Below are 922,746 nucleotides of genomic sequence, written 5' to 3' on the forward strand. Positions count from 1 at the left end.
AGCGTAACACCTATGGGCCTTTTGTTGCACTGGTAGCCAGCGCGTATCTCTGGGTGCTCGTTAGCGGCATCTTTCTACTGATCAATGGCGTTTCTGACCTGCTTAGCTTCGCTGCACCGCTAGCTGAAGACGCGCTTCGCCATAGTCTGACCATTGGATTTGTAAGCTTGTTGCTATGCGGTCTGGCCCCGAGAATGCTCCCGGGTTTTTCTGGCGGGACTATTCGTTCGGCCAGGCTGGTCAGTGTGACGCTGTGGCTGGGCAATCTTGCCGCGCTATTACGCGTTGGCTCACTGCTCTTTTCCCCGTGGCTGACGATAGGCCAGCTGAACCTGAGCCCGTTGGCCTTTGGTTTCTCAGGCATCCTTGGCCTGGCGCTAGCGCTTTGCCTGGCCATCAATCTCTGGCCTGCCCTCCGTCCTGCCAGCGCCTCAGGCTAAGTTCGTCCAGCAAGCAAGGTTTTCATGCAAGGATGTAAAAATGTGTGCCCGGTGCGCATTTTTACATCCTTGCATGAAATTGATAAAATACAGATGTCTCTCTACGAGAGATATTATTTTCGTTGCCGACAGATGATATTGAGGGAACAATGTATACAAACGTGCAGAGCTATCAGGTGTTACAGCGCGATGCTGACGATAAGGCGCGTGTGCAGACGAGCAATGGAGAAGTGATCGAGCTGGCCGTGGGTGGTCCCTATACGGTAGGTGAAGCCGATCATGTGCTGGTTGGCGATCTCTGGGTGCTCGCCGGGCAGAGCAATATGGAGGGGATCGGCGACCTGATCGATGAGGAGAAGCCTTCGCCATTTGTGCATTCGTTTCAGTCGCGTGAGCAGTGGGCGCAGGCCGAAGAGCCTCTTCACTGGCTGAACGAGTCACCACGCCTGGTCCATCATGTTTTGTGGGGGTTCGATCGCGTGCCGGAGTCAATACCAGAGCGTGATCCACAGCGCGTCAAGGGGACCGGCCTGGGCCTGGCCTTCGCCAAAGAGCGCTACGCCCGTACCGGCGTTCCCGTTGGTCTGATCCCCTCCGCGCATGGCGGTACCTCGATGCAGCAGTGGGATCCCCATCTGCGCGACCAGGGTGGCGCTTCACTGTATGGTGCCCTGTACGAACGTGTGAAGGCCGTTGGCGGCAAGGTGTCCGGCGTCCTCTGGTACCAGGGCGAGAGCGACTGCAATCCAGAAGGAGTCGAGCACTATCACCAGCGCATGCACACCCTTGTTCAATCGTTGAGAAGCGACCTGGACAATCCCGACCTGCCGTTCTACTATGTGCAGATCGGTGGCTTAATCTCCGAAGAGGGTCCCGAGGGCTGGAACGGCATCCGCGAGTTGCAGCGTACCTTTCAGCATGCCGAGCCAGGGATCGCCATGGTCTCGGCCATCGACCTGGAACTGGACGACCTGATCCATGTCGGCACCCAGGGTCTCAAGCGCCTTGGCCGCCGCCTGGCCGACCAGGTAGATGGTCAGCGCACCCCCGACGTTGTAGCGGTGACACCTGAACTGGAGCAGATGCGCATCCACATCACCTACCGTCCCGTACGCGGCGGCCTGCGCTCAACCGGACGTCCAGCAGGCTTCTCGCTGCGCGATCGTGATGGCCGCGAACTTCCCCTCATCCACAAAATTACTCTGGATGGTGGTACCGCGACCCTGCGCCTGATCGCCGATGTCTTACCGGTTGATACCTATCTCTGGTATGGCTGGGGCCTCAACCCCTACTGCAACATCACCGATGGCGCCGATGCCGCCATCCCCGCCTTCGGCCCCTGGAAGGTATCGTAAGTATCCCTCACGGCTGCCGTTATCTTGATGGCATGCGTTAAACATAGCTTTTACGCATGCCATCGTGCAGAACTCTATATCCGCACGCCTCATAAAACGAGCGAGAGCCGTCGGCTGCCAGCAGATCCAGGCGCGTGGTGGGGTAAAGCTGATGGCACGTTTCTAACAGCGTACGTCCGATGCCAGCGCCACGCATGTGCTGGTCTACCAGCAGTTCGGCGATATACATAGTAATGGCGCAATCGGTAATAGCTCGCACAAAGCCTACCACCGCATCATCTTTTTGCGCCACCAGGGTCGGCCACGAGCTCTGCCACGCTCGCAGCGAATCGGCGGGACGCCTAACAGGCGAGGTCCACCCCTCCGCGCTGCTGAGCCGCTGAATCGCCAGAAAATCCTCCTCACTCCAGGCCCTGACTATGATCCCGGCAGGTATTTGTACCCGTGCCAGTGCAATCTTTACCTGTTGCTGTTGTTGCTCGAAATTATCCATATAGCTTGTATCCTTTCGTTGTCAGAAAAGCACATCATCCAAAATGTTGCAAACAGAGAACATCGGGAGCATCGTCACCCTCCCCAAAAACGAACGCCCCGTAGGGTCGACCTTCAACGGTCGACCGGGCTGCCAGCGCCAGCGACGGCAGCCCCCGTTCCCCCACGACGACGCTTCCCCTGTCTTCCACGCTCGCCCACGTGGTACCCACCCGCAACGTTGCGCAGGAGTACCCAAAAGTGAACGTTGCTTGCCGGGTACCATGTGGGGCGACGTGTTTTCCACGAGAAGCCGAACCGGCCGGGTACGTGGGCCGCAAGCGGCCCGGTCGACCGTTGAAGGTCGACCCTACAGGGGTGTTTCGTGTTTGAGCGAGCGTTTCGTGCTTATTGGGGTTATTCGTGTTTCTTTTACAAAGGTGTATTAAGCTTCTTAAGGTCTTAAATTCTTAAAGAGAAAGACTTATGCAGCCAAAGAGATGGTAGAGGTGTGGCAGACGAACGTTTATGCCCACCTGCCACACCTCTACACATCTTCTTTGTATCAGGCTCCTTTTTGCGCCAGGTATTTCTTGAAATAGGTCCAGGAGGTTTCATTGGGGCGCGTAAACTGGTCGGGTGCGTGCACATACCTGGGCTGGTGCTGCTCCACATAGCCACGTACGTCCGCCGGTAGCGCCTCATACCCCCGCTTACCTTATAGCCGCTGCACTGGTGTCTAACAGTTTTCAACATAAGCACATAAATATGTAATAAGAAGTAAATTTTGTTGTAAATATTGCTTATTATTGAAATAGAATACATTACGCCCCAATGTTATAGTATATTTCGATGCTCTAAAAGCTTGAAATTTGGCGCTCTTATATTTATACTATGAAATAGATGTGTAAGATTTCCCTTCTCCTCGAAGCTGTTGCCACTTTAACAGCCCTTTTTTAAGTGCCAGATTAGTATATTTTTTCAAGGAGGAAAATATGCTCAAAGGCATGGCGAGATATCTTCTTCGCATCGTAGCACCGGTTGTTCTTGTAGGTAGTCTCTTGTTCTTCTCTGTCCCAGCGGCATTCGCTGCCACCCACGCGTCACTTGTCGGCCCTAAATCTCATTATCTGGCGCTTGGCGATTCGCTGGCCTATGGTTTTCAGCCCGACCTCAATTTTGGCCATGGGTACGCGGAAGATTTTTATGCCAATCTCAAGAGCCATGGAGCCACAAGCTACGCCAACATGGGTTGTCCGGGTGAGACCACCACTTCGATGATCAATGGTGGTTGTACGTTCTCGGTTTTACGCAAGTTCCCATATATTGGTTCTCAACTTAATGCGGCCGTGTTGTATCTCGAACTCAATCCTGGTAGGGTCAGTCCAGTAACGTTAGACATCGGGGCTAACGATATGCTTAAGGACATCAATACATCAACATGTGCGGTCAGCTCGACCTGGGAGAGCGACCTGGCCACGGTGGATGCGAATCTGAGGCAGGTGATCTTACCGAGGCTGGCCGCGGCTATGACGGTGAATGGTCAGCGTAGCGGCGATCTCTTGCTGATGAACTATTATGATCCCTATCAGAACAAGTGCCCGGGCGAACTGCCATATGCCCTGGAGCTCAACCAGCATCTTGCGGCGGATGCCAGCGGCTACGCGACCCTTGTTGATGTGTTTACGCCCTTTGGTGGCGCGACGACCCCCAATCCCAATACCTGTGGTTATACGTGGATGTGCAGTCTGTTTCATGACATTCACGCCACCTCAACCGGTTATAGTGTTATCGCCAATGCGTTTGAGCAGACCGCTGGCTACTAGCCGTAGTTGCGTGGTCCTCTCTTCTGGTAATGTAGCCATGTAGCCATGCAACAACGTAGTCAGACTCCAATGTAGCTACGCGCGACCCGGTCAGGCCAACGAGGAGTGGCATACACATCCGGCCGGGTCGCGTCCCTCTCTTCTCACCAACCCCTAATGGTTTGAGCTTAGTCGGTTCCGTATGCTTCGGGTTGTGGCGCTTTGCGGACGGTTAAGAATGGGATGGCGCCGGTCGTAGAGACCCATGATCCCAGGATGATTAAGAGGAAGCCGGCGATGGTGGCGATGGTCAGGGGTTCTCCCAGGATCAGCACGCCGAGGAGTACTGAGACAGCTGGATTGACGTAGGTGATGACTGTGCTGCGACTGACCCCGACTTCGGTTACGAGGGCGAAGAAGGTTGGTAGGGCCAGGGCGGTGCAGATGACACCGAGAATGAGCAGACTAAGCAGTACGCCCGGGCTCGGTACGCTGCCAGGGAGCCGCGTCAGGATCAATGGCAGTAACACGATGGTGGTGACACTGCACTCTCCCGCCGCCACAGTTACTCTGGGCAGCTCAGCCAGGGAGCGGCTCTTGAGCATCAGGGCCCCAGTCGCGTATCCGGTGGCTGCCAGCAGGATCAATATAGCGCCAAACCACAGTTGCTGGTCGCCCCCCACGTCGAAGCCCAGCAAAACTATCAGCCCCACCATGCCGATCAGCAGTCCGACCAGGCGCAGCCCATTGACACGCTCATTCTTATCGAAGCCCAGCGCCAGTACGGCAACGATCAGTGGGTTGGCCGCGATCAGCAGGCTGGCAAGGGAGGATGAGACATGCTGCTCGCCATAGCTGATCAGTAGAAATGCGCCGACCATATGGACAATGGCGAACAGCAGGACCACTGGCCAGCGCTTTAGCATGGGTCGTAGCGTCTTCTGCCGAGCCGTCATCGGCAGTAAGATCATGGCCGCGATCGCGGCCCGCGCAAATACCACCACAGCCGGGTCCAGTTCGCGTACAGCGATCTTAATAAAGAAGTAAGGAATGCCCCAGAATACCGAGATGGCGATGAAGAGTAGCCAGCCTTTGCGTGTCATGATTTCTCCTGTATATGGTCAAATCATATAGTGTAAATATTTTTTATCTATGTTTCTGTCAATATAGGCTATGGCTGAACTTAAGGCAAGAGCCAATTCGGGTGAGCTGCATCATGCCATTATTGATAAGGGGTAATGTTTATGGAGAAGTGGGTTATTATATGTAGCAGAATTGTTATGTCAGGGGAAAAGGAAACCAGGAAGTTGTTGCCAAAAAAAAAAGAGCCGAAGGTCAGGATTGAACTGACGACCGACGGTTTACAAAACCGTTGCTCTACCACTGAGCTACTTCGGCTGGTGTTGTGGTCTCTCAACCACAGAAAGCAGTATACACCGTCATTTATGAGTTGTCAATACTTTTTTTTGAGGAATTTTCGTTTTTCTTCCCGGGCTGATCAGCATTTGAACTTTATACCGTTGTGTTTTGTTGGCCGGCGGCTAGTTGCATGATTTCCTCAGTAAATACTAATGTAAATTGAGCCATTTAACGAAACTACTGGGTTTTAACAGCCGTATCAACCTTGTTAGAATAAAATTTGTGATGTTCATAGCGCTGGGGGGATTTCTAACTATGCAGAACCTAAAAGAATTCACAATCATGAAAGAATATGATATACAGGATACTATATTGGTGGTAGAGGATGATGATAGTATTGGTTCGTTACTAATTGATGCACTTGAGATGGAAACTCCATATAATGCAGAGCTGGTAACCGATGGCTTTCAGGCTTTAAAGTCTGTACGAGAACAGAAACCCTGCCTGATAATCACCGATTATCGCTTACCGCATATGGATGGTCTGGAATTGTGTGATCGCATGCATGCTATGCCTGAAATAAATACTATACCGGTCATATTAATGAGTGCGTACCCGCCTATCAATGAGGCGCAGAAGCGTAACGTACTGTGTCTTCAGAAGCCATTTGAACTGGATGATCTTCTAGATACCATTGAGAAACTACTAGGATAGTGATCAAGATGACACTTTATATCATGTAAAAAGGATGTCTGACAATGACATCCTTTTTAACTTTGTCCATTTCCCCTGGTTGTCTCTATTCTTCCGTTGATCTTTTGGTTTCCTGATACACCTCATCCTGCTTATAGAGCGTTGCTGAGATACGCTCGGTGATCACGGGAGCCATATTATCCCAGTGTAGTAAGAAGTACAGGCTACGCAAGACATTTTTGGCGTTGGTAATGCGTGTCCAGGATACGACATCCAGGTCGCGTGAAATGGCGCACATATCGATCCATTCAGCGATAGCTTTATCATTGACCTGGTGCCCCAGAATAATATGATAAGGGATCTTGGCCAGGCGCAGATCTTCCTCATGATAGAGCGGCTCATCCAGGGTCGCCAGTTTGCTGACAATCCCCAGAACCTCCCGTCGATCCGTGCCAGTAGCGCGCGGATGCTGGGTGCATTCATCCAGGGCGTCCGCCAGGTGGGCCATGGCGTGTGCCCAGCCTTTGCCCTCGATATAGCCGCGCCAATCCTTTTCCTCCAGCGCATAGTGGAACAGCTTTTCTTTCACCATGGTAATCGTGGCGCTCGATAAATGCGGATCAAGCGAATCATTAAAGAGGATTGAGGCTATGATCAGACTGGAGAAGCTGCGCATGAAGACCGAGTCTGTACCTATTTCTCCGATCTGGTAAAAGAGGTGATCCTGGTCAAGCGCCATATTGAGGAGCTCTTCTAGCTGTCGCTGTGTTACTTTCTGTTGACTGATAATACCAGCTGCCAGAATAATTGAGCTAAGGTCGTCTCTCAACTCGGGATCGGGAGAGGCAAGATTAGCTAGCAGGGCCCGGGCAAAGCTAAAGTGATCAATGTCGTCTGGAATTTCGTAGTTGTTGGCGGCAATTGCCTGCAGGTAAGCTTTATTGGTAGCTTGTACTGTTACATCTTGCATGAAGGCTCCTTATGAATACCGTGTTCCATATTGTACATACGGGCTACACGTCCTCTATGGTGACAGCGTTGAGGATATTGATGCAAATGGGAGGAGGGTATAAATCATCCCGGATTTTTCAAAAATCCGGGATGATTTATATGTTATGAGTTCTGTGAATGTGGTTTTCGGTAATCAGGCGTTCCGATCGGTCTGGGTGGGAAGGGGACGCTGGTGCCAGTCTGTCATCTGCTGGTAGGCGTGTACGATGCGCAGTACGGTGGCCTCTTCGAATGGCCTGCCCGCTACCTGGAGGCCGATGGGGAGTCCCATGGCGTTAAAGCCCGCCGGAAAGGCGACGGTGGGGAGGCCTGTCAGGTTGAACGGCATGGTGATGCGCAGGTAAGCGGCGGCGGCATCCTCTGTTTGACCTTCGATCTCGACGGTTTTGCCAGCCTGGTCAAGCGGGATGGCGGGTATGGGAACGGCGGGGAGCACCAGGGCATCTACGCGCTGCATAAGGCTGCGCAGGCTACTGGCAAAGATGCGGCGCTCCTGCTGGGCGTTCAGATAATCTACCGCTGTAATGCGGCCACCCTCCTGTAAGCGGGTGCGTACCAGGTCGGTGTAAAGCTCGCTATGGGTGGGATACCAGCCCTTCTGGATGTGGGCCAGCGTGGCCTCCGGCTTCTGGATGGTGCGATAGAGATCCATGGTTGGGCGTGGTAGTTCGACGTTGATAAGCTCTATCCCTTCTTCCTCCAGCACGCGGCAGGCGGCCTTCCAGGCGAGCCGGACCTCGGGATCGAGCGGATCGACAAAGGCGTCCTGTGGCACGCCCAGGCGCAGGCCCTGCAGTGAGAGCGGCCCCCGGCCCTCGACCCCTTCGATCAGGGTAGTCGCCGGTCGGCTGGGTGGACCCGAGACGCTATTGGGATCGCGGGGATCGTATTTGGCGATGGCGTCAAAGATAATGGCGCAGTCTTCCGCGCTGCGTGCCAGGGGCCCTACATGGTCGAGCGACCAGCTCAGCGGGATAACGCCATGGCAACTGACGCGACCATACGTCGGCTTGAGTCCGGTAATGCCGCAGCAGGCGGCGGGAATGCGAATCGAGCCACCGGTATCGGTGCCGATGGCGCCCAGCGTCATGCCCGCAGCCACCGCGGCGGCCGAGCCACCGCTGGAGCCGCCCGTAGTACGCGTGTGATCCCAGGGATTGCGCGTCGGCGGCGCGTAGGGGCCATAGGCAAACTCAAAGGTGTTGGTGGTGCCGATGATGATGGCGCCCGCCTTGCGTAGCTGCTCGATTACCATCGCATCTTCACTGGCGATATTCTCGGCCAGCACCTTCGAGCTGGCCGTAGTGGGAATACCCTTGATGGCGATCAAATCCTTAATAGCGATAGGGATACCATGCAGGGGACTGCGGTAGAGCCCGGTGCGTAGCTCGCGCTCAGCTTGCTCCGCTTCCTGGAGTGCTTGCTCACGTATCACCGTTACGAACGCCTGGATCTCTCCATCGGTCGCGTCAATCTGTTCTAACGTCTCTAAGACCAGTTCCGTGGGGGTGATGATCCCCGAATGAATCTCGTCGGCGGCTTCGCGTATGGATGTATAAGGCATCGTTATCTACTCACTCACTTTTGCATTGTCATCATATATGATGATGGTCAGGGTAAAAAGCCTGTAATCTCTATTGTATCAGGGTGTAAACCTCTTTATATCATATAAAGTGAGCAGGTTGAAACATTAGGCATTTTGAAGCGGGGGCAAGCCCCGCACGTACTGTGATCCTTTCTCTTTTTGCATGACCTTAAATTGAAGGTATTGCCCCTGGACGCCGCTGATATAGATCATTTATCTTCTGGCTTTTTCACGACCTCCGATCAGCACGCCCTCTTTTGGAGCGGCTTCGATGGCGCGCGGCAGGCTGACCGTAAAGGTGCTCCCCTGTCCGGGCTGGCTCTCTACCGCGATCGTCCCATGGTGGGCCTGCACCGTCCAATCCACGATGGCCAGCCCCAGACCACTGCTGCCGCCGGCGTTGCGTACGCGCGCCTGGTCGACGCGGTAGAAGCGCTCAAAGATATGCGCCAGGTGCTCCTGGTCGATCCCGATGCCGGTATCCTTGATGGTCACGACGGCGTGGGTAGGAGTCGCGCGGACGCTCAGAGTGACCGAGCCGCCGCAATTGGTATAGATGACGGCGTTATCCAACAGGTTCATGATCATTTGGATCAGCCGGGTCTCATCTCCCAGGACCGTCACGGGCTCAAGCTGTGAGCGGTGGATGGTTACACCGTTTTCTTCCGCGATGGTGTCGGCGTTGGCGGCCACGACATCCGCCACCTGGTCCAGGCGTACCGGCTCGTGCTCTAGCTTGATTTTTCCCTCGTCTCCACGGGCCAGGGCCAGCAGATCGTTGATCAGGCGGCCGAGGCGTTCAGCCTCGATATTGACGTTGCGCAGGACCGAGATATATTCTTCACGCGTGGTGGCGTGGAGCAGCGCCACATCGGTTGTGCTGCGGATAACGGCGACCGGTGTGCGTAGCTCATGCGAAGCATCGGCGACAAAACGGCGCTGCCGCGAAAGGACCGTATCCAGGCTCTCGATCATTTCATTCAAGGTGACGGCCAGGAAGTGCACCTCATCGCGGGCTGCCGGGACCGGCACGCGCTGCTGCAGGTCGCCCTCTTTGATAGAGCGGGCCGTACGGATCAGATTATGAATAGGGGCGAACGCGCGCGAGGCCAGCCAGTAGCTGCCCAGGGCGCTGAAGAGAAGCACCACCACGCCCAGGACCAGCAGCTCTTCGGCCACATGATGCAGCATATCCTGTAGCTCGCCCGTGAACTGTCCCACCTGGACGATGGCGATCAACTGACCATCTTTAGTGACGGCACGGCTATAGATGCGCGCATTTTGATGCCCATCCAGCGTTGGCACGGTGGCCTGCCAGGGATCCCCATCCAGCGTCTGGGTGATGCTACTGGACGGTACGTGCAGCAGGCTAAAGGCTGGTGTGCTGCGCAATGGCTTTCCATGGGCATCCAGAATGCGAACCAGGATATCATCATTGACATCGGCCGCTGTAAGGTGACGGCTACTGGCATCCTGGTCAAAGCCTGGTAGCTCGCCGACCGATTCATGCATCTGGATGGTGCCATTTTCTGTGTAGATCTCTCCGGCGATCTGTTCGGCGCGGCTCTGCAGGGCGCCGTCCAGGCTGCCGGCCAGCGATGTCTGCAGATGTTTATAGAGGAAGGCGCTGGCGATAAACAAAAGGATCGTGAAGACGCAGGTGAACCAGAGGGTCAGCTGTAAGCGAATGCCTAGCGGCCAGAGAGGTTTTTTGATCAGTCTCATAGTGTTGGCTCCTTGAGTTGATAGCCAGAGCCACGTACGGTATGAATGACATCTGGTTCACCATCCGCGCACAGCTTGGTGCGCAGATAACGGATATACACATCGATTACATTGGAGAGGTGTTCAGCGTCATAGTCCCAGACATGCTCGGCGATCATGTCGCGGCTCAGCACGTGGTGCGGATGGCGCATCAGAAAATCTAACAGCGCGTATTCTTTGCTGGAGAGTGTCAGGGGACGATCTCCACGCTGGACCTCGTGGGTCCGAGTATCGAGGGCGATATCCATAAAGCGTAGCACCGGCGCCTGTGGCTTCTGGTCGCGGCGCAGCAGGGCGCGCACGCGCGCCTCAAGCTCCTGGAAGGCGAAGGGTTTGGTCAGATAGTCGTCCGCGCCCATATCCAGCCCTTTGATGCGCTGGTCTACTTTGTTCAGGGCTGTAAGAAAGAGGATTGGAGCTGTTTGTTGGTGCTCGCGCAGTTGCTGGCAGACCTCCCAGCCGTTAAGACCGGGCAACAATACATCCAGAATAATCAGATTGTATGGAAACTTGTATGCCCGCGCCAGAGCTTCTGGTCCCGTAGCCACTAGATCAACAAAGTAATTATTATTTTCTAAGCCTCGTTTGATATCTGGTCCCAGGGTGGGATGATCTTCGACCACTAAGATATGCACGCCAACGCTCCTTCGTAGAGTAACGATGTGAATCCCTTATCGTAGATATTGCCACAGTATCTCTACATTACCAGAGAAAAATGAGTTAAAGATGAAGTTTTATAGATCTTTCGACGTCAGGAATGATCGCGCTACAGAACAAGAAAATCATTAGCGGTGCACCGTCCCATCTGGCATGGTGGCGCCGCGCAACGAGCGTACCTGAGAGATCTGGTCGGGGGTCAGGCCGGTAGCATCGCGCAGATTGGCGCCGGCCAGGTTGGTGTTGTGCAGATCGCAGGCATGCAGATCGGCTTTGGATAGATTGGCACCCGCCAGATTGGTAAACGTCAGGATGGCATCGCTGAGGATGGCCCCGTGCAGGTCCGATCCACTCATATTGGCGCCGACCAGGTAGGTATCGCGGATATCGATCTGCCCCAGACGGGCATTGCTGATATCGACATCCTGCAGATTAAGCACGACGCTATCATTGCTGACCAGTTTGGTTTGATAGATGAAGCGCATCAACTCCGCTTTGCGGTCTCCGTCCAGGCGGCTAAAGGTCTGTCGCGTCAAGGCGTCGGCGGCTATTTTGGCCGGGTCGGAGGCCTTGCGCTTTGTCAGCAGTTGATCGTGCACCAGCATGTCACTAATTTTGTTCATATAGTTTTGTAGAATCGTTTCGCGCTGCTGTTCGTGGGCCAGTTGTATCTGACCGTTCTGTGCTTGCTGGCTAAGCATACGAGCATTCTGAGCCTGGAACAGATTGGTAGACACAAAGCCGAGACAGAGGACAAGGATGAGCAGCAATAAAAGCCAGCGATTCCAATCTTGAGCGCCTCGCTGGCGCCTTTCCTCGGGCATGCCTGAGGGTTGTAGTGGCGGCTGTGTATCTTCTGATGTTGGTTGTTCCATCCTGACTATCTATCTTTCTGAAGTAACGTGTCGGAAACGTCCTATTGCTGATGTTTCTTTTATCATACGTCACGTATGCTATTCTGTGAAGCAAGAACAGAAATAAGTATTAAGGTCACTTTATCTGGTGCAGGAGGGCTAGCCCTCCTGCACCAGATAAAGTGACCTTAATACTTATTATGGAATCAAAAGGTTGCTAGCGCTTGAAACTCATGCTACTATTGGAAGTGAAATACGCCATGTGTGTGTTGTATGCGTCGGGCCTGCCTCAACTGAAGGTTGGGGGCGCGAATAGCATGGGGTGTGAAGATGGGTGATTTTCGATCATAGAATGGGGTGGATTGCATGGGGCCTGGTGAGATGGTCGGTCAGCGTTTAGGGCATTATCAGATTACGCGCTTAATCGGGTTGGGAGGGATGGCCACGGTATACCTGGCTCGCGATACCTATCTGAATCGCGAGGTCGCCCTCAAAGTATTTAAGTCACGCGAAGATGGGCAGGATTCGTTTTTGCGCCGTTTCGAGCGTGAAGCTCAGATTGTGGCGCAGTTGGAACATCCCAATATTTTAACGGTCTATGAGTATGGTCGCTATAATGGTATGGCCTATTTTGTGATGCCATACCTCTCTTCTGGTTCACTACGGAACTATTTGCAGCGGCAGCAGCGACTCTCACCGCGCGCGGCCCTGGATCTGCTGACCCCTATCCTGCGCGCCCTGCAGTATGCCCACGACCGTGGCTTAATCCATCGCGATATCAAGCCGGATAATATGCTGTTCAAGGCGGATCACTCGCTGGTGTTGTCGGATTTTGGCCTGGTAAAGGTGTTGTCGGACGAGGAAGACGCCGGGATGCTGGCGAGCTTCGCGACCCATACCAACAGCATCATGGGGACCCCTCAATATATGTCCCCCGAACAGATCCAGGGAAAGGCGGTCCCCGCCAGCGATATCTATAGTCTGGGCGTGGTGTTATATGAGTTGCTGACAGGTCATGTCCCCTTCATCGCTGATACAGCCATTCGGGTATTGACCATGCACCTCTATGAGCCGCCACCCTCTCTCTCTGCTTTTACCCCCGGGCTCTCAGAGGCCCTGGACGAGGTGGTATTGCGAGCCCTGGCCAAAGATGCCGCGCGGCGCTATCAGAGTCCGCTCGACTTCCTGCATGCGTTGACGCGGGTTGTGATGAGCGAAGATGGCGGCCCGGCATTTTCACCACCCTCCAGCCAGAATGCGCTCGTGTCCTCGCCCAGCCTTGAGGGGGTCTGGTTCTCCGATGCCGCCCTGGTGCCAGACCCCGAGGCCGTCGCGGAGTATCGATCGCCCGCGCGTGAGGCGCCGCAGCCGGGTCCCTGCCTATCGTCGAAGCAATCACAACTCAGCACCGCCGTGCTGCCCGCGACGATCGCGCGCTACGCGGCCAGGCAGCAACAAAGAACCACTCATGCCTCTGCTAGCATCGTGCCCGTCATTATCTTTTTAATCCTGCTGGCCTTGATTCCGCTGGGCATCCTCTGGATCTGGCCCACATTGACGAGCGGCCATGGAGGAGCCCACACGCAGCAGGGGATGAGCATAACCGCGACCGTCTCGACCGTTTCAATGCTCACAACGAACTGCCCCGCCGAGGGACGTGCCCGCCCGGCGGTGCTTACCCCTCTGATGCACGCGCCCTCCCATCAAAGCCTGATCTATCTGCAACAGCCCTCCGCTGGCGGAGATGCGGGCAGCGCTTTTATGCGTTACGACAACGCGACCGAGCGCAATATGGTGATTGACAAGTTTCCAGGAAAACATCTTGGGGCAGCCCAGCTCTCGCCCGATGGACAATGGATTTTGTTCGTAACCACCACCGCTCAGCGGAACCTGCTCCAGCTAGTACGTATTGATGGCAAATTTCTGCAGACGCTCTACTGTGTTCCACTGACAGGTACGACCGGGTCGTCAATCCAAGATATATATTGGTCTCCATATACTTACGTGGATGGCGCGCATATACTGTTTTCAATCGAAAATGGATCGCGCTTTTATCAATTATGGCTTGCCAGCGGGACCATCGCGCTAAAAATGGTGACGCCGGAGGGCTATCGGCTGATCGGCTGGCATGATGCCCAGCATCTCTACCTCCGTGATCCCCATAGCAACCTTTACCAGGCGCCGATCCTGAGCGGCCAGGCGGCGGAGGACAGAAACGACCTGCAACAGATCGCCCTGACTACCGGCACCGCCTGCGATGATTATACGATTGGGAGCGATGCCAGTGTGTACGTTAGCCATTGCGCGGGCAAGCCGGTGGATTGTCCGCAGTGTGGAACCGTTTTAAGCGGGGCCAGCAGCATCGGTCGCCTGGGAGAAGGCGCCCCTTTTTTTGTCGATCAGTTTCTGGCTGTGTCACAGATCCATAGTGTGCGGCAGCGCATTCTGGCCGTATCCCAGGCCGAACATCCTCTGCCCGCCAGGCCGAACGGCCTCTGGCTGATCGACTCCTCCGGCGAGCAGGCCCCCAGGCTGTTGTGCGCGGTCGATACGAACGAGAAGAGTATCACGCTCAACGAAGCCTCGCAGGATAGCTGGTCCAATGTTTCACGCGACGGCCTGCTGTATGCCCTTAAAAGCTCTAGTATTCATGCCCCCCTCGTTGACACCCTCTCTATTGGCAGCCTGAATAACGATCACCCCACGGTGGTCACCACGTCATCCTCCAACACCACCCTGACCGTAATCGGTTGGACCGATCGTTTATGATGGATGGGCAGAGGACAGCTTCGCATCTATCCACGCAAAAATGGCTAATGAGAGAAGGTATAATCGAATTTTAAATGCTTATATGGTAATATGCCAATGTGCGATACCATTTCTGTAGTAGTGCAACAGGGGTGCATTCGTGTATGCATGTTGGCATCTATTGCTTTGTCAAACTTCGTTTGATGGATTGTTCGCCCGCTGCGCGGGCGAGAGGGGGAGGAGTTGCCGGGGGCACAGCCCCCGATTCCCCGTAAGTGCTGGGCTTGCCCCAGCTTTGGGCTGGCCGCTTGATCATGCCCTTGGCATGCTCGCTTGCACCCCCGCTCTCCCATCAATTGAATGTTGGCGGCGTACTATGGTGCTCAGATGCCATTTTTAAGTTGGTGCGTGGAGTGCGCTTTCGCGCCTCCACGCACCAACTTAAAAAACCAGTGCGGCCGCGTATGCGGACGCCCGTGCGGGGGCGCTCATGTGCCCCAATAAGAGATAAGAAAAACCCATCCTTGATGGATAGTTACCCCTGCTGGAGGAACTTCATGGAAGAAAAAAGCGTCGGGGAGATCCTGTTGGAGATCCATCAAAGCCTTAAGCCGCTAGCGGAATTGTCTGCCGCGATTATTACGCAGGCGGAGCTACAGGCGTATACCGAAAATTTGTACAACCAACTGGTGCAGGTGGCCTATGATGGGATCAGTTATCTAAAGACATTAGAGGTAGGCCAGACCGTGACACAGGAGATGCTGGACGAAAGGGATGAGCTGCTGGCACGAGCCCACCGCTTGATACTGGACGCTCCAAACGCCCATTAAAACAGATGGGGTGGTGGTACACGAGGGACGCTCTGCAGAGCCCCCCCTCGTGTACCACCACCCCATCTGTTAAAGGGATATGGGGGTGCTGGCATTTCCATGTTGTTGTTGCCACATCCTCCGATAGAGCCCCTCTTCTTTCAGCAGGGAGGTGTGGCTGCCGCGTTCAATGACCTGACCGCGCTGCAACACCAGGATCTCATCAGCCATCTCCATTTCGACCAGGCGGTGGGTGACCATGATGGTCGTGCGCTGCTGACGTAGGGCCTTGATGGCATCCAGTACCGCGCGCTCGGTGATGGCATCCAGGTTGACGGTTGGCTCATCCAGTAGCAGGATGGGAGCGTCCTTGAGGAAGGCACGGGCGATGGCGACCCGCTGGCGCTCACCGCCGCTCAGACGCAATCCCTGCTCTCCGACCCGCGTGTCATAGCCGTCGGGCAGGCTCATCACGAAGTCATGCAGCTGGGCCTGGCGGGCGGCCGCGATCAGCTCTTCTTCGCTGGCGTCCTTGCGCGCGATCAGAATATTCTCGCGAATGCTGGTATTGAACAGGTGTGTATCCTGCTCTACCACGCTCACCTGCTTATAGAGATCATCCTGCTGGTAGTCCTGTAGTGGAAAGCCACCCACGCTGATCCTGCCTTGCTGGTAGTCCCAGAAGCGCAGCAGCAGGTGGGCCAGCGTAGACTTGCCGGAGCCGCTGGGGCCGACCACCATCAGGCATCTGCCCTGCGGTACCGTGAAGCTAACGTCTCGCAGGACCTCGGGCTCACCGGATGCGTAGCGGAAGCCCAGGTGTTCAACCCTGACCTCTTGATCGATCGGCGTAGGCGATGGAGCCACCGGATTGCTGACGGCCGGTTTGGCGTCCACGACCTCAAACAGGCGCCGCGCCGCTTCCAGGCTACCGCCAAGTTGCTGGAAGGCCGCCGGCAGCGTCATAACGCCCTCGAAGCTGGCCAGCGCGCCCAGTACCAGCACGGCCAGGAAGATGCCGTTTAATCTCCCCTGGTGGACAGAGGGAATGGCCACCAGCAGCATGGTCCAGGCCGTCAGGTTCATCAGCAGATTGCTCAGACCGCCCTGCATCCCACTGACGTAGGCCGAGGTCATCTGCAGCCTGCGTAGCTTCCCGTTCAGGGTCTGGATATATTGTGCCTGACGCTCCTCCTGACCAAAGGCCACCAGGTCGGCGATGCCCTGGACGCTATCGACAAGATGCGATTCCAGTTCCGCCTGCGTGCTGACCATCTCGCGACTGACGCGCCGTCCCAGCAGATGTGCCAGCCAGGGCACGCCGATGGCGGCGATCACATAGAAGACGATAAAGATCAGGCCAAAGACGACGCCGAAGCAGCCGAAGAAGATCCACATCAACACGCCGATGACCAGGGCGACCAGCGGGGGCGCCAGCACACGGGTATAGAAGTTTTGCAGGGTATCGATGTCTGAGACCGCGCGCCGCAGCAGGTCCCCGCTGCGCAGCTCGCTCTGCTGACCGCCTTGCTGCTCCAGCAGGTGCGCCGGTATCAACGGCTCTAAAGCGCTGTAGAACCAGACACGCAGCCGTGCCAGCAGGCGAAAGGTGGCGCGGTGCGACACCAGGCGTTCCAGGTAGCGGAATCCGCCACGGGCGATGCCAAAGAAGCGCACCCCGACGATGGCGACGTTGAGGGCCGCCACCGATGGATGCAGGGCGGCCATCGAAATGAGATAGGCTGAAGTCGTCAGCAAGCCGATCCCGCTGATGATGGTGCAAGCGCCGAGCAGGGCCGCCAGCAGCATCCAGTTTCTAATCGGCCAGGCCAGTTGGATCAGGCGGCGCAGGGTGGCGTTCATACGATTGCCTCCTCATTTTCATACGCCCTGATCAACGCCTGGTAGGCGGGCGATTGCGCCAGTAGCTCCTGGTGGGTTCCACTCGCGATCACCTGTCCATTCTCCAGCACGACGATGAGGTCCGCACTGCTGATGGTGTGCAGGCGATGGGCGATGATCAAGACAAAGTGCTCGGGGGCGACATGGTCAATGGTGCGCAGGACCCGGGCCTCGCTCTCGGCGTCCAGCGTCGATGTGGCCTCGTCCAACAGCAGAATAGGACTCCCCTTGAGCAGGGCGCGCGCCAGGCTCAGGCGCTGCAGCTGTCCCCCGCTCAGACGCGTGCCGCGCTCGCCGATCGGCGTCTCGTATCCCTGCGGCAACGACTGGATAAAGTCGTGCAGGTTGGCCATGCGCGCCACCTCGATTACCTCCTCTATGCTGGCCTCCGGCCGCCCCAGGCGAATATTGTCCGCCACCGTCGTATTGAATAGATAGGGGCGCTGCGGCTGCCAGGCCACCAACTTACGCCACGCGGTGGCGCTAAACTCGCGGATGTCGCGCTGATCGGCCTGAATGCTTCCCTCATCGGGCTCAATGAAGCGCAGCAGCAGATTGGCCAGCGTGCTCTTCCCGGCTCCACTGCGACCGACGATGGCGACCTTCTGGCCGCGCTGGATGGCGAAGGAGACGCCGCGCAGGGCCTCGTGGCGCTGCCCATCGGCATCCCGATAGGCGTAGTGCACATCGTCGATTAGCAGTGTCTGCTTGATCTTTGCCTCCTCCTGCGCGCCGGTCGTTTTCTCCGGTGTCGTCGGGGCCTCCAGGATGTCGAAGATGCGTTCGGCCCCGGCCGCGCTGTTCATGCTGGCATGGAACTGCGTGCCCAGATTACGCAGGGGCTGATAGAACTCGGGTGTCAGCAGCAGCACAAAGAAGGCCTGCTCAAAAGGAATGTTGCCGTAGAGCAGGCGCAGCCCGATCTCGACGGCGATGATGGCGTTGCTGATGGTCGCGCCCAGCTCCATCACAAACGAGGAGAGGAAAGCCACGCGCAGCACCTCCATAGTGGTATCCCCGTAGCGATCGCTGATGCGGCGGATCGTTTCCTGCTGAATCTTGTTGCGTCCGAACAGCTTGAGTGTGGTCATCCCCTGCAGCACATCCAGAAAGTGCGCGCTCAACAGACTCATCTGGCGCCAGCGGCTCTCGGTCATGGCGCTCGCCTGCAGGCCGATCAGGATCATAAATACGGGGAGGATCGGCCACGTTACCAGCAGGATAATACCCGAAAGAAGATCCGTTGAGAAGACCACAATCAGGATCGCCAGCGGAATAATCATGGTCGCGCAGACCTGTGGAAAGAACTGGTTAAAGTAGGCGTCCAGCGCTTCCACCGCTTCGGTGGTGGTATTGGCGATCTCGCCGCTGCGCTCGCCGCGCACATACATGGGTCCCAGCCTGAAGATATGCCTGAAGAGGCGCAGGCGCAGATCGCTCTTCACCGTACCAGAGACGCTATTGGTGGCGATATCATTGCCCCAGATAACCGCTGCCCGGGCCAGCAGGATCACCAGCAAGATCATCAGGGCGCCCATCACCTGGATCAGGCTCTGCCTCCGCAGGAAGACCGCGTTAATAATCGCAGCGATCGAGCGCGACTGCAGGATAATGAAAATGGCGGTAAGCAGGCTGAGCGCACCCACAATCAGCACATAGATGCGCATAGTCTTCACATATTGCAGCAAGCGTTTATTGATCTTCATAACAACCGCTCCCGATCACGGGTGCCCCCCTCGCCGTAGGTGCGCCCCTTGCGGGCGCTTGTCGCCGTAGGTGCGCCCCTTGCGGGCGCTTGTCGCGAAGCGACCCCGTACCCCGGCACCAACGTATCCTTGATATGATGAACGCCGTTCGTGATATCAAGGATACAGGGACAACGAATAAATTAGTAATGGCCGATCTTATGCGGCTGGATACGCTGCTTGAAGACCCAGTAGTTCCATCCCTGGTAGAGCAGGACGATGGGCACAATGGTTAGGGCCAGCCAGCTCATCACCGTCAGCGTGTAGGGGCTGGATGAGGCGTTGCGCACCGTCAGCGTCCAGGCCGGATTGAGGCTGGATATCATAATGTTTGGGAAGGCACTGACGCCGAGGCTGAAGGCGGCCAGCACGATCGTGACCGTGGTCATGATAAAGGCCCAGCCGCTACGATGCCGCTTCAAGAGCAGCGGGATCGCGATCAAGGCGGCCAGCATGGTGTAGCCCAGTGGCATCACCTTCGCGTCCAGCAACATGTGATGGATGACCGCCGTGTTGAAAAATCCCATCGTCACGAAGAGCAGGAACACGACCAGGGCGGGCAGCCAGATGCGTCGCGCGGCCCGTTCGGCGCGTGCCATCAGCGGTCCCTCGATGCGCAGGCTGAGGAAGATTGCTCCATGCAGAGCGAACAGCATCACCACGGCCAGTCCACACAGTAGGGCGAAGGGATTGAAGGGTGTCAGTAGCGTGCCGGCATAGTTCATATGGGCATCAATGGGCACACCATGGATCATGTTAGCCACGATCACGCCCCATAAGAAGCCGGGGAGCGCGCTCCCGACAAAGAACAGTCCATCCCACAGCGCGCGCCAGCGTGTCTGCTCGCGCATACTGCGAAACTCGATCGCCGCACCGCGCAGGATCAGGGCCAGCAGGATCAGGAACATCTCCAGGTAGAAGCCGCTAAACATCGTCGCGTACCAGTCGGGGAAGGCGGCGAAAATAGCGCCGCCCGCGGCGATCAACCACACCTCGTTACCGTCCCAGAAAGGTCCAATCGAGTTGATGATCATGCGCCGCTCGCTATCGCTCTTGCCCAGGAAGGGCAGGAGGATACCGACCCCGTAGTCAAATCCCTCCAGTACAAAGAAGCCTGTGAAGAGGATGACGATCAGCGTAATCCAGAGTACTTGTAGGTCCATAATTTTTCCTCTTCCTCTTCTTTAGTAGGCCGCAACCAGCTCTTCCGCTGGCGCTTCCTCGTGCGTCTCGACGGCGGCAATACCCTGGCGGGCGACGCGCAACATCAGCAGACCATCGATGACGGCCAGCACACCGTAGACGAGGATAAACGAGATCAACGAGAAGAGGATCACGCCCGGATTGACCGAAGGTGAGACACCATCAGCGGTCTTCAGCAGCCCGTTGACCAGCCATGGCTGGCGTCCAATCTCCGCCAGTACCCAGCCGGCAGTATTCCCTATATAGGGAAGCGCGATGGCGGCCACCAAGACGGCCAGGAACCACTTCATCTGCTCCAGCCGCTTCTTCCACATCAGGAAGAGACCAGCCGAGGACAGCAGGGCCATCAGGGTTCCTACGCCGATCATCAGGCGGAAGCTCCAGTAGGTAACGACCACCGGTGGCACATAGTTGCCAGGACCGTACTCTTTGACGTACTGTGCCTGCAGCTCTTTAATACCTTTGACCTCGCCGGTAAAGTTGTTGTACGACAGGAAGCTCAGAACATAGGGCACCTTGATCGCGACTACGTCCTTCATATCCTTCGGATCGCCGATGGTGAACAGCGAGAACGAAGCCGGACTCTCGGTATCCCACAGCGCCTCAGCGGCGGCCATTTTCATCGGCTGCTGCTGAACCACGTGCTGACCACTCAGGTGACCGGTGACCGAGACGGCAATCCCGCCGATCAGGGCCATGATCAGGCCGATGCGCATCGAGCGCTGGAAGAAATCGTGGTCCGCCGACTTCTTGATAAAGTGATATGCGCTGATACCGACTACAAAGAATGCTCCAGTGGCGATGGCCCCAAAGAACACGTGTGGGAACTGCTCCCACAGAGTTGGATTGGTCAATAGCGCGAAGAAGTTGGTCATCTCGGCGCGACCGTTGTGAACGGCATAGCCGACCGGCTGCTGCATAAAGGAGTTGGCGATAAGAATCCAGAAGGCCGACAGGTTAGAGGCCAGCACCACCAGCCAGATGGCCAGCAGATGTACCTTTTTCGACAGCCGCTCCCAGCCAAAGATCCAGACGCCCAGGAAGGTCGATTCCAGGAAGAAGGCCAGCAGCGCCTCAATCGCCAGCGGAGCCCCAAAGACATCGCCGATAAAGCGGGAATAGGTCGACCAGTTCATGCCGAACTGGAACTCCTGCACAATACCGGTGACAACCCCCAGTGCGAAGTTGATCAGGAAAAGCTTGCCCCAGAACTGGGCCATGCGTTTGTATGTTTCATTCCCGCTGCGCACATAGGCCGTTTCCATAATGGCGATGATCAAGGCCAGGCCCATCGTCAAAGGCACAAACAGGAAGTGGTAGATAATCGTGCTACCGAATTGTAAGCGTGAGAGTGTTAATGCATCCACAGATGCGCTCCTTATGGTTTAGCGGAACTATAATCGTTTCGCGGATCTCACTACGGGAGTCCAGATATGCTTCGTTGCTTTTTTTCTCTTCGTTTGGTTCAACCATAGTATGGCACTGACTGGCCTCTGTGGGCATCAGAAGTTCACCCGATTGCGAACCTGATTAATGCTGCGGGTTTTTGGGAGTATTTTGCGCAGAAAGGGCCGGAGCCATCCCCAACACCTTAGTGTATCCATTACAATAACCTTACAACCCATAGATACTGTTGACTGAACCGTAAATCTTCGTTTTTCAGAACCATATCTTTTCATCAGATTCAAGTAAATGGACCTGGGAAGTGAGGATAGAGGATATGAGGAAGAAGAGACTCCGCACCATAAATTTTCCAGTCCCTCAAAAGAAAGAAATACTTTTCTGCCTTGCCACGCCAGAAGAAAAAGCGCGGCATAACCTTTCGTGGGCTCTTGTGGTGAGGTGCTCTGTAAATCCCAAATTTGGTGAAGCAATTTCAGCACAAGTATCTGAGGGAATAGCCTTCAAATTGCCTCAGATACTTGTGCCCATTTCCTTTCATTGCATGCTGCGATTTACAAGTAGAAGGCAGACACACCTCTCGCTTGCCCCCAATCCGCGTTGCCAGAATACCCATGAGCTGTGGCGTTGTCAGCACGCGCACCGGGCCAGCCGAGTCTTCCCATCCCCTCGCGCATGGATGGGAAGAGCGGATGAGTGGGGTGAGCAGTATTCATTGACACCGATGCGGCCTCCATGCTATCATCTGGCTGATGAGTAAAAGATATCTGTTCCCCTCAGGCGGTGTGAAACCGCTTTTGACCGCGTAAGCCCGGCACTTTTGGCTTACGTGGCTGTTTGTGAATATCGCCCTCCTTACGCGCAGCGCTGATCGCGTTGGTGCAAGGATATGCGTTGTCTTCATCCTGCGATGTATCTCAGCCCCATGTTGATTGAACCGTGCCTCGGTTGCCGGGCTCCTTTTGCTTCCCTTCTTGCTGAAACAAGTCGAACGAAAGGATGTTTCATGACCAACACAGAAGTCATTCCACCACAGCCCGTTTCCCTTTGGCGCAATCGTGACTATCTTTTGCTCTGGCTCGGCAACGCCGTCTCCTCGCTCGGCACTTCATGCACACAGTTTGCGTTTCCACTGCTCATTGTGGGACTGACGCGTTCGATCGCTGCTGCCGGGCTGGCGTATAGCCTGGGACAGCTTCCCTACGTCCTGTTGAGCCTCCCCGCCGGGTCGCTGGTGGATCGCTGGCCGCGCAAACGTGTGATGCTGCTCTCTACCTTCTGCTTGATGGTGTGTGTGGTGAGCATTCCCCTGACGCTGGGCCTTTCCAGCGGACCACTGCGGCTGCTTCTCCTCTACGCCATCGCCTTTGCCCTGGGAGCCATTTCGCTTTTCTACGAGCTGGCCGGATTTGCAGCACTGGCATGGATCGTGCCAAAGAGCCAGCTCACCACAGCAGTCGCACAGAACGAGGTGATTGTTGGCTCCAGCGCGCTTGTCGGACCCGCCCTGGGGAGCTGGCTCTTTAGCATCAGCAGGCTGCTCCCGTTCGTCACCGATGCGCTTTCCTCTCTGATCTTGCTCGGCTCATTGCTCTTTATACGCTCGCCCATGCAAGATGAACGGGGGACGCAGCGTCACCACCTGCTCCAAGAAGTGCGCGAGGGGCTCAACTGGCTGCGGGAGCATGAAGTCATACGCTCGATCTTCCTGATTTCCAGCTATGTCAACCTCACCATCACAGCCAGTATGCTTCTCGTCCTGGACATTGTGCAACAGCAGCATATCCCGTCGGTGCTCTACGGCCTGATCGGAGCATGTGGCGGCGTTGGGAACCTGCTTGGTGCGGCGCTCTGCCCGCCTTTGCAGCGGCGCATACGCTTTGGCCTCGCATTGGGCTGTGCCCTGATCGTGTTCGTGGTGCTCTTCCCTCTCTATGGCTTCATCACGACGCCACTGCTGTTGGGAGCCGTCTTCGCTGCCATTGCTCTCTCCGACTCGATCCGTGCTATCTTCATGGACAGTTATCGCTTCGCTGCCGTCCCAGATGCCCTGCAAGGCCGCGTCAATGGCGTCTCTCGCCTGATCTTGTTCAGCGTCCAAACCCTCGGCTCCTTCGCAATCGGGCTGAGCCTGGAGCATCTGGGCGTGTTGCCGACCGTGGGCATTGTGTGGAGTGGCCTGCTTCTGATCACCGGATGGCTGTTTCTCTCTCGGCACATGCGGCAAGCAACATTCCCACACGAGTAAATCCCACCCAAGATTCAGCAAAGAAACAAGCTTCTGCTCCATAACTTTTCGTTTTTGCCGAATATCTTTTCGCAAGAGAGCGTTGCTGAAAGATTTGTTTGCGAGAGGCAAAGGGGACAAGGGGAAAGAAAAGAGACCCCAGTACGTGCGGGGCTTGCCCCCGCTTTGCTTCCTCGCCTCTCGAAAAAGCAGCGAGTATGATGCGATGCATCGCATGAAACCGTCCCTGGTCGCTTTGAGGGTGCTTTTCCTTTGGGGATGCAAAGAAGCGGGGGCAAGCCCCGCACGTACTGGGGTCTTTTCTCGTTTTACACAATCTTAAATTGAAGATATTGTCCCTTGCGGTCGATTTTGAGCGGGTTTATGCGGTGGTGGAGATGGGGGTGGCGGAGGTGAGGTTGATGATGTCGTTGACCTTGAGTTGGAGGTTGACGCCGCGCTGGCCGGCGCTAATGGCGATCTCGTCGAATCGGGTGGCGCTCTCGTCGATGTAGACGTCGAAAGGACGATTGAGCAGGGCCAGGGCTGAGATGCCGCCGACTTTGAGGCCGGTCAATTTCTCGGCCTGGTCGTGGCCCGCCATGCGGACCGCTTTGACGCCGATCTCATGGGCGAAATGGCGCAGATCGAGCTCGTGGTTGGCCGGTACCATCACCAGCAATGGATGGGCGTTAGGCTCACTCTCGCGCAGCACCACCAGCGTCTTAAACACCTGAGAGGGTGGTAATCCGATCCTGGAGGCCACCTCCTCGGCATTGTGAATGGTATCGGGAAACTGATGGACGATATAGGCGATTTTATGAGCATCTAGAACCCGCATTGACTGTGTGCGTACTTTTTTAGCCATCCTTACGACCCTTCTGTATTGATGGAGATATGTCGTGACCCTCCTCGCTGAACAGTATACCACGCCGCCGTAGGTGCGCCCCTTGCGGGCGCTTGCCGCGCGGCAAGCCTGGCACCTACGCTTTGTTACATTGAACGTATTGCTTGTTGCCCTGCTTAAACCGATTGTATTTATTGCTTCTCTTTCACTTATTTCAGCTTTGCTTGCCACAACACTAGGCAGAGGTATGGCTTCTCTGGTAAACTTCTTTACAATGAATACTCTGGTTTTTCGACAGACAGCCTGAAGAGGAGAACGCGTGATGATTGCACCACAGGAAGATAGGATATCGGAGGCTCTCACCCAGCCTGTTTATTCTATTGTGGCTCCAGTCTTCAATGAGGAGGAGACGCTTCCTCACTTTTATGCACGCATCGTCCAGGTGATGAAGACGCTGGATGAGCCGTTTGAACTGATCTTGATCAATGATGGTAGCAGGGATAGATCCTACAAGGTCATGCAGCAATTGCATGACCAGGACTCGCGTGTGCGCATCATTGATTTCTCGCGCAACTTTGGTCACCAGATCGCTATTTCGGCGGGCCTGGACTACGCGCAAGGAAAAGCTGTGGTCGTCATCGATTCAGACTTGCAGGATCCGCCAGAGGTGATTCTGGACCTGATCGCGCGCTGGAAAGATGGCGCCGAGGTGGTCTATGCCCAGCGAGCGTCCCGCGTGGGTGAGACCAGGTTTAAGCTGGTTACGGCCTCGCTTTTCTATCAATTGATCGATCGCATCACTTCGGTGCATATTCCTCGCAACGTGGGTGATTTTCGCCTGATGGATCGCGCCGTGGTGCTGTCCCTGATCCAGATGCGTGAGCATCATCGCTTTATGCGCGGCCTCTCCGCCTGGGTCGGCTTTCGCCAGGAGGCGGTCCTCTATCATCGCCATGAGCGTTACGCCGGCAGCACTAAGTATCCGCTGAAGAAAATGATCAGTTTTTCCCTGGATGCGATCACCAGTTTCAGCCATCTTCCTCTTCAACTGGCGACCACCTTTGGATTTGTCCTGGCGGGCATCAGCTTGCTGGGTATCCTGGTGGCCATCTTCTTACGTCTGATCACTGGAGCTATCGTCGGTCAGGCCTCAACGCTGATCCTGGTGCTGTTCCTGGGTGGCGTACAGCTGATCTTCCTGGGCATCATTGGCGAATATCTGGGTCGCATCTATGATGAGGTGCGCGCTCGCCCCCTGTACATCGTGCATCACACGCTTGGCTTCACGAAAAAAGAGCTGATCGAAGAGCGCAAGCCGTGATATTTCAAGCCTTGAAATATCAAATGGTGCCATTGATATAGCGTTGGGTGCGCTGCCAGACCAGTTTACCGACAGTATGTCCCAGGGCGCGACCGGCGATATCTCCCTGCTCAAAATGTGTACCAGCATAGAGGCGTGACCTGCCCGCTTCGCAGGCCGCCTCGCTGAAGGTTTTCCATCTAAGTGTGATCTCCGTTTGCGGGGTGGTTCCCGGCTCGATTGAGGAACCGCCCGCCCGCCGGGTGTATATGCCTCCAAAGTAGTCGCTGTGGGTAAAGAGATTGAGGATGCAGGCGGCGGCCGCGCTGAAGGCGCTATGCTCCGAGCAATATTCGGGCGAGGCAGGCGTGGGGCAGGTCGCCGGTTGGTAGGGACGCCAATCGGTCCCTTTGATCAGTCCGCTCCCCTGGTGGGGGCCGCCCCACGCCTGCACCGGGCGGTCCGCGTACAGATAGTGGATCGCCGTGAGCGGACGCTCGGCATTATAGGCTCGCTTGGTATCCCAACAAACGATGCTGGCGTCCAGCAAGGCGTTGCCCAGCACAAAGAAGAGCTTGATGGTATTATCCAGATCATAGAGATCGCGCCGTACCACATAGCGCGCGATCAAAAACCAGTGACCGGCTATCTGCTCGTGGGCGGGACCATCCTGCCAGTATTCAACGATCGTTTTTTGTCTATCATTGAGGTTGGCGCTGATATCTAGAATCTGGTTGGCCTGAGCAGCGTAGCGTGGAGTATAGATGGTGGCCGGTGGCACAGAGGGGCGCAGCAGCGAACCATGGGGAAAGGCGAACGGCCTGACACGTCCCCAATGCGGCGTGACATATCTTTGTATGGTCGTTCCCTGCCCCGTTCCCGGTATACGTAGTGGCTGCCAGGAGTTGGGATCCCTGATCTGATCCGGCGTATTTGCGGACTGGTAGCTGATATGGTCAGCATAAGCCCCCGCCTGGATGTCGTCCGGCTGATGCGCGCCGTCGTGATGCCGCATGTCCAGGATCATACGCGCCACCAGGTTGCCGAGGCCGGCGGGGGTGTTGGCATTGTGGGACTGGTCCAGCGTCGAATATCCCAACTGACCCATGAGCGCACGAAATTGTCGTTCCTGTTCTGGGAAGAGATCCTGCAGAGCCCGGTAGGCCGCGTAGCTGATGGCCGCTTCTTTATTGGTCTGGGTGTGCTCACGTTCGGGGCGACGCAACCGGCTAGCGCAGCAGGTGCTGCTCGCTTGAGCATGGTAGGCGGACCAGGCGTCATACATACAGGTATGCACGATGGCCAGGGTCCGAGCCGTGATCGTAACGGCCGGCCTGCTAACGCGAATGGCCTGCAGGAGCGCCTCATTCCAGAGAAGTGCCACCTGCGCGCCAGCCATGCCATGCGTGCTGGGTAATGTACTCACGCTATTGAGCAAAGCCATACCGCTGCGCAGGATGCTGTGGCGATCCACCATTCTTTTTCCCATCATCTACAGCTTTCTTTTACCGGCAACGGTCCCTATCCCTGTAATCAAGCCTCTCCTATCGGCCTCACCTGTATAGGGCTAGCTTCTCTTCTTACTATATATAGCGGAATAAAATCGCCGCTGTATGCTAGACTGTAAACACCAGTTTGTATGAGGTGGTGCAACGCCACGGCTGGGGCATTCGCCCCAGCCGTGGCGTTGCACCACCTCATACAAACCAATTGAGCGCCGAAGGCGCGTAGAGTCATGGCCGAAGGCGCGAAACCACGGCATTCAAGCACATTCTGAGGTAAAAATACATGAAGAATAGAGAAGGAACCTGGCGGTTCGAGTTATTAAAGCCCCTAAGGGGCCTACTGCTGGCCAATATAGCGGTCCTCTTTTTTGGGCTGGCTGGCGTGCTCGGCAAGCTCAGCAACCTTCCGGCTCCGCTGATCGTCTTTGGGCGTGCATCTCTGGCGGGCATTGTGCTCCTGCTGGCCTGCTGGTTCCAGCATAGCTCGTTGCGCCCGAAACGAGCTCGCGATGGCCTGCTCTTACTGGGACAGGGTGCGCTGCTGGCGCTGCACTGGACCGCTTTTTTTCAATCCATCAATGTCTCCAATGTCGCCATTGGCCTGCTTTCGTATTCCAGCTTTCCCCTCTTTACCGCCGCCCTGGAGCCCCTGTTGCTGCATCGACGCCCCAGCTGCGTCCAGATCATCGCGGCCATCTGCATCCTGGGCGGCATCTATCTGCTGGTGCCTTCGTTTACCCTGCAGGATACGACGACGGTCGGGGTAGCCTGGGGCGTGTTATCCGGTGCCACCTTCGCCCTGCTTTCCGTCACCAATCTCTGGCTCGGGCGTACCTATTCCAGCCTGATGATCAGTTTCTACCAGAATGGCACAGCCGCCGTCGTGCTCCTGCCCATCTTCTTTTTGATCGGACCGGGTGTCTTATGGACACCCCAGAAGCTCTTGTTGCTGCTCATGATCGGCGTGGTCTGTACCGCCCTGGCGCATACCCTCTTCATCTCCAGCATGCGTACCCTTACCGCCCAGACCGCCAGCCTGATAGCCAGTCTCGAACCGGTGTGGGGTATCATCTTTGGGATATTTCTGCTGGGATCTATTCCAACGGGGCGAACCATCCTTGGAGGCGTAATTATTTTAGCCGCGACGCTCTTACCTGGCATCGTTGCCATCATTTCATCGCCTGCCCGTAACAGAAGAAATCACCATTCAGCATAATAACTGGTTCCCATTTCTCGCTAGCCCCTGGCGTGTTATAGTAATTACACAGGTATAAATAATAAGAAGGTCATATGGGTACACAGAGTCAACCTCCCTCTATGCTGGCGAAGCGAGCAGGGTTTATCTTTTGTATCATCGGTTGTCTATTCTTTTTTTGCATGCCGTCTCAGGCACATGCTATGGTTGCGGGTGCCCAATATAGTCATAGCGATCCGACTGCTAATGCGCACCTGGCCAGTGGTGAGCCTCCGGTGGCGGTGCAGGTCTGGTTTACCGAGCGTATCGAGCCCAGATTTAGCCAGGTAGAGGTATATAATCAACAGGATAAGCGCGTCGATCGCCATGACAGTGGAGTGGGATCGGATGGGGCGTCGGTGCGTGTCTCGCTGCTAGCAGGTTTGCCCGATGGTGGTTATCGGGTGGTGTACCACAATGTTTCCCAGGCCGATGGCCACGCGGTCATGGGTAGCTTTAGCTTTGAGGTTGGCGGCAGCAAGGCTCCGACCTCCGCTAGCGGCCCGTCCAGTCAGAATCCGGGTGATGATAATGATTTTGATATCTGGGAAGTTGGCGTTCGCTGGCTAAACTATCTCGGCCTGGCGGGATTGGTGGGAGGTCTGCTGTTCTGGCTCCTGATCTGGCGTCCTGTAGTAGATGCCTCGATTGAATATGTGGGACCCGAGTCAAGGCAGGTGCGGCAGGTGATGATGCTGCGTTCATCCAGCTTCTTATTCTGGTCCTGGCTCATTGTGAGTTTCGGTTCGATCGCCTACCTTTTTTACCAGGCCAGCGTCGACAGCGGGACCATGCCCTGGGCAATTTTTGCCAACCAGACGCTGGCAAATGTGGCCTTCAAAAGCCGTTTCGGGGTGGTCTGGTTTTTCCGCCTGATCTTATTGCTGGTCGCCTTTATCATCTGGCTGGCCGGGCGGCGCGCCATTCATGAGCGCCGCTATAGGCTGAACGAGCTATGGGGACTCCTCTTGCTTGTCAGCATCGCTATCATGTGTACGACCTCTCTCATTTCCCATGCCGCCGGTCGGCAGGACCTCTGGTTTATGATCCCCTCGGACATCGTGCATATGCTGGCGGCCAGCTTCTGGGTAGGTGAATTGTTGATGGCTGGCTTTATACTACCCCTGGCCCTGCGCCAGTTTAAACCCGGTACGGCCGATCGCAGCCGTGTCTTGCTGGCCCTTATTCCGCGCTTCTCACTTTTTACCATTATCTGTATCGTGGTGCTCATAATTACCGGCACAGTAGAGGCCACTGCCCTGCTCAAGCCGTTTTCGCAGCTATGGACCAGCAGCTATGGTCAGACCCTGCTGGTCAAGCTGGGCCTCTTCATCCTATTGCTCGCCCTGGGTATCTATCACCAGTTGCGCATAGGATCGCGCTTGAGCATAGCCGGTCCCGGCCAGGGTGGACGCGTAGACGCGGCATCACTGTCCGGGGAGAAGCTCCAGCGACGTTTGCAGACCCTGCTCAGGTCGGAAGCTATCCTGGGGATCTGTCTGCTGGTGAGTGTGGGTTTTTTGACCAGCTTAAGTCCCGCGCCCGTGGTCAGCCCACCTATCTCCAGGGCGGCTGTATACAAGGGCACGGTTAGCGGCCTGCAATACACGTTGACACTCTCGCCAGCCAGGCCGGGCCGCAATTTTATTGAAGTCGGCTTGAAGGATCATTATAGCCAGCCTGTGCGCACGACCTATACGGTGAGCGTACATGCTACCATGCTGGACATCGATACAGGGGTTCAGGATATCGCCCTTCAGCCTGTGAAGGGCTCGCCGGGTCTCTATCGCACTACCAGCGCGAACTTTGTCACAGCTGGCAACTGGCAACTGACCATCACGATACATCGGTCTGGGTCAACCGACCTGAAAAATACCTTTATTATCGCGCTCGGCTATTGAGGGTATGTGTTAAAGGGTAATCAGCCCTGCTCGTTCCAGATCGCTAAGCAGTACATAGATCTCATCCAGTCTACGGGATGTCAGGCGGCCAAGCTCCTGTGGCGTGCGCCGGTTATCAACTAATAGAAATACCTGTCGATGTACGCGCGATAGCCGATGCTGTTCAAGCTTTCTCAGATTCTGCTCATTATTGCTTGAGCGCCGCTGGGGAACGCGCTGCATCGAGGTAGACGAGACGGGAGTTTGATAGGGGTCCGTCTGCTGCTGCGATACGTCCTCCCATAAAGGGAAGCCGGGATTGGTAATGGGATGGTTGATACGCCTCATTGGATCGGTGTTCCTGATAGGGATTCCTGGAGGTGGAGTCACCGTGGATGGGATGGGTGCGGCCGATTTCTCAATGTGTGGCGCATGCCTGGATGCGGGTTTAGAAGTGGGCGAGGGGCTGCTCTCCTGCTCTTTTGGCTGTTCCAGGCTATGGTCAAAGCGAAAGCGACACGAGCCCCAACCCTCCAGCCACGCCTGTATATCCTTGCCTTGATAGGGAGGGGTAGCTTGCGTCTCAATCATCTTGCCTCTTAAAAAGCGGACCACAGCTTTTTCGGGACCCTGAGGCCCATTGTGTTCGGCGAATAATGTCCCCGTCTGACGTGAAAAGGTAATCACCCGGATCACGTCGGCCAGACGATCCGTAATTGTGCCAAATTGGTCTGACATACGCAGACCCCCCTCTCATGAAGTTCATCTTCGAGACATCAGTGTGGGTATAGAGTTAATCCAGGGTGAGAAGTTGTACATAGCTTTATGGCACTGTACAACAGAGAAGAAACTATTTTTGCGCTAATGGCTTTCTCGTACAATAAAGAATAGGATACGTCAATGTTTTTGTCAAGCTGAAAATTGAACCATTACTATTAAGTACCGGTACAATGTTGTGAAAAAGTTCATCTTTGAATAGTGGCCTACCTCATTTGAGCTCAACCATTTTCGTTTTATGCTATCTACATCAAAGAAAAATATACATATGTACATGATTACTATGACTGCCTGTAAAAAAGTTTATAAAATAAATAGCCTGAATGGATTTGGGGGCGCTTATGAAAAAGATATTCTTGCTGCTGGGTATTCTGGTTGCCTGCCTGGCAACCTGGGGATCGGTGATTGTTGCCTATGCCAGCGATACGCATTCCGTCGTGTTGACGCCAACGCCGACCGTACAGCCAACGGCGACTGTAAAAGTTATTAATGATAAGCCAGCTACACCCGCGCCAGAAGTAGTACAGAGCGTCATCTTCCAGGGAAGCTCTACGAAGCCTGAGATCGCCTTGACCTTTGATGATGGCCCCAATCCTGTCTTCACCGGTCCGATCCTGAACATTTTGAGCAGCAACCATGTCCACGCGACCTTTTTCTGCGTCGGTGAAAACGCGCGCGACTATCCAGAGATGGTGGCCCGGGAAAATAGCGAGGGCCATGTCGTCGGCAACCATACATGGACTCATCCGGATCTCACCAAAGCCTCTGACGACACAATTGAGAAAGAGTTGACGGATACCAGCAGTGTTATTCAGAGCGATAGTGGCGTCTCGCCCGTTCTCTTCCGGCCACCCTATGGAGCAATCAATACGGCAGTCAAGACCCAGGCTCAGCAGTTGCACCTGACGCCTGTGCTATGGAACATCGATACGCAGGACTGGAGCCTTCCGGGTACAGACGCAATCGTACGCTCGGTGCTCGACCATGCCGGCAACGGCGACATTGTATTGATGCACGATGGTGGCGGCGATCGCTCGCAGACCGTGGCGGCCCTGCCGCAGATTATCGCTGGCCTGCATCAGCGAGGCTTCACCCTGGTGACTGTATCACAGCTTATCAATGATATGAGGTAGCTGTGATATCCATTCCGCTTCCCCCTCCCTGACTGGCCGGATCACGTGATCCGGCCAGTTTTATTGCGCGGCACCGCTCCAATGTTGAGGATATCGTAGCGACGATGGTAACTTCGTTTTGCTATCCCCCTTTGCCGCATCCAGCTGAGATTGAATGAGGAAGATGCACCCACTGAGGTCGGCACCCCGCAGGTCTGCATCCCTGAGATCGGCACCTGTGAGATCGGCCAGCTGCAGATTGGCATTTCGCAGATCGGCCCCGATGAGCAATGTTCCCCTGAGATTAGCGCCCCTGAGGTCAGCACCTTTGAGTCGCGCTCCGACGAGATCAGCACCCCTATGCTCTTTCTTCTTGCCGCGTACACCCGCGCGCGCAAGTTCGCTGGCGCGTACGAGCAAAATATTGATAGTCTGCCGATGAGCGGCTATGTCCAGAGCCAGGAGCTCTTCTGGACTATAGTGGGTGAGGCTTTTGATCTCTGCCTGGGCGTGGCGAAGGTCTGCATAAAGTGGTTCGGCTGCAGGCAATGTCAATGCCGTGGTCACATACCAGAGCAGCTCATGCAGGTCTCGCATGACCGGGAAGACCGCGAACATCTGCTGCGCGGTCTGTGGGGAATCGCGCCAGTCGTGTCCGCTGAATGTAAGTTGAGAGACCCTTTGTCCCGCGCCAAAGCAGTCGTAAACGGTGCAGCCCCGGAAGCCCCGCTGCCTGAGGGTTGTATGCATGTCGCAGCGAAAGTCTGATTGTAGATGGGGGCAAGCATGTCCTGCACCTTTATTGATGGCGAAATCGGCCGATGCGGCAAAGGCCGGAACAACGCAGCACAGCGCAAAGCACTGCTGACAGTTGGCTCGCAGCGTCAAAAGCTCTCTTTCAGCATTATGGGTAGTCTCTACGCGTTCTCCTGGTTCAGACAATATAGGTAGTTCCCTTCCAATAGACGGCATTTCCCAGCGGGTGCAGTCCGTAGTAGATAATTGTATTCCAATATCGGATGCAGTAGAAGTATAGCAGATGTGCTAATGTCCGCCCAGAGCTGGATCTACCCCGTGTTGTCCTTCTGAGTACGTGTTTATCCGTGATAAAGATAGAAGGACTTCGAATGGTATGTACAATATCCCGTGAATGATGGGAGGAATTCATTATGAACCGTCAATCAACTCCGGGTGCACAGATGCGCGCCATTACCATCTCGCGCGAATATGGGAGTGGAGGCGGCGAAATTGCTCGCCGCGTAGCCCAAAAACTACAATGGCAATTGATTGATCATGAATTTGTGGTTCGCATTGCTCATATGTTAGGTGTTAGTGAATATGAAGTTGAGCAGCAGGATGAGTATTCGCAGGGTACCATAGCGCGTATCCTATCCAGCATGCGTTCAATCGATCCCGCTTTGCTGGTAGATACGAGTAACATGAATACGTCGGAAGAAGGATACCACCAGGCGCTGGTCAGCGTGGTGCAGGCGGTAGCGCGCGAAGGCCACGTGGTTATTGTTGGCAGGGGATCGCAGAAGATCCTGGAACGTATCCGCGATGTGCTGCATGTGCGTATTATCGCGCCACTTGAGCAACGTATCGCCTATGTGGTGCAGCGAGAAGGTCTGAACCGTGATCTGGCACGTGATCGTGTCTTACAGAAGGATCGCCATCGCGAACGCTATCTGCAGGCCCATTACCGCGCCAATAGCAGCGATGCCCATCTCTACGATCTGGTCCTGAACACCGGCGTTATCGACCTGGATAGCACGGTTGACCTGATCTGTCTGGCCCTGGAGCGGAAAGCCAATCGCCTTTCTATCCCCGAAGAGGAACTGGGACCAGGAGCCGGCTTCGGCAAATATCCTGGTCAACCACTGGACTTTCGCACCCCTCCCAAATAATCCCGCCTGAAGAGCGTGTGACAAGTTCTGAAAAAAGCAGAGGGCCCTGGCAACAGCCAGGGCCCTCTGTTGCCGGACTGGGAGACAGCAGCGGCCTCCCGCCGTGTGATATAGTGATCAGGTACAAGATTGTCCGGTGATGAAATATTACCGATGATACCCCTCTTCAGGAAAAATAATGCGAGATTCCATCCAGATCAGACCAGCACAGCCAGACGACGCCGAGGTAGCAGCGCTCCTGCTCTCCTCGGCGTATACACATACACAGCTCGACTATCCTCTGCCAGAAGAACATGCGGACGGGTGGATTGAGCGCTTACAGAACTACTTCCGCCAGGAAGGCAATCGTTTTAGCTATCAAAACATCCAGGTTGCCGAACTGGACGGGAAGATAGTTGGACTGGTTTTGAGCTTTGGTGGCCGCGATGAGGCGCGGCTCAACGCCGCCGTCGGTCCCTGGCTTGAACAGGAGTCTGAAGAGGATGAATGGTATGTCGATGGACTCGCGGTATTCAAAGACTGGAGCCGCCGAGGGATCGGCACGCGCCTGCTGCACGTCGCGGAACAACTGGCACGTCAGCATCACTATTCTAAGGTCTCGCTGAATGCTGAGCAAGAGAATGAGCCGGCGTTAAACCTGTACACGCAACAGCACTATGTTGGTACCCGGAAAACCGTCCTCTATCAACGTCACTATATACGCATGATAAAAATACTGGGGGAGTAGACATCCCCGACTCAATCAAAGGGGCGCATGATGCGTCTGATCGTTGAACCTTACCTCAATCAAAGCACGCAATGGCCAGCCAGTGGTCGTCACATCCTGGCCCAATATGATGAGGAATCTGTTATTATCTACCAGGCATACAGGCCTGGGATAGGGCATTTCGCTGCTCGTCATGGCTACTTTGGCGGTGACTTCTTGCTCTCACGCATGAGTTGGATCAAGCCCGGCTTTTTATGGATGATGTATCGTAGCCAGTGGTCCAGTTCCCCCGATCAAGAGGTGGTGCTCGCCATCCGTATCCGGCGCTCGGCCTTTGACGAGATCCTCTCGCAAGCGGTTCATTCTAGCTATATTGAAGAAGTCTATAAAAGTAGCGCTGCATGGAAACAGACCCTGGCGGCTTCAGCTGTGCGCTTACAGTGGGACCCCGATCATGACCCCAAAGGCAACAAGCTTGAGCGACGAGCTCTCCAATTGGGGCTACGTGGAGAGGTACTCGCTAAATATAGTAGAGAATGGATTATAGATATCGAAGATATCTCAGAATTTGCTCATCAACAGTACCAGCATGTCCGGGCCAATGACTACCCCTCTTTAATCATCCCACTTGAAAAAGTTTATCCCGTTCACGACTCACAGGTAGCCGCACACCTCGGCATCAGCACAGTTTAATCTGATCGATACCTCTGAAAGGGGCACCAGCACAACGTTCTCATGTGTTGATTCTGGATATGGTGTCTCCGTTTCCACCATCTGTGCCTGCTATTCTAGATCAAATGCAGTTAATAACTTCAATTTAAGTGATAAATCTTTATGCTAATAGCGTTATATAGATGCACGCTTACAACACTCTGTATATTTACTGTGACTATTTCAGGGTGTGCGTGTTGAAATCAACGAGTTTGATTTTATCAATATTACGTTTGCGAAAGTTGGTATGAGCATGTATCACAACACTGATGACCTTCAGGATAGTTTTTATGGACAAGATATTATGTCCAGTCAATCCATTCGGTCGTCGTATTCTGGCCCGTTTAATACTTCTACATCTCCAATCCTAACGAAAGGTACACCGAATCGGTATAGAAAGCCCAAAATAACAACAATTTGGGGAATCGCTTGTGGAATTCTTGTAATCTTTATGTTATGTTCCTGCGCGAATACAGATGGTACCTCAACTGCAAGTGTGACTCAAACCAGTAAAGTTACAACTACCGCAACTCATACAGTGTTGAAGCCTACAGCAACAACTCAGCCAAAGCCGACGCCCACACCACGACCGACGCCCACACCACGACCGACACCCACGCCACGGCCTACTCCAACGCCGATCCCGCCTACTCCAACACCGAAGCCTGTGCCTACCCAGGCACCAGCACCGCAGCCGACGCAACCACCGGCACCGCAGCCGACGCAGCCGCCGGTTGTGACAGGTGTCAATGGCAATCCATGGGGATACGACTTCAATCCTGGCAACGTCATATACAGTCCCCCTGCTAACTTCTGCCTCTACTTTTCCTGTATAGAAAGCTTTTGGGTCAAGACGGCAGGCTATGTTGAGCAGTGCAGAGATTACACCTTTTCGCATTCCGGTGGTGTAAGAGGTTCTTGCTCGTACCATGGTGGCAATCTTAGACCACTGTATTCACATTAATCAATCTACCAAAAGCAACAAGAAGCGCAGAGGCCTGACCTCTGCGCTTCTTGTTGCTTTTGGTAGATTGGAGGCGTTTTTTTGTTTTGGTGGGGGGTTGATGAGGATGGATCAGATATACAAATGACCTACGAATCAGGCAGTAAAATTGCCTCGTCCTACCCCCTATGCTATACTTCCCATGGAATCCTACGGGGAAAATTAAGACGAACTTGGAAGAAGGGAAGCGTAGAATATGACCCAGGATACTTCGAATTTGCAGAATCCCTTTATTGTTGGGGAGCGCCTGTATTTACGGCCTCTAGAGCCGGCTCAGGATAATCATCTTTATTCAACATGGATGAATGATGAAGAGATCCGCCGCTATTTTTCGATCTATCCTACCAGCGACACACGCGGTAGAGAGAGATTAGACAATCTATATAAAGATACACGGCATATTTTGTTTGGCGTGGCATTGAAAGAGGATAACCGCCTGGTGGGTCTGGTAGGACTCAAGGATATCAATGTCTTGAATCAGACCGCCGAGTTTTATGTCATTATCGGGGACCGCAACCTGCACGGTAAGGGTTTCGGGACCGAGGCGACCAGGCTGATGCTGCGCTATGGATTTTTAGAGTTGAACCTCAATCGTATTCAGACTCAGGATATGGAAGAGAATATCGGTGGTTGGCGCGCTGATGAAAAGGCTGGCTTCAAACACGAGGGAACCCTGCGTGAGATGATCCTGCGCTTCGGCAAATATCACAGTGTTCGCGTCTATAGCCTCTTGAGAAGTGAGTACTTAGAAACGTTGTAGTCTCACATGAGTATCACAATCCAGGAAATCCACGATCGTCAGCAATGGAATACCTTTGTGCTGAGTCAGCCCCACGGACATTTTTTGCAGTCCTATGAGTGGGGAGAGCTTAGCCGTGAACTGGGTGAAAAGATCTACCGCCTGGGCGTCCTGGAAGATGGACGTCTGATTGGCACCATGCTCCTGACGGTATCCGCGGTTCCGTTGCCATTACCCAAACTACGTCCGACCTGGCTATATTGCGCACGCGGGCCGGTGTTGGAGCGTATGGATGTCTCTACCCTGGCATTACTTGTGAAGCACGTAGCTCTGATTGCGCAGCATGCGCATGCGGTTGCCTTACGCGTTGAACCTGATATCGCTGATGACGATCCCAATCTCGATACCTGGCTGGCGGTGTACCATAAAGCAGGGTTTTTGAGCAATCCTAATTCGGTGCATGGAAGGCGATCGTGGGTACTGGATATCCGACCTCCTGCCGAGCAACTCTACGCCAGATTTCTACCGGACTGGCAGAGTCGTATTCGCGAGGCAGAGCAGCAAGGGGTGGTGGTGCGTACCGCCTGCCTGTCACGAGACTTCGATGCTTACTATGAACTGCTTAAGGCTTCCAGTGAGCGCAGCGATGTCTTTGTGCATGCTAAAGAGTATCACTGGCAAACGCTGCAGGCCTTCGCCGCCTCACCTTCCCACGATGCCGCTATTTTGCTGGCCGAGAGGGATGGGCAGCTGCTGGCCGCGAAAATGATTTTGCGCTTCGGTCAGTGGTGTTGGGATATGTTTACAGGGGAACAAGAGACGGAGAGCGCTCAACTGGCGACCTATCTGCTCCAATACCACGCCCTGCAATGGGCGCAGCAGCGCGGATGCCACTTCTTTGATTTCCGCTCTATTCCCGATGTACTGGTGCCGGGTGAGGATTTATGGGAGGGATACGAGTATAAGCGCGGCTTTGGCGGCTACTCCCGCCTGACCATGCCGACCCAGGATTACGTCTACCAACCACTGATCTATAAGCCATGGCGCAAACTGGTTGAGCTTGGCCGCCAGCAGCGCCACAAAGAGCGGCAGTATACCCGACTCCAGTCGGGTATACCAGAAGTCTTATTGGATGTCGATTAAGCAGCGTAGGGGTAACAAAAAACGATCTAAAAACAACCTTATTGGTTATTTGGAAGAGGACGTATGGAAGCTCGTATTATTCATGATCGCCAACAATGGAATGACTTTGTCATGTCATCCGTTTGTTGCAATGTGACGCAGACCTATGAATGGGCGGAGTTTGGCTCATACCTGGGAGCGGAAGAGATGTTGCGGATCGGGGTGCTGGATGATGCCGGCCAATTATGCGCGGCGACCTTACTGGTCGTATCGCGGGTCCCGGTCCTCAAGCAAACCTATTTTTACGCGCCCCGTGGACCGGTGATCGACGATCCTGCCTCCCCCGCCATGACGGTCCTTCTCAACTATATCAAGGTAGAGGCGCGCAAGCGTCATGCCTTTATGCTCAAGATCGAGCCATCCGTCGAGGCGGACAACTTCAACTGGTTGACGGCCCTCAAGCGTCGTGGTTTCCGCGTCAATCCCTCCCACATGCATATCCGCAACGAATGGGTGCTGGATATCCAATCCGATGAAAAGACCCTGCTGTCCGGCATGAAAGAGAAGTGGCGTTATAATATTCGCCTGGCCGGTCGCAAAGGGATTACGATTCGTCGTGGCGAGAGCCAGGCGGACATCGATGCGTTTTATCGTTTGTATGAAACCACCAGCGAGCGCGATAAATTCTTCATTAACGACAAGGCGCTCTACAGCGACATCCTGCGCGTGCTGGGGGAGCAGGACCGGGCGGCACTGTTCCTGGCCGAATACGAGGGGCAGCCTATCTCGGGCATCATCCTTCTGCTGGCGGGTCCCTGGGCTTATTATATGTATGGCGCCTCATCCAATGAGCACCGCGAAAAGATGCCCAACCACCTGCTGCAATGGACCGGCATCCAGTGGGCGAAGCAGCACGGCTGCCAGTATTACAACTTCCGCGGCATCCCTGAAATTCTGGAGGAGGGGCAGGAGATGTGGGGCGTCTATCTCTTCAAGCGCGGCTTTGGCGGTCGGCCCATGCTCTTCCTGGCCACGCACGACCTGGTGTATCAACCCTTTGTGTACCAGGCGTACCGCGCTATGCTCAATGTTAAGCATCGGCTGGATGCGCGACGCGAGATGCGCCAGGCCAGCCACGCCACCCATGCTGCCATACAGAAGCAGGAGCCAGCTCCTGCACCTCAAAAGTCCCCCACTCCCATTCAAAAAGAAGGGGTTTGAGGAAGTATTTAATAATATGAAATGGCGAAACGCGCGCCCCGAGCAAAAGCTCGGGGCGCGCGTTTCGCCATTTCATATTATTAGAAAAAAGATTAGCGGGTGCGCAGTTCCTGCAGGGTGGCCAGGCGCTCGCGAGCGACCGAGCTGCCAGGATTCACTTTGGCCAGGTTGCGATAGACGCGACTGGCCTGCTCGTATTCTCCGACCGACTGGTAGGTCTGGCCGAGCATATCGTAGGCCTCGTAGTTTGAGCGATCAATGGTGATCAGCTGCTGCAGTGCCGCGACTGCTTCTTTGACCTGCTGGGTCTCGAAGTAGTGGCGGGCGATCATGCCCTGATACTTGGCGGCATCCTGATTGCGACCCAACTGGAGGCAGAAGCCAACCACCTCGCGCAGCAGGTCCATCGACTCTGGATTGAGCTCGGCTGCTCGGAACAGGCTGGTCAGAGCCTCTTCAGTATCGCCCATCTTCTCATAGATGTTGCCGATGTTCTGCACAGCTTCGCCGGCCTTGTCCAGCTTACCCTGGCGCAGATAGATGTCCGCCAGCAGACGCAGTTCCGCCATGCCTTCCTCAAGCAGGCCGCGATTGACATAGATATCGGCGAGCTCGGTATGGGCCCGTGTGTCTTGAGGAGCCAGGCGCACCATCTCCTTCAAGACATTGATCGCGTTATCGGTCTGACGATTGTTGCGATAGTGCTGAACAAGGTCCGCGTACTCCTGCAGCGCACTATCGAGGTCTCCCTGGTGTGAGGCGATCTCGGACATGCTTGAGGCCACCTCGTCCTGAGCCGGTTTGACGCGCTGCAACTGACGCAAGATGGCTTGCATCTGTTCCTGCTGGCCTGTGCGGCCATAGGCTTTGGCCAGTTGGGTAGAGATCTCTACCTCGGGCGCGCGATGCTCCTCGCCATCCTCGCGGGGACGAGCCGCCCAGGTGGCCGGATCAAGCGACTGCGGCGACATGCGTACGGTTTGCAGCGCCTGTTCCAGCTGATTGATGGCGGCCTCGGGCTTGCCTTGTGACAGCAGGGCCTGCGCCGAGCTGGCGCGGGCAAAGATCTCGACATGGCTATCGCGGGTCGCCTGGTTGTATTCCTCTACCGCGCGATCGAAGTAGCCGCACTGCTGATAGATCTGGCCCAGCGCGAAGTGCACATCGGAGTTGTTGGGATGGACCTCGGCGCTCTGTGTATACTCACGCACCACAGCCTGGGCGTGCTTCTGGCCCTCGCCGCGTAGCTGCCAGCGGATGCGCGACAGCAACTCCATGGTGTTTGCCCGTGGGGTGCCCAGGGCCGTGATCATCGCGATATGCCAGCGTACTAGAGCGGTAATATTGCGTGGATCGATCTGCAATACGCGCTGATATTCGGCCACTGCCTGCTGGGTGCGTCCCAGTTTCTGCAGGGCCAGCGCGTAGTTCAGCCGTGTCGGCACGTTGGTCGGACTCTCCTGCAGGGCCTGCTCCAGCTCGGTCATCGCCCGGTCCATGTAGCCCAGGCGCAGATATGACTCGGCCGCCAGTGTACGCTCGCGCAACAGATCCTCTTTGTTGCCCTGATTGGACAGCATGCTGATCAGGCGCATGCGATAGGTAATATTATTTGGCTCCAGCTGCAGGATGCGGCGATAGGTGGCGATCGCATCGTCGATGCGTCCATTGACTACGTATGTATCAACCAGGATAGCGTACTTGGTGATCGCCTGCTCAATTTTGCCCTGGCGCACATAGATCTCGCACAGTACCTGATGCACATCCAGGTATTGCGGCGCGATATCGATGACGCGCAGACACTCTTCCATCGCCGGTGTCAGCAGGCCATGGTTGATATATTTCTGAATGTCCTGCATCGAGCGCATGACCTGCATGCGGATGTTCTCGGGCAGCGCGGCGGTACTGGTGACCACCGCGTCCGCGACCTGGCCCATGCCTCGCGCGCCGGCCATCTGGTTGAGTAGATCCTCAAAGCCGGGTTTGGGCTCCTGTGCCGGACGAGCCGGGGCGCTGGGCACCATCAGCTGTGGATCTTCGAAGACCGACGCCGCCAGCGGTGACTGCACAGCCGGTACGGCCGGATATGTCTGAGGCGCCGGTGTGGGTGGAACCTGTGGCGGCATAACCGGTGACGGGGTCGCCAGTGGCTGTGAGGCTACTGGTGGCAGCACAGGATCGGATGGCGTAGCCAGCGGTTGCGATGGTGGCGCCATCTGCGCCGCTGGCTGCTGAGGCGCTGGCATCGGCGTGGATAGAGGCTGCGACTGCTGTACCTGTGGCGCGGGCTGCGCTGGCGCCTGGGGCGCCAGTGAATCAAGCTCCTGCGACAGCACACGGGTTGAGTTTGGCTTCGCCTCATCCGTCAGCCAGGACGGGGCCGACTCTGCTTTAGGCGCTGATGGCTGGGGCGCGCTCGGCTCCGCCGGGGCCTGTGTCGGCGATGAGGCCTGCTGCTGCGCCGCCGGCTTGGGCGCATTCTGGGTCTTTTCCGAGTCGTTAAGAATGCCTGTCAGCCAATCAGGTAGATCGCCGCCCGAGCCGGCCTGATTGCCAGCCGACGTCGTATTGTTTGGATTCGCGATACTATTGGTGCTCATCTCCATCGTTGGTGCTTCCGGCACATCCGATGGGGAGAAGCCTGCCTGGTCAAGAGGAGGGGCCTGCGTGACTCCAGCAGGTGGAGGTGTCGATGTACGCGTAGGAGTTGGTGCATTCTGCGCCTGCTGGAGCATATACTCCACCTGGGCCACCTTATCATTCCAGCCGCGACTGCGCAAGAAACCGAGCAACGCATTATACACGGTGAGCGTCTGCTCCTGCTCACCCAGAAGCCGATGTGCCTCTGCCGCTTCCTGGCAGAGCTGGACCAGCTGATCCGACTCCTCGGCCGTCAATGCATCTAAGTTTACCCGGTCGACCGCCTCATCAAAATGGATCGTAGCGGTACGCAGATCGCCACGGGCCCTGTAACACTGACCCAGCGCATAATAGCAGGACAGTGCGTAATCGGGATCATTCAGCAGGAGCTGGAACTGCTGGATCGCTTCATCCCAGCGTTGCTGCTCCTGATAAAGCCAACCTAAAAAATAGCGAGCATCTGGCCGATCAAAGCCACTCTCCAGGATCTGTTCACAGAGGTCTATAGCATCATTGAAACGGCCCTGGTTTTGAAATGTTTGCGCCTGCTGCAATGCCCCTGTGACCTGGTTGGCAGTAATTCGATTGCGAGGTGCTGAGTTCATCCCGTTTCCGGACATTGCCGCTGATCCAGGATTGTTTACCCCACCAAAGTTACCCGCGCTACCCATGTTACCCATGATGCCAGTATTCCCTCCGCTTGTATTTTCCGATGTTACTGAACCGGTGAATGAAAGATTGTTAACAGATGATGGATGCTGTGCAGTTGGACCTTTACCGTTATTCACAGGCTGACCAGCACCGGTCTCTGATTGATTTGACGAAAATGTTCCACCCGCCTCTCCAGGTGGAAGCTGCGTGCCTGCCCCCCTTGCCTGTATCTGGGAAAGCAATAATTGTGCCTGGGGATTGGCCCCATCCGCACGTAGGACCTCTTCACAATGGACACGAGCCGGACCCGGTTCATTTCGGAGAAGATAGCCCTGAGCCGCCGCCAGGCGCTCCTGGAGCATCTGGGAGATATCTTTCTTCTCAAAATAATAGCTTGCCAGTCGCTCGTGAGGCTCGGGATTGCCGGGGGACAACTGAACTGCCTTTTGCCAGGCGGCCTCTGCACGCGCCCCCTGGCCGGCCTGCGAATAAAGATCAGCCAGATGCAGATATGCCTGATAGGCATCATCGCGCCTATTCAAAATGACGTACAGTTCGGCGGTCTTGCTTAAAGCAATCACGTTGCTGGGGTCGCGCTGTAAAATATATTCATATTCGTGGAGCGCTAATTGCCATTGCTTCATTTGCATATGGCAAAACCCTAGACCACTACGAGCTGTAGCATCTTCTGGGAACTCGGTGAGTGCTTTCTGGTACTCATGCATGGCTTCCGCCCAGTGACTATCCCAACGTTGGCGGTCGGCCGTGTTAATCGCTGCACTAAAGGCTTGTCTGTTCCCAGGCATGAAAGGTTCACTTTCTCGAATGAGCACACAAGGTAGCGACGCTCCTGCGTTTCTGCTCATATCGCGCCACTACGAATCGTGCTAACTGGTCTAGTCAAAACTAGGGTACAACAATTCAAAGGCATGGACACTTGTTTTGGTACTAAAGTACCTGTACATTTCTGTGTCGTATTGTACAGGAATGTTTGTTGGTCATTCCCTATGTGCCCATGCCTGAAGTGCTACCCTCGGTAGTTGATAAAGTCCAGTGGAATCGGGTAATCCTTCTGTTTGAGCAGAGCAATGACCGCCTGTAAATCATCGCGGTTCTTGGCCAGGACCCGGACGGCGTCTCCCTGAATCTGCGTACGCACCTTGGGGTAGGCCTCGCGAATGATTTTACCCAACTCTTTTGCCTGTTCCTGCGTAATTCCTTGCTGTAGCTCGATAACCTGGCGTACCCGGCCGCCAGCCGCGTTCTCTTCTTTGCCAGGTTTGAAGATTTTTAAAGACAACTTGCGGCGTACAGCCTTGGATTCCAGGATATCACGTACACTCTTCAGCGAAAGCTCGCTATCGGTTGTGATGGTAATCGAATCTTTCGCCTGCGCTATATCCGTTTTTGTATCTTTCAGATCGTATCGCGTCTGTACTTCGCGTCGAGCCTGGTCGATGGTATTCACCAACTCTTGTTCGTCAAATTGCGATACTATATCGAATGAACAGTCACCTGCCATGAGAATCCTCTCTTTGTCGTATAGATTGGTACAATATGGCTAGTAGAGGAATACGCTACATCTTTAGCTATCTTCGCGAGTCTAGACCTTCTCTGGCATTGTAGCGCATTTTGCCTCCTGTTTCCACTTTATCCCCCAAGTGGCACACAGCCTATGGACAATCAAAAGGGATATACGTAAGTATAGTACATCAATTGGCCTAATAGTAGCCGCGGTAGTTGCGGCTCGGTTTGGACAGAGCGAGAAAGTTCGAGGAGATATTCTCTTTATCCAGCAGCAGCTGGATGCTCTGGTAGTTGATACTGCTACTCTCATCGAACGGGATGGCCAGCAGGGTTGGCGTTAGCTGGCGCACATCCATTTTGGTCAGGGTGGGATGCTGAGAGAGGCGTGTCGCCGTCTCTTCGTCTGATAGCTCCAGCAGCATCGCCTGCGAGATCGTCGCCTGTTTATGCTGCCGCACCCAGTCTTGCAGGCTGTAAACCACGTTTTGCGGTAGTTCTTTCTGGCTCAGCTCCTGCAATGTTGTCAGTATCTTTTCGGCGTTGAATCCGTGCTGGAGGGCACGCAGGACGGAGCTCTGGGTCAGCAGCAGGGTGCTGACCATTTGGATCTGCTTCACCTGTGTAAAGGGCAGCAGGCTATAGAGGGTGGGAAGATCCGGCTGCAGCAGTAGAAGCTCATAATTAGGCTGGACAATCAGCGATTTCTGGGGTGGTGGTGTGTCTGCGGAGCCCTTCTTATCTTCTGATTTATCCGATTTTGGTTTTATTATCTGCGCGATGGCTTGCTCGCCCAATTCAGTAATGCGGAAGGCGCAAGAGGAGAGCAGCAGCTTATTGTCATCGACCAGAGGATCATTTCCTACATCGACGACCCCTATTTCGACCAAAGAAGAGTACAGCATATTAATAAATGAAGGCGCGGCCTGGATGGCCCATTCGATGAAAAGATTTCTTTTATCGTTTTTTTTGGGAGGTCCTTTCTGGTAGCCGGTGTAGTAAGCTCCCCTCCACTGTTGCTGTTTGGCCAGTTCGGGATGATCCTCCCAGATCTCACGGATCAGGGTTTCGACTGAATACCAGGCGCCTGCGGGATATGCATAGAGCTGTTTGAGTAGCAGGGGGCGTAGAGAATGACTGGACGTATATGAATTATAGAAGTGGTTTCCCTGCTCCGGCGCAGCCCTGGGTACGTCGATCCAGTTGTAGCCCTCTTGCCAGCTCTCCAGTAGCTGGCAGGTTTGTTCCAGAACGTTCTTTCTCGTCCACGGAGCGAGCGCGGGTCCGGGTGCTAAACGAAATTTGGCATTGTCGAGGGGTGGCTGTATCTGCATGATGATTTTTGCCTTGAGAAGGAAGCTCATCACCATGTCGACATAGACATCATTGCTGCTCCAGCTGGGGCGTTCCTGTCCCTTGAGCAGGGGGCGTATCTTCTTGGTGATACGCTTGGGGACATTGCTTTCCCTGGTCAGCTCAATGGTGGTCTGGTAGACCGCGTTGACGAGTGTTGCCACATCGTAGAGGAACGCGGTCTCTCCTGTTGTAATCTGTTGAGGCCCGGCTGCGAGTTTCTCTTGCATAAGTTCTATGCTTCTACTGGATATTGCTCCAGATAACGAATCACCTCGCGTGTGAGCTGGCTGGGGGTCGAGGCACCAGCGGTCACTGCGACTCGCTTTTTCCCCTTAAGCCAGGCTGGATCTAGTTGCGACAGATCCTCGATGCGTACAGCTGGCACGCCAGCCAACTCCTCGGATACCTGAACCAGGCGATTGGTATTATTGCTGCGTGGATCTCCGACCACGACGGTCAGGTCCGCGCCACGCGCCTGGGCGGCCACCGCCTCCTGCCGGGTCTGCGTGGCGGCGCAGATATCGACGTGTACCTCGGCCTGGGGATAGCGCTCCTTAATATACTCGATCACGCGGCGCGTATCCCATTGTGACAGGGTGGTCTGGGTGGAAACGGCGATCTTCTGCTGCTGCTCGGGTGTCAGTTGTAGAGCATCAACGTCGGCCTCAACCTCAATCAGGCTAACATGGCCGGGAATCTCACCCATCACACCTTCGGGTTCGGGATGGCCTTTCTTGCCCACGTAGAGGATGTAATAGCCCCGAGCCACCAGGTCTTTGACCAGGTCATGCGTTTTTGTGACATCGGGACAGGTCGCGTCGATGCAGTGCAGGCCGCGTGCCTGTGCGCGCCGTTTGACTTCGGGCGAGACCCCGTGGGCGGTGAAGATGGCCGTGCCAGACTCCACCTGCTCCAGGATGGCCGCGCGATTGGGTCCATCCAGCGTGATGACTCCCATTCCGGTCAGCTCATCGATGGCGTGACGGTTATGAATAATTTGACCAATAATGTAGATGGGACGTGGCAATGTTTCATCTTTGGCCGCCTTGCGCGCGATGGTCAGCGCGTCAACGACACCATAGCAGTAGCCACGAGGTGAGATTTTTATAACTTCCATTCGTTTTCTTCCAAATAGCTGGTTGATTGTGCGGCCCTCACACGATACGAGGGTGATTCCAGGTTTCTCAAGTTCCTATTATACACTGATATAATGCCCCAATGAAATTGGGTAGCAAAAAATTTGATGTTACCTCTCGCGCCGCCAACGGCGGCGCGAGAGGTAACATCAAATTTTTTGCGTTTAAGAGGCTTTCATGGCGGTTTTGCAGAGGATGCGACGCAGGTCTTCGGGTGTGTACAGGCAGACGGCGGGTAGGAGACCGGCCAGCTCTTCGACAGATGTGGTGGGCGCGAGATCAAAGATCAGCAGCGGGGTACGCCTGCCCTCGCAACCCTTTGCGATTGTGCCCGCCGTCAGATAGGGGATCACCAGGCGCTGCCCCTCAAACCGGGTGATCGCGGGCGTATAGATTAGTAGCTGGACATAAGGAAGAATATAGGGGGCGCGCTCCGGCGTCTCCTCCTGGTAGATGTACTTCATTCTCTCTTGTCGCAGTAATTGTAGATACGGGTAGCGTTGCTCTTCAGGGCCTATTAACAATGCGGAACGACCCTGCAATCCACCAAGGCAAGCGTCTGCGATGGACAGCACCTCCGGTGCTATGTCTGGCATTGATATTCTCCTCTGTCATCGGTAGCTATTCATTCTAGTCTGCAATTAAGTACGATCGTAAACGCCGCCGGGTCGCAAACCACCGTGGGCCGCGCCAAAACTGTGGTCATATGGCTGATTTCAGAAGCTCACACCTCATCCAGAGATCAGCGCTCATCCACATGTTTTTTACAATTTACCAACCTGCTGTAGTATCCTTATACATACTATAGCAAGATCCGCCAGGTTGCCATCAGGTACTTGCTGTATTTTCTTCTACGGTGTGATACATATTGTGGCGGGGTGCTTGTCAGTTGCTCACAGGTCGATGTGTAGCCTGTGAGGCGTACTGACATACCTTGCGCTATTGTGGTTGCATATGCTAAGCTCTACGCTGGTGCCCTCAGGTGTCCCCAATCTTTTATATGTAACGCGTATCAAACCGTGGCCTCTCATGGATAATACTATGGATATTGATGTTATCGGGGAGGTTATTTGTTGCGCAAGTCATTATGACAAGGACTGAACAATCATGCCCTACGCAATGGGTGAATACTACGAGCAGGTCAACGATTATGACCTGGAATATCAGAGCCAGTCAGAGCAGGATCTGCCTTTCTGGCGTGAATTAGTGATGCGCTATACGCCGAGCCGAGTGCTTGAGCTGGCGTGTGGCAGTGGACGTATCGGCCTGGAGCTCCTGCATGCTCCCGGTGATTTTGTACTCGAAGGCCTGGACATTGAGCAGGGCATGCTGGATGCCTATCGGCGCAAGCTAGAGCGCGAGCCCGAAGAGATTCAGCAGCGGGCCATCCTTCATCATGGCGATATGTGCGACTATGACCTGGAGCACAAAGGTCAGTTCGATCTCATTTTTCTGCCCTTTAACTCGATCTGCCACCTGTATGAAATCGAGCAGCAGCTGTGTGCGTTTCGGACCACGTATGAGCACCTCGCTCCCGGCGGCCACTTTGTCGTGGATACCTTTCTACCCGATATCGATTACCTCAGCGATGCCCTCAATCGTCCCTCAACCGTCTATCTGGAAGATGAGATTGAGTCGCCCGATGGCGATTTCACTATGCTCTTATATACCACGCGCAAATATGATCCCCATGAGCAGCTTCAGCACATCACCTGGACGCACGAGAAGTTTTTCGAGAGCGGCGAGAATGAGCGCTACCTCTCCAAACTGGACATGCATCTCTTCTTCCCACGCGAACTGCAGATGCTCTTTATCTCGACCGGCTTTAGCGTCGACGCTATCTACGGCGACTACCTCTGGAAACCCTTCGGCAAAGGGTCCAGACAAATTGTCGTTGGTCGCAAACCAAAGAACAATTAACGTTTTCTGTGGCGCAGAATGCGCTGTGTAATGCCGGGTGTGCCTCCGGCCCCTGACACTACGCGCCTGCGGCGCTCAAAAGATGTATTAAAGAGAGGCTCCAGCCTCTCTTTAATACAAAGAAATGTGCGCGTCAGCGCGCATCTCTGGGCGGCAACGCCGCCGGCTTTTGCGGCATGCGTGCGGGCAGTTGACGCTCACCGGTGCAGGTGCTAGAATATATCCTAGTGAACAGGTCGGATTAATTGATTATGTGAACAGGCGACACGCCAGGAAGGGAGAGACCATGATGTTGCGTGTATCTACTAAAGGCGAATATGGTGTACGGCTCATGGTTGATCTTGCCCGTCACTATGGTGGTCGCCCTCGCTCACTTACCGATATTTCCCAGGCCGAAACGTTGCCACTGGCTTATCTGGAGCAACTGGTAAAGCTGCTGCGGGAGGCCGATCCCCCACTGGTAATGAGCACTCGCGGTGCTCATGGCGGCTATAAATTGAGCCGTCATCCCGCTGAGATTACGATGGGTGAGGTGGTGCGTGTTTTAGAAGGCCCGATCGCTCCCATGATCTGTGCGACAGAGGGAGAAATGACCCAGGTCTGTAATTTTCTAGAAGCCTGTAAGACGAAATATCTGTGGACAAAAGTACGTGATGCGGTAGCTCAGACGCTAGATTCAATGACCTTAGCAGAGCTGGCGGCTGTCTCTTCTAGCGAGAGCGGCGCGGCTGCACAATTCATTGCACTCTCAGACATTCACGTGGGCCTGGGTTCACAGCAACTCTGTCTACCTGCTAAGGACGGCGAAACTGAAGTTCGTCCCTTACCATAAAAGGAAGGTGTTTTTGGGTATATGGCATCTGAACTGATAATTAAGAATTTACATGCCAATATTGAAGGTAAACCGATTCTGCGTGGCGTTAACCTTACTGTGCGACAGGGCGAGATCCACGCATTGATGGGACCAAATGGCTCCGGTAAAAGTACATTGTCGAACGTCATTATGGGTAACCCCAAATATGAAGTGACCGACGGTGAGATCTGGTTTAAAGGCGAGAATATTCTGGAATATTCGCCCGATCGACGCGCGCGCATGCGCCTCTTCCTGGCTTTCCAGTATCCAATGTCGATTCCGGGTGTGAGCGTAGCCAATTTCTTGCGTCGCTCCCTGGAAGCTGTACGCGAGGGGAACAAGCCACTTGAGGAGGGTGATAATCCTAGTGGTAAGATGGGCAAGCGCCGCACGGTACCCCCTGGTGAGTTCCGCAAACTGCTGCAGGCGAAGATGAAACTGCTGCGCGTTGATAATAGCTTTATTAATCGCTCTATTAACGATGGCTTCTCCGGTGGTGAGAAGAAACGCGCTGAGATCCTGCAAATGGCTCTGTTGGAGCCAGAGATCGCGTTGATGGACGAGACCGACTCTGGTCTGGATATTGATGCGCTGCGCATCGTTTCCGAGAGCGTCAACGCTCTGACCGGACCCAACCTGGGTATCCTGCTGATCACACACTATCAGCGCATGTTGAACTACATCAAGCCAGACTATGTGCACGTGATGTTCAATGGCCGCATCGTGAAATCCGGTGGCCGCGAACTGGCTCTGGAGCTTGAAGAAAAAGGTTACGAGTGGCTGCGTCCAACTGAAGAAGTGAGTGAGGAGACTGTAGATGCTTAACACGTTGGCTCCAGGGTTTTCCCGTGCTGCGGTAGAAGAGCTATCGCGTTACAAGGGGGAGCCAGAGTGGATGCTACAGTTGCGTCTGCAGGCATGGGAAACCTATGAGAATACTGAGGCTCCTCTTGGTCGCCGTGGCGATCTGGGTACCATCAGGACGGTGGCCGGTTTTAACTTTCAGCAGCTAAAACCTTTTACCGCTGTTGAGAAAGATGCCGCGCTGCCCGAGAAGGTGCAGAATTCGCTGCAGGCCTCGCTGGTCAATGAGCGTTCGGGTTTGATCGTGCAGCTCGACTCAACGGTGGTGCATACCGAGTTGAGTGATGAGCTCAAGCAGCAGGGCGTCATCCTGACCGATCTGGATACCGCTGTACGCGAGCACGCCGAGCTGGTGCGCGAGTATTTCATGACTCGCTGCGTCCCTGCCGCTAGCAGCAAGTACACGGCCCTGCACGCCGCCTTCTGGTCTGGTGGCTTCTTCCTGTATGTACCAAAGGGTGTCGAGATCGAGGCTCCTATGCTGGCACAGGTATGGGTCAACCAGCCCCTCTCCGCTGCCTTCTCCCATTCGCTGATTATCGCGGACGAGCAGAGTAGCGTACGCTTTGTGCAGGAGTATAACTCTACCATCGAGGGTGAGGATCCATCCTTGCTGAGCGACGTGGTGGAGGTCTTTGCCAAACGTGAGGGCCGGGTTGAGTTCAGCAATCTGCAGGACCTGGGACAGAATATCTGGAATATCACCAATAAGAACGCGGTGTTTGAGAACGATGGTAGCGTGACATTTGTCCTGGCCGACCTGGGTGCCCGGGTGAACATGGCCACGATCGGCGCCGGTCTGCAGGGCAATGGTAGCGCGGGCGAGCTGGTGGGGGTCTTCTTTGCTGACCACGATCAGCGCTATGTGATCAAGACTCTCTCCGACCATGTGGGCCTCTCGACCAACGCTGAGACCCTGGTTAAAGGTGTCCTGACCGATAACTCGCGCGTTGAGTTCGACGGCATGATCCGCGTGCGTCCGGGGGCGCAGCAGACCGCTTCGTTCCTGTCGGCGCATGGACTGCTGTTGAGCAAGAAGGCGCGTGGCGAGTTTATCCCTGGTCTGGAAATCGCCGCTAACGAGGTGAGCGCCAGCCATGGTGCCACCAGCGGCCAGATCGACGAAGAGCAACTCTTCTACCTGATGGTTCGTGGTATCTCACGGCCTGAAGCGGAGCGCATTATCGTACAGGGCTTCTTTGAGCCGGTGCTACAGCGCATCCCTGTAGAAAACCTGCGTGTTCGCCTGCGTCGCAGTATTATCAGCCGCATGAGTGGCGCTTATGAGACAGAGGCCGATACCTGGGTTGATGCTCAGGAGCGCTGGGAGATCGAAGGTGTTGACGAGAATGCCATCAGCCTGGAGGGCAATCCCGAAGACGACGAAATCAAACTGGCTGAATACTAAGACTAAGGGTCGTATGAACACGTTGTTCGTTTGAGGGCGACCACAAGCTAGCTAAAAAACGAATCATGTGGGGTGGTGATGATCGCTTGCGATCAGCCCGCCCCGGTGATTGTTTATCTCTCCTACCCTTTCTTGTCTCTCGCCCTCTTCTTGAGAGAAACAGTAAGGGTTGTTGTCCTATGGTTACATCCAATAACGTCATACCTGTCACCGCCGATGTGACATCTTTCTCTGGCCGCAGCATAAACGAGGTGCGCCAGGATTTTCCTATCCTTGCGCGTCAGGTGCACGGCAAGCCCTTTGTCTATCTGGATAGCACCGCCAGTTCGCAGAAGCCACAGTCCGTCATCGATGCCATGAGCGACTATTACCAGAACTATAACGCCAATGTGCATCGCGGCGTCTACGAGGTCAGCGAAGAGGCGACGGCAGCCATGGAGAAGGCGCGTGTTAAGATCGCCCGCTTCATTAATGCGCGCCAGAGCAAGCAGATTATCTTTACCCGCAACACCACCGAGAGCATCAACCTGGTGGCCCACACCTGGGGGAGCGCCAACATTGGGCGTGGCGACCTGATTATCCTGACCGAGATGGAGCACCATAGCAACCTGGTCCCCTGGCAGCTGCTGGCGCAGCGCACCGGCGCCCGGCTCGAATTCGTGCCCGTGAGCGATGATGGTCTGCTGCGGCTGGATATTTACGCGGAACTGCTGAAGCAACAGCCCAGACTGGTAGCCTGCACGCAGATGTCGAATGTGCTGGGCACAATCAACCCGGTGCAGGAGATGATCGCCCAGGCCCATGCCGCCGGCGCACTGGTCCTGGTTGATGCCGCCCAGAGCGTTCCTCATCTACCGGTTGACGTGCAGGCACTTGACGCGGACTTCCTCTGCTTCAGCGCGCACAAGATGCTGGGACCCACCAGCATCGGCGTGCTCTACGGCAAGAAGGCCCTGCTAGAGGCGATGCCCCCGTTCATGGGTGGTGGCGACATGATCCGCACCGTGCACCTGCGCGAGTTCACGGCCAATGACCTGCCCTGGAAGTTCGAGGCTGGCACCCCCGCCATCGCCGAAGCGGTTGGCTTTGGCGCAGCCATCGATTACCTGAAGGCGCTGGACATGGAGGCGGTCCGCCAGCACGAGCGTGAGATTACCGCCTACGCGCTGGAGAAGCTGCAAGAGGTGCCCGACATCAAGATCTACGGCCCCTCAGCCGATCAGCGAGGCGGCGTCATCTCCTTTACGCTGGCCGACATCCATCCCCATGACCTGGCATCGATCCTGGATCAGGAAGTGGGCGTGGCGATTCGCGCCGGACACCATTGCGCGCAGCCGCTTATGGAGCGCTACGACCTGGCCGCCACCGCGCGTGCCAGCTTCTATATCTATACCGTCAGGGAAGAGATCGATATACTGGTGCAGGGTCTACAAAAAGCTCAAGAAATCTTCCGTTTCTAATCGAAAATTCTAATCGAAAATCTTAAAATCAGAAAGGGGCAGGTGCTTATGTCGATGGATTATCGCGAATACATTCTGGATCACTATCGAGATCCACGCAACTATGGAAAACTGGAGCATCCCGACGTTCACTGTGAAGATTCAAATCCTCTCTGTGGCGATCAACTGGGCATAGATCTACAGTTTGAGGGTGATCGCGTCACCGCCGTTCGCTTTCAAGGACGCGGCTGCGCCATCAGCCAGGCCTCGGCCTCGATGCTCTCAGAGATGATCGAGGATAAGAGCGTGGAAGAGGTGATCGCGCTGGGCAAAGATGACGTGCTGGAGGCGCTGGGTATTCCCATCAGCCCGGCTCGTACCAAGTGCGCCTTCTTATCACTGCGCGTTCTGCATCGCGCCCTGGCGATGGCCGGCCTGGAACATCCCAAAGAAGACGAAGACGAAGAAGAGTAAGGCTAGAAGAAAACATCCATGTCCGAAGAGTTCTACAAGGCCGCCGAGCTCAGCGACCTGCGTGAAGGCAAGCTATATTCGGTTGAGGTAGATGGTGAGCCCGTCTGCCTGGTCAGGTTGGAAGGGACCGTTTACGCCTTTACCGACAACTGCACGCATATCAGTGGTCCCCTCAATCAAGGGGACTTCGATGGCTGTGCCGTCACCTGCCCCTGGCACGGCGCCCGCTTCGATGTGCGCAGCGGCAAGGTTCTGCGTGGCCCTGCGCGACAGGACCTCTACACCTATCCAGTAAAAGTAGAGGGCGAAAACATCTACATCGGCCTCCCTCCTCAAGAAGAATAAAAGCTGCGTGCACACGAAAAAGGAGCGGACAGCGTCGTGTGACGCTGTCCGCTCCTTTTTCGTGTGCACGCAGTAGCGCTCAGCGGGGTCAAGGGGCGGCTAGCCCCTTGCGGGGTGTAGGGTGTCCCCACTCTTCTCTTTTTCCTCTCGCGCCGCCGAAGGCGGCAAAAAAGACTTTTACATGGCCCTGGACTATTCTCAGCCGCTATTGACAGTTGTAGAAGAGCACCATACAATTTCTGTGACATAATCTATTTTTCTCGCCATTGAAAGGATGCTAAATGCAAGGTCGCTCACATCTCTTAGTTGGCCTCGCCGCGGGTGTTGTCATAGACAGCATATTTCATCTGAGTGGCCCGCCGCTCACAGGGGCACATGACGTTTCCCTGAACCTGCTGGTCGATAAAGGGGTCTATTACTTTGCCGTCGGGCTGGGCGCGCTCCTGCCTGATATCGATAATGCGCGCAGCACCCTGGGCCAGAAGCTGGGCGTGATCAGCAAAGGTATTCAGAGACTGGCGGGACATCGCACATTTTTTCATAGCTTAATGGGGCTGGCCTTTGGCTCATTGCTTGCCATCGGCCTGGAACGAGTGGTAAGCTATCTGCTGGAACTTCGAGGGTACCAGTTTCCAGCGCACTTTGTTTCCAGCTCGCATGTCTTCTTCTTTGGCGTCCTATTTGGCTGCATCTTCCATATCGCGGCGGACGCTCTGACGCTGGGAGGTGTGCCGTTACTCTGGCCTCTCAAACAGCGTTTTGGTTTTCCCCCCGACTCTCACTGGCGCTTCCGTACCGGGAGCTGGCCCGAATTTGTGATTGTCTGGGTGATTATGATTTTAGTCGCTTTAGGTGTTTATAATTCAGTGATAGCGATTTAATGCTATTACATGCGCGCATATCGCACGTGTATTCGGGAATAACATGATAAAACGTGTAAGCTCTGGTTCATACTTTTCACTATCGGCACAAAAACGTACTGCCTGGTTGCTCCTGGCGCTGATGGTAGTTGCCTATGTTATCATACTGGGCTATCAATCCGTCCTGCGCTACGCTGTGTTTAAGGCTACGGCTTTCGACCTGGGAAATATGGACCAGGCAACCTGGAATACGCTGCATGGCCATTTTGTGGAATTTACCAATCATTCAGATAACTGGTACGGGGAGCCGATTCGCCTGGCCCAGCACGTCGAGCCGATCTTCCTGCTGCTGGCCGGCCTGTACGCCTTCGGTGCCGATCCACGTATTTTGTTGATCTTCCAGACCGTCATGCTGGCGGCCGGGGCCGTACCGGTCTTTCTGCTGGCGCGCAAGTCGCTGCCGACGCTGCCGTTGCTGGCGCCTATCATGGTGCTTGGCTACCTGCTGGCGCCCGCCGTCCTGGGTGAGAATCTCTTCGACTTTCATCCCGTGACCCTGGTGACGCCGCTCTTTCTCTTTGCTGTATTGGCGTTGACCTATCGCAAACTGGTCTGGTTTGTGATTATCTGTATTTTGGCGGCGGCCTGTAAAGAAGAGATGGGGGCTGTGGTAGCCCTGCTGGCGCTGGTAGCGATCTGGAAATACGGTATACCGCGCCTGGGGGCGGCGGTCTTTGTCGGTGGCATCGTCTGGACCTTGCTGGCATTCCTGGTCATCAAGCCGCACTTCAATGTGGGAGCGCAGCAGGATAACTACTGGTATCGCTACGAGGCGCTGGGGCCCTCCCCGGTGGCGGCTATCTTCAATATTCTGGGTCATCCCTGGATCGTCTTTGGTGTCCTGATTACGCTGGATCGTGTTTACTACCTGGCTAGCTTGTTGCGCAGTACCGGCTTTATCGCCCTGCTGGCCCCCGAATGGCTGATCCCCACCCTGCCCTCGCTGGCTATCAACCTGCTGACCTCTGAATCGTTTCAGCACAACGGCGTCTACCACTATCATGCGGCCATCATTCCCTTTGTGATTATCGCCGCCATCCATGGCACCCGGCGCATCTACTATTATTGGTATGGATTGCGTGAAGAGACGGCCGAGCAGCAGCTCTACCGCGAAGAGGTGGCGCTGGGCCGCAAGGCCTATGGTCCTGTCAAACCGTTTCCGGGCACCACCGCTCTACTGGGCTGGATGCGGAAAAGCGCTGTCCGCGTCTGGTCCTGGTTAACCACAGGCTGGCGCTGGCTGGTAGCCCATTTGCGCTTATCAACGCTACTCAATGGCTGGCAGAGGCGCAGGAAGCTCATGCGCCTGCGCATGAAGGACCTCGCGGCCTATATGCCCGCATCCTGGCTACAGGGTACGCTGTCAATCTGGATTGTCTGCATGATCGTATTAAATATTGTGGTGATCTGGCCGTTGTTAAATAGTTTTCTGGCCGATCATACACCAGGGCCGCGTGAACAGCACATCCAGCAATTACTGGACATGATCCCCCCCCGACGCGGTTGTATCGGCGGGCGGCAATATCAATCCGCACCTGACGGAGAGACGCTATGTAACGGTGTTTCCCGAGCTAACCGTGGCCACTTTTACGCGCGGCCAGGATAAGCTGGTGGATTACGTGATTGTTGACCTGGATAATGCATCGCCTGAGAACAAAGCTTTTTCAGATAACTTTTTGGATGTATTAAATCAGATACAGCGCACTGGGGAATTCAGACCGATTGCACAGGCGGACGGAGTTATACTGCTGGTAAGAGAAAAAAATATAGCGCAGCGGTAAAAAAGAGTGTTATAATTTGCGTGGTATATGCTGTTATTCCGTGTTTACGCGAGCTTGACTTTACAGATGAGAGGATTGCAGGATGCCTAATAATCCGTATCCCGATGAACCTACTCGTGCCCAGCCACCGACTGATGTATTACCTCAGCGCGAGCGTATGGCGGACCTGCCACCCAGGGCCGTTCCGCAACCTATGTCTGCATCGCCTCAGCGTGAGATGGATGCAGAGGTCGAGAACGCAGAGACACGCCAGGAAGAGGCCCGAACGGTTCGTTATGCCATTGGTAAACTGAACGATTTTCTGCAGTGGTTCCTGGTCGTACTTGAGGTAACGCTGGCCATCCGTTTTTTTCTGAAGCTGATCGGTGCATTGCAGATCAATTTATTCGTGGGTTTCTTGTACTCGTTGACAGATATTGTCCTATTCCCTTTTTCTAACATCGTTAACCCATTACGGGTGCAGAACGGCCAGGAATTTGAGTGGTCAACGCTGATCGCCATGCTCATCTACTGGCTGATCTTCTGGGCTGTGCGGCGCTTCCTGAGCATCCTCATCTCCAGCCCCGAAGAACCCACCAGCTAACAGCACTCATACGTTTTTTCATCAACGGCCAATACCGCCCGGTCCCGTCGCATATCAACGCGACGGGACCGGGCTTTTTTATTGGGAGATGGTGCCGTTGGTGGAACATGAGCGCCCGGGTACGGGGCTGTTGGGCGGCAAAGCCGGGGCAAGCCCGGCACCTACGACCCTCGTTACCATTATGATGGCGACCAAAAACGGACCTGCGGGGAAGCTTGCTTCCCCGCAGGTCCGTTTTTGGTCGCCATCATAATGGTAATGGTAGTGTTAATACTATTTCCTTTTTTAGAGAAAGAGCCTCTTTTATGTGCATACGAAAGCTGCTCTGGTCATCTCGCTCTGGTATTGTGATTGTGCTCGTGGCATTGTTGATCGTTGCTGGTGCGTTGAGGGGAATGTGGAACGGCCAGCCGACGCGGGCGGCCAGCAATGTCAACCAGGTCTTCGCGCAGGCCGCCACCGAATTCGCTGTGCCGGCTCCTCTGCTGAAAGCGCTCTGCTACATGGAGGGCCATCTCGGTAACCATGGAGGGACGGCCAGCATCGATGGAGGATATGGGTGTATGCACCTGATGGCGACGCGAGACAGTGATAGCCTGGCGTTAGCCGCCAGGGATCTCAAAGTCGATCCAGCGCTCCTCAAAACAGACCTGGCCACCAATATCAGGGGAGGCGCGTCCGTTCTGCGCGACTACTGGCAGCAACTTTTTCCCGGCCGTGCCCCCGCCGCATCCCTGGATGCCTGGTATGGGGTGTTGAGCGCGTATAGTGGCTCCTCCTCGCCCTCAGTCGCTCATATGTATGCCGATGCCGTTTATAAGGTCATTAACCGAGGGTTTGTGGCCAGCGCCGAGACGGGTGAGACCGTGACCCTGCCGGCTCAACATGTGGTGCCACGCATCACCGCCGTCCTCTCTCATGACGCAAAGCATACATCGATTGGAGCCATGGCTCGTATGCAACCGGATAGTGCGTTCCTGCCCCACGGCTGCTCGCGCACGGGCGATACCGATTATCCGGGCGCCATCAATTGCATCCTGGACCCCGATAAATTTGATTGCAATAGCGTCGATGACAACGATCCCTGCAATTATGAAAGCGCGGCTCGTCCGGCGGACTATCCCGTCGATTTTGTGGGCATCCATGATGCCGAAGGAAGTCTCGTTGACACCATTAACTATTTTCACAACGTCCAGGGCTCTGTCAGCAGCCACTATATCGTAGATACCGATGGCACGGTCTATCAGATCGTGCATGATAACGATATCGCCTACCACATAGGCAACTACTGGTATAATCAGCGCACTATCGGGGTTGAGCACGTTGGTTATGCCGCCACGGGCTATCAATGGTACAATTCCGCCATGTATATGGCCTCGGCCAGGCTAGTTGCTTATCTGCTCAACAAATACCACCTGCCACTTGATCGCTCCCATGTCATTGGCCATGGGGATGTGCCCGCGCCCTCCGTCGCTCTGATGCCTAACCACGTCGATCCCGGCCCCTACTGGCTCTGGGGGTATTACTTTAACCTGATCAATGCCATGGGTGTCCCCTTTGCGCACAATATCTCCTTCAGCGCGAACGTTATCTCTATCTCTCCGCCATTTGATCGTCTGCCCGTTGGACAGGGGGGCGCGAGACGGCGGCCAACTACAATTTCTTCTCTCTCTATAATGGTCCCGGTACAGACACAGGGTTGATACCGCATGCGGGCAACAGCACAACCGATGAAACCAGCAACATCGGGCCGGGCGTCAGCTACGCCTATACGGCGGTCGTCAAGGATCAGGCGGGTAGCGGCATGACTATGTACCGTATCTGGTATGGCGTTGAATCCCACCTTAAGGATAAGAAGAAGCCGAGCCGGTTATGCAGCGCCCGCCAGGTCTGGCTGGCGGTTCCGGCGGATGCCGTCAATCGCGGCCTCGGCATGCAGGTCGTGCTCGGGACCGCGACCAAAGTATACGGAAAGCCCGAACAGAAGAGCGACTATCAGATCGGTGACGCGCCCCAGGGAGCCATCTTCGTCTCCGGACTCGGGGTACTGGACGATAAAAATATTTACTGGTATGAGATCAACTTTAATCATCGCCAGGCCTGGATACCTGAGAGCGCCGTCGCCCTCTAGAGCATGCACATCGCCATCAAAATTTGAGGCAATCTACCACACTGGCAAGCAATGTGATATACTTTTTGCTACCAGGAGGTGCATTTTGGACGACTTGAGTATCTTCAGCGGGAACGCAAACCGTCCGCTGGCAGCAGCCATATGTCGGCATCTGCGAATTCCTCTGGGCGATGCAGATGTGTTTCAGTTCAGTAACGAAAATATCTTTGTCAAGATCAATGAAAACGTTCGTGGCCGTGATGTTTTTGTAATTCAGCCGTTCAGTACACCCGTCAATCGTTCAATTATGGAATTGCTGATCATGCTCGATGCGTTGAAGCGAGCATCGGCGGCCCGCATTACCGCGGTAATTCCTTATTATGCATATGGACGTACCGATAAAAAAGACCAGCCTCGAGTACCGATCACGGCGCGGCTGATCGCTGATTGTATTACCGTCGCGGGCGCGGATAGAGTCTTGACCATGGATATGCATGCCGGGCAGATCCAGGGCTTTTTTAATATTCCCGTTGATGAGCTGACGGCCCAGATCACGCAGGCACGCTATTTCGCCGAGAAGGATCTGCAGAATTTTATCGTCGTATCGGCCGACGAAGGCTTTGCCAAGAAGGCGCGCAGACTGGCGGATCGCCTGGATGCTCCCCTGGCTATCGTAGAGAAGAGGCGCCTGGGAAACAACAGCGTCGCCGAGGCAATGGGGATCATTGGCAACGTCGAAGGTCGCAACGCCTTGATTGTGGATGATGAGATCGATACGGCCGGCTCGCTCACCCAGGCTGTGCGCGTCGTACATGAGGGAGGCGCGCTGGACATTTATTGTTGTGCCACCCATGGTATTTTTTCTGGCTCGGCCCTTGAACGTCTCCGGAAAGCACCCATTAAAGAGATTGTGATTACCGATTCTATCCCATCTCCTGATTCGGCCCTTTTGCCCAATCTGACAGTGCTCTCTGTATCAGAACTGATCGCTGGCACCATCAGCCGTATCCACGATGGTCGTTCAGTATCTGAATTATTTCGGTAATCTGGGAACGGTCCCATGTTGAAAGAACTGCTCGGGCAAGGAGCCGTTGCGCGGCAAGCGCCCGCAAGGGGCGTTGAGGATGCTCCCAGCATTCTCGCCAACGCGGGCACGTTCTTGTTTCTTCCTCCCTTTCCTTATATGGTTTTGTGTTGGTGTATGAGGTGCGCATCCGCGCACCTCATACACCAACACAAAACAAACCATGCGGCCGCGTAGCGGACGCGCGTGTGGGGGCGCTCACGTACCCCGGTAAGACGAGAGTAAGATACGTTGTATGAAAATGCCGCCCGCAGAGGGCGATGGTAGATTGTGTTATAATACCCACGCGCTGCGCCCGGAAAGGGCGCGGGTACGCGATAGAGGATTGTTTTGCACCAGGAAAGGGTGGAGGGGCATTTATGAAGCCGCTTGTTGCTATTGTTGGCCGACCAAACGTCGGCAAATCCACATTTTTTAATCGTATGATTGGCGAGCGCCTCGCCATTGTTGAAGATATGCCGGGCACCACCCGTGATCGCCTCTATGGAGATACCGATTGGAACGGACGCGACTTCACCTTAATTGACACCGGTGGCCTGGAGCTTGGCACTGGTATACCCGTGGGGCAGGTCGGCCTGCATGGTCAGCCTGGTGATTTGATGAATCATGTGATGTCGCAGGCCCAGCTGGCCATTGAAGAGGCGGACGTCATTGTGTTTATGGTTGATGCACGCTCCGGCATTACCGCCGCCGACGAGGACGTGGCCCATCAGCTGCGACAGACCAAGAAGCCAGTTATCGTGGCCGCCAACAAGGCCGACAACAAAGACCGCCGTATGGACGCGGTCGAATTCTACGCGCTGGGTCTGGGTGAACCCATCGTGATCTCTTCTATCCAGGGTATAGGCACCGGCGATCTGCTGGACCGTATTGTGGAGGAACTGCCACCCGCCGAGGAGATGGAAGAAGAGGATGAAGAGGGTCTTATTCGCATCTCCATCGTCGGGCGCCCAAATGTCGGCAAGTCCTCGCTCTTGAACGCCATCACCGGCTCAAAGCGCTCCATTGTCAGCGACGTGCCGGGAACTACCCGCGACGCGATCGACACCTCCATCGAGTTCGAAGGACACAAGATCCGCCTGGTCGATACCGCCGGTATTCGCCGCCGTGGCCGCATCGGAGTCGGCGTCGAAAAGTATAGTGTGCTCCGATCGGAGCGAGCCATTGAGCGCAGTGACGTCTCTATTCTGATGGTGGACGCCACCGAGGGTCTGGCGGCCCAGGACACACATATCGCCGGAGCTATCCATGCCCAGGCCAAAGGCGTCATCGTCGTCGTCAACAAATGGGACCTGGCCCAGCAGCAGCGCAAGGACGAGCGCGAAGGAGTCTATGCCCATCCCAACGATGAGATTCAGAGCGCGGAAGAGTATCGCGACATTCTGGCTGAGGGACTCAAGTTCATTCCCTATGCGCCCATCGTGTTCGCCTCGGCCAAAACCGGCTATCATGTCAAGTCGATTCTTGAAGCGGCCATAAAGATCGCTGAGATGCGTTACCTGCGCGTGCCCACCTCGCGCCTCAACGAGCTTGTCCAGGAGGCCACGCGTCGCCATAGTCCGACCGTCATTCGCCACAAGCCATTGAAGATCTACTACGCGACGCAGGCGCGGGTCAACCCGCCCACCTTCGTCTTTTTCGTCAATGACACCGAGGCGGTCCACTTCTCGTATGAGCGCTACCTGGAGAATCGTCTGCGCGAAGCCTTTAGCTTTAGAGGCACCGCCATTCGTCTGCAGTTCAGGCCACGCTCCGCCAAAGAGCAACGCGAAGACAGGCGCTGATAACTGCGACACTCACATCTGAAATACGACCTCACCTGGTCAGAGACTGCCGCTACAACCGAAGGGCTTTTTACTGCGTATATATGATGTAACTTATAAAAAAGTAGATCATATTCATGCAATAATTATAGAAATGTGTTATTCGGCCTGCCGCAATTGTCACGAATACTACTATATGCTATAGTGGACATGTAACGGACAGAGGAGTCTCCTGCTTGGGTGAGGTAATTTATTATGCTTTTAAAACTTACTGCTGCTGATAAAACTGATGTTGGGAAACAAAGGGATCAGAACGAAGATTATGCTTATAAACGCGTGGAATCTTCAGAAGATGGCGATCGCGGTTTATTCATTGTGGCCGACGGCATGGGAGGCTATAAGGCAGGAGAGGTGGCAAGCAAGTTAGCCGTTGAGACAATCAGTAAGGCGTTAGATTTTTTCTTCAAGCCTGTCCATGATCAGCCAACCATCAAACTGGACAAAGCAGCGTTGGATCCAAATAAGACTGTTAAAGTAAATGCTACCCCGGCAAATGCACCTACCGGTCAAAAAACGCAAAAACTGCCTGAGACGCAGGCGGTCTCTTTAATTGGAGAACAGCTATCAGCAGCCATACAACAAGCCAACAAAGCAATCGTGAGCTATGGTGAGAAAAAATCATCAGCTCGTGGCCTGGGCAGCACGGTTACTGCCGTGCTTATTCAAAATAATCAGGCGTATATTGCCAACGTTGGCGACAGTCGTACGTATCTGTTACGAGGGAACAAATTAGCTCCTGTCACCAGGGACCACTCGCTGGTTGCTCGGCTGGTCGAGTCGAAGCAGATCGAGCCAGACGATGTTTACACCCATCCCCAGAGGAACCTGATCTATCGTTCGCTGGGTGCGGGTCACAAGCACGTCGAGGTCGACATTTTTAATCAACAGCTTGAGCCTGGCGACAAGTTATTATTGTGTTCTGACGGATTATGGGAAATGATACGGCACCAGGATCTGCTCAAAGCGCTCGAAGAGCAGAATAGTCCGCAAACGATTTGCGACACCTTAATCGACCTGGCAAATGCCAACGGTGGGGAAGACAACATCTCAGCGATTGTTGTGCATATCAGTGCCCACTGAGCATGTGAGCGCGCTTGGAGAATAAGTTTGTATGGCTCTCCCAATAGGTACTGTCCTTGACGGAAAATTTAAGATTGTGCAGATTCTTGGCGAAGGTGGTATGGGCACCGTCTACAAAGTAGAACAGATTGGAACCCCGCCAGGTACTCCTCCCTATTATTATGCTGTCAAAGAACTGCTCATCAGCCCCAACACCAGCGAAGAAGATCGTAAAGCGGCCATTGACCGCTTCAATAAAGAGATTGCCCTGTTACGGGGCTTGAAACATCCGCGTATTGCTGCCCTGATGCTCCCTTTTCAAGAGCGAGGCAATTATTACTTTGTCATGGAATTCGTGCCCGGGCGTAGCCTTGAGAAGATCCTGGAGAACGCCAGAGGACCGCTGCCCGAGGAACAGGTAGTAAAGTGGATGGTTCAGGTATGTGAAGCCCTGACCTATATCCATACACGCAACCCTCCTATCATCCTGCGAGACTTGAAACCAGGAAACATCATGGTCTCGCAGGATGACGAGGTGCAGTTGATCGACTTCGGCATTGCACGCCGCTTCGATCCCAATAAGCGAACCAATACAGAAAATCTCGGGACCATATCGTATGCCTCACCCGAGCATCTAGGTTCGATTACGATGCCCGGTCAGCGACGTTCCGCCCATAATCCAGGAAAGCTCGTACAGACCGATGCACGCTCCGACATTTATTCATTAGGAGCGACCATGTATCACCTGCTTACGAACTACGAACCCGATCCGATTCAAACGCCCCCCCCGGGAGGTGTGCTGGCAAAAAATCCCCGTCTGAGGACCGTCCAATTAGGGAATAAGACTGTCTGCCCTGTCGAGCAGGTCATCATTAAAGCCATGCAACAAGATCCCGCTCAGCGCTTTCAGAGCGCCGAAGCGATGCGTGTTGCCCTACTGCAATGCTTACCCAACGCCGCCCCGACCACGATTCAGATGCCTGTTATGTCGCCCAATGCTACGATTGTCGTGCCAACCAATACCGGCGCGTCCTCAGGAGTCGCGGGTGGCATTATCTGTCCCAAGTGTGGTTTCCAGAATCGACCGGGGGCGAAATTTTGTAAACGCGATGGACAGCCACTGGTGCAAGGAGTAACGATCGCGCCTCCGCAGATACGCGCGCAGGCTGTGCGTGCGCCGATTCAAGCGCGACCGATACGCCAACCAATCCAGCCGCGACCCACTCAATCGCAACCTATTAAGCCGCGGCCCGTACAATCAAATGGAAGGATTCAGCCGCGACCGGCGCAGCCGATTCAGGCACGTCCGGTGGGTACACCGACTGCGATAGACCCGATGGTGGCGTACCGCGCGGGCCTGCAAGCCCTGGCCGCTAAAAACTATAGCGAGGCGATTCGCCAGTTCAAGCAGGCACAGAGCCAGGGGGTATCGGCCTACGATGCGCTCTATAATCTGGGGCGCGTCCACCGCCAATACGGACAATCGGTGCGCGAGACGGACCCCAGGTTCTTCAAAGAAAATATGAAGCATGCCGCTGAATACTTTGAAGATGCCTTACGCGTGAAGTCGGACGCCCTGGATGCACGTTTTCAACTGGGCATGTGTTACCGGGACCTGGCCCTGTATCCATTGGCGATGACGGCCTTCAAGCAGGCGCAGCAAACCGCGCCCAATGATCCCGCCGTCTACTACCAGCTGGGCCTGGTAGCTTTAGAGCAGGGGCTGACCGGTGAGGCGGTATCATACCTGAAGCGAGGATTGGAGATTAACCCGGATCACGCGTTGATCTTAATAGCACTGGGTCGTATCTACATCGACATGAAGAATCAACTCCCTGCTGCTATTTCTACTCTATTCCACGCCGCACAGATTGACCCTGCTTTATGGGAGGCCTGGTATGAGCTGGGACGCGCTCATATGAAGGAAAAAGAATGGAACCATGCTTTAAGTGCCCTGCGTCGGGCGCAGCAAGTCAATTCCCATTCCGCCTCGATCTATAGCGCGATGGCAACCTGTTTTTTCAACTTAAAGAAGAAGTCGGATGCCCGGCAGATGGTAAGCGAGGCGTTGAGCCTCGATCCTAAAAATGCTGAAGCGATCCGTTTACAAAAACAACTCTAAAGGAGGGCAGCAATGCTCTGTCCGTTGTGTCATACACAAAATCGTGACAATGCCAAATTCTGCAAAGGCTGTGGACAGCTATTAGCGGTCGAAGTGGTGGCCGGCGCACAGTCTGATGCGGGGGGGCAGCAGGAAGCTACAGACCAGGCCCAGACACAGGGAACGCCACCGCCCTCCTCACATGCTGAGGATGCCGTCCAGTCCCAGGCCCCTACCCCGAACCAGGAGACGCCAGCCCCTGAGCAGAAGCAAGAATACGCGGAGAAGCCCGCCTCTCAGGGCGAAAACATCGAAGATAGCGAGGATGTCAGCAAGGAACCGACGCAGATCCTGACGCCCCAGCAGATGCTGGCCTTTCATGCGCGCCGCTGGCAGCAAGAGCACGAGCACCAGTCGGGGACAACCTATGACGATATCGCGGATGCCCCCACGCTCCTGATCAGGCCCGAGACGGTCAATGGACAGCCGGCCAGTGAGCAGGCAGCCCCACCTGATATCGCGGACATGCCTACGACCATCTATCAGTCCCAGGCAGCGCAGAATGAAGGGCCCAATGCCGCCACCGAGCAGGCCGTACAGGAGCAGGACTATGCCGCCGTACCGGTCGGCGCGGCCCCGAATGGATCCCAGGAACCGGCTGAGGCCGAGGCTACGAATCAAAAAAGTGAACAGGCAGAACATGTAGAGGTTTCCACTCCGCAGGACGAGGCTTCTGCATTGCCTGCGAAGGAGGAGAACTTGGAGCCTACCAATAACGAAGGCGAATTGGAACCGACCACTCAACAGCAGCCCCAGGAAACAGAGCAGCCAGCCGCGGGCAGCGCGGAGAGTCTGCCGCTCTTAGAAGTAGGCAAGACCGTCGGTGGACGTTACGAGGTCATGCAGGTGCTGAGCGATGCGGAGAATGAGCACACCTATGAGGTCACCGATCGCCAGGGGTATCAACACTGCTGGAACTGCGGCTCCGAGCAAAACGCTGAAGGCGACGAGTTCTGCATCGATTGTGGAGCAGAACTGCTCAATGCCTCGTATCTGCTGCACGAGTATCCTGTGTCCGCCCAGCAGGGCGGAGAGGCCCAGGTGCTACAGGGAGCGATCGTCAACACCTTTGTTGATCAGGGTGTCACATACGTTGTTGAGCAGCCACAGGCCTCTCAATCGGCCTTCCCCAATGGCGTACACCTGATCGCCGCCTCGGATTCCGATGCCGGGACCGTCAGGCGCAGTGAGCCTAACGAAGACAGCACCATGACCCTGGTTTTTGAGCGCGTCCACGAGTCGATCTCTTCGCCCGCTGGCCTGTTTGTTGTGGCCGATGGCATGGGCGGACACGCCAATGGGCAGGGTGCCAGCCGGGCGACGATCGCTTTGATCGCTGAGCGCGTGACCCGCGAGCTGTTGCTGGCCCCCCTACAGGCCGAGAAAGCAGGGGAAGAGGCTCCTAAGACCGACGACGAAAGCTACAAAGAGCTTCTGCGCGGAGCCATTGAAGATGCCAATACCACCCTATGTCAGATCAACCAGAAAGACAAATCCGACATGGGCTCGACCCTGACTGGTTTTATGATTATAGGGGATCATGCGTATATCTTCAACGTAGGCGATAGTCGTACGTATATGTTACGAGACGAGAAAATATATCAATTGACCAACGACCATTCACTGGTCGGGCAGCTGGTGGCAGGTGGCTTAATCGAGCCCGATGAGGTATATACCCATCCGCAGCGTAACCAGATTTTCCGGAGCATCGGCGATAAACAGAATGTTCAGGTAGATCTCTTCACGCAGCAGATTCATCCTGGCGACATACTCTTGAGTTGCTCGGACGGATTATGGGAAATGATACGCGATCCCCAGATCGCTGATATCCTCAATCACGCGCCAGATCCACATTCCGCCAGCGCGCAATTGATAGAGGTCGCCAATACCAATGGCGGAGAGGACAATGTCAGCGCCGTCGTTGTTTTTGTACGCTAAGAGCTGTGTTATCGATCTCTTTGACCAGGCGGGGACGCGAAAGCGGAGGGAAAAAAGCGGGAGCAAGCCCCGCACCTGCGGGCGCTCCCGTCGTTGGTGAAGAGATTTATGATATACTAGGGAGCCAGCCGAATGCGAAAGGAGCAGATGTAACATGCCCGGAGAGGTAACTCTGGCCCACCAATTAGGAAAAGATTATATGCCCGTTACTGGTGGTAGCCAGCTCGCATATCTGTTATTAGAAGCCAAACCGACGGCTTTAATGGCACAGGTACGTATGCCATTGAATTTCGCCCTGGTTATTGACCATTCAGGCTCGATGAAGGGTGCGAAATTAAGAAATGTGCGCGAAGCGGTAAAGATGGTTATTGACCGCCTTGAGCCCAGCGACTACATTTCGGTAGTCATCTTTGATGATACTGCGCAGGTCATCATTCCATCTATGCCTGCTAATGACAAGCCAGGCATGAAGGCCGCCATCGATCGGATTCAGGATGCTGGCGGTACCACGATGTCTCTGGGTATGATCCAGGGTCTGGGAGAACTGCGTCGCTGGAATATTCCGAACGCGGTGAACCGCATGATTCTGTTGACAGATGGTGTCACCTATGGCGATACCGATCGCTGTCGCCAGTTGGCACGGGATGCCGCCGCCTCTGGCATCTCGATCTATCCTCTCGGCATCGGCTCTGACTGGGATGAAAGCTTGCTGGATGATGTCGGGCAATTGAGCGGTGGTCTGCCGGCCGAGTTCATCAAATCACCCGCTGACGCCATGGCCATCTTCGAGCAGCAGGTTCAAAGCGCGGTGGCCGTCGCGGTTCGTAACGCTACTGTTACGCTGCGCCTGCCAACCGGCGTCACCCCGCGCAAAGCGGTCAAGGTTCTGCCGCTGATCCGCGACGTGGATGCTTCCGCGCTATCGGATCGCCAGGTGGTGATAAATCTGGGTGACCTTGAGAAGGATACCCCGCAATCGGTCCTGATCGAGCTGATGATCGATCCACGTCCAGCCGGACTCTTCCGTATTGCCCAGGCCGAATTGAGCTATGATGTACCCGTCGTTGGATTGACTGGTGAGAAGATTCGCGAGGACATCAAGGTCACATTTAGCAGCGATCCCAACCAGAACTCGCAGGTTAATGCCCTGGTGATGAACTTCGCCGAAAAATCCAATGCCCAGCGCCTGGTAACTCGCATTCTCGACGAATACAAACGCACCGGTAAAGCGACCACCAAGATCGCGCCCAACGTCACCCGTGTGCTGGACGCGGAAACACTCTCGGCGATTGAGCAGATCAACCAAGGACAACAGATTTCCCAGGAACAGGTAAAATCTATCGGAAATAAGACTCGTAAGCTTACACAGCGATTAGACGATCTGCTTCCGTAATATAATAGAAAAACCTACTCCTTTTTCGCGTGCCGCCTCAGGAGGCACAATAAGGAAACCCGAGTAGTTACAAAATAAAAGGCAGAGGAAGGAAAATTCTTATGTCGGTACGATGTTCTTTAGGCCACGAAAATCCAGATGGGTCGGCATTCTGCGATGAATGCGGCGAGCCGCTAAATACCGCTGCGGATGCGAGTGCCGCCCCGGCCCCTCAGGCCCAGGCGCCGGCCGCGCCAGCCGCTCCCGCCCCCGCGGGCGCCGCTGGAACGCAGACCTGCCCCTCCTGTGGAGCGGAGAATCCTGTCGGTGAGGCATTTTGCTCCAACTGTGGTGTGAGCCTGCTGGGCGCGCCAGCGCCGGTCGCGGCGGCACAGCCAGCCGCTCAGGCCTCGCCAGAGCCGGCTGCCGCCCCTCCGCAACCCGATCAGCAGCAGCAGGCCCCCGCGGCTCCCACTGGTGCCCCGGCAGCCCTGCAGGCCAGATTGATCGTTGAGGCGGACAACCAGGAATTCGATCTTGGTGGCAAAGATGTCATCACCATTGGACGTGAAGATCCCGTCAGCAACATCTATCCGGATGTTGATCTAACCGCTAATGGCGGTGAAGAAGGCGGCGTCTCCCGTCTGCATGCGCGCATCTTTGTTGAGAATGGCCAATATATGCTAGAGGATGAGAACAGCACAAACTTCACATTCCTCAATCGGCAGCGCCTGGCCGGCAAGACGCCCACGCCGCTGAACGACAACGACGAAATCCGTCTCGGTCGTGTCCTCTTACGGTTCAAAACCCCGTAAGAAAAAATGATATCATTGAGGACTTTTCTGTTAGCATAGTACTGAGAGGCCGGCACAGACTTTTCTGCTCGCCTGGCCTCTCTGCTGGTATCACGCCTACGTTTCATTGGTTGGAAGGGACGCGACGGACTTCACTGCCAGGTAACATTCTGCGAAAAGTCCAACAGTAAATACTGCCATCAGAATTGACAGTCTGCCCGATACTCGCTATAATCTACGGGATATCTTGAGTGGAGGCTAAGAAAGGGTCTTATGAAACGCACCTGGCAACCAAAACGCATTCCGCGTAAACGCGAACACGGTTTTATGAAACGTATGTCCACACGCAATGGACGTCGTGTGCTCAAAGCTCGCCGCGCCAAAGGGCGCTGGAGCTTGACTGTTTAACTTCGAACAGACATTATTGTGGCACTCAACCGTGCGTTCCGCTTACGTAAGAATAGTGATTTCCAGCGAGTAAGGCAGCAGGGAGGCAGTACAGCGTCCCGGCTGCTTATCCTCGCGTGGAAACCCAATGATCAAGCTACATTGCGCGTTGGTTTTGTGGTAAGTAAACGCATTTCAAAACGCGCAGTTCAGCGAAATTATATTAAACGGCTACTAGCAGAGGCGGTTCGCCCCCTTTTAGCGGATATTCCTCCCGGTTGGGATATCGTTTTTAGCGCAAGGAATCAGATCGTTGGTGTACGCTTACCTGTGTTGATACAGGATGTATCTACATTGTTACGTAGAGCGCGACTTCTGGAAGGCTCCGCCCACCCGGTGGAGACGAAAGAGTTGAATACACGCAAGGGTTTTTAATGTGAAATATATCGCACTTTTCTTGATTCGTGTCTATCAGCGCACGCTGTCGGTAGTCCTGCCCTCATCGTGTCGGTTTACCCCATCATGTTCCCAGTACGGATATGAGGCTATTCAACGTTTTGGCTTTTTCCGTGGCGGCTGGATGACTGTTAAACGTATTGGCCGATGCCAACCATTTTATCACGGTGACCTCTATGATCCGGTTCCAGAACGTCTGGGTAACTAGGTCAAGGAAGGCAGGAGAGTTCTTGTGGGCGAGATAGGTAATCTCTTTAATATCATTTTTACGTTCCCCATTTTTAATGGTCTAATACTTCTCTATAACCTGTTCGGTGATTTTGGCCTCTCAATTGTGGTGTTGACGCTGGTCATTAAGTTGATCCTCTTCCCATTGACGTTGCAGCAGCTTAAATCTACCAAAGCCACCCAGGCATTGCAACCGCAGGTGCAAGAGATCAAGAAAAAGCACGCCAACGATCAGCAGGCGCAGATGGCGGCCATACAGACAATGTATAAAGAGTATGGTGTCAACCCGGTGGCTGGCTGTTTACCCCTGGTAGTGCAAATGCCAATACTGTATGGGCTGTATTTCGCTCTTAGCACTGGCGTGCGTACAGATAAATTGGCTGACATCAACGCGCACCTGTATCCATTTGTTCCCCATTTCACCAGTTTGCCGAGGCTGACCTTAGACTGGTTTGCCTGGCTTTCATTTTTGAATCCCATCTTGCATGTCAACTGGAGCTGGACGTTCCCCCTATCGCATGCTGACCCCTCGCACGTCCTGCCGATCCTGGCCGGCCTGGCAACGTTTGTCTCGCTGCGTATGGCGCAGCCAAAGACTGCGCCTGTCACGACAAGTAATGGCAAGCCGGTGGCCGGGGACCCAACCCAGCAGTCGATGAAGATGATGCAGTATATCATGCCTTTCTTCACGGTTTTCATTGGTTGGACTTTTCCAGCTGGCCTGGCCCTGTACTGGACCGTTTCGTCGATCTTCCAGGCGGTACAGCAATACTTTGTTACCGGTTGGGGTGCGCTGCTGACTACACCGAACATGAAAAAAGAAGTCGCTCCAGTAAGCGCTGGTAGTAGCTCGGCTCCCAAAGATGATAAGATAAGCAACACATCAACATCTCGTATTCAGAAGCCAACGGTGGTTGAGAGCAAAAAAGAGGTTGTTGACAAGAGCGACAGCAACGCAATTTCGCAGTTGCGCACGACCACTCCCAAAACAAACGGTAGCGGTCCTTCCCAGTATACACGTCGGCCACGTGGGGGAAGTGCGTCGGCTCGCAGACGTAGCGGTTCGCAAAAGGCCCGCTAGTCCGCGCTCGCAATATGCTAAATTCGATCACCCTGTCCTGCCACAGGGTGATCGTGGTCATAGATAATTTTTACAGGGAGGCACGGAAACAGTGGAAAGCATAGAGGCTAGTGACAAAAGTGTTGACGAGGCGATCACGCAGGCGCTAACACGCCTGGGAAAGCGCCGCGATGAGGTGGACATCGCTGTTCTACAGGAACCCAGCCGGGGAGCATTTGGTCTGGGGAGCAAAGATGCCCGCGTACGCGTGACTGTTCGTTCCGGGGCAACCAGTTCTGGCAAAGCAGGTGCTATCATTACCCCTGAAATGGCTGATGCTATACTGGGCTCGGGCGATGTCGAAATTCCTCTCCCCGAGGAAGAAGAGGAGCTCTATGAGGACGAGGAAGAAGACGAGGAGGAGTTCCTGGAAGATGAGGAGGAAGAAGAGGATGAGGAGTACGAATATGAGGACGAGGGAGAACTAGAAGACGAAGACGATGAGCCTGTGCCTTTCATTGCTTCCTCTGAGCCGTCTCTGCAGCCGCTGGTTGAGCAGGCCGTTGCCGCTGGCGCTGGCGATACTGTGCAGGATGTGGAGCATCCTTCCCGTGAGGATGTAGAGATTACGGTTGATGTCTTGCAACATATTTTGCGTTACATGAACATTCATGCAACGGTGCAGGTACGCTCAACCAGTCCTCTGACCCTGAATATACGTGGTATCAATGAGAACCTGGGCCTGCTGATCGGGCGCCGCGGCGAGACCCTGGCCGCCCTGCAGCTACTGGTTAACCTGATCGTCAGTCACCGCACCAAGCATCGCATGCGCATCATCGTCGATGCCGAAAACTATCGCGAGCGCCGCGAAGAGAATCTGCGCTCCCTGGCCCTGCGCGTAGCACAGCAGGTGCGCAATTATCGCCGCTCAATCGCCCTGGAAGCCATGCCCCCGCATGAGCGCCGTATCGTACATATCGCTTTGTCTGATAGTAAGGACATCAGCACAGAGAGTATTGGAGAGGGTGAAGAGCGCAGGGTGGTAATTTCACTGAAGCGACCGGCACGCTAGCCCGCCGCCATATTTGTATTCAGTGGTAGAAATAGCGCCCGTGGCGCCCATGCATTTTACAGGTTATTCCAAAAAGAGGGATGTTGCCCTTTTTTTGGAATAACCTGTAATAGAGGATAATTATTTGTGTCTCGACAACCCGATTTTTTAACGCTCGGCCATGTTACCCGTGATGTGCAGGAAGATGGCTCTTTTGTGCTCGGTGGAACCGTTACTTTTGCCGCCCAGACCGCCTATCACCTGGGATTGGACACGGCGATCGTGACATGCGCGGACCTCGAGGTGGCTCAACTCTTATCGACAACATTGCCAGGGGTCGCGTTGCACGTCTCCTCTTCTCCCCAGACGACCACATTCGCCAATCGCTATCATGAAGGTTTTCGGACCCAGTACCTCTATGCGCGGGGGGCCGATATTACCGAGACCGATATTCCCCTCGACTGGCGCAATAGCGCCGGCATCGTTCTCTTTGGACCCCTTGCCCAGGAACTGCATCCTGAGATGGTGACCCACTTTCCCCGCCGTCCAGGTATGTTGCTGGCGGCCACCCCTCAAGGCTGGCTGAGGCGTTGGGACGCCGATGGGCGTGTCTGGCCGACACCCTGGCGAGACGCGGAAAAGGTACTGCCCTCCCTGGATGTGTTGATACTCAGCCATGATGATCTGCTGCCCTTTGCCTCCGGTGATCGCGGTGAGGCCGATCGGCTATTGGCCCATTGGAGTACGTTCGTTCCTCTACTGGTCGCCACCGATGGCCGACACGGGGCTACCCTGTTTCAGCAGGGGCGCTCCAGCCGCTTTGCCGCCTATAGCGCGCACGAAATTGATCCCACGGGAGCCGGAGATGTGTTTGCCGCCGCCTTCCTGACACATCTCTACCGCCATCGCGATCCCGCTCAGGCCGTCGATTTTGCCAACTGCGTGGCCGCCTTCTCCATCGAACAAACCGGCATCAGCGGCATCCCCACCCTCGCCCAGGTCGAACAACGCCGCCGCATCTCATAGGTTCGGACCTCGCGTCCGATTATATGCGGACCTCGTGTCCGAATAAAATAATCGGACGCGAGGTCCGAACCTATGGTTTGTTGAGGTTATTATACTTATAATAGCATTGGCGATACACGCCTGGCATCTTCAAATGGCATATTTCGTTGCTGATGGGTGGGGGTCGTGTGCAAGCAAACATGCCAGGAGGATGTGCTTTCTATGCAGAACCATACTATCTCTCACCGCTTTACCGGGAAGATCTGGCTTTGTGCTCTCGTCTTGAATCTTGTGGTGGCCCTGCTTTCCTCGTCTGGGACCTCTATGCATGTTGTTGCCAGGGGGATCACACGCCATGCCGCTGTTGTCTCCCCCCACTATCGCTACCTGGGTCGACCATATGATTCGCTGTTCTCTAAATGCCAGATAAATCAGTCTGATAAGCATTGCTATGGTGTGGACCAGATGCGCAATGCCTATAGCATCGCCCCACTCCTGGCGCGGGGCTATACGGGTAAGGGGCGCAGCATCGTAATTATAGATGCTTACCAGGCGCCGCACCTGCGCGATGATGTCGCCGATTTCGATGCCCGCTTTGGCCTGCCGCCGATAAACTTGAATATCGTTGTCCCCGATAAACTGCCAGCCTGGAATAAACACGATGACACGCAGCAGACCTGGTCCGCTGAAATCTCGCTGGATGTCGAGTGGGCCCATGCGATCGCCCCGGATGCCTCGATTACCCTGGTTGAGTCGAAGAGCGAGAACGATCCAGACCTGATTCGAGCCCTGAACTATACCATTGATCATGATTTAGGCGATATTATTTCGATGAGCTTTGGCGAGAGCGAGGCCTGCGCTACAGCGGATGTCTTAAAGAGCTGGCATAAAGCCTTTGAAACTGCGACCCGGCTCGGCATGACGTTGCTGGCAGCCTCAGGGGATAGTGGACCCGGTGAGCAGACCTGCGATAACGAGTCGTGGAATAAGGCTGCGTCGATCCCGGTCTCTGATCCGCTGGTGACCGGTGTAGGTGGTACCGCCCTGGAGGCTGATCTTGTAACGGGCGAATACCAGAGTGAAACGGTCTGGCGCGATCCCGCTAGCCAGTCAGCCAGCGGGGGTGGCTTCAGCGATATCTACAAGAAGCCTTCCTATCAGGATCAGATCGCGAACATCGCGGATAAGCGGGGGACGCCTGATGTGGCTTATAATAGCTCGACCAGCCGTGGCGTGGTCGTTGTCTGGTCCGATGGCGAGCATGGTCCTGGTAGCCTGTATAGCTTTGGGGGCACCAGTTCTGGAACGCCTCAATGGGCGGGCATCGTGGCGCTGGCGGACCAGTATGCCAACCAGCGACTGGGCTTCATCAATCCGCTCCTGTATCAGATCGGAAAGAGGTCAGACTGGTATCAGAGCGCGTTCCATGATATCGTCAAGGGGAATAATGGTGTTAGCCTGTCGGCTACCGACGCTACCATCGTCACGCTGGATGGATATAAGGCCGGCCCCGGATGGGATGCCACCACCGGTTGGGGGACCCCCATCGCCTCTCAACTGGTTCCTCTGATGGCCATGCTGGCCGCAACCCATCAAACCACGCCCTAGCTTCACGGCCTTGCTCTGCTTTATTGTGATCCCCAAAAAAATCTGATATAGTGGACAGGTACAAGTTATTTTCTGCAGTTAAAGCAGCTATGTCCATTGAAACGTACTGGATGGAGTATTTGGGAATGACAATGAATGACAATGCCGTCTCACAACTAAAGCGAACCCCTCTTTATGAACGACATCGTGCCCTGGAGGCGCGCCTGGTTGAGTTCGGTGGCTGGGAAATGCCGGTACAGTATAGCGGTATCCTGGATGAGCACCAGGCGGTCCGTACGCGGGCGGGACTCTTTGATGTCAGCCATATGGGTGAGTTTAAGGTAGAGGGGCAGGATTCGCTCCCCTTCTTGCAGCATCTTGTGCCAAACGACGTCTCGCGCCTGGCGATTCAGCAGGCTCTCTATACACAGCTATGTTTGCCCGACGGCAATGTCATAGACGATCTGCTCATCTACCACCTGGCGGATGATCATTACATGCTGGTCGTTAACGCGGCCAACATCGACAAAGATTTCGCCTGGGTGCAGGAGCAGGCAAGGCAGTTCCAGCACGTTTCACTATCCAATCAATCGGATACCACCGCGCTGATCGCGTTGCAGGGGCCGCTAGCGCTCGATATTCTGCAACCATTGACCGCGGTAGATATAAAAGACATTCGCTATTATCGTTTTGTTCCGGGCGAGGTCGCGGGTATCCACTGCTTGATCTCACGTACCGGCTACACGGGCGAAGATGGCTTTGAGCTCTACTGCGCCTCGGCTGACGTGGTCGGATTGTGGGATAGCATTCTAGCGGCCGGCCAGCCCAAAGGACTGCTCCCGGCGGGCCTGGGCGCGCGCGACACCCTGCGCCTGGAGGCCGGCCTGTGTCTGTATGGACATGAACTGGATGAGCAGACCAATCCGCTGGAAGCTCGCCTGGGCTGGACCGTCAAACTGGCCAAGGGGACATTTATCGGGAGCGAAGCCCTGCAGAAGGTTAAAGAGCAGGGTCCAAAGCGCTTGCTGGTCGGTGTCCAATTGCTGGAGCGCGGCGTCCCACGCGGTGGGTATCCCCTCTATGCGGGCGAACAGCAGATTGGCAGCCTCACCAGCGGCGCCCCCGGTCCAACTGTCCAGAAAAACATCGGTATGGGATATGTAGATGCGGCGCATGCCGAGCCTGGAACCTCTATCTCAGTAGAGATCCGAGGCAAGCGTATTTCTGCTCAGATTGTGGCATTGCCTTTCTATAAGCGAAAATAAAGGTTATATATCCGGGTGGTTGTTACCATCCAGGCATTCAAGCACTAATCGTCCTGAGAAAGGGAGAAACGAACGATGGCTAGCCTGAATCATCCTGCTAATCTAAAGTATAGTAAAACTGATGAATGGATACGTGTAGAGGGCGACGAGGCCGTAATCGGCATCACAGATTACGCCCAGGACCAGCTTGGCGATATCGTCTATATCGAACTACCCTGGGATAGCGGCCAAAGTATGGCCGTTGAAGAGAAATTCGGCGATATCGAATCGGTTAAAGCCACCTCCGAACTGGTCTTACCCGTGAGCGGTGAAGTCGTCAGCGCCAACGAAGAGCTCAAAGACCATCCCGAGAACATCAATGACTACCCCTACGAGCAGGGCTGGATGTTAAGAATCAAGCTCTCCGACCCCTCCCAGGTCGATGCTTTGATGGATGTAGATCAATATCTGCAATATTTACAGGGCCGTTAACAAGCGTGGGTATGCGCGCCCCCTCACGGGCGGGCGCGTGCAGCCGCCCGTGAGGGGGCACACAAAAAGTTAATAATTGCGAAGTGCGAAAAGAATGCGCAAAAGCGCATTCTTTTCGCACTTCGCAATTATTAATACGGGTGGAGGCGTCAGCGTCCCCAGGCTGGCTTACAAAAGGGGCATGGACGTGCGTCCATGCCCCTTTTGTAGACAAAGTTTCCATGGCATTCCTATATCTCTATAGGATTTTGGATATATGCCATAACTATGCGATATAATAATAGCAACCATTGAAAGAACACAATGTGCATACAAATGTGCTGCGTTCTCTGGTCTAGCGATGTATATATATCGATGCCATACGTGGATATGCCAATCCACTCGCTTGTGCTGTCTTCCTCTGATATCAGTCAACAGGTTTGCCGCAAGAGGTACTCAAAAAATCCATCGTAGTAACAGAATGCGAGGCACTGTATTTAGCATGCAATTCTGGTTATATCGTAGCGGCTCCCCTTGCGCATCATGAAAGAAGCAGCCGAGTCCGGGGAGCTTCCAGACCCAAGGGAGAGTTCACTGAATGAGCTATGTGCCAAATACGCAAGAAGAGCAGCAGGCTATGCTGGAGCACCTGGGCCTTTCTTCGCTAGAAGATTTGTTGACGCCCGTGCCCGCTGAGGTTCGCCTGGGCGACGCCCTCGATCTGCCGCCCGCGTTACCTGAGCCGGATCTGAAGCGTCTGATGAGCCGGATGGCGGCCAAAAATAAAAGCCTGGATACAACCATCTCTTTTCTCGGTGCCGGTACCTATGATCGTGCTATCCCCAGTGTTGTGCCCCATCTGCAGAACCGTTCGGAATTCGTGACCTCTTACACCCCCTATCAGCCGGAAGTGAGCCAGGGTATGTTGCAGGCCATCTATGAATTTCAGACCATGGTGTGTCAGATCACAGGATTGGATATCGCCAATGCCTCGCTGTATGATGGCTCGACGGCGGTGGTCGAGGCGTCTTTGATGGCGCTGGGCCCGGGCGGCCGTGGCGAGATCGTCATCTCGGCCGGCGTGGATCCCCAGTATCGGCAGGTGCTGCATACCTACGCCTTTGCCCGTGGCTTTAGCGTGAAAGAGATCGGCCTGGAAAACGGCGTGACCTCCTTGACAGACCTGAAGGCGGCGGTCGATAAAAATACGGCCGCGGTAATCGTGCAGCAGCCCAATTTCTTTGGCCGCGTCGAGGATATGCGCGCCATTGAGCCGATCGCGCACCAGGGAAAAACGCTGTTTGTGTCGGTGATTACCGAGCCGGCCTCACTGGGCGTGCTGGCCCCTCCTGGAGACTATAACGCGGATATCGCCGTGGGTGAGATGATGAGCCTGGGCAACAACATGAGCTATGGCGCCCCCGCTCTCGGCTTTATGGCCGCCCGGCAGAAGTTTATGCGTCTCCTTCCTGGCCGCCTGGTCGGACAGACCATCGAGGAGGGTGAGCACAAGCAGACCGGCTATGTGCTGACACTGCAGACGCGCGAGCAGCACATCCGGCGTGAGCGCGCCACCTCCAACATCTGCACCAACCAATCCCTGCTGGCCGTAGGTGCCACCATCTTCCTGGCCGCCATCGGCAAGCAAGGCTTCCAGGAACTAGGTCAGCTCTGTCTGCAGAAAGCGCACTATGCCTTCCGCCAGATTACCGCCATCCCGGGCTTTGAAGCCGCCTTCGATGGTCCTTTCTTTGATGAATTCGTGATCAAGTGCCCGGTCTCTACCAAGCGGATGGAGCAATTGTTTGAGCGGGCGGACATTATCGGCGGTTATCCGCTGGCCGAGAGCTATTCCGGCATGGACAACTATATGCTCTTCTGTGTGACAGAGACGCGTACAAAAGAAGATATCGATACCCTGGTCAGCGTGTTGAAAGAGGTGCAGGCATGAGTGTAGAGACATTAATTTTTGAAAAAGGCGCCCCCGGCAGGCGTGCCGCGACTATGCCGAGCATGGATGTGCCGGTAGAAGCGCTGGATAGCATGATCCCTACCTCATTGTTGCGCCAGGAGCCAGCCCCTCTGCCAGAGGTCAGTGAGATCGAGGTGGTGCGCCACTACACCCACCTCTCGCAGCGTAACTTCGGGGTCGACACCGGTTTCTATCCGCTTGGCTCCTGCACCATGAAATACAATCCCAAGCTGAACGAAGATATGGCCGCGCTGCCCGGCTTCGCGCATATCCATCCCTTGCAGCCCGAAAAGACGGCGCAGGGCGCGATCCAGCTCATGTATGAGCTTGAGCGCTACCTCGCGGAGATCTCCAGCATGACGCGCGTCACCCTGCAGCCGTCGGCGGGCGCGCATGGTGAGCTAACCGGATTGATGTTGATCAAGGCCTATCATCAGAGCAAGGGACAGGGACACCGCAACCTGGTGCTGATCCCCGATAATGCCCACGGTACTAATCCGGCCAGCGCCACGCTGGCGAATTACAAGGCGGTCGAAGTCAAAAGTGATGATCGCACCGGTGGCATCGATATGGAGCACCTGAAGACCCTGCTGGATACGCATGGCAATGAGGTCGCGGCCATCATGCTGACCAATCCGAACACGCTGGGCCTGTTTGACGCCAATATCGCGCAGATCGGTCGCATGATCCACGAGGTTGGTGGGCAACTCTACTATGATGGTGCCAATGCCAACGCCGTACTCGGCATCACGCGTCCTGGTGATATGGGTTTTGACGTGGTCCATTTTAACCTGCACAAGACTTGTAGCACGCCACACGGCGGTGGTGGACCCGGAGCCGGTCCGATCGGAGTCAAAGCACACCTGGTGCCATTCCTGCCCGGACCTCTGCCCGCCAAGAACGCGGACGGCTACTACTGGGAGGAGGTCAGCCCGCAATCTATCGGCAAAGTGCGCGCCAACCTGGGCAACTTTGGTGTACTGGTACGAGCCTACACCTACATCCGCTTCAATGGTCCCGACGGCCTGCGCCATGTCTCTGAGAGCGCCATCCTTAACGCCAACTATCTGCGCCAGGAGCTCGCCTCGGACTACGAGACCGCCTATCCGCTGATCTGCCAGCACGAGTTTGTGGCCACTGCGCGCAAGCTGAAGGAAGAGCATGGGGTAACCGCGACCGACATCGCCAAGCGCCTGTTGGACTATGGCATGTACGCTCCAACCATCTACTTCCCCTTGATCGTGCCCGAGGCTATGATGATCGAGCCTACCGAGACCGAAACGAAGGAATCGCTGGACTACTTCATCAGCGTCATGCACCAGATCGCTGATGAGGCCCGTACCAATCCCGAACTGGTCAAGACGGCACCCCACACAACCGTTATTGGTCGTCTCGATCAGGCCCTGGCCGCCCGCAAACCCAATCTTCGCTGGCAACCGGGCCAGGAGGTAACCCATTAAAAAAGTGGGGAGGCATGGCCTCCCCACTTTTTTAATAATGTTGCGGAAACATAACAGTGAGGTGAGGAGTGCAAGCACTCCTCACCTCACTGTTATGTTTCCGCAACATTAAAGACTTTTTTTATGCGCGCTCGCAGCGCGACTAATTGTGAACGCGTTGAGAAGGGGAAAGATGCTTGGCAACTATGTCGATAAGCACATCCACGTCAAAGGGCTTCTCCAAAAATCATCGGCTCCGCCGGCGTCGGCTACCTTGCTGGCATCGGAATGTGCTGAAAGCATAATAACGGGAATATGCTTGGTTGCCTCATCGCCCTTCAGTTTTCTGCAAATCTCGCGACCATCGTCACCTGATAAAAGCACATCCAGTAAAATAAGGTCGGGCAGATCGTCGGCGATGTTTTGTAAGTCATCCTTATTGGTTGCGGTACGCACAACGTATCCTTCGCCCTCCAGTACAATTTGTACGACCTCGACTATTCCCTCGTCATCATCAACAACCAGGATGTGATGTCCCATGTGTCTGTCTGCCTTTCAAAACGTGGTAAAACGTCTTGATGCTACCAGGCCTGCTCTTAATCGGCTGCGACAGCCTCTTTCGACACATTTTACCACTTTGTTGTTCATCGATTGCTGAACTGTTTATCAGTCCTGTTAAAAATTCTCAAGCTCTGGATTGTACACGAATGGTTGTGATGGAGGAGTAAAGAAAAGTGTTACCCTGGTACTTTATGATCCTCTCCATATCATTCTATCATCATTTCAATCGTGTGAAATCCCAGCTTTAAGGCCTGGGCTATCCGGATGGAATGTTTTGCGAACGTTCACCATGCCCCGCTGAACCCAGACAAGTTGTCAAATAGGAATTATTGGCTTGTCCTCCTGGTTCGGGATGCACGGGCCGCTCTCAAAGAGCATCGGATAGGTAAAAACACAATGGCCCCCTGATAAAGAACCGATCTCTGAAGCGTTTTGTGGCACCCTCTGTTCTCCTGGTTTTTTTGAGTGAGAGTAAGAGTCAGATACTCAAGTATATCATATAGTAAGTAGCTGCATTTCAGATAGTGATTTTGGCTACCCCCATTGGTTTACGCCGTTATGAGGCGTTGGTGGCTTTATCCCAGGGCAACTGTTGCCAGCGATTGAGCTGGGCAAAACCAAAGCCAGCATCGGTGAGGGTGCCCTTAAAGCCAGCCGGCACCATCTCAAAATGCATGGCCAGATTACGAGGAAAGATGCCCAGATCAAAGACCCAGGGATCACCCGCCGCCTCGACAATGGCTCGCCAGACCTGGTTTTCCTGCCACTCATTGGTAAAATATGCTCCTACCTCGGTAAACTCGTGGGCCAGTATTTGCAGAATACTCCAGATGCTCGCGCCAGCCTCTAGTGTATAAGGGGCGGGAATATCTTCCTGCAGCTGTTCGCTATCGACCAGAAAGTTCAAACCGAGCCAGGCAGGTAGCTCTTCCAGACTGGGGACGGCGGGTTGCGTATAGAGCGAAACCTCTATGCCCGCGCACTCAAGCGCAGGCGCATCGGGTGGGGCCAGGTGCAGGGGCGCGGCATAAATATCACCATAGGCATCATTGTCGCTGCCGGGCCAGGTGATTTCCGCTACCCATGACAACACCTGCTGATCGTTGCAGCCCAGGAGTTGCAGCGTGTGCTGAAATCGCCGCAGCACCTCGGGAAAGGTGGCCTGGGTACAGGAGGCAAAGGTCTGTATTTGTGCTTGTGACATACTCTTTCTCTTCTTTTATAGTGGTTATATTCTCGCTTGCGCAAGGGAGGAGAGAGGATTGAGGGACGCCCCCAACCCCGTCGGAGGGCCTCGCCGGCCCTCCTGTACCTCCCGCTTTTATAACCCTAAAGGGAACCTTCCAGTTCCCCTTTAGGATCACGCATCATCAGTTCCAGTACGGCTTTTCGTGGGTCCAGGTCATCAAAGAGTATCTGGCTTAAGAGGTTGGCGATCGGCATCTCTACATTGTAGCGATCCGCCATCCGTAACGCGGCCTGGGTGGTTGAGACCCCTTCCGCCACGCTGTGGGTAGATTTGAGGATATCGGCCAGCTTCTCTCCACCGGCCAGCCGCCGCCCGAGCTGCTGATTGCGGCTCAAAGGACTGGCGCAGGTCCCCACCAGGTCGCCCATACCCGCCAGACCCGCGAAGGTCAAAGGATTCGCGCCGGCCGCGACCCCCAGGCGAGAGATTTCCGCCAGGCCGCGTGTAATGATGGCCGCCTTCGCGTTTTCTCCATAACCCAGGCCATCGTTGAAACCGGCGCCGATGGCGATAATATTTTTAAGCGCGCCACCCAGCTCTACCCCAATTACATCGTTGGATGTATACACGCGGAAGGTATTGAAGTTGATAATGTTCTGGGCCATCCTGGCAACGTCCGCATTATAGGCCGCGACCACGGCGGCCGTCGGCTTGCCCTCAGCCACCTCGCGCGACAGATTGGGACCGCTGAGGGCAGCGATCCGGTGCTGTGCATCTGGTATCTCTTCCGCGATTACCTCGGTCATGCGCTGCAGACTGTTGATCTCAATGCCCTTACTGGCATTCACCAGCAGCGTCTGGCGTGAGAGATGAGGAGCCAGCAGCCGCAGATTTTCGCGCAACTTTTGTGAAGGGGTTACCAGTAGCAGCATATCCTTCTGGTGTACCGCTTCCGCGCTATCTGAGGTAACACGTACGGTATCGGGAAAATGTATACCCGGCAGGAACACACTGTTCTCTCTCGCACGCTGCATTTCAAGGGCCCGCTCCGGACGGTGGTCCCAGATGGTGGCGGCGATGCCTTTGCGTGCCAGCAAGATCGCCAGTGTCGTGCCCCAGGCACCACTGCCAATGACACCAACAGATACCATCACAAATTCTCCTCTATCGATATGTACTGATACCCTTAACAGGGTATTATCCGTACGAGTGTAGCGTACTACATAGGTGCAACCGGCTACTTTATATTACCAAGCAGGTTGAATAAAGCCATTGTAACATAGTTGAGGATAAGGTGTGGCTCATCTTTTTGCAAAAGGAGAAACGTATGTCCTCGTTGTCTTTCTTTGTGCAAAAACATGATACGCATCCGTGAGGATATCCCGGCTTGACAAACGGGCAAAAATAGTTAGACTTAGGATATAGTTTGCTTGTCAACTATATTTTTTTTTACGATATTGTGTAGAAGCCAGCATAGATGCTGATTGCTAATGAAGAGGTACGTGTCGGAATGACTCAAGTTGTGGACTTCTTTTTTTCTCCCTACGCTTCCGCACACACGCGACGTTTCAAGGCCGCGATCGAAGATGGGCTGGCGCATTTAAGCCAGATTTGGCCGCTTGATCCTCAGCCCGGACAGGACGTTACGCTCTCCCTGTTTGTTAATGTGGACCGGCCTATTGAGCGGGTGGCCATATATTACACGACAGATGGTAGTGAGCCTGTCGGTGAAAGAGGGATCGCTGAGCGTGGCACGGTTATTTTTGCCGCACCGACAGATCGACAGCAGTATAACGCCGATTGTGGTCAGATGGCACGTGTCTGGCAGGTGGTGATCCCTGCTCAGGCAGACGGTATCCTGGTGCGCTATCGCGCCGATGGCTGGAGTCTGAGCGATCCCTGCTCGCACTGGTATGCCGATCGGGTGGATCCTGTAACCATGCCGCAGAAAAAGGGACGCTGCTTCGCCTATCACGTTGATCGCTGGGAAGCGCCCGCGTGGTGGCATGAGGCCGTCGTCTACCAGATATTTGTTGACCGCTTTAACGCGGCCCATGATGAGCCTCCGCTACACAGCGAAGAGACGCGTGGCATCACAGACTTCTTTGGCGGCACGCTGCGCGGCATTCTCGAAAAGCTAGACTATATTCAATCCCTGGGCGTCAACTGCCTGTGGCTCTCTCCTTTATTTGAGAGTCCCACCCATCACGGATATAATCCATCAGATTATCACCATGTCGCCAGGCGCTATGGGACCGATGAGACGCTGCGGCAGTTGATCCAGGAGGCTCACCAGCGCGGCATGCACGTCTTATTGGATTTTGTAGCCAACCATACATCCGACGAGCACTTCGCTTTTGTCGATGCTCTCAGCAATCCAGATAGTCCCTATGCCAGCTGGTATGACTTTACAGATATTGAGCCACCACATATGTATCGCAGCTATGCTATGGTGCAGAGCATGCCCGAGCTAAGCACGGATGAGCCCGGTGTGCGTGAATACCTCAATGGAGCCGCCCTCTACTGGCTGGAGCATTATGGCGCGGATGGACTGCGGCTGGACTATGTACCGGGTCCCTCACATGCCTTCTGGACCTCGTTTCAGCAGGCCGTCAAGACGGCGCATCCCGATGCACTGACCATTGGCGAGATCACCTCACCGATGTCCGAGATCGTCGATTACGCCGGTCGTATGGATGGCTTTATGGATTTTCCACTTTCCGCTATGCTACGGCGCACCTTTGCGCTGCGTGAGCATACCCTGCAAGAGCTCTTGAGCTTTCTAGATACCCATAGCCAGCAGATTCCTCCCAGCATGAGCAAGGCAGTGGTCGTCGATAACCATGATATGCATCGCTTCCTCTGGCTGGCGGATGGACAGCGCGATCGCCTGAAGCTGGCCACGGCGTTTCAGATGACGCTCGAAGGAACACCCATCATCTATTATGGTACCGAAGTTGGCCTGTCACAGAGCGATGACGCGCATAAAGAGAACGCCTATTGTCGCGCTCCCATGGCCTGGGGCGAGCAACAGGACCAGGATATGCTGGCCTACTATCGCCGCCTGATCGCGCTACGCCATCGGTATCGGGTTCTGCAAAACGGAAAGCGACGACAAATTGCTGTTGATTCCGATGTCGATTCAGCACAAGTTGGTGCGTATATACGGTATAATGATGAAGATTATGTGCTGATCGTTTTGAATAATAGCGAGCAAACGGCACATGTAAGCGTTCAATTGGATAATGTACTCAACGATGGTGGACCGCTGCCCGCGCGGCTGTGCGCGGTGCTGGCAAGGCCAGAAATGGAGGCCGCCCTCCCAATCCAGGAAGGCCGGCTTGTAATGAGCCTGCCACCATTGAGTGCCGAGATATGCGTATCTCGAAAATAGTATTTGTTTAGAAAATTTACCGCTAAACAACTGATAACAAAACTGTTTGCCGGTATACTTTTCAATAGAAATTACCAGATTTTCCCTGGGGAAATGGGAAAGGTGATATTTATGGGTCCAGTTAGCAAGGGTGCTGGCATCGAACTCGAAATCTATCAGCTGCTGTCCAAAACGTTCATTTTGCTAGACGATAGCGATAATCGTTTCTTCGCCGACTATGGATTGAGTACCAGGCAGTATTGGGCATTACAGCATTTAGATGAAGTACATGGTCGTTCGATGGTTGATCTAAGTCGGTTGCTGATAACCGATAAGAGCAATGTCACTGGAATTGTAGATCGCTTGCAGCACCTTAACCTGGTCAAGCGGGTTCCAAGTGTACAGGACCGTCGGGTGACCCTGATCACGTTAACAGCGGAGGGAAGCCGTTTACGTGAGAAGATCGACACGCAACATACCTTACGCATTCGTGAGTTGATGAGCGTGCTGGACATTTCCAAACAAAAGATGCTCTTAGAGTATCTAACGTCGGTAAGTCAGAGCATTGAAAATGAGTTGCACCAGGTCGATACTGGTCAATCGAGCTAACTTTCCATCAAAAAAGAGGATAAGCAGCGCGCTGTTTATCCTCTTTTTTGATGGCTTATTTTACTTCTTCGGCCATGCTTTTGTGTTGTTTGGCGGGTTCGTTGGTTTCTGAGTAGACGGATGGTTTCAGGATGCCGATGTAGGGGAGGTTGCGGTAGAGCTGGGCGTAATCGAGACCATAGCCGACGACGAATTTATCGGGGATGGTAAAGCCGTGGTAGTCGATGGGCACATCTCTGAGGCGGGGACGTTCTTTGTTGAGCAGGGAACAGATCTTCAGGCTGAGTGGATTGCGGCGGCGCAGTAGATCTACCAGGTAGTGCAGGGTGAGGCCGCTATCGATGATATCCTCGATGATTAGCACGTGTTTCTGGTCGATCGGACCCTCAAGATCTTTGATGATGCGCACGATGCCGCTGGACTGCGTAGCGTTTCCATAGCTGGCGACCGCCATATAATCGATCTCCAGTGGCAGATCAATGGCGCGAGCCAGGTCGGCGATGAAGGGGACGGCACCTTTTAAGGTTCCCAGCAGGAGCAGGTTCTTGCCCGTGTAATCGTGGGCGATCTGCTGTCCCAGCGTTGTGGTTTTCTCCTGTATCTGTGCTTCTGATAAAAGAATCTCTTCGATATCTTGATGCATGTGTTCCTCTTTTGTTACTTCATGATGAGTGGTTGATCGACAGGCGAATGATCCTGCGCGTGGCCTCGGTCAGGCGCACCCGGTGGTCGAGGTGGATGCCACCCAGCCAGATGCAGTGCGTGCCTGAAAAGAACAGGGGCAGCTGCGCGCGCTCCTCGCGTGGAATATGTCTATCGATCAAAATCTCTTTAACTTTTTTCTCCTGCTTCATGCCCAGTGGCTGAATACGATCGCCATCCCTGCGTGTGCGCACGCGCAGATCAGGAGCAGCAATATCTCCCGTCAATGTGTCAGCATCCACATAAACAGTATGTGGCGTTGTCGGCAGAAGGTACCAGACCGTTGACCAGTCCTGACAACGTAGGGCGTCTTGTACCTGTTGGGTGATGCTATCGGCGACCCACTCGGCCAGCGCGGTCCAGGGCGTACCAGGAACGGTGATACTGGCGGACAACGAAAGGGCCACCTCTTCATGAGGTGACTTTCTAGTATCTCTGCCCGCTTGCTCAGAAATATATTTGAAGATTAGTATATCACCTCTGCGTATGGCGTGAAGGTGTTGTGGGAGATGGAGGGTAATCGTTTCGTTTGTAGCTGATCGCTGCAACAACTGGTCCAACAATTGATAGTGGCGAGCTTCTAGCGGGGATTGGCCCGCCGCCAGGTGGGCGCTGGCCCGGCGCAGCAGATGGTGCTGTAAGCTGGGATGGAGAAGTTGCAATGGAGGAATGGATAGCTGCAGCTGGTCTGGTTGTTCCCGCAGGACGACCTGTGACCACCACAGATCCACCTGGTCATTGATCCAGGCGAAATCTGTCTGTAGCACCTCGGCATTGCGCAGCAGCGTGTCGCGGAAACCAGGATTCATCGCTTCGAGCAAGGGGAGGATCTCATGGCGAATGCGGTTGCGCGTAAAGCGCACATCGCTGTTGCTGAGATCTTCCACTGGCACCAATTGATGTTGTGCGCAGTACGCCAGCGTGTCCGCGTGGCGCACGGCCAGCAGGGGACGAATAATATCCTGCTGTCGTGGTTGGAGTCCTACCATACTGGCGATACCGCCGCCGCGCAGCCAGTGGAGGAGCAGCGTCTCCACCTGGTCATCCAGGTGATGGGCGACCGCGATCGGCTGTCCCTGCGCCACTTCACGTAAGAAACGGTAGCGGGCCACGCGGGCCGCCTCCTCGATAGAGCGATGTTCGCGATTCGCCAGTCCGGTGACATCCACGCGGCCCAGCGTTACCGGCAGTTGCCATGCGCGAGCAATGTCGGCCACCGCCTCCTCATCCCGCTCGCTCTCCCGACTGCGCAGCTGGTGATTCAGATGGGCCACGTGCAGCGATACCAATGGATAGCGTTTAGCGGGTCCACAGAGCTGATGCAGCACATGCAGCAGGCACAGCGAATCGGCTCCTCCTGATACGGCCACAACCACGCGACCCTGTGTGGGCAGCAAATGATGCTCCTCAATTGTAGAGATTATGACCTCCAACATGTTTGCGTATTACCCCTCTGGTATGGTACGATTAAGGTCAATTATAACACTAATGTTTTGATAGTTTGCTAGCGTGTTGTGTAGGGGTATTGAGAAGAATTATGGCCATTCGGAAAATTATTACCACTGAAAATCCAATTCTACGTCAGAAAGCCAAGAAGGTGCATCGTTTCGATCCATCGCTGCAGAGGCTGGTGGACGACATGTTTGAGACCATGCGTGAAGCGAATGGCGTAGGGCTGGCAGGGCCACAAATTGCGCAATCGATCCGTATCTTTGTCGCTGAATACGAAGATCGGAAGGTAGCAGTTTTTAATCCTGAGATCGTTAAGGCAGAGGGTGAAGAAAAGGGACCCGAGGGCTGTCTGAGTATCCCGGGATACATTGGTGAGAACATTCGTCGCGCGACCAAGGTTGTTGTGAAGGGACAGGATGTACGTGGCAAGGCCATTCGAGTCAATGCCGAAGGCTGGTTTGCTCGTATTCTCCAGCACGAGATCGATCACCTGGATGGTATCCTCTTTATCGATCGCCTGGATAGTCCCGAGGATCTGCGTGAGGTAAAGGAAGGTGACCTTGAAGAAGGTGAGCCAGCCTTAGCCGAGTAGAGGCATCATACAAAGAAAAGCGGCGCCCTTTCTCCCACGGGGAAGAGGGGCGCCGCTTTCTTTAGTATGTATTCTCTACAGTATGTATTCTCTACAATTTTTGTTGTTTACGTAATATAGTCAGACGATTGGATCCCAGGTGTTGCTCACAGCCTGAGCATACATAGAATCCTTCTTCGCGATAGTGGAGTTCGTTGACGTGGAAGTAGATATAGCAGATTCCGCAACGAGTTGCATCGGACTGACTGGCGATCTGGCGATCCTTTTCAAATAGATCTTTCAGCGATTGCACCATTTGCTCAAAGTCAAATCCACCCGGGGCCGGGCGCTCAATACCTAGCGTCCCCAGTGGTGGTAGGGCGCCGGTACTGCTATTGGCCCGTGCTTCGCGACGACTCAGTGGTGAACTGCCATTGTTCAATGTTCCACCCTCGGATCCACCTGTATAGTTATTGCTCAAAGCAAAAATCTCCAAAACAAATGCAAGGGGCGACACTTCAGTTATTATACCTTCCGGTAGAAGTGAAAGCAAGCCTTGCTTGCCTGTGCACTTGAGCGCCCTGATTCTTATATTGGTGCATGGGGCGCGCATTCGCGCGCCCCATGCACCAATATAAGAATCAGGGCGCTCAAGTGCCCATGATCGATGGGGCATGCCTGAGTTTTTGCCTCTGTGGCGTGCCACAATCACATGTGAGTTGGTGGGACAGGTGCGCGAATGCGCACCTGTCCCACCAACTTAAAAAAACAGGGCGGCCGCGCATGCGGCCGCCCGTGTGGGGGCGCTTATGTACCCCTATAAAAGGGGGGAGTAGGCACATTCTTATGTGATGAGAGTGGGTTACAGGTAGGAGGAGAGAGTGGCGTCAGGATCTTTGGATCGCAATGGGATGCGGCATGGCATCGCTATGATCTATGATAAATGGGTCGCTGTATCTCAAATGTCATTGGTGGCGGAGAAATACACATCGTCCGACGGTAAGCTTGTGGAAGCTAAATCAGACGATGGACAGGCATATAGTGGGAAGACATAATCGTGTACTACTCAGGCGCCATAGCAGCTGGCGCGCCGTTGCGTTAGCCAGGAATTTCCTTGCTATATTGGTAGAGATACATTATTGGATACTGTTGTCACCAAGAACACGGTCTAGTGTTTCGCGTTTTATACGGTATACCTGCCTGGAATGCACATGTGGTAGCACTACTGCCTCTAATACTCCCTGCTTTACCCATCTGCGTACTGTTGCATCGTCAACGCGTAGAATGCGGGCGACCTCTGATACCGTCAACAAATTGCTCATGTGGCTCCTCCTACCTTAAATTTCGACTTTGCCCTTTGATGTACCAAAAAGATGTATGAGAATCTTCATACAAGTACATTGTATAAATATTGTATAATATTGATGAAGACTTGTAAAGGTTTATAAAAAGAGATTTTGGACGGGTTATGAAATAGATATGACTTTTTTTACTTGGAAGTAACGTTAGGTGCATAGCTAAAAAAAGCGGTGCATGCAATGCTACACTTAATTGTGATATTCATGGCTTTCTGTGACTATCAGTTGTTTGTTCAACTATAAGTTGTAAGTCCAATTATAGATTGATTTGCGGGGTATAGCAGGAATATGCTGAAGATGGGGATATGATATTTTCAAGCTGCGCTTTAGATGTGGTGCCGCCGTCAGGCGGCACCACAGAAAAATAATAAGGGAGTGGCCTGGGGCGTCAAGCCCCAGGCCACTCCCTTATTAAGAAAAAGGAGAGCGTATCGAGGGCCACTCCTTGTTAAGAAAAGGGGGAGCGTGTCGAAGGCTACCTTTTCTTTAGTAAGAGGAGTGGATGTGGGGAGCCCGGTTTTTGTGCCTGTCTTCGACAGGCACAAAAACCGGGCTCCCCACATCCACTCCTCCTTCTTGCCGCCCGAAGGGCGGCAGTACTATGGAGCCATAGGGGCGTTGCCTCTAAAGGCTGCTCTTGTAGAAAGAAGGGCTGATGGATGAGTTCAGTAGTTGATGAATCGTCCTTTTGGAGGATGAAATTTCCTCAACAATCCGCTACAATTCTGAGCAAGCACACGAATATATGGTAACGTGGGAGAAGGGAAAAAAGAGACAGCACCGTAATGTACTACAGTCGTACGCCCATACTGTCCCCAGGTAATACTAACCAAACGGCTTCGCAAAGGGACGCGTTTGTTAGAAAGGATCCTCTCATGCAAAAGCAAGAATACGTTCCTTCTAAATGGCAAGAGTTCTCTGATGGTGTCCTGGTGCGTGAAGTGCTGGCGGGCAACCAGGTGGTTTTTGAGGCGCTGGTTGAGCGGTATCATACCATGCTTTATCGCTTTATTTATCATCACCTGGGTGAGTATGACCAGGCCTGCGACGTGTTGCAGCAGGTATTTCTCAAGCTGTATATTGCTCTGCCGAATCTGCCAACAGGCGAGCAGCTGAAGCCGTGGTTATTTCGTGTTGCGCAGAACTGCTGTCGAGACGAACTGCGTAAGCGGCGTCGTAGACGGGTGACGCTGTTCTCAGCGTTAGAGTGGCAGTCTGAAGAAGAGGAGATGCCTCCGCTGGCGGCCATTCCTGATACCCATCCTTTGCCGGAGGAGATCGCGGAATATCATGACATGCAGCGTGCGCTTCAGCAAGCCATCCAGGCCCTGCCGACCAAGTTCCGCTCGGTTGTTTTGTTGCGCTATCTCTATCAATGTAGCTTTTCTGAGATCGGGCAGGTGTTGGAGATGCCAATGACCACGGCCAAAACGTATTACTATCGCGCCTGCACCAAGCTGCGCGCCTCCCTACAGTCCCGGTAGGAAAAATTAGAGCGTCTATACACAGCTGAGGAAAGGACAGGGTGTGTATGGGTGATCTGCCAAAGATAGCCAGTCATGATCAACGACCATCGCCACATGCCGAGATGGTGGTGCGTACAGAGGAGTTGACCAAGCGTTTCGATACCTTTACCGCCGTTGATCATCTGGGTATCGAGATATATCGCGGAGATGTCTATGGGCTGCTTGGTCCCAATGGATCCGGTAAAACCACGACGATCCGTATGTTGCTGGGACTGATTCATCCAACTTCGGGACAGGTGACGACGCTGGGCTATGCCATGAGCGATGAGAAGCAGCGCTATCGTGCTTTACAGCACGTAGGGGCGATCGTCGAGCAGCCCGTCTTTTATCCTTTTTTGACCGGTCGAGAAAACCTGCGCGGAGTGGCTACCTTTGGCTGCATGGCGCGTAATCAGGCCACTGATGAGCGTATAGAGGAGGTACTGGAGCTGGTCGATATGGCCACGCGCGCCAACGATAGCTACAGCAAATATTCACTGGGCATGAAGCAGCGCCTGGCGCTGGCCGCGACCCTCGTGCATTATCCACAGCTGATTATTTTAGACGAACCAACCAATGGGCTCGATCCGGCCGGGGTGGTTGAGATACGTGAGCTGATCGGCCGCCTGTCGCAGCAAGGTATTACGATCCTGTTATCGAGCCATCAACTCCATGAGATCCAGCAGGTCTGCTCACGGGTAGCTATTATCAAGCGCGGCAAGTTGCTGGTACAGGGGAATGTGCAGGATCTCCTTTCGGAGCAACAATGTATCTTATTTGGCTTTGCTGAACCGGCCCTGTTACAGCGGGCCGAGTTGTTTTTGCATACGCAGCCAGAAGAGGAGCAGAACTGGATGCGTCACGCCCAAATCGTGACAGCCCCGACCGATAGCGGATGGACGCCACCAGGGGGACAGCTATTGGAGGTTGAGGCCACCATGGAGCAGGCGGCCGCCGTGAATGCTTTTCTCGCCGAGCGCGGTATCTACGCAACCGAAATTCGCCGCCGCGAAACCAGTCTGGAACAATACTTCCTTGAATTGACCGCGACTCCACTTCACGCCATTCCCCAGGAATGAATATTTTTCCGTTACTTTAACTTGCGAACAGTGATGAAGGTCTCTGCGAAAGGACCGCCTTCATCACTGCTCGTAGACACTCTCTATACGGGTAAGGCCGGTTGATTGAGCAGCGTATCAATGGTGCTGCGGCGTACGCGATACGCCTGACGCTTGCCAACGTGGGGAAGCGAGACGGCCTCCAGGGTGCCGTGCTTAATCCAGCGGCGTACCGTTGTATCATCCACACGTAAACGGCGTGCAACCTCTCGTACTGTCAGCAGTTCATCAGTTTGTTCCATGGTCATATACCCTCCAATTTCGTTTGTTATCATATCTTACATGGCTAGATCTTGCGCAGGTTAGCCCTGTGTTTGCCCCCGCATGTATAGCCTACTCAATCTAGCCAGGCCTAAGCCAGGCATCATGACAGGAAGACATGCTCTCCATGATGAAAGATCCGCTCGCCTGAGAAGTTCTTGACACTTCTGTCTGCCCCTTTCACTTACGATCACATGTGCAAATAAGCCTTCTCGCTATGCTCAGCTACAGTACAATGTTGTTACAGCATTAGTATAGTGAGGACGTGATAGTGTGTGTTCCCCCGTAGGGTGGATAAAAAGGTAGGATCAACACATATACGTCTGTATGGTAGCAGTGAGTAGTTGCCTCATTATCCGACCCGGTAGGTTGGCATACTCAATGTGTTACTTGTATGATCAAGGGCGTATCAAGATATCATTTTTTTGAGCAAGGACATTTTTTGCATATGTTTTCGAAAAATATGGATTTGATGCCTCCTCAAAAATCATATATTAAAGCATTTCCCTCCTGTATTGTTATTATAATGACGTAAAAAATAGTAACGTATTGATATGAGATCAATCTAAATACTGTATATATCCACACTTATGCCATGACCATTTAAAACTCTTTTTTGCCGCCTTCGGCGGCGGTGAGAGAAGAAGGAATGAGCGGGGACTTGAGCATGCTCCCAGCATACTCGCCCGCACCCCGGCAGGGAATACCCTGCACCCCTTAAGTTGACGCCAATGCGAGGACGCCCCGCACCCCGCAAGGGGCTACCGCCCCTTGACCCCGCTGATCACTATTTTTTCATACCTCTGGAGCTTATATAGATATACGTGGATAAAGACCTTGAGTTTATTGTATAATAGTGATTAGTTGCTCTTTGGGATCAGGTATCGCTAGCAGGGATGCGTGTTGGAAGAAAGAGGATGAGATGGAGACTAGCCCGACCAGACAATTGCTGCTTGCGACAAAATTGACTATGCCCCAGAGCTACGCCCCTCTGCTTGTTCCGCGTATGTATCTCTACCATCAGTTAGAGCGTGGCGCGAACCATCCTTTGACGTTGATCGCGGCACCAGCTGGTTTTGGCAAGACTACCTTGCTGACGGCCTGGTTGCGACAGCAATCCTCCTACCAGGTTGCCTGGCTATCTTTGGACAGGAATGATAACGATCTGGCCCGCTTCTGGTGCTATTGCCTGGCCGCCTTTGGTCGCGTCAATCCCGATCTGGAAGCGCGGGTGCAGCGATGCCTGGATATATATCGAAATGCCCCGATCGAGGATATGCTGGCCGCCTTCATTAATATTTTGACGACCTATCCCGAACCGTTACTGTGCGTGTTGGATGATTACCAGCATATTCAACTGCCCGCTATTCACCAGTCTGTGGCCTTTTTTCTAGAGCATCTGCCGCTGCATATCCATCTATTGATCAGCACGCGGATCGATCCTGCCCTGCCACTGGTGCGTCTGCGCGTAAGGGGGCAGTTGCTGGAGATTCGTTCCGAGGAGCTACGCTTTGATCTGGACGAGGCGTCACAACTGCTCAATCATGGCATGAAGCTGCAGCTTGAGCCAGAGTATCTATGTGATCTACTGCGTGCCACCGAGGGCTGGATCGCTGGCTTGCATCTGGCTGGTATGGCACTGCAAAGGATGCCGGGGCAGCAAGAACCACCGGCGACAATGTCATCGCTCGTCGCCATCAACCGCCATCTCGCCCATTACCTCAACGAAGAGATACTGATGACCTTACCTGATGATGTGTGTGATTTCCTCTATACGACCTCTATTCTGGACCGGGTAAGGGCTGACCTGTGCGATGCGGTGACCGGTTGGGGAAATGCTGAAGCGATGCTAGAGTGGTTGGAGCGAGCCAATCTGTTTAGCGCTGTGCCGGATGAAGAAGGTGGCTGGCGCCGCTATCATCATTTCCTGCTGGAGTTCCTGCGCCAGCAGTTGTCCCAGAAATATGCGGAACGTCTGCCAGAGCTCCATAGTCGCGCTAGCCGTTGGTATGAGCAGCAGCATATGCTGCACGAAGCGGTTGAGCACGCGCTGGCCGCCGGAGCCTATGAGCGGGCCGCCGACCTGCTGGAAGCGCATGCGTGGCCGCTCTGGATGCAGGGACAGATCCCATGTATTTTTGATTGGTTGACGCAGTTGCATCCCTATATTGAGCTGCAGCAGCGCCCTGTGTTAGCTTATCTATCCGCCTGTATCTATCTCTACACGGGACAATGGGAGCGCTATGGGCGCGCGCTGGATATCGCGCTTAATAGTCAGCGGGCCAGTCAGGATAGCGAGATGCTCAGCTGTATCTACGATCTGCAGGCCTGTTATGCTATCTATACCGGTGATGGCAAGCAGGCGCTGGCATATACGCAACAGGCGCTGGATGCCAACCGTCATAAGCCCTTGCTGTCGAGCTTCTCACATGTGCTACGCGGGGCCGCGCATCTATGTGGTGGTGATATCCAGCAGGCGCAGGTTGAGCTGACGCTGGGACAGCGCATCGGCAACCAGATGAACAGTCCGATCGCCATTGCCAGCGGCCAGCTCCATCAGGGACGCCTGTATACCATGCAGGGTCAGCTGCGCGAGGCTATGGAGCTGTACCAGCGGTGCAGCAGCAATCGTAAAGAATGCATGGCCTGGTTCGCGCGCCAGGCCCATTTGCAGGCGGGGCAGCTCTACCTGGAATGGAATGAGCTGGTGCGTGCGCAGGAGCAGCTCAGGATGGCGCAGGAGGATAGCGAGCAGATGGAGTGTGGCTCCGGCTATAGCATGCTCGCCGCCCAGCTGGCCTGGGCTGGTGGTAAGGTAGAGCAGGCCCTGCAACTTCTGGACCAGGCCGAGGGTCTGCTTATGCATAAGGATGGCCAGACATATGCGCTGGCACAGCTTATCCTGCTGCGTACACGATATCGGCTGGCGCTTGGTCATGTGGGACCTGTGCAGGGCATGTTGCAGAACAGCTATCCCTCCAACCTTGAGGAGCGCTCCGTGCTGGAGCAAGAGCTCTGGCTGCAGGCGAAGGCGCGTCTGCTGTTGGCCCGGCGGCGGCCCGCAGAAGCCATACAGCTGGTGCAGACGCTGCTACCAACGATCAAGGCACAGGGACGTATCGCCGACGAACTGCAGCTTCAGCTACTACTGATACAGGCCCATTACGCGTCAGGGGATATTCGACGCACCAGGCAAGTGCTGGAACACTGCCTGGTACTGGCCGAGCCTGGAGGATACCGCCGCCTGTTTCTTGATGAGGGACATGTTTTGATGACCCTGCTCTCCGAGCTATACCATCGCCAGCAGAAACGCTATACCGGCGATTTGCGCTCCCATGTGTTGAGCTATGTGCATACCCTGCTGCTCGAATTTGGATGTGATGTGGAGCCGCGCGACTGGAAGTCCTGGCAGAAGCGTGCGCAGCGCGCGCAGGCCTCACTGGAGCAGCTCAGCGATCGCGAGCTAGAGGTTTTAAAGTTGATCGCCGAAGGAAATTCCAATCAGCAGATTGCCTCGACCCTGGTGGTGGCTGAAAGCACTATCAAGACCCATCTGAATAACATCTACAGCAAGCTCAACGTCAACTCGCGGCTGCAGGCCCTGACCAAAGCGCACACGGTTGGATTGCTTGAGATTTGACCAGGAGCGGTCATGAGAGGGGACGAGGTGGGGAGAGGGGTTCAGTATCCACCTCGCTGCGGCGCAAGACGCCCAGGTCATAGGCGCGCGTGACGGCCTGTAGCCGCGTGTGTACATGGAGCTTGGCGTAGATGTTATTCAGATGCGTTTTAATGGTGCTGACGGTGACCACCAGCTTCTGGGCGATCTCCTGATTAGAGAGTCCTTCGGCGATCAGGGCCAGCACCATATATTCACGCTCGCTCAGCTTGTCGATCATCTCGTCTTCGTTTTCCTGTGAGATCAGCCAGCGCGGAGGCTGGGTCTCGGTACCTACCGATGAGAGCAGAGTATAGATATAGCCGGGCGAGCTATGGATGGTTTCCGTTGAGGAATGGCGCTGATAGCGGCTATACAGCTCCGTCAGCAGGGCGATCATCACAGCCCCCTCGTCCACAAAACTGCGCATATAGGCGCCCGCTTCGCCCAGCAGCAGAGCCTGCTCAAGCTTCTGTAGCGTGTGCTGTGTATCGCCCTCGATATGGTAAGCCAGCGTCAGCAGCAACAGTAGCTCTAATTCACGCTGGTCGCGGCCCTGCTGATGTGCCTGCTGATAGGCTGGATCTAGCAGTTGGACCGCCTGCCGCCCCTCTTCCTGTGCGATTAGCAGGCGTGCCTGCGCCATTAACCAGCACTCACGTTCATAGAGGAACATATCATTCGTCAGGGGTGGCGCATACTGTGTCTGCCACTGCCGGGCGGTATTCAGGTCCCGTTGCACCAACAAGAAGTGCATGCGCAGTTCCGCCACGCGCGCCAGAAAGGTCGGATTGGGTCCGAAGCGTTGTGAGCTATGTTCCGCCTGGACCAGCAGGGTCATCGCCTGCTCGTGTTCCTCCTGCAGCCATGCCAGGCGTGCCTCGACCATGTAGAGCTCAGCGGCCATATGGCCTTCGTCTGTGGCTTGCAGACTCAATAATCGGGCCTGCTGAATATGCTCCTGGGCATTGGCAAGCTCATTCCATTCGCGATAGATATCAGCCAGGTAGACATGGGCGGCGATCACCGGCCAGCTGACTATGGTCTGTGCCTCACCACAGATCTGCTGAAAGGTCTGGACCGCGGTACGCAGGTTGCCCTGCGCCCTTTGCAGCAGACCATGATAGACCGCCGCCGCTAGGGCTACCGTGGTGTAGCCGTATTTTTGTCCCAGCCGATAGCTCTCGGAGAGGTAGTGGGCTGCCTGCGCCAGTTCGCCCTGCAAGAGGTGGCCAGCGCCCAGGTGCAGCATGGTGCTGCAATAGAAAGGCGAGGAGCCATCTTCATCAACGAAATCCAGCGTCTGTTGCGCATACTGTATCACCTGCGGCCCATCACCACAGTAGAGGGCCACGCGGGCGCGCAGATCGTAGACGCGTCCGAGCATATAGCGGTGCTGTTTATCTTTTTGCCACAGCCGGGTAGCTCGCGTTAACGCCTGCTCATACACATCCATGCGGGCCTGCAGGAAGGCCGTATAGGCCTGTAAAAGGGAAAGCATAGGGTTTGAGGCTATGAGCGTCTCCGGCAGGTTGGAGAGCCACATGCGCACCAGGGACTCCTCGCCGCGCTGAATAAAGTGGCAGGCGTGCCGCTCAATCAAGCGTACCGCCAGCTCTAGATCTTCCGCCAGAATCGCATGTTTGATCACATCAATATCCATGCCCTGCTGCGCATACCAGGTAGCGGCCCGATGATGGAGCTCGGGCAGTAATGCGGGATATTTCTGCTTCAGGCGATGCCGCAAGAGCTCCAGAAAGAGCTGATCGTAGCGATACCAGTATTGCTGATGATCCAGCGCATTCAAAAAGAGGTTATTTTGCTCCAGCCATTCCAGCATCATCTCTCCATCGGTGTTCCCGGTGACCGCATTGCACAGGGAGGCATTCAGGCGCTCAAGAATCGAGGTCTGGAGGAGAAATGTCTGTATGTGTTCGGGCAACTGCTGCAAGACCTCGTCGGTCAGATAGTGCAGAATATTGCGATTGATGCCTGTGAATGATTTGAGAAACTGCTCCATGGAGTCTTTGGTACCGTTGCCAGAGCGTCCCTGGAGCGAAATGGCCGCTAGCTGCAGGCCCGCGATCCATCCTTCAGTATGCTTGCGGAGCGCGATGGCGTCGTCGGGGCTCAAATTGAGATTCATGGCCTGGGTCAGAAATATGCTCGTCTCCTCGTCGGTAAAGCGCAGATCCTGGGTGCGTAGCTCGACCAGTTTGCCCTGCACACGCAGGCGTGCTAGTGGCAGAGGTGGATCGCGCCGGGTGAGCAGGACGATATGCAGCCGTGTCGGCAGATGTTCCAGCAGAAAGGTAACGCTCTGGTGGATAGCCGGCGTACAGATGGTGTGGTAATCATCGAGCACCAGCACGATATCCTCGGATAGCGTAATCGCGCTATTAATAAAGCGGGTCAGGATGGTCTCGATGCCGTGCCCCTCTTGCTCGCCCTGCCAGGAGGCCACCAGATCATTGAGCTCGGGCAGAAAACGGCTTAAAGCGGTGAGGATATAGCGCCAGAAGCGTACAATATCATTGTCGGAAGGATCGAGCGAGACCCAGGCCGCCGGCAACTGTCGCTGCCGAATCCACTCACTGACCACCGTTGTCTTGCCAAAACCAGCAGGAGCCGTCACCAATAGCAAAGGGCGTTGCAGGCCCGCATCCAGCGTCGTATACACATGGTCGCGAGGAATGATCTTCTTCAAGTAGTAAGGTGGGATTGTTAGCTTTGTTGTAATGATTTGCGGGTCTTGACTTCCTCGTTCCATCGGAGACTCCTTTTTTACGTGCTCGGTCAGGAATGTGTAGCGCGATTTTCTTGTCGACAATGTGCTCCCCCACCTTCTTTACTATCGGCGAGCCAGGCGGCATAGAACACTCACCAGTCAACAGACAAACTATTCTAAACACATGAGGATGGCATTATTACAATACTGCTTATTTGCTTACCATAGTATAGCATGTAGGGGTATGTCAGGTTAGCGATTGCGGGCGATGAAGTCAGTTTCCTCCATTTGGGCGATAGCCAGACCCATACTATCTGCATGGATGAATCCTCCTTCTGGTTGATGACATCCCGGCGGCGAAAAAGTACACTGAGAAGAACCAGAGATCGCATCTCTGGTTTTGGCTGGTTAAGGGGTAGTGGTGATATGAGTCATCCCGAACTTTTGAAAAAGTTCCCAAAACCGGGGAGTTGGGCCCCTTTCAAGTATAGGTTTTCAGGGGCCTTGCCCATTGAACTCGCTTGTGCCGCCTGACGGCGGCACAAGGAGAGGGAAAATCAGGGGACACCCCTGAAACCCCGCCAGGGGCGGCAGCCCCTGGACCCCACACCCCGGCAGAGAGGACCCTGCACCCCCCACATTGGGAGCGCAGAACCCGCTTTTCGAATTTTGAAAAATCCGGGATGACTCATATCACCAGGCCCTTTTTTTGAGTATGCACAGGGACATCACTGATGACATGTGATAGCCGAACAGGAACAGATACTGTATGTCTATGCCAGACGATTCTTTAGCAAAAGCAAAGCAGAGCAGCGATGGATTTGTGTTCGGCAACTATCGCCTGTTTCGTGTCCTGAGACGAGGGACCAACTCAACTATTTACCTGGGGGAGCATATCCACCTGGACAATAAGGTGGTGGTGAAGGTTCTGAATAACTGGGTGGCCAGCGATGATCAGATTACAAAATTTTGCGCCGAGGCACGGCTGCACGCCAGTCTGCGCCATCCCAACATCGTGCGTATCCTGGATTTTGGCATCAAGGGGAGATCCCCGTTCATGGTAATGGACTATGCCGCTAATGGTACGCTGCAGGATTATTTTGAGCCGGATGTCGCTCAGCCGATCGCTGCCGTCATTCCCTTTGTGTGCAGCATCGCCAGCGCCTTGCAATATGTCCACAATCACAACATTATTCATCGCGACATCAAGCCGCAGAACATCCTGCTTAGTCGCGGCCACGAGGTCTGGCTGAGTGATTTCGGGATCGCCATAGCTGTACAGCCCGGGAACCTGCATAGTCTGCAGGAGTCGATTGGGACCGCGCTGTATGCCGCGCCTGAGCAGATCGAGGGCTATCCTTTAATGATGAGCGATCAATACGCCCTGGCCGTCCTGGTCTATACCTGGCTCTGCGGGCGCCCACCCTTCGCGGGCTCCTCCCTCCAGTTATGCAAGCAGCATCTCTATCGCGAGCCATTGCCGCCTCATGAGATTGTGCCGACCATTTCAAGCCAGGTAGAGAAAGTCATCATGAAAGCGCTGGCGAAAGATCCATACCAGCGCTTCAAGCACATACAGGATTTCGCCTATGCGCTGCGCATGGCCGATGACTCCTATTTTGATGCACCCCTGCGAATGTTTGGCTCCTTGCAATCGCCGCGCGAAATGCATCATCCTTCATAATTGGAGGAAGGGATACTCTGCTGTATCTGTGGGATGCGCTGCTGAGCCTGTCGGGCCAGGGGCAGTGTAAAGATTACGGTTGTTCCCTGACCGGGCGTGCTTTCCGCCCACACCTTGCCGCCGTGGGTCGTCACAATGGCTTTCACGATGGCCAGTCCCAGGCCGCTACCACCCGTTTTAGCGGCGCGTGAGCGATCGGCGCGATAGAAGCGTTCAAAGATATGCGGTAGATCTTCCTTATCAATACCAACACCGGTATCTCTAACTGAAATGCGCACCTGTCCGTCTTTCTTCGCCGCATCCACGCTGATATGACCGCCCCCATTGGTATGGCGACGGGCGTTATCCAGCAGGTTTAAGAGCACCTGCGTCACGCGATCACTATCGGCCTCGACGTAAGGGAGGTCAGCGGGAATATTATTTTGCAGCTTGATGCCCAGCGCCTCGCATTCTGGAGCGATGACCGCCACCGTCTCATCCACCAGCGAATGCAGATCCAGCGGAGCCAGGTCCAGGTGAATCTGGCCCGCCTCCAGCATCGTCATCTGGCGCACATCGGCCACCAGGCGGCGCAGACGCTGCACCTCGCGTCCAATGCGCTGGGCCGTCTCATGGCGCGACTCGGGATCGGAGATTACATCGTCGGCCAGCGCCTCGCTTAGGCCCTGGATCGCCGTCAACGGCGTCGCCAGGTCATGGGCGATATTAGCGATCAGATCGCGGCGCATCTGATCCTGGCGTCGTAGCTCGGTAACATCGGCCTCAATGGTATCCGCCATCTCATTAAACGTCTGCGCCAGCAGCCCCACCTCATCCTGTGGAAAATGCTGTGTGACGCGCTGCGTGTAGCTGCCATGCTTCATGTTTTCCGCCGCGGTAGTCAACAATTCAAGCGGGCGCACAAAGCGGCGCACGAAGAGATAGCTACATAGAGCCGCGATCACCGCCACACCCAGGCTGGCCAGAATGATGTATTGATTGATCTGACTCAGTATGCCGCCATACGCAACATTGATCTGGGCGACATAGATCGCGCCAATGATCTGACCTCCATTGTTTAAGGGAGCGATGGCGTAGACAGCGGTACTACTGCCATCATCTGTATCTAATTGCATACTCCCTGTTGATGAGTTTCCTGACTGCAGCGCGTTTTTCAGCGCCTGGTTTATATTAGTATTTGTGCAGTTGCTGTAAGATAACGGCCGGGCATTGGCACATACCACCTGATTCCCATTGTTGTCGACAATCAAGGCGAATGACTGGTCGCCGGGAACCAGGTTGCCTGATGGAAGGTTTTTCCAGTCAGAGCCATAGTGGCTATAATAATTGAGGGTTTGACTGGCTAGATAGGTGGCGGCACGACTGGTACCGCTCACTTGAAGGCTATAGAAGTAGTTTTGAACGGCAATCGCGACTGCAAAGCTGAGCACCAGCACGGTGCCCAGAATCACAAGGAGGTAGCTTAGCACCAGCTTTGACTTCAGACTAAATGTTGAGTTTTGGAGGGTGGTTGTATGCATGCTAAACGCTCCCTGCTACCTTATTCAGGCGTGTGGTGACGAGGCGGCGGGGGACGGCACGAACTTGTAGCCCACGCCCCAGACGGTCTGGATGTGGTGTGGCATGCCCGGCGCCGCCTCCAGCTTTTTGCGCAGGGTGCCGATATGTACGTCGACCGTGCGCCCATCACCGAGATAACTATAGCCCCAGACCTGGTTGAGCAACGACTCGCGCGTAAAGACGCGATCGGGCGCCGACGCCAGCGCGACCAGCAGATCGAATTCTTTGACCGTTAGCGTGACCGGCGTGCCATTGGCGGTGACGCGGCGCGAGGGCAGATTGATCACCAGTCCACCGAAATGTAGCTCTTCTCCTGGATCGCTGGTGGTGACTGGTTCTTCCCTGGCGGGCTTATTGTCGGCCAGGTTGCCTGCTGGATGAGAGCTGCTGCGGCGCAGAATCGCCTTGACGCGGCTCACCAGCTCGCGTGGACTAAATGGTTTTACCAGGTAGTCGTCCGCGCCCGCCTCCAGGCCCGCGATACGGTCATCTTCTCCCTGGCGGGCCGTGAGCATCAGAATAGGTGTATCTGCCCAGGTACGGATACGTCGGCACACCTCCATCCCGTCCAGGATGGGGAGCATCAGGTCCAGCACCACCAGGTCGGGATGCTCGCGGGCATGAAGTTCTATGCCTGCGATGCCATCGCTGGCGGCCAGGACTGTGTAGCCGGCCTGTTCCAGGTAGAGCCGGATAACCTGTGTGATGTTAGCTTCATCCTCTATGACCAGAATTTTCATAGCCTTATTCTACCTATCACTGATCAAAAAAGTACCAGAAATTTGTAAGATTTTTGTATAGATATCTGGTGCATGCGAGCGTGCCCGCATGCACCAGATATCTTTTGTTATTTTGGTATTCCCGCCTGCGGCGGGGAGGGAGAGGGGAGTTTGTGGGGACACCCCACACCCCGGCAGGAGGGCGCCAGCCCTCCTGCACCTCCCTACTTTCCATTGATTCAGGCTTGATTGGTGTCTTTAAAGCGCAGCTGGAAGAGGAATTCGCGATTGCCGTCTCGGCCCAGGATGGGTGAGTCGATCTCGCCAGCGACTTGTAAGGGCGTGTGTTCGGAGATCCAACTACGTAGCTCCTGTAGGACGCGTTGATGCACTTCGGGATCTTTGATGACGCCTCCTCCACGGTCGACTTCGGCTTTGCCCGCTTCGAACTGGGGCTTGACCAGCGCGACGATCCAGGTGTCGGCGTTGTGGGCCAGCAGTGGTACCAGAGCTGGCAGGACCAGGCGCAGCGAGATGAAGGAGACGTCGATGACCGCGCATTGCATCGGTTCTGGCAAGCTGGTGAGGTGGCGAATGTTGGTGCGTTCCATGACCACTACACGAGGATCATTGCGCAGCTTCCAGGCCAGCTGCCCGTGGCCGACGTCGATGGCGTAGACGCGGGTGGCTCCACGCTCCAGCAGGCACTCGGTGAAGCCGCCAGTCGAGGAGCCGACATCGATAGCGATCCGATCTGTCGGCTGCAGCTGGAATGTATCCAGCGCCTTTTCCAGTTTGAGGCCGCCACGGCTGACAAATTTTAACTCTGGAGAAGCTTCTGCTACACGGCACGCTGCGTCCGGCGGCACCAGGGTGCCGGGTTTATCTACCATCCGATCCCCCACATAGACCTGCCCGGTCATAATAATGGCACGGGCCCGCTCTCGACTTGGTGCTAACCCCAACCGTACCAGTGCCACATCCAGACGTTCTTTCTTGACTGCCATGTTTGTTCTTGCTGCTCCTCTATATATGTGTATCTTACTGATTATAATATGACAATGCGCCGGCACCTACCAGTCCGACGTCCGAGCCCAGCTCGGCCAGCACAATTTCAACCGACCGGGCCGGTACCTTCATAGCTCGCTCCTGCAGGATGCGCCTGGCGGGTGCCAGTAGCATATCACCCATCTGCACGACACCCCCACCCAGTACAATACGTTCGGGATTAAAGATATGTACCACATTGACGAGTCCGACCCCAATGCCTTCGCCCGCGCCCGCGATGATGTCACGCGCCTCGGGGATACCTGCCTGCGCGGCCTGCGAAACCATACGCGCATTGATATGCACCGCGTTCTTCTCGGCCCGTTTCACATCCGCTGGCGTATCGGCGTCGGCCACGGGCTCCTGGTGAGCCAGCACGAAATTGAATAGTTTCTCGCCACGGCCAAGGGCGATCAGCTCGTGGGCGCGGCGAGCGATAGCGGTACCAGAAGAGATGCTCTCCCAGCAGCCAATATTGCCACAATTGCAGCGTGGGCCACGCCAGTCGATGGTCATGTGGCCCAGCTCGGCCGCCGTACCGGAGATCCCTTCGATAATATGGCCATCGGCGATCACACCGCCACCGATGCCGGTACTGATCGTAATGTAGACCACCTCCTGGCTGCCACGACCGGCTCCAAACATATACTCGCCGAGCGCCGCCGCGTTCGCATCGTTCTCAACATGAATAGGAATATTAAACTTTTCAAAGAAAATGGACTGTAAAGGGACATCAATCCAACCAGGGAGATTGGGTGGAGAGAAGACAACGCCAGTACGACTGTTCAGAGGGCCTGGGGCTCCGATGCCGATGCCAGCAATCTCATCTAACGTCACGTTTGCCTCACTTAACGCCTGCTGAATTGAATCAAACATGCGTGGAATCACTCGATCGGGAGATGGAGAATCGCCAGTCAATAATCCCACACGCGACAATAACTTTTCCCCTCGCAGGACTGCGGTACGAATCTGTGTGCCGCCGAGATCTACTCCAATCACCAATGGGCGATTTTCGGTACTGGTACCGATTCTGGATGATTGGATTAACTCTGTCTGTTGGTCGTTCATGGCTAATAAGCTCCGGTTGCAGTTTCTTACCCTAGATGATACTGCATTTCACCCAACTGAACAAGGGAGGGGCTAATAGAAGGACCGGTAGATAATAAGCGACTGCCCATAATGCTGGTGGTTGTGCCTGCGGCTCCTGAGGCAATGCGCAGGCACGTTGTAAGTGGATTTTTTATAGTACGAATGCCGTGATATTGCATGTGACTTTGCACGTTAATACATATATAGAGCAACTGCCTGGATATATTTTTTATCCGGTGAAGCGGAATTTCCTGCCCCAATAAATAGAGATGACGACGTTTAATAGGTAGGTTTGAAACCTTTCATCTATTCGTTGTGGTCTTTTAGTTGCATCTATCAATGCCTGTTTTGGATCGGGCAGGCATGTGAATGTTATTGTTACCAGTAAAAGGAGCAGACCATGCCATCAAGTGAAAGCTCACAGATATCTACCGCGCTGACCGCCTATTTCGCCATCGTTGGAATTATTGCGCTCATTTCTATTATCTTTTCTATCATCATTTGGTGGAAGATATTTTCTAAAGCGGGCTATAGCGGCGCCATGAGTCTCTTAATGTTCATTCCAATCGCCAACCTGGTCGTTCTATGCATCCTGGCTTTTGGAGAATGGCCTGTTCTGCAGGAGCTGAATATGTTGCGCCAGCAGGTGCGCTCCATGCCACAGCAATACAATGCTAATCCGCAGGGACCACAGTTCGCACCCGGACAGAATCTTCAGTCGGGTCCGCAATATCCACGCTATTAACGTAGTATCTATTACATAAAACAAAATAAAGAAAAGGAAGCGATGGAAGCTTCCTTTTCTTTATTTTGTTTTATCAATATCGGTACTGATTGAGGCGCTAGAGATCGACACTATGGCTGCGTAGGATGAAGATAAGACTGCTGGCGCCGAGCAGAAAAAGGATCAACGCGGTCCAGCCCGAGATCTGGGCGGCTGTTAGCTCGTTGCCGATCACGCTACCGGTAAAGACCTTCGAGAGCTGGTAGATACTCAATGCCAGAAAAAAAATGGTAATGATGGCACTGGGGATGAGCAAGCGTACTTTTTTACCCATTTTGTGCCCTTCCAGGGTGACTGCTGGTGGTGTCATATACCTACCTTCAGAATACGCGTCTTATGTTATACAGGGATAGTGTTCTTGATATGTATGAAATAGTTCACAGTTTCCTATAGATATATTACGTTTGATCAACAGAGAATGGATACGAATACACTTTTTTGAGCTTCTGTGCAGGGCATTTTCAGCTCTTAATGTTAAGACGAATACATTTTATCTTTATAAAAAATATGAAGCGGGTTACGCAATAATAGATATACGGGACCAAGCAGTATAGAGGAACGATCATTCTCTACGCTGCTTGATCTGTTTTGTCGCCCGGTTTACAGTGTTTTAGTGAAGGGAGGGGAGGCTATTTGAGAGATAGTGGGCGAGCGCGAACAGGGCACCACACATAGCCAGGAGCCCAATGATGTATGGAATAGCCACAACAATAATGGATTTATCGCGATTCAGATTGTGCACGCCTTTGACGACGAATACGTTGATGACCACGCCGTAACAGAAGGCGAGCAGACTAATTAAGGGGGCGAAGAAGAGGGTAGAGAAATGGAAGGCGACAAAGAGCGTGATGATGATGCCACCGATCAGGCTTAAGGGCAGCAGGTAGAGCAGCATGCTAAAGGCGTGCCCCACAAAATGTCCATTGCCCCGCAGCAGGCGTGCCGCGGCAAACTGCAGACCAACCTCGATAAAGAACAATACTGGTACAAGAACGATTTTGATGATGAAGGCCCCGATGGTCGCGCCTACAGTGATCACGCTTAGCAGACCAAAGATGATATTCGAATGGGTATTAACCCCGGTGGAGGTATCGCGGAAGAAGCTTCTGAGCAGCCCCATTATTATTGGTATTAATAAAAGGATCGCCAGTTGAATCCAGACCAGTCGCCAGCTGGCGTACTCGGCCGCCCGTGCGAAGGTGCGGGCCGTCGGGTGAACAATGGCTTTAACGTAGAATTCGGGTAACCTGCGTGCCGGATGTGGTGGCGTGCCCAGCGTTTGAGCCTGCGCCGGCTGAAAATGTTCAGAATCCCATCTCATGGCTTTCTACCTCGTCTCATGTCTATCCACAATCGAGATCGTCCAAGCAAGCTAACGGTATTATCATATCTGACTCAAACGGAATGTGCAAATAAACATAAGATGAGGTTACGGTGAATAAAAGCGGCAGAGCCTGTGACACGCATGTCACAGGCTCTGCCGCTTTTATTCACCGTAAAAAATCTTTAGCGGGACAGGTGATCGCTATCCATGATGATGGTGACGGGTCCGCTGTTGATGAGGGATACGTCCATATCGGCGCCGAAGACGCCGCCCTGTACCCGCAGACCGTGTGAGGTGAGCGCTGCTTTGAAGCGTTCAACCAGAGGTTCAGCCAACGCGGGGGGCGCAGCCGCCGTAAAGCTGGGGCGGCGACCTTTGCGAATATCGGCGTAGAGGGTAAACTGGGAGACGACCAGGACCGAGCCCTGAACATCTAGCAGCGAGCGATTCATCTTGCCCTCGGCATCTTCAAAGACGCGTAGATGTACCAGCTTCTCCGCCATCTGGGCGACCTGGGCCTCGCCATCTTCGTGGCCGATGCCAAGCAGGACCAGAAATCCCTGCTCGATGGCGCCGACGATCTGACCCTCGACACTGACACTGGCCTGCTTCACGCGCTGTACGACTGCTCTCACTCGTCCTGTTTCCCTGTTTCTAACTCTATGGATGGATCGGATTCAGCTGAGGCATCGGTCGCAATACGGGTAGCCTGAATAGCCACGGCAATGGCGATCGAAAACTGGGCCAGATCGGCCATACTGACATCAAAGGCATTCAAGCCCAGATATTCAGCGCGCTGCCGGGCTTTGCCGTGCAGGCGCACCGAGGGGCGTCCACTGCGCAGATGGACAACCTCCATCTCGCGCCAGCCCACGCCACGGATCCCCGTGCCCAGCGCCTTACTGATCGCCTCTTTAACCGCGAAGCGACCCGCCAGCCGCGACATTTTGCCACGGCTCTGAGCCACCTCTAGATCGGTAAAGACGCGCTTGAGAAAGCGCTCCCCATGTCGTTCAAAGACCTTGCGAATGCGATCCACCTCGATAATATCCACACCGACCGCTACATTGACACCCTGGGTTGGATGCAATGAAGAGGGCAGGCCAGCCATACCGCCTGAGCCGAACAACCATTCCGGCATAGGTGCATCTGCCTGGCGTACCAGTGGAGTGAATAATAATGGCTGACCTTCTTCATTCATCGTGAATTGAAGCTCCTCTAAAGCTAATTTAGCTCTCGCTGGCGATCAAAGTCTCCTGAGCCACCTGTCCGGACATATCGCTGGTTGTATCTCCAGCGGGCAGGATGGATGGGGCGGGACTGGTAGCGCGGCCCATACCGCGATAGGTGAAGCCATAGCGCGACATCTCAGAAGGCTCGTAGATGTTGCGGCCATCGATCAAGATCGGTTGACGCATCGCGGCCCGAATCTTCTGCATGTTCAAGGATTTGAACTCGTTCCATTCAGTCACCACGACCAGGGCATCGGCCTGATCGGCGACCTCGTAGGACGTTTTACAGAAGGTCACATCCTGCAGATTGACGTTCTCACGCATCAGTGCCTCGCGGCCTGTCTCGGCGGCGACCGGATCATAGACGCGCACGTGCGCGCCCTGACTGGTGACCCAATGGATGATATCGACGGCTGGAGCCTCGCGCATATCATCGGTATTAGGTTTGAAGGCCAGACCCAGGATGCCGATGGTCGTGCCGCGCAGTGAGCCGAGCAGATTATTCAACTTGGTAACCACCAGGCGACGCTGATCATGGTTGATATCCATTACCGCGCGCAACATCTGGGGATGCAGACCGGCCTCATCGGCCATATGCGCCAGGGCACGCACGTCTTTAGGGAAGCAGCTACCGCCATAGCCCAGACCCGCGTCCAGGAAGGAATGACCGATACGCTTATCATAGCCCATACCAACCGCGACCTGTTTGACATCGGCCCCCAGGCGTTCACAGACCTGAGCGATCTCATTGATGAACGAAATCTTGGTGGCCAGGAACGCATTGGAGGCGTACTTGATCATCTCAGCGGTATAGAGATCCGTGATCACAAATGGGGCACGCAACTGCAGGTACAGGCGCGCAACCTTGTGAGCCGCCTCCGGCTCAGAAGAGCCAAGTACGATGCGATCGGGATTCTGGAAGTCCAGCAGGGCCGCGCCCTCGCGCAAGAACTCGGGATTAGAAACGACCGAGAAGCTCGCGTCAGGTGACTTCAAATTATTGCTGATCACGCGCGAAACGACATCGCCGCTCCCAACTGGAACGGTACTCTTATTAATAACGATCGCGTAGTGATCGAGATTTTCAGCGATACTACGGGCGGCACTTTCCACGTAGCGCATATCGGCCCCACCCTGATTATTGCCAGTGGGAGTATTGACAGCAATAAAGATAAATTCGCTATTCTCAAGGCCTTCAGGATAGCTTGTTGTAAAACGCAGGCGACCAGCCTGCACATTGCGCTCTACCATCTCCTCCAGGCCGGGTTCATAGATTGGGAGGATGCCCTTATTTAAGCGATCAATTTTTTCCTGAACGATATCAATGCAGGTGACTGTATTACCTAGATCGGCCAGACACGTGCCCGTTACCAGGCCCACATAACCTGTTCCAATTACACAGATAACTGACACAATATTACTCCTCTGCGGTTACGAATGGATTTTCATACTTCTCTTCTATAATAGTTGTCGGCTGCCCGTGACCGGGAAAGACGACCAGCTCATCTTCAAGGGTATATAATTTATTTCGGATCGATTGCTCAATCTGTTCATAGCTCCCTCCTGGAAAATCGGTGCGCCCAATACTCCGATAGAAGAGGGTATCGCCACTGAAGACACAATATGGTTGACTGATCAAGCAGATGCCACCTGGAGTATGTCCAGGGGTATGTATCACCTCGAGCGTAATCGTACCAAACGAAATAGTATCGCCCTCTTTAAGTAAAATATCTGGTTTGCGCCTGACCAATGGGGGTGTTACTCCATATTCCCGCGCGGTTCGCTCATCTGTATAAAGAGGAACATCCGCGGGATGGATAGCGAGCGGCACTGGATAAACCGCGCTCACAGCATCAATAGCGCAGATATGATCTATGTGCCCATGCGTGTTGATGATATACCTGGGAACAAGCTTCAGCTCCTCAATTGCATCAAGGATCTTCCCTGGCTCGTCACCTGGATCTATGATAGCCGCTTCACGTGTTTCTGGGCAGGCATATAGGTAGCAGTTTTCTTCGAACATGCCAACTGTCACACACTTCACAATGGGCGTTTGTTCTGTGCTGCTGGTATTTGCAGGCATGCTGTATTGTTCCTCCTGGTCCTCAGGTATACAATGCTGAGAGACATTATAGCATAGCTCCTCCCCGATCAGGCGCGTGCGAAACGTCGCCCTGTATCCTGTTCGATAGCGTGGATCGCGCTGCCATAGCGCGACACCTGCTAGTCTTCTAAACAATGAGAGAAGCCGGTCGGGGACATTTTTGTTCAGGCGACAGGACTTATGTACCCTTTCTGTTTGTTTCGGACGAACGAGACAGATAGAAAGTTTCACCGGGTACTGATGGTTCACATTCTATTTTTTTATGTTCGGTAGATGCAAATCCTGTTTTCATTTGCTTCTGCATTATGTAACGAGCGGTTCCCCCAAATTGCCACTCATGTAGCAGTTAATTACTAACAAGATTGTTAGAATGGGTCTGACTTCCCCCATCCTGGGGGACATGAGCGCCCCCACACGCGCGTCCGCTGCGCAGCCGCACTGGTTTTATATAGTGGTTGAGCGCCGTAGGCGCGTAGTGTCAGGGGCCGCAGACGTGGCTGGAACCATCTCAGAGGGAGAAAGTGGACGAAACGAAATATGTAGGGTAAAATGTGTACTATAAGGAACTTACTTCATTATCCTGTGTCTTGGTGCCGCATGAGTGCCCAAATGGCAACTGTCAACTCAGGAGGAGTAGAGGAAAGTATGTCGAAGGATCACCTGGAACATAGAATGTATCGTAAGAGTCCCGGACGCCAGTATGGCTATGATTATGACCCGTTGCGTAGCCGAAATGGCTCGAAATCGCCCAGGGGCGAGACCGCGAGTAGATCTGGGATGCTGCTCGCCCAGCGCCCGGATCCCCGACGAACTCGGCAGCTCATGCGTCAAAGTATCATTGCCAGTAAGCGCCCCGTTGAAGATGAAACCGAGCAATTAGAATTTAATGATCATCTCTATGATAGCAATGATGATCTATACGAGGCTCGCCCCAGCCGCCGACCAATTGAGCGTCATGAGGAGTCTGATGCTGATCTGACGCCTGTGCGCAGGCGTTATCGTGGTATCCAGCCTGAAGAGCGGCCGTCGCGGCGAAATCTGCCGCCGACCGGTGCGCTTTACCTGCCAGAAGATGACGAATACGAGAATGACTGGCAGGACCTGGTGGACGTCGATCCCGATCTGGGTGTCGATGAAGCAATAGATGAATATGCGGGTTATGGTAGTGATGATGATGGCTATGAGGTTGATGAGGCGCCGATGCGAGCCATCGCGCTGCGCCAGCCGAAATTGACGCGGCGCCTGGAATCCGAAGATGTTGAGCACGTCTATCCCGAAGAAGATGATAACTACGACTATGAATATGAATTCACGGGCGACCAGTCTGCGGTTCGCCCGGTTAAAGGCAAGGCAAAAAAGAAGAAAAAGTTATCCCGCCGTGGTCTATTGATGGGGGCCGGCGCGGCCTTAGTGGCTGGCGCGGGTATCGCGGCCTATGAATACGCTCCTAAAATACCCCAGTCGGTGGGAGATGTGAGCACCAATGTCGAGCACCAGGTGCAGGATGCCTTTAACAAGGGTGTGACGCAGGGAATGGACCAGGCGCGCAAAGAGTTTGTAACCTCGTTGGAAAACCTCGAAGGCGTGACCCTGGAAGGCGCTATTACCGCGGCCCGCCTGACCCGCGTCGCGTACGATGTGTTTGTCTCGCCGATCGTCAAATTCGGGGCCGCCATCTCGGGCGATATTCTGAAGGGAATGTTGAGTGCCTTCAAAACCGCCCGTGGTCTGCTGGCGGGCATCTACCAGGATAACGCCACGCTGATCGCGATCCAGAAGGTATTGGAGTCATGGGTTTCCCAGTCCAATACATTGCCCAAGCAACTTGACGCCATCACGCAAGCCGATCTTAGTGGCGCCCAGGCCTATCTGCGTGCCCTGCAGCGCAAGATTGATGATGAGAAGGCGAAGATGAATCAGCCGGCGGCTACGCCAACTCCTAAGCCGCCAGCTAAATAACGCCCGTAGGTTTCGCGCCTGCGGCGAGAAATTTGTTTAGTCAGGAACAGATGCCATATCACGGATGGGGTGCATTCGCACCCCATCCGTGATATGGCATCTGTTCCTGACTAATAATATATGTTATATCAGGGGGCGAGGATCGGGAAGCGTTCGCCGGTCAGGGTTGCGCCGGGTGTCAATTGGAGGTCATCGGTGACGATGTGTGGATTGCCACTAAAGTGGACCTCATCGGGCATGTAGATTGTAATGATGGCGCGGCGCGGCCTGTCGCTTTGGTTAGGGCCGGCGTAGTGAAATGTGCGTCCATCGTGAAAGGTACAGCTGCCGGCGGGCATCGGTTGGAAACGTGGTGTAAAGTCCAGGTTCAGCTCACGCGCCTTTTCCTCCGGCACCAGCTTAAAAAGATCCTGGGGAGCCTTCAAGTTAATCGGCTCCAGCCGTCCCAACTTATGGGATCCCGGTATAAAGGCCATGCAGCCATTTTCTACGTACACATCGTCTAAAGCCATCCAACAGGAGAGCGAACCATCCTCGCGCATGGGCCAGTAGGGAATATCCTGGTGCCAGCTGGAGGCTTTAGAGTCGCCGGGCATCTTGATCAAGGCGTGATCGTGCCAGAGGCGTATGGTCTGGGCCCGCGCCAGCTGGCGCGCGATATCGGCCAGTTTGGCATTAAAAACGTAGCTCCGTATGCCTTCGTGAACCTGCCAGAGGTTCACCTTCTGCACAAAGATTTTACGATACTCGGCATCCTCGCTGCGATCGTGGCTGGCATCCAACTGTTGCTCCAACACCTCATCCAGAGCCTGGCGCGCCTGCCCCAGCTCTTTGTCCGTCAGCACATTGAGCAGCTGGATGTAACCATTATCCTGATAAAACTGGACCTGCTCTTCACTGATGGGATACATCGTCGTTGTCATCAAGCCCTCCTTTTATGTATTTTATTAGCCAACTAGTTGCCGCTGTTATCAAAATGGGGACGCAGGGCAGACGGATCGATAGCGTCTTTATCCAGTTGGTAGCGATTATCCGTCGAGATGCGCAGATGATCAGGTGTCAGATTGGGGAGCGCCTTGTGGATGGTATAGGAGCGGAAGAAGAGCGCGTCACCGATCTCAAAGTTATCGGTATGCCAGGTCGCCTGCGACTCATCGACTGGTACACCTTTGCCGCCCACCGCGCCAGGATGGGTTGCCGTGTGTTCGATAAAGCCCTGGCGATGCGAACCGGCCCACACGGCCAGCCCACCCAATGTCATCGGACAGGCACCCAGGGGGGTCCAGCACGAATACGTCTCAACCGAACCACGGATATAGAAAAAATCCTGGTGGGCTGGCGTTGTATATTTTATTGAGCCGGGAAAGGTAATGCGCCCGATGCGGCGTGGATGAACCAGCACCTCGCCATCCAGCAGCTTCGCGGCGACGGCCATCAATGACGTGTGGCAGGGAAAATTATGGAAGTCCGGCAGGCGTAAAACCTGGCGATAGACATCCAGATATTCCCGCTGTCCCTCGGTTTTGGGCTCAATGCCTGGCCGGGCGATACCCTCCATCAGATCGCGATCAGGGTCCAGCCAGCCGGCCTGCTGGATGACCGTCAGCACTGAGCGCCGCACTCCCAGCACCGTCTCCTCAGGCACCAGGTGACGGAAAAACAGGTATCCATACTCATCCATACGCGCCCGCAGCGTCGCGGCGTCGCTGTTCGCATCCGACTGCACAAACGGTATATAGTTGGTAGTGGCTGCTTCTGTCTGGCTCATATTTTTCTTCTCTCTCCTTCGCCGGGATAAGGTATACTACGTTCATAGTGATAATAGTAAGGAAAATGAGCCCGACTTGCTTGTCAATTTAGAGAGAGATTTTGGCATTTTCACCGGACAGGAGCAAGAGCGATGGCGGTATACGAACAATTACACTATTGGTATGAATATCGGTCGTTCACTACGGCCCGGCAGGCGTTGCAGCCCTGCTTCTTCACCGATATCCTGACGCATCCATGCCTGCCGCTGGGCATCCGGCGGGAGTTCTATGAGCAGGGCAATGACACCGGCCTGCATAAGCATGAAGATTTCTATGCCCTGTATGTCGTGCGCTCCGGTAGTGGCGTGCACCTGATCAACGATCATCCTTATGCCATTACGCGTGGCAACGTCTATGTCCTTTCCCCCGGAACCGTCCATGCCTATCGCCACTACTGTCAGCTGGTCATCGATGCCTTTTATTTTCAGCCCGAGCTCTTCCATCCCGATGAATTGCTGGCGCTGCGCTCGCTATCGGGCTTTTGGCGGCTCTTTATCGCGTCCGAAAAGCTCAAGCAGCCGGTAGGACATGAAGAGGTAATCGACCACCACCTGCACTTATCGCCGGAAAAGCAGGCGGAGATTGAGCAGGAGATCGCGGAGATCCACAGCGAATTTACGACGGTGCGCGCGGCGGATGCCGTGGTGCTCGCACGCGGCCAGTTTTTCCGCATGTTGATCCACCTGGCGCGCTGGCAGAATGAGCAGGGTGAGGGAGCGAGAGCGCAGGCCAGCCTGCAGTCCAACGCGCAGCAAAAGATGGGTCTGGCGAATATCCTGCATTTCTGCGAAGAGAACTACCACGAGCCACTCAGCGTGCCACAACTGGCGGCCCGGATGTTTTTGTCGCCCAGCCGCTTCAGCGAAATCTTTTCGCGCGAAGTTGGCATGTCGCCGGCCGCCTACATCAAGCAGCTCCGTTTGGAGAAGGTACAGACCCTGCTGCGCACCACCGTACTCTCAACCACCAGCATCGCCCACCAGGTAGGATTCCGCGATAGCGCTCAACTGGCGCGCGTCTTTCGTTCAACCTTTCACCTGACTCCCACCGCCTATCGGCGCAGTTTTCACATCCAGCAGGAGCCTGAATGATCTAATTGGCCGCATTGAACAAAATAGATGTTCTTCACCCCTTGACGCTAGCCGGACAGTATGCTATTATCATGGTGCCACGCGAAAAGGCGCGGGTGACTAGCTCAATGGTAGAGCAAGCGACTCTTAATCGCTAGGTTCAGGGTTCGAGTCCCTGGTCACCCATCATTATCAAGCTCCTACTACCAGGGAGCTTTTTTTTTACCCATTTTTCTTATCATCTTGACATAGTATGGAACGAAACATAAGATATAAATACAGTTTTATATATTGTGTCGGCCCCTCTTAAACAGGCTGTAGAGCCTATCTGGGGTGGCTATCCAGGCACACTCAAGAGATTGGGGAAATAGAACGCCTATGGAAAACTGGCGTGACCTCAAACGGATCTTGAAAGCGTTGGGGGGGGTCGCCCGGCTAACCATTGTCTATCACCTGGCACATAACCATGAAGTCACTGTGACAGATTTAACGGAGCGACTGAATATCAGTCAGCCGCTTGTCTCCTGGCACCTGCGTAAATTGCGCCGCGCCAACCTGATCCAGACCCGGCGTGTTGGTCGATTGGTTTATTGTTCTTTAAACCAGCCGCGCTTTCAGTCCTGTCTTCAGCGTTTAGAGGGGCTTATCGACCCCAATATTCTGACCGAGTCGCTCCCAACGGGTGCCGAACTCATTGAGGCCGATACAGGATCGGAAGAGTAGGCAGATCACGGATGTAATCTTCAAGATCCCAAACATAACTACGTCGCCTCTTTACCCTGCAACTGCCTGTAGCCGTTATGCTATGCAGTCAGGAATCGCAAATTTTAACAAAAAATTACATAGCGTTAATTCGAAAGTTTAATGTACCTGTGGTAGTGTGGAAGTGGAGCCTGAACGAGCGGGAGGTAGGCGCGTCTATAGAACGCAGGGTCGTGGGAGTGGATACATCGGAACAGACGAGAGCATGTCTGGTGCTGATGACAGGATGAGAACACCGCCTCGATTATCAGGTGAGGGTATCATGTACATAAGAGTACTCAGCCAAACACAGGCCAATGCAGAAAAGGAAAGACATGTTGACAAGCAAACGCGATCAAGGGAAGCAAGATCTTGAGAATGTAAGCCATGGTACCGCGATGCTCAAAAAGCGCCGTAAAATGACGCCCGAGCAGGCGCAGTACGCTGGCAAGCATGGCAAGGCAGATTTGCATATGCATAGTACATATAGCGATGGCTGTGGGACGATCGAAGAGATCCTAGAGCATGTGCAAAATAACACTGACCTGGATGTGATTGCTCTTACTGATCATGACGTTATCGAGGGATCGCTGCGGGCTCGTGACCTGTGGGCCAGAGGTTCCTATCGTTTTGACTTCGTCGTAGGCGAAGAAGTTACAACCACCCAGGGTCACCTGCTGGCCCTCTTCATTGAGAAACGCATTCCCAGCGGCTTCAGCATGGAGCGCAGCATCGACATGATTCATGAGCAGGGAGGCCTGGCCGTAGTCGCGCATCCGCTGCATCGTTTCTTCCGTCATAGCTGCCAGCGCAGTATCATGGACCAGATCCATGCCTCTAAAGACGTCTGGCTCGACGGGGTCGAGACCTGGAATGCCAGCTTCTGTGGCATCTATGCCAACTACATCGCCATGGGCACCAACCGGGAAGTGTACGGCCTGCCAGAGCTGGGCAACAGCGACGCGCACACCCTGAGCGCCATCGGCAGCGGAGTCACCTGGTTTAACGGTCAGACCGCTGCTGAGATCCGTAGCGCCATCGAGCAGAACAGCAGTGCCCCCGGCGGCAAAATGTGGGACATGCAGGCGTACTACCACTGGGTACGCTACCTGATGAACAAAGAGCAGCGCGAAGCGCGCCGCCCGGCCATCGCATAACCTCATAGGAGCGCTACCAGAACGTTAAATAAAGGTGGGAGGTGCAGGAGGGCGGCGAGCCCTCCTGCCGGGGGCGTGGGGGTGTCCCCCACTAACTCTTCCTCCCCTCTTCCCGCTGAAGACGAAGATCAAGCGTGCGTTTCAAAGTAAGAAACGTGGATACTACTTTTATGGCAAAAAGGTTTCTGCCCTAGAATACATGATTTTTGCCGGGCTTTGCAAATCTATAGCGACAAACTACTAGTACCACCCCGTCTAAGTGTGGTACAATAGGAGTATGTTTAGCAGACATGTATAGCAACGAGCCAGACAAATGGCTGCATGGATCATACAGCCCTGGTTCGCCTTGGTGTAGTTCCCGACATGTCGATTGGCATAGGACTGCTGCTATGTAGTATTACAGCGCCAGTCATGGCCCAGAAGTACATGCCGGTAGGAGGAACTGCTGATACTGTTTGCGAACGTCTCTGACATATTCGATGGAATGTTGGCTGGTTGCCTTAACACAACCACAACCTTTGGGGCACTGTCAATTAGATGCCTGGCCGTTACCTCAAGGAGTACCATCGCGTTCAGGTTGCTCACGATATGCGTTGCAGCATCCAGGCCTTCGAAATACACTTTGGCCTGCTCCGCATGGGCAAACTTGAATGATGGATGGTTTCCATTCACTTAGCCGTTAATGGCTCACTCACGGTCAGCCATACCAGAACTCGCTCCAAGGGGCTGGAATAGAGTGTAAAAACGGGATGTACCGGCTCATTCAGAATATGTCATCTTACTGGCTATTGGACTTTTATCGAACACATGTGTCTGGGCACGTGCCCTGCTGGTGGTCCTTTCCAATGTGACCGCAGTGGAATACAGTATCGCCGTCTGGCGTAATACACGTCAACCACTAGAAGCGTGTGACCAAAGATATAATCGACGACAAACTGCCAGTATGGATAATCATCACGTGCTAACGATAGTTACGACGAGCGGGGTACATCTTTCCAGCGTTCGTCCTGTACCCATCAGGTTTTCCGCCGTTCACTGATGGGGTGCAGCAAGACTCACACGCAACGGCATTGACAAAGGCAAGACCGAACCGGGATTGTGTAGAAGAGCGCAGAGTGAAAAGACAGCCGAGGATAACGACGGGGCGGAATTGTTAAAATTCGCCAGGACAAATTTCTTGTTGTACCGCCCATGAGAAAAGTGCATCGGCATCAAGTTGGTTAAAGGTTTGAAGAAGCATGTTCGCCCCAACTGTCTTCAGTCGATAGTATTCTACGGAAGTAGCCTGCGCGCCGGTTCGTAACGACTGAGACTGGAGATCTTAGTGACAACGCAAAATACGCATCATGAGCATAGCGACGCTGATGCATCCGTCGTGAAACATCCGTCTGCCCACGAAAACGAAACGACGGTTAACTCCGCTGCATCTGAAACCGCATCTTCCGAAGATGTGTCCAATTCTGCTGAAACGCAGCAGGAGCAAGAGACGCCAACAGAGGCCAACGCCAGTTTTGCTGACGTAACAGAATCAAACGAGGTTCCCTCTGCCACTTCCGAAGCCAGTGAGGAGACCGACGATCATTCGGAAACGTCTTCATCGGCACAGGAGCAGCCAGAGTCCGTCGGCGAGGTACAGGGTGAGCAGTCAGCTGCCATCGACGTGCCCGCCATTGAAGAGCCGGTCAGTACCACTGACGGGCAGCAGGAAGCGGAAACTATAGCATCTTCATCAACTCCTGACGAGCATCGCGCCGACCAGGAGGTAACGGGGTCCGCCACCGTTGAGCCGGTGTCGGAAGCGACGACTGAGAGCGCCCACGCGGCGTTATCTGAGGAAGTCACGAGCGAAATCAGTACCCCTGACCTACTAAACGAAGTGCAAGAAGAGATAACCCGGCTAGAGCAAGAAGTTCTTCCTGGGGTTGGAGGAGTGGTAATAGAAGAGACCAGTGTTGCCTCTGAGGAAGACTCAAGCAGCAAAGATGGCCTTCCTGTTCCCGATACCACCTTTCCCTATGTAGAAGGATCTGACCTCATTGATGCCAGGGCTGAAGAAGTACGTCCATTTACAGATTTTATCGCTGAGTTTCGCCAGGCAGAGGCTGCACTACAGGCTACCTTGCGCGACACTCAGGTGGAGGCCCTGACACGACTGACGACAGCCGCCGCTGAATTCGCCAATCCTGAGCAGCAGGCCCAGCCTGAATTGAGCGCGTCGACTGAGGAGCCCTCAACTACTGAAGAAAAAACTGCTGACGCTTCAAAAGCAGAGGCCCCCGTTGCTCAAGGCGAGCAGACGGCCGCCGTCTCAGAAGAGAAGCCAGCAGTTGTAGCAAGTGAAGAAGAGCCAAAGCCTGTGACACGACCTGTTTCCCCTTTGCTGCGTCCCGCCTCGCGCCTGCGTTTACCGCGCCATGGAGTGTTTGGACGCCATACACGAGAAGAAGTACAGCAGCCAGCTGCTGAAGAAAAGCCAGCCAACGCGGCCAAAGCCGAAAGCTCAACCGAAGCTGCCGCTGAAGCGACTCCGCCACGTCCGGCTCGCCGCTATCGTTTCGATCGGCCGGCCAGCGCCGTAACGAGTAGCCCCATCCATACACCTGCTCGCTCGACAGGCACCGTTCATACAACGCAGACGGCTGCCCAGCGCAAAGCCGAAGAGAAGCTGCAGCGTACCGAAGAGGCGAAGGCCATTCAGCAGGAACAGCAGACCAGCACCGCGCCTGCTCCTGAGGCCCCGGCTGCCAATAATAAAAAGCATGCCGGCAATAATGGTGGAGCTCAAGAAACCGAGAATGCCACAACGACCCAGCCTGCCGAGCAGCATGGACGTCGCCGCCATAGCCAGAAAGAGCAGACAGTCTCTCATGAGCCTGTTGTGGAGACATCCACGCCAGCCGCCGAGCAGCAGAGCAACAATCAGCATAAAGAGGATATCGCGCCCGAGGATCTGCCGCCGCTGGAGTACTCCGAGTTGCAGAAGGCTAGTTCCCGCCGTCGTCGTCGCCATCGCTCTGGATCGAGCAACACGACGACCTCGCATGCCAATCAGCGCAGCGAAAATGGGACTGAAGAAGCGCATGTACCGCCATCTCCAACCCCGACACCCGCACCGATGCCCGCGCCACTGACGCGCACACCGGCGGCGGCTGCCGAAAGTAACAACATATACTCAATCGTTTCTGGCCATACCGTAAGCCAGATGAACCAGGGAAATGATATGACTGGACCATTTATGGGACCGGATCCCTCGCCCGCGCGTGGCAGTGTCATGACGCGCGATGGCCGCAACACACGCGCAGAGAGCCGTCCCGCTCCCACCCCATCGCTGTATCCATCCCCGCGTTCATCCGAGGGGGGGCATGTCGGCGGCCGCTATGAACCAGTTTGCTAACGTGGTGTCGCAAGCCCTGCAGACGCAGACAGACCGCATGGTATCGGAGTTCCGCCGCATCAGCCAGGCACCGACCAACGTTTCAGTCACGCTGCCACCGTTCCCATCTACGGAGCGCGTCGGCGTGTTTGTAGACGTAGCCAACCTGCTCTATTCCGCCCGTACTCTGCGTATCGGCGTGGACTTCGGCAAGCTACTCGACTTCCTGCGCGGCAACCGCCGCCTGGTGCGTGCCCATGCCTACTGCCCAACCAGTCCACAGCCTGGAGACGAGCAGATGTTCCTGCAGGCCGTCAAAGGACTTGGCTATCGTATCACCACCAAGAACTACAAGACCTTCTCCAGTGGCGCTAAAAAGGCTGACCTGGACCTGGATCTGTGTATGGATGTGGTGCGCCTGGTCGATGGAGGTGCGGTCGACTGCATTGTGCTGGTCAGTGGTGATAGCGACTTCATGCCTATGCTCGACTACTGTTCTGATCATGGTGTGCGTGTAGAGGTTGCCGCCTTTGATGAGGCGATGTCTGCCACGCTGCGCCAGAGCTGTGATCTGTTCATCAACCTCTCAATGCTCGAAGAGATTCGCGCCTGAGCGGCTAACTAAAAGAGAAAAAGTGCGGGTGGCCCATCGGGCCACCCGCACTTTTTATTTAGTGGTTGGGGCGACACAATTGAGTGGGTGCGAATGCACTCACTCAATTGTGTCGCCCCAACCACTAAATAGGGTGTTCGCCTGAGTAGGAATAAGCTGCCCGCTTGAGCGGGAGTTTTAGCTTCCCCTTAACGGTGGTACAAAAAAAGCGCGCCCGGCGCGCTTTTTTTGTACCACCGTTTCCTTACTGTCTGTCGATACTATCTGGCAGAGGAAAGAAAGAAGAGCGAATAAGTGCGATATAGTATGCGGGCAGTACAGTCAAATGGACGCTACTCGGTGCGGGGACCGATTGCAGTGATCAGGCCGGCCAGCAGAGCTGTACGTGGCGCGATGCTATCCAGCTCCATATACTCATTGGGACTATGGTCCAGCCCTCCTATGGGTCCCAGACCATCGAGGGCTGGATAACCGAAGCCGGAAGCATAGTTCGCATCTGAGATCCCTCCAGTCGGCGCGTGACGCACCTCAAAGCCCAGATCGCGCGCGATTTCCTGTGCCAGCCTGGCCATGCGCAGATTCTCAGGCGTGCAGGTCATCGGCTCGCGGTCATCGGGATCGATCTCTATCGACAGTTCCACCCCCGCAACCAGTGGTTGCTGCAGCAGTTCATACCAATGCTGTTCAAACGCTACACGATCCTCGGTGCGCGCGAAGCGAACATCGACGCAGGCTTCCGCGAAGTCGGGTACCACATTGGCGGCGATCCCGCCTGTGATGCGGCCCGTATTGATGGTCAGGCCATCGCGCCAGCCATTGAGTACCTGCAATTGTACAATCTGGTGGGCCAGTTCCACGATAGCATTGGAGCCCTTTTCTGGTTCCACGCCCGCGTGCGCCGAATGGCCGCTGGCGCGTAGCTTATACCAGGCGCCTCCTTTACGCGCGCTCACCAGGTCGCCATTTTCGCGGGCCGCCTCCAGCACCAGGGCCGCGTGGCAGCCATTGCACACCTGACGGATAATATCTTTACTATGGCGGTCGCTAATCTCCTCGTCGGAGACGCACAGGAAACGGACCTCCGCGAAATCGAGCAACTTGATCGACTCCAGCGCTTCCAGAGCATAGACCGCCGAGAGGATACACCCTTTCATATCGATAACGCCAGGACCATAAACTTTATTGTCTTCGATGCGTACAGGCCGGGCCGCCGCTGTACCGACGGGATAGACCGTATCCATATGACCCAGGAGCACAATAATACCCTGACCCGTCCCTTTTAACACCCCGTAGACATCATTGCCCCATTTTTCATTTTCAAAGATAGTGACATCCATATCTAATCCGCGCATACGCCCGGCCAGGTAAAGTGCCACTTCATCAACGCCCGCCTTGTGAGCCGTTCCCGAGTCGATGGCACAAAGATCGCTCAATTCATGCAGGTAGCGTGTCAAATGTTCCTGCATGTAATCCTCCACCTTATGCGCGGGTGATTTCTCAGCCAGAGATGTTTGTTCCGACACCATAGATTGCGTACTCATAACGACATAACTCCTACTCAATAAAGAATGTGCTCGCCCGCCTTCCATGGAAGGCGCTGAACTCATTGGTGGCGTTTTGTGATCCCGGTCAGATTTTTTCTGGCAGCTATGCTCAGTGCTGCTAAAGCTGATAAAGTGCTACCAACCGTATCCCATCCCCACATAACCCCTGCTCTGGCCTGGTTTGACATGCGCATGGCCGACCTCTGTGTGAATAAGCCAACCATGGCTCCTAATGGCGGATCACCATTGATACCACAAGAGAGGAGAAAGACGATTGTCAACGATCAGGAAGTAGTATTCCATATCCAGGCGCTTAGAAAGCCATAGCCAAAGCTAACTAATATTGCACGTAAAAAAAAAGAAAAGCGGAACGCTGTATGCGCTCCGCCTGAGATAATACAAAATTTACGCTGCGAAACGCACCTTTCCAAGTAAAAGCTCAAGAAGCTCCAGCCAATACTGGAGCTGCATAATAGGATAGCTTAATATTACATCAGTTTTGCGCTTCACGTTCATTTGTTGTTCCAAAAGTGATAATTTGTATAACGTAAATATACTCACGTTATACTTTCATCATACATAGGCTGTCAAGAAAATGAGAGGATTGTATGACTTTCTTCTATTCTCTAAGGTGTTGAACCAAAAAAAACTTTCCACCAATCCTGCCAGTGTCCCTGCTGATGCGGTGGCGCCGGGGTTGGTTTAACCCTCTGCTGCCCCTTATTATTGGCGTCGATGATGACGACCGCGTGTTCGCCGGGACGGATATAACCGAACTGCTGGCGCGCCTCATTTTCTACGACCGCCGGATCTTGATAATGCTGAGCATCCTGAGACAGCCTGCTATGTTTGGCGCGCACCTGTTGCAGGGCCTGTTGTTCCTGCTGCACCTGGGCGATCAAATGATGATTTGACCAGGCCTGGGCAAAGGTCGCCAGCAAAAGGGCGGCGCAGATAAGTCCCGTTACCCACATAATTGTCCGCGTGAAGAGAGAGGTACGGCGCGCGCGCGAGCGGCCGAACGTTTCTTCCATTCCAATGGCCGAAGTAACATTGGGGCCGCCCCCATCGGGGCGGGATGAAAACTGGGGCTTTCTAGGACGACTTTGCACGTAACCCCCTTTCAATTGGTATACGTTTTAAACACCTGCGAAGTATCAGTAATTCTATTTTACCATCAGCTGCCTGAGAAGAAATCCCGGCCGGGGCGAGGCGGGACTTTTATATGGCTGTGCCTGCAGGTCAGACGCGCCCTGAGAGATTAATTCCTGCTTGCAAAAAGATTAGATTTACATTAAACCCAGCCTTATGAGCTCGAATTATGCTACCTGATCCATGGATTTTTTGTCCTAATTCCGTTATCATTCAACGTGTAGAGAATATATTGTTAGGGAGGTAGAGAAACATGAATGCAATCCTGTGTCCGACAACTGATATCGACTTGGATGTTTGTAACGTGTCCGTTGCCACAAATGATGAGTATAATACGACTCCGATGGCTGTTGCTTTACCACCGCAACAAGCTGACGACGAGGAAGTATTGTATGCTGGCTTTGAAGAGGCCATCAGTGGACGCTGCCAGGCCTGGAAGCGTTTGAGCGATGGTAGCTTGAATAGTGTGCAGCATACCGGTAAAAAATATGCCACCGCCGCCCTGCCCACGACCGAGGCGCTGGTGACTGATCAGATGGTAGCGTTTGTGCAACGTAACTGGCAAAGTGGCGTTTTGATAGCATGCCTGGCATTAATGTTTATCTTAATTGGCTTTGACGTGATGGGAATGCTTGTATTAGCCATGCGTTAATAGGGGCCGTGGTGTTGATTATTTAATTGCGCCGATACGGCCTCTTTCTTTCTCCTCTTGTTGCTCCACAGAGAAAATCGGACGCGAGGTCCGAACCTATGAGATCTCCCATCATTATCCCGCCGAGAAAATCGGACGCGAGGTCCGAACCTATGGAATCCCCTCAACATTACCCCTTTGAAAAATATGGACGTGTGATTTTGAATGTATGTGATATGCGTTTACGTGCGTGGTGTGGGAAATCGGGCGCGAGGCTCGAACCTACGGGGGTGGTTGGTATACTGAAATCACAAGTCGAAAATTCTTACCTGGTACCATTCATCTGCCCTGTCGGGCTACCTCTGAAGGAATGGCGGCAGGTAATTTTATATTTGCTATTTCTGTGGAGGAGTCCCCGGATGATACCTTCAGTACTTATAGAGGAACCTGCCTCGTATACCAGGCCAGGTGATCGCTACCAGGTGAGAGGCTATTTGCAGTGGCTATGGCATAATTATTTCGTGGATATTCCACGCGTCAACGAGGTCACGATCGCTTATTGCTATCCCTGGAAAGGACGATTAGGTTTGATTCGTCTTTCGGCGGATGCAAGTATGACTTTTATCGGCGTCAATACCCTGCTTCAAATGTCGCAGATACCCGAATATGTTTTAATCACAACTATCGCTCATGAACTTGTACACTACATTCATGGCTTCGGCTCACCTCTCCCTCGGCGCTACAAGCACCCTCATGCCAATAAGGTGGTCGATCGGGAGTTGGAGCAGCGCCGGTTGGGCGATTACTTGCATGCTTGCAACGAGTGGATTGACAACTACTGGTATTCATTCTATGATATGCAACGGGCAACTGGTTGGGCGGGTATTCAAGGGATAGATAGCTTCCCACCCAGGGGGAGCAAGTCGTATGAAACATGATGATAGGCGTTCTCCCTGTTTTATGTAACAGAAGAAGATGCAGGTGCCACACTTGACATCCATTCGTGCCTGTGGTATATTCTAGCTAGCTTCAGAGATATATACAGCACCGAGCAGATTGTCCACGGGTTCCCGTCCGTGACAAGGTGCAGCGTATACATCTTTGATATATGGCTGGCACCTCTTAACAACCATCAAGGCCACCTGTGACCCAAGTCTTTCAATCAGGGTAAATATTTTCAACATGGCCCGAATTGTAGAATTCCTGAAATTCCTAAATTTCCCACCAATGACTATCCTGGTTCAACCGCAGAAAGGAGAAAGGGCGTTTTCCTCAAGAATCTGCTGCGCCCTTACACAACGTGAACATAGCTGAGTTAGAAACGAAAACCATTACAGAGTTACGCGACATCGCGCGCGACCTCGAACTCTCTGGTTACAGCACCCTCAAGAAACAAGACCTCGTCTTTAGACTTCTTCAAGCCAATACCGAACAGCAAGGAAATATCTTCAGCGCTGGTGTATTGGAGATTGTAGAAGATGGGTTTGGCTTCCTACGTCAGGAGCGCTTCCTGCCTGGAAATATGGATGTCTATGTTTCGCAGTCCCAGATTCGCCGTTTTGGATTGCGCACAGGCGACATGGTATCTGGTCAGGTGCGACCCCCCAAAGACAACGAGAAATACTACGGACTCCTGCGTGTTGAGGCCATCAATGGGGTTGATCCGGAGATTGCCAAGCGGCGACCTCACTTCGATAACCTGACGCCGATCTTCCCGCGTGAGATGTTCAATCTGGAGACCGGTCCATCGAATATCTCAGGGCGACTGGTCAACCTGGTAGCCCCCATTGGACGCGGACAACGCGGATTGATTGTTTCTCCTCCGAAAGCCGGTAAGACCCTCCTCCTCAAGTCAATTGCCAACTCCATCACCGAAAATTATAGTGATACCCATTTGATGATTGCGCTGATCGGTGAGCGGCCAGAAGAAGTAACCGACATGAAACGTTCGGTGAAGGCCGAGGTGATTAGCTCAACCTTTGACGAGCCGACCGAGGCCCATACACGCGTGGCTGAAATGGTGCTGGAACGCGCCAAGCGCCTGGTAGAAGGTGGTCGCGATGTTGTCATTCTACTTGACAGTATTACCCGCCTGAGCCGTGCTTATAACCTGGCCGTACAGCCCAGTGGTCGTACCCTCTCTGGTGGTCTTGATCCCAGTGCCCTGATTCCGCCCAAGCGCTTCTTCGGCGCGGCCCGTAAGATCGAAGAAGGTGGTAGCTTAACCATTATCGCCACCGCCCTGGTCGATACTGGTAGCCGTATGGATGATGTGATCTACGAGGAATTCAAAGGTACCGGTAACATGGAACTGCTGCTGGATCGTAAGCTGGCTGAGCGCCGTGTCTTCCCCGCCATTGATATTGCTCGCTCCAGTACCCGCCGCGAAGAATTGCTCCTCGATGATAAGACGCTCCGTTCGATTGTGGTGATGCGTCGTATGTTCTCCACGCTGGCTGATCAGCAGAGCGGGAAGAGCAGTTTAGAAGCGACCGAGGCGTTACTGCAGCACATGGCGAAGACCAGCAATAACACCGAGTTCCTGGCCACACTGAACAAGAACATCTGGTAAATCTCCCACTTCATTCACCAATTATAGCCATACCAACATCGGGCGCTTCCGTATTGGATTATACCGATGTTGGTTGGTTTTTTCTTTTTCTCTATCTCCATTGCGTGATCCGTTGTCTGTTGCTACAATATGCAATGGAAATCGCTTACATTTTTTCGGAGAGCATTACATGTCATCATATCCAGTAGCAGAAGAGCATGTATTTATCGGGCCGGGCCTGAGCCTGTTCAAGCGTGTTGTGACCATCCTCGGCCTCGTCGGGGTGACCGCCCTTGTCTTATGGATCGCTGTCTATCAACACGCCAATCGCAATGATGCATCGGTCATCGGCAGCACCATCGCGGCCGTGCTCTTTGTGGCCGGTTTTATCTATTATCTACGCCTGGTTGCGCCGGTCCCCTTTACTATCACGGTTGGACCGCGATCGGTGACCAAGCGTAGTCGCCGTGGCGAGGTGATCGACCTGGCCTGGGAAGACATCACGCGCATCAAAGAGGAATTTTTCCCCAACGGCAAGCGTATCAGCGTCATCGTCTATCGTAAAGTGACGGAGCCGGGACAGAAAGCCAAGGCCTGGGCTGTCTATCGCGACGACGTTACTGATCTGGACGGGCTTGCCCAGACCCTGAAGGGCATGTTGCCAGCTACCTGCGACTGGCAGAGCGAGACTGTTCACGAATAAGCCAGGTAAATCGGGGGCCGAACCGTCCGCCGACGGGGTCGCCGCTCCTTCGGAGGGCTCCAAGCCGGGGCAAGCCCGGCACCTACGGGAGGTTTTCGTGTGGTTAGAGGTAGGCGCTGGCCTCGCTGGCCTTAAAGGTGGCGAAAACCGCTTGCCCTTCTTGCAGTCCCATGCGCGCGGCTGAATTCTCGGTGATCTCAGCCGTCAGCGGCGCGTCGCTCTGGTTGAGCGCGATGCTGACGCGTACCTTTCCTTCATTGCTACCTGTACTGGTACTCAGGGGAATAACGTGCATGATGATGCCCTGGAAGACGTTGCGGGCCGAGCCTTCAGGCTGGGACTGGTGGAGCGTAATGCTGCGCGGATCGATAATCACAAAGATCTCGGTTCCGCTGGCTGGCTGCGTAGCCTGTTCTTTTAGCATCGCCACCACCTCGATGGGTTGATCGGTTGAGGACTCTGAATGTAGGTGAATCAGGCAGGTCGTCTCATTCTCGGTGCGTATCACCTGCCCCCGAAAGAAATTGATCCCCACCAGTTCCGCGATATATGACGAGCGGGGAGCATCGCGTAGCTCCCACTGATCTCCCTGCTGCACCAGGCGTCCCTGATCGATCACCAGCAGCTGATCACCAAAGAGCAGCCCATCCAGATAATGGTGGGTCACGAACAGAGTCGTAATCTGCACCTCGCGCAGGATCTTACGCAACTCCTGGCGTACCTCGCGCCTCGTCTGCACATCCAGCGCGGCCAGCGGTTCATCCAGCAGCAGCAATCGTGGACGAAGGGCCAGGGCGCGAGCAATCGCCACCCGCTGTTGCTGTCCTCCCGAAAGCTGTGCTGGCAGACGCTGCGCCATGTGGGGGAGCTGAACCATCTTCAGCGCCTCAGCGACCGAGGAACGAATCAGGGAGCGAGAAAGATGCTGGGCGCGCAGCCCGAAGGCCACATTCTCAAACACAGTCAGATGTGGGAACAGAACATAGTCCTGAAACACATACCCGAATGGGCGTCTCTGAGGAGGAATAAAGATGCCCTTTTCGCTATCGTAGTATGTTCTACCATCGAGCACCATACGACCTCTCTGTGGTTGCTGTAGGCCCGCCAGCAGGCGCAGAATCGTACTCTTACCCGCGCCACTCTCCCCCAACAAAACCGCCGTCCGACCGCTCTCCACCCCGAAAGCCACATCCAGGTGAAAAGCATCAACCCGCGCCTCAAACGCTACATCCAGCATACGTGCTCTCCCCTCAAAAATCGGACGCAAGGCCCGAACCTATGTGATGTGAAAATTCTATCACATGGTGGATTGGCGTGGAGCGCCTCGCACCCATAGGCTTTTTAAGCAGAGGGCCAGCCCTCTGCGCCCCTTAAGCAGGAGGTGTAGGAGGCGGCTAGCCTTCCTGCCGGGATTTGGGCGAGCATGCTCAAGTCCCCAAATTTCATCTCTCCCCCTCAGTCGCCAGCGGGAGGTGCAGGAGGGCGGCTAGCCCTCCTGCCGGGGTTTGGGGTGCCCCCAAATTTCATCTCTCCCCCTCCGCCGCCGTAAGCGGCACGTGTAAAAGTAAGCTTGAGGGAACGCAAAATCCAGATTTTGCGTTCCCTCAAGCTTACTTTTTACACGTAACATTTCTTGCCTTAGAGGCAAAAACGTGGTATACTAGGTCATGTATAAAATTATGAGATAGTACACTGGCATTCAGCATATCTATTTTATCCTCTTCCTGAGGATCAGAATAGGAAATGGTAGGCAGAGCATTTATGGCGACGAAGGCAATAGAACAATCAGTAACAGCGGCGACCGTTGCAAATGTATGTCCTCGCTATGAGCATGCTGTTCAAGTAATCTGTAAGCGTTGGACCGGGTTGCTATTAAACGCTTTGATGGAAGGCCCTCGGCGCTTTTGTGAATTGACTGCACTCGTCGAAGGATTATCAGACCGTGTCTTGAGCGACCGGCTGCGTGAGTTAGAAACAGAAGGTATCGTCAAGCGCGTAGTCTATCCGCAGATCCCGGTACGTGTTGAGTATCAACTGACCGAGAAGGGATATGCGCTCAAACCCGTAACGGACGCGATTCATACCTGGGCTGAGCAATGGGTCGACCCATCTCAGTTGGTAGACGCGCAGGGAAAAAAATAAGATAGGCTGCTGTCTGATAAAGCAAAATGACCTTTTTTTCTCCTCCGATCCATCATACCTGATGAGTCGGAGGAGAAAAAACGTTATGGACATGATTTGAGGTCGAATACGATGGAACAATTATGGGCGCCGTGGCGCATGGCATTTATAGAACCAAAGGATCCACCCCCACCGGGCTGTATTTTTTGCACGCAGCCAGCCGCGAACGAAGACGAAAAGTACCACATTCTGCACCGAGGCGAGCACTGTTTTATGATGCTCAACCTGTATCCCTATAACAACGGGCACCTGATGGTGGCGCCTTATGAGCACGTCGGGGCGCTGGACCTGCTGAGCCCTGAAACGCTCGCGGACATGATGGCGCAGGCGCAATGGGCCCTGCGGGCGCTCAGAAAGTCTATGAATCCAGATGGCTTCAACATGGGGATCAACATGGGGAAGGTCGCGGGTGCCGGTTTTGCCGAGCACATTCACTATCACATCGTGCCGCGCTGGAACGGGGACACCAATTTCATGCCGGTTATCGGGGATGTCAAGGTGATGCCTGAGCACCTGGATAGCGTTTATCAGAAGTTGCTGCAGGCGCTGGACGAGACCAAAGCGTAGCCAACCAATGAGGTAGGCAAGAGAAGGTACCATACAGACTATGACCAGGATGTATGCGTGCCTTCTTGTATTTATGTGTCGCTTATAATTGGTCCCAACCCCTGTTAGCCACGAAACACATAGCCCACACCGCGCACCGTTTGAATCAGCCTGGGATTGGCGGGCTCATCCTCTAGCTTCTCGCGCAGCCAGCGAATGTGCACATCTACTGTGCGTGTATCACCGGCATAGTCATAGCCCCAGACATGGTGCAATAGCTGGTCGCGTGTCAAAACCGTACCCCGATTGCGTACCAGGTAGGTAAGCAGATCAAACTGTTTGGGCTGAAGCTCAACATTCTGTCCATGGTTGCTCACTTTGTGACCGGCTTCATCGATAGCGAGCGGCCCGACGACCAATTCCTTGCGCCTGGGTTGTCCGTCGCTGAAGGGAGTGGAGGTCGTATTCTGGTTGCTTTCCTCTTTGGTTGGATAATCGACGCGACGCAGTAAGGCACGCACCCGTGCTAGCAGCTCACGCCGCCCAAACGGCTTGGTCATATAGTCATCCGCGCCCACCTCCAGGCCCACCACTTTATCGATCTCATCCGCTTTAGCGGTCAGCATGATAATCGGGATCCGCGCGGTGGCACGGTCGCGGCGCAACTGGCGACATACCTCCAGACCGTCCATGCCGGGCAGCATGATATCGAGCACAACAAGATCTGGGGGATTGTGGTGAGCGGCCTCTAACGCGCTCAAACCATCGCCCGCTCTGATGACCTGGTAGCCCGACTGCTCCAGGTTATAAGAGATGGTATCAAGCAGAATCGCCTCATCATCGACCACCAATATTTTTTGTGCCACTAAAATCCCCTGCCTCTCGCCATTGCCTAGCCAAAACGACCAGTGATATAGTCCTCGGTCTCTTTGCGTGTAGGCCGTTCAAAGAGCTGAACTGTAGGTGCATACTCGATCAACTTGCCGCTGAGAAAGAAGCCGGTATAGTGTGAAACGCGCGCAGCTTGCTGCATATTGTGCGTCACTATAACAATAGTATACTCCTTCACCAGCTCGGTAATCAGCTCTTCAATTTTTAGGGTGGCGATCGGATCAAGGGCGGAACACGGCTCGTCCATCAGCAGGACCTCCGGCTGCACCGCCAGCGCCCGTGCGATACACAACCGCTGCTGCTGGCCGCCCGAGAGTCCCATGGCCGAGCTATGCAGGCGATCCTTCACTTCATCCCACAGGGCCGCCGCGCGCAGGCTATACTCCACACGCTCCTCAATAAATTTGCGCGACTTACCCTGAACGCGCAGGCCATAGGCGACATTATCAAAGATAGACTTGGGGAAAGGATTGGCGCGCTGAAACACCATCCCGATGCGCTGTCGCAGCAGGACGACATCAGTCTTCTTATCATAAATATTGGCGTTATCGAATATAGCCTTCCCCGAGGTACGCGTGCCGGGGATCAGGTCATTCATGCGATTCAATGAGCGCAGAAAGGTTGATTTGCCGCAGCCCGATGGCCCGATCAAAGCGGTGACCTGGCGATCCAGAATGGGGAGCGAAACGTCGAATAGCGCCTGTTTGGAGCCATAGAAAAAGTTGGAGTTTTTTACTTCGATTCTGATATCGGCGCGGGCATTTAATGTTCGAGTGGGATCAAAATGACCCATGTGCGCGGTTTCTTTTTCAATCTCATCGACGCTGGCCGTGGAGGTCATGCTATTGCCCGCGGAAGAATTTTGCTGGTAATTCATGAATATTCCTGATTGTGATAAAGATGGAGAATGATGTATAGGTCGGAAATCCACTGGGCCTCCTTCACATACATTTCACTCTCTATTTTACTGATCGTATGTGCACATGTTTTATGATGTGCTGGATTAGTATTCTTCTTTTATTTACCCACCATACGTTATCACTAATCAATTAACTATGCTTTATGGCAATGTTAACAAAATGTTAAATAATCCCTCGGGATAGGTTTTAGTGGCTGGAAACGAGAGTTGTTTGATGTTACGTGCGGCCGCTACGCAGCCGCGCGGGCGTTGTGTATTGGTGCATGCACCAATACACAACGGACTTGTGAGTCACGCAGGTGCGAAATTTCATGCAGGTCGCAAGGGATGATCATGAGCGCAAGACACGCTCCACCTCCTTCAAAAGAAGATTGGATTTACTCTGTTTTTTCCTGGGTAGCGTCAGCTGGCTCGTCCTGTGCGGTGTCCGGGGCAGCAGAGTCAGTATCTTGCGTCTGGATGTTGTCGTCAGCGGTCTCGCTCTCCTGGGAGGTGGGCACCGAAGCGTTGGTAACAGGTTCCCGCTGCTCGTAATTGTAAGCTCCGCTCCTGGTCAAAATATCCTGTACCTCGCTATCACGGCCATCGGGGCGGATTGAGACAACTATCTTGCCAGACTTATACTCCTCATCGTAATAGTGTGCCTGTTCTTCAGGGACGCCAAGATTGACGAGGTCAGTCTGCAAATTGGATGTAGCGTTCTCTGAAGAGTTCATGGCAACCCCGACCTGATCATATCGGAATTCGGCACTCTTCAGCGCATCAACCGCACTCTTAGCCTGTACCTCATCTTGAAAAATACCTATCACAAGTGGTGTCTGATATGTTGTCATACAATTTCCTTTCCGTGTGTCCTTCAGGATGTTTAGATGGCTTTATCGCAGGGGTGCATCTTGGCTGTGTTAGATCCTGGAGGCAACCTCCTCATTACAACCCATCATCGTGCTTTAGCCTGTAGCACGTTTTTAGTACGCCTGGAGCACAAAAATAGATGCATCTGAGCTAGATCTCAATAGCGCGATTGCTGCCACGGCCAGAGGTGGATGCTGCGCTGACTGGCCGAAGCGATTACAGTACTATCGGGTGACCAGGACAGGCTGCGGATCCAATGCTGGTGCAGCCGTGGTTCTGAGACCAGGAGCTGCCCCGTTTCGGCGTTCCAGACCTGCAGCACGGTATCGTTGCCGGCCGAGGTCAAAAAATCTCCATTGGGCGACCAGGCGATGGCCTTGATAATGTGCGTATGTTCGTTGTAGGTGCATAGCGTCTGCCCGTTGGAGGCATCCCAGATGTGCGCCTGGCGATCATGGCCCGCCGATGCGATGCGTGTCCCATCGGGCGACCACGCCGTGGCATAAACAGGCCCACTATGACCATTATACTGAAGCTGATGCATCCCGGTGGTGGCGTCCCAGACCTGGACGTTGTCCTCAAAACAGCTGGAGGCGATGCGCGCGGCACGCGGGGACCAGAGGGCGGAAAAGACACGATACTGCCCACCGTGGGTATACAGGTGCTTGCCATCAAATGCCTGCCAGACCTGTACCGAGTTATCGCCATAATCACCACCCGATGCGATACAGGTCCCATCGGACGACCAGGATACGGTACGTACGAAGCGCCTATGGCCGCGATAGGTATGGATGATCATACCAGTGGTGGCCTGCCAGACCTGGACGAGGCCACTGGTGCAGCTGCTGGCTATGTACTGGCCATCGGGCGACCAGGCGAGGTCCAGTACGCAGGTTGGATGACCATGGAATGTGAGGATCTGCTGGCAGGTCGATGGATCCCAGATGTGGACCGTATTGTCGCGTCCACCGGAGGCGATGCGCATGCCGTCCGGAGACCAGGCGACCGTGAAGACATTATCTGTATGACCGGTGTACTCCGCAGGCCCCTTTCCCACCCTGTGGTGTATGCCCATGATAGTTAATGTTCCTTCGGCCCCTCAATGAGCAGGTTGATGGCGTGTGGGAGAACTGGTAAAACATATTCCAGGCACTCCTGGACGGCCTTGGGGCTGCCGGGGAGATTGATAATGAGGGTGCGGCCACGAACGCCGGCTACACCGCGTGACAGCATGGCCATCGGCGTATACTTCAGGCTGATGGCGCGTAGAGCCTCGGCGATGCCGGGTGCTTCCCGCTCGATGACGGCCCTGGTCGCCTCCGGAGTGACATCCCTGGGAGCCATGCCGGTGCCCCCCGTAGTCAGTAGCAGGTTGATTTTATGTTCATCGCACCAACTGCGCAAGATCGCCGCGATCTGTTCCTGCTCATCGGGCACCACACTCTGTAGCTGAACCGTAGCATCTGGCAGTTGCGCCACCAGCTCGCGCGCACGGGCCCCGCTGAGGTCCTGTCGCTCTCCCCGAGCCGCACCATCGCTTACCGTCAATATCCCAATTGTAATCATCATTTATCCTCGTGTCGCCAGCTCGCGCATCAAAGCACCGACCTGACGGCGCGATCCATAGAGCCAGACGGTATATTCATCGGGCATATCTTCTACCTCGATGCAGCAGCCCATCTCGGTCGCCAGCTTACGTGTAATATCGTGGAACTGACCACGCTCTGCCTCGCTGCGACTCTGCGTACTCAACGCCAGCCGTCCCAGACGATCCTCCGGGCTCAGCTCATTATTGATCAGCTCGCCCAACTGCTCTAGACCAAAGACCACCTTTAGCGGAGGCATATCCTTCGCCTCGGAGGCCGAAAGGGAGACCACGCGTCCCCCATTGTTGCTGCTGGACTCGCCAGCCTTATCCTGTTGCTCATGGAGCTTGGAAGCATCCATATAGACGTCGCGCAGTTTCTCCAGGATTAGCAGGCGCGCATCTTCGGGCGCGTCGGCCCGTGGATGCACATAGGCCAGCAGATTATAGGCCGGATCAGAATAAACAAACGGCATCGAGATGGCCGCCCGCCTGCCACAATTGGGACAGGTTGAGACGTTGATTAAACCGGCCAGCACCACGTAGCGCAGATGGGCATCATCCGCGACATTGACGTATTCGTAGGCCTGGCCATTAAAGACTTGTCCACAAGGACAGGTAAATGTATGTGTTGTCGAACGTGACATAAGACAATTTCTTCGCTTTGATTTCTAGAGAACCGACGCACAATATGTTATAGCAAGTATAACATATTGTTTGCGTGCAATTGTATACTCACTTATAATAGTTCAGCTTTCGCTGTTAAAACGCTTTAAAAGCGTAAACGCCTACGGCGTCGCTTCCCCCGCCTGCGGCGGGGGAGGGGGAGGGGGAGAAGAGATTTTGGGGACGCTCCGGACTCGGCAGGGGGGCTAGCCGCCCTTCCTGTACCTCCCGCTTTGCACCATATGGTGCCGATATAATTGGAGATATGTGTGATAGCATAACCAGTCGCAGCGCGACTGGTTATGCTATCACACATATCTCCAATTATTCTTACCGCCTCCTATTTTTGCTGAGTGATTTGGTTGAGTAGGTGAATTTGACGCCCTGGCGTTCCAGGAAGGTTTGGAACTGGCCGTAAAATTCGTTGCGGTCCTGCATTGTGATCACTGAGACGGCGTCGGCGGTTTCGATGGCGTAGGGATAGCCGTTGCCGGCGATGATCTCGGCCCGGACAATATCCAGTACGGGGTCGAGGATGCCATCGTCGAGCATCCAGCGCGGGAATTCCAGGCGTGTGGGAGGGCGTACCGCCGTGGTCTGTAGATAGCAGAAGGCCACGCTGTTATGGTCGGGTCCGTAGCTTTCCAGCACGTCGTTGCGCGCGCATAGCATGGCCGGCGTACGATCTCCCCAGCGTAGATGGCCGCGCCAGAGCAGGGCGTCGTGAATCTTTTTTGTATCGCGTAACACCGGTCTGGGTAGGGTCGCATCCAGTCGGCGTAACATAGTAATCATATCACGGGCATAGCTGGTGTCAATGTAACCGATCAGGGGCACGCGTAGCTCTTCCGATGTGCGCAGCAGGGAGAGGGCGGCATCGATATAGCGCTGGCGGTAGGGATTGGGCATGGTCAGGGCGAAGGAGACGACCAGCGAGCCATCGAAGAAGACCACCGGACTGTAGATGGGATCTTCCTCGCGGCGCGCGGCCGCCTGCTGGCGCATCAGATCACAGATGGTCTCGACCTCCAGCAGGTAGCGGCGCTGTGTCACCTGCATTTCCGAGTATGGATAGCTATCGGGATCCTCCATGTCGTTTTTGACGTCATCCATCAATTCTTCGGGGGCCAGCACCTCCATGCGCACATCTTTGGTATAGGTGCGGCCACGGGCATGGGGATTGACAAAGAAACCTACCTGCACCAGTCCCACCGGGATCGACGCGTCGCGCCATGGCATCAACTGGCTACCATCGACGGCGATGGTGGTGACGCCCTCGATGCACTCGGCCCATTGCCGGGCCTGTTCATGGGTGCCGAAATCGCGCCCAAAGGGAAAGACGGGACCGTGGTAAGTCTGGTTGACGGCATTTACCAGCCAGCGATCGAACTCCAGCGTTGGGCGGGCGCCGGCCGATGGCATGCCGATCTCATCGGGTGGCAGCATATGTTCCATCTGCGAACTGGAGGGATAGCGTTCATACAGGTGCTCCAGCGCGTACTGATACATGCCCAGCTGTTCGTTGAACGATCCATCGAAGAGCGAAAACTGCCCCTTCTTGGCGTTCAGCGCCGCCTGCAATTTGCCTTTGTGCAGCATCTTTTCCTCCCTGACTAATTGGTTGCTTGCAACTGGGATTGCGTGCCGCTCGTATGCTGCCAGGCCTGCTCGAAGTCCGCCTGTGGTAGCGCGCCATCTTCGTCATCCAGGATGTGGGTCTCGCCATCCTTCTTGTTCAGGCGCACCAGGCTATCCAATCCCTGCTCAAAGGTATCGTCGTGGCTGATGACGATGAGCTGATCGAAGCCACGCACGCGGCGGATCTGTTCGGCCAGGTTCATGCGGCGCAGCTCGTCCATATTCTGCGTTGGCTCGTCGAAGAAGGCGACGTTGAGGGTGGACAGCTTCTTGAGCAGGGCCAGGCGTACCGCCAGGGCCGCGCTCATCTGCTCACCTCCGCTGAGCTGGGCGAAGCTGCGATCGACGCCCTGCTGGCGCAGGATGATCTCGTAGTCATTGCGCCAGGCGAGCGTGGCTCTCCGGTCTCCCATCACCTCGCCGAAGATACGATTAGCCTCCGCTGAAATATCGGCCAGCATCGCGCGGAGTACATGCGGGGCGGCGTCTTTAATCAGGTCGCGGAACTGCCCCATCATCTTATGTAGATCATCCAGGGTCTGATATTCTGCCTGCGCGGCCTCCAACTCGACCAGCAAGGCCTCTGCCTGCGTGATCCTCTGCTCTAGCTGCAAAATCTCTCCTTGCAGATTCTTGATCTGTTCTACCAGTTGGATCTGCTCGCCACGGATCTGCTCTATCTCTATGCGCAGTTGATCGAGCTCATGCTGCTGAAAGGCGGCCTTCGCCTCATCAAAGGCGCGCTGTACCTGCCGGAGATGCTGTTCGGCCTCGGCTGCCAGCGTCTGTTGCTGTTGATAGGCTCGCTCGCGTTCGGGCAGGGTGTTGGCCTCATTCTGATGCTGGAGATAGAGATGGTAGCCGGCCTGGTTCTGCTGAATAGTGACTTCCTGGAAGGCGATATCCTGGTCTAGCGTGGTGTAGCGGGCCAGGCGTTCCTCTAGAGCCTGGAGCTGCCGCTGAACCTCTCGCAGGCGCTGCTGCTCTTCGCCCAACTGTTGCTGATAGGTGGCTTCCCGGGCGATGGTCTCTTGCCGGGCGCGGCTCTCGGAGCGAGGATCATTGAGGGCGGCCAGCTCGGTCTCAAGCTGCGTGAGCCTGGAGGCGCTACCCTGGAGCTGCGTGGCTTCCTGCCGCAAAGCCGCAATCTCTTCCTCAATCTGCTCTCCCTGCCTCTGCAACTGCGCCAGTTGCTGCTTCAGACCGTCCAGCCCACGGACCTGCGTGTCTGCCAGCCGGCTCTCTTTGAGCTCTTTTTCGGCCTGCGACAATTGCTGATCGACCTGGTCGATGCTTAACAGCTCTTGTTTGAGGACCGTGATCTCTTCCGTCAGCCGGTCAATCTCGCGCTCCAGACGTTGCATATTGGCGGCGCGCTCATCGCGGCGCTCCACATATTCGGCGAAGCGCGGCAGGGCATCCGCGTACCTCTGGATCTGGCTCTTGCGCCGATTCAGTGTACGCTGCTGAACCGCGATCCGCTCAATCTTTTCGCGTTCCTCGACCAGCAGGTTTTCGAAATAGGATTCCAGGCTGACAATGCCGAGGCGGCGAATATTCAGGCAGCTCTCGTTAAGCAAGGGACACTGGCCTCCGGCGGATTCAGCCTTTGAGCGGGCGTAGCCCTCGATATTGCCCTCAATGCGGATGCGCTGATCGTCCAGGACCTTGAGCTGCTGCTCAATCTCCGGCATCTCTTCCGCTTCCTGACGGTGCTCCTCGATCAGCCGGACACTGGTCTCGGCTTTGCGCAGAGGCTCGATCAGGGGTTCCCTTTCGAGCTTGCGTTCACGCAGCAGGGCTGTCTTCTCTTTAAGCTGCTGCTGTTTCTGTGTGCGCGTGGTGACCTGCAGGCGGAGCTGAGTGTGCTTCTCGGTACGTATCTCGATCAAATCGGCGACCGGGAGCAGAGGTTCGATCGTCGCGATCTTGCGCTGGCATTGTTCCTGTTCCTGTCGTAGAGCCTGCAGGCGTTCTTTGCGTCGCACACCTTCGGCGCAGACGTCCTTGTAGCGCTGGCTCTGCTGGCGAGCCTCATCGCGCTGGCGCTCTAGCTCAACCTGCTGTTCCACCAGGGGCGCCAGGTCGGCGATGCGCTGGCGGGCGCGCTCCACCTCCTGTAAATATTCCTGCTGGTGGCTGATGCGCTCGCTGACCTGGATCTGCAGATTCTGCGCCCTGGCCTGCTGCTGGCGCAGCGCGTCACGGTCGTTGGCATCCTTTCGCAGCTGGCGCAGCTTCTCATTGGATGCCTGGTGGAGATTGAATGCCGCCTGGTTCTCCTGCACGACACGCTGAGCCTCGCGTGCGATCTGCAGATGTTGCTGGCGATCCTGTAAAATAGAATGGGCAAAGTTATGCTTCGCCTCGGCCTGATTGAACCGGGCTTCCAGGCTGCGCACCTGTTCCGCTTGCCGCTCCAGAATGGTTTTGCGCTTCTCGTTGTGGCTCAACAGCTCGCTGAGCCGCAGGTTCTTCTCGGCATGTCCCTGTTCCGTCAGACGTTTGGAGCGCAGATCTTCGCGCCAGGCGTCCAGTTCGCGCGTCTCATACTGCAAGCGATCGATCGTGGCCTGCTGCTCCTGTCGCTGATCTTTATAATAATTCTGAGTGCCCAGCAAATATTTGGCGGCCGTCTGATAATCTTCGATTTGCAGCAGCGCATCAAAGGTCTGTTTACGCTTGGCGGCTGTCTCCAGGAAAATAGAGGTAAAGGTTCCCTGTGGCACGCCGAGGGCATCACGGAACAGCGCCTCCAGCGAGCGCTCGCGATCGATGCCGAACAGCTCGTGCAGCTTATCCAGCACATCGGCGCGCTGCTCCAGGCGCATATCGGCCTCTTCATCGAAGACAAGCCAGCGCGCGCCCGTGCCGCAGCGTCGCTCGACCGTATATGGGCGCTCATCGCTGCCGATCAGGTGGACCACAACGCGGCCACTCTTCTCCCCCTCACGCACAAACTGATCGTGGTTATACGAGAGGTAGCCAAAGAGCGCAAAACCAATCGCCTCAACCAGCGTAGTCTTCCCAGAGCCGTTGGAGCCACTGATCGCCGTCGTACCACGACGAAAATCTACCGAGACCTGACGATAACTTTTTATATTCTCTAACTCAATCCGTGTAATGAGCATAATATAGGGGCCAGCCTTCCATGCATAAACATGCGATACAACGAGATGCCTACTCCAACCATTCTATTTCGGGACAGCAAAAGTGGAAACGTTCAGGCGCATTATAACACGACTGAGAAGTAGCGTGCAGTTGGCTATGTGCTGGCACTGCCGGTTTTAGCATCCTTGGCAGGAAAAAAAGACTCGCCGCAACATCACGTTACGGCGAGTTTCTGTCTCTCTGATTAAATGTCTTACGATTTCTGCCCGCTTCCTTTGGGAGTTGATTGGACCGCGGAGCCATCAGGCTGTTCTGTAATCGGGGCGGTTGCTTCTGCGTGCCCGGTTGTATGGGCATCTGCTTCCATTGTTGTGGCGGCAGTCGCTTCTTTTCCTTCGGGTCCGGTTCTCGTCCGCTCGCTTTCTGTAGCTGGGGTCTCTGTATCCACGCTGGTTGTTTCTGTGTCTGCCGCTACGAGCGCTGGTGCCTCGCTCAGCTCTTCGGTGATGACCTTCTTTTCCAGTGCGGGTTTAGGTTTCTGTGGAATGCCGTAGGTGGCGGCAACCTCTCCATCTGGAACCGGCCTGGAGGTACGCATTACCCAGTAGGTCAGGGGGAGCAGTAGAATGAAGACGACCAGAGAGGTCCATTGAGCCTGTTTAAGTCCCAGATTGAGACCCAGGAAGCTCACGATGTCGTTCTGGCGCGCAAAGAAGATAAAGAACTGTGAGATGGTATAGCTGAACAGGTAAACCAGCATGAGGATGCCGGGACGCCGCACGCGGCGCGCGAGATAGAGCATCAAACCAAGCACAAACAGGTTGATGATTAGCTCGTAGCCGGCCGCCGGCTGCACCGGAACATTACAGGTACTTGGATTGAAACAGGCCCAGCTATTGGGATTCTGATAGACGGTTGACCAGGGTAGCGTGCTGGGAAAGCCAATGATATCTCCATTGATCAGATTCCCGATACGGCCGAAAATCTGGCCCGCCGCTCCGAACAGCACGCCCGCATCGATGAGGACCAGTGGATTGATACGCTCAACTTTGGCGCGCCAGAAAAGCGTTGGGATGACCAGGAAGATCGCGCCATAGAAGGCCATGCCACCTTCCCAGGTCGCTATGATGCGCCATGGTTGCATGAGATAGTCTTCTACCAGATGCGGCTGCTGCACCACAAAATACAGACGGCCACCGATAAGTCCGGCCGCGATACACCACCAGAGGATGCGATAGACCGTATCCTGGTCAATGCCCTTGCGGGTAGTGTAGCCCTTGATGACCCATAAACCAACCATGATGCCCACCACATACATCAGGCCATACCAGCGCACCGCCAATGGCCCCAGATGCACGAGGACCGGATCGATATTAATGTAGATATACGGTGGGCCGATATGTAGCCAGCCCCCGCTTAAAAGATAGGCAAGTGGGAGAATATTCATCGTTGACTCCAATTAAAAAACACTTCTTTCGCGCACATTGCCTATGATAGTATGCTTCGAGGTTACATGCAAGAGGGCAAGCTGCTTTGCAGAGTTGTCCTATGCTCTTTTTTGCCGCCCGCAGGCGGCAAAAAAGAGCATAGGACAACTCTACTATTGTGCTTTGGCAATTACTTGATCGATGGTGCCTACAAAGGTAAATGCTGCCTCTGGTAGCGTGTCGTAGCGACCACTGAGCAGATCGTGGACGCTATTGAGCGTCTCTGCTGTACTCAAATACTCTCCTGGAATGCCGCTAAAGGTTTCGGCTACATGGAATGGTTGGGTTAGAAAGAGATTCAGACGCCGCGCCCGATTCAGCAGTTGCTGCTCCTGAGCCGAATGCGTACTTTGCTGTTGCAGGGTTTCAGCCTGCTGCAACAGGGCACATACCTGTCGGGTCGTTTCCTGATGTTCCTGGTCCGTGGCATTACCCTGCAGCAACGTAGAGGTAGAGGCGAGACGATCCATTGCGGGGTAGAGCCGCTGTTCAGCCAGCGCTCGGCTCATCACCAGTTTGCCAGCGGACGCCTGATCTTTTTCCTCAGTACGCGTGAGCAGCAATGTGGTAATGCTCTCGGCCTGTACGGCAGCAGCAAGTCCCGGCAGATGAAGCGCCCGGGCATAACTAACCACTGGCTCATCAATCAGCAGGAGCACCTCATGACCCTGGCCGCGCAACTGCCGGGCAACATTCAGCCCAACCTGGATTAATTGCCGGCTGACGTCTGATTTTCCTGATTGTGGCTCAAAAATTACCGCCGTCTGCGCCTGTAGGTTACCTTCAACAATGCTGGTACCCAATCCAGTGGTTTCGTAGGAAGTTTCACCCATCGTAACAGCAACGGCGTAGCCATGCCTGCGCGTCGCCAGATTATGTATCAACTCTTCTATGATCACTAGCTTGCCCAGTCCGAGATCGCCAATCAGCGTATAGATGCCACCCGAGGGAATGGGCGCCAGGAGGTCAATGGCCTTGATCCCTGTTTCATATAGTTTAGAGCTGCCGACGGAATTAGATGTTGCCGTATCCAGCTTAAACTCTTCAAACGTGGTCAGATCCTGTTCCGCGATAACTCCCTTACCGTCTGTGGGCCGCCCGAGCCTGTTAAGAACCCGATGGAGCGCGGCTGTACCCTTAGGAATGGATACTTGTGCAGACATATACTTGTCCTTTCTCAATGTCCTTAGTCAATAAAATTGTTGTGTTATGGCTACAGACAGGTTGCTCAGATCAACGCGGCGTCTGATAGAGAGTTGCTTGTCTGATTAGCTGATGCTGATTCGTTGTCCATGTATTGTTGGAGTAGTTGAACCACGGGTTGATGACCACGAGCCAGCGCCCAATCAAGGGGGCGCCGCTGTAGATCATCGCGTTGGTGGGGATCGGCTCCATGCTCCACCAGTAATTGTGCCATGGCGGTATGGCCCTTGAGTGCGGCCCAGTGCAGTGGGCTTTTTGGCGTATTCTGAGGTCCATTGCTGCTGGCACCTTGGACCAGCAATGATCTGGCCAATGGAAGATTATCCGTCATGGCCGCATAGTGCAGAGCGGTCAGTCCTGCGCCGGTGGCGGCATCGACGTGGGCACCGCGGGCCAGCAGAAGCTCTACTATTTCGATCTGTTCGCTGCGCACCGCCTCCCACAATGGGGTTGAGCCATCGTAACCCTTGCTATTGATGTTCGCGCCTGCATCCAGCAAGAAGGCCACCAGGTGTGGTTGACGGCTGGCAATGGCTTCGTGGAGGGCGCTCCAATCCGCCGGCAGTTTTGGTGAATGACGTTGAATGTATTCCGCTTTGATCGCTTTAGAGCCAAGATTGCCATTGATTAGAAATGGATCGCGTCCAATAATGGATTTCACCTGTGTGATGTCACCAGTGCGAAGCGCGATCAAGAGTTGCAGCTTCGCGGGAAAGAGTTCTGTCGTTGGTTGCTGGTTCTCGCGCACCGTATCCCAGGCTTTTTCCAGTAGATATTTCTTCAGATGCTTGCGGCCATCAAACAGACGCTTCTTGACTGTAGAGAGCGGAACCTCCAGGAAGGTAGCGATGTCTGGCTGGCTATAGTTGTGGCCATAGAAGAGTAATATCGCTATACGCTCATGTTCTGGCAGAGCTTGCAGCGCCTGCTGGACAACGCCTCGCTGCTCTCCCATTTCGATTAATCGGGCGGGATTGAGCTCATCCAGGGCGACGTCAAACGGTGTGCCTGGTTCGAGTGGCACCAGTGTCGCGGTCTGCTTGCGCGTCAGGCGATCAGCCTGCTTGATGATAATGCGGCGCAGCCAGCCTGGAAACGCCTCGGGCATATGTAGTTTGGGGAGGTTCAGATAGGCCTCAATGAACGCCTCCTGTGTCGCATCTTCCGCCAGTTGGGCGTCGTGCAGCAGTGTATACGCGGTCGCGTAGGCCATGCCCCGCAAACGCTCTACAACCTGACCAAAAGCCTCTAAATTTCCCTGCCGCGCTGCCATTACTTGATCTTTAAGTGCTGCCATTACTGTTGCCTTTATCTCTTATGCATACCGTTCACCTGCTTTCGTGTCCATGCGGAGGATCACAGGTGAGAGTAGCAGGATGATGAAGCCGAATTGGATGCCGACTATCCCTATAAAGAGAGTTGGCCGTAGACCAATAACTGTTCCGGCGATACCGGCCAGAAGCGCACCCATGGGGTATATGCATTGTACGATAAAGCGCATCGTGCCATTCACCCTTCCCAGCAGTTTATCTGGGGTCGCCATTTGCCTTAAACTTAACTGATTGATCGCTGTGATAGGACCTGTGAAGGTGGTAATGATTTTTGCTACGACCAGAAATGAGAAGGATAACATGGATGTGCTGGATGCGAAAAGGATTAACAGGAACGCCAGATCACTGATGGCCGCAGACCAGATAATAGCTTTACCGATCCCGAAGTACTTGCTTGCCGTTCCCGCGAGCAGCGCTCCAAAGGGAAACCCCAGGCTGCCGATGGCCAGGATAAAGCCGATGGATGAGGGCATGAAATGCAGTTCTCGCATTATATAGAGGAGGTAGACCGCATCGATTATGCTTGAAAAGAAATTGAACGTTGCCGTAGAGAGGGCCAGCGTCCTCAGTATACGATCCTGTACGACAATGAGTAGCCCTTCTTTTAGATCAGCCCGGATACTTGCGGGCCTCCTTTCTTGCTGCTGTCGTGGCTTTTCTGCTATGTCTACGCGGGAGATAAACAGTGCAGAGGCGAGGAATGAGATCGCATCAACGCATATGGCTACTGGTGCGCTAACGAGTTGAATAAGCCAGCCCGCCAGGCCAGGGCCGAGTATCCATGCGGCTGAGCGGCTTGTTTCAAGTTTGCTATTTCCATCCACAATCTGTTCTGGCGAAACTATTGATGGCAATAGCGACATGTGCGCTACATCAAAGAACAGCGTCAGGCCGCCGGTGCAGAATGCAATCACATAGAGATATGGCAGGCTAAGAACGTGTAAGAAAAAGGCAAGTGGAATGCTGCCTAATAAGATGGCCCGGACGAGGTCCGCGATAATGAGGAGAGGGCGACGGCGTAATCGATCAATCCATACACCTACCAGCAGCCCTATGAGAAGCGTGGGGAGGGTAGAGAAGGCATTTAATAATCCCATTTGAAATGCCGTTGCCTGTAGTGTAACGACGGCTGTCAATGGAAGGGCTAGCTGAGTGACCTGAGAGCCCAGGAGCGAGATTGACTGCCCCGCCCATAAATGCAAGAAGTTTTTGTGTGTCCATAAACCAGTGTTACGAGCCGTGCGCTCTGTTTTTTCTTCCGTAAGCGTTTTCATATCGCCACCTATATTCAATTCTGTACATGTTTTTATTCCTTCATTGATAAGTCCCAATATCCGGCTAAATGGTTACCATAATTGAGGCCATTTTGATAGTGAAATCAGTATACGGGTACAACTGACACTGCATAGAGGGCAAGACCATACGTTTGATGGTGGTTCAATGGAGAAGAAGGAAGGGAGAGCCATAACGACTCTCACAAACGGGACCACCTCGTGCGGTGGGTGGGCACAAGCGATCGTGAGAGTCGCGGTTTACAGATATTCCTCATTGCTTGATGAGGTGTTAGGCATGCGCGTGGCGTTAGACGTTGACTGGTTTCCCTGTGGTGGGTGCCGTGGAGGTATGTTCATCCGCATCCAGAAGATTGTGCATGGTTTTGAGGGGAGCGCCGCTGGCATTCTTGCGCAGCATCAGGATCTCGGCGGCGATGCTCAAGGCGATCTCATCAGGCGTTTCGGCGCCAAGGTCCAGGCCGATGGGAGCGTGAACCTGCTCAATGCGCTGGCGCTCAATCCCTTCCTCCAGCAGTTCGCGGAAGATACGCTTGACCTTGGAGGGGCTGCCGATCATCCCAACATAGGTTGCCCGCGTATTCAGGGCGGCGCGCAGGGCCTCTTTATCCAGATTATGGCCACGGGTCACAATAACGATCCAGGATGCCTCATCTGGCTCCAGATCGCGAATGGTTTGAGGGATATCGCCGAAGGTCATCTGCACCTTGCTATCGAAGGCCTGCGACTCGGCCAGGTCGCGGCGATCATCGACCACGATCATACGGAAGTCCAGCCTGGCGATCAGCCGGGAGAGGGCCTGGGCGACGTAGCCCGCGCCAGCGACAATCAGGCGCGGCTCGGGACGCAAGATCTCAAAAAAAACTTCTAGCGTGGCGCCGCAGCTGCCAACCGCCTCGCCCTGATCGGCATCCAGGTGGATGTGGACCGAGGTGGGATTCCCCTCGCGCAACACCTTGAGCGCCTCCTGCGCCACCTTCCCATCGGTCTGTGGACCCGCAAAACTGCCCTGCATCGAGCCATCCTGGTGGATCAACGCCTTACTACCGATCGGGCAGGGAGCCGCCCCCATGGTCTTCACCACCGTGGCGATGGCGACTTTTTCACCGTGAGACAAAGCGGTCTGAATTTCATTGTAAATTGTAATTGTGCTCATTATCGTCCCTCTGGCTCTTCGCTAGTCCCATATTCAATTATTGAGTATAGCACAAATAGTGCGCGCTCTGCTCTGTGCTGGCCGGCAAGAGGTGTCTATCATATTTTTTGCCAGAAGGATGGCACGAAGAAAAGGGGATATTCCCTCGTAGGTGCCTGGCTTGCCCAGGCTTGCCGCGAAGCGGCCCGCTCCCGAGCGCGAACGTTCCACCAAAGATGGCATCATTCCCTGCGAGCGCCGATCAATACAAAAGCATGCCATCCATTGATTCATCCTTCTCTGGGGATGATCACATGTTCAAGCAACGTATGAGCCCGGGTACGGAGCCGCTTCGCGGCAAGCGCCCGCAAGGGGTGCACCTACGAGGGCATTTGCGTTTTTCTGCTTGTCTTTATCTTTCTCTATGCAACAAATAGGAGAGGAGGCGGGTGGAAAGTGATGGAGAAAGGCCTGGTTTTAGGTGCCATCATGATGGCACCTAAAATCAGGCCTTGGGCTTGTGTGATCGAGGGGCTCAGGCATTTGTGCTGGCGGAGATGTGTTGCATGACAAATCTTATCAAAGCCTCGATATGGGAATCGGGGACGGGATCGCTGGTCTGAATCGCGTGGCATCTGCCGTTGTCTTCAACGGCGAGATAGTAGGTGCGGTAATCGGCGGATCCCGGGGCAGGAGTATTCAGCACAGAGGGCAGCTCAAAGAAGTTGGCCTCCTGCACCAGTTGTCGCAGCTCGTTGGCGTCTTGCATGGAGAGGGCCGTGCTATCCAGTAGCCTGGGCGTATGCCATCCGGGGAGGGGGAAGAATCCCCCCTCGATGCGCAGCTGAATTCGCACCTTAGTACTCCTTTGCCAGGGCTGGTACCTGGACCCCGACCTGCTCCCAGGCATCATGGACGGCCGACCACTCGGGACTGCTGGCGCCATATAGACGCTCGGCGTTGGCGAGGGTCAGGCGCGCGAACATGCGGAAGGTCGCGGTGGGGCGCAGGCGCGGATCGCGCAGGGTCTCATACCAGATGCGGCCAGCTTTCTCCCAGGCATAGCCGCCGATGCGTGTAGCAACCAGGTAGAAGGTGTGGTTGGGGATGCCCGAGTTGATGTGCACACCGCCGTTGTCCTCAACGGTATCCACGTATTTGCTCATATGGTCGGGCTGTGGATCGCGTCCCAGCAGTGGATCATCATAAGCGGTGCCGGGGGCGCACAGCGAACGCAAGGCGACACCTTTGATCTGCTGCGTAAAGAGTCCGTGTCCAATCAGCCAGTCGGCCTGATCGGCGGTCTGACGCAGGGCATATTGTTTGACCAGCGAGCCAAAGACATCGGAGATCGACTCGTTGAGCGCGCCCGACTGGCCCACATAGGCCAGGTGGCACTCATCCTCGGTGACGCCATGGGTGAGCTCGTGGCCGATGACATCGACGGCGCAGGTGAAGCGATTGAACAACTGGCCATCGCCATCACCGAAAATCATACGCTCACCATCCCAGAAGGCGTTATCGTAATGATGGCTGTAGTGTACGGACGCATCCAGCTGCATACCAGAATCGTCAATCGAGTTGCGACCATAGATCTGGAGATAGAGCGCATGCGTCCAGCCGATGCCATCGTAAGCCTCATTGGCGCAGGCATCCTGAATGGGAGCTTGCCCCTCTGTACGAACCACCTCGCCCGGCAGATCTTTTGTGCCATGGACGTCGTACACGATGCGATGAAGCGCTTTATCAGTATTAAGCGCAGGACGGCCCCCGGCATATTTGCTCGTGAGCAATCCCTGAGCCATACGAATGGTGCGAATGGAGTGATCATGCCCCAGCATCTGCAAGGCCATGGTGCGTTGCTCGGGGGTACCATGTTGGGCCAGTGAGGTCAACATATGTGGGGGAAGGATATAGCGACGAGAAAGCGATGGTTTCATTATAGTGTCTCCTTGTCTCACAACTTCTTCTTGCCATGCATCCGCGAGTTAACACTATGATGTGCTGTAATAAAAAATATGCAGCTACTACAAGTATAACTGTGACGCAATAAAATTTTGTTTTACATCGCCATTATAAATAAGAGGCAAAAAGTTAACCCATCAATATTGAGCAATTATGTATAAATGGAACAGGCCGCCCTCTAAAAAAACTTGCTTGCTTACTACCATTTTTCCTCTACCAAAAAAGAATAGCTACATGTCTGATACTTTATGGTATAGAAAGACACTTGACAATATAGGTCTGGTGTTCTAAAATATTAGAACAAATTTTCGAAAAGGAGCATAGAATGGACGATCAAACCAACGGGCAGGTCCAAGAGGAGCAGACGCCGTCCCGTGTTTTCAATCCCAACGAACATCTTATGCAAATCAGGTCTGGTCAAACCTCAAAGGACTACTTACCCGTCCAGTGGCGGCTTGTCTGGTTTCGTTCTGCCTTCCCACATGGTGTGATCGAAACAGAGATGCTCCACCTGGACCTGGATCGAGATACTGAGGAGGAGGGCTACGCCTGGAATGCCGAGCGCAGGCGCAGCGAAAAGGTGGTCAAGCAGGCCAAGGGCTTCTGTGTTTTCCGCGCGGTCGTCAGAGATGGTGTGGGTGGTGTGGCCACCGGGACCAAATCTGAGAAAGCGGCCAGCTTTGGCGACTTCATTGAGAAGGCCGAGACGGGAGCGATCGGACGCGCCCTGGCGGCGCTCGGGTATGGCACGCAGTTCACGGGTGACGAGTGGGAAGAGGCTCATCGCATCGTCGATAGCCCGGTAGAGCGCCAGGCGGCGGCCATCTCCAATGGCGTCAGCTCGAATGGCCATAATTCTTCCCTGGTTTCGGTGCGCCCGGCCAACAATGGCTCGAACGGTAATCGCCCGGCGGCCGAACAGAACGGCAAAGCCGAGAATGAGGCGCCCACCAATGCCACCGAGCAGCAGCTTTCGAGCATTCGTAAGTTGTGTGATCACCTTGGTAAGACCGCGCCAGCGGATACCTCCACGCTGAGCTACACCGGCGCGCGCAAAATGATTCAACAGTTGACCGCAGAATACAGGGAGTCCAAACAGAACAACAAGGCCTCCTAAAGGAAGATATATCCTATGAGCCCGGCTGAGTTAGAACATGCCCATCAATGTATGCAACAGAGGTGGTATGAGTTAGTACAGGCTGAGCAGCAAGGAGCACCGGTCCGTGATTTAGAGCGCCTGTATGAAAAATACATTGACGCCGTCGAGGTCTATAACCGGGGCTCTCAGAGTGGCCCGGTCGTTTACCAGAAGCGTAAGTTTCCTGGAGTCGCATAAAAAGAAAGGTGTTCGGTTCGTGTACGAACCGAACACTTTTGTATCCCCGCCTACGGCGGGAAAGGGAGAGGAAGGGATTTTGGGGACGCCCCAAACCCCGGCAGGAGGGGCTGCAGCCCCTCCTGCACCTCCCTGCTTTATACTGGATCAATCTTCGCCCCAGCGCGAGGGCTGATAGGGTTTTTTCTGTACCGGTCGGGGGGCTGCGTTAAGATAGGTTGAGAATCTTTGAAAAAGATGGGGTAGCCACTGGCGCAGAAAGTTTTGCTGCTCCCCATTGGGTTTTTGCTGGCCATAGCGTTCCTGCGCGTAGGCGCGGGTAAATTCGTCCAGAATGGCGGGATCGGCCGGGGTTTCTGTGCTACCAGCCGGAAGCTTATGGGCGGATAGCAAGAGCAGGCGCTGCTGATATTCCGCCGGTGTCTCGGTCGGGTAGCGGCCGAACTCGCCGCCTTTTTCCGCCATCGATTGCAAAAAGCCCCGATAGCGGGCACGCATTGAATCGGTCTCCAGCTGCTCCAGTTGGCTGCTTGCCGCCTGCTGCTGACGCTCCTGGCGCCGTTCCCTGCGGATCTGCTGCATATCCAGCCCCTCGCGCACCTCCTCCTCTTCGGGCAGCGTATTTTCTTCCCCATGTTGCTGCCTGTTTTTCACAAACAGCACAATAGCGATCAGGACCGCAACGGCGACGGCGATCACAAGCATACGCAGTAGCAGCATCGTCGTGGGATCGGCTATGTTTTGATGAAGATGAACTTGCGAAAGGCTTTTCGGCGCTGGCTTCTTCTGGGCAGAGAAGGCTGGCGGCGCGGGCGCGGGTCCCAGCAGATGACCGAGCCAGCCCAACAGCCAGTTCAGGACAATGGAGACACCATAGAAAATCCAGCTGATCACCAGCAGGAGGAACTGGGCTATCAAGTCGACCACTGACCAGAATGGACTCAAGAGCATAACCAGTACTGCATTGGGAAGAATCTCCAGCAGTACGCAGAGCGCGATCAACACCAACCATGCAATGGTCAGGGCCACTATCCACCTGCTGCTTCCCTCTTTCACCCCTGTATGTGATTGCCGGGCTTGTTCCTTGCGCGCCGCTCCGATGCGTGTAAAAGAGAGCGCCACGAAGCCAGACAGGAAGAAGATTGGCAGATCGCGCAACAGCTCATCATTGATGCTATACGCCGAACCGACATCCCCCAGCAGCGAGAAGGTGAGCACAAGCAGTATTATACCCAGCCCGATCTTAAAAAAGAGGATCAACTGATCATCGCTGAAGCCTCCGCGTGCCCGATCAACGCCACGCTTCCAGGCCCAGCCGGTCAGTACAATCATGAAGACCACGGTGAACGTATCGCCGAGCGCGTAATAATGGGTCAGACCCAGCAGCAGGAGTCCCAGGATAATCCCCAGCACGTCAAACGAGGTCACGTGCATACCGACTTCGTAGTCTAGCTGTTGATTACGCTGCTGGCGTCGATGGTACCCCCACATGCCCCACCAGTGAAACAGCAGCAGGGTCAGCACGATACTGCCGACATCCAAGTAGTTGAAACTCTGTGCCAGACGCAGAAATATCAGCTGCAAGAGCAGGAAGATGGGTTGGGCCTCCATCAGTGCCGACGCGATAGGAATGGCCAGCAGCTCAATCCAATTGGAGGCTACGCGCGCTGGTACCGATGGCTGCGGTCTGTCCGTCGCCGACGGCCTGAATAAGCTCATGCCACTGCTCCTTTCCTCCAATGTTATACGTAGCCAGGTTGGCGATATCTGGTAGCTCCTTGCCTTCCTCAAGATCGCCGGCCAGAATGATATTGACGGCGGTCCCATGGCGGCGCCGCTCAAGCAGGTAGTCGATCGTCGTCGGGCTCAGCGTATTGACCGGGCTGACCAGCAAGATGGTCGTTCCCTGCTGAAACATCTCATCCTCCATCTCGATGATGCGCTCGATGGGTGTATTAAATGTTGGCACCAGGCGCGCCATCGTGCTTAGGATCTGCTCGTAGTGAGTATAGTCGCGGGCGAAAGGCAGACTGATACCAGGGGGTGAGATGGTGGTGGCGTTCGACTTGCGGGCCGCCTCCTCGTCAAATACCTGGTCGGTATTGACCTCGGTGCTAAATGTATGGGTTGCCGTCACCATCGAGCTATTGGTCAACATCCCGACCATGTAGCCTTCATCCAATCCCCAGATCGCCAGGGAGGCGGCCGCCGAGATGCAGTATTCCTGCAGTTCCTCATCCATCCCCTTCGACTCGTTCGAATAGGTCCAGGTATCGAGTAGGATCAGCAGATGTCGCTCGGTGGTTGACTCGTAGATTTTGCTGCGCAGCTCACCCACGCGGGCCGTCGCCTTCCAATCGATGCGACGTGGATCGTCGCCCATTTGATACTCGCGATTGCCCGCGAACCAGAGCGGATCCTCCAGCAGTTGACGCGCCCCCACATATTCGCCCATCGGAAAGACCGAGGGGAGCCCCAGGCTCTCGATAGGGGCGATTAATGGATAGACCAGCAATGTTTCATTGGCGGGCAGCACCAGTCCACGGTCGAGCCAGCCAAAGGGATCACTGCAGTTCAGGCGTAGAGGACCAAAGAGATGAAAACCACGGGCATGGCAGCGCATGCGGTAGCGACGCGTCACGCGCTGATATGACCAGAGTAGCCAGGTGCTGATCAATGTATCGCGCTTGACGGTCTGCAGCCGACTGCTGCGGTCACCTGTAATTGTCAGCGGGGGAGAGATCGAATTCTCCATCTGCAGCCAGGGGAGTGGCAAAAGTTTACGATTTTCCACCGTAACCGACAGGGTAACCTGCTCTCCAAAAAAGAGATGCGACTGATCGACTTTCTGGCGCACCAGCAGATGCTTTAGCGCGTAGCGATACCAGATCTCGGGTACAATGCCGACCAGGAACGTAAAAAGAGCGGCCAGCACCATCAAAGGCTGGCGTGTAATCACGCTCAGGATCAGCAGAGCCAGGGCCAGGTAATACCAGAGCCGCCGCTTTTTGAGCAGCTGGTCAGCCGGCTCAGTTTGCTGAAGATGCGTATCTTCCTCAATACTCATGAAAAATTACCTTGTAGCTGGCGGGGCCGCGATAGTCTCAACCGGCACCTCGATCGTCTGCACGATCTCGGTAATGATCTCCTGACTGCGTCGACCGCGCATGCGATTGCGATTGGTCGCCAGAATACGGTGTCCCAGAACAAAAGGCGACAGGTACTTGATATCGTCCGGCTGCACAAAGTTGCGCCCCTGGATGGCGGCGTAGGCTTCGCAGGCGCGATACAGGGCCAGTGTACCACGGGGACTCACTCCCAGCTGGATTGCGTCGTGCCGGCGCGTGGCACGCACAATGGCTAGCAGATAACGTTCCACTTCCGGCTGCCACTGCACCTCGCGGACCGCCCGCTGCAGGCCTACAAATTCGGTCGCGCTGACCACAGGCTGTAAGGTCTCCAGCGGCTCGTTCAACTTAAAGCGATGCAGGATCTCTTGCTCCTCCTGCTCTTCCGGATAGCCCATCTGCACCCGGAGCAGGAAGCGATCGAGCTGAGCCTCTGGCAGAGGAAACGTCCCTTCCAGTTCAACGGGATTCTGCGTGGCCAGCACCAGAAATGGGCGTGGCAGCTGTTTGCTTTCGCGCTCAACCGTCACCTGTCTCTCGGCCATCGCCTCCAGCAGAGCCGACTGCGTGCGCGGGGTCGTGCGATTAATCTCATCGACCAGCAGGATCTGGGCGAACAGGGGTCCGTTGCGGAAGACAAACTCATTCTGCTTCTGATCGTAATAGCTAACGCCGATGATATCAGTTGGAAGAAGATCGGGCGTACCCTGTACGCGTTGAAAGGTCGCGCCCAATGAACGGGCCAGCGCCTTGGCCAGCACTGTTTTACCCATACCCGGCACGTCTTCCAGCAGCACATGGCCGTCGCTCAACAATGCCACCAGCAAGAGATCGATAACTTCAACTTTGCCAATGATTACACGTGCCACATTGTCACGAATTTGTCCCGCGTACCGCTGAACCGCGGCCAATGACGGAACAAAAGCATCATTTCCCATCCCTATATAGCTCCAATCGTCATTATATCAGCCAAAGCGCCCCCGCTCGGGCGTCTGCATGCGCGGCCGCACTAGTTTTATATGTTGGTGCAGCAGGGCCGCAACCGCGACCCTGCTGCACCAACATATAAATGACTCGTGAGCACTGTAGGTGCGAAAAATCAGGCATGCGGCAGGCGATGATCTCGTGGATCTGACACTCTCAGAGAAGAGTGAGATATCCAATCGTTATACAAGTGTAACATGAAAAAGCCGCATTGGTCCAGAAAAGCATAAGCGGTCTGCGTTGACAGATTTTAATGCTGTGTTTTTTTGTGCAGATCGCGTAGCGCCTGCAGATAGGCATTCGTGTCATTCTGGAGCTGGCGCATATGTTCGGCGCGATAGGTTGTGGCACCTGGAGGCGTGGCGGCCGGAGGCGTGACTGGGTGTGAGAGCTGACGCAACGCCTGCATCCCTCGGGCAAAGAGCTGACGTACCGGCTTGAAGGTCAGGTAAGACCACAGCAGAAGCAGCAGATACCAGGATAAAAAGAGATAAGCCCGCTGATGCCGGAAAATCAGATAGCTGAGCAGGCCCAGCAACAGCGTATTGCCCGCGATGACAACAGGTTTGTCCGAGAGAAGCCCCTTCTTAATTATTGTGGATACTGGCGGGACGGTTGCTGGCAAATGACATTGTGGTGGCACCTGCTCTGAAGTGCCGCCCGGCTGTTCAGATTGTGATTTGAAGATGTCTGTATCCGTTGTGGGTAGTACACTGGTTAATGGGCGTATATGTTGTGCTTCTACCTTATCAGTTATGGGAGAGAGCGTTAATGATGGCAATAGATCTGTCGTGATTGGTGTAAGTGGAAGCAGTTCTCCACCGGTCGCAGCTTTAACGAGTAACACTTTCTTCAGACGTGGCATATGTGGCATATGTATACCCCCTGCAATCCCTTCAAAAACCCTTTAATACACGTTGCTCATTATACCGATCTATAGCGTATAAGGCAAGCATAATGACATAAAGATGTACTTATGGGGATATTCAGGCGGTTTTTTTATAATATAAGTAGTATGAAATTGGGGTCCGGCATGCCGGGCCCCAATTTCATACTACTTATATGTGCCTGCTATATGTTAGATGTTGGCGACAAAGTCGTTCAGTGCTCTGGCGACACCATCGGGGGCATCGAACAGCACCAGGTGACCGGCATTGGGGAGGACGACCAGCTGTGATTGTGGAATTTCACGATGCAGGCGTTCGGCGTAGGACAGCGGAATTTGCTCGTCCTTCTCGCCCCAGAGAATCAGCGTTGGTTTACCCAGGCCGCGCAGATCGCTGGAGACCGAGTTCAGGTAGTAGGGGATGAGGTTACGCACCTGTTGGAAGAGGATCTCTTTGCCGATCTCGTTGTTCCAGGGATCGACGTAGTTGCCGATCACCTTCGCGAACGCCTGTGGATTCGCGCTACCACGCGGCAGGGTCTCACTCAGATCCTTGATCAGATCTTCCAGCTGCGTATTATGGGGCGCGTCAAAATCGCGGCGTTTCTCCATATCGGTCAACGGCCAGTTTTCCGCGAATGTATGCAGGTAGCAGTTGGTATTGACCAGCACCAGAGCTCGTGTCTGTGGGCGCAGCAGGCGTGTCGCCAGCACCTGCGCTACACCACCGCCCAGGCCATGGCCGACCAGCACAATATTGGTAAGCTGCAGATCTTTAATCAAGTACGAAAGTACATCCGCCTGCCCCCAGACAGATGTATCGGCCGGCCACGGATGATCCGACTGACCGAAGCCAAGCATATCGAAGGCATAGACCGCGCGCCGTAGACCGCTGAGCTGGCCCATAATGCCTTCCCATGAGAAAGCCCCAGAAGGGAAATCATGCAGAAGCACAATGGCACCATCGGTGCCATATTCCGCACCCTGTACCAGGTAGCTGATGTTATAGTGAACAGAACGTCCCGAGCGTCGTTCGAGAACGTCAGATGTATTGCTAGCCATAAATCCTCTCTTTGGTAGATTCGGCCCTTGCGGCCGATTTTCCCGGCCCTTGCGGCCGATTTCTCCGATTACGCTTTGGCATAGAGATCGGGGACGTTGTAGAAGGCGCTGTAGCCTGCGTAGCGGGCGGTTTCGGCGCCCAGCTCATCCTCGATTACGAGCAATCGGTTGTATTTGGCGACCCGTTCGCTGCGCGCGGGGGCGCCAGTCTTAATCTGTCCCGCGTTGGTGGCGACCACCAGGTCCGCGATCGTCGTATCTTCTGTTTCACCTGAGCGATGGGAGACCACGGCCGTAAACTGGGCTCGTTTGGCCATCTCAATCGCATCCAGTGTCTCGGTCAGTGAACCAATCTGATTGAGCTTGATCAAAATAGAATTGGCGGACTGCTCTCTTATACCACGTTTTAGGCGCTCGGTGTTGGTAACAAACAGATCGTCACCAACGATCTGGACCCGGTTGCCGACGCGCTGACGGAACAGGGACCAACCCTCCCAGTCATCTTCGGCCAGGCCATCTTCAATCGTCACCAGGGGATACTCTCTGATCCACTGCTCATAGAGGCTGACCATCTCTGAGGAGGATAGAGTACGACCCTCGCGAGCCAGAGCATACTTGCCGTTTTCGTAGAGCTCGGTCGCAGCCGCGTCCATCCCCAGGTAAATATCTTTGCCGGGTTTATAGCCAGCGGTCTCGATCGCGGCTACCAGGACCTCCAACGCGGCACGATTGTCGCCCAGGGAAGGGGCAAAGCCACCCTCATCGCCAACATTTGTATTCAGCTTTTTATCGTGCAGCACCTTCTTCAAAGCCTGGTAGACCTCTGCGCCCATGCGCAGGGCCTCATGAAATGAAGACGCGCCAATGGGGAGCACCATATATTCCTGGAAATCGGTAGAATTATCGGCGTGTTTCCCACCATTGAGGATATTCATCATCGGCACAGGTAACGTGCGAGCGGAGACGCCACCCAGATAGCGATACAGTGGCTGCTGCTGTGCCTGTGCAGCCGCTTTAGCCACAGCCAGCGAAGCGCCCAGAATCGCGTTGGCCCCCAGATTCGCCTTATTGGGAGTTCCGTCTAACGAAATCATTACCTCATCGATCGTAGCCTGGTCCGTGGCGTCCAGTCCAACCAGGGCCTCCTCGATTGTATCCTGGACATTTGCTACAGCCTTCAGGACCCCCTTGCCGCCATAGCGACTCTTATCGCCATCGCGTAACTCAACTGCCTCGTGGGCACCTGTTGACGCGCCCGATGGTACCGCCGCGACACCCTGTGCGCCACCCATCAAAAGCACCTCAACCTGGACGGTTGGGTTCCCGCGCGAATCGAGTATTTCACGGGCCGTAACGGCCTCAATAGTCGTCAGTTCGTCTGTATTGTATGGCATGAATATATTTCCTCCACAAAACCATATATGTGCACGATTCTGCACATCCTTGCGCGGCTATTGTACATCGGAAAGAGGAAGTTGAGCAAGGGCATAAAGTATGATTAAGGAGTCAGTTGTGTGATGGCGCATGGGGCGCGAATGCGCGCCCCATGCGCCATCACACAACTGACTCCTCAAAGCCTAGATAATAATTTATATATATTCATCGATGCTATCGAGTGCGCTAGCAATGATATCTGTATGTTCGGGGCGCCCGACGCTCAGGCGGACAAAATTGCTCAGGTAGGGATGATTAAAGTAGCGGAGCATAACGCCGCGTGACTCGACCGCGAGCTTGATACGTTCCATCCGGACCTCTTCCACATCCACCTCGGTCAAAATGAAATTACCCTGTGAAGGCATAGGACGCAGATACGGACGCCGGGCCAGCATCTGAAACAGGCGATCTCGTTCCTCAATAAGCAAATGTACCTTGCCCAGTGTATAATCCAGGTGCTTCAATGTTTCGATGGCCGCGATATGGCCGGCCATATTAACCTCAAAGGGACACTGGGCGCGGCGCATGTACGACACGATCCACTCGGGGAAAATGCCATAGCCGACGCGCAAACCGGCCAGGCCAGCCCACTTGCTGAAGGTACGCATCACGATCAGGTTACGATGCTCGGGGACCAGGTGTGCCAGCCCCTTTGGCTTATCCGAGAACTCGGTGTAAGCCTCATCGACCATCACGATGCGGCCCGTATCCAGCAGGGCCAGGATATCCTGTTCGCTGACCGGGTTCCCGGTTGGATTATTAGGTGAGCAAAGAACGATCATCTTGGTTTCAGGGGTTAGGGCCTTGATGATGGCCTCTACATCCACTTCATAATCATCTGTGCGTGGCACCTCAAGTACATATGCCCCACAGAATGTCGTAATGAAGGTATACAGAGAGAATGTTGGAGGGCAACAGATAATGTTGTCACCAACCGAAAGAAAAATGTGCCAGAGCAGATTAATCAGCTCATTGCTACCGTGGCTTACCACGATATGACCGCTATCAACACCCGTATACTCGGCGAGCGCCTGTTTCAGTGCCCGCGAGTCTGTATCGGGATAATTATTATAAGCGAAGTAGTTACCTAAAGCGGCAACCACTTCTGGGGCTGGTCCATACGGACTTTCATTCGCGTTCAGCTTAATAAGCTGATCAACTGGTATTCCTGTACGTGCACTGAATGCTTCCTGAGACTCACCAGGTATATATTCAGCCATTCGGTCCAATTCTGGGCGCACGTGAACAGGACGAGGGGAATACGTATACATGGTTTGTCCTATTTTTTAGAGTCGGCGTCCACAAAAATTTGTGCAGGTCGACGAATCAGTGAGCTCCGGGCTGCGGTATTGCCGGTTGAACCATTCAAGAGCGAGCCACTATTGGCACCACCGAACTGCCGGGAAGGCTGAACGGTAGGCTGCCCCTGCTGGGTATCCGGGCGCTGCTCTATTGTTTGTTGCATCATATCCAGGCCCCGACGTAGCGTCATCATGTCGCGCATAAAACAGGCCACGGCAGAAGCTGCCGAACCTTTATCCTTTGAAGTTTCAAAGCGACGGGCTGTAGCTTCACCGGCCAGTTGAGCAGCTTCCGCCATGGGGTCGGAGGTTTTTGCTGCGTAGGCATCCTGGAAGATGTCGTCCCAGTCGCCCCAGCGACCACGTAGTGGCTTCCAGCCTAGCTGGCTGTCACTAATAGTTCGCCATTTCTCTTCGGTGAATTGAATCCAGTCCTCTAATAAACGATTTAAGGCAGCTACTTGTTGACGCAACTGTTCTTCTTCCTGCGAAGGTCGTTGTGAAAAACTTTGCGGCAACCCATCGGTGCTCTGCGGGCTCACGAACTCGTTATTGAAAGTGTTATTTCCCGCCGGTTGATAAGCGGGCTGACCTGCGAAGCCATTAGGAGAGAAATCTTGTGCCCCTGGAAAGAAGCCCGAACCATTGAATGGCTGCATCGCTTCGGATGATTGCCCGGGCATACCTAGCATTGGTAGCTCCGTGCCAGCAGGTAACTCGCCAATCACATGGATACCATTGGCGCCCAACAGTGGGCTCATAATGGTGCTGCCATCCTGTAGCATAATGCTATCAGTCAGGCCCGAGTTCCCTCCAATGACAATCTCCTCATGGCCAACCGCATCCAGGATACGCCAGGCCAGGCGTGGGTGTTGTACAGACCACCAGACTCTACGGCCAATAAATACGGCGGCAAAGGTAAAGTTCACCACCAGCCAGACAATACCACGCACCGCTAACCAGTTGACGAGCGCAATCACAATAATGATATACCATGGGTTTTGCTGTCCCGCCTCCTCAATAAAAGTTAGTACGGCTGCAACGGTAAGGCTGGGATCGCGCAACGGATTAATGAAATCCAGTATACGCAAAAACCAATTCCTACCCTTTGTCTCTTCCAAATTTGCGCTCCTCTCAATAGTGCCACGGGTCAGATAAACACATAACTCTCTCTGCTTCTTGCAGGGCAATTCTAGCATGATGCCCTATGTGACCGCAAAAATTTACCTGGCACATAGTAGTTATGGGTTATCGTCTATCTTGTATCTGGTAAAGAGATACCAGTTAATCAGTATATACAATGGGAATAGCGATAGATATGAATAACAGGAAGCAGAAGGTAAAGCAAACCAGCATCCTGATCGCTCTTCTATAACCAAAACGAGTACTTCGGCAGGTCTTCGCGCATATGGGACTATTGTCTCACCGTGTATAAGGAAGGTTAATCGTGACGAACAATTTTTTGATGTAATTAGGTGTAATACGTCTTATTTATAAACGAGGAGGTAAACATATAGATGAAGAAATAGGTGCCAAAAAATGAGTCGATACATGACCTATTATCGTGTCAAGTGTGGGAAGTTATTACTGCTGAAAGGTAAGAACGTTACAAGCAGGCAAACCACAACAGAGATTTCAGGTGTTGTCTCTCCAATAATCTGTGTAAACAGCCCTCGGAAGCAGAGTCTATGCATTCTGCTTTATTGTATGGTAACATTACTCTTGGGGACTTGCATAGCTCCGTCATGCATGAATATGTTTGTTAGTAGGTCAGGTCGTGTCAATGTTTCAGGCTTCAAAAAGAACCAAGACACTTTTGAGAAGGGCGCAATACAGATTGAGGCACGGCCGTACTGAAAGCAAAAACAGTAAACACCTGTTAGAAAGGATATACCCATGCCCACGCGGAAGACGACAAAGGTCCCTCCTCCGCAGCTATCGCACGCTCAACGTCTGATCATTGCTTCGAACCGGGGTCCAGTAGAATTTCAGCTCAAGCAGGATAAGACGCTCAAAGCGAGGCGCGGTGCTGGCGGTATGGTAACGGCACTCATTGATGCCGGAAACCGTATGGAGGTCTCGTGGGTTGCAATGACCATGACTGATGGGGACCGCCTGGCTGTGAAGAAAGCCCAGGAAGAGAATAATGGCATTCTACATTCGCCTATCCCTGGTCAAAAAATGCAACTGCGCTATGTTTCCGTATCCAAGGATGCATACCGTAAACATTATGAAAAAATCAGTAATGAGCTGCTCTGGTTCCTACAACACTACATGTATGATCCTACACAGGATTCCGTTTCGGCGGCCCAGCTTCAGGATGCCTGGGAGACCGGCTATACCGTGGCTAATCAGGCCATAGCTGACGCGGTCTGCACCGAGATCGAGAGTGAAACTACCGTACCCGTGGTGATGTTGCAGGACTATCATCTCTACCTGGCGCCATTAATGATTCGTCAGCGACACCCAACTATTATCATGCAGCAATTCATCCACATCCCCTGGCCTGATGTACGTTGCTGGCATTTCTTGCCCAGCAATATCGCGCAGGCGATTTACAGCGGATTGGTTGGTAATGATATTATCGGTTTTCAGACCGAGCGTGATGCGCGCAACTTTCTAGAAGGGGCTCGTACGCTCTTAGATGGAGCAGTCGTCGATTTTGAGGAAGGAGCCATCTGGTGGCAGGGGCATCGCACTCAAACGAGGGCTTATCCTATCTCAATTTCTGTCTCGGAAGAGCGCCGTGTCGTCAATAGTGCCGCTGGACGTCGAGCCGCTGAGCAAATGAAGAAATTGCTTTGTGACTATACCATTATGCGCGTCGATCGCGTCGAGCCAACCAAAAACATCATTCGTGGTTTTCAGGCCTATGAGGATGTACTTAAAAAACATCCAGAACTGCATGGGAAAGTGACTTTCCTTGCGTTTCTGGTGCCCTCACGTCAGAGTCTTCCCACTTATCGCCGCTTCGATGGAGATGTCCGCGCGTTGATTGAGGAGATCAACAACCAGTATGGCACTGACGATTGGACACCCATCCAGGCATTCTTTGGTAATGACCGCGTACGAGCGCTGGCCGCCATGCAGTATTATGATGTGCTGCTGGTTAATCCAATCATCGATGGTATGAACCTGGTTGCCAAAGAAGGGCCAGCCGTCAACCAGACCGATGGGGTGCTGGTCTTGTCGCGTACAGCAGGAGCATTTCAACAACTGGCAAAAGGTTCTATCCCGACCTCGCCAACCGATGTCTTTGAAACTTCTCAAGCGTTATATCATGCACTGACGTTGTCCCCTGAGGAGAGGCATTTGAAGGCGACCCTGGCCCGCCAGGCGGTTGAACGCAGCGACCTGACCATCTGGATGGCCCGCCAGATCTCGGATATGAACGAGTTGCTGGAGCGCGTCTTTGCCGGTACTACATCAACACCTGTTGTATCATCTAATATCAATCCCCTTTCAGGTACACCCATTGTTGCTCATATGGCATAGTGTGTCCCGTGGTATAGCAGTGCTTGCTAGATAACCAATCAGGCCGATGTAATAGCGATGCAACTGTAGAGGTACCATGTCGGTACCCCTACGATTGCTTGCTTTATTGCGGCCTTTTTTATTCTTTCTCCTCGCCGATGGCGATCATCATCTGTTGCAGCATGTCTACCATGGCCTCAACCCCCTGCACCACGCTATCCGCGTGTTCGAGTAACGCCGGAGGGGTATCCGCGTGTTGGACCACTATCCCGTGGGCTGCGTAGCCGTCCTGGCGCAGGTGCTCAATCTCCAGCAGGCCGTAGAGGTCCGTGCGGTCGTCACCGGCGAAGATGACTCCCTTCAACCCAAAGTGTTCGACGAAGCGACGAAGCGCTTTCCCTTTATTGATCGTGAGTGGCGCGAGTATCTCGACCGCGCGTTTACCCTCGTCGAGATGCATATGCAGTCTGGCGGCGGGCTCTTTCAGCGTGGCTAGAATCGTCGCGCGCGCCTGCTCTGGATCGGATGCGAGGCGATAGTGTAACGTGCCGCCGACACTTTTACGCTGCACGATCAGCCCTGGTATCTGTGGCACCAGTTCGTTTTCCGCCAGGTCTAATAGCTCCTGGCCGGGCTGTGCATAGGGTACCGCCTCGGGAATCAATTCTATCTCATGGGTAGAGGGTAGGCCCTGACACCATTCCAATCCGTGCGTGCCTACATAGGTCAGATCCTCTACATTGACGATACGCGCCCCGTCGGCAACGGCGCGACCGGTGATGATGCCAACATGCGCGAACTGGCTGGCCTGGCGCAGATATTCGGCGGCCCCTGGATAGAGCCTCGCCTCGTCAGGGGTGGGGGCGATCGGACTTAAGGTACCATCTATATCAAATACTAATCCAAGGGGACGTTGAGCGAGTACTGAGGTGATATTTTGTGACACTATCACATCTTCTCCATCTTCTAGTATGCTTACTTGTTATCTAAACTGAACATTCGTGTTCACTATGTCTGATACGACTATCGTTTGTCAATGGAGAGTGAGCGTATGCGCCTCCGCACGGACGGCCGCATGCGCGGCCGCCTGGATTTTATTTATGCGTACACCAGGGGGGAGCATATGCTCCCCCCTGGTGTACGCATAAATAAAACGACTTTTGCCTGCTTGTCTTATAGCAGTGGTAGTGCACCAGGAGTGCACATGCCCCCTGGTGCATTGACGACGCGTTTCCTTAGTAAAGCACTCGTACATCGACGGAGTTGTCGCGGCCGATGGAGACATCGGTCTGGCTTCCTCGACGGTTGAAGCGCAGGTGTAGACGCTGTGAGCCGACGGTGAGGCCGTTGATCTCCAGGCTACCAAGCCAGTCTGGCAGGGCTGGCTGGTGCAGGGTCAGGCGGCCCTCAGCGGCATTGGGGTGCAGTCCCAGGAGGGAAAAGAGCAGTGTTACGGGGGCGCCCGCCGCCCAGGCCTGCGGTGAACACGAAACCGGATAGCGCGTAGGACCATAGCCCTCACGGCGCTCAAAGCCACAATAGAGCTCGGGCAGGCGTGCATCGGGAAAATGCTGGCTGGCCTCAAACAGACTCTTGAGCAGCTGGCCGGCTTCCTGTTTGCCACCATAGAGGGCGAAACCGCTGCCAACCAGGGCCGTGTCGTGTGGCCAGACGGAGCCATTGTGATAGCTCAAGGGATTGTAGCGGGCCGCCTTTGTAGACAGGGTGCGCATGCCCCAGCCGCTGAACATATCCTTACGCATCAAGCGCTCAATGATCTGGCGCGCTTTATCGTCTGGCAGGATGCCGGTCCAGAGGCACTGTCCGGCATTAGAGGCCACGACATCGCATGGTTCTTTATTCTCGGCCAGGGCCATGTAGATGCTCTGCTCGGCCTCCCACCAGAACTGCTCCAGAAAGTTTTCCTGCAGGGTCTCGGCCTTATGGTCCCAGGTGCGGGCCTCCTCGGTTCTTCTGAGGCGGCGCGCCAGGTAGCTACCCGCGCGATAGGCCGCGTAGGCATAGCCCTGCACCTCGCATAGCGCCAGCGGCGAACGAGCGATTCTACTATCGCTGTGGGTCATGCTATCCCAGGCATCTTTCCAGCCTTGATTCGCCAGACCCGTACTGGCCTTGCGGCTGTATTCAAGGAATGAATCCCCATCCTGGTCTCCGTAATTGATCATCCAGTCGATGGCGGCCTGAATATGGGACCAATGCCGTTCCAGGAAAGGGATATCATCGGTCCAGCGCATATACGCCTCGAACAGGATCACAAACAGCGGGGTGGCATCAATTGTTCCATAATAAGGAATGTAGGGAATTTCACGGCAGGCGGCCATCTCACCTTTTCTGAACTCGTGCAAGATTTTGCCGGGCTCCTCATCGGTGAACGCATCCGTTTTTGTGCCCTGGTAGGCCGCCAGGAACGCCAGGGTGCCACGGGCCACCTGTGGATATAAGGGCAGGAATTCCAGCGCCGTAATCAATCCGTCGCGTCCAAAGGGGCAGTTGAACCAGGGGATGCCGGCATAGGGATAATAGCCGTGGGGCGTCATCGTGCTCAGCATCATCAGATCCTGAATGCCACGCTCCAGCAAGCGATTGAAGAAAGGATGGTCGGTTTCGAGCGTCGGCTGTTGCGTTTCCCGCCAGAGCGTGATGGCCTGGGCGGTCTCCAATGGTTCCTGGCTTGACTCGCTCATATGGAGCAGCAGGCTGATCTCTACAGGCTCACCACGCTTAAGCTGCAGCTTCCAGTCCATCTGCTCACCTTGATTTGAGGATGGCTCGGGAGATGTCTGAATCGCTGTTGAACGCGTTACCTGGTCGAGCCCCTGATAACTGAGCTGCACGCCGTTCTGACCAATCTTGATTGGTTGCTGCACACCACGCTTCTCACGCACCGTACCTCGCACTTCAAACATATCACAATAATCGGCGCCCACCATAAGGCTTAAAGTCAGAGATAGATCGGTAGTATGAAAATTGGTAATTGTAAACGTTTGTTTGAGATAGTCTTGTTCTAGTTCGATAAAACGATCAACATGGACCACACCCTGTTCCAGGAGCGTCTCCTCTGTTAATTGTAATGGCATATTTGTCAGGTCGATATGGCATGCATCGCTCATAGTTGAAGTCTGATGTGAGAGGGCCACCAGTTTCTTCCCCTCCAGAAAAAGGTTGCACGAGCGCAGGAAGCGCGTCCCATGCCGGAATAGTCCCATTTCCTGGCGCGTGGCGAGAAGATCACCACACACGTCTAAGAGAAGAAAACTATCGCCGCATTTTAGCGTGATCGATGTCGCGTTAACCTGCTGTTGTTCTTCTTCCTCAATGAGCTTGATTGCCTCTGATTGTACCTGCTGACCCTCAACTATTGGTAGCAGGGCCACATGCATTTCGTCATCTATCATGACAGCTTTCCTACCTGGTATAAAGAAATGCCTACGTTTTACCGTAGGTGGAATGCACAAATGGGTAACAGTGGCGCGCTGGCTTGCTACACTGAGAGGTCTACCACAAAGGGGTGCACCAAAAAGAATGCAGTGTGTCCAGAAAAAGTATAGGATTGCACATTACATCTAGGGCATCTCTGCCTCCCTGGCACGGCTCCTTTTGAAGCCGCTGTGGGTGTACTTCTACCTCTATGTTTAAGTACCCTTTGATACTTATCGTACCTCATGCTACCTACAACTATACATCAGAAGAGGAATATTTAGTCCAGAGTAATAGGACATTTAGTGTTTCGCTATAGTACCATAGTGTAGTCGGGTTATGAATTATAAGGATACTTATTGGCACAGATTCGGGTAGACTGTAGAAAAATGATTGTATATATAAAGCGAGGAGGCGATTTGCAAATCGCCTCCTCGCTGTGGTGCCGCCTACGGCGGCGAAAATATGAATATGTATGGGGTAACGCGCGGCGGCCTGGCAGGCCGCCGCGCGTTACCCCATACATATGTAGTTTTACCAGCGAGGGTGGACCTGGGCGCGGATGCGTCGGTCGTAGAGGTCCTGGATGCGGCGCATGGTGTCGTCGCTTAGTGGTGCCAGGTTTGCGGCCTGGGTGTTGCTGCTGGCCTGTTCTGGATTTTGGCACCCGGGATCACGGTTGAGACCTCGGGGAACATTAAGATCCAGCGCAGGGCGAACTGGGCCATCGTGGCGCCCTCGGGGACGAGGCCGCGCAGCTCTTCGACCGCCTGCAGGCCGGTCTCATAATCAACGCCGGAGAATGTTTCACCCTGGTCGAACGATTCACCATGGCGGTTAAAGTTGCGGTGGTCTTTGATGTCAAACTGCGTATCGGACTTGAGTTTGCCGGTGAGCAGACCGCTGGCCAGCGGGACGCGCACGATGATACCAACGTTGCGCTCACGGGCGGCGGCAAAGAATTCCTCGGCCGGTTTGAGACGGAACATATTGAAGATGATCTGGACCGTCTTGACGTTGGGATACTGGATGGCTTTGAGCGCCTCTTCAACCTTTTCGACGCTCACACCATAATTTTTAAGTTTTCCTTCTTGAACCAGGGTATCCAGGTGTCCAAAGACTTCCGGCATATCGTAGACATCAGAGGGTGGGCAATGGAGCTGCAGCAGATCCAGGGCCTCAACGTCCAGATTGCGCAAGCTGCGCTCGACAAAGCCTCTGAGGTTCTGCAGGTTGTTATAACCTGAGGCCACATGTGGATTCAGTTTGCGGCCAGCTTTAGTAGCGATAAACAGGGGTTCGCTGCGCTCTTTGCGTACCCGGGCCACTAACTGCTCCGAATGGCCATTGCCATAAACATCGGCGGTATCGATAAAGTTGACCCCTTCGTCGATCGCTTTATGCAAAGCCGCCAGAGCGACCGAATCATCCGTCTGCCCCCAGGCATCACCACCTATACCCCAGGAACCGAAGCCAATCTCAGAGGCATCCCATCCGGTGCGTCCAAGCGTGCGATAGTGCATGGTGTCATCCTTTCTGGAACTGAACTTATCTAGCTCTCACTGTGTCCCTATAGCTTATCGCAGAGTAGAGGACAATGCCAAATCGACACGCGAAATTTTAATGTGCTCTTTACATCTCTGTAGATATTCTGTGGTCATAAAAGATGTGCTAATAATTTTATGGCTATTATACATGCAAAAATTGAGTAGTTATATAGTCCTGTATTTTGGTGGATTGTTTGACGCAATATCATGTTATTGATTAAAGTTTGTTGATGTAAGTACTAAATATTTTATGCGTCGTATGTGGTGCTTGCTTACATTCAGATTACTATGAAGCATAGCTTGAGAAACATCTGAATGTGAAAAAGTGTAGTGTTAGCTGTGTAAGATTGAAGGTAATTCGTATGTCGTTTAGAGATCGTGATGATAAAATTGTTACTGGAGTTCACAAAAGCGTTGCTTCGGCAGAGCTAGCAAGAGGGGATACAGGTGAGCTCGTTACGCAACTGTCGTTCCCCGAGCAGCAGTCATTTCCTGATACCGGTGCTTTGACGGCTGTTTCAACTCCGAAGAAGCCCACGTCTGTTGCCACTGCCTCGGACCCTTCGATGATGCCAGGCTCGACACAGAGCAAGCTTACGACGACATCGGTACGTATGCCCATCGTTATTCCCGGAAGTGGCAAGCCGAAGGCAGTTGCTACGCGCCCTGCTCTGAAGCGAAGAATGGTTGTCCATGGGGGGTGGCGCTGGTGTTACTGTTTATCGTTGGGGGCGCATTGATGGCCGCGATTCCCTCGGGGAAGAGCCAGGCATTCAACTTAGGTATGCCGTTCCAACCATCGACGAGCGCGGTTAACGGGCAGCAGAATAATACAGCGCTGATCGCCGCGCAGGCGGCGACCGCGACCGCGGTGACGCAAGATGGTTTTGATCCGGGCAATGTGACCTATGCCGGTGTAAAGCAGAATCCGGTCCCGGTTGCTCCAGCGCCAGTTCCGACGCTGGCTCCGCCACCAATTGCGACCCAGGCTCCGGCCCCCGCCCCGGTGACGGCTCCCGCTCCCGCCCCGGTAACCACCGTTGGCGGCAATGCTGATAGCTCAGGCCGCTTCTTTGTCGGCCAGTGTACCTACTGGGCGAATATCCATTATCATGGATTGACCGGCTGGTGGGTTGAGTGGCTGGGCAATGCGAATGAATGGGCTGGCAACGCGGCCGCTTATGGCTGGATTACGTCGTCTGAACCCAATCCAAATGGTCCTTCGATTATTGTGCTGCAGGCGTATACGCAGGGCGCAGGCGCGTATGGACACGTTGGTGTGGTGGAATCGGGTGTCAGCGCGGCAAGCGCGAACGCGAATGGTGTGAATGTCAGCAACATGAACTGGAACGGTGGTTGGGATCAGGTAGCCTACACGAAATTCTATCCTGGAGCTGGCGTTACTTTTATCTGGCATCCATAGATGCTCATCGATTTTGAATCGTAGATATTTGTTTCTGCAAAAGAGATGCGGTGGGAATGAACCAGAGTGGTTCCCGCCGCATCTCTTTTGTGTTTTGGGGAAGGCATGTGCCATCTTTATTTTTAGATCAGAGCACTAGTTGCTTGAGCAGGTGGCTGAGCGCGTTTTCCGGCTGCTGGCAGAGTCCCGAGTGGACGGGAGAGGTTTGAATAATGGCGCTACGCGGTGAGACCAACCAGTGAAAGCGCTCCGACTGTGAGAGCTGGCCGATGGGGCCGCTTTCCTTTTTACCCGAGCAGACCAGCAGCAGGTGATCCAACTGGGTTTGCACGGCTGTAAGGTCTAAGGTAGGGGCAAACGCGCTGACGCGTGTTTCATCCAGGTGTATGCGTGCTTCCATGAAGCGGCGCGTGCGGCAAAACAAAATTACGCCGACGTTTATACATTCACCGCGCTCGACATCTGGCACAAGGCGGATAATTGCATAGTCATAAGAGCTGATCGCGGGCACGCAGGGCCTCCTCTACAAAAATTGATGAATGCTCCAGGCGATCCAGCAGATAGTCTAGATATGCTTGTCGATGGAGGGCGGGTGTGGCGAAGGTGGCATCCTGTTCCAACCAGGATTCCGGGATCAGATCGATGATGGCTTTGAGCCTGGCCGCGTCCAGGCGGCTCTGGAGATCCTGGTCAGCTTCCGGCAGCATGCTGGCCACCGGCAATAAGACGTGGTTCTTGATGGTGGTAAATGGAATGCGACTGCGGGACATGTAGTCAGCATTGACGTGATGGAAATAGAGCGAGGCCCCATGATCGATCAGCATCAGGCGACGATGCCACCAGAGCATATTGGTATTGCGGGGTGTGCGATCCACGTTTGTCACGAAGGCATCAAACCAGAGGATCGACGATGCCAGCATGGGATCAAGGTCGACTGCATCCAGGGCATCAAAGGTCAGCGCCCCAGGTAGAAAGTCCAGGCCCAGATTCAGGCCCGCGCTGGCCTTCAGCAGTTCTTGAATCTCAAAATCGGGTTCAGAGCGCCCCAGCACAGGGTCCAGTTCCATAAAGACAATTTCGGGCACAGGAAGCCCCAGCGTGCGCGCTATCTCGCCCGCCACCAACTCGGCGATCAATGCCTTCAGTCCCTGGCCCGCGCCACGGAACTTCAGAACATAGAGGCCATCGTCATCGGCCTCGACCAGCGCCGGTAGTGATCCTCCCTCGCGCAATGGGGTCACATAGCGTGTAGTGGTAATTGTTCTCAACATACCAGTATTTTAGCATAGCTTTACGCTGGTCGTGTGCTGAGAATAAGTGCCGACATTACTGATGAGCTAAATATCCCAATTTATTATTTCGATTGTACGTTTAGCATTGTTTATTCGTGTTATAGCTGTATACTAAAATACATCTATTTTCAAAAGTCCGAGTATATTTCTATTTCAAAAGAGGTTTACAAGAACATATGGCAAATTTATTACAGGATAAAGTCGCCCTGATCACGGGAGCATCATCGGGAATTGGCGAAGCGTCGGCGCTCTCGCTGGCGGCCGAGGGAGCATATGTGGCGGTCGTGGCGCGACGTGGAGACCGCTTGCAGGATTTGCTTCGTCGCATCCATGAGCGAGGTGGCCGGGCGCTGCCGATTGTCGCGGACGTCGCCGACGAGCAGCAGGTGGCAGCGATGGTCAAACACGTCAAAAATAAATTGGGGCGTATCGACATTCTGGTCAATAATGCTGGTGTGATGCTATTAGGCCAGATTGATGGCGCCAACACCGAGGACTGGCGGCGCATGGTCGCCATCAACGTAATGGGATTGATGTATACGACGCATGCCGTTTTGCCGATTATGAAAGAGCAGAATCATGGGCATATCATCAATATCTCCTCGGTGGCTGGCCGTGTCGCGCGTGCTGGTAGCGGCGTCTATAATGTGACCAAGTGGGGCGTGGTGGCTTTCTCTGAGGCGTTAAGGCAGGAGAGCTATAAAAATAATATTCGCGTGACTGTGATCGAGCCGGGAGCGGTCGCCACCGAGTTGACCAATCATATTACCGATGAGAGTGCCAAAAAGCAGCAAGGGGGAGTGGTTGCAGGGATTGACCCCGCTTGAAAGTGAGGATATCGCCGCGGCGATCGTTTATGCTGTGACGCAGCCAGAGCGTGTGAATGTTAATGAGATTTTGATTCGCCCCACGGGACAGGATCGCTAGTTAAAGAGCATGGAAATGGGTCAGACGCGCCATTTCCATGCTCTCGCATTTTAGCGGAAGCGCTTGTTTGTCTCGGTCCGAATGAGGTTTTTGACGTCGGTTGGATGGAAGATGGCGATATCGCCCGGCGTGCAGCGTTTAAGGGCGGCCAGGGCATTGCCAAATTCGAGTGGTGTCAGGCCGGCCTCACCACGCTGAGTGACCAGTTCGTGGTAGAGTGTTCCCTCCATACAGGCATAAAGGTAACCAGCGGCGAAGGCATCGCCCGAGCCGAAGCGGGCGTTGCCCTCGGTTGGGAAGCAGGGGGCGTGGGCGTATGTTCCGTGGTCCAGGTGGGCAGAACCCGCCCCACCGAGCGTCAGGACCAGCCTCTTGTCGGAGCCGAAGCGCCCGGCCATCTGTTGCAGAATCTCGGCAGGCTCACCTTCAAAGCCCCATAGTTCGGCGGCGTCGGCACGTGCGCAGAAGAGGATGCAGGCCTGCTGACAGGCCTGCTCGATCTGCCTGGCAGCCTCCTGCGGGGACCAGAGCTTGGCGCGATAATTGACATCGAAAGAGAGTGGTACCCGGTTGCTGTGGGCGCACTCCAGCAGGCGCTGAAAGACCTGCCGCGCCTGGGGACTGAGCGCGGGCGTAATGCCCGTGAGGTGGAGCATGCGCGCCTCATCGACCAGTGTATATGGCACCGTCTCGGGATCGATCAGAGCGCAGGCGGAGGCGGCGCGATCATAGTAAACCTGCAGTCCCAGCGGTGAGGGCGCCTCCTCGGCGTAGAAGGTCCCCAGGCGTGCCTGTGGGGAGGCCCAGCTAACGAAGCCAGTATCAACGCCATGGCTGCGTAGCTCGGTCTCTACGTGCTTTCCTAGCGGATTATCGGGCAGGCCTGACAGCCAGCAGACCCGAAAGTTCAGACGCGCCAGGCTGGCCAGGGTATTGGACTCGCTGCCCCCAACATAAATATTTAGAGCCTGCGCGGTCTCCAACCGGTTCCCACCGGATGTGGTCAGGCGTAACATCGTCTCACCGAAGCTAACAACGTCTACTGGCATAGTCTTCTCTCTACCTTCCTTTTAGATAAAGCATCAATTGCACTGGTTTGATGTGTTGATGCATCGGGGGCACGAAGGCGCCCCCGATGCATCAACACCCATACCCTTTGAGCACCGCGGGTACGAAAACCCAGGTATGTGCCAGGCAATGAGCTTGCTCGTCAGATATATTCTGGCGCAAAGTATGCTGCTCGGGATGCACATTGGTACATGATATAATGAGTTAACTGCAAAAGACAACTACATAAAGGATCGTGCTATGTCACAACGAAGCGTTACAACGCTCAAACCTCGCATGCCAATCGCTATTGTGCGTCTGGATAATCTGGATAACGCACTTGAGATCAGTGGCGCGTTGCTTGAGGGGGGCGTTGACACCATTGAATTTACATTGACCAATGCGAAAGCGAATGAAATCATCACGAAGGTGCGACATGAATTTGGGGATCGCCTGATTGTGGGCGCGGGTACGGTTCTGGATGGGGACATGGCTCAGGGCTCCATCGATGCCGGCGCCCAGTTCCTGGTGACCCCGATTCTGGCCCTGGACGTGATCGAGAAAGGGAAGGAGCACGGCATCCCGGTCGTGTGTGGCGCGTATACGCCGACCGAGATCTGGACCGCCTGGAAGGCAGGTGCCGCCCTGGTAAAAGTCTTCCCCGCCAGTCAGCTAGGTCCGACCTACTTCAAAGATATTCTGGCCCCTCTGCCTGATCTGCAGTTGGTCCCGACGGGTGGTGTCAATCTGCAGACCTGCGGCGCCTTCTTAAAGGCCGGAGCCTATAGCGTCGCAGTGGGTAGCCAGCTGGTCAGCAAAGATATCGTCAGTAATAAAGATTGGGCGGGTCTGACCGCGCTGGCGCGCCAGTATAGAGAGGCATGCCAGTAAAGGAGACGAGCAGGACATCGTCGTGGAGCTTCTTGTACAGATAGGCCGTGCCAGTGCTGGCGTTGAAAGGAAATCACAAGATGAACAGTGTCGAGCATATTTTACCGTGTCGGGATAAGCTGGGGGAGGGACCGGTTTGGAGCGTGGACGAGCAACTTCTCTACTGGGTAGACATCGAGGGTGAGTGCTATCATCGCCTGGACCCGTTATCGGACAAGCATGAGGTGATTCCCGTGGGCGTACCCATTGGGGTGCTGGCGCTGCGCGAGTCGGGTGGACTGGTCATGGCTACTAAAAAGGGTTTCGCTTTCTGGGATGAAGAGGAAAAGAAGCTTACCTACATTGCTCGCCCCTTCGGAGAGAATCCCGAACTGCGCTTCAATGATGGGGCCGTCGACTGCCGGGGACGCTTCTGGGCCGGCACCATGGCGGATGGTCCTCTCTCGCAGGCTCGCGGCACGCTTTATCGCCTGGACCCCGATGGCTCTGTCCATGAAATGATTCACGATATCGGTGTCTCCAATGGTATTGGCTGGAGCCCGGATAATCGGATCATGTATTTTACGGATTCCCCGACCTACACTATTGTCGCCTATGATTTTGACGCCGAGACGGGCAGCATCTCTAATCGCCGTATCTTTGTCGAGACGCCTCCCGAAGAAGGCGATCCGGATGGGCTGTGCGTGGATAATGAGGGATATATCTGGAGCGCCTACTGGAACGGCTCTAAAGTGGTGCGCTATGATCCACAGGGGCAGGTGGACCAGGTGATTCAAATGCCTGTGCCACGTCCAACCGCGCCGGTCTTCGGTGGCCAGTATATGGATGAATTATATATCACCTCGGCCCTGCCGGCGAAGGAGCAGAGGTCCGACTATCCTCTTTCGGGTGACCTCTTCCGCGTCAAGGTTGGTATCAAGGGTCTGGCTAAATATAAATTCGCCGGTTAAGTATGCCCATGTGCTTTGCATAGCTGAAAAGAGGAATGCTCATGCATGTCCAGATTCCATATGGAAGTGTTGCCCGTACGATTACCGTGCCCGAGCAGGCGACTATCTTACATTCACACTCTATTCCGCCTTTGAAGGATGAGAGGGAGACGTTCTTCAAGTCCCTGCAGAATCCCATTGCCAGTGTGCCCCTGGTGAACCGCTTGAGCGCCAACGATCGTGTCGCCATTGTCATCTCGGATATCACGCGTCCGACGCCCAACGAGCGCATCGTCCCCTGGCTGCTAGAGGCACTCTCTTTTATTCCACGCTCACAGATAGTCATTCTCAATGGTACTGGTTCGCACCGGGCCAATACCCGTGACGAGCTGATTCAGATGCTGGGGCGGGAGATCGTCGATAGCGTCGAGATCGTCAACCACAATGCCTTCGCGCCCGAAGAACTGGTCTTGCTGGGCGATAGCGCCTCTGGGGTGCCGGTGTGGGTCAATCGGCGCTACCTGGATGCCGACTTCCGCATCGTCACCGGCTTTATCGAGCCCCACTTTTTCGCCGGCTTCTCTGGTGGTCCCAAGGGCATTATTCCTGGCCTGGCCGGTATCCAGACTATCCAGGCTCTGCATAGCGCGCCCCTGATTGGAGATCAACATTCGACCTGGGCCTTGCTCGAAGGAAATCCGATTCACCAGGGCATTCAGGACGCGGTCAGGTTATGTCCACCGGAATTTATGGTCAATGTGACGCTTGATCAGGAGAGGCATATCACAGGGGTCTTTTCCGGAGATTATATCCGCGCCCACTATATAGGCTGTGCCGAGGTGGCGCGAACCGCCACGCAGGCTGTGCCCAGGCCATTTGACATCGTAATCACCAGTAACAACGGCTATCCGCTCGATCAGAACCTCTATCAGAGCGTCAAAGGTATGACGGCGGCTGCGCAGATCGTGCGCCAGGGTGGGGCCATCATCGCGGTCGCCGAGTGTCGTGATGGCCTGCCCGAGCATGGCAACTTCAAGGCACTGCTGCAGATGCGCGAGGATCCAGCGTCCCTGCTGGACATGATCAACCAGCCGGGTTTCCAGATGCACGACCAGTGGCAGGCCCAGAAGCAAGCCCTGGTCCAGATCCAGGCCGATGTATATCTGCACTCGAGCCTGTCCGATGACGTGGTCCGGGCCGCCCAACTGCTGCCAGCACCTGATCTCCAGGCGACCCTTGATCAGCTGATTCAGCGCTATGGACCTGATCCCTCGATCGCCATTCTGCCCGAGGGGCCGGTAATGGTGCCCTATGTAGCCGCCCCGGCGGCCACAGTCTGAGAGAGCGCCTTACGCACTGCGGTGCTCACGAGTCCATGGTATGTTGGTGCAACAGGGGCGCGGATGCGCCCCTGTTGCACCAACATACAAAACCAGTGCGGCCGCGTACGCGGACGCCTGTGCGGGGGCGCGCACGTGCCCCCCAAGTTGGCGAATGTAAGACGCATCACTCTTGAACATGGGTATTTCTATTTTTTCTAAAAGAGGTTAAAGACCCCGCCGAGACTTTCCCAGCCACTACTGGAGGGGGACCATGCGGAGCCAGTCCAGACTTTATGGTACATGCCGTTATCGGTGCCCAGGCCGAAGATGTCGAGGCGATTGGGACCCCAGGCGACTGCTCTGGGTGGACTATTAAAGACGCCGCCGAGGCCTTCCCAACCAGTGAGCGAAGGATACCATGCGGAGCCAGTCCAGGCTTTATGATACATGCCGTTATCGGTACCCAGCCCAAAGATGTCGAGGCGATTAGGACCCCAGGCGACCGCGCAGGGATCGCTATTAAAGACACCGCCTAGCCGTTCCCAATCACTGACCGAGGGATACCAGGCGGAACCGGTCCAGGCTTTATGGTACATGGCATTGTCAGTGCCTAGCCCGAAGATGTCGAGGCGATTGGGGCTCCAGGCGACTACGCTGGGGTTACTGTTAAAAACACCCCCGAGATTTTCCCATCCGCTACCCGAGGGATACCATGCGGAACCGGTCCAGGCTTTATGATACATAGCGTTATCGGTGCCCAGGCCGAAGATGTCGAGGCGATTGGGACCCCAGGCGACCGCGCTGGGTGGACTATTAAAGACGCCGCCGAGGCCTTCCCAACCAGTGAGCGAAGGATACCATGCGGAGCCAGTCCAGGCTTTATGATACATGCCGTTATCGGTACCCAGCCCAAAGATGTCGAGGCGATTAGGACCCCAGGCGACCGCGCAGGGATCGCTATTAAAGACACCGCCTAGCCGTTCCCAATCACTGACCGAGGGATACCAGGCGGAACCGGTCCAGGCTTTATGGTACATGGCATTGTCAGTGCCTAGCCCGAAGATGTCGAGGCGATTGGGGCTCCAGGCGACTACGCTGGGGTTACTGTTAAAAACACCCCCGAGATTTTCCCATCCGCTACCCGAGGGATACCATGCGGAACCGGTCCAGGCTTTATGATACATAGCGTTATCGGTGCCCAGGCCGAAGATGTCGAGGCGATTGGGACCCCAGGCGACCGCGCTGGGGTTACTATTAAAGACCCCGCCAAGACCTTCCCAGCCTGTAGGTGAAGGCGCCCAGTGTGAGCCGGTCCAGGCTTTATGGTACATGGCGTTGTCAGTGCCCAGCCCAAAGATGTCGAGGCGATTGGGGCCCCACGAAACCGCGCACGGAGGGCTATTAAAGAGGCCACCGAGGCTCTCCCAGTCTGTGGGTGAGGGCGCCCAATGAGAGCCGGTCCAGGCTTTATGGTACATAGCATCATCGGTGCCGATGCCAAAGATGTCAAGCCGATTTGCCCCCCATGAGACCGCGCTGGGAGGACTGATAAAGGTGCCTCCCAGTCCCTCCCAGCCGGAGATTGAGGGGGACCAGTGAGAGCCGGTCCACGCTTTGTGGTATATGGCATCGTCGGTGCCGATACCAAAGATGTCGAGACGATTGGCGGACCATGTGGTGACGCCCGCGCTGGCACCGCGTGGATTGGCCGCGGCCAGCGCTTCGGTCGAGAACAATGGGAGAGCATTCCCTGCAAGAAAGGCACCGCCGATCCCGGCCAGCATCATGCGTCGGGATATCAAATGGCCAGATAGGCCAGGCAGATGTTCAGAGACCATTTTATGCTTTTCCATCGTATCACCCTCCCACATATGAATAACATATTGCTGTATTTATTCTGCTTATATTGTACTTATTCATCAAAAGTAAATAGATGCCTATGAGGCTAGAGCCCTGGCCTCATAGGCTCTTGAGCGCCCCTTTTCGGGCGACTGCATACGCAGTCGCCCTTTTTTAGGAGTTGGTGCAATACAACAGGTGAGTGCATGCGCTCACCTGTTGTATTGCACCAACTCCTAAAAAAACACGTCGCGCCGTAGATGCGTGTGTTAGGAAGGAAAGGCATACATATTTGTCTGAAAGAAGGAGATTAGTAAAAATTGGAACACAAATTTTAAAAGCATTTAAAGCTAATTTACCGTTAGTTAATAATTAAATGTTATACTATGAACGATAGGGCCCCTAATAGAATAGATGCAGCCTTAATGTTATTTAAAAGAGGGGATATTAATAGTGTTTAAATTTTGGCGTACGGCAGTTTCTGCCGTGGCTCTGGGATCCGTGCTGGTAAGCGGCGCTGCTGTAGCGAACGTCGCCGCCAGAGCAGCGGATGTGAATCCCCAGGCCCAGACAAACACCACTACACCAATTCAGCACGTGGTGGTGATTTTTCAAGAGAATGTATCATTTGATCATTACTTTGGTACTTACCCTAATGCCACTAACCCTGCAGGAGAGCCTGCTTTTTATGCCGCTAAAAACACGCCATCGGTGAATGGTTTAACGGCTGGTTTACTTACCAATAATCCTAATGCGGCCAATCCACAGCGTCTGGATCGTTCGCAGGCCGTGACCTGCGACCAGGATCATGCCTATACAGACGAGCAGAAGGCGTTTGATCATGGTTTGATGGACAAGTTTGTGGAGTCGGCCAGCGGTGGCAGCTGTAAAGACAAATCTATTGTCATGGATTATTATGATGGCAATACCGTCACCGGCATGTGGAATTATGCCCAGAACTTCGCGATGAACGATAATTCCTTTGGCACCACCTTTGGACCTTCGACTCCAGGTGCTCTGAACCTGGTTTCCGGTCAGACCCACGGTGCGACGCCTGCAAACTTTGGTTATCCTGGTTATCCGGTGACCTCGAATGGTACCATGCTCAACGACATTGATCCGGCCTATGACGACTGTTCCGCCAAAGGCACGACTGTTGCCATGTCTGGTAAAAACGTGGGTGATCTGCTCAATGCCAAAAACGTGACCTGGGGCTGGTTCGAGGGTGGCTTCGCGCCATCGTCCACTACCAATGGACAGGCGGCCTGCGCCACCTCTCATGCCAATATCGCTGGCACAACCTCAAAGGACTATATCCCGCACCATGAGCCGTTCCAGTATTACCAGTCGACCGCCAATCCTCACCACCTGGCTCCGACCTCGACGGCGATGATTGGTAAGACTGACCAGGCCAACCACCAGTACGATCTGACCAACTTCTGGTCAGCCGCCAACGCCGGTAACATGCCAGCGGTGAGTTTTCTGAAGGCCGGCGCTTACCAGGACGGCCATGCCGGCTACTCTGATCCCCTGGATGAGCAGCACTTCGTGGTTGATACCATCAACCGCCTGCAGAAGCTTCCTACCTGGAAAAATACCGCGGTCGTCATTTCTTACGATGACTCGGACGGCTGGTATGACCATGTCATGTCTCCGATCCTCAGTCAGTCCAATGATCCCAATGATGCTCTGACTGGCCCTGGACAGTGTGGCACCACCAAGCCTGGCGCTTACTCTGGCCGCTGCGGTTACGGTCCACGCCTGCCCCTGATGGTTATCTCACCATATGCCAAGCAGAACTATGTTGACAACACCCTGACGGATCAGAGCTCGGTCCTGAAGTTCATCGAGGACAACTGGCAGCTGGGCCGCATCGGAGATCAGTCCTTCGATGCCATTGCCGGTAGCATGACGAACATGTTCGATTTCTCCCATCACGAGGGGAATGGGAACCACACGCTGTTCCTTGATCCACAGACTGGCGAGCCCACACATCGCTAATATAAGGTTACATTAGCGTTATATACCCGCTCTATCAAAGTCATGCTCCTCAATTTCTGAGGGGCATGGCTTTTTACGCACCGTTTTATGAATGAGTGCTGCGGGGTCGCATTCGCGACCCCGCAGCACTCATTCATAAAACAATTCCCTGTTCGTGTTGGAGGAGCCAGTGTTTGCGCTGCAGTCCGCCGGCGTAGCCTGTGAGCGAAGCGTTGGCTCCGATGATGCGGTGGCAGGGCAAGACGATGGCGATCGGGTTGAGAGCATTGGCGGCTCCGACGGCGCGCGAGGCTGTCGGCCTGCCCAGGCGCGCCGCCAGCTGACCATAGGTAGTAGTGGTGCCGGCGGGGATGGCACGCAGGGCGGACCAGACCTGCTGCTGAAAGGCTGTTCCACCGGTATTAACCGGAATAGCATCCAGACAGCGGTAATCGCCCGCGAAATACGCGCGCAGCTGGCTGCTAAAGCCACAGGGATCTGACGCGCGCGTCAACTGGAACTCTCCATAGCGTTTGCGCAACAGGGTCATCATGCGCGACTCATAATCGGTGTAATCCAGAGAGCATAGCTGCTCTCCATCCACGACCAGCACGATGGTTCCGATCGGTGAATCGATTGTATCATAGAGCAGTTCTTCCATCTTCACCTGCCTTTCAGTTAAAGAGTTTGCTGCTAATAATCATACTCCTCTCACGCGTTGGAGACTAGCGTATTTCGGACGCCATTGCGGCTGGTCTGCGCATTTTTCCTCACTGATAATGGCGCAGCTTTTTTGTCGATGTGAAGGCGCAGGTGCTATGCTTAAGGGGTGTAGAGTCGCAAGGGAAATAACGAGAAATTGTTGGCGTGTGAGAGCTGTATTCATGAGAGGAGTGCGTTATGTTGCCATGGTCCGCACCGTTGAGCGGGCGCTTTGATGAAACAATATTTGAGAGCAAGGTCCTCAAGGACAATCCCCTGCATGATCCTTATCAGCGTCCATTATGGATTTACCTGCCACCTGGCTATGACGAGGAGCCAGAGCGGCGCTACCCATCGGTGTACATGATCCAGGGACTGACAGGGCAACTGGATATGTGGCGCAACCGTTCCGCGTTTCGCAAAAACTTTCCCGAACTGGCTGATGAGCTTTTCGCGAGTAAAGAGGCGCCCCCCTGTATCATTGTGTGGGTAGACTGCTGGACTTCGTATGGCGGAAGCCAGTTTGTGGACTCGCCGGCGACCGGGAGATACCATACATATCTGTGCGACGAGATTGTGCCCTGGATAGACGCGCACTATCGTACACTGCCGGCGCGGGAGCATCGCGGCATCGCTGGTAAATCGAGCGGCGGCTATGGCGCGATGATTACACCCATGTTGCGTCCTGACCTGTGGGGCGGCCTGGCCACCCATGCCGGCGACGCTCTGTTCGAGATGTGCTATCTTCCGGATTTCCGCCAATCTATTCGTACCCTGCAGAGCCGCTATGATGGTTCCTACGAAAAGTTCTGGCAGAGCTTCCGTGGCCGCGTGCCATTTACGCAGTCTGGCGACGAAGCACCTATGAACGACTGGTGTATGGCCGCCTGCTACTCGGCTGATCCCGATGGCACCGTGCGGTTGCCGTATGATCTGCAGACCGGCGAACTGATCCCCGAGGTATGGGAGCGCTGGCTGGCCTGGGACCCTGTGCGTATGGCGCCCAAACACGCGGAATCCCTGCGCAATATGAAGGCGATCTATATCGATGCCGGCAATCGTGACCAGTACTACCTGGACCTGGGAGCCAGGGCCTTCTACAATGTCCTGAAGCAGCTTGGGGTGAACGAGGTTTTCTTCGAATTGTTTGATGGCACCCATTCCGCCATCGAGTACCGCTATCCAATCAGCCTGAAATACCTGGCCGAGCGCCTGGCCCCCTGATACCTCCTTGACGAATGACCAGCAGTCATCTATGATTAAGTGACTGCTGGTCATTTATTATGTATGGAATAACAAGGTTGAGGGAGAAGAGCGAGATGGGATCGTTAGAGGGGCGGCGGCGGGCCGTCCATGATGCACAGAAAGAGGAGCGGCGACAAGCGATACTGGAGCAAGCCTGGCAGTTGTTTTTGGAGCGCGGATATGAGGCGTTGACGATGAGCGAGATCGCGACCGCCACCGGGTTGGCCAAAGGGACCCTTTTCCTCTACTTTAAGACGAAGGAGACGCTGTTTCTGACTCTGGTGGAGCAGCAGCTGGATATCTTTTTTGCCCAGCTCAATACACGCCTGCAGGAGGCGCGGTCCACGGCCACTATCGCCGGTGTGGCGCGGCTGATCTGTGACGTACTAGTGACTCATCCGGGTCTGACCCGCCTGTTGTCGATTGTCCACACTATTCTGGAGCAGCACATACCTCTCGATGCGGCACTGCACTTCAAGCGGATGCTGCTGCAGCATTTTCAGCAGACGGGAAGCTTGTTGGAGGGTATATTGCCCTTTTTGCCTGCCGGCGAAGGCGCGCATGTCTTGCTGCAGGCTTATGCCCTGGCGCTGGGAGTCTGGCAGATCTCCGATCCTGCTCCAATCGTGCGGCAGGTTTTGGATAACCAGCCGGAGTTGCGGGCGTTTGATGTGCAGTTCGCCCCTGAGTTTACCGTTGCCCTGCAGGCGCTCTTATCCGGCCTGGAGCAGGCCGCTCGCCGTGCTGATTGATGAAAAGGTAGAGAAGAGACATAGCCTACAATGCTTGCTAAATATTGTAGGCTATGTCTCTTCTCTATTTAATGAGCGTTAGCGCCCGGCAAGGCAGGGTAAGCCTGGGCAAGCCTGGCACCTACTGGGCAAACCGGGCACCTACGAGAGGTTGCGTACGCTGGGGTGATAGGAGCGCCACTTGCCGTAGCCGAGTTTGGCGTAGAAGTCGGTGAGCTCAACCCAGTCGATAAAGCAGTTGGTGACACCGCGCTCTTTCAGCATTTCGGATGCCCCCGCTACCAGGGCGATGCCGATGCCGCGTCCGCGCTCGCTTTCCGCGACACCCACGGCGCTCATCGCGCCCCCGTTCTCTCCCAGCAGATCCTGCCAGATCAGATCGGTACGCTCGGGATGTGACTGGACCGTCGAGTACATAATCAGCGTACCCAGAATGCGGCCGTCTTCATCCCGCGCCACCAGCAAGTCACGATAATCGCCCAGGTCGGCGCACAGCTCATATTGAGGGAGCCAGTTGGCGAAATTTTTGGCCTCGAAGGCCAGTACATCCGTCACGTTCTGGCTTTGCGCGCTGGCGATAGTGACCTTCTCTTGCTGTAGCCGCTGGATGACGCGCTCGGGAGTCTGGTAGTTGGTAAGGTCCTGGGACAGATCATAGACTGTGCTGGAGAGGTCCCAACCGCGACCCTGAAAGAAGGCCACGGCGCCAGGAAGATTATCGGGCGCTCCGCACCAGAAGCGCGGGCTGACGCTACCCAGCCGGGCCGATTGCAGATCCTGCGAGCGGAAATGTTCCATAGCGGCCTCATGCAGCGCGGTACCAATGCCCTGTCGCTGCATATCGGGATGAATCAGCAGTGCCAGCAGCTGGCCTACTTTTTCTGTCCCATAGGAGCGTTTCAATGTGGCTACAAAGCCAACGACCTTGCCGTTGATGCGGGCCACAAAATGCTGCGGTTCGTTGCCATTGAGCACTTTTTGCAGGCGCTCCTGTGTCAGGGGCCATTTCGAAGAGAGGGAGGCTTGCCAGAGCGCGTAGACATCCGCAGCATCGCGGTTCGCGTCGTAAGGCTGAATATGTTCAGTTGTGACTTGCATTTTGCGTATCCTATCTAACAGTGATCCAAGCAGCAGATTACGAAGACAGAGAGTACATGCCTGGGATGCTAACAGGGAGCTTTCCCCTGGCGGCGACCTCGCCGAAGAGCACGCCAGCTGCTGCGCTTAAGGCGGGCGGTGTGCATTCATACGTCGCCAGATACGTTCCCAACTGTGGCATCGCCAACAAATCGTATGGATTGTACACAGCCAGACCGATGGTCGGTTTTCCGTATTGCAGCATCTGTCGGACAAACTCACCCTGATAGTGATCCAGATTGGCATTTACTGTTACTACTATAATCATAGCAAAATCACTCGCCCGTCGGTCAATCCCTCGCATGCTTTCCGCGGCATTTTCCGCCGTCACCACCACGCTCTCGATATTGGCGTGTCGCTGGCGCAGTTCGCCAACAAACGACTCGGTGGCCTGCGTTTTGTCTGCCGCGAAGGTATAGCTGGAAGGCTGCAGGATCGTCACCAGCAGGCGTTGCTCGGGAGCCAGGGACAGGGGCAGGAGCTGTGGTGTATCGCGTACCACCGTGGTAGAGAGCGCGTAGGCGCGGTCGCGCAGCGCCAGGTGATCTGGCTGACCGATGATGGCTAACTGATCATTTGTGGGCAGTGTATCCCAGGATAGCATACGAGCTTTCAACTGCAGAACACGCTCACAGGACTCTCGAATGGCCTGCGGCGTCATCTCGCCCGCTTGCAGGGCCTGTTTAGTAGCTTCGATGCCGCCCTTCTGGCGCGTGTATTGATGGGAGATCAGGATCAGATCGTTGCCGGCCTGCAGGGCCATGACGGCGCCGCGCTCAACGCCGATCGTTTCAGCGACCGCGTTCATCTCCATGCAGTCGGTAATGATCAGGCCCTGATAGCCAAGTTTGTGGCGCAACAGCTCTCGCACGATCGCTGGTGACACTGTGGCGGGTAGCGTCTCATTGGCGGCCATCAGGGCGGGCAGATAGAGATGGCCGATCATGATGCTATCGGCTCCCGCCTTGATCCCTGCCTGGAACGGGATGAGCTCCAGGCTCTCCAAACGTTCTAGGGTGTAGGGAAGACTGGGCAGCGCCAGGTGAGAATCAACGGCGGTATCACCATGGCCGGGGAAGTGTTTCAGGCTGGTGATTACCCCCGTGTCCCGGTAGCCCTGGACCATTGCCGCCACGTGGCGGGCCACGCGCTGTGGATCTTCTCCGAAAGAGCGCGTGCCGATGACCGGATTGGCCGGATTGTTATTGACGTCGGCCACGGGGGCCAGGTTCATGTTGATGCCCAGCGCCTTCATCTCGCGGCCTGTGGCCTGGGCGATCTCACGCGTCAAATCTGGATCATCGATGGCTCCCAGGGTCATGTTGCCGGGGAAAACGGTGGTGCTATCCCCAAAGCGACGCACCATGCCGTTCTCCTGATCGATGCTGATCAAGAGGGGATAGCGATGACCTGCGTCGCGAGCGATCTGTTGCAGAGATTGGGTCAACTCCTGGATCTGCTGGATATTCTGCAGGTTGCGTTTGAATAAGACGATGCCGCCTATGTGGTAGCGCTGGATCAGTTCTTTGATCTCGGGTGTTACCGTCAGACCAGGCAGTCCCGCGACAAATAGCTGGCCGATCTGTTCTTCCAGGGTTAAACCTTCGGTAAGATATTGTTGCATTGCGTGCTTCTTTCTTATGTATGCCCGCCTGCGGCGGGGGGAGGAGGAGAGGTTGTGTGGGGGACACCCCCACGCCCCCGGCAGGAGGGGCTGGCCGCCCTCCTGCACCTCCTGCTTTCTTTCTTATGTATGCCCGCCTGCAGTGAGATGAGAAGGGAGGAGATGGGTGCACAGCCCCCACGCCCCCGGCAGGAGGGGCTGGCCGCCCTCCTGCACCTCCCGCTTTCTTTCTTATGTATGCCCGCCTGCAGTGAGATGAGAAGGGAGGAGATGGGTGCACAGCCCCCACGCCCCCAGTCAAGGGGCTGGCCGCTTGATCATGCCCCCGGCCTACTCGCTTGCATCCCCGCTTGCGGTGGCCAGCCCTCCTGAACCTCCCGCTTTGTTAAAGACCTGTCTATACACGAGTCCAGTGTTGGAAGCCGGTCAGGTGGATAATTGTGCGGGCCGCGTTAAGGGCTGGCTGCTCGATATGCACTACCGGGTCCAGGGGTTGTACGCTGGCTAGTTGTTTCAGGAAGCGGGCCTGAAAACTGGTTTCGTTCAGCAATAAGCCGCCGCCCAGCGCCAGAGGTAGGGCTCGTTGGGCGGTAAAATTGAGTTTGGCGGCGACCGTCTTCACTACCAGTACCAGTTCGGCGATGGCGGTCTGTACCAGCGCGGCCGCGGTCGCGTCCCCGTCTCGTTCGGCCTGCAGGACACAGGTGGAGAGGCGAGCGATCTTCGACTTATCGTCGCTGAAATAGACGGCGCTGATCAGTTCCTCCGCGTTGGTGAGCTCCCATGTTTGTAAGATACGTTCCAGGAGAATGGTTTGGGGAGCGCGACCGTCGGCGGCGCGTACGGCGGCCTGCAGGGCCTGGATGCCCAGGGCATAGCCGCTGCCCTCATCGCCCAGCAGGTGTCCCCAACCACCGGCGCGGCTGGTCAGGCTACTGGAGTTGCGGCCCAGCGCGATCGAGCCGGTCCCGGCGATCACTACTACGCCAACCGCCTCCGGCAGCACGCTTAATCCCAGTTCCGCGTCATTGGTGAGATAGACCGTCTGGGCCAGGTCTTGTAGCTGGGGCATCAGCGCGGCATGATCGGCTGGTCGATCGACCCCGGCGACCCCCAGCCATGCTTTTGAGATGGTAGTCTGGGGATCGAGGGAACTGAGCGCCTGTTGCGTCGCCGTATAAATATTGGAGACGGCGGTTGCCAGCCCCACGCCGGTATAGTTCGCGCTCCCGGCCAGGCCACGCCCGACCTCCTCGCCCCGCTGGTTCACCAGCACGGCCAGCGTTTTGCTGCCACCACCATCTATCCCCAGATAATAAGACGCAGGCGATGTCGCCTGCGGAGAAGTATCATCGTTTGTCATCATGACTGCATTGCCTCGAGCGTGTTCCGTAAATTATGGTTGTGTGCCGCCAGCTGAGCCCTGGCAACGTCGGGTGAGACATGCAGGCGACCGACCACAATCGCCGTCTTTGTCTCTCCCTGCGTCGAGCGCAACAGTTCAATGGCCTGCGCGCGATCCAGTCCCGTCGCCTGTTGCACGATGTTGCTGGCCCGCTGTTCTAGCTTATAATTGGTGGCCACCACGTCCACCATCAGGTTGCCATAGGTTTTGCCCAGCAGCACCATCGTCCCCGTGCTGAGCATGTTTAGCACCATCTTCTGGGCGGTGCCGGACTTCAGGCGCGTCGAGCCCGTGATGGCCTCGGGACCTACCACCGGTACGATGGCGATCTCCACCTGCTGTTCAAGGGGCGAATGCTGGTTGCAGGCCAGACCAATGGTCAGGGTGCCCTGGCTCTTTGCGTATTCGATGGCGCCCAGTACGTAGGGGGTGCGACCACTGGCGGCGATGCCGACTACGGTATCTTGCTCCGCCAGACGCAGGCGTTCCAATTCCGCCCGACCGGCGGCGGGATTATCCTCGGCATCTTCAACCGCGTTGGCGGTGGCGATGGGGCCGCCCGCGATCAGGCCGACCACCTGCTCCGGCGAGGTGCCAAAGGTGGGGGGACATTCCGAGGCATCCAGGATGCCCAGACGACCAGAGGTGCCCGCGCCGATGTAGATCAGGCGTCCTCCCTGGCGCATGCGGGCCGCGATGGCCTCGATGGCCCGCGCGACTTCTGGCAGTACCAGTTCAACCGCACGCGCCACCTTCGCGTCCTCCGCGTTCAGGGCTCGGACAACCTCCAATGGACTCATGCGATCGATGTCAGCGGTGGCCGCATTGCTCGTTTCTGTGGCCAGGGTGCTGATGGCTGGTGTTCCCTCTGCGTGAGGTACATCTGACATATGCTCACCTCTCTAGTTTCAGTACCCTCAACCGGGTCGAGAAAGAATGCTCATGTCTGACGCCTCTGACGGACAGAGTATACTTCTCAAACTCGACAAGGTCAAGTGGAAATGCACTAGGGCATCAACTGCTCGCGCTTAAGATTGGTATAGTAGGTGTATTTATTGCCGCAGTACATGGCGCGGGCATACTCGATGGGGATATCTCGTTCGGTGTAGGTTGTGCGGCGTGTAAAGAGGGCGGCGCTATTGACCGGCACCTTCAGCAACTGGGCCGAAGCCTCATCGAACAGGCCGGCCTCGATCTCCTGCTCCGCCTCCACTAATGGAAGTCCATAGCGCGTCTCCAGCAGCCGATAGAGTGAGTTCTGTTCCAGGTCCTCTTCCAGCAACTTCTCGCAGCCCATGAAGCTTAAGTGAGAGACCTCGACTGCCAGCGGCTCCTCGTCTGCCAGGCGCAGGCGCTGCAGATAAAAGATGGGTTGCCCGGTTTTTATGCGCAGCCGCTCGGCCGTCGTCTCATCCGCCGGACTCATCTTCGCGGTCAGCACTTTGGTCCCCGGTCGCTGACCACGGGCACGGATATCCTCTGTAAAGCCGGTCAGGTGCAGCAGTTGCTGTGTGATCTTATGGCGGCTCACGAATGTCCCCTTGCCCTGCTCACGATAGAACAGACCCTCGTTAACCAGTTCGGTAATCGCCTGGCGCGCGGTCATGCGGCTGATGCCATATTGCTCACCCAGCTCACGTTCAGAAGGGATCAAATCACCGGGCTTCCACTCGCCGAGGCGAATCTTTTCGCGCATAATCTCTTTCAACTGATAGTAGCGAGGAAGCGGACCTTTACGAAAAACTGTGCTCATGTACTATTTCCAATCCTTTGTTGCTTCTGCTCCAATATATTGTCCTACCGTAACAGATACGCACAAAATAGCCCTTTCGTGGCAGCAAATAGCTAATTTATCCGCGGAACCGTGGAATAGGCGACCTTCGATGCTCCCATGAGCCTGGACATGCTGGTATAATTGGTATATCGTCTATACCACATCTCTACCTTAGATAATCACAGATATTCTCGCAAACGTCAAGCTTTAAGACGAAATTGATAAAAATCAGACCGAAAAGTGAAGCCTGATTTTTTATTTCCGACCGGTGTAGAGAAGAGGAGAGAGGTGGTATAATTGGCATATTGTATAGACCACCCTTAGTTACTATATTTGCATGCTAAAGATGGTATGCGCGTGAAGAGAAAGTCTGTGAAAGAGGGAAACTCAATGCGGTTTACATTACAGGGTGCTCATCTTGTAGACGCAACAATGGATGTTGAGCGAGGAAGTGTTGTTGTTGACGGTACACAGATTCAGGCTGTCGGCCAGGATGATGATGCGGAGGGACAGCGTATCGACGCTTCCGATAGCATCATTTTGCCGGGCTTCATCGAGGTACATACCCATGGCGGTGGTGGATTTAATCTGCACACGACCGATGTTGAAGAGGTGCGCTCTTATCGGCGCTGGATTCCGGCTACCGGGGTGACCTCTTTCCTGGTAACGGTGGTGGGGACGCCAAACGCCCTGCCAGAAGCGCAGTTGCAGACGGCCGTGGCCGCGATTGAGCAGGCCCATCAGCACTCGTCCGAGCCCAGCGCGGAGCCGGTAGGTATTTTTCTTGAGGGCCCTTACATCAGTGTCAAGAAGCGCGGTGCCCATCCTCCTATCTGGCTGCGCATACCTGATGAAAAGGAGACCGCGCGCATCCTCGAATTGACGCGTGGATATTTGCGGCTGCTAACGATCGCTCCCGAACTGCCCGGTGCCCATGATATGATCCGGCGACTGGTAGAGGAGGGCGTAACTGTCAGCATCGGTCATACGGATAGTGATTATGAGCAGGCGCGCGAAGCGATTCAGCTGGGTATTACCCATGCCACACATTGTTTCAACGCCATGCGCCAGCTGAAGCACCGTGATCCGGGTCCCCTGGCCGCGATCGTACAGGCAGAACAGGTGCAGGGTGAGCTGATTGGCGACGGGATACACGTGCACCCGGCCATGATGGATATGTTAGTCCGCATGCTGGGCCCCCGGCGCACCGTAGTTGTAACCGATGCCCTGGCCGGTGCTGGCATCCCCGATGCCACCTTTGAGTTCGCGGGTCAGCAGGCACGCGTCATCTGTGGTGCTGCGCGCTTAGGAGACGGAACGCTGACCGGCAGTGTGCTCACCATGGACCAGGCTCTGCGTAACATGCTGGATATGACACATGTCTCCCTCTCCGACGTATCTGGCATGCTCTCGCTGAATCCAGCCCGGTCCGCCCAGGTTGCGGACCGCAAGGCCCTGCTCAAGGCGGGCTACGATGCCGACCTGGTCATCTACGATCGCTCCCTACAACTGCAGGCCACCATCTGCCGAGGGCAGGTCTGCTACGCCACCGACGCCTGGCGCCAGCGTCTCTCCCTCGATACCGCCAAAGAAGCATAAAATTCATCCCATAGTATGAAGTGAAGAGGTGCAGGCGGGCTAGCTAGCCCGCCTGCACCTCTTCACTTCATACTATGGGATAATTCCTCAGATCCCTTTTAATTATGAATTTTGGTCTAGTGGTCTAGATGTCTTGACAATGCTGCTAATCCATTGTAATCTATTTTCATGGATACGCCACTGGCATTTCACCTGGTATAAATCGTATTTTTCGCCATGCTTTTCACGGGAATTGCTCTGTGCCAATGAAGTAAAGGAGATAGATAGCCTTTTTGCTACAGTGGTGATATTGCATATATGTAGATAGAGCCCGAGGAACAAAGAATCTATCTAACATATCTACTCAATGCCCCGACCGATGCTACCCTTTTTGTTTGTTGGAGTGGCTGGATATGCCACACCTATGGTCTAGTAGTCTAGATAGCTACAGGCACATGGTTTTATCATCTTTGACGCGCTGTTTTTTATAACCTTCAGGAGGTTTTAGCGTGGCTCCAACTCTCATCTCATCGATCAATGGGAAGAAAAGCAAGGCAGGGATGGCCTTCTTTTCGCTCCTGGTTATCCTGGCCCTGGCGCTGGCTGCGTGTGGAAATAGCAGCGGCAGCACCAGCTCAACCGGTAAGAAACATATTTTAACGATTGGCGCCCATGTGGGTGGTGACTTCACCAAAGCTCTGAGCCCTTACAATCCTACCCTCGTCAACGAAGGCATCCAGGGCATGGTCTATGAGACCCTCCTCTTCTTCAACCGCAACGATGGCAAAGTCACCAATCTACTGGCTACCGACTACAAGTGGAGCGCCGATCAGAAGCAATTGACCTTTACCACGCGCGATAACGTCAAGTGGTCGGATGGCAAGCCGTTCAGTGCCTCAGATGTCACCTTCACCTTCAACATGCTTAAGAAGTATCCGGCGGCCGACTCTAAAGGTCTTTGGACCAATTTAAGCGATGTCTCGGCCCCTGACTCGAAAACCGTAGTGATGAATTTCAAGACCCCCAATCCTCCCCTGCTGTGGTATATTGGTGGACAGACATTCATCGTACCGGAGCATATTTTCCAGAATGTCGATCCGACCAAGTTCGACAACAGCAATCCCGTAGGTACCGGCCCCTTCAAATTCACGAAATTTTCGCCCCAACTGCTCACCTACACCAAGAATCCAGGCTACTGGCAGGCCGACAAGGTCCAGGTGGACGAACTGCTTTACCCCGCCGTTAAAGATAATCAGACCCTGCAGCTTAAATTGATGAAGGGCGAGATCGACTGGGGAAGCTTCTTCGCGCCCGACCTGGATACGACCTATGTACAGAAAGATCCGACGCACAATCACTACTGGATGGCGCCAACCGATATGTTTACCCTGTACGTCAATCTGACCAAGGCTCCATTTAACGATGTCAATGTACGCCAGGCTATCAGCGCGGCCATCGATCGCTCTCAGCTCTCCAAGCAGGCTGAAAGCGGCTATGTGGCTCCCGCCAGCACGACTGGATTGATATTGCCAAATGCACAGTCTTACCTGGACCCCAGCTATCAGAACGTACAGTCCGCGGCTGACGTGGCTAAAGCTGCCCAGTATCTGCAGAGCGCCGGCTACACCAAGGGCTCTGATGGCATCTACGCCAAGAACGGCAAGAAGCTGAGCTTCAGCATCAAGGTCGTCAACGGCTGGACCGACTGGGAGACGATGGCCTCGGTGATCAAGCAGAATCTGAAGGATGTCGGCATCGATGCCACCGTTGATGATATTCAGGATACCGCCTACTTCGATGCCCGCAACAACGGCAACTTCGACGCTCTGATCGGCGGCCTCTTTGGCGGTCCTACGCCCTTCTATCTGTATGACACCCATCTGAACAGCACCAACCTCTCACCCAAAGGCTTCAACTGGGGGAAATGGAAGGATAGCTCGACCGACAAACTGCTACAGGACTATGCCAGCACCGTAGATCCGACCAAACAAAAGCAGGCCATCATGGGACTGGAAAAGATCTACGCCAGCGAACTGCCGAATATTCCACTGGTGAACGCGGCCTCGTGGTACGAATACAGTACCAAAAACTTCGCCGGCTGGCCCAGCAAGGATGATCCCTACGCTGTTGGCGCAGCCTACTCGGCTCCTGACAACCTGATGGTTGTCCTCAACCTGAAGCCAGCCGCTTAATACGTTCAATCGGCGTCCTTCCTGCTGATGGATCGCTGGGAGGACGCACACAGAGCAGGGGAGGAGATGCTACCGGTCTTTTCAGATGTGAGCCGGTAGCGCCGCCCCTGCGCTTCCTCTTCACAAAGGATACAGAGATACGTATCGAAGGAGTGCTTACATGCGCCATTTATTTCGCCGCATCTTCTTCTACCTGGTGGCGATCTGGATATCGGTCACCCTCAACTTCTTCATCCCACGGCTGGCCCCAGGCAATCCTGCCCAGGCCATGCTCACGCGCCTGGAGCGCCGTGGTCCTATCAGTCCCGCCGCCGAGAAAGCCCTGGAGGCCGCCTTCGGCATCAATACCAGCGACACCATCTGGGTGCAATACTTTAAATATCTGGGCAACATGCTGCATGGCGACTTTGGCATCTCATATGTCCAGTACCCGGTCCCCGTTACCTCGATCATCGCCCAGAACATCATCTGGACCATCATTCTGGGCGCGGTCGCGGTGATGATCAGCTTTATTCTTGGTTGTCTGTTTGGGATCGTCATGGCCTGGAGGCGCGGCTCCCTGGTCGATACGGTGCTCTCGCCGGCGATGACCTTTCTCTCGGCCATTCCCTATTTCTGGTTAGCCTTGATCATCCTGTATTTCTTTGGCTTTACCCTTAACTGGTTCCCCTTCGCCGACGGATACGATACCACGCTGGATGTGGGGTGGAGCTCAGACTTTATTATCAGCGCTATCTACCATGCGATCCTGCCGGCCCTGACCATTGTGCTCTCATCGATCGCCGGTTGGATGCTGGTCATGCGCAACTCGATGATCACCACACTATCGGAGGACTACGTCCTGATGGCGCACGCCAAAGGGCTGACCCGCCGCCGGGTGATGTTCCTGTACGCCGCTCGCAACGCCATCCTGCCCAATGTGACCGGATTCGCCCTGGCCATTGGCTCCATCGTTGGTGGTCAGCTGTTGACCGAGATTGTGTTTTCTTATCCCGGCATCGGCTTCTCGCTGCTGCAGGCGGTGCAGGGACAGGATTATCCGCTGCTGCAGGGCATCTTTCTGATTATCGCGCTGGCGGTGCTGGGGGCGAACTTCATCGCTGACCTGGTTTATGTCGCGCTTGACCCACGTGTACGCCAGGAGAGGAGCGCTTAAATGGGAACATCTTCATCACAGTTCAGTGGTTCGGTAACTAACGGCTTTCAGCGCCAGCCGCAACGCTCGCCGGATGCCTCCACCATCGAAGCCCTGCGCCATCCCTGGTACGAGCGCCTGGGACGTGCCCTCCAGATCGTCTGGCGCCAGTTGACCAGAAACAAGAAGGTCACTATTGGATTGGTGATCGTCTTCTTCTTTATCCTGGTCGCTGCCTTTGGTCCGCTGTTCATTCATAGCGATCCCAATCGCCTGTCGGAGGATGCGCAGGTCGCTCCATCGGCGGCCCACTGGCTGGGCACGACCGCTGTGGGGCAGGATATCTTTAACCAGCTGGTCGTCGGGACACGGTCATCTATCTTCTGGGGTTTTGCCACCGGCATCGCCGTGACCCTGTTGTCGATTACCGTTGGACTGGTGGGCGGCTACTTTGGCGGCGTTATCGACGAGGTCCTGTCGCTACTCACCAATGTATTCCTGGTGCTGCCGGCGCTGCCGCTGGCTATCGTGCTGGCCTCGTATTTCCCGCGTGGACCCCTGACCGTCGCGCTGGTGATCACCTTTACCAGCTGGTCCTGGGGCGCGCGCGTCCTGCGTTCGCAGACCCTCTCGATGCGCAGCCGCGAATTCGTGACGGCGGCGCGCGCCAACGGCGAGACCACCTGGCGCATCATCTTCTTTGAGATCTTCCCCAATGAGATCTCGATCGTGGCCGCCAACTTTGTTAGCACTACCCTGTATGTTATTCTGGCCTCCGCCTCGCTCGAATTTCTGGGGCTGGGAGATCCCAACGGCATCAGCTGGGGGGACATGTTCTACTGGGCGCAGAAGGCCAACGCCCTCATCTCGGGACTCTGGTGGTGGTTTATCCCGCCGGGTATCTGCATCGCCATTCTGGGCGCGGGCCTATCCCTGATCAACTTTGGCATCGACGAGATCGCCGATCCGCGCCTGCGCAAAGAGAGGGCGCCAAAACTGATCACAGAGAGGGGAAAATAAACGAAGAATGCTCCGTGCCGACGTTGCCAGCGGAGCAATACAGCGCAGGGTCTGGCCGAGAGCCTTATCATTCGAAGGGATCGGTGTCTGATGCCGGCAGGGGCACCGGTTTAAAAACTACAGGTCTGATCGACGATGTAATCTACCAGAGCATGAAAATCGCCAGTGCGCTGATAGAAAGCGTGCTGGCGACGAGCCCCATTACCCTCTTGTAATATGCGATGGGTAGTGGCCGAGACGCGTTGCCAATCGCCCTCTGCTTCCAGCGCCGGTCGTAAGAAGGCCAGAAACTGCTCAATGCACTGCTGGGCCGGTACGGTACGCTGGGCCTGCACATCGAACAGGCGATCATCCAGACCATAGCGTGCCGCGCGCCAATGCATTGCTCGCAATTGGTCGGTAGTCACATCTGGAAAGGGCATTTTTCGCATCACCATGTCATATGTCGTGCGGACCAGAGCGCGGATCATGCCGGTAACCATCACGGCTTCGTCGATGGTCATACAGACATCCATGATGCGAAACTCAAGCGTTGGAAAGCGTTCTGAGAGGCGTACGTCCCAGTAGATCTTGGTCGCATCGTCGATGCTCTCCGTCGCGATCAAATGCTCAATCGTACTGCGGTAGTCCTTATAGGAAGCAAACGATGGAGGGGGACCGGCCAGCGGAACGGTCCACCACAGACCAGTGCGATAATCCTGATAACCGGTATACTCTCCCAGCCAGAAAGGGGAATTGGCGGTCAGAGCAATAATCGGTGTGAGCCAGGCGCGGGTATGATTGAGAACCTGGGTCGCCACCTCCTGATCCGGTATGCCGATGTGGACATGGCAGCCAAAGATAACCTGCTCACGAATCAATTGTTGATACGTCTCGATCAAAGCACGGTAGCGCTCTTTCGGGGTTACCTGCTGCTTATTCCACTGGGAGAAAGGATGGGTGCCCGCGGCCGCGATGAGTTGGCCAGCCTGATTGGCGGCCGCGATCACACCGCTGCGCATGCGCGTCAGCTCATGTTGAACATCCGCCAGCGAATGACAGATCGGGGTCGCGATTTCAATCTGAGACAAAATCATCTCAAACTGTACCGCATCCTCACTCAACGTAGCCTGGGCCGTTGGCAAGATCTCATGGGCCTTCTGGCTTAACTCACGTGTATGAGGATCGATAATCTGATACTCTTCCTCAACGCCAATAGTAAAAGAATGAGATTGCAGGGACATGGGAACGCCTCCTTGCAACGATTATGGTCGGAATATATTACATACAATACGAAACCCTGCCTAATAAGTATACAGCATAAAGATGCTATTTAAAGCTCTTCTGTAGTGGCGGCTCTAAAAATTCTTTATATATTGCATACTTTCCAGGGACTCTTATTGTGCAAAAATACCAGTGTTAGCTACAGGACGGTCTGTTTCTATTATGAAGCGTTCCAAAAGTCCTTACCTTTTTTGTAGAGAGGAGGCATGCAATGGTTGAACTAGAAAATATGATAGGATAGGAGCATATTGTGGGACAGTAGTTGAATATAGTTCTGCTTACACGTGGTATGTTTGTTTATGTGGGAGGAGATGAATTACATCATGCAGAGCAAGACTTCTGTAAGTATGGTGGCGGAGAAGTGGCCGCCGTTACCATTTGAGGCCTGGAAAGAAACCTGCGAGACACTACACCTGTGGACGCAGATGGTGGGCAAGGTACGACTGGCGTTAAGTCCATACTGCAATCACTGGTGGCAGGTAGCCCTCTACGTCTCGGCGCGTGGCCTGACGACCTCACCCATCCCCTATGAGCATGGTTTCTTTGAGATCAGCTTTGATTTTATTGATCACAAACTCCTGATCGCCACCGATGATGGTCGCAGCAGAACATTGTTCCTTTATTCGCGTTCGGTCGCCAATTTCTATCACGAATTCATGGATTCGCTGCGTGCGTTGAATATCCAGGTCAGCATTGATCCACGCCCCTGTGAGATCGACCACGCTATCCCCTTCGATCAAGATCTTAATCACGATACCTATGATCCTCTGTATGCCCACCGCTTCTGGCATATCCTGCAGCAGGTGGATCGGGTTATGAAAGAGTTTCGCGGTCGCTTCATCGGCAAATGCAGCCCGGTTCATTTCTTCTGGGGGAGCTTCGACCTGGCCGTGACCCGCTTCTCGGGCAGAAGGGCCCCCGAGAGGGAGGGGGCTGATCGCATTACGCGTGAGGCGTACTCACACGAGGTCATCAGCTGTGGCTTCTGGCCCGGCAATGCCGCCTCGCCCCGGGCGTCCTTCTACGTTTACGCGGCCCCCGAACCGTCTAATCTGGGCAGCGCACTCATCAAGCCGGATAAAGCATTCCATAATGATGACCAGGCCGAATTCTTCTACCTCTACGACGACATGCGCCAGGCGCCGGATCCCGAGCAGGCACTGCTGGACTTCTTCCAGAGCACATACGAAGCCGCCGCCAACCTCGCCAACTGGAACCGCGCCGCGCTGGAGCGAAGCAGTTAGAAGCGCCCGCGAGGGGCGCACCTACGGTTGGGCATGCCGTACGCGGAGGGGAAAGCGCCCGCGAGGGGCGCACCTACGGTTGGGCATGCCGTACGCGGAGGGGAAAGCGCCCGCAAGGGGCGCACCTACGGGGGATATTCGACAATAAGAGAATGAATATGCTATGCTGTACAAAAATTTTCATACATGAAGACATGCTATGAGCGCGATTGACGCGTCCTGATCGTATCGTGGCTCATGTCGGGAGTATCGCATGCATATCATCCACGGGTTCTGGCTTCCTGACGATGCGCAGGAATTCCAGCAGGATGGAAATTTCTATCTCTGGGTTGAGACGGACACGGCGCAAGCTGTGGCGAAGTCTGTGCCAGACGCTGTTCATCCACGGCACCTGGCACAGAATGCTCTGGAGACGTTTCTGGTGGAGAAGTTGGGCCTGCAAGAGCTCTCCTCGCTGGCGAATACCCTATGCAGCCGTTATATATTGCTGCCGACGGTGGATGACAGGCCCGCTCCCTCTTTTGAGCTGTTGCGCTACGTTGAGGAGGAGCCGCCGCTCGAATTTGAGCTCAAGCCCTGGCAGGTTTGTTGCTATCAGATAACGGAGATCATTACCGTCCTGAACGCCATCCATTTCAAGGCGCTCAATGGTGCTGAAGATTTTCAATTGGGGGCGGATCTCTTGTTCTGGCAACAATATACCCAGGCCCTCAAAGCGATCATCACCAAAGACCAGTATATTCCGGCTTTAAAATACCAGGCTCTCGATGTGGTGGAGGAGAAGGGGAAGCGCGGCAAAAAGACGGCCCGTTTCGTGCTCCATCCGGCCTGGGAGCTGATTTCAGATAGCTACGAGACGAGCATCCGGCGCTATCTTGACGCCATGCCGGGGGCATGTGTGGCTGGAGTCCATAGTCCAGAGCGCGCGGTCCTCTTCTACAAAGAAGCGTTGTTGCGCCATTTCTCTGAATGCCTGCTCCACAACATTGTGACGGGTACTCCTTTCACTGGCGCCTTTGACCACCAGATCGCCGACACGCTGCTCTACAGGTGCATTTATCCCTATCGTCCCACGTCCACTCAAGAACCCACCGAGGCACTGCAGGAGTATAAAGACTGGCTCAACTGGCGTAACAACCTGACGCAGGCGCATACGGGGGCTGGCTTTACGCTTTGTCTGCGTTTAGAGGAAGCCAGCGCCGGGGATGTGGATAGCTGGCACATGCATTTCCTGGTGGCCTCCAGGCGCGATCCCTCCCATCAACTGAGTCTGTTCGATTACTGGGAAATGGAGCCCCGAGCGCGCGCCGAGGCGGTGCGCTCCTTTGGCGACGACTTTGAAAAGAATCTTTTATTGGCCCTAGGCTATGCCGCGCGCATCTACCCACTGATCTGGAAGGGCATGACCACAGATAAGCCGATCGGCTTCCATCTCAAGCTTGACGAAGCATTTACCTTCTTGAAAGAGGCGGCCTGGGTACTGGAGGATGCTGACTATATTGTGATCGTCCCCTCCTGGTGGACGCCCGAGGGCAGGCGGCGCAGCAAGGTCCGTCTCAAGACATCACTGCGTTCATCCAAAGGATCGGCTGCTGCGGCTGGAGGCGATCATTTCAATCTTAAGAAAATCGTTGACTATAACTATCAACTCTCGATTGGCGGACAGGCTGTCTCAGAAGAAGAATGGCGCCAGCTGGTTAACTCCAAATCACCGCTGGTCATGTTTCGTGGTCAGTGGATGGAGCTCGATCGCGAAAAGATGCAGCAGATGCTCGAATTCTGGCAGAAGCACAAGAACGAATCCGCCGAGATCTCACTGATGGATCTGCTCAAGTTAGGCGCCGAGGGGGCTGATGATCTGGAATGGGAGTATGATCAAGACCTGCAGGACATGCTGTCACAGCTTGACGATAAAAACGCTATCACCCCTATTGATGATCCCGTGGCGCTGCAGGGGAACCTGCGTGAGTACCAGAAGCGCGGCGTCGCCTGGCTTCACTATCTGGAGAGCCTGGGGCTGAATCCCTGCCTGGCCGACGATATGGGATTGGGCAAAACTCTGCAGGTTATCGCTCGTCTGCTCAAGGAGCGCGAGGCGAGCGAGTCCGTCGGACCAACCCTGATTATTGCCCCCACCTCGGTGCTGGGCAACTGGCGCAAAGAGATCGAGCGCTTTGCACCTCAGTTGAAGGTGCTGGTGCACCAGGGCGGCACGCGTCCCAAAGAGAAGAAGGCGTTCCTGGAGTTGTATCAGGGACAGGATGTGATCCTGACCTCGTTCGCCCTGGCGCGGCTGGATGAAAAGCTATTGCAGAGCATCGACTGGCACCGCGTCGTGGTCGACGAGGCCCAGAACATCAAGAATCCACAGGCGGCGCAGACGCGCGCCATCCTCAAACTGGGGGCCATCCATCGACTGGCCCTGACCGGCACCCCGGTCGAGAACCGCCTACGCGACCTGTGGTCCATCTTCAACTTCCTCAATCCCGGCTACCTGGGTAAGGAAGCGCAGTTTCGCAAAAACTTTGAGCTGCCAATCTATAAAGACAACAATGCGCTGCAATCGACGACCCTCAAAAAGCTGGTCGAACCGTTTATCCTGCGGCGCGTCAAGACCGACAAGCGCATCATCAACGACCTGCCGGACAAAGTTGAGCAGAAGATGTACTGCACCCTTTCGGCCGAGCAGGCCTCGCTGTACGAGGCGGTGGTCAAAGACGTGATGGAACAGCTGGACGAGGCCGAGGGCATGCAGCGCAAGGGCATGATCCTGGCGACGCTGCTCAAGCTCAAACAGATCTGCAACCATCCCATGCAGTTTTTGCAGGATGGTAGCGCCTTCACCACCGAGCGCTCCCACAAGTTGCAGCGACTGACCGAGATGGTAGAAGAGGTCATCGAGAGTGGAGAGAGCGCGCTGATCTTCACCCAGTTTACAGAGATCGGTGACGCCCTGCAGCGCTATCTTGAGCACAAGAAATACTACAATACCTATTATCTGCATGGTGGAACCAATGTTGCCAGGCGCGAAAGGATGGTGACCGAATTCCAGGATCCGGCCACCGAGCCATCCCTCTTCATCCTCTCGCTACGCGCGGGTGGCGTTGGCCTCAATCTCACCAAAGCCAACCACGTCTTTCACTTTGACCGCTGGTGGAATCCATCCGTTGAAGACCAGGCCACCGACCGCGCCTTCCGCATCGGTCAGCGCAAAAACGTCTTTGTGCACAAATTTATCGCCATGGGGACCATGGAGGAGCGCATCGACGCCATGATCGAAGACAAGAAGCGGCTCTCCTCGCTCGTCGTGGGGAGCGACGAATCCTGGTTGACGGAACTGGATAATAATACGTTTAAAGAGCTGATCGAGCTGCGCCGCAGCGCGGTCGTGGAGTAGGAACGATGACACAGTTCAGTCGCACATGGTGGGGCCAGCGCTTCATCCAGGCCCTCGAACAATTTACCGACACCGGTCGCCTCAGCCGTGGACGCTCATACGCCACCAACGGTCGCATCATCAGCTATAAGATCGACCGCAGCGCCGTCCAGGCCAGGGTACGCGGCTCCATCAATCCCTACTTTGGCGTCTTTGAGGAGCCCATCTACAAGACCTCGATCATCCTGAGATCCATCAGCGCCAGAGAATGGAGCAAGGTGATCCAGAACATCGCCAGCCGGGCTGACCTGCTCACCAAACTGCTGATGAACGAGATGCCCGACACCATCGAGGACGCTTTCATCGAGCAGGATTTGCACCTGCTGCCACACAGCGCGCTCGACTTCGAGACCGACTGTTCGTGTCCAGACTACGCCAATCCCTGCAAGCATATCGCCGGTGTCTACTATCTGCTGGCATCCGCCCTGGACAAAGATCCTTTTCTCATGTTTACCCTGCGTGGACTCCCGCGCGAAGAGCTGCAGGCCGAGCTGGCTAAAACCCCACTGGGAGCGACCCTGGCCTCCGCTTTAACTACCAGCGAGCCCAAAGTCCAGCCCGTAGAGTCCTACTACACCCGTCCAACGACGAAACCCCAGCAGATCGCCAGCCACAAAGAGTTCTGGACCGGGGCGACGCGCCTGCCCGCGCCTCAGCAGACGGTGGCAGCGCAGCCAGCCGTTCCCGCCCTCCTGATCAAAAAGCAGGGCGACTACCCCGCCTTCTGGCACAAAAACGCCTCCTTCATCGGCGCCATGGAAGAGTTCTACGAACGCGTCCGCACCAAAAACAAACAGATGAAGTAGAAATTCATATTTATTGACTCTATTGATGCGAACGGCCGCCAATGCGGCCGTTCGCATCAATAGAGTCAATAAATATGATATAAATATATTAAAGCATCGTTATTTGCTTATTGCTGGTATTATCAATGCAAAGGAGGGAGCCGTGGGTTCTTCAGGCCTGAATGAGGGATCAAAGAGAGATGGCACAGGAACCAAGCAAGGTGGGGTCGCAGAGCAGGCGAACGGCGGATTTGTACGCAGCGTTAATCTGCGCACCGCGATCGCGATCAACATGACCCAGATGTGCGGTATTGGACCCTTCATCACCATTCCCCTCATGGTCGCGGCCTTTGGTGGTCCGCAGGCCATTCTTGGCTGGGTCGCGGGAGCGCTGCTAGCCCTGTCGGATGGGCTGATCTGGGCGGAACTGGGAGCAGCCATGCCGGGCGCGGGAGGCACCTATATCTATCTGCGCGAGGCCTTTCAGTACCGCACCGGCCGCCTGATGCCATTCATCTTTACCTGGACCGCCGTTCTTTTTATCCCCCTGATCATGTCCACCGGAATCAATGGCCTGGTCTCCTATCTCGGCTATCTCTGGCCCAACATGACCTGGTGGCAGATCGACCTGGTCTCGTTCGCACTGACCGGTCTTGTTCTCTTCGCGCTCTACCGCCGCATCGAGTCGATCGGTATCCTGAGCAACGTCCTGTTTATCGTTATGCTCATCGCCATTGGGACGGTGATTGTAGCATCCTACACCCACTTTAACCCGGCGCTGGCCTTTAGCTATCCATCCGGTGCTTTTACATTGGACAGTCACTTTTGGGGTGGACTGGGTGCGGGGCTGGTCATCGGCATTTATGATTACCTGGGCTATAACACCACGGCTTACATGGGGGCCGAGGTACGCAATCCTGGACGCGCCATCCCCTGGTCCATCATCATCTCCATCTGCGGCATGATGCTGCTGTACCTGGCTCTCAACATCGGTGTCATGGGTGTCGTTCCCTGGCAGACCGTGGCGAAGTCAAGCTCCGTCGCCTCGCTCGTCCTGGAGACCGCCTGGGGCAGAGGTGTCTCAAGCGTGGTCACGGTGCTGATCTTGATCACGGCCTTCGCCTCCGTCTTTGCTGGACTGCTGGGAGGGTCGCGTGTGCCATATAATGCCGCCCGCGACGGCGTCTTCCTGCGACAGTTTGGCAAGCTTCATCCGCGCTACCACTTTCCCCATGTCGCCTTGATCGTCATGTGCGTCATTACTGCCCTGGCCTCCATTCTGCCGCTGGGAACCATTATCTCTATCCTGACCGCCGTCATCGTCATCGTGCAGGCGCTGGGACAGGTAGCGGCCCTGACCGTCTTACGCCGCCGGCAATCCGAGCTGAAGCGTCCCTACCGCATGTGGCTCTATCCGCTATTCAGCATCCTGGCGCTGGTAGGTTGGGTCTATGTCTTTATCGCATCGGGTCTGAGCGGCACCCAGTTTATCCTACCCATCTGGACCAATCCAATGGCCATGGCCATCGCCTGGACGCTGCTGGGCATCATCGCCTACCTGCTTTGGGCCCGCTTCGTCGAGCACACGTGGCCCTTTGGCCCCAAAGAGATCAAAGAGGAATACCTGGAACAGCCCGAGGAAGCCGAAGCCTCGGCCTGAACGCGGAAAATATCGACCGCAAGGGTCGAGCTTATGGTATGAGAGGGGGGAAAATCGACCGCAAGGGTCGAACCTACGGGAGGGGGCCTGTATGTGTGCAGGCCCCCTTCGTTTTATTCGACGGTGACGGATTTGGCGAGGTTGCGGGGCTGGTCGACGTTGCAGCCACGGGCGACGGCTACGTGGTAGGCGAAGAGCTGCAGGGGGACGGAGGCCAGCAGGGGACTGAAGATTTCGAGCGTGTCCGGGACGTACATGATGTCGTCGGCGTGCTGTCGAATGTTTTCGTCTCCTTCAGTGGCGACGACGATGATATGGGCGTCGCGCGCGCGTACCTCCTGGATGTTGCTGACCACTTTCTCATAGACATGGGAGGCGGTGGCGATACCAACCAGGGGCGTCTCGGGATCGAGCAGGGCGATGGAGCCGTGCTTGAGCTCTCCGGCCGGGAAGCCTTCGGCGTGGATGTAGGAGATCTCCTTGAGCTTCAACGCGCCTTCGAGGGCGGTGGGATAGCCCACGCCACGGCCGATGAACATCATGCTGTTGACCGAGGCCATGCGCTTTGCCAGCGGTTCAATGATATCGCCTTCGCTGTTGGCCTGGTCGAGGATGCGCTGGATCTGGTCAGGAAGCTGATCCATGGCGGCCAGGAATTCGCGCATCTGTTCCGGCTGGATGCGGCCACGCGACTGGCCCAGGTAGAGTCCCAGCATGTAGAGGACGGCGACCGAGCTGACGAAGGTCTTGGTGGCGACCACGCCGATCTCGGGTCCGGCCTGCAGGTAGAGGACCGCGTCGGCCAGGCGGGTAATGGCGCTGGAGACGATGTTGGTAACGGCGATTACCGGGGCCCCATGTTCACGGGCCTGGCGGATGCCGACCAGCGTATCGGCGGTCTCACCGGATTGGGTGACGGCGATACAGAGGGTCTCGGGTCCGACGATAGGATCGCAGTAGCGGAACTCGGCGGCCGTAATCGTCTCGACAGGGATGCGCGCCCACTTCTCGATGGCGTACTTGGCGATCATACCCGCGTGATAGGAGGTGCCGCAGGCCACGACCAGGATGCGCTGGATGTTATTGAGCAGTCCCGCGTGCTCCATGCGCTCAAGCTCGGGCAGATGCAATTGACCATCGCGGCTGCGACCGGTCAGGGCGCGGCGCAGGGCCTCTGGCTGCTCGTTGATCTCTTTGATCACGAAGTGGGGATAGCCGCCCTTTTCGGCCGCCTCGATATCCCAGTCGATGATCATAGGGGCACGCTCGATCGGCGTTCCATACAGGGTCGTCAATCTAACACCCTCGGGACGCAGTTCGGCGACCTCGCCCTCTTCGAGGATAAGGATGTTGCGCGTATGCTTGAGGATGGCGGGGATGTCGGAGGCCAGAAACTGCTCGTTTTCACCCAGACCAACGATCAGGGGACCCGCGCAGCGGGCTCCGACCAGCAGATCTGGATGCTCGCGGCTCACCACGCCAATGGAGTAGGCGCCGGTTACGTGCTGCAGGGCGGTGCGTACCGCCAGCACCAGGTCGTGATTGGCGGCCCCGAAGTACTCGCGCTCGATCAGGTGGGCCAGCACCTCGCTATCGGTCTCAGACTGGAAGACGTGTCCACCTTGCTGGAGCTCGCGACGCAGTTCGGCATAGTTTTCGATGATGCCGTTGTGTACAACGGTCAGGCTGCCGCTGCAATCGGGATGGGGATGGGCATTGGTATCGTTTGGTCGCCCATGGGTGGCCCAGCGTGTATGGCCGATACCCAGCGTGCTATCGCCGGGGCGGGAACCATTTTCAACGGTCGCAACGAGGTTGGCGATCTTGCCAGCCTGGCGATGGAGATCAATTGTACCGGTGGAGTTTAAAACGGCGATACCGGCGGAATCGTATCCGCGATATTCGAGTTTGGAGAGGCCATCAAGCAATATGGAAGTGACATCGATCTCTTTTGAGCCGACGTAGCCTATGATACCGCACATGGTGTCGGGTACCTTTCTATGTTGTATGTAATAAAACTCAATTGTTTTACTACATCACTGAGAACGGTTTGTCCTGACCGTTACCGGCAGGCGTTGTGTGTTCTCTTCTCAGGGACGTGATCATCCCTGGAGGCTCCCCGCTGACAGGTTCCGAACAGCCTCCTCCTCGTCAACCGGACTCCCTCCTGCAGTCCGGCCCATGCGCTACTAACAACAACGACATATCAAAATGCATTTAGTCATGCAGTTGAGAGTATACCACAGCCATGGTGAAGATACGGTGTTTGCCTGGTTAAGATCCTATTCGCATAGTACAAATGGTTCGGTATTGCCTTAACAGACCACATCCAATCATCTATGGGGCCGGGTACATCTATATCTATAACGACGGAGATGGTGTTATTTTCTCCACCAACAATATTTGGGTATGCCGGGGGAGAAATCGGCACAAACCAGCGGAAGCACCAAAAGCTGGGGCAAACCCAGCACCTACTGGTAAAATCGACAGGGTGAAAAACCGTCTTGTTGGACAGTGCGTTAAGCTTGAAAATCTACTATACTTTCTGATAGAAGAATTTAAAATGAGTAGACTTCGGACTTTGTGCGCAAAGTGACAAAGCAATTAAGAAGAAAGTTTCTTGCTGGGAGAGTAATCAGGTATGGGTTTTCATCGCATGGGAGGGGGGATGTCCTCCTATTTAGAGGAGCAGAAGCTGCGAGGGCGTAAGACCGATGCACGCACGGTCAGGCGCGTCGCGGCTTCGTTTAAACCGTATAAATGGCAGGTCCTCTTCGTTTTAATCGCCATTATTCTGACCACCGTATTAGGGTTAATCAATCCTTTGTTGATTGCGCGTATCTTTGATGACGCGATCGCCAAAGGGAATCTAAGGCTGCTGGTCATCTATGTCATTATTATGATTGTCACCCCGGTCGTCACCGGACTGATCGGTGTCTGGCAATCCTACCTCAACAACATCATCGGGCAGCGCGTGATGCGCGACTTCCGCAACCGTCTCTATGAGCATCTACAGAGCATGTCGTTGCGCTTCTTCACCGCCACGCGTACAGGAGAGATCCAGTCGCGGCTCTCCAATGATGTCAACGGCGTGCAATCGGTGGTCACCAATACCGCCACCAGCATCGTCTCGAATATATCGACCGTTATCAGCACAATCATTGCCATGCTGGTGCTCAGTCCCATCTTGACCCTTATCTCACTGGGACTGTTGCCGATCTTCCTCTGGATCACCGTCAAAGTTGGCGCGGTCCGGCGTAGCACCAGTAAAGAGACCCAGCAGACCATGGCCTCTCTGACCGCCATGATGCAGGAAACGCTCTCGGTGAGTGGTATCCTGCTGATGAAGACCTTTGGGCGGCAGAAGTACGCACAAAAGCTGTTTGAGGACGAGAACCAGAAGCTCACTGACCTGGAAGTGCGCCAGCAGATGATTGGACGCTGGTTCTTTATGTCGATCAACATCTTCTTTTCGATCATCCCCGCCGTCGTCTACCTGGTGGCGGGCCAGCAGATCATCTCGCACAGCGACCCCTTTATGACCTTTGGTAAGATCGTGGCCTTCACCACCCTGCAGAGCCGCATCTTCTTCCCGATCGGGCAGCTCCTGACGGTCCAGGTTGAGGTGCAGGGATCTCTGGCCCTGTTCGACCGTATATTCGAGTACCTGGATATCCCGATTGAGATCAAAGACAAGCCCAATGCCCTGCGCCTGACGGCCGAGGAGTCCCGTGGACGCGTCACCTTCAAGGATGTCTCCTTTACGTACAAGAAGGATATACCGGATGTATTGATTCCCCTGCCCGAGGCGGCCAAAAATAAAAATAACGGCAATGGCAAACGCGGTTTATTCTCTCTGCGTCGCATGCCGGTAGAGGCCGTACCGACACCGACCAATGGCCGGAATGGGAGCAACGGCAAGAACGGTATCCATGAAAGTGTGGAGGAGGAAGCGCCGCGCCAGACGTTGCACGATGTCTCTTTTGAGATTCAGCCGGGCCAGCTGGCCGCGCTGGTCGGACCCAGCGGTGCTGGCAAGACAACCATGACCTATATGGTGCCCCGGCTCTATGATGTCGATGAGGGCGCGGTAGAGATCGACGGCCACAACGTCAAGGATATCGCCCTGGCCTCGCTTGGCGAGCTTATCGGCGTGGTGACGCAGGAGACCTATCTGCTCCACTCTTCGGTACGCGATAATCTGCTGTATGCGCGCGCCGACGCGACCGACGAGGAGATGATCGCGGCCACCAAAGCAGCCGCCATCCACGATCGTATCATGGAGCTAGCCGATGGTTACGACACTATCGTGGGCGAGCGTGGCTACCGCCTCTCAGGTGGTGAGAAGCAGCGCATCGCCATTGCCCGAGTGATTCTTAAAAATCCACGCATCCTGATCCTTGACGAGGCGACCAGTGCTCTTGACACCCACTCCGAGCGCCTGATCCAGGCCGCGCTGGAGCCATTGATGAAGGGGCGTACCACCCTGGCCATCGCCCACCGTCTTTCTACCATCCTCTCAGCCGATATTATCCTGGTGGTTGATAAAGGAGTGGTCGTTGAGCGTGGAACACACGAGGAACTGCTGGAAAGGGGGGCGTATACGCGCGCCTCTACAACGAGCAGTTTGGCAAAGCCATCCTCAATGAAGAAGAGACGATTGTCTGAGGATAAGTTTGTTTTCAAGGAGCAGGTGTAATACAACAGGTGGGCGCATCCGCGCCCACCTGTTGTATTACACCTGCTCCTTGAAAATCCAGGCGTTGTAATTATATGCGATGGCACATACAATACGAAGAAGCTATCTGCTATTTTCTATGATATATACTTTTAGAGGATTTGACATATGTATACTTCGCGCTATCGTAAACGAGGACCCGCCAGGAGCCGGCGTTTGAGGCTGCTATTCTCGGCGGCCCTGCTGGCTATCTGTCTGCTGACGCTGGCTGGCTGTGGAGCCTCGGATGGTCAGAACACCGACGACAATTCGGTGGTGGTATTGCCCACTCCAACGCCGGGACCCAGTCAGGCTGTCTCACTGCAAACTATCCATATGATCGATGATAAAACCGGCTGGGCGGTCTCCCAGGACGGACACGTGTTGCATACCACACAGGGGGTGGCCCAGTGGAAGGATGTCACACCAAGCGCTGGCGCGCCACAACCGACCTTTAGTAACGCGACCTTTCTGGATGCTCAGAACGCCTGGGTTGCCGGACAGGTCAATGACAAAATCTCCATCTGGCGCACGTATACTGGTGGCGATCTCTGGTTAGAAACCCCTCTACCCGTATCGGGCCAGGGAATCGTGAATATCGATTTCATTGACCCCATGAATGGCTGGCTGCTCCTTAAAAGCGGATCTAACAAACTCACGGATGAGCCGGTGAATGTGTTTTCAACGACCGATGGCGGCAACAATTGGTACCAGTTAGATAGCCCCAACCAGTCGAACAGTTCCAGGCTCAGCACCTTGCCCGCCACCATCGAAAAAACAGGCATCAGTTTTGGAACCACCACACAGGGCTGGGTGACTGGATATAGCGCCGAACAGAATACGCCGATCCTCTACACCAGCGCGGACGCGGGCTATACCTGGACTCCCCAGACCTTGAAGCTACCCGGTAAGAGCGCCATCCGCACGTTTCCACCGGTCTTTTTCGGCCAGAACGATGGCATCCTGCCCGCGCAGATAATGGACAACAGCCACGCGATCGTCATCTACACTACCCAGGATGGCGGAAAAACCTGGAGCGGTAATCCCGCCTCCCCCAGTATCACCTCAACGGTCAGTTTTACGGATGCCAGCCACGGCTGGTCTGCGGGCAGTGATGGGAGCACTATCTATAGCACCAGCGATGGTGGTAAGAACTGGAATCGGGATGCGCCCTTAGGTAAGGGGGTGAATAAAATCGTGACGCTACAATTTATATCGACCAGCAACGGCTGGGTGATTGGCAGCGCAAAAGATGGGAGCGTCCAGCTCTATCAGAGCACCGATGGCGGCAAGAGCTGGACCACTATCAAGACCAGTGCCTCCTCATGATCAGTGCTTAATTATAATGAGATAGAAAAAGGTCCGGACCACGTTGCGGCTCGGGCCTTTTTCTATCTCATTATTAAAAAGTAAAAGCTCATACGCGTATCCAACTTTCTGGCAGGAAAAGCGTAGATACATACGGAACAACTTCTAAATACCATCTAACGCATACTTTATACAAAAGATAATAAAAATATTGGAGGATCAAGTCATGGATGCACGTTTCTACAATCTACGCGATCAGCAAATCAATATTGAAACACTGGCAAATAATCTGGTGAACGCTTACCAGACTCAGGGATATACAGCGCAATATATCGGCAATGGAGATCATGTGCTGGTGCAGTTTAAGAAGGGTAGCGACTTCGAAGCCTTCATTGGTCTGCAAGCGGCGCTCTCACTTTCTCTGCAGCGCACCAATGGTGGCATCATGGCGACCATTGGACAGCAGAAGTGGATAGATAAAATGGCGGTGGGCGCCGCTGGTATCTTTGTGCCAGCGCTGTTCCCCTTACTGCTTACCGCTGGCTTCGGTGCTTTCCGCCAGTTCAACCTGTCCGGACAGATCTTCTCCATGCTTGATGGACTGGTGCGCCAGCAGTATCCAGACGTACAGATCAATCCAACCGCCCAGGCAAGCGCCTTCTAAGCAAGCTGCAGATATACGCCACTTCAGCAGTTGATAGGATGGTGGTGCGCCAGCTGGCGCACCACCATCCTATCAACTGCTGAAGTGGCGTGAAGGTACACCTTTTTGTCGGGTAAAAAACGCCAGTAGGAGTATGGTATACTCTGTCAAGAAGAGGGCAAAGTTACTTTTTTTATTGTTTAACTATCAGCCACCAAATACGTAGATAAGAGTAGATGGCTGGCACAGGTAGAGTGTTTCCTGTGCACTGACTGAAGGTCAGAGAGCACGTCGTATGCGAACAATGCACCAGCCACCAGGTGGTTGTATCTATACGATACATACATGAAGCAAACAGACAAAAATCAAGCTACGTTGGAGGATAACGGATGGATGCCCGCTTTTACAATTCAGATGATATAGACGTGGAGCGATTAGCTAGTGACATCTCCAATGTCTATATTGCCCAGGGCTATCAAGCGCAGCATTTTGGCAATCGAGATCAGATGCTGATTCAGTTAAAAAAAGGCGGCGATTTCGAGGCGATTATTGGTATGCAGGCGGCAATTTCGCTGACCATCCAGCGTACAGCGGGTGGTATTCTGGCGATGATCGGGCGACAGCGCTGGGTTGATAAAGCAGCCGTTGGCGCGGTTGGACTGGTCGCTTTTCCGGTTCTATGGCCGCTGGCATTGACCGCGGGCGCCGGAGCATGGCGCCAGGCCAGTCTGGGAAACCAGGCTTTAAATATCGTGGATGGTCTCGTACGCCAGCAGCGTCCGGGTATCCAGGCGGGCCCCATCCCGACCTACCTTATACCGCAGATGCAGCAGCAATGGGGACAGCCTAACCAGCAGCAGCAGCAGCAGATCCCTTACTATATTCCTTCCAACACGGTTGTCGAGGAGGCGCCACAGCCTTTGTTGCAGGCGCCACAGGCGGCTCCAGCGGCCGCGCCAGCAGGTTTGCGCTGCCCGCAGTGTAATACACCTTATGAGCCGGGGGACACCTTCTGTTCGGGCTGTGGACGTGCCCTGGCCGCTCCCAAACTCTACTGTTCTAACTGCAACTCGGAGTTGAAAGCGGGCACCTCGTTCTGCCCAAAATGTGGGGCCTCGACCTTCAATACGTCCCCGGCCTCGCAGCCCTCGATCCCACAGCCGCGTCCGGCACCGCAGGCGCCGACCTATACACCACCGGCTCCGGTCTATCAACCGCCGGCCGCGCCCCAGGCTCCGGTCTATCAACCGCCGACGCCACCTGTAGCGCCGCCGACGCCGGCCTATCAACCGCCGGCCGCCGCGCAGCCACCGAAGCCGACGTATACACCGCCGCCGGCACCAGCGTATACGCCGCCGCAGACCCAGACGCCCGCATCGCCGCCGCAGCCACAGGTCTACTATGCGCCATCCAGTCAGCAGTCGACCGAGGCTCAGCCAAAGCCGCAGCGGCCACCTGAGCAATACTATGTGCCGCCGACGACCCAGGATCCGGCCGTCAAGCCGCAGCCGAAGGTAACGATGGTGCCCAGTACTCCCCATCAGACCCCGCCGCCACCGCAGCCACGGCCTCAGAAGCAGTATTATATTCCATCCAATCCGGATGTTTTAAAGGCGCAGCAGGATGCCGCGGCACAATCTACTATGCCCAGCACTGCTTCGCAGGCTATCGGGTCCCAACCGACGCTGCCCGCGCAGCCAGCACAGGCGGCTCGCCAATCCACCGGGCCGTGGGGGACGCTGACATTTGGTAATAGTGGACAGCAGATCCAACTGAGCGGTGAACGAGCGGCGGTTGGACGCTATGATCATGATCTGGGTGGTGTGCAACCGGAAGTTGACCTGAGCAAATTTGATGGCGCCGATACCGTCTCGCGCCTTCACGCGGTCATCGAGCGTAATGGGAACAGCTACACACTGACTGATCTGAATAGCACCAACTCCACGCGCATCAATGGTAAGCGCCTGGAGCCAGACACTTCCACGCCCATCAACGACGGGGACACACTCCAGTTCGGCAAGATAATCTGCACCTTCCAAAAGATGTGAGGGTGTCAGACACACTTTTTCCGGGGGGCGTGAGCGCCCCCGCACGGGCGGCCGCATGCGCGGCCGCCTTTATTTTTTTAGAGGTGGGGCAACACTGCGGGTGGGTGCATCCGCACCCACCCGCAGTGTTGCCCCCCACCTCTAAAAAGGAGATGAGCACTGCAGTGTTGCCCCACATCTAAAAAAGGAGATGAGCACCGCAGTGTTGCCCCACATCTAAAAAAGGAGATGAGCACCGCAGTGTTGCCCCACATCTAAAAAAGGAGATGAGCACCGCAGTGTTGCGCTAACATATAAGGATATCCTTGTACATTGAAGAAGTATGATATGCTTATGTGGTCGGGAAATGGAGACAATTTCCGAACTTCCATTGTAAAGGATGACAGGCGACATGGATGTTTTTGCTGATCCCTGGACTCACCAGCTGTTTTATTTTACTGGCGGGGCTGCTGTTATTATTTCGATTGTGCTGGCGATTGTTTTTGGTTTGTTGCGTATACGCAAGCTGCGTTTGCTGGCTGAGAAGAGGCCCGCTGAAGCGCGTGATTATAATGCGTGGCTGATCTTGCTCAATTATATTATTTACGCTTTGCCGGCCTTTATCTGCTCATTTTTGTTGGGGAGCGTGCCGTTGACGACGGCGTTCTACGTTGGTTCTCTGATAGGTCAAAGGCCATTTCCGCTGTTACCATTAATCACTGGTGGCACCGTTGTTGGTCTGGGTGTGGCATGTTATGTGACGACGAAATTTATGTATGGCAAGATGACGTTTGAAGATAGCCTGCTCTCCTCGATCGTCAGCGTGACGCATTGAGTATGTGGGATTTTTTTGGGAAACGTGGTCGTGCGTGGAGAGGGAAATCGGACGCGAGGTCCGAACATATGGGAGCGTGGTCGTGCTTGGAGGCTTGACATTTGGGTTGGGAATCGATAGACTGATGTGAACAAGATGAGATGTATACTGGCTATGATCAGGAGGAGTAGGAGCAGCTCCCGTTAGAGAGGGAAGATCTAGAGGCTGAAAGTCTTCCTCGGAATGAGCGCTACGAAGGTCGCCTGTGAGCCTGGAAACCAGTGTATGCTATTACACAATTTCCACGGGGGTGCCCGATACAGCACTGCTGAGGATCAACCTGGAACGCGCCGTGTATGTGGCGAACCCGTTGATCGAAACAAGGTGGTACCACGAGTTACGTCCTTTCTCGTCCTTGACGGGAAGGGCTTTTTTTATGTGTTAGTAAGAGGTGGATATGATCGAGCAGGAAAAGACAAGAGAGACAACGCCGATCACTGATGTTGCGGCATTGCCCAAGGCGTACGAGCCCCAGGCAGTTGAGGCCCGGTGGTACCGCTTTTGGGAAGAGGGTGGCTACTTCAAGCCCCGTCCGAATCCAGCCCGCAAACCGTTTGTGATCAGCATGCCGCCGCCCAATGTAACGGGCGCGCTCCACCTGGGGCACGCCATTACCGCGACGCTTGAAGATATTATGATCCGTTATCATCGTATGCAGGGCGACGAGACCCTCTGGGTGCCGGGTGAAGACCATGCAGGTATCGCCACCCAGACCGTGGTTGAGCGCTTGCTGGCGACGGAAGGAACGGACCGGCATAAAGTTGGGCGCGAGGCTTTTATAGAGCGTGTCTGGCAATGGGTGCATCAATATAAGAGTCGCATTCAGGACCAGCATCGCCGCCTGGGCGCCTCCTGCGACTGGTCTCGCGAACGTTTTACGCTGGACGAAGGGCTCTCCAAAGCCGTACGCGAAGTGTTTGTACGCCTGTACGAAGAGGGCCTGATCTATCGCGGTGAGCGCATCATCAACTGGTGTCCCGTCTGTATGAGCGCGATTTCGGACCTGGAAGTCAATCATGTGAATACGCCAGGCAAGCTGACCTATGTACGCTATCCTTTGAAGGCATTGGAAGGGCAGGCGGCTGGTGAGACCGAATATATCAGCGTCGCCACCACGCGTCCCGAGACGATCCTGGGTGATACTGGCATCGCCGTCAATCCTAAAGATCCGCGTTACAAAGACCTGGTCGGTCGCATCGCCATCGTCCCGGTCGTCAATCGTGAGATTCCGATCGTGGGAGACGAGGCTGTCGAGGCTGGATTTGGTACCGGGGCCGTCAAGGTTACGCCCGCGCACGATCCGGTCGACTTTGAGATTGGCGCCCGCCACGACCTGCCGCGCGTTCAGGTAATTGGCTTTGACGCCAGAATGACCAGCGAGGCTGGTCCCTACGTGGGCCAGGATCGCTATGAGGCGCGCAAAAATCTGGTGGCTGACCTGGAGAAGATGGGCCTGGTCGTTAAAACCGAGGATTACACGGTGCCGCTGGGACGTTGTCAGCGCAGTGATACCGTGGTCGAGCCCTTGATCTCAAAGCAGTGGTTCATCAAGATGATGCCGCTGGCCACGCCGGCGCTCAACGCCGTCAAGTATGGCCAGATCAAGATCGTGCCCGAGCGCTTCAACAAGACCTACTTTGACTGGCTCGAAAATATCCACGACTGGTGTATCTCGCGTCAGCTCTGGTGGGGGCACCGCATCCCGGTCTGGTATTGTGACGCCTGTGGAGAGATGATCGTCAGTCGTGAAGACGTGACCGCCTGCCCGCAGTGTGATAGTACCCAGATCCGACAGGACGAGGACGTACTGGACACCTGGTTTAGCTCCTGGCTATGGCCATTCAGCACGCTGGGCTGGCCCGATAATACCGCCGACCTGCAGCGCTACTATCCCAACGCTGTGATGGAGACTGGCTATGATATCATCTTCTTCTGGGTCGCGCGCATGGTCATGTCGGGCATCCATTTCATGGGGAATGCGCCGTTCTCGACCATCTACCTGCATGGACTGGTACGCGACGCCAAGGGCGAAAAGATGAGTAAGTCCAAGACCAACGTGGTTGATCCACTGGAGGTGATGGATAAGTTTGGAACCGACGCCCTGCGTTTCACCCTGGCGACCAGTAGCACGCCTGGTAACGACATGAAGCTGATCGACGAGCGCATCGTAGGAAACCGCAACTTCGCCAATAAGATCTGGAACGCCTCGCGCTTCGTGTTGATGAAGACGGCCGACATCGGCGGTGGTATTCCCACCATTGACGCCCTGCAGCCACAGACCCTGGCTGACCGCTGGATTCTGCATCGCTTCGAGCGGCTCACCAGGTCCGTTACGCGTTTGATCGATGACTTCCAGTTTGGCGAAGCGGGCCGCCAGATCAACGAATTCTTCTGGTCGGATTACTGTGACTGGTATGTAGAGAGCGCCAAAGTGCAGATGCAGGGAGACGAGCAGGCGAAGCAGAATACCGCCGCTATCTTACGCGCGGTCCTGGATCAGAGCCTGCGCCTGCTGCACCCCTTCATGCCCTTTGTGACAGAAGAGGTCTGGCAGTACCTGTATCACTTCAGCGAGCCCGACAAAGCGTCCTGGCCGGCTTCCGCCCTGATCGTCGCCTCCTGGCCCCAGTATAACGAGGCTCTGGTGGATGAAGAGGCGGAGCGGCAGTTCAGCCTGGTTCAGCACGTCGTCACCTTGATTCGCGACGCTCGTAACCAGATGAACGTCGAAAAATCGCGTCGTGTACCCGTCATTATGGCGGCCGGCAACGACATTGAAATGTTTGCAGCCCAGTCGCCGGTGATTGAGTTCCTGGCCACCACCGAACGGCCACAACTGCATGCGCAGCTTGCTCAGAAGCCAGAACAGGCCATGAGTCTGCTCGCGGGCGCGGTCGAGATCTATCTACCGCTGGCGGGCCTGCTCGATATCGGCAAAGAACTGGAGCGGCTGGATAAAGAGATCGCCCAGGCCACGCAAGAGGTGGCACGTCTGCAGGGTAAGCTTTCCAACCAGAACTTTGTCGCCCGGGCCAAACCCGAGGTGGTAGAGAAAGAGCGCGAAAAGCTGACGGCACAAGAAGAGCGCGTCACCAAACTGCAGTCCCGGCATAGCGAGCTGGCCAGCCTGAAATAGGCCGCCAGTTCATCTATTCCGCTCTCATCCAGTAACAAAAGAAACGGTCAGAATGGCACCTCCAATTGTACCATTCTGGCCGTTTCCATTAGACACAAGCACGAACAGAGGAGACACAAGCATGAACCGGGAATTATCTACCGCCTCAACGGTTCCGCATTCGTCTCAACCCTTTCGCCTTCCCACAGCTATCTCCCCCTGACAGCAGGCATACTATTGTTTGCTCATGCAGACGACTGGCTTTGTATGCGCATTATTTACCTGCCAACATAACAATAGCAGGGATTATGAGAATTCACCTCTCTTAGAAGCTGTGATCATATTTCTATGCTATTGAAAGCATAATCTATTGCCTGCCGATCTGTCAAGGTTTTTTCATGATAAAATTGACCAACTAAGTCAAGTATTTATAATTTGCCTGCTTTAAGCGGTTGTCACTGCTCTGAGTTGTTTGACTTCCACCACGTTGGGGGTACTTGGGCGCCCCCGCTACGCGGCCGTATTGGTTTTGTGTGTTGGTGCGGCAGGGGCGCGAAAGCGCCCCTGCCGCACCAACACACCATGGGCTTGTGAGCACCGCAGGTGCGAAAGCTCAGGAGTGCCGCAGGCGATGAGCATCCAAGTAAGACATATTCTTAATAAGATATCGCTACCCGGTTGCGAGCCGTAAGTCGTCTCTATAAGGTCATAGAATATAATAAAGAGCGCAAAGTAAGATAGTGATGGATAGAAGCTGTTAAGACAGTTTTGATATAAGTACATTTATTCTGCAATACACAACGTGTTGTTTCAGGTGATAGGATGTGCTTTAGCATAGGCTTTTCCGCATCTTTTTTTGGACAAAACTACCGTCCATTGGGCGTTCATACTAGATAGATGCTTCAATTAGAGAGAGAAAGCCAAGGCAATCAAAGCTGCCTGAAAGTGTGAGAAGAATGGCAGGCATACTATTTGAGTAGGTAATTGATGGAATCACAGGAAAAGAACATTGACGAATACTAGCATAGACGATATGCTGATAGTGAGTGTGATAGTATATTTAAACCTACCAGGTATATGATCCTGTATTTGTTGGTGGTAAAATATGGAAACAACGTGGCGTGAACTGCTTAGAAATGTGGCCAGTGATCCGCTAGAGCAGCAAAAAATCCTTGATAGTTTGAATATCAACGCTATGACCTTAAAACGCTGGGTGAACGGCGAGACCAATCCCCGTCCACAGAACCTGCGCTTACTTTTGAATGCCTTGCCACAATATCGGAAACAACTATTGCTGTTACTCACAACAGAATTTCCCTATATCAAGCAAGAGAACCTTCTTCAGGACGAGCAAATCGCCCTGATCCCGAACGATTTTTATGAGCGTGTCATGAGTACATATGTTGGGGTCTCGCAACACATGCGCTCCGCGACTATCAGTAGCCTGATTCTGCAGCAAATTCTAAAACATCTTGATCCTGATCTCAATGGAATGCTGGTATATGTAGCGCAGTGCGTACCCCCGACGCAGGGGCAGAAGGTACGCAGCCTGCGCATGATGGCCGGTAATGGTACTCCTCCCTGGAGCACCTACGTTGAATATCATCCGCAATTCTTTGGTGCTGAATCGCTGGCAGGCTATGCCGTTTCGTCGGGACACCCGAGCACGCTACAGAACCGTGATGAGATTCAGCGTATCTTCCCATATGATCAGATTGAGGATGTGAGGAGCGCGGTAGCCGCGCCGGTCCTGCTGGCCAACCAGACCGCTGGTGCCATATACATAGCCAGCACGCAGGCTGATTTCTTTTCCCATGCCCATTTATCCTTAATCCAGAAGTACGTTGAACTGATGTGCCTGGCTTTTGAGAGGCAGGAGTTTTATCTGCTATCTGACATCTCCCTGGGGGTTATGCCATCGAGTGAGCAGCAGTTGCCGGCGCTGGTGACATTTCAATCGCTTGTCACGCAACAGATCATCCTGGCAGCCCAGGAGAACCGGACCCTGACCCGTTTACAGGCTGAAAAGATCGCCTGGCAGCAATTGGAGGAGAAATTGTTTATACAGATGAATGAAATGATGCATCGATCTGAAAAAACGGGATGAGCGAAGAGCAATGGAGACGATGGTTTGAACAAGTAGTGACAAGTGGCAATTGCTTCTTCCCCAACCCCACAGAGAGTATAGCATGTGATACTATAAAAAGCCATAAATTTCTTGTCTCGATGGGGCCAGCTTTTCAAACCTTTAAAATTTCGTAATGTTTACTAGACTCATGAATCGGCTATCGGTGGCTCCTGTTCCCTATTCATCGCATCCCATGCGGCGTTTTGATCGCTCTCCTGTTGCACGCTCCACATGGTAAGTCCGATATAGAAGAGGCAGGTAAGCACCAGGATAATAGAGGCGGAGAGATCCACCGGGATCAAAAAGGCCAGCAGCAGCACGCAGAGAGAGAAGATTAGCTGACCAACGCCCCAGACGGTATTCATGCGAAAGATCATGCGACGATAGCTGGCGCTTTCCCGCCAGTAATCAGTATAGTCCGCGATATGATCGGGGGTATGGGCATGGCAGTAGCGATCCACGTAGAAGAGCAGTGGTTTGCCCGCGGCACGTGTAAGCAGCGTTCCTATGCCCAGGATACCAATCGGTAGCACATAATGAATGAGTATTGAGAGCAGTGGCGAGATGTCTGACAGCAGTGCACCAAGCATGATCCAGCCCAGGACATACAACGCCAGCAGTCCGATCAGGTCCAGACCACGCCGCTGGCTATAGTGCCAGACTATATCGCCCAGTGGGAACAGAGCCACCAGCAGCAGTGCCATAGGGGCAGTCATGCGCGCCAGAAAGAGCTGGTATAGCATATAAGGAAAAACCACATCGATAGCGATGCTCTGCAAAATAGCGCTGGGAATGACACTGGAAAAATCGAGGCGTCGGGGGGTGCTGCGTCCACCAGCCATGGCTCTACTCTCCTTCATATCTCGCGGTCAATTATATCTGTTATTATGACATGGACGGTCCAGGGTCGGCAACACCCACGCCTGCGGCAAATTTTCCAGGCGTCCACACATTCGTACGGACGCCTGATTGTGTCTGGATACATGCCTGTCTTTATGAAAGGCTGGTCTTTTTCTTCTTAACCGTAGATGGTATCTGCCGGTTCCGTTTCTGATACTCGCGTTCCACCAGCTGGCCCAGGATATCGACATGCTTCATCGCCGCGTTAAAGACAAATTTCTTCCCATCCTGACGCCAGACTTTAACGACAGAGGCAGGATCATGATTTTTAAAGGTTGTGGCTCGTTTATAGCTCACTCTTCTCATTTGTTCCCAACGCACTACCTCGACCTGGTCACCCACCACACAGATAAAACCCGCGCTATACACATGGACATGCAGGTCTTTATGCATAGGGAGCAGCAACGGCTTGTAATCGCGCAACCAGCAAACCGCGAGGATCGACAGGTACAGGAAAGAAACTACACCGACCAGCGCATAATAAGCGGTACTGCTCATGGTCACATTGATAGAGCAGAAGAAGCCAAAGACGAGCAGGATAATGATCGTTGGAACCGCCGCGCTTAAATAAAGGGCGTAGAAAAGATCCGAGGGTTTGTAGTTTACCTTGAGTGTCACCACAAATTGCTCCAGCTTGTGGTCTTCCCCAAGTTTATACGCCTCTGCCAGCATCTGATCGGACATATGCGGTGCAACCTCCTTGATATAGGGCATGAAATGGGCAAAAACAGGCAATTCAGACGTGGAAAGTATTACTATAGTCATCACGAACAATATTTAGCCCTGGTTTCATTGTACAAGCGGACAATATTACTGATTGTATACATTTAAGGGAGCGCACATACTAGCTATTATGCTGACGCAATAATGGATAAGTACGGATAAGATCGTATAGCTTTACATCAAAAACGTGAACGCCTGTGCACAGGCGTTCACGTTTTTGATGTAAAGCTATACGATCTTATCTTTTCTGGCATCAATAATGAGAGGAGAGAGGTGATACTTAGGTAGCGGGGGAATGAGTGGGTGAGGGTGGTACATATACAGTTGACATTGTGATCGCGGATCAATGGTAAGGAGCATGTTCTATGTCAAGAGATACAACGAGACAGATTATCAACGTCATTGCGACGATCGGCACGGTGCTACTCAATGTGTTTAGCACAAACATCTTTGGGCGCAGTGTGGGGGAGGTTTCGAGCCGACATCCGGTGCCGATTACACCCGCCGGTTATGCCTTTGCTATCTGGGGCATCATCTATATTGGCCTGATCGCGTTTGCCGTCTACCAGGCGTTGCCCGCGCAGCGGGAGAATCCACGGCTACGGCGTATCGGTTACTGGTATGTTTTGAGCTGTGTGGCTAACGTTGCCTGGGAATATGTCTGGCTCAATGAATGGATCAATCTCAGCCTGCTGATGATGGTCATCCTGCTGCTGGCGTTACTGACCATCTATATTCGCGCTGGCATCAATAAAGGGAGCGCCTCGCCGCTGGAAAGCTGGTGCGTGAATGCTCCCTTTGGTATCTATCTGGGATGGATTACTGTCGCCAATATCGTCAATGTCGCTGTGGTGCTGGCTAATCTGGGGTGGCATGGCGCGGGTATCAGCCCTGCTATCTGGACAGCGTTACTACTGATAGTGGGAACCGCCATCGCCATCTACGTCGGGTTGACCTGCGTGGATATGGCCTATCTGACCGTCATTGTGTGGGCATATATAGCCATCATCATCAAAAATAGCGGCACACCTGTTATTGCCATTACCGCGGGCGTAATGGTAGCGGTTGTCCTGGTAACGATGTGCATTATTGGCCTGCGGAGAGATGCCCTGCTACGCCGTGTAGGGGCGCCGGCGTACTCCTGATAGTCCTTTCTTCTCTCCTCTCCTCTCCTTTTTCCTTGCCTTATGGTTAAGGTACTATGCATCTTTTTTTTCTGTGCGGAAGTTGTTAGCGGGCGTTAGAATCATGTTATTATAAATGAGCAGAGAAAAAGGACTCAGAGGAGAAATGCATGAAGCGTTGTAAGAACTGTCAGCACGAAAATCTCCAGGAAAGTATGTATTGTGAGAAATGTGGCGCCCCATTGGATCACGTATATACGGCGGCTGATTACACGGTGCCTTCCCAATCGATATATACCACCATTAGTAGCGAGAACCAGGTTTCGCCGCCTCCGCCTCCTTCTTATAGCTACCCTCCGCCAGCACAGAACGTCAGCTACACTACCGCGCCGGCGGCGGAAAATTATCAGGTGGATAGACCCTACAGGTATTCCTCGCCCAACAATAATTTTTACGCCAATAACTTCCCGGGAGCACTGCCTGCGACTCCACCACCTGTTAGAGAGCGCAGCACGACCGGTTCCGTCATCAGCAGTCTTTTCTATTTATGGGGTATTTTCTGGGCAGCATTTGGTTTATTTGGCACTTTTATAGGAGATCTTTCTGAGAGCTCCGACGCGGTTCTCCTGATAGGCGTCGTTCTGATTGGTATTATTGCCCTGATCTTATTGCTTATCTATCACAAACAGGCGCGCCTGCGTAGCGGCAAGCGCACAATATGGATCGGGGTGGCCTCGGTCCTCGCTTTCCTCGTATTGATCGCTTCAGAGGGTATATTGATGGCCCAGCACTTTCCAGACGAGAGGGAGGCTTATTTACAGAACATTTACCTTGGCATTCCGCTGTTTATGTATGGCGTAGTCATTGCCGTACTGGCCTTTATTTAAAGGGGCCCTCCACATAGCCAGGAAATTTGCAAGTGCGCATCACAGCGGGGAGGTGCGGAAGGGCTTCTCCGTCCCCCCCGCACCTCTCTTTTTCTTTCCACTGCAGGTGGTACTGCACCAGATATGTCATGCCTGGTGAAAAAGTAACAAACCCTCTAGTGAGCGAAATTCCACAGCACTCGAAATATCTTCAGTTTTTACTAACAGCCTTTTCGATTTTTTGATTGATTCCTCATCGCTTTAACCTTTATTTTTCTATGCTCATCAAGCGTATAAGCAACATTAGAGATGTCTTTTTTAGCGAAAAAAAGACATCGCCTCTATATGATTTATATAATTCCTTCCCCGCACCACTTTTGGCATGAATCTTGCAAGTATTAATAACGAGAGAGCAATCTACAAAAAACATTGAATGACAGACATTCAATGCGCAAGGCTGAAAGCAGCCGGCATAGGATTTTCTTGGAATTGTGCGCATGCACTACGCTGCATGAGAAGAGTAGAAGGAGTTAGGTGGTATGGTGGTAAAAACAATCAATGCAACAAGAAATAGTGAGACGCTCGTTTCTGAAAAAGTAGAAAAGAAACGCCGCACCAAGGAAGTCGTTTTTGATGAAGTCCCGCTTGAGGACGACAAAGATTTTTTTGAGGATTGTGAAGAAGAATTGCCCGACGTTGAAGAAGATCAACGCATGGCTGTGGATGATGCCGTCAAGCAGTATTTAAAAGAGATCGGCATGTATCCCTTACTGACTTCCGAGCAAGAATTGCAGATCGCCGAGCGCGTGGCCCGTGGTGATCTGCAGGCGCGCCAGCATCTGATTGAAGCCAATCTACGCCTGGTTGTCAGCATCGCCAAACGGTATTCCAATCAAGGCTTGCCGCTGCTTGACCTGATTCAGGAGGGCAATATTGGCTTGATGCGGGCGACGCAGAAGTTTGACTACCGACGCGGATTTCGCTTCAGTACTTATGCAACCTGGTGGATTCGCCAGGCTATCAGTCGGGCCATCGCGGAGCACTCGCGCAGCATTCACATCCCGGTACACGTGGTCGAGCTTATTTATAAGATCAAGCGCATCGCTCGCCGTATGTATCAGGAGCAGGGTATTGAGCCGCTGCCGGAGCAGATAGCCGCCGAGATGGGTCTGCCGCGCGAGCGCGTCGTAGAGCTCCTCAACGCCTCGGAGCAGCCGATCTCTCTGGACGCGCCCATGGCGGACGACGAAGAGTATCACCTGGCCGACGCCATTGAGAACACCAATATTTCCGCCCCCCTTGATCAGAGTGCTAACCAGGTACTGCAAGCCCAGATCGAGCAGGCGCTGACCGTGCTCAGCCCGCGCGAACGTACCATTATCGAGATGCGTTATGGACTCAAAGAAGGGCACTCGCTCTCGCTGGACGAGGTTGGCACTATCTTTCGCCTGACCCGTGAGCGCATCCGCCAGATCGAGGTGAAGGCTCTGCGCAAGCTTCGTTATCCCGAGCGCTACGAAGGGATAAGGGAGCTTGCCAGGGCTTAATCTTTTTTTCTTCCATGCTGGAAGCGGCTGTATTTTTCGCCGCCTTGGAGGCGCTGGCGCCTCCACTTATTTTCTTGTTGTGTGATTTTGCGGTACGGGCGCATTGCGCCCGTACCGCAAAATCACACAACAATATAAACACCAGCGCGGCCGCGCATGCGGACGCCTGAGCGGGGGCGCTCACGCTCGCCTGGAAGACGAGAGTAAAAAATTTTAAGGTTAGCGAGCGCATCTAAATATCTAACATTACCGTATCTGTAAAAGATCGTATGTTCAGAGCCCTGTCATGTGAAGGAGATAAAGATCGCCCGCCAGGGCTGTAAATATTAGAAGGAATCTACCATGGAATATCGTCATTTAGGACGTGCTGGCGTAAAGGTTAGCGCCGTTTCTCTTGGAAGCTGGCTGACGTACGGCAATTCGACTGAAGAACAGACCGCCATTGATTGTATCCATCGGGCTTACGAGGGTGGTATCAACTTCTTTGATACGGCCAATGCGTATAATCGCGGCGAAGCCGAACAGGTTGTTGGACGCGCGCTGAGCTCATACAGCCGTGATTCATATGTTCTGGCCACCAAAGTATTTTTCCCCATGGGTGAGGGCCCCAATGATCGCGGACTCTCGCGCAAACATATCATGGAGCAATGCAACGCCAGCCTGAAGCGGCTGGGAACCGATTACATTGATCTGTATCAATGCCATCGTTACGATCCAGAGACGCCGATCGACGAAGTCCTGCGCGCGCTCGACGATCTGGTCACCCAGGGTAAAATTCTCTACATGGGTGTCTCCGAATGGTCAACCACCAATATCGCTGACGCCATCTACACCGCTCGTGAGCAGAACCTGGACAAGATCGTCTCGAACCAGCCGATCTACAACATGCTCAACCGCTATATCGAGCGCGAGATTATTCCGCTGTGCGAGCGTGAAGGGATCGGACAGGTTGTGTTCTCACCACTGGCCCAGGGTGTGCTTACCGGTAAGTACAAACCCGGCCAGCAGCCTGGATCCGATACGCGCGCCGGCAACAGCGAGATCAACGGCTTCATGGGAGAAATGCTCAACGACAAGACGCTGACGGCCGTGCAGGAGCTGCAGAAGATGGCCGGAGAGGGCGGCTACAAGCTAAGCCAGCTGGCACTGGCCTGGATTCTACGTCAGAAGAACGTTAGCTCAACCATTATCGGCGCGTCGCGTCCTGATCAGGTTGAGGAGAACATCAAAGCGGTGGACATCAAGCTAAGCGATAACGATCTGCAGCGCATCGATGCCATCCTCGAAGGCGTCGTGCACCACTAATATTGTGACCGGGTAATATATACCCGCATTTTTTCTTAGCGATTGGCAGGGAACGTGCGATAAACGTTCCCTGCCAATTTATTATTCTGATTCCAATATCATTTAATTGTAAGACTATAATTGTATTTATCATTTAATGGCGCTATTACAATCAAATGGGGAAAAGAAAAAGGAGGGATGATTTCTAGAAAGGATTTTTTTGTATGATCTTTTGTAAGGCAATGATTGACCAGCAATGGCGACGAGGTGTAGAGCTACTATTTTCGAGCAAAGCCCTCCCTTTACGCTTTATTTGCACTGGTGGTACGTGTGCCTGCATCCAACTGGGTCTTCTGCAGATGTTTGTACATTCTGGTTGCCGTCCCATTATTGCAAATACCATAGCCTTCCTGGTCTCCGCGCAGGTGAATTTCTTGTTCAGCAACCTTTTTACGTGGCATGATCGGTGCTCGGCCACAAACGCGAAACGCGCTATACTCGGGCGCTGGTTGGCTTTTCACTGCTCTATTTCCGGGTCGGCTCTACTCAATCTCGCCATCTTTACCCTGGCTCACCTGATAATGCCAGATTTGTTGTCCTGCGCGCTCGGCATCATTATCGCCGCCATCCTCAACTTTACCGTGATGAATCGCTTCATATTTCGCGTCCATGCCAGAGATGGCAAGGAAGTATTACTGCTGGAACCTGTTGAGGCCGTGTGGGAAGAATAAGGATTTCTCGATGTGAAAAACCAGGAAGACCGCCACATTGCGGTCTTCTCGTGATTGGATGACATTGGTCTGCTGGTGGATCAATAGGATGGCCCCAGCCAGAGAGTCTTTTATTGAGACCTGCTCACAATAGAGTTCGGTGAAACGTGTGGCATTGAACGCTGTATCAGATACCTGGTCACCGCCTGAATACTCTGCGTTTCATTATAAACGGCGATCTGGCGATCCGCCCCCGTCCCATGGGGATCATCCAGCAGGGCGCGTAGATACTTGACCTCCCTGCGGATGCCCAATTGATCCACCACATCTTCCACAAAATCCAGCGTCTCATGGAGTGACTCGCGCATAGTCAGAAGGCGATTCTGTGGAAAATCAACGATTACTGCATCCAGGCCATAGCGTGCGGCCTTCCATTTATTTTCTTCAATATAGTTATTGGGTAGCACTATAGTATGCATGTTATGTTCATAGAGCCAGGTCAATTTGCAGACCAGGGCCTGGCAGAGGGCCGCGATAGCCATTGTATCCTCAAGTGTTCCAGGCATATCGCAGACGCGGAACTCGATGGTATCGAAGAACGGGTGGGGGCGAATATCCCACCAGATCTTTTTGGCATTGTCGATACAGCCATTGCGCATCAGGTCAGATACATAGCAATCGAACTCCATGGTAGATGAAAAGATGTTAGGGATGCCAGAGCGAGGAAAGCGTCTCCACACGATGGCGCGATACGATTTTATGCCAGTATAGCGATCCACCCAGAACGGAGAATTCGACGACAGGGCGAGCAGATGGGGAATCCAGGCCCGCAATTGATTCATCAATGGCACCGCCAATTCATGGGTATCGATCCCCACGTGCACGTGCAGGCCACAGATCAGAATCGAACGGCCGACGTCCTGAAACTCCTCTTCCAATTCCTCATAGCGTGGATTGATCGTCCGCTGCTGATCGCGCCAATGTCCACTGGGATGGGTTCCTGCGTTAATCAGCGCCAGGCCCTCCCCCTCAAGAATCTGGGCTAATTTTTGCTGGCGCATAGCCAGGTCCTGCCGCAACGCATGAATATCAGCGCAGACGCCCGTAATGGTCTCCACCATTGATTGCAGCATTTCCGCCTTAATAAGCTCACCAAAGACCGGTATCCCCTTATCGAGAATGGTATGGACATGAGACACCAGTTGCCCTGTATTTTTTTCGACCAGTTGAAACTCTTCTTCGACGCCAAGGGTAAAACGTGGTGACATCGCTTTCTCCTTTCGGATCATATCAGCGTGCAGGTGTCGAGTGAATATACATGGGGCCGCCTACAGGAGAGGAAGGACGCAGGGAAAAATGGAAGTGAGAAGGTACGGCAGGAGAAAGAAAGATAGCTACCGCCAGCGGGAATGTACGGTTGTAAAGGCCGTTGTGCGCGCTCGCGCCAGACCAGCATAAAAGCACCTCTATATAGAACGCTTTCAAGCATGGGTTGCACTAGATCAGGCACTACACTAAAAAAGTATTGGGACTTATAGCGTACACAAGGGCCATGTATATGTCAAGAGGGTAGTGCAATACAAAACGATCACAATTTAAAAGCAAATGGCAGCAGATCGGAGACCTGAAAATCCCGCTCGCACCCATCGATATACACGGTCGCTTCGGGAGCGAGATCGGCGATCCACTGGCGGCAAGCGCCACAGGGCATGCGCTCATAGTCGGGGGCATCCGCTGGCGCGTCGATGCAGGCAATAGCGATCTGGGTAATGTGCCTGGCCTGAGCGGTCAAGGCCGCCGAAAGGGCGGAACGTTCGGCACACAGGGTCAGGCCGAAGCTAGAGATTTCAATGTTCACTCCCACAAACACCTGTCCATCGGCCACCAGGGTGGCCCCCACGTGAAAATGGGAATAGGGGCAATAGGCGCCCAGAGCTGTTTCACGGGCCAGGGCCAACAACGTTTCTCTTTCCATCACCAACGTATCCTTCTTTAATTTTATCATGGAGCGCGCCGGCTTTCCTGAATCTGCTGCTTTGTTTATTTTTTACTGTAAAAGCATGAGTGCCGGCTGCATAAGTGCGCGTTGCTATAATCTAGCCTGTTTGCCAGCCTTCGTCAAGCCGATCTTTAGCATCGCTGCAGGCCATCAGGACTGAGCAGCCAGACGTTTGGATAAATATAGCCGCATATTGTCATTCTATAGCCCAATTTGTATCAAGATGTTACTGCCCCTTATTTTGTCCCGTTACTACAAACGGAAGCATAACCAAAATTCATATTTTAAAGCAACATTGGTACATCCTAGTATTGTAATGTAGGACAGGTAGGAGGCAGAATTGAAGATCATGGTGGCGGATGACGACCGCGACATGGTAGATATGCTCAGCTACTGGCTCAAGGGTCATGGTTATGACGTCGTGCGAGCCTTTGACGGGGAGCAAGCCATCAAACGTTGGAGGGAAACGTTACCGGACCTGGTAATTTTAGATATTCAGATGCCCAAGCTTGATGGTTTTGAAGTCTGTCGCCAGATGCGCACAGAAACCAATTCCATGGTAATGATCCTGACAGCACATGACCGCGAGGATGATGAGGTGCGCGGGTTAGAGATGGGGGCGGACGACTACTTGCGTAAGCCTTTCAGCCCACGCCAGTTGCTGGCACGCATCAAAGCGGTCATGCGGCGGGCGTCTAACACGCGTGGTCCCGCTGGCTCATCGGCGATCACCGTAGGACCTGTGACGTTAGATGCGATGCGGCACGAAGTTACTCGTGACGGCACCAAAGTGCGCCTGACGCCTACAGAGAGCCGCCTATTGCACTTATTGATCTCGCACACAGGCCAGGTACTCACTACTGATATGATCATTGAGCGCGTATGGGGATACGACGAGGCCGGTGATTCTGGCCTGGTCAAGACGCACATCCGGCACCTACGCCAGAAGGTTGAGCCTGATCCCAACTCTCCTCAATACATCATGACTGTACCTGGTGTTGGTTATACTTTTACCGCTCCTATCTCGATTGAGTCATAGAGAGCTTTTTGCGCACAACTCAGAGAGCACTCCGCTGGCAGCAGAGAAGTTTACATCGCATGTCAACGCTTGCAAACCGCTGTTTTAGCAAGCGACCGGTGATGTAGCGGAACTTAACCATTACTAGCACATTTTAACCATACCATAACGGAATAGCTACATCTTTCACCGAAAAAAGTGCCTATACTTACATTAAGCAGTGCCTTTGTGTATCTATATGTGCATATGCAGTGGTTAAAATACAGGCTTTCTAGTTGTGCCAGAAAGAGAATGAGTGTGGACGGCAGAATGACGCAGAAGAAAAAAGCTATTCCGCATCAGGCACCGAATATCGCGCAGATTTCGCCCCGCTTAAAGCGGCGTACCGATCCGGTTATGGAAACCTGTGAGATATGTACATGCCTCGTCTTTGACAATGTCTGCCCGGTGGGCAGCATGCCAATGGAAGGTGAGCGGGATGAAAATCAATGCATACCTGTTTCGGTTGAATTAAGCAATAAGGTTCGGGTTGCATTGAATGACTTTTTACCTGCGCAATTTCCAATCAGTGTACTCTTACTACATGTAGTACAACGGGAATCGCCCCCGCTAGCGCCTCAATCGGAGGCGTTATATCGGCGCAAACGATATCATGCCGCGCCTCATCTATTGAACCAGGTGTTGGCCCATGTGCGCCGCGCCCTGCGCATTGATGACAAATTGTTCATCTACGATGCCTCGGGGGGAGCGATTATTTTCCCGGATGTAGACGCAGCTGGGAGACGAAAGATACTAGAACGCATTTATCAGAATGTCTGCTTAATGCAGGCCGAAACGACTGATCCACCGCTGACCAGAGAGACAACCATCGCTCTGGGGGGCGCCACCTATCCGCCCCGATCAGTTGTGTCATTTGAGCAGTTCTATTATCAGCTCGGTGAAGCACCGCATACGCTGACCTTGCGGCCGATTATCAGTGCTCACACGCGCGGCGTCAAGCCCATGCCTGTAGTTGAGTTGTCGCCCATCTATACCGCGTACACGCAGCAAGAAGAGACTGGCAAAGCGGCGGGGATACCATACATGGAACTGCCACATGTCCTGCCAGAGCGTGTAGCGCAACTGATACCACATTCTGTAGCCTATGAGTTGCAATGTGTGCCGGTTGGTCGCGAGCAACAGCAATTGACTGTGGCGATGTGCAGGCCGACCGACGAGATCGCGATTGCGCGCCTGAGAAAGCTGACCGGTTGCTCGATTTTTCCTGTGGCCTGTAATGAGCAGGAACTCAATAATCTATTGAATGCCGGCTGGTAAAAAAATCTTAACGGGGTTCCCAAAAGAAAGGAGAAAACCCTAAAACAGGGCGGCGCAGGATGAAACGCAACGAGACTTTATGTTATGATTATAGGGTACAAAGAAGACAGCTAAGTCCAGTGCCTTTTAGATAGGTAGGTAGTGAAGATCGAACCGAGCTGGGAATAAAATTAACCAGATCGCAACTATTCCTTAACAGGAAAACGCATCAACATTGGTTACTATAACATGCAATGAGACAATAACAGTATCATTCATAATGTTCTCAGCGATACATCGTTAGTGTCAAGTGCACTTATTTATTAGTTTATTTTTCCAAGGAGAGGATACATGGTCGTACAGATGCTTCAAGAAGATGTTCTGCTGACGTTCAAAGAAGCAATGAGCTACCTGCGTGTTAGCCGCTCAACACTTTATCGCCTCATGTGGTCGGGGCAACTTACCGGACACAAGGTCGGAAGCACATGGCGTTTCTACCGTGAAGATCTTCGCGCCTGTGTTGGCCGCGAGGTTCCGATGGGGACGGTATCAAATTCTGTAAATTAATTATTTATCTCTCCATTTTTTTAAAACGCTATATATCAGAAATTACCTATCACAATCATTGAGAGATTTGAAAAAATGGAATTATAAAAGGAGGGAGACGGCCTGTAAAGGCCGTCTCCCTCCTTTTATAACTGTTAGAGCTGATCGTAATCGACGATCTTCCATTGGTTATTAATTAATTTTAATTGTAAGTGGGTGGTATACGATTTTTTCTGGCGGGCGACCGTAACATCCATACTCATGCTATCCAGGCTGGTACCATCTATCTTAGTTTGAGAGGGTGTATAGCGCAAGACCGGGCCATAGAGCCCATCGCGTTGGGTTGCCTGCGACACAAACTGGTCGCTCGTCAATCCTTTGATGGATCCTTCAGGGCTGAGATAGCTATAGGCCTGGGTATATTGTTTATTCTGCAGGGCGCTGTAGTAATCTGTGACGAGTTGAGTACTGCCAAGGGCCGCGCTGAAGGGCTGGCTAATGAGTGAAGAACTGGCCCATGCGCACAGGCCACAACTGCCAATTACAATCACGGCCAGCACCGACAGGAGGATCCAGAGCCACTTACGCGATCGCCTGGCCGGCGGAGGGCCCGCCACGAACGGTGGCGGCAGCGTACCCGGATAATGAAATCCCTGTGGATAAGCAGGATAGCCTGGAGGAGGCATATACCCACCAGGTATTGGCGCTGTAGTTGGTGGATATGGGGCTGCATAACCGGATTGAGGTCCTCTATCCAGCGGCTCAGATGGGCGTGCCGCAGGTTCAGGATCCGGATGCGCTACCGGAGGTGTAGGTGCCGCCGATTTCGCGAGCTCTCTTTCGTAAAAGGAAGGGAGAGGAGGATAGCTCTGCCCCTGGCGCCTCGCGTCATTATTGTTGACGGACCGGGGAGCGTCTCTATGCGCATCTCTATTCAGAGAGCCCTGTTCATCCCGAGCCTCCGGAGATGGAGCATTGGAATGAGACTCTAACGTATTATGATCGCTGTTGGCAGACGGCTGACTGAACGGCGACTGCTTCTCTTCTGGTGATTGATCGGAACTTTGCATAATTATCTTACTCTATCCAAAGAATCGTGAATAGTCGGATGGAGTAGAGATTTCTGGGACTACTTTTTGCTGTTCTACGAATGTATGGGCTTCGTCCTCGAACTCTAATTCCATCTCTCGTTGAATCCAAAACTCGGCCTCACTACGCGATGTCGAGTGCTGATGGGCGTACGCAATGATGCGATTGAGATATGTACGAGTGATAGCATCCCGTTGCCAGCGCAATGGCGGCATCGGCCTGAGATGTAAAAGTGCTGACGGAAAAAATTCGCGATCGCACAGCGCCACCCCCATCAGTAAGGCATATTCCGCGACCGCTTGGCAAGCAGTAGTATCTTTGAAAAAGTCCGGGTGAGTGCTGGAAACGATTAGCACACCCGCGAGCAAACCTCCACGCAGGACCGGAACGGCGCAGGCGCTTCTTTCATAGTCATCAATCTCGACCAGGGCGCGGTTATTATCAGTATCATTCCATATTTGGATGCGCTGCAGAACGGCCGCCGCGCCCGCCAGGGTAGTACTACCCAGATAGGCTTTGCTATCGACTGTATCGGGCCAGGGAACATGGCCACGCATCTTCACTTCCCGCAAAGAATGAATGCCATCTTGATGCGCCGGCATCAACTTTGCGTAAGTAACAGCCAATCCAAGGTGATTTGCATCCAGGTGCTCTAATATATCATCAAACACAATTTCAGAGATCTGCCAGAAGCGCGTCTCATCGTCCTGGCTGCTTGCCATAAGCCCCAGCACATGCTGATAGATATCTTTACTGATCCCCCTGACCGTGGGGGTAGGATTGCCCATCACGTCTCCGAAGGTCTGTTCAATGGCAGCGATCAACTGGGTGCGATGTTCCGGCAGTACCTCGGGCAAACGTTTTAAATGGATAATGCGAGGTTCAGAGGTGCCATTCATCCAGCGATAGACGGTATTTTCCGCCACCGCCAGCTCTCTGGCTACACGCGACAGCTCCATGCGATCGCGATACATAATAGTATGTAATAATGAGCTAAAGGGAGTAATTGTATCATCAGTATTTTGTATTTCTTGATCTGGAAGCGCCTGTGGACTGGCCGCGGACTCCTTGATTATCGTCCGGGCCGACTGCGTAGATGTCGTACTCTTCTGGCGGTGTTTCCCAGTCCGGGCAGTGGTTTCCTCAACCACTTTACGCGCGCCTGGCGGACGGCCACGCTTCTTTTTATGTGTTTCATCAGGGACCGACCCATTACCCATGATATATTCCTTATGTATTTTGCAATAGTACAATTTTCACGTGCAGCATGGTCACTATTATAACATAGATGGTATACAAAATGTTAAATAAACTCAAAAATCTTAATGGGTTATTTATGTAATACCTATGAACAGTACAATGTTTTGCCACTGTAATGCATACATGTTCAGATACGTACACGTGCACACACAAGGCATGTCACCCCTAATGTTTTTCGCACAGTATTAATTATTTTTAATGTTTTAAATCCCAAACGTTAATACATTACAATGTTTAATCGGAAGTCCTACAATGTCTAACAATATATTGCTTTTTCATAATATAGCATGTATATTAATGATCATCACGAATAGTGAGTAAGCAAATCTAGTACACTTGATGGCTGGAAGGATAAGGCAGAAGATGGCGGTTAACAATGTTGTGCATGTTAATGAATGTGGGCTTCCACTAAACGCGATCGCGTGGTTAGTGAAGCACCATCAGAGTAAGATCCACGAGCGCACCCAGATGATTCGAGAATTGCAACTTGAAAAAGGAAGTTTTGTCATCGACGCTGGATGTGGGCCGGGCTTATGGACCCCTCTCCTTGCCGAGGTGATTGGAGCGAGGGGGAAAATTCTGGGTATTGATATCTCGACTGAGGCACTGGTAACCGCCCAGAGGAGAAGTCATCATACCTGGTATCGCCAACAAGTTCAGTATAAGCGCGCGACTTTAGAGCAATTGCCAGTTGAAGCGGGGACGGCGGATGTTATTTTTAGCGCCAATGTCAGCCAATACTTACCTGATCCGGTTGCAACGTTTGCTGCTATGGGCCCATATCTCAAGCAAAACGGGCGCATTGTGATTAAGGATATCGATTTTGGCACCATGAAATTTCATTCTATTGATCCCTTTCTGCAGCAACGGGTCTTTCAGGCGCGACAATTGTGGGAGAGTGAACGCGTCGATCATGGTTATGCGTACGAAGATAGCTGGGTTGGCTCAAAGCTCGCGCAGTATCTGGAAGCGGCTGGTTATAAAGATGTCCAGGAGAGCGCGTATCGTATTGTGAGGCAGCATGTGTTGCCCACGAATTTCCGTTTCTACCTGCAGGGGATCGCAGAGTGGTTTGTGTGTGAGGGAGCTCCATATCTGTCGCCTGACGACGTAACAGATTGGCTACAGTGTTTTACAGATGATGAGCACAACGTACTGGACCGGCCTGAATTTGCCAGTGAGGAGACAGAATACGTCGTCGCTGGCCGTTGGGATGGAGCGGCACCACGCTTTTATGCCGACATGCACATTGATATTGTGCATAGAGAACCACTGCTGGTGATCAATGACTAGTATAGATGGCGTATTACCCGGATGAATGATGTTGAACAAGTGCCGGGCAATGCTTTCGATATATCTGGTGTCGCAAGATAATCGAAGCATTGCCTGTTTTTCTGTTTTTAGAGCGCGCTAAATAAAGATATCCGCTTCATAAACGGGCCAACATTGAGGGCGTCTAATGTTTAGACGCCCTCAATGTTGTGAGAGGAAATTGGCCAGAAGAGATATGGCATGCACACATCTCTGGCATACTGTCTGACGAATATGCCAGAGCCATATCATAAGGATATATAATAAAAATCTGCGATTGAATGTAAGTTGTTCTTATGAATGAACGGTATTTAAGCGGTCCGCAATCATTGCAATTGCAACATCTCCTACAATAGATTGTAATTGAGTATGTAATTGCCCCATATTTTCCATACGTGCGGTAATAAATTCATGCTGCGACATACCATAAGACAGACCTGAGAGGCCACGATGTGCTGCTTCATATTCAGCACTGATCTGTGATAGCAAGCGGGCGACTTCGCTGCGTTGTTCGTGTGCTCCTAGCATGATATCCCGTTCCTTCCTAACCCTGAACCCATGGGTAGCGTATCTTTATGTTGAGCCCCGTACAACAGACTTACGCGCGATGTAAATACATTGTACATCGTTTGTAAGAACAACATTAACAATGCACATCACTAGTATGCATGAAGATGTGCTTTCTTGTCTAGTGGTGCAATGCTAATAATTACGTAAAATATGACCATCTTTATATAATTTTCACGCCGTACAGCTTTACAATTACAATGTTACGACGTACCATAATGCTCCCCAGGCTCAATGATGTGATTTTTTTGTGTAACATGTAAATTCCCTGTTACACCCGAAAATGCAAAAAAATGTTAAAGGGTACTTAGTACTTTTGTAACGACTAGAAAATGGCCCCGCCTGTGTAGCCGCTAAAGATTTCCATCTACTGCTTTATGGTATTGTTTTTAATACTTTCTTTATGTCCCTCCTTACTAACATAGACTGAAATATGCAGCTTGCTTAAAAAAGGAAAAAAGAAGGGGATAGGTGCTGGTGTGGAGGCCAGGCCCGGCGCGGCCTCCACACCAGCACCTATCCCCTTCTTTTTATAATTTGTATATCGATGCTCTTCACTTTCAACAAAAGTTATGGTATACTCTTGCTTAACGTCTACTAAGCAAGAGTTTCTACAATTCTGCATGCGGATGTATAGACGTTAAGAAGCCACATTGACTCCCCTCTGATATGATATCAGATGCAATGTTGGCACTAAGCAAATGCTTCTCTATATAATGTGAGGGGTAACAGGAATGGACCTGTTACGGAAGCGAAAAGGAGTAGTCCTTCATGGCACAAGTGCGTTTTAACCACGTTTATAAGACTTTCAACAAAGTGGAAGTCGTGCACGACATTAGCCTCGACGTCGAAGACAAAGAGTTCCTCGTACTCGTTGGTCCTTCTGGTTGTGGAAAAAGTACCTGCCTGCGTATGATCGCTGGCCTGGAAGAGCCAACTGATGGCGAAATTTATATCGGCGATCGCATCGTAAACGGTGTAGACCCTAAAGATCGCGATATCGCTATGGTGTTCCAGAACTACGCGTTGTATCCCCATATGACTGTATTTGATAACATGGCTTTCGGTTTGAAGCTGCGTCACTTCCCCAAAAATGAGATTAAGAAGCGTGTGGAAGATGCGGCCGAGATTCTTGGATTGCAGCAGCTGCTCAAGCGTAAGCCAAAAGAGCTGTCTGGTGGACAGCGTCAACGTGTGGCTCTGGGTCGTGCAATCGTCCGTGAAGCGCAAGTCTTCCTGATGGACGAGCCCCTTTCCAACCTGGATGCTAAACTGCGCGTTGCTACACGTGCTGAGATCATTAAGCTGCACCAGCGTATCCAGACGACAATGATTTATGTGACCCACGACCAGGTTGAAGCCATGACGATGGGTGACCGCATTGCCGTTCTCAATGGTGGCGTGATCCAGCAGCTGGGTTCCCCACAAGAGCTGTATGATCATCCCGCGAACATGTTCGTGGCAGGCTTCATCGGTTCGCCCGCGATGAACTTCATCCCCGAGGCGAAGGTCTCCACCGAGGGTAACGCTACAGCGGTTGTGCTGGAAGGCATTGGCCGTGTTGCTGTTCCTCAGATCTACGCCGAGCGCGCTCGTGCCGCCGCTGGTCGCAACCTCACATTTGGTATTCGCCCGGTTCACCTGGAGGATGCTTCCCTGGTGAGCGAGGGAAACAAAGCGATACAGTCGTCCCTCGACGCTTCTGTAGACGTGGTTGAGAACCTTGGTAACGAGCTGCAGGTATATCTCACCACCGGTGGTAAAAACATTGTCGCTACCCTTGACCCACGTGCCCGCGTAGCCGCTGGCAACAAAGTGCGTCTGTACGTTGATAGCGATCAGATTCATCTGTTTGACTCCGATACCGGCGAGTCGATTTTCTAAGCCATATCTTACCTCCATGCTGTGTGAGGAGTAACATTGTCATGGAGGGTCAAAGCAGAAAAAGAGGTGGGGCAAAATGCGTGCTCGGCACACATTTTGCCCCACCTCTTTTTCTGCTTTGATGAAATTGTTAGTTGCGCAGGGGTTTGCCGGATTGCAGGATGGATTGCATGCGATCCTGGGTTTTCTCCATGCCGCAGAGGCTGAGGAAGGCCTCGCGTTCGAGGTCCAGGACGTATTGTTCGCTGACGGGCGTTACCGGCGAGCAATCGCCTCCTGTAAGGACCCTGGCTAGGTGGCTGCCGATGACGGCATCGTGCTCGCTAATCTTGCCGGTCAGCAGCATGCCCTCGATCTGCTGTTCGAGGACCAGGCGCGCTCCCGTACCGGGTAGCAGTAGCATCGGTGGCTGCGGTGTTTGCCAGGCGCCCGCCTCTTTGGCGTCCGCCAGCTTGATGGCATCGGCTTTGGCATCGCGCAGGAGTATATCGCGATTGACTGTGATGGCATCCGTCTTGCGCAGGAAGCGTAGCTCCTGAGCCTCGGTAGCGCTGGTCGAGACGGTCGCCACGGCGATGATCTCAAAGGCGCGGCGTGCGGGCGTAAAGGGTCCGCTGGATTTGCCGGGTTTCTGGCTCTCAGCGTTGGCGCCGTGACGCAGCAGGAACTCCTTACAGCCGCCTCCCGCCGGGATGAGTCCCACACCTACTTCGACGAGGCCGATGTATGTCTCGGCCAGGGCGCGTGTATGGTGGGCATGCATGATCATCTCGCAGCCCCCACCCAGCGCGCGTCCTGTTGGAGCCGCGACCACCGGTATTGGGCTGTACTTCAAGAGCTGGTGTGCCTGCTGGAGTCCGATGATGGCGGTATCCAGCATATCCCAGGCCCCCTGTCGCGCTCCCATCAAGACCAGGAACAGGTTAGCGCCGGCTGAGAAGTCGGGTGCTTCGTTGCCGATAACCAGGCCGCGGAACTGCTTTGAACCCTCATTGACGGCGTAATGAATCATCTCGACGATCCCCTCGTCGATCGAGTTCATCTTGGTATGGAACTCCAGGCAGGCAATGCCATCACCGAGGTCGATCAGCGAGGCCGAGCCGTTGTCGCGTACCACGGCCGAGCCGGCTTTGAGCGTGCTGAGAGAGATCACGCCCTGAGCGCCTGGGACCGGCTGATAGGTTCCGGTCTGGTAGTCGAAGTAGTGTTTCTGACCATCCTCCACGCGATAGAATGTGCCCTGTCCCTGGTTGCGTACCTGCTGCACCAGAGGTGGTAGCTCACGCTGCTCAAAGACCTTATCCAGCAGCGCCTGGTCCGCGAGCAGTACATCCCAGGTCTCAAAGCTGCCCAGGTCAAAATTAAAGCCCCAGCGCATCGCATTATCGATATCCACGATGTTCTCCGCGATCTCGTGGGCGCGATTGGCGGCATAGATCAAGGCATCGGCGGTCGTCTCGCGGGCCAACTGGCTGGCGCGATCGTCACCATTTAAGACGGTGCTGATCTTCTGCTCAGGAGTCTCCATGTTGCGCGCCCGACCAATCGAGTCGAAGCGATGTTTGGGTTGTGGCTCGTAGTCCAGGGTTTTCAGATTTAGCTCCAGGATGGTTGAGGAGCCATCTGGATTTTTGATGCGTTTATAGAAGCCCTGGCCGCTCTTCTCACCCAGCCAGCCGTGATTGATGATCTCCTGTACCACCCCGGGAATCTGGAATGTTTCACGTTGCTCATCCTCGGGCGCGTTTTGATACAGGTTATTGGCCACGTGCATCACGGTGTCCAGGCCGGACAGATCGGCGGTGCGGAAGACAGCCGACTTCGGGCGTCCCATATTGGTGCCAAGGATGGTATCGACCTCGCTGACCGTATAGTCCTCGGCGATGGCGTGATGAATGGTCGAGAGAAAGCCGTAGATGCCGATACGATTGGCTATGAAGTTAGGAGTGTCTTTGCAGATCACAACGCCTTTGCCGAGGATCTCAGTGCCAAACTGGCGCATAAACGGCAGTAGCTCGGGATCGGTATCTGGAGTGGGTACCAGTTCCAGCAGGCGCATGTAGCGTACTGGATTAAAGAAGTGCGTGATCATGAAGTGGCGGCGGAAATTCTCCGAGCGTCCCTCAACCAGTAAGTGGGCGGGTAGGCCCGACGTGTTCGAGGTAATAATCGTCTCGGGCCGCGCCACCTGTTCTATTTTGCTGTAGAGCGATTGCTTGATATCGGGCCGCTCGATGACGGCCTCGATGATCCAATCGACCTCGGCCAGCTTCGGCAGATCATCCTCAATATTGCCGATGCTTACCAGGCCGGCGCCGCGTTTACTATAAAAGGATGCCGGCTTGCTCTTGAGCGTCTTTTCCAGTCCTGTGCGGGCGATAACGTTGCGATCCTTCGCGTCGGCTGGCACGATGTCCAGCAGCAGGCTTGGGATGCCCACGTTGGCCAGGTGGGCCGCGATGGCGGCACCCATCACGCCAGCCCCGATCACAGCGGCTTTACGAATAGCATATGGCATGGCTACGATATCCTCTCAATCAATGTGGCCAGGCCCTGACCCCCACCGACACAGAGCGTGGCGATACCCAGCGTTTTATCCTTTGTCTGCAGATCATTGAGCAGCGTCGCGATCAGGCGGGCGCCACTACATCCCAGGGGATGACCCAGGGCGATGGCACCACCATGCGGATTCAACTTCTCCTCGTCGATACCCAGCGTGCGCACCACCGCCAGGCTCTGGGCCGCGAAAGCCTCGTTCAGCTCAATGATGTCGATATCGCTTAGTTGAAGATTGGCGCGTGAGAGCAGCTTGCGCACAGCGGGTATGGGACCGATGCCCATGACGTCTGGTCGCACACCGGCTACCGCCATCGTGCGGATACGAGCCAGGGGCGTAATGCCCAGGTCGCGGGCGCGTTCGGCCGACATCAGCACCACGGCGGCGGCGCCATCATTCAAGGGACTAGAGTTGCCGGCAGTGACGCTACCGCCCTTGATGAAGGCGGGCTCCAGGCTGGCCAGCTTCTCCAGCGATGTATCGCGGCGTGGACCCTCGTCGATCTCAAGCGTTTTGCCATTGGACAGTGGCACCGGCACGATCTCGTTGCGGAAGATCCCCTTATCGGTCGCGGCGAGAGCACGCTGATGGCTGCGGAAGGCGAACGCATCCTGATCCTGCCGGCTGATATTGTATTCGCGGGCCACGTTTTCGGCGGTAATACCCATTGGCAAATAGCTGGAATAGCCGTACTCCAGTTCACAGGGAGGGAAGGCGGACTGCTTCTGCTGATCTTTCTCGTCGCGCGGCTTCACCAGGCGTGGATTGTAGCTGGGATTGAAGCCACCCATAGGCACGCGCGACATGCTTTCGACGCCGCCTGCGATCACGACATCACCCAGTCCCAGCATAATATTCTGGGCGGCCATATTGACGGCCTGCAGACTGGAGGCGCAGAAGCGATTCACGGTCACCCCACCGGCGGTCTCGGGCAGTCCAGCTAGCGCGCCCACCAGGCGTGCCAGGTTCATCCCCTGCTCACCCTCTGGAAAGGCACAGCCCAGGATCACATCCTCGATTAAAGAGCGGTCGAGCTGTTGAACCCGCTCAACGGCCGCCTTGACCGCCAGCGCGGCCAGGTCATCGGCCCGGACCTCTTTCAGGGCACCCTTGTTGGCACGCCCGATCGGGGTGCGCACAGCACTAACAATAACGGCTTCTGCCATGATGTTTTGCTCCTTCGCATAATGCACATACAAAAGCTGGCGCTTAATGTATGAAATAAGTTTTCGAATGTAGAACTTCTATTTTCTACCAGGTTTAATGGAGGCCAACAGATAGGAGTTGGGGTTCGCGGATAAAACCGGCGGTATGGCCCGTTAAAACCACCTTGCCCTGTTGATTGCGGCAAAAGACGGCCGCGCTCATCTTCAGGCGGTTCTCGCTCTTTTCAAGCTGCGTGATCGTGACCTCGCAGCGCACGGTATCGCCCACGAAGACAGGTCGTACAAACTCAAAAGACATATCGTGCGCGATAAAATTGAGGTCTCCACCGATCTTGGTAGGCAGCGTGGCTGTCAGCAATCCATGGACCATGACGCGGCCCTGCTCGTCCGGTAGGATATGGTGGTTGCCCATATCGCCGGATATTCTTCCAAAGAGGCGCACATCCTCATCGGTGAACGTCCTCTCCCAGTTTTGTGTATCACCAACTTGCATCATCTGTTTCCTCATCAGGGTATGTTTCTCCTCCATATCGCCCGCTACGCGGGCGATATGGAGGATCGGGGGCTGTGCCCCCGAGCCCCAGTCAAGGGGCTCGCCGCCCCCTGCATCCCCGCTCTTTCATCAATTGAAGGCTTCATGGGTATGAGAGAAGTATCTACAAAGACTGAAGCGTTGTTTTTTTTCGCTGACTGTCTGCTCTATGGTATCCCTTAGAGCGGATAGCCCTGTTTCTCAACTACCAGAGCGGCGATCTCACGCTGCACCTGTACCGCGTTGAGCATGTAGTCGCCCACATACGTCCGCACGCGACTGAGCACCTTGGCGGCCCGCTTCTCATCCACATACGTCTGGATCAGCTGATCCAGGTTCGCGCGGAGGCGGCTCAGTGCCGTCCACGAAGCCAGCTGCGCAAGTTTAATGTGGGTACCGCTATTTTCAGCGCCCTGCTTCGTCACTTTCGCGGCGCGCGCCAGGGCGCTATCGGCGGCATACAGATCGATCATCAGGTTGGCCAGGTATTCAATAAACTCCTGCTCCTCGGCCAGAGCCTGGGGATTCTGCATATACTTGAGCGCGATCTGCATAGTGGCGTAGATAGTGGCATCTTTGGCGCGCTCAAGCGCGTCGGCTGCCTCGCGCAGATCCACCGGCATCTCTTCACCAACGCTGGCCGGAAGCTGGTCGCTCTTCATGCGCGCCTCGATCTCGGCATATTTGGTCATCAGATCGATCTTGCCGGCCAGGGCGCGGCGGAACAGCGTCGTCACAGCCACCATGCGGTTGATCTCATTGGTGCCCTCGAAGATGCGCTGGATGCGGGCATCGCGATAGGCCTTCTCAATGGGATACTCATGCATAAAGCCATAGCCACCGAAGATCTGCACACCCTCATCAACCACCATCGCCAGCACCTCGCTGCCATGGACCTTGGCGATCGAAGCCTCGATGGCGTATTCCTCGATGGACTTAAAGACGGTCTCGGTATCTGCGCCCGCGCTCTTCTGAGCCTGGGCGATATTGCTGGCCGTACGGAAGACCTCGCTCTCCGCCGCGTACGTCTCGGCCGCCATGCGCGCCAGCTTCTTCTTGATCATGCCAAACTCATGCAGGAACTTACCAAAGGCTTTGCGCTCGGTCGTATAGGTTGCGGCCAGATTCAGGGCGGAGCGTGACCCACCAACGCTACCGGCACCCAGCTTCAGACGGCCGATATTGAGAATGTTGAATGCAATTTTATAGCCCTTGTGAATTTCGCCCAGCAGATTCTCGACCGGCACCTTCACATCTTCCAGGATCACCTGGCGCGTCGAAGAGCCCTTGATGCCCATCTTATTCTCTTCAGGTCCGGTGGAGATGCCCGGCCAATCAGCCTCCACGATAAAGGCCGAAGGACGCTCATTGCCGATGCGCGCGAAGACCACAAATAGATTGGCGAAGCCGGCATTGGAGATCCACTGCTTGGTGCCGTTAAGGATATAATATTTCCCGTCCTCTGACAGGGCCGCCCGTGTGCTCAGCCCCATGGCATCCGATCCAACGCCAGGTTCGGTCAGGGCATAGGCGGAGATCCACTCACCGGAGGCCAGTTTGGGAAGATACTTTTCTTTTTGCGCCTCGGTGCCGTAGTACACTATTGGTAGCGTACCGATAGTGGTATGGGCGCCAAAGGCTACGCTGAACGAAGCTTCGCGCAGCTGTGACGCGACCAGGGCGCTGGTCAGCAGACCCAGTTCAGCGCCGCCGTATTGCTCGGGCACATCGATCATCAAGAGACCCTGCTCTCCGGCCTGCTTCACCAGGCCGGGCATCACGCCAGGCTCCTGCTTATCGATCGCTTCCACCTTTGGCAGAACCTCGCGGGTCACAAAGGTTTCCGCGGACTCCTCGATCCAGCGCTGCTCATCATCGCGCTCTTCCAGTGTAAATATTTTGGCAGCAGTCTCATTGACGGATGTCGTAAGAAATGCTGTACCCGGCTCGGTCGGTTTCATGGTCGTCGACATATTGGAATCTCCTTCGAGTTTGTTGGCTATTACGAAGTGGCAAGGCGTACAGCGTCAGCGAATTTGCCGGTGTATCTACCACACCGAGCAAACCAGCGAACGCGTGTACACCAATGAAGCCAAAGGCGCTACAATAACTTGCGCAGTTCCCTGCGTAACACTTTGCCCACCAATGATTTCGGCAAATTATCACGGAACTCTATCCGTTTGGGTACTTTATAGGCGGTCAATTTTTGTTTGCAGAAGGCAACGATATCCTGTTCCAGTTCAGCTGACGGTTTAAATTCCGGCTTGAGCACGATAAATGCCGCCACCGTCTCGCCACGATACGAATCTGGAATGCCGGCAACGGCTACCTCCGCGATGGCCGGATGGTGGTAGAGCACCTCTTCAACCTCGCGTGGATAGACATTAAAGCCGCTGGCGATGATCATATCTTTGGCGCGCTCAACAACGTAAAAATAGCCATCTTCATCCATCTTGCCGATATCGCCGGTGCGCATCCAGCCATTGACAAAGATAGCTTTGGTCTCCTCATCGCGCTGCCAGTAGCCCTGCATAATATTGGGTCCTTTGACCACTATCTCGCCGATCTCGCCCACAGGTAGAGGCTCACCGGTTGCGCGATCAAGGATCGCCGCCTCGACCCCCGGCAGTGGCAGGCCAATACTCCCATTGCGCGACTTATCCGAGAGCGGATTGCAGTGGGTGACGGGCGCGGCCTCGCTCAGGCCATAGCCCTCGACCAGCTTGCCGCCAGTGATCGCCTCGAAGTCCGACTGAATCTTGGCCGGCAAGGCGGACGCGCCACTGATACAGTACTTGATCGACTGCAGATATTCGGGATGTTTGCCAGCCTCCTTCATAATGGCGACATACATGGTGGGGATACCGGGAAACATCGTAGGGTGATACTGATGGATGGCATCAAGGACATCTTTGGCCTTAAACTGTGGCAGCAAAACCATCGTAGCGGCGGCCAGAATAGACAGGTTCATGCCCACGCTCAGTCCATACGCATGGAAGAACGGCGCGACACAGAGCGAGGTCTCCTTCGCATCCTGTGCCCTGGGCACCCAATAGCGAGTTTGCATCGCGTTGGCGAGCAGATTACGATGGGTCAGCATGGCGCCCTTGGAAAGTCCGGTGGTACCACCGGTGTACTGCAATACTGCCAGATCATCGGGTTGCACATGGATCGGCAGATTGAACAGTTCGATCCCCCCTTTAGCATGAGACTGCAGCATCGGCTGCATCCTATGCAAGGTGGGGTCGCCTTCCAATTCTTTTTTTGTCAGAGGGGGTTGTGGCAATTTCGCATTTCTCTGACTCAGTGGATAAAGCTTTTGTAGCAGCGGTGGCAGGAAATCGGCCGGACTGGTCACAATCACATGTTCTAGCGCCGTCTGGTTGCGAACATTACGTATAATAGGATAATACATATCCAGCACGACCAGAACTTTAGCACCCGAGTCCGCGAGTTGATGCTGCATCTCGCGTTCAGTGTACAGAGGATTGGTAGGTACGGCCACGGCCCCGGCGCGCAGGGCGCCGTAGAAAGCAATGGGGAACTGAGGAATATTAGGGAGCGCAATGGCGACGCGATCCCCTTTTTGCACTCCTAAGCGCTGCAGCTCAATCGCGAAACGATTGGCCTGATTGGAGAACTGAGCGTAGGTAATCCTGTTTCCATAATAAATGAAAGCGGCCTGATTGGGATAGCGTTTTGCCGCATTATCCAACAACGAAGTGAGAGGTCGCTCAGGTATATCAAGGTGTGTGGGGACACCATGGTCGTAGTGGCGGAACCAGGGATAAGAAGGTGTGTCCTGCGCTCGTTCGGCGGAGTGCTGTCCTGCTTGTGTGTTGTGTATTAACGACGGATCAGACATACGGTAATAGCTCCTCTCCATAGGGGCATCCGGTATGGGATACCTGGGCGACAACTCTGTCGCTACCTACAAGCAACAACCCACTGATCCAATTATAGGGTACCCGGATAAAGTTGACCATGTTGCCAGCTAACAATTTTTACGTCATAATGTGCAGATAGCTAACGAAATGTACCTGTTGAGGATATAGGGATGCTTGAAGACTCACGAGAACTTTCAACGTTTGCTCAGTTGGTAACGCAATATCGCTTGCGGCGCGGCATTTCGCAGGGACAGCTTGCCCAGGCCACGCGATTATCACGAACATATGTGTATCACCTGGAAACGGGGCAGCGCGCCAACCCTTCCCCGCAAGTAGTACAAAATATCGCCCGCGTACTGGAGTTATCGACCGAGGACAGATTATATTTTTTTGAGGCTTATCGGCAGCAAACGGGTCAGTTTGTGGATGTTGATCAGCTAGAGAGCACACTGCTGGATTTAGGGGACCTGGCGCACCTGCTGGTGCACAACACATCGTATCCGGCGCACTCGCTCGATCACCTATGGTTTCTCCATTCCTGGAACAAGGCGGCCATCTATTTATTTGAGACGCAGGAGATGCTGGAGACGCATGAGCATATTCATCTGCTGGGGCTGGTGTTTGATCCTGAGATGCGCAAGCGCTTTCATGGCTGGGAGAATCTGGCCCGGCGCCTGGTGGGGGACTTCCTCTACAATACGCGCACCCTGACGCACCTGGCCGAATACAAAGCTCTGATTAAAACCCTGCGCGAATATCCAGAATACCGGCGCATCGCCTCCTCGGTCTATGCGCGCAGCAAGCCCGCGCCATCATTTGTATTTCAGATCCAGCACAGCGAACTGGGACGGCTCACCCTGCGTACCGCAACCACGGTCTTTACCAATCTCTCTACCTATTCCATGGTCAGTTATGTACCAGGTGATCAGCAGACGCTGGACATCTATCGCAACCACGGCTGGCAGCCTGGATAGCGCTGACAGGTGCTATCCAGGGTCACCTACAGGATTTAGGAGGGGGGAGTATTGAGACGCTGCTCCAGCCGCGCGATAGCATTTTCGGTTACCTCTAAGCCAGCTTTGAGGACCGCCTCTTTATACTCGCGTACCAGTAGTTGATATTCAAGCAGGTGTGGACGACGAACGGGCCGTGAACCATACTCGCGACGCGCCCAATCCATATGCGCCAGTTGCTTAAGCAGGCTTTCACGGTGGCTACGCAGGTGGACCAGGGCCACCTCATCGCTGGTTTCGCCGCAAAAGAAGAGCTTGGCCAGGAACTCGTCCTTGGTGAAGCGTTCCGGTACATCCTCCTGCAGCCAGTGCGACAACTCCTCCTCACCGGCCCGCGTCAGGCGATACACTTTACGGTTAGGTCGACTGGTTTGAACGATGATCTCGGCATCGATCAAGCCGGCCTTGTGCAGATTTTTCAGCGTCGTGTAGATCTGGCTATTGCCAGCATTCCAATAGCTGGCGATGGCGCGCTCAAATGTCTGCTTGATGTCGTAGCCGCTCATGGGACGCGCCCATAACAGGCCCAGCATGATGTAGCGCAATGTGTTGCGCGTGAGCCCTTCGCTTGTCTCGTTCCCCTCGGTCAATGTCTCTAGTTGTTCACGCATGGAATACTTCTCTCATCAGATAAGGCCAAATATATTGCTGTGCATTATAGCATCTTCTCATCACATAGTCATGCTGAAGGGTGGGGGTAGTTGATATGCGCGGTGCGCCGCGCATATCAACTACCTTGACAGGTGGGGGTTTTTGGGGGAGGTGCGCGCCCCCGCACGCGCGTCCGCTGCGCGGCCGCATTAATAATTTATTGAGGCAATGAAACAAAAAAATGGCGCGCCAAGCGCCATTTTTTTGTTTCATTGCCTCAATAAATTATATGGGGATGTGGCAGGGGAGAAACTGTGAGGATGTGGCAGGGGGAAATGCAGGGTTTTTCGAGGGTTGTGATTGATGGGCGTGGTATTGTAAGTGGGTGGGGAACTGAGTCGTGACCGGTGTTAAAGCTGTTGTATATGTAGAGGGTTATTGAGACGTGTCAGACATTGATTGAGATTGCGCCTGACTCTCATGATCATCGCCTGCGGCATGCCTGGGCTTTCGCGCCAGCGGTGCTCACGAGTCCGTTTGGTGTTAGTGCCTGGGCTGCGCATCTGCGCAGCCCAGGCACTAACACCAAAAACCAGCGCGGCCGCGTAGCGGACGCGCGTGTGGGCTATCACGCGCGACAGCACGATGACGGGAGTCAGACACCTCTGAGAGGGCCTTCGAGAGAATATAAAGGGGAAAGTAGTCACTATGGCTGAAGCAGAACAGACTGTTGTCGTTGGAGTTTTCAAGGATCGTAAAGCTGTTATTCAGGCGATGGATGCTTTGATTAAGGCTGGCTTTAAAGAGGATCAGCTGGGTTTCGTGGCACGTACATCCGAGGAGCATGTGGACCAGGCAAAACATCATGTTGAGCATGGACATGGTCCGAAGGCTATCGCTCGTGGCGTTATCGGTGGTATCCTGGGGGCCGCCGATATCTTGCTGGTTCCGTTTATTGGTCCGGCGGATGCGTCAAATGCGCTGGCGACGGTGCTGCCCATTACGGAAGAGGCCATTGATAAGCTGCCCTATCCGGGTTCAAAAGATGATAAGGTGGTGGTAGAGCGGCCCGATGAAGCTTTCCGCACTGATACGCCAGTTAGCGAGTCCCAGAGCGACATTGTAGAGCCGGCTCAGCAGGAAGCTACGGCGGAGGAACAGGAGAGAGAACAGGAACATGAGCAGGCGGAGCAGCGTAAGAGCGTTGTGGCCGGTGGCGTGGTAGGAGGAGCTCTGGGAGCGGCGGCGGCGGCTCTGTTTTTGCCGGGTATTGGTCCGATCGTGGCCGGAGGTATCGTGGCGGCCGCGCTGGGCGGTGGCGCCGTTGGTAGCGTTGCTGGTAGCTTTCTGGGTACTCTGACGGATATGGGAATTCCTCATGAGCATGCCAGGCAGTACGCTCAGGATGTCAAAGAGGGGCGTACCATTTTGACAGTGAAAGATGGAGCACGGGCTGGTGAGGCCAGCGAGATCCTGCGCCAACAGGGTGCGCAGAACGTCCAGATTCACTAGCAGTTAAAGGCCGATGTTTATACACCTGTCTCAAAATTGATATGTACCCAATACCAGCAAGCGCCTATGCAGGCGCTTGCTGGTATTGGGTACATATCAAATTAAAGTTCATGTTGATCAAGGAAGATTATATGGTTGTCCCTGGCGAATTCGTGGTTGGCGGCGCATAAAGAAGTAAATGATGGCACCTACCAGATGTGTAAAGAGGATAACCAGCACCCAGATGATCTTGTCATTGCTGTCAGGTCGCTCATATTTTATGCAGTCGATAATCATCCAGATCCAGAAAACGGAGCCTAGCAGGACTACTATGCCGATCGAGCAATAGATAGCCAGGATAATGAGCATTGCAATCGAACCCATAAAACTTCAAATCCTTTTGTAATTCATATATGTGTGCTTGCTTGTGGATCAAAACCTTGTGCTTATAAAGACGCCTTACAGGAGAAAATATCCAATACAATCTCCCCCCACAAGTCCCATTGATTTGCCCGTCCTGATACAAAATGATATCATTGTTCGAAAGTAACCTCCAATTAGCGCAGGGAGGAATGAACGACGAACGCATTAACTTTTTCGCCTTTATTTAACGTGATAAGCTATGGGGGCCTGTTGTGTTGTGTGCTGGCTATTATGTTCAGTGCAGGCTATAGGTTTATGTGCCATCGAGGTACCAATTATCAGTTCACCATCGCCGTTGCCGCGTGTTTGTGTTCCGCTTCATTATTGCTGCCCGTTTTTATCTGGTATCATTTCCGTTTTAGTGGCCCTCATATCCATTTATTAAACGTAGTGGAGAGCTGGGGGGTGATGGTCTATGCGCTGATCTGTGGCTGGATCAATCCTATTGTCGCGGCAGTGTTGCATTGGTTTGTTTCACGTGCACAGCAGTCAGACGCGATCGCTTCAGATTCCGTGGTTCAGTCAGAGCCGGTGAGGGCCGTGACCAGCGTACCGGCGGGGTTACCCCATTATCAGAAAGGGGTAGAGGCGCCCTTTGTCTTCCGTGAAGATGTTACGTGGGGATGGCTCGAATATAGAAACGGTAACTTCCAGGGGCAGAAGTTGGCCTTGAAGCGTATGGTGGCCTCGCTGGGGCGTGAAGAGGACTGTGATATCTGGCTCGACGACGAGATGGCTTCCCGCCACCATGCCGAGCTGGCCTGGCACGAAGGTCAGGCCTATTTGACTGACTGCGGTAGTCTAAATGGTATTTTCCTCAATGGTCAGCAAGTACAGGGCAGTGTTCCACTTTCCTCACAGGACTGCATAGAGATTGGTCACCAGCAATTTGGCTTCATCCTCGCCGAACAGAAAGAGCTACAGGCCGACCAGTACGATCCTCTAGTTAATCATACCTGGCGTTCTACTTTTGATTTACAGGCCGATGGAGATACCAGCAGCCCGCTCCCTGCCGCTGTCGTCGCCAGCCAGAAGGCGGTTCTTCAGGATGAGACAGATATCTTTTCCGCGTCCCATCCAGTTGCTGATGGCGGCTACTTGCTGATTAAAAATGGTGAACGCATGGGACAACGTCTCTCGCTAGATGGGAAAGAGATAACCATCGGGCGCAGCCTGGAATGTATGATCATGCTGAACGATGTATCGGTAGAGCAGGTACACGTGCAGATCTACGAACAGGCGGGCGAGTTCTACCTGCGCGACATGGCCGGGCGCAACGACACCTTTGTCAATGAAGAGGTTGTTAGTGAGGTTCGTAAGCTGAATGTGGGAGACACCATCAGGGCAGGCACCATCAGCATGGAATTTGGGAGGGCGGCGCGTCTGCGCAATACGACTATGCCGCCGATTCCGATAGCCAGGGCAACCAACGGAAGACTCGTGCCCTTGCACCTGCCCAGCCGTACGAAACCTCAATAGAGATTGTGGACGCTACCATTCCACATCTATATTTGTCAGCGGATGCAAAGCCAGTATTGGCCGACCATGACCGGGATAGAGATAGTGCACCTGTAAGCTGCGCAAGACGCGCAGTGTCTCATTCAACTGGCGACGATTGGCGCTGCCACGCAATAGCGGAGCTCCCCCTTGAATAGTAATCACGGTATCCCCACACAAGAGCTCCTGGCTAAAAGGATTATACAGGCAAAGACTATCTGGAGTATGGCCTGGGCTAGAAATAACGCGCCACTCGGGATGTCCGAGTAGTCCCTCCACATCTTCCAACCAGATATCCACCAGTTTATATTGCCGTTCATACACAGGAGGGAAAAGATCCACATGTTGTAGAGGTCCGGTTAAGATATGTTCGGCCAGGTGAGCAATCGACGAGCTATGCAATTCACCACGCTGCTGCAATATCAGATTACGTGCCACAGCGGAAGCCGCGACGGGCGCGTCACAGATTCTACGCAGCATCTCCACTCCCGACGTATGATCTGGATGAAGATGGGTCAGTACAATGAGATCGATCTGTTGGAGTTGGCGATGCAAAAAATGCTGCAGGTAGGACTGCAACTGCCGCACGTTAAGCTCGGTACCGGGGTCCACCACTACCATCCTTTCTTCATTGATCAGGTAGGTATTGGCCATCGAAAAACGATCAGTAATAGTATGGACCCGGCGTGCGTGCAGCATACGCTCTCTGTCTGATGAATAGTCAGCGTAGTCAGAGTTCAAGGTATTCCTCCGGCACCCACAATTAGAAATATAATTATATCCTAGCATTGCGGTCAAGGATATACTGCATTTTTGTAATGAATATGTTACAATGAAAAAAGTGGTTAGGGAAAAATCCCGTTTGGTCTGTAAATCCGGCCCCCGGCTCCCGTTCCGTCTTCCGGTCGCATAGGAATCACAACCTGACAACCACCAGGAGATGTATGTTGTATTTCTATGTATGGAAGAAAAGATACACACTCCTGTAATATATACCGCTGCGCTACAGTATACGTTGTATAAGATGGAACGTGTGTAACCGAAGAAGGGGATGTATTACCCATGATGTTTAACGAGGGCTATCGGGATCGTGTGCTTGTTTGCCGTGATTGTGGGAATGAATTTACGTTTACTGCGGGTGAACAAGAATTTTACGCTAGCAAAGGTTTGGTCAATTCTCCATCCCGTTGCCCATCTTGCCGCGCAGCACGCCGAGGTGGTCAGCAATCCGGTGCTCCACGCGCCCCACGTGAGCAGCACGAAGCCGTATGCGCCGCCTGTGGGCGCACCACGACCGTACCCTTTATTCCGCGCGAAGATCGACCAGTATATTGTAGTGATTGTTTCCAGTCTCAGCGCGCCTCACAGCCCCGCCGAGATAACTATCGCAGCTATAGCAGCAGCAGCTACAGCGGTGACCGCGACCGGCGTGACCGTCGCGATCGTTGGTAATTGAATATCTCCCCACTTACTGTATTTGTAATCGAAACCGGGTGCCGGTTGGTACCTGGTTTCTTTGTGTGGAAGCCGAGGCGAGCTCGGCACCTATGAAAGGGAGAGGTGGGGGTGTGGCTTACTTTTGGGCGTGGTTTTGTTTTCATTTACGCACGATATGGTATACTAAGTGGGAATTTACCGGCTCATATCATCCTCACTACTGGAGGTTCTATATTTGATGACACGCACCGATGCTGGCCAGTGGCCACATTACTCATTTGTTATACCGCATATTTTTACGCAAGCTAAAGTGCGACTGGTGGGTCTCGGTACTTATGTCCCCAAAGGCGTGATTACCAATGACTTTTTTGCCTATATTTCGACACGCCTTGGGAGTCCCCGCCGTGCGGAAGACCTGGAGCGCGTGACGGGTCTGGAGACCCGCCATGTACGTGCCAGCACACTGGCATTGTGCCGTGAAATGGCCGGCGCGGACGCACCCGGCCTGATTGAGGACGAAACCGCCCCACAGGAAGAGTCGATGGTGGATATGGCGGTAAAGGCGGCCGAACGGGCCCTGGCCAGCGCTGGTCTAAAGGCCACCGATATTGACACGGTTGTTGGTATCTCATCCTCTGACAACGATGCTTTTCCGACGATCGCGGGCATGGTCACGCATCGCCTGGGTCTGGGCCCTTTACGCTCAACCATGCTCAAAGGTGCCTGTGCCTGTCAGACAGAAGGCTTCCAGGTCGCGTCTGAAATCCTGGCCGCCAGCACAGCCAAACGCGTTTTGATGGTAGCGTCCGAGGCCCTCTTGCCCAACATCATGCATGTATTAGACTGGAAGACGAGTTCTCTCTTTGGTGAAGGGGCGGCCGCCTTTATTATCGAGCGCAGCGATGAAGATACCTATGTCATCAATGGCTCCGATGCCCGGCAAGGGCCAGCTCTTCTCTACCAGGCGCCGCTGCGTAAAGATGCTGTGGCGATGGCCGAGGTGGATATGAAGATTCGCCAGCTCTATAACGAGGGCCGGGGTGATGAGCTCAACCAGATCCTCTCGCAGTATATGGTCGGCTATACCAAGATGAACGGCAAAGAGGTATATCGCGAGGCGCCCCGGGCCATGGCTGAGTGTGTCGATGCCCTGTGCCGTCACGCCAATCTTAAGCCGGAAGATCTGGCGTATATCATCCCGCACCAGGCGAACTCGCGCATCACGAACCGCATGGGCGAACTGCTTATTCGTGAGTTTGGATGGCCCGAAGTGACGATGGGCAAGCTGGTCGACAACTTCCGCTATTACGGCAACCTCTCAAATGCCAGTATCGCTCTGGCCATGGCTGAACTGCTGCGGCAGGGGAAGCTGAACGACGGTCAATGGCTGGCTTTACCCGCGGTTGGTGGTGGACTGAACTATGGCTGCTGGCTGCTGCGTTTCCACGGCCTGAAAAATCCCAAGGCAGTGCTTGAATAGAGCATAAACATCATCAAAAAGGGTCAGGATTGGCACCACATGGTGCCAATCCTGACCCTTTTTGATGATGCGTCTATACCAGGCCACGTTCATAGGTATAGAATATAGCGTGGTCGGCCTCATACTCGACGCCATCAAAGGCGTCGTGGATTAGCAGGGTTTCGGGTGCATATACGCGCACCTGTTCTAGCTGCAGTTCCGAGAGGCGGCGGCGTAGATCATAGGCGATAAAGCTGATGGCCTCAATAGTCGTGCCGTCCAGATAACCAACCGAGAGGCGTTGCTGCTGATATTCTTGCCGGGGCTCCGCGATCGCCAGCCCGTCCAACCGCTCCCAGCGCTGCAGCAGATAGATCTGCTGCTTATTGATCTTCTCCTCAAGGAGCTCGGCCGTAATCGGAAGCGCCTGAAATTTTACATAATAAAGGCCACCCACCAGAGGGAAGATATTGGAAGCATTCAAATAATCAATGATCATATCCAGGTCTTCTGGCGTAGCCAGCCGGATCGGTTGTTGAGGGGCGCGAGGGAGTGAGGTAAAGGGGTGGGCTGTATAGAGAGAAAAATCGCCCACCCGGCGCATGTGCATGCTTTCCGCCAACTCAATTGAGGCCACGTTACGCGAATCGGTCGCCAGGCGGATGGTGGTGGCGTTCCGGCGCATCGCCTCAACCATCGCGGCCTCGTTCAAGGCTCGCGCCAGACCCTGGCGGCGATAATCTGGATGAACCCGTAAGCCCTCTAACCACGATTCCGTCTCTGTGAGCATCTGTATATGCACCACCCCGGCTAGCTCTCGATCTACCGTCGCCACCAGTAGTTGTCCCGCAGGATCCTCCATCCATTCATCCCAGACGCGCTCGATATAATCTCCCCAATCCCATGTATTGGCACAAAATGCCAGCACAGGTTCGCGATCACCAGCCTGCGCCGGCCGAATTTCTATCTGTGACATTAAAGCTCCCCAATGATTTATCGATGTCGTGCAACACATCATTATAATATTTTATATACCCTTTGTATGATAGCACTCCTGACGGCGAGTTTTGAAGATAGCGATGGGTGATAAACAGCCGGCTGATTCAGAAACCATTCGGTTGAGTCTTGCGTAATCAAAGTATCCAGAATGATTATATTCCTTAAGGAATAGATACGTATGTATTATATAAATGGACTAATGAGCGCGAGGTGGAAGATATGAAGCAGGAGAAGCCCGTTAACGAGCAGCTACAAGAGAATATGCAAGAGACGGTGGAAAAGGTTCAGCAAGAAGTAACCGAGAGCCGTTCGCCGTGGTACATGGTGTCGCGTCGGGCCCAATTTCTGATCGCAGCCTATTTGATTATTTTTGCCGCTTTTTCATTGCTGGCCTGGTTTGTGCATGTTCATCCTATTCTGTCTGTCGATGTGACGATTACAAAGGAGTTTCAGGAAAACAAAAACCCTATTCTGAATGTATTGATGGTCGCGGTAAGTTACCTCGGCAACCAGCCAATAATTTTCTTTGCCCTCATTGCGTTGACCGCCGTGGCGTTCTGGCTAGTGAGGTTGCGCCTGGAAGCCCTCTTTATCATTGGCCTCTCGATAGTTTCTACAATTCTGAATATTCTGCTGAAATATATCATTAACCGGCCGCGTCCAACCGCTAACCTGGTAGACGTTTTTCAGCAAGCGAAAGGGCAGAGCTTTCCTAGCGGTCACGTCATGTCGTATGTAGCCTTCTGGGGATTAATTTTCTCGCTGGGGTTAATTTTGTTTAGAAGGGATCGCTGGTGGAATTTTGTGCTGCTGATTGTGCCCGCCTTCTTCGTAGTGATGGTTGGTCCCTCGCGCATCTACCTGGGAGATCACTGGGCCAGTGATGTACTGGGCGGCTACATGTTTGGTGGATTGTTGCTGGGGTTGGCGCTCTGGCTCTACATGTTTTTGAAGGGCCGTGGCGTACTAACCCCACTGTTGCGCAATCCAAAGCAGCATCTGTTTGGGCGCCGTTCCTCCTCTCACGACTCTCATCGTCCCGCGAGCTCATAAGGGTAACTCATAAGTGTAGATAGCATACAAGCATTGTCAAAGATGAAAAGAAGCCGCGACCCCGTCAGTTTTAAGGCGGGGTTGCGGCTTTGTCTGGCATACGGTATGGAAATTAAAGATTGGTAGATGACGTATCTTCAGATTTGTCCTGTGCCTCATCTTTCTCCCCCGCCTGCTGGCTGTCTGACGCATGGAGATTGTGCGCAGCAGGATGGCGAGGGGAGGTATCTGAGTGATCGTCAGAACCCTCCTGGTTGAGCTCTTCCATTGAGGGCTGGGTATGTTTTTCCACTACCGTGGGCTCATTTTTAGCCTCTTCCTCGACCGCTTCCGCTATCTCTTCGCGTATCAGCGGGGGTGGCCAGGAATGCTCATCCTTTGTCTCGACGGGCATGCTCCCTTCACCGGATTGAATGGTGACATTTTCAGCTGAAGGGCTGGTGGAAGATTCGGCTGTATCGGCCTGATCCTGGTGCTGGGTTTCAGCAGTGGCAGGGATATGATGTGCCTCGGATAGATAATCATTTGACTGGCCAGGCTGCTGATCCGTGCTTGTGGTCGCGTCGGAGATCTCATTTCCTCCTTCAGCCGGTTCTAAGGAAGAGAGATGAAACGCCTCGACCTCTGTATCGTCTTGATATGAGTCGCCTGAATCGATGGCCTGGATGTTATCTGCAGGAGGAGCGAACTGCTCTACCTTTCCGGCCTCAGCACCCTTAGATAGCTTGTTCGCTTTGTTCTTTTTGTTGGCCTTATTATTTTTGCTGGCCTTGTCGCTTTTGCCTGCCGTATCGGGTGTGTAGGGCATTGAGGTCTGGAGGTGAGATAGCTCACCTTCAAGGTTGTGGAGACGCTCATTGCGCGTTTTTAAATTATCCTGTGCCTTATGGATTTTCTTCTCGACTTTTTGCACATCTTTTTTCGCCTGCTCAACTTTGAGCATCAGTTTCGCTTCTTTTTTTGCTAGCTTCTTGCGTTTCTTTAGGGAATCATCCTGAGGAGCTGCTGGTGCATCTGGAATTTGTGTCTTTGCCATGGTGTTATCCTTCTCTAGCTACAATGCTTGAACTGCAATAGAAGATATGCTCTATGCGTTGTATTGGGCACGAACACAAGCTCGCTCTCGCTTCACTCTTATCCTTAAACGTAGGACTTTTGATGCGCTTATGGGTAGAGTTTGAGAGACCCTGGATTTATCGGTTCATGAGGTGAAGTTACATTTTATAAGTATACAACATTGCCTGCTAAAAATGAGGTATGCTTTTGTGATAGACTCAGAAGAGCTTTAGAAGGAGGAATGCAAGTTTCAGATATGGATGTTAATGATACGACGGATTATCAACGTTGTTTTGCCTGTGGACAGAATAATCCTTCCGGTCTGCATATGACATTTCACATTGAAGGCGATACGGTGGTCTCTGATTTCCGACCTCGTGAGGAGCACCAGGGTTTTCCGGGAGTGATCCATGGTGGTATTATCGCCACCGTCATGGACGAAGCATTAAATCGCGCTTCTGTGCTGGCCGATAAGCCAACCTGGACCATGACGGGACGTTTAGATGTACGCTATCGGCGCTACGTCCCTTATGGTCCCTTGCTGCGGGTGCGAGCCTCTTTAAGTTCGCAGCGTGGCCGCATGGTGCAGGCCAGCGGAAAGCTCACCCTGGCAGACAATGAGAGCATGGTGCTGGCGGAAGCGCAGGGGACGTTCATGGCCCTGACGCCAGAGATGCTAGATACCGTCATGCAGGATTATCCGGGCATGCGGGCTTTTTTTGAGGGCGAACAGGAGTAGATCAGGCAATCAAGGCACATAGCTATCTTTTTTTTCATGCCTATGTGCCTTTTATATAGATTTTATGCATATCCAACCGCGATCAGTGCAATTACTGCTGTTATGACACTTTTGCGACATCTGCAAAATATATTTCAGATATTTCCTCTGTATGATCATATCAATACATATATTTTGTAATATTGATGTGCAGTGAGTAATTTATCGTTGCAGCATGGATCTGATGTTTTTGATGCGAGTCCCCGATGTGGCCGTGAGGATCATCCGGGCATCGTTAGGCATTACCAGCCTCATCTATGCTGGAAGCTTCGTGGTGTACTATCCCATTGCTTTGATTAACTATTTCAGGCGTATGCGTATGGCTACGGTATAGTAGTGGTAGCACATAAGGGAAAAAGAGGAGTGACCTCGCTCGTCCTGTAACTGACGAGCGGGGCCACTCCTCTTTTTTTATCAATGCGGCATTACTGGATCTCTGGTGGAACCACCGGCTCGCTGGGAGGAGGTGGGGGAGCCAGAGCCGTCACAGCCTGCTGTCCTACCTGGTATTGAGACTGCGCGATCGGGGCGCCGGTCTCCTCCATAATAGCGTGCAGCTGTTTCACATCGATGGTCTCGTATCGGCGTAGATCCTGGGCGATACGATCCAGGGTCGCGCGATACGTCGTCAGCAGATTGACCGCCTCCTCGTAGGAGGTACGTACGATGCGATCTACTTCCTCATCGATGACCTGTGCCGTCTCTTCACTATAATCGGTTGGCGCGCCAGTATCGCCGCCGCCCGAGAACGGATTTTCGCGTTCGCTAAACGAAACTGTGCCCAGGCGATCACTCATGCCCCAGCGGGTCACCATCTGTCGCGCGATTTGTGTTACGCGCTGCAGATCGTTTTCCGCGCCGGTGGTAACCCGATTAAAGATCACCTTCTCGGCGGCACGGCCACCCAGGGCGGTCACGATACGCGCCAGCAGATACTCCTTCGAGTAGTTGTAGCGATCATCCAGAGGCGTATACATGGTCACGCCCAGCGCCTGTCCACGCGGCACGATTGTCACCTTGGTCACCGGATCGGTTCCCTCCAGCAGGAGGCCGGTCAGGGCATGACCGCCTTCATGGTAGGCGGTAACGTTCAGATCATCATCGCTGAGCACCAGGGGACGCTCGGCGCCCAACAGGATCTTGTCCAGCGCTTCGTCGAAGCAGCGCTGATCCACATTGTCGCGGTTGCGACGGGCCGCCAGCAGGGCCGCCTCATTCACGAGGTTGGCCAGGTCGGCACCTACCATACCGGTGGTAGAGCGAGCCACTGTTACCAGATTGACGTCGCTGGACAGCGGAACCTTGCGGCTATGGATTTTCAGGATCGCCAGGCGACCATTCCAGTCAGGACGATCGACGGTCACGCGACGGTCGAAGCGACCGGGACGCAGCAGCGCCTGGTCAAGACCATCGGGCCGGTTCGTAGCGGCGATGACCACCACAGCCTGACGGGCATCGAAGCCATCCATCTCCACCAGCAGCTGGTTCAGGGTCTGCTCACGCTCATCATTGGTATTGATGCTGGAACCACGCTGACGACCGACGGCATCGATCTCATCGATAAAGATGATGCTTGGAGAAGCTTTCTTAGCCTGCTCGAACAGGTCACGCACGCGACTGGCACCAACACCGACTAGCACCTCAACGAACTCGGAGCCCGACATCGAGAAGAACGGCACACCGGCTTCACCGGCCACGGCGCGCGCCAACAGGGTTTTACCGGTTCCGGGAGGGCCCACCAGCAACACGCCACGCGGGATTTTACCACCCAGGCGCTGGAACTTCTGAGGCGTCTTCAGGAACTCAACCACTTCCTGCAGCTCGTATTTAGACTCATCGACACCGGCGACATCCGCGAATGTCGTGCTCGGGCGATCTTCCAGGATTACTTTCGCGCGGCTCTTGCCGAAGCTAAAGATACCTTGCTGGCCCTGGGATGACCGGCGTGTAAAGAAGAAGAAGAGCGCGATCAAGCCGATCCACGGCAGGATATTGATCGCCAGGCTGAGCCAGATCGAATTATCTTGTGGCGGTTGATACTTAAAGGTCACATTATGGTTATAGAGCAACTGCGACAACTGCGGGTCGCTGTTGGGCAGCTGGTAGGTATGAAACTGTTTATTATCTTTTACCGGCTGCTGAAATGTACCAACGATATCCGAGGACCCAATAATAGTCACGTCCTTGACGTTGTTGGCTTGAATTTGATTAATGAAATCGGTGTACGACAACTCTTGACGTTGTGTGTTGCTACCGGTTCCAAAGTTATTGCTGAAGATACTATATATGTACAAGGCAAGCATAATACCAACAAGGGCGAGCAGCCACTTATTGAGACTATTCGATGGTCGTTGCTGAGGCGTTTGCCCGTTCGGTCGACCTGTAGGGCCAGGACGCGTTTGCTGTTGCCTATCGTTGCCGTTTTGTAGCCAGTACACATTCTCCGGCGGTTTTTCCATTGCAAATTACCTGCTTTCTTGGCCCTTGACATGCAATACCACTGTAGTTTGTATGCATAAGGAGAATACTATAGGCCTTTTTTGGTAACACCCCATATTATATCTCACTGCTAGCGGAAATGCATCACTTAGCATTGTTTTGCATTCAGCCGCCGCCACGAACGACGGTGGGTGAATGAGAGAGGGAGGCGAGGGCAGATGATTTTCCCGCATCTTCGACGCACACCCCGACAGAGGACTTATGTCCCCCTGTCTGCTATATGATTCGGGCTACAAGTGATGGTTTTGTGTATAAGACGCACCAGAATTATATTTCCGATACATATTGACTGGTGATTATGATTCCTCGACTGTAATACGCTGGACTTTGTCATGTGTTGCAGGTTGGTATGCAGGAGTGACACCATGAGGGAATGTGGGCGCCCGAGAGGGGTGTTGGGGATTTTTCAATGCGGTTGGTCGGGTGATAATATTGGTAATGGTTTATATGTCGCGATAGATTATTAATGCGATGGCTTGAAAGGATAGGAAGAAGGTTCATGCAGGGAATTTCGGATGTGGCATTAATCGATGCATTGACTGAACGTTTACGGGCCAGTTGCCGTGGATATACAAAGCTGTGGCTTGAGTTATTGCGTTTGTTGGGCCAGGGGAGCGCGGTTGAGCCGGGTACGCTGGCTGAGGTAATGGATATGACTGAGGAGGAGTTGCTTGAGCAGCTTAAAGAGTTGCCAAAAATTGAGTACAATGCCGAGGGTCAGGTGGTGGCGGCGGGAATATCGTTATTGCCGACCAAGCACCATTTTCAGGTACAGGGACACGAGCTCTTTACGTGGTGCGCCTTTGATAGCCTGGCCTACCCGTTTATTTTGCAGCAGCCGGTACAGGTTGCGTCAAGTTGCCCTATCACCAATGAGATAATCAGGTTGCAGGTGACGCCCGATGACCTGAAAGATGTTGAGCCCGGAGGTGCCTATATCGCGATCGCATTGCCATCGGCCAATGAGATGTGTAGTGATATTCGGACCAGTTTTTGTAATCAGACGCACTTTTTCTCGTCCGAGCAGGCGGCGCAGCAGTGGAATCAGACGCATGCCAACGCGGTGCCGCTGCCGGTAAGAGAAGCCCATCAGATTGTGCGTCAGGTGACACGGCAGGTCTATTTTTCGCCGGCTATTTAACGGGAAAGCCGGGGCGAGCCCGGCATACGGTGTGATCGTTTAACCCATAGGCCAGAGCTTGCCGAACCACGATCCGACGATGTGCTCGACGTGGCCTGGCTGGCGGGCTGGGGGGATATCTCCGCGGCTGCGCGCTATCTGGGCCATCGTTTCGCGCCAGATGGTGCCGCGCAGAGCCAGGGATGGCCGGGCGCGCATCAGGGCTACCTGCAGCAGCTTATCCAGTGGCGAATAGAGCCAGGGGCGCAGCAGGCGATAGAATTGATAGGATAGTTCCTGCCGCCCCAACTGCAGCCAGGCTGTGATCCAGCCCACGATCTCAGTTGGGGACAGCGTTTTGAGGGCCAGGGCATAGATGCCGGGATAATAGCCGGGCGTATTCAGCACGAGGCGTGTATAGTCCAGCCAGCTCACCCGGTCTTTAAAGAAGTCATTGGTCACGCGGGGTCCCAACTGCTGCAGCACGTGGCAAAAAACGTTCTGCGTCTCATTGACCTGCCACGCGGGCTCGACCTGCTCGGGCTTGGCGATCATAAATTTACTGAAGGCGCGGGCGACGGCCGGAACCGCCTCGGAGGCGCGGATCTGATTTAATTCGGTGGCGCTCAGGCAATTGGTGCGTAGCGCCTGTGCCAGCAGGGTGGTGATGCGCTGCAGATTGCGCACATAGGAGCCGAAGCCACAGAACGTCAATGGAGACTGGAAGGCCGCCGCGTCTCCCAGCGAGAGGACGCGATCATAGGCCAGCACTTTGGTCTCTGGCTGCCAGGGCAGCGTAATATTATAGCCAGCCGGGATAAAGCCATAGACCGGCTTTAGAATTTCGACAGAGCTGGTATCCTTATAATCCGGCAGCAGGGCGAAAAAGTTATCAAAGAGCTCAAGCAGGTCGACGTGGCTGCCAGACTCGGCATAATAGAACAGGTAGATGGCCACCTGGTCTCCCTTGCCCGGAAACGCTTCCCAGATCAGCTGGCGACCACAGCGGCTATCCTCCGTCGAGACCAGTACCTCGCCGCTGGCAGGGTCGATCTCGTTCGCGGCGTTTCCCTGCTTATAGCCGCGCGCCACTGTGCCAACAGTAGGGCAGACCAGGGAGTAGGGACGGCCACAATTAAGCTGGCAGGCGATGGGAGAGGTCGAGCCCATACCATCGATCAGCAGGCGTGCCTGGTAGCTGTGCGAGTCTCCCTGCTTATCACTGACATCGACCGTCACATTGCGGTCCGGTTGCACGGAGCAGTGCTCAAAGGTCGTATTGTGCAGGATCAGGTTGGAGGCCCCGTTGCGAGGCCGATGTTCCTGGATCTTGCGTACGCAGAGGGCGGTCAGCTTTTCCGCGTCGATGGCCACATTCAGCACATCCTTTAAATGCAGCTCGGCCGGGGCGACCTGAATGTTGCCGGCATGGAAGCGGACCACGCCATCCTCGTACTCCCGCTGGATCACCGAATCCAGCTCGTCTGTAGTCAGCAAGCCACTAGCGAGCAACTCCTGCAGCTCTTCCCGCGAAATATTCCATTCGCGGTGTACCGCGCCGACCGTAAAGCGATCGAAGACCAGGACGCGAAAGCCGTAGCGGCGCGTCATCACGGCGGCATGCAATAGGTTCAGGCCGCCGCCGGCATAGATGATGTCAAAGGTATGGCTGGGCGCTACGAGGGGCCTTTCCTCGCTCACCACGACCTCTGTATAGCTGCGGCTAGCTCCCGAGAGGAGCATATGCTGCCAGCTCGCGTTCAGATCCTGTAGACGCTTCAGGTGCAGTTCGCTCTGCGGAATGCTGGCGAAGGCATGAGCGAGATGTGGATAGCGATCAGCTAGCTGCTCGATAGATGTTTGCATACGTTACTTTTCTTCGTTATTTTTCTCTAAAAACTGACGAACGGCGGTTACAAAGTCCTGGTGCCGATCGCGGCGGATACTATGGCCGGCGCCTGCGATGTTGACCAGCCTGCCAGCGGACCATGTCTCAAGGGCCTGCCGGGCAACTTCGGGCGTCACAATAGCTCCCCGTACCGGATCACCGGTAATCAGCAATCCTGGTCGTGGCAATGCGGGGACGATGGCCTTCCATTCGCGACTGACCTGGTGCAGGCCCTGGCTAAATACCTCGACCTGAAACTGGCCCTGCGCCTCGGCCCACGTGTGTACATCATCTGGTAGCCAGTATGGATTAAAATCGGCCGCATCCTCGATGCGCTCGGCCAGTGGCTGCTTCTGCAACTCACGCATATTGGTTGCCCACTGCTCCAGGCCGCTTTCTTCCTCATCGGAAAGTGGCTCGGCATCGAAGCCGCGCCAGGGCGGGTCCTCAAGCAGTACCGAGCGTACCAGTGCTGGATATCTTCTAGTGATGTGGGCCGCCGTATGGGCGCCCATCGAATGGCCAAGCAGGGATACCGGTTGCAATTGCAGGGCCTGGATAACGGTCGCCACATCAGATACCAGCAGCTCGGTCGTAAAACCGTTGGCAGCTGCTCCTGAGAGACCGTGTCCCCGAGCATCCAGTATCACCACATCATAATCGGCCTCCAGCTCTTTCGCCACAGCTGTCCAGCACAGGCCCGCATCGGTGAAGCCATGCAGCAGCAGCAACGGAGGCTTTGTAGCGTCCCCCGTGCGATAATAGTGCAACCGCACACCATTCGCCAGAACATGATCCTCAAACCAATGTGACATAGCTACATCTTCTCCTCGTCAAATAGTAGTTATGTCAGTATACGCTATTTTACCAGAGGATAGTGTCAGTGATTGTTATCAGTTGCGTCCGGTTTTTCACCCAGAGTAATGAACACCTGCCAGCGACGGCTATACACACGCTGTGAACGGCGCCGCAAACCAGACTGCTCTAATGGAATGAGTCCTCCAAATGGCATACCGGGTAACTCTTCGGTGGTGAACGCCTCATCGTCCACAATGGTTGTGGTTGTGCCCGACTGTTTCGGTCTGCTCCTTGCGCCCGAAAGTGAGCGCGGACCATATACCAGCAGGTGGATAAGAAGCAGCAAGGGTTGCAGGTAGCCAACGGGCTGCAGGCGCGCACCCTCGATGATAATCAGGCGGCCGCCCGGACGCAAGACACGTTCAATCTCCGCAATGGTATCGGGATCATAGATATATTCGGAGGGAAACGTGCTCACCACTGTATCAAAGCTATTGGCCGAGAAGGGCAGGCTTTGTGCTGAGCCCTGGATCACCCAGGAAGCAGGACCGGCATGGCGGCGCTGCAGAGTCGCGCGTGCCGCCGCCACCATCTCCGGTGAATGTTCAACCGCCCGGCACATATAGCCAGCCTCCAGCAGATCGGCCAGTAGATCGCCCAGTCCACAGCCCAGCTCCAGAATATCGTGTCCATGGATGCGCGAAAGGACCAGCTTTTGCCAGGTGCGCCAGTTGCCCGCGAACGGCACCGTACTGGCGAAGCGATAGAGATAGCGATTTTTATACAATGTCTCAAAGAGCAATTTACGCAGATTGGGTGTCATAAGCACTGGCCTCGGATGCTATGCTAAACATAGACAATAACTCACTCAAATGTTCGATAGTATAGTCTGGCGGGGCAATATTTATCTGATGGTGGCGGCGCTGCTGTTCGTAGGCGAGGCCTGCGGAGAAGAGCGTCGCCGGTGTCAGCGTCGTGGAGTCTGAAAGGTGATCGGACGAGCGAACGGAGCTATAAAGACGAGAGGTCGGCTTCCAGATCGTGGTGATACCCAGCGCCTGCGCACCCCCGACATCGGCGTACAGCGAATCCCCGACCATAGCAGCCTCTGTGGGTGAAACCATCAGTGCCTGCAGCGCGTAGCGAAAGATCTCGGCGTGTGGCTTACGAATACCTAGATCGGCAGAGATAGCGATAGCGTTGATAGGGAAAAGATCGAGCAAACCCATCTGTTGGAGATCGGCCAGAAACGGTGGACCGCCCCATGAGCGGTTAGTGACGATCCCGAGCAGATAACCGCGGGCGCGCAGCTCGCGCAACGTCGCGAGCGCGTCGGGAAAGAGACGCCGGGTCGCCGCCGCCGAGACCTGCAGGGTCGAAAAGAGACGCTGACCGGCCCTTGCCTCAATGGCGGGCAAGCCAAAGCGCGTTAATACCTTCGTGGTCACCTGACCAAAATCAGGTTCGTAGTTGGGATCTTTGCTTTCTTCACGATCCAGTTCAGACATCAACGCGGGCAATAGCTCATGCTTCACCTGCTCATGATCAAGTTTTTGGAACAGGGCGGGATCGATATACTCTTGCAGATAGAGCAAGGCCTGGTTAATATTTTTTGCGACTAGCGCGCTATCGGGAAGGATGCGCTCCCAGAGCGTATAGCCGACATCAAATAAGATGCAACGAATCTGTCCAGCCATAATTGCACATGACTCCTTAGGTGTGTCTTATGCTCGTCATACCAGGGTACCTGAGCGGCCCCGCACTCGCGTCCGCTGCGCGGACGCACTGGTTTGGTGTGTTGGTGCAACAGGGGCGCGTCTGCGCCCCTGTTGCACCAACACACCATGGGACTCGTAAGCGCCAGAGGCGCGAAAGCTCCTAAGCCTGTTTGTGTGTTGATGCATGAGGCCGCATCCGTGCGCCCCATACATCAACACACAAACAGGACCGGGTAGGTTCACCTGTACAATCCCCGGCGGGGAAACAAGTGCAACTACCTGGTCCTGTTCATAACATGTACCTTATATAGCTACTATAGAGAGCAATCAATGATGCGTCTGCCTGGGAGAGGCAGGCTTACTCCTCCTTGGTAGAAGAGAGGATATCATCGACCAGCCCATACTCAACCGCCGACTGGGCGGTCAGATAGTAGTTACGGTCGGAGTCTTGCATGATGCGCTCAGGTGTCTGGCCGGTATGATGAGAAAGGATATCATACAAGCTACGGCGCAGGCGAAGGATCTCACGTGCGGTGATCTCGATATCAGCCGCCTGACCTTCGGCACCACCGAGAGGCTGGTGAATCAGCATCGTCGAGTTGGGCAGACAATAGCGCTTCTCTGCTGCGCCACCGGCCAGCAGGACAGCACCCATACTCATCGCCATACCCATACAAACCGTTGAGACATCCGGGCGTAACCACTGCATGGTGTCATAGATGGCCAGGCCAGCATAGATGCTACCACCTGGTGAGTTGATATACATATTGATGTCTTTAGTTGCATCTTCACTCTGCAGGTAGAGCAACTGTCCGACAACACTATTGGCGACCATATCATCGATAGGTGTACCAATGAATACGATACGTTCTTTTAACAAGCGCGAAAAAAGATCCGAGCCATAGGTACCGCGGGGGGTCGTCTCAATGACGTTTGGGATGATGCCCCGTGGCTCCATAAACTCACGAGTTTCTTTGATCCACTTTGGATCGCGCGGATCGTACTTGGTCATGTGCGCTCCTTACTTATCTATAACGGTCATTTCTCTTTTACAGCTAGAAATAAGCCGTTGGTAAAAAATGAATGTGCAGAGGAAACCCACAAATGGGGGACGTTTAACGTTATGATAGCACTTACAAGATGCGAGTGCAAGAAATGGTTGGTAAGAGTCAACGCAATCCAATTTTTGAGCCGGAGACGCCTGTCCCCGGCTCAAAAATTGGATTGTTGCTATGGTATAGTTAGCGTCTACGCTCATCCCCATTGAAGGGGCGATGGTCACGCGCGCGATCCATGACGATCTCTCTGACGAGGTAGGTATCATGCAGGCGGGAGCGGATGCGCTCATCAATGCCCTGTAAGCCCTTTGGATTAGCGGTGATGACCGTTGGCATCGACAGGTTATAGCGGTAGTTGAGGAGCTGGAACAGCTTCTCATTGGCCCAGGGCGAGCTCTGCTGCGCACCCAGGTCGTCGAGCACCAGCAGTTCGGCCTCGCGCATCTTTGAGAACAGCTGATCGTAAACCTCGGTTGCTGTAGGAGCGAAGGCGGCCCGCAAATGGTCAAGCAGGTCGGGAACCGCCTCAAACAGGACGACCGCGCCGCTATCCAGGCTCAGGTTCGCGATGGCGGCTGCCAGGTGTGTTTTACCACAACCATTGGGCCCAACGAGCAGCAACCAGCCCTGTGGATTGCTCGCGAATCTCGTTGCCGCATCATACGCCTCCTGCACCCCTGGTGTATGGAGGCTGAAAGAGCGGAAGCTCTGATTGCGGAAGGCATCCATATTCGACATATCGCGCAACTGCTGACGGCGCTTCTCCTTACGCTCAGATTCCTTACACACGCAGGGAATGGGCTTGCCGAAATTCGGATGTCCAAACGGCACATCGGCCCGTAAGAAGCCCGCGCCTCTACATTTTGGGCAGACGCTTTTAGCGGGCACTTTATTGTTTACGGCGGCCAGTTCGGTATCTTGTGGTGCCTGTTCCACTTCTGACCGCACCGGTTTGAGATGGCGCGAAGAGGCAGAAGGACTCGGACGCGATAGCGGGTTACGCTCGCCGCGGGGTACTCCCCGGATCGTATGTGGATTGAGCGGTTGCGTAACGCGTTGCGAGGCGGGCAGTTCCTGTGAACGAGCCTGCTGGTTGGCAATGGCCGACGCCAGGCGGCTATCGTGCAGGTTGGTGCGCATGCCCCGCGCGGGCGTCTCTGCATTCATGCCATGCATAGTATCGGACTGTGAACGCTGGCGATACGCTGGCGGCTGATAGGTGCTGGGCGCTGGCTCATCGTAAGCCTCGATCTCCTCATCCTCATAATCGTAGTCGCCGCCCTCCTGTTCCCAATCACCATAAGTCAGACCGTTTTCTTCCCACTCCTCGACCACGTCCGCGCGTGAATCGGGCACATAGGTATCGGATGTATGCAACGAATGATAATTGCTGGTTGGTCGTGGCTGCAACGGCTGGATGCGCTGCTGATCCTGGTGCGGCTGTGGATGATAGGGAGAGCCCGCATCGTTCACATTGCGCCGAGGATACGACGGCGGATAGATGGGATGATCTGCCCGTGAGATAGGTTCTGTAGAGGGGCGTCCATCTGAGACGCCGTTCTCTTGCTGATAATTCGAATAATGCCGGGCCCGTGAAGGATAATTATGAGAAGAAGAAGCGGGCTGAGATGGCGTATTGGTATTGTATCTCTGGCCAGAGCGTGACTGAAGCTCCGTATGAGTTGTCCGCTCTGTACGCTCTGTATTAAAGCGGCGCGTCAAATGCCCCTGACCTTGTTGTGGCGTGCGACCCTGTGCTCGTTGCTCGGAAAGAGGTTGACGCCGCCCGGTGCGTTCGAATATTTCGTTGAGGCGCTCCATTACTGCCTGCCTTCCGTTTCCCAGCGCCTGAGAATGGCGCGAATATAACTCCATTTACGTTTATTTTGCTCGACAGCCTCACGAAAAGCTGCTTCAATCCAATCCTGAGGATAATGATCGGCTGCGTCTTTTAACTCATCCGCTATCATTGGTGACAATAAGCCAATATTTTGCTCATATAATACAAAAATATTTGGGCGTTCCACCTCAACATGCATCGGGCGAATAGTGTTGTTGTAGCCTACAGAACTAGCATACACCTCCGCACCAACGGCCATTTGATTAATCTTCTGTTCAACCTGTTCATCGCGGGTGAGCACCTGGGCAGAAATCATTTCCCCTCCCTGTAGTTCAGCGACGACCTTGCGGCTGCGAGCGGTATTAAAAAAGTACCAGCCGATCAGAACATCCTCGTTTTCACCGGCCAGGTGTAGATGCACTTTAAGCAATGTATTGCGGGCGACGGCCTGTTCCAGTCCCAATCGTAAGCGTTCCTCGGCGGGACGTGGATCACCACGGCGTTTCAAGCTACGCAGCAAGAGACGATCGTGAAGGAGATCGCTATCGCTGACGCAACGAGGATTACCGCGCTGCTTCGCCAGCAGATAGAAGATATGCAGGGTAACTTTCAGTTCCGCGCTATCCTCTATATCGGGCAATAACTGTGTAAAAAAGACCTCTGGAATGGGCACAAAAGGATTTTTGCCCGTAGGGAAACCCGTGAATCCGGTAGATTCGGTAAAGGTTGACATTAAAACTCACCCCCAAATTATTCGTCTGCTGGTGGTGAAACTTCCAGATCGCTAAAACGGGTCTGGCTGGGCTGGAAATAAAGGCTGACCTCGCCGACGGGTCCGTTACGGTGTTTGGCTACAATAATATCGGCAATATTTTTTCTTTCGCTCTCGGGATTATATACATCGTCTCTATAAATAAACATAACAATGTCCGCATCTTGTTCGATTGAACCACTTTCGCGCAGGTCCGAGAGTTGTGGAACCTTCGATTGGCGGCTCTCAACGGCGCGCGAGAGCTGCGCCAGGGCCATCACCGGCACATCCAGTTCGCGGGCCAGACCTTTGAGATTGCGGCTGATCTCGGAAATTTCCTGTACACGATTGTCGTTGCGCTTGCCAGCTGAAGACTGCATCAGCTGCAGGTAGTCGACGATGATCATGTCGATGCCGTGTTCAGCCTGCAGGCGCCGGGCCTTACTGCGCATCTCCATCGTCGAGATACCGGCGGTATCGTCGAGCCAGATGTTGGCCTCGGCCAGGGTACCCATGGCGAAAACGATCCGCTCCCACTCGTCATCCTCAATCCAGCCGGTACGCAGACGCTGCTGATCGATGGCCGCGTCCATTGACAGCAGACGCTGTACCAGCTGCTCTTTACTCATCTCAAGGCTAAAGATGGCGATAGATTTCTTATGCTTAACGGCCGCATTGTGCGCTAAACTCAAACAAAGACTGGTCTTGCCGACCGCAGGGCGCGCGGCCAGAATAATCAGGTCCGACTTCTGCAGGCCGCCGGTCAGGCGATCCAGGTCGGTAAAGCCCGTGGGAACGCCCACGACGGTTCCACGACGCTCGTGAAGCTGATCCAGTTTGGCCATATAGTCGCCGAGCAGCTCGCTCAGCGAAGAGAAATCCGCCCGTGCATGTCGCTGACTGATCCCAAAGATAAGTTGTTCCGCTTTATCCAGGGCGATATTCGCGTCCCCCTCCTCGTAAGCGGTAGCCGCGATCTCGCCAGCCGCATGGATAAGGCGGCGCAAAATAGCGGTGCGCTCAACGATGCGACCATAGTACTCAATATTACCGCTGGTTGGTACCTGGTTGATAAGCGACGTAATATAGCTGGCGCCCCCCACCTCTTCCAACTTGTTTTTGCGTTCAAGCTCATCACAGATCGTAATGAAGTCGGCCGCCTCGCGCTGTTCATAGAGCTGAAGGATCGTTTCAAAGATAGTACGGTGGGCATCGCGATAGAAATCGTCGGGTGCCAGAAAATCAGCGACCTGTACGATTGCTTCCGGATCGATAATAATACTCCCGAGGACACCACCCTCGGCCTCTATATTTTGCGGTAACAACTTTTCCACGTCTTCAACTCCAGCATCTACGTATCTTCACGGATTGAATAAGTAATCAGAGACACCGCGCACCGGCGGTTTATGGGCACAAGATTGAAAGTTTAAGCAGACTGCAAGCGATAAAAGGCGGTCAGCAAAACCAGAGAATCTGACCCCTCCATTTACATGGTATGAATAATTTTAGACTGCAGCAACAAGCATTATAGCATATGCAAGAACATTTGATCTGATGAAAAATTTGCTTATTTTTCGGTCAAATCGGGACCTTCCAGGCGCCTGTCGCCCGCCTTAAAGCACAGCAAGGCAGAGGAGACAAACCAGGCTCCTGGCGACAAAGTTTTCTGGTATCGGTGATCTTGCGTCTTCAAAGTGTAACGAATAATGCGGGTGAAATCAAATGATCCCAAAGGGCTTGGAATGTGGATATGTGGATAAAGTTTGCTTTATTTTGCACGGAAAAGCCACAAAAACACGTGTTTTATGGACTTATCCACACAGAAGGTGGAGTTTTCCCCACTTATCCACAGAGTTATCCACCAAAAAAGTCTTTAGATGTGGATAACTTCGTCTGCCTTAAAGAGAAGGAGGGGGGAATCATGGGCTAGAGACAATGGCCAACACGTTGAATGGGTTTACCGAAGCGACTATAATATGATTTGAGGGACGACTATAAAGAAGGACCTTTGGTCATTTTTTTGTATACCCAGGTCCCTTCGTGCGGGCCTTCTGCATAGCGGGACTTGACCATAAAATACAGTAAGGTTTATTATAGACCAATAAATACGCGAGTCCGCGTCGGTCACGTAATGAAGAAGGAGCATTTAAAAACACCTCATGCCAAAGACCACTAAACGTGCAGAGAGCAGGCGTGCCGCCAAAATAGCTCGGGCACATTCTACCCACTTACCAGATTTAGGAACAAACGGCCCCGAGCGTCGACGCCCTGATGCAGGCCACAAGGCCCCGGCTCGTGGAATTGCTCGTTACCCCTGGGCATCCATTATTATTTTATGCCTGGTAGTAGCTGGTATTTTTCTTGTTCTTTATGTCAATCACTATCCACCCTTTGCGCAGGCGAAAAACAGCTCGCCCGCCAAGCCAGCAGCGACCGCCACGCCGAAGGCCGCGACCACGCCAGCTTCCACCCCCGCCGCGGTGGTGAAGAGTGTCGTAAATGACGCCGCTTCGGTCTGCGCCAAGCCCGCCATGATCAGCGCGGTCACCAAAACCGGCGCACCCAGCGCTGACGATGTCAAAAAGATCAATCACAACTACAGTGGCGCGCAGAACGTGATTGACAACAACAAAGTTTACTGCGCTGGCATCAACACCAATCGTGGACTCATCGTCTTAGAGCTGGATCCCAAGATTGCTCCTAAGACGGTCAACAACTTCGTCTTCCTGGCCCAGAATCACTTCTATGACGGGCTTACCTTCCATCGAGTGCTTAAGAGTCCGCTTGCCATCGCGCAAGGTGGAGATCCCGAGGGCACTGGCAGTGGTGGTCCTGGCTATAAATTTGCCGACGAGCCGGTTAAGGGCTCTTATACCGCAGGCACGATTGCGATGGCTAACTCAGGTGCCAACACTAACGGCAGCCAGTTCTTCATTAACACCGGGGACAACTCTTCTCAGCTGGGCAAGCAATACAATCTCTTTGGGCATGTCGTAGACGGTTTGAACGTTGCTCAGGCGCTCACTCCGGTTGAGAACGGCAGTGCCAAACCCGACGTCATGAACTATGTGGTCATCAAAGCCGCCTCCTGATAAAGTGATCAAGATAGTGCATACGGCACAAACTTGACAGCATACAATAAAATGTTAAGGGCTTCCTATGAGTGTAGGGAGCCCTTAAACTGTAAGAGCGGCTTATCTATAGAGCTGTTCTGAAGTAATGGAAGGAGAAATATTCTTGGCTAAGCAATATAGCACTCCCCCAGCAATGCAGATCGATCCCAGCAAGAAATACACGGCGATTTTCCATACAGACAAAGGTGACATCACCGTAGACCTGTTTGCCGCCGAGGCGCCAAACACCGTCAACAATTTTGTCTTCCTGGCCCGTGACGGCTTTTATAACAACACCACCTTCCACCGCGTCATCGGTGGCTTCATGGCTCAGGGTGGAGATCCCGAAGGCAGTGGCCGTGGTGGTCCCGGCTACCGCTTTGATGACGAGAAGAGCGCCCTGCGCCTGCGCCACGAGGGTCCTGGCATCTTATCCATGGCGAACGCGGGCCCCAACACCAATGGTTCCCAGTTCTTCATTACCTATGATAGCCAGCCACACCTGAATGGCAAGCACGCAGTATTCGGCAAGGTCTCCAAAGGGTTAGATGTGCTGCGTTCACTGCGCGAGCGCGATCCTATGCGCGACCGCAACCCCGGCGAAACCCTCCACTTCATCGAGATCGTCGAAAGCTAAACCAGAGATTCCAAACAGGTAAAAGCCCGCACCCCCGATCGGGGGTGCGGGCTTTTACCTGTTTGGAATCTCTTTGTCTGAATACACGTCGGTCGGGTTGTTTCGCACGTATAGAAAGAAAGAGCAGTATGCAGTGAAATTGGAAGAGACAGCTTTTGAGGCTGTGAATGTTGACGGGAGATGTCATGTATGGGCACGAATAGAGTTGAGATTGTGAAAACGGTGATCGCAGCTTTGCAGGGGGGAGAATTTGAAGTTGCGGCTGAGAAGATTGATGATGGCTTTACAATGACCGGATTTGCCCCCAGGAGCCTGAATAGAGCTCAGTTCTTGAGTCTTAGCTATGCATTACTGGTGGCGATGCCAGATCTCTCCTATAACCTCGACAACGTCGCCCGTACGGAGGCACAGAATACGGTGCGTGCTTCAATCACTTTGATGGGGACGCATACAAATGATTTGTCATTGCCGTTATTCGGGCTAGAAAATATTCCCGCGACCAGTGTTAGTGTGGTATTGCCCCAGACGAATCTGACCTGCCACGTCGAACATGACCGGCTTACCCGGCTTGAGTTCGAGAATATTACTGGAGGGGGACTGGCGGGTCTGCTGCAGCAACTGGGCTCAGAGATACCGCTACTGAGCGAAGAGCTGAATAATCCTAACATGTGATCCTGTTTTTAAGGGATAGTACGATATAACAGGTGGGTGCATTTGCGCCCACCTGTTATATCGTACTATCCCTTAAAAACATTCTTTACTCTTCGGCCGCGGCCCTTTTGGCCAGGTAGTAGGGATGTTTTCTGGTCGCGGTAAAGGCGCCCCAGAGACCGATGAGAGCATCTACGACCGCCCAGATCAGCGTAAACAGCAGCAGGGCAAATATGCCTCCCAATGGCGAGCCCACAGCACCCGCTGTACTGCTAACATTTCCCGGATAGTTGGGAATGTAGTGAACCAGCGAACTGCCAAGGTACGAGATAGCGCCGACCAGGGCCCCGGCATAAAAGCCGTAGAGGCGGCGCACCGCCCGCTTACCGACCACAAAACCAGCCACAAAACCAATGATTAACGTCACTACATAGGTAAGACAGGCCAACCCGGCTACATACTGGGCCGTTCCATAAGAAATCTTATCGCCGGCGCGTGCCACCTCCTGGAAGACCGAGGCATTCAAGAGGGTTGTAGCAATCGAGATGAGAGCAGCTATCACGCCGCCGGCAACGCCGATCCCCAGAGCCAGTGCCAGACCATTGGGTGGCAAGGATGGAGATGCAACATACTCTCTCTCATTTATATAATCATCACGAGACGTAACAGAATCTGAATCGTAGTGCTCCGAATTTGACATTGTGCGAAGTTTCCTCTTACTTATGTGCGGGTATGCCCTTAAAGACATCCGGGTAGGTATTGATAAAATGGAGATTTGAAAGTGGCCAGAAGACGACAGACGCTTTACCAACGATATAGTCTTTCGGCACAAATCCCCAGGAACGCGAATCATCGCTTACGGGTCGATTATCTCCCATAACAAAATACTCGCCAGCGGGAACTTTCCAGGTGCGGCCCTCTGGATTGCTGGAAGCGCTGATATATGGCTCGTTTAAAGTCTTGCCATTCACCATCACATGATCGCGATCAGTGGTTATGGTGTCTCCGGGCACCCCGACAATGCGCTTAATAAAATCTTTTGTTGTATCCAGTGGCCAGTGAAAGACGATCACATCTCCACGGGCTGGTTCATGAAAGAGATAAGAGACCTTATTAACCATAACAAATTCGTTGTTGACAAGTCCAGGTTCCATACTAGGTCCATCGACGCGATAGCTCTGAATTACAAAGCGAACAACCAGAAATATCAAAAGCGTCAGTGCCAATATTTCGACTATTTCACGTATCAATTGTGAACGTTTCAACTCAAAACCTCTCTTATTTTTGATCGACCCGGATAATATATGCGGCAGTCAGGTTGGAGTCACTGTATCTTGTTTTTTGCATTGCCCCCATTATAGCTGATTACCACGCTGCTTTCACCTATACAAACCCGTTTGGCTGTGTTTTTATGCTGGGTATGGTTCACCTGTGAGAAAGAGCAGCAGTTTAGAAGTAGGATCGGCGTAATGAAAAGTAATTATCTTGTTTATAGCACGCGATGGAACGTGGTAAAGCTCATGGTTATATAGTACTAAGGAAGCGCCTGACCTCTTCTTTTCGTCAATCCGGAGAGGAGGGTTTTGTAGGTATCCAGGAGGAGCAGGGAATAGTTTTCCCAGGCATACTGATGATGCAGACGCTCCGCCTCCTCCTCTGTATGCCTGAAGGCCCGTCTGGGTGCCAGCAGCATGGCCTGCACCAGGGAAGCCTGGTTGCCGGATGTATAGAGGATACCGCCGTGGTGAGGAAGCAGACCGTGGAAGCGAGGAAGGTTGGGAGAGATAATGACGCATTCATAAGAATAGAAGAGCATAGCCAGTTCGGGCACCCCGGCCATCTGCACAGTGATATAGGGTAATACCAGCGCGTTAGTCGCGGCTATATAGGTAGCCAGCTCATCTGGTTGATACTCCAGAAACACGTGGATGGACGAATTGAGAGCCGCGCGCTTCAGGAGCTTCAACGGCTGTTTTTTGTCGACGGGTGTACCCACCAGTAACAATTGTGGATTAAAGGAAGCGTGTTCCTCCGACTTCAGGAGCTGGATGCGCAGCTTGCTAAAGGCCTCCATACACTGGATGACCTCGCGCTCGGTATGCAGGAACGCTGGACAGAGATATACATAATTCGCCTCCGCTTGAATTCCCAGTTGCTGTCGAGCTGTGATAGTATCGCTGATCTCAGGCAAGAGGCCGTGCATACCCGGATGGGGCAGGTAGGTCGCACGCGTCCACCAGGACTGTTTGTGATAGAAACGCTCGGCATGACGGGTGAACGTGAGCACGAGATGGCTGATGTCAAATATTTTATTCTCGAAGGCGCGCCTGGCAGCGAATTGCAGGCCGCGTGCATTATGCCACGATCCGCCAGCGTCGGTGCTGACGATGCCAATGCCCAGCTTACGGGCCAGCCATAAGGTAAAGAACAGTTGTCGGCGTCGCCACCAGTGCAAAGAAAGAGAGCCAGGTTGATAGAGGTGGATAATGCCGATGGCCATCTCCTGATAGGCCCGATGACGCCAGATCCAGGAAAGAGGAATGTAGGAGACGCTGGTTGTGCAGCGCATATCCTGTTTATCCAGGGCCTGGAAGGGCCAGCGCGTATCCTGCGCTGGCGACTGAACAAACAGGATGCACGGCATATGCAGTATAGCTGGTGCATGATTGCTCAGTACAAATTGCTGCTGGATGCGTCCCCAGCTATGCGCCTGCGCCATCGCGGCAATGAGTCGCTCACTCGTCGGCTTGCGTGCCAGTGCCAGCAGTAGACGGTGGGCAAAGATGATCTGCAGCCAGATTTTCACCTCCGGCCACAGCGAGAACAACGTCTGCAGAAAAGAGCCCTCGGCCGTATTATGAGCATATTTCGTCGCGGCATAATGGGCCAGAATGTCTGAACGTCCCTGCCAGTAAGCGCGCCCCACCAGAAAAGGACGGCTCAGACGCGCCCGCGACACACGATGTAGAACCAGCGCCGCTGGTTCATACCAGAGCGCGTAATGCTGCTCGCGTAGCCGCCGACAAAGATCCACCGTCTCTACATTAACGGGATTATGCAAGCGCTTCGTCAGGAAGGGAGAGAAGCCTCCCACCCGCTGCAGAGTTGTGCGCTTAACGGAGAAGCAGCTATTGCTAAAGTTCAGCGCCTCCGGCAGGCGGGTACGCGAACGGAACGGCATATAGTAGCCAAAGACCTCCAGCAGATCGTCGTCCAACCAGTATGGCCGGGGCGACTCCCAATGCAGATCGACGCGACCACCAATGGCATCGGCCCCGGTCTCCTTATAGGCGCTCCAGAGATGCTCCAGGAAATAGCGATCGACCAGCACATCATCATCGAGAAAGACGACCACCTCACCGCAGGCGGCCATGAGAGCCGTATTGCGTGCATACGCCAGGCCATTGCGTTTCTCAAGCAGGCACTGCACCCGCCACTGCTCTTCCGAAGAATGACGATGCAGCACATCCGTGCTGAGATAGGTTTGAAGGGCATTGAACGTGCCATCGACTGATCCATTATCGACTACGATGACCTCGAAATACTTGCATGGCAGCGATTGCCGACGTAGACCGGCCAGCAGTGCCAGCATCATATTGCGTCGATTATATGTACAGATCACCACACTAAAGCGTGGTGGCTTAAGTTTCGGTGGTTCGCTTTGTGCCAGTTCCCGCGAGTTGGCCCGAAAAGCGCCGGTTGACCTGGTGCGGATAGAGATGTGGGTAGAATGCGCTAAAGAATGGTGGATAGTCATACATTCTCCTGTTGGATCAGAGCAAGGTGTTGTGCCGTAGCAAAAGTTTTTTGCAGAGTAGAATGGAGATCAAAGCAGAAACAATCTGTGCCAGTGCGCTGGCGAATGCTGCCCCGGTCATGCCGAAAAATATGATCAATGGAATTGCTAATAGAATTTTAAGGGTGGCTACCCCCATATTGAGCTTGCGCTGCATCTGCTGCAGGTGGCGCGAATCATAGTGTTCATGATTGGTCATATGGGTAAGCCCGACGGTGGCGATGCTGCCAAAGACAGCCGCGATCAACAAGATACGCAATGGTTTCACCATCGGGAGGTAGGAGTTGCCCAGGCAGGCGACCACAATGGTCGGGCTGAGCAGAATCAACATAGTACAGATCGGGACCGCCAGGAAAATGATATAGCACGAGGTGCGCACAAAGGCATCATACTGATTGAGATAGCGATGGCGGGGCAGATAGCGCACAAACAAGGGGAATATCCACTGAGAAAAGAGCGACGGAGCCAATCCAATAATCCTGGTACTGACGATCGAGCCCAGCGCATAGAATCCCAATTGCTCAGGACGATACCAGCAGGCCAGCAGCAGCAACTCGCTTCTCTGCCAGACGATCGCATCCAGCGCGAAATGAAAGCGAGACTGATACATATTGCGCGCCAGCCGCTCGCGCAAAAAGATACCCGGAGCCAGCGCCTGGTCCATTGGTAGCAGATGCATCACACAGATCACCGCCAGCACCAGCGTAATAGTATTCGCCAGCGCGAACGCCAGGATAAAAGCCTCAACCGGCCTGCCATTTACCTGGGTTGAAATAATGATCAGGAGCAGCGTCAGCAGATTGCCGAAGAGGTGCAGCAGTGTCAGCAGATCGGAGCGGCGCAAGCTTCTCAACGTGATACCCGCCACGCTGCTCAAGAGCAAAGGAAGGGTAGCCAGGCTGGAGAGCAGCAGCAATCCCGGCGTAAAGTCATGGAAGACATGTGTCAGAGCGAGGGAGAGTCCCACATAGACCAGACAATAGAGCAGGATACTACGATGCTGGCGATACCAGAGAAAGTAAAAGATGCCTGCCATTAAACGTGGGGATTCGCGACTCTGAGTGGCCGCGATCTGCCGACTGGAGAGGGTCGACATTCCGGCACCAATCGCCGGGACTGTCACCGTAGCCAGCCACTGGGCGAAAAGATAGCTACCGAACAGGTAGGGTCCCAGTGCGCGGGCGATGACCAGGTAGACAATAATATTAATGGCAGTAGAGCCAGTGAGGATAACATTTTGCCAGATGCGAGCATAAGGCAGACTCATCGTAGATGTCTGCGATGCAACATTTGTACGCAATTGTGCCAACGACGTATCCCTTCCACCCACCAATATATGTGTATCCTTAAACTGCAACCCCATTGCAGATCAGAAAGACATATTGCCCTAAGAGGGCCTCCACACTTTAGCGGCACAGAGCCTACTTATTACTTATATAAAGGCCCCCGTCTCCAGGTCCAGGAAGGCCGTAAAATCTTGAAGGCCCTGAAGGTCCTGAGCCTCCTGCTCCAGCGTGGTTTCCCCGGCATCCTCTGACGATGCATCCACTGTCGCGGTTTCAATCTCCACAACGGTTCTCTCCTTCGACCCTGCAAAGGAGGGCGCCGCCTGAGCCTCCTGCGCTTGCCGTGCTACCGTGGTCAGTATATCTGGCGTCGAAAATAACAGACCTGGCGTATGATTGTTTTGTCCAGCAACCAGTGAATAATGCTGGTGGCTCGACTTACGAAATACATCGCCCTCTGGAATCATAGCTGCTTCAGGCATCAAAGGTGCCAGCCAGGTAATGGTCCAATCTGTTTCCATTGTCGTTCTCATTGTGCGCAGACCGCCTCCAAAAGCGGGGAGAGGGTGCACATCTCCTTTCGTCTACTGAGCATATGTGATCCATCGTGGGCGACCATTTCTAGATAACGGACGGCTGCACTTGTATTATCCAGAAAGATCAGAAACAGTTATAATTGTACCATAATGCACCAGGCTATGCCGCCTGTCTATGAACGTATGGTACCGATGTGGTTATAAACGTGTTGATATCGGGTGGGTATTGTTAAGGATTGAAGAAAGGGGATACAGATAGAAGATACTAGAGTCGGTCATTGGAAGGTTGAAGGGGATCTGGCAGGATCAGAGAGAAAAGAAGAGGCGGTTATAAACATCGCGCTAGCAGAAGAAATAACATGCGCAATGCAAACCGCCCCTTATGTGTTTATCCATTGTCGCCTCACCATGTTTACGCCGCGGAAGTCGCGAAGCTCACAATATGTTGTGTTGAATGACCTTCTTCGTCCATATTAGAAGCGCGTAGTATGCGACGCAGGTTTGTTAAGGCTGCCTGAATACGTTTCTTAAGTGTATTTTCCGATGTCTGCAGTGTCTGTGACATCTCGGGCAGCGTCATGCTATTGTAGTAGTGAAGAACGATCACCACACGTTGTTTCAGAGGCAGACTTTCGATAGCCTGAGCCAGGTCCCAATCTCTCTCCATACGACCTTTATGGTCATCGGCAGCCTGGGCAATCAGATCGGTTTCCTGCTCTGATAGAGCCTGGCGCATAAAAGCGCTGGTACGTGCCAGACGGCGCTTAAAGCTAATGCACTGATTGACAACGATACGCATGAGCCATGGACGGAGGGCACCGGCCTTGCGCAGATCTCCCAGGTGATGCCAGGCCTGAATCAACGCATCCTGAACCACATCCTCCGCGATATCGCGATCGCCAACGATCATCGCAGCCGTACGAAGCATAAGTGTACTGTATTGATCAACGATTTCGCCAAATGCCTGATGATCGCCCAGAATGGCACGCGCCACCATCGCTTCCTGCTTCAGGAGTTCGGGTTTGTCTAAGGTGTCATCGACATCTTCAACGTCCTCAACAACATCGTTACCAGCTTCTGCATGCTGATTATCGGTCTCATTCTCATCATTTTCCACCGCAGGCGGTTCAGGAACCACATCTAGCAGCGACATAGTCTCCTGAATTTCAAGCTGGGCTGTGGCTGTGGTCATATGAAATTCTCCTCCTGTAGAGATTACTGTGCAAACTATATACAGAAATATAACATAAGGTATACATGCGAACAAGGTGTGCCTGCTCATGAATTTTTGCATGTGTGGTTTTATTCAAAGCGACAGAAAAGAACCGAAAACGAGTAGCGCGGCAAGCAATTTTGAGGGAGGTAACACCGCTGATAGGCGCGATGGGAATCGACGTTAACGCGGCATGAGAAGGCGTTTGACTACAACTTTAGTCTCTTTCTTTCAGGCTTTTAGGGCCCTCATTATAAGGGGCCTGTTGAGACATTGTTAGTGGATATCGTGTGCCACAGCATCATCCGGGCAGGAGAAAATTGGGGAGGATGGATAGGGACCGCATGGAGAGCGATATCTACCCCATAGCAGATATCGCTCTATCATTGCTTTATTATAGAACGGCTTTTAAAGCCAGCCCAGCTATAATTGTTGTATTTTATCTCAGCCTTCTTGACGGCATAAGGTGTCGATGGGCAGAGGATTAATTCTCAGCTGAAGAGTATACAAAGATTGTACAACTTATCGGGTAGGTTGCTCGATATCTACGGTTGGATGGGCGGCGGTCTCAATCGCAACGTCTGCGACATCATCTTCAAGCTGTTCATCGGCGGATAGGAACTGTTCCGGGTGAGATTGACGCCACTCGGTCCAGAACGTGATGATCAAGGCCTGAATGATGCCGGCGAGGGGAGACGCGAACAGCGCCCCCCAGATCCCAAAGAGCTCACCGCCGGCGATCAAGGCAAAGAGCGACACCACGGGATGCAGACCGATGGCCTTGCCGACGATGCGCGGGCCCACCAATTCACCCTCGATCACATGGATGATAACAAAGTAAGCCAGCACGCCAGCCGCGATCCAGACGCTCTGGGTCAGGGCGATTAAGACGCATACCGCGCCGGAAACCAGGGTACCCAGCACCGGCACAAAGGCCATCGCAAAGGCGAGCACGCCCAGCAGGACCGAATAGGGCACACGGAAGATGAGCATCCCGATCCACACCAGTATCCCGATCAAGGCCGCCAGCGTCACCTGTCCACGAATGTAGCCACCAACGACACGCTGGAGGGTATCCAGAAAGAAGCTGGCACGTGTCGCCGTCGGAGTATTATTACGCGCCCAGCGAGCAACCCGGGAGCCATCGATGAGCAGATAGATGCTCAGGACCGCGACCACGATAATATCGATGGCGAAATCCAGGATACTCTGTAACAATGGTAGCGCCTGCTTAGAAAAATCGCCAATAGAGGTGGTCAACTGATGGCGTGCCTGCGCGATCTGATCGGGAGAGATGCCATAGCGAATCAGCGCCTGCTCCAGAGGGGTAGTATGTCCCTGCTGAGGTGAGAGCAGATCCATCAACTCGCGGGAAAGCGCGCCGGCCTGGTGAATGGTTGTCGCGATCGCAAAGTAGATAAAGGTGCTGATGGCGCCGAGAACGACCAGGTACACAATGGTGATGGCCGCGAAGCGCGGCATAAAGCGCTCAAACACCTTGACCGCGGGTGCGATAGCATAGGCTAGAATGGCAGCGATAATAAGCAACAGCAAAGCGCGCGCGATATGGCTGGCGCCCCACAGAATCACCGCGGCCAGCGCGATCCAGGCCAATATAGCCAGAGGAATGTAGAGACGTCGCGCCCATCTGGCCGCCTGCACGTCCGGTTTTTTGGTTTCGGGGAGAAGCCGGGTTTCTTTTGCCACAGTATGATACCTCTGTTTCATCAGAATCTCTATATCAGGTAACGCATCATATAAATAAGATCTTCAAGTATTATGCCATATAAACGTGACTCTGCAATGTATTTGGGAAGTGAAAAACCTCTCATCACAAACTTAATAGATGGAAGAACCAGAAAAGAAGGAAGGCAGTTGATTTCAGCGCTTGCAAGCGCTGAAATCAACTGCCTTCCTTCTTTTTTAGAAAATCAAAAACCGCCTCTGCAGGCGGTTTTATGTGGCTGGGGTACAGGGATTCGAACCCCAATTAACTGATCCAGAGTCAGCCGTCCTACCGTTGAACGATACCCCAATATTGTTTGTTTTGTGTGTTCTCTCGAACGCGTTGTTATAATACTCCATCCATTGATGGATGTCAAGGGTTTTTTAAGAGCTTTCAAAAAATTCGCAGCAATCGATAGAAATCTCAAAAGGTTGGAAAGAAATGGATCGAATAATTGCCATGATGGCCTTTTTAGGCATACAATAGCGGTAGAAGGTTAATGGATCAAGCATCCATTCTATTTCAACAATACATCTTGTATGCGAACAGATGAAAGGATACGTCAATGCGGAGTAAAATCACCGTAGTTGGAGCTGGTTTTGTTGGGAGCACGCTCGTACAGCGTATCGCGGAACGCGACTATGCTGACGTGGTCATGTTTGATATCGTGCCCAACATGCCACAAGGTAAGGCTCTCGATATGCTCCAGGCCGGTCCTGTGCTTGGTTATGATACATTGATTACCGGCACCAATGATTATGCCGATACCGCTGATTCGGATATCGTGGTGATCACCTCTGGTTTCCCGCGCAAGCCAGGGATGAGCCGTGATGATCTTTTAAAAAAGAATCAGGAAATTGTCTCCCAGGTGACGGAGCAGGTTGTTAAATACTCACCAAACGCTATTTTAATCATGGTCACCAATCCACTAGATGCTATGGCGCAGGTGGCGCTCAAGGTCAGCGGCTTCCCGCGCGAGCGCGTCATTGGTATGGCCGGTGTGCTGGACACCTCCCGCTTCCGAACCTTTATCGCCCAGGAGCTGGGTGCCTCGGTACGAGACGTGCAGGCCTATGTGCTGGGTGGGCATGGTGATACCATGGTACCGCTGTCGCGCCTGTGCACAGTGGCCGGGGTGCCGATCTCTGAACTTTTATCAGCCGAGCGCATCGAGCAGATCGTACAGCGCACAAGGGATGGTGGCGCTGAGATCGTCAAGCTGCTCGGAAACGGCAGTGCCTATTTCGCCCCCTCGGCATCCGTTCTGCAGATGCTTGATTCAATCATCCTGGACAAGAAGATGATCATGCCCTGCGCCATCTACCTGCAGGGTGAATATGGTTTGAACAACCTGTTTGTTGGTGTTCCCGCCAAGCTGGGAGCAAAGGGCCTGGAGCAGGTCATCGAGGTTGAGCTACAAGAGCAGGAAAAAGCCCAGCTGCAAAAATCGGCCGACGCCGTCAAAGAGCTGGTTAACGTCCTGGGATTGTAAACATCGTCGGGGAAGGTGCGCGCAGACAAGCGGGGGCAAGCCCCGCACCTACGGCGGCAAGCGCCCGCAAGGGGCGCACCTACGGCTCCTCTTCGGGCATGACGCGCGCATCTTTTCCGCGCGTCATGCCTTCGATGACCACGATATACTCTCCTTTGAGCTTCGTCTGTGAGGGGAGGGATGCCAGCAAGGTTGATAACGTACCTCGCTCGACCTTTTCAAACATCTTCGTCAGATCGTTGGCCAGTGCTGCCGGACGATCCCCCAACACCGCCAGGGCATCTTCAAGGAAGCCATCTAGCCGATAGGGACTCTCATAATAGATCAGCGTATGGGGCGCATCGCGATCCACCTCAAAGAACTTGCGGCGACCCACGACCTTGCGGGGTGGGAAGCCGCGAAAGGTAAAGCTATGGACGGGGAGCCCCGACAGGACCAGGGCCATCACAAAGGCCGTCGGACCAGGGATCATCGTGAAGTCCAATTGAGCCTGAATGGCGCGGCGCACCAGGGTAAAGCCCGGATCCGAGATACCCGGTGTGCCGGCATCCGTTACTACCGCGACCGATTGACCCTGTTTCAGCATCTCCTCAATGCGTTCACCTGCGCGCTGCTCATTGTGCTCATGGAACGCCATCTGCGGCTTCTGAATATCGAAATGCTTTAGCAGCATGCCAGTTTTACGCGTATCCTCACTGGCCACAATATCGACTGAGCGCAGAATATCCAGGGCGCGCAACGTAATATCATTAAGGTTCCCGATCGGGGTAGCAACTAAGTAGAGCATAGATGATTTTTCGACTCCCTATCCATGAATTCTTACCTGTATTGTACTATCACTGGCGAGACTGAGATAGGGTCTCAAGGACTTCCTGCCGCTTAACCTTCAGGGTATGGGTACGGGGAAAATCCTGTTCGGACCAGATCGTAAAGCCTTTCACCTGTTGATGGGGGGCCAGTTGCTTGTTCGTGCTCTGGATGGTGGTCTTCGCCAGGCTCTTATCCTCCATTAGCAGAACGGCATGAACCGTGGGACCCTGATCTTTCTCATGCAAGCCAAGCACCACGGCATCCTTCACACCGTTCTGTGTCTGCAAGACATTCTCAATATCCTCCGGATAGACGTTCATGCCGTTGGCGAGCACGATCAGATTTTTCTTGCGCCCCTTCAGGTACAGATTATGATGCTTATCCATGTAGCCCAGATCGCCCGTTGCATACCAGCCATCATGGAAGGCGGTCGCGGTCGCCTCCTCATTCTGCCAGTATCCCATAGCTACATTTGGACCCTGCACCTGGATCTCACCATCCGCCTCGATACGGAGCGTAACGCCCGGCAGTGGCTGGCCCACCGACTCCAGCGTATGGTCGTGTAGTGGATTTACCGAGATCACGGGTGAACACTCGGTCGCCCCATAGCCTTGCAGGATGCGAAAGCCCATCTCTTCCCAGGCGCGCCCCAGCATCGGCGCAAGATAGGCTCCTCCGCTCACAAACAGGCGGAAATGGCCGCCAAAGCGACGATGGACTGAGCGGAACAAATGGCGCCGCCATGGAAAGGGGGTCCATCTGGCGATTTTATGTAAATTTTTCCACTGTTTCTCTAATTTTTGGCGTCGAACCTCGCGTTCGATACCATTCATAAAAAGCTGCAACGCCTGAGGCACCAACACCATACAGGTTACATGCTGGGTTGCCAGCAAGCGGAACAGTGTATCTGGCACCAGGGAACGAGCATACACTATACTGGCACCCGCGTAAATAAGCGCCATCTCGATGGTCATCTCAAACATGTGAGAGAGAGGGAGGATAGAGAGCGCGCGATCGGCGGACGTAATTTTTACGACCTCAAGGGAAGCAATGGCATTAGAGACAATATTCTTATGGGAGAGCATAACCCCCTTGGGCTGACCTGTTGTGCCAGAGGTAAAAACCAGTTCAGCCAGATCGCTTTCTTCAACTTCTGGTAGCTGAGCTGTAGTTAGCTCAGCAGTTGGTAGAGCATCAATATCGATGAATGGAAGAGAAAAAGACTTCAGGCTTGTATAATTTTTTTGAGTTGTAATCAGAAATGTAGCATCTGTAATTTCTAGCAATCGCTGAAGAAAATCTTCTTTTGTATTTACATCAAGTGGAACGACAACCAACCCCAGCAACAATGAAGCGAAGTAGGCGACCAACCAGTTAGAGCAACTGGCAGACCAGATCATCACGCGCTGACCTTTTGACACATTTTGTTGCTGCAGGTAGCCAGCGAACTGCAGGACACGCTCACGCAACCCATTATACGTCAATGTTGTTACAGCGTTATCTGAACGCGGTTCAAGCAAGGCAGGGCGCGCGCCGAAGCGATCGACGGAGCGCATAAAGAGACGTGGAATAGTATGCATATGCAGACTCAAGCATCCTTTCTCAGGGACAGCAGTGAAACGTTTTACATCATTGTTAGAAAGCGTCCGTTATTTCTCTCACCAGCGCTGGTGGCCCAGCGAAGCCGCAGAAAAGATGGTCCAATGATTGTGCATTATAGTGTAGTTCAGGTGTTTTTGCCAGTCTTTTCGGCCGATTCAATATACAAGATGGAGAGATGCTTGACCTGGCTACAGCATTACTACTTTTCATAGTTATGAAGTTGACATATTGTTTGCTCATTTATAGATTGCTTGCTATCATTTCACAATATGAACTCATGCGTTGATATGTTTTAATAGCTCACCTGATTCAGTATAGTAGGCATGGAAGAAGACTAAAAAGACTGCAAAATAAATGAGTTTTTTATTCAAACAATATTTGATCTGCCCATGCTTCATTGATGTCAAGGATTATATAATAAAGCGATGAAAAAAGTACAATATGGGTTGACTAGAATCGTAGTCTATGTTAGACTACGAAATATGAAGTAACATCTAGCTATTTTCCTTATTGTAGCATTCAGAATGCTTAGAACACTCTCTATTTTTTGAGAGTTATACATGAGAATGAAAAGAATGCGGTAGCAGCAAAGACATCTATGACTTTTGGTAACAATTGCGGCACCTCCTGCTGTATTGTTACGATTTTTTAAGGAAAAGGATAGCTAGTTCAATTAACAATGCTGAAGCTTATAAACGAGAGCGTTTAATATATTACTCATTGAAAGGAACTGTTCCATGCCATCCCTTGAAACTGCAAATGTAGGGAAGGCTGTTGCCGCAAGAGTCGGTACGAATATTCGTGAGGTTCGTACGAAATTGGGCATGACTCAAGCTCAACTAGCCGCCCCCGAATTTTCGATCTCCTATATCTCGGCCATTGAACGCGGCAAGATACGACCCTCCTTAAAAGCCCTCTCCATCCTGGCCCGTCGTCTGGATGTACCACTGACATTTCTCCTCGAAGGGTCTCCCTCGGGCGCAGCTGAAGCGCGTGCGGTTGGTTATTCTCCTGCCGATGCGGGACCTGATCAGCGTGTTGATGTTGAATTACTGCAGGCCAATGTGCTGGTGCAGCAAGGTGATTACGGACAGGCCGAAAAATTACTGGAGCCGATCCAGCCAGACCGTGTCACCACAGACCAGGTGTATCGCCTTTACCTGTTAAAGGGACAGATCCACATGGGTTCGGGTGCATACCAGGAAGCGGTCGTAGATCTGCGTAACGCGGTTGCGCAGGGGGAAGCCCTCAATGACAGTGAATTTATCGAGCGGGCTCGTAACCTGTTAGGCAAAGCCTACTTTTTACTCTATAACTATACCCTGGCTGTAGAAAACCACCAGCGCTGTTACACCGCCATCGAGAACGGCCAGATTACCGACCCGGTCTTCTCACTGGAAGTGTTTAGTAACCTGGCGAACGACTATTTCCGCCTGGGCGATCTCGAAAAAGCGATTGCGTATTATCATCGCGCGCTCGAGACCCTGGATGCCATGAATCGGGATAGCAAGAGCTTCGCCAGAAAGTACATGGACATCAGCCAGCATTACAAGACCGTTGGCAAGCTCGCCATGGCGCGTGAGTATGCCATGCAGAGTCTAGCCATCTACGAGATGCGTGACGAGCAGCGCCTGGTAGGTATGACCCACCAGCGCCTGGGCAAAGCCCTGGAGAAGCAGCAGGATCTGGATGGAGCAGAAAAAGAGTATCGCCAGGCGATCGCCATCGAGCGCGAGCTGAACGACGAGGTTTCCGCCTCCATCTGCCACACGGGTCTGGCTGAATTGCTGCTCAAGCGTGGTGACTCTAAAGATGCAGAGCAGGAAGCGCAGGAAGCCTTAAAGTACGCTCAGGCCGGTGGAGATTCCCAATCGCAGGGCCAGGCCCTCATCGTATTGGCCCAGATTCGCCACCAGTTAGAGGACTATGATGCAGCTGACCAGTACTTCACGCAGGCGTTAGAATTGCTCGACACCTCCAACGCCCATGAGATCGCGGCTGATGCATACTTCCGCTACGCCAACCTATTGGAGGAGCGCGGAGATGTCAAGCGCAGCCTGACCGTCATCAAAAAGGCCTACGAGCACCAGCGCCTGGGCAAACGCGGCGACATCGAATAGTTCGCGAAACCAGCCCGAGAACCGTGGCGCTCCTGATAAGAGGAATGATACTTCATAACATCCTTTATCAGGAGCGCCTTTTGTTGCGTCTCGCACGTGTTCAATATACAATGTACAGGAAAACATCAGCTCGAAACTATGTTTAAATAGTTTCGAGATATATTTGATCCATCTCCATCGTCTAACAGAGATAGAGATACATGCATTTCATAGGATCGGCACCTCGGAGGAAAATCCTGCCATGCCATTTACAGCCAACGATTTGAGGTATCGGGCAGAGCAAAGCTATCCATTACTGTATGCGTACCTGCACAGGAACGCGCAACGATATTTAGGCGCTTTAAAATACGATGCATTTGAAGTTGATACAGTAATCGGGCACGTGGTGGAGCAGCTTGTGCGCCTGGGTATCTTAGGAGGGGAAGATCGAACCCCCCTGACCGCACTGGACCAGTTGACCGATGCCCAGTTTTACGCCTTTCTCAGTCGCAGTGTAAGAAACAAAGCCATCGACCGCCTCAGGAAAAGGCGCCTGCAGGTGAATACGGCGGCCGAACTGGAGGGTGTGGATGAAGAGGAGCCCGATAATCCTCTTTCAGACGCGGTAGAGTCGATATGGGGTGAGACCCCTTTTTCAACGCCTGAAGCGATCAGCATTCATGTCGCCTCGCAGCGCGAATTACGCAATATTCTCAAGCACTGCATCGCTGTCTTGCGCGCCGCGCCCAATCAGCTGCAGGCTGTCATGCAAGAGCTCCAAGAGATAGGAGCCGATGATCTGGTTGATACCTTATCCAAAGAGCTGGACTTCTCCTTTAGCGCCGAACTTAATCCCCATATCAGCCAGCACAAGGATCATGCGCACAAAAAATTACGCAGTTGTTTGCAGCAGCAAAGTTCAAATTTGACAGTTACCATTGCCTTACGTTTAACCATGTATACAACGAAACATTCCACTGATAAGAATGTATACGAGGTAGACGTTCAAACACTCGCGCAGAACGACCTGACCAGGCAGGATGTATGTAAAGGCCTGCATGAGCTCGCTTCCGACGGCCTCCTTGATTGGCATGGCGAGGAGACTGTACAGCTTACCTCGGCACAACTGAAGCGTCTATCGCGTTTCTATAAAGAAGAGTAGAGCCAGATAACTGACACCGAAGGAGAGAATCATAATGAACGACGAAACAAAGTTTGGAGGGACCTCTGACCTCAGGGGAAATTACCACAAACTGGGGCAGTGGCTCCAGCAGGTTTTACAGGCGCCCGCAACAACAGATGGAGAAGCCGGGGTACTGGTAGAAGAGAACGGCAACCAGCTAAAGCTTCAATTAAGCGGGAATTATCATATCTCCTTTTATCAGCAGCTTCCTGATTTCATCATGGCTCTCCTTAACAATGATTCCCAGGCCACGGTCCACTATGCGCCCCTTCTCTTCCACCTGGCCAGCTGTCAGGAATGTCATCATGCTTATCTGGATCTCTATGATGCCATGCGCGCGGCCGTACAGCCGCTGGGGACTCGAGCCTTGTTGGGGCAGGGAACACGTACCCTATCAGCCACGCCCCATCGCATGCTTAGCCACCTCAGCCAGTCTCTGATCAGCCAGGCCGAGGCGGTGCTGCTCCAGGCTCGCCACGAGCATAGCGACAACGACGAAGCGGCTCGCTCGCTCTTACAACTGGCCCTGCGCGTGAGCGCCCATATCACCCAGAGCTCTCTGCGCCAGCAGGCGTTAAAGGAACTGGTACGGGTTGCCACCTTGTTTGGTGGAGCTACAGCGCCGGAGGATCGCGCAGCCAATACCCACGCATATACACCGGTAATGGCCAGCGCGGGCGGCGTACGCCGTGGCAAAACCTTAACGCGTCCAGATAGTGCCCTGCGCGTCAATCCAGCTGATCAAGCCATCATCCACCTGCAGGCCCGGAATGTAGAAGGTAGCGTCATCCAGCGCGGCGAAACGCTGGAACTGCACCTGCAAGATCTCGACCCATCCCTGCGCGGACAATATGTCACCATCTCGGTTTTCCTGGGATCGTTGCTGGAGCCTGTACGCTGGCTGGGAGGAAATCCGCATGCCATTCGTAGCGTGGTTCCCGTGGACGAAAATGGCATGCTGATCACCCCGATTGGACAAACAGAGTTAAGCCTGGCCCAGCCCGAAGAGCGCAATCTGATTGAGGCCATGTTGATGCTGCTAGAAGTGCGAAAAAATTAAAGCCCGGTCTGGCCGGGTTGAAACGTCACTGTGCCGCTCTTGCCACCACTTTTCTGTGCGATATAAGCCTGCTCAAGGGTGATAGTAGTATCCACTCCTTTGCACATATCGTATATGGTGAGCGCGGCCACGGTCACCGCCGTTAGCGCCTCCACATCGACGCCGGTCTTATAGTTGGTGCGGGTACGTCCCTCGATCAAGATCAGACCAGTCTCGCTCTCCAGGGTAAACTGCAGATCAATGTGGGTCATTGGTAGAGGATGGCAGAGAGGAATGATCTGCGGTGTCTGTTTGGCCGCCATAATACCGGCGATTTTAGCTACTTCTAGCACACTCCCCTTTGAAATCTGATTTCCTTCAATCAAGCGCACCGTTTCCGGCCGCAAGCGTACGCGTCCATGGGCGATCGCCTCGCGCACGGTCTCAGGCCTATCGGTAACATCGACCATATGGATATTGCCTTGCTCATCTAAGTGAGTTAATTGCTTTTTATCTGTCGTATCCACCTCGAAAAATCTCCCCTATGTTTTTGATATGTTTGCCTCATTTTATTCTATCTATGCTCCATGTATAGAGCTTCCCCTTAAAGGTATAGACTCAGTGCCTTTAGTATAAGATATTTTACCCGCCTGGAACTGCTACTTAAAGAAGACCTTGATCAGCTATGGGTGATATTGTACCGCAGGAAACGTATTATATTGATCCCTTATTTGTGCTCGTGTTTGCAGTCAACAATTATGATAGCATTGTTCCCATATTACCTTATGTAGCGCACCCTCCTGATAAGAGATAGCTTCTGAAGCGAGACGCGCTCAGTATATGTGTTCCTGACATGCTGTAAAAAGCAGTTGGAGACAGCCTTTACCCACGGCCGCAGGCCCATCAATGGGAATGATTCCATTTCCAGCGGCATTCCAGGCGGCTACGCTCATCCAAACGAATGGCATGGTGTTTATAGCTCTACGAGGAACTATATGAGTGAGGAACATCAGGATAAGAAGGATAGCAAATTAACGGCAGCCGATAATGAACTCTGGATACCTCCACGATTAGCCAAAGATCGCAAGAAGCTTGAGCGCCTGCCGAAAAAAACATTTATTCAGAGAATAGGGCTTGCTGGAAAGACCCCACTAGAAATATTTCAATTGTTACTTCTGATAAGAAGCATGATCGAAAATTGACAATCGGGATCAGCGCCGTTCCGATGCCGCTGACCATCCGATTGTCAATTTTATATGGTAAAAGTACTTTATCGCCCCAGTTTTTGGCGGCTCTGGAAGGCACGTCTGATGTGGGTAAAAGCCTCGCGCTCCCGGCCCAGTTCCTCAAGGAGTTGTGCGTAGCGAACAGACTCATCCGCCAGTTCTTCGTGACTTCCCAGGCGTTCTAGCATATCCAGACCCTCAACGAAATGTCCACCCCCCTGATCATAATTTTTCAGTGCATACTCTATTCTGCCGAGAACAATCAATGTATCTGCCGTAATGATTGTATCGCCGAAGCTTTGCGCCATCTCATAAGCCTGCCGGGCATGTTGTTCAGCTCCCTTGAGATCTTGTTGCGCAAAGTACCATTCGGCATTGCGGGCCAGCAGGCTGGCCTGAGTCAATTGATCTCGGGTAACGGCAGGAGATTGTAAGGCGCTATCCAGATAGTCACGCGCCCGCTGGCTATCGGTCTGCATCACAGCGTGGCCCAGATAATGATAAAGCTCACTGCGTAAGCGTTTGATGATATCAAAATTGTGTAATTGAATGCTTTTATAGGCATACAACATAGCCAGTTCATTATCTTTAGCGGCAGCATAATATTGACTGAGATTTGTGTAGGTAGCCTGAATACTTTGTGTAGTTGTCAGTTCTTCAGTAATAGAGAGAGCTTTATGAAAGGCATCCAGGGCCTGCTCAAAGTTTTCCAGACGTGTATAGTGCTGGCCCATCTGAATATAGATTTGAGCGCTAAAGAACGGATCCTGTGTTCCGCTCTCTTCAAGCTGGTTAAGGCAACGCTGATGAGCCAGCAAAGCCTGTGCATAATTGCGCATGGCGGCATATGTCAATGCTAACTGATGAAGGATGCGCAGATGCAGATATTGCGCGTTCAACTCTTTGGCGATCTGCGTCGCCTCAGCGAGAACGTATTCGCTTTCCTGGTACTGATTGTCCTTATAGTATGCCCAGCCCATGAGATAGCGAAGCTGTAATTGATGGTGACGTTTCAAGCGCTTGTTTGAGGTATGTTCGAGCAATGTGATTGCAGATTGAGCTTCTCCTTGTATAATTAGAATTTGTGCATCAAGTAGATCTAATTCTACCTCATCCTCTTCTCGTTCGCTCAAAGCTGCGGCAGCGCTGGCACGTTCTTCCTGCTGAGATTTGCTAGGAAGGAGTTGAGTTGAGCTCATTCCAAGACGGCTGGCAAGAATTTCCAGAGCGCGGAGGGACGGATGGATCTGCCCGCGTTCAATGGCTGAGATGTAACTGACTGAGAAATCAGGGGCGGCAAGTTGACTCTGTGTATAGTGCTGAGTGATGCGCGCAGCCCGTAATTTTTCCCCTACCGTTTTGCCAATCTTAGCTGATGGTTGCTCAGGGGACATGTTGACCTCCTAGATGTAAATTTTTTTTAACGAGAGAGTCAATAAATACACAAAATCCTGGTCAAATGTATTGTAAAATACACTTATGTATGGTGTCAATATGTTAGTGCAATCTGCACTAGAAAGATACTGATATATGATAGCTTGTGTTACAAGTACAGTTCTTAATTTACGCCCCTAATGATAATGCAAACAGTGGATGCTTCAATAATCAAATTAGTCAAATCACCAGAAAGAATGTTAGATATTCTCAAGCTATCATGCGAGCAGGTTCGCTTTTTGCTGTATTTTTACTGCTTGCTTTGTCGCAAAGTTATGTTGAGAACCGCTATCAGGAACGTTTATACATGATACATGCTGGTCGCTTGAATGAGAAATAGTTGTATCTTCTTTCAACTAAAACAGCCTGCTTATTACACAAGTTATAAGAATGACCTCTGTTCTCGCTCTACTTTTTTTCAGCTAATATAAAAGCGAGGGCGCTTTAGAGGGACTGATATTACAGACGTTATATATAGAGAAACCGTTTCTGATCCATTGATTGGCGGCCGCAGTGTTGGTACAGAATGATAATGGATGATTTGTCTGTTGACGAAAATGTTGGGTTTTTTTACAATGTCGTTAAATCATTGGGGCTCAAATGTCACCTGTTGTACAATTGGGCTATAAGCCGATGGCATATGCAGGTTATTGATTGCGGCTCCACACTGACGGCGTTGTGGAGCCGATGGCGGCGCTGGCAATGAAGTAGTATGTAACTAAAGATATCCGGATGTGAAAACTGGTCCTGTGCATAGCGAATAAGGCAGTATTCAGGTTTGAGGAGTGCGCAAGTATGTTTCGTTTCTTAACGGCAGGAGAATCGCATGGTCCCTGCTTAACCATGATAGTTGAAGGTCTGCCCGCGGGTTTAGAGGTCAAGAAAGAGATCGTCGATGCTGATTTACGCAGGCGCCAGGGAGGATACGGACGCGGGGGACGAATGAAGATCGAGAAGGATGCCATCCGTTTCCTGTCTGGTGTGCGCCATGGTAAGACGTTGGGCTCACCGATTACATTGCAGGTGGAGAATCTGGACTGGGTGAACTGGGAAGAGCGCATGAGCGCGGCCCCAGTTGAGGCGGAGACTGAGCCAATCACGCGTGTTCGGCCGGGGCATGCTGATTTTACCGGCTCAATCAAATATGGTCATGACGACGTACGTAACGTCATCGAGCGCTCCAGTTCGCGTGAGACCGCCTCGCGTGTCGCTGTGGGCGGTTTATGCCGCCAGTTTTTAGCGCAGTTTGGTATCAGCGTACACAGTCATGTGCTCTCAGTCGCGGGCGTTGGTTATGAGACTTCCCGTGCTATGACTGCTGATGCATATCCAGAGGACATGTGGCGTCAGGTTGAAGAGTCGCCGATGCGCTGCGCAGACGCCACACTTACCGAGAAAATGATCGCGCGTATTCTGGAGGCCAAGCGCGAGGGCGACACCTGCGGTGGCGTCTTTGAGGTGGTGGCGTTTGGGGTACCGATCGGCCTGGGATCTTTTAGTCAGTGGGACCGCCGTCTGGGTACGCGCGTGAGCATGGCGATGATGAGTATTCCATCGGTAAAGGCAATGGAGATCGGGGCGGGTTTTGAAACGACCCGTACCACCGGTTCACATGTACACGATGTCCTGCGTCATGAAGAGCAAGGTGGCTGGTCACACCTGACAAATAATGCCGGTGGTATTGAAGGCGGCATCTCGAATGGAGAGCCCATTGTGGTTCGCGTCGGCGTCAAGCCTATTCCTACTCTGGCGCATCCACTCCCCTCAGTAGACCTGGCGACCAATGAGAATATCGACCAGAGCCGTTATGAGCGTAGCGATGTATGTGTAGTGCCCGCCGCAGGAGTTGTGGGGGAGGCTATGATGGCTATCGTCCTGGCTGAAGCGCTGCTAGAAAAATTTGGCGGCGACAGCATTGAGGAGACGTTGCGCAACTACCGTTCCTACCTCCAGCAATAAAAGAGATGTGGCTGGTGCCAGTCTGGGGAGCGCTGACGCCCCCACCTGTATTTGATCATGAGTGATTGATGCAAAACGCACGGCGTATGCGCCGTGCGTTTTGCATCAATCACTCATGATAGGCTGAAGTCTGCAAAGAGTATGAGGGGCTGCGTCCGTGGTGATAGGGTGATATTGAGAGGGTTATGCTTGCGTTGGTTCCTGCTGGATTTTTTGCCAGCACTCATGGCAGTAGCCGGCGGCCATCAGTTCCAGAGAGAGGCCGTGAAAGTGGTACTGTTTCTGGAGCTGCTCATTCAGGTTGCCCAGTAGCTCTTCGTCGAGATGGAAGGTCGCTTTACAGCGGCGGCAGATCAGATGGTGATGGGCCTGTTGCCCCTCGGCTGTCTCATAGAGGGGTTGTTCGCCAGGGAGGTGGCTTTCACGCACCAACCCAACATTTTTGAGCAATTCAATCGTGCGGTAGATCGTAGATAGGCTCACGTACGGATTCAACTGTTGGACGCGCTCCATGATCTGATCGATGCTTAAATGTTCGTCAGCTTCTTGAATGACTCGAAGAATCATGTGGCGCTGTGGCGTAAGGCGGTAGCCGCGCTGGCGCAATAGATCATTACTCGATTGAAGGAAAGAATGCATCTCTGGTTCCTGTCGTGATTGCGAGTGCGATAATATGTTGCGCATATCCTAGCACGTGTAGTGTTGACAGTCAACGGCCCGTTATTCCTGCGAGAAAGGTGAGGAAGAGCGTTTATTTTCAGAGTGGGCCTACTCTCGTCATATTGGGGCGCGTGAGCGCCTCGCACTCGCGTCCGCTGCGCGGCCGCACTGGTTTTTATAGAGGTGCACGGGGTGCGCATCCGCGCACCCCGTGCACCTCTATAAATTAGAGAGTTGTAATTATGGTACACTGAGGACGTATCTACTTGTTGGGTACGATGGTTTTTTCAATTGCTGGCAATGTGGTGCGCGATTTTGATGAGGAGCGGTTTAATGACTCTTTTTCATAGCTGGCGTTCAGAGCTAGATCCCGAACGCGTCATGGAAGTGCAGGTTCAGCACTGGAAGGATGAGGCAGCTACATCCAGGGAAGAACATGTGACGGTCGAAGAGCCGTTTGAAGTGCGTCTGGGAGATCAAAGCCTGGCTGTAATTATGCGTACTCCCGGCCATGATGTCGAGCTGGCGCTTGGCTTTTTGCTATCCGAAGGCATTATTCAAGGGCCACAGGATGTAATAGACGTGAAGAATGCGCAGGATGAGGATGGTCTACCGCTCGAAAACGTCGTCAGTGTAGCCCTGCGCCGAACAACTTTTCAGGATGCTTTGCAGCCACAGTCGCCGAAATTCGAGCGTCACTTCGCCGTTTCCGCCAGCTGTGGGTTATGCGGAAAGAACAGTATAGCGGACCTGATGCTATCCGTCCCGGCCCTGGAAGCAGACGAGCTACGTATCTCCTTTGAAACATGTTATGGGTTGGCCGCGCGTTTGAATGCCGAGCAGGCTGTTTTTCGACATACAGGAGGTCTGCATGCCGCCGGCCTCTTTACACATGAGGGTGAATTGCTGGCGCTGCGTGAAGATATCGGACGGCACAACGCTGTCGACAAGCTGATTGGTTATGGACTGGAAAAAGAGCTCTTCCCCTTCAAGGAGCATATTCTTATGGTCAGCGGGCGCACCTCATTTGAGATTATTCAAAAGGCTCTGCTGGCACGCATCCCTTGCATAGCGGCCATCTCCGCACCCTCCAGCATGGCGGTCGAGCTGGCCGAGCGGGGTGGCATCACCCTGATTGGGTTTTTGCGCAACCGGTCCATGAACATATATACCCATCCCGAGCGCATCATTCACTGAGCGAGCTATTCCACCAACAAAATGAGAGAAGCGGGCAGCCATCAAGGCTGCCCGCTTCTCGTTAATTAACGAAAATGCATGACGTCAGGGGATAACCACATCCTGTAGTACAACGGGATGTTTGGTGTAGTCCAGTTCATCAGACTGGCTGACCCCTGCCGGGGTGATGGTGTCCATAACTTTAGGCACCGTATTGGGATCAACCGTACAATGAGGATCGCTACTGGTGGTGGCACAGACGCCGAAGGAATACGCGCCCGGCGTAGCCGTAAAGGCGCGCGCCTGGTCCGGGCTGTATCCATCCTGCCCCGTCAGGGTTACGGTAAAGCCCCAGCCGGAGCCAGGGGTGCCAAGGGTAGCTTTCGACACACTGAAGGTGATATAGCGCGAAATCGCGTTGGCGCTGACCTGTACGGTCCCCAGGGCCGTACCGTTGGCATCGATGTAACGCTGACCAAAGCCCTGTACCTCGATGAGCTGGTTCCAGGCGGCTCCGGGCGCGATGGTATAGTTCCGTTGCGGATAGGATGCTGCCGTAGAGGTCTGGCTGGCCGTGGGATTATGCACATAGACATCCACTAGCTGCGCGCCCAGCGGACTCCCGAAAGTCGGGGTGAGATCGCGGGTCTGCAGCTTGAAGATGATATTGGTGCCGTCATCATAGATGCGGAAGTCCTGGATATCATAGGCCCCGGCATGGAAGTCAGACGCGGTTGGGTAGGCGTAGTTGCCGGGACCGTTGTCATCGTTGCCGGGATCGCTGGCATCATAGACAAGTTTGCCAGGTGTAAAGTCATAGACGACGGTGCGCTGATCGTGCGCCGTTGCCCCGCTCGGGCTGACCGCCACCGTATTCAGCACGGTTGTACCGCCGGTAATCGGTAGCGAGGCGCTGAATGACCCATCCACCGCCACCTGCGCCTGCACTGTGCTGGTCTGATTCTGCTGATCAGTATTGGTTGCGGAAACGTAGACCGCGTTGCCCGGCGCGGTTTTGCCCGTAACGACAACAGGTGATGAGCTAACTGACGAGAGATTGGTTGGAGCCGTCACGCTCAGCTGCGTTTGACCTACCGGGTGGGTTACGTAGCGATTATAGGTGTTCTGCGGCTGTTCGAGCAGCTTATTGGATAGTGTATCGTTGAACAGGCGCACATATGAAGCGACAGCCCAGGTCAGTGGAGATGCGGAGCCATCAGGCTTGCCGGTCACAAAGCCAATCGAGGCGACTGTAGGATCGGTACCATACGGAGACGCGGCCAGATTCGGCTGCTCCCAGATCTGTTCTGGGAGCAGACCCACTCCGGACGTTGATTTCTGCAGGGTATCCAGCAGCGAGACCGCTGTGCCGATATCCCCGGTTGCCAGTTGATACTCGCCACGTTCGGCTCCCAGAACCGGCCATGGATGGCCGCTACCTTTGCCGCTGGGTGCCCACGGATGTCCATCCTGAGCTCCATCCCCATAGCCATCGCCATTGTAGCGATACCAGGCGGGACCATTGGGGGTTTGTACCTTGATGGTCTTATCAACCACGGGAAGCGAGTTTACCACATCTTTGTCGCTGGCCGACAGCTCGCCCAGGCGTACCAGGTCCAGGAAGCCCGCATCGATAACCGAGCGCTGATCCAGAGTTGGGCCACCATTGCCCAGATTATAGGAGATGGCCGCGTTTGGATCACCCGTCTTCGAGAGCCGGATGAAGTAGGGCTGCGAGGAGAGCGGGCCATTGGTGGTTACGGTCCATTTTTTGATGGAGCGCTGCCAGTCATCCGCCACACCAAGCCAGAGATTGGCGCTCTGCAGATCATTATTCTTGCGCGCGATATCGGCGGCGGCCACCAGCCCCGCAATCTCGGCGGAGATTGTCGAGGGAGAGTAGCCTCCCTGTTCCTCCCAGCGTTCCACGCCAAAGGAGGGACCATGGCTGACCACAAAATTGGCCGCGCGTTTGATGTGGTTTTGATAGAGATCGCTGCCAGTCATGCCCATCTGGTCGGCCATCAGAATAGGGTAGCTATTCTCATCCAGTTGGGTGTTGAACGAGTCGGGCGCGACCTTACCATTGAGCAGGCTATTGCGAGGGAACGAACCGTCCGCCTGCTGCTGATGATAGAACAGGAAGTTGACCGCGTCACGGGCGGTCTCGCGATCGCCATCGGTGAACAGGGCGGTCCAGGTCTCATAGAGGTCGCGCGCGAAGACCTCGCGATACGAACCGAAGTAGGTATTGTTCGGATCGCCCGCCGATGTCGCCTGTCCCCATGGGGAGGCCAGGCCGGCTACGAGAGCGCCGGGGAACGTTTTATCCTCCGATGCCTTCACAACGTTGACGCTGAGATAATATTCATTGAGAAGGCGCGCGAAATCGATGCTGGATTGCGACTTCGCAGCGGGGAAGATACGCCGCAGAGTCAACTTCGCGTCGTATTGCAGCCAGCCGGCGGTATACTGCGCCAGCACAGCATTGAAGTTCTGCCTCAGAGCGTCCTGCACAGTCTTCACGGCCTCCGCCTGCGACTGACCAAAGCCGAGTCCCAGGGTCAGATCGCCGCCATGCGAGATATTGGCCTGCACGGTCTGCACCACATTGCCATTGGAGGCTGTATTATACAGCGCGCTGAGCGTATGCGAGGTATCGAGCTGCTTCAAACCATCGCTATCAGTCCCCACGAAGCCACTTGATACCTGGGTGAAGGGAGACGAGGCATCCAGGGCGCTATAGACCGGGACCCCATAGTCCCGATTGACCGCGTTGGTTTTAGTCTGGGTATCGAAGGCCACGGGCAGCATGTGTCCGTTTGATGTCGCCAGCGTCGCATTGTCTGCGCCACCATTGCCGGTGCCGCCGCCACCATTGCCATTGATAGTGGGATCGTAGCGCAAATAAAGCTTATACGCCGAAAGCTGTCCCTTGAGCGGCTCAAAATGCAGCCGCATCAACACGGCATTGCGCGCGGGATCGGTCACATAGTCCGTCACCACCCGATACTTACCGCTTTTCGCCGTTGAAGTGATGCGACATGCCAGGGTGGGACCATTCAGCTCCTGCACCGTATAGGTCGTATCACGGGTTTGAAGATCGGTGAATGTGCTGCCGTCGGTCACAACGAATTGCAACGTCTTCACATTGGTATTATCGATGGTCGGATAATAGACATCGCTCAATACGCCGTCAGCCAGGGTGAACCAGACCTTAGAGGTGGTATTTCTGGCCGTCCCGACGCAATCTTTACGCGCCAGGTCGAAATACGAGAGATCGCCAGGACCGCCAGGAGCGGCCGCGGAACTGGCGGCACTCACTGATGAAGAGGAACGTAAGGCTTGAGCTAGAAGGAGCAGTAACATGCAGAACAATAGAAATATACGCCAGGAAGTTGAGTGTGGATGCGACATCGCATCAAGGGTATCCCTACCATACTTACGCATACATATTTTGTCCTTTTTTAGTAGGTGGACAACAAAAAAGCTGCAATCTACGACGCCGGATTGCATCAGCAGGGTCTTATAGGGCAAAAACCAAATAGAAAACACGATTCTTCAGAAGGTTAGACGACGAGAATGGCACCCATAGGTCAGAAATACCACTATATACTATACAACATTTATTGGTATACACCATCTCATCATGGCATGTATTCTGGGTAAATGAAGCACCCGGTTGATAGAAGCTCGCATAGGACCTGCTAGACTTGGAAATTGAGCCTATGATATAATTTCCCGTATGCATAACGATACGATAGCTGCTATCGCTACCCCACCCGGCGTAGGCGGGGTTGGCGTTATTCGTGTGAGTGGAAGTGAAGCGTTTGAACTGGTCCTACCCCTCTTTAAACGTCCCGCCGGTCAGAGTGAGCTTCCGCCATCACATAAACTGACATTTGGTCATATTATTGATCCCCATACCCGGGAAATACTTGATGAGGTGCTGGTGGTCTTTATGCGTGCTCCGCATACCTATACGCGTGAGCACGTCGTAGAAATTCAAGGCCATGGCGGACCCTTAATCTTGCGCCGCATCTTGCATGCCGTACTGGCGCAGGGCGCGCGCATGGCAAATCCGGGTGAGTTCACGATGCGCGCCTTCCTCAATGGACGCCTGGACCTTGCCCAGGCGGAAGCCGTCATGGACCTGATCGGCTCCGAGACTGAAGCGGGTCAGCGCCTGGCTTTACAGCAGCTACGTGGACGACTATCAGACCAGATTCAGCAGGCACGCCAGGCGGTCCTGGGAGCGATTGCGCGCATTGAGGCCAGCATTGATTTTCCCGAGGACGATATTCCAACGCCACAGCCTGAAGAGTTGCAGCCGTTGATCGCCGAAGCTCAGAAACTGGTATCCATCTTGTTGGCAGGTTCCGAGCAGGGACGGCTCTATCGCCAGGGGGTGCGTACAGCCATTATCGGTCGACCCAATGTTGGAAAATCCAGTATCCTGAACGCTTTTCTACGTACCGAGCGAGCGATTGTGACTCCTATCGCGGGCACTACGCGAGATACGGTTGAAGAAGCCGCCAACCTGCGTGGCGTGCCCCTGCACCTGATTGATACCGCCGGCATTACCCCTACTGATGATCCTGTTGAGCAAATCGGGGTACAGCGCAGTCGCGCCGCCGCTGAAACCGCGGATGTCGTCCTGCTGGTCTTTGACGGTTCTGAGCCCCTGATGGAGCAGGATCGCCTGGTCTCGGCCGAGTTGCAGGCAATGGGTTTTGGCGTACAGGCAGCTAACAGCGAAGGGGCAACCAGCAAGCGTCCGGTACTACTCGTTATCAATAAGGCCGATCGTGATCAGAAGATCGAAACCTCAGAATTGAAGAAACTATGGCCACAAGGGATCTTTGTCTCGACCTCCACATTCTCAGACGCGGGTCTGCGGTCATTGGAAGATACCCTGGCCGATATCGTTCTGGCGGGTCGCATGCTTTATAGTGAAAGCGTACTGGTCACCAGCACACGCCATCAAGAGGCGCTACGCCGGGCCAATGAGCATCTACAGGCATCGTTCCATTCATTGGATCAGCAATTGCCGCTGGACTTCGTCTCAATCGATCTGCGTGCCGCGTACGATGCACTGGGAGAAGTAACCGGCGAAACCGCCAGTGAAGATCTCCTGGACAAAATTTTTAGTGAATTTTGCATTGGGAAATAAAGTTATGAAATATCTTTAAAAATAGTGCTGGATCGCTTGATTGACGCTTCCTTTTACTACACCTGTATCATACTTTTCTAATCCGCTGCTTATGAAAATACTAAAAGCGATCGATCATTTCTGGCACATAGCAACTCTTTATCAAGAGAGATAGGGGTAAATGACGACGTGAATGTATTGAATAAGGTTTTAAATATATTCAAAAAACCTGGTAACGTGGTTTTAACTCTTGTAGTTATCGCTGCTATCATACTGGTGGCGCTGTCCTATCGCCTGGTGAGTGCCTCCCCTGAACAGGCACAGGTTGCTGCCACACCTACTGCTACCCAACATCCGACCGCCACGCCAACTCTCGCCCCCACACCGACCGTTAAAGCTTCTCCAACCCCCGCGCCAGTGATTTTGCCTGTACAGGATCGCTCGAAGGTTTTAGGGATTGCCGGTGAGCCGGGCACCAATTATGACGGTATCCCCTGGATACGCTTGAGCCATCCTAGTTGTGGCTGGGGTAATTTGCGTGGTGATGTGCTGAAGAACACCATTCAGGCGTATCATCGTAAAGGGATTCGCGTCCTGTTTTCTATTTGTCAGGCTAATAACGCCTCTTTGCTTGATACAGCGAAATTTGACGATGCCGCCCGGGCATATCCCGATGCCGTTCAGTGTGGTAATGAACAGATGAAGCAAGACGCGTCGGTCTCGTTTTTATATACGCCACCTGATAAGTTCGCCCAATTTTATGATCTCTGCGAGAAAGCGATTCACAAGGTACGTGCATCGACACCTGTTATTCTTGGATCGCTGGATCCTCATGTGGCCGGTGCGGATTACCAGCTGCTGGTCAATCAGGTAAGTTACCTGGACCAGATGCAGACCGCCATGAATACCAGTGTGCATCCAGGGGGCAACTGGAGCTGGCGCAATCAGACCATCGGACTCATCGATAGCTGGCATAACGGATGGGGTGGATCTAACAATCTGGCCAGCCTTTTCGACTTCTGGTCGCAGCAGTTTCAGATCGACAAAAGTCAACTGGGCAATCATATGTGGGTCATTGAGGGGACCGGCTGCTTCAAGGGGTGTGGGATCAACATTGATAGTTCGTATGAGTTGGCGGTCTCGCATATTCTGACTTTAATTACAGACGTGCAGACAATCAAGCAACTGAAGGTACCCTTCTTCTACTTCAGTGGCAAAGACTTTGTTGACCAGGGGGTAACATGGCCCATTGGTATTCTCGACATCAATGGCCATCCCAAGCCTATTCGCCAGGACATGGGGATGGGCGGTCGAACATTGACGCTTGCCTGTGGTAGTAAGAGCGTTACCGTGGCCGACCAGCTACAGCTTCTCTCTCGGCTCTATGCTAATTGTGCCCTTCCTTCAGATTACCTCAACACCTTAACGAGCTAGCGTTACCTCAATAAAGACTGCATAAAGTGGACGGTGCGGGAGGGCGGCCAGCCCTCCCGCACCGTCCACTTTATGCTATCCCCTATACAGGGGATAGCAATTTTCGCTACGAAATAAAAATCTGGTCGAGAATCGGGCAAAAAGCCTTGACAAGCTCTGACTTGATATGTTAATATCATTGAGCTGTCGAAAAAACAGTATCCATTACTCGAGTCACGATAAAGTGACATCCTCAGGGATCTTAAATTCCCCGCAGTGAAGATATTCGATATGTAGTATTTGCTTCGAATGTTCGAACGAAAGTCGGAAAAAGAAATTTGGGCCTGGCGAATTCTCGTTGAGAAAAGCCTTGACAAATCCCGAGGAGTATGCGATACTACGATGGCTACGGTGATCCTTCGAGAAAGGTCATCGGGTACCTTGACAACTGAAGAGTGGAAAGCAGAACAGCAACTGGAACAACAACACACAATGAACCAGTTCCTGTCAATTCGGAGGCTTGATGGCAACATCAAGTATCCATAATAATCTGCGAAACAAGCCAATGTTAATGTAACTTGGCCATGATCGCAACTTACCATGCTTTTTCACATGTCTTGCAGAGATATGTGTCTATAAAAACATTGGATGGCGAGTTTGATCCTGGCTCAGGATAAACGCTGGCGGCGTGCCTAACACATGCAAGTCGAACGCCCTACGCAAGTAGGGAGTGGCGGACGGGTGAGTAACACGTGGGTGATCTACCCTGGGGTGAGGAATACCGGCGAGAAATCGCCGACAATACCGCATATGCTCGCGAGAGCAAAGCCGGAAACGGCGCCCGAGGATGAGCCTGCGCTCGATTAGTTGGTTGGTGGGGTAATGGCCTACCAAGACCGCGATCGATAGCTGGTCTGAGAGGACGATCAGCCACACTGGGATTGAGAACGGCCCAGACTCCTACGGGGGGCAGCAGTGAGGAATTTTCGTCAATGGGGGCAACCCTGAACGAGCAACGCCGCGTGCAGGATGACGGTTTTCGGATCGTAAACTGCTTTTCTCTGGGACGAGAACGGACGGTACCAGAGGAATCAGCCCCGGCTAACTACGTGCCAGCAGCCGCGGTAATACGTAGGGGGCGAGCGTTGTCCGGAGTTACTGGGCGTAAAGCGCACGCAGGCGGTCAGATTAGTCTGTAGTGACAGTCGTCGGCTCAACTGACGAAGTACTATGGAAACTGTCTGACTTGAGGGCTTCAGAGGGACACGGAATTCCGGGTGGAGTGGTGAAATGCGTAGATATCCGGAGGAACACCAAAGGCGAAGGCAGTGTCCTGGGAAGTACCTGACGCTCAGGTGCGAAAGCTAGGGGAGCGAACAGGATTAGATACCCTGGTAGTCCTAGCCGTAAACGATGACCACTAGACGTTGGGGGTATCGACCCCCTCAGTGTCGCAGTTAACACAATAAGTGGTCCGCCTGGGGAGTACGGTCGCAAGATTAAAACTCAAAGGAATTGACGGGGACCCGCACAAGCAGCGGAGCGTGTGGTTTAATTCGATGCAACGCGAAGAACCTTACCAAGGCTTGACATGGACCTGCACCAGCCGTAACGGGCTGTCCCTTCGGGGCGGGTTCACAGGTGCTGCATGGCTGTCGTCAGCTCGTGTCGTGAGATGTTGGGTTAAGTCCCGCAACGAGCGCAACCCCTGTCGTTAGTTGGATCTCTCTAGCGAAACTGCCGTTATAAGACGGAGGAAGGCGGGGATGACGTCAAGTCAGCACGGCCCTTACGCTTTGGGCGACACACACGCTACAATGGTCAGGACAAAGAGTTGCCAACCCGCGAGGGGGAGCTAATCTCGTCAAACCTGGCCTCAGTTCAGATTGGAGGCTGCAACCCGCCTCCATGAAGTTGGAGTTGCTAGTAACCGTAGGTCAGCACACTACGGTGAATACGTTCCCGGGTCTTGTACACACCGCCCGTCACACCACGAAAGTTGGCAACACTTGAAGCCGCTGGGCTAACCCGTCTGGGAGGCAAGCGTCGAGGGTGGGGTCAGTGATTGGGGTGAAGTCGTAACAAGGTAGCCGTACCGGAAGGTGCGGCTGGATCACCTCCTTTCTAGGGAGCTTGGATGAAGGTTCTTCACAGAAGAACGTACAGTTTCATCCCACTTCCAGGTCGACCAGGACATTGGTACGATGTGCGTTGCCAGAAGCGACGCTGGTTTCCACTCTTGAGCTGTTGGGGTACAGCATCCCTTTCTACGGAAGGTGGATGGCCAACAGTGCACCTGAACAACTGAAGATAGTATTCCTTCAATTTTGCTGAGCAATATGGTCAGCCAGAGTTGAAGCAGAGGATCGATTTCTCTCTTCGAGAAGAAGAGCAGAAGTCAAAGCATTCATAGTACATGATGAAGAGACGTAGAGAACAAGCTACACAGAGTACGAGGTGGATGCCTTGGCGCTAAAGACCGAAGAAGGACGCGGAGACCGGCGAAACGTTCGGGGGGAGCTGCATACAAGCGATGAACCCCGAGATTCCGAATGAGGCAACTCCTCCAGAGTGATGTCTGGAGACCGCCTGCTGAACACATAGGCAGTGACGGGGGGCAGTGGGTGAACTGAAACATCTCAGTAACCCGACGAAAAGAAATCAACCGAGATTCCCGTAGTAGTGGCGAGCGAACCGGGAGGAGCCCAAACCGATGAACCCTCGGGTCCATCGGGGTTGTAGGACCGACAACAAGCAACGACGAACTACTCGAACACGTTGGAAAGCGTGGCCAGAGCGGGTGAGAGCCCCGTAGAGGACGGTTTGTTGACGTGGGTCGGTATCCTGAGTACCACGAGACACGTGCAATCTTGTGGGAAGCTGGGGGGACCACCCTCCAAGGCTACACATCTTTAGCGACCGATAGCGAACAAGTACCGTGAGGGAAAGGTGAAAAGCACCCCGAGAGGGGGATGAAAGAGACCCTGAAACCACGTACTCACCAGCAGTCAGAGGCCACTGTTTCATGAGAAACCAAGGGCTAATGGCGTGCCTTTTGTAGAATGATCCGGCGAGTGCATCGTCGTAGCCTGGTTAACCAGCGTTAAAGCTGGGGAGCCATAGGGCAACCGAGTCTGAACAGGGCGAGCGGTTGCGGCGATGCGACCCGAAACCGTGTGAGCTATCCATGAGCAGAGTGAAGCGGATGTGACAGTCCGTCGAGGCTCGCACCCACCAGTGTTGCAAAACTGGGGGATGACTTGTGGATAGGGGAGAAATTCCAATCGAACACGGAGATAGCTGGTTCTCCCCGAAATGTATTGAGGTACAGCTGTATGATGAACTATCCTGGAGGTAGAGCTCTGAATGGGCTAGGGGCCTCGTGCAGGTTACCAAACCCAAGCAAACTGCGAATGCCAGGACAGCATGCATGCAAGTGAGACGGCGGGGGCTAAGCTTCGTCGTCAAAAGGGAAACAGCCCAGACCATCGGCTAAGGTCTCCAAGTATCCGCTGAGTGTAAAAGGGGGTCACAACGCCCAAACAGCCAGGATGTTGGCTTAGAAGCAGCCACCATTTAAAGAGTGCGTAATAGCTCACTGGTCGAGTGTCGTGGCACCGACAACGTATCGAGGCTTAAGCGGATTACCGAAGCCATGGAATCCATCCTAGATGGATTGGTAGGGGAGCGTTCTCAAGCCGAGAAGCCAGACCGTAAGGACTGGTGGAGCGAAGAGAAGTGAGAATGCCGGAATGAGTAGCGTCATGTCTGTGATAACCAGACACACCGAATGCCTGAGGGTTCCTGGGCACCGTCAAACGTCCCAGGGTGAGTCGGGTCCTAAGCCGAGGACGTCATAGTCGTAGGCGATGGAAAGCAGGTCAGAGATTCCTGCACCGGAGATGCTCGTTATGAGCAATGGGGGGACGCGGTAAGGAAGGTGAGCCCATCGATTGGACAGGATGGGTCTGTGCGCTGAAGTGCGAAGCCGAGGCAAATCCCGGTTTCCTGTGCATGACACGTGCAGCGAGCGGACGTTGCGTCCGCGGAAGTCATCGGCCCCTAGGCCGCCAAGAAAAGCCTCTCGCCAGAGCCATCTCCGCCCGTACCGCAAACCGACACTGGTAGGCAGGGGGAACACTCCCCAGGTGATCGAGCGACCCTCTGTTAAGGAACTCGGCAAATTGACCCCGTACCTTCGGAAGAAGGGGTGCCCTAGTAGCGATGCTCTTCGGAGTGGCGTGAGGGGGTTGCAAGAAATTGGCTCAACCGACTGTTTACCAAAAACACAGGTCTCTGCGAACGCGAAAGCGGAAGTATAGGGGCTGACTCCTGCCCAGTGCCGGAAGGTTACGAGGAGCGGTGATCGTAGCTGCGAATCTAAGCCCCGGTGAACGGCGGCCGTAACTATAACGGTCCTAAGGTAGCGAAATTCCTTGTCGGGTAAGTTCCGACCCGCACGAAAGGAGTAACGAGTTGAGCACTGTCTCGACAGAGGACTCGGCGAAATTGAAGTACCCGTGAAGATACGGGTTACCCACGACAGGACAAAAAGACCCCGTGGAGCTTTACTACACCTTGACCTCGAAACGAGGCAGAGCGTGCGTAGCATAGGTGGGAGTCGGAGAACCTACCCTTGTGGGGGTGGGGGAGACACCAATGAAATACCACTCTCGTTGTGTTTTGTTTCTCACACGTCACCGTGAGCCGGGACGTGGACAGGATCAGGCGGGTAGTTTGACTGGGGCGGTCGCCTCCCAAAGAGTAACGGAGGCGCCCAAAGGTTCCCTCAGGGTGGATGGACATCACCCATCAGAGTGTAAAGGCACAAGGGAGCTTGACTGCAAGACGGACAGGTCGAGCAGGGACGAAAGTCGGGCTTAGTGATCCCACATTCCCGAGTGGAAGGAGTGTGGCTCAACGGATAAAAGCTACCCCGGGGATAACAGGCTTATCTTGCCCAAGAGTTCACATCGACGGCAAGGTTTGGCACCTCGATGTCGGCTCGTCGCATCCTGGGGCTGGAGTAGGTCCCAAGGGTTGGGCTGTTCGCCCATGAAAGCGGCACGCGAGCTGGGTTCAGAACGTCGCGAGACAGTTCGGTCTCTATCCGTCGTGGGCGTAGGAGAATTGAGGGGCGTCATCTCCAGTACGAGAGGACCGAGATGGCTCGACCGCTGGTGTGCCAGTTGGCCTGCCCGGGCCAGAGCTGGATAGCTATGTCGAGAAGGGATAAGCGCTGAAAGCATCTAAGCGCGAAGCCGCACCCAAGACGTGTTCTCCCACTCTCTAGAAGAGTCAAGATCCCAGGAAGACGACCTGGTAGATAGACGACACGTGGACACCTGGTAACAGGCGCAGCGAAGTCGCCCTAATGATCGTACGGCTTGTTTCACCAACAGGTATCTTCATCGTGGCGCTGGAATGCGTGTCCTCTGCTTCAGTCTCTGACTGACGGATGGCTCGGCAAAATTGAGGGAATACTATTCTCCAGTTGATCAGGAAAACATTGTAAGGATTTGCTAGCAGGCAAATCCTTTTTTGTGTTTTGCTATAAGGGGCAGGGAAATGCTCATCGACTTTCATACCCATATATTTCCTCCTGAAGTCTGTGCGCAGCGCGAGCGCTATTGTGAGCGCGATCCCTGGTTTCGTACCCTCTATACCAATCCCCGTGCCCGTATGGCCTGCGCGGAAGATCTGATCGCGGAAATGGATGCTTCGGGTGTCGATGCCTCTGTCACCTTTTCTTTCGGTTGGACCGATCCTACATTGATTGAAGAGACTAACAGCTACGTTATTGATGCTATGCGGCGTTATCCCGGTCGCCTATATGGGATGGCTGTGTTGCAGCCGCTGGCTGGCGAACGCGCCGTATATGAGCTAGAACGCTGCGCAAAGGCTGGCATGGTTGGACTGGGTGAACTAATGCCTCACGGACAGGGATATAGTCTGGGTGATGTCCAGTTACTCTCTCCTTTGATGGACGTGGTGCGGCACTATCAATTGCTTGTGCTCTCCCATTGTAGTGAGCCGGTCGGTCATCAATATCCTGGGAAAGGCGATGTCTCACTGCAGGATGTGGTGACGTTTCTGACGGCTTTCCCTGAAGTACGTTTTGTGGCCGCCCATTGGGGTGGAGGTCTGCCTTTTTATACGCTAATGCCAGAAATTCAGCGTATCTCCTCGCACGTGTGGTATGATACGGCTGCAACCCCTTTTTTGTATCGACCAGAAATATTCTCTGCCGTTGCCCGATTAGTAGGGGCCGACCGGATTCTCTTTGGCAGTGATTATGGTCTACTGCGGCAGAAGCGCGTTATTGAACACATTCAGCAAACCGACCTGGATGCGGCCGCGTTACAGATGGTCTTGGGGCAAAATGCGCAAGATTTATTGAGTCTCTATGATCCAGCTTTACGCGGATAATATTCTATTTTTTGACTTTCAGCCTGACGAGGTATTTTTCTTATGCGAGTGGTTTCTCTTGGCAGCGGCAGTAGCGGCAATGCGCTCTTAGTTGAGGCAGGTCCCCAGGGACGTACAAAGCTCCTGCTGGATGCTGGTTTGAGCACTCGCACATTGGCGACCCGCCTGAGTTCGGTCGGTGTATCACTCTCGCAGATCCAGGCGATTTTAATTACCCACGAGCATAGCGATCATGTCCTTGCCCTTCCCCAGTTGATAAATCGATATGCCTTGCCAGTGGTAGCCAATAGTAAAACCTTGCGGGCTGTTCAGGATGGCTTGCGGTCCGGTATGTGGAGGACCGATGCCGGTCGAACGGTCGCGGCAAAGATCCAGATGGAAGAGTCTGTATCATATATCCCTGTAAGCGCTGGTAAAGAGGTGGAGGTGACCACAACCTCTCTGGAGGCGTTAAGCACCATTGTAGAATTGGATCGTTCAGAATCCGATGACACTGCTGGCTGGGTAACCCCTCAGACACAACTGACCTTCCCCCATCAGATTCTACCGGTCGGGGCGCACCTGACGATTGGTGATATCGAGGTTACCTCTTTTGCTATTTCACATGACGCGACCGCTCCCTGTGGTTACCTGCTCCATGCAGGTGGGTGCCGTATCTGCCTGGTAACTGATAGCGGTGAAGTTACGCCCGCGATGCTTGAGCAAATGCAGCATGCTGATCTGTTAATCCTGGAGTCCAACCACGATCGTGAGCGCCTGGTGCGTGGTCCCTATCCCTGGCATTTGAAGCGTCGTATTCTGAGTCCAACAGGTCATCTCTCGAACGATCAGGCTGGTGAGGCAATACTGCAGATCTGGCGTGAAGTTGGTATACGCTGGCTCTGGCTCGCGCATTTGAGCCGTACCAACAATACGCCGGCCCTCGCTTTGGAAAGTATGCGTCTGTATCTACGTTCAGCCAATATCAATCCAGCGCATATTCGTATTGCCGCTCTTCCCCCTACGGTAGGTCAGATCTGGGACTCGACTCAGTTATGGCTCTGATGCGGCCCGAAGATGTGGTGAGTTCGGGACTTTGCTCCTCTTTTAACAGCCTGCGTACACGTCTGCTAGAGGGACGAGCTTCCAGTGATTCATAGAAGCCCAGCGCCTGTTCCAGATAATAGCGCATCAACTCCATATCGCTGTTATGCTTTCCATTGTTGATGGAGATGTCGGCACGAGCCCGGTAGAGCAATCCCAGGTTATACAGCGTGTGGGCGCGTTCCCAGGGCAGGTCTAATTCCTCACAATACTTGAGCGAGCGGCGCAGATCTTCTTCAGCCTGTTCCCATTGCAGTTTTTGCATCAGCATCTTTCCGCGTGCCCGCAAGGCGACCGCCAGGCTCTTGCGTGACCCGGCCTCTTCACAGAGCTGGATCGCCCGGTCAAACAGAGCCTCTTCTCCCTCACTGTTGTCGGTATTGACCAGCAAGTCCATCAGCGTTGCCAGTATCGCGGGATTAGGGAACGGTTCGCTGAGTTCAAACTTGATACGATAATCGGACAGAGCCTGTTCCCAATCCTCCTGTGCGAGGTGGATGGCGTGCAGACGGGTTGAGGGTGGAGCGCCTTCCGTGTACGCCTCCCGATCGCTTTGCTGGATAATCAGGCGCTTATACTGCTGGGCGTATCTATCTCCATCTTCCTGCCTGCCCTGATGATAGGCTATGGTCGCTAGCGTTTCCAGTGCCCATAGCTGGCGCTTCTCATCCTGCTGATATTTTTCAACGAATTGCAGAATATCTTCAGCTACCTGTTGCGCATCTCGCCAGCGATTCCAACGATACCAGGTGCGCATGCGTCCGACCATGCCGGTGAGCACCATAGATGGGCTCTCCATGCTGAGCGCATTGCTCCAGGCCCGGCCATAGTATGTCAGGGCGACGGCATATTCTCCTACCTGTTCGTAGGCGCTTCCTAACGAGAAATAGAGGTCGTAGAGCTCTTCTCGGTCACGTATAAGGTCCTCAAGTTGCAAGCGTCTCTCTTGTAGCTCTAGTGCCCTCTTATACTGATGATACTCAAAGTAGATAAATCCCATGGCATCCAGCGTTAGAGAGAGGGTACGCGGACTATTCAGTTCCTCCGCCATCTGTAGCGCTTCATTTCCACTGAGCAGAGCCTGTTCTGCCAGCCAGGCTTTTTGATCATGGGGCGCTGCCCCTAACTGGCGAATATACCAGAAAGCCAGGTAGGTGCGGAAAGCGATATGTTCACGGCTGGTAGGTGTTCCTTCGAGAATCTTCAAACCCGCGTCGATATACTGACGTATCTCCTGTGGATCGGGCTGGGTATCAAAGCGTGACAGCCAGCGCGTCGCCAGCAGCGACATTCTTTCATATAGTTTGAGCAGGTGCGATTTATTCGTCTGCATGTCATCCTGGGGAATCATCTGTAGCGCGCGGCGGGACTGGCGCCAGGACTCATCAAGGTTGCCGTGCTGAGCATGGGCCTGTCCGATCTTGGCCAGCATGATGCTCTGGGTTAACTTATCCGCGTGAGACTCGCTCAGCAGCTCAAACGCGTCATTATAAGCCTGCAGGGCGCGCAAAGAGTAGTAGCTATCCATGGCCTGATCACCAGTCAGAGTCAGATATTTGACGGCCCGATCGCGCAAGTTTTCCCGGGTCAGGCGAATGGGGGGAGCCGTAGGATGATGCTGATTATAGATTTCAATATAGTCGATGGCGGCATTGGGCGACCAGGCCGCTAGCGCGCGCTGGTAATGATAGGCGATCAACTCGGCGAAGTTGACCTGCTGATTGCTCGCTTGCTCATCCAGCCAGAGCGCGATGCGCGCATGTTCATGGGCGCGGCGCTGGCGAGGAATGTTATTGTACACGACATCGCGAATCAGAATGTGCTTAAAAATAAAGGCCCGATCCGGCGTCATAGGACTGGCCGCTTTGTTGCTGATTTCAGCGATAAAGTCGCGGCGCATCAAGGCGACCAATGCCTCCATCACAGCCTCGGGGCTCAAGCCCTGTGACAGCTCCAGTAATGAGGAAAGCCAGAAGTTGCGACCAATGATGGAGCCATGCTGTAGAACCAGTTTCTCAGTAGGATTGAGCAGATCCACGCGCGCGGCCAGCACGCCCTGAATCGTGTCTGGCACATGGGGGAGTGGAATCAAGTATGGACTGGTTAATAATCCTTCTTCCAGAGGCTCGTTATTGACGGCCTGCACTGGTTGCCCTACCTCTCCCATCATCCCATGTCTGGGATATGCAACCTGCCAGTAGCTCTGTCTGCGCTCCTGGTCTTCTTTCCGCACCAGAATGCCCTGATCGATAAACATACGCACGATCTCTTCCACAAAGAAGGGATTGCCTTCTGAGCGTGCCAGGATTGTATAGCGCAGCGTCTCGGGCATCTCACTGGTGTTCAGCAGAGCGTCTACCAGGTCGCTGCTCTCTTCCCAGGTCAAGGAATCCAGTTCGATAGCGGTGAAATTCCTATGGCCGCCACCCCAATCACGGCGATGCTCCAGAAAGTCGGGTCGAGCGGGACAGATAAATAGCAATGGCGCTGAGGTAATGCGCTCGGTCAGGTACTCAAAGAGATCCAGTAGCGCTTCATCTGCCCACTGGATATCATCAATGACCACGATGACTGGCTGTAACTCTCCCAGGGCCTCCAGCAGCACGCGCCAGGCGCGTAACAGGGCACCCTGCGCGCCACTCTGCTTATCCGTGGTATTCCTGGCTGGAGGCCTCTGCTCCGAGCGAGGATGTTCATCGTAGCCTGTCTCATCCGTTACTGAGAGCTGCTTGCCGAGCAATCCGCGCCCAACGCTACGCAGCAGCGTCTCTGCGATGCTTTCTGGTGACTCGTTGATCCTGGCTTTGGTAAAAGTTAAGCGCAAGAACTCAACGAAACGCTGGCGAATGATAGCGTCAGTATCTTCTTTCTGCACATGCAGAATCGTGCGCAAGATTTCGATCAGGGGCCAGTAGGTCAGTCCTTCCCCATAGGGTGGACAACGACCTTTAAGGACGAGGGGTGGTGTCAGCTCGCCGGTGGATGAAGTGCTCTTCACCAGTTCCTGTTCGCGCGTAATAAATTCCCGCACCAGGCGCGACTTGCCGATGCCGGGGGCGCCAAGGATCGTGATCAGGTGGGGACGCCGCTCGGTCTGCACACGCGCGTAGCTGGCGTGGAGCAGGGTCAGCTCCAGGTCTCGGCCAACGAGCCGCGAGTTGCTGCCCGTCAGACCGCGCGGATGCTGATCGACGGCCAGGTTAGATTGACGCAGACCCTGCACCACATAGGCTGAGATCTGCTCGGACTTACCTTTGAGATGGAGAGGAGCAATGGCCTTAAAATCGAAGACAGCCCGGCTCGAAAGATAGGTGCGCTCCCCCACCAGGATCGTATCGGGCGTCGCCACCTGCTGCAGGCGAGCGGCGATATTCACCGCGTCACCCGTGATCAGAAAGTCGTGGTACTGCGTGGCCGTGGCGCTAGGCGCAGCCACCTCGCCAGTATTGATGCCGATGCGCATTTGGAGCCGTGTCGCCTCGGGATCACGCGCCAGCCGGTGCTCATTAAAGCTATTCAACGCGGCCTGCATATCCAGCGCGGCCCGAATAGCACGGTCCGGATCGTCCTCGTGGGTGACCGGCGTCCCAAAGATCGCCATCACGGCATCGCCAATATATTTTTCAACCGTGCCATCGTGCTTGCGGATCTGTTCCGTCATTAAATTAAAGTAGCCGGTCAGGATCGCGCGCATATCCTCGGGATCCAGGCGATCGGCCAGCGGGGTAGAGCCCGTGATATCGGCGAACATCACCGTCACCACGCGCCTCTCCTCAGCGGATGCCAGCAATGAGGCATCAATTTGAGGTATGGCCAACTGTCGCATGGCTTGTGTTTTGTCGGCATCGACCACAGGTGTGTGGGCAAGGGGCGCTGTAGGTTCGCGTCTTGGTTGTAGCGCAGTTCCGCATTCGATGCAGAACTTGGCTCCTGTGGGATTAATCGTGCCGCAATTGGGGCAACCAGCCAGGCGATGTCCGCATTCCAGGCAGAATTTGGCATTGGGTGGATTGAGGGTTTGGCAGTTAGGACAACGCATACAAATCCAGTTTTTTCTGTTCTTTCTTGGCTCCGAATTGTTTTACTTTATGCCTCTGTATTGTACAACACTTCAGCTGAGAATGAAAACTTCTTTAAGAATGTATCTTACTCCCGTCATCGTGGGGCTACGTGAGCGCCCCCGTACACGCGTCCGCTACGCAGCCGCGCTGGTTTTTTGTGTTGGTGCATCGGGGGCGCTGATGCGCCCCCGATGCACCAACACAAAATAGACTTGTGAGCACCGCAAGTGCGAAAGCTCATGCAATGCTTACGCGATCATTTTATATGGGTGCATGAGGGGCGCTGATGCGCCCCTCATGCACCCATATAAAATAAACCAGTGCGGACGCACGCGTGGGGGCGCTCACGCGCCCCCAATGTGACGGGAGTCAAACACCATCAAAAAATTGATGTTTTGAGTTCTGTATAACATCAAATACTTTTGAGCCTCTTGTTTGTAGGGGTAGAGGCTGGCACATTTTCTACTTGACGTTTTCCACTTTGTTCCGTACTATGGATGGTGATGAAGGGAGACATGTTATGCAGCGAGATTTTTTAGTCGAGAGCCATAGCTATGATAAGATGCTGCGTGGAACGTGGCGAGCATATAAATTAAGCTCCGATCTTCAACTTGGAAGTGGGCAGGAATCTCCTGTGTTGGATAATTGTGTGCGCCTGTGGCTTCCCTCTGGTACTCCAATGAACTGGTCATCGGGGACGCGCAATTTGCGCAGTAATTGTTTGCAATTCTTCTGGCCCGATCGCTGGTATATGCTCAGCGCATTTTACAATGAAGATGTTTTGATCCATACGTATGCTAATATCATCCAACCGGCCCAGATTTTACTAGACCATATTTCTTATGTCGATCTGGATCTGAGTACGCTGGTCAAACCTGATCTGAGCTATGAGATTTTGACGCAGCTGGAATTCGAGCATATGGCCGATACACTGCACTATGATGAGCCGACGCGTGTCAGTGCGTTGATGGCGCTACAGACCATTACCAGCACCATCCAGCGCAGTATTGGACTATTTTCCATTGTGCCACACCAACTGAATTTAAGCCAGTTGCATACCGATTGCAACAAATCATAACAATGAACAATTTGTAAGAGGGAGAATGATCGCATGCCCAGGCGTATTGATCATGTTGCCATTATTGTCCGTAATCTGGAAGATGCCCTGACCTTTTATCGTGATACTCTGGGAATCGTCCCTACTGAGATTAAAGAGGTTCCCACCGAGCAGGTGCGCATCGCTTTTCTTCCTCTGGGTGGTCCAGCTGGTAGTCAGATAGAACTTATTGAACCGGCCCCCGCTAATGCCAGCCTGCAAAAGTTTTTGGAGCGGCGGGGTGAGGGTCTTCATCACCTGTGCCTGGAGGTCGAGGATATCGATGGGGCACTGCAAGACTTAAAGGATAAGGGCGCGGCTGTACTGGATCAGCAGCCACGCGTGGCCGCCGAAGGGCGAGCGATCTTCCTGCACCCCAAAGCCACCAACGGCGTATTGCTGGAGCTCCTGCAAAAGTAGTGCGCGCCTATGGCGCTAACTCTCATACACAGGGTTAGGGTGTATGGAACTTACAACGGCCATGGGAGTATAGACGTACTATTATTAGCAGAAAACGCTTCTGCCGATCAGGTATGGTGAGAGCGGGTGGAAATGCTGCGCATATGGTGTGTGCCTACCATATCTGGTGGTACAATATTGATATCATAAAGAGCAAATTGATGTCCGTAACCGGTAGAGAGAAGATCGTGATAAATCAGCCCCCCATCAATCCAGAGCTTATTGCTGAAAATATCGCCCATGTACGTGCTCGTATCGCCGAGTCTGCGCAGCGCGCTGACCGGCAACCTCACGAAGTAACCCTGGTCGCTGTCTCCAAGACAAAGCCACTTGCAGATGTGAAGATGGCGTATGATTTAGGGATTAGAGATTTTGGTGAGAACCGTGTGCAGGAAGCATTGGAGAAGCTGGCAACGTTTTGCCCATCTGATCTTCGCTGGCACATGATTGGGCATGTACAGACCAATAAGGCGCAGAAGGTTTTTGGGGTCTTTCACTGTATCCATAGCGTTGACAGCTTGCATGTGGCTGAAGCGCTCCAGCGCGCTGCTGAAAAGCAGGGTCAGGCTGGTGGGGAGGATAGGCGGCAACCGATATTGTTACAGGTCAACGTTTCCGGTGAGACCAGTAAAGAAGGTATGATCCCTGATGAGGCACCAGCCATTGCGCGCCAGATCCTTTCCCTTCCGCATTTAGAAGTGCAGGGTTTGATGACTGTGGCACCGCTGGTCGACGATCCAGAGCAGGTACGGCCGGTGTTCCGCGCGCTGCGGCAGCTGCGGGACAGACTGCGTGAGGAGGTGGCGGACGCCTGCTGGGATCAGCTTTCAATGGGAATGACCGATGATTATACTGTAGCGATCGAAGAGGGGGCAACTATTGTACGTGTTGGGCGTGCCATCTTTGGTGAGCGGATCAAAAAATAGTTCCATGCTGCTCGTGGCGTGCCTTTCTATCTAACAGAGTCGATGGTGCGAAAGGAGTTTTTCGTGAAGATTGATGATCTGGTGTTTAGCCGACGAACACGACAAAATCATGCCCTGGAGCATGCTACTTTTACTATCCTGGGTACTATGGATCCATCGTTAAGCGCCAGCGCGCGCTCAAACTCGGATGGCTTTATTATCTTTGGCGATGTCGATCTGGGCTTGCTGAGACGAGCCCTGGATGAGGCCCTGAGGCGTTTGCAGGCCGGCGAGGCCGAGCTGGCGATTCATCCTAACTGCGGTACCAACCTGGCGGTGGGCGTCTCTATGGTGACCATTGGCACCTTGCTGGGGATGGCTTCAAGCAATAGCCGTACCCGCGTCGCCTCGGCCGCCGCCTCTTCCGTGGCCGGCTGGATGGCCGCCCGGCCGCTGGGCGAATACGTCCAGAAGCACTTTACCACGCTGCCAGACCTGACGGGTGTACGCGTCACCAGCATCACACGCCGTAAAGTGCTTGGCTTTACCTTTGTTGATGTTCGTACAGTGCAGGAGTAGCTATGTATACGCCACCACCATTGCCGGTGCCGATCGCTTCCATTGTAATTGGTTATGGGATCAATATCTTGATCCTGGCCATGTTTGTTCGTGCTATCGCCTCCTGGTTTCAAATGGATGATCGCTTTGCCTTCATTCGTTTTCTCTCCCGGATGACGGATCCCTTTATCGTTCCGGTCCGGCGCGTGGTGGGCCAGATAGGCTTTTTGGATCTCTCATTCCTGATAGCCTGGTTCGGATTGTTTATCGTTCGGTTATTGCTGTTGCAGTCGTTGCCGCCTGGCTGGTAACGCCATGCTGATATCGGTACGCGTCATTCCGCGCAGCACGCGCAATCAATTGGAATGGGATGGCGAGGTATTGAAGGCGCGCCTGACCGCACCTCCTGTAGACGGAGCCGCCAATCAGGCTCTAATCGCCCTGCTGGCCGATCAATTGGCCCTCCCCAGGCGTGCCATCAGCATTGTACGAGGAACGACCAGCCGCAAAAAAGTGGTGAATATCGAACAGTTAACGCCTGCAGAATTAGAACAGAGGCTGGCTCAGGCACGGTAGCGATGCCACAGAAAGTGTGTTTGACTTCCGTCATGTTGGTGGCCCGTGTGCGCCCCCGCACGCGCGTCCGCTACGCGGCCGCACTGTGTTTTTGGGTGTGGGTGCAGCAAGGGCGCGGATGCGCCCTTGCTGCACCCACACCCCATGGACTTGTGAGCTACATAGGAGCTTTCGCACCTGCGTGGCTAACATACCCCCATGGTATATTAATGCATCGGGTGCGCATCCGCGCACCCGATGCACTAATATACAAAAACGAGTGCGGCCGCGTAGCGGACGCGCATGTAGGGGCGCTCACGTACCCCCAGGGTAATGGGAGTAAGGCACCTACATAGAAAGAGGAGCTCTCTTCCATCTGTCGGAAGAGAGCTCCTCTTTCTATCTGCTAGCTGGTTATTGTGCCAGGAACTGGCCCGTTCCCAGATTCTCCTCCATATGGATACGCCCCATGTCATCGAAGTACAGGACGACGATGGCTTTATTGATCGGATCCCCATCCGGCCCGAACGAGATCTGTCCACTTACTCCCTGCAGATTTTTTACGGTGGCCAGGGTCTGCTGTAAATCTGTGGGTTTCAGGGCGGTGCCTCCGTGGAGCGCCTGTTTGGAACTGGTGAGCAGGGCCGTCATCGCGTCGTAAGAAAGGATGACGTTATTACTCGGTCGTCGGAAACCGTAGACACCACTCGGATTTGAACTGCTATAGTCGTCAGAATAATCCTTGAAGAAGGCCGGCTTTTTATTTCCCTGCTTCAGAATATCCCATTCATCTGGATAGGAGAAGGCTGTGAAGTGCATGCGATGCAGTTCCCCCTTCACGCTACTCGGATAGCCCGCCAGTTCATAGAGTGCGTCGCCGCCCAGGATCTGGGTTTTGGCCAGGGCCGGATGTTTGGACAGTTCACCCAGCAGGGTCGCCACATCATTAGAGTAGCCAGCAAAATAGATCAGACCGGGGTCAGTCTGCAATTGCTGTACGCCAGCGATGATTGAGGCCGGGTCATTCCTGTGATAGGTAATGATCTGGGTCTGCCCGCTAAAGGAGCCCTTGAAGTCGTTGCCCAGGCTCTGGCTGTATGAATCACCATCATCCAGGAAGATGGCGGCCTGTTGTGCCTGCAGCTTGCTCTTCGCATAGGCCGCGGCAACCGTAGCCTCGCTTTTATTCGACGGTGCCACGCGGAAGAAGTAGGACGAAAGCCCGGTCAGGCTATCGCTGGAGGCCGTCGCCGAAACCATAGGAATATGGGCGGCGGTCAGGATATTGGAGGCGTTTTCCGCGTGCGAGCTCAAGGACCAGCCCATGACGCCAACGATGGTCGGATCTTTGGCGGCTGCCTGCACAATCTGGTGGGCTACAGTTGCGGCATTGCCCGAATCGCTGCCCGTATTGGCGATTATCAGGCGTACTTTGACGTTGCCCAATGTATTCTGCTGGTTCCACTCGTGCTGGGCCACGTAGGCACCCTGCAGATTGTCATAGCCGATGCCCGCGTTGGGTCCGGTGAGGACGGTGCCCACCACAAACGTGATATACGGCTGCCCCGAAGAGAGGATACGCATATTCTCCTGATAGATATGCGCCTCTGCGTCGCTGGAGTCCTGACCGAGGGCGTCGTTCCAGAAGGTGTTAGCCTGGCTGGTGTTGCCCTTTGCCATCGCCTGTACTGCCTGATTTTTGTAGCTGGCGTTCTTGCGCGAAGTATCAAAGATCGATTTACCGTCGCTCAGACCAATGGATTCGCCTTTGATGGTCGTGACACTGATCAGGTTGGCGGTGGACTGATTTCCTTTGGAGGCTGTCTGGCCGGTATTGCCGACCGGATGGGCTCCTCCTCCAGGGGGTACCGCTGGATGCCCGATATTTGGTAGTACAAAGATAAGTGCACCGATAATGATCAGGACCACGATCAGCAGCAGAAAGCTCCATAGGATATAGTTATTGTCGTTTTTCTTCTGTTGCTGCTGCGGAGCAAAAGTTCCCATCTGCTGCTGTTGATAGCCGCCTCGGTTCTGGGGTCGTTGGCCCTGATTTGGGCCAGGACCGTAGGGATTATTGGCCGGTTGGCTGGGCTGATAGCGTCCCGGCTGGCTGCGGGCGGGTGCGCCTGAACCACTATATCCGCCAGCATAGGCGGAACCCGCGCTGTTGGCGGCAGGTTTGGACGCGACCGAGGGCGTTGATATAGGACCTGAAGTATTGAGGATGTAAGAACTGGTATCACTGGCCGCGTGGAAACGTTGCTGTAGAAGGGCCTCGATCTCTTGCTTCATCTGGCGAGCATTTTGATAGCGCTTGTTGATATCCAGGGTCAGCGCCTTCTCCAGGATGCGCTCAAGCTCTGGCGAGAGCTGTTTATTCAGGGTTCGCACTGGTGGATAGTTGAACGGAGGATAATTGCGTGGATCGCGATTGGTGACCAGGTGATGAAGGGTGGCCGCCAGCGCGTAGAGATCTGAGCGCGCGTCGGCATTGCCCTGATACTGCTCGGGTGGCGCGTAGCCGGGTGTGCCCAGCGCGGAGGTCTGTTTGCGCTGGGCGTTGCGCGCCTCATCGGCGCGAGCGATGCCGAAGTCCACCAGCCGGGCCCGTTTGTCGCGGCTGCTGATAATAATATTGGCCGGTTTAATGTCCCGGTGCACGATCGGTGGCTTCTGCTCACTCAGATATTCCAGGATATCCAGGACCTGAGCAATATAAGTCAGCGCCTCCTGCTCGGGCATGGGCTTATTGACCCGCTCCATATAGTCTTCTAGATTTTCACCTGGTGCGTATTCCTGCACCATGTAGTAGCGAGAACCCTCTTGAAAACTATCGGTCACAGTTGGGATAAGTGGATGATCCAGGTTGGCGAGCGTATCTACCTCGCGCTCAAAATTACGTACATCTTCTTGTCGTTGCGTTGGATCATTCTCGTCTGAGATAAGTTCTTTGATGACCACGCGTTTATTTGAGACGCGTGAGTCCCTTGCCAGCACGGCGGCGCCCATACCGCCCTGGCCCAGCACCTTCTCGACGATATAGCGGCCGTTCTGTAGCTTCGCGTTGGGTGTCAGGGTACTTGAGGTACCGTGAATTCCGCCGCCTGTGCCTCCACTCGCTGCCTGCGTTGCTGTGGCCGTTGGATAGCTGGCACCAGGCTGACTAACCACGGTCTGAGCGCTGGCTGAGGCTGGTGTATCCAGATAACCACCACAATTGGCACAAAAGGTTTCACCGGCCGGATTATTCGTACCGCAAAAAGGACATTTCATAGTTGTGCCTATTATTCCAATCTCATCGCTATAGAGCGATTGTCTAGAGATACCATTATATTAGTAATAGCGCAATTCCGCTCACGATTTCAAAAATCGGCCCAGATAGGCGGGCTCCATGTGGATACGCCCGTTCTGGTCTACATAGAGGACGAGAATTGCTTTATCAACTGGATCTCCATTCGCTCCAATGCTGATCTGCCCACTTACCCCTTGAATAGCATTAGCGCCATTGAGCTTGAGCAATGCCAGGCGTAAATCCTCAGGGGTAGGATTCTGCTTTCCTGTGTTCAATGCAATATTGTACGCACTTAACACTGTAACAGTTGCATCATAGGAGAGAATAGCATCATTATCCGCGCGCGTAAAGCCATATGAGCCACCAGGGTGTTGTCCATCGGGATTGAACGCCGACGAGTATTCGTTGAAGAAGGCAGGCTTCTGGCTGCTGTATTTCAGTACATCCCACTCATCTGGATAAGCAAAAGATGTAAAGCGCAAGCGGTTGAAATTGGCGCGCGCGCTACTCTGGTAGCCTCCCAGTTCATAGAGCGCGTCACCTCCCATGACTGGCAGACTGCCCGACGGTAGATCGCTCAGCAACGTGCTAACATCGGTCGCGTAGCCGGAAAAGTAGATCAGGTCCGTCGCTTTGTTGCTACTATCCCGCATGGCGCTGGCGATGGTGTCAGCTTTGCCAATGGTATAGTTTTCGGTAATGACCTTGTTTTTGTCCGCCCCTTGATACCGTTGCATGAAATCCTGCGCCAGGCTCTGGCTGTACGTATCCTGTGGATCGTAGAAGAGGGTGACGGTCTTCGCGTGCAAAACTGTCTCGGCATAGATGGCGGCCTGGGTGCCCTGCTGTTTGTTGGGCGGTACGACGCGGAAAAAGTAGGGCGATGCATTGCTGAGCGCGTCGCTGGATGAAGTTTGTGAGATCATGGGAATATGATTCTGGCTCAAGATCTGGATAGCGGCCTGCGTGCGTCCGCTGTATGGCCAGCCCATTACTCCTACAAAGGTGGAATCAGATTGCTGCAGTTTGACGATCTGCTGCGCGACGGTCGCGACTGTGGAGGTCTGGCTGCCGGTATTGGCGATCAGCAGGCGTACCAGTGTTCCGTTGCGTAGTTTGGCTCCATCGTTGTATTCTTTCTGCGCGATGTAGGCTCCCTGCAGATCGTCGCGTCCCACCTGGACCTGGTCGCCGCTGAGCATGGTGGCGATAACTATCGTCACATAGGGATTACCCGATTGTATGACATGGATGTCCTCTTTATAAATGAGGGCTTCCGCGTCGTTGGAGTTCTTGCTTGTCGCTTCATTTAAGAGCGAGATGGCCGCGTTGACATTGTTTTTATCCTGCTTAAGCTGTTGAGCCGCCTGTGTCTTGAGCGAGCCGTCCTCCAGCGTGGTATCGATGGCCGCCGTTCCATCACTGATCCCGATCGGCTCTCCCTTGATCATCGTTACGCTGATGGGCGCGCTGCCCTTACTCGCCGTTAGCAATGAGTAGCCGCCAAAGATGCCACCAGCGATGAGCACCAGCAGCAGTACCACGATCAGCGCGATCAGTCCACCGCGCCTCTTTTTTCGAGGCTGCGCTTGCTGTGGCTGATAGGGGAAGCCGGGCTGCGATATCTGTTGATTGGAGAAGCCGGGTTGCGATATCTGCTGGTTGGAGAAGCCGGGTTGCGATATCTGTTGATTGGAAAACGCCGGCAATGGCTGAACCGGTGTGAATGATGCGCCCGCGTTGCCCTGTCCTGCGGCTGTATGCGTAGGTGGAGGCGGCGGCATCAGCGTAGGTGGAGTGGCGCTATTGCCTATCCCGGGCTGCGATACGCCTGATGGGGTAGATGGCAGTGTCGCATCTGGTGTAGAGCTGGAGATCTGGGTTTGCGCGCTGCTAATCGCGCGCATCGGACCCGAGGTCCCCAGCGTATAGCTATCGATGCTGCCCGAGATCCCGAAGCGCTGACGCAGAATCGTGTCGATCTCGTTTTTCATCGCTGTGGCGCTCTGATAGCGCTGATTGATATCGTTATTTAATGCTTTGGTCAGGACCCTCTCGATGTCCGGCGAGAGCTGCGGATTCAATGAGCGTGCCGGTGGATAATAAAAGGGCGGATAATTGCGTGGGTCGCGATTGGTCAGCACATGATGCAGGGTGGCGGCCAATGCGTAGAGATCCGAGCGTGGATCAGCGTTGCCCTGATACTGCTCGGGTGGGGCATAGCCAGGTGTGCCCAGCGCGGAGGTCTGTTTACGCTGGGCGTTGCGCGCCTCGTCGGCGCGGGCGATGCCGAAGTCCACCAGGTGTGCGCGCCGATCGCGGGTACCAATAATGATATTGGCGGGCTTGATATCGCGATGCACGATGGGCGGCATCTGCTGCGAGAGATAGTCGAGCACATCGAGCATTTCGGAAGCACAGATCAACGCTTCACGCTCATTCATTGGCTGGTTGGCGCGATTCATGCGCTCCTCTAGATTTTCGCCATCCACATATTCCTGGACCATAAAGTAGCGCGTACCCTCCTGGAAGTGGTCCGTCACGTTAGGTACCAGTGGATGATCGATGTGGGCCAGCGTGGCAACCTCGCGCTTGAAATTGCGCACATCCTCTAAACGGTGGTTCTGATCTACATTATCTGAGATCAACTCTTTGATGACCACTGATTTGCCATCAAGACGAATATCGGTAGCCAGCAGGGCAGCTCCCATGCCGCCCTGACCCAGGATCTTCTTGATAGCGTAACGCCCACCCTGCAAGCGTGCGCCCGGAGTGAGGGAGCTTGATACAGCACTGTTGCTATTTGAAGGCACAGAGGCGTCCGGGGAAGCATTTACCCTGTTCCCACAATTTCCGCAAAAGCGAACATTATCTCGCAGTTCCGTACCGCAGTAAGGACAAATCATCTTTCTGCCTGCCTTTTAAGACATAACTATGAATGGTCTTACACTCGTCTTACAGTGGGACGTGAGCGCCCCCGCACAGGCGTCCGCGTGCGCGGCCGCCCTCATTTTTTGTTGGTGCGTGGGGGCGCATCCGCGCCCCCACGCACCAACTTAAGCAGAGAGGCTGCTTTCTACGCTCTCAAGGCGGGAGGTGCAGGAGGGCGGCTAGCCCTCCTACCGGGATGCGGGCGAGCATACTCCCAGCATGCTCAAGTCCCTGCACCCCTTAAGTTGGTGCATAGGGTGCGCATCCGCGCACCCTATGCACCAACTTAACCATGACCTGTGAGCACCGCAGGTGCGAAAGTCCAGGGCATGCCGCAGGTGATGAACTTGCGCGTCAGACACTCTCTTATAAATAAAAGACGCCAAAGAGCATCTATTTCGGAATGATAAAAAATACTGATTTCGCCAAATGGGCAGAAAAATTATACTTATTTTCTCGCTATAAGTCGAGCATGTTTTATATTAAAATCTACATTCTCTTATTACATACGCAATCTTATGTGAAAAGTTAAAATGAAGGGCAGCACAAAAAAAAGACCCTGCCAGAACAAGGTCTGTGCAGGGTCTAAAGTATGTTGAGGTTGCGAAGCAAGGCTTTGGCTGCTTAGCGCTCGATTGGTGAGCGAACCAGGCTGCCCCACTCGGTCCAGGAACCGTCGTAGTTGCGAACGTTCTGGAAGCCCAGCAGCTGGGTCAGAACAAACCATGTGTGGGCGGAGCGCTCACCGATGCGGCAGTAAGAGATGACCTGATTGTCGGGTGAGACGTCTTTGCCGCCATAGATGTCGCGCAGCTCCTCCGTTGATTTGAAGGTGCCATCGGCGTTCGCCGTAACGGCCCAGGGGATATTCTTGGCGCCTGGAATGTGGCCGGCGCGCTGCGCACCTTCCTGAGGATAGTTCACCATGTGCAGCAGTTCGCCACTATACTCCTGAGGAGAGCGCACATCGATCAAGCGCAGGTTGGGATTCTTGAGTTCAGCCAGCACCTGGTCACGGAAGGCACGGATGGTCTCGTCGGCTGGCTGCGCATGGTAGGTTGTGTGATCGTAGTGGGGCACCTCTTTGGTGTAAGGACGGCCCTCGGCCTCCCATTTCGTGCGACCACCATTGAGCAGCTTCAGGTTTTTGTGGCCATATTGCGTAAATAGCCAGTATGAGTAAGCCGCATACCAGTTGTTACGATCACCATAGAGTACAATGGTGGTGTCGTTGGTGATGCCCCAGTTACCAAAGAGCTTCTCCAGCCCTTCCTGGTCAATAAAATCGCGGCTCAGCGGATCCTGTACGTCGACATGCCAGTCCAATTTGACTGCGCCTGGAATGTGGCCAACTTCATATAATAATACGTCCTCGTCCGCTTCGATCAAGCGTACATTAGGATCGTTCAGGTGATCTGCAACCCAATTTGTATCGATGAGAGCTTCTGGATGTGCATACTCAGACATGTGTCTGGCCTCCTTGTATGTTGCCTTCTATTGTTGATTTAGTAGATCAACATTCAAAACTTCTACTGTAGTATAGAAGCTGATTATGGGTGATGTCAAGGGAAAAGCGCACAGCTTTTAGCTTTTTCTATGTGAATTTTGCTCGTTTCGCGCTCATGATGAATTTACTTGAGCCGTTACAGAAAATTGCCGGCATTGCCGACAATTTTCTGTAACGGCTCAAGTAAAAAATAATGTCAGGGTTAGCGTGGGGTGATGTCCAGACCTTTTTCGATCTGCGAGAGGTCGTAGATACCCCTCTGTTGCTCGTAGCCACCGTTGAAGGGATCGTCGGTCAGCAGCATGGGGGTATCCAGGTCGATGAAGCGGAAATTTCCCAGGCCGGCGGCAAAGTGGGCGGCCATGCTGATGGCGAGGCGCGTCTCGATCATGGCGCCGATCATCAATTGCATATGCGCGGCCCGGCAGAGGGCCACAATATCCATGGCCTCGACGATGCCGGTCTTCATCAGCTTGATGTTGATGACGTTGGCGGACCCGGTGGCGATGATGTTTGAGACCTCGGCCAGGCTGCCCGCGCTTTCATCGGCGGCGATCGGTACGCTGGTGTGCTGCATGACATAGCGCAGTCCGGCCAGGTCGTCCTTATGGACCGGTTGCTCCAGTAAGATAGGACGGATGTCGCGATCTTCCAGGGCCTCCAGGCAGAGCAAGGCCTCGTTGGGCGTGTACCCTTGATTGGCATCCAGGATGACGCCCACGTGAGGGGCGCCGCTGCGTACCGCCTCGACGCGATTGACATCCTCGCGTAGATCACCTCCCACCTTTACCTTGATCGTAGAGATACCCAGTTTGACCGTTTTCTCCGCCAGCTGGTAGCCCCGCTCGGGGGTAACCAGGGGAATGCTCATGTCGGTCTCGACACGCGTGCTGGCGCCTCCAAAGAATGCGTAGAGTGGCATACCGTAGCAGCGTGTCAGGGCATCCAGTAGCGCCATCTCGATCCCGGCGCAAACGGTCTTCTGCGCGAAATAAAGACTGTGCACAAGTTTTGAGAGCCTGCGCCAGTGGGCTGCATCCTGTCCAACCAGGAGATCGATACAGTTGCGGGCCGCCGCCAGGGCGGTTTCCTGTGATTCGCCGGTACTGGGCGGGAAGGGAGCACACTCGCCATAGCCGATGCTCCCATCCTGCAATGTGAGTGTGATCAGCACATTTCGTGCCTGTGTTACACTGCCGGTCGCGATGGCGAACGGCTCATGTAACGGCACATTCAACGGCTCCACTGTCATTGAACGGATAGTGGTGCGGGTCATACTCGCTCGCTCCTTTGCAAGTTCAGGCTTAGAGGCTGGTACGGTTTCTTTGACGATCCTGGTAGCGCTCCAGCGCCAGTTCGATCAGTCGATCCAGCAGTTCCGCATAGGGAACGCCACTGGCGGCCCAGAGCTTGGGATACATACTGATCTCGGTGAAGCCTGGAAGCGTGTTGACCTCATTGATGTAGACTTTGCCACTGTCCTTATCGATGAAAAAGTCTACGCGTGAGAGCCCGCTGAGATCCAGCGCCAGGAAAGCTTCGGTGGCATAGCGGCGCATCTCCTCGGCGGTCTGCTGTGGAATGTCGGCCGGGATGACGACTCGAGATTTATTATCGATGTACTTGGCGTTGTAGTCGTAGAACTCGTTGCTGGCGATGACTTCGCCGATGACTGAGGCCAGTGGCTCATCGTTGCCCAGAACGGCGCATTCAAATTCACGGCAGTTGATGTTCTGCTCGATGATGATCTTGCGGTCGTATTCGGCGGCCACGCGCATGGCGTGCGCCAGCTCCTCGCGATCATGCGCCTTGTTGATGCCGACGCTGGAGCCCAGGTTGACCGGTTTCACAAAGTTCGGATAGCCTAGCTGCTCTTCAATCTGATCCAAAATAGCTTCGGGTGAGCGCTCCCACTGGTTGCGGCGGAAGACCAGGTATTTGACATTGGGGAGGTGGGCGCTCTCAAAGATCATCTTCATCTTCTCTTTGTCCATGCCCACCGCCGCGCCAAGGACGCCGCAGCCAACATAGGGGACATTGGCCATCTCCAATAGACCCTGCAGGGTACCATCTTCACCATAGGTGCCGTGAAGGACCGGAAAGATGACATCGATCTTCCCATCATCGCCCAGCCCTTGCTGTCCTTCGATCGGGATGAGACGTCCCACCGTTGGATCGCCGGTGAAGGTCACGCTGGTAACGGCCTGGTTCGCTTCTTCAGCCTGGCTGTCCACGGATTGTCCGGACGCGATGAGTTTGGCTGGCTCGGTACCCAGTAGCCATTGGCCGGATTTAGTGATGCCGAGGGGTACAACCTCGTATTTCTCGGGATCCAGGTTGTTCATCACCGCCTGGGCCGAGGCCAGCGAGACCTCGTGTTCCCCGGAGCGACCACCAAAAACAATACCTACGCGGATCTTCTTTTTGCTCATTATCTATCCTTTCTCGTGTGCGCTGACACTAGGCCTGCAGCATGGCAAGCAATGTGTCCATCCCCAGACCTAACGATGCCTTGAGCAATACCAGGTCGGTGCTCTTGACGCGCTCTCTTAAAATATTGGCTGCTGTCTGCTTGGCGGCTTCCAATTCGGCTGGATTATCCAGGTGGGCCGCGAAGTAGAATGTATGATCCTGCGACATGCCGGCCGCGACGGCGCCTTCCACGAAGTAGCGTGCCTGGTCGCCAATGGCGATCACGTAGTCTACCAGGTGGGCCAGTTCGGTGCCCGTGTTGTAGTGCTCGTCGTGTGAATAGCTGCCCAGCTCCAGAATGTCACCCAGCACGACCCAGCGTTTGCCACCAGCGTCGATGTGGGCCTCGTGCATGGTTTTGGCGATGGCCAGGATAGACTGGCGGTTGGCGTTATAGCTATCATCTATCAGCGTACTGCCATTGGGACCGGCCTTGATCTCGCCACGACGCTTAAATGCCTTCAACTCCTCAAGCGCGCTGGCAACCTCTGCCAGCGGCATGCCGGCGGCCAGTCCGACGGCCGCGGCGGCCAGTGCGATCGTTATGCCGTGCTCGCCTGGAATGTGCAGCTGCACCCGGCCCTGTTCTCCCTGATAGGATAAGGTGAAGGTCTGGCCGCGCAACATATCACCGCCGATCTCGCTGGCGCGCACAAGAGCGTCTTCAGACGTTCCATAGGAAAGGATGCGGGCCTGCGTTTTCTGGTTCATGGCACGGACCCTGGGATCATCGTAGTTGAGGATCGCGATCCCCTCGGGCGTCAAAGCCTGCACCAGCTCGCTTTTTGCCTGCGCGATGCGCTCCTGTGAGCCAAAGAACTCCAGGTGTGAAGTGCCGACATTGGTAATCACCGACCAGTCTGGTCTATTGATGGTACAGAGCCACGCCAGTTCACCGACCCATTGCGCGCCCATCTCCAGGACCGCATAGCGATGCTGTGGCTCCAGACGCAGCAATGTCAGGGGAAAGCCGATCTCTGTATTGTAGGAGGCCAGCGTCTTGAGCGTGGGGGCCAGGTGGCTCAGCACAGTCGCGATCGCCTCTTTCGTGCTGGTCTTGCCATTGCTACCGGTGATCCCGATATAGGTCGTCTCAGGCTGACGCTGCGTGCGCATGCGGGCCGTCGCGTGCAAAGCTTCAACCACGTCCGGCACCACAATCTGGATAAAGTCCGCGGGCACATCTGGCGTCTCCTCAGTACATAGCGCTCCAATTGCGCCCGCCTGGGCGGCTGCCGGGATAAAGCGATGGCCGTCGACCCGGGCACCTTTCAAGGCAATAAACAGATCTCCGGGTTCAACCTGGCGATTGTCATGATGGGCTGAGCGGAAGACAAGTTGGGGATCGGGTGTTGTGCGGCTTACCACGCGAGCTTTACCAGCATTACCTTGCAGTATGTCATTGAGGGTGAACATGCTGTTTCTATCCTTTACAAATTCTACTGTACTTTGCGCTGATTATATCATGGCTCGTTCTAAAAAGCATTTGGAAGCGCCGCTCGATTATGGCTCGTTTTGCTCATCCAGATTTGAATTTTTTCCTACCCATAAGGAAAAAGGGCCAAAAGTGATAGCTTTTCAAGGCAATGTGTGGTATAATCCCAGGACACTGTATGTACATAGGGGCTTTCACTGGCTGATCCGTGAGAGTTGTGCATTGCAGAAGAAGAGCTATAATGGGATTTAGACCCAAGAATTGAGAAGCATTTATGTCATTCACAGATCAGACGTTGGTTTGCCGAGATTGCAATCAGGAATTCACCTTTACCGCTGGCGAGCAGGAATTTTATGCTAGCCGTGGGCTCACAAACAACCCATCACGTTGTCCATCATGCCGTTCTGCGCGCAAGAGCAGCATGGGTGATCGCTCCCGTTCATCTCGCGGCAACGATGGCGGCTACCGCGAACCCCGCCAGATGTATACCGCGATCTGCGCAAGTTGTGGTAACGAAGCCCAGGTTCCGTTCCAGCCCCGCGAAGATCGTCCAGTTTATTGCAGCGATTGCTATCAGCCCCGTACTTCTTCAAGCCGTGGTGGTGATCGCCGATCGCGCTGGTAGTATTCATGAGCGAGATTGTTATTCAAGCCGGTGAATCGTTCGAACTTGCGCTGAAACGATTCAACCGTAAAGTTCAGAATGCTGGCATTCTGGCCGAGGCTCGTCGTCGCAGATATTACGAAAGCCCCCAGTCCCGTCGTAAACGGAAAGCTGAAGCGGCACGTCGTAAGCAGCGCCGTTCACGCGTCTAAATTTCTGTTCGCTGAATCCTGGCAATTAACGTAATACAACGTCAATAAAAGGCACATCCATAGAAAACGTCTATGGATGTGCCTTTTATGTTACTCATTTTACTCCCAATCGGAGGCGAGCTCCGAACCTATGTGGGGGATCGGGTCCATTCATCATGAGGGGTATTGGGCGCCAGGGCGCGCCCCATGCCCCTCATAACACCCGGCGGGGGCGCATGCGGGGGCGCTTTGCTCCCTATGATGACGAATTTCGGGTTGCGCCGCCTGAGAAACTGCTAATTTAAAATTAGTGACTTGACAAAGGAAAGTATGTGTGGTATGTTATGGCTAACATTAGTTAAGTCACTAATATTTAAATAGTTTGCTATCTGGAGGATTACTCTTATGGCTTGGACCATTGATGCATCGCATTCACATATTGGCTTTGCTGTTCGCCACATGGTGGTGAGCACTGTTCGCGGACAGTTCAACGCTGTGAGTGGCACGTTGGAATTGAATGACGCCAATCCCGCCGCTTCCTGGGTTGAGGCTGAGGCTGACACCGCTAGCATTGATACTCATGATGCCAACCGCGATGCGCACCTGCGTTCGGCTGACTTCTTTGATGCTGAGAAATACCCAAAAATCAGTTTTAAGAGCACCAAAGTTGAAGGCGACTCTGGCGACTTCAAGGTTACCGGCGACCTGACCATCCATGGCGTTACAAAACCCGTTACCTTCGAGGTTGAGTATTCCGGCTTTGTTAAAGATCCCTATGGTCTCAACCGTGCTGGCTTCTCCGCACAGGCCAAGATCAATCGCAAAGAATTCGGCCTGACCTGGGGCCCCCTGCTGGAGACCGGTGGCGCCGTTGTGAGCGACGAGGTGAAATTGAACCTGGAGTTCGAGGCCACTCAGCAGCCTGCGTAATCCACCTTCCCTTTTTACATACACGAGCAGAGCAAGTAATTGGTAGACTTTTACCGATTACTTGCTTTTTTGTTTGCCAGTTGCTTATTTGCTTAGAGGAAAGTGAGTCGTCATATACTTTCTATCGCATACAATAAGTGTAGGTGAACAAGATTTGATGATGTAGCGCTTATATAGTAAATGAAGGAGTGTAGACAAGCGATGAGAGCTGTTGTGATTACGCGACCGGGTGGACCCGAGGTATTAGAGATACAGGATCGTGAGACACCGGAGCCGGTAGGCGATTGGGTGCGTGTGCGCGTGCGCGCCGCTGGTCTGAACCGGGCCGACCTGGCGCAGCGAGCGGGCTTCTACCCCGCCCCTCCTGGCTCTCCTTCTGATATTCTGGGTATGGAGTTCGCCGGTGAGGTGGATGCGATTGGACCGCTGGTGCAGCGCTGGAAGCCGGGGCAGCGCGTCATGGGTATCGTCGGCGGTGGTGGGCAGGCCGAGTATCTGTTGGTACACGAGGGCATGCTGGTGGAGATTCCCGAGAACCTGGATTTCGTCCAGGCGGCGGCGGTGCCCGAGGTGTTTATGACGGCGCACGACGCGCTCTTCACCCAGGCTGGTCTGCAAATGGGGGAGCGTCTGCTGGTACACGCCGTTGGCAGCGGCGTGGGGACCGCCGCGGTCCAGCTGGCTCATGCTGTTGGGGCGACGGTATATGGTACCTCGCGTACCGCCAGCAAGCTGGAGCGAGCCAAGAACCTGGGTTTAGAGGTAGGCCTGGCCGATCCCAATTTCGCGTCTGAGATCAAGCAATTGACCAGGGGCGAAGGGGTGCATGTGGTGCTCGATTTTGTCGGTGGGGCGTATATGGAGCAGAATTTAGATGCATTGACCTCCTGGGGACGGCTGGTTTTTCTGGCTACCCTCGGTGGGTCGCACGCAGATGTCAACCTGGGGACTGTGATGGCCAAGCGCATCCAGATTCGCGGCTGCACCCTGCGCTCCCGTACGTTGGAGGAGAAACTGGCGGTCACACGCCGTTTCGCCACCCAGGTGGTACCGCTGCTGGCCAGCGCCAGGGTAAGGCCGATCGTTGAAGAAGTGTTCCCTCTACATGAGATAGCCAAGGCCCATAATGCCATGGCCGATAACCGCAACTTCGGAAAACTGGTGCTCAAGATCGACGATTGAGCTGCTCAATGGTCTCATCAAACCATACAGAGTTGATGAGACCATTCTTTCTTCTTGTTCGCAGATAGTACGAGATAGATAGCGAAAAGGTTCGCAAATAGGGTGGTATTTTATACATTTGACCGCTTAAATGCAGATTGGCGAGATGGGGTATGCTTCTTCACTGCTGACTGCATTTGCAACTCGTATGCTGGTCGGTGCATCAACGCATCTGTGATGGTGCGCACAATTAAATTATTGCGTTCATTCCCCTCGGGCAGGGACGTCGATATCACGCGAATAATTTCATAGACGTTCAATTCATTAGCTTCACGGCGCAACTCTTTCGCGTAATAATCGGCGCGCTTATTGGCGCTGCGGGCCTGGCTGATGATCAACTGCTGGGTGACACCGGTCACAACATTGGCAATAGTCAGTGCCCATTTGGCGCTATTATTAACAAACATGGCATTGGTAAAAAGGAGAAAGAGCAAGATAGTGCCTAAAATGAAGATCGTTCCAATGATAGCGATAATCAGGCTGGTAAAGAACCAGCATTGGGCTTCAAAGCGGCTTTGCAGGTACATTTGCTCAAGAGCCATACCCTCGTCAGGGAGGTATGACTCTTTGCTCGGGCGCCTGGACGCCGCTCCTGCCGTGCTTCTCTTTTCCATTATGCTCCCATACCCCTCCTAGCCCATCCTGGACATTGTTCAGATCCTTTCCCATCGTCTGGTTGCTCATTGGTCTAATGATTCGTTTTGATCATATTCGGACCCGATATCTATCTGCTGGTCGGAGAGGCCTAGGGATGTTGAAACCAGGGTCTTTTGCAGCAGATGTTTATGCTGGCCATTAATGTCAAGCTGGGTAATAAAGCGTGTGATGGTGGCAAAACTACGTACTTCATTCAGGTTGCAGAGGTAGAGATCGGCCCGCTCATGCGCCTGCCGTGTCTGGTAAAAGACCCAGGCCGTGACGCAGGCGTTGATCACATTGATAATGATAATAAAGCTGGTAATCGGAAAAAGCTGTGTTTTGAGCTGCAATGAATACAGCAGAATGGGTAGAAAGATCGAGAGAGCAATAATCATAGCCGCGGTGATCGCGGTAATCAGGCTACGGTTAAACCAGTTCTGCGCCTCCTGGCGACTCTCTTCGTAGAGTCGTTCGAGCAGCCCGAGCTTGCGTTGGGTTGCGTCTACGATGCGCTGATATGCTTTCTCCTGGGGCACACGTACCACTCGTCGCTGATAGTGTGTCGCCATGCTATCTTTCCCATCTTGTTCAAAGGCTTTGACAATAACTGTTCCTTTATCATCTACCTCAATATTCATGCTTAGCGGCGTCAATAGTTCATCATCAATAACGGCATTACGAGCGATATCATTTAGAATAGCCTGTCTGACAATAACGGGCTTATCGGCTGAAATGGTAGCTGATCCCATCGATGACTGGGTGGTACGATATGAGCGGCCGGTCATATCTTAGTCTCCTTTCTGTTTCCCCACACTGTTCCATTGCCCTGCGTTTAACGCACACGCCTCCCATGACCAACCCATTCATCGCAGAGCACCCCAATGCCTTGAAAAGGACTAATTGACCTGAATATACTTTTTACTAATATTTACCAACTTATTATTGCTAGACGTTGCTATCTATAGAATATATCATTTTTATATCATTTTAAATTCTATTTGTCAAATTTTTGCATTTGCATGTATTGCTTCCGCGTGGAGGAGAAAGAATGCGCTGGTACTGGCGTTTAGAGGAGGTATAGAAATACAGGAATGAGGAGGATCACTCATCCTGATAAAATGTTTCGAGGGTTTGCTGATAAATTTGTTCGAGCTGTGACATGCTCTTATGCCAGGCTCCGTCTAGCAGGAGTGTTGGACGTGGCAGTTGAGTCTGTGTGGACAGTAGATTAAACAATACTGATGGATTATGGATGTTGAAGGCTGGCAATTTGAATTCCGCGATCTCTTTCGTGTTTTCCCGCCAGACTGTGGTGAGCATTTCAAGTATTTCATGACTTGAAAACGCGCTTTGATTGGGGAGCTGTTGTTTGAATTTATGCCATAATAAGTTGACACGCGAGGCGCTCATCAGTATATCGGTGTGCAGGTGCGTGCACAGCATCAGGTGGCGCCAGATAGACTGTTTCTGCAATGTCGCAAAAATATGCGCATCCTGGAATATTGAGCTCTGGGGACTTTGATATAGCGCATCCAACGTTTGCCTGGCCGCCTGATAGCGGGCATACGAAAGCTGTAGATTGCGGAGGGCTGAATGCAGGTAGAGCAGGTGTCTGGATAGATCCTGGAGCACAATTTCAAAGTCTATCTCCGTGGGCGTGAGCTGCAGCCGGATTGGTTCTGTCATCGCGACATTGTACATGTCTTCATGCTGTGGCTCCCCGATCAGATTATTATAGGCCTGTACCAGTTGCGCGGCTACCACCGATTCTACAAAGAGATTAATGCCCGCCCCCATTTTGTCTGAACCCGCGTACATACATAGCGTTCCTGCGGTCGCCAGGGTTAAAGAAGCCTCTGTGTTCGCGAGCGCGCATTGCTGCACCTTTTGTTCATCCTGTATCCTCATGAACTGGACTCCTGTAGTTGTCTACCTTAAAACGCTTTCATCCCATCCCGGGCCGAGGCGCGAAAGTTCCGATGACGGATGTTTGTTGCTGACGTTTATCCGTGTCGCGGTGATCAACTGGCACGATTGCGCTATCTACAGAGCAAATAGGTCTGCTTTTTCAGGGAGAGCATAGCATGAGAGGTTGAAATGAGCGTTCCTCCAAAGGATGGAGTATGCGGGTGGATTCGTTTTTTATCTTTGCCCGATCTCAGCCTGCAATCTGGTGGGCGCGTTCCAGAATTAAGAGCCCTGTCTCTGCCTCTTTGCCAACGAGGCGGGCAATGCTGTCACTGCCGTTTTGCTGCATGCAGAAATCGATGTCAGCGCCCAGTCCGCTGTCAATCACCTGCCGGGCTGAATGGCAATAGGTTGCCAGGTCCGGCGGAGAATACAGCCCATACAGTCCACGGGCTGCGGTGACGCTTTCATGGGTGATGATATCTGGCTGCTGGTTTTGGATTTCTTGTGCCAGGTAGCCGGCGCAGACCGTATCATCCAGTGCGAAACGTCCGTGCTCGGCGGCACAAACGATATGAATATTGCTCTCCTGCCTGCGTGCATGGACCAGCGCATAGGCGGTGACGGCCCGGGCATTGTAGAAGCAGCCCGCCAGGCACACACTGTGCTCGGGACAGGCATAAAAGGCCCGCGTCCCATTGGTGGTGGTCAGGATAAGCTCTCGGTTTTTGAGATCGCTGTGCGAAAACTGGACCGGCGAATTGCCGTAGTCAAAGCCGGGAAGAGCGCGCGCGTGGCGCTCTCCGCACAGGAGCCGTCCTGGCTTTAAGCGGGCGGCCGTTCTGGCCTGCTCCACCGTATCCGCCGCGAAGACACATTGCGCCCCTCGATCAAATATAGCGGTCAGCGCCGTGGTTGCCCTGATCACATCGATGACAATAAAAACATCTTCATCAGAGGGCCGTGCCGCCACAGCATCAGCCGGGCTCATATGAACATATAATTCCACTTATGTTATATCCTTCTCTCATGACTATTTCTGGCAACATTGTATCATTGTTTCCGATCCGCATTAGAGAGTGTTAGACTTCCGTCATGTTAAGGGCACATGCGCGCCCCCGCCCGTGCGTCCGCTACGCGGCCGCACGGGTCAGTTTTGTGCTGGTAGATCGGGGGCGCATACGCGCCCCCGATCTACCAGCACAAAACTGACCCGTGGGAATCACAGGTGCCCAAATTTTATATAATTGCATGTAATGCGCTTCCGAGCATTACATGCAATTATATAAAAAACACAGGCGTCCGCGCAGCGGACGCCTGTGTGGGGGCGCATACGCGTCCCCATTAATTGTCAGGCAATCTCTTGCCTTAAATATTGGTCACGTGAGCTTTCCGTGTGGCCGGGTGCGGACAGGGCCAACTGCACCTGGTGTATTTTGCGGTCGGTAGTCATTAGCAGGCCGCGACCGGGAATAGCTTCGGTAGAAAATGCTGCATGGCCAAAGAGTTCGTGGCGCTGCCGTTCATGCAAGGCAAGCCCGATCTTTGTGCCGCACGCCCCCATCACTTCAGGCGTGATGTAGCGTGCGCTGGTTTCAGTGGATGTCAGTATCAGGTAGTGGCCCTGCAGGCGCGTCTCTACCACGGTCTGGATGAGCTTCTGCAGTGCCGTAGAGGCTGATACTCGCTCGGCAAAAGATTGATAGTTGCTGATGATTAATAGAAATTGTGGCATGGTGAGCCCCTGTGACCAGAGCTGCGCCAGGGTATGCCTCTCCCAGCGCTGGTTGGGGAATTTGTCGTGGCGCTGCTGGATATCAGCGCTAATGGTTCGGATGAAGCGTGTCAGGTCCTCATCCGAGTTGCCATCGGTCCAGAGCGTCTCGCCGCTGGGATGGCGGAAGTGTGGCAGAGCACGAAATTGATCCAGCTCTCCCAGGGGATCAATAACGGCGCAGCGCAGCCGTTCGGGTAGGAAGCAGGTAGTTAGCCAGAGCAGCATGGTCTGCAGGGCCGTCGCCTTACCACTGTGCTGTGGGCCAGCGATCAGCAAGGGACCTCCACTTCGGGCGTCGGTGGTTCCATGTAGATCTACTAGAAAGGTATCAACCTGCTGTTCCTCAGGCTTATCGACCAGTCCGAGCGGTATCTGCATCGAGGGTTTGATGCGTTCGCGGTTGCGGTGCTCCAGCATTTCGTTTCTGGTCATGGGGATAATAGCCTGGTATGGTTGTGAGGGTTCCGCCTCTGGGCGTCTGCTACCATCTTCCGCTGGCGTAAACAAAAGCAGGGGATCTGGTCGCTGGAAGGTGGGTGAGGGTAAGGGATCTGGCCAGGAATGGATACCTTCTTTCCTGGCCAGATCCTTTGGATAGGCGGCGCTGATCCGTTCGATGGCCGCTTCAAATAACGTCTGTGAGCGGCTCAGGCGGAGCTGTGGCGTTTTATTGACTGTTGGCGTTGATAGCATAATACTCTATTTTCCTTTGAATGGTAGTGAGAGCAGCGAATTCAATTGCGCCTGGGCGCTTGCCATTTGATCCTGGATAAATGGTAGTGTCACGCGGGCCGCCTGGAAGAGGTCAAGCTGATTATCGCCGTGGAGCAGATAGCCACGACCAGGAATGCTGGCGGGCAGAGCGGCCGCGTCTGCGCGCCGCAGCACTTCACGACTATCCTCTGGTGAAGAGCAACGCAGGCAGAGGCGATATTGCACATATTCTCTGACCCGACTGATAATCATCTCTTCGGGCCGCTGGGCAGCTAGTAACACATACATCTCCAGCTTGTGTCCCATCTGCATGATGTTCAAAAGATCATCCAGCACCGAGGTCTCACTTCTGATCATCTCGGTGAACTCGTCGATAATAATGACCAGGCTGGGCAGCGTTTTCCCCTCCTTTAGTAGCGCTTCGCGTCTATTCGCTTCGGTGCCCAGCATGGTCACAAAGCGCCGAATTGCCGCGGGAGATGAGACATTGGTGAGGAAGCCCGTGGTATGGGGGAGGTGCGCGAACGGCCTCCACGCCAGCCCCGCCCGGTGGTCAATCAGCAGAAAATTGACCTCGGTCGGTTTATAGAGAAATGCCAGTGACAGAACGATCGTTTGCAGTAGCTCGCTTTTGCCGGAACCGGTCTGCCCGATGAGCAGGCCGTGCGGACCGTCCCTGTGAAGATCCAGGTATTGCACCTCATCTCCAACCTTCAAACCGATGGGAAATCGGAGCATTGGCCTGGGGGTGCGGAAGAGAGGATCGTTCCAGAGTACAAACGGATCATACGTGTTAAGGTCCAGCGGCGGATCAAACAGCGTACTGAGATCTACCTGGGTGCGCATCTTCAGTTGCCTGGTGCTCATGGCGCGCAGCGATTGCAGGCGCAGCGCTAAGGAACGCAGATCTTCCAGTCCCGCCGAGTCGAGCTGCAGGCAGTGCCTGGCGGATTGGGGATTTTCACGCAAGCTATGTACGCGTGCCTGGATGCCGACCATCAACTGGTCCTCTTCCTCCGTAGCGGTCTTTTTGTGCTTTTTCTTGCTGGCAACTTTTTCTTCGCTGGCGGGCAGTAAGGCACTGGGTGGTTGCTCCTCGCTTATATCTATGAAGAGCTGGCTGGTCTGTGGCATCTGCGACTGGCTGGTACACAGGCAGAGCACCGATACGCCGAGCTGGTGCCCGCGACTGAGCGCCAGGGCCATTTCTGGTCGTCTGAGTGGAGAATCGGAGAGGCGCGTTCTGCGGTACTGGGTGGGATGTGAAGGTGGGATCGCCATCGCCGGTAGGGTGGGCGTAGGTTGATCCAGGTCGCCAGGCCCATCGAACGCATCCACCACGATGAGCAGGTGCGGCCACTGCGACTGTTGCTGACCGTCGTCGAGCAGCAGCGCCCGGCGCCCCAGTTCGCGTGAGATAACCGGCAGCTGGTCCATGACCGCCGCTGTACCAATCGCGCAGGCGCGCTCCTGGTAAGTATCAGGCATGGGGGTGCCGTCTAGCCTGGCATCATAGAGCAGCGTATGCGGAATGATACTGGTCCATTGCCAGGCTACTTCCTGGGAATAGGGGGCCAGGATGATGATGCGCACATCTTCAGGCGAATGATGATAGGCAACCTGGCTCACGATCGAATGCATCAGTTCGCGAGCCAGCACGATTCTATGGCTGGCCCCAACAATTGCCAGTGGACTCTGCTGACGCAGATCAACGCAGAGGGGCACGAACACACGAGCATAAGCTTCAAGCAGTGATTTCGCGTAGTTTCCCTCACTTTTCAGACGTGCTGGTAAGGATATGCTATCCTCACCCCGCTGATCGCGGATCGTATAGGTCGCGGGCCGCTGCTCAATGCCGATGCGCATCCGCAGAAAGTCTGGATCGCCGGGCCGGCGTGCCCACAGGCTCATATTCTGGTCGCTGTACGGGTATTGGAGCAGTGGTTTGACATCGAGATGTTTATAGACGCTGGATTTATATTCGAAGCGGGCCAATGGGGGATCGAGCTCCATCCATGCCTGGCGCTCATGCCAGTGCAACAGCTTTAGCCGCTGTTCCACCTCCTGTAGCTGCGTGTGATAGTGTTGTACCAGGTAGCGACGGTGACGCAGCGCGCGAACGAGCTGTACCAGAAACACGATCAAAGAGCCAGCAGCCATTGAGCCACTGATCGTGATAAACGGGACGATCAAGAAATTGACTTCACCTATATTAAGATTGGCAAATACATACCCATAGACGGCCAGACCAGCCAGGCTAAGAAAAATAGTGGTATAGATAGAGGACTGTGGTAGATCTGGTAGCGCCGGAGGTGTAGGTAGCGTAACGGTATCTGCTGGAAGTTCCGGCCATACACGAGCCTTGCGTGTAATAACCGATGATGATTGCTGATAAGACATTGCGACCCCCTCAACTTATCCATTCCCATATGCATATGCATGCTCTTTTTCTATCCTAACATACAGGAGGAAAGACGGCAAATGCATAGTAATTCTGTCTTATATTATTTAACGTGTAGATGTGGGTGCAAGCGGTTCCGCAGCATGTGATAGTTTGCAGCTACATCTACACCTTCTCTTTTTACCCCTGATTTTCGGGTGGATCTTGTTGTTTGACCAGTGTGAGGTGTGATTCGGCGGGCTCGGACCTGCTTCGGGTTACTCTGACGCGCGCGATGCGGCGCCCATCCATCTCTTCTACACGCAGGGTATAGTCTCCAAATGGGACGGTGTCGCCGAGCACTGGTAGGCGATCCAGCTTCTCGAAAATATAGCCGGCCAGCGTGTTGGCATGGATCTCCTCAAGCTCTTTTTCGCTGCCGCCGAATTGGTCGGCGAAGCTGGCGAGAGCGATCAAGCCATCCACCGAAATGGTGCCATCCGGCAGCGTTTCGATCTCGTGTCGGACTCCCCGGTCGCTGGTATCGAACTCATCTTGCACCTCGCCTACCAGTTCTTCAATCACATCTTCCAGCGTGATAATGCCGGCGGTCGATCCGTATTCGTCGATGACGATGGCCATGTGGATACGCCGGCTACGCATCTGGGCCAGGATCATATCCAGCGAGGACGTTTCCGTGACATAGAGCACCGGACGCAATATGCCGCGCAGATTGAATGGCTGGCCGGCCTGATTGGAGTTGGTTTGAAAGATATCTTTGATGTGGGCGAGTCCGATGATATTATCAAGTGTATCTTCATAGACCGGGATGCGGGTATAGTTTTCACGCCAGAAAGTTTGAACCAGGGCTTCACGTGAAATAGTAACCGGAACCGCCATCACCTCACTGCGTGGAATCATAACCTGCTGCGCGGTCTTATCGCTGAAATCAAATACGTGGCGCAGCAATATCTCTTCTTGCTGCTGCAACAGGCCAGCCTCGCGGCTCTGGGCCACCAGCATCTCCAGTTCCTCTACGGAATGGACCGCCGCGTGCTCGCTCGTGGCCTCCAGCCCCAGCAGGCGTATAAAGAAGCCGCCAATGCCATTCATCAGCAGGATAAACGGCCGGAACACATGGGCAAAGAGATAGAGCGGACGGGCGACAAAGAAGGCAGTGCCCTCACTGCGCTGGAGCGCGATAGATTTGGGGACCAGTTCACCCAGTACGATATGGATGATGGTGATAAGGATAAAGCTGATCGCGATCGCGACCGTATGGGAGACCGCCTCGGCGGCACCGCCACCAACCCAGAGAAATACTGGCTCTACCAGATGGGCCAGCGACGGCTCACCGATCCAGCCCAGCGCCAGGCTGGCCAGTGTGATGCCCAGCTGAGTCGCCGCGATAAACGTATCGAGGTGCTGAATCTCTTTTTGAACCACCCGGGCCGCCACATGCCCCTCGGCTACCAGCTGGTTGATTCTGGTAGTGCGGATTTTGACCAGCGCGAATTCTCCCGCTACAAAGAAGCCATTGGCTGCTACCAGCGCGAAAACCGCGATCAGGCCAAAGATCGAGCTAACATCCACGGAGTAAGCTCCCTTTCCTTCAAATAGTTACCATGAAAATTGTGCTCAACTCCTATTATAACTGTACCAGAGAGCAGGCTATATATGATATATCCTACACAATCTGTTGATACAGGACAAGCTCAGATGAAGGCAGGCAGAAGCAAAAAAAGACATTCCCTGCGCGCAGGGAATGTCTTTTTTTTGTTGTTATTGCTATATTACGCCTGGGCTTTTTTTGCCAGCGCGGTCAGCAACTGTTCCTCGATCTGGGGATGTTTTTTGAGAGCGGTCGTGATAGCATCAGCACGCTTCTGGGTCAGACCTTTAGCGCTGACAGCTTTCTTCAACTCGGAGCTAACGATATTGTTAGCCAGAGTCTGCAGGTTGGCGCTGGAAACATTCTGAGCCCTGGCGATATCGGCCAGCTTTTTGCCGCTCTTCAACTGCGTGGTGAGCTGACTTGTGGTCAGATGCAGGCCCTGTGCCAGCTGCTGGTCGGCATCCTGACCGTATTTTTTCAGCAAGGCGGCCAGGCGAGCCTTTTGCGTCACAGGAAGCTTCATGCAGGCATTGCCATTGTTCTTGGCGATGCGCTGTTTTAGCTTATCGGCCTGAGCCTGCTTCATCTTACCCTCTTTGACCAGCTGATCAATCGTATCGCTGGCGGCGCTTTTGCGATCCTGCTGCAAGGCGCTGGTCGAGATGTTCAAACGTTTGGCCAGATTCTGATTAAACAGGGTGCAATAGCCATTCCCCTTTTGCTTTGCCACAGGAGTAGGGGCCGCCGGATTAGAGGCGGCCGAGGCAAACATTGGACTGATGAAGAGCGCGCCAGCCAGTACCGCTAACATCAGAATAGCTCCGGCCACGCCGGCAAACAGAATCTTTTTGCGCTGAAGAAACTCTTTCATTGGTAGGTAAGCTCCTTTATATAAAGCTTTGCTATATTTATATGTTTTTGCATTAATGGTAAACATGAACCTTTCATGTTCGCCCCGCCCTATCAGGACATTCATATCTTACTATCTAAAGGTACAGAAGATCTCTCCCAATATTCAAGAATTAGTCAAGATTTTTGGTTCCCTGCGAAAGTTCATGCTTTTCGCCTGGCAATATGCTACTATGAATTTACATGATCCATAGTTTGCGAGGAGTGCAGTTGATGGCCCAAAAATTCTGGTGATTGAGGATGAAGAGGGGATCATTCACCTGATTAATTTGTATTTGAAAGACGCGGGTTATGACATGTTGGTGGCCAGGGATGGCGCTGATGGCCTGGCCCTGCATGCGCGTGAGCATCCTGATCTGATTATTCTGGATATCATGTTGCCTGCCATCGATGGTTTCGAGGTCTGCCGCCGCATCCGGTCGTGGTCAAAGACCCCCATCTTGATGTTGACCGCTCGTGGTGATGAGGATGATCGCATCGCTGGCCTGGAGCTTGGCGCGGACGATTACCTGGTCAAGCCTTTCAGCCCACGCGAACTGGTGAGCCGGGTGCGCGCTATTTTACGCCGCGTCAGCGGTAGCCAGGAGCCAGCGGAAGCACCGGCGCCCAAAGCCCCGCTAGCTGCCAGAGCTGATGATGAGTCCACATTGCATTTTCCCGATCTGGACATTGATCTGCTGGCGCGACGCGTCGAGGTGCAGGATCGTGAAGTCGCTTTGACCCCAACCGAATTTGATCTGCTGGCTTTGCTGGCCAGCTCACCTGACCGGGTTTTCACGCGTGAAGTGTTGATGAATAAGGTCTGGGGCTATGACTACCTGGGTGATGGACATACCATAGATGTGCATATCAGTTCGCTGCGCAAAAAAATCGAGTTCGACCCACAACATCGTTATATCAAGACCGTCTGGCGTGTAGGTTATCGTTTTGAGGCGAAAGCGCGTTCATCTGCAAAATCATAAAGGGATAATTATGCGTATACGTTGGTGGAACAATATTCGCTGGCGCCTGGCTTTGCTCTCGATAATTGCCGCCCTGCTCTCAGCTGGCCTGCTGGCTCTGACCGCTATGCTGGTCATCGGCTACTATTATAATGTTGATCAGCAGTCGAGGTTGGGCGCGCTGGCGCATGAGCGAGCGCAGAGTGTCAGCATCGTATATGAGCGCAATCAATCTTTAGTTGAGGATAATTCAGATACCAGTTTTGCCAATCGCCTGAAAAAAGTCGCCAACAATCCCTCCTTATTTCTGATAACTTCGATTAAGGAAGTCTCCAATGTCTCATCCAGGCAAAGTGAATCTGATCCAGAACATCTCTACCTGTTCTTAAATACCCAGGGAAAACTTATCTATCCAACAGCTATTTCTCGTGGAAATGCTTTTATGGTCATTCAATCGGTGCTCAATGTATCCGATACTTCCCATTTGAGCGCCGATCAATCCACGCTGAGAACTGCGGTGACCAGCGCCTTAAAAGGCCACGGCCAGGGAGGCTTCTTCGGGCGGCAAACGCCGGTGGATAATTCGCTGCCGTTTTTTGTGGAACCGATCATAGTAAGCAACCATACTACACGGGCCAGCCAGGTGGTGGGTGCCGTTATCGTGGCGCCATTTTCCAATGCGGTGCCTGGTTTTGTCTCCACTGTTGGAATCGCTGTATTGAGCGCTATTCCTGTTGTCGCGCTCCTGGTGGCGCTGCTGGCCATGTTTTATTCGCGCACGATTACTCGTCCACTGGCGAAGCTGACCACGGCATCCAGAGTGATCGCCTCGGGTGATTATGATGCCCAGGTCAGTGTAGATGCTCCTGGTGAACTGGGTGAACTGGCGCATACGTTTAATGACATGGCGATTCAGCTTAAAAAAGACGTGGATGAATTGCATCGCCAGGAAGCCTGGCGGCGAGAACTGATCATGAATATTACCCATGACCTGGCCACCCCGCTGACAGCCATCGCGGGTCTGGGCGAGGCCCTTGTTGATGGCATTAACCAGAGCCACGAGGACTACGAGGCGACCGGGCGCATCATCGTGCGCGAAACCCTGCGCCTGCGCCGCCTGGTGCAGGATCTGCATGTGATGGCTAAAGTGGAGGCGGGCGCCCTGGAGCCGAAGAAGAAGAACGTACGCCTGGCCGCACTGGTAGATGAGACCCTGGCTGTGATGGTCACCGAGTTTGAGCGGCACCAGGTTGAGCCTATCAATGCCGTTTCCTATAGCTTTCCCACTATCCAGGCCGACCCGGATATGCTTGCGCGCATCTTTAACAATCTCTGCAACAACTCGCTGCACTACACGCCAGCTGGCGGCACGATTACCATCAGCGCTACCCAGCACGGCAACATGGCCATTATCGCCGTTACCGACAGCGGTAGTGGTATTCCCGAGGAGGCGCTGCCACGCGTCTTTGATCGTTTCTACAGGGCCGACAACGCCAGGCAATCGACGACAGGAGGGAGTGGACTCGGCCTGGCCATCGTGCAGGCCATCGTCTCGGTCCACGGCGGCAACGTCTGGGCAGAGAACATCCCCGGTGCCGGAGCGCGCGTCTCCTTTACCATACCGATGACGCCCATTGAGGATCAGCCAACCATCGTCACCAATCATTTGAGCCAGAGCCGAGCCTGATCTCTCTCCACCGGGGAAGCACCCGGTCAAGGCCGGGCGCTTCCCCGCGACAATGCCCTATCTGGAATAGAGTCCCGCCAGATCCGGATCGGTACGCGCGAACTCCTCGTTCTGAGGATCGAGCGCGACACCCTGTTGCAACGTTGCCCTTGCCTCCTCCATATAACTATGCGTGGCGTAAAAGCAGGCCAGATTATAGAGGAGATTGCCTTTCAAGGCATCGGGCGCCTCCTCTCTGTTAATGACGCTGCCGGTCCACTCCTCGTGAATCTCTCGCGCGCGCTGAGCGTTGTGGCGTTCTGTCAGATAATAACCCAGGTGAATCTGGGTATGTTCATAACAGCTACCCATATACAGCAGGTAGAGCGGGAGCCCCTGGCCTATCCAATCGAAGCGATTGAAGGCCGTCAGATCCTCCTCTGTCAATCGCTCGGTGAGCGTAATCAGTTCGGCATAGACCTGGTCAGATTCAGCCAGGATATCCGGCCACGTACGATAGCGATTCTCTGTAAAGACAATGGTATTGATCCGCTCAAAATCTCCAGATGGGGGTGGCGTTTCCCCATGCAGAATAGCCTGCACCCTGGCCACGAGACGCCGGCGCCAGAATGTCAGATGGGCAACATGATCTTTAGCAGACCAGTAATCCGGTTCGCCAATGATCTCTAATTCAGCGGATGGTAACTGTTGAAAAAACGCATTCTGTCTGTCCTGGGCCTGGCTTAAAAGATCGAGCAATAGCGGCTTGAAAGCATGCTGAGTCATAGGAATGTATCCTCGCTTCTTTTCTGTATGGTGCTGGAAATCACAGGGCTCAAAGCGCCCTGCAAATGACAGATTGAAAGACCCTCTATGTCAAGTCCACGTATGACCGCGATAGAAAAAGCAAAACGAGCATAAAAAGGGAGGGATTGAAATGTCTTCAATGAGGCATGAGCAAGTGTACCACGCTGCTCACCGCTGTCAAGCCGCTGCGCTTTCCTTGACAGCGTCTCGCTTGCGTGGTCAGGGAGGAACATGCCCAATTGAAAACATAAAAAGAAGCTGCTTTTTTGTGTGGTCTCGAAACCTCCACGATGCTCAGAAGCAGCTAGGCTGCTCGAGGAGCATGCTGGTGCTGGGCTGCTTCAAAGATGGCAGTCTCATAGCAGGTGTGCTGGAACCACATCTTGTAGATGATGCGAACCCAGACATTGGCCAGTGCCCGCACCGCCATACTATGCGTCTTGCCCTCAGCCCGTTTGCGTTGATAATAGGCCAAGGCCCACGCTTCTTTCATCGTCGATTGCCAGGCAAACTGATGCAGATGATTGCGCAACGGCTTCACACACGCAAAGCGTTTGTGGGCTTTGGCGTAATTGCCGCTTTGAAAGGGAACCGGGGCGGTTCCTGCCAGGGCTTGCACCGAGTTCGCATCTGCATAGCGGGTGCGATCATCTCCCCATTCGGCAAGCAGACGAGGAGCCAAACGTTGACCGGCACGAGGCAGAGACGCCCAGATCCGCTGGTCGTCATGGGTCAAAAAAAGGGTGCTGATTTCCTTGTTGTAGGCCGCGATGTCTTCGATGACCACCAGGAGTTGTTTGCACAACGAGAGCATCAGGCGCGACTTGGCACGGACCGTGATCGCATTGGCGCGCAGCTGAGGACGATGTACTTCCTGCAGGATGGTCGCAGCGGTGCTGCTGGGATTGGTATGTTTCCCGTTACGCAAGGTGGTGGTGATCGCCTCGAGGGAGGCCTGCCGGGCAGCTTCTGGAGTCGGATAGGTCTGCAGAAACAGGAGGGCCGAACGTTGCTGCAGCTTGCAAAACAGATGCAACGCTGCTGGATAGTACTCTTTGAGGCATGCTGTCAACTGATTGACCAGCCGCGTTTGCGTTTGGATCAAGCTATCTTGATCACGCGTCAACGTTTTCAATTCCTGCATAATGGGGGCATCTGGTTCCAATCGGCGCAATTCATCCAGCTCAAAACGTCCCATCTTCGCCAGCAGATGGGCATCAATCGCGTCGGTCTTGGCTCCCGCTGTCTTGCGCAATTGATTGGCCATCTTCGGATTGACGGGATAGACCGGGATGCCGGCTTCCAGCAGGAAGGTGATGAGCAATCCATGATTGGTTTCGATGATACATGCCAGCTGTTCTGGGTTCGTGGTAATACCCAACAAAAAGTGCTTCAAGTCGTTCAAGCCTTCGTGGCTGTGAGCAAATCGCTGTCCTGCGAGACGCTTACCAGTGTCATCCAAGACCACAACGTCATGGTGGGTGTCTGCCCAATCCAATCCAACGTACCACATCAGCATCATCTCCTTTCGCAAGGAAATCCTGGGAGTGTCGGGTCCTTATATACCGGGTGCTCGAAGCAGCGTCCCTCCAATCATCAATTGGCCCAGGAAAACTGCCAGGGGAAGCGCGATCTTTCAATATCGGTCAAGCCGTGTGGGAACAAGAGCCTTTCCCCGGCAGGTCTATTGAGCAGGTTGATTCCTGCTCCAGCCCTTGGTTGAGAGGGCTTGTCAAAATAGTAACATATAAGGGAATAAATGGAGGAATGCACTGCGAGGAGAGGAGTGGAGCGTTTCCCGCCATGGGAAAAGAAGCGCGGCAATGGCAACCAGCTCACATGTTAACGCCGTAAACGTCAGTCGATTTTGCCTCCAACCTGGGAAGTGCAGAGCCTCGTTAAGATTATTTCTTTGTACATAGCTGCACCTCCTTCCGCTTATAAGACAATTATTTTCTTTGCTCAATATAACAGATCAGTTTTTTTGCGTCAAGCATGATTCAGACGTTTCTTGTCTTCTTTTGCCCACAAAACGGCCAGATAGCATACAGATGATGAGAAGATGATGTGGAGATGATGTGGGCATAGGGGATGATTCAGCCCATAATTGAAGGGAGCGCTCGTGCTGATCAACGATCAGTTGTATCCATTTTCTATGTTCTGCTAATAATACAAAGACTTTTGAGATCTTGAGTAAATCGCGTAGGTTGAAAGACCAGATAGAAATATCGAAAAAGCGGAGGAATTTATGCACTATAAATCTGTACGCTCCCTTCTTTTCTGTGGCTTCCTCGGGCTCATTGCTGTGTTGATGGCTGCCTGCGGTTTGCAGACCACGGGCGAGACGAGGGCTACCCTGCTTTCTGCAACCGCTCAGATGTCGTCTGTAAACACTTCGCAAAGCTGCCCCGCCCAGGGCCAGGGACGCATGGCGGTGATGCCAGCACTCACCCATCCACAGCATCAGAGCGTGGTTTACCTGCAACACAAAAACGCCACCGAGACCTTGAGCAGTTATGATCCACTGACAGGAAACAAGCAGGATCTATTGACGTTTCCCAATGATGTCCACAACGTTGAGGCGCACGTCTCACCAGATGGCCACTGGGTGACTATCGTCAGGACGATGCAGCAAGGGCTGCATTATGCCATCCAACTCGTTCGTGTAGATGGGTCGTATGCGCAGACCCTGTACTGCTCGCCGACTGGCGATTCCCTGAGCGGCGCGCTGCTATCGCCCAACCAGCGTTACCTGGTCTTTAATGAAAGAATGGGCCAGAGCACACCGGAGGATGCGCTTAATCTCCTGGATATGAAGACAGGAAAGGTCCAAACCATACTCTCATCGTTGCAGCCGGGCTATCCTGGTATGGCTCCGTCGCAGCAAGCATCTGTTAAACCTTCAGCCCCAGTGAGCTATCAGTTGCCACAGGGAAGAATGCGTTACGCGAACCTGTCGATGCCGCAACCCGGACTGCCTCCTATAACAGCATATATCCCGCTCAAATGGGCGAGCGATAGCAGCGTCTACATGTTGGGCATGCCCGTCATCCCGGGTAGTGGATCGCTGCCGCACCAACTCTATCAACTACTTGACGTCAAAAAGCCTGTTACTCAACAGAGCACCAATGTGAAATCGATCACCGCGCCCTTGAAGCAGGATGGCTGCCAGAATTATGACATCACCCCTGATCATAGGAAACTGATCTGCAGTGCCTATCCAGCGTTTGGCGGCGATCCAACGGTACCAGGGGTCAATGTAGAGCCTATTAGCGGCGGCTCATTACAGTCCCTCTTTACCGCGCCAACCGGTAGCCAGGTCTTCGCTCGTGCATCACGAGCACAAACGATTCTCTTCATCGTCAACACTATTCCCACCCATGTCTCGAGACTCTACAGTATCAACGTCAATGGAACAGGACTGAAGCTGCTCGCCAGCGCGAACGCAACCGAATACTACTACACCAGCTATGGCAATTTACTCGACCTGAACAGCTACCTGCCATGGACAAATACCTCTCGTGACGGCAAACACTACGCCATCCTGGGAAGTAACAACAGCACTAACATCACCAATACACTTGTGATTGGCGCTTTAAATGGAGGTGCTCCAACCACCGTCTCAACCGTGCATCCCGATCTCATCGTTGGCTGGACCGCCGCATAATTGGCCTCCTTAGGTAAGCTCGTACCCCAGGGTAATCCATGGAGATGTGTGGGGCTGTGCGCCAGCACGGCCCCACACATCTCTAAATAAAAATATGGCAGGTGGGCGCGCCAGCGCCCACCTGCCATAAAACACAACTCATATTAGCGGGGGAATTTACCAAACCCCCCGTTAACGTGGTATACTTTGACTTACAGTACCAGATGAGTTACCTGTTCTGCCGATTGAGCAAGATATATGTGTAGGAACGCTAGTAGGGAGGAGGACAGGAAGGGCATATGCACCCCTTTTTCGCTTCTTGCGCGGCTCAGTAAACATCTGTATTTCGTGCTTTATAGGTGACAAAGAAGTAGAAGAGAGCGCTGATGACCTTACCTGTAACATCACTACATAACCACGAATTTTTGCACAATACCCCTTCCTTTGATGTTGATGCTCCAGATGTTATATCCGCACTCCATAAAGTTGCTCTCAACGTGAGCATGCTCTTTCCGGGCACAGATTGTATTATCGCGCTCTTACATCCTTCTGGTAGATTCTTGCTTACGTACACAAACGGCGAAATCATTCAGCATCCTTTTACTTATGCTGGTAGCAAGCTGGACCAGGTGCTACAGAGTCAGCAGCCCGCGATTGTCGAGGATGTTGCTGAGCAGGATGAGCTCGCTCGGGAGATCCCTGGCTTCCATGGTCGCTCTCTGCTCTTACTTCCCCTGCTTAACGCCGATATCTGTATCGGTGGTTTGGTAGTAACGGGATATGAGCCACGGGCATTCGATGACCAGGCTGTACGTATCGGGCGCGCCTTTGCCGACCAGGCGGCTCTCTCGCTTATGAGTGTTCAGCAGGCCAGCTCTATCCAGCACTGGATTTCAGAGGATCAGCGCTACCTGCGCACCATATTACAGACCAGCTCTGATGGGATCGCCCTGGTAGGTGAGCAGCGGCACTTCATTGAAGCCAATCCAGCCTTCGGCCGTATGTTCGCTTTGCAGCCTGCTGAGATAGAGGCTCGCTCCTGTACCGATATTTTTGGTTGTAACGGTGATGTGAAGCCCGCCTGCTGCCTGAAAGGATGCATGATCGAGCACGCCTTACGGCATGAGCAGTCGGTAGAGTATGCCGAAGTCGATGTTACTGTCCAGGGGGCTCCACGCGTCCTGGGACTGAGCGTAACGCCGGTGGCCTTAAAGGACGCGCCGGTCTGCCTGGTTATCGCGCGTGATATGACGGCCGTACGCGATGCTACGCGTAGCAAAGCCAAATTCCTCTCGATGATTACCCACGAGCTGCGTTCTCCCCTCAACGCCATTAATGGCTATCTGGAGCTTCTGTTGACCGGGGTAGGAGGTGAGCTAACAGAGGAGCAGCATGATTTCGCTCGCCGTGCCCGCGCCGGTAGCGAGAATCTATATGCATTGCTGGAGGACCTCCTGTTGATCTCGCGGGCCGATGCTGGTCAGATGCGCCTCAATCGCGAGTTGATTTTTTTACCCGCTGTCATCGATAATGCGGTTGAGGAATTAGAACTGACGGCCGCCGACAACGAAATTACCATGCGGCTGGATATCGCCGATCGCCTTCCTCGTCTGTATGCCGATGCGGTCCGCCTGCAGCAAGTGTTGCGCAACCTGATCAATAATGCCCTGCACTTTACCCCCGCTGGCGGCGAGGTCACGATCTCGGCCTCGCTGGTGAAACACGACTATAGCCTGTCCGCTTCACTGGATGATGATGACGAACCACAGCAGATGATACAGCTCCAGGTGCGCGATACCGGTTGTGGGATCGACCCGGTGTTCCAGCAGCGTATCTTCGAACGCTTCTTCCAGGCGCCCAATGAGCGCGTTGGTCGTGCCGGTGGACAGGGACTGGGCCTGGCGATCGTCAAAATGATCATCGAATTGCACGAAGGAACGGTCACCGTCTCCAGCGCACCGGGTCAAGGAAGCACCTTTACCTGTCTCTTACCATGCCTGTCAAATTAAGCAAACACGTCTGATCTCGTACTCTTAACCTGAACCTTTACTCAATCATATTTATGCCTGCTTAATGCTTTACCCTTGACGCGCTTGTGAATGCGTGCTATGCTCAAATTATTCCAATATGTTCCTTGCTGCTGAGAAGCCAGGAATGAGGCGAGGTAAGATGTAGGCTTTTGTACAAAAGAAGGAGACAAGACTGTGGGTATGCTACGGGTCATGTCCCGCCGCGGCGATGATCGCATTATATGGGATGCACAAAAAGTCGAAGCCCAGGATTCAGAAGCTGTTGCGGCTATTAAAGAGGCAGAGCGCATTTTTACGGAAGAGCGCAAGAAAGGTGCCACCGCCTTCAGAGTAGAGCCAGGTAAAACTGTAGAACGTATCGACAAGTTTGATCGTACTGCCGAACAAATTGTCCTCGTACCTCGTGTTGTGGGTGGGTGAGGAGTGTAATTCGCTATGTTGGAGACGCTGAGTTTATTCCTCGGGATCTGGTTGTTGTTTCTCCTACTCGCGATTTATTACCTTTCACAGTCACCGGATGGCAGCGTGGGCCGGTTGCGCGAGTCTGTGAGCGAACATCTCTCAGCCGAGAGTCGGGCCAAAGCACTCATGCGCGAGATGCTCTCCGAGAATCAATATCAGCAATTGATCAAGTTTGGTTACCTTGAAGTGCCAAGCCCTACAATCGATAACCGGGTGTATCGTATTCCTGGTGGAGGGGGATTAGTAAAGGTATACGAACGTGGCTGCGCAGTAATGGAATTATGCTTACAGCCGGCGGAACCATTACCTGATGGTGACGTTGTGGTCATGCATAAGTTGATGATCGAGGCAAATGAGCAGGAGTATTTGCAGAAGGCGAATCATTTCGCTCCCGGCATCATTTCTCTGCGTTGCCAGCATTTATAGGGATCACTTTTCTTACGTAGGACCCTGGCTTTCGGGCTAGCGTAACAATTGGTTGGGCCGCTTCGAGGCTGCGTGTATTTCGCGGATCTCGGGCGGCCTTTCTTGTTTGTGTTCCCTATATTCGCTCCCCTCGTTCTAATAGTGACACGTTGCTTTCTGTTGCGGCGTGATTATGCTGTATCTATTCTATGATCGATCAATGGAGATGAGTTGAAGATGACTACGGGAGAACGAAGTTCACAGGAGACGTCAGAACTAAAAAGCACGCAGGAGAAGATCGCTGAACTGCGCACCTTACAGCAAGAGGCAATGCGTGGCGGTGGTGAGAAGCGCATTGCCGCCCAGCATAAGAAAGGCAAACTGACCGCTCGTGAGCGCGTGGATCTCTTATTGGATCCTGGTAGCTTTAATGAGTTAGATATGTTTGTAACCCATCGGGCCAGTGATTTTGGTCTCGACGAGCAGAGGATTCCTGGCGATGGTGTGGTGACAGGCTACGGCAAGATTGATGGACGTCTCGTCTATGTGTTTTCCCAGGATTTTACGGTCTTTGGCGGCTCCCTCTCAGAGGCGCACGCTGAAAAGATCTGTAAAGTGATGGACCTGGCCACGCGCAATGGGGCGCCGGTGATTGGTTTAAATGACTCGGGTGGCGCGCGTATTCAAGAAGGCGTGGTAAGCCTGGGCGCGTACGCCGACATCTTTTTGCGCAATACCCTCGCTTCGGGCGTGGTGCCGCAGATTTCCGCCATCATGGGACCCTGCGCCGGCGGCGCCGTTTATTCGCCGGCCATTACCGATTTTATTTTTATGGTTGAAGAGACCAGTTATATGTTTGTAACGGGTCCCAATGTGTTAAAGGCTGTGACCCATGAAGATGTCTCATTTGAGGACCTGGGTGGCGCCATGGTACACAATAGCACGAGTGGCGTGGCCCACTTTGCCTCTCCGGGCGAGCCTGAATGCCTGGCGATGATTCGCCGCCTGCTGAGCTACCTGCCCTCCAATAATGTCGACGATCCTCCGCTGATAACACCAAATGATGAGGCCAGCCGCATCATCGATGAGCTCAATGAGATTGTTCCTGACAATCCGGGTAAGCCATATGACATCAAAGAGGTGATCCATCATATCGTCGATGATGGCGATTTCTTTGAGGTACAGGAACACTTCGCCCAGAACATCATCGTCGGCTTCGCGCGCCTGAATGGACGCTCCATCGGGATTGTGGCCCAGCAGCCGCGTGTACTGGCCGGGGTGCTGGATATCAACGCTTCCGATAAGGCCGCCCGCTTTGTGCGCTTCTGCGACTGCTTTAATATCCCTATCATCACACTGGAAGACGTTCCGGGCTTCTTGCCGGGCGTGGGACAGGAGCACAATGGCATTATTCGCCATGGCGCTAAACTGCTCTACGCGTACTGCGAGGCCACGGTCCCCAAGGTCACCGTTATTACGCGCAAAGCATATGGCGGCGCTTATGACGTGATGAGCAGCAAGCATATTCGCGGTGATATCAACTACGCCTGGCCGACTGCTGAGATCGCCGTTATGGGGGCCGAGGGCGCGGTCAATATCCTGTTTAAGGATGAGATCGAGCATGCCTCTGATCCCGAGCAGCGCCGTAAGGAGCTGATCGCGGAGTATAACGCCAGGTTTGCCAACCCCTATATCGCCGCCAGCCGTGGTTACGTTGACGAGGTTATTGAGCCGCGCTATACCCGCGTCAAATTGATCAACGCCTTAGAGATGTTGAGAAATAAACGCGATACCAATCCTCCCAAAAAGCATGGGAACATTCCTTTATAGATAAGAGAGAGTTTCTCACACAATAGAGTGAGAAGCTCTTTTTTGTTGCATCTGATGAGATATTGATAATTTATATTTTGTTTCTCATGTAAGATGTAATAGGGACCACTCGTACCCATAATGCCCATCATTGATGCCAGCAATGTTCGTGACCGCGTTGCTGGCATCTTTTTTTGGGATGTATCTCGCCCTGCGGTAAGCCGGGGCAAGCCCGGCACCTACGGCAGGGCCATGAGGACAACGAAGCGGCCGGTTTTGCCGTTCTCTTTGCGGTGGGAGAAGAATTGATCGGTGTGACAGCCGGTACAGATGCGCATGACCTCTATGTGTTCAGAGGTCAGGCCGGCCATGAGCAGCTGTTGCCGATTCGCCTCCTGCAGGTCCAGGCGCAAGCTGGTCTCGTTATCTGGCAACTGGACCGTTGAGAAGGTGGCTGAGCGCTGGATGCGTTCGCGGTAGGCTGGATTGGTGGGCATGCTCGAAAACTCTTGCTCTCCCATAAAGAGCTGCCGCACTTCCTGTGAGACCTCATAGCAACAGGGGCCGATGGCGGGGGCGATCCCGGCATAGATATCTTCGGGCCGCGAGCCAAAGGTCTCCTGCATGGCTTCTACGGTGGCGATCACAATGCCACGGGCGGTGCCGCGCCAGCCACCATGCGCAATACCCATGGCATGCTGGACCGGATCATAAAAAGTGATGGGCACGCAGTCCGCGAATGAGAGGGCCATCGCGACCTCCCGTTCTTGGGAGATCATGGCATCACCCTGGCGAATGGTAGTGGGCGTCCAGGCGCGCTCATAGTACGACATATCAGCCCAATCGGTGCGCCATTCTTTAGATAGATCCAGTGTCAGCACGTCCGCCCCGTGGACCTGCCAGAGGGTGGCGCTGGGCGTGCCTGAAAGCTGCAGGGCCTGTAGGGCCAGCTGACGGTTGCGAATAACGTTAGGGAATGTATCTCCACCCCCACGTGGTGGGGCCGATGTATTCAAACTGCTGTATGGTGCTTCGCTAAAGCCGCCGACGCGGGTAAATACTCCATGGGTCAACTCAGAAAAGGGACTGTAGTGGCTAAACTGCAAATAGCGGACGTCCTCATACTGTCGTTCGATCAAAGCTGCTCCTTTTTCCTGTTCGCCTTCCAGTATCTGTGCGCAGCCGGGTAAGGTGAAACGGCATCATGATCGCTTTCCCGGCCAGCAAGGCTGTGTCTATTGTATCACAGCCTTTTGTGCCCTTTTTCTGGATTAGCCATTGACGCGACAGCTCTGCGCGCTTCCCAGGCCAAAGATGCGATTGATGGCTGGCTGGATCGCGTCACAGTGAGGGATGACCACATCCTGGTTCGCTTCGAGTGAAGGATCATAGATCGTGGCCAGGTCGCCGTAGTTCTGTGAGCCCTGGCCGGTTCCCAGTGTTAGATGGTCGATGGGTTTATTGAGCAGCGTACGACCATAGTTGGCGAAGGCCAGCATTTCATTTTCATTGAAGTCGGTATAGACGCTGCCGGAGAGGTCGTTGAGCAGTGACGAGAAGTTTTGCAGCAGGGTCGAGACATTAAACTTCAATTTCAGCGCCTCCAATACCTCTTGCTGGCGCTGGGTACGCCCGAGATCTCCGACCAGGTCTGAGTGACGTGAGCGTACATACTCCAGGGCTTCTTGCCCGTTCAGATGTTGCGGTCCAGGCGATAGATAGAGGCGCTTGTATGCATTATGATCGTTGGGATCACTGCTGGCGCCAACATCGTTGGGATAGGCATCATCGACGACCGGGTGGTCAACGTTAATATCGATACCGTGCAATGTATCAATGATTTTCGCAAAGCCATCCAGCCCCACCCAGGCGTAACGATCGATGTGAATGCCGTAGTCCTGCTCGACCGTCTGGCGCGCCAGGCGCACGCCGTCCTCAAATTTGCCGCTCTCCTGAACGCCCAGCGAAAATGCCTGGTCGATTTTGTGCATGCCCATGCCATCCGGTACCGAGACCCAGGAGTCGCGTGGGATTGAGACCATGGTCACCGTGTTTTTAACGGTATCGATATGGACGACCATCATGACCTGTGTTAAGACATTGGGGAAAATATATTTTTGATCGTTATCACTGCCCAGCAGCAAAATATTCCAGCTCTTGCCCATCACCAGATCGCTGGACCCGTTCGTTGTCGTTGAGGTTGGTAGTGGCGTTGTCTCCTGTTTGGAACGCGTCACCGGACGAATGATCTGATTCAATGGCTTTTGGATCGTCGTTTTGTAGTAGTAATAAGCCGCGCTAGCGCTGCCGCCCCCCAGAACCAGTAAGATAGCCAGCGCGATCAGGAGCACCTTGGCCAATCGGGGCAGCACCTTTTTCTGTATCGCTTGCACCGCCGTTGCGGATGGGCCCGGTTCTGGTGTAGCCTCATTAAGATCATCTGCCTGGTTGGCGAGGTGGGCCCCTTTGAGGTCCACCGTGATGCGCCGGTTGGGCTGGCTGGCGATATGGCTGCCTTTGAGGTCCACTGTGATGCGCCGGTTGGGCTGGCTGGTCACATCGTTTTCCCCGGCCGTTTCCGCGTTGGATGGCGTTGATTGATCAACGACATTCTTCTCCTCTGGAGCTTCTGCAGAGGCGGTATCCGGCGGTGGAGTTTCGGGAATGGCGGGTTCAGTTTCAGTATAACTGTGCTCTTCAGAAGAGGGTGTCGTCATCCTTTAACTATCTCTTTTCATAATATAATTTATGCTGGTCAGAGGGTAAAGCGTGAACGAATCTGCTATACTGGCATTATAAAATCGTGTTGGATATTACATGTATTAGGACGACCGATGTGCTACAATTGTGTATATAAAGTATAGGTGTAAGTAACCGAATGATAATGTATACCTTGTGTTAATATAAATGCACTACTATTAAGAATCGTCTCACTAATCCTTATAGATTATTATATGGTACCTTTGGTATAAATGGTATAGTGAAGGGCGGATAAATTGAAACATACCTGTTGGGAGGTTGTCTGATGGATATTGAAAAGATCCAACGCGTCTTGCGGGACGAAAAGTTGGATGGCTGGCTTTTTTATGATTTTCGCAAGTCAAATCCGATCGCATATCAGGTCCTACAACTGCCGGTGGATGCGATGTATACACGGCGCTGGTTCTATTTTGTTCCTGCCCAGGGAACGCCAGTCGCGTTGATAAGCGCGGTCGAGCCTCATATTCTGGCTACTCTGCCCGGCGAGCGTGTCCTTTTCAGGACCTGGCAGGAGATGCATGCACACTTACGGGAGATGCTACCGGCTCAGGCGCGGGTGGCGATGGAATATTCCCCCTTCAATGCTATTCCATATGTTTCGCGGGTAGATGCGGGTACGATCGAACTGGTGCGCTCTTTTGGAGCCGAGGTTGTGACCTCCGCCAACCTTGCCCAGCACTTTATCGCCCAGCTTACCGAGGAGCAGATGTACACACATCGGCAAGCGGGACAGTTGTTGATAGCCGCCAAGGATACGCTCTTCGCGCAGCTGGGGTCGGATCTGAGCGCGGGACGCGAGCTCAATGAGTTCGAGGTGCAGCAGCGCTTTGTCGCTTTAATTCAGCAGGCCGGACTCGAACTGCCCGAAGACGAGATGCCGATCGTGGCGGTCAACGAGCATAGCGGCAACCCCCACTACGAGCCGACCTCGTCGCAGCATAGCCCCATCCGGCGCGGCGACCTGGTGCTGTTCGATTTCTGGGCTAAATTGCCGCGTCCGGACGCGGTCTTTGGCGATTATACCTGGGTAACCTTCGCTGGCACACGCGAGGAGATCCCGGCGCGCCAGCGTGAGGTATTTGAGGTGGTGCGCAACGCCCGCGATAGCGCGATTGCTTTTGTACGCGAGCGCATGGCAGCAGGCGGCTACGTTAAAGGTGGGGATGTTGATGATGTCTGCCGCCAGGTAATCACCAAAGCCGGCTACGGTGACTACTTTGTACATCGCACCGGCCACAGCATCGGTCCTGTCCTGCATGGTAATGGGGCCAACGTCGATAACTTCGAGAGTCGGGACGAGCGTACCCTGCTCCCCAATACCTGCAACTCGATCGAGCCTGGCATCTATCTTCCCGAATTCGGCATTCGCAGCGAAGTCGATCTGCTCATTCTCGAGCATGATGCCGAAGTCACAGGCGTCCCCATCCAAAAAGAAATCGTGGCACTCCTCTAGAACATCAGATAGCGTCACCGCGCGCATAGTCTGTCTAGTGTGATCAGGTTGAGCCCCGTGCGCGTCCGCGTATGGTGGCCCAACCTGATCACACCAGATATCTGTTTTTGTGTTGGTGCAGTGGGACGCATCCGAGTACGGTGGCCCAACCTGATCACACCAGACATCTGTTTTGTGTTGGTGCAGCGGGACGCATCTGCGTATGGTGGCCCAACCTGATCACACCAGACATCTGTTTTGTGTTGGTGTAGCAGGGGCGCCTAGGCGCCCCTGCTACACCAACACAAAAACGAGTGCGGCCGCGTATGCGGACGCCCGTGCGGGGGCGCTCAAGTTCATGAGTAAGACATCCTCTTACAACCTCATATATTTGTCTAACGTACATAATATTGAAATAATCATTGATGATGGTCCTGGCATGGAGCAGGACATCCTCTTCATTGTAAAGATATTCTCTTGAGTACAAGGGAGGCAAGTTTCAAATGGGTGATCAATGGGATCAGAATCCAAACAATAATACGGGTGGTCCGAGCCAGGATGATATAGATAGGCAGTTGAAAGAGATCAGGCGTATGGTGGCGCAGGGGGCTAACGAGGCTCAGGTGCGCCTGAAGCGTGTCATAGATAAAGCCGGTGACTACTGGCAGCAAGTGCAAACCCCTCCCTCCGCTCCCCGCCCGGTGTCCAGCGTGGAAGAGCAGCGTCTGCGCCAGCTGGTCAATGAATGGAGCAACGAAAACTGGCGCGTGGCTCGCGAGCTTGGTACCTACATGGATATCATCTCCACCGGCGTTAGCGAGATCTGGCAGGCATCCCTGGAGACGCGCTGGGAGACGCGCTCACTGGAGATTATAAGCGAACCATACACCGGTCGTTCAGTTAGTCGTCCACGTCCACTCCTGCCGGTCTGGGATTATGAGCTTGCCGAGGTCACGGGCTTAAAGGCTCCCGCCACGCGTACGCGCCTGGAAGGGATGGATGAGGTTGTCTCCTGCACCTCCTGCAATAGCACCGGACACGTTCTCTGCTCAGGTTGTAATGGACGCGGCTGGATCGTCTGCCCGGAGTGTAAGGGGCGCACCAAGAAGCGCTGTACCACCTGCCGTGGCCGTGGCTACATCTCCGACTGGACGCCGGGCGAGAAAAAATCCTTCTTCAAAAAGCAGGCGGATAGTGTGACCAGTTCGGTGGGCAACAAATTCTCTGACCTGTTTGATAATATTCGCCAGCAGGGCGTGCCCATTCCTAATCCCGTGGACACTGACCCCGCCAGCAAGGGTCCGACCGTTCCCTGTCCTGACTGCATCAACGGTGAGGTTAACTGTAGCTGTGGCAACGGCAAACGGGTCTGCACCACCTGCCAGGGAGCTAAGATGTCGCTGTGCTCGAATTGTAGTGGCACTGGCAAGGTTGTGCGGCACCGTGAGGTTGTGCGCCGCTTTGATCTGCGCTCCCAGACGCGCTTCATCGGTGATAGCGTTATTCCTGCGCAGCAGCTAGAAAAGGCCCAGGGCGACTTGATTTATAGCGCTGAGATCAACGAAAACCTGCAGCTGGACGCCGTGCCCGACATGGTTCCCTTCGATGTCTGGCGCACTACTGTGGAGATGGTGGAATCCGAGCGTAAGGTTGTGGATAAGCCCGGTCTGGACCCGCAGGCGTTCCCGCGTCCCACCCTGCAGGTAGTTGAGCTGATTCGCATCCCCTATACCACGGTGCGGTATCGCTTCGTTGATCAAGAATATGTGTTATATATCTACGATATCGAAGGCAACGAGAAATTCTATTCCGACCGCTTCCCGGCCCGCTGGGATCGCGTTGAGCGCCTGGTGAAGGCGATTACCACCGATCTACGTATGCCGGGGCAGATACAGGAGAATAACCAGCCATCTGACCCTATGGCCCATAGTTACAGTGGTGGCTATCGCGTGCCGATTGAGGTCCCCCCTTATAGCGTCCAGGAGGAAGATGATGAGGAGACCGAGCCTCGTCCGCCTTCCACATATTAGAGAAAAAATATATGGGCAGGACGACCGGCCGGTCGTCCTGCCCATATATTTTTTCCCTTACAGGCTACTCTTCTATTTGCTTGCTTTGTGATTTTGTTCCCAGGTAAACCAGTATGGTGAGTAAAATTGGTGGTAGCATCATCAAGAGATAGCGTATGCCCAGCTCAAAATATTTGACAGGTAAGAAGTAAAAGTCTATGTATGTCGCGAAACCCGTCAATGAGAATGTAATACAGAATGCCAGTAAAGCTTTATTCGCACGTGTAAGTGGCGAGAATGCCAGTATAGCCGGGGCAAGGGCGATCAACCAGATGATATACCAGGCATAAAACCATGGCGTAACTAGAATAATGCAACCCAGGGTAGCCAGACTGACAGATACAAAGGTTCTAAGCGTCGGTTGACGCCAGAGCAACCATGCACTAATCAGGACACAGAGCACCATCGTCAGCGCATCTATTTTGTTCCAGAGATTCCTCGATTGGAGGATCGTAGCCACGTGCCTGATGAGTGAGTCGGGCGATACCTTGCCCTGCGTATCTTTTAACCACCCGACTGCTACACGCATTAAAGAGTTCTCAGATCCGATAGAAGAGGGCGGGGCCGCAAAGCTATGCGCAATATCCTTCAGACTATGGCCGATCCAGAATGGTGCATAAAAGAGCAGCGAGATCGCAACAAAGATCATGCTTGCCAGGGCCACATTTTTCACTGCTTGCATCCATTGCATCTGTTTTAAGGGAACGTTCGGGGCGTTGAGGGTTTTGGTAGCGAGTAGCATAATGAAAAAGATCACGACCGGGAGCGAGGTAAATTTAATCATGGTGGCCAGTGTAAAAAAGATCAGGGGAAACCAGTAGTTTTTCAGGCGTGTGAGATCTTTTTTATCGGCATAGATGCACCCGGCGAAGCCTAACGCTAGCAGCATACCCATAAAGATGTCGTTGTGTGCTCCCAACGCGTCTTCGAACAGTGCCAGAGGATTCCAGGCAAAGAGGAAGATACCAAGCGTTATGGTGCGCTCTGAACGGCCAGCCGCGCGCAATAGCGCTCCCAGCGCCCACGCGACAACAAGGTGACAGGCGAGCCCTAGCAGGCGGTAGGCATAAAAATATGGCAGGGGATGGTCGCGAAAGACCAGCGCCAGGCATGCGATAATCAAATTCCATACAGGCCCATACGCTGAAGTGGAATTTCTCCATCCTACATCGATATTGGTTAATATATCGTGCGGAGCTGCCTGGTGTGGCGAGATAAAATATGGATTTGCGCCGTGAACACCTAACGCGTTACCATAATCGGCATAGACAAAGAGATCTTTTGAGGCCATACCAGGCGTCAGGACGAGCATCAACCCTATGAGTATGGCTCCCAACCATATCAGACCTCGTAATACTTTCATTTGTGTTTCTTGTACACGTCGCCATAATAACCAGCATAATGCGATGTAAAGCAGTACGGCTAACGCCAGGCATAGCAAGAGCTCTAGATCAGCTGTGCGATAGAGGGAGTCCACCTGATTGTTCCCTAGAGAGAGATCAACTGGTAGCCATTTTCCCCAGATGGTTAAAAATGGTACGTGCAGGGGTTGAAAGTGGACCGGGAGGGCCATACCTTTGGTTAACAATTTCCCTGCCCGAGCGAGAGGTGTAATACAAAAAAGAAAACAAAGAAGGAAACCGGCCATGCACAACCATACAGGCAACCACTGCTGTAGCGTTGCTTTATCAGGCGGTGCGTCCTGGGTAGCTTTATTTATATCAATGGATGTAGTCATTAGCACAACTTTTCAAATATTCATCTGTAGGAAATTATAGGAGGAAAAACGACCAATAAAATGCTGTCCTTTCAACTTGAATCACGCAATAAGGATAAATATATGTACGTAAAAAGTCAATGAAATCACCATAAATTAGTATAGGTATACCGGTCCCCGCCGCAGGCGGGGAGAGGGGAAGGGGGATTGGTGGGGGACACCCCCACACCCCGGCAGGAGGGCCCACCAGGCCCTCTTGCACCTCCCCGCTTTATGCCAGCTTTATTTGTTAAATATCATAAGCTGGTATATATACCTTATCGGTACGGCTGGATGGTGACTGTACAGAGCGTAGTTCGTTTTTATGTATCGAGCTTATTCTCTATCTGAGAAGTTCGCATCCTTTTAATTACAGTATTTTGGCTACATATGCATTTATATAATGTGTATACAATGCTTGATAGACAAAATATTATTTCTTTTCGGCTTATAAGGATTATTGAACATGGCGCGTGATAGTGGTGGCATCCAAAAGAAAGAAGAGACGCTAGAGGACCAGCCTGATAGCGGTGAAGAAGCCGCTGCCAGCCTGGCTATACAGAAGAGAGGAAGACGAACAAAACCTCTTCTCTGGCTATGGTGTGTCCTTGTGGTACTATTCAGCTTTGCCCTGAATATTCTCTATCTTGGACGACCAGGTATCTGGTTTGATGAAGCCTTTTCTGTTGAGCTGGCGCGACAACCTCTGCCGCTGCTCTGGCATACGATATTTGGGATAGAACCTAATATGGAGCTGTATTATCTACTGCTTCATGGCTGGCTGAGGGTTACTGGCTGGTTGGGATTGGCTCCCGTTGAATGGTTGGTGCGCTTGCCCTCGGCTGTTTGTGCCGCATTGAGTACCGGTGTAATCTTTCTTTTTGCGCGTAGATATCTAGGCATTATTGCCAGCACCGTGGGAGCTGTTCTTTTCGCTTCGAACTATCTCCAACTGGTGTACGCGCAGCAGACGCGTGCTTACGCATTACAATTGTTGTTGCTGTGTCTCTCCTGGTTGGCGCTGTTGAACGCTATCCACCAGGAAACGCGGCAGAAGCGCTGGTGGGTTCTGTACGTTGTTACAGTTGTACTGGCCATCTATAGCCATTTATTCAGCGCCTTTGTGTTGTTTGCTCAGTGTATCGCGCTGGTGGCTTTGTTTTGTGTATCGGCTAACTGGCGCGCTTCCATTCGCCAGCAGGCGGTGCTATGGATTGGTAGCCTGGTACTGATTGGTTTATTGAGCATACCAATGTTTCTGGTTAGCTTACATGGCTCTAAAACCGGCTGGCTATTTGTGCCTCACCTGACCGAGCTCCTATCGCTCTTTACTATTATCAGCGGCAGCAATCCGCGTTACCTGGTGGTATTAGGCCTGTGTATTTTTCTTGGCCTGAGCCTGGTAGGGGCCGGATGTATAATGGCTCGCAATGCACACTATCGGCATTGGGTTGTAACGGAATCAGAGCAGGTACAGCGTTTCGGATGGTTCGCCTGGATAATGCTATGCTGGTTTGTCTTGCCGATAGTGGTTAGCTACGTTATTTCGCAAGGCTCATTGCGCCTCTTCTCTACTCGTTACCTGGTAGTGGTCGTGCCACCGTTCTGTCTGCTGGCGGCTCTTGGCGTGGCCGTCTGGCGTCGGCGTGTCGCGCAGGCCATCGTGAGCTGCGTGCTGATCGGTGTCGCGTTCCTGGTGGTGCCACACTATTATCAAAATGCCCAGGTCGAAGATTGGAATACTGCGGTCCATTGGCTGCAGGCTCGTTCACAGGCTAATGATGGTCTGGTCTGTTACGATAATACCATCACGCAGGGCTGCCAGGTCGCGGTCGAATATTATCTGCATGCCTATCCCAATGGGACGCACTTTTCCAGTGACTCGCCCGGCCTCTTTTCATGGGAAAAGTTTAGTAATGGAGAGCCACAAAACGATCCTGCCCTGGCTTTGCAGCCAGCCGCTTTATCTGCGTTTGCCCGGCAGCATCCACGCTTCTTTCTGATTACTGGCCGTATCGCTAATCAGGCTGATGCGATGCATGTGAAGAATACCCAGCACTGGCTAGACCAGCACTATCACCTGGTTGGGCAGATAGTGACGCATACGGTAACGGTGCGCTTGTATAGTTCTCTCGGGCAATAACGTGCAGCTTCGCTGGAAGCATCATCATTGTTTGCTGGTAGTATTGGTCTTCCTGAGCCAGATAGGACTTAAAGGTATACGCTGAAGTACTTGTTTTCGGCTTTCTATGTGAATGTATGATACTATTAAGATTGTGTTTTCTTTTAGATTACTTATGTTTGTATCCGTAAATGGTCCCAGGTTAAGCCAGCGCATATGGAGCCGAGAATGTCCAGTTCATTTGATGAATTGTATCGCAATATACTTAATACCGTTTTTATTGAACGAGCCAGGCAGCAATTGGAGCAGGGTGTTGATGGGCTATCATGCGCCGATGCCTATGCCGACCAGGGAAAGCCTGATTTTGCTCTCGCCCATTTGTTGCTTGTCGATGCTCCGGATGACGTGAAGCGGGATATTCTTGCTCGCGCTTACGAGCGGCGTGCCGAGCTCACTGATGAGAAGGCGGAAACCTTTGATCGCCAATTCCATCGCCCGTTCCCTCTGATCAAGCTAGAGGCCCAAAAAGATCGCATGTCTGCCCAACAGGTGCGCCAGCAGAAGCGCATCCGTAGGGGCACAAAGTCGCTCAACATGAATTAATAAAGATCGCTTTAGAATAGTTTTGAGTTGGCTGATTTAGCCTTTGTAGGAGATGGTAGTTCTTGTTAGAAAACGTTGTAAAAAAGGTAGATTCATCCCTATCACCAGCTAAAGCATCTGAACAACAGAAGACGTTTGCATTATGGCCGGTGCTGGTCGCAGCCGCCATATTCGTTTTAAGCGCCCTATTTTATGATTCTGTGCTGTTCTCGGTATCGGGTTTCGCGACAAATGTGGTGATAAGTAAGAAAATCACCTGGTTTGGTCGCTGGATTCCTACGGATCTCACTACTGGTGTACATACGCGCCTGACCCAGCATAAAACCGCCTTTGTGGAGATGATGGTTTTTCTGGGCATTATGTTTGTGGTTTATGGCTTTTGTGCCTGGTTTATTAATCGGCGCGCCAGGTCTGGTTCACTGAAAACCCTGTTCGGGCTACTCTGGCTGGGGGTATTGGTTGTGAGCGTTATTTATATGCTCACTCCTGGCATGATGGCTTCAGATGTCTATTCATACTCCAGCTATGGTCGCCTCCTGATGCTATATCATGTGAACCCTTATTTTGTTCCACCATCAGCTTTCCCACATGATATAACATATCAGTGGCTCTACTGGCATGGTACTGTTTCCATTTACGGGCCTATCTGGCTTGCGGTTTGTGGCTTATTGTCTCTTTTCAATGATGCAACACAATTCGGTTTGATCTTCACTTTCCGCTGTTTCGCTATCCTATCTAACCTGGCCAATATTGTATTGATTATCGCGGCGCTGCGAGCTCTAAAATGCTCTCCCAGATACGTTTTGCTAGGAGCGTTCCTTTATGCCTGGAATCCTCTGGTGCTGATGGAGACAGCTTATAGTGCCCACAACGACGTTTTTATGGTTACTTTCTTGCTGTTAGGTTTTTACCTTTGCGCACGCGCTCAGCAGAAAGGCACCTTTTTAGACTGGCGTGGCTACCTTCCGCCCGTGATTGCTTTTACGGCTGCTGTGCTAGTAAAATTTAGCGCGGCCGTTGTCCTCCCTGTCTTCGTACTGGCGGTTTGCTTCGCTACGATACAGGCAGATAGCACAAACGGGAAACTGGTCTGGAAACGGGCCTTGCGATCCGGGATTATCTCGACGGTCGTTTTTGGTGTCATTGCGCTGGCTTGCTATGGTCCCTTCTGGATTGGTCATAGTTTCCACGCTATCGTGAGTGGTTTTACGACGTTGCCGGCGTCATCTGACTCGATCAGCTCGGTGCTATCTACTTTCAAAAACTACAATCTCTATCATGCCTTACCGCCCGCGTTGAACATATTCAAGAGCCGTAAATTGTGGAATATTGTCAACGTTCTCGCCATGATATTGCCAATTGTGGCCGGGTGTATATATTTGTGGCGAGCCCCCAATACACGCACGATTGTGCTGGTTACCCTGGCTTCGTTCGCAGGATTTCTACTCTCAACTCCCTGGTTCTTTTCCTGGTATCTGATCTGGCTGGTAGGTTTGCTCCCATTTTGTGTCGCAGCCAGAATGAATCGTGTTAGTTACACGCTGCTGGCCTTTTCCCTGGTCTTCTCGGCAACGGCCTTCTTCTCTTACTACACCACCCTGGTTGGCTGGATGCTGCTGCTCTTAAAGCCTCCGGCATTGACCTGGAATATCTGGCTCAGCCTTGGCATATTGGGCATACCTATCGCTGTCCTGGTCATTACCTGGCTCCTGTGGCCGCGCTTCGCGCGTCCCGAGGCGATATCGATACAGGATACTCCACTGGCATCGCCCGCCGCCGATAGCGCGTTGGTGAAATAACGATAAAGAGAAAGAGCCGCCTGCAAGCCGGTCCGTGGACCGGCTTGCAGGCGGCTCTTTGTATTACCCTATGAGAGGAAAGGAAGCGCCCGCGAGGGGCGCACCTATGGGATTACTGTTGCTCCTCGGAGGGTTCTGCGTCGGGGGCGACGGACTCTATGTTGGTCTCGGCGTCTGCTTCTGCCGACTCTACCGGGGCTCCGATCGCAACCGGCTCACCGCCTTCTCCGTTTTCCACCGCGACTGCCTCACCCTCAGCCTCCTGGTCAGCAAGCTTTTTGCCATTGGTGGTGGCAATCGCGACGATGCTGTCGTTTTTATTGACGTGCATCAGGATGACACCCTGCGTGGCACGGCCACTGACCTTGATGGTATTGACGTCGGTACGAATGACGACGCCGCTGGCTGAGATGATCATCAGGTCGCTATCCTGGTCGGTTACGACGCGTGCCGTTGCCACCAGGCCGGTTTTATCCGAGACTCTGGAGGTAATGACGCCGCTACCGCCACGATTGTGGCGTGGATACTCATCGACCGGGGTACGCTTGCCATAGCCATACTCAGTGACGATCAGGAGCTCACTATCCGCCTTCACCAGGTTCAACGAGACGAGCCGGTCATCCTGATCCAGGCGGATACCACGGACACCGCCGCTGGTGCGCGATGCCAGCCGCAGGTCATCGACACAGAAGCGAATAGCCTGACCTCTGGCCGTGATCAGCAGCACATCGTCTCCTTTGGCCGCCATCTTGGCTCCAATCAGCTCATCATCATCTTCCAGGTTCATGGCGATCAAGCCCTGGCGACGCACCACCTCAAACTCGCTCATGGAGGTCTTCTTGACCTCGCCCTTCTTAGTGGCGACGATCAGTACATCGCGACTGATACCCTTGGGGACCGAGACGATAGCGGTGATACGTTCGCGCTGCTCGATGGCGATCATGTTGATCAGATGCTCGCCCCTGGCTGTGCGGCTCACATCCGGCAGCTCATACACCTTTAACTGGAAGACGCGACCACGGTCCGTGAAGAAGAGCAAGCTGTCATGGGTATGGGTGACCAGCAGATGGCGCACCGCGTCATCCTCTCGGGTGACCATACCGGTCACGCCACGACCACCACGGCGCTGCGCGCGGTACGTGTTGGAAGGCAGGCGCTTGATATAGCCCTTCTCGGTCAGTGTAACGACCACTTCCTCATTCGGGATCAGATCTTCGTGTTTGAAGTCTCCAACCTCGGCGGCATCAATCTCTGTGCGCCGCTCGTCGCCGTACTTCTCTTTCAGCATCGTCAGGTCATTTTTGATCAGCTTGCGAATCTCATTGATATCACCGAGCAGCATGTTGTAGTAATCGATGTGCTGCAAGACATCTTTGAGTTCGTCCTCGATCTTCTGCCGCTCCATAGAAGCCAGGCGGGCCAGGCGCATGTCCAGAATCGCCCGAGCCTGTTCTTCGGACAGGCCGAATTGCTCGCGCAACTGCGTCAGGCCATCCTCGTAAGCGGACCTTGATGAGCGGATGATGTTGATGACGGCATCCAGGTTATCAAGGGCAATCTTTAAGCCCTCCAGGATATGTTTGCGGGCCTCGGCCTTTGCCAGCTCGAAGCGGGTACGGCGTGTCAGCACGTTTTCGCGATGCCGGATATAGTGGTAGAGGAACTTCTTCAGCGTCAGCGTCTGTGGCTGCTGGTCTACCAGAGCCAGCATGTTGGTGTTGAATGCCGTCTGCATGGCGGTATATTTAAACAGCGAGTTCAGCACGCTATCAACGTTGGCGTCGCGCTTCAGGTCGACGACCATGCGCATGCCCTGCCGATCCGATTCGTCACGCACCTCGGAGATGCCGTCGATCTTCTTATCGCGGGCTAGCTCGGCGATCTTCTTCACCAGGTCAGATTTAATTACCTGGTAGGGTAGTTCGGTCACAATAATGCTGATGCGTCCGCGCTCGGTCTCTTCAGTGGTGGTGCGCGCGCGAATCACGATGCGGCCGCGGCCATTGGCGTAGGTATTGCGGATGCCCTCACGACCCTGGATAATGCCGCCGGTCGGGAAGTCTGGTCCGCGAATGATGCGTGCCAGCTCTTCGGTAGTGGCCTCGGGATTATCGATCAGATAGGTGATGCCATCGCAGAGCTCGTTGAGGTTGTGCGGCGGAATATTGGTCGCCATACCAACGGCAATGCCTGTTGAACCATTGAGCAGCAGGTTGGGTAAACGTGCTGGCAGCACGACAGGTTCTTCGGTCTGGTTATCATAGTTGGGAACGAAATCGACGGTATCTTTTTCAATATCGCCCAGCAGTTCATCCGCGATGGTGGCCATTTTGGCCTCGGTGTAACGCATCGCGGCAGGTGGATCATCGTCTTGTGAGCCGAAGTTACCCTGGCCAAGAACGAGAGGATAGCGCATCGCCCATGGTTGAGCCAGACGCACAAGTGAAGCGTACACGGCTGCATCACCGTGTGGGTGATAACTCTTCAACACCTCGCCAACGGTACCTGCGCACTTACGAAATTGTCTCGTTGATTGCAGACCCATCTGGTCCATAGCATAGAGCACACGACGATGAACAGGTTTCAGGCCGTCTCGAACATCTGGGAGCGCGCGTGCTACAATCACACTCATTGAGTAATCGAGATAGGCTCCTGTCATTTCTGTAACGATATTGACTGGCTTTACATTGCCCGGTTCCATAAAAACATCCTCACCAAAAGTAAGACATAGCCTGAAGGCGATATCGGGTTGAAGCATTGATATAAGCTGCTTGGAGGGGTCTTAGAAAATTTGATCCTACCTGCTTTATTATAGCACATCGGGCTTCTATTTACGAATTTTTAACATGTCTTTAGCATGTTATTCCCAGCTTGTCTGCCACCTAATTGGATGGGCGAGTATGGCTGGTTGACGCCTTTTCGGGGGTCCATTGCCACACGCTTATAAGCATGTGGCAATGGACCCCCGAAAAGGCGTCAACCAGCTCATATATTACTATATGGACAGTAGGGTTGACAAAATACGATTTTGTCAACATAGACTCTATGTTTTGGAAAAAACCTGTGGTATGATTAAATGCAGGAACGGAATTTACGGGGAAAATTTCAGTGCTGTTGCTTTCTCCGGTTGTGTAGCGCCTGCGATTCTGGTGACATTGGGAGAGTTAGAGTATATGTCTTTACCATTCACGGAACAACAGTGCTTCTTTGTCGCTATCCTGATCTTTATCGTGGTTGGGTTTCAACGTGGCTGGCGACGCGAGCTTGTTTCACTGGTGTTTATTTTGTTGGCTGCTTTTCTTGTCCATCAAGATACTAGCAATGCTGTCGGTTCTTTCATCGGTCGCTTGCCTGCTAGTGTTGGTTATGCCGCAGGTTCCAGTCAGCCCCAGACTAGCGCGGTAACCGGCTTTCTAGGTGGCCCCTTCTGGTCCTTAATTATTTTTGCCGCCATGGTAGCGCTGGGCTACTACATAGGAAATAAAGCATTTCCTCGACCATCCACACCTCAAGAACGTTTTATAGGTATTGTGCCTGCGGTCATTTCCGGGGCTTTTGTGCTGGGCTATTTAAGTAATTATTTTAAAACGATTGGCGGCCGTTCAACTGTGTCGGTTGATGTTCAATCACCTGATCCTTTAAACTACGTGGCGGTTATTTTTTTTATCGCGGTAATCGCTATCGTGGTGGCGGTGATTGCCTCACGCAGGAAAGCTGCCAAAAAATAAAGAGATGGTGTTTTGAACACTGTGCTGACCGTTGAGGTGACTGAATGGCTGAGAATCCTAAAAAGACGACCACAAGGCGACTGGAAAATCCCTTAAGTTCGGCGCGCCGCCGTTTTAGCTTATCGCCGTTGCGGCGCGGTTCCGATCGACGCTGGCAATTTCCTGGGCAGCAACCGGGTGAAAATGTATTGATGGTTGTACGTCGGCACTGGTGGTTTTTGCTCCGACCAGCGTGGCCATTCCTGGTTGCTGTTCTATCGATTATCGCGATTAGCTTTATCGCGGTGTCCTATCCCACGCTCGGCTCGCTCTGGATTCTGCTGGAGATCGCGGCTGTTGTGGCGACTCTGGTAACGGGCGTGTGGTTTATCTATCGCCACGTGATCGCCTGGTGGTATGAGACCTATATTATCACCGATCGGCGTCTCATCAATGCGCGCGGCTTATTAGAGCCTACACGCCAGCAGACGCCCATTGAAAAGGTCGAGCAGGTTGGCATTGGTGTAGACACTTTGCCCGGCCACCTGTTTAACTTTGGTACGGTGCATGTATACCTGGCGGGTGGCGATCTGTATATCCGCGAGGTGCCAAAGCCCAAAGCTGTCCGAGATGCGATTCAGGGTATATCGACTGAAATCAAGGCGAAAAAGCCAAAGCCTCCGGCTCCTCCCGAGCCGAGCGATCCTGAGCTGGCGGCCGTCCTCAAATCACTGGCTAAGGGCAAGGAGATCCCCAAATTACCCAACGCGGACGAGAATCTTCCGCCTATTCGTGGAGAGAATGGACGCTTCCTGGGGCCGCGCCGTACCTTTGGCGGTATTTTGCGCCTGCCCTGCGATGTACGCTACGTCTCGGGCGAGTATACCGTTATGTATGTCCAGCGTTCGCAGTATCTGCTGTGGCGCAACATCGCGGCTCCAGTATTCTTGCTGATATTGCTGGCCCCCATCACCCTGTTTGCGCCCGGCACCGGCCTGATCCCCTATTCCATCTGGCAATACTGGTGGATTTTCATGGGATTGGTGCTCCTGGGTCTATTGCTAACCATCTTCCTGATCTATACCAACTTTGTTGATGATGTCTATATCCTCACCAACCGCCGCATCATCGACCTTGAGCGCCACTATGGTCTTTTCTTCGAGACCAGCCTGGAGGTAGAGTACAAGAGTGTTCGTGATATTCGGGTGCAGGTGCCTGGCGTGCTTGCCCGCTTCTTTGATGTCGGACATGTCTATATCGAAACGCCCGGCAGCAATCCAGATGTCGTCCTCTCTTATGTGGACCACCCGTTTGTATTGCAGGATGAGGTGCTTGGCATCAAGTCGCACAAAGATAAAGTGGATGCCGCCAAGCGCGAGAACGATGAGAAGAAACACTTATATACCTGGTTCAGCACAGTGGTCAGCAAACTGGAGGATACCGATCAACGTGTGAGCACTCCCAACCTGAAAAACCTGGATCTCTTCGACGCCATGGGTTGTGCCAAAGAATGTGGCCTGGACGTGGTTGTGCGTGGCGAGGCGGTTGATAGCCCCAACATCCCGCCCGGCCTGGTGATCCAGCAGAGTCCCCCTCCTGGTACCGTCATGCAGAAAGGGAGCAAGGTCGAGATCGTCCTAAGTAAAAGACCGACCCTCGTCGACTCCATTTAAATGCGCGTCTGCTTCCCGGTGTTCGGGGGACCTGCGTGCCCCCGCACAGTCTCGCGCCTGCGGCGCTCGCAGGAAATAGTATAGTGGTGCAAGTGTGGCGTGGATGCGCCACACTTGCACCACTATACTATTCCCTTAATAAAAAAAGTGAAGGTGCCAGAAACGTGCTTTGCACGTTTCTGGCACCTTCACTTTTTTTATGCTCACTACCATTTACCGGCGCGGACCAGGAGGGCTACGCTTTCGATGTGATAGGTCTGGGGGAACATGTCGACTGGTTGGGCTGAGACCAGGCGATAGCGTCCACCAGAGCATAGGGTTGCGATGTCGCGGGCTAGCGTGCTGGGATCGCACGAGACGTAGCAGATAGCCCGTGGCGCCATGGTCTGCAATGCCTGTAGCGCCTTGGGATGGCAGCCAGCTCGTGGAGGATCGACCAGGGCAATATCGATGCGTTCGCGTCGATAGTGCAGCTGGTTAAGGATACGTTCCAGCGTTCCTTCCAGGGCTGTGATGTTATTCTGGTTGTTCAGGGCGCATCCGGCTCGCGCATCCATGACCGCGCTGGGTTGGGACTCAACGGCGATTACGCGGGCGCACTGCGAGGCCAGGAAGGTCGAGAAGAGTCCGACGCCGCTATAGCCATCCAGCACCACCTCATGGCGTTGTGGCTCAAGGGCTGCCATGGCCTGCTCGACCAGGACTGAGGTCTGAATTGGATTGACCTGAAAGAATGAATCGGCCGAAATGCGGAAACGCCGTCCCAGTACGGCGTCCGTCAGGAATTCCTGCCCGACAAAGACGCGCCCATAGCGTCCACCGACACGCTCGATGATTACGCCCACGATACCTGGCGCGATCGTCATCAGTTCCTGTGCCAGTTGATGTGGATTCTCCATCATTGAGCCGGGGCGTGCATTCAAAATGAGCAGGGTCGGCACCGCTTTGACCGCGTTGGGCGCGATCCCCGTGGCGGCATTGCTGACTGCCCCGATGGCGCCACGAATGGTTACGCTTTGCAGCATCTGACCGAGGGTGTCACCAAAATAATCGATCAGTTTCCGGCGTACCAGTTGGTAGACCTGGTCCAATGCGGGATGCAAGAGACCACACTCTTCCAGGTCCTGTACATCGTGGCTTTCGGTCAGTTTAAAACCGATTTCGCCCGCCGCGCCGACCGTAAATACAGCATAATTGCGATAGTGCCAGGGTGGGACGCTGGCTGGCATACCGATGGTTGGATGAACAAGTGCGTCCGGTTGTTTGCCGATGCGAACCAGCAATTGGCGCACAATATGAGCTTTCCATGTCAATTGTGCGGGATACGCGATATGCTGCCACTGACATCCGCTATCGGTAAGCTGCGGGTAAGCTGGTTCGACCCGCTCAGGCGCGGGGCGAAGGATTTCCAGAAGTTCCGCACGTGCATGTCCGCGCCGTTCCTCAACAATCTCCACGCGTACCCGTTCACCCGGAATGCCCCCCGGCACGAACAGAACACGTCCCTCATAGCGACCTACGGCGTCTCCTCCGTAGGCAAGATCTGTAAGTTCAACATCAATACTCATGTTCACCTCGGCGGCACCTGGCGACAAACTCTGTCGCTGATGTCCGTCCCCTCTTTCCAACGTTTTTGTATCTTTCAAATCTTACTACATAGCCCCTAACAATGGAGTTTCACATATTGAAGGATGCCTGTAAATAAGTGGGCTTTGATGTAAAGCCCATGTGAGCATCCTCTTATACGTGTCTTTACCAGGAGAGCGGTTGTTTCGGAGAGCCATAGAGCCGCGTCCCAAAGCGGCTTAAAAAGACTGCTCCAACCCCCAGAACCCCTACTCCAATATTGACGAGCCAGCCAATGTAAGGCAACGATCCAAACAGAGCCAGTATCGCCATACCAACGCCGATCTGAACCAGGCGTGTATCATATTGAGGAAGAATGCGCTGCACGATCCAATGTCCGATAATCCAGCCGGTCGCGACCAATCCAAGTGCCCAGGCTGCAAAGAGTCCGACTGCGACCAGAATTGCCAGCGGAATAGGGATAATAAGTGCAAGCAAGACAGCGAAAATAGCCGGTGCAAGCAGAATGCTCAGTAGCCCCAAAGCGAGGCTTCGTCGCGTCTTCTGTTTTATCGTCGTGCGCACCATCATGACATGTTCTGGCAACAAGGTGGTAAGCAGCATCCCCATCAAGACCCATGTCACAATATACCAGAAACGAAATTGAACGCCCGCATCACTTCCAAGCATATCAACGACGCCCGTTGGACAGCCAAAGTAGCTTCCGTGAAGAAGCAGGTTGTCTTCTTTGTACCGTTGACCTCCACAAACATGAATGTCTCCATTGACGTGTGCGCCAGGGGAAGAACTGAGGTTGCCACCATAAAGGGTCACGTTCCCGTCGACCCCCCCATCGATAACCACATTTCCACCAATGACCATCACGTCGCCTTTGACTTCACCATGGATGGTGACATTACCCCAGAATGAAGTCACATCTCCACATACCACTTCTCCTTTGTTTACCACTACAGCACTCCTGAAACCGGGTTTGCGCTGTTCCCCGATGCAGTCGACCTGCGGCTGAGACGCCTGGGATGCCAGGTTGTCGTTCGCCCCCTGGGCCGATGCCGTAGGAACGCCAGTCGTGAGTGCCTCTACTCCACCGCTTATCAAGAATGCTGTCAGGAGTATCAGGCCCGACAGCGAGAACATGAATCGTTGTCTTCGAGAGACCTTTCGCATACTAGAACTCCCTATCATGGTCACCTGACCATGACCTTCGCTGCTTACGCTTCTTGTGGAGAGCGCATCAGGCGAAGCCACATCCCCATCATGACGACCACTGCGAACGCAAGACCTGACAGCAGCAGGTTATCGCGAGTGACGAGGGTTAGCTCGGTCTGGATGTATTCACCTAGCACAATGCCTGCGTCAATGACACCATTGAAGAGGGAAAGTGTTTTGAGTGCAAGATCGGTTTGAAGTATCGCCATGACCAGAAACAAGAGTGGAATGCTGCTCAATGTGAGGAGGCCTAGTGCGGCGCTAACAGCACCAGCTGTGCGTATACGTGCCACGCGCAACCGCTGTTGTTGGCGCAGATCCTCAAGCTGATGGGTAATCTGCTTCTGTTGCTGGACTGCTTGCATGATCTGATCGGTTGAAATGCTGGCCGGGCGTACCAATGAGGGTTCAGGTTTTTGAATATGGGGACGTGGCGAACCAACAAGCATGGCATCTATGCGTTGTTGTTCCTGCACAAAAGCACGACAGGCGGCACACTGACTAAGGTGTTCCTTGAGTGCTTGAGCGCGCGACGGTTCCAGCTCGCCATCACGCTGAGCGATCAGCCATTCTTTAGCGTCGCGACAGCGCATCGATTGGTCCCTCCTCATTAGCAGTTTTCTGTTGCATATAGCGGGCCAACAATTCACGGGCACGGTGTAAGCGTGCTTTTACCAGGGCCGGCGTGAGTTTTAACGCGTTGGCGATCTCTTCGTATGAAAAGTCATACCAGTAGCGCAGCACAATAACCGCCCGGTACTTGGCTGGCAGGCGTTGCAGATACGTTTGTATTTCGTCCTGTTGCTCACCATGTAACGCCGATTGTTCGGGACTGACACCCACATCGACGATCCACTCTAAAAATGGTACATCATCGAGTGGCAGGGCCAGGAAGCGCCGCCGGCGCAGCTGGTCAATGGCCAGGTGGGAAGCAATGGAAAGCAGCCATGTGCTGAATTTATGTGCAGATTTATATGTAGCGAGCTGCGTATAGGCCCGCACAAACGTCTCCTGCGTTACATCTTCAGCTTCCGTGATATTGCCGAGCATACGATACGCGAGATTCTGCACGGCATCTTTATAGCGTTCAACAAGCGTCGCGAAAAGGTCATGTTCGCCATTCAATACCAGCTCAACGAGCGCTGCGTCGCTCATCGACTCCACGATGGCCCCCGACTTTGTTCTGGTGCTGGCCACACTGGTATCTGCGACACCTTGTACACCCGCTGCACCTGTTAGTGTCCCACTACTCTGACCACGACGTGGTTTACGAGCTGGCTGCGCGATTGAACCAGCCCCAATCCCTCCCAACATATTTGAAGCGTTTACAGTTGATTCTAGCATTTGTCACCGCTCATTTATTCTTAAAACTCGATTCAGATCATAAGAGGACGAATATGCTGCGTCTTCTATGGTCATTTACGAGCAGCGACTCAAAAAGTTGTAATCTTCAGTTGAAGTGTAACACCAGTGGGTCATCAGTTGCAAGAGAAGAGGACCCTCTCCGACGCCATACCTGTGATCACAACCTCTGTCTACTGCCTTTCTCTACCAGATCTGTATCGAAGTGAACAACCGTTTCTATTTTCTATATTGTATAGACGTAATAAATCATCGCCATCAAATTATAATAACAAAAAAACAGTCTGATTTCGTCCCCCACAGCCTCAAAATACCGTGTTCATGCTACGCGGCCGCACCGTTTTTCAGGACTTAATGCAATACAACGGGTGGGTGCGATCGCACCCACCCGTTGTATTGCATTAAGTCCCCTGATTATTTTGTCAGCACATTGAGGCTGTTGGTATTATCATTGGTGAAGTAGACCCTGAGGTTCCCCTGCTGATCTTTCACCGCCGCGACGCCAAACAGGGCCGAGTTGTTTCCCTGTGCATCGACCATGGCCGGATCGATCTGTTTTACCCCAACCACGGTCCCCTTCTGCAGATTGATCTCAATCAGATTATTGTTATTCAAGTTTACTACCAGTGCGTCACCATTTAATGGATTGATCGTCATGCCGCCAGGGTTATTCAATGGTCCACCTTTGAAGACGGTCTGAGATTTTACCGAGAGCTTGAGCTTGCTGCTGAATGGATAGCCAGCGATGCGGTTGGTCGAAGGATCAACGGCCAGCAGGACATCTTTCCATTTGTCTTGTCCGACTTTGAGCTCTGGTAGCCAGCGCAGCTCGATCTTTGAAATCTTATCCCGCAGTCCGAACTGGCCGATCTGGGTTACCTTGAACTTGACGGGCTTGCCGCGTTCCTGCTTCTTGATATCGATGCGCAAGATCCTGCCATCAAATTTGTTACTGGTAAAGAAGGAGGCGATCTTATTCATGTCTTTGTCGCTGGTTTGACCAACCGTAATACCCCAGGGTCCATTGAACAGGGGGCTTTTCAGGGTCTGGAAAATGGAGCCATTGGCATTGAGGATCAACACATCATTACCGGTCGAGTTCGCCACCAACAGCTTGCCACCGTCGAAAGCCATCGCCGAGGGACCTGATACGCTGTTGGCGGCCGGCATATTAAAGACGCGTCCCTTACCCGCTACTGGAGCGAACTTTACCAATGTCATCCCCTTGTCCTCATTACCGATATTAGAGACAAGCACGTCCCCGGCCTTCAGCGTTGGTGAAAGATTGGCCGGGGCGATCGCGATCTTGTAAGGGTTAGGATCAACCATGGCCCTTTTTCCAGTGAAATCGAGCACGTTGGCTGTGCTCCCGATCTGCGAGATATTTTTCAGCCCATTGATGTTCGTGATGACCGGAGCATGCCATTGTTTATGTTGCTGATACGCCGCGTGCGAGGTGCTCAATTGCTGTAAAGCAAAAAATATGATCGCACCCAGAAGTACTATAATCGTCGCCATGATACCTAGACGACCACCGCGTGAAGATAAAAGCTTTGTAGAGCCCTCCGTAGCGGACTGAGCACTGGCCGTGTTAAGAAGTGACATTTGCTACTTCTCCCCTTCTTGTCAAAGACAAGTTAAATACATAAACACAAATGTATCGCGTAGTCTGCGACCTTATGTGCTTTTACACGAAGCGATAAAGTCACATTTTCTGAATAACCCAAAAGTCACTTCAAATGCGTAAGTGCATACCAAAGAGACCCTGATTCTTCTGATCGAGAACCAGGGTCTTTGTTTAGAGGGTGTCTGACTCTCATGATTATCTCCTGCTGCTTGCATGAGCTTTCACACCTGCGGTGCTCACGTGCCAATTTTATAGTGGTGTCTGGGGTGCGCGAATGCGCACCCCAGACACCACTATAAAAAACTAGCGCGGCTGCGCTCACGTGCCTGCAGGGTGAAGGGAGTCAGATACACCATTCTGCAGGGACATGGCAGGATGGCTGATGGTTGTTAAGCGACGATGAAGATCATCCTTGTATCAGTGGCTGTCGCACCTGAAGGATCTGTCAATGTCACCGTAGCCCACGCTGGACCTAGATTAAAACCAACAATAGTAGGATTGGGGTTGGAAGGTATCCCAACCCTGCGCGGTTGACCATCACAATTAACATCCTGTGTGCCCGTCGCTGTAGTTGCATGCCCGGCACCCGACTGTTGGGCGGTCTGGTTGACGGTGAGCGAGACATGTCCAAGAGCGGCCCCCGAACATCTGTAAGCGGCTGGCACGTCGATAAAGCCGACTTCATCATTCAGCAGCCTGGCTAGGCGACAGATGTGAACTTGCGGGGCGGTGCTATGTGTGTATCTAGCTATCATACACTCTTCTTTCTCAGGAGGGAAGGGAGGATGAGTCTGATTCACGAATGTATGTGCGTGTGCTGCAGTAGCCAACGTAGCTGAACTCGCCAGCAATGATAGCAAGCAGATGGCGAGAACAGCGCAAACCTGGATAAAAATCTTCATCGAGCTTCTCCTTCTACATAGTAGGAGACTCACCTACAATTTCAGGAAAGTATGTCTCCTTATTTTTAAGATATAGGTGGCATAAAAAAGAGATGCTTAAATAATGCTATGTACAGGTTCTCCTGGCAGAGGAATGTTGCAATATAGTGGATATTTTGGGGGTGAGATAAGCTTAAGAGGTCTAAATATGAAGTGCAGTGTTATGTATTCCTTTATCTCTCATGTATTGGCATCTTACGCTATGTAGTTTCTGGTTTCGGCTGCAGCTTCGCAATGCACCCCACGAAACCAACAGCACGTGGGGCGCAAAATACTCTGCTAAATATTTTTTGGATCAAGGGACTCGGAGTAAGATATGTAGTTCCGCTGTAGCTCTGAACGTTTTTCCTTCAATCGATCACAGAATGCATGTAACACCAGGAGCTGTTCTTGTAAAATGTCTAGCTGCCTCGTTATGGATGAGGAGATTTCTAAACTACGTTGATAGGGATCATTGATCTTGTCCATGGGAATTTCTCTCCTTATGGGTGTTCCCTCAATATGCGCATGGGATAGATAATTTTCTATCCAGCCTTAACACGACTATTCGTGCTGTTTGGTTGATTTTCATGGAAAAGATCCGCCTATGACGATTTACCATTGAGAACCAGGCTCTCTGTTTTGTAAAAACCTATCTGGTCCGCTATATGTTATATTGAAAATAAGTACATCTAATAGATTTAGGAGTAAAATGCAGAGCGCCGAAAAAATCCTACATATTGAGAAAGATTATGAAGCCGCCTTAGCTGCCGCTACTCATTAAATAATCAGCCCAGAACCTATTTTGCAATAGTGGATACCTTTAAAGCAGGTATCAATTATTAAAGGACCTCTGCTTCTTGAGCAATGAGTAAGCAAAAGATAATGAGGAAGAAGAGAAGAAATATGAGCGTATCTATTCGACTTATGTCTGATGAAGATATAAAACCTATTGTGCAGTTATCCCTGTTAGCCTGGGCCCCTGTGTTTGACTCATTTCAGCAAGTACTGGGGAAAAGTATCTATGCATTGGTGTATCCCGATTGGAAAAAGCAGCAGCAAGAAGTGGTTGAAAAGTATTGCCGTGATGGGCGGACCACCGTCTACGTCGCGGACGTAGATGGGTGTGTGGCTGGATTTATCACCTACACAATCAACGATGAAGACAAAACAGGGGAAGTTGATCTGCTGGCGGTTCATCCCGAATACCAAAATCGTGGCATCGGGACCGAGTTGAATACCTTTGTGTTTGATAGGATGAAAGAACGCGGGATAAAGCTCGCCTCTGTGGGAACAGGTGGAGATCCAGGCCATGCGCCTGCGAGAAGATCGTACGAGAAGGCTGGCTATATCGGTTTACCGTTGATGCGCTACTATAAAGATCTATAGCACCATCAACAATCGAGTCACTCACAACTTCTTTAGCATCAGGCATATTCATCGGGTAACGACGGCCATCGCCATGCAGCCCAGGCAGACCAGGATGCAAATCCATGAGGGCATTCTGGAAGGATTGTGCCATTAAGCTCTGCTTCATCCGGCTCGTCAAATAACGCGCGCCATTTCGCCAGTTCCTCTTCGCTCATCTGCCATGTCTGCTCCGGCGTCTCTGCGAAGCGGGCCTGGACGCGCGTGCGTTGCGCTTCTATGTCTATGGGCAAATAAATTACCTGGCTTTTCGCCCCTATCTGCCTGGCGATCCACCTTAGACTTGACCGTTCGTCTTTGCCCCAAAATCCGAAATCCAGGATGACGTTCGTATTCAGCTTAAGAGCTCGCATAGCTATCCATATCAGACGACCCTCCAGGGTATCTCTTGCTATTGGATCGCTGCTTCCAAATAAGGGAATCATCCACTCATCAGGGGTAAACCGCAAAGCGGGGGCTTCAATCTCTAATTGTCTGGCTTTTGTGGTTTTGCCAGCTCCTGGCAATCCCACCAGCAGGTATAGTATTGCAGATTCGTTCATATCTATATTATGGCACATTGCAGGGTTATGATAACGAGTGCCCCTTATCAAGGTTTTGTTGTAGACAGAGAACGCTGTGGGGTAAATATCCACTTGAAGCTTAGCTGAGTGTCATCGGAAAGATGTGACCAGAGGGTAAGGTCAAGAGTAAACGCCTTCTTACCAGCAGGGTGGTGTAAATGAGCTATGGTCCCCCCCGAAACGTTGTTTATAGTATGCGATAGTTGGAATATCCTGGTGATCTGGATCATTTGGGCTGAAATCGGTCACTTCTAAAATGGCCTCTCCTACAAGAGCCTTTCCGCTCTTAGAGAGCCATGCAGTTGTCCCAACGCTGATGGTCTTTTTCATGTTTGCCTTTCCTAAGAATAACACAGGGTAGAGATTCGAAATCCCTATTCTGGTGCCTGGTTGTTGTATATTATTAGACGTTAGTGTATGGTGTAAATAGCTTTGAGGTGAGGTAGTTGGTAGTATTGGATGAGAGGTGATGGGCTATGTATGATGCACGTCGTAAGTACACTCAAGAAGAATATTGGGCACTGTTGGAAGCTCACCCTGATCATAAGTATGAGTATGTGGATGGTGACATTAATTAGAAGCTAGCATTTAGATGTAGGTATAAGTTTGAAAAAAGACATGCATAAGCCTCTTACTCGCGAGTTTATGATAGAGCGTTTACGTGCTGCTGTTGAGCATGATGAGCGTATCGTAGGCGCTGTGGACTATGGTTCGGAAAGTGAGGGGCGTGCTGATCAATGGTCTGATATTGATCTTGCCTTATTCGTCCGTGATACGGATCTTTCCTCCTTTGAACAAAATTGGAAGGCATGGGCCTCACAATTTGGTGAGCTATTGCTGGCTTTTCCCGGCGTGCTCGATCACCCCTGGACAGTCTACCGAGCCGACCCTGTTCCGTTGCGTGTAGATTTCGCCTTCCACCCTGCTTCAAAACTTGATATCATCTTGACGTGGCCCAATAGCCCTCTCTCGCTGGAAGCGATGATCTGGTGTGACAAGACCGGCGGGGAATTAAGCAATTCTGTACAACAACTTATTGGCCGTCAACTCGGACCTTCTAATAAGGCAGCAACCTTCGAAAAAATCTGCGGGAGCTTTTGGTACTACTTGCTCTTTGCCCATTGCAAGCTTCAACGCGGCCAGCACTGGTTTGCACGCGAAACGTTTAATTCCTGGGTTATAGGGAACCTTCTGGCACTCCTCAAGTTTGAAGTAAGCGCTTTTGAGCGCTGGCAATCCGCGTCCGCCTCATGGAACCTTGAGCGGATTATTTCCCCACAGCGACTTGCCCAATTAGATAGGTGTATCCCTGACGCTGGTACAGAAAATTTACGGAACGCCTTTACCCATACAGCGTGGCTTGGTAGAGAAGTGTGTACGGCAATAGCAGAAGCACATCATTGGATATGGCCCGAGGCACTTGCTCAAGAGTTGACCGAAAAAACATTTTCAGACTAGCTTTTTTAGGCTGCTACTATTCTTGGTGGTGGTATAGGTGCTCCGTCTGCGATAGCTGACATCAGCCAACTTTCAATCGCATCTTGCCCTTGTTGTACTGCCTCCTCGTAGGATCTGCCATGCGTCATACACCCTGGCAACTCTGGAACAGAAACAACATAAATTTGGTCTTCGTCATCCCATTGAATAACCATGGAATAGTGCTTTGGATTGGGGTACACATCAACCTCCTAATCTCTTCAACGCATTGTTTACTTGTATTATTTGGTATCGTTCTGCGTCGTCTCCGTCTTTGCCTGAAAGGGTAACTCTTATATCTGGCAGATTAGGATGAGTCCATACGGTATGACTCCCTTTACCTGGTCTCCATAAGAAACCAGCCCTAGAAAGCTTTGCTTTTAATTCTCTTATTTTTACAGGCATGTACCACTCCCCGGTTTGCCTTTACTAATAATAACACAGGATGATGAATGTTCTTACTGCCCCTTTGTAGTTGTTATTGGTTGGTTTTATTTGTTTCTATGGTTTGCCTCCTCCTGCTGTGCTTTTAATCTCCGCAATTGTACCATTATAAATCTTTCACCACCAGCATGAAAACCACGTGTGAAAGCCGCGACAAATAGTCTGCCAACTAATCCAGTATGAACTGTCTGAGTGCATTTAACCAGTACACCATCTGACTGAGGATGAAATGTTAAAAGATAGTCTCTAGGAGGAGAGGATTTTCTAGATGAGGGCTTACTTAATGTGAAAGCAAAGCGATAAGGTGCTATATAAATTCAAATGCAACGGCGTTATTGATATATCTTCTCGCCTTGACAGGAAATGCGCAACACATCACGAGCGGTGTAAAATGCCAATCGCAAGGGACGTGTAGATGTAGGATTTATGGGGACTTTTCTCTTTTTCTTATCTCTATATAACTGTAGAGAACTCATAGAAACACGAGAGTAGTTGCTGCTGCTATACCTCAACACACAAAACTTATAGTAGTATTTTCCCGAGATCGATATATAAATGCAAAGACGCTCCACCCAACAGCAAAAATGCTCGGCGTAACAACGTTCAGTATGGGTGGAATACGCAATATGGGCAGCGGAAATCGTCGTTTTGTTCGCATCGTGCGTTTCTCTATCCCTCATGTATTTGCCTCTTACCCGATGCATCTCTTTCTTTCGGCCTCAATCTCCCAATGCACCCACGAAACCAGTAACACGCGGGGTGTAAAATACCTTGGTTATCTGTTTTCTGGTTCAATGGAATCAACATGATATCTGTACCACTGTAGGAGTTCTGAACGCTTTTTCAGCATTGCACCATATGTTTCCTTTACCTGAAGCATATGTTCGCGTAACATCTCTCGTTGCCGTTCTATGGATGAGGCAATCTCTGAAGTGTCCAGATATACATCGGCTAGATCTCCCATGGGATCTTTTCTTTCTCTACGCATTTGCTCTATTCTTCCGTCAGATAGAAACTAATTTTATATATCTTTATCACGTCTATTCATGCCGCCTGGTTGACTGCTGTAGATTTGGGTCTATAACGACCTATGATGTGGCTCTCTGGCGTTTCTGGCCCGCTCTACCCTGGTTCTGCCTGATAAAGTTGGTGAGGTTAGTAGCATCACTGGTCAGCGGGTCCAGCACCTGACCTCTATTCCGACGCGCTGTGGGTGTTGCGCAAGATGCAGGATTATGACCAGAAAAAAGAACGGGTCTACTGTGAAGAGGCCTGGAAGAAGCGCCTGGCCTATGGCTTTGTACTATCTTAAGCGTGGAGGTGAGATCTTCAAGCTCTCGCGTGAGATGGGGCATAGCACTGTCCAGATAACAGAACTGTATTTGAAAGATTTTCATAGCGGTGAAGCTCGCCAGGAACACTCCACTTACTCACCCATTGGTGATTTCAATCTTAAAGGGAACAAGAAATCGCGCAAGAATAAAAACAAGGAAACTGACCCTGAAAATTAGGCGTCAATCGGTCTAGTTGGCGGTAAACCTCAAGCCAGGAGATATTGCGGTCTCCTGGCTTAGAGTCGTGTTTCTAAGACCGGAGACTTTAGAAAAAAGGGCGCAAAAAGCCGATTTTTTGGTTTGTTGCCCTGGAAAGCGGTTTGCTGTGAAGTGGCTTGAGAAGCGCTTTGGGAAGAAGAGTGGGGCGAGAGGGAGTCGAACCCTCACGTCCTTGCGGACAGGAGATTTTAAGTCTCCGGCGTCTACCATTCCGCCATCGCCCCGGATTTGGTATATTGATAGTACCATGCTTCAGGCTGCTCGTCAATCAGTTTTGGTGCGAGTTTTGGCGCTTCTGAAGAGTTTGGGGCGTTTTTAACCTCTTCTCTTGCAGCTATGCGCCCTATCTTGCCTGTCAGATAACACAAGAAGAGGCGGCGCATGTCTTCTTGCTTTTGGACTTTCTGGTAGAAAATACGAGTTTCCTGCCTCTAATATTGACGAGGGTAGGCATCTGGGGCATAATACGAGTCGTGCACGAGTGAAAAATCATTCATATATAAGGAATCAACCAGGTAAAAAGCACTATGAGTAATGGCACAGAGAGCAAAAATATGTTTCCCGACCAGCTGGTGCGGGGTCGATACGATGTTATTGTGGTAGGCGCCGGCCATGCCGGCTGTGAGGCGGCCCTCGCCAGCGCCCGCATGGGTCGTAAGACGCTGTTGCTGACCATGAATCTGGATAGCGTGGCTTTGATGCCCTGCAATCCGTCGATGGGTGGTCCGGCCAAGGGCCATCTGATTAAGGAGATTGACGCCCTGGGTGGCGAGATCGGCCGCAATACCGATCGCACATTTATCCAGATCCGCATGCTCAATACCAGCAAGGGTCCCGCTGTACAGGCTCTGCGTGCCCAGTGTGATAAACAGGCTTACCGCCTGGCGATGAAGTTCGTGCTGGAGAGCCAGCCCAATCTGGAGCTAAAGCAGGCCACCATTTCACAACTGCTCAGTTATTCCGGTAGCGATGGTCGCCCGGTGATGACCGGCGTGGTGACCAACAATGGCTGGCGCTACGAGGCCCCTTCGATCATCCTGACGACAGGTACCTTTATCAACGGCCGGCTGGTGGTGGGTGAGAAGACGCAGCCAGGTGGCCGCGCCGGTGAGGGTCCAGCCCTGGGGATCTCGAATTCGCTGCAGTCGTTGGGACTACAGGTGCGGCGCTTTAAGACCGGTACGCCGCCGCGTATCGATGCCCGTACCGTTGATTATAGCAAGACCGAGCTACAGCCGGGCAGCCGCGTGCCGCTCTACTTCTCGCGCGATCGCGCGGCCCGAGAAGATGTGCAGCTGCCGGGTGGACGCCCAAATCCTATCTATCCGGTGACCGATGAGGATCTGCATGGCTGGCGTCCCCAGTTGCCCTGCTACCTGGTACGCACGACCGAGCGCACCCACCAGGTGATCCGCGATAACCTGCACCGCTCTCCTCTCTATACAGGCGTCATCGAAGGTGTTGGTCCCCGCTATTGTCCTTCGATTGAGGACAAGATCGTGCGTTTCGCGGACAAGGTTTCTCACCAGATCTTTTTGGAGCCCGAGGGATGGCGCACCGGCGAGATCTATGTGCAGGGCATGAATACCAGCCTGCCGGAGGATGTGCAGCTGGAGATGCTGCATTCGATTCCAGGACTGGAGCACGCCGAGATGATGCGCGTCGGGTACGCGGTCGAATACGATTATGTGCCGCCCGACCAGCTGTTGCCGACCATGCAGACCAAGCCGGTCAGCGGACTCTTCCTGGCTGGTCAGATTAATGGCACCTCTGGCTATGAGGAAGCGGCCGCCCAGGGTATCATGGCGGGCATTAACGCCGCGCTGGCGGCCTCCGGTGATGAGGCGTTTGTGCTGGGACGTCACGAGGCTTATATCGGGGTGCTGATCGATGATCTGGTGACGCGGCCGATGAGCGAGCCCTATCGCCTGCATACCTCGCGCGCCGAGCATCGGCTCTTGCTACGTCCCGACAGCGCCGACCTGCGTTTGAGCGACCACGCTTATCGCCTGGGTCTGATCGATGAAGAGCGCTACTTTCAGGTGGTACAGAAGAAAGCCGCTATCGCCAGCGCGCTTGGTCGCCTGGATGGTGTCAGTTTCAACTCTTCTCGCGTGGTTGAAAGCTGCGCGCAGGAGGTCGGTATCGCGCCATTGGGACAGAAGATGACCGGTCGCGAACTCTTGCGCCGTCCTGAGGTAGGCTATCAGCAGGTGGCTCATCTGCAGCAGCGTGTTGAGCAGGAGCGCATCGCTAACGCCGACGATCCCGCCAACCTTACCTCGTCTGAGCTGCTGCCTCTGCTAGAAGAAGATGCCGCTGAAGAGGTAGATTTGCAGGTCAAGTACGAGAACTATATCCGTAAGCAGGAGCAACTGGTACGCCGCACCCAGCGCCTGGAAGAGATGCGTATCCCCGATACCATCGATTATCAAGCCATCCCTCATCTGCGTACCGAGGCGCGCCAGAAGCTGATTCGGACCCTACCTCGAACGGTCGGACAGGCCTCCAGGGTAGAGGGTGTAACACCAGCAGACATCGCCATCCTGATGATCCAAATGGAAAAATTACGCGCATCAAAGGCTTCGTCTTGACACTACAAGCATTGAACGTGTAACATACACACATATTACTCATTAATAATGTATCAATACGCAATAGAACCAGAGGTGTGTGTTTCCCCCCTACATGCACCAATGGTTCTTATACGCTCATAAACTGTGAAGGATCGGTACCTTCGCGGGTACCATACATCGGGTTTGATCCCGATGCCCGTAGGTTCTCTATTGATGTTGATTTCATGGCATTGCCATCTATTGAGAGATAATCTACAGGGGGTGCGCGGCAAGCTAAGGTATCAAGAAGAGGGGAAAACTGTGTACATTCTTGTCGTTGATGACGATCGGTTTGCGAACACGCTGGTTCAGTTCGTTCTCAGTAAAGAGGGGTATGAAGTTGAGACGGCCGACAACCCGCGTGGAGCCATGCAAATGATTCAGAAACGCGAACCGGATCTGCTGATACTCGATGTGACGATGCCCTATATCAGTGGCTTCGAGTTTTCAGAAAAGTTGCGCTCAGAGGGCTACGAGATTCCACTTATTTTTATGACTGCCCAGGACACGATTGAAGCAAAGCTACATGGGTTTAATATTGGTGCAGATGACTATATCTGTAAGCCATATAACCACCAGGAACTGGTAGCTCGCGTGCAGGCGGTGATGCGACGCATCAAGAAAAATGGAAAAGTAGGGAATCAAAGTATTCGTGGGGGAGCTATCGAGCTGTTTCCTGCCGAACTCAAGGTTATTGTGGGAGCGCGCGCTCCCATCACGTTAACCCCGACCGAGATGCAGGTGTTACGTGCTTTGATGGCTAGCTCTGGTCAGGTAGTAAATAGGGACCAGTTACTGGCTGATGTGTGGAACGATAACGAAAATAATAGTAATATCGTAGATGTTTACATACGCCGATTGCGTATGAAACTTGAGGTCGATCCTGATCGGCCCCAGCACATTGTGTCAGTACGAGGTATTGGATATAAGTTTGTTGTGAAATAGGGGGAAAGGTTGGGCCAGGTTGCGGAAGCGTATTCAAAAACAAGCACACGTCGAAGAAACAACTGATCTATCTTTACCGATGGTGCCTTCATTGTCTGGCGTAAGCGGCGAGGATGATGAAGCGATCAGTGCTTTGGCGGAGCAGCGAGATCATGCGATCGAGGCTGCTATCCAGACTACTTCAGATGCTATTCTTGTACTCACGCCAGATTTCCACATTGCGTATCTCAACCCTGCCGCGGCCGCTACGCTGAGAGTGCCGCTAGAAAATACGGTAGGGAGTCGTTGTACCGAGGTGCTGGGCTGCAAAAACCTCAATCGCATGGCCCTGTGTGGCACCTCAAGCTGTCCCCTGGTGCGGGCTCTGGAACAAAGAAGTCCCCTTCCTAATGAAGAGCTTATTGTGGGGATGGACCCCGATCACCTGTATGAGGTATCCGCCAGCGTCAATCCGATCACGTTGGATGATGAGTTCTCGTACGCTGTCTTCGCGGCGCGCGACATGTCGGCGCTCAAGGTCGCCAATCGGGTGCGCTCAAATTTTGTCTCGATGGTTTCACACGAGCTGCGCACCCCCTTAAACTCCGTGCACGGCTTTATTGATCTGCTCTTGCAGGGTCACATGGGCGCGCTAAACGAGGAGCAGCGCATGTACCTGGGCTATACCCAGGAAGGGGTACAACAGCTAATCTCAATCGTTGAGGATATCCTGTTTATGACGCGTTCGGACCTGGGACAGTTTGAGGTGAAGCAGCAGGAGGTGCATCTGCTGAGCCTGGTCCGCCAGGTGGCGCGCAGCTTGCAGCCGCAGGCGCTCAAGGCCGAGGTGGCGCTGCACATGGATATCCCTGCAAATGTGCCCGCGCTCTATATTGATCCCCAGCGCATCAAGCAGGTCTTGAACAATCTGGTGGCGAATGCCATCAAGTTCACGCCTCCGGGCGGCGTGGTGACGATCAGCGCCCGTCAGCATGATGAGCATTTTGAGATGATCTCCGTTACCGACACAGGCTATGGCATCCCTGCTGAAGATAGCCATCATGTGTTCGAGCGCTTCTACCAGTCCAATCACAGCCAGCAATCCAAGATGGGCGGCTATGGACTGGGCCTCTCGATCGCGAAGCTGATCGTGGAGCAGCATGGTGGCACCATTGGCTTTGATACCGTGGTGAATAAAGGTACCACCTTCTACTTTACTGTGCCCCTGTATCATGATCCCGCGCAGCTTTAGCACCACTCTGGTATGGGACTGTGGAGGGGATGGTATGTGGGACTATGGCCAGAGACTCATCTGTTGCCCTTGCGGCTCGTCGGGTGGCTCCGTCCAGGCGTTATCCTTTGAGAGCTTGTCGGCCTGGCGCGTTGGCTCCGGCAGGCGATAGCCCTTGCCGCATGCCAGCACGTAGCGAATGCTTGTTTCCAGGCTGATCAGGTGGCCGGGAGAGATAAACATCGGATTGACCTTTGTGCGTGTACGCACGACGGCGCCGATCGTTTCTTTGCGGTGGATGAGTGGAACCCAGGAACCGGCCTCCTCCCCCAGGGCTTCTTTGTCGTATTTCCCTGTCAGTAACGACTTGGCGCAGCCGATGGTCGGGATCTCCAACCACAGTCCCAGGTGGGTCGCGATACCTATACGCCGAGGATGGGCGATGCCCTGACCATCAACCATCACGATATCTGGCCGCTGGCGCAACTGCTCAAAGGCGCCGATGACGCATGGTGCCTCGCGAAAAGAGAGCAGCCCTGGTACATATGGCATGCGGATCGGCTCTTCGTAGACGTGGCGCTCGACGATCTCTAGCTCTGGATAACTCATGAGTACGACGGCGGCCCGCGCCGCGTTGTGCTCCTCGTTGATCGCCATATCCACGCCGGCTACGTGGTGTACCTCTGCAAGGTGATCTTCCAGCACAACGTGCTGGGCCAGCTCATGCTGCAACGCGATCGCCTCTTCCGGCTTCAGGTTCCAATTATGTAAAGGTGGACGTGGCATGCTTGATATCCTTCTCTCTACCGTATCGGAATAGTGTTATTATCTGGCTTCGGCGATAAAGATCATGCGCGGGCTCTCCAGATCGAATGGGCCCAGGTCATGATCACCGTATACATCTTTTACGACGAAGCCAGCCTGTTCGAGTAAGAGCTCCATTTCGCTGCGCTCAAACAGGTACAAATGGGTGGTAACAATGGTGCGCTGCACGGTACCGCCCTGTTGATGTCGATCATAGAAGTGCGTCAGTTCAAGCTGGTGCTTTTTGGTGGCCGAGGCCGGACTGACAAAATGGGTCATGTAGCTGCCATCCTCGTGTTGCCAGCTGCCCTGGTGCAGCACCTGCCCGGTCAGATCTTCCATGTAGCGCGCATCGGCATTGCTGATATCTACAATGAAGGTCGCGCCGGTACTTAGATGGGAGCGTACGGCCGCCAGCACTTTTTGCTGCTCCTTACGCGTGGTAATGTGGGCGAAGGAGCCCAGGGCGATAAAGGCCAGGCGAAACTTCTGATTGAGCTGGAGCGTACTGATATCCTGTTCTATCAGCGTGCAGCGCGCGGCAACCCCGGCGTCCTCAAAAGCTTCACGAGCCAGTTCCAGCATCTTGCTCGAATTGTCCACCCCGGTCAATTCGTAGCCTTGCTCGGCCAGGGGGAGCATAACGCGGCCACTGCCGCAGGCCAGCTCAAGGATCTTTCCTCCGCACAGCTCGGCGAAGTTGCTGTACATATCCAGGTCTTCATCAAAATGGGCATGTTCTATATCGTAAAAAGGAGCAATCAGGTCGTATTCAGCGTTCATCAATCTATCTCTATTCCATAGTGGTGCCAGTTATAAAGTCACCGACTGTGCTGGCTCTATCATATCACCTGCTTGTGGTGGATGACGGTTTATAAGTATAGCTACGCCTCTGGCAAATAGCAAGCGCCGATACCAGCATTTTGCATCGTTGGTCCACAAAAGAAAATGAAAGCTCCAACGTGATGATGACCGCCGTAGGTGCTGAGCTTGCTCCAGCTTGTCGCGCAGCGACCCCGTGTCCGGGCGGGATGCCCAGGTTCCATGAAACACGCTCCCTGTCCTGCCCCCGCTGCTCAAGGAGAATTCAGGATGTGCCTGGATCCTGCTTAATTGGATTCCAGAGTGGGTAGGGGATGCCCGCCAGGCGATTGATGGCGATCGCCTGCAGGGTAAGCAGGCCAACCGCGATCATGAGCAGGATCAGTTGCGGCGGTTTGGTGAGGATACCCAATGAGACGATCAATGTCGTCGCGCCAGCCGGTGGATGTGGTGATTTAAAAAGGACCATCAGGCCCGCCGTCAGACCCAGCGAGAGGGCGGCGGCGAGGACACGAGGCCAGGTCATGCCTACGCTCAGGGCCGGACCGGCGACCGTCAATCCCGTGATCACCAGGCTGAAATAGCCCGCCAGTACGCCGATGGCGTGGCCGATAATGGTATTGCGTGGCGAAGCGCTGGGCGCGCGCGGCGTATAGAAGAATAGAAATGCTGTGGGTCCCAGCGAAGGGAAGATAAAGGGCGAACTCGTGATTAGCGCCAGGATCGACATGATGCCGATGCTGATGCAGCCGTTGATAAAGCTGAACAGGGCTAGCACAGGAACCCTGGCATAGTGTTGCTCCAACGAGGACAGGCGTAGCCGCGCGAACAGTCCTTTGAGGATATCCGACATCTCACCACCGATGGGGTGTTCTGCGTCTATGCGGCTATAGCCCCATCCGCGTTTATCTACTGTCCTCTCTGGCAAATCATTAGCTGTATTTCTTATAGCTTTCCGCTTGTCTCTTTCTGGCTCCATTCTCCACTCCATTTACAAAAAGAAGAAAGTTCTCCTTATTTTCACTGCAGTGACATAAAAAAGGATACATTGATGGTGTTGTCCTTTAACTTCCTTCAATGCGTCGTCGGGGCCAGAAGGTGATTAGCAGGGCCAGCGCGAATATGGCGCCGCTGGCGAGGGCCAGCCAGCCTAGATCAGCGGTGCGTCCCGAGAGCAGCTCATATAGCGCGTCGGTGACGAGCCAGAGCTGCGCGATCACGATCATTGCCAGCAGGAAGACCTGCGCCTGTACGATGGCGATCCGCCCCTCCAGGCCCAGAAAATTGGGTCCAGGTATGGGTCCACGGGGTCCGACCGGCGGCCGCTGGACCGGAGGATCATCGGGATTGGCCTTGCGGGGACGCGGGCCTGAATGGCGGGTGCTCATCGCTCTACCTCCTTGATGGCATAGATCATCCCGTCGTGCCGGGCCAACTGTATCAATGGCAGGGGGCGTGTCGGTGGACCCCCTAGCACGTCGCCGGTGGCCGCGTCGAAGTAGCCCTCATGACAGGGACAGTGCAGCTTGCCATCGCCCTGGTAGAGGACCGCGCACGACAGATGGGTGCAGACGTCGCTATAGGCCACCAGGCCATGTCCCGGCAGATTGATCAGGATACCCTGTGTATACTGATCTGGATAATTAAAGACCTTCCATTGGTGTTCCGCCAGTTCCCCGTCTTTGGCGATGGGGATCGCAGTCGTATTGGGATCCTTTGGGAGCGCGCCCAGGATGGCGATCGCTCCCGTGGCCACGAAGAGCGCCCCGGAGCCCGCCAGGAGGAAGCGCAGCGTGTCGCGCCTCGTCACGATCTCATCCTCGTTCCAGGGATAGGGAAACTCTTTGCGCCACTCCTCTTCAACTGTTCTGGGCGGTAGCGCTACTTCTTCGTCGGCCGCTCGGGCCGGCTGACCCATTTCTTTCACCATATGCATGCTCCTTCTACAATCTCTCAAAAATCTCTATCTCTCAAAAAGGGCTAGCTCTCACTTTGTGCTGGTACGGGTGTGGGAGTGGGCGTAGGCGAGAGCGGCTGCAGAGGCGTCCATGGTTCAGGCTGTATCTTGCGCTGTGGAATGTCGGCCGTCTCCGCGTCGACCCAGGCGTCGGCGTGCTGATTGGCGGTCGGCGCCGGAAGATCCATGTGCAGGCCCATATCAGCCTGTTCAACCAGCGCCATCAGATCCAGTTCGTTCTCTTCCTCACGCAGGGTTACATAATTGCGTGTCTGGACACGCTGGCGTCCAAAATAGAAGGTATTGACCGGTTTGGCCCCTTGCTGACCGCGTCCTGCCGTCAGCCATTCCTCGTAGGTTCCATAGAAAATGGCCTGCGTGGGACAGACGGTGGCGCACATCGGACCCTTGCCCTGGCTGGTGCGATCGTAGCAGAGGTTGCATTTCTGCATATAGTGGCCCGCGCGATGAAATTTGGGGACGCCGAAGGGACACGCGTAGCCGCAGTTTTCACAGTAGATGCAGCGCGTCTCGTCCGCCGACTGCACCACCCCATCGGGACTGACCAGGATGGCCTGGGCGGGACAGACCTGCGCGCAGGGGGCCAGCGGATCCTCACAGTGCATGCAGAGCGTCGGTGATGAGGCCACCGTATTGTGCCGCTCGACATAATCGATATAGATCATGCTCTCGCCCTTGTGAGTATCGCACTCGCGGCAGGCCGCCACGCATGAGCGGCAGCCGATGCAGCGCGAGGGATCCAGAAAAATTCTCTTTACCGATTCAGCCATACTACTATCCTTTCTCTAACGCAGGACCGGGTTGGCTCTGGCCTGGGCCGAGGGCAGTTCGTGTCGCTTGCGGCCCGCTTCCAGCAGGGCCTGTGTATCCTCATCGTTGGCCCAGTCCGGCTTCTGGGCCGCGCGCGTCGCCGAGACCGCGCACACTTTGTACTCTGGTATCTTCATCATCGGTTCCAGCACGGGATTGGTGAGCTGGTTGACGGCCTGCGTATGTCCATAGTGGTATGGGATGAACAGGGTATCGGGCCGGATCGAGCGCACAACCAGCGCCGGGGCGGTCAGTTCGCCGCGCCTGGAGCGTACCGTGACCCAGTCGCCATCGACCACGCCCAGCCGCTGCGCCGTCTGCTCATGCATCTCCACCCACGGATAGGGCGCCTGCGCCTTGAGGAATGGCACGCGCCGCGTCTGATTGCCGGACAGATAGTGATAGATGACACGTCCCGTCGTCAGCACCAGGGGATACTCCTCGTCCGGTTCCTCGGCCGGCGGCACATAGGTGATAGGATGGAAGCGTGCTTTGCCATCGGGGAAACCGAAGCGCTCCTCATACAGGCGTGGTGTGCCGGGGTGGTCCGGATCCGGGCAGGGCCAGAACACGCCATTCTGCTCATCGATCTTCTCATATGTGATGCCCCAGTAGTCTGATTTCGCGCCACGCGTGCACAGACGCAGCTCGTTGAAGATGTCGCGTGGTGAATGGAAATCGAAGTACTGTCCCCTGCCCAAACGGCGTGCCAGGTCGCAGACAATCTCCCAGTCTCGCCGGGCCTCCCCCGGAGGCTCAACGGCCTTGTTATATTTGATTACGCGCCCCTCTAGACTGGTGATGGTCCCTTCATCTTCGGCCCATGTACTGCCGGGTAGCACGATGTCGGCCAACTCCGCTGTCTCCGACAGGAAGAAATCGGTAACCACGAACAGATCGAGCCCACGCAGGGCGCGCTCAACCGTGTGCTGGTCCGGCAATGAAACCATCGGGTTTGAGCAGATCATAAAGCAGGCGCGGATCTCCTGGCGTAGCATGGCCGGGATCATCAGCGTGGCGGGATAGCCAGAGTGTGGCAGGTCTTTCTCGTCAATGCCCCAGACCGAGCTGATGTAGGCGCGATCCTCTGGATTATCGACCTCGCGGCAGCCGGGGAGCTGTGATGCCTTCTGCCCCATCTCGCGCCCGCCCTGTCCATTGCCCTGTCCGGTCAATGTGCCATAGCCAGCGCCGGGACGGCCAAAGTTGCCGGTGGCCAGGGCCAGGTTGGCCGCCGTCACCCCGTTATCTACACCTTTACTCTGATGTTCCAGCCCACGCGCCGTATAGATCAGGGCCGCCTTAGCTCGTCCATACATGCGCGCGGCCTCAATGATCGCCTCTGGCTTCAGACCACAGACGCGGGCGACGCGCTCGGGTGGATACTGCTCGACCAGCGCCTTCGTTTCCTCCCAGCCCGTGGTGCGTTCGCGGATAAAGTCTTCGTCGATCAGGCCCTCTTTGATGATCACGTGCAGCATGCCATTGAGCAGGGCGGAATCGGTGCCCGAGCGCAGGGGAAGAAAGACATCGGCGGTGCGCGCGATGGGCGTCTGGCGGGGATCAGCCACGATGAGCTTGCAGCCCTTATCGCGCGCCTGCCAGAGATAGCTGGTGATGATGGGGAAGCATTCGCCGACGTTAGCCCCGATGACAAAGATGCAATCGGCGTGCAGCATATCGCTGATGGGATTGGCGGCCCGGTCGATGCCCAGCGAGCGCTCGTTGGCGCCGGTGGCCGAGGACATGCACAGGCGTCCATTATAATCGGTGTGGCGCGTCCCCAGGGCCACACGGGCGAATTTGCCCATCAGGTAGCACTTCTCATTGGACATCGAGGAGCCGCTGTAGATGGACACCGTATCCTTGCCATACTGGTCCTGCAAGGCCCGAAAGCGGGTCGCGATCGTATTCAGTACCTCGTCCCAACTGGCCCGCTCCAACGGACTCTCTTTGCCATGACGGCGCATCAAGGGATACGTCAGGCGATCCGGGTGGTTGACCGTCTGATAGGCGGTCGATCCCTTTGGACACAGCATGCCGTGGTTGAGCGGAAAGTCAGCGCGCGGCTCTACCCCGACCACTTTGCCGCGCGCCACTTTGAGATACATGCCGCACTGCACACCGCAGTAGCAGCAGTGCGTCGGCACGTAGCGATCGATCTGCTCGTCTGACTTCCAGGGCGTCGGCGATGGCTCACCTGTATGGTAATCGAACACCTCGGCCTGGCGCTGGCGACGGCGGAAAATACCTTTATCTACGCTCATGGTTGTGTTTCCTTCTTGCTGACGGACTGAGACTATAAAAATTGATTGCCCTCGCGCCCGAGCGCAGCCAGATTAGCCTGTGCCCGCATCACTCGTTTGCAGGAGGGGCAGATATCCTGCCACCAGAGTGTATTGATGACCTGCTCCTGCGCGGGCGTACTCTGAACCGGTGGCTCATCGCTGACCGTATCGAGCGCTGGCAGTGGCTTCCCCAGACTATAATTCTCCCCTACCTCGTTCAGCGTACGCTTGAGATCCTGAATGAAGCGCGCGGGCGCGAATTCCTCGCCGCAGCGCGCGCAGCGCTGCTGGACGGTACTCTCACCGGTGCGCCAGTAGAGCTCGATACCCACTGTCGCGGGGCGCTCGATCAAATGGAAGAACTTGCCAAATGGTAAGGAGATGAGCCACAGCACCACCACCGTCTCGTGGGTCAGCGAGATGTACCAGTAGTACGCGCCCCCCAGCCAGGTGCTATCAGCGGTCAATGCCAGGCCCGTGACGACGATCGCCATCAGCAGGGCTAGCGGCACGATATCAAAGCGGAATCGCTGTACCGTGACCACTGCCAGGTCATGAAAGCGCCGATGGAAGGCCAGCACCAGCCCCACAAATAGCAGTGCCGCCGTGAAATCCAGCGCATGGATCACCATGAAGCCAAACAGCGAATGCGATGGAAAATTGAACAGACTGAAACCAAAGAACCAGATCTGATAGAGGCCGCTCGCAGTCTGCGTGAAGCGCAGCCAGCCGAAGGTCAGTGGAAAGGTAATCAGGCATGAGAGGATCACACCCCAGAAGATACACTGGTGCGTAATCCAGCGATAGAGGCCGCGCTTGCGAATAAATGTCTGCGCGAAGAGATCGCCGATGGCTGCCGGTATCAGTACCGTATAGCGGCGGAAATTGGCATAGGAGAGGAAGAGTTGCCAGCTTCTACGCCAGTAGCGGCCCGTTGGTGGGCGGGCCAACCAGAAGGTATACTTGTATGTCACAGCTGCCGTGGCGAAGACCGTGGCGACCGCGTAGCCGATCAAGGCAGCGTCAAACCAGTGGAAGCCACGAGATCCCACCGCGATCAATCCTATCAGTATCAGGGCGGCAACTATGCCGGCCCCGATCGAAAGCACGCGCAGCCGCCTGATCTCCTGTCGCGGAGACTGCTGCGCCGGCTCTACGGGTCTTTGCTCCCGGGCCTGAGAAAGAGAATGTTCCACGTTTCGTTATCCTCTCATCAAAAAACTCCGACAAAAACACCTGTGAATATCGTAACACGACCCTGATCGATAAAACAAGCCATTGCTTGCTTGTTTGCTTGCGAGACGGTTGATCCACCTGCCGTTGCGCGCCCAGCCAGCCTGTCGTAAGGATCGTCGTGCAGCGCAAGCGGCCTCCTCAGATTTTTTGAGGAGGCCGCTTGCGCAACAGAATACACCGGCGTTAGACCACGGATGGTTGCGTTGCCGTTAGTTCAGGCTGCTTCTTCAGGCGGAACGCACCATACAAAGCAATGATGCCGCCGATCAGGGCGAAGATACCGACGACCAGTGGCAGAACTATCGCGGCGGATAAAGGTGAGAATAACAGGACGATACCCAGGAGGATATTGATGATACCCAACATTACGGCACCCACGCCACCACCGCTGAATCCCTGGATCAGTTCGATGGCGCCAACGATCAGCGCCTGCACTGCCAGGCAGATAACGATCAGCGTGGGAATCATCAGGGCGCTCCACAAAGGATGGCGAACGACGACGAGGCCGGCCAGCACGCCCAGGATGCCAATGGCCAGCTTCCATCCCCATTGTGTCTTATCCACAAAGATACTGACGAAACTGAGGATGCCGCCGATGAGCCAGTACCAGCCCAGGACCTGTATCAGCACCAGGGTGGTCATTCTGGGTGAGAATAAGAGTAACAGACCTACAATAACTAATGCGATACCTTCCATCATCGCTATCCACCAGGGGATAGCTGTATACGTTTTTGATGACATACCCGGGATTTGAGCATCCATAATCACGTCTCCTTGCTCTGGAACAACGAAGGCTGGAAAGCATGCCTTTAATTGAGGATAACTGATAGGTGCTCGGATGAGGGTCATCCAAAAGGCGGAAGCAAGGGGAGGATTCTAGAAAGAGAAGCCCCCTGTGTGCATGCGCACAGGGGGCTTCTCTTTCTAGAACAATACGCTTTTAGCGATCTTTCTCGGCGCGGGAAAGTGCGGCCTGCGCGGCGGCCAGGCGAGCGACCGGAACGCGGAATGGCGAGCAACTGACGTAGTTGAGTCCCACTTCGTTACAGAACTCGATACTGTCAGGATCACCACCGTGTTCGCCGCAGATGCCCAGCTCGATGTCTGGATTGGTCTTGCGACCTTTCTCGACGGCCATGGAGACCAGCTGTCCCACACCATCGCGGTCCAGGGTCTGGAACGGATTGACGGGCAGGATCTTCACTTTATCCTTCAGGCCGGGCTCTTCCAGGCCCTCAACGTACCGGAGCAAGAACTTGCCCTCGGCGTCGTCGCGGCTGAAGCCAAAGGTGGTCTGGGTCAGGTCGTTGGTACCGAAGCTGAAGAAGTCTGAGACCTCAGCGATCTGGTCGGCGGTCAGGGCGGCGCGTGGCAGCTCGATCATCGTACCAAACTTGTAGTCGATCGGCTTGCCGGCGTCGTCGGCGATCCCGGCGGCCGTAGCCTCCAGTTGGCGGCGCACCTCTTTGAGCTCATTGACATGACCAACCAGAGGGATCATGATCTTCGGATGCAGCTTCTTGCCTTCTTTTTCCAGCTCGGCGGCGGCGCCCAGGATGGCGCGTGTCTGCATGACGTTGATCTCAGGGAAGAGCAGGCCCAGGCGGCAACCGCGCAGACCCAGCATGGGGTTCATCTCGCGCATGGCGCCAACGGCCTCAAGCATCTGGCGCTTCTCCGCCAGCTCAGCCTCGTGACCACCCTGGGTCTCCAGGCGAGTGACCTCGACCAGCAGCTCCTCGTAGGAGGGCAGGAACTCATGCAGTGGCGGATCGATCAGGCGGATAACGACGGGATAGCCCTCGTTAGTCTGTGGATCAACCATGGCCTCGAAGATGCCTTTGAAGTCGCTCTGCTGGAATGGCAGCAGCTGCTCAAGGGCGGCCTCGCGCTCCTTTTGGGTTTTGGCGAGGATCATCTTTTGCACGATTGGCAGGCGCTCCTGCTCCATGAACATATGCTCGGTGCGGCAGAGGCCGATGCCCTGGGCGCCAAAGGTGACGGCGCGTTTGGCGTCGCGTGGATAGTCCGCGTTGGCCCACACACCCAGCTTGCGGAATCCGTCGGCCCAGCCCAGCAGCTTCTTCAGATCGGTCTCTTTGTCGAAATCGGCGTCGACGGTCTTGATGATGCCGGCGAAGACCTCGCCGGTGGCGCCGTCGATCGAGATATCGTCACCCTCTTTAATCACGAGATCGGAGCCGACCACGCGGAAGAGGTGCTGCTCCTCGCTCACCCGGATGCCCTCGCAGCCGGCGACGCAGGGGAGTCCCAGGCCACGGGCTACGACGGCGGCGTGACTGGTGGCACCACCACGAGCGGTCAGGATACCTTTGGCGACCAGCATGCCGTGTACGTCGTCTGGACTGGTCTCCGGGCGAACCAGCACGACAGGGGTCCCGGCTTTACCCAGCTCCTCGGCGCGATCGGCGTCGAAGATAGCCTTACCAAAGGCGGCGCCTGGGGAGGCATTCAGACCCTTGGCCAGCAGACGGCCTTCCTGCTCTGCGCGACGCTTCTCGGCTTCATCGAAGCGTGGCAGCAGCAGCTGATAGACCTGCGAAGGCTCAACGCGCTTGACCGCCTCTTCCGGCGTGATCAGACCCTCTTCGACCATGTCGACGGCGATCTTCACGGCCGCGCCAGCGTTACGCTTGCCCGAGCGCGTCTGCAGCATGTAGAGCTTGCCCTTCTCAACGGTGAACTCCAGGTCCTGCATGTCGCGATAGTGCTTCTCAAGGCGCTGCGCGATCTCCAGGAACTGCTGATAGACTTCTGGCAGCTCCTGCTCCAGCTTGCTGATGGGGGATGGGGTACGGATACCGGCCACCACATCTTCACCCTGGGCATTTAACAGATACTCACCGTACAGCTTCTTTTCACCATGGGCCGGGTTACGCGTGAAGGCCACGCCGGTACCACTGTTATTGCCCATATTGCCAAATACCATGCTCTGGACATTGACTCCGGTGCCAAGGCTGTGGGGGATCTTGTTGAAGTTGCGATAGTCGATGGCACGCTTATTGTTCCAGGAGGAGAAAACGGCCTCGATGGCTTTATGCAACTGCTGATAGACATCGGTGGGGAAAGGCTGACCCGAGGCGCGTTGCGCGATCTCTTTAAACTCGCCGACCAACTTCTTCAGGTCTGCGGCCGGGATCTCCGCGTCCGTCTTGACGCCCGCTTCTTGCTTGTAGCGCTCCAGTACCTCTTCGAAGTCCTGGGGATTGGTGTCGAGCACGATTTTGCTAAACATCTGGATGAAGCGGCGATAGGCGTCATAGGCGAAGCGCTCATCGCCTGTCAGGGCCACCAGGCCCAGCACGGTTTCGTCGTTGATACCAAGGTTCAGAACGGTATCCATCATGCCCGGCATCGAGAATTTAGCGCCCGAGCGCACCGAGACCAGCAGGGGATTCTCTTTTGAGCCAAAGCCCTTGCCGGTCTGCTTCTCCACAATCGCCAGGGCGGCTTTTGCCTGTTCCCAGACGCCCTCTGGAAATTGCTGGTTGTTATCGTAGTACCCATTGCAGGCTTCAGTTGTAATCGTAAATCCGGGAGGTACGGGAAGTCCGGCGTTGGTCATTTCAGCTACGCCTGCGCCTTTACCACCCAGCAGTTCGCGCATGCTAGCATTGCCTTCGCTAAAGAGGTAGACCCATTTGCGAGGAGAGCGTTTAACAACCTCATCCAATTCAGAATGGGTAATCTGTTGTGTCATGAAAACTTCCTCCAACTTAAATGTTGTGGGCTAATATGAGTTATCCCGAACTTTAAAAAAAGTTCCCCAAACCGGAAAGTCACCGCCCCTTGCCGGGGTGTGGTGTTCCCACGAAATTTCCCTTTTCCTTGTGGAGCCGCCTGCGGCGGCCCCACAAGAGAGAGAGGACCAGGGGTGACCTCTGGACACCCCCACAGGGGCTGGCCGCCCCTGTGAACCCCGCTGAGTCCTTTTTTCGGATGTTTGAAAAATCCAGGATGACTCATGTAAGGTAGAAATAGCTAATGATTATACGCTGAGCACTATTGTGCGTGCCCAACGTAGTATTTTGCGAGCGCTTTGAACATAGCTGCTGGCCTGCTCCGCATTGATAACCTCATCGGCTTCTTCGGGAGGAGTATCCGCATAAAATGCTTCGGGATGAAAGGGGGTTAGCCGTTCCATCTCGTTCAGGATGTCTTCTGGAGCATTTACTTGAGATCCCAGGGCGCGCAAATCGTGATCATAAGTGGTGCGACGACCGAAGCGAAGCAAGCTTACGGCTTGTGCTGCCTTTTCAGCTGCTTGATTGCAGAAATCCACGCAAGCGAAATGCCGCCCGAGACCAAGTTCGACCGAAGCGGTGGCCATATCCTGGGCCGCTTCCGCGAAGAGCCCCATTGCCCCTTGCGGATCGCTACTCGGCTGGGCGGCCTGCTCTTCTTCGTTATCGGTCTCTAGCGGGGATTCTGCTTCATGGATGCCTGAGTTGTTCGAAGGCGATGAGCTTAAAGAAAGACCATGTAAGAGCAATTGCTCTATGTCCTCCTCGTTGTGCTCACCGGGCAATCCATGGTCGCTATCGTGCATCTGTGACATGTTAATGTGATCCTCTTACGGACTTGTGATTTGTTGAATGGGTCCAATGCGTTTCATTTGCATAGCACTAATCAGCTATCTTGCACATAGTATTCCTAACTATAGTGTTGTGTCAATGCTTTTGCAGTGTGTAGATTGTCTATTTTTTCTGTCTGTGGCTGCATGGTTACCACTTTTTTATTGGTCGCCCCGTTTCGTTATAGCCGTAGTTCTCGCTGTACAGCCTTGCATGCATCTGTTCTCAGCCATGATCCGTGTAAAATTCGTGTAACCTTGATTTGATAGCAGTAGAAAAAAGAACAGGTATTTATACTCTTGATCGCGGCGGAAGGTATAAAAAAGTTATAGTGTTGAAAAATTTTTAATAACGGTAGCATTGATATAGGATGGTTGGATTTTCCAGTCACTCGAGGAGGAGCGTAGTATGTCAACCACAGAACGAGCAACCGCGGTAGGCGTCTTTTCTGAGCCCGCGTTAGCCGAGCAGGCTATGGATCAGCTGCGTAACGCTGGTTTTACCGATGAGCAGATTGGCTTTGTTAGCCGCGATCCTGATCGCGCATCCGCTGGCGGCATCGGCGATGGTGAGAATGCCCCATCTACGGCTACCGGAGCGGTCAGCGGCGGCGTGATAGGTGGCGTAATTGGCGCTGTTACCTCGCTGCTTATCCCTGGCTTCGGACCCGCGATCGCCGGTGGTATCCTGGCCGCGACGCTGGGTGGGGCGGCTCTGGGTGCGCTGGCTGGTGGGTTCGTCGGTTCTTTAATGCATCTGGGTGTGCCCGAGCACGAGGCCCGCTTCTATGAGAGCCAGTTGAATGAGGGCCGCACGGTAGTCACAGTCAATGCTCGGGGACGCTATGATGAGGCGGTGCGCATCCTGCGCCAGGCCGGCGCCTACGATGCCAGCGTCGATGCTAACGCACCCGCGATCGACAATGATCGTGCTGGCAACGCGAATGACGATGCCGACACTATTCCACCCGTCGTCTATCCCGCCGGACTGGCCGGCATTAATAGCACCGCTGGTACTGTGAATCCTGGGCTACCGGCGGCCGCGGCACTTCCTGCCGCCACCCCTAATGTTACCGATCCCCTGGCGGGCAATAACGCACCTGCCAGTGATAGCGACGCGGGTAGCGCCTACGGTTCTGCTGGAACATTCAGCACCAAGAAGAGTCCTGAAGAATTACGAGAGCAGGAGCGCCGTCTGGAGCGGGAGCAGGGTGGAGACATCTCTTATGCGGACGAGGAGACTGTACAGATGAGGGCCCCTAGGCAGAATCCAGCTGCTTCGTCGATGGCGGATGAGGAGACTGTACAGATGGATGCCGCCAGGCAAGATCCAGCTGCTACATCGATTGAAGACGAGGATACCGTCATTCTGAATGATCCAGGCGCGGCGGTGTATAGTACTGATACGACAACGCCAGCATACAACGGTGCCGTACCTGCGCCGGCGCGTTCGGCCTACGCGGGAACCGACACCACCACCCCCAACACAGCCAGCGTCAACGATCCCGCCTCTCGTCGCGCTAATCAGTGAGCCTCACATACATATGAATCTCGCTAACAATCATGTTGATCCTCACATAGCGAAACGACTGTCTCTCGTCATACCTGGAGAGGCGGTCGTTTCATTTCTTTCTCTTTTGAAGCAACAGGTATGTTATGCCATCTGGTTGCTCGGCTCATGACAGCTTATCTGGATAGCGGCTGTATCCAATTCGCCAGCCGGTTTGCCAGTGGTTGGGCGCGATATTCTCCCAGGCCGGAGATCAGGTCATAGCCCGCGCCCGCGGCAGGCTGGCCGTGCTCGTTATCAGTGATGATGTCATGAAAGCTGCTGGCGTAGCTGACCGGATTAGCGGCCAGTTGATAGAGCAGGGGATTGATAAAGCCTAGCCTGCCTCCGCCATGCTGTTGTGAGACCTGGTTGCTGAGGGTTACAAAGGCTGCCCAGAAGGGAGTCGCCAGCGCACCTCCGTTGATGTTGAGCCAGGGATGCTGGCTGGTGCAGCCCTGTGTGCAGTAGGCCAGGAAGTTATGCTGCGCGTCGGCGTTGAGCGCGACATCGGGCACCTCGCGACAGAAGCGCTCGCCTGAGGCATGGGGACAACCTGACGCGCTGGCGTTCATAGACTGTGTAGATATGGCCTGGATGTGCTGCCACCCAGGCATCGCCCATAGCTGGCTGCTGCCCCCCATGGCCGGCGGCTCGACGCTGGCCGGGTCCAGCCTGCCCGCCGTTAGCAGACTGGTATGGGAGCCGCGGGGGACAGCAAAGATGAGGGCTGTGGAGCCCACACCGGTCACAAATGGCTGGGAAGCGGGATCGCTCACCGCGACCGCCGTCCGTGAGATGGCTGGACAATTGATCGTGGAGGCCGCGATGACGCTCTGGCCCTGCAATGCGGCCAGCTGAAAAAAGAGCGCCTCCTGCCGAATCAACTGCGCGGGCACCTGCTGTTCGCAGAGTCCCCAGCTGGTGGAAACGACCGCTGGATCGTCCTGTATGATCTGTCCCCATTGGTCGAGGTAGCTTTTTTCATTGTTCGCGGTCGCATAGACCTTGAGGCTCTGTAGTTGGGGAACAGCATCAAGGATGGCCTCGGCGTCAACCGTGGCCTCATACGAAGTTGGCTGAGGGACCGCTGCGGACAGAGGCGTGTCGATGCGTTGCAGCCTGGTCCCTTTGTGTCTCGTGCAGGCCATGTAGCTAGAGAGATCGCTCATAGCTGGCTGCGCCAGTTCAAACAGCGCCAGCGTCTGCCCGCTTCCTGTATAGTGAGCCCGGTACAGGTCGCTGAGCCCGGCGACCGCCGCCCGGGCGTTGTTGGACGCTCCTGGAGTGGTTTTCGCACTGCTGGTGGCGCACAGCTGATTGTTCGCGGGCGATTGTGAACCCTGGCGCAGCGCCGTATGCATCCAGCGGGTCGCGTTATTTAAGCCATTGATGCTCATGACTTGACTGGCAATGGCAGGTGGCAGGAGAGGCGCGCCGCTATTGGCGTAATAGAGGGTGCCATCGGGAGCTCGGTAGTTATTGATCTGCTGCTGAAACACGCGTTGCACCTGCCCCATGGTGCCCGAGAAGTCCAGGAGCAACCGATGCGTATAGGTATGGATGATACGGAAGCCGGCGGCCTGCAGCCAGCGCACCAGGGCTGTATAGCTGGCCTGGGTCGGACTAAAGTGGCGGGTGACTTCATTGGTATCCAGCACCGGCCGGGCCTGGTGCTCGGGGGCATGGATGGTGGCCGACAGCGCCTGCTGGAAGGCCATGTTATCGCGTGGACGCAATCCAAACGAGAGCGAGATCGTTTGTCGGGCATCCGCGTGAGAGATAAAGCGACTACTCTTGAGCAATGGAGAAAGCGTGCCCGGGACCGCCACTAATTGATGGGTATTCTCGGCCTGGGCGGCCGATAGATACAATAGCTGCGAAGAGATAATGCACATAACGCTTACCAGAGTAAGCAATGGTGTGATAACCGTAATGATGCGACCATAAGACTGCGTGGCATACGACGAGTAGTACTCACCCCTGTGAGGATAGCGGAACATGCGAAAAACCTCCATTGCAACCCAACCCCTTATCCCTATGTCTGCATGTGATATGCTGCTTCAATTGATATGCTGCATCAATACTATTTTGAATTCCTTTTTATGCCGCATTGTCACATAATACTTCCTGGATAGCGGTGATGGGAAGATTTTGGGATGATGGTACTAATCCGCTCCAAAGTCATCTAGCTGGTTGAAAATATAGTGATATCCGCACGTGAATATTTAAAGGCCCAACAATATGGTTAAAAATATTTGTTAGTAGCAGCATATCATTGTGAGACGGAGTGCTGATATGTTCAATTTCCTGGTTATTGCTGGTATACTACTCATACCTAGTGTGGATGTGGGTTTAACGAATATCGGCGAACGAGAGAAAGTACACCCCAGCATGACAGTGGATAAATCGGCAAATCAGCCGCTGACTGGTAATTCAACCGACGAAACCGCTCTTGTACAGTTGTATGAGCAGTTTCGTCGTCCTATCCATTCTTATATTTATCGCTTGCTTGGGAGTCGTGAAGATGCTGATGATATTACGCAAGAAGTATTTGTGCGCGTCTTTACATCCTGGGATGGATTATACGAACGTGACAACCTTTCTGCATGGCTGTACCGCATCGCGACCAATCTCTGTGTAGATGTATTGAGAAAGCGCAAACGTATTTCATGGTGGTCCTTTGGCTTGCGCTCTCGCCAGGCTGATGCGGACAGTGAGAATGTCTTTCAGGAGGACTTTGTCGCTTTCCTCGCCGATAGCGGGGGGATCCCCGAGGTCGCGGAGCGTGAGTTGATACGCCAGACCCTGGCGGCTCTGCCAGAAGAGTATGCGGTAGTGTTAACATTGAGTGCGGCCCAGGGAATACCCTACCAGGAGGTTGCGGAGATCGTTGGCATTTCTCCAAATGCCGCGGCCACGCGTATTTCTCGAGCGAAGAAGATGTTTGCGAAGCAGTATCAGCGTGTCAGTAAAGATGGTGTTGGCAAGCGGAGCAGTAAATAATTATGAGCAACACCAGAAATAATAAACCACAACAAGAGAATATGGCGAATGGGACTCTTCCTCAGGCTCTGCCGCCGCTTCCAATTATTGGAGACAATGGACCCGAGGCCTGCGCGACCATCCGTCTGTACCTGGCGGTCTGGGATGATCTCACTCCTCCCCAGAAAGAAGTTGTTGCGCGCCACGTGCAGTCCTGTGAGCTATGCCAGAAAGAGCAGCAGGTTTTAAGCCGGACGACAAAGTTGATGCGGCACCTGCCAGCCTCAGAACCAGGCGCGCAGGTTGACCAGGCTGTGCTGGTCGCGATCGCCAGGCGCCGCATGAATCGGCCGCGGCCGGTATCGCTAGCGGACCTCGCCGCGGGACGTTCTGGTACGAGGAATAAGCAGCGGCGTTCTCCCGCGCGCCTGATTGGTGTGCTGGCCGCCGCCGTCCTTATCCTGACCATCGCCTTCTCGGCCTCGTCACTGCTGGGTCTGCATACGCAGGCTTTTGTGGTGCCCACCAACGTTACCTGGGATAATTATGTCCTGTACTCAAAACAGACTGTGACCAACGCGCGGGGTGAGCACTACGAGGTCATGTCATACCATAACATGAGTGTGAATGTGATGAATGTGGAGACCGTCATGAGCGGCAAGCTTGATGTGATGGTGGTGGCCGACCAGCAGAAAGCCCTGGGACTGGATATGATGCACCACGTGGCGCAGTGGGATGCCCAGGAATGGATGCATGATCCGCCTCTTTTCAACCTGACTCAATTGCGGCAGGATTTAAGCTCTGGCAAAGCCACGTATCTGGGAAAAGGGACGTTTCAAGGCAAAGATGTCTATCGCATCCGTGCTAGCGATGGTCATGTGTTGCTGCTCGATATGCACTATATGCTGGTAAACGTACTGCCGCAGGCTAGTGGGCAGCAAAAGCCCATGTATGATACCGTCCAATGGCTCCAGCCATCCCAGGTATCAACCTCGTTGTGGGATATGCAGGTGCCTGGAAATTTCCGGATGGGTCAATTGCCCGGTCAACCATGATGCATCTTCCTCATTCTGGGGGTACAATATAGAGTGAACGGTGTGTATATACACTTAAGAAGTTTCCCCAGTTTTCTATTCACAGCGACGTGAAAATATAAAGAGGAGAAAAATGATGCCTGATCATAATCCTGTAATTGTTGGGGCGGCGAGGACGCCGACCGGAAAATTCCTCAGTTCGCTTGCCAGTTTCACCGCGCCACAACTGGGCGCGATTGCGATTAAAGAGGCGGTGCGCCGCGCCGGCATTGATCCGACAGCCATAGATGAAGTGATTATGGGCAACGTGGTATCAGCCGGCGTTGGCCAGGCGCCTGCTCGCCAGGCCGCTTTGCATGCCGGCTTGCCAGAAGATATTCCCGCCTTTACCGTCAACAAGGTCTGTGGATCTGGCCTCAAAGCTGTTATGCTGGCGGCCCAGGCTATTCGCGCCGGTGATGCGCAGGCCTTTGTGGCGGGTGGCATGGAGAGCATGAGCAATGCCCCTTATTTATTGCCGAAGGCCCGTACCGGCTACCGCATGGGCGATGGCAAACTGGTCGATAGCGTGGTACACGATGGCCTCTGGTGCGCTTTTGAAAACATTCACATGGGCAAAGAGGCTGAAATCATCGCTGAGAAATTTGGCGTTACACGTGAAGAGCAGGATCAGTTCTCTTTACAAAGCCACCAGCGCGCGGCGGCGGCCACGACATCGGGGCGCTTTAAAGATGAGATCGTACCCGTTGAAGTCAAGCAGAAAAAGAATACCATCCTGGTCGAGACCGATGAGCCCATTCGTGGTGATTCCTCGATGGACGCGCTGACGAAGCTGATGCCGGCCTTCCAGGAGGGTGGAACGGTCACCGCTGGCAACGCGCCTGGCTTGAGCGACGGGGCCTCCGCCACAGTTGTGGTCGACCAGGCCTTCGCGCAAGAGCATGGCCTGCCGGTCCTGGCGCGCATCACCGGCTATGCCTCCGCCGCCATTACCCCCCGCTACATCTTCGCGGCCCCACCCCGCGCGGTCAACCGTCTGCTTGAGCGTACCGGTCTGCGCATCTCCGACTTCGATCTGATCGAGGTCAACGAGGCCTTTGCCGCTCAGACCCTGGCCAACGGCAAAGAGATGGACTGGGACTGGGGGCGTGTCAATGTGAACGGCGGCGCGATTGCCCTGGGACATCCCATCGGCTCCAGTGGCTCCCGTGTCCTGACGACCTTGATCTATGAATTGCGGCGCCGTGGCGGTGGTCGTGGCCTGGCCACACTGTGCCTGGGTGGTGGTGGTGCCGTCGCCATGTCCGTTGAAGTATAGCCGTTGCAACTCATAGAGGAGAATCACAATACTTATGCCTGATCCAGAATTTTCAGAACTCGCGACGCGGCCGGCGCTTGAACAACACAGCCTGTTTGATGCTGAGGAACTCGCGCGCCTTGAGACCGCGCAGGGGCAGTGGGAAGAGACCACACTCAAGCAGTCGATCCAGCGTATCCCCGAGCGCGAGCAGATCGAGACGACCTCGGGCGTGCCGGTGCAGCGACTCTATACACCACGCGACCTGTCCAAAGAGAATTATATGCAGGACATCGGCTTCCCCGGCGAATATCCCTATACGCGCGGCGTACAGCCAACCATGTACCGGGCCAAGCCCTGGACCATGCGTATGTTCGCGGGTTTCGGGACGGCCGAGGATACCAATGCCCGCTTCAAGTATCTGCTGCAGCAGGGACAGACGGGCCTCTCGACAGCCTTTGATATGGCCACTCTCTACGGCTATGATACCGATCATCCGATGGCCGCCGGTGAGTTTGGCAAGTGCGGCGTCGCCATCTCTTCCCTGGCCGATATGGAGGTGCTGTTCGCCGACCTGCCTCTCGACAAGATCACAACTTCGATGACGATCAATAGCCCGGCCTCCGCCATCTGGGCGATGTATATCGTCAATGCCGAGAAGCGCGGTTATCCGATGGCTAAACTGGGTGGGACGCTACAGAACGATATCCTTAAAGAGTATATCGCTCAGAAAGAGTATCTGTTCCCACCTGAGCCCTCACTGGGACTGGTCATCGATACCATCGAGTTCGGGTCACGCTCGATGCCGCGCTGGAACACCATCAGCATCAGTGGCTATCATATTCGCGAGGCAGGGGCCACCGCTGTGCAGGAACTGGCTTTCACGATCGCCGATGGCCTGGCCTATGTCGATGCGGCCATCGAACGCGGCCTCAAGATCGATGAGTTCGCGCCCCGGCTCTCATTCTTCTTTGATGTGCACAACGATTTTCTGGAGGAGATCGCCAAGTTCCGCGCCGGCCGACGCCTCTGGGCGCGTCTGATGCGCGAGAAGTATGGCGCCAAAGATCCTCGTTCCTGGATGATGCGCTGCCATGCTCAGACCGCTGGCGTCTCGCTATCGGCCCAGCAGCCGGAGAATAATATCGTGCGCACCACCATTCAGGCACTGGCGGCGGTGCTCGGCGGTACCAACTCGTTGCACACCAACTCGCTGGATGAGGCTCTGGCCCTGCCAACCGAGAAGGCGGCCCTGATCGCCCTGCGCACGCAGCAGATCATCGCCCACGAGAGCGGAGTGGTCAATACCGTCGATCCCCTGGCCGGTTCCTACGCCATCGAGGCCCTGACCGATCAGACCGAACAGGCGGCCCAGCAGTATCTGGACCGCATCGAGCAGCTGGGCGGCGTGCTGGCCTGCATCCAGAACGGCTTCTTCCAGCATGAGATCGCCGAGTCCGCCTATCGCTATCAGCAGGAGGTCGATCTGCAGCAGCGCCAGATCGTAGGCGTCAACGCCTACACTCTGAATGAAGATGTGAAGGTCCCTACCCTGTATGTGGACTATGAAGGACAGAAGAGGCACCTGGAGCGTCTCAATCGTGTGCGCCGCGAACGCGACCAGGCGGAGGTGCGTCGCGCCCTATCCTCTTTGCGCCGTGCCTGTGACGAGCACCAAAACACCATGCCAGCTCTGCTGGATGCGGCCAGGGCTTATGCTACCCTGGGCGAGATGATGGATGTGTTCCGGGCCGCTTTCGGCGAATACCTGGAGCCCGCCATCTTCTAAGAATGTCTACTCTCTTCATCGCGGGGCACGTGAGCGTTCCCGCACAGGCGTCCGCTATGCGGCCGCACTGGAGTTTGTGAGTGGGTGCAGCCGGGGCGCATTTGCGCCCCGGCTGCACCCACTCACAAACTCCGCTCTTCATCGTTTCTCTTTATCGATATCAGACATAGAATGGAGTCTATAGATGCCAGGAGAACCGTTGCAGGGCCTGATTGAAAAGCGAACGCTGTCAGCGAACGAGATCGAGCAGTTAAAGCAGCTGGCCGACGTGTGTGAGCGTCACGAGTCGCTGCATATGCGCATCGAATGGAGTATGCTGCGGCAGCGTACAGGCCTGGTTGTGAAGGATTTCTTATATTATGACAATGGCGCTCTGATTGGCTACCTGGGACTGGATGATCAGGGCTCGCAGCAGAATGAGATCGTCGGGATGGTGCATCCTGAGTATCGGCGTCGGGGTATCTTCAAACAGTTGCTTACTATCGCCGTCGTTGAAAGCCGCGCCCGTGGTATGAAGCAGCTGATCCTGGTCTGTGAGCGTAATTCCGCTTCGGGGCACGGCTTCGTGCGCGCGCTGGGCGCCACCCTGAGCGAGTCAGAACACTCAATGGTGCTGACCACGGTCCTACAGCGCAAAGCTTTTGATGATCATCTAGAGATCCATAAAGCTGATGCCAGCGAGGCCGAAGCTCTGATCAAGGTTCAGTCCGAAAGCTTTGGCGATAGCGAAGAAGCGACCAGGCGACGCGTGCTGCACTGTCTGCAGAATCCCGCCCGTCCTTACTATCTCGCCGTTTTTGGGGACGAAGATGTGGGCTGCCGGGAGCCGGTCGGCAGTTTCAGGCTGGACATGGTTGAGGATGCAGTCGGCGTCTATGCCTTTGGTGTGCGCCCGGCTTACCAGGGGAGAGGCTACGGGCGTCAGATGCTGGAGGAGGCCATCTTTATCCTGCGTGGTCAGGATCCCGATCGAAAGATCATACTGGATGTGGATGTTGAGAATAGCCGCGCCCTGCGGCTCTATCAATCATGCGGCTTCAGCATTTATACCACCTACGATTACTACGTACTCGATCTCTGATGTGCTTATACTCGACCTTGACATCTTATTTTTTGATTACGTACACTAATGGTAAATGAGGGGAAATCCCCGTCTTTGTAGAAAATGTAGCGCAGAAAGTTTCAGATAGAGAAGACCATTTGAAAGGTATTGTAACTATGTTTAACATTTTTCGCCTGCGCAACGACGAAGAAGAATTTACTGATGAATTGTATGCCTTTATAACCGACCCCAACGCGGATCACCGCAATAACCGTTCGATCATCAACTTTCTTCACGAGGTTTCACCCCAGATCGTCTCGGTCGCTGAATGCATGATTATCGATGGGGTGGATGAGCGCCACTATGTGGCCGACTATGTCCATGCTGTCCTCAACGGTTACGGTATCGATCCCGAAAAGTGATAGTGCATGTATGCAAAAAGCGGTCGCCCCACATGCGGGGCGACCGCTTTTTGCATACATGCACTATCAGGCGAGTGATTCTAATTCGTACATGACGTTGGCGACAGTCATCAGGGCGGCGGTCTCCGCACGCAGGATGCGACTTCCCAGCGTGACAATCTTGACGCCGGCGCGCCGGGCCAGTGTGACCTCCTCGGCGGTCAAGCCCCCTTCGGGTCCGATGAAGATCACGATAGTGATGGGATCCTGCCTCCCTGCCTGAGACCAATCCTGCCGCGCCTGCTTGAGGGTCTCATAGAGGCTCTGGGCGTGTTCCTCTTCCCAGGGCATGATGGCCAGGGCGCCATCAGGGATATCGTTGAGGGTGTGCATCAAGGGCTGGATGCTCTGCAACTCCGGCACGCGCGAACGACCACACTGCTCCGTGGCTTCCTGGATGATGCGTTCCCAGCGCTGTAGCTTCTTGGGACCCGCTTCCTCCAGGCCGGCCATCGAGCGACGGCAGAGGGTGGGCACAAAGCTGGTCACGCCCAGCTCGGTCCCTTTTTCCAGGATAAACTCGAAGCGGGCCGATTTAAGTAATCCCTGGCAGAGGATCACATGGGCGTCCGGCTCTTTGTTGCTCGCGCGCCGCTCTTCGAGCTGGATCTCGATGCCTGCGCGGCTGCTATGGGTGACGCTGCAAACGTATTCTTCTCCGCTATTGTCGAAGAGCACGATCTGCTCACCAACCGTGATATGCAGCACATCGCGAACCTGGTGGGCCAGCTTGTCGGGCAGCGCCACGGTCTCTCCAGGCTGAAGCGCTTGCAGGTTAGCATCGGCGCTAAAGAAGCGGTGCATCGCTCAGGCTCGCTTTCGATAGGTGAGGGCCAGCCAGTCATCGATCCTGGTCTCCTCAACCAGCTCTAAGCCCGCCGCCAGCAGGGGATCCTCGGCGTCGGCGCGCCGCGCTTCGATGATGCCGCTGACAACCAGTAGTCCATGAGGTGCTACCACGCGGGCCAGCTGTGGCGCGATCGAGCCGATGATATGGGCGATGATATTGGCCAGCACCAGGTCGTAGTGGCCTTCATTGCGCCTGGCTCCCTCTTCGTCCAGCACACCCAGCACAACATCGATCTGTGCCTGCAGTTCATTCATCTCCGCGTTCGCCTTTGAGCTCTCGACGGCCACGCTGCTATTGTCGATAGCGTCGATGTGGGCCGCCCCCAGCTTCGCCGCGGCCAGGGCCAGGATGCCCGATCCGGTGCCCACATCCAGAATCTGCATGCCGGGCCGCACCAGCTGCTCGACCCGCTCCAGGCACATGCGCGTCGTCGGATGCACGCCGGTCCCAAAGGCCATTCCTGGATCAAGGGTAAGTACCACCTCATCATCTTTAGGGGTATACTCGCGCCAGGATGGGCGGATTACCAGCCGTTTCCCGATATGGGTCACGTGATAGTAATCTTTCCAGGCATTGGCCCAATCTTCCTCGTCCACCACGCGCGAATGGAGCTCGCCCACAAAGTGCGCGCCCAGGCTGGTAAAGTGCCAGAGTCCCCGAGCGATCTCCTGTCTCTTCTCCTCTTCGGTCCCATCTAGTGGCAGATAGGCGTGTACCTGCACGGGTTCTCCGATTAAAATACTGTATTCTTGCCCATCGTCGCTCAGCTTATAAGGCTCCTCGATCACCACGCCATCACGAGAATATATACTTAATAACTCGCTGACCGATTCCACCGCCTCGGGATGTACCTGTACCGTTAATTCCAACCACTGCATGAAAACAACTCTCTACCTTTCGCGATGTTAGTTACATGGGGAGGCGCAGGAAGGTCTTCTGCCGAGGCACGTTTAAGCTCCCCTCAGATCCCTTCTCTCTCCCCGCTGAATGATTTTTAACAAATAAAAGCAGGTATAAAGCGGGAGGTGCACGAGGGGCGGCGAGCCCCTCCTACCGGGGTTGGGGTGTCCCCCAAAATCCCTTCCTCTTCCCCCGCCGAAGGCGGGGAAGCGTAGCTTTCTTTCTGTGCTTTCTAGCATATCACAGCAGGCCATTTGGCGTAACAGGTTGCGACTTCTTGAAGCAGATTGACCACAACAGATGCTTCGTGCTATCATAGCCGAACATAGTGGGTACAAAATAGGTTTTTTCGAGTAATTTGTCATTGATGGAAAATGGAGTACCTGGCGCGCTACAGCGTCTACGAGCGGCTGATATCCTCCATATGGCGGGACTGACCGCGGCATCTCTAGGACAAGAGTATAATCGTACAGGCACGATCCGGGGCACGCAGCGCCAGGGAGATCGTTTGCTTGGTATTGTTGAGTTACCACCTGGAATCGATCCTCTTGCCCGAGCAGCTGATGAGCAGGATATCTCGATCCAGGATATCATGGTTGCCCCACGTTCTTATACTGTGGAAGTTGAGTTGACGGGTACCCATTCCTGGCAGAGCTCCTGCTCATGTGATGAGTCAGGGGAATTGCTCTGCGCACATGGTGCCGCGTTGCTGTATCGCTGGCTGGCCCAGCCCGCCGGTTTTGAGCCGCGTATCCAACCTTCAGCCCCTCAGGAGAAGCCCGCACCCAGGCCTGCCCCCACCGCACCCAGACCATCGGCCGCCCGCGAAGCGCCGAAGGCTGAGAGCCTCCCTAATCCTCCCGCCAATAATGCGGTTCGTTATAGCCCTGACCTGGTAAATATCCTGGTACAGATCGCCCTGGGAGAGCTACGCGGAATCGCACGCGAATATAACCTGACTACTAATGGCCTATCCCGGCAGCAACTGGCCGAGCAGATTGTCAAAGCGATGAAACAGCCAGATGTGGTGCGCAAGGTGGCCACAACCCTGGAGAAGCCGCAGCGCCAGTTGTTGGCTGCCCTGTCGCTGGCTGGAGGATTGGTTCACGACGATGATCTGCGCGGATTGTTCGAGCGCTTTTCGCTGGGACAGCCGGCGCAGTTACAGCGGGCTCTGCTGGCGCTGCAGGGCAAAGCCTTGCTCTTTCGGGTCAATTCTTTTAATGCCGATCTGCTGGCGCGCAACAACGGTCCCAGCGATCTGTTAGATATTGGCTGGTTCGTACCGGCTGAGATACGGACGGCCCTGCGTGTCTTTGTTCCTGTTACCTCCTTTGATCCAGAGCAGCCTGATGATCATAAGGGATCGCCCCGGGTGCAAGCGTTGCCGCCGCTGCGTATTCTGGCCGATCTGTTGCTGGTGGCCCGGGCATTAGATGGCATGCCGATCGAGTTGGAGGACGCCTGGTCTGCCGCCCCTGCATCCGAGCCTGAGCAGCCCGTGCTACACCCAAATACAGCGGGTAGCGGTCATAATACGGCCCTGTTGTCGCAACCCAAAGAGCTGGCTTCACCAGCCCTGCTGGAGGCGCTACAGAAAAAAGTCTCGTTTGCGCCCTCTTTTCTACGTTTTGCTATCCAGGTCTTGCTGCTGGCGGGTATTGTGCAGCGGCCCGAGCGTGATGCACCTTTCCTGCGTATCTTGCCGGATGCCGCGCACCTCCTGCTGGGCTCGAATCAGACTGAGGTATTGTCTGATCTCTTCCAACTGTGGCTGCAGTCACCCTCGGCTGCTGAACTCTTCGCCTTACAGGAAGATGGGATACGCCTGCTCTGTCGCATGACGCCTCTCAATGTACCGGTACTACGGGCGGGCGAACTGGCTGAAGAAAACGCCGAGGCGCGACGGACGCTGGTTGATCTGCTGGCGCAGGCTCCAATCGGGCAGTGGATGCAATTTACCGCCTTTAGCCGCTTCGTCTATCGCTTGAATCCCCTGCTGCTGCAGCGCAGGCAGCGGCTCCTGCCTGCTCCCCATTGGTGGCTTGAGGCCGAGACCGGCAAGGTTTTGAAACCGCTGCACCTGGGGGATTGGCAACGTGCTGAACTGCTGTATGTTGCCCGCCTGATCATGGGTCCTCTCCACTGGTGGGGTCTATGTGACGTGGCGCTTTCCAGCCGGGGACGCCTGCTGGCCTTTCGCATGACGGCTGTGGCGCGCTGGTTATTGCATAATATACCATTGGATCTGGAGATCCCCGATGAAGAAGCCACGTTGGACACGCCGGAGGTGTTGGAGGACGGGCAGGTGCTCCTGCCCTGTTCCGCGCGCTACTGGCCCATCATTCAGCTCTTTGAGCAGTGCGCCGAGGCAACCGGGGTCACGCGTTCTCAATTGCGTTATCATTTTACTCCCCAGGCTTTGAGCCAGGCGCTCAGCCAGGGCTATCAGATGACGCGTTTATTAGTGGTGTTACGGCAGCTGGTCGCGCGTTCCGAGCAGGATTCCGCGGCGCAGCTACTGGCCCGCCTGGAACGCTGGTTGGCCGGGTTTGGCCGGGCGCGCATCTACACCGGCGTAACTATCGTCGAGGCCATCGATACATCTGTCATGCGAGAGCTAACGGCAACCACGTCGTTGGATGAGTATGTGATACGATCATTGCATCCAACTATCGTAGTGGTGAAACCAGACGCGACCGAGCGTTTAAGCGATGAGCTCAAGCGCCGTGGACAATCCCCGCTCATATATAATGAGGATTTATATGGATCAGAATGATCTTGAGCTATTGCAGACCGTGCCGCTGTACCATCTGCAAGCGGTGCTGAAGGCACGGCGCATTTCCGCGGCTCCCCATGTGTTTAACGCGACTTCCGACCTTTCCGCACCCGCTTCTACACCGGTTGTGCTGGAGGTGGCCCATTACCTGTTGGATACCTCCTCGTTAGGCGATGTATTGCAGGAGCTCAGTGAGCTGGAGATCCTGTTGCTGCGCGAGCTGGTCTCCTGCGGCGGCCGCGCCAATAGCCGCGATCTGGCCCTCTACTTCCATAGTTCTGGTCTGCCCGGCGTGGAGAAGAAAGAAGAGTTTGGGATATCAGAGCTGCCTGGTCCGGCGGTACTCACTGATGGTGTCCCGCAACCTCCACGTTATCCACCCGCCCATCCGCATGGTCCGTTTGAACTGGCGGTACGCCATCTGCTCTTGCTCGGATTGGTCTTCTGGGGCCGCCAGACGCATTTTGTGGGTCGTGACTACAGCAGTGGGATGCACGATGGGGTGTTGATTGTTCCGCAGACGTTGGTGAACATAGTGCGGCGCCGCTGGCAGCTTGAACAGGTAGCAGCGCCGTCCGCCACAACAATCGTGGATGAAGATGGTCGCCTGCAGGCCTTTCAGCGTACCCTGTACTTCTACTGGTCATTTGTGGATGCCCATCGCAATCTGTCGCTGGTCAATAATGGCTTGCTGTCGCGTACCAGCCTGCGCCAGGTCGCGGATTATATGGATCTACCGTTTGAGCAGGATCAGTTGCGCCTGGAGAGCGATCATCCACAGCTGTTCTTTATCCGACTGCTGTTGATGCAGCTGGGACTGCTCTCCGTCAGGCGTGGCATGCTGGTTCCCGAAGCGGCCGAAGCGTTTTTTGATCTGCCACTGGCCGAGCGCGCCCGTCGTTGCTATCATGCCTATATCGATACAGCCTTTTGGAATGACCTGATCAATCTATCTGATATTAATATCCGGCCCGCGCCCGATCCGTTGTTGCCAGCGCACGAAGAAATAGTGCACGCGCGTCACCAGGTGGTTGAGCGAATGTTATACGAGGCGCCGACTGAGTGGCACGACCTGGCGGCTTTTATCGCGCGCGTGAAGCTGCATGTACCATATCTGCTCTTTCCTCGCCGCTATGGCCTGCGCGCTGAGCGCTATTCGCAGGGATCAAATCCATATGGCTGGGATTTTCGTCTGCGTCGTGGCTGGCTGACGCATCGCGAAGGTTGGCACATGGTCGAGGGTGGTTTTATCCGTACACTCCTTTCCGGACCCTTGCAATGGATGGGGCTGGTGCATTTCGCACCGGAGACGCTGGCACCGTCCTTCGTGTTTTCCACTTCTGCCGTAGCGATTATGCGCGACGTTCCCCTACCCTCTATGGAGTTGGCTGCCAGCCGCTTGATTGTGCAGCCAAACTTTGACGTGGTGGTGCGGGCCCCGGTCTCCGAAGGGTTATTGGTTCGGCTGGATCGCTTCGCGGAACGCGTCAGCCTGGAGCATATCGCGCAGTATCATCTCTCTAAGAACAGCGTTATGCGCGCCGTCCAGCATGGGGAGCGGGTCGAAACGATCCTGGCGGTGTTGGAGCCGGCGTCCGACGGTCAGATACCCCAGAATGTACGCTATTCACTTGAGGAATGGGAGCGGCAGGTGCGGCGGATCGAGATCTGGCCGCGGGCTACACTGATCGAGGTCGAGGATAGTGCGTTGCTGGACCGCTTCTTCGCTGATCCCGAACGGCGCGCGCTCCTTCAGCGCCGCCTGACCCCCGTGCTGGCCGAGGTTGTGCCGGAGCATCTGCTGGCGGTACAGCAGCTCCTGTGGGAAGATGACTCCCTGCCAGCTCTTTCAACGGCCCCGACCCACGAACTGCTCACGGCCACGTCTCTGCCACCTCATGATCCACAATGGAACTTGCACGATGATGGCAGACTTGAACCCATCTACGCGGTGCTTGATTTCTATGTGTTGGCCGAGGTTGTCCGCTTCTGTGAAGAAGATCAGACGGAGGGATGGTTACGCCTGACCGCCCAATCCCTGCGGCGCGCTCTGAACGCAGGTATCACGCTTGAGCATATCCTGAACTTCCTGCAGCACTATTGTCGCGAAGGCATTCCCGGATCGCTGCTGATCCGACTGAAATTATGGGGTGGTGGCTATACACAGGCGCAGCAGATCTATATTGAGCGCGAGCCCCTGCTGCGGCTGCCGAACGATGTCCTGCAGGACCTACAGGCCGACCGGGAAGTAGCCGCCCTGCTAGGAGCTGAAATAGTGGATGGCCACAGCCTGGTACACGTCTCCACCCAAAACCTGCCCCGCATATTGACACTCCTCCAGCAGCGCGGCTTCATGACCATCTCCACCCCCTCACCAGAGCAGGAGTTGCAGAAGGACGGCTAGCCCTCTGCGCTCCCCAAGCGGGAGGTGCAGAAGGGCGGCCAGCCCCTCCCTGCCGGGTCGGGGGCTTGAGCATGCTCCCAGCATGCTCAAGCCCCCGACCATCCTTTTACCTCCCTCGCCGCCCGAAGGGCGGCATAATGGGGTCCAGGGGCTACGCCCCTGAAAATGCTTGAGGTAAAGATTTGAAAAAACATAGAGAAAAACTGTTGACAAACCAGAACATGTATGATATCTTATCCCTACAAACGTACTGCAGTCCTAAACGGAACTGCAGATGCGGGAGTGGCTCAGTGGTAGAGCACTTCCTTGCCAAGGAAGATGTCGCGGGTTCGAATCCCGTCTCCCGCTCCCCCTTTTTCGGCGACGTCGCCAAGTGGTAAGGCACGGCTCTGCAAAAGCTGCACCAGCGGTTCGAGTCCGCTCGTCGCCTCCAAGTGAGACGTGGTAGCTACCACGTCTCTTTTTTTAGCACCTACCTGGATTTCCACCTATGCGTGAGCAACGTAGTTATTCCGCCGAAGCTATTATCTTGAAGCGTACCGATCTGGGAGAAGCCGATCGGGTATTGACGCTTTTCACACCCTATAAAGGGAAGATCCGTTCCCTTGCCAAAGGGGTACGCCGCCCCGGCAGTAAGAAGGCCGGTCATCTAGAGCTGCTTTGCTATAGCCAGCTGCAGCTGGCGATGGGCCGCACCTTTGATATCATTACGCAGGCTCAGACGAAAGAGAACTTCTTCCATTTGCGCAATGAGCTCTGGCATATGACCTGCGGCTTCTACCTGGCGGAGCTGGTCGATCGTTTTGTCGAAGACAACATGCAGCAGCAAGACGTCTATAACCTGTTGCTGCTGGCTTTACGTGTGTTGGAGGCGGACGCGGTGCAGATACAGCAGAGCCGCGCCCAGGGTGAGGCACCTTCGTCCCATGATCTGGATCGTTCGAGCCTGCTCTTGCGCTACTTCGAAATCCATCTTCTTTCCTACATCGGCTATGAGCCGGTGTTGCGCCAGTGCGCCCACTGCCGGGCCGAACTGAAGCCTGAGCAAAATGGTTTCACCCCCGTCCTGGGTGGTGCGCTGTGCCCCAACTGCTCACACCTCTGGTCCCAGCCCCTCTCAATGAATGCGCTCAAGGTCTTACGTCTGCTGCAGAGGACTGAATGGAGCAAGGTGCCGAACCTGCACCTTGATGCTCGACTCCAGGCGGAGATCGAAGCTGCGATGCACAGCTTGATCCGCTTCCACCTGGAGCGCGATCTGAAATCCTGGAGCTTCCTGGAAATGTTGAACGTGCAGCGTTAGTAGCTGTCCAGCGTTATCCCAGCACCTTGTGGGCGTAAATGAGGGTGCCCGCCGCATCGTATAACTCCGCCTGGATGGGCAGGTCCACCCGCTGATCAGATAAGAAAAGCACCATACCATCCTCGACCTTGTCTTCCATACTGGTGCCGTTTTTTGCTATCAGGCGCACGCGGGCCACATTCTGGTCATGGTCGGCGACCAGGCCACCGGCGTAGAAATGATCGGGCATACCGCCGCCGCCCAGATTGGCCCAGGCGCGTTCGACCACTGGCCCTGGATCGTTACCCATGAGACCATCACCGGCGGCCCCGCGAAACTGCCAGTTTCCGCGTGCGTCCTCTTCCACATAACAGGTAAAATAGATCTCTTTCCCCTGCTCATTCTCGAATACAACGATATAGACGCGTCGCCCTGGCAACGAACGCTCTTTCAAAAAGCGCAGGGTTTTATTTTTAGACTCTTGAATACCCTCTTGCAGATTGCCGGCTGGAACTTTGCTACTGCCTGTAACCAGTAAGCGCGTCAACCGGTTCACTATCTCTTGTTTAGGGTCCTGGTGTGCCATAAATAACCTCATACTTACTAGGCATTGTGGTTTTGGCAATCATATCACAGTTGCCGCAGATATTGTAGCTGCGCCCCTGGCGGGCGCTTACCCATACCTGTTAATCTCAGGGGTGCAGGGTTCTCCCTGCACATCCCACGGTGGAATACTCGACCGCAAGGGTCGAATCTACGCTGGACAATGTTCTTATGAGTCGCGTATCATGAAAAGAGACGAACCAACAGCCAGGCGTGGCCTGGGCTGTTCTATATTTGTGCAGGTTTGCCCTGTCGATGCTGCCAGCGGCCTTCTATCCTGCTGCGATGCGATAAGTGTGGATGAAAGGAAGATGTCGATATCATGGTCCACTTTTATGAATTGGCTAGCCTCGATGCTACGCAACGGGCCCGCCTGCTGCGCCGTGCGGAAGTAGCGATCGATGATTTACTGGAATATGTACGCCCCATCGTGCAGGCGGTACGCACTCGTGGTAACGAGGCGCTGCTTGAATTTATGGAGCGCTTCGATCATGTGCAGTTGACGCCCGACAACCTGCGCGTGAGCCGGGAGGAGATCGATCGCGCCCACGATCTGCTGGATAAAGATATTCACCGGGCGATTGAGCATGCCATTCAGAATGTACGGACCTTCCATGAGCGCCAGATGCCGCATGAGCAGTGGTTTACGCAGGTGGCTCCGGGAGTGATGGCGGGCGAAAAAATCACGCCGATCAGTAGCGTAGGCCTCTATGTGCCACGTGGCAAGGGCGCGTTTCCATCTGTGATGTATATGCTGGCAACTCCCGCCAGTATCGCTGGCGTTCCCCGCATCGTCGTCTGTACGCCACCCGCCCCCACAGGAGAGGTTGATCCTGCTTCGCTGGTGGCCGCGGATCTTTGTGGGGTACATGAGATCTATCGCATCGGTGGCGCCCAGGCCATTGCTGCACTGGCATATGGTACCGCGAGCATTGAACGGGTACGCAAAGTCACCGGTCCGGGCAACCCCTATGTGTCGGCCGCCAAGCGCCTGCTGTATGGCACGCTGGACGTTGGCCTGCCCGCAGGTCCCAGTGAATCTATTCTGCTTGCCGACGATAGCGCTGATCCTGAACTGGTGGCGCGCGATCTGCTGGTCGAAGCTGAGCATGGCCCCGATTCCTCCAGCCTGCTGGTCACCGATAGCCGCGCTTTGATCGAGGCCGTGCAGGGGCTCTTGCCAGCCAAAATCGCCGCGCTGCCCGAGCCTCGCCAAACCTTCTGCCGCACCGGTTTTGAGAGCGACAAAGGCACCGGTGGCCTGGTGCTGACCGGTTCCCTGCAAGAGGCAATCGATTTCACCAACGAATACGCGCCCGAGCACCTGGAGGTCCATACGCGCGAACCCTTCGCCATCCTGCCCCAGCTCAATAACGCCGGCGAAATCCTGCTCGGTGCGCATACCCCGACCCCCCTGGGCAACTACAGCCTGGGCACCAACGCTATCCTACCCACCGGTGGCTTCGCCCATACCTTCTCCTGCACCTCCGTCTTCGATTTCCTGAAGCGGACCGGTCTGGGCTACGTCACCTCCGAAGGCTATGCGGGCCTCAGCGAAACCACTCACCGCCTGGCCGAATTCGAAGGGTTCCCTTCGCATGCTCGCGCGATCCGCGATCGCTTCTAGCCATCGCGGAGAATGCGTAGCATTCTCAAAAAAGTAGGAGGTGAGGCAAAAAGTGCGCCATGCGGCGCACTTTTTGCCTCACCTTACTTATGCGCGCCGCAGAAGCGGCCCCTTGCATATTATGTATGCCGCAGAAGCGGCCCCTTGCATATTATGTATGCCGCAGAAGCGGCCCCTTGCATATTATGTGTGCCGCAGAAGCAGCCCCTTGCATATTATGTGTGCCGCAGAGGCGGCTTTCCTCTTACTCATGCGCGCCGCGAAGCGGCCCCACTGTTATTAGGAGGGTGTGCAGAACCGGTGGCTGCGCCACCGGTTCTGCACACCCTCCTAATAATCCTCTGAGCGCCGAAGGCGCGTAGAGTCATGGCCGAAGGCACAAAACTCCACTACATCAATGAAATTCTTTGAAGTCCCGAAACCATCAGAAAAAAAAAAGGAAGAAAAGACGTTTACTTTGCAGAGCACCTCTTTCCCATCAAATTGCCATCCTATACTAAAATTCATCATGTACCTTTTATGGGGAAGAAACGCCGCAAGGGCTATTTCGCGCAGCGGCGTCCTAGGACTCTGGATGCAATTTCTGCTCACTAAAGGAAAGATGTGTTATAATGCCCCCTATAAAAGCCTGAATTTGAGATATGGAGCGCATATAATTTTGAACTCTTCTATAATCCAGCTTTTACTGTATTAAGCAAGAAGTTCAAATAGTTTGGTCGCGGTGCAAATAAAGTATGTCAAATAATTATTCATCTGATTCTGAGCACGTATTGCCCGTAAGTGGAGTACAATCTGGCCAATCCGGGGTGCAGAATAATGCGCCAGATAAGGTGCCGCATGGAGATACACCATCATCGGCCAGTGCTTCGGTGCCTGAGACAGAGGGCAAAGTTGTTCCCAGGAGGCTGGCGTCGGGCACGGTACTTTCGGGCAGTCGCTATAAAATTGATAAATTGATCGCATCTGGCGGCATGGGTGCGGTTTATCGTGCTATCGATACGCGCTTTAATCGCCCATGCGCCGTCAAAGAGATGCTCGACGAGTTCAATAATGAAACGGAACGGGCCCAGGCTGTAGAGTGGTTCTCACGTGAAGCAACCTTATTGCTCGATCTGAACCACCCCTGTATCCCACGCGTGCGCGACTTTTTTGCCGAGAATGGCCGTAACTACCTGGTGATGGATTTTATTGATGGACATACACTGGCGGAGATTCTGGATCTGGAGGGAAATGTTATCGGGGTCAATGGAGCGCGTGGTGTCACAGAAGCCCGTGCTCGTAGCTGGATGCGCCAGGTCAGTAGCGTGTTGAGCTACCTTCATTCTCAAAATCCTCCGATTATCTTCCGCGATCTCAAGCCCTCTAATATCATGGTGACCAATCGTGATGAAGTTAAATTGATCGACTTCGGTATTGCGCGCACGTTCCAATCGCAGCGCCAGGCGACGGTGATTATGACGCTGGGTTACGCGCCCCCTGAGCAGTTGCATGGGATGCCCGAGCCACGCAGTGATATCTATGCCCTGGGCGCGACCATACATCGCCTGCTGACACGCCACGACGCCGTCAATAACAAGCCTAATGCATTCGCCTTTCCCGCGGTGCGCCTGTTGCGTCCCGACCTCTCGCCAGCGTTTGAGCAGGTGGTTATGAAGTCGCTGGCGCCGCAGCTAAATTTTCGCTGGTCGAGCGCGGCCGAACTGGAGCGAGCCCTGATCAATCTGCCGCCGATTACGGTGGTTCCTCCTCTGGCTAGCCCAACTTCCGGGCGTGGCAACGAGGTGAACAGCGGCCAGCAGCAGGGAGCTCCGCTTACCCCAGGGATTCATGTTTCTTCCCCGAACCTGACGCCGGTCAGGCCAGTGTCGTCACCGATGGCCGGGCCGGCCGCGCAGCATATTACGACCGCCATGGGGCACCTTTCCGCTTCACGTATCGAAGCCGCCCATGATTCCGTCAAGTGGGCTCACTCATTGGAGCCCCAAAACGCGGTGGTGCATAAAATCTTCGGGCAAGTCTTCGCGCGCCGCACGCCGCCACAACCGGACCTGGCGCTACAGGCATATAATCGTTCGCTGCAGTTGAATCCCAACGACGCGGAAACGCATAAACTGATTGGCGACATCTGGTATTTCCTGCGGCAGAACCCGTTCCAGGCCATTCCCGCCTACACGCAGTCGTTGCGTCTCAACGCGCAAGACTTGGAGGCTCATGATCGACTGGGCCAATGTTTTGAGAAGACCAATCAAGTTGAGCTGGCGATCCGTGAATATCAGGAGGCAGTACGCCTGGCTCCGACGCAGCCCGCGCTTTTGCGCCTGCGGTTATACTTTTCATTGGGCCAGTTAGCTATGCGCGCCAACCAATGGTCCGTGGCGGAGAACGCATTTGTCCAGGTGCTGATCCTGGATGCGGCCGAGCCCCGTGCACGCTTTTTGCTCAGCCAGGTATATGAGCGTGAAGGAAAGCTGGAAGACGCTTTTCGGGAATGCGGTTATGTTATAAATGGGCCATTGGGAAGCACTCCCGCAGTTCAACAGCTCTATTTTAATTTAAAAAATCGTTTAGGACGGTAAGGGGCAATCTTTTATGCACTGTCTATCTGGCATGAAGGGGAAGTGTCAATGAGTACGCATCGTCTCGGCTCTAGGAGATACAAGAGCTTTCGACTGCCTGTTTTTTTTGTACTCGCTTGGCTCATAATCTCCCTCCAGGTGGGAATCTCCTCCACTGCCCTGGCTGCCTCTAATCGGGCTGCGACGTCAAATCCGCCACAAGATGTGACGCGCGCAGGCGTTTCTGTCGTTCGCCTTCTTTTATCGTATACGGGCACAGATAGTAGCGGGCCCGAGGCGGACACCCATATCCTCTGTACCGGGCTGGGTGTGCTGGTGAGAAGCCAGCTGAAAAGCGATAAACCCGATCAGTATGAAAACTGGGTGTTAACTGATGGTACGTTGGTCAATACTGAGGGTAAGGCTACCTGCATGCCATCTACCCCGGCGGCAAAGTTATCTCAGGTCTCCATCTATACCAGCAGTCTTTATAATGCGCAGCAGACTATCAAGTTTGATGTTCAGGCCAGCGATATCACCGTGCATTGTTCGGTCGATGCGACTTCATGCGTTGATGGTCCAACGCTCTTCTCTTTTGCCAGTAGCCGCCAGGAGCCACAGCCATTTCTTGATCTGGCGACAGGCCAGGGAAAAACTGCCGCTGACGGTGGGCAGAATCACGCTCTGATATTGGCCAGAAGTGATGGATCGCTCAATGGTTTGCAGGCCTCAGCCGCCGGTTCTGTTCAACAGGATACGTACATCAATCAACTGGTGCAATACCGTACGCCGACCGCGCGGCCCCAGGATGACAAGAATCTTGAGATAGGTACCCCGTTTGTGAATTCTACGGGAGAAATGGTTGGCCTGCATAGCGCCCACAACGGCGTTCTGGCTGCCGCTACCCTGCAGCCTTTCCTGGACGCAACCTTACCAAAGATCAGTAATCCCTCTGTTGTTAGTCCTGTATATGACAATTGGAAAAAAGGCATGGATGCTTATTATCAACAGACGCTGGATACAGCGCATACAGATTTTAAGAATGCGTTTGAGGCCAATGGCAAGTTTCAGGCTGCACAACAGATGTCACTGGCTGGGACCGGCCCTTCCGTCCAATTGAGTCGGACCGGCGCAACACCAACACCCGCGCCGGCGAATGGCTCCTCTCTCTTTGGGATGAGCTTCCCTTACTGGCTATTTGTGCTTCTCGCCGTTGTGGTGGTCGCGGTGGTCGCGGTGGCCCTGGTTCTTCTCTGGCTCTGGCGCCGGCGTATCCGACAGCGGCGGCGCCTGGATTCGGAGCTGGCTGATGCCGAGCAGCGCGCAACCATCGAGGCCCAGCGTATTCGGCTGGCCGAGATGGAGGCTGCCCAGGGCAAAGGTGACGCCCGCCAGTCTGGCCCTCTCCCGGCGCAACCAGCGGTCCTCAAAACCGGACCACTGGGCTCGCATGCGCTGCACTGCCCTCGCTGTGGTGAGCGCGTTACCGCGGAAGATAACTTCTGTACCCATTGCCAGCAGCCATTGATCGCAACAGATACCGGTTCCATAGCTCGTAGCCAGGTAGCAAGTTCAGCCTCGCCCAATGGCGGTGCGTATGGGGTCGCCGCCCCGGCGTCACCGCCACGATCGACTGGTGAACAGATGACCGTGGTGCCAGCCAGGGCCATCGCCGAGCAACCGACCATCGTACCCGGTCGCTCGATTGCTGAACAGCCAACGGTGGATATGCCCGTAGGCAGTGAGCAGACCACCAAACTGGACCCTGATAAGACGGTGCCATATGCTGTGCGGCAGCTAAGCGGCCGGCGGCTTGGTATCGTGGCGAGTGCCCTCTCCAATCCGGGCATCAAGCGTAAATATAAGCCCAATGAGGATAGTCTGTTCGCCATGCAGGGCTTGATCAGTGGTTCTCAAAAGCCACCCATGTTCGGCCTGTTCGTGGTCGCCGATGGTATGGGTGGACATGCCAATGGTGAGGATGCCAGCCGGACCGCTATTCAGGCTGTTGTGAACTATATGCTGCCGAAGCTTGTGGGGCAGGGATTGCGCCAGGATGAGAGCTATGCACGCCTGATGGCGGAAGGCGCGCAGGAAGCCAATGTGGCCGTGCATCAGCAGAATATGCAGCAGAATGGCGATATGGGCACTACGATTACGGCCGCTCTGGTTGTAGATAGTACGGTCTATGTTGTCAATGTTGGTGATAGCCGTACCTATCTGTATCGTCCCGCGAGCGGACTACGCAAAATCACCACCGATCACTCGGTCGTGGCCAGCCTGGTGGATGCCGGTATTATTAAGCCAGATGATATCTACACCCATCCCAAACGCAATCAAATCTACCGCAGCCTGGGCGAAAAGCCGGTGATCGAGATCGATTCGTTTAAAGAGGTTTTGCAGCCGGGTGATAAATTATTGCTTTGCTCAGATGGCTTATGGGATATGGTACGCGACCCCAAGATTGAAGCGGTGGTGCGTAATCCTGATCCTGATCCAGCCATAGTGAGCGATGGTTTGATCAAAGCTGCTCTTGAAGGTGGCGGAGAAGATAACGTCAGTGTGATTGTCGTGCATATCACTGAGCCAGTTGAAACAGCTGGAATGCCTCGTACCCAATTAATCGCGAAGCCAGACTCAGTACAGATGCCCCATTTGCAGTAAAATTGTCGCTCTTTCCTCCCTGTGCTATAATCAAGACAGCATTTTCTTGACCTCCGCTTCTCATCGGCGGAGGTATTTGTTGGGAGGAAAAGCTCGTGTCAACACTAGCTAGTACTGGATATTTATATGCAGGTATCTTGCTGGCAGCAGGATTTGTGTTTGTGCTTGTGGCGACCACTGTCGCAAACCTGCTTGCTCCACATAAAGCAACTAAAGAAAAACTGCAAACCTATGAGTCTGGCGAAACTCCTATCGGCTCCGCATGGGTTCAATATCCACTAGGTTTTTACATTTTTGCCTTATTGTTTGTGGCCTTTGACGTAGATATTGTTTTTATCATTTCCTGGGCTATCATTTTTAAACAGTTAAGCATTTTTGGTTTCTGTGAAATAGTATTCTTTATTGTTGTTCTTGCTCTTGGATTAGTATATGCCTGGCGTAAGGGAGTAACTCGATGGATTTAGTACCACGTTCGAACAATATTCCCAGTGCCACGACCGGATATCGTGATCAAAACGCTGCTCTGGCCCGCGACCTGGCACCAATCGCTCAGATTACCGGCAAACCTGTGCAGCCGCAACTGCACAAGGGCGATTACCTGAATCTGCAGATTGAGCGTGAAAACCTGGTGGCGGTCTGCCGCTTTTTGCGCGATCAGCTTGGCTTTGACCTGCTTAGCTGTATCTCGGGCGTCGATATGCTGGATCATCTGGAGACGATCTACCATGTGCGCTCGACAGGTCGTGCCCAGCTGCTACAGTTGAAGGTACGCCTTGACTCTGAGTCTCCTGAAGTTGATAGCGTGGTGTCGGTCTGGGCAACGGCAAACTGGCTGGAGCGCGAGACCTATGATATGTATGGCATCCGTTTCGCCGGCCATCCTGACCTGCGCCGTATGCTGCTTGACGATGACTTTGAGGGATATCCTCTTCTGAAGAGCTTCCACCAGGTTCCTCGAACGGTGAAGCCGCGCGCCACCACCCAGGTTGACCCGAATATGGCTGTTTCTGGCCAGTATCAGCAGCAGAACCTTGAGCGTGTCGTGCAGAAGAAACTGGGACAGGGTTTGGAGGAGCGTCTGCATCCAGGTACCCCTACCTTTGGCCATACCAATGAAGCCTTGCAGACGGAAGCGAATACGCATACATCAAAACCATCTGGCCAGTCGGCGGGCAAAGCCGATCAGACACCTGATAAAAACGAGTAGTGAAGTTGCGACCAGGACGTGTGAGTACATATCATGCCAGAGTCGAAGAAATCGCGAAGGATCTCTACAGGTGCCCGTAAGCGCGGACCCGCGCCAGCTCAGTCTGGTGCCGTTTCCGCCGGGAGGGTTGTGCCGCAGCAGAATGATGGAGCGATAAGATTAGCTATGGGGGCGGTGGTGGCGGCTGGATGCTGGTTTATGGCCTATACCTTTACGCTGCTGGAGAGTCCCAATCGCTATCTTTTTGCGGGCATGATGGCGCTGATAGCGTTGATGTGGTCGATTAGCTTCTGCGTTCGTTTGCGGAAGTGGCAACGAAGAAGATAAACAAACTAGAGGAAGCTTATGGCTACGAATCAAGATATTGACCTTCAAGACCTGTCCGGCACTTCGGCCGAGGGTACGAAGACACAGGAAATGTTGTTGAACCTGGGTCCGCAGCACCCCAGTACCCACGGCGTGTTGCGTCTGATTATGACCCTGGAAGGTGAAACAATCACAAGTTGCACCCCTGTCATCGGCTACTTGCACCGTGGGATAGAAAAGATCCTGGAGAACCGCACCATTATGGCGGGTATCCGTTATATGGATAACTCGGACTACCTGTCCCCTATGTTGAATGAGACGGCCTATGTTGGGGCGGTTGAGCAGTTGATGGGTATCGAGCCCCCCCGGCGTGCGCAGTATATTCGCCTGCTCACCAATGAGATGCAGCGTATCGCGAGCCACCTGGTTGCTATCGGTACCTACGGTATGGACCTGGGTGCGTCAACCCCTATTCTGTGGGGCTTCCGCGATCGCGAAGGCATCATGACCCTGTTTGAGGCCCTGGCGGGCAGCCGCTTTAATGTGAACTATATGCGCGTCGGCGGCGTGCTGCATGATTTCCCCAAGGGCTGGCTGGATGAGTGTTCCGCCTTCCTCGATCGGCTGGAAGAGAACATGAAGGAGATGAATGCCCTGCTCACCGGCAACGAGATCTTTATGTCTCGCACACAGGGCGTCGGATATATCGATCCTCAGCAGGCCCTGGCCTATGGTTTGACCGGGCCGATGCTGCGCGCCAGTGGCATAAACTGGGACTTGCGCGTGAACCGTCCCTATATGGCTTATCGCGAAGTTCCTGTCAATACTGTTGTACGCCAGGAAGGTGACTGTTTCGCGCGCTACTATGTGCGCCTGCAGGAAATCACTGAGAGCATTCGCCTCTGCCGGGTGGCGATCGATAAAATGCCCGGTGGGGCCATCAGTACGCGTACACCGATCGCGTTCCGTCCTCCTCGCGGCGAGACCTACTTCGCGCTTGAGAGCAGTAAAGGTGAACTGGGCGTCTACATGATCAGTGATGGCAGCGAGTATCCATGGCGCGCCAAACTGCGTGGACCCTCCTTCGTTAATCTGCAGATTGTGCCCGAGCTGATGCGTGGTCACAAGATGAGTGACGCGATCGCTATTCTGGGTAGTACCGATATTGTACTCGGCGAGGTTGACCGGTAAAAGTTGTTTGTGAAGGGGGCGCGGGATTGAGTTCTATTTTCTTCCGCGCGCCACTTTACCTCTGGAGTTATTCATATGTTTGCAATGATTGTCGCCGATAGCAATCCATGGTGGCTGTTTTTATCACAGCTGTGGAGCGGGATCATTTCCTGGAGCTTCCTGCAGTTTGTGGTCGCCTTCCTGACTGTTTTCGGCTTTGTGTTGACCAGCGCCACGATCCTGGTTCTCGCCGAGCGTAAAATATTGGCCTGGATGCAGGACCGTGAAGGACCCCTCCACACTGGTCCCTGGGGTCTGTTGCAGTCGGTGGCGGACGTCGGTAAGCTGTTGTTGAAAGAGGACATCCACGTCTCTGGCTCCGACAAGATGATGTTCTTGCTGTCACCTTCTGTCTTTATGGCACCTGTGATCGCGTCGTTCGCGGTGCTGCCATTTTCTCCCTACCTGCAGTTACCAGGTGGCGCCTTGACGACCGGTCTGGTCTTCCTGGTGGCGATGAGCTCGATCGACGTTATCGGCGTGATTATGGCCGGTTGGGGCTCAAACAATAAATATTCGTTGATCGGTGGCCTGCGTTCGGCCGCCCAGATGATCTCTTATGAGCTGCCCCTGGTGCTGGCCTTCGTCGGCGTGATTATGCTGACCAGCGTCCTGTCGGGCCAGCCTGGCTACCCAACTACTGGTACGATCACCCCTTACGAGATCATGCAATTCCAGAACCTGGCCTGGCATAATACTGGTATCCCGGTCCTGGATTTCCTCTTCCAGGGCTTTACCCCCTGGTCCTGGTTCTTCCTCTTCCAGCCATTGATGTTGATCATCTACTACACCTGTGGCCTGGCCGAGACGAACCGCGCCCCCTTCGACCTGCCCGAGGCTGAGTCCGAGCTGGTCGCCGGTTATATGACCGAGTATAGCGGCATGCGCTGGGCGATGTTCTTCCTGGGTGAGTATGGTAACATGACCATCGCTTCGGCCGTGGCCTCCTATCTCTTCCTGGGCGGATTTTCCGGTCCTGGCGTGGGCTTCTTGACGGCGCAGGGTTCACTGCTGTGGGGCTTCGTTGGCAATATCCTGGCTCTGGGATACTTTGTCCTCAAGATTTATGCCCTGTGCGGTGTCTTCATCTGGATCCGTGCTACGCTGCCACGTCTGCGTGCCGACCAGTTGATGCAGTTCGCCTGGCTGATCCTGATGCCGGTGACACTGGCCAACATTCTGGTTACTGGTCTGCTCTACTTTGTCACTGTCGGTGTCGGCCTGCCAACCTGGGTCTACCTGACCGTGCTGGCGGCTGTGGGCTGGGCGAGCGTCTTCGGCTTCATCTGGCTGGTTGGTCGCGTCACTACGGCGACGACCCGTCGTGCTCAGGCTCCGGCTATTCGCGCTCAGCTGCGCGCCCGCACCGCGACGACGCCTACCCCGGCGTTGCGCGATGGCGTGCCGGCCCGCGTCGCCCTGCCTGCTGGCAGTCGCGATTCTTAGTGCGGTAATGGTCCGCGCTCGATAGCATACTAACGGGGGCAGGTGGTCCAGTCATGACTGGCTCACCTGCCCCCGCTGTTTTATGAACAGAGGAGAATGGAGATCGTGAGGACTCTGGCGCTGGTGGTCTGCGCGGCCCTATCGGCCGGGCAGGTACAGGATCTTGTTGGGCTGGCACAGGAGGATGGGTGGGATGTGTGGGTGATTGCAACTCCCAATGCCTGCTCTTTTATCGATCAGCCGCTTCTGACAGCCCTCACAGGGCATCCGGTTGTCGTTTCCGCTACCGAGATATCCCTTCCCCATTTCACCGCCGCTGTGGTGGTTCCTGCCACGTTTAATACCCTGCGCAAATGGTCTCAAGGCGTGGCCGATACGTACGCGCTCACTTTGTTGCTGGATTGGACACGGCGGGGCGCGCCTCCCATCCTGGCCTTTCCACGGGCCAGCGCTGAACTGGCGCAGGACTCCGAGTTCGCCCCCAGTCTGGATCGCCTGCGCTGGCAGGGCGTGACCGTATATTATCGCCCCGACCTCTATCCCCCCAACAACAATCTTCCCTGGTCGCGCATTTTAGAGATACTCCAGGCGCTGCCGAACGCCAATAATGGGCAACCTTCTTGATTTGCTGAGAATACCTCCCGCTTTTCCCAAAGGGTACCCGTCATGTTTTTGCCAATGTGTTTGCGAAGAGAACGGCACCGAAAACACGGAAAGCCATCGTAGGTGCTGGGCTTGCCCCAGCTTGGGAGCCCTCCGAAGGAGCGGCGACCCCGTACCCGCACGAAAGGGGTTCCCCAACGAGGACGTGTTGGGGAAGGTGAGCGCCCGGGCACGGGCCGCTGCGTGGCAAGCTGGGGCAAGCCCAGCACCTACGATGGCTTTCCGTGTTTCTTTTCGCCGCCTCTCTTGCAAAAAAAGACGGGCACCCTTTCTCCCACTAAAACCTTTACAAATGCATAGATGATCGTGTAATCTTGGATTGACGGTATTGATATTAGAAAGGTTCGATTGATGGCCTTGCCTCGTTGTTAGTCGCACGTCTGTTTTTTATCCTCTAACCGACCATTAACCACTGACTGCCAATCTTCGATTGACAGCGCTTGCTGTCGTGTATGACCGCGTGCCACATTCCTGAATTGCTAGCTAGCAAAGCGTAACGACTACTGCTGTGTGTGAGCCACACATAGAATGGGATACTTCTATGCCTGTTTCTCTGGATACCTATCGGCATTTATTGTTGACCTATCTGAAACCACAATGGCCCCGTGTTCTGCTGCTGATCCTGCTGCTGGCGGGCACCATCGGCATCTCTTTAATCAATCCGCTGATCTTACGGTCCTTTGTTGATGGAGCCAGTTCACAGCGCGCGCTTGCGGATTTGATAATGATCGCTGTCTTTTTTCTTGTCCTGTCCATCCTGCGCCAGTTCATCGCCATTGCTGAGGCATATGTGGCGACTGACGTCGCCTTGCTGGCTACCAATGCGCTGCGGGCGGACTTGATGTTGCATTGCTTACAGTTGGACTCTACCTTTCATACTATTCACGCGCCCGGCGAATTGATCGAACGCATTGATGGGGATGTGACCTCCCTGAGCAATTTCTTCTCGCGTATGGTGATCGCGCTCTTCGGCAATCTTGTCCTCCTGGTGGGCGTGCTCGTTCTTTTATTCCTGGTGGATTGGCGGGTGGGTCTGACCCTGACCATCTTCGCGCTGGCAGCTCTTTTGGTCATCAATCGTTTGCGCGGTCTGGCGACGCCCTATTGGGAGGCGGAGCGACAGGCCAGTGCCGAGCTGTTTGGCTTTCTGGAGGAGCGTCTGAACGGTACTGAAGATGTGCGTTCCAGCGGAGCGACACAGTATATGTTGCAGGGCTTATCGCGCTATGCGCGCCAGCATCTGCGTAAGTTGCGCATGGCGATCATGATCAACTTTCCAACCTGGGGGACAGTTACATTTGTGAATGCGCTGGGACGAGTGCTTGCTCTGTTGCTGGGAGCCTATCTATACTGGTACGAGGGCATGAGTGCTGGCACTGTTTTGTTGATCTTCATTTATGCCAATACGATGACCACGCCGATTGAGCAGATCGTCGACCAGTTGCGCGAACTGCAGCAATCGGCGGGCAGCATTCAGCGCGTCGCCACGCTGCTTGAGGAGCCACGAACGATTGTGGATGGCTCACGGACCGACCTGCCCATCTCTGCACTGGCTGTGGCCTTTGAGGATGTCTCATTTAGCTATACAGAAGGTGTGCCAGTTCTGCGGCACATCCAGTTGCAATTGGAGCCTGGGAGCGTGCTGGGGCTGCTGGGACGCACCGGCAGCGGCAAGAGTACGCTGACCAAGCTGCTGGCGCGCCTGTATAATCCGGTTGAAGGTGCGATCTGCCTGAATGGCATCGACATTCGTAGCTTGAGTCTGGATACGCTGCATGAGCGCGTCGGGATCGTGACCCAGGAGGTCCATATCCTGCATGCCAGCGTGCGCGATAACCTGACCCTGTTTGATAGTACCATCAAGGATACCCAGGTATTGGCCGCGCTGCAGACGCTGGGCTTGCAGCACTGGTATCAATCTCTGGAGAATGGACTGGATACGGTGCTGGCCCCAGGCGGTAGTGGTCTCTCGGCGGGAGAGGCGCAGTTGCTAGCCTTCGCACGCGTCTTCTTGCGCGATCCAGGATTGGTGATCCTCGATGAGGCGTCTTCGCGCCTGGACCCGGCCACCGAACGCCTGTTGGAGCAGGCTATCGATACGCTGCTGAAGGGGCGCACCGGCATCATCATCGCGCATCGGTTATCAACGGTGCAGCGAGCCGATCATATCATGATTCTGGAGCAGGGTGAGTGCCGCGAGTATGGCGTGCGGCAGGACCTGGCCCGCGATCCCACGTCTCACTTCGCACAGCTCTTGCGCATTGGTCTGGAGGAGGCGTTAGCATGAAGCGTAAATCCTGGTATATCTGGCGCATGGCTAACTATCGGCCATGGCTCTACCTGTTTAGTGGTATCTTCAATGGTGTCCTGTTCTACCTCTTTCCCTTGATCCCTGGTCTGATCGCGCAATACATTCTGGATGGACTGTCACGCCATTCCCTCACGCCGTCTCTTCTCTGGTGGATGGTGGCACTAATGGTTGGAGTTGCGCTTGGACGCTTGAGCTGTACCTTTGTGGCCGTCATCGCTGAAACCACGATGGGCGAGATACTGCAATCCCTACTCAGGCATAATCTTTTTACCAGTATCTTGCAGCGCCCAGGCGCGCGTGCGCTACCATCCTCAACCGGTGAGGCGATTAGCCGCCTGCGCAACGACACCATGGAGGTGGGGGCCTTTGTATGCTGGCTCTTTGATCCCCTGGGTCAGGTCATCGTAATGGTGATCGCGCTGGTCATTCTCTTGCGTGTCTCGGTACTGGTGACGCTGGCGGTCTTTGTGCCCCTGGTGGCCGTGCTGCTAATCGTCAATAGCTTCCGCCGCCATATTCAGCGCTACCGCAAGGCCACCCAGGAATCGATCGGCGATGTAACCGGTTTGCTGGGAGACGTCTTTGGAGCGGTCCAGATGCTCAAGGTGCTGGGGAGGGAGAAGCAGGTAGTGGCCCACTTCCGTCAGCTGGGAGAGCAACGTCGCCGCGCCACCCTGAAGGATACGTTGCTCAGCCAGTTGATCGATGCACTATCGAGCAACGCCGCTGATATCGGTACCGGCCTGATCCTGCTGGTCGCGGCCCAGGCCCTGCGCAGCAATACCCTGACCACCGGTGACCTGGCCCTGTTTATCTCCTACCTGAGCTGGCTAACCCAGGTTATCCGCATGTCGGGCAACTTTATCACCCGCTATAGCCAGGCTGGAGTATCGTTGGACCGGCTGCTGCCATTATTGCAGGGAGATCCCGGGGAGAAACTGGTGGAGCATCAACAGCTCTACCTGTCGCATGAGCCACCAGCCCTCCCATATACTCCGAAAGGCTTCCAGCACCGCTTTGAGGAGCTGGAAGTCCAGGGGCTGACCTATACCTATCCCGGTAGCGATCGAGGCATAAAAGATATTCATATGCGTCTGAAGAGAGGATCGTTTACCGTCATCACGGGGCGCATCGGCGCGGGCAAGACCACGCTCCTGCGCACCCTGCTGGGCCTGTTGCCGCTTGAGCATGGAGAGTTGTTCTGGAATGGTCAGCCGGTCACAGATCCCGGAGCGTTCTTTGTGCCGCCGCGTTGTGGCTACACGCCCCAGGTGCCGCGCCTGTTCAGCCAGTCTCTCAAGGAGAATATCCTGCTCGGCCTGCCTGAGGAGGCCGTCGATGTGCCAACGGCCCTGCGCTCCGCCGTGCTCGACGGCGACATCGCTAGCCTGGAACAGCAACTGGATACCCTGGTGGGTCCGCGCGGAGTCAAGCTTTCTGGAGGACAGGTGCAGCGCGTGGCGGCCGCACGCATGTTCGTGCGCGGCGCCGACTTCCTGGTTGTCGACGACCTCTCCAGCGCCCTGGACGTCGAGACCGAGCAGCTCCTCTGGTCACGTTTCCAGCCGCACCTGACGCGTCTGGCCGTATCGCACCGCCACGCCACCCTGCGCGAGGCCGACCACATCATCGTCCTCAAGGATGGCCGCATCGAAGCCGAAGGCACCCTGGATGAACTGCTATCCAGCAGCGAAGAGATGCGCCGCCTCTGGCACGGCGACCCCGCCCTCGTCGGCGCCAAAGAGGGAAGCGAAACTGACTGATCCTTTTTCCAAAGATCAGGCCGGTTTTAGAAAGATGTGAGCACGTTCACATCTTTCTAAAACCGGCTTTTCACAATAAAAAATAGTGGGCGCGCCAGCGCCCATCATTTTTTATTGTCTTTCTAAAACCCCTGGGTTTTGAGGAGGAGCCAGGAGAGGCCGACTCCGACCAGGGAGCCAGCGATCACCTGGGCCAGCGTGTGGCGGCGCAGGATCACGCGCGACCAGCTGACCAGAATCACCAGCAGGAAGGCGGGCAAGATCATACGTCCATAGACCATGCTCAATGCGGTGACCGCGGCCGACAGAGCCGAGGCATGCATGCTGATCTTCCACCAGAAGGTAATCAACATCATAATCACGCCACTGATCGAGACCAGCAGTAGGACCGACTCCAGATTCTTTTGTCCATTGGTCAGATGCAATATGAGAAAGCCAAGCAGGCTTGACGCAATGCCGAACAGGAAGGGACCGACGCGCTGCGAGCGCACACTTACATCTACGTCTGTAAATTTACCGCTCAGCACGCCAAAGGTGATATAGGCCATCGGGCCAACGCAGAGAAAGAAAATAGTAATAATTGCAGAAAGCAATGGATTGCGATCATTGGCCGAATAGGCCATTAATAAAATAAAAGGCAAGGCTACCACGGCGGGCGATAGGACCGTTGACACGAAGCGCGCGCCTTGCATGTGTAGCGTTCTGGTCACTGTCACGCTATCGTTGCCTTCTTGAATAGCCATATCCTCAAGCATTATGAGTTTCTCCTTACTTTCCTTGCTAGGCATCAATCACTTGTTATATATAAACGCGTGAGCAGGCATAAAATCCACCCTGCTTCTCAGCACCATTACCAGTTTACTGGTCGGCTGGCTCAAAGGTCGACTGCCTGGCCTGAATGGCGTAGCCCAGTACTGTACTGGCGACCCTACTGAACTCCTCGGCATCACCACTGCACCAGATAGAGGTGCTCCCCTCTAGTCCATTCAGAGGACGGGCCAGTCCATCTGTATCTAGAATGGCATGTGCGCGGCGGGCGATGGCTGATCCGCTATCGATGATCTGAACCTGTTTTCCCATTATCTGCGCGATTGCCGGTCGCAAAGCGGGAAAATGGGTACAGCCAAGCACCAGCACATCGATCTCTTTATCTATCAATGGCTGTAAGGCGTCGCGCAGCACGCTATCTACGTGAGGACCATTCAGCTCGCCCTGCTCGACCAGTGTCACCAGTTGGGGGCAGCCGACGGCATAGACCTGGATGTCGGATGCGAAGTCATCGATCAGGTGGCGCAGATAGGACGCTTTGATGGCCTGGTTGGTGGCGGCGATGCCGATGCGGCCCCGGCGTGTCAGCCGTGCAGCCGGCTTGACCGCGGGCACAACGCCAATAAAAGGGATCGAAAAGGTAGAGCGTAGTACGCTTAATGACGCCTGCGAGGCGGTGTTGCAGGCAACAACGATCAACTTTACCCCCTGATCGATCAAGTAGCGGCTGTTCCGCAAGGATAGCTCGATGATCTCTTCTTCGCTACGTGTGCCGTAGGGGCAGTTGGCGGTATCTCCCAGGTAGATGAAATGCTCATTGGGAAGCTCTTGTTGCAGGGCGGTCAGGATTGTCAGGCCCCCGGCACCCGAATCAAACACTCCGATTGGTGCGAGTGCCCGGTGTTGTCTTTGCTGAAAGCCCTGTGGAGCGCCGCCTGCATAGTCGTAGATGCTATGCTCGCTGCGCTCGGCATCGCGTGCGGGCAACACCCCGTGTTGCTCCGCACCATCGTCTAAACTCCTGATATCCATAATCCTTATTATATTCTACAACTACTACTCTATCAGACTACGAAACTCGTGTTGTTCACCAAAGACGTGTCGCATTGTATCACTGATCTCTCCCAGTGTCGCGTAGGCCTCGACCGCTGAGATGATGGCGGGCATCAAGTTAGCGCTCCCCTCGGCTGCCTGCTGGAGTTGCTGCAGCTTCTGTTTAACCAGATCGTTGTCACGTTTCTGGCGCAGCTCGGCCAGTTTCTGGGCCTGCCGCGCACCGATCTGAGGATCAACCTTGTGGCCGACGAAATGCTCCGTCTCGGCCTGCTTGAAGCGGTTGACGCCTACCACGATCGCCTGCTCTTTCTCTAATTCGAGCTGATACCGATAGGCCGCCTCCTCGATCTGGGACTGCATGTAGCCGGTCTCGATGGCGCGCACGCTGCCACCGATCTCATCGATCTGCTGGATATAGGCCAGGGCCTGCTTTTCCAGTGCGTCGGTGAGGGTCTCGACATAGTATGAACCGGCCAACGGATCGACCACGTCGGCGACGCCGGTTTCATAGCCCAGAATCTGCTGTGTGCGCAGGGCCAGGCGCGCAGTCTCTTCCGTGGGTAGCGAGAGCGCCTCGTCTTTGGCGTTGGTGTGGAGGGACTGCGTGCCACCGAGTACCGCGGCCAGGGCCTGGTATGCGGTGCGCACGATGTTGTTATCGGGCTGCTGGGCCGTCAGGGTCGAACCGGCGGTCTGGGTGTGGAAGCGCAGCATCATCGAGCGCGGATCTTTAGCGTGGAAGCGTTCGCGCATGATATGCGCCCACATACGCCGGGCGGCCCTGAACTTGGCGACCTCTTCAAACAGATTGTTATGGCTATTGAAGAAGAATGAGAGCTGACCGGCGAACGTATCCACATCCAGACCCGCATCCAGCGCCGCCTGCACATAGGCGATGGCGTTCGACAGCGTAAAGGCGATCTCCTGCGCGGCCGTCGAGCCCGCCTCACGCATATGATAGCCACTGATACTGATCGTGTTCCACTGCGGCAATTCGGCCGCGCAGTAGCTGAAAATATCGGTAATGATGCGCATCGAGTGGCGTGGTGGATAGATATAGGTGCCGCGCGCGGTATATTCTTTTAACAGATCATTCTGGATCGTGCCGGAGAGCTTGCGCGGATCGGCTCCCTGCTTTTTCGCCACCGCGACATAGAGGGCCAGCAGGATGCTGGCGGTGGCATTGATGGTCATTGATGTGCTGATACGTTCGAGCGGCAGGTCCCGCAGCAGTATCTCCATATCCTCCAGGCTCGAAATAGATACCCCGACCTTACCTACTTCTCCTTCAGAGAAAGGATGATCGGCGTCATAGCCCATCTGGGTTGGCAGGTCAAAGGCCACCGACAGGCCGGTAGTTCCCTGTGAGAGCAGATAGTGGTAGCGCCGGTTCGATTCTTCCGCGCTAGCAAAGCCGGCGTACTGACGCATCGTCCACAGCCTGGAGCGATACATTCCAGGGCGTACACCACGGGTGAAGGGAAACTCGCCGGGATAGCCAAGCTGTGTCTGCTCATCCCAATTGGCGAGATCTTCTGAGGTAGATAAGTCGGGGACCTCAATGTCCGAGCTGGTCACGAATTTCTCTTTGCGCGCCGCTGCTTTGGCGCTGACCTTGCGTGCTGTCGTGTCGCGCCACTCTGCGCCACTCTTACTTACATGTATATCCATGGACCCACGTGCTCCTCTTAATGAATGCCAGAAAGATTATAACATAAGACCAGAAGCTGACTAACGCGGCTGCTCACCCTCGATGATGACCAGTAACTGGCCCTGATCGACCGTCTGACCTTTCTGGACCTTGAGCTCCTTGACGGTACCGGCGATCGGTGATGGCAGGTCGTTTTCCATCTTCATCGCCTCCAGCACCACCACTGTCTGACCCGCGCTCACCGTGTCCCCCGGCTGCGCCAGCGTGTTCACGACCAGGCCAGGCATGGGAGCCTTGATTCTGGCGGCGCTGCTCGCCGCGTTTGAGCGCGCGATGCCTGTCAATGTGCGCGTGCGTTCATCTTCGACGGTCACCAGAAAGTACTGCCCGGCTAGCTGAATCTCGTAGGTCTGACGATTCCCATCTTCATCATCCTGCACAACGCGGCGGACAAACACTTCATAGGATTTGCCGCTGATCAGCAGACTGTAGTAACCGCCTTCGGGCTGTTTTCCTTTGTCATCGGCGGCCAGGGCTGCGATGCGTTGCCAGTCGAGAGCATGCGTTACCCCATCTAGCGTCACCGCTGTCTGGACATCTTGCGTGCGGGTGGTGATTGTATAGTTTTGATTGTTTATGCTTGCGATGTATGGCATGACGTTTTTACCTTCTACTTTGAAAGTTATCTCTTGATAAGATGTACACGAGGCCATTGTATCATGTCTGCTGTGAGGAGGCGAGACAGAGATATTTCGGGAGGGCGAGGAAGAATTCTAACATTCCTCTAACACTTTTCCTATGTGGTTCTAACATTCGCTGTGGCATACTTCTTGCCAGAGAAAAGAATAACGCAACATCTGAGATAGCGAGGCGTTATAAACGCGAGACGTTGCATGGTGTAGGAGACGCCTGGCACGGTTCCCTGATTGAGATCCATGCCCCCTCTTAAAGTGGCGTTTTGTGGGCAACTACATCAAAGGGCTACCATGATGAGAGAAGAGGATTTCACGAATCCCTATAATAAAAACAGCGAGCAAAACAATGAGCATGGGCAGTGCGAATCTGCCCCATCGGTTTCGGCGCATGCGCGGAAGCCGCTCCGTTGTGCGAACTGTGATATTGAGATTCTCTGGCCACCAACGCTGCGACATGGTCAAATCTATTGTTGTAGCGGGTGCGCGGCCGGTGGACCATGCTGTTGCGACTACTCGTTGTATCGCTCTGTTAATATCTCGGGTGTCATCCATTATGAGCCAGACGAAGAGGCACTGCATAAGTCTTCTGACTAAAAGCTTCATTGATGAAAGGAAGTGTAAACCGTGGCTAAAATTCGTCCTATCGGAGATCGCGTGGTTGTGAAGCCCGCGGCAAAAGAAGAAGTAACCAAAAGCGGTATCGTTATCCCTGACACAGCTAAAGAGAAGCCCCAGGAGGGGGTTGTCATCGCGGTTGGCAATGGCCGCTTGCTGGATAACGGTGATCGCGCAGCTATAGATGTTCATGAGGGTGACCGTGTGCTGTTCGCAAAATACGGTGGCACCGAGTTTAAAGTGGACGGTGAAGAGTACCTGGTTCTCAAAGAGAACGATATTCTTGCAATTGTTGGCTAGTCATTCCCGGCATCAGGCTCCGCATGACAAACTCTAGGGTAACATGCCGCCTCGATGCGTGAGGATAAAGTAGGAGAAGGAATTCACTCATGGCAAAGCAGCTTGTATTTGATGAAGAGGCTCGCCGGTCTCTTAAAAAGGGTATTGATATTCTGGCTGGTGCCGTAAAGACGACCCTCGGTCCTAAGGGCCGCAACGTTGCTCTGGATAAGAAATTTGGTGCTCCCAACGTCACCCATGATGGTGTGACCGTTGCCAAAGAGATCGAGTTGGAAGATCCATTTGAGAACATGGGCGCTCAACTGCTCAAAGAGGCCGCAACCCGCACAAACGACGTGGCCGGTGACGGCACGACGACCGCGACCGTTCTGGCCCAGGCCATCGTCAACGAGGGCTTGAAGAACCTGGCCGCCGGCGCCAATCCTATGCAGTTGAAGTATGGTATCGACAAAGGCACCGAGGCTGTTGTTTCTTACATCCGCCAGCTGGCCGTACCGGTCGAGGGCAAGAAAGAGATTGCTCAGATCGCTTCTATTTCGGCCGCTGACGAGCAGATCGGCGATCTAATCGCTGACGTGATGGAAAAAGTTGGTAAAGACGGCGTTATCACCGTCGAGGAGTCTCGCGGCATCAACTTCGAGACCGAGTATGTCGAAGGTATGCAGATCGACAAGGGTTACATCTCACCTTACTTCGTGACCAACGCGGAGAAGATGGAAGCCACCCTGGAGAATCCCTACATCCTGATCACCGACAAGAAGATCAGCGCCATCCAGGATATCCTGCCGGTTATCGAGAAGATCGTCCAGCAGGGTCGCCGCGAAGTGGTGATCATCTCCGAGGACATCGATGGTGAGGCTCTGGCCACCCTGGTGGTCAACAAACTGCGCGGTATCCTGAACGTCCTGGCCGTCAAGGCTCCTGGCTTTGGCGATCGCCGTAAAGAGATGCTGCTCGACATCGCTGTACTGACCGGTGGTCAGGTGATCAGCGAAGAGATGGGCCGCCGTCTTGACAGCGCCACCCTTGAGGATCTTGGTAGCGCCCGCATGGTTACTTCCCACAAGGAAGATACCACCATCATCGAGGGTCATGGTACCGCTGAAGAGATTCAGGCTCGCATCCGCCAGATCAAGGCTCAGATCGACGAGACCACCAGCGATTACGACCGTGAGAAGCTGCAGGAGCGCCTGGCCAAGCTGTCCGGCGGTGTTGCGGTAATCAAAGTTGGTGCCGGTACCGAGGTTGAGCTGAAGTATCGCCAGACCCGTGTTGAGGACGCGCTGTCCGCGACCCGCGCCGGTGTTGAAGAGGGCATGGTCCCTGGTGGTGGCGTTGCTCTGCTGACCGCTGTTGAGGCCCTGGACAACCTGAAGCTGGAGGGTGATGCCGCGACCGGTGTCAGCATCCTGCGCCGCTCGCTTGAGGAGCCCATTCGCCAGCTGGCCGCTAACGGTGGCCGTGATGGCTCGGTTATCGTCGAAGGTATCCGCCGCGCTCAGCGCGAGCAGAACAACCAGCATATTGGCTACAATGTGCTGTCAGACACCTATGGCGACATGTTCGAATTTGGTATCGCTGATCCTGCCAAAGTGACCCGTTCGGCTCTGCAGAATGCCGCCAGCATCGCTGCCATGATCCTGACCACCGAGGCTCTGATCACCGACCTTCCCGAGAAGAATCAGCCAGCTGCCCCCGCAGTTCCTGAATACTAATTCTCACCAACGCAAAACAAGAGAAGAGATGCCCCCTGAAAATTTTCAGGGGGCATCTTTATTTATGAAGTGTTTTGTTGCTATGTTGGTGGCGCGTTTGACGCGCCACCAACATAGCAACAAAACACTTCATAAATAATACTGTCAGGAAAGAAACTTCGCTGAGCTTAGCATAGGATTCAGATATTTTTGCAGCGCCTCCTGATAGATACTATCGGGCACCAAAAAGTAGATCACATAATACGTCTTGCTATGTTTATCGGCAATAGTAGTAAAGTGGATCTTTGTATTCTGGCTATCTAGCAGGGTGGCATCCTTTTGTGACCACTTATCGCCCGCGATAGTTGGATTGGCGTTCGTGGCCTGCACCGTTTGAATCTCATGACTGCCCTGGATCTGCTGCAGACTCTGTACCGTAGATGCGTTCAAATCATCGACGCCACTGATCGAGCTGTTGATCGCGCTGGAGAGGCGATTAATGACAAAAGAGATGCCGATTTGATCCTGTGTGATGGTCAGCGAGGTCGCGGCCGTGGATTGCTGGGGCGAGCCAAGGGTCCAATCCGATGGATACTTTACTGACATATTGATATTGGTATTGGTGGCGGTCTTAAAAGAGCTTGGCGCGGGCAGCGAATTCGTGGGCTTGCTATTTGTCTGGGGTGTTGCCGTTGCTGGAGGGTTGTTGCTCTTACTTGCTGGTTTAGCGGTCAGGCCGGTGAGTTGTCCATTGCTATAGAGTGTGGCGGCGGTGATCAGGGCGGCAACAAGAGGAGCTATGACGAGGACCGCGATTATCCCCAGGATGCTACCCGTTTTGCGTCCCGAACGGGTTGTTGCTTTCTTGCCAGCTATAGAAGGCGTGGCGGTCGCGTTTTGCGTCTCTATGGCGCCTGGCAACTGCTGTGGAACGGTGGCTGGCCACGGCGGGGTACCTGGAGGTAGATACGAGAATCTCGATGTATGGCTCGTATAGGTATTAGTTCCGCAGCGTGGACAGAAGGCAGTTGCATCGGGAAGATCGGCTGAGCATTGAGAACATTTCATAAGTCGCGCTCCCTGTATTTAAGATGTATGTATCAAATGACAATCAAAACGTACAACTCCACTCTGGCGCTCTGTTACAACTTTTAAAACCTCTAGTGCTATCGGTTCCCCTATCGCGATGGCGATATCTGTTTCATCCAGCACGCGACACTCAAAATGACGGTCAGGATCTATCTTGTCAGCAATAACGCAATGAACGTAATCATGCTCCTCACCCTGGAAAATGGTGTGTAGTCCTGCCTCTTTGCTCAGTAGTGTACCTTCCCGAATCACGTCTCACACTCCTGCAAACGAGATAGTTCGTTGCCCGTAGCTATCAGCACAAAAAATAGAGATATGATTACTAGTATTAGTAACAACCTGCCGATTGTCAACCTCTTTAGCTATAATTATCGAATAGAATGAATAAATTTGCAACTATTTGCTCTATGCTGAACTTTCAGCATTTATTTTATTTTTGTATGAGCTGGTGCAACACTATGGGTACCTCACCCATTCGCACCAGCTCATACAAAAATAATTGCGGTAAGCCAGGACAAGCCTGGCACCTACTATTTTATTGTATCGGCACATTGGCGGCATTTATTGCCAGAGTTGAATCGTGCCATCGGTGAGCGCGACGATAAGTTGATCCTCAACGAAATCCAGGGCACTGACCTGCCAGGGGTGATAGAGCTTCTGGACAATCTGCCCGGTGGTGATCGACCAGAGATCGATGACACCCTCGTTTATCTCGCTATCTTCGCGTGCGACGGCCAGCCATTGTGCGTTGGGAGAGATGGCCAGGCGCGCGCTACTGCCCATGGTTCCACAGGCGAACTCGCTATAGGTGCCGTTGATGGTATCGCACAGCCGTATCTTGGCGCCCTGGTAGACAAAGGCGACCCATGCCGCGTCGGGCGTAGCGACGTAGGGGGGCGTGCAATCCTCGCAGCGTCCCATAAGGAGAGACGCTTCGATCTGCGGCGCTTTACTACCTAGCTTACTCTTTGGATGCAGATTCCAGCGGCGCACAATGACCATCTGCTGGGACTCATCAGGTACCTGGGCGCAGGAGAGCGTCACCAGGGTCCGGGCATCCCGTGAGAGGGCGCGCATGCGAATGGCCCAGAAGCTGCGCCTATCGCTGCCCTCTTCGGCACAGATCAGCGGATCAAACACGGCATTGGTGGGGGATCCCATTTCGTGGCTAAGCACGTCGCTACTACGTACACCCAGCGAGCGTGGCGCGCGAGTATCTTCACTGAGATAGGGCAGCGCCAGGTGCGCGATCCGCTTGCTCGTGTCCACAACCTGCAGGCAGACATCCAGCGAATAATGGTTGGAGACGGCCCGATCGGTTAATGGATAGCTCCAGAGAAGGTCACCTTTATAGGCATCCCAGACATGCAGTCCCAGCCGGTTCCAGCCGGCCAGGAGCGTACCCGCCTGCGAGATGCGTAGCGCGCGTAGCGCCTCCACGGTCAAAGTGGGATCACTCCTAAATCTGGCGGACGCTACCACGTTATCGCGGGTGACCTCCCATATGGTACCTTCGCCATCGAGCGAGCCCGCAGCCAGCCGCATCCCATGAACGGTTCGCCAGCCGTAGACCGCCGATGTAACACCGTGATTGGTCGTAATCACCGGGCCCGCGTGCAGCGGTCCCCGTGTGCTAAATGTATGCAGGCCAGAGAACTCAACATCCGCTGGGTTATCCGGCATATGTGGACGTGAGCGTGAGCGCGCGATCCTGCTACGTAAGTCGACTACCCCGCCCAGAATGACATCGTACTGCTGACGCTTTTCCGCATCGCCAAGTACCGAATACGCCCGATTTATGCGCTTCATCTCCAGCGCCCCCTCGGGCCCCGCCAGGTCGGGATGAAAACGGCGCGCCAGTTGTCGATAGGCGCGCTTGATGGTATCGCTATCCGCATCAATGGGAATGCCTAAAATGGCATAATAGTTTTCTGGTGTATCCATTATCTTATCGTATCATAGTTAGTCTCTGATAGCGTTATTCTGCTAGCTTGCACCTACCAGAAACAACAATAATCATAAGCGTATGTGGTATCCATTATAAATATGGATATTAGCTTGTTGCTTATACCATAGCAGCATATGAGCTATTCTATACGCCAGCATCGCTTAGTGGCTGGCTTATCGAATGCCTTCATTGTAACATCGCTGCATATCTTCTTTTCGATTCTACCATATTTCTGGCTCCGGGCTTGAGATGCGCAGCGTAGATGCCAGTTTATATAAGACGCTATTTATTTGTCAGGGGATGATTTTAGCAGTACCCCAGGCTGTGCCAGGTGTGTGGTCCTACCTGTCCATCAACCTCCAGACCGTGTGCTTGTTGATAATCTTTGACCGCCGACTGCGTTAATGAACCGAAGTCCCCATCTACTATAAGAGGAGGCGAAAAGTTGTACGGCGAGTTGGGAAAATCATGGGCGGCGTAATGGCTGTTGAGTGATTTTTGCAACGTTGTGACCAGCGATCCTTTCGCACCTGATTGGATCATGGCAGGACATGCGGGTGGCCTGGGCGTAGGCGTGGGTCTCGGTGTGGGCGTAGGTGCGGTAGTAGGAATCACCGGAGCCTGTGTTGGCGCGACGGCGGGAATGGTTGGCGTTACGCTGCGCTGATACGTCTGGGTAGGGGGGCGGCGTGGTGCGTAGGCGTGGGTGACGGCATTTCTTTACCGACGATCTTATTCTCATTGCTGGCTTGTTGCTGCGGGGGCGTCGAGGAAGACATGAGACCTCCACCTTTGATCGCGTAGACAAGTGTGCTGGTCAACAGCAGCAGGACTACCGCGACGATGGTGGCCACGCCGATCATCTTGTTGCGTCCCCGGCGAGCAGGTGCAATGGACGCTCCTGGTTGGGGGATGGATGGACCCTCGTTGGTCGTGTTCGAGGTAACATGTGGTTCCGCGGCATCTGGATCCGTAATATCCGCAGGTAGAGGCGTATGCCCTTCTTTGTGCATAGCTTTGAGCTTGATCCGGTCGTTCTGAGCGATCTGTGCCTGCTCAGATAGCGGCATGCTTTGAGCGGGCGCCACCGCGACCTTCTCGACCCCACTGGCCGCTTCCAGCGCCGCCGCGAACTCTCTTACGCTCGCGAATCGCTGACCTGGATCTTTAGCCAGCGCGGTCAGCACTACCTGTTCCGCTTCTGGTGGCAGGTCGGCAACGTATTGACGCAGGGGCGCCGGTACAGTTGACTGGTGCTGTGCCCACATCTCAAGGAGCGTACCCTGAAAGGGTCGCGTACCACATAACCACTCATACGCAATGATTCCCAATGAATATTGATCGCTGGCCAACTGTGGTTTGCCCTTCAGTTGTTCTGGCGCCACATAGGCGACGGTCCCGACCAGGGAATTTTCTACGCTCTGCGAGTAGGCCGCCTGAGCGATCAAGGCGACGCCAAAATCACTGAGCAACAGATTATTTCTGGGGCCAATCAGTATATTGCTTGGTTTGAGGTCACGGTGAATCAATTTGTGTTCATGTGCATACTGCAAACCATCCGCGATCTGGTTCATATAATCCACCACGGTCGAGAGTGGCAATTTTGTTTTGGGCGGATGACGCTGGCGCAGGGTCCCATGGGGCGCGTATTCCATGATCAAGAACGGGATCTCATCTTCTATCCCAAAGTCGAGCAGACGGATAATGTGGGGATGCGAAAGGTGCGCCAGCGTACGCGCTTCGTTGATAAAGCGTTCGCGGTACTCATCGACCAGGCGCGCATATAAGATTTTGATGGCGGCAAAACTCCCAAGGTGAATGTGCTCGCCCAGATAAACATCCGCGAAGCCTCCCTGACCGAGCAAGCGAAGCAGGCGATAATGACCAAATTGCCTTCCTGTGTAGTCTGCCATATCCTAAAGCCCTTTTTCCTCTTCTGTTTCCTTCTTTACTAAAGTAAGAATGCAAGCGATGATTTTTTGCCTTTCCAATCTGGTCCGGCGCCGAGATGAAAATCTCTCTACATGGTTACAGTCCCTTTTTTAGTAGGGACCTAATTGTGAAGATACATCTGTCTGCCCACTTGAAAATGTAAAAGAGGCATAGGCAGAGGCTGTCTGGGTGGGCCCATCACGAACCATGCCGGTATAGCACGATGTCTGACCAGATGCCACCACACCGTTTCCTCCATTCGAACAGGTATAGGTTGCTCCGTCGTTGTTGCGAACGATTTTTGCGTTCCCATATTTACTCGGGACCGGTTTAGAAAATACAACCTTGGCCCAGGCAGCGTGGCAGGTATAACTAAACTGAAAATATAATGTGCCTGTTATGCCACCTACATTAAAACTCTTAGGTGTGGAATTGGACTGCGTTGCCGCGCATGTTTTCCCACTTACACTGTAGGCGGTTGGATTCTGGCCGTCGACCGCAAAGCTGGCCTGGGCGGGGGCCGTTGGTGTGGGCGTGGGCGCGGCCACGGTGGGTGTGGGCATGGCCGCCGTGGCCGTCGGTTTGGCCGCTGGCGGGTTTTGAGCATCTGTAGATGTTGGTGTCGCGGTTGGAATGGGCGATGGCGTAGATTTTTTGGTAGCGCTATGCGTGGCGGGGGGCGTAACCCTGTGGCTGACCACTGCCGTTCCCTTATCCCCGGACTGCTGTGCAGGCATCGCTGTAGCAGTGGCTGCCGCCAGAGGTTTATTGGCGGCTTCACCATTCATCGCGTATACCAGCGTGCTGACGAGCAGCAGCGCTACCACCGCCGCGATGGCAGCGGTTATGCCGATCTTCTTTTTAGTGCCTCCCCAACGAGCAGGAGTCGGTATGGGTACGAATCTCTGGGAGGCGCGATCATCGGGTTCTGTGTTCGAGTTCTCATCGGGTGAGCGCCTTGCCTCGTCTGGATCTGTGATATCCACAGGTTGAGAGGCGAAACCGCGATCCGTTGCTTTGATCCTGATCGCATCTTTATTAGCAGTTTGTCCTGACGTCAATGGTAGGTTATGAGCGGCGGCCACTGAGATGCGGTCAGGTTGACTGGCGGCTTCCAGGGCGTTCGCGAACGCCCGCACGTTCGCGAAGCGCTGGCCAGGATCTTTAGCCAGCGCGGTTAGCACCACCTGTTCGACCTCTGGTGGTAGATCGGGCACGTATTGACGCAGGAGCGCCGGCACGGCGGATTGATGCTGCGCCCACATCTCGATGACTGTTCCTCGAAAGGGTCGCGTACCGCACAACCATTCATATACCATCACGCCAAGTGAATACTGGTCGCTGGCCAGTTGCGGTCTCCCCTGCAATTGTTCTGGCGCCACATAGGCGATGGTCCCGACCACGGAATTTTCGATACTCTGAGAGTAGGTAGTCTGTGCGATCAAGGCGACCCCGAAATCACTGAGCAACAGATTATTCCTCTGACCAATCAACACATTGCTCGGCTTGAGGTCGCGGTGAATCAGGTTTTGATCGTGCGCGCATTGCAGGCCATCCGCGATCTGATTGACATAATTTACCACCGTCGAGAGCGGAACCTTCGTTTTGGAAGGATGCTGTTGCCGCAAGGTTCCATGGGGGGCATATTCCATGATCAGGAATGGAATGCCATCGTTGATACCAAAATCGTGCATGCGAACGATATGGGGATGTGAAAGACGCGCCAGGGTACGCGCTTCGTTGAGGAAGCGCTCATGATATTCGTCGATCAGGCGAGCATACAAAATTTTGATGGCGGCGGTATTTCCTACGTGAACATGCTCGCCCAGGTAGACATCCGCGAAGCCCCCTTGTCCTAATAAGCGGAGCAAGTGGTAAGGCCCAAATTGCTGTCCAACGTAATCTGCCATGTGCGAAAACTCTTTCTCCTTACACTGCTTCCGTGTTTGTTACCTGGACCTGCATGGGCTGTGCCCCACGGCGCACAAGATAACCACGTCCAGTCGGCATCTTATCGGATGCGCTCTGCTTATGTAGCACTTGGCGCCCTTCGACCGGGTCGCCGCGCATAATGAGGCCAGGGCTCTCCATATTCTTGATGCTACGATAGATGGGATCGTAGTTCGCTCGCCCGATCTCTACCACGCGGCGGGCCAGAATAAAGTGAATGCCAACCTCTTTGGCGGATTGCAGTACCGCTTCGAGTGGATTGAGCGGATTCCCTGATTGCGGGGTTTGTGTGGCAACCATCTCGTAGTCGTCGACGACGAGATAGTAGTGCGTTCCGTTCCATGTGCGATCGCCCATCGCTGTCTCCACAGGGCCAGATGCGTTGCTGGCCTGGCGCCGCTGAAACTCCTCATTGAGGAATTGAACACATTTATTAATGTCATCCAGGGTAGAGGCATAGGCCATCACGTGATTGGTGTGCGCCAGGCTGATCAATGACTTACGGTAATCAATGATGATGATTCTCGCCTGCTCTGGTGTATAGTAGCGCTGCATACCAGTGATCCATGTGCGTAGCAAGGTCGTTTTACCGCATTCGCGATCGCCCAGGATCAAGAAGTGCGGATCATCGTGCACCATATCGATAAAGACCGGGCTGATATTGGTCTCTTCCAGTCCGAGAGGGATACCCTGCGCTGACGCATCGACCGAGCCGGGCATATCTGACCACTGTACCTCGGGCGGTAGGATACGTATTTTGGGTGCGCCTGGCCCTTTCCAACTGATATGCACTTTTTGAATGAACGCTTCCAGTATCTTCTGCATCGTAAACGACGAGACATCGTCGGAGCTATGGTTGCCGACAATGGGCAGCGCCGTCTGGAACAATAATTTTTCCGGCAGCAGGCCGCGCCCGGGCGTTTCCGCCGGGATCATGGCGGCGGTTTTGCGATCAAACTCCGAATCATTGGTATCGTTTAAGCGCAATTCCAGGCGGGTACCAATGTTGCTACGCAACCTGGAGCGAATATCGGTCCACTGGTTGGCGGTTAAAATAACGTGCACACCATAGGTCAGGCCGCTGGCGATGAGCGATGTCACCGTGGCAATGCTCTCTGGATCACTGGTCTCGCATTCACTCTGGAACTGACCAAAGTTGTCAATGAACAAGAACACGTCCCCGTACTGCTCTTGCGCGAATTTCCCTTGCTGTCTCATATGTCGATAGCTCGCCATGCCATCGATCTCGTATTGCGCGAATAAGGCCTCACGATCCGCCACGATCTGTAGCATGCGCCGCAGGACACGCTGCTGCTTATTTTTGTCTGCCCGGCTACAGATCGCGCCCACGTGAGGCGCGTGTTCAAAGACGCGCAGCAGGCCACCACCAAAGTCGATGCCATAGATCTGTACTTCGCGTGGGGTGTGCGTGACGATCAGCGAGGTCATCAACGTACGCAGCAAGGTACTCTTTCCCGATTGGGGCGCCCCTACCGCGACGAGGTGGCCTCCCAGACCGGAGAAATCAAGGTACAGTGGTTGCTGCACCTGTTCCGCTGGCCGATCCATGATGCCGATAGGCACGCACAGCGGTCCAAAGGGCGCGCGCGTGGCAAACGAAGAACCATCCAACTGGCCCTGCCCACAGCGCTGCAGTACATCGGCAAGCGACATTCTCTCTTTTAACGGCTCTTGCCAGACCGCGTGGACGCGCCAGCCATTGGCCGGTGCTGGCGCCTGTTTAACCTTCTCAATCACCATCTGCATCTCTGTACGTGGGGCGCTTAACGCTTGCATGCTCTGTGTCTTTTCCCTGCCCTCAGAAGGAAGCAGCTTGCCCGTATCTGTAAATGGACGAAAGAGCGTGATCGGATCAACCTGGCGCTGATCGATTGGTATATAGGGGAGTGAAATAAGCGCGGTCTTAAAACTGGTATAGATATCCTCATCCACTTTGAAATAGCCGCTACCGGGAGATGGTGGCAGGTAGTAGGCATCGTGCGTTCCAATCACCGCGCTACTCTCTTCCGCCTTAAATGTGCGCAAGGCGATGCGGTAACGCAGGTGACCTTCCAACGTCCTGATACGTCCCTCCTCGATACGCTGTGTTGCCAGCATCATATGCATGCCGAGGCTGCGTCCCACCTGGCCAAATTTAGTGAACAGCGCCAGGAAATCTTCGTAGTTGGCGATCAATTGCGCGAACTCGTCAACAATGATGATCAGGTATGGCATCGGCTCCAGGTGAGGATTCTTGCGCCACAGCTTATGATATTCTGTGATATTGGGCACGCCAGCCTGGCTGAGCAGATTCTGACGTCGCTGTTGCTCACCGAGCAGCGAGGAATACATGCGACTGATCAGCAGCGGATCGTTTTCCAGATTAGTAATGATGCCCGACACATGTGGCAGGTCAGCGAACTCGGCAAAGGCCGCGCCAGCTTTAAAGTCTATCAGCACAAAGTTGACGGTGTAAGGATCATGGGTGAGCGCGAGGCTGGTGACGACCGTACGCAACAATTCACTCTTGCCTGATCCGGTTGCTCCGATCACCAGGCCGTGCGGACCCAGACCGCCTGCCGCCATCTCTTTAATATCGAGTAAGAGGGGACCGTGCTTCTGCAATCCAATGGGAACGCGTAAGAGATCCTGGTTATGGTGCCGACGCCAGAGGTCCACCACCTGGAGCGTCTCGATCGCCTGAATGCCATGCAACTGTAAGAGGCCGACGTTTTGTGAGTAGTCCAGGCTTGCCTCCCCGTCTACGAGGTGGAGCGACGCCATGCTACGAGCGATCTGCTCGCAATGGTCGATCTCCATCTTATCAAGAGCGACGAACTCGATACCCTTGCCGTCAGGGGCCATCTCCTGGTAGGAAAGATAGAGATCATGAAACGTCGTAGCGATCGAAAGACGGGCCTGCAGAACCGGCGGCTCTTGCTCCATTCTGTTTACCAGGCTGATTACCGTGATGCCCAGCTGGGCGGCATCGCGCATGACCTGCTCAAGTTCTGGCACGCGAGCAAGAAGGCCACCGGGGGTAAAGCTATCGATGATAAATATGAGATGCTTGAACTTCATCAACAGCTCATGTCCATCCTGCCTCTTCTCTTTGAGCAATTTGTAGCGCATCTCCAGCTCTGGCTTGATCTGCGCGTCAAAAAGGGTGCGGAAATTATCAACCGTATCGGCTAACAGACACAGGGGCTCCGCGTCATTGGGATGTTCTAAACTGACCTGCCGCAGGCGGCGTGTATGGGGAAGCCACTTGAGCCAGCCCCATTCGGGAGCGGCGATGGGAGGAAAATAGGCCAGAATCGATACGTCTTCGGGCGTATGGAACGTGGTGAGCTGGCCTACCAGGCTGCGTGCCAGCGTGCGTATGGCCGGATTTGGCCCAACGATGGAGATCGATCCCAGGTTTCTTAAGGGGATGACCAGGGGCTGACCATCGATATGGCTGTTATGATTGACCAGGTCGCGCGCCTCTTGCAACAGCGACGGCTCTACCCTGGCTTTGTAATCTTCTTTAAAGTTTAGCGGACAGCAGAGGGCGATCGGCGCGATCCCGATACGCACGGTGAGAAAATCCTCATCGGCCGGACGGCGTTCCCATAGCGCCAGCCGTCCGCTGACGACCTCCGGCAATATGGATGGTTCGGGATAGAGGCGCGTGTTGCGCTGCACCTGGAGCTTTTTGAGCTCAGTCAGCCTGCGCTGGACGTTATCAAGGTAGCCACGATATGCCTCATGGCTGGCTTTTTGTTGTGTCTTCTGGGTTCGGCGCTGGAAATAGGTTGAAAGGAACATCATCCCCAGGGACAGGGGGAGAATGCAGACCTCGGCGATGATGATGAGTGGATTGGGTGAGCCCCCACTAATGCCCAGGTATGAGACCATTGAAATAAGCATAATAAACATACCTGAGACGGGATACAGGTACTGCACAATTGAAGCTAACTTACCTCCTTGATCCTGAGGTAATTGCGGAGGGGCTTCAATCTCTATTGGCTGGCTGGATAATGATGCCGGATAATTTCTAACGGGTCGATAGAAGGTTGTCTTTGCCATAAGAATTCTCTACTCCGCACTAGTCATCATCATTGTAATCAGGTCGATGCCAGTGTAGTTGCTATGAAATATTCCATTTCACCCCGATATTTCCAGGGTTATCCCCCGGATCGATATTCACAGGCCGAAATGTTTGTTGCGGTGCCGCTGTCTGTCGCGGGCGTACAGGCGAAGACGCATCTTGCAGAAACAGAACGGCGCCATCGACCACCCCGGCATCGAGCAATGAAGCCAGCGCTGGCAATACCGTGCCTGAGTTGGCTACAGAGAGCGTCCACTGTGGCCTGCCTCGTTGTGGGAGGGATGCGCGTTTGAAGTCACAGACTTCGAGCAACATGGGAATAAACTTGCCTACAGGTACCTCTGCCGGCACCTGCATGTCGAATCTGCGCTCATCTCCAATAATGGTCACAAGTAATGTTTGCATCGCTTTTATAAACTGATCTATTGATAAAAATACAATCGTAGGAGCCTGAAAAGCCAGGCTCCCACGTTATAAGCAGCTAAAACGAATGGTGAGGTTTAGAACCTGAAGGAACGCTGGATCTGTCCATCCAGGTCGTCATAACCCAGACCAGCACTGTTGACCTTGCGTGAAATGGTCTCAAGTACCTGTTTGATGTCATTGACATCTTTGTGCCACTCGTTCATCAGATCGACAAACTGAGCGGCCGCGGGACCTTTCCAGAGCCCCTGGAGCTCCTCAATCGTGCCATTCACAGCTGTAATGAGGTCGCCCAGCTCTACCGACTGCTGGGAAAATTTAGATGCACCACTTTGTATACCTGCTGTATTCGCCTGAATATCTGGCATTGAAAACACCTCTTTTGTGAAATAGGGTTGAGGTTCGCAGGCTATACCTGCTATTTCAACCGGCTTCATTAAAAGGGGGAAGTGGGACCTGTTCACGTGAGCCTCATGCCGAAACATTGAAGGCTGAAAAATCCGCTTCCCTGCAAACGTTGGTGAGCCTTTGGAAAGCCTATGTATGACTCTTCGCGCTGCTCTTCAACGTCTTTTTAAGGCGCGCAATGGCGAGTATCATAGGAATTCCAGATGGAATTATATCAATATAATTCTTTAAAAACAATTTACTCTATTTTTGTACTAATTGCCTCTAGCAAATGTAGTACTATAATAGTACTTTGCCTCCTGCGGAGAGGCCCGCGCGATAAGCTTTTGCGCGCGTTGCTAAAAGCAGGCGAGTTTCTATTTAGTCGCCTGTATTAACCGGGGCTACACCACCATGGGTATAACCTTTGGGATTGGGATCGGGCACGAGTTGCGAGTTGAGATAGGAACTGTGGGTGAAGTCGTCCAGGTTCGCTCCACTCTCCTCTGGAACGGCCGATGACTGGCCGATATAGAACTTCGCCTTTGGTGAAACCTTGCCATTAGCGAGCTGGGAGAGCTGTATAGGAGTGAGCATATGGACTCCGCTTCCATCGCCTGGATCATAGTAAACATTGTAGGGCATGGATGGTCCCATCTGCTCAGGTGTGCCTTTGGTTGGGCTCGCGCCCAGGGTATGATTCCAGACCTCGGCCAGGGCCATCTCTTTCAAGATATCTCCTGTGCCTGTGGTGAGCGCTTCCTGCCCGGCTTCTTTGGCGGCTCCTAAAACTCCGGCTTCCGCTACATCCCCTATACCATCTGTCAGGAAGGCGAGTGCTACCGCCGAGACGGGAATCAGAATCTGGTCGGGTTTGAGTCCAAGGATCATCATCTCGTGCTCGGGTGCCTCTTTGTCTACCTTAGTGTAGGAGAGGACATTGAGGTTTTCAGGTAGCGTCTCCAGGGGCTTTTCGCCGACCAGGACCAGGTTGTTCACCTTAAAGTTCTCACCGCCATTGTTCTCACCATCCAGCACCATTTGCTGAGTGATACCTCCATCTTTGTAGCCAATCAGCGTGACGGCGGTATCCTTTGACAGGCCATGCGCCGCGATATACTGGTTGATCGCCTTTTCAACGTCAGCCGGATTGGTCCCGGATTTGACGACGACCATCAGGCCGTTGGGCGTCTGCCAGAGGTAGACCTTGCCGGTCATGCCAGGCGCCGTTACGTCGGTAATCAGATCTCCAATGCTCGGTGAGCTGATGGCTGAGGCCGCATCGACATCCATCTGGAATTGCCCGACGAGGGTCTGAAACTCCATCAACCATTCGCCATAGCCCAGCTTCATCTTGTTGGCAATGATGCCCAGGTAGTGTAGCGCTATCTGATAGGTTGAATCAACCTCGCTGTCATAGACCTTCCAGGCATCTTTCTGTATTCTTTTGTCGTTGAGCGCGCCTTCCAGATAGCTATGCTGCTGATTTTTATAGCTCAAGAAGTCACCCTGAATACAGCTGACCGCGTAGTTAATGTTATCCTCGACCAACTGTTGCCCTTTGCCAGGTGTGAGCAACTGGTCTAACTGTCCGAACAGGCTGGGGAGCGTATCCTCGCGAATACGCCAGATCACGGTTTCGCTGATGCTGTCAGGATCAGTATTGCTGTACGGCGAGTTGCCCTGGCCTTCGTTAAAAAACTGGCTGACAGAGGTTGAATAGGGATCTGCATTGCCGCTCATCAGGCCGTATAGATCGCTGGTCGCCAGATAGTAGCGCGAGTCCTGATCATAGGGCGGGCACAGCTCTTCCAGAGATTTGTGGGTCTGAGTGCAGGCCAGCTGAAAATCTTGCAGCTTGGTGAGCACATGTTGTGAACGCGAGACATTGCGGCTCACCGCGTCTTTACAGCCCTGAGCCCCTTTTCCCATGAAGGGAATGGAGCCCGTCACGCCATCGACATTATTGTTCACATAGGTCTGAAACTGAGTAGTGGTTGTGGTATAGTGATTGGCAGCCGTACTACTTTTCGTGCCCATCTCTTCCAGGCCACTGAGGAGCGGCTGAATGATGTCCTCAAATTTCGTCATACGATGCTCCTTCTATTATGGAATCAGCGTGGTAGGAGCGATATCGGTAAAGACATTCACCGTGCTGACCTCTTGCTTCTCGGAGGCGGTCGCGGTATTGAGCAGGATACGGCCGATATCACTGCGCTGTGTCAGGACGTCTGTGTAGGCTTTATAGAAATTGGTACTGAATTGGGTAAGTTTCCCATGGAGAATCTGCGGCATGTCAGGAATGATCTTGTTCAGTTCACTCTTGAAGGTATCAAGGGCGAGCGGATCGGGAGAGTTCTGTATGGATTGCGCGCCGTTCAGAACACTCGTGCCCAGGTCCTGCACTGAGACCGTATCAATCTGAAAATCGGTTTCGTGTCCCAATTACTTATCTCCTTACAACTATTTAAATACATACCTATTTTAGCAGGCGTATCTTGTAAAAAAAGTTAATAAGTTCACAAAAATACTAACAATCTTTTACATAATACTGGTTTTGATACAGGACATCAGCCATGTGAAAAGGATCTGCCCCTGTGATCTATGTTAGCTGTTTTGTTGTTCAGAGCTCCATACTTTGGCATATTTAAAGAGAACCTGCGTTGTAAAGTCTTCGTTGGGTCCGCTGGCGGTCACGCCGACGCTACCAGGCGCCTGATTATGCGTGTCCTGGATCGTGGCGACATGCTGCAGGTTCACGTAAAAGTCCAGTGTCTGACCAGTGGCACTGATGGCGATCAGATTGGTCTGGTTGAGACCCTGTTTGATGGCGGGACTAAAGCCTCCCTGTATCTGGTAATCCAGATTATTATTGTCGTTGCGCTCAATAATATAGTTCCCATTCACCGTAATGATGAATTTGAAGTATGCCTGTGGGGAGATATTGGCGCGAACGATAAGCCCGCCAGCCTGCCCTTGCTTGATCGTCATTTGTAGCTGGTAGGTCAGATCCTTATAGTTTGTCTTGCTCGCCAGGCAACTTCCAGGACCATGCGTGGTGAGCATGTATGACTGATTGGAGAACTGACAGCTCAGAGCCTTCTCGTTATTGAGGCTTTCCCAACCATTATCACTGGATGTGGTGGTGTTATTGTCCAGGGCGTCGTTAACGACGAGCTTATTGGATTTTCCATAAGGATTTTGTTGCGACTGGGCGGCCGCCTGAATCAGGGTGTTAAGCTGGTTGGTAAATGAAGATGGGGCGGCCGTTGGTGTTGCCTTTACCACCAGACCTGTATTTGTAGCTGGTGCCCTTCCCCATATGAGTACGCCGATCGCAAAAAGCAAGGTAAGGACCTGTATCGCCGAGAAAATAATCACCCAGATGGGCGCTATCTGATACTTATCACGCAGCGGCACGGGACGATCGATCTGCGATTGCCTGTTTTTGCCGGACAGAAATTTTCCATTGCGCTCTTTAGGTGGATCAGACTGGGGCGCCTGCGCGACGGGAGGCGGTGCTGGCGGCTCATTTTGATTGGCATAGAACTGCTCTTTTCTGTCATTTCCGCCGCCTGGAATATACGATCCAACTGGTGGAGTGTTATACCTGGTAACCACTGGTGCCGCGTTATTGGGGGAGGAATTGCCCATCGTAGCTACCGGGGCCCCTTCATTCACTGTCCTGTTACCCATATCGCGTGAAGCGATGAAGGTCTCATCTGGATCTTTCTCGAGTGTCAGTAGATCGAGGTAGAGTAACAGTCTGTCCCTCGCCCTCAAGTAATCCTGTGTGGCGTCGAATGTTCGCAGCTTTGCTACCGTTGGAGGTTCTTTATCCGCTGCCAGCGGTGCCACAACGAGGCGCAACACCTCTTTGATGCGTCCCTGCGAAACCAGGGTCAGCGCGAGATTGATGGTGGATTGCACGCGCGGCGATTGAATCGCTTCGGCATTCTGTACCAGGATGACGTATTGGCACCTGGGTAGTTCCGTATAGAGAAACTGCATAAAATTATCATCAAAGATGCTCTCACTGGCGGTTATGACTTCGGCTCGGGCCGTTTGTAGATCCAGGATAAACTGAGCTGCAATATCGCGCTCATAGCGAGATGATTTTGTTGTCGCATAGCTAACGAAGATACGAGTTGATGCCATATGTTCTCCTTGAGATAGGATACTTACAGTTAATAATGCAAACGAAAAATATAGCAATATATGCAGCTGTAAAAAATTATGGGTGTGATTGCTCCTTTTTAATATCCAATCAATTATGACTATAAACTGCGAATTTGTCTACATAATCGCGAACATTCCTGTCGTAACTGGTATATTTGGGCCTGAGACGTTAATACAGTCCGATGTGGTAATCGTCTCTTGTACGTTTGTAGTATCACTGTTACAATACTAGTCAAAAAATGCTATAGCATTTTTTGACTAGTATTGTCTACCTTCAACAGATTGATTAAGAGGAGTGCGTCGGTATTTTATGGAACAGTATCTACGACCAGCCACAAGACTTACACCTGCTCTGGTGGTCTATCTCATAGATGCGAGCGCATCTATGAATGATCCCTGTGGACCCCGTGCAACGATGAGCAAGATCGATCTGGTCAATATGACATTGCGTGAAGGTATTAAGGCGATGGTGTTGCGTTCGATGCGCGATAATAAAGTACAGCCACGCTATCATGTCGCTATTTTTGCTTATAGTACAACGGTGCTGGATATTCTGCAGGGCATTCGTACCCTGCCGGAGTTGATGCGTGTCGGTGGCCCTCCTGAGCTGGTCGCGGGTGGCGAGGATACGGATACGGCCGCGGGCTTTAGCGCGGTAGAAGAGCTCCTGCAGCAGCACCTGCAAACCTACCAGGGAAGTCCGGCTCCACTCATCTGCCATCTCACGGATGCGTTGCGCACCACACAGGACCCGGCGCCTATTGTGCAACGCATCCAGAAGATGAGCGTCGAGGATGGACCGGTACTGGTAGAAAATGTGCTGATGACGACAAAGCTCCTGCGCAAGCCGGTGGCGGACTGGCAACAATGGGGTGGGGTACTGAGGGCAAAAGATATCGCCGATAACTATGCCAGGCTCCTATTCTCTCTATCATCGCCTTTGCCTGAAACATATCGCCAGAATATGAACAGGTCCGCTGGTTACCAGCTTCAAAAAGGCGCGGCCCTCTTTTTCCCCGGCACACAAACTGAGTTGATGCGCCTGGCGATCGCCGCTTCTTCCGCGACTCAGCTATAATGCCGCTGCATTTTCGGGAGAGGAGAATTCTCTACTGTGCTGTATGCCAATCATAACCATGATTTTTCCGTGATCGAAACCGCGCTCCGCGCCGATACTTTCATACACACGGCATTTGAGCCTATGCTATCGATTCGCTGCCTGTCAACCCGTTGCCTTGAATCTCAATTGGAAGGTTCACTCAATCAGGACTTTGTCAGGCTCGTGATCTCGCGGCGCACAGCTTCGCTCTGTTTTTGCGTCTGCGATGGTGTTGGGAGCTCCTACCAGGGACACTTCGCCGCGCGCTACCTGGCCCGCCGCCTGGTGAAATGGTTGCAGATCTTGCCGCAGATCCCGCAAGATCCCTCGATTGTGCTCCCCTCGCTGCGGTCGAGCTTCTCTTTGTGGGCTGATAGCGCCCACCAGACGCTGTCTCAATTGAGCTTGCCCGCTGGACTTTCCGCATGGGAGCGCGAGATCATTCATGAACAGCGCGATCTCTATGGCAGCGGAACCGTATTTCTCTGTGGTCGCATCGACTATGCCCCGGCAACGGCTATGCCACAATATATGCCAGCGCTCTTTTGCTGGATGGGAAATGTGACCGGCTATTCCTTTAGTGGACGGAATCAGTATAAAGAACTGGGTGATCACGGCGAAGATACCAACCGCTGGTCCACCAGACGGGGCAGCCAGGGGAAGATCACCGTCTGTACCAGCACCCTGCATCGACCGGATCCACTCGTTGTACATACCGATGGGCTCGATGCGCTTGGCCCTGAATTGATCTATCTAGACGACGAAGAGCTAAGCGTGCGCATGCGATCCCTGTTGCAGCAGCCCAGAAATGATGACATGACATTGCTTAAGTTGAGTTGGAATACCTTTTAGCACCGCTAGATAAAGAAAATAGAAGACTATGAGTATATTTTCCCCGGATGTGCGAGCAAGACTTGTAATTAAAAGGGATACCTATCGATTCTTACCGCATCCCATCCTTCATGATGAAGTCAATAAAATTGTACGTATCAATACAACCACGTATCAGCTCCAGAATGAAGGGGATAAAACGCTCTGGGCTTTAAAGGTCCCCAATCCCGGTGCCGTTGATCCATCTGTTGAACAAATGGTAGTCAGGCAGAGTGCATTTGGCAACCTTCCCGGGTTGCAGGCCGCCAAACGCATCTGCCTGGTAAAGAGATTATTTCCGGAACTGATCGCGGCGCACCCGGAGCTGGAATATGCCATTCTGATGCCCTGGATATCGGGGCGTACGTGGGCGGGCTTTATGGATGATGGGGAGCTGTGCTCACAATATACCCTTGAGCGGGCAAAAGAATTGGCTCTGACGATGGCCTATGTTTTGTGGAGCCTGGAGACAAATGGCCTCGCCCACACCGATATCGCCGGTGATAATGTCGTTATTGTCAATCATAAGCACGTTGAATTGATAGATCTTGAGGGCCTCTACATTCAAGGGACGCCGCCGGTGGCTCAGCCGAGCAAAGGATGGGCAGGTTATCAGCATCCACGCCTCGATGGACAGGGCCAGAGCCATCTATTCGGGGATCGTTTTGCCGGCGCGATATTGCTTGTGGAGATGCTGACGTGGTGGAATCCGCTCATCCGCGCCCTGACGGAGGGCGAGTCTCTTTTTCAATTCAAGCACCAGGGGGCGCGTGATGAGATGACACAGCGCTTACGAGCGGTGCGCCAGATCCTGCGCGGTATGTATCCGGGGCTGTATGAGCTCTTTGAACAGGCCTGGTATTCGCCCAATCTGGCTCGCTGTCCCGATTTTCGCTCCTGGGTCATGTGTATACTGCGGCTGCGCTGGGACGGCTAGGCGGAGAGGCCGCCCTGTTGGTGCGTTGCCAGGGCGTACTCGTTAGAGGGAAACGATGCGTGTGCGTGGGCGTTCGTTCTTCACGGCGATGCGGCGGATGCCCCACATATACCAGGTGGCGAAGGTGCGATAGGGACGCCAGAGCTCACCGCGTTCCAGCGCCTCTTTTTTGGTGGGACGTTCGACCAGCTGGTAGGCGAAGCGAATGCCCTCCAGGAAGCCAAGATCGTCAACCGGCAGCACATCTGGCCTCATCAGCACGAATATCAGGCACATCTCCGCCGTCCAGCGTCCAATCCCCTTGACCGCCGTCAACTGGTTGATAATCTCCTCATCTTCAAGTTCAAACAGTTTCTCTAGCTGTAGCTGGCCGCTGGTCACATGCTCAACAAGGTTCAGGATATAGCGCGCCTTCGGGGTGGAGAGTCCCAGGGTCCGTAGCCGTTCGAAATCAAAGGACAACAGATTCTCGGGTGTAACTTTCCCATCCGGCATTGCCGCGCACACGCGCGCCATAATCGCGTCGGCCGCCTTCACCGAGATCTGCTGTGAAACGATCGCGTCAACCAGGGCGTTGAAGATATCCGGATCAGGTTGCAGGGTGCAGGGTCCTACACGTTCGATCACATCCTTCATAATCGGGTCGATGCCGCTTAAATACGCTGTGGCTGCCGCGATACTATCTGTATATGATGAGGTTTGCATAGCTCTCTCAAATCTTTCTTCCTGTGCTGTACGTTAACCTGTGCCTGATAGTATAGGCGTGATAAGAACATTTGTCCACCCCGAGGGGATGCGTTTCGTGCTTCCAGCCCCTGACGCTATGCGTCTCCGCCGTCATACCCCATCTCCTTCTGCAACAGTGTTTCGGCTGAGCCCATAAATTGATTAAAGTAACTGTTGAGCTCTTGCTTTTCCTGTTCATTGGGGCTGCGTAGCTCGAAAGTGCTGCGCACAGTCTCCGCCGCCATTGCGGCCCGCTCTTCCCGCGAGATCTGATATTCATCGGGCAAGAATTGATCGCTGGTCAGGTAGCCCAGCGTGATCGCTTCGATCATATGTACCTGGGTTTTGAGCGGAATATCCGTGCGAACCAATCCTTGCTGCCGCATATAGGTTAGATAGGTGTTGAAGCCCGCGATCTGTTGTTCAAGGTCCGTCTTGCTGAGCTGAGAATAGATAAGATCCCCCAGCATATCTGTATCGCGGAGCATGATGGCTTTCATCAGTGGGTTGTACAGAGCCCATAGCATGGAATGTTTGATCATGCTGTAGAGGGTTACGCCCTCGGGATCGTTCTGCATCGCTTCCTGCGCCTTACGACCTTCAACGATGTTTTCGCGCATGATCAAGGCGATAAAGAGCTCCTCCTTGGTTTTCCAGTGCAGATAGATGGTACCCTTGGCCACCCCCGCCTGCCGGGCGATATCATCGATGGTCGTTTTCTTATATCCCCACCGCTGCAAGAGCTCTGATGCCGCATCCAGAATGCGATTGGCCCTTTCCTGCTGTTTATTCTGTTCAGCCTGCTCGGCTCCGGGGTTCTCTGCCACTCGTCTCCTCCTCACTATACGGTTAAAGCTGCTTTAAACCATATGACTATATAATAATATCTGGTCATATGGTTCAAAACAAGAGTATACTCATGGATTGATAAAAAATCAAGAGCTGGAAGGCGGCTGTTATATTGCATTTCGTATTTCCACATTTGTGTCGTACAATGACCATGGTGCAATTGTGTCTGATTCCACAGGAGTAGTTTTATGAGTGAGAGTCAAAGTTCCTACAAGCATACCAACCGCCTCATCAACGAGACGAGTCCATATTTGTTGCAGCATGCCCACAACCCGGTTGACTGGTATCCCTGGGGCGAAGATGCCCTGAAGAAGGCGCGGCAGGAGGATAAACCGATCCTGTTGAGCGTGGGATATTCGGCCTGCCACTGGTGCCATGTGATGGAGCGCGAGTCCTTTGAGAATGAGCAGATCGCGGCCCTGATGAATATGCATTTTGTTTCGGTGAAGGTTGATCGTGAGGAGCGCCCTGACATTGATGCCATCTATATGCAGGCGGTTCAGGCCATGACGGGTCAGGGCGGTTGGCCCATGACCATGTTCCTGATGCCCGATGGTCGTCCCTTCTATGGAGGAACCTATTTCCCTCCCCAGGATCGACGCTACGGACAGCAGGTGATGCCCGGTTTTCCGCGTGTCCTGATGAGTATCGCCGATGCGTTCGCGCATCAACGGGCGGAGCTTGAGGAGCAGGCGACGCAGGTGGCGGAGCATCTCAATCGCCGGGGAAGCGCGTTGATGCAGAGAGAAGCGGGTACCGGCGCTCCTGTGCTGGATAATCTGTTACGCGCCGAGCGGCAGCTGATTGAGGATTTTGATGTTCGCTACGGCGGCTTTGGAAGTGCCCCCAAGTTCCCCAATACGATGGCGCTTGAATTTCTGTTGCGCATGCATCTGCATCGCCAGTCTGGACAGGTGGGGGCCGCGCAATCTTCCAATCCTCCGGAGGCGTTAGAGGTGGTTGAGTCATCGTTGCAGCACATGGCGGCCGGTGGCATCTATGATCAGCTGGGAGGCGGCTTCCATCGCTATTCTGTGGATGCGAAGTGGCTGGTGCCGCATTTTGAGAAGATGTTATATGACAATGCTTTGCTCAGTCAGCTATACCTGCATGCCTACCTGGTGACCGGCAATGAGCTCTATCGACGCGTGGTGGAGGAGACGCTGGACTATGTGGGGCGCGAGATGACCTCACCTGAGGGCGGTTTCTATTCGACGCAGGACGCCGATAGCGAGGGTGAGGAGGGAAAGTTCTTCCTCTGGTCTCAGGAAGAGATTGAGCGTGCCCTGCCACCTGAGGACGCGGCCCTGTTTATGGCCTACTACGGAGTTTCCCGCCACGGCAACTTTGAGGGCAAAAACATCCTCAATCGCGTGCAGGAGGAGCAGACGGCGGCGCAGCAGGCTGGGATCGATGTCGCGACCCTGCGTTCCTCTCTGGGACGTAGCCGTGATACGCTGTTCGGCCTGCGTGAGCAGCGCGTCAAGCCGGCGCGCGATGAAAAGGTGCTCACCTCCTGGAACGGCCTGATGCTGCGCAGCTTCGCTGAGGCGGCCCGCCACCTGAAACGGCCCGACTATCTCCAGGTGGCCCGGAAAAACGCCTCTTTCCTGTTGGATACCCTGCGCCAGGATGGCAGGTTGTTGCGGACCTTCAAGGATGGCCGGGCCAGGTTGCAGGGCTACCTTGAAGACTATGCCTTCCTGTCCGATGGTCTGCTGGCCCTGTACGAGGCCAGCTTCGAGTCGCGCTGGTTTAGCGAGGCCCGCACCCTGATGGACCAGGCTATCCAGCTGTTCGCCGACGAGCAGGGTGGCTTCTTCGATACCGGTACGGATCACGAGGCCCTGATTAGCCGCCCCAGGGATATCATGGATAATGCCACCCCGGCCGGTAATAGCGTGGCGACAGATGTGCTGCTGCACCTTGCGGCCTTTACGGGTGAGGACAGCTACCGGCAACGCGCCGATCGCTACCTGGGGACGCTGGCGGATATTATGGTGCAGCATCCCCAGGCCTTTGGGCAGGTATTGTGCGCGTTAGATTTCGCCCTCTCGCCGGTGAAAGAACTGGCCGTGATCGGGGAAAACCAGTCCGCCGATACGCAGGCGTTGCTGGATTGCATTAATGCACGCTATCTGCCGCAGAGTGTGCTGGCCTGCGCCGCACCAGAGGACCAGCAGGCCAGCGCGGCTATCCCGCTCCTGGCCGATCGGCCCCTGAAAGAGCAGCATGCCGCGGCCTATGTCTGCCAGAACTTTGCCTGCCAGGCGCCCGTCACAACGTCCCAGGAACTGGCGGCATTGTTATAAGAGAGTGTCTGATGCTCATGATTATCGCCTGCAGCACGCCTGAGCTTTCGCACCTCTGGTGCTCACAAATCCATGGTGTGTTGGTGCAACAGGGGCGCTTTCGCGCCCCTGTTGCACCAACACACAAAACCAGTGCGGCCGCGTAGCGGACGCGCGTGCGGGGCACTCACGTGCCCCCAGGGTGACGAGAGTCAGACACACTCTAATCAAACTTCAGCAGCATGATAACTAGTCATTAATATAGTGCACCTCGCCCTGGATCTCGCGGCGGCAGAGCAGCCCTTTGCTTGCCAGCTGTTCCAGGGCTTTTTCAGCCGCCTGAATCTCCTGGCCGCCGGCGGTTTTCTTCTGGGGTGGTGGAAACAGGGTGACAACCTCTTTCGCCGTCAGAACGGTCAGGACGCTGCTCTGTTCATTGAGATAATTCTTGATGGTCTGCTCATACCAGGGGATGAGTTCCTGCGCTTTGAGTGGAGGTGTTGGTAGCACCACCATGACGGGGCAACTGGCCAGCTGCAGCACGCGCCGCGAAGTACTGCCCAGCAGCATGCGGCGCAGGCGATCACGCCAGCTATCACCCCGGCTTCCCACCACAATCAAGTTAACGTGCCGCTCACGCGCCACGCGCACAATTTCTTCGGCCGGAGAGCCGATGCTGGTCATCATCTCGATGTGCTTCAGATCAAATCCCAACTGATCCAGGGTGGCGCGAGCCTTCTTGAGCACCTCTTCAGCATGCTTTTTCTGCTCATTGGTCGGTGGAATAAAGGCATACTGTTCCGTGAAATGGCCTGGATATTCAGTAATGATGTGGGTACTCTGGATCGCATGGAGAAGAAAAATATCAAAGGCGGTACCCGGCTCAAATAGATCTCCTACTGCGCGGATGGCCGACTGCGTAGTAGTGGAAAAGTTGGTATCGATCCCGAGCAAAATACGCTTATTCATAGGAAAGCCGCCGCCTTTTTGTGTGACGGTTCACTTTTTTACTGTTGAGTACTACATTGTGGGAATGGCGCTTTAACTGTACTCTTATGTATGTATTCATTATACCTTCTTTGAAAAAAAGGGGCAAGAAATGGGACAAATGACATACCATCTGCACCATTCACGCTATTTATAATGATTGGTGGGTACCGTTTCTGACACAAAGCATAGATTTTACTTGTAGAAAAGATTTAAAGCGACTACATATATAAAAACAGGATTTCATATATAGCAGATACGTCGGGTAGGGGATTTGATAAAGTACAAAAAATTGCGTCTACTAAGATAGCGGAAAAAGAAATGTCGTATCGTGTTTCAGCTAAAACTGAAGGGGATTAGATTAAAGCAATGAACATTGAGATAGAAAAGCCACTTGGCGAGATGACTCTGACGGCCCTGACAGAATGCTGTATACGTGAGATGAGTAGATATCGCCGGAAGGAACCCTGCGACGATAGTTATTGCCTGGAGATTTTTCGACGCGCGGTTCAACTGCGGGATAACGATGCATGGATTGTATTGCAGCGGCAATTCAGTGACAATGTGCGCTTATGGCTGGGTGGTCATTCTCATCGCGAACTGGCACTGCGCTATGAAGCGGAACAGACCTATATCGATGATGCTTTCCGGCGCTTCTGGCAGGCGGTTAGCGATCAATCTCTGAGCTTTTCGACGGTTGCCAGCGCGCTTAGCTACTTACGGCTCTGCCTGCACTGCGCGATCATGGATACGCTTCGCGCCTTCGCGCGCGCCAACGTAGAGCGTATGCCCGACTATGGACATCCCGATGAGCCACAGGTCGAGGATCGCTATCACGAGAATGAGCTCTGGGAAACGATTAAAAGCATTTTACCAGGAGAACGCGAGCAGCGCGTTGCCTATTTACATTTCCACTGTAACCTTAAACCACGCGAAATCATCCGTTACTGTCCCGGCGAGTTCCAATGTGAGGAAGAGATTTATCGTCTTAAGCGCAACATTATGGAGCGCATTCTGCGCAACGCGGACAAGATTCGTTGGAAACTGGATGGGAATATGCCTGCCTGAGCGCAGGCTCCTATCCACGGCGTTTCCTGGGCATGTGTTGAGCAAGTTTTAAAATGATCGCGCAAAAAATGTGCTCTGCAGCGTTTTATACAGCGAAAGCTTAAATTGCTGCATAAAATCTCATATCATTAAAAACTTTATATGAAGGACCGGGAATAATGGATTGTCTGTGCCTGGTTGCACCGAAAGACGAGGATTTGCTACGCTATGTGCTTGATGGGGAGGTTTTGTCACCGCCTGCGATGGAACACCTGGCGGATTGCTCTGTTTGCCAGCAGCGCCTGAACAGGTATATAACCGCGAACGACGTTTTGCTAACCCATCTCTACCGCTGCCAGTGTCCCAGTATGACGGTTTTAAGTTACTACTGTATCGGAATGTTATCCGCGCATGAGCAAGATAAGATCAGCACACATCTTAAAGTTTGTCCTCTATGTGCGGATAACGTGGCTGAAACATACCGCTTTTTACATACTCCCCTGCCATTAGCTGATTCTCTCTCCTCTTTGCCAGCGCGGCCGGAAAATACCATCAAGCCAGCCGGTTGGCGTTTCCCTGTAACGTTGAAGAAGCCGGTAACCCATGTGCGCGTCTGGCCCCATTTCCATCAAACTGATACCGTGACCCTTTCACTGCAGGCGCAGCCGGGCTCCCATAATAAGATCATGCTTACCGGTTTGCTATCAGCCAGGAACAGTGGAGAGAATGGTTCCCTCTTCTCCGGTACCAGGGTTGAATTATACAAAGCAGTGCCGCCCGTGGGTATAGAAGAGAGCATGGGCGAACACGCCGTTTATACCGAGCAGCTATCGACGTATCCCGACCAACCACTATTTTCTACCCGGGTCGATGACCGGGGAAGCATGCTATTTGGGGCGGTGCCGTGTGGGGAATATCTTATGATTGTCTATCTGCCCGAGACCGCCCTGGTCATCGAAAAACTGCATATCGAAGCCAGCTTTCCATCATAATAAAAAGCTGGCTTCGCCCGCATTTTCAGGCGGCCGCTTACTCAGCCGCCTTGTTTTATTCATTGATGCAAAAAGCGCCTCGGGCGCTTTTTGCATCAATGAATAAAACATTCTAGATGCGCAGGCTTATAATTTCTAAGAGCCAGTGTGGAATGTGAAAAGGGCGCGATCGCGCCCTTTTCACATTCCACACTGGTTCTTATTTTCAGCACCGCAGGTGCTGAAGGTGTTTATTGGGACAGGTCGAATTCGACCAGGTTTTGGCAGGATTGCATCAACTCCCGGGCCACCGTCAGGTGGGCGGGATGCTCCAGGTACCCCTTCAAATGCTCCATGCTTTCCAGGTGCATGACCATGCCATAGCTATAGCCCTGAGTATGTTGGCCCAGGTTCTTCCCAACCTGCACGTCTTGAATGCCAGGAATGAGTTGCTTGAGCGCTTTTATCTGCTCAAACATCGTTTGTAGCTGCTCATTTGATGTTTCTGCTTTTGGTTGAACCAGGACGACATGGGTGATCATCGCTTATTCCTCCATCTCCATAATATCCGGGCTGCATGAGCCCTCTCTTATTACGTTTGATGGAGGCGGCTGATGGACAACTGGTTATCTGCCTTCGCGGTTCGTCATCGGCGACCGCCTCCAGAAAAGAATTGCAGGATGGCGACAAAGATGGCGGCCCCGATGAAGGAAATGAAGATGCTGCCACAGAAATGGAACGTGCCCAGGTCCAGCGCGCTCGCCAGGATGCTGCCAATGACGGAGCCAACCAGGCCTACGATGATGTTGCCGATGCACCCGTAGCCACGGCCACGCACGATCGTTCCGGCCAGCGCGCCGGCAATCAATCCAACCAGTATCCAGGCAATCAAGTTGCCGGGCTGCAATATCTCGGTGACATGTATAGGATGAAGTGCAATGTTCATGCTGTTGTTCTCCTTCGGCCTCTCTTCATAGCCGGTCGCACAGAAACGTATCTATGGGTGCGTAATGATGATTGTTGTGCTCTAAAAACATCCAGGTCGCCGCGACCAGAGGTGGATGCGTATCCTCGATACTGTAGAGTATACGTAGAAAGAGACCAGGAGTTACAGAAAACGGGTGTGGGGTTGTGGGGCCATGCATGGCCCCACAACCCCACACCCGTTAACCCGGTAAATGCCCGTAGGTGCTGGGCTTGCCCCAGCTTTGGGCTTGCCCCAGCTTTGGGCTTGCCCCAGCTTTGGGCTTGCCCCAGCTTGCTCGTCCCGGCTTTATTCGGTTCGCAAAGCGTCAATGGGATCCATCCGGGCGGCCCGCTGCGCGGGATAGAAGCCGAAGACGATACCCACCACCGCCGCGAAGACAAAGGAGAGCACGATGGCCAGGGGATCGATAACCAGTGGTTGCCCGACCAGCTGTGAGGCGACGACGGCCCCCAGTACGCCGAGCAAGATGCCCACGATACCTCCCAGGGCGCTGAGTATCAGGGCCTCAATGAGGAACTGGGCCATAACATCGCTGGGATACGCTCCCAGGGCGATACGAATACCGATCTCACGCGTGCGCTCGGTCACCGAGACCAGCATGATATTCATGATGCCGATGCCGCCGACCAGCAGCGAGATCGCGGCCACACTGATCAGCAGGATGGTCAGGGCTTGCGCGGCCGTCTGTACAGTTTGCAGCAACTGTCCCTGATTCTGGATTGTGAATTCGCTGGCATCGTGCCGTCCCTGCAAAAACAGCTGTACGTTGTTCTGCACGTCCGTGACGTTTTGACCCTGACTGACCAGCGCGGTAATCGAAATTGGACGCTGGCTGCCGCCAAGACGATTGAGGGCCGTACTGAATGGGACGTAGATGACGTCGTCGGCATTGGTGGCGCCGTTAGCGCCCTTGGTGGCCAGAACGCCCACTACGGTGAAGGTCGAGGAGCCGATGCGCACCTGCCGGCCCAATGGATCGATACCCTGAGGGGTAAACAGATTATCCACCACCGTCTGCCCCAATACGGCTACGGAGGCGTTGCTCTGCTCATCCGCGCTGGTAAAGAAGTTGCCCTCCTGCATCTGCCAGCTCCCAAGCTGCTGGTAATTGGGATAGACGCCCTGCACGCTGGTAGACCAGTTCTGATTCTGGTAGATGACCTGTCCATTGGCGTTGACGACAGGGCTAACGGCGGCCAGCCCGGCTACCTGGCTGGCCAGTTGATCGGCATCGCTCTGTGTCAGCACCTGCTGGGTACCCGCTCCCTGGCGCACACCACTGGTGGCAGCCGAACCTCCACGGATATTCAACTGGTTAGGATTGAGGGTCGAGAGACGTCCGTTGATGGTGGCGGCGTTGCCCTCGCTGGTCGCGACCATCATGATGACGGCGGCCACGCCGATAATGATGCCCAGCGATGTCAGCAGTGAGCGCAGCTTATTGGCACGCAGGGCCTCCAACGCGCTACCAATGCTTTGCACCAGTGCGTAGCTGCTTCTTCCGCGCTGCCGCTGCGACTGCTGGATGGGAGGCATGAGCGGCGCTCTGGCTGGTGACCTGGGTGGGCTTTCCGTCTGGCTCTGTTGTTTTGATATGCTCATGGTTACACCTGCTCTGTCGATGTCTGCGTGGAAAATTGTTCCCTGGCATTCAGTGGTCGCGCATTGACCATGTCATCGACCACACGTCCATCACGGAACGTTACTTTGCGCTGACAGTAGTCAGAGATTTCCTGCTCATGGGTGACCAGTACGATGGTCATACCGCGCGCATTCAATTCCTGCATGATGCGCATGATCTCCAGACTGGTATGCGAGTCCAGGTTGCCCGTTGGTTCATCGGCCAGGATCAGCGAGGGCGAGGTCACCAGAGATCGGGCGATTGCCACACGCTGCTGCTGACCACCTGATAGCTCCATAGGACGATGGCTGGCCCGCGAGGTGAGCCCGACCAGCGAGAGGGCGCGCCGGGCGCGTGCCTCTCGCTCTCCTTTGGAGATGCCCGCGTATACCAGCGGGAGCTCTACGTTGGCCTGGGCCGACATCCAGCGCAGCAGGTTGAAGCTCTGGAAGATAAAGCCAATCTTCTGATTGCGTACGTCCGCGAGCTCCGTGTTGCTCATCTGCCCCACCGATACGCCATCCAGCCTGTATTCACCCTTTGTTGGCCGGTCCAGGCAGCCCAGGATATTCATAAAGGTGGATTTGCCAGAGCCGGATGGACCCATGATGGCGACAAATTCACCATGCTTGATCTCCAAGTTGACTCCGCGCAGAGCCGGAACTACGTTTTGTCCCATGGCATAGTACTTGTACAGAGAGTTGATCTGGATGCGCGTAGCGACTTTCTTCTGCTGTTCCTGTGATTCAGCCTCTATCATTGACCGCGACCTCCGCCATTGCCACCGCCACCATTACCACCACCATTGCGGAAGCCACCGCCGCCACCACCGCCGAAGCCACCACCACCGCCGCCGAAGCCGCCGTTGCGCTGCTGTCCGGTCGTTGTACTTTGGGTTGTGCCGCTTCCGGTAGCATTGGTAACCACCTGGTCACCTTCATTCAGGCCCGAGATAATCTGGGTATATTGCCCGTCGCTTAAGCCGGTGGTGACTATGACGGGGGTTAGCACGCCGTTTTGCAGCTCAAGTACCATGCCCCGCTTGCCCGCGGTGCCGTTGCTGCCCTGTTGATTCGAGGCACCATTCCCATTTCCTTGTAGTCCAGCACCACCGTTGCCTGGATTGTTGCGTAAGGCCGCCCGACTGATATAACCATTCTGCAGAGCCGTGGTCGAAAAGGTGAGCGCCGCGGATGGGACCCGCAGCACATTGCTCTGCTGCTGGATGGTGATGTTGGTGGTCGCGGTCATCAATGGCAGCAGATGAACGCTGTTCAGCGAGCTCATGGTAACGTTCAGCGTAACTGGATAGGTTACGACGCCTGAGCTTGACTGTCCGATGGTACTGATGGAGGCGACCGTTGCCTGGAAGGTGTTATTGGGATAGGCGGCAACGGTAAACTGCGCTGACTGACCCACTTTGACGTTGCCGATATCCGACTCGTTGACCTGGGCCACTATCTGGAGCGAACTGGTATCCGTCAGCACAATGAACGCGCTGGAGCCGCTGGAACTACCGGAACCGGAACCATTGCTGTTGCCGCTACCAACGGAGGTACCAACATAACCATTGATGGCCGCGACCGTCGCGTTGGCCGGCGCGGTCAGCGTGGTCTGAGATGAGTTGTTCTGCTGTGAATTGGTCGGGGTGATGGTAGCCAGTGTCTGACCGGCTTTTACCTGGTCTCCCACCTTCACGTTGATCTGATTGACCTGCCCGCTGGTCGTGAAATTCAAATTATACGTTGCTTTCGCCTGCACTGGACCGGTGGCGGAGATCTGCTGGATGATGTTGCCCGTGGTCACATATGCCTGCGTATAGCTGATGTTGGCCCGCCGGGTACTGCGCCAGTACAGCCAGCCTCCCGCCGCCAGGATGATGACCAGCAAAATAATCAAGATCGTCAGCAACGTCCTGGGCCGTTTACGTTTCTGCTGCTGCTGTTGAAACTCTTCAAATGCGAAGGTCTCCTCTTCTTCAGGTTGTTCATCGAAAAGAGGATGCGACTGTGTCTCTACATTTTCAGCCATTGTTTATTCCTACCTACTCTGATCAAAGCATAGAAATTTTATACATGAGGATATGAGGATTTTCTGTAGCTAGTTTAGCATGCAGAATTCAAGAAAAATCATTACATTTGTAAAGAAAAAAGAGGCGAAATTGAACAAAATGTAAAAAAACTCTCAAGATGAAAGGCTCGCTAGCAGCATCGAAGATGGCGGAGGAGCACGAAAACGTGGGGAGATTATTGCCAGACGAGACCCTTTGTGTCATACTATAGTGACAATATTTATTGTTTTGAGAGAAGAGCATGTCGAATTTGTTTCCCTCCGATAAGGTATCGAGCTCACAATTTTTTTCACCATCATTGGATCCGACAGGTGTCCCGCATTTGGACATGGTGTTAGGTGGTGGACTTCCCAAGGGAGCGTTAGCGGTTATTCTTGGACCTCCTGGCAGTGGAAAAACTACGCTTGCCTGCCAGATCGCGTTCGCTGCGGCTCAGCGTGGAGAGAAGGTCCTTTTTTTGACCGCGCTGTCTGAACCAACGGCAAAGTTTTTAGCCCACCTGCGTCCCTATAGCTTCTTTGCAGAAGACCTTGTCGGCCACACCGTACACGTGTTCAGCATACAGCAATTTATTCCACAGGAAGGTCCCATTATGGGACAGGCGATTGTGGCTGAAGTGCGCCGCTTGCAAGCGAGCGTCGTGGTGCTTGATGGCTTTCAAGGGTTACGCGACCACGAAACTGATTTTGTTGCTGCTCGCCACCTCCTCTACGATCTCGGCACACAATTAAGCCTTTTTGGCACTATCACCCTCGTCACGGCGGAAGCAGATCCACGTGATGCTACACTCTTTCCTGAGATGACGACCGCGGATGTGCTCATTGGACTCTATAATACATTGCTTGGTGTGCACACCCATCGTAGTCTTGAGGTGCTTAAATTACGAGGGAAAGCGTTATTAGCAGGTCTGCACGGTTTAACGATCAACGAGAGTGGGATCCATGTGTTTCCTCGGTTGGAGACCCGCCTCAGGCGCCCGTTCACAGTGGGTTGGGACAAGAAAACGCCCTCGGCTTCTCCGGCGAAAAGAGCGACCTTTGGATTGCCCGAACTTGACACCTTGCTGGGTGGTGGTTTGACCCGCTATACAGGGACGGTCCTGACAGGGAACCCCGGGACGGGCAAGACCCTCCTCGCCCTCCAATTTCTCCTCGCTGGCGTGGCAGAAGGAGAACCGGGCATGTTTCTGGGCTTTCGGGAGACAGCGGATCAGTTGATCCAAAGTCGGAGGACTTCGCGTGGGAGCAGCAGTTGCAGCACGCTTTGTCTGTGAATGGGGGAGTGACGGTCCACCACTGGGACCCGGTTGAATTGGGCCCCGATCAGGTTGCCACAGAGTTATTAGCTGCCCTGGAGCAAACAGGTGCACAGCGCCTGGTCATTGATAGCATCGCAGAATTGGAGCGAGCCATCCGCAGGAGCAGTGGAGCCGAACGCGTTCCTGATTATCTTGCTGCATTGCTGAGCCTCTTACGTGAACGGGGCGTGACGCTGTTGGCTATTAAAGAGTCAATGCAAATCATCACCACGCAACTAGATTTCTCGGTGGATGAACTCTCGGTTCTTGCAGAAAATGTGATTCTGGTGCAGCACCTCATCTATGGAGGTCGGATGCATCGTGTCCTCTCCGTTCCGAAGATGCGCTTTTCCGATCATGATGATACGCCGCGCGATTTTCTGATTGTGCCACCTGAGGGGGTGCGTGTGCTGACCCCCAATGAGGGTGACCAGGATATGCTGCATACATTAGCAGAGCAGCAAGCTACGATCCACCGAAAAGAGTCCCCGATACAGAGGAGCTCCCAGTCAGGGCAAGAGCAACAGTAAGAAAGAAGGGTGTACACTTGCATGAGGGAATATACGAGCCACCCATCGTCTTGATTGTTGACGATGACATCCCGATTACCGAGGTCCTGGCGCTCGTGGTCGAGGGCCTTGGGTATCAGCCATTGGTTGCCTGGAATGGACAACAGGCGCTGGCCCTCGCACGTAAGCACTGGCCCTCGCACGTAAGCACTGGCCAGAGCTTGTGCTTACGGACATGATGATGCCCATTTTGGGAGGAAAAGGGGTGGTGAAGGGGCTACGTGAGGAAGCAAGCGCGCGGGGAATTGCACCGCCACACATAGTGCTGCTTACTGCGGGTACCGTATGGCCTGAGATGGCTTTGCTTGTGGATGCCATCATCACGAAACCATTTGAGATGGATCAGCTCGAGCAACTCATTCACCGCTTCCTTCCTCCCGCTGAGTCCTGTTAACCCCTGTTTGCTGCCCTCTCGTCCGCAGTCCTGTCGTGACGGTTTTTTGTTGTTCTGCCATGGGATATGTTGGTTCTTTTTGGATTCGCTGAATTTGAACTGTCCTTTTGTTCATTGTCGACCAGCAAGGAGGGTGATATGCTTAGGTGGTAGATCTGTGATTGTCAATTAGGAGTAGTCATGTCCTCGGTTTCCGATCCCTCGCCGCAGTCCTCTGCCGATGAGCAGGTACAGCCCATGCTCAAAGGCCTGAAAGAATTCTGGCACCTGCCGCGTAATGTCTATCTCTTGCTGTTCTTTACGCTGGGCAAAGGCTTCCAGCTGAGTATCGCTGCTCTCACTTTGAATTATTATGTTCATAGTATAGGTTATCTGCCCGACTTTATTGGTATCTTTAGTGCGATGTCGGCGATTGGCGCCATGATCGGGGCGGTGCCGGTGGGCATGCTGGCGGACCGCTGGGGCCGCAAACCGGTCTTGTTGCTGACAGCGATTTTATCGCCGCTGTCGCTGGCCGCACTGGCCCTGGCTACATCCGCTCCCTGGCTGATCATCATGAATCTTTTGCAGGGCCTTGTTTCGACCGCCTACTGGGTGACGAATCTGCCCCTGTTGACCGAGAGTACGACCGAGAAGCAGCGCGTGGGGGTGCTGGCCCTTAATAGCTTCTTGCTGCTGGGCGTTGGCTCTCTGGGCAATCTGCTTGGTGGCTTTATCCCAGAATTTGTGGGCGGACTCCTGCACGTGTCGGCGGCCAGTACCCTGGCTCTGCGCTATGGTGTGTTCGCGGCGGCCTCCTTTACTTTTATCTTTGGATTGCCGCTCTGGCTCTTGCATGAATCTCGGGGTGCACCCGCGCCGGAGCCGGATGAGTTGCTGGCGGCCGAGGGCGTCGCCCCGGCGCCATCCCGCAAGAGCCGGCCCGTGGGACTCTTCCTCAAGCTATTGATTCCGGACCTGGTCTTTACCATGGGCGAGGGCGCTGTGGTGGCCCTGATCCAGGTCTACTTCGTGCTGCGCTTCAATCTGCTCCCCGGACCCCTGGGCATTATCTTTACCATCTCGGGACTGGCGGGTGGCATCTTCTCCCTGACGGCGCCTCTGTTTGTCAGGCGCTGGAGCAAGCTGCGCCTCGTTACTACGGTACAGTATCTGAGCGCGCCGCTGATGGTCTTGATCGGCTTCGCCCCCACGCTGCCCCTGGCTATCACGGGCGAATACGCGCGCTCGTTTATGCGCACACTGATCGAGCCGGTCTACGCCGCCTTCGCCATGGAGCAGGTCTCCAATCGCCAGCGCGCGACCCTGGCGGGCCTCTACTCGGTCACCTGGAGTATTGGCTTCAGCGTCGGACCCGCCATCGCCGGATGGCTGCAGACCAGCATCAGCCTGTCCGCCTCCTTTGTCTATGGCGCCTTCTGCCTCTTGCTGGCCCCCACATTCCTGCTCCTTTTCTTCGGCCGCAAAGATACGGCTCCTCATGGGGTTCGAGATGTGAGATAATAGGAAGCGATAGAGGTGTGGGCTGTTCTAAGCGCGGGCTCCATTGTTTCCACAGGGAAAGATAGAGAGGACTTGTATGCCGGCTGCTACGCGTTTGCTGTTTGTGCGCCATGGGGAGACTGTGGCCAATCGTGAATTCCGCTATATCGGCGCGCGGGACGATGCGCTGTCCGAACATGGTGAGGCGCAGGCGTTGCAACTGGCGCAGACCCTGTCCGCTGTGCCGATAGACGCTGTCTATAGTAGTCCGTTGCGGCGAGCCTACCGGACGGCCACGCCGATCGCCGCACAACATAAACTTTCCGTCCAGGTGGTCGATGAGTTGTGTGAAGGGAACTTTGGCACCTGGGAAGGTTTGAGCCGGGCGGAGGTGCTGGCGCGCGGTCCTGAAGATGAGCGGCAGTTGCTGGAGTGGGAGCGCGATCCCTCGCTGCCCCCGCCGCAGGGCGAGAGCTTCGCCATGGTGCAGGAACGCGTGGCGATTGTGGTGGCCCAATTGGTGCGGCGCCATCCCGGTCAGACCCTGGTGCTGGTCTCGCATGTGGGTCCCATCAAGGCATTTCTGTGCCAGGCACTGGATGCGCCATTATCCTCACTGTTCCGCATCTTTCTCGATCCAGCTACCATCAGCGTCATCGACTGGAAGAGCGCACCTGTTGTTCGCCTGGTGAACAGCCATGCCCATCCTGGCTGGGAAAAGGCCCGTTGGTTACAATTTGCTACCCTGTAAGCCTTCTGATACGTATTGATATTACATGACGCATAGAGCTATGATGAGGGATACCTGTATATTCACGCTGGATAATATGAATATTTGGTCCTATTTGTGGAGCAGGTTACTGTTTTTGTTAGCTATTCAATGTATAATCATAAATTAGTGCTAGTAGTGTGCGTGGAGGCTTTTGTCGTATAGAGGAGTATTCGATGCGTTCGAGTCTTATAGATAGCCAGCGGGCCTCTGGTAAAATTGAAACGAAACAGCAAGCAATATATAATCAGGTTTCTCACCATTCATCTTTGCCGCCTCCCGTTTCACATCGAGCGACCAGTGCAGCTCCTGGAAGCAGTATTACCCGTTTCCTGGTTCCACAGGAGGGCTGGCTGGCGTTTCTTCTACTTGCTATCGCCCTGTACAGTGTCGTGGCGGTGATCGTCAATGCTGATTGGGTGCATTATAGTTCTTACCTATATCTTTGCCCTATCATTGGCCTGTTTGTTGGGTTGGTGGTGGCCAAACTTCCATATATTCCCCAGGCTTTATTACACCTGCTGGCCTGTCTGATCGGTCATGCTCTGGCCGTATGGGTGACCAGCGTTTACGCGTTTCACGTGCCGGCGCCGCTTGTGCTATCCGGGCTGCAGGCGGCCTTTAGCGGCCATATGGCCACTGAATCCAGCGCGATGAGCGAGATGGTCTTCTTCTTTTACCTGGCCTTCCTCTGCTTCTTTCTGGGATATTTCGGGAGCTGGCTGGTCTATCGCGCCCGACTGCCCTGGTTGGTGGCGCTGGTCTATTGCTCTATTATGCTGGTCAACTTAAATTATGTGAAGAGCGACTATAACTATCTATTGTTAGTGATGATGGCGCCGCTGATCCTGTTGATCGCTCGTGTTCAGCTGGCCGGTCGCCTGGCGCAGTGGACCAGCGAGGGTCTCTATACAGATCAGGCCTGGTTGCGCAAAATGACCAGGCGCTGTATGCAGGCCAGCTGCCTGATCTTACTGTTGACCTTGCCCCTGAGCTGGTTGCTCCCGGTGCAGAATCAGCCTGAGAGCGGCAAAGTGCTCTGGGACCGCATTAACCAGGCCTGGAACAGCGCCATGAGCGGTGATCTGTCCTTGAACACCCTGCGTTCAATCGCTTCAGCGTCGGATACCACCAATTATTTTGGTAATCAATTGGCGATCTCCAATAGTATTCATTTGCCCGATGGTGAAGTGATGGTTTATTCCAGTACCGATAAAAAATCACATTACCTGGAAAGCTCTACCTTTAGTACGTTTACCAATAATACCTGGACCATTTCTCCGCGAGATAGCATGCAACAGGAGTTCGCGGCGAATATGCACTTGCCGCTGGATAGCGGCCATCCTATTGGCGACCTGGTGAAGACAAAGGTTACCATGACGCAGGCCATCAGTGGCTCTAAAAATTATCTTTTTGGACCAGCGCAGCCTATGACGTTTAGCGTTCCAACCCAGATCTACTCCAATGGTGGCAACGGTGGCATCACGGCCAGCGCCTGGACGCAACTGGAGCCACTGACGCAGAATGAGAGTTATAGTGTCGTCTCGTCCCTCCCTTACCAGGGATCTGTGAACGATATCCCGCTACCGAATGATAGTCCTGATGTCTGGCATGCGGATACGTATTATTATGAACTAAGCGTCGCCTATCTGCAGAAGCCGCAGGATCTTTCGCCCCGTGTCGAGCAGACGGAGGCCAAGTGGACGGCTGGCGCGACTAATGCCTACGATGCCATGAAGCGTATCGAGTCGCATCTCAGCGATCCGCGTGAGTTTACCTATTCAATCAATAACGCGCCTATTCCGGCGCATACAGACGTGGTGGACTGGCTGCTGGAGACACATTCTGGCTATTGCACCTATTATGCCAGTGCGATGGCTGTGATGGGTCGCATGCTGCACATTCCGACGCGCCTGGTGACAGGGTTTAGCGCCGGGAAGTACGATCCCGCACGCGGCGTCTGGTCTGTTTCTGGCAGCGATGCCCATAGCTGGGTGCAGGCCTATTTCCCCAACTATGGCTGGTTGGATTTTGAGCCGACGCCCGGCTACTCGGCGCAGTCCCAGCAGGCGACCAACCAGGTTCCGACCCCTATTGCGACGCAGCCTGCGCTCCAACCGACGCCAACCATAAGATCTATACCAACCCATACGCCACAGAAGCCGCAAGTCGATCCTACGCACCCACAGGCCACACAGTCCACGAACTCGGGTTCGTCATGGATGTTGTGGGGCGCTCTGGGATTACTGGTGTGCGCGATCGCCTTCTTTGTGATGGCCTTCTTTGTCAGGCGCCGCCGTTTGTTGGAGTCCACTCGTCCGGCTGTCTCGAATCTATTCTGGCGCGCCTGTCGTGTAGCCAGCTGGGCCGGTCTGGGACCCAGGTCCTGGCAGACCCCTTACGAGTATACCGCGATGTTGAGCCGCCATCTGCCACAAAAAGAGTCCTCGCTCTGGCAATTAACGGATCTCTTTGTTCGTGAGCGCTGGGGGGCCAGTCCTCACGCGCCGGGTGAACAGGAAGCGATCTCGCTGGAACGGTCCTGGCCCACGTTGCGCAAGCGTCTCTTGCGCCTGCTGTTCTTGCGCAAAAGCAGCAAATAACGCCGCATCGTGCATGACCATGCATGGATGTATCGATGCTCGTTACTCTCCCTATGGCCTCTCGTTTTCTAGTTATGAATGGATAGTCGTTGGGTCGTTGGGGAGAGTAAGTGAGCGATGTTTGGTGAGCCAATTGTGGAATGTGTCTATGGATGGGGGCAGGTACTACAGCTTTATCCTGATCATCTGGATATCCAGGGAACCTCATACTCATTGTATGACTTGATTAACTTCAAGCCTGTTTATCGCCGCATTATGGGCGTTCCTTCAATGCGCCTGGAGCTACAATTCATCTCTGATAGTGTAGTGATTCGCGGCATTGCTGATATATCCCTGGCTTTAAAAGTAATTGCGTACCTGCATACATGGAGCGCGGCACATCTACGCTATTCCGTGGAAGAGGTTCATGTTACCCCTGAACTTCCAGCGCCCGCATCCACGGCAATTGTGTCCGCGCCACAACCCCTGGTGCTTTCAGAAGGCGAGCGGGAGCACTTCTGGGAATACGATGCCCATGATCACCCAACCATCGCGGTTGGACCCCTTGATGCCGTAGTAGACGGGGAGGCCGAGACGATTACGTCTTCTTCTGGTACGACCTCCTCGATGGTACCAATAACGCTGGATGCCGTTACCTCGTGGCCCTGGACCGATGAGCGCCATCGGCAGTACCTGCAGCACCAGCAGCGCCTCCAGCGGGAGCGCGAGGTACGCTTTTATGGCTTTGATGTGGAGGCACTGGCCAGAAGCTTACAGTCCAATCCGTTACCTCAGGTTTCGGTACCGGTACTGTTGCTGGATGGCGAATGTGCCCACTATTGCGTTGAGGCCAGGCTGTGTGATGATCCACCGGGCGAGGGGAAACGGGCCAGGGCAAAGGTCAAAGACCAGGGCAGGCTCATCTTAACCAATCTCCGTCTGATCTATCTAGGTCAGCAACGTCATATTACGCTGGGCTACGAGCATATGCTCCAATATTCGCATGTGCCGGGCGCGGTAATGATCTCAACCACCTACTGGCGCCGACAACAATTTTTTGTCATGCGCCGCCCGCTGGAGTGCGTGATGTACCTGGATCATATCTGGCAGCATTTTCAGGATAAGATCCTGCCTGCCGTCAGTCAGCATATGATGCCGGATGATACGCAATCCTTACGGGTGCAGCAGGCGTTTAGAAAAAAGGAGACCATGCACCTACCGAGCCTGCCTGTATGCAGCGAATGTGGTCGACCGGAACACTGAGCTTGCTTTATCCCGGAAATCACCTGGAGGCGCCGCCGCATGTCGGCGCTCTGCTTGCTCATGTTGTTCCGAATGTGTTTCTGAATTGTTTTACGTAGTGGAATGTGTAAGGAAAGGGAAAACTTCGTATGTTTATGGATACACTGATGGCCTTATGGAATATCATCTGTCGGGGAAGGATCAGAAAAATGCTGGTCACCTCTCTTGGTGTAGGTATTGGCCTGATCTGTTTACTGGCATTTATTGTCATACCGGCGTTTTCACGGTCATCGGATCTACTCTCGAATATGGCATCCTCATCTGACGCGGATCAGAACGCCAATGACGTCGTTCTAACGCAAAATCATAGCAGGTACGAGGTGACGCCGCCAGAAGTGCCCCCCCATCGCCGACTTTGCTGCCAACACAGGGCGCCACATCCACCAATAATCAGCCCATCTCTGGACCAGCTCAATCTACATTGACTGTTCCACCCACTCCGCCTTTCCTGCCAACCTTTAGTAATCCTGTGCAGACGCCTGTGCGCCATATCATCATTACCATCCATCGCATGCCCGCGCAGAATGGGAACATCATTCCGCCAACGCCACCGGCTGACCTGACGCCACCACCTGCGCCACCGCTGATGGCGCCCCCCTCGATGTTGCCCCCGGTGACACCGACCGCGACTGCGGCGATTGCGGCGACCGTGACAGCGACTGCGACGGCGACCGCTCTGCCTACCCCCCAGGCAACGGCAACGACTGTCCCGCTGACACCCACGTCAACCGCCACCAGCGTCCCGGTCACGCCAGGCCCCGAGCCATCAACAACCGCGGCCCCCACCAGCCGCAGTTCCATCTCAGCATTCTGGCAACACGAATAAGCACTTTATGGCGCGGAAGGCGTGCCATGTGTGGAATATGAATGTGTCCGGCTGCGCACAGCGCAGCCGGACACATTGGAGTTTTTATGTAAACTCAACTTCCTTTTCACCGAATTTTTATGCACAACACTATGGCACCGTTTTGCTGATACTGACGGTATCAAACGTGGCGGTACTCAAAGCATTGGAGTTATGAGAGGTGACGGCCATGCCTGCCAGGATCGAGCCACTCATGTTTAGCGTGATGCTCGACCCACTTATCGCCGTCCAACTGTTGCCATCGCTAGAGGTGTAAGCGGTGTAGGTCGTGCCAGAGCGGATCACCATCAGGTAGGCTGGCACTGTGCCTGCAACCGCCACAAGCTGTTGAGCGCCAGCGCCCTGAGCCGTGCGGTACTGCACATTGATGCCGTGGTTTGGTGTCACCATCACCATGTAGTACGCCGAGCCTGGATCGCTGCTCTGCCGTAGCATGACACCTGCTTTGGCCCATTCATTGGTCGCGGTCTGCGAGAGGACATGCGCGCTCACGCTGCCATCAGCCGCCAGTGATTGCCACACGAAGTGGAACTGGTCAGACGAGTACCAGATATCGTTACCGGCTCCCTGGATCGTCCAGGTGCCTCCACTCAGCGATTGGCCTCCTGCCAGGGCTGGCTGGCCGATGGCCGCGCAACTCCAGTTCGTGGGGCAGCTAGGTGGTGGGGGTGTCGTACTGATACTGACAGTATCAAACGTGACGGTACTCAAAGCATTGGAGTTATGAGAGGTGACAGCCATGCCTGCCAGGATCGAGCCACTCATGTTTAGCGTGATGCTCGACCCATTTATTTCTGTCCAGCTGTTGCCATCGCTAGAGGTATAAGCGGTGTAGGTCGTGCCAGAGCGGGCTGCCATCAGGTAGGCTGGCACGGTACCTGCAACCGCCACAAGCTGTTGAGCGCCAGCGCCCTGAGCCGTGCGGTACTGCACATTGATGCCGTGGTTTGGTGTCACCATCACCATGTAGTACGCCGAGCCTGGATCGCTGCTCTGCCGTAGCATGACGCCTGCTTTGGCCCACTCATTGGTCGCGGTCTGCGAGAGAACATGCGCGCTCACGCTGCCATCAGCCGCCAGCGATTGCCACACGAAGTGGAACTGGTCAGACGAGTACCAGATATCGTTACCGGCTCCCTGGATCGTCCAGGTGCCTCCACTCAGCGATTGGCTCCCAGCCAGCCCTGGCTGGCCGATGTCCGCGCATTTCCAATTCGTGGGGCAGCTAGGTGGTGGTGCCGTACTGATACTGACGGTATCAAACGTGGCGGTACTCAAAGCATTGGAGTTATGAGAGGTAACAGCCATGCCTGCCAGGATCGAGCCACTCATGTTTAGTGTGATGCTCGACCCACTTATTGCCGTCCAGCTGTTGCCATCGCTAGAGGTGTAAGCGGTGTAGGTCGTGCCAGAGCGGGCCGCCATCAGGTAGGCTGGCACGGTGCCTGCAACCGCCGCAAGTTGCTGAGCGCCAGCGCCCTGAGCCGTGCGGTACTGCACATTGATGCCGTGGTTTGGTGTCACCATCACCATGTAGTACGCCGAGCCTGGATCGCTGCTCTGCCGTAGCATGACACCTGCTTTGGCCCATTCATTGGTCGCGGTCTGCGAGAGGACATGCGCGCTCACGCTGCCATCAGCCGCCAGTGATTGCCACACGAAGTGGAACTGGTCAGACGAGTACCAGATATCGTTACCGGCTCCCTGGATTGTCCAGGTGCCTCCACTCAGCGATTGGCCTCCCGTCAGGGCTGGCTGGCCGATGTCCGCACAGCTCCAATTCGTGGGGCAGCCAGGTGTAGGTGTAGGTGTAGGTGTAGGTGTAGGTGGTGGTGTAGAAAGTAGGCTATAGATATCCAGGGTGCTGTGGGTTCCCACAAAGACTTCGCCATTGGCAATGGTTGGCACGCTGAATTTCGTGTAGCTGGGCAGCCCATCACGGCTACTGTTCTGGCTCGTGTTGTAGAGTTCCTTTGCCAGATTAGTGGCATCGTAGGCGTAGAGAACGGCATTGGGTCCAATCGTCCATGCTATGCCTGAGCCTGCTGTGCTCCCGTTACTGGAGATAGCGACATTGCCGCCGGGATAGCCGAAGCTTTCGGGTGACTGTGAGGACGCCGAGGTCGAGAGCAGCCCGTTGTTTAGCTGGAACGCCTTCACGTGATCTTTTACTCCCACAAGGTACACGAACTCTCCAGCCGGGCCATTCCAGTACGATGGTGACCCCCAGACCCCACCATTAGCCGTATTCGGGGGCAGCTCCTGCACAATCTTATCGATATCGGTTCGGTTTTCTTCAGAGCTACCGCAGCTCAAGTTCGGGTCCGGAGTGTACTGTCCCAGGTTGGCCCGGCTAACCACATAGACGCGTCCCTCCTTGCCAACTCCCACCATCTCATTCGAGGTTGGCAGCAACAAAGGCCCACCGGAGCCCAGGTCGAGATCTCCCGAGTTCAGACATGACTGGTTGAACGGAGTGAAATAGTCTACTTGCTTGAGGCCACCAGACGTGCTCAGCTTAATGAAGCTATCCCCCAGATCAACTCCACCGGTATTGGCATCGAAGGTCCCGTTACCGGTCATGACATAGATATTGCTGCCGTCGGCGGCTATGCCCTGCCCTGACTGCCATATAGCCCCCGCAGTGCCATTGAGTGTGACATTGTAGACCGTCACCTGCTGGTATGTCGAGGCGTCGTAGCCCATGATCCAGCCATGGTAATGTGCCAGATCGTTGTCACAGTGTGAGCCCCAACCGATATATACGACGCCATTGAGCAGGAGCAGACCGGGTCGATTCAGATGTATGGCAGGATTGAAGGTAACTGTGCCCGCGCTTCCCTGGACGGACGCCTGAATCAATGTCGGGCTGCCGGGCTTGTCATTGCCCGTGGTCAGATCTATGGCGTGGAGCCGGTAGGTGTTCACCCCATTTTCAAGGGTATTGGCGACAACATAGAGCGTGTTCGTCGAGGGATCGATCACCGGGGTACCGGTGATGCCGTATTCTGGATTGATGTCATAGCAACCCACACTGCTACTAGGGACTGTGGTGATCGCTGGCGTATTGATGAAGCTGCGATGCCAGAGAAAGGTCGATATGGGCGTGGAACTGATCTGATCAGCATCAAAGGCATAGAGGCTATCATGCTCGGTCGCCACGAAGGCCACGTTGTGGACCGTCCCTGCGATATTCACATTCGGGAGGTAGAGCGGTTGAGCATACACCTGTCCATCGACTTTATACTCAACTCGCTTGCCAAACTGGTTCTGATTGACGTTGCTGGTTGTGAGGATCGTTTCATTGCGATTCTGCCCTGTGCGTGAAAGGTCATTTTTGTAGGTTGTCATCGCCGTGTTGGCTGGGGCCGCATACGCTATGCCCCCTTGTTTCAGCTTAGTTGCCACAAAGGTTCCAGCACCGACAGAGAGCAATAGGGCAATGATGATAAAAGAATTGATGATGGACTGTGTCTTTCCTCTTTTGCGAGTTGAAGGTGAGGGGGGTGAACCAGGGGTCTTGCCAACCGGGGGGGGAGTCAGAGCTTGCATATTGTATCTCCTTTTTACAGCAATCTACCGGTAGTTTGTAGACCGGGGAAATCCATACCCTTGCTCATTTTTAGATGGCTGATGACACCTGGCTCTATAAGGTCAGAAGTAACACAGACGGCTGCCCTCAATCGAGCAAAATTCCCAAATCAACAAACTACCGCTACAGTAGTGAGCAGAAACATTGAACCAGGAATGGGCAGAAGCAAGATGCCTGAATGCTAATATGGACCTGTTTTCGCCTGAGAAACTTTTCATCGCACTTTTTTCTAAGAGAGTGTCAGATTCCCATGATTATTGCCTGCAGTCTGCCTGAGTTTTTACACCTGCGGCGCCCACGCTCTTTTTCGGTGTTGGTGCAACAGGTGCGCACCTGTTGCACCAACACCGAAAAAGAGCGTGGGGACACCTGCGTTCCCCAGGATCCGGAACATTCAGATTCCCCGTATAATGGGAATCTGACACTTTCTAATACTTAAAATACGAACCAACAAAACCACCTGAGAGAGGCTATAAAAGAGGAATACCAACTGTAAATGGATTATTGAGAGTATAAGATGCTATACAATCAATAAGATTATTGTATGCGAAAGATGGTTCTTATAAGTTGAGATTTGGTTAAAGGAAGATTATGAATTTAAACTTCAAGTTAAGAAAGTATAAAATATTATAGATTTAATGATAGTTATGCTTTAATATAGATGAAACCCTGATAAGGGATCGATAACAACAATTAAAGAGAACATGATGGTGAAGGCCCGTCCTTCAAAGCATGATGTCTCTGCTGAACAGAGACGGAAGGACGCACAAGACGACGAGAAAAAGAAAGGTAAAACGGGTCAAGTTCCTTTGCTCAGGTGAGACGAGATGCTATAGCTCTGCAATTTCTGAATCACAAAACTTGATGGAGAGCCAGTTTTGCTGTCAAATGGGTCGCGGGTTTTCAAGAAGTCAGGCTAGAAGCAGGTTTGGGGTATGGGGCGGAGGAGGTGGGATTCGAACCCACGAAGGCTATTCACCTTACACGATTTCCAGTCGTGCTCACTAGACCACTATGAGACTCCTCCAGGAAAGCGGAGAGAGAGGGATTCGAACCCTCGAGGGCTATTAACCCTACCGCTTTTCGAGAGCGGCACATTCGACCACTCTGACATCTCTCCGCGGACTACTATAACACATCTCTGTGGATGTGGCAAGCATTAAATCACCCTTTTTTTTTGGCTTTCTGGGCTTCTTCCTTAAAATTCGACCGTCTTTCTTCTATGGACTATGTGTGCGTATAATAAGCGGGATTTCTATGATAGAGATGTAGTATACCTGTGAGGGAGGGATGGCAGATGCCCGAAATAGTTCATGAGCAGATCCAACTGTCACTATATATAGTGGAGCAGGCTTCATATGTTTCATTAAACATTGTTGACCAGGTCTATCCGCACTGGGTACTGAGCTATGTGGCGTGTGGAGATGTCGTTACCAGTTGCTGTGGTGAGTCCTGGCGGGCGCGTGCGGGCGATGTGATGATCCATCCGCCTCAGCTCCCTTTTTCCGAGCAGGCTACCGGTCCAGGAACGCATCAATGGCTGCTACTCGATGCTGTGACAGCGCGCCAGATTGATCTTTTTCAGCTTTATCCGGTGTCGCCTGTCGTTTCACTGACACGCTCGATCCCTTTCTCGGCAGTTTTTGAGCGTCTGTATGCCAGCTGGAGTGATATGAGTCTGCCATATCGTCACATTCAGGTCTCGGCGGATGTCTTGCAGATGTGTTGCCTGGTTCTGGAGAGCTGGCGGCAGGGCGGTAGCATTCCGCGTTCGGATGCGCTGCTCACTCCGCGTGATCGCTTTACCGATGTTATCCGCTACATGTCGGAACACCTGGCACAGAAGCTTACCCGCGACGAACTGGCGGCCCAGGTCTATCTTCACCCTGGCTATTTTGATCGCGCCTTCAGACATATCTATGGTATTGCTCCCATGCAGATGTTGCGCGATCTGCGTTTGCAGGAGGCGCAGCGCCTGCTTGAGACGACCGATCTCTCTTTGCAGGCTATCTCCCTGCAGTGCGGCCTGAGCGATGCAGGCTACTTCAGCCGCGTATTTCGCCAGCGCTTCGGGCAACCTCCTGGCACTTATCGTGAAAGTACAAAAAGTGCAAAAGAGAGTTATCTCCATCCATTGTAGGTAACAGGGATGGTTACATACACTGTATTTAATATCTTCTCTTCTTAGAAGGTTATTTATATGGAGGTAACAGGTATGGTTACGGCAGAGCAGCAACGGCAGTTTGATGAACAGGGCTTCTTTCTTTTGCCCGATTTTTTCCCGGCCGACGAGATTGATGCGCTGCGCGGGCGCATCGACCATTTCGCGGAGGCCCATGAGCGGCAGTTGCAGGAGAGTGGCAGAGAGGGGATCAGCCGTCCCAAAGAGATCTCGTTTACGGCCCACCTGGCGGAGCAGGACCCGGAAATCATGAAGTTTGTGGCGCAGGAAAAGTTCGTGGGCATCACCTCTGATCTGCTGCACGATGATATCTCGCTGTACTGGGATCAATCGGTCTACAAAAAGCCCGAGGCGAAGCGAGATTTTCCCTGGCACCAGGATACAGGCTATACGCTGACCGATCCGGCTGTGTACATAACCTGCTGGCTGGCGCTGGATGATGTTACGCTAGAAAATGGCTGCATCTGGGTTATCCCCGGTAGTCAGAAGCAGGGAGTAATCGAGCATACCGACACCGATATCGGTAAGCAGTGCTACTTTGGTCCCGACCCCGGCACGGCGGTGCCTCTGAAAAAGGGTGGTATGGTCGTCTTTAATTCGCTGCTCTTTCACCGTAGCGGACCCAACGTCAGCTCGACCGTGCGCAAAGGATATGTGATCCAGTATAGCGTGGCGCACGCCCGTCACGGCGTGACCGGCGAACCGTTCAACCGCGTGGTGGTCGCCCGTAATGGTCAGCCGACCCTGGTCTGAGGCATGTTGAGAGGAGAGGCGATCGCTTCTTCTCTTACTGTTCTGGCTCGACCGCTGTGATGATCGCCTCGTCGTTCTCGACGGAGGCGAAGAGCCCGAACATCTCGCTGACGGGCGAGAAGCTGCGGCGATGATGGGGTGTGACCCCGTGGGTGTGTAGTGCGGACAGGTGGGTGGCGGTCCCATAGCCTTTGTGCTGATCAAAGCCGTAGTGGGGATATTCTTTGTGCAGCTCTACCATCAGACGATCGCGGGTAACTTTGGCGATGATGGAGGCGGCCGCGATAGAGAGGCTGCGGGAATCACCTTTGATAATTGAACGTTGGGGGAGTGCTACCCTGGGTAGATAGATGGCATCAAGCAAGAGGGCGTCCGGGGCTGGCGTGAGCTGTTGTAGCGCCAGCTCCATAGCATACTTGGTGGCTTGTAAAATATTGCGCGTATCGATGACGTCAACCGATCCGATGCCGACGCCGACCGCCAGCGCGTGCCGCATAATGTGATCATAGAAGCGTTCGCGCGCGGCTGCCGTGAGCTGTTTAGAATCATTGACCCCCGCGAACAACTCCAGGGTATTGTCTGAACGGGGTAAAATAACCGCTCCCGCGACGACCGGACCAGCCAGGCAACCCCTGCCCGCCTCATCGACCCCGGCTATAAAGGAATAGCCCTGTTCAAACAGGGCTATTTCCTCCTCAAGCGTAGGACTGTTCTTCTTACGCGTTGGCATTATTTTTTGGCGGCTTCTTTAGCGGCTTCTTTAGCTGCGATCTGCTTGGCACTCAAAGGACGAATCTCTTTCAAGCGAGCAGCTTTACCGGTCAGGCCGCGCAGATAGTAGAGTTGTTTGCGGCGTACGCGCGCATGACGAAGCACTTCAATCTTCTCGATACGAGGAGAGTTGACCAGGAAGGTACGCTCAACACCAACACCGTTGGTGATACGACGTACGGTAAAATTGCGATTGACGCCGCTGCCGCGCAGGCGCATGACCACACCCTCAAACGGCTGTAGGCGTTCGCGGTTTCCTTCAACTACTCTGACTTGCAGGCGGACGGTATCGCCCGACTTCAGTTCAGGTACATCTTTCCGTAACTGAGCACTTTCGACAGCGGTAAGTAACGCCCGCCCTGCTGGCTTTGTTACGACTTGTTTGTCAGCCATCCCTAAGACCTCCTATGCGCCAGTGCTCGACATGAATTGCTGGGTGGCAGAGCATTGGGCGCTTTCATTTACTTTTCTGCGTTAATAGCATTGAGCTGTTTCATCAGGCGCGATTTGCGGCGGGCCGCGTTATTCTTATGGATGACACCTTTTTTGGCGGCTTTATCCAACTCGCTGACGGCCAGACGCACGGCCTCAACGGAATTCTCATCTGTGGTGCTGATTGCCTGACGAGCTTTGGTAACCTGTGTTTTTACAATCGATTTGGTGCTGCGATTGAATGCACGGCGTCTCTGTTCCTGACGCATGCGCTTTTCTGCAGCTGCATTATTGGGCATGTAAAATCAATCCTCCCCGGAACATCTGCCCCTTCGCGCGGGCTTTCTCACTATAAAAATGCCGACATATCTGTATCTGTCGGACTGAGTGCCCGTAGATTATAGCAGAAGTCTCTTTGCTATGTCAAACGAGGGAGACACGTTGTGTGCCTCTTCTATTGTCGCTGGCGCGACGGCATGAAATACCCCGCCTACGGCGGGGAAAAAGGTAGGGGAGGTTTTGTGGGGACACCCCACACCCCGGCAGGAGGGGCGAAAAGCTCCTCCTGCACCTCCCCGCTATATTAATGGGGTTAGCGCAGCGCCTGTTCGAGGTCGCGTACGATGTCTTCGGCGTCTTCGATGCCAACCGAGAGGCGCAGCAGCGTGTCGGTGAGGCCGCGCGACTCGCGGATCTCCCGTGGGATCGAGCCATGGGTCATGCTGGCCGGATGGCAGATCAGCGATTCAACGCCACCGAGGCTTTCGGCAAAGGTAATGACCTGCAGGCGCCGTACGACCTGGTCGACATCCTCAAGCGTGCCCGTGAACTGGAACGAGACCATGCCACCAAAGCCTTTCATCTGGCGTTTGGCTAACTCGTGGTCGGGATGTGAGGCGAGCCCTGGATAATAGACCTTCTCGATGCGTGGATGCTCTGAGAGGAAGCGGGCCACGGTATGGGCGTTCTCTTCATGCTGGCGCATGCGTACGGCCAGCGTTTTGATGCCACGCAGGGTCAGCCAGGAGTCGAAGGGACCCGGGACGCCACCGGCCGCGTTCTGATAGAACTTGACGGCCTCGTAAACCTCTTTATCTTTAAAAACGACGGCCCCGCCAACGACATCGCTGTGTCCATTGATGTACTTGGTGGTGCTGTGCAGTACGATGTCCGCGCCTAGCTCCAGCGGCTGCTGGAAGTATGGACTGGAGAAGGTATTGTCAACCACCACCAGGATGTTGCGGCGATGGGCTATTTCGGCGATCGCTTTGATATCTACCAGGCGCAGCAGCGGATTGGTCGGTGTTTCCAGCCAGATCAATTTCGTGTTCGGACGAATGGCCTTCTCATAGTCTTTTGTTGAAGCGGCCGACACATAGCTGGTCTCGATCTGGTAGCGCGATAAGATTCGCTCGAAGATACGGTAGCTGCCACCATACAGATCATCGCAGGCAACCATATGGTCACCCGTTTTGAGCAGGCTTAATACCGCCTGTTCAGCGGCCAGGCCAGAGGCGAAGGCCAGGCCATACTCGCTATTTTCCAGCGCTGCGATACAGTCTTCAAGGGCGGTACGCGTGGGATTCCCTGAGCGCGAATATTCGTAACCTTTATGACCACCAAGCCCGGTCTGGGCGTAGGTCGATGTTTGAAAGATCGGGGTCATGATCGCGCCTGTAGATGGATCCGGCTCTTGCCCCGCGTGAATTGCTTTCGTTGAAAACTTCATTGGTTATACTCCCCAAACAGCCTCCCCTCATACATCGATATGTGGGACCGCCGCAATAATCTTGATCAACTATATCATCATAGCCCTGAAAGCACAATTGACATAGGTAATATCTCACAGGACATAAGGTCCTACAGTTCTTCTCTTGTGGATGGGCCTGAAGTCTAGCAATGCATAGACCTGACAGGTGATGTCACGTCAGGCATCTATAAATGATTACAAAGATAAGCACAGAAATATTCCTGCAACCCGCCTGCTGGCAGATTCGTCTTATTTATATCAGATGTGTATATTATTACTTTAATACTCCCATTGCCCTGGGGATTCGTAAGCGCCTCCGCACGCGCGTCCGCTACGCGGCCGCGTATGTTTTGTAGGTTGGTGCATGGGGCGCGGATCCGCGCCCCATGCACCAACCTACAACGGACTCGTGAGCGCCTCCGCACAGGCACCCGCTGCGCTAGCTCAAAAAAGAGTGCGGCCTTCTGCGGACTGCCAGTGTTTGCACACCTATGGTGCTCAGCAGTCAGTTTAATGTTGGTGCAGCAGGGATGCGCATCCCTGCTGCACCAACATTAAAACCAGTGCGGCCGCGCACGCGGACGCCCGTGTGAGGGCGTTGACGTGCCCCTATATGACTCATGCAATGCAGGGATTCGATAAATGGATGCTTCTAAATCATTTTCGCCGGATGGCGATAAAGGTCATCGTCCTGTCGTGGTGAACGCGGCTGAGATTCTGGCTGGACAGGCCGCCGCGTCTCCATGTTTTGGCCGGGTGGGTGTGTTGCTGGTGCATGGACTCAATGGCGGCAAGAGCGATATGGAGGAACTGGGTGCGCTGCTGCAGGAGCAAGGGTGGTGCGCCGAGTTGATCTTGCTGCCCGGCCATGGGACCGAGGTGCGCGATATGCTGCCCATCGGCTGGGCTGAATGGGCGCAGGCGGTGCGCGAGGCTCTGCATGAGCTGCGGGAACGCTGCGACCATGTCTTCCTGGTCGGACACTCGCTGGGCGGCGCGCTCTGCTTGCATATGGCCGCGTCCGAACAGGTGACCGGTGTGGTGACCATGTGCGCGCCCATCTCCATGTATCCGGGCATGCTGGCCGCCGTGCGCGTGGTCAAGCGCTTTACGCCCTGGCTGCCGACACTGCGCGAAGATGTACGTGATAAGGAGGCCCGGCGCAGGTATGCCAGGGGAGTTTATCGCCATACACCTATGGCACCTGTTGAAAGTATGTTACAATACTTACCGTTGTTACGGGCTGAGTTGCCCAACGTGACAGCGCCGATTCTGATTATGACGGCCATTCATGATCACGTTGTGCCGGCACGTGATGGGAGAACCATCTACCGCTTGATTGGCTCGCAGGAAAAGCAACTGGTAACGTTTCACCGGTCATACCACGTTATCATGAAGGATCACGATCGCGAAGAGGTGTTTGAGCGCACGCTGGCCTTTATTCAGAGGCATCTCCCATTGGCATCAAATTAAGCAGAGGGTCTGCCCTCTGCGCTCTAAATCGGGAGGTGCAGGAGGGCTCGCCGCCCTCCTGCCGGGGTGCGGGGTGTCCCCGCCTTCTCTCCTTTCTCCTCTCGCGCCGCCGCAGGCGGCGCGTAAAAGGAAAAAGGGGTTTTGCGGGGACACCCCGCACCCCGGCAGGGAGGCCCCTGCACCCCTTTATAGTATTTTAGAGCTAGAGGCTATCTTGAAACCACATGTTAGTAATCCACCGGCATCGGAGCCAGAGACGTCACAGAAGAGAACGTGGCAGGTGATGTCTCTCTCCAGAGGCGGTGTTGCTCTTTTTCTTATCCTGCTGTGCGTGGTGCTCGCCATTAGTGGACGGCAGATCTGGCGTGGCTGGCCCGCGACAACCAGTGCTTCCAACGCGGAGTCCTCAAGCTCCGCTTCCGCTCCTGTGCAGGCTCCTAATGGCGATGGTCTCTCTTCCCTGCAATTGCCCGCCGGACGTACGCTGGTCTATGAGCAGGCCGATCATATCTATACCATCGCGACCGGCGAGAAATCTTCCCATGCCCTGCAGACGCCTGGCTATAGCTATAACAGGGCCGTGCCGGCCGTGGTGACTACGGGGAAAGAACTGCTCTATAGCGGCGCCGGCATCTGGCGCGTGAACCTGTCGGGCGGGCCCGCGACGCAGATCGCCTCCCTCCCATCTGACCAGGTGATCACCTCGATGGTAGTGAGCTCTGATGGGAGCACACTGGCCTGGAGTAGCGCGCCAAAGAATGGCAGCGGAACCATCTCGCTGTATGCCGGTCCACTGGATCATACCAGCCGCGTCTATCAGCAGCCTGCCAACAAGTGTCCCTGCTTTCGGGCCTTTGCCTTCCCGAATAACGATACCCATACCCTCATGCTTACCAATGATCGCGGCGACCACCGCAGCGCGCGCTATGGTCTATGGAAGCTCAATCTTGACCAGGGCGCCTCGGCGCAGCCGCAGCCTTACCTGAGCGACGCCAACCAGCAGGGTCCCCTGGCGCTAGCACCGCAGGGCAACAGCCTGCTCTACTCCACCTTTCAGGGCTATGTTCCCATGCAGGAGGAGAACGCACCCGCCGATATTTCGTCGCTGAGTTACGCGAATAGCCTGTCTGTGGCGTCTATTGGTGGAGCGCAGACGCAGCTCGATCGGGCGCAGACGCTCCTGCCCGAGCAAGGTGATCTGGAGAATACCGAGGAGTATCGCTGGGTGTCCACCCCACAGTTTAGTTCCGATGCCCGGACGCTGGCCTATACCGAGTTTTCTGTTTCCAGTGTGAAGCATTTCCCGCGCCAGTATGCCTTGTATACGGTTGACCTGCATGGCGCCGGGGGGGCGAAGCCACAACTCCTGGCGACCTCTACGGCCCATTACATGGAGACCGGTGCCTGGTTGGACGATCACACCATCACCTTCTATGCCGATCATGCGCTCTATGCGCTGGATATCCAGCAGCACAGTGTTGCCCGCATCATAGCAACCGGGGCGTATGCTAATGTTATTGCGGCGATAGAATGAGGCGATTGTGAAGCGTAACTCGACTGGTTTGCGAGCCCTATTTGTGATACTAATAGGGCTCTTTGTTTTTTGCTATCCTTTTGCGGTCATTGGCGTGGCCTTTGACGTCAAGCCCCCTTTTTCCCTGGACTGGGCCGGTAGCTTCCTGCTCTTTTTAGAGGGCAGCATTCTGCTGCTGGCCGTTATGCTTTGCTATGGTCCGCTGCCCGCTCTTGGCGCGGGTATCGCTATCATCGTGCTTTCTTACCTGGTGGAGACGCTGGGCGTCAACACTGGCTTCCCTTTTGGCGTCTATCACTACACCCCCGTCTTATTTCCGCGTCTGCCTGGTGGGGTGCCGCTGGCCGTTATGTTTGCCTGGATACTGATTGTTTTGGGTGGCTATGGTATTGTGAAACGCCGCTTGCCTTTTAAACGTGGCATAAGGGTAGGGGAGGCATTGTCTGTCGCGATACTGGCGACACTTTTGGATCTGGCGATTGAACCTGTAGCGGCTCATGTTGTGTTGTACTGGCAGTGGAAAGAGCGTAGCCCAATGGACTACTATGGGGTGCCGTCGATGAATTTTGTGGCATGGTTTGTAGTCGCGTTCGTGCTGGTGGTCGTGGTGAATGTGATATTGCAAAAAGGGAGAAATATTCTACGGTTTTCTCAACACGAACAGGTGGACCGGGCGAGTGGGCGGAAGATGGGAAGAGTTGAGCGATTGGCAATGCTGACCCCCTGCATCCTCTTTAGCTGCAGCCTGTTTATGTTTGGCCTTGTTGATCTCACCCATGGCTATTATCTCGGCTCCGCCTGTGCCCTCGGCGCGGGCCTGTTCATCCTCCTCCTCGGGCGTTCCGTGCGTACGGAGCCTGTCCCCGATTAGTCGGATAAGATCGTCCCTTCCACGAGGTGCCCGCTTTGCGATGGTGCCAGCGGATCGCGTTGAGCAGAATCAGGCATTCAATGATGATCGAGAGGGCGTGGAGCAGGCTGAACAGCAGAGCTTGTCCCCGCTCCCTCTGATGGAAGCGCAGTGCCAGCAGCACGCGCATGATGATGGGCAGCAGCGTGGTCAACAGCGCCAGGACGATGATGAGTGGACTCACCATCAGCAGCAGGCCAGCGATGAGGACGAGCGGAGGCGCGATAAAGAGCAGCAGATTGAGCATCAGGGCTCCCAGGGCGAACGGTAGCGAATAGTTGTAGAAGGCGAACAGATTTTTCGAGAAGCCCGACCAGACCTCAGCGAATGAGTGATACATGCGGCACTGGATCTGCTCCTGTGCGTCGGCATAGGACATGCGATAGCCGGCCGCCTTGATGGCGCGCGCCAGCAGGACATCCTCTAGAATACGTCCTTTGACCGAGGCATGTCCGCCGATCTTTTCGTAAGCGCCGCGCTGGAAGCAGAGCATCTGTCCGTTGCCGGTCGCCAGGCTGGGCTCGGGACGCCGGTAGATCAAGGCTACCGGGAGCAGGGTCATGATCGTAAAGTTGAGCAAGGGGATGATCAACTGTTCGCCCGGACTGCTCAGTATCTGCGCTGGCTGCGCCGTCAGCAGTTGCACCCCCAGGCGCCGCATCTGTCCAATTGCCGCCTTCACCATGTCCGGCTGATGGATGGTATCGGCATCTGTGAAGAGGATATATTCTCCCCGTGCCTGTTGGGCCAGCTTCTGGCAGGCGAAGTTCTTGCCTACCCATCCCGGTGGAAGATCGCCACCCCGTAGCAGGCGCAGACGACCAGCCTGATGGGGTGGGAGCTCATCGATCAGACCCTGTACGATCTCCGCCGTTCGGTCGCTGCTCTGGTCGTCCAGCGCCAGAATTTCGAGCTGCTGATAGCGCTGAGCGAGCAGTGAGCGCACGCACGTCTCTATATTCGCCTCCTCGTTGCGGGCTGGAATCAGAATCGACACCAGCGGTTCCTCGCTCTGCATGGCGGTATCCTGGGGGATGCGCAGACGCGTAAACGTACATAGGTTGACCAGCAGGATGCTGAAGTTGACCAGTAAAATAAATAAGAGTATACCGAGCAGGGCCGGGATAACAATGGATACGATAAAATGCTCGAAAAGGATCATGATGGCCTCTATTGATGCTGTATTTGTTTGCGCAGGAGTGCTGCGTCAAACAGTCTGTTAGTTGATGCTCGACCGTGCATGATCTGGGTAAAGTCGCTATAGTTGCCGTGTATGACATCAGCGCGCAACTGATCCAGTTCAGCGGTGACTTTTTCCTGTAGACATGCGGTGTAGTGCTTTAAGAAGCCGCGCGTCTGCAGTTCATCTTCACCTATCTTCAGCGGTTCGCCCAGGCTGATGTAGAGGTCGGGTCGCTGCTCGGCCAGGTATTCGATGCGAATGGCGGCTGGATAGACCAGCGCGGGCGCCGCCAGTCTGGCGATGTGGGCCGCGCCACTGAAAAAGGTGAGCGGCCGGTAGTCATTAGGGGAGATCTCGCCCTGTGGGAAGAGCCAGACCATGCGTCCCCGTCGCCGCTTGAGTAGCTTGCCGGCGTAGTTGACGGTCTGTATGGCCGAGCGTGCGTTGTGGCGATCAACCGAGAAGCAGCCGATCCAGCGGAAAAAGAAATAGCGTTTGAGCTGTGCTTCCTCCATCATCAGATAGCCGTCCAGCTTCAGGTGCCGTTCGACGAGGGCCGCCACATAGCCGTCCCACCAGCTGGAATGGTTGGCGCAGATAATGATGGGGAGCCGGCGTTGTTCTTCTGTCAGTGGCTCATGCATGCGAAAAAAGATCCGGTCAAAGTGCCCGCGCAGCGATGTATGTATTAATAGCCAGACCAGTTGCTCGCCCGGCGTGAACTTACGAGCAGGTATCATTTATGACTATCTCCTTACCCATCGGGGATAATGCTAACATCTTCTTTGAGAGTATTATAGCGAGGTATAAGGATGTCTGTATATAAAAAGATCTTAATTGTGGGGGCGGGTATTGGTGGGCTGTCGGCGGCCATCCACCTGGCCGCTCAAGGACACGCGGTTTCGCTGCTGGAACGCCAGCCGCGCGTGGGTGGTAAGTTAAACCTGATTGAGCAGGATGGCTTCAGCTTTGATACCGGACCCTCGCTGATTACGATGCCCTATGTGCTGCGCGAGCTGTTTGAAGCAGCTGGCCGTCGCCTGGAGGATTACCTGGATCTGCAGCCCCTGGAGGAGACGTGTCGCTATTTCTATCGCGATGGCGCTATCCTGCATGCCTGGCGCGATCGACAGCGCTTCGCCCAGGAGATCGCCCGCTTCAGCCAGCACGACGGCGAGTCCTTCCAGCGCTTCTTCGAGTCCGCCCGTACACTCTTCGCGGCCTCGGCCGATCCTTTCCTCTATAACAGCCTGGGGAGTCCACTGGATGTGGTGCAGACCTTTCTGCACTTCGTGCTGAGGGGACATCCCGGCATGCCAGAGGAGCAGCAGGGTCAACTGCCCGAACGCCTCAAAGCTGTGCTGACCGCACTCTCTCCCACGACTCTGGACCGACATATCAACACCTTCTTTGAGGATGCCCATATTCGTCAGCTATTTGATCGCTACGCCACCTACAATGGTTCGTCACCCTACCAGGTGGCCTCGGTGTATAGCATTATCCCCTATGTAGAGATGGCCGATGGTGGCTGGTATCCGCGCGGTGGTATCTACGCGCTGGCGCGGGCGCTGGAGCGCCTGGCCCGAGAACTGGGGGTGAGCATTCAGACCGGTTGTGAGGTGCGCCGTATCCTGGTCGAGCGCGGCAAGGCCAGAGGCGTTGTCCTGGACGATGGACGCGTCTTGCGTGGCGACCTGGTGGTGGCCAATAGCGACGTGGTGACGACGTATCGCGAACTGCTCTCGCCATCCATACGCCAGCCGAGCTATACCCGGCGCCTGGAGCGGTTAGAGCCATCCAGTTCCGGTTTTGTGCTCTTGCTGGGCACGCGCAAGCAATATCCAGCCCTGTCCCACCACAACATCTTCTTCTCTGACGATTATCCAGCCGAGTTCGCCGATCTGTTTGAGCGCAAAGTTCCCCAGCATGATCCCACTATCTATATCTGCGCCACCACGCGTACCGATGCCAGCCAGGCTCCGGCAGGCCATGAAAACCTGTTTATCCTGGTCAACGCCCCTTATCTGACCGACCATGCGAACTGGCGGCGCGACGCAGCGGCGTACCGCGACCGGGTCCTGGATACGCTGGCCCGCTATCCCCAGATCGACCTGGGCGACCTCCGTGAGCACCTTGTTTATGAACATATGCTGACGCCCGAGGACTTTCAGCGCAACTACGGATCCAATGCTGGCTCCATCTATGGACTCTCCTCGAATGACCGCATGGCCCCCTTTACGCGACCGGGCAACCGGGCTGCGCACATCAAGGGACTCTATTTCGTAGGCGGCAGCACCCATCCAGGCGGTGGGGTCCCCCTGGTGATGTTGTCTGGCAAGATCGTTGCCCAACTGATCGCCGAAGATCATACCTGCTGACCGGTATATTTCGCAATCTGGTGCGCCCAGATTGTATACTTGTCGTTATGTTCGTGTTAGAATGCTTGCGTTGCCGCTTGCTTAAAAGGGGCATGAACGATCGCGTAGATGCTGGGCTATGTACAAGGTACGAGATAGAGAGGAGCCTCCTCATGGCGAACATCCCCGACAATGTAAAATGGTATCTGGCCGAACTGGTAGAAGAGATTAAGATCGAAGGTGAGAGCGAGAACGTGGTTCACAACAACCTGGTGCTGATCCGCGCGGACTCCCCGGAGGAGGCTTATCGCAAAGCACTGGCCAAAGGTGCGGAACTAAACGACGTCTACGAAAGTCCCGATGGCAAGCAGGTCAGAGTTGCCTTCCGTGGCCTCAGCGATCTGAATGCCATCCTCGACGAACTCGAAGACGGGGCCGAAATCGCCTATGAAGAGATGACCGGCGTCACCGAAGACGAGATCGAGGAGATGCTGCCTGACAAAGATCAGCTCGGTGTCTTCCAGCCCGACGATCCCAACACCCCGGACATCCTGGAAGAGGCTATGCGCATCATCCGCAACTCCGAATATAATCAATAATTCTGGCAAAAAAAGATGTCGCTGCACATACATCAGCGGCATCTTTTTTGTTTACTGTCCTCCGATGAGCGCAGGGATATATCTCACGTGGGCAATAAGCACTATGCAAGCCAGGACAAGAAATACTGTGGCTGGCAGCAGATCGGAGAGTGGATCTTTGCCTCGAACTCTATGCGAGTAGAGAGCACCTAGCATGATGATACATAGGAGCAGGGCCGCCAGTACCGCCAGTAGCGGAAACCAGATGCCTATCAGCAGGCCAATGCCAGCCAGGAACTCGCACACACCCGTTAGATAGCGGAACCAGTGCGGATAGCGAAAATGCTCAAAGCGCGCCGTGGAGGGTCCAATATGGGTCCACTTAATTACGCCTTCGGGCGCAAAAAAGAGACCAAGGATGACCTGAGCGATGAGCCCGATAAAAAACATGTGTATGCATGCCCCTATCTTTGTGCTTTACGGGCCAGTTCTCTGGTCAGTGCGTCGATCGCGCGATCCATCGCGGCCAGTGGCCGTTCTAGAACGCGACCGTGTCCCACGGCGAGACGAGTTGGTTCCAGGGTTCGCAGCTTGCGCGCGCTCTCCAGACTGGTAGGCTTATGCCAGGTAGCCAGGGCGGGGAGAGGGAAGAGTGGCTGCAGCTTGCCTGAAACGGCTACACCACCCAGTGTTTGAAAGGCATCGCCTGCTATCAAGGTCTTATCGCGCGTATCGATGAATGAGGCGTGTCCAGGTGTATGCCCAGGCGTCGCGATCACCCTGAGTGATCCCACGTAGTCGCCCTCTTCGAGCACGCGCGAGGGACGGGTCTTGCAGGGCGGCCAGCCCCCACGCAATTTATCCTGCGGCTCATCCGGATCCAGGCTCATATCGCCAGCCAGAAAACGCGCGCTACGGCTGGTGATCAACACTTTCGCGTCTGGTAGCAGTTCATGAAGCTCATCGAGCGCGCCGACATGATCAACGTGGGCGTGTGTGAGCAAGATACGAACGATGGGGGAGCCGAGCTGCTGGGCCGCCTGGACGATCGATTTGCCGCAGCCGCTCATGGCTGTGTCGACCAGCGTGAAATCATCCTCTTCACGAACCAGGTAACAGTTTACGAAACCGAGATGACTGAGTTGAAATAAATGCTCTCCATGCGATCTGACCTTCATAATGAACACATCTCTTTCTACCATGAATGGGGAATTCATGATATGTACAATGTTCTAGTTGAAAAATAGCAAACGAGGCTCTTTAGATGTCCACCGAAATTATAGCAGAGCTTAATTAAACATACAAGCAGTGTTTAAATCTGTATTTTCTCCAAATATATGGACTGTTCGTTTTTGCATAGCTTTTTATACACTGTTAAGCAGCATTTTGCCAGAAAATCATAAAGCTGGTTTTTACTTCTATCATTGCCAATAATACTGTGAATAATGTAAAATAATTGCAAATGAATTTATTATATATAGCTTGATAAGTAATTGTGTCTTTGAAGCTATGACAAGCAAAATAAAAATGAAAGGATCTTATGCAACTAATTTTAATGAAGTGGAATCTATTTATAGAAATGATAAATCGTTCAAAAAGGCAAAGTGAGACCGCTTTTCGCTGTGGATTGTGGCTAGCACTGGTGGGGACTTTTTTTATAGTTATATTGGACGCTTTTGATAGCTACAGGCACATAATGACTTTTGTAGATAACGATATATATCTAGTAGTTTGCTTCATAGCTGGAATGCTTACTGCTAGAAAAATTGGCCTCTTGAAGCATGCCAGTCTGGCTGGTAGGTGGGCCGCTTTTTTCTCCGTGCTTTTCGGTCTGGTTTATGAGGCGATCGTCCACCTTTTCCAGTTTGTTGCCTTCCACACGCTTCCCAAATTTATTACGGATATAGATTTTAGAGATGCCTCCAGTCTTCTTCTTCTTATCTTTTTAGTGCCTATTACCTGTGCGGTACTTGCATTTGGCACCGTCATGACTATGCTTATCTGTGGGATTATTGGATCTCTAGGTGGGTTGTTGGGGAAGGCGATGTTTAGAAAAGCATCATCACCTGGTAAATATTGATATAAGGTAAATTTGAGTAACAGGAGGAATAAGGGAGTCAAGCAGGGGGGTAAAGGGCATGGATAGGATCACCCTGTCTTTGTGCCGTGGTGATAGTAACGGTACATTGATAGGATCAATGTGACTCAGCCGGGTCACAGCGAGATTGCAAGCCCGACTCCCTATTTTTAGTGTAATTAAGAAAACAAGAAGCAAGCAGCATTAACGCTGTTTGCTTCTTGTTTTTATTTCTTGGGGAAAAAAGGTTCTAGAAGAAGATGCGACCGCGGCGTGAGCGGGGCATCAGGATAAAGGCCAGAATCATGCCACCGACGAGGCCGCCGACGTGGGCCCAGACGGCGATGCCCGATCCCGGTGTAAAGCCGAAAACCAGGTTGAGCACCAGCCAGAAGAGCCACTGTCCAATGACCCCGGCTCCAGCCGCACCCAGGGCGCGTCGATTGATCAGGTAGAACATACCGATGGCGCCAAAGACGCCAAAGATAGCCCCGGAAGCTCCTACCGCGATGCCATTGGGGTCGAGCAGGAGGAAGGCGACGCTGCCCAGCAGGCCCGATACCAGGTAGATAATCAGGTAGCGCCACTTGCCATAAATGATCTCGGCGCCCCGGCCCACAAAGTAGAGCGAGAGCATGTTCAAGGCAATATGGTAGATGCTATTCGGATCATGCAGGAACATAGCGGTAAAGAGGCGCCAGTACTCACCATTGTTCGTGATCAGCGGATTTACCTGCGCACCATAGACAAAAACAGCATTATCCAGCTTCATCCAGATGTAGATCAGGATGTTGATCACGATCAGGGCCATGGTAACCAGGGTTGGATACTGACTTAAAGTAAAACGCGTACGCACCATCTGGCGGCGCATAGGGCTGGGTTGCGACCAGGCTGGCGTAGCCATGCGCTGGCGACTGCCACTCTCCTCGGCGTTCGGCTGGTCCGTGCCTGTGCTGCTTGCGCCGGGATAACTGCTGGTCGGTTGAGCGCTGGGCTTTTGATTTTCTAGAGGAGGGAAGCAGTTTTCAAAGCGGCCCCCGTATGAGAGGCGCGTCGCGCGTGCGCGTGCCAGATTGGCGTCATAATCCTGTCCACTGGCGCGCAGCAGGTAGGAGCGTAGGGCATGCAGGTAGCCAATCCCCGGATCGCTCTCGATGGCCTTATCGGTGCTCTGTAGCGCGCGATCATAGCGACGATCCAGCAGCTCCATCAACGCCTGGGCGGTCCAGCCCTCCGCGCCACCTTCCGGCTGCAGTTCTTGTACACGGCGACAGGCCATCTGCACCACCCCGTAATTGCCCAGGGCCAGATTGGCCTCGGCCAGGCCCAGGTGCACCTGCGGATTAGCGGTTTCCAGCTGAGCTCCATGCGCGTAGGCGATGGCCGCCTCTCTGCCATTGCCCTGCGCCAGCGCCAGCCTCCCCTGTTCTAGATAGTTTTGGAGTTCCGTTTGTGCTTCCACGAGATTTCCTCCCAATATGCCATCGCTCACGCCGGATATGGCTGGCGCATAACGATTAGTGTCCCAAATGTAAAGCTAAAATAGCAAGTAGTAGTGTACCTAAAATTGTCAAAAGTGCCAAGGGCCATTGGCGAGATAGACGATGTGTATCGAGCAATATCTGTTCTGCGGCCGGTCGATAGAGCGGTGTGAACCACCAACCTAACAGGCAGCCACTGATGAACCCGCCCAGGTGCGCGTTATTATCCACATTGGCTATCATAAAACCGAAGCCCAGATTAATCCCGATGATAAAGACCAGCCAGAGCAGCGCCATCAGCCCTCCCCTTGGAAAGGCGCGCCGGTGGACCAGCACAAAGATGCTATAAGCCCCCACCAGTCCAAAGATTGCGCCTGATGCGCCCACGCTGATGACATCTGGCGCGAATACAAAGCTAGCGATAATACTGATAATACCTGTGATTACGTAGATTAACAAGAAACGCAGATGACCGACCAGGCGCTCTAGAAACGTGCCCAACACGACCAGGTTCAGCATATTCAGTCCTACATGTAACAGGTTGGCATGCAGAAAGAGTGGTGTTAGAAAACGCCAGTACTGCCCCTGCAGGATCAGATCATTCTCTTTGGCTCCATAACGGATCAGCACTGTCGTCAGGGCTTCGTCGCTGCCGGGCTGCGTATTAATGGCGTTATTGAGCATATGGTTAAGGATGGCGCCCAGGCTGTGGGCGCCCATCGCCTGGGCGACCTGGGTTGCCGTGAAACACCAGATCAAGCTTGAGCCAATCACAATAAGCCAGGTTCCCCAGCTGATGCGTGCCAGCGGCGCGCGGGTGCGATAGTAGGAAAGCGCCGCCCGGTAACTCTGTCTGGCACGCGCTGTACGCGTCGCCACACCATCAATCAGCTGAGGATTATTCACGTACACCTCGTTTCAACAACGCTCTGCTCATAAGACCTTGTACCTGTCTTCTTCTCTCAGTATAGTTGGTATGATAGTTCTTTGTATGTACTACGTACTACAGCGTGTAAGGTCGCAGGTCGAGACCATGGATTATGCGATCGACACTGGATTGAGCCGGCATTTATCTGATAAATCCACCCGTATGAATATAGGTGGCGATGCCATTGAGCATGAATTGGATCGCCAGCGCCGCCAGCAGAATACCCAGGATACGTGATAATACCAGGATGCCGGTTTTACCCACGCGCTTGATAATCCAGGTGCAGCTGCGCATCGCCAGCCAGGCCAGAAAGAGGGCGCTGATAATGGCGGCGGCCACCGAGATCAAGCTGATAGGATGGGGAGCGGCCTGTCCGACGTAGAGAATAGTGGTGGCGATGGTGCCGGGTCCGGCGATCATCGGGATAGCTAGAGGAAAGACGCTGATGTCTTCGCGCGTCATGGCCTCTTCTTCTTCGGCCTTGGTTTCACGTGTCCCCGACTGACGACCAAAGAGCATGTCAACGGCGACCAGAAACAGCAGGGCGCCGCCCGCTATATTAAAGGCGTACAGCTCAATCCCCAACCGATCGAGCAGATAACGTCCGACGAGCGCGAAGAAAAGGATGATGCCAGCGCTGATTAAGGTGGCGCGCGCGACAATTGCATTGCGCTGCGCATTCGTAAAATGTGAGGTAAGCCCTACCACGACCGGGGCCAGCCCGACTGGATCAATCACGGTAAAAAAGGTCACAAATGCACTGATGGTAAAGGTTAATGAGATGTCCACAGATGAAGCCTCGACAAAGTAAAAAAATGACATAAACAAGCCGCCGCTATTATATCACACATGAGTTAAAGGAGATGGTGATAGCTTCCATCTCCTTTACGGCAAGGCGTCCATCTGTTGTTTCATCGGGTCCCTCCAGAATCAGCACTATCATTACGCTGTTCCGGTACCGACTGGTTTACCGGTATGCTTATTGCTCTTGCACCGGGGTGGCTGGGGTTGTATATAGACGGCGGCGGCGTGTCCAGTTGCGATAGCTCCGATAGGAGGCCAGGTACCACAACAACTCAAATACGACGGCTGAAGCACAGGCTTTCAGCAGCGGGACATCATAGAGAAAGATCTCCTTTGAAATGTTGACCAGTACGACATCGGTGGCGAACCAGATACCCGCCAGCGCGATCACGACGGTACTGAAGATTCCAAAGGGGACGCGACGCCCAAAGACCAGGCGCGCGAGTATTCCTATTGCCAGCGCGAGGAACCAGCATAGAATCTGGCCTGCGCTCAACAAAAAGTGTGCCCCGCCCAGCGCGAACGTAAAAATGACGAGGTCGGCGAGTATTGGACTCATCGAGTAAGCTCTCCTTTATGGTATGGCTCTTTTAAGTTAATTATATATATATACCAGAATGTCCCTGACTCATTACTCTGCTGTCTCTGTTACGTAATAGCTGATAGAATAGGTACGCCAGGCTACCTTTATCCCATCCAGACTATAAATTCCCAAGGTTGTGTAAGAATGTGTTTGACTCCCGTCATTGCGGGGACACGTGAGCGCCCCCACACGGGCGTCCGCTGCGCGGCCGCGCTGTTTTGGGGTGTTGGTACAGCAGGGGCGCGAAAGCGCCCCTGCTGTACCAACACCCCAAGGACTTGTGAGCATCATAGGTGCTAAAACACATGCAGACCGTGGGCGATGATCATGCGAATAAAACACATTCTAAAAAGCGTCTTACTTCCGCCATGTTGGGGTTACGTGCGCACCACCACACAATGGATTTGTGAGCACCGACATTTTGACAGGTTAATGTTGAGTTATGCAATGAGTGCGCGGATGCGCCCCTAGACACCACTACAAATGGATTTGTGAGCACTGACACTGCTGGCAGGTCAATGTTGAGTTGGTGCAGCGGGTGCGCACATGCGCGCACCCGCTGCACCAACTCAACAAACCAGCGCGTTCGCTGCGCGGACGCGCGTGCGGGGGCGCGCACGTGGCCCCACAATGACAGAAGTCACACATATTCTATTATGTAACAGTTTGTCGCCGTAATGTCCTGGTCTTGCGTATTAAGAGGGAAGGGTATAAGAGTATAAAGGATTATCATCCGATGTCTCGCCGGGCGTATGGGTTACACCTATTCCTATGTTTTTATGAGCTTATCTCATCATAACCATATATGTTTGAAGAGTTGAGCCTTGCGATAACTACAAGCATGCATGCCCGTGCGTTATAATGGAACAGCATTAATTTACTATTGTATTGGGAGGGACGCTATGCAAAAGGCGAAACGGTTCGCTATTATCACCGGTATCGTGTTAGCGATCATTCTCGTGGGCGGTGTATTGCTGGCTGCTATCTTTGGTAAGCTGCTGGAACTGCTCTATATAGTTTTGATCGTCCTGGCAATCTTGCTTATCGCTGGTACCGTCTATCAGATCTATTCGGTGTTTCAGCTTGTGCGCTCGATCAAGACTGTGCGCGAGGAAATGAGGCCATTAATCGGTTCCGTCAATGAAACGGTTGGCATCATGAAGGATACGGCCCGTACGGCCGGCAATACGGTATCGACGATTGGCACCGCGACGAAATTTACCTCTGAACTGGCGCTGGGTCCCAGCGTGCGCGCGGTGGCGGCTGTTGTTGCCGCTCAGGAGATGGGACGTGTATTCCTGGGCAAGGGGCATGCCCGTAGTCGTGCGGAAGAGCGTCGTAAACAGCAGATGGAGGCAATGGCGGCGGCAAATGCGGCTGTGGATAGAGGAGGTGAATAATGGCAGCTACCACTATGGTTTTAGCTGTAGATCCTGTTCTGGCCATGATAGGGCAGATCGCCGCCCTGGTGATCTGTCTGTTCGCCCTGGTCTTTATCGTTATTACGGTGGCGTTTAACCTGGCCATGGGATTTGCCATGTCCTTCTTAGAAGAGAAGGTTCAGCTGATCAAGATGCTGCGACCGTTTGTAGACAGTGTGAATACCACCTCTAAAGCGGCCGAGCGTGGCATTGCTCCTGCGGAAGATAAACCAGCTCCGGCGCGTATCGCGGGCCAGTTGCCGCTGCGTGTCAACCAGGCTGATCAAAAGGTTGATCAGGTGTCCAATCGTGTCGCCAACGTGGTCATCGAGTTCCGCGCGCGTACCATCCAGGCTAAAACGATGGCTAAAGCGTTTTTCCTGCCCGGTCTGCTGAATAGGCAGGAAAGCAAGACAATAGACGATGAGACTATTGTCAACGAAGGGGGACAGCAGTTTACCAGCCCCGGCTATCGGACCCTGGTAAGTGAGCGCCCTGAGGTGCTGCCGGGCCATGGGCCCCACAGCGAGGCGCCGGTGCAAGAGCAGATCGTGCGTCCGCGAAGGTAGCATGTCTCTCACCCAACATTATATACAGCAATTCGGGCGTTTCCAGCGAAACGCCCGTTTATATCTTATCAGCAATGCGCTCAGTGGTATGACTCTGGGCATTCTGCAGGTGCTCTACAACCTTTATTTGATCGCGCTGGGCTATCAGACCGATTTTATCGGACTGATCCTTTTTGCTGGCACCATCGGGGCCGGTATCGCTATCTTTCCCGCTGGACTCTGCATCGACCGTTTTACCGGTAAGTCGATCATGATCTGGGCCAGCGTCCTCGTCGGCATTGCCGGGGCCGGTCAGATCTTGTTGCGCACCCCATTCTTTTTGCTGCTCAGCGCCTTTCTGGCCGGCATCGGGGGCGCCTTTATCCTGGTCGTCAATGCTCCTTTTCTGGCCCGCAACAGCACTCCCGACGAGCGCTCTCACCTCTTCAGTTTGAATATCGTTTTGACCCTGATCATGACCGTGCTGGGAGAGGCGCTGGGTGGCGTCCTACCGCTCTGGTTCCGTTCCAGCACCTGGTTGATGGCTCCTCTTCCTTCCTGGTTCCATTGGGCGCTTGCCCGGGCGCCGCAGGCCCGCTCCTATCAGCTCTCCTTGCTGGTGGCCGGCATCATTGCCGCCCCCAGCTTTATCCCCCTGTTCATGCTACGCGAAGAGCCGCCCGAGCGCCGTGCCGGTCCTACTTCATCGGGAACAACGTTTAGGGACAGGCTTGCAGTCCTGTCCGCATGGAGAAGGTTGCCGCTGCGAACACTGCTGGGCAATCCCTTGACCGTCATGATCGGCATCCAGATCTTAATTGGAGCCGGTGCTGGTCTGTTGCTTCCCTACTTCAATGTATATTTTGTAAAGCAGCTAGGGGCGACCTCAGCCTTATTTGGGGCCATTGACGCGGCCGCCAATACATTGAACGCCTTACTCACATTGCTCGCCCCCTGGCTCGTCCTACGCATCGGTAAGGTAGTTGCGCTGGTGATTCCTCGGATCATCAGTCTCCCCCTCATGCTCTTGATAGGTATTACGGGATCGCTACCGCTGGCGGCGACCCTTTATCCCCTGCGTCAGGGCTTTATGGACATGACGCAAGGCATTCTTCAGGTCTTCTCCATGGAGGTCGTACCGCCTCAGAGACGTGGCCTGGCTAACAGCAGCTACCAGGCCGCCTACCAGATCATGTGGGCGCTTGGTGCCTCCCTCGGTGGCTTCCTGATCGCTCGCGTCGGCTATCTCGCCGTCTTCATCAGCACCACCGTCCTCTACTCTCTGGCTCTCGCCCTGCTCTGGACCCGCTTCGGCCACGGCCGCTGGCAAGAGCCCACCGCCTCACCCACCCGGCCCGAACACATAGAGACACATCCATCCCTTTAAATTCGACCCACACGGGGCGCAGTTCCGGTGCCATCCCTTTAAATTCGACCCACACGGGGCGCACTGCGCCCCGTGTGGGTCGAATTTAAAACCTTTGAGCGCCGAAGGCACACCAGGCCCAATCTTCAAATCCCTGATAAGTTATAACATAAAAAAGAGGCATTCCACATAAATTGTGGAATGCCTCTTTTTTATGTTATAACTTATCAGGCCATTTCCTCTTCAGTGTCTTTTTTCACCACGAAGTGGATGAGCAGGATGCTAAACTCGTACAGAATCGATAGAGAAATGCCAATAAAGATTGGACTATACAGGTCCCCACCAGGTGTAACAATGGTGGAGGCGGCCCACATACCCACGTGTGCCACTGCACGCTTACTCTTCAAGAAATGCTCGGTTACGATGCCGATCATGGCCAGGAAGGTCAGGACCAGCGGTAGCTCAAAGATAGCGCCAAAGATCAGCAAGAATAACGATACAAATGAGAAGTAGCTGCTCGCTGATATCAACTCGTTAAAGTTTTCAGCGCCAAAGTTGACCAGGAAGCTTACCGGGTATTGCAGGATAAAATATCCCAGCGCCACACCCAATACGAAAAGCACCAATCCCAGCATAATAAATGGGACCGCATGTTTTTTCTCCCGGTCATAGAGTCCAGGAGATATAAAGGCCCAGAGTTGGTAGAGAATCACCGGTAAGGCGAAGACGATCCCGAAGACGATGGCGATCTTAATCGTCACCGTAAAGCCTTCTCCCAGGCCTGTCATTGTCAGTCCGTGATTTCCTCCGACGTTATTTGCGCTGAGCGGTAATGGTGCGTCCAGAATATGGATAAGCTGGTTGCGGAAAATGAACGCGATCACCACTCCGACAGCCACTGCGATCAAACATTTAAAGATGCGCCAGCGGAGCTCTTCAAGATGATCTATCAGTGACATCGCGGAGGAATCGTTCTCGTCATCGTCTTCCGGTGAATTGTCGCCCCCCAGGTTAAGCAGACCTTGCTGGTCTAGATCACTGGTAGCCATGAGATCCCCCTATACTAGTGTCAGCGGTTTTGATTAGTCAACGGTCGGGGTTGTCTTTACCTCAGGCTGTGCCGTCTCTTGTGCGGCCAGGGCAGCTTTTTTGGCGGCCAGTTCGCGCTCAATGGCTTCGAGTTCCAGGCGAGCAGACTCGGTGGCAGACTGCTGGGTCTCTATTTCTTTCTCTTCTTTGGGCTTGGTGATTTCGTTGACGCCATTTTTGAATTCTTTGATGCTCTTACCGATGGCGGAACCCATTTCTGGCAGCTTCTTTGGCCCGAATACGAGAAGGGCTACTACAACGACAACGATTAACTCTAATGTGTGTCCACCACTGAAAATACCCATGATTAGTATCCTTTCCTGCGCTGGTGCTTACTACTGTGTAGCCACCCAACGTTAATAGTAACGGTATCCGCCACGACAAAATAGTGGTCGGATGAGATCGAGAACTGTTTCTACAACGTTAAAATACTAGCCTGAAAATTATAACAACGCTGGCCTTACGAATATGCCGGGCGAACCCCTTCCTGACTGCTCAAGATGTTTTCGACGCTGGCAACACCGGCACTGAGAAGGCCAAGGCCGGCGGAACCTATTGCCACCAGTTGAACGGCGCGGCGGCGGCTGATACGCTGCTCACAGAGACGCCTGGCTGTGCTCTGGCGTTGTTGTATCTCCTGTGCCTCCTGGTGCACAGATGCGCATAGACGCTGCTCCAGAGCCCCGGGCGCCGGGCTGTTGGTGCCATAATGGCGTAACAGCAAGGTCTCGATTGAGTCGTTATGCATAGCCACTTCCTATCGATGGTGCCTGGTTCGCCAGGGATAGGCGCCGGTGCGTGTCTTTGGGCGCGTTGCGCTGCTTGCGATCCTGACCATCAGATTGTTGTTGGAGCTGTGAGTTGGTTGCTAGCGGTGGTGCCGCCTCGACTAACTCTTCGCCACTTTGCTGCGAATAAAGCTGTTGGAACTGCTTGCGAGCCCGGACCAGGCGCTGGCGTACCGCCGCTTCCTTGAGGTCCAGCATGTTTGCGATCTCCGCGGTTGAGAGCCCACCCACAATTGAGAACAAGAGGCAGATGCGTAACGGCTCTGGTAACAGGGCCATTGTACGCTGGACCGCATCCTGTTCCGCGATGGCTTCGGCGGGATCCTCATTGCCGACCGTACCATAGCCGCCAGGCTGCACTGGTGTGGCCTGTGCCTGCACCATCTCATCCCTGGCTATGTTCCGCTCACTCCCCTCCTGCTGACGCTTCTCATGCATACTGGAGAAAGGGATAAAGCTAAATAGCGCCCGCCTTCTTTTCTGCATACGCACTGTATTTAAGGCAATACGTAACAACCAGGCTTTAGCGTGGAAGTGTCCTCCACTGCTGGCCCGTGCCGCGTCAATGCCTTTTAACGCCTGGTGAAAGGTATCCTGTGTCAGATCCTGGCTTTCCTCCCAGTTATTGGTCAGGCCATAGATCGTATGGAATACCAGCTTATAGTATTCATGAATGAGCGTTTCAACAGCTTGTGCTGCAGGTATCGTGTCCACACCTAACTCTTTTCGCGTTCGTATGAAGGTTTTCTCGGAGAAGAATTCCTTCACGTTAATGTAGATGCATGGCAAATGTGATTTGTGACAACAAAACAACGACTTTTTTTTATTTTAAAATTTTCATTTTTTTGATGGGGGGAAGTAATGCGCCCCCGCACAAGCGTCCGCATACGCGGCCGCACTTTTTTATTGAGGCGACGAGCGAAAAAGGCGCGCAGTGCGCGCCTTTTTCGCTCGTCGCCTCAATAAAATGTTTGAGCGCCGCAGGCGCGTAACGTGTAGGTGCCAGGCTTGCCCTGGCTTAGCCGAAGGCACGAAACCTCTGGCTTTCAGGCGCGGCCATAAAAAAAAAGGGCGCTTGCGATATATATAATTATATCAGCAAGCGCCTAGCATTGCGAAATATTAGCGCAGATGCTCTTCGATGTAATCTTCAGCTTCCTGGACGGTTGTGATTTTCTCGGCGTCCTCGTCAGAGATCTGCAATTTGAAGCCCTCTTCGAGAGACATGATAAGTTCGACCAGGTCGAGTGAGTCTGCGTTGAGGTCCTCAACAAAAGATGCGCTAGGAACGACCTCGCTCTCATCAACACCGAGTTGCTCAACGATGATTTTTTTCAGACGCTCATGAACTGTAGGCATTATTACTTCACCTCGCTTTCCGCTTTTGGGATGGGCTGTTGTTGTGCCCGGTTAAATATTGTACCAAGTACGCCATTGACGAAACGACTGGATGTTTCACTGCCATAGGTCTTGGCGAGTTCCACCGCCTCGTTGATAGCCGCCTTGGCTGGTACAGTATTATTAAACAGAATTTCGTAGATTGCAAGTCTTAGAATATTTTTATCGATACGAGCCATCTGTTGCAATGGCCATTCTCGGGCCGCGCTTTGGATGTGCGCATCGATATCTGCAAGATGGCCATACGCGCCCAGAACAAGCTCTCTAGCGTATTCGACTACCTTGGGGTGCAGATTGCGCTCCTCGGCGTGGCGCTGCAAGACCTCTTCCGGGGCATGGTTGGCTATATCGTATTCGTAGAGTGTTTGCAGTGCGATCATTCGCGCTTGCCTGCGTATCCCTGGCATAGTATCCTCGAATGTGACTAGCTGGTGCCTGTTTCTTCTCAAGCGAGACCGTTCGTTACGACGGCGGTGCCGCGTGGGTTGGACAGACGATGTTTCGACTCATCAGACGCGTTATGGTTATGTTATTACTAATACTTATGCAACGTCCTGGATGTAGACATTGACGCCCTGAACCTGCATGCCGATCATATTTTCAATGGCGGCGGCAACTTCTTCCTGGACAGCTGTGCCTACTTCCACTATGTTACTACCTGATTCAACGATTAAATAGAGGTCGGCAGTAACAGTATTATCTTTGACCGTAAGGTTGATACCCTGATTGGGGACGTCGCGCCCCAATAGTCGTGACCATTGGTCACTGGTATGAGCCATACGGACAACGCCGCGAATTTGCAGAGCGGTACTTAACACGATGGTTGTGAGCACTGGCCGTGCCACTCGTACCACTCCAGTTGTTTGTGATTCCATAGCCATATGACTGTCCCTCGTTGATGATCGTACCCTTACGAGCGCGAATCATCATGCGCACTGCAGCTTTACTGCAAAGATAGGCGCTTTTTAAGTTTGTGTCAAGTAGACTATCCCAATCGTCTTCACTCATGCGCGACAACAGCTTATTGCGCGTGATGTTGGTGTTAGAACTCCTTGACCCTGGCGACCGCCTTTTCGATCTCTTCCACGCTCCCTATATTGATGATATCAACATCTTTGGTGATACGCTTGATCATACCAGCCAGGGCCTGTCCAGGACCAATCTCAAAAAAGACCTTCACGCCCTGGGATGCTAAATATTCGATGGTGCGGGTCCACTGAACGGATTCAGCGATCTGTTGTGAGAGTTCACTGCGCAGGTCTGAGGCGCTGGTTATGGGCTGGGCGGTGATGTTACTGATAATGGGATAGGTGGCATCCTGAATCTGTGTGGTGGCGATAGAGTCTGCCAGTTTGGCCGCGGCCGGTTGCATAACCGGTGAATGGAAGGCGCCGCTGACCGAGAGCCGGATGACGCGTTTGGCGCCACGTTCTTTGGCCAGGGCACACGCTGTGTCCAGGGCCTTCTGCTCGCCTGAGATGACGATCTGGCCGGGCGCGTTGTAGTTCGCCAGCACCACGCGACCCATCCCTGGATGCTGTTGCGTCGTCTGATCTAGCTGCTGCAGACACTGCTGTGTCGCGTCCTCACAGACCTGCTGTAAGGCGTCTTCCTTCATAGCGATGATGGCGGCCATCCCACCCGGACAGATCTCTTCCTCTTCATGCATCAGGCGGCCGCGCTCACGTACAAGATGGGCGACGCCCTTGATATCAATGGTGCCCGATGCCACCATCGCCGTACATTCGCCAACGCTATGGCCTGCGGTATAGCTGGGGGCGAGCGGCGTAGTCCAGGAAGAATTGTGTGGGGTGAGAGCTTCTTGAAAGGCTGCCAGATATGCCAGACTAACTGCGACAATGGCTGGCTGAGCATTAATGGTTGAACGTAGGGTATCTTCAGGCCCCTGAAAACAAAGATCACTGAGCGAGAAGCCTAATGTCTCGTCGAAGGTGGTGAAAACGCGCCTTGCCGCATCAGATGCCGCAAAAACATCCGCTCCCATCCCAACGTTTTGACTTCCCTGCCCTGGAAATAAAAAGGCAACTTTTGTCGTCATTTCGTCCACTTCGTATACGCAAAGAATGTGCAAGGCTACCAGGCCATCTGGTCTGGAAAGTAGTCGTATATATGTGTATACCTATCTTATCTTAAACCGTAAAGCGCACGCAAACCGTATAGGATTTTTGACATCACTACACAATTGAGCGTGCGTTATGGTAGCCTCTGCAACTTCTTATTACTTCTTTGTCCTGGGCAGGACAACCTGGCGACCACGATAGGTGCCACAATTGGGGCAAGCGTGATGCGAAAGGCGTGGGCGCTTGCACTGCGGGCAGGCAACTAACTGTGGAACTTCCAGATGATGATGTGCCCGTCGCTCTCCCTGACGAGCGCGCGAGATGCGCTGTTTAGGTAATGCTCCCATTAGAATTTCTCCTCTTCCACCAGTATTGTGTCCTGGGTGTGATCACACCCAGGGTTACGTACTCGTGTATGCTAATGTGTTTTTATTATTTTTCGTTTTGCAGCAATTGTTTGAGCACATTCAGACGGGTATCATCAACCTCAGGTTCGCAGTTACAAGGACCAAGGTTGAGATCATGACCGCACTGTGCACATAGGCCCGCGCAATCTTCCTTGCACAAAGGTACCGTCGGGATAGCCAGCAAGACAGCCTGGCGAATTGCTTCGGTAAGATCAACCTGATGGTGTTCATCGATTGGGAAGACATCGTCTTCCTCGACGGGAGGGAGTGGTGTACCCGTCACCACATCCACTGTTGGATAGAAAAGCTCCTCAAAGGTGATATGCATGGGCTGCTCAAAGTGCTTTAAGCAGCGTGCACACTCGAGATCGAGCGTGAGATCTACCCAACCGTCTACTAGCAGTCCCTGATTGACACGGCGCATGCGCGTATGCCCATCAATGGGTCCAATCACCTTAAAATCGTTGTCGAACTGAACCTGCTCTTCGTGAATATCTGCTTCAAATGCGGCCCCCGAGCCGACCGGGGCCTTCATGAGTTGCGCCACGTTAAAGATCATGGAATCTGTCCTTTCCATTGAGACCGAAAAAGTATAGAACTTTTGCCAGTAAATACGTTTTGGCGCAAGGCGAACCGTCCCCTACTCTTCTCTGGCGCCTGCTCATTATAGACAAGGCATGAAAGGGTGTCAAGTCCTGCTGGTGATTCCTGATTGACAGGAACAGGCACGGAAAACGCCGCTGGCGTGGCACTCCGGGCACCAGAAAACGGTGGAGGATATCTCTTGTTGACCTTACATATCTACCATTTTTACTTATATTACAGTGTATTACATCGGATAATTGGGGCCACCCATGGTGTCGGCGGCCAGTGAGGCGCGCCGTGGTAGGGGGCGGGGTTGGAGCGCGTCATCGTCATCGTCTGGCTCTACCCTGTCAGGGGATGGCGGGGCCTCTTGCTCTTCCTCGGGGCGGCCTTCCAGGCTGTCCAGGCCCTTCTCAATACTCATGACCGTGCGCTCAATCTCCATTTCAACATTGAGGAGGTGCTCGCGCAGGTTTCGTAGGGTCTCGGAGGCGTAGGTGTCGGCCTCGATCTGCATCTGGTCGGTATGGGACTCCGCGCGTCGCACGATGGTCTGCGCCTGCTCGTTCGCGCGCCGAATAATCTCCTGCGAACGCTCTTCTGCGACCTGCAGGAGCCCCTCACGCGCCATGGTGCGCTCGCTTTCTTCGCGGGCCCGGCTCAGTATCGCGGATGCCTCAGACTGCGCCTGCGCCAAGATGCGCTCTTTCTCCTGCATGATGCGCCGCGCCTGCTTGATTTCACCGGGAACCGAGGTGCGCATCTGCTCAATGATTGCCAGAAGATCGGCCTCTTTGAGGATAACCTGGTTAACTAATGGCATCCGTTTACTACCCGCGACAAGGTTCTCAAGGCGATCTACGAGGTAGAGAATATCCATGCTGCGTGCCTAGCCTCCTTCCCATGCCGCTGTGTCCCCACCGGACCTGACGAGATGCCTCTCTTTTGAAGAGGTTGCGCTGATACCCTACATATATTCTACGAATGAATAGCCACGCCTGTTGCAAAGTCACAGAGCCATGGGCCGTACATCGTTTCGAGCGAGGCCGAGGCCACTACTCACTACCTGATCATGCCGTTTTTTTGTTATCAGCTGAGCTTATCAGTCGTTACCTGCTCAGGCCGGACTGGTCTGACTGAATTTATGCTGCAAAGCCTGCACGACCGACGCGGGCAGCATATCCCTGACGTCCCCACCCAGTTTGGCAACTTCTTTTAGTAGCGAGGAACTGACAAAGAGCTGCTCCAGATTGGTAATAAAGCATACAGTCTCGATCTCGGGCGCCAATTTGCGATTCATCAGCCCTTGTTGAAACTCCGCATCAAAGTCATTGGGTGAACGCAGGCCACGAATGATGGCCTGACCACCTACTGATCGTACATATTCGATCAAGAGGCCGGTGAATTTTTCAACACGTACATTGGTCAGGCCCTCTTCGGCTATGACCGTTTGCCAGAGTGCGATCCGCTCATCGACGGAGAAGAGCAGATTTTTAGCCGGAAAACTGTAGACCGCTATAATCAATTCATCGAAGAGACGTGCTCCCCGATGGGCGATGTCGAGATGCCCATTGGTTAGTGGATCAAAGCTGCCTGGATAGACAGCGAGGCGGTGACGCGATTCCTGCTGACTCACATAAGCTCCTTTGCTGACGCTTGTGCTTACTTTTCTTTTTGAAAGCTTTGCGAAATGGTTAAGGACATTAAAACATATTCGAGGCGGTTCGGCAATAGCTGAGCAACTGCCCGGCGGCCGGGCCATTCCCGTTCGGGCGGCCGCATGCGCGGCCGCCCTGGTATTATTGGGAAGGGACAAAAAACGCGCGTTGAACGCGCGTTTTTTGTCCCTTCCCAATAATATAAGCGCCGTCGTAGGTGCGCCCCTTGCGGGCGCTTGGCTGCGAAGCGTCCCCGTGCCCGGGCGCGCACGTTCCATCAACGATACCATCTCCCCTCTCAAAGGGGCGCCGGTTTTCGAGATGATCAGGCCAATTTATTCGAGCGGCGATAGCGGCCCGCGATCGCCTCACCGATGCCGATGGCGCTCAGGCCGATAAGCAGGTGGATGATCTGGATAACGACATGGGCTGAGCCCAGGCTGAGCCAGTTGAGCTGTCCCAGTCCGATGATAGGCAGGAGCAGGCCGATGATAAAGGCGCCGATGGCCAGTCCTATGTTGCGACCCTGGGGCGCGGTGGCGATGCCAAAGGCCAGCAGCCAGAGCGAGATCATGGCCAGTAGACCCAGCAGCATGTGGATCATGACGATGCCGCCAGGAACCAGGTTGAGCCAGAGGAGGACGCCAAGGATAAGTGCTAGCAGGACACAGATACGCAGTGCCATAATACCGATACGTACAATCACAATAAAACTCCTTAAAATACGTTTAATGACGCCCGTATATGAGCGTTTCATTCAGTTGCCTGGAAAATCCTCCAGGCGAGTGCGCTATCGCATTATATTATAAGGAACTGACCGGCTGCTGCTTAAGCGGAGAGTTCCCTGGGTTGAGTGAGATGCTTTAGCGGGACGCGGCAGCCTCGGCGACCCGCGGTTCCGGCTTTTCTTCGGGACGATGAATCTTGCTCAGGATCGGCAGTACGACCATGGCCGCTAGCAGGGCGATCAATCCTCCCAGGAGCAACGGGATGCTGGAACTGCTGAGGGCATCGATGCTGCCAGCGATCATGGGTCCAATGATGCGGCCCAGGCCAGCGGCGCCCTGCGCCAGGCCAAGCATCTCCCCCTGCGTCTCAATCGGACTGGCGAACGAGAGCAGGGTCGAGATCGTTGGACTGATCGCCCCATCCCCGATACTCAGCAGCCCGACGCTGATCAATACCAGCGCGAGCTGATTGCTGAATGCCAGCGTCACCAGGCCGATGGCCAGCAGGAAGAGTCCAGCTAGCATCAGCTTTTGTTCATTCCACCGTTTGACCAGTCGACCAACCAGGCCACCCTGCATCAGCACCACGATGAAACCAACATAGGTGAACAGGTAGGCATTCTGAACCGAATTCCAGCCAAATTTCTGTTGTGAGAAGAGCGGGAAGATCGTCTCCATCGAGGTGAAGGCGATTGTAAAGAGCAGGTTGACGATGACCAGTCGCAGGACGATGGGCGCGTTCAGGGCACGCTGCCATCCGGTCCACAATACACTGAAGCGATTCATCGATTCGGGTTTTTGCTCTGGCGACTGCGAACGCGGCTCCCTTCTGGTCCGGGTTTCTGGCAAGAAGCAGAAGACCAGCAGCGCGTTGACCAGGGCGATGGCTGCGGCCGCCCAGAATGGGATGGTCGCGCCCAGGGGAGATAGAATTCCTCCGAGGGCCGGTCCAAGCACAAAGCCCACGCCGATCGAGGCCCCGATCAAACCCATCCCCTTCGCCCGATCTTTGGCCGAGGTAACATCAGAGACCACCGCCTGCGCCGAACCGATATTGGAGGCGCCCAGACCGCCAATAAAGCGGGCAAAGAGCAGCATAATTAAAGAGCCCGAGATTGCGGTCAGAGCCAGCGAGAGCGTTTCAATCAGCAGCGAGATCACAATCACCGGGCGACGCCCATAGCGGTCCGATAGCCCTCCCAGCACTGGCGTAAATATAAACTGGGCCAGCGCATAGACGGTAACGATGGCTCCCACCCCTAAAGGATTCGCTCCCAGGTGTTCGGCCCAGAATGGTAACAGGGGAATAATGAGGCCGAAGCCCGTAAAATCGATCAGGATGGTTAAAGCCATCAGTAATAGCGGAGACCGCCGTTTGTGCTCCATGCTCGCTCAGCTCCTGTATATCTAGCTCATTGTAACCGTCATTGTCAGGCAGAATGCGTGGTTGGGGCAGTATGTGGGTGACCTGTGGCCCCCAGAGAAATCTGCTCAATCGTCCGTTTCAACCAACACATCTCCGCGTCGAGCAATGCCAGCTTATGATCATTTACCAGTTGATGGGCGGCATCCGAGGTATGGCTGGCATCCCTGAGCTGTACAACAGCGCTATGGTAAGCCTCAACCAGCGAGAGGCGTTCATAAAGAAGCGCACAGGCCTCCTCGGCCGTCAGGTGATGCAAAAAGTACAGGCAGGCATCCACTTCGCTCAAACCCGGTGTAAACTTGCTGATCATATCGCGCAACAGGTTCGAGAAATACTCCTTCCCCTGATCCGTTACATAATACATATCCCGCTCACGTAGAGCCACATCCTCATGTGCCGCCCCTGGACCCGGGGCCTCTACGGTCTCGCGCCGAATCTCAAGATAGCCATCCGCCACCAGCCTCTCCAGCTGATAATAAATCGTCGGCTTCTTAATATGATTGGCAAATAAATCGTGGTGTGCCTCAATAAATTCCCGAATCTGCTGTCCATACATCGGCTTCTCAAGCAGCACACCAAGCAGCATAACCTGTTTATACATAGTAACCGCCGTTTAGTCAAATCTGACTTAATTATAGCGAGCCCTCAGCCTCCCCGTCAAGAGCCATATGCAACGCGCCGTAGGTGCTGGGCTTGCCCCAGCTTGTCGCGAAGCGACCCTGTGCCCAATCTGCCACGTTCCATGGAATCCGTTTTCTTCCTAATGCGAGCGCAATTGGAAGTTCAACGTTTGTCGGAGAGGTGGCGTAAATAGGGAGACATGGGCGCCCGGGTACGGGGTCGCTTCGCGACAAGTTGGGGCAAGCCCAGCACCTACGATGGTCTTCTTCTTAAACGTGAGGTTTGTCGCCATGGGCAACGAGAGTGGGGTGCAGGGGTGCAGCCCCTGACCGGGGTTTGGGGCTGTGCCCCAATATCTTTTCCTCCCGCGTGTCGCTGTGGGCAACGAGAGCGGGGTGCAGGGGCGGCAGCCCCTGACCGGGGGTTGGGGCTGTGCTCCAACATCTTCTCCTCCTGCGTGTCGCTGTGGGCAACGAGAGCGGAGTGCAGGGGCGGCAGCCCCTGACTGGGGTTTGGGGCTGTGCCCCAATATCTTTCCTCCCGCGTGTCGCCGCAGGCGACACGTAATAAAAAATGTGAAGTAACCCATAGAAAATTAACAAGAATTACGCTATCATACAAGTACTATAGAAGAAAATCACTCTTTTTATGGCTGACTTTAAAGGCGTGACCACAAAAAGGGCTCCGCGTCACCACGCGACCCCCACGCCACACTGGGGTAAAAGTCCAGCACATAGAAACTTTCCGTGAGCCTTCTACGTTTCTGAATAGACCTATGTTGATGTATTGGTGTCATCAGGAAAAAGGATGCTCTCTACGCGGGGGTGTTCTTGAGGAGATAGATGTTCATGGGGAAGGACAGCCCTCTATTCTGTGCAGAATGTGGAGGCGAAAATCCGCTGCATGCAAAGTTTTGTCGCTTCTGCGGGTACCGTCTCAATAATCAAACCAATAGCTCCACGCCCGCGTTGACGACCTCGGCTCATCTGGAGGCCGTTGCGTTGCATGGGCCGCATCCGTTGCGGGTCAATGACCTGCTCAAGCAGCGCTATCGCATTGTCGCACAGATCGGGTCGGGTGGTTATGGGAAGGTCTATCGAGCCATTGACACCGAATTTATGGATCGGCAGGTAGCCGTCAAAGAGATGATCCAGCATGGTCTTAGCCCCCAGGAACTGGCGGAGGCGGCGAACGGTTTCAAGCGCGAGGCCGTTCTGCTGGCGAGCCTGACCCAGTCCAATCTCCCCAGCATCTATGATTATTTTTCCGAGCAGGGCAACTGGTACCTGGTGATGAGCTATATCGAGGGCGAGACGCTGGAGAGCTATGTACGCCGTCGTGGTGGCTCTCTTCCCGTCGATAAGGTAATTCAGATCGGCATTCAACTGGCGACCGTGTTGAGCTTTCTGCATACGCGCAAGCCCTCGATTATTTTTCGCGACCTCAAGCCATCGAACGTCATGCGTACCCCAGAAGGGCAGATCTATTTGATCGACTTTGGTATCGCGCGCCACTTCAAGCATGGCAAGGCCAAAGACACGATCGCTTTGGGATCTCCAGGCTACGCGGCCCCCGAGCAGTACGGCCGCGCCCAGACCACGCCCCAGGCGGATGTCTATAGCCTGGGTATTGTGCTCTATCAGTTAATTACTGGCATTGATCCCTCTGTCTCTCCCTTTGGACCAAAGCACCTGGATCTCCCTGATCACCCGCAGCTTAAAATATTGATCCAGTGCATGCTGGAACTGGACCCCAAGCGGCGTCCGAGCAGCATGGGGAACATCCAGCGCGAGTTACAGCGTATCGCGTCCGGCAAGGTAATCAAAACGTCGCATCATCCGAGTCAGCGCCAGCCACCGCCCCCGCATTCCTCCGCGCACATCCCGGCGGTCCATCCACTGCATCCGGCCCCAGGCAGCCGACAAGGTATTCATCTGCCACCGCCGCCGCTACAAAGCCATGCCACTGTGACTGAGCAGGTCGGTCTATTGCGCCCGGCCGCCTCATTTGGACCCCAGTTCGTTTCAACGCCTCCAATAGCCGGGATCGCCCCGGTCGCGTGGTGGCGCATGCTCAACTTCATGCGTTCCATGAAGGAACTATGGCGGGGGAAATTCTAGTGATTCGCGCATCATTTCTCCTCGGCTGGTCGTGTAAAAATGTACAATGATATGGCGATATTGTTGTATATGTAGCCTCTCACCAGTAGAGGATAATTGAAGGAGTATTCCGATGCCAAAAGCAACCTGGAAGGGTGTAACGCTGGCGGAAAGCGATAACTGTATTGTGGTTGAAGGCAACCAGTACTTTCCACCCGATTCTGTTCAGCGAGCCTATTTTAAGCCGAGTAGTACCCACACAACCTGCCCCTGGAAAGGTGAGGCCAGCTATTATACTATTGAAGTCGATGGCGAAGCCAACAGGGACGCGGCCTGGTTCTATCCCCAGCCTAAGGAGGCGGCGAGCCAGATCAAGGATTACGTCGCCTTCTGGCGCGGCGTCAATGTAGAGGCGTAAGGGCGCTCGACTGGTCTACTGATTATATTGCTGATATGACAGGGAATAAATGGCGCATGAGGCGTGTTTGGATAAGCAGGTTTGATTGGATGGGTTAAGGTAGTATAGTCAGGAACGAGTGAATGACCAGAAACGCCAAAATTATTGTGACGATTGCTCTGATGCTGGGCATGACGCTGGCCGCATTGGATACCACCATTGTGGGAACCGCCATGCCCAGTATCGTGGGGAAGTTAGGTGGCATCACCCTTTATTCATGGGTATTTTCCGCCTACCTGTTGACCTCGACCACGACGGTGCCTATCTACGGCAAACTGGCCGACCTCTATGGTCGTAAGCCACTTTTCTTGTTTGGTTCGGTACTATTTCTCATCGGCTCGATCGCTTCTGGCTGCTCCCAGACGATGGTGCAGTTGATCATTTTCCGTGCCATTCAGGGTCTGGGCGCGGGCGCGGTGCAGCCGATCGTGCTAACGATTATTGGGGATATATTTGCTTTAAAAGAGCGTGCCCGGGTACAGGGGCTATTCAGCGGCGTCTGGGGCTTATCCAGTATCGTGGGGCCGGCGCTGGGTGGTTTAATTGTTGATCATTCCTCGTGGCGCTGGGTCTTCTTTATCAACGTGCCCTTCGGTGTGCTCTCGGCTGCTATGTTAATGTTCGCGCTTAAAGAGCAGGTCGAACGGAAAAAACATCAACTGGACTACATCGGTACATTGACATTAAGTGGTAGCATTGTTGCTTTGCTCTTTGCATTCCTGCAGGGTGGCACCAGCTGGTCCTGGGCTTCCTGGCAGAGCATCAGCTTATTCGCTATCTCTATCCTGCTGCTGGGATGGTTCTTGTATGAAGAACGGCGCGCCGCCGAGCCCATTCTGCCACTGGATCTATTCAAGAATCGCATTATTGTCATCTCAAGCGTCGGTGGTGTGGTGCTGGGTACGATTATGTTCGGCATCACTTCATATGTGCCACTATTCATGCAGGGCGTTAAGGGTGGCAGCGCCACCGATGCCGGTATTATCCTTGGACCATTGTTGCTGGCCTGGCCGATCGCGGCCACTATCAGCGGCAAAGTTGTTTTGAGCTATGGCTATCGCATTACCGCGGTGCTGGGGACCGGACTGACCTTGATCGGTATGGGGATTGTGCTGACGTTTACACCTCAGAGTAGCCTGCCATTAATTATCGTGGCTATGGTCTTAATCGGTGCCGGACTCGGTTTCTCCAGTTCCGCTTACATCCTATCGGTACAGAACGCGGTTCCCTGGAGCCTGCGCGGTGTCGCGACGGCCTCCACCCAGTTTTTCCGCACCATTGGAGGAACCATCGGCGTTGCTATCATGGGTTCGATCCTCAATGCGCAAATGGCCATGCGTTTCACACCGATCTTTGCCCACTATCAGCAGGTGCTACAACATCTGCCCAAAGGTATCTCGCCGGCCAACGTCTTATTGACACCGGATGTACGTGCTACCCTCGCGTCGGATCTGCTAGGCCAACTGCAGGCGGCCCTGTCCAAGAGCTTGTTCTGGGTCTACCTGCTGCTATTTGTGCTGGCGGTGATCGGCCTGGTGGCTATGTTCTGGCTACCCGGTGGTCGCGCCGATCAGTATGCATATCATGCTGAGCCCGAAGCCGCCGAAGCCCAGGAATCCTCTGAAGTAGTTATGCCACATATAGGCTAACTCCAGGAGACTAGCAGAAGCACAGCAACGCCGGCACCCCATTCGGGGTGCCGGCGTTGCTGTGCTTCTGCTAGTCTCTCTCTGACTCTTCTTTGATCTCTTTATCGATGTCGTCGCCGGGTTGCTGCAGCGGTTTTGCGGCTTCTGGGGCCTTGCCTCTCGAAGGATGCAGCCAGGCCTTGACGCGCAGGTACAGCGCCATGACGCCGCTAAACCAGAGGCCCCCATAGATGTAGCCCGCGGCCACGTCGCTGGGCCAGTGCGCGCCCAGATAGACGCGTGATGGCCCAATGCAGGCGATTAACGTGGTACAGACGCCGATGAGTAGATTGCGAATGCGTCCCGAACGCCAGTTGGTAGCCAGCAGATAGATGAGCAGGCCATAGAAATTGGTGTAGTACATGACGTGTCCGCTGGGAAAACTGGGCTCATTGATAACTTTAACCACCGTAACCAGTTCCTGGGTTGGCCGGGGACGCTTGATCACGCGCTTCACGATGGCGTTGAGCAGCGTGGCGGACGAGGTGAGCAGGATAAATAGTGCTTCTAAACGGAAGCGTAGCACCCAGAAGATGCCCGCGATACCCAGCGTTTGCGGCAAAGCATACTGCACAAAGCCGATCTCTGAGACGCCGAAGAAGAAGCGGCGCAGCCAGGGATTGCGATACTTCTGGAGCCGGGCCGTAATCGACATATCGCCGGGGAAAAACTGGGTGCGCTGTGCGATCAGAGAAAGGATCACGGCCCCCGACAGAATCCAGAGGTAAAAGGCCATAAACATGGTTCCACGTGAAACCGCGCGTCGGCCCGAGACCGAGGATTGGGCCGCGGCTTTCTGGGCCTCGGTCATCACTGGAGGTATCTGTACCTCCGGTAGCCTGACCTGTGGTAAGGGCTCAGACGGCCGTGTTTTTGTTGTTGTACCGGGTGTGGGTTGCTCAGGTTGTGTTTTTTTGCCTGCTTTACGATTAAAATCAAACATATACAGAACCTTTCTCTTCGCTCTGGTCGCGTTCGGCAGCCCGCTGATTTATTCTTCTCTTCTTGCGCTCCGGTTTTGTCATATTGGGGCCTGCCGCCACTTTTTTTGCTACGCGCACCTGTAAGGCGCCAGTCTGAATCTCGATCAACGCCGGGGTAGTGCCCTGCTGTTCCCCATCGGCGTGAATCTCCACCGGTTGTTCTGACTGAATATACATGGTCTTTACCTTGCGCCGACTGATTTTCTGTGTCAGCGCCCGTCTCCCCTGGCTGATTGAGATGGCGTGACGAATATAGTCTATTTTGCTGAAGCGCCGATAGATGAGTACATCGAACAGTCCGTCATCCATTAATGCGTCGGGCGCGAACTGCAGACGTGCCCCGTAGTAGGGTGAGTTGCAGACGCTGATCTGAATAGCGTTTACCCGGCGGCGCCTCTTGTTGTCAAAGGTAACGGTAAAGCGCGTCGGCGAAAAGGTGAAGAGCGTGCGCAGTCCCTCTACAACACCGTGTAACGTCGAGGAGAGCCCCTTGCTCTTGAGCTCTTCCGCTGCCGGAAAGAGGGCCGCCTCCAGTCCAATGCCGGCTACTTCTAAAAAGATATGGTCATTGATCTTTCCTACATCGATGCGACTGGTAGTGCCTTGAGCGATGATCTCGCATGCCTTCTCGATATCTTCTGGAATATCAAGGCTGCGCGCGATATTATTCATCGTACCCATGGGCAGGATGCCCAGCGCACTATTGGTATTAATCAAGCCATTGGCAACCGCGTGGAGTGTCCCATCACCACCGCCCGCGATGACGATATCCGCGCCCTCTTCGGCCGCCTTGCGCGCCAATCCTGTGCCCGGGTCCTCCACCGTGGTATAAACGATGGTCGGTTCTATATTATACGGGCGTAAAGAGGACAGGATCAATTCTTTGCTGTCATCGAGGGTATTATGGTTAGTTGCCAGTGCCGACTCGCCTGAAGTCGGATTGAGAATCAGTACAGTCCGCATAATATGGTTCCTTATTCATGTATAACTTTCGTTATAAATTGCACTTTTTTTGTGGGACCAACATGGCGACGCGCAGCTCTGTATATATATATCTGAGCTGCATGTCCAGAGATGGTCCCTTACACAATACGGCACCATAGCACTCTCACAACGTGGCCTCATGTAGTACACGCATAAACAGTCGAGTTAGTCTCAGGTCAACCACCTGGTAGCGCTTATGAAAAGCGGTCCACCGTCCAGCGTACGGCCTCGCTTAGCGTCGGATAGGGCAGGATGGTTTGGGCCAGCGTCTGGGCGGAGATACCCGTCTTCATGGCTAGAATTATCTGTGCTAGCAGATCATCTGCCTGCTCGCCCAGGATGTGGCCGCCGAGAATGTTACCATGCTCATCGGCCAGTATTTTGAGGCTGCCAGCGGTGCGACCATTGGTAATGGCCCGCTCAACCTTCTCATATGAAAGCCGGGCCACTTTATAGCGCTTCCCTTCAGCGCGCAGCTCGGCCTCGGTCTGGCCGACATGGGCCAGGGGAGGATCTGTATAGGTCACCCAGGGGATGGCCTGGTCGGTAAAGGGCTGAGGCGTGGTCGCGAAAGCATTGTTGGCGGCCAGTCGCCCCTGGTCGCTGGCCACATGGGTGAACTGGTAACCACCCGTGATATCGCCGGCCGCCCAGATATGGGGAACAGAGGTGCGCAGAGTAGCATCCACGCTGATTCCTTTTTCGGTGCTATCAATGTGCGCAGCCCCGATATTGAGTCCATCCAGATTAGGCTTGCGCCCGGTAGCGAGAAGGATTTCATCAACCTCGAGCTGCTTCTGGCCGTTCTCTTCCCGATAGACGAGCCGTTTCCGCCCGTTCGAAGCGTGCTCGACCCGCTCAAGCTCGACTCCAGTGGCCAGCCGGATGCCTTCAGCCTTTAAAATATCACCCAGCTGATCCGCCAGCTCCTGCTCCTCTTTTTTTAGTAGCTGAGTATTGTGTTCCAGCACCGTAACCTGGACGCCGAAGCGCTGAAAAAGCTGGGCGAACTCCAGACCCAGTGGACCGGCTCCGATGATAGCCAGACTCGCAGGCAACTGCGGTAGATAGACCGCCTCTTTATTGGTGATATAGCCGACCTCCCGCAGGCCCTCTATTGGCGGACGCCGGGTACTGGTTCCGGTGGCAACAATGATCCTATCGGCGTAGTGCGTCTGCCCTTCAACCGAGACGGTATGCGGTGAGGTAAACGCGGCACGGGCATGGAAAACATCGATCCCCTGTTGCTTGAGGGACCTGTCCGCCTGCTCTGGTGAGCCGCCACGGATGCGCGTAACCACTTCCTGAATGTAATCCTGCACTCGCCGCCAGTCAAACGTCGCTTCGGGAATAGAGAGCCCATAGCGCTGCGCATGGCGGGACCGGTGGAGCATGGTAGCGATCTGCAATAGCGATTTGGTGGGATCGCAGCCATAGTTCAGGCAGGTTCCCCCCAGCTTATCATCCTCAATCAGCGCGATCCGCTTATGCATCTCGGCCGCTGTGCTGGCCGCTGTACTTCCGGCCGCCCCCGCCCCAATAACAAGTAGATCATAGCTAATATCAGCCATCCCGCATCTCCTCCATAATCTTATATCATTCTCCCTCTAACAATGTATCACACCCGCACCACCCAAGCTGTCTCCAGCTTACCAGTTCTGAACTTTCGTATTATGTATATAGTGGTGTCTCGGGCGCGCAGCTGCACGCCCGAGACACCACTATATACATAAGTGAGGCCGCAGGCCGAACCCTGCGGGTCACATGAAAAATCCCTGAAAATTATACCCTGGCCCCCTTTGTAGAAACTTTTTGTTTCAGGATAGCGTACGACAAATAGGTAGCAACATTTCATTTAGATGATTCCTCTCCAGCCGATGATGGGAACTGATAGTAGTGCTGATGGTTTGGTTTGGATAGGTAGGAGTGTGAAGAAGGGATGATCCATGGTCGGTAGCGACTCATCTGCCCAATCCGAGGTTTTGTTTGAAAATCCATTTCACATCGAAGATTTACAGGTTTTCGACGCTGAAACCATGCGCGACATGCTGGCATGTAGCCATGCTCAGTTATCCAGTCGCTTGCTGGCGGATAGCCTCCACAATGTCTCATCAGCTCTGATCACACGTATTATGCAGGGGATTCCAGAGGCGCAGCGAGACCAGTTTCAGCAGGAGCTACAGCAGCCTCTCTCGTCGGAAGAGATCGACCATGCCCGCAATGAGACCTTGAACATCCTGTTCTGGGAGCTCATCTATTGGAAAACGCCCGAGCTATACGAGGAATTGACGGTGGGCGAGCGGTTGCATGAGGGCATCTTCCAGTCTATTCAATCCGACCTGAAGGACAAGGTGGTGCTGGATGCCGGAGCCGGTAGTGGTAGGGCCTCGTTTGAGTATCTGCGCTATGGCGCGGCCAGGGTGCATGCCGTTGAGCCTTCACCTGGTTTATTGCGTCTCCTGCGCAAGAAGATCATTGATCGGGGACTGGAGCAGTCCATATTCCCAGCGGCCGGTCGCTTTAACAAGTTGCCGCTGGCCGATCAGAGCGTGGATACCGCGCTCTCTTGTTCGGCGTTTACCGCGCTGGAGGACCAGGGAGGCGAGGCGGGTTTACTTGAACTACGCCGGGTGACCAGGCCGGGTGGCAAGATCATTATCGTCTGGCCACGTACGGAAGACCATCAATGGTTTGGGGAGCATGGTTTTCAGTACGTCTCCCTACCGGTTCAAGAAGAGATGTGTATCCACTTCCGCTCCTTCGATAGCGCCCTGCGCTGCGCTCAACTCTTTTATGCCCATAATCCTACCGTGCTGCGCTACTTACAGCAAACACAAAAACCAGAGATCCCTTTTTCTATCATTGGTATGAATCCGCCACGGGACTATTTTTGGCTCGTGGTATAAGAAAGGATGCCTTAGACATGGTTGCAGAGACGACAAAGCAGAATGAACCGCCTACCAGTTGGATGGATACGCCGCCGAGATACCCATTGCTGCGTCACTATAGCGCCAAACTGGTGGCGAATATGCCCTGGTTGGATAAGCTATCGAGTCCCTTGCTGAACTGGACCCAGTCTCTATTTGGCAAGCCGAAAGACACGTCGTACCGGGTGAAGGACTTTCTCTCCGGCGTCTGGTTCGGCCACCCTGTTCATCCAGTGCTGGTGACGATTCCCATTGGCGCCTGGACATCGACGATGGTCTTTGATCTGGCTTGGCTGGGAAGCGATGAAGATGAGGGGATGGCTCGCAGCGCCGACATGATGATGTGGCTAGGCCTGGCTGGTGCCACCGGCTCAGCAGCTACGGGCCTGGCCAACTGGGTGGATACCGATGGTCAGGAGCAGCGGACCGGTATGCTGCATGCGCTGCTCAATGGCGGCGTTACCGCCCTGAACTTTTCTTCGGCCCTCTTGCGCCTGACAGGCCAGCGGCGAACGGCTATCGCCCTGTCCAGCACAGCGTACGCGCTGACTGTCTATTCCGCCTACATCGGCGGAGAACTGGCCTATTCTACAGGTATCGGCATGAACCGCACGATTGTTGATGGCGGCCCTGACGAGTTCGTGCCTGTAATGGATGAAAAAGACCTGGCGGAAGGCAAGCTAACACGTGTAGAGGTCGAGGGAGCACCCGTGGTGATGGTGAAAGATGGCTCAACCATCCATGCGATCTCCGCTACGTGTTCTCACCTGGGTGGACCGCTGGATGAGGGAAGCTATGAGGACGGGGTCGTGTATTGCCCCTGGCACAATTCCGGCTTCCGCATGTGCGATGGCTGTGTCGTGAATAGCCCGGCCGTCTACGCGCAGCCTACCTTTGCGGCACGAGTTCGCGACGGGAAGATCGAACTGCGACGCCTGGAACACGCATAAATCACATTCCCTATCCCCTCGCACCGCCTGCGGCGGCGTGTGAAAAGAGAAAAAGAAGTTTTGTGGGGCAACCCACAAAACTTCTTTTTCTCTTTTCAAAAAAATCTCCCTATCTCGCTCAGGGCTTGCCTTTTTGTGACTTTTAGTAGATATCTAGAGTTTTATTTGATTGAAAATCCATTGAAATTATTGTTTGAAGAGTATATGCTAGTATCTATAAAAGTGAATGGCCACTAGAAAAAATCCATTCAGAAATGAAGAGGTTACCCGTGCGAACTCAAGAAACTATGCAATCTTCTTCGGCAGAAATCTCTGATGCTGTATTGGCTCAGATGATTATAGATGGAGATCAACGTGCCTTTGAGCTGCTGGTACGCAGATATCATACCCCTCTCTTCAATTTTATCTGTCGCTTCCTGGGTGACTACGACCTGGCCTGTGATGTCTTGCAGCAGGTTTTCTTACGCTTTTACATCTCGTTACCCAAACTGGGAACCGGTGAGCCGTTCAAGTCGTGGCTCTTCCAGGTTGCGCGTAACTGTTGCGTGGATGAACTGCGGCGCCGCCATCGCTATGCGATCCATTTTTCTCAACTAGAAGTAGAAAACGCTGATGGTGAATTCTCGCCCTTGAGCGATATACCCGATCCAGGACCGCTGCCCGATGAATTGATGGAGCGCCACGATCTGCAGCTCCACCTGCACCAGGCTATTGATTCCTTGCCACCCAAGTTTCGCTCGGTGGTTGTGTTGCGCTATGCTTCACAGCTCAGTTTCTCAGAGATTGGAAAGGTGTTGTCGATGCCAGAAGCCACCGCCAAAACATATTTTCACCGGGCCAAAGTCCTGCTGAGGAAGATCCTGGGCGCGCAGGCACAAACTACACATATTTAAGCGGTTCTCGCGGGAAACGCTGCCTCATAAACTGCCGGGCCTGGGCTATGCAGACTCCTGTCAGGATGAGCACGCCGCTGATAAGTACGCCTGCCGTGATAACTTCATGCAAAAAGAGTGCTCCTCCGACGACACTCATCAGCGGTACCAGGTAGAGGAAGAGCCCGGCCTGCGAACCAGGCATAGCAGCTACACCATAATTCCATAGCATAGTGGCTATGACGGTACTGCCCACGGTCAGCAAGCAGAGAGCTAGCCAGCCGTATACATTCAAATGTAGCACATTGGTCGCCACCTGTGGCGTATAGAAAACAAATAATGGCAGCGTGCCAATGAAAGTGGTCAACGCCGTACATCTGCTGGCCCCATATTTTGCGGTCAGCGGTCGTATCAATACCGTGTAGGCCGACCACATAAAGGCTGCCAGTAGTGTCAGCCCCGCGCCAAAGATCTGGGTGCCGGTAAGCGAGATATCGCTGGTATTGCCCAGTAGTGTTCCGACGCCAATTCCGATGGCCGCCACGACAAATCCCAGCAAAACAGACCAGTGGGGACGCTCATGGGTTATCAAGAGCGATAGCAGTAGAATCCAGATCGGCTCGGTGGCGATCAGGATGCCACCCAGGCTGGCGGCAATAAAATGAAGTCCGAAGGCCACGATCAGATTATATCCAATACTATTGAGCAGGCCACACAAAATAGCCAGGCCGATCTTCGCCCTGGACCAGTGCTGCCCTCGCAGTTGTAGCAGTGGCGGCAATAATAATATGGTGGAGATAGCAAATCTGATCAGGATGAGCTGTATAGGCGTCAGGTCGGTGAGTAGATAACGCGTGGCTACCGGTGCCATTCCCCAGCAACTTACGGCCAGTAAAAGCGCTCCAGCGGCGACAGAGTAAGGCGTGCGAGCCTGCATGTGGCATTTCTCTTTCATAAAGATATATTGAAGCATTCATCTATATAATCTTACCTTGGTCGTGGTGCGCCATTCAAGCCTGCACCATGGTTCGGATACGTATCCTTTTGCGCAGGCTAATGAGTGATAGAAATGTGCCAGCCTCTCATCAAACATTTTGATAGGGAGAATTTGAGAGTGAGGAGTATGTTTATATGTCACAGAAACGGCCGATCAAAGGCGTTATTCTAGATATTGATGGAACCCTGATAGAGAGTAATGAGGCCCATGCCAGATCGTGGGTAGACGCTATGGAAGAAGCGGGACACCATGTCGCCTTTGAAAAAGTTGCACCCATGATTGGCATGGGTGGAGATAAAGTTTTGCCCGAGGCCCTGAATATCGACAAGGACAGCCCCGAAGGGGAGCGCATCAGTAAGCGGCGTAAAGAAATTTTTAAGCAGAAGTATCTGCAGACGGTGAAGGCGTTGCCGGGGGCTGCTGACCTGTTGCGGCACATGCACGATAAGGGGTTGAAGCTGGTGATCGCGACTTCATCTGATCCCGACGATTTAAAGAATCTGCTACAGATCATTGGTCCACATATCGAAGATCTGTTTGAGAACGCAACCACTTCCAAGGACGCGCCGCAATCTAAGCCTGATCCAGATGTGGTACATGTAGCCATTGAGAAGATTAAATTAAGTCCTCAGGAACTGGTAATGGTAGGTGATACCGCCTATGATATTGAGGCGGCCAGTCAGGCCTCTGTGCCCACTATCGCCTTCCGCTCTGGTGGATGGAGCGACCAGGATCTCAAAGGCGCGGTGGCCATTTACGATGGGCCGGGAGATCTTTTACAGCACTATGATGAGTCTCCATTGGCCCAGGGACTGTAATGACGCAACAGGCGACAAGAAGGGAGCGTCCCGCGTTAGCAGGCGCTCCCTTCTTGTCGCTTTCGTATGCCTGTCAGGCATTGTTAAATGCCGAGGTATACACGATATTTTGCCCACTGGGCGGCGATGAGGCTGCGCACTTCCGCACCTGTACGAGGTGTAAAGAACAGCGCGGCGGCGATACCCACGATCAGACCGAGGCGGAACAATTTTCTTGCCCGCTGGCGCTTGTGCTGATAGTGCTCGTACTGATCCTGAACAGATTCAGGGAAGTCTTTAACATTCGAAGCCGCTTTCTTTAAGCTTTTATTCGCCTGCTCCGACCCCTTACTTAAGAGTTCCTGAGCCGTGCTCAAACCCGTACCCACGGTATCCGGTAGATTACCCGGCAAGGTGCCCAGAGTCTTCTGAGCCCGCTTCAGATTTTTCTGCGCCTTCTTGCTATTCTTCTCGAACAGCTCCTGTGCCAGTTGGGACCCGGTTCCCAGGACGTCCTGGGCTTTCTGCGTACCAGTTCCCAGCATATCCTGAGCCACCGATGCACCGCTTAACAGAGCATCCTGAGTTTTGCTCAAGCGTGAGCTGGCCGTCTTCTGAGCCTTTGACTGGAAGGACAAAAAGCCCTTTTGCGCTTTCTTCTGATTTTTACTGAAACGTTTGAAGTCCTTCTTGTTTTGCTTCTGTCTGTCTTTAAGCAGGAGACCAGCGGTGCCGGCTCCAGCCAGGATGGCACCCTGTGTCTTGGTCAAACCAGACTTTACATTGCCATAGGTTGATTGCGCCGTATCTTTCGTGGCGCCATAGGTTGACTGCGCGGCGTCTTTCGTGGCTTCGTACGCAAGTTGGGCAGCATCTTTGAGGTTCTCATAGGTTGACTGCGCCGACGACTGGGCCTGTTGGGTTTTCTCTTGCGCCCGGTCGTATTTTGCTTGCGATGGATTAGATGTCAAGCGATCTAATAAATTAGCCATACGCCCTCCTTTCGCTTGCTGAGTGCTATATTGAAATTATTTATTTTTGTATCGTACTGCTTACTATAACCACGCTCTACCTGCGCTTGTAGTTTCATTTAGTATACAGGTACTGCAGAGTAATCGATAGTTCTGGCTTCTCTGTTTGTTCATCAGGTGTTTGCGCTATTTTTGCTTGACGATGCGCCAGCATTCGCGAGCAATCTCCCAGTCCTCTTGCGTATGGACGACCAGCACGCGTACCGCGGAATCGACGGTGGCGATGTCTGTATCAACTGGCGAGGTATTATTTTTCTGCTGATCTAGCTTCAGGTTCATGAAGCCGAAGTTTTCACAGGCGTTGGCTCGTAGCTCCTGATCATGTTCACCGATGCCTCCGGTAAAGGTTAATACGTCGATCCCCCCAAGGGTGGCAATCATGCTACCAATGGCGGAGCGCAGACGATGGGTGAAGATAGCGAGCGCCAGGCTGGCGCGTTCGTTGCCCGCTTGCATCTCTTTGCGGATAGCACGAACATCGCTTGAGATGCCAGAGACGCCCTTTAGTCCCGATTGTTTGTTCAATGTCTGGTCCAGCTTATCCGCGTTATAGCCTTTTTCGCGCTCCAGGTAGAGCAGGATACTGGGATCGATGGAGCCCGAGCGTGTGCCCATCATCAGCCCTTCCAGCGGTGTGAAGCCCATCGTGGTGTCGATGCTACGTCCGTTCTTGATGGCGGCCAGCGAACAGCCATTGCCGAGATGGCAATTGACCAGGCGTAGCTCTTCGATATCTTTGCCAAGTATCTGGGCGCTGCGCCGTGTGCAGTACTGATGACTGATGCCATGAAAGCCGTATCGCTGGATATCCTGCTCGTACCACTCGTATGGACCTGGATAGACTTTTGCTTCCAGGGGCATCTGTCGATGGAAAGATGTGTCAAAGACCGCCACCTGTGGCATGTCTGCCTTGATCTGCTCAATGGCGTTGATGCCTTCCAGGTCGGCCGGATTGTGCAGGGGAGCGAATACGGCCAGCTTCTGGATGTCATCCTTTACCTGCCGGTCGATGCGTACACTGGTGGTGAAATCGGGACCGCCATGGACGACGCGATGTCCAACTACCGCGATCTCCGAGAGATCGTTGATTACCTTTTGATCACCACTCCAGAGCGTTTTGAGCATCTGATCGATCACTTCGGTACGCGTATCGGTGTCCAGTTCTTGTTCTGTGGTCTTGCCATGAGCCGTTATTTTAAGATCTGTTTTGCCCTGCGTTTTTGTCCAATCGGCCTCTGCTTCCCATAGAGGTTCGGGCGCCGTGGCGGGCAATTGACCGTTGATGTCGTACAGGCTGCTTTTATGGCTGCTCGATCCGGCATTGAAAACCAGAATTTTCATACAAGGGGTCCTTTTCCAATAGTGGACTATACAAACTATCCGCTATCTATAGCACGTGTTATGCGCAGTAACTGTGTCGTATGCAATTCAAACTATCTTCAATGAGGCATGAAGTTTTGCCAGAAGAGGTACATGCGTTCCCGCAAGGGGGCATGTTCTGGCTTACGCAGGTATGGATCGCTTTGCCAGAGCCGTTCGGCCAGTGTGCGTGCCTGCTCGATCAGGGCTGTATCGCTGAAATCCGCGATGCGCAGCTCTGGCATACCACTCTGGCGCACACCGATGAAGTCGCCGGGACCGCGCAGCCGCAGGTCCTCTTCTGAGAGCTTAAAGCCATCATCGGTATCCTGAAAGACCCCTAGCCGTTCCTGGGCCTGGATGCTGGCCTCCGCGCTTAAGACGTAGCAGTAGGATTGATGTCTGCCACGGCCGACACGGCCACGGAACTGGTGGAGCTGGGAGAGGCCAAAGCGATCGGCGTCTTCAATCACCATGACGGTGGCATTAGGCACGTCGATGCCCACCTCGATGACCGAGGTGGCCACCAGGATATCCAGCTCATGATCGCGGAAGTTATGCATGATCTGGTCTTTTTCCGCCGGTTTCATCGCGCCATGCAACAGACCCAGGCGCAGATTGGGAAATACTTCGCGCTGTAAGCGTTCATATTCACTGGTGGCGGCTTTGGCCGATAAAGACTCCGACTCCTCAATCAGAGGGCAGATAATAAAAGCCTGGCGCCCTTCTGCGACCTGTTGAGCGATCTGGGTATAGGCTTCGTTGCGTCGGGCGCCGGTGCGCCAGCGCGTGATGATCTTTTGTCTTCCGGGTGGAAGCTGGTCGATGACTGATACATCCAGGTCTCCATACAGGGTGAGGGCCAGCGTGCGCGGAATGGGGGTCGCCGTCATCACCAGCATATGTGGATGCAGACCCTTCTGGCGTAACGCGTCCCGCTGCTCAACACCAAAGCGATGCTGCTCGTCGACGATGACCAGTCCCAGGCTGTGGAAGTTGACATCATCCTGGATCAGGGCATGGGTGCCGATGGCGACCGCGGCCTGTCCGGATTCCAGGGCCTGGCGTGCCGCGTTGCGTTCGCGCTGGCGCTGGCTGCCCGTTAGCAGGACCGTCTGGATGCCGAACGGCTCCAGCATGGCGCTGATGCTGCGGGCATGCTGCTCGGCCAGCAGTTCGGTCGGGGCCATGATCGCGCCCTGATAGCCATTGAGGGCCGCCAGCAGGAGCGCGGCCGCCGCCACCGCTGTTTTACCGGCTCCCACATCGCCCTGCAAGAGACGGCACATCGGCTTGCTTTTGGCCATGTCGCGGAAAATCTCATTGATGACGCGGTTCTGGGCGGCGGTAAACGAGAACGGCAGTGTACCCTCAAATGGCTTGTCGGTGGCGATGACCGACCAGAGCGTCGAGCCTAACAAAGGGGAAGCAGATGGGTCGGACTGTGCTTTTTTCTGATCTGTCACGGCGCTATTCTGGCCTGGATTGAGAAAGATGCGATGATCGTAGCGTGTAAATGCGTTGCCATCCTTCGCCTCGTGCTGCCAGCGTGCGCGCCGCTCCTGCATTCCCAACTGCAGCATGAACAGCTCATCAAACGCCAGCCGATGATGGGCGCTGGCACGCAACTCTTCGTTATCGGGATAATGGATCTGCTCGATAGCGCGTGAGAGCATCATCAGACGACCGGCGGACTGGATGGAGGTCGGCAGATGGTCCGGTATCATCTTCGCGTAGCGGTCGACCACATACTTGGTGAAGCGCCGCAGCGTTTTGGCATGCAGCCCTTCGGTCAACGGATAGATGGGAACCATGCGCCCCGTATTGAGCAGATCGCCCTGCTCGGGCAATTCATGGCTGCGTACCGAGAACTCGACCTTGTTGCCAAAGCGTTGCTTGACGCCGGTCACGACCAGGTAGGTACCGTGCGCGGCCTGCAGCTGTTTTTGCAGATACGGCTGGTTAAACCAGGAGACGTAGAGCTTCCCCGTCTCGTCGGAGATGGTGGCGATAGTGCGCGTACGCCCATTGCCCGTGCGCTTCATCTCCACCTCCCATATCAGTCCCATTGTTGTGGTGACCTCATTGAAAGGCACATCGGCGATCCTCGTCAACTGGCTATAGTCGCGATGCTCGCGTGGAAAATAGAAGAGCAGGTCGCGCACCGTGCGCAGACCCAATGAGTGTAGGCGTGTCGCTGCCGAGGGGCCAACTCCCGGAATAGCGGTGATATCGGCGCTCAAAAGCGTCAACGAGGTGTGCCCCTGGCTCATGCCAGCTTCCAGACGAATGGGATTGGGCGTATCCTGGACAACCTCTTTGCTCTTGCCTTGCCTGGGCGCGGCCGCAGGCTTACCATTGTTACCATTGGAGGCGGCTGTTCGGGCGGCCGGACCGGCTTTCGCCGCTGGGGGAGCCACGTTGCGCGGTTCTACAGTTTTTTGCGCTCGCGGATTTGCTGGCTGGCCGGTCGTGGGCGCAGGGGGTACCGTTTTGCTGCTGGACCGGGCTGTGACTGGCGTGTCGGGCGTGGTGGTCTCCAATTCATTGAGAATTGCCAGGGCCGCCCGCAGGCTGGCCGCGCGCTGAATTGGATCTTGTTGATGATAGCCATGAAGATATTCTGTGAAGCGTTGTAGCGGACCGGCGTCCTGGCCCGTACTCTCGCAGAGCGCGCTCGTATCAGAGTACCAGCGCGCCGTAAACGCCTCTACACCACCGGGCTTTATGGCCAGGTCCTGGTGATTCATACGCTGCTCATGCTGTAGCACCTTGCGCGCACGCTCAATATAGGTTGTAAGTGTTGCAGTATTGCTGTTTGGCATAAATACGATGTTTTACTCTGTACTGTGATGTTCAATATTCAGCGTCCATAATAGAGGGTAATTGGAACATGTGTCAAGTACAAAAACAAGAAGAAGCCCACGTGGGCTTCTTCTTGTTTTTGTACTTGACACATGTTCCAATTCAGGCCGATTTATCCGTTTGCTCGGATGGCGCGCTGAAATGGATCTCCAGCGCCCGGTTGACGAAGCGAGCCACGGTCGCCTCCTGATTGGCCAGGATCGAGGGCAGCGTAATGTCGCGTTTGAAGTTGCCGATCTCGACCACCATCTCATCGCCATGTTTGCTCATCGACACCTTGTCCATCTCGACATGCGGCAACGGCAAGCGCAGGATATAGGTATCGCCCTCCTGCACAATCTCCTGGATGGGGCCGCGATGGAAGACCTGGGTAGGATCGTTGGTGCCGAAGATGGTGGTGGCCAACTCGCCCAGCGCATCGATGCCCAGGATCTCGCGTGAACGATAGGGAGCCTCCCAGACCGGCAGTGGCGCGAAGGTCTGATGGATACGTTGGCGCAGTTTCTCCTGGGTCTGGTAGATGTCCTGCATAAAAGCATCCTGATAGTCACCGGCGGGAATGACACGATTGCAGACGACCGCGTCGATCGGATAGCCAAAGAGCGCCAGGTAGGTTTCGGCGCGTAACGCCTCCTTGATCACCATGCGTTCGGGATTGACGACGGGCCGATAAGAGCTGACGGCTGGATCACTTAGGACCTCGCGCAGCGTCTTCACGCGCTCGCTCAGGGCATTGACGGCATCGACAATCTCGGAGGTGGGAATGGGGAGGACCGCCTTGAGCAGGGGACGAGCAAAGCCCAGATTGTTTTGCAGGCCCATGATGCGACCGGCGTACCACTGAAAGGTATCGGGCATGCTCAGGAGCCGCACGGTCTCTCCGGTGGGCGCGGCATCGATAACCACGACCTCAAAATTGCCATCGCGCGCATTGCGATAGATGTTGATCAGGCTGACAATCTCATCCATGCCCGGGATCAGCGCCAGCTCGTTGGCTAGTACCGCGTTAATCCCTTGCTTGCGCAGCGTTTTGGTCATGGACTCTTGTAGCTTTCCCCATCCCTGGCGCATCTCATCCAGGACATTGACCTCCTGTGCCCACAGGTTGGTTGCTATCTCCCTGGGTTCAGAGGTCAGGTTGGTTTGTAGACAATCCGCGAGGCTATGGGCAAGATCGGTGCTTACCACCAGGGTGCGTTTTCCCTGGGCTGCGGCCCGGACAGCGGTAGCGGCCGAAACGGTGGTTTTGCCAACGCCACCTTTACCAAGATAGAGAATGATACGCATAGAATTCCTTGCTCTTTTGTTATTTACTGTATGATCAAACGATCGCGGTCGATCTGTACTCACGTATCGGTCAAACATATCTACGTAGACTGTAGCGCCTGGGTTTGATTGATGGGGTATGCCTGCCAATGTTTCCTGCTATATTACCCATTTTTATAATGAACTTACATCTATATTGTGATCATGAGGCGGCGATATACGAATACTTTTTCTAAAATTGTGAATTTTATACTGACAATAGGATGCGTTTTTTCTACAGAGGCTGGAATATTTACGTTTTTACACTGTTGAATGAAGTATCTTGTTGGCAGGGGGATAATCGGTCGACTATGTATCTTTCAGGGACGCGACTGCTGGCCCCACACGAAGAATGAACAGGAGATAGAGGATGCGACAGGTACAGCAGGTAACAGATGCTTATGAATACTGTCGTCAGTTGACCCAACGAGCATCGAAGACCTTTTACTGGGGATCACTCTTTTTGCCACAACCAAAGAGGCAGGCGGTCTGGGCAATTTATGCCTTCTGTCGTATGGTGGATGATATCGTTGATGAGGAGGTGGAGGCCTCCCCGGCGATGGGACACTTGCGAGGGATGATCGCTCCAGACAGGGCGATCGATGGCTGGCGTAAGGATCTGACGCGCCTGTATGAGCAGGGCGCTGCGACCGATAATCCGATCCTGCAGGCCTGGGAGCATATGCTGGGCTACTATGCGGTTCCGCTGAAGCCGGCGTTGGATCTCTTGAGTGGTGTCGAGATGGACCTGCATCAGCAGCGCTATGTCAACTTTGAGGAACTATATCTCTATTGCTATCGCGTGGCCGGGACTGTGGGCCTGCTGACCTCGCCGATATTCGGCTATGAGGATGACAGTGCTTTAAAGTACGCCGTCGACCTGGGCATCGCCCTGCAATTGACAAATATTTTGCGCGATATCGGTGAAGACGCGCGTCGGGATCGCATCTATCTCCCGTTAGGCGAAATGGAGCAGTTCGGGTATCGCGAAGACGATCTGTTGCGTGGAATCATTAACGATGCATTCCGCGAACTGGTCTGTTTCCAGATGGAACGGGCCGACCATTATTACCAGAGAGCCATCCCCGGCGTCGCTCTCTTAGAGCCAGACTGCCGGCTGGCAGTACGCCTGAGCGGCACCCTCTATCGTTGCATCCTGGATCGCATTCGTAGCAATGACTTTGATGTCTTTAGCATGCGGGCCAGTGTCCCCCTGCAGACCAAGGTGCGCATGGCCTCCACCTACTGGCTGATGCAGCAAGTTGACCCCTATGTCAAAGGGCTCCATTGTTGGAAAGAGCAGTATCAGGATGTGCTCTCCTCACATCGTTGATGTGAGGAGAGCACATCCTGTCGCTCCCATCCCTCTTTGTTTTGGGGTATTGCGTTGTGGGGTTATGCATTGCGCTCAGCGCAATGCATAACCCCACAACGCAATACCCCAAAACTCTTGTGAGCGCCGCAGGCGGCGCGGAAAAAGAGAAAAAGAGGTTTTGCGGGGACTTGAGCATGCTCCCAGCATGCTCGCCCGCACCCCGGCAGGGAGGACCCTGCACCCCGATGCGACGAAAGCGAAGGGGACTCCCAACCATCGGTTGGGAGTCCCCTGCGTAAATAAAATGTTGCGCACCTAAAATAGAGTATAGTAGCTTCCTGAATAATTAGGGTTTAATCTTGCCATTGACGACAAGCAATTTCAGGAATTCCAGCTGACGGAGCACTTCTACGCGATCACTTCCGCCATGTTGATACCATTGTCGCAACCAGAACAAGGAAATAATCTCGTCTGGAGTAAACCCATTACGAGCCAGCTTGTCTGTTTCCGTCTCTGCACTCTGCGAAGTATGTATCATTTCCAAGGGTTGTGTATTCATGTTTCTTATCCTTCCACCAACGCCCTTCATAAGGCACTTCACCGCAGCATGATTTCCGCTTTTTTAAAGTACTGACCAGAGATTGCATACATCAGGTGTAACCCCCTGATATATTAAACGTCTGCGACGTTGTTTTTTCAAATACGAGCTTGACTATCCCCCACCAGATTTCGCAAGCTTTTTTCCCTCCCTCCCTACTATTCATTCTTACAATAGGAAGTGTAAGCGGAAAAGATCGCAGTTGCTATCGATTGCGTGACAATTAGAGTGTGAAATAGTTCACAATTAGGGGCTTTCCCCCCATCTATGCTACCTGCATATTGCTGAGCAGGCTTATATGAACTATCTGCCCTATATACGTTTGACACTATAGAAAGGTTCCATCCCTGGCTGAGTAAAACCCTCTTTTTTTTCCGTATGGATTATCATATCGGACGATGCCAACCTGAACTGGAATTGAAAGGTACAAGCACACTTACTTACATAGACGCTTTACAATGGGGATTGGTGGCAGCTTCTCCGCGCCTGAAGGCCACGGAGAGTCGAAGCAAGAAGTCTGGGTAGGCCCGATATCTGCGTTCTATATTTGAAAACAACGGAGCGGTGAAAAATATTCCCTGTTGTGCTTCAACACATGAGGGCCGGCGCGCGATCGCGCGCCGGCCCTCATGTGTTGAATATGATGGTATTCGGGTGTTCTAAGCTCAGGCGTTGCGTACGACGATATTGACCAGACGACCAGGAATATAGATGACTTTTTGGACACTGGCGCTACCAATAAAGGATTGGACGCGTTCGTTTTCCAGGGCCAGCTTGCGCACCTCTTCCTCACTGATGTCGGCGGCCACTTCCATGCGCTCCCTGACTTTGCCGTTGACCTGGACCACCAGTGTAAAGGCTTCGTCCTGAGTCAGCTCTTCTACATACGCTGGCCATTCGGTGGTATGGATGCTGTCTGTGTGACCGGTCTGCCGCCACAGCTCCTCCGTGATATGTGGCGCGAACGGAGCCAGCAACTGCAGCAGGGTGACCAGGGACTCCTGGTAAGCGGCGCTCTGCGCGACCGGATCACGCTGTTGCTTGATCAGGGCATTATTGAACTCCATCAAAGCCGCCAGGGCGGTATTGAAGCGGAAGTTGCTCAAATCCTCCGTTACACGCTTGATGGTCTTATGGCGCAGACGCTCAATCGCCTTACCCTCTTTGCTTCCCTTTGTCGAGGGTGTATTGATCCAGGTATCGCCAATCAGAGCCCAGACGCGGTTTAGGAAGCGCCAGATACCTTCCAGATTGTCGGCCCGGAACGAGCCGCCCGCATCGAAGGGGCCTATAAACATCATGTAGCAGCGCACCGTGTCGGAACCATATTTAGAGACGTACTTGTCGGGTGCCTCAACATTGCCGCGCGATTTCGACATCTTCTGCCCGTCTGAACCCAGAACCATACCCTGGTGGAACAGGCGCTGGAATGGCTCGTCAAAGTTCAGATGCCCCATATCGTGCAGGGCCTTCACAAAGAAGCGCGAGTACAGCAGGTGCAGAATGGCATGCTCGACACCACCGATATACTGATTGACCGGCAGCCAATCATGCAGCTTCTCGGGGCTCCACGCCGCCGTCTCATTGTGTGGGTCGGCATAGCGCAGATAATACCAGGAAGAGTCGATGAACGTATCCATCGTATCCGCCTCGCGTGTAGCGGGTCCACCACAGACCGGGCAGGCCGTATTGACAAAGTCCGGTTCATAGCGCAGCGGTGACTCGCCGGTGGCCTTAAACTGCACATTCTCCGGCAGCCAGACTGGCAGCTGATCCTCCGGAACCGGCACCGTGCCATGTTCTGGACAATAGACGATCGGGATAGGCGCGCCCCAGTAGCGCTGGCGGCTGATCAGCCAGTCGCGCAGGCGATAATTGATCTTACTATGACCGATGCCTTTCTCTTCGATGTAGGCGATGACACGTGCTTTGGACTCTTCACCGGGCGTCCCATCAAAAGGACCCGAATTGACCATTACGCCCAGAGCCTCTTTCGCCTCGGTCCAGGTGGCGGGATCAGTTGCCTCCTCGCCCTCGCCGCGGATCACCTCGCGAATGGGAATCCCAAACTTACGTGCGAACTCGAAGTCGCGCTGATCGTGGGCTGGTACACCCATGATCGCGCCCGCCCCATAGCTCATCAGCACATAGTCGGCGATCCAGACCGGGATCTTCTCGCCGCTGACCGGGTTGGTGACGTAGGCGCCGGTGAAGACACCGCTCTTCTCCTTATCGCTACTCATGCGCTCGATCTCGGTCATGCGCCGCGCCTGCGTCACATAGGCATCCACCTCGGCCCGCTGCTCGGGAGTGGTAATCTTCTCGACCCAGGGATGCTCGGGCGCCAGCACAAAGAACGTAACGCCATAGATAGTATCGGGCCGCGTCGTAAAGACCGGAACCTCCTCAACCTGGCCATCGATCTCGGCGCTAAAGCGAATCTCAGCGCCCTCGCTGCGACCGATCCAGTTGCGCTGCATCGTAATGGTCTTCTCCGGCCAATCCTCCACCTCTGAAAAATCCAGCAGACGCTCGGCGTAGGCCGAAATCTTCAGCAGCCATTGATCGATCTCTTTGCGGATCACCATGCTGCCACAGCGCTCGCAGGTCCCATCGGCCAGCACCTGCTCATTGGCCAGCGTCGTATTACAGCCGGGACACCAGTTGGCCGGCGCCTTGGTACGATATGCCAGGCCCTTCTTATAGAACTGCAGGAACAGCCACTGTGTCCACTTATAGTAGTCGGGCAGACAGGTAATCACCTCGCGCTGCCAATCCCACTGGGCGCCCATCGCGCGCAGCTGCTTACGCATATTCTCGATATTCGACAGCGTCCATGTACGCGCCTGAACGCCACGCTTGATCGCCGCATTCTCGGCTGGCAGGCCAAAGGCATCGAAGCCGATCGGCTGCATCACATTATAGCCCTGCATACGTTTAAAGCGGCCATAGGCGTCGAACGGGGAATAGTTATACCAGTGTCCCATATGCAGATCCCCCGAAGGGTATGGGAACATCACCAGGTGATAAAAATTCGGCTTCGGCGACTCATCGGAAGCATGATAAATATGATCAGCCTCCCACTGTGCCTGCCACTTCCCCTCAATTTCCTTCGGATCATACTTGGTATGTGTAATCATCATTCCTCCCCATATATAAAGCCTTGTTTTATTTAGAGTGATCTGTCAACATTGCGCTGAAGCGCAATGTTGACAGATCACTCTAAATAAAACAATAAAAAAAACCTTTCGTCCTCAAAAGGGACGAAAGGTTTTTCCGTGGTACCACCCTGATTTTCGATCAAAGTGGCGTTGGTGGACCTGAGGGGACTCGAACCCCTGACCTCCTCCATGCCATGGAGGCGCTCTACCAGCTGCGCTACAAGCCCATGCATTTGTTTAACTGGCGCGCGACCAAGATCTACTCTTTATTATACGCGATAACGGGCGTACCGACAAGTGTTACTCAATGTTTCACACTTATTGCTCCCAGGCGAGTTCGGTCTTGGTTGCAACCTCGCACCATCCGGCTGCTCTCTGAATCAGGGCGACCTACTACTCCTGCTCGTCGCTTTCTTTTGACGAAATGTACTATAGCACAAGTGCATGCGATTTGCAAGATATCTATCGATGGCACGATAGGTGGAGATGAGGGGGCTCGAACCCCTGACCTCGACAGTGCGATTGTCGCGCTCTACCAGCTGAGCTACATCCCCATGTGCGTAGATAATAGCACACTTCGATAGACTTGTAAACCCCTACCTGCAACTATTTTCCAGAAAGTTGCGTGTATATAACCATGCTGCCGCCCTTTTTTGTAGTATGGTGCTTGCCTCGCTCTCGTGGCACGGGGGAACACATTATTCCATAAAAAGCATTTTGAGCACGGTAGATGCGAGAATCGGGGGCCATAATAAGAGTCCACATCTCAAATCCTGAGCTACTTTTTAAACTTCATAAATCTATAACAGACAAACGCTGACACCCCCCAAATGGCCTACCATTCTCCAAAAAAGAGGGACAATGGCGTATAGTGATTGTAGATATTGCAATTATTCATCGATCTCCATCTCCTGGAAAGGATAATCAGAAGCCCACCTGACTCGCCAACGTGTTTCTGATTGGTTAGCATTACCCATCTGGCATGTGGGGTTATACGTTGAGAGGTAACTATAACAATGATTTATTATCGTGTTGCATTTTGTGTAGAGCAAACCCCTGTTGGAAATACAGAACCTATAAATTCATACGGTCAGGCCCTTACCCAGCAAATGGTTTGGAAGTGGCGTTCAACCTTATTGACGTCGCCGCACGCCCTGTTTACGCTGCTGCGTGCCTACAGCTATATTCCTAAAGAAAACGTGCGTGTCTTCTTCGCATCCTCAGAAGCCGAGATGGACGATATGCTGGTGCGGCAAAACGCGGGCCAGATCTCCAGCTCCGTTACTGCGGACCAGTTCATGTCTGGTAAACGCATCAATACTATGGATATAAAACGATTAGAGTTTGAGTTGAATACCGATGCGGATCATGATGAGCCATATACGTTTGCTATGCCCGTATCAATCGCTGAACGTATGGCCTGGATCGCTCTCCTGCGCAAGCGTGAGCAGGGCGAGTTAGAAAGTTAAGTCGCGAAAACCGCGATGTATAGTGAGTTGGGGCAACCGGGGCGCTAATGCGCCCCGGTTGCCCCAACTCACTATACATCGCGGTTTCAAAGCTTTGAATATCCTCATTGCCCAGTACGCGTATGCGATGGATAATGTACGGCGTGGTGCTATCTTGAACAGTGGAGGGGACGCGCGGGTCATTGGTAGCCCCGACATAGCCCGTCTCGTTTAAGAGCGACATGACACCTTGCACCTGATTCTGTGTCGAGGCCAGCGCCTGATTCTTATTGAGCGGATCTCCCGCGGGATAGCAGAACTGCTGAATGAACGTCTGCAGATGGTCCTGCAGGACCTGACGCGATGTGACCAGTTCATGGCGCGCATCATCTGGCGAGAGCTGCCACACATCCCCCAGTGCCCGGTGGTCGATCGTATGCGAGCCCATCTGCATACCATTGGCCCGCATCTCACGCAATTGAGACCAGCTCGCCTGGCCCGGCCAGCCGACCTTACCGGTGATAATATAGAACATGCCTGTGTAGCCATGGGCTCTGAGAATCGGATAGGCATTGGTGTAGGCGTCGACATAGCCATCGTCGAAGCTAAAAATAATCGGCTTATCCGGCAAGGGACCATCATAGTAGAGGGCGCTGAAGAGCTGATTAAACGTAATAGTGTGATAACCGAGCCGCTTAAAATAGTCCATCTGTTGTGAGAAGACGGTCGGTGTGACGGTTAAGCCTGGACGGTAGCTATAGGGATTGGTCTTATCGCGTGCCGGTATCTCCGAAATATAGTGATACATCAGGATGGGTACGCGTACCTTTTTGGCTACCAGATTGGCCGGAGGGAGAATGGGAGCCTCTACATCGGCTGGACCACCGTTGAGGATCAACCATTGTCCGCCTTCGCCTTTGCTGGTGCCAGGCAGGACACGCTGCACGATAAACGGCAGGTTGCGGAAAAGCTCGCTGGCATGCAGGACGGCACCCGACATCCGCGCATTGGGATCCGGAGGCTGGGCGGGATCTAATTGAAGTGAGATCGGCAATTTAGAGACCTTTTCATACTCCTTCATGGTCTCGGCATTCGTCCAGTTGGAGAGATCACTGACCTGCCCTAACGTAAATGATTTGAGCTTGAAGTCATGAAAGCGACGCTGCCAGTACGCGGCAAATGCCTGTTCACCGGGCCACATCTTTCGCACATCGGGATGAAGCATCGACCACATCTGGGCATACTGCCGCTTCAAGAGCGCCTGCATATAGTGCTGTCCGATCTGCCTGACTTCAGACTGATATTGACCCGGCGTTGTCTGTCGCACATGCTGGGTAATCGTCGTTTTCGCGCCCACCCTGGTCGTCCGCGCGGGGGAGAAGATTAGGTACCCCGCCAATCCGGCGGCGGTAAGTATCAAGATAAGGGAGCCGATCATCAGGAATTTAGTGAAGAAAAGATGAGTTTGTTGTGCCTCTTTTGTGCTGATATGCTTCATGTATCATACCCCATGCGTGCTTAATCGCCTCGTTTAAATACTCCGCTATTAGCATACAGTAAGCACATCCATTAACTCCAATCTATCGATTAAAATCAGCCGGAATTCCTATAAAAATAGCGTGGTACCTTACTTTTAAGATACCACGCCGGTGTATAGACGAATGTGACAGGTAGTTGTCTTAGCGTGCGCGTGCCGCAACCTGTTTTTTGGGTGGGATATGGATGGGATGTCCCTGCGCCGCCAGAACAGCTTCACGTAGTCCCTCGCTGAGGGTGGGATGCGGATGGATGGTCTCCTCAACCTCGTCGACCGTGAGCTCGCCGTGCATGGCCAGCGAATACTCGGTAATCAGGTTGGTGGCATCAGGACCAATGATGTGGGCGCCCAGGAATTCCCCATATTTGCCGATGATCACTTTGGTAAAGCCTTCGGTCTCACCGATCGCTACGGCTTTGCCGATCGCTGTCCAGGGGAAGCGCTCGACACGAACCTCGCCATACTTCTCACGTGCCGCGGCCTCTGTCAGGCCTACAAAGGCGATCTCTGGGAAGGTATAGATGGGGTTGGGGATGACGTCGTAGTTCATGGTTGTCTCGTGGCCGGTGATATTGTCGGACGCGACTTCGCCTTCTGTGGAGGCCACGTGGGCCAGGCCGGCGCCATGGATCAGGTCACCAATCGCGTAGATACCGGGAAGGTTGGTGCGCATATGCTCATCAACACGTACGCGTCCACGATCGGTATCGAGCCCCTGCTCTATCAACTGTTCCAGTCCGCTGGTATTGGCGCGGCGGCTGACCGCCATCAGCACATACTCGGCCTCGAAGTTCTGTTGACCCTTTTCGGTGGTAGCTGTAACCTTTTTCACGCCGTTGGCCTCTTCGATGCCCTCAACTCTGGCGTTGGTCACGATCTCGATGCCGCGCTTGGCCATGATGCGTACCAGCAGTTTGCGCACCTCTTCATCTACGGGTGCCAGCACGTTGGGCAGCATCTCCAGGATCGTCACTTTGGTCCCCAGCGCGTTGAACATGCAGGCCAGCTCAATGCCGATCACGCCGCCGCCGACACAGACCAGGCTATCGGGCGTCTTAGGCAGATTCCAGCAGGTATCGCTATTCATCACTTTATCGCCATCAACGCCTGGCATCTGCGGAATAAACGGAACCGAGCCGGTGGCCAGGATGACGTTATCCGCGCTAAATTGCTGCGTATTGCCGTCTTTGGTTACCGTGACGTTCTTCGACGCATCGACGCTTCCCTGACCATCAAAAACATCGATATTGTTACCCTTCATCAGGGTGCTGACGCCGCTCGTCATACGTTTGACGACTTTATCTTTAAAGGCGACCGCCTTCGTCATGTCGAAGACCGGTGCCTGAGGTAGCGTAATACCGAGCTCGCTAACGGAGTTCAGTTCATGTAATGTTTCCGCGATGTGAAGCATTGCCTTTGATGGAATGCAGCCGACATTGAGGCAGGTGCCGCCCATATATTGTTTTTCAACAATCGCGACTTTCGCGCCCCGCTGCGCAGCCCGAATGGCAGCTACATAGCCACCGGGGCCAGAGCCGATGACCGCAACATCATAATGAGTACTCGTCATGAATTTCTCCTGCAATTTGCATGGACTCATTCATCGTGCCTGAAGGTTGGATGATGTGAGCGTTTTTCGTGCGCACTACCTGGACCAGGCGTGGCTTAAAAGCATTTCACATTGTGTACCATAAAGCATATTGCGCGTGGAGTACACGTCATTGTCTCTCCAAATGAATGAGTACAATATGGTTTGCTATCTGTCAAAATAAACAGTTTTTTATCGCCGGGGGGTTGCTGACCCAACCACAAATATTATGCCTGTCATAGCATCTTTCGTGCTTGTGTAGCCTATCCCATTACCCCTTTGACACGTTCACTTATACCCGTCAGTATATCACGTTTCTTCCTACCTCGATACTTACCCGGTAGACTACCTTTTTGGCCTACTAACATGACGAGTTGGGAAATAGAACGTATCAATAAATGCAGAGACAAATATTCTAACTTTATGCTTACTCTGTATACATGAACTATCTTTAGAGATAGCCGGGCATGCCAGTGCAATAACAGGCAAGGGGGTATGCCCACGGATAGGTGGAAGTGAATGCATGTAATCTGACTATTGTATGACTGGGGGATATCCAATGACCACAACCGGAGAGCTACACTCCATTATCGAGGAACTGGAGTTAGTAGATGCTGGCGATGCCGCCAATTATCTGGGTGATGACACTGCCGGTGCAGAAGAGGCTCCAGATATGGTTGCATCTAATTTAGCTCGTTGCTTACGTTATATCGCGTCTGCCGACGACCGTAATTATACCTTATACTAATGTATTGTCCTTTTTATAGGATGTCGTTGATTAAAATATGAAATAACCGGGTGCCACTCTTCAAGAAAGGGTGGCGCCCGGTTATTTTACGAGTGTGCGTGAGCGCCCCCGATGCACCAACACATGGAAGGCTGTTTGAGCACACAGAAACCGGGTAGTCATGCGCTAAGAAAACGTGCATGACGGAGGTCTGACGCTCTTTATGCGTGGCTGGCGTTTAGCGTGGTCTGCTGGTGTAGATTCAGGTGGTATAGCTTGACCAGGACGGTTATTCCAACGACGCTGATGGCAATGGTGATCGCTGAGATAGGGATGCCTGGGGGGAGAATCAGGTAGATGGGAGAGATGCTTGCCGGCAAACCGTCCCAGGCTCCGTGTAAGAACGAGACGAACAGGTAGGCCAGCCCAACCCGCCAGGTCAAACGGAAGCGATGGGGCAGGCTCTCGTGGAACAGGACAGAGCCGAGAATGGCTGTCCAGACGCCATGGCCAAAGGGCGCTAGCATGCCCCTGGCGATAGTTACCACCACCGACGCGCTGATATGTCCCTGGCTGGCCAGAAAGGCGCTGAAGGCATAGCCTGTACTCTCAAAGGCGGCAAAGCCCATCCCAACTGAACCCCCCAGCAGCAAGCCGTCTAGCGCGGAATCATGGCGCATACGCCGGGCCATAAACATGACCGCCAGTATCTTACAGCCCTCCTCAATTAATCCCACTAGCATAGCACTTCCTATGGTTAGCCCATGATTGGGACCAGCTGGACGGATCAGGAATGATTCAAAGGTCGCGGCCCCCAGGGTCCCCAGGATACCACCGAGGCAGAAGCTTTTAGCTACCCTCTCAGGGGTCAGTTGACTGATATTCTGATGGTCGTACAGAAAGGCCACGAAAACAACCGGAATCAGGAAGTTACCAATCAGAATGACGGTCGGATAGAGATTTACGTTGCCCGTAATGAACAGTATGATGGTTGAGGCCGCGAACAGCGCCAGCCCGATGAGCAAGGCTGATAGCCAGCTATGTCCACGATGAGCCCTGACCTGCCGCAGTGGTGATACCGATGGAGTCCAGTCTTGCTGTGCCATGACAACCTTTCTTTCTTCGGAAACTAACTGTCAGGATCTGTTACACCATGACATTGCGGGTCCCATGTCGCAGGGGTAGCATTCCTTTTCCAATCTGACAGACATATCCTCTTAAAGAAATATTCGCTGTCACTAACACGTTGTGCAACCTGCCAGGGCAACAAACGGCTGAAAGTAGAGGCACATATCCTGAGGGATAGCTGGAGAGGCTAAAACAACTTGCCAGATAGGAACCTGACAAGTGTAATGTATTTATATTTATTAATATTCCGCTTCAGTTAATACTTTGATACGCTTGTCAACGGTAGGGATGCCGCTATTTTTGAGCTGCTTGACGACCGATTTCACGTCATACTTGACGCGCCGGTGTTCGGCTTGCCAGACGTTATCCTGCCAGGTCAGAATGGCGTAGGACGCGCGTGGATCGCTATCGCGTGGCAGGCCACAACTGCCTGCATCGACCAGGAGCAGATGGCGCCAGCGCCGCGTGTAAGCGACATGATAGTGTCCAAAGACTACGGCCCCTATCGTGGGGCGCAGGTCGCCGCAGAGATGCTCAATCTTGCTGTCGGGTGAAGTCGGAAAAATAGCTTCTTCCTGATTTAGTGGATTGGCATGCACCACTAACAGGTCGGTGCCATTGGGATTGGAGACAAGATAGCTGAAAGGCAATGAGGCCAGGTAGTTGATCCCTTCCTCCCCGATCTGGCTGCGCGTCCACTCGATCACGCTCTGCTTTTTGGGACCCTTCTTTGAGTTCTGGCTGACGACATCCTTATCCACATTCCCCTGGATAACCGGGCAGTGGAGCTGCCGGATGGTGTCCAGGGTCTCTTTGGGACAGGGTCCGTTCAAAAGCAGATCGCCTGCGATCACCAGCTGGTCGATGGCCGGTTGCTTTGAGAGATCCTCCAGTACGGTGTCCAGCGCTATCTTGTTTCCATGTATATCAGATATAATCGCAATACGCATATGATATCCTGATTTTGGGCGCGCTTAAACGCACCCCTTCTCTCTAGAGTTCTGTTGTACTCGTTTCGTCGCATGTTTATGTATGGCTGCTTGGATAAGCCATAGGTAATATATCTCAAAATAAGAGAGGATACAAAGATGCAACATCGCATAGGTGTTATCTCTGATACGCATTGTCCGCGTTTTCCGCGTGTGCCAGAGGCGGTGTGGGAACATTTCGCCGGCGTCGAATTAATCATTCATGCTGGCGATCTCTCGATTCTATCCGTTATATCGGACCTGGAGACGATCGCTCCCGTGGTGGCGGTGCAGGGAAATGTCGAGCAGGAAGAGGTAGTGATGAAGCTGCCAATCAAGAAAGAGATCAGGGTGGGTGGGATGCGCATCGGGATCGTGCATATCCTGGGGGATGCGCGCCACTATGATCGCACGGCGCGCCAGGAATTTCCAGACGCGCGCGTGGTGATATTTGGCCATAGTCACAATCCCTACAATCAGGAACATGCGAGCCAGCTGCTTTTTAATCCTGGCAGCGCCAATGATCGCCGCCGTCAGCCCACCTGCAGCATCGGTCGACTGCTGATCGATGACGAAGCTCAGACGGTGAAGGGCGAGATCATTTTACTCTCTTAGCATGCAGGCGCATCAGTTTTGATCTCGCCAGTGGCTCTCTGTTACATGCGCCGTTCGGGCAATTTGATCAGGGAGGGATCGAGCGAGGACAACGTGGGCCGTCCAGCCAGGGCCATGCTCATCGTCAATTCGGCGTGGAGCAGCTCAAGCACGTGGTGAACCCCCGCCCCGCCGTTGACGGCCAGTCCCCAGAAAATCGGGCGACCAATCAAGACGGCGCGCGCGCCCAGGGCCAGGGCCTTCAATACGTCGGAGCCGCGCCGGATGCCGCTGTCCAGGTAGATTTCACAGCCGCCATTGACCGCTTGCACGATGTCTGGCAGCGCCTCGATGCTGGTGATGGCCCCGTCCAACTGTCGTCCACCATGATTTGAGACCACGATGCCGGACACGCCGTGTTGCAGTGCTAGCAGGGCGTCTTCAGCCGTTAAAATCCCTTTGAGGATAATGGGGAGATGGGTTACTGTGCGCAACCAATCCACGGTCTCCCAGGTATCTACCAGGTGACGCAGAGGCGTCTCGCTGACGTCATTATCGATGAAGTTGGCCAGCGGTACAAAGTGGGAGCGTTGAAAGTTGTTGCGGATGTCCTGTTCGCGGTGTCCCAGGTGGGCCGTGTCGACCGTCAACACGATGGCCTGGTAACCGGCGGCTGTGGCCCGCTGGACGAATTGGCCGGTTACTTCCAGACTATGGTAGCTATAGAGCTGTAGCCAGAGAGGACCCTGCGTGCTGGCGCGGATATCCTCGATGGTGCGTGAGGAGAAGCCGCTGACAATCATGATGGTGCCAGCCTGTTCCGCCGCCTGGGCGGTGGCGCATTCACCCTCTGGATGGGCCAGCATATGGCCGGCGGTCGGCCCGACGAGAATTGGCAACTGGATCGGGGTCCCCAGTACAGTGGTATGGGTCTCGATGACACTGACATCGACCAGCACGCGCGGGCGCAGTCGCAGTCGCTCAAAGGCCTGGCGGTTGGCGCGTACCGTGAGGCTATCATCGCTACCGCCTTGAATGTGGTCCCAGATCACCGCGGGCAAACGCTGTTGTGCCAGTTGCTCATAATCAAACAGGTTAATTGGGTCCATTGCCTCTTCTCTTTCTCATACAGACGGTCGACCAGGCCGACCTCTCGCCTATGAACCATCCCAAACTTTTGAAAAAGTTTCCAAAACCAGGGGTGCAGGGCCCTCCCTGCCGGGGTGTGGGATGTCCCCACACCCCGGCAGGAGGGCGGTCAGCCCTCCTGCACCTCCCGCTTTAGGAGCGTAGAACCTGTTTTGCGGATTTTTCAAAAATCCGGGATGACTCATAGCACTTTCGCTACGAGTGGGCTGGTACCGGGCGGCCAATAAATTCTTGCCCTCCCATAAATGGGCGTAGGGCCTCGGGAATGCGAACGCTGCCATCGGCCTGCTGGTGCGTCTCCAGCAGTGGAATCAGGATGCGCGGCGAGGCGATGGCCGTGTTGTTGAGCGTATGCACAAACCGTACTTTGCCTTCCTCGTCGCGATAGCGCAGGTTCGCCCGCCGTGCCTGCCAGTCATGCAGGTACGAGCACGAGTGGGTTTCACGATAACGTTTTTCGCTTGGTACCCAGCATTCTATATCATACATGCCAACTTTTCCATCACCCATGTCGCCGGTACAGACATTAACCACGCGATAGGGGAGCTCCAGGTCCTGGATGAGCTCCTCGGCATTCTGAAGTAATTGCTCAAACCAGAAGACCGACTCCTCGTGATCCGCTTTACAGATGATATATTGCTCAACCTTGTTGAACTGGTGAATGCGGAAGACGCCACGGGTATCCTTGCCATAGGTGCCCGCCTCCTGGCGGAAGCAGGGGCTATAGCCGACAAATTTCAGGGGCAGCTCTTCGCCCTTGAGAATCTCATCTTTATACATGCCGGTGATCGACACCTCTGCCGTCCCAACCAGGAAGAGATCCTGATCCTTCAGCTCATAGACCTGGTCGCGCCCCTTGGGAAACTGGCCGTTGCCAACAAAGGCGAAGTCGCGGGCCATCGAGGGGACGATCAGTGGCGTGAAGCCTTTGCGCGCCATTTTGTCCATCGCGAAGTTGATCAATGCCAGCTCCAACCGGGCGGCATCCCCACGTAGCACATAGCTGCGCGATCCGGCCACCTTCACGGCCCGCTCGATATCGACCAGGTTATGCTTGAGCATTAGATCATAGTGGTCCAGCGCCGAAAAACCAAACTCGGGTAGCTCGCCCCAATATTTAAAAGGAACGTTCTCGCTCTCATCTTTTCCAACCGGGGTGCTGGGATCCGGAATATTTGGGACCAGCAGCAGCATGTTATAGCGCTCTTCCGTCATCTGGTTCAGCTCGGGTTCTTTGGCTTTGATGAGTTCGGCCAGCTTCTTGCCTTCTGCGATCAGGTTGTTGCGCAGCTCGACATTCTTCTCTTTGGCGGCCTGCTGAATCCCCTTCGAGAGCTGATTCTGCTTGGCACGCGCCTCCTCTACTTCGTGCTGGAGGGCGACAACGTGTTGATCTAATGCCAGCAGGGCATCAATATCAATCGAATTGTTTTTGAGCCGTGCAGCCTCCTTGACCACATCGGGATTGCTACGTATAAATGCAAGATCAAGCATGCTCTTTTCTCTCCTCTTTCTCCCGCGTGCCACCACTGTGTCTGTGGACCACGCAATCGACAAGCAATAAAAAAACGCCGCGTCCTGACTCAAGGACGACGACGCTGAATGCGCAAAATCGTGGTGCCACCTTATTTTTTCCAATGCCCGCACAGAGGCAGTGGAACTCGTTACGGCCCGATAACGGAGGCATCCGTTGACGCTTAGCGCGTGGGCTCCCGGGTGGATTTCCCTCTCGCATAGACTGCGTCGCACCGACCCGCAGTTCTCTGTCTCTTTATGCTAAGAGCTACTCATCCCATTCATTGCCCATGTATTGTATGTAATATGTGTGCTTCAGCATAGCAGTTGCCCTCGTATTTGTCAACCAGCTTGAAATATTTTTTATAGCACTGAAAAGTGTTACCAAACTGCGCCGTAAAGCCTTTGCTTTCTGGCATGGGGATATAAGACGCGTTCCTTATTATTTGGAACGGGGGATGGGACTCGCATGAGGGCAAAAAGCCTCCCATATGAACATGCATATAGGCTCTTGAATACGTGCTTCAATCATGCTATGCTGAGGGTAGAACATTCGGGGTGGAAAGGGACGTGCATGCTCACATACGAATATAAAGTGGATGGGAAAAAGGCGCAATATGCCGCCATCGACGAAGCGATTCGTACTGTGCAATTTATCCGCAATAAATGCCTCCGTCTCTGGATGGATGAAAAGGGCATTGGACAGGATGATTTGCAAAAGTATTGCGCGATCCTGGCGAAAGAATTTTCCTTTGTCGGTGCCCTCAATTCGATGGCACGTCAAGCCAGCGCAGATCGGGCCTGGTTTGCCATCCGACGTTTCTATACCAATTGCAAAGCCAGCAAACCAGGAAAGAAAGGCTATCCGCGCTTTCAAAAGGATAACCGCAGCATTGAATACAAAACCTCGGGCTGGAAGCTTGAGCCTGATGGGCGACATATCACGTTTCGCGATGGATGCGGCATTGGTCGGCTCCGGCTGATTGGGACACGCACGATTGAAACCTTCCCCATCAAACAGATCAAACGGGTTCGGCTGATCCGGCGCGTGGATGGATATTATGTGCAATTCTGCGTCCAGGCCGAGCGCCAGATTGCGCATGAAGCCACCGGTGTGCAGGTCGGGATCGATATTGGACTCAAAGCCTACTATACCGATTCTCTTGGCAACACAATTGAGAATCCCCGCTACTATCGCAAAGCCGAAGCCCGGTTGAAGCGCTTACAACGCCGACTCTCCCGCAAAAAGAAGGGCTCGAAGAACCGGGGCAAGGCGCGCAAGTTGGTCGCCCGAGCCCATCTGAAAGTTCAGCGGCAGCGTCAAGATTTCGCCCGAAAGCAGGCGAATGCGCTCGTCTCGTCTCACGACCTGATCGCCTTTGAACACCTGGTCATCCGCAATATGGTCCGCAATCGCAAACTGGCCAAGTCCATTAATGATGCGGCATGGGGGGCCTTCCTGGAGCAGGTGAAATACTATGGCAAGCTCCATGGCATTGCCATCATCGCTGTGGCTCCCCATGGAACGAGCCAGAACTGCTCCGGATGCGGCACGACCGTCATCAAGACGCTGAGCATGCGTACGCATATTTGTCCGAGTTGTGGCCTGGTCATGGACCGTGATGAAAATGCCGCGCTCAATATCTTAGAAGCCTCCCGTACTGTCGGGCAGACAGGAACGGGCCAGATCAATCTGGCGAACGCTTGAGGACAGATGGCCTCCTGTCTTCTGTCGCAATACAGGAGATTGCGCTGCCTGGATGAATCAAGAAGCTTCCGGCTTTCGCCGTGGGGAGTGTCAAAATGTCCCTATTGAAGTAGAGTTATGTAGGAAATTATGAAGATGATGCGTTGGCGACTGGATCGTTTCGCTGTTGGTGTATTTGTGTTGGCCTTGCTGGTACGAGTTGTCTATAATTTTACCGTGGCGCTGCACTATGTTCCAACCCGTGATTCTCAGCAGTATCGCGATATTGGTCTGCACCTGTTGCAGGCGCACTGCTTCTGCCTGCATGGCAATATCACTACGGTCTACCGGGCGCCGCTCTGGCCGCTGCTGATCGGGCTGCTCTCGCTCGTGTTTGGCCCCAACGATCTTTTCACGCGCCTCCTTTTATGCGTGCTGGATGCCGCGACCTGCCTCATTATCTATCTATGGGTGCGGGACTTCTTGAATACGCGCCGCCTGGCACTGGTGGCTGGCATTGTCGCCGCCCTCTATCCGGGACTCTACATCTACACCGGCTGGCTCTATTCGGAGACGCTCTACACCTTTCTTTTAACGGCCCTCGGCTATGCCCTCTATCGCCTGCTGCGCGATCGTGGTGTAGGACTGGTTATACTCGCTGGCGTTTTACTCGCTTTGCTGGCGCTGACGCGGCCGAACGGCTTGCTGGTGGCGGGACTGATAGTGCTCTGGGCATTGGTGTTGGGCTGGCAGCGGGTATTTAGCTGGCGTTTCGCCTGGCGCGTGGCTGTGGTCGTCCCATTGATCGCGCTGTTGCTGATCGCGCCATGGACGCTGCGCAACTACCTGGTGTCGCAACGCTTTGTGCCGGTCGCGACCGGTGATGGGACCGTGTTGCTGGGCTCATACAACAACCAGGTTGCCCAGAAGCCATGGGATCAGATGACGTGGTCGAATCCCTTGCGCTCAGTGCCCGAGGTGTCGGGCGCCTTTCCCCTCTATACGTGTGATGCTCGTTGCGAGATGAAGAGGGAGGACCTCTATAAGGCGAAGTCGCTACAATGGATGCAGACGCACGTGGGCGAGATGCCGGGATTACTGGCCGCCCACGCCCTCAACATGTGGGTTCCGGCCGCGCACGAGGCCGATCTGCCCACCGATCGTTTCCCGAATCAACTATCCAGCCGCATCGTGCTGGTATTGATGAACGTCGTTCCTATCCCGATCTTCCTGCTGGCGGCCTGGGGATTGATCGTCAGCAGGAGACGCTGGCGTGAGCTATTGCTGGTGTATTTGATCTTGCTGTCGACGGTCGGGGAGAATGTGGGGCTGTATGGTATCCCACGCTTTCGCGCACCGATCGAACCTCTCTTGCTGATGCTGGCTATGTGCGCGATCTACTCAATTCGTAAGTATTGGGCCGGACGGCGAACGGCGGCAGCGTCAACCGCCGCCGTTCGTTAATGTCTCTTTCTGCTCATAGTTCCAAACCTTCACATTGGCGAAGGTCGCATCGACCGGTGTGCCATTGTTGATCACACCGACCCCGATTTTGCCGCTGCTCAGGCTATCGTCGGTTATCGCGCCCAGATAGTGGCCATTGACCAGAATCGTTATGCTATCCCTGTCGGCCAGCACCATCAACTGATTCATGTTGTTGATGCCGCTATTAATCGCAGCACTGCTCCCTTGCAGCAGGACACTGCCGCTGGCTCCATTGTAGAGATCAAGCGCATAGCTGCCGTTGCTGCCGACGTGAAAAAAATAGTAGGCGCTGTTGGCGCCATCGACGCGAAAGAGCAGCCCGGCCTGTCCCTGGTTCCCCTGGACAATGGTGACATCGGCCTGGTAGGCGAGTTGCGCTACGTTGGTAGCGCGCGCGATACAGGGCTGTAGATACATAAACTGGGCTTCGCTGGCATGGTAGGTTCCGCCACTGAATGCGCATCCCGTATCGGTGGACCCGTTGCCGCTATCCCATTTGCTGCTTCCGCTATTGTCGGTCATCGGATCATCGATGGCGGCCTTGCCGCCTGCTCTGCTCTGGTATAGATTCTCGTTCGCGGTGGCTGTGGCCGTGACATTCATGGCGCCCTGGGTGGCGACGGCTGCCAGATTGCCTTCGGCGGTGGCTGTGGCCTCGATCTGCGCCTGGGCATTTTGAAAATACTGAGCCGTCCCCTGCACCCTGGCCTGGGCCGTCGTCTGCACGCTGCTAGTTTGTTGCGCCTCTACCGTCGCGGTACGCCGGAGGGCGCCTCTATAGTGGGTTGTGGTCTCAAAAGTGAGCAGCCCCAGCGCGCTGATCACCAGCAATACGCATAGGATGAGGGCCAGCAGTGAACTGATCATTCCAGGTAGAGAGCGGCGTTTGCGGGAACGAGGTGGTGGCGGCCATATAGGTCTGACTGAGTCTAGCACGTTAGATCCCCCATACATGTGATTGATTGAACGCCGCCTCTGGAACGTTATGCTGTGAGTCGCCGGAAAAGAAGCCAACCTGGCCCTTGCTGGCGGTCGCGTCGTTGACCTTTGTTAAATATTGTCCATTGACGTAGAGATACAAGGTCTGCTGACGCGCGATAATGGTCAACTGGTTGGGTTGATTGAGCCCCTGTTGAATGGCCGGACTCAGGCCACCGGCGATGACCTTAGTCTGCTCGCCCGTCTTCTTCTGGGCACTGGCCAGCAGGTAGCGGCCCGTGGTTGTAATGCCGAACAGATAAAGTTGTTCACCGGTCTTGTTGGAGCGGATCACCAGTCCGGCGGTGTCCCCTTGTCGAATAGTCACCTGGGCCTGAAAGGCGATATTGTCGAACTGGAGAGCCTGTTCCAGGCAAAGGACTGCTTGGTTACCCTGTACGCTGGTCGCGTGAAGCGCCTGACCGGTGAAGGTGCATTTACCGCTGGCGTTGGTGTTGACAGGTTCCCAATCATAGGAGTCCTGTGCGGCAAGCTTATCTGTGAGCAATGGCTTGCGCACAATTGCCTGTTGATAGAGTGTTTGTGGATCGGTAACCTTCAGGGCCGGTAGTGTTGGGACCGGCGTTGGATATATCAGTGCCGGCTGTGTTACCGTCGCCTGATTATAATTTTGTACAAAGACATAACCTGCCAGGGTCACCAATAGGAGCACGCAGATGCTCACCCCTACCCAGATAAATGTTTGTTTCCGTTTCCGGCCTGAACGGTTGCGCTGATTCACCATCGACGAACGCCGTAGCGTACCCGCTACGGGAGAGGATTGCAGTGGCTGGTTCAATTTCCAGTTGGGCGCGGGCGAGAACTGTAGCGGCTGGCTGGTCGCGTTCCAGGTCGGCATAGGCGACGGTGGCAGGGGCTGACTGGCAGCATTCCAACTCGCAGGAGGGGAGGATGGCTGCCAGGGCTGACTGTAGGCAGGCGACTGCCCCGTTGCATTGGACGCGCGTGGCTGGCTGTGTGTCTGTGTGAATGGTTGGGCCGTTCCCGGTTCTCCCACCTGCATCTGTGGGTGTCGAAATAGCGTTTTAGCCGGAGGGGATTCTGGTTGGTTGCCTGGTACATAATTGCCTGTCGACGGCTGGAATAGTTGCTGGCGTGCGGCTGTCGATTCAGTGGATGTCGATAGCGGCTGGTTACAGCGTGGGCATCGATAGACCGGGCTGGGTAAATACAATCCACATGATGGACAGTTCATAATAAAGTCTCCACTTTTTGCTGCTGCGAAATTAACAGCTCTATTCTATATGATTATGGCTTATTTACCAATATATATACCAGGTAAGCTATTTGGATATAGTACTATTCGCAGCATGCTTCAAGTGGTACATCCCTTTTTTATGTATCTCCACCGATGATAACTATAACCGCCAGATATGTAGATTATTAAAGCTTGCGACCGTCGCATGCTGACGATTGACCGCCATAATCCCGATCGTACCGATCCTATAACTGTTGTCACTGGCGCTCCCCACATAGTGTCTGTTGATGTAGAGGTAGATATTGTCACCCCTGGCAATGATTGTCAGGGTGTTTGTCATGCCAATCCCTGTTTTAATAAACGGGCTTTGATCATAGATCAGGGGTATGGCGTAGCCGTTGCTCCTGGTGAGAAGCAGGCCATAGACGCCAGAACGATCAATCCGGAAGCTATAGAAGCTTTTGTCGTGGTTCGTGGAGCGAAAAATGACGCCACCCTCGTCGCCTTTTTTGATCGTCATTTGAATCTCTAGCGCGAAGTTGCGGAAACGGGTGGCATGGGCGAAGCAGGGAGCATAAGAACCGGTTTTGAAGACGCTGCTATGCAGGCCATCCGGGGTAAACGCGCAGCCACCCCCGTCCCTGGTCGGATAGACGTCCCATCTCTGACCCGTTTCAAACAGCAAGGGCGCGCTAATAGTCGGCCGGCCCTGAGTGCTCATGGAATAGAAGTTTTGCTGGGCCGTCGCGGTTGCCCGAGCCTGAGCCGTCGCCTGCGCGGCGGCAATTGAGGCCGCCTTCTTCTGCCTGATCGCGGCTTGTGTGGCCTGAATAACCTGGGTAGCCAGCGCCTGTGCCGTTGCCTTGTGATGGAGGGTGACGATGTGGTTGGCATAGGCGGTCGCGGTAGCCTGGGTATGCAGCTGGGCTGGACGGGTGACCTCTCTATAATAGAGCAGGCTCACGCCACTGGCTATCAGGAGCAGGGCCAGCAGCATGATAGCTCCCAGCATAATGCCGATCACTATTTTGTGTTGCTGCACCTCGTGCGTCTGGATCGTTGGTGCTGAAGCCACCGCGACCATATAATGATGGGCGCGCGCGGCTTCAGACTGATAGCTGGTTTCATCGGTGATGGTGTAGCCGGATGGTGGTGTTCCTCCCCGACCAGCGTAGGATGTATGATAGGGATCTTCATTGGTGGTCGCCGCCAGGTTCCAGTGGCAATAGGGGCAGCGCGTCATTCCTGGCGATAGCATGTTCCCGCATTGAGGGCAATTATACATGAACACCTCTCCTATCATACGTTGAAGCAGGACCTTCTCGGTCCCTGCTAGAGTTTCCAGATCCTGGCATGAGAGTAGGTAACCAGTGTCGAGCGTTTATAATTATTGGCCAGCACCCCGATCTGCCCGCTGCTCAACGTCGTATCGATCACACTGGTAACGTATTTTCTGTTGATATAGAAATCCAGCGAGCTTCCGCTGGCCAGTACCGCCAGCGTATTGACCTGTTTATAGCCCATGATAATCTGGCTGTTATATCCATCCGTCAGCGTCTGGGCGGCCTTCTTATCTTCACCGGAGTAGTAATAGATGCTGTAGCTCCCATCCTGTCCCACAACGAAAATATAGGATTGCGAGTTATCGCCGCGCGCGCGAACGATCAGTCCACCGGCATCACCGCGGATAATCTTCATATCTACCTGATAGACAAAGTTGTTCAGACTGGTGTTTTTAGCAATGCAGGGCAGAAAGAAACCTTTTTCCGCGACTGCGACGTTATATGCGGAATTGCTGAAGGTGCAGCCGGAACCGGTATCCCAGTTATAGATATCCGGATTGTGGAGGTCATCATTAATGTTGGGGAACGCCCTGGTGATCAGGTCATAATTGTTTTGATGGCGGGCGACCGCCGTGGCTGTTGCTCTGTCCTGGGCTACCAGGGTTGCTGAGATCTGCGCGGCATGCGTGGCCCTGGCGTGTACCGTCTCTTGAATGCGCGCTATAGATGTCGCTGTGCCCTGTATGCGCAGGATATAGGGGTGATACACAACGTTGTATCCGATCAAGGTACTGATACCTACCACCAGAAGTAGTGCCAGCGCGATTGCCAATGTTATTTTTGAAAATCTATGCCTGCCTGTTGTTTTTAGTAATCCTGTGTTCGACTTGGCCTCAAATTCCATCATCAACCTCCTACCCACATTGTACAGAGAACCACATAATCGCCTTACAGGTTGCGAAAACGCTTCAATGGCTTTATACAGACGAAAACGAGCATGCCTTCTATTCGCAGAAAAGCATGCTCGTTTTCGTCTGTATACTGGTAACTGGCTAAATCATGCCCAGCTCCCATTTAGCATCTTCAGTCATACGATCTGGTGACCAGGGTGGATCAAATGTCAGCTCGACTTTGCAGTTTTTGACATTTTCCACCTGTCGCACACGCATCTCGACCTCTGACATCACCTCGCCGGCCATAGGACATCCCAGCGCGGTAAGAGTCATCGTAACGTCGACGTTTCCCGTCTCGTTATTGATATCCATGCCATAGACAAGCCCGAGGTCAACAATATTAACCGGTATCTCCGGATCATAGCACTCACGGAGCGCGTCCATGAGCTCTGCTTCATTAATTTCTGCCATTGGATGCAGCTGCCTTTCCGAACATATGAAAACGTAAAAATGATCAATCTGAGCGATTTTATATCATACCCAGGTCGGGAACAAGGCCCATCCATCGAGCTTCTGCTCAGGTGCCACATGCTATATAGAGAGAAAAGAAGCTTTCTGCACTCAATTCTGCCTCTGGTGGCTCGCCCAGTTTACCATACATTTTCAGATCTTTTCAACCCTGTTGTTTCCCTATTCCGAGTAAACTAGTAGGATTATCTTGCCTGTAATATATACCGAACAGAAAGTATTTGTCAAAGGATTGAATTGGGCGGTCGCGCATGCGCGACCGCCCAATCTTTGGGATGGGGCACCCATCATCCATTTGATGGGTGCCCATGCCCCGTCGCATCACGTGGACGCTGGGTGACCATGCCCCCGATCCCCATCAAATGGATGCCGGCGACCATGCCCCGCCCCCATAGGTTCGGAGCTCGCCTCCGATTGGGGAATGGAAATGGATGAAATAGGATATTTGTCATGGATGAAGGTGAGATTTGCCCACGGATGGGTGATGTATCACTATAATATATATGCGGGTTGCTATATGTATTAATGTATATTTTGCTCCTTGCCGGTTGGGATTGCTGGTGGCGACGTGGAAGTAACGATAACCAGTAAGTCATCACGGTAGCAATGTGGTATGCGGAGGAAGGAAGAGTATAATGCTAGATGTTACCGGGTTTTCCGATGTTCATGTGACGCAAAATGAGGAACGCCGCCGCCTTGCGCGCGAGTTGCACGATGGCGTTGTCCAGTCTCTGGTTGCTCTGGTGACCGACCTTGAGCAGTTTCGTGCCCAGCCGTTCTTTGAACATGAGCTGAGCGAGAATGCTGAGAACTGGTATGTACTGGCTCGTAATAGCTTGCTGTCCTTGCGTCAGACGTTGAGCGGCATGCGGCCAGCGGTGTTGGGCAACTTCGATTTTATTGAGCATATCCTGGGGATGCTTAAAAGCATGCAGGACGCGGGCTATCACGTTACCTTCGAATGCAATAGTTGGCCGCACCAATTGCCTGTTGAGTATGCCTCCAATCTCTATCAGGTTGTGCGTGAGGCTATCATCAATGTATGTAAACATGCCGACGCCTCGGCGATCGTTGTGCACCTGTCCGGGGCCGAGGGCTGTCTGCATATGCATGTTTGTGATGATGGCGTAGGCATGGTTAGCGCTTTCGCCTCGGTTGGCTCAACCCACGGCTGGCACCAGGGATTACACGGTCTGCGCGAACGTGTCTTGATGCTGGGTGGGCGTATCACCATTGAAAGTATGCCGCGCCAGGGCACACGTCTGAATATAGATATTCCAATGCCCGTCTCTACATCGGCCGCGCTGTCTTATCAGGCACAGAGCAAACAGGACGTCGAGGAGGGGCCGCAATATGATGGCCTGACCGCGCGTGAGCGTGAGCTGATCATCTTGATCGCGCAAGGACTGGTGGTGAAGGAGATCGCGCGCATTCTGCAGGTGAGCGAGAAGACGGTGCGCAACCATATCAGCAACATTTACCATAAGCTGGCTGTCTACGATCGTGCCCAACTGGTTATCTATGCCATGAAGAAAGGCCTGGTCGATCTGCATTCCCTATAAATGCCATGCAATCGGTCATGGTGTCCACTAGCGGGTGGTGATCATGACCGGTTCGGCCAGCAGGGTGTTCATACTCCTGCAATAAGTGATCAGGCGGGAAAAGGTGGGCAGTTTTTCGAGCGCAGGCGCGCAGCCAACCAGGATAAGCTTGCGTTGCGCGCGTGTCAGGGCCACGTTCAGGCGATGCGGATTGATCAGAAACTGGCGGCGCTGACTTTCGCTGGCTGGCTCATGGCTGGTGGCGAACGATATAATCATGACCAGGCGCTCACCCCCTTGAAAACGGTCCACGGTATCAACGCTCAACGCCGTATCGGTTGGCAGGGCCTGCCAGTTGCTCTCGGGATGGGTGGCGAACAGGTGGCGACGGATATTGGCGACCTGCGCCCGGTAGGGAGCGATAATCCCGATATCCTGCGGCTGGATGCCGCGCGCCAGCAAGCCAGCTACCAGCTCGCGTACGGCGCGCGCCTCCGCGTTGTTTTGTTTGGATTCCGGGCTGGCCTCTTGATCTCGCACATCCCAGAAGACGAGCGGAAATCTGGGGTCCAGCGCTTTGTGGACCGCCTCTTGTTCCGTTTTCTGCAACTGGAGCAGGCGTGATGCGGGTAGGGTGGGCAGACGGCGATTGGCTACTGAAGGATGGGCCAACAACTTCTGGCCATAAAAGACGGTGGATGAAAAGTTCGAGATCCACTTGTTCATGCGATACTGGGTCAGCAGCGGCACGCAGGCGCTGACATCGAGTGGGTGCTGATTCATATATTCATCGTCCCGCTGCTTCAAAAAGCTGAAGAGCGAGTCGGCCAGACCCGCTTCGCTGGCTTCGGGGCTGAGCACCAGTGGCGGGAGCTGTTTTTCGTCTCCCACCAGGATAAAGCGGCGCGCGAAACGCAGGGCGCCCAGGATGGCCGGAATGGTCAGCTGACCGGCCTCATCGATGATGGCGACATCGAAGGCGAAGCCCGCACTGGTGCTTCCTGTTTCACCGTTGCTGCCCGTGGTGGGCGTGTATTTATCCGAAGACCAGGTGGCGGTCGTCGAGGCCACCACGGGCGTGGTATACAGCATATCAAAGACGAGATCCTGGTAAGATGGATCGGGATGAAATGGATCGTCTTTTACCTTTTCTCCATTGGCCAGCGTCTGTTGCGCGACCTTGAGCCGTTCTTTGAGCAGCCAGGGTTTGATCTCATCGCTGACGCTGCGCTCACTGCCCAGTCTCAGGAACTGTGTAAAGCCTTCCCGCCGCAGCCTTTTTAACATGTTGTCGACGGCCTGGTTGGTGAAGGCGGCCAGCATGATACGCTGGCCCTGATCGGTCAGACGTTTCACGATCTCGGCGATGACGCTGGTCTTACCGGTGCCGGGAGGACCATGGATGAGCAGGTAATCCTTCATCTGCATAGCCCGCAGCACGGCCAGATTCTGCTCGCGATTGAAGTCGGCGCGACCAGTGATCTCCTCATTCATGAAGCGGGGGCGGATCTTGCCAGCCACCAGGTCCTGCATATGTGAGGGGACGTGGTGCCAGCGCACCAGATTTTGTAGCGTGCGCACATGGACAAGATCGTTGTCGTAGCGATCGATGAGCTGTGGCTGCGCGATCAACTCACGCGTCCAGACGCTGACATGCTCGGCGCTGATGGCGGTAATGGTGCCGCTGACCACTTCGCCCGCGACCGGGTTGCCATCGCTGAGCAGAATCTCGTCGCCCTCGCGTAGCTCGGAGGTATTGGCGCAGCGAAAGGTCAGGGACCAGCCATCACTCTGGATCTCTGGCTGCTTGACCGGTGTCAGTCCCTGGATCGCGCTGCCGCGTTCGATACGCTCTTCGACCGGTGTCAGCCAGAGCAGTGCCTGCTGCTGCTCTCCCGCCTGCCCCTCGATCTGCAGCAGGTGATAATATTTGCTGAAGAATGCGCGCTCGGCCGGAAGAATCGTGCGGGGCACCCTGGTGTTTGGCCGGGATGTGCTCTCCTCTTCTAATCCGTTGACTGCTGGCTGATCGGAGCCTTCGGGTTGTGCTAGCTCCGGTGGCTGCCACTGTAGGAGCGCTGAGACTGTCTGGCAATGTTCGAGCATGGCGCACTTGCTGCAGCGTGAAGGTCCCGGTGGCGCCGATGGGATGCCGGTGACGTGGTTGAGGATCAGATTGTTGCGTGTCTCGTTGACGCGCTGGATCTCACGGATACTGGCGCGAATGCCAAATGATTGCGCCTTCCCCGGTGTGCCGCTATAGAGCAGGGTGGCAAAGGCGCGCTTCATCTTTGACTGGCGGCGTACCGCCAGCAAGGCGTGATAACCCAGTACCTGCCAGCGATGGTCGCGCTTCGGCAACTCCCCGCTGGCACCGCCGGTCTTCAGTTCCAGCAACCGTTGCTGGCCAGTCTGCTGCCAGAAAAGATCCAGGCGACCGCGCAGACCGATCTCTGGCGCCAGCAGGAACGTCTCGGCGCGCACCTGGTTGCCCACCTCAGCTTGCTGGTCATCGGCAACAACACCGGGCAACGTCCACAGTGTATTGCTCTCACTCTCGTACCAGCGCGCCAGGCTCTCCAGGTGTGGCTGTACATCCGAGCGCATCGTCTCGACCGAGACATCCGCAAGGGCGATATCGATGCTGTTGAGGTCAAGGGCCTGGTCCAGGTGCCGCTGCATTACCTGCAGTGGCGTCTCGGTCTCTTGTGGTTGCTGTGTGTCGCCAGTAAAGGTGCCGCGATCATGCTCTTTGAGCAGCTCCTTGAAGCAGTAGTGCACGATGTTTCCGCGAATGGTCGCCGAGTTGGCGGAGGACGGGATGAGCCGGTTCAGCAGATACTGGCGCGTACAATATTCGGCCTGGTTGAGGGCGGTGATGTTCAGCAGGATATCTGACTCCAGCACAGCCAGGGTATAGGAGTTGCCCACATAGCGCCGCCGCGTGCCGTTTTTATATTCGATCACCACAGGCTCGTGTGGCAGATGATAGAACTGAACCTTCAACGTGTAGGGGGCGATGTCACGAGCCTTGATCTCCTTGATCAGGCTGCGATAATAGTGGTCCTCTAGCTGTACCTCGACGCGTTCGGTGCCGGTATCCAATGTGATGATCGGCACGCGTTCCCCCTGCAGCTGGCGTTCCTGGGCCGCTACGAGCCGCCCGGAGAGCTGGGGAGTATGGCATGGCTGTTTGGGATCAAGCGTACATAGAAAGCACTCCTGGCGTTGTCTGGCCTCTTTTGGCTGCTGTTGATCCGCCTCGTGAATTTGCATGTTAGTACACTCCCCCCTTATTTGCTCGGTATGCTGAAAGTGTACGGGAAGAACATAATTTCGTCAAGATCGTGAGGCATTCTGGGTTTACCGGAACGAGCGGGAAGGGCCGGGTTCGCCCAGCCCTTCCCGCTCGTTCCGGTAAATATCCGGGCTTAATGAGGGATAATGCCCGGGATCAGGTATTGCTGGATCATCACGATGATGCCCAGGATGGTCGCGAGAATGATGCTGTGGAAAAAGGTACGCCGGATGATCAAGCCTTCTTTCCCATTCAGCTCCGTGGTCGATACGCCGGTGCTGACGTTCTGGGGGCTGATCATCTTCGACATGACCGCGCCACTGCTGTTGCTGGCCGCCATCAGCACGGGACTGAGATTTAATTGCCGCGCCGCTACCACCTGGAGATTGCCAAAGAGGGCGTTGCTGGAGGTATCACTTCCACTCAGGAAGCAGGCGATCCAGCCCAGGAAGACCGAGAAGAAGGGGAAGATAAAGCCGACTTTGGAGATGGCCAGGCCCAGCGTATATGACATGCCGGAGTAGTTGTATAGATAGGCCAGTCCGATAATGAGCATGACCGTGAGGATTGGGAAGCGCAACTGGCGCCAGGTATCGACCAGGGATAGCCAGATGATGTTGGCGCTTGATCCGGTGGCGATCATGACGAGCGCGGTCACGATGACGGTCAGTAAAATGGCCGTGCCTGTTCCGAGCGGCTGGAAGGCATAGATCGCGGCATAGGGCTTATTGTAGAGGGTGAGGAAGATCTGCTTATCCAGGCCGGCCCAGTGGATATTCATCGCCCCCAGGGCGGGAACCTTTAAAAAGGTCCAGGCGATTACGATGATGCTTACTAGCAGCCAGGGGAGCCAGGCCAGGATGGCTTCCTGCGTGGTTGGCTTCTGGATTGCGTTCCCCTCTCTGCCGTTTCGGTCCTCCTCCTGCGCTACGTCGGCTGCATTGATACCCGTTTCGACCTCGTTGCCGCCGGTATCGATGCCCCTTACGACGGGCGCGAAGGTAGCGCGATATTGTTCGATGTCGCGTGGTTTCCAGACCTGCACAAAGAGGATGACACAGATCAGTGAGAAGAGAGAGGCCAGCACATCCGGCAGTTCCGGTCCCACAAAGTTCGAGATCGTAAACTGCATCAGGGCGAAGGAGAGCCCGGCCACCAGGGCGGCTGGCCAGATGGTGCGCAGACTGCGGAAGCCGGTGAAGACGACCATGGCGTAGAAGGGTAAGAACAGGGCGAAGAATGGTAGCTGTCGACCCACCATCGCCGCCAGGGGACCGGCGTGTAGACCGGTGACGCTGGACAGGGTGGTGATTGGCACTCCCAGCGCCCCAAAGGCGACCGGCGTCGTGTTAAAGATCAGAGTCAGGGTGACCGCTTCGAGGGCGGGAAAGCCGAGGGCGATCAGCAGGGCGCTGCCGATCGCGACCGGCGTGCCGAAGCCGGCTACACCCTCCATCAGCGCTCCAAAGCTAAAACCGATGATCAGGAGCAAGATGCGCTTATCGGGCGGCACATTGTAGACCATCCAGCGCCGAAACAGTTCGAACTTGCCGGAGCGTACCGCGATATTATACAGCCACATCGCATTCCAGACGATCCACATCACTGGAAACAGCGCGAACGCGAACCCATTGAGGGTAGAACTGGCCGCCTGCTGGATGGGCACCTGCCAGACCAGGATGGCGATGAGCAGTCCAATGATCAAACCGGCCAACGCGGCCTGCCATGCGGGACGGCGCACAATACCTAATAATACGAGTACAACAATAATGGGGATAAAACCAACGATAAGTGAGAGAAAGAGGCTCCCAGCGACCGGGGTGAGTATCTGGTGGAACATCGGTGTCCTCCGTTCAAATATTACTCTTTTTCCGGTATAAATACATTTAACTATTCATCTATTCTGGCATACTAAAAATTGTTCTGTCAAATAATAAGCGTCATACCACGGCTTACACATCCCAAGGTATAACAAGGGTATTAAATAATGCACGCTTGCTAAGGCTGAGAATGCTATAATGCCTTCGTAGTAAAGGTAGCCAGACCTGGAAGTGAGGAAGGATATGTCGTTACCAACGATTCGAACTATGACACTGGGCATCGCGCAGGCCCATCCAATAGAGCATCAGACCCTGGTGGACGCGTGGCGAACCCTGCAGCGCGCGCGCGTACGGTATGAGGACGCAGGCTATGAGCTGCAGACGTTACGGCTCTCAACACGTCCCCTGTTTGATGACCTGGCCGAGTGGCCCGCGCACGCCGTTCTTGAGTATGTGCAGGAGCGGCAGTTATTGCTGAATGAACTGGGGATAGAATATTGCTCTCTGGGGACCGCGTTCGCTGCGCGTCCGGCTTTTCCTTTGGAGCGCCTGCGTCTGCTGGGCGATATCCTGATCGCCACCAATGCATTGAGCGCCACGGTGAGCCTGGCGGACGCCGAGCATGGCATGCGCGCGGAGGCCGCGCTGCCCATCGCGCAATTGATGCTGCGCCTTGCCCATGAGACGCCGGAAGGCTTTGGCAACTTCCGCTTCGCCATGCTGGCCTGCGTCGCTCCGGGCAGTCCCTTTTTCCCGGCCGCCTACCACGCGGGTCCGGCCAGCCTGAGTATAGGTCTGCAGGGCGCGTCTCTGATCACCGAGGCGCTGCAGACGCTGCAGGCGGATGGGCGGAGGGCGCTGGATCTCAACCAGGTCAGCGAGAGCGTCAGCACATTGCTTGAGGAACGGGTGCGCCCTATTGTGACACTGGGACAACACGTGGCGCGGGACGCTGCTCTGCAGTTTGGTGGGGTTGATCTATCGCCCGCTCCTATGGGTGACGTGAGCATCGTGCGGGCTATGGAGCTATGCGGCTATGGTCGGCTAGGCGCGCCGGGTACCCTGGCGGTGGCCGCGGCCCTGACCTCGGCTCTGAAGAGTACCTCTCTGCCCACCTGCGGTTATAATGGTCTGATGTTGCCGGTTTTGGAGGACACAGTCCTGGGGCAACGCTGGGCGGAAGGAACTGTGAATGCCCATCAGCTCTTGCTCTATTCAGCGGTCTGTGGAACGGGATTAGATACTATTCCCCTGGCGGGTGATAGCACACCGGAGCATATCGCGCATCTGTTAATGGATGTCGCGACCCTGGCGGTTCGCTACCAAAAACCACTCTCCGCCCGTCTTTTCCCGGTACCTGGCCGACGAGCTGGAGAGTTTACACAATTTACTTCACCCTATCTAACCAATACACGGATCACGCCATAAGGCGCCACCGTGCATATTATTCACACATCACAGGGAGACATGGGTGCCCCAGAAGGCATTCATGACTCCATGATAAGAGCTACGAATATTCTCATAGAGGCGGGCGTTTTCGATGGCTAAGGCGGCCAGGCTGGCCAGCACCGACAGGAATTGAATGTCGTCTTCCACAAAATCGGTTGGTTTATTTGTATAGACGCGCATAACGCCAATAGCGCTGCCATGTACCTCCAATGGCACACACAGTACCGAAACCAGCCCCTCGTGGCGGGCGGCATCTTTATAATGGAACCGTGGATCGATGCGTACATCGGGGATGTAGATAGGTGAGCCTTTGAGCGCCTCGCTATCAATGGGACTACTACCAACGTTGACCGGCCCCTTGGACAGGTATTCGTTGCTCAACCCATTTACCGCGCTCAACTGCAATTGTCCCGTATCAGGGTCTAGGAGACGTAATGCACAGGCTTTCACCTGCATTGCTTCCGTGATACTGATCACTACGCTCTGTAAAACCTGGTCAAGCTCCAGGCTTGACGAAATAGTGAGTGCCGCCTGATGCAGCGCTTTATAGTAATCTCTTACTGGGAGTTCTACCTGGCTCTGATTGTTTGAGTCGTCTTTCATCATAATTTCTCCCCCAACACACTGTCTGTTAGATGTGTTTTAAATTGCAGCTACACTTAGTAATACGTATACATAGCTATATACGTATCAGTTCCCTATGGAAAAAGCCCGAATTCCCTTCAGTTCAGTTCTCTCTTAAGACTGATTGTACTGCATCTTTTCAAAAGTGTGTTTTTACGAGTGTGGAGGGTGTGCATGGGAGACAGTCACGTCTCCCCTGACAACTATGATGAGGTGGAACTCTCTTCTACTAATGATGACATATGGGTATCTCTACGTCACACGCCTGGATAGACGCCTATTGATGCACTGCGTTTCCTGGTGGTGGATCTTGCACCAGCCAGACGCGGCAGGGCGCGTTCGCCAGCACATACGAGACGGTCTTGTTTAGTTCACTTTGACTCTTCCCATTATGGCGCATCAAACCAATTAACAACAATGCACAATTGTGATCTCTCGCTTCATCGACGATAGCGGGACCCGCATCGCGCGCCTGCACAACTTCAGCAACTGCTTCGCAACCCACGCGATCAGCAATTGTCATAGCTGAATTGAGCATCTGGTCCGCGCGTTCGGATTCCTGGGTAAGGACGGCTTTTAGTGGCAATGCACGTGGCACTTCGATGACATGAACGAGATGGACCTTACGTTTGGCTCCTTTTGCCATCTGGCAACCAAGATAGACAAGATTGGCGTCAAGCTTTTCGCCGCTAATGACGACAGCAATTGCGCCCGCAGCACATTCACCTAGAGCTGATTTGCTGATCTCAGTCTCTTCTTTGGTTTTGGAACCCCATAAGTGAACCATGATTTCTCCCCTCCTGATGGAGCGTGATATAACAGCATCATCTGGCACCTTCAGTGTCAGCTAATCTCAGCGAACGTCTCCCAAAAGTTCTTTTGTACAAATAAAAATAACATGTATGGTATGACATCCGAGCGACTAAGCATTCTATCTTTCTGGGTTGGGAACGTCAATAAAGCAAGCTTGTATAGGTACTTCCGTACTGGTTTATTAAGGGATCACAGAACCGCGTGATAAACCTTGCGTTATACCTGCATGTTTGCTATTGCACATATAATACGATGGACGCTTAAGAATGGTTGCCCGAGTAATAGCCATGGCATTTGCATGCAACGATTGAACCAGAATAAAGAGAAAAGCGACCGGTAGGCCGCTTTTCTCTTTATTCTGGTTCAATCGTTGCTGTTAGATTGTAACTTAATAATCGTTCTTGGTAATATTCAGCCACTTCCCGGGGGCAAACCACAACGATAGCCTGCCCGGTTAGATGTGCTGTCAGCATAATGCGCTCTGCTTCTGGAACGGTCAATGTGTTGACAGCATGCACCAGAGCAAAGATGACATAGTTCATTTCGTTATAGTCATCATTATGGACGATAACTTTATAAGGTGGAAGCAGCTTAGTACGGTCGAGTACGACTTCTTCCGGTCTTACCTGCAAACGTGTTACAGTCCACTGATCCTTGGACATGGATAGTCTCTCCATTAGTAAACAGTATGATGGCTTCTTAAGCATTCCAAATCTATTGTAACCAAGAGTTACGCATTTTACTAGTGTCCTGGCTAACAATCCTATAACAAAAAACATCCTGCTTCTAGAGGCAGGATGTTTTTTTGTTTGAAACGCTTTATTCCTGGCGGCTCACACTCCGGTCGATGCGGCCCTGATTGTTGAGGAGGATGGCTCGCGCCCGTGAATTGCGGCTGATATTCTCTGGATCATCAAAGCGCAGGGCGATTACATTGAGCTTCCCCTCCAGTTGCCGGGGTGAGGGCGGTGGGGGTGTTTTCGTTTCCTGGCCAATGGCTCCCCGTACGCGTCCACGCCGTAGCGAACCAAGGATAACGCCCAGCACCAGGCCAACCGCGGCACCTACCAGCAGGGTGGTCGGTTCTGGCAAATGTGGTAGCGCGAAGGTGGCGGCAAAGGTCAGCCCGGTCACGATCAGACAACATAAAATGGCGAACAGCACGATAATGGCCGGATTGGGTCTTGAACGCTGTGTCTGCAGGAAGATATCGCCCCGCGCCTGGTTAGGGCCGTGCTCGCGGAACTGGCCGCTCCCAACCATACCAGCGGGAAGCTGATGAATCTCCTCATCCTTAAAGCCTGCTTTTTTAAGTTTGTCCGAGGCTGTCCCGGCCTTGTCCTCATCGGGGAAGACCGCCAGCAGATCGTAGCTGGCGGGTTGTTGTTGTTGTCGTTGCATACGAAGTAGCTCCTAATAAGGGTAACGGATACTCGTTTTTGGTTTGTATTATACACCATCTCTATCAATAGACAGAAAGTTCAAAATAAGAGAAATTCGATGCGTGCGCGGTAGCGCACGCATCGAATTTCTCTTATTTTGAACTTTCTGTAATTAAAAAGAGCGATTTTGCAGAGAATCAAGAACCGAGGCAATCTCCTGCCTCACCTGATCATTATTACCCATCTCAGCATGAACTTTCTCCCAGCCATGCATGATGGTCGTGTGGTCGCGACCGCCGAGGGCCGTACCTATCTGCAGGAGTGACGCGCTGGTCTCTTCGCGCATCAGGTACATCGCCACCTGGCGCGGCCAGACGATATCTCGATCGCGCTGCTTGCCACGCAGCAACTCTTGATTGACGTTGTAATAGCGGCAGATGCCATCCAGGACGTCGTTCACCGTGAGATTTGAGGGGGCCGGTGGTTTCTTGTCATAAATATGCTCCAGCGCCTGCGCCGCCAGGCTGATGGTCAGCGGAGCATCGTGCAGGGTCGCATAGGCGATGACGCGATTGAGCGCGCCTTCCAGTTCACGCACGCTGCTACAGGTTGGGCGCGCGATATATTCGATGACGCTGGCCGGTACGGTGAAGCGCAGCGAGTCACATTTTGAACGCAAAATGGCCAGGCGATGCTCGTATTCAGGTGGCTGGACATCGGCCAGCAAGCCCCATTCGAAGCGTGAGCGCAGACGATCTTGCAGGCTACTGATCGCCTTGGGTGGGCGATCGCTGGTGACCACGATCTGCTTATTCGCGTTATGTAGCGAGTTAAAGGTATGGAAGAACTCTTCTTCAGTCGATTCTTTGCCAGCGATAAATTGGATATCATCAACCAGCAGGATATCGATCTGACGATACTTGGAGCGGAACTCCTCCGTTTTTTGAAAGCGAATGGCGTTAATAATCTCGTTGGTAAACTTTTCCGAGGTGGTGTAGAGAACGTGCAAACCAGCGCTCTCGCCTGCGTGCCCGATCGCGTGTAGTAGATGGGTCTTGCCCAGGCCGACTCCCCCATATAAAAAGAGGGGATTATAGATACGTCCAGGATTCTCAGCTACGGCCAGCGAGGTGGCGTGTGCCAGCTTATTGGATTTGCCCACGATAAAGGCGCTAAATGTATAGCGTGGATTCATCAGCAGGCCCTCGGCACTGGGATGGACCGGGCTATATTCCTGGCTGCTCGGCGACTCCTTACGAGTGGGTTCCGTGGCCCCATTTTTCTCGGGATAGGGAGCGGCATAAGGTGAAGTGGTCGACGGCGTTTGCTCTTGCTTATAATTTACCGGTGGCCGAGGCGGAATACCATAGTCCTCTTTCTTCTGACGGTAGGCATTGTCTTGTGGAGCAGATGGGGCCATTGAATTGAGCGCGGGCGTTGTCTCCGGTGGGGTCGCTCGCTTCCCACGCAATGGTGCGGACAGGCGTCCTTTGGCAAGGCGGTAGGTGCGTTTGGCCGGGCGACTGGTAGGCGATTGGTCGCCCCCATTATCAGATGCGGCCGGCTGCTCTTTGGTCACTTCAAAGCGCACCTCGACCGGACCGCCGGTAATGTCTATCAGCGTAGAACGAATGAGTTCCTGAAAGCGTGTCTCTAGCTGCGCTTTCGCAAAGGTGGTGGGAACACGGATAATAAAGACGCCATCTTGAAATGAGAGCGCCGAAGTTCCCTGGAACCAGGTGGTGAAAACAGCAGAGTTCACCCTGGGTCGTAATCGTTCGATAGCTGTTTGCCAGATTTGTTTTGCATTCACACGCAGCACCCCTTTGGGGATTGGTTTATTGTAGCTAGTGTCTTAATTTGCTCTTTAATACGCTCTGCGCACGTTATCAGTTGTAGGCATAGGTGTTTTTAGACAAAAATAAATCTCTGATAGTAATCTCGTGACGGCAGAGTGTAATGGTAGCATTAAATCAAAACGCTGTAAAGCCCTCCTTTCGTACCTCTAGACCATTATACCTGTTGCCAGAACGAGCATGCTGTATGTATTCCCTGTTATGCTATAACGAGGGGGATATTCTTATTAAATTGAGGCATTTGGTACCAGAATGCGAGCTATCTCATAGCCCTCATTCGTTGTGTAAAGTATACTAAACCGGTAACAGTTCTCTTTCTCATTAGAATAGTGCCATAAAAATAATGTGTGGCCTGAAGGGGATTGGGTCGGGATGAATTGATTTGATGGTTGAGAATGCAATATATGCTATGTTTAAGGAGCTTCTGATGTCTCTCTTGTATCAAGGAGGTCGGCGTTCGCGGCGTGATGTGGCCGGGCTACATGTGCGCAAGCGATCATTGGTCTATCTGGCCTGTTTGCTTTTCTGTCTCTCTCTATTTATCAGCGCCTGTACGGGTGATAGCAATAGCACTTCCAGGCCTGCGGGCGGCGCGAGTGCGACAGCCACCCCCGCGCCTGCCGCATTGAATTCTTTTAACTGGTGTGGTAAGCCAAGCGAAATTTTCCGCGACCAGGCTTCGTCCCATGCCCAGGCAGTGGCTTCTAAGGCAACCAACCTGGGACCGTCCGACGATAAACCAAAGATGATCACCGATTGGAATACGGTCAAGCAGAATCTGGGTTTCACCATTTATTTGCCCAAAACGTTACCGGCCGGTACCTGCTTACTGAACGTATCCGGTTCGTTGCGCGATCCGATCTTTGGCAGCAACTTTACGATTACGTATGTGTTGCCCGATCAGAATGCGTTGAGCTTTTCACAGGCGCCTGTGCGCGTCAAAAACGTCACATTTCAATGCAACGTCTCCCAATCGTCTAGTTCGACGAGCAATGCGAAGGCTGCCAGCACTCCAGCCACTTCAGGGAGCCAGGTGCCGATCCAGCTCTGTAATGGTGTTCGCGATCAGACAAATATCGTTTTCTCGGCCCGTGGGAGTACCACTACGTTGCAGCAATTGTTCCAGAACTTGCAACCTGATGTCGACTGGACCCCGGCGAAATAGTGGCCGGTTTCTTTTTAAATTGAGCCGTGAAATTTATCCATTCCGTTCGTCCTATTAGTGGAACGATTGTAGTGTGTATACTTTTGTTCCTTTACATTGAATCCTTACTCACCAGAGCGGGTCCTGAAAAGAATGAGGGGGCATGGTCGTAATGGGATCTGCCCTTCTTTGGACAGGGGAGAGGGAGTATGGGACACTGTTCGTTAAAAAGAATTATACTCGACGCTCAACTTACACTTCTGATATAATGGACAGAAGTTTTACGTGTACGCGATATATATTCATGCGTGCATACCAATTGGGAGGAACTTTTATCATGGATAAGTGTCCCTACTGTGGGGCTGAGACTCGGCAAGGTGACAACTTCTGCTTGAATTGTGGTAATCGCCTGCTTCCTGCCACTCCCTCACCTTCAGGTCAGCAGGCTCAGACAGGAATCGGCGAAGCTACCGTTGCGGCCCCCGATGAGTGGAATGGCGCTCCTCAGAGTCCTGCTTCGGGCAGTGGTCAGTCCTGGGGTGATGTTGATCTGGCCGCGCCAACCGCCTTTGGCGCACCCACCGATGCTTCAACTGTACGTGAGCCAGCGGGAACAACGCAGGCCACAATGGATAGAATCTCTGAGCCCGCTATGTTTATTCTGCGCTCTGATAACGGTGATGTGATCCAGGAGTATCCGCTGGATAAGGCTGAAATCGTGATTGGTCGCGCTCCAACCAGTGATATTTTGTTGTCAAAGGATAAGTTGACCTCGCGCCGTCATGCGACGGTTCGCTATGAAAATAATCAGTATCTGTTGCACGATGAGCATAGCGCCAATGGCACCTTTGTGAATGGGCAACAGCTCGAAGAAGCTACTCCTTATGCTTTGCAGGATGGCGACCAGGTGGGCATCGGTGAGCACGAACTGCTCTTCCGGGCGCATGGAACACAGGAAAATGAGGTAGAGGACCAGCCGACTATTGCTGAGCCGCAGGGGATGTCCGCCAATCAAGATTTCACCTATCGCACGCGCGATGATGAGCATGGCACCATTTCCGAGAACGATGACTACGGTACGGCCGCGATGGATAGCGCCGAGCCCGCCGCTATGTATAATGCTAATGCTAATGCGCCAGCCGCTGAGCCTGCTCCAGTCGAGCCGCCCGCGACACCGACCCCCGAGGAGGAAGCGCCGATCTCGCACTATGAGCCTGTGCCTGCTCCCGCTCCTGTTCAAGAGGAGCCTGCCGCGCCGGAGATGGCTGAGCAAGAGGCTGAGGAGCCTGCTCCTGCAGCACCTGCCAGCATCGACAAGACCCCATATGCGGTTCCTTCTTCGCCAGTTCCCACAACTGATAATGTCACGTTCAGCCGTTTTTCCGCGCTGTCCTCCCCATCTATGCCCGATATGAGCGCCCTGATGGCGGCCCTCTCTTCCCTGGATGGGCAGATCATGTCGTTGCAGGAGCAGTTCAATTCGACGCAGGACGCGATGCGCAACCACGATACTGAGGTGAGCCAGACCGCCAGTCAGCTGCGCTCGGGTATCCGCCGTGTTTCCGATCGCATGGATGGTATGATCGCCGACGTTGCCAGGAGCCGTGAGGCGCTGGCCTGGGCCGAGCTTCTCCAGTTAATGGAAGATGTGATGAACAATCCCCGCGACATCGAGTATGTGACCAAACTGGCTCGCAAGGCGCGCGAACTCAATAAGGTGTTCCAGATTCATCAGAATGTGCTGAACACGATGGCTGAGTGCAATAGCCTGTTACGTAGTCTGATTGGTGAAGAGAAGTAAGCGCGTACCGGTGGCCTTCTTATATTCTACAGGGCGGACATATGGCTCCGCCCTTTCATTTCTTCTGGTTGTCCCGCTGCTTTACACCCGGTAATGATCTACAGCGATCTCTCTATTTTTGTATAGAACCTGGTAGCTCCCGTGGATGGTCAGGTGTCAGTGTGCAGCAATTTTGCTAGCTTGCCGGAAATCTCATGTATAAACAAGCACCGTCACGTGTCGAGCCTCTGCCTGGAGCGGTGGCTGGCACGCATACAGTAAAGCATTTCGATGCGATAATTATTGGCGCGGGCCTGGGAGGCCTGCTCAGTGCTGCCCATCTTTTGCAGCGCGGCAAACACGTTGTGGTGGTGGAGCGCTTGCCCCATAGCGGTGGCCGTTTTACCGCCAAGAACTTTCATGGTGTCCAGGTTAGTACTGGCGCGGTCCATATGGTTCCCTTTGGGAGTAGTGGGGTGCTATCGCACATGTTGCGTCGCCTGAATGTGCCCCATCGTCTCTATGACGCCGATGTCTTTGGCTCGTTTCACGTGCATGGTCGGCAGTATCGTTCGCGTGGATTGCTGGGTGTCGCCCGCTTTCTGGGTCCACGCCAGTTTGCCTGGTTTCTGCGCCTGGGCTATCTGATGTTCTTCCGGCCGTTGAGCGCGCAGGAGCGCCAGCTTCCCTTTGATCTCTGGCTTGAGCGTCATATCAATGTTGAGCACAATCCCCAGCTGGTGGCCTTTTTCGCCAGCATCTCCCGCTTCGCCTTGAGTCTTGAACTCAGTCAGGTCAGTACCGCCGAGGTGGTGCGTACCACGAAAAATATGTTTCGCTTCGGGGCGCCCGCGATTGTTGAGGGGGGCTGTGGCGCGATCACTCATCAGTTGGAAAAGATCATCGGTACCTATAATGGAGAGATTATGCTCTCCTCCGAGGTTCTGGGCATCGAGCAGGAAGAGGGACACGCCACGGGCGTTCTGGTCAAAAATAAGACCACAGGTGAAGAGCTGTTGCTGCGGGCGCCGCTGGTCGTCAGCGACATCGGACCACGCGCGACCAATGCTTTGTTGCAGCAGCGGCGTATCAAGCAGTCGGATGTGCTCAAGCAGAAGTACGCCGAAGATCATAGCGCGCTCGCGCGCTCGGCCGATGACGTTCAGGAGGCGGTCGGTCTGAAAGTGCATATTCTCAGCGATGTCTCGTTGATTCCCCATAAAGGCATCATGTACTGCCTGGATACCAAACGCATCGCGGGCATGGTGCAGCCGACCAACAGCGATCCTTCGCTCGCCCCGGCGGGCAAGCATCTGCTGATCAGCCACCAGGTTATTCAGAGTAACAATGTTGAGGAGGAACGGGCTCTGGCGCTGGCCGATCTGCGTTCCATGTTTGGTGAGACCTTTGATCAGCACTGCCAGATCTTGACGATGGGGACCTATCGAGGCGAATGGCCGGTCAACCGCGTAGTACAGGGAGAGGATGTGCAGTCGCGCTTGCAGGTAGGGGGACTCTACCTGGTGGGCGATGCTGTGAAGCCATCGGGCTATTTGATGGTTGAGGGTGTGGCGCAGAGCGTTAATAACTTTCTCGATCTCCTGGATGACCTGGATCGGGAGCAGGTCCTTGCGCGCAAGGCGGATCACCGTTTCAGGCGCAATGTGATGTCGCCCCCTTCCCGTCTCAATGCGCTGCGCTGGCTATGGAAGGCGCCCGGAAATGCTGGAAAACCGTAGGAAGGTCTAGAATGTAATGTTTGATTATGAAGAGCAGCAGGCTCCCCATTATCTCGTCACCGGTGGCACGCCGCTGCGGGGCGAGGTAACGCTGAGCGGCGCCAAAAACGCGGTCACCAAGATGGTGATCGCCTCTCTCTTAACGTCCGATACCTGTGTATTGCGCAATATCCCGCTGCTGGGCGATCTAGAATTGACCGTCAAGCTGTGCCATGAACTGGGCTCCGAGGTCCAACTGGACCGGGAGCACCATTCACTCTCCATTTGTACCAGTGCTGTGCGCGACCACCATGTTTCAAGTACTGTTGGTGGTCTCAATCGTATTTGTGTAATGATGATCGGACCGCTACTGCACCGCTGTGGCGAGGCCGTTATCCCTATGCCGGGCGGCGATCGCATCGGTCCACGGCCCATTAATTTTCATATCCAGGGGCTGCGGCAGATGGGCGCTGAGATCATTGAGAAGGATGGATATTATCATTGCCTCGCACCCCGGCGCCTGCATGGCGCTACTATTTCACTGCCATTCCCCAGCGTGATGGCGACCGAGAACCTGTTAATTACCGCCTCCTTAGCCAAAGGCGTGACCATTATCGAGAACGCGGCCACCGAGCCGGAGATCGTTGACCTGGTCAAGCTGCTGCAAAAGATGGGCGCCATCATCGAATTTAAGGTAGATCGGCGTATTGTGATCGAGGGGGTGAATGCCTTGCATGGGGCCAGCCATACCCTGGTCAGCGATCGCAATGAGGCCGTCTCGCTGGCCGTCGCGGCCTATCTAACACGAGGCGATGTCTATCTACGTCACGCCCAGCAGGACACCTTGCTCTCTTTTCTGAATACCCTGTTGAAGATGGGCCTGCGCTTCGAGGTCGACGATGAGGGCATTCGCTTTATTGGTGATAGCAAGAACCCGCCCGCGATCTCGCTGGAGACCGATGTCCATCCTGGCTTTATGACCGATTGGCAGCAGCCGTTTACGGTGCTATTGACGCAGTCGCAGGGGATGTCCGTTATCCACGAGACGATCTATGAAGATCGCTTTGGCTATACCAGCGCCCTGGAGCGCATGGGGGCCCATATCGGTCTCTATCCGAAATGCCTGGGCGAGGTTCCATGCCGCTTCCGTGAAAAGCAACATATGCATAGCTGCGTGGTGCGTGGACCGACGCCGCTGGTCGCTACGCGTCTGGATATCCCTGATATTCGGGCAGGCTGCTCGTATATCCTCGCGGCCCTCTGCGCCGAAGGGACCTCAATCGTCTATGGCATTGAACATATCGAACGGGGTTATGAGCATCTGGATATGAAATTGCGCACTCTAGGTGCTCAGATCGAAAAAGTGGTGTAAGTCTGAATAACAAGAAAAGCGCGTTAAAAACGCGCTTTTCTTGTTATTCAGACGTTCTTTAGCTTTGAATGCTGGTGCGCACCTCGCGCAGCTGTTCGGGTGTCAAAATTCTGAACAGGATCAGCAGATTTTCCAGATCGTATTCCAATCCCATTGAATGGAGCTCCTGACGGATGCGGCCCAGAGCACTGATCTGAGTGGTTGTAATCAATCCATAGCTGACCAGGCTGGCGGCCAATAATTGATCGGGCGTAAGTAATTTAAACATAAGCAATATTTCACCAAGTTGATAATTTAAATCCACACCACGTAACATCCTCTGTATATTTTGAGCAACCTCCAGGCGGTCCTGTGGTACAAGGTGCCCATCGAGTAGTACCTTGTTGAGCGAGCGCGTGACCCGACCATTGAGCACCTGAGGCTGTACATTGTTGTTCGTCTGTTGTTCTGTCAGTGCTGGCATGGGAGGAAGGCTCTGGACGATATCCAGTAGGACCGCGTTGTTGGTGGTCATGCTTTCTGCCAGGTCGTCAGGCACATTGATGGTATGGCTATTTTTCTTTTCTTCCCGCGCGGGCTGGATGGGTGCTGCCATTTCCTCGCGTGTGGCCGTTGCTGGCTGGCTGCTAGCCAGCGGTTCCTCGGGCACTGGTGCCGATCGCCTCTCTGGCTCCGGCTCTGTGGGAGCTACTGAAGGCTGATGGCTGGTCTCGTATCCTCTGGTTGTTACCGGCTCCGCGACAGGAGGAGCCGGCCGGGTATTCTGACTGACTCTCGGCTCATACCTGGTGGCGGCCGGGCTGAGCGGCTCTTTTTCCACTTCTGGCGTGAAGAGCGGCACCGCGATCTTGCTGATCGGTGCAGTGGCCGGCGGCACGGGCGTGGAAATAGATGCCAGTTGCGGGGACGTGGCCTGTTTGTTTACATGGACCGCGAGCTGATGGGCGGTTTGCGGACCATAGTTGGTGCGTGAGAGCACGTCTGGTCTGCGGGCGGCCTCGCCAATGGCGGGTCCCGTGACGGTACGTTCGATAGGCATATCCTGAATGGGGGAGGCGCGCAACGGCTGGGTGCCTATTTTTTCTTCCGATGGGGCGAGACGCGCCGCCGGTGCTACTGGCGTTGGGTATGTCTTCTCCGTCTGGACGGGCTGTTCCTGGCGCTGCTCACGCTCGCGTATGGTGTCAGGCGTCGAATAGGGAGAGGCGGTTGGCACTGCCGCGTGTGGCGTGGTGGGATTGCCGACCTCTGGCTGCTGCGTATATCTGTTGATCTGGCCGGGGTGCGCATCCCTGCTCTCGATAGGTATGGTGTACCTGGTTGGATTGACTGGCGCCCACTGCGTGGCTCCTTGTGGCTGAGTCGGAATCGTTGGCACATAGGTTGTTGAGACCGTGTGCGTGATTGGCGCGGGTGCGGACTCCTCGCGATTGGTGGAGCGGAACCCCTGGACCATGCGTGAGAGCTGGGCGAGCCCCGATTCATTTGAGCCCTCGTAGTTTGACTGACCACTGGCCAGGCGCTGGAGGACCGGGGCATCGTTATTGGCAACCGGCGCGGCGGGCGCACTGGCTACGGGCGAAGGATTGATCGGTTCCCTGCTGTCTCTGGTTTCCTGCGGTGCCTGTTGCCCCGCGGAATCCTGTGAATTCCAGGTACGCTGATTGGGATAGAGGACCGCGCGAATTTTTTCGCTGTAAGAAGGCTGATTCGAGCCAGGGAGGCCCGTAGCTGGCGAGGGCATATGATTCTGATTGAGGGTCCCATTTTTTAGCGCCGGCTGCGCAGAGGTGATGGAATGGTTCATTGGCGTTTGCGGCAAGGACGTTGCATTGGCTGTTCGGGCAGGGGTCGGGATGGAGCCTGTATCTGATGGTAATGATGTGGCGAAGGCATTGCCTGCTTGATTTAGACTCTGACTGGTGGCTGATGTGGCAAGAGATGAGAAACGCGGCATCCGGGGCTGCGTATGATTCATGTCCATCTGAATGGTCGCGCTCGGCACACGGCTGCGTACCGCGTCAACCAGGTCCATCAGGCCCTGCATGCCATCTACCTCCATGTCCGCGTTGCTGTGGGGAGCATGATCTTCCATGTCACGGGGACCATAACCGGCCAGGTTGGTACAGACAAAGGTAAGCACCTGCACCTTGCGGTCACGGCGCTGAGTCTCCAGGGCGACCCAGAACTCTCTGCGGGCGGCTGCGGCCTGGGCAAGATTCACCATTACCAGTCGAATAGGATAGCGAGCAATGGCATCAAAAACCTCAACGGCGGTACGGGCCGTATGATTGGTATACCCCGCTAACTGCAATTCACTGCCAAGTAGTGTGGCAAACTGTTGATCTCGTTCAAAAAGAAGGGTGTGTGGTCCACCCGTACTAATATTCATACCTGTATCACTCCAGTTGCTAATCGCATGGAAACTGAGTTCACAGGGGTAAGTTTCAATATGTGCTCGCTTGACTCTACAACACTGTCCATCAAAGCCTCCTGTGCCTATACCCCTACCTTACAGGCACGGAAGGAAGCACACACTATGCAGAGGAAGAATATGGTGTGACAGGCTGTGGGAGCCCTGTTGCGCTCTGTCGTGTGCCGCGCCGCGACTGTATTCCGGGTTAGTATAGCATATATTTCCTAGAATTTCATGAAGATAAGACAAAAGTAAGACGATTCATGGACCATCGGAAAAAAAGACCACTATCCTGCATGCAAATGTAAACTTTTGCTTTATGCGATTATCCCTATCAGGGATAACTATTCAGGTGATGACTACGGCATCAATCAAGTTCTTTCTTGTGTGGTGCAGAAAATGGTCGGCCAGGCCGACCATTTTCTGCACCACACAAGAACAATTTTGCAGGGTGTATATTAATCTGGGATGTACTGCGAAAGTTTTTTAGATTTCCAGGAAGGACTATAGTGCTATGCAACAGGGGACTTCTCCGGTGATTGCGTTGCTAACGGATTTTGGGATACGCGATAACTTTGTCGGGGTGATGAAGGGGGTGATGGCGCGCATCGCGCCGGGGGCGACGTTTATCGATCTGACCCATGAGATTCCGCCACAGGATGTGTCGGCTGGGGCGTGGGTTCTGGGAGCGGCCTACCGCTATTTTCCCGCCGGCAGTGTGTTTGTGTGCGTGGTCGATCCGGGCGTGGGGAGCACGCGGGACGCGGTGGCGATCCACGCCGGTGATTGGTACTTTGTGGGACCCGATAACGGTCTGTTCCATTTTGTGCTGGCCGAGCAGCCCGTCCACGCCGCGGTCAAGCTGATCAATCCCGCGTTTCATCTTCCCACCGTCAGTGCGACCTTTCAGGGACGAGACCTCTTTTCTCCGGTCGGCGCGCATATCGCCGCCGGTCGTCAGCTGTCAGAGCTGGGCGAGCCGGTGCCAGCTGACTTATTGCGCCGCCTGGATCTACCCCAGCCGGTCCAGAAGTCTGATCGCATCGAGGCTGAAGTCGCCTATGTTGATCACTTCGGGAACCTGGTGACCTCCATCGCCCTTGCCATGCTTCCGGACTTCTTCGATTGGCCGCTGGTGCGCCTCCTGCTACCCGCAAAGCAGCGTATCATCAGCGAGCGCCGGCGCTTCTTCTCGGATCAGGGAGATGATACACAGCCATTTCTGTACGTCGATAGCTCGGGCTATATAGCTATTGCCATGCGTAACGCTTCAGCGGCCACGTTACTCAATATCGGTCGGGGTGAAGCCGTTACCTTAACCTGGCGCAATGCGTGATAGAAAGGAAACTTTTTAACAGTTCTTTAAACTGCAAGCTTGACCCCTTCTCAAGGGACAAGAAAATATGCTATAATGAGCTTATACCCTATTCGATAATGGGACCAGTGGCGGCAGTAGCATGGGCGGATGGGTATAGCACTTTCAATCGTTGGCAGCATTCATCTCTTGCCTGATACCTGAAGTGAGAAAGGGCCGATTGAAACAGTGTAGGAGCATCGACATGATGCAACTCTCAACGTTGTCCCAACACATTCGATCTAAGGGTTGGACAAAGAGTATCACAGATTTACATTTAAATATTATCCTCATAAAAGTAGAAAGGGCTGGTTTTCTCGTTAGGAACAACGAGCAAGAATCCGGCCCTTTTGGTCTTTTTACTCCGATATGGAGCGTGGGATGCTGGATAAAACACGTATGCAGACGATACTCTCATTGTTACCCTTTCTCCTCTTGAATTTTCCCGGTCACGTAGTGCGTTTTCTGGTTCGTACAACGTAGCAGCAGTCAAAAAGCGTAGTGTAGAAGTGCCCAGGAAGGGAAGCTATGACCCATACTTCATACACTACTAGTTATACACAGAGAGGATGAACTATGGATCTGGTGAAGCGGTTAGAAGAATACCGGGACCGTGAGCGTGAGCTCATGTGGGAAGGGACCTTCGCGGAATACTTCGAGATAGCCTGTAAGCAGCCAGCGGTAGCTCGACTTTCTCATGAACGCATTTATCACATGATTATCGATGCGGGCGTGGATACGACCCGCACGGGAGAGACGCGCTACAAATTCTTTAGTGACGAGATCTTTGGCATTGAGAAGCCGCTTCAGCAAATTGTGGATTACTTCCATTCCGCTGCTCAGCGTCTGGAGGTTCGTAAACGTATCCTTTTGCTGATGGGTCCTGTCGGCGGCGGTAAGTCGACGATTGTTCAATTGATGAAGCGTGGGCTGGAAGCATACAGTCGCACACCAGAAGGTGCGATCTATGCGATTAAAGATTGCCCGATGCACGAAGAGCCCCTGCATTTGATTCCATATGAGCTACGTGGCGATGTGGAAAAAGAGTTTGGTATCTATATCGAGGGCGATTTGTGTCCCCATTGCCGCTATATGGTAGATAACCAGTATCGTGGTCGCATCGAAGAAGTGCCTTTGAAGCGCATTACCTTTAGCGAGAAATATCGTATCGGTGTGGGTACGTTTACCCCGTCCGATCCTAAGAGCCAGGATATCAGTGAACTGGTGGGTGGTATCGACCTGTCCACGATCGGTGAAGTGGGCGTTGAAAGTGATCCACGTGCATACCGTTTTGACGGTGAGCTCAATATCGCTAATCGCGGCGTGATGGAGTTCGTCGAGATGCTCAAAACGGACGAGAAGTTCCTTTATGTTCTGTTGACCCTGAGCCAGGAGCAGAATATTAAGACCGGCCGCTTCAGCATGATCTATGCCGATGAGGTGGTGGTGAGCCACACCAATGAGCATGAGTATCAGGCGTTCGTCGGCAACAAGAAGTCGGAAGCGTTGCAGGACCGCATCATTCTGGTGAAGGTTCCCTATAACCTGCGCGTCTCCGATGAGGTCAAGATCTACGAAAAGCTGCTCAAGCAGAGCGCGCTGCAAAACGTGCATATCGCTCCTTATACCTTGCGGATCGCCAGTATCTTTGCTCTTCTGACCCGTCTGGAGCCATCGAAGAAAGCTGGAATGAGTTTGATGAAGAAGCTCAAACTCTATGATGGTGAGGACATGGAGGACTTCAAGCAGAAGGATGTGCGCGAACTGCAGGATGAGGCGGTGCGCGAAGGCATGGATGGTATCTCCCCGCGCTACGTCATCAACCGCCTGTCCAATGCTTTGATCAAAAATAATGTCACCTATATCAGTCCCATTGATGCGTTGCGCGCGCTGCGCGATGGCCTGGATCAGCATACCAGCATTACCCGCGAAGAGCGCGAGCGCTACCTCAACTTTATCAGCGAGGCTCGCAAAGAGTACGATGAGATCGCCAAAAAAGAGGTCCAGCGTGCCTTTGTCTACTCTTATGAAGAGTCGGCCCGTACCATGCTCAATAATTACCTCGATAACGTGGAATCGTATTGCAATAAAACCAAGTTACGCGATCCTATTACCGACGAAGAGATGGAGCCCGATGAGCATCTGATGCGCTCAATTGAGGAGCAGATCGGGGTATCGGAGAACGCCAAGCGCTCGTTCCGCGAAGAGATCCTGATCCGCATTTCTTCACTGGCCCGCAAAGGTATGACCTTTGACTATACCAGCCATGAGCGCCTGAAAGAGGCCATCGAAAAGAAGTTGTTTGCCGACCTGCGCGACGTCGTCAAGATTACGACCTCAACCCGCACTCCAGACAAAGAACAGTTGCGGAAAATCAATGAAGTTATTGAGCGCCTGGTGGCCGAGCAGGGCTACACCTACGAGAGCGCTAACGAGCTTCTCCGCTACACTGGCAGCCTCTTAAATCGGTAATCGCGTCTCGTTCAGATGCCGGATGATCAGCGTGGAATGCGCCGGGAACCGTTGGCGGTTCAGCGACGAGCTTCCAACGGTTGAAGCGCCTTCCGCCCGAGTTGTCTCATAGTAGCAAGGAGAAAATCATCCATGTCTGTCTCCCAACATGATTGGTCATTGCACCGCAAGGGTCAGATCGACCAGGAGCGCCACAAAGAAAAGATCCGCGAAGCGGTCAAGAAGAATCTTGGCGATATTGTCAGCGAAGAAAGCATTATCCTCTCCGATGGCAAAAAAAACGTCCGCATCCCGATCCGCTCGCTTGAAGAATATAATTTCCGCTATGATTTTGGTCGGCAGCAGCACGCCGGTCAGGGCAACGGCAAGAGTAAAGTAGGCGACGTCGTCGCGCAGGAGCCGAAACCGGGTAAGGGTAAAAAAGGGGAAGCGGGTAAAGAGGCTGGTTACGATTACTATGAAGCAGAGATCTCAATGGAAGAACTGGCGGCTCTTATCTTTGAGGATCTCGGCCTGCCCAATCTAGAGCAGAAGCGGCAGCAGGAGATGCAGACCGAGGCGGTCCGCTTCACCGATGTGCGCAAGAAGGGGGCCATGGCCAACCTGGATAAGAAGCGCACGATTATGGAGAATATCAAGCGCAACGCGGCCAAGGGCGAGCCCGAGTTTAAGGATATTAAATCTGACGACCTGCGCTTCAAGGTCTGGGAGCCCACCATTAAATATCAGTCGAACGCCGTCGTGATCGCTATGATGGACGTTTCAGGCTCGATGGGCGAGTTTGAGAAGTATATCGCGCGCAGCTTCTACTTCTGGATGGTGCGTTTCCTGCGTACGAAATATAACAATGTGCACATCGTCTTTATCAGTCACCATACCGAGGCTAAAGAGGTGACTGAAGAAGAGTTCTTCCATAAAGGCGAGAGCGGTGGTACCCAGGTATCCTCGGCCTATGAGCTGGCGCTGCAGATCATTCAGGAGCGCTACAATGCGAACGACTGGAACATCTATCCTTTCCACTTTTCGGATGGGGATAATCTGCCCTGGGATAATGATCGCTGTGTACAGCTGGTCAATAAGCTGATGGAGCAGTGCAACATCTTTGGCTACGGCGAGATCCGTGAGGGCCACTATCGTTCTCCCAGCACGTTGATGTCGGCATACAACAAAATCAATGACAAGAAGTTCATTCCTGTTACCATATCGGATAAAAAAGAGGTGTATCCCGCGCTGCGCAAGTTTTTTGCCCAGCGTGATCCTGTACCAGGCAGGTAGATTCAGGAGGTTCTTGCATGAATAATGTTGCTCATAGCGACATTGAGCGCCTGCGCGATGGCATAGATGCAGCATGGGAAGAGGCCAGAAAATTTGGCCTCGATCCTTTTCCAACGCATTTCGAGCTGGTCCCTGCGTCTATCATGTATGAGTTCGCCTCCTATAGCCTTCCGGGACGCTTCAGCCACTGGACCCATGGGAAGGCGTTTTACCGGCAGAAGATGCAGTATGATCTCGGGCTGAGCAAGATCTATGAGATGGTGGTCAACACAAATCCCAGCTATGCTTTCCTGATGGATATGAATAATTTGCTGCAAAATACTTTTGTGGCGGCTCACGTCTTTGGCCATACCGACTTCTTCAAAAATAATGCCTACTTCCAGCACACCTCGCGCCGCATGATCGATAAGGTCAGTATACACGCTGAACGTATCGCCAAGTACGAATTCGATCATGGCAAGGATGAGGTCGAGCGCTACCTGGACGCGGTGCTCTCGATCCAGGAGCACATCGATTATAATCTCTTGCTGAACAGGGAAGCGCCCGCCGATGCTGAGGAGGGCAGTAAGACGCCCAGCACCGAGTTCGATGATATATGGGGTCTGGAGGATCGGGCGAAGAGGGCGGAAGAGGAACGCGAGCTCAAGCCTGGCAAGCCACCAAAGTTTCCAGAGAAGCCTGAGAAAGATCTTCTGCTGTTCCTGATTCATCACTCGCCGCACCTGGAGCCCTGGCAACGGGATGTGATAGAGATTGTGCGGACCGAGATGCTCTACTTTATCCCGCAGATGCAGACCAAGGTGATGAATGAGGGTTGGGCTTCGATCTGGCATTCGCGCATCATGCGTCAACTGGGTGACCGGGGGTTATTACCGACTCCGAGACGGTCGAGTTCGCGCAGCTGCACTCCGGCGTCCTGACACCTTCGCGCACCTCGCTCAATCCGTACTACATCGGTTTTAAAATCTTCGAGGATATCGAGCGACGTTGGGATAATCCTACCCGCGAGGAGCAGGATCGGCTGGGCCGCAAGCCGGGCCAGGGTAAGCAGAAGATCTTTGAGGTGCGTGAACTGGATAACGATGTCTCGTTCTTGCGCAACTACCTGACCGAGGACCTGGTGAAGGATTTGGACCTTTATCTGTACAAGAAAGAGGGCGATGATTGGGTGATCGCCGAAAAGAACTGGCAGAAGGTGCGCGATACCATTGTGGCCAATATGACCAACTTTGGGCATCCCTACCTGGTGGTCGATAACGGCGATTACCATGGCAATCGCGAACTGTACCTCACCCATCTCTTCGAAGGCCAGGAACTGGATCTCAACTATGCCGAGAAGACCCTGCAGCATGTCTACATGCTCTGGGGCCGTCCCGTGCACCTGGAGACCGTCTACGAGGGCAAGCGTATCCTGCTCACCTACGACGGCGAGCGCAACAGTAAGAGCACACTAGAAAAATAAAATAGCTACTGGTAGAAAACAAACGTGGTGGCCGCGCCGGCGCGGCCACCACGTTTGTTTTCTACCAGTAACGTTCTTCTTTCCAGGGATTGGCACGGTTGTGGTAGCCGCGCTGCTCCCAGAAGCCGGGACGATCACGCTCCATAAATTCCAGGCCATCCAGCCACTTGGCGCTCTTGTAGGCATACAGCTTGGGCACCAGCAGGCGCACCGGCCCGCCGTGGTCCGGTTCCAGCGGCTGCCCATCATGCTTCAGGACGATCATCACATCGTCGTCGTCCAGATTCTCCAACGGAAGGTTGGTGGTGTAGCCGGTCCATGAGTGCGCCATCACAAAGTGGGCGTCGGGCAGCGGTTTGGCGCGCTGCAAGATCTCACGGATATGCACGCCCTCCCAGGTGTTATCGTAGCGGCTCCAGGTGGTGACGCAATGAAAGTCCGACGTCATGGTGGTGTGTGGGAGGGCCAGGAATTCGTCCCAGCTGAGCTCCAGCGGCTGCTCTACCAGGCCGGTGATCTTGAACTTCCAATCGGTCGGTATCCCACTCGGGGTGCGTTCATAGCTTAAGACCGGCCACTTCTTCGTCAGATATTGTCCGGCTGGCAGGCGATCCAGGCCATCTGGCCGCTTCTCCACCGGCGCATTCGATTTCTTCCCAAACAAGTTCATATCCCGAGACTCCTTGTCTATATTGGCAGACCTATTATATCATCCGTTATCTACCACGACGATTGACCACAAAATGAAGATGGTTACGCTTACATATTTGAGTAGCATACGTTATTCTATCTGATAGGAATAGATACGTTTTAACGGGGCTATTTTTTCGGCCCTGTTGACGATCACAGTGTAGATGGCGTAATGGTTGTAGGCGAAATCATGATATACTCTGGCAAAGGTGGTTGTTTCGATGGCCCATTATTTTACACGTGCGGAGGCCGAGGCGCTCCTACCAGCGATTCTACCCATCTTAAAGCGGATTCAGCAGGCTCGCCAGCGGATACAGTGGCTGGAGGAGGAGCTGATGACGGTTCAGGCGCGGGCCATGCATAATGGTCATCATTTGCAGCAGCATAGTTTGCAACTGCAGGAGAAGGCGGTACAGGCGGCCGATAGCCTGCGCGAAGCCGTGCTTGAGCTACAACGATATGATTGTGAGCTCAAAGATCCCGATAGCGGACTGATCGATTTTCTGAGCTTGCGCGATGGAAAAGAAATTTATCTATGCTGGCGGTTGGATGAGGAACGCATCCTGTTCTGGCATCCCATTGAAGGTGGCTTTGCTGGTCGCCAACCATTGTAATGTTTAGGGATAAAAGAAGATGACAACGTTGCGGGAGGCATTGGCGCAGGGAGCACAGACTCTGGCCCGGGCCGATATTCAAGGAACGCGCCTGGAGGCACAGGTGCTACTGGGAGAAGTGCTGGGAATGGATCGTTCGCGCCTGCTGGCCTATCCCGACCAGGTGCTGACACGTGAGCAAGAGCAGCTTTACCACAGCTATCTTCAGCGGCGCGGCGCCCATGAGCCGGTGGCATACATCGTGGGCCACAAAGGATTTTATGGTCTGGATTTCCTGGTGGACCGGCGCGTGCTTATCCCACGCCCTGAAACCGAGCTGCTGGTGGAGGCGGCCCTGCAAGAGATCGACCAGCGCCTCGCCAGCGGAATGGCCCCCGTAGTGGCCGATATCGGCACCGGTAGCGGCGCTATCCCCATCAGCGTGGCGGTCTCGGAACTGCGCCTCCCCTATATCTATGCCTGTGATATTTCTCCAGAGGCCCTTGAAGTGACGCGCCAGAACTGTGTGCGTCATCATATGACAGACCGCGTGCGTTTATTAGAGGGAGATCTACTGGCGCCTTTACCTGAAGCGGTCGATGTGCTACTCGCCAATCTGCCCTATGTTGGAGAGGATGAGCGGAGCGATATGAACGCGGATGTGCTGGACTATGAGCCGCCGCTGGCCCTGTTCAGTGGCCCACATGGGCTAGACCTCTTGTATCGACTCTGCAAAGATGCACACACTTCTGGTACCCTGAAAAGAGGAGGGGTGATGCTGTTGGAGATCGGTTATCAACAATGCGAACCGCTGACGCACTTTCTCCACGGACTCTGGCCGCAGGCCGCTATCCATTGTCAGAAAGACTACGCCGGCTGGGATCGCCTGGTACACGTTCGCCTGCCGTAACAGGACATTTGTAATCAGGCGAAGAAAAAGGCGCATCTTTGCGTTTTCTTAACGAAAGCGTATAATTGGACACATTGATGGGGCGCAATGTTGCTTTCCCATCGTAATATTATTACCACCATTTTAGGGGGCATATTCATGGTTCTGGCGCATGTCCTATATAGCCAGCCAATCTTTTCGCTATTATCTACCTCTATTATTCATGCGGACCACCCGAGTGTAAGTCTGGTTTTATTGCTGGCTGGCGCGATCTGCGCATTTATAGTGTCGTATCTGCTGATCTTTGTAGTTATTAAATTAAGCAAGCGCTACTCCCTGGTGCGCAAGGCGGAGCCTGGTCGCAAACAGGATACCGTGTCTCGATTGGGTGGTGTGCCCATCTTCATCGCCTTTGTCATCTCGGCGTTGATCTTCTACATCCACAATCCCGATCTGCAGCAGAAAGAGATCATCATTTTCTGGCTCTTCCTGGCTGCTGCCACTTTGATCGTGGCGGTGCATGCGTATGATGATGTGCGGCCCCTGAAGCCGCTGCCCAAATTGCTGGCCCAGACCCTCGCGGTCATTATTGTGATGGGACCCTTTTTCAACGGCAAGTTTAATGGCGTGCTGCTCTTCGGCTTTGGCAATCCCTTTCAGTCTCTCTCTACCGGCGTCGTGCCTTTTTATCATGGCAGTACCGTCAACATCTTTATCAATAGCACCGATATCCGCCTGCTGGCCATTCCCGCCGTTATCTTCACCTGGTTCTGGATGGTCGGGATGATGAATACCGTCAACCTGATCGATGGCCTGGATGGATTAGCCGGGGGCGTGGTGGCGATTACCGCGATCTGCATCGCCATTACCAGCTGGGCCCTGCAGCAATATACGATCGCCGTATTATGCGCCATCTTTTCCGGTGCCGTGCTGGGATTTTTGCCGCATAACTGGAATCCCGCCAAAATATTTATGGGTGATAGCGGCTCGCAATTTTTAGGATTGTCACTAGCGGTTCTCTCGATCATGGGTGGTGCCAAGATCGCCCTGGCGTTGATGGTGCTGGGAGTTCCCATTCTGGATGTGGCGATTGTCATTATTAACCGCCTGCGCCGTGGCCAGCATCCTCTGCACTATGATCGCACCCACCTCCACTATCGCTTGCAGGCCACCGGCCTGAGCGTCAGGCAGATCTGCTATATCTTCTATGGCCTGACCATCCTCTTTGGTGTGCTGGCCCTCTCCTTTGGCCACTTCTTCAAGCTGATCGGTATTATCCTGGTCATGCTTGTGATGGCCGGCCTGATCGTCTGGATCGACTCGCGCCAGCAACAGCGCGGCCTGCCAATCAAGCTGGACAAATCCGATCCCGGCAAAAACGGTCCTGCCAGCGTCGTACCGATCACCGAAGACCCGGTCACGGATGGACCTCCTGACAAGCAAGAGCCCGGTCAAAATGGAGACTCGGTCGCCCACTATCCGGAACAGGTTGCCAACAGTGGTCCTTCACGACCTCTTTCCTCGTAAAAGTGCCCCTGCTGCATGATCACAAAACAACTATCTGAGCATAGCAGGAGTCCATTATAGGATAATGCAACAGGGGCGCACCCGCGCTCCTGTTGCATTATTACAAAACGAATATATGCGTATAGCAGGAATTCACTATAGAATGATGCAGCAGAAGCGCATTCGCGCTTCTGCTGCATCATTCTATAAAATCCGTTGCGGCCGCGCATGCGGACGCCTATGCGGGGGCGATCATGCACCAACGGGTGCTGATCAGCGTCCTAATTGGGGACGCTGGTCAGCACGCGGTGGCTCTTATTCTCGACCTCTTCGTTGAGCATGCGCTTCAAGAAGTGTCCGGTATACGACTTTTTGTTGGCCGCCACCTCTTCAGGCGTGCCCTCGGCGATAATGGTGCCGCCGGCGTCTCCACCTTCAGGTCCCAGGTCGATCAGCCAGTCGGCGCTCTTGATCACATCCAGATTGTGCTCGATGACGACGATGGTGTTGCCCGCGTCTACCAGGCGCTGCAGGACATGCAGCAGACGTTCCACGTCAGCGAAGTGCAGCCCCGTCGTTGGCTCGTCCAGGATGTACATGGTGCGTCCGGTGGCTCTACGCGAGAGCTCGGTAGCCAGCTTGACGCGCTGCGCCTCCCCACCTGACAAAGTGGTGGCTGGCTGCCCCAGGCGCATGTAGCCCAGACCAACATCGAACAGGGTCTTCATCTTGTTCTGGATCGATGGCACGTTGGAGAAGAAGTCCTGCGCCTCCTCCACCGTCATGTCGAGTACGTCTGAGATCGTCTTGCCTTTGTAGTGGATCTCTAGCGCCTCGCGGTTGTAGCGTTTGCCCTGACAGACCTCACACGGCACGTAGACGTCTGGCAGGAAGTTCATCTCGATCTTGACGATACCTTCACCGCGACAGGCCTCACAGCGTCCACCTTTGACGTTGAAGGAGAAGCGTCCGGCCTGGTAGCCACGTATCCTTGCCTCCGGAACCTGGGCGAACAGTTCGCGAATGCTGGTAAAGGCGTTGGTATAGGTGGCCGGGTTCGAACGTGGCGTACGGCCGATCGGTGACTGATCGATATCGATCACCTTGTCCAGGTGCTCAAGCCCCTCGATGCTGTCGTGCTGACCAGGCTTTTGGTGGGCACGGAAGAAGTGCTGCGAGAGCTTGCGATACAGGATATCGGTGATCAAGGTACTCTTGCCGGACCCCGATACGCCGGTGATGGCGACAAACTTGCCCAGCGGAATATTCACATCCACGTTCTTCAGGTTGTTCTCCCTGGCGCCCCGAATCGTCAGGGAGTTGCCATTGCCCTCACGGCGCTCCTGGGGTATCTCGATGCGACGCCGGTGCGAGAGATAGTCGCCCGTGATCGAGTTGGTGTTGGCCACAATCTCATCATAGGTGCCCACAGCCACCACATGTCCACCGTGCTCACCGGCTCCCGGACCGATATCAATGATATAGTCGGCGGCGCGCATGGTATCCTCATCATGCTCGACCACCAGCAGGGTGTTGCCCAGGTTGCGTAGCCGCTCCAGCGTATGGATCAGCCGATCGTTGTCCCTCTGGTGTAGACCAATGCTGGGCTCATCCAGGATGTAGAGCACGCCCATCAGGCCCGAGCCGATCTGCGTGGCCAGGCGGATGCGCTGTGCCTCGCCTCCAGACAGGCTGGTGGCTGAACGATCCAGGGTCAGATAGTCCAGGCCGACATCCAGCAAGAACTGGATGCGCGCGCGGATCTCTTTAAGAACCTGGCGCGCGATGAAGCGCTCGCGCTCACTCAGGGTGCTCAACAGCAGAGGACCCCTGGTGGGGATCGGCGTCAATGGATCGCCGAGTAGGGAGCCGTTGCCAGTGGCTTTTTTGCCGTTGCCCTTTCCTTTGCCGTTGGCGACCACATGGGTGACCGGAGGCGTTACCTCGGCCGTCCCATTCTCAAGCTCATGGAAGAAGGACTGGGTGCGTGCGATGGCCAGGCGCGTCACCTGCACGATGTTGCGCCCACCCACCGTGACCGCCAGAGCCTCCGGCTTCAGACGCGCCCCATGACAATCGGGACACACCCGAGCCGACATATAATTCTCGATGTCCTCGCGTACGCCCTCGCTCTCGGTCTGCTTATAGCGCCGATCCAGATTAGGGATCACCCCTTCAAAGTTGGTGGTGTACGTTTTGGTATGTCCATGCTGCGGCGTATAGCGGATGCTCAGGGGCTCATCATCTCCGTAGAGCAGCTTCTGCTGCACCTCGGAGCTCAGCTCTTTCCATGGTTTATTGAGATCGAACTCATAGCGCCGGGCCAGTGCCTCCAGGGTTGCCATATACCACTGGCTGCCATTGACCACTTTGCTCCACGGCGCGATCGCGCCCTGCAGAATGCTCAGATCGGGATTGGTTACGATCAGCTCGGTATCGATCTCCAACTGCGTACCCAGACCTGTGCAGGTGGGACAGGCTCCGTGTGGACTATTAAAGCTGAATGTGCGCGGCGCGATCTCTGGCAGGCTGATTCCGCAATAGACGCAGGAAGCCTTCTCAGAGAACAGGATCTCTTCACCATCCACTACCGCGACCAGTACCACACCGTTGCCCAGCTTCAGTGTCGTCTCCAGCGAATCAGAGAGGCGCTGGCGGAAGGCTGGATCTACCTCTTCATGTACGATGGCCGCGATGGCCGGCTCTGCGATGCCGCTCTCATCCACATGCGATTCTTTGGCGGCATTGACCTTGTAGAGGGCTGCTGGCTCCGCCACTTTTTTCAGTGGGGCGCTACCATTCTGCCCATCTTCATCCGCCTGCTTCTTCTGTTTGCGGATGATCAGACGGTCCACCACCACCTCGATGGTATGCTTCTTCTGCTTATCCAGCTCAATCTCATCGCTGAGATCCATAATCTTGCCATCCACACGCACACGAACGTAGCCTGAACGGCGCATCTCCTCGAAGATATTCTTATATTCGCCCTTGCGCCCCTGTACCAGGGGAGCGAGCAACAGGATGCGCGAACCATCGGGCAGACTCAGGACCGCGTCGACGATCTGCTGTAGCGTCTGCTGGCTTACTTCTCGCCCACATTTAGGACAGTGCTGATGTCCGATTCTCGCATAGAGCAAGCGCAGGTAATCATAGATCTCCGTGACAGTACCCACGGTCGAGCGAGGGTTATGTGAGGCCCCCTTCTGATCGATAGAGATAGCCGGGGAGAGGCCATCGATATGCTCTACATCGGGCTTATCCATCTTATCCAGGAACTGGCGCGCGTACGCTGAGAGGGACTCAACATAGCGGCGCTGGCCCTCCGCGAAAATGGTATCGAATGCCAGGCTACTTTTACCTGAACCGGACAGGCCCGTAATAACGACGAGTTGATCTCGGGGAATGGTCACATCGATATTCTTCAGGTTGTGCTCGCGGGCACCACGGATCACGATCTTATCTTGGGGCATATTCTCAAACCACCCGTTACTAACTGATTATTTTCATAAATACAAAGACACACTGTCCGCAGAGACGCCTGTCTGCCTGTATGATATCGTTTGATGCCTTTATGTACGTATATATTGTCAAGTATAGCTATCTGTCCAACGAGCGACTGGCCACAGGGCCAATGCTTTCAACATACTACGCCGGCGCCCCTTTGAGAGGGGCGATGGTATCGTTAGTGGAACGTGCGCGCCCGGGTACGAGGCCGCTTCGCGGCAAGCGCCCGCAAGGGGCGCACCTACGACGACGATCTTCGTTTCCGATGCCGTTGTGCATTGGCCACAAGGGCCGAATTGCGGGCATGCACTGTCCCTGAGCAGAAGCATTATGGGCTTTAATACAAACAAACGTTCCATATAACACTACTATACTTGTTCCTTTGACGTCAAGTGGTCCTGAAATAGGTCATAGGTAGGAAAAAGGCTGCATAGAATGGATGGTGTATTGTTACTCTCATTCGAGATATTTCACTCACTTCTTCCACATATTCCACTCATAAAGGAAAACAAAACCGGCGACGGCTCTATTCCCTGGTATACAATCCGATAGGTAAAGACAAAAATAAACAAAAAGAATCGACGCCATTCATTTTTGCCAAAAGGCAATGCAACAAGAACCCCGAAACATCCCCGAAAAAAGGAACGTACTCCCCGAAAAAAGGAACGCCCGTGTAGAGTCGACCTTCAACGGTCGACCGGGCTGCCAGCGCCAGCGACGGCAGCCCACGTCCCCTCGCGATACCGCTTCTCCTGTCTTTCACGTCGGCCCACGTGGTACCCGCACGCCAACGTACCACACACGTCCCCAAAAGCATCGCATGGAGCGAGATATTCTCCACCAGGAGCCCGACGATCTCAAGGGGTCGCCGCTACAACATTATGTTAACGGCCGGCCGCGCTGACCACGTCGCTCATCCCTGGCCATTCGCGCCATATATCGGTCATGCATTCCCAGTGCAGGGCATCGTGATCGATGTGCGAAAGGCGGAAGAAGATACCATAGCGAATGAATGGCGAGGTATTGCCCGCGATGGTATGCGCGAGCTGATAATGGACCAGCGCAGCGTCCCCAGCGCTGGCCGTCACCTGCTGTGGTTCTGGCAATGGCGTGTCCGGCATGCCCTGCAGCAGGCTTTGAGGCGTATGTTCACGGAAGTATTGTTCGTAGAGCCGATGAGTCCCTGGCCACACCGTAAAGTTGCCCATAAAAGGGTGCGGAATATCACTCAAGAAGACCCCGAGCAGGGCCGTAAAATTCCCGATCACCCCTTCCTTTACCCCGTTGAGAGGACTATGCATCCCATCGAGGTGGGGCTTACCGATGCGTTCAGGACCCTCTTGTGGGAAACGCAGGGCGATCTGCCCCGAGCGTACCGGCTTGATGTTCCCCTGCCCGATCGCCGACTCGGCCACGCTCCACAGAGGCGAAGCGTGGAGCAGATTCGTAATAGCCCCCGACTCCTGAAGCTCAGGACAATAAGAACGCGAACGTAGCGTCGGCAACTGCGCGGGATCCATCCCATTCGATCCCAGCGAGAGGTTGATGGCGCGCAACGCATCATGCACCAACGGTGTTGGAATGATGCCCGGTAGCTTCACAAACCCCTGCTCAAAGAACGCCTGTTTCTGTTGATTGGTCAATTCCATTGCGAGCGACTTTCCTTCATCTGTTTTGCGTTTCTATGATCTAAAAGGACACGCTACATACCATACTTTTTTCTGCGTGTCAGACTTTTTGAGTTGATGCAGCAGGGCTTGCCGCCGATACTTTCAACATAACACGTTGACGTCCCTTTAAGAGGGGAGATGGCATCGTTGGTGGAACGTGCGCGCCCGGGCACGGGGCCGCTTCGCGGCAAGCGCCCGCAAGGGGCGCACCTACTGATGCCACTACATTGAATGTATTGGGGCTCGCCGCCCTCCTGCACCACCCGTCTTGAGGGGCCGCTTCGCGGCAAGCGCCCGCAAGGGGCGCACCTACTGATGCCACTACATTGAATGTATTGGGGCTCGCCGCCCTCCTGCACCACCCGTCTTGAGAACGCAGCTCTCTGCTTAAGTAGGTGCGGCAGGGGTGCGCATCTGCGCACCCCTGCCGCACCTACTCAAAAACCAATGCGGCCGCGCAAGCGGACGCTCGGGCGCGGGCGCTCACGCCCCCGTAAAAAGTGTGTCTGACACCCTCTAAGCCTACCACAAAGAAGTGGCGATTTGTGGTGTAAGGGGGAAAAATGTATAATAAATGTATATTTCCTCCAGGATTCAGTTCAAATGCTAGCTTTTTTGAACAAAATGCAATAGCGCTTTTTCGCAACCTGGAAGGCTCGCCGCGGATATACTAAAATATGGAGATGCACGTGTGGCGGTATTTGTTATGGAGCTCAAGTTCACAGGACGGATATAATAAAGATGGGGCAATACGCTAGGCCGCTCTATGTGTAGCTAGCGATCAATTGATGGTGCTCATCCAAATACTGTTCCACATATATACGTTGCAATGACAAGGTGAATGGTTTGAAAGACAAAAAAGAACTCAGCAAACAACATCGCCTCATGCGCGAGATTATCGAGACGGTTATTCTCACAATCTTGATGTTTGTTATCATCAACCTGGCGGTACAAAACTACGATGTTGACGGCCCCAGCATGGAACCAAGCCTGCATAATAAAGAGCGAATCATGGTCGATAAAGTCTCATATCACCTGCATGATCCTGCGCGCGGGGATGTTGTTGTGTTTGTGGCTCCGCCAGATCCGGCCCTGAACTATGTTAAACGTATCATTGCGGTTCCCGGGGATGTGATTACCATCCAGGGCACGACCGTTAAAATTAATAATACCGCCTTACAGGAGACCTATGTTGATCCCTCATATCAGGGCAATCCCTATCAGCCGATTGTGAACAAGGTTGTGCCCAAGGATGAATACTTTGTCATGGGCGACGATCGAAAGAATAGCTCTGATTCTCGTCTATGGGGATTTGTGCCGCGTCAGAACATCATCGGGCGCGCGGCCCTGGTCTACTGGCCTCTCAACGATAACAACAGCGGCTTCCTGCCCGATGTTTCCTCTGTCTTTGCGCACGTTCCGACCAACGCTACCAGGACTGATAACCTTTCCGGCAACGTTCACCTGGTAAGTAGTACTTCTGGGGAAGGTGGGGTAATATTTTTCGCTATACCAGGGGTTTTCCTGGTATGCTCAAGGTGTAAGAAGAAACGTTGACATCGGGTACCACGAACAACTGGTAGCGTCGTCCTGGTCGAGCTAGCCCTTGACTAGCCAGAGTACAGAGGAAAATCGGTGGATTTAGAATTTGATTTTGAGAAACGATATCGACTCGTTCGTGAAATTATAGAGACCCTGGTCTTAACCGTTTTAATGTTCCTGGTCATCCGTCTCGCGGTACAGAACTTCAATATTGATGGCATGAGTATGGAGCCTAATTTACATAACCAGGAACTGGTCATTGTAGATAAATGGTCTTATTTCTTTCATCAACCGTCTCACGGAGACGTGATCGTATTCGTGGCTCCCCCCAATCCCACCCAGGACTACATCAAGCGTATCGTTGGCATGCCTGGAGACGTGATTACCATTCAGGGGACCAACGTGACCGTCAACAACAGGCAGTTGAGCGAGACCTATGTTGACCCACATCGGCAGGGCAATCCCTATCCCCCCATCACCAATATGACGGTCCCCCAGGGCGCCTATTTTGTGCTCGGCGATAATCGCAATGGAAGCTCGGATTCACGTGACTGGGGCTGTGTACCGCAGCAGAACATTATCGGGCGCGCGGCCCTGGTCTACTGGCCCCTGGGACAGGATAACTACGGTTTCTTGCCCGGCGTATCATCCGTCTTCAACAAGGTAGGAGCGCCACCGCAGACCGACGGAACGACTATGTGCCCCATTCGCCATATCCAGCCCGCGACCGCGTCCACCACATCCGCCTCCGCGCAGGCTCAGGTTGCCGTTCCATCGGAGCAGAGCGCTAATCCCTTGAGCACCGCCAGCATGCTCCTCCTCCCCGGCCTCTTCGTCGGCTGGAACAAATGGAGACGCCGCCGCAAAAAATAATGCGGGCGAAACAAAAAATGGACCGGCATTGACCGGTCCATTTTTTGTTCTCTCACATCACTTATAACGTGAAGGTTAGCTGCTGATTGTCGAGCTTGACCGCTTTAATTGAGCGCCCGAGCTTGTTCTGCGCATCGGATAGATGCTTATCCAGCATCGGTTTGAGCTCGTCCGGAGATTCGATGAGGCCCAGCACCCCTTCGACGTTGACATCATTGGCTACCAGGTGTCCGCTGCTATCTAGCGTGGGCACCATACTAATTGCGGAGGGATAGCCATAGACCTGGAAAGCTATGCGGACCCGCTGGGGCGTGATGCTCGTCTCGGGTTTCTGGACCGGGTTCGATGGCGCCAGGTTGAGCACGATCAGGTTGTTGATAGTGCTCTCATTGATTGGCAGCGTGGAGCCGGGTGGCAACAGTTGCGTGAGTTGAGACGAGGGCATCTGATCTACCGCAGACGTCATGGCTTTATCGAGTTCAGTTTGAGCGATATTATGTGCATAGGGACGCAGGATAAAGATCCAGCCAGCACCTATAATAATCAGGAGCAGAACAAGGGTGGTGAGACAACCCAGGATGCAGCCACCCTTACTCCGTCGACGTCGTGGTGCCTCACCCTGTGAATAGGCCGAATTGATAACAGCTGGAAGCATTTGAGACCCTTTCGTAGTTGTGTTTAGCTTATAATATAACAACGGGGCGGCTTGTGGGAATGGTGACAAGGCGGCTTGCGATGAAATGGCTGGCTGTTCGTCCGGCGTGTGAAGTTCTGGATGGGTAATACTAGAGATGGAGACCGGCACGGTCGGCAATTCTGCGGTATATTGGCCTGGTTTGGTTGCTTCCTGAGGAAGTGGGGCGCTGGCATTGTGATGTAAGACGTTACTGTCGGATTCGGTCAGTGGTTGTTCAGGAGTAGTCAACTTGCCAGACTGATCTTTTAGCGTTTGCTGCCATGCTCGCATCGCGCGCATCTCCTCGGGTGAAACGCGCAAGGTGGCGTCTTCCGATGTGGTACCGCTTTCCATCTCCTGCCCCTTTACCTCCTCCACTGCTGTATCTTCCTCTGCCGCAGGCGACTCTGTCTCCTCCACGATCGCGCCGCAATGTGGACAGAAACGTGCCTGCGGGCTCAGTTGCGCCTGACATCGTTGACACTTCATGGACACAATGCTCCATAGTGAATGAATTTGCCTACTTTTAAGTATATGCTGATTTATAATTATTGTCTATGAACAACTTCGCAGGGAGAAAGAACGTATTCAGATAGCCTGGTACCTCTTCCACTTCTAATACGTGGGATGTGAGAATGAGAGATGCGTAGGTATCCTACGCATCTCTCATTCTCACATCCCACGTATTATGTCCTTACCATTCGCGCTTAAGAATTTCATCCATTGATGCGATGATCTGAGCCCGCTTGGCTGGATCTCGTTCAAGTTCTCCCTTGACCTGCTCAATCAATGCTTCTTCCTGGTCAGATGGCAGTTGATAGCCGTAAACCTGGTGGATCGCGGTCGCGGCGGTTCGCCGTACCTTTTCGTCGTCGCTCAATTGAGGAGGTGGTAGCCGTTCGACGCTCCGTTTATCGGTGGTTCCTGGAGGGCTGTCACCTTTCAGTGGAACCAGTCCGTTGGCCGCGAAGGGAATGTCACTATCGATCAGATGGGCGGAATGTGGCGTCGCGCGATCAATGTGCACGATCGCCAGTTGTTCCGTAGGTTGTAGAGAGGCAATAGTACCTTCCAGATAAATGACTTCCGGAGCACCCCAGAAGACACGTTCTCCTACATGTAAAATCACGATGCTCACTCCAATTTCTTCTTTACCTGGTATATATCTCTTCTTCTCTATCTGGTATACGACCCACATGGCAGATAGTTCCAATATAGGCGAGCCTGTGCGCACACATGACCGTAGGTGCCGGGCTTGCTCCCAATACGTTCAATGTAAGATCATGCAAAACGAGAAACGACCACAGTACGTGCGGGGCTTGCCCCCGCTTGCTTGTCCCCCAAGCGGAAAGCTGATTCAAAGCGACCAGGAACGGTTGCATGCGATGCATCGCATTCTGCTTGCTGCTTTTTCGAGCGGCGAGCAAGCAAGCGGGGGCAAGCCCCGCACGTACTGCTTCTCTTTCTCTTGTTGCTTGCTCTAAAGTTGAACGTATTGGGGCTTGCTCCCGCTTGTCGCGAAGCGGCTCCGTACACGGGCGCCCACGTTTCCTTTCGCATTCAATTCATGAATACATTACCCTCGGCATGCTTGTTGCGAAGCAGTCGCCTGGTTGGCATCTCCCTGCTGGATGCTTTCGCCCGTCTGCCGTCCAAGGGCGGTGCCGATATAGGTGCCGATCAATCCGAGCGAGAGGCTGGCTACCGTGCCGATCAGTCCGCTACGGCTCATGACTCCCAGTGCTGAATTGAGCTGGAAGACGGTCATTGGTACGCAGGCCAGCAGACCCAGGAGGGCGCTGCTCCAGTGCAAGCGTCGCCATGACCATCGCTGCCGACGGGCCCGGTTGATCACCAGATCAAAGATGGGGGCCAGTACAATTGGCAGAATGGGCCAGAGGCGTACCGCCAGAATGGAGACAAAGGCGAATGCATTCAGGGCACGTCGATATTGTAGATGTTCAGCGGCAACCAGGTAGCTTGTCGCTGGCGGCACAAAGGCGGTAAAGATCAGGCCTACAACGATATACAGCAGGATCACGGTTGTCGCTGACCAGCGACCGCGTACCGCCGTCTGGGCCGTCATCAGGATAAAGGTGGTTAAGAAACCCGCCAGCAGAGGATAGAGGCAGAGTTTAAACAGCCCCAGATCTAAATAGTTGGTGATGGTAAGCGCGTCTGAGAGCAGGATCGTGAAAATACTGAGCACCAGGCTTAACGCCACGCCTGTTGACAGCGCGCTGATCCGCTCACCTCGCCTCTGTCCGGCGACCCGTGCCAGCTGGCCCGCCGAGCGTAGCATAAAGGCAGCCCCCAGCGGCATACTGCCCATCCCTACCAGGATCATCACGTGAAAAGGGGTCCATAGAGCCACATCGATACCGTACAGAGAATGCCAGTAGCTATCGAGTGGAAAAGCGATCGCCGCGTCCAGTGCCGCAAAGCCAGCGATATAGGTTCCCAGGGAACTATAGAACATTCCGGCGAATTGTGTGCTATACTGTGCTAGTTGGGGTTTACGCCGAACCACCATCGTTTCTACGCAGACAGCCGTTAACGCCAGGAGACCACCCAATGTTATGCCTGTAAGCATCATAATATGAGGCGGGATCAGTGTGCGATCCCGACCGACAAAGAGATGCCATTGAATATCCCAGCTCGTGCCTACAAGCGAGATAAGGGCGCATACGACGATACCCAGGCCAGTTGCCAGGCGCGTCACCCATAGTGTTTGTAGCGTAGGTGCCTTCACCAGGGCCTGCTGGATGTCCTGTGTGCCACCAAGTGCTTTTGCCATCGTGTTCTCTTCCTTTGATGTGTAAGATTGATAAGCCTGCAACAAAGCAGCCAGGTTCTCAATTTGGATAAGTGAGATTGAGATGTCTTCCGCGAGAGAGTCACGCCTGTCAGGCAAGCGTCGCACACGCATTCTCTCCATGTACTATATTACCTATTTTACGTTAAATATTCCGAAATTGTTAGAGAGCAAGCTTCGCCAACCCGAAAGATCATGGAAAGTGATCGCCCCCGTTCGGGCGTCCGCCTACGCGGCCGCACATATTTTGTAGTGTTGGTGCAACAGGTGCGCATTTACACATCTGTTGCACCAACACTACAAAATACTTCCGAGCACCGCAGGAATGTTTCTTTTCGGGGCGGATGCCATGAGAATTGTGTAGAGATGCTGCGTCCAGGGCTGACGCAGTGCTGTGTTGTGTAAAGAAGGACCCAAGACGAGATTATGCACGAGAAAAGTATACAGACGCTAGAGTTTCCAAAGATCTTAGCGAAGGTGGCGCATGAGGCGGCGTTCTCGGCCAGTAAGGATTTAGTCCTCTCCCTGGAGCCGACGACCGATATCGACGAGGCTCGTCGTCGCCTGGCGTTTACCTCCGAGGCAACGCGTTTGATCGATTTGAACGCGGACATCGGGGTGCGTGGCGCCCACGATATCCGCCCCCTGCTATTGCGCGCCTCCCGCGATGGCGTACTATCACCCACGGACCTGGTTGAGGTGCTGGCGACCACGCGCAGCATCCTATATGTAGCGCGCGCGCTGGACAAGCTGGACCAGGAGGTCTTCCCGCTGCTGCACGCCCTGGGTGCCGATATCCCACAAAAGCCACACATTGTGCGGCGCATCGAGGAGACGGTCAGCGAGGATGGTGAGGTACTGGATACGGCCAGTCCGGCCCTGCGCAAGTTGCGCTTCGATATCCGTGGCGCGAACCAGCGTCTGCAGGATCGTCTGCGTACGCTGGTAAACGAGTTTGGTCCTGCCCTGCAGGAGGCGATTATCACCACCCGCAATGATCGCTATGTCATTCCGGTTAAGGCCGATGCGCGTGGCCAGGTGCGCGGCATCGTTCATGATCAATCTTCCAGTGGCGCGACCGTCTTTGTCGAGCCAATGGTGATCGTTGAGCTAAACAACCGACTGCGCGAGCTCCAGGTCGCGGAACGGCAGGAAGTTGAACGTATCCTGCGCGTCCTTTCTTCCGAGATCGGTAAGGACGCGGAAGAGTTAAAGCTGGGCGTTGAGCTGCTGGCTGAGTTTGATCTCAACCTGGCCAAGGCTCGCTATAGCCGCATGACGCGTTCAACGTCTCCTAAACTTAATGAGGGAGGCATTGTCAATCTGCGCAACGCCCGCCATCCATTGCTCACCGGCAAAGTGGTGCCGACGAACTTCCATATCGGGCTCGACTTCTATATGGTGGTGATTACCGGTCCAAATACCGGTGGTAAGACCGTGGCCTTGAAGACCGTGGGCTTGTTAACCCTGATGGCGCAGTCGGGCCTGCACATCCCGGTGGACGATGACTCTGAGATCTCTATCTTCCAGAATGTCTTCGCGGATATCGGTGATGAACAGAGCATTGAACAGAATCTCAGTACCTTTTCGTCGCACCTGAGCCGCATCATTGAGATCCTGAAAACGATTGAGGATGCGCGCAAGCGTAGCAAGCCAGATCTGCATGGCAAGCTTGGTGAGGAACTGGCCCAGCGTGAGGCGAAGCCCGTCAATGTCCTGGTTCTCTTTGACGAGTTGGGAGCCGGTACCGATCCCAGTGAAGGTTCGGCCCTGGCACGTGCCATTCTGACTTTCCTGTTGGATCGTCACGTGACCACCGTGGCAACCACCCACTATACCGAGCTCAAGGCCTTCGCCCACGAGCAGAAGAACGTGGTGAACGCTTCGGTGGAGTTCGACGTCGAGACGCTATCGCCAACCTACAAGTTGAGCATCGGTCTACCGGGACGCAGTAATGCGCTGGCGATCGCGCAGCGCCTGGGACTGGATCAGCGCATCATCCGTGGCGCGCGCCGCTTCCTGGGTAGCGCCGGCGTGCGCATGGAGAACCTGCTTGAGGATCTGCAGAGTGAGCGCAAGGCCGCCGAGGACGAGCGCTTCCATCTCAGCATGGAGCATGCCGAGGCCGAATACCAACGCAAGCAACTGGAAAAAGAGCGTCAGGATCTGGAGATCGAGCGTGTACGCATCTTAAACGAGGCCCGTGGCCAGGCCAGGCGCGAGCTGGATAGCGTTCTGAGCGAGCTAGCCAAAGTGCGCGTCGATGTCAATCGCGGTCAAATATCACGTGAACGGCTCAACGAGGCGCGCCAGCGAGCCCGTGGGCTGGAGGAAAAGGTCAGCGTGGTCCCCGAGCCTCAGCGCAGGCGAACGGCCGAACCAAGCGAGAAGCTTGAAGGACCATTGCAGATCGGCGATACTGTACGCGTACTCAGTTTTGGCCAGAATGCCGACCTGGTTGGACTCTCATCCGACCGCAGTGAGGCAGAGGTCCAGATGGGTGCGCTCCGCTTCCGCGTCAACGTCGATAATATCGAACGCATCAGCAAACGCAAGGTCAATAGTGAAGAGAGGTACAGCACGCGTCCCAGTGTCGTGCGCACGGAATTAGAAGAGCGTGCTCCTGTGGGATTGCAGCTAGACATCCGTGGTCAGCGCGTCGAAGACGCCCTGGAAGAGCTGGACACCTACCTCAATGACGCTGTCCTGTACGGCATGTCAACCGTACGTATTGTCCATGGAAAAGGCACAGGCGCCCTGCGTGCCGCCGTACGCGAAGCCCTGACTCGCCATCCACTGGTCAAATCCTATGTTACCGCCCCACCCCAGGAAGGCGGCGACGGAGCCACCAACGTCACCCTCCGCGCCTAACAGCGAGAGGTGTGAGGGATTGGAACGACACAACGGATCGGTGCATTCGCACCGATCCGTTGTGTCGTTCCAATCCCTCTTATTAATTAATATCGACATATTTATTATCATTACCTTTGGGCCAAAACAAATCTTTTCCTACCTTTTTTTAGTACTAAATACGTGCGCATAATGGACCGAAGGTCCTGTCTATTGCGGCGTATTTGACCCAGATACCACTCTCCGTTAAGCTGTTTGTGGTGTGTAACAAATAGCATGATTTTATTTCACTGTGACGCGCACTGAATATATCGAAGGTGGTTAGAGTACAGAGATGTCTCAATTTCAACCAAAGCAATCTTTTAACAAGAAGAACCCACCAGGCGATCATCGTGCCAGCACTATTTCTGTCGCTTCTGACGTTGCTGCGAATGTCACGCGCAATTTGCCGCCCGAGCCAGAAACGATACCGATGCCGAGCATGCCACCTGGTGGAGGCTTCTCACAATTTCCCGCGCAGCAGGGGAGTCGTGGACAGATGCCTATGGCGCCAACGAGTGAGAACGGCTTGCGTGTAGAACAGAAGGGCATGCAACGGAATCTGCCCGCGGTAAGAACGACGAGGCAGCTGTATCCAAATCCTATTTCGATCTCAATTCCGTTAAGCAATGCTCCAGTAACGCCTCTCCCGCAGTCGGTAATCATCTCGCGCGATCGCAAGGTGCCGCTGGTCATCCCCGGAAAAAGACAGCATCTGCCTGATACCGAGGCTATGGATTTTCGACGGCGTCACTTATCAGTGCGCTGGCGACAGGGTCTGACCCTGTTAGCAATGCTGGGTACATTCATGATCATGATGCTATCGCTGACCCCACTTGGGTCGCAGAGCGGGGGGCTTAGTGGTCTGTTACACTCGACCAGTGTTCCCAGGACGCAAGATCTTGATTTGTTATCCCGCAGCAGTAGTGGTAATCCAGATGGTTACAATGAGCCGCTGAGTGGAGATAAAGCCAAATATGTGGATCTGGCGCGGAAGGATGCTGAGAAATATGGCATTAGCCCGGATCTCTATGTGCGACAGATTCAACAGGAAAGCCATTTTGATCCCAATGCCTATTCATACGTTGGGGCGATCGGCATTGCCCAGTTTATGCCCGAAACGGCGAAGGAGATGGGCTTTGATCCGCATGATCCGGTGGCCGCGCTGGATGGGGGCGCTCGATTTATGGGTGATCTGAACAACCGCTTTCATGGTGATTACGCCAAGGCGCTGGCGGGCTATAACGCTGGTCCGGGGGCGGTTGACATTGCTGTAAGCTCCTGTGGGGGCGCCTGGCTCTCCTGCATGGATCCACAGGCTCAGGCCTATGTTTATATCATTGAGGGCCAGTAAGCCGGATAAAGAAGAAAGACAGACAACGCGGCGCGTGGGCAATCTTCCACGCGCCGCGTTGTCTGTCTTTCTTCTTACCCACCTATACATCCAGTTCGTCGTTGACCAGGCCTTGCTCGTAGAGCCATTTCACGAAGTGCATGCGATAATCTTCTGTGATACGCTGGCGCATTTCCGCGTTTTCATAGAGGTGCTCACGCAGGTTGAGTAATGTGACAGCCTCGTCCCACTGGAAGCCACTGTCGATCAGATAATCCAGCAGGAGTTGATCTTTGCCAGTGCCGGGATGATAGTGTTTCATTTCAAGCCTATGTGCACCCTGTTTTGGCTGATCGGTGAATTCATTGGGCGGTGGCATATCTCTCATCGCGCATCTCCTCTATTTATCAGCATTCGTATCTGCGGTCTAGTGAACTGCACCTCTGCGCATCTGGCCTCCCCATTTTGCTGCTATACCTTCCTCTATCGGCTCTCCACAGGCCAGACTATACCTTTTTGACTTGAGGACTCTTGCAGGAGCAATCAAGGGACCTGTGTCAATGTTAAGACTGCTTGCCTGGACGCTACACTTCTACTCAACAGTGGGCGGGGAATGTGCGGCGAAAGTTTTATGCAAAAAGAGGTGTAGTATGGGTACAGATGCACCAGCAGAGGTAGATGGACTCTGGGGAAAATATGTCGAGCACAGGACTGCAGAACTTCGCAACGAATTAATTACACTCTATGCTCCTCTCGTCCGATTTGTGGTTGGACGTTTAGGAATACCTCCGACGGGATTACTGGATGCCGAGGATCTTGTCAGCTATGGTATGATTGGCCTGATCAATGCTATTGATCGGTTTGATCCTGCCCGTGGAGTTCGCTTTGAGGCATTTGCTTCCGTGCGTATTCGCGGCGCTGTCATTGATCAACTGCGTTCGCTCAACTGGCTGCCCCGTTCAGCTATCTCGCGGGTACGCCAGGTTGAAAGTGCATTGGCAGTGTTGGAGCAACGCCTGGGGCGGCCAGCTAAGGAAGATGAAGTAGCGGAGGAAATAGGGGTGTCGACGGAACGCTATCGGCAGATGTTGTTGGAAATGAATGCCACGGTACTCTCTCTTGATGCTCCACTTGGCTCTCTCCTTCAAGATGACGAAGTGACCTCCCTTTCTGAATTGCTAGAGGATCAAAGTTCTCCCGGGCCTGTCGAACAGGCTGAACAGCAGGAACTCACAGATATATTGGGGGCAGCCATCGATCATTTGCCCGAGCGTGAAAAACTGCTACTGGCTTTATACTATCAAGAAGAATTAACGATGAAGGAGATTAGCAAAGTCCTAAGTGTCTCGGAATCACGTGTCTGCCAGCTCCATATCCAGGCGATTATGCGGCTGCGAAGCACTCTCCATGTATACCATCTGGATGAGGGGGAGCAGCAAGAAGAAGCGGTCGGCGTGGGTCGGGGCCGAAAGAAACACGCAGGTGCGGCAAAGGGAGACGCACGCCAGAAAGAAAACACGGACACTACCTCTCCAACCTACGCAAACCAGGAAACGAGAAAAACCAGGGCGCTCACGGGACATGGATCGCGTGGTCGCAGGAAAATTTCTTGAAATTTTTTAGCTTGCGCGCTGCCTGCCCTGGTTGGGCCCTATTGAACATAAAAATAGGGTCCGATACTATGGTGTATGATGGGAAAAGGCGAATGGATGGGGTGGAGATAATGGAACGTCTAACACTCATGAGACGTGTTTTCTTTAGGGAGTCGTTTCCATGAAAGTAGGTAGTGTGGGTTCACAATTGTACCTGGTTCATGCGCAGCGGGGAGATTGCATTCAAGGGCCATCACCATTACGGCGGAGACCGTTGTCCTGGCTAGATCAGATGGCTCGTGTCGCGCGCATGGTCACAATCCCATGGTTAGCAGATATCTCATCAGTGGCACCAGAAAGCTATATGACTCGCGTTGAAACATTACAGACGTCTATTCGTATTGGTGCTTATAATGTTGATAGTGTTGCCCTGGCAAGGTGTATACTAAGAAATGAAACCCATTTTGTTGGTATGCATGAAGAGTTGTCGTGATGGTTAGCCAGGTCTGCTCTACCCATAGTGTTATCCCTTTGCGTCTAATGGAAGTTGCATGGCGACCCGCATGCGCTACCTGGTTTTTCTTACGCGGTCACGCTGAAAGAGGCGCCCTTGCTAATGTTAGTCGCGGCGCAGGGACGCTTAGGCTATGCTTCTTATGAAGGGAGCTTTACATGCTTGTTTTGCGACGAAAAGTTGGTGAAAGTATTGTGCTTGCTGGGGTGATCAACATTTCAGTGTTGGCCGTCGAGGGTGAGCGCGTCAAAATAGGGATTAGCGCACCCCCTGATGTAACAATTGTACGTGAAGAACTGTTGCGTACAAATGCTACAGAGCAGCCAACAACGAGTCCGGCTACAAATCCGGCTACAAACCCGGCAACGAATCCGGCCACGAACTCGAATACACCTCCAGCCCAACCACAACCTCGATAAGAATAACCTGTGGCATTGCGTCTTCTGGTGGCGCCACTGCCTGAATTCCAGGCAGAAGCAGGGCATCCCTCCAGGGGCGCGGCATAATGTGCCAGGTGACAAGATACGAGCTGTGCTGAAGTGGTATGGAAGCTTAGAACATCTTTGCGAGTTTTCCCAGCATCTTTTGTAAGGGACGGCGCTGGTTCGTACCCACAATCTGTGGGTACGAACGCCTTTTTGTTGTGTCTGGCTATTCGACTGTGCTGGTGGTTTTGTGCCCGTTAACGCGCTCTACCGGAATCGCGGGCGCTTCTGCGCTGGCCTTTTCCTGGGTAATGAAGGCCTCGGTCAGCTCGCGGGCAACGTCATCATGGTATTGCACCGGCGGCGACTTCATCAAGTACGAACTGGGACCCTCCAGGGTGCCGCTGATGCCGCGATCCAGGGCCAGTTTGACCAGGCGAACCGCGTCGATGACCACTCCGGCCGAGTTCGGTGAGTCCCAGACCTCGAGTTTGAGCTCGGCGTTCAATGGCACATCGCCAAATGTACGTCCCTCCAGGCGGATATAGGCCCATTTGCGGTCCTTCAACCAGGCTACATAATCCGATGGGCCGATATGTACGTTGTCTCCACCAATCTCATAATCAAGCTGACTGGTGACCGCGTTGGTCTTGCTGATCTTCTTTGATTCCAGGCGCTCGCGTTCCAGCATGTTGTAGAAATCGGTGTTGCCGCCCACGTTTAACTGCATGGTGCGCTCCAGCTTGACGCCGCGCTCACGGAAGAGGCGCGCCATCATGCGGTGGACGATGGTGGCGCCTACCTGACTCTTGATGTCATCGCCGATGATCGGCAGGCCCGCCTCCTTGAAGCGTTCTTGCCAGTATTGCTCACGCGCAATAAAGACCGGGACGCAGTTGACGAAGCCCACACCCGCCTTCAGAATCTGCTCCACATACCACTTGGTCGCGGTCTCTGAACCGACGGGCAGGTAGCTGATGACCACGTCGGTGTGGGTCTCCTTCAAAATTTTGACGATGTCATCGGTCTGGCCTGGCGCCTTGGTGATGATCTGCGACAGATATTTGCCCAGACCATCGTGTGTCATGCCGCGATAGACTTTCACGCCGAGATGAGGGACGTCTGCGAAGCGATAGGTGTTGTTCGGCTCGGCATAGATAGCCTCGCTCAGATCCTTCCCAACCTTGTTCTTATCTATATCGAAAGCAGCTGTGAACTCGATATCACGAATGTGATAGCCACCGAGATTGACATGCATCAAGCCCGGCACAAAGTCCTCTCCCTGTGCATTCTGATAGTACTGGACACCCTGTACGAGTGAACTGGCGCAGTTGCCAACGCCGATAATCGCCACACGTACCTTCTTATTATTAGTAGCCATGAAATTTATGACTCCTCTACCTACAATGTACTGCTGTACATCTTCCTCAGAAAAATAAAACCCTCCCTCTTGACTAGAAAAGATAGGTGCATGAGGCTCTAATCATGGATGAGTTTATATTCCTGAAATATACGTAATTTTCGTTCAGGCGCAACTATAAAGAGCTATGCCTGAATGTACCAAAAAGACTATGCTGCGTATTAATATACCCCCAAAATGAAATGAATTGCCAGGGACTTTCATAAGAAAGATTTTTTTCAGGAGTGGGTACAACGCAGTGAGGGGTGAGAATGCACTCCTGAAAAAAATCTTTCTTATATATATTCTGACCATAGGATATGTGACTGGCGTTGCTATTTTGCACGATAAATATCGCCTATTGCCTAATTTATAGTATTTAATTGCAACTGATGTTACAATATTCTACGAAAAATCTCTGTTTTGTAATCAGATTAACCGTCATAACAGACATATGGCAATCACCCATATCTGAAATACTCATCGGGATAGATACATCCCGGTGATCGCTGTTTGACAAAGGAGCGACTCATTATGGCAAACGCTGGTTTTACTATCTGGTTCACCGGTCTATCGGGCGCTGGCAAGAGTACCTTATCGGAGATTATCGAGCAGCGCTTACGGGCTCGGGGTCGCAATGTGGAAATTCTCGATGGTGACGTGGTTCGTACCCATCTGAGTAAGGGGCTGGGCTTTAGCAAAGAGGATCGCGACACAAATATCAAGCGCATCGCGTTTGTGTGCGGTTTGTTGACGCGCAATGGCGTTGTTTGTATCTCGGCCGCGATCGCTCCCTATCGCGAGGCGCGTGAATGGGCGCGACAGGAGATTGGCAACTTTGTCGAGATATATGTGAAGTGTCCAATTGATGTGTGCCGCCAGCGCGATGTGAAGGGTCTTTACAAGCTTGTGGATGAGGGGAAGATCAAGAACTTTACCGGCGTGGACGATCCCTATGAGGAGCCCGAGCATCCCGAGCTGGTGATTGAGACGGATAAAGAGACCGTTGAGGAGAGCGTCGGTCGCATTTTTGCTAAATTGGAAGAGCTGGGCTATCTTGAGCCGGAACCAATTACTGGACGTGCATAGCCTGTTTCTTATTTTAGAGGGAAGTGAAAGATGTCAAATGGCTTGATTGCACCCCATGGTGGGGAGTTAATTATTAATCTGGCGGCGGATGCGGAGCGGCCCGCGCTGTTGGAGCGGGCGGCTACTTTACCTCAGGTTACAGTTGGTTCGCGCCAGCTGGCGGACCTGGAGATGCTGGCCAATGGCGCCTATAGCCCCTTGCGCGGCTTTATGACGCGGGATGATTATCTGTCGGTGGTCAATACAATGCACCTGAGCAATGGGTTGCCCTGGTCTATCCCGATTACCCTGTCGGTGACAACGGAGCAGGCGCAGACGTTGCCAGAAGGCTCTGAGGTGGCGCTGGTCAATGCCGATGGGGCTGTGCAGGCTGTCATGACGGTGCAGGAAAAGTTCGGCTACGATAAGGCTCTGGAGGCCCGGCAGGTCTATCGAACTGAAGAGGATGCCCATCCCGGCGTAAAGATCGTGTATCAGCAGGGCGATGTACTGCTGGGTGGACCCGTTCGGGTGCTGGAACTGCAGCCGCAGAACTTCGCGCAGTACCGCTATACCCCAACGCAGTCGAGGGCCCTGTTCGCCGAGCGCGGCTGGAAACGGATCGTGGCCTTCCAGACCCGCAATCCCGTCCATCGCGCCCATGAGTATATTCAGAAGTGCGCGCTCGAAACCGTCGATGGGCTGTATCTGCATCCCCTGGTGGGCGATACCAAAGGCGACGATATCCCCGCCGATGTACGCATGCGCTGCTACGAGGTTCTGCTGGAGAAGTATTATCCTCAGGATCGCGTAATCCTAGGCGTGCTGCCGGCGGCGATGCGCTACGCGGGACCCCGCGAGGCCATCTTCCATGCGTTGATGCGCAAGAACTATGGCTGTTCGCATTTTATCGTTGGCCGCGACCACGCGGGCGTTGGTAACTACTATGGCACCTACGATGCCCAGCTCATCTTTTCCAAGTTCGATGCCGATAAACTGGGGATCACCCCCATCTTCTTCGACCACACCTTCTTCTGCAAAGTGTGTGACGCCATGGCCTCCAAGAAGACCTGTCCCCATGATAGCGATCAGCATATTATGTTAAGCGGCACCAAAGTGCGCCAGATGTTGCAGGCGGGCGAGGTTCCCCCCCGCGAGTTCTCGCGCCCCGAAGTAGCCAGTGTCCTCATCGAAGCCATGCGCCAACCCATCACCCAACCATAACCCCAACGCGAGGTCCGAACATATGGGGTTCGGACCTCGCGTCCGATTTCCTCTCCACGTACTACGCGCCCTCATATGTTCGGACCTCGCGTCCGATTTACCCGCGTTGGCGGAAAAAATCAACTGTCGCCTTCACCCCCTCTTCAAAGGTGACGGACGGTTTCCAGGCTAGCAGGCGTTCAGCCTTGCCGGCGTTGAAGACGGCCTGGTAGATGTCTCCCGGTCGTTTGGGGGCTTTGGTAATGGGGGCCTCAAAGCCCGTGATGTCGCTGAGGATCTGATAGATCTCATTGACAGAGACAGCGCGGCCGCTGCCGATACAGAAGATCTCGTTATCGCCGCGTTGTAGCGCTTGCACATTGGCACGCGCGACATCCCCCACAAAGACATAATCTTTCTTCTGCTCTCCATCCCAGTCGATGCGCACCTCTTCGTGGTTCAGGAAACGCCTGGCAAAGATAGAGATCACGCCGGCTTCCCCATTGGGATCTTGCCGTGGTCCGTACACGTTCCCATAGCGCAGCGCGGTGAAGTTGAGTCCCTGGGCCTGCTGCCAGTAGCGTAGATAATATTCGGCCACCATCTTGGTGATGCCATAGGGTGACTCGGGACGCTGGGGTGTGTCCTCATCGATGGGTAGGCGTGCCGGCGTGCCATAGGTCGCGCCTGAGGAGGCGAAGATGACTTTGCGCGCCCCGATCCGCTGGCTCTGGGTTAAAACGTTGAGCAGTCCAAGGACATTGACGCGCGCGTCGAGCTGGGGATTTTTCGTGGAGATGGCGACGCTATGTTGTGCGGCGTGGTGGTTGACGATTTCGGGCTGAAATTCATCAAAGACACGGCTGAGCGCTTCTTCATCAGTGATATCCGTCTGGTAGAAGCGGGCAGCAGGATTGATGTTGGCCTCTTTCCCTCCTCCCTCTTCCCACATATTGTCGACAATGGCTACCTCGTGGTTTTCGGCCAGATAGTGATCTGTGATATGGGAGCCAATAAAGCCTGCGCCACCGGTGATTAATATTCTCATAAAAGGCCAGAACCTTTCTGCTGCTATCGAGTCCAGAGCGATCTGGACTGGCTGGCGCAATACACACGGTTGGCGCCATGCCGTGCTCATTGTAGCAGAAGGGGATGACCGATATCAAATAAACTGTTCTAGCGCCGTTTGTAACTCTCGTGGTGGAACAATCACAGGAAAGATCTGCAGGCCCGTTATTTGTTGCAGGCGTGCGAGCACCTGGCTGTCGTGCGGATTGGTCATGGCCACGGTCAGCGTATTGCGTTCGCGACCAATGGGATAGCAGTGGAGCTCATGGGCCAGCTGAGGTGGTATCACCTGTTGCAGACGAGCGGGTACCTTCCGGGGCAACAGTGAGAGATAGGGAATCCCCATCTGTCGCGCCTGTTGCGCGAGCTCCTCTGTTTCTGTAGAGGCGCCCTGGCTTTGCATGGATTGCACTTCGAAGATGAGATGGCTGGTGCGCGCCGCCGCGATGCAGCCCTGTATATCTGTGTCCGGCAGGGGATAGGAGCTATGGCCAATAGCCATGACGCTCGGACGCGCGATCCCCATTTCGGGAGCGTTGTGGACTCGCCATAGGAGCTCTTCCCAGAGGCGCTCCTGAACGATGGCTGCTCCATGGAGATCAGCCCCGAGTAAAAGGATGTAGAGGGTCGTTTTATGCAGGAAGACCTGGTCTGACTTACGTACGAGCTGGCGCAGGCGTTCCGCGTAATATTGCACGCTTTTCTGGATGGATGTACCACCCGCGTTACCGGTGCCTTCTCTGAAGTCGAAATGCAACGGCAGGGTAATCAGGGCCAGTGACGACACGCCCTCTGCTATCAGTCGCTGCATCGCTGTGGTGACGTCCTGTACACTATTGATCGGGGCCACCGCATAGTCAATCAACGAAAATGCAGGCAGTGATAGTGCCTTCTTGCCCATAGCACGACTCCTTGAGTAAAAAACAATCGCATATATTTATATAAAGGATAGCGCTATATGGATATAAAATGTGGCATGATTACGGTTACGGTTTTGTTAAGACGGTGTTGCCCCGGTTAAGATCAGTGTGCAATCGGGTATATTGATCAGTTATGATCTGGATCGCTTCCCGTAATCTATCGAGCTGATGGAGCAGCAGGTCCACGTATTGCATCAGATTCAGCAGATGGAGCGCCAGGGCGGTATCGTCTCCCCGTGATACGGTATGAAACTCTGGAAGAACGGTGCCAAAGACGGTCTGGATCGTTTCGCGTAGCTGGTTCAGCGCGATATCAATCGAGGAGAGTATCGGATGCAGCAGGGTCTTGCTGGCGAAAACAATGCTGAATGAGCCACATGCCTGTTTGCACTGCTGCCAGTACTGGAGCCGCGTGGTCAGAAGTCGCAGGGCCTGCATCCATTGGTAGTAGGTGCTATCTGGAATATAGGCGAGCTCAAGGGCGGCCAATATATCGGTCTTCTCCTCATCCTCTCCCTCCTGCTGCAGGCGGCGCTTGACTCGATTGGCCCCATAGAGGCTACAGCTGCGGTCCAGCGCGCAAAAAACACGCTGGAGCGAACCGAGCAATAGCTGTGCCAGCTCCGTCTGGCGCTCCAATAGCCCCTCTATATCCTGCAGCACAATCTTCAATCCGATGTATACGCTGTCATCCCTATCAGCGGTGGACCCACTTAAAGCGTTCGCCAGCTGATTCACGTCATGGTAAAGATCAGCCACCAATAGTCCATAAAGTATATCGGTATTTTCGAACAGCTGGCGCAGGCAAACGAGCAGCAGCTCAATCTCCGCGCGTGGGAGACGCCCCTGCAAGCAACGCTGCAACCGTTCCAAAACCAGTTCCAACCCATATGTATCGCCAGATTCCTGATCCTGTTGCCCGACAGCCATATACCCCGGCCGACTCTTAGGAGGAGGAAGGGGAGATGCCATTGGCCGCTGAGCCGCGCCTGGCGGCACATCGTCAGCACGTCTCAAAGATATCTTTCGCGTATGCTGACTCTTCATTTCTTATTCCAACCTCACTTCTGCACATATTTCCTGTTTTCATTGTAACTCGCCCCTTAAATAGCAGGAATACCAGGGGGCGAGCCCAAGCCAGGGCAAGCCTGGCACCTACGTGGTGGGAATGTAAGTCCTGTCTTTGTTGTTCTCTACATAGAGAACAACAACATCCTCCTTGCTGGTGGGCACACGACGCCAGCTATTCTCTACACGAAGAAGATGCAACTGAAAGACCCCATTTTCGTACTATGAAAGAATGGTATAATAGGTTGACACTGCTATTTAAACACGCGCCGAAATATTTTATCCCGTTGAAGAAACTGATAACAGTATCACTGCCCATCAGTAGGAGAACACGCACGTATGCAATTTTTAGGAAAAATACTGGGCGATCCCAATAAAAAAGAAATAAAGGTGATGCAGCCCCTTATCGACAAAATTGAACAGCTTGAGCCTGAGATGCAGAAGCTGTCAGACGATGAATTGACGGCCAAGACGGCGGAGTTCCGTTCGCAGCTTGCTCTCCATCTCAAAGGCGGCATGGTACTGGAAGATGAACTTGTCACGTTGCTGCGCGAGGTTCTACAGAAAGTGGAGCCGCTGGCCGAGCAGTGTTCAGATGAACACCTCCACATTGCTCTCACAGAGCCTCGTCAGAAGATCGATCGCAACGATCCAGAGAACGAGCTGAGGCATCATCTACAGGATACCCTGTCGGTGGCCTTTGAGAAGGCCTATGAGAATTTGTCGCCCCTGCTCAATACATTGCGCGCCGCTAAGGCGATCCATCTGGCTGAGCAGCGAGGCGAATGGCCTGATGAGGCTAGTGACCCCGAAAAAGCGATCATCGCTCTGCTGAGCGAGGTTGAGCCGCAGGTAAAAGAGATTGATAGCGACTTTTTACATGAGTCGTTCGAGGCGCTCTGGCCGACCTTCTCGGAGGGGCGCACCCCTGATGCTCCGCGTGACGATGTGGCGAATGTACGCCTGACCCAGTTCTTTATCGATCTCTTCCACAAAATCCAGGAAGAGCTGGTAGCCATCAAGGCCGACGCGATCGATGATCTGCTGCCCGCCATCGCCAAGCGCTATCAGAAGCGGGGAAAGACCCTGGAGGATCTGCTGCCGGAGGCGTTCGCCGTCGTTCGCGAGGCCAGCACGCGCCGCATCAAGATGCGCCACTACGTTGTACAGCTCATCGGTGGTATTGTACTGCACCAGGGACGTATCGCCGAGATGCGTACAGGTGAAGGAAAGACGCTGGTGGCTACGCTGCCGATCTACCTTAATGCCCTGACTGGTAAGGGCGTGCACCTGGTAACCGTCAACGATTACCTGGCGCGCCGTGACGCTGAATGGATGGGGCAGATCTATACATTCCTGGGTATGAGCGTTGGTGTGATCGTCAACTCCGTAGAGCCGCAGTCGAATGAGCGCCGGGCTGCCTACCAGGCGGATATCACCTATGGTACCAACAACGAGTTTGGTTTTGACTATCTGCGTGATAACATGGTGACCTCGCTGGACCAGATGGTGCAGCGCGAGTTAAACTTCGCCATCGTTGACGAGGTGGATAATATCCTGATTGACGAGGCCCGTACCCCATTGATCATTTCGGGCCAGGGTCAGGAATCCACCGACATGTACGCGAAGTTCGCCCGCTGGGCTACCAGGTTGGACGGCGAAGAAGACTACACGGTTGAAGAGAAGACCCGTTCCGTTATGCTGACCGAGCAGGGCATAGATAAGATCGAGCAGCTGGCCGGTGTGAGCAACATCTACGACGAAGAGAACCTCGACCTGACGCGCTACATGGAGAACGCTATTAAGGCGCAGGTGATCTTTAAACGCGATAAAGACTATATCGTGAAGGATGGCGAGGTGATCATCGTCGACGAGTTCACCGGTCGCCAGATGCCGGGCCGCCGCTATAGTGAGGGTCTGCACCAGGCCATTGAGGCCAAAGAGGGCGTCCAGGTCCAGCGCGAGAACCACACGCTGGCGACGATTACGTTCCAGAATTTCTTCCGCCTCTACGCGAAGCTGGCCGGTATGACTGGTACGGCGATCACCGAGGCCGAGGAATTCCACAAGATCTACAAATTGGATGTGGTGGTCATCCCGACCAACAAGCCGGTGCGGCGTGATGATTTCGCGGACCTGATTTATCGCAATCAGGAGGCCAAGTACAAGGCGGTCGTTGAGGAGATCAAGGAGTGCCACGAGGCGGGCCAGCCGGTGCTGGTCGGTACAACCTCGGTTGAGGCCTCCGAGATGCTCTCGCACATGCTGGATCTACAGGGTATTCCCCACAACGTCTTGAACGCCAAGCATCACGAACGTGAGGCTCAGATCGTGGCCCAGGCGGGTCGCAGCGGTTCCGTGACGATTGCTACTAACATGGCCGGTCGTGGTACCGATATCAATCTGGGTGGCAATCCCGCCGGCTACTTTGATAGCATACTGCGCAAGCACGCGGAGCAGGTAGACTATATCCGTGAGATGCCCTCGCGCAATGAGGATGAGCGGGCCGAAAAAGAAGAGGCCATTCAGGAATACCTGGAGAATATGAGCGAAGCCGAGAAGGACAAGATCCTGCAGGCCCAGATCGAGGAGTGCGACGAGGATCACAAGCGGGTCGTTGAGGCGGGTGGCCTGCATATTGTCGGCACTGAGCGCCATGAGTCGCGACGTATCGATAATCAGTTGCGTGGTCGTGCCGGCCGGCAGGGTGATCCTGGTTCCACCCGCTTCTTTCTGGCCCTCGATGATGAGCTGATGCGCCGCTTCGCCGCCGATCGTGTCGCTGGCATCATGGAGCGCGTCGGCATGGATGAAGATACTCCTCTGGAGAGCAGGTTTGTCTCGCGCTTCATCGAGAGCGCGCAGACACGCGTTGAGGGCTACAACTTCGACATGCGTAAGAACGTCGTGGAATACGACGACGTGATCGCCAAACAGCGCGAAGTGATCTACTCCGATCGCCGCAGCGTGCTGGAGCACGGCGATATGCATGAGCGTATCCTCTCCATGATCCGTAACGAGGTGGGCCGCATCGTTGATGCCGCCTTCCCCTCCCCCGTGCTGACCGAAGAGGAGCAGCTGGAATCGCTCTTTAAGGCGCTGGAAACCTGGGTTGAAATCCCTGACGATCTGATTCCTGAGAACATTCACGCGGTTCGCCGTGATACGATGAAGCAGGAACTGACCGAACTTGTTCTGGAACACTACGAAAAGCGCGGCGAGGAGCTGCGTCAGCAGGCGGAAGAACAGGGCGCGGAAAACTTCGATCCTATTCGCGAGTTCGAGCGCAGCTATCTGCTGCAGGTCGTTGATCGACTATGGATGGACCACATCGACTCTCTAGATGTGATGCGCGCCGGTATCGGTTTCCGTTCCGTGGGTCAGCGCGATCCGCTGGTGGAGTTTAAGAACGAAGCCTACCGCATGTTTGACGAGTTGAAGCTGGCCATCCAGCACTATACGGTGGATTCGCTGCTGAAGCTGTTGCGTAACGATGTAACGATTACGCTCCAGCGTCCAGAGCCCCAGCGTCGTATGCCGGCCAACGTCCATACCAACGCCGACGAACTGGCCCAGGCCAGTGGCCAGGCCAAGAGCGATGAGGAAGACGTCAGGAAGTCGGCCAAACAGACTAATAAATCACGCAAAGACGCGGCCAGGGCTGCGGCGGCGGCCGGCGCAACGGTCCCGGCGGGACGTGCGGCACGCAATGGCGCCAGTGGCAGCACCACCTCGACCACAACCGACGCCAATGGCTTCCCCAAAGTCGGCCGTAACGATCCCTGCCCCTGCGGCAGTGGAAAAAAATACAAAAAGTGCCACGGTGCTTAATCTTTCTGCGGGAGGTGCAGGAGGGCGGCTAGCCCTCCTGTCGGGGTGTGGGCGAGCATGCTGGGGGCATGATCAAGTCCCCACAAAAACTTTTCTTCCTACGCGTCGCCGCAGGCGACGCGTAAGGCCCTGCACTTCTTTTTGCTTACAGTATAAGGATGTTCATTTGTCAGAAAGGGGTCAACGCATGACTGAGCAACAGTTATCTGTGGATGGGGTAGAGGTACGAGCAGCGGTAACACCGGAGTTCGCCGAGATTCTGACGCCTGAGGCTTTACAATTTATCGCGCAGTTGACGCGTTCGGTTAGTGGGCGTCGTCGCGAATTGTTGGAGCGCCGCGTCCAGCGGCAGAAGGATATCGACGCCGGACAGCTGCCGCATTTCCTGCCTGAGACCGAGCATATACGTAACGGCGATTGGACGATCTCTCCCCTGCCCTCCGATCTGCAGGACCGCCGCGTCGAGATCACAGGCCCCGTTGAGCGTAAGATGGTGATCAACGCGCTTAATTCGGGCGCGAAGGTCTTCATGGCCGACTTCGAGGATGCGCACTCGCCGACCTGGGAGGCAACCATTCAGGGCCAGATCAACGTGCGCGATGCCATTCGCCGCACGATCACCTTTAGCAGTCCCGAGGGGAAACAATATAAGCTGAATGATCAGACCGCCGTCCTGTTGGTGCGTCCACGTGGCTGGCACCTGGATGAGAAGCATGTCTATGTGGATGGTCAGCCCGTCCCCGGCGGCATCTTCGATTTTGGCCTGTATTTTTTCCATAATGTGCGCCAGCTATTGGAGAATGGTACCGGTCCCTACTTCTATCTGCCCAAGCTGGAGAGCCATCTGGAGGCGCGCCTGTGGAACGATGTCTTTGTGGAGGCTCAGCAGGCACTGAGTATCCCCGAGGGCACCATCAAGGCCACGGTACTCATCGAGACCATTCTGGCCACCTTCGAGATGGATGAGATCCTCTATGAGCTGCGCAACCACTCGGCAGGCCTCAACTGTGGACGCTGGGACTACATCTTCAGCGTGATCAAGAAGCTGCACAATCATCCCGAGTTCTTGCTGCCCGATCGCGCCCAGGTGACAATGACGACCCACTTTATGCGCTCGTATTCCCTGCTAACCATCGCTACCTGCCATAAGCGCAACGCGCCCGCCATCGGCGGTATGGCGGCCCAGATCCCCATCAAGAATGATCCCGCTGCCAATGAAGAGGCCCTCTCGCGTGTGCGCGCCGACAAGAATCGCGAGGCCAACGATGGTCATGATGGTACCTGGGTGGCCCATCCCGGCCTGGTGCCGATCGCGCTGGAAGAGTTTAATGCCGTCATGAAGACCCCCAACCAGATCGAGCGCAAGCGCGAAGATGTCAGGGTGACCGAGGCTGATCTGCTGCAGATGCCCGAGGGGACGATTACGGAGGCCGGCCTGCGCAACAACATCAGCGTCAGCTTGCAGTACCTGGAATCCTGGCTGCGTGGCAATGGCTGCGTCCCCATTAACAACCTGATGGAAGATGCCGCCACCGTCGAGATCTCACGCGCCCAGATATGGCAGTGGGTCCGCCATCCCAAAGGCATCCTGCAGGATGGCCGCAAGGTCACCCTGGATCTGTTCCGCCAGGTCATGGCCGAAGAACTGGACCGGCTGGAGGAGAAACTGGGCGAGCCCGTCTACGCCAATCGCAAATTCTCGGATGCCGCCCGCATCCTTGACGAGCTCATCAGCAGCGACACCTTCATCGAATTCCTCACCCTCCCCGCTTACAAATACCTCCCATAAAGAAGAGGGCACATCCGCGCCCGCATTTTTCTTAATTATGGGATGAATAAGAAGTTCGCCTTTCTTAATTATAGGGTGAATAAAAAGTTCGCCTTTCTTAATTATAGGGTGAATAAAAAGTTCGTCTGGCGCTGGGCGCCAGACGAACTTTTTATTCACCCTATAATTAATTTATGTGAGCGCCGTAGGCGCGTAGAGTCAGGGGTCGCAGACACCAAACGCACGTTTACAACTCCATACTCTTGGAGTCGATGATCCTTGAGACGCGCTCAATGAACTGCGTCAGCGCAACCGCCTTGAGATCGACGTTCGTGCGCAGGCGCACGGAGACCGCCTCGGCCCCCGCCTCCTTATCACCCACCACCAGCATGTAAGGAATCTTCTGCAGCTGGGCGTCACGGATCTTGGCGTTCATGCGTTCGCCACGGCCATCGACTTCGGCCCGGATGCTGGCAGCCTTCAACTGCGCGAGCACTTTGTAGGCGTATTCATGGTGACGATCAGCGATCGGGATCACCATAGCCTGTACCGGCGAGAGCCAGGCCGGAAAGGCGCCGGCGTAGTGCTCGATCAGCATGGCCATAAAGCGTTCTGTCGAGCCGGTGACGGCGCGGTGAATCATTACCGGTCGATGCGGCTGCCCATCTTCACCGATATACTCCAGCCCGAAGTTCATCGGCAACACGAAGTCGAGCTGTACCGTGGAACACTGCCACTCGCGGCCCAGCGCGTCGCGCACCATAAAGTCCACCTTGGGACCGTAGAAGGCCGCCTCGCCGATCCCCTCCTCATACTGGATGCCCCGGCTATCCACGGCCTCGCGCAGCGCGGCTTCGGCCGTCTTCCAGACCTCGTCGCTGCCCTCATACTCCTCCATATGATGTGGATCGCGCAGCGACAGGCGCACCCAGTAGTCCTGCAGCCCATAGGTCTCGAAAACCTCCAGCGTCAGGTTGACCGCCTTGTTGAACTCCTCCTGAATCTGGTCGGGACGCATAAAGACATGGGCGTCGTCCTGCGTCACGCTGCGCACGCGTGCCAGGCCTGTCAGCGCGCCGGTCTTCTCATAGCGGTAGAGCGTGTCGGACTCCGCGTAGCGGATGGGCAGCTCGCGATAGCTGTGCATCTGGGATTTAAACATCAGGATGTGATGCGGGCAGTTCATCGGCTTCAGCATGTAGGCGTCGTCATCCGATAGCTCCTGATCGCCTTTCATGACCGGAAACATGTGGTCGCGGTAGCTATACCAGTGCCTGGACGTTTTGTAGAGGCGCACCTTGCCGATATTCGATGTCCAGACGTGCTGGTAGCCATAGCGTTCCTGTGTTTCGCGCACATAGGACTCCATCAGGTGGCGCAGCATCTCGCCGCGTGGATAGAACATGGGCACACCGGCGCAGACCTCGTCGCTAAAGGTGAACAGCTTGAGCTCGCGTCCCAGTTTGCGATGATCGCGCTTCTGCGCCTCCTCCAGTCGCCATAGATACTGATCTAGCTCCTCCTGATTAAACCAGGCCGTGCCATAGATGCGCTGCAGCATGGGACGATACTCATCCCCCAGCCAGTAGGCGCCCGCCACACGCATCAGCTTGATCGGCCCGATCTGGCTCGTGTTCTCGACGTGTGGACCATGGCACAGATCCAGGAAGTTGCCCTGCTGATAGATGCCGACCTCCTCCTCGGGCAGGTTTTCGATGATCTCGATCTTATATTCCTGCCTCTTCTGATGGAAGTATTCCAGCGCCTTATCGCGCGGCCACTGCTCATGCAGGAAAGGATGTCCGGCGGCGATGATGCGGCGCATGCGCTGCTCGATCTCCGGCAGATCCTCGGGGGTCAGGGGACGTGGCAGGGCGAAATCATAATAGAAACCATCCTCAATGGCGGGCCCGATCGCGAACTTCGCGTCCGGAAAGATCTCCTGGACCGCCTCTGCCATGACGTGCGCAGCCGAGTGACGCATACGTTGAAGCGGCGTATACTGTACCGACTCCTGAAGCTCAACTTCAACCGACATAATCAAAGCCTCCTTAGCTGACAACAACAAAAAAACCTCTTCATCCCACACTGGGACGAAAAGGTCTGGCGCTTTTCGTGGTTCCACCCTGTTTCCGCGTTCTCTTGCCCTGATCACCTTATACGCCACAGGCAACGGCGAACTTAACCGCAAGTCTTCTATGTGCTGCTCGTGCAAGCAAGAGAAACGTGCTCATGCACCCGTTAACGCAGGTGAAACGTGTACTTTACTGCCTCAGTACAGGCTGGCGAGGGGTATCATCTTTCCTACCGGTATAGGGAGCACTCTCAGCCGCCGATGCATCCTCTCTGTACGCCTCTGGGAAAGGACATGTCTCGCGTTACTACGCCCCCATCAAAACTTGGGAGCCTCTGCCCTGATTATTTTTATTAACAATAACTATAACATAGCCTGTAATCCCCTGTAAATGTACACATTCAACACACATGGAACATCCACGAGTGGCTACACTATCTGTGCTGGATCTTTGCTATTAGGTACATCTTTAGCGGATAAAAGGGAGTTATACGTACTATATGCGAATATAATGTAATTATCTTTCATGAGGAGCGAAATCTATGAGAGTTTCGGGCGAAACATTAAGTGCGATAATCATATATATATTCTATGCAATCTTTCTAATTACCTCTGTATACACATATATCCGAACCCCCAGGCCGTATACACGAGGGCTTATCGGATTGCTGATCATCGGAATGGTCACAATCATTTACATCATCTTGAAGATAACCTGGCATAATGGAAGCCCCATGTATTTGAACGGACCTCCACTGGGGATCGTAGGAGGGATCTGTGTACCAGTTTATAGCCTGCTTATAAAACCTGATTCTCGTCGTAGTCGCTTTGAAACTATCCTCATGGTGATCCTTCTGGTGGGAAGTCTGGCTTCTATTCTTCTTATAAGTATTGGTATTTAAGCAATCACACATTCAACTCCTTTCAATACACTCAAGGAGCCAGCGCTCTTCCATATGTGGGTGCGGGGGCTATCACGTGTCCTGGTGCGACGAGAATAAGACCTACTACCCTTGGAAAGAGAGCGCAAAAAGTGGAAAAGGCGTCGCAAAGGGTGCAATAGACGTTCGGGTGATGCTATTCCGCAGCAAAGAGTTGTCGTGCTATAATACAAGGGTTATCACGATATGTCAGCACCTTGTTTAAGTGATGACTTTCGCATAGTCATACGCCAGGAGCACATAAGCTTTGATGAGCTCTCACTTCACACAACAATCACCAATCTCCCAGTATCGAGTGGCCGCCATTCAGTATGAGCCAACGTTCGGAGAAAAAGAAAAGAACATTCTGGACCTTCTCCGTCTGGCAGAAGATGCGGCTACGCACGATGCGCGTCTCATCGTGCTGCCAGAGATGGCTACCACCGGATATTGCTGGATTTCTGGTGAGGAGATCGCTCCCTATACGGAGCCGATCCCCGGTCCAACTACCGAGCGTTTTCAGGCGCTCGCCAGTAAGTACGCTTGCTATATTGCTTTGGGTCTGCCCGAGGTAGATGTGGCGACCCAGGTTTATTACAATAGTATGGTTTTGCTGGGGCCCGATGGGGTGGTGGGTGTATATCGCAAGGTGCATCTCGATATTGGAGATCCACGCTGGGCACGCGATGGCGACCTGGGTTTCCCGGTCTGGGATACCCCTATCGGGCGTTTGAGCGCACTGATCTGCGGCGACGCCCGGTATTTCGAGTCGGCTCGTATCGCGGCCCTGCAGGGGGCGGATGTGCTGCTCTTCCCGACCAACTCGGTCGAGGAGTCCTGCCCGAGCAGCTGGTGGATGGCCCGCGCCTTTGAGAATCAATTGTATGTGATCGCCGCCAACCGTTATGGGCGTGAGCGTGGCGTTCAGTTTCGCGGCGGGAGCTGCGTGATCAATCCCGATGGCAGCATCCAGGATTTTCTGGAGGAGGGTGAGGGGATCGTCTATGGCGAGGTAGACCTGCAGCGCTGCCGCGATAAGCGCTGGCTCCATGAAGATGAGGTGATCGGCTGGCCACTGGATGATCGGCGGCCCACCAGCTATCGGGAAGTGGTGCAGAACAGCTATCTGTGGGAGCCTTTGCGCTACCATAGCTTGTATGAGCTGGGTGAATTGCCAACCGGACAACTATCTTGTGCGGGCATCGTGCAGATGGATCTATCTTCTATCGTGGCCTCTCCCGGTGTGCCGACGGCCGAGCGTATCTCGATCCTGCATGACTGGCTGAAGACGCAGATGCACGATAACGCGCCGGCCGCCCCCGACGTGATGGTGCTGCCGGAGCTGCTCCTGCCGGGACCGGTTCCCCAGCAGATTATCGATAGCCAGGATACCGCCGCGCTGGCTGCCCATTTCCAGCAGGGGGCGATACAGGTTCCGGGTCCTGAAACGGAGGCGCTGGTCGCGCTGGCCAACGATCTGCAGATCAGTATGGTGCTGGGTGTGGCGGAGCGGGCCGGTGAAGATATGTACTATAATACCGTGCTACTGATCGATCCTGAAGGGGTGTATGGCATCTATCGCAAGATACACCTGAGCCAGCTTGACCGCCTGTGGGCGTTGCCCGGTGACCTGGGTTTTCCAACCTTTGATACACCTACGGGTCGCATTGGCCTGGCAACGGGCTACGATGTTCTTTTCCCTGAGACCCTGCGCGTGCTGGCCAGCAAGGGAACGGACCTGGTGTGCGCGCCGGCTATGCTGAATTTTCCCTCTCCTATTGGTTTACAGCTGTCTCATTCGTCATCTTTAAGAGATGATGATAGTGGCGTGAATGAGCCCTTCCATTTCTTGATCTGGCGCACGCGGGCGGCTGAGCATAATGTTTACCTGGTCCTGGCTAACTGGTTCGGGGAGGCGCATGGCATCCAGGCCAATGGCCTGAGCGGTATCTTCTCGCCGGGCGCGGGCAGCCTCTACACCCTGACAGAGGTGATCGCCGACGAAGATGAAGATGGCCTGATGATGATGACGATTGATACGCGCGAGCAGCGTACGGGTCGTCGTACGACGCGTATGCTGGAGTATAGTCCGGGCGATATGGCTGGCTCGCTCACCGGCGAACTGGCATATAATATTCTGGATTCTATTCCTGGAAATCTTGTGCGCAGTAAGCCTATGTTACGGAAACGCCAGGTATTCTGGTATATGGACCTTGTACGCTCAAATATCCGTAAGCCACGTCAGGACTAGCTGACCGGCCGTGGCTAATGGTGTTCTTATTATGGATGCTTGAATAACTGACTGCCTGAATACCCGAATGCCTGAATGCTTATAATTAACGTGGAGCATGCATGAAGACGGTGGCTATAGAGGAGAGAAGGCGTAGTACATCGATGCAAAAATTGTCTCGCTACAGCATAATCGCGGCAATTTTTGCATCGATGTTTGTTGTTCTCTCTCTGGCCTGCTTGCTTTTGCTGAATGGACTGGTGGGAGTGCGGGCGGGCATCACTTTCGCGCGCGTCACGGTACCGTTGGCCGCTTTGATCGGCGCTTTCTGGTCCTGGCAGGCATGGTACTGGTCCTGGCGTTCGCGCACGCGTGTTGCGATGCATGGCCGCCTGTCCTGGTTTTGTATTGCTCTGGGGCTGCTCATCCTCTGTACACGCGGGGTGTCAGAAACGATTGCCTGGTACATCCATGACGATCTATATTTTTTGCCTATCAGGTATATGGTCTCCAGCCTTTTCTATCCCTTTCTCTTTACTGCCATCATCGCGTTGCCCGGAACATCCAGTTTGAGCGCCAGCAAGGTGGTGGATATATTGATTACCACCTTCTGCCTGGCCGGTATCTGCTGGTACCTCATAACCGTCTATCCGATGGTCGCGCCTCCTGCTGGTATGCTGATGGAGGAGTGGTTGCCGCGCTTACGCCTCTCGATCATTGCGCTGGCGGGAGATGTTTTTCTGCTCCTCCTCCTCTTTTACTTCTGGCAGCAAGGAGTGCGGGCCAGTATGCGTCTTCCCCTGCTTTTATTGAACGTTGGCCTGGCGTTAAATATACTGGCTGATGCTGGCGCTGGCTGGTTTGATGCCAATAGTGTGCTGTATTATCAGCACCATGTTCCCTGGATTGATGGTTGCTGGATGGCCGGCCTGCTCTTGCTGGGTCTGTCGGTGCTCTACCAGTATCAGGTCCAGGCGCGGCACGCCTTGCCTGATGCTGGGGGTAGCGCGTCGGAGAACCTGGCATCCGATAAGGGGACGAGTTCCCTGGATACCGATAGCATCTGCCGCTATAAATTGCCGATACAGGGGATGTATGTGCCGCTGGCCCTGCTACTCGGTGGTCTATGTGTGTTTGAGGTGATGTATATTCATCGTCCTGACAATGAGGGGGTGGACGGGCTTTTCACGCTCAGTTCTATTGTGGGCATGTTGATTGTGGTACGCCACTTTTTCGCGACCCGTGAAAATGCGGCTCTGCTGCGTGAGCGCGATCAGCGTTTTCACGAGGCCGAGCAGGTGCGCTACCTGGTGGTCCAGCTGGCGGATATATTAGAACTTGATGCGCTGTGTGAGCACATCATGCACGTGGTGATCGCGCAGTTTGGTTTTACCTCGGTGATGCTGCTGCTGTTAGAGGAGTATAACCAGCCGTTATCCGAGCGTTCGCACCTGCTGGTGAATACCTCGTCGCAACTGGTGCAGCCGTTGAAATGCCGGGTGACCGGCGATTCCATTCTCTATCAACTGGTGGCCAGGGGTCACGAGCGCGAGCTCTACTGGTCTACCTGCCTGAGCGAGCTCCCTGGAGAGGTGCGCCGCTGGCAGGAGCGGCAGCATATCCCTTCAATGACGTTCTTCCCTATTATCTACCAGGGACGCATCCTTGGCAGCCTGGGTGTGGCGCGCCATGTGCTGTCGCGCACTGATCAGTCGACAGCATCGATGGTACGCAGCTATGTGGATCAGATCGCGACGGTGATCGAGCATAGCTATCTGTACCAGCAGGCGCGTGAGCGTGAGAAGTTTGCGCGCGCCATGGTCAACATCTCTACGCGCCTGAACGCGGCCGTCATTGAGCCGGTTGAATTGAGCCAGTTGATCTGTGTTGAGGGGGCGCGTGCGCTGCATGCCGATTACGTGATCTTCTATACCAGGCGCGCCGAGGGTGTGCTTGAGCCGCTGGCCATCTCCATCGATGGACAGCAAAGTAGCCAGCAGTTAAGCGAGTGGCCCTCCCTGCGCATCTCGGAATACGAGCAGGAGACGGCTCAGCCGCTTCACCCCTTCCTGCTGGAGGTCAGTCCGTATCGCAAGATGCAACTTTTGAGCGAGAGCGGCCAGTATGCCGTCGTTTCGCGTGAACATCATCCAGGCTCACGTCAGTTTGTGCTCAAAGCAAAACTGATTCGCCATCGTATCTATACGGCCATTATGGCTCCCCTGGTGACCGGTGGTCATCTACATGGTCTGTTGATCTTCGCCAGTTCGGTACCCCTGGGTAGCAATACCGACCTCTCCTTTGACGAATCGGACCTTCCTCATGCCCAGGACTTTGTGGAGCAGGCCAGTGTGGCCTTTACCAATGCCCAGCTCTATCAGCGTTTGAGCACAGCCAATGAGCAGCTGAAGGAGCTGGACGAGATGAAAGATCAGTTTATGGTGACGGCCTCCCATGAGCTGCGCACCCCGCTGACGGCTGTGCAGGGCTATATCGAGCTGATCGCCCAGTATGACGAGGTGCTGCCGATCGAGCAACGGCGCGAGTTTCTACAGAAGGCGCAGCTAGGATGTGAAGAGCTGGAGGTGCTGCTGCGCAACGTGATGGACGCCAGCCGCATCGAGGCCGAAACGGCCATCAAGCCAGCCCTGATCAGCCGCGTTTCGGTAAAAGAGATCCTGGAAAGGGTGCTGGTCCTGATCGAGCCGCAGGTGACGCAGGATCAGCGCCAGGTGAGCTGTAATATTTCTTCGCAGCTCTATGTTTATGCCGATCCTTTGCGCCTGCACCAGGTATTGATGAATATCAGCACCAATGCCCTGAAGTATTCCGCTCCCGGAACCCCCTTGCTATTTTCGGCGGGGCGCTTGCCGGAACAGGATAAGATGGTCATGATCAGCGTTACAGATAAGGGCAAAGGGATCGCTCCGCAGGATCAGACACGTATCTTTCAACGCTTCTATCGCCTGGAAAGCGACATGAATAGCCCCGTTCGAGGTTCGGGTCTGGGACTCTATATCTCCCGGCGCTTAATAGAAGCCATGGGGGGGGAAGATTTGGATTGAGAGTAGAGGTGTTCCGGGAGGGGGATCTACATTCCATATACTGTTGCCCATGGCCTGATAGAAGTTCGTAACTACTTTTTGTTGCTGCTGGCCGCTGCTTCGGCCTGTTTCTTTACCAGTAAGGGGGCGTGCTGCTCGCAGAAGCGGAAGCTGCGTCCGCCGGCCAGTAACTGGGCATAGGCGGCTGGCTCGCCGCAGGTATCGCAGCGCCCCACATGTGTTTTAACTGCCTTCATATCGAAATGAAAACCTCCTCGTGCGGTCAGATTATATATAACCGCCGATATCAGAATATATTCAAGCTAGAAGCATAGATCACTTTTATGATACCACAAAACGAGAGGGAATGGGTTTAATTCCCCTCACCCTGGGGGCCCGTGAGCGCCCCCACACGCGCGTCCGCTGCGCGGCCGCCCTGGTTTTTTGGTGCTGGTGCATCTGCGCACCCGATGCACCAGCACCAAAAAATTTGTTGTCTTATGTAAGACTTTGGCGATTTTCTTCTCTATTAATAGCTCTTAATGGAGATATGAAAGAATCGGGTGAGCCTGTGAAGGGAGTTCAGGCGCGTAACGCGCCATTAAGCCTCGTCAAAGAGCGTGTAAAGCGACTGCAGGTATACTATCTTCAGTGGTGAGCAATGAGCAATGGGGTGCCAATCAGTTCTGTTGAGCGGGCCTCCGGATGCGGAAATGACGCGGGATGCCGGAATGGTGTTGAGCCAGGCTCCATGCGTTCCGTTCCTTCCTCGCTTCGTCCCGTTGACGTTGCAGGCTTGTTCCAGACAAATCGTTGGTTGTTGCTCCCACAAAAGATAAACCTCAAGCGGGAACGTTGTTCTGGCGGCGTGACTGCTTGAATTCCTTGTCTCCCCCCACCAAACGGAGAAGAGATGGATACGAGTATTGGCGTATCCATCTCTTCTCCGTTTTTGGTACCCTCTTTATGATCCTCGTGGCGTCTTCTTGCGGAAACGCTTTAAATGGTTAGAAGAACTGTGGAGGGATCGTCTTTCGTTATGACTGATATCGGCTCTTTTTTCGCGCGAGATGAGCGCGTACAGATCTATCGTCCGGGCGATTGCGCGGAGCAGGGGGAATATGTGCTGTACTGGATGCAGCATTCGCAGCGCGGACATGATAATCCGGCGCTGAACGCGGCGATCGCGCTGGGGAATCAGCTCAAGCTGCCCGTGGTGGTTCTGTTTGTGCTGACGGAGTATCCGGCGGCTAATCTACGTCACTATACCTTTATGCTGGAGGGTCTGGCAGTTACCGCAAGGGATCTACGTAAGCGCGGTACGCCGTTGATCATTCGGCACGGTGATCCAGCGCGGGAGGTGACGCGCCTGGCGCGTGAGCTGCCTGTGGCGGCGGTCATCTGCGATCAATGTGAGCTGCGTACCCCACGTGGCTGGCGGAAAGAGGTGCAGGAGCGTCTGCAGGTGCCGTTCGCCTGTGTGGATGGTGATGTGGTGGTGCCCTCAAAGTTTTTCCCCAAGGCCGAGTACGCCGCCCGTACCCTACGTCCCAAGATCGAGCGCCTACTGCCGACGTATCTGCAGCCGGTGGTGGATGCGTCGCCGGCGCACAATCTATCGAAAGCTCCCTGTGATCCGGGGCAGACGGACAATCCTCTGGTGTATCTGGAGCAGTTGAAGATTGATCGCAGTGTCGAGCCTTCCTCGTTGCTGCACGGGGGACAGGACGAGGGCCGTAAGGCGGTGCAGCGTCTGCTCCACGAGCGTCTGTACTACTATTCGGAGCGCCGCAACGATCCTTTAAAGGCCGGAACTAGCGAGATCTCGCCGTACCTGCACTTTGGCCAGCTCTCTGTGCAGCAGCTGGCCTGGGATGTGGAGCGATATGAGCCACCAGAGACGGGAAGCGCGAAGATCGACATTACCGGTGGGCGCGCGGCCTACCTGGAGGAATTGATCGTGCGCCGCGAACTGGCCATCAATTTTGCCTGGCGTAATCTTCACTATGACACGCTGGCGGGCTGTCCCGACTGGGGCATCAAGACGCTGCGCAAGCATCAGCAGGATCCACGCGAGTGGCTCTATACGCGCGATGAGCTTGAGCAGGCCCGTACACATGACGAGCTGTGGAACGCGAGCCAGCTGGAGATGGTGCGTACCGGTCGTATGCACGGCTACATGCGTATGTACTGGGGCAAGAAGATCCTTGAGTGGAGCGAGACGCCGGAGGAGGCTTTTGCCTGCGCGGTCTATCTCAATGATAAGTACGAGCTGGATGGCCGCGATGCCAACGGCTACGTCGGTATCAGCTGGGCCATTGGCGGGCTGCACGATCGACCCTGGAAGGAGCGCCCGATCTTTGGCCTCGTACGCTATATGTCCGCCGAAGGCCTGAAGCGTAAATTCGATATCGCGGCCTACATCGCCAAATACGCCAAACACCCCGCGTAAATTGGGGCCTCGCGTCCGATTACAAAATCGGACGCGAGGCCCGAACCTATGTTTGGGCTTCGGCGTGGGCGTCGACGGGGACTTCGATGCGGGTGGACGGTTCGCGGATGTCGATTTCGAGCTTGCCGTCGATGGCGCTGACGTGTACTTCTCCGTTCTGGGGAATGTTGGCCAGCAGGATACGCAGGCTCAGGGGGACCGTCAGGAGGCGCTCGATGACGCGGCGCAGGGGGCGCGCACCCTGGGTCTGGCTGAAGCCTTCTTTGCAGAGCAGGTCGATGGCGCTGTCCTCGGCGTGCAGGATCAGCCCTTGCTCCAGTAGACGAGCCGCCAGTTCGTTGATCTGCAGGCGCGTAATCGAGTGCGTCTGCTCCTGGTTGAGCGGATGGAAGATGACGACGTCATCGATGCGATTGAGAAACTCCGGTCGGAAGGTCTCGCGCAGGCGATCCATCAGTCGATCGCGCTGCATCTCTTCGGCGGTCCCTTTGATGCTGGCGCGGAATCCACTGGGCATTGAGCGTCCCAGCATGTCCGTTCCGACGTTCGAGGTCATGATCCAGATGGCATGCTGCGCGTCCACGGTATGCCCCTGGGCATCCGTCAGGCGACCGGCGTCAAAGACCTGCAGGAACAGGTCGAAGACCTCAGGATGGGCCTTTTCTAGCTCATCGAGCAGGACCACGCAGTGCGGTCGTCGCCGCAGCTTGCCCGTCAATTGACCTTCCTGGTCGTAGCCTACATACCCAGGAGGGGCGCCGATCATGCGCGAGACGGAATGCTTCTCCATGTACTCCGACATATCGACGCGAATCAGGTGCTCATCGGACCCGAAGACCTCGGCGGCCAGCGCGCGCGCCAGCTCTGTTTTGCCGACGCCGGTTGGTCCCAGGAACATAAATACACCGGCGGGGCGATTGCGCGGCTTGAGGCCCGCTCGTGATACCTGAATCGCCTGGGCCACGCGCTTGACCGCTTCATCCTGGCCGATCACGCGCGATTTGAGGCGCGATTCCAGGCTGAGCAGGCGGTCGCGCTCCTCGCGGCCGGGTGCCCGCACCGGTATCCCGGTGCGCGATGAGATGATCTCCGCGATCATGGCGGCGGTAATTACCGGCTGCGCGCCGATCTCATCCAGATCATCCTGCTGCTGCGATTCATCTTCGATGGAGAAGACGCGTGCCTGCGAACAGGCCTCGTCGAGCACGCTACAGGCTTTGTCGGGCAGGCGCAGATTGGGCAGGTATTGTACCGAGAGGTGGACCGCGGCCTGCAGGGCCTCGTCGGTGATCGAGGCATGGTGATGCTCTTCGTAGAGGTCGCGCATCCCCTGTAAGATGACCAGCGCGTCCTCCGGCGATGGCTCCTCAATCAGGATCGGGCGCAGGCGGCGCTCCATGGCGGCGTCCTTCTCGATCAGGCGATATTCCTGTGGGGTAGTGGCGCCGATGCAGCGCAGGCGGCCACCCGCCAGCGCGGGTTTGAGGATGCCCGCGGCATCAATGCTGCCGTCGGCTGCGCGTCCGGTGCCGATCAGCAGGTGCATCTCGTCGATGAAGAGGATAATATTGCCACCGGTCTCGGCCTCTTCCAATACCTTCAGCAGGCGTTCCTCAAATTCGCCGCGATACTTGGTGCCGGCGACCAGCGAGCTGGCGGAGAGCTCGATCAGGCGCTTGCCGCGCAGTTCCGGTGGCACCTTGCCATCGACGATGCGCTGGGCCAGTCCCGCGACAATCGTGGTCTTACCCACGCCCGAATCGCCGATCAGGATGGGATTGTTGCGGTCCTTGAGCATCAGCGTCTGCATCAGCTGGCGTAGCTCTTTTTCGCGACCGATCAGGGGCGGCAGCTGCTTGTTGCTGGCCTGCTTCGTCAGGTCGCGTCCCAATTTTTCCAGGGCCGAGTTGCTGCCCTTGGCGATTGCTTCGGGATTGATTGCACCCTGTAGCTCATCGGCGGCGCGCTCCTGGTTCGAGGTGGCCGATGGGACCAGTTCGAGCAGCGCGTGGGCGTTGCTGGCCAGGATCATCTCGATGAGCTGGGTAGGATTGATGCCCAGCTTGGTGAGCAGCTCATGCGTCACTCCGTCGCCTTCGCTTAAGACCGCCTGGGCGATGGCTCGCTCATCTACCGAGGAGGAGCCCGCGTTGATGGCGTTGCTCTCGGCCGTCTGTAAAATTTCTTTGCAGCGCCGGGTCGGAAGGATAGGTGTGTCGCTGGTGGCTTTACCCGAGCCCAGGGCCAGGCGAATGACGTCGCGTACCTGTTTGGGCGAGAAGCCCAGACTGCGCAGGGCATCCTGCGTACAGCCGCCATCCAGTTTGGTGAGGGCGATAAAGAGGTGCGGCGTCCCCAGATAGTCCTTATGCATGCGGCGTGCCTCGCCCAGCGCGAACTCCAGCACCGCCTTCATGAAGCGGCGGTCTGGTGAGTTGCCCGAGGAGAGCAGGGGCGACATCAACTGGCTATCGTCGAACGGATCAATATGCTGCTCAAACTGCCGCTCCTTATTCGAGAGCGTGCTGACCACCAGGCGTTGGGTTGGATCGCCATACAGCACAAATGAGAGCCAGGAGGTATCGTCGCTGTAGTGCTGGGCCATGGCGATGCGCGCCCGGCGCATGGCCTCACCCAGGGTGACACCATCGGCGATATCCTGGTAGAAGAGCATCATGAACTCGCGGGCCTTACTGGCCGGTATCGGCCAGCGTTGTACCACTACGGAGCCCGCTCCGGCCGCCAGAATAGAGCCGGCCAGCCGTTCCATCTGCTCATCGCGATCCAGTATAGTGTGTTGCGCGCCCGTGGCGTTGCGGGTGGCGCGCTCTTCTTCGTGATAGCTGAGAAATACCAGTGGATGCTTTGGCAGTCCCTGCAGGAGCTGCTCGAGGGCGCCTTTATCCAGTTGTGAGTTCCCGGCCAGCGCCAGGGCTGGCTCATTATCCGCCGTATTCACGGGGAGCGGGCCGGCATAGTGCAGCACATGGGGTGCTTCCGAGCTGATGCGTACTCGCATCTCCAGCTGGTTGGCCTGCTGCCGATAGAGAATGATACGTGTCACCGACTCTGGTAAACCGGTACAGAGCGAGGCGACCTCCTCTTCGGCGGTCGGCCGCTCGCTGGTAGGATTGACCAGGAAAAGCACCGATAGCCCCTGGGTGTCGCGTTTATTGGCCTTACTACGGGTCACGCGATCAAGGCTGGCGCCGCGCTGGGTCTGCTCACGATCCTGTAGCAGAAGCCGTCCAACGCTCAGCGCCTGGCAGATATAGCGCCTGGATTTGGTGCTGTTATCATAGAGGAGCTCCCAGGGAATATCAGGCGTATTGGTGCTGATAAGCAAGGTGGAATCAAGTCGACGTAACGATTCCTGGAGTGGAGCCGGGAGTAAGGAGTCGAAAAGAAAGCGGCCTAGCGTAAGTAAGGCCTCATTGGTGGGCCCAAACTTCTGCGTCTGAGATTGGCGGCGTACCTCGCTATGTTGACCGGTCTGGTTGATTGTTTGTAACGCGCGTCGAAGGCGTTCACGTAGCTCAGGCGTAATGTCCGTGCTATATTCCTGGCCGATGGGGCCATCGGGAAGATCAAGACGAAACCGGTAACTTGCTTCTGTACGTATGATGCTTAATAGGGCTGGTTGTTCCATGAATACTTCTCTTCCACAATCTTCCCGTCAATCGTAATATCTACGACTGCTACAAAAACACACACGAGTTCTCGGCAAAAGCAGTATACGTGTCTCAACCTCTATGTGTCAATAGTTCGGATTATTCAGAGATTGTTTTTGCTAGCGTCGATATTAGACAGGGCGAGGAAAAAATCTACCTTAATTATATCACGTCCGTGCGCTTATGGTGATAACTAATACCGCTATCGATGTGCAGGATCGCCAGATTGTGTTTTGTCTGCGGTACCGGAATCTATACCCTGGTTGCCATATTGCAACTTCCACGGGCCGCCGGGGATGGCGTGAAGCGTCGATCCTCGTCCATGACGCCCTGAAAGTGCAGGCTACCACTGCGCATCCGCTGACACGCCTCGCTGGTGGACTGAATGGTCAGATCGACCTCTGGCTGTGTGCTGGCCTGGCGCTGTATGAGCAGGCTATAGGGATGGTTCCCTGTAGGGGGAACGTACCAGGAAAGGGTGACCGTCATAGTACAATTTTGGGGATGATGACCCAGCCAGCGAACATGGCGCGTCCAGGCTCGTCGCTTTGCGTGTTGGTAGGGGGGCCGATGTGATCCATGGGATGCGGCTCGCCATAGTATGGATCCCCTAAGATCCAGGTCGCGTAGCCGGACTGCGCCATGTCGGGTGGACACATGAGGGCGCCATCCCCGTAAATATTGGTGTGCGGGCAGCGTGGATAGCCCGCGCCGCCGCACAGGGGATGGGCGTAACCAGCATCAAAGCCGTTGCCTCCAAGGAGGGTACTGGCGGGCGGAACATAAATACGTACATAATCCCGATAGGTGTCAAAGCCATAGACGGGTCCGTTCTGCGTATAGATCAGGCGTAGCTTCAGGAGATGGGTGGCGCCACCCCGGTCGTCGAGCGTGACCGTATCCTGGATATGCGTATGGACATACTGCGAGGCTTTATTTGTACTGAGGTTGGCCTGCACCACGAAGAGTCCATCGTGCTCGGACGAGCGATCAATCTCGCTGGCCGCTCCATAGCTGGCCAGCAGCCGCTGCAACTGGGGGTTATTGACATAGATCTGGAGGTTCCTGGTCTGCAGATCGTGTAACAGTCCTCCCGTCAGGTGGAGAAGCTCAGCGGGCGAAGAGTGGCGCACACGATCCAGCAGGGCATTCGAGAGGCGGCGGGTGAACAGCTTGCGCGCCTGGTTGCTGGCGATCAAAGGATCGGTCGGGGTCTGCCGAACTTTTTCGATGATGATCTCCTTCAAGATGCCCCGGTTATCTAGCTGATAGTAGTGCAGCCGTTCCTCCATGTTCTGAGCGGTGATCGTCTCGTGGTAGAGCGGAATCGTCACGGGCCCAAGAATTTCGAGGGCGTGGGTGATCAGCAGGGGAGAGCAGAGGATGACGCCGTCGAGGTTTTTGTCAAATTCGTGCTGATAGACCTTGATGGCCAGTCGGGCCGAGGTCGGGAAATCGGCCGACAGATTGGCGTCGCGCAGCCCCCAGTTGGCGATGGGCCACCAGCTGAATGGCTCTGGTGGCCGCATTCCCAGTACCCGGCTGGTGGGATTATGCTCTTCAATTGGCCCGATGTCTTTCAGGGCGAACGGGGCGACGCGGCCACGGTCGATCGAGAGCTCGCCAAACTGGCCCGTGAAGCCGCCGGTGGGCCGCAGTTCGGCCCGGTCCATGGTCTGGACCAGCAGGGTGCGTGGTTCATTGACGCCTAGCAGCCAGCTCACGGCGTTGAACAGGGTATCTTTCTCCAGCAGTTCGTTGTGGATCTGCGCCATGGCCTGCAGCAGCGCTGTGAGCTGTTGCCGTTGACCGTCATTAAGAGGTAGAGAGGCCGGTATAACCTGCCTGGCCTCGGAGCGCATGCGCGTGATGCGCGGCAGGGCGTAATCCAGGTTCTGGCGCACTATCTCCAGGGTCTGCCGCGTCACAAGCGGTTGTTGCTGTTGGTTGGGAAACAGCTCATGGAGCGTACTGAATACCTGCTGCCCGATGGCCGTGGCGTCGGACCCGATACGGCTGAGGGCGCGCAGCGACTGTAGTTGCTGTGGAAATAGTACCGGTCCCAGGCTCATGAGTGGATCGCTGTCCAGCTTGCGCTGCAGGCGGTAGAAATCTTTATGGGCGCCTGCCATCTCCTGTTGCGCGGCTCGCAACCTGTTGTCATCCAGCGTATGTCCCTGGGGACCGCTAAAGAGCGCCTGGATGGTATAAAGGTGCTGCATGCCGCTGCGGGCCTGGCCGTAGATGACCAGGGCATCCAATCCGCTCAATAGCGTCAGGCTCAGTGGAAAGAGCAGCAGCACAATCAGCGTAATGCGCACCGGGCGTGAGAGTTGTCGGAAGCGTGACCTGGCCCGCCATGCAGCCTGCTGTATCCGCGTGTTGTTCCGCTCTTTAAGCATCTATTTAATACCCTTGAAGGACATCATGTGTGGTCGGGATAAGTGCCCAAGCTGATCTATGGTGAATTGATTCTACACCCCACAACGTTCCCGGAAGGTATTTTGACGAGGATACATGTGCCCCTTCCCGTACGATAATCGGACGCGAGGTCCGAACGTATGGGGAGGGGTAATCGGACGCGAGGTCCGAACATATGGGATGGGGCATCGGGCGTGATGTCCGGATTTACGGGGTGCGTTGGATGGTGATGCGGCCGCTGCCGGTTTTGGCGCTGATGCGGGCGCGTGGACCGTTGCCGATTTCGCTACCGCCGAATTCGTTGCGGACTCCGCCGGAGCCGGTGGAGGCGCTGAGACTGAAGGATGAGCCAGATGGGAGCGCGAGATTGATGGAGCCGCTGCCAGTTTTAAATGATGAGTTGCCCAGCGGATCAAGCGAGCCGACGAAGCTGATGGAGCCGCTGCCGGTTTTAAATGATGAGCTGCCATTGAGGTTGCTCGGCCCGATCTCGATGCGGCCGCTGCCTGTGGTCATCTCTACCTGTCCGTTCAGGTCCGTTCCCTCGATGGAGCCGCTGCCGGTTTTGAGAGCGAGGCTGCCCTGGAGGTGGTTGGTCGTGATGGTGCCACTGCCGGTGCGCAGCTCGATACGGCCCCTCAGATTGTCGGCGTTGATCGTGCCGCTGCCGGTGATAGCGGCTACCTGACCCTGTAGCGCGTTGAGCGCAATGGAGCCGCTACCTGTGCGCAGCTTGAGGTCGCCGGATACGTCCTGTACCTGTATGTTGCCGGCGCCATTTTTGATCTGCAGATCGCAATTCTCGGGGACCATAATCTCCAGATCGATGCGCCGGAAGCCAAATTGCAGGGGCGACCAGCGCAGCTCGCTACTGACCGTGATATGGTCCCCCTGCTGATCATAGTTCAACGGTATATTGTCCGCCGTGGCCCAGGGACCGCTGATGCGTTTAGTGGGTGCGATGGTGATCTGGCGCTGCTCTCCCCGGCGCACAGTGACGGTGCCATAGACATTATTGACTACCAGCTGGGCGTGCTCCTGAATGGGAAACGTCTCGACCGGCATTGGGATAGTGATGACGTGCCAGTTGCTGGCTATCAGGGTGCCACCTCCCACAACGATAACGGCCAGCGCCGCCCAGAGCAGCCAGCCTCCAATGATATGGACCGTACTGCCGATAATGATGCCGATGATGAGAACGGCCAGGATGGATATGATGCCTCCCATGCCGCGCTGAGCTTCTGGTTTGGGACGCAGCTTCTCGCCTTCCGCCTCACGGAACCAGCTATCATCCTGCGCGTATGAGCTCGCATAACCATCCTCATAGCGGCGCTCCTGATAGGTATAGGGAGGTATAGCTGACAGCGGTGATGGCTGTTCGCGTGGATCGCTATTGGCTACCCGTTCGGGTGCTGGAGCCTGCCTCTGCTCCTGCTGATAATAATCGCCTTCCTGGCTTTGCATGCTCTGGCTCTCCTTGAAAATATACTCTACCATAACATACGTTCCACACTCCCAAAAGTTCAAATATATCTCCTCATCGTGGGGCACATGCGCGCCCCCACACGGGCGTCCGCATTCGCGGCCGCACCGGTTTTTTATATTGGTGCATGGGGCGCGCATCCGCGCCCCATGCACCAATATAAAACTGATTCGTGAGCATCGCAGGCGATCAACAGTCTATTGAATGTCTGGCGCAACAGGGGCGCATTTGCGCCCCTGTTGCGCCAGACATTCAAAACCGGTGCGTCCGCGTCAGCGGCCGCTTGTGCTGGATGAGCACGCGCCTATCTTCTGGTTGAACAACACGTCTTTTGACATGTCGGTTCTGTAGTGGATGGCGGATGGTGGCGTTTGACCTTTGCATGCGGCTGGCTGGATGTTCAGGCGATAATCGGGATTGGTGCCTGCCTGGCGCTGTACATAGTACTGGTAGCTCTGGGCGGAATGCGCCGGTACGTACCAGGAGAGCCTGACGGTTGCCTGGCAGTTTTGGGGATGACCACGTAGCCACCGATCATGCCGCGCTGCGGGATATCGCTCTTGAAGTTGTCGGGTCCACCTACTTTGTCCAGAGGATGATCCTCGCCGACGAACTGGTCGTAGAGCATGGGCGAGGCGAAGCCGGCGATGTACTGTCCCGGAGGGCAGACCAGCTCTTTATGCGGATAGACGTTCGTTTTAGGACAATCGCCGAGCACGCCTCCGCATAGGGGATCGCCGGTGTCGAAGCCGCTGCCAGAGCGGAACTTGGTGTTGGTCGGCACATAGACACGCAGGTAATCCCGGTAGGTGTCAAAGCCATACACCGGCCCGGTCTGCTGATAGTTAAAGAACATGGTCAGGTTGTGGGTGGCGCCACCTTTGCTGTCGAGCTGCACGTTGTCGGTAAAGGTGGTCTGGACATATTGTGAAGCCTTGCTGACGCTGACGTTGGTCTGGTCGATGTAGAGGCCGTCGCGGTTGGGCGAGCGATCCATCGCGCCAGCCAGGTTGTTTTGCTTCAGAACGTTTTCGAGCGTTGGATTGGTGAAATAGACCTGCAGGTCGCGTGTCTGCATGTCCGCGAGCATCTGCTGGGTGATGCCCAGCAATTCTTTGAGCGGTGCCTGCCGGATATGGTCGATCAGCGTGTGCGCGAGGGCCGACGTGAACATCTTGCGCGCCGATTCATCATCGTTGATGTGCTCGATGCGTTTCTCTTTAGCGATACCAGGATGCGAGAGCTGATAGTAGTGCAGCTTGTCTTCAAGGTTCTGGGCCGTGATGGTCTCCTGATAGCGTGGAATCGTGATCGGCCCGGTGGCCCGCAGAACGTGCTGGATGGTGATGGGCGTGAACAGGATTACCCCGTCGACCGATTTGTTGAGCTCCGCCTTGTAGCGATTCATTTCCAGGTTGGCGGAGGTAGGGAAATCAGCCGACAGGTTGGCGTCGCGTAGCCCCCAGTTGGCGAAGGGCCACCAGGAGCGATACTCTTCCGGCGCCACATTGCCATACGTGGGACTGGTATCGCTATATTCCAACAGGGCGATATTCTGGAGCGAGAAGGGTGCCACGCGACCATTGTGGATCGATAATTCTCCATATTGTCCGGTAAAGCCACCGGTGGCGCGCAGTTCACCACGGTCCATGGTCTGCACCAGAAAGTTACGCGGCTGGTCTACACCCAGCAGCCAACCGAGCGAGCTGACCAGGTTAGGATTGGCTCTGGCTGTGGCGATGACCTGGGACAGGATCTGGAGCGCCGAGTTGATCTGATTGCGCTGATCCGAGCTCATTGGCAGCAGATTCAGCGATAACTGCTTTGACTGTGTTTGTATGCTTTCCAGTTTTGGCAAGATACGATTGAAGGCTAGCTGCATCTGCTTGAACTGAGTCGCGGTAATCAGGGGCGCCTTACTGTTGCTTAGCAGACTCCCCTGCAGCTGCGGCGCCAGTAGGAGTCCTGTGTTGACAGCTTCCTGTCCGATGCTGGTGATATCGAGGCCGATCTGGCTGGCGGCGTGCGCGCTTCTAAAATAAGGTGCGAGTTGTGGCGCGAACTGTGGCGCTGACTCCAGCCAGGGGGTTGTGTTCAAAATGGTCTGCACCTGCTCGAAATTGTGCCGGGCCGCCGTCAGCTCGATCTGCGACTGCGCCAGTTTGCTGGGGTCCAGCAACTTTTTGCTGGCGCCACTGCCTTGTGGTGGACTGCTTAGTAGATCTTTCACGGCCCGTAAATGGTTGAAGCCGTTGATGGTATCGGCTCCCAGAGTGCCCAGGGTTATAGAAGCCTGGAGTGCATAGCCGCCCGACAAGACAAGGGGCATGGCGGTTCCCAGGCAGAGGATACCGAGTAAAATAAAGTTGAGTATCGCCAGTTTCGATGCTTGCCTTTTCCTCTTGAGAGAGTCGCGAATGAAGGTGCGCTGCAACTTCTGTTGGAGGCGACGAGAGTAGCGATGCCGACGCAGAAATTGCCGTCTCCAGATAATTTGCGTCTGTTGTGAACCGATATCCGGGGAAGAGGCAACGCTGCCTGTGGTCTGCGATAGAGCTTTCACGGGGTCCAGGAGGTCAATCTCCTGCTGTTGAGGAGGCGTGAGGACATAGGCCCCCTCTGGTAAGGGATTCACCGGTGTTTCGGAAATTAACAAATTATCCATGGGGATAGTCGAGGAAGATGGAGCAGTCTGTGAATCGCTGGCACTGGTAGCCTGGGCCGGCTCTGGGAGAGGTTGCAGTTCGACACCATCGGTGTCATGTGCGTGTAACATTCATAACCTCTTATATAGTAAGTTTTGTAAAGCTCCAATAACTGACTGATGTTTATTATGCTTATAGTTGATAATAGGAATTAAAACAGAAGCATACATAAGTTATAACGCCCGTATCTATGCTTGTGTTTCACTTTTGTTCCCGGCACCTGACTAATGTCACACCTGTTGGTTGCTATGGCAGGCTTTTTTTTCTGGCGGCATGCGGTTTGCAGAATAGGTCTTACTCTTGTCACCTTGGAGGTATGTGAGCGCCCCCGCACGCGCGTCCGCTGCGCAGCCGCGCTCGTTTTTGTATGTTGGTGCATCGGGTGCGCATTCGCGCACCCGATGCACCAACACACAATGGACTCGTGAGCACCGTAGGTGCGAAAGCTCAGGCGTTCCGCAGGCGATAATCATGAGCGTGGGATATGCTCCCAAGGCTTATATTATCTGTACGTTACTGGTGAATAGAAAGGGGACAGCAGGATGTATGAGTCATCCCGAACTTTTGAAAAAGTTCGCAAAACCGGGCAGGAGGGCTAGCCGCCCTCCTGCACCTCCCGCATTGGGAGCGCGGAAACCGTTTTCGGATTTTTCAAAAGTTCGGGATGACTCATACGTGAAACGGTCCTTCGATTTTAAGTGCATGTATCCGGTTATTGCCTTGGAGAGTGTTAAAAAAATAAGTGTATCGACTGAGAAAGGATGGAGCCCATAATGAGCGATGATTTGTTATGGAAAGTTCCCGAAGGGGAGCACGTCAAATTAAAGAAGTATGATCCGGGTTATGTGCATCCTTCATTCAAGCACGATGAGGCGGATGAAGCGCTGGCACAACTGGGCCGTGAGATAGATGAGCTGCAGGAACTGCTGTCGGCGGCCCAGCACCATAGCCTGCTGATGGTCTTGCAGGGGATGGATACCAGTGGCAAGGATGGCACGATTCGCCATGTCTTTTCGAACATGAATCCGCAGGGCTGTAGCGTGACCTCGTTTAAGGTGCCGACGCCTGAGGAGGCTGCGCACGATTTTCTTTGGCGTATCAACAACGTGACCCCTCCCAAAGGTGTGATCGGTGTTTTTAATCGTTCGCAGTATGAGGATGTGCTGGTAGTGCGAGTCCACAATCTGGTGCCCGAGGATGTCTGGCAGCGGCGCTATAAAGAGATCAACCATTTTGAGAAGCGGCTGGCCGACAACGGGACGATCATCCTCAAGTTCTTTTTGCATATCAGCCAGGATGAGCAGGCAGAGCGCTTGCAGGCCCGTGTCGATGAAAAAGATAAGGCCTGGAAGATTTCGAGCAGCGATTTCGTTGAGCGGCAGTACTGGGATGACTATCAACAGGCCTATGAGGATGCTTTGAGCCAGTGTAGTACCAATGAGGCGCCGTGGTATATCGTGCCGGCCAACCATAAGTGGTATCGTAACCTGGCGATCGCGCAGACGCTGGTCGATACCATGCGTAAGTATAAAGATGAATGGAAGTCCGATCTTGAGGAGCGTGGCCGCAAGGAGCTGGAAGCGTTGCAGCAACTTCGTGACAGCGGCAAGATCAAGGGACTATAGCCTGCGCCGTCCGGACGGTCGGAGGCGCGCTCCTGTGAGTTCAGGGTGCTGACAGCTTGCGCGTCATCCGGCCGCGAGCCCGCGCGGGCGGTGGATAGTAGGTGGTGGGCGCGGTGGTAATCATGTCGCCAACGCGCAGTTGCACCTGCAGGTAGCGCATGCCCGCCTTATGGTAGTGGGCGAACAGCATCAGGCTATGATGGGCGATGATATCGGCCTGATCGGTGTGCCGGTCCAGCAGGAGCTGGCCGCCGATCGTCTCTTCGGGCATGGTAAAGGCCATCTCTTCACCATCCTCGCCAGAGACTAGCTTGCGCGTATGGCGCCGGATCTGATTGGGCCAGAGGACCAGCGCGATGGATTGCCCCTTCAGGCGCTGCTCCTGCAGGCGCTCACTTAGATACGCAGCCAGCTTGTTGAGGGCGCTACAGGTTTCGTCGGCATCGGCCTGGTGGTGGAAGCGTACGCGGGCATTCTGGCTCAGCGGTGGGGCGTCTGGGACCACCAGGCTATCGTCATCCCCTATGGCCACGCGATAGAGCCATCCTCCCAGTGGACCCAGGCGGCGGACCAGTCCTTCCTCGGTGAGGGTCGCGACCTGCGCGAATGAAGTGATGCCAAAGTCGCGCAGATGGGTGACCATATCGGCCACAGCCACCGGATCTACCTGCCCGTTTTTTCCTTCGCCGTTGTTCTGCTGGCTCTGTTCGTTGAGCTCCGGTAAGGCTGTGGCCAGCCCGCTCCCGGCGGCCCGCATACGCGTGAGCAGCGAGAGCGGCAGCGTCTGCACGAACGAAGCCTCGCGTCCATGTGGGATATAGAGGACGCCCTGACGGCCATCTTTACGGCTCATCAAGGCCGCCAGTTCGGCCGTGGATTTACCATTGGCGACGCCGATCATGGCGCTCAGCCCCATCTCAGCGATCTCGGCGCACAGACGTTCGGCCAGCATCACGGGATTGGTAAAGGGGATCTCGCAGCCACGTAGATCGATGAAGGCATCGGAGAGGGGCAGTGTTTCGATGATGCGCGAGTAGGCGCGATAGCGGTCCTTGAGCTGCTGCAGTACAGGCTGATATTGATCATACGAAGCGGGCAGGAAGCGCGTACGGGGAGCCAGGCGATGGGCGCGGCGCAGCGGCATGCCCGGCACAAGTCCCAGGCGCGCGGCCGCCGGTGACACATCGATGACGCGCCCTGGTTCATTGGGGCGCCCGGTGCCGGTGCCGACGATGAAGCTCTGGCCGCGTAGCGCGGGGTCCAGCAGCTCCTCCATCGTGCAATAGAAGCGATCGATGCGCACATGCATAACACCCTGACGGAGTCGGGCGCGTTCCGCCGCGCGGGCCGCCTCGTCAACTTCGTCGGTCGCGTGGTACTGTGGCTGCCCGTTTGTCATAGGTTCAGAGCTCTGTGCCGCCTGTCGTGATGATAATCGCTGAAATTGTTGCATAGCATTCTTCTACAGTATAATATCTTTGTTGGGCGAACGGCAAAAAATGTGGTAGATCCCCCCTACAATAACCAACGCACGGACGCGTGCGAGTTCGCATATCAATGGCTCAAGTTCGAGAGCCGTAATTTCTCGCCCATCGATTCTTTCTATTATATACCAAAATTCTGCTTATGCCTATCCAGCCGCTTCGCGGCTCCAAAGCCGGGGCGAGCCCGGCACCTATGGATATGATATATGGGGGAAAGGTTTCATTGTGTGGTATGGAGGCGGCGCAATTCGGGGTTGATGGGGTCGGCCAGGACGATGTCGCTGGCACCGAGGTATTGCTGGAAGCGCAACAGGGCCTGTTGGATGGCGTCGTAGAGCTCGGCGTCGGGACGCAGGTTGTCCTCCCACCACCATTTGAGGATGGTCCAGGTCTTGCCGCTCAGGCGCGAGTCGAGGCGCGCCACGAAGCGATCCTTATAGAAGACGGGCAGCACATAATAGCCCCAGCGGCGCTGTGGCAGTGGTTTGTAGACCTCCCACAGGTAGTCAAAGGAGAAGATCTGCTGGACGGCTTTGCGATCCCAGAGCAGGCTATCCAGGGGACCCAGCAGGGTGGCGCGCGGCTCGGGTATGGGCGCGTCCAGGTGGGGGAGGGCGTTGCGGTGCAGATAGTAGGGCCACTTTTTTTCACCGACCAGTACCGGGATCAATGTGCCCATCTCGACCAGTTGGTCCAGGACCACTTTGCGTTGGGCGGTGGTGCCGCAGGCGCTCCAGATGGCGGATTCCGCGTTGGGACGTAGCAGTCCAACGGCCTGGTAACGGCGGGCAATGATCCAGCGGTGATAGGCCTCGGTATCCGGTAGGGGAGCCAGGTTGTAGTGGTGGGAGGGGATGACGCGCTCGGGTCGATCGTAGTAGTGGCGTCCATTTTTGCGATGGTGGGTGACCAGCACGCCGCTGACCCACATGGCGCGCAGGACGCGTTTGATATGGGTCAGGCCATACCACGAGTTCTGGTCGGGCATGCGCGTGCGATCCTCGAACTCAAGCGAAGAGAGAGGGCCTCGCGTGTCGATGGCTGCCAGGATGGCGGGCGCGGTCTCGGGGGCGGCCTGCATGATCTCACGATCATGGTATGGACGATACATCTCACGCGTATGGGCGCGCATAGCCCAATCACTGACCGGGACCAGGCAAGCCTGCTTATCCCAGGCATCATATATCAGGCGGTCTTTATAGGCCACCTCCTGCCAGTCATCGACCCGGTAGCCGGGGACACGCGCCTGCAGCACCAGGTCCGCGTTGCGCCCAACGGGATTCAGCGGATCATACTGGACCGTCCCCAGGCGCTCAAAGACGCCCGGGATATCGGTCGGAGTCAGATGATAGCTGGCCAGCAGGCGCGCCGCCTGCTCGCGTGAAATGGTGATCGTCATGGTTTACCTTTGTTCGTTGTTACTCGTAGGTTCGGCCCTTGCGGCCGATTTCTCCTTCCCGTATGAACATGCATCTCACATGCGTTTCCGTGATCTTCGCGTTCGGTAGATATGGGTGTGCGTGGAGAGGAATTCGGCCGCAAGGGCCGAACCTACGATGATCATTTCTTTTGGGCTTTCATTTTTTCTCTCATTCTTTTAAATTGAATGTATTGAGAGACTTGCCCCGTTTGAGCACTTACCGGCTCGCCAACCATTTCTGGATGTTCTGTCCATGCTCCTCGAAGTGCTCAAATGTATTTCCTGCAATGTTGGGCCAGACCGGGTTGCCTTTCCACTGCTCAAGTGGCATGTTGAGCTGTTCCTCAGATAGCTGCTCCACGGCTGCCCTGGTCTGCTGATAGGTGGTGGTGAACTCGTTGAGAATATCAGCGGCTGAGCGGTCTTTATTCTTCTGATAATACAACTCGTTTTCCTCATCCTCGCTCATGCCGGGCGTGGTCGTGGGAAAGGTCTGCTCTTTATTGTAAATCGCGGTCAGGACACCGACCAGGTATTTCTGCCAGGTACTGAGGTGGGCGATGTTATCTTTGATCGACCATTTGCCATTGACGCCGGGCGTGCATAACTGCTGCTCGCTCAACGGGGCTAGCAGAGCTGTGAACTGCTCATAGCCTGTTTGCATGCGTTGCAAGAGTTCGGTTTTGGAGGCATGTTCCGTCATATGCTTTACCCTTCTTACTTTCTTATTTGCTTATCTTCTTAATCCGCGTTGCCGTGATGGCAATCGTGCTAGCTTATGACCGCGCTGGTTGGTTGGACCCGGATTACCGCGTCGTCGGTATCGAAGCCATCCAGAGTATAGTTGTAGAAGGCCACAATCTGTTTTTCGCTCAATAGATCGGTATCGAATGTCACGTGGGCATCGCTGACCAGCGTCACGTTGTAGCCAAAGGTGGTGGCGCGGCGGACCGTGGTATCGACACAGAACTGGGTCTGGCCGCCGGCGACGATCAGGTGTTTGACGCCGTATTCCTGCAGCGTCTGCTGCAGCGTTGTATCATAGAAGGCGTCCGAGGCGCGCTTATTCACCACCGCCTCACCGGGCTGTGGCGCGATCGCTGGATGTATCTGCCAGTTGGCGCTGCCAACCTCCAGTTCATGGCCTTTGGGACCACCATGCTGAACATAGATAACCGGGACCTGCGCAGCCCGCGCACGCGCCAGCAGGGTCTGCATATTGCCCAGCGCCTCCATATGGTGCGCCGAATCCGCGTTGATCATCCCGACCTGGATATCGATAATCACCAGGGCCGTATCCTGTTGATCCATAACATCCCCTTTCCTCTGGTTATTGTTTCATTCCCTTACCCCTTGAGTTTATATGACAAAGAGGATAAAATTCGCCCTAAAAGGATCGTATTTTTGCGCCTTGCCAGAAATTCGATTGATCGCGAGATGGAAAGGAAACCCGCCGATGTATTTCCCTACGACGCGTGTCCTGACGGTGCTGGAGCTCTTGCAGTCCAGGCAGCAGATGAGTGGACAGGAACTGGCGGAGCGGCTAGAGGTAGATCCTCGCACGGTCAGGCGCTACATTACGATGTTGCAGGACCTGGGTATCCCGGTCGAGGGGGTGCGGGGACGCTACGGCTCGTATCGCCTGCGACCGGGCTATAAGCTGCCACCCTTGATGTTCAATGATGATGAGGCGCTGGCCCTGACGTTGGGCTTGCTGGTTGGTCGCAAGATGGGGCTGACCATGGCCACACCGGCGGCCGAGGGGGCGCTGGCCAAGATCGAGCGCGTACTGCCACAATCTATTCGCGAGCGCGTACAGGCGGTACAGGAGACGCTGGTGGTGGATGTCATGCCGACCGGTGCTGTGCCGCGCGGCGAGGTGGTGCTGGATCTCAGCGAGGCCGCGCGCCAGTGTCGCACGGTGCATATGCACTATCGAGCATATGTGGGACAGGAGACCGAGCGCGACCTGGACCCCTATGGCCTGGTCTATCGCTCCGGCTACTGGTACGTGGCGGGCTATTGCCATCTGCGCACAGAATTGCGTACCTTCCGCCTGGATCGTATCGTGGCGGTCGAGATTCTGACACAGACGTTTACGCGGCCAGAGGCATTTGATTGCCTGGCCCTGGTGCGCAAGGCGATCCCTTCGACGCCGTCTACCTGGTTTGTGGATGTCGTGCTCAAGACCACGCTGGATGAGGCCCAGCGCATCGTGCCGCCGGCCCTGGCCGTGCTGGAGCAGATCGAGGATGGTGTGGAGCTGAAATGCTATGTGGATCACCTGGACTGGCTGGCCTGGGTCTTGATCCGCCTGCGCTGTCCATTTGTGGTGCGCCAGCCGACTGAACTGCGCGATGAGCTGTTCAAACTGGCTCAACAGATCACAGATCTGGCCGAGCGCACCTGACGGGATGATGATCCATCAAAATGCTATGAAATCTCTTTCCCTTGCAGCGCATCCATGAGTTCGCGCAAGAATAGCTCGGCGTCCGTAACCAGCCCGGCGGCCTGGAAGCTGCCGCGATCGGCCAGTTTGGTGACGACCGACTGGTTGATGTCTACAACTACTGTTCGTACGTGGGCGGGCAACAGATTGCCGGTGGCGATGGCGTGCAGCATCGAGGCCACCATGATGGCCATCTCGACGCCCTGCACCTCTTCGCGCATGCGCGCCTGGGCCTGCTGCATGTCGGAGATGACGCCGGGCATAGGGCCGTCGTCGCGCACCGAGCCTGCCAGGACCATCGGGATGTGACGCTTATGGGACTCATATGTGATGCCGTCGCGCAGCAGTCCGGCCTCGATGGCCTTATCGATCGAGCCAATGGCGCGGATCGCGTTGATGGCGCGCAGATGGTTGCGGTGTCCCCCCTCGACCTGCTCGCCGCTCTTCAGATTGACGCCCAGCGAGGTCCCGAACAGGGCCGATTCCACATCATGGGTGATAATGGCGTTGCCGCCGAAGATAACCTGCACGTAGCCCATGCGGATCAGCTCGGCCACGTAGCGTCCAGCGCCGGTGTGGATAACGGCTGGCCCGAGCACAAACAGGATCTTGCCATTGCGGGCGCGCACCTCGTGCATCTGGCGCGCAATATTATGGATGGCCAGCACCTTGGCTTTTTCAGACGAGACATCGCTCTGCATAAAAGCAAAGGAGTCGCGCTCGCGCTCGCGTGCGTAGGGCTGTACGCGAATGCCATCGTGTCCGATCACCACTTCCTCACCGACCTGCACATCGTGCATCGGACGGCAGGTGGCTCTATTGTGTTCGCGGTCGACCGCGATCGCTACATCCATCTCGATATGCTCAACGTTGACCCATTGTCCATTCAAACGTACCTGCGTCGGCAGGTTCGTCGTAGAGTAGAATTTGGCTGGCAGGACCCCTGGCTGCTCTACGCGCGCCGTATGCACGTCTTCGGCGTGCAGGAGGACCGCGCCAAGCTGCTGGAGCTCTGAAATAATGCGATCCAGTATCTCATCATTGGGAGCCGAGACCTTGAGGCGCACATAGCTGACATCGTTTTTGGTTGCCCCGACCTGCATCTCCTCTACATCAAAGTTACCACCACGATCCATAATCGTATCCCAGGCACGCGGCAACGTCCATGAGTCGATTATGTGTCCACTCATCTCTATTACTTCATGTACTGTAGGCATTGCTTGCACTCACTTTTCTTTAGAACGCTCGCGACGGGAGCTATAGTCTTGCGCCTAGTGTATGCGGCCCGTGTACGAATGTCAATTGTCATCCGTCGGTTTACATCTCTATTTGCTCTGGCCGATGGGGCAGATGGGCTGGTAGATGCAGGCGCGGCACTTGGCGACCTTCTGCTTTTGCAGGGCGGGCGGCATCTCGGCGCTGCTCAGGTCCATCTGTTTAAGGTGGCGCAGGACCTTTTTGCGCAGGGCGGGGGTGTACTCGATGGGAAATTCGCGATCGCTGTAGCGCAGGATGCCATGTGTGGGGGGATCCTCTGAGTACTCTTCGAGGATGAGGCAGTAGGCGGCGACCTGGAGGACGTGGTGGCCCTCGGGTGTCATGGCGTTTAGCGCCACCGGTTTGATGTCTACCGGTAGCAGGCGGTTATCGGGCAGCTTGACGATGTAGGCCGGCTTGCCCTGCAAAAAATGTTCGTCCGAAGTAATAGGATCACCCCGGCCATCGACATTCTCATACATCAATTCGCCGAAGGGGAGTCCCAGTGCCTGATGGTGTTCGCGTACCAGTTTTTCACGCTGCACGCGGCGCTCGTTGAAGAGGAGCGCGAAGCAGGCGACAGAGAATATGAGGAGCGCGATCCCGGCGACAAAGATGACCTCTCCAAACATAGTGGTGGTGAAGAGTTTGAGAAACAGGGTGACCAGAGAGAGTCCAACCAGCACAATGCCGAATCCCAGCATAACCAGCGCCAGGGAGAGCAGGCGGCGCACTCTGGGATGGTTCCCGACGGCCTCATCATATTCTTCTTCCAACGCCTCGTCGTCCATCTCGGGTAGCTGCCTGGTGGCCTGGTACTCCTGCTCGAAGGCACCCCGACGCACCAGGATCTGCTCGATGACCTGGTAGTCGGGAACGTGTGGCGCCTGCGAGCCATATTCTTGCTCTATCTCGACCATCTGCGCGAAGAGCTCTTCGTTATTCGCATGTACGATCGGGTCGTACTGCTCATGCCACCAGACGAGGGGGCAATATTCGTATTGAGCGATCTCCGTGGCGTTATAGGCGCGTTTAAAGGGAATTGTATTGCGCTGCTTGGAATTCTGCATCGTGTAGTTTTGCCTGGACTCCGTGGCGAGCTCGTAGCTAGCGAGCCGCCTCTGGCTGCGTCTGTTCTGCTGTTCCAGCCAGACCCAGCGCCTCCGCCCTATCCGTCATGGCCTGGATGACGAAGGCGATATGTTCATTTAAATCAACGTCGAGCTCTTCGGCCCCCTTCACCAGGTCCTCACGATTGACGCCGGCGGCGAAGCCCTTGGACTTCATCTTCTTGCGCACCGACGATACCTCCAGCCCGTGAATGCTCTTATTGGGCCGTACCAGCGTGGTGGCGGTAATCATGCCGGTGATCTCATCGCAAGCGTAGAGCCCTTTGGAGAGCAGATCCGTGCGTGGGTGGGTCTCGGCGTTGACGTCGTTGTGGGCCAGGATAGCGTAGATGATGCGCTCGTCATAGCCCTCGGAGCGCAGCCAGTCGGCCGCCACCCTGGTATGCTCATTCAGGTCTGGATACTCCTCGTAATCGCAATCATGGAGTAATCCAGTCATTGCCCAGAGCTCTTCATCCTCGCCATATTTGCGGGCATAGGCGCTCATAGCGGCCTCAACCGACAGCATATGCTTCTGTAAGTTCTCATTTTTTACGTGGCTTGTCATTAACGTGTATGCATCGTTACGTGTTGGCATTGTTTCCCTCTTACTACATACAAACGCGGCAAATTTGCCTCTATTATAGCATAGGCTGATCAGGCCCGGTGAGAGAAGCCGACTCATGTATAGAAGGGCTTTACCAATCATGCTATGATGGTTGATAGCTCTATTGGCTTCAGAATTGATAACGTGCTAGCACGCATGGATGAAGGAACATTATTATGCTACATATCGATGCAAAACCTATAGATCTGCACCTGACGACCCCATTTCGTATTTCGCGTGGGGTGCAGCATACGGCTTCCAATGTGGTGGTGGAGGTGAAGCACGAGGAGGCGGTTGGCTATGGTGAGGCGGCTCCCAGCAAGTATTACGGCGAGAGCGCCGAGACAGTGATGGCCTGTATCGCCATGTTCGCCGGCAACCTGGGGGATGATCCCTTCCTGATTGAGGAGATTATACAGCGCCTCGACAAGGTGATTCGGCTGAATCCCTCGGCCAAGGCGGCCGTGGATATGGCGATCTATGATATCATGGGCAAGATGCTTGGCGTGCCCGTCTATAAGCTGCTGGGCCTCAATCCAGCGCATACCCCGCGCACCTCCTTTACCATCGGCCTGGATACACCGGCTGAGATGGCCAAGAAGGCGTTGCTGGCTCAGGACTATCCTATTTTGAAGATTAAGGTCGGCACCAGGCACGACATCGAGATCCTGAAGGCGATTCGCGATGTGACCTCGGCTGTGATCCGCGTGGATGCCAACGCGGGCTGGACGCCCAAGGAGGCGATCAAGAATATCAATGCGATCGCCCAATATAACATTGAGTTCGTCGAGCAGCCGGTTCCGGCGCATGACCTGGCCGGTCTAAAGCTGGTGCGCGACAATGTGCCCCTGCCGATCATCGCCGATGAGAGCTGCGTCTCCATCGAAGATCTGCCGCGCCTGAGCGAGTGCGTGGATGGCGTCAACTTCAAGCTGATGAAGAACGGCGGCATCGCCAATGTGCTCAAGATGATCCACGTGGCGCGCGCCTACAATCTGCGCACCATGATCGGCTGCATGATCGAGAGCTCGCTGGCGATCACTGCGGCCGCCCACCTGACACCCCTGGTCGATTACGCCGATCTGGATGGACAGCTGCTGATCAACGATGACCCATTCGCCGGTGTGACCGTTGAGCGCGGCAAGTTGATCCTGCCCAATCGTCCCGGCCTCGGTGTGGGCGCGCGCCCCAACAACCATGGCGCCTCCGAATCGTCATCGCCGCACTCATAGACGGACATCCGTGTGAGGGGATATAAATCGGCCGCCAGGGCCGAACCTACGGAATCGCCTTTCTTGTTACATTTCAAAAGAATGGATATTTGAAACGTAAAAATAAACACGAAACGTAGGTTCGGCCCTGGCGGCCGATTTCTCCTCCCCACGCCACGATGTTCCCGTCATGGCGGCCCTTGCGGCCGATTTATAGAGAAGATAAAGGGTATCGATACGATGAATAATAATAAATCTACGCCGGGTGGGCCCCGCGTGCGTCCGCCGCGGCTGCCGCGCAAAGCCACGGGACGCGACGTCATCGGGGGATATGTGCAATCGCGCGAGCGCTATGCATCTCTGGCCCTGAACAACGTTAATCTGGCGGACCAGGCGGCGTCCCATCCGGCTTTTGTGGAGACCTCTTTCCAGCAAGTTGTGCTGGCCAACACCGAGTTTGAGGAGATGCAGCTGGATGATGTGCGCTTCAGCTCCTGCGATCTCGCCACCGCTGTCTGGTATAAGACGGTCTGGCATCGCGTCGAGCTGGTGGGATGTCGCATGACCGGTTTTATGGCAGGCGAGGCCCATTTTGAGGATGTGCTATTTAAAGACTGCCTGCTCAGCCTGTCGCAACTACGCTTCGCGACCCTGAAGTCGGTACGCTTCGAGCATTGCGATCTCAGCGAGGCCGACTTACTGGAGGCCAACCTGTCGGACGTGAGCTTCGTCGACTGCAACCTGCGCCAGGCCGAGCTGACCGGTACCCAACTTGCAGGTATCGACCTGAGCACATGCAATATCGATGGCGCCCGCCTGGGACCCAAAGAGTTGCGTGGCTCCAGCCTCAATCACGCGCAGGCCCTCGCCCTCATCGAAGCCATGGGCATCACTATCACCACCCACACCCCCACCACGTAATCGCACCCATTGGATGGGTATCTTTGTGGGGGAACGGGAATCGGCCGCAAGGGCCACAATGTCTCCCTCATGGTGGCCCTTGCGGCCGATTGTTCGCGGTTGATTTATTCGTGTGTAGGCTTCTTAATCTTCTTAAGCTCTTAAGTTCTTAAAACGCTTAGGGTAGACAGAATGCTTGTGTTTGATGTGCACTTTGTACAATGTATTTGCGCCCTCACTAAAGAAACCCTTAATGTTTTGCTGCTAATTCTAAAAATCATATCAGGATTTTACGGGTAATTCTAAAAAATAAACCCATGATTGTGGGGTGGTTTGTGCTAATTGCACAAAAAAAGAAGCTTGTTTTGTGATATATTGGACCTTCAAAGGCAAACCCCTTATTTCTTATACTTCTCTTAAGTACAAAATATACAAATGCGATACATCAATGATGATTTATCCAACCCCACCTGGGAAGATCCCGAACGGTGTTTTCCTATCCTGTGCTCACCGATGAGAATTTGTCGCCTGCAGCTGTTCATGCATATTTATGACTATCTGGGCTGAAAGGAATTATTAACCCTATGACAACACTCTTACGGGCTACATGGACGCGCTTCCGCACGAACCTGCGCGATCCGCTCATTCGGCGCAATGTTGCTTACTATATGGGAGGTAAGCTGTTAGGTCTGACCCTGCTCTTGCTGGCGATGTACTGGTTTATTCCAACTGCTGTACATGCCGCGACAGGTGCTTCGACACCAACCCCTCAGATCAATGCGGTGAATACGGTCTGGACGCTGGTGGCTGCCTTTCTGGTATTTGGTATGCAGGTTGGGTTTGTGATGTTGGAGGCGGGTTTTGCTCGCTCTCGTGAGTCGGTGAACATTCTGGTTGAGGGTATTGCCGATACCTGTATCTGCGGTGTTCTGTTCTGGGCCTGGGGCTTCGCCTTTATGTTCGAGCCTGGCACACCCTGGATCGGTACGCAGGGCTTCTTCCTGAGCGGCCTGCCAGCTACCTACATGTCGACCGGCATCCCTGTGCTGGCCTTCTGGGTGTTCCAGTTCGCGTTCGCCGATACGGCCTCGACGATTACTTCGGGCGCGATGATCGGACGCTGCGGCTTCTGGGGCGATATCGTCTATAGCATCGGTGTAACCGGATTTATTTATCCAATCATCGGTCACTGGGCCTGGGGTCCTGATGGCTGGCTGGCGCTGCTCAACTTCAAAGATTTCGCGGGCTCGACCGTGGTGCATAGCATCGGTGGCGCGATTTCGCTGGCTGGCGCTCTGGCGCTGGGACCTCGCCTTGGCCGTATCTTCAAGCGCGACGGCGGTGGCCCACCTCCTGCCCACGATCTGATCATCGGCGCGGTCGGTGGCCTGATCCTCTGGTTCGGCTGGTACGGTTTCAATCCTGGTAGCACATTGTCGGCGCTGGACACAGTTGGTATCGGACGCGTCTCGTTCAACACGACGCTGGCGGCCTGTTCTGGTGGCCTGGTGGCGCTCTTCTTCTCATACTTCCGCTCGAAGAACAAGACGTGGGACCTGGGTCTGACCGTCAACGGTTTCCTGGGTGGCCTGGTGGCCATCACCTGCCCTTGCTACTGGGTTGATCCCGTGGGCGCCTTCTTTATCGGCGCGATTGCGGCTTTTGTAGTGATCTTCGGTCTGGATGTGCTGGAATATCTGCGCATCGATGATCCGATCGGCGCGGTTCCGGTGCACCTGTTCGCCGGTATCTGGGGGACGCTCTCGCTGGGTCTGTTCGCGACCGGTGCCTTTGGCGCGCCCACCCCAACTGGTGCGGATACCAGCGCGGTCATCCGTGGTCTGTTCTACGGTGGTGGCGTCTCTCAATTGGGACTGCAGGCGCTGGGCTCATTCTCGGTCGTTGCTGCTACTCTGGTGGTCTCGCTGGCGATGATGTTTGCCCTTAAGTCTATCGGTATCCTGCGTGTCTCCAAGGCTGGCGAGCTCGAAGGTCTGGATCTGCATGAGCATGGTGCGGTCGCCTATCCCGAATATGCCTTGATGGGTGTGGTGCCATCCCTGACCGGCCACGACGTTGCTGAAGAGATCTCTGCGACTCCGGTGCTGGCCGAAGAATAAAAGATAGCTTTCTTCTCCTCTCACTCTCTGCTAGAAAGCGCCAGAAGCCCTGAAGCTTCTGGCGCTTTCTATGTACGCGTGGGGGTACGCGATAGCCTCCGCACGGGCGGCCGCACTGGTTTATATATTAGTGCAGCCGGGGCGCCGTTGCGCCCCGGCTGCACTAATATATAAAAAAATTGAGGTCAGGCGAAGTTTTGCTGAAGGGCGTCCATGAGTGGAGCGACCCCGTAGCGGAGGGGGTCGGTGACCGGGAGGCCCGTTTCGTTGTTGATCTGCGCGATGGCGGCGCGGGCATCTTCTTCGTTGAGGTGGTTGGTGATCAGGGAGATGCCTACTACTTTGCTGCGGCGCTCGGGACGCAGCCAGCTGACGGCGTCTTCATTGATTTCGATTAGACGATTCAGGGACGGGAAGAGGCAGCGCTCGTAGCCGTCGATGGCGGTCTGCCCCGCTTTGTGGCAGAAGATCATGGCGTCCGGCATCGAGCCGTGCAGCAGGCTCAAGGTGACCGGCGAGTAGCCAGGATGGTTGAGGGCGCCCTGTCCCTCGACGAAGACCCAGTCGTGCTGGTTGCTGAGATCGAGTACCTGCTCCTCAACCAGGCCGGCGGCGAAATCGCTGATCAGCCGATCGACCGGCAGGCCGTTATTGGCGATCATCATGCCGGTCTGTCCGGTGGCCAGAAAGGCGCTGGAGAGGCCGCGCTTCTGCGCCTCCGCGTTGAGATCGAGGGCCGTCGACATCTTGCCGGAGCCGCAATCAGAGCCGACCAGCAGGATGGTGTGGCTGCCCTCGCGATGCGGCGTAAAATCGGCCACGCGTGCCTTCTCGGGCGGGCGGCGCACATCCCAGATCGCCACACCATTGCTGGCGGCGGCACTGCGCAACTGCTCATCGTCGGAAACAAAGGCGTGCAGGCCGCTGACGATATTCAGCTTATGCTCGATGGCCGTTTGCAATTGCCAGCGCCACTCCTCGGGCAGGGCGCCGCCACGGGGTGCGATGCCGATCAGCAGCGTATCCGGCTGATACTGCAGGGCCTCATTGATATCTTTAACCACGGGAATCCCCTTGCCAACCGGGCCCTGGAGAGCCTGGGCCGCATCCATGCCAGCGTGCGTGCTATCGATGACGGCAACCGTCGTGTCGGGCGAATAACGGATGACGCCCACCGCTGTTTTGGCGGCATGCCAGCGAAAGGCCCCCTCGGCAAGAATGGCAATTCTACGCATTATGTTGTACCTCTGCAACTTCTATTGGCGAAACCTACACCAAAAATCAGATATATTCCTGGCTCTATTATATCGTTTGCTGTCCAATGCATGAGGATGGCCGCCCTTCGGGCGGTGGGAGAGGGAAGGGAGATTGGTGGGGGACGCCCCCACGCCCCCGGCAAGAGGGCCTCGCCGGCTCTCCTGCACCTCCTGCTTTATCATAGGCCCGAAATTATGGGGTTGGGGACAGACTCCAGAGTCCGTAGTTGCCGACGCATTGACCGGCCCCGTCCTGGTTGCAGTAATCACCGACCAGGTTCCCATCCGAGCGTACAACGCCTTCGAAGAAGAGGGGCGGCTGCTGGGCGGAAGCTGAGATGGTAATTAAGATATGGTTGGATGCATCCACCACACCGGTGAAGTTACCGGCCCTGTTTATGCCGGTGAAGTGTCCGCTGATCTGTTGCTGCTGCTGCTGAACGTTGGTCAGGGTCATCGTGCCGGTGGCCTGTTTGGAGAGATTGCTCAGGGTTCCCCGGTAGGCTGTGGTCAGATGGGGATAGGGTGCGGTCGCGCTGGCTGTCGCGGTTGGATGTGGCTTCGCCGCTGTATGCGTACTCTGCGCGGCGACGGTTGGATGGACAGACTGTGGTGATTGAAAGGCATTCGCCATTGAGCCAACCGCCAGGATGATACCGAGCAGTAAGATGACTGCCGAAACGGTGGTCAGTTGTATGATGCGACGGCGACGTTGCTTCCGTGCCGCCTGAACGGTTCCGGGAGTCTTTTTTCTGCCCGTTGTTGCTTCAGGGGTCTGGCTGATGGCCGACCAGAAATCTTCGACGCTGTCGAAGCGCTCCTCCATGCTAATCTCCATGGCACGTTCGAGCGCCTGTGAAACGTGTGGGGGGATCTCGGGCACGAGGGTATGCGCCGGTTTCAGTGGATCGATGCGCTTGCTGACAATGGTGGCGGCGCGCTCAAAAGCATCCACCGGCAGAGATCCGGTGAGCAGGCAGTAGCAGGTGGCGGCCAGCGCGTAGATATCCGTATGAACATCGGTGCTCAGGTTGCCATACTGTTCCGGCGCACCATAACCGGGCGTGCAGTGGCGCAGGGCGCTAGTGGTAGCGTCAACTTCAAACTCCTTGGCTATGCCAAAATCGATCAGGACCGCCCGCTGCTGATGCGTCATAATGATGATATTGGATGGTTTGATATCGCGATGAATAATAGCCGGTTGCTGATGGTGCAGGTAGATGGTGGCGTCGATGATCGGCTGCATGAGCCGCAAAACCTCGTCGAGGGTGAAGCGCTGATCTGGCTGCTGGCGGCGCAGGGTTTCCAGATTAGATCCCTCGATGTATTCCATGACCAGGAAACTGGATTGCTGCTCTTCGTCTTCATACACATCGTAGATACGCGGGAGTGAGAGGTGCTTGAGCTTCTTGAGCACGCGGCCCTCAAAGGCAAAATGCCTCTGCTCCTGCCGGTTGTCGGTATGCAACTCTTTCAAGGCCACATAGTTGTCTTCTTCACTGTTTTCTTTTGCAAGATCACGTGCCAGGTAGACAATACTTGAGCCGCCATTGCCCAATACACGTTCTATTTCGTAGCGTTCTCGCAGGGTCGTACCGGCTACGAGTGGCCTGGATGATGCTATCATAGAAAAATGCCCCTTTTAATAAATGACGATGGTCGTTTGCCAGTTTGTATGATTATAGATCCAGGCCATATCGTTTACCGTCAGGTTAACGCAGCCATGGCTCCCATCATAGTTATAAGGTGTATTTCCGCTACTGTCTTGATGGGGATATTGGGCACCGGCCCCGAAGGTGGCGCGCCAGTAGGCATCATGAATGAAGTCTCCCCCATAATGATATAGGATAGCATATTGAATGGGTGTCGGGGCAAACCAGAATGGCGAATTTCTGGGCTCTTTAGAGACAAAAACGGTCGGCGACTTGCGATCCAGCACCGGCCATACACCGGGTAAGGATGGACGCAGCGGACTGCCAGTTACAACCTGGAATGCTCGCTGCAGACGACCATTCTGATACAGACGCATAGACTGCTCTGCAAGCGAGATCATCAAGACCTGCTTATGCGTCAGCTTGTAGTGGTTCAGAGCCTGTATATCAGTGGCGTGTGCCTGATTATAAGGTGTCTGGCTCTGGCTGTCGCTTTCCAGCAGACGCAGGTTAAAGAGCGCATTCTGAACCTCAAGAGTGACGGCGTGGAAATCATTTTCGGATGAAGCGCTGGCCAGGTCGGCATCGATAACAGAGCCAATGCCCTGCGCCATGTATTCTGAGTCGGGTGCATAGTCTTTGCCATCGAACGTATCATGATACATATGGTTCTGGCCCCAGCTATTGACCTCTTGATGGAAGCTGGCGACCACTGTATGCGCTTCACCGCTGGCGAGCGATCGCTGCATTGAAGCGATGTCGCTATCGATATGCTGCAAGGCGGTAAAGCGTGTCCCATCGGTCTGGGCGCGGGCGACCTGCGTCGTGTCAGCCTGCAGGGCTTTCTGGTACAGGGTCGTATCTTGCTTATAATGTTTGAGTGTATTGATTTGTTGCGTAAAGAGCTGCAATTTGGCCTGGCTGACCGCTGGATAATTCTGCAAGGCAGCATTGATGATGCTCTGATAGTGCATGGTCAGCCGGGTATGCAACTGCTGGACGGCCAGGGGTGTGCTGGCGTTATTAAAGTTATCGGTGTCTTGTTGGTATTGTTTTTGCAGATCGCCGGTATTGAGCTGTGCCTGTTGCATGGCTTTCAGGGTACTATGCATGGTGGCCAGCTGGGTAGCCATGGTCTCCAGCGTGTTTAATGCACCGGTCGAGCTATGGGCGTCCTGAATGATGGCCAGATAATCATTGGGATCTCTGGCCGCCTCCAACTGTAATTGATCTGCGCTGAAACGTTGGGAGAAAGCGCCACTGCCGCCGATCGGTTGCATATTGATGCGGCTGACGATCACCTGAAAGTTTTGCATATCCTGTTGCGCCTGCTTTTGCAGCTGCTGGGTCGCGGCGGTAATCGTCCCAGGAATCTGCTGTTGCAGACTGGCGTAGCGGGCGGCCTGCGCGTTATAGACAGGGGCGGGCTGCAGATAGAAAGAGGGCGAAAACCAGGGTAGCGCGCTAGCGATCTGCTCTTCTTTTTGCCGTAAAGGGGCGAGGTATGTCTCGGGTACGCCGATGGATTGCGCGTGGGCTATCTGCTGATCAAGCTGTGCTTTCTTTTGTTGAGGACCCTGCAGGTAGCGTGGATCATGGATATTCTGGAATGCCTCATAGCTCAGCAGGAATGCGATCATGATAAAGAGAATCACGCTGGTTGTGCTAAGGATGTGGTTTGCATCGTTTTTCTTCCTGGCTAGCTTGACGGACGCAGAGATCTGTTCCGGTAGCTGTTTGTCAGCAGAGACTGGTTCTGTCTGTGCGTTGGTTGCCAGGGCCTGCTCTTGTTTGATGGCAGCCGCCCGGGCATACAACTGTGCCATCTGGTGCGCGCTACGCCTGACCGTCTTATCTGGATCGGAGACGCGCCGGGTGGCATCGGTGTCTACGGAGTCCACGCTGTGCCGTTGATCCTCATTCTCCGCTGTACCCGGCTTTGCTTGAGACGTTCTATATCCCATGAGCATATCCTCAAAAAGGAGTGCGATTGTCCTTGATCTGTGTTCCAGGAACCCCGCACCCCTGCGACATATCAGCTTGTTTTTTGTTGCTATATAGATAAAATGAGCGATTAACCGTTACCGACGACGGACGAGCTAACCGCGAACGGTTTGGTCTGTTCGAGACCGGCGACGTTGGTGCTGACCGCCTTATAGGTATAGCTATTGTCGCCTTTGGGGCTGAGATAGCCGGCCTTGGTGACCAGCGCTGGCGCATCGGCTACCGAACCCAGGTAGATCGGTGTAAAGGCCCAGTTATCGGCCGGTGATAGGCCGCCGATGGCGCGTCCGAGGGCGCGATGTTCCGCCTCGATACAGGCAACCTGGCCCGCGATCTGTGCCAGGTCTGGTCGACCCAGCTGCGCGAATTCTTTGATCGCAGCCAGGAAGGCCGAGTCAAAGACGCCCTCAAGTTGCTGCTGGGTATCGATAAAGGTCTTCAGATCTGTAAAGGTCTGAGGGCCATGGGGGAAGCTAAAGGTCTCGGTTAATGACTGGCCTCCATTAGCGGCAAAGAATTGCTGGTGAATCTGTTCTTCCGCCAGGGCTGCCTGCAGGTAGGTCAGGTTGTCCCCTTTCAGGCCCAGCTTATCGGCGTTAGACAATCCATTGCTATAGAAGGTGACGGCCAGTTGTTCGGCTGTGCGGGCGACCGTCAGGATCGTCACGATAGGATCCTGGGCGCTTTTATAATTGCTCAGGGTCTGATTTTTCTGCTGCAGACCCGCCTTGAGGCTGGCCTGGGTCTGGGCTTGCGTCTGGCGGGCCGCCGCGCTACTCAGCTCAGGCATAAAGGCCGCACCCAGGGCTGTAGCCGCCACGCCAGAGGCCGCGATAACGGCGCCTTTTTTAAAGAAGGCGCGTCGTGAGCCGGACGCTGCGAACGAAGCAATCAGGTTGTCTGTAGCCTGTTTCACCTTTGGATCATGCTTAAGCATGAAGCGATCATCGATCTGCGCGTGGCAGGCCTCACACTGCTGGCTGGTCAGGTTCAAGACATGACCACACTGTGGGCAGAAACGTGGATTATCGTGTGTCATAATACCCTCCCGAATGAGTCTCCACAGCCTGAACGGACACATTTTTAATTATTGGTAGTTCTGTTCGCGGGTATGATTAGCCAGGGATGGAAAGTGTAAGGTGATATCTCTGCATCGGATGGCGTAACGCTTAACCTGACAACCTGACCTGCGCACATAATACCCATAAGATCCCGTGTTGCTACCTGTAAGTGGCTGCATCAGGGATAACAGAGTTTTGGTGTACTGTCTCGACTCAATCTTTTCATCGAATAGCCGTTCAGACAGTACTACGGCAGGGTCTAAATTCTGGATTACATCTCTGCCTTTTTGCGAATTCGCTGCCCCCTTTTCTAGAAAGGGACTGCGAAATAGATCCAAATAATGAGTCTTAGCGTATTGCTCTGTAGCCAGGCGGCGTTTTCACGTGCTTGAGAACCTGAAACTCTGGCGATCGAGAGGAAATATGTGTTATGAAGAAGCCAATGTTCTTGCGCGAACAGGCAAGGTGGTGGCGTCTTTTCCTGGCTACCGGGCTGTGTGTCGTATTATTTGGCACCAGCATGCTGTCGGCCAGGCCTGTGGATGCGGCCGCCGCTCCTGCCTACGTACGCATTATTCATGCCTCACCGGATATTGGTATTGTTGATGTGTTTGTGGATGGCAAGAAGATATTGAGCGATTTTCAGTTTGCGACGGTGACAGATTATGTGCCGATCGCATCAGGCGCTCATAAGGTGCAGCTCGCCTTGATTGGAAAAGGCGTCGATGCCTCTATTATTACCCAGGAAATGTCTGTGCAGGCGGGTGTCCCGTATACTATTGCGGCGCTGGGTACCAAAAAGAGCGGGTTCTCTTTTACCTCTTTTGTGGATGACAACGTGATCGCGGGTAGCGGAGCCAAGGTGCGGGTATATCATCTTTCACCAGGAGTTGGTACGGCCAGTGTTTCATCTCAATCGAATACGCTCGTCAACCAGATCACTTATGCCTCGGCCAGTTCTTATATTCCATTATCCAGTGGTACGTACTCGGTAACGCTGAACGCTGATGCGCCAAAGGCCTCACTCTCGTCTCAGGTGACGTTAAAGCCGTGGTCGGTCTTGAGCATCTTCGCCGTTGGCCTGGTGCAAGGGAGTCCGCACTGGCGGCTGGTGGCGGCCCCACAGCAAGGTATGCCAGGTATGCCGCAGACCGGCGGTGATCCACATGCCGCACCTCAGACTTATCCGTTTTACTGGCAATGGGGCATCATGTTTATAACACTGGTTGGCTTGCTGCTCGGATGTACATATGCGCTCACTTATAAAAACATGCAAGCGGCTCCGCAGCCAGCAAGCAAGAAGAGCCGGCTACGCTAGCTGGAGAATATATTGAAAAAGGATAATTATGTGGGGTTTTAAACGAGCACAGACCGCACAGAATTCTAGCTCGGAGCTCCTGGTCCTGCATAGAAACGATTTAGAGGATGAAGTTGTGCTTCAGGCGATTACCTCTGGTGCTATGTGGGCGATGGAGCTTCTTTATGATCGTTATTCACGTATACTATATTCTTTCGCATACCGGATGGTTTCTGATCACCAGGTGGCGGAAGACCTGTTGCAGGAAGCGTTTATGGCGGTCTGGAAGCGTTCTGTAACATATTCTCGGCAGGCAGGGACGGTACGGAGCTGGCTCTTTTCTATCATGCATCATCGAGCCATAGATTATTTGCGTGCGGTGAAGCGGCGCTCGGTGCTGAACGAGGTGACCCTGGATGAAGCTGACCAGGATGAGCGCGTAGCCTTCTCCGATACCTGGGACGAGGTCTGGCGCTCGGTACAGAGTCACCAGGTGCGCGAGGCCCTGATGTCACTTTCAACAGAGCAGCGCATGGTCATTGAATTGGCCTATTTCCAGGGCTGGACGCATACAGAGATCGCGGAAGGGTGTAATCTGCCCCTGGGGACAGTCAAGGCTCGGATGCGGCTGGGCCTGCAGCATTTAAAGCGTTCCCTGGAAGGAATGGGCGTCAATGAACTATAATGCTGTCTTTGATCTAAGAATAAGGAGTGCCGCACGAGCAAAACCAGGCCGACTGGACATGAAAAACGCACACTGTTTACAATATGGCATGAAAATACATCTGCACATTGTTCCTGAAAGTAATCCGCTGAGCTTTTTCCGACGTAACACCAGAAAAGTAGTAGATGAGAATGGAGTAACCATGTATGACTTGCCAGGATTTTGAAGAGCTTTCAGGAGCTTATGTGCTGGGAGCGCTTACGCCAGAGGAAAAGAAAGCGATGGATGAACATCTGGCACAATGTCGTGATTGTGCCTCGAAGCTGACAGAATTGCAGGAGATTGCCAACCTGCTGCCACTTGCTTCTCAGGATGTCGAGCCAGCCGCTGACCTCAAGCAGCGCTTTTTCGCGCATCTCCAGCAGGAGCAGTTATCTACTACTGGCAGGCCATCACGGCAATCGGCAATCTTACCACTATCCGCGCGTGCCGCTGGCCGCCGTTCATCGGGTCAGATTGTGCGTGCCGCGCTGATCGCAGTGGCCGCGGTCTTCGTCTTCGCCGCCCTTGGTGGCATGGTGCTCTGGAACCTCTCTCTGCAACACCAGATCGCCGTCCTGTCGACCAATGTGGTGCAGGCAAACACCTATAAATTGCAGGGCACGGCAGGTGGATCCTCTTCTCAAGGTGAATTAACCTGTTATACCAGGCAGCAACTCTGTATCGTGGTGATGCATGGGCTTCCCCCGATATCGGGTAACCAGGTCTATCAGGGCTGGCTTCTCCAGGGGAAGCAGCCAACCAGCCTGGGACTATTTACTGTACGTAACGGGACCGCGACGCTCCCCTTTCAAGGTGGCACGCGCGGCTATGACGCGGTAGCCATCAGCCTGGAGCCTGGTCCGGCCGCGACTCCCCAGGCCCCTAAAGGACCGGTTGTCGCCCTGGGCATGTTGAGGGCACTAGCCCGCAACACATCGCTGGCCCGCGCCCAACAGGCTCTGGCGGACCCGCCAGAGATCTGGTATGGCACCTCTGGCTGGTTCATCGCCCGTTAACATGATCTCACGATCCTTCCCATGCTACCCGGATGGCTGTCGCTGACAGTCATCTTTTTGATAAAGCCCCTTTTCGCTGTTTTTCTTGTAAATATATCGTCCCCAAATCGTGAAAAGGGAAGGAAACGTGCGGTATAGTCCTGGACTATACCATCTTTGAGAGTCCATTGTGTGTTGGTGCATGGGGTGCATCTTTTCTGTTGTGTGTTGGTGCATGGGGGGCGCATCCGCGCCCCCCATGCACCAACACACAAAACCAGCGCGGCCGCGCAGCGGACGCGCGTGTGGGGACGCTCACGTGCCCCACAATGACGAAAGTAAATCACACACTCTTATAGTTACCAGAGAAGGAGGGCGTATGACGATGATTACTGATAGAGATGATCCATGGCCTTGTTGGTTGGATGATAAGTGCTGATCTGTAGTTCCTATGGAATACATCTGGTAGTAATGTTGACCGCTTGTTCGGTAAGCATCATCGCTAGCGTAAAAAACATAGGAAACTGTTCCTCTGGATGGATAGTTGAAAAAGATGAAGTTTGAGTCACCCTTAGAGCGCTATCTTTTTGATAAGTATATTTTAGATGTATGTATTGCTACCATTACGCAAGGTGGCGTGACCTCTAAACTGGATACCTATCAATTTGTATCACCTATCGAGGCCTGGGCCATCCCGAAATATCCAGATCAGACAGTTATCCTTCCTCCTAATGCGGACTTGCAGGCGGCTGTGAGGTCCTTTGTGGTTCAAAATGAATTGTATTTAAGGATGTCCGATTACTGGCTGGGAACCTGGATAGAACCCGAAACCCATAATTGTTACCTGGACATCACCAGTCTTTGTTTTTGCCTGGATGATGCGGTACAGCAGGCACGAGCCCTGAGCAGTAGCGCGCAACGCAAGATTGTGGCGCTCTACGATTTTAAACGAGGGCAGGCCATTTATATTTGAAAGGATGATTGGGATAGTGATGACGAACGAGGCGATTGCCCTGGTGATTCCAGCCTGGAACGAGGCGGATGCCTTGAAGCATCTGCTACCGGAGATTTCCAGGGACCTGGTGCGCTGGATTGTGGTAGTGGATAACAATAGTACGGATGCCACGGCCGCTGTGGCGCGTGCGGCCGGCGCGACCGTCGTGCTTGAGGAGCGGCGTGGCTATGGCCAGGCCTGCTGGCGTGGGTTTCAGACCGCGCGCGATCTGGGCGCGGAGGTCGTCGTATTCATAGATGGCGATGGCAGCGACAATCCCATCGATCTGCCCAGGATGGTCGAGCCCATCCTGTCCAACCGGGCCGACCTTGTCATCGGCTCGCGTGTCGGCCCGCAATCCGAGTCCGGCGCGGTCCCTGCGCAGGCACGCCTGGGCAACTGGTTGATCAGTCGCCTGGTGAGCAGGATATACAGGGTCAGTGTACACGACATCGGCTCTTTCCGGGCGGTACGCATCGAAAAGCTGGAGCAGCTCAAGATGCAGGAGATGACCTTTGGCTGGCCGGTTGAGATGCTGGTGAAGGCCGCCAGGGCCCGCTTCCGCATCGTGGAGATTGATCTGCACTACCGGCGCCGCAGCCATGGCCAATCCAAGGTGGCCGGTACGGTCAGCGGGAGCATGCGCGCGGCCTACGCTATGTTGAGTACAATGGCGCGCTATGCCCGTAAAAAGGACCTGAACTATGTCTGATACCGCGCTGGCCATTCTGGCGCGCTATCCCGAGCTGGGCCAGGGGAAGACGCGCCTCGCCCAGGGATTGGGTGCTGAGTTGACGCTGGAGCTGTACCGGGCGTTCTTGCGGGACCTGGCCTGCCGCTTTATGGGCTGGCAGTACGATGTCATCTGGGCCTATACGCCGGTCGAAAAGGATTTTGTCTCTTGCGTACGTTTGCTGATCGCGCGGCCCGCCGCGCAGGTGCGGACCGTGCCGCAGCGGGGTCCCGATCTGGGCGCGCGCCTGCATAACGTCTTTCAGGAGACCGCGCGCGCCGGCTTCGCATATACCGTTTTGATCAGCTCGGATTCGCCGCAGGTGAGCCGGGAGATCATCGAACGGGCTCGCCGCGCTCTGGATGACGCAGATGTCGCGCTCGGACCCGCCGAGGACGGCGGCTACTATCTGATCGCCATGCGTGATCCTCACGATGTCTTTAGCGCTATCCCGATGAGCACCGACGTGGTGCTGGACATGACGATCGACAAGGCTCGACAGCAGGGCCTGCGCGTCCAGCTACTGGACACACTATTTGATATTGATACCAGGTCGGATCTGCAGCGCCTGGCGGACCTGTTGCGAGCTGATGCTACGCTTGCCCCCGCTACCGCTGCCTGCCTGAATGAGATAGATAAAAGGGGTTTTCTTTCATGACTACATCAACCGTCGCCACACTTCCTCGCTCCATCTATATCGAGCCAACCAGCCGCTGTAACGAGTTCTGTCAGCAGTGTCCACGTACGTTCCTGTCGCGTGAAGAGGATCGCGACCTGCCGTTCGATGATTTCTGCCGTATCGTCGATCAGTTTCCAGTGCTCGATCGCGTGGTGCTGCATGGCCTGGGGGAGCCGCTGCTGAACAAGGATCTGCCAAAGATGGTGCGCTACCTCAAGGATCGCGGCACCTATGTGCTCTTCAACTCCAACGGCATCGCCCTGACCGAGGCGCGCGGTCAGGCGTTGATCGATGCGGGCCTCGACGAGTATCGCCTGTCCATGGATGGCTCGACCCGCGAGACGTATGCCCATGTGCGTGGCGTGGATGCTTTCGATAAGATCTGGCGCAACGTGAGCGCGTTCGTCAAGCTGCAGCAGGCGCAGGATGCCAGCAAGCCGGCGGTCTCGCTCTGGTTTACGGCCATGCGCGAGAACCTGCCAGAACTGCCCGGACTGGTTGAAAAGGCCTATGAGAACGGCATCCGCGAGATCTATCTGCAGCGCCTGGTCTATTTTGAACAGGGGCTGGCGGCTTCGAAGCAGGCTCTGTTCCATCGCGCGCTGCCCGAGGAACTGGCCATTATTCGCCAGACGCAGGAGCTGTGCCAGGAGCGCGGTATCCGCTTCAAAGCGGCCGGCGCGGCTTCCCCGGTGGAAAGCGTCGTGCGCGACTTCGGTGAGCGTCCCTGGTCGGGCTGCCAGCGTCCCTACACCCTGACCTATATCACCTCCAGCGGCAATGTGCTCTCCTGCTGCTTCGCCCCCTTCGGCCATCGCAGCGCCAAAGAGTACCGGGAGGAGCGCGTGCTGGGCAACGTCTTCCAGGAATCCATCGAGCAGATCTGGCATGGTGAGCGCTATAACCAGTTCCGCAACGCCTTCGAGAGCGATCATCCCGCGCGACATTGCGCGCAGTGTGGTGTGAACTGGAGCTACTAGCATGCCAACTCTGGAACAACTGTCGCCTCCAGTTCATCAGGGCCATGTCTCCTCCTCGTTTGGGGAGACATGGCGCCTGCCGCTGCTATGCCTGCTGCTGCTCATCGCCATCGTCTACAATACCTTCTTCGCCCTCAATGCTCCGCTGCCGGATACCAACGAGAATCCGCTGCTGGTAGCGGAGCTAATCAGCTATCTCCCTTACCTCCTGGCTTGCGTCCTGGTCTTAAGCACCAGGGCGCCCGAGGGACGCAAGCGCTGGCTGGAACTGGGCATTATCCTGCTGGGTGCTGTGGTCTTGCGCGCCCAACTACTGGGGATTCAGCCCAACCTTTCACGCGACTCCTGGCGCTATCTCTGGGACGCGCGTGTAACGCTGCATGGCTTCAGTCCCTATACCTATGCCCCTAACCATCCATTGCTGCTTCACCTGCGTAACATGCTGTATGAGAATAGCCGCTTTCGCAATGTTCCGACCATCTATCCGCCGGGCGCGCAGGGCTTCTACCTGCTCAGCTACCTGTTGGTGCCAGATAACCTGCCCTTTCTCAAAGCCCTCTTTAGCCTGTGCGAGATGGTATCGACGGGGCTGCTGGCCCTGCTGCTGCAGCGCAAAGGATTCGACCCCGCGCGCTGCTTAATCTATGGTTGGTGTCCCGTAGCTATCGTGGAGGCGGCGCTGCAGGGCCATGTTGATGCTCTGATGGTCATGTTTATCATGCTGACCCTGGTCTGCTCGCAGGGCACGTGGCGTGGTGCCCGCGCCGTGACCGGACTCTGCCTGGCGCTGGCGACCCTGACCAAACTCTATCCCATCCTTCTGCTAGTGGTTGTCTGGCGTGGGCGCCGCGACTGGTGGCTGCTAATCACCTGTCTGTTGACGATCGCGCTTTCTTATATTCCTTACTTGATCCTGGGACATGGTCAGATCTTTGGTTTCTTTGCCAGCTATGCCAGTGAAGTGGGATCTATGAATGGCGGGCCGCTGGCCCTGTTTATGTACAGGCTGAGCAAACAGACCGGGTGGCCACTGCAGGTGACCTATGCTGTGGATCTGCTGCTGGTCTGCTCGGTCTCGCTGTGGATTGGGATCAGGCGCCTGCAGGAGCGCATCAGCTTGGAAGCCTCGGTGCTTATCCTGTTCTGCGTCATCTTCCTGATCTCGTCGCATGTCTTCCCCTGGTACACCACTGTCCTGCTGCCCCCGGTCGCCATGATGGTCGGCGCACCCTGGACGCGTGCCAGTGGATGGAGCGGGAGAGCCCTGGCCTGCATCGGACTCTGGTACTTTGTATGCGCCTCCATCTTCTCCTACTTTTTCGGGACCTCGCTGAACTGGAACCTGTACTATACCTATGTCTATGGTGTAACCGCCGTGTTCCTGTTGCTCGCGCTGCTCCTGGGGATGAGAAACTGGCGTATTGATCGCCGGACCCGGTCAGCAAGCCAGGGCGGGCCTCAATACATTCAACTTTAGAGCATGTAAGAAGAAACACGACCACAGTACGTGTGGGGCTTGCCCCCGCTTTGTAGCTCCAAAGCGATCAAAGACGGTTGCATGCGATGCTGAGCATCATTCTTGTTGCTTTTTCGAGGGGCGAGGAAAGAAGTAGGGGCAAGCCCCGCACGTACTGTGGTCTTTTCTCGCTTTGCACGCTATTAAATTGAATGATTGAGGGCAAATCTGACACCTACTCTTCACGCACACCCATGCCCACCAAACGCGAGGGCTGGGGAAACGAATGTGCGATGCATGTTCATGCGGCGAGGAGAAATCGGCCGCGAGGGCCGAACCTACGTCAGGGGTTGGGGAGGTGTAAAAATTTGGGCGATGTGACGTGACAGAGATGGACGTCGTGATTGATTACTGATAGGCCTGCGGTTTTCTATCGGGCGTAAAAGATAGCAGCCATTTCATGTTCACAAAAGGAAAAGGTATCATCATGTCTAATGTCAAGTCCAGGCAGATAAAGAGCGAGGAGGTGCCCGCCAGACCTCCTCGACAAGGCTTTTCACCGGGCCGGACGGTGCTATTCTCAGCCGTGTGGGCCCTGGTCGCAGGCGTGGCCGCGAGTCTGTGTGCTACGCTGGTGATGGGTCTGTTGCGCCTGCTGGCGGGAATCCCGACGCCGGTCGAGATGTTTGGCGATTATGTTTTAAAGCACATTAATGTTGATCAGTTTATTCGGCTATTGATGACGTATGGTCCCAACGCGAAAACGGCTCCCTTGGGACAGGCGCTGCTGGCGATGATCGCGATTGGGACCGCGCTGGGCTGGCTCTATGCGTTGCTGGTGTGGATCAAGCTTCCGGCGCGTGGTTATCGGCCCGCCCGGCGCGAGTGGCTGGTGGCCCTGGCGTTTGCGCTGCTGATGACTCTGGCCGGCGTCATTCTCTTCTGGAAAGAACTGCCTCAGAACTTCCTGGGCTGGCCGTTTGATATGGCGCGCATCCTGAGCATTGTGGGGATGCTCTGTGATTTTGGCGTCTACGGCGTGGTACTCTGCCTGGGATATCGCGCGCTGTTGCCTAAATATCCCGCCCCCAACAGTGATCGTGTGGTGGCGCGTCGGCGTCAGTTGCTGGCGCGCAGCGGCGTGGTGGCCCTGGGCGTCGGAGCCGGTCTGGGCACGTTCGGTTCCATCCAGAAATTCCTGGACAACTATACCGCCTATGACGGCATAAAGACCTCTTTCCCCAACCACACCGACTATCCGATCACGCCCAATAATGATCATTATGTGGTGACGCAGAATCCGGTTGATCCCTCGGTCGACATCAACCTCTGGCGCCTGGAGGTCGGTGGCCTGGTCAACAAACTGGGGACATACACGTATGAGGAGCTTCAGAAGCTGCCCTCGACAGCGCGGGCGATCACCCTTGAGTGCATCGCCAATGGACCCGGCGGACACCTGATGGGCAACGCGGTCTGGCATGGCGTGCCCCTGCGTACGCTGATCGAGCAGCAGGGTGGTACACAGCCAGGGGCGAAGTATATCGCCTTCTATTGTGCCGACGGTTACAATACTAGCCTGCCACTGCAAGAGGTGCTGGAGGCCGATCCACTGCTGGCCTGGAACATGAATGGGGTCGATCTGCCCAAACGCCATGGCTATCCCCTGCGCGTCCTGATTCCGGGTCGCTATGGCGAGGAGAATCCCAAGTGGCTGACGCGCATCGAATTCGTCGGCGACTTCGTGCAGGGTCTCTATTCCAGTCAAGGCTGGTACAACGGCGTTTTGCGCACGACGAGCCGCTTCAACCAGCCATTCACGGGCAATGTGTTTCAGGTTGGTCAGCAGGTACCGATGGTGGGCATCGCCTTCGCGGGCAATCGTGGCATTCAGCGCGTCGAGGTCAGTGACGATGGCGGCACGACCTGGAAAGAGGCGAAGCTCGATCCCGCGTTCTCAAAGGACAGCTGGGTCTTCTGGCGTATGGACTGGCGGCCCACCAGGGCTGGCACCTACACCCTGGCCGTACGGGCCACCGATGGTACCGGCGAAGTACAGACCGGCCGCAAGCAGAACACCGTCCCCAACGGTTCCACCGGTTACCACATCGTCACCGTCACCGCCAAATAGGTTCTGACCTCGCGTCCGATTACACGCCCGCAGAGGAACGACGATCGGGTACATGGTCATGTACCCGATCATTCGCGGTGGGGCGAGGAATAATCGGACGCGAGGTCAGAACCTATGGGAGGGATGGTCCGAACCTGCGGGGTGTACGGTTCGATGGTGGTGACGTCGATGGTGGTGTCGGGTGCGGGCTGATGCTTGCGCTTGCGCTGCAGCTCGCGCCACAGCCCGGCGAGCTGCTCTTTTTTGCCTAGCACGCGTACCTCCAGGCCGGTCTTTTTGTCGGTGGCGCTCGATGCGAGCCAGACCACGCGTTCGGCTGGGACGGCGGGTGGATTGCCCCAGAGGCGGATAATGGTACTCAGGGCGCTCAGCTTTTTCTCGTAGCCCTGGATGGCATCCACGTGCCGCAGCAGGTGGGTGTCGACCAGTCCCGGATTGAAGGCATGTACCTTTGAACTAGATCACGGCGGTAAAGAGCACGCTGAAGGCGATGCCAAGATAGAGCGCGAACAGATTGCGCCGGGAGGCGGTTGGCTTCCCCGTGGTGGCCGCTGTTTCATTCAATGTAGACATGCGCATACTCCGATAAGATTAGCGTTTCAAGCGTTCTGGTGGCATAACCTGGTCAGTCAGTCAGTCAAGACGTGAGCCCATGTAGCACAAAATCGATCACGACATCTACGAGCTCGTTCTTGCTGCTGGTGAGATAGTTGGCGGGCAGATTTTCGATGCCCTCTATCAGCGAGAGAAACATGCCCGCGTAGGTAACGCTGCGCTGGCGCTTCTCTGGATTGTCGGCGAGCGCCTGCTGGATCGGTCTGGTCAGTGGCTGCAGCAGCGCATCACGCACGATGACGCGCAGCGTATCGGCCGACTCCTCACTGATGGCGGGCATATCCGACTGCATCATACGCCCCAGGTGCATGTGAGGCTGAGCCACCATCCAGCGCGCGGCCGCCCTGAGCTGCTGCCGCCAATCGCTACCGGCGTCCCTCAGCACCTGCTCAAGCTGCGTCTGGTAGCCGCGCATGCGCCGCTCGACCACCGCCACGTACAGCTCCTCTTTCCCGTTCGGAAAATGATAATAGAGCGAGGCGTGGCGCATACCCAGTGATGCCCCGATATCGCGCAGCGAAACCGCCTGGTAGCCATGGGTGGCGAACAGCTGATCAGCCATCTCTAACACCCGCTCGCGCGCCGCCACCTGGGCCGAGTGCGGACCGGATTTCTCAGATCTATTAACGGCACAACTCCTTGCTATACTGATCTCTTCTCTCATTATTTCTACCTACCGGTTGGTAGGTAAGCAAACTCACTGTATCTCCCAGTGGTCCTTGTTGTCAGGGAGGTCAGGTTGAGATCTGGTTAAGATTACAAAAAATGATGCGGTAAATTACTCCTACCATTGCAGCATAGCGAGCACAAAGATAGAAAGAGTCCGATAGAATGCGTAAAGGGGAGCAGAAATGTTGTTTCTCCATTATCTGCACAGAAGGAGTACATATAATGTTGACGCGTTCAAAAGTGACGCTGGGTATCTTTGTGGTCACCGTTATCGTCCTGGTCGCAGTGGCATTCTGGATGGGCCGTTCAATGAACCTCTCCGCCTCTACCACCGCGCCCGCCACCAATAGTGGAAGCCCAGCCGCCACGGCCCCCGCGACCAATAATGGAAGTCCAGCCGCTACCGCGCCCGCGACCAATAATGGAAGTCCAGCCGCTACCGCGCCCGCGACCACCGGCGGCGGCCCGGTAACGCCATCCACCCCAACCGGTACCACGCAACCCACCATCAACGTTACACCCCCGGTCATCACCAGCCCCCACAAATCGCATTGGTAAATAAATTCGGGGGGAATGCACGTATCAAAAACCGAAACGCCCCTTAAATGGACGCATATGTAGGTGCGCTCCTTGCGGGCGCTTGGCCGCTTGTGGCCCCCGCTCCCGGCCGGTTCGGCTCCTCGTAAACGACACCTCGCCCCACGTGGGCCGGCGGAGATCCACGAGGAACGTGATCTCAGGGGTACGAAGGCCGCAAGCGACCAAGCGCCCGCAAGGGGCGCACCTACTAGACGACATGGGGGGTTACATGCTATTATTGGTGGCAATTATACTGTGTGGATACCTGAAGAAGGGAGTTGTGCTGTATGGGCATCAACTTGTTTCAATGGCTTTTTACCGATCCGGTTCAGGCGGGATCAAATGGGAATCTACCCGGGGCGGAGCCTTTCCATTTCTTGTGGCCATGGCTTATTTTTTGTCTGGCTGGCCTCTTAGTCACATTCTATTATTCCGTTGAGGGCCGCAAACGGTTTGTGAAGAATAAGCCCGTGCTCAAGTATATGTTTGATCGCTATCTGGGCTGGTTCGCGGTTATTTGTTTTATTGGTTTGCCTTTGATCGGTGCGCGCGTGCTGCTGGATGGCTACTTCTTTGCCTGGCGTTTCTGGCGCTATCTCTGGCTCCTGTCACTGGTCGTCTGGGCGGTTACATGGGTTGTCTACATGGTGCGTAAGTATCCCGCTGATAAGGCGAACTACGCGGCGTACCAGCGCAGACAGCAGTACATCCCCAAAGGCAGCAAGCGCAAAGTACGTTCTGCGTCGCGCTAAGCGCCGCTATTTTTTCGCGTCAGGTTTTCGCGTTGGGTATGATGTCTGAGCGTTGTGAAGCGTTATCAATCACAGGAATAATTCTCGCCGGCGGGCAAAGCTCACGCATGGGCCGTGATAAAGCCCTGTTGCCTGTTCCCGGCGAGCCTGCCTTAACGTTTGTGACCCACCTGGCCTGCCTGCTGGCCGATCACTGCCAGGAGACCCTGCTGGTCGCTCGTGACCAGTACCAGGCGCAGGCCTACCAGCCGCATCTACCTTCTTCAATTCAGGTGTTTACCGACCAGGTTGCCAACATTGGCCCATTAATGGGACTCTACAGCGGCCTGAGCGCTATCCATACCTCGCATGCGTTGGTTGCGGCCGTCGACATGCCGTTTCTGCAACCGGCGCTGCTCAACTTTCTCTTTTCGCAGGCCCAACCCGACACGGTAACCATGCCACGCGTGGCCGGTCAGGAGCAGGTCTTGCTGGCTGTCTACCCACGTGCCATCCTGCCCCTGATCGAACAACGCCTGCGGGAGGGACGCCGCGATCCCCGTTCGCTGCTGCAACTGGCCCGCGTGCATCTCCTGGAAGAAGAGCAGCTGCAAGCAGTCGATCCCCAGCTGCGCTCCTTCATCAATATCAACACCCCCGAAGAATTTTCGCGCTACCAACCATAAATCCGAAGCCGGGGCAAGCCCGGTTGAGGATGCCCCCGGCATCCTCGCCTACGACGGCGATGATGGCGAGGATGACAAGGCCGATTTTTGGAGGCGGCGCCAGCGTCGCTGCGCCATGGCTTTCAAATCTTCTTCGAAGCCACGCAGAGTCAGCCATTCGCGCGTGGCACCGGTGACTACGATATCGGTGGCGCGTAGCTGCGATAGATTGGCGGCCCCACCCAGTTGCATGGCGACCTTCAGTTCGGATACGATCCCCTCGATGACCTCGCAGACCCGCTCATAGCTTTCGCTGGCCGCTTTCAGGAAAGGAAATCCGATCCCGACCATGGTGGCGCCCAGCGCGAGGGCGCGCGCGGCATCCAGTCCGTTGCGTACGCCGCCGGTGGAGATCAATGGTAAGCGCGCGGTACCAGCCTCGACGACCGCGATGGGGGTCGGGATACCCCAGTCACGGTAGAGCTGTCCGATATTCATGGTGCGCGCGTCGCCCCGCGATTGCGAGCGGGCGGCCTCTATGGCCGACATGCTGCTGCCACCGGCTCCCCCGACGTCGATCGCTGAGACACCGCAGGAGCGCAGTAAGAGGGCCTGTTCCCGGCTAACGCCCGCCCCGGTCTCCTTGGCGATCACCGGCCGATCGATGTGCTGGATCAGTTGTTTGAGGGCCGCAGCCTCTCCCACGGCATTGCGATCTCCCTCGGGCTGGGCCGCTTCCTGCAGACTATTCATGTGGACCGCCAGGGCGTTGGCCTGGATCATTTCGATGGCGCGCCGCACCTGCTCCAGCGTGAATGGCGGATGGCCCGCCTGCTGAATCAACTGCGGCGCGCCGATATTGGCGATCAGAAAGGCGTTGGGCGCGTTCTCACGCGTAATCGTATAGCTGGCGGCCAGCTCGGGATTCAGGATGGCGGCGCGCTGACTGCCCACGCCCAGGGCCAATCCATAGCGCTCGGCGGCGCGGGCCAGGTTGCGATTAATATTGATTACATCAGGATGTCCACCGGTGAGCGAAGACATAAAGATGGGATAACGGAGGGTGTGGCCTAGAAAGCTGGTGGTCAGATCGACCTGGTCCAGGTCAACCTCTGGTAGAGCCTGGTGTACCAACTGGATATCGCTCCAATTGGCTCGCTGTGGGGCTGAGACATCGCGTTCGAGCGCGATGTTGACATGCTCTATCTTTCGCTGTTTAACTTCGTCCGCCATAAATGTAACGGTCCTTTCTAAATCTCTAGTAGTGTGACGACCGCCGGCTGAACATAAGGTACAGTTTTGTATACGTATGAGAGCTACGTTCCTTGTGGCTGAATGGAAGGACGAAGTGCTGCCGCGCATGCGCGGCAGCACTGATTTTTATGTTGGTGCACCAGGGGCACGTTCGCGCCCCTGGTGCACCAACATAAAAATCAGACTGACGTTTACGGAAAAGAGCGTATCAGGATAGGCCGATACGTTTGAAGGAAGTATCTACATATTTGGTGTAGTAGTCGGTATTGGTGAGCTCGTTCAGTTCCTCGCGGTTCAGGTAACCTGAGACCTCGGAATCTTCGCTGAGCGCCTCGACAAGGGCCGCGCCGGTGATGGCGCCCTGGCTGGTCATAGCCCATACCTTCTTAGCGTTGCGCTGCACCATTTTGTACGCCTCCTGGCGTCCCACTCCCTTGTCGATTAGGGCCAGCAGGATGCGCTGCGAGAAGACCAGGCCGCCGGTCATGTTGAGGTTGGCCAGCATGCGCTCGGCGTCCACTTGCAGTCCGCTGATCACATTGGTGAAGATGTGCAGCATGTAGTCCAGCAGGGTGCAGGCATCGGGAATAATGATGCGCTCGGTGGAGGAATGGCTGATGTCGCGCTCATGCCAGAGAGCCACGTTCTCCATGGCGGTCACGGCGTAGCCGCGCAGCAAGCGGGCCAGTCCACAGATGCGCTCGCACAGCTCGGGATTGCGCTTATGAGGCATGGCGGAAGAGCCTTGCTGGCCAGAGCCAAAGGGCTCAAAGGCCTCGCTCAGCTCGGTGCGCTGCAGGTGGCGGATCTCCTGGGCCATCTTCTCCAGCGAGCTACCGATGAGGGCCAGCGTTGTCATAAAGTGGGCATGCCGATCGCGCTGCACGATCTGATTTGAGATCGGAGCCACCCCCAGCCCCATCTGTGCGCAGACATACTCCTCGATCTGTGGTGGGACCGAGGCGTGGGTCCCAACCGGACCCGAGATCTTGCCGACCGTCACCTGCTCGATCGCCGCGGCCAGCCGCGTCTGATGGCGGCGCAGCTCATCGACCCACAGAGCCAGTTTCAGACCGAAGGTCATCGGCTCCGCGTGGATGCCGTGGGAGCGGCCGGTAATCAACGTATACTTATGCTCAACGGCCGCCTTCGCCACCGCGTCCGTCAACCCCTGCAGTCCCTGTGTCAGGACAGCCCCCGCCTCCTTCAACTGAGCGGCCAGACCCGTATCCAGCACATCCGAAGAGGTCATCCCCAGGTGGATGAAGCGACCCTCGGGTCCCAACTGCTCCTGAATAGAACGCAGGAACGAAATCACATCATGATGCGTCTCCTGCTCAATCTCTTGCATACGCTGCGCATTATACTGAGCCTTACGAATTTTCTCAATGGCCTCCTGTGGAATGACCCCCTCACGGGCCCAGCCCTCGCAGGCCAGCAACTCCACCTGCAGCCACTTATCCGTCTTATGTTTAGCTGACCAGATCGCAGCCATCTCTGGTCTTGAATAACGTTCGATCATAAAATAATAGTTTCCCCTGTATGCTAACATCAAAGCAAAACGACTGATTTCCGCACATAACCACGCCCCACACGCTCACAAATAAAAGCATGTGCCATATGCTCCGCATGGGTGGGATATCAGTACCATATCCTGCTGTAGTTTACCACACACACATTGAACCATCCATCACCGCCCCTTCTTTTTCATATATTCTACACCCGGGCATAAATCAGCAACACAATGTGTTCTATATAATAGAAAGAAACAAAGAGAGAAATGGGATTCAGGGGCAAGCCCCCGGCCCCCCACACCCGACCTTCGGGCAGGAGGGGAGAGGGAGGAGGTAGGGGCACAGCCCCCACGCCCCCAGTCAAGGGGCTAGCCGCCCCTTGCATCCCCGCTTTGCGAGAGGATGTGGGGGTCCAGAGGGCTGGCGAGGCCCCAAAGCGGGGGGCGGGTGTCCCCCGAGCACCCTTTTCTCTTATCCGCCGTAGGCGGCAAAGCAGGAAGAGCGGGGGTCCAGGGGCCGGCGAGGCCTCCTGGCGGGGTATTAGGGGTGCCCCCTAAAATCTTTCCTCTTATCCGCCGCCGCAGGCGGCAAAAAACATGGAAAAGCCAGCATGGCGAACAGGACATCTTGACGAAGATGACCCTTGCATGTACAATCATGCTTGCATTGCTATGAGCTTTTTGAAGGGTGTACGCGGTGAGGGAGGCAGTGGAACTTCAAAAAAGGGCCTTCCAAGCAACGAAAACCATAAGTGTAATATCCAGGAGATACAATGAAATCAGGAATCCATCCTAACTATGTTGAATCCACAGTGCAGTGCGCCTGTGGCAACAGCTTCAAGACAATGAGTACAAAGCCTGTACTAAAGGTTGACGTGTGCTCGAAGTGCCATCCATTCTTTACCGGTCAGCAGCGTATTCTTGACTCGGCTGGTCGTGTTGAGCGCTTCCGCAGACGCTTCAACCTGAGTGATGAGTAATTCTTTAACAGGTTGTAGTCGTATAGGGATAAAGGCATGTTTCCATTAGCCTTTATCCCTATTTCACTATGAGTCCCTTTTAGCAAACCTGTAGGGGGGTGAGTCAACTGAGTGATACAACACAAAGAACCATTCTTTTCCTGATCGCCGACACGGGCGCTGGCCACCGTAGCGCGGCCAACGCCATCAGTAACGCGCTTCGCCTGATCTCACAGCGCGAACAGGAAGAGTGGAACGCACAAAAGCCAGTGGCAGTGCACGCATCCAGTGCCACTCCACAGCGGTCCCCGGTCTCAACCGCCGAGAATGAGCTACCCCCTCCAACTTATCGTATCGAGATTGTCGATGTGTTTGAGGAATATAGCCGTTTCCCGTTGCGTGAGGCGGTGAAGCTCTACGGACCAACCATTCGCTACAATCCCAAATTGTTTGGAGAGGTCTTCCATCGCAGTAACCGCGAAGGTACCGTGATGGCGATGACATCTCTGGCCACGCCTCTTATCTTTAACGGCCTGCTGAAGCTATTCACGACCATTCAACCCGATGTGGTCGTTTCCATCCATCCCATCATCAACTTCGTCACGATTCGCGCCCTCAAACAGCTCGGCTTGCAGATCCCCTTTATCACGGTCGTGACTGACTTGATTAGTGTGCATTTCTCATGGTTTGCGCCAGGCGCCGATGCCTATATCGTACCGACAGAGCAGGCAAAGCAATTGTACTTAAAGCGCAAACTGGATCCCGAACGCGTGCATATGTTGGGAATGCCAATCGATCCCAAGTATACGCGCGAGGTGGCCTCAAAGGAAGACTTACGAAAGAAATTTGGCCTGACCCAGGATCTTCCTGTGGTCTTGCTGGTGGGCGGCGGCGATGGTGCTGGCGGCTTGCACGCGGCGGTTCGCGCGATCTCACAGGCTCGGCTGCCCGTGCAGCTACTGGTTGTCACGGGTCGCAACAAAAAGCTCTATGCCCAACTACAGCGGACGCGGTCACGTCTGCACGTGTCTGCTCACATCTTTGGCTTCGTCAACAACATGCCTGAACTGATGCACGCCTCGGATGTCATTATCACCAAGGCTGGCCCCGGCACGATCTGCGAAGCCCTGGCCTGCAATCTCCCCATCATTCTCAGCGGATACGTTCCGGGACAGGAGGAAGGCAACATCGATTATGTGGTGCACAACGACGTTGGCGTGCTGGCCCTGGACTCGCGTACCCTGACCGATGAACTGCGGCGCCTGATCAAGCCTGGCTCGCCCGAGTTGCGGCGCAGGCTGGCGAACGCGCGCAAACTCAGCCGACCCGCCTCTTCATTCGCGATCGGCGAGGAGATCCTCAGTTTCCTGCCTGAACGTGGCCAACCCGGCGTCTGGCAGAGACAGGATGGTCAACCCGTTCACTATCGGATGTCCGGACGCATTCAATCAGCGATCCGTATTCGTCGCTTACATAATCACCTGCCGAAGACCATTGCGAAAAATTCTGTGATACGTCGCTTCTCGAAGACGCAGGATATTTCGGGTGAGATGCCTGAGCAGACGAAGCGGCTATCGCGTCGTAATATAAAAGATCGGATCTAAGGAAGCGAAAGGATTTCCTGCATGGCAAAGTTTTATTATGGTGGTCAGGCGGTAATGGAGGGTGTCATGATGCGTGGCCGCAACACGGTTGCGGTCGCCGTCAGGCGCCCCGAGGGCGACATCTATGTGCATGAAGAGGCACTGACGCCCAAAATCTATCAAAATAAGTATTTACGTCTGCCATTCTTGCGTGGTATGGTGCTGCTATGGGAGATGCTGGTGCTGGGTACACGCATGATGACGCTCTCGGCTAACATCGCCACCGGCGCCGTTGATCCCACGACCGAATTGGCCACGCCCGATGTGAGAGAAGCGGAGGCGAGCTCCGAAGCGGGGGCAAGCCCCGCACCTACGACGGGTGGGGTGTCGATGATTTTGCCGTTGATCGTTTCATTGACCTTTGCTATTGCGATCTTTTTCGTGGGTCCGCTCTTATTGACGAGTCTGCTGCGCGGTCAGATCGGGGATGGCTGGCTGAATCTGACGCTGGAGGGCGTGATACGCCTGCTGCTGTTGATCGGCTATCTCTATCTTATCGGTCGCGTTCCGGATATCCAGCGTGTCTTTGGCTATCATGGCGCTGAACATAAAGCGATCAACGCCATGGAGCATGGGGATGCTTTGACGGTTGAGAATGTGCGCCGTGCCTCGCGGGTGCATACGCGCTGTGGCACCGGCTTTATGCTGCTGGTCATGGTGGTCTCGATCGTCGTCTTCGCTTTTATCGGCTCGCCATCGTTGTTGATTAAGATTATCTCACGCATCGTGCTGGTGCCGGTGGTGGCGGGGATCGCCTATGAGCTGATGCGACTGGGCGCCGCCAACTATCGCTATCGCGTTGTGCGCTGGCTGCTGGCCCCAGGGTTGGCCTTGCAGGGTCTGACCACGCGGGAGCCCGATGATAGCATGATTGAATGTTCGATTGCATCGTTACAGCGCGTGCTGGCACGGGATACGGAGAAGCAGGTGGTGGAGAAGGATAAGCCAGTCGTGCCGTCTGACCTGGTTACTAATGTTTGAGCGTTGTCAGCAGCGTCAGCCAGGTATAGAAGAGGAAAATATTAGGAATGCCAGATTCAGTAACGCCTCCTCCAACTGAGGACAATAAGCTAGGAGGGACCCCTCCTCCTTCTGCGGCGGCGGAGGCCCCGCAGATTAGATTTTCGTTTATGCGTTGGGCCACCACCGGCGTGGTGCGTTTGCTCTATCGCTGGTGGACCCGTATCGCAGCTCGCCTGTTCCCGGAGAATTCGAAGGGCGAGCAGATCGCGCGTTCATTGCATATCCCACTGCCCGATACGTTAAATATGAGCTGGGTCACCGAGCACCTGGCCGTTGGTGGGCGCATCCGTCCCGTGGATATCCCGGTGTTGAGCAGGGCTGGGATCACCCATGTGGTCGATACGCGTTCGGAGTATAGCGACGACAAAGAGGCGCTGGCCCGTGAGAACATCACCCTGCTCTACCTGCCCACGCCCGATACCTATCCGCTCTCGGTTGAGCAGCTTTCAGAGGGGGCTGCCTGGGTCAACCAGGCTATCAGCCATGGTGGTCGTGTGCTCATCCACTGTGAGCATGGGGTTGGTCGCAGCGTGCTCTTAACCTGCGCCAGCCTGGTCCATGGTGGTATGCACGCCAGCGACGCGCTTGAACTGGTCAAAGAGAAGCGCTGGCAGGCCGGGCCGAATCAGCGGCAGGTCGCCCGCCTGCGCGAGTTTGAGTCCGCCTCGCGTCTTCAGCGCAGCAATGCGTAACGCTCAATGGCTACTGCCACCCCATCCTCCAGGTTGGTGGCAGTAACCGCGTTGGCGCTGGCCTTAACCGCCTCCGGCGCCTGTCCCATCGCTACTCCCCAGCCCGCAGCCTCGATCATCTCCCGGTCATTATTATTATCCCCAATAGCCATAACCTGCGCCATCGGGATGCCCAGATGCTGCGCCAGTAGCGCGATGCCGGTCGCCTTTGAGCATGAATGCTGCATCACGGTCAGTTCTGCGCAGCCATAGTTGCCGCGCTCAATGGTGTTCCACGCGCATGGTAGCTGCGCGACGTCCGGCGCGACGCGCACAATAGCCTCGTGGCTGGCGAAGGAGACCACGCGAATGGGATCGGGCTGGCCCGCGCAGAGGATATCGTGCGGCCGGCGCTTGACCCGTGGGAATTCGCGCAGATAGCCTTCCAGGCCGAGGTTATCAAACTCCGCGTGCCCGCTCCAGGTCTCTTCCACGCTGCCGGCGATATGATGGACGATAGGTTGGAGCCGATGGGCCACCAGGATATCCACGGTCTGCTGTGCCAGCTCGGCCGGCAGCAATTGTGTATGGCGCACGACGCCTGCTGGATGATCGAGGATGAGCGCCCCGTCGCAGGTAATCAGAGGGATCTCGATGCCCAGCAGGTCGGCGAACTGCTTGCTGTTCTCATAACGGCGGGCGGTAGCCAACGTGACGACGATGCCAGCTGCCTGGGCGGCTCGAATAGTGTCCTGCGTGCGTGGGGTGATCTGCTTCTGTGGCGTCAGAAGGGTGCCATCTATATCGATGGCAATCATTTTAACGACGTCTGTTTGTATACTCGTAATCATTGTCGGCTCCAAGAGGCATTCAGGATATGAAAAGCGACGAGCTGATCCGCCCGCCGCACGTGCACTGAAGTTTGTAAACTTATTATACACCATTCTCTGTATTTTGAGCGACCATGCCGTGTCATGGTCGCGTGGAGATAATGATCCTCCGGGCGGCCTGCGTTGGTTGGACATACGAGTTTGGATGATAGACATTGCTCCTCTGGCTTTGATACAATGGAGGTATGCGTGAAGAGTTTTTTGATAGCACACCGGGTAGACAGCAGTCAGCGTCTGCTGCACCCTTAAAAGAGCAGGGTGCATCCTCACCTATTCCTGCCGCTCCCGATACGGGTGTTGTGCAAGCGATGAAGCACTCGTACTGGATGGATGCCACCGGCCATCCCCTGTTGCCCGACGAGCAACCTGTGGGGACGGTTCGCGATAGCCTGTACGATTTAATACCGCTGGGAGCACGAGAATTAAAGCTGATCAATAGTGCCCCCTTCCTGCGTCTACAGCAGGTGAAGCAGCTTGGCTTCGTCTACCGGGTCTGGCCGGGCGCGACCCATTCGCGTTATGAGCACAGCCTGGGATGCTACCACCTGGCGGTGCGTGCGCTGCGTGCACTGCTGTTGCGCGGCTCCGATGGTGGTCTGGATGGCATCTCGATCAGTAGCATCCAGACGTTGATGGTGGCGGCCCTCCTGCACGATATCGGACATTATCCCTTCTCCCATACCATTGAGGACCTGGGCTTTCCGATTGTGCAGCATGAGAAGGTGGGGCGCTCGATTATTGAGAAGAGTGAGATCGCGACCATTCTGGAGCGTGACTATCGACTCTCACCCGAACGCGTGGCCGACTTTATCGATCCTCCTAAATTTAAATCTTTGCCGCAGGACGATGAATTGCTGAGCCACCTACTGAGCGGGGCGCTGGACATTGATAAGCTGGATTACCTGCCCCGTGACGCGCGTGCTTGCAATGTTCCCTATGGCGGTGTGGATGTCTCTCGACTCTTGAGCGCGCTTCGCGTCCACCGCGATCCACACGGTGAGCGCTGTCTGGTGGTAACCCACAAAGGCATTAGTCCTTTGCACTCGCTGCTGCATGCCCGGCAGGAGATGTTCGATAATATCTACTGGCACCATACCAGCCGCTCGTTTCAGGCTATGCTGGTGCGGGCCGTTTATGATGCCTTGACATCGCAGGCGCTCAACAGCGAGCAACTGGTCGGCTTGACCGATGCTGCTCTGCTGACGTTGCTGGCCTCGGAGAAGATGCCCGAGAGCGCCCGCGCCCTGGCCGCCGACCTGGAGATGAGGCGTCCCTATCGCGTGGTGCTTGAGGTCAGTCCGGCCGCCGGTAGCATGTTCAGGCGCCTGGAGGCTCTGTTCTGGGATGCCCATCGCCGGCGCGCCGTCGAGCAGAAGATCGCCGCTGAGCTCTCGACTCTGCTGGAACAGCCGGTCGCGGACTATGAGATTCTCTTTGAGATTCCGCGCCCCGAGAAGTGGGAGATGGATGTCTGGATCGCCTTCGACCATCCACCGGTTGGCATGAAGCCCTTAATGAAATGGGTCGAGGCGACTGGGCTGCAGCCGGATGATCTCGCCCGCTACGAGCAGCACCAGCGGCGCATCCGCATCGTCACCGCCGAACGTCTCCGGCCACCCATCCACAACCTCGGCGAAGGCGTGCTTTTGGGAATTTTGGAACAGCTCATTTGACGAAAAAAAATCGGACGCGAGGTCCGAACCTATGGGAGGGCATGGCGCGCATAGGTTCGGACCTCGCGTCCGATTTTTTATTTGCGTTTGCGTTGGTACATGAGGCGGAGGGATTTTTCGTGGAGGCGGCGAATGGGTGGGTAGTCGGGTTCAAGACGCCGGGCGCGTTCGGAGACGGCTACTGCCTCGCGATAGCGTTCAAGGCGATAGAGCGTGTCGGCCTTGAGCCATAAGACGCGCACGTTTGAGGCATCCAGGGTGACCAGGTGGTCCAGCGCCTCGTTGGCCTCGCTGAACTGCCCCAGGCCGCGCAGGCTGCGCGCGTAGTTCTCCCAGGCCAGCATGTTATCCGGCAGCAGCAGCACCAGTTGATGTGACAGAGCCTTGAGCTCTTCATACATCTCCAGGGAGCGGAAGGCCTGTATGCCCAGCATGAGCGTCTTGAGGTCCTGGGGGCTCAGGGCCAGCGCGCTACGCACCAGGGGAATAACCTCGCGCATGCGACCAATGCGGCACAGGATCTCGCCTTTCATCTGCAGGGCGAAGAGCTGCTGGGCATCGATCTCCAGGCTCTTATCAAATGCCTCTAGCGACTCGGCCAGCCGATTAAAGTTGAGCAGGGCCACCCCGTAGTTTGCCCAGGCGCGTGGATCTTCTGGAGCCTGCTCGATGGCCCGCTGGGCGCTGCGCAACGCCTCCGGAAATTTGCCCTGGATGAGCTGCAGGCCACTGCGGTTCACCCAGGCCAGCCCCAGGTTGGTATTGAGGAGCAGGGCCTGATCATTGGCGACCGTCGCCTCGGAGATCCGCTCCAGCTTTTGGAGGGCACGGGCCTTATACGCCAGGCCCGGCGCGGAATTCGGCTCGAACTCAAGGATCGTTTGCGCGGTCTCATATAGATGCTCAAAACGATTCAAGCCATCAGTAACCGCCGCCATGCCCAGCAACGCATCGCTATCCTGTGGTTCTTCCAGCAAAATCTTCAAAAAGGCTTCGGCGGCCTTTGGCCAATCTCTGGCGGCCAGGTAGGTGTGGGCCGATTGCCGTAGCTGTTGTCTCGCTCCCATAGGCCCTTGCTGTTCTCGATTGGTGATCGTGGCTGTATTTTGTGCAGGAAAGGAGGCCGTGCCCTGCTCCCTCTCCTGTAACGTGTGCTCATCCAATGTTTGGGCGCTCCATCTTCTGCTCGATTCGTGTCCCTATTATCTCATTATCGTCCGTGATGGGCAACCCCTTTGATATGAATAGGCTGAGTCGCTATAATAGAAGACAAGCATATCCTTCTCAAAGAGTATAGTTAGGGTCGCTACCTGTACGGGCCCAAGTTCCATACAAAATTTTTACAAATCTCTGAAAGATTTTTTATGGTCATACTATACAGTATAGACAAGAAAGTTTTCTTGCTATACCTCCTGTGAGGTAAGATGCCAGGCATTCCAAAGATTCTTTGCCGCCTGCGGCGGCGGAGGGGGAGAGAGGAAGGTTGGGGGACACCCCCAAACCCCCGGCAGGAGGGCTAGCCGCCCTCCTGCGCCACCCGCTGATGAAAGCGGAGTGAGAGGAGAGGTGGGGGACACCCCACGCCCCCAGCAGGAGGGCTGGCCGCCCTCCTGCACCCCCCGCTGAGATGCGGAGTGAGAGGAGAGGCGGGGGACCCCCCCACGCCCCCAGCAGGAGGGCTGGCCGCCCTCCTGCACCCCCCGCCGAAGAAAGCGGGGATGCAAGGGGCGGCGAGCCCCTTGACTGGGGGTTTGGGGGCTGTGCCCCCGGAACTTCTCCTCTCCCCCCGCCGAAGAAAGCGGGGATGCAAGGGGCGGCGAGCCCCTTGACTGGGGGATCGGGGGCTGTGCCCCCGGCTCTCCCCCTCTCATCTCCGCCGCCCGCAGGGCGGCATTAAAGGGGTGCAGGGATCTCCCTGCTGCGGCTTCGCCGCAAATCTTTGGAACCCTTTGACTTTCTGCTAGATAGCTGGCAAGATAAAGATAAGGATGTTGTTGATGATGGTGGTAGTGGGTGGTTCGTACAGGGTAATGAGGAGGATATCTCAAAATGAGGGATTCAGAGAATAACGATTTAAACAATATGAATGACGATAAGACGACACCATACCAGCCTGTGCCACATACGCCTGACCAGCAGCCCAATGGCAATTTGAATTCCTATTCGCCTGCGTCTCGCAGTGGTGGGTATCCGAATCGTGAGCAGAGCTACCAGGAATATATGCAGCCAAGCGTGTATCGCTCAGCGCCACCAGCTTCTCAGGGGCAGCCGATGGATAGTGGTTATCGTTCGCCAGTGCCATCTTATCCGTCTCAGCCGGCTGAAAGAAGCCCGTATGTGCCGTACTCTTCTTCATCGGCAACGACCGAGGAGGGACAGCCGAAAACGGAGTACCAGCATAATAGTTATCGGCGAAGCGGCTATGTGCCGGGAGATAATAATGGGGCGCCGTTTGGACCTCCTCCTGGCAATCAGCCGGGCCCGAAGCGGAAGGGCAATGGGTTGCGTGCCGGCGCCATTCTTGCCCTGGCGCTAGTGCTGGCCATGGTCTTTGGTGTTGGTCTCTTCGCGGGCTGGCAGTTTAGCCACACGGGTACCGCCAGTATCGCGCCGGGTTCAACGCCGAGCAGCAGCAGTAGCAATAACAGCTCGGGTCTGCAGCCTGGAACAGCGCCGCAGCCAACTGTGCCGGCCCTGACCAACAACAATATGCAGGCGGTGCGTGAGGCGGTGGTCTCCAAGACACGTCCAGCTGTGGTGCAGATCACTGTGCAGACGCAGAAGGGGACGGCTCTGGGTTCGGGCGTGATTATTGACAAGCGTGGCTATATCGTGACCAACAATCACGTGGTTGATGGTGTCACCACCGTTGGCGAGGTCGTTCTTTCGGACGGCACCCGTATCAAGAATGCGCAGGTCGTAGGTACCGATCCCGCCGATGACCTGGCAGTGATCAAGATCAATCCGCCGACCAATATGTCTGTGATCTCGCTGGGCGATTCCTCACAGTTGCGTGTGGGACAGGATGTGCTGGCGATCGGTAATCCGCTGGGCAATACCCAGACCGTAACCAACGGTATCGTGAGCGCCCTGGGACGTAATGTCAGCGAGGGCAATGGCGCGGTCATTCCAAACGCTATCCAGACGGACGCGCCGATCAACCCCGGCAATAGCGGTGGCGCCCTGGTTGATCTGCAGGGCAACCTGGTAGGTATTCCAACGTTGACCGCGGTTGACCCGGAATTTAACTCACCGGCCAACGGTGTGGGCTTCGCCATCCCGTCCAATCGCGTTCAGTTTATCGCCACCCAGCTAATCAACAATGGTCGCGTCCACCACACCGGTCGCGCGGCGATCGGCATCAGCCCGACCGACGTTGACGCCACTCTGCAGATGCAGGATAACCTGGCCGTTGATCATGGTGTGTATGTATCCCGGTTGACGCCGGGTGGGGCCGCTGAAAAAGCTGGCATTAAAGTCGGTGACGTCATCGTCCAGATCGACAATACAAACATCGACTCCACCCCATCGCTGGAAGATGCGCTGATCGCCAAGAATCCTGGTGATCGTGTGGTGGTCAAGTTCTATCGTGGCACGCAGCAAATGAGCGTCAATGCTACACTGGGTGAGCTAAGCGCGAGCTAGCATTTGTGAGCACGCCAATGATTATCGTCCGAGGATACCACGGCGAGTGCCGAGGTGCCCTCGGACGATTGCTATGTCCAACAATCGTTATTGAGCGTTATAGCTCGGGTTAAGGGTTGTACCGGTCAGATTGATGGTGAGATTACGGGAGGGCAGAGAAGTATCGTAGGTTCGGGCCTTGCGCCCGATTTTTGCCTCCCCATTCGATTATGTGCCAAAAACACGATTATTTGGGGGTATTGACATGCGAGAGGGAAAATCGGGCGCAAGGCCCGAACCTACGTCTCTCTTTTTGCCCCAGCTATGGGGTTGCGTTGGGAACAGCCTGGGGTGGCGTCGGCGTGCTGAGATGGCGCGAGCGGCGGCTGGCCAGCAGGACGCCGATGAAGAGGACGATCCAACCCAGGGCCATGATGAGCCAGAAGATAGAGACGATGCCGAGAAAGCGGGCCAGGGTGCCAGCGGCCCCGTTCAGGATGGCACCTATAAATATAAAGATATTGGCCCAGAGGATATTGCTGGTTTTAGCGCCGCCCATACTGGCCTGCCTGCGCAGCATCTTCCAGCCAGAGATGAGCGCGACCCCCGCGACGGCGACGACTCCCAGGGTGTTGAGCAGGATGGTCATGACCAGCCAGGGGCCTGGATTCAAGGTGCCGGTGCCAGGAGTGCCAGCGATATGGCTGAGCATAGGCATGTTGATGGTGGCGTCCAGTACAAAGGTAGCGGCGATCAGACTGAGCAGCAGCAGGAAGCCCACACAGGTGCGGGAGAAGCGCGGCTTACTGATCAGGGCGATGCTGCCCATGCCCAGCCAGGAGGGCATGATGGCGCCTCCCAGCGCGTAGTAAACACGGAAGAAGTAGGTGCCGGGCACCGAGGTTGGTCCCATCAGCAGCATGGCCATATAGGCCAGCGTCGCTATAAAGGCCATCAGCAGGGAGACGGACCAGTAGAGCTGATAGCTGCGCCGGCGTCCAATATATTGACGCAGGATGACGAAGGCGAATGCCCCGGTTACCAGCACATTGATGAACGGTGGCACTAACAATAAAAATGTATTCACGGGCGATCTCGTTTTCTGCAAGTTTGAGCTTATGATCATGATGGCATGGCGCATGGCATGCGCGTGCGGATCGGTTGCCATCCGCTAGCATGTCTCTTTAGCTAGAATATATAGTCAGAATATAGCATAAACTGCGTTCTTTGGCAGTAGCGAATAGGGTCGAAATGCTATGGCCGGGCATAAAAAAGTGGCATCCAGCGCGGGAACATGGGAATAATGATTCATTGCCATGCTAATAGTAGCATGCCCAGGATCTCCTACATGACTTTGGGATGTGCGTCCAGACGCAAAAAGGGCTTTGTATAGCTATGCCGTAGATCATGGATGCCCCGTTCGGGGGATCCATGAATGCCCATAGTATTGAGAAGAGGAAGGAACTTGCGGCTTTGATCGATAGAAGCATACACTAACACGCGAGCACTGCTCTGTGTTCATCACGTAACGCTAAGAAGTATAGGCACAATGGTGGGTTTAGTAGAATTTGTGGCAATAGCGTCGTGAACTCTCCCAAACGCCCTGAGCGGAATGAAACGCATCGCGTTGTTCTGGCACCAGGCTACCCCTGCGGAGAAGCGCGTGGCAATTATCACGATGGAGTGTATTTCGTGCCACAATGTCAGGAAACACATCCTGAATGTAATAATATCCCCCCTCTTCAGTTCGAGCCATCCAGATACCCTCAGTTTGATCCAGCGTAGGAATAACCATAGCTTATTTTCTCCCTTTTACTCTGCCTGGCACGTTGCTTAATGCCTGCCAGTAAAAATAAATCCCGCATCTAAGTATAATTACACAACTTTATGGGTATTGCCTGTCCTTGCTCGGACAGATCTTATCTCAGAATTGGCTTCTTAATTGTACTTAGTGTAACATAGAAGAACCAGAAATACTAGCAATATCATAAATAAGGATATCTAAAAAATGTAAAATTTTGCGTTTTTATAAAAAATAGTGTATACTTAAAAAGTTACAAAATATTTATGATATATCGTATCCCTCCATCAAGAAAACGCTCAAACCTTATCTGAAATATACGCGTGTAGCAGGTCATCAGACATTCTGTTGCTATCCCCTAACAAGAGTGTGATTTTGAAGAAGAGCCCAGTTGCCTTATCATATTGTTCCTCAACTTCTGTCCTTTGACACTTTCGAGAGAGTTTATTTAGACAGTGTCTGATGTGCAAGATGATCGCCTGCAGCGTGCTTGAGTTTTCGCACCTGCGGTGCTCAGGGGTCCTATTTGTGTTGGTGCATGGGGGTGCGCGGATGCGCACCCCCATGCACCAACACAAAAAACCAGTGCGGACGCCCGTGCTGGGGTTATTATGTGTCCCAGTCCCAATATGACGTGAGTCAGACACTCTAGAACTTATCAAGAGAGTCAGAACCAAAGGTACCGTAAGCTGAAAGCTATTTTACCGTTGTTGGAATATTGCTCATAAGCAGTCGATCTGGAGCAGATTTATAAGGAGACCACCGTATGCCACAGCTTTTGATCCTCTTGATAGCTCTAGTGGTCTGTCTATGCATCTATGGCTTTGTCGTATATCGGCGCAAGAGTGAGCAAAGGGCGAGGGATCGGAGGCGAAAGCAGTTTAATGATCGTGTTTAGCCTCTTCTATGTGTGGGTGACCATACAATAATGCATATGTTCTGTGCGTAATACCACGTACAGGATGAATTGAGAAAGAGAAAGAGATGCCGTACCAAACCCCATATGATCTTTTGAGCTCTGGAAAATCGCAATGGAACACCTGGCGACAAACGGACTATGATGTGCAGGCGCTGGAGCCTGATCTCCACAAAAAAGATCTGCATGACCAGGATCTTCAGAAGATTGATTTTCACCACGCTGATCTTACAGAGGCAAATCTGCAGGGTGCGGATTTACGAGGTGCTAATTTGCGGGATGCCGATTTGCGTCATGTTAATTTAAAGAATGCAAATCTGAGTTATGCAAAGCTTCAAAAAGCGTGCTTGCGTGGCGCTGATCTCCGTGGCGCCGATCTTTCACACGCAAACCTTGCAGGTGCGGATTTTAGCAACGCAGACCTGCGTGGGGCATCCTTAGAGGATGTTAACATCACAAAGACCATTTTTAGCGCCGCAAAACGCGATGCTATCGCAACCCCTCAGCGGCGCTAATCAGTGCCGTCAGGGTACCCATACGAGGGAGCCAAAAGCGCTGTGACATCCACGATGGATGTCACAGCGCTTTTTGGCTCCCTCTGCTACCTCCAGCGGTAGCGGTACTTTTGTTTAAAGATGTAGAAGCCCAGGCCACCAATGATGAGTAGCAGGAGCCCCAGGCGCAGGCGACCCGGCCCCTCATTGAGGGCAAAGGTCTGAACGAGCGGGTTCGGCGTCTGTACGGTCTGTGTTTGTGGTGGTTGCGCACCGACGGTGGATGGCTGATGATTTGTTCCTCCCGGTGCGGTCCCGCTGGCATGTGGACGGGTATTCGGTTTCACGCTGGAAGGGGTCGCATGCCCGGTTGATGTACTCGGGGCTTGCGACGGAGTTGTTCCACTGTTCGCGGTACCTGCTGAGGTACCGGATGCGCCTCCTCCACCAAGGTGGGGCAGTTGTAGCGTCGAGAGCATGAAGCAGATGCCGACGACGGCCACCAGGCTGCTGACCAGGCGCAGGGCGGGACGCCAGTTACGCCTGGCGGAGGCGTCGCGTGCTGCGCGCTGCTGCAGACGCGCGGGCAAAGAAATGGGAAGGGGTGTAGTGGCCGCCGCTGCCTGTTGTGGCGCGGCGGACGCTTCATCTATCTCGGGAACCTCCCATGAGATATCGGCCGGCAGGGCGAACGAACGCGGCAACTTCGGTGCCGGAAGTGAGCGCAGCAGCTTTACCGTCTGTCGCAGATCAGCAAACTCCGATTGACACTGCTCACAGGCCTGCAGGTGCGCGCGATATATGGCTTCTTCTGGTTCTCCCGTGGAGAGCTGGTCGTCGAGCAAAGCCGAGAGTTCTTCTGTTGTCAGATGCCGATCAAGTTCAGACACGCGTATACTCCGTTAGATTATCCATCACTGCTATTAGTGAGACGATAATTACGTGGTAAAAGTTCCTTGTGTTGTTGTAAATAGGTGCGCAGACGGGCGCGACCACGCGAGATGCGTGAGCGAACCGTGCCCATATTGGCCTGGATGGCCTGGGCGACCTCTTCGTAGGAGAGTCCCTGAATGTCGCACAGAACGACGGCCGTACGCTGCTCAAGCGGCAGCTCCTGTAGGCCCTGCTGAATGAGATCCTGAAGTTCCCGCGTCAACATATATTCTTCGGGATTGCCCTCGGATCCGCTCGCTGTGAGCGCATCCAGCGAACTGGCGGCATGGGGTTCCGTCTCGTCGGTAAGCAATTCGAGCGAGGCGGTAGGATGGCGTTGGATGCGACGCCAGTGGTCGCATGCCAGATTGGAACCGATGCGCAGTAGCCACGCGCGGAACGAAGCTCCCCCGCGATAAGTGCGGATCGCCCGGAATGCCGAGATAAACGCGTCCTGGGTCACATCTGACGCCGTATCGTAATCACCGAGCATACGAAAGACAGTACTATACATCACCTGCTGGTACTGCTCAACGAGCTGATTAAATGCTTCGATGTCTCCTTGCTGGCTACGGGCGATGAGCTTCTCCTCTTCGTCTCGTGCAAGCTTATCCATGAGGCCCTCGCTTATTGCTATTTGCGCCAGTTTACCATATTTTACACGCCAAAGCTATTATTTTACCCGTCGAAATCGGCGGGGAGGTGCAGGAGGGGCGGCGAGCCCCTCCTGCCGGGGTTTGGGGTGTCCCCCAAAATATCTTCTCCCCTCCTCTCGTGGCAGAGGAGAAAGCGGGGAGGTGCAGGAGGGGCGGCGAGCCCCTTCTGCCGGGGTTTGGGGTGTCCCCCAAAATATCTTCCATTCCCTCTCCCCGCCGTAGGCGGGGAATTTCTGGATTGTTAGCTAGCTGACACGACACCTTAGCTGTGACACGGTATAATAACAACGAATCATAATTATGAACACACGTGTTTGCTTCGCTGTGGAAGCCTACATATGTATGAGCCGTTCGTATGGCCCAGGGGCGTGTTCTGCTAACACTAACGAAGCTGATATCTCGATGGAGGATCTGCTATGCCGACTACTCTAGATGGTTTAGAGGACATCGTTGCAACCCATTCTCGTATTTGCGACCTGGATGGCCAGCTGGGTAAATTGACCTACTATGGCGTAGATATTCATGACCTGGCGAATTTCTCTTCATTTGAAGAGACCGCGTACCTGCTGTGGAATGGCGTATTGCCGACGCAGACACAACTAGAGGACCTGAGCACGCGCCTGCGCGCGCAGCGCGCCCTGCCCACTCAAGTGCTTGAGTTGATGCATCTGCTCCCCAAAACGACGACCCCGATGGATGTGCTGCGTACGGCTGTTTCGACGTTGTCGGCCTTTGATGGTCATCTGGATGATACATCCGCCGAGGCGAATCATCGCCGCGCTGAACGCCTGACAGCGGTGATGCCGACGATCGTGACCAGCTGGGAGCACATCCGCCATGGACGTGATCCGATCGCGCCGCTGGCGGATCATGACCATGCCACAAACTTTTTGTATATGCTGACCGGCCAGATGCCGGATGAGTATACCGCGCATGTGCTAAATGTGGCCCTGGTGTTGCATGCCGATCATGAGCTGAATGCCTCGACTTTCGCCGCCCGCGTTACGGCCGCCACGCTGGCCGATATGTATGCCGCCATCGCCTCGGCCGTGGGCACCCTGTCGGGTCCTCTGCATGGAGGAGCGAACGAGCAGGTCATCCGTATGCTACTGCGCATCGGTGAAGTTGCGAACGCCGAAGCGTACATTGAAGGGGCCCTGAGTCGTAAAGAGCGCATCATGGGCTTTGGACATCGCGTCTACCGTACCGCGGATCCGCGCGCCGGCTATCTGCGTGGCATGTCGCAAGAGTTGGGACAGCGCAGCGGCGAGAGCAAGTGGTTTGAGATGTCACAGATAGTTGAGCGCGTCGTCAAGGAGCGCAAAGGGCTCTACGTGAACGTTGATTTCTACTCCGCCTCCGTGTACTACACGATGGGGATTCCGATCGATCTGGATACGGCGATCTTCGCCTGCAGCCGCGTGGCTGGCTGGACCGCCCACGTGCTGGAGCAATACGCCCACAACCGTCTGATTCGTCCGCGCGCCGAATATGAGGGTCCAAAAACGTCCCTTACACGCCCATTGACGAGCGGAACTGATACACACACACTCTCTCTCGTACCTCCTCCCACCAGCAGGAAGTGCAGCGCCTACGCTAGCAGGCGCTGCACTTCCTGTTTTAGTTCCTCATAGCTCTGATAGCGCTGCGTCATATCCTCGCTGAGCGCCTTGCTTAAGACACGTTCAAGGGTCGGTGAGACCGCCGGATTGAGCAGGCGAACCGGGGGATAGGTAGGATAGTGCGGCGGGGCGACGTTGGTCAGGGCGTGATGCATGCTGGCCGCGAGGGCGTAGATGCAGGTGCGCTGATCATACACCTTGTCCTGAATCGGGAGATAGGGCGAGACGGCCAGCTTGCGCGTGGTGCGCCGCCCGCGTCCGCGGCGCTGTGGCTCCTGGGGAGGTGGCGGAGGAGCGATCTGGAAGCCGGTTAAAAAGACGCGGCCACGCTGAGCCTCGATCAGGATCGTTTCGGGCGAGATGTCGTAGGTGCGCAGCGGCGGATGCTGCTTCTCCAGGGCCATCAGGATGTTGAGCAGGCTATTGATATAGGCGAGCACCTCGCGCTCGGGCAGGGGATGCAGGAGCTTGGTGAGGCGCTCACCCAGGCTCTCACTATCAATGTAGTTGAAGACCGCGTAGTAGTATTTCCCCTCGGCGAAGCGAGCGAGCATATGGGGGAGCAGGGGATGGTTGAGCCGAGCCAGTGGATCGGTGGCCCGGTCGTAGTAGGCCACATCGCGGGCGCGCTGCGACAGGGGTTCATCGGTACACTCCCAGCGCTTCAGCACGATGCGCTGCCCCGTCTGGACATCCCTGGCCACCGCCGTCATAATGCCGCTCTCCTCCGTCTGCTTCAGGATACGCTGAATGGTGTAGCGGCCCTGGCGTACAGTGATGCCGATCAATGGACTCCCCTGCAGTTGCGCGGGTGGCAGAGTGAGACGGCCGCAGCTGGAGCAGCAGCGCTGTCCGAAGCGGACTTGCGCGTCGCAGTACTGGCAGTAGCGGTTGTCGTATTCGGCTCCGCAGAACGTGCACCGGCGCGCGCCGGTGCGATTCTGCTGGCCGCAGAGCTGGCAGACGTAGCGCTGCTTTGCCGTATTGACGGCCTGGATATAGTCTTCGGCGAACTCGCTAATGCTGGCGTAGCGCTGGCGGTAGTCCTTGGACAGGGCGCGCAGCAGGACGGCCGAGACCTCGACGGGGATGCGCGGATTCCACTTCTGGGGCGAGGGTGGCGGCTCCTTCATGTGGGCGTTCCAGATATCCTCTAACTGCCGATAGACAAACGGCGGACGCCCACTCAGGAACTCGTAGCAGCAGACGGCCAGGGCATATTGATCCGAGTGGCGCCTGGGCGCCCCCTGCCATTGTTCCGGTGGCATATACGCGGCGGTCCCGGTGATCTCGCCCAGCGAGGCATGGGTCTGCATCCCCAGATAGTAGGCGGTGCCGAAATCAGCCAGTAGAATCTGCCCGTTGCGCCCAATCAAGAGGTTGCCCGGCTTCACATCCTGGTGCACCAGGCCATTCTCATGCACATAGCGCAGCGCATCGGCGGTCTGTTGGATATAGGGGATTAGTTCTTCCGCGTAGGTCTGGCGGCGACTGCCATCGGGCTGGCGGAACAGGTCGTTGATCATGTGGGGCGCGTATTCCATCACAAAATATGGCTGTTGACTGCCGCTAATCTGCCCGAAATTATAGATGGGCAGGATATTCGGGTGCTGCATGTTGGCGATGCGGCGCGCCTCCTGAAAGAAGCTCGCCTGCGCTTTGGCGTTAAATTGATCCCTGCGCAACACCTTGAGAGCCAGGATGCGACTGAGCGGATTCGGCTCGCGCACTTTGTATACATACCCATAGCTGCCTGCGCCAATAAAGTCCATCACTTCGTAGATCCCAATCTGTGCCCCCTGGACCAGGAAGTCACAATATTGGCAGCAGACGGTGCCGGCGGGATTATCATGTTTTCCATGTGGATTGAGACAGCGGGCCAAGTTGTTGTCCTACCCCTTCTGCTTAAAAATGAGAGCTGCATGAGAATGGTGTTAATGCCACCTCCACAGGTATCTACGTCTCTGCGAGGTTCTGGTTACGCTTTCGGTGAATCGCTTTTCCCATGAGCTGAAATGGCGCGTTTCGCGGTTGCCCGGCGTATCACAAAGAGAGTAATGCTATTTTTATTATCGCCATAGAAAAGGGGTTACGCAAATGATTGAGCAAAACGATGAGAACTATCGCGCGATCGCCAATCCGCAGGGGCAACTGGTGAGGATCGGGGCCGAGGCCGTCGATCTGAACGGTATTCTGCACATTCCACAGGATGCGCGCGGCCTGATCATCCTGGCCCACGGCATCGAGGATAGCGCGGAGAATCCCCATCAGAATGTGATCGCGCTGGCCTCAGCCTTCCAGCAGCACGGACTGGCCACGCTGCAGATCGATCTCTTCTCCAGCGACGAGCTGGCCCTGGATGAGCGCACGGCTTACTTTCGGGAGAATATCGACATCATGCAGCAGCGCATGGTCGGGGCAGCCGAGTGGTTTTCAGAGAACGCATCGACCAACACCCTCTCGATCGGTTACTTTGGTATGAATGAGGTTGGGGCGGCGGCCATCGCGGCGGCCACCTCGCGTCCCGATATCGCGGCGGCCGTGGTCGCAGTGGGCGATACGAGCGGCCTCGGCGATGAATACGCGCCGCGCGTGCTGGCCCCCACCCTGTTGCTGGCGGCCGAAGGAGATAAGGACGCGGTCGAGCACCACCGGCATCTGCTGGACCTACTGACGGGCGAGAAGAAGCTGGAGATAGTTCCCGGCGAGAACGCCCTGTTCGAGAACCAGCGCGGCTTCGACGAGGTGGCGCGCCTGGTTGGCGGCTGGTTCGCCCAATGGCTGGTCCCCATCGTGTAGGAGGGGCGTTCTCGCGGGTCGAGGGGAAATCGGCCGCAAGGGTTAATACTTTCAACTTAATAAAATGCAAAACGAGAAAAGACCACAGTACGTGCGGGGCTTGTCCCCGCTTGCTTGTTCCCAAGAGGAAAACTCCTTCAACGTGATCAAGAACGATTGCATGAGATGCATTGCATTCTGTTGGTTGCTTTTTCGAGCGGCGAGGAAGGAAAGCGGGGGCAAGCCCCGCACGTACTTTTGTCTCTTTTCTTGCTGATTGCTCTGATGTTGAAAGTATTGGCCGCGAAGGCAGAGCCTATTGTTTGCCGATCATGACTTCGGTGGATTTGACGATGGCGAGGACTTCGTCGCCGGCTTTGAGGTTGAGGGATTCGGCGGAGTTGCGGGTGATGGCTGAGACGATCTCCTGCCCATCTGGTAGGGCGATGACGACTTCTGCCATCACGCTGCCGAGGTTGACGGATGTAACCTTGCCTTTGAGTTGGTTGCGTGCGCTGATCTGCATGGGTGGGTTCCTCCTTTGTTGATCGATAACAGAAATCGGACGCGAGGCCCGAACATATGGGGCGTGATCGTGTACCGAGAGAGGAAATCGGACGCGAGGTCCGAACATATGGGACGCGAGGGCCGAACAAGGCTGGCTTCTCCTTGCGGGGAAGCCAGCTTTTCTGTACGATACGATGCACCAGCGATGGGCGTTAGGGATTTTTTGCCAGAAACTTGTTGATCTGTTCCTGTTCGAGGTCGGTCAGGCGGAACTCGGCGGCCATGATCATCTCTTCGACCTGCTCGACGTTGCGTACCCCGACGATAGCGGCGGTGACGGCTGGATTCTGTAGTGTCCAGGCGACAGCGACGACACCGGCGGTGACGTTGTGCGGGAAGGCGATATCATTGAGGACGTTGGCCAGCTCAAGGTTGCGCGAGATGCGTGGCTCCTGGAACTCGCTGTCGCGCTGTCGCCAGTCGTCCTGCGGCATGTTCTGGATGCGCTCTTTGCTCATGCGACCGCTCAGCAGGCCGGAGGCCATCGGCGAGTAGACGATGACACCGATGTTGTTCTGCTCGCAGTACGGCAGGATCTCTTTCTCGACGTCGGGATGGACCAGCGAGTACGGTGGCTGCAGCGTCTCTACGGGGGCGATCTTCTCGGCGCGCTTCATCTGCTCAACGCTAAAGTTTGAGACACCGATGTGGCGTACCTTGCCCTCTTTTTTCAGCTGTGCCAGCGCGCTCCAGCCCTCTTCGATATCGGGATCGGGATTGGGCCAGTGGATCTGGTAGAGGTCGATGGCGTCGATGCCCAGGCGCTTCAGGCTGGCCTCGCACTCGCGCTTGAGCGAATCGGTTTTGAGACTATTGCTGACCTTGCGGCTGTCGTCCCAGACCAGCGAACACTTGGTAAAGATATAGGGCTTCTCACGACCCTTGATCGCCTTGCCAACGATCTCTTCCGAGTGGCCGAGACCATAGACGGCGGCGGTATCGATCCAGTTAATGCCCAGTTCCAGGCCACGTTTAATGGTCGCGATCGACTTGGTATCGTCCTGGCTGCCCCAGGCACCATCCCAGTTGCCACCACCGATAGCCCAGGCTCCGATGCCGATCGGAGTAATTTCCATGTCTGTTTTGCCGAATTGGCGTGTATGCATACTACATCCTTTCGTCTCTATCTACATGGTTGTTATCTGTCCGTTTCTCCTTGTTATACGTACCAATTTGTCTTCACGTGACAGCGTAAACGATGTTTTGCCGCACGAAGGCTCTTCATTTGTAGTAATAGCTCTTTATTTGTAGTATAAGCATGCCGCCTGATGCCCCATCTTCTCGTGATACAATGGACACAACTGTGCCGTTTTTCAGTTGTTAACTATCCTTGGAGGATTTTTATGCTCAACATTGATGCCGTACGTACGCATTTTCCCTCACTCTCTTCAGGGGCGACCTTTTTTGATAATCCCGGTGGCACCCAGGTGGCGCAGGAGGTGAGCGAGCGTATGCAGCGCTATTTTCTGCACTCCAACGCCAATCATGGGGGCGCGTTCCGTACCAGTCGGGACTCGGATGCCGTGGTGTGGGAGGCGCGCGAGGCGGTGGCTGCCTTCCTGAATGCAACTCGTCCGGAAGAGATTATCTTTGGTCAGAATATGACGAGCTTGACTCTGCACATCAGCCGCAGCATCGCGCGTTTGCTGGAGCCCGGCGATGAATTGGTGGTGACGCGGCTGGACCATGATGCCAATATCGCCCCCTGGCTCTTGATCGCCGAGGATCGCGGCTGCCAGGTGCGCTGGGTCGATTTCCATCCTGAGGATTGTACGCTGGACATGCAGGCGCTGGAGGAGGCGATCTCGCCGCGCACGAAACTGGTGGCGGTCGGCTATGCATCGAATGCCGTGGGCACGATCAACGATGTGCGCAGGGCGGCGCAACTGGCCCATAGCGTGGGCGCGCTCTGCTTTGTGGACGCCGTGCAGTACGCGCCGCACAAAAGCATCGACGTACAGGCGCTGGACTGCGATCTGCTGGCCTGTTCCGCTTACAAGTTCTTTGGTCCCCATACCGGCATCCTGTATGGCAAGTATGACCTCCTGGAACGCCTGACGGCCTACAAGGTGCGTCCGGCTGGCAACCATACCCCCGACAAGTTTGAGACTGGTACGCAGAGCTACGAATCGATCGCGGGCGTGCTGGGTGCCATGGAGTACTTTGCCTGGTTGGGAAAGACCTATGGCTCTCTGGAAGGGACTGAGAACGAGACCCGCCAGCAGGCGCTGAGAGCGGGAATGGGGGTCCTGGAGGAGTATGAGCGTTCATTGAGTATAGCCCTGCTGCAAGGTCTGCAAAGCGTGCCAGGGTTGCGCGTATGGGGTATTACAGATGCTGAGCGCATGGCCGAGCGCGTCCCCACCTTCTCCTTTACCCTGCCCGGCTGGAAACCCGATGCCGTCGCCGAACGGCTGGCCCGCGAAGAGATCTATGTCTGGAGCGGTAACTTCTACGCCCTCGCTGCCCTCGAACGCCTGGGATTGGAAGAGCAGGGCGGCATCGTGCGCGTCGGCCTCGCCCACTACAATACCCACGCCGAAATCGAGCGCCTGATCAACATCCTGAACAATTTATAAAACATACATTATGTAAAAGGGCATGGCGAGGGAAATCGTCTGCAAGGGGGACATGGTCGTACGTGGAGGGGAAATCGGCCGCAAGGGCCGAACCTACGAAATCGTTTTTATTGTTACATTTTTGGTCATTGGGCAATTTGTAATGTATAAAGAAATATGAAACGTAGATTCGGCCCTTGCGGCCGATTTCCCTCGCCTCACGTGTTTTTTCTCGCCACACGAAAATGTTTCTTTAGAGATGAAATAAAAAAGGGAAAGGGGACGGCGCACCCAGTGCCGTCCCCTTTCCCCATGCGATCGAACAAGAGAGGGGTGTATGGTATGTTCGATCGTTGTGGCCAAATTTCCGTTAATTGCCGAGGGCTTCGAGGAGCATGTCACCTTCTTCGGGGGTGATGCGGCCTTCGGCGATCATGCGTAGGATGGCTTCGCGTTCCTGCTCGACGTCGACCGGGGGCGTGGCCTCTTGGGCTCCCGTCGTCTCGTTAGCGGTTGGCTGCTCCTCTTCCTGCGGCGCGGCCGGGACCTCGGGTTGGGCGCGCTCGTCGACGCTTTGCTGACTGGTTTCCGGTGTCTCCCATGATGGCTGGCCCTGAACGGGCGGCACCGGTGGTGTTGGCGGTGTTGGCGGCGTCGGCGGCGTTGGTGGCACCGGTGGTCGCTGCGGCACATTCATGTTTTTGAAGGCCTGCTCGACGGCCTCCAGGGCGCCCTGAACCCCTTCGGAGGCGGCGCGCTGGGCCTGCTCAACGATGCGATTAATGCGCTCGGGGTCCATGCTCCACTGGCGCTCGTTGACGCGGAAGTTGAAGCGAGCGGCGCGTTCGTGATCACGCTGAGACCGCTCATGAGCCCGTTCGCGATCACGCTGGGCGCGTTCGCGGGCGCGCTGGGCCTGGCGCTCAGCCTTCTGACGCTGCTTCTCGGCCTTGAAGATCATCTTCTGGTGCGACGCCTGATTAGCGACCTCATTGGCGATATCGGCGCTGATCGAGGCTGTGCTGCTGGTGACGTTGGCGCTGATCTCCGCGCCCAGGTCGCGACCGATGTTGCCCATCTCGCGGCCGAAATCGGCCATGCTGCGGCTGAATTCGTCCCACCAGGCTCCGCCCTCGCTGCTGCTGCTGCGTGGACCTTTCTCGCCGCGCAGGCGCAGGTCACCGCCGACCACCAGCTCCACGTGAGCGGCTCCATCCCCATAGACCAGGGTGGCGCGGTTGCCGATGGAGCTGGAGACGATGGAGCGACCGGTGATGTCGCCTCCGACCGTGCCCTGGATAGTCACGTTAGGCTCAGCAGGTAAGGAGATGGTGGCGTCGCCGCCGACGCGCAGATAGGAGGTGCTGCCTGGCTCGAAATCCGTTTGCAGATACAGGTCGGAGCCGACGTTGCCGGCGTTGACGGGTCCATGCACATTTTTGAGGATCGCGTCGGAGCCAACCGAGCCGGCGCGCACCTCGCCGCCAATATTGGTGAGCGCCACGTCGCTGCCGATATTGCCCAGCGTGACGTTGCCCGGTACGTTGCTGATGCGCGCGTCGCTGCCGGCGCTGCCCAGCGTTACCTGCGCGACATCCTGAATAGTGAGGTCGCTGCCGATGCGGCCAAGTGTAATCTCGGCCTGGGGACTCTTGCTGATCTTGCAGTCGCTGCCAACATTGCTGACGGTCAGACCAGCCACCTCTTGCACGATCAGGTCGCTGCCGACGTTGTTCAGGGTAACGGTGGACTCGCGCTTGCCCGTGATGCGCGCATCGTTGCCGACGTTCTCGCAGCGCAGGGTGTTGATGTCCTCGGCTCCCAGGTCTTTGCCAACGCTACCGATGGTGGCCTCCTCAACCTCCTCCAACCAGAGGTCGCCGCCGACGGCCTGCAAGAAGGCGCTGGTGATCTCGCTCAAGGAGGCATCGCCCTGCAGGCGCTCCTCGGAACGGATCTCCTCTACCTCTCGGGCGCCCACGTCACCGTTAATGGTTTGCAGTGTCACGGCACCACGGATATTTGACAGGCTAACGTCGCCCTCGATGTGGCTGAGCGTCGCCTCGTCCTGAATTTCTTTCAGGCTGATGTCATCGTGGATGCTTTGCGCGACCACCTGGCGCACCCCCTCGATGCTCACTTCACCGTGGGCGTCGGTCACCGTCACCACGCTCTCGAAGGGGACCGATACCGTCAGGTCCTCCTGGGCGTCTGACAGATTGAATCCGTTCTCGGACTGCTCATCAACGGTGTAGTCGCCGTCGCTCTCGACCTCGATCGAGGGCTGATCCCAGCCACGTACATGTAGAAACTCATGGATATTTGAAAAATTGATATCGTTGATGCTGTCGGCAGAAAAAGTTTTCTTCACAGCTATTTCTCCTTCATCTCAGGGCGCGTCACTTATTCAACAAAGACTTCGAGACGTTCTCCCTGCTCCAGATCCTGAATGTCGAGCAGGCGACCGGTTGTGCCCTCTTCAATCGAGCGCAGAACGTCCTCGATGGTGCGCGAGTCGAGCTGGGGGAGCAGGTAGCATCCCAGGCGCACACTGGTTTTGAGTAGTTGGACCGGCATACTGGCAATGACGTTTTTGCGTTGCTTATTCTGCTTGAGACTGGTGGCGCGGATGCGCAGCGTACGTTCACGCACCGGTTCAGGTGGCCGGATGATCTCGGTCTCCAGCGTATCAAAGAGCTGGGCCGCTTCGTTGGCGCTGATCCCGCCGGACTCCACCAGTGCCAGGATGCGATTGCGCTCCTCTCTGGATAGCGCCATAGTCTTAGCCTTTCAACAGCTTCATGGCGTCTTCGACGCTGATCTCTTTGGCGGCCAGCTTATCCAGCACGGCCCGCCGATCGACGCGGCCATCAAACTCGGGAGTTCCTCCCAGGGCGGTCACGATATCATCCAGGCGACTACGAGCTGTATTATATGCAATGTTCATTTCGGCGGCCAGCTTCTGGATATTGCCCCGATATTTGACGAGCAGCTCGACAAAGTCCAGCTGCTCACGAGTGAGCCGACCGATCCAGCCCAGGCTAAAGCGCCCCTCAAGGGTGACGCCGCTGGCTGGACACTCCAGGCGGGTGACGATCAACTCCTCGCCACTCACGGGATCTCTGGTAATCAATGGATACATACTGCAGTTTCTCCTCTTGCGTATCTAATCGGAAAGAAAGATAGGGGCGCGGCCGCGCCCGCTGGACGCTCAGGCGTGGAGCTGTCCAGTTTTGGGTCCATGGAACGCCGGGTTTTTCGGTTGGCCAACCTGTTCCAGCTGCTGGCCCAGATCGACCAGTGAATGACCCAGCCTGCTGATCAAACGAGAGCCCAGGCCAGGCTGTGAAAGATTGCTGACCAGCTGATTCTGTTCAATTTCCCGACGGATCTCTCTATCCCGGTGAGCGCTGGTGGTATTGAGCAGTTGTAGTTCGGTATACATGATCTCTCCTCCTTGTCGGTACTTAGCTGTCCGCCAGGTCAGCCAGTCATTCTCCTTCATTCTTGAGCCTCGCCTATCCGCGCCCTTCCACCTACTGTTTGAAATTTTGAAACTGGATTTGCAAAATTTGCTTTCGGATTGATGTTTTTTTATTGATATGAGGAATGATACCATGTGTTTTAATAAAAATCAATACTTTTATGGGGAATTTTTTATATTCGTTGCAGAAATTTACCCATCCGGGTGCATTTATTTGCAATGTGATGATCTATTCTTAATTTATGGGGTGGTAAACCCGAAGTTTACTCTTCGGCGCTGGGGCGGGAGGTGCAAGAGGGCGGCGAGCCCTCCTGCCGGGGGCGTGGGGGACACCCCCACAAACCACTCTTCTCCCATTCCCCGCCTCAGGCGGGGAATGGGAGCTTGCTCCTTTTGGCAATTTTTACAAAATTGCACATGCGCAGCATTGATTAATGAGGGGGACGAGCGTCATAAAGAGATGGTATCCTTTTTACACATCACATTGATGCTACCAGGGAAGAGGAGTGGACTGTGACTGGCTGTTCATCTGTTGCGCTCGGCGGCAGGGAAGGCATGGGCAGATCATCTCACTAATTGCTACTTAGAGTGAAGGGAGTCCGGCTTATGTATCCGCATCTTCCTGATGATATCTCTATCGAATGGCTGGTTAGCGAGGCGCGTAAAGGTAATCAGCAGGCGGCTGATCGGTTATTCGATACTTTTTATCGCAGGATACGTCACTTTTTTCTGAAGGATCTGCATGTGAGCATAGAGACCGCCGAAGAACTGGTGCAGGATACCTTTGAGAAGGCCTGGCGTAAATTGCCGACGTTGCACGATTGCGTGCGCTTTGAGGCGTGGTTATATGCGATTGCGCGCAATGTGGCGCTGGACCATATACGAAAGTTGAAACGGCGTAAGGTACCGACCCCCATCGATCCGGAGTTTGACCTGGCCGACGGGGCGCCACAGGTGGAGAGCGTGGTGCTGGCGGAGATGCACATCCGTGAGATGTGGGACGCTATGCCGACCCGGCAGCGCGAATGCCTCTACTGGTATTATATGGAGAATCTAACGATGGAAGAAGTTGCGGTACGCCTGCAACTGGGAGCTGATACCGTCAAGGCATATATCAGTAAAGCTCGCGTAACGCTACGCGAAGGGATGTATTCTTCAGAGAAGGAGCAAGTCGATGTCAAGTCAAAACGATGCAGGGCATGATCCGATGGAGGATGTGTTCATGCACGTCATGTGTGATCGCTGGGCTGAGAAGCTTGAGGTAACACGTGTAGAGCACCTCTCTGAGGAAGAGCGCCACGCTTTCGATCTTCATATGCAATCCTGCCCCCGTTGTCAGGAACTGGTTGAGCAGTATCGGATGGTCGATGATTATTTTTATCGTCTCATATTGTCAGAGCAAATGTCGGTAGCCGCGAAGGCCCCGCCGCTCCCGACAACTGCAGCTAGCAAACAGCAGACCAGGCATGTCAGGGATACGTTCCATGATGTGTTTGGTCGGCGCATGTCCGCGTTCCAACAAACATTTTCACTTCTCTTGCAGGGTTCAGGGCTGGTGCTGCTGATCCTGATCCTGGGGGCGCTCTTTTTTCAGGTAGAGATTGGCAGCAACCATATGCTGCCGCTGGCCCTGTTGACGCTGGCCTTTGCCCTGATTATGCTGGGCTTTCTCAACAATCAGCAGCAGCTCAGGGATGCTGGCCAGCAGCAGTGGCGGCGCTCGGAGCAGCAGCATAATACGCTGGCGTGGCGCGAGGTATCGCTGCCCATGCCGGCGATGGGCAAGGATGGTCCCGCCGAGCTGAGCCCGCGTAGCCGGACGCAGAAGCGCTGGCGCCAGCGCTTCCTGCGCGACAAATGGATCTGGGGAGTGACGGTCTGCCTGCTGCTGGCTATCACTGTGGCCTCGCTGGGCTGGTTCTCGCCGTCCCGGCATCCGGCCGATATCGGTGGTACGGTACCCAGCGGGGCGCCGGTGGGCATCAGCGTAGATGGTAGCCGGGTCTTTGATACCAATCGGCAGGACGGGGATCTAAAGCGGCAGGCGGCCAGCAAACTGCTGCAGGGCGATATCGATGGCGCCAAAGAGCTATGGAAGCAGGCGCTGGCCCTGGATAGCAACGATGCCGAGCTTCTGATCTACCAGGAGAACATGAGGGTCAAAGAATCCCTGCAGCCCTATTTTACGCTGGTGGTCGGGTCCGTATTTTCGGAGCAGCATATCGGTGGCGCGCGCGATATTTTACAGGGAGCCTATGTGGCGCAGAAAGAATATAATGCCCGCGCCGCTCAGGAGCACCTTCCGCAGCTGCGGCTGATGATTGCCTCGGCCGACGTGGATGCTTCGAGTCCCACCACTACGGCCGAGGAGGTGGTACAGGCGGCCCAGAAGGACCATAGCATTCTTGGCGTCATCGGCTGGTCCACCAGTCGCAGCGTCGTCTCTTCGTTGCAGGAACTGACGGCGGCCCACCTGCCGATGGTCTCTCCCACGGCTACAAGCGACGGGCTCTCGGGTAGCTCGCCCTACTTCTTTCGCGTGGCTCCCCCCGATACGCAGCAGGCGGCCCTGGCCGCGACCTATGCCAAACAGGTCCTGCATGCGCAGCGCGTTGTGCTGCTGACCGATCCCGATGACACATATAGCAATAGCCTGGCTCAGGCCTTTATCCAGCACTATAAAGATGGCAGCCACAACCTGATACACGCGCCGTATTACTATACCAAGGGCGATCTGAGTACCGTGGATCGGCAGATGGACGATATCCTGAAGCAGAAGCCGGACCTGATCTACTTCGCCGGCTACGTCAACGAGGCCAGCGTAATGCTCAAGCGGCTACCGCCCTGCGTGGACGGTCAGCCCTGTCTGTCTGTGCTGGGAGGGGATGCTCTGTATGTCGAAGGTGACTATTCGCTGGACGCCTTCAAGAACTATGGGCGGCTCAGCTTTACCGCTTTTGCATCCCAGGAGCGCTCGCAGGAGCAGCATCCCCAGTTCTTTGCCAACTATGCCCATGATTTTGATCCGGCGGGCCAGTACCGTCCCGGCACCTATGGGTATAACGCGACCGATGCCGACGTCATTCTTGGTTATGACGCCACGCAGTCCTTGCTGACCGCTTACCAGCAGTTACAGGCCAGCGGCCAGACGAAGATCACCGGCGAGCAGATTCAGCGGCTCCTGCACACCATCACCATTGATGGCGTCAGCGGCAAGATTCAGTTTGACCACAACGGCAACCCGATTGGAAAAGACATCGTCATCCTGAAAGGGAATGAAAATGGTCATACTACCATCGACTATTCGCTGGATGCCTTAAAGTAGCTCCTTCAGGAGCTCTAGGGCCGGGGACGCCTGCGTCCCCGGCCCCTTTTATGAGTCATCCCGGATTTTTCAAAAATCCGAAAAACAGGTTCCGCCGCCCAATGCGGGAGGTGCAGGAGGGCGACGAGCCCTCCTGCCGGGGTGTGGGGTGTCCCCACAAAACTTCTTTTCCTTCTTTTTCGCGCCGCCTGCGGCGGCGCGAGAGGAGAAGAGAGTGTGTGTGGACACCCCACACCCCGGCAGGGAGACCCCTGCACTCCTTAAGTTGACTCCTGTTGTGGTGAGATAAGAGTAGGGATGATGCGTACATATAGACAGTGGTGGGTAAAATAAGAGATATATTCGCAGGAAAACATTGTTGTATTTCTATGCATTATGCTAGGCGAATACTATTTTTTGGTGGGTGATCGAAAATCAGCCCGATTGTACGGAGAGAAGGAAGAAGGAGTTTGTATGGCGGACCCTATTGTTCTTTGCGATAACCTTGTAAAAATATATAAGGTCGCTGATCTGGAGGTGGTCGCGTTGCAGGGTCTTGATTTAGAGGTGACGCCGGGTGAGGTGATGGCGATTGTGGGCGCTTCTGGTTCAGGCAAGAGCACACTCTTGAATATTTTGAGCGGCCTGGATGTGCCCAGCGCCGGTAGCTGTATTGTGGATGGCAATGATCTGACTCGTCTGTCTCAGGGGCAGCGCATCAACTATCGGCGCCGCATCGTAGGACAGATCTGGCAGCAGAGCGGACGCAATCTGTTGCCGGAGTTGAGCGCGCAGGCAAATGTTGAGCTGCCACAGATGTTGAGCGGCGTGAGTTCTTCGCGGCGCTCTAAACGCGCCAAAGAGCTGCTGGAACTGGTCGGATTGGCCGGCAAGGAGCAGAAGAAGCCGACGATGCTCTCCGGCGGTGAGCAGCAGCGTACGGCGATCGCGGTGGCCCTCTCTAACGACCCCAAAGTGCTGTTGGCCGACGAGCCGACCGGCGAGCTGGACTCGGTGACGGCGGGCGAGATCTTTGATCTCTTCCGGCGTCTCAACAATGAACTGGGCCTGACGATCATAACGGTGACCCATGATGCCACAATCGCCGCGGCCGTTGATCGCACGATCGCTATTCGCGATGGTCGCACCAGTACTGAGACGATTCGCCGCGAAACCACGCTGGAGACACTGGAGTCCCACATGCCGGCGGCCAGCGCGGTGATTGGTCTATCCAGTCGCACGCACCGCGAGTCGATCCTGATCGATCGCGCCGGTCGTCTGCAGCTGCCGAAGGAGGCCATTGAGACGCTGCCCTTTAATGGGCGCGCCGAGGTGAGGATTATCGGCGACCACGTCGAGCTGTGGCCGATTCTGGATCAGGTGAACGGCAATGGTCATGAGAATGGCGCCGGTCAGAACGGCGTTTCTCTGAACGGACGCAATGGCAAGAAGGAGCAGTAAGAGATGGATGCAGTAGTGGCAACGGAGACTATCGTTGAGGCAAAGGGCATTACGCGCGATTATCCTTCGGGCGGTGGCGTGGTGCATGCGCTGCGCGGCATCGACCTGAAGATCAAGCCGGGTGAGTTTGTGGCCCTGCGCGGCCGCTCGGGATCTGGCAAGACGACCTTGCTCAATATCTTGATTGGGTTGGATAGTCCCACCAGTGGCAGCGTGTTCATCCTGGGCAAGAATCTGCTGAAGATGGGGGAGACGGAGCGCGCGCACCTGCGCCGGGAGAGCATCGGGATGATGTTCCAGAACGCGCACCTCTTCCCTTCGCTGACGGCGCTGGAGAACGTGGAGATTCCGCTGCGCCTGTCGCGCATGCCCTCAGCCCAGCGCAATAAGCAGGCCATCGAGGCCCTGGAGCAGGTCGGATTGGGCAAGCGTGCCAAACACCGGGGCATGGAGCTCTCGGGTGGCGAGCAGCAGCGTGTGGCGCTGGCCCGCGCCCTGGTGCATAAGCCTCGCTTCATGATCGCCGACGAGCCGACCGGCAATCTGGATTCGCTGACCGGCCGCGACATCACCTTCCTGCTGCGCGAGATCTCACACCAGGGCAACATCGGACTCCTAATCGCCACCCACGATCCCCTGGTCTTCAATACCGCCGACCGCCTGGTGCACATTCAGGATGGCCTGCTGACCGAGGGTCCGCTGGAAGAGGATCACGCGTAAGTGTCGGGCTCGCTCCGGCTTTCAGGGCACAGCGTTGTGCCCTTTCTTTCCTTCTTAAGACTGACGATTATCGCGGTTTTATTTTTGCCCCTGCCCCTTATCGGTACCCCGCCTGCGTGAAGGCAAATCCTCTGGAGCAAACACGTATTCTGATCGATAGAGCAAATAGTATTGTTTGCGTCATAAATTGAATACTCTAATAGGATTACCATTTCTCATGTTGATGACTGGCCTGTAGATGCATCACCTCATGTGCAACGTATTCTGATTTGTTATCCAGATGTTGCCAAAACGCAGTGTTGGAGACAGCATCAAAATAACCCTAATACACGATGGAGGCTAGAGCATATCTTTTACTATCTGTCCACATATGACGGATTACCTTTTGATAATCATGCTATTGCCTTTAAAGAAGGCATAGAGGATCCTCATAATGGTGCATTTCTCTGTTTCCGACAATGTCCCAGGAGCCCCTGGCCGGGCTCGATCACAAACCAGGTGGGAACGTTCTGGTATTTGCACTACATTAATCCTACTCCCCCTGCTGGTCATAGAGGGCGAGTCGCGGAACACTGGTACAATTTCGAGCTCAGGTCGGGGTCGACTTTTGGGGTTATTTCGGCCAGAAGATTGGTTGATATAACGTCTTAAGGTCGCTAGCCAAGAGGACTACTTTAGATACCTTCCCTGAAGGGGGAAAGTGTCTGAAGTAGTTTCTCTAACTTCTTGAGGGTGGCATTTTTGAGGAATGTGGCGCGCCCAGCAGGATTCGAACCTGCGGCCAATGGTTTAGACGTTCTTAAGTCCTTAAGTTCTTAAGCTCTCAGGTTGGGGTAAGCGCCCGCGAGGGGCGCGTTACGGGAGCGTGAATGAGAGCAGGTCATAGCCAACCTGGAGCGTGCCGTTGTAGCCGCGCTGGCGGGCCTGGCGCTGCAGTTGGGGGCCATTCAGGTCGCGGTAGAGATGCGAGCAGATGATGTGCGGGGTCTGCGTGGCGACGGCCAGCTCGACGATCTCTGCATCGCTGATATGACCAGCGTCGATGATGGCCAGGTCGCAGCCTGTGAGCAGGTTGATCTCCTGTTCGTGGAAGTGCGAGTCCCCGGTGATGGCATATCTCTTGTCTCCCCATTGGAATCGCAGTCCATGGTTTCCCGCTGGCGGCAGGCTCAGTGACTCAAATTGATAATCTTCGATTGAGAAGTGCTCGTCGGTAATCTCGTGGACCCGTACCTGGTAGCCGGGCTGCTGAAAGCTGCGGGGACCGAAGATCCGCATCAGGCCATCGATCAACTGCTGGACGCCCTCGGGGCCATAGATATGCAGGTCGCTGTCGCGTGGATCACGCTGCGACCAGGCCCCGGCCTGCAGCATGGGGATGAGGTCCGAGACGTGATCGGGATGAAAGTGCGACAGAATGATATGGGAGAGCTGGTGGTGGCGTACACCGACCTCCAGCAGGCGCTGCGCGATGCCGTGTCCACAATCGAAGAGAATATGGGTCTGATCCAACTCCAGCAGCACGCTGGAGGCTCGGCGCTCATATTCGATCTGGCAGGTCCCTGTACCCAATAAAGTTATACTACTCATAAACTTCCTTCATCAACGCTTTTATTTCTGCCTCTCAACATCTATACTATAGAAACGAGCGAAATTGTTGAAATGGCAAGCCCGGGAAGCGGTGTGGTGCGCCGAGAGAAAAAATCGGACGCGAGGTCCGAACATATGGGAGAACTGGCGATGTTGTTTTTGACGGAGCCGAGCGCGAAGTACAAGGAGAGCTTCCTTGAGGGGTTGCGGGAGTTTCAGGAGGAGGGGACGCTGCTGCAGTATAATCTTCCGCGCCTGACGGCCGATTTTGATGATTATTTGCGACATGTGAACCGGGTGTATAACCGGGCTTCGATGCCGCCGTATTTTGTGCCGGATACTCGCTACTGGCTCATTGAGGGTGATGAGGATAATGGGGTGTACGTGGGCAATCTGACGGTTCGCCATGAGCTGAATGAGCTGTTGCTGAAAGTAGGTGGGCATATCGGATATCAGATTCGTCCCTCGTGGCGGCGCCAGGGGTACGGAAGGGAGATTCTGCGCCTGGGTCTGCAGAAGGCACGGGCTCTGGGAATTACCAGGGCGCTTGTTACCTGTGATGAGACTAACATCGCGTCCAAAAAAGTGATTGAATATAATGGTGGGCAGTTTGAAAACGCGGTCTATGTTGAAGGCTCGGCCGTAAAGAAGCTACGCTATTGGATCGATATCGTTTGATCATCGATCTCACACGTCCGGGCCGCGCGCCCGATTTGCCCATGCGATCGACAAAAAAACAAACGCGACGACATCCCACATAGGTTCGGACCCCGCGTCCGATTTTCTCCTGGTGGCCCACAAAAACGAAGAAAGGGTAGGAACGTGTTGGATGTATCCCTGTTGGTGCCGGAGGCGCGCCCGATTGTGGAGGCGGCGGCACAGATATATTTGAAGCATCTGCAGGCGGGATGTATTGGTATCCTGGTTCATGGTTCGGCTTTGAAGGGAGGTTTCATTCCGGGCTGTAGCGATATCGATTTTCATCTGTATGTGGATGGCTCACGGCTGGAGGCGGATGGGCAGCTGCCCCTGACAGTGAGTATGGCTGTTCAGCGTGAGCTGGCGCTGGTTGATCCAGCGCCGTTTCAATATATTCAGGCGTATGTGAAGTCACCCGATGTGCAGACGGCGCGGTCGGCGCAATGGGTGGGGCCGATCGCGGGCAGCTATCATATGATCTATGGACGCCTGCCGGTGCCGGAGGCGACCACCGAGGAGGTTATACAGAGCTCTATGCGCGGCCTTGAGCGGATACCGAAGATGATCGGAGATACTTCGGAAGATCTGTTGAGTGCTGGCGATGGACGTTTGGAACGCAGGGTGCGTTTCACGTGTACCGAGGTCTGGCCGACGCTCTACAGTGTTTTGGCGCTGCAGGCGCCAGAGCCACTATCCGTCTGGCGGTTGTCCAAGGATGCGGCGCTGCATCTGCTGGCAGGTCATGCACCTATGGGACGTGGTATCCGACGTTTCCATCAGTGCGTGATTGAATATTATAGCCAGCCCCACCGGTTGGAGCCAGCGTTGGCAGTGCTGGAAACCGGGGTGGCCTTCCTGCAGGCCGCTTACGATTGGTATGCGGGATATCGAGGGGAATAAATCGGACGTGAGGTCCGAACTTATGGAAACGGTATCGTCGGGCGAGGGAATTAAATCGGACGCGAGGTCCGAACATATGGAGGATCCAGATGAAGAAAAAAGTTTTAATGACGGGAGCGGGTGGCGTGATTGGGACGGCTCTGCGGCGCGAGTTGGAGCCGGAGTATTCGATTCTTTGTTTTGGCAGGCATGAGGTTGAGGGTGCGGATACGGTGGTGGGGGATATCAATGACCTGGAGGTGTTGACGCGGGCTTGCGAGGGGATGGATAGCGTGATCCACCTGGCGGCCAATGGTTCGCCGCGCGCGAGCTGGGAGAGCGTGTTGCATAACAACATTTCGGGGACCTATAGCGTGTATGAGGCGGCGAGCCGGGCGGGCGTGAAGCAGGTGATCTTCGCCAGTTCGAATCACGCAGTCGGCAACTATGATCTGGAGCATGCGCCGGATATCTATCGCAAGGGAGAGCCGGTGATCGACCATCTGATGCCGGTGCGGCCCGATAGCTATTATGGGGTGAGCAAGAGCTTTGGGGAGTCGCTGGGCCGCTACTACGCGGAGAGCAAGGATCTGCGGGTGATCTGCCTGCGCATCGGCAGCATGACACGTCAGGATCAGCCGCCGCGACAGGTGCCACACGATCACCACTATCCAGAGTCACCAGAACGCCTGGCGGCGCTCTGGATCAGTCAGCGGGACCTGGCTCAGCTGGTCCAGAAGAGTCTGGAGGCTGATCAGATCACCTTTGATATCTTCTATGGCGTCTCGAACAACACGCCGCACTACTATGACCTGGAGCATGCGCGGACCGTACTGGGCTACGAGCCCCAGGATGGCGCGGACGTGAGTGAGGTGTTCGCCTCCGAGTGAGTGAGGTATTCCGCCTCCCTATGAGAATGTAACGCTGCGCTGCTCGCGGGCACTGATCTGGGCGGCCTCGATAACGCGGATGACCTCCAACGCGGAATTGGGGTCGACCGGCAGAGGCGCGCCCTTTGTGATGGCGTCGCGCATACCGGCGTAGTAGTTCTCATAGGCGCCGGGGAGGGTCTCGACGGGACCATCGAAGTGGACGCCACCCTCGCTCATGTTGGTGGAGAGGTGGCCCCACAGTTCGCGTGGTTCCTGCCCCCACGCCGGATCACCAGGCCGCTTTCCGGCGCGCAGCGCATCCTCCTGCGGATCGAGTCCCCACTTTTCGAAGGTGCCGTTGAGGCCGCTGACGCGCATGCGCTGTCCCGAGATGCGGGCGACCTGGCTCATCCAGAGGTGCGCGATGACGCCACCGGGAAACTGCAGGGCGACAAAGCTATCGTCGTCGACCTGCGCTCCGGGACGACGCTGGAACATCTCTGCGTAGATGCGCTCGGGCTTGCCGAAGAGGTAGAGCGCCTGGTCGATCAGGTGGCTGCCCAGATCATAGAGCTGGCCCCCGGCCGCCTGGGGATCGGCTGATTCGCGCCAGGCGCCCTGCCTGGGAGCGGGACGATAGCGCTCGAAGCGGGACTCAAAGCGGGTGATGGGTCCCAGCAGGTTGGCGTCAAGGATCTTGCGCACGGTCAGAAAGTCGTTATCCCAGCGTCGATTCTGGAAGACGGTCAGCAGTTGACCCGTTTCGTGGCTGGCCTCAAGCAGCTTCCGGGCCTCGCTGGCCGTGGCAGCCATCGGCTTATCGACCACCACCGGCAGTCCGGCGCGTAGCGCGGCGACACCGAGGGGAACGTGCATATTATTCGAGGTCGCCACCACCGCCAGGTCGTAGCTGCTGGCGCTCTGCCACAGATCGTCGACGCTCCTCAGTATCTTCGCGTTGGGATAGCGCTTTTGGGCGCTCTGCTGGCGCTCTTTGTTGCCGGTCACGATGGCGGCCACCTGCATACCCGGAGTCGCGTCTACCAGGGGCGCATGAAAAACGGAGCCCGCCAATCCATAGCCGATGATGGCGACCCGCACGCGTGAGCCGCCGAGGGATTCCTGGGATACCATAAATACAATTCTCCTTCACTATTGATGGCTGTTGCTTTCTTCGCTGTATGAGCGATGCTGGATGCGTTGTCTGTCATCAGATCTCATTCCCACATGGTAGCACGAAATAGGGAGGGACTGGTACCCGAACTCTGCTTTTTGGGCGTCTAGGATGTATCATCTTGACCGTTTATGTAGCGATCTGTGCAGGGTACACTGGAGTTGGTGTATAATAGTAATATTAAAATACGTAATATCTATGATGTCGCACTATGCATGTATGATATTTAATGACGACAGGCCATACTCATAAGAATGGCCATGTTGTCTGTTTGTGCGTGACGACAGATGTGCCATGGTATGGCGACAGACACACCATGTTGGACTCATCTTGTAGAAATTTAGCATTGAAAGGTACTGGCCGTACGGAACAGAAATTTCTAGATGAGCTTTATATGTTGCGTGCGCGCGTGGCTGAACTAGAACGGGAACGCGATGAGGCCCTGGAGCATGGGCAGGCGCAACGTATACAGTTTGAAGGCGAATTAGAAAGCTTGCGACAGGCGACACATCCCTGTCGCGCGATGTCGACCGATGAGCAGTTAGATGCCTTGAAGGCCGTTTTTGAGGCTATCACCGACGGGGTCGTAGTATACGACCGGGCGGGCGCGATTATCAGCGCCAATTCAGCATTTCACCAGATGATGGGCATCACGTCACCGGCGGACTATATTTCACTATCTATGTATGAGCGTTTTTCGCGTATCCATGTCCGCGATGGCGAGGGGCGGGATCTGACGGAGGATGCGCTGCCGGTGGCGCGCCTGGCGCGTGGCGAGGTGATTGCCAGCGGCGATCCCGTGGACCTGACCTTTCAAACGCTGGATGGACGCGAGATCTTTACTGATGTGAGTGGGGCGCCACTGCTGGACATGTCCGGTACGATCGCCGGGATGGTGGTTGTCTTTCACGATATTACGGCGCGCAAACACCTGGAGCGGCAGACCAACGAGGTCCTGCAGACGCTGAAGGAGGAGCAGGTCCGTTCGCAGGCTAACGAGTCGGCCCTGCTAGAGACCAACCGCCGCATGGATGAGTTCTTGAGCATCGCCAGCCATGAGTTGCGTACCCCATTGACCACGATCAATGGAAATATCCAGCTGGCGAAGCGACGTGTTGACACCTTGCTCGCGCCTACGAGGGAACTGGCCGCGTATCAAGACAAGCTGAGGTTGATCCGAGAGTTGCTCAATCGGGCGGAGCGGCAGGTACGCATCCAGAACCGCCTGGTGGGGGATCTGCTGGATGTCTCGCGCATCCAGGGCAATCGCTTGCAGCTCGACATGGATGATACCAACCTGGTGGAGATCGTGCGTAATGCCGTTGAGGATCAGCGCTCGGCCTCTCCTGGACGCGTTATCCTGCTGCAGGACGATTCAGAGGGACGGGCCTTACCGGTGCATGCCGATGCCGATCGCATCGGGCAGGTGATCACCAATTTTCTGACCAACGCACTCAAATATTCTGCTTCCGATCGCGTGGTTGAGGTGCGCATCGAGGTTGTTGAGTCCTCCGTCAAGGTATCTGTGCGCGACGAGGGTCCCGGTCTGCCGCCCGAAGAGCAGAAGATGCTGTGGGATCGCTTCTACCGCGTGCCGGGCATCGTGGTGCAGAGCGGCTCCGGCGTTGGCCTCGGCCTGGGACTGCACATCTGCCAGACGATTATTACACGTCACGGTGGCGAGGTCGGCGTCGATAGCGAGGTCGGCAAAGGCTCGGTCTTCTGGTTTAAATTGCCACTGGTCTCGAATTTCGTGACCACGTAAATGGTAAAGTAAGAGTTAGCCAACCGCGAATAATCATGAAAAAATGCGGCCCCATCATGGGGCCGCATTTTTTCATGATTATTCGCGGTTGGCGTCGTTTTCGTCGGGTTCGGGTGCGCCCTGGATGTTGGCGCGCCATGGTGATTCTATCTCCACGTCGGAGACGGCGGGCTGTTCGGATGAGACCTGCTGTCTGGGCGCGCGGGCGAGCATAGGATCCTCGTGATATTGTGGATAGCGCTCGGAGCGTGCGTCCTGGTCGCCGAGCGGTGAGCGAGGCATGGCGGCGTTACGACCGCCGATGGTGTCGCGTACCGGGTCGAGCTCGTGTTCGGCGGGCACGCTCCGGTTGGCCCGCGCCTCGTAGGCGGCGCGATCACGCTCGGCCTGGGCCCGCAGGGCGTCTGACTGCTGCTGCGCGGCCTGCTGCTCGCGTTCCTGCCGCTGCTGGCGTGTGGCCTCTTCCTGCTGCCGCAACTGCTGATCGCGGGCCGTCTCCTGCTGGATGTTCTGCTGGCGTGACTGCAGGGATCCCTCGTTCATCATGGGGTCCGACTGCATCGATGCCTGCTGGTTGGATGTCACCCGGTTTTTGGCGACCGCGCTCTGATCGTGGAACAGGTAATGCGACTGCATGGGATCGAGGGCGCCCTGGGGGGCCTCCTCAACCATGCGCGCGAAGTTTTCCATATCCTGCTGCAGCGATGCCTGGAAGTGCTCATCGATGCCCATGCTATTGACGACCCGACCGGCCACGCCGGCCGGTGGAGTATAGGAGATGTACACATCGACGCGCGTGCGATCAGTTCCCATGGAATCGAAGCGCACCAGCCCGGAGTTCGCCAGGCCACTGGTGGAGCGCCAGCCGACCTGCTGATTAGGAATCCAGCTTTCGTTGACGGCATCCCACTCATGGGTACCAGCGATCTGCGCTACCCAGTGGCTGCGCCGCTCATCATGATAGGTTACTTCTTTGACGAAGCTCATAAACTTGGGAAAATCATTGAAATGCGTAAAGAACGCATAGACCTGCTCGATGGGGGCGTGGACGATTACAGATACATGATGCTCTGACATAACTTTTTCTCCTCCTTACACCACATAACAAATGACGACTTTATCTATTAGCCGGGTTTTTTGTGTATTAAAAACGCAGTGACCAGGCACGCCTTCCTGATATATTGTGAGCATGCCTGGTCAAATTCTTTTCAGCTTACGGTGTACCGGCTGGCATTATGACATATACCCTGTATACGAAATAGCTACCAAAACGGATGTTGTCTTTAACCTATTGAGCGGTGGGCGGTGGATCTGAGATGTCCGGCTTGCTGCTGTGCCGCCGCGCGGTCATAGGATCTTGCAGCCAGTTGGGATCGCGTATGCGGCCGTCGCGATCGCCGAGCCCATGCGCCCTGGCGGCATACGTGTGGACGGGATCGAGTGGGACGGTGGCCGCCTTGCGCTGTGCGGCCTCACGTTCGAGGCGCTCCTGCTGGCGCTTCTGCGCTTCCTGGGCCAGGATGATCTCGCGTTCGCTCTGCAGCTGGCGCTCGCGCTGCCGCCGTCGCTTCAATTCGGCCTCCTGCTCCTCTTTCAGGCGTCGGCGTTGCTCGGCCTCTTTGGCGATCTGCGCCTGGCGTTCCGACAGCGCTTGCGGACTCATCATGGGATCGTGCTCCATCGCTGCCTTCTGACGCGGGGTTAGCTCGCCCCTTTTGACTGCGCTCTCAGGATGGAAAAGATAATGAGAAGACATAGGGTCGAGTGCGCCCGGTGGGGCTTCTTCAACCATATGCGCAAAATTACTCAAATCCTTTTTTAGTATCGCGTCGAAGTAGGAATTGACGCCGAAGCGATCACCTAACTCACCAAGCGGACCTGTGGGCGGAGTATAACGAATATAGACATCAACGGATGTACGCTCAGGGCCTAGAGCGCGGAACTTGACTCGGCCAGAATTCTTGAGGCCGCGCGTGGAGCGCCAGCCAACCTGTTGATCTGGTATCCAATCTTCATTGACTGCATCCCATTCATATTGCCCTACTACCTTGACAGCCCAGTGGCTGCGCCGATCATCGTAGTAGGTAACCTCTTTCACAAAGCCCATGAATTTTGGAAAATCATTGAAATGTGTAAAGAGTTCGTAGACCTGGTGTAAGGGAGCTTTAACGATCACTGATGCAGAATGTTCTACCATGACTGTTCTCCTTTTTGGAAGGGAGATGTGTAGATGTAATACGCGACGCTCTACCTGGTTACTACATTCGAAATGCCACAGAATCCGCTTTTGATCAGTCCCTGCAGGTCTGGAGGAACTGACCCACTATACTAAGGATTTCTTAGTATAGCACACCGTTTCAAGGTAATCAATCATATATCGATATGCATCTCAGTGCCCCAGCAGTTCCCCATGGACTCGGGCCTCGCGCCCGGTCGCGTACATAGATAGTTTTTCCGCGTGATACTATGCCTCTACCTTTTTCATGCGATATCGTGTATATAGAAACAGAGGTGTGAAGCAGGGGAAAATCGGACGCGGGGTCCGACCATGGGGGCCTCAGCGCGAGCGTGCGCGGAGGGGGAAATCGGACGCGGGGTCCGAACATATGGGAGGTGCATTTTGGGTTATGATGAGCGTAAGGATACGTTCGATGATGAGTTTGAGGTGGTGGATCTAGATGAGGATGCCGGTGAGCCGAGGCGATGGTGGAGGGGCCTGGTGCAGGGAGAGCATCTGTCGCGCTGGAGCCGATTGGCGCTGCTGGGGTTGAGCGCGCTGGTGCTGCTGGTGGTGGGCTGGCTGCTGTGGCCGAACCTGGTCTTGCTGGCACAGTCGGCGTTGCCGCGTCCTGCGGCGCAGACGAAGGTAGTGGGTATGGATGTGACGCCGGTCGCCGATGTCGGGCATGGCTCTGTGGTGGCGACGTTTTCGCTGGGGGATATGGTGATTGCCAGGATCAATGTGCCGTTCAAAGGATCGGAGTCGCGCATTGTGGCGGTGAGGCGTGAGAGTGGCAATGTGGCGTGGGAATCGCAGCCGACGATCATGAATATGGGGGTCGAGGATGGGAAGCTGTGGGTGCAGGAGAATGATCATTCACTGAATGGGATCAGTGAGCGCGATGGCTCGCTGGTCTGGCATACGGTTTTGCCGCAGGATGCGCAGCCGGAGGCAACCATCAGCGGCCTGCTGCTGGCGATGGATAGCTCGCAGCGCTGGTCGGCCTACCAGGTCGCCGATGGCTCGCTGCAGTGGCACTATAATGGCGGTGGGGTGATCCAGGCGGTGGATCGGGGGCAGGGCGTGCTCTACTTTGAGCATGTGCAGTCCGGTAAGGGACTGTTGCTGACGGGGGTGCGTATGAGCGATGGGAAGGTGGTCTGGCAGTCGACGAGGGACGTGAAGGAACTGCCGATCCATGTGGTGGCGGCGAACGGGGTGGTCTATAGCCTGGGATCGGATGCCGTGCTGACGGCGGTGCGCGTGCGCGATAATCGTGAGCTCTGGCGTCGTTCTCTGCCCCATACCGATCTGCTGGAGGAGGTGGCCGATGGCAAGCTGTATATCGTGTCGAGCCAGGATGGTACATTGACGGCCATCGATACTATGACGGGTGCTCAACAGTGGCGCTATGACGTGGACGGAACACCGGTCGTGGTGGCGGTGCAGTCGCAGGTGATCTATTTGAAGACGGACCAGAGCTTGATGGCCCTCAATAGTCGCACAGGGAACTTGCAGTGGCACTATGAGACCCACATGACCCTCTCAGATGTCCAGATCCAGGATGGACGCATATACGCGATTTCAGATCAGCAGGGGAGCGTGATGGTGCTCGATATCAGGGATGGCAGCCTGCAGTGGCAGTATATGATCGGCACTGGTGCCGTGCCGTCGTGGCAGCCTCAGGGCTACGTGGCTCAGATCGAGCAGGGAGTGATCTATCTGGTACTGAATCACAATACCTCATTGAGCGCGCTAAGCGTCTTAGATAAAGAGACACTCTGGCAAACCTCGCTGACCACGACAGGGTGAGTGGCCCAGGATTTTTTATGTTGGTGTCTGGGGGCGCCACGACACCCCCAGACACCAACATAAAAAATCCGGTGCGCGGGCGCTTAAGTGCCCCGGTATGATGAGAATCAGACACGAAGGTAAGGGAGAGCAGGAGGTGCAGGATGCGCGATTCTGAGCAGGACGACCCTTTCTCCAGCGGCGAGCCCGAAATTGTGGATCTGGATGACGCGGAGACTGCCAGGGGCGGTCTGCTGCATGGACAGTATCTTTCGGAGCGCAGCCGCTTCTACCTGACGCTGCTGACGGCGCTGGGCGCGGCCGTGCTGGTGCTGGCTCTGCTGTGGCCGAATATCAGTGCGCTCTCGCAGCCGCTGCTGAGCGGTTCTCAGCCAGTGGCGCGCCCGACGACTCCGGTTACCCATATCAGTCAGCGCACGCCACCGATCGTGAACGTGGTTACCTGGGGACCGATCACAGTGATGAGGGCGGCGCCGGAATATAACTCCGACCTGGGCCGCATCTTCGCCTTTGAGACGCGTACGGGCCATGTGCTATGGCGCAGCGACCAGGATATCCGCACCTTTGGTGTGTCGGACGCGAAGGTGTATGTGCAGTGGACCGATTATTCGCTGCATGTGCTTGATGTGCGTGACGGGTCGCAACTGTGGCAGCATCCTCTGCCGAGTGGCGCCTCCGTTACCTCGGGGGCCAATGGACTGGTCTTTGTGGCGCCCGATGCGACGACGATCGTGGCCTACCGGCTCAGCGATGGCACCTTTGTCTGGAGCCATGAGGATGTGGGTTCGCTGCAGCAGATCGAGGCGGGCGTGGCCTATACCTTTCGTAGTGGCCCTGGCTCTAAGGGCACCATCTCGGCGTTTCGGGTCGCGGACGGCCACTTGCTGGGGCGCTTCGTGACGCCCGATAGCTATTTGCGTGCGCTGGTGGTCGAGCAGGGCGTGCTCTATGTCCTGCAGAACAATCGGGACCTGGTGGCGCTGCGGGTCTCGGATCAGCGCCAGCTGTGGCGGCGTCAGATCGACGAGAACGCCGACCTGGCACGCATCGCCGATGGGCAGATCTATTTCAACGTCTATGAGCAGGGCATAGACAATTGGATTGATGTCTGGAGCGCCCGCGATGGCTCGTCGTTGTGGCGCTACCACTATAGCTACGTGGTCTTCTCGGATGAGCAGGCTGGCATTGTCTATGTCAGTGCGCACAGCAGTATCAGCGCCCTGCGTACCCGCGATGGCGTGCTGCTCTGGCATCACGAGACCGGCTTTCTGGATCCCGCTATCCAGATCAACGCTGGTAGCGTCTATATCAATTCTATCAGCCGGGGAGTGGTCGATGCGCTCAATGCTAGCAGCGGCAAGTGGCGCTGGAGCTACTCGATCGATTACCACGGCGACGCGCAGCTGGATGTGCTCAGCTTCATCGCCGGTATCAAGGATGGCATCGTCTATGTCGTTTCGATGGAGGACTATTCGATCAACGCCCTGCGTGCCAACGACAAAGCGCTGCTGTGGAGCAGCCACATCGTCATTACCCAGCCCCACTGAGCGCTTCCGACCGGATATATCGGGGACCTTCGGGCTATAGCGCATGAAATTTCTTTTCCCGAAAAACCGCGTCATGCGCGCCGCCATCCGCCTTCCCACGTCGCCGCAGCTACCTATCTCCTCGACAGTCACAGCACGAAAAACATGCTATAGTTCTCGTATATTGTATTGAGACAGAGTTGCATAGTAGGAAGTAATCGCTGCGGATCACTCACCAGGCAGTAGAAATGCATTGCATCGAGCTGATAGGATAGAAGGGCTTGAATGCAAGTAGCGCATCGCATAGAGAAGAGGATATCCATGACCTGGCAAGGAGCATTTCGCGTTTTCATCCGTGTTATTTTTATTTTCGCGTATATCGCGTTCCTGGCGGCGTCGATTCGGCATGTCGCCACCTTTTTCCATAATTTTGAGGCCGACCCCACCGATTGGGTCAATCCCTACACGCTGGCCGTGAGCATCGACCTGACCGCCCTGGTATTGACGGTGGGCGTGATGTTCTTTCGCGGCAATATGCCATGGTACGCCCAGGGGCTTACCTGGCTCTTTATTGTGTGCCTGACCGCCTTTAGCTGGTTTGTGAACTGGGAGTACGCCATGACGTTCCAGGGGAACGACCTGCGCGTCAACGATACATTGAGGATGCTTAATCCTATCCTGGCGTCGTCGTTTGCCTTCCTGAACCTGGCCTATTCGGTGGTGGCCGAGTTCTTTAGTTCGAAGAACGAGACGGCCGCCGAGCTGGCGGCGAAGGTTGATGAGCTGGAGATGCTGGAGGAGCAGCAGCGGCGCCTGGCGGCCTATAAGCAGCGCACCAAGCAGCCCGGCATGATCGAGCGCGTGAAGAACACGGCTCTGGAGGCACGCGCCGCCGTCAGCGAGGTTCTGACGACGGAGCCAGCCGGCGCCCGGCCATCCGCCAATGGTGGTACCAATACCGAGCAGCCCGCGCCGGTGGCGGCGGAACCCGTGAAGAGCACGGAGGAGCCCATCCCTGCTGAGCGGGTGGAGCGCGTGCCGGTGGCGATGATCGAGCCAGCCAGAGAGGTGGAGGAGGTTGAAGAGGTCGAGCGGGTGACGACCGCCGCTTTTAATCAGCCGCAGGCCCTGCCGTCCGTTGAGGAGATGACGCCTCGTGAGGAGCGGGTAGAAGAGGTGGCGCAGGACAATGAGGTGGGGACGCAAGAGGAGGAGGAGCATACGACCGAGCCTCTGACGTTCGAGGCGACGCCACACGATAAGGGCGACAGCGATAAGGGTGGAGGCCAGGATAGCGGTCCGCTGGTGGCCGATGCGCTCCCGCAGGGCGCGCCTGGTAATGCCTTCCTGCCGGCCTGGGCTGGTGGGGATGATGCCAGCGAATTCCTGGCCATGGAGGAGATGGCGTCATACCTGCCTCCGACGGATACCGGCTCGTTGCCAGCGCTTTCCTCGAATACTGGTAAGCTGACGAGGCGTAAGCCGATGACGGTGTCCGAGGCCGCCGAGGCCCTGTCCCTCTCCGAGAGACGCGTGCGCGAGCTGCGCAGCCAGGGTGTGCTGGTCTCTGACGACACCAACAAGATCAGGGTCGCCAGTGTCAATGCCTACCTGGGCAAGCGCCGCGCCCGAGCGTAGCTGCCAGGCTTGCCTCCAATACGTTCAGCTTTAGAGCAAGCAGAGATAAAAGAGACCACAGTACGTGCGGGGCTCGCCCCCGCTTTGCTTCCTCGCCGCTCGAAAAAGCAACCAAAAGAATGGGATGCATCGCATGCAAACCGTCCTTGGTCGCCTTGAAGGGGCCTTTTCGTGTGGGAAGCAAGCAAAGCGGGGGCGAGCCCCGCACGTACTGTGGTTTTTTCTCGTCCTGCACAATTTTAAGTTGAACGTATTAAGGTTTGGCCTGGCTTTGGACTGGGGACTTCCGCGAAGGGATAATTATGAGTCCCAGACCTCGTCGAGGTGCTGTGAATAATAGGTCAGACCGCGCTTGAAATATTGCAGCTTCTCGTCGTTGGTGGTTTCCAGCAGGTTAGTCAGGGCGATCTCCATGGCCTCTCTGTACTCCCCCGAGTTGTAGAGCGCCATAGCCAGGAAGGTTTGCAGCGCCCGATTCTGGGGGAACTCGCGTACGCCCCGGCGCAGGGTCGCGACCGCTTCATCATAGCGGCCCAGGCCACGGTAGGTGCTGCCCAGGCCGAGCAGGCAGCGCTCAAGGTCGGGTCCCGCCAGTCCCAGGTCGATGGCCCGCACATACAGGGGGATCGCGCCCTGTTCCAGTCCCAGATTATCATGGGCCACGCCCGCCTGGTACGTAATCTCGGCGTCATCCGGGTAAGCCGCCAGCAGTTCCATCAGCAGGGCGCGTGCGCGCTCCAGAATGGCTTCATCTTGCTTCGCCCGGCCCTCCTCGCGTAGTTGAATAGCCTCTGGCAGGCGATCTCGTGATATCATCATTGATCCCTTTCTTCTCTGTTTGCTTGCTGCGTTTATGCGCCTATTCTAGCATGGAGATCCTGTTATGTACAGTCTAAATGATGAGCTTATCTGTATATTCTGGCGTGCGGGTCAAAAGGGATGTATCTGATGAGGAAGAAAAGAGCACCAGGAGCGATCATGGTGGGCAAATGTACGTCATGAGAGGAATGTAACCGATGTAACCGTAGGTGCCAGGCTTGCCCAGGCTTCCTAGGCTTCTGGCTTGGAGCCAGCAGGCGACCCGAGTTTGCGTCGGCCGGGATGGCGGGGGCATCCCATGAGAACGCGTTGATAGTAAGCGGGCCTGACATCGGGTCGGATTGCTTTAGATCGGGCCGGTTCCTTTCGTTTATCTCTGGAGCGCTTCCAGAAACAGTTCGAGACGCGCCTCGTTTCCTACGAATGGCACACCGTCTATGCGTTGGTTGAACGATATGTCAAATTGCCGACGATCGATGACAGCCGTTGCATAGAGACCTATTCTCCAGCCATACGTCTCCATGTCGCGTGCGTATCCCAGGTATTTGGCCTGAAACGTCACCGGGTGCGTTACCCCGTGTAAGGTCAGGTTGCCTGTCACCTTGCTGGTGGTTTCCCCTGTCGGCTCAACCGAGGTACTCTCAAAGGTGATCGATGGATACCTTGTGACATCAAAGAAGCCCGCCGAACGCAGATGACCATCCCTGGCTGGTACACCGGTATCGATGCTGGCCGTGTTCACCTGTGCCTTGACCCATGAGTTGGCTGGCTGTTGCGTATCCAGGTGCAGGGTTCCATGTACCTCTTTGAAGCGTCCCTTTACGACGTTGATCATAAGATGCATCACCGAAAATTCGATCAGGGTGTGAAAGGGGTCGATTTCCCAGGCCATATGCTTCCTCCTTGTTGCATAAGTACGTGGTGGATGCTGATTGTGTGGCAATCCAGACCTGGTCTGAATGCCGTGCATAGCAGGCGCGGCACCATCTTTACATATAAATTATAGCTGTAGATACTATAAAATCATCATTGATGAGTTGAAGCGCTCTGGCTCGTCTATTGACGATTATATTGACACATACTCACAAAAGCAAGCATTCTTGACAAAAAGTCTATAGGCTGATTGATTGATATGTGTGTATGCATGAGTTTTTTCGTGCGGATTACGAAGGGAGCGTCCATACCTTTGCGTTGCTGAATGAGGCCGAAGCCAGACTGGACCAGTCGAGGGCGATCAGGCCGAGCTTGCCGCAGGCCAGGGTGCTGTTATGGGCGCTGGCGAGGAAATGATGATTGACATAGAAGTAGAAATTGCTGCCACGAGCGATGACGGTGATCACGTTGCTGACATGATAGCCTGGGTGGAAGGCGGATGATGTGGTGAGGGTGTAAGGGATGACGGTAGCGCCGGCGGCTGAAAAGTCATAAGCGCCCGAGGGCTTGAGCATAAACGTATACCCCTTATGCTTGCTGCCATTGGTGGTGTTGCGAAAGCTTATCCCGCCACCCTCACCGCTGAGATGGGTGATCTGGACCTGAAAGGCCATGTTGCAGAGGTGGGTAGCGTTGGCGAAACAATTTTCCAGCGTCTTTGTCGTAGTGGAGGTGACATGGTATGTGCCGCCACTAAAGCCGCAATGCTTCGAGAGGGTCCAGTTGTTGTGATCCTGCGCGCTGAGCGGGTCCTGCCACGTGGGATGGACGCCGGTGACGAGCTGATAGAGCCGATCGGGTCCCGCGCTGGCGATGGCGGTGGCCCTTTGGGCGTGCGTGAGGGTCGCGGTAGGATCGAGATGTATAACGGGCGTATTATGTGTCGTGTTTTTTGCTGTGGAGGGTTGCATGAGCGCCGCCCCTATTCCGCCTGCGATCAGCAGGATCGCTAGCAGTATACTTGCCACGATGAGGAGCCAGCGATGTGAAGAAGGCCGCCGCGCGCCCGGCGTCAAGGATGGCGGGGTCGACATATTGTTTATGGTCGCCTCCGCCGCCCGTTGTCGCGCCGAATCCGTCATCCGCACCGGTGAAGACAGGGTCAGTGGATTGGTTGAATGCGCTATATGGGGAGATGAGGCGTCGGTGGTACCTTCCATGCTGGCCTGTGCCAGGGCGGCGGCGAAATCTCCCACGCTGGCGTAGCGCTGGCGTGGATCTTTGGCCAGCGCGGTAAAGATGACCCTCTCGGCGGCTGGAGGGATACCTGGAATGCGCTCTGAGAGGGGCGGTGGCGGCGTCACCAGATGCTGGCTCACTACCTCGCTCATCGATCCTCGGAAGGGACGCTCGCCGCTGAGCCATTCATAGGCGATGGCGGCCAGCGCGTACTGGTCACTGGCCGTACGTGGTCGGCCCTGAATCTGTTCCGGCGCGATGTAGGCGATGGTTCCGGCGATGGCCCCCTGTGTCTGCGACCTGGTGTCATGCGCCATCGAGGCGACGCCAAAATCGCTCAGGACGACGCGACCCTGTTGATCGACCAGCATGTTTTCAGGCTTCACATCGCGATGGATCAGTTTTTGCGCGTGGGCATAATCCAGCGCGCTCGCCACCTGTTGCACATACTCGACCACCGCTGCCAATGGCACGCGTGAGCCCTTGGGATGGCGCTGGCGCAGCGTGCCGCCGGGAGCGTAATCCATGACCAGGAACGGCCGCATATTCTGCACATCGAAGTCCAGCACCCGCACAATATGGGGGTGAAGCAGGTGGGCCAGGATATGCCCCTCCTGGCGGAAATCCTCCAGCTGCTCATGCGCCAATTTTGTATGCAGCACCTTGACCGCCGCATAGCTGCCCAGGTGTAGATGCTCACCCAGGTAGACATCAGCGAAGCCGCCGCTGCCCAACACATGCTTCAGTTGATAGTTTCCTATGCGCTCACCCGCCAGCTGGCTTCCATGCTCGGTTCCCATCCTACCAGAAAGATCCTTTCACGCTTTTTTTTTACACTACAACTGTATATCGAATAATCCCTATGTCGAGTAACCCGACTGTGAGAGCGAGTACGTGCCGTGACCACAAGGGTACAGCAGGCCAAACATGCGTTTAAGCCTGCTGTATGCGTGATAAGTGGCGGTGAAAAATGCCGGCGATTACCAGGAGCCGTCGCGATCTTTGAGCGGGGTGGGCCAGAACTCGGGGGCGATCACATAGACGGTGCCGTCCGAGGCGTTCAGCCAGAGCTTCTGGAAGATCGCGCGCGGATAGGTGATCTCTACGCCGGCATCACTGGTGGTTCCTCCCATCGCTGGATCGTTGGCGATCACATCGCCCGTAGCGGTGAAGCCACGCACGACCATCAGGTGGCCGTCGGTGCTGTAGGTGGCGCCGGGCAGCTGGCCGGGACCAAAGGCGATGCTGATAACGATCGGCACGCCGAGCTTGACCCACTGCTCGACCTGGCTCAATGAGTCCATACGCGTCACGAAGGCGTGGATGCCGCCAAACTCGGAGGCATAGGCCGTGTTGTTGGGCCAGTTGCCCGTCCCCTCATAGGTGAAGTCGTACGTGTCCCTGGCCGCGTCCGGTACGGTCTGGGTCAGATTTTTCTGATGCAGGATGTTGGACCAGTAGGCCATCACCATGCTGGTCGAGGTCGGGCTGCACCAGACGTCGCCGCCGCCCCCATAGCCCAGATTCTGGTACTGAGCCAGATTCTGTGAACGCTGCGGCACCGGTAGATTGATGCCCCAGGTGGACTTGTCGGGCGCGATAGTGGGCACGTGGGAGGCGTCGGGCGCATCATAGTCGGCCAGCACGCCGAAGTGATGGATCACCGGGCTCACGCCGGGCTTCGTTGTGAAGAGCGTGATCCCGATCTGGTAGGCGGTCGCGACGGTTTTAGCGTAGAACGTGTCGGTCGCCACGCCACCGCTGGCGTCAAACTGCCCATCGACGCTGTGTCGCTGGATCGTGCTGAAGTCGCTGGCCCAGATCGGCAGATCGTACCAGTGGGTCCACAGGCCATTCTCCTGGATGCGCACGTGGACCTCCATCCAGGTGCCGGTCGGGGTTGTGGCGTTCCAGGAGGCGATGATTGTCGTGATCGGTTGCTTTGTCGTATGCACCGGTGACACCAGGGTGCCATAGGAGAAGCTGCCGCCGTTGTAGTAGTTCATGCCACCATTGTAGCTGCTCGGCGCCATGGGATCTTTGCCGGAGCAGAGCCTGGTCTGAGCGTCGTAGTTGCTCGCGCCACCGTCGATATCGCTGGCGGCACAGGTGAGGTTGGCGCGCGGAGCAAGCTGTACCCGCGCCCCGCTGAGCGCGGGATAGGCGGCCACGCCATTATTCGTCCAGTCGTGAAAATCCAAAAAGGTGTTCTGCGACCAGAACTCGTTATACTGCTGCTGCGGATCAACGGCTGCGGCGTGCGCGCCAGCCGTGGTCGGCTGTACGCAGAACGTCACGGCACACAGTACGAGAAGTAACAAGAGTGAGAGGCCGGCACGCAGATACACGCGCCTGCCAGGCAGGGGACAGGAAAAGTGGACCATCCTGTAGTCCTTTCTTTGTCAGGAAGAAAACGATAACGAGACCACATCCCAGTGATCTGTAACAGATAGATATATTATCATCTATACATGTTAATAAGTATACTACGTGCCCCTCGTGGTAATCAATCGTAAGTGCTGGGCTTGCCCCAGCTTAGCCGCAAAGCGGCCCTGTACCCAGGCGGCCACGTTTCCCTAAACATGCCATCTCTCCATTAAATGTTGGATTCATGAAAACGCTCGCATGCATATACATCGGCGTCCATTTCTTGGGAAGGAAAATGTGTTGCGGGGAACGTGCTCACCCGGGCACGAGGCCGCTGCGCCCGCAAGGGGCGCACCTACGGCGATCTTCGTTTCGGATGCTGTTACATTGAATGTATTGGGGCTTGCCCCGGCTTAAGGTGTATCAGGCGTTGTCGTCTGTGGAGACGTTGGGGTAGACTTCAGCCATAGGTAGGGAGAGATCCATGCATAGTTATATTCCATATCGCCTTTTCTACATTTCGGTATACTAGGTATTGGTATTGATCCTAGCACGATAAATGTGCAGGGGACAATACCAGGCAAAGTGCATATTAAAGTAGAAAGAGAGAGTACCGTTATGAATAATAGCAAGCAAGACTATCGTACATGGTTGACTGGCGAAGATCAGGTTAATTCCAGTGGCGTACTTGAGTTGACAGAAGAGGCGCTGGCTAACATCCATGGCGGGTTTTTCCCAGGCTATGGTTATGGCTACGGCTATGGCTACGGTGGAGGCCTCTTCGGTGGTGGCTTCTACGGCGGTGGCTTCTACGGCGGTGGCTTTTTCCCAGGCTATGGTTATGGCTATGGCTACGGTGAAGGAGTGGGTCTAGGTCTGGGCTTAGGCCTGCGTATCCGGTAGTTCCCGCTTAACATTACTCGTTAGCACGTGTATCCATCTCGAAGCGTAAGCAATAGTGGCTATGTCCACAGCAAGGGACCTCCCAACCTGGGGAGGTCCCCTTTTTTCTTTATTCTCGGCCAGTATGATGGGCTGGCTTTCATTCTCTCAGCTTATTGCGCCAGCAGGGCGACGATCGGCAGGGTTAGCCAGAAAGTTGTTCCCTGCTCGGGATGGCTCTGTACCCCGACCTGGCCGTGATGTCGTTCAATGAGCATGCGGCACAGATAGAAGCCGGTCCCCAGGTTCATATCGGCGCCGTGCTGGATCGCCAGATCTTTCTTGTGCGAGAAGTGTTGCCAGAGCGCCTTTTGCTCTTCCGTGACGACTCCCAGTCCGGCGTCATGGACCAGAATCAAGGCCACCGTATCGGTGACGATCAGCTGGATCGTTACGGGCTGTCCGGCGCCTGTATGGCTGAGGGCATTGACCAGGTAGTTGGTGAGCACCTGGATGATCTGCTGACTATCGGCATGAATGAGGACGGCCTGTATCTTCGGTGGCACCTTTAGCTCTATGGCGCGCTCGGGGGCGCTGCGTCGCACCCTGTCCAACGTGTCGTGCAGCAGCGTGAGCAGATTCTCCTCGTGCATGCGCGCCTCGACGGGCTCGGTCGCAATGGAGAGGGTATCGATCATGCCATTGAGGACGTCTTGCTGCAGGTCGGCGCACTCGATGGCCGTGGTCAGGGGGTCCTCGACCTGCTCAATCGACGTGCCCATGTCACCCGCTTGCTCCCTGATCTGCCGCTTTAACCTGTTTAAGCGGTGCTGGGCCAGCTGGATATTGCCGATGATGCCGGTGAGCGGGGTTCTCAGCTCATGACTGGCCAGCGTCAGGAAATCATTGCTCAGGCGGCCGACCTCCTGCTGCACCAGTGAGCGGGTGCCGGAGGCGATGCGCTCATGCAGGATGCCCAGGCATTCCACGAGCAGCTCGATCTCGACCACCACGATCTTTGCCAGCTGGATCTCCTCCGGCGTGTATCCGTTGGCAGAGCTGGTTTTGAAGACGATCAGCTCTCCGGCGAAGCGCTCCTCCAGAAAGAGGGGCAGCAGCAGCAGGTCCTCGGAGCCGAACTCTGGCACGAATGATGGGCGCTGGCGCAGCTCCTGGGATGAGAGCAGCACCTCCTGGCGCGCGGAGAGTTGAGCCACGACCTGGTCGTCGACAAACATCGAGGTAACAAAGGGAGTTTTGGCCCGCACGACCTGTTCTTGCTCCGGCGTGAGGCCACTGCCCGCGATATACGAGAGCTGCCCGGAAGGGCTCGTGGACATCAGCACCACGTGCAGACCATCCAGGACCTGGTGTGTCATGTCCATCAGTGGCCGGGCGATCGAGGAGACCAGTGGCGAGAGGAGCAGAGACCCGGCGGGCAGCATGCGGGTGTCATAGGCGGGCAGGGAGGCGATGGCCGCGCTGAGCGCCGCGATTGTCTCGTGCACCTGCCGCAGGTGGAGTCCTTGCTGATAGGAGGATGCGACCGGCTGGAAGACCGCCATCGCCCCTACGACACGCTCCTGCTCATCCAGCAGCGGCGCGTACCAGAAAGTGACCGTGACCTGGCGCTTGGAAGGCAGCTGTAGCAGCAGCGTCTTCTCGGGTGCATATGGCCCCGCCGTGGACTCTATCCCAGACTGAGAGAGCCAGAGATCCGGGCGGCCCGCCGCCTGGAGGTCGCCGCCCTGCTGAAAGGTATGCAGAAAGCGCTGGAAATCTGTCCCTCTATATACCGTCTCAGCGGACACCTCAAAGAGCGTGAGCGCCGCCGCGTTCATCTGCAGCATCTTCCCCGCCTGGTCACAGATGATCACGCCCTCCGCGAAGGGCTGAAAGAGACCCTGCAGCCGGACGCATGGTAGCGCCCCCGGCCGCGTATTTTTCCCAAGGGTATGCCTCATGATCGCTATCTCACCTTGTCTTCTCTATCCTCCCTGATCTTTCTCCGCGAACTCTTTCCCGGCCCGCAGCTCCTTCCCATATACGATAAAAACCACCGGAGCAGCGATGAGTCATTGTACCTCTGATGTGAGTAGCGTGCAATCTCGTCAATCAGGAGATCGTGTAAGAGTGAGGTGGCGATTTTATTTATTGCTGTGCCGCGTTATGACTTGTTGCTACCAGTACAGCCCAGCGAACATCGTTTCCTTCTATTTCAACATTGATTGTACTCTGTTTGCCAGCCGAGGAGGAATATTGGTCTCTGATTGCCTGTGGGGGATTCGAGCACGCCGTTGTTGCCTGCTCTCCCGTACTGAGATCTACGCTAATATGGCCTTTTCCCTGGCAGGTGAGAAGAACAACGACAGCTGTATCAGTTGTAAATGCTCCACTTATGCGATGATATGCATCACCAGTGTGATTATAGACAACCTTCCATCCTGGATCAGCTACCAACGTTGGCATAGCGCCGGGGGGTGACGTCACACTGCTACCTGCTGTAGGAGAACTAATCGAAGAAACCGGCGTGGATGCTTTGCCTGCTGTGGGTGTATTTGCGCTATCGCACGCCGGGAGAAACAGGCAGCCTGCCAGCAAAAATAGCACGAAAAAAGAAAGGGCCAACTTACTTCTCATATCTCACCTGCTGTTCTATCTCTTGATTTTTTTATGAAGAGAGCCGCCTGCAGTCCGATCGGAGCAGGCGGCTTTTTATTGGCGATGAAGCTTAATTTTTACTCAGGGTCAACACCGCCGGGAGCCGGTTCAACATCATCAGCCCCAGGGGCATCGTGACGATAAAACAGACCAACGCGTAGCCGATACAGGCCCAGAAGTAACCGGCCCACCAGCCGATCGCGCAAAAATACAATGCGCGCATAAGAAAGTTGGTCTGCCGCACACCACCGACATTGACATTGCTCACCATTATTGGTCCACTCATGCCAGAAACCATGGTTGTCATCTTCTTTCTCGCACAGTTTATCACACCAGGTGCCGTAGAGCTTTTTCATGCCGTGATTTACACTTCATTACCAGTCCCAAGAGCGGCCATGAGCCTTATCCACGCCAAAGAAGGACTACCTTTAGTTCAAAAGAAGCAGTGAACGTTACCTGCGAGATGAAGGAGACGTTTTCTAAACAGTATGCATTATATTCAATGCATACTGTTTCATATTTAAATCATGAAAGAAGAATTCTCATGAAAGTAGGTTCCTATGTCGTTGCAGCGATTGGAATTATTGCCCTCATCGTTGGCATTGTTCTGAAAGCGACTGGCCAGGCGCATGGTCTCACACTCCTGGGAATCGGCGTTGTGCTGTTGATCATTGGCGTGGTTGGTGCTTTTGTTCTTAAGCCCAAGGCTCAGAGGTCTTAACAGCTTCTTTAGTTCACGAGAAAGCCTTCTCCTACCTCTTGTGGGTAGGAGGAAGGCTTTCTCTTTGTTGTGTTCCGGGGGACGTCAGTCATCGCTCCAGTTGTCTACTACCAATGAGACTTGGGCCCAACTTCAAAGACGCGCGTTCCCCAGTTATCATACAGGCTTTGGAAAACGGGAATGTACTCGGTTGCCAACCAGATGCTGTTCCCATTGAGATCGAGCGCCGCGGCTGAGTAATCACCCCAGCGCCTTTCTCCGAAAAGAGCCTGGCTGAAAGAATAATGCGGGCCACTGCCGTAGGCGGCAATCGAGACCTCGCCGAATGACAATGGTGCGAATTTCTTTGGAAAATTGTTCACGACATAAGCTGCACTGGGGTTAATTGTCTTACTTGTCAGAGTGAAGGCGATCGCGGTCAGCCCCCAGCGCGTATGGAAAATTGCCGGGTAGATCAGGTAGTTGCCGAGAGATCCGACGTAGCCCTGCTGTTCCACGGCACTAGTATATGTATTAATTTTAAACCAGGCGAGGCCATCACGTGGCGTTGGATCATTATCAACGAGCAGACTGGTTGTTAACGCCCCCCACAGATGTCCATGTATAAATTGCACCTGCTGCATACGCGCATCGTCAGGGTTGAGAGCATCTTCGCTGGTGATAATACCAGTGGTTTGGCCTGTGCCCGTACTGAGGGCGGGAACGGGAAAAACGTAGGTCTCCGATGCAATAGTTGTCGCCCTGACAACAGCATTGGCAGGATTTGTATCGTTTGTGACGGTCCAGTAACCCAGCTTGTTATTGCTGAGATTTTGAAAAAACGAATTGAGCAGATATTCCGTCGTTGTGGGAGACGTACTGATCGCCGGTTGCAGCGTCAAGACTGGTTCGCCAGCCAGTGACAGGAGGCCAGTAGTAGCCGAGGAGACAGTAGCACTTTGAGCAACAAGCTGAGGTTTTGAAATGATCACCAGAATTGCGCCATTGTAATCGGGGCCTGTAAGCGGGAACTCATCTGTACTCACATAGAAAGCGTTGTCATCATACCCGATGTGCGGCTGATCACCAAACTGAGTGCCACCCAGAGATGTATCAAACTGGTACACTTTAAAACCGCGCGCATTATAGACGGCGATATCAACTGTAGTATTGTTATTGTTATCAAAACCAATTACGCTAAAGAAAAATGTCCGGGTTGATGCATCATAGAGACAGCGGGGATCGGAAAACGCATTCGGTTCCCAGAAGTTCGCGAAACTCACATCCTTATTTCCTAACAATGGCGTTCCCGGTAATGCCGATCCATCTGGAGCAGTTTCCCTGAGCGCATCGTTAACGGCGCTGAAAACCACCTCGGTCCCTGGTACACCTAGATCACGACCGACGCAGAGGCCTTGATCAGGGGGAGTAACTGCAGCGTTTGGCCCTCCATTTACTGCTGCCTGTTCAGCATTATTTAACCCTTCGACATTCTCTAGTATGCCTATTTTCGGGTATGGGGGGTGAGGAGGAAAAGGTTTGTGGTGTATGGGCCTGTGCCAGGAGGGGCTCATTTTGTTCCCGCGAATCTGAGCGCCTATATTGGTGGCCGATCCCGTAGCAGAAACTCTGGGGAGAATAGATGGGGGGATGTCATTTGGAGAAATTTTCCGAGCCGAATTCGGATGACGGTAAGGAATGACTTTCGGAGGGCTTCCCACTTCAACTGCGTTTCCGAGAGCACTCCTGATGGGCATACTGTCGGGATTAGGATGGACCGGAAATTGGTCCAGCGCCTTTTGTGGGGAAGTGTGTGCTAGCGAAACAGCAAAAGTATTCGTTGTAGGAACAATGCCGGCAATGAGCATAACCAGTACAAGGAGAATACCGGCCTGGCGGCAAAATGAAGAATGCATACCTCTCGCCTCACTTCCATTTAGAACTCCAAAATTCAATATTTCTTTAAAATCGAGAGTTCATCCACTTCTCTGCGTAACTTATAGTCTGTTACACTTTATATTATAATTCTCTCTATAATATAAAAATTTAGTTCCACCTCTTATATTATATAAAATACGGTATGCTTTAGCAGAAGGAATATGATGTAGCTCTTCAGGATCTGGAGGGAGCATTGCCGTATGCTGATAAATCCCGTTAAATTGGTAGTGCAGGAGGCGCAACATTGTTTGAACCTTTGAGCGAGCGAGAAAGAATCGAGAAATACAGGGCAAAAGGGGATTTATTATAAAAACCTGGCCAGGGAAGGCATTTCCCTGACCACCTCTATAATTAAATGCTTTGCGCTACATGATCTTTGGAGGATCAGCGTATCTTGTACCAAGAAATGCATCTATCATTATTGGTGCGACTAAAGAAGAAGTTGATTTTGATATCCAAGTTACAAGCGAAGGCCTCTCTTGGCTGTATAAATCTGCTGCAAAGCTTGTTCCTTCTCTACAGGGAAGGCCGGGCTTCCCTGGGCTAGTGAATCGTTGTTTTGGGTGGGTCATTTTCTACTAAGATACGCATTGCTCCTGCGCCGGTGGATCTTCAGTTTTCTGGACAGCCTGATGTTTGCTCGTAAGGAAGACATAACCACGAATCAGTGTGAGCAACATAACACCGCTGGCAACTAGTACCGCGATGAAGATTGACGCGAGCGAATTGGAAAACCACCACGGCCCCCGAAAAGGAATCATAGCTGCTTGCAGCGGCATGAACTTGAAAACAGTGCTACCCCCCAGAAATTGAGATACCACATGAACATCACTATAGGAGTACTGGTCACCAAGAGTGTGAGCAGCGTTGCGGGGAGTAGGAGATAGAGGCGTGATGCTGCTTGGCTCATGTCACTTGTGTCCATTGCTAAGAAGATGGAACCAAGACCTAAAAATGGGGCGAGTTGCTTCACAGAAAGAAGACCAAACTCAAAGATGCCCCGTTCGCTACCAAGAGCGGGGTTGAGAAAGAGTATCAGGCAGAGTGGTAGAAACAATGCGACCAGGAGAAGTGGGCGAATCTGACGAGTTGCTATGGTTTCTCTCAACTTGAAGAGAAAAACAAACATGCCATCAATGGTAAGGAGCTTCCAGAGTGCATCCGGTGTTAGCAGAATAGTGCGATCAAAGAGATTCGGTAAGGGAGAGGAAAGCCCCCCGAGAAATTCAAGGATCACGAAGAGGCTGCAGAGAAGGAGGCATGTGGCTGCGGCAAGCAACGTGCCTCGCTTTCTGGCAATCAGAGCCTTTCTGATGATGCCACCTGTGATGCAGAAGGTGATGATAAGTAAGAGCAGGTATTCGATATTGAGGAAAGGGGTCATAGTATTATAAATGCCAAAGGGAAAGATCAACAAGTTTCTCGTCTCTTGTGCCCAGAGATATGTGGCAAAGGTGACAATGGAGAGCATCGTGATGAAGACTAGGGCGATGCTACGAAGGTTCAGCCCTCCAAAGAGGCTCTCTCTTGAACGGTAGTAGGGATCAAGGCGTGTATCAAGAGCTCCAAGCATTAAATCAATCAGTGTCGCTGGGGTCACTTGATGCTGCTCAAGCAGAGCTATCATCTCTTCTTCGTACCGTTCACGCCATTGGCGCGGGTACAGACGTATTATCCAGATCAAGGGATTCATGGGTTTCTCCTTGTATAATTGATCAGGGTTTGTGACACCGATACGTTCTAGGCGCTGCCGGGCCGTGGTATAGTGTCTCTGGAGGAAAACCTCACCTCCGGGTGTAATTCGATAGGGATGGCTCTGCCCTTCGCTGGTAAGGGCTTCAATCCAGCCGCGCCGTTCCAAGCGTGCAAGTGCTCCATAGAGGGTTCCAGGCTCCAGTTGGGTGCCGCTAAATGCAGCGATATCCTCGATCATGGCATACCCATGCTTGGGTCCACTCGCCAGACTGGAGAGGATAAGCAACGATGGGTCGGAAAATCGTCCCAGAAAATTGCTCTCGGTATTCATGACAAAACATCCTTGTTTGCTGCTGATCAGGTCAGAGAAAGGCGCTGGCTGCCAATCATAACAATACGATGCATTGTGGCCAGTTGCTCTCGTAAGGCATGTAGTCCTGCGGCGGTCATGCGGTAAGGTCTGCGCCGCTCTTCGCTGGCCAGGGCTTCAATCCAGCCGCGCCGTTCCAAGCGTGCAAGTGCTCCATAGAGGGTTCCAGGCTCCAGTCGGGTGCCGCTAAATGCAGCGATATCCTCGATCATGGCATACCCATGCTTGGGTCCACTCGCCAGACTGGAGAGGATAAGCAATGATGGGTCAGAAAATCGTCCCAGATCAGAGAGATCTTTGGGCATATGACACCTCTCATGTATTCAGTGATGCTTTATATAGTGAAACTTACTAAGTGACACTAACTATACCACCTCATAGAGAAGCATGTCAATGGTTTGGTACAGGCGTGCTTGCAGGCAGCACAGGAGAAGCTGGAGTCTTTAGAGATGATTGCTGTGTATGCTGAAAATATACTGTAAATGTGATAATCAAATAGAAAATTTTTAATGAAATGTGCGGTAAGACAGGCAACATCCTGTAAACTTTATCTGCAAGATTAACTCTTTATAAGAGCTTCTTAACACAAATATCATGCAGATAAAGAAAGTTATTCCCGAAAATAGATAAAGGCTAGTAGTTTATTGCTACTAGCCGTGGTAAACTTATTTAGCTAGTTTTATTCCTCTACCCGTACCAGGTTTACGTTTAATTGGATCACGAAAATCTGTACGCGGAGTTTTTCCCACTGCCATGCCGTTAAATGGCACGTTGTCGCCAGGCGAGAACTTGCGTTTTTGCTCTTGGATCAAAGTGTCGTTGAGATGCATGTACTGCCTTATGGTGGCCATATCCTCATGTCCTAGCAGTTCCTGCAGGGTGAAGATGTCACCGCCGAGCATCAGGAAGCACACCGCGAATGTATGACGGAAGATGTGCGGACTAATTCGCTTGTCATGGGGCAGATCTGCGCGAGCGCGTATTCGCTTGAAGAGCATCGAGATCCCATCACGCGTGAGAGCATTGCCGCCCTCGCTCAAAAAGATGTGATCCTCGTCGGCGATGCCTATCTCTAGCAATGCGTCCTCATCTGGTCGATAGCGATCCATGTACAGGAGCAGCGTTCGCAGAGCGTTACGGCCGAGCGCGATGCGTCTCTCTTTATTTCCCTTCCCATGGACGATGATCACGCCTTTATCGCGATCGAAGTTTGAGAAGCGCAGACCGCAGAGTTCGGCCAGGCGAATACCGGTATCCCAGAGCACCCAGAGGATGGCGCGATTGCGGGCAGCGTTGCAGCCAGCTGTAGGACCGACCTCGCGAGGAGGGGTACAGGCCTTAAGCATCCTTTCGAACTCTTCAAACTCAATAATGCGGATGAGTGGCTTGCTTAATTTGGGCATTTTGACGCGGTTAGAAGGCGCTACCTCGACATACCCTTCAGCTTCCAACCAGCGGCAGAAAGCACGCATTGAACGCGCATAGTAATTTACCGTCCTGGTGGTTCGCAGTTTGCCGCGGGAACCAGGTTCTTCGGTGAGGAGATTGATCCAGTCGACCAGGTGCTCTTTTTCGAGATCTTTGATATAGATTACACCCTGCTGCTCAAGAAAATTCGCCAGGTGTCCGAGCGCCAGCTGGTGCCACTTCACTGTTTTGATGCTGTGGTGTTGGCTCTGATGATCAGCAATGTACTCATCGATGGATTTGCGGATAGTGCGCTCTTTTCTTCGGGGGATAACAGCGCCTGATTGCTTAGGGGTAGAGGATGAACGCTTGCCTGTTACAGGCTTTTTTGTTGGCTGTGCCATAGGAATACCTCCAATTCATGAGGCACCTCTACGAAGCAGGCGGATGGCCATACCGTTTGACGGGTTTTCGCGACCTATGAGTAGGCGGTTGTTTATGCCCTTTCGAGGCGGATGGTCACTAAAGCTTTTTGGGTCCTTATGACCACATATTCCCGAAAAAAATATCACCGCTTGCTTCGTGTCAACGCGCTTGAGAATTGGCTTCCAAAGCAAAAAGGCGCGCCCAGCAGGGTTCGAACCTGCGGCCAACCGCTTAGAAGGCGGTTGCTCTATCCACTGAGCTATGGGCGCGTGTTGGAGCGAGGATATTATATCCTCTGCGTCATCCATGATAGCAAGGTTGCTCGCGGCTTGTCAAGTACTTCTGGCACCACTTTTGTGGGCTGTTTCCGCTTTGCTGCTACCATCTGCGTATCATACTATCGTCGCCCCTTTATGATGCTGGAGGAGGGGGGCTGCTGAGCGAGAGCTTGATGATCTCGCGCTGCGAGGGGAGCAGGCTTGGCGGCAGCTCGTCGGGGCGGAAGAAGCGGGCCTCCAGCACTTCGCGCTCGTCGAGCCGCAGCTGGCCGCCGAGGAAGGTGCCGCGATAGCTGGCCTCGACACGCAGGCGGTAGCCGCTGACCACGCGGATCAGAGAGTGCACCTGGACCTCGTAGCCGGTCTCCTCGCGCAGCTCGCGGCGCAGCGTATCCTCCAGGCGTTCATTCTTATTGGCGTAGCCGCCGGGTAGCCCCCACGTCGCCTGCATCCAGAAGCGGTGGCGCAGCAGCAGGATGCGTCCCTGCTCATCGAAGATCACGCCCGACACCCCGACGATAAACTTGGGGTGCGCCAACCAGAGAAAATACCACTGCGGCCGACCCCGCAGCAGTCTCCACAGCCGTAGTAGCAGCTGATTGATCATAGCATCTCCAGTCATTCTATTTTGGGCGCACCCACTTTATGCTATACTGATCAACACTACTACAGGCGCGTCCACGTCCATTCACCTTATTGTGGCATACGCGCCGCGCCTTGCAAAGGGCGGCCACTGTTCGGCCGCCTGCTCTGGAGCTGCTCAGAGGGCGCCATCTGATCCCCGATCGGCCTCGTCAGCCTTGACATCGTTAGGGAAAGGACATATAATACAACTAAATCCGAGTACACAAGTAAGGATTAAACTTCTCTGAAAGCGAACGGCTTTCTTAGAGACCCTGATAGAATCAGCCAGCAAGTGGAGTAAGTCATGAGTCAAGCATTTGAATTGGAACAGGGTAACTACAGTGCTGGGTTCCATGTCGCAGAAAATTATACATATAAGTCCCAGCGAGGACTGACCCGCAAGGTCGTCGAGCAGATCTCGGAGATGAAAGGCGAGCCTAGTTGGATGCGCGACTTCCGCCTCAAGAGCTTCGAGCTTTATGAGAAGCGCCCAATGCCTACCTGGGGAGCTGACCTGTCGGGCATCAACTTTGACGATATCTTTTACTATATCAAGCCAGTCGCCCAGCAGGGTAAGAACTGGGACGATATTCCTTTAGAGATTAAAGACACCTTTGATCGTCTGGGTATCCCACAGGCTGAGCAGAAGTATCTGGCTGGTGTCACTGCTCAGTACGAGAGTGAGGCCGTCTATCATAAGATGCGCGAAGACCTGGAGAAGCTGGGTGTTATCTTCACCGATATGGATACCGCTCTGCGTGAGTATCCTGATATCATCAAAGAGCACTTTGGATCGATCATCCCGCCATCCGACAACAAGTTCGCTTCGCTGAACAGCGCCGTCTGGAGTGGTGGTAGCTTCGTCTATGTGCCGCGCAACGTGCGTGTGGAGATCCCGCTGCAGGCCTACTTCCGCATCAACGCCCAGAACATGGGTCAGTTCGAGCGTACCCTGATCATCGCCGAGCCTGGCTCCTATGTCCACTACGTTGAGGGATGTACCGCTCCCAGCTATACCAGCGACAGCCTGCACAGCGCCGTCGTAGAGATCAAGGCTATGGAAGGTGCGCGTGTACGCTACACCACCATCCAGAACTGGTCGAAGAACGTCTACAACCTGGTCACCAAGCGTGCCGCCGCCTATCGCGACGCCACCATGGAATGGGTTGACGGCAACCTCGGCTCGAAGGTCACCATGAAGTATCCGGCCGTCCTATTGATGGAGCCAGGAGCTCGCGGTGACGTCCTGTCGGTCGCCTTCGCCAACGACGGCATGCATCAGGATGCTGGCGCCAAGATCACCCACCTGGCACCGCACACCACATCCCAGATCCTGTCGAAGTCGGTCTCCAAGGGAACGGGTCGCTCCTCCTATCGCGGACTGGTCCGCATCAATCCTGGTGCGCACCACACCAAGTCCAGTGTACGCTGTGATGCCCTGCTGCTCGACGAGAACGCTCGTACCGACACCTATCCAACCATCCGTGTCGAAGAGAACCAGACCGAGATCGGTCACGAGGCCACCGTCTCTAAAGTCGGTGAGGACCAGCTCTTCTACCTGATGAGCCGTGGTCTTGACGAATCCGAGGCCTACTCCTTGATCGTCAACGGCTTCATCGAGCCCATCACCAAAGAGCTCCCCATGGAGTACGCGGTCGAACTCAACCGCCTCATCCAGCTGGAGATGTCCGGCAGCGTCGGCTAAGCTGTGAGCGGCCATGCCGTCTCTACCCAACAGAAAATGCACAGGAGCGCCTACCCCATCGGTAGGCGCTCCTTTTTCCATATGTTCGGCCCTCGCGTCCGATTCCCCCACCACGTACGATCATGCTCCCCCCGCATGTCCGCTCCCGCGCCAGAACCACGCCCCGTAGGTTCGGCCTTGCGGCCGATTCCCCCTCCACGTACGATACATAACCCCATATGTTCAACCTCCGCGCCCGAAATTCCTCTCCGCGCCAGAACCGCCCTCCATAGGTTCGGACCTCGCGCCCGATTACCCCTCCGCCCACGATTCATATGGGAATGGAAAAATCCGCCGCGAGAATCGAATTCATGGGTGATACGTTGTTATATGGGGAGGAGGAAAATCGGCCGCAAGGGCCGAACCTACGAAATCGCTTTTATTGTTACATTGCGGGATGGAAAAATAATAACGTTAATATGCGAAGAAACGGAGCAAGTAAGGATGGCTCAGATTATGTATTGTGAGGGCGATATCTTCACCTCGTCGGCGCAGGTGTTGGTCAATCCGGTGAATTGTAGTGGCGTGATGGGCAAGGGGCTGGCCCTCGAATTCAAGAAGCGCTATCCAGAGATGTTTCGCTCCTACCAGCGGCAATGCAAAGATGGCACGTTGCGCATCGGTTGGCCTATGCTTTACACCGATAGCACGCCCTGGATTCTTAACTTTCCCACCAAAGACAAGGTGCGCGCAGACTCCAAACTTGAATACATCGAGAAAGGCCTGCATTTCCTGGTTTCATATAGTTGGATTATTGGTATTCAAAGTATCGCTTTTCCAAAGCTCGGCGCCGGCCTTGGCGGCCTTAGTTGGTCCGAGGTTGGTCCTTTGATGGTTGATTTTCTTTCTTATACCGATTGGGATGTGTATATCTATATTGCCTCCGGCGATACGCGCTATTAGCCGCTTTTTTTTATTCCTGGATCTGTCAATGACTTTATTCGGGTGCTCTATATGTCACTTTCTTCCCCGGTGATTTCGTGCTAGAGAGCGATTGCATTTGATCCTGCTTACAAGCAAGGCAGAATATTGGAGGAGAAACTATGACGCGTGAGGAGAATATTACGGCTCAACAGCGCTTTAGAGAAGCCATCAATAGTGGTGACTTCGGTATTTTTGATGAGGTGGTAGCACCTGATGCCCTTGATCATGATCCGGCTCCTGGGCAGGAACGCGGCCCAGCAGGTTTTCGCAGCTTCTTCGGCGAGCTACGTACCGCTTTTCCTGATCTCCATGTGAGTGTGGAACAGCTGGTGGCCGACGATGAGCATGTCGCCTTCGCCTATACCGTGACCGGTACCCATAAGGGATCTTTCCTGGGTATAGCGCCCACAGGCAGACAGGTTCGCGCGCGTGGTGTACAACTCGGCAAATTTGCGTCTGGCAAACTCGTCGAACGCTGGGGTAGTTCCGACCTGCTTGGCATTCTCCAACAACTCGGCCACGCCCCTATATGATATCCTATCCTGGTCGTAAGGATCTGGTACCCTTCTTCTGGCGGCAAACTTTTTACCCTTCTTCTCTTGTGTGTGTTCACCAGTTCAATTTGCCGTTTTCGGCGAATTGAGCGAGAATAGAACGATAAGCCGCAATTAAACACTAGCTTTGATTGCGGCCGCAAAAAAATGAGGAAAAGGGACATGTATGCAGATTGATATTCCTGAGAGCTGGCACGCTCATCTAAATGGCGAGTTCGAGAAGCCCTATTTTGAGAAGCTGGCCGCCTTTGTCGATGAGGAGCGCCAGAAGTACGAGGTCTTTCCACCAGAGCAGGATGTGTTCTCGGCGCTGCGCCACACGCCCTATGACGATGTGAACGTGTTTCTGCTGGGCCAGGATCCCTATCACGATAACAACCAGGCTCACGGCCTGTGTTTCTCGGTGCGACCGGGGATCAAGCCGCCGCCCTCGCTGGTGAATATGTTCAAGGAGCTGCGCGACGACATCGGCTGCCGCATCCCCAACAACGGTTACCTGGTCCCATGGGCCGATCAGGGCATGTTGATGCTTAATGCCGTCCTGACGGTGCGCGCTCACCAGGCCAACTCGCACAAGAATCATGGCTGGGAGAAGTTTACCGACCACGTCATCCAGGTCGTCAACGCCAAAGAGAGCCCGGTCGTCTTTGTGCTGTGGGGCGGCTACGCGCAGAAGAAAAAAGCCCTCATCGACACCAGCCGCCACACCATCGTCGAATCGGCACACCCATCGCCCCTCTCGGCGCGCAATGGCTTCTTCGGTAGCCGTCCCTTCTCAAAGATCAACAGCGCCCTGCGCCTGGCTGGCAAACCGGAGATCAACTGGCAGCTGCCCAATCTGTAAGTGATGAAAAAATAAATCTTCTCTTTTGAGATGGCGAGCGTGTACACTAATAGATACGTTCAATTGTGCGAGGATGGACGACTGATCGATTGAGATACGGTCCATCCTCCTTATTTTTTCATATTAAGAGAGAAGTTTATCTATGTTGCCAAAGACAAAGGGATTCTGGATCCTGCTGGCCACCATCCTGGGTTCCAGCATGGCCTTCATTGATGGGAGCGTGGTCAATGTCGCGCTGCCACGTCTGCAGACTGATTTGAATGCGACCGCCGCCAGCGTGCAGTGGGTGGTCGAAGCCTACGCCCTGTTCCTGGGCTCGTTGATTCTTGTCGGCGGCTCCATGGGTGATCTCTATGGGCGCAAGCGCCTGTTCGCCATCGGCATCACTATCTTCGCGCTGGCCTCGCTGTGGTGCGGCCTGACCACCGACATCACCCAGCTGGTCATCGCGCGCGCCGTCCAGGGGGTCGGCGGCGCCCTGCTGACGCCCGAAAGCCTGGCCATCCTGCGCGCCTCCTTCGATGCGTCCCAGCGCGGCAAAGCCATCGGACTCTGGTCGGGCTTCTCGGCTATCACCTCGGCGCTCGGACCCGTCCTGGGCGGCTGGCTCGTGCAGTACGCCTCCTGGCGCTGGGTCTTCTTTATCAATCTGCCGCTGGCCGCTATCGTGCTGGTCGTGCTGTTCATCTTCGTCCCCGAGAGCCGCAGCGAGCAGGCCAACCGCCATCTCGACATCGTGGGAGCCCTGCTGGCCACGCTGGGGCTCGGCCTGCTGGTCTTTGGCCTGATCGAGGCCAGCAGCTATGGCATCACGCATCCGCTGGTCCTTGGCTGTGTCGCGGGCGGCGTCATCGCCCTGGTCGCCTTTATCATGGTCGAGCGGCGCAGTCCGGCCCCCATGATGCCGCTGCAGCTCTTCCACTCGCGCGTCTTCAGCGGCACCAATCTGTTGACCTTCTTCCTCTATGCCGCGCTGGGCGCCACGCTCTACTTCCTGCCCTTCAACCTGATCCGCGTCCAGGGCTATTCACCGACGGCCGCTGGATCGGCCTTGCTGCCCTTCACGCTGCTGATGTTCTCGCTCTCGCGCTGGTCGGGTGGACTCGTCGCCCGCTACGGCGCCCGCCTGCCGCTGGTCATCGGACCCTGCATAGCTGGCATTGGCTATATCCTGTTCGCCATTCCGGGTATCGGCGGCAGCTACTGGACCACCTACTTCCCCGCCGTCCTCTTCCTGGGACTGGGCATGTCGATCACCGTGGCGCCGCTGACCACGGCCGTCATGGGCGCGGTCACCGATCAATACGCCGGGACCGCCTCGGGCGTCAACAACGCCGTGGCTCGCATCGCCAACCTGCTGGCCATCGCCGTCTTCACCCTGATCGTGCTGGCCGTCTTTAATGCGGCCCTGGACCAGAATCTGGCCGCGCACCATGTCTCATCGGCCGCCAGCCACGCCCTGGACACCCAGCGCAGCAAGCTCACCGGAGCCGAGGTCCCGGCCAGCTTTGATCCGGCCACCCGCCAGCTCCTGCAGCAGGACATCTCCAACTCGTTCCTCTTCGGCTTCCGCGTCGCCATGTTGCTCGGCTCGGCCCTGGCCTTTATCAGCGCGCTCTGCTCCGCCATCACTATCCCGCCGCGCTACGGCAAACTGGTCCCGGTGCAAGCAAAGCAAGAAAGAAAAGAACTTGAGCCACCTGAGCAGGGTAAGAAGAAAGAGCGACAATGTAGCGATAATGCGTGTACACTAATGTATGCCCATAGCGATGTCGACTCGCCACAAAGGGTTGACGGATCCGCTACAAAGGCGGATGATTAAGCCTGTGTTTTTCTTATAGTTAAAAGTATGTATTTGGAGCGTAATTATGGATGATGCACAGTCGCTATCTATCTTAGCGTTGGATGTTGGTACCTCATCGACGCGGGCCCTGCTCTTTGACGGTCAGGGGAACGCCGTACCCGATATGGTCTCGCAGCTCACCTATCAGCTGACCACGTCGCAGGAGGGGGAAGTGTCGGTGGATGCCGATCACCTGGTAGATGTAGTGGCCCAGACCATCGATGAGGTGCTGAAGAAGGCCGGACAGAAGGCCAGCTCGATCCGGGCCGTGGCTATCGATACCTTCTGGCACAGCCTGCTGGGGGTCGACGAAAACAACCATCCCCTCACACCTGTGATTACCTGGGAGGATACGCGCGCCTTCGACACTGCCCGCGATCTACGCAAGGAGTTCGATGAGAAGGCGGTCCACGACCGCGTCGGGGTACGCTTCCACGCCAGCTACTGGCCAGCCAAGCTGCGCTGGCTCTCGCAGAATCAGTCTAAAGTCTTCAAGCAGGTCAAGCAGTGGATCTCCTTTGGCGAGTATCTGCATCGCAAGCTGCTGGGCAAGTCGGTCTGTAGCCTCTCGATGGCCTCGGCGACCGGCATGCTGACCACCAAAACCAAACAGTGGGATGATGAGCTGATCAAGGCGCTCGGCGTGCGTCGCGAGCAGTTCCCTGATATCGGTGATGCCGGTGATGCCCTCAAGGGACTGCAGGAGGAGTACGCTAAGCGTTGGGCCGCCCTGCGCGACGTGCCCTGGTACCCGGCCATCGGTGATGGCGCCTCGGCCTGTATCGGCACCAGCTGCATCACCACCCAGAACTGGTCCCTTACCATGGGTACCTCCAGCGCCATCCGCGTCGTTATTGATCCCGCGCAGATCTCGGTCGCGCCTCTGGGACTCTGGCTCTACTTCATCGATGGCAAGCGCGCCGTCATGGGAGGCGCCATGAGCGAGGGCGGCAACCTGCTGGCCTGGCTCTCCGAATCCTTCCAGCTCCCCAAACTGCAGGAGGCCGAGCCCAAAGTGGAAGCCATCAAGCCCGATAGCCACGGCCTGACCATCCTGCCCTTCATCTCGGGTGAGCGCAGCATCGGCTGGCACGCCGAGGCCCGCATGACCATCTCGGGCATCTCCACGCGCACCACCCCCGAGGCCATCCTGCGCGCCGGCATGGAGTCCCTCGCCTACCGTCTCAGCGTCATCCACACCGAACTGCTGCAGGTCCTGAACATGAAGGCATCCGACCACCGCCTGATGGCCAGCGGTGGCGCGCTCTTCCACTCCCCGCTGCTGCGCCAGATCATCTCCGACACCACCGACACCGCCATCTACCCATCGCGCGAACAGGAAGCCTCCGCCCGTGGAGCCGCCCTGCTGGCCCTGGAATCCCTGGGGATCATTCCCGATCTCGCCAAACTCCAGCCCAGCGTCACCGACCCCACCCGGCCCGACCACCACACCGGCGACATCTACCGCCGCGCCCTCGCCCGCCAGGAAGACCTCTACCACCGTCTCCTTTCTGATTGATTCCGGGCGTCTCGAATGGGGAGGGGAAATCGGCCGCAAGGGCCGAACCTACGGGTCGTGTGTATTTTTACATTTTAAACATTCATCTTTATGGAATGTAACAAGAAAGGCGATATCGTAGGTTCGGCCCTTGCGGCCGATTTCCGTCCCCCCACGAAAATGTGCGTCATGAATGGAAATACCGGACCAGGCGTTTGGCGATGCGGGCGCGTTGCGATGGGGGATATATGGCCATGATGTGGCGGTCGGGCCGCACGATCATCACCATGCTTGGATCACCCTTGAGGAGGAGGGAGAGCTGGCCGCTGCCATCCCATATATATGTGGCTCCTGATTGCAATCTGGGGGCTCTCTCCAAAGCGTCTCGTGTGAGGCAGAGATAGATGGATTGCGCACCGAGCTGGTTCCAATCATGATTGTCTGACTCCGTTCTCGCGTCCCCGTGCCAGATGCGGAAGATGGAGAAGCCATGGCCCAGGATGTGGTCCAGAGGCACCTTTTGTCCGTCGGAGGTGTGGACCATGGGCTGCGGCAGCATACGTCCGTTGTGGCGGCCGGGGAAGCGCAGTCCGGCGCGATAGATGGGTTGGGGCTTGACCTGCATTTCTGATAGCCACTGGCGCAGCGCCACGATACGCTGGATGTTCAGGAAGGCGTGATCGCGCAAGAAGGCCAGCGCACGCTGGGTGGGCATGATGAAGTTGCCGAGCAGGGACGAGAAGACGATTATGCGGATGACATGCGGGCGCCGCTCCTGTTGATAGGTCTGTAGCAGCTGTGGGGTGGCCTGTCCTCGCAGGACCAGCGCCAGCTTCCAGCATAGGTTGTAGGCGTCGCGCAGCCCGCTGTTCATGCCCTGACCCCCGAATGGTGGCATCAAGTGGGCGGCGTCCCCCAGCAGGAAGATGCGTTCCACGCGGAAGGACTCGGCGACCGTGGCGTGAAAGGTATACACGGTCTTGCGCATAATCTCGGGGGCCGTCAGCTGGCGCGTCGCGTCCCATTCAGGCAAAGTGCTCAACGCCTGCTGGATCGCTTTCTGAATATATGTATCGTCCAGCCACGGTTCATCCTGTTCGTGGGATTTGAGCATAAATTCCCAGCGCCGCCCTCCATCGGGGTAGGGGACCATCACGGCGGGACGTGCCGGATTGCAGAAGAAGATGATCGGGTCCGTGCCATCCCCGTGATCGATGGCGTCCACCACCAGCCAGCGCTGGGAACGCTGGCGCCTGCGCGGAGGCGCTTTCCTTTTATTGATACCGGCCAGGGATGAGAAGATCTCGCGCGGACCGGGCGCGCGCAGGGCGATCTGCAGCTGCTGGCGGATGGCGCTGCGGCCACCATCGCAGGCCAGCAGGTAATCGCAGTCCAGGGACCACTCGCGTCCTTCATGAGAGCGTAGCCGCAGGTAGACGCCATGCTCATCCTGGGTGAATAACTCGACCGTCTGCCCGAAGTGGGTGGAGACACAGGGGAAGCGCTGCAGGCCGCTCAGGAACATCTCCTCTAGCGCCGGCTGATAGAAGGTCGAGATCTGCGGATGGCCAAACGGCTGCTGCGTCGGCGAGATGCGGGCCAGGTAGCGGCCCTGTGAGACATAGTGGGCCTCGCGCTGGAGCAGGGAGTGGGCGCGGATCTCATCGGCCAGCCCGAGCGCCTGGCAGATGCGCAGCCCCTCGTCATCGATCGTGATGGCGCGGGGCTGTCCGGCCAGGTATGCGTTGCGCTCGATCAGTAGCGTCTCGATGCCGGCCTGTCCGAGCAGGTTGGCGGCCACCAGTCCGGTGGGACCCGCTCCGACGATCGCTACACGCACGGCTAGCTCTCCTTCCGTAGCGCCAGCGCGACATTGGCACCGCCCGCGCCGCGTCCACCGACGAGCGCTACCACTCGTTGTTCTGATAGCTGATATGCCTGGTCGCGCACCAGCCGCAGCCCATGCTGTGGATCGAGCTCCTCACAGTTGATCGTGGGCGGGATACAGCCATGCTTGAGGGCCAGTAGCGCCATAATGGCGTCGATGGCGCCGGCCGCCGCGTAGCTGTGGCCAAACATGCTGCGCGGCACGCTAGCTGGTATCTGTGGTAGGAACTCGCCGAACACCTGGCGTAGCGCCTCGCTCTCACCGCGATCCGATGCCGGAATGGCCCGGCCATCCAGGCTCAGGTAAGCCATCTCCTCGATGGGGATGTCGCCCAACGCCTGCTCAATGGCTCGGGCGTAGCGTGTACCATCATGTGATGGCGGCTGCAGCCCCAGGGCATCGGTGGTCTGCCCATAGCCCACGACCTCGCCATAGATGGTGGCTCCTCGCGCTCTGGCATGCTCATATTCTTCGAGGATACAGATGCCGGCCCCCTCAGCCAGGATCATCCCTGAGGCCCGGCGATCAAAGGGACGATAGCCCGCTGGATCGCTGCTGGTCACGTACTGGCCCTGCTGCGCCAGGATGAGCAGGATAAAGGGATTGAGAAAGGCCTCACAGCCTCCGGCGATGATGACGTCCGCTGTTCCACGCCGGATCGCTCGATAGGCCATCCCCAGCGCGTCGAGTCCGCCGACGGTATCGTTGACCGGCGTTTTGCAATAACCCTGGATGCGGTAACGGATCGCCGTCTGCCCCACGTTAGCGACATGCAGCCAGGCGATAGCCGTATAGGCGCTCATGAAGCGCGGCCCACGCTGGTAGAGCGACTCTATCTGCTGCAGCACAAACTCGACCCCGCCCATGGTATTGGCGATGACCGCCCCCACGCGTTCCGCGTCCTCCTGCTCCAATCGCAACCGCGCGTCCCGCAGCGCCTCATCGATGGCGGCCAGCGCGAAATGGGTCATGCGATCGGTGCGTAGCGCCAGCTTGCGCTCAATGTAGTCCTCAACCAGAAAGTCACGTACCACGCCCGCCACACGGATGGGAACATTTCCCTCGTGATGCAATGCGCTGATGCCCGAGGTCCCATTGCTGGTCGCGTTCCAGAAAGCCTGCTGCCCGATACCACTGGGCGACACCACCCCCAGACCGCTGACCACCACCCGTCTCTGTTGTCTCTGTTTATTCATGCCACCCATCCCAATCCACTCGCCCCAACAACAACGCACTATTGACGCCTCCAAAGCCGCTTGAATGGGTTACCGCCAGCCGCACGCTGGCCTCTCGTGCCTGATTGGGCACATAATCCAGGTCGCACGCGGGATCGAGCTCCTCCTGATTGATCGTTGGCGGAATCACCTGCTGATCCAGCACCAGAGCCGTCACAATGGTCTCGATGGCGCTGGCCGCCCCCTGGCTGTGTCCTATCATCGACTTGGTGGCGCTGATTGGGATGCGCGCCGCGTGCTCGCCCAGCACCGCCTTGTAGGCGGCGGTCTCCGCGCGCTCATTGGGGGGAGTCGAACTGCCATGGGCATTGATATAGCCGATCTCCTGCGGCGTTACCCCCGCCTCCTCCATCGTTTGTTGCAGCAGACGCTGCAGCGGCTGACCCTGGGCCGGCAGAGACGTCATATGGTAGGCATTGCTATTGGAGGCAAAGGTCACGATCTCCGCGTAGATATGGGCCTCACGTGCTAACGCGTGCTCTCGCTCCTCCAGAAGGAGGACCCCGGCCCCCTCGGCTAGCACAAAGCCGTCGCGCCTGTTGTCGTAGGGACGCGAGGCGCGGCTCGGTGTATCATTGTAGCCGGTGCTGAGCGCCCCCATCACGCAGAACACGTCCAGCAGCGCGTAGCTGATCGCCGAGTCCGTTCCCCCGGCCAGCATCAGGTCCGCCTCCTCCTCCTGAATAGCCCAGAACGCCTGCCCTATGGCGTCCGCGCCGGCGGAGCAGCCCGTGGCGATCACCAGGCTGGGACCATGCAGATGGTGGTGGGCCGCGATACTGCTGGCCGCCGCGTGCGACATCATCAGCGAGGCCGGTAGCGCCCCATCCTCTACCAGGCGCGGCGGACACGCTCCCTGGTCCGTCATGCGTACCCACAGGCGCTCCCCTTCCTCCAGGCAGGCTAGAGCCAGACCCATCATCACCCCTGTACGCTCGCGTTGCGCGTTGGTCAGCGCAGCGCCGATCTGAGCATCATCCAGTGCCATATTGGCGGCGGCCAGCGCGAACTGCGTGGCGCGATCCAGCGACGTAACCTCATCGGGGGTCAGGCCCAGCTGCAACGGATCGAAATCGGCGACCTCGCCCGCCACCTGTGACGGTAGAATTGAGGCATCGAAGCGCGTAATGCGCCGCAACCCAGAACGGCCAGCCAGGCAGGATTGCCAGAACGGTTCTTTTCCAATGCCATTCGGGGCTACTACTCCCAGGCCAGTAATCACAACGCGCCGTAATGGCGAATTCAGGGTTGCATCCATTCGCTTCTCCATGTGTTATTGCTGTAGTTGTTTAAGCGGACCTCTTCTGGTATTGCGTGCCGCCAGAAATGCCTCTATGAGGGGAGTCACTGTCTCGGCACGCGAATACATAAAGAAACGCTCCCTACCAGAAACGACGTGGTAGCCCGCGCAATTAGGTAAGTTCCGGGCCAGCCAGCGCGTCTTCGCCTCCGGCGAGAGGGCATCATCGGTACGATTAATTAAGAGAATGGGCATGGTCAGCCCTCTGAGGCGTTTGCGAATGTCAAAATTGTGGATGATGGGCAGAACTGAGCATTTATAGACGAACGGCCACTGGCTGATCTTGCAGAACTGTTCCTCGATCAGGTGACGAGGTAGCGCGGGCGCCGTATGGTTCTCCATGCTGTGCGACGTGATGTAGTTGATGACATTGGCGCGCAAAATAGATGCCGGCAACACGTATTCTACCGGCAGGCGATAGAACAGTTCATGCAGAAACCAGATAAAGGGATGCGGCTTAATGCGATAATCGGCCCCCTGGGCGATGATCGTCAGTGAGCGGCAGCGCTGCGGATAGCGCAGGGCGAACTCGAACAGCACCATGGCCGCGTCACCGTGCCCGATCAAGTCCGGGCACTCCAGCCCCAGGCCATCGAGCACCTGGCGCAACTCTTCCGCCCGATCATTGGGACCAAACGGCGTCTTGCGCATCTCCTGGCGGCGATACAGAATAACGCGCCGCGACTGGCTCATCTGGCGCACCTGGCGCGAATAGACAAACTCAAGGTGCTCCAGGATGGGCACAAATACCAGCGGCTCACCCCGGCCGATATCGATGAGCGGCAACTCGATCGTACCAATTGAACGTTGCTGCCAGAGCGATTCTATATAGTTCACATCCTCATGAAATGTTGCATCATCGATCCAGCGATCTGTCGAAGTGGTCAATGGTTGCCTCCCCTTATATGCATATCTGCTTTGCTCTGCGTCTGTGACTGTGCATGCATCCCTACTCTATACATATGGCATGGCAGAAGCTTCGCAATCACTAAACGCACGAACTCCATGATTCTACAGCATTACAATTTCGTGTCCCGGCCACAGGATACAAAAATACCCCCCCCACGCGTTGCCGGTGGCGATCTGCCAGGTGTAGAGTATGGCCTTACCATATTACTGTACCATTTTGGGTGAGTCAGCGGTATTTACAGGCCCTGATTGGGAGCGATTCATTTTTTAAAATCGGCACAATAAAGGCGCCTGAATGCTTCATATAGATCTTCAGACGCCTGGCTGGAATGCTGGTAATCCTACGTATGCCTCTTCTCAGAATCTTTTACCTTCTTCGCGGCTTGCTTCATCTCCTTCTCGGCCTGTGAGCGCGGAATCTTCTCGACCCCCTCTAGCTCGTCGCCGGAACGTTTGGGAGCGGCTTTCGCGGCCCTTTTCGCGGCATCGGAGAGTTCTTTCTTCTCTTGCTGCTTCTCTTTGCTTGAAATGGGCTCTGTCTTTACTTTGTCGTACTTACCCTTATTTGGATCCATATAGTCTTTCCTCCAGTGCAATTAACTACCATGCTGGAGAAATCCTTTTCACCTCAACGTATCCTTTTTTCTAACTTTGATGTACCGTACTTTGTAGACAAGCTTTGCATATGCACGCTCAATATGTATTGAGCCATATGAGAGTGTGAGCAATGCGTGGCTTTTATGTGACACGCATAGTCAGGGGTGAATGTTTCTCAGCCACACCGAGGACCATGTTGTCCGCTGGCAGATATATAATATAACAGAACTTAAGAACTTAAGAAGATAAGAAAGGGTAAAACCATGTCGCTCATCGATGAAAGTCAGTCGGATCAGGGCACGCCATCACTTGCCCGGCAGTGGATCGCGGCCTTTAATGCCCACGATGTGGAAGCGATTGTCGCTCTCTATCACCAGGATGCCGAGCTCAACGATGCCGGCATGAAATATCCGCGCCGTGGTAAGCAGGCCATTCGAGCCTGGTTCGAGCAGCGCTTCAGCAGCATGCCCACCATCACCTACACCCCCAACGAATATCTCTACACCAGCGAAACGCGAGCCGTCGTCACCTGGACCACCCACGGCCAGAGTCCCGCCCCTCGTAAGAGTCGCTGGCTCCGCTGGCTCTCGCGCCCATTCCAGGTCGACGGTGTCAGCGTCTTCATCCTCTCCGACGGCCTCATATCCCGGCAGCGCGGATATTACGACCACCTCACAGTCGTCCAACAGATCGTCCCCATGCTCCGCTGGCTCCTCCCCGTCCGCTTCTGACCGCGCGCCCCATATGCTCGGACCTCGCGTCCGATTTCCCCTCGGAGCACGATCACGATCGCCTGAAAAGTGGAGACAGAAGTTATCACAGATCTTTCAAACATCCAAAAAAAGTAAGTGCAGGGGTTCTCAGGGGCGATCAGCCCCTGAGAACCCCTGCACTTACTTTTTCTCTTGTGGTGCCGCCGCAGGCGGCACCACAGGGGTTATCCCCTGGTTATTTTGAGAAGAGCGTATGCTCTTCGGAGATTTCCTCCAGAGAGCGCCCTTTGGGCTCGGGCAGCGTCAACACCGTCAGGATGAGTCCCAGCACGGAGACGACGCCAGCGATCAGCATGGCGCCGGGCAGTTTGTACTGCGCCAGAACGATCGGGAAGGCCAGCGCTCCGATAAAGGCTCCCACCTTACCCAGCGCGGCGGCCAGACCATGGGCCGTGCTGCGTACCATCACCGGGAAGATCTCGGCCGGATAGACAAAGGTCGTCACGTTAGGGCCAAACTCGGTGAAGAAGTAGCTCACACCGTATGCCAGCAGGAACGGTACCGTGATTTCGGTCAACTGTGGCACAAAGGCCAGCAGCAGATAAGCCAGCGCCATCATGGCGAAGCCCACCATTTGAATCCATTTGCGGCCCAGACGGTCGATAGTGAAGGCGGCCAGCACATAGCCCGGCACCGCTGCCACCACGAAAATGATCAGTGTATAGAATGTATTGGTGATCAACTGCGCATGGGGGTTCAGCAACTTGAGAACTAAAGGACTTGAGATGGTGGTGCCATAGTAGGCGATATCCAGTAAGAACCACGTGCCGGCCGTGCCGACCAGCCATTTCAGGTAGCGTGGCGTGAAGAGCAGGTAGAGCCAGGATTTCTTCTTCTCTTGCTTCTTGCGCTCAACCTTCGCGACCTTCTTCTCTTGCACACGATCGTCGTTAGGTGAGCCGATGACCTGTCCCACCGTGCGTGTGGCCGCCTCAAGATCCCCGTTCATCGACAGGGCGAAGCGTGGAGTTTCGGCGATCTGACGACGCAGATAGAAGGTGCCCAGCGCCGGAATAGCACCGATACCCAGCATCAAGCGCCAGACCAGGTCATTGTCTAGATGCATACTCAGTAGAACGATAGCGATCAATGGAGCTAGCACCAGGCCAACGCCCTGCATGGAGAAGACCATGGTGATTAACTTTCCACGATCTTTGCGGTTGGCATACTCGCTCATCAAAGTCGCACTTAAAGGATAATCTCCGCCAATGCCCAATCCCAGGATGAAGCGGAAGATTAAGAGACAGATCAGGTTAGGTGCCAGGGCTGAGGCGATAGCTCCAGCGGCTAAGACAATCAGGGTAAAACCGTAAATGGCTTTGCGGCCAACGAAATCTGCAATGCGACCGAAGATGATAGAGCCGAGTGCCGCCGCGATCAATGATGTGCTGCCAATGAGAGAAACTTCAAATGTGTTCAGATGCCATAGTGGGGTCAGGATCGAGAGGGCAACCCCGATAATAAAGAGATCATAGGCATCTGTAAAAAAGCCCATACCCGAAGTAATCATGGCCTTCAGGTGAAAACCCGACAAGGTGCTGTTATCTAATTGTTCAAGCACAGCGTGCGAATGCGCACGATTAGTCGAATGCGTATTTAACGACTTATCTTCGACGATCATAAAATTATCGTCTCCTCGTTTAACATTTCCGGAAGGATAGGTTTAACAAACACATATCCCTCATCATTGTAGTGCCGCTATATTATCTAATTGTTAAGAGCATGTTAAATTGGTTAAATTATGCGGGAAATTCCACACCAGATGCTTTCGATAGACTTAGGTATCATACGTAAGGATCAGTCAAAAAGCCTCACGTAGGTCGCCTGTTTAAATAGAAAGAGGCTGGTGCGAAATCAGAGGAACACAGATTAATGATGGGGGAAGATCAATCACTATGGGGATGACAAAGAAGCAGGCGCACCGACATTTAGCTTATTCGGTGGTGCGCCCGGAGATCGATATATAGTGGGCCAGTGCCTCCCCGACGCTCACTACGGAGCCAATGATCGTGAGGGCCGGTGAATCTAACTGCGCCTCGGCGGCGCGCTGCGCGATGTCCGCTGCGGTCCCTGTGACCGTGCGCTGCTGCGGCGTTGTCCCTTCCTGGATGACCGCCGCCGGTGTCGTCGGGTCAAGCCCACCCTCGATTAACTGGCGCGTCACGTCGGGCAGAGCCTTGACCCCCATCAGCACGATCAAGGTCCCACCCAGGCTGGCCAGCGCCCGCCAGTTCACCGCTGGCGAGGCCGAGCGGCCCTTGTGTCCGGTAACGACCGTGAAGGATGTCGTATAGTCTCGATGGGTAACCGGGATGCCGGCGTAGGCCGGCACGGCGATGGCCGATGTGATGCCGGGTACGATCTCAAAGGGAATCTGCGCCTCCACCAGGGCCAGCGCTTCCTCGCCGCCACGTCCAAACACAAAGGGATCGCCACCTTTCAGGCGCGCTACGCTCAGTCCCTGCCGCGCCTGGCTCACCAGGATCGTGTTGATCTGCTCCTGGGGCATGCTATGGCAGCCGGGACCCTTGCCTACGTAGATCAGGTTCGCGTCTGACCGTGCCTCTCGCAGCAGATCTGGATTGATCAGGCGGTCGTAGAGCACGACATCGGCGCCGCGCAGGTAGCGCAGCCCCTTGACCGTCATCAGTTCGGGATCACCCGGACCAGCGCCGATTAAATAGACCCTGCCCACCGTCCCGTTATGTGATCCAGAGGCATCCAGCTGATGTCCCTGGCTAGCGGAGTCGCCCTCAATGCTTCTCATGCTGTGCCTCTTTAATGTCATGGATAATGGTCGATACGGGGATATCAATGTGGTAGCGCTGTAGCAGATGAGAGACACTGGCGCAAGCCTTCGCCTCATCCTGATCGATCAACAGATCCAGAATATCTGAGTGAAAGTATTCGCCAAAGAACTCGTCTCGCTGTGTGTAACTCAGGCCCCCCTGGCGTAGATACGTGCGCACAACAGAGGCCATGCGCATATAGGTCGCGTATTCCACCGGAAAGAGCTCCTCCAGCTGCTGGCGAATACGCTTCGCCAGGCCCGGGCTGGTCCCGCCGGTGGAGACAGAGATGGTTAATGGTCCCCGGCGCAGGATCGAGGGGACGATAAAGTTGCAGCGCGCTGGCAGGTCAACGATGTTCACCAGTTGGTTGTTCTGCTGCGCCTCCTGCCAGATCGCCTCCGCCAGTTCCGGCTCATAGGTCGCCGCCGCTACCACCACGAACGCGCCCGCCAGGTCCCCGTGCTCATACGCCTTCTGGCGTAGCGTCACGTTGGCATGGCCTGAAGCCAGCTCTTGCAGCTCGGAGCAGAACTCTGGATTCAGCACGGTCACGCGCGCGCCGGCGGCGCAGAGGGCCGCGGCCTTCTCGGCCGCGACCGCGTTGCCGCCCACAACCAGGACCGGTCGTTCGCGCACATCCAGCATCATCGGATAGTAGTCTGGCATCGTCCCTCTCTACCTTGCGTTCTCTTCTCGTCGTTTAGCGCGTCACCGGCTGGGCCGCTGCGCGCTCCTTCAACTGCTCAACGCCGATACGATTGCAGAAATCGCCGAAGCCCTCCCCATCCTCACGCTCATCGTGCCACAGCGTAAAGAGCGGATTCAGGACTGAGGGGATATCCTTCACGTTGACGTTCTGCGCATAGATCGTATTGAGGCGCGTATTCTGCCAGTCGCCGCCCACGTGCACGTTGTAGAGATCGCGCGAACGACCCACGAAGCCTACATCGCCCATGTAGGGACGCGCGCACCCGTTGGGGCAGCCCGTCATGCGGAAGCTGATCTTCTCACCGGCCAGTCCCAGTTCCTGCAGCTGGGCCTCCAACAACTTCACCACCCCCGGTAGGGCGCGTTCCGCCTCGGCCACCGCCAGTCCGCAGGTCGGCAGCGCCGGACAGGCCATCGCGTAGCGATAGGCGCCGATCGCCTCGGCATCGGTCTCGATGCCAAACCCCTGCAGCCGCGCCTCGATGGCCGCGCGCTGCGCCTCAGGAATATCGATCAACAGAATATTCTGCTGTGCCGTCAGGCGGATATTGGGACGGAACTCCTTGATTACGGTGCGCAGACCGCTCTTCAGCTGCAGCGTTTCCGTGTCCCTCAGCCGCCCGTTCTCGACGTGCAGGCCCAGGAACCAGTTGCCATCATGTTGCTGGTGCCAGCCCAGGTGGTGATCCACATCATGGAAGTGCACCTCGCTGGGATCGCTCAGCTGATAGCCCAGCCGCTCCTCCACCTGTTGACGGAACCAGGGAATGCCTCGCTCCTCCACCACGTACTTCATACGCGCATGGCGGCGATTGGCGCGATCTCCATAGTCGCGCTGCACCGTAATGATCGTCTCCGCCACCTTTAGCACCTGGTCAACCGACACATCGGCCAGTGGATTGCCCAGCCGTGGGAACGTCTCCTTCTTGCCGTGCGTCGCCCCCATGCCGCCGCCGATTACCGCCGTAAAGCCAATCAGCTGCTCATCCTCCACCCGCGCGATAAAGGCGATATCCTGCGTAAAGGCATCGATGCAGTTATCCCCTGGATAGAGTACGCCCACCTTAAATTTGCGCGGCAGGTAGGTCGTACCATACATCGGCTCCACGGTCTCCTCCGGCTCCTCGCTGGATGCTACCTTCTCGCCATCCAGCCAGATCTCATGGTAGGCCGAGCTCTTCGGAGCCAGGTGCATCGCCAGCTTATGCGCCATCTCCTGAATCTGCGCCTGCGCCCGACTCGACACAGGTGCCGGACAGGCCATCACATTACGATTTACATCGCCGCAGGCCGCCAGCGTCGACAGCAGCGACTTATTAATCTCATTGATCGTCGAGTGGATATTCCCCTTCAGGATGCCATGCAGCTGAAAGCTCTGACGCGTCGTAATACGCATCGTATGATTGCCATAGCGCTCCGACAGATCATCCTGCACCAGGTACTGATCGGCCGTCAAAGCCCCGCCAGGGATGCGCGACCGAATCATAAACTGATACGCCTTCTCAGCCCCCGCCGCCTTACGCGCCTGCCGAGCATCGCGATCCTCCTGCTGGTACATGCCATGGAACTTAATAAGCTGCACCTGATCCTCAGTAAAACGTGGCGTATCCTGAGCCAACTCCTCAACAATCTGGCCCCGCAAATAATTGCTCTCAACCTTAATATGCTCTACCTTACTCCCCTCACCTGGTCCCAGGTGCAAAAGAGTTTTGTCCAGTTCATTCTTATCCTGATCGGGTGTGCTCATTAAAATCTCCTTTGAGAGTTCTACCCCTGTCTGTCGCGATGCCGCCTCACTCGCCGCCCTGCGGGCGGCGGGAGAAAAAAGGAAAATGGTGGGGACACCCCACACCCCGGCAGGAGGGCCTCGCCGGCCCTCCTGCACCTCCCGCTTAAAGCGGGGATCAAGGGACAGCGAGCCCCTTGATAGGGATAGCCCCTTTTCCCCCCCCCGCAAGCGGGGATGCAAGGGGCGGCGAGCCCCTTGACGGGGATAGCCCCTTTTCCCCCCCGCAAGCGGGGATGCAAGGGGCGGCGAGGCCCCTTGACGGGGATAGCCCCTTTTCCCCCCCCCGCAAGCGGGGATGCAAGGGGCGGCGAGCCCCTTGACTGGGGGTTCCGGGGGCTGTGCCCCCGGCCCTTCTTCTTTTTTTCTCACTCGCCGCCCTGCGGGCGGCGAGTGAGGGAACCCCTCACATCCCCATATAGTCGCTTTATACTGCCATATATGGCAAAACTATCCCTTGCAATTTAGGCAACTATGTTGATATAGTAGATCAACAAACTAGTATTGTAATTACTATAAGGCCAGGGGATCACTCTGTCAACCTTTTGACGGTCATTAAACATTGAATTACATGAAATATGTAAGGAGTAAACACAATGGATTTTCTCCTCAGTTGCATCTCGACAAGGCATTCGATGTTGAAAAATCACTGGGCCCAGAACAAACAGGCGCAGCAAGAACAACAAACAGAATGCCCCGTCACTGTACTGGGTAGCCTGCAAAAGCCGAAGGATGACCAGGGTGGTCTGCTCTGTCTCCTCAACGACAAAGGTGAGGTTCAGGCCAGCCAGGAAATGTCGATGCCGGCCGGCATGGTCTCCACCGATGATGGTTTCCTGGTCGCGACCATGTACGAGGTCCATCGCGTCTCGCGTGACCTCTCCACGGTGCAGCCAACAACCATCAGTCTGCCATCATTCAACCTGTTGCATTCGCTATCGCGCAGCCAGCGTGGCTATCTTGTGGCCAGCACTGGCCTGGACGTCATTGTCGAGTTCTCTGAGAGCGGTGAGCGGCTCTGGGACTGGTGGGCGGTCGAGCACGGCTTCGAGCTGACCCCCGGCGGCGAGCCTCGTTATATCAATAAAGATGAAGACTATCGCGGCGTCAAGTTTGGTACCCTGGCCCAGACCACCCACGTCAACTCGGTCGCCGAACTGCCCGATGGCACCATTCTGGCGACCCTCTTCCACCAGGGAAGCGTGATCGCCATCGACCGCGCCAGCGGCAACTGGCGGACCGTGCTGGACGGCCTCGACCATCCCCACTCGGTTCGTATCCTCAACGAGGACTACATCACCATCGCCGATACCGGCCGGGGGCGCGGCCTCCTGGTCAATATCAAAGGACTGCGCGGAACCATCGAAGCCCAGGTGGATGCCCAGACGAACTGGCTGCAGGACTGCTCGTACGATTATCGCAACGACCTCTGGGTACTGGTCGATGGAAAGAATACGCGCATCGTTCTGCGCACCGGTACCGCCGGCGAAAAGCCTTATGGCCAGATCGATCTCAATCCCGAATGGCGCCTGTACGAGGCTCTGCCGCTCGCGGTCGTCGATTCAAAACCCTTGTCTTCTCTAAGTATGGCACATGTTCAAATGTAGCACATACAGGTAGCAAGCAGGCATAGCACATATGCCTGCTTGCCTTTCCTTCACAATGAAATATTGCTACTCGTCGATCTGACCATCGGCCAGCCCGGTGGGTAGCGCCTGGGGGCGTTCGCAGGTGCTGCCCAGCTCAATATGCGTGCTCTCCAGCGAAGCATCCAGGTAGGCCTGCATGGCGTCCAGTACATGATATGCTAGCTCGCCATTGGCCCGGTGGGGTCGTCCGCTGCGGATGGCCTGCGCCATATCCGCCACGCCCAGTCCACGGCTGTTGCCGCTATAGCCATGGGTCAGCTCGACATCCTGCCACTGTGGATTCTGCGCTGTCCAGATCTTTACGGGTCCGCCGAAGGTATTGGGATCGGGCACGCTCAATGTCCCTTTGGTACCATAGATCTCGATCAGCGGCGCGTGGTGTTCCCACACATCGAAGCTGGTCACCAGAGTTCCCACCACCCCGCTGGCGAAATCCATCACGCCCGCGATATGCGTCGGCGTGTTAACCTGGATCTTCTGGCCGTTCTTTGGCTGACTGGTAATGGTGCGCTCGGAAAACGTTACGCGCGCCGAGCCAGTCACGCGCGTAATCGGACCCAGCATCGAGACCAAGGCGGTCAAATAGTAGGGTCCCATATCGAAGAGGGGGCCGCCACCAGGCTGGTAGTAGAAATCTGGATCTGGATGCCAGTGCTCGTGTCCATGACAGAGCATCGCTGCGCTGACCGCCACCGGCTGGCCAATGGCCCCATCATCGATCAACTTGCGGCACGTCTGCAGGCCACCACCCAGGAACGTATCCGGGGCGCTCCCGACCCGTACCCCCTTCGTCTGTGCCGCCTCCAGCACCTGGCGTCCCTCCTCCCGATTGACGGCCAGCGGCTTCTCACCATACACCGACTTGCCTGCCGCGATCGCGGCCAGCGCCACCTCGGCATGCACCTTCGGAATGGTAAGGTTGACCACGATCTCAATCTCCGGATCGGCCAGCAGCTCCTCGACGCTACAGGCGCGAGGAATGCCATAGGCGGCAGCCTGGCTGCGTGCGCGATTCATATCTATATCCGCGCACGCCACCACCTCGATATTCTCAAAACGTTTATTGGCCTCAAGATAAATACTACTGATCTTGCCACACCCTATGACACCTATCCTGGTTCTCGGCATGATGCTCCAACCATCCTTCTCATATTTATTTACGACCATCACAGGTTTCTAGCGAAAAACCGGGCGCATGATCTTTAATAAATAAAGCCGCCATAAAGCGGGGAGGTGCAGGAGGGCGGCAAGCCCCCTCCTGCCGGGGGTATGGGGGTGTCCCCCATACATCCTTCTCTCCCCTCTTCTCCCCGCCGCAGGCGGGGATACAAGAGATTTTTATGCTCGGTTAATAAAGTAAAAGATCATCGGACCGAAGCCACGCGAAATCTGCACTTAATGTGAAGTTTACACTATTTTTCCTCGGAATGGCAGGGTCTGTGGCGGGCAAAGCGGAAAAAACATAAGCCTTTATGCTTGCGATAATTTATATATATAAAAGGAATGAAACCTCACTTGACAAATGTACAGGTAATATGGTACCCAATAAGTGTACGTTTTGAAACAAAAGGAATTGTGAAATGTGTGTAAAAACTATCAAAACGAAAGGAAATGAAACTACGGAGCCTGGTACCCATACGACTTATGAGCGTCGAGAGCAGATTGCCCGTACCCTGGAGGAGCATCCCCGCCTCTCGGTACAGGACTTGAGCGAGCTCTTCCTGGTTTCGACCGTTACCATTCGTAAAGATCTGACCTGGCTGCAGGAGCGCCAGCTGGTTGTGCGTACCCATGGAGGCGCGATGCTGGCCCGTTCGAGGTGTGCTGAGCCCGCTTTCGATATCCGTAAACAATTACAAAAAATGGAAAAGGACCGCATTGGCCAGATGGCGGCTCAATTGGTGAGCGACGGCGACTCGATTGCTATCGATTCCAGCACGACCGCGCTGGCATTGACGCGTTACCTGCTGGGCAGACAGGAGTTGAGCATCATCACCAATGGTATTCGGGCGAGTATGGAGCTGGCCGGCCATCCCGGTATCTCGGTTCTAACGCCCGGTGGCATGTTGCGCCGCGAATCATTTTCGCTGGTGGGAAGCTGGGGCGCGGCCGTGCTGCAGCGCGTCAACATCCAGACCGCCTTCGTCGGCGCCCGTGGCTTGACTATGTGTGAAGGGCTGACCGAGGTCAACAGCGAGGAGATCGCGTTCAAACGAGCCATCATCGAGGCTGCGCGCGACGTTGTTGCCCTGATCGACCATACCAAATGGGGACATATGGCTTTCGCCACGTTTTGTGACATCAAGCGGCTGAAAATGGTGGTTACCGATGAATGGGCGCCCGCGCAGATGATCGACCAGTTGCGCGACGCAGGGATCGAGGTCTGGATAGCTAAGGCGTAGGTAGCCATGATTCATGTTTGAGTTATCTTGTTCTCATAAAGAGGATTATCTATATATTTTTTTTAATGAAGAAGGAGAATTCCCATGGTCAACAATGCCTGGAACCAAGAAGAGGCGGCGCGAGCGCGTAACGCCCTGGATGAACTAGTGTATCGCTCTCACCTGCTGGGGAGCGATCGCTCCGTTGCCAACTGGGGTGGTGGCAATACCTCGATTAAAACAGTCGCCAAAGATTTTCGGGGCCGCGACGTCGAGGTACTCTGGGTCAAAGGCAGCGGTTCGGACCTGGCTACCATGGAAGCCCGTCACTTTACAGCCCTCAACCTGGAAGATATTCACCCCCTGCTGGAGCGCGACCAGATGTCTGATGAGGATATGGTGGCCTACCTGGGACACTGCATGCTGGACCCCAGACATCCGCGTCCCTCCATCGAGACGCTCCTTCACGCCTTCCTCCCGTTTAAGCACGTTGACCACACCCACCCCGACGCCATCATCAGCCTGTGCTGCACCGAGGGCGGCCGGGAGATCGCCGAAAAGATCTACGGCGATCGCTTCGTCTGGGTCCCCTATATCCGTCCCGGCTTCTCGCTCTCAAAAATGATCGCCGACGCCGTTCGTGATAATCCTCGCGCCGAACTGGTGCTGATGGAGAAGCATGGCCTGGTGACCTGGGGCGACAGCAGCGAAGAGAGCTACTTCCACACCATCTCAGTGATCAACGAGGCCCAGCGCTACATTGAAGAGCAGGCCGCGGCACGCAATCAACAGCTCTTTGGTGGTCAGAAATATCAATCGCTCTCACCCGAAGAGCGCCGCCACATCCTGGTTCAGATCCTTCCCGTCATTCGTGGCGAGGTCAGCCGCGAGCAGCGCATGCTGACAACCTATAACGACAGCCCTGAAATTCTCCAGTTCGTCAACAGCCAGAACGCGGTCACGGTCTCCCAGGTTGGCGCGGCCTGTCCCGATCACCTGGTGCATACCAAGCGTGTCCCCCTGTTTGTCGATTGGACCCCTAATGTTGACGATGCAGCTGGCCTGGTCGAGCGGATCAAGTCTGGCATCGCGTCCTACAAGCAGGACTATGCCGACTACTTCCAGCAGTACCAAAGCGACGGCGATAGCATGACCACCCCCGCGCCCCGCGTCATCCTGATTCCAGGTATCGGCATGATCAATACCGGCAAATCGCAGGCTATGGCGCAGGTCAGCGACGCTCTCTATCAGAGAGCCATCTCGGTCATGAAGGGGACCGAGGCCCTCGGCACCTTCACCTCGCTCGATGCCCGCGAATCCTATGCCATCGAATACTGGCCCCTGGAGCTCTACAAACTGACCCTGCAGCCGCCCGAAGCCGAGTTCTCGCGCCAGGTCGCCTTAATCACCGGCGGCGCCGGCGGCATCGGCAGCGCCACCGCGCGTCACTTCCTCAATCAGGGCGCCCACGTCGTCCTGGCCGACATCAACCTGGAAGGCGCGCAGCAGGTCGCCGACGAGCTTAACGCCACCTATGGCGCCGGCCGCGTCCTCCCCGTCAAAGTCGATGTCACCAACGAAAAGGCCGTCATCGACAGCTTCGCCGAAACCATCCTGGCCTATGGAGGCGTGGACCATCTGGTCAACAACGCCGGCATCGCTGCCGCCAGCCCCTTCGACGAAACCTCGCTACAGGACTGGAACTTCAACATCAACATCCTGGCGACCGGTTACTTCCTGGTCGCCCGCGAAGCCTTCCGTCAGATGAAGCTGCAGGGACTTGGCGGTAGCATGGTCTTCATCACCTCCAAAAACGCCGTCTACGCCGGAAAGAACGCCGCCGCCTACAGCAGCGCCAAGGCTGCCGAGGCCCACCTCGCCCGCTGCATCGCCGCCGAAGGAGGAGAATTCGGTATCCGCGTCAACTCCGTCCTCCCAGACGCCGTCCTCCAGGGATCGGCCATCTGGAGTTCACGCTGGCGCAACGAACGCGCCCAGGCCTACGGCATCGAGCCCGACCAGCTCGAAGAATACTACCGCAAACGCACCACCCTGCAGGTCAACATCTACCCCGACGACATCGCAAACGCCATTACCTTCCTGGCCTCCACCCAATCCGCCAAAACCACCGGCTGTATGATCACCGTCGACGGAGGCGTCCCCGCCGCCTTCACCCGCTAAAAAGATAATCCACAAGATGTTTATGGTGTCGGTGTTGAAGGCGCTGAGCGCCTTCAACACCGACACCATAAACATCTTGTGAGCGCCGTAGGCGCGTAGAGTCAGGGGCCGAAGGCACAAAAAGTACAGGTCCAAACCACCTGTGCCCATCTTCCCAAGATAGGCACAGGTCTATACAACACCTGGGCTTGGTGCGATAATATTGACAAGCTTGCTGGCAAACACCCAGGCAGAGGCAGACTATGCGCATGTTCGCCACTGCTAATGCCGGCACTTACTGTATCTATTCACTGAGCGAGCAGTGTACAGTTTAAACAAAGATGTTTGCTTATCGCTATCTCGCTGTACTGTAACCAGAGAGAGTCGTAACCATTATGACATTACAGATTATTCATGTTGGACTTGGTGGCTGGGGCGGCGACTGGGCTCGCCGCGTTGTGGCCACAAATAAGGATGTTGAGACTACCGGCTGGGTTGAGATCGATGCCGGCGCCCTCGAAGCGGCACGTGATCGCATGAACCTTCCTGCCGATCGCTGCTTTACCTCGCTGGACGAGGCTCTCAAGACCGTACCCGCGCAGGCCGTGCTGGTAACGGCCAGCCTTCCGGGACACGTACCCAGCGCCCGCACCGCCTTACTGGCTGATAAGCACGTCTTGATGGAGAAGCCATTTGCTCCCACCGTGGCGGAAGCGCGTGAGCTGGTCGAACTGGCCGAGCAGCGCGGACTCCTCCTGATGATCAGCCAGAACTACCGCTTCCAGCCAGCTGCGCGTGCCGCCGCCGCCGCGGTAGCCGCGCAGCAGATCGGACGCCTGGGGACCATCAACCTCGACTTCCGGCGCTACGACAATACCGCTCCGGTCGCCGAGCATCGTCACTACCACATCTGGGAGCCCCTGCTGGCTGATATGTCGATCCACCACTTCGACCTGATGCGCCTGATCATCGGTCAGGAGCCGGTTCAGGTTAGCTGCAAAACCTGGAATGCTCCCTGGAGCAACTACGACGAGCCCGCCGAAGGCGCCATGACCATCACCTTCGACGGTGGGGCCGTCGTCAACTACCGTGGCAGCTGGGTCAGTACCGCGCCCCAGACCAACTGGGCCGGTGAGTGGAGCATCGAAGGCGAAAAGGGCGAACTGGTCTGGACCAGCCGTGGCGAGCAGCCTGAATACGCCGCCATCCGCCTGCGCGGCGAAACCGAACTGACGCCTATCACCCTGCCAGAGCTGACTGAACGCGACCGCTCGGGCAGCTTGGCCGCCTTCGTCGAGGCTGTCAAAACCAACAGCGTCCCCGAAACCTCGGGCCGCGACAACCTCAAGACCCTGGCGCTGATGTTCGCCGCCATCGAATCGGCCAAAACCGGCCAGCCCGTCAACATCGCATAATCATCACTATCCCATCTCTAAAGGCGTGAAAAGAGAAGCCCGGCTCTGCTGGCGCTTCTCTTTTTTGTTATTTTCACTTTATACTAACTTTAAAGCCCTTTGATGAATAGCAGAAAGGTTGTGATTGATATGGTTCTAAGCGATGAGGTACGGCAGGCCCTGACGGCGGGCCACTTGGCGCATCTGACCACCTTGAATGCGGATGGTAGCCCGCAGGTCACCGTTATATGGATTGGTCTGGATAACGATGAGATCGTCAGTGCTCACCTTAAACTGCATAAAAAGGCGCAGAACATTCAGCGCGATAACCGTGTCGTGCTTTCACTGCTGACCGGGGGCAAGACTAATGGATTAGACAACTACCTGGTTATCCATGGTCGCGCCAGAGTCACCGAAGGAGGCGCTCCCCAATTGCTCAATCAACTGGCACAGGTCTATGTCGGACCGGGCACGCAGTTCGCCGGTGATAACGCGCCTGAAGGTTATATCACCCACATTACAGTCGAACGCGTCGGCGGCATTGGTCCCTGGGCCAAATAGCGGCAGGTTGCCCGCCTTCCTGGTGCTGACGGTAAAGGCGGGCACTACGCTTGAGTCATGGATGATTGTCAGTTAACAATAATGGAGGCATTATCTGTCATGGAAGCTTATGTCTGGTGGACTCCTCTAATATCCCCTGGCCTGGAGCAATTATATCTGGTGGAAAACGAGAAAGGTATTGTCGCCGATAGCATCGTGCTGGGCACACATGACTCTGAACCCTTTCGCCTCTGGTATCAGGTGCGTATGGATAGCGCCTGGCGCGTCCGCGAATGCCATCTCCAGGTTGGTGGCGGGGAAAAAGGTCAGGCAGTGAATCTGTACTCAGATGGACAGGGACACTGGACCGATGCTGATGGGGCGGCATACCCGGATCTGGATGGTTGCCTCGATATTGATATCTCCGTTACCCCTTTTACCAATACGCTGCCTATTCGCCGCCTGACGCTTAAACCTGGCGAGAGCGCGGATCTCCTGATGGCTTATATCTCTATTCCTGATCTCTCCATTCATCCAGATCGGCAGCGCTATACCTGTCTTTCCCGCACATCTTCTGGCGGTACCTATCGCTATGATGGTCTGGACATCAACTTCACCGCTGATCTACCCGTTGATTCCTGGGGGCTGGTTATAGATTATCCAGCGCTCTGGCAGCGAACCGGGCAGCAATAATGTTTTCATTGGGGCAATTGCGTACTCGAAGCCAGGGGCAGATAGCTGATGGTTGTTGGTAGAACTGAATTACTTCGATCCCGATTGAAGGATGGCCTATTTCTTCCCGCGCCTGGAGAGCAAGGAGAATGGGCCATCCTTCTGTGAACATGCCAAAATGATAAAGAAAGTTAAGCGCTGATGCCTAGCGTTTCCCGTAGCGTTTGCAAGAACTGAGCTTCTCGATCATCGATATGTTTGCCCCCAATGCCCAGAAAGCCTCCGCTCTTGCTGGTATTGGCCACATGCTCGGCACTGGCCACTATCCAACGTTTATAGTCATTAGCCTCTTCAGCGCTGACCTTGGTGTCGAGGATTGTGACCACCTCACGACATCGCTCCATCAAGAAGTCTGTAACCTGAGCAGAGTCGTTTACAGGTAAATTCTCCTCATGATGTTCTTCTTGAGAACTTTTAGCATCTTCAGAACTGAGCAGCTCTTGGATAAACTGGTTATCGGGAAATTGTTTGGCGGCTTCTCGAGAACTTGAGATAAGCGACATTGCTTCTTTAATTTTGCCGATGGCGCCACTCCTGGAAACAACAACGATGCCGCTACCAATCATAAAAGGTAGACCTTTCAGCTGTTTCCATTCGTGATCTGTAAAATCTGTTCGGTTAATCATAAATCACTCCTTTTCAATGTAAGAACAAGTAGATATCTATAGAGAAATAAATTACCTCAGACGCATGCATAGGCATCTGATTATTTAACGAGTCCAATATAGTTTCATAACCGATAAAATCACTTAAAACAAAGCTCTATTTTTTAATAACGCAAACGCGCTAATGTAGCTCTTTCAGCTTTGCCTCTCCCATCCTGTGATAAGATAGGGGCAGCCGTAATCAAAGAAAAATAAGAAGTTAAGAAGGTAAGAAGGTAAAGAGGGGATGAAGCCAGGTACACGACCACGCATCGTCAAGATACATTCAGAGAACAACGATTTTCAATATGCCGAGACGCTGCGGCGTAAGCGCGAGAAGCGCCTGCGCCAGCGTGAATTCTTTGTGGAGGGGGTTCGCCCCATCAATCAAGCCCTGCACTATAACTGGCACGTGCGCGCCTTCTTATATTCCAGAGATAAGCCGCTCTCGGACTGGGCTGAGAACATTCTGCGCGACTCGCAGGCCGAGGTGCACTACGAACTGCCCTGGTACCTGCACGCCAAGCTGAGCAACAAATCCGAGCCGTCCGAGCTGATCGCCCTGGTATCTATGCCGGAGGATGATCCAGCGCGCATCCCCATGAAGGATGATCTGCTGGTAGTGGTCTTTGATCGTCCCGCCAGCCCTGGCAACCTGGGAACGATCATTCGTTCCTGCGATGCCATGGGGGTCGATGGTATGGTCATCACCGGCCATAGCGTGGACCTCTATGATCCCGAGACCATCAGCGCCACTACGGGTTCCTTCTTCGCCCTGCCGGTGGTGCGCCTGCCTTCACAGAAAGAGTTGTTGCCCTGGGTCGAGGCTATTCGGCGACGCCTGGGATCGTTTCACGTGGTGGGCAGCGATGAGAAGGGGGATTGCGAGCTGACCGAGCACGATTTTACACAGCCAACCCTGCTGGTGGTCGGCAACGAGACCTGGGGGATGAGCGCCGCCTACCGAGAGTTCTGCGATACCGTCGTCAGTATCCCGATGGCTGGCTCCGCCTCTTCGCTCAACGTGGCCTGCGCCACATCGATCTTATTATATGAGGCCACGCGCCAGCGCCGCTCCCTATCACAATCACATTAGCCAGCCAGACGCAAACAGCTCCCACCTCCTTGCTCAAAGGGAAGCGGGAGCTGTTTGTCAATTCGTTATTAAATGATCTCCAGGCCGTCGATGGCGGGTAGAGCTGGATGGGGGATATGTGGCTCACTCTGGTACCAGTAGGCGACCGAGGCGATGTCGTCCTGCAGGGGAAGATAGCGGCCGCCGCTACGCCATCCCAGTGCCTGAATGGTGACGCGCAGATCCTCCTCGAAACGAATTGGATCCATGATGTGCCAGCGATACATGCCGAAGCGTTGCTGGCTGCTGTAGAGCCCATCTGGCATGATCACTTGCGGCAGTCCCAGAAAGGCCGTTGAATATGTCCCGTACTGCCCCTGCGGATGCTCAAAGTTCCAGGCACCGCCAAAATAATCCTCGGTCCCGGTGCCGCAGATAGTCGGGAACTCCTGATCGCCATCCAGGTAGAACTTGATCTCGCCTTCACCCCACCAGCCGCGATTATTGACCTGCCAGGCCAGGTACGTCCCCACATAGTGTCCACGGCCCCGAACGTGATCCAGTAAGGTGTGCACCTCTTTATAGCCCAGTGGATTGCTGCGCCGCCAATGGGCATGAAAATAGCCGGCATCCTCCGGCACGTCGGTCAGCGTGTAGGTGATCTGAAAATAGAGCACGATATCGTTGTCGCTCAGATTCTCAATCGTCCAGCGAGCGCCCTGGCGAAACGGCATCTCCCAGTAGGAGTTCATACCACCAGCTGGATTGACCGCGATCGGCACCGAGCTGATGTTGCAGCGCTCACTCCAACCGTTGGCGAAGAAATCACCATAGGGACACTCAATCGAAGGCGCTTCCTCACCATCCCAGTAGGCGCGCAGAATTAGTTGCCGCCAGTGAGCTGGATACGCCGTCATCCAGATATGCTGGATGGCGCCTGAACCCGCGATCTCGGCCAGCGTAAAGGTGCTATGCGCGGCGATCTTGATCGAAGGAGAGACCTTCCAGCCCTGGCCCAGATCACGGGCATGGAATGCACCCGTCCCCTCTGTCGCTATGCCTGCCTGACCCTTCTCACCACTAAAGTTCTCAGCACTGATCGATCGTGTCTTCGCATGTGAGAGACGGGAAAGGTTCCCCAATCCCATCCCCAGACCGTTAAAGCCATCTGTCATTGTTCTCTGCTCCTTCGCTAAACATAATCATTGCTCGCGCCTGCACGCGTTTTCGCACCTGCGGTGCTCACCTGTTATGTTGATGGCGATGCAGAAAATGCGCAATTGCGCATTTTCTGCATCGCCATCAACATAAGAAAATGGGAACGCCTGTGTTCCCCACCTCCCCAACATGCACGCATTAACAAAAGTGGTGCAGAAGGCGCGCAACCGCGCGCCTTCTGCACCACTTTATATGCCACCTGCGAAGCAATGAAACTACGAAACAATAGATTCTTCTGGCTGGGATGCTTCCTGTTCGGCCAGTTCTTGTTTGGTGCGCCGTGAAGGCCTGGCCTTTTTCTCCTGCACCACGCGCTGGAAGGCATGGAAGGGACCGCTGTGATTCTGCGGCATATGTCCACGGATGTGGGTACCTCCCTCCTCATACTCCTCAACCTCAATAGTACCATACTGGTGGAACTGGGCCACCAGCTCTCCACGATCGTATGGGATCAACACGTCGAGGGGAGTAAACTGCTCTACCAGCGTCTCGCTGATGCAGCGCAGCAGATCCTCAACGCCCGTTCCCTTCATCGCCGATACCTCTACTTTGGGTAGCGTGGAGGCGATACCAGTCAGCTCCAGTTGATGGTCAGCTGGTAGTAAGTCGGCCTTATTCAGGGCCAGCACCATGGGCAGACCACCGCCTCCGATCTCTTCCAGCACCTGCTCAACGGCCTCGATCTGATGCTGCACATGAGGATGCGAGGCATCGACCACGTGTACCAGGAGATCCGCTTCCGCCACCTCTTCCAGTGTAGCACGGAAGGCCGCCACCAGTGTCGTTGGCAGACGCTGCACAAATCCTACCGTGTCCGAGAAGAGGATCTCCTGGCCTCCGGCCAGGCGCACACGCCGCGTCGTTGGGTCCAGGGTCGCGAACAGCTTATCCTCGGCCAGCGTCTCAGAGCCGGCCAGCCGATTGAGCATCGTAGACTTGCCAGCATTGGTGTAGCCGACCAGGGCCACCACCGGGGCGCCCGCGTACTTGCGGCGCTCGCGATGTAGCTGGCGCTGGCTGCGTACCTGATCCAGTTCCTCTTCCAGCTGATCCTTCTGGCGGCGGAGCAGACGGCGGTCAACCTCAATCTGTTTCTCACCTTCACCACGCTGATTGGTGCCACCGCCACTCTGTCGAGACAGGTGGGACCACTGGCGCGTCAGGCGCGGCAGATCGTACTCGACCTGCGCCAGCTCAACCTGCAAACGACCCTCACGGGTACGGGCGCGCTGACCAAAGATGATCAGGATCAACGCCGTACGGTCCAGCACCTGGATCTCCAGCTCGCGCTCCAGATTGCGGTGCTGATTGGGCCGCAGCTCAAGATCAAAGATCACCGCGTCACAATCATGGAAACGCAGCAGCTCTGCCAGCTCCTGAACCTTGCCCGAACCGAGCAGGGTACCCGGATGGGGATGCTCCATGCGCTGGACCATGCGATCCACACACTGCACGCCAGCCGTCGACGCCAGTTGCTCCAGCTCATCAAGCGACTCATCGACCGGCCAATCGGTCTCTACCGTCTCCACACTGACCAGGATCGCACGCAGCGGAGCATCGGCCAGCAGGCCCTGCATCGGTTTCTGCTCGTTATCACGATTTTTTTCTGTTTGACGAATAACTTGTTCCGGCAAAATTGGCTCCTTTCCGTCAACGGGACGGAATAAACTCTATCTATAAAGGGTATGTCTGTGTATCTGTGTGTCGTTGCATGTTGCCTGCCGGATCACTGCCCATATGGCATGATATGCATGTACATGGACGGCATTTGATGCTCTATGGCTGATGAATCCTGATGATGACAGAAAATCTGTGAGCGTATGGAATGGATTGGGGAAAATTCTTGGTTGAAAGAAAGGACGCTAACAACAAAGAAAGTCTTCATCACCAGGATACCGCAAAGCAACTCTCCCCGGCCCATCAGCCAGAAAAAGGACAGACAAAAACAGCCTGACACCTGCAAAACGGTCGTTCATGGTTAATTAAAGACTATCACTCGTAGCATCTCCTATAAAATGTGGTAAGTAAATTATACCCCGCTTTGCCCTAAAAGTCAATACGTGCTGTGGCTTCGGTTGCTTGTTTGCGCCCGATCGCCAGCGTTCCGTGCCTTCGGCCCCTGACTCTACGCGCCTACGGCGCTCAAAAATTTTTATTGATGCGAGGGGGCACGCGAGCGCTCGACGCGCTCGCGTGCCCCCTCGCATCAATAAAATGAAAGGAGATTGCCTCTTGCATGCGCGTCCCTTAAACAAGGAACGTCGCCAAAATCGAAACGTTCCCCCCAAAATGAAACGTTATTGTAGGGGCGACCTTCAACGGTCGCCCGCCGCGAAGCGGCCCCCGTCCCCGGCCTGTTCGGCCCCCTTCTCATGACCATGCAATACCAATCGACCGCGCGGACCGAGCATGCGGCAATTGATGAGATAAAGACAATTGGAAAAACAAGCTGATTTTACGTTTAAGTAAGTGTGCGATATTCTTGGGAAGGCGCTGCATGGCAGCGTGCACCATCGTTAGCATTATTCGTATACCCTGCCTGATCATCGGGGTATAGTTTTTATAGATAAGGGGACGGAACACATGTTTGGTATCAGCAACCATACGGGGTTCCTGGCGCCTCATTCTCTCTTATTCCAGCGCTATCAAATTGTTGCTCTGGCGGGTCAGGGTGGTATGGGGGCCGTCTATCAGGCTTTGGACACCGGTGAGCATAATCGTATGGTGGCCATCAAAGAGATGAGCCAGGCTAACCTGCGGCCCGAGCAGCTCGCCGATGCGCAGCAGCGCTTCCATGGCGAGGCCAACTTGCTGGGCTCTCTGCAGCATCCTAATCTGCCGCAGGTCTATACCTCCTTCACTGAAAATGGTCGCTCGTACCTGGTGATGGAATTTATCGCGGGCAAGACCCTGCAGGAGCTGATGCAGGAGAGCTCGACCGGTTCTCTGCCCGTTGGACAGGTGGTTTCGTACGCTTTGCAACTCTGCGCTGTCCTGAGCTACCTGCATGAGCATGTGCCGCCGATCGTCTTTCGCGATCTCAAGCCCAGCAATGTGATGGTTACGGACCAGGGGCGCGTCTACCTGATCGACTTTGGGATCGCGCGCCTGTTCAAGCAGGGGCAGCGCTTCGATACCGAGTCCTTTGGCTCGCTGGGCTACGCGCCACCGGAGCAGTTTGGTCATGGTCAGACCTCTCCGCGCTCAGATCTATATAGCCTGGGGGCTACCCTGTTCGCCTGCCTGACGGGACGCCATCCCAACGACAATCAGCCGACGCCGTTCCACTTCCAGCCGGTCAGACACTATAATCCAGCCGTTCCGATCGAGTTGAGCAACCTGATCCAGCAGCTGGTGGCGACCGATGCCGCCAGGCGTCCATCCGGTGCCTATGAAGTCTATGGGAAGCTACTCGCGATGCAGCAGCAGGGCGCGTCCACCACCGTATCGCTGCATGGCAGTGATCCATTCTATGACGCCAGAACGGCCTACGCGGCCCAGTTTGGCGGCCGCATGCAGCGATACAACAACCTGCCCGGCAAACCTGGACTCTGGCTAAGCCTGGTCATCATCCCATTTGTGGCCCGCATGTATGGCCATATCAGGAGCACGCTCGTCTACCTATCCATTCCCTATCTGCGGAGCCAGCTGACCGCGCTACCGACCCGGCTGCTGCACGTGGTAAAGCACATCCCGGCCTACCTCCCATTGAGCTTCACGCCACCGGTCTGGACCTGGCGCTTCGGCCTCCTCTTTCTGGCTCTCTTCGCGGCCATCGCCGGGGGAAGTCTGTACGCGCTGATTGGATTGCGGGCGCCCGCGCACGTGGTCATCCTGTGCCTGTGTCTGCTGCTGCTGGGACTGGTCGTGCTGGCGCGGCGCAGTAAATCTATCCACAACGGCCTGACGCGCAATATCCTGACCGGCCTGATCGTAGGTCTGCCGGGAGTCTGCCTGGCCTTGCCCGCCTTCGCGGATGTGCAGTCGGCCCTTAACGCTATTCGCTTCGGCCAGATTATCGGCATGGTGATCCTCTTGCTGGCCGGTATCTCACTCTGGCGCGCTGACCGCTATGGGGCCTGGGCCAGCCATCTCGCGCTGGGGATGATCGCCCTGCTGTACGCTTGCACATCTTATAGTCTGGGGAGCGAGTCGTTGTCAGCCCTGTTCGCGGGAGCCTCGCCGCTGGCGATGCAGTTAATCAACGCCTTGCTGTGCCTCTGCCTGCTGGTCTGTGCTTTCTGCTCTTTTGTACGCATCGGTAGACCCTATGCCTGGTTTGATCGCGTCACGGTCTTTATCATTTCTATTATTGCGATCGCCCTGCAGTTCCACCTGGGCAGCTTTAACGAGCTGGTTCAGACGCCGCTGTCGGCTGCTCTGTTCTGGGTGGGGAAGTCCGGCGAAAATCAGGACATGGTCTTTAACGTCCTGCTGGGCTGGGGACCGCTGCTCATCGCTTTGCTGTGGATCTTCCTTATATCAGGTCCCACGCGCCTGGCGCGAATCTCACTGACCGTGCTGGCCCTCCCCTGCGTGCTGCTGCAAAATATGCTTCTGAAGAACGCGCCAGCCACCCATCCGGTACCGGTCCTGACAGGTCTGTTCGCCACCTCTTTTATGGCCCTGCTCAATATCAATCTGCTGGTGGCATATGGCCTGCTGATACTGGTAGCGCTCCAGTTGCTGCGCGCACGCCACTTCTTTACGGCGCTGGAACGCGGCATGCTCTACCTGGTCGCCCTGCTGACGGCCCTGCTACAGACTGCCATCTGGTCCCATGCCTCATCCTCCCTACCTGCGGACCCACGTGTGCTGCCCGGCTGGCGTGTCGCGCCACAGGTCGGCATGGAGATCGTCGTAGGAAATCAGGTCGGGGCCGTGATCTTCCTGTGGTGTATCGTCGGGGTGGTCGGAGCTGTTGTGGGTCGTGTTATCTGGCGCCGCATGAAATCCGCCAATCAGCAGGATAGCAGCCTGAACAATAGTAGCTTCCCATGGCAGCCGCAGCCGCAACTGCAACAGAGCTGGCAATGGCCCTTGATCGCCATGCGCCTCGAACATCTTATACTCTGGCTGACCACGCTGGCGCTGGTACTGACGCTGCCCTTTTTTGGTACCGCCTCCGGGCCCCTCTCATCAGGGCTGGGAGGTGGCGCAATGGGGATTGACCTCAACCAGTTGCTCTGGTGGATCCTGTTGCTCTTTCTGGTGGTCGGACTGTTTCGTCTCGTGCGCCCATTTGGTGGCTGGGATCGCTGGCAGCTGCTCTGTAACACCCTGGCGCTGGGACTGCTCTTCTTCGATCATGGCAAGAGAGGGGGAGACACGCATACAAATATCATCGCCTGGTTCGCCAGCCCCCACATCGTCCTGCCCTTTTACATCGCCACCATCGGACTGATCGTGATCGCACTGGTCTGCCTGCTCTGGCTCAAGCGAACATTTCAGCCAACCGAACGCACCATCCTCTGGATCTGCTTCGGATTGGCCTTATGCTGCGCCTTCCTGCAGATCATCAGCCCCATCTTCCTGCTGACCGCCTGCATCCTGCTCTTCCAGGGCATCCTCTTCGTCACACGCGTGGAGCGCGTCCGCTGACTCCGGACGTGCCGGGGGTGGGGTCGCTTTGCGACAAAGCCGAGGCGAGCCCGGCACCTACGACTAGGCGCGCTTCTTCTGGATCAGGTACTGATTTTCGATCAGGTTGGCCTGTAGCAAGGTATTTCCCGTGGTGCGGCTCCAGACTTTGATATCGAGGGGGGCGGCCGGATCGTTCGCAATGACTAGCAAGGTCTGCCCAGGGGCGAGGTCAACCATGGCATCGGCGATATTCTCTAGTAAGCGACTGCAGCCCTCTGTCCCTAGATCAAGGATACGATCAGGTTTTACCGTTGTATTTGAACGTTCCATCTTAGAAGCCTTTCGCGAGAAATGTATAGTCAAAATCTATACCAGAATATGTATTTCATCTTCAATGCGGCGCATCGCGATCGTCCCAACCGGGGCGCACGATAAGTTTTTTTTAATTGTAACATACATCCAGGCCCAAATGGGTGTGTATTTATGACAATGTTGATCAATTTTCTATGGATGTTTTCAAATAGGGAACTTAAGAACTTAAGAACTTAAAAACCAATAATAAGCTTGACAAAAGATGGCTCTTCTCGATACACTTAGCAATGACACCTCCGGGTGGAAATTCGCTAATTTTGCTTCTGCTTATCTGAAGCTTCCTTTTTGTAGCTGAGGAGTGAAAAATTATCTTGCGGCAGGAACAAGGATCTCTTATGCTTGCTATGATGCCTATGCGCATGCCAATGTCTCAGATGATGACAATGGTATGTCGCAGCGTGTCATGTTTCTCTCCCTGTACATCGCCGGGGTTCCTGAACAGGTAAGTACCGCAGAAGCTTGGATATGAAGAGGAGCGCAGATGACACGATCTGCGCTCCTCTCTTTTTATGTACTACTGGCTATCTTTTTTGCGAGGTAAGCGCTATGACGTATAAGCATTCCGGTGAAGATACGGATGACAAGGGTTCAGCCCACTACTACATTACGACGGCCATAGACTATCCCAATGGCGCTCCACATATTGGCCACGGCCTGGAGAAGGTCATGGCCGACGTGGTGGCGCGTTATCATCGCCTACGTGGGGATGACACTTTTTTTAGCATGGGCATCGATGAAAATAGCCTGCATGTGCTCCTGAAGGCCAATGAGGAAGGTGTTGAGCCGCACATGTGGGTCAACCTGATGGATGAGGCCTTTCGGCGAGCCTGGAAGGCGCTGGACATCTCATATGATTACTGGATACGCACCACCGAGGAGCGCCACCTGCGCGCCTCTCAGGAAATGTTCCGGCGTGCCCTCGCTAAGGGGGATATCTACAAAGATACCTACTCGGGCTGGTATTGCCCAAATTGTAATAACTTCTACACCACCGAGGAACTGGTCGGTGGGCGTTGTCCCAATCATCCCTCGCTGTCGCCGGAATGGCTGAATGAGGAGAACTACTTTTTTGCCCTGTCCCGCTACAGCGATCGCCTGCTGGCGCATATCGAGGCCAATCCAGACTTTATTGTGCCGGCCACACGCAGGGCCGAGATCGTCTCCCTGATTCGTCAGGGACTGCGTGACTTCTCGGTATCGCGTCGGGTGCGTCCGGGCATCGAGGGTTGGGGCATCCCTGTCCCTGACGATCCCAAGCACGTTATCTACGTCTGGTTTGACGCGCTCACCAACTACCTGACATCCGTCGGCTTTCCCGACGACGAGCAGAAATTCCGACACTACTGGCCCGCCAACGCCCATGTCATCGGCAAAGACATTACCCGCTTCCACTGTCTCTACTGGCCCGCCATGCTGATGTCGGCGGACCTGCCACTGCCGAAGCAGATCCCGGTGCATGGTTTTATGTCGCTTGAGAACCAGCGCATCTCCAAAACGCTGGGCAACGTCATTGATCCTGTGGCTCTGGTGGAGAAGGTTGGCGCCGACGCGGTACGCTACTACCTGGCCCGCACCTTCTCATTCGCTTCTGACGGCGATTTTTCGCGCGCCGGTCTGCTGCGCTACTATAACGACGAACTGGGCAATGATCTTGGCAACCTGCTTAACCGCGTCGTTTCCATGATCAAGCGCTATCGTCGGGGCACCGTGCCCACGCCCGGTGCGGTCGGTCCTCTTGAACTGGAACTGCAGACGATGGCCAGCGCCACACGCGAGAAGGCACAGATCGCGCTCGAAAACTGGGAGATCGGCCAGGCGCTGAACACGACCTGGGCCTTTGTGCGCCGTGTCAACCAATACATTGAACAGAGCGAACCCTGGAAACTGGCGAAGCAGGAAGGCGAAGAGCAGCACCTGGATACCGTCTTATACTCCGCCGCTGAAGCGACGCGTATCCTGGCCATCCTGCTAACCCCCTACATCCCCGCCTCAAGCCAGCGTATCTACGAGCAACTCGGGCTCCCCGTACTGCAAGCGGGCGCCTGGAACCATGACACCCCCTGGGGAAGCGCCACCTTCACCCAGGTTGTCCCCAACTCCCTCCTCTTCCCCCGCCTCGACCCGGACATCGCCCTATAAAGGCCATAAAAAGTGTCAGACACACTTTTTCCAGGGGCGCAGGAGCGCCCCTGCTCGGGCGGCCGCATGCGCGGCCGCATTGGTTTTATAGGGGTTGGTGCGACAGGTGCGCGAATGCGCACCTGTCGCACCAACCCCTATAAGGGCCATTGAAATCTCGCAAGCTTTTATATGTTGGCGCAGCAGGCACTCTTAGCGCGCCCGCTGCGCCAACATATAAAGCGGAGGCTAAGTTGTTTGAGCTCTCCACATTCGCAAGCTTAAACAGACTTCTATCGGATGGTGCAGCGGGCGCTAGACGCGCCCGCTGCACCATCCCAAAAATGTGCGGCCGCGTATGCGGCCGCCTGTGTGGGGGCGGAAACGCTCCCGCAAAAAGCGTGTCTGACACCCTCCACTTTAAAGGATATAGGAGAAAAAACAAAAAACACGTTTTTTGCCACAGGATAAATTATATGCTATAATTTTGTTTCATCATATGTCAACCCGTTTGATAATGTTTTAACTATTACGTTTTATCAAGTGTGGATGAAAATAGAATAGGATTGTTCTTGTCATTCCTAGAAGGCAAGGGACATTATGGGTACATATCTGGTGGCAATCTTCACATTTATCCTTGTTCTTGTGGGCGCTGTTTTTGTACATCTGTGGTTAGGGCTGCGTAGGGAGAGTAGATACGGTCACAGGTATGACCGTCCGCTCAAGCCAGGTTTACCCCAGTTAGATGACATCATTTTTGAATAATACGTTCAATGTAGCATAAAACAAATAAATCAATCTATCCCCTCTATCGCATATTGGGACTTATATAGCGGTAGGGGGAATATTTATTTTTGGAGCACGCTGGTAGACTGAATATGTAGACGCATTCCGATTTCTGGTATCTTCTTTTGTTTATTGTGTGATTATTCAGATCAACATGAGAGTTGCTTCAGGTGATGGAAGGGAATAGAGAACTTATGTTAAGGGTGAGTATAACTTCACGGATGTTTGCCATGTCATCAATGCCACAGGGTCAGTCCGTCCAGGTGGGCGTTGTACCGGACCAGCATGTGGCACCCGGCGCGGTGTCTGAAAGGAAGCTTTCCTATAGTTTGTCGGTAGTCTTGCCTGCGTATAACGAAGAGGCCGTTATCGAGCAAACGGTAACGATGGTGGCGAGCGCCCTGAGAACATGGACCGATGACTTTGAAATCATCGTCGTGGACGACGGCAGCAGAGACCATACACGCGACATTATCGAGCGACTGATCGGAGACGAACCACGCATCCGTTTGATGCATCACTCGCAGAACCGAGGATACGGAGCGGCCCTCGTAACCGGCTTCCATACCGCCAGCAAAGAGCTGGTCTTTTTTATGGATTCGGATGGTCAGTTTGACATCAATGATCTGGAACGCTTCTTTCCCCTCATCGAACACTGTGACGCCGTACTTGGGTATCGCGCTCCCCGTCATGATCCCTGGATTCGTAAATTGAATGCCTGGGGCTGGAAGCAGTTGGTACACCTGGTGCTGGGGATCAAGGTACGCGATCTGGATTGTGCTTTCAAACTGTACCGCGCCGAGTTCTTTCAAACCCTCAATCTGGAGACGCGCGGCGCCATGATCAACGCGGAGATCCTCTATAAATTCGTTCGTGCTGGTCATATCTATACCGAGGTCGGCGTCAGACACCTTCCTCGTCAGAAGGGAAAGGCCACCGGCGCTCACCCTCGTGTCATCCTCAAAGCCATGCGTGAGCTCATCTCCTATTCCCGCAAGTGGAAGCTCGCCGAGCGTGCTCGGCAGAGGTTGTAACGCCGGCGCTCAAAATATTTAGCGGGGGTGATGGCGCAATGCGCCATCACCCCCGCTAAATAGTTTGAGCGCCGCCCTTTTAACTTTTTAGGCCCCAGCGGTTGGCCCGGCGCCGGGCCTTCTGGGCCTCTTGTGGATTGCCCAGCGACTCATACACCTCGGCCTTTAAAAGCCAGGCGCGGGCATAGTTCTTGTCCATCTCGGTCGCCTCATTGAGGGCATCCAGGGCCGCTTTATTGTGTCCCTGGCGAATCAATCCTTCCGCTTTGTTGCACCAGGCCACCGCGCTACGCGGATTGATCAACAGGGCCCGTGTATAGGCATCGACGGCCCCGTGGAAATCATGCAGGCTTGAACGGGCATTGCCCAGACCATTCCAGGCGTGGAAGCTGCGCGCGTCGATCTTCAGGGCCTGCTCATACGAGGCCCAGGCCTCCTCGGGCATGTTCATATCCAGCTGCGTATCCGCCTTGCCATTCCACGCCGCCACATAGCGTGGATCGATCGCCAGGGCCCGCTCAAAATGGACCAGGGCCTGCTGGTAGCGCTGCAGCCGGTTGAGCACCAGGCCCGCGCTCACCCAGACGATAGCATTGTTGGGCTCGATCTCGGTTGCGCGCTGATAGGCTTCGAGCGCCTTGCGGTAATTGCCCTGGTTGTAAAGGGCCGTTCCCTTGCCATTCCAGGCATAGAAGTTCACATGGTCCATGCGCAGCGCCTCCTCATAGGCCATCAGAGCCTGTGAGTACGCCTGCTGCTTCAGATACTGATCGCCCTCGCGGCACTTCTCGCGCACGCTGCCCGTACTGACGTTGCCGCGAGACTGATACTGCGGCTGTACGCTCTGGCTATGTCCGGTGCCGGCCGCCACCTGCCTCCCTGTCTGGCTGCGTGCCAGCCCGGAATTGGTGCCATTATTCCCTTGCGGCGCATAGGTCGCATGGCGTGGCAAGACGATGCCATCATTGACCACCGCGCTCGACGCTGATGACGATGACGACGATGATGATGAATAGCGTCCCTTCGCATTGGGCCGATAGGCATAGTCAAAGGCGCGCACGAACTCCATCATATTCGCATAGCGATCCTCGGGCCGGCTGGCCAGCGCACGCTGCAGCACCGTATCCAGGAGGGGCGGTAGCTCTGGATTGAGCGTTGTCACCAGCGGGATCGAGCCGCCGCGTGGATCGAGAGGATGGAAGCCGGTCAGCATCTCATAGAGCACGACCGCGCTACCATATTGATCACTGCGCGGATCGACGATGCCGCTGCTCTGTTCCGGCGCCATATAGCCAACGGTTCCCCGTACAGTGATTGTTTTGCCAAAGCGTGCGCCCGGCTCCAGTGAGCGCGCGATGCCAAAATCGGTAATCACCAGGCGGTAATCCTCCTGGTGGATCAAAATATTTTCTGGTTTAATATCACGATGAATAATTGGACGTTGACGGGTATGAGCATAGTATAGGGCACTGGCGAGCTGATGGAAGTTATGAATAACCTCCGGAATGGGCAACGGGCCATCGACCTGTGCCAGCCGGGTTCGTAAAGAGCCAACCGTATACAAAGGCATCACGAGAAAGACGCTTGAACCATCTTTACCATAATCAAGTATGGGAACGATATTTGGATGATCCAGCGTCGCAGCGATCCGTGCTTCACGCAGGAAATGATCGCGCTCATTGGGCGTAGTTTTACTGGGTAACAGCACCTTGATAGCAATGTGACGAGATAGATTCTGGTCTATACCACGAAATACCGCCGCGTAACCACCCTTACTTAATAAGGCCTCCACCACATAACGACCAGCCAGAGCGGTGTCTAGTAACGGCAGTGCACATGCTCTACAAAATAAATCGCTGTCCCGGTTGTCATATCCGCAGTCAACCTGATCGGCGCAGCGTCGCATTCCCTCCTCCGTGTAGCGAGACACCTTCTGCAGTGTCGAGATCTAATGGCACCTGGTCAGTGGCACCGCTGGTTTATGGTCGAGATGGTTGTGGGACGGGGAACAACCTGTCAGTGACGGCATTGACCACTATCCGCGGGGATAGCATTGCCGCGTTGCTGTATGTACCCTCGTCCTCATTCTTGTATCTGTATGAACGCGTACGAGAGAGCGTTTTATGCTTGTTTAGCTTGTTGATCGAGTGAGCGTGCCCAATCTCGACACGTAATCGCCTCTTGTTTGCGTCCTAGTTTATCGAGGACCACCGCCTTGTTATACCAGGCATCTGGTTCCTCGGGTGCGAAGGACGTTGCCTGGTCCAACGCGGCGAGAGCCTCTTCGAGTCGACCAAGCGCAAAGAGCGAAAGTCCTTTATTATTCCATGCGGCAATATAATGCACGTCGAGCGCCAGGGCGCGGTCGAAAGCCGCCAGCGCTTCCTGGTGGCGCTGTAACTCATGCAGTAGACTGCCCTTATTATACCAAGCCGAGATCAGACCGTCATCATATTGCAAAGCCTGGTCATACGAGTTTAAAGCATCTTCAAACATTCGTAGTGCTGCTAATACATTGCCTCGATTATACCACGCGCCCGCCAATGTTGGGTCGAGTGCTAACGCTCTATCATAATCATTCAGCGCTTCCCCAAAACGACGCAGGTCGCGTAGATCGTTGGCCTTGTCGAACCAGTTGGTGGCGCTGTTGGGCTCCAGCTGCGTGGCCCGTTCATGCAGGGCCAGCGCCTGTTCCGGCTGCTTCAGGCGTCGCAGAATATTGCCTTTGGTATCCAGCAGCGAGGCCTGGTCATTGTCCAACGAGAGTGCCCGGTCGATGGCGATTAGCGCCTCATCGTAGCGCTGCAGACTGTAGAGGGTATCTCCCATGGCCTGCCAGACCGTCGCCTGCTGAGAATCCAGCAGTAGGGCGCGGTCAAAGGCGACCAGAGCCTCTTCAGAGTATCCCTTTTCCGCCAGCGCCATTCCGCGTCCACTCCAGGCATAGATATAGTCGGGATCAAAGGTCAGGGCCTGCTCGTAGCAATACATCTCCTCATCATAGCGTTGCAGGTCGTGCAGCACACTGGCGCGCGATGTCCAGCATTCGGGATCGCGTGGGCTGAGCGCCAGCGCCTGGTCATAGGCCTGCAACGCCTCCTCTGGCCGACCCAGGTGTAGCAAGGTGGCCCCTTTGCCTCCCCAGGCCTCCACCGAAGAGCGATCCTGGTTGATCGTCATATCGTAGTTCATTAACGCCTGCTCATAATCCCCATGCTCATAGGCCAGGTTCCCCTCCGCCAACCAATCATGTACCGCCGGGACCGGAGTTTTCCTGGGTGGAGGCACCGTCTGCGGCCTCCCCGTGGGGATCGCTATGCGAATCTGGGTTGTCTCCTCATCACCCGTACCACCTGGTGAGGGTGTCTGTGGAAAGAGATCGGTGGAGAGACGATTGATGATGCGCGACAGGGGCGATGGCTGTGGCGTCGATGACTGTGGTGTTGTCCCCGTCGTCTTTACCATATAGACGATCGGCCCATCCTGCCCATAATCGATCACGCGAATGCTGCGGGGATCGCTGACATGGGTCGAAAGTGAGACCGCCAGTTCCGCATCCTGCAGAAAGTTATCCCGTTCCCGGGCATTGGTATCGCGAGGAATCAATGCACGTACCGTCACCGCCTGTTGATTCTGCCGATCAGTTGCCTGGAAAGTGGCTGTCCCACGATCTTTGCCAATCAAGGATTGGATTTCGTAGTGGCCCTGTAGCACGGTGCCCCCGGTTGGAAGACCACACTGTGAACAGAAGCGTGCCTCATCTCGATTGTCAAATCCACAGCCTTTGAAGTCCAAACACTTCCCCATGACCGTCCCTCCCTGTCCTACACATAGATATCGCGCATAAAATTATATCGTTTCTCTACTGTAGCGAAAGTATTGCTGCCTTGTCAATACAATATATTAAAAGAGCACCCGCTTATCTTGCCCCCATGTAACGAGAGATAGGAGCACATGAGTATGTCTATTTTCCTTTAGTGTACCACCAGTTTCAACGAATTGCTGTGCTGCTGTATCTCCTGTTAGCCCTTTTTTCTTGTTCTGGTCGCAGCTCTATGCCAACGAAGGTTTTCTATTGACTTAGATGAATGTTTCTTCTATACTCCCACAAGAGATGGCCGTAAATAGAGAATTTTTATTTCTGCCAGTTTTTGCACAGTGTTCTAAAACATACCCTCTGATGTATATACGCTCACCATCTCGCTTTTGATCTATCACTTTGCGCTAAGGATATTGTAGTCCGGCTTCTATTGCCGGTAGAGACAATTTTTTATGTGAATGGTACATGCATAATGTATAGGTAAGGATGGAACTGATGACAGAGAAGATATGGTGGGACGGCGAGGTGGTCGCTCTCTATATTGCACCAGCGGCCGATGAGCCAATGCAAGAGGTTGATAATGCCCGGCTGGTCGCGGATCAAGGTATTGTAGGCGATCGTTATTTTGCGAAAACCGGCACCCACTCGGGTCCCGATGAGCAGAGCTACGAGATCACCCTGATCGAAAGCGAAGCTATAGAGAGTGTTCAGACGGAAAGCAAGATCACGGTAACCGCCGCCGACATGCGGCGCAACGTCGTTACCAAAGGCTTCGCTCTTAGCCACCTGGTAGATAAAGAATTCCGTATTGGCGATACGGTCCTGCGTGGCATCGCCCTCTGCGAGCCATGTCCTCACCTCATGGAAAAGACCGGCCATAAAGTCGCCGTTGGCTTCATCCATCGCGGAGGGCTGGGCGCCAAAATTATTTCTGGCGGCCTCATCAACGTCGGCGATTCTATTCACAGCTAATATACTCACACCCCTGGGAAACGTGAGCGCCCGGGAACGGGGCAGCTGCGCGGCAAGCGCCCGTAAGGGGCGCACCTACGACTCTTTATTCATTTACGATGTGGCGGCAGGCGCGCATTTGCGCGCCTGCCGCCACATCGTAAATGAATAAAAGCCGCCGCAGGCGGCTCTTATTCATTCAGCTTTTTTGTCATTTCCATAAAAATTTGTTTGAGTCGCTATATTCATAAGCTTTTTCACATTTCATGCTCTTTTTGCTGGTTTATACATATGTCCACAAACACGCCTCTATGCTATATAATAAAAACGGAAAGAATGTTAGCTGTTTAAAAATGTAGGTCTGGCGCGCGCACGCTTTGGTGCCACTATCTGTCTCCCTACACCAACAAACTACTCCCAAAAGGACCTGATATGACTATGTACAAAGATGTATTTGGAGCCCGCTCAACTTTAGAGGGCGCTTATGGTACAGTCCACTACTATCGCCTCGCCGCTCTGGCGGAGCGTGGTGTGCAGGGTCTTGATCGACTTCCGTTTACGATCAAAGTTATTCTTGAAAACCTGCTCCGACATGCTGGCAACGACCTGGTGACGGAAGAAGATGTCCGTTCACTGGCTGGCTGGACGCCTGGTAAGGCCGCCTCAAGCGAGGCCGAATATCCCTTCCTGCCGGGCCGTGTCCTGCTGCAGGACTTTACTGGCGTTCCCGCGGTGGCGGACCTGGCCGCGATGCGTTCGGCCGTGGCGCGGCTCAACGGCGATCCTCAGAAGATCAATCCGCTGGTGCCCGCGGACCTGGTGATCGACCATTCCGTTCAGGTAGATTCGTTTGGCTCGACTACTGCCTTTGCCCGTAACGTCGAACGTGAGTACGAGCGCAACAGCGAGCGTTACGCCCTGCTGCGCTGGGGCCAGCATGCCTTCAGCAATTTCCGCGTTGTGCCTCCCGGAACTGGCATCGTGCACCAGGTTAACCTGGAGTACCTGGCTTCGGTCGTGATGACAAAGGATGACGAAGGCGAGACTGTGGCCTACCCCGATTCATTGGTGGGTACCGATTCGCACACGACCATGATCAATGGCCTGGGTGTACTTGGCTGGGGCGTCGGAGGCATCGAGGCCGAGGCCGTCCTGCTGGGCCAGCCGCTCTATTTGTTGACGCCTGAAGTGATCGGCATGCGCCTGACGGGCGCGCTACCCGAGGGGGCGACGGCGACCGACCTGGTGCTGACCGTGACCCAGATGCTGCGCAAGCGCGGCGTGGTCGCCAAGTTCGTCGAGTTTACCGGTCCCGGTCTCAGTCAGCTCGGATTGGCCGATCGCGCCACCATCTCGAATATGTCGCCGGAGTTCGGCGCCACCGCCACGCTCTTCCCGGTGGATGAGGAGACTCTGCGCTACCTGCGCGATACCGGCCGCGATCCCAAACTGGTCGAGCTGGTTGAGCACTATAGCAAAGCCCAGGGACTCTTCCGCACCGACGAGACGGTTGAGCCACAGTTTGACGACCTGCTTGAGCTCGACCTGGGCACGATCGAGCCCAGCCTCGCTGGCCCACGCCGTCCACAGGACCGCGTGCCGATGAGCGCGCTGGCCCAGACGTTCCGCAGCGCCTATGCCGATCGTTTCAAGACGGCCCCGCCGACCAGCCAGGTCGCGACGGCTACCGCGGTGGCCGAAAAGCCGACCAGCCAGGCCGTTACCGTTGAGCTCGGTCATCTACAGACCCAGCTGACCCACGGCTCGGTCGCCATCGCCGCTATTACCAGCTGCACCAATACCTCGAATCCATCCGTTATGATTGCCGCCGGACTGGTGGCCAAGCACGCGGTCGAGCGCGGCCTCTCCGTCAATCCTGCCATCAAGACCAGCCTGGCACCTGGCTCACGCGCCGTCATCGATTACCTGGAGAACGCCGACCTGATTCCATACTTGGAGGCCCTGCGCTTCCACCTGGTTGGCTTTGGCTGCACCACCTGCATCGGCAACAGTGGACCCCTGGCCGAACCGGTGGCCGAGGCGGTACAGGATAACGACCTGGTGGTCGCCGCCGTCCTGAGCGGCAACCGCAACTTTGAGGGACGCATCCATCCGCAGGTGCGCGCCAGCTTCCTGGCCTCGCCCCCGCTGGTCGTCGCCTACGCCCTGGCCGGTACCGTCGACGTCGACCTGACCACCGATCCCATCGGGACCGACGCCAACGGTGAAAATGTCTACCTGCGCGACATCTGGCCCACCCAGCAGGAGGTGCGCGATCTGGTACAGAAGGCCGTCACGCCCGAAGTCTTCTCCAAGAACTACGCCCATGTATTTGAGGGCGACGAGCACTGGCAGAAGCTCTCCAACGCCACGGGTCCACTCTTTGAGTGGGACGCGAACTCCACCTATATTCAGGAGCCGCCCTTCTTTAAGGACATGTCGCCCGAGCCCGAGCCGGTGAAGGGCATCTCTGGCGCGCGCGTGCTGGTGATGGTCGACGATTCCATCACCACCGACCACATCTCGCCAGCGGGCAGCTTCGCCGAGAAGAGCCCCGCCGGTCAGTACCTGGTCGAGCATGGTGTGGCCCGGCGTGACTTCAACACCTATGGCGCGCGTCGCGGCAACCATGAAGTGATGGTGCGCGGCACCTTTGGCAACATTCGCCTGCGCAACCGCCTGGTGGATGGCAAAGAAGGCTTCTATACCGTTCACCTGCCAGACGGCGAGGAGCAGACCATCTATGATGCTTCCATGCAATATCAGAAGGACGGTGTGCCCCTGCTGGTGATCGCCGGTAAGGAGTATGGCTCCGGCAGCTCACGTGACTGGGCGGCCAAGGGACCCCTGTTGCTCGGTATCCGCGCGGCGATCGCCGAGAGCTTCGAGCGCATCCACCGCAGCAATCTGGTGGGCATGGGCATCCTGCCACTGCAGTTCAAGCAGGGTGAGAGCAAGGAATCGCTCAACCTGACCGGACGCGAGACCTATGAGATCACCGGTATCTCCTCGCTGAAGCCGCGTCAGGAAGTGACCGTCAACGTCACGCGCGAAGATGGTTCCACCTTCTCCTTCCAGACCATTGCCCGTCTGGATAGCCCGATCGACGTGACCTATTATGAAAATGGTGGCATCCTCCCAACCGTGTTACGCCGTCTCTTACAGGATTAATCCCCTGTAAGCTCACGATAGTAGTAGAGGAGAAAGCCAGGAATTTGAGGAGTATATCCTCAGATTCCTGGCTTATGTACTAATATGTATATCTCAACAACGAGGCTGCGCCGCATGTGGCATGTGCAGCGCCTGCTCAATCAGTTGCAGCCAGATGCCGCTCCACAGGTGGTCTGCGCCCCCGGCACCACGCCGCCGCGAGACACAATCATCATCTTTACAGGCTCCTTTAACCCTCCCACTGTGGCGCACCTCGCCCTGCTTAAACAGGGCTGGCGCTACGCGCGTGCGCAACGAGAGCCCACCCATCTCTATGCCGCCTTTAGCAAGCGCACCGTAGATAAAGAAGGGGTAGAGAGGCCACTGCTGCTGGATCGCGTTATCTTGCTGCAGGATCTTTTGCGCGTGCGTCTGCCCCGAACCGGCATTCTGCTCTTCAATCGTGGACTCTATGTTGATCAGGCCAGGGCCGTGCGCCAGACCTTTCCAAAGGTGAAGCGCATCCTTTTCTTAATGGGATTTGACAAGATCGAGCAGATCTTCGATCCTCGCTACTACGAGGACCGCGATGCATCGCTGGAGGAACTCTTCCACCTGGCCGAACTATTGGTGGTGCCACGTGGGGTCGCCGGCGAGGAGGCTTTGACCGAACTGCTGCAGCGGCCACAGAACCAGCGCTTTGCCAGCTACGTGCACTCCCAGCCATTTGATCCGACCTATCGCGACATCTCTGCCACGCTGGTACGTGAAAAGGGGAAGGGTTATGAGCATGACGTCGCGCGCGAGGTGCGCCGCTTTATGAGCGACACGCGCGCCTATGAGGAACCGCTAAAGCGGGTGGATGGGAGCGAGGTCGATATCTACAACGAGCGTGTACAATACTTGAGGCAACGACTGGGATCGGTATCCTGATCGGCGCCCTTGCTACTGACCCTTTGACCTGTGAGGAACTGCATAATTACGCGTGGGTCAGGCGAAATAACAGAATTGTATTGCCGATCTGTAGCCGATCACCATCGCTCAGCAGGCAACGCGCGACCGGCTTCCCATTGACAAAGGTGCCGGTCGCCGAGCGATTATCTACAATCTCATACTGGCCCGGCGCGATCTCATTGATGGTGGCATGGTGGCGGCTGACCGTCAGATCTTCCAGAAAGATAGCGCAGTCGCGACTGCGCCCGATCGTCATCCCGGACAGCAGCTCGATACTGCGAACTCCGCTATTGTTATTGGTAAACTGCAGCTGCGCGATCAGCGTCGGCTCTGGTGGGGGTGTTTTTCCCATATGAAGCTCGCGACCGCGTGAGGATGGTAGTTGAAACGGACGCGTCCCCTCATTGGCGAAGAACGTCATCAGCGTGTTCCCAAACTGGAGCTCATCCCCACTATTGAGCAAGCGTTCCGCAACGGGACTTCCATTGACAAAACTATCTCCGCTCCCATGGTCATCGCGCAGGGCATATCCATGATCGGTAAATAGGATGCGCGCTTGCCTGCGATGAACCGTGATATCTTCCAGAAAGATATCACTATCGCGGCTTCTACCAATGGTTGTACACTCTTTCCACAATTCGATACGCTTGCCAGCCAGAGAACCTTTCTGGATGACAAGGTATGCTCCCGTTGTTTGTTCTTGCGACATATGGTCCCACTCTATTTTGCAGCCTGAAGCTGGCTTGCAAGGATTTAGCGATGGTTTTTTCATCCATCATTGGACTGAGTATAACGAATGATATCTTCATGTGTCAAGAATCAAGTGTTTTATAGAGAGGTGGTGCAAGGCCACGGGTGGATGTATTCGCATCCACCCATGGCCTTGCACCACCTCTCTATAAATAAAAGTTTTTGGTGGCGTTCTTCTTTTGAACGTTGTATGATGGATTTGTTGGTTTTTTCCTCTAAAAATATTGTGATGATGCGCAACTATCAACGATGACGCGCAAGCATTAATAAGGAGAAATGTGTCTATGTCAGTTCAGCCGGGTCTAGCGGTGAAGATTGAATTTGATGTTCCCGCGCAGATGCGTGATGGGGTCACACTACGCGCCAACGTATACCGTCCTGAGGGGGAGGGCCGGTGGCCAGTATTGCTGACGCGTTTACCATATGGCAAGGACTTTCCCAATGCCGCCGGTGTGCTGGATCCTGTTCAGGCGGCTCGCCGTGGCTATGTGGTGATTGTGCAGGATACGCGAGGTCGTTTCGCCTCGGAGGGCGAGTGGTCACCGATGCGGCGCGAGGCTCTGGATGGCCTGGACACGATCGCCTGGGCGGCCCAGCTCCCATATAGCAATGGGGACGTGGGCATGTTTGGGGCCTCCTATTTCGGCTTTACCCAGTGGTCGGCCGCCGTGCATCAGCCGGACGCGCTCAAGACCTTTATCCCCTACATAACCTGGAACGACCCGCTCAATGGGGTGATGTTCCGTGGTGGGGCCCTGGAGCTGGGTACCACCGCCTCGTGGCAGCTGTCCATGGCCGCCAATGGTCTGATGCGTCGCCATGTTATCGAGCGTGATCCCGTTCAACTGGGTACCGATATGTATACCTGGGCGAAGACCATGGATGAGCTGGGCACGCAGGGCTACTGGTCCTTACCACTCAAAGAGTTCGCCCCATTGAAGTACAAGAATATGGCGCCAGACTTCTATGATGTCTTTGAAAAGCCGATGAGCCCTGAACTGGTCGAGCCAATGACCATCCTGGGCAAGCACGACCAGGTTACGGTGCCCACCTTCAACATCGGCGGCTGGTACGACATCTTCCTGCAGGATACGCTGGAGAACTTCCGCATCATGCGCGAGAACGGCAGTACGCCGGAAGCAAAGCAGAGCAAGCTCCTGATCGGACCCTGGATCCACGGTGGCTCGACAAATCCCGTGGGCGAAAAGAACTTCGGCTTCGCGGCCATGCCCGGCCTGCTGGATCTCAAGAGCGACATTATGAGCATGCAGCTGCGCTGGTTCGATCACTTCCTGAAGGGACAGGATACCGGCATTCTGTCGGAGGCACCGATCAAGTTGTTTGTGATGGGCGCCAATATCTGGCGCGATGAGCAGGAGTGGCCGCTGGCCCGCGCCGTCGAGACGCGCTATTACCTGCACAGCGCGGGTCAGGCCAACAGCCTGGATGGCGATGGTGTGATCTCAACCGAGGTACCCGAGGAAGAACAGCCCGACACCTATGTCTATGATCCCGCTAATCCCGTCATAACCAGAGGTGGCGCCCTGCTGATGACACCAGAATATCGTGGTGGCGTCTTTGATCAGCGGCCAACCGAACAGCGATCGGATGTGCTGGTGTATACCACCCCTGTCCTGACGCAGGATGTTGAGGTGACTGGCCCCATTGTTGTGCACCTGTGGGCCACCTCCAGCGCCGTCGACACCGATTTTGTGGCGCGCCTGGTGGACGTATACCCGGACGGCTACACCCAGAACCTGACGGATGGTATTATCCGCGCCCGCTATCGTAATTTTCCCGACGATGCCGAACCGGCGTTGATCGAGCCGGGGCAGGCCTACGAGTATGTCATCGATCTCTGGTCGACCAGCAACGTCTTCAAGCAGGGACACTGCATCCGCCTGGATATCACCAGCAGTAACTTCCCGCGCTGGGACCGCAATCCCAACACCGGTTACGAACTGGGGGTCGACAGCGAACTGGTGATTGCTCATCAAACCATCCTGCACGATGCCGCCCATCCCTCTTTTATCGCGCTCCCCATCATCCCGCCCACCGCTTAAAAATGGTGGATAGAAGATAAGGGAAGGGCTCCGCCACAATCGCAGCGGAGCCCTTCCTTTGTCTTCTCTATTTATCGACCATGGAGGATAAGCAGCATGGCCGCCAGGATAGCGACCGTGACCAGGAGCAGAAATACCAGTCCCAGCAAGAAGAAGGCCAGGATTGGTGAGAGGCGCACGAAGCGCAGCGGCATCGTTTTCTGCAGGCCGGTAAAGGTCGGGATGGCCGAGAGCAGGGCCGGATGGTCGGTAATGGCCTTGCCCTTAACGACCAGGGAGACCGGCAATTGCCGGTGCTGTGTTCGTTCGGGCTCCTCTAAGGTCGCTACCTGTGCGCCCCCTCCATAGAGCTCTTTGTCCGGCTGGTGTGCTCCTTTTTCCTGGGGTGGCATTGGCAGCGTCGTCGCGTCGCGTGGCTTCTGGGCGGCGAATGACCTGGTCTCCCGACCCCCTTCCCGCTGGATCGTAGCCGGGCGGCCGACATTCTGATAAGATTGGCGTGCGCGCAGCGCTGCCTGTAGGGCCGCGTCATAGGTCTGCGCGAACTCAAGGATGTTCGGATAGCGCTGCTCCGGCTTCTTCGCCAGGGCGCGCAAGAAGACCTCATCCAGTTCGCGGGGCAGGCTGGCATTGAATTTGCTGGGTGGTTCAGGTGGGGTATGATGATGGTGATGCAGTAACTGGGCCGCGGTCCCCTCAAAGACGGCACGCCCCGTCATCAACTGATACATCATGACCGCCAGCGCGTATTGGTCGGCCGAGGGACCCACGTGGACCGAGGTGGCCAGCGAAGGATCATCAAATTGTTCCGGAGCCATGTACAGTGGTGTGCCCACCGAACGATGCAAAGAACGCCCCGCCCGGTAGAAGGAGGCCAGGCCAAAATCCGCCAGTAAGAGATGTGGTCTGCCATGTGGAAAAATATTTGACAGGTAAGGGTATTGATCATTTTTGAACGGGCCGCGTTCAACGCGAATTAAAAAATTCGTTGGTTTGATATCACGATGAATAATACCATGATCATGCGCATATTGTAGCGCTGAAGCCGCCTGTAAAAGATAATAGCCCGCCTCCTCAGCGGAAATAGGCCAGCCAAAGCCAAACTGCTGTGTGCGCTGCTGCAGCCAGTTCCAGAGTGAGCCCTCCGAAATATAGGGCATTACCAGGTAGGTAATCGGACCCAGGCTCGTATCCAGATTCTCCTCGCCGAAGTGATAGAGCGGCAAAATATGTTCATGTTCCAATTCGGCGACAGCCCGTGCCTCGCGTTCAAAGCGCTCGGCCGCCTGCTTTCCTTCCGGGGTATTGGGAACGGCACGCAGGTCCCCGCATACCACCTTGATGGCAACCCTGCGCCCGATGCGTGTATGTTGTGCCAGATAGATATCACCCATACCACCATTCTCGACGAGTCGCTGCAGACGGTACCCTCCGAGATGTTTCCCCACCAACATGTTCATCTCAAAAAATCCTTTGTGATTTTAAAAGGTGAGAGTACCAAAACAAAGAAAGATAGCCACTCTCAACCAGTAAATCATACTCTTCCCTATTTTTAGTATACAGGAGGACCATAAATGTTTTGGGGTGGAATAAGACAATAGTGCTACATTGCTTGTATTGATGCCCATAGCAGGCATCAATACAAGCAATGTAAGAGGATTGTTTTTTATGAGGAGTCGATGCAAACAACCGGGTGGGTGCACCGATCCCTCATAAAATGGTTAATCTCCTGACTCACATTTTATGTGAGCTGGCGGAGGGTGTCCTGAAGTTCGTAGGTGAGGTCGGTGCGCTCGTCGGCGACCTGTTGCAGGATGGGGACCGCGCCCGTGTCCCTGTATTGGCGCACCAGAGATGCGGCGGTGCGTACCACGGAGGCGCGTGGATCACGTAGAGCCTGGCGCACGATCGTCCTGCTCTGTTCCCTTTCACCCTGTGGATCAAGCAGCTTTAAGGCTTCCAGGCCCTGGGTGCGCACATATGGATCAACGTCCCGCGTGGCGTTCCAGATGCCCTCAATGATGCCGGGATCTCCTATCTGCCCACACGCGTGGATGACCGCGGCGTAGACGATGCTGCCCGGGATGTTGGGATCACCCTGTGGCAGGGTATCGGCTCTTTTGGGAAGCTGTCGCCTGCGCTCAAGATCAACCGTGCGGGCCAGGAGCTGGAACATAGGGGCGGCTCCCCGGCGATCGCCGATGCGGCCCAGCGTATCGCAGAGCGCACCAATGGTTAAAGCATGCGCGCGATCCTTCAGCGACTTCGTCGTTTCCAGGCGTTCAATAATCGGGGTCGTGGCGCGTGGATCTTTGAGCTCTCCCAGGGCGCGCGCGACAGGGATGAGCTTGTCTTCCTCTGGATTGGCGATGGCCTGTAGTAAGACATCGCGGCCCGGACCATTCATCCAGCGTTCAACCTCATTCATCAGGGGTAGTACCTGGTAGATGGGCTTCAGGATGCGCGTATCCGTGATCGTGTTTTTATTGATTTCACTCCAGTAGCGGCCCATCAGGATACCCATCTGATGCAGCGCCACCGCGTGCTGCCAATCCGGCGCGTAGATCGCGCTCTGCAGCAAAGCCTGCGCGACTACAGGGAAGCGATCGTTATCATTAAAAACAGGTGGCGGCGTTTCTTCTGTAGATGGATTTAGCGGCAGATTATTGCTATCGGCCAGCACCTGCTGAACGATCAGCGCGGCATTGGCCCTCAGGCGCGGAGGTGCCTGCTTATTTTCCAGGTAACGTTCAAGGGGAATGGCGCGATAGAGCGGCACGGCGATATAGTTCTCGAGCCCCACCGCGTGTTCCAGTCCGTTATCGATCAAGATGTCATAGAAGCGCTCTTGCTGGAAATCCAGGCACCCCTCAACCACATCCACTTTGGCCCAGCCCCGGGCCTCCTTCAAGGCACCGATCAAAGCCTGCATCGAAGCCATCGTCGCGTGCTTGACCAGCGAACGGCACGCATAGAGAGAGACATCTGGATCAGTAGCCAGCGAACCCAGATATTGCGCCAGGTCCATCGTGACCAGGCTGCCATCCTCCTTGCGACTGGCGAAGCGTGCCTGTGATCCTGTGCCCGCGATACCCATCGTGCGATAGTTCCCCAGCATCAGGATAGCGTAGCGACGGGCGCGACCCTGTTCCGTCTCCCCTGGATTTGTATCGGGTGCCAGGTCCGTGGGATCCCCTTGCTCGATGATCGTGAGCCAGACCGGGATTAACGCGCCTCCACGATCAATCTCGTACAGAAAAGGGATCAATGTATTGCGCCATTGGGGGATAGGGCCAATATTGAGGAGCGGGACCAGTTGCCGTGCCGTCTCCTCCACCGACTGATCTTCCCAGCGTAAACTGGTCAGGATGCGCGTAACCTCTGCGCGCAGCGTGCGTAGACGTTGCTTGAGCTCGGGCGATTGCTTGTCTATCTCTGGATAGGATTTGCGGGCCGCCAGGTGTTCAATAGTGCCAGCGCGCTCGCGATTGCGGGCTGACAGGGGCGTGACCGGTTCAACCTCATTCTGTTCAGGTGCCACACCGTCTGTCTCGGCAGGCGTTTTGTCGCTGCTCTGCTCGATATACAGAAAACCCTCTGTCTCCGTCTCATTGTCGCCCGGGGAAATGGACTGCTCCAGCTTGCTGTCTCTCTCAGACATACACTATGGCCCTCTCTTAACCTTGGTTGGCATACGCTACACATTAGTATGATAACAGAGCTACCTATTGCAGTATTCAGTATTCTAAGATGGGAAATAGTATAAAGAAGGGCTGATGCTCATGCGTGAGCTTGCCTCTTTACAGTGTACGTGGGTTGAGCAAAAAGATCATCTCGATCGCATCTGGGTATCGTGGTTTAATTGTACCGTTCAACCTCAGGCCGGTCAAGTGTATATCAAGCTATTTCATACGCATCCTGGCCGTTCGGTACGCTATAATGCCGTTCGCTTCTTGGTTCCTTCTATATACTAAAGGAGAATTCTATCAGAGGGTGTAGCGGAGAAGGAGATGGACGTGCTTGATCCCCGGATATTCCACACAATGACCGCCTCTATTCGTCAGCTTGTGGGTTGTGAAGACGTGGGCCTGTTCTTATACTGTCCTGACGCTACCCTCTGTCATCCCTTCTTAACGCAGGCCGGTGGCCATCTTGCCTGCTCCATCCACTGTTATGGGTCCATTCACGCCCTGCGGCCGCTGCTAGAAGAGCGGGTGAGGGCCATATGCGATATAGCCATCCAGACCGGTTCGATCTGGAAGCTTGTCATGCCCCTGGAATGGCGAGAGGAACTATGTACTATGCTGATCGCACCTCTCTGGCGTCCGGACGGCAATGTTGGTCTTGTGGTGTGCGCTGACAGCCAGGAAGACGCGTTTGGACCTGGTGAAGGGCAACTCTTATCCCACTTTCTTCCCGGCGTGGCCAGGAGAATTGAGCACGTTTTGCGGCAGCTGTGCTGTGGACAACCCCAGGCAACGGACGTCTCACCCGCCGCCTCTGCCTCTACGCTCGAACTGGAGCAAAGGGAGGGGAAGATCTCTGAGCAGGACGCGCTCATCTCCATGATCGGCCATGATTTCCGCACCCCTTTAAGTGTGATCAAGGGATATGTTGGCTTGCTGCAAACCTATGGCTTCGCGGCGGAAGACGAGGAGGTCGTGGATGCCATGCCGCTTGAGTCACAGCGCCGCTACCTGCTGTCGGTCATGGAACAGGTACAGCACCTGGAGGTCCTGGTCGATGATCTATTGGACCTGGCACGTATCCAGTCGGGACGCGTAACTGTACGCCCGGCACCGCTGGACCTGGTGGCGCTATGCCAGCGTGTGGCCCGGCAGATCCAGGATCGCATCGTGCTGCAGCAGACATCATCCTACACAATCCAATGCGTGGCCGATGCCGAACTGCCAGCCGCCTGGGCCGATGAGCATCGCGTACGCCAGGTGCTGGAGAATCTTCTGGAGAACGCCATCAAGTACTCACCAGAGGGCGGCCTGATCGAGATCCTCGTCTATACCACCCGCACGCTTCCCCTGACCAACTATGTGCTCCTGGATAACCGCTCCCTGGTAACGAAGGAGCAACTGCCGCAGCTCTGTATTACCGTCAGGGATTATGGGATTGGGATTCCCGCGTGGCAGCAGTCGATGGTTTTTGAGCCCTTTTTGCGTCTACCACAGGTGATGGCGCTCCGGGCCAACGGTGTGGGTCTGGGTCTGTATATTGTGCGCAGACTGGTCGAGGCGATGGATGGAACGATTGCCCTGCAAAGTGGTAACGGCCAGGGAACCTCTATCACCTTAACCCTGCCGATAGCCCCTGCCTCGGCCTCGATAATGCATGCACTATCAAATACAGATACAGTTCTGCTGTAGGAAGAGCTGTAATCCATTGTTTTGCATTTATGCACACATGAGCTTGAGAAATAGCTTTCTTCTTCTTGAACGATTCATGTAACTATCTTCCTATGGTAGTACTAGTACTTGCTACGGTGAATCCACCACAACCATTAGAAACTGTCGTGCTTTTTCGCCTGAAACTCTGAAGCGATCTGCAGTGCTTGAGCTCAATTATAGCTTCAGGCTCGGCCATTTGCTTAAAAATAGATGAGTAAGCCTTAAAAAATGCTGAAAGTTTTATGTATGGGTTGTATCAGCATCAGAACACCTGTTATCCTGTATATATTGTCGGGTTGTTCCGCTGCACCCGCAAAAGGTGTTGTCAAAGCTTATGCATATTCTCATTCTGACGTATTTGATGGACTTACACAGCCTCTGGCTTTGGGCGATTGTAAAAAAAGGGCTTTTTGAAACTCAGTGTATAAAGAATAACACTTTATCCATTGGCGCTATGAGTTTTAAATTGAAAGAAAAAATTGGTCGTCTCATGTGTATCTAAACTATCAGATGAGTCGTGTTGTTAGTAGTAGGTTTAGAGAGAGTCCTACATCGACCTCAAGATGAGTACCAGGGAGACAAAATGTGTAGGGAAGAGAGTTAGGGGGCCCCCCTGTACTCTTACGTCCTGAATGAGTTAAGGGTGTTAAAATTCACACTCTTAGGAGGAGAAAGATAATGCAAACACAAAAAGGGCGTGGCCGTGGTTTCGCTTCGATGAGTCCCGAAAAGAAACGTGAAATAGCAAGCAAAGGCGGCAAGGCTGCTCATGCTTTAGGTACAGCCCATAAATGGACGAGCGAAGAGGCCCAGGCAGCCGGGCGCAAAGGTGGCTCCATCAGCCGCAGACGTTCAAAGTATAATGTTCAGGCGTAGAAGTTATCTCACATAAGGGGGAGGCTGGTTGATAGTCCAGCCTCCTCCTTTATGTTGTAATTGATAGATGTGATAAAAAAATGCGCGCTCTGGCGCGCATTTTTTTATCACATCTACAAACAAGTACTCCTCTCCCCCTCTTTTCCTCTTTTCCTCATCTTTAAGGTATATTCACTAGTAGAGGAAAAGAGAATGATGCTCCCTCCTCAAAAAAGGGTTTTGCACCTGCGGTGCTTCACCGTCATAAGTGAGTCATCCCGGATTTTTCAAAAATCCGAAAAACGGGTTTCATACTCCCAGTGCGGGAGGTGCAGGAGGGCGGCTAGCCCTCCTGCCGGGGTGTGGGGTGTCCCCACAAAAACTTCTTTTTTTCTTTTTTCGCGCCGCCGCAGGCGGCGCGAGGAGGAAGGGGAGTGTGGGGACACCCCACACCCCGGCAGGGAGGACCCTGCACCCCTGGTTTTGGGAACTTTTTCAAAAGTTTAGGATGACTCACCTAAAAAATCAGGTTGATGAGATGGAGAAATTTTCATGAAAAATGTAGATCTAAAAATTGAGGGCAACAAACTGATTATCGCCGTGAACCTGGAACAGCAATATGGCCCCTCTTCCAGCGGAAAATCTATTACCATCGCCAGCACAGAGGGCAATATCGCCGTTCCAGGTCGCGAAGATATCAAAATAGGATTAAACATTTATAAGCCCCGCCCTAAAAGTGCATCGTTATAGCGTTTAGTACCCACGAAGGCATGACTATGCTAGAATGAGCCAATATTATTCGCCTTAAACGTACTTTTGCTTTACATTGACTGCGGTCTAAACTTAGCAGTACTTTTTGAGTATTAGCTAGCCATTAATGCTAATGGACTGGTATAATTCGACCTCAATGGGACTGAACTATGTCTTGTCAGGTCGAGAGGAGGGATTCTTATCTCGTACGAACCACGTAGCACGGGTGACGCTTCACCATCGGTAGTTGCCGATGTCGAACCGCAGAGCGATGCATCCCAACAAATGTCTAAAAAGAGTAAAGCGCCTCGCAAGCGTCGTATGGTCTGGGGAGGACGTTTCCTCCGTTTTAAGCTTAGCAATTTTCGCTTGGGTGGAGGTTTATCTCTGCGTCGTTTCAGCGTGCTTGAGGGTGCGTTTCTGCTAATGCTTGCCCTCATGACCTCTCGTGTGTTAGGCGTAGTACGTCAGGTCATCTTTAATGCCCTCTTCGGCGCTGGCCCTGATGCGAATGCGTATTACGCGGCGGCACGCTTACCCGATACCCTTTACAATCTGATTGCCGGTGGCGCCCTCATCAATGCTTTTATACCGGTGTTTCTGGCATATGAAAAAGAAAAGGGTGATCGGGAGGCCTGGCGTTTGACCAGCCTGGTCTTTAACATGCTGCTGGTGGCGATGACCGCGGTGCTGCTGATCGGCGAATATATCGCGCCCTCCTTTGTCAATCACATACTGATTCCAGGGTATTCACCGGCGGAAAAAGATTTAACCACGACCTTAACGCGCATCATGCTGTTGCAGCCCTTGATCCTGGGGATGGGCACGGTTATTACGGCTATTCTGAATAGTCGGCGCCAGTTTTTGCTCCCGGCTGTCTCGCTGGCCGTCTATAACGTAGGTCTGATTGGCGGACTGCTGGTCTCCAAATTTGTACCGGGTGTAGGCATTTACGGCCCTACCTATGGGACGCTGGTGGCTGTCTTGCTGCAACTGGTGGTACAACTGCCGGGTTTAGCCAAACAGCATGTGCGCTATTCATTCATCTGGGACTTCCGCCATCCCGGCTTACGGCAGGTCCTGATCCTGTTGTTGCCCAATGCGCTGGCTGTTGGCGTTGCGTATATCGGCAACATCATTGATACCCACTTCGCATCCTATCTGCCCGATGTCGCCAGCCTGGCTGCGCTGCACAACGCGGAAATGTTGCAGGCACTGCCTGTCGCTCTGATCGGGCAGGCCATCGGACAGTCCTTGATGCCGCACCTGGCGATTGAATCTACCGCCGGTCGTTATATGCGCATGAGCCAGATGGCCTGGAAGGTAATCGGGGCCTCGATCGTTCTGACGGTGCCCGCCGCGATTGTGCTGGCTGTTCTCGGCAAGCCTATGATCCACCTGCTCTTCCAGCACGGCGCCTTTGATCCCCATGCCTCAGAGCTCACCAACCTGGCGCTACTGGGGTATGCCTGCGCGCTACCCGGACTGGCTGCGGGCAATCTTCTCTCGGGCGGTTTTTTTGCCCTCAAGGATGCCTGGACCCCATTTGTGACCAATACATACGCGCTCTTGATGCGCTGGTTCATGCTCTATTTCTTGTTCCAGTTTCTACATGGTTCCATGGCTATTCTAGCTGTGCCGCTGGCGCTGGCTATCGCGGCCGGATCTGAAGCCGCCATCATGGCCGTGCTACTACTCTTGCGTCTGCGCCGCAAACGCAAGCACGATAAGGGCATGCAACGCCTCGAGCAACGGCGCCGTTACTTGAAAGCGCGTCAGCAAACTTCTGCTTAGAGAGCGTTCGCGCCGGTTTTCTATATGTTTTCTATATTGGCGCAACAGGGGCGCATTCGCGCCCCTGTTGCGCCAATATAGAAACAAATTCTTCTACTCTATCTATTTGGGACTTTTTGTCCTCTTATTCAGTGACAAATATCTCTACTGATGCTCCAAAAACTGGGTTATGCTCTGTATGTGAGTCGAGAGAGGACAGAGTCGGTTGGAAGATGGGGCGGAGGAATGGTTTGGAAAGTAGTAATTGGGTGTTGAGGATGTGGGTACCTCTGTTCCTCCTCTCGCCTTGCACCGCTCCCTTGATTGGCAGGGAGGAGTATCGATGGGCGAGGCTTGAGAGGTAATGAGAAGAAGCAGGTGGAGGTCGCCAGCTATGAATATACAGAGAAAGCATTCGCGCACGCCAGAGCATGGAGCTCTAGCGGCTACGTGTTATACAACAACTACATACCCACGCACAGACAATGAAGTGCCGGGGCAGAAGGCGGACAGCGCCTATCTGAAGGCACTGTTACTGGCCCGGACAGATGGTGAGGCACGCACCACCCACGTAGACCAATTAAAGGCTCAGGTCGATGCGGGGACATACTCCTGCGATAGCAACCAGCTGGCTCGGCTCCTGCGGGTGTCTCCCTCCGCCAGCGCGTTGCTGGGTCTGGGAAAGATGAACCGGCATTGAGCGGCCCGCGTTCATTGTAGCACAGCTAAGGCAGGGTAGAACCCGGCTCTGCTTTAGCTGTGCTACAATGGTAGATCCGCATATTTTGTCACCTCCTACACGATCAGCAGGTGGCTCCCTACCCTGGCAGTCCTATTGCCCTATATAACTACACAGTTTTAACAGAGATCGTGTATAATTCTTGATTGAATGCCTGATTGGTTGTTATCAAAGGCCTGCAATATTCGTAATCACAAATGGTAAATTTTTTTGTGTGCAAACTGCCGCTTGGGCAACCACACCGTCTACATAGAAGCGCCTGCGGGCAGGGGGCGCTTTATAGTATCTGGCAAGTGAGGATACGCGCTGAATTGTATCAAGGACTAACGCCGAAGGAGGGCAGACGCATGAACCCCGAATCCCAGCGATCCCAGGCTGTTGAAAATGCGTCACTACAGGATCTTACCCCGGTTGAGGGGGATATCGTTATCCGCACGGATAAGCTCAACAAGTATTTCGGCGACAAACATGTGCTCAAGGATATCGATTTCGAGGTCAAAAGGCGAGAAGTCGTAGCTTTAATTGGTCCTAGCGGATCTGGCAAGAGCACCCTCATTCGGTGTCTGAATGCCCTGGAAAAGGCGACCAGCGGCGAAATTTATATTCAGGGGGAGCGCTTAAACCCCAACCTTCCCGTGAAGCAGCTGAGCCCGATTCGTCGCGAACTGGGCATGGTCTTCCAGAATTTTAATCTTTTTCCTCATATGACGGTATTGCAAAACATAATTGAGGCCCCCCTGCTGGTACGTAAGCTCTCCAAAGATCAGGCCGTCGCCCTAGGTGAAAGCTTACTGGCCAAAGTGGGACTGTTAGAGAAGCGGGATGTCTATCCCGGCCGCCTCTCTGGTGGTCAAAAGCAACGTGTCGCGATCGCGCGCGCCCTGGCGATGCAGCCTCGCGCCCTCCTCTTCGATGAGCCGACCTCCGCGCTGGACCCGGAACTGGTTGGTGAGGTGTTAAAAGTCATGAAAGACCTCGCCTATGAAGGGAGCACCATGGTTGTGGTGACCCATGAAATGCAATTTGCTCGCGACGTCTCCGACCGTGTCGTCTTTATGTCAGACGGATCGATCGTTGAACAGGGCGATCCCGACGAATTGTTCCGGCGACCCAGAGAGAAACGCACCCAGCTTTTTCTTGAGCGTGTCCTTTCGGTATTGCCATAAACGGCCGCGCTCTTTTCTTTTTTTCATTTTTTTTACCTGGACTAATGGTGTCTTTAGAAAGGCATAATAATGGCTCATGATGTAAATCGACGTGTCTTTTTGCAGCGAGCTGCTCAGCTTGGCGGCCTGGCCGCGGCCGGGGGCGCGCTCGAATCTCTGCTGGCGGCCTGCGGCGGCAATGTTCCGACCACACCTGCTGGCAATGGCAATAAAACCTCAAAGATAGGGAACAAGGGCTTAAAAATCGCCAATACGTTGCAGTGGGGCGCGACCTCCGACAATGGCGCTCCCTACGTCTACCGCGATCCCAAGACCAGCAAATTGATCGGATTTGAGTTGGAGATCGCGACCGCCATCGCCAATCTCATGGGTGTGACGCAGAAGCAGGTCGAGACCGACTACGCGCAGCTGGATCAATCCCTGCAGGCCAACGCTTTCGACGTCATCCTCAATGGCTGGGAGATCACAGAGGATCGCAAGAAGACGGAGATCTTTTCGCAGCCCTACTATCGCAATGGGCAGCAGATCGTTGTGCGCTCCAACGATAGCCGCTTTGCCAGCAAGACGACCAACGATAATCTTTCCCTGACCGACCTGGAGGGTCTGACGGTGGGGACCGGTGCCGGCTTCAAAGCCGAGGAACTGCTGGCCGCCGACAAGAAGATCAAGCTCAAATCCTATGATCCGGATCTGCCCTTTAACGACCTGGCCCTGGGGCGTATCGACGCTGTCTTGATCGACTTCTCGACCGTCACCTACTATGTACTGGGATTTGGTTCGGGCGGCGCGGTCAACAAGTCTCTCAAGCTGATCGGCAAGGCCTTTGATGCCAGCGACTATGTCATCGCCTTCAACAAGAATAATCCCAATGCCGCGACGCTGCAGAAAGAGATCGATCAGGCCCTGGCCGAACTGAAGAACAACGGCACACTGAAGGGAATCTATCAGCGCTGGGGACTCTGGACCGACCAGCAGCCCGCCATTGGTGTCAAATAAGTTTCTGCCTGTTTGTGGTATGGAGTAAGAAATGGATGTAATCTGGCCTGCTCTGCCCAGTTTTTTAGTCGGAGCGCGCAATACTCTTCTCTATTGCATCGTATCCTTTCCCCTGGCCCTGGTGTTGGGATTGCTCCTGGCATTGATGGACGGTTCTCAGTATATCTGGCTGCGTAATCCGGCGCGTATCTTTATTGAAGTGGTGCGTGGAACGCCGATCGTGGCCCAGATATTCATCGTCTACTATGGACTAGGCGGTCTGCTGGCCGGCATACATCCATCGTGGGCGCTCTGGGTCAATAGCTGGACGGCGGGCATCGGGACGCTGGCCCTGAACTACGCGGCGTACGAGGCCGAGATCTATCGCGCCGGCTTCCTCTCGGTTGATAAGGGGCAGGCCGAGGCCGCGCTGAGCCTGGGCCTGTCGCCCAGTCAGAATTTCTTTCACATTCAGCTGCCACAGGCGATTCCGTTGATGATCCCGCCCTTTGTCAATGACTTTATCTATCTGCTCAAAGATTCTGCCATCATTAGCATTATTGCTGGTACCGAGCTAACGTCCGTCTTGAATTTCTTTGTGCGCAGAAATGCCAGCAATCCGATGCCCTTCTTCCTGTTGGCGATCGTTCTATATCTATTGATGAGCCTGCCGGTCTCTTATGTGGCCAGATTTCTGGAGCGCCGTCTGCGTGCCGCGCTGTGATGAAATGAATGGAGGAATGGAAACAATGGTCTCGGAATCTTTGCGGCCCTCCAATCGGCCGCCAGATATGAAGCGCGACCTCTGGCCGCGCCATCGCATGGTAGGGGCAGACTACCTTTACTATATACTGCTCGCGGTCGCCGTAGGCGCCTTTCTTTATTATCTCTATACCTATAGGGAGCAGGCGCTGGTCTATCTGCCCACGCTGCTGGGAGGGACACTGGTCACGCTGGTGGTGTCGGTGTTGAGCGCCATCCTGGCTATTATCTTTGGCCTGGTGGGCGCGATCAGTAGCCTTTCACGTTTCCGCGTACTGCGCTGGATCACGCTGATATACGTTGAGGTTACGCGTGGCACACCGCTGCTGGTGCAACTCTTCTTATGGTATTTTGGGGTGCGGCTCGTTCTGTCCAATCTCGGCTTCGATCCATACACCCTGGCCTTCAATGGTATGACGGTGCTCCAGAGCAATAGCCTGGTGCCGACCGACTTCAATAGCTATTTTTATGGTGTGCTGGGTCTGAGCTTTAACTATGGGGCCTATTTGACTGAGGTGTTTCGCACTGGTATCCTCTCCGTTGAAAAAGGCCAGACCGAGGCCGCACTGAGCCTGGGATTCAACTCGGGGCAGACGATGCGGCATGTTATCCTGCCGCAGGCCATCCGGGTGATCATTCCGCCGCTGACCAACAATTTCATCACCCTGATCCAGGATAGCGCCTTCCTGCTGGTGATGGCCATTGTCGAGCTAGAATACGTGACCACGGGGCTGGCCTTGCCGCAGATTGATCCCAACAGCAAGATGTTCGTGTTTATTCTCGGCGCCCTCTTCTACCTGGCAATGTGCTATCCCCTCTCCCTCATCGCCCGCACCATGGAACGACGTCTGGCGGCGGCGCGTTAAACACCAATACATACAAAAAGCCCGGAACAATCAATCGTTGTTCCGGGCTTTTTGTAGCAGGATATTATTTGACGATAATCACGATCGGCAGGGGCGTCACCGAATCGAGGCTGACCTGTTGATCGCCCGAGTTCAGGTAAAGCCCGGTTGAACTGCCGCCGTCCAGATTGAGCGCCGTCTTTAGCGATAGATCTGATTGGACGAGCAGGTCCGCCAGTTCGTCGATCGTGAAGGCCTGCGCCGGACTGACGATAAACAGGAGCCGACCCTGATTATCCATCGCCACCACGGTACGAGGGCTGGAAGCGGCCGTTTCCTCAAACTGGGTACGCTTTCCATTCTCGATCAACATCGGCCGGCTCTGCGTTGCCTGCAGCAGTTGCTGATTGGCCGGATCATAGGGCTGGGCGTTCAACGACTGGATGTCTACATTGTTCTGCGCATCCACCGCGAGCATACCACAACAGCCCTGATACGAACTGCCGCTGGCCTGCCCATTTGAGATCACCAGGGCCGTCGCCTGATTACGCTGATCAAAATACCCGCCATTCATTACCGCGATCGCCTTCGTTTGCTGCATCCAATCCTTCAACTGCAAAGGCTTATCTGGTTGATAACCGATACTGACATGAACCTTATGGGTATCAAAGCGCGTGATCGTCACGGTATCCTCGTTTCCGCTCGCGCCTTTCCAGTGTTCCCGGCGCAACTCAACCCCTGGCTGAGTTTGCGTCCAGGTATTCAACGTATCGCTCCCACCGGCTTTCGATGGAGCGGTAACCGGGGTCCCATTCACGGTGATGCTGGGTACCACATCGCAGGCCAGCAATGAACAGACCAGTAGAGCAATCAGCAAAGTAAGCTTGAGGGCATGTTTTGCTGGCATGACGATTTATTTCCTTGCTATGCTAGATGCTAGCGTTTCCAGGGTGTCGCCTCAATCGCGGACATCGTTCCCTTGAACTCCATCGCCAGCTTTTGCGCGGCATCATGGGCGGCGTTCTCGGTACTATCGTCTAACGGCAACAACTTTACTTTTCCATAGCGGTGTTCAAGCGCACGCTGGATCAACAAATCGGTAAACCACGGATTCTTCGGCAGGACCGGGCCGTGGGTATAGGTGCCGAAAGCGTTTTTATACATCGCGCCCTCAACGCCGTCCTTCCCATTGTTGCCCCAGCCGGCCAGGACCTTGCCCAGCGGCTGTGATTTGGGTCCCAGATAGGTGCGTCCGCTATGGTTCTCATAACCGACCAGAACCTTGGTTCCGGTCTCCTCAAATGTGCATTCGAGGGCCATGTGGGTCATAAAACGCGTCGACCCACCTTCAGTATACATGTCGAATAGACCGACACCCTTTAATTCAGGACCATCGAATGGTTTATAGTAGTGGCCAAGCAACTGGTAGCCGGCGCACACGCTCAAGAAGACCGAACCCGACTCGGCCGCCTCAAGCAGGGAAGGGGCCTTGTGCTGAATATCCCTCGAGGCGATCTCCATCTCACGGTCAGCCGCGCCGTGGATCAAGATCAGGTCGTATTTTGTAAAGTCTGGCGTCTGCTTCACAAAAATCTGCTCAACCTCGGTTGAGATGCCGCGCCATTGCAGCGGCGCTCAATGGAAAAGAGATTACCCCGGTCGGCGGCGACGCTCATCAAGGTCGGATAGAGATGCCCGATCCTGATTACCATCCCTGCAGTATCTGTTCGTTTCTCGCTCATGTCTTTGTCCTTATTCTTCCCAGAAGTGCTTGACCCAGCCGCGCTTCTGCATAACTCGACGTAACTCCTGGGTGGGAGTGTAACCGCTCATGATGTAGAGCGTGCCGCCCGGCTCAACCTGTTTCATGGCCGCCTCCAGCGCCGCCTCGCGATCCTCGATCAGCGTGATCTTATTGGTGGGCACCTCGGCGTATTTCAGGCGCATGGCCAGTTCTTCTGATTTATTGCCGCTACAGACCGCGTCCAGAATATCGGGCGCGATATCCTCCAGGTCCACATCCCACAGCCAGCCAAAGTCCTGTCCATCGACGACCGTGTGGCTCATGGCCATCAACAGGTGCTTCTTGCCCGGATGCTGGGCGATCAGGCGCAACATCAGGTTGAAGGAGGTGGGATTTTTGACGAAGGAGAGGTAGATCGTCTTATCACCGGCCTGGATCTTCTCCATACGACCAAAGGCGGTGCGAATATTCGTCATCGCCGTCTGTACGGTATCCAGCGAGAAGCCAGCGGCCATCGCGGCTCCGATGGCGGCGGCGGCGTTGTAGATGTTATGGACGCCGGGCAGCGGGATCTCCAGCTTCATTTCCCCTTTGGGTGTGCGCAGCTTGATATGGCTGGGTCCCTCGCCATTCTCCGCCAGCGCGGCTGAGGTGACGGCTATATCGAGGGGTGGCAATGTATAGCCGCACTCAGGACAGCGATACAGACCCAGATGAGACAGGTAGGCCACCTCGTAGTTGAAATCGCTATCGCAGTGGATGCAGCGGATAATATCGGCCGACTGCTCAGGGACCGGCGTGCCGATATCCTTGGTCTCCAGACCAAAGAAGACGCGCTTCGCTTTGGCGTTGATGCCAAAGTTCGCCACCTGTGGATCGTTGCCGTTGAGCAGGATGGTCGCCGTCTCCGGCAGGTCCTCCAGCATCTTGTTGAGCGCGCGCGCCACCGAATACAACTCACCATAGCGGTCGAGCTGATCGCGGAAAATGTTGGTAACCACAACCACGTCGGGCTGAATCTCGGGCACCGCCAGCGGTATGGTTCCTTCATCAATCTCGAAGAGCAGAACATCACTCTCCAGCCGTCCAAAGAGATCAGAGAAATTGACCGCTACAGATGTCACACCTTGCAGCAGATTTGAGCCTGTGCGGTTCTGCGAGACGCGATGGCCTGCCGCGTCGGCGATGGCCGCCGTCATGCGCGCGGTCGTCGTTTTTCCGTTGCTGCCGGTAATCACAATTTTCTTGGCTTTACTGTCACCGACCACTGATTTCAGCACGTTTGGATCGATGCGGCGCGCGATCATGCCTGGTAGACTGGTGCCGCCGCCAATATGAAATAAACGTCCGGAAGCTCCGGCCAACTTGCCTGCGGATATCGCGAAGGCCAGGCGCGCTCTGCGTAATCCAGACGGTGTCGTGCTGTCATTGTTTGAATTCTCTGTTTGCATAGAAACCCATACCCTGACTAAAAATGCTTCAAGGCGTACCGATGGGAGAAGTCCCGCTGGATCACGCCGCGTCAAAAGGAAAATGAGCGCAATGCCTCTGGCTGTATAAACATTTATGGCTAGAGGCATGTGTGTAGAAGTACAAATTGGGCTAAATTACTGTCTACAGGTTCGCCGTTTGAAGTATAACAAACATGAGTATAGCGAGCAAGTGAATTAGGCACATGGTCACGGCATACCCTCAAGACCATGTTGCCGTGTCACTATTTCACCAAAATAACGCGCCACATGCTACTATGGTTTCTTTCTCAATTTTGTTGCTGCCATCATCGGCGCTAAACCGTTTTACACTGGTTTGATTGTAGATCGCACTGGATCGTTCCATGCTCAAAACGTTGACTGACTACAGTTTTGGCGGCTGTATTAACCGGACCGATTGGATACCCGAATTTACCCAGCCCCTTATTTTTGTCGAAGTAATGCATGATCGGGCCCGAGATGGCGTATTCGGTAAAGACGTAGAAGCGGCCATCGCTGCCCATTGGGATCGTGCGCTGGCGCATATCGCTATGGAAGTAGGTCCATTCGTTTGCGAAGGGGATGGGATGCACGTTGGCATTGATCTCGCGCGGCGAAAGCCAGGTAAACGTACTGAAGCCATAGTTCATCAGATCACGCATGTCGGTCCACCAATCGGCTGTATGCATCACGACGCCGATCAGGTGGTGGTTGTTGCGGGTACATGAGATCACCTGCAGAAAGTTGGAGCCTGCGTCCCATCCGGTCTTGCCGCCATCGACGCCCGGATACCAGTACATGAACTGGTCGCCATTCTCTAAAAAGTGCTCGGCATGCTGTTTGTTGCCTACAATATGATACTCTTTGGTCGAGCTGATCTGCCGGATCAGCGCGTTGTTGAAGACATGCTGGCCCAGCACGGCCAGGTCATGGGCGCTCGAATAGTGATTGTCCTCCTGTAGACCGTGCGGATTGCGGTAGTGCGTGTCATGCAGACCAAATTGCTGGGCCCGCTGATTCATTTCATCCACGAATTTAGGGACGCTCCCGGCGTCGGCATCGGCGATGACCAGCGCGGCATCGTTGCCCGATACCAATAGGAGACCATACAGCAGATCGCGTATGCTATAGGTCTCGCCCGGCTTTATCCCCATCAGCGAGCTATCGGCGGACAACGTCTGCAGATCCTTATTGATCGCGGGGGTAATCGTTACCTGTTGATCCAGGTTGTTATGCTCAATCGCCAGCTGGGCCGTCATCAATTTGGTGGTGCTCATCATCGGAATATGCATAAATGGATTGCTGGCGTACAGCGTGGCACCCGTATCGGCATCCAACAGGTAGGCCGACGTCGCCAGGGTGGGCGGAGCGGGATGGTTATTATTGGGTGGCACGATCACCAGTTCGTGTGGATTGGCCGGGTTAGCAGGCTTTATGACCGCCGTCCCCGTCGCGGACGGATTGCCGCTTGAACCGGGATACTGTGCCGTTGTGCTACGGGATGATTGCTGCAGCGTATTGGTCAGCAGAGATATAACCACCAGCAGGAGCAGCGTGCCGCTGAGTATCATGACCAGCGGCCGGTTATGCCTGATGGTGTGGAACACATCAAAGATGAGGCGCTGCATCCGCCGCTCGCGGCGTCCGATGCGCGTATAGGATTGTTTTACCGTCGGTATGTTATAGGCGACTGGCGGCTGCTTGATCCTGGTGGGCGCCTTGGCCAATCTGTTCCTGGTCGTCGTCGGCTCGGGAGCGTCGGGAGGTTCTTCTATATAGACACGCGGTTTGGGATGGCGCGTACGCGTTGGCTCCTGAGGAGGCTTACCAACATATGTTCTGGGGCGCCGCGTTTGTGTCGCTTCGCGGGGAGCGTCGCCTCTATCCTCTGGCGCGTCATGTACATAGGTACGTGGACGCCTGACCCTGGTTTGATCTTTACGTGCCTGCTCCTCGCGCAGATCCATGCGCCGCCTCTGAAACTGTTCTGTATTCACACGTCCGCCGGGCTGTGGCTTCGCCAGCCGTGCCCGCTGTGCCGACCGTGATGGTGAACGTGTCGGCGCCAGATCAGACTCGAGATCTAACATGCGCGACGCCCGGCGTATCCTGGGAATCTCAGGATGTTCATCGGGCTCATAACCTTCATTTTCGGCTTCATAGCCTTCATCCAGTATCGGTTGGCGGCGACCGCGACCAGAACGCTGCATGTCGCGCACCGTTGCCTCTTCATCCAGATGGTCATTGTTTTGTGACGGTGTTCTGCCCATCCGCCAATCCTCTCCATGCCATAAGCGAGTAAAAATAATATATGAATGTATTGCTTTATGGACTTTATTACTTCTTAATTGCTTCCATCTATCTTACTCAGCTAATTTAATTATTGTCAACTTTATGAGGAGAGCTTCCCAATCACTGTAATGAACCCCGTCTCACCCGGCTTTTTGTGGGCCGCCCAGTTAAAAGTAGCGCACCCCGCAAGGGGCGGCGAGCCCCTTGCGGGGTGCGGGCGAGCATGCCGGGGGCATGATCAGGCCCCGCTTACTCCTCCCTCCTCCCTTACCGCCGCCGAAGGCGGCAAGAAAAGACTTTTAAATGGTTCTGAGGCATCATAACCCTCCCATCTTGACGGTTTCCGGGCATAAATTGATGGACTATTGATGCAAACTTTACATATTTTTGAAGCTTCCCTCAAACTTATTTGTTATAGTTCTTTCTAAGGGGGAGAAGCTTTGTCTGCATTACAATACCTATTATATTGCATCCAACGTAATTGTATCTTCAATCCTTTCAATAGAAAAAGTAGGATGTGTAGTAATGTTTGTGCAATTTGATACTTCTAGCTGTATTTCAGATTGTTCTGATCATGCCTTGATCGTCGCCACCCTCCGGGGAGATGAGGGTGCGTTCACGACACTGGTCCAGCGCTATCAGTTGCCTCTATACAACTTTATTCGGCGTAGCCTCAAGGAGACCGAATGGACCAATGACGTCTTGCAATTTGTATTCTTGCAGCTCTATGTTTCGCTGCCGCATCTGCGCGACAACCTCCATTCTGAGCATACGAGGGAGCCGTTAAAGGCCTGGTTGTTTCAGGTGGCCTGGAATCGTTGTATCGATGAACGCCGCAAACAGCGTTCGCTCCTCTTCTGTGAGATAGAAGATAGTGGGGGGCACGACGATTTTTCCTGGCTGGACACCATCCCCGATGAAGATCCCCTGCCCGAGGTGGTTGTAGAGCAGCAAGAGATGCGCCGCCTGCTGCGTAAGGCCATTCGCCACCTCCCGCCCCATTTTCGCTCCATCGTCATGTTGCGCTACACCCAGGAACTCAGCTTTGGTGAGATCGCGCGCCGTCTTAACATGCCCGAAAATACCGCCAAGACCTATTTCCAGCGCGCTCGCCCGCTTCTGCGTTCCGCCCTGCAACAAATCCTCTAACCCCGCCACTCGGTCCGCCCACTTGACGTGCTGCTGGAGAGCATGCTACCCTGCCAAAGTTAAACAGGCATTCCTTATACTAAAAAATAAGGTTCCATGCCCGATGAAAAAGCTTGAGCGCTCCATGCGGGCGTCCGCATGATATTTCATAAATAAAGCTGGCATAAAGCGGGGAGGTGCAGGAGGGGCGGCCAGCCCCTCCTGCTGGGGTTGGGGGTGTCCCCCACTATCCCCCTTCCCTTCTCCCCGCCGCAGGCGGGGATACAAGAGGAATGTTATGCTTGATTAAAAAGTTAAAGATCGTAGGTGCGCACCTACAGAAAAAGAAGGGGACAATAGGATGAAGCTCGCTGAGGTGAAAAGTCTCATTGAGGATGGAAAAATTGAATACATCAAGCTTGGCGTGCCCGATATCGATGGCGTCTTCCGTGGTAAGCGCGTCACGGCACCATTCTTCCTGGATGGACTCGAAGATGGATTCGCCCAATCTGATGTGTTATTCGGCTGGGATATCGCGGAGAATGTGCTCCCCAATCTGAAGGTGAGCAACATCAACCGTGGCTTTGGGGACTTCGTGATGATCCCCGACCTCGATACGTTCGCGCTGGTACCCTGGGAGGATCGGGTGGCCTCCTGCGTCTGCGACCTGCGAGCCGAGCATGGTGATCCCATCAATGTCTCACCTCGCTATGTCTTGAAGTCCCTGCTTGAGCGCGCTCGCGGCCTGGGATTCTCCGCCATGGCGGCCTCCGAATTGGAGATGCGTTACTTCCGTGAAGATCAGGTGTCGCTGCGCAACAAAGATTTTGGACCAGACCTGACGCCAATCAATCCCGGCACCAACTGCTATGTGATCAGCCATGCTACGGCCGACGATTATCTGATCGGGCAGATTGTGCGCCAGATGCGTACCTACGGCATCGAGATCGAGGGCTACAACCGCGAGCACGGACCCGGTATGTACGAGATCAACATGCACTATAGCGCTGCCCTGACGGCGGCCGACCGCACGATGCTCTTTAAGAACGGCGTCAAAGAGATCTGCCATCAGAAGGGCTTCACCCCGACCTTTATGGCCAAGTGGAACGCTGATGAGGATGGTAGCAGCGGACACTCCCACATCAGTTTGTGGGACATGGCTGGTGAACGCAACGTCTTCTGGGACGATGAGGCCGAGGACCACATGTCCGCCACCATGCGCTATTTCCTGGCCGGCGTACTGCAGAAGATGCCCGATATGATGGCGCTCTATGCCCCCACCATCAATTCATATAAGCGCTACATCGAGGGGACCTGGACGCCGCTCAACACCGCCTGGGGCATGGATAACCGCACCTGCGCCGTACGCGTCATTAACAGCGGTCGCAAATCGATCCGCCTGGAGAATCGTGTGCCAGGGGCCGATGCCAACTTCTACCTGGTCTTTTCCGCCATGCTGGCCAGTGGTCTCTATGGCATCGAACACCAGCTGGAGCTGCCGTCGCGCCTGGATGGCAATGCGTATAGTCAGGAGAAAATTGAGCAGGCGCTCGCCAGCGGTCAGATGCATCCTTTAGCCCGCAATCTGACCACCGCTACCGACCTGTTCGAGCGTAGCGAAGTGGCTCGCGAATACCTGGGAGCTGACTTCGTCGAGCATTTCGCCACCACGCGCCGCTGGGAAGTGCAGGAATACGAGAAGGCCGTCACCAACTGGGAGCGCCGCCGCTACCTGGAACTGATCTAGTGCGCGTCTGGCTCTTCGATCCAGCCATGGTCCGCACGGACATTTAAGTTATGTTGCGTGGCCTCTGCGGCGGTCAGATATGGCAGCAGGTGGCCGACAAGAGGTTCACGATCCTTATAGCGTTGTAGATTTTCCTCGGCCCGCTGCCTCATCAGCTGCACGGCCTGGAAGGGATCGTGCAGGGCCTCTTCCATCTGCTGGAAGGACTTCTCCGCCAGAGCCTGCGCCTGCGTATCCAGGTTCTGTTCTCGATGGAGCCGGGCGGCCGCGGCCAGCTCTTCTGGCTTCAGCAGTCCGATGTGCTCCGCCTGCAGCAGCAGGCGCAGACCGTGGGCCAGGAAGCTATCCAGCGTCGCCACATTGATCTCGGTATCGTCGTGCATGCCACGGTTATTCAGATTGCCCGAGCCAACGGTAGACCAGGTATCATCGATGATGGCCGCTTTCGAATGCACATAGATGGGACGATAGTGAAGCAGGCCATCTTCCATCTTAAAGTGCGAGGTAGCCAGGCAGAAAGCGTGCAACCTGCTCTCCTTCACGGCCTCGGGCGCCTCGTTCCGCAGCCGGATCAGGGCCGCGTCGCTAAAGGCACGTCCCACATTGGGATGATCGGGCAGGATGATGCTCATCGTAACGCCCCGGCGCAGGGCCTCGATGATCTGCCCGATGTGTTGCTCCATCTCCGCGCTATCCCTACCCAGCAGCGAGATATCAACGCCATAGTAGGCGCGCTGCCAGAAATATTGATTTTCCAGGTAGATGGATTGCTGCGCGTTGGTGAACGCATGATCATAGAGCTGTGTAATGCCCAGAATGGCGTCTTTATCAAAGCTATAGGTATGCTTGGGCACGGTACGGGCGATCTGCACGATGCTCTGGCTCTCGACCGGGGCGGGTACAGGCTGTTCCGGGATATGCAGCTGCTCCAGGTGATGGCGTGCTATCAGGTCATTCCAGCGCTGGCGAAAGTTCAACTCCACATCCCCGGCGGCCAGTCCCGTGATCTTCGCGTGTGTATCATGCCAGCCATGGGGAGACTTACCCGAACTGGTACGGCGCAATGGGGTATCAAAAGGATGCTCGGACGTATCCCAGCGATCGAAATCATCTTCCTTCTCGATTAACGGATCGAGACCACCCACGAAGGCAATCTTATGGTCGACCACCGTCACCTTTTGATGCAGCGACTCGATCTGGTGATGCAGGATCCCCTCGGCGCTGTCGTCGAGCAGGCAGGTAATCCCCAGCTCGGTCAGTTTATCGTGGGCCGCCTGGGGATCATATACCGCGAAGGCTTTCTTGGCCTTCCACAGCAGTACCTTGACCTCGACTCCCTTGCTCTGCGCATATGCCAGCACCTCCTTTACCGATAGCCTGTGCGTCAACCAGAAATTGATATCGGCCTCTTGCAAGCCCTGTGTCCGCAGGCCCTCGATGTACGTGGCGCGCGTATCCTGTTCAGGCTGCTCGGGCAATAGATCTTCACCCCGCACCAGCAGCATATCCGGCTCCATACCCCAGTTAGCCAGGTAGATCGAGCGCGTGGCGCGCATAAAGCACAGGCACATCTCCATAAAGGTCGCCTGCCCATCCACGTAGTACGTCACGCGCGAATCACGGCGGACAGGGGTATCGCCGAGCGCCCACCAGTCGGTCGCGGTAATCTCTTTTGACTCACTATACATACCTATGATAGCCTCCCAGTAAATATTAAAGAATGCCAAATTATTACAGACTCAACTAATGATACCCGATAAGGACAGAAAACCCAATTTTTCCCGCCGACGAATAATGGTGAGAGATTTTACTTAATGGATGACGTAGTTAAATATATCTAAAAAAAATTATTCAGCACATACCTTTTGCACATATGGATAAAAGTGAAATGCAGCGGTCAAAGGAGTGATGCAAAAAGCCAGGAGATATTTGCTCTTTATTTTTTGCTGTTACAGTCTATTGCGTCGTTGTGTGCTGAGTTATCGTCCTACCTCTTTGGGTTTATACAAGGAGAATCATTGTGAAAGCCGGTAAGAAACTTTCTTTTCAGTTCCTCGCCAGCCTCCTATGCTTGATGGCTATTTTTCTGGCCTCTTGCGGTGGCAGCGGGAACTCATCCTCATCCTCACCAGCTGCCTCAGATGACAAGCAGGTGTTGCGTTACCCGGTTGTTGGTGACATCAACAGCTTCGATCCTGGTACTGTACAGGATACCGACTCCAATTTCCCCATTCAGGCCGTCTTTACGGGCCTGGTTACCCTGGATAAAGATCTGAAGGTGAAGCCTCAACTGGCGGCTGAACTGCCCAGCGTTTCCAGCGACGGCCTGACCTATACCTTCAAGCTGCGCTCCGGCTTGAAGTTCAGCAATGGTGATCCGCTGACATCGAAAGACGTTGTCTATAGCATCAACCGTGCTGTCTCCAAGAGCCTCAACTCACCTGTCAGCTACTATTTGAGCCTCTTGAAGGACTTTGACAAAGTCAACTCAGGCAAGATCCCAACGTTGATTGGTGATAGCCTGCTGACCCCTGATGACAACACCGTTGTAATCAAGATCAGCAAACCAGCCGCTTATTTCTTACAGACGCTCTCCTATCCTACATCCTATGTAGTGAACCAGAAGATCGTCGAGAAATACAAAGGTGGTAGCAGCCCCTGGACCGATCATATTCAGGAAGGCGCTGGCGCTGGTCCATTCAAGGTCCAGACCTACAACCACAGCACCGGTATCACGCTGGTACGCAACGATAGCTACTACGGTCCCAAGCCAAAGCTGAAGACTCTGTCAGTTGTCTTCTACAAAAACGAAGATGGCATGTACAAAGCGTATCAGGCCAAGCAGCTCGACTTCACCTTCGTTCCGACCGCGAACGTTGGTGACGTTACTAGCAAGCCCGACTACAGCGCGACCAACGTATTGACCATTCGCTACCTCAGCCTGAACTACCTGGCCAAGCCCTTTGACAACATCAAAATTCGTCAGGCCTTCGCGCTGGCGATCAACAAAGATCTTGTTGTCAAGACCGCGATGAATAACGCCTTTACGGCTACCAACCACGTCATCCCCAGTGGCATGCCTGGCTACGATCAGGCTCTGACCGGACCAGAAGGCACCACCACCCAGGGTGATCCCGCCAAAGCCAAGCAGTTGCTGGCCGACGGTATGAAGGAAGAGGGTATTACGACCCTGCCTTCTCTGACCCTGACCTACTACCCACGTGAGCAGAGCTTCAAAGACGCGATGTCTCAGATCGTCTCGATGTGGCAGACCAACCTGGGTGTTAAAGTCAACGTCAACACCGTAGCCCGTGCTCGCTTGCTGGACCTGGAGAACGCTACCAAGAACAACGCCTCGCTGCCGATGTGGCAGGCGGGTTGGAACGCCGACTATCCTGATCCACAGGACTGGCTGACCACCTTCTTCGATCAGGGTTCGGACTACAACCAGTTCAACTATGGTCAGAACCAATCCAAAGCGGCTCCTGAGCAGGTGCAGGTGCAGCAGGAACTGCGCAAAGCCGACGTCACCCAGGACCAGACCGAGCGCATGAAAATGTACAATGACGCCGAGCAGAAGGTCATCAACGATGTGGCCTGGATCCCTCTGTGGCAGGAGAAAGTACACTCCCTGACCAGCCAGAAGGTGCACAACCTGAAGCTGAACTCACAGCAGTTGATTCCGCCCGACGACTGGAGCAACATTTACATGTCGGCATAACTGGACGGAACGGAAGTTGGGATACGTCATCTACCATCGTTTCTCTCGAAATATGGCAGATGACCTCCTGAACCCCCTTCACCAGTTAGTTGTAGGTATCCGTGACGTAAGTTCTTTCGATAGATGAAAACGTTACGGATATTTTCCTTTTTAGCCATCTACATATTTCTTTCATATCTATCGTTGGCGCAGGATAGAATGCGTAAGTTATGTGGCATTGAAGGCAATATTCCTCTACCTGTACGTTCTTGCTAGAGAATAGCGTTGTGGTAGAGAAAAGGAGGTCGAAGCCTGGTATGCTTAAATTCTTGATTAAGAGATTCGTTGGGCTCATATTCGTGATTTTTTGCGTGACATTTCTCACGTTTATCATAGGATACTTTTCCCCGAGTAACCCCATTCAGATTATGATGGGCGACCATCCAAATCATCAGCTGGAACTGCAACTGATGCATCAGTATGGATTGGATCTTCCCTGGTATCAGCAATACGCGAACTTTGTGATTCGCCTGCTGCACTTTGACCTGGGCACCTCGTTTAAAACGATTGGGCGGCCGGTCAAAGATATTATCGGCGATGGCCTGCCGATATCACTGGAGCTTGGCTTCTGGGCCCTGATTATCCAGGTCGGCATCGGCGTTCCGGTGGGTATTATCTCGGCCATCAAGGCGAATAGCTGGACTGATACCATCAGCATGGGTGCTTCGCTGGTGATTTACGCGTTGCCATCCTTTATCCTGGCCATCCTGGTGCAGTTTTTGATTATCTGGCTGGACAATACCTTTGGCTGGAGCTGGCCGAATACCCAGTGGGGCACCCCCTGGCAATACACCTTGACGGATATCCAGTATAAGCTCGCGCCAATCCTGGTGTATGGCGCGACGGGTATGGCTTATTTCGCGCGTCTATCGCGCACAAGCATGCTAGAGATCTTGCGACAGGACTACGTGCGTACAGCCCGCGCCAAAGGCCTATATGAGCGGGTCGTTGTCTATCGACACGCCTTCCGCAACGCATTGATCCCTCTGATTACTATTATTGGTTTGTCGATTGGCTTCCTGGTAGCGGGTGCCTTCTTCATTGAAAGAATCTTCTCCATCCCTGGTATTGCTGGTATCACATTGGACTCGATCGATAACCTGGATTATCCGGTAGTGCAGGCGACGACCGTTATCCTGGCGATTGGCGTGGTCTTTGGCAACCTTTTGTCAGACATCTGCTACACACTTGTTGATCCCCGCATCAAAGCTGAGTAAGTTGAGAAGGTGAGAATTGAAATGGAACAAGATAGAGGACCGAAAATCAGGAAGCCCAAATTCGTTGAGCCCGGGGAATCTATGGTGCCGACACCTTCTCCCCAGGAATTGTTGATCGAGGAGGCGCCTGCCTTAGCTCCTGAAGTTGTTGACGGACAACCAGTTAAGGCGCCAGACAAAGAACAGAAGTCACCCACCCCGTTTCAGGAATCAATGCGGCGCCTGCGTAGAGATAAGCGTGCCATGTTTTGTCTGGGCGTGATTATACTCTATATCCTGATCGCCATCTTTGGGACGCCGATTTATAAGCTGGCGGGCCCCGGTTATAAGAGTAACATGACCAATACGGTGATCCCCGCCTCGGTCTATCGCGACTTTACCCATCAGGAAGCGGATCGCAAGCACGAGGGACCGTCCGCGCAGTACTGGCTGGGTACAGACTCCATTGGTCGTGATCTCTTCTCACGCCTGATGCAGGGTATGTTGATCTCGATCGCGGTGGCGGTAGTCGTGGAGGTGCTCGACATTATTCTGGGCGTCGCCGTTGGGGTGCTGGCGGGCTATTATGGTGGCTGGATCGACTTTTTCCTGGCGCGCTTCACCGACGTTATCTTTGCCTTCCCGGGCCTGCTCTTTATCATCTTGCTGGTAGGTATCCTGGGAACCAAGGCCAATGATATGCTGGGCAATATACCCGTCATCGGTGCCAATGGTAATGCGCGTCTGCTCTTTGTGTCGATCGGTCTGGCCCTGACCGTGTGGCCATTGATGGCCCGCTACGTGCGCGGCCAGACACTGCAGTTGAAGGAGCAGCAATTCATTGAGGCTGCCCGCACCTCTGGCGCGACCGACTTCACAATCATCATGCGCCACCTCATTCCTAATCTGCTTAGCATCGTTATTATTGCCTCGACGCTAAACATTGCCAACACCATTATCAGTGAGGCCGGTATCAGCCTGCTTGGTCTGGGCGTGCAACCTCCCGGCTCCAGTATCGGATTGATGATTTCTGATGCGACCGACTTCCTGCAGAACCATCCATGGGAAGCATTGTTGCCATCTTTTGTGCTGGTCATTATCGTCCTGGCCTTCTCCTTCCTGGGCGACGGTCTGCGCGACGCCTTCGATCCTCGCGCCAAAGATTGAGTGGGTGTCAGACACACTTTTTGCAGGGGGCGTGGGCGCCCCCTTTCGGGCGGCCGCCCGGTTTTTATAGTGGTTCAGCAGGGGCGCATCCGCGCCCCTGCTGAACCACTATAAAAATGGTGTTGTGCAGCTGTGGCGTTCAGGGGCGCATTTGCGCGCCCAATACCTTCAATTTAAAAGCACAAAGAGGGAAAAAATCATCGTAATCGTAGGTTCGGCCCTTGCGGCCGATTTTTCTTTCCCCCCATGAATATGCGGTGGTGTATGGCAGGGGCGCGTTTGCGCCCCTGCCATACACCACCGCATAATATAGAGTATGGGGACGCCTGCGTTCCCCACGCCCCGCCTACTCGGCCGGGGACTTGGTGGGTGTCTCTTCAACTTTGGGGCCGATCCAGATGGTCTGGACGTTGACGAACTCTTGAATGCCGAAGTGGGAGAGCTCGCGGCCATAACCGCTGTGCTTGACGCCGCCGAATGGCAGGCTGGGCGCGGAGGCGGTCATGCCGTTGATAAAGACGCCACCGGCTTCGATGCGTGCCGCCAGCCGTTGGGCCAGTTCTATATCTCGTGTCCAGAGATTGCTGCTGAGCCCAAAGATCGAGTTGTTCGCCAGTTCGATGGCATGGTCGGCGTCGCGCGCGCGGATGACGGCGGCCATTGGACCAAAGGTCTCTTCCTTGAACACCGTCATCTCAGGCGTGACATCCACCAGAATGGTGGGCTCATAGTAATAGCCATTATCCCCGAAGCGCTTACCGCCGGTGGCTAGTCGCGCACCCTCCGATAGAGAGGCCTGGACCTGTTTCTCCAACGTCTCGCGCAGATCCTTGCGCGCCAGCGGCCCTATCTTTGTCTCACGCTCCAGGGGATCACCGATGCGGAGCTGGCGCGTATTCTTCACGAACTTCTCAACGAATTCGTCGTAGACCTGGTCGACCACGATAAAGCGTTTGGCGGCGATACAGCTCTGTCCATTGTTCTGGTTGCGCGCCTGCACCGCTGTTTTGGCCGCTTCATCAAGATCGGCGTCGGCCAGAACGATATAGGCATCCGAACCGCCCAGTTCCAGCACGTGCTTTTTGAGTACGCTGCCACTCGCCTCCGCCACCTTTATCCCGGCCTGTTCGCTGCCCGTCAGGGTTACGGCGACCACGCGTGGATCTTTAATCAGCTTTTCCGTTTCCGCGCCGGGCACCAGTACGGTCCGAAAGACGCCCTGTGGAAAGCCGGCCTCCTCGAACATGCGCTCGATCTCTAGCGCTACCCGTGAGACGTTGGAGGCGTGCTTGAGCACCGCTGTATTGCCGGCCATCAGGCCGGGGGCGGCGAAGCGCATCACCTGCCAGTAAGGAAAGTTCCATGGCATCAGCGCCAGCACCACTCCCAGGGGACGAAAGGCCACGTAGCTCCTGGTGGCGTTGCTCGACATCTCCTGTGGCGTTAAAAACTTTTCCGCGTTATCGGCATAGTAATCACAGTTTAGCGCGCACTTTTCAACTTCCGCCTCCGCTTCCACAATGGGCTTGCCCATCTCCAGTGTCGCGGTTCGTGCCAGGCGGGCCTTATTTTCGCGCAGATGGCTGGCCAGTCGGTGGAAGAGGGTGCTGCGCTCCGCGAAACTGGTGCGGCTCCAGCTATTAAAGGCTGTATGGGCTTGCTGCAGGGCGCTATCGATCTGCTTGTCTGTATAGGGTTCAAAGGTCTCCAGAACTTCTTCTGTGGCCGGATTGATTGACTGGATACTCATGATATGTATTTCCTTGTTACACAATAGCTTGTACGATGGGGAGCGCCTGGCAAATAAAATTTGTGGCGCTCTCAAATGAGAACAGGCCGGTATTGATGAGTAGATGATAGAAATTTGGCTGCTGCCCGTCTACACCATAGTAGCGGCGTAGATAGCGGGCCTGCTCATCGTCGCGCTGCTCGATCATTTCTTTCGCGTTGGCACGGTTGACCTGATACTGCTTCATCACATAGTCGATGCGATATTCCATAGGCGCGAAGATATGGATATGCAGGGTGCGTGGATTATTATGCAGTAAGAATTGTGAGCCCCGGCCCACGATAATGGCATTTCCCTGCGTCGCCAGTTCCAGAATGACGCGCTGGGTTAAATGGAAGTAGGCCAGTTCCTGTGATTGGGACTGGGCCTTGGCGGCCGGGTACATATAGTGAACATTGAACGGATTGCTGGACCGCAATGCTTCCAGGATATTGCCTGAGATTCCGGTGGTCTGTTCATCCTGCTGGGCCGCGTATTCTATATCCACGCCTAGCCGCTCGGCCACCTCGGTAATAATCTTCTGATCGACATAATTGAGGCCGGAGGCCTTTGCTACCAGGTGCGCGATGTCGGAGCCTCCACTGCCAAACTGGCGCGAGACAGTCACCACGACCGAGCCCTGAGGCGGAATGCCAGAGGGCATGGGATCGGCAGCCAGAGCCGTTTCGGGAAGCACGCGCGTCTCAACCGACTTCCCCTTTGCCCCGAGCTTTTGAGCGTTCCCATGAAGTGTATCTTCCATCAGCATGATCCTTCTTCTGCGTATAAGCTCTGGCGATTTTTTGTCCAGGACCTTTACATAAAGGGTTGCCCTTACTTATTATGATAATGATCTCCCTGATTATTTTACGTGTAAGGTGTCCCTGAAAGATACGTTTTAGCGTGCTACCGGCTGTCTCACATACCGATCAGATCGGCGCGAGCAATAATATTTTTCACGCTACGCACGATGGCGGCATCGACCATCTTCCCTTCAAAGGCGATCGCGCCCTGGCCCTGTGCCAGCGCCTGTGTATAGGCCGCGTCCAGGCGGCGCGCGTACTCGACTTCGGCGGGATCGGGGGAGAAGATCTGGTTGGCGATGGGGATCTGGGATGGATGGATGGCCCACTTGCCGACGAAGCCCAGGGTGTGGGCGCGTACGCATTCGCCCTCATAGCCGGAGGCGTTTTTAAAATCGGCATAGGCACCATCGATCGCGTCGATACCGGCGGCCCGCGCCGCGATGGCGATCTTGTTGCGCGCGTAATGCCAGAGATCGCCCGGATAGCTGTGATGGGTCCCTTCGATGCCCTTGCTATCGACCCCCTGCGAGGCGCTATAGTCGCCGGGCCCAAATATCAGAGCCTCCAAGCGACTGCTGGCCCTGGCGATATCTTCCACATTGAGCATAGCCTCCACCTCTTCGATCAGCACCTCCAGCCCGATGCGGCGCGAGAGGCGGCGGTGCTTCTCAATCTGTGAGAGCAGGGTATCGACCCACCACACATCGCGGGCCGACTTTACCTTGGGGACAATCAGAATGTCGAGATACTCGCCCGCTTCCTCCACCACCGAAATAATATCCTGGTAGGCAAATTCCGTTTCCAGATCATTGACCCGTACGGCGCGCGTCTTCTTGCCCCAATCCAGTGACATCAGGCTGTGGATCGCTTTGGCGCGGGCCGACACCTTTTCATTCGGGGCGACGGCATCCTCCAGATCGATAAGGACCAGGTCGGCGGCGCTGGCGGCCGCCTTTGCTATCATATATTCATTGCTGCCGGGGGTTGACAGCTCCGACCGTCTGAGGCGCATAAAAGACTCCTTTGGCTATCATGTGTTATGGCTGCATATCCCTGCTTGCAGGCGCTGATGCATCCATCCTCTATTATATGCGATGAGGCAGCTACGGCGTCCGGACGCCATAGCTGCCTCATCGCATATGCTACTTTAGATTTTCCTTTTACCGCGCATTGGCTTAGCCAATAGCCTGGATATACAGTTCACACACGGTCAGGGTTGCTTCCGTTTCGCCGACATACTGCATGAGCTGATCATGATACCTATCCACCCGCCGCATACGAGCATCGATAAAGGCATGTTTGGCGGTGCCACTGGCCAGACCCGTCAAACCACGTTCCATTGCTTCATATTCTTCTAAAATCTTTTTCCTGAGCAGGGCGACTTCACTGTGAGACATAGCTTTGGCTCCTCACCAAGAGATGGAGAGTGTCAGACACACTTTTTACTAGCGAGCGTGAGCGCCCCCGTACGGGCGTCCGCTGACGCGGCCGCACCGGTTTATATGTGGGTGCAACAGGGGCGCATCCGCGCCCCTGTTGCACCCACATATAAAAGGCTGTGAGCATCGCAGGTGCGAAAGCGCATGCAATGGGCTGTTGAGCCACACAAGTGCGAAAGCGCATGCAATGGGCTGTTGAGCCACACAAGTGCGAAAGCGCATGCAATGGGCTGTTGAGCCACACAAGTGCGAAAGCGCATGCAATGGGCTGTTGAGCCACACAAGTGCGAAAGCGCATGCAATGGGCTGTTGAGCCACACAAGTGCGAAAGCGCATGCAATGGGCTGTTGAGCCACACAAGTGCGAAAGCGCATGCAGGCCTCGGGCGATTACCATGAGTGTCAGACACTCGCATAGACCGGACATGGGACGATATAAGGTGCGATATACGGTTATTGTTGACTTTAGTGAGACAGCTTGCATAAAATCAATATAAGATGACACATGGTACCTGTTTATATATGTATTAAACGTGACGCTGTGTCTTTTTGACGGGTTTTACAAGCAGTGTAGACGGGAATTTCTTATTTTGCAGCGGGACGGATGGTGGCTCCCAGCACAAAGGGACGATAGCCGGCCGCATGGGCGAGATGGAGGGAGGCATCATTGTCTGCCAGCGCGCTGTAGAGGGGGAGCAGCCTCTCTTGCTGTACACCATCGGCCCACAGTATCGTCACAGCCAATCCAAAGCCCTGGCGACGCGCCTGTGGATGCGTCTCGATACCGAGCTCACAGACCTGATTGGTACGCCGCGAACTGTGGGCGATCGCGAGCAGGCGCTGGTCCTTGACCACGCCGAAAAGTGGCGCCCGCTCGGGCTGAAAGAAATACTCGCCATACCCCTTCTCATAGGCCTCGACCAGGGGATAATCATCCTCGCCAAGCGCCCGTGCCATCGTGCGTGCGGTCGCCAGGTCCATTGCTGGTGCGTGCGATTGCACAAAGGCCCGCTCATAGGTCGCGGTATAGCTCGCATCATTGGACTGATTATCGGGGGACCAATCTACGATCTGCTGACGCTGGTCCGCCGCGACATCGGGACGCCAGATAAAGATTGTCTCGCTCGCCATCTTTCCGACATACAGCAGCCAGTCAGGCTGTGAACCCGTGCTAGCAAGCTCCGCGCTCACATCATCTATCATGGGCAGCGTAACGCCCCACACCGCCTCTACATGCAGGCGCAACAGCTCCCGATCATTAAATATCCGTTGTTGCAATAGATGGCCTCCTTTGCCTCCAACCCATAAAAAGAATGGCAGGGTTGAGTTATATCCTCAAGGAGTTGGTGCCATACAGCAGGTGAGTGCATCCGCACCCACCTGCTGTATGGCACCAACTCCTCAAAACTAATACGGTTGCGTATACGACCGCCCGAGCGCTTGCGCTCAACTTCCAGCGTTAGCGCACATGCTCTTTCAGGAAGGCGACCGCGCGCGGCCATGCATCATCCGCCGCCGCCTTATTACCCATGCCGTGGTCGGGATTGAGGAAGGCATGACCCGCGTTATAGACCCTGACCGTAAAGTCTTTGCCGGCCGACTTATACATCTGTTCGATCTTCTGAATCTGTTCAGGGGGGACGCTATCGTCCTGTTTCCCATAGACGGCGAACACCGGCGCGTTAACCTTCGCGACCTCTTCGGGAGTGGGATCGTAGCCCGCGCCATAGAATGGCACGAGTGCTCCGAGATCAGCGTAGCGCGAGGCAACCGTGTAGGCCAGGAAGCCACCCAGGCAGAAGCCGATCAGGCCCAGTTTCTTTGGCTGAACGTTAGGAAGCTGTTTGATGGTATCCAGGGCGCCGATAATCTCACGTGCAGCCACATCCACATTCTTCTGTAGCATCATCATCATGCGCATTGCGTCATTGGGCTCGGTCGCTACCTTGCCGTGATAGAGATCGGGTACCGCTACCACAAACCCTTCCTCGGCCAGCTTGTTGGCCAGACCCAGGACATGCGGTTCGATCCCCCACCATTCCTGAATCAACACCACACCTGGATGCTGCTGGTCATCATCGGGTTGAGCGATAAAGGCATAGGCACCGTTGCCATTCACATGTAAATCCACTTTTGAGTTACGAACTACACCCATGAAAAACTCCTTTACGTTGCATAAAATACAGTTGCCTTTTAACTGACCTCACTAGTGTCACGTAGCGATCCTTGTGAGAGATACACAGCAGGCCCGATCATGGGTCGCGCCCTACCCTCTACGTTTTACGTTCCCCGCCTGTTACATGTCAATATTGCTCCTCAGACTGTGATCTGCGTTTCACCGCGCTGTGATACAGAGTGGCGCGGGGAAGCGTAGCGCCTCGGCCTTGCCAGCAGCATGCTGAGCAGGATCAGGATGAGGGCCATCACAGCGCTGATGATGCTGTAGGTGACCCAATAGGAGAGGTGCCAGTTGCCGACCGTCACAGGCGTCGCGTTGCCACCTACCCCTCCATAGCCGGTGCCATAGCCGAAGTTGAGGAAAAAGATAAAGGACGAAAAGACGCTATTGTTGGGCGTGATATTGGTCAATGCGATGAGTGGATTCCAGACAAAGAGGAGCTTGGACTTGACGGGATAGAGCTGAAAGAAACGATAGCCCTGGCCAGATGTGAGCAGGACGATCGAGATCAAGAGCGGGAGCATCATCCAGATCAAGCTGACCATATAGGCGATGGCGGTCGAGATGGCAGGACGCTGGAAGATGGCCGAGCAAAAAAGGCCCAGTGTGCCCAGCCACAGCACCGTTGTCACGTAGAGCACGAGCGCGCTACCGATCTGTTCGGGTCCAACCCCTCCAAAGAAGAAGACCAGGCTGAAGAGCGGGATCGAGGCGGCGATCAGCAGCAGCGCGTTGATCAGGCTGGCGCCCAGCTTGCCCATAATCAGCGAGAAAGCCGAGAGCCGTGAGCAGAGCAGCATCTCATAGGTCTGCCGCTCCTTTTCGCCGTTGATGACCGTGGCCGTCAATGAAGGGGTAATAAAAATAATCAGGCAGAGCTGCACCTGGGCGAGCAATGAATAGAGATTGGAGCCGGTATCGCTCAATCCATTGGCAGAGATGCTCGTGGAGCTATTGGAGGCATTGTTGAGGAAGAGCCAGCCCAGCAGCCCCAGGAACAATACATATGTGATAATGACCCAGATCGTTCGTTCGCGGCGCAAGCGTAAGCGCATCTCTTTCTTGAGGAGGGAGAGAAATACCATACCCGGCCACATCCTTTCGTCTCTGCTCTATTTCAGCCAGCAACTGCAGCACATGAGTACATATCTGTTGTATACGTCTACTATTACGAATTCGACCTCTACGATGCAAAGTATAAGGATTGGAAGGAGAGCTGTATGGTATGAATATAGCACCTATATTCATACCATACCACATTAGCGGGGTATGGTGCCTGCGGCCACTGATGCGAGCGCCGTAGGCGCTCGAAGAATTTTTAATAAGCAGGAAGCCGCATGGTGCCGCTTTACGCGGCACCATGCGGCTTCCTGCTTATTAAAAAAGATGTTAGGCGCGTTCGAGGAGCTCGTCGTATTTGGTGTCGTAGGGGACGAGCCGGCCTTCGGGCATGAGCAACATCATGGTGGGTTTGAGCAGGCGTACGAAATCGACGTCGTGGGTGACCGTCATGATGGTGCCCTGGTAGTTGCCGAGCGCTTCGCCGATGATCTCCTTTGAGATGATGTCCAGGTGGGATGTGGGCTCGTCGAGGACGAGGACATTGGGACCCTCCAGGACCATTTTGGCCAGGGCCAGGCGTGTCTTCTCTCCACCGCTGAGCGTGCCGATCTTTTGGAAGACGCGATCTCCACTGAAGAGGAAGCGACCTAGCACACCACGCACGCGTTTGGCATCGGTTGGCAGGATGTCGTTGGCCTCGTTGAGGACGGTGTTGTCGTAGTCGAGCCCCTCGCTCTCCTGGGCATAGTAGCCGATCTGTACTCGGTCTCCGAGAACAACCTTACCGGCGTTCAATGGGACCAGTCCCAGTACTGTACGCAGCAGGGTCGTTTTACCGACGCCGTTGAGCCCAACGATAACCAGGCGTTCGCCACGGTCCACCTCGAAGCTGATGTCATTAAAGATCTGCTTGGTGCCATAGGCTTTGGAAAGATTTTTCGCCTCGACTACCAGGTTACTGCTCTGCTGGCGCACCGGAAAGTCGATCTTCATGCGGCGACTGGCCTGTGCTACCAGTGGCTTGCTCTCTTCGAGGTCCGCGATACGTTTGTCCATCGCGATACGCTGCTTTACACGCGTGGCGCCGAAGCCGCGTAGGCGATCGGAGGTTTTGCGCAGGCGCGCGATCTCACGTTCCTGCTGCTTTTTGGTGCGCTCGATCAAAGCCTGGGCATCACCAATGACATTCAGGTAACTGGTATAGGTGCCCTTATACTCTTCCAGCTTATGGGTAAACTCGTTGAGGCGCAGCACTTTGGTAATGCTGCGATCCAGTAGATCCAGGTCGTGCGAGATGATCAGCAGGGCGCCCCGGTAGCTCTCAAGAAACTCCATCAGCCAGATGGTGGCCTCGACGTCCAGGAAGTTGGTCGGCTCGTCTAGCAGCAGTAGTTCGGGGGATTGGAAGAGCAGGCGTACCAGGGCCAGTTTGGTCTTCTGTCCACCGCTGAGTGTGCTGACCTCGCGATCCAACGTCACCCCGCCGATATTGAGGCCGCTGATCAACTGTTCACAGCGGGCGTCGGCATCATAATAGCCCAGTCGCTCAAGCTCTCCCTGGGCCTCCTCAAAATGCTCCAGGGCCGTCTCCAGGTCATCGATATCGGGATCGGCGATCTTCAAAGAAAGTTCTTCATAGCGGGCGATCGCCTTATCCAGTCCGGTGCCACTATAGATAAAATCACGGACCAGGCCGCCCGAGGCGACCGGTGTCTCGTGCGCGACATCCTGCGAGAGGTAGCCATAGGTCTTGGATCGCATAATGTGGCCCCGATCGGCCTCCTGATAGCCGCCAATGATCTTGAGCAATGAGCTCTTACCGGCGCCATTGACGCCGATCAGCCCGGCCTTTTCGCCCGGTGCTACTGTAAGCGATACATCGTCGAGGATAATACGTGGGCCATATGAAAGAGAAACATGATTTACTTTTAACATACTGTGGATGCTCTCCCTGTGTGCTTCATATCTTCAAGTGCTTATGTATAAAATCGGGTTCTGTTTGTGATCGTGGGCGAAGGCGGCAATAGCTGAAGTATTGAGGCCCTCTCATAACTTAATGCAAACGGGAAGCACACACAGAATGGCCGCAGGCAGACAGAGATAAGGGGCTCAATGTCTGGTCGGCGACACACGCGCATCAAAAGGCAAGTGATGATGTGATGACCCGTTCAAGAAGGAAAAGGACGAAGAGGATGCAAAGGGCATGCTTACAAATGCTCACACAAAACGGAGGGTGAGCAAACATCATAAGCGCCTGATCCTGCCGCATCAGCCCAGGCGTGGTCGCTCATGCGGCGCTATAAACTGTGAGTGGTAAAGCCCTTTTCATCAAAAAAACCTTAATGTATGATTTTTCGTGTCCAGGGTAAATGGTATCATCCAATCCATCAGATGTCAAGTTCGTAGCCAGGCCCCTTCAAGCTGAAATACCCTTGCTCTGCGCGGCAGAGCTACATTTTTCTGTGCCGTTGCAGAACATGATTGGCTATGCCGATCATGTTCTGCAACGGCACAGTTATAGTTATGGCAAAACAATATTTAACTTAGTATGTTCTAAGCCCTCTACATAATAAGTTAAAAGCAACATGACAGCCAGGACGCAGGTCAATGTACTGTGTCGTTATGTTTTGGATCTTCCATTTTGCGATGAATCTTTAGTCAACCAATGATCCATGCGTGAGAAAGCTATGAGAATTACCTGAAATTGTAAGACATAGCTTTTAACGTGACAGTTGCTTTTTTTGAAAAATAGAGACAAGGTTGAAAGGGAATTTGATGATGCATCAAAAAGAACGTGTGAGGAAATTTTTGTCACATACAAACTCCGCTATGCGAGTATCAGTATTCTTCATTCTGCTGCTGGTGAGTATGTCATCTATCCTGCATACCGCGCGGGCCGCGTCGATCACCAGCAGGGACGTGAATAGTACTCTTCATTCCGCTCAGCGTTCAGTTACATCTGGACGCGGGGATATTCCTACGACAACGACAGCGGCCACGACCGTAGCGACAGCCGCAGCTACAGCGGTAGCCACAGCCACGCCTATGTCATACGGTCAGGTGAACCAGACGGTCGATGCGGGGAATGGTCCACAGGTCCCCAGCGATCAGGGGCAGTCGCTAAATGGCGCTCAAGATCCGCAGGGCCCTATTGATCTTGGAGGCATGGATAGTAATGGTAATGATGAGACCAAGGTTATCAATGTTGACGATAATACAAAGATCGTGCTTGATAATGGGAGCTCGGTGGTCGTGATTAATGAAGATTGCGACAATGATCAGGACCATCACCATCACCACAATGATCACCATCACCATCATCATAACAACAACAACAATAGCAGCGTACATACGGTTGCCGCGGGTGGGGTAGCTGGGGGCGCGGGCGCTCCCGGAGGTGGATATCCGTCGATGCCCTTTACCGGTGGCGACCCACGACCCCAGGCGAGCAAATAGTTGCTGTCGACGATCAACATACCTCTCTCAAGCTGTCCTCTTTGAGAACTTAAGAACTTGAGAACATAAGAAGCCGTTACTCCTGATTTATAAGGGGTGACGGCTTCTTTGTTATAGACGGCATCATGCCAGGACCTCTGGTGATGTCCCTATGAACCGCAGATGGGGATGATAATAGGAGCCACCCTATGCACATCATGTATAAGACAACGCGCTTGACAAGCTTCTTTTCTCCACTTACAATAAATTTTGCTTAATTTATATATGTAAATGTAAGGGAGTGTATGCATGGATTCTCGTGTAGGGGAGCACCTGGACGAGTATGTATTGACTCGGCTGCTGGGTGATGGCACCTTTGGTGATGTTTATCTGGGGCAGCACCTGCACGATCATGCTACCGTAGCCGTTAAAGTGTTGAAGGTTCAACTGACTCCGGAGACGCTCAACTCTTTTCTTACTGAGGTAAGAACGCTTTTCCGCCTCAAACACCCTCATATTGTTCAGCTGCTCGATTTTGGGGTCGATGAACATACGCCCTTCCTGGTGATGGATTACGCGCCCAACGGAACCTTGCGCCAGCGCCATCCAGAGGGGTCGCGTATTCCGCTTGAGCGTGTCTGCTCGTATGCCCTTCAGGTGGCACAAGCCTTACAATTTGCCCATGATCGGCGCCTCATTCATCGCGACGTCAAGCCACAAAACATGCTCATCGGACAAAATCAGCAGATCTTGCTCAGTGATTTTGGGATCGCGGCGATTGCGCATTCTGAACAATCGATCCACACCGGAGGGATGAGCGGAACCGTCGGCTACATGGCGCCCGAACAACTGCATGGCAAGCCACGTCCGGCCAGCGATCAGTATGCTTTAGCCATATGTGTCTATGAATGGTTGTGCGGCACGCGCCCTTTTCCAGGCTCGGCATGGGAGGTGATCTCTCAGCATCTGGTCAATCCTCCGACCCCGTTGCGCGAGCATGTACCCAATCTTCCGGAAAGGGTAGAGGCTATTGTGCTGAAGGCGCTGGCAAAAGATCCGCAGGACCGCTTTGCCAACATAGAAGCATTTGGCCTGGCCTTAGAGCGAGCGAGCGCTGAGCGCACATCCTCGCCAGAGCTTACGCCACCGCCTCCACCGGCTTATGAAACGACCCCGGTTAGTATTCCGCCACCCCCACCGCCTGTATCCACGCATACCCCACCCATATCGAGTGGCGAGGGGGCTCATCCTTACGCGTATCATCCGTTGCATGGATCTCCGGAGGCTTTCTCCGGCCAGCAGATGTATGCGAACGAAACTCCCCAGACCTTTTCTACCCGGCCGATGTATCCAGGTGAGGGTTCAGGTGCATCGACGACACCCGCGTTTCTGAGCGGGAAGCTTACGCGCAGAAACGCGATCGCGGGCCTGGTCGCGCTCGCCGCGGTCGGAGGCGGCGCCGTATGGTTGGCCAGCGCGAATACAGGTACACTACCTGAGCCTGCGCCTCCAAAGCATGAAACCCCAAAGCCTGCGCCGTCGATGGGAAAGGTAGTCTACACCCTCAGCGGGCCGTACCGCGCCGGCACAATTGCGGCCGCCTGGTCGCCAGATGGTAAGCGTGTCGCCTCGGGATGCACCGATCACACAGTGCAGGTCTGGGACGCGCAAACTGGTGCCGATCCCTTTATTTACAGGGGCCATACAGATATTATCTATGCTGTCGCGTGGTCGCCCGATGGCAGGCGTATCGTTTCCGCTAGCGATGATGGAACCGTGCAGGTCTGGGATGCGCGGGATGGCGCCCACGCCTACACATATAAGGGACATCTGAATAGCGTGCATGATGTCGCCTGGTCGCCGGATGGGGGATATATCGCCTCGGCCAGCGGCGATGGGACTGTGCAGGTCTGGCAGGCGCAGGATGGGACCCATATTTACACGTATAGTGGGCATACCACTACTGTGCTTGCCGTGACGTGGTCGCCCGATAGTAAGCGTATCGCGTCGGGTGGTTATGATAAAACGGTGCAGGTCTGGAACGCCCAGAATGGCGCTCAGCCGTACACCTACAAAGGGCATACAGGCAGTGTGTTCGCGATCGACTGGTCGCCGGATGGTAGATACATCGCCTCTGTCAGCAGCGATGAGACGGCGCAGGTCTGGGATGCTCGCAGTGGCGCCCACTCCTACACCTACAAGGGGCATGTCGATGTGGTGTACACCGTCGCGTGGTCGTCGGACAGCAAGCGCATTGTTTCAGGAAGCGGCGACAAAACGGCGCGGATCTGGGATGCGCAGGATGGTGGTCAGGCTTATATCTACAAGGGGCATGCCGATAGCGTGTTCGGAGTCTCCTGGTCACCCGATCGGAAACGTATCGTTTCCGCCAGCAATGATGGAACGGCGCAGGTCTGGAATACGGCCGATGGCTCCCTCGTCCATATCTATAAGCAGAACTACAGCGCCGTAAACACGCTCGCCTGGTCACCCGATGGCAGGCGCATCGCCTCGGGCGATGAGCGAAGCAAGGTGCAGGTCTGGGACGCGTTCAATGGCGCCCATGCCTTTACATATAAGGGACATTTGAATGGCGTGCGCACGGTAAAGTGGTCGCCGGATGGCAAGCGCATCGCCTCGGGCGATGAGGATGAGATCGTGCAGGTCTGGAACGCCGATGGTAGCAATGATCCTTACACCTATAAAGGACATACGGGTATCGTGTACGCCATCACCTGGTCGCCGGACGGTAAATACATCGCTTCAGCCAGTAGTGATGGAACGGTGCAGGTCTGGAACTCTGCTGATGGGGCGAATCGCAACACCTACAAAGGGCATGCGGGCATTGTGTGCGCGGTCGCCTGGTCACCCGATGGCAGGCGCATCGCTTCGGGAAGTACGGACCACACGGTGCATATCTGGGATGCGTTTGATGGTGCATCGCCTTACATATACAAAGGGCACACCGACACTGTCTACGCGATCGCCTGGTCGCACAGTGGCAGGCAGATCGCTTCAGCAGGCTTCGACAGGACCGCGCAGGTCTGGAATGCCGCAGATGGGACGCATCGCAACACCTACAAAGGACATACCGATACGACAAGTACCGTGTCCTGGTCACCCGATGACAGGCGCGTCGCCTCGGGAAGCCTGGATCACACGGTGCAGATCTGGGATGCGCGGGATGGTGCTCACCTCTACACCTATAAAGGCCATACCAATATGGTGTATGCCGTTGCCTGGTCACCCAAAGGCGGCTACATCGCCTCGGGAAGCAATGATGGCACGGTACAGATCTGGACTATCTCCTGATAGTGGTCATCGACTCCAGCGGGAGTGGGCCAGCAGCGCGCACCCGCTGGAGTCGGCATATGGTGAAAAAGAGCACAGCCTGTTTATCCGTGCCAGCGCTGCGTGAACTGGCGCGTGAGGTCGAGGTACTGGTTGCCGTAGGTGACGCTGGGCTCGATCATCGCACCCTCATACCACTCGTTATAACTTGTAATCGTAACCCAATCGGGCGAGCTGCCAATGGCCGCGTTCCAACTGGTGATGTAGGTGGCGCCGTTGTTGCGGGGCACGACGAAGGTGTTCTTGCGGTCGGGAACACGGGTATCGTCGTAGCCGGGCATGACGCCGGCCGCCCAGATTTTCTGTGTGTTGTGCACCTTGTTGTAGGCGTTGATCTTGTCGCGAAAACCCTGATCGACCTGTGGCATAGTATTGTTCTGCAGCCCCCAGTAACCGGCGCTGAACAGGTGGATGCCATCGAAGACGCTCAGTAGATCGGTATTGACGCTCTCGGCAGACCAGATCATCTGGTGATTGGGATCAACCTGCTGGCGGATCGAGGTCCATTGGGCCAGGGTGCGTCCGCTGCCGAGGGGATCCCAGAAGAAGAGCACGGGTTTTCCCTGCCAGTGAAAGAAGTATGGGCTCGCGCTATAGTGGCTATTGACGTAGTTCAGGGCACTGACCATCTTGTCCGGGCTGTTCAGATTGGGCGCGTCGCTCTCGATGTAGAGGCTGGAGGTGAAGTGATAGTGGTCCTGTGCCTCTAGATTGGCGGCTCTGGCGAGTAGCTTGCCGAAGTTCACATCTGTCTTGTCGCCCGCGCTCCACCATGAGCTGATAAAGCCGGTGATGCCCGCTCCCGCCGCCTCATCGAGCTGGCGATCGATGGTGGTATCGTCCCCCGAGTTATACTCGCTGGCTGGCAGGTCGGACATCTGGGAGCGCGTCCATGACTGCTGATTGTACCATGTATAGTAAAATGCCAGCACTGGACGGCCATGATCGTTGGCCATGGGCGGGATCGCTGGCCGGTTGGCCGATTGCGTTGGCGTGGCGCCGGGTAAGGGTGTGGCGGCGGAGCCGGTCGGCGTGGGCAGAGGAGGAAAATGCAGCGCACCAGAACTGGGGGTGCTCTGCGGCGTCGGCGTAGCCGGCACCTTTGTCGGCTGTCGAGTCTCGGTCGAAGCGGGTGTCAGCTGGCAGGCGCTCAGGCAGAATAGCAGGCACAGCCAGGTGGTTATGATATAAATATATTTTTGTGGTCTATGCATATGGTCCCTGTCCACTTACTATCGCTTCCACGAGCCAGAAGTTACCGTCTTTTTCTCTGATGTTCTCAAAACAGAGAAGTCCTGCATAGTATTACGTTCAGGGAGCGCGTAATGTTGTTGGCTGGCCGTCTTTTGCGACTGCCAGCCAACAACATGATTTTCGGAAACGAAGATCGTAGGTGCCGGGCTTGCCCCAGCTTTGGTGCTTTCGTAGGTGCCGGGCTTGCCCCGGCTTATTTAACTGGGATAGTGGCCGATGATCTGTAATATACCCAGCGCATAGATGAAGCCAGTCAATGCATAGATCTGCGCTCCCCAGAGGACCCATTTGTTGCGACTCTGCCAGCCGTAGAGCAGGATCGCCAGCACGATGCCCATCGAGAGGCGTCCGGCCGAGACGAGCTCTTTATACGAGCCGGGCGCCAGGCAGGTAACCAGGGCCAGGTTAATAAACCAGATAAACCAGGTCGCGCCCGCCCACTGTCGCTTGATCGTCGCTCTCAGGAATAGCAGCCAGCCAATGATGGTGGGGATAAACATCATCACGAGCAGCGGAATGAAGCGCGGCAGATCCGAGCTGAAGACAAACAGGCCCTTGAATGGGATCAGCTGAAAGGTTGGCGCGTAGGTCAGTCCCGTTTTGCCGAAGATGACCACCAGCAGGGCGTACCAGATAATGGTTGGCAGGAACGAGATCAGGCTAAAGCGGAAGACCTCTCGCCAGTTCCTGTGGAACAGATAGTACACGATCAGTCCACCGGGAAAGAGGGCCGCCGTCTCGCGCGATAGTACCGCGATCCCCATCACGATCGCCGCCCAGGTCATCTTTTTCTTATCCAGCAGCAGCAGACCAGCGCAGAGCAGGCCATACGTCAATGGTTCCGTCGTGTCGAAGAGTAGCGCGGTCGCCTGCCCAAAGTACAGTCCGATCGCCAGGCTATACCAGGGGGAGAGCTGATAGCGCTCCAGCAACCGAGCCACGATCTCTACGCTCAATACGATCGAGGCAAAATTGATCAGCAGGAGCACCGGCGGCAGCAGCGCAGCCTGATGGAAGCTGAGTATGAACGCGAGTAGAGGATAGACGATGCGCTGATAGCGGTACGGCGCATCGTCCATCAAACTGGCGGCATGTACCGGATCGCGGGCGATAAAGTAATAGAACTGCCCATCATATCCGCCGGCGCCATTAAGTTCTCCAGGACGAATAGGTTTCCGTGCGACAGATGCGAAGTAGTTCCCGATATGTACATAGTGTAGCAATGGGTAATGATGGCTAATCGTCACCAGCATAAAAAAGACAATATAGAGCAGCCCTACGACGATCGAGGGACGCCAGAGGCTCGCCAGGCCGAAACTCGATCCCCCCCCAGCCAATTGCCCTTTTCCTTTGCCTATGGTGGAGCCGCCTTCGGAGTGCGTGGTGTAACTAAAAAAGCCCCTGGCCCTTTGCAGGGCTGGCTCCAGCCTGAACTGGTCAGTGAAGAGCGAGCCTACATGTACGCGCGATACGATCGTATTCATTGTAAAATCCATATTTACGTGGGTGCCGATTTATTGCACCTGGATGTTGAGTAGCCTTGACACATATAATGTATCAAACGCGGCCCATAAACTCAAATGAGGTGCACCGATAAATCGTATATTACTATTTGTTGCGCTCGCTACGCACAAAAACGATGGTACCAAAGATAAGGAAGAGCGTAAAAAGGAGTGCCATGATGATGAAGTTCAAGATCGGGTTGATCAGGACGATCTTACTATAAGCTGGCGAGCCAAGAAAGTAGACGCTGCGCATCAGATCGGCGGCGTAGCGCAGGGGTGTGATTCTGGATAAAATATCCATGTACCAGGGCAGATGGTTGATCGGGCTAAAGATGCCGGCCAGGAAGAACTGGGGGAAGATTAAAAAGGGCATGATCTGGTTAGCGGCGCGCTGGCTACCAAAGAGCGAGAGCATAATTAGTCCGAAGGAGCCTCCAAAGAGGCAGATGATCAACGAGGTCAGCAGTAAGGCCAGGAACATGAATGGGGTCAGGGGCAGACCGATAACCAGTCCGAAGATCAGTACCACCACAGCCTGCACCATCGCTACCAGGGACTCGCCAAAGATCTTGCCAAAAACAATGGTGTAGCGTGAGATGGGCGAGATAAAGATCTCCTGGCTGAAGTTGTTTTCACGGTCCTCGATCAAAGAGACGATGCCGGAACTGGTCGAGAGAAAGACCGTCTGGGCCAGCACGCCGGTAAAAATGAATTGCAGCACGTCATAGCCGATACTACTGCCGTAGCCATTCTGGAAGCCAGCGCCCAGTACCCCCACAAAGAGGATAGGAAAGATAATGGTGCCCAGCAGGCGGGCCGGGTCGCGAAAGAAACGCAACAGGTCGCGGTAGGCAATCGTCAGCACCGCGTTGATGCCGTGGTTAACCTCTACCATATGTATCGTTTTCATTATTTCTCTATAATCTCCATATACGCATCCTCCAGCGAAGGCATATGGGTTTCAATAAGCGTGAGCGGGGTCTCAATAGCTTTGAGGGCAGGGTGCAGCCTGTCATGGGCCAGCGAAACTTTAAAGGGGGCCAGCTCACCCACTGCGAAATTCATGCGCCGCAGCTCCGTTAGCAGGCTGGCGCGATCATCGGCATCGAGTAGTACATATTCTTCGACCAGCTCGGCCTTCACCTGCGCGGGCGTGCCATGTGCCACGATGTTGCCCTTATTGATGATGCAGATATCGTCCGCCTTCTCCGCCTCTTCCAGGTAGTGGGTGGTCAGAAAGATCGTCGTCTGCTGCTCAAGACGTACCTTGCTCAGATACTCCCATAGGCTGCGCCGGCTCGAGGGATCCAGCCCTGTTGTGGGCTCATCCAGAAACAGGACGCGGGGATTGTGGAGCAGGCTACGCAGAATCTCTAGCTTGCGCATCATGCCGCCCGAAAATTTCTTGACCGGCTTAAAGAGATCCTCACGAATTCCCAGCACGTTTGCCAGCTCATCGATGCGCTGCTGATAACCCTTCGGCATCGTTTTATAGGATGGCCGGAAAGGATAGAGTCCATAGAGGGTGGCGTGGAAGCGAACATTCTCCTCGGCCGTCAGGTTGAGGTCAAGGCTGGGCTTTTGAAAGATGATGCCGATATTCTTGCGCACCGCGCTGGCTTGCCGGGATATGTCATAGTCAGCGATCATCACCGAGCCCGACGTTGGCTGTAACGTGGTGGTCAGGATCGAGATCGTCGTCGTCTTGCCCGCCCCATTGGGTCCCAGCAAGGAGAAAAGCGAGCCGGGACGTACACTGAACGAGATTTCGTTCACGGCATTCGTCTCAGCTTTCTTGTAGCGCTTCACCAGCTGTTCGACTTTGATGATCGGCGCCACTGGAGGTGATAGAGCACTACTGGACGCATCTTGCTTCTGTATCATTCATCCCTCGTTGTTCTGGCTAGCTTTGATAATGTATCTGAAAGCATATTATTTTTCCACAATATCTATCTATCTAATTTTTCCTATTGTAATGGTATACGTGTACCCTGTCCATGAGTTAGAGTAGCTTTTATATATACTGGCATGGACAAAAGAGGGATATGGAGGTGGCAACAGGGCTCAGGCTTGATGAGCCAGGGGAGCGGTGCGTTTGGGCGATCCATAGTGATTGAGCTCAAAATCAATGGTATGCTCATAGGCCGCGAACGTTTTTTTGAGGCGGGTCAGGTTGTCGGCCGCGTCATCTTGGACGGTGTACATGAGGGCATAGTGGTCTTCACTGGAGATCGCCTGCTTGAAGATTTCCCTGGCCTCCGTGTGCTGCTGCAGCATCTGCAGCGCAATGATCTTGCCGATGAGCGCGAGGGTGGTATCGCAGTCGATGTTGAGTGCCTGCTCAAACGATGTCAGGGCCTCTTCGGCGCGCCGCAGGTAAAGCAGCGCCACCCCGCGTCCGATATGGGGTCTGGAGCTATCAGGATCGATACGCATGGCCTGCTCATAAGCGCTGAGCGCATCTTCATAGCGCGCGAGCTTGAGGGACATGATGCCGGTTTTGCGATAGACCAGTGCGTAGTGAGAGCCAAGACGGATGGCGTGCATGCGCGTCGCCTGTCGATACGCGGCCAGCGCCTCCTCGTGATGCTGGAGAATCTCCAGTACCAGACCGGTATTATAATAGGCCAGCGCGTACTGAGGATCGATGATGGTGGCCTGTTTATATGCCCGCAGCGCCTCTGGATAGCGTCTGAGCTGTCGCAGGACGGTCCCCTTATTGTTATAGGCCAGCGCGAAATCAGGTTCAAGCTTGATGGCCTGCTCATATGCCTCCAGAGCCTCTTCATAGCGTTGAAGATTAGCCAGGGCGATCCCCCGGCTGTGATAGATACGCGCGTTATCCGGTGTCAGGCGTAGCGCCTGCTGATAGCAGATGGCCGCCTTTTCATATTGCTGAGCGCTGAAGAGCTGATTACCCTCCTGCAGCCATTCGCGTGCCGATTTATCGATGGCATGCACAAAGCTCAACATATCGGGATGTCTGGCTGTACGTTCCCTGGCGATCGCCTTCATGACGGCCTGCGAAACGTGTTCGGGGACCTGGGAATTGAGTTGATGGAGCGCTGGCGGCTGTTCAGAGAGATGCTTAAAGGCCATCGTGTAGATATCGGCGTTGGGAAAAGGGGTCTTGCCCGTCAGCAGTTCGTAGGCGATACATCCCAGGGCATATTGATCGCTCTCCTTGCTGATCATGCCCCGGAACTGCTCGGGTGCCATATACGCCGGGGTGCCCGCGACGCTCCCGTTTTTGATGCTCTGCGATTGCAGCGCCTGCGACATCCCAAAGTCGGCGATCAAGATATCATTCTTCTCATTGAAAAGAATGTTTTCCGGTTTGAGATCGCGATGGATGATGTTATGCTGATGGGCGAACTGGAGCGCCGTGGCGATCTGATGCAGGATCTGTTTGATCTGTTCGAACGACAGTGGTTGCGTCGCCGTGTTGCGCAGGAGCTGGCGCAACGATCCACCCGTAGCCAGTTCAGTTACCAAGTAAGGGGTAAACTCATGCAGACCCACATCAATCACGCGCAGGATGAATGGATGCTGCAGCATTTCAAGCAATTTAGCTTCGCGAAAAAAGCCCTCTCTATCGGACTGCGTTTGCAGGAACGCTCCATGTAAGATTTTTATGGCAACCACACGATTGCTTAATACCAGGTGTTCCGCCCGATAGACACGTCCATATGTTCCGCTAGAGATGGGTTCTAGCAGGCGATAATTGCCGATCGTTGCCAGTTGTTCCATACTTCATCCCCATGCATAAAGAATCTATTTATGGCTGAAGTCTTTTCTTCCTTGAAAAGAACGAATGTAGTATATAAATTCATCAAAACATTTGTCAATAAAAAAGGAATTATAATTATATTCCTATGCCGGGCAATTTTATGCTGCGGGAGCGTACTTTATGACTGAATTTGCCGTGATGGTGATTTTGTCCATAGGCAAAGTGTTTTTGTTGTAGATATTTCCGGTTTGCTGTCACGAGCAAAATTTTTGCTATATAGCCATTGACAATCCACAATGAGCGTGTTATAAATTTGAACAAGGAAAAACACACAACCGCATAGCGAAAAAGCTTTGACAGGACAAGTAGCGATTATCCGTTACGGACAGAGAGTAGATAGCTGGTGAGAAGTCTACACGCTAACCGATCGTGAATAAGACCCTGAAGCTGCGAGAAGAAATCGCTTGTAAGCGAAAGTAGAACTGCGCCGGTGGCCACCGTAATCAGGCCGGAGTATGTATCATACATACTTGCTGAGGTCAATATCGTGAGGTATTGGCGAATGCAGGTGGCAACACGAGAGTATAACGCTCTTCGTCCTGAGTAGTAGGATGAAGGGCTTTTTTGTTGGTTCTTTATCGACATGCACATAGAAAAAGTAAACAACGACAAGCGGTGTCGGGACAAGTAACGGACCCCTGGACATCCAGAGAGCGAACTGTTGGTGGAATGTTCGTATGACCAGCCCGTGAATAAGACCCGGAAGCTATGGAGAAGAAATCGCACGCGCGAGAGTAGAGCTCTGTCGACCTGACCCTCGTTAACGGGTTCGCTACAGAACACAGCGAGTGTTCTGCACGCTGAGGCTCATATCGTAAGATATGGGTGAATGAGGGTGGTACCACGAGAGTTCAATGCTCTTCGTCCTTACAAGGAGGATGAAGGGCTTTTTTTGCAACAAAAAATGAGCGTTAAATACAGCAATAAGCAATAAAAGAGGAGAAAAGAAGATGGCAGCACAGTGTCCAGAATGTGAAGCGAACGTAGAAGTGCAGGGTCTGATGGTTGGCGAGATCACCTTTTGCCCTGACTGTAATGCGGAACTGGAAGTGATCAACGTAGAGCAACCTGAAGTAGCCCTGGCCCCCGAGGTCGAGGAAGATTGGGGAGAGTAACCCTATGCGCCTGGCTATCCTGACATCGCGAGTTCGCGTGGAAGAGAAATTGTTGGTGGAAGCGTTGCGACAGCGTTCGATCGAATTTGACCTGATTGATGATGGTGAACTGTTATTCGATCTGGCGCAGCCGCAGGAGCGCTGGCACAAGTATGATGCCGTGCTCTGCCGCAGCGTGAGTCAGTCCCGTGGCCTGGCTGTCTTACACGTGCTGGAGCACTGGGGGATCCCGGTGTTTAACTCGGCGGCCGTGACCGCTCTCTGCAACGACAAACTGTTGACGACCCTGGCGCTGATCCGCGCCGAACTGCCTGTTCCTCGTACGCTGCTGGCCTTTGATGCCGAGCGCGCCGTGGAGGGGATCGAGTCCGTTGGCTATCCGGCCGTCTTAAAGCCGGTTACCGGCTCCTGGGGACGCCTGCTGGCCCGCGTCAATGATCGCGACGCCGCCGAGGCCGTACTTGAGCACCAGGAGACCCTGGGATCGTATCAACACCATATCCATTATATTCAGCAGCATGTAGATAAGCCGAACCGCGACATCCGAGCCTTTGTCATCGGTGATCGCACGATCTGTGCCATCTATCGCACCAGCGCCCACTGGGTGACAAATACCGCTCGCGGAGCTGTAACCGACAACTGTCCCGTGACTCCTGAACTGGATAGCCTGTGTAGCCGTGCCGCGCGGGCCGTTGGCGGCGGCATCCTGGCGGTGGACGTCTTTGAGGATCCCGAGCGTGGACTGCTGGTCAACGAGATCAACGGCACCATGGAGTTTCGCAATAGCATCGCTCCCACGGGCGTCAATATTCCGCAGGAGATGATCGAGTACGTGCTGAGCAACGTGCGGGAAGGGGTGGCCTTATGAGTCGAGTACGCGTCGCCATCGTCGGAGGCTCCGGCTATACCGGCGGCGAGCTGATCCGCCTGCTCCTCTTCCATCCGCAGGTGGAGATCACGCAGGTGGCCTCGGGTAGCCAGGCGGGACACTTTGTCCACAGCGCCCACCCGAATCTGCGCAAGATCAGTACGCTGCGTTTCTGTCATCCCGACGACCTGACGTTTTGCGACGTGCTGTTTCTCTGCCTGCCGCATGGAGTCTCGTCGGGTGAGATCGAACGCTACCGGGCCATCGCCCCGCGCGTCATCGATCTATCTGGCGACTTCCGCCTGCGCTCACCCGAGCTGTATCAGCGCTGGTATGGGCACGAGCATAAAGCTCCCGCGCTGCTATCCGAGGCGGTCTACGGCCTGCCCGAACTGCACCGCTCCGAGCTGGCGGAGGCCACGCTGGTCAGTGGTACCGGCTGTATGGCCACCACGTCGATCCTGGGTCTGGCGCCGCTCTATCGCGCGGGCATCGTCAACCAGTCCATTCCACTGGTAGTGGAGGCGAAAGTTGGATCTTCGGCGGCCGGAGCCAAGGCGGGACCCGCCAGCCACCATCCGGATCGCAGCGGGGCGGTACGCTCCTTTGAGCCGACGGGACATCGCCACACGGCCGAGCTGATTCAGGAACTGGGGCAGCAGGGCGGCGAGTTGCGACAGACGGTCGCTTTCTCGGCCACCGCCATCGAGCTGGTACGCGGCATCCTGGTGACCGCTCATGTGTTCCTGAATGAGCGCCTGGACGAGCGGGCCATCTGGCGCGTCTATCGCGAAGCTTATCAGCGCGAGCCATTCATGCGCCTGGTGAAAGAGCGCAACGGTGTCTATCGCTATCCGGAGCCCAAGATCCTGGCCGGCAGCAACTACTGTGACGTTGGCTTTGAGCTGGACATTGAGCAGCAGCGCGTCGTGGTCATCGCCGCCCTGGACAATCTGATGAAGGGCGCCGCCGGCAACGGTGTGCAGGCCCTGAACTGCATGATGGGGTGGGACGAGACGCTGGGACTGACTTTTCCCGGGCTGCATCCGGTGTAGACCACCGCTGAAGAACTGGCTTTCTTATACCCTTGAAGAGATGGACATAACGAGAAGAGAAACGGAGCATGCGATGACACTGGTCGTAAAAATTGGCGGAGGCGCGGGCGTCGCCACCACAGCTATTGTGCAAGAAATTGCTCGCCTGGTTGCTGAAGGAGAGCGCGTGGTACTCCTGCACGGTGGTTCTGACCTGACCAATACGCTGTCGGAACGACTGGGACATCCAATGCGCATGATCACTTCTCCCAGCGGCATGACCAGCCGCTATACCGATAGCGAGACGCTGCAGATCTTCGCCATGGCCGTGGCCGGGCAGATCAATACCGAACTGGTGGCGCAGCTGCAGCAGGCGGGCGTGAACGCCTTTGGCATGGCCGGCGTTGATGGCCGCCTGCTAGTGGCCCGGCGCAAAGCGGTCGTACGTTCGGTAACCCCCGAGGGCCGCGTGCAGATCTTGCGCGACGACTACACCGGTCAGATCGAGCAGGTGAACAGTGCGCTGGTGGAGCAGTTGTTGTCCGCCGGCTACACGCCTGTGATCGCGCCGCTGGCCCTGAGTCACCAGGGAGAGCGCCTGAACGTGGATGGTGACCGGGCCGCCGCCGCCGTGGCCGCCGCCCTGCACGCCGATACACTGGCGATCATGACCAACGTTCCCGGACTGCTGGAGAATCCACAGGATACCTCGACCCTGATCGAGACGATCCCGGTCGCGCAGCTCGATACATACATGCAGTACGCCAAAGGGCGCATGCGCAAGAAATTATTGGGCGCCCAGGAGGCGCTGCGAGGTGGTGTCTCCCGCGTCTGCATCGGCAGCGCCTCGCTGCGTGCCGTCATCAATGGTGCCGGCACCACGATTACTAACGAATCAGAAGAAGATCCGCGCACTGCTTCCGATCCACGCACGACGGAAACAGTGCGCCAGATAGAGACAAGCCACACAGCGATCCGCGAGATGGTGTCGCTGAGCTAAACGGATATAAAGGAAAAAGAGGAAGGAGGTCCCAGATGGGCACAAATTTCATTGAACTGGAAAATACATATACGAGCGGTGTCTACGGGAAGCGACCCGTCGCCATCGTGCGCGGTCAGGGTGCCACATTATGGGACGCTGAGGGACGCAGCTATATCGATTGCATGGCCGGCCACGGGGTGGCTAATATTGGACATGGTCGCAGCGAGATCGCAGCCGCCCTGGCGGCCCAGGCGCAGCGGCTGATCACCTGTCCCGAAGTCGTCTATAACGATGTGCGCGCGCGCCTGTTAGAGCGCCTGGCACAGATCACGCCGGCCGGGTTGGAGCATTTCTTCCTCTGCAACAGTGGTACCGAGGCGGTTGAGGGAGCCTTCAAGTTCGCCCGTCTGGCTACAGGCCGCACCGGCATCGTCGCCACGCTGCGCGGCTTCCACGGTCGCAGCATGGGCGCGCTCTCCGCTACCTGGGAGAAGCACTATCGCGAGCCCTTCGCGCCGCTGGTCCCGGATGTCTCGCATATCCGCTACAACGATCTGAGCGCCGCCGAGGCGGCCATCACCGACAATACGGCGGCTGTCATCATCGAGCTGGTGCAGGCCGAAGGCGGCGTCCACGTCGCCCAGGAGGCCTATGTACAGGGACTGGCCGCCCTCTGCCGCGAGCGCGGCGCCCTGCTGATCATTGATGAGATCCAGACCGGCTTTGGCCGTACCGGTACCCTGTTCGCCTGCGAGCAATACGGGGTAGAACCAGACATCCTCTGCCTGGCCAAATCCCTGGCCGGTGGCGTTCCCATGGGAGCTGTCTGCCTGGGCGGGCGCGTCATGGAAAGCGGCCGCGTCACCCGAGGCGCCCACGGCAGCACCTTTGGCGGCAATCCCCTCGCCTGCGCCGCCGCCCTGGCGACGCTTGATGTTCTTGAGAGAGAAGAGCTGGCGGCCCGCGCCGCAGAACTGGGCGAGCACGCGCGTGAGCGCCTGCGCTCGATCCAATCTCCCCTCATTCGCGAGGTGCGCGGTCGCGGCCTGCTCATCGGGATCGAACTGAGCAAGCGCGTCCAGCCGTACCTGGAAGCGCTCTGCGAGCGCGGCGTACTGGCCCTGCCGGCTGGTCCCAATGTTCTGCGCCTGCTGCCGCCGCTGGTGATCAGCCAGGAGCAACTGGACCAGGCCATTGACACCATCACCGAGGTGCTGACCGGATCCGCCCATGCGGTCAGGACGCCTGAGATCGTCTCTTCGGAGAACCGCGAGGTTGATCTCTTACAGCGTATGCTGACCATCTCTAGCCTCTCGCGGCAGGAGGGGGCGCTGGCTCGCTACCTGGTTGAGCAGGCACAGCAGATGGGACTGCACGCATACGTCGATGAGGTGGGCAACTTCGTGGCTAGCACCCACGCCGAACTGGATGGTCAGCAGCCGGTCGTCTTGCTGGGACATATGGATACAGTGCCGGGCAACATTCCGGTGCGCATCGAGAATGGCCTGCTCTTTGGTCGAGGGGCCGTCGATGCCAAGGGGCCGTTGGCCGCCTTTATCTGTGCCGCCGCCCGCGTGGCGTCCAGCGGTACACCTGACCGCCCTATCGTCGTCGTCGGGGCGGTTGAAGAAGAAGCGGCGACCTCGCGTGGTGCGCGTGGAGTCGTCAACCGCTATCAGCCATCGGCCTGTATCATAGGTGAGCCAAGCAGCAGCCAGGCCGTCACCATCGGATACAAGGGGCGCCTGCTCGTCGATGGCTGCGTCTCGCACCAATCAAGTCACAGTGCTGGACCTTTGCAGAGTAGCAATGAAGTGGCCACCGCTTTCTGGGAGCGTGTGCGTAGCCATGCTGATGAATGGAACCAGGAGCACGCGGGCGCGTCGATCTTCGCCGCCCTGCTGCCGTCGTTGCGCCGCATCAACAGCGAGCATGACGGCCTGGAGGAGCGCACCAGTTTCACCATCGGCTATCGTCTGCCGCCCAACTTTGACATTGCCGCCTTACGCGAGCAACTGCAACGCTGGGCCTACACCGACGACATTCACCTGATCTTCTCAGGCGAAGAGGCCGCCTTTCAGACGAACCGCGCCATTCCCCTGGCCCGAGCCTTCATGGCCGCCATCCGCGCCACCGGTGGACAGCCAACCTTCAAGAACAAAACGGGAACGTCAGATATGAATGTTGTGGGCCCGGTCTGGGGGCAGAACATCGTCGCCTATGGACCTGGCGACTCACGCCTTGATCATACGCCCAACGAGCACATCCGGGTGGATGAATACACTCACGCGATTGATGTGCTGGAACGTGTTCTGCACGAAACTGCATCGCAAAGGGAAATAGCATTATGAGATCTCTGGCTATTCTGGATAGCACCCTGCGCGAGGGGGAGCAATTCATCAAAACCTACTTCAGCCTGGAGCAGCGTGTGATGATTGCGCGCCTGCTCGATCGTCTGGGGGTGACATTCATTGAGGTGCCTTCGCCCATCGCTTCGCCTGAGACGCGTGAGGCCATCCAGGCTATATGCGCGCTCAATCTGAGCTCGCACGTGGTAGCCCATGTGCGCTGCGTCGAGGCCGATGTGCAGGCCGCGCTGGATACCGATGTCTATGGCCTGAACCTGTTCTTTGGCACCTCTCAGGAACTGCGCTCATATAGCCATGGTAGAAGGATTGAGCAGATCGCCACCGAGGCGGTCCCCTTGATCCGCCGCATTCGCGAGGCCGGTCGCTACGTGCGCTTCTCAGCTGAAGACGCCTTTCGCAGCGACCTGGTCGATCTGCTGACGGTCTTTGACGCCGTAGTTGATGCCGGCGTCGAGCGCATCGGCCTACCAGATACGGTTGGTATAGCAACCCCACGTCAGGTTGACCGTCTGGTGAGCCTGATCGCCAGTCGCTATCCCAACGTTGGCATCGAATTTCATGGGCATAACGATACTGGCTGTGCCATCGCCAACACCATCTCGGCCTTTGAGGCCGGGGCGGACTGCCTGGACGTTACCGTCATGGGCATCGGCGAGCGCAACGGTATCGCCTCCTTGAGCGGCATCATCTCACAACTCTATATCCATTATCCCGATCTGCTCGCTACCTACGACCTGACCCAGCTGGTGGAGCTGGACCAGTATGTAGCGGACTGTCTGAATATCAATATTCCCTATAATATGCCGATTACGGCCCCTAGCGCCTTTACGCATCGCGCCGGGGTGCATACAAAAGCGGTCCTGCGCAATCCACACGCGTATGAGATCCTCAATCCCACCGACTTTGGCGTCGCGCGCCACGTCGATATCGGCTCGCGCTTTACCGGACGCTATGCCGTTGGGCACCGAGCCGTCTCATTGGGACTGCAACTGACCCCTGAAGAGCTCTCGCGGCTCACGCAGGCTCTGAAAGAGCGTGCGGAGAGCGGCTCGCTCAGTGATGAAGAGGTCAATACATTTATTCTTGCCTGGTATGAAGAGAAAGGAAGCCTGGTATGGGAACGCTAGCTGAAGAGATTTTTAGTTATAAATTGGGACGCCCCGTTCACGCGGGAGAGACTGTCGTGGTGGACGTCGATCATGTGATGAGCCATGATACGACGACGCCCCTGGCCATCAAAGCTTTCCGCAAGCTGGCCAAACAGAATAATGGCCGTGTGTTTGATCAGAAGCGTTCGCATATCGTTTTTGACCATATCATCCCAGCCGCGACCATCCCGGCGGCCACGCTGCATCGCGAGGTGCGCTCGTTCGCCCAGGAGCAGGAGATCCCGATCCTGCAGGAAGGCATCTGCCACCAGGTGATGCCCGAGAAGGGCTTTGTGCTGCCGGGCAGCATTATCGTGGGTGCCGATAGCCACTCCTGTACCTATGGAGCCTTTGGCGCCTTTGGTACCGGCATGGGCTCGACCGACATCGGCGTGGCCTACTCCACCGGCCGCAGCTGGTTCCGCGTGCCGGAGACCATCAATGTTAACATTACCGGTACTTTACCTCCAGGAGTGTTCGCCAAAGATATCTCGCTTGAGATCGTGCGCCGCCTGGGTGTGGATGGAGCCAACTATCGTGCCATCGAATATACCGGTGAGGTGATCGAGAACTTCTCGATGAGCGAGCGCATGACCTTCTCCAACATGGCTATTGAGATGGGCGGTAAAGCCGGCCTGATCGCGGCCGACGCCACCACGCAGGAATGGCTGCATGGCCGCACCGATAAAGAGTATCCGCTGCTGCGCGCCCAGAATCCGCGCTACGAGCGGGTGATTGAGATCGACGTTACCAACATGCAGCCGCTGGTGGCCTGCCCACCAGACGTCAACATCGTGCACCCGGCCGAGGAAGTGCAGGACGTCCAGATCGATCAGGTTTTCCTGGGCACCTGCACCAATGGTCGCCTGGACGACCTGGAGATCGCCGCCAACATCCTGCGCGGCCGCACGATCAGTCCGAGCCTGCGCATGGTCGTCATCCCCGCCTCGCGTGAGATCTATCTGGAGGCCATGCGTCGTGGCTACCTGGAGATCTTCGCCCAGGCCGGAGCATCTGTTGGCACGCCCGGCTGTGGACCCTGCATTGGACGCCACTTCGGCGTGCTGGCTCCCGGCGAGCGCGCGCTGACCACCATGAATCGCAACTTTACCGGTCGCATGGGTGATCCCACCGCCGAAATCTACCTGGGCAGTCCCGCGACCGTCGCTGCCACCGCGCTGACCGGCCATATCACCGACCCACGCAGCGTCTTGCTGGCGGAAGATCCCGCCTAACCGAAACAGTTTAACCGCAATCGAGAGAAGGAGAAAAAAAGAATGGGACGCATCTGGAAAGTCGGTGACAACATCAATACCGACCTGATCATTCCTGGCCGCTACAACGTGACGACCGATCATGCACAACTGGCGAAATACTGCCTCTACGAGGCCTATCCCGAATTTTCCCAGGGCGTGCAGCCCGGCGATATCTTGCTGGGAGGCCACAACTTTGGTTGTGGCTCCTCCCGCGAGCATGCGCCGACCGCCATCCTGGCCAACCAGGTCAAAGTGGTGATCGCGCGCAGCTTCGCGCGCATCTTCTACCGCAACGCAGTCAACATCGGCCTGCCGGTCCTGGTCTGTGAGGAGGCCGTGCTCAACAGCGAAGCCGGACAGGAGCTCGACGTCAATCTGGAGACTGGTGAGATCCGCAATCTCACTACCGGCCAGACCTTCCAGTCCGAGCCGCTCGACCCATTCGTCGCCCGCATCGTGGCCGCTGGTGGCATCATCAATTACATCGAAGCCAACGACGGCCAATTGGTATATTAAAACGCGATATGAATCCCCGTAGGTGCCGGGCTTGCCCCGGCTTGCCGCAACGCGGCTCGTGCCCGGGCGCGCACGTTCCACCAACGCGGGATTCGTGCGTTTTGGGAGAATGGCAATATGCATAACCGACAATTTCATAATCCACCGCTTGTGTGCGTAGTTCCGGGGGATGATGCGGCCCCGGAGGTGGTACGGCCGACGGTAGAGATTCTGCGCGAGTTGGCGCCAGAGATCCGCTTTGCGGAGGCGCCGTGTGGACGCGAGGCCCAGGCGCAGTATGGGACGCCGTTTCCGGATGTGACGCGCGAGGCGATCGACGCGGCCGACTGCACGCTCTTCGGCGCCAGCGGCGGACCCAGCCGTCCGATCCTTTGGTACCTGCGCTGGAATAAGGAAACCTATATCAATGTGCGCCCGGTGCGCTGGATCCCCGGCTACCGCAGTCCCATGCAGCATCCGGAGCGCATCGATTATGTGATCGCGCGCGATAACCTGGAGGGGATGTATCCTCCGCGTGAGGGCGATGTGGCCGAGCTGGCGGCCCTGCCCAGCAGCGGCAGTTGGTGGATGGCTCCGCCGGTCGAGAAGGCGGGCGCCTACTCGATTAAGGTAAGTACCGATGAGCAGATGCAGCGCGTGGCCAATCATGCCTGTGATCTGGCCCTGCAGCGGCAGTCCGCCGGCTATCCCGGCCGCGTCACGCTAGGCGCCAAATACTCGATCCAGCCGCGCACCGATGGCCGTTTCCGCGCCATTGTCAAAGAGGCGGTCAGCCAGCATCCTTCCCTGACCTACCAGGAGTTCCTGGTCGATGATATGGCGCGCCGTCTGGTCGCCTCACCAGAGAATCTGGATGTGGTCGTGCTGGGGAACGAGCATGGAGATATCCTGGCCGACGTCTCCAGTGGTACCATCGGGGGACTGGGTCTCTCACCGAGCGCCTGCTATGGTGAGAACTACGCCTATTTCGAGCCGGTCCATGGGTCCGCCCCCGACCTGGCTGGCCAGGGCGTCATCAATCCTACCGCCATGTTGTTATCGGGCGCGCTGATGCTTGATTACCTGGGGTATAATAAACAGGCAAGTGCTTTAACGTCCGCCATCGAACAGACCTACCGAGAAGGAACCCTTCTCCCGGTCGATCAGGGCGGCCAGGCCGGAACGCATGAATTCGTGCAGGCTATTCGAGCACACTTGCCCGAACATGGATCATAAACGCCCATTCCCCGTGAATAAAGAAAGATAAAATGGGCGCGAGGAAGCGTTGCCTTCCTTATTCTGACCATGAATGAGATCGTAATGTATAACCATTCCGCCGGCAAGAGGCGGAATGGTTATGTTTGGTATATATTGGTTGTGAGGCTCGCCGTACGAGAAGAAATTGCTCGGCATGTCGATGTGTGGATTATTCAGGCTATCCCCTATAGCAATTCTTGCCCTGTCATGAAGACGCTTGCAAGCTAAACTGATACAATAATAGGCATCGAAAAAATACTCAAAGAAGATAGAACGCGAGCTATAATCTGGAGATAGTTAACAATGAAAGCTGATTGGGTAACAAAAGTTGCTGATCGTATAGAAGCCAGTGTGCGACAGCGCAAGGGCGAGAACGCCACCATCGTGTGTGCCTCGGGTATCAGTCCATCGGGTCCGATTCACCTGGGCAATCTGCGCGAGCCATTCACCGTCCACCTGGTGGTTGAGGAGCTGCGTGGCCGTGGCTGGAAGGTGGAGCATATCCATTCCTGGGACGACTATGACCGTCTGCGCAAGGTGCCGGCGGGTATCCCGGCCGAGTATGCGCAATACATCGGCATGCCTTATGCCGATATTCCCGACCCCTTTGGGGAGTACGATTCCTATGCCACGCGCTATATCACCGACTTTACAAACGGCTTGAGTCGCCTGGGTATCCGACCCCGCTATATCCGCCAGTCGCAGGCCTATCGTCGTGGCGATTATCGTGAGCAGATTAAGACGGCGATTCGCCAGCGTGGGGAGATCTTCGATATTCTGGCCGAGTATCAAAATCTTGAGGGCCAGAAAGAGACCGTGGACGAGCGTCGCGCCGCCTATTATCCCTTCAAGCCCTACTGTGATAATTGCCATAAGGACATGACGCACCTGACCTCGTATCGCGATGAGGATGCCTTCCTGAGCTATGTCTGCGATAATTGCGGACACGAGGGCAGCTATAGCCTGAACGAGCGCATCGACGGCAAGCTGGTCTGGAAAGTTGACTGGCCTATGCGCTGGAGCTACGAGCAGGTCGATTTTGAGCCCGGTGGCGAGGACCACTCTTCTCCCGGCAGTAGCTATACCGTGGGACAGCGCATCGTGCAGAAGGTGTATGGCGCCGTGGCACCGCAGTTTATCGGCTACGCCTTTGTCGGCATGGGTGGCCGCTCCAAGATCTCAAGCTCGGTCGGTACCACGGCCACCGTCTCGTCGGCGCTTGAGATTATCGAGCCCGCTATCCTGCGCTGGCTCTACGCACGTCGCGCCAACAACCAGGCCTTTGATATCGATTATGGTCAGGGTCTTCTGCGCCTCTACGAGGAGTGGGACGCTCTGGTACGTCAGATCAACAAAGGAACGGCCAACGAGGTGAATCAGCGCCTGTTCGAGCGCGCCACCCGTACCAGCACCGATGAGATCGTCTATACCCATAAGGCTGTGCCGTTTCCGTTGCTGACCTCGGTCATCGATGTGACCCAGGCCAACGAGGAGCAGGTCCTGCGTATCATCTCGCAGACCCTGCCGGAACTGGAGGATCTGGGCACGCTGCGCGCCGAACTGGAGCCGCGCTTCACCTGTGCCCTCAACTGGGTCAACAACTATCTGCCCGATGATGAGCGCACGCAGATTCGCAGCAGCTTTGATAGCGATGCCTTCGCCAGCTTCTCCGAGATGGACCAGGCCAGCATCCGCATGCTAGCCGAGCGCCTGGACGACTCCTGGAACCTGGCCAGCCTGACCGAGCTGATGTATAGCATCCCCAAGGTTGTACGCGGCATGGCGGTGGATACGCCTCCCAACGATGAGTTGAAGCAGGCGCAGCGCTCGTTCTTTATCGCGCTGTACAACCTGATCTGCGGTCGCGATACCGGTCCGCGCATCCCGACGCTCCTGCTCTCGATTGGCCTGGAGCGTGCCAAACAACTGCTGACGCCCACTGCCGTAGCGGTGGCGCAGAAATAGCTTCAGACAATAAACACCTATGTAATAAGCAGGCGACCGCTCGTGAGCGGTCGCCTGCTTATTTCCCTGGATATGTTAAATAGACAAAATTGTGACTGATTTATAACATTCTCTTTATCCCCTCTTTACATTCTGCTGGCATAATACGAACTGAGAGCACATGTCTCTTCCGCAAGAGGAAGGAGTTTCCGATGAACAATTGTATCTTGCCCGCCCATGAGTTTTTTATTTTTGTGCCAACCAGAAGCGATGGCCACCGTTTCCCAAGCGTTAATTGTATGGAGAAGCATACTGCGTTCGATACCCATAATACGCATGAAGATGCAAGTGCGCCCATGTCCTTGCATTCATGGACGAAGATAGCAGTGGCTGATACGCTCGATGTCTATGCCCGCCTGCGGGAAGGCGAACGCCACGTCAGCTCTTCTAAATAACCTCTCTACGCTAACCGTGAGCTGCTACGGTAGCTTTGCTTGCGGTTTCCAGCAGTGGCTGGTGCTGGATCCACCTCTAATGTATCAATGACTCCATATGCTTTCGTGCTTCGTGCTATGATGAGAGAGAAATGTGTTGTATTGGTACATAGAGTGCGCATCCGCGCACCCCATGTACCAATACAACATGAGCGTTAAACACTAAGTTAAATAGTTGTTGTATAGAAAGTGAGGAATGGCGTGGGTAAGATTACGGTGGAAAAAGAGCGTGTTATCAATGCCAGCCCAGAGACAATCTTTTCCGTTTTGTCTAATTATAAAGAGCAGCGTCCCAGGATGCTGACGCCCAATTTTATTGATTACAGGGTAGAGAAAGGTGGCAAGGGGAGCGGGACGGTCATCAGTTATCTGCTGCGCGCGGCCAATCGGGAACGCGCCTATCGCATGAGTGTTGATGAGGCGGTCAAGGGCCGTGTGCTGACCGAGCGTGACAACAACTCATCGCTGGTCACTACCTGGGTGCTTTCGCCTGTAAGCGGCGATAAAACAAGGGTCAGCGTGGCCAGCGAATGGGAGGGTGGTAAAGGTGTGGGGGGCTTCTTCGAACGAACTTTCGCCCCCCTGGGTCTGCGCCGCATCTATGGCAGCATGCTCACCTCTTTGATTGATATCCTGAGCGTCTCCGATGAGGATGTTACCGCGGTGCAGGGCAAGGAGTATCGCCCGACCGAGAATTTGCGCGGGCTCATCTTCATCTTATCGCTGGTGGTTGGCTTCGCCCTGGGTCTCAACTATATCCAGAAAGCCAATCGCGAGAAGGAGCAGAGATAGGCTAGCGCCTCTGCTTCTGGAGAGCGTCTTTGCCGCGCACGACCGGATTGCGCAGCGTTCCCAGTTGCTCGATCGTGATGTGTACGACGTCGCCCTGTTCAAGCGTAAAGGGCTGATCGGGGACCAGGGCCGTGCCGGTGCACAGGATAGCCCCTGCGGGGAACTCATTGTCGCGATACAGGTATGAGACCAGCTCTTCCAGGCTCCGCTTGAGTCCGTTGGTGTTGGTCTCACCTTCCCAGCAGACCTTGCCATCGCGTTCAATCTGCATCTGCATCGTCAGCTGGCGCGCATCCTCTACGGTCCAGGCCAGGGTGATGCCGGGTCCCAGCGCGCAGCTACCGGCGTAGACCTTGGCCTGTGGGAGGTAGAGGGGATTCTCGCCCTCGATGCTGCGCGAACTGACATCGTTGGCAATGGTATAGCCGACGATCTCGCCATGGGCATTCGTGACCACCGCCAGTTCGGGCTCTGGCACATCCCAGCGCGAATCCGAGCGCACCGCGATCAGCTCATCCTGCCCACTCACGCGATAGGCTGTCGCTTTAAAGAAAAGTTCAGGGCGCTCAGCCTGGTAGACCCGCGCGTAAATATCGGGTGTATCACTCTCCTCTTTACGTGCCTCCTCCGAGCGCTGGTAAGTTACCCCCGCCGCCCACACTTCGGTATCGCCATCGACGGGCGCCATCATCTTCTCTCTCTCGATCACATTGCCGTCCTGTATGACGCGTGAGATCAACTGGCGCAGCTCATCAACGCGTAGACGCAAAAGATCAGACAGGGTTGTATTGGGCGCGGGAAAGGTTCCAATCAGGCGGTCATTAGCCAGCAGCCCCAGGACAGTGGTACCGTCCGTAGAGCGGTAACGTACTAATTGCACAGCTCTTCTCCTTAACATGTTGTGGGCGCGTTACGTCCGTATTGCCGTATTCATTATTACCTGAATTATCGCATGCATGTATGCGATAATCAATCCGTTCTCTACACTCTTCTCAATTACACCATGCTTTTCTTTCCTATGTATAATGTGCAGCGTTGATTATGATAGATATATACCAGGCATACAGTTGAATCCCGGTCTGATTTGCCGTAGAATGCATGCAGTATTGATAAAAAGAGGGAGGGTAGAATTCTATGGGTGCTCTATCAGGGCAGGTCGCGCTGGTGACCGGCGCGGGCGTCGGTATCGGGCAAGCCATCGCCATCGAACTGGGCCGCCAGGGGGCGAAGGTGGCCCTGCATTACGCCAGTAGCGCGGCAGGCGCGCACGAGGCTGCCGCCGAGATTAACCAGCAGGGCGGTACCGCGATTACCGTTTCGGGCAAGCTGGGCGTGGTGGAGGATTGCCGCCGCGTCGTTGACGAGGTGATCAGCCAGTTTGGTGGCATCGATATTCTGGTCAACAATGCCGGTGTTACGCGCGCCGACAAATTTGAAAATATTACGCAAGAGCTCTTCGACGACGTTTTTCACCTCAACATACGCGGTTACTTTTTCTGTGCCCAGGAGGCGGTAAAATCGATGGAGCAGCGCGGTCGTGGCTCGATCATCAACATCACCTCGGTCCATGGCTACGCCGGCTTCACCAACCACTCGGTCTACGCGGCCACCAAGGGCGCCATCATCGCCTTCACGCGCGAGTTGGCTATTGAACTAGCCCCCAGACACATCCGCGTCAACGCGGTTGGCCCCGGTCTGATCGAGGTGCCACGCTACGCCAACATCCCTACCTACAGCACCGAGTTTGGCGACAGCCTTATTCCGCTGGGACGCGTGGGCCGGCCGAAGGACATCGCCCCGGCCGTGGCCTTCCTGGCCTCCGATGCCGCCGACTTCATTACGGGTCAGGTCCTCTACATCGATGGCGGCACCACCGCCAAAATGGCCCTCGATTGGGACCAGGGCGACCATCCTCAATAGAGGATCGCCCCGGTCCGCCGCGCGGTTAGCGAGGTGCCATTCTTATAGCACCATCCAGCCTGATAACCTCGCCATTGAGCATCTCGTTCTCGATGATGTGTCTGGCCAGGGCGGCGTACTCCTCGGGACGTCCCAGGCGCGATGGGAAGGGGACCTGTTGACCGAGGGAGAGACGGGCGGGTTCGGGCAGTCCAGCCAGCAGGGGGGTATCGAAGATGCCGGGGGCGATGGTCATGACGCGAATGCCGTAGCGGGCGAACTCGCGGGCAATGGGCAGCGTCATGCCGACGATGCCTCCTTTGGATGCCGAGTAGGCGGCCTGCCCGATCTGACCATCGAAGGCTGCCACCGAGGCGGTATTGACGATCACGCCGCGCTCACCGCTCTCATCCGGCGTATTCTGGCTCATGACCGCGCTCGTCAGGCGGATCACGTTGAAGGTGCCGATCAGGTTGATATTGATGACGCGGGTAAAGCTCTCCAGGCTGCTGGGACCATCTTTCCCCAGCACCTTTTCTGCCACCCCGATGCCGGCGCAGTTTATGACGCCGTGTAGCGTGCCAAACTGCTTCTGAGCGGCCTGGATGGCCTGTTGCACGCTCTGCTCATCGACCACATTGGTCTGCGCGAACAGGGCCGCCTCCCCCAGCTCTCCGGCCAGGGCCGTCCCCGTCTCCTGATTGAGATCGGCCAGCACCACGTGGGCACCTGATTTCGCCAGCAAGCGTGCGCAGGCCGCGCCCAGGCCTGAGGCCCCACCGGTAATAAAGAATGTTTTATTCTCTACGTGCATCTGATAATCCCTTTCCTCATTGAATAGAGTAGATTGCGTAGATTGGGTCGCATCTGAATGATCAAAAAATATGGCGGAATACATACATTATGGAGATAGCCGCGATATCCGCCAGAGATACGCCTGTCTTTATTGTCTACACAGTTTATGATACCTCGTAACAAGAGATGCTTACAAGTGACCTTCTCTCTTGTCTACAAGCATGCGAAGTGCTAGACTGGAACAATAATCAGTCCATTGTGCCAGACAGGAAAAGGATATATTGTAGAGTGGATAAAAAACAAGAACGATTACAGTTGCTGGAGGCCCAGATCGGGCGCCTGCAACGTCGCATAGATGCCATGACGCCACGCAGTAATGTCTATTCGTGGTCGCGCGTCGCTATCTTCTTCGTGGGGATAGCGCTTGCCGTATTGCTGTTCATTGCCGGACTCTGGTGGCTGGCCATCCCTGTCTTTGTGGTGTTTATGGTGGCTTTTGGGATTATGGCCCACTTTCACGGCTTGATCGACCAGAGCATCGCCCGTCATACGCTGTGGATGCACATTAAGTCCGCCCACATCGCCCGTATCAAACTGGACTGGGAGCGCATGCCCGAGGTGATGACCGAAGCGCCGGTAGAGGGACATCCTTTCGAGATTGACCTGGATATTACCGGTTCGCGCTCGATCCATCGGCTGGTGAACACCGGAGTATCGCGCGAGGGGATGGAGCGGTTGCGCGATTGGCTGCTGCAGACCACGCCGCAGCTAGAGACCATCCAGAGGCGCCAGTCGCTGGTGCGCGAGTTAACCCCGATGACCCGCTTCCGCGATCGCCTGATCCTGAATTCTCTGCTGGCCTCGGGCGGCAGGTCAAACCAGCTGGAGGGTCAGCGGCTGCTACGCTGGTTGGAGCAGCAAAATCCATCGGCGGGCCTGGGCATTCTGTTTGGGGTCTCGCTGATCATCAACGTGCTGACTGCCGTGCTCTTTCTGCTCTCACTCTTTGCTATCGTTCCCCCTCTGTGGGGCTGGTCGCTGGGCGCCAGCGTAATCCTGTTCTTCGCCACCGCCAATCAGCGCGGTGATATTTTTGAGGACGCCTCCTACCTGCGCTACGGCTTTGGCACGCTCAGCGCCATCTTTTCGTATCTGGAGAAATATCCGTATCGCGCCCAATCGCGGCTGCAGGCGTTGTGCGAACCTTTCACGCGACAGAGCGAGTCGGGACCATCGGCTCTGCTCAAAGGGACAGCTCGTATCTCGGCTGCGGCAACCCTCAAGAGCAATGGTATCCTCTGGGTCGTTGTCAACGCCCTTGTACCCTGGGATCTGTACTGCGCCATGAAGCTGGTCCGGTACAAGTCGCAACTGGCTGCCCGCCTGCCCGACTGGCTGGACACCTGGTTTGAGCTGGAAGCCATTTGCTCGCTGGCCGCCTTTGCCTATCTTAATCCTGAATATATCCTGCCTGAGATTGAAACGGAGCAGGAACTACAGCAGAAGGGCCGGGAGCTCTTCCAGGTTGCGCACCTGGGTCATCCTATGCTGCCCGCCGAGAAGAAGGTTACCAACAATTTTGGCTTGCAAATGCTGGGCGAGGTCATCATTATTACAGGCTCCAATATGGCGGGTAAAAGTACGTTTCTGCGTGCCCTGGGCGTGAATCTCTGCCTGGCCTACGCGGGCGGCCCGGTCTGCGCCAGCGCATTTACATCTACCCTCTTCCGCCTGTTCACCTGTATCCGGGTGACCGACTCGGTGACGGAGGGCTACTCTTATTTCTATGCTGAAGTACGTCGCCTGCACTCCCTGCTCGACGCGCTCAAGCAGCCGGGACAGTCGCCCCTCTTCTTCCTGGTAGATGAGATCTTCAAGGGCACAAACAACCGTGAACGCCTGATTGGGAGCCGTTCATTCGTGAAGTCCCTGGTCGGCCACAACTGCGTCGGCCTGATCTCAACCCATGACCTGGAGCTAGCCACGCTGGCTGAGAGCGTGCCCCAGGTTCACAATCAGCACTTCCGTGAAGAGGTGATCGATGGGCAGATGGTCTTTGACTATATCCTCCGTGAAGGTCCGTCCCCAACGACCAACGCCTTAAAAATTATGGCCATGGAGGGCCTGCCCATCGATGGCTAGGATAGGGCGGCTTCTTACCTGGATGGAGGTGGCAGATCAACGCTATCGATCATAGAAGGATCGACTTTTTGGATCAGTAGCGTGGTATCCTCATCCAGGCTGGCCCTCTGGGTATGGATCTGTGGGGAGCGTAGCTCCGGCCTACTTTCGGCCTGCTGACCGTCTTTGAGGATGCCGCCGCCCTGTTCGTAGGCGTGGGGCAGCAAGATCCAGCCGCCGACATAGGTAGAGTGCTCGCTACGCGTCCTGGTCCAGTAGAGGCCCGCGTTGCCTGTGGCCTTCGTCGCCTTCACGTTATAGCTTTTATCCTGTCCCTGGTTATGCACGATGAAGCGGCCGGTGACCTGTTCACGATCAACTTTCACATCCACCGCCCATGCCTGCTTATTCTGCAGGGAGGGTCTTTTAACCCCAACCTCTGACTTCAACGCGTGATTCTGTATCACGACTTTATTGGAGTAGATGGAGGTGAGCGTTGCCACGGCGACGAGCGCTTTGCCCTGATTGACCGTAAAGGAGAGATAATAATCTCGGTTAATTGAGCCGTTGCCCACCTCTACCTTGCCCACGAAGGCGCCGGTGATAGCCTTATCGCTGGCCGACGTTGCGGAGATACTGGAGTTTAGAAGGAGGCTACCTCCCAGTACCAGGAGACAGAGTACAGGCACGGCGATCAAGCGTGTTACAGTGCGTGCAGAAAAAAAGCTTCCTGCCAAAATAGAACCTCCTTGTAGAATGAGTAGAGTGGTAATCTTGCCTTACCGATAAATACGTTGGCAGTGGTGAAGGCGGACTCACGTGATTCATCGACTCTAGCTCATTAATACCTGGAAGAATGGTTGTATCGCCAGGTTGAATGATGCCTAAAAAATAAAGCATGTTATACATGCGGTATCGCCTGTATGATATCAAACCAGCGTAGATGATGCAAGGCAGATGTGTTAATTAAGCTGGGCGATCGTCTGGCGGATCTGCTTGATGTGGTTGCGTATCTCGTAGCGATCGCTGGCTTTGGGATTGCGCTCCAGATACGTCTGCAGGTCTTGCATTGCACGCCCATAGTGTTTGAGCTCCAGGTGGAGCAGGCCACGGTCGCGCTGCTCGACGGTTGCATCTGGCAGCAGCAGTAACAGCAGATCGCTGATGGCCAGGGCATGGGGAAAATCGCCGTGACGGATATAAACGCTTTTCAGGTTATTCAGGATGCGCACCAGCATCTGTCTGGGGGTCACCGGCTCCAACCAGCGCTGGTGTAGCCCTCCCCGGTGATGCGTCCTCTGCTGTATACGCTCAAGGCACTCCGCTTCATTCAGCAACTGGCCCCTGGCAAAGGGATCGATATAGATTCTCCCCTCCGGCCATGAGTATCGCACCATAAAATGGTAGGGGAACCCCATCCCTTCCAGCGGGATGCCCGCGCGTTTGCCCACCTCCATGTAAAGCAATGAGAGGGTAATCGGCAGTCCTGTATGCTCTTCTAACACCTTGTTCAGGAAGCTATTATCGGGATCATAATAGTCGCTCTCATTGCCATGGAAGTGCTCATCTTCAAACAAGACATGGTTCAGCGAGCCGATCAGTTCGAGCGGGTTACTCTGTTCTGTTGTGTTGGAAGCGATTTGCGCGTGCAACTGCATAACTCGTCGTGCCAGCGCGTCGAGGTAGGATAAAGAGGGAACGGGATCTAGATCGGGATAGGCCACCTTCGCTATCTGTAGCGCGGCCTGAGCAAGGTCGATCGTGTTCTCATCTCTACTGACCAGGATTGCGAATTCCCGGTAGATACGTTGTTGTGCAGCCTCTTGTGAAAATTTATCAGTCATGCTCCTGGCATTTAACCATAGAATGCCAGGGATAAGCAAGTCCGCAATGAGTGGCACCACTATAGTCCCATTGCATTTTCTCCTGCCGAATCCCCACGTCATCCCGACGGTTCAGGTGGTGTTAATGATCGCTGCGCACGCCGCGTGAACGCTGCAGAAGGGGGGATTCATCGGGCAGGTCGTTGCCCGAAGTGGGGTTCAAGTAGTGATCCATGGCCAACCAGAGTCCGCGACTGGGGCGGAACAGCAGCAATGGCAGTATCAAGGCGAACGGGCCACCGATCAGCATTACCGGCAAAACCGGGATGCTGGGGGTAACCGCCAGGGGCAGCACAACTGCCGCCGCGATAAGCTCGCTGACCACCAGGTTAATGGCCATAGAACTGGTATAATATCCCTCTTCGCGCTCAAACTTAAACTGGCATACCGGGCAACGCTCATTCATCTTGTAGATGCCGCTGAAGAGCTTGCCTTGCCCGCATACTGGACAACGTAGGAGCAGGCCACGCATGAGTAGTTTCAAAAATCTTTTCATTCAATAATTCTCTGTAACTTTCCGGAACGCAAAGACCGCCGATGAGTGCTTTATCAGGTTACTGATACGTAACTATATGCTTATGTGTATAATTGTATCACGTCGGTGCCAGTCTGTACCGTTTATCTTGCGCTTTAGCATCTCCAGGGTCGGATCTCATATGGAATAATAGCATTGTGTCCATTTATCAGAGGAGGCGAGTTGTGATGCGTTTAGAAAGAAGTATCGCTATTGCCAGGTCAATCGAGGTTGTTTTTGCGTACGTGACCACTATGGACAACGTTAAATCATGGTTACCCGTCAAAGATATCCGGGCCATTTCAGAGGGGCCCATGCGTGTAGGCTCCACTTATGCGCAGACCGCCGTCTTTATGGGACGACAATTTGACTCTACGATCGAGATTACCCGCTATGAGCCTCCGCGCCTGTTCGCCTTTAAAATGATCCAGGGTCCTTTCCCACTGGCAAACACCATGACCTTCGCCTCCACGCCCGATGGTGGGACCATGCTGACGGTGATCGGAGAGGCTGAACCCGGCAATACCCTCAATTTTGTCGGACCCCTGGTGACGCCGATCGTGAAGAAGCAGCTAGAAAACCAGGTCACGGCCTTGAAGAAAGCCATCGAGGCTATTCCAGCAGGCTAACGGGTAGCAAGAAGGATGCGCCATGCGTTGCCGCGGCAACGCATGGCGCATCCTTCTTGCTATATCTGGGTGGAACGTTTAGCGGGCCAACAGGGAGCGGGCAAAGCTCCACTTCTCGATCTCGTGGAATTCGCTGCCGCCTTCATGTCCGTTGTAGGGATAGACCTTGAGCGTCTTTGGACAGGTGAGATGGTTATAGACGGCGAAGCCGGTCGATGGTGGACAGATCGTATCGAGCAGACCCACCGAGAGCAGGGTTGGACACGTGATGCGTGGCGCCAGATTCAAGCCATCAAAATAGCTCAGGGTACGATAGCTCTGCTCAACATCGTAGGGATGCTTCTTCCAGAAATCGACCAGTTCGCGGTACGGACCATCCCCAAACATCTCGATCGCGCGCCGGAAATGGCAGAGATACGGCACATCTGGCATGGCAGCGGCGATACCTTTATCTGTGGATAGTGCAGCCACCGCGATAGTCAGGCCGCCGCCCTGGCTCCCGCCGGTTAGAATAATCGGACCCGTCTCCTCGCGGCTACGCACAAAATCAACGGCGCGCACGCAATCCATATACGCGTAGCGATAGTAATAATTCTCCGGATCTAAGATGCCCTTTGACATGCAGCCCAGAATGCTGCCGCTACTGTACGTATTGTTATCAGGGGTCTCCCCATTCTGTCCGCGTGTATCCACGGCGAAGACACAATAGCCCTGCAACGCCCAGTTCATCTGGCGCACCGGCAACCCCTTGGAATCGCTATAGCCATGATACTGAACCAGAGTTGGCGTCTTACCATCAACCTCCAGACGATACGGCTTCTGGGGTACAAGATACCAGCCAGCCACGCGCGTATTCTGTCCAAAACCATCGTAACGGACCCGGTACACCGTCACACGATCACTCGGGAATGGATATTCCTCAACGCTGGCATTTAGCGGTTGTCCGTCGCTCTCCCTAACCGTCCGCGCCCAGAAAGCATCAAAGTCGCTCTCCGCATTTAACGCCGGATGATACTGCTCCAATTCAGCCAATGGCATATCGACAATCATAGATATATTTCTCTTTCTCCCCCTGGTGAACGCAATACAACGCCGCAAATATATAAATAAATGATAATCGCGAGCATAAGCCCTGTCAATGAAATGCCGGCAGCCAATCAGGCTGAAATTCAGGAGAATCGTGCCTGCGGCCCCTGACTTTTCACTCCTCCTTTTAAAAAAAGGTGGCCGCGTATGCGGAAGCCCGAAAGGGGGCGCTCAAGCTCCTATAAAGAAGATGTCGAAGATAATGATAACTGAACAGCATAGGGATAGGATATAATAGGGTTGCTGACAGTTGCTAAATTTGATGAGCTATCCGTAACTATCCTGAACTTCCTGAAAGATTGCCCCACGCAAGCTACCGTGCTATACTGTGGCAAAAGGACACATGTTCGTCAAAGGAGAAAAGGGTGCGTGCAGGTCGTCTTGTTCAAGCTCTCACCTACGATGTGCGTCTGCCCGACGAGGCCCAGGCCGATGCTCTCCGTCTGCTTGATGCCTCGCGCCAGGTAGTAAATCAGGCGTTAGAGATCCTGTGGCCGAGTCTTTCCGAGTTTGGTGAGCACACGCGCGGGCCAGCCTGGAAACAGGTCGGGCAATATATCGGCAGCCCTCAGCCACATGGAGACCGCCAGTGGCGATGTGAGAGTGAGGTTGTTGGGAGGCTGTTGCGCCAGCAAGCTGAGCGAAAAAAAGCGTTTGAGCTGATTGCCCCGATCCTCTGCGATGGCTTCATTCGGCCTCAAACAGAGAAGCGGCCACCGGGAAAAAACCGCCCGGCCATCAAAGAGGCCATAGCCGCTTTGCCGAAGAGCCTGGATGACGACGAAACCAGCTTTGTCACGCTTCAGAACGTCATTGAACAGGCGTGCAATCACTTTTTACGAATGGACCAGTGGCCTGCATCCTACGAGGATCTGCAGCCGATTCCGCTGCTCAAAGTCGGGATGCTCACCTACGCTGGCGACGATGGCCGTGAAAAAGGGCAAGCATACAGAATGAGCCTGGACCTGGATACGGGCGTGGCGCGGTTCCGCTTTCGATACCCCGATGAGCAAGGGATATGGCGCTGGCGCAAGGTAGACACGATCATTTCGTTACCTGCGTGCTTGAAAGAGCGCCTGACAGGTTCCCAACTCCTGGCCCCAACGTTGCGGGAAGAGTGCCGGACAGATGGGAAGCGGTTCGCCGTCCTTGATGTCATCGTCGAGGTCGAAAAAGAGACACTCTCTGGCTGGGAGAGCGTTGAACGAGTGTTGGGGGCCGATTGGGGTGTCCACTCCCTCTTCACCGCAACGGCTGTGGATGAACACAGCCAACAGGTGAGCAGGCCCTTTTTCTTGGAGACCGGCTCTTTCGATGGCCGCCAGGCACGCACGCGCCGCCAGATCGACGTGTTGAAGAAGAAGGTGGCACGGTACAAGCAGGAACGAGACGCACTCGCCCCTGATCATCTGAAACGGGCCTGGTATCAGGAACGATTGGCCCTGTATGGGCGCGAGATTGCGCGGTGCTGGCGCAAGTATGAGCAGCGCAATCGTGCTCTGGCGCATCTGGCAAGCAATGTTTTGCTGCTGCTCGCCCGCGTGCATGGCTGCTCTCTTCTCTCGATGGAGTCGCTCAAAACCTTGAAAACGACTGGTCGAGGACGAGGGGTGCGTGGGCGCTGGCGCAACTATTGCAACAACACGACCGTTCGTGGGGAGATTTGGCACCTGCTGCGCTACAAATGCCACCTGGAGGGCCTGCGCTTTCAGACGTGTCCCCCACGAGGCACTTCTCATACCTGCCCACACTGCAGCACACCTGCCAAAACGTATCGCGCTCCCGACCAGCGCAGCAAGGATATTCGTTGGGGGCGCTGGATGTGGTGTGAAGAGTGTGGCTTTAATGGTGACCGCGATTACTGCGCCTCGCTCAATATTGCCCGTCTGGGCGTGGCCTATCTCATCTCAATGAAACTCACGGGCAATGCGCGCTCTTGCTCGATCACTGACCCACGGGTGAAGCCAGTTTCGTATACCGGGACTGGCTCGGCGCTGCTGTTGCCGCCGACGAACTCCCCTGTTCGCCCGATGCTTTCGGGAAAGATGTGTTACTATCCTGGTTGGTATGGTTCGGCTTTCCTTCAATCGTCACAGCCCAAGGCTGTTTTCCTTCGATTGTGCGGATAGCTGTATCCTGCATAGGATAGTATCGCGTTTTAGCAACGGTTGAATGAAAACTATGCGGTTTTCGCTCAACCCTATATATTACCAGAGCTACCCATACTGCAATGTTTTATTAGGAAAGGCAGCATGTATATGGAAACTCCATTGGGCAAAGATCAGCCTCTCTGGTCCCCATCTGAAAAAGACAGGCGAGAAGCGAATATATCGCAATATATGCATTGGCTAACGCAGGAACGTGGCCTGCATTTTGAGAATCGTGAAGAGCTCTGGCGCTGGTCTGTCGAGCATCTGGAAGACTTTTGGGCCTCCATCTGGTCGTATTTTCATATCCAGGCCTCCCAGCCCTATACGCAGGTGCTTGCCGAGCGTAAGATGCCGGGCGCGGACTGGTTTGCGGGTGCGAAACTGAATTATGCCGAGCATGCGTTTCGCCACGCCACGTCCGATCGACCGGCGATGATATTTCAATCTGAACGGCAGGGCCTGACAGAAATCTCCTGGCAGGAACTCAAGCGCAACGTGGGCGCCGTCGCCCATGCCCTGCGTGCCATGGGGGTGCAAACGGGCGATCGCGTCGTGGCCTATCTACCAGACATTCCAGAAGCGATCACCGCTTTTCTGGCCTGTGCCAGTATTGGCGCTACCTGGTCGAGTTGCTCTCCCGATTTCGGTACCAGCAGCGTCATCGATCGCTTCAAGCAGATCGAGCCAACCATCCTCTTCGCGATTGACGGCTATCAATACAACGGAAAGACCTTTGATCGCAAAGAGGTGGTCAAAGAACTGCAGCGTGAGTTGCCGACGCTGCAAAAAGTCGTGCTGGTCCCGTATTTATACGCCGATGCCTCGGCCGCCGACATCCCCAACGGACTCCTCTGGTCTGATGTGGTGCGTGAAGAGGCGGAACTGGTTTTTGAGCAGGTCCCCTTCTCCCATCCGCTCTGGGTCCTGTATTCATCGGGAACCACGGGTCTGCCGAAGCCGATTGTGCAGGGGCATGGCGGTATACTGCTAGAGCATCTCAAGGCTCTGACGCTGGACGTAGACCTCAAGCCTGGTGATCGCTTCTTCTGGTTTACCACGACCGGTTGGATGATGTGGAACTTCCTGGTCGGCGGCCTGCTGGCGGGCGCGGTCACCCTCCTTTATGATGGCAGTCCGGGCTATCCCAATATCGAGACGCTCTGGCGCTTTGCGCAGGAGAGCAAGATGACCTTCTTCGGTACCAGCGCCAGCTATATCACCTCTTGTATGAAGGCCGGGATCGAGCCAGGACAGACCTATGATCTGAGCCAGTTACGTGGCCTGGGTTCGACGGGCTCGCCGCTGCCCCCTGAAGGTTTCCGCTGGATTTACGAGCATGTCAAAGAAGATTTATGGGTGGCATCCGTCAGCGGTGGTACCGACGTCTGCTCCGCGTTCATCACGGGCTCCGTCCTGCTCCCCGTTTATGCTGGAGAACTGCAGTGCCGCTCTCTGGGCGCCAACGTACAATCTTTCGACGAGGAGGGCCATCCCCTGATTGACGAGGTGGGAGAACTGGTGGTGACGGATCCCTTACCCTCTATGCCCCTCTATTTCTGGAACGATCCTGATCAGCAACGCTACCAGGAAAGCTACTTCGCGCAGTATCCCGGCGTCTGGCGGCACGGAGACTGGATTCGCATTACGCCCGAGGGGAGCGCCGTCATCTATGGTCGGTCCGACTCCACCATCAATCGCATGGGTATTCGTATGGGGAGCAGCGAGATCTACCGTATCGTCGAGGGTCTGCCAGAGATCATGGATAGCTTGATTGTCGGGGTTGAACTGCCGCACGGCAATTATTACCTGCCGCTGTTCGTTGTACTGCGCGAAGGTGTCCAGCTGGATGAGACGTTGAAAGCAAAGATCAAGCAGGCATTGCGCTCCAACATCTCACCACATCATGTGCCCGACGAGATTCTGGTGATTCAGGAGGTGCCGCGCACCCTGAGCGGGAAGAAACTAGAGGTACCCGTGAAAAAGCTGCTGATGGGCATTCCCGCCGAAAAAGCTGTTAGCGTTGATGCCCTCAGCAATCCCCGGTCCATCGACTACTTCCTGGATGTCGCCCGGCGTGTGGCCGCGCTCAAACAGGAATCAGTAGGAGAGGCAAAATAAGGAACGCAAGGGAGGAAGGGACTGACACCGATCGTCGTCAGTCTCTTCCTCCTCTTAAGTTCTTAAGTTCTTATTCTACCGCCTCTGCGGATTGTGGCTTGAGCAGGGAGTGGCGATAACGATGCTGGGTCCCGATCCAGATGGCGATGAAGACGAGCGGTGAGGCTCCAATCAGCCAGGCCAGCCAGGGCTGCATGGCGCCCGGCGCGCCTACCGTGACAGCGATGCTGGCATGGCCGGAACCCTGAGGGCCATCCAACTGGACAATAATGTTCCAGGCGCCCTGAACGGGAATATGGACGCTGGCTCGCAGACTGTCATCTTTGCCCCCCACCGCCTGGAGCGTCGTCGGTATCTCTGCCCCATTGGTGCCGGGTCCCGGCTGCACAATAACTTTTCCAGTCAACTTCTGCGCGCTATTGTGTGGCACAACGGTAACGTCAAAGGCTTCATCCACATAGGGAGGATCTTTGGAAAGGCTCACGTTAACAATGTAGGCCCCCGCTGCCACCGTATCTGTGCGTGCTGGCTTGCTCGCCGCGCTGGCACTGCCCGCCAGCAGAATGAGCAGACTGATCCAGATCAGGCTGAGACGCATAAGCGTAGAAAGCACCTTATACATAGCATAACCTCGTATGGTTTAGCGCTTGCTCCAGCGCCAGATATCTCCAAAATCCTCGCCTAACCATGCACCCAGTGCTCCAAAAGCCATAGCAATGAATAAGGAAATGATAACAATAACGGCCATCTGAACCGGCTCAAAGGGAACCCCTTTTTCTGGCAAGAAGATGGGGGCGTAAGGCGTGTAATCGCGCAGAATCAGCGGGGTGAAGAATACGATGGGTAGGGTTACTATGATTCCTTGAATGATTGTTTGCAGCATTGAACTATTTGGACTACCCGTCTTGCGCACGCGCAGGTAGGCGATCCCGTCGATAATCACAGCCGAAAGCAGGAAGGCAACGGGAAGAAACGCGTAGTCCAGGCGGAACTCAGGCACCAGGTTGGCAACGCGATAAGGAATATCCTGTTGCGCGACCGCTACGCGAATGGCCCAGGGCACAAACAGCTCCACCACCAGGGTGTGCAGGAAGAGGACGAATGTGAGCAGCGTGGCGATCCCGACCCGCTGGGTCGTGCGTAACCCGGCCAGCATAAACATGACACAGCCAGCTATGAGTGGAAGTGGATAGGTAGAGATATGGATCGTACCAACCGTGACCACTGGAAACTGCAGGAAGCCGGTCAACACATAATTCATAATGCTCCCCATCGTCATGATAATTCCCAGTTCCAGCGCGGTCAGCCCCAGGAAGCGCCGGGGTGCGCCCCCGGATTGACGCTCAATGGCCGCCTCCGACGCAAAGACGTAGACCATACCCAGCATGCCAATCAAGCCACCGGTTACTCCCATCATATGGAAAGGGGCCCATAGCGCGATATCGATGCCATAGAGTTCGTGCCAGTAATTATCCAGCGGTGCCGCGATCAACGCCAGGAGCGCCCCGAAGCCGAGCACGCTAAAGCCCAGGGGAGCGTGGAAGAAACGAAAAATAGGTACCGTCGAGGTATCATCTACCCCGGGAACGCGACGTCGATAGCGAAACGTTTCTATCAGCACAACGGCCAGGGCCAGCAGGCCCGCCCCGGCCACACAAGAATAGATCAACGTATGTGGTGGAGTCCAGAACTGATCCCGTCCAACAAATGCATGCCACTCTCGATCCCAAACGGCCCCCAATTCGCCCTGCAGCAAGAACAGGAGCAAGAGCCAGGCACTGACACGGCGCAACCGGCGTTCCCCTACATTTTGCGAAACCCGTGCCAGCTTAATTGATGTGGCAGATAACGTTGAATGGACTTCTGTACGAGCCATACAGCGATCTCCTATCGTGAAAAATAAAAGTACAAAGATAAGGTAAAAATGAAAACGGATTCATCAGTTACTGATGTTTACGGAGAGAAGATCTGTTGGGTGAAATCCTTCTCCATACAGTTCTGATGTATATTTAGCCCCTTGTATTTTAGCGTACCATATATTTTTTTACCATGCTATCGCCTTACATCTGCTAGCGCTGCTTAAGACGAGTGCCCCACATGTGCGGCCGCACCAACCCACAATAGATTGCTAAGTGGGTTCGGCCCTTGCGGCCGATTTCTCCTCCCCGCATGAATTTGCATCTCACAATCGTTCCCGTGGTCCTCGCGTTTGGTGGACATTGTTGTTATTTTGAGGTGGTGCATTGGGGGCGCGGATGCGCCCTCAATGCACCACCTCAAAAAACACGGTGGCCGCTGCGCGGGGGCGCTCAAGCCCGCCACAAAAGCAAAAACAGAATAAGCCACCCTCTTATCCACCTGAAGGTGAAAAATGAAGCCAGCGAAAAAAGGCGGATAGCTGGATATCTGGCGAAAGAGTACATTTTGGTAGAGGAGAGTTTGTATATTTGCCTAAATGCTAATGAGGATGGTAATATGTTCCTTACTAACTAAGATAGTTGTTGCTTGCTTTTATGTGTACTCGCGCACATAGAGTTGGCCAATCTACTTGAATATGATATGCGTCGTGCTCCTTTTTAGGTGATGAAGAAGAGTACCTCATCCTCATGGCAGAGCACTATAGTTGTTATCCCGATTGTGGCTAGAGGCGACTATTCTACCTATGCTAAGAGAAACAAGTATATGTAGTGATTGCTTGGGATGAGCAATTGACGAATTGGGGGTGTGCGTATGGTAACTGCGCCTAAGGTGCTAATCATTGATGATAGTTCGACCCAGTGTTTGTATATGCGGCAAGCGTTGCAGAGCGCTGGTTACCAGGTGCTAGTTGCTAATGATGGTCCAGAGGGGCTGCGCATGATGGCGCATGATGCTCCCCAATGCCTGGTGCTGGATATTATTTTGCCGGGCATGAATGGTTTTGAGGTGTGCCGCCATCTACGCTCACAGGAAGCATGGCGCACGCTACCCATCATTATCGTAAGCTCCAAAACGCGTCTTCAGACCGTTTCTGGGCTATGCGACAGGGCGCGAATGCCTACCTGACCAAGCCGTTTAAGGGTGAAGAACTGGTCGAGGAGGTAAGGAAGGTTGTGGCGGATCGACCCCGCCAGCGCAATACCTCATTGCGGCCCGAGGGCGGTGCAACGACGGGCTCGCAGCGGCCTGTAAATCCGAATACCCCCTTGCCTGCTGGTGGCTGGGGTACAGCACCTCAACCATCGATTAAAACGCCTCAGGCCTCTCCTATGCATGCCAGCAACGGCCAGGATTTGCAATCAAGCTCCCAATTTACCTCTTTACGACATGGCGGCATCAGGCCAGGCAATGCTAACACCTCATATTCACCGGGAAATACTGGTCAGCCACCAGTGCCGCCACGTCGTTTGAATGAAACTGGTCCCCAGCAACCGGTCAAGGTGTACTCCATGGGTGCCTTGCCCCTGCTGATCCCTCGGCGCGTCGAGGGGGCCGAAATGCCGTTCATCAACCAGCAGGAGCGTCTATCACCAGCTGAGCACCGGGCGCGTCAGCTTTACCTGGCTATCGACGGGCAAAAGAATATTGAAGAGCTCACTCATACCATCCACATAAATAGGGAAGAGCTCGTCAGTGCCCTCAGTATGCTTATTCAGCAGCAACGTATTCTGCTCTATGAGCCGGGTGGCCGCCTGGTCGATAGCTCCTTCCTGTAAGGTGAGTGTGTCAGACACACTTTTTACAGGGGGCGTGATAGCTTCCGCACGCGCGTCCACTGCGCGGCCGCACAAGTCCATTGTGTGTTGGTGCATGCGGGGCGCCTCAGCGCCCCGCATGCACCAACACACAATGGACTTGTGAGTACCCCCGTACGGGTGGTTGCACCACCTTAAATGACTATGGAGCACCAGCGGTGCGAATGCTGACTTTTTGATATAATTTGATAAAATATGGTTTAGTGTGTGATACTTATACTAATTCGTATGGATAATGTGGGTTTATTGATTGAGCGGAGCCAACTCCGAGCGAGTGGCGCCGCCTTATTGTTCGCGGGTAGTAAGCGGGCATTGGTGTAGGATGTTGGGAGTGCGGAGCATTTAGATGGAGCAGGAGTATATTGAAATTGTTGCATGTCGATCAAGCGCTAAAACAGTATTTTGGATATGATACCTTTCGGCCAGGACAAAAAGATGTTGTGGAAGCGGTATTAGAGCAGCAAGATATGCTGGTATTGATGCCGACCGGTGGTGGTAAATCACTCACGTATCAGTTGCCGGCTTTGCTTTTGCCGGGACTTACCATAGTTGTTTCCCCTCTGATTGCCTTAATGCAAGACCAGGTAAGTCGTTTGCAGGCCAATGGTATTGAAGCAACATTTGTGAATAGCTCATTGTCGTATGAAGAAGGCGCCCGGCGTGAGCGGGCAGCCATGAGCGGGCAGACCAAACTTCTCTATGTTGCTCCTGAGCGCCTGTTGAAACCCAGCTTCCTCACCTTCCTTGAACACGTGAAGAAGACGGTTGGCCTGTCTTTGCTGGCCGTCGACGAGGCGCATTGTGTCAGTGAATGGGGACATGATTTTCGCCCCGAGTATCGCCAGATAGGCACGCTGCGCACACGTTTCCCCGAGTTACCGATTCTGGCGCTGACCGCGACCGCCACGGCGCGTGTGCGGCGCGATATCCTTGAGCAATTAAAGCTACGCCAACCCATTACCCATATCGCCAGCTTTAACCGTCCCAACCTTTCCTACGAAGTACGCAAGAAACACAAAGGATCGTATGGGGAACTGGTACAGATTCTCCGTCAGAAACAGGGTGAATCGGTCATCATTTATTGTCTGAGCCGCTCGGGCGTTGAGAAGCTGAGCGCCGACCTGCAGGCGGATGGCATCGATAACCTGCCCTATCACGCGGGACTCTCCCCACGCGTGCGATCAGACAATCAAGAGCGTTTCATTCGCGACGATGTACCCGTACTGGTCGCGACGATCGCCTTTGGCATGGGGATCGCCAAGCCAGATGTGCGGGCCGTCATCCACTATGACATGCCAAAAACCTTGAGGGGTACTACCAGGAATCCGGCCGTGCCGGGCGCGATGGCCAGCCAGCCGATTGCATCCTCTTCTTCAGCTATGGGGATCGCATGCGGGCGGAATACTTCATTACGCAAAAAGAGAACGAGCAGCAGCAAGCCATCGCGCTCAATCAGCTACAACAGGTGATCCAATATAGTGAGAGCACGCAGTGTCGCCGCCGCCTCCTGTTGAGCTACTTCAGTGAAGAGCTACCAGAGGGCAGCTGCAACAATTGTGATAACTGTACCCGCTCGATAGAGACCGAGGATCGCACCGAGGATGCGCGCAAGTTCCTGACCTGCGTCTACCAGACTCGTGAACGCTTCGGGCTCAACCATATCATCGATATCATTCGTGGCGCCAACACCCAGAAGATCCGTGACTATCACCATAACCAGCTTACAACCTATGGCTGTGGCAAGGAACGGAGCCGTGATTCATGGATGGCCATCGGCCATGCCCTGTTGCAGCAGCATTTCCTGACGGAGCGACGCGATAATTATCCAACCTATCACCTGAACTCCAATTCAGTAAAATTGCTCAAGGGTCATGCAGAATTCTATATGGAGGTCGAGGCTCGTCCCACGTACAGCATGCCCGCCACCGTGGCGGACGCGGTCAATAACCAGCCATTGGACGACAACCAGAGCGCCCTGCTGCAGAGTCTGCGTGCGTTGCGTAAGCGCCTGGCCGATGAACTGGGTGTGGCCCCCTACGTCATCTTTACCGATACCGCTCTGCTGGGGATGGTCCACAACCTGCCGACCAGCGAGCCCGAATTCTTAAAGATTCCAGGCGTTGGCCAGAAAAAGCTGCAATCGTACTACGTCCCCTTTACCAATGAAATCAAAATCCACATGGGCCAGCATCCCGACCTGGTTCCTGTTCCGCAGCCAGCGGATCAGCAAAAGCCGACCGAGACGACCAGGGCGCCTTCCCGTGCGTCCCAGCAGGCACGCGGCAACGCCGTTGGACTGGCCCAGCAAGGCTTCAGCCTGAACGAGATCGCCAAGGCCTGCGATCGCCAGCCCGCGACCGTGTTAGATTATCTGAGCAGCGCCCTGGAAGAAGGGGAGCAGTTCGATCTGAGCAACCTGGTAGCAGCGGATCACTATGATGTGATCGCGCAAGCGATCCAGGAGGTCGGGGATGCCAGGCTCAAACCGATCAAAGAGCATCTGGGCGACGACTACTCGTATGATGAGATTCGCCTGGTGCGGGCGCAGCTGCGCGGCCAGCAGACCCAATCATTCGCCAACTAATATGTCCTGCAAGTCGTTTCGCGCCTTCGGCGCTCACAGGAATTCTAAGAAGGACTAAAAACGCTGCTGCCAGAACGCGCGTTCTGGCAGCAGCGTTTTTAGTCCTCCTTAATAAAAGAGGGCGGTCGCGCATGCGACCGCCCGCCCAGAGGTGCTCACGCACAAAAAAACCTATCAGAAAATCATTGTCTGATAGGTTAGCCTGGTAAGGCAGGAGTCACATTAGCTGACAAAATCTGTCAATTTGCCGGTTTGAAATAACCAGCGCGTGAACTCGAGACGACGATGATCATCGGGGGTTTGATCCAGTTCGCCTGGGATAAAATGCTTGCGGAACCTTGTGATACGATCGATCTCTACATGGCTGAAGCCCGCCTTACGCAGCACCTCTATTGCTTCTTTGTGATCCATATAGTGAAACATACGCGTCTCCTTACCAGAACCTGGTCGCCTCACAACGCATTAGTGCTCCTACTTTCAATACGAATATTGCTCCCCGTTAGATATACATTCTTGCTTCAATTTTTTGCCGATGAGTTGATATTCTCTCCTTTTTTGCTGAGAATATGATAAAGCACTTTTCGCTTCCCTCTAACCTTTCTGATACACTGGCGTAATACATGTAGAAATGTTTTTCGTTATGGACGGAGGGATGCTCTCATGAGTACAAATCCTAATCAAAATCAACAACCCGATCCATCCAGACCATATAGTGGCTATGGGGGATATAATCCATCGAATCCAGCTGATGACCCCTATGGGGCAAATCAGCCTCAGCCCGGTGTGGGTGCGCGGCAAAGCGACCCTAGTTACGTATATGGGCAGGGTGGTCAACAATATACATCCGGGCAATATCAGCAGCAACAACAGCAACAACAGCAGCAATCCAATGCCTATGTTCCTCCCAGCAGCGTGAGCCGGGGGAGCAGCGGACAAAGTCAGGGCATAATTGACTCCAGGGCGAGACGCAATGCGTTGTTGAGCTATCTGGGATTGTGTTTTACCGGCATTGTATTCTTTTTTATCGGTCGCAAAAATAGTTTTGTGCGCTTCCATGCCGCGCAATCTATTGTCGTGTTCACTCCTCTTATCATTCTGTATGGTATTGTTTCCGCCCTGGCAAAGTTCATCTCAGGGATCTTTATCGTAGGTGCCCTGGTTGGATCTGCCTTTAGCTGTATCGCTTTCTTGATTGGAGCCGCGATCTTTGTCCTGTGGGTCTTTTTGATGTTTCAGGCGTATCGTGGGGTCAGGTTTAAGCTGCCGGTTGTCGGCGATTACGCGGAAGCACTGATGGCGCGCTTCTCCAGGAAGGGAGCTAGCATCTAGTTTTATGAGGAATTGGAGCAACACAATGGGTGGGTGCATCTGCACCCACCCATTGTGTTGCTCCAATTCCTCATAAAAAATGCGATTCATACTCTCCTTAGCACTAGAATCCCGACATATGTGGGGCAAGCAAGATGGTTGTGGAGAAGAAGCAGAGGGCGAAAACGAGGTATATCGCCGTGAAGATATAGCCCAGCGTCAGTCCAACCGTCGCGGTGCTCGCGCTGGTGCCTGTTTGGCTGGCAAAATCGCGTCCTTTATGCCCGAAAACAATGCCCAGCACCGATGGTGCCAGAAGAAGCAGATAGGCAAATAAGGCAGTTGGAATATGCTGTTGTAGCAGAGGGAGGATCTGTGTTGAGGCCAGGCATAGGAATGGTGGCATAAAGATGCCGACCAGGCTGCACAGAATACTATACAGTTGATAGCGGTTGGCTGGAGGCGGTGTTGTGCTCTGTGCGAACGGCGAGGAGGCATAAAAGATCTGTTGCTGCTGTACAAATGTAACTACCCCGGCGTTGCTGGGCATAGGAGTGGATGGCAACGGTTGTGCGTAGGCGGCCGTCTGAAAGGCCCGGGAGAGGCTCGGCCGGTAATATTGGCTGGAGAGGCCTTGTTGATAGTAATGGATCCTCGAAATTTCTTGCAGGGATTCCCGCACCTCGGCCATCGAGTCGGGACGCTGCTGGCTGTCCAGCGTCACCATGCGCTGCAGCAGGGTATCCAGTTTCGCCACCGCCTGCTGATGGAGATTGGAGAGCGGAGCGAAGGCAAAAGGAGATTGACTGGGATCGCTACCAGTCATCAGTTGATGGAGAATTGCTCCCAGGCTATAGATATCTGAGCGTGGCGTCGTCTGTGCCTTCCCATATTGTTCTGGCGCGGCATACCCTGGCGATCCAAAGGGGATGGTATCCTTCGGCTTCCCCTGCTTGAACTGGCGGGCGATGCCAAAGTCAATCACATAGATATAGCCTCCGGACGTTACCATGATGTTGGCGGGCTTGAGATCGCGAAAAATAATCGGCGGCTGATTGGAATGGAGATAGTCCAGCACATCGCAGAGGATGATGCCGATGTCCAGCACCTCTTCCAGGCGAAACGGCATCTGCTGATGACGTTCCAGGTATTTTTCCAGCGTCTCCCCCTCTATGTAATCCATGACCATATACCAGCACTCGGCATCCGAAAAATGCCGATAGAGGCGGGGAAGGCTGCGATGGGTTAATTTTGTCAGAATCGTCACTTCACGATTAAAAGCGTCGGTCGCCTCGATCTTCTCCTGTGTTGAGAGCCCACGCAGGCTGACAGCTTTGACCGCGACGGTTTGATGGGTCTGGATATCCTCAGCGCGATAGACGATGCTAAAGCCGCCCTCACCTACTTTATTCAGCAGCCGATAGCGTTGCTGGAGAAGAATCTCTGATGCCGTAGTAGCGGCAGGCGCCTCCGCATCTGCAAGGGTGTGGCCACAGGCAAAACAGTATACCTCCTCTTTGTGATTGCTTGCTCCACAATGGGGACAATAGATACCTAACTGTTCCATGCGCCCTCTATCTAGCTCAAGATATAGCAATTATATTTTTCGCATGTTTATAGTATAGTAAAAAACATGGACTATAGTCCATGTCAAATGACTCATTCACTTTATGAAAATAAAGGTTTTTATGGCTTGTGACGATGCCCACCATCGTCACAAGCCATAATTTTTGAGCTATGGGGATTCTACCAGTTATTCCAGTGGATGATTTTATCGAGTGGCTGGCGCGCGCCGGCTTTAAAATCGGTACCCAGGGTGTAGGCGACCGGGATCAGGGAGGTCTGGGTGATCTTCTCGTAGGGGATGCCTAGGAGCTGCGCCGCTTCCTTTTCATAGGGCAGGTGCAGGGTTGTCCAGGCTGTTCCCAGACCTCGTGCGCGCGCGGCCAGCATGAAGCTCCACACGGCGGGTAGGATGGAGCCCCAGACGCCCGCCTGCTGCTGGGTAGAGGCACCGTCGAAGCGGCCACGCATGCAGGGGATTACGTGTACAGGTACTTCGTGCAGGTGTTCCGCCAGGTAGTCCGCGGAAGAGGCCACGCGCTGCTGAACCTGAGCCAGCTCTGGCTTGCTAGCCTTGAGCTTTTCAATGCTTTCAGCGGCGTTGAGGCGATACTGGCTAAAGCTTTTTCGATATAGCTCGGCCAGTCCCAGGCGTTTCTCGGCATCGGTCACCACCACGAAATGCCATTGCTGGCTATTGCTGCCGCTGGGCGCCTGGGTCGCGATCTCAATGCATTCTTTTACCAGCTCCGGTTCAACCGGGCGTGCCAGGTCCAGGCGCTTGCGTACGGCGCGCGTGGTCGTCAAAAGCTGGTCGGGTGTCAGATTAAGTTGGGACATACGATGTTTCCTCCATGCTCTTTTTTACGATACTGATGAAATGTCATCGTAGAACATTTTATGCTGCCGGACGTTCATTTACCAGCAGAGACGCATCTAGCTGACTGATTGAAGAGAAGCCACTCACCGCCAGCGTCAGATCCAGGTCCGCCAGCAGATTCTGGAGCACCTGCTGCACTCCGGCCTCGCCGTCGAGGGCCAGTCCCCAGATATAGGGCCTGCCGAGCAAGACCGCCCGCGCGCCCAGCGCGATGGCCTTCAGCACGTCCGAGCCGCGCCGGATGCCGCTATCGAAGAGGACAGGGATCTGTCCCCCCGCGGCCTCAACCACAGCTGGCAAGGCGTCCAGCGCCGCTCGCGATCCTCCTACCTGGCGTCCACCATGATTGGACACAATAATGCCATCCATGCCCGCATCAATGGTTTGACGGGCATCATCTGGATGCAGGACGCCTTTCAGGAAGATGGGGAGGCTTGTATGCTGCCTTAAGAAAGCGAGCTGGTCCCAGGTCAATGACGGATTGAGGAAGATCTCAATGAAATAGCGAATAGCCATGGCCGGATTTTCTTCTGGCGACTGAGCCAGCGCCTGACGGAAGATCGGATCGCTGAAATAGTTGGCAAGTCCTTCACCCTGTAAAAAGGGAAGGTACGCGTTCTGGATATCCTGCTCACGCCAGCTAAGTAGCCTGGTGTCCAGCGTCACGACGATGGCGCTATAGCCTGCCTGTTCGGCCCGGCGCACAAGGCTGGCGTTGAGGTCTGGATTTTTGCTCCAGTAGAGCTGAAACCAGCGGGGCGTGTCAGCAAGCTCCTGGGCGACCGCTTCGATGCTACGCGAGGCGGCCGTACTGAGAATTATTGGTACCCCGGTCGCGCGTGCCGCCCTGGCCACCGCCAGCTCGGCCTCGGGATGGATAATCGATTGCACGCCGATGGGGGCCAGCAACAGTGGTACGGGCAGCTGCATGCCCAGGATGGTGGTGGATAACTGGCGCCGGGAAACGTCGCGCAGCATGCGTGGAAGGATGCTCCAATGTTGGAACGCGCGCAGGTTGGCCTGCATCGTATCATCCATCCCGGCCAGGTAGCCAGCGGCCTTCTGACTCAGGTGCGCCAGTGCTTGCTGCTCCAATGCCTCAGGTGAGACAGGGAGCGAAGGAAGCTGTCCCTGTAATCCCTGCATATAGACCTGCATCTGCCGTCCAAGACCATAGGATGGAATGCTTTGTTGATCATCTTTCATGCGTCAACCCCTTTGTGCCGCCTGGCAAGAGAGAACAAATACAACTGGTTACTATCGGTGACATTGTATCACCACCGTCTTGAGGGAGTATACGCAGCATCAATGCATGAAAAATTTTTAATGTATATGTGTGATAAAACCACAGATATGTATTGAAAGAGTAATCAAGTAGCAGTGTAAAATTTACATATATAAATTGACGATAGATCGAATGTATGCTAGGGTTTTTATATATACCTCTGATAAGGGTTGAGACGAGCCGATAAATGGAGGTGAGCTGGTGAATGTTTTGCAGATATATATGGATGGAGTAGATGGCTTTGATCGCTTTATCAAAAGATGCCCCGAAAAAAAATACGATTACCGTGCTGGATGGAGTGCGTGGCTTTGCCTGCCTGCTGGTAATCTTTTATCATGTGAATATGTTTTCTCGTGTGAAAAACATCTGGAATCTTACAGGTGTGAACAAGGTCTTTGCTGATCTGTCGATCGTTGGTAGCTGTGGCGTAACCCTCTTTTTCGTGCTATCTGGCTTCCTACTATTTTTGCCCTATGCCCGGTCGATGATGTTTCAAGAGTCGTGGCCTTCGATGCGCACGTTTTACATACGGCGCATGTGCCGCATCTGGCCGGGCTACTATGTCGCCCTCATTTTTCTGGTCATCTTTTCCGCCCCGGTCTACCTGCAGATGGACCACTGGGGCCAGCTGGCCCTCTTTCTTACCTTTTTGATGGATTCATCACATCAAACGTATCAGGCGATCAACGGACCCTTCTGGACGCTGGCGGTCGAGTGGCAATACTACATGCTCTTACCCTTTATCGCCCTGGGGATACGCTGGTTTGTCTGGCAAAGTGAGGATAAGTGGAAGGTCGCCACGCTCTTTACCTGCTTGCTGGCGATGATCCTGTGGGGTCTGGTGACGCGCGCCTGGGGACGTTCCTGGGAGATCAATCCGCATCAGCAGTTGTGGGCACCCTCGTATGTGCATGCCGCCATTCGCTTTGTGGTCTATGGTCAGAGCGGAAAATATCTCGAAGACTTCGCTATCGGCATGATAATCTGCGCATGTTATCTCTTAACCCAGCGCCGACCCGAGCAAAAGATGAGTGTGTTTATCAATCGCTATAGCTGGTGCATCTGGCTGACCGGTGTCATCGGATTCTGCTTCATGACCTACTGGTTCGAAACACCTTTCTATGCGGCGCTGGTATCCTATATTGGACCACACAATTGGTTCTATGAGCTCGGTTTCGCCATCAGTTTTGGCCTGTGTATCCTTGGTGTGCTCTTTGGACCTCCGGTGATTACCTGGTTATGGAAAAGCGCGTTGCTGCGCAACATAGGCATGCTCTCTTATGGACTCTATATCTGGCACGAGCCGACGTTATTCTGGTTTATGGATAACGCCTTTCCCTACTTCAATTCCTGGCCCGCGGGAGCTCGCTATGCGTTGTACTGGGTCTGTGTGTTTGGCCTGATAGTGCCTTTTTGTTATCTCATCTATCGCTTTATTGAAGCGCCCGCCGTCCGGCTGGGAGCTTCTTTAACCAGATCCCAAAAAGCTATGCGACCGGTAACCGATCAAACCATCCGGGAAGTGGTGACCATGCAGCCATAGAATGGTAGTTCATCTCATTGCAAGTGTCATTCGTGTAATAAGAAAGTGAGATTGCTTTCTTAATGTAGAGAAAGGAAAGACACTATGGCAGACTTAAGTACGCATAAACGAGATAAGTTAGACGATAACGATTTTGCCTTCCCAAAGGAGCGCAAAGAGCCGCTGACCGATGCTTCGCATGTCAGGAACGCGGTGGCGCGCTTCGACCAGGTGGAAGGGGTCAGCGACTCCGAGAAGGACGAGGCCTGGAAACGTATCAAGCGCGCCGCTAAAAAGTTTGATGTCGACATCAATGAGAAGGACTGGCGCGAATTGCCCAAACGCTAAAGAAGAGCAGCACTGGTTTTTTCTCGCGATGGGTACAGCAGGGTGCGGATGCACCCTGCTGTACCCATCGCGAGAAAAAACCGGTGCGCATCAACATCCTCCAAAAAAAACCTCGATGGATCATATATAGCCAGAGAAATTGGCCTTGTGATATGATAGCGTTTGGCTTGTTCTGGTACTGAATGTCAGTACGAGTAAGAATTTGGTAGCTAGCTAACAGTATCTTCTACCTATTGAGCGGTAACATACCCACAATAGCATGGTAATCTTTTCAATACGTGTTACAATTATGTGGGATATGTCTATTAAAACACTGAGTATTTGGGTACGCACTCCAGATGAGTCAGAGCTACCCTGGATGAAAGCACATTCTCCAACCCCACAAATAGTTACTTAAAGAAAATCAGGAGACATCATGAGTACTGAGCAGCAAAAGCGACCGGATGGACGCGATGCCACCACCACAGATAAGCCTCGTGTCGTCGCGCTGCCTGAAGACGAAAATCGAGAGACGTTGGTAAACTACTATCACCAGATGTTGCTCGTCCGTCGTTTTGAAGAAAAATCGGACGAGATGTACAAGATGGCCCGTATCGGCGGCTATTGCCACTTGAACCTGGGTGAAGAGGCCACTGTTGTCGGATTCTGTGCAGGCTTGGAAGCAAAAGATTACCTTTATACGAATTATCGCGAGCATGGATATGCACTGGGCCGTGGCATCTCTGCGAATGCAGTAATGGCTGAATTGTTTGGCAAAGAAACAGGATGTTCCTATGGTCGCGGTGGTTCTATGCACATGTTTAGTCTGGAACACCGTTTACTGGGCGGCTATGGTATTGTTGGCGGCCAGGTGCCGCTGGCAATTGGCGCGGCATTCGCGGTTGCCTATCGCGGCACTGATGAGGTCGTCGCGGTCCAGATGGGTGATGGCGCGACCAATGGCGGCCCGTTCTACGAGTCGTTGAACCTGGCCAAAATTTACAAGTTGCCGGTTATCTTCTTTGTCGTCAACAACCAGTACGGCATGGGTCTGCCGGTGGAAAAAGGGTCAGCGGTCGCCGAGCTGTATCGTAAGGGCTGTGCCTTCGATGTACGCGGTGAGCGTGTTGACGGTAATGACGTGATCGCGGTACGTGACGCCGTGCGCCGCGCGGCCAAAGTCGCACGCGAAGAACACGAGCCATATATCGTCGAGGCCGTCAGTTTCCGCCATCGTGGACACTCTGTCATCGATCCAGATCGCTATCGCGATGAAGAGCTGGTGCGCCGTGGCCGTGCGCTTGATCCCGTGCCCGCCTTCGCCAAACGCCTGCAGGATGCGAGCCTGATTGACGAGCGGGGCCTGCAAGCGCTTGAGGAGCAGGTCGAGCAAGTGGTAAACGAAGCCGTCAGATTTGCTGAGGAAAGCCCCTTCCCACCGGTTGAGAGTCTCTTCGACCATATCTACGCGTCTGACGAACATTTACAGGAGAGTAAGTAACAAAATGGCCGAAATAAGTTTTCGACAGGCGCTAAACGAGACGTTGCGCGATGAGCTCAAGCGCGACGAAAATGTCTTCTTGATGGGTGAAGAGATTGGTGTATTTGAGGGTTCGTACAAGATCACCGCGGGCTTGCTCAAGGAATTTGGTCCCAGGCGTGTGGTCGACACCCCCATTGCCGAGAATGGTTTTATTGGCATGGCGGTTGGAGCCGCCATGCTGGGTCTGCGGCCCGTGGTTGAGATCATGACCTTCAACTTCATCGCCATGGCTATGGACGAGATCTTGAATCATGCCGCCAAGATCTATTACATGTTCGGCGGGCAGACGCCGGTCCCCATGGTCATTCGCACCCCCGGTGGCGGCGGCCAGCAGCTATCGGCGACCCACTCGCAGAATCTAGAGGCGTGGTTTGCCCACATCCCTGGATTGCATGTCGTTGCGCCCTCTACGCCGGCCGATGCCAAAGGCATGCTGAAAACGGCGATCCGCAACAACAATCCAGTTATTTTTATTGAGCACCTGGGGCTCTACAACACAAAGGGCGAGGTGCCCGCAGAAGACTACCTGGTCCCCTTTGGCAAGGCGAAAGTCTCTAAAGAAGGTACCGACCTGACCGTGATCAGCTATTCGCGTATGGCAGCCATGGCGTTGGACGTGGCCAAACGCCTGGAGCAGGAAAACAAATGGAATGTCGAGGTAGTCGACCTTCGCTCCCTGCGTCCATTGGATAAGGAGACCATCGTCAACTCGGTCAAAAAGACCGGTCGCGCCATCATCTTTGAAGAAGACTGGCGCTCATATGGCATTGGCGCTGAAATTGCCGCGACCATCCAGGAAGAGGCCTTTGATTACCTGGATGCTCCTGTCAAACGCGTGGCCAATGTCGAGGTACCGCTGCCCTATTCCAAGCCCCTGGAGTCAGCTGCCCTGACCGGCGCCAGGCAGCTGTTAGACGCCATCAACGAACTTGCGCCCCGCCGGAGGAGATAAAGAGTATGCCTGAAGTGAATATGCCCCGACTCAGCGATACCATGCAGGAAGGCACCATCACGCGCTGGTTGAAGAAGCCTGGTGATGAGGTAAAGAAGGGCGAAGTTGTTGCTGAGGTTGAGACCGATAAAGCCAATATGGAGATCGAGTCGTTTAGCGCCGGCGTACTGGAGCAGATCCTGGTCGCTGAAGGCGAGACGGCCCCGATTGGTCAGCCTATCGCCATTGTAGGCACTGGCACGAACGTACAGACGCAACAGCAGGCCTCTGGCGTGAAAGCGGCACCCGCGCCCGCTCAAAAAAGCACAGCCGTGAGCGAGCCCAGTAATGGCGTTGCGAGCCAGCCCGCTGTAGAACCCAATCAGGTTTCTCAGAATTCCCGCTCCAATGGTGGGCCGATTAAATCTTCCCCCCTGGCCCGGCGCATGGCTGAAGAGCACGGCATCGATCTCCAGCAGATCAAGGGGACCGGTCCGGGTGGACGTATCGTACGCGACGATATCGAGGACTATATTGAGCAGCAGCGCATGACCCAGGCGGCCCCTCAGACCCAGGCGCCAACGCCCATAGCCGCTCCCGAGGCCGCGGCCGTAGCCGCCGTCCAGCCCCAGGTGTCTACCGAGGATACTGAGGTCGTCACGCTCTCCACGATGCAGAAGACCATCGCGCGCCGCCTGACCGAATCCAAGCAGAGCGTGCCCCACTTCTATATCGGCAATGATATTGATCTCACGGATGCGCTGGAGATGCGCCAGAAGCTCAATGCCAATGCTGGCGAGGGCGGAGTCAAGGTTAGCGTCAACGACCTGATCATCAAGGCCTGCGCCCTGGCTCTGGAGAAGTTCCCTGAGGTCAATGGCTCATATCGCGATGGCCAGTTCTTACTGCACAAGCATATTAATATTGGGATCGCCGTCGATGTACCGGCCGGCCTGGTTGTTCCGGTCATTCGCGACGCCAATATCAAAGGACTGCGCACCATCGCGCGCGAAGCCAAAGCCCTGGTCGCCAAAGCGCAGACGGGCAAGCTCACCCCGGCCGATCTTGATGGCGGCACATTCTCAATATCCAATCTGGGCATGATGGATGTGACAGACTTCGCGGCCGTGATCAATCCTCCGCAGTCAGCCATTCTGGCGGTCGCGGCGGCACGCAAAACCTTTGTCCCCATCGATAATCAGCCAGTCGTCCGTGACATCATGCACGTCACCCTGTCGGCTGATCACCGTATCCTGTACGGCGCCACCGTGGCGCGCTTCCTGCAAGAAGTCAAACGCTTGCTCCAAAACATCTATCTCCTACTCGGCTAAACATTTACTGTCTGTCGAGAAGGACGAAAAACGCTGCCACACCAACGCGTTGGTGTGGCAGCGTTTTTCGTCCTTCTCGACAGACAAATAGGCTATCTTGCATTGAATATGGTGCATTAAAGGGCGCATAAATGCTATTCTTATATATGGTATACAAATCATTACAGCAAATCATTCTACCGATGAAATAGCGTAGATCGGTAGATTATATTTGCTACTGCCGATACATATAGAAGACGTGGCTATGTGTATCATTGCGGGAATATGAAAAGTTTTTGGATCGTGGCATAGGTCGTGAGGGAAAGGAAGCTGTATGTCGTACGATGCATCTCGACAGCAATTTGAGCACATTATCGCCACCATTTTTACCTGTCGCAGTGTTGTCAAGTATAACCTGAGCTTAAGCGAAATGCAGAAGAGCGAGTTGCTGGATGATATCGATTCCGCTCTCGACGTTTTGCGTGCTCAGCTCATTACTACTACATCTCCCGAGCTTGAAAAGGTTTCGGTTTCCCGAGGCCAGGGTAGCAGGATGGTAGTACCTGTGACCGGGGGCGAACCCGCCATCCAGAAGCCAGCAAGCGCCACCAGCGATCAGACATTGCAGGCGCTCTATCGCATGTATCACGTGTACCTGGATACCCAGCAGACCACCAATATCAATACCTTTGTGACGCGCTTTAATGAGATCATGACCATTATCAATGATCTGCAGCGCCTGATCGAGGCCAACTACAGCTCGTATGAAGCCTTTGTCTATCAGATCTCACCCGATGATCCCCTGCAGCGCGTTCGCGTCTTCATCGCGGACCTCTACTATATTTTCATGGAATTCGTGCGGCTGCTTTCGGATGTGTTGCAGCAGAACAATGTACACCTGGATACCGATAAGCTCTCCTCGATGCGTGACGATCTCGATATCAGGCTATTGAGCTCCTATGGCGAGGATTTTGTGGGGGAGCAGACGGGGCCCCACTATGACTTTTCCTCGCTGGCGCAGGTCTATACGAGCCATCAGCAGCTCGATAAGATCAAGCATCTGTCCAGCCAGGTCACCGATACCACGGCCTTTTTAGAGTTTCTGAAAGAGCATATTGGTACCGGCACGCATAAGCGAGACGAGATCGCGGCGCAGATTACCCGCGCCGCGCAGTTGCTGACCGACATGCAGCGTCTACTGCTCGAATATGAGCGAGCGGCCTCATTTTTGCTGCGCCTGGATAGGTAAGTGCCGTGCTTGCGCTTGCGCGTGAAGCGAACTCGGCCGGAGATGAATATTATATACTAGTGGCTACAGATGTTTTGTTTGCGTAGGAGGGAGTTTCATTTATGAATGCAATGGCTATCGGGCACGCGGAACTGTATATCTACCCGGAAAAGGTGACGCCGCAAGATCGTATCTCGTCGGCGCAGCGCGTTGATGTTACGGGCACGCAAGAGCTGTTAGAGGTACTGACCTCGATGCCAGCCGAGACCAGCTTTAGCGTCCTGCTCGTTATCAATGATTGCGTAGTGGGGAATGGCAAGTACTTTATGACGCATGAAACCGTGACGATTCTGCACGAGTATGGGGCCTGCGTCGGCTTCCTGGTGAAGCCGCTGGCGATCCTGCGCGAGGCTCGTCAGGCACACCAGCAGCACTATAGCAGCGGCCAGGATCATGTCCGCGAATAACTCCCGAACATGATCCCGCCTCCGGCTTGTATCCGGAATGTGCCATGACCTGCTCTTCGAGCGGGTAACTTTATAGTTTGGCGCGTTCGTACTGTTTGGGCCAGGCGATGTTGTGGGACAACTCGCGGGCCGCACGCAGGGGCCAGTGTGGATCGCGCAGAAGCTCACGGGCCAGGAAGATCAGATCTGCCCGCTGCTGCTCTAAGATCTGATTGGCCTGCCGGGGCTCGGTAATCAGGCCGACGGCTCCGGTGGGGACGTGTGCTTCGCGGCGAATGGTCTCGGCAAAGGGAACCTGGTAGCCGGGTCCAACCGGGATTCTGGCCTTCTCGACGTTGCCGCCAGACGAGACATCAATCAGATCGACGCCATGTTCGTGCAGGGCGCGGCTGATCTCGACGCTCTCTTCAATCGTCAGGCCGCCCTCGGTCCAATCGCTGGCCGAGATGCGCGCCAGCAACGGCAGTTCGGCGGGCAGCACCTGGCGAATTGCATCGGTCACCTCCAGCAGGAAGCGCATGCGGTTTTGTAGGGAGCCGCCATACTCATCGGTGCGGTGGTTGGAATAGGGAGACAGGAACTCATGGATCAGATAGCCATGGGCGGCATGGATCTCTAGAATCTGGAAGCCCGCCTGCAAGGCCCTGCGAGCGGCCACCTGGAAGCTCTGCACCACCTTCGCGATCTCTTCCTGTGACAGCTCAACCGGCAATGGATAGTTCTGAGCAAAGCGCTGCGCGCTCGGCGCCACCGTCTCCCAGCCACCATCCTCACGCTTTACCTCGCCACTGCCACTCCACGGTCTGAACGTGCTTGCCTTCCTCCCCGCATGGGCTAATTGCATCGCCGGGATAGCTCCCTGAGACTTGATGAATGAGGCGATGCGCGAGAGCATCTCGATGTGCTCATCTTTATAGATACCCAGGTCCTGGGGAGAGATGCGTCCTCGTGCCTCAACGGCGGTCGCCTCGGTCATTACAATGGCCGCGCCACCGACCGCGAACGAGCCCAGATGGACCAGGTGCCAATCGCTGGCAAAGCCATCGGTCGACGAATACTGGCACATGGGGGCTACCGCGATACGATTGCGCAGGGTCAGGCCGCGCAGCGTATATGGTTGAAACAATGGAACGATAGGTTGAGTGTGCTCCTGTTCACCTGATGCAGCATTGTGAGAATTGCTTGCGGGGAGCGTTGCCATATTGAAATACTCCTTGGTTATAGTTGATACCCATGGGGGAAGATGTGTTTTTATACGAGAGCGCCAGAGATGCCATAAGATCTCCTGCCACTTCATCTTTCTCGGATGGAATGATTCTTTGGGTTCTTTAGGTTCTTGAGTTCTTAAATTATTAAGTTCTTTACATACAAACAAGGAAACTGCTGGGCATTATTCCAATCCGTTTATCAGGAGTTGATGCGACCCCACGGATGTACCCATCCGTGGGGTCGCATCAACTCCTGATAAACCTGTGCTATCCGAGTATGGCTGTCTTGACGATGGCGGGCAGTTTGAGCCAGGAGGGGGACTGCTCAAATTGCGTCAGTTGCTTGAAGAGTTTGGGCGCGGAGGCGGCCTGGCTGGTAAACCAGGGAGGTGTTGGCGTGCTGCGGAAGGGGGCGTATACGACGCTTTTCTGGGCGCGCGAGAACATCAGAGAGTTGTGCACAACGTCATTGCCGGACTGGATATCGTAGATTTCATGGCCGGGGAAGGCACCCCAGGTGGTTGATCCCAGCACAAAGCTGGCGCCGGCCCAGTAGTTGACGCCGACGCTGCCATAGTGCAGCTGGGCGATCGCTTTTCCAACGGCTTCCGCAATGGCGGGATCCCGCAGCGAGCGTGGATGGACCAGCAGCGTGGCGTTGAGGGTGCCCCAGAGTTGCTCATTGGCGAATTGCACAGCGCGCTCGATATAGTCGACCACGCTGGCCGCGTCGAGGGCGGTTTCGGCGAAGAGGCTGCAGAACGCCTCGGTGGTAAAGCAGATATCGTCCGCCTGAGCGGCGTCAACGTCCGAGATCAGCGTCCAGGGCAGATCCTGTGGATCGTCTGAGCCACCAAACTCTTCCGCCTCGGGATGGGCATCCACAAAGGCCTGGTAGCGCTGGCGAGCACCTGGATAGTAGGCCTTGCGCGTTGGCAGTCGCGAAAGTACATTACGGATCTGCTGCAGCAATTGCGGACGCTGCGTCCAATCTTTATGCTGGATGATGACGCGGGTGGCGTTGCAGTTATAGCCCGCGTTATTGACGAGCATCGAGGCGATATGTACGGCCTGGTAGTCCATATCTCCCTCACTCCAGGGACCCGGCACCACGATGACGGGACTGACATTGCCCAGTTCGCCTGTTACACGCTTGGTGACCAATGGCTGTCTGGTTGCCTTGCGGGCCACTCCCTCGGGTCCGGGTCCAAAGACGATGGCGTCAAACGTTTTATCGGAGCCTGTGATATGGATCTCATCAATGCTGGGATGCTGGCAGAGGTAGCTGCCTTCCTCGGCCCCTCCGTAGACGATGCGCAGGTAGCCGGCATCGATCAGCGCGTGAAAGGCCTCGGCCATCAAAGGACCCAGGTACGCGTTGACGGGATTGGCCTTGAAGAGCACGACCTGGTTGTCGGTAAATAGTTTGTAGAGCACGTCCAGTGGACCAATGCTGGCGACGTTGCCGGCGCCGAGCACCAGCGCCACCTTGCCCGCCGGGAGGGGCGATTGATAGTTGACCGCCTGGGTTGAGGCCAGCGTCTCGGCTGTCACTCCCGGCTGCATCCATACCTCGGCCTTCACACCCGGAAAGAGGACCTGGTCATAAGGACGGAATGGGAAGACCTGGGCCTTCACCTGGCCGTCGTGACGCGTCCGTACCGGTCCTGGAATGTGCGGGTGCCCATCTTGCTGGATATCGAGCAGCGCCTGGCGCAATTGACGCAGGCTGTGGAGCAGCGCCCACGTGCCGGCTACCCACTCCTCGCCGGCGTAGGGAGAATCCTCCTCCAGCCCTTTGGCCTGCAGGCTGGCCGCCACCCAGCGTGATGCTAATGCCGAAAAATCAGCGATCAGACGATCCACGATGCTGATGCGCTCCGCCACCGGCGTCTGCACCCAGTTGTCTTTTTGCTCAACCAGCACACCAATGGCGCGCTCCATGTCCTCGCGATTGGATGGTGCCAGCGCACTGGTCGCTGTAGGGAATGATGGGCTTCCATGCTGTGTGTTAATCGTCATCGTTTCCTCTCTCCATCACGGGCGGCCACTACGCGGCCGCACTGGTTTTTTATAGTGGTGCATGGGCTGCACATTCGCGCAGCCCATGCACCACTATAAAAAATACTTTGTGAGCTTATTCTATGCCAGCGTCGTTTGGATAGCAACATGTGAATGTATTGCTTATGGTGGTCATAAGGCTGAAGTTAACAATTTCCTGGTGGATGCGCGTTTAATCTATTATAGAGTATGAGAACACGCTTTTTTAATGTGCCCTTCGCACATACCGAGTCGACACGCTTGTTTAGACGATCTGGTCAGTGCTATGTTACAATATAATTCATCCAATAGATGCCGTAACTGGTGCAACCATATTCCGCCTATGCATATTTCAATTATAGAGAGGGCATGGGCATGTCGATAGTGCCTCATTTGTTGAATAGCAAAGCCGTATTACCTATGTCCTCAGTCACCTACACTTCAGGTAAGGAGTCAGCATGCCATCACAGGGTTATGTACGTTTTCCAAACATTTTCCAGGAGCAGATCGTTTTCGTCGCTGAAGATGATCTCTGGTTAGTTTCAGCCGAGGGGGGGCGGGCCGAACGTTTAACCGCAGGGGTTGGCGAGGTAAGATATCCCCATTTCTCTCCGGATGGTCAGTTCATCGCCTTTGTCGGTCGCGAAGAGGGGCCGAGCGAGGTATATGTGATGCCCGCCCAGGGCGGTCCCGCGCAGCGCCTGACCTTCCAGGCCGGTAATTGCCGTGTGCTTGGCTGGTCACCTGATGGGGAAGAGATCCTCTATTCCAGCAACGCCGGTCAGTTCGCGGGACGTTTTGAAGTGATCTATGGGATCAAGCCGAGCGGGGGGATGCCGCGTCAGCTGCCGCTGGGTATGGCCAATGACATCTCTTATAGTAAAGATGGTGGCGTGGTCATCGGGCGCAACGTGAATATTCGTGAGTTTTCTCATTGGAAGCGTTACCGTGGTGGCACGGCCGGTCATCTGTGGTGCGATCGCCAGGGGGATGGCAACTTTAAGCGCTTATTGCAGCTGACTGGTAACGTGGCCGATCCTTGCTGGATTGGTGATCGGATCTACTTCCTCTCAGACCACGAGGGGGTAGGAAACATCTATTCCTGTACGCCTGATGGCGAGGATCTGCGCCAGCATACGCAGCATAGCGATTTCTATGCGCGCCACCTCTCAACTGATGGTACCCGCCTGGTCTATCACTCGGCCGCCGACCTCTACCTGTTTGATCCCCGCAATGAGGAGGTCAAACACCTGGAGATCTCTTTGCCCAGTATCCGTACCCAGCGCAGCCGCAAGTTTGTGTCGGCTGCCAATTACCTTGACTCCTACGCCCTGCATCCACAGGGGCACATGCTGGCACTGACCACGCGCGGCAAGGCCTTCACCTTTGGTAACTGGGAGGGTCCGGTGCTGCAGTATGGTGAGCCCGATGGCGTACGCTATCGCTGCCTGGAATGGCTCGCTGATGGCAAGCGGCTGGTCGCGGTGCATGACGCGCCGGGACATGAAGAGCTGGTTATTTTTTCCTCCGATGGCGCGACGGAGCCACAGACATTCCCCGACATCGATCTTGGCCGCGTCACCGATTTTGTCGTCTCTCCCACCGAGAACGCGCTGGCGATCGCCAATCACCGCAACGAGCTGCTGCTGGTAGACCTGGATCAGGGGAGCTCGCAGGTGCTTGATCGCAGCGACGCGGGCCGCATCGATGGGATTTCCTGGTCGCCCGATGGGGGCTGGATCGCTTATGGCTTTGCTATCTCATCCAATAAGAGTGCAATCAAGCTGTGCAAGATTGAGACGGGTGAGACGCACCAGGTCACCGAGCCTATCCTGGGGGATACTGATCCGGCCTTCGATCCAGAGGGAAAATACCTCTACTTCCTGGGTCAGCGCGTCTTCAATCCTGTGCGCGACAATCTTCACTTTGACCTGGGCTTTCCCCGTGGCGTCAAGCCGTATGTGATCATGTTGCGTAAAGATCTGCGTTCCCCATTTATCCCGGAATCGAAGTCGCCCGATGAGAAGGAGAAGGAGAAGGAGAAGGAGAACGGCAGCGAGAAGAAGACCCAGGAGGAGACCGAGGCTCCAAAGGATGCTGGTCAGGAGAACAGCAAAGAGAAGAAAGATGAGGGAAGCAAAAAGGGTTCGGCCATGACCATCGACCTGGATGGCATCAGCGAGCGTATTCTGCCCTTCCCGGTCGCGGAGGGTCGCTATACCCAGGTGCGCGGCATAAGGGGGAAGGCCCTCTTCCTTTCTCATCCCGTGGAGGGAGCCCTCAATAACTCGCCGCGCCCCAAAGGTATGTTGGAATACTACGATTTTGATAGCTACAAGACCGAGAAGCTCTTTGATGGCGTGGGTAGCTTTGACCTGTCGCGCGATAACAAGGTCCTGGTCTATCGGAGCCAGCAGAAGTTGCGTGTGGTTAAAGCCGGTGAGAAGCCCAAGGTTGAGTCGAATAACGGCGAGCGGGCCAGCCGGGAGAGCGGCTGGATCGATCTGCAACGCATCAAGGTTTCGGTCCAGCCGTTCGCCGAGTGGAAGCAGATGTTCGCCGAGGCCTGGCGCCTGCAGCGCGAGCAGTTCTGGTCCGAGGACATGTCTGGCATCGACTGGGACGGCATCTATCAGCAGTACGCGCCCCTGGTTGAGCGTATCAGCTCGCGCTCAGAGCTCTCTGACCTGCTGTGGGAACTGCATGGAGAACTGGGGACCTCGCACGCCTATGAGATGGGGGGCGATGTACGGCATGGTCCGCATTATCGCCAGGGCTTCCTGGGGGTCGACTGGGCGTATGATTCCGACCAGGAGCGCTATCGCATCGAGCGTATCGTCAAGGGTGATCCGTCCGACAGTCAGACGACCTCGCCCTTTACCAGTCCTGGTTTGAACGTCAAGGTCAATGACGCCGTCCTGGCGATCAATGGGCAGCGTGTAGGACCCAGCCGGGGTCCACAGGAACTGCTGGTCAACCAGGCTGGCAACGAGGTGCAGATCACCATCGAGGACGCGGAGACGAAAGAGACCCGTGTTCTGGTGGTGAAGGCCCTGTCTGGTGAGACGTCGGCCCGCTATCGCGAGTGGGTAGAGAATAACCGGCGCACTGTCCACAAATTATCCAATAATCGTGTCGGCTACATCCATATCCCAGATATGGGGGGCAATGGGTATGCCGAGTTCCATCGCGGCTACCTGTCCGAGTACGATTATCCCGCGCTACTGGTGGATGTACGCTGGAATGGTGGCGGCAACGTCTCTGGCTTGCTGCTTGAGAAGCTGGCGCGTCGCCGTATCGGCTACGACTTCCCACGCTGGGGCCAGCCCGATCCCTATCCCGGCGAGTCGCCACGGGGTCCAATGGTCGCGCTGACCAACGAGCACGCTGGCTCGGATGGAGACATCTTCAGCCATAGCTTCAAGCTAATGGGCCTTGGTCCCTTGATTGGAAAGCGCACCTGGGGTGGTGTCATCGGCATCCATCCCCGCCACAAACTGGTAGATGGAACGGTAACCACGCAGCCTGAGTTCTCATTCTGGTTCAAGGACGTAGGCTGGAACGTCGAGAACTACGGCACCGATCCAGATATCGAAGTAGATATCGCGCCGCAGGACTTTGTGCGCGAGGCTGATCCGCAACTTGAGCGGGCGCTGGCCGAAGCCCTGCGCCTGGCCGACGAGTATCCGACCCTCGAACCCAAACCCGGCGAGCGCCCCCGCCTGGGCCGACTCAACAACCACTGATCCCCTTCCCATCTAAAAAGAGGGCCACCCGCCATACAGCAGGTGGCCCTCTTTTTTATTTCTTTTCTCATGAAATCGGCTGCATCCATGCGCCACAATGCACAGCAATCCATAATATGTTGGTGCGACGAAGGCATCCCCATGCGTCACAATGCACAGCAGTCCATTGAGTTAGTGCGACAGGTGCGCGCATCTTTGCTTTCAGCACAGCAATCCATAGAGTGTTGGTGCGACGAAGGCATCCCCATGCGTCACAATGCACAGCAGTCCATTGAGTTGGTGCGACAGGTTCGCGCATGCGCGCACCTGTCGCACCAACTCAAAAAACCGGGCGGCCGCGCAGCGGCCGCCCGCTAGGCGCTCACGCGCCCGTAAAAAGTGTGTCTGACACCCACCACCTTGCGACAAATTTGTGACAAATTTGCGATAATTTCTCCACATTTCAATTTTATACTGTGATCAATGAACAATGAGAAATTTGAATAGCAATAATCACTTGATGGGAAAAGGAGCAGTTCTCATGCAGCAATCATATCGTCCTATCCATGAAGATATGCAGCAGGAACAACATCATAATACCTATACGACCGGTTATGGAGCGCCCCGGCCAGATCCTCAGCGCTACGAGCAGCAGTTTTACAGCGGCCAGCCTGGCAATCAGGCCAGTGGACCCGGACAACCCGTTTATATCGCCACCCCGCTGTTTAATTTTGCGTTTATGCACCAGGGGCCAACAGCTGAAGCCAAACTGGCCGCCGTTGCCAGCTACCTGGTTGGTTGGCTGACCGGCATGCTCCTGCTACTCTTCGTCAAAGAAAATCGCTTTATCCGCTTCCATGCCATGCAATCGCTGCTATTCTTTGGCGGCTACACGGTCTTCTTTGTCGCTTTTGTACGCATCATTGAAGCGCACATCTTCTTCCTGAGCGGCTTCGCCATTTTTGCCTTTGTATTGATGCACATCATCGCCGCCATCGGCTGGTTTGTCGGGGTGATCAGCGCCATGAGCGGGAAATCGACCAAACTCCCATTCGTTGGTGACTGGGCTGAGCGCTTCGTCAACAACGGTCCTCCAGGGACCGTAAAGTAAATTATGCAGATGTCATGTAAAAGGGCACCAGCGTGCAGTGCACGCTGGTGCCCTTTTACATGACATCTGCATATATGTATTTTTCTTATGCGTTGGTTTCGATCTGCCAGATGTGGCTGAAGGAGGCGGCGGCATTGGTGATGATCAGGCCGGGCTGGGCTGTGCGGGCCGGTTCATTGATGGACAGGACGTGTGTGCCGTCCAGGTGAATGTGGATCTGCTCCTGCTCCTGTATGAGGCGCAGGGTGTGCCATGCGGCGAGATCAAAGTTTTCCGGCAGCGCAACGACGCGGTTGATGACCGGGTCAATATCGGTGCTCTCTACAGCCAGCACCCAGTGCTCTTGCTGCTTGAGCAGGTGGACAAAAATTTTGTACTGTTCGCTATATTGGGCCAGGATGCCAAGGGTGGCTACGACCCCCTCTTTATGCTCATCCAGGCGCATGGTGGCGCCAAATTCGAAGCGCTCCAGCGGCGAACCTTTCAGTATTGTGCGCTCTCCATAAGAGAACTCTGCCTGTACGAGTGTATCTTCCTGTACGTGCCAGTTTGAAACAAGGGTTTGATCTGCAATCATTAGTATTTTTTCCATCCTGATTGGTATATCTGGTATATAACTAGTGTTTTGCTAATGCTTTGTCAAACTTCGTTTGATGGATTGTTCGCCCGCTACGCGGGCGAGAGGGGAGGCGTTGCCGGGGGCACCGCCCCCGAGCCCCCGGTCAAGGGGCTAGCCGCCCCTTTGCATCCCCGCTTCCCCATCAATTGAATGCTGACAGAGCACTTGACGTAATAAAAATCATCACAAAGGATCGATCAGGCAAACGCCACTGCAGGCTACCTGACCATGGCCGATAAAGAGAGAGATTATGTCTGGAGTGGTATCTCGGGTGCCTTATGGGTGATAAGGCATGGACGCGTGATTACCAGGACATTGATTAATAAAAAAGAAAAGGAGCCGAGTGGAACTCTAGCATACCTGGTTTTGTAATGTCAAATGCTGTTATTACCGAAGTACCGCATCATTGCCCGCTCTCGGCGTGGGTTTAAGAGGGTCTACCGGCCTGTATATAGGTGCCAGCATGCCCAGGAATAGCAGGACTTTTGTCCCTTCTGTATATGAAAACGCCTATCCTCCCCTCTGTTATTCCCAAATATAGATCGAAGAAAATGAAACAAGGAATGGAGTCTAAGGGGCCAGTCTATATAATGACCTTAAGAGAAATTGCGATGGATAATACGTTTGTGCCAATAAAGCGTATTGTACGGTAGAAAGGATATATGTAGTGAGGGAATCCATGCAATATATTTCACGTCTCAATCGATCATGGTTACTTTTATTGGTCTTACTGTGTTGCGCGACCCCATTGATGGGGGCATCTATGCAGCCGCATGGTGTGTCGGGTGCGCTGACGCATATCGCCGGGGGCCGGCACCTTATGCGGTGGAGGTTAAAGACGCCTCCGGTGGATGAGGATTGCCGCACGCAGATGCAGCTCTCATGTTATAGTCCCAATGAGATTCGCACCGCCTACGGCTTGAATAGTCTGCTCAATGCAGGTTTTATCGGGACCGGTCAGACGATCGTTATCATCGATTCGTTTGGCAGTCCCAATCCTCTCAAAGATCTGAAGCGTTTCGACGCCGACTACGGGCTGCCTGATCCGCCATCGTTTCAGGTATTTCACCCCCTGGGCACGGTAAAATTTGATCAGAATAATAGCGATATGGTAGGTTGGGAGCAGGAGACGAATCTGGATATCCAGTGGGCCCATGCGCTGGCACCGGGTGCCGGCATCGTGCTACTGACCAGCCCCGTTTCGGAAACGCAGGGCGTGCAGGGGTTGCCTGAGTTCCTCAAGCTGGAGAAATTCGCCCTGGATCATCACCTGGGCACCATCTTCTCGCAGAGCTGGGGAGCGACGGAAGAGACCCTTTTTACGCCCGAGGGCAAGAAGGTGATGAAGGATTTTGACGACTTTTACCGCAAGGCGACCATGCAGCACGTGACCTTCCTGGCCTCGGCGGGTGATAGCGGCTCGGCCAATCCGGATGTCAACGGCAACAACTATCCCTTCCCGACGGTTGGCTTCCCGGCGGATTCGCCGTGGGTGACCGCGATCGGCGGCACCAGTCTATATGCCGATACTTCCGGCAACTATCAGCGTGAAACGGTCTGGAATGAGGGCGCGGGCAGCGCGACCGGTGGTGGCTATAGCAAGATCTACCGGGAGCCTTTTTTCCAGAAGCAGCATCTGTCGCCGTTACTGTCCGGTCAGTCGCATGGTTATCGTGGTATCCCCGATGTCTCCTTCAATGGCGATCCGACCACCAGCGTGCCCGTCTACCTCAGCTTTATGCCCGATCCCGGCTATTACATGTTTGGCGGGACCAGCGCGGGGGCTCCGCAGTGGGCGGGCCTGGTCGCGGACGCCAATCAGATGGCGGGACATTCGCTGGGATACCTGAACGATACGCTCTACAAGATCGGCAGCAATCCCACGCTCGCCAGCCAGGCGTTCAACGATATCACGGTTGGCGATAACAAGCAGGATAAGATAGGCGGCTTTAGCGCGGGTCCGGGCTGGGATGCCGTGACCGGCTGGGGCACGCCCAAAGCGGGCTTCCTTGTTCCGCTACTGGCCCAGCCTCCCCAGTAGAGGATTAATGCGGGTCGTTTTTGATCTGCCAGACCTGGACGGAGCCGTTGCCGTTGGCCGACACCACATGCGTGCTGTCGGCCAGCCAGGTAATGGCGTAGGCCGAGGACGGGCGCACCTGGTGGACCAAGGCATTGCCCGCCGTGCTGGCGTCCCAGATGTGTACCTGCTGATCTTTGCTGGCGGACGCAATCCATGCGCAATCGGGGGACCAGAGCACGCTGCCGATCCAGTTGCTATGACCTCGATACTGGCAGAGCAGGTGACCCTTGTTCAGCGGCTCCCAGACCTGGACCGTGTTGTCCTCACCGGCTGAGGCGATGCGCGTCCCCTGGGTTGACCAGTGGATAGCGCGCACCCAGCTGGGATGGCCGCGATAGCTGAAGAGCTTCTTCCCCGACTGGCAATCCCAGATGTGGATATCGTGCCAGGCGCCCGAGGCGATCACCTTCCCATTGGGCGACCAGGCTATGGCGCGTACCCAGTGTGAATGGCCGGGATAGCGCAGCTGGAGCTGCCCGCTATGGGCGTCCCAGATGTGAACATGATTATCGGGTCCGTTGCTGGCCGAGGCCAGGTACTGGCTATCAGGGGACCAGGCCAGCGCCATGATCATACCGGCGTGACCGCTGTAGATCGCCTGGCACTGACCAGTGCGGCTATTCCATATGTGGATTGTTCGATCCAGGCTGGCGGAGGCGATCCAGCGCCCATCGGGCGACCAGGCGATGGTGGTAACGCTGCTCACGTGTTCTTTATAGAGAAGTGTACTATCTCCTGTCGTGGCCCCACGTACCTGGATGGTTCGTTCGCGGCCCCCACAGGCAAAGCGGCGCTTATCGGGCGACCAGGCGACGGCATAGATGACGTTGCCGCTGCCCGACTCCGTGGTGGGCGCGTGCTCACCGGGCAGGTCCGGCTCGGCGGCCGACAGCGAGGGGAGCAACGTTATATTCTTTTCCGCCAGGTAGGTCTCCTCCAGCGTACGCGCGAAATCATGCACGCTGCTAAAGCGCAGGTGTGGCTCTTTTTCCAGCGCGCGCATGATGATGGCCTCCAGCGCCGGCGTGATCGCGGGCGCGCCTTCAGTTAGCGAGGTAGGGCGCGTAAAGGCGTGCTGCACGACCAATTCCTCATACGTGCCGTTGAAGGGACGTCGGCCGCTGAGCCACTCGTAGGCCATGATCGCCAGGGCATATTGATCGCTGGCGGCCTGTGGCTTGCCCCTGGCCTGCTCGGGCGCCATGTACGCGATCGTCCCGGACACATCGCGCAACTGGTTATGCGACGAACTTTGGCTGACGATGGCCAGGCCAAAATCGCTCAATAGCGCCTCGTCATTGCGGCCCAGCAGGATATTCTCGGGCTTGATATCGCGGTGAATCAGTCGTGCCTGGTGAGCGAAGTACAGCGCGCTGGCGATCTGCTTGACCAGGGTCACGACCATGTTCGCTGGTAAGCGAGAGCCTTTCGGGTAGCGTTGTCGGAGCGAACCGTGAGGAGCATAGCTCATGACCAGAAACGGCATGTCGTCTTCCACCCCGAAATCGAGGACGCGTACAATATGAGGATGTTCTAGCTGGGCGATGATCCGCGCCTCCTGCCGGAAGTGCTCAACCTCATCGGGCGAGAGACGGGTATCAAGGATCTTGATCGCGGCACACGTGCCCAGATAAATATGTTCGCCTAAATAGACATCAGCAAAGCCCCCATGTCCGAGTAAACGGGTGAGGCGATAATGTCCGATCTGTTGACCGCTGCGGTCGGGCATACACAAACTTCCCAGGATGAACAACTCCCTTGTTCTTCAGCGCAACTGCTGTATACTACTTATCCTAATTTTAGGGGGGCAGCATACGACTGTCAAGGTAGGTTTTTCATCTAATCTTTTTAATGTTCTAAGTGAATAAGCTAAAGTGCCTTTAGAAAGCTGAGAGTAAATTTAAAAAATACTTAACCCGTTGGTGTGAGCTCGCAAAAGTGTATCCTCTCTTGTTATGGCAATCGTATATAACTCAGAACGGAGAGAACATAAAAAATAAACAACTCTCCATCTTGAATCATTGTTAGTTAGTCTTGACATGTTTTTACACTGAAGGAGATAAAGATCATGGTAGCTGCAAGTTTAATGACATTCGCTGCATTGAATGCTGGCGCTATTATCTGGTGGTTAGTAGTTGGCCTGATTGCTGGCGCTCTGGCCAGTCTGGTTATGCGCGGCGGCGGTTATGGTATCGTCGGTGACATCATTGTTGGCCTGGTTGGCGCCCTGGTAGGTGGTTTCCTGGCTAGCCTGATCGGCCTTGGTAGCAGCGGCTTCGTTGGTTCAATCATCATCGCGTTCATCGGCGCTTGTATCTTCATCGCCATCCTGCGCGCGATCTCTGGTGGCACACGCCGCAGCACCCTATAACAGGGTCACGGCGCGAACAGACAGACAGAGGATCAAGCAAATAAGCTAAAAATCCTTTACAGCAACTCCCCGACTGACATTATCAGCCGGGGAGTTGCTGTTTTACGTGGTAATTGGTATGCAAATGGTGCTTTTTGGACTATGATAGAGGCAAGAGGCTGTGGTGGGTAAAATAATGATGAGAAGAGTGAGTATTCAAAGTGTATCCTACTGACCGAGAATCGCTTGAGCGAGATTGTGATTTAGAATTTTTTATTGGCAGTGGCCCAGGGGGACAACATCGTAACAAGGTCGAATCGGGCGTGCGTCTGACGCACCGGCCGACTGGCCTGGTGGTGACCGCGACCGAGCGGCGCTCACAGCACACCAATCGCGACATCGCGTTTGAACGCATGGCGCAGCGCCTGCAGGAGCTGCAGCGACCCCGTGTGCTGCGTAAGGCTACGCGTCCTACCCTGGGCAGCCGCGAACGGCGCCTGGGGAGCAAGAGGCTGCAGAGCCAGCGCAAGCAGATGCGCTCAAAACCCCTTCATGACTAGTAAATATCAGCAGTGATAACCGTGTCTATAGCATAGATCAAAAAAGCCTTTTACAGCATGGCCGAAGGAGTTATTTTGCTAATGTTGTGGGAATGTCTGTTCCTCTGTCTGGCAAGCGCGGGATGCATTTTGGGGTTCTCCGGTTGGAGGGGAGACCGGGAGAAGTTAAGCCGGGGCAAGCCCGGCACGTACATGGGGGTGTTGTGTTTGGTGGCGGTTCTGGTGGCGGGTTGTGATCGTGGTGGGGGGAATTCGACGCAGGCCAACAATACCAGTTCTACTCCTGTTACTACGAAGACGGCGGACGCATTGCCGTCGACCTCTCATACCTGGGATGACTGGTTTGTCTATCACCATGACGCGGCGCATGCCGGCTATCTGCCGTCGGTCCCTGATGCGCAGCATCTGTCACAGGCCTGGAAGACAAAGCTGGATGGCGCCGTCTATGCCGAGCCACTGATGGTTAAAAGCCACGTCATCGTCGCCACCGAGAACGACACCATCTATTCGCTTGATCCCCAGACCGGCAAGGTTGGTTGGCAGACCAATGTTGGCACCCCTGTGCAGCGCTCTACGCTGCCGTGTGGCGACATTGATCCACTGGGCATCACCGGTACCCCTGTGTATGATCCTGATAGCGGCCTGATTTTCGCCGTCGCCGAGATCAGTGGTCCGCAGCATATCCTGGTCGGCATCAATGCTGATTCGGGCAAGGTGCAGATGAGGCGCATGGTCGATGTCGGGGGGATGGACCCTACGGTAAACCAGGAGCGAGCGGCCCTGGCGGTCGCCAATGGGCAGGTGTATATCGCCTATGGTGGCCTGGCCGGTGATTGCGGCCAGTATATCGGTACGGTGGTCGCGGCCCGCACCAATGGGCAGGGAGGACTGATCTTCTACCGCGTCCCCACCACCCGCGAAGGCGGCATCTGGACGCCGCCCGGACCAACCATCGACAAGGACGGGAACGTTTTTGTCTCAGTTGGCAATGGTGAGCAGACCAGTGGAGATTGGGATCACAGCGACTCGGTATTGCGCCTGTCCCCGCAATTGAAGCTGATGGATGCCTTCGCGCCGCAGGACTGGCAGGACGAGAACAGTCACGACACGGACCTTGGCTCTATGGGTCCTCTGCTGTTGCCCAATAATCAGCTGTTTATCTCCGGCAAATCAGGCAAGGGATACATCTTACATGCCAACGCGCTGGGTGGCGTCGGCGGCCAGATCTCTGAAACGCAGATCTGTGACGGCCAGGCCATGGGCGGGGGAGCAACGGTGGGTACGCAGATCCTGGTCCCCTGTAATGACGGCGTGCGCCGCGTAACGGTCAGCTCGGATGGCCATCTCTCTGTCGATTGGCACATATCCGATATGAAACTGCCGCCCATCATTGGCAGACATACCGTCTATGGCCTCGATACCGGCGGCACCCTCTACGCGGCTGACCTGGCCAGCGGCAAAGTACGCACTAGCATCAGCCTCTCCGAAGAGGTCCCACATTTTGCTACCCCGACCCTCTCCGGTCGCACCCTGTTCATCGGCACCATGAACGGCGTCGCCGCCGTATCATTAAGCTAAATAAGGTATAGACATAAAAAGTCGGACGCGTTGCGCGTCCGACTTTTTATGTCTATACCTCTATTTACTTTTCGGCGTCGATGTTTTGTTCAACCCAGAGCATAATCTGCTTGTATGAGATCTTGTTTTGCGACATCAGGGGCCGGATGGCGGGATGGCGCGTGATCTGGTCGATGAGGCGATCACGATTCTCGGGTGCCAGACTCGCGGGATACTGGGCGCTGGCATTCTCGATCATCTCCTGGATAATCTGTTGCGCGATCGTTGCGGGCGCGACGCTAGGGGCCGGGGCAGTAACGGGCTGGGACGGCTCCTGCGGGGAGGGGGAGTGACAGGCGCGGCGGCCGCCACTGGCGCGGCCGGGGCGGCCGGGGCGGCGCTGGCTTGAGGTGTGGCCACCGCCGGTGGAGCCGCCACAGGCGCCTGGGCACCAGCACCGGCTGGCGGATTGACCTCGTTCAACCACTGCTGTAGCTCGCGTACCTGCTGCGCATCCAGCTGCAGGGGACGTAACAGGGTCGGAGCCTGAATCTGCAGCGCTCCCTCTTCATCGAGATTGACCGAATACATGCCAAGCTGTTTTTTACTCCTCATCGCGGTGTCCTTTCTTATCGCTACTGTCCAGACGCAGGGCTGCTTCATTTTGGAAAATAGAAGAGATTGTGAGATCCAGGCTTGTATTGTCAAGCCTGGATCTCATCTTTCCGCTTATCGTACCATATAACCGATGCTATTTCCAAAGGGTTTTTAGCGGTGTCCTTTTTTCTGTGCGGTGCTGCCTACGGCAGCAAAAAATATCGATAGTGATGTTGGGAAATGGGTGAACCGCACCCATTTCCCAACATCACTATCGATAACCAGAGCTTCAAGCCGGGACAAGCCCGGCACCTACGATGCGCTGACCTGATCGAGGGCTTCTCCTTCTTCCTGGGTGAGGCGGAGGGAGACCGATTGGAGCATTTCTCTGGTCTGCTCTACGGAGGTGGCGCTGGCGATGGGGGCGGTGATGCCGGGGCGGCTAATGATCCAGGCCAGGGCGACCTGCGCGATGGTGGCGTCGTGCTCATGGGCGATGCGTTCGATCTGGTCGAGCACTTTGAAGCCTTTCTCATTCATATAGTTTTTCTGGATGCCCTGGGCGCGCGGCGTGGACGGGAGATCCTGTCCGGAGCGATACTTGCCGGTTAAGAAGCCGCTGGCCAGCGATGAATAGGTGATGACGCCGATCTCTTGCTCCAGGCAGAGGGGCTCAAGCTCACTTTCATAGGTGGCGCGGTTGAGCAGGTGATAGGGTGGTTGAATGCACTCGTAGCGACCATAGCCCTGCTGCAGGCTTACCCTTAACGCGGTGGTGAGCCGCGCGGCTGTGTAGTTGGAGGCCCCGATATAGCGTACCTTGCCAGCTTTGATCAGATCATTGAAGGCCTCAAGCGTCTCCTCCAGGGGCACGCTTTCGTCATCGCGATGGGCCTGGTAGAGATCGATATAATCGGTCTGCAGGCGGCGCAGCGAGTCTTCGATGCCCTGCATGATATGCTGGCGCGTGAGGCCCTGCTCTCCATTGCCCATGCGTGAGCCGACCTTGGTAGCTATAATCATCTGCTCACGATTCTTGCGCTGCTTGAGCCACTTTCCCAGGACCTCCTCGGACTCGCCACCGCTATGGCCGGGGATCCAGGCGGAATAGACATCGGCGGTATCCACGAAATTGCCACCACCCTCCACAAAAGTATCCAGCACACTGAACGAGGTCGGCTCATCACAGGTCCAACCAAACACATTGCCGCCCAGACAGAGGGCCGAGACCTCTAGATCTGTACGCCCAACTTTCCGCGTAATCATACGATATTTCCTTCCTTTTATTACACCAACTTCTCTATACATATTATTACATTCCACGGAACCTTTGTGGGGACCCATTCAAATTAGGGGTATCATTTGGGGCGAGATGTCCTCCACGAGGAGCCGAACCGGCCGGGTACGTTGGCCGCAATCGCTGTCGCTCGCGGCCGATCAGTAGAATGGTAGAATGATGGCAGTGATACGATGTTTGTGGATTATTTGTGAGCATGAAAGAAGGTAGCGTTATGGTTGCATTGAGTGCGGAATGTCGTGCATTTTTAAGTAAAGATACGCGCACCGGAAAGCTGGCCACAGTGCGCGCGGATGGTCGTCCGCATATCGCCCCGATCTGGTTTGTGGTGGATGGCGATACGCTGGTCTTCAATACCGGGCGTTCAACCGTCAAAGGGGCCAACCTGCTGCGCACGGGACGCGCGGTGCTTTGCGTCGATGAGGAGGCTGTCCCCTATGCTTTCGCGACGATCGAGGGGACCGTTGAGTGTTCTGAAGATCTACCAGAGGTCAGGAAGTGGGCCACAAAGATCGCCGCGCGCTATATGGGCGAGGACCGGGCGGAGGAATATGGGGCGCGCAACGGTGTTCCGGGCGAGTTGCTGGTACGACTGACGCCCACAAAGGTGATTTTCCAGCAAAATATTTCAGATTAGGCAAACGTGGATAGTAGAAACGAAACTTCGAGCTGATCAGTAATATGAACATAGGAAGTTATTGAAAAGATTGGAGAATGTCTTATGTCTGCGACCCAAACATTAGAGAACAGTCATCTAACAGTTATTCAGGCGTTGGATGACCTGCCGGAGCCAATGTGGGATATGCCGGGTGTCAGTGGAGAATGGACTGCCAAAGATGTTGTCGCCCATCTGACATCCTGTGAGCTTTTGTTGATCGATGTGTTCCAGACGGCGCACGGTGAGAAGCCATCGCCCTATCTTTTGCGCTGGGCCAATGATATGCAAGCATTTAACGAAGAGACCGTTGGGGCACGGCGCTACCAGACGGCGCAGCAGGTCATGAATGAGTATCAGGACGCGCAGGTCAGGTCGAGCGATGCACTGGCCTCCCTGCCAGCCGAACTGGTCGAGAAGAAAGGCGTCCTGAGCTGGTATAAAACGGGCGAGGCCAGCATCGCCGACCTGGTGGAGGGGTTTTCCCGGCACGCCGAGCGGCACTGCCAGCAGATCATAGCGTTCCGCGCCGCCAACAAACAATTGGAATAACCCCCTACCCCCCATCGTAGGTGCCGGGCTCGCCCCGGCTTGGAGCTCCGCGACCCGGTGCCCGGCCGTCTACGTCCCCTCAAATACGTGACCACCGCCATCAAACCGGGGCAAGCAAGCCGGGGCGAGCCCGGCACCTACGGGCGGACGTGGATGGCCGGGTACGGAAAGCCGGGGCGAGCCCGGCACCTACGATGGGTTGCGTTCGGGTTTGCCCTTTGGCATTTCGTGGCCGTTGTTGGCGGCCTCGGCTACCTCGGCGAGGGTGCTGCCGGCGGATGCTTCTACGGCGGCCAGCACCGCTCCTTCAACCAGGGGGGCCGTGCTGATGATGATGTTCTGGCGTTCAGAGGGGTCGAGCTGTTCTAGCGCCATCTCGGTGACCATGACGGCGCTGCCCAGGTCGAGCAAGACCAGCGTACCCTCGGGATTGGACGCCTTCTGCAAGGCGGCGATGACCTTATCAAGCGAGGTGCCGACTGAGCCGTCGTCGGTTCCTCCGGCGACGGCGATGGTGACCTCTCCCATCGACATCTGTTCGGCCAGTTCGGCTACGCCCTCGGCCAGGCGAGCGCTATGCGAAACAATTACAATACCAACTGCCACTGCTTTCTCCTCTTTCCAGGGAACTCGCTTCCCATAGCCCTTCTCTCTCTATTTACACAGACAAAGCTCGATGATCGCTGACTAAGCCATCGCCAGGGTATCCGCGAACGCTTGCAGGATCAGCCAGCATGAGGTGGCGCCCGGATCCTGGTGCCCAGCGCTGCGCTCTCCCAGGTAGCTGGCGCGGCCCTTGGTGGCGACCATGTCGATTGTGCTCTTCATGCCGGTCTCGGCCGCTGCGGCCATGCGCTGGAGCACCTGCGCTGGTGGCAGCTGGTCGGTGGCGGCCTGTTTGCCCGCTTCGACGGCTGGTATCAGCGCGTCCAGCATGGTTTTCTCGCCGGCCTGCGCCTTGCCACGGATCTTTACGCCCTCCAGGGCGGCATCAAATAAGGCAATCACGTCTGGAGTTTCCAGGGATTGCTTGCCGGCGGAGGCCATGCCCGCGCGTAGGAAGGCCGTGCCATACAACGGGCCGCTGGCCCCCCCCGACGGTCGAGACCAGGGTGGTGCCGACGGTTTTGAGCAGCGTGCCGATGTCGGCTTCGCCGAGGTTGGCGATCTTGGCGCTGACCGCCGTAAAGCCGCGATCCATATTGCTGCCGTGATCGGCGTCGCCGATGGCGGAGTCCAGTTGTGTCAGCAACGCACTGTTCTCGTGCAGCACCTGCGTGGATCGCTGCAGCCAGTGCAGGATATCCTCATGTGTAACAGGCATGGTTTCCTCCAGACTTCCTGCAATGCGCGCTTAACGGCCCCAGCGCAGCGCGGGCGTATGCACCGGCGCATCCCAGTACTTGATCAGTTCATCATTGAGGCGCACCAGGGTAATCGAGCAGCCGGCCATCTCCAGGGACGTAATGTAATTGCCGACCAGGGAGCGCGCGATCGAAATTGACTTCCCCTTTAAGATACGTTCCAGCTCGTTGAAAACGATATAGAGTTCGAGCAGCGGGGTGCCACCCATGCCGTTGACCATAGCCAGCACCTGTTCGCCGGCTTTGAGCCCCAGGTCTTCGACGATGGGGGTGGTCAGCGTCTCGGTGATGTCGGCGGCGCTGGCCAGTTTGGCACGCCGGCGACCAGGCTCGCCGTGGATGCCGATGCCAATCTCCATCTCGTCCTCGCCCAGATCAAAGGTTGGCTTGCCGGCCGCCGGGACCGTACACGAGGTCAGGGCCATGCCCATGCTGCGCCCCTGTATGTTGACCTGGCGCGCCAGCTCGGCCACCTGGGCCAGTGGGGCGCCAGTCTCGGCCAGTCCCCCGACGATTTTCTCCAGCAGCACGGTGACGCCGACGCCACGACGGCCGGCGGTGTAGAGGCTGTCCTGTACCGCCACGTCGTCGTTGGTGACGACGTTGACCACCTCAATCCCTTCGGCAGCCGCCAGTTCGGCTGCCATCTCAAAGTTCATCACGTCGCCCGTGTAGTTTTTGACGATATGCAGGACGCCCGCGCCGCCATCGACTGCCTTGGTGGCGGCCAGCATCTGATCGGGAACCGGCGAGGTGAAGACGGCGCCGGGGCAGGCCGCGTCGAGCATGCCGTAGCCGACGTATCCGCCGTGCATCGGTTCGTGGCCGCTGCCGCCACCGGAGACGACGCCGACCTTGTTCTTGATCGGCGCGTCCCTACGCACGATAAACTGCTGCTCAAGATCGACGTTGACCAGGTCGGCGTGGGCGAGGGCCATGCCGGCCAGGGCTTCCTTGACCACATCTTCGGGTTGATTGATAAGCTTCTTCATTGCCATCTCCTCTCGTTCCTAATCGTATGACATTCCCTGTTGATGAAGAGTTTGAATGGGCAAGCTTTACCCCCAATACGTTTAATTTAAGCTCATGCGAAAAGAAAAACAACCCCAGTACGTGCGGGGCTTGCCCCCGCTTTGCTTGCTCGCTGTTCATCACTGCTGATTTCTGTCGATGCAAGCTCCTTTTCTTGTCGCTTTTTCGAGCGGGAAGGGTATAAAGCGGGGGCAAGCCCCGCACGTACTGTTATCATATTTCTTATCGCATGCTCTCAAGTTGAACGTATTGAGCTTTAAACCTGGTGTTTTTCGGCCAGGACCTGATGCTGGATCTGTGCGAGATAGGTCTGCGTCAGTTGCTGCTGCTGCTCGGTGGGCCAGCTGAGCTCCTGGGCCATCAGGTGGGTGACTTCGTCTACGATGCCCTGGCCGCGTTCGCGATCTTCGAGTACGATCGAGGTGCGGCGTGACAGGATGTCGGCGGGCTTCATGGCCATCTCGTAGCGGCAGGCGTAGATGACCTCGGCTTTGATATAGGGGAGATCATCGATTAAGCGCAGGCCTAGCCCTGGATCTTGTTCGACCAGGTCCATGATGATGGTGGCGTTCGAGCCATAGGCGCCGCCCAGGTGTTGGATAATGTTTGAACCCAGGCCAAGACGCGTGCCACGTCTCTGCAGCTCGTGCTGGGTCAGGGGCCACGCGGCGCTGCCCTGCAGCGGCAGCGACTCGGTAGGATGCACCGGCTTCATGCTATCGCGGCGGTTGATCAGGTCCAGCGTGTCCTGCGCCATGCGGCGGTAGGTGGTGAGCTTGCCGCCGGTGATCGTCACCAGGCCCGAGGGGCTCTCTATGACGGCGTGGGTGCGCGACAACCTCGCGGTCGAGGCGTTCTTCTGCCGTGGTTTGACCAGTGGACGATAGCCGGCGTAGGTGCTGATAATATCGTATTCGTCCACCCTGACCGTGAGGTAGCGGTTCAGATATTTCAGCAGGTATGAGATATCATCCTGGGAAGCGGTGGGATGGTTGAGATCGCCGGTGCCCGTGTCGGTGGTGCCGTAGATGGCGCGCGACTCCCAGGGGACGATGAACAGGATGCGCTTATCCTCGGTCTCGGGGAGGACGATGGCGTCGTTGCCCAGCTGCAACTGTTCGCGCGAGAGGACCAGGTGGACCCCTTTGCTGGGTTCGACCAGCAGCTCGGGTGTCTCTTCGGCCAGCGACTCCACCTCTTCAGAGAAGACGCCGGTGGCGTTGACGATGTGGCGGGCGCGCACCGTAAACTGCTGATCGCCGATGACGTCGTGGACGATGGCCCCGGTGAGGTGATTATTCGCCTTCTCAAAGCCGGTGACCTCGGCGTAGTTGGCGATCAGCGCGCCGGAGCGCACCGCCGTACGCAGCACGGCCATGGTCAGGCGGGCGTCGTTGGTCTGCCCATCGTAGTAGATGAAGCCCTCTTTGAGTCCTTCGGACACCAGGGCGGGTGCGCGCTCCAATACCTCCTGGCGGCTGATATGATGGTGGCGCGAGATATTGCGGCGGCCGGCCAATCCATCGTACATCCACAGTCCGGCATCCAGCAGGCGGTTCAGGCCGATCCCTTTGGGAGTGGTGAAGGGCATGCCGACCGGGTGCTTGTCGCCTTCATAGATTGGTAGCACAAAGGCGACCGGCGAGACCAGAAAGGGCGCGTTCTGGAGCAGCAGCCCGCGTTCAACCAGGGCCTCGTGCACCAGGGAGATGTCGAAATTAGGTAAATAGCGGATGCCACCATGGACGAGTTTGGTCGATTTGCTGCTGGTGCCGCTGGCAAAATCAGCCTTCTCAACGAGGGCGACCGAGTAGCCGCGTGCCACGGCGTCGAGCGCGACGCCCGCGCCGGTGACACCACCCCCGATGACCAGGATATCAAATGTGTTATGCGCCAGCTCGTTGAGGTTGGACGCGCGTTCGCGTGCGGATAGGGGTTGCATAGCTTGTTACTTTCACGAAAATACAGCGGATGGCCAGAGGATGCTAGCGCCTCTCTGCTCTTCCACTGTATTTTCGTCCTTTCATCCAAAAACTATGATAATACGCTAATCTACTGCCGGTTCACGAACAGCTTCACCACGAGAGATGGCATCGCCAGATTGCTGAAGCTTTTTGGCTTCGATCACCTTGCCTATCGTGAAATCATAGATATAGGCACCGGCGACACCCCCCAGGAGTGGAGCGACGATTGGAATCCAGGTGTATGAAGTCAGGCTGCGACCACCATCAACCAGGGCGATCCACAGACGCGGACCAAAGTCGCGGGCCGGGTTGATCGCGTAGCCTGTGTTGAGTCCGAATGAGGCGCCAATCGCGACGATCAGGAAGCCGATGATCAATGGATTGAGATTCGCCTGAACCGGCTGGTTGCGCGCATCGACAATGGCAAAGATTAAGCCGACCAGCAGGGCTGTACCTACGAACTCGTCGCAGAAAGCCCCGAAAGTTCCTACAAAGAACTTGGGACTGGTAAAGAAGACATTGCCTGCTTCACTGGTAATTGTACCACCTTTTGCCGTCGCCAGATTGACGGCATGATCAATCGCTCCTCTATACACGAAGAAGAGGACTGCGGCGGCTATAAACGCGCCGAGGAGCTGGGCACCCATGTAGGGGAGGACCTTGTTCCAGGCGAATTTGCCGCGTACCGCGAAGCCCAGGGTGACGGCGGGGTTGAGGTGGGCACCACTGATGGCTCCGGCTACATAGATGCCGAGCATGACCGCCAGGCCCCAGCCCAGGGCGATGATGATCCACTGGTTGGCGAATGGCGTTGGCGTCGTCGGGCTGCCGTTGGGACCCAGCGTGTTGAAGAGTGCGAATGAGGCGACGCAGCCATCTCCAAACAGCAAAAGGACCATGGTGCCGAAGAACTCGGCGACGCATTCCCCTAGCGTACCCCCCATCGCTGACGTCGTATGAAAAATGGGCCTTTCCATAACTTGTTCTCCAATCCTGTAATGGTGGGTCTACATGTGGCCGCAATACGAGGTCGAGATCCATATCCCGTCGTAGCAAGATATGGATCTATCCATGTATGATGAATGGAGAGGTTATTCTTCTTTTGCCCAGTTCAGGGAGCGCTCTACGGCGCGTTTCCAGCTGGCGTACAGGGTTTCTCGCTGGTCCTGGCTCATCTTCGGCTCAAAGGTGCGGTCGATCGACCATAAGCGGCTGAGCTCCTGCTGATCCTTCCAGAATTTGACGGCCAGGCCCGCCAGGTAGGCCGCGCCCAGCGCCGTGGTCTCGGCGATCTCTGGTCGCTGGACCGGGATGCCCAGGATGTCGGCCTGGAACTGCATCAGGAGGTTGTTGACGACGGCGCCACCGTCGACGCGCAGCGTGCTGGCGGTGATGTTGCTATCGGCGGTCATCGCCTCCAGGACCTCACGGGTCTGGTAACACATGCTCTCGATGGCGGCGCGGGCGATATGCCCGATCATCGTGCCACGGGTCAGCCCGACGATAATCCCACGGGCGTATGGGTCCCAGTGGGGAGCGCCCAGGCCCACAAAGGCTGGCACCATGTAGACGCCTCCATTATCCTCGACCGTGCGCGCCAGGCTCTCTACCTCGACGCTGGAGCGAATGGCCTTCAGACCGTCGCGCAGCCACTGCACGGCGGCGCCCGTCACGAAGATGCTGCCCTCAAGCGCGTAGGTGATCTTCGGCTTCTCTTTGCTGCCCAATCCCCAGGCGATAGTGGTGAGCAGACCATGATGCGAGGCGATCCCTTGCTCACCGGTGTTCATCAGCATAAAGCAGCCGGTGCCATAGGTATTCTTGGCCATGCCGACCTGGTAGCAGACCTGACCGAAGGTGGCGGCCTGTTGGTCTCCGGCGATGCCGGCGATGGGGATCGGCTTGCCGAAGAACTCGGCGGCCGTCTCGCCATAGACCGCGCTGGAGGGCATGACCCGTGGCAGCATCGAACGCGGGATACCCAGTTCCTGCAGAATCACATCATCCCATTTGCCATCGTAGATATTGAAGAGAAGTGTACGGGAGGCGTTGGTATAGTCTGTGACATGGACGCGGCCCTTTGTCAGGCGCCAGATGAGGAAGGTATCGACGGTGCCGAAGAGCAGCTCGCCCCGCTCGGCCTTCTCACGTGCCCCCTCGACGTTATCCAGAATCCACTTCACCTTGGTGCCCGAGAAGTAGGCGTCGGTCACCAGGCCGGTGCGCTCGCGGATCACCGTGTCGAAGCCCTTCGCCGCCAGGGCATCGCAGATGGGGACCGTCAGCCGGCTCTGCCAGACGATAGCGTTAAAGACCGGTTTGCCAGTTGATTTCTCCCAGACGATGGCCGTCTCACGCTGATTGGTAATGCCGATTCCCACCACATCTGAAGCGGAGGCGCCCGCCTTCTTCAAGACATCCTGCGCCACCTTGAGCTGGCTGGACCAGATGTCCTCTGGATTATGCTCGACCAGGCCTGGTGCCGGATAGATCTGCGGAAATTCCTGCTGCGCTACACTGACAATGTTACCCTGATGGTTGAAGAGGATTGCTCGGGAGCTGGTGGTGCCCTGATCTAAACTTAACACAAAGTGAGCCATTGAAAAACCCCTCCTCCTAAAACGTTGTACTACAGTGTCGACGCCCGGTAGTGTCACTACAAGTAGCACGCAAGGCATGGCAATTTGTTTCTGAACTGGCTTGTAGTGCCCGTAAATGCCGGTTATCCTGCGTCCTCGCAGGCCTGTAAATTGGAGGTTTTTTGCTCAAGATGGTCAATGTGTGTGATTAAACGGGTGGCCGTCAAAATTTCGCAAAGAGAACAGCGCCGGAAAAAGCGAAAATGTTCCCGTAGGTTCGGCCCTCGCGGCCGATTGCCCCTCCACGTACGAAAACGCCTCCCGTAGGTTCGGCCCTCGCGGCCGATTGCCCCTCGCCGCATGAATATGCATCTCACATTCGTTTTCGTGGACCTTGCGTTTGGTGGACATGGGTGTACGTGGAGAGGCAATCGGCCGCGAGGGCCGAACCTACTACTCTGTCAACCTTCAATTGATGGAAAAGTGGGGATGCAAGGGGCGGCTAGCCCCTTGACTGGGGGCTCGGGGGCTGTGCCCCCGGCAACTCCTCCCCTCTCGCCCGCGTAGCGGGCGAAATCCATCAAACGAAGTTTGACAAAGCACTACGGATGCATTCGGGGTTTCTTATTGCCTTATCTCTATGCAAATGAGGAATATACCAGGCAAAGAAAAATAAGAAGATAAATGCTTAAGCGGTATAAGAACCCTATTGGCGATATGTCAGAAAGAATAAAATAAAATGTATTTCCTATAGTTAATTAATAGAAATAAAAAAGTATTATTTATATGCTAAATATATATTATGTATTAGTTATTAAACAGATATATTGTGACTAAATCCTTGCTTGGACAGTTCTATGTGCAACCCCCTATTAAGCTTCTTAATGTCTTATTTGCTTAAGTTCTCAATTCCTTGCCTGGATAGCTCTATGTTGCAAAAGTTGACGTACTCCTGATCGGACAGCTTTCATTGCTCGGCCTCTATGATGTGTATAATAGTAAGCAAAACGAGAGAGATAGTTCTGATAAACAGGTATGCTGTGACACCGCCCGGAGCGGTCAGAATCTCCGGGGGCGTCACAGAGAGCTCTATAGCCAATGTAAAGGGAGTATGTGCATGTCTATTTTTGCTCAGCGGGTGGAGACCTTCGGCACCACTATTTTTACAGAGATCAATGTGTTGGCGCAGCAGTACAATGCTTTGAACCTGGGGCAGGGGAAGCCCGATTTTGATACGCCGGCCGATATCGTGGCGGAATTGGTGAAGGCGGCGCAGTCGGGCCAGTTGAATCAGTACGCGCCCGGACCAGGGGTCGCCTCCCTGCGCCAGGCGGTGGCCAATCACGCGGCCCGCTTTTATGGGCTGAACATCGATCCAGATCAGGGCGTGATCGTGACGGCCGGGGCAACCGAGGGCCTGCTCTCCTGCGTGTTAGGGCTGGTCAATCCGGGCGATGAAGTGATCGTCATCGAGCCATTTTACGACTCGTATGTCCCCAACATCCTGATGGCCGGGGCGACGCCGGTCTTTGTGCCGCTGCACCCACCGACCTGGACCTTTGATCCCGCCGAGCTGCGCGCCGCCTTCTCATCCAGGACGAAGGCCTTGATCCTCAATTCGCCGCATAATCCCACCGGTCGCGTCTTTACGCGCGAGGAGCTGTCGCTAATCGCCGATCTGTGCATCGAGCATGATGTGCTCGTGATCAACGACGAGGTGTATGAGCACCTGACGCTCGGCGACGCCCACTACGTCCCCATCGCCACGCTGCCCGGCATGTTTGAGCGCACCGTCACCGTCAGTAGCTCCGGCAAGACCTTCAGCGCCACCGGCTGGAAGATCGGCTGGGCCTATGGGCATCCCGCCGTACTGGAAGGCGTGGCCAGGGCGCACCAGTTTACCATCTTCGCCGTCCATCATCCCACCCAGGAGGCGGTCGCCTACGCGCTCAACCAGTCCGATCACTACTACGACGAGTTCCGCAGCATGTATGAGGGCAAGATGCGCCTGCTGATGGATGCGCTGGATGGCTCAGGACTCAAATACCGCGCGCCCGAGGGCACCTACTTTATCATGGCCGACTTCTCCGACGTGTTTAAGGGGATGCCACGCGATTTCACGCACCACCTGATCAAAGAGATCGGCGTGGCCTGCATCCCGCCGGAGAGCATGTATAGCCGGGACCATGTCCACATCGGCCGAGACTATGTACGCTTCTCCTTCTGCAAGAGCGATGAGGCGCTGCTGCAGGCTAAGAAGCTGCTAGGGAAGCTGCGGGCCTGAGCAGGGCTCTGTCTGCATTTTCACGCTTCTCTTCGTGAGAGGTGGGCCTGTCCTGTCAGGAGTCGGTGATGCGTTTGAAAACCGAGGCGCTGGTAGATGCTAATGGCTGGAGTGTTGTCCTCATAGACATTCAGCACCACCAGCGAGAACCGCTGCTCAAACAACGTTTCGACGAGCGCGGCCGTAATGGCAGTCGCATATCCCTGTCCACGGGCTTCTGGTGCCGTCAAGATGTTTCCCAGGACTGCGATCCGGTGTGCTGGTACGAGCGCGTGGGTTCCTCCGGCAGCGATGATGCGATCTCCTGCATAGGCACCAAAGTAAAGGCCCTGGGTGAAGAGATCAGCGGAAAAAACGCTTTCAGGATGCTGTGCATATAAGCTCTCCAATGCGGGCAGATCGGAAACGGTTAGTTGCTTGATTGGTTGAAGAGGCATAGAGAGCGGGGAGCGAATGGAGGAGGGAGTGACTGCCATGCGCAGCATCCCTCTCCACGTCGTCTCCGGTTGATAGTAGCGTTGCAGCACCGGCATATGCAGCTCCTGCGCTTGAATCGTGGGATGTTCAGGCATAGTAAGCTGTTGCATGATGGCTGCCATGCCCTCCCGGCTGCCAAATGGCGAGATAACCTCTCCGATGCTGGGATGGCGTAAAATGAGGCAGATCGCGCGCTCGTCACCTTCCTCCTGGCACGCCAGGGCAAATTGGCTATACTCGCGCATCGGTGGCTCCAGATCGGCTAACGAGAAACAATTCATGACCCGATCTTGTGCGAGAATCGCATAAGCCTGGTCATTGGATGTATCCTGGGTGAGATGCCAATCGAGAAGAGGTGGCATGATCTTTTCTCCTAAACGCTTAATTCACGTAGACTCGGCCGCAAGGGGCAATATTTTCAACTTAAGGGAATGTACAGAGAGAAAAGACCCCAGTACGTGCGGGGCTTGCCCCCACTTCCTCGCTCGCCGCTCGAAAGAGCAACCAACAGGATGCGATGCATCCCATGCAACCGTTCCTGGTCGCTTTGAAGGGGCTTTTCCTTGTGGGAAGCAAAGCGGGGGCAAGCCCCACACGTACTGGGGTCTTTTCTCTTGTTGCCCGAGCTAAAGTTGAAAGTATTGGCCGCAAGGGCCGAACCTACGGTAATTTTATTTCTTCATATAATTTTATGTTGAACGTATTGTACCCCAACCCCGGTCAAGGGCTGGCCGCCCTTGACGATCCCACCTGTTTGTTAGATGTAGTGGGAGGCGATGAGCCGGGTGAGCTGGGGCTGGTGGCTATGGATGAAGAAGTGGTTGCCGGAGAAGATGTGCAGGTCGATGGGGTAGCTGCTCTGCAACTGCCAGTCTTTCAGTTCTTCCGGCTTGACCTCTTTGTCTTCGCGGCCGCCGAGGACGGTGATGGGGATGTTCAAGGGCGGCTCCGGCTGGTAGTGGTAGGTTTCATTGATGGCGAAGTCGGCGCGCAGCGTGGGCAGCAGCAGTTGCATCAGCTCGTCGTTTTGCAGGACGGCGTCCGGCGTGCCTCCCATGTCTTTGACAGATTGGATGAATTCGGCCTCTGGCAGCTGCCAGGTCTGCGTCTCCTCGCGTGGGGTCTGGGGGGCGCGATGGCCCGACATAAAGAGATGGGTGGGAGTGGGCAGCTGCCGGCGCCGCAGCTCTCGCGTGAGTTCGAAGCCGATCAGGGACCCCATGCTATGGCCGAAGATCTGGAACGGCTCATGCAGATAGGGATTGAGCGCCTCGACCAGCGGCGGCAACAGGTCCGCCAGCCGGTTGATGGGCGCTTCACCGATGCGGGTCTCGCGGCCGGGGAGCTGGATGGGGCAGACCTCCACCACCTCTGGCGGCAGAGCCTGCTGCCAGAGGCGGTAGATGCTGGCTCCTCCACCCGCGTAGGGGAAGCAGAAGAGCCTGTTTTTGGTTGTGCCTGTCTGGACACGATCCAGGATGAACGTTGCATAGTTATTAATACCTGTCTGGACTAGAAGTAGTAGGTGGCGCAGCCGACCTGCAGGCCGGAGCCAACCTGGATGATCAGGCCGATGTCGCCGCGCGCCGCCAGCTGCTGATCATTGATCTGCTGCAGCGTGTAGGCCAGCGACGACGTAAAGAGATCGTGTTGGGCCGCGACCGTCACCACCTTGCGCGCATCCACCTCCAGGATCCGGCTCAGCTGACTGTTAAAGTCACTGGAGATCTGCGGCGGCAGGACAATTTGGATCTGCTCTAGCGACAGGTTCTCCTGCCGCAAGAGCTCATTGACGGTCTCCTGGATGCAGCGCAGGTAGTATTGCCGCAGCAGCGGGTCGCGCTCAAAGTGCATGACCGTCTTGCCGTCGCGTACCATCGAGTGAGAGCGTAACGCCCCCTGGTGTTCGGCGAAGGACTTGAAGACGAAGTGGCCAAAGCCGGTCGCACCATCGGGACTGGGCTCAAGCAGCAGGGCCGAGCCGGTCTCCTCGACGCCGGCCAGTTCAACCGGATAGCTCTCGCGGTTATTCTCCACCTCTGAGGCGACGATCAGGGCCTTATGCGCCCGCCGCGCCTGGATCAGGCCGATGGCGGCATGGCAGGCATTCAGCGTCCCCAGGCCGCCGTTTAAGATGTCCAGCGCGAAGGTCTTCTTGTCCTCCTGCGTTTCGATGTCGGGATTGATGTTTAGCCTCCCCTCGACCAGGGCAGCCACCGCCGGCTCGCACAGGAAGTCATCGCGATAGACGCCCGAGTAGATCAGCAGGTCGATCTCGCCGCGCTCGTAGGGCAGGTCCGCCAGGCAGCGCTCGGCGGCGGCCTCGATCATCTCCAGCGTCTTCTTCTCTACCTGCGCCCCGAACGGGATTGTACCGACGCGGGCCACCTGGACGCGTCTAGTGGCGGGCAGGCGCGAGACAAAGCTCTCCTCAGACTCGATCTTGCTCGGCGTATAGCTGCCGGCCTCGCGGCGGCGGATACGCTCGGGCAGGTCATCGAAGGTATAGATGGCGGTGCCGATGGTGGCGCCCGATCCGGTAATACCGAAGATGGCGTTATCCCCCGGCTGGATGCGGTTAGAGCGGATATTATCCATCAGCGCGATCATATGCGTGGTGGTGGCCGTATTGCCGCGCTCCGCGATATTGTTGATCACGCTCTCCTGCTTGCAGAACTCCTCGCCGAAGTACTTGTTGATCTCGCGCGGCACATCATTGATAGTCGTATTGGAGGTCTGGTGCACGATGATATGCTGGAAGGCCTCCTTCGGCCACTGCGTGCGCTCCATAATCATGCCGGCGTGCGAGACCGCCTGCTTCAGGTTGACGGCCGAGACCGTCACGGCATCGGTATACATGATGGCGCCGCCGTGAGGCTGATCAGTCGCCTTGCCGATGCAGGCCTCGCTATAGCGGCCCAGCGTATACATCTCGAACTCGTGGAAGCCGACCCGCTGATCCTGCGAACGCTCCAGGATCAGGGCCGCGCCGCCATCGCCGACCGTCAGGCAGGCCAGGCGCGAATCCATGAAGTTCTCGATCTCCTTCTGCGCCGTCAGCGAGAGGTGGCTGATATACTCGCCGCTGACCGCCATGCCGCGCCGGATCAGGCCCGTGCGGATAAAGGCATCCACCACGTAGGCCGCCGTAAACAGTCCCGTACAGGCGTTGGAGACGTCCAGCACGATGGCGTTGTTGAAGCCGAAGTGCTGCTTGATCTGGATGGCCGTCCCCGGCTCAAAGGTGAACTGCAGCGGCGCGTTACAGCGCGAGATGTTGCCGCAGACGATCATATCGATATCGTCGGGTCGATACTTCGAATTGGCCAGGCAATCGGCCACCGCCTGGATGGCGATATCCAGCGAGAACTCGGTCTCGCCGGCCATGCGCCGCGACTTGATGCCGGTCAGCTTCGCCAGCGGGAAGCGGATCGGACGCGCGCAGCCCGCCAGCACCTCCTCGCTGCTGACGATCCTGGGCGGTAGATAGGTGCCCAGGCTCTCGATCAGTGTATTGCCCATTTCCACCGGCTCTGACTGCTCTGAGGCCGGTGCTGTGGCGCGCTCGGGCGTGGCGACCGGTGTCTGCGACATGCTCGGTGTCTGGGACGGTGCTGCCTCTTCTGGTGTCGCCTGCTTCGCGTCGATGGCTGTGGCTAGCTCGGCCACGGTCTGGAACTCGAACAGCATCTCCAGGGCCAGTGGCAGGTCCGCTGCGTTGGCCCTGGCTACGATCTCCAGAGCCTGGATCGAGGCGCCGCCCAGGTCGAAGTAGTTGTCATGGATGCCGACGCGCTGGATGCCCAGGATCTGCGTCCAGATCTCCGCCAGCTTCTGTTCGGTCGGCGTGCGCGGGGCCTCGTAGGCCACCTCCAGATCGGGACGGTCGCTATCGGGCTCGGGCAGCGCGTCGCGCTTGACCTTGCCGTTGGGGGAGAGCGGCAGCGCGTCCATAAAGACGAAGGCGGCCGGCACCATATAATCGGGCAGCAGCTGCTTCAGGAAGGCGCGCAGCTCCTCAATGGCTGGCTGCTGGCCCGACTGCTCCGGCACCAGATAGGCCACCAGGCGCTTGTTCCCCATCGCGTCGTCGCGGGCCACCACCACCGATTCGGCGATAGCCGCGTGCTGATTGAGCGTAGCCTCGATCTCGCCCAGCTCGATGCGGAAGCCGCGAATCTTGACCTGGTAGTCGATGCGACCCAGGAACTCGATGGCGCCATCCTCGCGATAGCGGGCCAGGTCGCCGGTCTTAAACAGCCGCGCGTCCTCCTTATCGCTGAAGGGATCGCGCACGAACCGTTCGGCGGTCAGCTCGGGACGCCGGTGGTAGCCACGGGCCAGGTTGAC

738 protein-coding genes, 11 tRNA genes, 2 rRNA genes, 7 pseudogenes and 1 other annotated feature (2 of these 759 cut by a window edge) are annotated in these 922,746 nt (G+C 54.8%); of the genes and pseudogenes, 371 read left to right on the top strand and 387 right to left on the bottom strand.

Annotated features, from left to right (window positions below):
* Together AABA21_RS25310 and AABA21_RS25315 are read left to right on the top strand one after the other, a co-directional pair.
* Positions 1–440, top strand: the 3' end of a protein-coding gene (locus tag AABA21_RS25310) for a hypothetical protein (protein ID WP_338254520.1). It extends 991 nt beyond the left edge of the window; 440 of the gene's 1,431 nt are visible here — the last part of the coding sequence; the start codon falls outside the window, past its left edge; it ends in the stop codon at positions 438–440.
* A 149-nt stretch (positions 441–589) separates the two neighbouring features.
* The gene (locus AABA21_RS25315; protein ID WP_338254521.1) at positions 590–1,795 is read left to right on the top strand and encodes a sialate O-acetylesterase; all 1,206 of its coding nucleotides are present in this window, start codon (positions 590–592) and stop codon (positions 1,793–1,795) included.
* A gap of 37 nt (positions 1,796–1,832) precedes the next feature.
* On the opposite strand, the gene AABA21_RS25320 is transcribed toward AABA21_RS25315, so the two are convergent.
* The gene (locus AABA21_RS25320) at positions 1,833–2,288 is read right to left on the bottom strand and encodes a GNAT family N-acetyltransferase (protein ID WP_338254522.1); all 456 of its coding nucleotides are present in this window, start codon (positions 2,286–2,288) and stop codon (positions 1,833–1,835) included.
* A 543-nt stretch (positions 2,289–2,831) separates the two neighbouring features.
* Positions 2,832–2,963: pseudogene (locus AABA21_RS39495) on the bottom strand (DUF1838 family protein); the annotation flags it as partial.
* Positions 2,964–3,261: 298 nt separating this feature from the next.
* On the opposite strand from AABA21_RS39495, the gene AABA21_RS25325 reads away from it, so the two are divergent.
* On the top strand, positions 3,262–4,092 hold the full coding sequence (locus AABA21_RS25325) for an SGNH/GDSL hydrolase family protein (RefSeq protein ID WP_338254524.1): 831 nt from the start codon (positions 3,262–3,264) through the stop codon (positions 4,090–4,092).
* A 167-nt stretch (positions 4,093–4,259) separates the two neighbouring features.
* Here the strand turns inward: AABA21_RS25325 and AABA21_RS25330 are convergent, their stop codons facing one another.
* Both AABA21_RS25330 and AABA21_RS25335 read right to left on the bottom strand, forming a co-directional pair.
* Positions 4,260–5,174: a DMT family transporter gene (locus AABA21_RS25330; RefSeq protein ID WP_338254526.1), complete on the bottom strand. Its 915-nt coding sequence runs from the start codon at positions 5,172–5,174 to the stop codon at positions 4,260–4,262.
* A gap of 223 nt (positions 5,175–5,397) precedes the next feature.
* Positions 5,398–5,469 (bottom strand) — tRNA-Thr (locus AABA21_RS25335).
* A 303-nt stretch (positions 5,470–5,772) separates the two neighbouring features.
* On the opposite strand from AABA21_RS25335, the gene AABA21_RS25340 reads away from it, so the two are divergent.
* Complete coding sequence (locus AABA21_RS25340; RefSeq protein ID WP_338254527.1) at positions 5,773–6,144, top strand: response regulator; 372 nt, start codon at positions 5,773–5,775, stop codon at positions 6,142–6,144.
* Positions 6,145–6,229: 85 nt separating this feature from the next.
* On the opposite strand, the gene AABA21_RS25345 is transcribed toward AABA21_RS25340, so the two are convergent.
* From AABA21_RS25345 to AABA21_RS25365, 5 genes are all read right to left on the bottom strand, one after another.
* Entirely contained in the window at positions 6,230–7,093 is an 864-nt protein-coding gene (locus AABA21_RS25345) for a DUF2785 domain-containing protein (RefSeq protein WP_338254528.1), read from the bottom strand.
* A 174-nt stretch (positions 7,094–7,267) separates the two neighbouring features.
* The gene (locus AABA21_RS25350) at positions 7,268–8,698 is read right to left on the bottom strand and encodes an amidase (protein ID WP_338254529.1); all 1,431 of its coding nucleotides are present in this window, start codon (positions 8,696–8,698) and stop codon (positions 7,268–7,270) included.
* Between the two features lie 234 nt (positions 8,699–8,932).
* Complete coding sequence (locus AABA21_RS25355) at positions 8,933–10,444, bottom strand: sensor histidine kinase (protein WP_338254530.1); 1,512 nt, start codon at positions 10,442–10,444, stop codon at positions 8,933–8,935.
* Positions 10,441–11,118 carry a response regulator transcription factor gene (locus AABA21_RS25360; protein WP_338254531.1) on the bottom strand — a complete coding sequence of 226 codons (678 nt, stop codon included), beginning with the start codon at positions 11,116–11,118 and terminating at the stop codon, positions 10,441–10,443. The genes AABA21_RS25355 and AABA21_RS25360 overlap by 4 nt, the downstream gene beginning before the upstream one ends.
* A gap of 150 nt (positions 11,119–11,268) precedes the next feature.
* Complete coding sequence (locus AABA21_RS25365) at positions 11,269–12,015, bottom strand: pentapeptide repeat-containing protein (protein ID WP_338254532.1); 747 nt, start codon at positions 12,013–12,015, stop codon at positions 11,269–11,271.
* A gap of 345 nt (positions 12,016–12,360) precedes the next feature.
* Between AABA21_RS25365 and AABA21_RS25370 the strand changes: the two genes are divergently transcribed.
* Positions 12,361–14,763, top strand: a complete 2,403-nt coding sequence (locus AABA21_RS25370; RefSeq protein ID WP_338254533.1) for a serine/threonine protein kinase — start codon at positions 12,361–12,363, stop codon at positions 14,761–14,763.
* Between the two features lie 536 nt (positions 14,764–15,299).
* The gene (locus AABA21_RS25375) at positions 15,300–15,572 is read left to right on the top strand and encodes a hypothetical protein (RefSeq protein WP_338254534.1); all 273 of its coding nucleotides are present in this window, start codon (positions 15,300–15,302) and stop codon (positions 15,570–15,572) included.
* Between the two features lie 69 nt (positions 15,573–15,641).
* On the opposite strand, the gene cydC is transcribed toward AABA21_RS25375, so the two are convergent.
* The 4 genes from cydC to AABA21_RS25395 form a co-directional block, all read right to left on the bottom strand.
* Positions 15,642–17,414 carry a thiol reductant ABC exporter subunit CydC gene (gene cydC, locus AABA21_RS25380; RefSeq protein WP_338254536.1) on the bottom strand — a complete coding sequence of 591 codons (1,773 nt, stop codon included), beginning with the start codon at positions 17,412–17,414 and terminating at the stop codon, positions 15,642–15,644.
* A complete protein-coding gene (gene cydD / locus AABA21_RS25385) occupies positions 17,411–19,159 on the bottom strand; it encodes a thiol reductant ABC exporter subunit CydD (protein ID WP_338254537.1) in 1,749 nt (582 codons plus the stop codon). Before cydD ends, cydC begins: the two co-directional genes overlap by 4 nt.
* Positions 19,160–19,341: 182 nt before the next feature.
* Positions 19,342–20,361 (bottom strand): cytochrome d ubiquinol oxidase subunit II, encoded by a 1,020-nt coding sequence (gene cydB / locus AABA21_RS25390; protein WP_338254538.1) that lies wholly within the window; start codon positions 20,359–20,361, stop codon positions 19,342–19,344.
* A 21-nt stretch (positions 20,362–20,382) separates the two neighbouring features.
* On the bottom strand, positions 20,383–21,768 hold the full coding sequence (locus AABA21_RS25395) for a cytochrome ubiquinol oxidase subunit I (protein WP_338254540.1): 1,386 nt from the start codon (positions 21,766–21,768) through the stop codon (positions 20,383–20,385).
* Positions 21,769–22,808: 1,040 nt separating this feature from the next.
* On the opposite strand from AABA21_RS25395, the gene AABA21_RS25400 reads away from it, so the two are divergent.
* Complete coding sequence (locus AABA21_RS25400; RefSeq protein WP_338254541.1) at positions 22,809–24,050, top strand: MFS transporter; 1,242 nt, start codon at positions 22,809–22,811, stop codon at positions 24,048–24,050.
* Between the two features lie 361 nt (positions 24,051–24,411).
* On the opposite strand, the gene AABA21_RS25405 is transcribed toward AABA21_RS25400, so the two are convergent.
* On the bottom strand, positions 24,412–24,897 hold the full coding sequence (locus AABA21_RS25405) for a YbaK/EbsC family protein (protein ID WP_338254542.1): 486 nt from the start codon (positions 24,895–24,897) through the stop codon (positions 24,412–24,414).
* A 301-nt stretch (positions 24,898–25,198) separates the two neighbouring features.
* Between AABA21_RS25405 and AABA21_RS25410 the strand changes: the two genes are divergently transcribed.
* Positions 25,199–26,197 carry a glycosyltransferase family 2 protein gene (locus AABA21_RS25410; protein ID WP_338254545.1) on the top strand — a complete coding sequence of 333 codons (999 nt, stop codon included), beginning with the start codon at positions 25,199–25,201 and terminating at the stop codon, positions 26,195–26,197.
* A 19-nt stretch (positions 26,198–26,216) separates the two neighbouring features.
* Here AABA21_RS25410 and AABA21_RS25415 read toward each other — a convergent pair whose 3' ends face one another.
* On the bottom strand, positions 26,217–27,668 hold the full coding sequence (locus tag AABA21_RS25415; RefSeq protein WP_338254546.1) for a vanadium-dependent haloperoxidase: 1,452 nt from the start codon (positions 27,666–27,668) through the stop codon (positions 26,217–26,219).
* 296 nt (positions 27,669–27,964) lie between these two features.
* Between AABA21_RS25415 and AABA21_RS25420 the strand changes: the two genes are divergently transcribed.
* Both AABA21_RS25420 and AABA21_RS25425 read left to right on the top strand, forming a co-directional pair.
* Positions 27,965–28,897, top strand: a complete 933-nt coding sequence (locus tag AABA21_RS25420) for a DMT family transporter (RefSeq protein ID WP_338254547.1) — start codon at positions 27,965–27,967, stop codon at positions 28,895–28,897.
* Between the two features lie 74 nt (positions 28,898–28,971).
* Positions 28,972–30,816, top strand: coding sequence for a CopD family protein (locus AABA21_RS25425; RefSeq protein ID WP_338254549.1), 1,845 nt, complete (start codon positions 28,972–28,974; stop codon positions 30,814–30,816).
* Positions 30,817–30,825: 9 nt separating this feature from the next.
* On the opposite strand, the gene AABA21_RS25430 is transcribed toward AABA21_RS25425, so the two are convergent.
* A complete protein-coding gene (locus AABA21_RS25430; protein WP_338254551.1) occupies positions 30,826–31,533 on the bottom strand; it encodes a hypothetical protein in 708 nt (235 codons plus the stop codon).
* Positions 31,534–31,913: 380 nt separating this feature from the next.
* Here AABA21_RS25430 and AABA21_RS25435 point away from each other — a divergent pair, with 380 nt between their 5' ends.
* Positions 31,914–32,705 carry a polysaccharide deacetylase family protein gene (locus AABA21_RS25435; RefSeq protein ID WP_338254553.1) on the top strand — a complete coding sequence of 264 codons (792 nt, stop codon included), beginning with the start codon at positions 31,914–31,916 and terminating at the stop codon, positions 32,703–32,705.
* Positions 32,706–32,765: 60 nt separating this feature from the next.
* Here AABA21_RS25435 and AABA21_RS25440 read toward each other — a convergent pair whose 3' ends face one another.
* On the bottom strand, positions 32,766–33,626 hold the full coding sequence (locus AABA21_RS25440) for a pentapeptide repeat-containing protein (protein WP_338254554.1): 861 nt from the start codon (positions 33,624–33,626) through the stop codon (positions 32,766–32,768).
* A gap of 227 nt (positions 33,627–33,853) precedes the next feature.
* Between AABA21_RS25440 and AABA21_RS25445 the strand changes: the two genes are divergently transcribed.
* The 3 genes from AABA21_RS25445 (at position 33,854) to AABA21_RS25455 (ending at position 35,990) form a co-directional block, all read left to right on the top strand.
* Positions 33,854–34,591 carry a cytidylate kinase-like family protein gene (locus tag AABA21_RS25445; protein ID WP_338254556.1) on the top strand — a complete coding sequence of 246 codons (738 nt, stop codon included), beginning with the start codon at positions 33,854–33,856 and terminating at the stop codon, positions 34,589–34,591.
* A gap of 178 nt (positions 34,592–34,769) precedes the next feature.
* Positions 34,770–35,318: a GNAT family N-acetyltransferase gene (locus AABA21_RS25450; protein WP_338254557.1), complete on the top strand. Its 549-nt coding sequence runs from the start codon at positions 34,770–34,772 to the stop codon at positions 35,316–35,318.
* Positions 35,319–35,348: 30 nt separating this feature from the next.
* Positions 35,349–35,990, top strand: coding sequence for a DUF4291 domain-containing protein (locus AABA21_RS25455; RefSeq protein ID WP_420917218.1), 642 nt, complete (start codon positions 35,349–35,351; stop codon positions 35,988–35,990).
* 579 nt (positions 35,991–36,569) lie between these two features.
* Here AABA21_RS25455 and AABA21_RS25460 read toward each other — a convergent pair.
* On the bottom strand, positions 36,570–36,800 hold the full coding sequence (locus tag AABA21_RS25460; RefSeq protein ID WP_338254560.1) for a hypothetical protein: 231 nt from the start codon (positions 36,798–36,800) through the stop codon (positions 36,570–36,572).
* A gap of 407 nt (positions 36,801–37,207) precedes the next feature.
* Here AABA21_RS25460 and AABA21_RS25465 point away from each other — a divergent pair, with 407 nt between their 5' ends.
* From AABA21_RS25465 to AABA21_RS25475, 3 genes are all read left to right on the top strand, one after another.
* Positions 37,208–37,771 (top strand): GNAT family N-acetyltransferase, encoded by a 564-nt coding sequence (locus AABA21_RS25465; protein ID WP_338254561.1) that lies wholly within the window; start codon positions 37,208–37,210, stop codon positions 37,769–37,771.
* Between the two features lie 6 nt (positions 37,772–37,777).
* Positions 37,778–38,893, top strand: coding sequence for a lipid II:glycine glycyltransferase FemX (locus AABA21_RS25470; protein WP_338254562.1), 1,116 nt, complete (start codon positions 37,778–37,780; stop codon positions 38,891–38,893).
* A 63-nt stretch (positions 38,894–38,956) separates the two neighbouring features.
* The gene (locus AABA21_RS25475; RefSeq protein WP_338254564.1) at positions 38,957–40,093 is read left to right on the top strand and encodes a lipid II:glycine glycyltransferase FemX; all 1,137 of its coding nucleotides are present in this window, start codon (positions 38,957–38,959) and stop codon (positions 40,091–40,093) included.
* Positions 40,094–40,185: 92 nt separating this feature from the next.
* Here the strand turns inward: AABA21_RS25475 and AABA21_RS25480 are convergent, their stop codons facing one another.
* The 5 genes from AABA21_RS25480 to AABA21_RS25500 all read right to left on the bottom strand — a co-directional run bounded on the left by AABA21_RS25480 (position 40,186) and on the right by AABA21_RS25500 (position 47,996).
* A complete protein-coding gene (locus AABA21_RS25480) occupies positions 40,186–44,190 on the bottom strand; it encodes a tetratricopeptide repeat protein (RefSeq protein WP_338254566.1) in 4,005 nt (1,334 codons plus the stop codon).
* Between the two features lie 221 nt (positions 44,191–44,411).
* The gene (locus AABA21_RS25485; protein ID WP_338254569.1) at positions 44,412–44,906 is read right to left on the bottom strand and encodes a YajQ family cyclic di-GMP-binding protein; all 495 of its coding nucleotides are present in this window, start codon (positions 44,904–44,906) and stop codon (positions 44,412–44,414) included.
* Positions 44,907–45,105: 199 nt separating this feature from the next.
* Positions 45,106–46,491 carry a helicase-associated domain-containing protein gene (locus AABA21_RS25490; protein ID WP_338254571.1) on the bottom strand — a complete coding sequence of 462 codons (1,386 nt, stop codon included), beginning with the start codon at positions 46,489–46,491 and terminating at the stop codon, positions 45,106–45,108.
* Between the two features lie 5 nt (positions 46,492–46,496).
* Positions 46,497–47,381 carry a 4-hydroxy-3-methylbut-2-enyl diphosphate reductase gene (locus tag AABA21_RS25495; RefSeq protein WP_338254573.1) on the bottom strand — a complete coding sequence of 295 codons (885 nt, stop codon included), beginning with the start codon at positions 47,379–47,381 and terminating at the stop codon, positions 46,497–46,499.
* Between the two features lie 183 nt (positions 47,382–47,564).
* Entirely contained in the window at positions 47,565–47,996 is a 432-nt protein-coding gene (locus tag AABA21_RS25500) for a hypothetical protein (protein WP_338254575.1), read from the bottom strand.
* Positions 47,997–48,507: 511 nt separating this feature from the next.
* Between AABA21_RS25500 and AABA21_RS25505 the strand changes: the two genes are divergently transcribed.
* The 31 genes from AABA21_RS25505 (at position 48,508) to gcvPB (ending at position 81,249) form a co-directional block, all read left to right on the top strand.
* Positions 48,508–49,320: a class I SAM-dependent methyltransferase gene (locus AABA21_RS25505; protein WP_338254577.1), complete on the top strand. Its 813-nt coding sequence runs from the start codon at positions 48,508–48,510 to the stop codon at positions 49,318–49,320.
* Positions 49,321–49,606: 286 nt separating this feature from the next.
* The gene (locus AABA21_RS25510) at positions 49,607–50,152 is read left to right on the top strand and encodes an RrF2 family transcriptional regulator (protein WP_420917171.1); all 546 of its coding nucleotides are present in this window, start codon (positions 49,607–49,609) and stop codon (positions 50,150–50,152) included.
* Between the two features lie 21 nt (positions 50,153–50,173).
* Positions 50,174–50,998, top strand: a complete 825-nt coding sequence (gene sufC, locus AABA21_RS25515) for a Fe-S cluster assembly ATPase SufC (RefSeq protein ID WP_338254578.1) — start codon at positions 50,174–50,176, stop codon at positions 50,996–50,998.
* A complete protein-coding gene (gene sufD / locus AABA21_RS25520) occupies positions 50,991–52,445 on the top strand; it encodes a Fe-S cluster assembly protein SufD (RefSeq protein WP_338254579.1) in 1,455 nt (484 codons plus the stop codon). Before sufC ends, sufD begins: the two co-directional genes overlap by 8 nt.
* 179 nt (positions 52,446–52,624) lie before the next feature.
* On the top strand, positions 52,625–53,905 hold the full coding sequence (locus AABA21_RS25525) for a cysteine desulfurase (protein WP_338254581.1): 1,281 nt from the start codon (positions 52,625–52,627) through the stop codon (positions 53,903–53,905).
* A 48-nt stretch (positions 53,906–53,953) separates the two neighbouring features.
* Positions 53,954–54,358: an iron-sulfur cluster assembly scaffold protein gene (locus tag AABA21_RS25530; RefSeq protein WP_126596214.1), complete on the top strand. Its 405-nt coding sequence runs from the start codon at positions 53,954–53,956 to the stop codon at positions 54,356–54,358.
* An 18-nt stretch (positions 54,359–54,376) separates the two neighbouring features.
* Complete coding sequence (locus tag AABA21_RS25535; protein WP_338254583.1) at positions 54,377–54,703, top strand: Rieske (2Fe-2S) protein; 327 nt, start codon at positions 54,377–54,379, stop codon at positions 54,701–54,703.
* A 281-nt stretch (positions 54,704–54,984) separates the two neighbouring features.
* Positions 54,985–55,584 carry a metal-dependent hydrolase gene (locus AABA21_RS25540; RefSeq protein ID WP_338254584.1) on the top strand — a complete coding sequence of 200 codons (600 nt, stop codon included), beginning with the start codon at positions 54,985–54,987 and terminating at the stop codon, positions 55,582–55,584.
* A gap of 43 nt (positions 55,585–55,627) precedes the next feature.
* Positions 55,628–57,229, top strand: coding sequence for a DUF2079 domain-containing protein (locus AABA21_RS25545; protein ID WP_338254587.1), 1,602 nt, complete (start codon positions 55,628–55,630; stop codon positions 57,227–57,229).
* On the top strand, positions 57,159–57,404 hold the full coding sequence (locus AABA21_RS25550) for a hypothetical protein (protein WP_338258473.1): 246 nt from the start codon (positions 57,159–57,161) through the stop codon (positions 57,402–57,404). The genes AABA21_RS25545 and AABA21_RS25550 overlap by 71 nt, the downstream gene beginning before the upstream one ends.
* 82 nt (positions 57,405–57,486) lie before the next feature.
* The gene (locus AABA21_RS25555) at positions 57,487–57,987 is read left to right on the top strand and encodes a YggT family protein (protein WP_338254589.1); all 501 of its coding nucleotides are present in this window, start codon (positions 57,487–57,489) and stop codon (positions 57,985–57,987) included.
* A 305-nt stretch (positions 57,988–58,292) separates the two neighbouring features.
* Positions 58,293–59,690, top strand: coding sequence for an N-acetylmuramoyl-L-alanine amidase (locus AABA21_RS25560; RefSeq protein ID WP_338254590.1), 1,398 nt, complete (start codon positions 58,293–58,295; stop codon positions 59,688–59,690).
* Positions 59,687–60,118 carry a hypothetical protein gene (locus AABA21_RS25565; protein WP_338254591.1) on the top strand — a complete coding sequence of 144 codons (432 nt, stop codon included), beginning with the start codon at positions 59,687–59,689 and terminating at the stop codon, positions 60,116–60,118. The genes AABA21_RS25560 and AABA21_RS25565 overlap by 4 nt, the downstream gene beginning before the upstream one ends.
* Before the next feature lie 85 nt (positions 60,119–60,203).
* Positions 60,204–61,142 carry a ribose-phosphate diphosphokinase gene (locus AABA21_RS25570; RefSeq protein WP_338254592.1) on the top strand — a complete coding sequence of 313 codons (939 nt, stop codon included), beginning with the start codon at positions 60,204–60,206 and terminating at the stop codon, positions 61,140–61,142.
* A gap of 398 nt (positions 61,143–61,540) precedes the next feature.
* Positions 61,541–62,965, top strand: coding sequence for a ribosome biogenesis GTPase Der (gene der, locus AABA21_RS25575; RefSeq protein ID WP_338254593.1), 1,425 nt, complete (start codon positions 61,541–61,543; stop codon positions 62,963–62,965).
* A gap of 234 nt (positions 62,966–63,199) precedes the next feature.
* Positions 63,200–64,084, top strand: coding sequence for a PP2C family protein-serine/threonine phosphatase (locus tag AABA21_RS25580; RefSeq protein ID WP_338254595.1), 885 nt, complete (start codon positions 63,200–63,202; stop codon positions 64,082–64,084).
* Between the two features lie 31 nt (positions 64,085–64,115).
* Positions 64,116–66,185 carry a protein kinase domain-containing protein gene (locus AABA21_RS25585; RefSeq protein WP_338254596.1) on the top strand — a complete coding sequence of 690 codons (2,070 nt, stop codon included), beginning with the start codon at positions 64,116–64,118 and terminating at the stop codon, positions 66,183–66,185.
* 12 nt (positions 66,186–66,197) lie between these two features.
* Positions 66,198–68,162, top strand: a complete 1,965-nt coding sequence (locus AABA21_RS25590; RefSeq protein ID WP_338254598.1) for a protein phosphatase 2C domain-containing protein — start codon at positions 66,198–66,200, stop codon at positions 68,160–68,162.
* A gap of 154 nt (positions 68,163–68,316) precedes the next feature.
* Positions 68,317–69,555 carry a vWA domain-containing protein gene (locus AABA21_RS25595; protein WP_338254600.1) on the top strand — a complete coding sequence of 413 codons (1,239 nt, stop codon included), beginning with the start codon at positions 68,317–68,319 and terminating at the stop codon, positions 69,553–69,555.
* A gap of 101 nt (positions 69,556–69,656) precedes the next feature.
* Positions 69,657–70,349, top strand: a complete 693-nt coding sequence (locus tag AABA21_RS25600) for an FHA domain-containing protein (RefSeq protein ID WP_338254601.1) — start codon at positions 69,657–69,659, stop codon at positions 70,347–70,349.
* A gap of 252 nt (positions 70,350–70,601) precedes the next feature.
* Positions 70,602–70,736, top strand: coding sequence for a 50S ribosomal protein L34 (gene rpmH, locus AABA21_RS25605; protein ID WP_126596227.1), 135 nt, complete (start codon positions 70,602–70,604; stop codon positions 70,734–70,736).
* A gap of 18 nt (positions 70,737–70,754) precedes the next feature.
* Positions 70,755–71,150, top strand: a complete 396-nt coding sequence (gene rnpA, locus AABA21_RS39500) for a ribonuclease P protein component (RefSeq protein ID WP_420917172.1) — start codon at positions 70,755–70,757, stop codon at positions 71,148–71,150.
* A 1-nt stretch (position 71,151) separates the two neighbouring features.
* Entirely contained in the window at positions 71,152–71,379 is a 228-nt protein-coding gene (gene yidD / locus AABA21_RS25610; RefSeq protein ID WP_126596228.1) for a membrane protein insertion efficiency factor YidD, read from the top strand.
* A gap of 24 nt (positions 71,380–71,403) precedes the next feature.
* Positions 71,404–72,480, top strand: a complete 1,077-nt coding sequence (locus tag AABA21_RS25615) for a YidC/Oxa1 family membrane protein insertase (protein ID WP_338254606.1) — start codon at positions 71,404–71,406, stop codon at positions 72,478–72,480.
* Positions 72,481–72,571: 91 nt separating this feature from the next.
* Positions 72,572–73,531 carry an RNA-binding cell elongation regulator Jag/EloR gene (gene jag, locus AABA21_RS25620; RefSeq protein ID WP_338254607.1) on the top strand — a complete coding sequence of 320 codons (960 nt, stop codon included), beginning with the start codon at positions 72,572–72,574 and terminating at the stop codon, positions 73,529–73,531.
* A 126-nt stretch (positions 73,532–73,657) separates the two neighbouring features.
* Positions 73,658–74,536 carry a PfkB family carbohydrate kinase gene (locus AABA21_RS25625; RefSeq protein WP_338254609.1) on the top strand — a complete coding sequence of 293 codons (879 nt, stop codon included), beginning with the start codon at positions 73,658–73,660 and terminating at the stop codon, positions 74,534–74,536.
* A 201-nt stretch (positions 74,537–74,737) separates the two neighbouring features.
* Complete coding sequence (locus AABA21_RS25630; protein WP_338254610.1) at positions 74,738–76,123, top strand: S53 family peptidase; 1,386 nt, start codon at positions 74,738–74,740, stop codon at positions 76,121–76,123.
* 125 nt (positions 76,124–76,248) lie between these two features.
* Positions 76,249–77,367 carry a glycine cleavage system aminomethyltransferase GcvT gene (gcvT, locus tag AABA21_RS25635; RefSeq protein ID WP_338254612.1) on the top strand — a complete coding sequence of 373 codons (1,119 nt, stop codon included), beginning with the start codon at positions 76,249–76,251 and terminating at the stop codon, positions 77,365–77,367.
* Positions 77,368–77,442: 75 nt separating this feature from the next.
* On the top strand, positions 77,443–77,838 hold the full coding sequence (gene gcvH / locus AABA21_RS25640; protein WP_338254613.1) for a glycine cleavage system protein GcvH: 396 nt from the start codon (positions 77,443–77,445) through the stop codon (positions 77,836–77,838).
* A gap of 577 nt (positions 77,839–78,415) precedes the next feature.
* On the top strand, positions 78,416–79,768 hold the full coding sequence (gene gcvPA / locus AABA21_RS25645) for an aminomethyl-transferring glycine dehydrogenase subunit GcvPA (protein ID WP_338254614.1): 1,353 nt from the start codon (positions 78,416–78,418) through the stop codon (positions 79,766–79,768).
* The gene (gene gcvPB / locus AABA21_RS25650) at positions 79,765–81,249 is read left to right on the top strand and encodes an aminomethyl-transferring glycine dehydrogenase subunit GcvPB (protein WP_338254615.1); all 1,485 of its coding nucleotides are present in this window, start codon (positions 79,765–79,767) and stop codon (positions 81,247–81,249) included. The genes gcvPA and gcvPB overlap by 4 nt, the downstream gene beginning before the upstream one ends.
* 183 nt (positions 81,250–81,432) lie before the next feature.
* On the opposite strand, the gene AABA21_RS25655 is transcribed toward gcvPB, so the two are convergent.
* The 3 genes from AABA21_RS25655 to AABA21_RS25665 form a co-directional block, all read right to left on the bottom strand.
* Positions 81,433–81,768, bottom strand: coding sequence for a response regulator (locus AABA21_RS25655; RefSeq protein ID WP_338254616.1), 336 nt, complete (start codon positions 81,766–81,768; stop codon positions 81,433–81,435).
* 577 nt (positions 81,769–82,345) lie between these two features.
* Complete coding sequence (locus AABA21_RS25660) at positions 82,346–82,993, bottom strand: hypothetical protein (protein ID WP_338254617.1); 648 nt, start codon at positions 82,991–82,993, stop codon at positions 82,346–82,348.
* A 125-nt stretch (positions 82,994–83,118) separates the two neighbouring features.
* Entirely contained in the window at positions 83,119–84,132 is a 1,014-nt protein-coding gene (locus AABA21_RS25665; protein WP_420917173.1) for an NAD(P)H-dependent glycerol-3-phosphate dehydrogenase, read from the bottom strand.
* Positions 84,133–84,488: 356 nt separating this feature from the next.
* Between AABA21_RS25665 and AABA21_RS25670 the strand changes: the two genes are divergently transcribed.
* Complete coding sequence (locus tag AABA21_RS25670) at positions 84,489–86,372, top strand: alpha-amylase family glycosyl hydrolase (RefSeq protein ID WP_338254619.1); 1,884 nt, start codon at positions 84,489–84,491, stop codon at positions 86,370–86,372.
* Between the two features lie 111 nt (positions 86,373–86,483).
* The gene (locus tag AABA21_RS25675; protein ID WP_338254620.1) at positions 86,484–86,960 is read left to right on the top strand and encodes a MarR family winged helix-turn-helix transcriptional regulator; all 477 of its coding nucleotides are present in this window, start codon (positions 86,484–86,486) and stop codon (positions 86,958–86,960) included.
* Between the two features lie 55 nt (positions 86,961–87,015).
* Here AABA21_RS25675 and hpt read toward each other — a convergent pair whose 3' ends face one another.
* Positions 87,016–87,603 (bottom strand): hypoxanthine phosphoribosyltransferase, encoded by a 588-nt coding sequence (gene hpt, locus AABA21_RS25680; protein ID WP_338254622.1) that lies wholly within the window; start codon positions 87,601–87,603, stop codon positions 87,016–87,018.
* A gap of 19 nt (positions 87,604–87,622) precedes the next feature.
* Entirely contained in the window at positions 87,623–89,098 is a 1,476-nt protein-coding gene (tilS, locus tag AABA21_RS25685; protein ID WP_338254623.1) for a tRNA lysidine(34) synthetase TilS, read from the bottom strand.
* A 101-nt stretch (positions 89,099–89,199) separates the two neighbouring features.
* Between tilS and def the strand changes: the two genes are divergently transcribed.
* Positions 89,200–89,706: a peptide deformylase gene (gene def, locus AABA21_RS25690; RefSeq protein ID WP_338254624.1), complete on the top strand. Its 507-nt coding sequence runs from the start codon at positions 89,200–89,202 to the stop codon at positions 89,704–89,706.
* Positions 89,707–89,797: 91 nt separating this feature from the next.
* Here def and AABA21_RS25695 read toward each other — a convergent pair whose 3' ends face one another.
* Complete coding sequence (locus AABA21_RS25695; protein WP_338254625.1) at positions 89,798–90,166, bottom strand: hypothetical protein; 369 nt, start codon at positions 90,164–90,166, stop codon at positions 89,798–89,800.
* Between the two features lie 655 nt (positions 90,167–90,821).
* On the bottom strand, positions 90,822–91,007 hold the full coding sequence (locus tag AABA21_RS25700) for a helix-turn-helix domain-containing protein (protein WP_126596249.1): 186 nt from the start codon (positions 91,005–91,007) through the stop codon (positions 90,822–90,824).
* A gap of 911 nt (positions 91,008–91,918) precedes the next feature.
* Here AABA21_RS25700 and AABA21_RS25705 point away from each other — a divergent pair.
* Both AABA21_RS25705 and AABA21_RS25710 read left to right on the top strand, forming a co-directional pair.
* Entirely contained in the window at positions 91,919–92,527 is a 609-nt protein-coding gene (locus AABA21_RS25705) for an RNA polymerase sigma factor (protein WP_338254626.1), read from the top strand.
* A gap of 47 nt (positions 92,528–92,574) precedes the next feature.
* Entirely contained in the window at positions 92,575–93,627 is a 1,053-nt protein-coding gene (locus tag AABA21_RS25710) for an ABC transporter ATP-binding protein (RefSeq protein WP_338254627.1), read from the top strand.
* An 83-nt stretch (positions 93,628–93,710) separates the two neighbouring features.
* On the opposite strand, the gene AABA21_RS25715 is transcribed toward AABA21_RS25710, so the two are convergent.
* Positions 93,711–93,908: a helix-turn-helix domain-containing protein gene (locus tag AABA21_RS25715; protein WP_126596251.1), complete on the bottom strand. Its 198-nt coding sequence runs from the start codon at positions 93,906–93,908 to the stop codon at positions 93,711–93,713.
* Between the two features lie 941 nt (positions 93,909–94,849).
* Between AABA21_RS25715 and AABA21_RS25720 the strand changes: the two genes are divergently transcribed.
* On the top strand, positions 94,850–97,567 hold the full coding sequence (locus tag AABA21_RS25720) for a winged helix-turn-helix domain-containing protein (protein WP_338254628.1): 2,718 nt from the start codon (positions 94,850–94,852) through the stop codon (positions 97,565–97,567).
* Between the two features lie 10 nt (positions 97,568–97,577).
* Here AABA21_RS25720 and AABA21_RS25725 read toward each other — a convergent pair whose 3' ends face one another.
* A complete protein-coding gene (locus AABA21_RS25725; RefSeq protein ID WP_338254630.1) occupies positions 97,578–100,355 on the bottom strand; it encodes a winged helix-turn-helix domain-containing protein in 2,778 nt (925 codons plus the stop codon).
* Between the two features lie 727 nt (positions 100,356–101,082).
* Here AABA21_RS25725 and AABA21_RS25730 point away from each other — a divergent pair.
* The gene (locus AABA21_RS25730) at positions 101,083–101,997 is read left to right on the top strand and encodes a serine/threonine protein kinase (RefSeq protein WP_338254631.1); all 915 of its coding nucleotides are present in this window, start codon (positions 101,083–101,085) and stop codon (positions 101,995–101,997) included.
* On the opposite strand, the gene AABA21_RS25735 is transcribed toward AABA21_RS25730, so the two are convergent.
* The 4 genes from AABA21_RS25735 to AABA21_RS25750 all read right to left on the bottom strand — a co-directional run bounded on the left by AABA21_RS25735 (position 101,985) and on the right by AABA21_RS25750 (position 106,391).
* On the bottom strand, positions 101,985–103,517 hold the full coding sequence (locus tag AABA21_RS25735; RefSeq protein WP_338254633.1) for a sensor histidine kinase: 1,533 nt from the start codon (positions 103,515–103,517) through the stop codon (positions 101,985–101,987). The genes AABA21_RS25730 and AABA21_RS25735 overlap by 13 nt on opposite strands.
* Before the next feature lie 24 nt (positions 103,518–103,541).
* A complete protein-coding gene (locus AABA21_RS25740; protein ID WP_338254635.1) occupies positions 103,542–104,297 on the bottom strand; it encodes a response regulator transcription factor in 756 nt (251 codons plus the stop codon).
* A 218-nt stretch (positions 104,298–104,515) separates the two neighbouring features.
* Entirely contained in the window at positions 104,516–105,283 is a 768-nt protein-coding gene (locus tag AABA21_RS25745) for a TlyA family RNA methyltransferase (RefSeq protein ID WP_338254637.1), read from the bottom strand.
* Between the two features lie 34 nt (positions 105,284–105,317).
* Complete coding sequence (locus AABA21_RS25750; protein ID WP_338254638.1) at positions 105,318–106,391, bottom strand: ROK family protein; 1,074 nt, start codon at positions 106,389–106,391, stop codon at positions 105,318–105,320.
* A 421-nt stretch (positions 106,392–106,812) separates the two neighbouring features.
* Between AABA21_RS25750 and AABA21_RS25755 the strand changes: the two genes are divergently transcribed.
* Complete coding sequence (locus AABA21_RS25755) at positions 106,813–107,157, top strand: hypothetical protein (RefSeq protein ID WP_338254640.1); 345 nt, start codon at positions 106,813–106,815, stop codon at positions 107,155–107,157.
* A gap of 97 nt (positions 107,158–107,254) precedes the next feature.
* Here AABA21_RS25755 and AABA21_RS25760 read toward each other — a convergent pair whose 3' ends face one another.
* The 6 genes from AABA21_RS25760 to AABA21_RS25785 form a co-directional block, all read right to left on the bottom strand.
* A complete protein-coding gene (locus AABA21_RS25760) occupies positions 107,255–107,506 on the bottom strand; it encodes a hypothetical protein (RefSeq protein WP_338254642.1) in 252 nt (83 codons plus the stop codon).
* Positions 107,507–107,806: 300 nt separating this feature from the next.
* Positions 107,807–108,517, bottom strand: a complete 711-nt coding sequence (locus tag AABA21_RS25765; protein WP_338254643.1) for a YIP1 family protein — start codon at positions 108,515–108,517, stop codon at positions 107,807–107,809.
* A gap of 185 nt (positions 108,518–108,702) precedes the next feature.
* Positions 108,703–109,155 carry a D-aminoacyl-tRNA deacylase gene (dtd, locus tag AABA21_RS25770; protein ID WP_338254644.1) on the bottom strand — a complete coding sequence of 151 codons (453 nt, stop codon included), beginning with the start codon at positions 109,153–109,155 and terminating at the stop codon, positions 108,703–108,705.
* Positions 109,152–109,721, bottom strand: coding sequence for a holo-ACP synthase (acpS, locus tag AABA21_RS25775; RefSeq protein WP_338254646.1), 570 nt, complete (start codon positions 109,719–109,721; stop codon positions 109,152–109,154). The genes dtd and acpS overlap by 4 nt, the downstream gene beginning before the upstream one ends.
* Positions 109,722–109,749: 28 nt before the next feature.
* Positions 109,750–111,165, bottom strand: a complete 1,416-nt coding sequence (locus tag AABA21_RS25780; RefSeq protein ID WP_338254648.1) for a UDP-glucose dehydrogenase family protein — start codon at positions 111,163–111,165, stop codon at positions 109,750–109,752.
* A 4-nt stretch (positions 111,166–111,169) separates the two neighbouring features.
* The gene (locus tag AABA21_RS25785; protein WP_338254650.1) at positions 111,170–111,835 is read right to left on the bottom strand and encodes an MBL fold metallo-hydrolase; all 666 of its coding nucleotides are present in this window, start codon (positions 111,833–111,835) and stop codon (positions 111,170–111,172) included.
* Between the two features lie 666 nt (positions 111,836–112,501).
* On the opposite strand from AABA21_RS25785, the gene AABA21_RS25790 reads away from it, so the two are divergent.
* Positions 112,502–113,815: a hypothetical protein gene (locus tag AABA21_RS25790; protein ID WP_338254651.1), complete on the top strand. Its 1,314-nt coding sequence runs from the start codon at positions 112,502–112,504 to the stop codon at positions 113,813–113,815.
* Positions 113,816–113,943: 128 nt separating this feature from the next.
* Here AABA21_RS25790 and AABA21_RS25795 read toward each other — a convergent pair whose 3' ends face one another.
* Complete coding sequence (locus AABA21_RS25795; RefSeq protein ID WP_338254652.1) at positions 113,944–114,738, bottom strand: phytanoyl-CoA dioxygenase family protein; 795 nt, start codon at positions 114,736–114,738, stop codon at positions 113,944–113,946.
* A 32-nt stretch (positions 114,739–114,770) separates the two neighbouring features.
* Entirely contained in the window at positions 114,771–115,583 is an 813-nt protein-coding gene (locus tag AABA21_RS25800; RefSeq protein ID WP_338254654.1) for a phytanoyl-CoA dioxygenase family protein, read from the bottom strand.
* Between the two features lie 132 nt (positions 115,584–115,715).
* Here AABA21_RS25800 and AABA21_RS25805 point away from each other — a divergent pair, with 132 nt between their 5' ends.
* The 6 genes from AABA21_RS25805 to AABA21_RS25830 all read left to right on the top strand — a co-directional run bounded on the left by AABA21_RS25805 (position 115,716) and on the right by AABA21_RS25830 (position 122,577).
* Complete coding sequence (locus AABA21_RS25805) at positions 115,716–116,714, top strand: helix-turn-helix domain-containing protein (protein ID WP_338254655.1); 999 nt, start codon at positions 115,716–115,718, stop codon at positions 116,712–116,714.
* Between the two features lie 93 nt (positions 116,715–116,807).
* Positions 116,808–116,879, top strand: a tRNA-Lys gene (locus AABA21_RS25810).
* A gap of 192 nt (positions 116,880–117,071) precedes the next feature.
* Positions 117,072–117,416 (top strand): ArsR/SmtB family transcription factor, encoded by a 345-nt coding sequence (locus tag AABA21_RS25815; RefSeq protein ID WP_338254656.1) that lies wholly within the window; start codon positions 117,072–117,074, stop codon positions 117,414–117,416.
* A gap of 353 nt (positions 117,417–117,769) precedes the next feature.
* Positions 117,770–118,591: a PHP-associated domain-containing protein gene (locus tag AABA21_RS25820; RefSeq protein WP_338254657.1), complete on the top strand. Its 822-nt coding sequence runs from the start codon at positions 117,770–117,772 to the stop codon at positions 118,589–118,591.
* A 1,324-nt stretch (positions 118,592–119,915) separates the two neighbouring features.
* The gene (locus AABA21_RS25825; RefSeq protein ID WP_338254658.1) at positions 119,916–121,985 is read left to right on the top strand and encodes a hypothetical protein; all 2,070 of its coding nucleotides are present in this window, start codon (positions 119,916–119,918) and stop codon (positions 121,983–121,985) included.
* A complete protein-coding gene (locus AABA21_RS25830) occupies positions 121,954–122,577 on the top strand; it encodes a LabA-like NYN domain-containing protein (RefSeq protein WP_338254659.1) in 624 nt (207 codons plus the stop codon). The genes AABA21_RS25825 and AABA21_RS25830 overlap by 32 nt, the downstream gene beginning before the upstream one ends.
* Positions 122,578–122,909: 332 nt before the next feature.
* On the opposite strand, the gene AABA21_RS25835 is transcribed toward AABA21_RS25830, so the two are convergent.
* Both AABA21_RS25835 and AABA21_RS25840 read right to left on the bottom strand, forming a co-directional pair.
* Positions 122,910–124,118 (bottom strand): M20 family metallopeptidase, encoded by a 1,209-nt coding sequence (locus AABA21_RS25835; protein ID WP_338254660.1) that lies wholly within the window; start codon positions 124,116–124,118, stop codon positions 122,910–122,912.
* Positions 124,119–124,747: 629 nt separating this feature from the next.
* On the bottom strand, positions 124,748–125,233 hold the full coding sequence (locus tag AABA21_RS25840) for a septum formation initiator family protein (RefSeq protein WP_338254661.1): 486 nt from the start codon (positions 125,231–125,233) through the stop codon (positions 124,748–124,750).
* A 293-nt stretch (positions 125,234–125,526) separates the two neighbouring features.
* Here AABA21_RS25840 and AABA21_RS25845 point away from each other — a divergent pair, with 293 nt between their 5' ends.
* From AABA21_RS25845 to AABA21_RS25860, 4 genes are all read left to right on the top strand, one after another.
* On the top strand, positions 125,527–125,925 hold the full coding sequence (locus tag AABA21_RS25845) for a hypothetical protein (protein ID WP_338254663.1): 399 nt from the start codon (positions 125,527–125,529) through the stop codon (positions 125,923–125,925).
* A gap of 398 nt (positions 125,926–126,323) precedes the next feature.
* Positions 126,324–126,842, top strand: coding sequence for a hypothetical protein (locus AABA21_RS25850; RefSeq protein ID WP_338254664.1), 519 nt, complete (start codon positions 126,324–126,326; stop codon positions 126,840–126,842).
* Between the two features lie 362 nt (positions 126,843–127,204).
* Positions 127,205–128,476: a transcription termination factor Rho gene (gene rho, locus AABA21_RS25855; protein WP_126596276.1), complete on the top strand. Its 1,272-nt coding sequence runs from the start codon at positions 127,205–127,207 to the stop codon at positions 128,474–128,476.
* Positions 128,477–128,645: 169 nt separating this feature from the next.
* Positions 128,646–129,158, top strand: a complete 513-nt coding sequence (locus tag AABA21_RS25860) for a hypothetical protein (RefSeq protein WP_338254667.1) — start codon at positions 128,646–128,648, stop codon at positions 129,156–129,158.
* Positions 129,159–129,261: 103 nt separating this feature from the next.
* Here the strand turns inward: AABA21_RS25860 and AABA21_RS25865 are convergent, their stop codons facing one another.
* Complete coding sequence (locus tag AABA21_RS25865) at positions 129,262–130,395, bottom strand: ABC transporter ATP-binding protein (RefSeq protein ID WP_338254669.1); 1,134 nt, start codon at positions 130,393–130,395, stop codon at positions 129,262–129,264.
* A gap of 524 nt (positions 130,396–130,919) precedes the next feature.
* Between AABA21_RS25865 and AABA21_RS25870 the strand changes: the two genes are divergently transcribed.
* Positions 130,920–131,300, top strand: a complete 381-nt coding sequence (locus AABA21_RS25870; RefSeq protein WP_338254670.1) for a winged helix-turn-helix transcriptional regulator — start codon at positions 130,920–130,922, stop codon at positions 131,298–131,300.
* Positions 131,301–131,411: 111 nt separating this feature from the next.
* Complete coding sequence (locus tag AABA21_RS25875; protein WP_338254671.1) at positions 131,412–131,906, top strand: HIT family protein; 495 nt, start codon at positions 131,412–131,414, stop codon at positions 131,904–131,906.
* Positions 131,907–132,010: 104 nt separating this feature from the next.
* On the opposite strand, the gene AABA21_RS25880 is transcribed toward AABA21_RS25875, so the two are convergent.
* The 15 genes from AABA21_RS25880 to AABA21_RS25950 form a co-directional block, all read right to left on the bottom strand.
* Positions 132,011–132,751 carry a winged helix-turn-helix domain-containing protein gene (locus tag AABA21_RS25880; RefSeq protein WP_338254672.1) on the bottom strand — a complete coding sequence of 247 codons (741 nt, stop codon included), beginning with the start codon at positions 132,749–132,751 and terminating at the stop codon, positions 132,011–132,013.
* Positions 132,752–132,777: 26 nt separating this feature from the next.
* Positions 132,778–133,569 (bottom strand): phosphate ABC transporter ATP-binding protein PstB, encoded by a 792-nt coding sequence (gene pstB, locus AABA21_RS25885; protein WP_420917219.1) that lies wholly within the window; start codon positions 133,567–133,569, stop codon positions 132,778–132,780.
* A gap of 503 nt (positions 133,570–134,072) precedes the next feature.
* Complete coding sequence (locus tag AABA21_RS25890) at positions 134,073–134,528, bottom strand: hypothetical protein (RefSeq protein ID WP_338254674.1); 456 nt, start codon at positions 134,526–134,528, stop codon at positions 134,073–134,075.
* A gap of 176 nt (positions 134,529–134,704) precedes the next feature.
* A complete protein-coding gene (locus AABA21_RS25895) occupies positions 134,705–135,622 on the bottom strand; it encodes a WD40 repeat domain-containing protein (protein WP_338254675.1) in 918 nt (305 codons plus the stop codon).
* A 5-nt stretch (positions 135,623–135,627) separates the two neighbouring features.
* On the bottom strand, positions 135,628–136,113 hold the full coding sequence (gene mog / locus AABA21_RS25900) for a molybdopterin adenylyltransferase (RefSeq protein ID WP_420917220.1): 486 nt from the start codon (positions 136,111–136,113) through the stop codon (positions 135,628–135,630).
* A gap of 3 nt (positions 136,114–136,116) precedes the next feature.
* Positions 136,117–136,779 (bottom strand): CpXC domain-containing protein, encoded by a 663-nt coding sequence (locus AABA21_RS25905; protein ID WP_338254678.1) that lies wholly within the window; start codon positions 136,777–136,779, stop codon positions 136,117–136,119.
* 349 nt (positions 136,780–137,128) lie between these two features.
* A complete protein-coding gene (locus AABA21_RS25910) occupies positions 137,129–138,397 on the bottom strand; it encodes a DNA double-strand break repair nuclease NurA (protein ID WP_338254679.1) in 1,269 nt (422 codons plus the stop codon).
* A 14-nt stretch (positions 138,398–138,411) separates the two neighbouring features.
* Entirely contained in the window at positions 138,412–141,567 is a 3,156-nt protein-coding gene (locus AABA21_RS25915; protein WP_338254680.1) for an AAA family ATPase, read from the bottom strand.
* Positions 141,568–141,800: 233 nt separating this feature from the next.
* Positions 141,801–142,994 carry a prolipoprotein diacylglyceryl transferase gene (lgt, locus tag AABA21_RS25920; RefSeq protein ID WP_338254681.1) on the bottom strand — a complete coding sequence of 398 codons (1,194 nt, stop codon included), beginning with the start codon at positions 142,992–142,994 and terminating at the stop codon, positions 141,801–141,803.
* A gap of 153 nt (positions 142,995–143,147) precedes the next feature.
* On the bottom strand, positions 143,148–144,197 hold the full coding sequence (locus AABA21_RS25925; RefSeq protein ID WP_338254682.1) for a F0F1 ATP synthase subunit beta: 1,050 nt from the start codon (positions 144,195–144,197) through the stop codon (positions 143,148–143,150).
* 65 nt (positions 144,198–144,262) lie between these two features.
* Positions 144,263–145,534: a sigma-70 family RNA polymerase sigma factor gene (locus tag AABA21_RS25930; protein WP_338254685.1), complete on the bottom strand. Its 1,272-nt coding sequence runs from the start codon at positions 145,532–145,534 to the stop codon at positions 144,263–144,265.
* Positions 145,535–145,552: 18 nt separating this feature from the next.
* The gene (locus tag AABA21_RS25935; RefSeq protein WP_338254687.1) at positions 145,553–146,842 is read right to left on the bottom strand and encodes an MFS transporter; all 1,290 of its coding nucleotides are present in this window, start codon (positions 146,840–146,842) and stop codon (positions 145,553–145,555) included.
* A 307-nt stretch (positions 146,843–147,149) separates the two neighbouring features.
* Positions 147,150–148,016, bottom strand: a complete 867-nt coding sequence (locus AABA21_RS25940; protein WP_338254688.1) for an XdhC family protein — start codon at positions 148,014–148,016, stop codon at positions 147,150–147,152.
* 514 nt (positions 148,017–148,530) lie between these two features.
* A complete protein-coding gene (locus tag AABA21_RS25945) occupies positions 148,531–148,851 on the bottom strand; it encodes a protealysin inhibitor emfourin (protein ID WP_338254690.1) in 321 nt (106 codons plus the stop codon).
* Between the two features lies 1 nt (position 148,852).
* The gene (locus tag AABA21_RS25950; protein ID WP_338254692.1) at positions 148,853–149,935 is read right to left on the bottom strand and encodes a M4 family metallopeptidase; all 1,083 of its coding nucleotides are present in this window, start codon (positions 149,933–149,935) and stop codon (positions 148,853–148,855) included.
* A gap of 350 nt (positions 149,936–150,285) precedes the next feature.
* On the opposite strand from AABA21_RS25950, the gene AABA21_RS25955 reads away from it, so the two are divergent.
* Both AABA21_RS25955 and AABA21_RS25960 read left to right on the top strand, forming a co-directional pair.
* Positions 150,286–151,077, top strand: a complete 792-nt coding sequence (locus AABA21_RS25955; RefSeq protein ID WP_338254694.1) for a hypothetical protein — start codon at positions 150,286–150,288, stop codon at positions 151,075–151,077.
* Positions 151,078–151,092: 15 nt separating this feature from the next.
* On the top strand, positions 151,093–151,296 hold the full coding sequence (locus AABA21_RS25960) for a hypothetical protein (protein ID WP_338254697.1): 204 nt from the start codon (positions 151,093–151,095) through the stop codon (positions 151,294–151,296).
* Positions 151,297–151,443: 147 nt separating this feature from the next.
* Here the strand turns inward: AABA21_RS25960 and AABA21_RS25965 are convergent, their stop codons facing one another.
* From AABA21_RS25965 to AABA21_RS26000, 8 genes are all read right to left on the bottom strand, one after another.
* Positions 151,444–153,015, bottom strand: coding sequence for a DUF4129 domain-containing protein (locus AABA21_RS25965; protein WP_338254699.1), 1,572 nt, complete (start codon positions 153,013–153,015; stop codon positions 151,444–151,446).
* Complete coding sequence (locus AABA21_RS25970) at positions 152,939–154,363, bottom strand: DUF58 domain-containing protein (protein ID WP_338254702.1); 1,425 nt, start codon at positions 154,361–154,363, stop codon at positions 152,939–152,941. The genes AABA21_RS25965 and AABA21_RS25970 overlap by 77 nt, the downstream gene beginning before the upstream one ends.
* A gap of 6 nt (positions 154,364–154,369) precedes the next feature.
* Positions 154,370–155,362, bottom strand: coding sequence for an AAA family ATPase (locus AABA21_RS25975; protein ID WP_338254704.1), 993 nt, complete (start codon positions 155,360–155,362; stop codon positions 154,370–154,372).
* A gap of 296 nt (positions 155,363–155,658) precedes the next feature.
* Positions 155,659–156,282 carry a hypothetical protein gene (locus tag AABA21_RS25980; protein ID WP_338254707.1) on the bottom strand — a complete coding sequence of 208 codons (624 nt, stop codon included), beginning with the start codon at positions 156,280–156,282 and terminating at the stop codon, positions 155,659–155,661.
* A gap of 204 nt (positions 156,283–156,486) precedes the next feature.
* On the bottom strand, positions 156,487–157,356 hold the full coding sequence (locus tag AABA21_RS25985; RefSeq protein ID WP_338254708.1) for an alpha/beta fold hydrolase: 870 nt from the start codon (positions 157,354–157,356) through the stop codon (positions 156,487–156,489).
* 68 nt (positions 157,357–157,424) lie between these two features.
* A complete protein-coding gene (eno, locus tag AABA21_RS25990; protein WP_338254711.1) occupies positions 157,425–158,750 on the bottom strand; it encodes a phosphopyruvate hydratase in 1,326 nt (441 codons plus the stop codon).
* A gap of 195 nt (positions 158,751–158,945) precedes the next feature.
* On the bottom strand, positions 158,946–160,061 hold the full coding sequence (gene hisC / locus AABA21_RS25995) for a histidinol-phosphate transaminase (protein ID WP_338254712.1): 1,116 nt from the start codon (positions 160,059–160,061) through the stop codon (positions 158,946–158,948).
* Between the two features lie 8 nt (positions 160,062–160,069).
* On the bottom strand, positions 160,070–161,182 hold the full coding sequence (locus tag AABA21_RS26000) for a hypothetical protein (protein ID WP_338254714.1): 1,113 nt from the start codon (positions 161,180–161,182) through the stop codon (positions 160,070–160,072).
* Positions 161,183–161,987: 805 nt separating this feature from the next.
* Between AABA21_RS26000 and AABA21_RS26005 the strand changes: the two genes are divergently transcribed.
* The gene (locus AABA21_RS26005; RefSeq protein WP_338254715.1) at positions 161,988–163,586 is read left to right on the top strand and encodes an alpha,alpha-trehalose-phosphate synthase (UDP-forming); all 1,599 of its coding nucleotides are present in this window, start codon (positions 161,988–161,990) and stop codon (positions 163,584–163,586) included.
* A gap of 118 nt (positions 163,587–163,704) precedes the next feature.
* Here AABA21_RS26005 and otsB read toward each other — a convergent pair whose 3' ends face one another.
* From otsB to AABA21_RS26025, 3 genes and pseudogenes are all read right to left on the bottom strand, one after another.
* Entirely contained in the window at positions 163,705–164,511 is an 807-nt protein-coding gene (gene otsB / locus AABA21_RS26010; RefSeq protein ID WP_338254716.1) for a trehalose-phosphatase, read from the bottom strand.
* Between the two features lie 289 nt (positions 164,512–164,800).
* Positions 164,801–166,981, bottom strand: coding sequence for an amylo-alpha-1,6-glucosidase (locus AABA21_RS26015; RefSeq protein ID WP_338254718.1), 2,181 nt, complete (start codon positions 166,979–166,981; stop codon positions 164,801–164,803).
* Positions 166,982–167,537: 556 nt separating this feature from the next.
* A pseudogene (locus tag AABA21_RS26025) lies at positions 167,538–168,526 on the bottom strand (aldo/keto reductase).
* A 386-nt stretch (positions 168,527–168,912) separates the two neighbouring features.
* Here AABA21_RS26025 and AABA21_RS26030 point away from each other — a divergent pair.
* Together AABA21_RS26030 and AABA21_RS26035 are read left to right on the top strand one after the other, a co-directional pair.
* Positions 168,913–169,290 carry a hypothetical protein gene (locus AABA21_RS26030; protein ID WP_338254721.1) on the top strand — a complete coding sequence of 126 codons (378 nt, stop codon included), beginning with the start codon at positions 168,913–168,915 and terminating at the stop codon, positions 169,288–169,290.
* Complete coding sequence (locus AABA21_RS26035; protein ID WP_338254722.1) at positions 169,260–169,973, top strand: CHAP domain-containing protein; 714 nt, start codon at positions 169,260–169,262, stop codon at positions 169,971–169,973. The genes AABA21_RS26030 and AABA21_RS26035 overlap by 31 nt, the downstream gene beginning before the upstream one ends.
* 127 nt (positions 169,974–170,100) lie before the next feature.
* Here AABA21_RS26035 and AABA21_RS26040 read toward each other — a convergent pair whose 3' ends face one another.
* Together AABA21_RS26040 and AABA21_RS26045 are read right to left on the bottom strand one after the other, a co-directional pair.
* Entirely contained in the window at positions 170,101–170,484 is a 384-nt protein-coding gene (locus AABA21_RS26040; RefSeq protein ID WP_338254724.1) for a DUF3037 domain-containing protein, read from the bottom strand.
* Positions 170,462–171,244, bottom strand: a complete 783-nt coding sequence (locus tag AABA21_RS26045) for a HipA family kinase (RefSeq protein WP_338254726.1) — start codon at positions 171,242–171,244, stop codon at positions 170,462–170,464. Before AABA21_RS26045 ends, AABA21_RS26040 begins: the two co-directional genes overlap by 23 nt.
* 197 nt (positions 171,245–171,441) lie before the next feature.
* Between AABA21_RS26045 and AABA21_RS26050 the strand changes: the two genes are divergently transcribed.
* Together AABA21_RS26050 and AABA21_RS26055 are read left to right on the top strand one after the other, a co-directional pair.
* Positions 171,442–172,092 (top strand): SDR family NAD(P)-dependent oxidoreductase, encoded by a 651-nt coding sequence (locus AABA21_RS26050; protein WP_338254728.1) that lies wholly within the window; start codon positions 171,442–171,444, stop codon positions 172,090–172,092.
* A complete protein-coding gene (locus AABA21_RS26055) occupies positions 172,070–172,192 on the top strand; it encodes a hypothetical protein (protein ID WP_338254729.1) in 123 nt (40 codons plus the stop codon). The genes AABA21_RS26050 and AABA21_RS26055 overlap by 23 nt, the downstream gene beginning before the upstream one ends.
* A 50-nt stretch (positions 172,193–172,242) precedes the next feature.
* On the opposite strand, the gene AABA21_RS26060 is transcribed toward AABA21_RS26055, so the two are convergent.
* Positions 172,243–173,241 (bottom strand): PfkB family carbohydrate kinase, encoded by a 999-nt coding sequence (locus tag AABA21_RS26060; protein ID WP_338254730.1) that lies wholly within the window; start codon positions 173,239–173,241, stop codon positions 172,243–172,245.
* 259 nt (positions 173,242–173,500) lie between these two features.
* On the opposite strand from AABA21_RS26060, the gene AABA21_RS26065 reads away from it, so the two are divergent.
* The 3 genes from AABA21_RS26065 (at position 173,501) to larA (ending at position 176,399) form a co-directional block, all read left to right on the top strand.
* Complete coding sequence (locus AABA21_RS26065; protein ID WP_338254731.1) at positions 173,501–174,130, top strand: bifunctional 4-hydroxy-2-oxoglutarate aldolase/2-dehydro-3-deoxy-phosphogluconate aldolase; 630 nt, start codon at positions 173,501–173,503, stop codon at positions 174,128–174,130.
* Between the two features lie 80 nt (positions 174,131–174,210).
* Positions 174,211–175,080, top strand: coding sequence for an SMP-30/gluconolactonase/LRE family protein (locus AABA21_RS26070; RefSeq protein WP_338254733.1), 870 nt, complete (start codon positions 174,211–174,213; stop codon positions 175,078–175,080).
* Positions 175,081–175,121: 41 nt separating this feature from the next.
* Positions 175,122–176,399: a nickel-dependent lactate racemase gene (larA, locus tag AABA21_RS26075; RefSeq protein WP_338254735.1), complete on the top strand. Its 1,278-nt coding sequence runs from the start codon at positions 175,122–175,124 to the stop codon at positions 176,397–176,399.
* A 197-nt stretch (positions 176,400–176,596) separates the two neighbouring features.
* Here the strand turns inward: larA and AABA21_RS26080 are convergent, their stop codons facing one another.
* Positions 176,597–178,234 (bottom strand): PLL family lectin, encoded by a 1,638-nt coding sequence (locus AABA21_RS26080; RefSeq protein WP_338254736.1) that lies wholly within the window; start codon positions 178,232–178,234, stop codon positions 176,597–176,599.
* 439 nt (positions 178,235–178,673) lie between these two features.
* On the opposite strand from AABA21_RS26080, the gene AABA21_RS26085 reads away from it, so the two are divergent.
* A complete protein-coding gene (locus AABA21_RS26085; RefSeq protein ID WP_338254737.1) occupies positions 178,674–180,221 on the top strand; it encodes a phospholipase C in 1,548 nt (515 codons plus the stop codon).
* A 133-nt stretch (positions 180,222–180,354) separates the two neighbouring features.
* On the opposite strand, the gene AABA21_RS26090 is transcribed toward AABA21_RS26085, so the two are convergent.
* Entirely contained in the window at positions 180,355–180,861 is a 507-nt protein-coding gene (locus AABA21_RS26090) for a methylated-DNA--[protein]-cysteine S-methyltransferase (protein ID WP_338254738.1), read from the bottom strand.
* A gap of 239 nt (positions 180,862–181,100) precedes the next feature.
* On the opposite strand from AABA21_RS26090, the gene AABA21_RS26095 reads away from it, so the two are divergent.
* Complete coding sequence (locus AABA21_RS26095; RefSeq protein WP_338254739.1) at positions 181,101–182,126, top strand: alpha/beta hydrolase; 1,026 nt, start codon at positions 181,101–181,103, stop codon at positions 182,124–182,126.
* 95 nt (positions 182,127–182,221) lie between these two features.
* Positions 182,222–182,899 carry a TetR/AcrR family transcriptional regulator gene (locus AABA21_RS26100; protein WP_338254740.1) on the top strand — a complete coding sequence of 226 codons (678 nt, stop codon included), beginning with the start codon at positions 182,222–182,224 and terminating at the stop codon, positions 182,897–182,899.
* Between the two features lie 141 nt (positions 182,900–183,040).
* On the opposite strand, the gene AABA21_RS26105 is transcribed toward AABA21_RS26100, so the two are convergent.
* The 5 genes from AABA21_RS26105 to AABA21_RS26125 all read right to left on the bottom strand — a co-directional run bounded on the left by AABA21_RS26105 (position 183,041) and on the right by AABA21_RS26125 (position 188,818).
* The gene (locus AABA21_RS26105; protein ID WP_338254742.1) at positions 183,041–183,997 is read right to left on the bottom strand and encodes a GNAT family N-acetyltransferase; all 957 of its coding nucleotides are present in this window, start codon (positions 183,995–183,997) and stop codon (positions 183,041–183,043) included.
* Positions 183,998–184,034: 37 nt separating this feature from the next.
* Entirely contained in the window at positions 184,035–185,660 is a 1,626-nt protein-coding gene (locus tag AABA21_RS26110; protein ID WP_338254743.1) for a glycoside hydrolase family 3 protein, read from the bottom strand.
* 397 nt (positions 185,661–186,057) lie between these two features.
* On the bottom strand, positions 186,058–187,026 hold the full coding sequence (locus AABA21_RS26115) for a BadF/BadG/BcrA/BcrD ATPase family protein (RefSeq protein ID WP_338254744.1): 969 nt from the start codon (positions 187,024–187,026) through the stop codon (positions 186,058–186,060).
* Positions 187,023–187,955: an N-acetylmuramic acid 6-phosphate etherase gene (gene murQ, locus AABA21_RS26120; protein ID WP_338254745.1), complete on the bottom strand. Its 933-nt coding sequence runs from the start codon at positions 187,953–187,955 to the stop codon at positions 187,023–187,025. The genes AABA21_RS26115 and murQ overlap by 4 nt, the downstream gene beginning before the upstream one ends.
* 116 nt (positions 187,956–188,071) lie before the next feature.
* Entirely contained in the window at positions 188,072–188,818 is a 747-nt protein-coding gene (locus tag AABA21_RS26125; RefSeq protein WP_338254746.1) for a GntR family transcriptional regulator, read from the bottom strand.
* A gap of 411 nt (positions 188,819–189,229) precedes the next feature.
* Here AABA21_RS26125 and nagA point away from each other — a divergent pair, with 411 nt between their 5' ends.
* From nagA to AABA21_RS26145, 4 genes are all read left to right on the top strand, one after another.
* Positions 189,230–190,438 (top strand): N-acetylglucosamine-6-phosphate deacetylase, encoded by a 1,209-nt coding sequence (gene nagA / locus AABA21_RS26130; protein WP_338254747.1) that lies wholly within the window; start codon positions 189,230–189,232, stop codon positions 190,436–190,438.
* 488 nt (positions 190,439–190,926) lie between these two features.
* Positions 190,927–192,609 carry an ABC transporter substrate-binding protein gene (locus AABA21_RS26135; RefSeq protein WP_338254748.1) on the top strand — a complete coding sequence of 561 codons (1,683 nt, stop codon included), beginning with the start codon at positions 190,927–190,929 and terminating at the stop codon, positions 192,607–192,609.
* Between the two features lie 160 nt (positions 192,610–192,769).
* Positions 192,770–193,765, top strand: a complete 996-nt coding sequence (locus AABA21_RS26140; protein WP_338254749.1) for an ABC transporter permease — start codon at positions 192,770–192,772, stop codon at positions 193,763–193,765.
* Complete coding sequence (locus AABA21_RS26145; protein ID WP_338254750.1) at positions 193,766–194,764, top strand: ABC transporter permease; 999 nt, start codon at positions 193,766–193,768, stop codon at positions 194,762–194,764.
* Positions 194,765–194,874: 110 nt separating this feature from the next.
* Here the strand turns inward: AABA21_RS26145 and AABA21_RS26150 are convergent, their stop codons facing one another.
* Positions 194,875–195,987, bottom strand: coding sequence for a carboxylate-amine ligase (locus AABA21_RS26150; protein WP_338254752.1), 1,113 nt, complete (start codon positions 195,985–195,987; stop codon positions 194,875–194,877).
* Between the two features lie 363 nt (positions 195,988–196,350).
* Between AABA21_RS26150 and AABA21_RS26155 the strand changes: the two genes are divergently transcribed.
* The 4 genes from AABA21_RS26155 (at position 196,351) to AABA21_RS26170 (ending at position 203,152) form a co-directional block, all read left to right on the top strand.
* Entirely contained in the window at positions 196,351–197,271 is a 921-nt protein-coding gene (locus AABA21_RS26155) for a DUF5996 family protein (RefSeq protein WP_338254754.1), read from the top strand.
* Between the two features lie 253 nt (positions 197,272–197,524).
* Positions 197,525–200,668 (top strand): DEAD/DEAH box helicase, encoded by a 3,144-nt coding sequence (locus AABA21_RS26160; protein ID WP_338254756.1) that lies wholly within the window; start codon positions 197,525–197,527, stop codon positions 200,666–200,668.
* Between the two features lie 5 nt (positions 200,669–200,673).
* Positions 200,674–201,513: an SWIM zinc finger family protein gene (locus tag AABA21_RS26165; RefSeq protein WP_338254758.1), complete on the top strand. Its 840-nt coding sequence runs from the start codon at positions 200,674–200,676 to the stop codon at positions 201,511–201,513.
* 280 nt (positions 201,514–201,793) lie between these two features.
* On the top strand, positions 201,794–203,152 hold the full coding sequence (locus tag AABA21_RS26170) for an APC family permease (RefSeq protein WP_420917221.1): 1,359 nt from the start codon (positions 201,794–201,796) through the stop codon (positions 203,150–203,152).
* Positions 203,153–203,265: 113 nt separating this feature from the next.
* Here the strand turns inward: AABA21_RS26170 and glmS are convergent, their stop codons facing one another.
* Positions 203,266–205,134 (bottom strand): glutamine--fructose-6-phosphate transaminase (isomerizing), encoded by a 1,869-nt coding sequence (gene glmS, locus AABA21_RS26175; RefSeq protein ID WP_338254762.1) that lies wholly within the window; start codon positions 205,132–205,134, stop codon positions 203,266–203,268.
* A 686-nt stretch (positions 205,135–205,820) separates the two neighbouring features.
* Between glmS and AABA21_RS26180 the strand changes: the two genes are divergently transcribed.
* The 7 genes from AABA21_RS26180 (at position 205,821) to AABA21_RS26210 (ending at position 217,943) form a co-directional block, all read left to right on the top strand.
* Positions 205,821–207,851, top strand: a complete 2,031-nt coding sequence (locus tag AABA21_RS26180) for an ABC transporter ATP-binding protein (RefSeq protein WP_338254765.1) — start codon at positions 205,821–205,823, stop codon at positions 207,849–207,851.
* 147 nt (positions 207,852–207,998) lie between these two features.
* Positions 207,999–209,198, top strand: a complete 1,200-nt coding sequence (locus tag AABA21_RS26185) for a WD40/YVTN/BNR-like repeat-containing protein (protein ID WP_338254768.1) — start codon at positions 207,999–208,001, stop codon at positions 209,196–209,198.
* 205 nt (positions 209,199–209,403) lie between these two features.
* Positions 209,404–209,841, top strand: coding sequence for a hypothetical protein (locus AABA21_RS26190; protein WP_338254770.1), 438 nt, complete (start codon positions 209,404–209,406; stop codon positions 209,839–209,841).
* A 368-nt stretch (positions 209,842–210,209) separates the two neighbouring features.
* Entirely contained in the window at positions 210,210–211,868 is a 1,659-nt protein-coding gene (locus tag AABA21_RS26195) for an FHA domain-containing protein (RefSeq protein ID WP_338254772.1), read from the top strand.
* A 391-nt stretch (positions 211,869–212,259) separates the two neighbouring features.
* Positions 212,260–212,682, top strand: coding sequence for a hypothetical protein (locus AABA21_RS26200; RefSeq protein ID WP_338254774.1), 423 nt, complete (start codon positions 212,260–212,262; stop codon positions 212,680–212,682).
* 436 nt (positions 212,683–213,118) lie between these two features.
* Positions 213,119–215,857 (top strand): valine--tRNA ligase, encoded by a 2,739-nt coding sequence (locus AABA21_RS26205; protein WP_338254775.1) that lies wholly within the window; start codon positions 213,119–213,121, stop codon positions 215,855–215,857.
* Between the two features lie 1,084 nt (positions 215,858–216,941).
* Positions 216,942–217,943: a GAF domain-containing protein gene (locus AABA21_RS26210; protein ID WP_338254776.1), complete on the top strand. Its 1,002-nt coding sequence runs from the start codon at positions 216,942–216,944 to the stop codon at positions 217,941–217,943.
* A 167-nt stretch (positions 217,944–218,110) separates the two neighbouring features.
* Here AABA21_RS26210 and AABA21_RS26215 read toward each other — a convergent pair whose 3' ends face one another.
* Both AABA21_RS26215 and AABA21_RS26220 read right to left on the bottom strand, forming a co-directional pair.
* Positions 218,111–218,806: a VC0807 family protein gene (locus tag AABA21_RS26215; protein ID WP_338254778.1), complete on the bottom strand. Its 696-nt coding sequence runs from the start codon at positions 218,804–218,806 to the stop codon at positions 218,111–218,113.
* A gap of 151 nt (positions 218,807–218,957) precedes the next feature.
* Complete coding sequence (locus AABA21_RS26220; RefSeq protein WP_338254780.1) at positions 218,958–219,548, bottom strand: DUF6585 family protein; 591 nt, start codon at positions 219,546–219,548, stop codon at positions 218,958–218,960.
* A gap of 404 nt (positions 219,549–219,952) precedes the next feature.
* Between AABA21_RS26220 and AABA21_RS26225 the strand changes: the two genes are divergently transcribed.
* The 5 genes from AABA21_RS26225 to AABA21_RS26245 all read left to right on the top strand — a co-directional run bounded on the left by AABA21_RS26225 (position 219,953) and on the right by AABA21_RS26245 (position 225,139).
* Positions 219,953–220,732, top strand: coding sequence for a tryptophan-rich sensory protein (locus AABA21_RS26225; RefSeq protein ID WP_338254782.1), 780 nt, complete (start codon positions 219,953–219,955; stop codon positions 220,730–220,732).
* A gap of 149 nt (positions 220,733–220,881) precedes the next feature.
* Positions 220,882–221,598 carry a zinc ribbon domain-containing protein gene (locus AABA21_RS26230; protein WP_338254784.1) on the top strand — a complete coding sequence of 239 codons (717 nt, stop codon included), beginning with the start codon at positions 220,882–220,884 and terminating at the stop codon, positions 221,596–221,598.
* Positions 221,599–222,116: 518 nt separating this feature from the next.
* Complete coding sequence (locus AABA21_RS26235) at positions 222,117–223,124, top strand: sigma-70 family RNA polymerase sigma factor (RefSeq protein ID WP_338254785.1); 1,008 nt, start codon at positions 222,117–222,119, stop codon at positions 223,122–223,124.
* Between the two features lie 342 nt (positions 223,125–223,466).
* Entirely contained in the window at positions 223,467–224,429 is a 963-nt protein-coding gene (locus AABA21_RS26240) for an aldo/keto reductase family protein (RefSeq protein WP_338254786.1), read from the top strand.
* 203 nt (positions 224,430–224,632) lie between these two features.
* Positions 224,633–225,139, top strand: coding sequence for a GtrA family protein (locus AABA21_RS26245; protein WP_338254787.1), 507 nt, complete (start codon positions 224,633–224,635; stop codon positions 225,137–225,139).
* A gap of 110 nt (positions 225,140–225,249) precedes the next feature.
* Here AABA21_RS26245 and AABA21_RS26250 read toward each other — a convergent pair whose 3' ends face one another.
* Positions 225,250–226,386, bottom strand: a complete 1,137-nt coding sequence (locus AABA21_RS26250; protein WP_338254788.1) for a carboxylate-amine ligase — start codon at positions 226,384–226,386, stop codon at positions 225,250–225,252.
* Positions 226,387–226,706: 320 nt separating this feature from the next.
* Positions 226,707–227,093 carry a cytidine deaminase gene (locus AABA21_RS26255; protein ID WP_420917174.1) on the bottom strand — a complete coding sequence of 129 codons (387 nt, stop codon included), beginning with the start codon at positions 227,091–227,093 and terminating at the stop codon, positions 226,707–226,709.
* Between the two features lie 373 nt (positions 227,094–227,466).
* Between AABA21_RS26255 and AABA21_RS26260 the strand changes: the two genes are divergently transcribed.
* The 3 genes from AABA21_RS26260 to AABA21_RS26270 all read left to right on the top strand — a co-directional run bounded on the left by AABA21_RS26260 (position 227,467) and on the right by AABA21_RS26270 (position 229,998).
* The gene (locus AABA21_RS26260; RefSeq protein WP_235845843.1) at positions 227,467–228,156 is read left to right on the top strand and encodes a response regulator transcription factor; all 690 of its coding nucleotides are present in this window, start codon (positions 227,467–227,469) and stop codon (positions 228,154–228,156) included.
* Positions 228,157–228,432: 276 nt separating this feature from the next.
* Entirely contained in the window at positions 228,433–229,452 is a 1,020-nt protein-coding gene (locus AABA21_RS26265; protein ID WP_338254790.1) for a GspE/PulE/PilB domain-containing protein, read from the top strand.
* Between the two features lie 330 nt (positions 229,453–229,782).
* A complete protein-coding gene (locus AABA21_RS26270) occupies positions 229,783–229,998 on the top strand; it encodes a helix-turn-helix domain-containing protein (protein ID WP_218030882.1) in 216 nt (71 codons plus the stop codon).
* Between the two features lie 134 nt (positions 229,999–230,132).
* Here AABA21_RS26270 and AABA21_RS26275 read toward each other — a convergent pair whose 3' ends face one another.
* Both AABA21_RS26275 and AABA21_RS26280 read right to left on the bottom strand, forming a co-directional pair.
* Positions 230,133–231,047, bottom strand: a complete 915-nt coding sequence (locus AABA21_RS26275) for a hypothetical protein (RefSeq protein WP_338254792.1) — start codon at positions 231,045–231,047, stop codon at positions 230,133–230,135.
* A 12-nt stretch (positions 231,048–231,059) separates the two neighbouring features.
* Entirely contained in the window at positions 231,060–232,286 is a 1,227-nt protein-coding gene (locus AABA21_RS26280; protein WP_338254793.1) for a GAF domain-containing protein, read from the bottom strand.
* A 403-nt stretch (positions 232,287–232,689) separates the two neighbouring features.
* Here AABA21_RS26280 and AABA21_RS26285 point away from each other — a divergent pair, with 403 nt between their 5' ends.
* Positions 232,690–233,619, top strand: a complete 930-nt coding sequence (locus AABA21_RS26285; protein WP_338254795.1) for a methyltransferase domain-containing protein — start codon at positions 232,690–232,692, stop codon at positions 233,617–233,619.
* A gap of 312 nt (positions 233,620–233,931) precedes the next feature.
* Here AABA21_RS26285 and AABA21_RS26290 read toward each other — a convergent pair whose 3' ends face one another.
* Positions 233,932–234,165 carry a hypothetical protein gene (locus AABA21_RS26290; RefSeq protein WP_338254798.1) on the bottom strand — a complete coding sequence of 78 codons (234 nt, stop codon included), beginning with the start codon at positions 234,163–234,165 and terminating at the stop codon, positions 233,932–233,934.
* Between the two features lie 810 nt (positions 234,166–234,975).
* Between AABA21_RS26290 and AABA21_RS26295 the strand changes: the two genes are divergently transcribed.
* Entirely contained in the window at positions 234,976–236,088 is a 1,113-nt protein-coding gene (locus AABA21_RS26295; protein ID WP_338254799.1) for an ABC transporter ATP-binding protein, read from the top strand.
* A 130-nt stretch (positions 236,089–236,218) separates the two neighbouring features.
* Here AABA21_RS26295 and AABA21_RS26300 read toward each other — a convergent pair whose 3' ends face one another.
* The 5 genes from AABA21_RS26300 to AABA21_RS26320 all read right to left on the bottom strand — a co-directional run bounded on the left by AABA21_RS26300 (position 236,219) and on the right by AABA21_RS26320 (position 244,208).
* The gene (locus tag AABA21_RS26300; protein ID WP_338254800.1) at positions 236,219–238,606 is read right to left on the bottom strand and encodes a 3-hydroxyacyl-CoA dehydrogenase/enoyl-CoA hydratase family protein; all 2,388 of its coding nucleotides are present in this window, start codon (positions 238,604–238,606) and stop codon (positions 236,219–236,221) included.
* Positions 238,607–238,608: 2 nt separating this feature from the next.
* The gene (locus AABA21_RS26305; RefSeq protein ID WP_338254801.1) at positions 238,609–239,811 is read right to left on the bottom strand and encodes a thiolase family protein; all 1,203 of its coding nucleotides are present in this window, start codon (positions 239,809–239,811) and stop codon (positions 238,609–238,611) included.
* A 94-nt stretch (positions 239,812–239,905) separates the two neighbouring features.
* Positions 239,906–240,319 carry a MaoC family dehydratase gene (locus AABA21_RS26310; RefSeq protein WP_338254804.1) on the bottom strand — a complete coding sequence of 138 codons (414 nt, stop codon included), beginning with the start codon at positions 240,317–240,319 and terminating at the stop codon, positions 239,906–239,908.
* Between the two features lie 203 nt (positions 240,320–240,522).
* Positions 240,523–242,316 (bottom strand): acyl-CoA dehydrogenase family protein, encoded by a 1,794-nt coding sequence (locus AABA21_RS26315; RefSeq protein ID WP_338254805.1) that lies wholly within the window; start codon positions 242,314–242,316, stop codon positions 240,523–240,525.
* Positions 242,317–242,444: 128 nt separating this feature from the next.
* A complete protein-coding gene (locus tag AABA21_RS26320) occupies positions 242,445–244,208 on the bottom strand; it encodes a long-chain-fatty-acid--CoA ligase (RefSeq protein ID WP_338254806.1) in 1,764 nt (587 codons plus the stop codon).
* Between the two features lie 192 nt (positions 244,209–244,400).
* Here AABA21_RS26320 and AABA21_RS26325 point away from each other — a divergent pair, with 192 nt between their 5' ends.
* Entirely contained in the window at positions 244,401–245,204 is an 804-nt protein-coding gene (locus AABA21_RS26325) for a helix-turn-helix domain-containing protein (protein WP_338254807.1), read from the top strand.
* 35 nt (positions 245,205–245,239) lie between these two features.
* Here the strand turns inward: AABA21_RS26325 and AABA21_RS26330 are convergent, their stop codons facing one another.
* Positions 245,240–245,854, bottom strand: a complete 615-nt coding sequence (locus tag AABA21_RS26330) for a PadR family transcriptional regulator (protein ID WP_338254808.1) — start codon at positions 245,852–245,854, stop codon at positions 245,240–245,242.
* Between the two features lie 688 nt (positions 245,855–246,542).
* Here AABA21_RS26330 and AABA21_RS26335 point away from each other — a divergent pair.
* A complete protein-coding gene (locus tag AABA21_RS26335) occupies positions 246,543–247,346 on the top strand; it encodes a hypothetical protein (protein ID WP_338254810.1) in 804 nt (267 codons plus the stop codon).
* A 117-nt stretch (positions 247,347–247,463) separates the two neighbouring features.
* Here AABA21_RS26335 and AABA21_RS26340 read toward each other — a convergent pair whose 3' ends face one another.
* Positions 247,464–247,709 carry a PLDc N-terminal domain-containing protein gene (locus tag AABA21_RS26340; RefSeq protein ID WP_338254812.1) on the bottom strand — a complete coding sequence of 82 codons (246 nt, stop codon included), beginning with the start codon at positions 247,707–247,709 and terminating at the stop codon, positions 247,464–247,466.
* Between the two features lie 294 nt (positions 247,710–248,003).
* Here AABA21_RS26340 and AABA21_RS26345 point away from each other — a divergent pair, with 294 nt between their 5' ends.
* Complete coding sequence (locus AABA21_RS26345; protein WP_338254813.1) at positions 248,004–249,227, top strand: FHA domain-containing protein; 1,224 nt, start codon at positions 248,004–248,006, stop codon at positions 249,225–249,227.
* Between the two features lie 12 nt (positions 249,228–249,239).
* Here AABA21_RS26345 and AABA21_RS26350 read toward each other — a convergent pair whose 3' ends face one another.
* Positions 249,240–249,986, bottom strand: coding sequence for an MBL fold metallo-hydrolase (locus AABA21_RS26350; RefSeq protein WP_338254816.1), 747 nt, complete (start codon positions 249,984–249,986; stop codon positions 249,240–249,242).
* A gap of 324 nt (positions 249,987–250,310) precedes the next feature.
* Here AABA21_RS26350 and AABA21_RS26355 point away from each other — a divergent pair.
* Positions 250,311–250,604 (top strand): annotated as a pseudogene (locus AABA21_RS26355) (zinc-ribbon domain containing protein); the annotation flags it as partial.
* A gap of 316 nt (positions 250,605–250,920) precedes the next feature.
* Positions 250,921–252,162, top strand: a complete 1,242-nt coding sequence (locus AABA21_RS26360) for a 3-oxoacyl-ACP synthase III family protein (RefSeq protein WP_338254817.1) — start codon at positions 250,921–250,923, stop codon at positions 252,160–252,162.
* 73 nt (positions 252,163–252,235) lie between these two features.
* On the opposite strand, the gene AABA21_RS26365 is transcribed toward AABA21_RS26360, so the two are convergent.
* On the bottom strand, positions 252,236–253,117 hold the full coding sequence (locus AABA21_RS26365; RefSeq protein ID WP_338254818.1) for a GNAT family N-acetyltransferase: 882 nt from the start codon (positions 253,115–253,117) through the stop codon (positions 252,236–252,238).
* A gap of 242 nt (positions 253,118–253,359) precedes the next feature.
* On the opposite strand from AABA21_RS26365, the gene AABA21_RS26370 reads away from it, so the two are divergent.
* A complete protein-coding gene (locus AABA21_RS26370) occupies positions 253,360–254,193 on the top strand; it encodes a phosphatase PAP2 family protein (protein WP_338254819.1) in 834 nt (277 codons plus the stop codon).
* 112 nt (positions 254,194–254,305) lie between these two features.
* Here AABA21_RS26370 and AABA21_RS26375 read toward each other — a convergent pair whose 3' ends face one another.
* Entirely contained in the window at positions 254,306–255,229 is a 924-nt protein-coding gene (locus AABA21_RS26375) for a hypothetical protein (protein WP_338254820.1), read from the bottom strand.
* 261 nt (positions 255,230–255,490) lie between these two features.
* Between AABA21_RS26375 and AABA21_RS26380 the strand changes: the two genes are divergently transcribed.
* Entirely contained in the window at positions 255,491–255,988 is a 498-nt protein-coding gene (locus tag AABA21_RS26380) for a PaaI family thioesterase (protein WP_338254821.1), read from the top strand.
* Positions 255,989–256,452: 464 nt separating this feature from the next.
* Here the strand turns inward: AABA21_RS26380 and ftsH are convergent, their stop codons facing one another.
* Positions 256,453–258,486: an ATP-dependent zinc metalloprotease FtsH gene (gene ftsH, locus AABA21_RS26385; protein ID WP_338254822.1), complete on the bottom strand. Its 2,034-nt coding sequence runs from the start codon at positions 258,484–258,486 to the stop codon at positions 256,453–256,455.
* Positions 258,487–259,025: 539 nt separating this feature from the next.
* On the opposite strand from ftsH, the gene merB reads away from it, so the two are divergent.
* Entirely contained in the window at positions 259,026–259,667 is a 642-nt protein-coding gene (gene merB, locus AABA21_RS26390; RefSeq protein WP_338254823.1) for an alkylmercury lyase MerB, read from the top strand.
* 39 nt (positions 259,668–259,706) lie between these two features.
* Here merB and AABA21_RS26395 read toward each other — a convergent pair whose 3' ends face one another.
* From AABA21_RS26395 to dnaB, 8 genes are all read right to left on the bottom strand, one after another.
* Positions 259,707–261,512: an NAD(P)/FAD-dependent oxidoreductase gene (locus AABA21_RS26395; RefSeq protein WP_338254825.1), complete on the bottom strand. Its 1,806-nt coding sequence runs from the start codon at positions 261,510–261,512 to the stop codon at positions 259,707–259,709.
* Positions 261,513–261,515: 3 nt separating this feature from the next.
* Complete coding sequence (locus AABA21_RS26400) at positions 261,516–262,349, bottom strand: alpha/beta fold hydrolase (protein ID WP_338254827.1); 834 nt, start codon at positions 262,347–262,349, stop codon at positions 261,516–261,518.
* 65 nt (positions 262,350–262,414) lie between these two features.
* Positions 262,415–263,155: a class I SAM-dependent methyltransferase gene (locus AABA21_RS26405; protein ID WP_338254829.1), complete on the bottom strand. Its 741-nt coding sequence runs from the start codon at positions 263,153–263,155 to the stop codon at positions 262,415–262,417.
* Complete coding sequence (locus AABA21_RS26410) at positions 263,136–264,029, bottom strand: HAD-IIIA family hydrolase (protein ID WP_338254831.1); 894 nt, start codon at positions 264,027–264,029, stop codon at positions 263,136–263,138. Before AABA21_RS26410 ends, AABA21_RS26405 begins: the two co-directional genes overlap by 20 nt.
* 379 nt (positions 264,030–264,408) lie before the next feature.
* Positions 264,409–265,008 carry a ClpP family protease gene (locus tag AABA21_RS26415; protein ID WP_420917222.1) on the bottom strand — a complete coding sequence of 200 codons (600 nt, stop codon included), beginning with the start codon at positions 265,006–265,008 and terminating at the stop codon, positions 264,409–264,411.
* A gap of 283 nt (positions 265,009–265,291) precedes the next feature.
* Entirely contained in the window at positions 265,292–266,983 is a 1,692-nt protein-coding gene (locus AABA21_RS26420) for an ATP-binding protein (protein WP_338254835.1), read from the bottom strand.
* Positions 266,929–267,681 (bottom strand): DnaD domain-containing protein, encoded by a 753-nt coding sequence (locus tag AABA21_RS26425; RefSeq protein WP_338254837.1) that lies wholly within the window; start codon positions 267,679–267,681, stop codon positions 266,929–266,931. Before AABA21_RS26425 ends, AABA21_RS26420 begins: the two co-directional genes overlap by 55 nt.
* Before the next feature lie 17 nt (positions 267,682–267,698).
* Positions 267,699–269,033 (bottom strand): replicative DNA helicase, encoded by a 1,335-nt coding sequence (gene dnaB / locus AABA21_RS26430; RefSeq protein ID WP_338254839.1) that lies wholly within the window; start codon positions 269,031–269,033, stop codon positions 267,699–267,701.
* 825 nt (positions 269,034–269,858) lie between these two features.
* On the opposite strand from dnaB, the gene AABA21_RS26435 reads away from it, so the two are divergent.
* The 3 genes from AABA21_RS26435 (at position 269,859) to AABA21_RS26445 (ending at position 272,121) form a co-directional block, all read left to right on the top strand.
* On the top strand, positions 269,859–270,791 hold the full coding sequence (locus AABA21_RS26435; RefSeq protein ID WP_338254842.1) for a peptidylprolyl isomerase: 933 nt from the start codon (positions 269,859–269,861) through the stop codon (positions 270,789–270,791).
* Between the two features lie 145 nt (positions 270,792–270,936).
* Positions 270,937–271,449, top strand: coding sequence for a peptidylprolyl isomerase (locus AABA21_RS26440; RefSeq protein ID WP_338254844.1), 513 nt, complete (start codon positions 270,937–270,939; stop codon positions 271,447–271,449).
* A 189-nt stretch (positions 271,450–271,638) separates the two neighbouring features.
* Entirely contained in the window at positions 271,639–272,121 is a 483-nt protein-coding gene (locus AABA21_RS26445; protein ID WP_338254845.1) for a hypothetical protein, read from the top strand.
* A gap of 85 nt (positions 272,122–272,206) precedes the next feature.
* Here the strand turns inward: AABA21_RS26445 and AABA21_RS26450 are convergent, their stop codons facing one another.
* From AABA21_RS26450 to AABA21_RS26485, 8 genes are all read right to left on the bottom strand, one after another.
* A complete protein-coding gene (locus AABA21_RS26450; RefSeq protein WP_338254846.1) occupies positions 272,207–272,800 on the bottom strand; it encodes a hypothetical protein in 594 nt (197 codons plus the stop codon).
* Between the two features lie 16 nt (positions 272,801–272,816).
* Complete coding sequence (gene lepB, locus AABA21_RS26455; RefSeq protein WP_338254848.1) at positions 272,817–273,365, bottom strand: signal peptidase I; 549 nt, start codon at positions 273,363–273,365, stop codon at positions 272,817–272,819.
* Positions 273,366–273,634: 269 nt separating this feature from the next.
* Positions 273,635–275,857 carry a glycosyltransferase gene (locus tag AABA21_RS26460; protein WP_338254850.1) on the bottom strand — a complete coding sequence of 741 codons (2,223 nt, stop codon included), beginning with the start codon at positions 275,855–275,857 and terminating at the stop codon, positions 273,635–273,637.
* A gap of 16 nt (positions 275,858–275,873) precedes the next feature.
* Positions 275,874–277,205 (bottom strand): lipopolysaccharide biosynthesis protein, encoded by a 1,332-nt coding sequence (locus AABA21_RS26465; RefSeq protein WP_338254852.1) that lies wholly within the window; start codon positions 277,203–277,205, stop codon positions 275,874–275,876.
* 123 nt (positions 277,206–277,328) lie between these two features.
* The gene (locus AABA21_RS26470; RefSeq protein WP_338254853.1) at positions 277,329–277,703 is read right to left on the bottom strand and encodes a hypothetical protein; all 375 of its coding nucleotides are present in this window, start codon (positions 277,701–277,703) and stop codon (positions 277,329–277,331) included.
* Between the two features lie 427 nt (positions 277,704–278,130).
* Positions 278,131–278,910, bottom strand: a complete 780-nt coding sequence (locus tag AABA21_RS26475; RefSeq protein WP_338254854.1) for an RNA polymerase sigma factor — start codon at positions 278,908–278,910, stop codon at positions 278,131–278,133.
* Between the two features lie 543 nt (positions 278,911–279,453).
* Positions 279,454–280,638: an AI-2E family transporter gene (locus AABA21_RS26480; protein WP_338254855.1), complete on the bottom strand. Its 1,185-nt coding sequence runs from the start codon at positions 280,636–280,638 to the stop codon at positions 279,454–279,456.
* A 254-nt stretch (positions 280,639–280,892) separates the two neighbouring features.
* A tRNA-Gln gene (locus tag AABA21_RS26485) sits at positions 280,893–280,966 on the bottom strand.
* A gap of 256 nt (positions 280,967–281,222) precedes the next feature.
* Here AABA21_RS26485 and mdh point away from each other — a divergent pair.
* Positions 281,223–282,149, top strand: coding sequence for a malate dehydrogenase (gene mdh / locus AABA21_RS26490; protein WP_338254856.1), 927 nt, complete (start codon positions 281,223–281,225; stop codon positions 282,147–282,149).
* A 79-nt stretch (positions 282,150–282,228) separates the two neighbouring features.
* On the opposite strand, the gene rsmI is transcribed toward mdh, so the two are convergent.
* Together rsmI and AABA21_RS26500 are read right to left on the bottom strand one after the other, a co-directional pair.
* Entirely contained in the window at positions 282,229–282,936 is a 708-nt protein-coding gene (gene rsmI / locus AABA21_RS26495; protein WP_338254857.1) for a 16S rRNA (cytidine(1402)-2'-O)-methyltransferase, read from the bottom strand.
* Positions 282,937–282,985: 49 nt separating this feature from the next.
* Positions 282,986–284,539: an AMP-dependent synthetase/ligase gene (locus AABA21_RS26500; RefSeq protein WP_338254859.1), complete on the bottom strand. Its 1,554-nt coding sequence runs from the start codon at positions 284,537–284,539 to the stop codon at positions 282,986–282,988.
* A gap of 759 nt (positions 284,540–285,298) precedes the next feature.
* Between AABA21_RS26500 and AABA21_RS26505 the strand changes: the two genes are divergently transcribed.
* The 3 genes from AABA21_RS26505 (at position 285,299) to AABA21_RS26515 (ending at position 288,903) form a co-directional block, all read left to right on the top strand.
* On the top strand, positions 285,299–286,681 hold the full coding sequence (locus AABA21_RS26505; RefSeq protein WP_338254861.1) for a helix-turn-helix domain-containing protein: 1,383 nt from the start codon (positions 285,299–285,301) through the stop codon (positions 286,679–286,681).
* A gap of 241 nt (positions 286,682–286,922) precedes the next feature.
* Entirely contained in the window at positions 286,923–287,822 is a 900-nt protein-coding gene (locus AABA21_RS26510) for an RNA polymerase sigma factor (protein ID WP_338254862.1), read from the top strand.
* Positions 287,823–287,856: 34 nt separating this feature from the next.
* Positions 287,857–288,903, top strand: a complete 1,047-nt coding sequence (locus AABA21_RS26515; protein ID WP_338254863.1) for a hypothetical protein — start codon at positions 287,857–287,859, stop codon at positions 288,901–288,903.
* On the opposite strand, the gene moaC is transcribed toward AABA21_RS26515, so the two are convergent.
* Positions 288,900–289,409, bottom strand: coding sequence for a cyclic pyranopterin monophosphate synthase MoaC (gene moaC, locus AABA21_RS26520; RefSeq protein ID WP_338254864.1), 510 nt, complete (start codon positions 289,407–289,409; stop codon positions 288,900–288,902). The genes AABA21_RS26515 and moaC overlap by 4 nt on opposite strands.
* Before the next feature lie 468 nt (positions 289,410–289,877).
* Between moaC and AABA21_RS26525 the strand changes: the two genes are divergently transcribed.
* A complete protein-coding gene (locus AABA21_RS26525) occupies positions 289,878–290,084 on the top strand; it encodes a hypothetical protein (protein ID WP_338254866.1) in 207 nt (68 codons plus the stop codon).
* Positions 290,085–290,152: 68 nt separating this feature from the next.
* Here the strand turns inward: AABA21_RS26525 and AABA21_RS26530 are convergent, their stop codons facing one another.
* The gene (locus AABA21_RS26530) at positions 290,153–291,502 is read right to left on the bottom strand and encodes a helix-turn-helix domain-containing protein (RefSeq protein ID WP_338254867.1); all 1,350 of its coding nucleotides are present in this window, start codon (positions 291,500–291,502) and stop codon (positions 290,153–290,155) included.
* Positions 291,503–292,337: 835 nt separating this feature from the next.
* On the opposite strand from AABA21_RS26530, the gene aroC reads away from it, so the two are divergent.
* A complete protein-coding gene (aroC, locus tag AABA21_RS26535; protein WP_338254868.1) occupies positions 292,338–293,501 on the top strand; it encodes a chorismate synthase in 1,164 nt (387 codons plus the stop codon).
* Positions 293,502–293,684: 183 nt separating this feature from the next.
* Here the strand turns inward: aroC and AABA21_RS26540 are convergent, their stop codons facing one another.
* Positions 293,685–294,140 carry a Fur family transcriptional regulator gene (locus AABA21_RS26540; protein WP_338254871.1) on the bottom strand — a complete coding sequence of 152 codons (456 nt, stop codon included), beginning with the start codon at positions 294,138–294,140 and terminating at the stop codon, positions 293,685–293,687.
* A 354-nt stretch (positions 294,141–294,494) separates the two neighbouring features.
* On the opposite strand from AABA21_RS26540, the gene fdhD reads away from it, so the two are divergent.
* Positions 294,495–295,358 (top strand): formate dehydrogenase accessory sulfurtransferase FdhD, encoded by an 864-nt coding sequence (gene fdhD, locus AABA21_RS26545; RefSeq protein ID WP_338254873.1) that lies wholly within the window; start codon positions 294,495–294,497, stop codon positions 295,356–295,358.
* An 84-nt stretch (positions 295,359–295,442) separates the two neighbouring features.
* Here the strand turns inward: fdhD and AABA21_RS26550 are convergent, their stop codons facing one another.
* Positions 295,443–298,787 (bottom strand): glucodextranase DOMON-like domain-containing protein, encoded by a 3,345-nt coding sequence (locus AABA21_RS26550; RefSeq protein WP_338254874.1) that lies wholly within the window; start codon positions 298,785–298,787, stop codon positions 295,443–295,445.
* Positions 298,788–299,082: 295 nt separating this feature from the next.
* Between AABA21_RS26550 and mnmE the strand changes: the two genes are divergently transcribed.
* The 6 genes from mnmE (at position 299,083) to AABA21_RS26580 (ending at position 309,375) form a co-directional block, all read left to right on the top strand.
* Positions 299,083–300,510: a tRNA uridine-5-carboxymethylaminomethyl(34) synthesis GTPase MnmE gene (gene mnmE, locus AABA21_RS26555; RefSeq protein ID WP_338254876.1), complete on the top strand. Its 1,428-nt coding sequence runs from the start codon at positions 299,083–299,085 to the stop codon at positions 300,508–300,510.
* Between the two features lie 216 nt (positions 300,511–300,726).
* On the top strand, positions 300,727–301,923 hold the full coding sequence (locus AABA21_RS26560) for a hypothetical protein (protein ID WP_338254877.1): 1,197 nt from the start codon (positions 300,727–300,729) through the stop codon (positions 301,921–301,923).
* A gap of 624 nt (positions 301,924–302,547) precedes the next feature.
* A 16S ribosomal RNA gene (locus AABA21_RS26565) occupies positions 302,548–304,026 on the top strand.
* 310 nt (positions 304,027–304,336) lie between these two features.
* Positions 304,337–307,297: ribosomal RNA gene (locus tag AABA21_RS26570) — 23S ribosomal RNA — on the top strand.
* The 16S and 23S rRNA genes sit together here, the layout of an rRNA operon.
* A 173-nt stretch (positions 307,298–307,470) precedes the next feature.
* On the top strand, positions 307,471–308,331 hold the full coding sequence (locus AABA21_RS26575) for an amidohydrolase family protein (RefSeq protein WP_338254879.1): 861 nt from the start codon (positions 307,471–307,473) through the stop codon (positions 308,329–308,331).
* 42 nt (positions 308,332–308,373) lie between these two features.
* Positions 308,374–309,375: an MBL fold metallo-hydrolase gene (locus AABA21_RS26580; protein WP_338254880.1), complete on the top strand. Its 1,002-nt coding sequence runs from the start codon at positions 308,374–308,376 to the stop codon at positions 309,373–309,375.
* Here AABA21_RS26580 and AABA21_RS26585 read toward each other — a convergent pair.
* Positions 309,332–313,453 (bottom strand): adenylate/guanylate cyclase domain-containing protein, encoded by a 4,122-nt coding sequence (locus tag AABA21_RS26585; RefSeq protein ID WP_338254881.1) that lies wholly within the window; start codon positions 313,451–313,453, stop codon positions 309,332–309,334. The two genes, AABA21_RS26580 and AABA21_RS26585, sit on opposite strands and share 44 nt — an antisense overlap.
* A gap of 542 nt (positions 313,454–313,995) precedes the next feature.
* On the opposite strand from AABA21_RS26585, the gene AABA21_RS26590 reads away from it, so the two are divergent.
* The 6 genes from AABA21_RS26590 (at position 313,996) to AABA21_RS26615 (ending at position 317,069) form a co-directional block, all read left to right on the top strand.
* Positions 313,996–314,553 (top strand): ribonuclease FAU-1 family protein, encoded by a 558-nt coding sequence (locus AABA21_RS26590; protein ID WP_338254882.1) that lies wholly within the window; start codon positions 313,996–313,998, stop codon positions 314,551–314,553.
* Between the two features lie 33 nt (positions 314,554–314,586).
* Entirely contained in the window at positions 314,587–314,991 is a 405-nt protein-coding gene (gene mce, locus AABA21_RS26595; protein ID WP_338254883.1) for a methylmalonyl-CoA epimerase, read from the top strand.
* Between the two features lie 200 nt (positions 314,992–315,191).
* Complete coding sequence (locus tag AABA21_RS26600; protein WP_338254884.1) at positions 315,192–315,956, top strand: YggS family pyridoxal phosphate-dependent enzyme; 765 nt, start codon at positions 315,192–315,194, stop codon at positions 315,954–315,956.
* Between the two features lie 63 nt (positions 315,957–316,019).
* The gene (locus AABA21_RS26605) at positions 316,020–316,514 is read left to right on the top strand and encodes a DUF6391 domain-containing protein (protein WP_338254885.1); all 495 of its coding nucleotides are present in this window, start codon (positions 316,020–316,022) and stop codon (positions 316,512–316,514) included.
* Positions 316,515–316,516: 2 nt separating this feature from the next.
* The gene (locus tag AABA21_RS26610) at positions 316,517–316,804 is read left to right on the top strand and encodes a YggT family protein (protein WP_338254886.1); all 288 of its coding nucleotides are present in this window, start codon (positions 316,517–316,519) and stop codon (positions 316,802–316,804) included.
* Between the two features lie 4 nt (positions 316,805–316,808).
* The gene (locus tag AABA21_RS26615) at positions 316,809–317,069 is read left to right on the top strand and encodes a DUF167 domain-containing protein (protein ID WP_338254888.1); all 261 of its coding nucleotides are present in this window, start codon (positions 316,809–316,811) and stop codon (positions 317,067–317,069) included.
* A gap of 393 nt (positions 317,070–317,462) precedes the next feature.
* Here the strand turns inward: AABA21_RS26615 and AABA21_RS26620 are convergent, their stop codons facing one another.
* The 7 genes and pseudogenes from AABA21_RS26620 to AABA21_RS26645 all read right to left on the bottom strand — a co-directional run bounded on the left by AABA21_RS26620 (position 317,463) and on the right by AABA21_RS26645 (position 328,669).
* Complete coding sequence (locus tag AABA21_RS26620; protein WP_338254889.1) at positions 317,463–320,324, bottom strand: protein kinase domain-containing protein; 2,862 nt, start codon at positions 320,322–320,324, stop codon at positions 317,463–317,465.
* Positions 320,325–320,405: 81 nt separating this feature from the next.
* Positions 320,406–323,156 carry a protein kinase domain-containing protein gene (locus tag AABA21_RS26625; RefSeq protein ID WP_338254890.1) on the bottom strand — a complete coding sequence of 917 codons (2,751 nt, stop codon included), beginning with the start codon at positions 323,154–323,156 and terminating at the stop codon, positions 320,406–320,408.
* 27 nt (positions 323,157–323,183) lie between these two features.
* Positions 323,184–323,249: pseudogene (locus tag AABA21_RS39505) on the bottom strand (zinc-ribbon domain-containing protein); the annotation flags it as partial.
* 649 nt (positions 323,250–323,898) lie between these two features.
* Positions 323,899–324,741, bottom strand: coding sequence for a sulfurtransferase (locus tag AABA21_RS26630; RefSeq protein ID WP_338254892.1), 843 nt, complete (start codon positions 324,739–324,741; stop codon positions 323,899–323,901).
* 242 nt (positions 324,742–324,983) lie between these two features.
* Positions 324,984–326,057 (bottom strand): dipeptide epimerase, encoded by a 1,074-nt coding sequence (locus AABA21_RS26635; RefSeq protein WP_338254893.1) that lies wholly within the window; start codon positions 326,055–326,057, stop codon positions 324,984–324,986.
* Positions 326,058–326,085: 28 nt separating this feature from the next.
* A complete protein-coding gene (locus AABA21_RS26640; RefSeq protein ID WP_338254894.1) occupies positions 326,086–327,213 on the bottom strand; it encodes a D-alanine--D-alanine ligase in 1,128 nt (375 codons plus the stop codon).
* A gap of 28 nt (positions 327,214–327,241) precedes the next feature.
* The gene (locus AABA21_RS26645; RefSeq protein WP_338254896.1) at positions 327,242–328,669 is read right to left on the bottom strand and encodes a UDP-N-acetylmuramoyl-tripeptide--D-alanyl-D-alanine ligase; all 1,428 of its coding nucleotides are present in this window, start codon (positions 328,667–328,669) and stop codon (positions 327,242–327,244) included.
* Between the two features lie 293 nt (positions 328,670–328,962).
* On the opposite strand from AABA21_RS26645, the gene AABA21_RS26650 reads away from it, so the two are divergent.
* From AABA21_RS26650 to AABA21_RS26665, 4 genes are all read left to right on the top strand, one after another.
* Positions 328,963–329,313: a zinc-ribbon domain containing protein gene (locus tag AABA21_RS26650; protein WP_338254899.1), complete on the top strand. Its 351-nt coding sequence runs from the start codon at positions 328,963–328,965 to the stop codon at positions 329,311–329,313.
* A 5-nt stretch (positions 329,314–329,318) separates the two neighbouring features.
* Positions 329,319–329,504 carry a 30S ribosomal protein S21 gene (rpsU, locus tag AABA21_RS26655; protein ID WP_126596413.1) on the top strand — a complete coding sequence of 62 codons (186 nt, stop codon included), beginning with the start codon at positions 329,319–329,321 and terminating at the stop codon, positions 329,502–329,504.
* Positions 329,505–329,888: 384 nt separating this feature from the next.
* Positions 329,889–330,413: a YceI family protein gene (locus AABA21_RS26660; protein WP_338254903.1), complete on the top strand. Its 525-nt coding sequence runs from the start codon at positions 329,889–329,891 to the stop codon at positions 330,411–330,413.
* A 201-nt stretch (positions 330,414–330,614) separates the two neighbouring features.
* On the top strand, positions 330,615–331,595 hold the full coding sequence (locus tag AABA21_RS26665; RefSeq protein ID WP_338254904.1) for an NAD(P)H-quinone oxidoreductase: 981 nt from the start codon (positions 330,615–330,617) through the stop codon (positions 331,593–331,595).
* A 110-nt stretch (positions 331,596–331,705) separates the two neighbouring features.
* Here the strand turns inward: AABA21_RS26665 and AABA21_RS26670 are convergent, their stop codons facing one another.
* The 8 genes from AABA21_RS26670 to AABA21_RS26705 all read right to left on the bottom strand — a co-directional run bounded on the left by AABA21_RS26670 (position 331,706) and on the right by AABA21_RS26705 (position 341,538).
* On the bottom strand, positions 331,706–332,248 hold the full coding sequence (locus AABA21_RS26670; protein WP_338254905.1) for a hypothetical protein: 543 nt from the start codon (positions 332,246–332,248) through the stop codon (positions 331,706–331,708).
* Positions 332,249–332,314: 66 nt separating this feature from the next.
* The gene (locus tag AABA21_RS26675) at positions 332,315–333,058 is read right to left on the bottom strand and encodes a hypothetical protein (protein WP_338254906.1); all 744 of its coding nucleotides are present in this window, start codon (positions 333,056–333,058) and stop codon (positions 332,315–332,317) included.
* 316 nt (positions 333,059–333,374) lie between these two features.
* Positions 333,375–334,181, bottom strand: coding sequence for a hypothetical protein (locus AABA21_RS26680; protein ID WP_338254907.1), 807 nt, complete (start codon positions 334,179–334,181; stop codon positions 333,375–333,377).
* Positions 334,182–334,431: 250 nt separating this feature from the next.
* Positions 334,432–335,190: a 2-phosphosulfolactate phosphatase gene (locus AABA21_RS26685; RefSeq protein WP_338254908.1), complete on the bottom strand. Its 759-nt coding sequence runs from the start codon at positions 335,188–335,190 to the stop codon at positions 334,432–334,434.
* 342 nt (positions 335,191–335,532) lie between these two features.
* A complete protein-coding gene (locus tag AABA21_RS26690; protein ID WP_338254909.1) occupies positions 335,533–336,651 on the bottom strand; it encodes an FtsK/SpoIIIE domain-containing protein in 1,119 nt (372 codons plus the stop codon).
* A gap of 6 nt (positions 336,652–336,657) precedes the next feature.
* Positions 336,658–339,072, bottom strand: coding sequence for an FtsK/SpoIIIE domain-containing protein (locus AABA21_RS26695; RefSeq protein ID WP_338254910.1), 2,415 nt, complete (start codon positions 339,070–339,072; stop codon positions 336,658–336,660).
* A 181-nt stretch (positions 339,073–339,253) separates the two neighbouring features.
* Positions 339,254–340,645 (bottom strand): hemolysin family protein, encoded by a 1,392-nt coding sequence (locus AABA21_RS26700; RefSeq protein ID WP_338254911.1) that lies wholly within the window; start codon positions 340,643–340,645, stop codon positions 339,254–339,256.
* A gap of 200 nt (positions 340,646–340,845) precedes the next feature.
* A complete protein-coding gene (locus AABA21_RS26705; RefSeq protein ID WP_338254912.1) occupies positions 340,846–341,538 on the bottom strand; it encodes a hypothetical protein in 693 nt (230 codons plus the stop codon).
* Positions 341,539–341,806: 268 nt separating this feature from the next.
* Here AABA21_RS26705 and AABA21_RS26710 point away from each other — a divergent pair, with 268 nt between their 5' ends.
* Together AABA21_RS26710 and AABA21_RS26715 are read left to right on the top strand one after the other, a co-directional pair.
* On the top strand, positions 341,807–342,538 hold the full coding sequence (locus AABA21_RS26710; protein WP_338254913.1) for a response regulator transcription factor: 732 nt from the start codon (positions 341,807–341,809) through the stop codon (positions 342,536–342,538).
* Positions 342,539–342,548: 10 nt separating this feature from the next.
* On the top strand, positions 342,549–344,204 hold the full coding sequence (locus tag AABA21_RS26715) for a sensor histidine kinase (protein ID WP_338254914.1): 1,656 nt from the start codon (positions 342,549–342,551) through the stop codon (positions 344,202–344,204).
* A 57-nt stretch (positions 344,205–344,261) separates the two neighbouring features.
* On the opposite strand, the gene AABA21_RS26720 is transcribed toward AABA21_RS26715, so the two are convergent.
* Entirely contained in the window at positions 344,262–344,969 is a 708-nt protein-coding gene (locus AABA21_RS26720; RefSeq protein ID WP_338254916.1) for a DinB family protein, read from the bottom strand.
* Positions 344,970–345,294: 325 nt separating this feature from the next.
* Positions 345,295–346,503 carry an IS110 family RNA-guided transposase gene (locus AABA21_RS26725; RefSeq protein ID WP_338254917.1) on the bottom strand — a complete coding sequence of 403 codons (1,209 nt, stop codon included), beginning with the start codon at positions 346,501–346,503 and terminating at the stop codon, positions 345,295–345,297.
* A gap of 735 nt (positions 346,504–347,238) precedes the next feature.
* Here AABA21_RS26725 and AABA21_RS26730 point away from each other — a divergent pair.
* The 5 genes from AABA21_RS26730 to AABA21_RS26750 all read left to right on the top strand — a co-directional run bounded on the left by AABA21_RS26730 (position 347,239) and on the right by AABA21_RS26750 (position 353,363).
* Positions 347,239–348,657, top strand: coding sequence for a TolB-like translocation protein (locus tag AABA21_RS26730; protein ID WP_338254919.1), 1,419 nt, complete (start codon positions 347,239–347,241; stop codon positions 348,655–348,657).
* Positions 348,658–349,022: 365 nt separating this feature from the next.
* The gene (locus AABA21_RS26735; RefSeq protein WP_338254920.1) at positions 349,023–350,645 is read left to right on the top strand and encodes an ATP-binding protein; all 1,623 of its coding nucleotides are present in this window, start codon (positions 349,023–349,025) and stop codon (positions 350,643–350,645) included.
* A gap of 201 nt (positions 350,646–350,846) precedes the next feature.
* The gene (locus tag AABA21_RS26740) at positions 350,847–351,086 is read left to right on the top strand and encodes a hypothetical protein (RefSeq protein ID WP_338258478.1); all 240 of its coding nucleotides are present in this window, start codon (positions 350,847–350,849) and stop codon (positions 351,084–351,086) included.
* Between the two features lie 15 nt (positions 351,087–351,101).
* Entirely contained in the window at positions 351,102–351,554 is a 453-nt protein-coding gene (locus AABA21_RS26745; protein ID WP_126551303.1) for a hypothetical protein, read from the top strand.
* 216 nt (positions 351,555–351,770) lie between these two features.
* A complete protein-coding gene (locus AABA21_RS26750) occupies positions 351,771–353,363 on the top strand; it encodes an acyl-CoA carboxylase subunit beta (RefSeq protein ID WP_338254922.1) in 1,593 nt (530 codons plus the stop codon).
* Between the two features lie 218 nt (positions 353,364–353,581).
* On the opposite strand, the gene pgeF is transcribed toward AABA21_RS26750, so the two are convergent.
* Both pgeF and AABA21_RS26760 read right to left on the bottom strand, forming a co-directional pair.
* Positions 353,582–354,481, bottom strand: a complete 900-nt coding sequence (gene pgeF / locus AABA21_RS26755) for a peptidoglycan editing factor PgeF (protein ID WP_338254924.1) — start codon at positions 354,479–354,481, stop codon at positions 353,582–353,584.
* A 132-nt stretch (positions 354,482–354,613) separates the two neighbouring features.
* Positions 354,614–356,059 (bottom strand): LCP family protein, encoded by a 1,446-nt coding sequence (locus AABA21_RS26760; RefSeq protein WP_338254927.1) that lies wholly within the window; start codon positions 356,057–356,059, stop codon positions 354,614–354,616.
* Between the two features lie 308 nt (positions 356,060–356,367).
* On the opposite strand from AABA21_RS26760, the gene AABA21_RS26765 reads away from it, so the two are divergent.
* The gene (locus tag AABA21_RS26765; protein WP_338254928.1) at positions 356,368–357,555 is read left to right on the top strand and encodes a M24 family metallopeptidase; all 1,188 of its coding nucleotides are present in this window, start codon (positions 356,368–356,370) and stop codon (positions 357,553–357,555) included.
* A gap of 482 nt (positions 357,556–358,037) precedes the next feature.
* A complete protein-coding gene (locus tag AABA21_RS26770) occupies positions 358,038–359,564 on the top strand; it encodes a DnaJ-like cysteine-rich domain-containing protein (RefSeq protein ID WP_338254930.1) in 1,527 nt (508 codons plus the stop codon).
* A 64-nt stretch (positions 359,565–359,628) separates the two neighbouring features.
* Here the strand turns inward: AABA21_RS26770 and AABA21_RS26775 are convergent, their stop codons facing one another.
* On the bottom strand, positions 359,629–361,341 hold the full coding sequence (locus tag AABA21_RS26775) for an MptA/MptB family glycosyltransferase (protein WP_479430359.1): 1,713 nt from the start codon (positions 361,339–361,341) through the stop codon (positions 359,629–359,631).
* A gap of 484 nt (positions 361,342–361,825) precedes the next feature.
* Here AABA21_RS26775 and AABA21_RS26780 point away from each other — a divergent pair, with 484 nt between their 5' ends.
* The 3 genes from AABA21_RS26780 to AABA21_RS26790 all read left to right on the top strand — a co-directional run bounded on the left by AABA21_RS26780 (position 361,826) and on the right by AABA21_RS26790 (position 365,883).
* Positions 361,826–363,502 carry a glycosyltransferase family 39 protein gene (locus AABA21_RS26780; protein WP_338254934.1) on the top strand — a complete coding sequence of 559 codons (1,677 nt, stop codon included), beginning with the start codon at positions 361,826–361,828 and terminating at the stop codon, positions 363,500–363,502.
* 207 nt (positions 363,503–363,709) lie between these two features.
* On the top strand, positions 363,710–364,084 hold the full coding sequence (locus tag AABA21_RS26785) for a hypothetical protein (RefSeq protein WP_338254936.1): 375 nt from the start codon (positions 363,710–363,712) through the stop codon (positions 364,082–364,084).
* A 62-nt stretch (positions 364,085–364,146) separates the two neighbouring features.
* Positions 364,147–365,883 carry an MptA/MptB family glycosyltransferase gene (locus AABA21_RS26790; RefSeq protein ID WP_338254937.1) on the top strand — a complete coding sequence of 579 codons (1,737 nt, stop codon included), beginning with the start codon at positions 364,147–364,149 and terminating at the stop codon, positions 365,881–365,883.
* Between the two features lie 112 nt (positions 365,884–365,995).
* Here AABA21_RS26790 and gyrA read toward each other — a convergent pair whose 3' ends face one another.
* Positions 365,996–368,584: a DNA gyrase subunit A gene (gene gyrA / locus AABA21_RS26795; RefSeq protein WP_338254938.1), complete on the bottom strand. Its 2,589-nt coding sequence runs from the start codon at positions 368,582–368,584 to the stop codon at positions 365,996–365,998.
* A gap of 349 nt (positions 368,585–368,933) precedes the next feature.
* Here gyrA and AABA21_RS26800 point away from each other — a divergent pair, with 349 nt between their 5' ends.
* Complete coding sequence (locus AABA21_RS26800; RefSeq protein ID WP_338254940.1) at positions 368,934–369,611, top strand: hypothetical protein; 678 nt, start codon at positions 368,934–368,936, stop codon at positions 369,609–369,611.
* A gap of 44 nt (positions 369,612–369,655) precedes the next feature.
* Positions 369,656–371,263 (top strand): PH domain-containing protein, encoded by a 1,608-nt coding sequence (locus tag AABA21_RS26805; protein WP_338254941.1) that lies wholly within the window; start codon positions 369,656–369,658, stop codon positions 371,261–371,263.
* Between the two features lie 206 nt (positions 371,264–371,469).
* Here AABA21_RS26805 and rlmD read toward each other — a convergent pair whose 3' ends face one another.
* From rlmD to AABA21_RS26835, 6 genes are all read right to left on the bottom strand, one after another.
* Entirely contained in the window at positions 371,470–372,831 is a 1,362-nt protein-coding gene (gene rlmD / locus AABA21_RS26810) for a 23S rRNA (uracil(1939)-C(5))-methyltransferase RlmD (protein WP_126596442.1), read from the bottom strand.
* Positions 372,832–373,015: 184 nt separating this feature from the next.
* Positions 373,016–374,014, bottom strand: coding sequence for a DUF8173 domain-containing protein (locus tag AABA21_RS26815; RefSeq protein WP_338254943.1), 999 nt, complete (start codon positions 374,012–374,014; stop codon positions 373,016–373,018).
* A gap of 44 nt (positions 374,015–374,058) precedes the next feature.
* Positions 374,059–374,649: an anti-sigma factor family protein gene (locus AABA21_RS26820; protein WP_338254945.1), complete on the bottom strand. Its 591-nt coding sequence runs from the start codon at positions 374,647–374,649 to the stop codon at positions 374,059–374,061.
* Positions 374,630–375,400 (bottom strand): RNA polymerase sigma factor, encoded by a 771-nt coding sequence (locus AABA21_RS26825; RefSeq protein WP_338254947.1) that lies wholly within the window; start codon positions 375,398–375,400, stop codon positions 374,630–374,632. Before AABA21_RS26825 ends, AABA21_RS26820 begins: the two co-directional genes overlap by 20 nt.
* Before the next feature lie 432 nt (positions 375,401–375,832).
* On the bottom strand, positions 375,833–377,023 hold the full coding sequence (locus tag AABA21_RS26830; protein ID WP_338254949.1) for a YncE family protein: 1,191 nt from the start codon (positions 377,021–377,023) through the stop codon (positions 375,833–375,835).
* Between the two features lie 411 nt (positions 377,024–377,434).
* A complete protein-coding gene (locus AABA21_RS26835) occupies positions 377,435–377,800 on the bottom strand; it encodes a hypothetical protein (protein WP_338254951.1) in 366 nt (121 codons plus the stop codon).
* A 1,071-nt stretch (positions 377,801–378,871) separates the two neighbouring features.
* On the opposite strand from AABA21_RS26835, the gene AABA21_RS26840 reads away from it, so the two are divergent.
* On the top strand, positions 378,872–379,354 hold the full coding sequence (locus AABA21_RS26840; protein ID WP_338254952.1) for a GNAT family N-acetyltransferase: 483 nt from the start codon (positions 378,872–378,874) through the stop codon (positions 379,352–379,354).
* Between the two features lie 38 nt (positions 379,355–379,392).
* On the opposite strand, the gene AABA21_RS26845 is transcribed toward AABA21_RS26840, so the two are convergent.
* On the bottom strand, positions 379,393–379,935 hold the full coding sequence (locus AABA21_RS26845) for a P-loop nucleotide/nucleoside kinase family protein (RefSeq protein WP_338254954.1): 543 nt from the start codon (positions 379,933–379,935) through the stop codon (positions 379,393–379,395).
* A gap of 159 nt (positions 379,936–380,094) precedes the next feature.
* On the bottom strand, positions 380,095–380,286 hold the full coding sequence (locus AABA21_RS26850) for a hypothetical protein (protein WP_338254955.1): 192 nt from the start codon (positions 380,284–380,286) through the stop codon (positions 380,095–380,097).
* Positions 380,287–380,562: 276 nt separating this feature from the next.
* Here AABA21_RS26850 and AABA21_RS26855 point away from each other — a divergent pair, with 276 nt between their 5' ends.
* On the top strand, positions 380,563–381,414 hold the full coding sequence (locus tag AABA21_RS26855; RefSeq protein WP_338254956.1) for an aminoglycoside 6-adenylyltransferase: 852 nt from the start codon (positions 380,563–380,565) through the stop codon (positions 381,412–381,414).
* Between the two features lie 5 nt (positions 381,415–381,419).
* Here AABA21_RS26855 and AABA21_RS39510 read toward each other — a convergent pair whose 3' ends face one another.
* Positions 381,420–381,608 carry a type II toxin-antitoxin system HicB family antitoxin gene (locus tag AABA21_RS39510; RefSeq protein ID WP_420917223.1) on the bottom strand — a complete coding sequence of 63 codons (189 nt, stop codon included), beginning with the start codon at positions 381,606–381,608 and terminating at the stop codon, positions 381,420–381,422.
* Positions 381,609–381,636: 28 nt separating this feature from the next.
* Entirely contained in the window at positions 381,637–381,837 is a 201-nt protein-coding gene (locus AABA21_RS39515) for a type II toxin-antitoxin system HicA family toxin (protein ID WP_420917175.1), read from the bottom strand.
* 1,331 nt (positions 381,838–383,168) lie between these two features.
* On the opposite strand from AABA21_RS39515, the gene AABA21_RS26860 reads away from it, so the two are divergent.
* Positions 383,169–383,387: a hypothetical protein gene (locus AABA21_RS26860; protein WP_338254958.1), complete on the top strand. Its 219-nt coding sequence runs from the start codon at positions 383,169–383,171 to the stop codon at positions 383,385–383,387.
* A 183-nt stretch (positions 383,388–383,570) separates the two neighbouring features.
* Here the strand turns inward: AABA21_RS26860 and AABA21_RS26865 are convergent.
* Positions 383,571–383,653 (bottom strand) — tRNA-Leu (locus AABA21_RS26865).
* A 303-nt stretch (positions 383,654–383,956) separates the two neighbouring features.
* Here AABA21_RS26865 and mnmG point away from each other — a divergent pair.
* From mnmG to AABA21_RS26880, 3 genes are all read left to right on the top strand, one after another.
* Positions 383,957–386,023 (top strand): tRNA uridine-5-carboxymethylaminomethyl(34) synthesis enzyme MnmG, encoded by a 2,067-nt coding sequence (gene mnmG, locus AABA21_RS26870; RefSeq protein ID WP_338254959.1) that lies wholly within the window; start codon positions 383,957–383,959, stop codon positions 386,021–386,023.
* A 282-nt stretch (positions 386,024–386,305) separates the two neighbouring features.
* Positions 386,306–386,989 carry a response regulator transcription factor gene (locus AABA21_RS26875; RefSeq protein WP_338254960.1) on the top strand — a complete coding sequence of 228 codons (684 nt, stop codon included), beginning with the start codon at positions 386,306–386,308 and terminating at the stop codon, positions 386,987–386,989.
* A 19-nt stretch (positions 386,990–387,008) separates the two neighbouring features.
* Entirely contained in the window at positions 387,009–388,220 is a 1,212-nt protein-coding gene (locus AABA21_RS26880; RefSeq protein ID WP_338254961.1) for a sensor histidine kinase, read from the top strand.
* Between the two features lie 42 nt (positions 388,221–388,262).
* Here the strand turns inward: AABA21_RS26880 and nfi are convergent, their stop codons facing one another.
* The 12 genes and pseudogenes from nfi to AABA21_RS26940 all read right to left on the bottom strand — a co-directional run bounded on the left by nfi (position 388,263) and on the right by AABA21_RS26940 (position 400,716).
* Positions 388,263–388,985 (bottom strand): deoxyribonuclease V, encoded by a 723-nt coding sequence (gene nfi, locus AABA21_RS26885; protein ID WP_338254962.1) that lies wholly within the window; start codon positions 388,983–388,985, stop codon positions 388,263–388,265.
* 39 nt (positions 388,986–389,024) lie between these two features.
* Positions 389,025–389,786, bottom strand: a complete 762-nt coding sequence (locus AABA21_RS26890; protein WP_338254965.1) for a class I SAM-dependent methyltransferase — start codon at positions 389,784–389,786, stop codon at positions 389,025–389,027.
* A 101-nt stretch (positions 389,787–389,887) separates the two neighbouring features.
* On the bottom strand, positions 389,888–390,049 hold the full coding sequence (locus AABA21_RS26895) for a hypothetical protein (RefSeq protein WP_338254967.1): 162 nt from the start codon (positions 390,047–390,049) through the stop codon (positions 389,888–389,890).
* Between the two features lie 41 nt (positions 390,050–390,090).
* The gene (locus tag AABA21_RS26900) at positions 390,091–390,753 is read right to left on the bottom strand and encodes an HPP family protein (protein WP_338254968.1); all 663 of its coding nucleotides are present in this window, start codon (positions 390,751–390,753) and stop codon (positions 390,091–390,093) included.
* Positions 390,754–390,889: 136 nt separating this feature from the next.
* A complete protein-coding gene (locus tag AABA21_RS26905) occupies positions 390,890–391,213 on the bottom strand; it encodes a hypothetical protein (protein WP_338254969.1) in 324 nt (107 codons plus the stop codon).
* Positions 391,210–391,755, bottom strand: a complete 546-nt coding sequence (locus AABA21_RS26910; protein ID WP_338254971.1) for a QcrA and Rieske domain-containing protein — start codon at positions 391,753–391,755, stop codon at positions 391,210–391,212. The genes AABA21_RS26905 and AABA21_RS26910 overlap by 4 nt, the downstream gene beginning before the upstream one ends.
* 296 nt (positions 391,756–392,051) lie before the next feature.
* Positions 392,052–392,573, bottom strand: a pseudogene (locus tag AABA21_RS26915) (4Fe-4S dicluster domain-containing protein); the annotation flags it as partial.
* A gap of 15 nt (positions 392,574–392,588) precedes the next feature.
* Positions 392,589–394,880, bottom strand: coding sequence for a formate dehydrogenase subunit alpha (gene fdhF / locus AABA21_RS26920; protein WP_338254973.1), 2,292 nt, complete (start codon positions 394,878–394,880; stop codon positions 392,589–392,591).
* Positions 394,881–394,912: 32 nt separating this feature from the next.
* The gene (locus tag AABA21_RS26925; RefSeq protein ID WP_338254974.1) at positions 394,913–396,097 is read right to left on the bottom strand and encodes a hypothetical protein; all 1,185 of its coding nucleotides are present in this window, start codon (positions 396,095–396,097) and stop codon (positions 394,913–394,915) included.
* Positions 396,098–396,320: 223 nt separating this feature from the next.
* Positions 396,321–396,899 (bottom strand): HdeD family acid-resistance protein, encoded by a 579-nt coding sequence (locus AABA21_RS26930; protein WP_338254975.1) that lies wholly within the window; start codon positions 396,897–396,899, stop codon positions 396,321–396,323.
* Positions 396,900–397,077: 178 nt separating this feature from the next.
* A complete protein-coding gene (ppdK, locus tag AABA21_RS26935; protein WP_338254976.1) occupies positions 397,078–399,858 on the bottom strand; it encodes a pyruvate, phosphate dikinase in 2,781 nt (926 codons plus the stop codon).
* A 288-nt stretch (positions 399,859–400,146) separates the two neighbouring features.
* On the bottom strand, positions 400,147–400,716 hold the full coding sequence (locus AABA21_RS26940; protein WP_338254977.1) for a HEPN domain-containing protein: 570 nt from the start codon (positions 400,714–400,716) through the stop codon (positions 400,147–400,149).
* A gap of 424 nt (positions 400,717–401,140) precedes the next feature.
* Between AABA21_RS26940 and AABA21_RS26945 the strand changes: the two genes are divergently transcribed.
* Entirely contained in the window at positions 401,141–402,262 is a 1,122-nt protein-coding gene (locus AABA21_RS26945) for a hypothetical protein (protein ID WP_338254978.1), read from the top strand.
* 155 nt (positions 402,263–402,417) lie between these two features.
* Here AABA21_RS26945 and AABA21_RS26950 read toward each other — a convergent pair whose 3' ends face one another.
* Positions 402,418–404,298 carry a S53 family peptidase gene (locus tag AABA21_RS26950; RefSeq protein ID WP_338254979.1) on the bottom strand — a complete coding sequence of 627 codons (1,881 nt, stop codon included), beginning with the start codon at positions 404,296–404,298 and terminating at the stop codon, positions 402,418–402,420.
* Between the two features lie 376 nt (positions 404,299–404,674).
* Between AABA21_RS26950 and AABA21_RS26955 the strand changes: the two genes are divergently transcribed.
* The 6 genes from AABA21_RS26955 (at position 404,675) to AABA21_RS26980 (ending at position 410,849) form a co-directional block, all read left to right on the top strand.
* Positions 404,675–405,286 (top strand): RNA polymerase sigma factor, encoded by a 612-nt coding sequence (locus AABA21_RS26955; RefSeq protein WP_338254981.1) that lies wholly within the window; start codon positions 404,675–404,677, stop codon positions 405,284–405,286.
* Positions 405,287–405,288: 2 nt separating this feature from the next.
* Positions 405,289–406,320 carry an anti-sigma factor family protein gene (locus AABA21_RS26960; protein WP_338254983.1) on the top strand — a complete coding sequence of 344 codons (1,032 nt, stop codon included), beginning with the start codon at positions 405,289–405,291 and terminating at the stop codon, positions 406,318–406,320.
* A 112-nt stretch (positions 406,321–406,432) separates the two neighbouring features.
* Positions 406,433–407,617, top strand: a complete 1,185-nt coding sequence (locus AABA21_RS26965; RefSeq protein ID WP_338254984.1) for an acetyl-CoA C-acetyltransferase — start codon at positions 406,433–406,435, stop codon at positions 407,615–407,617.
* Between the two features lie 34 nt (positions 407,618–407,651).
* Positions 407,652–409,385 carry an acyl-CoA mutase large subunit family protein gene (locus tag AABA21_RS26970; RefSeq protein WP_338254985.1) on the top strand — a complete coding sequence of 578 codons (1,734 nt, stop codon included), beginning with the start codon at positions 407,652–407,654 and terminating at the stop codon, positions 409,383–409,385.
* 184 nt (positions 409,386–409,569) lie between these two features.
* Positions 409,570–410,466, top strand: coding sequence for a GNAT family N-acetyltransferase (locus AABA21_RS26975; RefSeq protein ID WP_338254987.1), 897 nt, complete (start codon positions 409,570–409,572; stop codon positions 410,464–410,466).
* Between the two features lie 137 nt (positions 410,467–410,603).
* Entirely contained in the window at positions 410,604–410,849 is a 246-nt protein-coding gene (locus AABA21_RS26980) for a hypothetical protein (protein WP_126596487.1), read from the top strand.
* A gap of 66 nt (positions 410,850–410,915) precedes the next feature.
* Here AABA21_RS26980 and AABA21_RS26985 read toward each other — a convergent pair whose 3' ends face one another.
* Both AABA21_RS26985 and prmA read right to left on the bottom strand, forming a co-directional pair.
* The gene (locus AABA21_RS26985) at positions 410,916–411,692 is read right to left on the bottom strand and encodes a 16S rRNA (uracil(1498)-N(3))-methyltransferase (protein ID WP_338254988.1); all 777 of its coding nucleotides are present in this window, start codon (positions 411,690–411,692) and stop codon (positions 410,916–410,918) included.
* Between the two features lie 3 nt (positions 411,693–411,695).
* A complete protein-coding gene (gene prmA, locus AABA21_RS26990; protein ID WP_338254991.1) occupies positions 411,696–412,616 on the bottom strand; it encodes a 50S ribosomal protein L11 methyltransferase in 921 nt (306 codons plus the stop codon).
* A gap of 389 nt (positions 412,617–413,005) precedes the next feature.
* On the opposite strand from prmA, the gene AABA21_RS26995 reads away from it, so the two are divergent.
* The 5 genes from AABA21_RS26995 (at position 413,006) to recO (ending at position 419,124) form a co-directional block, all read left to right on the top strand.
* On the top strand, positions 413,006–415,417 hold the full coding sequence (locus AABA21_RS26995; RefSeq protein ID WP_338254993.1) for an SWIM zinc finger family protein: 2,412 nt from the start codon (positions 413,006–413,008) through the stop codon (positions 415,415–415,417).
* On the top strand, positions 415,404–417,821 hold the full coding sequence (locus AABA21_RS27000; protein WP_338254995.1) for a helicase-associated domain-containing protein: 2,418 nt from the start codon (positions 415,404–415,406) through the stop codon (positions 417,819–417,821). Before AABA21_RS26995 ends, AABA21_RS27000 begins: the two co-directional genes overlap by 14 nt.
* A 276-nt stretch (positions 417,822–418,097) precedes the next feature.
* Positions 418,098–418,169: transfer RNA gene (locus AABA21_RS27005), tRNA-Gly, on the top strand.
* Positions 418,170–418,180: 11 nt separating this feature from the next.
* Positions 418,181–418,254 (top strand) — tRNA-Cys (locus tag AABA21_RS27010).
* 57 nt (positions 418,255–418,311) lie between these two features.
* Positions 418,312–419,124: a DNA repair protein RecO gene (gene recO, locus AABA21_RS27015; protein ID WP_338254997.1), complete on the top strand. Its 813-nt coding sequence runs from the start codon at positions 418,312–418,314 to the stop codon at positions 419,122–419,124.
* A 13-nt stretch (positions 419,125–419,137) separates the two neighbouring features.
* Here recO and AABA21_RS27020 read toward each other — a convergent pair whose 3' ends face one another.
* Positions 419,138–419,689, bottom strand: coding sequence for a hypothetical protein (locus AABA21_RS27020; RefSeq protein WP_338254998.1), 552 nt, complete (start codon positions 419,687–419,689; stop codon positions 419,138–419,140).
* A 339-nt stretch (positions 419,690–420,028) separates the two neighbouring features.
* Between AABA21_RS27020 and hisD the strand changes: the two genes are divergently transcribed.
* From hisD to AABA21_RS27075, 11 genes are all read left to right on the top strand, one after another.
* Complete coding sequence (gene hisD, locus AABA21_RS27025) at positions 420,029–421,333, top strand: histidinol dehydrogenase (RefSeq protein ID WP_338254999.1); 1,305 nt, start codon at positions 420,029–420,031, stop codon at positions 421,331–421,333.
* A 734-nt stretch (positions 421,334–422,067) separates the two neighbouring features.
* Positions 422,068–423,909: a protein kinase domain-containing protein gene (locus tag AABA21_RS27030; protein ID WP_338255000.1), complete on the top strand. Its 1,842-nt coding sequence runs from the start codon at positions 422,068–422,070 to the stop codon at positions 423,907–423,909.
* A gap of 48 nt (positions 423,910–423,957) precedes the next feature.
* Entirely contained in the window at positions 423,958–426,552 is a 2,595-nt protein-coding gene (locus tag AABA21_RS27035) for a PP2C family protein-serine/threonine phosphatase (RefSeq protein ID WP_338255001.1), read from the top strand.
* Between the two features lie 95 nt (positions 426,553–426,647).
* Positions 426,648–427,016, top strand: a complete 369-nt coding sequence (locus tag AABA21_RS27040; RefSeq protein WP_338255002.1) for an NADH-quinone oxidoreductase subunit A — start codon at positions 426,648–426,650, stop codon at positions 427,014–427,016.
* Complete coding sequence (locus AABA21_RS27045) at positions 427,007–427,759, top strand: NADH-quinone oxidoreductase subunit C (RefSeq protein WP_338255004.1); 753 nt, start codon at positions 427,007–427,009, stop codon at positions 427,757–427,759. The genes AABA21_RS27040 and AABA21_RS27045 overlap by 10 nt, the downstream gene beginning before the upstream one ends.
* 33 nt (positions 427,760–427,792) lie before the next feature.
* Entirely contained in the window at positions 427,793–428,086 is a 294-nt protein-coding gene (locus tag AABA21_RS27050; protein ID WP_338255006.1) for a hypothetical protein, read from the top strand.
* A gap of 18 nt (positions 428,087–428,104) precedes the next feature.
* Positions 428,105–429,256, top strand: a complete 1,152-nt coding sequence (locus AABA21_RS27055) for an NADH-quinone oxidoreductase subunit D (protein WP_338255007.1) — start codon at positions 428,105–428,107, stop codon at positions 429,254–429,256.
* 75 nt (positions 429,257–429,331) lie between these two features.
* Entirely contained in the window at positions 429,332–430,741 is a 1,410-nt protein-coding gene (locus AABA21_RS27060) for a complex I subunit 1/NuoH family protein (RefSeq protein ID WP_338255010.1), read from the top strand.
* 105 nt (positions 430,742–430,846) lie between these two features.
* Positions 430,847–431,365 (top strand): flavoprotein, encoded by a 519-nt coding sequence (locus AABA21_RS27065; protein WP_338255013.1) that lies wholly within the window; start codon positions 430,847–430,849, stop codon positions 431,363–431,365.
* A gap of 580 nt (positions 431,366–431,945) precedes the next feature.
* Complete coding sequence (locus AABA21_RS27070) at positions 431,946–433,691, top strand: ABC transporter ATP-binding protein (RefSeq protein WP_338255015.1); 1,746 nt, start codon at positions 431,946–431,948, stop codon at positions 433,689–433,691.
* On the top strand, positions 433,688–435,478 hold the full coding sequence (locus AABA21_RS27075) for an ABC transporter ATP-binding protein (protein WP_338255017.1): 1,791 nt from the start codon (positions 433,688–433,690) through the stop codon (positions 435,476–435,478). The genes AABA21_RS27070 and AABA21_RS27075 overlap by 4 nt, the downstream gene beginning before the upstream one ends.
* Positions 435,479–435,600: 122 nt before the next feature.
* On the opposite strand, the gene AABA21_RS27080 is transcribed toward AABA21_RS27075, so the two are convergent.
* The 4 genes from AABA21_RS27080 to AABA21_RS27095 form a co-directional block, all read right to left on the bottom strand.
* On the bottom strand, positions 435,601–436,233 hold the full coding sequence (locus tag AABA21_RS27080) for a phosphatase PAP2 family protein (protein WP_338255020.1): 633 nt from the start codon (positions 436,231–436,233) through the stop codon (positions 435,601–435,603).
* Between the two features lie 103 nt (positions 436,234–436,336).
* Positions 436,337–437,278 carry a glutamate racemase gene (murI, locus tag AABA21_RS27085; protein ID WP_338255022.1) on the bottom strand — a complete coding sequence of 314 codons (942 nt, stop codon included), beginning with the start codon at positions 437,276–437,278 and terminating at the stop codon, positions 436,337–436,339.
* Positions 437,279–437,302: 24 nt separating this feature from the next.
* On the bottom strand, positions 437,303–438,973 hold the full coding sequence (locus AABA21_RS27090; RefSeq protein WP_338255024.1) for an acyl-CoA mutase large subunit family protein: 1,671 nt from the start codon (positions 438,971–438,973) through the stop codon (positions 437,303–437,305).
* A gap of 60 nt (positions 438,974–439,033) precedes the next feature.
* Positions 439,034–439,609: an acyl-CoA carboxylase biotin carboxyl carrier protein subunit gene (locus AABA21_RS27095; RefSeq protein WP_338255026.1), complete on the bottom strand. Its 576-nt coding sequence runs from the start codon at positions 439,607–439,609 to the stop codon at positions 439,034–439,036.
* Positions 439,610–440,272: 663 nt separating this feature from the next.
* On the opposite strand from AABA21_RS27095, the gene groES reads away from it, so the two are divergent.
* Together groES and groL are read left to right on the top strand one after the other, a co-directional pair.
* Positions 440,273–440,563, top strand: coding sequence for a co-chaperone GroES (gene groES / locus AABA21_RS27100; protein WP_338255028.1), 291 nt, complete (start codon positions 440,273–440,275; stop codon positions 440,561–440,563).
* 89 nt (positions 440,564–440,652) lie between these two features.
* Positions 440,653–442,278: a chaperonin GroEL gene (groL, locus tag AABA21_RS27105; protein WP_338255029.1), complete on the top strand. Its 1,626-nt coding sequence runs from the start codon at positions 440,653–440,655 to the stop codon at positions 442,276–442,278.
* Between the two features lie 144 nt (positions 442,279–442,422).
* Here groL and AABA21_RS27110 read toward each other — a convergent pair whose 3' ends face one another.
* The 4 genes from AABA21_RS27110 to AABA21_RS27125 form a co-directional block, all read right to left on the bottom strand.
* Positions 442,423–443,325, bottom strand: coding sequence for a zinc ribbon domain-containing protein (locus AABA21_RS27110; RefSeq protein WP_338255030.1), 903 nt, complete (start codon positions 443,323–443,325; stop codon positions 442,423–442,425).
* 18 nt (positions 443,326–443,343) lie between these two features.
* A complete protein-coding gene (locus tag AABA21_RS27115) occupies positions 443,344–443,598 on the bottom strand; it encodes a hypothetical protein (RefSeq protein ID WP_338255031.1) in 255 nt (84 codons plus the stop codon).
* A 309-nt stretch (positions 443,599–443,907) separates the two neighbouring features.
* On the bottom strand, positions 443,908–445,290 hold the full coding sequence (locus AABA21_RS27120; RefSeq protein ID WP_338255033.1) for a DnaJ domain-containing protein: 1,383 nt from the start codon (positions 445,288–445,290) through the stop codon (positions 443,908–443,910).
* A 310-nt stretch (positions 445,291–445,600) separates the two neighbouring features.
* Positions 445,601–445,798 (bottom strand): peptidoglycan-binding domain-containing protein, encoded by a 198-nt coding sequence (locus AABA21_RS27125; RefSeq protein ID WP_338255035.1) that lies wholly within the window; start codon positions 445,796–445,798, stop codon positions 445,601–445,603.
* Positions 445,799–445,802: 4 nt separating this feature from the next.
* Here AABA21_RS27125 and AABA21_RS27130 point away from each other — a divergent pair, with 4 nt between their 5' ends.
* Complete coding sequence (locus AABA21_RS27130; protein ID WP_338255036.1) at positions 445,803–445,961, top strand: hypothetical protein; 159 nt, start codon at positions 445,803–445,805, stop codon at positions 445,959–445,961.
* On the opposite strand, the gene AABA21_RS27135 is transcribed toward AABA21_RS27130, so the two are convergent.
* The 8 genes from AABA21_RS27135 to AABA21_RS27170 form a co-directional block, all read right to left on the bottom strand.
* Complete coding sequence (locus AABA21_RS27135; protein WP_338255038.1) at positions 445,948–447,207, bottom strand: serine/threonine-protein kinase; 1,260 nt, start codon at positions 447,205–447,207, stop codon at positions 445,948–445,950. The two genes, AABA21_RS27130 and AABA21_RS27135, sit on opposite strands and share 14 nt — an antisense overlap.
* A 129-nt stretch (positions 447,208–447,336) precedes the next feature.
* Positions 447,337–449,136: a protein kinase domain-containing protein gene (locus tag AABA21_RS27140; protein ID WP_338255039.1), complete on the bottom strand. Its 1,800-nt coding sequence runs from the start codon at positions 449,134–449,136 to the stop codon at positions 447,337–447,339.
* Between the two features lie 19 nt (positions 449,137–449,155).
* Positions 449,156–453,247: a type VII secretion protein EccCa gene (gene eccCa, locus AABA21_RS27145; RefSeq protein WP_338255041.1), complete on the bottom strand. Its 4,092-nt coding sequence runs from the start codon at positions 453,245–453,247 to the stop codon at positions 449,156–449,158.
* A gap of 61 nt (positions 453,248–453,308) precedes the next feature.
* On the bottom strand, positions 453,309–453,674 hold the full coding sequence (locus tag AABA21_RS27150) for an EsaB/YukD family protein (RefSeq protein WP_338255044.1): 366 nt from the start codon (positions 453,672–453,674) through the stop codon (positions 453,309–453,311).
* A 95-nt stretch (positions 453,675–453,769) separates the two neighbouring features.
* A complete protein-coding gene (locus AABA21_RS27155) occupies positions 453,770–454,060 on the bottom strand; it encodes a WXG100 family type VII secretion target (protein ID WP_160145851.1) in 291 nt (96 codons plus the stop codon).
* Positions 454,061–454,460: 400 nt separating this feature from the next.
* Positions 454,461–456,170, bottom strand: coding sequence for a hypothetical protein (locus AABA21_RS27160; RefSeq protein ID WP_338255048.1), 1,710 nt, complete (start codon positions 456,168–456,170; stop codon positions 454,461–454,463).
* 15 nt (positions 456,171–456,185) lie between these two features.
* Entirely contained in the window at positions 456,186–456,524 is a 339-nt protein-coding gene (locus tag AABA21_RS27165; protein WP_338255050.1) for a hypothetical protein, read from the bottom strand.
* Between the two features lie 162 nt (positions 456,525–456,686).
* Positions 456,687–458,237 carry a TIR domain-containing protein gene (locus AABA21_RS27170; RefSeq protein ID WP_338255052.1) on the bottom strand — a complete coding sequence of 517 codons (1,551 nt, stop codon included), beginning with the start codon at positions 458,235–458,237 and terminating at the stop codon, positions 456,687–456,689.
* A gap of 331 nt (positions 458,238–458,568) precedes the next feature.
* Between AABA21_RS27170 and AABA21_RS27175 the strand changes: the two genes are divergently transcribed.
* Genes AABA21_RS27175 through AABA21_RS27185 form a run of 3 tightly spaced genes read left to right on the top strand, consistent with a single transcriptional unit; the run spans position 458,569 to position 461,164 of the window.
* On the top strand, positions 458,569–459,336 hold the full coding sequence (locus tag AABA21_RS27175; RefSeq protein ID WP_338255053.1) for a vWA domain-containing protein: 768 nt from the start codon (positions 458,569–458,571) through the stop codon (positions 459,334–459,336).
* A 36-nt stretch (positions 459,337–459,372) separates the two neighbouring features.
* The gene (locus AABA21_RS27180) at positions 459,373–460,209 is read left to right on the top strand and encodes a protein phosphatase 2C domain-containing protein (RefSeq protein WP_338255055.1); all 837 of its coding nucleotides are present in this window, start codon (positions 459,373–459,375) and stop codon (positions 460,207–460,209) included.
* A 28-nt stretch (positions 460,210–460,237) separates the two neighbouring features.
* A complete protein-coding gene (locus tag AABA21_RS27185; protein WP_338255056.1) occupies positions 460,238–461,164 on the top strand; it encodes a serine/threonine-protein kinase in 927 nt (308 codons plus the stop codon).
* Between the two features lie 42 nt (positions 461,165–461,206).
* On the opposite strand, the gene AABA21_RS27190 is transcribed toward AABA21_RS27185, so the two are convergent.
* Both AABA21_RS27190 and AABA21_RS27195 read right to left on the bottom strand, forming a co-directional pair.
* Entirely contained in the window at positions 461,207–461,869 is a 663-nt protein-coding gene (locus tag AABA21_RS27190) for a DNA-3-methyladenine glycosylase family protein (protein ID WP_338255057.1), read from the bottom strand.
* A 116-nt stretch (positions 461,870–461,985) separates the two neighbouring features.
* Complete coding sequence (locus AABA21_RS27195; protein WP_338255059.1) at positions 461,986–462,717, bottom strand: TetR/AcrR family transcriptional regulator; 732 nt, start codon at positions 462,715–462,717, stop codon at positions 461,986–461,988.
* 210 nt (positions 462,718–462,927) lie between these two features.
* Between AABA21_RS27195 and AABA21_RS27200 the strand changes: the two genes are divergently transcribed.
* Entirely contained in the window at positions 462,928–465,051 is a 2,124-nt protein-coding gene (locus AABA21_RS27200; RefSeq protein WP_338255061.1) for a thioredoxin domain-containing protein, read from the top strand.
* 228 nt (positions 465,052–465,279) lie between these two features.
* On the opposite strand, the gene AABA21_RS27205 is transcribed toward AABA21_RS27200, so the two are convergent.
* Complete coding sequence (locus AABA21_RS27205) at positions 465,280–465,999, bottom strand: universal stress protein (RefSeq protein ID WP_338255062.1); 720 nt, start codon at positions 465,997–465,999, stop codon at positions 465,280–465,282.
* A gap of 387 nt (positions 466,000–466,386) precedes the next feature.
* Between AABA21_RS27205 and AABA21_RS27210 the strand changes: the two genes are divergently transcribed.
* On the top strand, positions 466,387–467,085 hold the full coding sequence (locus tag AABA21_RS27210) for a sigma-70 RNA polymerase sigma factor region 4 domain-containing protein (RefSeq protein WP_126596537.1): 699 nt from the start codon (positions 466,387–466,389) through the stop codon (positions 467,083–467,085).
* A gap of 158 nt (positions 467,086–467,243) precedes the next feature.
* Positions 467,244–468,056 carry an anti-sigma factor gene (locus AABA21_RS27215; RefSeq protein WP_338255066.1) on the top strand — a complete coding sequence of 271 codons (813 nt, stop codon included), beginning with the start codon at positions 467,244–467,246 and terminating at the stop codon, positions 468,054–468,056.
* Between the two features lie 230 nt (positions 468,057–468,286).
* On the opposite strand, the gene AABA21_RS27220 is transcribed toward AABA21_RS27215, so the two are convergent.
* The 5 genes from AABA21_RS27220 to AABA21_RS27240 form a co-directional block, all read right to left on the bottom strand.
* A complete protein-coding gene (locus tag AABA21_RS27220; protein WP_338255068.1) occupies positions 468,287–468,577 on the bottom strand; it encodes a Dabb family protein in 291 nt (96 codons plus the stop codon).
* A gap of 104 nt (positions 468,578–468,681) precedes the next feature.
* The gene (locus AABA21_RS27225; protein WP_338255069.1) at positions 468,682–468,981 is read right to left on the bottom strand and encodes a GlsB/YeaQ/YmgE family stress response membrane protein; all 300 of its coding nucleotides are present in this window, start codon (positions 468,979–468,981) and stop codon (positions 468,682–468,684) included.
* A 327-nt stretch (positions 468,982–469,308) separates the two neighbouring features.
* Positions 469,309–470,625 (bottom strand): ABC transporter permease, encoded by a 1,317-nt coding sequence (locus AABA21_RS27230; protein WP_338255070.1) that lies wholly within the window; start codon positions 470,623–470,625, stop codon positions 469,309–469,311.
* A 2-nt stretch (positions 470,626–470,627) separates the two neighbouring features.
* The gene (locus AABA21_RS27235) at positions 470,628–471,404 is read right to left on the bottom strand and encodes an ABC transporter ATP-binding protein (protein WP_338255071.1); all 777 of its coding nucleotides are present in this window, start codon (positions 471,402–471,404) and stop codon (positions 470,628–470,630) included.
* Positions 471,401–472,675, bottom strand: coding sequence for an efflux RND transporter periplasmic adaptor subunit (locus AABA21_RS27240; RefSeq protein WP_338255072.1), 1,275 nt, complete (start codon positions 472,673–472,675; stop codon positions 471,401–471,403). Before AABA21_RS27240 ends, AABA21_RS27235 begins: the two co-directional genes overlap by 4 nt.
* A gap of 368 nt (positions 472,676–473,043) precedes the next feature.
* On the opposite strand from AABA21_RS27240, the gene AABA21_RS27245 reads away from it, so the two are divergent.
* The 10 genes from AABA21_RS27245 to AABA21_RS27290 all read left to right on the top strand — a co-directional run bounded on the left by AABA21_RS27245 (position 473,044) and on the right by AABA21_RS27290 (position 481,936).
* Complete coding sequence (locus AABA21_RS27245) at positions 473,044–473,988, top strand: RAD55 family ATPase (protein ID WP_338258480.1); 945 nt, start codon at positions 473,044–473,046, stop codon at positions 473,986–473,988.
* Entirely contained in the window at positions 473,967–474,542 is a 576-nt protein-coding gene (locus AABA21_RS27250) for an RAD55 family ATPase (protein WP_338255074.1), read from the top strand. The genes AABA21_RS27245 and AABA21_RS27250 overlap by 22 nt, the downstream gene beginning before the upstream one ends.
* A gap of 17 nt (positions 474,543–474,559) precedes the next feature.
* Entirely contained in the window at positions 474,560–474,760 is a 201-nt protein-coding gene (locus AABA21_RS27255) for a response regulator (RefSeq protein WP_338255076.1), read from the top strand.
* 29 nt (positions 474,761–474,789) lie between these two features.
* A complete protein-coding gene (locus tag AABA21_RS27260) occupies positions 474,790–474,975 on the top strand; it encodes a hypothetical protein (protein ID WP_338255079.1) in 186 nt (61 codons plus the stop codon).
* 180 nt (positions 474,976–475,155) lie between these two features.
* Positions 475,156–476,478 (top strand): MFS transporter, encoded by a 1,323-nt coding sequence (locus AABA21_RS27265; protein WP_338255081.1) that lies wholly within the window; start codon positions 475,156–475,158, stop codon positions 476,476–476,478.
* A 76-nt stretch (positions 476,479–476,554) separates the two neighbouring features.
* Positions 476,555–477,208, top strand: a complete 654-nt coding sequence (locus AABA21_RS27270; protein WP_338255084.1) for a histidine phosphatase family protein — start codon at positions 476,555–476,557, stop codon at positions 477,206–477,208.
* A gap of 194 nt (positions 477,209–477,402) precedes the next feature.
* Positions 477,403–479,829, top strand: coding sequence for a transglutaminase TgpA family protein (locus tag AABA21_RS27275; RefSeq protein ID WP_338255087.1), 2,427 nt, complete (start codon positions 477,403–477,405; stop codon positions 479,827–479,829).
* Positions 479,830–479,946: 117 nt separating this feature from the next.
* Positions 479,947–481,071, top strand: a complete 1,125-nt coding sequence (locus tag AABA21_RS27280; RefSeq protein ID WP_338255088.1) for a hypothetical protein — start codon at positions 479,947–479,949, stop codon at positions 481,069–481,071.
* Positions 481,072–481,199: 128 nt separating this feature from the next.
* Complete coding sequence (locus AABA21_RS27285; protein WP_338255090.1) at positions 481,200–481,535, top strand: hypothetical protein; 336 nt, start codon at positions 481,200–481,202, stop codon at positions 481,533–481,535.
* Positions 481,532–481,936, top strand: coding sequence for a hypothetical protein (locus tag AABA21_RS27290; RefSeq protein WP_338255092.1), 405 nt, complete (start codon positions 481,532–481,534; stop codon positions 481,934–481,936). Before AABA21_RS27285 ends, AABA21_RS27290 begins: the two co-directional genes overlap by 4 nt.
* A 129-nt stretch (positions 481,937–482,065) precedes the next feature.
* Here AABA21_RS27290 and AABA21_RS27295 read toward each other — a convergent pair whose 3' ends face one another.
* The 3 genes from AABA21_RS27295 to AABA21_RS27305 all read right to left on the bottom strand — a co-directional run bounded on the left by AABA21_RS27295 (position 482,066) and on the right by AABA21_RS27305 (position 486,687).
* Positions 482,066–485,527, bottom strand: a complete 3,462-nt coding sequence (locus AABA21_RS27295) for a hypothetical protein (protein ID WP_338255095.1) — start codon at positions 485,525–485,527, stop codon at positions 482,066–482,068.
* Between the two features lie 981 nt (positions 485,528–486,508).
* A tRNA-Ser gene (locus AABA21_RS27300) sits at positions 486,509–486,594 on the bottom strand.
* Between the two features lie 7 nt (positions 486,595–486,601).
* Positions 486,602–486,687 (bottom strand) — tRNA-Ser (locus AABA21_RS27305).
* Positions 486,688–486,864: 177 nt separating this feature from the next.
* Between AABA21_RS27305 and AABA21_RS27310 the strand changes: the two genes are divergently transcribed.
* Both AABA21_RS27310 and AABA21_RS27315 read left to right on the top strand, forming a co-directional pair.
* Positions 486,865–487,707 (top strand): helix-turn-helix domain-containing protein, encoded by an 843-nt coding sequence (locus AABA21_RS27310; protein WP_338255097.1) that lies wholly within the window; start codon positions 486,865–486,867, stop codon positions 487,705–487,707.
* Positions 487,708–487,782: 75 nt separating this feature from the next.
* Positions 487,783–488,502 carry a phytanoyl-CoA dioxygenase family protein gene (locus AABA21_RS27315; protein ID WP_338255098.1) on the top strand — a complete coding sequence of 240 codons (720 nt, stop codon included), beginning with the start codon at positions 487,783–487,785 and terminating at the stop codon, positions 488,500–488,502.
* A 34-nt stretch (positions 488,503–488,536) separates the two neighbouring features.
* On the opposite strand, the gene AABA21_RS27320 is transcribed toward AABA21_RS27315, so the two are convergent.
* From AABA21_RS27320 to AABA21_RS27335, 4 genes are all read right to left on the bottom strand, one after another.
* Positions 488,537–489,232 carry a ribonuclease HII gene (locus AABA21_RS27320; protein ID WP_338255099.1) on the bottom strand — a complete coding sequence of 232 codons (696 nt, stop codon included), beginning with the start codon at positions 489,230–489,232 and terminating at the stop codon, positions 488,537–488,539.
* Complete coding sequence (rplS, locus tag AABA21_RS27325) at positions 489,232–489,666, bottom strand: 50S ribosomal protein L19 (RefSeq protein ID WP_338255100.1); 435 nt, start codon at positions 489,664–489,666, stop codon at positions 489,232–489,234. Before rplS ends, AABA21_RS27320 begins: the two co-directional genes overlap by 1 nt.
* Before the next feature lie 68 nt (positions 489,667–489,734).
* On the bottom strand, positions 489,735–490,004 hold the full coding sequence (gene rpsT / locus AABA21_RS27330; RefSeq protein WP_126551424.1) for a 30S ribosomal protein S20: 270 nt from the start codon (positions 490,002–490,004) through the stop codon (positions 489,735–489,737).
* Between the two features lie 293 nt (positions 490,005–490,297).
* Positions 490,298–491,434 carry a cystathionine gamma-synthase gene (locus tag AABA21_RS27335; RefSeq protein WP_338255101.1) on the bottom strand — a complete coding sequence of 379 codons (1,137 nt, stop codon included), beginning with the start codon at positions 491,432–491,434 and terminating at the stop codon, positions 490,298–490,300.
* Between the two features lie 663 nt (positions 491,435–492,097).
* On the opposite strand from AABA21_RS27335, the gene AABA21_RS27340 reads away from it, so the two are divergent.
* From AABA21_RS27340 to AABA21_RS27350, 3 genes are all read left to right on the top strand, one after another.
* The gene (locus AABA21_RS27340) at positions 492,098–492,928 is read left to right on the top strand and encodes an alpha/beta hydrolase (protein ID WP_338255102.1); all 831 of its coding nucleotides are present in this window, start codon (positions 492,098–492,100) and stop codon (positions 492,926–492,928) included.
* A 283-nt stretch (positions 492,929–493,211) separates the two neighbouring features.
* Positions 493,212–494,462, top strand: a complete 1,251-nt coding sequence (locus AABA21_RS27345) for a TolB-like translocation protein (protein WP_338255103.1) — start codon at positions 493,212–493,214, stop codon at positions 494,460–494,462.
* A 7-nt stretch (positions 494,463–494,469) separates the two neighbouring features.
* Positions 494,470–495,333, top strand: a complete 864-nt coding sequence (locus AABA21_RS27350; protein WP_338255104.1) for a carotenoid biosynthesis protein — start codon at positions 494,470–494,472, stop codon at positions 495,331–495,333.
* Here AABA21_RS27350 and AABA21_RS27355 read toward each other — a convergent pair.
* Complete coding sequence (locus tag AABA21_RS27355) at positions 495,284–496,534, bottom strand: glycosyltransferase family 2 protein (RefSeq protein ID WP_338255106.1); 1,251 nt, start codon at positions 496,532–496,534, stop codon at positions 495,284–495,286. The genes AABA21_RS27350 and AABA21_RS27355 overlap by 50 nt on opposite strands.
* Positions 496,535–496,542: 8 nt before the next feature.
* Positions 496,543–497,295 (bottom strand): lysophospholipid acyltransferase family protein, encoded by a 753-nt coding sequence (locus AABA21_RS27360; RefSeq protein WP_338255107.1) that lies wholly within the window; start codon positions 497,293–497,295, stop codon positions 496,543–496,545.
* Positions 497,296–497,367: 72 nt separating this feature from the next.
* Between AABA21_RS27360 and AABA21_RS27365 the strand changes: the two genes are divergently transcribed.
* Together AABA21_RS27365 and AABA21_RS27370 are read left to right on the top strand one after the other, a co-directional pair.
* Complete coding sequence (locus AABA21_RS27365; protein ID WP_338255109.1) at positions 497,368–498,933, top strand: phytoene desaturase family protein; 1,566 nt, start codon at positions 497,368–497,370, stop codon at positions 498,931–498,933.
* Positions 498,934–499,085: 152 nt separating this feature from the next.
* Positions 499,086–499,511: a DUF4288 domain-containing protein gene (locus tag AABA21_RS27370; RefSeq protein WP_338255110.1), complete on the top strand. Its 426-nt coding sequence runs from the start codon at positions 499,086–499,088 to the stop codon at positions 499,509–499,511.
* Between the two features lie 51 nt (positions 499,512–499,562).
* On the opposite strand, the gene AABA21_RS27375 is transcribed toward AABA21_RS27370, so the two are convergent.
* Positions 499,563–499,940 carry a DoxX family protein gene (locus tag AABA21_RS27375; protein WP_338255112.1) on the bottom strand — a complete coding sequence of 126 codons (378 nt, stop codon included), beginning with the start codon at positions 499,938–499,940 and terminating at the stop codon, positions 499,563–499,565.
* 14 nt (positions 499,941–499,954) lie between these two features.
* Complete coding sequence (locus AABA21_RS27380) at positions 499,955–500,668, bottom strand: MBL fold metallo-hydrolase (protein WP_338255113.1); 714 nt, start codon at positions 500,666–500,668, stop codon at positions 499,955–499,957.
* Positions 500,669–501,030: 362 nt separating this feature from the next.
* On the opposite strand from AABA21_RS27380, the gene AABA21_RS27385 reads away from it, so the two are divergent.
* Positions 501,031–501,570, top strand: coding sequence for a hypothetical protein (locus AABA21_RS27385; RefSeq protein WP_338255114.1), 540 nt, complete (start codon positions 501,031–501,033; stop codon positions 501,568–501,570).
* A gap of 247 nt (positions 501,571–501,817) precedes the next feature.
* Here the strand turns inward: AABA21_RS27385 and AABA21_RS27390 are convergent, their stop codons facing one another.
* The 4 genes from AABA21_RS27390 to AABA21_RS27405 form a co-directional block, all read right to left on the bottom strand.
* The gene (locus tag AABA21_RS27390; RefSeq protein WP_338255115.1) at positions 501,818–503,029 is read right to left on the bottom strand and encodes a rhomboid family intramembrane serine protease; all 1,212 of its coding nucleotides are present in this window, start codon (positions 503,027–503,029) and stop codon (positions 501,818–501,820) included.
* A gap of 55 nt (positions 503,030–503,084) precedes the next feature.
* Positions 503,085–503,954, bottom strand: a complete 870-nt coding sequence (locus AABA21_RS27395) for a rhomboid family intramembrane serine protease (protein WP_338255117.1) — start codon at positions 503,952–503,954, stop codon at positions 503,085–503,087.
* 163 nt (positions 503,955–504,117) lie between these two features.
* The gene (locus tag AABA21_RS27400) at positions 504,118–504,765 is read right to left on the bottom strand and encodes a MarC family protein (RefSeq protein ID WP_338255119.1); all 648 of its coding nucleotides are present in this window, start codon (positions 504,763–504,765) and stop codon (positions 504,118–504,120) included.
* A 190-nt stretch (positions 504,766–504,955) separates the two neighbouring features.
* Positions 504,956–505,339: a hypothetical protein gene (locus AABA21_RS27405; RefSeq protein WP_338255120.1), complete on the bottom strand. Its 384-nt coding sequence runs from the start codon at positions 505,337–505,339 to the stop codon at positions 504,956–504,958.
* A 926-nt stretch (positions 505,340–506,265) separates the two neighbouring features.
* Here AABA21_RS27405 and AABA21_RS27410 point away from each other — a divergent pair.
* From AABA21_RS27410 to AABA21_RS27420, 3 genes are read left to right on the top strand one after another with little or no spacing between them, the layout of a single operon-like run.
* A complete protein-coding gene (locus AABA21_RS27410) occupies positions 506,266–506,763 on the top strand; it encodes a hypothetical protein (RefSeq protein ID WP_338255121.1) in 498 nt (165 codons plus the stop codon).
* Positions 506,763–507,353 (top strand): hypothetical protein, encoded by a 591-nt coding sequence (locus AABA21_RS27415; protein WP_338255122.1) that lies wholly within the window; start codon positions 506,763–506,765, stop codon positions 507,351–507,353. The genes AABA21_RS27410 and AABA21_RS27415 overlap by 1 nt, the downstream gene beginning before the upstream one ends.
* A 1-nt stretch (position 507,354) precedes the next feature.
* Positions 507,355–508,719, top strand: coding sequence for an MFS transporter (locus AABA21_RS27420; RefSeq protein WP_338255123.1), 1,365 nt, complete (start codon positions 507,355–507,357; stop codon positions 508,717–508,719).
* A gap of 206 nt (positions 508,720–508,925) precedes the next feature.
* Here the strand turns inward: AABA21_RS27420 and tatC are convergent, their stop codons facing one another.
* The 16 genes from tatC to AABA21_RS27495 form a co-directional block, all read right to left on the bottom strand.
* Complete coding sequence (tatC, locus tag AABA21_RS27425; RefSeq protein WP_338255124.1) at positions 508,926–509,747, bottom strand: twin-arginine translocase subunit TatC; 822 nt, start codon at positions 509,745–509,747, stop codon at positions 508,926–508,928.
* A 33-nt stretch (positions 509,748–509,780) separates the two neighbouring features.
* Positions 509,781–510,092: a Sec-independent protein translocase subunit TatA/TatB gene (locus tag AABA21_RS39520; RefSeq protein WP_420917176.1), complete on the bottom strand. Its 312-nt coding sequence runs from the start codon at positions 510,090–510,092 to the stop codon at positions 509,781–509,783.
* Positions 510,093–510,247: 155 nt separating this feature from the next.
* The gene (locus tag AABA21_RS27435; RefSeq protein WP_338255125.1) at positions 510,248–510,535 is read right to left on the bottom strand and encodes a hypothetical protein; all 288 of its coding nucleotides are present in this window, start codon (positions 510,533–510,535) and stop codon (positions 510,248–510,250) included.
* Positions 510,528–511,289 (bottom strand): RNA polymerase sigma factor, encoded by a 762-nt coding sequence (locus tag AABA21_RS27440; RefSeq protein ID WP_338255126.1) that lies wholly within the window; start codon positions 511,287–511,289, stop codon positions 510,528–510,530. Before AABA21_RS27440 ends, AABA21_RS27435 begins: the two co-directional genes overlap by 8 nt.
* A gap of 408 nt (positions 511,290–511,697) precedes the next feature.
* Positions 511,698–511,934: an acyl carrier protein gene (gene acpP / locus AABA21_RS27445; protein WP_126596574.1), complete on the bottom strand. Its 237-nt coding sequence runs from the start codon at positions 511,932–511,934 to the stop codon at positions 511,698–511,700.
* 2 nt (positions 511,935–511,936) lie between these two features.
* Complete coding sequence (gene nusB / locus AABA21_RS27450) at positions 511,937–512,380, bottom strand: transcription antitermination factor NusB (RefSeq protein WP_338255127.1); 444 nt, start codon at positions 512,378–512,380, stop codon at positions 511,937–511,939.
* A 135-nt stretch (positions 512,381–512,515) separates the two neighbouring features.
* On the bottom strand, positions 512,516–512,854 hold the full coding sequence (locus tag AABA21_RS27455; protein WP_126596576.1) for an Asp23/Gls24 family envelope stress response protein: 339 nt from the start codon (positions 512,852–512,854) through the stop codon (positions 512,516–512,518).
* Positions 512,736–513,008 carry an SDR family NAD(P)-dependent oxidoreductase gene (locus tag AABA21_RS39525; RefSeq protein WP_420917224.1) on the bottom strand — a complete coding sequence of 91 codons (273 nt, stop codon included), beginning with the start codon at positions 513,006–513,008 and terminating at the stop codon, positions 512,736–512,738. The genes AABA21_RS27455 and AABA21_RS39525 overlap by 119 nt, the downstream gene beginning before the upstream one ends.
* Before the next feature lie 7 nt (positions 513,009–513,015).
* The gene (gene fabD / locus AABA21_RS27460; RefSeq protein ID WP_338255130.1) at positions 513,016–514,032 is read right to left on the bottom strand and encodes an ACP S-malonyltransferase; all 1,017 of its coding nucleotides are present in this window, start codon (positions 514,030–514,032) and stop codon (positions 513,016–513,018) included.
* 180 nt (positions 514,033–514,212) lie between these two features.
* Positions 514,213–514,401: a 50S ribosomal protein L32 gene (gene rpmF, locus AABA21_RS27465; RefSeq protein ID WP_338255132.1), complete on the bottom strand. Its 189-nt coding sequence runs from the start codon at positions 514,399–514,401 to the stop codon at positions 514,213–514,215.
* Between the two features lie 85 nt (positions 514,402–514,486).
* Positions 514,487–515,020: a YceD family protein gene (locus tag AABA21_RS27470; RefSeq protein WP_338255134.1), complete on the bottom strand. Its 534-nt coding sequence runs from the start codon at positions 515,018–515,020 to the stop codon at positions 514,487–514,489.
* A 270-nt stretch (positions 515,021–515,290) separates the two neighbouring features.
* Positions 515,291–515,926 (bottom strand): ATP synthase subunit B family protein, encoded by a 636-nt coding sequence (locus AABA21_RS27475; RefSeq protein ID WP_338255136.1) that lies wholly within the window; start codon positions 515,924–515,926, stop codon positions 515,291–515,293.
* A 237-nt stretch (positions 515,927–516,163) separates the two neighbouring features.
* Positions 516,164–516,682 carry a pantetheine-phosphate adenylyltransferase gene (coaD, locus tag AABA21_RS27480; protein WP_338255137.1) on the bottom strand — a complete coding sequence of 173 codons (519 nt, stop codon included), beginning with the start codon at positions 516,680–516,682 and terminating at the stop codon, positions 516,164–516,166.
* A 347-nt stretch (positions 516,683–517,029) separates the two neighbouring features.
* Positions 517,030–517,410 (bottom strand): hypothetical protein, encoded by a 381-nt coding sequence (locus AABA21_RS27485; protein ID WP_338255139.1) that lies wholly within the window; start codon positions 517,408–517,410, stop codon positions 517,030–517,032.
* A gap of 157 nt (positions 517,411–517,567) precedes the next feature.
* Positions 517,568–518,818 (bottom strand): MFS transporter, encoded by a 1,251-nt coding sequence (locus tag AABA21_RS27490; RefSeq protein ID WP_338255141.1) that lies wholly within the window; start codon positions 518,816–518,818, stop codon positions 517,568–517,570.
* 44 nt (positions 518,819–518,862) lie between these two features.
* Positions 518,863–519,459, bottom strand: coding sequence for a PadR family transcriptional regulator (locus AABA21_RS27495; protein WP_338255143.1), 597 nt, complete (start codon positions 519,457–519,459; stop codon positions 518,863–518,865).
* An 868-nt stretch (positions 519,460–520,327) separates the two neighbouring features.
* Between AABA21_RS27495 and AABA21_RS27500 the strand changes: the two genes are divergently transcribed.
* The 3 genes from AABA21_RS27500 (at position 520,328) to AABA21_RS27510 (ending at position 523,684) form a co-directional block, all read left to right on the top strand.
* Positions 520,328–521,599, top strand: coding sequence for a serine/threonine protein kinase (locus AABA21_RS27500; RefSeq protein ID WP_338255144.1), 1,272 nt, complete (start codon positions 520,328–520,330; stop codon positions 521,597–521,599).
* A 112-nt stretch (positions 521,600–521,711) separates the two neighbouring features.
* Entirely contained in the window at positions 521,712–521,996 is a 285-nt protein-coding gene (locus tag AABA21_RS27505) for a DUF427 domain-containing protein (RefSeq protein ID WP_338255147.1), read from the top strand.
* Between the two features lie 122 nt (positions 521,997–522,118).
* Positions 522,119–523,684 (top strand): MDR family MFS transporter, encoded by a 1,566-nt coding sequence (locus tag AABA21_RS27510; protein ID WP_338255150.1) that lies wholly within the window; start codon positions 522,119–522,121, stop codon positions 523,682–523,684.
* A 70-nt stretch (positions 523,685–523,754) separates the two neighbouring features.
* On the opposite strand, the gene AABA21_RS27515 is transcribed toward AABA21_RS27510, so the two are convergent.
* The 3 genes from AABA21_RS27515 to AABA21_RS27525 form a co-directional block, all read right to left on the bottom strand.
* Positions 523,755–524,666, bottom strand: a complete 912-nt coding sequence (locus tag AABA21_RS27515; RefSeq protein WP_338255152.1) for a phosphatase PAP2 family protein — start codon at positions 524,664–524,666, stop codon at positions 523,755–523,757.
* A complete protein-coding gene (locus AABA21_RS27520; protein WP_338255154.1) occupies positions 524,659–525,669 on the bottom strand; it encodes a diacylglycerol/lipid kinase family protein in 1,011 nt (336 codons plus the stop codon). Before AABA21_RS27520 ends, AABA21_RS27515 begins: the two co-directional genes overlap by 8 nt.
* A 215-nt stretch (positions 525,670–525,884) precedes the next feature.
* A complete protein-coding gene (locus AABA21_RS27525) occupies positions 525,885–527,261 on the bottom strand; it encodes a dihydrolipoyl dehydrogenase family protein (protein WP_338255156.1) in 1,377 nt (458 codons plus the stop codon).
* A gap of 375 nt (positions 527,262–527,636) precedes the next feature.
* On the opposite strand from AABA21_RS27525, the gene AABA21_RS27530 reads away from it, so the two are divergent.
* The 3 genes from AABA21_RS27530 to AABA21_RS27540 all read left to right on the top strand — a co-directional run bounded on the left by AABA21_RS27530 (position 527,637) and on the right by AABA21_RS27540 (position 530,460).
* Positions 527,637–528,596, top strand: a complete 960-nt coding sequence (locus tag AABA21_RS27530) for a class I SAM-dependent methyltransferase (RefSeq protein ID WP_338255157.1) — start codon at positions 527,637–527,639, stop codon at positions 528,594–528,596.
* Between the two features lie 17 nt (positions 528,597–528,613).
* Positions 528,614–529,567 (top strand): Rieske (2Fe-2S) protein, encoded by a 954-nt coding sequence (locus tag AABA21_RS27535; protein ID WP_338255158.1) that lies wholly within the window; start codon positions 528,614–528,616, stop codon positions 529,565–529,567.
* Positions 529,568–529,836: 269 nt separating this feature from the next.
* Positions 529,837–530,460, top strand: coding sequence for an RNA polymerase sigma factor (locus tag AABA21_RS27540; RefSeq protein WP_338255159.1), 624 nt, complete (start codon positions 529,837–529,839; stop codon positions 530,458–530,460).
* Here the strand turns inward: AABA21_RS27540 and AABA21_RS27545 are convergent.
* On the bottom strand, positions 530,447–531,376 hold the full coding sequence (locus tag AABA21_RS27545) for a DMT family transporter (protein WP_338255160.1): 930 nt from the start codon (positions 531,374–531,376) through the stop codon (positions 530,447–530,449). The genes AABA21_RS27540 and AABA21_RS27545 overlap by 14 nt on opposite strands.
* 194 nt (positions 531,377–531,570) lie before the next feature.
* Between AABA21_RS27545 and AABA21_RS27550 the strand changes: the two genes are divergently transcribed.
* Positions 531,571–532,254 carry an HAD family hydrolase gene (locus tag AABA21_RS27550; RefSeq protein ID WP_338255162.1) on the top strand — a complete coding sequence of 228 codons (684 nt, stop codon included), beginning with the start codon at positions 531,571–531,573 and terminating at the stop codon, positions 532,252–532,254.
* Positions 532,255–532,337: 83 nt separating this feature from the next.
* On the opposite strand, the gene AABA21_RS27555 is transcribed toward AABA21_RS27550, so the two are convergent.
* The 4 genes from AABA21_RS27555 to AABA21_RS27570 form a co-directional block, all read right to left on the bottom strand.
* Entirely contained in the window at positions 532,338–533,225 is an 888-nt protein-coding gene (locus AABA21_RS27555; protein WP_338255163.1) for a hypothetical protein, read from the bottom strand.
* Positions 533,226–533,390: 165 nt separating this feature from the next.
* Positions 533,391–534,605, bottom strand: coding sequence for an acetate/propionate family kinase (locus tag AABA21_RS27560; protein WP_338255165.1), 1,215 nt, complete (start codon positions 534,603–534,605; stop codon positions 533,391–533,393).
* A gap of 98 nt (positions 534,606–534,703) precedes the next feature.
* Positions 534,704–537,448, bottom strand: coding sequence for an ATP-dependent DNA helicase RecG (gene recG / locus AABA21_RS27565; RefSeq protein ID WP_338255167.1), 2,745 nt, complete (start codon positions 537,446–537,448; stop codon positions 534,704–534,706).
* 142 nt (positions 537,449–537,590) lie between these two features.
* Positions 537,591–538,775, bottom strand: a complete 1,185-nt coding sequence (locus tag AABA21_RS27570) for an ArsA family ATPase (RefSeq protein ID WP_338255169.1) — start codon at positions 538,773–538,775, stop codon at positions 537,591–537,593.
* Positions 538,776–539,163: 388 nt separating this feature from the next.
* Here AABA21_RS27570 and AABA21_RS27575 point away from each other — a divergent pair, with 388 nt between their 5' ends.
* A complete protein-coding gene (locus AABA21_RS27575) occupies positions 539,164–540,126 on the top strand; it encodes a phytoene/squalene synthase family protein (protein WP_338255172.1) in 963 nt (320 codons plus the stop codon).
* A gap of 328 nt (positions 540,127–540,454) precedes the next feature.
* On the opposite strand, the gene AABA21_RS27580 is transcribed toward AABA21_RS27575, so the two are convergent.
* The 4 genes from AABA21_RS27580 to AABA21_RS27595 form a co-directional block, all read right to left on the bottom strand.
* Positions 540,455–540,667, bottom strand: coding sequence for a hypothetical protein (locus tag AABA21_RS27580; RefSeq protein WP_126596602.1), 213 nt, complete (start codon positions 540,665–540,667; stop codon positions 540,455–540,457).
* Positions 540,668–541,371: 704 nt separating this feature from the next.
* A complete protein-coding gene (leuS, locus tag AABA21_RS27585; RefSeq protein WP_420917225.1) occupies positions 541,372–543,846 on the bottom strand; it encodes a leucine--tRNA ligase in 2,475 nt (824 codons plus the stop codon).
* A 172-nt stretch (positions 543,847–544,018) separates the two neighbouring features.
* A tRNA-Ala gene (locus AABA21_RS27590) sits at positions 544,019–544,094 on the bottom strand.
* A gap of 254 nt (positions 544,095–544,348) precedes the next feature.
* Positions 544,349–544,421: transfer RNA gene (locus AABA21_RS27595), tRNA-Ala, on the bottom strand.
* A 462-nt stretch (positions 544,422–544,883) separates the two neighbouring features.
* Between AABA21_RS27595 and AABA21_RS27600 the strand changes: the two genes are divergently transcribed.
* Complete coding sequence (locus tag AABA21_RS27600; protein ID WP_338255177.1) at positions 544,884–545,336, top strand: hypothetical protein; 453 nt, start codon at positions 544,884–544,886, stop codon at positions 545,334–545,336.
* On the opposite strand, the gene AABA21_RS27605 is transcribed toward AABA21_RS27600, so the two are convergent.
* Entirely contained in the window at positions 545,257–546,813 is a 1,557-nt protein-coding gene (locus AABA21_RS27605; RefSeq protein WP_338255180.1) for a polysaccharide deacetylase family protein, read from the bottom strand. The two genes, AABA21_RS27600 and AABA21_RS27605, sit on opposite strands and share 80 nt — an antisense overlap.
* Before the next feature lie 181 nt (positions 546,814–546,994).
* Positions 546,995–548,422 (bottom strand): dihydrolipoyl dehydrogenase, encoded by a 1,428-nt coding sequence (lpdA, locus tag AABA21_RS27610; protein WP_338255181.1) that lies wholly within the window; start codon positions 548,420–548,422, stop codon positions 546,995–546,997.
* A 577-nt stretch (positions 548,423–548,999) separates the two neighbouring features.
* On the opposite strand from lpdA, the gene AABA21_RS27615 reads away from it, so the two are divergent.
* Positions 549,000–549,188, top strand: a complete 189-nt coding sequence (locus AABA21_RS27615) for a hypothetical protein (protein ID WP_338255183.1) — start codon at positions 549,000–549,002, stop codon at positions 549,186–549,188.
* A 200-nt stretch (positions 549,189–549,388) separates the two neighbouring features.
* On the opposite strand, the gene AABA21_RS27620 is transcribed toward AABA21_RS27615, so the two are convergent.
* Together AABA21_RS27620 and AABA21_RS27625 are read right to left on the bottom strand one after the other, a co-directional pair.
* Entirely contained in the window at positions 549,389–550,273 is an 885-nt protein-coding gene (locus tag AABA21_RS27620) for a PrsW family intramembrane metalloprotease (RefSeq protein WP_338255185.1), read from the bottom strand.
* Between the two features lie 261 nt (positions 550,274–550,534).
* Positions 550,535–551,245: a metallophosphoesterase family protein gene (locus tag AABA21_RS27625; RefSeq protein ID WP_338255186.1), complete on the bottom strand. Its 711-nt coding sequence runs from the start codon at positions 551,243–551,245 to the stop codon at positions 550,535–550,537.
* 138 nt (positions 551,246–551,383) lie between these two features.
* On the opposite strand from AABA21_RS27625, the gene AABA21_RS27630 reads away from it, so the two are divergent.
* Positions 551,384–551,878 carry a metallophosphoesterase family protein gene (locus AABA21_RS27630; RefSeq protein ID WP_338255187.1) on the top strand — a complete coding sequence of 165 codons (495 nt, stop codon included), beginning with the start codon at positions 551,384–551,386 and terminating at the stop codon, positions 551,876–551,878.
* 41 nt (positions 551,879–551,919) lie between these two features.
* Here AABA21_RS27630 and AABA21_RS27635 read toward each other — a convergent pair whose 3' ends face one another.
* Both AABA21_RS27635 and serS read right to left on the bottom strand, forming a co-directional pair.
* Positions 551,920–552,966: an alpha-hydroxy acid oxidase gene (locus AABA21_RS27635; protein ID WP_338255189.1), complete on the bottom strand. Its 1,047-nt coding sequence runs from the start codon at positions 552,964–552,966 to the stop codon at positions 551,920–551,922.
* Between the two features lie 235 nt (positions 552,967–553,201).
* The gene (gene serS, locus AABA21_RS27640; RefSeq protein WP_338255190.1) at positions 553,202–554,500 is read right to left on the bottom strand and encodes a serine--tRNA ligase; all 1,299 of its coding nucleotides are present in this window, start codon (positions 554,498–554,500) and stop codon (positions 553,202–553,204) included.
* A gap of 88 nt (positions 554,501–554,588) precedes the next feature.
* Positions 554,589–554,815 (bottom strand) — a binding site (T-box leader).
* A 280-nt stretch (positions 554,816–555,095) separates the two neighbouring features.
* On the opposite strand from serS, the gene AABA21_RS27645 reads away from it, so the two are divergent.
* Both AABA21_RS27645 and AABA21_RS27650 read left to right on the top strand, forming a co-directional pair.
* Positions 555,096–556,229: an RNA-guided endonuclease InsQ/TnpB family protein gene (locus tag AABA21_RS27645; RefSeq protein WP_338255192.1), complete on the top strand. Its 1,134-nt coding sequence runs from the start codon at positions 555,096–555,098 to the stop codon at positions 556,227–556,229.
* 135 nt (positions 556,230–556,364) lie between these two features.
* Positions 556,365–557,672 carry an ArnT family glycosyltransferase gene (locus tag AABA21_RS27650; protein WP_338255194.1) on the top strand — a complete coding sequence of 436 codons (1,308 nt, stop codon included), beginning with the start codon at positions 556,365–556,367 and terminating at the stop codon, positions 557,670–557,672.
* Here AABA21_RS27650 and AABA21_RS27655 read toward each other — a convergent pair.
* The 5 genes from AABA21_RS27655 to AABA21_RS27675 form a co-directional block, all read right to left on the bottom strand.
* Positions 557,652–558,629: a hypothetical protein gene (locus AABA21_RS27655; protein ID WP_338255195.1), complete on the bottom strand. Its 978-nt coding sequence runs from the start codon at positions 558,627–558,629 to the stop codon at positions 557,652–557,654. The genes AABA21_RS27650 and AABA21_RS27655 overlap by 21 nt on opposite strands.
* 1 nt (position 558,630) lies before the next feature.
* Entirely contained in the window at positions 558,631–559,887 is a 1,257-nt protein-coding gene (locus AABA21_RS27660; protein WP_338255196.1) for a hypothetical protein, read from the bottom strand.
* A gap of 163 nt (positions 559,888–560,050) precedes the next feature.
* Positions 560,051–561,175 carry a zinc ribbon domain-containing protein gene (locus tag AABA21_RS27665; protein ID WP_338255197.1) on the bottom strand — a complete coding sequence of 375 codons (1,125 nt, stop codon included), beginning with the start codon at positions 561,173–561,175 and terminating at the stop codon, positions 560,051–560,053.
* A 47-nt stretch (positions 561,176–561,222) separates the two neighbouring features.
* A complete protein-coding gene (locus AABA21_RS27670) occupies positions 561,223–562,080 on the bottom strand; it encodes a hypothetical protein (protein ID WP_338255198.1) in 858 nt (285 codons plus the stop codon).
* A gap of 145 nt (positions 562,081–562,225) precedes the next feature.
* On the bottom strand, positions 562,226–562,537 hold the full coding sequence (locus tag AABA21_RS27675; protein ID WP_338255200.1) for a metal-sulfur cluster assembly factor: 312 nt from the start codon (positions 562,535–562,537) through the stop codon (positions 562,226–562,228).
* A 692-nt stretch (positions 562,538–563,229) separates the two neighbouring features.
* Between AABA21_RS27675 and AABA21_RS27680 the strand changes: the two genes are divergently transcribed.
* A complete protein-coding gene (locus AABA21_RS27680) occupies positions 563,230–564,156 on the top strand; it encodes a helix-turn-helix transcriptional regulator (RefSeq protein WP_338255202.1) in 927 nt (308 codons plus the stop codon).
* A gap of 27 nt (positions 564,157–564,183) precedes the next feature.
* On the opposite strand, the gene AABA21_RS27685 is transcribed toward AABA21_RS27680, so the two are convergent.
* The gene (locus tag AABA21_RS27685; protein ID WP_338255203.1) at positions 564,184–567,411 is read right to left on the bottom strand and encodes an AAA domain-containing protein; all 3,228 of its coding nucleotides are present in this window, start codon (positions 567,409–567,411) and stop codon (positions 564,184–564,186) included.
* Between the two features lie 155 nt (positions 567,412–567,566).
* Positions 567,567–569,273 (bottom strand): L-lactate permease, encoded by a 1,707-nt coding sequence (locus tag AABA21_RS27690; protein WP_338255205.1) that lies wholly within the window; start codon positions 569,271–569,273, stop codon positions 567,567–567,569.
* Positions 569,274–569,496: 223 nt separating this feature from the next.
* Between AABA21_RS27690 and AABA21_RS27695 the strand changes: the two genes are divergently transcribed.
* Positions 569,497–570,681 carry a DUF711 family protein gene (locus tag AABA21_RS27695; RefSeq protein WP_338255206.1) on the top strand — a complete coding sequence of 395 codons (1,185 nt, stop codon included), beginning with the start codon at positions 569,497–569,499 and terminating at the stop codon, positions 570,679–570,681.
* Positions 570,682–570,708: 27 nt separating this feature from the next.
* On the opposite strand, the gene AABA21_RS27700 is transcribed toward AABA21_RS27695, so the two are convergent.
* The 5 genes from AABA21_RS27700 to dnaA all read right to left on the bottom strand — a co-directional run bounded on the left by AABA21_RS27700 (position 570,709) and on the right by dnaA (position 575,334).
* Positions 570,709–571,308, bottom strand: coding sequence for a GAF domain-containing protein (locus tag AABA21_RS27700; protein ID WP_338255208.1), 600 nt, complete (start codon positions 571,306–571,308; stop codon positions 570,709–570,711).
* 295 nt (positions 571,309–571,603) lie between these two features.
* The gene (locus tag AABA21_RS27705; RefSeq protein ID WP_338255209.1) at positions 571,604–572,113 is read right to left on the bottom strand and encodes a universal stress protein; all 510 of its coding nucleotides are present in this window, start codon (positions 572,111–572,113) and stop codon (positions 571,604–571,606) included.
* A gap of 379 nt (positions 572,114–572,492) precedes the next feature.
* On the bottom strand, positions 572,493–572,801 hold the full coding sequence (locus tag AABA21_RS27710; RefSeq protein WP_338255211.1) for an ATP-dependent Clp protease adaptor ClpS: 309 nt from the start codon (positions 572,799–572,801) through the stop codon (positions 572,493–572,495).
* A 157-nt stretch (positions 572,802–572,958) separates the two neighbouring features.
* Complete coding sequence (locus tag AABA21_RS27715) at positions 572,959–573,540, bottom strand: hypothetical protein (RefSeq protein WP_338255212.1); 582 nt, start codon at positions 573,538–573,540, stop codon at positions 572,959–572,961.
* 153 nt (positions 573,541–573,693) lie between these two features.
* Positions 573,694–575,334, bottom strand: coding sequence for a chromosomal replication initiator protein DnaA (gene dnaA / locus AABA21_RS27720; RefSeq protein WP_338255214.1), 1,641 nt, complete (start codon positions 575,332–575,334; stop codon positions 573,694–573,696).
* Between the two features lie 470 nt (positions 575,335–575,804).
* Between dnaA and AABA21_RS27725 the strand changes: the two genes are divergently transcribed.
* The 4 genes from AABA21_RS27725 to murA all read left to right on the top strand — a co-directional run bounded on the left by AABA21_RS27725 (position 575,805) and on the right by murA (position 581,391).
* Positions 575,805–576,542: a hypothetical protein gene (locus tag AABA21_RS27725; RefSeq protein ID WP_338255215.1), complete on the top strand. Its 738-nt coding sequence runs from the start codon at positions 575,805–575,807 to the stop codon at positions 576,540–576,542.
* A gap of 316 nt (positions 576,543–576,858) precedes the next feature.
* Positions 576,859–578,322, top strand: a complete 1,464-nt coding sequence (locus tag AABA21_RS27730) for an FHA domain-containing protein (RefSeq protein WP_338255216.1) — start codon at positions 576,859–576,861, stop codon at positions 578,320–578,322.
* Between the two features lie 194 nt (positions 578,323–578,516).
* Positions 578,517–580,040, top strand: a complete 1,524-nt coding sequence (locus tag AABA21_RS27735) for a phytoene desaturase family protein (RefSeq protein WP_338255219.1) — start codon at positions 578,517–578,519, stop codon at positions 580,038–580,040.
* Between the two features lie 16 nt (positions 580,041–580,056).
* Entirely contained in the window at positions 580,057–581,391 is a 1,335-nt protein-coding gene (gene murA / locus AABA21_RS27740) for a UDP-N-acetylglucosamine 1-carboxyvinyltransferase (RefSeq protein WP_338255220.1), read from the top strand.
* 58 nt (positions 581,392–581,449) lie between these two features.
* Here the strand turns inward: murA and AABA21_RS27745 are convergent, their stop codons facing one another.
* Positions 581,450–583,783, bottom strand: coding sequence for a hypothetical protein (locus tag AABA21_RS27745; RefSeq protein ID WP_338255221.1), 2,334 nt, complete (start codon positions 583,781–583,783; stop codon positions 581,450–581,452).
* Between the two features lie 538 nt (positions 583,784–584,321).
* Between AABA21_RS27745 and AABA21_RS27750 the strand changes: the two genes are divergently transcribed.
* The 4 genes and pseudogenes from AABA21_RS27750 to AABA21_RS39530 all read left to right on the top strand — a co-directional run bounded on the left by AABA21_RS27750 (position 584,322) and on the right by AABA21_RS39530 (position 590,370).
* Positions 584,322–585,143, top strand: a complete 822-nt coding sequence (locus tag AABA21_RS27750; RefSeq protein ID WP_338255222.1) for an SAM hydrolase/SAM-dependent halogenase family protein — start codon at positions 584,322–584,324, stop codon at positions 585,141–585,143.
* A gap of 594 nt (positions 585,144–585,737) precedes the next feature.
* A complete protein-coding gene (locus AABA21_RS27755) occupies positions 585,738–587,633 on the top strand; it encodes a PrkA family serine protein kinase (protein ID WP_338255224.1) in 1,896 nt (631 codons plus the stop codon).
* Positions 587,634–587,765: 132 nt separating this feature from the next.
* Positions 587,766–588,908 carry a sporulation protein YhbH gene (gene yhbH / locus AABA21_RS27760; RefSeq protein ID WP_338255226.1) on the top strand — a complete coding sequence of 381 codons (1,143 nt, stop codon included), beginning with the start codon at positions 587,766–587,768 and terminating at the stop codon, positions 588,906–588,908.
* Positions 588,909–588,925: 17 nt separating this feature from the next.
* Positions 588,926–590,370, top strand: a pseudogene (locus AABA21_RS39530) (SpoVR family protein).
* A 61-nt stretch (positions 590,371–590,431) separates the two neighbouring features.
* Here AABA21_RS39530 and AABA21_RS27775 read toward each other — a convergent pair.
* Positions 590,432–591,040 carry a sulfite oxidase-like oxidoreductase gene (locus AABA21_RS27775; protein ID WP_338255230.1) on the bottom strand — a complete coding sequence of 203 codons (609 nt, stop codon included), beginning with the start codon at positions 591,038–591,040 and terminating at the stop codon, positions 590,432–590,434.
* Between the two features lie 241 nt (positions 591,041–591,281).
* On the opposite strand from AABA21_RS27775, the gene AABA21_RS27780 reads away from it, so the two are divergent.
* The 3 genes from AABA21_RS27780 to AABA21_RS27790 all read left to right on the top strand — a co-directional run bounded on the left by AABA21_RS27780 (position 591,282) and on the right by AABA21_RS27790 (position 594,069).
* Positions 591,282–591,674, top strand: coding sequence for a DUF2203 domain-containing protein (locus AABA21_RS27780; protein ID WP_338255231.1), 393 nt, complete (start codon positions 591,282–591,284; stop codon positions 591,672–591,674).
* 19 nt (positions 591,675–591,693) lie between these two features.
* Positions 591,694–592,563 (top strand): peptide chain release factor N(5)-glutamine methyltransferase, encoded by an 870-nt coding sequence (gene prmC / locus AABA21_RS27785; protein WP_338255232.1) that lies wholly within the window; start codon positions 591,694–591,696, stop codon positions 592,561–592,563.
* Between the two features lie 138 nt (positions 592,564–592,701).
* Positions 592,702–594,069 carry a glycosyltransferase family 4 protein gene (locus AABA21_RS27790; protein WP_338255233.1) on the top strand — a complete coding sequence of 456 codons (1,368 nt, stop codon included), beginning with the start codon at positions 592,702–592,704 and terminating at the stop codon, positions 594,067–594,069.
* 260 nt (positions 594,070–594,329) lie between these two features.
* On the opposite strand, the gene uvrA is transcribed toward AABA21_RS27790, so the two are convergent.
* Positions 594,330–597,518 (bottom strand): excinuclease ABC subunit UvrA, encoded by a 3,189-nt coding sequence (uvrA, locus tag AABA21_RS27795; RefSeq protein ID WP_338255234.1) that lies wholly within the window; start codon positions 597,516–597,518, stop codon positions 594,330–594,332.
* Between the two features lie 641 nt (positions 597,519–598,159).
* Between uvrA and AABA21_RS27800 the strand changes: the two genes are divergently transcribed.
* Positions 598,160–598,456 carry a hypothetical protein gene (locus tag AABA21_RS27800; protein WP_338255235.1) on the top strand — a complete coding sequence of 99 codons (297 nt, stop codon included), beginning with the start codon at positions 598,160–598,162 and terminating at the stop codon, positions 598,454–598,456.
* Here AABA21_RS27800 and AABA21_RS27805 read toward each other — a convergent pair.
* A complete protein-coding gene (locus AABA21_RS27805; RefSeq protein WP_338255236.1) occupies positions 598,437–599,201 on the bottom strand; it encodes a phytanoyl-CoA dioxygenase family protein in 765 nt (254 codons plus the stop codon). The genes AABA21_RS27800 and AABA21_RS27805 overlap by 20 nt on opposite strands.
* An 867-nt stretch (positions 599,202–600,068) precedes the next feature.
* Between AABA21_RS27805 and lepB (AABA21_RS27810) the strand changes: the two genes are divergently transcribed.
* A complete protein-coding gene (lepB, locus tag AABA21_RS27810; protein WP_338255238.1) occupies positions 600,069–600,779 on the top strand; it encodes a signal peptidase I in 711 nt (236 codons plus the stop codon).
* 78 nt (positions 600,780–600,857) lie between these two features.
* A complete protein-coding gene (gene lepB, locus AABA21_RS27815) occupies positions 600,858–601,637 on the top strand; it encodes a signal peptidase I (RefSeq protein ID WP_338255240.1) in 780 nt (259 codons plus the stop codon).
* Positions 601,638–601,698: 61 nt separating this feature from the next.
* Here the strand turns inward: lepB (AABA21_RS27815) and AABA21_RS27820 are convergent, their stop codons facing one another.
* The 3 genes from AABA21_RS27820 to AABA21_RS27830 all read right to left on the bottom strand — a co-directional run bounded on the left by AABA21_RS27820 (position 601,699) and on the right by AABA21_RS27830 (position 605,110).
* A complete protein-coding gene (locus tag AABA21_RS27820; protein WP_338255242.1) occupies positions 601,699–602,802 on the bottom strand; it encodes a zinc ribbon domain-containing protein in 1,104 nt (367 codons plus the stop codon).
* Positions 602,803–603,007: 205 nt separating this feature from the next.
* On the bottom strand, positions 603,008–603,451 hold the full coding sequence (locus AABA21_RS27825) for a hypothetical protein (RefSeq protein ID WP_338255244.1): 444 nt from the start codon (positions 603,449–603,451) through the stop codon (positions 603,008–603,010).
* 438 nt (positions 603,452–603,889) lie between these two features.
* On the bottom strand, positions 603,890–605,110 hold the full coding sequence (locus AABA21_RS27830; RefSeq protein WP_338255246.1) for a hypothetical protein: 1,221 nt from the start codon (positions 605,108–605,110) through the stop codon (positions 603,890–603,892).
* A 444-nt stretch (positions 605,111–605,554) separates the two neighbouring features.
* Between AABA21_RS27830 and AABA21_RS27835 the strand changes: the two genes are divergently transcribed.
* Positions 605,555–607,999 carry an endonuclease MutS2 gene (locus AABA21_RS27835; RefSeq protein WP_338255247.1) on the top strand — a complete coding sequence of 815 codons (2,445 nt, stop codon included), beginning with the start codon at positions 605,555–605,557 and terminating at the stop codon, positions 607,997–607,999.
* Between the two features lie 313 nt (positions 608,000–608,312).
* A complete protein-coding gene (locus AABA21_RS27840; RefSeq protein ID WP_338255248.1) occupies positions 608,313–609,371 on the top strand; it encodes a lytic transglycosylase domain-containing protein in 1,059 nt (352 codons plus the stop codon).
* An 82-nt stretch (positions 609,372–609,453) separates the two neighbouring features.
* Here the strand turns inward: AABA21_RS27840 and AABA21_RS27845 are convergent, their stop codons facing one another.
* Positions 609,454–609,738: a hypothetical protein gene (locus tag AABA21_RS27845; RefSeq protein ID WP_338255250.1), complete on the bottom strand. Its 285-nt coding sequence runs from the start codon at positions 609,736–609,738 to the stop codon at positions 609,454–609,456.
* 262 nt (positions 609,739–610,000) lie between these two features.
* Here AABA21_RS27845 and AABA21_RS27850 point away from each other — a divergent pair, with 262 nt between their 5' ends.
* On the top strand, positions 610,001–610,963 hold the full coding sequence (locus AABA21_RS27850; protein WP_338255251.1) for a FliA/WhiG family RNA polymerase sigma factor: 963 nt from the start codon (positions 610,001–610,003) through the stop codon (positions 610,961–610,963).
* A 651-nt stretch (positions 610,964–611,614) separates the two neighbouring features.
* Positions 611,615–611,875, top strand: coding sequence for a carbon storage regulator (locus AABA21_RS27855; RefSeq protein WP_338255253.1), 261 nt, complete (start codon positions 611,615–611,617; stop codon positions 611,873–611,875).
* A gap of 232 nt (positions 611,876–612,107) precedes the next feature.
* Here the strand turns inward: AABA21_RS27855 and AABA21_RS27860 are convergent, their stop codons facing one another.
* Entirely contained in the window at positions 612,108–613,262 is a 1,155-nt protein-coding gene (locus AABA21_RS27860) for an inositol-3-phosphate synthase (protein WP_338255256.1), read from the bottom strand.
* Between the two features lie 552 nt (positions 613,263–613,814).
* Here AABA21_RS27860 and cysC point away from each other — a divergent pair.
* Together cysC and sat are read left to right on the top strand one after the other, a co-directional pair.
* Complete coding sequence (cysC, locus tag AABA21_RS27865) at positions 613,815–614,369, top strand: adenylyl-sulfate kinase (protein WP_338255258.1); 555 nt, start codon at positions 613,815–613,817, stop codon at positions 614,367–614,369.
* A 30-nt stretch (positions 614,370–614,399) separates the two neighbouring features.
* On the top strand, positions 614,400–615,572 hold the full coding sequence (sat, locus tag AABA21_RS27870; protein ID WP_338255259.1) for a sulfate adenylyltransferase: 1,173 nt from the start codon (positions 614,400–614,402) through the stop codon (positions 615,570–615,572).
* Between the two features lie 97 nt (positions 615,573–615,669).
* Here the strand turns inward: sat and AABA21_RS27875 are convergent, their stop codons facing one another.
* The 3 genes from AABA21_RS27875 to AABA21_RS27885 form a co-directional block, all read right to left on the bottom strand.
* The gene (locus tag AABA21_RS27875) at positions 615,670–616,599 is read right to left on the bottom strand and encodes an NAD-dependent epimerase/dehydratase family protein (protein ID WP_338255260.1); all 930 of its coding nucleotides are present in this window, start codon (positions 616,597–616,599) and stop codon (positions 615,670–615,672) included.
* A 114-nt stretch (positions 616,600–616,713) separates the two neighbouring features.
* On the bottom strand, positions 616,714–617,520 hold the full coding sequence (locus tag AABA21_RS27880; protein WP_338255262.1) for a GspE/PulE/PilB domain-containing protein: 807 nt from the start codon (positions 617,518–617,520) through the stop codon (positions 616,714–616,716).
* 85 nt (positions 617,521–617,605) lie between these two features.
* Positions 617,606–618,556: a hypothetical protein gene (locus AABA21_RS27885; protein ID WP_338255263.1), complete on the bottom strand. Its 951-nt coding sequence runs from the start codon at positions 618,554–618,556 to the stop codon at positions 617,606–617,608.
* 390 nt (positions 618,557–618,946) lie between these two features.
* Here AABA21_RS27885 and secA point away from each other — a divergent pair, with 390 nt between their 5' ends.
* Both secA and aceB read left to right on the top strand, forming a co-directional pair.
* Complete coding sequence (secA, locus tag AABA21_RS27890; protein ID WP_338255264.1) at positions 618,947–622,438, top strand: preprotein translocase subunit SecA; 3,492 nt, start codon at positions 618,947–618,949, stop codon at positions 622,436–622,438.
* A 187-nt stretch (positions 622,439–622,625) separates the two neighbouring features.
* Entirely contained in the window at positions 622,626–624,227 is a 1,602-nt protein-coding gene (gene aceB / locus AABA21_RS27895; RefSeq protein ID WP_338255265.1) for a malate synthase A, read from the top strand.
* A 226-nt stretch (positions 624,228–624,453) separates the two neighbouring features.
* On the opposite strand, the gene thrS is transcribed toward aceB, so the two are convergent.
* Positions 624,454–626,244, bottom strand: a complete 1,791-nt coding sequence (gene thrS / locus AABA21_RS27900; protein ID WP_338255266.1) for a threonine--tRNA ligase — start codon at positions 626,242–626,244, stop codon at positions 624,454–624,456.
* A gap of 1,227 nt (positions 626,245–627,471) precedes the next feature.
* On the opposite strand from thrS, the gene AABA21_RS27905 reads away from it, so the two are divergent.
* Entirely contained in the window at positions 627,472–629,451 is a 1,980-nt protein-coding gene (locus AABA21_RS27905; RefSeq protein ID WP_338255267.1) for a nitrilase-related carbon-nitrogen hydrolase, read from the top strand.
* Positions 629,452–629,594: 143 nt separating this feature from the next.
* On the top strand, positions 629,595–632,495 hold the full coding sequence (locus AABA21_RS27910) for a sensor histidine kinase (protein WP_338255269.1): 2,901 nt from the start codon (positions 629,595–629,597) through the stop codon (positions 632,493–632,495).
* Between the two features lie 71 nt (positions 632,496–632,566).
* Here AABA21_RS27910 and AABA21_RS27915 read toward each other — a convergent pair whose 3' ends face one another.
* The gene (locus AABA21_RS27915; protein ID WP_160145872.1) at positions 632,567–632,731 is read right to left on the bottom strand and encodes a hypothetical protein; all 165 of its coding nucleotides are present in this window, start codon (positions 632,729–632,731) and stop codon (positions 632,567–632,569) included.
* 782 nt (positions 632,732–633,513) lie between these two features.
* Between AABA21_RS27915 and AABA21_RS27920 the strand changes: the two genes are divergently transcribed.
* Positions 633,514–634,926: a deoxyribodipyrimidine photo-lyase gene (locus AABA21_RS27920; protein WP_338255272.1), complete on the top strand. Its 1,413-nt coding sequence runs from the start codon at positions 633,514–633,516 to the stop codon at positions 634,924–634,926.
* A gap of 46 nt (positions 634,927–634,972) precedes the next feature.
* On the opposite strand, the gene AABA21_RS27925 is transcribed toward AABA21_RS27920, so the two are convergent.
* From AABA21_RS27925 to AABA21_RS27945, 5 genes are all read right to left on the bottom strand, one after another.
* Positions 634,973–638,575: an AAA family ATPase gene (locus tag AABA21_RS27925; RefSeq protein ID WP_338255273.1), complete on the bottom strand. Its 3,603-nt coding sequence runs from the start codon at positions 638,573–638,575 to the stop codon at positions 634,973–634,975.
* A 274-nt stretch (positions 638,576–638,849) separates the two neighbouring features.
* Entirely contained in the window at positions 638,850–639,086 is a 237-nt protein-coding gene (locus AABA21_RS27930) for a hypothetical protein (RefSeq protein ID WP_338255274.1), read from the bottom strand.
* A complete protein-coding gene (locus AABA21_RS27935; protein WP_338255276.1) occupies positions 639,083–640,999 on the bottom strand; it encodes a DUF4012 domain-containing protein in 1,917 nt (638 codons plus the stop codon). The genes AABA21_RS27930 and AABA21_RS27935 overlap by 4 nt, the downstream gene beginning before the upstream one ends.
* Before the next feature lie 226 nt (positions 641,000–641,225).
* Positions 641,226–642,482: a DUF4097 family beta strand repeat-containing protein gene (locus AABA21_RS27940; protein ID WP_338255277.1), complete on the bottom strand. Its 1,257-nt coding sequence runs from the start codon at positions 642,480–642,482 to the stop codon at positions 641,226–641,228.
* A gap of 419 nt (positions 642,483–642,901) precedes the next feature.
* Positions 642,902–645,277, bottom strand: a complete 2,376-nt coding sequence (locus tag AABA21_RS27945; RefSeq protein WP_338255278.1) for a DUF4012 domain-containing protein — start codon at positions 645,275–645,277, stop codon at positions 642,902–642,904.
* A 702-nt stretch (positions 645,278–645,979) separates the two neighbouring features.
* Between AABA21_RS27945 and AABA21_RS27950 the strand changes: the two genes are divergently transcribed.
* Positions 645,980–646,831 carry a polyphosphate kinase 2 family protein gene (locus tag AABA21_RS27950; protein WP_338255280.1) on the top strand — a complete coding sequence of 284 codons (852 nt, stop codon included), beginning with the start codon at positions 645,980–645,982 and terminating at the stop codon, positions 646,829–646,831.
* A gap of 40 nt (positions 646,832–646,871) precedes the next feature.
* Here AABA21_RS27950 and AABA21_RS27955 read toward each other — a convergent pair whose 3' ends face one another.
* From AABA21_RS27955 to AABA21_RS27970, 4 genes are all read right to left on the bottom strand, one after another.
* On the bottom strand, positions 646,872–648,284 hold the full coding sequence (locus AABA21_RS27955; RefSeq protein WP_338255283.1) for a DNA polymerase Y family protein: 1,413 nt from the start codon (positions 648,282–648,284) through the stop codon (positions 646,872–646,874).
* Between the two features lie 251 nt (positions 648,285–648,535).
* Positions 648,536–649,714 (bottom strand): DNA glycosylase AlkZ-like family protein, encoded by a 1,179-nt coding sequence (locus AABA21_RS27960; RefSeq protein ID WP_338255285.1) that lies wholly within the window; start codon positions 649,712–649,714, stop codon positions 648,536–648,538.
* Positions 649,715–649,952: 238 nt separating this feature from the next.
* Positions 649,953–650,438 carry a ClbS/DfsB family four-helix bundle protein gene (locus tag AABA21_RS27965; protein WP_338255287.1) on the bottom strand — a complete coding sequence of 162 codons (486 nt, stop codon included), beginning with the start codon at positions 650,436–650,438 and terminating at the stop codon, positions 649,953–649,955.
* Positions 650,439–650,506: 68 nt separating this feature from the next.
* Positions 650,507–651,046: a cysteine hydrolase family protein gene (locus tag AABA21_RS27970; protein ID WP_338255290.1), complete on the bottom strand. Its 540-nt coding sequence runs from the start codon at positions 651,044–651,046 to the stop codon at positions 650,507–650,509.
* Positions 651,047–651,191: 145 nt separating this feature from the next.
* Here AABA21_RS27970 and AABA21_RS27975 point away from each other — a divergent pair, with 145 nt between their 5' ends.
* Positions 651,192–652,145 carry a helix-turn-helix transcriptional regulator gene (locus AABA21_RS27975; protein ID WP_338255293.1) on the top strand — a complete coding sequence of 318 codons (954 nt, stop codon included), beginning with the start codon at positions 651,192–651,194 and terminating at the stop codon, positions 652,143–652,145.
* A gap of 23 nt (positions 652,146–652,168) precedes the next feature.
* Here the strand turns inward: AABA21_RS27975 and AABA21_RS27980 are convergent, their stop codons facing one another.
* The 3 genes from AABA21_RS27980 to AABA21_RS27990 form a co-directional block, all read right to left on the bottom strand.
* Complete coding sequence (locus tag AABA21_RS27980) at positions 652,169–653,374, bottom strand: ornithine cyclodeaminase, nickel-pincer nucleotide-dependent (RefSeq protein ID WP_338255295.1); 1,206 nt, start codon at positions 653,372–653,374, stop codon at positions 652,169–652,171.
* Positions 653,375–653,509: 135 nt separating this feature from the next.
* Positions 653,510–654,511, bottom strand: coding sequence for a Dna2/Cas4 domain-containing protein (locus AABA21_RS27985; protein ID WP_338255297.1), 1,002 nt, complete (start codon positions 654,509–654,511; stop codon positions 653,510–653,512).
* A gap of 37 nt (positions 654,512–654,548) precedes the next feature.
* On the bottom strand, positions 654,549–655,148 hold the full coding sequence (locus AABA21_RS27990; RefSeq protein WP_338255299.1) for an HDIG domain-containing metalloprotein: 600 nt from the start codon (positions 655,146–655,148) through the stop codon (positions 654,549–654,551).
* 185 nt (positions 655,149–655,333) lie between these two features.
* Between AABA21_RS27990 and AABA21_RS27995 the strand changes: the two genes are divergently transcribed.
* The 3 genes from AABA21_RS27995 (at position 655,334) to AABA21_RS28005 (ending at position 659,388) form a co-directional block, all read left to right on the top strand.
* Positions 655,334–656,389 carry a dipeptide epimerase gene (locus AABA21_RS27995; RefSeq protein WP_338255301.1) on the top strand — a complete coding sequence of 352 codons (1,056 nt, stop codon included), beginning with the start codon at positions 655,334–655,336 and terminating at the stop codon, positions 656,387–656,389.
* A gap of 219 nt (positions 656,390–656,608) precedes the next feature.
* Positions 656,609–657,289, top strand: coding sequence for a pentapeptide repeat-containing protein (locus AABA21_RS28000; RefSeq protein WP_338255304.1), 681 nt, complete (start codon positions 656,609–656,611; stop codon positions 657,287–657,289).
* Between the two features lie 563 nt (positions 657,290–657,852).
* Complete coding sequence (locus AABA21_RS28005) at positions 657,853–659,388, top strand: ammonium transporter (protein WP_338255306.1); 1,536 nt, start codon at positions 657,853–657,855, stop codon at positions 659,386–659,388.
* Between the two features lie 185 nt (positions 659,389–659,573).
* On the opposite strand, the gene AABA21_RS28010 is transcribed toward AABA21_RS28005, so the two are convergent.
* From AABA21_RS28010 to AABA21_RS28025, 4 genes are all read right to left on the bottom strand, one after another.
* The gene (locus tag AABA21_RS28010; protein ID WP_338255307.1) at positions 659,574–660,623 is read right to left on the bottom strand and encodes an N-acetyltransferase DgcN family protein; all 1,050 of its coding nucleotides are present in this window, start codon (positions 660,621–660,623) and stop codon (positions 659,574–659,576) included.
* Between the two features lie 214 nt (positions 660,624–660,837).
* Positions 660,838–662,271 carry a serine/threonine protein kinase gene (locus tag AABA21_RS28015; RefSeq protein ID WP_338255309.1) on the bottom strand — a complete coding sequence of 478 codons (1,434 nt, stop codon included), beginning with the start codon at positions 662,269–662,271 and terminating at the stop codon, positions 660,838–660,840.
* A gap of 15 nt (positions 662,272–662,286) precedes the next feature.
* Positions 662,287–664,260, bottom strand: coding sequence for a L,D-transpeptidase (locus AABA21_RS28020; protein WP_338255311.1), 1,974 nt, complete (start codon positions 664,258–664,260; stop codon positions 662,287–662,289).
* Between the two features lie 110 nt (positions 664,261–664,370).
* The gene (locus tag AABA21_RS28025) at positions 664,371–665,339 is read right to left on the bottom strand and encodes a ferritin-like domain-containing protein (RefSeq protein WP_338255314.1); all 969 of its coding nucleotides are present in this window, start codon (positions 665,337–665,339) and stop codon (positions 664,371–664,373) included.
* Between the two features lie 452 nt (positions 665,340–665,791).
* Here AABA21_RS28025 and AABA21_RS28030 point away from each other — a divergent pair, with 452 nt between their 5' ends.
* From AABA21_RS28030 to AABA21_RS28075, 10 genes are all read left to right on the top strand, one after another.
* The gene (locus AABA21_RS28030; protein ID WP_338255316.1) at positions 665,792–666,679 is read left to right on the top strand and encodes a DUF4397 domain-containing protein; all 888 of its coding nucleotides are present in this window, start codon (positions 665,792–665,794) and stop codon (positions 666,677–666,679) included.
* Between the two features lie 28 nt (positions 666,680–666,707).
* Positions 666,708–667,343: an RNA polymerase sigma factor gene (locus AABA21_RS28035; RefSeq protein ID WP_338255318.1), complete on the top strand. Its 636-nt coding sequence runs from the start codon at positions 666,708–666,710 to the stop codon at positions 667,341–667,343.
* Positions 667,333–667,548, top strand: a complete 216-nt coding sequence (locus AABA21_RS28040) for a hypothetical protein (protein WP_338255319.1) — start codon at positions 667,333–667,335, stop codon at positions 667,546–667,548. Before AABA21_RS28035 ends, AABA21_RS28040 begins: the two co-directional genes overlap by 11 nt.
* Positions 667,529–668,380: an anti-sigma factor gene (locus tag AABA21_RS28045; RefSeq protein WP_338255321.1), complete on the top strand. Its 852-nt coding sequence runs from the start codon at positions 667,529–667,531 to the stop codon at positions 668,378–668,380. The genes AABA21_RS28040 and AABA21_RS28045 overlap by 20 nt, the downstream gene beginning before the upstream one ends.
* 532 nt (positions 668,381–668,912) lie before the next feature.
* Positions 668,913–669,332, top strand: a complete 420-nt coding sequence (locus tag AABA21_RS28050) for a hypothetical protein (RefSeq protein WP_338255324.1) — start codon at positions 668,913–668,915, stop codon at positions 669,330–669,332.
* Between the two features lie 19 nt (positions 669,333–669,351).
* Entirely contained in the window at positions 669,352–670,065 is a 714-nt protein-coding gene (locus AABA21_RS28055) for a glycosyltransferase family 2 protein (protein WP_338258483.1), read from the top strand.
* On the top strand, positions 670,058–670,744 hold the full coding sequence (locus AABA21_RS28060; protein ID WP_338255326.1) for a TIGR04282 family arsenosugar biosynthesis glycosyltransferase: 687 nt from the start codon (positions 670,058–670,060) through the stop codon (positions 670,742–670,744). Before AABA21_RS28055 ends, AABA21_RS28060 begins: the two co-directional genes overlap by 8 nt.
* Positions 670,741–671,745: a radical SAM protein gene (locus AABA21_RS28065; RefSeq protein WP_338255327.1), complete on the top strand. Its 1,005-nt coding sequence runs from the start codon at positions 670,741–670,743 to the stop codon at positions 671,743–671,745. The genes AABA21_RS28060 and AABA21_RS28065 overlap by 4 nt, the downstream gene beginning before the upstream one ends.
* 1 nt (position 671,746) lies before the next feature.
* Positions 671,747–673,222 carry a glycosyltransferase 87 family protein gene (locus AABA21_RS28070; RefSeq protein WP_338255329.1) on the top strand — a complete coding sequence of 492 codons (1,476 nt, stop codon included), beginning with the start codon at positions 671,747–671,749 and terminating at the stop codon, positions 673,220–673,222.
* Between the two features lie 466 nt (positions 673,223–673,688).
* Positions 673,689–675,329 (top strand): molybdopterin-dependent oxidoreductase, encoded by a 1,641-nt coding sequence (locus AABA21_RS28075; protein ID WP_338255330.1) that lies wholly within the window; start codon positions 673,689–673,691, stop codon positions 675,327–675,329.
* Positions 675,330–675,397: 68 nt separating this feature from the next.
* On the opposite strand, the gene AABA21_RS28080 is transcribed toward AABA21_RS28075, so the two are convergent.
* Positions 675,398–675,730 carry a hypothetical protein gene (locus AABA21_RS28080; RefSeq protein ID WP_338255331.1) on the bottom strand — a complete coding sequence of 111 codons (333 nt, stop codon included), beginning with the start codon at positions 675,728–675,730 and terminating at the stop codon, positions 675,398–675,400.
* Positions 675,731–675,966: 236 nt separating this feature from the next.
* Positions 675,967–676,608: a TetR/AcrR family transcriptional regulator gene (locus AABA21_RS28085; RefSeq protein WP_338255333.1), complete on the bottom strand. Its 642-nt coding sequence runs from the start codon at positions 676,606–676,608 to the stop codon at positions 675,967–675,969.
* A gap of 227 nt (positions 676,609–676,835) precedes the next feature.
* Between AABA21_RS28085 and AABA21_RS28090 the strand changes: the two genes are divergently transcribed.
* From AABA21_RS28090 to AABA21_RS28100, 3 genes are all read left to right on the top strand, one after another.
* Entirely contained in the window at positions 676,836–677,171 is a 336-nt protein-coding gene (locus AABA21_RS28090; protein WP_338255334.1) for a hypothetical protein, read from the top strand.
* 308 nt (positions 677,172–677,479) lie between these two features.
* Positions 677,480–677,944, top strand: coding sequence for a hypothetical protein (locus tag AABA21_RS28095; RefSeq protein WP_338255335.1), 465 nt, complete (start codon positions 677,480–677,482; stop codon positions 677,942–677,944).
* 41 nt (positions 677,945–677,985) lie between these two features.
* Positions 677,986–678,609: a molybdenum cofactor guanylyltransferase gene (locus tag AABA21_RS28100; RefSeq protein ID WP_338258485.1), complete on the top strand. Its 624-nt coding sequence runs from the start codon at positions 677,986–677,988 to the stop codon at positions 678,607–678,609.
* 48 nt (positions 678,610–678,657) lie between these two features.
* Here the strand turns inward: AABA21_RS28100 and fni are convergent, their stop codons facing one another.
* The gene (gene fni, locus AABA21_RS28105) at positions 678,658–679,821 is read right to left on the bottom strand and encodes a type 2 isopentenyl-diphosphate Delta-isomerase (protein ID WP_338255336.1); all 1,164 of its coding nucleotides are present in this window, start codon (positions 679,819–679,821) and stop codon (positions 678,658–678,660) included.
* A gap of 229 nt (positions 679,822–680,050) precedes the next feature.
* Positions 680,051–681,364 (bottom strand): adenylosuccinate lyase, encoded by a 1,314-nt coding sequence (purB, locus tag AABA21_RS28110; protein ID WP_338255337.1) that lies wholly within the window; start codon positions 681,362–681,364, stop codon positions 680,051–680,053.
* 764 nt (positions 681,365–682,128) lie between these two features.
* On the opposite strand from purB, the gene rpmE reads away from it, so the two are divergent.
* From rpmE to AABA21_RS28130, 4 genes are all read left to right on the top strand, one after another.
* A complete protein-coding gene (gene rpmE / locus AABA21_RS28115) occupies positions 682,129–682,335 on the top strand; it encodes a 50S ribosomal protein L31 (RefSeq protein WP_338255339.1) in 207 nt (68 codons plus the stop codon).
* A 98-nt stretch (positions 682,336–682,433) separates the two neighbouring features.
* The gene (locus AABA21_RS28120; RefSeq protein WP_338255341.1) at positions 682,434–683,918 is read left to right on the top strand and encodes an MGDG synthase family glycosyltransferase; all 1,485 of its coding nucleotides are present in this window, start codon (positions 682,434–682,436) and stop codon (positions 683,916–683,918) included.
* Between the two features lie 21 nt (positions 683,919–683,939).
* Complete coding sequence (locus tag AABA21_RS28125) at positions 683,940–684,938, top strand: DUF1385 domain-containing protein (protein WP_338255343.1); 999 nt, start codon at positions 683,940–683,942, stop codon at positions 684,936–684,938.
* 47 nt (positions 684,939–684,985) lie between these two features.
* Positions 684,986–685,672, top strand: a complete 687-nt coding sequence (locus AABA21_RS28130; RefSeq protein ID WP_338255345.1) for a protein-tyrosine phosphatase family protein — start codon at positions 684,986–684,988, stop codon at positions 685,670–685,672.
* Here the strand turns inward: AABA21_RS28130 and AABA21_RS28135 are convergent.
* Positions 685,654–686,502 (bottom strand): Cof-type HAD-IIB family hydrolase, encoded by an 849-nt coding sequence (locus AABA21_RS28135; protein WP_338255346.1) that lies wholly within the window; start codon positions 686,500–686,502, stop codon positions 685,654–685,656. The two genes, AABA21_RS28130 and AABA21_RS28135, sit on opposite strands and share 19 nt — an antisense overlap.
* Positions 686,503–686,726: 224 nt before the next feature.
* Between AABA21_RS28135 and AABA21_RS28140 the strand changes: the two genes are divergently transcribed.
* A complete protein-coding gene (locus AABA21_RS28140; protein WP_338255347.1) occupies positions 686,727–688,214 on the top strand; it encodes an HD domain-containing protein in 1,488 nt (495 codons plus the stop codon).
* A gap of 77 nt (positions 688,215–688,291) precedes the next feature.
* On the opposite strand, the gene AABA21_RS28145 is transcribed toward AABA21_RS28140, so the two are convergent.
* Positions 688,292–689,377 (bottom strand): tetratricopeptide repeat protein, encoded by a 1,086-nt coding sequence (locus AABA21_RS28145; protein WP_338255349.1) that lies wholly within the window; start codon positions 689,375–689,377, stop codon positions 688,292–688,294.
* Positions 689,378–690,263: 886 nt separating this feature from the next.
* On the opposite strand from AABA21_RS28145, the gene AABA21_RS28150 reads away from it, so the two are divergent.
* The gene (locus AABA21_RS28150) at positions 690,264–691,859 is read left to right on the top strand and encodes a S1C family serine protease (RefSeq protein WP_338255350.1); all 1,596 of its coding nucleotides are present in this window, start codon (positions 690,264–690,266) and stop codon (positions 691,857–691,859) included.
* Between the two features lie 301 nt (positions 691,860–692,160).
* Here AABA21_RS28150 and AABA21_RS28155 read toward each other — a convergent pair whose 3' ends face one another.
* Complete coding sequence (locus AABA21_RS28155) at positions 692,161–693,006, bottom strand: hypothetical protein (protein ID WP_338255353.1); 846 nt, start codon at positions 693,004–693,006, stop codon at positions 692,161–692,163.
* A gap of 1,617 nt (positions 693,007–694,623) precedes the next feature.
* Here AABA21_RS28155 and AABA21_RS28160 point away from each other — a divergent pair.
* Entirely contained in the window at positions 694,624–695,070 is a 447-nt protein-coding gene (locus tag AABA21_RS28160; protein ID WP_338255355.1) for a pentapeptide repeat-containing protein, read from the top strand.
* 86 nt (positions 695,071–695,156) lie between these two features.
* On the opposite strand, the gene AABA21_RS28165 is transcribed toward AABA21_RS28160, so the two are convergent.
* Entirely contained in the window at positions 695,157–695,939 is a 783-nt protein-coding gene (locus AABA21_RS28165) for an anti-sigma factor family protein (RefSeq protein ID WP_338255357.1), read from the bottom strand.
* A gap of 17 nt (positions 695,940–695,956) precedes the next feature.
* Entirely contained in the window at positions 695,957–696,598 is a 642-nt protein-coding gene (locus AABA21_RS28170) for a sigma-70 family RNA polymerase sigma factor (protein WP_338255359.1), read from the bottom strand.
* A 456-nt stretch (positions 696,599–697,054) separates the two neighbouring features.
* Between AABA21_RS28170 and AABA21_RS28175 the strand changes: the two genes are divergently transcribed.
* Entirely contained in the window at positions 697,055–698,272 is a 1,218-nt protein-coding gene (locus AABA21_RS28175) for a citrate synthase (protein ID WP_338255360.1), read from the top strand.
* Here AABA21_RS28175 and AABA21_RS28180 read toward each other — a convergent pair.
* Complete coding sequence (locus AABA21_RS28180) at positions 698,230–700,143, bottom strand: protein kinase domain-containing protein (RefSeq protein ID WP_338255363.1); 1,914 nt, start codon at positions 700,141–700,143, stop codon at positions 698,230–698,232. The two genes, AABA21_RS28175 and AABA21_RS28180, sit on opposite strands and share 43 nt — an antisense overlap.
* Before the next feature lie 214 nt (positions 700,144–700,357).
* Between AABA21_RS28180 and AABA21_RS28185 the strand changes: the two genes are divergently transcribed.
* The gene (locus AABA21_RS28185; RefSeq protein ID WP_338255364.1) at positions 700,358–701,059 is read left to right on the top strand and encodes a dienelactone hydrolase family protein; all 702 of its coding nucleotides are present in this window, start codon (positions 700,358–700,360) and stop codon (positions 701,057–701,059) included.
* A gap of 295 nt (positions 701,060–701,354) precedes the next feature.
* Here AABA21_RS28185 and AABA21_RS28190 read toward each other — a convergent pair whose 3' ends face one another.
* Positions 701,355–701,564 (bottom strand): TOBE domain-containing protein, encoded by a 210-nt coding sequence (locus tag AABA21_RS28190; RefSeq protein WP_338255365.1) that lies wholly within the window; start codon positions 701,562–701,564, stop codon positions 701,355–701,357.
* A gap of 193 nt (positions 701,565–701,757) precedes the next feature.
* Positions 701,758–702,711, bottom strand: a complete 954-nt coding sequence (locus AABA21_RS28195) for an aldo/keto reductase (protein WP_338255367.1) — start codon at positions 702,709–702,711, stop codon at positions 701,758–701,760.
* A gap of 237 nt (positions 702,712–702,948) precedes the next feature.
* Here AABA21_RS28195 and AABA21_RS28200 point away from each other — a divergent pair, with 237 nt between their 5' ends.
* Positions 702,949–704,184, top strand: a complete 1,236-nt coding sequence (locus AABA21_RS28200; protein WP_338255368.1) for a cysteine desulfurase-like protein — start codon at positions 702,949–702,951, stop codon at positions 704,182–704,184.
* 349 nt (positions 704,185–704,533) lie between these two features.
* Here AABA21_RS28200 and AABA21_RS28205 read toward each other — a convergent pair whose 3' ends face one another.
* The 4 genes from AABA21_RS28205 to AABA21_RS28220 all read right to left on the bottom strand — a co-directional run bounded on the left by AABA21_RS28205 (position 704,534) and on the right by AABA21_RS28220 (position 707,608).
* On the bottom strand, positions 704,534–706,534 hold the full coding sequence (locus AABA21_RS28205; RefSeq protein ID WP_338255370.1) for an SHOCT-like domain-containing protein: 2,001 nt from the start codon (positions 706,532–706,534) through the stop codon (positions 704,534–704,536).
* A gap of 32 nt (positions 706,535–706,566) precedes the next feature.
* Positions 706,567–706,941, bottom strand: coding sequence for a hypothetical protein (locus AABA21_RS28210; RefSeq protein WP_338255371.1), 375 nt, complete (start codon positions 706,939–706,941; stop codon positions 706,567–706,569).
* Positions 706,942–706,945: 4 nt separating this feature from the next.
* Positions 706,946–707,305 carry a DUF2089 domain-containing protein gene (locus AABA21_RS28215; protein WP_338255373.1) on the bottom strand — a complete coding sequence of 120 codons (360 nt, stop codon included), beginning with the start codon at positions 707,303–707,305 and terminating at the stop codon, positions 706,946–706,948.
* 69 nt (positions 707,306–707,374) lie between these two features.
* The gene (locus AABA21_RS28220; protein WP_338255374.1) at positions 707,375–707,608 is read right to left on the bottom strand and encodes a hypothetical protein; all 234 of its coding nucleotides are present in this window, start codon (positions 707,606–707,608) and stop codon (positions 707,375–707,377) included.
* A gap of 645 nt (positions 707,609–708,253) precedes the next feature.
* Here AABA21_RS28220 and AABA21_RS28225 point away from each other — a divergent pair.
* The 4 genes from AABA21_RS28225 to AABA21_RS28240 all read left to right on the top strand — a co-directional run bounded on the left by AABA21_RS28225 (position 708,254) and on the right by AABA21_RS28240 (position 713,132).
* Positions 708,254–708,850 (top strand): RNA polymerase sigma factor, encoded by a 597-nt coding sequence (locus AABA21_RS28225; RefSeq protein WP_338255376.1) that lies wholly within the window; start codon positions 708,254–708,256, stop codon positions 708,848–708,850.
* The gene (locus AABA21_RS28230; RefSeq protein WP_338255377.1) at positions 708,822–710,972 is read left to right on the top strand and encodes an ABC transporter substrate-binding protein; all 2,151 of its coding nucleotides are present in this window, start codon (positions 708,822–708,824) and stop codon (positions 710,970–710,972) included. Before AABA21_RS28225 ends, AABA21_RS28230 begins: the two co-directional genes overlap by 29 nt.
* A 453-nt stretch (positions 710,973–711,425) precedes the next feature.
* Positions 711,426–712,412, top strand: coding sequence for an ABC transporter ATP-binding protein (locus AABA21_RS28235; protein ID WP_338255379.1), 987 nt, complete (start codon positions 711,426–711,428; stop codon positions 712,410–712,412).
* A gap of 3 nt (positions 712,413–712,415) precedes the next feature.
* Complete coding sequence (locus tag AABA21_RS28240; protein WP_338255380.1) at positions 712,416–713,132, top strand: ABC transporter ATP-binding protein; 717 nt, start codon at positions 712,416–712,418, stop codon at positions 713,130–713,132.
* A gap of 855 nt (positions 713,133–713,987) precedes the next feature.
* On the opposite strand, the gene AABA21_RS28245 is transcribed toward AABA21_RS28240, so the two are convergent.
* Positions 713,988–714,722 (bottom strand): MBL fold metallo-hydrolase, encoded by a 735-nt coding sequence (locus tag AABA21_RS28245; protein WP_338255381.1) that lies wholly within the window; start codon positions 714,720–714,722, stop codon positions 713,988–713,990.
* A gap of 150 nt (positions 714,723–714,872) precedes the next feature.
* Between AABA21_RS28245 and AABA21_RS28250 the strand changes: the two genes are divergently transcribed.
* The 3 genes from AABA21_RS28250 to AABA21_RS28260 all read left to right on the top strand — a co-directional run bounded on the left by AABA21_RS28250 (position 714,873) and on the right by AABA21_RS28260 (position 717,190).
* Positions 714,873–715,400 (top strand): GNAT family N-acetyltransferase, encoded by a 528-nt coding sequence (locus AABA21_RS28250; protein WP_338255383.1) that lies wholly within the window; start codon positions 714,873–714,875, stop codon positions 715,398–715,400.
* Between the two features lie 144 nt (positions 715,401–715,544).
* Positions 715,545–716,321, top strand: coding sequence for a hypothetical protein (locus AABA21_RS28255; RefSeq protein WP_338255385.1), 777 nt, complete (start codon positions 715,545–715,547; stop codon positions 716,319–716,321).
* 89 nt (positions 716,322–716,410) lie between these two features.
* Complete coding sequence (locus tag AABA21_RS28260; protein ID WP_338255387.1) at positions 716,411–717,190, top strand: NAD-dependent epimerase/dehydratase family protein; 780 nt, start codon at positions 716,411–716,413, stop codon at positions 717,188–717,190.
* Between the two features lie 18 nt (positions 717,191–717,208).
* Here the strand turns inward: AABA21_RS28260 and AABA21_RS28265 are convergent, their stop codons facing one another.
* A complete protein-coding gene (locus AABA21_RS28265) occupies positions 717,209–718,306 on the bottom strand; it encodes a Gfo/Idh/MocA family protein (RefSeq protein ID WP_338255389.1) in 1,098 nt (365 codons plus the stop codon).
* A 434-nt stretch (positions 718,307–718,740) separates the two neighbouring features.
* On the opposite strand from AABA21_RS28265, the gene AABA21_RS28270 reads away from it, so the two are divergent.
* Positions 718,741–720,111, top strand: a complete 1,371-nt coding sequence (locus AABA21_RS28270) for a sensor histidine kinase (protein WP_338255391.1) — start codon at positions 718,741–718,743, stop codon at positions 720,109–720,111.
* 78 nt (positions 720,112–720,189) lie between these two features.
* Here AABA21_RS28270 and AABA21_RS28275 read toward each other — a convergent pair whose 3' ends face one another.
* Positions 720,190–721,188: an SRPBCC family protein gene (locus AABA21_RS28275; RefSeq protein WP_338255392.1), complete on the bottom strand. Its 999-nt coding sequence runs from the start codon at positions 721,186–721,188 to the stop codon at positions 720,190–720,192.
* 211 nt (positions 721,189–721,399) lie between these two features.
* On the bottom strand, positions 721,400–722,308 hold the full coding sequence (locus AABA21_RS28280; protein ID WP_338255393.1) for an SRPBCC family protein: 909 nt from the start codon (positions 722,306–722,308) through the stop codon (positions 721,400–721,402).
* A 423-nt stretch (positions 722,309–722,731) separates the two neighbouring features.
* Here AABA21_RS28280 and AABA21_RS28285 point away from each other — a divergent pair, with 423 nt between their 5' ends.
* The 3 genes from AABA21_RS28285 to AABA21_RS28295 all read left to right on the top strand — a co-directional run bounded on the left by AABA21_RS28285 (position 722,732) and on the right by AABA21_RS28295 (position 727,308).
* Positions 722,732–724,144, top strand: a complete 1,413-nt coding sequence (locus AABA21_RS28285; protein ID WP_338255395.1) for a PQQ-binding-like beta-propeller repeat protein — start codon at positions 722,732–722,734, stop codon at positions 724,142–724,144.
* Between the two features lie 143 nt (positions 724,145–724,287).
* Positions 724,288–725,691 carry an outer membrane protein assembly factor BamB family protein gene (locus AABA21_RS28290; protein ID WP_338255396.1) on the top strand — a complete coding sequence of 468 codons (1,404 nt, stop codon included), beginning with the start codon at positions 724,288–724,290 and terminating at the stop codon, positions 725,689–725,691.
* 300 nt (positions 725,692–725,991) lie between these two features.
* Positions 725,992–727,308, top strand: a complete 1,317-nt coding sequence (locus AABA21_RS28295) for a helix-turn-helix domain-containing protein (protein ID WP_338255397.1) — start codon at positions 725,992–725,994, stop codon at positions 727,306–727,308.
* Between the two features lie 300 nt (positions 727,309–727,608).
* Here AABA21_RS28295 and AABA21_RS28300 read toward each other — a convergent pair whose 3' ends face one another.
* The 4 genes from AABA21_RS28300 to AABA21_RS28315 form a co-directional block, all read right to left on the bottom strand.
* Positions 727,609–728,127: a tetratricopeptide repeat protein gene (locus AABA21_RS28300; protein WP_338255399.1), complete on the bottom strand. Its 519-nt coding sequence runs from the start codon at positions 728,125–728,127 to the stop codon at positions 727,609–727,611.
* Between the two features lie 370 nt (positions 728,128–728,497).
* The gene (locus AABA21_RS28305) at positions 728,498–729,019 is read right to left on the bottom strand and encodes a YceI family protein (RefSeq protein WP_338255400.1); all 522 of its coding nucleotides are present in this window, start codon (positions 729,017–729,019) and stop codon (positions 728,498–728,500) included.
* Between the two features lie 271 nt (positions 729,020–729,290).
* Positions 729,291–731,039: a serine/threonine protein kinase gene (locus AABA21_RS28310; RefSeq protein WP_338255401.1), complete on the bottom strand. Its 1,749-nt coding sequence runs from the start codon at positions 731,037–731,039 to the stop codon at positions 729,291–729,293.
* Positions 731,040–731,219: 180 nt separating this feature from the next.
* Positions 731,220–732,623 (bottom strand): C39 family peptidase, encoded by a 1,404-nt coding sequence (locus AABA21_RS28315; RefSeq protein WP_338255402.1) that lies wholly within the window; start codon positions 732,621–732,623, stop codon positions 731,220–731,222.
* Positions 732,624–733,224: 601 nt separating this feature from the next.
* Between AABA21_RS28315 and AABA21_RS28320 the strand changes: the two genes are divergently transcribed.
* A complete protein-coding gene (locus AABA21_RS28320) occupies positions 733,225–733,509 on the top strand; it encodes a hypothetical protein (protein ID WP_338255404.1) in 285 nt (94 codons plus the stop codon).
* A 152-nt stretch (positions 733,510–733,661) separates the two neighbouring features.
* Here AABA21_RS28320 and AABA21_RS28325 read toward each other — a convergent pair whose 3' ends face one another.
* Both AABA21_RS28325 and AABA21_RS28330 read right to left on the bottom strand, forming a co-directional pair.
* Positions 733,662–735,452, bottom strand: a complete 1,791-nt coding sequence (locus tag AABA21_RS28325) for an ATP-binding protein (RefSeq protein WP_338255405.1) — start codon at positions 735,450–735,452, stop codon at positions 733,662–733,664.
* 767 nt (positions 735,453–736,219) lie between these two features.
* A complete protein-coding gene (locus AABA21_RS28330) occupies positions 736,220–736,456 on the bottom strand; it encodes a hypothetical protein (protein ID WP_338255406.1) in 237 nt (78 codons plus the stop codon).
* Between the two features lie 237 nt (positions 736,457–736,693).
* On the opposite strand from AABA21_RS28330, the gene AABA21_RS28335 reads away from it, so the two are divergent.
* Complete coding sequence (locus AABA21_RS28335; protein ID WP_338255407.1) at positions 736,694–736,870, top strand: hypothetical protein; 177 nt, start codon at positions 736,694–736,696, stop codon at positions 736,868–736,870.
* 107 nt (positions 736,871–736,977) lie between these two features.
* Here the strand turns inward: AABA21_RS28335 and AABA21_RS28340 are convergent, their stop codons facing one another.
* The 6 genes from AABA21_RS28340 to AABA21_RS28365 form a co-directional block, all read right to left on the bottom strand.
* Entirely contained in the window at positions 736,978–738,765 is a 1,788-nt protein-coding gene (locus AABA21_RS28340; protein ID WP_338255408.1) for a hypothetical protein, read from the bottom strand.
* Positions 738,766–739,544: 779 nt separating this feature from the next.
* Positions 739,545–740,813, bottom strand: a complete 1,269-nt coding sequence (locus AABA21_RS28345) for a PadR family transcriptional regulator (RefSeq protein WP_338255409.1) — start codon at positions 740,811–740,813, stop codon at positions 739,545–739,547.
* Positions 740,814–740,839: 26 nt separating this feature from the next.
* Complete coding sequence (locus AABA21_RS28350; RefSeq protein WP_338255410.1) at positions 740,840–741,157, bottom strand: PadR family transcriptional regulator; 318 nt, start codon at positions 741,155–741,157, stop codon at positions 740,840–740,842.
* A gap of 360 nt (positions 741,158–741,517) precedes the next feature.
* Positions 741,518–742,663, bottom strand: a complete 1,146-nt coding sequence (locus tag AABA21_RS28355; RefSeq protein WP_338255412.1) for a tyrosine-type recombinase/integrase — start codon at positions 742,661–742,663, stop codon at positions 741,518–741,520.
* Between the two features lie 218 nt (positions 742,664–742,881).
* Positions 742,882–742,954 (bottom strand) — tRNA-Arg (locus AABA21_RS28360).
* A 142-nt stretch (positions 742,955–743,096) separates the two neighbouring features.
* Positions 743,097–743,585 (bottom strand): NUDIX domain-containing protein, encoded by a 489-nt coding sequence (locus tag AABA21_RS28365; RefSeq protein WP_338255413.1) that lies wholly within the window; start codon positions 743,583–743,585, stop codon positions 743,097–743,099.
* A 306-nt stretch (positions 743,586–743,891) separates the two neighbouring features.
* Between AABA21_RS28365 and sufB the strand changes: the two genes are divergently transcribed.
* The 6 genes from sufB (at position 743,892) to AABA21_RS28395 (ending at position 751,015) form a co-directional block, all read left to right on the top strand.
* Entirely contained in the window at positions 743,892–745,292 is a 1,401-nt protein-coding gene (sufB, locus tag AABA21_RS28370) for a Fe-S cluster assembly protein SufB (protein ID WP_338255414.1), read from the top strand.
* Positions 745,293–745,775: 483 nt separating this feature from the next.
* Positions 745,776–746,234, top strand: a complete 459-nt coding sequence (locus AABA21_RS28375; RefSeq protein ID WP_338255416.1) for a macro domain-containing protein — start codon at positions 745,776–745,778, stop codon at positions 746,232–746,234.
* 140 nt (positions 746,235–746,374) lie between these two features.
* Positions 746,375–746,788 carry an ester cyclase gene (locus AABA21_RS28380; RefSeq protein WP_338255417.1) on the top strand — a complete coding sequence of 138 codons (414 nt, stop codon included), beginning with the start codon at positions 746,375–746,377 and terminating at the stop codon, positions 746,786–746,788.
* Positions 746,789–746,975: 187 nt separating this feature from the next.
* On the top strand, positions 746,976–747,653 hold the full coding sequence (gene ung, locus AABA21_RS28385; protein WP_338255418.1) for a uracil-DNA glycosylase: 678 nt from the start codon (positions 746,976–746,978) through the stop codon (positions 747,651–747,653).
* Positions 747,654–747,795: 142 nt separating this feature from the next.
* Complete coding sequence (locus AABA21_RS28390; protein WP_338255419.1) at positions 747,796–749,475, top strand: MFS transporter; 1,680 nt, start codon at positions 747,796–747,798, stop codon at positions 749,473–749,475.
* Between the two features lie 46 nt (positions 749,476–749,521).
* Positions 749,522–751,015: a gluconokinase gene (locus AABA21_RS28395; RefSeq protein WP_338255420.1), complete on the top strand. Its 1,494-nt coding sequence runs from the start codon at positions 749,522–749,524 to the stop codon at positions 751,013–751,015.
* A 166-nt stretch (positions 751,016–751,181) separates the two neighbouring features.
* On the opposite strand, the gene AABA21_RS28400 is transcribed toward AABA21_RS28395, so the two are convergent.
* The 5 genes from AABA21_RS28400 to AABA21_RS28420 all read right to left on the bottom strand — a co-directional run bounded on the left by AABA21_RS28400 (position 751,182) and on the right by AABA21_RS28420 (position 756,901).
* Positions 751,182–752,834 (bottom strand): FAD-dependent monooxygenase, encoded by a 1,653-nt coding sequence (locus AABA21_RS28400; protein WP_338255421.1) that lies wholly within the window; start codon positions 752,832–752,834, stop codon positions 751,182–751,184.
* Positions 752,835–752,836: 2 nt separating this feature from the next.
* Positions 752,837–754,078, bottom strand: coding sequence for a beta-ketoacyl-[acyl-carrier-protein] synthase family protein (locus AABA21_RS28405; protein WP_338255423.1), 1,242 nt, complete (start codon positions 754,076–754,078; stop codon positions 752,837–752,839).
* Positions 754,071–755,375, bottom strand: coding sequence for a beta-ketoacyl-[acyl-carrier-protein] synthase family protein (locus AABA21_RS28410; protein WP_338255425.1), 1,305 nt, complete (start codon positions 755,373–755,375; stop codon positions 754,071–754,073). Before AABA21_RS28410 ends, AABA21_RS28405 begins: the two co-directional genes overlap by 8 nt.
* Positions 755,376–755,390: 15 nt before the next feature.
* Complete coding sequence (locus AABA21_RS28415) at positions 755,391–756,305, bottom strand: alpha/beta fold hydrolase (protein ID WP_338255428.1); 915 nt, start codon at positions 756,303–756,305, stop codon at positions 755,391–755,393.
* A 362-nt stretch (positions 756,306–756,667) separates the two neighbouring features.
* Positions 756,668–756,901 carry a hypothetical protein gene (locus AABA21_RS28420; RefSeq protein ID WP_338255430.1) on the bottom strand — a complete coding sequence of 78 codons (234 nt, stop codon included), beginning with the start codon at positions 756,899–756,901 and terminating at the stop codon, positions 756,668–756,670.
* A gap of 285 nt (positions 756,902–757,186) precedes the next feature.
* Between AABA21_RS28420 and AABA21_RS28425 the strand changes: the two genes are divergently transcribed.
* Positions 757,187–757,654, top strand: a complete 468-nt coding sequence (locus AABA21_RS28425) for a nuclear transport factor 2 family protein (protein WP_338255432.1) — start codon at positions 757,187–757,189, stop codon at positions 757,652–757,654.
* A gap of 217 nt (positions 757,655–757,871) precedes the next feature.
* Here the strand turns inward: AABA21_RS28425 and AABA21_RS28430 are convergent, their stop codons facing one another.
* The 4 genes from AABA21_RS28430 to AABA21_RS28445 form a co-directional block, all read right to left on the bottom strand.
* On the bottom strand, positions 757,872–759,317 hold the full coding sequence (locus tag AABA21_RS28430) for an MFS transporter (protein WP_338255434.1): 1,446 nt from the start codon (positions 759,315–759,317) through the stop codon (positions 757,872–757,874).
* Positions 759,318–759,629: 312 nt separating this feature from the next.
* Positions 759,630–760,463 (bottom strand): uroporphyrinogen-III C-methyltransferase, encoded by an 834-nt coding sequence (gene cobA, locus AABA21_RS28435; protein WP_338255436.1) that lies wholly within the window; start codon positions 760,461–760,463, stop codon positions 759,630–759,632.
* Complete coding sequence (locus tag AABA21_RS28440; protein WP_338255437.1) at positions 760,450–761,154, bottom strand: precorrin-2 dehydrogenase/sirohydrochlorin ferrochelatase family protein; 705 nt, start codon at positions 761,152–761,154, stop codon at positions 760,450–760,452. Before AABA21_RS28440 ends, cobA begins: the two co-directional genes overlap by 14 nt.
* 34 nt (positions 761,155–761,188) lie before the next feature.
* Positions 761,189–762,943: an NADPH-dependent assimilatory sulfite reductase hemoprotein subunit gene (locus AABA21_RS28445; protein ID WP_338255438.1), complete on the bottom strand. Its 1,755-nt coding sequence runs from the start codon at positions 762,941–762,943 to the stop codon at positions 761,189–761,191.
* Positions 762,944–763,578: 635 nt separating this feature from the next.
* Here AABA21_RS28445 and AABA21_RS28450 point away from each other — a divergent pair.
* On the top strand, positions 763,579–764,589 hold the full coding sequence (locus tag AABA21_RS28450; protein ID WP_338255439.1) for a hypothetical protein: 1,011 nt from the start codon (positions 763,579–763,581) through the stop codon (positions 764,587–764,589).
* Between the two features lie 66 nt (positions 764,590–764,655).
* On the opposite strand, the gene AABA21_RS28455 is transcribed toward AABA21_RS28450, so the two are convergent.
* Positions 764,656–765,759, bottom strand: a complete 1,104-nt coding sequence (locus AABA21_RS28455; protein WP_338255441.1) for a Gfo/Idh/MocA family protein — start codon at positions 765,757–765,759, stop codon at positions 764,656–764,658.
* 452 nt (positions 765,760–766,211) lie between these two features.
* Between AABA21_RS28455 and AABA21_RS28460 the strand changes: the two genes are divergently transcribed.
* The 5 genes from AABA21_RS28460 (at position 766,212) to AABA21_RS28480 (ending at position 771,799) form a co-directional block, all read left to right on the top strand.
* Positions 766,212–767,033, top strand: a complete 822-nt coding sequence (locus AABA21_RS28460) for a DeoR/GlpR family DNA-binding transcription regulator (RefSeq protein ID WP_338255442.1) — start codon at positions 766,212–766,214, stop codon at positions 767,031–767,033.
* 84 nt (positions 767,034–767,117) lie between these two features.
* Positions 767,118–769,193 (top strand): bifunctional aldolase/short-chain dehydrogenase, encoded by a 2,076-nt coding sequence (locus AABA21_RS28465; RefSeq protein WP_338255443.1) that lies wholly within the window; start codon positions 767,118–767,120, stop codon positions 769,191–769,193.
* A 374-nt stretch (positions 769,194–769,567) separates the two neighbouring features.
* Positions 769,568–770,587 carry a Gfo/Idh/MocA family protein gene (locus AABA21_RS28470; protein WP_338255445.1) on the top strand — a complete coding sequence of 340 codons (1,020 nt, stop codon included), beginning with the start codon at positions 769,568–769,570 and terminating at the stop codon, positions 770,585–770,587.
* Between the two features lie 129 nt (positions 770,588–770,716).
* The gene (locus AABA21_RS28475; protein ID WP_338255446.1) at positions 770,717–771,127 is read left to right on the top strand and encodes a PPOX class F420-dependent oxidoreductase; all 411 of its coding nucleotides are present in this window, start codon (positions 770,717–770,719) and stop codon (positions 771,125–771,127) included.
* 99 nt (positions 771,128–771,226) lie between these two features.
* Positions 771,227–771,799: a putative glycolipid-binding domain-containing protein gene (locus AABA21_RS28480; RefSeq protein WP_338255447.1), complete on the top strand. Its 573-nt coding sequence runs from the start codon at positions 771,227–771,229 to the stop codon at positions 771,797–771,799.
* A 170-nt stretch (positions 771,800–771,969) separates the two neighbouring features.
* Here the strand turns inward: AABA21_RS28480 and AABA21_RS28485 are convergent, their stop codons facing one another.
* On the bottom strand, positions 771,970–772,464 hold the full coding sequence (locus tag AABA21_RS28485; RefSeq protein ID WP_338255448.1) for a hypothetical protein: 495 nt from the start codon (positions 772,462–772,464) through the stop codon (positions 771,970–771,972).
* 265 nt (positions 772,465–772,729) lie between these two features.
* On the opposite strand from AABA21_RS28485, the gene AABA21_RS28490 reads away from it, so the two are divergent.
* Positions 772,730–773,578: an RNA methyltransferase gene (locus AABA21_RS28490; protein ID WP_338255449.1), complete on the top strand. Its 849-nt coding sequence runs from the start codon at positions 772,730–772,732 to the stop codon at positions 773,576–773,578.
* A gap of 68 nt (positions 773,579–773,646) precedes the next feature.
* Here the strand turns inward: AABA21_RS28490 and AABA21_RS28495 are convergent, their stop codons facing one another.
* Positions 773,647–774,732, bottom strand: a complete 1,086-nt coding sequence (locus tag AABA21_RS28495) for a glycoside hydrolase family 172 protein (protein ID WP_338255451.1) — start codon at positions 774,730–774,732, stop codon at positions 773,647–773,649.
* A gap of 258 nt (positions 774,733–774,990) precedes the next feature.
* Positions 774,991–776,409, bottom strand: coding sequence for a GTPase HflX (gene hflX / locus AABA21_RS28500; RefSeq protein ID WP_338255452.1), 1,419 nt, complete (start codon positions 776,407–776,409; stop codon positions 774,991–774,993).
* 949 nt (positions 776,410–777,358) lie between these two features.
* On the opposite strand from hflX, the gene AABA21_RS28505 reads away from it, so the two are divergent.
* Positions 777,359–780,376 (top strand): serine/threonine-protein kinase, encoded by a 3,018-nt coding sequence (locus tag AABA21_RS28505; RefSeq protein WP_338255453.1) that lies wholly within the window; start codon positions 777,359–777,361, stop codon positions 780,374–780,376.
* Between the two features lie 63 nt (positions 780,377–780,439).
* On the opposite strand, the gene AABA21_RS28510 is transcribed toward AABA21_RS28505, so the two are convergent.
* A complete protein-coding gene (locus AABA21_RS28510) occupies positions 780,440–780,688 on the bottom strand; it encodes a sulfurtransferase TusA family protein (RefSeq protein ID WP_338255455.1) in 249 nt (82 codons plus the stop codon).
* Positions 780,689–781,276: 588 nt separating this feature from the next.
* Between AABA21_RS28510 and metG the strand changes: the two genes are divergently transcribed.
* Positions 781,277–782,869, top strand: a complete 1,593-nt coding sequence (metG, locus tag AABA21_RS28515; protein WP_338255456.1) for a methionine--tRNA ligase — start codon at positions 781,277–781,279, stop codon at positions 782,867–782,869.
* A gap of 995 nt (positions 782,870–783,864) precedes the next feature.
* Positions 783,865–784,668: a glycosyltransferase family 2 protein gene (locus AABA21_RS28520; RefSeq protein ID WP_338255458.1), complete on the top strand. Its 804-nt coding sequence runs from the start codon at positions 783,865–783,867 to the stop codon at positions 784,666–784,668.
* A gap of 79 nt (positions 784,669–784,747) precedes the next feature.
* Here AABA21_RS28520 and AABA21_RS28525 read toward each other — a convergent pair whose 3' ends face one another.
* Positions 784,748–786,574 (bottom strand): protein kinase domain-containing protein, encoded by a 1,827-nt coding sequence (locus tag AABA21_RS28525; protein ID WP_338255459.1) that lies wholly within the window; start codon positions 786,572–786,574, stop codon positions 784,748–784,750.
* 215 nt (positions 786,575–786,789) lie between these two features.
* The gene (locus tag AABA21_RS28530) at positions 786,790–788,475 is read right to left on the bottom strand and encodes a tetratricopeptide repeat protein (protein ID WP_338255460.1); all 1,686 of its coding nucleotides are present in this window, start codon (positions 788,473–788,475) and stop codon (positions 786,790–786,792) included.
* A gap of 508 nt (positions 788,476–788,983) precedes the next feature.
* Between AABA21_RS28530 and AABA21_RS28535 the strand changes: the two genes are divergently transcribed.
* The 3 genes from AABA21_RS28535 (at position 788,984) to AABA21_RS28545 (ending at position 793,522) form a co-directional block, all read left to right on the top strand.
* Positions 788,984–789,460, top strand: coding sequence for an MOSC domain-containing protein (locus AABA21_RS28535; RefSeq protein WP_338255461.1), 477 nt, complete (start codon positions 788,984–788,986; stop codon positions 789,458–789,460).
* A gap of 411 nt (positions 789,461–789,871) precedes the next feature.
* Positions 789,872–792,610: an aconitate hydratase AcnA gene (acnA, locus tag AABA21_RS28540; RefSeq protein WP_338255463.1), complete on the top strand. Its 2,739-nt coding sequence runs from the start codon at positions 789,872–789,874 to the stop codon at positions 792,608–792,610.
* A gap of 114 nt (positions 792,611–792,724) precedes the next feature.
* Positions 792,725–793,522, top strand: coding sequence for a nucleotidyl transferase family protein (locus AABA21_RS28545; protein ID WP_338255466.1), 798 nt, complete (start codon positions 792,725–792,727; stop codon positions 793,520–793,522).
* Between the two features lie 46 nt (positions 793,523–793,568).
* On the opposite strand, the gene AABA21_RS28550 is transcribed toward AABA21_RS28545, so the two are convergent.
* Positions 793,569–794,252: an FHA domain-containing protein gene (locus AABA21_RS28550; protein WP_338255468.1), complete on the bottom strand. Its 684-nt coding sequence runs from the start codon at positions 794,250–794,252 to the stop codon at positions 793,569–793,571.
* Between the two features lie 325 nt (positions 794,253–794,577).
* Here AABA21_RS28550 and AABA21_RS28555 point away from each other — a divergent pair, with 325 nt between their 5' ends.
* Positions 794,578–796,356: a CocE/NonD family hydrolase gene (locus tag AABA21_RS28555; protein ID WP_338255470.1), complete on the top strand. Its 1,779-nt coding sequence runs from the start codon at positions 794,578–794,580 to the stop codon at positions 796,354–796,356.
* 71 nt (positions 796,357–796,427) lie between these two features.
* Here AABA21_RS28555 and AABA21_RS28560 read toward each other — a convergent pair whose 3' ends face one another.
* Positions 796,428–797,816 carry a serine/threonine protein kinase gene (locus tag AABA21_RS28560; RefSeq protein WP_338255472.1) on the bottom strand — a complete coding sequence of 463 codons (1,389 nt, stop codon included), beginning with the start codon at positions 797,814–797,816 and terminating at the stop codon, positions 796,428–796,430.
* A 281-nt stretch (positions 797,817–798,097) separates the two neighbouring features.
* A complete protein-coding gene (locus tag AABA21_RS28565) occupies positions 798,098–800,017 on the bottom strand; it encodes a HEAT repeat domain-containing protein (RefSeq protein ID WP_338255473.1) in 1,920 nt (639 codons plus the stop codon).
* A 355-nt stretch (positions 800,018–800,372) separates the two neighbouring features.
* On the opposite strand from AABA21_RS28565, the gene AABA21_RS28570 reads away from it, so the two are divergent.
* From AABA21_RS28570 to AABA21_RS28610, 9 genes are all read left to right on the top strand, one after another.
* Entirely contained in the window at positions 800,373–801,734 is a 1,362-nt protein-coding gene (locus AABA21_RS28570) for a sensor histidine kinase (RefSeq protein WP_338255474.1), read from the top strand.
* A 699-nt stretch (positions 801,735–802,433) separates the two neighbouring features.
* Entirely contained in the window at positions 802,434–802,631 is a 198-nt protein-coding gene (locus AABA21_RS28575; protein ID WP_126551677.1) for a KGG domain-containing protein, read from the top strand.
* A gap of 531 nt (positions 802,632–803,162) precedes the next feature.
* Positions 803,163–803,360, top strand: coding sequence for a hypothetical protein (locus AABA21_RS28580; protein ID WP_338255477.1), 198 nt, complete (start codon positions 803,163–803,165; stop codon positions 803,358–803,360).
* A gap of 321 nt (positions 803,361–803,681) precedes the next feature.
* Entirely contained in the window at positions 803,682–805,154 is a 1,473-nt protein-coding gene (gene murJ, locus AABA21_RS28585) for a murein biosynthesis integral membrane protein MurJ (RefSeq protein ID WP_338258486.1), read from the top strand.
* Between the two features lie 373 nt (positions 805,155–805,527).
* Positions 805,528–805,833: a flagellar biosynthesis anti-sigma factor FlgM gene (locus tag AABA21_RS28590; protein ID WP_338255478.1), complete on the top strand. Its 306-nt coding sequence runs from the start codon at positions 805,528–805,530 to the stop codon at positions 805,831–805,833.
* A 386-nt stretch (positions 805,834–806,219) separates the two neighbouring features.
* Positions 806,220–807,038 (top strand): amino acid ABC transporter ATP-binding protein, encoded by an 819-nt coding sequence (locus tag AABA21_RS28595; RefSeq protein WP_338255479.1) that lies wholly within the window; start codon positions 806,220–806,222, stop codon positions 807,036–807,038.
* A 69-nt stretch (positions 807,039–807,107) separates the two neighbouring features.
* A complete protein-coding gene (locus AABA21_RS28600; RefSeq protein ID WP_338255480.1) occupies positions 807,108–808,034 on the top strand; it encodes an ABC transporter substrate-binding protein in 927 nt (308 codons plus the stop codon).
* A 31-nt stretch (positions 808,035–808,065) separates the two neighbouring features.
* On the top strand, positions 808,066–808,737 hold the full coding sequence (locus tag AABA21_RS28605; protein ID WP_338255481.1) for an amino acid ABC transporter permease: 672 nt from the start codon (positions 808,066–808,068) through the stop codon (positions 808,735–808,737).
* Positions 808,738–808,762: 25 nt separating this feature from the next.
* The gene (locus tag AABA21_RS28610; RefSeq protein ID WP_338255482.1) at positions 808,763–809,641 is read left to right on the top strand and encodes an amino acid ABC transporter permease; all 879 of its coding nucleotides are present in this window, start codon (positions 808,763–808,765) and stop codon (positions 809,639–809,641) included.
* 64 nt (positions 809,642–809,705) lie between these two features.
* Here AABA21_RS28610 and AABA21_RS28615 read toward each other — a convergent pair whose 3' ends face one another.
* The 5 genes from AABA21_RS28615 to AABA21_RS28635 form a co-directional block, all read right to left on the bottom strand.
* The gene (locus AABA21_RS28615) at positions 809,706–810,527 is read right to left on the bottom strand and encodes a phosphodiester glycosidase family protein (RefSeq protein ID WP_338255483.1); all 822 of its coding nucleotides are present in this window, start codon (positions 810,525–810,527) and stop codon (positions 809,706–809,708) included.
* Positions 810,528–810,556: 29 nt separating this feature from the next.
* Entirely contained in the window at positions 810,557–811,207 is a 651-nt protein-coding gene (locus tag AABA21_RS28620) for a type 1 glutamine amidotransferase (protein WP_338255486.1), read from the bottom strand.
* Positions 811,204–811,362, bottom strand: a complete 159-nt coding sequence (locus tag AABA21_RS28625; protein ID WP_338255487.1) for a hypothetical protein — start codon at positions 811,360–811,362, stop codon at positions 811,204–811,206. The genes AABA21_RS28620 and AABA21_RS28625 overlap by 4 nt, the downstream gene beginning before the upstream one ends.
* A 10-nt stretch (positions 811,363–811,372) precedes the next feature.
* Positions 811,373–812,815 (bottom strand): MurT ligase domain-containing protein, encoded by a 1,443-nt coding sequence (locus tag AABA21_RS28630; protein WP_338255489.1) that lies wholly within the window; start codon positions 812,813–812,815, stop codon positions 811,373–811,375.
* 335 nt (positions 812,816–813,150) lie between these two features.
* Positions 813,151–815,103 carry a serine hydrolase gene (locus AABA21_RS28635; RefSeq protein ID WP_338255491.1) on the bottom strand — a complete coding sequence of 651 codons (1,953 nt, stop codon included), beginning with the start codon at positions 815,101–815,103 and terminating at the stop codon, positions 813,151–813,153.
* A 547-nt stretch (positions 815,104–815,650) separates the two neighbouring features.
* Between AABA21_RS28635 and AABA21_RS28640 the strand changes: the two genes are divergently transcribed.
* A complete protein-coding gene (locus AABA21_RS28640) occupies positions 815,651–816,274 on the top strand; it encodes an RNA polymerase sigma factor (RefSeq protein ID WP_338255493.1) in 624 nt (207 codons plus the stop codon).
* Positions 816,275–816,614: 340 nt separating this feature from the next.
* Complete coding sequence (locus tag AABA21_RS28645) at positions 816,615–818,000, top strand: glutamine synthetase family protein (protein WP_338255494.1); 1,386 nt, start codon at positions 816,615–816,617, stop codon at positions 817,998–818,000.
* Here the strand turns inward: AABA21_RS28645 and AABA21_RS28650 are convergent.
* Complete coding sequence (locus tag AABA21_RS28650) at positions 817,997–819,688, bottom strand: phospholipase D-like domain-containing protein (protein ID WP_338255496.1); 1,692 nt, start codon at positions 819,686–819,688, stop codon at positions 817,997–817,999. The genes AABA21_RS28645 and AABA21_RS28650 overlap by 4 nt on opposite strands.
* 332 nt (positions 819,689–820,020) lie before the next feature.
* Between AABA21_RS28650 and AABA21_RS28655 the strand changes: the two genes are divergently transcribed.
* The 3 genes from AABA21_RS28655 (at position 820,021) to AABA21_RS28665 (ending at position 824,123) form a co-directional block, all read left to right on the top strand.
* Complete coding sequence (locus AABA21_RS28655) at positions 820,021–821,721, top strand: peptide ABC transporter substrate-binding protein (RefSeq protein WP_338255498.1); 1,701 nt, start codon at positions 820,021–820,023, stop codon at positions 821,719–821,721.
* 296 nt (positions 821,722–822,017) lie between these two features.
* A complete protein-coding gene (locus AABA21_RS28660; protein ID WP_338255499.1) occupies positions 822,018–822,977 on the top strand; it encodes an ABC transporter permease in 960 nt (319 codons plus the stop codon).
* Between the two features lie 21 nt (positions 822,978–822,998).
* Complete coding sequence (locus AABA21_RS28665; protein WP_338255501.1) at positions 822,999–824,123, top strand: ABC transporter permease; 1,125 nt, start codon at positions 822,999–823,001, stop codon at positions 824,121–824,123.
* Positions 824,124–824,469: 346 nt separating this feature from the next.
* Here the strand turns inward: AABA21_RS28665 and AABA21_RS28670 are convergent, their stop codons facing one another.
* The 8 genes from AABA21_RS28670 to abc-f form a co-directional block, all read right to left on the bottom strand.
* A complete protein-coding gene (locus tag AABA21_RS28670; protein ID WP_338255503.1) occupies positions 824,470–825,873 on the bottom strand; it encodes an NAD-dependent succinate-semialdehyde dehydrogenase in 1,404 nt (467 codons plus the stop codon).
* A gap of 16 nt (positions 825,874–825,889) precedes the next feature.
* Positions 825,890–826,654 carry a cytidylate kinase-like family protein gene (locus tag AABA21_RS28675; RefSeq protein ID WP_338255504.1) on the bottom strand — a complete coding sequence of 255 codons (765 nt, stop codon included), beginning with the start codon at positions 826,652–826,654 and terminating at the stop codon, positions 825,890–825,892.
* Positions 826,655–826,809: 155 nt separating this feature from the next.
* Entirely contained in the window at positions 826,810–827,709 is a 900-nt protein-coding gene (locus AABA21_RS28680; protein ID WP_338255505.1) for an HpcH/HpaI aldolase/citrate lyase family protein, read from the bottom strand.
* Positions 827,710–827,872: 163 nt separating this feature from the next.
* Positions 827,873–828,094, bottom strand: a complete 222-nt coding sequence (locus tag AABA21_RS28685; protein ID WP_338255507.1) for a hypothetical protein — start codon at positions 828,092–828,094, stop codon at positions 827,873–827,875.
* Positions 828,095–828,720: 626 nt separating this feature from the next.
* Positions 828,721–829,413 carry a GNAT family N-acetyltransferase gene (locus AABA21_RS28690; protein WP_338255509.1) on the bottom strand — a complete coding sequence of 231 codons (693 nt, stop codon included), beginning with the start codon at positions 829,411–829,413 and terminating at the stop codon, positions 828,721–828,723.
* A gap of 181 nt (positions 829,414–829,594) precedes the next feature.
* Positions 829,595–830,290 (bottom strand): dienelactone hydrolase family protein, encoded by a 696-nt coding sequence (locus tag AABA21_RS28695; RefSeq protein WP_338255510.1) that lies wholly within the window; start codon positions 830,288–830,290, stop codon positions 829,595–829,597.
* A gap of 161 nt (positions 830,291–830,451) precedes the next feature.
* Positions 830,452–831,399 (bottom strand): ABC transporter permease, encoded by a 948-nt coding sequence (locus AABA21_RS28700; protein ID WP_338255511.1) that lies wholly within the window; start codon positions 831,397–831,399, stop codon positions 830,452–830,454.
* A 304-nt stretch (positions 831,400–831,703) separates the two neighbouring features.
* Positions 831,704–833,311: a ribosomal protection-like ABC-F family protein gene (abc-f, locus tag AABA21_RS28705; RefSeq protein WP_338255512.1), complete on the bottom strand. Its 1,608-nt coding sequence runs from the start codon at positions 833,309–833,311 to the stop codon at positions 831,704–831,706.
* 894 nt (positions 833,312–834,205) lie between these two features.
* Here abc-f and AABA21_RS28710 point away from each other — a divergent pair.
* Both AABA21_RS28710 and AABA21_RS28715 read left to right on the top strand, forming a co-directional pair.
* Entirely contained in the window at positions 834,206–834,832 is a 627-nt protein-coding gene (locus AABA21_RS28710) for a hypothetical protein (RefSeq protein WP_338255514.1), read from the top strand.
* 288 nt (positions 834,833–835,120) lie between these two features.
* Positions 835,121–838,123 carry a WD40 domain-containing protein gene (locus AABA21_RS28715; RefSeq protein ID WP_338255515.1) on the top strand — a complete coding sequence of 1,001 codons (3,003 nt, stop codon included), beginning with the start codon at positions 835,121–835,123 and terminating at the stop codon, positions 838,121–838,123.
* Between the two features lie 83 nt (positions 838,124–838,206).
* Here the strand turns inward: AABA21_RS28715 and AABA21_RS28720 are convergent, their stop codons facing one another.
* From AABA21_RS28720 to AABA21_RS28740, 5 genes are all read right to left on the bottom strand, one after another.
* A complete protein-coding gene (locus AABA21_RS28720; protein WP_338255517.1) occupies positions 838,207–839,376 on the bottom strand; it encodes a glycoside hydrolase family 99-like domain-containing protein in 1,170 nt (389 codons plus the stop codon).
* 237 nt (positions 839,377–839,613) lie between these two features.
* Complete coding sequence (locus tag AABA21_RS28725; protein ID WP_338255518.1) at positions 839,614–840,900, bottom strand: AZOBR_p60025 family cell surface glycopolymer formation protein; 1,287 nt, start codon at positions 840,898–840,900, stop codon at positions 839,614–839,616.
* A 124-nt stretch (positions 840,901–841,024) separates the two neighbouring features.
* Complete coding sequence (locus AABA21_RS28730; protein ID WP_338255520.1) at positions 841,025–841,831, bottom strand: ABC transporter permease; 807 nt, start codon at positions 841,829–841,831, stop codon at positions 841,025–841,027.
* Positions 841,831–842,805, bottom strand: a complete 975-nt coding sequence (locus AABA21_RS28735) for an ATP-binding cassette domain-containing protein (RefSeq protein ID WP_338255521.1) — start codon at positions 842,803–842,805, stop codon at positions 841,831–841,833. The genes AABA21_RS28730 and AABA21_RS28735 overlap by 1 nt, the downstream gene beginning before the upstream one ends.
* Before the next feature lie 180 nt (positions 842,806–842,985).
* Complete coding sequence (locus tag AABA21_RS28740; protein ID WP_338255523.1) at positions 842,986–844,671, bottom strand: protein kinase domain-containing protein; 1,686 nt, start codon at positions 844,669–844,671, stop codon at positions 842,986–842,988.
* A gap of 990 nt (positions 844,672–845,661) precedes the next feature.
* On the opposite strand from AABA21_RS28740, the gene AABA21_RS28745 reads away from it, so the two are divergent.
* The 12 genes from AABA21_RS28745 (at position 845,662) to AABA21_RS28800 (ending at position 858,465) form a co-directional block, all read left to right on the top strand.
* Positions 845,662–845,826, top strand: a complete 165-nt coding sequence (locus tag AABA21_RS28745) for a lysine biosynthesis protein LysW (protein ID WP_126596867.1) — start codon at positions 845,662–845,664, stop codon at positions 845,824–845,826.
* 4 nt (positions 845,827–845,830) lie between these two features.
* Positions 845,831–846,694, top strand: coding sequence for a lysine biosynthesis protein LysX (gene lysX, locus AABA21_RS28750; RefSeq protein WP_338255525.1), 864 nt, complete (start codon positions 845,831–845,833; stop codon positions 846,692–846,694).
* Positions 846,691–847,749 (top strand): N-acetyl-gamma-glutamyl-phosphate reductase, encoded by a 1,059-nt coding sequence (gene argC / locus AABA21_RS28755; protein ID WP_338255526.1) that lies wholly within the window; start codon positions 846,691–846,693, stop codon positions 847,747–847,749. Before lysX ends, argC begins: the two co-directional genes overlap by 4 nt.
* 73 nt (positions 847,750–847,822) lie before the next feature.
* Positions 847,823–848,728, top strand: coding sequence for a [LysW]-aminoadipate kinase (locus AABA21_RS28760; RefSeq protein ID WP_338255527.1), 906 nt, complete (start codon positions 847,823–847,825; stop codon positions 848,726–848,728).
* A gap of 35 nt (positions 848,729–848,763) precedes the next feature.
* Complete coding sequence (locus AABA21_RS28765) at positions 848,764–851,061, top strand: [LysW]-lysine hydrolase (protein ID WP_338255528.1); 2,298 nt, start codon at positions 848,764–848,766, stop codon at positions 851,059–851,061.
* The gene (locus tag AABA21_RS28770; protein WP_338255529.1) at positions 851,058–852,206 is read left to right on the top strand and encodes a LeuA family protein; all 1,149 of its coding nucleotides are present in this window, start codon (positions 851,058–851,060) and stop codon (positions 852,204–852,206) included. The genes AABA21_RS28765 and AABA21_RS28770 overlap by 4 nt, the downstream gene beginning before the upstream one ends.
* Positions 852,194–853,462, top strand: coding sequence for a 3-isopropylmalate dehydratase large subunit (locus AABA21_RS28775; RefSeq protein ID WP_338255531.1), 1,269 nt, complete (start codon positions 852,194–852,196; stop codon positions 853,460–853,462). Before AABA21_RS28770 ends, AABA21_RS28775 begins: the two co-directional genes overlap by 13 nt.
* Before the next feature lie 42 nt (positions 853,463–853,504).
* On the top strand, positions 853,505–853,999 hold the full coding sequence (locus AABA21_RS28780) for a 3-isopropylmalate dehydratase small subunit (protein WP_338255532.1): 495 nt from the start codon (positions 853,505–853,507) through the stop codon (positions 853,997–853,999).
* 117 nt (positions 854,000–854,116) lie between these two features.
* Complete coding sequence (locus AABA21_RS28785) at positions 854,117–855,214, top strand: isocitrate/isopropylmalate family dehydrogenase (RefSeq protein WP_338255533.1); 1,098 nt, start codon at positions 854,117–854,119, stop codon at positions 855,212–855,214.
* Positions 855,215–855,538: 324 nt separating this feature from the next.
* The gene (gene lysS, locus AABA21_RS28790; protein WP_338255534.1) at positions 855,539–857,200 is read left to right on the top strand and encodes a lysine--tRNA ligase; all 1,662 of its coding nucleotides are present in this window, start codon (positions 855,539–855,541) and stop codon (positions 857,198–857,200) included.
* A gap of 191 nt (positions 857,201–857,391) precedes the next feature.
* Complete coding sequence (locus AABA21_RS28795) at positions 857,392–857,634, top strand: hypothetical protein (RefSeq protein WP_338255536.1); 243 nt, start codon at positions 857,392–857,394, stop codon at positions 857,632–857,634.
* A 240-nt stretch (positions 857,635–857,874) separates the two neighbouring features.
* On the top strand, positions 857,875–858,465 hold the full coding sequence (locus AABA21_RS28800) for an SRPBCC family protein (protein WP_338255537.1): 591 nt from the start codon (positions 857,875–857,877) through the stop codon (positions 858,463–858,465).
* 1 nt (position 858,466) lies between these two features.
* Here the strand turns inward: AABA21_RS28800 and AABA21_RS28805 are convergent, their stop codons facing one another.
* Positions 858,467–859,345: a fumarylacetoacetate hydrolase family protein gene (locus AABA21_RS28805; protein WP_338255538.1), complete on the bottom strand. Its 879-nt coding sequence runs from the start codon at positions 859,343–859,345 to the stop codon at positions 858,467–858,469.
* A 254-nt stretch (positions 859,346–859,599) separates the two neighbouring features.
* Here AABA21_RS28805 and AABA21_RS28810 point away from each other — a divergent pair, with 254 nt between their 5' ends.
* Positions 859,600–860,385 carry an SDR family NAD(P)-dependent oxidoreductase gene (locus AABA21_RS28810; RefSeq protein WP_338255540.1) on the top strand — a complete coding sequence of 262 codons (786 nt, stop codon included), beginning with the start codon at positions 859,600–859,602 and terminating at the stop codon, positions 860,383–860,385.
* Positions 860,386–860,410: 25 nt separating this feature from the next.
* Here the strand turns inward: AABA21_RS28810 and AABA21_RS28815 are convergent, their stop codons facing one another.
* Positions 860,411–861,178, bottom strand: coding sequence for a 3-hydroxyacyl-CoA dehydrogenase (locus AABA21_RS28815; protein ID WP_338255542.1), 768 nt, complete (start codon positions 861,176–861,178; stop codon positions 860,411–860,413).
* Positions 861,179–861,447: 269 nt separating this feature from the next.
* Here AABA21_RS28815 and AABA21_RS28820 point away from each other — a divergent pair, with 269 nt between their 5' ends.
* Entirely contained in the window at positions 861,448–863,301 is a 1,854-nt protein-coding gene (locus AABA21_RS28820; protein WP_338255544.1) for a MutS family DNA mismatch repair protein, read from the top strand.
* 14 nt (positions 863,302–863,315) lie between these two features.
* On the opposite strand, the gene AABA21_RS28825 is transcribed toward AABA21_RS28820, so the two are convergent.
* The 3 genes from AABA21_RS28825 to AABA21_RS28835 all read right to left on the bottom strand — a co-directional run bounded on the left by AABA21_RS28825 (position 863,316) and on the right by AABA21_RS28835 (position 865,659).
* On the bottom strand, positions 863,316–864,017 hold the full coding sequence (locus AABA21_RS28825) for a hypothetical protein (RefSeq protein WP_338255545.1): 702 nt from the start codon (positions 864,015–864,017) through the stop codon (positions 863,316–863,318).
* Between the two features lie 225 nt (positions 864,018–864,242).
* On the bottom strand, positions 864,243–865,124 hold the full coding sequence (locus AABA21_RS28830) for a SirB1 family protein (RefSeq protein ID WP_338255546.1): 882 nt from the start codon (positions 865,122–865,124) through the stop codon (positions 864,243–864,245).
* 121 nt (positions 865,125–865,245) lie between these two features.
* Positions 865,246–865,659, bottom strand: a complete 414-nt coding sequence (locus AABA21_RS28835) for a DUF983 domain-containing protein (RefSeq protein ID WP_338255548.1) — start codon at positions 865,657–865,659, stop codon at positions 865,246–865,248.
* Between the two features lie 206 nt (positions 865,660–865,865).
* On the opposite strand from AABA21_RS28835, the gene AABA21_RS28840 reads away from it, so the two are divergent.
* Positions 865,866–866,306, top strand: coding sequence for an SRPBCC family protein (locus AABA21_RS28840; protein ID WP_338255549.1), 441 nt, complete (start codon positions 865,866–865,868; stop codon positions 866,304–866,306).
* Between the two features lie 78 nt (positions 866,307–866,384).
* Here AABA21_RS28840 and AABA21_RS28845 read toward each other — a convergent pair whose 3' ends face one another.
* Positions 866,385–867,356: an acetylxylan esterase gene (locus AABA21_RS28845; RefSeq protein WP_338255551.1), complete on the bottom strand. Its 972-nt coding sequence runs from the start codon at positions 867,354–867,356 to the stop codon at positions 866,385–866,387.
* 401 nt (positions 867,357–867,757) lie between these two features.
* Between AABA21_RS28845 and AABA21_RS28850 the strand changes: the two genes are divergently transcribed.
* On the top strand, positions 867,758–869,521 hold the full coding sequence (locus tag AABA21_RS28850) for a zinc ribbon domain-containing protein (protein WP_338255553.1): 1,764 nt from the start codon (positions 867,758–867,760) through the stop codon (positions 869,519–869,521).
* Between the two features lie 129 nt (positions 869,522–869,650).
* Positions 869,651–871,660 carry an acetoacetate--CoA ligase gene (locus AABA21_RS28855; protein WP_338255554.1) on the top strand — a complete coding sequence of 670 codons (2,010 nt, stop codon included), beginning with the start codon at positions 869,651–869,653 and terminating at the stop codon, positions 871,658–871,660.
* A 70-nt stretch (positions 871,661–871,730) separates the two neighbouring features.
* Here AABA21_RS28855 and AABA21_RS28860 read toward each other — a convergent pair whose 3' ends face one another.
* A complete protein-coding gene (locus tag AABA21_RS28860; RefSeq protein WP_338255556.1) occupies positions 871,731–872,258 on the bottom strand; it encodes a hypothetical protein in 528 nt (175 codons plus the stop codon).
* 42 nt (positions 872,259–872,300) lie between these two features.
* Positions 872,301–873,536, bottom strand: a complete 1,236-nt coding sequence (locus tag AABA21_RS28865) for a hypothetical protein (protein ID WP_338255557.1) — start codon at positions 873,534–873,536, stop codon at positions 872,301–872,303.
* Positions 873,537–874,447: 911 nt separating this feature from the next.
* Between AABA21_RS28865 and AABA21_RS39535 the strand changes: the two genes are divergently transcribed.
* From AABA21_RS39535 to AABA21_RS28880, 4 genes are all read left to right on the top strand, one after another.
* Entirely contained in the window at positions 874,448–874,705 is a 258-nt protein-coding gene (locus tag AABA21_RS39535; protein ID WP_420917226.1) for a response regulator, read from the top strand.
* Complete coding sequence (locus AABA21_RS28870; protein WP_338255559.1) at positions 874,615–875,355, top strand: hypothetical protein; 741 nt, start codon at positions 874,615–874,617, stop codon at positions 875,353–875,355. The genes AABA21_RS39535 and AABA21_RS28870 overlap by 91 nt, the downstream gene beginning before the upstream one ends.
* Positions 875,356–875,756: 401 nt before the next feature.
* On the top strand, positions 875,757–876,863 hold the full coding sequence (locus AABA21_RS28875; protein WP_338255560.1) for a RecQ family ATP-dependent DNA helicase: 1,107 nt from the start codon (positions 875,757–875,759) through the stop codon (positions 876,861–876,863).
* Positions 876,785–877,978, top strand: a complete 1,194-nt coding sequence (locus tag AABA21_RS28880; RefSeq protein WP_338255562.1) for an RQC domain-containing protein — start codon at positions 876,785–876,787, stop codon at positions 877,976–877,978. Before AABA21_RS28875 ends, AABA21_RS28880 begins: the two co-directional genes overlap by 79 nt.
* A gap of 222 nt (positions 877,979–878,200) precedes the next feature.
* On the opposite strand, the gene AABA21_RS28885 is transcribed toward AABA21_RS28880, so the two are convergent.
* Complete coding sequence (locus AABA21_RS28885) at positions 878,201–878,401, bottom strand: hypothetical protein (RefSeq protein ID WP_126596890.1); 201 nt, start codon at positions 878,399–878,401, stop codon at positions 878,201–878,203.
* A gap of 237 nt (positions 878,402–878,638) precedes the next feature.
* Between AABA21_RS28885 and AABA21_RS28890 the strand changes: the two genes are divergently transcribed.
* The gene (locus tag AABA21_RS28890) at positions 878,639–879,307 is read left to right on the top strand and encodes a DUF4870 domain-containing protein (RefSeq protein ID WP_338255563.1); all 669 of its coding nucleotides are present in this window, start codon (positions 878,639–878,641) and stop codon (positions 879,305–879,307) included.
* Between the two features lie 103 nt (positions 879,308–879,410).
* Here AABA21_RS28890 and AABA21_RS28895 read toward each other — a convergent pair whose 3' ends face one another.
* The 3 genes from AABA21_RS28895 to AABA21_RS28905 form a co-directional block, all read right to left on the bottom strand.
* Positions 879,411–880,853 (bottom strand): serine/threonine protein kinase, encoded by a 1,443-nt coding sequence (locus AABA21_RS28895; RefSeq protein ID WP_338255564.1) that lies wholly within the window; start codon positions 880,851–880,853, stop codon positions 879,411–879,413.
* A 179-nt stretch (positions 880,854–881,032) separates the two neighbouring features.
* Positions 881,033–881,689, bottom strand: coding sequence for a nitroreductase family protein (locus tag AABA21_RS28900; RefSeq protein ID WP_338255565.1), 657 nt, complete (start codon positions 881,687–881,689; stop codon positions 881,033–881,035).
* A gap of 58 nt (positions 881,690–881,747) precedes the next feature.
* Positions 881,748–882,935 carry an alpha-hydroxy-acid oxidizing protein gene (locus AABA21_RS28905; protein ID WP_338255566.1) on the bottom strand — a complete coding sequence of 396 codons (1,188 nt, stop codon included), beginning with the start codon at positions 882,933–882,935 and terminating at the stop codon, positions 881,748–881,750.
* Between the two features lie 320 nt (positions 882,936–883,255).
* Between AABA21_RS28905 and AABA21_RS28910 the strand changes: the two genes are divergently transcribed.
* From AABA21_RS28910 to AABA21_RS28940, 7 genes are all read left to right on the top strand, one after another.
* The gene (locus tag AABA21_RS28910; RefSeq protein ID WP_338255567.1) at positions 883,256–884,557 is read left to right on the top strand and encodes an acyltransferase family protein; all 1,302 of its coding nucleotides are present in this window, start codon (positions 883,256–883,258) and stop codon (positions 884,555–884,557) included.
* Between the two features lie 84 nt (positions 884,558–884,641).
* The gene (locus AABA21_RS28915; RefSeq protein ID WP_338255568.1) at positions 884,642–884,884 is read left to right on the top strand and encodes a DUF6582 domain-containing protein; all 243 of its coding nucleotides are present in this window, start codon (positions 884,642–884,644) and stop codon (positions 884,882–884,884) included.
* 415 nt (positions 884,885–885,299) lie between these two features.
* Positions 885,300–886,364, top strand: a complete 1,065-nt coding sequence (gene pdhA, locus AABA21_RS28920; RefSeq protein ID WP_338255570.1) for a pyruvate dehydrogenase (acetyl-transferring) E1 component subunit alpha — start codon at positions 885,300–885,302, stop codon at positions 886,362–886,364.
* Positions 886,365–886,368: 4 nt separating this feature from the next.
* The gene (locus AABA21_RS28925) at positions 886,369–887,358 is read left to right on the top strand and encodes an alpha-ketoacid dehydrogenase subunit beta (protein WP_338255571.1); all 990 of its coding nucleotides are present in this window, start codon (positions 886,369–886,371) and stop codon (positions 887,356–887,358) included.
* 5 nt (positions 887,359–887,363) lie between these two features.
* Positions 887,364–888,668 (top strand): dihydrolipoamide acetyltransferase family protein, encoded by a 1,305-nt coding sequence (locus AABA21_RS28930; RefSeq protein WP_338255572.1) that lies wholly within the window; start codon positions 887,364–887,366, stop codon positions 888,666–888,668.
* A gap of 313 nt (positions 888,669–888,981) precedes the next feature.
* Complete coding sequence (locus AABA21_RS28935) at positions 888,982–889,896, top strand: hypothetical protein (protein WP_338255574.1); 915 nt, start codon at positions 888,982–888,984, stop codon at positions 889,894–889,896.
* A 101-nt stretch (positions 889,897–889,997) separates the two neighbouring features.
* Positions 889,998–890,342 (top strand): hypothetical protein, encoded by a 345-nt coding sequence (locus tag AABA21_RS28940; protein ID WP_338255575.1) that lies wholly within the window; start codon positions 889,998–890,000, stop codon positions 890,340–890,342.
* Between the two features lie 70 nt (positions 890,343–890,412).
* Here AABA21_RS28940 and AABA21_RS28945 read toward each other — a convergent pair whose 3' ends face one another.
* Together AABA21_RS28945 and AABA21_RS28950 are read right to left on the bottom strand one after the other, a co-directional pair.
* Positions 890,413–891,477 (bottom strand): NADH:flavin oxidoreductase/NADH oxidase, encoded by a 1,065-nt coding sequence (locus AABA21_RS28945; protein WP_479430364.1) that lies wholly within the window; start codon positions 891,475–891,477, stop codon positions 890,413–890,415.
* Positions 891,478–891,817: 340 nt separating this feature from the next.
* A complete protein-coding gene (locus AABA21_RS28950; RefSeq protein ID WP_338255578.1) occupies positions 891,818–893,572 on the bottom strand; it encodes an aldehyde dehydrogenase family protein in 1,755 nt (584 codons plus the stop codon).
* A 476-nt stretch (positions 893,573–894,048) separates the two neighbouring features.
* On the opposite strand from AABA21_RS28950, the gene AABA21_RS28955 reads away from it, so the two are divergent.
* The 3 genes from AABA21_RS28955 to AABA21_RS28965 all read left to right on the top strand — a co-directional run bounded on the left by AABA21_RS28955 (position 894,049) and on the right by AABA21_RS28965 (position 898,426).
* Complete coding sequence (locus AABA21_RS28955; RefSeq protein ID WP_338255580.1) at positions 894,049–897,336, top strand: S41 family peptidase; 3,288 nt, start codon at positions 894,049–894,051, stop codon at positions 897,334–897,336.
* A 141-nt stretch (positions 897,337–897,477) separates the two neighbouring features.
* Entirely contained in the window at positions 897,478–897,693 is a 216-nt protein-coding gene (locus AABA21_RS28960; RefSeq protein WP_338255581.1) for a hypothetical protein, read from the top strand.
* A gap of 163 nt (positions 897,694–897,856) precedes the next feature.
* Complete coding sequence (locus AABA21_RS28965) at positions 897,857–898,426, top strand: DUF4870 domain-containing protein (protein ID WP_338255582.1); 570 nt, start codon at positions 897,857–897,859, stop codon at positions 898,424–898,426.
* A gap of 85 nt (positions 898,427–898,511) precedes the next feature.
* Here the strand turns inward: AABA21_RS28965 and AABA21_RS28970 are convergent, their stop codons facing one another.
* Positions 898,512–899,003, bottom strand: coding sequence for a hypothetical protein (locus AABA21_RS28970; RefSeq protein ID WP_338255584.1), 492 nt, complete (start codon positions 899,001–899,003; stop codon positions 898,512–898,514).
* An 805-nt stretch (positions 899,004–899,808) separates the two neighbouring features.
* Here AABA21_RS28970 and AABA21_RS28975 point away from each other — a divergent pair.
* Positions 899,809–901,086: a S53 family peptidase gene (locus AABA21_RS28975; protein ID WP_338255586.1), complete on the top strand. Its 1,278-nt coding sequence runs from the start codon at positions 899,809–899,811 to the stop codon at positions 901,084–901,086.
* 4 nt (positions 901,087–901,090) lie between these two features.
* Here AABA21_RS28975 and AABA21_RS28980 read toward each other — a convergent pair whose 3' ends face one another.
* Positions 901,091–902,857 carry a WD40 repeat domain-containing serine/threonine protein kinase gene (locus tag AABA21_RS28980; RefSeq protein WP_338255588.1) on the bottom strand — a complete coding sequence of 589 codons (1,767 nt, stop codon included), beginning with the start codon at positions 902,855–902,857 and terminating at the stop codon, positions 901,091–901,093.
* 339 nt (positions 902,858–903,196) lie between these two features.
* Here AABA21_RS28980 and AABA21_RS28985 point away from each other — a divergent pair, with 339 nt between their 5' ends.
* The 3 genes from AABA21_RS28985 (at position 903,197) to AABA21_RS28995 (ending at position 905,616) form a co-directional block, all read left to right on the top strand.
* Entirely contained in the window at positions 903,197–903,499 is a 303-nt protein-coding gene (locus tag AABA21_RS28985; RefSeq protein WP_338255590.1) for a GlsB/YeaQ/YmgE family stress response membrane protein, read from the top strand.
* A 200-nt stretch (positions 903,500–903,699) separates the two neighbouring features.
* Positions 903,700–904,038: a peptide chain release factor-like protein gene (locus tag AABA21_RS28990; protein WP_338255592.1), complete on the top strand. Its 339-nt coding sequence runs from the start codon at positions 903,700–903,702 to the stop codon at positions 904,036–904,038.
* 81 nt (positions 904,039–904,119) lie between these two features.
* Complete coding sequence (locus AABA21_RS28995; protein ID WP_338255594.1) at positions 904,120–905,616, top strand: outer membrane protein assembly factor BamB family protein; 1,497 nt, start codon at positions 904,120–904,122, stop codon at positions 905,614–905,616.
* 64 nt (positions 905,617–905,680) lie between these two features.
* On the opposite strand, the gene AABA21_RS29000 is transcribed toward AABA21_RS28995, so the two are convergent.
* The 3 genes from AABA21_RS29000 to AABA21_RS29010 all read right to left on the bottom strand — a co-directional run bounded on the left by AABA21_RS29000 (position 905,681) and on the right by AABA21_RS29010 (position 907,458).
* Complete coding sequence (locus AABA21_RS29000) at positions 905,681–905,854, bottom strand: hypothetical protein (protein ID WP_338255595.1); 174 nt, start codon at positions 905,852–905,854, stop codon at positions 905,681–905,683.
* On the bottom strand, positions 905,851–906,210 hold the full coding sequence (locus tag AABA21_RS29005) for a hypothetical protein (RefSeq protein WP_338255598.1): 360 nt from the start codon (positions 906,208–906,210) through the stop codon (positions 905,851–905,853). The genes AABA21_RS29000 and AABA21_RS29005 overlap by 4 nt, the downstream gene beginning before the upstream one ends.
* Before the next feature lie 294 nt (positions 906,211–906,504).
* Positions 906,505–907,458 carry an aldo/keto reductase gene (locus AABA21_RS29010; RefSeq protein WP_338255600.1) on the bottom strand — a complete coding sequence of 318 codons (954 nt, stop codon included), beginning with the start codon at positions 907,456–907,458 and terminating at the stop codon, positions 906,505–906,507.
* A gap of 245 nt (positions 907,459–907,703) precedes the next feature.
* Between AABA21_RS29010 and AABA21_RS29015 the strand changes: the two genes are divergently transcribed.
* Together AABA21_RS29015 and AABA21_RS29020 are read left to right on the top strand one after the other, a co-directional pair.
* Positions 907,704–908,126, top strand: a complete 423-nt coding sequence (locus AABA21_RS29015; protein ID WP_338255602.1) for a PPOX class F420-dependent oxidoreductase — start codon at positions 907,704–907,706, stop codon at positions 908,124–908,126.
* Positions 908,127–908,210: 84 nt separating this feature from the next.
* Positions 908,211–908,696, top strand: coding sequence for a DinB family protein (locus tag AABA21_RS29020; protein ID WP_338255604.1), 486 nt, complete (start codon positions 908,211–908,213; stop codon positions 908,694–908,696).
* Positions 908,697–908,885: 189 nt separating this feature from the next.
* Here the strand turns inward: AABA21_RS29020 and dhaM are convergent, their stop codons facing one another.
* From dhaM to glpK, 6 genes and pseudogenes are all read right to left on the bottom strand, one after another.
* Entirely contained in the window at positions 908,886–909,302 is a 417-nt protein-coding gene (gene dhaM / locus AABA21_RS29025; protein ID WP_338255606.1) for a dihydroxyacetone kinase phosphoryl donor subunit DhaM, read from the bottom strand.
* A gap of 81 nt (positions 909,303–909,383) precedes the next feature.
* Positions 909,384–910,020, bottom strand: a pseudogene (gene dhaL, locus AABA21_RS39540) (dihydroxyacetone kinase subunit DhaL).
* A gap of 30 nt (positions 910,021–910,050) precedes the next feature.
* Positions 910,051–911,052: a dihydroxyacetone kinase subunit DhaK gene (gene dhaK / locus AABA21_RS29040; RefSeq protein ID WP_420917177.1), complete on the bottom strand. Its 1,002-nt coding sequence runs from the start codon at positions 911,050–911,052 to the stop codon at positions 910,051–910,053.
* 296 nt (positions 911,053–911,348) lie between these two features.
* Positions 911,349–913,034 (bottom strand): glycerol-3-phosphate dehydrogenase/oxidase, encoded by a 1,686-nt coding sequence (locus tag AABA21_RS29045; protein WP_338255610.1) that lies wholly within the window; start codon positions 913,032–913,034, stop codon positions 911,349–911,351.
* Between the two features lie 105 nt (positions 913,035–913,139).
* Positions 913,140–914,033, bottom strand: coding sequence for an MIP/aquaporin family protein (locus AABA21_RS29050; RefSeq protein WP_338255612.1), 894 nt, complete (start codon positions 914,031–914,033; stop codon positions 913,140–913,142).
* 114 nt (positions 914,034–914,147) lie between these two features.
* A complete protein-coding gene (glpK, locus tag AABA21_RS29055) occupies positions 914,148–915,656 on the bottom strand; it encodes a glycerol kinase GlpK (protein WP_338255613.1) in 1,509 nt (502 codons plus the stop codon).
* Between the two features lie 1,096 nt (positions 915,657–916,752).
* On the opposite strand from glpK, the gene AABA21_RS29060 reads away from it, so the two are divergent.
* On the top strand, positions 916,753–917,919 hold the full coding sequence (locus AABA21_RS29060; RefSeq protein WP_338255615.1) for an aminotransferase class I/II-fold pyridoxal phosphate-dependent enzyme: 1,167 nt from the start codon (positions 916,753–916,755) through the stop codon (positions 917,917–917,919).
* Between the two features lie 20 nt (positions 917,920–917,939).
* Here AABA21_RS29060 and AABA21_RS29065 read toward each other — a convergent pair whose 3' ends face one another.
* The 3 genes from AABA21_RS29065 to AABA21_RS29075 all read right to left on the bottom strand — a co-directional run.
* A complete protein-coding gene (locus tag AABA21_RS29065) occupies positions 917,940–918,758 on the bottom strand; it encodes a GNAT family N-acetyltransferase (RefSeq protein ID WP_338255616.1) in 819 nt (272 codons plus the stop codon).
* 395 nt (positions 918,759–919,153) lie between these two features.
* Positions 919,154–919,930, bottom strand: a complete 777-nt coding sequence (locus AABA21_RS39545) for a thioesterase II family protein (RefSeq protein ID WP_420917227.1) — start codon at positions 919,928–919,930, stop codon at positions 919,154–919,156.
* On the bottom strand, positions 919,909–922,746 hold the 3' portion of the coding sequence (locus AABA21_RS29075) for an amino acid adenylation domain-containing protein (RefSeq protein ID WP_338255620.1). 2,553 nt of this gene lie beyond the right edge of the window; 2,838 of the gene's 5,391 nt are visible here — the last part of the coding sequence; the start codon falls outside the window, past its right edge; its stop codon occupies positions 919,909–919,911. Before AABA21_RS29075 ends, AABA21_RS39545 begins: the two co-directional genes overlap by 22 nt.

The sequence above is a fragment of the Dictyobacter halimunensis genome (assembly GCF_036245075.1).

Bases quoted from the DNA above. Each gene is read 5' to 3' on its own strand.
- AABA21_RS28860 (WP_338255556.1), bottom strand. From the start codon at position 872,258: ATGCGTCTCAGCCTGATCTGGATCAGTCTGCTCATTCTGCTGGCGGGC.
- groL (WP_338255029.1), top strand. From the start codon at position 440,653: ATGGCAAAGCAGCTTGTATTTGATGAAGAGGCTCGCCGGTCTCTTAAA.
- AABA21_RS27555 (WP_338255163.1), bottom strand. From the start codon at position 533,225: ATGGCTAATTTATTAGATCGCTTGACATCTAATCCATCGCAAGCAAAA.
- AABA21_RS27045 (WP_338255004.1), top strand. From the start codon at position 427,007: ATGGATTTAGTACCACGTTCGAACAATATTCCCAGTGCCACGACCGGA.
- AABA21_RS26805 (WP_338254941.1), top strand. From the start codon at position 369,656: ATGGCTGAGAATCCTAAAAAGACGACCACAAGGCGACTGGAAAATCCC.
- AABA21_RS26300 (WP_338254800.1), bottom strand. From the start codon at position 238,606: ATGCCATATGCTATTCGTAAAGCCGCTGTGATCGGGGCTGGCGTGATG.
- rpsU (WP_126596413.1), top strand. From the start codon at position 329,319: ATGAGCGAGATTGTTATTCAAGCCGGTGAATCGTTCGAACTTGCGCTG.
- AABA21_RS25760 (WP_338254642.1), bottom strand. From the start codon at position 107,506: ATGACACCACCAGCAGTCACCCTGGAAGGGCACAAAATGGGTAAAAAA.
- AABA21_RS27560 (WP_338255165.1), bottom strand. From the start codon at position 534,605: ATGAAAATTCTGGTTTTCAATGCCGGATCGAGCAGCCATAAAAGCAGC.
- AABA21_RS28855 (WP_338255554.1), top strand. From the start codon at position 869,651: ATGGAAACTCCATTGGGCAAAGATCAGCCTCTCTGGTCCCCATCTGAA.
- AABA21_RS28200 (WP_338255368.1), top strand. From the start codon at position 702,949: ATGCTCAACATTGATGCCGTACGTACGCATTTTCCCTCACTCTCTTCA.
- AABA21_RS25320 (WP_338254522.1), bottom strand. From the start codon at position 2,288: ATGGATAATTTCGAGCAACAACAGCAACAGGTAAAGATTGCACTGGCA.
- AABA21_RS27135 (WP_338255038.1), bottom strand. From the start codon at position 447,207: ATGGCAGACTACACAGGAAGGCAATTTGGTCATTATCGCCTGCTTCGC.
- AABA21_RS26425 (WP_338254837.1), bottom strand. From the start codon at position 267,681: ATGTCAACCTTTACCGAATCTACCGGATTCACGGGTTTCCCTACGGGC.
- AABA21_RS28425 (WP_338255432.1), top strand. From the start codon at position 757,187: ATGTCGCTCATCGATGAAAGTCAGTCGGATCAGGGCACGCCATCACTT.
- AABA21_RS27495 (WP_338255143.1), bottom strand. From the start codon at position 519,459: ATGTATAAACAGGTTATGCTGCTTGGTGTGCTGCTTGAGAAGCCGATG.
- AABA21_RS25430 (WP_338254551.1), bottom strand. From the start codon at position 31,533: ATGTCAGACCAATTTGGCACAATTACGGATCGTCTGGCCGACGTGATC.
- AABA21_RS26170 (WP_420917221.1), top strand. From the start codon at position 201,794: ATGTGCGGTATTGGACCCTTCATCACCATTCCCCTCATGGTCGCGGCC.
- AABA21_RS28560 (WP_338255472.1), bottom strand. From the start codon at position 797,816: ATGAACATGTTGGTGGGGAAACATCTCGGAGGGTACCGTCTGCAGCGA.
- AABA21_RS26410 (WP_338254831.1), bottom strand. From the start codon at position 264,029: ATGGCTGGACAGATTCGTTGCATCTTATTTGATGTCGGCTATACGCTC.
- AABA21_RS28670 (WP_338255503.1), bottom strand. From the start codon at position 825,873: ATGAGTATCCAGTCAATCAATCCGGCCACAGAAGAAGTTCTGGAGACC.
- AABA21_RS28000 (WP_338255304.1), top strand. From the start codon at position 656,609: ATGAATAATAATAAATCTACGCCGGGTGGGCCCCGCGTGCGTCCGCCG.
- AABA21_RS26715 (WP_338254914.1), top strand. From the start codon at position 342,549: ATGCGTATACGTTGGTGGAACAATATTCGCTGGCGCCTGGCTTTGCTC.
- AABA21_RS28985 (WP_338255590.1), top strand. From the start codon at position 903,197: ATGGTAGCTGCAAGTTTAATGACATTCGCTGCATTGAATGCTGGCGCT.
- AABA21_RS28870 (WP_338255559.1), top strand. From the start codon at position 874,615: ATGGCGCACGCTACCCATCATTATCGTAAGCTCCAAAACGCGTCTTCA.
- AABA21_RS28580 (WP_338255477.1), top strand. From the start codon at position 803,163: ATGAAAAATGTAGATCTAAAAATTGAGGGCAACAAACTGATTATCGCC.
- AABA21_RS27385 (WP_338255114.1), top strand. From the start codon at position 501,031: ATGCAACTAATTTTAATGAAGTGGAATCTATTTATAGAAATGATAAAT.
- AABA21_RS27745 (WP_338255221.1), bottom strand. From the start codon at position 583,783: ATGAATATTAGTACGGGTGGACCACACACCCTTCTTTTTGAACGAGAT.
- AABA21_RS28325 (WP_338255405.1), bottom strand. From the start codon at position 735,452: ATGAGGCATACCCTTGGGAAAAATACGCGGCCGGGGGCGCTACCATGC.
- dhaK (WP_420917177.1), bottom strand. From the start codon at position 911,052: ATGAAGAAGCTTATCAATCAACCCGAAGATGTGGTCAAGGAAGCCCTG.
- ftsH (WP_338254822.1), bottom strand. From the start codon at position 258,486: ATGGAAAAACCGCCGGAGAATGTGTACTGGCTACAAAACGGCAACGAT.
- AABA21_RS28215 (WP_338255373.1), bottom strand. From the start codon at position 707,305: ATGTATCCATTGATTACCAGAGATCCCGTGAGTGGCGAGGAGTTGATC.
- purB (WP_338255337.1), bottom strand. From the start codon at position 681,364: ATGATCGAACGTTATTCAAGACCAGAGATGGCTGCGATCTGGTCAGCT.
- murA (WP_338255220.1), top strand. From the start codon at position 580,057: ATGTTTGATTATGAAGAGCAGCAGGCTCCCCATTATCTCGTCACCGGT.
- cydD (WP_338254537.1), bottom strand. From the start codon at position 19,159: ATGAAGATCAATAAACGCTTGCTGCAATATGTGAAGACTATGCGCATC.
- AABA21_RS26315 (WP_338254805.1), bottom strand. From the start codon at position 242,316: ATGTCGACGACCATGAAACCGACCGAGCCGGGTACAGCATTTCTTACG.
- AABA21_RS28270 (WP_338255391.1), top strand. From the start codon at position 718,741: ATGTTGCGTGCGCGCGTGGCTGAACTAGAACGGGAACGCGATGAGGCC.
- AABA21_RS26610 (WP_338254886.1), top strand. From the start codon at position 316,517: ATGTATACGCCACCACCATTGCCGGTGCCGATCGCTTCCATTGTAATT.
- AABA21_RS26360 (WP_338254817.1), top strand. From the start codon at position 250,921: ATGACACGCACCGATGCTGGCCAGTGGCCACATTACTCATTTGTTATA.
- AABA21_RS28290 (WP_338255396.1), top strand. From the start codon at position 724,288: ATGCGCGATTCTGAGCAGGACGACCCTTTCTCCAGCGGCGAGCCCGAA.
- AABA21_RS26830 (WP_338254949.1), bottom strand. From the start codon at position 377,023: ATGTCACTTCTTAACACGGCCAGTGCTCAGTCCGCTACGGAGGGCTCT.
- AABA21_RS28645 (WP_338255494.1), top strand. From the start codon at position 816,615: ATGAAGCTCGCTGAGGTGAAAAGTCTCATTGAGGATGGAAAAATTGAA.
- AABA21_RS26335 (WP_338254810.1), top strand. From the start codon at position 246,543: ATGGCTGAAGCAGAACAGACTGTTGTCGTTGGAGTTTTCAAGGATCGT.
- AABA21_RS25845 (WP_338254663.1), top strand. From the start codon at position 125,527: ATGAATGCAATCCTGTGTCCGACAACTGATATCGACTTGGATGTTTGT.
- AABA21_RS27945 (WP_338255278.1), bottom strand. From the start codon at position 645,277: ATGTTACACGCACATGACACCGATGGTGTCGAACTGCAACCTCTCCCA.
- AABA21_RS28245 (WP_338255381.1), bottom strand. From the start codon at position 714,722: ATGAGTAGTATAACTTTATTGGGTACAGGGACCTGCCAGATCGAATAT.
- AABA21_RS27960 (WP_338255285.1), bottom strand. From the start codon at position 649,714: ATGACGATCACCATTTCACGCGAGCAGGCGGCGCGCCTGCTGGCCAGC.
- AABA21_RS26210 (WP_338254776.1), top strand. From the start codon at position 216,942: ATGGAAACAACGTGGCGTGAACTGCTTAGAAATGTGGCCAGTGATCCG.
- AABA21_RS26375 (WP_338254820.1), bottom strand. From the start codon at position 255,229: ATGGCAAAGACACAAATTCCAGATGCACCAGCAGCTCCTCAGGATGAT.
- AABA21_RS27710 (WP_338255211.1), bottom strand. From the start codon at position 572,801: ATGTCCAAGGATCAGTGGACTGTAACACGTTTGCAGGTAAGACCGGAA.
- gcvT (WP_338254612.1), top strand. From the start codon at position 76,249: ATGACAATGAATGACAATGCCGTCTCACAACTAAAGCGAACCCCTCTT.
- AABA21_RS25355 (WP_338254530.1), bottom strand. From the start codon at position 10,444: ATGAGACTGATCAAAAAACCTCTCTGGCCGCTAGGCATTCGCTTACAG.
- AABA21_RS28130 (WP_338255345.1), top strand. From the start codon at position 684,986: ATGCCAGATTCAGTAACGCCTCCTCCAACTGAGGACAATAAGCTAGGA.
- AABA21_RS28760 (WP_338255527.1), top strand. From the start codon at position 847,823: ATGACACTGGTCGTAAAAATTGGCGGAGGCGCGGGCGTCGCCACCACA.
- AABA21_RS25815 (WP_338254656.1), top strand. From the start codon at position 117,072: ATGGAAAACTGGCGTGACCTCAAACGGATCTTGAAAGCGTTGGGGGGG.
- AABA21_RS28350 (WP_338255410.1), bottom strand. From the start codon at position 741,157: ATGCCCAAAGATCTCTCTGATCTGGGACGATTTTCTGACCCATCATTG.
- AABA21_RS28160 (WP_338255355.1), top strand. From the start codon at position 694,624: ATGCCGTACCAAACCCCATATGATCTTTTGAGCTCTGGAAAATCGCAA.
- AABA21_RS29020 (WP_338255604.1), top strand. From the start codon at position 908,211: ATGTCTGCGACCCAAACATTAGAGAACAGTCATCTAACAGTTATTCAG.
- AABA21_RS27340 (WP_338255102.1), top strand. From the start codon at position 492,098: ATGGATGCTTCTAAATCATTTTCGCCGGATGGCGATAAAGGTCATCGT.
- AABA21_RS29005 (WP_338255598.1), bottom strand. From the start codon at position 906,210: ATGAGGAGTAAAAAACAGCTTGGCATGTATTCGGTCAATCTCGATGAA.
- AABA21_RS25735 (WP_338254633.1), bottom strand. From the start codon at position 103,517: ATGCATACAACCACCCTCCAAAACTCAACATTTAGTCTGAAGTCAAAG.
- AABA21_RS28950 (WP_338255578.1), bottom strand. From the start codon at position 893,572: ATGACGATTAACACACAGCATGGAAGCCCATCATTCCCTACAGCGACC.
- AABA21_RS25495 (WP_338254573.1), bottom strand. From the start codon at position 47,381: ATGGAAGTTATAAAAATCTCACCTCGTGGCTACTGCTATGGTGTCGTT.
- AABA21_RS28535 (WP_338255461.1), top strand. From the start codon at position 788,984: ATGACAGAGAAGATATGGTGGGACGGCGAGGTGGTCGCTCTCTATATT.
- AABA21_RS28440 (WP_338255437.1), bottom strand. From the start codon at position 761,154: ATGCCAGACTACTATCCGATGATGCTGGATGTGCGCGAACGACCGGTC.
- AABA21_RS26225 (WP_338254782.1), top strand. From the start codon at position 219,953: ATGTCAAGAGATACAACGAGACAGATTATCAACGTCATTGCGACGATC.
- AABA21_RS27975 (WP_338255293.1), top strand. From the start codon at position 651,192: ATGTATTTCCCTACGACGCGTGTCCTGACGGTGCTGGAGCTCTTGCAG.
- AABA21_RS25935 (WP_338254687.1), bottom strand. From the start codon at position 146,842: ATGAAAACGCTTACGGAAGAAAAAACAGAGCGCACGGCTCGTAACACT.
- AABA21_RS27750 (WP_338255222.1), top strand. From the start codon at position 584,322: ATGCAACAGGGGACTTCTCCGGTGATTGCGTTGCTAACGGATTTTGGG.
- AABA21_RS26005 (WP_338254715.1), top strand. From the start codon at position 161,988: ATGCCCACGCGGAAGACGACAAAGGTCCCTCCTCCGCAGCTATCGCAC.
- AABA21_RS27500 (WP_338255144.1), top strand. From the start codon at position 520,328: ATGGGGAAGGACAGCCCTCTATTCTGTGCAGAATGTGGAGGCGAAAAT.
- AABA21_RS27725 (WP_338255215.1), top strand. From the start codon at position 575,805: ATGTCTCTCTTGTATCAAGGAGGTCGGCGTTCGCGGCGTGATGTGGCC.
- AABA21_RS26150 (WP_338254752.1), bottom strand. From the start codon at position 195,987: ATGTCCCTGCAATCTCATTCTTTTACTATTGGCGTTGAGGAAGAGTAT.
- serS (WP_338255190.1), bottom strand. From the start codon at position 554,500: ATGCTTGATCTTGCATTTATACGTAGCAATCCCGATGTGGTCAAGGAG.
- AABA21_RS26960 (WP_338254983.1), top strand. From the start codon at position 405,289: ATGAGCAACACCAGAAATAATAAACCACAACAAGAGAATATGGCGAAT.
- AABA21_RS25535 (WP_338254583.1), top strand. From the start codon at position 54,377: ATGTCCGAAGAGTTCTACAAGGCCGCCGAGCTCAGCGACCTGCGTGAA.
- AABA21_RS26505 (WP_338254861.1), top strand. From the start codon at position 285,299: ATGCCATCCCTTGAAACTGCAAATGTAGGGAAGGCTGTTGCCGCAAGA.
- AABA21_RS28475 (WP_338255446.1), top strand. From the start codon at position 770,717: ATGGTTCTAAGCGATGAGGTACGGCAGGCCCTGACGGCGGGCCACTTG.
- AABA21_RS26970 (WP_338254985.1), top strand. From the start codon at position 407,652: ATGCCTGATCCAGAATTTTCAGAACTCGCGACGCGGCCGGCGCTTGAA.
- nusB (WP_338255127.1), bottom strand. From the start codon at position 512,380: ATGCCAGGGATACGCAGGCAAGCGCGAATGATCGCACTGCAAACACTC.
- sufC (WP_338254578.1), top strand. From the start codon at position 50,174: ATGGCATCTGAACTGATAATTAAGAATTTACATGCCAATATTGAAGGT.
- AABA21_RS28125 (WP_338255343.1), top strand. From the start codon at position 683,940: ATGGCAAAGTTTTATTATGGTGGTCAGGCGGTAATGGAGGGTGTCATG.
- AABA21_RS28035 (WP_338255318.1), top strand. From the start codon at position 666,708: ATGTGGGGTTTTAAACGAGCACAGACCGCACAGAATTCTAGCTCGGAG.
- AABA21_RS27550 (WP_338255162.1), top strand. From the start codon at position 531,571: ATGTCACAGAAACGGCCGATCAAAGGCGTTATTCTAGATATTGATGGA.
- AABA21_RS25375 (WP_338254534.1), top strand. From the start codon at position 15,300: ATGGAAGAAAAAAGCGTCGGGGAGATCCTGTTGGAGATCCATCAAAGC.
- AABA21_RS25795 (WP_338254652.1), bottom strand. From the start codon at position 114,738: ATGACAACGACGATGTATCCCATCAGTGAAGAGCAGGTCCAGTTTTAT.
- AABA21_RS27700 (WP_338255208.1), bottom strand. From the start codon at position 571,308: ATGATGAAAGACGACTCAAACAATCAGAGCCAGGTAGAACTCCCAGTA.
- AABA21_RS26060 (WP_338254730.1), bottom strand. From the start codon at position 173,241: ATGCCAGTAGACGTTGTTAGCTTCGGTGAGACGATGTTACGCCTGACC.
- AABA21_RS28095 (WP_338255335.1), top strand. From the start codon at position 677,480: ATGGGCATCAACTTGTTTCAATGGCTTTTTACCGATCCGGTTCAGGCG.
- AABA21_RS26250 (WP_338254788.1), bottom strand. From the start codon at position 226,386: ATGTCACCACGTTTTACCCTTGGCGTCGAAGAAGAGTTTCAACTGGTC.
- AABA21_RS27790 (WP_338255233.1), top strand. From the start codon at position 592,702: ATGGTTCTGGCGCATGTCCTATATAGCCAGCCAATCTTTTCGCTATTA.
- AABA21_RS25835 (WP_338254660.1), bottom strand. From the start codon at position 124,118: ATGAGTACGCAATCTATGGTGTCGGAACAAACATCTCTGGCTGAGAAA.
- aceB (WP_338255265.1), top strand. From the start codon at position 622,626: ATGACTGAGCAACAGTTATCTGTGGATGGGGTAGAGGTACGAGCAGCG.
- AABA21_RS28995 (WP_338255594.1), top strand. From the start codon at position 904,120: ATGTTGTGGGAATGTCTGTTCCTCTGTCTGGCAAGCGCGGGATGCATT.
- AABA21_RS25985 (WP_338254708.1), bottom strand. From the start codon at position 157,356: ATGGCTAGCAATACATCTGACGTTCTCGAACGACGCTCGGGACGTTCT.
- mce (WP_338254883.1), top strand. From the start codon at position 314,587: ATGCCCAGGCGTATTGATCATGTTGCCATTATTGTCCGTAATCTGGAA.
- AABA21_RS26820 (WP_338254945.1), bottom strand. From the start codon at position 374,649: ATGCGCTGTCGCGACGCTAAAGAATGGCTGATCGCTCAGCGTGATGGC.
- AABA21_RS25950 (WP_338254692.1), bottom strand. From the start codon at position 149,935: ATGAAACCATCGCTTTCTCGTCGCTATATCCTTCCCCCACATATGTTG.
- AABA21_RS28020 (WP_338255311.1), bottom strand. From the start codon at position 664,260: ATGGGATATAGAACGTCTCAAGCAAAGCCGGGTACAGCGGAGAATGAG.
- AABA21_RS28665 (WP_338255501.1), top strand. From the start codon at position 822,999: ATGGAACAAGATAGAGGACCGAAAATCAGGAAGCCCAAATTCGTTGAG.
- AABA21_RS28505 (WP_338255453.1), top strand. From the start codon at position 777,359: ATGTTTGGTATCAGCAACCATACGGGGTTCCTGGCGCCTCATTCTCTC.
- AABA21_RS27345 (WP_338255103.1), top strand. From the start codon at position 493,212: ATGTCTCTCTCCAGAGGCGGTGTTGCTCTTTTTCTTATCCTGCTGTGC.
- AABA21_RS29010 (WP_338255600.1), bottom strand. From the start codon at position 907,458: ATGATTACGCGGAAAGTTGGGCGTACAGATCTAGAGGTCTCGGCCCTC.
- AABA21_RS28190 (WP_338255365.1), bottom strand. From the start codon at position 701,564: ATGCAGATCAGCGCACGCAACCAACTCAAAGGCAAGGTTACATCCGTC.
- AABA21_RS27715 (WP_338255212.1), bottom strand. From the start codon at position 573,540: ATGCAACGACAACAACAACAACCCGCCAGCTACGATCTGCTGGCGGTC.
- AABA21_RS28605 (WP_338255481.1), top strand. From the start codon at position 808,066: ATGGATGTAATCTGGCCTGCTCTGCCCAGTTTTTTAGTCGGAGCGCGC.
- AABA21_RS25660 (WP_338254617.1), bottom strand. From the start codon at position 82,993: ATGTCACAAGCACAAATACAGACCTTTGCCTCCTGTACCCAGGCCACC.
- AABA21_RS25415 (WP_338254546.1), bottom strand. From the start codon at position 27,668: ATGATGGGAAAAAGAATGGTGGATCGCCACAGCATCCTGCGCAGCGGT.
- AABA21_RS28710 (WP_338255514.1), top strand. From the start codon at position 834,206: ATGCGAGTATCAGTATTCTTCATTCTGCTGCTGGTGAGTATGTCATCT.
- AABA21_RS27405 (WP_338255120.1), bottom strand. From the start codon at position 505,339: ATGAGTCCAATACTCGCCGACCTCGTCATTTTTACGTTCGCGCTGGGC.
- AABA21_RS26775 (WP_479430359.1), bottom strand. From the start codon at position 361,341: ATGACTACATCCATTGATATAAATAAAGCTACCCAGGACGCACCGCCT.
- AABA21_RS28740 (WP_338255523.1), bottom strand. From the start codon at position 844,671: ATGGAACAACTGGCAACGATCGGCAATTATCGCCTGCTAGAACCCATC.
- AABA21_RS27860 (WP_338255256.1), bottom strand. From the start codon at position 613,262: ATGGCTACTAATAATAAGAAGGTACGTGTGGCGATTATCGGCGTTGGC.
- prmC (WP_338255232.1), top strand. From the start codon at position 591,694: ATGACAACGTTGCGGGAGGCATTGGCGCAGGGAGCACAGACTCTGGCC.
- fdhD (WP_338254873.1), top strand. From the start codon at position 294,495: ATGACTCTTTTTCATAGCTGGCGTTCAGAGCTAGATCCCGAACGCGTC.
- AABA21_RS25435 (WP_338254553.1), top strand. From the start codon at position 31,914: ATGAAAAAGATATTCTTGCTGCTGGGTATTCTGGTTGCCTGCCTGGCA.
- AABA21_RS25700 (WP_126596249.1), bottom strand. From the start codon at position 91,007: ATGAGCAATTTGTTGACGGTATCAGAGGTCGCCCGCATTCTACGCGTT.
- pstB (WP_420917219.1), bottom strand. From the start codon at position 133,569: ATGGGTCATTTTGATCCCACTCGAACATTAAATGCCCGCGCCGATATC.
- AABA21_RS26905 (WP_338254969.1), bottom strand. From the start codon at position 391,213: ATGAGCACCCGCCATTCAGGCCCGCGTCCCCGCAAGGCCAATCCCGAT.
- AABA21_RS28915 (WP_338255568.1), top strand. From the start codon at position 884,642: ATGGCAGACTTAAGTACGCATAAACGAGATAAGTTAGACGATAACGAT.
- AABA21_RS27905 (WP_338255267.1), top strand. From the start codon at position 627,472: ATGAGCTCTCACTTCACACAACAATCACCAATCTCCCAGTATCGAGTG.
- AABA21_RS25910 (WP_338254679.1), bottom strand. From the start codon at position 138,397: ATGCTGCACAAAGGCAAATTGCAGGCGGCGCTGAACGCCAAGAAGGGG.
- AABA21_RS26620 (WP_338254889.1), bottom strand. From the start codon at position 320,324: ATGAAATGTCCTTTTTGCGGTACGAATAATCCGGCCGGTGAAACCTTT.
- AABA21_RS28680 (WP_338255505.1), bottom strand. From the start codon at position 827,709: ATGCGCCTCAGACGGTCGGAGCTGTCAACCCCCGGCAGCAATGAATAT.
- AABA21_RS27875 (WP_338255260.1), bottom strand. From the start codon at position 616,599: ATGAGAATATTAATCACCGGTGGCGCAGGCTTTATTGGCTCCCATATC.
- AABA21_RS25970 (WP_338254702.1), bottom strand. From the start codon at position 154,363: ATGAGTATTGAGGAAGATACGCATCTTCAGCAAACTGAGCCGGCTGAC.
- tatC (WP_338255124.1), bottom strand. From the start codon at position 509,747: ATGGCTACCAGTGATCTAGACCAGCAAGGTCTGCTTAACCTGGGGGGC.
- glpK (WP_338255613.1), bottom strand. From the start codon at position 915,656: ATGGCTCACTTTGTGTTAAGTTTAGATCAGGGCACCACCAGCTCCCGA.
- AABA21_RS25745 (WP_338254637.1), bottom strand. From the start codon at position 105,283: ATGGCAGTCAAGAAAGAACGTCTGGATGTGGCACTGGTACGGTTGGGG.
- AABA21_RS25670 (WP_338254619.1), top strand. From the start codon at position 84,489: ATGACTCAAGTTGTGGACTTCTTTTTTTCTCCCTACGCTTCCGCACAC.
- AABA21_RS28935 (WP_338255574.1), top strand. From the start codon at position 888,982: ATGTCGTACGATGCATCTCGACAGCAATTTGAGCACATTATCGCCACC.
- nfi (WP_338254962.1), bottom strand. From the start codon at position 388,985: ATGCCACGTCCACCTTTACATAATTGGAACCTGAAGCCGGAAGAGGCG.
- AABA21_RS28150 (WP_338255350.1), top strand. From the start codon at position 690,264: ATGAGGGATTCAGAGAATAACGATTTAAACAATATGAATGACGATAAG.
- AABA21_RS27775 (WP_338255230.1), bottom strand. From the start codon at position 591,040: ATGAACTTGTTTGGGAAGAAATCGAATGCGCCGGTGGAGAAGCGGCCA.
- AABA21_RS28050 (WP_338255324.1), top strand. From the start codon at position 668,913: ATGAAGTTTGAGTCACCCTTAGAGCGCTATCTTTTTGATAAGTATATT.
- AABA21_RS28940 (WP_338255575.1), top strand. From the start codon at position 889,998: ATGAATGCAATGGCTATCGGGCACGCGGAACTGTATATCTACCCGGAA.
- AABA21_RS27930 (WP_338255274.1), bottom strand. From the start codon at position 639,086: ATGACGGTCACCCTTTCCTGGTACGTTCCCCCTACAGGGAACCATCCC.
- AABA21_RS26340 (WP_338254812.1), bottom strand. From the start codon at position 247,709: ATGGGTTCGATTGCAATGCTCATTATCCTGGCTATCTATTGCTCGATC.
- AABA21_RS27410 (WP_338255121.1), top strand. From the start codon at position 506,266: ATGCAAAAGGCGAAACGGTTCGCTATTATCACCGGTATCGTGTTAGCG.
- AABA21_RS28055 (WP_338258483.1), top strand. From the start codon at position 669,352: ATGACGAACGAGGCGATTGCCCTGGTGATTCCAGCCTGGAACGAGGCG.
- AABA21_RS27455 (WP_126596576.1), bottom strand. From the start codon at position 512,854: ATGGCTATGGAATCACAAACAACTGGAGTGGTACGAGTGGCACGGCCA.
- AABA21_RS28830 (WP_338255546.1), bottom strand. From the start codon at position 865,124: ATGACTGATAAATTTTCACAAGAGGCTGCACAACAACGTATCTACCGG.
- AABA21_RS27690 (WP_338255205.1), bottom strand. From the start codon at position 569,273: ATGTTCCACCAGATACTCACCCCGGTCGCTGGGAGCCTCTTTCTCTCA.
- AABA21_RS28785 (WP_338255533.1), top strand. From the start codon at position 854,117: ATGCATAACCGACAATTTCATAATCCACCGCTTGTGTGCGTAGTTCCG.
- AABA21_RS26895 (WP_338254967.1), bottom strand. From the start codon at position 390,049: ATGGAACCTGGGCATCCCGCCCGGACACGGGGTCGCTGCGCGACAAGC.
- AABA21_RS28295 (WP_338255397.1), top strand. From the start codon at position 725,992: ATGACCTGGCAAGGAGCATTTCGCGTTTTCATCCGTGTTATTTTTATT.
- AABA21_RS28030 (WP_338255316.1), top strand. From the start codon at position 665,792: ATGAAGAAGCCAATGTTCTTGCGCGAACAGGCAAGGTGGTGGCGTCTT.
- AABA21_RS27000 (WP_338254995.1), top strand. From the start codon at position 415,404: ATGGATCAGAATGATCTTGAGCTATTGCAGACCGTGCCGCTGTACCAT.
- AABA21_RS28480 (WP_338255447.1), top strand. From the start codon at position 771,227: ATGGAAGCTTATGTCTGGTGGACTCCTCTAATATCCCCTGGCCTGGAG.
- AABA21_RS26695 (WP_338254910.1), bottom strand. From the start codon at position 339,072: ATGTCTTATCAGCAATCATCATCGGTTATTACACGCAAGGCTCGTGTA.
- AABA21_RS25740 (WP_338254635.1), bottom strand. From the start codon at position 104,297: ATGAAAATTCTGGTCATAGAGGATGAAGCTAACATCACACAGGTTATC.
- AABA21_RS26995 (WP_338254993.1), top strand. From the start codon at position 413,006: ATGGAAAATGGAGTACCTGGCGCGCTACAGCGTCTACGAGCGGCTGAT.
- AABA21_RS25540 (WP_338254584.1), top strand. From the start codon at position 54,985: ATGCAAGGTCGCTCACATCTCTTAGTTGGCCTCGCCGCGGGTGTTGTC.
- AABA21_RS27965 (WP_338255287.1), bottom strand. From the start codon at position 650,438: ATGACGGAACATGCCTCCAAAACCGAACTCTTGCAACGCATGCAAACA.
- AABA21_RS25725 (WP_338254630.1), bottom strand. From the start codon at position 100,355: ATGGAACGAGGAAGTCAAGACCCGCAAATCATTACAACAAAGCTAACA.
- AABA21_RS28635 (WP_338255491.1), bottom strand. From the start codon at position 815,103: ATGGGCAGAACACCGTCACAAAACAATGACCATCTGGATGAAGAGGCA.
- AABA21_RS26305 (WP_338254801.1), bottom strand. From the start codon at position 239,811: ATGGCAGAAGCCGTTATTGTTAGTGCTGTGCGCACCCCGATCGGGCGT.
- AABA21_RS26615 (WP_338254888.1), top strand. From the start codon at position 316,809: ATGCTGATATCGGTACGCGTCATTCCGCGCAGCACGCGCAATCAATTG.
- AABA21_RS28040 (WP_338255319.1), top strand. From the start codon at position 667,333: ATGAACTATAATGCTGTCTTTGATCTAAGAATAAGGAGTGCCGCACGA.
- AABA21_RS28470 (WP_338255445.1), top strand. From the start codon at position 769,568: ATGACATTACAGATTATTCATGTTGGACTTGGTGGCTGGGGCGGCGAC.
- AABA21_RS28925 (WP_338255571.1), top strand. From the start codon at position 886,369: ATGGCCGAAATAAGTTTTCGACAGGCGCTAAACGAGACGTTGCGCGAT.
- AABA21_RS27175 (WP_338255053.1), top strand. From the start codon at position 458,569: ATGGAACAGTATCTACGACCAGCCACAAGACTTACACCTGCTCTGGTG.
- AABA21_RS39535 (WP_420917226.1), top strand. From the start codon at position 874,448: ATGCGGCAAGCGTTGCAGAGCGCTGGTTACCAGGTGCTAGTTGCTAAT.
- AABA21_RS25510 (WP_420917171.1), top strand. From the start codon at position 49,607: ATGATGTTGCGTGTATCTACTAAAGGCGAATATGGTGTACGGCTCATG.
- AABA21_RS28725 (WP_338255518.1), bottom strand. From the start codon at position 840,900: ATGAATACGATCGTATCGCGCGTACATGTAGGCTCGCTCTTCACTGAC.
- AABA21_RS27210 (WP_126596537.1), top strand. From the start codon at position 466,387: ATGAACATTGAGATAGAAAAGCCACTTGGCGAGATGACTCTGACGGCC.
- AABA21_RS27155 (WP_160145851.1), bottom strand. From the start codon at position 454,060: ATGCCAGATATTCAGGCGAATACAGCAGGTATACAAAGTGGTGCATCT.
- AABA21_RS26115 (WP_338254744.1), bottom strand. From the start codon at position 187,026: ATGATGACAAACGATGATACTTCTCCGCAGGCGACATCGCCTGCGTCT.
- AABA21_RS28045 (WP_338255321.1), top strand. From the start codon at position 667,529: ATGACTTGCCAGGATTTTGAAGAGCTTTCAGGAGCTTATGTGCTGGGA.
- AABA21_RS28575 (WP_126551677.1), top strand. From the start codon at position 802,434: ATGCAAACACAAAAAGGGCGTGGCCGTGGTTTCGCTTCGATGAGTCCC.
- AABA21_RS27150 (WP_338255044.1), bottom strand. From the start codon at position 453,674: ATGCAAACATTACTTGTGACCATTATTGGAGATGAGCGCAGATTCGAC.
- AABA21_RS28085 (WP_338255333.1), bottom strand. From the start codon at position 676,608: ATGAGAGAAGAGATCAGTATAGCAAGGAGTTGTGCCGTTAATAGATCT.
- cydB (WP_338254538.1), bottom strand. From the start codon at position 20,361: ATGGACCTACAAGTACTCTGGATTACGCTGATCGTCATCCTCTTCACA.
- AABA21_RS26460 (WP_338254850.1), bottom strand. From the start codon at position 275,857: ATGACTATCCACCATTCTTTAGCGCATTCTACCCACATCTCTATCCGC.
- AABA21_RS27415 (WP_338255122.1), top strand. From the start codon at position 506,763: ATGGCAGCTACCACTATGGTTTTAGCTGTAGATCCTGTTCTGGCCATG.
- AABA21_RS27520 (WP_338255154.1), bottom strand. From the start codon at position 525,669: ATGCGGACTGTACTGATTCTCAATCCGACTTCAGGCGAGTCGGCACTG.
- AABA21_RS27505 (WP_338255147.1), top strand. From the start codon at position 521,712: ATGCCAAAAGCAACCTGGAAGGGTGTAACGCTGGCGGAAAGCGATAAC.
- AABA21_RS27805 (WP_338255236.1), bottom strand. From the start codon at position 599,201: ATGGAATTGACCAATCAACAGAAACAGGCGTTCTTTGAGCAGGGGTTT.
- AABA21_RS26740 (WP_338258478.1), top strand. From the start codon at position 350,847: ATGCTACGGGTCATGTCCCGCCGCGGCGATGATCGCATTATATGGGAT.
- larA (WP_338254735.1), top strand. From the start codon at position 175,122: ATGCATGTCCAGATTCCATATGGAAGTGTTGCCCGTACGATTACCGTG.
- AABA21_RS25720 (WP_338254628.1), top strand. From the start codon at position 94,850: ATGGAGACTAGCCCGACCAGACAATTGCTGCTTGCGACAAAATTGACT.
- AABA21_RS27225 (WP_338255069.1), bottom strand. From the start codon at position 468,981: ATGAACATTGCACTTCATCCTATACATGTCACCGAGATATTGCAGCCC.
- AABA21_RS26100 (WP_338254740.1), top strand. From the start codon at position 182,222: ATGGGATCGTTAGAGGGGCGGCGGCGGGCCGTCCATGATGCACAGAAA.
- AABA21_RS27950 (WP_338255280.1), top strand. From the start codon at position 645,980: ATGAGCGATGATTTGTTATGGAAAGTTCCCGAAGGGGAGCACGTCAAA.
- AABA21_RS27320 (WP_338255099.1), bottom strand. From the start codon at position 489,232: ATGCCAACGCGTAAGAAGAACAGTCCTACGCTTGAGGAGGAAATAGCC.
- rpmE (WP_338255339.1), top strand. From the start codon at position 682,129: ATGAAATCAGGAATCCATCCTAACTATGTTGAATCCACAGTGCAGTGC.
- AABA21_RS25890 (WP_338254674.1), bottom strand. From the start codon at position 134,528: ATGACAACATATCAGACACCACTTGTGATAGGTATTTTTCAAGATGAG.
- AABA21_RS27230 (WP_338255070.1), bottom strand. From the start codon at position 470,625: ATGAGCATATCAAAACAACAGAGCCAGACGGAAAGCCCACCCAGGTCA.
- glmS (WP_338254762.1), bottom strand. From the start codon at position 205,134: ATGTGCGGTATCATAGGCTACGTCGGCTCAAAAGAGATCGATGTCACT.
- AABA21_RS25790 (WP_338254651.1), top strand. From the start codon at position 112,502: ATGTCGAAGGATCACCTGGAACATAGAATGTATCGTAAGAGTCCCGGA.
- AABA21_RS27090 (WP_338255024.1), bottom strand. From the start codon at position 438,973: ATGGATATACATGTAAGTAAGAGTGGCGCAGAGTGGCGCGACACGACA.
- AABA21_RS28395 (WP_338255420.1), top strand. From the start codon at position 749,522: ATGGATGATGCACAGTCGCTATCTATCTTAGCGTTGGATGTTGGTACC.
- AABA21_RS27035 (WP_338255001.1), top strand. From the start codon at position 423,958: ATGAGTACGCATCGTCTCGGCTCTAGGAGATACAAGAGCTTTCGACTG.
- AABA21_RS25560 (WP_338254590.1), top strand. From the start codon at position 58,293: ATGTGCATACGAAAGCTGCTCTGGTCATCTCGCTCTGGTATTGTGATT.
- AABA21_RS28315 (WP_338255402.1), bottom strand. From the start codon at position 732,623: ATGGTCCACTTTTCCTGTCCCCTGCCTGGCAGGCGCGTGTATCTGCGT.
- AABA21_RS27820 (WP_338255242.1), bottom strand. From the start codon at position 602,802: ATGAAGTGTCAACGATGTCAGGCGCAACTGAGCCCGCAGGCACGTTTC.
- AABA21_RS27525 (WP_338255156.1), bottom strand. From the start codon at position 527,261: ATGGCTGATATTAGCTATGATCTACTTGTTATTGGGGCGGGGGCGGCC.
- AABA21_RS26780 (WP_338254934.1), top strand. From the start codon at position 361,826: ATGGCGCGTGATAGTGGTGGCATCCAAAAGAAAGAAGAGACGCTAGAG.
- AABA21_RS28455 (WP_338255441.1), bottom strand. From the start codon at position 765,759: ATGCCGAGAACCAGGATAGGTGTCATAGGGTGTGGCAAGATCAGTAGT.
- AABA21_RS26860 (WP_338254958.1), top strand. From the start codon at position 383,169: ATGGCTTTGTACTATCTTAAGCGTGGAGGTGAGATCTTCAAGCTCTCG.
- AABA21_RS27435 (WP_338255125.1), bottom strand. From the start codon at position 510,535: ATGCATAACGACTCAATCGAGACCTTGCTGTTACGCCATTATGGCACC.
- AABA21_RS28895 (WP_338255564.1), bottom strand. From the start codon at position 880,853: ATGGAACAGTTAGGTATCTATTGTCCCCATTGTGGAGCAAGCAATCAC.
- AABA21_RS25750 (WP_338254638.1), bottom strand. From the start codon at position 106,391: ATGAACGACCAACAGACAGAGTTAATCCAATCATCCAGAATCGGTACC.
- AABA21_RS27855 (WP_338255253.1), top strand. From the start codon at position 611,615: ATGCTTGTTTTGCGACGAAAAGTTGGTGAAAGTATTGTGCTTGCTGGG.
- AABA21_RS25345 (WP_338254528.1), bottom strand. From the start codon at position 7,093: ATGCAAGATGTAACAGTACAAGCTACCAATAAAGCTTACCTGCAGGCA.
- AABA21_RS27080 (WP_338255020.1), bottom strand. From the start codon at position 436,233: ATGCTTGAGGATATGGCTATTCAAGAAGGCAACGATAGCGTGACAGTG.
- AABA21_RS26295 (WP_338254799.1), top strand. From the start codon at position 234,976: ATGGCACAAGTGCGTTTTAACCACGTTTATAAGACTTTCAACAAAGTG.
- AABA21_RS26640 (WP_338254894.1), bottom strand. From the start codon at position 327,213: ATGAGCAAAAAGAAGATCCGCGTAGGTATTGTTTTTGGTGGTCGCTCC.
- AABA21_RS28530 (WP_338255460.1), bottom strand. From the start codon at position 788,475: ATGGGGAAGTGTTTGGACTTCAAAGGCTGTGGATTTGACAATCGAGAT.
- AABA21_RS28235 (WP_338255379.1), top strand. From the start codon at position 711,426: ATGGCGGACCCTATTGTTCTTTGCGATAACCTTGTAAAAATATATAAG.
- AABA21_RS28545 (WP_338255466.1), top strand. From the start codon at position 792,725: ATGTGGCATGTGCAGCGCCTGCTCAATCAGTTGCAGCCAGATGCCGCT.
- AABA21_RS28685 (WP_338255507.1), bottom strand. From the start codon at position 828,094: ATGTCTCACAGTGAAGTCGCCCTGCTCAGGAAAAAGATTTTAGAAGAA.
- AABA21_RS27730 (WP_338255216.1), top strand. From the start codon at position 576,859: ATGGATAAGTGTCCCTACTGTGGGGCTGAGACTCGGCAAGGTGACAAC.
- AABA21_RS26670 (WP_338254905.1), bottom strand. From the start codon at position 332,248: ATGGAAAAGAGAAGCACGGCAGGAGCGGCGTCCAGGCGCCCGAGCAAA.
- argC (WP_338255526.1), top strand. From the start codon at position 846,691: ATGAGTCGAGTACGCGTCGCCATCGTCGGAGGCTCCGGCTATACCGGC.
- AABA21_RS29015 (WP_338255602.1), top strand. From the start codon at position 907,704: ATGGTTGCATTGAGTGCGGAATGTCGTGCATTTTTAAGTAAAGATACG.
- AABA21_RS28770 (WP_338255529.1), top strand. From the start codon at position 851,058: ATGAGATCTCTGGCTATTCTGGATAGCACCCTGCGCGAGGGGGAGCAA.
- AABA21_RS27190 (WP_338255057.1), bottom strand. From the start codon at position 461,869: ATGCAAACCTCATCATATACAGATAGTATCGCGGCAGCCACAGCGTAT.
- AABA21_RS27575 (WP_338255172.1), top strand. From the start codon at position 539,164: ATGCGACAGGTACAGCAGGTAACAGATGCTTATGAATACTGTCGTCAG.
- AABA21_RS26590 (WP_338254882.1), top strand. From the start codon at position 313,996: ATGCAGCGAGATTTTTTAGTCGAGAGCCATAGCTATGATAAGATGCTG.
- AABA21_RS25505 (WP_338254577.1), top strand. From the start codon at position 48,508: ATGCCCTACGCAATGGGTGAATACTACGAGCAGGTCAACGATTATGAC.
- AABA21_RS27620 (WP_338255185.1), bottom strand. From the start codon at position 550,273: ATGGCACAGCAAGACTGGACTCCATCGGTATCACCACTGCGGCAGGTC.
- AABA21_RS26690 (WP_338254909.1), bottom strand. From the start codon at position 336,651: ATGCTATCAACGCCAACAGTCAATAAAACGCCACAGCTCCGCCTGAGC.
- AABA21_RS26530 (WP_338254867.1), bottom strand. From the start codon at position 291,502: ATGTCCCCTGAGCAACCATCAGCTAAGATTGGCAAAACGGTAGGGGAA.
- AABA21_RS25800 (WP_338254654.1), bottom strand. From the start codon at position 115,583: ATGAGCCAGACAGAAGCAGCCACTACCAACTATATACCGTTTGTGCAG.
- AABA21_RS25960 (WP_338254697.1), top strand. From the start codon at position 151,093: ATGAGCCCGGCTGAGTTAGAACATGCCCATCAATGTATGCAACAGAGG.
- AABA21_RS26110 (WP_338254743.1), bottom strand. From the start codon at position 185,660: ATGCAACAATATCTTACCGAAGGTTTAACCCTGGAAGAACAGATCGGC.
- AABA21_RS27205 (WP_338255062.1), bottom strand. From the start codon at position 465,999: ATGAATAAGCGTATTTTGCTCGGGATCGATACCAACTTTTCCACTACT.
- AABA21_RS26585 (WP_338254881.1), bottom strand. From the start codon at position 313,453: ATGCGTTGTCCTAACTGCCAAACCCTCAATCCACCCAATGCCAAATTC.
- AABA21_RS25330 (WP_338254526.1), bottom strand. From the start codon at position 5,174: ATGACACGCAAAGGCTGGCTACTCTTCATCGCCATCTCGGTATTCTGG.
- AABA21_RS28810 (WP_338255540.1), top strand. From the start codon at position 859,600: ATGGGTGCTCTATCAGGGCAGGTCGCGCTGGTGACCGGCGCGGGCGTC.
- AABA21_RS28460 (WP_338255442.1), top strand. From the start codon at position 766,212: ATGTGTGTAAAAACTATCAAAACGAAAGGAAATGAAACTACGGAGCCT.
- AABA21_RS27160 (WP_338255048.1), bottom strand. From the start codon at position 456,170: ATGACGAAATTTGAGGACATCATTCAGCCGCTCCTCAGTGGCCTGGAA.
- AABA21_RS27940 (WP_338255277.1), bottom strand. From the start codon at position 642,482: ATGCAAAGCCAGGAAGGCGATTATTATCAGCAGGAGCAGAGGCAGGCT.
- fdhF (WP_338254973.1), bottom strand. From the start codon at position 394,880: ATGAGCGTAGATAAAGGTATTTTCCGCCGTCGCCAGCGCCAGGCCGAG.
- lgt (WP_338254681.1), bottom strand. From the start codon at position 142,994: ATGAATATTCTCCCACTTGCCTATCTTTTAAGCGGGGGCTGGCTACAT.
- AABA21_RS27980 (WP_338255295.1), bottom strand. From the start codon at position 653,374: ATGAGTGGACACATAATCGACTCATGGACGTTGCCGCGTGCCTGGGAT.
- AABA21_RS26720 (WP_338254916.1), bottom strand. From the start codon at position 344,969: ATGACTCAGCATGCTTTCAAGCCGCTATTGCTCGATCTTTTAAGCCAG.
- AABA21_RS28090 (WP_338255334.1), top strand. From the start codon at position 676,836: ATGTTGACGCGTTCAAAAGTGACGCTGGGTATCTTTGTGGTCACCGTT.
- AABA21_RS27050 (WP_338255006.1), top strand. From the start codon at position 427,793: ATGCCAGAGTCGAAGAAATCGCGAAGGATCTCTACAGGTGCCCGTAAG.
- AABA21_RS25325 (WP_338254524.1), top strand. From the start codon at position 3,262: ATGCTCAAAGGCATGGCGAGATATCTTCTTCGCATCGTAGCACCGGTT.
- AABA21_RS25865 (WP_338254669.1), bottom strand. From the start codon at position 130,395: ATGCTGGATGTAGCGTTTGAGGCGCGGGTTGATGCTTTTCACCTGGAT.
- AABA21_RS28625 (WP_338255487.1), bottom strand. From the start codon at position 811,362: ATGAGCGAGAAACGAACAGATACTGCAGGGATGGTAATCAGGATCGGG.
- AABA21_RS25930 (WP_338254685.1), bottom strand. From the start codon at position 145,534: ATGGCAGCACTTAAAGATCAAGTAATGGCAGCGCGGCAGGGAAATTTA.
- AABA21_RS26065 (WP_338254731.1), top strand. From the start codon at position 173,501: ATGTCACAACGAAGCGTTACAACGCTCAAACCTCGCATGCCAATCGCT.
- AABA21_RS27270 (WP_338255084.1), top strand. From the start codon at position 476,555: ATGCCGGCTGCTACGCGTTTGCTGTTTGTGCGCCATGGGGAGACTGTG.
- AABA21_RS27220 (WP_338255068.1), bottom strand. From the start codon at position 468,577: ATGATCACCCATGTCGTCCTGGTTCAACCAAAAGCAGAAACATCAAAT.
- AABA21_RS27355 (WP_338255106.1), bottom strand. From the start codon at position 496,534: ATGATCCTTTTCGAGCATTTTATCGTATCCATTGTTATCCCGGCCCTG.
- AABA21_RS26270 (WP_218030882.1), top strand. From the start codon at position 229,783: ATGGTCGTACAGATGCTTCAAGAAGATGTTCTGCTGACGTTCAAAGAA.
- AABA21_RS26285 (WP_338254795.1), top strand. From the start codon at position 232,690: ATGGCGGTTAACAATGTTGTGCATGTTAATGAATGTGGGCTTCCACTA.
- AABA21_RS27095 (WP_338255026.1), bottom strand. From the start codon at position 439,609: ATGCCATACATCGCAAGCATAAACAATCAAAACTATACAATCACCACC.
- AABA21_RS26975 (WP_338254987.1), top strand. From the start codon at position 409,570: ATGCCAGGAGAACCGTTGCAGGGCCTGATTGAAAAGCGAACGCTGTCA.
- AABA21_RS26835 (WP_338254951.1), bottom strand. From the start codon at position 377,800: ATGATAGCTAGATACACACATAGCACCGCCCCGCAAGTTCACATCTGT.
- AABA21_RS28140 (WP_338255347.1), top strand. From the start codon at position 686,727: ATGCGTGAAGAGTTTTTTGATAGCACACCGGGTAGACAGCAGTCAGCG.
- AABA21_RS28025 (WP_338255314.1), bottom strand. From the start codon at position 665,339: ATGACACACGATAATCCACGTTTCTGCCCACAGTGTGGTCATGTCTTG.
- AABA21_RS26600 (WP_338254884.1), top strand. From the start codon at position 315,192: ATGTCCGTAACCGGTAGAGAGAAGATCGTGATAAATCAGCCCCCCATC.
- AABA21_RS27625 (WP_338255186.1), bottom strand. From the start codon at position 551,245: ATGCGTATTGCGATTATATCTGATATACATGGAAACAAGATAGCGCTG.
- AABA21_RS27310 (WP_338255097.1), top strand. From the start codon at position 486,865: ATGCCCGAAATAGTTCATGAGCAGATCCAACTGTCACTATATATAGTG.
- AABA21_RS27670 (WP_338255198.1), bottom strand. From the start codon at position 562,080: ATGATGGAATTTGAGGCCAAGTCGAACACAGGATTACTAAAAACAACA.
- AABA21_RS25350 (WP_338254529.1), bottom strand. From the start codon at position 8,698: ATGCCTTATACATCCATACGCGAAGCCGCCGACGAGATTCATTCGGGG.
- AABA21_RS26240 (WP_338254786.1), top strand. From the start codon at position 223,467: ATGGAATATCGTCATTTAGGACGTGCTGGCGTAAAGGTTAGCGCCGTT.
- AABA21_RS28745 (WP_126596867.1), top strand. From the start codon at position 845,662: ATGGCAGCACAGTGTCCAGAATGTGAAGCGAACGTAGAAGTGCAGGGT.
- eno (WP_338254711.1), bottom strand. From the start codon at position 158,750: ATGCCATACAATACAGACGAACTGACGACTATTGAGGCCGTTACGGCC.
- AABA21_RS27580 (WP_126596602.1), bottom strand. From the start codon at position 540,667: ATGAATACACAACCCTTGGAAATGATACATACTTCGCAGAGTGCAGAG.
- AABA21_RS28330 (WP_338255406.1), bottom strand. From the start codon at position 736,456: ATGACAACCATGGTTTCTGGCATGAGTGGACCAATAATGGTGAGCAAT.
- AABA21_RS27840 (WP_338255248.1), top strand. From the start codon at position 608,313: ATGTCTCAATTTCAACCAAAGCAATCTTTTAACAAGAAGAACCCACCA.
- AABA21_RS25590 (WP_338254598.1), top strand. From the start codon at position 66,198: ATGCTCTGTCCGTTGTGTCATACACAAAATCGTGACAATGCCAAATTC.
- AABA21_RS26395 (WP_338254825.1), bottom strand. From the start codon at position 261,512: ATGCAAACATCTATCGAGCAGCTAGCTGATCGCTATCCACATCTCGCT.
- AABA21_RS27990 (WP_338255299.1), bottom strand. From the start codon at position 655,148: ATGCCAACACGTAACGATGCATACACGTTAATGACAAGCCACGTAAAA.
- AABA21_RS28065 (WP_338255327.1), top strand. From the start codon at position 670,741: ATGACTACATCAACCGTCGCCACACTTCCTCGCTCCATCTATATCGAG.
- AABA21_RS25530 (WP_126596214.1), top strand. From the start codon at position 53,954: ATGTCGATGGATTATCGCGAATACATTCTGGATCACTATCGAGATCCA.
- AABA21_RS26770 (WP_338254930.1), top strand. From the start codon at position 358,038: ATGGGTGATCAATGGGATCAGAATCCAAACAATAATACGGGTGGTCCG.
- AABA21_RS27755 (WP_338255224.1), top strand. From the start codon at position 585,738: ATGGATCTGGTGAAGCGGTTAGAAGAATACCGGGACCGTGAGCGTGAG.
- AABA21_RS26890 (WP_338254965.1), bottom strand. From the start codon at position 389,786: ATGAACGCTGAATACGACCTGATTGCTCCTTTTTACGATATAGAACAT.
- secA (WP_338255264.1), top strand. From the start codon at position 618,947: ATGCAATTTTTAGGAAAAATACTGGGCGATCCCAATAAAAAAGAAATA.
- AABA21_RS28795 (WP_338255536.1), top strand. From the start codon at position 857,392: ATGAACAATTGTATCTTGCCCGCCCATGAGTTTTTTATTTTTGTGCCA.
- AABA21_RS27845 (WP_338255250.1), bottom strand. From the start codon at position 609,738: ATGAGAGATATGCCACCGCCCAATGAATTCACCGATCAGCCAAAACAG.
- AABA21_RS26785 (WP_338254936.1), top strand. From the start codon at position 363,710: ATGTCCAGTTCATTTGATGAATTGTATCGCAATATACTTAATACCGTT.
- AABA21_RS26370 (WP_338254819.1), top strand. From the start codon at position 253,360: ATGAAGCAGGAGAAGCCCGTTAACGAGCAGCTACAAGAGAATATGCAA.
- AABA21_RS26080 (WP_338254736.1), bottom strand. From the start codon at position 178,234: ATGGAAAAGCATAAAATGGTCTCTGAACATCTGCCTGGCCTATCTGGC.
- nagA (WP_338254747.1), top strand. From the start codon at position 189,230: ATGCGGTTTACATTACAGGGTGCTCATCTTGTAGACGCAACAATGGAT.
- AABA21_RS28565 (WP_338255473.1), bottom strand. From the start codon at position 800,017: ATGTCTGAGAGAGACAGCAAGCTGGAGCAGTCCATTTCCCCGGGCGAC.
- lysX (WP_338255525.1), top strand. From the start codon at position 845,831: ATGCGCCTGGCTATCCTGACATCGCGAGTTCGCGTGGAAGAGAAATTG.
- AABA21_RS26735 (WP_338254920.1), top strand. From the start codon at position 349,023: ATGACCTTACCTGTAACATCACTACATAACCACGAATTTTTGCACAAT.
- AABA21_RS26965 (WP_338254984.1), top strand. From the start codon at position 406,433: ATGATGCCTGATCATAATCCTGTAATTGTTGGGGCGGCGAGGACGCCG.
- metG (WP_338255456.1), top strand. From the start codon at position 781,277: ATGACGTATAAGCATTCCGGTGAAGATACGGATGACAAGGGTTCAGCC.
- AABA21_RS28170 (WP_338255359.1), bottom strand. From the start codon at position 696,598: ATGGATAAGCTTGCACGAGACGAAGAGGAGAAGCTCATCGCCCGTAGC.
- AABA21_RS28890 (WP_338255563.1), top strand. From the start codon at position 878,639: ATGAGTACAAATCCTAATCAAAATCAACAACCCGATCCATCCAGACCA.
- AABA21_RS27935 (WP_338255276.1), bottom strand. From the start codon at position 640,999: ATGCTTAAAGAGCGGAACAACACGCGGATACAGCAGGCTGCATGGCGG.
- AABA21_RS25445 (WP_338254556.1), top strand. From the start codon at position 33,854: ATGAACCGTCAATCAACTCCGGGTGCACAGATGCGCGCCATTACCATC.
- AABA21_RS26645 (WP_338254896.1), bottom strand. From the start codon at position 328,669: ATGTTCACCCTCAATGACATACTGCAAGGTAATGCTGGTAAAGCTCGC.
- AABA21_RS28880 (WP_338255562.1), top strand. From the start codon at position 876,785: ATGCGGGCGGAATACTTCATTACGCAAAAAGAGAACGAGCAGCAGCAA.
- AABA21_RS25730 (WP_338254631.1), top strand. From the start codon at position 101,083: ATGTCTATGCCAGACGATTCTTTAGCAAAAGCAAAGCAGAGCAGCGAT.
- AABA21_RS29045 (WP_338255610.1), bottom strand. From the start codon at position 913,034: ATGCAACCCCTATCCGCACGCGAACGCGCGTCCAACCTCAACGAGCTG.
- AABA21_RS26405 (WP_338254829.1), bottom strand. From the start codon at position 263,155: ATGACACCCAATCTGCGTAAATTGCTCTTTGAGACATTGTATAAAAAT.
- AABA21_RS27315 (WP_338255098.1), top strand. From the start codon at position 487,783: ATGGTTACGGCAGAGCAGCAACGGCAGTTTGATGAACAGGGCTTCTTT.
- AABA21_RS26575 (WP_338254879.1), top strand. From the start codon at position 307,471: ATGCTCATCGACTTTCATACCCATATATTTCCTCCTGAAGTCTGTGCG.
- AABA21_RS26635 (WP_338254893.1), bottom strand. From the start codon at position 326,057: ATGACCCGCACCACTATCCGTTCAATGACAGTGGAGCCGTTGAATGTG.
- AABA21_RS26500 (WP_338254859.1), bottom strand. From the start codon at position 284,539: ATGCATACTATTCCACGTCTCTTTATGCGCTCCGTCGATCGCTTCGGC.
- AABA21_RS27880 (WP_338255262.1), bottom strand. From the start codon at position 617,520: ATGGGCAAGAAGGCACTATCACTGCCTGCATTTTCGTTGATTGACTAT.
- AABA21_RS28390 (WP_338255419.1), top strand. From the start codon at position 747,796: ATGTTGCCAAAGACAAAGGGATTCTGGATCCTGCTGGCCACCATCCTG.
- hisD (WP_338254999.1), top strand. From the start codon at position 420,029: ATGGTCCACTTTTATGAATTGGCTAGCCTCGATGCTACGCAACGGGCC.
- AABA21_RS27170 (WP_338255052.1), bottom strand. From the start codon at position 458,237: ATGGCATCAACTCGTATCTTCGTTAGCTATGCGACAACAAAATCATCT.
- AABA21_RS28510 (WP_338255455.1), bottom strand. From the start codon at position 780,688: ATGGAACGTTCAAATACAACGGTAAAACCTGATCGTATCCTTGATCTA.
- AABA21_RS28060 (WP_338255326.1), top strand. From the start codon at position 670,058: ATGTCTGATACCGCGCTGGCCATTCTGGCGCGCTATCCCGAGCTGGGC.
- AABA21_RS27420 (WP_338255123.1), top strand. From the start codon at position 507,355: ATGTCTCTCACCCAACATTATATACAGCAATTCGGGCGTTTCCAGCGA.
- AABA21_RS28155 (WP_338255353.1), bottom strand. From the start codon at position 693,006: ATGGCAACCGATCCGCACGCGCATGCCATGCGCCATGCCATCATGATC.
- AABA21_RS25365 (WP_338254532.1), bottom strand. From the start codon at position 12,015: ATGGAACAACCAACATCAGAAGATACACAGCCGCCACTACAACCCTCA.
- AABA21_RS25465 (WP_338254561.1), top strand. From the start codon at position 37,208: ATGACCCAGGATACTTCGAATTTGCAGAATCCCTTTATTGTTGGGGAG.
- AABA21_RS26320 (WP_338254806.1), bottom strand. From the start codon at position 244,208: ATGTCTGATCCGTCGTTAATACACAACACACAAGCAGGACAGCACTCC.
- sufD (WP_338254579.1), top strand. From the start codon at position 50,991: ATGCTTAACACGTTGGCTCCAGGGTTTTCCCGTGCTGCGGTAGAAGAG.
- AABA21_RS28335 (WP_338255407.1), top strand. From the start codon at position 736,694: ATGAAAGTAGGTTCCTATGTCGTTGCAGCGATTGGAATTATTGCCCTC.
- AABA21_RS25925 (WP_338254682.1), bottom strand. From the start codon at position 144,197: ATGTCTGCACAAGTATCCATTCCTAAGGGTACAGCCGCGCTCCATCGG.
- thrS (WP_338255266.1), bottom strand. From the start codon at position 626,244: ATGTCGGTTGAAGTTGAGCTTCAGGAGTCGGTACAGTATACGCCGCTT.
- AABA21_RS27850 (WP_338255251.1), top strand. From the start codon at position 610,001: ATGGGTACAGATGCACCAGCAGAGGTAGATGGACTCTGGGGAAAATAT.
- cobA (WP_338255436.1), bottom strand. From the start codon at position 760,463: ATGAGAAGCATTGAGGGCGACTCCGCTAGCCAGGGACATCAGCTGGAT.
- AABA21_RS27275 (WP_338255087.1), top strand. From the start codon at position 477,403: ATGCGTTCGAGTCTTATAGATAGCCAGCGGGCCTCTGGTAAAATTGAA.
- AABA21_RS27515 (WP_338255152.1), bottom strand. From the start codon at position 524,666: ATGTTTGATTTTAATCGTAAAGCAGGCAAAAAAACACAACCTGAGCAA.
- AABA21_RS26850 (WP_338254955.1), bottom strand. From the start codon at position 380,286: ATGAAAAAGACCATCAGCGTTGGGACAACTGCATGGCTCTCTAAGAGC.
- AABA21_RS27915 (WP_160145872.1), bottom strand. From the start codon at position 632,731: ATGAAGGCAGTTAAAACACATGTGGGGCGCTGCGATACCTGCGGCGAG.
- AABA21_RS25630 (WP_338254610.1), top strand. From the start codon at position 74,738: ATGCAGAACCATACTATCTCTCACCGCTTTACCGGGAAGATCTGGCTT.
- der (WP_338254593.1), top strand. From the start codon at position 61,541: ATGAAGCCGCTTGTTGCTATTGTTGGCCGACCAAACGTCGGCAAATCC.
- AABA21_RS25555 (WP_338254589.1), top strand. From the start codon at position 57,487: ATGCCTAATAATCCGTATCCCGATGAACCTACTCGTGCCCAGCCACCG.
- AABA21_RS26675 (WP_338254906.1), bottom strand. From the start codon at position 333,058: ATGACCGGCCGCTCATATCGTACCACCCAGTCATCGATGGGATCAGCT.
- AABA21_RS28135 (WP_338255346.1), bottom strand. From the start codon at position 686,502: ATGATTACGAGTATACAAACAGACGTCGTTAAAATGATTGCCATCGAT.
- AABA21_RS26380 (WP_338254821.1), top strand. From the start codon at position 255,491: ATGCAAGTTTCAGATATGGATGTTAATGATACGACGGATTATCAACGT.
- AABA21_RS25875 (WP_338254671.1), top strand. From the start codon at position 131,412: ATGGAACAATTATGGGCGCCGTGGCGCATGGCATTTATAGAACCAAAG.
- acpS (WP_338254646.1), bottom strand. From the start codon at position 109,721: ATGAATGAAGAAGGTCAGCCATTATTATTCACTCCACTGGTACGCCAG.
- AABA21_RS28305 (WP_338255400.1), bottom strand. From the start codon at position 729,019: ATGGCCTGGGAAATCGACCCCTTTCACACCCTGATCGAATTTTCGGTG.
- AABA21_RS26540 (WP_338254871.1), bottom strand. From the start codon at position 294,140: ATGCATTCTTTCCTTCAATCGAGTAATGATCTATTGCGCCAGCGCGGC.
- gcvPB (WP_338254615.1), top strand. From the start codon at position 79,765: ATGAGTGTAGAGACATTAATTTTTGAAAAAGGCGCCCCCGGCAGGCGT.
- AABA21_RS26140 (WP_338254749.1), top strand. From the start codon at position 192,770: ATGCGCCATTTATTTCGCCGCATCTTCTTCTACCTGGTGGCGATCTGG.
- AABA21_RS26205 (WP_338254775.1), top strand. From the start codon at position 213,119: ATGATCGAGCAGGAAAAGACAAGAGAGACAACGCCGATCACTGATGTT.
- AABA21_RS27215 (WP_338255066.1), top strand. From the start codon at position 467,244: ATGGATTGTCTGTGCCTGGTTGCACCGAAAGACGAGGATTTGCTACGC.
- AABA21_RS26030 (WP_338254721.1), top strand. From the start codon at position 168,913: ATGTCGTTTAGAGATCGTGATGATAAAATTGTTACTGGAGTTCACAAA.
- AABA21_RS27635 (WP_338255189.1), bottom strand. From the start codon at position 552,966: ATGGACCCAATTAACCTGTTTGATTATGAGCAACTGGCACAACAGCGT.
- AABA21_RS28345 (WP_338255409.1), bottom strand. From the start codon at position 740,813: ATGAATACCGAGAGCAATTTTCTGGGACGATTTTCCGACCCATCGTTG.
- AABA21_RS27695 (WP_338255206.1), top strand. From the start codon at position 569,497: ATGTCGTTACCAACGATTCGAACTATGACACTGGGCATCGCGCAGGCC.
- AABA21_RS26760 (WP_338254927.1), bottom strand. From the start codon at position 356,059: ATGACGACACCCTCTTCTGAAGAGCACAGTTATACTGAAACTGAACCC.
- AABA21_RS27365 (WP_338255109.1), top strand. From the start codon at position 497,368: ATGTCTGTATATAAAAAGATCTTAATTGTGGGGGCGGGTATTGGTGGG.
- AABA21_RS27970 (WP_338255290.1), bottom strand. From the start codon at position 651,046: ATGGATCAACAGGATACGGCCCTGGTGATTATCGATATCCAGGTCGGG.
- sufB (WP_338255414.1), top strand. From the start codon at position 743,892: ATGAGTCAAGCATTTGAATTGGAACAGGGTAACTACAGTGCTGGGTTC.
- AABA21_RS28075 (WP_338255330.1), top strand. From the start codon at position 673,689: ATGTCTAATGTCAAGTCCAGGCAGATAAAGAGCGAGGAGGTGCCCGCC.
- AABA21_RS28320 (WP_338255404.1), top strand. From the start codon at position 733,225: ATGAATAATAGCAAGCAAGACTATCGTACATGGTTGACTGGCGAAGAT.
- AABA21_RS25425 (WP_338254549.1), top strand. From the start codon at position 28,972: ATGGGTACACAGAGTCAACCTCCCTCTATGCTGGCGAAGCGAGCAGGG.
- AABA21_RS26160 (WP_338254756.1), top strand. From the start codon at position 197,525: ATGCATATCATCCACGGGTTCTGGCTTCCTGACGATGCGCAGGAATTC.
- tilS (WP_338254623.1), bottom strand. From the start codon at position 89,098: ATGTTGGAGGTCATAATCTCTACAATTGAGGAGCATCATTTGCTGCCC.
- AABA21_RS26550 (WP_338254874.1), bottom strand. From the start codon at position 298,787: ATGCGTAAGTATGGTAGGGATACCCTTGATGCGATGTCGCATCCACAC.
- AABA21_RS28195 (WP_338255367.1), bottom strand. From the start codon at position 702,711: ATGCATACACGCCAATTCGGCAAAACAGACATGGAAATTACTCCGATC.
- AABA21_RS28445 (WP_338255438.1), bottom strand. From the start codon at position 762,943: ATGAGCACACCCGATCAGGATAAGAATGAACTGGACAAAACTCTTTTG.
- mnmE (WP_338254876.1), top strand. From the start codon at position 299,083: ATGCATAACGATACGATAGCTGCTATCGCTACCCCACCCGGCGTAGGC.
- AABA21_RS25525 (WP_338254581.1), top strand. From the start codon at position 52,625: ATGGTTACATCCAATAACGTCATACCTGTCACCGCCGATGTGACATCT.
- fni (WP_338255336.1), bottom strand. From the start codon at position 679,821: ATGGCGGACGAAGTTAAACAGCGAAAGATAGAGCATGTCAACATCGCG.
- AABA21_RS28430 (WP_338255434.1), bottom strand. From the start codon at position 759,317: ATGATCGTCGAAGATAAGTCGTTAAATACGCATTCGACTAATCGTGCG.
- AABA21_RS26765 (WP_338254928.1), top strand. From the start codon at position 356,368: ATGGATATTGAAAAGATCCAACGCGTCTTGCGGGACGAAAAGTTGGAT.
- AABA21_RS25420 (WP_338254547.1), top strand. From the start codon at position 27,965: ATGAAGAATAGAGAAGGAACCTGGCGGTTCGAGTTATTAAAGCCCCTA.
- AABA21_RS25340 (WP_338254527.1), top strand. From the start codon at position 5,773: ATGAAAGAATATGATATACAGGATACTATATTGGTGGTAGAGGATGAT.
- AABA21_RS26345 (WP_338254813.1), top strand. From the start codon at position 248,004: ATGTGCCATCGAGGTACCAATTATCAGTTCACCATCGCCGTTGCCGCG.
- AABA21_RS28590 (WP_338255478.1), top strand. From the start codon at position 805,528: ATGAATATACAGAGAAAGCATTCGCGCACGCCAGAGCATGGAGCTCTA.
- AABA21_RS27675 (WP_338255200.1), bottom strand. From the start codon at position 562,537: ATGGCAGAAATTAATGAAGCAGAGCTCATGGACGCGCTCCGTGAGTGC.
- AABA21_RS27490 (WP_338255141.1), bottom strand. From the start codon at position 518,818: ATGGAGCACAAACGGCGGTCTCCGCTATTACTGATGGCTTTAACCATC.
- AABA21_RS27630 (WP_338255187.1), top strand. From the start codon at position 551,384: ATGCAACATCGCATAGGTGTTATCTCTGATACGCATTGTCCGCGTTTT.
- fabD (WP_338255130.1), bottom strand. From the start codon at position 514,032: ATGACGACAAAAGTTGCCTTTTTATTTCCAGGGCAGGGAAGTCAAAAC.
- AABA21_RS27780 (WP_338255231.1), top strand. From the start codon at position 591,282: ATGGCCCATTATTTTACACGTGCGGAGGCCGAGGCGCTCCTACCAGCG.
- gcvH (WP_338254613.1), top strand. From the start codon at position 77,443: ATGGCTAGCCTGAATCATCCTGCTAATCTAAAGTATAGTAAAACTGAT.
- AABA21_RS28175 (WP_338255360.1), top strand. From the start codon at position 697,055: ATGCCGACTACTCTAGATGGTTTAGAGGACATCGTTGCAACCCATTCT.
- AABA21_RS27985 (WP_338255297.1), bottom strand. From the start codon at position 654,511: ATGCAGAATTCCAAGCAGCGCAATACAATTCCCTTTAAACGCGCCTAT.
- AABA21_RS28185 (WP_338255364.1), top strand. From the start codon at position 700,358: ATGATTGAGCAAAACGATGAGAACTATCGCGCGATCGCCAATCCGCAG.
- AABA21_RS26365 (WP_338254818.1), bottom strand. From the start codon at position 253,117: ATGTCACAGATAGAAATTCGGCCGGCGCAGGCTGGTGATCGCGAACCT.
- hisC (WP_338254712.1), bottom strand. From the start codon at position 160,061: ATGTATACGTATTCCCCTCGTCCTGTTCACGTGCGCCCAGAATTGGAC.
- AABA21_RS27800 (WP_338255235.1), top strand. From the start codon at position 598,160: ATGCAACAAGAACCCCGAAACATCCCCGAAAAAAGGAACGTACTCCCC.
- AABA21_RS26230 (WP_338254784.1), top strand. From the start codon at position 220,882: ATGAAGCGTTGTAAGAACTGTCAGCACGAAAATCTCCAGGAAAGTATG.
- AABA21_RS28780 (WP_338255532.1), top strand. From the start codon at position 853,505: ATGGGACGCATCTGGAAAGTCGGTGACAACATCAATACCGACCTGATC.
- AABA21_RS28675 (WP_338255504.1), bottom strand. From the start codon at position 826,654: ATGGAAGATACACTTCATGGGAACGCTCAAAAGCTCGGGGCAAAGGGG.
- AABA21_RS26415 (WP_420917222.1), bottom strand. From the start codon at position 265,008: ATGGAGCCACGGGGCATCATCCCAAACGTCATTGAGACGACCCCCCGC.
- AABA21_RS26745 (WP_126551303.1), top strand. From the start codon at position 351,102: ATGTTGGAGACGCTGAGTTTATTCCTCGGGATCTGGTTGTTGTTTCTC.
- AABA21_RS26630 (WP_338254892.1), bottom strand. From the start codon at position 324,741: ATGTCTGAGTATGCACATCCAGAAGCTCTCATCGATACAAATTGGGTT.
- AABA21_RS26330 (WP_338254808.1), bottom strand. From the start codon at position 245,854: ATGCGTGAACAACTAGAGACATTGACCGAGGGGAACGAGACAAGCGAA.
- AABA21_RS28600 (WP_338255480.1), top strand. From the start codon at position 807,108: ATGGCTCATGATGTAAATCGACGTGTCTTTTTGCAGCGAGCTGCTCAG.
- AABA21_RS28930 (WP_338255572.1), top strand. From the start codon at position 887,364: ATGCCTGAAGTGAATATGCCCCGACTCAGCGATACCATGCAGGAAGGC.
- AABA21_RS29065 (WP_338255616.1), bottom strand. From the start codon at position 918,758: ATGCCACCTCTTCTCGATTGGCATCTCACCCAGGATACATCCAATGAC.
- AABA21_RS27140 (WP_338255039.1), bottom strand. From the start codon at position 449,136: ATGGCAGATTACGTTGGACAGCAATTTGGGCCTTACCACTTGCTCCGC.
- AABA21_RS26840 (WP_338254952.1), top strand. From the start codon at position 378,872: ATGAGCGTATCTATTCGACTTATGTCTGATGAAGATATAAAACCTATT.
- AABA21_RS28955 (WP_338255580.1), top strand. From the start codon at position 894,049: ATGCCATCACAGGGTTATGTACGTTTTCCAAACATTTTCCAGGAGCAG.
- AABA21_RS26420 (WP_338254835.1), bottom strand. From the start codon at position 266,983: ATGGAGTTATATTCGCGCCATTCTCAGGCGCTGGGAAACGGAAGGCAG.
- AABA21_RS28630 (WP_338255489.1), bottom strand. From the start codon at position 812,815: ATGCAAACAGAGAATTCAAACAATGACAGCACGACACCGTCTGGATTA.
- AABA21_RS28775 (WP_338255531.1), top strand. From the start codon at position 852,194: ATGGGAACGCTAGCTGAAGAGATTTTTAGTTATAAATTGGGACGCCCC.
- AABA21_RS25755 (WP_338254640.1), top strand. From the start codon at position 106,813: ATGCCATCAAGTGAAAGCTCACAGATATCTACCGCGCTGACCGCCTAT.
- AABA21_RS28485 (WP_338255448.1), bottom strand. From the start codon at position 772,464: ATGATTAACCGAACAGATTTTACAGATCACGAATGGAAACAGCTGAAA.
- AABA21_RS26180 (WP_338254765.1), top strand. From the start codon at position 205,821: ATGTCCTCCTATTTAGAGGAGCAGAAGCTGCGAGGGCGTAAGACCGAT.
- AABA21_RS28550 (WP_338255468.1), bottom strand. From the start codon at position 794,252: ATGTCGCAAGAACAAACAACGGGAGCATACCTTGTCATCCAGAAAGGT.
- AABA21_RS27910 (WP_338255269.1), top strand. From the start codon at position 629,595: ATGCAAAAATTGTCTCGCTACAGCATAATCGCGGCAATTTTTGCATCG.
- AABA21_RS26310 (WP_338254804.1), bottom strand. From the start codon at position 240,319: ATGAGGAAACAGATGATGCAAGTTGGTGATACACAAAACTGGGAGAGG.
- merB (WP_338254823.1), top strand. From the start codon at position 259,026: ATGCAGGGAATTTCGGATGTGGCATTAATCGATGCATTGACTGAACGT.
- AABA21_RS25480 (WP_338254566.1), bottom strand. From the start codon at position 44,190: ATGCCTGGGAACAGACAAGCCTTTAGTGCAGCGATTAACACGGCCGAC.
- lpdA (WP_338255181.1), bottom strand. From the start codon at position 548,422: ATGACGAGTACTCATTATGATGTTGCGGTCATCGGCTCTGGCCCCGGT.
- recO (WP_338254997.1), top strand. From the start codon at position 418,312: ATGCGTGAGCAACGTAGTTATTCCGCCGAAGCTATTATCTTGAAGCGT.
- AABA21_RS39510 (WP_420917223.1), bottom strand. From the start codon at position 381,608: ATGGTTATTCAATGGGATGACGAAGACCAAATTTATGTTGTTTCTGTT.
- aroC (WP_338254868.1), top strand. From the start codon at position 292,338: ATGTTTCGTTTCTTAACGGCAGGAGAATCGCATGGTCCCTGCTTAACC.
- AABA21_RS26435 (WP_338254842.1), top strand. From the start codon at position 269,859: ATGCCAAAGACCACTAAACGTGCAGAGAGCAGGCGTGCCGCCAAAATA.
- AABA21_RS28815 (WP_338255542.1), bottom strand. From the start codon at position 861,178: ATGCACGTAGAGAATAAAACATTCTTTATTACCGGTGGGGCCTCAGGC.
- AABA21_RS28735 (WP_338255521.1), bottom strand. From the start codon at position 842,805: ATGATACAGAAGCAAGATGCGTCCAGTAGTGCTCTATCACCTCCAGTG.
- ung (WP_338255418.1), top strand. From the start codon at position 746,976: ATGCAGATTGATATTCCTGAGAGCTGGCACGCTCATCTAAATGGCGAG.
- AABA21_RS28340 (WP_338255408.1), bottom strand. From the start codon at position 738,765: ATGCATTCTTCATTTTGCCGCCAGGCCGGTATTCTCCTTGTACTGGTT.
- AABA21_RS26155 (WP_338254754.1), top strand. From the start codon at position 196,351: ATGCAGAGCAAGACTTCTGTAAGTATGGTGGCGGAGAAGTGGCCGCCG.
- AABA21_RS27185 (WP_338255056.1), top strand. From the start codon at position 460,238: ATGAGTATATTTTCCCCGGATGTGCGAGCAAGACTTGTAATTAAAAGG.
- AABA21_RS26280 (WP_338254793.1), bottom strand. From the start codon at position 232,286: ATGGGTAATGGGTCGGTCCCTGATGAAACACATAAAAAGAAGCGTGGC.
- AABA21_RS25450 (WP_338254557.1), top strand. From the start codon at position 34,770: ATGCGAGATTCCATCCAGATCAGACCAGCACAGCCAGACGACGCCGAG.
- AABA21_RS26050 (WP_338254728.1), top strand. From the start codon at position 171,442: ATGGCAAATTTATTACAGGATAAAGTCGCCCTGATCACGGGAGCATCA.
- hpt (WP_338254622.1), bottom strand. From the start codon at position 87,603: ATGCATCAAGATATCGAAGAGATTCTTTTATCAGAAGCACAGATACAG.
- gyrA (WP_338254938.1), bottom strand. From the start codon at position 368,584: ATGGAACCGGGCAATGTAAAGCCAGTCAATATCGTTACAGAAATGACA.
- AABA21_RS28765 (WP_338255528.1), top strand. From the start codon at position 848,764: ATGGGCACAAATTTCATTGAACTGGAAAATACATATACGAGCGGTGTC.
- AABA21_RS28070 (WP_338255329.1), top strand. From the start codon at position 671,747: ATGCCAACTCTGGAACAACTGTCGCCTCCAGTTCATCAGGGCCATGTC.
- AABA21_RS27280 (WP_338255088.1), top strand. From the start codon at position 479,947: ATGTTTGGTGAGCCAATTGTGGAATGTGTCTATGGATGGGGGCAGGTA.
- AABA21_RS27020 (WP_338254998.1), bottom strand. From the start codon at position 419,689: ATGGCACACCAGGACCCTAAACAAGAGATAGTGAACCGGTTGACGCGC.
- AABA21_RS28355 (WP_338255412.1), bottom strand. From the start codon at position 742,663: ATGGCACAGCCAACAAAAAAGCCTGTAACAGGCAAGCGTTCATCCTCT.
- AABA21_RS28210 (WP_338255371.1), bottom strand. From the start codon at position 706,941: ATGGCGCTATCCAGAGAGGAGCGCAATCGCATCCTGGCACTGGTGGAG.
- AABA21_RS28450 (WP_338255439.1), top strand. From the start codon at position 763,579: ATGGATTTTCTCCTCAGTTGCATCTCGACAAGGCATTCGATGTTGAAA.
- AABA21_RS27265 (WP_338255081.1), top strand. From the start codon at position 475,156: ATGTCCTCGGTTTCCGATCCCTCGCCGCAGTCCTCTGCCGATGAGCAG.
- leuS (WP_420917225.1), bottom strand. From the start codon at position 543,846: ATGATTACACATACCAAGTATGATCCGAAGGAAATTGAGGGGAAGTGG.
- AABA21_RS26980 (WP_126596487.1), top strand. From the start codon at position 410,604: ATGTTTAACATTTTTCGCCTGCGCAACGACGAAGAAGAATTTACTGAT.
- AABA21_RS26145 (WP_338254750.1), top strand. From the start codon at position 193,766: ATGGGAACATCTTCATCACAGTTCAGTGGTTCGGTAACTAACGGCTTT.
- AABA21_RS28845 (WP_338255551.1), bottom strand. From the start codon at position 867,356: ATGATTGTCGATATGCCATTGGCTGAATTGGAGCAGTATCATCCGGCG.
- AABA21_RS26125 (WP_338254746.1), bottom strand. From the start codon at position 188,818: ATGAGCACAGTTTTTCGTAAAGGTCCGCTTCCTCGCTACTATCAGTTG.
- AABA21_RS25475 (WP_338254564.1), top strand. From the start codon at position 38,957: ATGGAAGCTCGTATTATTCATGATCGCCAACAATGGAATGACTTTGTC.
- mog (WP_420917220.1), bottom strand. From the start codon at position 136,113: ATGATTACAATTGGGATATTGACGGTAAGCGATGGTGCGGCTCGGGGA.
- AABA21_RS26510 (WP_338254862.1), top strand. From the start codon at position 286,923: ATGCCATTTACAGCCAACGATTTGAGGTATCGGGCAGAGCAAAGCTAT.
- AABA21_RS27830 (WP_338255246.1), bottom strand. From the start codon at position 605,110: ATGGCAAAAGCACTTGGTGGCACACAGGACATCCAGCAGGCCCTGGTG.
- AABA21_RS25580 (WP_338254595.1), top strand. From the start codon at position 63,200: ATGCTTTTAAAACTTACTGCTGCTGATAAAACTGATGTTGGGAAACAA.
- AABA21_RS28405 (WP_338255423.1), bottom strand. From the start codon at position 754,078: ATGAATAAACAGAGACAACAGAGACGGGTGGTGGTCAGCGGTCTGGGG.
- AABA21_RS28365 (WP_338255413.1), bottom strand. From the start codon at position 743,585: ATGACTGGAGATGCTATGATCAATCAGCTGCTACTACGGCTGTGGAGA.
- AABA21_RS26260 (WP_235845843.1), top strand. From the start codon at position 227,467: ATGGTGGCGGATGACGACCGCGACATGGTAGATATGCTCAGCTACTGG.
- AABA21_RS28420 (WP_338255430.1), bottom strand. From the start codon at position 756,901: ATGGATCCAAATAAGGGTAAGTACGACAAAGTAAAGACAGAGCCCATT.
- AABA21_RS29000 (WP_338255595.1), bottom strand. From the start codon at position 905,854: ATGATCGAGAATGCCAGCGCCCAGTATCCCGCGAGTCTGGCACCCGAG.
- AABA21_RS28660 (WP_338255499.1), top strand. From the start codon at position 822,018: ATGCTTAAATTCTTGATTAAGAGATTCGTTGGGCTCATATTCGTGATT.
- AABA21_RS25860 (WP_338254667.1), top strand. From the start codon at position 128,646: ATGTCATCATATCCAGTAGCAGAAGAGCATGTATTTATCGGGCCGGGC.
- AABA21_RS27060 (WP_338255010.1), top strand. From the start codon at position 429,332: ATGTTTGCAATGATTGTCGCCGATAGCAATCCATGGTGGCTGTTTTTA.
- AABA21_RS28960 (WP_338255581.1), top strand. From the start codon at position 897,478: ATGCGTCACAATGCACAGCAGTCCATTGAGTTAGTGCGACAGGTGCGC.
- AABA21_RS28695 (WP_338255510.1), bottom strand. From the start codon at position 830,290: ATGGGTGTAGTTCGTAACTCAAAAGTGGATTTACATGTGAATGGCAAC.
- AABA21_RS25975 (WP_338254704.1), bottom strand. From the start codon at position 155,362: ATGGGAAATGATGCTTTTGTTCCGTCATTGGCCGCGGTTCAGCGGTAC.
- murI (WP_338255022.1), bottom strand. From the start codon at position 437,278: ATGGATATCAGGAGTTTAGACGATGGTGCGGAGCAACACGGGGTGTTG.
- AABA21_RS27055 (WP_338255007.1), top strand. From the start codon at position 428,105: ATGGCTACGAATCAAGATATTGACCTTCAAGACCTGTCCGGCACTTCG.
- AABA21_RS25980 (WP_338254707.1), bottom strand. From the start codon at position 156,282: ATGCCACATATGCCACGTCTGAAGAAAGTGTTACTCGTTAAAGCTGCG.
- AABA21_RS25460 (WP_338254560.1), bottom strand. From the start codon at position 36,800: ATGACGTTGCCAGGATTGAAGTCGTATCCCCATGGATTGCCATTGACA.
- AABA21_RS26825 (WP_338254947.1), bottom strand. From the start codon at position 375,400: ATGCTAGAATCAACTGTAAACGCTTCAAATATGTTGGGAGGGATTGGG.
- AABA21_RS25820 (WP_338254657.1), top strand. From the start codon at position 117,770: ATGTTGACAAGCAAACGCGATCAAGGGAAGCAAGATCTTGAGAATGTA.
- AABA21_RS26845 (WP_338254954.1), bottom strand. From the start codon at position 379,935: ATGAACGAATCTGCAATACTATACCTGCTGGTGGGATTGCCAGGAGCT.
- AABA21_RS26910 (WP_338254971.1), bottom strand. From the start codon at position 391,755: ATGGTGAAAGAAATGGGTCAGCCGGCCCGAGCGGCCGACGAAGAAGTA.
- sat (WP_338255259.1), top strand. From the start codon at position 614,400: ATGTCAAATGGCTTGATTGCACCCCATGGTGGGGAGTTAATTATTAAT.
- AABA21_RS25490 (WP_338254571.1), bottom strand. From the start codon at position 46,491: ATGCAAGAGAAACTCGCAGCCGGGCCTCAACAGATTACAACAGGAGAG.
- AABA21_RS26015 (WP_338254718.1), bottom strand. From the start codon at position 166,981: ATGATAGATGACGAAATGCATGTGGCCCTGCTACCAATAGTTGAGGGT.
- AABA21_RS26220 (WP_338254780.1), bottom strand. From the start codon at position 219,548: ATGTCCGATCAGATGCTGGCAGAGGCGTATAAACTTGGGGAAGACCAC.
- AABA21_RS26090 (WP_338254738.1), bottom strand. From the start codon at position 180,861: ATGGAAGAACTGCTCTATGATACAATCGATTCACCGATCGGAACCATC.
- AABA21_RS28700 (WP_338255511.1), bottom strand. From the start codon at position 831,399: ATGGTATTTCTCTCCCTCCTCAAGAAAGAGATGCGCTTACGCTTGCGC.
- lysS (WP_338255534.1), top strand. From the start codon at position 855,539: ATGAAAGCTGATTGGGTAACAAAAGTTGCTGATCGTATAGAAGCCAGT.
- AABA21_RS25600 (WP_338254601.1), top strand. From the start codon at position 69,657: ATGTCGGTACGATGTTCTTTAGGCCACGAAAATCCAGATGGGTCGGCA.
- AABA21_RS27685 (WP_338255203.1), bottom strand. From the start codon at position 567,411: ATGCAAATTCACGAGGCGGATCAACAGCAGCCAAAAGAGGCCAGACAA.
- AABA21_RS26470 (WP_338254853.1), bottom strand. From the start codon at position 277,703: ATGGAAACAGATTGGACCATTACCTGGCTGGCACCTTTGATGCCTGAA.
- AABA21_RS26580 (WP_338254880.1), top strand. From the start codon at position 308,374: ATGCGAGTGGTTTCTCTTGGCAGCGGCAGTAGCGGCAATGCGCTCTTA.
- AABA21_RS27835 (WP_338255247.1), top strand. From the start codon at position 605,555: ATGCACGAGAAAAGTATACAGACGCTAGAGTTTCCAAAGATCTTAGCG.
- AABA21_RS28720 (WP_338255517.1), bottom strand. From the start codon at position 839,376: ATGCATAGACCACAAAAATATATTTATATCATAACCACCTGGCTGTGC.
- AABA21_RS28555 (WP_338255470.1), top strand. From the start codon at position 794,578: ATGTCAGTTCAGCCGGGTCTAGCGGTGAAGATTGAATTTGATGTTCCC.
- yhbH (WP_338255226.1), top strand. From the start codon at position 587,766: ATGTCTGTCTCCCAACATGATTGGTCATTGCACCGCAAGGGTCAGATC.
- AABA21_RS26400 (WP_338254827.1), bottom strand. From the start codon at position 262,349: ATGTCACATTGGTTTGAGGATCATGTTCTGGCGAATGGTGTGCGGTTG.
- AABA21_RS28840 (WP_338255549.1), top strand. From the start codon at position 865,866: ATGCGTTTAGAAAGAAGTATCGCTATTGCCAGGTCAATCGAGGTTGTT.
- AABA21_RS25410 (WP_338254545.1), top strand. From the start codon at position 25,199: ATGATTGCACCACAGGAAGATAGGATATCGGAGGCTCTCACCCAGCCT.
- gcvPA (WP_338254614.1), top strand. From the start codon at position 78,416: ATGAGCTATGTGCCAAATACGCAAGAAGAGCAGCAGGCTATGCTGGAG.
- AABA21_RS28715 (WP_338255515.1), top strand. From the start codon at position 835,121: ATGGATTCTCGTGTAGGGGAGCACCTGGACGAGTATGTATTGACTCGG.
- AABA21_RS28730 (WP_338255520.1), bottom strand. From the start codon at position 841,831: ATGAAAACGATACATATGGTAGAGGTTAACCACGGCATCAACGCGGTG.
- AABA21_RS28905 (WP_338255566.1), bottom strand. From the start codon at position 882,935: ATGAAAGATGATCAACAAAGCATTCCATCCTATGGTCTTGGACGGCAG.
- AABA21_RS27475 (WP_338255136.1), bottom strand. From the start codon at position 515,926: ATGGATATTCTCTACCTCGTAGATCGCCTTGAGAACCTTGTCGCGGGT.
- AABA21_RS27245 (WP_338258480.1), top strand. From the start codon at position 473,044: ATGGTGTTAGGTGGTGGACTTCCCAAGGGAGCGTTAGCGGTTATTCTT.
- AABA21_RS28980 (WP_338255588.1), bottom strand. From the start codon at position 902,857: ATGCCCGACCGCAGCGGTCAACAGATCGGACATTATCGCCTCACCCGT.
- AABA21_RS27645 (WP_338255192.1), top strand. From the start codon at position 555,096: ATGCTCACATACGAATATAAAGTGGATGGGAAAAAGGCGCAATATGCC.
- AABA21_RS29060 (WP_338255615.1), top strand. From the start codon at position 916,753: ATGTCTATTTTTGCTCAGCGGGTGGAGACCTTCGGCACCACTATTTTT.
- AABA21_RS27925 (WP_338255273.1), bottom strand. From the start codon at position 638,575: ATGGAACAACCAGCCCTATTAAGCATCATACGTACAGAAGCAAGTTAC.
- AABA21_RS28835 (WP_338255548.1), bottom strand. From the start codon at position 865,659: ATGAAAAGATTTTTGAAACTACTCATGCGTGGCCTGCTCCTACGTTGT.
- AABA21_RS28230 (WP_338255377.1), top strand. From the start codon at position 708,822: ATGTCAAGTCAAAACGATGCAGGGCATGATCCGATGGAGGATGTGTTC.
- AABA21_RS28885 (WP_126596890.1), bottom strand. From the start codon at position 878,401: ATGTTTCACTATATGGATCACAAAGAAGCAATAGAGGTGCTGCGTAAG.
- AABA21_RS25830 (WP_338254659.1), top strand. From the start codon at position 121,954: ATGTCGGCGGCCGCTATGAACCAGTTTGCTAACGTGGTGTCGCAAGCC.
- AABA21_RS25455 (WP_420917218.1), top strand. From the start codon at position 35,349: ATGCGTCTGATCGTTGAACCTTACCTCAATCAAAGCACGCAATGGCCA.
- AABA21_RS27075 (WP_338255017.1), top strand. From the start codon at position 433,688: ATGAAGCGTAAATCCTGGTATATCTGGCGCATGGCTAACTATCGGCCA.
- AABA21_RS25870 (WP_338254670.1), top strand. From the start codon at position 130,920: ATGGCGACGAAGGCAATAGAACAATCAGTAACAGCGGCGACCGTTGCA.
- AABA21_RS28865 (WP_338255557.1), bottom strand. From the start codon at position 873,536: ATGGCTCGTACAGAAGTCCATTCAACGTTATCTGCCACATCAATTAAG.
- AABA21_RS26200 (WP_338254774.1), top strand. From the start codon at position 212,260: ATGGATGTTTTTGCTGATCCCTGGACTCACCAGCTGTTTTATTTTACT.
- AABA21_RS26255 (WP_420917174.1), bottom strand. From the start codon at position 227,093: ATGGAAAGAGAAACGTTGTTGGCCCTGGCCCGTGAAACAGCTCTGGGC.
- AABA21_RS25905 (WP_338254678.1), bottom strand. From the start codon at position 136,779: ATGTCACGTTCGACAACACATACATTTACCTGTCCTTGTGGACAAGTC.
- AABA21_RS25715 (WP_126596251.1), bottom strand. From the start codon at position 93,908: ATGGAACAAACTGATGAACTGCTGACAGTACGAGAGGTTGCACGCCGT.
- AABA21_RS27240 (WP_338255072.1), bottom strand. From the start codon at position 472,675: ATGGCTGAAAATGTAGAGACACAGTCGCATCCTCTTTTCGATGAACAA.
- AABA21_RS39515 (WP_420917175.1), bottom strand. From the start codon at position 381,837: ATGCCTGTAAAAATAAGAGAATTAAAAGCAAAGCTTTCTAGGGCTGGT.
- AABA21_RS26045 (WP_338254726.1), bottom strand. From the start codon at position 171,244: ATGTTGAGAACAATTACCACTACACGCTATGTGACCCCATTGCGCGAG.
- AABA21_RS28615 (WP_338255483.1), bottom strand. From the start codon at position 810,527: ATGCCAGCAAAACATGCCCTCAAGCTTACTTTGCTGATTGCTCTACTG.
- AABA21_RS27545 (WP_338255160.1), bottom strand. From the start codon at position 531,376: ATGCAGGCTCGCACGCCTTACTCTGTCGCCGCTGGAGCGCTTTTACTG.
- AABA21_RS26665 (WP_338254904.1), top strand. From the start codon at position 330,615: ATGAGAGCTGTTGTGATTACGCGACCGGGTGGACCCGAGGTATTAGAG.
- AABA21_RS27510 (WP_338255150.1), top strand. From the start codon at position 522,119: ATGACCAGAAACGCCAAAATTATTGTGACGATTGCTCTGATGCTGGGC.
- AABA21_RS27600 (WP_338255177.1), top strand. From the start codon at position 544,884: ATGATTTATTATCGTGTTGCATTTTGTGTAGAGCAAACCCCTGTTGGA.
- AABA21_RS27615 (WP_338255183.1), top strand. From the start codon at position 549,000: ATGACCACAACCGGAGAGCTACACTCCATTATCGAGGAACTGGAGTTA.
- AABA21_RS28525 (WP_338255459.1), bottom strand. From the start codon at position 786,574: ATGCGACGCTGCGCCGATCAGGTTGACTGCGGATATGACAACCGGGAC.
- AABA21_RS28275 (WP_338255392.1), bottom strand. From the start codon at position 721,188: ATGTCAGAGCATCATGTATCTGTAATCGTCCACGCCCCCATCGAGCAG.
- AABA21_RS28900 (WP_338255565.1), bottom strand. From the start codon at position 881,689: ATGTCCCAACTTAATCTGACACCCGACCAGCTTTTGACGACCACGCGC.
- AABA21_RS26945 (WP_338254978.1), top strand. From the start codon at position 401,141: ATGTCAACCACAGAACGAGCAACCGCGGTAGGCGTCTTTTCTGAGCCC.
- def (WP_338254624.1), top strand. From the start codon at position 89,200: ATGGCCATTCGGAAAATTATTACCACTGAAAATCCAATTCTACGTCAG.
- AABA21_RS27955 (WP_338255283.1), bottom strand. From the start codon at position 648,284: ATGCAACAATTTCAGCGATTATCATCACGACAGGCGGCACAGAGCTCT.
- AABA21_RS28595 (WP_338255479.1), top strand. From the start codon at position 806,220: ATGAACCCCGAATCCCAGCGATCCCAGGCTGTTGAAAATGCGTCACTA.
- rsmI (WP_338254857.1), bottom strand. From the start codon at position 282,936: ATGCTCTACTTAGTTGCTACCCCGATCGGGAACCTTAATGATATTACG.
- AABA21_RS25595 (WP_338254600.1), top strand. From the start codon at position 68,317: ATGCCCGGAGAGGTAACTCTGGCCCACCAATTAGGAAAAGATTATATG.
- AABA21_RS26275 (WP_338254792.1), bottom strand. From the start codon at position 231,047: ATGCAAAGTTCCGATCAATCACCAGAAGAGAAGCAGTCGCCGTTCAGT.
- AABA21_RS26290 (WP_338254798.1), bottom strand. From the start codon at position 234,165: ATGCTAGGAGCACACGAACAACGCAGCGAAGTCGCCCGCTTGCTATCA.
- AABA21_RS26515 (WP_338254863.1), top strand. From the start codon at position 287,857: ATGAACGACGAAACAAAGTTTGGAGGGACCTCTGACCTCAGGGGAAAT.
- AABA21_RS26705 (WP_338254912.1), bottom strand. From the start codon at position 341,538: ATGAAAGAGTTTCTTCAGCGCAAAAAGATTCTGTTTGCCGGCGTGGCC.
- abc-f (WP_338255512.1), bottom strand. From the start codon at position 833,311: ATGTTAAAAGTAAATCATGTTTCTCTTTCATATGGCCCACGTATTATC.
- prmA (WP_338254991.1), bottom strand. From the start codon at position 412,616: ATGCAGTGGTTGGAATTAACGGTACAGGTACATCCCGAGGCGGTGGAA.
- AABA21_RS25675 (WP_338254620.1), top strand. From the start codon at position 86,484: ATGGGTCCAGTTAGCAAGGGTGCTGGCATCGAACTCGAAATCTATCAG.
- AABA21_RS26195 (WP_338254772.1), top strand. From the start codon at position 210,210: ATGGATGCCCGCTTTTACAATTCAGATGATATAGACGTGGAGCGATTA.
- AABA21_RS28260 (WP_338255387.1), top strand. From the start codon at position 716,411: ATGAAGAAAAAAGTTTTAATGACGGGAGCGGGTGGCGTGATTGGGACG.
- AABA21_RS25710 (WP_338254627.1), top strand. From the start codon at position 92,575: ATGGGTGATCTGCCAAAGATAGCCAGTCATGATCAACGACCATCGCCA.
- AABA21_RS25400 (WP_338254541.1), top strand. From the start codon at position 22,809: ATGACCAACACAGAAGTCATTCCACCACAGCCCGTTTCCCTTTGGCGC.
- AABA21_RS26660 (WP_338254903.1), top strand. From the start codon at position 329,889: ATGGCTTGGACCATTGATGCATCGCATTCACATATTGGCTTTGCTGTT.
- AABA21_RS27120 (WP_338255033.1), bottom strand. From the start codon at position 445,290: ATGGATACACCAGAAAACTATTATGCCATTTTAGGCATTCCCATTGAT.
- AABA21_RS39520 (WP_420917176.1), bottom strand. From the start codon at position 510,092: ATGGGTATTTTCAGTGGTGGACACACATTAGAGTTAATCGTTGTCGTT.
- AABA21_RS26215 (WP_338254778.1), bottom strand. From the start codon at position 218,806: ATGGCTGGTGGACGCAGCACCCCCCGACGCCTCGATTTTTCCAGTGTC.
- AABA21_RS26725 (WP_338254917.1), bottom strand. From the start codon at position 346,503: ATGTGGTACGTTGGATTGGATTGGGCAGACACCCACCATGACGTTGTG.
- AABA21_RS27375 (WP_338255112.1), bottom strand. From the start codon at position 499,940: ATGTTTTTTATCGGGCTCATCGCTCAGGTCATCCTTGGTCTCTTTTTT.
- AABA21_RS25965 (WP_338254699.1), bottom strand. From the start codon at position 153,015: ATGAGCTTATTCAGGCCGTCGGCGACGGACAGACCGCAGCCATCGGTA.
- AABA21_RS26235 (WP_338254785.1), top strand. From the start codon at position 222,117: ATGGTGGTAAAAACAATCAATGCAACAAGAAATAGTGAGACGCTCGTT.
- AABA21_RS28410 (WP_338255425.1), bottom strand. From the start codon at position 755,375: ATGGATGCAACCCTGAATTCGCCATTACGGCGCGTTGTGATTACTGGC.
- AABA21_RS28220 (WP_338255374.1), bottom strand. From the start codon at position 707,608: ATGTATACCGAACTACAACTGCTCAATACCACCAGCGCTCACCGGGAT.
- AABA21_RS26325 (WP_338254807.1), top strand. From the start codon at position 244,401: ATGCTTGAAGACTCACGAGAACTTTCAACGTTTGCTCAGTTGGTAACG.
- AABA21_RS26730 (WP_338254919.1), top strand. From the start codon at position 347,239: ATGCACTATAAATCTGTACGCTCCCTTCTTTTCTGTGGCTTCCTCGGG.
- rpsT (WP_126551424.1), bottom strand. From the start codon at position 490,004: ATGCCCAATAATGCAGCTGCAGAAAAGCGCATGCGTCAGGAACAGAGA.
- acnA (WP_338255463.1), top strand. From the start codon at position 789,872: ATGACTATGTACAAAGATGTATTTGGAGCCCGCTCAACTTTAGAGGGC.
- acpP (WP_126596574.1), bottom strand. From the start codon at position 511,934: ATGCCTACAGTTCATGAGCGTCTGAAAAAAATCATCGTTGAGCAACTC.
- AABA21_RS27705 (WP_338255209.1), bottom strand. From the start codon at position 572,113: ATGGTTCACTTATGGGGTTCCAAAACCAAAGAAGAGACTGAGATCAGC.
- AABA21_RS27235 (WP_338255071.1), bottom strand. From the start codon at position 471,404: ATGATAGAGGCTGAATCACAGGAACAGCAGAAGAAAGTCGCTACGCGC.
- AABA21_RS28380 (WP_338255417.1), top strand. From the start codon at position 746,375: ATGACGCGTGAGGAGAATATTACGGCTCAACAGCGCTTTAGAGAAGCC.
- AABA21_RS28250 (WP_338255383.1), top strand. From the start codon at position 714,873: ATGTTGTTTTTGACGGAGCCGAGCGCGAAGTACAAGGAGAGCTTCCTT.
- AABA21_RS27200 (WP_338255061.1), top strand. From the start codon at position 462,928: ATGAGTGAGAGTCAAAGTTCCTACAAGCATACCAACCGCCTCATCAAC.
- AABA21_RS26680 (WP_338254907.1), bottom strand. From the start codon at position 334,181: ATGAGGATACAGGATGAACAAAAGGTGCAGCAATGCGCGCTCGCGAAC.
- AABA21_RS28010 (WP_338255307.1), bottom strand. From the start codon at position 660,623: ATGCGTAGAATTGCCATTCTTGCCGAGGGGGCCTTTCGCTGGCATGCC.
- AABA21_RS25895 (WP_338254675.1), bottom strand. From the start codon at position 135,622: ATGGGCATACACCACAGGGTGGGAAAGGGGCCTGCGGAGTACACCGGT.
- AABA21_RS28300 (WP_338255399.1), bottom strand. From the start codon at position 728,127: ATGATGATATCACGAGATCGCCTGCCAGAGGCTATTCAACTACGCGAG.
- AABA21_RS25705 (WP_338254626.1), top strand. From the start codon at position 91,919: ATGCAAAAGCAAGAATACGTTCCTTCTAAATGGCAAGAGTTCTCTGAT.
- AABA21_RS26750 (WP_338254922.1), top strand. From the start codon at position 351,771: ATGACTACGGGAGAACGAAGTTCACAGGAGACGTCAGAACTAAAAAGC.
- AABA21_RS26650 (WP_338254899.1), top strand. From the start codon at position 328,963: ATGTCATTCACAGATCAGACGTTGGTTTGCCGAGATTGCAATCAGGAA.
- AABA21_RS25655 (WP_338254616.1), bottom strand. From the start codon at position 81,768: ATGGGACATCACATCCTGGTTGTTGATGATGACGAGGGAATAGTCGAG.
- AABA21_RS27370 (WP_338255110.1), top strand. From the start codon at position 499,086: ATGGCGAACATCCCCGACAATGTAAAATGGTATCTGGCCGAACTGGTA.
- AABA21_RS26450 (WP_338254846.1), bottom strand. From the start codon at position 272,800: ATGTCAAATTCGGAGCACTACGATTCAGATTCTGTTACGTCTCGTGAT.
- AABA21_RS27535 (WP_338255158.1), top strand. From the start codon at position 528,614: ATGGTTGCAGAGACGACAAAGCAGAATGAACCGCCTACCAGTTGGATG.
- AABA21_RS26950 (WP_338254979.1), bottom strand. From the start codon at position 404,298: ATGGAGGTTTTTCGCATGTTCCGCTATCCTCACAGGGGTGAGTACTAC.
- cysC (WP_338255258.1), top strand. From the start codon at position 613,815: ATGGCAAACGCTGGTTTTACTATCTGGTTCACCGGTCTATCGGGCGCT.
- murJ (WP_338258486.1), top strand. From the start codon at position 803,682: ATGGTCTGGGGAGGACGTTTCCTCCGTTTTAAGCTTAGCAATTTTCGC.
- AABA21_RS25370 (WP_338254533.1), top strand. From the start codon at position 12,361: ATGGGGCCTGGTGAGATGGTCGGTCAGCGTTTAGGGCATTATCAGATT.
- AABA21_RS27735 (WP_338255219.1), top strand. From the start codon at position 578,517: ATGTATAAACAAGCACCGTCACGTGTCGAGCCTCTGCCTGGAGCGGTG.
- AABA21_RS25915 (WP_338254680.1), bottom strand. From the start codon at position 141,567: ATGCTCATTACACGGATTGAGTTAGAGAATATAAAAAGTTATCGTCAG.
- AABA21_RS27920 (WP_338255272.1), top strand. From the start codon at position 633,514: ATGACTGATATCGGCTCTTTTTTCGCGCGAGATGAGCGCGTACAGATC.
- AABA21_RS27665 (WP_338255197.1), bottom strand. From the start codon at position 561,175: ATGTATAATTGCCCTCAATGCGGGAACATGCTATCGCCAGGAATGACG.
- AABA21_RS27360 (WP_338255107.1), bottom strand. From the start codon at position 497,295: ATGATACCTGCTCGTAAGTTCACGCCGGGCGAGCAACTGGTCTGGCTA.
- AABA21_RS28100 (WP_338258485.1), top strand. From the start codon at position 677,986: ATGTCTGAGCGTTGTGAAGCGTTATCAATCACAGGAATAATTCTCGCC.
- AABA21_RS27680 (WP_338255202.1), top strand. From the start codon at position 563,230: ATGCTAGATGTTACCGGGTTTTCCGATGTTCATGTGACGCAAAATGAG.
- AABA21_RS26955 (WP_338254981.1), top strand. From the start codon at position 404,675: ATGACAGTGGATAAATCGGCAAATCAGCCGCTGACTGGTAATTCAACC.
- AABA21_RS25850 (WP_338254664.1), top strand. From the start codon at position 126,324: ATGATACCTTCAGTACTTATAGAGGAACCTGCCTCGTATACCAGGCCA.
- cydC (WP_338254536.1), bottom strand. From the start codon at position 17,414: ATGAACGCCACCCTGCGCCGCCTGATCCAACTGGCCTGGCCGATTAGA.
- AABA21_RS26190 (WP_338254770.1), top strand. From the start codon at position 209,404: ATGGATGCACGTTTCTACAATCTACGCGATCAGCAAATCAATATTGAA.
- AABA21_RS28265 (WP_338255389.1), bottom strand. From the start codon at position 718,306: ATGGTATCCCAGGAATCCCTCGGCGGCTCACGCGTGCGGGTCGCCATC.
- AABA21_RS26445 (WP_338254845.1), top strand. From the start codon at position 271,639: ATGGGCACGAATAGAGTTGAGATTGTGAAAACGGTGATCGCAGCTTTG.
- AABA21_RS27650 (WP_338255194.1), top strand. From the start codon at position 556,365: ATGATGCGTTGGCGACTGGATCGTTTCGCTGTTGGTGTATTTGTGTTG.
- AABA21_RS27285 (WP_338255090.1), top strand. From the start codon at position 481,200: ATGTTTATGGATACACTGATGGCCTTATGGAATATCATCTGTCGGGGA.
- rplS (WP_338255100.1), bottom strand. From the start codon at position 489,666: ATGGCTGACAAACAAGTCGTAACAAAGCCAGCAGGGCGGGCGTTACTT.
- AABA21_RS27110 (WP_338255030.1), bottom strand. From the start codon at position 443,325: ATGAAATGTTCTCAATGCTCAGCCGATCTTCCCGATGCAACTGCCTTC.
- AABA21_RS25470 (WP_338254562.1), top strand. From the start codon at position 37,778: ATGAGTATCACAATCCAGGAAATCCACGATCGTCAGCAATGGAATACC.
- AABA21_RS28650 (WP_338255496.1), bottom strand. From the start codon at position 819,688: ATGTATAGTGAGTCAAAAGAGATTACCGCGACCGACTGGTGGGCGCTC.
- AABA21_RS25955 (WP_338254694.1), top strand. From the start codon at position 150,286: ATGGACGATCAAACCAACGGGCAGGTCCAAGAGGAGCAGACGCCGTCC.
- AABA21_RS25805 (WP_338254655.1), top strand. From the start codon at position 115,716: ATGGCGGTATACGAACAATTACACTATTGGTATGAATATCGGTCGTTC.
- rlmD (WP_126596442.1), bottom strand. From the start codon at position 372,831: ATGAGTATTGATGTTGAACTTACAGATCTTGCCTACGGAGGAGACGCC.
- AABA21_RS27530 (WP_338255157.1), top strand. From the start codon at position 527,637: ATGGTCGGTAGCGACTCATCTGCCCAATCCGAGGTTTTGTTTGAAAAT.
- AABA21_RS27380 (WP_338255113.1), bottom strand. From the start codon at position 500,668: ATGAAGGTCAGATCGCATGGAGAGCATTTATTTCAACTCAGTCATCTC.
- AABA21_RS26930 (WP_338254975.1), bottom strand. From the start codon at position 396,899: ATGGATGCTCAAATCCCGGGTATGTCATCAAAAACGTATACAGCTATC.
- AABA21_RS26985 (WP_338254988.1), bottom strand. From the start codon at position 411,692: ATGCACCGCTTCTTTAGCGCCGATGCTAACCTGCAAGCGCTTCAGCCT.
- AABA21_RS27605 (WP_338255180.1), bottom strand. From the start codon at position 546,813: ATGAAGCATATCAGCACAAAAGAGGCACAACAAACTCATCTTTTCTTC.
- AABA21_RS28005 (WP_338255306.1), top strand. From the start codon at position 657,853: ATGACAACACTCTTACGGGCTACATGGACGCGCTTCCGCACGAACCTG.
- AABA21_RS28310 (WP_338255401.1), bottom strand. From the start codon at position 731,039: ATGGGAACCGAGCATGGAAGCCAGCTGGCGGGTGAGCGCATAGGAAAC.
- AABA21_RS27470 (WP_338255134.1), bottom strand. From the start codon at position 515,020: ATGATCTTTAACGTGGCGCAACTCATGAAGGCCCCGGTCGGCTCGGGG.
- AABA21_RS28375 (WP_338255416.1), top strand. From the start codon at position 745,776: ATGGCTCAGATTATGTATTGTGAGGGCGATATCTTCACCTCGTCGGCG.
- AABA21_RS26475 (WP_338254854.1), bottom strand. From the start codon at position 278,910: ATGACCACAGCCACAGCCCAGCTTGAAATTCAGGAGACTATGTCGCTG.
- AABA21_RS26165 (WP_338254758.1), top strand. From the start codon at position 200,674: ATGACACAGTTCAGTCGCACATGGTGGGGCCAGCGCTTCATCCAGGCC.
- AABA21_RS28610 (WP_338255482.1), top strand. From the start codon at position 808,763: ATGGTCTCGGAATCTTTGCGGCCCTCCAATCGGCCGCCAGATATGAAG.
- ppdK (WP_338254976.1), bottom strand. From the start codon at position 399,858: ATGACACAACAGATTACCCATTCTGAATTGGATGAGGTTGTTAAACGC.
- AABA21_RS26525 (WP_338254866.1), top strand. From the start codon at position 289,878: ATGAGTGAGGAACATCAGGATAAGAAGGATAGCAAATTAACGGCAGCC.
- AABA21_RS28495 (WP_338255451.1), bottom strand. From the start codon at position 774,732: ATGACAGATGGCTTTAACGGTCTGGGGATGGGATTGGGGAACCTTTCC.
- AABA21_RS25545 (WP_338254587.1), top strand. From the start codon at position 55,628: ATGATAAAACGTGTAAGCTCTGGTTCATACTTTTCACTATCGGCACAA.
- AABA21_RS26070 (WP_338254733.1), top strand. From the start codon at position 174,211: ATGAACAGTGTCGAGCATATTTTACCGTGTCGGGATAAGCTGGGGGAG.
- AABA21_RS28640 (WP_338255493.1), top strand. From the start codon at position 815,651: ATGTTTGTGCAATTTGATACTTCTAGCTGTATTTCAGATTGTTCTGAT.
- rpmH (WP_126596227.1), top strand. From the start codon at position 70,602: ATGAAACGCACCTGGCAACCAAAACGCATTCCGCGTAAACGCGAACAC.
- AABA21_RS29050 (WP_338255612.1), bottom strand. From the start codon at position 914,033: ATGGAAAGGCCCATTTTTCATACGACGTCAGCGATGGGGGGTACGCTA.
- AABA21_RS26095 (WP_338254739.1), top strand. From the start codon at position 181,101: ATGTTGCCATGGTCCGCACCGTTGAGCGGGCGCTTTGATGAAACAATA.
- AABA21_RS28280 (WP_338255393.1), bottom strand. From the start codon at position 722,308: ATGGTAGAACATTCTGCATCAGTGATCGTTAAAGCTCCCTTACACCAG.
- eccCa (WP_338255041.1), bottom strand. From the start codon at position 453,247: ATGGCAAAGACAACCTTCTATCGACCCGTTAGAAATTATCCGGCATCA.
- pdhA (WP_338255570.1), top strand. From the start codon at position 885,300: ATGAGTACTGAGCAGCAAAAGCGACCGGATGGACGCGATGCCACCACC.
- AABA21_RS25585 (WP_338254596.1), top strand. From the start codon at position 64,116: ATGGCTCTCCCAATAGGTACTGTCCTTGACGGAAAATTTAAGATTGTG.
- AABA21_RS28970 (WP_338255584.1), bottom strand. From the start codon at position 899,003: ATGATTGCAGATCAAACCCTTGTTTCAAACTGGCACGTACAGGAAGAT.
- murQ (WP_338254745.1), bottom strand. From the start codon at position 187,955: ATGTCAGATGTACCTCACGCAGAGGGAACACCAGCCATCAGCACCCTG.
- AABA21_RS28490 (WP_338255449.1), top strand. From the start codon at position 772,730: ATGAAGCCAGGTACACGACCACGCATCGTCAAGATACATTCAGAGAAC.
- AABA21_RS28015 (WP_338255309.1), bottom strand. From the start codon at position 662,271: ATGATAGCATCATCCAGGCCACTCGTAGCCGGTACGACCCTGCGAGAA.
- AABA21_RS25500 (WP_338254575.1), bottom strand. From the start codon at position 47,996: ATGCCAGACATAGCACCGGAGGTGCTGTCCATCGCAGACGCTTGCCTT.
- AABA21_RS25315 (WP_338254521.1), top strand. From the start codon at position 590: ATGTATACAAACGTGCAGAGCTATCAGGTGTTACAGCGCGATGCTGAC.
- AABA21_RS26185 (WP_338254768.1), top strand. From the start codon at position 207,999: ATGTATACTTCGCGCTATCGTAAACGAGGACCCGCCAGGAGCCGGCGT.
- AABA21_RS26815 (WP_338254943.1), bottom strand. From the start codon at position 374,014: ATGCGAAAGGTCTCTCGAAGACAACGATTCATGTTCTCGCTGTCGGGC.
- rpmF (WP_338255132.1), bottom strand. From the start codon at position 514,401: ATGGGAGCATTACCTAAACAGCGCATCTCGCGCGCTCGTCAGGGAGAG.
- AABA21_RS25765 (WP_338254643.1), bottom strand. From the start codon at position 108,517: ATGAGATGGGATTCTGAACATTTTCAGCCGGCGCAGGCTCAAACGCTG.
- AABA21_RS28240 (WP_338255380.1), top strand. From the start codon at position 712,416: ATGGATGCAGTAGTGGCAACGGAGACTATCGTTGAGGCAAAGGGCATT.
- AABA21_RS27570 (WP_338255169.1), bottom strand. From the start codon at position 538,775: ATGCGTATCATTCTCTATCTTGGTAAAGGTGGCGTTGGCAAAACCACC.
- AABA21_RS28225 (WP_338255376.1), top strand. From the start codon at position 708,254: ATGTATCCGCATCTTCCTGATGATATCTCTATCGAATGGCTGGTTAGC.
- mdh (WP_338254856.1), top strand. From the start codon at position 281,223: ATGCGGAGTAAAATCACCGTAGTTGGAGCTGGTTTTGTTGGGAGCACG.
- AABA21_RS27070 (WP_338255015.1), top strand. From the start codon at position 431,946: ATGCCTGTTTCTCTGGATACCTATCGGCATTTATTGTTGACCTATCTG.
- AABA21_RS26940 (WP_338254977.1), bottom strand. From the start codon at position 400,716: ATGTCACAGATGCACGATAGCGACCATGGATTGCCCGGTGAGCACAAC.
- AABA21_RS25940 (WP_338254688.1), bottom strand. From the start codon at position 148,016: ATGAGCACAATTACAATTTACAATGAAATTCAGACCGCTTTGTCTCAC.
- recG (WP_338255167.1), bottom strand. From the start codon at position 537,448: ATGCCAAACAGCAATACTGCAACACTTACAACCTATATTGAGCGTGCG.
- AABA21_RS28465 (WP_338255443.1), top strand. From the start codon at position 767,118: ATGGTCAACAATGCCTGGAACCAAGAAGAGGCGGCGCGAGCGCGTAAC.
- uvrA (WP_338255234.1), bottom strand. From the start codon at position 597,518: ATGCCCCAAGATAAGATCGTGATCCGTGGTGCCCGCGAGCACAACCTG.
- AABA21_RS28520 (WP_338255458.1), top strand. From the start codon at position 783,865: ATGTCATCAATGCCACAGGGTCAGTCCGTCCAGGTGGGCGTTGTACCG.
- AABA21_RS27995 (WP_338255301.1), top strand. From the start codon at position 655,334: ATGCTACATATCGATGCAAAACCTATAGATCTGCACCTGACGACCCCA.
- AABA21_RS27335 (WP_338255101.1), bottom strand. From the start codon at position 491,434: ATGAAGTTTTCAACGAAAGCAATTCACGCGGGGCAAGAGCCGGATCCA.
- AABA21_RS27295 (WP_338255095.1), bottom strand. From the start codon at position 485,527: ATGCAAGCTCTGACTCCCCCCCCGGTTGGCAAGACCCCTGGTTCACCC.
- AABA21_RS25485 (WP_338254569.1), bottom strand. From the start codon at position 44,906: ATGGCAGGTGACTGTTCATTCGATATAGTATCGCAATTTGACGAACAA.
- AABA21_RS25785 (WP_338254650.1), bottom strand. From the start codon at position 111,835: ATGCCTGCAAATACCAGCAGCACAGAACAAACGCCCATTGTGAAGTGT.
- AABA21_RS26245 (WP_338254787.1), top strand. From the start codon at position 224,633: ATGATCTTTTGTAAGGCAATGATTGACCAGCAATGGCGACGAGGTGTA.
- AABA21_RS27030 (WP_338255000.1), top strand. From the start codon at position 422,068: ATGTCAAATAATTATTCATCTGATTCTGAGCACGTATTGCCCGTAAGT.
- AABA21_RS28965 (WP_338255582.1), top strand. From the start codon at position 897,857: ATGCAGCAATCATATCGTCCTATCCATGAAGATATGCAGCAGGAACAA.
- AABA21_RS28975 (WP_338255586.1), top strand. From the start codon at position 899,809: ATGCAGCCGCATGGTGTGTCGGGTGCGCTGACGCATATCGCCGGGGGC.
- AABA21_RS25405 (WP_338254542.1), bottom strand. From the start codon at position 24,897: ATGGCTAAAAAAGTACGCACACAGTCAATGCGGGTTCTAGATGCTCAT.
- AABA21_RS26105 (WP_338254742.1), bottom strand. From the start codon at position 183,997: ATGCAAGTCACAACTGAACATATTCAGCCTTACGACGCGAACCGCGAT.
- AABA21_RS27660 (WP_338255196.1), bottom strand. From the start codon at position 559,887: ATGAACTGTCCATCATGTGGATTGTATTTACCCAGCCCGGTCTATCGA.
- mnmG (WP_338254959.1), top strand. From the start codon at position 383,957: ATGAGTAATGGCACAGAGAGCAAAAATATGTTTCCCGACCAGCTGGTG.